The sequence below is a fragment of the Cupriavidus nantongensis genome (genome assembly GCF_001598055.1).
In the GTDB taxonomy this organism is placed as follows: domain Bacteria; phylum Pseudomonadota; class Gammaproteobacteria; order Burkholderiales; family Burkholderiaceae; genus Cupriavidus; species Cupriavidus nantongensis.
This window is the reverse complement of record NZ_CP014844.1, coordinates 3,219,652-4,122,772: the sequence shown is the minus strand read 5'-3', so window position 1 is coordinate 4,122,772 and position 903,121 is coordinate 3,219,652. Positions and strand designations below refer to the sequence as shown.

Here is a 903,121-nt window from a genome sequence, read left to right as displayed (position 1 = left end):
GCTTTACCGGAGTTTAGCGCCTTGCCTTGGTAGAATTGCGCGATGAAAAAAATTGTCATCTTGATTTCCGGGCGAGGCTCCAATATGGAAGCCATCGTCCGTGCCTGCGCGGACGGCGGCTGGCCCGCCCGTGTGGCGGCGGTGCTGTCGAACCGGCCGGACGCCGCGGGCCTGCAGTTTGCGCGCCAGCAAGGCATCGAAACCGGCGTGGTCGACCATCGCCGGTACCCCGACCGCGCCGCCTTCGACGCGGCGCTGGCCGAAGCCATCGACGCCCATGCCCCCGACCTGGTGGTGCTGGCCGGTTTCATGCGTATACTCACGCCCGGCTTTGTCGACCGCTACGCGGGCCGGCTGCTGAATATCCATCCGTCGCTGCTGCCGTGCTTCCCCGGCCTGAATACCCACCAGCAGGCGCTGGATGCCGGTGTCAAGCTGCATGGCGCGACCGTGCATTTCGTGACCCCGGAGCTGGACCATGGCCCGATCGTGATCCAGGCCGCGCTCGACGTGCTGCCGGCCGACACGCCCGCGACCCTGGCCGAGCGCCTGCTTGCGTGCGAGCACGTGATTTACCCCCGCGCCGTGCAGTGGTTCGTCGAGGACCGGCTGCAGCTGCAGAACGGCGTAGTCAATGTTATCAACCCGGCCGAACCGCAATTGCTGATGGCCATCTCCGCCGCGACCCCGGCGGCAGGAGTCCAGGCATGAGCCGTACCCAGGCAGGAAACCGTTCCCCGCGCGGCGAGGGCCGCGCCCCCGCGCGCAGCAAGGGCAAAAGCAGCCCGATCCGCAAGTCGCCCCATGCCGGCAGTGCTGGCGCCGCCAACGGCGCTGCCACGCGCACGCATGGCGGGCTGCATGCCACCCACATCCAGCATATCGATCGCCTGCTGGGCAAGGTGATGCTGTTCGCGCGCCCCGCCGATGCGGTGGTCAGCTACTACTTCCGCGAAAACCCCAAGCTCGGCCACCGCGAGCGCGGCATCATTGCCGAAGCGATCTACGCGGTGCTGCGCCGGCGCGTCGAGTTCGCCCAGTTTGCCGAGAGCGGCACCGGCGCGGCCTCGCGTCGGCTGGCATTGCTGGGCCTGGCGGCAACGCTGGGCCGCGATGCGCTGTCGCCGTTCCTGTATCCCGATGAAGCCGAGTGGCTGGATCGCCTGACCACGATCGAGCGCTCCAGCCTGGCGCCGCGCGTGCGCGCCAACCTGCCCGAGTGGCTGTACGACGAACTGGTGCGCCAGCATGGCGAGGCCTTTGCCGCGGCGCTGGGCGATGCCTGGCTGCGCCCGGCGCCGCTGGACCTGCGCGTCAACCTCGGCAAGACCAGCCGCGAGGCCGCGCTGGCCGAGCTGCAGGCCGCGGGCCTGGGCGCCGAGCCTACGCCGATGGCGCCGGCCGGCATCCGCATGACCGGCAAGCCGGCGCTGAACCAGCTGCCGGTCTTCGTCAACGGCCTGGTCGAGGTGCAGGACGAAGGCAGCCAGCTGCTGTGCAACCTGGTGGCGCCGCGGCGCGGCGAGATGGTGGTCGACTTCTGCGCCGGCGCGGGCGGCAAGACCCTGGCGCTGGGCGCGGCGATGCGCTCGACCGGCCGGCTCTACGCCTTCGACGTATCGGAAAAGCGCCTGGCCAACCTGAAGCCGCGGCTGGCGCGCAGCGGCCTGTCGAACGTTCATCCGGTGCTGATCGACTCCGAACGCGACGCCAAGATCAAGCGCCTGGCCGGCAAGGCCGACCGCGTGCTGGTCGATGCGCCGTGCAGCGGCCTGGGCACGCTGCGCCGCAATCCCGACCTGAAGTGGCGGCAATCGCCGGAGTCGGTGCTGGAGCTGACCGCCAAGCAGACCGCGATCCTGGACTCCGCGGCGCGGCTGGTGAAGGGCGGCGGCCGCGTGGTGTACGCGACCTGCAGCGTGCTGGAGGCCGAGAACGAGCAGATCGTGCGCGATTTCCTTGCCGCGCATCCTAACTTCCGCCTGGTGCCGGCCGCCGAAGTGCTGGCCGAGCAGAAGATCGAAGTGCCGGGCCTGCCGGACAACGGCATGTTCGCCTTATATCCGCACCTGCACCAGACCGATGGCTTCTTTGCCGCGGTGCTGGAGCGCACCAGCTGACCGCGGTTTGCAGCCGCGCCGTCCGCCGCGCGCGGGCGGCCCACACTGAATCTGCACCATGAACGGTGAAACCCTGTCCGACCTCGGCGGCCTGAAGGACCTGAAAGCCTCGCATTCGATGTTCGGCAAGATGCTGGACGACCTGGTCCGCGACGCGGGCGGCCCCGGCTTCTTCTGGCAACTGCTGGTGCTGGCCGGCTGCCTGCTGGTGGCGTGGCCGCTGGCGCGGTTCGTGGTGCGGCGGCTGGAGGCGCGCTACGAAGGCTCGAGCTTTTCGGTGCGCTTCGCCGCCGCCAGCCTGGAACGCGCCATGTTCCCGCTGGCCGGCTGGGCGCTGGTGCTGGTAGCCCGCTTCGCGCTGGCGCCACTGATCCCGGTCAGCGTGCTGCGGCTGGCGCTGGTGCCGCTGTTTGGCATCACCGCGCTGAATTTCACCTTCTACGTGCTGCGCCGCGTAATGTCCGGCAGCGGCCAGCTGCACGGCATGCTGCTGCTGGTGGAGAAGGTGCTGACCACGCTGGTGTGGATCGGCATGGCCCTGTACGTGCTGGGCGTGCTCGGCGACGTGGTGGGCTGGATGGAGAGCGTGCGCTTCTCCATCGGCGGCAAGCAGAAGATCAGCGTGGCCGAGACCCTGATGGCGGTGGTCTGGATCCTGCTGACGGTGCTGGTGGCGCTGTGGTTCGGCTCGTGGCTGGAAGAGCGGCTGATGCGCTCGGCCAACCTCGACGGCAACCTGAAGGTGGTGCTGACGCGGATTTCCAAGGCCGTGCTGCTGCTGGTGTCGCTGCTGCTGAGCTTGTCGCTGGTAGGCATCGACCTGACCGTGCTGTCGGTCTTCGGCGGCGCGCTGGGCGTGGGCCTGGGGCTGGGTTTGCAGAAGATCGCCAGCAATTACATCTCCGGCTTCATCATCCTGCTGGACCGCTCGGTCAAGCTCGGCGACCAGATCACGGTCGACAAGTACACCGGCATCGTTTCGCAGATCCGCACCCGCTACACCGTGGTGCGCAACGGCGACGGCGAGACGCTGGTGCCGAACGAGCAGCTGGTGGCGCAGTCGGTGCAGAACCATTCGTTCTCGAATACCAACGTGCGCGTGGCGACCCGCGTGCAGGCCGACTACAGCGCCGACCCCGAGACCGTGATCGCGCTGCTGACCGAATGCGTGCGCAACCTGCCGCGCGTGCTGCCCGACCCTGAGCCGGCGGCCTTCCTGGTGCTGTTCGCCGACAGCGGCATCGAGTACGAAGTCGCGGTGTTCGTGGCCGATCCGCAGAACGGCAAGCTCGGCGTGCAATCGGCGATGAACCGTGCCATCTGGCGCACGCTGCGCGAACACGGCATTTCCATCCCGTATCCGCAGCGCGAGTTGCGTGTGATGCACGAGACGCTGCCAGCGGGTCCGGCGGGTCCAGCCGGTCCGAAAGCGAGCACATTGCCAGAGGCCGCCAACGCCTCTTGAGCGTCTCGTCAGGCCTGCACGCGCGCGAGCGACGGATGCCGCACCCGTGGAACGAAAACCGTTGCTCCCCGTCCAAATCCGGGAAATAGCGTATGCTTGCGCCCGCGGCGATCCGGTAGAATGCCGGGTTGTCGCGGGTTGAGACATCCCGCTCCCACATCAGACAGCCGCCAGATTGCAGCGGCTCGTACCCGGCTCGCTTCATGAGCCGCTAGCCACGGCCGGCGCCCCGCGTGCCTGCCCTGGGGGAGCCCGGAGCGACTTCGGGTCCCGTGGCAAGCGCCAGACAGCTATCGCAATCAATAGATTCGCAGCTATTTTTTCTGCGCGTTGTGTGTACCGGCCCAGCCGGCTTGCACGGGAAAGTCCCTGTTTAACCGACGGAGAACAGTTTGTTCGACACTATTCTTGACTGGGCCGCCAACGGCCTTGCCAACTGGACCTGGTGGGAGATCGTCATCTACACGCTGGTGATGACGCATATCACGATCGCCGGCGTCACCATCTTCCTGCACCGCTGCATGGCGCACCGGTCGCTGGATCTGCACCCCATCGCTCAACACTTTTTCCGCTTCTGGCTGTGGCTGACCACGGGCATGGTCACGCGCGAGTGGACCGCGATCCACCGCAAGCACCACGCCAAGTGCGAAACCGAGGACGATCCGCACAGCCCGCAGACCCGCGGCATCCGCAAGGTGCTGCTGGAAGGCGCCGAGCTGTACCGTGCCGAGGCCAAGAACAAGGAAACCATCGCCAAGTTCAGCCATGGCTGCCCCAATGACTGGATCGAGCGCAACCTGTACTCGCGCTTCACCTGGCAGGGCGTCGGCCTGATGCTGATCATCGACCTGGCGCTGTTCGGGGTGATCGGCATGACCGTGTGGGCGGTGCAGATGCTGTGGATCCCGATCCATGCCGCCGGCATCATCAATGGCCTGGGCCACTGGTGGGGCTACCGCAACTACGATTGCGAGGACGCGTCGACCAACGTGTCGCCGTGGGGCCTGATCATCGGCGGCGAAGAGCTGCACAACAACCATCACACCTACCCGACCTCGGCCAAGTTCTCGATCAAGTGGTATGAGTTCGACGTGGGCTGGGGCTATATCCGCGCGATGCAGGCGGTCGGCCTGGCCAAGGTCAAGAAGATCCCACCCAAGGCGCGCCTGGTCGAGGCCCGTCCGGTCGACCACAACACGCTGGAAGCCATCATCGCCAACCGCTATGACGTGATGGCGCGCTACGCCAAGGCCGTCAAGGGCGCGTTCCGCCAGGAACTGGAAAAGCTCAAGGAAGGCCGCGTCGCCGAGTACCGCAGCTTCAAGCCCGCCAGCAAGTGGTTCCACCGCGAGGAAACCAAGCTGGCCGCGCAGCAGCGCGAGCAGCTGGCGAGCATCGTCGAGCAGAACAAGGCGCTGCAGACCTTCGTCGAAATGCGCCGTGAACTGGCCGCCATCTGGGGCCGTTCCAACCTGACGCGCGAGCAGCTGCTGCAGCAGCTGCAGGCCTGGTGCCACCGTGCCGAGGCCAGCGGTATCCAGGCGCTGCACGATTTCTCGCTGCGCCTGCGCCGCTACGCCTGATACAATTCGGCCGCGCCGTATGGTTTGACAAAGCCCCGCCCATGGCGGGGCTTTTGTTTTAGATAAACTCCCCATGTTCTGGCCGGCCGCACCCTGTTGGCGGAGGTCTAGAGGAGTACCCGGAGATGACCCCACAATCGATCAAGACCGTCGAGTTCGAAAAGCCGAACCTGGCGGGTGCCGAAAACGCCGCTGGCGCCAGCTGCGTGGCGCATGCCTGGGCCAAGGTGCCGCCGGTGCTGTCGCCCGATGAGCGGCAGGCGCTGAAGGCGCGTATCCGCCGCTTGCTGAAGGAGCGCAACGCGGTGCTGGTGGCGCACTACTACGTCGACGCCGACCTGCAGGACCTCGCCGAAGAAACCGGCGGCTGTGTCTCCGATTCCCTCGAAATGGCCCGCTTCGGCCGCGACCATGCGGCCAAGACGCTGGTGGTGGCCGGCGTGCGCTTCATGGGCGAGACCGCCAAGATTCTCAGCCCGGAAAAGACCGTGCTGATGCCGGACCTGGACGCGACCTGCTCGCTCGACCTGGGCTGCCCGGCCGACGAGTTCGCGGCCTTCTGCGATGCGCATCCGGATCGCACCGTGGTGGTCTACGCCAACACCAGCGCCGCGGTGAAGGCGCGCGCGGACTGGATGGTGACCTCGAGCATCGGCCTGAAGATCGTCGAGCACCTGCACGCGCAGGGCAAGAAGATCCTGTGGGCCCCGGACAAGCACCTGGGCAGCTATATCCAGAAGCAGACCGGCGCCGACATGCTGCTGTGGCAGGGCTCGTGCCTGGTGCACGACGAGTTCAAGGGCATCGAGCTGGACCTGCTGCGCCGCGAGTTCCCCAACGCCAAGATCCTGGTGCATCCGGAATCGCCGGAGAACGTAGTGGCGCAGGCCGACGTGGTCGGCTCGACCTCGCAGCTGATCGAGGCCGCGCAGAAGCTGGACGCGACCGAGTTCATCGTCGCCACCGACAACGGCATCCTGCACAAGATGCGTATGGCCGCGCCCGGCAAGCATTTCATCGAGGCGCCGACCGCCGGCAACAGCGCCACCTGCAAGAGCTGCGCGCACTGCCCGTGGATGGCGATGAATGCGCTGACCAACCTCGCGGAAGTGCTCGAGACCGGCCGCAACCAGATCCACGTCGATCCGGCCATCGGCGCCAAGGCGGTGACCTGCATCAACCGCATGCTCGACTTCGCCGCCGCGCAGAAGCGCAATGTACGGCCGTCGTCCGACCTGGCGCAGGAACAGGCGCTGTTCCAGGGGATCGGCCCGGCATGAGCGTGAATCCGATTTTCGATAGCTATGGTCCGGCGCTGCAGGCAGCGCTGCAGGCCAATGTGCAGGCCGCGATCGCCGAGGATGTCGGCAGCGGCGACCTGACCGGCCTGCTGGTGCCGGCGGACAAGGCCGCGCGCGCGCGCGTGATCGTGCGCGAGTCGGCGGTGCTGTGCGGCCAGCCATGGTTCGACGCGTGCATGCGTGCGGTCGACCCGGCGCTGCAGGTGCGCTGGCTGCAGCAAGAGGGCGCCCGCATGGCACCGGATTCCGTGGTGTGCGAGATCACCGGCCCGGCGCGCTCGCTGCTGACCGCCGAGCGCCCGTCGCTGAATTTCCTGCAACTGCTGTCCGGTGTGGCCACCGCCACGCGCCGCTACGCCGATCTGATCGCCGGCACCCGCGCGCGCGTGCTCGACACGCGCAAGACGCTGCCCGGGCTGCGCCTGGCGCAGAAGTACGCGGTACGCATCGGCGGCGGCGAGAACCAGCGCCTGGCGCTGTATGACGGCATCCTGATCAAGGAAAACCATATCGCCGCGGCCGGCAGCATCGGCGCGGCGATGCGGGCGGCGCTGGCGCTCGATACGCAGGCGTCGGTGCAGATCGAGGTCGAGAGCCTGGCCGAACTGGAGCAAGCGCTGGCGGCCGGTGCCACGTCGGTGCTGATCGACAACTTCACCGTGCCGATGATGCAGGACGCGGTGAAGATCAACCAGGGCAGGGCGCTGCTGGAAGTGTCGGGCGGCGTCAATGCCGAGACCATCCGCACCTTTGCCGAGACCGGCGTCGATCGGATCTCGGTGGGCGCGCTGACCAAGGACGTGCGCGCGACCGATTACTCCTTGCGCATCATTGGCTGATGGTGTGCTCCCCTCTCCCGCGTGCGGGAGAGGGGCAGGGGGTGAGGGCAGGCGCTGGCATACCGAGGCGTTTCACTTCGTTGAGGCTCCGGCCCTCACCCCAACCCTCTCCCGCAAGCGGGAGAGGGAGCGCGCAATCGGTTGGACTGGCGCCTCAGCGCTTACGAACTGCAGGCGGCTGCATCACTGTCGGCAGCGCCTTCGGTAACGCCTCCGGATAGTCCCGGCTGAAATGCAGGCCGCGACTTTCATGGCGCGAGTACGCGCTGTCGACGATCAGCGAGGCCACCTCCACCAGGTTGCGCAGTTCCAGCAGGTCGCGCGTGACGCGGAAATTGGCGTAATACTCGGCAATCTCCTCGCGCAGCAGCACGATGCGGTGCTGCGCGCGTTCCAGGCGCTTGCTGGTGCGCACGATGCCGACGTAGTTCCACATCATGCGGCGCAGCTCGTCCCAGTTGTGCGACACCACGACTTCTTCGTCGGCATCGGAGACGCGGCTCTCGTCCCACGCCGGCAGCGTGATATTGGGCACGCCAGCCTTGTCCTGCGAGGCGATGTCTTCGGCGGCGGCGCGGCCGATCACCATGCATTCGAGCAGCGAGTTCGACGCCAGCCGGTTGGCGCCATGCAGGCCGGTGCAGGCGGTCTCGCCCACGGCGTAGAGGCCGCCGATATCGGTGCGGCCCAGGGTGTCGGTCACCACGCCGCCGCAGGTGTAGTGCGCGGCCGGCACCACCGGGATCGGTTCGCGCGTGATGTCGATGCCCAGTTCCAGGCAGCGCGCATGGATGGTCGGGAAGTGTTCCTTCAGGAAGGCCTCGGGCTGGTGCGTGATATCGAGATAGACGCAGTCCAGCCCGCGCTTCTTCATTTCGAAGTCGATCGCGCGTGCCACCACGTCGCGCGGCGCCAGTTCGGCGCGCTCGTCGTGTTCGGGCATAAAGCGCGTGCCGTCGGGCAGCTTGAGCAGGCCGCCTTCGCCGCGCACCGCTTCGGAAATCAGGAAGGACTTGGCATAGGGGTGGTACAGGCAGGTCGGGTGGAACTGGATGAATTCCATGTTCGACACCCGGCAACCCGCGCGCCAGGCCATGGCGATGCCGTCGCCGGTGGCCGTGTCCGGGTTGGTGGTGTAGAGGTAGACCTTGCCCGCACCGCCGGCAGCCAGCACGGTGTGCGTGGCGGTGACCGTGTGCACCGCGCCGGTGCGGTCGTCCAGCACGTAGAGGCCGTAGCAGCGGTTGCCCGGCAGCCCCATCTTGCGCGACGTGATCAGGTCGATCGCGAAGTGGTCTTCCAGGATGGTGATATTGGGATGCTGCGTGGCTTGCTGCAGCAGCGTGCTGACCACGGCATGGCCGGTGGCGTCGGCGGCGTGGATGATGCGCCGGCGGCTATGGCCGCCTTCGCGCGTCAGGTGGAAGCCCAGCTCGGCCTGCGCGTCGCGGGTGAACGGCACGCCGCGGTCGATCAGCCACTGGATGGCTTCGCGCCCATGCTCGACGATAAAGCGCGTGGCCTCTTCATCGCACAGCCCGGCACCGGCAACGAGCGTGTCCTGGGTGTGTTCGTCGTGGCTGTCGCCGGAATCCAGCACCGCGGCGATGCCGCCCTGCGCCCAGTCGCTGGCGCCCTGCGTCATGGCGCGCTTGCTGAGGATGGCCACCCGGTGGGTGTCGGCCAGTTGCAATGCGACCGTAAGGCCGGCCAGGCCGCTGCCGACGATGGCGACGTCGAAATTCATGGTGCAAGGAGAGCGCCGCCAGGGCGCTTGGCAGATTGGGGGAAACGGCAAAGTCTACACCCGGCGCGCCATCCCGTGCATCAGTGCGCAGGGTCGATGTGCAATCGGTGCGCAATATCGACGGGCAACAAAAAGCCCCGCTGCAGGGCGGGGCTTTCTGGCGGGAGACCGGATCAATTACTTGATCTTGGTTTCCTTGTAAGCGACGTGCTTGCGGGCGACGGGATCGAACTTCATGATCTCCATCTTTTCCGGCATGGTGCGCTTGTTCTTGGTGGTGGTGTAGAAGTGACCGGTACCTGCGGTCGATTCCAGCTTGATCTTGTCGCGGCCGCCCTTGCTTGCCATGATGTACTCCTAATTAGACTTCGCCGCGTGCGCGCAGGTCGGCGAGCACGGAGTCGATGCCTTTCTTGTCGATCAGGCGCAGGCCGGCGTTCGAGACGCGCAGGCTCACCCAGCGGTTTTCGGATTCAACGAAGAAACGACGATTCTGCAGGTTGGGCAGAAAACGGCGCTTGGTCTTGTTGTTTGCGTGGGAAACGTTGTTGCCGACCATCGGCGCTTTCCCGGTCACTTGACAGACGCGTGCCATGAAGCACTCCTAAATCTTCTATTCGTGGACAATGTTCGCAACAGATCAACAAAAGGCGCGCGGGCCCGGACTGCAGCGGTTGAGACTTCAGCAAAACGGGCATTATAGACCGGATTCCCCCAGCGAATCAATGCTTTCTGCGCTCCCGCGCCGGCAGTGTTGCAGGTCCGCTCCTCTGGTGCCGTAGGCGTCACAGCCCCGGCAGGCGCTCGCAGGATTCCGCCATCGAGCGGATTTCATGCCCCGCGACAATGAAATGGTCCAGCAACCGCACGTCGATCAGGTCGAGCGTGCGCGCCAGTTCGCGCGTCAGGTGGATGTCGCTCTGGCTGGGATCCGTGGTGCCGCGCGGATGGTTGTGCGCGACGATGATGCCGGCCGCGTTATGCGTCAGCGCCTGGCGCGCCACTTCGCGCGGATAGACCGAGGTCCGCGTCAGCGTGCCGCGGAACAGCTCCTCGCTGGCGACCATGCGGTTGCCGGGATCCAGGAACAGGCACATGAAGACCTCGTGCTGCAGCGGTGCCAGCGTCAGGCGCAGGTAGCTGCGCACCGATTCCGGCGAATTGAAGCCGGCCGGCAAGCGCAGCGACTCGGCCAGCGCACGCCGCGCCAGCTCCGGGATGGCCTGCAGCTGGGCGAACTTGGTCGCGCCCATGCCGCGCACGCCGGCCAGCGCTTCGCCCTCGGCCGCGAACAGCGCGGTCAGCGAGCCGAAGCGGTGCAGCAGCTCGCGTGCCAGGTCCACGGCACTTTTCCCGGCGGCGCCCACGCGCAGCAGCACGGCCAGCAGTTCGGCATCAGACAGGGCGGCAGCGCCGCTTTCCAGCAGTTTCTCGCGGGGCCGCTCGCAGGCGGGCCATTTGGAAATGGTCATGGGCATCCAGGGTAGTCGCGTCGGGAACAGGGCTTGCGGCCCCGGGGCGGCGAGCCAGGGGCCAGTCGAATACAATACGGGTTGTTCCCTGGTTGATCACCCATGAATTTGCAAACTTTCGCGTCGGAAGCCGACGGCGGCACGGCTGGCCGCAAGACTGTCCAGGCCGACTCTTTCCTGACCCTGCACTACAGCATCGCGCTCGAGAATGGCACCGAGGTCGTCAGCACGTTCGAGGAAAAGCCCGCCACGCTGCTGCTGGGCCAGGGCCAGTTCGCGCCGACGCTCGAGCAGGCGCTGCTGGGCATGCCCGAAGGCGAGCGCATGACCTATCGCCTGGCGCCGGAGCAGGCCTTCGGCCCGCGCAACGCCGAACTGCTGCAGTGGGTGTCGCTGGCCACGCTGCGCGAGAACAGTTCGTTCGAAGAGGACTACAGCCCGGGTGACCTGGTCGAGTTCAACGCGCCCGGCGGCGGCAAGTACGCCGGCGTGCTCAAGGAGATCGGCGAGACCGCCGCGTTGTTCGACTTCAACCATCCGCTGGCCGGGCAGACCATCCTGTTCGACGTGCAGCTGATCGGCATTCTCTGAACGTCGCCACGTCGAACCTGTCCGGATACCGCAGCATGCCCGACCTGATCCCCGCCCCCGACGCAGAAATCCTGATGGCCCAGCCGCGCGGCTTCTGCGCCGGCGTGGACCGCGCCATCGAGATCGTCGAGCGCGCGCTCGAGCGCTTCGGCGCTCCCATCTACGTCCGCCACGAAATCGTCCACAACGCCTATGTGGTGGCCGACCTGCGCCGCAAGGGCGCGGTGTTCGTGGGCGAGCTCGACGAGGTGCCCGCCGGCGCCACCGTCATCTTCAGTGCCCATGGCGTGTCGCGCGAAGTCCGCGAAGACGCGGCCCGGCGCGGCCTGCACGTCTTCGATGCGACCTGTCCGCTGGTGACCAAGGTGCATGTCGAAGTCAGCAAGCTGCGCGCGCAGGGCTGCGAGATCGTGATGATCGGCCATCGCGGCCACCCGGAGGTGGAAGGCACCATGGGCCAGGCCAACGGCGGCATGGTGCTGGTCGAGTCGGTCGCCGATGTCGCGGCGCTGCAGATCGCCGATCCGTCGCGGCTGGCCTATGTCACCCAGACCACGCTGTCGGTGGACGAGACCCGCGAGATCGTGGCCGCGCTCAAGGCCCGCTTCCCGGAAATCCGCGAACCGAAGAAGCAGGACATCTGCTATGCCACGCAAAACCGCCAGGACGCGGTGAAGTTCATGGCGCCGCAGGTCGAAGTGGTGATCGTGGTCGGCAGTCCCAACAGTTCCAACTCCAACCGCCTGCGCGAGCTGGCCGAGCGCCTGGGCGTGCCGGCCTATATGGTGGACGCGCCGGAGCAGGTGCGGCCCGAATGGGTCGCCGGCAAGCGCCGCATCGGCCTGACCGCCGGCGCCTCGGCGCCGGAAGCGCTGGCCCAGTCCATCGTCGAGCGCCTGCGCGAACTGGGTGCGCGCCAGGTGCGCCCGCTTGAGGGCATCGAGGAAAACATGGCGTTCCCGTTGCCGCGCGGGCTGCTGCCCACCAGCGCAGCCGCCTGAGCCCGGCGCGGGGTCGCCCGCCGCCTGAATGCCTGGCCTGATAAAGGGGCGCCGCTGCTGCGGCGCCCCTTTTTGTTTCTGGCCCTGCCGGCCTCGGAATAATGCCCGCTGCTGGTGCCAGGGGCGCCCGCCATTCGTGCCGGACGCTAATCAGGGTAATCCCCGAAGCTGGGGTTTTCCCTATTATGGTGCGGCGCTACATTCTGCACATTAGAGAGCAGCATCACGCTAATGAAATGAAACGCCTAATTAATAATGGTGCATTATAGGTGGTGCCGGCGCTGCTTCTTTGCCGCCTGGGGCGCCGCAGGCACGGTTCTTGTAAGCAGGAGGGGCGGCCGCGTCATGTGAGCGGGAATTGCCGCAATCTGTGCATTGGGGAAATTCCCTAGCTCAAATGCGCGGTAAATGGTCAAGGATGTTGCGTCGCGTATTGCATCGACTAAGAAAGGGGATACAATGCGCGCGTTTCAAATTGAAACTAAACAACGGCGGTCCAGGGAAACGTCCGGGAGGCGTTGCAAATCCCTGTTTTTGTGAATCCTAGGAGATCACTCATGCAAATCACGTTTGCCAAGATTCTGCCGATCGCGGCCGCAGTGGCGCTGGTCGCAGCTTGCGGCAAGAAGGAAGAAAAGCCGGCGGATACGGCTTCTTCGGCGCCGGCGGCAGCGGCTCCCGCAGCGCCTGCGGCCGGTGGCGGCGAGACTGTCGTCAAGATCGGGCACGCGGCCCCGCTGACCGGCGGCATCGCGCACCTTGGCAAGGACAACGAAAACGGCGCCCGCCTGGCTGTGGAAGAAGTCAACAAGTCCGGCCTGGAAGTCGGCGGCAAGAAGGTCAAGCTGGAACTGGTCGGCGAAGACGATGCCGCTGACCCGAAGACCGGCACCGCCGTGGCGCAGAAGCTGGTCGACGCCAAGGTCGTGGCCGTGGTCGGCCACCTGAACTCGGGCGTGTCGATCCCGGCGTCGAAGATCTACAGCGATGCCGGCATCGTGCAGATCTCGCCGTCGTCGACCAACCCGGACTACACCAAGCAGGGCTTCAAGACCACCTACCGCGTGGTCGCCACCGATGCCCAGCAGGGCCCGGCGCTGGCCAACTACGCCGCCAAGACCCTGAACGCCAAGAGCGTGGCGATCGTCGACGATGCCACCGCCTACGGCAAGGGCCTGGCCGACGAGTTCGAGAAGACCGCCAAGGCCGCCGGCGTGAACGTGGTTGCGCGTGAAGCCACCAACGACAAGGCCACCGACTTCAAGGCCATCCTGACCAAGATCAAGGGCAAGAAGCCGGACGTGATCATGTACGGCGGCATGGACGCCACCGGCGGCCCGTTCGCCAAGCAGGCCAAGGAACTGGGCATCGGCGCCAAGATCGTCGGCGGCGACGGCGTCTGCACCGACAAGGTGGCCGAGCTGGCCGGCGACGCCGTGACCAACATCATCTGCTCCGAGGCAGGCCTGGCGCTGTCGCGCATGGAGCAGGGCGCCGACTTCGACAAGCGCTACCAGGCCCGCTTCAACGCGCCGGTGCAGATCTACGCGCCGTTCACGTATGACGCGGTGATGGTCATCGTCGATGCCATGAAGCGCGCCAACTCGACCGAACCGGCTGCCATCCTGGCCGAAATGCCCAAGACCAACTACAAGGGCGTGATCGGCAATATCGCCTTCGACGAGAAGGGCGACATGAAGGAAGGCACCATCACGCTGTACGAGTACAAGGACAAGAAGAAGTCGGTCCTCGACGTCGTGAAGATGTAGTCTGGGCTTACCGGCCCATCCGAACGGCACCGTGAGTATTTTGCGGTGCCGTTCTTTTTAGCCTCGCCTAATGTAGAAGCATCCTTACCATGGATGGAGCAGGGCAGGCCGCTCACCAGCAAACCAACCACCGCAACGTTACCCATCACACACCATGGTCCCCCCGGCATCCACACCATGCCGTAAGGTCAGGGACTGAAGCAGGAGTTTTCATGGATATCTTTATCCAGCAGATCGTGAACGGTCTGGTGCTCGGCAGCATTTATGCGCTGATCGCACTGGGCTACACCATGGTCTACGGCATTCTCGGCATCATCAACTTCGCCCACGGCGACGTGCTGATGATCGGCGCGCTGACCGCCCTGTCAGCCATCCTCGGATTGCAGAAGTTCGCCCCCGGCCTGCCGGAATGGCTGACGCTGGTGATCGCCACGCTGATCGCCATGCCGGTCTGCGCGATCCTGTCGTATTCGATCGAGCGGGTCGCCTACCGGCCCTTGCGCAATGCGCCACGGCTGGCCCCGCTGATCACCGCGATCGGGGTTTCCATCATCCTGCAGACGATGGGCATGTTGATCTGGTCGCGCAACCCGCTGACCTTCCCGCAGCTGCTGCCGTCCGAACCCATCGACATCGGCGCCACCGGGGCCACCATCACCGGCAAGGAGATGGTCATCATCGGCATGGCCGTGATGGTGATGTCGGGCCTGCTGGCGCTGGTCAACCGCACCAAGCTCGGCCGCGCCATGCGCGCCACCGCAGAGAACCAGAAGGTCGCCGGCCTGATGGGCGTGAACCCCAATTTCGTCATTTCCGCCACCTTCATGATCGGCGCCACGCTGGCCGCGCTGGCCGGCGTGATGATGGCCACCAACTATGGCAACGCCCACTTCTACATGGGCTTCATTCCCGGCCTGAAGGCGTTTACCGCCGCGGTGCTGGGCGGCATCGGCAACCTCGCGGGCGCGATGGTCGGCGGCATGCTGCTGGGCCTGATCGAGGCGCTCGGCGCCGGCTATATCGGCGACCTGACCAATGGCGTGTTCGGCTCGAACTACCAGGACGTCTTCGCCTTCATCGTACTGATCACCGTGCTCGTCTTCCGTCCGTCCGGCATCATGGGCGAACGCGTGGCGGATCGCGCCTGAGGAGAGCGAATCCATGAATACCCCGATTCCATCCACGGCCGCGGTCGCGGCGCCGACCAAGGTGCCGGCCAAGACCCTGGCCGCACTGATTGGCTTCCTGGTGGTGGCGCTGTGCGCCCCGTTCATCGTCCAGACGCTGGGCGGCAACTACTGGGTCCGCGTGCTCGACTTTGCGCTGCTGTACATCATGCTGGCGCTGGGCCTGAACATCGTGGTCGGCTTTGCCGGCCTGCTCGACCTGGGCTATATCGCGTTCTACGCGGTGGGCGCCTACATGATGGCGCTGCTCGGCTCGCCGCACCTGGCGAACCAGTTCGAGTGGATCCAGCAGCTGTTCCCGACCGGCATCCACCTGTCGATGTGGTTCGTGCTGCCGCTGGCGATCCTGGTGGCCGCCACCTTCGGCGTGCTGCTGGGGGCGCCGACGCTCAAGCTGCGCGGCGACTACCTGGCCATCGTCACGCTCGGCTTCGGCGAGATCATCCGCATCTTCATGAACAACCTGGACCGCCCGGTGAACATCACCAACGGTCCCAAGGGCATTACCGCGGTCGACCCGGTGCATATCTTCGGCTTCGATTTCTCGAAGTCGCACGAGATCTTCGGGCTCAAGTTCTCGCCGGTGTTCATGTACTACTACCTGCTGGTGTTCCTGGTGATCGTGATCGTGTTCGTGTGCCTGCGCCTGCAGACCTCGCGCATCGGCCGCGCCTGGGTTGCCATCCGCGAAGACGAAATCGCCGCCAAGGCGATGGGCATCAACACCCGCAATATCAAGCTGCTGGCGTTCGCGATGGGCGCGTCGTTCGGCGGCGCCTCGGGCGCGGTGTTCGGCGCGTTCCAGGGCTTTGTCTCGCCGGAATCGTTCACGCTGTGGGAATCGATCTACGTGCTGGCGATCGTGGTGCTGGGCGGCATGGGCCATATCCCGGGCGTGATCCTGGGCGGCGTGCTGCTGGTGGGCTTCCAGGAACTGCTGCGCGTGGTCGCCGAGCCGATCCAGACCGGCCTGTTCGGCCAGGTGATCGTCGATGCCGAGGTGCTGCGCCAGCTGCTGTTCGGCCTGGCCCTGGTTGGCGTGATGCTGTACCGCCCGGCCGGCATCTGGCCGTCGCCGCGCAAGGAAGACCGCCCGGTGGTGCGCCGCGCGGGCAGTATCGGCCGTCTCTGAACCGGAGGAAGACATGAGCAACAACGATTTCCTCCTGTCGGTACAGGGGGTCAACAAGCGTTTCGGCGGCCTGCAGGCGCTGTCCGATGTCGGCCTGCAGATCAAGCCGGGCGAGATCTACGGGCTGATCGGCCCCAACGGCGCCGGCAAGACCACCTTCTTCAACGTGATCACCGGCCTGTACACGCCCGATTCGGGGGAGTTCGTGCTGGGCGGCAAGCCCTACCAGCCGACCGCCGTGCACGAGGTGGCCAAGGCCGGCATTGCGCGCACGTTCCAGAACATCCGCCTGTTCGGCGACATGACCGCGCTCGAGAACGTGATGGTCGGGCGCCACGTGCGCTCCAAGGCCGGCGTGTTCGGCGCGATCTTCCGCCCGCCGTCGGTGCGGCGCGAGGAAGAGGGCATCGAAGACATGGCGCATGACCTGCTCGACTACGTCGGCATCGGAAAGTACGCCAACTTCACCGCGCGCAACCTGTCGTACGGCCACCAGCGCCGGCTCGAGATCGCGCGCGCGCTGGCGACCGAGCCCAAGCTGCTGGCGCTGGACGAGCCCGCCGCCGGCATGAACGCGACCGAGAAGGTCGAGCTGCGCGGCCTGCTCGACAAGATCAAGAACGATGGCAAGACCATCCTGCTGATCGAGCACGACGTGAAGCTGGTGATGGGCCTGTGCAACCGCCTGACGGTGCTGGACTACGGCAAGGTGATTGCCCAGGGCCTGCCGCACGAGGTGCAGAACAACCCCGCGGTGATCGAGGCCTACCTCGGCACCTCGGCGCACTGATGGCGGGAGCGGACGTAATGAATCAGCCTGCAATGAAACAGACAGTACTGAAGATCTCCGGCCTGAAGGTTGCCTACGGCGGCATCCAGGCCGTCAAGGGCATCGACCTCGAAATCCGCGACGGCGAGCTGGTCACGCTGATCGGCGCCAACGGCGCCGGCAAGACCACCACCATGAAGGCCATCACCGGCCTGCAGGGCTGGGCCGGCGGCGACGTGGAATACATGGGCAAGTCGATCAAGGGCGTGCCCAGCTACGCGCTGCTCAAGCAAGGGCTGGCGATGGTGCCGGAAGGCCGCGGCGTGTTCGCGCGCATGACCATCACCGAGAACCTGCAGATGGGCGCCTACACGCGCAACGACGAGGCCGGCATCAGGGCCGACGTCGAGCGCATGTTCGGCATCTTCCCGCGGCTGAAGGAGCGCGCCAACCAGCTGGCGGGCACCATGTCCGGCGGCGAGCAGCAGATGCTGGCGATGGCGCGCGCGCTGATGAGCCAGCCCAAGGTGCTGCTGCTGGACGAGCCGTCGATGGGCCTGTCGCCGATCATGGTGGAGAAGATCTTCGAGGTCGTGCGCGATATCTCGGCGCAGGGCGTGACCGTGCTGCTGGTCGAGCAGAACGCGCGCCTGGCGCTGCAGGCCGCGCACCGCGGCTACGTGATGGAATCCGGCCTGATCACCATGAGCGGCGAAGCCAGCCAGATGCTGGACGACCCCAAGGTGCGGGCCGCCTACCTGGGCGAGTAAAGGCGCCAGCAAAGGCGTTAGCAAAGGCGAGCGGTTTTGGGTGCACCAAAGCAGCCCGAGCTTGTCCGGGCCTTCTTCTCCCTCTCCCCTCACGGGGAGAGGGCCGGGGTGAGGGGTGGTTTAGCAAGGAGCCACATCAAGCGGGGCCAACGGTTTTAACCCGCAGGCCTCAGCTTTTTGACACTCCTGCCCTCACCCCCGACCCCTCTCCCGCTGTATGGACCGGGGACATAGGTGACAGGTGTGCGAGGACATGGTTGACACTCCCGGGCAGATATCTGCCCGGGAGAACGAACCATGCCGTGGAGCGCCCGAGACACCATGAGCCTTCGCCTGGAGTTCATTGCCCTGGCTTCCCAGCCGGGATGCAACCGTCGGGAGCTGTGCCGACGGTTCTCGATCAGTCCGCAAACCGCTTATAAGTGGCTGGCCCGGCATCGGCAGGAAGGCGCCGCGGGCTTGGCCGACCGGCCCCGGCGGCCGCACCACAGCCCCGAGCGCACCGCTGATTTCCTGGAGGAACTGGTGCTGATGCTGCGCCGCGAACACCCGACCTGGGGTGGGCGCAAGATCAGCCGCAGGCTGTCCGACCTGGGCCACGCCGAGGTGCCTGCGCCCAGCACGGTGACCTCGATCCTGCATCGACATGGTCTGATCGATCCGCAGGCCAGCGCCCAGGCCACCCCCTGGCGGCGGTTCGAGCACGACGAACCCAACGAGCTGCTGCAGATGGACTTCAAGGGTCAGGTGCCCAATGAGCAGGGCGTCTGCTTTCCGCTCACGCTGATCGACGACCATTCCCGCTTCAACCTGTGCCTGGCAGCCTGCGCGGACCAGCGCCGCCAGACGGTGCAGCAGCAGCTGATCGGGGCCTTCCGCCGCTACGGCCTGCCCCGGCGCATCACCATGGATAACGGCCCTCCATGGGGAGGCGGCGACGAAGAGGGGCTGGGCTACACCAGGCTGACGGTCTGGTTAATGCAACTAGGGATCCGGGTCAGCCATTCACGGCCCTATCACCCACAAACACAGGGCAAGGACGAGCGGTTCCACCGCACCCTGAAGGCCGAAGTCCTGCAGCACCGCCGCTTCGTGGACAACACCGAGGCGCAGCAGGTCTTCGATCGATATCGGTACGTGTACAACCACGAGCGACCCCATCAGGCCCTGGGAATGCAGGTGCCGGCCCAACGCTATCGCGTGAGCAACGTGGCCTACCCGGAGGCGCTGCCGGAGGTGCAGTACCAGAGCGGCGACCGTGTCTACAAGGTCGACAGCAGCGCACGGATCATGGTTGGCAACCGGCGCATCAAGATCGGCAAGGCGTTCATCGGCCAGTGGATCGCGCTACGCCCGACCCGGCGCGACGGCGTGTTGGCCATATGGTTCAGCCGCTTTGAAATCGGCGAAATTAGCCTGCACGCCGTAGCGGCGTGCAGGCCACAAGCATCACCTAGGGACGTAACCCCTTGACGTCTACAATGTGTCCACCATGTCCTCGCACATGCGTCCACCATGTCCCCGGTCTATACATCCCGCAAGCGGGAGAGGGGAGCAAACCTGCAGCAGGCAGAGTTTGCCAGTAGCCCTCAGGCCTCGCCGCGCGCGAGGCCTTTTTTGCTCAGGCCAGCTTCTTCAGCAGCGTGCGCAGCATGCCGATCATCTGGTCGATCTCTTCGCGCGTGACGTTCAGCGCCGGCATGAAGCGCAGCAGGTTGGGGCGCGGGGCGTTCAGCAGCAGGCCTTGCGGGCCCATGTCGCGCGCTTCTTCGACCAGCTGCGGGCCGATGTCCTTGCCCAGCAGCAGCGCGCGCAGCAGGCCTTCGCCGCGTTCGCCGCCGAGGCCGAATTCTGCCGACAGTGCCAGCAGCTGCTCCTTCAGGTAGTCGCCCTTGGCCTTGACCTCGTCCAGGAAGCCCGGCGCGGTCAGCTGCTCGATCACGGCGCTGCCGACCGCGGTCATCAGCGGGTTGCCGTTGTAGGTGCCGCCCTGGTCGCCGGCCTCGAAGCTGGCGACCTCGGCCTTGCACAGCAGCGCCGACAGCGGCACGCCGCCGCCGATGCCCTTGCCCAGCGTCATGATGTCCGGCTCGACCCCCGCCAGCTCGTAGGCGAACAGCGTGCCGCAGCGGCCGCAGCCGGCCTGCACTTCATCGACGATCAGCAGCAGCTTGTGCTTGTCGGCCAGCGCGCGCAGGCCCTGCATGAACTCGCGCGTGGCGGGGATCACGCCGCCTTCGCCCTGCACCGGCTCGAGCATGATGCCGACGGTCTTGTCGGTGATCAGCTGCTCGACCGAGGCCAGGTCGTTGAGCTCGGCGCGCGGGAAGCCCGGCACCTGCGGCGCGAAGATGGTGTCCCAGCCGGCCTTGCCCGACGCGCTCATGGTGGCGAGCGTGCGGCCATGGAAGCTGTGGTCCATGGTGATGATCTCGAAGGCGCCGTCCTTGTGCTTGCGGCCCCATTTGCGTGCCAGCTTGATCGCGCCTTCGTTGGCCTCGGCGCCGCTGTTGGCGAAGAAGACCTTGTCGAAGCAGCTGTGGTCGGTCAGCTGCTTGGCCAGCTTCAGCATCGGCTCGTTGTAGAAGGCCGGGCTCGGGTTGATCAGCTTGTGCGACTGCGCCACCAGCGCGTCGATCATGCCCTGGTTGGAATGGCCCAGGCAGTTCACCGCCCAGCCCTGCACGAAGTCCAGGTAGCGCTTGCCGTTGTGATCCGTCAGCCAGGAGCCCTTGCCTTCGGTGAACACGAGCTCGGGGCGGTTGGTGATGTACATCAGGGATTGGACGGGATACTCAGCAAATGCCATGGCGGACTCCAAGGGTCGGCGTGTAACGATGGACGGACGGGCGCGCAAGACGCAACCAAAACAAAAAGCCACGGGGGTTGCCCGTGGCTCGTTGACATGAACAGACGCAGTCGACGGTCAGCCGCGCGGCACCCCAGCGGGGAGCGACGTACGGAAGCTGCGGCGTCGGTTGAAGGTCGTGTGCATGCGGGCAAATATAAGGCGCACGGGCCCGGGTGTCAAAACGAATTTTGGCGGGCCCGGGCATTGTTGCGCTGGCGGAACGGCGCGCGGACGGCGCTCAGGCCGCCGGCGGGGCCGCGTGCAGGTCGGCCTCGGAGGTGAACGAGTCGGCGAAGAACGCGTCTTCGTGCAGCTTGCACTGGCGCGTGAAGTCGCCGCGCGCGGCGTTGATCATCACCGGCGCGCCGCAGGCGTAGACCTCGTGGCCCGACAGGTCGGGGAAGTCGGCGATCACCGCCTGGTGGACAAAGCCGGTGCGGCCCTGCCAGTTGTCTTCCGGCAGCGCGTCGGAAACCACCGGCACGTACTTGAAGTTAGGCAGGTCGCGCGCCCACTGCTCGCACAGCGCGTGCATGTACAGGTCCTTGGGCCGGCGGCCGCCCCAGTACAGCGTCATCGGACGCGTGATGCCGGTGTAGGCGGCATGCTCGACGATGGCCTTGATCGGCGCAAAGCCGGTGCCGGACGCCAGCAGGATGATCGGCGCTTCCGATTCCTCGCGCAGGAAGAAGCTGCCCAGCGGGCCTTCGAAGCGCAGGATGTCGCGCTCCTTCATCGCCGGCTGGCCTTCCTTGGCGCCGAACACGTAGTCGGTGAAGGCGCCGCCCGGCATATGGCGGATATGCAGTTCGATCGGGCCGTCCTCGTGCGGCGGCGTGGCGATCGAATAGCTGCGGCGCTTGCCGTCGCGCAGCAGGAATTCGACGTACTGGCCGGCCAGGTACTGCATGCGCTCGGTCGCCGGCAGCTGCAGCTTGATCGCGATCACGTCGTCGGCCAGGCGCTCCAGCGAAGTGACGCGGCACGGCACCTTCTTGATCGGGATATCGCCGGCGCCGTGGACCTCGCGGCATTCGATGGTGATGTCCGAGGCTGCATTGGCGCAGCAGAACAGCGCGCGGCCCTCGGTCTTTTCCTGCGCGGTCAGCGCCGACGGGGCATGGTCGCCCTGCACGATGCTGCCTTCGAGCACGCGGCCCTTGCACGAACCGCAGGCGCCGTTCTTGCAGCCGTAGGGCAGCCCGATGCTGTGGCGCAGGGCCGCGCCGAGGATGGTTTCGTCCGCGGCCACTTCAAACTTGTGGCCGCTGGGCATGACGGTTACTTGATAAGCCATAATCGGTCTATGAGCCAAATTCTGTCGAAGCTGCAAGCCCCGCGCCTTTCACAACCGCCGCAACTGCCGGCGCCATCGCGCCGGCTGGGCCGCCCGCGCCTGCTGATCGTCGGCTGCGGGGATGTGGGGACGCGCTGCCTGCGTATCCTGTCGTCGCGCATGCGTATCTTCGCCGTGACCTCGCAGCCGGCACGCCGCGCCGAACTGCGCGCCGCCGGCGCGGTGCCGCTGGTGGCGGACCTGGACCGGCCGGCCACGCTGGCACGGCTGCGCGGACTGGCGACGCGGGTGCTGGACCTGGCGCCGCCACCCGGTCAGGGCGAAGGCGATCCGCGCACGCGTGCACTGCTCGCCGCATTGCGCCGGACTTCATGGCGGCGGACTGCAGGGCGCCGTGCCCGCACCGCGGCCGGCATGCTGCCCGGCGAGCCCGCCATTCTACCCGACCGTACCCGGCCCCGCGCTGCGTTTGTCTACGCCAGCACCACCGGCGTCTACGGCGACCGCCAGGGCGCGCGCGTGGCCGAATTCCACGCCGTGCGGCCGCAGACCGCGCGCGCGCGCCGCCGCGTCGCCGCCGAGCAGGCGGTGCGCGCATTCGGCCGCGACGCCGGCTGGCGCGCCAGCGTGGTGCGCATCCCCGGCATCTACGCCGAGGATCGCCTGCCGCTGGCCCGGCTCAAGCGCGGCACGCCGGCACTGGTGTCGCAGGACGACGTCTACACCAGCCACATCCATGCCGACGACCTTGCCCGCATCATGGTGGCGGCGCTGTTCCGCGGCCGCCCGCAGCGCGTGGTCCACGCCAGCGACGATACCGAGCTGCGCATGGCCGATTACTTCGACCTCGTCGCTGAGCGCCGCGGGCTGCCGCGCCCGCCGCGCATCACGCGCGGCGAGGCGCTCCAGGTGATCGACAAGACCCTGCTGAGCTTTATGAGCGAGTCGCGCCGGCTCGACAACCGCCGGCTCAAGCGCGAACTGCGGCTGCGGCTGCGCTATCCCACCGTCGCCGACTTCTTCGGCTGATTGCTCCTCCAACGTGGTGATCTCGGTGCCGCTGGCACGGGGCTTGCTGCCTCACCGCGTCTTCTGGTTCCTGTCTATACAGCAACGCTTTTCACGCGCCTGACTGGTGCCGACGCTCACGCCTGGGTCCAGTACGGTGCATCGCTCGAAAGCCGACTCCGCGGCGGAATGCGCTTTTTAAGGCGATTATCCGCCTGGTTGCTTGGTGGAAGCCCTACGTTGACTTGTATATACAGGCATTGTTTAATGCCCGAAAACGAGCACGGCCACACGCATGGCCTGCCGTCGACGGACACACCAAAGGAGCGTACAAATGAGGAATCCAAGCAGGTTTCGCGGTCGGGTGGCAGGGCAGGTCGCAATGCTGGCCGCGGCCCTGGCGGCCGGCGCGGCGCAGGCGCAGAACACGCCGGTGACGCTGGGCATGAGCGGCTGGACCGGCTTCGCGCCGCTGACGCTGGCCGACAAGGCGGGCATCTTCAAGAAGAACGGCGTCGACGTCGAGATCAAGATGATCCCGCAGAAGGACCGCCACCTGGCGCTGGCCTCCGGTGCGATCCAGTGCGCGGCCACCACCGTGGAAACCCATGTGGCCTGGAACGCCAATGGCGTTCCCATCACCCAGATCGTGCAGCTCGACAAGTCCTACGGCGCCGACGGCCTGGCGGTGCGCGCCGACGTGAAGAGCTTTGCCGACCTGAAGGGCAAGACCATCGGCGTCGATGCGCCGGGCACCGCCCCTTACTTCGGGCTGGCGTGGATGCTGAAGAAGAACGGCATGTCGCTCAAGGACGTCAAGACCACCACGCTGTCGCCGCAGGCGGCGGCGCAGGCCTTCGTCGCCGGGCAGAACGACGGCGCCATGACCTATGAGCCGTACCTGTCGACGGTGCGCCAGAACCCGGACAAGGGCAAGATCCTGGCCACCACGCTCGACTATCCGATGGTGACCGACACGCTCGGCTGCGCGCCCAAGTGGCTCAAGGACAATCCCAAGGCTGCGCAGGCGCTGGTCGACAGCTACTTCGAGGCGCTCGAGATGATCCGCAAGGAGCCGGGCAAAGCCAACGACATCATGGGCGCGGCGGTCAAGCAGACCGGCGAGCAGTTCGCCAAGTCGTCGGCCTACCTGCGCTGGCAGGACCGCGAGGCCAACAAGAAATTCTTCGAGGGCGAGCTCGCCAGCTTCAGCAAGGAAGCCGCCGCGGTGCTGCTCGACATCGGCGTGATCCGCCAGGTGCCGGACGTGACCAGGCTGTACGACGCGCGTTTCCTCAAGTAACCCGGCAGCTCTCAGGAGGCGTGACGTCATGACGCAAGCCCGTATAGGTTCACCCGCCCCGGCCGCGGCCGTGGCGGCCCCCGCCGGGGAAGCGCCGCAGCGCCGGCGCCATCCGTGGCTGGCACCGCTGGTGCCGGTGGCGCCCAACACCCGCTGGATGCTGGGCCTGTCCTTCTTCGTGCTGTTCTTCGGCGTGTGGGCCGTGGTGACGCTGGGCGGCTTCGTGCCGCGCACGTTCCTGGCCGACCCGATGACGATGGCCAGGGAGGGCATGACCCTGTTCACCGAGTACAACTTCATCGGCGACATCGGCATGACCGTGTGGCGGGTGGTCGGCGGCTTCGTGCTGGCGGCGGTGATCGCGGTGCCGCTGGGCATCTTCATGGGCGCGTACAAGGCGGCCGAGGCCTTCTTCGAGCCCTTTGTCTCGTTCTGCCGCTACCTGCCGGCGTCGGCCTTCATCCCGCTGCTGATCCTGTGGGCCGGCATCGGCGAGACCCAGAAGCTGCTGGTGATCTTCATCGGCTCGTTCTTCCAGATCGTGCTGATGGTGGCGGTGGCGGTCGGCGGCGCGCGCAAGGACCTGGTCGAGGCCGCGTACACGCTGGGCGCCAACAGCGCCGGCATCGTGCGGCGCGTGCTGATCCCGGGCGCGGCGCCGGAAATCGCCGAGATCCTGCGGCTGGTGCTGGGCTGGGCCTGGACCTACGTGATCGTGGCCGAGCTGATCGGCTCGTCGTCGGGCATCGGCCACATGATCACCGACAGCCAGGCGCTGCTCAATACCGGGCAGATCATCTTCGGCATCATCGTGATCGGCTGCATCGGCCTGGTCTCGGACCTTGTCTTCAAGCGCGCCAACCAGCGCCTGTTCCCGTGGAGTTCGATCCAATGAGCGCACTGTCCATCCAGCAGGTCTCGCGGACCTTCTCCAACCCGCGCGGCGGCCAGACGCTGGCGCTGCAGCCGGTCGACTTCGAAGTCCGCGACAACGACTTCGTCACCATCCTGGGCCCGTCGGGCTGCGGCAAGTCCACGCTGCTGCGCATCGTCGCGGGGCTGGATACCCCGACCAGCGGGCGCGTGCTGCTCGACGGCCAGCCGGTGTTCGCGCCGGGCGCGGACCGCGGCATGGTGTTCCAGTCGTACACGCTGTTCCCATGGCTGACGATCGAGCAGAACGTGCGCTTCGGCCTGCGCGAGCGCGGCATGAGCGCGGCCGAGCAGAAGGAGCGCAGCGACTTCTTTATCCAGCGCGTGGGGCTGCGCGGCTTCGAGCACCACTTCCCCAAGCAGCTGTCGGGCGGCATGCAGCAGCGCACCGCGATTGCGCGCGCGCTGGCCAACGATCCCAAGATCCTGCTGCTCGACGAGCCCTTCGGCGCGCTCGACAACCAGACCCGCGTGCTGATGCAGGAGCTGCTGCTGGGCATCTGGGAGGCGTCGCGCAAGACGGTATTATTCGTGACCCACGATATCGACGAGGCCATCTTCATGGCCAACCGGGTGGCGGTGTTTTCCGCCAGGCCGGGTCGGATCAAGAGCGAGATCGCGGTCGATTTCCCGCATCCGCGCCATTACACGATCAAGACCACTCCCGAGTTCTCCGCGCTCAAGGCGCGGCTGACCGAGGAAATCCGCGCCGAGGCCATGGCCGCGGCCGAGCACTAAGACCTTATGAACCACGCCGCCGGCACCCCGACTTCCGCTTCTGCCTCTCCCACCGCGCTCTACCAGCAGGTGAAGGAGTACATCGCCCGCCAGATCCAGAGCGGCGCGTGGCAGCCGGGCGACCGGGTGCCGTCGGAACAGGAACTGGTGAACCGCTTCGGCGTCTCGCGCATGACCGTCAACCGGGCGCTGCGCGAGCTGCAGGAGCAGGGCCGGGTGGTGCGCGTGGCCGGCGTGGGCACCTTCGTCGCCGAGCACAAGCCGCAGTCGACGCTGCTGTCGGTGGTCAACCTGCAGGACGAGATCCGCATGCGCGGGCATGACTACGCCTGCGACGTGATCCTGGTCGAGCGGGTCTCGGCGTCCATCGAAGTGGCCGCGGCGCTGGAGCTGCGCACCGGCGAGTCGGTGTTCCATTCCGTCTGCGTGCACCGCGAGGACGGCGTGCCGGTGCAGCTGGAGGACCGCTACGTCAATCCGCGCGTGGCGCCAGACTTCATCACCCAGGATTTCAGCGCGACCCAGCCCGGCGAATACCTGCTGCGCCACGTGCCCTACGACCAGGTCGAGCATGTGGTCGATGCCATTGCCGCGACGCCGGAGCAGGCTGCGCAGCTCGAAATGCCGCCGACGCAGGCCTGCCTGATGCTGACGCGCCGCACCTGGACCAATGGCGTGCCGGTGACTTTCGTACGCTGCCTGCATCCGGGCAACCGCTATCGCCTCGGCAGCCGCTTCCGCGCCGACGGCAATCCCGCGTTCGGCTGATTCCACAAGAATCCGCCTGCTAACTCAAATTTTTACCTAAGCTGTTTACCTAAGCTGTATAGACAGGAACATACAAATGACTGACAGCCCACATGACCAAGCCTCCCGTCCGCTGCTGACCCTGCAGCCGGGCCAAGTCACCCTGTCCGACCTGCGCCGCATCTATCGCGGCGAAGTGCGCCTGGCCATGGCCGATTCCGCCTGGGCCGGCGTGCGCGCCGCGCAGGCCACGGTGCAGGACATCATCGACGCCGACGCCGTGGTCTACGGCATCAACACCGGCTTCGGCAAGCTGGCGCAGACGCGCATCCCCAACGACAAGCTGGCGCAGCTGCAGCGCAACCTGGTGCTGTCGCACAGCGTTGGCACCGGCCCGGACCTGGCCGAAGATACGGTGCGCCTGATCCTGGCCACCAAGGCGGTCAGCCTCGCGCGCGGCCATTCCGGCGTGCGTCCGGAGCTGATCGAGGCCTTGCTGGCGCTGGTCAACCACGGCGTGACGCCGTGCATCCCGGCCAAGGGTTCGGTCGGCGCGTCGGGCGACCTGGCGCCGCTGGCGCATATGTCGTGCACGCTGATCGGCGTGGGCGAGGTGCTGGTCGGCGGCAAGCGCGTGCCGGCCGCCGAAGGCCTGGCGCATGCCGGCCTGCAGGCTTTCGAACTGGGCCCGAAGGAGGGCCTGGCGCTGCTCAATGGCACCCAGGTGTCGACCGCGCTGGCGCTGGCCGGGCTGTTCGCCGCCGAAGACGCGTTTGCCGCGGGCCTGGTCGCCGGCGCGCTGTCGCTCGAGGCGATCAAGGGCTCGGTCAAGCCGTTCGATGCGCGCATCCATGCGGCGCGCGGCCAGGCCGGCCAGATCGCCGTGGCCGGCGCGGTGCGCGCGATGCTGGATGGCAGCGAGATCGTCGATTCGCACAAGGCCTGCGGGCGCGTGCAGGACCCGTACTCGATCCGCTGCCAGCCGCAGGTGATGGGCGCGTGCCTGGACAACCTGCAGCACGCCGCGCGCATCCTGCAGATCGAGGCCAATGCCGCGTCGGACAACCCGCTGGTGTTCTCCGAGCAGGGCGATGTGGTCTCCGGCGGCAACTTCCACGCCGAGCCGGTGGCCTTTGCCGCCGACATTATCGCGCTGGCGATCGCCGAGATCGGCGCGATCTCCGAGCGCCGGCTGGCGCTGCTGCTCGATACCGGCCTGTCCGGCCTGCCGCCGTTCCTTGTGCGCGATGGCGGCCTGAACTCGGGCTTCATGATCGCGCAGGTGACGGCCGCCGCGCTGGCCTCGGAGAACAAGTCGCTGGCGCATCCGTCCAGCGTCGACAGCCTGCCGACCTCGGCCAACCAGGAAGACCATGTGTCGATGGCCACCTACGGTGCGCGCCGGCTGGGCGAGATGGCGGCCAACACCGCGGTGGTGGTCGGCATCGAGGCCATGGCCGCGGCGCAGGGGATCGAATTCCACCGGCCGCTGAAGTCGTCGCCGCTGGTGGAGCAGGAACTGGCCCGCATCCGCGCGCGGGTGGATTTTGTCGAGGGCGACCGTTACCTGGCGCCGGATATCGAAGCGATGAAGCAGTGGGTGGTGCAGGGCGATGCGGGGGCGGGGTGGCCTGCGGCCGTACGCGAAATTTTGCCGACTAACGCAGGTTGATATCACGTACCAAGTGGCATCCGCCTGAATCGATCGCGCCACCAGCGCCATCCCAAAAGGAGAACAAACGATGAACGCTCCCGAATCCCAATCCCTGCAACGCGGCCAGCGCGAGATCCGCGCGCCGCGCGGCACCCGGCTGCACTGCAAGAACTGGCTGATCGAAGCCGCCTACCGCATGATCCAGAACAACCTCGACCCTGACGTGGCCGAGCGCCCGCAGGACCTGGTGGTGTATGGCGGCATCGGCAAGGCCGCGCGCAACTGGGAATGCTTCGATGCCATCCTGGACAGCCTGCGCCGGCTCGGTGAAGACGAGTCGCTGCTGGTGCAGTCGGGCAAGCCGGTCGGCGTGTTCCGCACGCACCCGGATGCGCCGCGCGTGCTGATCGCCAACTCCAACCTGGTGCCGCACTGGGCCACGTGGGACAAGTTCAATGAGCTCGATCGCGCCGGTCTGATGATGTACGGGCAGATGACCGCAGGCTCGTGGATCTACATCGGCACCCAGGGCATCGTGCAGGGCACCTACGAGACCTTTGTCGAGGCCGGCCGCCAGCACTACGGCGGCGACCTGTCGGGCAAGTGGATCCTGACCGCGGGCCTGGGCGGCATGGGCGGCGCGCAGCCGCTGGCGGGCGTGCTCGCGGGCGCTTGCGTGCTGGCGATCGAATGCCAGGAATCGCGCATCGACTTCCGCCTGCGCACGCGCTACCTCGACAAGAAGGCGACCACGCTCGACGAAGCGCTGGCGATGATCGCCGAGGCCACGGCAAGGAAGGAAGCGATCTCGGTCGGCCTGCTCGGCAACGCCGCCGACATCGTGCCGGAACTGGCAAAGCGCGCGCAGGCCGGCGGCATGCGGCCGCATATCGTCACCGACCAGACCTCGGCGCACGACCTGGTCAACGGCTACCTGCCGCAAGGCTGGACCGTCGCGCAGTGGGAGCAGGCGCGCCAGCACGATCCCAAGTCGGTGGAGGCCGCCGCGCGTCCGTCGATCGTCAAACACGTGCGGGCCATGCTCGACTTCCAGAAGATGGGCGTGCCGACGGTCGACTACGGCAACAACATCCGTCAGGTCGCGTTCGACGAAGGCGTGCAGAACGCCTTCGATTTCCCCGGTTTCGTTCCGGCCTATATCCGCCCGCTGTTCTGCCGCGGCAAGGGGCCGTTCCGCTGGGTCGCGCTGTCCGGCGATCCCGAGGATATCTACAAGACCGACGCCAAGATGAAGGAGCTGTTCCCCGAGGACAAGGCCCTGCATCGCTGGCTCGACATGGCGCACGACCGCATCGCCTTCCAGGGCCTGCCGGCACGGATCTGCTGGGTGGGACTGGACGAGCGCCATCGCGCCGGGCTGGCCTTCAACGAGATGGTGAAGTCGGGCGAGCTGAAAGCGCCGGTGGTGATCGGCCGCGACCATCTGGACTGCGGCTCGGTGGCGTCGCCCAACCGCGAGACCGAAGCGATGCGCGATGGCTCCGACGCGGTGTCGGACTGGCCGCTGCTGAACGCCCTGCTGAACACCGCCGGCGGCGCCACCTGGGTCAGCCTGCATCACGGTGGTGGCGTCGGCATGGGTTTCTCGCAGCATTCCGGCGTGGTGATCGTGTGCGACGGCACCGACGCGGCGGCAAGGCGCATCGAGCGCGTGCTGTGGAACGATCCGGCCACCGGCGTGATGCGCCATGCGGATGCGGGCTATGACCTCGCCATCGCCTGCGCGCACGAGAAGGGCCTGGACCTGCCGATGGTGAAGGACGCATGAGCCCGGCGCTGATTCAATCCTTCACGCTGGCCGATATCGCACCCACGCGCTGGAAGAACGGCGGCGGCAACACGCGCGAGATCGCGGTGTGGCCGCCGGGTGCCGGCATGGATGACTTCGTCTGGCGCCTGAGCGTGGCCGATATCGAACGCGATGGCCCGTTCTCGGCGTTCCCGGGCATCGATCGCCAGATCGTGCTGCTCGACGGCGCGGGCGTGACCTTGCGCGCTGACGACGGCAGCTTCAGCCATCGCCTGGCCGGCGTCGGCGAGCCGTTCGCGTTTTCCGGCGATACCAGCCTGCAGGCGACGCTGCTCGATGGCGCCACGCGCGACTTCAACGTGATGACGCGGCGCGGACACTGCCGCGCGCGCGTCGAAGCGTTCCGCGCAGGGTTTGCGGTCAGCACTGGCAGCCACACGCTGTGCCTGCTGGCCGTCAACGGTGCCTGGCAGGCGAAAGATGCCGCCACGCTGCTGCAAGCGGGCGACGGCCTGCTCGCTGGCCCGGCCGCGTCCGCATCTTGCGTTGCGTTTGAACCCGCTGGTGATGCGGCGCTGTGTCTGTGCGTCACCCTGGAAATGGAGCCCGCTCAATGACGCTGACCTATGCATCCGCCGCGCCCAGCGCGGACGGTGTCTGGCACAACTGCCACCTGCTGCCCGACGCCGATCCCGCACAGGCGGTCCGCGATGCCGCGCTGGTGGTCGAGCACGGACGCATCGCCTGGCTCGGTGCGGCAGCGGACCTGCCCGAAGCCTGGCGCGGTGCGCCGCGCCATGACGCTAACGGCGCCTGGATCACGCCGGGGCTGGTCGACTGCCACACGCACCTGGTCTACGGCGGCCAGCGCGCCGACGAATTCGCGATGCGCCTGGCCGGTGCCGGCTATGAAGAGATCGCGCGCGCCGGCGGCGGCATCGTCTCGACGGTGCGCGCCACGCGCGCTGCCGACGAAGACGCGCTGTTCGCGCAGGCCGCGGCGCGCTTGCAGCCGCTGCTGGCCGAGGGTGTCACCGCCATCGAGATCAAGTCCGGCTATGGCCTGAACCTGGAAGCGGAGCGCAAGCAGCTGCGCGTGGCGCGCCGGCTGGGCGAGCATTTCGGCATCTCGGTCTACACCACCTTCCTCGGCGCACATGCGCTGCCGCCGGAATACGCGGGCCGGGCCGACGACTATATCGAGCTGGTCTGCAACACCATGCTGCCGGCGCTGGCCGAAGAGGGCCTGGTCGATGCCGTCGATGCCTTCTGCGAGTCGATCGGTTTCTCGATCGCGCAGACCGAGCGTGTGTTCGACGCCGCCGCGCGCCATGGGCTGCGCGTCAAGCTGCATGCGGAGCAGCTCAGCAACCTGGGCGGAGCCGCGCTGGCGGCACGCCATCGCGCGCTCTCGGCCGACCATCTCGAGCATCTCGACGAGGCGGGCGTGGCCGCGATGGCCGAAGCCGGCACGGTCGCGGTGCTGTTGCCGGGCGCCTACTACTTCCTGCGCGACACCAAGCTGCCGCCGATCGCGCTGCTGCGCCAGTACGGCGTGCCGATGGCGATCTCCACCGACCATAACCCCGGCACCTCACCGGTGACCTCGCTGCTGCTGATGATGAATATGGCCTGCACGCTGTTCCGCCTGACGGTGCCCGAAGCGCTGGCCGGCGTCACCGCGCACGCGGCGCGCGCGCTGGGCGCCGCCGATCGCCATGGGCGCCTGGCGGTGGGACGGGTCGCCGATTTCGCGCTGTGGCGCATCGATTCTCCCGCCGAGCTGGCCTACTGGTTCGGCCGCAATCCGGTCGCGACGGTGGTGCGCCAGGGGCGCGTGCATGCCTGCGCGGGAGCCACGGCATGAGCGGCACGCAACTGTTCGCGCCGTTTGCGCTGCTGCCGGACGGCTGGGCCCGCGACGTGCTGCTGGCATGGGACGAGCACGGCCGCTTCACCGCCGTGCAGCCGGGCGCGGCGCCCGCCGCCGGCGTGCCGCAGGCGGCGGGCCCGGTGCTGCCGGGCATGCCCAACCTGCATTCGCATGCGTTCCAGCGTGGCTTTGCCGGCCTGACCGAATTCCGCAGCCGCCCGCAGGGCGACGATCCGGCCGGCGCCGATTCGTTCTGGAGCTGGCGCACGCTGATGTACCGCTTCGCGCAGCGGCTCTCGCCCGACACGCTGGAAGCGGTCGCGACCCAGCTCTATATCGAGATGCTGCGCGCCGGCTACACCAGCGTGTGCGAGTTCCACTACGTGCATCACGACGAAGGCGGCAGGCCCTATGCCGATGCCGCCGAGATGTCGCTGCGGCTGCTGCGCGCGGCGCAGCGCACCGGCATCGGCATGACGCTGCTGCCGGTGCTGTACCAGAGCGCTGGCTTTGGCGGCCAGCCGCCGCTGGAAGGTCAGCGGCGCTTCCTGCACGACACCGATGCGATGCTGAAGCTGCTGGAACGGCTGCAGCCCGCGTGCGCGCAGGCCGGCGCACGCCTCGGGCTGGCACCGCACTCGCTGCGCGCGGTGCCGGAGGCAAGCCTGCTGCATGCGCTGGCGGGACTGCGCGCGATCGACGCGCAGGCGCCGGTCCATATCCATATCGCCGAGCAGCAGAAGGAGGTCGACGACTGCATCGCCTGGTCGGGCACGCGGCCGGTGACGTGGCTGTTCGACCATGTCGAAGTCGATGCGCGCTGGTGCCTGGTGCACGCCACCCATATGGACTGGGACGAGCGCCGGCGCCTGGCGCATAGCGGCGCGGTGGCCGGCATCTGCCCGACCACCGAGGCCAACCTGGGCGACGGCGTGTTCGAGGCCGCGCCCTACCTGGCGCAGCAGGGCGCATGGGGTATCGGCTCGGACAGCCATGCCAGCGTCAGCGTGGCGGAGGAGCTGCGGCTGTTCGAATACGGGCAGCGGCTTGGCCTGCAGCGTCGCAACGTGCTGGCATCCGACACGCACGCGCAAGTGGCCGATCGCCTGTACCTGGAAGCGGTGGCCGGCGGCGCACGCGCAGCGGGTCGCGCGGTGGCCGGACTGGCAGCAGGCCAGCAGGCCGACTTCGTCGTGCTGGACGGCGCGCATCCGACGCTGGCGGGCCTTGACGGGCCCCAGGCACTGGCCACGCACGTGTTCGCCTGCCACGGCCATGAGACACTAGCGGAAGTCCGCACCGCCGGCCGCAGCCGCGTGCAGCATGGCGCGCATCCGCTGCAGGCGGAAGCCGGGCGCCTGTTTATCGCGGCGCGCGCCAGCCTGCTGGCTGACTGAAACCGGGCGCACGCCCACTGCATTGCAACCACCATGTCCTTTTCCACCGATACCCCCGCCTTTACCCTGCACCGGGGCACGCGCCCGCTGCTGGTATCGATGCCGCATGTCGGCACGCACCTGCCCGCATCGGTCTCGCAGCGCCTGACCGCCGAGGCCCGCACCGTGCCCGACACCGACTGGCACCTGGAACGCCTGTACGACTTCGCCCGCGAACTGGGCGCGTCGGTGCTGGCGGCCACGCACTCGCGCTACGTGGTCGATCTGAACCGCCCGCCCGACAATGCCAACCTGTATCCCGGCCAGGACACCACCGGCCTGTGCCCGGTCGATACCTTCGACAAGACGCCGCTCTATGCCGACGGCAACGGTCCCGACGACGCCGAGATCGCCGCGCGCCGCGACGCGATCTGGCGCCCGTACCACCAGGCGCTGGCCGGCGAACTGGCACGGCTGAAGGCCGCGCATGGCACGGTCGCGCTGTGGGATGCGCATTCGATCCGCTCGGTGCTGCCGCGCTTCTTCGACGGCAAGCTGCCCGACTTCAACCTCGGCACCGCCAACGGCGACAGCTGCGACGCCGCGCTCGCCGGCCAGTTGCTGGAGCAGGCCAGTGCGGTGCCGGGCCATACCGCGGTGCTCAACGGGCGCTTCAAGGGTGGCTACATCACGCGGCAATACGGCAAGCCGGCCGACGGCGTGCACGCGGTGCAGCTGGAGCTGTCGCAGTGCGCCTACATGAGCGAGGTGTATCCGTTCGCCTATGACGAGGCGCGCGCCACGGCGCTGCAGCCGGCGCTGCGCGGCATGCTGGCGACGGTGCTGGAATTCGTCGAGTCGCGCTGAAAGACCAGCGGTACGAAAAAATCAGCAGGACGAAAAAAGGCCCGGCGCAATGCCGGGCCCATGGCACGCCGGTGCAGGCTTACTTTTTCACCACGTGCTTGTTCGCCTTGCTGCCGGTGACCTCGTTGTACTTCTCCACATAGACCTCGAACAGCTTGCGGATCGAGCGCCCGATCTTGGCGTAGTCCGCTTCGTTCAGGTTGGCCAGCGACACGCGTCCGGACGGATGGCGGGTGCCGAAGCCGCGACCCGGCAGCAGCACCACGCCGGCCTCGTCGGCCAGCTGGAACAGCAGCTCGTTGGGCTCGACCGAATTCAGCACCCATTTGACGAAGTCCGGCCCGAGCGCCTTGCCGCCGAGCTGCTCCAGATCGAGCAACGTGTAGTAGTCGACGGCGTTGGCATCGTCGCTCTCCGGCGCAATGCCGATCTCGCGGTAGAGCGCGGCCTTGCGGCTGCGGATCAGCCGCTTCATCGCGTTCTTGTAGTGGTCCGGCGTATCCATCAGCGAGAACAGCGAGAACAGCACCATCTGCACCTGCTGCGGCGTCGACAGGCCGGCGGTGTGGTTCAGCGCCACGGTGCGGCTGTCGGCAACCAGGCGGTCGATGAACTTCAGCTTCTGCGGCTCGGTGGTGATCGAGCTGTAGCGCTTGTTCAGTTCCTGGCGTGTGGCTTCCGGCAGCTTGCCGATCTGCAGGTCGAAGATATTGTCGCGATGGGTGGCGATCACGCCCAGGCGCCAGCCGGTCGCGCCGAAGTACTTCGAGAACGAATACACCAGGATGGTATTGCGCGGGCACATCGCGAACAGCGAGACGAAGTTGTCGGCAAAGGTGCCGTAGACATCGTCGGTCAGGATGATCAGGTCCGGGCGTTCCTCGATGATCGAGGCCAGGTATTCCAGGCTCTCGTCGCTCATGCGCACCGACGGCGGGTTGCTCGGGTTGACCAGGAAGAAGGCCTTGACCTTGGGGTCGCGCAGCTTGTCGAGCTGCTCTTTCGAGTACTGCCAGCGCGAATCCGGATCGGCGTCGACCGACAGCTCCACCAGCTGGTAGTCGTTCAGTTCGGGGATCTCGATGTAAGGGGTGAAGATCGGCATGCCCAGCGCGATGGTGTCGCCGGCCTTGAGCAGGTGGTTCTCGCGGATGGTGTTGAACAGGTAGGTCATGGCCGCGGTGCCACCCTCGACCGCGAACAGGTCGAAGTCGCCGATAAAGGGATGGTCGCCGATCATCTCCTTGCGGATGTACTGGCTGACGATGGTTTCCGACAGCCTGAGCATGCGGTCGGGCACCGGGTAGTTGCAGGCCAGGATGCCTTCGCACATCTCGTAGAGGAAGTCGCCCGCGCTCAGGCCGAGCTGGTCGCGCACGTACGACACCGCGCCGGCCAGGAACTTCACCCCGGGGGTGTCGGCAAATTCGCGCGCGAACAGGTCGAAGCGCTCCTCGATGCCTTCGCGGCGCGGGAACCCGCCGACGCCCTCCGGCATGTACGAGAACGAGCGCTCCGATTCGCGCATCGCGAACAGCCCCAGTTGCCAGAAGCCGTGGCGCGGCACCGTCGCCAGGAAATTGGGATTGCCGCGGCCGGCGTTGAGCATCAGGCGCTCGGCGTCGCTGCTGGCCAGCTTGATCAGTTCATCCTTCAGTTCGAACGGCGAGAGGCTGGACAGCTTGGAGATATCGAACTTGCTCATGGCTTGCTCCTGTGTAGACGCTTGTCGGTTGGGTTGGCGGGCCGGTACCGTCGGCACGGCCCGCGCAGCAGCGGAGAGGGCAAAGGGAAATGCGCTAGACCAGCCCCACCACCAGCGGGCCCAGCAGCGTCAGCAGCACGTTGGCGAGCGCGTAGGTGATGGCGAACGGCACCGTCGGCACCGGGCTTTCGGCCTTGTCGAGAATGCCGCCGAAGGCGGGGTTGGCGCTGCGCGAGCCCGACAGCGCGCCGGCCAGCAGCGCGGCGTTGTCGTACTTCAGCACGTAGCGGCCGAACAGCATGGTCAGGAACAGCGGCAGCAGCGTCACTACCGCGCCCAGGATGAAGATGGTCAGGCCGCTCTGGCGCAGCGTGGTCACCGCCTGCAGGCCGGAGTTGATGCCGACGATGGCGACGAACGCGGCCAGGCCGAAGTCCTTCAGCAGCTGGCACGCGGCGGTCGGCATGGCGCCGAACATCTTGTGCTTGGAGCGGGCCCAGCCGAACACCAGCCCGGACAGCAGCGCGCCGCCGCCGGCGCCCAGCGTCAGCGGAATCGAGCCGATGCGCCAGACCAGCAGGCCCACCAGCAGGCCCACCAGCACGCCGGCGCCGAAGTAGACGAAGTCCGTCTTCTCGCTCGGCACCAGCTCGTAGCCGGCGCTTTGCGCCGCGCGCCTGGTATCGGCCGGGGTGCCGTACAGCGTGATCACGTCGCCGTGCTGCAGCTTCAGCTCGGGCAGCAGCGGCAGCGGGTGGTCATAGCGCTCGATGCGCTCGATATAGACGCCATGGCGCATGTCGCGCCCGACCATCTCGACGATCTCGGCGACGGTCTTGTTGTTCATGCCCTTGGCGGTGAACACCACGTTGCGCGACTGCATCACCGCGCCCATGCCGTCGGCATCGGCCACTTCCTCGCCGATCTGCGCGGCGGTCGGCACGATGGCATCGCGGCGTCCCACCAGCAGCACCAGGTCGTCGTGCTGCAGCACCAGGTCCTGCGTGACTTCGATCTGCTTGCCGCCGCGCTGGACTTTCTCGACGGTGACCAGGTCCTCGCCGCCCATTTCCAGCTGCGCGACAGTCTGTCCCGATGCATCGTTGACGCGATACAGCCGGCCCACCAGCCGCGGCAGCGCGCCGCGCTGGCCCGGCCCGTATTGCGGCAGGCCGCCGTTGAGCCTGGCCTCGACCTTCTTGGCGTCGGTCTTCAGGTCCGTCTTCATGAAGCGGGGCAGGATATTGACGCAGACGATGATGGCGCCGAGCGAGCCGAACACATAGGTCACCGCATAGCCGATCGCGACGTTCGCCTGCATCGCCTTGACCTGGTCGGGCGGCAACCCCAGCTTGGTGATGGCATCGCCCGCAGTGCCGATGATCGCCGACTGCGTCATGCCGCCGGCGGCAAGGCCCGCCGCGAGACCCTTGTCGAGATGGAACAGCTTGGCCAGCACCACCACCGTGACCAGCCCGCACACCGCCATGAACACCGCCATCGCGATCTCGCGCAGCGAGCTGCGGTTCAGCGAGTTGAAGAACTGCGGGCCGCTCTCATAGCCCACCGCGTAGATGAAGACCGCGAACATCACCGCCTTGACGCCGTTGTCGATCTCGACGCCGGCCTGGCTGATCACCACCGCGGCCAGCAGCGAGCCGGCCACGCCGCCCAGCTGGAAACGCCCGAAGGTGATCTTGCCGATCGCGTAGCCGACCGCCAGCGCAAGGAACAGCGCGGACTCCGGCGACTTCTGGAAAATCTCATGCAACCAATCCATCGAAGGCTCCTGGAACGAGTGAGGCAGGTTGGGCGAGTTGTGGCATCCGGGCGTGGGGGCGCTGGGGCTCGGCCTCTCAGGCGACGCGAGCGCAGGTGCCGCGGTGCGTGGCGCGGCATACCGGCCCCGGGCGCGAGGGCGATCGTGGCGACGCTGGCCGTTTGCGGTGCCGGCACGCAGGCAGCACGTGCGACGGCATGGCCGTGTCGAGGCAGCGAGAGGATTATCTCTGCCGCTCCCGGGCTGGCGTAGTGAAAGCTTTTGTCGGTGAATTAAACGCAGTCAACAATGCGCGTGCGGGATGGCGCGCCTGCGTGGAACGGGCTCGATGGCGGCGCGCGAGGGCGGCGCGCGAGGGCGCGGCGCGCACCCGCCGAAGGGAGGGAGCCGCCTCACCCGGACGGGTGCGGCGGCAGGGGCGAATGCGCCGGGCTCAGCGCCCGCCGGCCAGGCGCGCTTCGATATGCTTGGCGCGCTCGAGCGAACCCGGGTGCGAACTCAGCATGCTCGACTGTCCGCCATCGAGCTGCGACATCTTGCGGAACGCCGATGCCAGCGCCTGGCGGTTGGCGCCGTTCCTGGTCAGCAGGTCGAAGGAGTAATCGTCGGCCGCGGTTTCCTGGCGCTGCGAGAACTGCGCATTGACGAACTGCTCGGCCAGCGCGCCGATCTGCGACGACGACAGCGCCGTCAGCGAAGCAATGCCGGTCGACCCCAGCAAACCGCGCGCCGCGGCCGCGGTGTAGGCCACCTGCATCGCCGCCTTGGTGTGGCCCAGCGCCACATGGCCGATCTCGTGGCCGACCACGCCACGCACCTCGTCGTCGCTGAGCAGGTCCATCAGCCCGCTGTAGACGCGCACGCAGCCGTTGGCCATGGCCCACGCATTGATGTCCTTGGTCATGTAGACCTTGGCATCGAGCGGCAGCCCGGTGTTGCCGAGGCCACTCATCACGGTGGCCAGCCGGCGCGCGTAGGTGCTGCCTGCCGGTGCGATGGTGTTCTTCTTGTCCATCTCGGCGCAGGACTGGTCAGACAGCGTCTTGACGCTGCTGTCCGACAGCGTGGCGGCGGTGAACAGGCTGCCGCCGGCCTGGGTCAGGCTTTCCATGTTGGCGCCGGCACAGCCGGCCAGCAGCGCGGCGCAGGCGAGGACGGGTAGGGTCAGTCGGCTCATGGTCGCTCCGGGGGTAATGGGATGGCAATGCCATAGGATAGGAAGCCGCGCCCCGGGGCACCAGTGGGCGCTGTCCGACACACCCTGAAACGTCGGCCGGAAGGCATTGCAGGTATAAGCGATGTGACCGAACCGGCTGGTGATGCAGGGCTAATTTCGTACGTACAAACACCCTTGCCGGCTATTAATATTTGTAAGTACAATTAATCCCGTGATCATCGAATTCGATCCCGCCAAGCGAGACAGGACCCTTGGCGAACGCGGGCTCGACTTTGCGCGGGCCTCCGAGGTTTTCGCAGGCACGCATTTCACTGGCGAAGACACTCGCGAACGCTATCCCGAGCCACGCTATATCACTGTCGGCACGCTGGATGGCCGCATGGTGGTCATGGTTTGGACCACGCGAGGCAAGGCACGCCGCATCATCAGCATGAGGAAAGCCAATGAAAGGGAACAAGCGCGCTACCTCCACCACTTGGGTGGATCCCGATGACGCGCCGGAATTGACCGACGATTTTTTCGAGCAGGCCGACTTGCTGAAGGGGGACAAGATTGTCAAACGAGGGCGCGGCCGGCCGCGCGGTACCACCAAGACTGCCACGACGGTACGCCTCGATGACGATGTCCTCGAAGCGTTGAAGGCAAGCGGACCGCGCTGGCAGACGCGGCTCAATGTGCTGGTCCGCGACTGGCTGAAGACGCACAGGCTCGACGAAATCGAGGTCTGAGCATGGCTCGTTCCGCTGGCAGGCTTTACGAGGCCGTCACCTCAGTGGGACTGCTCAGAAGAATTCGTCCAGCAAGCAGTAAAACGCAAGGCGTCGCTCGTCAGGCACGACCCCATACTCGCGAAAGAACGGCGCGACCCAGTCCGGCCCGAGATTGCGCTCGATGCTGCGTGCTGCCAGTGCCAGGTCCTGAAAACGATCGCTGATGCCGAGTCGGCCGCAGTCGACAAAGCCCGTGAACTGACCCGCGTCAGCCATGAAGTTCGGCAGGCAGGCATCCCCGTGGGCTACCACGAGATCATGCGGGCCCTGGGGCCTTGAAGACAAAAGCTCTTTGAACAGATCCGTGGCGGTTCGTCCCAGCCTGTTTTCATCGAAGTCCGTTTCATCGACCAGGCCGGCACTCACGCGGTCTTTGGCGGCCGCTATGCGCGGCTCCAGACGGTGGTCGAAGGGACATTCTGCAATGGGCAGCCGATGCAGCGCGCGCAATGCCGTCGCGATGATACCGATGACTTGCGGCGGCGACAGGTCGGTGGCGCTGGCCAGGTCCCGCCCCGGCAGCGCAGTCATGAGCAGCCAGTGGCGGTTCGCTTCCGTCGTCGTGTCGAGAACCGACGGCGCGGGCAGGCCAAGCCGATTCAGCCAGCGAAGACGGGCAATCTCGTCGGGAAGCTCACTGAGCGAGCCCAGCGGCTCGGACTTCAGAAACAGTTCCTTTCCGTCATGGAGGCGGATGCGGAATACGTCAGCGCCTGATTCGCCTATGCTCTGGCGTTCGATCGACGCTTGTCTGAACGGCTCGCGCCATTTGCTCGGAATACGCATGTCGTCATCGGAGTGAGGCTCGCGCCACGTCACGGTACCGAAACTGTACCCGACCACCACCTGATGAAAATCCCCCGGTGCGGGGCATGGGCTACGAAATCTTCCAGCTATCTGGATTTTCGGAAGATCTTGTTTTGAGAAGATCTTGTGATGGTGCCCGGGGTCGGACTCGAACCGACACGCCTTGCGGCGGGGGATTTTGAGTCCCCTGCGTCTACCCAAGCACTGCGCGTAAACGATTGATTTTATTGGATTTCTGTCTACCTCGCGGGTGCAGCTAACGGGCTTTTCCGTGCCTAATCGTCACATCTTACGGAAAAGTCACGGAAAAATGAGCACCACCAACGCAAGCCACGCGACGCTGTCTAAGCGCCCAGTACTGGCCAAACTGATCAAACTTCCAGGGCGATACACAGACGCGGCATTTCCGGCCCTAGGGCTACAGGTATCGCCCAAGGGCAAGGCCGTCTGGTTTGTCCGGTTCAAGCCCGAGATAGGCGGCGAGTACAGGCGAACGTTAGGAAGCGCCGCGACCAAGGCGGACGACTCAGGAACACTCGATTACGCCCAGGCCAGGGCCGTGGCCTTGGAGCGGATGAACGAGGCCAACAGCACGTGTACGCGCGGCGCCCGGAGCGATACCCTGGCGGACGTGTGGGCGCTTTTCCTGTCCAGCCGCAGGACGAAGAGGGGAGCGCCCCTCAGTGCCGCGACCAAGGCTGACTATGACAAGTGGTATCGCATCGCGCTGCGGCCAGTTCACAAGTGGGTGCTTGCCGAGTCGTCCGTGGGCCAGTGGGTCGAATTTCTGAACGGGGTCAAGACCAAGCACGGCGCGGCAAAGGCCCTCTACATGTCCAACATCATCTCTGCCGTGTACAGCTTTCTGATGGGCTTGGATCGGCTCGACTACAACCCGATGACCAAGGTGCGTCTGTCTCGGCTGTTCGTTGCGCCGCGCCCTAAGTCTTCCCATCTGTTGACGGCGGTGTAAAAGCGACAGTAAATGGCGGCGTATGGTTGGGTCAGAAGGTCAACAGCAAGGGGCCGCATGCGGCCCCTTGCTGTTTGGGTTGGATGGTGCAGGCTAGAACGGATCGTCGAGGCTTTTCTCGGGGGGCGAGCGCTGCTCACGCAGCAGGTCATGCAGTGCGAGCTGGTAGTGCGCGCAGATTCGCTCGCGTAGATCGTCGATGAGTTCGACGACGGCGAGGGCCTGTTCTGGGGACCAGTTGTCTGGGATCAGGAAGTCCAGCCCGTTGGTGATTCCTGAAGGCAGGTGCAGATGCGTCATGATGGCTTTTTCTCCGCCCGGGCCACGCTGCGTTTCTTTGCTCGCTGATCGGCCCGCTCACGCGCTTCCTTGACGCGATACGACTCGCCCTCGATCGCGATGACTTCGGCACGATGCACCAGTCGGTCAACCAGCGAGACGACGCAGGCGGCGTTCGGGAACACCTCCGACCATTCGGCGAATGGTCTGTTTGTTGTAACCACCGTACTGGTGGCGCCATATCGGCGACTGATGAGCTCGAACAGCAGATCGGCATGTCGGTTCGAGTACGACAGGTAGCCGACCTCGTCGATGACCAGAACGTCCGGCGAGGCATAGCGGTGCAGGCGTCGACGCAAGGCCGAATCGCTGTCGAGGGCGGCCAGCTCGCCGAGCATCTGGCCGGCGGTGGTGAACAGCGCTGTGTGCCCTTGGACGAGCGCCTGATAGGCCAGATTCAGCGCCAGGGTCGATTTGCCGACGCCGTTCGGGCCGATCAGCACGACGTTGGCCGAGTCCTTGACGAACTCCAGCGACATCAATTCTTCGACGGCGGCCCGGTCGCAGCGCGTCGGCCAGGCCCAGTCGAAGTCGCACAAGGGCTTGAAGTTGCCCAGTCGGGCATCCCGGATGCGTCGCTCCAGCGAGCGGCGCGAGCGCTCCTCTTCTTCCCATTGCAGCAGCGGCGCCACCCAGCCGGCGTCGGCGACCTCCGGCCAGTGTGCCAGTAGCCCATGCAGGCGCAAGGCGTTCGCACGGCTTTGCAGGTTCTCAGGCGTGTTCATTGGCATCTCCCGTGAGCTGATCGTAGATGTCGAGGCGGTGGGGTATCACCAGCTTGTCCTTGTGCCGGACGTGTTCAGGTAGATGGATACCCACGGGCGGCGGTGCCTGGCGCGCCTCGCGCCGGCGCTCCAGCGCCAGGCGCACCGGATTCTGGTGAGGCGCCGCATCGCTGGCGAGGATTTCCTCGATCGCCGCTTGCAATTCAGCGGCGCCATAGCGGTCGAGCAGCCGCAGCAGGTGGGTGGTGATGTTGCCCAGATTGCCGCCCCGTTCCGCTGCGCGCTGCAGCAGCGCCTGGCTGGCCGGCGCCGCCCGAGCCAGATGGTCAAGTCCGCGATGGTGGCGGGCTTCGCGTTTGCGTTCGACCAAGGCATTGATGTGCGCGGCAATCTCTATCTGCGCGCCGCGATCGTAACTGCGCTCATGAGTGGCGAGCAGTTCCGTGCCATCGAGGATGCGTACCTGCCGGGGACTGGCCCGCACCGTGAGCGTGCGTCGCACATGCGTATGCGGGATCGTGTAGTCATTCAGATCGAAGCGCACATACGGTGTCTTGCCGACCTTGACAGCCAGTTGCAGTTCGCATGGATAGGGATTCTCCGGCAAGGCGAGCAGGCTGGGCTGCTCGCGGGAGAACGCCTCGCGTACGCTGATCGTCGGTTCTTCCCGGCAGGGACGATCGGCCGCAAGTCCCGCACACCAATGGGCGGCTTGGGCGTTGAGCTCATCGAGGTCGGTCACGGTGCGTCCGGCGAAGAAGCTCTCGCGTACATAGCGGATGGCGCGCTCGACGCGCCCCTTCTCGTTGCCACGGGCGACGGCAACCGGCCGGGGCTCGTAGCGGTGATGCGCCGCGAACGCGAGCAGTGTCGGATGGAAACGGATCGCATCGCCCTGGCGTTCCAGCACGGCACTCTTCAGGTTGTCGTAGAGCAGGACCCTGGGAAGGCCGGACCAGGCTTCGAAGGCACCGGCATGGCCGGCCAGGAAGCTGTCCATGCGTGCATCAAGGTAGAAGCGCAGATAGATCTGCCGCGACCATGACAGCACCATCACGAAGGCCATCAGCGGCCGGCGTGCGCGGCCGATCTGCAGATGGCCGAAGTGACCCCAATCGACTTGCCCTTGTTCGCCCGGCAAGGTACGCAGACGCAGATAGGCTTCCGGCTGTGGGCGCGGCCGGTGCAGCGCGATCATGTGCCGGAAGTGGTGCTGGCTCCCGCGGTAGCCGCGTTCGGTCACCATCGCATACAGGCGGCTGGCCGTGAGCGACGGGAACTTCTTCAACGTCTCATGGATGAATGGCAGGTAGGCGTCGATCTGCGACGGCCGCTGCACGCTGCCAATCCTGGGCAGGCCGGCCTGCGCCAGCACACGCTGGACGGTGTCGCGGTGCACATGCAACTGGCGCGCGATGGTGCCGGCGCGCCATTTCTCGACGTGGTAGTAACGCAGGATCTGGGCTTCAAGTTCTACTCCAATGGTCATGGGTCGTGTCCTGTGCGGTCAGTCGTACGAACATCACGGAAGACCCGACGACGCAGTGGTCCGAGGCGGACAAAGCCCGAATATGTGCAACGGCAGAAGTGGCAATGCTCAGGCACCGGTGTTGAGGCGCCAGCGGGCGCCGGTGCTCTGGCCGGCGTCGTCAAGGTCAGCGGCAGTAGAGCATCGGCGGCCTGCGCGGCGGAACCCTGATGCGTCACTTTCTTTTGGCGACAGCGGTAGCGGCGCATCCGCTCCGCGTGCGCCAAGCGGCCGCGGCGGCTGCGTTGATAGCGCTGAGCGGCCTCGCGCAGGCTGGCGCGACGCGCTGCTTGCGAGCAGCCGCCATTGCAGTAGATCTGACCGCGGTCGCAGCGGCGGCAAACAACGACCTGCGCCCGGCAATGGGCGCACACAAAGAGGCGGCCCGTGGCCGGCATCGGCGATCCCCCAGTCATGCCGAAACGGCCTCGACGGGATGGACGAGCCGTGCCATACTGGCTCGGCACGCGCGCCCTTGGCACGAGTGGGGCACGACATCGGGATGAACTTGGCGGTTTGGACCGGTGTCGTGCCTGTTTCTTTTCGGCGGTAAAGCCAACCTTTTTACCGCATCCCCACTGCGACGTCACCACCTTGCGGAATGCCCATCACCGGGCGCGTCTGCACTCGCCCTACGGGCTCGCTCCGACGCGCCCGGTGGCCACCTTCAATATCGAATCAGAAGACCTCGAGACAATCCTGCAATGCAGGAGTTGCTCCGCATCTTTAAGCCGCGCCGCCGTTTAGTGCCGGTTTTAGACAGCCATTCACACCATCTGCCACTCGCCGCGCTGAAGCCGTTCTATGGGGCCATAGAGGCTGCGTTGACCAGAAGTGATAGCAAGGATGCAGTGCGCCTGCTGTTTATGAGCGGGTGGCGTTTAAATGGCGCGCTGGGCCTCCGGTGGGATCAACTGAACTTGGACGAGGGTTATTGCTTCGTGCCGCCCGGCTCCCACGGGTGGAAGGGATTCGCTGGCGTGATGCCGTTGAGCGATCAAGCCGTGTCCTTGCTACGGAGTCGCATGGAGAGGCGCCGCGAGAATGATGGAGGCTGGGTATTCCCGAAGCGCCACGGAGCCAAAGGCCTGCCACACATGAGCCGGATTGCCGATGCGCTGAAGATTGTCTGTGAATGGGCCGGTGTGGATAGGGTCACCGCGCACGACCTTCGCCGCACGTTTGCATCGGTGGCGCGGCTGGCCTTTGGTGGAGAGTTGGACAAGGTGGCATTACTGCTCGGTCACCACTGGGCGCTGGACGGTCAGCCTGTGGTCGATACGCGCAGTGCGATCACGCGGCGATACATACAGACAGAACTGCCAGCGATGCGCGCAGCAGCCAACGAGGCCGCGACATTCATGATGGAGTTGGTTGGCGTAGTGCCGATGTCTACGGCCACCCGTAGCGCGTTGAAGAGGGCAGGGTACGCCGCGCCGCGTGCGGAGGATATTGCGCTGAAGCTGGGGTGACAGCGGCTTGATCAGCTGACCCTGTAGCAAGGGCCAGGGTCGCGGAGGGCGGGCATAGTGCCGCCCGCAATTCGGTGTTGAATCGCCGCGGCCACGAAATCCCGAACACATTTAGAGGCGAAAGATTACAGAGCGGAGGGCATCCGGTCGCGGCGTATCGGGCGGTAAGTGGTCGGGCGCTATCGACCGGCCGAGGCGGGTCCAATAGATTGGCTGACTAAGACTGTCGTAATGAGGCGTCTGTTCAGCAGTTGGCTAAGCCGAATCTTCAGTGCTGGGCCGATGGGTGGCGCACCAAGCGTTGACGGTAATCTTTCCCAGTCCGGCCAAAATGAGCGTTACAACTGGCGCCAGTACAGCGGCAGATGTGCCGAGATATGGCGCCACGGCCACCGATACGGCACCAACGAAATACGTTCTTACGATGCCTTTTTCCGCAAAAAGGCCTTCTCTTTCCTTTTTGTATTTCTTCTCCCCGCACAGAAAGGCGTATACCTCTGCCTTTATATTGTCGAGAAATTTGTCTTTCGCTCCGGCCGTGTTTACGGCTCCAAATGGATGCGTATTAGCCGCAGATGCTGTGAGCCATGCGCGAGCGACGTCATCATAGCTTCCATCTGCAGGCATGAGCTGCTCCACGATTTTCTGCTGGTATGTGGGCAAGCTCGCAACCCATTTGGTTGGGTCATCATCAAACAAGTGATCTACTGTCATTTCCATCTCAGTACATCTCCAAGAGATATTCTGCTGATACCGCGTGAGTGGTTTGATGTAGCACATTCGGGTCGATGCCGGCAACGATGACCTGCCCAGCCGATTCTGGAATGTAAGCGCCAACAATGACGGCAATCAGTTGTCCATCGTCTCGCGTGAACACTGGGCTGCCAGATTGCCCAGGTCTAGCAAGAGTGTTAAGTACTATGTGCTTCGACTTTATTTTCCCCGATGAAAGAAGTATTCGCGCACCGACGCTTGACTCTTGGCGGGTCAGTATCAACCTACCATGGTCGGCATGTGGATACCCGAAGCTGCACAGCGGGGTGCCAACTTCAGCAGCATCTGTGCCTGCGATTGTGTGCGTGGTGTGTAGGTTGACGTCAGCCACTAGAATGGCCAAATCGCGAAATGGATCTGAAGCCAAAATGCGAAGAGGTACCATTCTGACGGAGGTATCCGATGCATCTTGATATACATTTACATCGGGGAAATCGAACGTCCGCAACACCAGCACCAAACCTGTGTCACTACCTGATACGACATGGGATGCAGTAGCGAAATGTCCCTCTTTGTTCAGGTTGAATGCGGTGCCGAGCAGCTGAACTCCACCGGGGCCCACCCGCCCAATGCTATAGACCACCCGTGACAAATTTCGAAAATTGTGCATCCTCTTTTCCTAAAGATTCAATAGTTTGTACGCCAATTGTAGCTTGACGTGCGGGTTCACGGACGCCCCCGAGATGGAGGGGCGTTCTGAGTAAAATCACAGCCACTACTCATCGCGCTAATGGCCGCAGCCAGTGTCCGTTCGGAGGCGAAAAGAAGGAGGCTCGCGGCCTCCATCTAGTCCAATCCAGAGGTCTGGTGCGCCGCGCGGCTATACGTGGCACCCCTTGATCTTGTTGAGGTCGCGGCGCATGCCGTTGAGCAGGCGCACTGCATCAACTTTCGTCCGAGCGGTGGCGGAGGGCGACTCCGCGATGCTGTTCAGGATTTTCGACATATTGTCGATGCTCAACAGTTCCTCCAGAGACTTGCCCTCAATCTCCTTCCGCCTCGCTTCCTCGATACGGAAGAATGCGATGCGGTCCACGGCCCACTGTGCATAGGTGAGGTCGGCAATGCTGTTGATAGCGAAACGCGCTCCAAATGTCCCGCGAAATGCAGATTCCGCACGATGGCCGCTGGAGCGCAGGCGGACGTACTCGTCAAACAATGCCTTGTAGGTCTGCCTAAAGTTGGGAGATTCGATATGCGTAACGTCAAGGTTAAGGCTGGGTGCTTGCTTGTCGATCATCATGATGGATGTCCTTTCGTTGCCTGGGCGTCTGTTCTTGTTATTTGAGTCAGCGGTGCGGCGGCAGTGGTGTCCAAAGGAGGATCAACCACGCAATCGCTGTCGCGCACTGGATGAGGTCAGCAGTAGTCATTGTTTGGCCTCCAAGTTGCGACAGGCCACCAGTACAAGCGCACATGCGCTGTTCGATAGCTTTTGAAAGCGGCCAGCCTTTAAGTACGCTATCTTTCGCCGGCTCACTCCCGAAAGCCTTGCAAGGGCATTCGTGCCAAACTTCCTTGCAGCGTTTTGAGCCGCAAGGCACACTTCAAGTCTGACACTGGCAATTTCGATGACACTCATAGTCAGCCCTCCTTGCTCGTATGGCACTCAGCCCTCGATCAGCGCGGACAGATCGGTGCTGTCCAGCGCGCGGCCTGCGTTCATCTGGTAACGCGCAAACTCGATGTCCTTGAGGCGCTGAACGTTCTGGCGATGAATTGCCGCATCCGCCGCAGCGCGCTGCTTGGCTTCATCATCGGTGCTCAGGTACTCCTCCATGGCCGCGCTCGACTCGCTGGGTTGCGGCGTGGTGGAGGGCTTCACGCTGGGTTTGATGGGTTGGATGCCAGTGACCTTGTCTGCGACCTTTGCCGCGCGGCGCTGCTCAGTGAGCTTTGCAATGCGCTCCGTGACGGCTCGCACCTCAGCAGCGAGGCCATTGACAACGTCAGCACTGGGCAGGGCTTTCGCGGCGCGCTGCTTGCCCTCGACCGGGCCGGTATTGGCTCCGGTTTGGTGGTCGGTGCGCTCTTGAGTGGCGCCTTCCAGCGCGCCTTGCTCGGCGGTGTCACGGACGGCATGGATGGTGCGGCGAGTCTTGTTGCTCATGATCTGTTTGAATCGCCCCGGTTTTCGCGGAGGCTGTTTGGTTAAAGTAAAACGGCCTCGTCGGCGGTTTTGCCGAGTTGGTTGTAGTAGTTTGCCTCAGCCTCGGCGGGCGGGATATAGCCGATGGATGAGTGCAGGCGCTTATGGTTGAACCAAGCGACCCATTCCAGTGTTGCCAGTTCGACGGATTCCCTGGTTTTCCAAGGCGCGCGGCGATGGATCAGCTCGGCCTTGTACAAGCCATTGATCGTCTCGGCCAAGGCGTTGTCGTAACTGTCGCCACGGCTGCCGACCGACGGCTCGATGCCGGCTTCGGCCAGGCGTTCGCTATAGCGGATGCTGACGTACTGCGATCCCCTATCGGAGTGGTGGGTCAGAGAACCGTCGTTGCCAGGCTGGCGAGCGTATAGGGCCTGCTCCAGCGCATCGAGCACGAAGTCCGTCGTCATGGATTTGCTCACGCGCCAGCCGACGATGCGCCTGGCGTAGACGTCGACGACGAAGGCCACGTACAGCCAACCCTGCCATGTCGAGACGTAGGTGAAGTCCGAGACCCAGAGCTGATTGGGACGGTCGGCCCGGAACTGCCGGTTGACGCGATCCACCGGGCGACTGGCGGCGTCGTCAGCGATGGTCGTTCGCAGCCGCTTGCCGCGCCGCACACCTTGCAGTCCCTGGGCGCGCATCAATCGCTCGACCGTGCAGCGGGCAACCGTCACGCCCTCGCGGTTCAGTTGCCGCCAGACCTTGTCGGCGCCGTAGACGCGATGGTTCTCCTGCCACACTCGCTGGACTTGCGGCATGAGCCGTTCATCACGACGCGCACGGTCGCTGCGCCGTGACGGATCACGCAGCCGTGCGGCATGGCGCCGATAGGCCGACGAGGCAACCTGCAACACCTTGCAGATCGGCTCGACCCCGTAAACCTCCCGGTGCCGGTCGATGTAGGTGTTTACGACTTCAGCTTGCGGTCGAGCTCCGCCTGCGCGAAAAAAGCGCTGGCAGTGCGCAGGATGTCGTTGGCGCGGCGCAGCTCTCGGTTCTCCCGCTCCAACTCCTTGATGCGTTCTCGCTCGCTGGTGGTGACGCCTTCGCGCTGTCCGCTGTCGACTTCGTGGCGCTTGACCCAGGTCAGCAGCGTCTGCGCCGAGCAGCCGATCTTGGGCGCGATGGACTCGACCGCCACCCACAGCGACGGGTACTCGCCGCGCGACTCCTGCACCAGGCGCACGGCGCGCTCGCGCACTTCCGGGGAAAACTTGTTTGCGTTGTTCTTGCTCATGGCTCGCATTCTCTCAAGAGTGAGAGCCTCCGCAAAACCCGGGGCGATTCAGTTCTCCGTTGAGTTTGGTCGTTGATCAGAAGTACTGGATGGCTTCGGAGCTGGTCGTGTTATGGCCGCGCATGCCGGCCAAGAATTCTTGAGTGGGGCGCACTGAGATGCAATGGACAAGTTGATCCACTTTGTCGGCGTCCTGTTTGCGTAGGTGCTCGGGATACTCCAACGGCAAGATCGGGTTACCATCTTCGTGCGCTGCCTTCGTGCAAATGGCAATCTCGTCCTTCATCATTGATTCCAGCTCGAAGATGTCTCTGTTGCACTTATCGGCATAGGCCCAGAACCGCTCCAGGAAGCGATCGCGGAATTCACGGGCCGCGTTGGACAGTGCACGGTCGAACAGCACGCCTTCCTCGAAGGCTGCAGCGGCTCGCTCGATGGAGTCCGGATGGCCGATGAAGGGGCCACCGAATGCGGTGCGGAATGCCTTGCCGCGCGGCACGCCAACGATGCGCAGGCGGGCATAGCGTTGCGCAGCCTCGACACCAGCGAAGAAGCGCACGGCCACACCGCTCGTGAACTGGTCCGCATCCAGAGCAATGCCGTGGTACCTGGCGTCTTTGTGGAATGTGCGGATCGCAAAGAGTTGCTGTTTGTCCATGGTTTGAGGCTCCTGATAATGAATTAAAGAAATTGGCGCTGCCTATTGATAAAATCGCCGCGTCCATGGGATTAATTATCGGAGCCTGTGTGGATGGCCGATACGTTCACTGGTACAAAACGGGTAATTTGTACCGTTCGACAGGCAAAATAAAGCGCGGACTCAGCCGCGCTAATGTCCATTTCTCAAATCGGTTTGAATCAGGCGATTCCCTTTGCGAAAGTCCTTGAGCGCATCGAGTAGCAGCACCGCATGCTGGACAGCCGCTGGGTCAGGGTATGTGAGCAGGGCGGCCTTGATGCAGGCGATGATGTAGACGGCCAAGCGCGCCGCAGCCAGCTTCACCGCCTCGTCCAGCAGCTTGTCCATGGGGCTGCGCGGCTCTTCCTTGCTCGGTGAGGTTTGCTGGTCTGCGCGGTTCTGGTTTCTGTACTCAGCCGCGCGTTTTGCTCGCTGGCGCTTGGATGGAGTCATCGAGTAGTTTCCTTGGAAGGTTTGCGTTGCGCACAGACGGCCCATGCGATGCGCATAAGAGACCTTGAAGGAAACCGGATGAACTCCGCAGGGATTATCTGTTGGGCGCCCTATTGGATGGGCTTATTGCCGCCTGAATCGATTCTATGGGCGCTTGTGTTCGCGGCCTACGGACATTGCGCAGGCTGGTCCGCCTCAAGCGCAAAGTGGTATGCCTTGCCTTCGTGTTCGAAGACGGCAGTGCGTTCGCGCTTCAAGCGAACTCGGAAACGGATGTGCTTGCTGTCAGGCAGCCCGAAGTGTTGGAAGGCGCTGCGAACGGATTTGTGGACGGTGGTGGCGCCGTCCACCGTGATGGTGACCTGATCACGGATCAGCCGCGAGGCCGCAACGTTGGTGTTGTGCCAAGATGCCGCAACACCGAGCGAGTTGGAGGCCAGTCCGCCGCGCTCCTTGACACGCGCCAGCCCATCCTTTGACTTTATTGCGCATTGCTGCTCATCTTTGCAAGGCCGCATTCCATACGCACCTAAGGGGAGTGCAGAGAGGCCCTTGTCAACAGCCGCAATGTCAATGATGAGGGATGGCTCGGTGATTGCGTGAGCCATCCAGGCGAATACGTCCATGGTTCTTGATGGGTGCTAGTGTCAAAGCCATCTAATCTATGGACACGCCTGGGAGCGGACTACGTACATGGCGTCAAGCGGCCTCCTGTGCCTTCTCCGCGTCCATCTCTTGCTTGACAGAGAGGATGGTGGAGCGGGATGTGCTGAGCGTTTCGACAATTTCACTCCACGGAGTACTAGCGTTGAGTAAGCGGCGAATTTGCAACCGCTTCTTATCATCGGGCTTGCGGCCTTTGTACTTGCCGGACTCCTTTGCCTTCTCGATGCCCTGGGCTTGCCGCCTGCGCCGGTCGTCATAATCCTTGCGGGCAATCGCGGCGAGCATGTCCAGCATCATGTCGTTGATCGCATCAAGCATGCGGCCTTCGAAGTCATCGGACTCAGCCGCAAGGCGGTGCGACGTGGGAAGGTCAAGGGCCACGACTCGCACGCGCTTGGTCTTGATGATGCTCTTCAACTCGTCCCAGTCGGCCTTGTTCAGTCGCGACAGCCGATCCACTTGCTCAACCAGCAGAACATCGCCTGGGTGGCTATCGTTCAGCAGTCGTTTTAGCTCCGGGCGATTGATGGTTGCGCCTGACTCGTTCTCCACGTACCACGATGCGATACGCAGGCCGCGCTCCTTTGCAAAGGATTGCAAATCGCCCTTTGCGCGCTTGGCGTCTTGCGCGTCAGTCGATGCACGAAGGTATGCGCGAACAAACATGGTGGCTCTCCTGTCGGTACTGTTAGGGTGGTTCGATTATAACGGTACTGTTAGGGTCTGTTTTGCACATATCCGAACTGAGGCCGCGCCAGTACGGCACGGGCGTACCGAAATCGAACCGGGAAGACCGCGTCTGCACTGCGCAAACTCGTTCCTCCGTTTTCTTCCGTTTATTTGCTTGACATCTCCGGCAGGCGTTGTGTACAGTCAGTTCACGCAAACAAACGTAGAGTCAAGCATGAAAACGCAAATCTCAATCCCGGTAGACAGTGACTTGTTCCTCACCTTGGCGGACTTCTTGCGCAGCAACCGCGATCCACGCAACCCGGTGCTTGTGGTCAGCGAAGCGATTGAGTACTGGCTCGACAATGCAAGTTGGAAGCCGGAGCTTCTGACGGAGAGCAGTACACGTGGCTATCAGTGGAAAAGCCTGTTTCTGCCCGAGGGAACGGAAATCCGGATGCAGTACAAGGGTGTCTACTCGTACGCGAAGGTGGAGGGCGATGAGATCATCTACAACGGCAAATCCATCTCGCCCGGAAGCCTGGCGAACACCATTGCAGGCACGAGCAGGAATGCGTGGCGGGACTTGTGGATCAAGCGGCCCGATGAGAAGGAGTGGCGGCTGGCCGATGAGTGCCGCAACGAGGCTGGAGCCGCTGAGTGAGCCGCCTAAACAGGCCGCGCCGCCCGGACAAAACAAAGCCCGCTAGAACCAATGTCTAGCGGGCCTGGGAGCAGCGGACTACTAGCGGCCCATCCGGACGCCGCGAGGCCAGCGCTGTGTGTCCTCGTGGGCCGGTGATGGCGTTACTGTAGGGTTGGAGGCTTGGGGGCGTCCGGGTCAGGTGCGGCGGCGGGGGCCGCAGGCGGATACACCAGGCCCTCGGTGTTGTAGAAGTCCGACAGGGCGCGACCGGCTTTGCGGGTCTTGCCGTTCTCGTCAATCTCGGTGATGCCGGTCAGCACCATCGCATCGCGCAGGGCGCCCAGCCGTGCAGTCTCCTTCATCAAGGGATTCCGATACACCGACATGAGCTCCACCAGCGCAATCCGCTCGTTGAGTATTTGGTCGACCGGCGTGGACTTGACCGCCGCATCAAACTTGTCGTTGTAGAAGTCGGTGGACTCCAGATTGTCGATGCGGTGCTGGGTGTAGTTGTCGATATTGTCGGCGCCGAACACTCGGCGGAATGCGGCGTGCTGGCTGTGGCCGCGCACGCGCAGGCCAACGTATCGGTCAACAAAGTATTCGTTGTCTTTGAGGAAGTCCTCATCGGCAAAATGGATTGCCAGGATGGTCGGCTGGCTCATGATCTACTCGCTTGCGGTGTACTTGTTGGCCTGAGTATATGGACGGCCTACGAGAGCGTCACGCTGGTGGCAGTGTTCGCTGTCGTGCGTCTGTCGCATGGCGTGCCGTCCGTCTGCCGCGCCCTTCGGTTGGACGGCTGTGGTGCAGGTTGCCGCGATGCGGTTTTAGGCTTGCCGCGTGGTGTTCTGATGGTGAGCGGTCAAGCCGCACGGCTTGTGGGTCGGATGACCCATGATGAAACTTGGCTGTTTTGCCGCGCCTCTGTGGTCAAGTGGATGAGAAGTTGGATTGCCGCGCCCACTTTAAGGCCCACTAACCGCTATCCCTTATCCTGTAAGGCTTTCCTATGTCTTTAAGTGGTTAAGTGGGTTAAGTGGGAGTTATTAAGAAAAGTATTAAGTGAAGCGTACACGTTCGCATTAAGAACTCTATCTTTTTCCGGGCGGCGATAGTACCCCCCCCGTTAGGAAAGGGTTTAAAACTGCACCCACTTAATCACTTAAATCGCTCGCGACAAGTCTTAAGTACGTTATTACAAACGATATTTAATGTCGAAAAACAAGGGGCGCGGCCTATCTCTCACCCCCCTTGTTTCGAAATTCTGCCAATAAAAAGCGCGGCGGACCTATTCAGATCACACCGCGCCGAGCTAAAGAGATTTAAATTAATTCAAAATCCACCACGGTTATCAGCCGCAATGCCTTCATAGTCAGTGTTGTGGTCTTCGTCTTGTCCATCGTGATCGCTTTCAATCAGTTTAAGTGCCGTGCCCTTTGGCTGGTCTTTCCAGAAGTACGCGCCGCAGCCATCAATAAATCCGCCCGGCCCATTGGTGAACGGAGCACCGAGTGCGGCCATGCGCGGCTTCAGTCGCTCCTCCTTCGGCACCTCACGAGTCATGGCCGCAAGCACACGGATGAGGTCGGCCGACTTGATGAAGTCTCCGGAGCCGAACTTGCCGCCCTTGCGATACTTCAGCTTGCCTTGTCGGTTGCACTCGGCAATCGCAGGGATGAGGTAAGTATCCAGGACGGGGTCTGCAATCACGCCGCTGCCGCGCGCCATCTCTTCGCGGCTGAACTCCTGAACCTGAACAATCACGCTGTCCACAAATTTGCGATAGCCGATGTGCTGCAAGAAGTCACTATCCTTCATCATCCCAACGCCTTCATCGTGGGACTCGATCCACGCCTTGCACTCGGCCATGATCTGCCAGAATCGTTCGCGGAATCCTTCGTAATTCACCTTGAAATTTAGGTCCCACTTATGCTGCCCATTCTCGTCTTGAAGCTGGCCGCAGAAGATCGGGTAGAAGCGACGGTTGCCGGTATCGTCACGTTGCAAGCCTTCGTACTTGTTGCCGTCCAGAACAATGACCCACTGTCGCGGCTGCTGGATTGGCGCTGCATACTTGTGATCCAGCGTATCTGCCGTGCGCGTGACGAACGTCTTGATCTTGTTCAGATCGCCGCGCGCCATACCAACCATCTCACCGATATTGGCGATAACGCTGGTGCCGGTGATTTTCCGGATGAACTCCTTGCCATTCTCGGACATGTCAACGTCCGTGGGCTCCACTCTGGGGTTGCCTGTCACCTCCTCGCAGATCAACTTGGACATGTATGACTTGCCTGAGCCCTGAGCGCCGAACAGCGACAGAACCATAGGAGCGAATGCGCCAGGGTACATCATGCGGCTGTAGAGCGACAGCCAGAAGTAGCGTCCGAAGTCACGATTCAGCGGCGTGTCGAAGCACTTGAACAGGTTGATGAGTTCAACATTCATGCGCTCCACGCCATCCCACTCAGGCATCTTCTCCTTGATGCGTTCCTGGAGGCTGTTGCGCTCTGCCCCTTTGGTATATTCGAGAAGGGCGGCGCGAACCTCAGGAGCTTTGAGGCCGGTCAACCCTGTGGCCGACATTGCCATTGTGAGCTCAACGACAGAGTAGTTGCCGTTGATGACCTTGATTTCATTGTCATTGCTGCTGTCGGCAATGATGGATTGGCCTCGGAACGAGTCGAAGTGCGGTCGTGCTGGCAGTTCATCACCAAACAACGCGCTGAATACTGCCCAATAGTTCGGGTGTGAGTGCAGCGGTTGCGTAGCGTAGCCATTAGCCATCGCCTTCACTTCCGGGAAGTTGATGGCCTGCAGCGCAACGAGGGCCTTGGCTCGCTTCTTCAGGTCTGGCTCCTTCCGCGCCTGAGCAATCATTTCATCGGCACGGGCCTTGTTTTCTGCGAGGCGCAACACGGCCTGCTTGGTGCGGGCCTCGGCCTCTTTGGCTTCGTCGCTGATTCCGGCGTCCTTCATCGGAAGCCCGATGTCATCATCATCCATCGCTTTTTTGGCTTCGTCCTCCCGCATTTGCCGATGGACCTGCTTGTAGCGCTTGGACACATGCACCTCTTTTACTTCTTCACTGCTCGATTGCATAATTCCTCCCGTAGTACCTTCTGTTTGCTTGCTTGTCTGTTCCGAACCCGCTGCGTCCACAGCGGGTTTTTCTTTGCCTGCTGCGTTCATTGACGGGACTCCCTGTTCTTGCGCGGCCTGCCGATGTGAACCGCGCCCAGCTTCGGGTCGAAGTTCAGTGAGCCTCCATTCCCCAAGTGGCGGGCAAACGCGCGAATCAAGGCCGAAGCACTCACGCCCAGCCGTTCCGCCGCGACGGTCACTGCATCCGCATCGCGCTCAAACATCCTGTATCTGACTTCCATTTCACGCTCCAAAACGACGAAAGGCACCGGACTCAGCGCCCAACGAGTGGGCGTGAATCGGTGCCTTTCTGTGATTTCTCCAGCCGCGCTGTCTGTCGCGGCCAGTTGATTAATAGTAGCGCCGTGCCTTTTATCGCGCTACACCGCAGGAGTGTTCATCCCATCTCCGTAGCGCCACTGCAACGCTGCACCACCAGCCATTCCCTGCGCAAAAGTCATCGCAAATTTGACTGTCACTTTTTCGAGAAAAGTGAGGATGTCCGCGCGGCAAACCTCTCGCGCATGAAACAGCGCGTCCAGACCTATCGTAACGGCGCCTCCATGTAGCGCGCGAGTGTGCGGGGCCAAATTACCCTTTTTGTACCAGTGAACGTATCGGCGGAGCCATATAAAACGGAGAATTAATCCATAGGGTATTCGACAAAGGATTAATAAATGGCTGTCAGTAATTCGCATGTCGCTGGGCTGAAGGGGCAAAAGCCTTTGAAGCTGAATCTCAGCGAATCATTCTTCGATGACCTCAAGCGCGAGTCCATCGAGCGCGGCATCACAGTCACCGACACCATCCTTTCCCGCGCTGAGGCGGGCTCGCAGGCCAGGGCGCATCTGGAATCTGTCGTGCAGGCCGCGAGGATGGTTGTGCAGGCGTTTGACGCCACGACCGATGAAGAAGCGCGCCGCACCCTCAACGAGTTGGCCGATGGCCTTCTGTCCGCTATCGAAGGCATCCACAAGGTCGAGATGCGGAATCCCAAGCGCATCCGCCGCAGGGCACGCGCGGCAACCAAATAACCGACTTTCAGGAGCAGAGCAAATGAACAAGCACATCATCAGCGGTGCGAACACCGAAGCCTTCATGATTCATCCGGTGCTGTTCCCGAAAGGGTTTGGCATCTCTTCCTTCGCAGGAGGCGTGCCGGATTGCCCGGACGCCATCGCATCCGACATCACGCGCAACGTAGTCATCCGTGTCAACGGTGGCCCTGTCGAGCGCCGCGGCCTCGGCAGCGTCCGTGTCTCGCTGCTTCTGAACCGTGTATCGCGGCGCGAAGACCTCACCAATCTGCTGGCCGTCTTCAACACGCATATGCCGATGCCACCGCGCGCTGGCTCCGATGGCCGTGTGTCTCTGTACGTCCGCTACGAAGATGGCCGCGTGCTGGAACTGGCTGACGGTGCGTTCCTGATCGAGAACGGCGGCGAGCCGGTCAACGACACGCGGCATATTCGCCTGAATATGCAATTCACCGATGCGCGGCTGCATCCCACCGATGCCCTCTACACCGCTCTCACGGCAAAGCCGCACGACCCTGACGCGCAGTACTACGCCGATGTTGCGGCCTTGGCTCAGTGCATGTCGCTGGCGCGCGCAAAGGAGTTGGCCGAAGAAGTCCGGTTGTTTGACTCACGCGTCAACCGCCGCGCGAACACCGTTCGATTCCGATAAGTCCACCGTCCACCTACCGATCCATTTCAATCTTCAACTTCACAGGAGCAGGAAAGCATGAACCAAACGACCGATATGTTCACCACCATCAAGATTAAGGGCGAGGATGTGCGGGTCAACATCGAACGCATCCCGGCGCTGGATGGTTACGAAATCCGCGACCAAGCCATAAAGGTCATGATGAACGGCCTGAAGGGCACTGGCGCGGCAGAGGACAGCCAATTGCGCCGCGCTTTCGCTGTACGCGTGCTGTCTTATGTCTCCGTGCAGCATGACGAGGAGACCATCATTCCGCTGAGCTCGGAGAGGGCGATCAACGATCAATTGCCTGGAGCCAATGAACTGGAGCACGTACTCAACGAGGTTCTGCGCCAGAACGAAATCCCGGTTCATGTGCCGCTGGTAGTCGAACAGTACTGGGGTGAAGCGGGCCGGCAGGTCGCGGCTGAAGTGATGGCAGCTATCTCCGCGCTACTTATTAATGGCATGGCTGGCAAATCCGTTGCGGGTTTGCAGGCCGCGCTCGATGAAGCGCAAGACAAGGCCAACGCATAAGGGAGGGCGCCATGGCTGATGAACTCGACAAATTTGTATTGCAGTACACCGTGGAGTTGCGCGACTCCATCACACGGCTGGAGAAGCTCAACGAGCGCGTATCCAAGGCCAACGAGAGTGGCGATGAGCTCTCCAGCACTCTGGGCAAGATCGGCACGAGCCATCCCGCGCTGGGTCGTCTGACGGAGAAGGCCGAAGCTGTGCGCAAGGCGATGAAGGGCGCGGCGGCAGAGGGCTCAGGGATGGCTGGCGCGCTCCGGGCGATTGCTCCAAGTGCCGCTGTGGCCGCTGCTGCAATCGGAACAATCGTGGGCGCGTTGAAGCTGGCGCAGAAGTCCATCCGCGAATATCAGGAGCAAGCTGACCTGGGTCTCAAGACTGGCACGTCCATTCTGGGTGCTGAGAACCTGGCGCGTGGCCTAAGCAAGTCGTCTGGCGGTCTGATTACGCGCGAGGGCACGCAAGACCTTCTGCGCAATCTTGGTGGGCAGGTGGCCGCTGCATATGCCGACCCGTCGCGGCAGGGCGTGGAGAATCTCAAGCTGCGTTCGGCAGGCATCAACGTCACCAACAAGGCCGGCAAGATCACCAGCGCGGACGATGCCCTCATGCAACTGAGCGAAAAGCTCAAGACCATGACGGACGAGGAGGGCGCGGCAAAGCTGGAATTGCTCGGGATCGATGCGCAGTATCTGCAAGGTATCAAGGCCCTTACCGCTGAGACGATGAAGGTAACGGAGATGTCCGATGTTGAAGCGAAGCGCAAGGCCCAGACCATTGATGCCGCGCGACGCTACACCGCTGCCATGGGCACCATCAGCGCTGAACTGGATAGAGCCGGCACGATGCTGGGCGACGAGTTTGCACCGGCTCTTGCGGCTGTGGCCGAATTGACCGCGAAGGCTGCGGACTGGCTGGAAGACATGGTGCGTGGTGGTCTCGACATCATGGACAAGGGCATCAACCGTACGCTTGCCGCTGGCATGGCCTTGAACGACGTCATCCACAACCTGCCTGAACTGCTCAAAGGCGGGCTGGAAGGCGTCAAGAAGGGCTTTGGCGAGGCATTCGACAAGTACGTCAACATCCTCGATGGCTTGGGAAAAGAGGAGAAGGAGCGCCAAGGTGCGGTGGCCCGTCAGCAATACCAGAACTTGGCTCAAGAGAACCTGAACATCAACAACTTTTCCCAGGCCGTCCAGGACTTCTCCCAATCCATTGATGAGCAACAGGCAATTGCCGCATGGGCTGGTGAGGTAGGCCGTGCGGCGGGCCTGAGCACTTCAGGCAACGAATCGAAGCAGCACGGCGCGGCTTCTGAAGGGCGCATCGGGTTCGACCAAGCGAAGCAACAGCGTGACTTGAATGGCGCGGCCCAGTCGTCCGCCGCGCAAGTCCAGCCCGTGACCCAGCCGAAGGGAAAGCCCATCAACAACGACACGTACGATGCCATCATCAAGGACGCAGCGAAGGCCAACGACCTTGATCCGTTGTTGATCAAGAAGGTCATCGCTCAGGAATCAGGCTTTAACCCGAAGGCTGTGAGCAGCGAGGGCGCGCAAGGGCTCATGCAGGTCATGCCGGCCAACCACAAATCGCTGGGCATCACAGATGGCTTCGACCCGCGCCAGAACATCATGGGCGGCGCGAAGCTGCTGGCTCAGTACATTAAGGATGCGAAGGGCGATGTTGATACGGCCCTGAAGATGTACCACGGAGGGTACAAGCGCAGCGGCTGGGGCGTGAACACCAACGCCTATCCGGGCAAGGTGCTGAGCAAGAACGTCTCCATCAGCGGCGTGCAGGCCGCGCAGGCTCCGAATCCTGGCCAATTTGGCTCGCGTTACGACATTGCGACCGACCCGAGCTACAAGCATCCGGTGCAAGTCAGCGGAGAGGGCCGCACGATTGATCGCGGTGGTCGCGGTCAGGCGCCTGTGGGCGAATCGCGCGAGTCGATCCAGCGCATGGAGTTCATGAAGAAGCTGGCCGCACAACTGCACGTGCCGGTGAATCAACTTCTTCAGGGTGATGTGACGAAGGGCGATGTCCAATTCGCTCAAGGCAACCTGATTGCCGGCGCCTTGAACAGCGCGCAGACGCTCTTGAATCAAGCCAAGAACCCGTTGATCAACCCGCTCCAGAGAGCTGAGTTGCAAAAGCAGATGATGGGCACCTACCAGTTCCTGCAAAACGCGCAGAACTACGGGCCGGGTGCCATGGCCGCTGCAAAGGAAGGGAATCGAAGCATCACCATCGGGGAGGGCGCAGTTGTGGTTAACGTGACGGGCGGCTCGAACGGGAGTGTGGACCAGTACAGCCTCGAAAGGACGATCACTAGTGAGTTGCGCACTGCCGTGAAGGACATCGTGAACCAGGCCAACAATGGCCTGAAATACTAAGGAGCAAGGCGCGATGCGTAAGACAGAAGAGTTTGACCTGATCGGCAAGACGTATCGCGCCACCCAACTCGCGGCCTTTGAGGCGTTCAGCGAGAAGGGTGGTGGCGAGAACAAGACGCCTGTAGCTGCGCTGCGGCAGGCCCAGGCCGCTGTGCTAGTGGATGGGCGGTGGATCCAGTTGGACAGCCGCGCGGCGGTCAATGCTCACGTGGCCGATCCGTTGCGGTACTTCAATGCCCACGTCGTGCTGGATGCGCTGTTGCGGAAAATCTATGACATGAACTTCGGCTTCCTGGATGGCCGCAAGGAATTGAGAGTGCCCACGCGATTTCTTTCTGAGGTGCCTGTGCCACAGGCCGAGGGTTTGCCGCCTGTCATCGCAACGCTCATATCAAACGGTCTGGCCACCCTGAAGGAGCTACAGGCGGACTACTCGGCGGAGGATGCCATGATCCAGTTTGATGCCTACTCGGTGGATGCGCTGGCCAAGGCCCTGAACGGCGAGGCTGCGATGAAGAAGGCCCAGGCAGAGGCGCGGCGAAGGTAAAGGCACGGACGGCTTGCTCGCCGCACATGTCGGCCTATAAAAGGTAATCTATAAATCACATACATGCTTGCCGGCATCGCGTTCTAGTCCACAGGAGCCTTAGATGAGCAGTCGTCCTGTTTTAATAGCAGTGATTTTCAGCGCATTCTTCCACACGCCTGCATTTGCCCAGCCGCCAGCCTTTGACCCGTACGGCAGGCCGCTCCAGACACCTGCGCAGGCGTGCGCTGAAGCGAGGGCCATGGGCGGCCCAATCACGCAAAAATGCGCCATCTTGCAATGGGGCGGTGGTTCGCCTGAGTCGTCCACACCGCGTGCGAGCGGCAAAGCCCATGCTGGTGATGACGCGCCAGAGTACTTGCAGCGAAATCCCAGCCTAATGGAAGGAAAGATTGGTCGCTGGGAGTACCTCAGAAAACGCCTCATCGCGGAATACACCAAAGCTGATCGACTTGCCGACTCGATTTACCTTACGGATATTCCCTGTCCAGAAGGCCACCGCGCTGGACGGGGTTTGGAAGAGCCGCAGGTTGCGCGCATGACCTTTGGTCATCAGGCGAAAGACGGTTGCTACAGCGGGTCGCGCGGCACGATCACTGTCCAATGGCTGGACGGAAAGATCGATGCGCTGGATGTCGGCAACCTGAAGTGGTACGAGGCCGGCAAGCATCCGCTGTCGAAATAGAGTCCAGCTTGGTCGGCTTCTGGTGGTGCCGCGCATCAGTCGCGGCATTTGCATTTCTAAACCCAAGGTAAGATCAAGGCTCCGCTGTTGTTGAATCTGCGGAAAAATTGCGGAAAAGCCTGATTGGTCGCGCGGTTGACGGTCAACGACCGTTGGTGGAGTTCCCTTGTGAATCAAGGGTTTATAGCGTATTGGTGCCCGGGGTCGGACTCGAACCGACACGCCTTGCGGCGGGGGATTTTGAGTCCCCTGCGTCTACCTGTTTCACCACCCGGGCAGGTGTGACGGCATCGGAACCGATGCCGGGCTGAGCCGGGGATTATGCCGCAAATCCAGCCACCGGACAACCGGCGCCGGGGCGGTTCGGGGTCGCGCAAATCCGGTAGCATGGCGTCCAGCCTTGCGCCGCCAACCGTACCGATTGTGCCGACCCCGACCGCCATGACCGATCCAGACTTGCTTGCGCGCCTTGCCAGCCTGCCTTCGCAGGACCCCGCCTTCTATGACCGCGAGTACAACAACCGCGCCAATGTGCCGGACAACCCGGCGCATCTGGCGCGCTGGGCGCAGTGGTCCGCGCAGGTGCGCGCGCGCGGCCAGTACCTGGCGGACCTGAGCTATGCCGGGCCGGACTCGCGCCCGGACTTGCGCCACGCTTCCGGAGAGACCCTGGACTACTTTCCCGCGCAGCGCGCCAACGGCGCCTTGCCGCCGCTGCTGGTGTTCGTGCACGGCGGCTATTACCGCGCGCTGGACAAGCACGACCACAGCTTCGTCGCCGGCGCGCTGCCGGCGCTGGGGGTGTCGGTGGCGGTGGTCAACTACACGCTGGTGCCGGCGGCGACGGTGCCGGAGATCGTGCGGCAGGTGCTGCGCAGCGTGGCCTGGCTGTACCGGCAGGCGGACCGTCTCGGCCATGACCCGCAGCGGCTCTACGTGGCGGGGCATTCGGTGGGCGGCCACCTGGTGGCGATGCTGATGGCCGCGCGCTGGCCGCAGTTCGCTGCCGACCTGCCTGCAGCGCTGGTCCGCGGCGGGCTCTCGGTGAGCGGGCTGTACGACCTGGAGCCGCTGCGGCGCGCGGCCTTCCTGCAGTGCGACCTGCAGCTGTCGGAAGCCGATGTCGCGCGGCTGTCGCCCGCGTACATGGCGCCGGCCGACGAAGCGCCGCTGGCGATTGCGGTGGGCGAGCTGGAGGCGGCCGAATACCACCGCCAGCATGCGCTGATCCGCGCGGCGTGGCCGGCCAAGGTGGCGCATCCGGCGGCGAGCGACCTGGTGCTGCCCGACTGCCATCACTTCAATGTGCTGGACAGCCTGGCCAGCGCGGACGGGGCGCTGACGCAGGCGGTGCTGCGGCTCATGGCGCGCTGAGCCGCCGGCGCGCATCGGGCCTCAGCCCTCCAGCACGCGCAGCAGCGACGAGGTATCGTCCTTGCCCCAGCCTTTCTCCATCAGCGTGCGCAGTTGCGCCGAGGTGGCCTGCATCGCCGGCAGCTCCAGGCCGATTTCCTCGGCGATGTCGCGCGCCAGCCCGAAGTCCTTGTCGTGCAGCCGCGCCTCGATGCCGGCGGCAAAGTTGCGCGCCACCATCTTGGGGCCCATCAGGTCGAGCATGCGGCTGCCAGCCATGCCGGTCGCCATGGCCTCGAACACGCGGCCAGTGTCGACGTTCTGCGCCGCGGCAAAACGCATCGCCTCGGCAATGCCTTCGATATTGACCACCTGGGCGATCTGGTTGCACAGCTTGGCGACCTGGCCGGCGCCGTGGTCGCCGATATGGGTGATGGTCTGGCCGAGCCGCTGCAGCAGCGGGCGCACGCGTTCCAGCATCTCGGCCTTGCCGCCGACCATGATGGTCAGCGTGCCGGCCTCGGCGCCCATGGTGCCGCCCGAGACCGGGCAGTCGAGCGCCTCGATGCCGCGCGCGGCCAGCGCCGCGGCGATCTCGCGCGTGACGATGGGCGAGATGGTGCTGTGGTCGATGCAGATGGTGCCGGGCGCGGCCCCGTGGATCACGCCCTGCGCGCCCAGCAGGACCTCGCGCACGTCTTCGGACGAGGTCACGTTGGTGAAGACCACGCTGGCGCCGCGCGCCGCCTCGGCGGGCGTGAAGAACGGTTCGGCCCCCAGCGCGCGCGCGGCCTCGGCCGCTTCCGGGCGGCGCACGAAGGCGCGCACGGTGTGGCCGGCGGCCAGCAGGTGGCGCACCATGTGCGAGCCCATGGCGCCCAGGCCGATAAAGGCGACGGTGACGGGGGTGGGAGTGGTGCTCATGCCATGCTTCCTTTGGTGATGCGTGGTTGCCTTGATGCGTCGATGCGGCGGGCTACTTGTCGCCCGCATAGGCAAACTTGCCGTTGCGGATCACCCCCATCACGCGCGAACGCTGGTCGAAGCCCTGGTGGTCCTTCGGGTTCAGGTTCATCACGCCATTGGGGATGGTGAGATTGGTGGTGGTTTCCAGCGCGTCGCGCAGGGCCGCGCGGAACTCGCGCGTGCCGGGCTGGGCGCCGCTCCTGAGCGCGCGGCGGGCGGCGTCGTCGAGCAGCATCCACGCGCCCCAGGCATCGCCGGCGAACTGTGTCACGCTGTCGGCGCCGTACTTTGCTTCGTAACGATTGACGAAGTCCAGCGCGACCTTGCGCACCGGATGGCTGTCGGGCAGCTGGCGCGCGACCACCACCGGCCCGGTCGGGAACAGCGTGCCCTCGACATCCTTGCCGCCCATGCGCAGGAAGTCCCAGGTCGCAATGCCGTGGGTCTGGTAGACCTTGCCCTTGTAGCCGCGCTCGCCCAGCGTCTTCTGCGGCAGCACCGACGGCGTGCCGGCGCCGGCGATCAGGATCGCGTCCGGGTTGGCCGCCATCAGCTTGAGCACCTGCCCGGTGACCGAGGTGTCGTTGCGCGAGAAGCGCTCGCTGGCCACCACGCGGATCTTGCGCAGTTCGGCCAGCTTCGAGAACTCGCGCCACCAGCTTTCGCCGTAGGCGTCGGCAAAGCCGATAAAGCCGACTGTCCGCACGCCGTGGTTGCTCATGTACTCGGTCAGCACGGTGGCCATGTGCGAGTCGTTCTGCGGCATCTTGAAGGCCCAGCGGCGCTTGGCGTCGGTCTGCGGCTCGACGATGGCGGCCGAGGCGGCCAGCGCCACCATCGGGGTCTCGCCCTCGGCCACGGCGTCGAGCGCGGCGATCGCGGTGGGCGTGATGTTGGGGCCGACGATCACGTCGACCTTCTCCTCGGAGATCAGCTTGCGCACGTTGCGCACCGCGGCGGCCGGATCGGTGCCGTCGTCCAGGATGATGTAGTGCGCCTTCTGGCCGCCCAGCGTCTGCGGCCACATCAGCACGGTGTTCTTCGACGGGATGCCGATCGAGGCGGCCGGCCCGGTGGTGGACACGTCGATGCCGACGCGGATGTCGGCATGGGCGGCGCCGGCCAGGAACATTGCGCCAGCCAGCAGCAGGGGGCGCAGGGGCAGCTTCAGCATGGTCTCCTCCGTTCTTATATGTGACGGGAAAGGATAGCCGAACTCGGCCGGCGGGGCACTGTGCCCCGCGGCAGCGATGTCAGCGCACGCCCAGGCGCCAGAGCGAGGTCACTTCGGCCGAGCGCGCCGCGTGCAGCGGGTCGGCAGCATCGGTCGCGCGCGGGTGGCGCGGGCGGATGTCGGAGCGGCCCAGCACCTTCAGCCCGGCCGCCTCGATCCAGCCCGCCAGTTCGTCGCGCTGGCGCAGGCCAAGGTGCTCGGCCAGGTCGGACAGCAGCAGCCAGCCCTCGCCACCGGGTTCGAGGTGATCGGCCAGCCCTTGCAGGAAGCCGCGCAGCATGGCGCTGTCGGGGTCATAGACGGCGCGCTCGACCGGCGAGCTGGGCCGTGCCGGCACCCACGGCGGGTTGCAAACCACCAGCGGCGCCCGGCCGGCGGGGAACAGGTCGGCCTCGATCACCTCGACCTGTGCGGCGTAGCCGAGCCGGGCGATGTTGTCGCGCGCGCAAGCCAGCGCGCGCGGGTCCTGGTCGGTCGCCACCACGCGCTGCACGCCGCGCCGGGCCAGCACCGCGGCCAGCACGCCGGTGCCGGTGCCGATATCGAAGGCCAGCGTCTTGGCCGGCAGCGGCTCGGCCGCGACCAGGTCGATGTACTCGCCGCGCACCGGCGAGAACACGCCGTACCACGGGTGGATGCGGTCTTCCAGCGCCGGGATCTCGACGCCCTTCCTGCGCCACTCGAACGCGCCGATCATGCCCAGCAGCTCGCGCAGCGAGGCCACGTAGGGCTCGCTGGCCGGGCCGTAGACCTGTTCGCACGCTTCGTGCACATCGGGCGCGCGGCGCAGCGGGATCTGGTGGCCGGCCTCGAACGGCAGCAGCAGCATGCCGAGCGTGCGCGCGCGCTGCGACTGCGCCAGCCGGTGCAGGTGGAAGGCTTCGGTGGGCGACGCGGCCTGGCCCTTGTCCCGGGCCTTGTGCCCAGGGCGGCTCGCCTTCTTGGGCTTGCGCTCGGTGCGGCGGGCCAGCGCGTTCAGCAGCTGGCGCGCGTTCTGGAAATCGCCCCGCCACAGCAGCGCGGTCCCTTCGCAGGCAAGGCGGTAGGCGCTGTCGGCGCTGGTGGTGTCGTCGGCGACGACCACGCGCCGCGGCGGCGGCAGGCCGGCCTCGGAGCGCCAGGCGGCGCTGTGCTCGACGCCGTTTTCGGTCCAGTGGATGCGGGGCAGGTCGCTCACAGGACCTCCGGACAGCAGATTGGGATAGGCAGCATCGTGGATTGGCTTCTTATATAGAGCGGGGCGGCAGCGGTGCCGCCTCAGAGTTCGTAGGCTTCGTGTTCGCCGGACATGGCCTGCTCGACCAGCTTGCGGTTGAGCGTCGGCGAGAACAGTTCGATGAAGGTGTAGACAAAGCTGCGCAGGTAGGCCCCCTGCTTGACTGCCAGGTGGGTCACATTGCTGCCGAACAGGTGCCCGGCGGCAATCCCGCGCAGGTTGCGGTCGCGCTCGGCATCATAGGCGACGCCGGCGACGATGCCCACGCCCAGCCCGATTTCCACGTAGGTCTTGATCACGTCCGCGTCGATGGCCTCGAGCACGATGTCGGGCACCAGGTGGCGCAGCGCGAAGGCCTTGTCGATCTTGGTGCGCCCGGCGAAGTTGGCATCGTAGGTGATCAGCGGGTAGTCCATCAGGTCTTCCAGCGCCAGGTGCTTCTTGTCCAGCAGCGGGTGCTCGGGCGGCGTAATCACCATATGGGTCCACTGGTAGCCCGGCAGCGACACCAGGTTCTTGTCGCTGGAGATGCCTTCGGTGGCGATGCCGATATCGGCCTGGTCATGCAGCAGCATGTCGGCGATCTGGGCCGGGTTGCCCTGCTGGATCGACAGCCGCACCTTGGGATAGCGCTTGGTGAACTCGCTGATCACGCGCGGCAGCGCATAGCGCGCCTGCGTGTGCGTGGTGGCGATGGTGAAGTTGCCCTGGTCCTGTGCCGCATAGTCCATGCCGACGCGTTTCAGGCTTTCCACCTCCTGCAGGATCTTCTCGACCGAGGTGAGGATGCGGCGGCCAGGCTCGGTCAGGCTGCGGATCCGCTTGCCGTGGCGCGTGAAGATATCGACGCCCAGTTCTTCTTCCAGCTCGATGATGGCCTTGGATACGCCGGGCTGTGATGTATAGAGCGCTTTAGCGGCCTCGGTCAGGTTGTAGTTCTGCCGGACGGCTTCCCGCACGAAGCGAAACTGGTGCAAGTTCATATATCTGAGGTCGTATAAACAAACAACTTCTTATTAGTTTGAGGTATGAGGCCAGTTTATTACGATTCTCGAACTTTGTTAATGAACGGCCTGCCCTCGGTGCGCCTTCCCGCCGCGGCCACTTCCCCGGCGAGATCCGCGGGCCACGCCACACCGAGTCCCCCATGTCCCTGGCCTATACCGTTTCCGGTCTGTTCGTAGGCGTCCTCGTCGGCCTGACCGGCGTGGGAGGGGGCTCGCTGATGACGCCGCTGCTGACGCTGCTGTTCGGCTTCTCGCCGGCCACCGCGGTCGGCACCGACCTGGCCTTCGCCGCCATTACCAAGGGTTTCGGCACCATCGCGCATCGCGCCCACGGCCACGTGCAGTGGCAGGTGGTGCGGCGCCTTTGCATCGGCAGCCTGCCGGCGGCGGTGGCCGCCATCCTGGTACTGAAGAGCGCCGGCGAACTCGACGGCCGGTGGCTGCATGCGATCCGCGTAACCATCGGCGTGTCGGTGCTGCTGACGGTGCTGTCGCTGCTGTTCCGCCGCCAGATGCTGGCCTGGCTGGAACGCAACCCGCGCTTCCAGCTGCATGGCCGCAGGCAGGTGGTTGCCACCATCATCGTCGGCGCGGTGATCGGAGTGCTGGTCACGGTCTCGTCGATCGGCGCCGGCGCGGTCGGCGCCACGCTGATCCTGCTGCTGTATCCCCACATGAAGCCGGCCGAAGTGGCCGGCACCGACATTGCCTACGCCGTCCCGCTGACGGCGCTGGCCGGGCTGGGCCACGTATGGCTCGGCACCGTCGACTGGAATTTGCTGCTGGCGCTGCTGGTGGGTTCGATCCCCGGCATCTGGCTGGGCGCGCAACTGTCGCGGGCGCTGCCCGAGCGGCTGGTGCGCGCCGCCCTGGCGACGACGCTGACGCTCGTCGCCATCAAGCTCGTCTCCTGAATTTAACGAATACTGAACGGACCCCGCCATGTATCAGTACGACCAATATGACCAGCGCATCGTCGCCGAGCGCGTCGCCCAGTTCCGTGACCAGGTGCGCCGCCGCCTGTCGGACGAGCTGACCGAGGAAGAATTCCTGCCGCTGCGGCTGCAGAACGGCCTGTACATGCAGCGTCACGCCTACATGCTGCGCGTGGCGATCCCGTACGGCCTGCTGTCGTCGAAGCAGCTGCGCAAGCTGGCCCATATCGCGCGCGAATACGACCGCGGCTACGGTCATTTCTCGACCCGCCAGAACATCCAGTACAACTGGATGGAACTGGAGCGCGTGCCCGACGTGCTGGCCGAGCTGGCCAGCGTCGAGATGCATGCGATCCAGACCTCGGGCAACTGCGTGCGCAACATCACCACCGACCACTTCGCCGGCGTGGCGCCGGACGAGTCGGTGGACCCGCGCGTGCTGGCCGAGCTGCTGCGCCAGTGGAGCACGTTCCAGCCGGAATTCGCCTTCCTGCCGCGCAAGTTCAAGATCGCGATCTCGGCTTCGAAGGACGACCGCGCCGTGGTGCAGATGCACGACATCGGCGTCTACGCCTACAAGAATGCCGACGGCGAAACGCGCCTGCGCATCCTGGCCGGCGGCGGCCTCGGCCGTACCCCGATCCTGGGCACGATCATCAAGGACGACCTGCCGTGGCAGCACATGCTGACCTACATCGAGTCGGCGATCCGCGTGTACAACCGCTATGGCCGCCGCGACAACAAGTACAAGGCCCGCATCAAGATCCTGGTGAAGGCCATCGGCGCCGACAAGTTCGCGCAGGAAGTCGAGGAAGAATGGCAGCACAGCAAGGACGGCCCGGCCACGCTGACGCAGGCCGAGTTCGACCGCGTGGCGCAGTACTTTACGCCGCCGGCGTATGAAAAGCTGGCCGATACCGACGCCTCGTACGAAAAGCACCTGCTCGAGGACAAGGCCTTCGCGCGCTGGGTCAGCCGCAGCGTGCACGGCCACAAGGTGCCCGGCTACGCCGCAGTGACGCTGTCGACCAAGCCGGGCGTGGCTTCGCCCCCGGGAGACGCCACCGATGCGCAGATGGAAGCCGTGGCGGACCTGGCCGACCAGTTCGGCTTCGGCGAGCTGCGCGTCGCGCACGAGCAGAACCTGGTGCTGCCTGACGTGAAGAAGCAGGACCTGTACGCGCTGTGGCAGCTGGCGAAGAAGGCCGGCCTGGCGACGCCCAACATCGGCCTGCTGACCGACATCATCGCCTGCCCCGGCGGCGACTTCTGCTCGCTCGCCAACGCCAAGTCGATCCCGATCGCGCAGGCGATCCAGGACCGCTTCGACGACCTCGACTACGTCTACGACCTGGGCGAGATCTCGCTGAACATCTCAGGCTGCATCAACGCCTGCGGCCATCACCACGTCGGCAATATCGGCGTGCTGGGCGTCGACAAGGACGGGTCCGAGTGGTACCAGGTCACGCTGGGCGGTGCGCAGGGCAACCAGACCGCGCTCGGCAAGGTGATCGGCCCGTCGTTCAGCGCCGAGGAAATGCCCGACGTGGTGAGCCGCATCATCGACACCTTCGTCGCCAACCGCATCGAGGACGAACGCTTTATCGAAACCCTGTCCCGCATTGGCATCGCCCCGTTCAAGGAGCGTGTCTACGCAGACAAGCAGCCGCGCGAGCGCGCCGAAGCCTGAGGACCGGAGACTGAACATGGCAAAGATCATTCAACTGCAACGCCAGGATGCAACCGGCAGTGCCAACGTCACCCCGGTGATCGTCGAAGACAACTGGACCGTGCTGCGTGCCACGGAAGAGCAGCCGCTGACCGAAGAGCGCATCACCGCTGCCGTGCAAAGCCAGGATGCTGTCCTGTTCCCGCTGTCGGTGTGGAAGGCCAATGAAGCGCTGCTGGCCGGCCGCGATGCGGCCCGCACCGGCGTGTGGCTGGCGCCGGAAGACGAGCCGGGCGATGCCGCCGCATACTTCGAGCGGGTCTCGCTGGTGGCGGTCGACTTCCCGGTGTTCCGCGACGGTCGCGGCTTCTCCACCGCCTACCTGCTGCGCACCCGCTACCAGTGGCAAGGGCAGCTGCGCGCGATTGGCGACGTGCTGCGCGACCAGCTCAACTTCATGAAGCGCTGCGGCTTCGATGCCTTCGCGGTGCGTGCGGACAAGAGCATCGACGACGCGATCAAGGGCTTTACCGAGTTCACCGTGACCTACCAGGCGTCGGTCGACGAGCCGCTGCCGCTGTTCCGCCGCGCGCGCGCCGAGGTCGGTGCGCAGCCGAAGGAAACGGCATGAGCACCGTGCTGAGCGAAATCCCCGTGGTCGAGGCCGGCGCGGCATCCGCGCTGCGGCCGCCCGCGCTGTGGGTCGCGCCCGAGTACACCGGCAGCATCGAAGCGCTGGAGCAGAAGGAGCGCGAGCTGGCCGAGCGCCTCGCAGGCATCGCCGGCCGCTTCTTTCGCGCGCGCTTTGCCTCGAGCCTGGCTGCCGAGGACATGGTGCTGACCGACGCGATCCTGCGCGGCAGCGAAGCCGTGCGCGCGGGCATCCGCGTGTTCACGCTGCAGACCGGGCGCCTGCACGCCGAAACCCTGGCGGTGCTGGACAAGGTGCAGGCGCACTACGGCTACACCATCGAGCAGTTCACGCCGGATGCCGAGGCGGTCGAGAACTACCTGAAGAAGCACGGGCTAAACGGCTTCTATGACAGCATCGACGCGCGCAAGTCATGCTGCGGCATCCGCAAGGTCGAGCCGCTCAACCGCGCGCTGTCGCACGCCGACGCCTGGCTGACCGGCCAGCGCCGCGAGCAGGCCGTGACCCGCGCCGAGCTGCCGTTCGAAGAACTGGACGAAGCCCGCGGCATCCCCAAGTTCAACCCGCTGGCGGACTGGAGCGAGGCTGAAGTGTGGGCCTACCTGAAGCGCCACCAGGTGCCGCTCAACGACCTGCACGCCAAGGGCTATCCCAGCATCGGCTGCGAGCCGTGTACGCGCGCGGTACGCGCGGGCGAGGACGTGCGCGCGGGACGTTGGTGGTGGGAGTCCAAGGACTCGAAAGAGTGCGGGCTGCACGAACAGAACATCAAGCATTGAGGCCGGAACAAAATGGGCATCATGAACGACATCGCAGAAGCCACCTCGGGCGTGGCGCACCTGTTGCAGGTACAGAACGACCATCTCGACCGCCTCGAGGCGGAATCGATCTACATCATCCGCGAGGTGGTGGCCGAGTGCCGCAACCCGGCGCTGCTGTTCTCCGGCGGCAAGGATTCGATCGTGATGCTGCACCTGGCGCTGAAGGCGTTCCGCCTGGGCGAGCGCAAGATCGAGCTGCCGTTCCCGCTGGTGCATATCGACACCGGCCACAACTATCCGGAAGTGATCGCGTTCCGCGACCAGCGCGTGGCTGAGCTCGGTGCGCGGCTGGTGGTCGGCCATGTCGAGGACTCGATCAAGCGCGGCACCGTGCGCCTGCGCAAGGATACCGATTCGCGCAACGCGGCGCAGGCCGTGACGCTGCTCGAAACCATCGGCGAGCACCAGTTCGACGCGCTGATGGGCGGCGCCCGCCGCGACGAAGAGAAGGCGCGTGCCAAGGAACGCATCTTCTCGTTCCGCGACGAGTTCGGCCAGTGGGATCCCAAGGCCCAGCGCCCCGAGCTGTGGAGCCTGTACAACGCCCGCATGGCGCCAGGCGAGCAGATGCGCGTGTTCCCGATCTCGAACTGGACCGAGCTCGACGTGTGGCAGTACATCGCCCGCGAAAAGCTGGCGCTGCCGCCGATCTACTACGCGCACCAGCGCGAAGTGGTGCGCAAGAACGGCCTGCTGGTGCCGGTCACGCCGATCACGCCCAAGCAGGACGGCGATGTCAGCGAGGTGCTGTCGGTGCGCTTCCGCACCGTCGGCGACATCAGCTGCACCTGCCCGGTGGCCAGCGTTGCCGATTCGCCCGAAGCGATCATCGCCGAGACCGCGGTGACCGAGATCACCGAGCGCGGCGCCACCCGCATGGACGACCAGACCAGCGAAGCCTCGATGGAGCGCCGCAAGAAGGAAGGCTACTTCTAAGCCGCACGCAGCAAAGGATCCAGACATGACTCACCAAGCAACCCACCAAGGCCTGCTGCGCTTCATCACCGCGGGCTCGGTCGACGACGGCAAGAGCACGCTGATCGGCCGCCTGCTGTACGACAGCAAGGCCGTGCTGTCCGACCAGCTGACTGCGCTGGCCAATGCCAAGAACAAGCGCACCGCCGGCGAGCAGATCGACTTCTCGCTGCTGACCGATGGCCTGGAGGCCGAGCGCGAGCAGGGCATCACCATCGACGTGGCCTACCGCTACTTCTCGACCGCGCGCCGCAAGTTCATCATCGCGGATACGCCCGGCCACGAGCAGTACACCCGCAACATGGTCACCGGCGCCTCGACCGCCGATGCGGCGATCGTGCTGGTCGATGCCACGCGCGTGACCGTCACCGACGGCCGCGCCGAGCTGCTGGCGCAGACCAAGCGCCACTCGGCGATCCTCAAGCTGCTGGAAATCCGGCACGTGATCGTCGCCGTCAACAAGATGGACCTGGTCGACTACAGCGAGCAGACCTTCAACGAGATCCGCGCCGCCTACGCCGAACTGGCCGGGCAGCTGGGCCTGACGGACGTGCGCTACGTACCGGTGTCGGCGCTGCGCGGCGACAACATCGTGCACGAGAGCGAGGCGATGCCGTGGTACCAGGGCGAGCCGCTGCTGCCGCTGCTGGAAGACCTGCCGGTGGAAGAAGCCGCGCCCGAGGACGACGCCGCGCTGCGCTTCCCGGTGCAGCTGGTGATCCGCCAGGACGGTTCGCAGTCGGACGACTTCCGCGGCTACGCCGGCCGCGTCGAAGCGGGCACCGTGCGCGTCGGCCAGAAGCTGCGCGTGCTGCCGGCCAACCGCGAAGCCGTGGTCGCCGAAGTGCTGACGCCCAACGGCGCGGCCGAATCCGCCAACGTCGGCGACACCGTCACCGTGCGCCTGGCCGAGGACGTCGATGTATCACGCGGTGACATGTTCGTTGCCGCCGACGCGGGCACGGCTTCCGCGAAGAAGCTGCAGGCCGACCTGTGCTGGTTCGACGACGAGTCGCTGAACCCGGCGCGCAAGTACGTGCTCAAGCACACCACGGCGAGCGTATTCGCGCGCGTGTCGGCGGTGGACCGCGTGCTGGACGTGCATACGCTGTCGCACGAGACCGGCCGCCACGAGATCCGCCTGAACGATATCGGCTCGGTGCAGATCTCGCTGCAGAAGCCGATCGTGTGCGACGCCTACGGCGATAATCCGGCCACGGGCGCGTTCGTGCTGATCGACGAGGCGACCAACCACACGGTGGCCGCGGGCATGATCCGTGCGTTCTCCTGATCGGTAACGAACAGGATCGAGCGGACAAGGGGTTGCAGATGGGCAAGCAGGCACAGAAGACTTTCGGCAAGGTGTACCTGATCGGGGCAGGCCCCGGTGCGGCAGACCTCATTACGGTGCGTGGTGCACGGCTTTTGGGCGAAGCCCAAGTGGTGCTGCACGACGCGCTGGTGTCGCCGGAGATGCTGGCCTGGTGTCCGCAGGCCGAGCTGGTCGAAGTCGGCAAGCGCTGCGGCCAGCGCTCGACCGCGCAGCTGTTTATCAACCGCCAGATCGTCGACCTCGCCAGCAAGTACGAACGCGTGGTGCGGCTGAAGGGCGGCGACCCGATGCTGTTCGGCCGCGCCGACGAGGAGCTGCAGGCGCTGGAAGCGGCCGGCATCGAGTACGAGGTGGTGCCCGGCATCACCGCCGCGCTGGCCGCCGCTTCGGCCATCGGCAAGCCGCTGACCAAGCGCGGCGTGTCGCGCAGCGTGGCCTTTGCCACGCAGGCCAAGGCCGCGGACGGCGAGGGCTCGGCCGATATCGAAGCCGCGGTCAAGGCCGACACGCTGGTCTACTACATGGGCCGCGACCAGGCCGCATCGATCGCCGCGCAGCTGATCGCGCACGGCAAGCCCGCGTCGACGCCGGCCTGGGTGGTGGAAGCCGCCACCACGCCGCAACAGCGCAGCCGCGAGTTCACGCTCGGCCAGATGGCGGCGGGTGAAGCGGCGGCGTGGATCGATCCGGTGCAGCCCAGCCTGCTGATGATCGGCGCCGCGCTGGCCGCGCGGGCTTCTGAAGTGGCCAAAAGGGCGGCCGACACGATGACTGTCAGGGCGGCCTGACAACGCTGGCACGCTGGCGGTGTGCTCCCCTCTCCCGCGCGCGGGATGTATAGACCGGGGACATGGTGGACGCATGTGCGAGGACATGGTGGACACATTGTAGACGTCAGGGGGTTACGTCCCTAGGTGATGCTTGTGGCCTGCACGCCGCTGCGGCGTGCAGGCTAATTTCGCCGATTTCAAAGCGGCTGAACCATATGGCCAACACGCCGTCGCGCCGGGTCGGGCGTAGCGCGATCCACTGGCCGATGAACGCCTTGCCGATCTTGATGCGCCGGTTGCCAACCATGATCCGTGCGCTGCTGTCGACCTTGTAGACACGGTCGCCGCTCTGGTACTGCACCTCCGGCAGCGCCTCCGGGTAGGCCACGTTGCTCACGCGATAGCGTTGGGCCGGCACCTGCATGTCCAGGGCCTGATGGGGTCGCTCGTGGTTGTACACGTACCGATATCGATCGAAGACCTGCTGCGCCTCGGTGTTGTCCACGAAGCGGCGGTGCTGCAGGACTTCGGCCTTCAGGGTGCGGTGGAACCGCTCGTCCTTGCCCTGTGTTTGTGGGTGATAGGGCCGTGAATGGCTGACCCGGATCCCTAGTTGCATTAACCAGACCGTCAGCCTGGTGTAGCCCAGCCCCTCTTCGTCGCCGCCTCCCCATGGAGGGCCGTTATCCATGGTGATGCGCCGGGGCAGGCCGTAGCGGCGGAAGGCCCCGATCAGCTGCTGCTGCACCGTCTGGCGGCGCTGGTCCGCGCAGGCTGCCAGGCACAGGTTGAAGCGGGAATGGTCGTCGATCAGCGTGAGCGGAAAGCAGACGCCCTGCTCATTGGGCACCTGACCCTTGAAGTCCATCTGCAGCAGCTCGTTGGGTTCGTCGTGCTCGAACCGCCGCCAGGGGGTGGCCTGGGCGCTGGCCTGCGGATCGATCAGACCATGTCGATGCAGGATCGAGGTCACCGTGCTGGGCGCAGGCACCTCGGCGTGGCCCAGGTCGGACAGCCTGCGGCTGATCTTGCGCCCACCCCAGGTCGGGTGTTCGCGGCGCAGCATCAGCACCAGTTCCTCCAGGAAATCAGCGGTGCGCTCGGGGCTGTGGCGCGGGCGCCTGGGCCGGTCGGCCAAGCCCGCGGCGCCTTCCTGCCGATGCCGGGCCAGCCACTTATAAGCGGTTTGCGGACTGATCGAGAACCGTCGGCACAGCTCCCGACGGTTGCATCCCGGCTGGGAAGCCAGGGCAATGAACTCCAGGCGAAGGCTCATGGTGTCTCGGGCGCTCCACGGCATGGTTCGTTCTCCCGGGCAGATATCTGCCCGGGAGTGTCAACCATGTCCTCGCACACCTGTCACCTATGTCCCCGGTCCATACAGTGGGAGAGGGGCCGGGGGAGAGGGCAGGCACTGGCATACCACTGCCGTGTACTTCGTGGGCAATCCTGGCCCTCACCCCAACCCTCTCCCGCACGCGGGAGAGGGAGCACACAATGGGTGTGCCGGAAGGTCAGGTTTCGTCAGGCGAAGCCGCCCTCAACGACGCCACACAATACGCCGCAATCGCCTCCAGCACCGCATCCGACTCGCCTACCGCGGCGGCGCAATGGATGCGCAAGCCGGGATGGGCCTGCCGGCACTGGTCGATCAGCGCCGGCAAATCGCGCCGGATATGCCCGCCCTGCCCGAAGAACACGGGCACCACGGTGACCTCGGTCACGCCTGCTGCGGCCAGTTCGGCCAGCGCATCCGCCAGCAGCGGCGACATCAGCTCCAGGAACGCCAGCCGCACCGCGCAGCCGGGCAGGGCGGCCACCAGCTTCTGCTGCAGCCGCTCGAACGGCTCGCGCCAGCGCGCATCGCGCGCGCCGTGCGCGAACAGGACCAGGGCGCGGTCGCCGGCTGCCATGGCGGTGCTCAGTGCCGGTCGACCCAACGCAGCGCCAGCAGCGCCACCATCAGGTAGAGCGTACCAGGCACCAGCGCCGAGATGATCGGCGGCCAGGTATGCAGCAGGCCGACGTGCGAGAACAGCGTGTTCGACAGGTGGAACGACAGCCCCAGCATGATGCCGCCGAACACCTTGACGCCGACCGCGCCGGCGCGCGCGTGCAGGTAGGCGAACGGCAGCGCCAGCGCCACCATCACGAACAGCGTCAGCGGGTAGATCACCTTCTTCCAGAACGCGATCTCGTAGCGCTGGGTGTCCTGCTTGTTGTCGCGCAGGTGGCGGATATAGCGGAACAGGTCCAGCGTCGACATCCGCTCCGGCGTCACCAGCAGCACCGACAGGATCTGCGGGGTCAGCTCCGAATGCATGGCCACGCGCGGGAACTTGACCTGCTCGGCGCGGAAGTCCGGCGCGAGCGTGTCGCGCGCCGGCGTGCCGGGCGCGGGCTGCGCCCCGTCGGCCTGCGGCGCCAGTTCGACGAAGCGGGTCTCGCTGACGTTCTGCAGCTCCCACGACTGGCCGCCCTGGTAGCGCCCTTCCTTCGCCACGCGGATCACGCGCAGCCGGTACTGCGGATCGAACTCGTACATGGTGATGCCGGTGATGGTCTGGTCCGGCCGCAGTCCCGCCACGTTGACGAAGCGGGTGATCTCGCCCCCGCCGCTGGCATCCTTGTCGCGGTCCTTGACCCAGACCCCGGAGCGGAAGCCCGACGACACCGTCGCGCCAATCGCCTCCAGCTTGATCTTCTGCGCATACTGCTCGGCGCGCGGGCCGATGAACTCGCCGAACAGGAAGGTCACGATCGCCAGCGGCACCGCCAGCTTGAACAGCGAGAACAGCGCCTGGCGCGTGTTCAGGCCGGCGACGCGGAAGATGGTGTACTCGGACTGGCTGGCCAGCTGCGAGAACACATAGATCGCGCTGATCAGCACCGCGATCGGCAGCACCTCGTACACCCGCGTGGGTGCCTGCAGCAGGACGTGGAACAGCGCCACCAGCGAGGTGTACTGGGCGTTGACGTTCTCCAGCTCGTTGAGCATATCGAAGAACACGAACAGCGACAGCACCGCGAACAGGATGAAGGCGAACACGCTATAGACCAGCCGGCCGAAATAGCGTTCGTAGACGCGCAGGATCCTCATGCCCGGCCTCCGGCGGCGGGCGCGGCATCGCGCTTGCGCAGCCCGAACACGGCGCGCCAGCCACCCAGGCTGCGGTTCTGGCGGTAGCGGAACAGCACCAGCGCGCCCAGGAACACCGCCAGGTGGATCGGCCACCAGGCCAGCCAGAACGGGATCGAGCCGTTGCGCACCCAGGACTGCGACAGGTTGACCAGGTTGCTGTAGGTCAGGTAGATCAGCACCGCGAACACCAGCGGCGTGTAGCGGCCCAGGCGCGGGTTAACGTAGGCCAGCGGGATCGCGATCATGACGAAGTTGAAGGCCAGGATCGGCAGCGAGATGCGCCAGATCAGCTCGCCCAGGTTCTCGCGCGTGGGGTTGCGGATCAGCTCGATGGTGTCGCGGCTCTTGGGCGGCAGCTTGGCCTCGGACTCGGGCGGCTTGTTGTCCACCTTGACCGCGTAGCGCTCGAACTCGACGATGCGGTAGTCGATCTGGCCGGGCGTGCCGGAATAGCGGCGGCCATTCTCCATCACCACCAGGCGGTCGCCGTTGGGCATGGTCTCGAACTGGCCCTGGTGCGCCAGCGCCACGCCGATCTTGTCGGCTTCGGCATTGGCGACGAAGACATTGCGCGCATGCTTCATGTCGGCGTCGATGCCCTCGATAAACAGCACGTAGTTGGCCTTGGCCGGCTCGATGAAGCGGCCGGCGGCGATCATCGACATCACCCCGCGCTGCTCGAAGCGGTCGCGGAACAGCGCGCTCTGCTGGTTGGCCCACGGCCACGCGAACAGGCCCAGCAGCAGCGCCAGCACGATGAAGGGCGCGGCGAACTGCAGCACCGGCTTGACCAGGTCGCGCAGCGAGATGCCGGCCGAGAACCACACCACCATTTCCGAATCCTTGTACCAGCGCGTCAGCACGATCAGGGTGGAAATGAACAGCGTCGCCGACAGCAGGATCGACAGGTAGCCGATGGTGGCCAGGCCGATCAGCATCAGCACGTCGTTGGGGCTGGCCTTGCCGTTGGCGGCCATCCCCAGGATGCGGATCACGAGCGAGGTGAGCATGAAGGTCAGCATCACCAGGAACACCGCCCCGGCGGTGTAGGCAAGCTCGCGTCGCAGGGCTTGTTGAAGGATCATGCGGGTTCGGTTCCGGGCTGCCGGCCGGAGCGGGCGATGTGCCGTGCGAGGTGCCTGGCAGAACGGCTGGCTGACGGCACAGCGTGCTGTCAACGTGACCGGGGCGTATCAGCGGCGGCAGGTCGCGGGGTAAAAATCGCGGATAATGGAGGCTTTCGTGTCTAACGAGCCCCTGGAAGGAAGCGCGATGGAATTTAGCACAAAAGCCCTGGATTGGAGCAAAGCCGGCCAAAATGGTTTCCTGGCGACCAAGACCGACTGCCTGGTGGTCGGCCTGTTCGAAGGCCAGAACCTCGGCGGCGTCGCCAAGGCCCTCGATGTGGCCACCAAGGGCTTGGTGGGACGGCTGGTCAAGCAGGGCGACTTCGAAGGCAAGCGCGGCACCCAGCTGATGCTGCATGAAGTCGCCGGCGTGGGCGCCGCGCGCGTGCTGCTGGTGGGCCTGGGCAAGGAAGCCGATTTCACCGACAAGGCCTTCGCCGACGCGGTGCGCACCGCGGTGCGTGCCTTGTCGTCCACGCGCGCGGCCTCGGCGCTGTGGTGCCTGGCGCAACAGGCGCCGCAGCAGCGCGACGTATCGTGGACCGTGATCACCACCATCACGCTGGTGCGCGAAGCCGGCTACCGCCTGCTCGAGCGCCATCCCGGACTGAAACGCGCCAACGCCCAGAATGCCGCCAGCGGCAAGCCCAACGGCAACGACAAGTCTTCGCTGCGCAAGGTCGTGATCGCGGTCGACAGCGGCGATGCCCGCGCCGCGACCCAGGCCGCGGTGCGCGGCACCGCCATTGCCAACGGCATGGAGCTGACGCGCGACCTCGGCAACCTGCCGTCCAATATCTGCACCCCGACCTACCTGGCCAATACCGCGCGCAGCATCGCCAAGCGCCACAAGCTCAAGGCCGAGATCCTCGGGCGCAAGCAGATCGAGGCGCTCAACATGGGCGCGTTCCTGGCCGTGACCAAGGGCAGCGAGGAGCCGCCCCAGTTCATCGTGCTGCGCTACGACGGCGCCGGCGCCAAGCAGGCGCCGGTGGTGCTGGTGGGCAAGGGCATCACCTTCGATACCGGCGGCATCTCGCTCAAGCCGGGCGAGGGCATGGACGAGATGAAGTACGACATGTGCGGCGCCGCCTCGGTGCTGGGCACGATCCAGGCCGTGGCCGAGATGGGCCTGAAGCTCAACGTGGTGGCGGTGGTGCCCACCTGCGAGAACATGCCCAGCGGCATCGCCACCAAGCCCGGCGACGTGGTCACCAGCATGTCGGGCCAGACCATCGAAATCCTCAACACCGACGCCGAGGGCCGCCTGATCCTGTGCGACGCGCTGACCTATGTCGAGCGCTTCAAGCCGGCCGCGGTGATCGACGTGGCCACGCTGACCGGCGCCTGCATCATCGCGCTCGGCCATGTCAACAGCGGCCTGTACGCGCGCTCCGACGCGCTCGCCGACGCGCTGCTGCAGGCGGGCCGCCGCGCCATGGATACCGCCTGGCGCATGCCGCTGGACGACGAATACCAGGACCAGCTCAAGTCCAACTTTGCCGACATGGGCAATATCGGCGGCCGCCCGGCCGGCAGCGTCACCGCGGCCTGCTTCCTGGCGCGCTTTACCGAGAAGTACGACTGGGCCCACCTGGACATCGCCGGCACCGCGTGGAAGAGCGGCGCGGCCAAGGGCGCCACCGGCCGTCCGGTGCCGCTGCTGACGCAGTTCCTGATGGACCGCGCGGCCTGAGCGCGGCGCAACCGTCCATGACGCGCATCGACTTCCACAGCAACGTGCCGGACGTGCTCGGCTATGTCTGCCGGCTGGTCCGCAAGGCCTACGGCGCCGGGCAGAAGGTGGTGATCCACGGCGCGCCGGCGCAGCTGGCGGACCTGGACGCGCGCCTGTGGACCTTCTCCGCGCTCGACTTCCTGCCGCACTGCGGGCTGGAAAGCCCGAACGCGGCGGTGACCCCGATCCTGCTGGCCGCTACCACCGAGGGCGTGCCGCACCACCAGCTGCTGATCAACCTGGCTGACCAGGCGCCGGCGCAGTTTGCCAGCTTCGAGCGGCTGATCGAAGTGGTCGGCGCCGGCGACGCCGCGCGCGAGGCCGGCCGCCAGCGCTACCGCTTCTACCGCGAACGCGGCTATCCGCTGACGCACCACGACATCGGCCAGCCCAAGGGAGACGCCGCATGAGCGAACGCACCACCTCGCGGGTGATCCCGCGGCCGGAACCGCACGACAGCATCCCGCTGCTGACCGAAGTCGTGGAACTGCCCGATGCCGACACCGCGGCGCCGGCGCAGGCGGGCGCCGCGGCGGACGACGGCGTGATCGACACCTTTGGCATGGACGATGCCGGCATGGTGATGCAGGTGGGCGACACCGGCGACGCCGCGCTGGACGACGCGATCGTGCCGGCCCAGCCCGCGGTGCAGACGGACGCCGCCACCGATGCCGACACCAACGCCGGCGACGACGACCTGCGCGCGGTGCGCACCGAGCTGCTGAGCCGCGTGATGATGCGCTTTCGCACCGAATGGCCGCAGGTGGTCGCGGCCCACACCGAAGCCACGCTGCAGTCCCGGCTGGCACCGCTGACGGCGCAGCTGGCCAGCGAGCTGACGCAGTCGCTGGAAGCGCGGCTGGTGGAGTGGCTGGATGCGACGCTGGAGGAGATGGAGAAGGCGCCGGGTGGGAATTGAGGCCTGAGCCACGCTCAGGGTTTTCTCCCCTCTCCCTCTGGGAGAGGGGCGGGGGAGAGGGCAGGAGCTTCCACGAAGTGAATGCCGTCGTTCTTGCGTGCGCCGGCCCTCTCCCCCGACCCCTCTCCCGCAAGCGGGCTGTATGGACCGGGGACATAGGTGACAGGTGTGCGAGGACATGGTTGACACTCCCGGGCAGATATCTGCCCGGGAGAACGAACCATGCCGTGGAGCGCCCGAGACACCATGAGCCTTCGCCTGGAGTTCATTGCCCTGGCTTCCCAGCCGGGATGCAACCGTCGGGAGCTGTGCCGACGGTTCTCGATCAGTCCGCAAACCGCTTATAAGTGGCTGGCCCGGCATCGGCAGGAAGGCGCCGCGGGCTTGGCCGACCGGCCCAGGCGGCCGCACCACAGCCCCGAGCGCACCGCTGATTTCCTGGAGGAACTGGTGCTGATGCTGCGCCGCGAACACCCGACCTGGGGTGGGCGCAAGATCAGCCGCAGGCTGTCCGACCTGGGCCACGCCGAGGTGCCTGCGCCCAGCACGGTGACCTCGATCCTGCATCGACATGGTCTGATCGATCCGCAGGCCAGCGCCCAGGCCACCCCCTGGCGGCGGTTCGAGCACGACGAACCCAACGAGCTGCTGCAGATGGACTTCAAGGGTCAGGTGCCCAATGAGCAGGGCGTCTGCTTTCCGCTCACGCTGATCGACGACCATTCCCGCTTCAACCTGTGCCTGGCAGCCTGCGCGGACCAGCGCCGCCAGACGGTGCAGCAGCAGCTGATCGGGGCCTTCCGCCGCTACGGCCTGCCCCGGCGCATCACCATGGATAACGGCCCTCCATGGGGAGGCGGCGACGAAGAGGGGCTGGGCTACACCAGGCTGACGGTCTGGTTAATGCAACTAGGGATCCGGGTCAGCCATTCACGGCCCTATCACCCACAAACACAGGGCAAGGACGAGCGGTTCCACCGCACCCTGAAGGCCGAAGTCCTGCAGCACCGCCGCTTCGTGGACAACACCGAGGCGCAGCAGGTCTTCGATCGATATCGGTACGTGTACAACCACGAGCGACCCCATCAGGCCCTGGGAATGCAGGTGCCGGCCCAACGCTATCGCGTGAGCAACGTGGCCTACCCGGAGGCGCTGCCGGAGGTGCAGTACCAGAGCGGCGACCGTGTCTACAAGGTCGACAGCAGCGCACGGATCATGGTTGGCAACCGGCGCATCAAGATCGGCAAGGCGTTCATCGGCCAGTGGATCGCGCTACGCCCGACCCGGCGCGACGGCGTGTTGGCCATATGGTTCAGCCGCTTTGAAATCGGCGAAATTAGCCTGCACGCCGCAGCGGCGTGCAGGCCACAAGCATCACCTAGGGACGTAACCCCTTGACGTCTACAATGTGTCCACCATGTCCTCGCACATGCGTCCACCATGTCCCCGGTCTATACAGCGGGCGAGGGGAGCAGACCGCCGGCATGCGAGACGCCTCAGTCCGTCACCGCCCCCTTGCTCGCCGTCGATGCCAGCCGCGCAAACTTCGCCAGCACCCCGCGTGTATAGCGCGGCGCCGGTGCCTTCCAGCCGGCGCGGCGCCGGGCCAGTTCTTCGTCCGATACGTTCAGTTGCAGCAGCAGCTGGTGCGCGTCGATGGTGATCGAGTCGCCCTCCTGCACCAGCGCGATGTTGCCGCCGACGTACGCCTCCGGCGCGACGTGGCCGACCACCATGCCCCAGGTGCCGCCCGAGAAGCGGCCGTCGGTGATAAAGCCGACCGACTCGCCCAGGCCCTTGCCGATGATGGCCGAGGTCGGCGCCAGCATCTCCGGCATGCCGGGGCCGCCCTTGGGGCCCAGGTAACGCAGCACCAGGATGTCGCCGGGGTTGATGCGGTCGGCCAGGATCGCGTCCATCGCGCTCTGCTCGTCCTCGAACACGCGCGCCGGGCCGGTGATGACCGGGTTCTTCAGGCCGGTGATCTTGGCGACCGCGCCTTCCTCGGCGAGGTTGCCCTTCAGGATGGCCAGGTGGCCCTCGGCGTAGAGCGCCCGCTCGATCGGCAGGATCACGTCCTGGTCTGCGCGCGGGGCGTCGGGCACGTGCTCGAGTTCCTCGGCCAGGGTGCGGCCGGTGATGGTGATGCAGTCGCCGTGCAGCAGGCCGGCCCTGAGCAGGATCTTCATCACCTGCGGGATGCCGCCGGCGCGGTGCAGGTCGGTCGCCACGTACTGGCCCGACGGCTTGAGGTTGCAGATCACCGGCACCTTGCGGCGGATGCGCTCGAAGTCGTCGATGCTCCATTCCACCTCGGCGGCATGCGCGATCGCCAGGTAGTGCAGCACCGCGTTGGTGGAGCCGCCGGTGGCCATGATCAGCGCCACCGCGTTCTCGATCGACTCGCGCGTGATGATGTCGCGCGGCTTGAGGTCGCGCTTGACCGCCTCGACCAGCACCCGCGCCGATTCGGCGGCGCTGTCGACCTTTTCCTGGTCCGGGTTGGCCATGGTCGACGAATAGAGCAGCGACATGCCCAGCGCCTCGAACGACGAACTCATGGTGTTGGCGGTGTACATGCCGCCGCACGAGCCGGTGGACGGGCACGCGTTGCGTTCCACCCCTTCGAAGTCTTCCTCGCTCATGCGCCCCGCGGTGAACTCGCCGACGGCCTCGAACGACGACACGATGGTCAGGTCCTTGCCCTTCCAGTGGCCCGGCTTGATGGTGCCGCCGTAGACGTAGATGCCCGGCACGTTGGTGCGCGCCAGCGCGATCATGCCGCCCGGCATGTTCTTGTCGCAGCCGCCGATCACCACCACGCCGTCCATCCACTGGCCCTGCGCCGCGGTCTCGATGCAGTCGGCGATGACCTCGCGCGAGATCAGCGAGTACTTCATGCCTTCGGTGCCCATCGACATGCCGTCCGAGATGGTGGGCGTGCCGAACACCTGCGGGTTGGCGCCGGCGGCCCTGATCGCGTCGATGGCGGCGTCGGCCAGGCGCTGCAGGCCGGCATTGCACGGCGTGATGGTCGAATGGCCGTTGGCGATGCCCACCATCGGCTTGTCGAAGTCCTCCTTCTGGTAGCCGAGCGCGTAGTACATCGACCGGTTGGGGGAGCGCGCCACGCCTTGCGTGATGTGCCGGGAGCGCTTGTTGAATGCCATGGTGGGGGCCTCCGGGATTGTTGTTCTATGCCGCCGCGGGCGCGCGGCGGGCGCTGTGATGGGGCAAGAATGACGCGTGCGTCTGGGTGTGTCAAATGGATTGTCCGGGCGCCGGCGAGCGCCGCCGGTGCCGTCTGCCTCGCGGGGCGGCGCGGTTATTTGTGACATCATTACGGGCTACGATGCGTGCGCGGGCCAGGCGCTGGCATTGCCATGCAACCTTCGCCGCACCCGCGCGTCTTACTGGCGCCGCACGGCGCGCGCCGCCGCCTCACAACCACCATTCACGCCAACATGCTGATTCATCCCCAGTTCGACCCGGTTGCCATCCACCTGGGCCCGCTTGCGATCCGCTGGTACGGGCTGATGTACCTGGCCGGGTTCGTCATGTTCCTGTGGTTCGGGCGCCTGCGCATCCGCCAGCCGCATATCGCCGCCAAGGGCTGGACCACGCGCGACCTCGACGACATGCTGTTCTTCGGCGTGCTGGGCGTGATCCTGGGCGGGCGGCTGGGCTACGTGCTGTTCTACAAGCCGTCGTACTACCTGTCGCACCCGATGGAGATCTTCAAGGTGTGGGAGGGCGGCATGGCCTTCCATGGCGGCTTTCTGGGCGTGGTGGTGGCGATGTGGCTGTTCGGCAAGCTGCGCCGGCGCCACTGGATGGAAGTGACCGACTTTATCGCACCGATGATCCCGTGCGGGCTGGCCGCCGGGCGCATCGGCAACTTCATCAACGGCGAGCTGTGGGGCCGCGCCACCGACCTGCCGTGGGGCATGATCTTCCCGCAGGCCGGCGACAATATCCCGCGCCATCCGTCGCAGCTCTACCAGTTTGCCGGCGAGGGCGTGGCACTGTTCATCATCCTGTGGCTGTTCGCGCGCAAGCCGCGGCCGATGGGAGCGGTGTCGGGCGTCTTCCTGATCGGCTACGGCGCGTTCCGCTTCGCCGCGGAGTTCGCGCGCGAGCCCGACAACTTCCTTGGCCTGCTGGCGCTGAAGCTGTCGATGGGGCAGTGGCTGAGCCTGCCGATGATCCTGGCAGGCATCGCCATGGTGATCTGGGCCTATCGCCGCCAGCCCGGCGCCGGCGCGCCGCAGCCGGCGGCCTGACTCCCGCTTTTCCCCCGCGCGCTGCGCGGCTAGCGGCCGGCGCGGCGCAGTGCGTCGATGCGCGCCTGCGTGTGCGGGTGCGTCGACAGGAAGTCTTCGCCGCGCTCCGCCTGCGCTTCATCGGGCTTGCTCTCGCGCTGCTCCAGCGCCACCAGCACGTCGGCCAGCGCCGCGGGCGGCAGGCCGTTGCGCTGCATCACGTCGATGGCATAGGCGTCGGCCTCGCGCTCGTGGTCGCGCGAATAGCGCAAGGTCAGCATGGCGGCGGGCACGCCCGCCAGCACCGACGAGATATCGCCGAACAGGTAGGCCGACAGCGCGGCCAGAGCCGAGCCCTGGATCACCTGCTGCAGCCCGTGGCGGCGCGCCACGTGGCCCGCCTCATGGGCCAGCACCCCCATCAATCCGGCGCCGGTGCCCGCCACGCCGACCAGCTCGTCGGTAACGATGATGATGCCGCCCGGCAAGGCCAGCGCATTGGCGCCGATCTCGCCGCCCTGGCGGAACAGGATCTGGTAATGGTGTGCCGCGTCGCGCGGGCGCCGCAGCGCCGCGAAGCCGGCGCGGATCTTCGCCTGCTCGGCGGCCGGCAACTGCGTCGGCGCGAGCATGCCCTGGTCCAGGCTTTCCAGCGTCAGCTGGCCGAGCCGGGCCTCCAGTTCCGCCGGCACCGCGCGTGCCATCATGCCCGCGCCCCATGGCAGCAACACGTAGTAGCCCAGCACCAGCACCGCCACCAGCGCCGCCACGGCCACGCCGGCCAGGCGCCAGCTGTTCTGCGCGCGCGCCACCAGGCCGTCGCGGTGGCCGGTGGCGGCCAGCAACCGGTCGAAGGCGGCATGGTCGGTGACCTCGCAGAAGGCCCCGTCGGCAAAGGTGACCAGCCGCGGCGCGCGGCGCACGCGTTCCGACACGCGCAGCTGCGACAGCGGCGCGCGTCGCAATTCGGCGCCGTCGGCGTCGCGCAGCACGGCCTGCTGCGCCTCCACGGCCAGCGTGGCCGGATGCGCGCGCGACGAGCGCCCGTCGAAGAAGGTGACCGGGATCATGGCGCGTCAGAGCGTGTCAGAGCGCGATGTCGATGTCGTACCAGTCTACCGCCGCGTCGCCCAGCGCGCCCACCTGCTGGGCCTCGCCGGCGACGAAGCTGTCGAGCGGGCCCGCCGCAAGCATGGTCACGCACTGCAGCCGGTAGCGCGTGGCGCGCACGCGCGCGAACGGCAGGAACAGGCCCAGCGTCAGCGCGATCGCAATCAGGTTGGTGACAAAGATAAAGACCATGCGCGCGGCGCTGACCTCGCTGCGGAACGCGTGCGGCGCCAGCGTGGTGTGGCTCCACACCACGTTCTGCAGCCGCGCCATCAGGTAGGGGCTGACCGACAGCATGCCCAGGTAGAAGCCGGCGATGCCGAAGCCAAGCAGCGCCGCCGCGCCGAAGTTGCCGATGCCCGGCGCCATCAGGAAGCCGGCCGCGGCCATCACCAGCGTGCCCGCCAGCACCACGCCGAAGGCGCGCAGGTAGGTCCGGTAGAAATCGCCCGCGCAGGCGTGGAAGCCGAACGGTGCCGTGCCGAAGCGGGTGTGGTTATGCTGGTAGCGCTTGAAGCGCTGGTGCGCCAGCGGCCCCAGCAGGCCCAGCGTGGCGACCGCGGCCAGCGGCCACAGCACGAATACCCGGTAGGCCTCGGCATCGCCGCCGGTGAAGCCGAAGCGCAGGCCGCGGTAGCTGGAGTTGGCCATGCGGAAGCGCAGCGAGCGCACCAGCAGCAACGGAAACACCGCCAGCAGCACCACCAGCATCGCCAGCGCCAGGAACGGCGAGAAGGTCGACGCGAACTGGAACGCGAGCACCAGCCCGAACACGATGGCCCGGCCTTTCAGGATCGCCGACGGCTTGCCGTGGTAGTCGAAGCTGGCGCCGTCCAGCCGCGTATTGCGATAGAAGTACTGCAGCGTGCGCACCTTGGCCCAGGCGGAATAGATGCCCAGCGTGACGATGGTCAGCAGCGCATTGACGATCCAGATACGGAAGTATTCGGAGCCCGATCCGGTGAAGCTCAGCGCCAGCGGCCGCAGCGCGGCAGCGCGTGGGCCGTGGGGCGCTGCCGGTTCGGCCGGTTCGGCCGGTTCGGCCGGGGTGGCCAGGGTGAAATCGCTGCCAGCTTGCATGGCGTGAACTCCGGAGTGAGGTGCGATGGATACAGGAGAAACCCGCGGGAGCCGGCGCCTGTTTCAAAAACGCAACGATGCCAGGCAAGGCAATTGCGGCGACGGCCTCACATTCTGACACCGATAAATATCGCTGACGGCACAATTTGCATGGCCGCGCGCCGTCAGCCGGTGCCGCAACGCGGGCACCATGGAAAACCCTCGTAACAGTTTGGAAACATCCTGTTACACTGATCTCATCCTGTAACAAATTGCGGTTCGGTGCCATCCATAAAATCAAGGGCTTAGCCCGACTGGCACGTAAATCGCTATTGTCATTGTTACAAGATGAGCGGCGAGCCACAGCCGCCAACGGCAGTGCGAGGGGGGAGCAAGGCTCTTTCGGGTCGAGAGTTACGCCAGCCGCTCTGCACGGATCAAAGGGCACGGGAAAATCCACGCGCTTTGGCGCGTTTGCAACAGGGGTGGCGCAGGGCCAGCGCCAGGTCAATCCATGGACCCACGCGACGGATGCATTCGTGTCCGCCAGCGATGAATCACGCAGTACGGCAGTTCTTTCAGGCGCGGGCGTTTCCTTGCGGGGAGGCAAGGGACGCCCGCCGCACCTCACCGCATTCCATCCCGCTCCATCCGCGCGCCCGACCTTGCGGCGCACCATCGAAAGTCCTTGTATCGTTCGCGCCCTAATCCATAATTATGAATTATGAGATCCGGTGCGCACGCCATCGGATCCTCCGTGCGATACAGGAGGTGGCATGCGCATCGTCCAGCAGGCGCTGTATCTGGAAGTGGCAGACCGGCTGCGCGCCATGATCGACGCGCATACGCTGGTGCCGGGCGCATGGATCGACGAAAGCGCGATGGCCGAAACGCTGGGCATCTCGCGCACGCCGCTGCGCGAGGCGCTCAAGGTGCTTGCCGCCGAAGGCCTGGTGCGGCTGGAGCCGCGCCGGGGATGTTTCGTCAATGAACTGTCCGAACAGGACCTCGACGAGATCTTCCCGCTGATGGCGCTGCTCGAAGGGCGCTGCGCCTACGAGGCCGCGCGCAACGCCACCCGCGCCGACCTCGACGCGCTCGACGGCCTGCATGCCGACCTGGCGCGCTATGCGCAGGCCGGCGATATCGACGCCTACTACGAGACCAACGCCCAGATCCATGAAGCAATCCAGCGGCTGGCGGGCAACCGCTGGCTGAGCGGGCTGATCAGCGACCTGCGCAAGGTGCTGCGGCTGTCGCGCCACAAGAGCCTGAAGCTGCCGGGGCGGATCCACGAATCCTGCGCCGAGCACCTGAGCGTGTTTGCCGCGCTCAAGGCGCGCGACCCCGAAGGCGCCGAAGCCATGATGAAGACCCATTTGCTGCGCCAGCGCGGCGCGCTGCAGGCGCTCGATGCCGGCGGCGCCGCGCTGGCGGCGGATGCCAGGGCCATGCGCGCCCCGCCGGCCTTGCGCGTGGCGGGCGCGGAAGACTAAACCCCGCACACCGCCGCGCGAGCCACAGTTTCCCCCACGTTCACATCGATGCATCCAAGGCAGGTACCGCATGAACTCCTTCGATACAGGTGACCAGAAGATCAGCGCGCCGCTGGGCGAGAGCGAGCCGTCCAGCTCCAATATCCTGTCGCGGCTGGGCCGCTGGTGGGGGCGCAAGGGCGAGGCCGATGCCAGGGCCAACGGCGATGCCAAAGCCGCCCCGGCTGACGGCGAGGCGCCGCTGCCGCCGCGCGTGGTGCGCCGCCAGCGCGAGCAGCTGCGCCTGTGCTTCGATGCGCGCCTGACCGATGGTGCCGCCAATGCCGCCGCGCAGGCCTGGCAGGCCGAATACGAAGCCGCCGATGAAGCCACGCGCCGCGGCATGCTGGCGGTGCTGGCCGAGGTCGCCAGCAGCGGCAGCGAATACGCCGCGGCCGAGGGCGACAAGGGCGCGCGCGCGGGCCAGGCGCAGTCCAACGCCCGCATCCGCTTCTTCAAGCGGCTGGCCGCGCTGCACGGCCAGCGCGGCAACAGCGCCTGCGGCCTGCACTTCCTGATCCAGCTGCGCGCCGACATGCTGCGCTGGCAGCGCCGCATGCCCGGGCTGCGCCCGCTCGACGACGACCTCGAAGGCTTGTTCTCCAACTGGTTCGACGTCGGCCTGCTCGAGCTGCAGCCGATCACCTGGGACTCGCCCGCGTCGCTGCTGGAAAAGCTGATCCGCTACGAGGCCGTGCACGAGATCGCCTCGTGGACCGACCTGCGCAACCGGCTCGATTCCGACCGCCGCTGCTACGCCTTCTTCCACCCGCGCATCCCGCGCGAGCCGCTGATCTTCGTCGAGGTGGCCTTTGCCCCCGAGATGGCCGCCGACGTCCATACCCTGCTGGACGAAGCCGCGCCGCTGGAAGACCTGCGCCGCGTCAAGTGGGCGATCTTCTATTCGATCAGCAACACCCAGGCGGGGCTGCGCGGCGTCAGCTTCGGTAACTTCCTGCTGAAGCGCGTGATCGAGGAAGTGCAGCGCGAATTCCCCAAGGTCAAGCAGTTCGCCACGCTGTCGCCGATCCCCGGCTTTGCCGACTGGCTGCGCAAGCAGGACGGCGAGGCCGTGGCGCGCGTGCTGGGCGACAAGCGGCTGGCGCGCTGGAGCGAGCGCCACGGCGACGCGCCCGTCGACGGCGCGGCGTGGCTTGAGGCGCTGGCGCCGGATGCCGCCGATGCCGTGGTGCGCGACACCGCGCTGACGCTGGCCGCGCACTTCCTGGTGCGCGAGCGCAACCAGTCGATGCCGGCCGACCCGGTGGCGCGTTTCCACCTTGGCAACGGCGCCTGCGTGGAGCGGCTCAACTGGGGCGCCGACCTGTCGCGCAAGGGCCGCAGCCAGAGCTGCGGCATGATGGTCAATTACCTTTACGTGCCCGAGGCGCTGGATGACAATCTGGCACGCCTGGGCGCAGGCAACCCGCGCATCAGCCGCAGCGTCGGCAAGCTGCTGTGATCCTGGTCCGGTCACGGGGATTGCCCTTGCCCTTGTCCTTACCCCTTGCACCCGCGGCGCCGCGCGCGCCGCGTCGTTTTGACGGGAGCCATGTCGTAGAAGCAAAGCCGGCCGCGTAACGTCCATGCGGACGCGCGCGGCAATCAGATTGACTTTCCAGAAGAGAGAGAGGAGACAAAGATGAATCGTCGTCAGTTCAGCCTGGCCGCCTGCGCGCGCGCAGCGGGCCTGGTTCTCGGCGTGGCCGGCATTGGTGCCGGCGCCATGCTCGCCGCCCCCGCGCACGCCGATACCTGGCCGTCCAAGCCGGTCACCGTGATCGTGCCGTTCCCCGCCGGCGGCGGCACCGACGCCTTCGCGCGCCCGCTGACCGCGCAGCTGTCCAAGCAGCTGGGCAAGCAGTTCGTGATCGACAACCGCGGCGGCGCCGGCGGCACGGTCGGCGCCAGCCTCGCGTCCAAGGCCGCGCCGGACGGCTACACCGTGTTTATCGGCGGCGCCCACCACGCCATCGCGCCGTCGTTCTACAAGAAGCTGGACTACGACATCGAGAAGGACTTCATTCCGGTCACGGTGATCGCGCAGCCGCCGCAGGTGGTGGTGGTCAATCCCAACCGCGTCAAGGCCAACACGCTGCAGGAGCTGATCGCCTACGCCCGCGCCAACCCCGGCAAGCTCAACTACGGCTCGGCCGGCAACGGCTCGTCGCACCACCTGGCGGGCGAGCTGTTCAAGATCCAGACCAAGACCTTCATCACCCATATCCCGTACAAGGGCGCCGGCCCGGCACTGTCCGACCTGATCGCGGGCCAGGTCGACCTGATGTTCGACGGGCTGGGCTCGTCGGCACAGCATATTCGCGCGGGCCGCATCAAGGCGCTGGCGGTGGCGTCGAGCAAGCGCTCGCCCGCCTTCCCCAACGTGCCGACCGCGGCCGAGGCCGGCGTGCCCAACTACGAGGTGTCGACCTGGTACGCGATGTGGGTGCCCAAGGGCACGCCGAAAGACATTGTCGACCGCCTCTATGCCGAGACCGAGAAGGCGCTGAACACGCCGGAGCTGAAGCAGGTCTGGCTGAACAACGGCTCGGAAACGCCGGCGTTCACGCCGGAGCAGTTCGGCCAGTTCCAGCACGCCGAGATCCGCCGCTGGGCCCAGGTGGTGCAGCAGTCCGGCGCCAAGATGGACTGACGCAAGCTTATGCCCATGCCGATCCGAAGCCGGGGGATGCGCCCATGAGCGGCACCGTGCGTTTTGCCACGCAGGGCACCACCGCCACCGTGACGCTGGCGCACGCGGGCAAGCTCAACGCCATTTCCGCGCAGATGTGGCGCGAGCTGGCGGCGGGCTTTGCGCGCCTGTCGGCGGACAACTCGCTGCGCTGCGTGGTGGTGCGCGGTGCCGACGGCAACTTTGCCGCCGGCGCCGACATTGCCGAGTTTCCCGCCGAGCGCGGCGACGAGGCCGCGGTGCGCCACTACCATATGGCGACCATCGCGCCCGCGCTGGCGGCGGTAGCGCAATGCACGCATCCCACCGTGGCGATGATCGAAGGCGTGTGCGTGGGCGGCGGGCTGGAAATCGCCTGCCACTGCGACCTGCGCATCGCCGCGTCGGACAGCCGCTTCGGCGTGCCGATCAACCGGCTCGGCTTCCCGATGGCGCCCGGCGAGCTGCAAGGCCTGCTGGCGCTGGCGGGCCGCGCCGCGACGCTCGAGATCCTGCTCGAAGGCCGCGTCTTCGACGCCGCCGAGGCGCGCGAAAAAGGCCTGCTGACGCGCGTGGTCGAACCCGCCGCGCTGGCCGCCGAGGTCGACGCCACGGTGCGCCGCATCGCCGCCGGCGCGCCCGCCGCGGCGCGCATCAACAAGGCCACCATCCACCGGCTGGCGCCATCGCCGGCGCCGCTGTCGCCGGCCGAACTGGCCGCGCATTTCGCCTATGCCGAAGGCGCGGACCACGCCGAAGGCGTCGCCGCGTTCCTGGCGCGGCGGCCACCACAGTTTCGCGGGGAGTAGGGCGCGCCGACGGCACTGCTTCCCATGATTGCTTTCCATTGCTTCCTTAGCCTTTCGTTCGCTCCTCGCCATGAACGCCAACCTGTTCGCCCTGTTCGAATCCCGCTTCCCCGCTGACCGTACCGCCTGCTGCATCGAGACGCACGACGGCCTGTACTACAGCTGGGACGACCTTGACCGCGCCACCGCCAAGCTGGCCAACCTGCTGGCCTCGCTGCACCTGCCCGAAGGCGCGCGCGTGGCGGTGCAGGTGGAAAAATCGCCCGAAGCGCTGTTCCTGTACCTGGCCACGCTGCGCGCCGGCTATGTCTACCTGCCGCTGAACACGGCCTACCAGGAAGCCGAGATCGACTACTTCGTCGGCAATGCCGAGCCGTCGGTGGTGGTCTGCAGCAGCAAGAATTTCGGCTGGGTCTCCAAGGTCGCGTTCCGCCACGGCGTGAACCATGTGTTTACGCTCGACGACGACCGCAGCGGTTCGCTGCTGTCGCGCGCCGCGGGCAAGGCCGATACCTTCGAGACCGTGGCGCGCGCCGACGATGACCTCGCCGCCATCCTCTATACCTCCGGCACCACCGGCCGCAGCAAGGGCGCGATGCTGAGCCACCGCAACCTGGCTTCCAACGCGCAGACGCTGCACGAGTTCTGGGGCTGGCGCAGCGACGACGTGCTGCTGCACATGCTGCCGATCTTCCATGTGCACGGCCTGTTCGTCGCCTCGCATGGCGCGTTGCTGGCCGGCGCCAAGATGATCTGGGCGCCGAAGCTGGACATGGCGCAGGTGCTGAAATTCCTGCCGCGCTGCACCGTGATGATGGGCGTGCCCACCTACTACGTGCGCATGCTGCAGGAGCCGCGCTTCGACGACGACACCTGCCGCCGCATGCGCCTGTTCGTGTCGGGTTCGGCGCCGCTGCTGCTGGAAACCTTCGACGCCTTCCGCGAGCGCACCGGCCATACCATCCTGGAGCGCTACGGCATGAGCGAGACCGTGATGCTGGTGTCCAACCCGTATGACCCGGCGCTGGGCGAGCGCATCGGCGGCACCGTCGGCATGCCGCTGCCGGGCGTGTCGGTGCGCGTGGTCGATGGTGAAGGCAAGCCGTGCGCACCCGGCGAGATCGGCAATGTCGAGGTAAAGGGCCCGAACGTGTTCCAGGGCTACTGGCGCATGCCGGAAAAGACCAGGGAAGAGTTTACCGACGATGGCTGGTTCAAGACCGGCGACGTCGGCCGCTTTGGCGGCGTCATCGTCAGCCAGGCCGGCGAGCGCGCGGTGCCCGACCACTACCTGACCATCGTCGGGCGCAGCAAGGACCTGATCATCTCGGGCGGCTACAACGTCTACCCGAAGGAAATCGAGAGCTTTATCGACGAGATGCCGGGCGTGGCGGAGAGCGCCGTGATCGGCGTGCCGCATGCGGATTTCGGCGAGGCGGTGGTGGCGGTGGTGGTACGCAAGCCCGGCGCCGACATCGACGAGGGCGCGCTGATCGGCACGCTAAAGGGCCGCATCGCCAACTTCAAGGTGCCCAAGCGCGTGCACGTGGTCGACGAGCTGCCGCGCAATACCATGGGCAAGGTGCAGAAGAACGTGCTGCGGGAGAAGTTTGCGGGGCTGTGAGCGCTGCGTTGAGCGCTGCTGAGCGACTCATATCGCTGCGGGTTTGCTCCCCTCTCCCGCCTGCGGGAGAGGGGCCGGGGGAGAGGGCAGGCGCCGGCATGCCGACGCGCTTCACTTCGTTGATGCTCCGGCCCTCTCCCCCACCCCTCTCCCGCAAGCGGGAGAGGGGAGCCTTTGCCAGTGGCGGTGGCAAGCGCCAGCTTACTTCAGCATCTGCACCGACCCGTTCACCGACACCGTGACCTGGGTCTTGCCGCCTTCGACCGGCACCGGCACCGCGGCGTCGGCCATCATGGCCTTGGCGGCGCCGTACATGCGCGGCACCGGCGGCATCATGCCGGTCTCGTTCACGTTGACTTCACGGATGGTGTAGCTGTTGTAGCCGAACAGTTTGGTCGTGGCCTGCGCCTTGTTGCGGAACGAGGCGATGGCCTGCTCGGCGAGCTTGGCCTCGGCGGCCTCGCGCGCTTCGCGCGACAGCGAGAAGGCGATGTTCTGCACCTGCATCTGGCTGGCCAGCTCGCCCGCGAGCCTGGACACCGCCGCGAAATCGCGCGACTTCAGGATGACCTCCGAGCGCCCGCGCCAGGTGCTGATGCGGCCGTTGCGGTCGGTGCTGGGGTGGATGGTGAAGCCGCCGGATTCGGCGGTCACGCCCTGCACGCGGCGCGCCTGCGTGATGACGGTCTGGGTCCGCGTCGACAGGGCCGAGGAAATCGCCGCCGGTTCGGCGCCTTCCTGCTCAGCGGCCAGCGTCAGGTGCACGATATCGGTCGGCACTTCGGTGACGGCCTGCGCGGTCAGCGACAGCACGCCCGACGGCGTTTCCGTAGGACCGCCGTGCGCCGAGGCGACGATGGCGGTGGTGCCGAGCAGGGTGGCGGCGAGCCATTGTTTCATGTGGTTCTCCCAATCAAACGTGATGGGTATCAGACGCGGCCGCAGCGGCGATCGTTCCGCGACATTGCAAACGATTGTTGCGATGGTGCCGCGCGTGTGGTCGCGCTTCCCCCGTGCGGGTGACGGGGGTCGTCAGAACGCCTGCCAGGCCTTCCACAACATATACGTGGCCAGGCACAGCAGCAGCACGGCGAAGACCTTGCGCAGCTGGTCCACGTCCATGCGGTGCGCGGTGCGCGCGCCCAGCGGCGCGGTCAGCACGCTGGCCGCGGCGATCACCAGCAGCGCGGGCAGGTAGAGATAGCCGAGCGACGCGGCCGGCAGTCCGGGCGCGTGCCAGCCGCTCCAGATATAGCCCGCCACGCTGGCCGCGGCGATCGGGAAGCCGAGCGCGGCCGAGGTCGCCACCGCGTTGTGGATCGGCACGTTGCACCAGGTCATGAACGGCACCGAGACAAAGGCCCCGCCCGCGCCTACCAGGCTGGACAGGAAGCCGATCACGCCGCCAGCGCCGGCCATGCCGGCAAAGCCCGGCAGCTGGCGCCCCGGCTTGGGCCGCCGGTTGCGCAGCATCTGCAGCGCCGAGAAGCCGACGAAGCCCGCGAACGCCAGCGACAGCCAGCTGGTCTTCAGCGCCGCGAAGACTTTGCCGCCGCCGACCATGCCGCCGATCACGATGCCGGGCGCCAGCGCCAGCACGATCGGCCAGCGCACCGCGCCGCGCTTGTGGTGCGCGCGCACCGAAGACAGCGAGGTGAACAGGATGGTGCCCATCGAGGTGGCGATCGCCATATGGACGATGGCTTCGCCGGCAAAGCCCAGGCTGGTGAACAGCAGCGTCAGGAACGGCACCATCATCATGCCGCCGCCCACGCCGAGCAGCCCGGCGCAGAAGCCGGTGAAGGCGCCCAGCGCGAGCAGGGCGGGGATCAGTACCGGCAGGTTGTCGAACGGCATCGTGTCAGCAAGTCGTTGTTATTGTCGTCAGCCTTGCCGCGCAAGGCCTGCTTGGTTGCGGCAGCGCCCGGCCGGTCAGTCCATCAGCTTGCCGGTGATATAGCGCCATTGCGCCGGCGTGACCGGCGTGATCGAGAGCCGGTTGCCGCGCCGGAGCACCACCATGTCGGCCAGCGCTTCATGCTCGCGCAGCTCGGCCAGCGGGATCAGCCGGCTCTTGCGTTCGAAGCGCACGTCGACCAGCAGCCAGCGCGGCGCCTCGGCCTTCGAGGCGGCGTCGAAATACGGGCTCTTGCGGTCGAACTGCGTGGGGTCGGGGTAGGGCGCGGAGCAGACCTCGGCCAGTCCGGCGATGCCGGGCTCGGGGCACGACGAGTGGTAGAACAGCACGCCGTCGCCCACCTGCATGGCATCGCGCATGAAGTTGCGCGCCTGGTAGTTGCGCACGCCGGTCCACGGCAGCGTCCGTTCGCGGGCGAGGTCGTCGATGCTGGCCTCGTCGGGTTCCGATTTCATCAGCCAGTACTGGCGGGCGCGTTGGTTCTGGTTAGGGCTCACGGCGCTGCTCAGGAAAGGAAGGCCTGTGCGCACGGCACGGGCAAGCATGCGGGCAAAGGAAAAGGCAAAGACAGAAGGCAAAGAAAAAGGCGATGGTTCAGAAAACCACCGCCTTTTAGGGGGTCCCCGCCTCGGCCGCTGGGTCGGCATCCTGAACCCAAGTGAGGTTCAGAGTGGCTGCGGAAGTCGCATTTCGGGTACATCATCCACTCAGGGAGTCCAGGCCAGGCCCGGACTATGAATGCGACGACGCGCTCGCCCACGCGACATAATCCCGCACCATGCAATGCATATCGGTTCAAGGAGTTTATGACCCTCACGAACCAGGCAGGGAAACTGTCAAACGTCTGACTGTCCACGTGCTGGATGTCAGACGTTTGCCGTTTCTAACAAGGATGGGATGAAAACGGCGGCCAGGCGCGATAACCTGACCTGTCAGCTGCACTTCTGTGGTGCCTCGTGCAGTCTGGCTACACTATACACCGCGTTGCAGGGCATACCAAGTGTGCTCGCGCGTGTCGTTACATTTTGCGCGGCAGCGCGGCATCTGCAGCACATCCCATCCTTTGGCGCTCAGCCGCGCGTACCGGTGCCCACGTGGGCATATTGCCGCAGCGCTTCGTCGGCGCGGTCGTTCAGTTCGCGGATGCGCGCGCGGATGGCATCGACCGGGATCGCGCCCTCGGCCTGCTGCTTGCGCTGCAGCGACAGCAGGTCCGAGGCGATGCTGATCGCGGCCATCACCGCCACGCGCTCGACGCCCTTGGCCGCGCTGCCGCTGCGCAGCTTGTTCATCTGCGTGTCGACCAGCGCCACGGCCTCGAGCAGCGCGGCCTCGTTCTCGGGCGCGATGGCGAAACGGTAGGCCTGGCCGGCGATATTGACTTCGACTTGCTTGTTGCTCATGCGTGTTCTCCGGGGGCCTTGTGCGCTTCGGCCTCTTCGCCGAGCAGGTCGAGCTGGCGCGTGTCGCTGGCGGTCGGCAGCTTGTCAAGGATGGACTGGATGCGCAGCTGCGCTTCCTCGATCTTGATATTGAGCAGTTCGCGGTCGGCGGCCATGGCCTCGCGCTCGCCGCGCAACTGCGCGGCTTCGCCCTCCAGCCGCGCGATCTCGTCGCGCAGCCGCTGGTTCTCCGCCGCCAGGGTGTCCGCATGGTGCAGCACGCGCCCGATCTTGGCGGCCAGTTGTTCGAGTTCGGTGAGCATAGGGCCTGTCATGATGGGAGTAGTGTCAGGTATCGCGATTCTAGCCGATGCGCCGGCATGCACAATGCGGAGGAAAGGTTTGTGACCGGCCGCCCGCATGGAAGTTGCAGGCTTCTGCACCTAAAACCCCACCAGAGTTGTGACAAAACACTACTGGCAGCCGCGTTGACGCGGGGGGCGAAACGCCATAGACTCGCGCACGTTCCAGGTGCTCGCCCTTTTCGTCCCTGGCGAAAGGGCAGTTCAACGGGAAACAGGGAGCCGGGCCGGCTGCGCGCCGGACAGGCCAACCTGTGCTGCCCCCGCAACGGTAAGCGACCGCGGTGCGCATGCGCCAGCCACATCGCTGGCAAGGCCCGATCCGTCATCGGATGCCAGGCCACATGCCCGCAGGACCGGCCACACGCCACTGAACCGCAGGTTCGGGAAGGCGCCGGTTCCGTGTCGCCAGCCCGGATACCGGCCTGAACGCGGGCTGCCGCCCGTGCGCGGCACGCCTCATCGCCATATGGCCCGCGGGGGAACGGGCCCGGCTGTTCCTATCCAGTCCTGCATCATGCGTTCATCGCTTCACAGGTCGACCCGCCCGGCAAGCCCGGCGGTGCGTCCGTCCGTGCCCGCCATCCTGGCGGCCGTGGCCTCGTTCACCCTCGTTCCCGGTACCGCTTCCGCGCAGGCGGCGGACAGCCGCACCGCGCAGCTCGCGCCGGTGGTGGTCACTTCCACCCGCACCGCCCAGTCGATCACCGAAGCGCTGCCGCACACCACCGTGGTCACGCAGCAGGACATCGCCAATACGCAGGCGCCGGACCTGCGCACGCTGCTGCGCAGCCAGGCCGGCGTCGAATTCGCGACCAACGGCGGCATGGGCAGCAATACCTCGCTGTTCATGCGCGGCGCCAACTCCAACCAGACCCTGATCCTGGTCGATGGCGTGCGGGTGTCGTCGGCCAGCAGTGGCACCGCGCAGCTGGCCAATATCCTGCCCGACCAGATCGACCGCATCGAGGTGGTGCGCGGCAACGTCTCGGCGCTGTACGGCTCGGACGCGATCGGCGGCGTGGTGCAGATCTTTACCAAGAGCGGCGCGGGCCAGGCGCCGGCGGCCAACGCCGCGGTCGAGTACGGCAGCAACAATACGCGCCAGGGCACGGTCGGCTATGGCGGCCAGGTCGGCGACACCTCGTTCAACCTGACCGGCTCGGCGTTCAAGACCGACGGCTTCTCGTCGATCAATACCAGGCAGGCGCCGCGCGCCAACCCCAACGACAACCCGTACGAGAACCAGAGCGTGTCGGGGCAGGTGAAGCACCGCTTCACGCCCAACTGGGATGCGGGCATCACCGGCTACTACTCGAAGAGCAAGCTGTCGTTCGACAGCGCCTTCGGCCGCCCCACCGACGAGAACCGCACCAACAGCGAGCTGTACACGCTGTCGGCCTTCGTCAACGGCAAGCTGGGCGCGGACTGGACCACGCATTTCAAGCTGTCGCAGAGCGAGGACCGCAGCGATACCTTCCTCAACAGCAGGCCCAACGGCACCTTCAATACCCGCAACCGCCAGTTCAACTGGCAGAACGAATATGCGCTGGCCGCCGGCCACACGCTGCTGTTCGGCACCGACTACCTGCAGCAGGAGCTGGATTCCAGCGCCTACGGCGCGCCGACGCGCAATGTGTTCTCGGTGTTCGGCGGCTATGACGGGCGCTTCGGCAAGCACCAGCTGCAGCTCAACGCGCGCAACGACCACTATTCCGACTTCGGCAACCAGGGCAGCTTCCTGGCCGGCTACGGCTACAACCTGACCGATGCGTTCAAGCTGATCGCCAGCGTCAGCAATGCCTTCCGCGCGCCGACCTTCAACGAGCTGTACTACCCCAACTTCGGCCAGCCCAACCTGCAGCCCGAGCGTGCCAAGTCGGTCGAGGCCGGCGTGCAGTACACCACCGCCAGCGCCGGCCTGCTGCGCGTGACCGCGTTCGAGACGCGCTACCACGACCTGATCGTCTCGGCGCTGCAGCCCAGCGGCATGTTCCTGGCGCAGAACGTCAACCAGGCCAAGGTGCAGGGCATCGAGGCCTCGTGGCGCGCCAGCGTCTACGGCACCGACATCGGCGCCAGCGTGACCTTCCAGAACCCGGTCGACGAGCAGACCAACACCCAGCTGCTGCGCCGCGCGCGCCGCCATGCCGCGCTGGACGTGGGCCGCAATGTCGGCAACTGGCGCTTTGGCGGCGAATGGCTGCTGTCGTCGTCGCGCATGGACTCCGGCTCGCGCCGGCTGGGCGGATACGGTATCGTCAACCTCAACGCCCGCTACAACATCGACAAGCAATGGTTCATCGCCGCCCGCGTCGAAAACCTGTTCGACAAGGACTACCAGCTCGCCTACCCCTACAACACGCAGGGGCGCGCGGGCTTCATCACGCTGGGCTGGCGCCAGCGATGAGCGCGCGGGCGCGCCCTGAGTTCCATGCCTGAGTTCCGGCGCGCGCTGGCGATCTGGCTGGTGCTGGCGTTCGCGGCGCTGCTGGCGTTCGCCTTGTCATTGGCGCTGGGCAGCGTTGCGCTCGATGCCCGCGAGTTGTGGCTGGCGCTGAGCGGCGCCGACACCGGCACCGCCGGCGCCATCGTGCATGAGCTGCGCCTGCCGCGCGCGGCCGCGGCCTTTGCCTGCGGCGGGCTGCTGGCGCTGTCCGGCGCGCTGATGCAGGTGCTGCTGCGCAACCCGCTGGCCGAGCCCTATGTGCTGGGGGTATCCGGCGGGGCCTCCACCGCCGCGCTGCTGGCGATGCTGGCGCTGGCGCCGTGGTGGGGCGTGCAGGCGGCCGCGGCGCTCGGCGCGTTGCTGGCGATGGTGCTGGTGGCCTCGCTGGCGCGGCGCGACCTGCTGCATCCGCAGGTGCAGGGCGGCCATCGCGAAGCCGGCGCGCGCCTGCTGCTGACCGGCGTGATCCTGGCCGCCGGCTGGGGCGCGGTGATTACGCTGATCCTGTCAATCGCGCCGGAGTCGCGCCTGCGCGGCATGCTGTTCTGGCTCACCGGCGACCTGGGCGGCACCGCCAGCTACGGCGGCGCGCTGGCCATGCTGGTGGCGGCGCTGCTGCTGGCGATGCCGATGGCGCGCGCGCTCAACGTGATGCTGCTGGGCGAGACCGTGGCGCAGGCGCTGGGCGTGCGCGTCGGCCGCGTGCGGCTGGCGACCTTCATGCTGGCATCGCTGTGCATTGCCGCGGCCATCACCACCGCCGGCTCGATCGGCTTTGTCGGGCTGGTGGTGCCGCACCTGGTGCGGCTCGCCTGGGGCAATGACCAGCGCATGCTGCTGCCGGCCGCGACGCTGCTGGGCGGCGCGCTGCTGATGGCGGCCGACCTGATCGCGCGCACCGTGGTGGCGCCGGCGCAGCTGCCGGTGGGCGTGATCACCGGGCTGCTGGGCGTGCCAACTTTTCTGTACCTGTTGTTGCGGAGGCCGCGATGAACTCGGGCGCGCACTGGTCCGTTCCGCTCGCTGCCTGTCCGCGGCTGGCGCTGCGCGAACTGCGCCTGCGCACCAGCCAGCGCGTGCTGGTGGAGCGCCTGAGCCTGACCATCGGACCGGGCGAGCTGTGGTGCATCGCCGGTCCCAACGGCGCCGGCAAGTCCACGCTGATGACGGTGCTGGCCGGATTGCGCCACGCCGACGGCGGCAGCGTCGAGATCGACGGCACCGCGCCGGCGCTGGTCGACCCCGCGCTGCTGGCGCGCCAGCGCGCCTACCTGCCGCAGGCGGTGCACGACACCTTCCCGATGCCGGTGCTCGACGCGGTGCGCGTGGGCCGCCATCCGCACCTGTCCGGCTGGGGCTGGACCGGGCGCGAGGACGACCGTATCGTGCACGACGTGATCCGCGCCATGGACATCGAGGCGCTGGCCGCGCGCGATGTGCTGACGCTGTCCGGCGGCGAGCGCCAGCGCGTGTCGCTGGCCGCGGCGCTGGCGCAGCAGGCGCCGCTGCTGTTGCTGGACGAACCGGTCTCGCACCTGGACCTGCGCCACCAGATCCTGGTGCTGGAGCAGCTGGCCGAGCTGGCGCGCGCGGGACGCCACGCCATCGTGGTGATCCTGCACGACCTGACGCTGGCATTGCGCTACGCCACCCACGCGCTGCTGATGGCCGAAGACGGCACCGCGCTGCACGGCCCCGCCGCGCAGGTGCTGACCCCCGAACACTGCTCGCGCGCGCTGCGCACCGCGATCGTCAGCGTCAGCGACGGCGCACATACCGCGCTGATTCCCGACGGCGCGCGCCCGACCACACCGAACTCACACCATGACTGAAAACCACAACCCCGCCACGCAGGACCCCGACCGCGATGCCCGCCACAAGGCGCGCATGGTGCGCAAGAAGGAAGTCGTCGATGCGAAGATCGCCGCCGCGCAGGACGAGCGCGGCGTGATCGTCATCACCACCGGCAACGGCAAGGGCAAGTCCAGCTCCGGCTTCGGCATGGTGGTGCGCGCGCTCGGCCATGGCATGCGCGCCGGCGTGGTCCAGTTCATCAAGGGCGCGCAGCCCACCGGCGAAGAGATGTTCCTGCGCCGCTTTCCCGACCAATGCGCCTTCCACGTGATGGGCGAGGGCTATACCTGGGAAACCCAGGACCGGTCCCGCGACGTGGCCAAGGCCGAGGCCGCGTGGGAGGTGGCGCGCGCCATGCTGCGCGACCCCGGCATCGGCCTGGTGCTGCTCGACGAGCTCAACATCGCGCTCAAGCTGCACTATCTTGAGGTGGAGCAGGTCATTGCCGACCTGCGCGCGCGCCCGCCGATGCAGCACGTGGTCATCACCGGCCGCGGCGCGCCGCCGGCGCTGGTGGAGGCGGCCGACACCGTTACCGACATGACCCCGGTCAAGCACGCGTTCCAGCAGGGCATCAAGGCCCAGCGCGGCGTGGAAATGTAGCCCTATTTTTTCTGAGTACCCGATCCAGGCATCATGCAGTTTCCCGAAATCCCTCCGCTCGACGCTGCGCTGCGCCCCGTGCTGCAGGCCGCCATCGATGACAAGACCAAGCCGCTCGGCGCGCTCGGCCGGCTTGAAGCATTGGCCCTGCAGCTGGGCCTGATCCAGGGCAGCGCGCGGCCGGTGCTGCGGCGGCCCACGGTGATCGTGTTCGCCGCCGACCATGGCGTCGCCGACGCCGGTGTCAGCGCCTATCCGGCCGAGGTCACCGCGCAGATGGTGCAGAACTTCCTGGCCGGCGGCGCGGCGATCAATGTGTTCTCGCGCCAGCACGGCATTGCGCTGGAGATCGTCGACGCGGGCGTGCGCGTGCCGCTGCCGGCGGCGCCGGGGCTGGTCAACTGCCGCATCGCCGACGGCACCCGCAACTTCGCCAACGAGCCGGCGATGACGCCGGAGCAGGCCGCCGCGGCGATGACCGCCGGCATGGCGCGCGTGCTGCGCCATGCGCAGCAGGGCTGCAATGTGATCGGCTTCGGCGAGATGGGCATCGCCAACACCTCGGCCGCCGCGTGCCTGATGCAGCGGCTGACCGGCCTGCCGCTGGAGGACTGCATCGGGCGCGGCACCGGCCTGGACGACGCCGGCCTGGCGCGCAAGCGCGAGGTGCTGGCCGCCGCGCTGGCGCGGCATGCGCACGCGCAGGCGCCGCTGGACGTGCTGGCCACCTTCGGCGGCTTCGAGATCGCGATGATGGCCGGCGCCTTCCTGGCCGCCGCGGCCAGCCGCATGGTGATCCTGGTCGACGGCTTTATAGCCACGGCCGCGCTGCTGGTGGCGCAGCGGCTGGACCCGAACGTGCTGCAGTACTGCGTGTTCACGCACTGCTCGCACGAGCGCGGCCACCGCGCGCTGCTGGCGCAGTTCGACGCGGCGCCGCTGCTGGCGCTGGACCTGCGCCTGGGCGAAGGCACCGGCTGCGCGCTGGCGTGGCCGCTGCTGGCCTCGGCCGCGGCGTTCCTGAACGAGATGGCGACCTTCAGCGGCGCCGGCGTCAGCACCGCATCGCCATGAGCGCGCCGACCGACCCGGTGCCCGTGCCTGAACCCGGCCCCGATCCCCGCAGCCCCGCGGGCGTGGCTGGCGAACTGCGCTATTTCCTGACGGCGCTGGGCTATTTCACGCGCGTGCCGCTGCCGGGATGGCTGGCGCGCTGGGTCGGATTCGAACCGCATTACCTGCATGCCGCCGCACGCTACTTCCCGCTGGTCGGGCTGCTGGTGGGCGGTATCGGCGCGCTGTTCACCTGGGGTGCGATGCAATGGTGGCCGCCAGGCGTGGCCGTGCTGCTGGGCATGGCCGCGACGCTGCTGCTGACCGGCGCCTTCCATGAAGACGGGCTGGCCGATTGCGTCGACGCCTTCGGCGGCGCGTGGCAGCGCGACGACGTGCTGCGCATCATGCACGATTCGCGCATCGGCGCGTTCGGCGCGATTGCGCTGGTGCTGGCGCTGCTGCTGAAGTGGCAGCTCTTGGTGGCGATCGCCGGGCGCGGCGGCAGCGCGGTGCTGCTCGCCGTGCTGGTCGCCGCGCACGCCGCCAGCCGCGCGATGGCGGTCAGCTATCTCGCCACGCTGGCCTACGTGCGCCCCGAGGGCAAGGCCAAGCCGGTGGCGCAGAAGCTGGCCGGCGCGGGCCTGGTGTTCGCGCTGCTGTGCGGGCTGGTGCCGCTGTGGCTGGTATCGCCATGGTTTTGCGCGGCGGCCGTGGCGGCGTTGCTGGTGCTGCGCGTGCTGCTCGGCCGCTACTTCGTGCGCCGCATCGGCGGCTATACCGGCGACTGCCTGGGCATGGCCCAGCAATGCGCCGAAATCCTGCTCTACCTGGTGGCCGCGGCATGGACGTGGTCCTGATCCGCCATGCACAGCCGCAGGTGCCGGCGGGTACCTGCTATGGCTGCCTCGACCTGCCGCTGCTGGCGCCGCTGACGCCGCCTGCCGCGCGCATCGTTGCCGGCCTGCCGGCACCGGACCGCATCGTGGCCAGCCCGCTGGCACGCGCGCTGGGCACGGCGCAGGCACTGGCCCAGGCATGGCCGGGCGGCGTGCCGGGCATCGACACCGAACCTGCGCTGCGCGAAATCGACTTCGGCAGCTGGGAGGGCGTGGCCTGGAATGCGATCGACCGCGGCGCGCTCGACCAGTGGGCTGCCGACCTGCTGCATGCGCGCCCTCATGGCGGCGAATCGCCGGCACAGGCGATGGCGCGGGTCGTTGACTGGGCCGCGACGCTGGCCGGGCAGCGCGCGCAATGTCTGTGGGTGGTCGGCCATGCCGGGCCGATGCGCATGCTGGCGGCGCACTGGCTGGGCGTGCCGCTGGCGGCCACGGTCGGATGGGAGCTGGGCTTTGGCGCCAGCTGCGGCTTCAGGCTGGAGCCGGGCGGGGCGCGGCTGGGCTGGTGGAACCGCGCCGGCTGATCAGCGCGCCGGCCGCCGGCTGCGCGCGGTGTCGAGGTCCTTGCACAGCTGCGCCGCGCCCTGCACCACGCGCGGGCCGGCACGGTTGAGCAGGTCGCCGTCGATCACGAACAGGTTGTTGCGCGCCACCGCCGTGACCTGCTTCCAGCGCCGCCACATCTCGAAATCCGGCAACGGCTGGTCCGAGCGCGTGGCGCCCATGCCCGCCGTCACCATTGCTTCCGGATTGCCCGCGATCACCGCTTCGACCGATACGGTCGGCACCAGCGGCGCCTCGGCCGCGAACAGGTTGCGGCCGCCGCACAGCGCCAGCATGTCGCTGACCAGATGCTGGCCGTTGAGCGTCATCAGCGGCTGCTGCCAGACCTGGTAGAACACCGTCACCGGCGCGCGTGCCGCATACGTCTTGCGCAGCGTGTCCACCTGCTGGCGGAAGCCGTCGGCGGCGCGCCGCGCGGTGGCGTCGGTGCCCAGCAGCGTGCCGAGCTTCTCGATGTTGTCCGGGATCGCCGCCAGCCGGCGCGGCTCGCTGTAGAAGATCGGAATGCCGAGTGCCCGCAGCCGGTCGGTCTGCTTCTGCGCATTGCCGTGGCGCCACACCACGATCAGGTCGGGACTGAGCGCGGCGATGCGTTCCAGGTCCAGCGCCTTGTTGTCGCCCACGCGCGCGATCTCGCGCGCCTGCGGCGGGTAGTCGCTGTAGCTGACGGTGCCGACGATGCGGTCGCCCGCGCCCGCGGCGAACAGCATCTCGGTGATGTGCGGCGCCAGCGAGACCACGCGGCGCGCGGGCTGCGCCAGGGTCACGGTCTGGCCGGCGTCGTCGGTGACGGAGACCGTGGCGGTGGCGGTGGCGGGCAGCGCGGCGAACAGCAGCGCGGAAGCGGTGAACAGGGTGAGGCGGCTCGGCATGGCAAGTGTCAGAACATCAAACAGCGGCCGCCAGCGCCGCGTCCAGCCGCTGCCAGGCCAGCGGCTGGTCCGGCGGCAGGCCAAGGCGCAGGCTCGGCGCGCAGCCGCCGGCGGCATCGAAATAGCGGGTCCAGACGCCGTGCTGCGCCAGGCCGTGGTGCAGCTGTGCGGCGTCGCGATGCGGGACCCAGCAGAACAGCGGGTGCATCACCGGCGCCAGGCCGTGGTGGTCCAGCAGGTTGGCCAGTTGCGCCCCGCACGCCTGCAGCCGGGCACGGGTGGCCTGCTGCCAGGGCAGGTCGGCCAGCGCGCGGCGCGCCACCTCGCGCGCGGGGCCGGCGACGGTCCAGTGGCCCAGGCGCGCGCTCAGCGCGTCGAGCAGCGCCGGCTGTGCCAGCACGAAGCCGCAGCGGATGCCGGCCAGCCCGTAGAACTTGCCGATCGAGCGCAGCACCACCAGCCCGGGCTCGCCACTGTGCGCGGCGACGGAGCCGCCGGGCAGGCAATCGATAAAGGCTTCGTCGACCAGCAGCGTGCCGTCGCGCGCCGCCAGCGCGCCATGCCAGCGCAGCAGCGTGGCGGCGGGCAGCACGCGCGCGGTCGGGTTGTTGGGGTTGACGACGACCAGATGATCGAGCGCGTCGGCCAGATCAGGCCGGTTGAAGTCCGCTTCGTCCAGCAGCACCACGGCGTGCCCCGCGGCGGCGAACGCCGGCGCGTATTCGCTGTACCCCAGCGCGGCGATGCCGACCCGTCCCGGGCGCAGCAGCGCCGGCAGCGTGCGGATCGCGGCCTGCGAGCCGGCCACCGGCAGCGCATGGGGCGCGCCGCATGCCGCCGCGGCCAGTTCGGCCAGGCCGTCGTCGTCCTGCGGCAAGCGTTGCCATACCTGCGGCGGCAGCGCCGGCACCGCATAGCCGTCGGGGTTGATGCCGGTGGACAGGTCGAGCCAGTCGTCGGCCGGGCGCCGGTAGCGGCGCACCGCGGCAAGCAGGTCGCCGCCATGGCGGATCGGGGGCAGGGCGGTGTTCATGCCGGTGCGGAGACCATCAACGGGACCATCAAGGCGGCGAGCGCGCTGGCTGTCGCCAGTGCCAGCCACAGCCATAGCGTGCGTTCGACCAGCCGCAGGCAGGCGATCACATGCGCCGCCTGCGGCGCGGTGCCGGCGCCCAGCGGCGGGCGTGGCTCGATTTCACCGTGATAGCGCGCCGGGCCGCCCAGCTTTACACCGACCGCGCCGGCGCCCGCGGCCATCACCGGGCCGGCATTGGGGCTCGACCATGCCGGCGCCTGCGTGCGCCAGCAGCGCAGCGCCTGCGCGGTCGCGCCGAGCAGCGCATACGACAGCGCCGTCAGCCGTGCCGGCACCAGGTTGAGCGCATCGTCCATGCGCGCCGCGGCCCAGCCGAAATGCAGCAGCCGCGGCGTGCGGTAGCCCCACATCGCATCGAGCGTATTGGCCAGCCGGAACACGATCACGGCCGGCGCGCCGCCGGCCAGGAACCAGAACAGCGCGCCGAACACCGCGTCGTTGCCGTTTTCCAGCGCCGATTCGCAGGCGGCGCGCGCCAGCGCCTCGGCGTCGGCATCGGCGGTGTCGCGCGAGACGATGCGCGCGATCAGCGCACGCGCCGCGGGCAGGTTGGCCGCGCCCAGTGCGTCGGCGATCGGGGCGATATGCTGGTGCAGGCTGCGCGCGCCCAGCGCCGCGTACAACGCCAGCGCATGCAGCGCCAGCGCGGCGAACGGATGCCAGCGGGCCGCGGCGGCCACCAGCCACCATGCCAGCGCGGCCGGGACCAGCACCAGCACGCACCAGCCGGCAAGCCCGGCGAGGCGCTGGCGCCATGGCGCACTACGTGGCGAGGGAGGGTTGAGGCGGCGCTCCAATGCGGCCGCGATGCGGCCGAAGCCTACCAGCGGATGCCAGCGGCGCGGCTCGCCCAGCCAGCGGTCCAGCAGTGCCCCGATCCATGCCGCTGCCACGCATGCCGGCCAGGCCAGCATCAGCATGCGGGATCGGGCCCCTTTACCGCCACCGGGATGCCCGCCACCAGCAGCCGCACGCAGTCGGCCGCGGCGGCCAGCTTCTGGTTCAGGCGGCCCAGTTCATCGACATAGAAGCGGGTGATGGCGCCCATCGGGATTACGCCGAAGCCGATCTCGTTCGAGACCAGGATCACGTGGCCGGGCAGCGTCGGCAGCGCGTTGAGCAGTGCCTCGATTTCTTCGGTGAATGCCGGCGGCGGCGTGATCACGCCATGCTCGGGATAGCTGCGGCCATTGGGGAAAAGCAGGTTGTTGATCCACAGCGTCATGCAATCGACCAGGATGCAGCCGTCGTGGCGCGCGTTGGCATAGAGCGCATCGGCCAGGTGCACCGGCTCTTCGACCAGGCGCCAGTCGGCCGGACGGCGGGCGCGGTGCAGCGCGATGCGCACCTCCAGCTCCTGGTCGGCGTGGGCCGGGTCCTGGTGCGCGGTGGCGATGTAGGTGACCGGTCCGCCGGTGACGGTGGCGTGGTCGGTGGCGAGCTGTTCGGCAAAGTGGCTCTTGCCGGAACGTGCGCCGCCCAGCACCAGCGTCAGCTGGCGGCCGCCGGTCCCGCTGGCGGCAGCGCGCGGCTGTGCGGCAGGGGCGGTACCGGGCGCGGTGGCGGGTGCGATGGCCGGGGTTTCCATCCGCGTATTGTAGCCGCCGCATCCGGGCATGGCACGGCCCGCGTGCGGGCCGGTGCGATAATCCGCCGATGCAATCCGACTCTCCGCAATCCCCGCCGCCGGGTGCCCTGCGCGGCACGTTGATGGTCCAGGGCACCACCTCCGATGCCGGCAAGAGCACCATCGTCGCCGGGCTGTGCCGGGTGCTGGCGCGCGCCGGCACGCGCGTGGTGCCGTTCAAGCCGCAGAACATGGCGCTGAACAGCGCCGTCACCGCCGACGGCGGCGAAATCGGCCGGGCCCAGGCGCTGCAGGCGCAGGCGGCGCGGCTGGCGCCGCATACCGACATGAACCCGGTGCTGCTCAAGCCCAGCAGCGACACCGGCGCCCAGGTCATCATCCACGGACGCGCGCGGCTGGACCTGGACGCGCGCGCCTACCACGCCTACAAGCCGCGGGCGATGCAGGCGGTGCTGGAATCGCACGCGCGCCTGGCGCAGGCCCATGAGGTGGTGCTGGTGGAGGGCGCCGGCAGCCCGGCCGAGGTCAACCTGCGCGAGCGCGACATCGCCAACATGGGGTTTGCCGAGCAGGTCGACTGCCCGGTGGTGCTGGTCGCGGACATCGACCGCGGCGGCGTGTTCGCGCACCTGGTGGGCACGCTCGACTGCCTGTCCGACAGCGAGCGCGCGCGCGTGACCGGCTTCATCATCAACCGCTTCCGCGGCGATATCGGTCTGCTGGAGCCGGGCCTGGACTGGCTGGTGGCGCGCACCGGCAAGCCGGTGTTCGGCGTGCTGCCGTATCTGCATGGCCTGCACCTGGATGCCGAGGACGCCATCATCGGCGCGCAGGCCGATGCTGGGCACGCCGCGCAGCGCCTGCGCGTGATCGTGCCGGTGCTGCCGCGCATCGCCAACCATACCGACTTCGACGCGCTGCGCGCGCATCCGCAGGTGGACCTGCAGTTCGTCGGCCCGGGCCGGCCGGTCCCGCCCGCCGACCTGGTGGTGCTGCCCGGCAGCAAGAACGTGCGCGGCGACCTGGACTTCCTGCGCGCCCACGGTTGGGATGCGGCGCTGGCGCGGCACCTGCGCTACGGCGGCAAGCTGATCGGCATCTGCGGCGGCATGCAGATGCTGGGGCGGCAGGTGCACGATCCCGATGGCCGCGAAGGCCCCGCCGGCAGCAGCGCGGGGCTGGGCTGGCTCGATTACGACACCACGCTGGCCGCCGACAAGCAGCTGCGCCAGGTGCGCGGCAAGCTGGCGCCGGAGACGGCCGACGCGCCGGTGCGCGGCTACGAGATCCACCTCGGCGTCACCACCGGCAAGGGCCTGGAGCGGCCGGCGCTGTGGCTGGACCGCGGCGACGGCACCATGCGCCCGGACGGCGCGCGCTCGGCCGACGGGCAGGTGCTGGCCACCTATGTGCACGGACTGTTCGACGACCCCGCCGCCTGCCAGGCGCTGCTGCGCTGGGCCGGGCTGGACCAGGCGCAGGCAGTCGATCTCGACGCGCTGCGCGAAGCGTCGATCGAGCGCCTGGCCGACACCATGGCCGCGCACCTGGACCTGGCGGCACTGCTGGCGCCGTTGCAGCGCTGACGTTGCCACGGCAGTGCCAAAGGGCCCTGTTAGAATCGCGAATCCTTCGCATTCGCATCGTGGCGCGGAGATGGCTCTTGCGCCATATTCCGCGCCTGGCAGCGTCCGCTCAACGTACTTCACCCCGTCATGGTCACCGGCCGCCTGCGCGTCGTCCTCGTCAAGCTGCATCGTTATATCGGCCTCGGTCTCGGCCTGCTGTTCGTCCTGATGGGGCTGACCGGCATGACCATCGCCTGGCGCGATGAGCTCGACGCCTGGCTCAATCCCGACCTGCTGGTGGCCTCGGCTCCGATGACGGCGCCGGTGACCCCGGACACGGTCCAGGCCGTGACCGGGCGGCTGGCGGCGCCGCCCTACGGCAAGCCCAACCTGCTGATGCTGCCGACCCATGCCGACGGCGTCTTTATCGCCTGGTATCCGGTCAAGGGGCCCGACGGCGTGGTGCCGGGGCGCTCGCGCCAGGTGATGGTCGATCCGGTCACGCTGGCGGTGAAGGGCGAGCGCGTCTGGGGCGAGCCCGGGCTGTCGCGCCGGCTGCTGCTGCCCACGCTGTTCCACCTGCACCGCTACCTGCTGTCGGGCGATACCGGCAAGACCATCACCGGCGTCGCCGGCATGCTGCTGTTGCTGACCACGCTGGTCGGGGTGGCGGCGTGGTGGCCGAAGATGAAGCTGCGCTCGGTGGTGCAAGCATTCCGCATCACGCATGGCGGCTCCTGGTCGCGCTTCAACTATTCGCTGCACCGTGCCGGCGGCATCCTGGCCGCGCCGGTGCTGGCCGTCATCGCGTTTTCCGGCTGGTACCTGAACCTGCCCAAGTGGGTCACGCCGATCGTGGCGGGCGTGATGACGGTGACGCCGCCGGCCAGGCATGTCTCGGCACCGCCGCCGGCCGGCGCGCGGCCGCTGGAAGCGGGCGAGATCATGGCCGCGGCGCAGGCGCAGTTCCCGCAGGCGCAGGTCACGCGCATCGGCTTCCCGCGCAAGCCCGGCGATGCCTTCGAGATCCGGTTGTGCCAGCCCGGCGAAGTGCGCCAGCACACCGGCGCGACGCGGCTCTGGCTCGATGCCTGGACCGGCGCGCCGCTGGGCGTGCGCGATCCGCTGCTGGCGCCCGCCGGCGACACGCTGCTGAACTGGCAGTTTCCGCTGCATACCGGCGAGGCCTTCGGCCTGCCGGGGCGGATCTTCATCACGCTGTTCGGGCTGGCGCCGCTCGCGTTCGCCGTGACCGGCACGCTGATCTGGTGGAAGCGGCGGCGCGGCCACCAGCGCCATGTGGAGAAGACCGCGCAGCGCGCCGGCATGCGCCGGGCATGAAAAAAGGCAGGCCGCCGGGCCTGCCTTTTTCTTCGGCGGACGCGGATGCGCCGCTCAGATCTCCAGGTTGTCGATCAACCGGGTCGCGCCCAGTTTGGCCGCGGTCAGGATTACCAGCGGCTCGCCGGCGAGGAATTCCTCGCGCGTCGGTGCCTGCAGGTTGACGCGCTTGCGGATCGACACATAGTCCGGCTTCCATCCACGCTGTTCCAGCGAGGCGCGGGCCTTGGCCTCCACCGCCCGCAGGTCGGCCGAGGCGCGGTCGCCGCCGAGCACGGTGTCGCGCACGTCGTGCAGCGTGCGATACAGCACCGGCGCCTCGGCGCGCTCGTCCGGGCTCAGGTAGCGGTTGCGCGACGACAGCGCCAGGCCGTCTTCGGCGCGCACGGTCTCGGCCGGAATGATGTCGATCGGCAGCGCGAACTGCTGCACCATCTGGCGCACGATCATCAGCTGCTGGTAGTCCTTCTTGCCGAACACCGCCACGCGCGGCTGCGCGCATGAGAACAGCTTCATCACCACGGTGCACACGCCCTTGAAGAAGCCGGGGCGGAATTCGCCTTCGAGGATGTCGCCCAGGTCGTGCGGCGGCTCGACGCGGTATTCCTGCGGCACCGGGTACATGTCGCGCTCGGAAGGCGCGAACAGCACGTAGACGCCTTCGCTCTGCAGTTTTTCGATGTCGTCCTGCAGCGTGCGCGGGTACTTGTCGAAATCCTCGTTCGGGCCGAACTGCAGGCGGTTGACGAAGATGGATGCCACCACCGGGTCGCCATGCTGGCGCGCCAGGCGCATCAGCGACAGGTGGCCTTCGTGCAGGTTGCCCATGGTGGGGACGAAGGCCGCGCGGTTCTGGCCGCGCAACTGGTCCCGCAGCTCTTGGATGGAGGAAATGACTTTCATCTGCCTTGGTGTGCTGGTCGTGTAGGGGTGACCCGGACGCCGGTCCGCGGCGCGCGGCGGCTGCCGTGCCGGTCTGGGCCGGCTGTCGGCGGATTGTAGATCAACTGGGGCGGGGCTGGCCTCGGCGGTTCGGACGGGTCAGCTGGGGCTGTACGCCAATCGCACATAAATCGGTGCGAACGGCTCGGCCTGGGTGATCTCCACCAGCGATTCGCGCGACAGCTCGAGCATGGCGATGAAGTTCACCACCACCACCGGCACGCCCTTGCCGGAGCGCACCGCGTCCTCGAACAGCTCGGAAAACTCCATGAAGCGCGCATGCTGCAGCCGGCGCAGGATCTGGCTCATATGCTCGCGCACCGACAGCTCCTCGCGCGAGATCTTGTGGTGCTGGTTGAGCTTGGCGCGCTTGAGCACGTCGGCCCAGGCCGCCTGCAGGTCGACGGTTTCGACGTCAGGGAAGCGCGGCGCCAGGCTCTGCTCGATATAGACCTGCGAGCGCAGGAAGTCGCGGCCCAGCTGCGGCACCGTATCGAGGCGCTGCGCGGCCAGCTTCATCTGCTCATATTCCAGCAGGCGGCGCACCAGCTCGGCGCGCGGGTCTTCGGCTTCCTCGTCGCTGTCGGCCTTCTTGACCGGCAGCAGCATGCGCGACTTGATCTCGATCAGCATCGCCGCCATCAGCAGGTATTCCGCCGCCAGCTCCAGGTTGGTCTTGCGGATCTGCTCGATATACGACAGGTACTGCCGCGTCACCTGCGACATCGGGATGTCGAGGACGTTGAAGTTCTGCTTGCGGATCAGGTACAGCAGCAGGTCCAGCGGGCCCTCGAAGGCTTCGAGGAAGATCTCGAGCGCGTCCGGCGGGATATAGAGGTCCTGCGGCAGCTTGAACAGCGGCTCGCCGTACAGGCGCGCGAACGCCATCCCGTCGACCATGTCGGCGGGGCCGGCCGGGCCGGCGCCGGCTGCGGGCGCCACGGCGGGCAGCTCCACGGGCAGCGGCAGCTTGTCCTGGTCGGCTGCGCTCATGGTGCGCTCGGCTCGCGCTCTGGACCGGGGGCGGCGGGGATCAGTTGTCCTGCGAGTAGACGTAGGGCTTCTGCGCCACGCGCGAAGCCTGGGCGCGGGCGCGCTCTTCGAGGTCGATCGGGGCCTTGTCCCACAGCAGGGCGCGGCCGTCGCGCTGCTCGGCCTCCAGCGTCGGGCGCTCTTGCTTGAGCTGCTTCAGGAACTGGGTGATATCGGATTCGTAGAGGGCCATGTTCAACCGGGATGCACCCGTGCGGGCGCCAGATAGGTACAGTGGGCCATGATTTTACAGTATCGGCCCCGCGGGATGCACGCCAGAGCGTAGCCGGCGGCCGCGAGGGCACCGCAACGCGTGGGAAAGTTCCGGGCGCGCGGCCGGGTGTGGTCAAATACCGACTTTGTATGTGTGGACAATGGGCGATGCCGCAAGACACCGCTAACACCGCTGACCCGGCTGGCCGTGGCGCCAGGCGCCCGGCCGCGCGCGCCTTGGGCGTGCTCGGAGTGCTGGTGTTGACGCTTGCCGCAGGTGCGGCCCAGGCCGCCTACAAGGTCGAGGTCGAAGCGCCCAAGCCGATTCGCGAGATGCTCGAGGAGCACCTCGACCTCGCCCGCTACAAGGACCGCACCGACCTGTCGCAGGACCAGTTCGACTACATGGTCGAGACCGTCGGCGAGCAGGTGCGGGCCTTCACCTCCACCGAAGGCTATTTCGATCCGACCACCACCACCCGCGTCGAGGGCGAGGGCGACCAGCGCGTGGTCCATGTGATGGTCGACCCCGGCGCGCGCACGCTGATCCGCAACGTCGACCTGCAGGTGACCGGCCCGGCCTCGACCCAGTCGCCCGAGCAGGTGGCGGAGATGAAGGCCAAGTGGGGCCTGCCCGCGGGCGAGCCGTTCCGCCAGGACGACTGGGACAAGGCCAAGGAAGACGCGCTGGTGACGCTGCAGAGCCACACCTACTACGGCGCGCGGCTGGCCGCGTCGCAGGCGCGGGTCGAGCCGGACGAGCTGCGCGCGGACCTGTCGGCGCACTATGTCAGCGGCCCGGCCTACCGCCTGGGCCCGCTCAAGGTCACCGGCACGCGCCGCTACCCGGAACAGATCATCGTCAACGTCAACCCGCTCAACGAGGGCGAGCCGTACCGGGTGGAGCGGCTGCTGGAGCTGCAGCGCGCGATCCAGAACCAGCCGTATTTCTCCAACGTGCAGGTCGACCTGGAGCCGCCGCCGGATGCCGAACAGGCGCCCGACGGCGTGGTCACCGCGCCGGTGTCGGTGCGCGTGCGCGAATACCCGGTGCACCGGCTCAACAGCGGTGTCGGCTTTACCACCGATACCGGGGCGCAGGTCGAAGGGCGCTATTCCTACTACAACCTGTTCAACCGCGCCTGGACCTTCGATTCGCAGGCGCGCATCGAACAGAAGCGTTCCTACCTGTTCGCCGAGGCGGCGATGCCGCCGTCGCGCGGGGCCTACCGCAACAGCGTCTACAGCAGCTACGAGCGCACCATCGACATCGAGAACACCGACACCACCAGCCTGCGCGCGGGCCTGAAGCGCGCGCGCTCGCGCGAGAAGTACGACGTGGCGATGTCGCTCGACTTCTACTACGACAAGCTGCTGCCGATTGGCCAGGCCAGCCAGATCAGCAAGGCGCTGGTGCCGGCCTTTGCCTGGACCCGGCGCGATGTCGACAACCCGGTGTTCCCGCGCCGCGGCAACGTGATCAACACCCAGATCGGGGTGGCCGCCAAGAACCTGCTCAGCGATGCCACCTTCCTGCGGCTGTACGGCCGGATTCGCCAGTACGTGCCGGTCGGCAAGCGCGACCTGGTGGTGGCGCGGCTGGAGCTGGGCGCCGACCTGAGCGGCGACAGCGCCAGCCAGATTCCGGCGACGCTGCGCTTTCGCGCCGGCGGCACCGACTCGATCCGCGGCTACAGCTACCAGTCGATCGGCACGCCCAGCGGCGCCAGCGTGCTGCCGGCCAAGTACCTGGCCACCGGCAGCCTGGAGTACCAGTACTGGTTCAAGCCGGACTGGGGCATGGCCGTGTTCTGGGATGCCGGCACCGCCGCCAACGACCTGCGCGGCGTGACCATCTACAACGGCGTGGGCGTCGGCGTGCGCTGGCGCACGCCAGTGGGCCCGCTGCAGCTCGACGTGGGCTACGGCATCCAGGAGCGGCAGTTCCGCCCGCATATCTCGCTGGGGGTGGCGTTCTGATGAACGTGCACGACCTGCCTTCGGTGCCCGGCGGCAGCGACGCCGCACCGCCGCCGTCCGGTCCGGCGCCGCGCAAGCGCCGGCGGCTGTGGCGCGCGCTGGCCTGGCTGGCCGGCATCCTGCTGTTGCTGGTGGTGGTGCTGGCGGCCGCCGGCGTGGCGGCGCTGCGCACCGAGGCCGGCACGCGGCACCTGTGGACGCTGGCCACGCGGCTGTCGGCCGGCATGCTCAGCGGTCAGCTCGAAGGCGGCACCGTGGCGCACGGCCTGCGCCTGCGCGACGTGGTGTTCGCCAGCGGCCAGACGCGCGTCACGGTCGACCGCGTCGACGGCAGCTGGAAGCTGAGCTGGCAGCCGCGGCGGCTGCATGTGCAGTGGCTGCGCATCGGCAAGGCCGAAGTGCGGCTCGGCCCGTCCGAACCCAGCACCGAACCGATGCAGAAGCCCGCTTCGCTCGAATTGCCGCTGGCCATCGATGTCGATGCGCTGACGCTCGAGCGCCTGGCGCTGGTGCAGGGCCCGGCGCCCACGGCCGAGCCGATGGTGTTCGGCAACCTGGCCGGCGCGCTGCACAGCGACGGCCAGCGCCACCGTGTCAGCATCGACAAGCTGGAAACGCCCTACGGCAAGCTGGCCGCCAACGCGCAGCTGGGTGCCGCCGCGCCGTTCGCGCTCAGCGCCGAAGCGTTGCTGGAAAGCAGCTGGCAGGACGAGGCCTTTGCCGTCAACGCGACCGCCAACGGCAACCTCGATGCCTTGCGCGCCGAAGTGCAGGCCAGCGGCGACCGCATCCACCTGCGTGCCGGCGCCGACCTGACGCCGTTCGGCAAGGTGCCGTTCACGCACCTGCTGGTCGATGGCGACCGCATCAACCCGCGCCTGTTCAGCCCGTCGGCGCCGCACGCCAACCTGACCGTGCATGCCGAGCTGCGGCCGGTGGACGGCGTGGCGGCCGGCAGCAACGCGGCGGCAGCTTCGGCGCCCGCGGCTTCCGCGCCGGCGGCCTCCGCGCCATCGGCAGCCGCCTCTGCGCCCGCAGCCGCGCCGGCTCCGCCGCCGCTGGCGGTTGCCGGCGAGATCGAGATCCGCAACCTGGAGGCCGGCCCGCTCGACCGCGAGCGGCTGCCGGTGCATTCGGTGCGCGCCCGGGTCGAACTGAGCGAGGCGGCGCAGACGGTGTCGGACCTGCGCGTGGCGCTGGCGGGCAAGGCCGAGATCGCCGGCGGCGGCTCGCTGCGCGGCGGCCGCGGCGGCTTCGACCTGGACGTGCGCAGGCTGGACCCGGCGGCGCTGCATGGCTCGCTGACCAGCGCCAGCCTGTCGGGCCCGGTGGTGGTCCGCCTCGAGCCGGGCCGGCAGAGCGTGGCACTGGACCTGTCCGGCGGCCAGCTCAAGCTGTTTGCCGACGCCAGCATGGACGCCGAGACCGTGACCCTGGCCGCGCTGCGCGCCGTGGTCGGCACCGGCCTGCTGACCGCCGAGGGCAAGCTGGGGCTGAAGGACAAGCAGCCGTACAGCTTCAAGGGCAAGCTGTCGGCGTTCGATCCGTCGCGGCTGGCCAAGGTGGCCGCGGGCCGGATCAATGCGGATTTCAGCGCGACCGGCGAACTTGCGCCGCAACTGGGCGTGGCGCTGGACTTCGCCGTGCATGAAAGCGAATACGCGGGCCTGCCGATGACCGGCGGCGGCAAGCTGCGGCTGGCGGGCGAGCGGCTGCTGCCGAGCGAGGCCGCGCTCAGCATGGCCGGCAACCAGGCCAGCCTGCGCGGCAGCTTCGGCGCGCGCGGCGATGCATTGAAGCTGGCGGTCGACGCGCCGCAGCTGGAGCGGCTGAAGTTCGGCGTGGCCGGCCAGCTCAAGCTCGACGCCACCATCACCGGCACCCTGAAGAAGCCCGAGGTGGTGGCCGACTACAACGCGCAAACGCTTGAAATGGGGCCGCACAAGCTGGCCAGCGCCAGCGGCCGCGCCGAAATCCGCGGCGGGCTCGACGGCCCGCTGTCGGTGCAGCTGGCGGCGCGCGGCTACCGCGGCCCGCAGGCCAGCCTCGCCACGCTCGACGCCACCCTCAACGGCACCCAGGCCAGCCACGCCTTCGACGTCAAGGCGGCCGGCAGCCTGAACCAGCGCCCGCTGCAGCTGGCGCTGGCGGGGCAGGGCGCGTGGCGCGGCCAGCAGGGCTGGAACGGCACCATCCGCACGCTGGAAGAGCGCAGCACCGTCAACCTGCGCCTGGCCGCGCCGGCGCAGCTGCTGGTGGCCGACCAGCGCGTGCGCCTGGGCGCGACGCGGCTGCTGCTGGACCGCGCCACGCTGGCGATCGACAGCTTCGATTGGGACCACGGCCGCATCCGCAGCGCCGGCAGCCTCGACGGCCTGCAGGTGGGGCACGTGCTGGAACTGATGGAAACCATCACCGGCGAGCGCCCGCCGGTGCGCTCCGACCTGGTCATCGACGGCCGCTGGAACCTGGCGCTGGCCGAGACCGCCACCGGCTTTGCGGAACTGCGCCGGCGCAGCGGCGACCTGTCGGTCAACGCGGGCCGGGGCTTCACCACGCTCGGCCTGGGCGAGACCAGCCTGCGCGCCGACGCCGGCGGCAACCGTATCGCGTTGCGCGGCGGCATGGTGTCGGGCCGCATCGGCAAGGTGGTGGTCGATGCCTCGGCCGGGCTGGTGCAGGAGCAGGGGCTGCAGACCGTGGGCCCGGCCTCGACGCTGGGCGGCACCGTCAACGTCGACGTGCCGCGGCTGAAGTCGCTGGAAGCGCTGACCGGCCCGCAGTACGCCTTCGACGGCCGCCTGGCCGCGGCGATGCGGCTGGCGGGCACGGTGGCGGCGCCGCTGCTGACCGGCACCATCAACGGCGACAACCTCGCGGTCACGCTGTACGACCAGGGGCTGCGCCTGACCGACGGCACCGTGCGCGTGGTGCTGGACCAGAACACGGTCGAGCTCAGGCAGGTGGAATTCCATGGCGGCGAAGGCAAGCTCACCGCTACCGGCAATATCAAGCTGGGCGAGGCCGATCCGAACCTGACCGGCCGCATCGTCGCCGACAAGCTGCAGCTGTTCGCCAGCCCGGAACGCACCCTGGTGGTGTCGGGCGATGCCAGCATCGCCAACGAGAACAAGCAAGTGGTGATCCGCGGCAAGTTCCGCGTCGACCGCGCCCTGTTCGACCTGCCCAAGGCCGGCGCGCCGGTGCTGGGCGACGATGTCGTGGTGATCCGGCGCAAGGACCAGCGCGCGGTCAAGACCGCCGCCACGCCAGTGCCGGAAAGCAAGCCCGCCAGCCGCTTCAGCCCGGTGATCGACCTGACCGTCGACCTCGGCAACAACTTCCGCTTCCGCGGCGCCGGTGCCGACCTGCTGCTGGCCGGACAGATGGGCGTGAAGAGCGAACCGCTGGCGCCGATGAAGGCCACCGGCACGGTGCGCGTTACCGACGGCACCTACGAGGCCTTCGGCCGCAAGCTTGACATCGAACGCGGCATCATCAATTTCAACGGCCCGATCGACAACCCCAACATGAACATCCGCGCCATGCGCCGCAACCAGGAGGTCGAGGCCGGCGTGGAAGTCACCGGCACGGTGCGGCTGCCGCGCGTGCGGCTGGTGTCGGAGCCCAACGTGCCCGACGAGGACAAGCTGTCGTGGCTGATGTTCGGCTACGGCGCGGAAAGCGCCGGCGCCGGCCAGCAGCGCCAGCTGAGCGGCTCGGCGCTGGGCGGCGCCGCGCTGGGGCTGATCGGCGGCAGGGCCGGCAAAGGCATCGTCTCGCATTTCGGCATCGACGAATTCTCGATCGGCCCCAGCACCGCGGGCCTGAACGACCAGCAGGTGGTCAGCATGGGCAAGGCCATCACCGAACGCATGTCGGTGGGCTACGAGCAGAGCCTGACCTCGGCCTCGAACGTGGTGAAGCTGACCTGGCAGTTCTCGCGGCGCTGGTCGCTGATTGCCAAGGGCGGTTCCATCAACGGTTTGTCGGTCTTGTTCAACCGCCGCTTCGATACCTGGGCCAACCTGTTCAGCGGGGCCCCGAATCGCGGCACCAGGAGGAGCCAGCAGGATGAAAGCCAGCCACTCGACCCCGAAAGCGCCGCACAGGCAGCCTCGGCCGTCATCGCCGAGCCGGTGCGCCGGTGAATTTCCTTCGACCCTTTTCCCTTCGACCTTTGCCGCGTCGCCGCGACGCCTTGCCGCCATGGGACTGATTGCCTCGATGCTTGCGCTGTTCGGCTGCGACCAGCAGAAGGTCGACCAAGCCATGAAGAAGGCAGGCGAGACCGCGCGCAACACCTGGAACGCGATCAAGCCCGACAGCGAGCTGTTCAAGGGCATCGTGCCGGGCCAGTCGACCGAGGAAGAGCTGCGCCGCCAGGCCGGCAAGCCCGAGATCGTCTGGGAAGAGGCGGACGGCGGGCGCCGGCTGGAATACCCGCGCGGCCCCGAAGGCACCACCACGTGGATGGTCACCATCGGCGCTGACGGCAAGGTCGCGCGCATCGAGCAGGTGCTGACGCCGGAGAATTTCGCGCGCGTGCGCGCCGGCATGAGCAAGGACGATATCCGCCGCCTGCTGGGCAAACCCACCAAGGTGGAGGCGTTCGCGCTCAAAAAGGAAGAGGTGTGGGGCTACCGCTGGATGGAAACCTCGACCGACAAGGCCTTCTTCAACGTGCATTTCAACAGCGACGGCAGCGTCACCACCACCTCGCGCAGCGACGATCCGTCGCGGATGCAGGGCGGCTGAGACGGCTCAGGCGGCCTGCGCCGGCGCTTACTGCAGCAGGTGGCACGCGGCCTGGTGCGCCGGCATGGCCGCGCCGGCGGCCGGGTCCAGCCGCCGCATCGGCGGCACCTGCGTCGCGCACGCCGGCAGCGCGCGCGGGCAGCGCGGATGGAACTTGCACCCCGGCGGCGGGTGCAGCGCCGAGCCGATATCGCCCAGGATCAGGCCTTCGGCGGGCTGGTGGTCCGGGTCGGGCCGCGGCGCCGAGCCCAGCAGCGCCTGCGTATAGGGATGACGCGGCGCGCCGAAGACCGCGGCGCTGGGCCCGCTTTCCGCCATATTGCCCAGGTACATCACGCCCACCGCCGAGCTGAAGTGCTCCACCAGCGCCAGGTCATGGGCGATCACCACATAGGCCAGCCCGAAGCTGCGCTGGATCTGCGCCAGCAGGTTGACGATCTGCGCGCGGATCGACACATCCAGCGCCGAGGTCGGCTCGTCCAGCACCAGCAGCCGCGGCCGCAGCGCCAGCGCGCGCGCCACCGCGATGCGCTGGCGCTGGCCGCCGCTGAACTCGTGCGGGTACAGGTCGAGCGCGCCGGGCGGCAGGCCGACGATCTCCAGCAGCTCCAGCAGCCGGGCCCGCAGCGCGGCGCGGTTGCCACCCTGGCCGTGCGCCAGCAGCGGCTCGGCCAGCAGCATGCTGACCTTGAGGCGCGGATTGAGCGACGACGACGGGTCCTGGAACACCGCCTGCACCTGGCGCCGGTACGCCAGCACGCCCTTGCGGTCCAGCGCCAGCACGTCCTGGCCATCGAAGCGGATGGCGCCGGCGCTGGGGCGCTCGAGCAGCAGCAACTGGCGCGCGATGGTGGTCTTGCCGCAGCCGGACTCGCCCACCAGCGCAAAGGTCTGGCCGGCATCGACGGCAAAGCTGACGCCGTCGACGGCACGCACGGTGCCACCGCCGCGCGCGGGGAAATGCTTCTTCAGGTCTTGCACTTCAAGCAGCATGGCGCCTCCTGGCATGCGCGGGCTCAGCCGGCCGAGGCCAGCCAGCAGCTGACCTTGTGGCCGGACTCCAGTTCGATCTCGGGCGGATAGGCGTCGTCGCACAGCGGCTTGCGGTGCGGACAGCGCGCCGCGAAGCGGCAGCCGTGCGGCGGGTCGACCAGGCTGGGCGGGCTGCCCGGGATCGCGTACAGCCGCTCGCGCCGGTCGCCGAAGCGGGGAATCGCCTGCAGCAGCGCCTGGGTATAGGGATGGGCGGGGCGCTTATACAGCGTGCGCACGTCGCCGCTCTCGACGATGCGCCCGGCGTACATCACCGCGACCCGGTGGCAGATGCTGGCCGCCACGCCCAGGTCATGCGTGATCAGGATGATGCCGACGCCGGTCTGCGCCTGGATGCGGCGGAACAGCGCCATGATCTGCACCTGGATGGTCACGTCGAGCGCCGAGGTGGGCTCGTCGGCGACCAGCAGCCGCGGCGCGCTGGCGATGGCCATGCCGGTCACCACGCGCTGGCGCATGCCGCCGCTGAACTGGTGTGGATAGTCGTCCAGCCGGGTCTCGGGCGAGGGGATGCGCACGCTTTCAAGCACCTGCACCACCTGGCGCCGACGCGCTTCGCGACCTTCGGCGCGGCCGTGGTAGCGCAGCGGCGCGCCGACCTGGTCGCCGACCGTGAACACCGGGTTCAGCGAGGTCAGCGGGTCCTGCGAGATCATCGCGATCTTGCGGCCGCGGTACTGGGAGCTCAGGGTCTTTTCCGGCAGCTGCAGCAGGTCCACGCCATCGAGCAGCACCTTGCCGCCCAGGCGCACGCCGCCCTGGCGCGGCAGCAGGCGCAGGATCGACAGGATGGTCATGGACTTGCCCGAGCCGGACTCGCCCACCACGCCCAGGGTCTCGCCCTGGTTCACATGCAGGTCGACGCCGTCGACCGCGCGCACCATGCCGCGGCGCAGTTCGAGGTGCGTGGTCAGGCCCTGCACCGACAGCATCGGCGCGCCATGCGAAGACGTATCCTGTGCGACCGTTGGCAACGGGCGTTGGGTCACGTGCGGGTCCGGGCCGGTCATAGCTGCCTCCGTTTCGGGTCGAAGTGGTCGCGCAGCCAGTCGCCCAGCAGGTTGGACGCCAGGCACGTGGCCATGATCGCCAGCCCCGGCATGGTGATGGCCCACCACGCGTTGGTGATGTAGTTGCGCGCATCGGCCAGCATCAGTCCCCACGACACGTCGGGCTGCTGGATGCCCAGCCCGAGAAAGCTCAGCGAGGCCTCGAAGATGATCACCTGCCCGACCTGCAGCGTGGCCAGCACCAGCAGGGTGTTGAGCAGGTTGGGCAGCAGGTGGCGGCGGAAGATGGTGAGCGTGCCGCAGCCCGCCACGCGCGCCAGCGCCACGTAGTCGCGCTGCTTGAGCGACATCACCTCGCCGCGCACGATGCGCGCGTACCAGGTCCAGTAGGTGACCACGATCACCAGCACCACGGTCTCGAAACCCGGCCCCAGCACCGCCGCCAGCACCAGCGCCAGCGCCAGCGCCGGGATCGACATCTGGATGTCGACCAGCCGCATGATCAGCGCGTCCAGGCGCCCGCCGAAGTAGCCGGCCAGCATGCCCGCGGCGGTGCCGATGCCGCCGGAGATCAGGATGGCGTACAGCGCCACCACCAGCGAGATGCGGGTGCCGGCCATGATGCGCGTGAGCAGGTCGCGGCCCATGTTGTCGGTGCCGAGCGGATAGGCCCAGCTCCCGCCGGCCAGCCACGCCGGCGGCTGGAACGCCAGGCCCAGGTCGAGGCCGTTGGGGTCGTGCGGCAGCAGCGCCTCGCCGCCGATGGCGCAGGCCAGCAGCAGCGGCAGCACCGCCAGCGCAAACCACGGCAGGCCGCGCAGGCTGCGCCGCGGACGCTGGCGCACCGGCGCGGTGGCGCCGGCAGGAGGGATGGCGATCTCAGGCATGGCGGATCCTCGGGTCGATCAGGCCGTAGCTGAGGTCGACCAGCAGGTTGGACAGCACGAACAGCACCGAGGTGAGCATCACGCCCGCCTGCACCACGGGGAAATCGCGCGCGAACACGGCTTCGACCACGGTGCGGCCGACGCCGGGCCAGGCGAAGATGACCTCGACCACGAAGGCGCCGCCCAGCATCGCCGCGAAGTAGACGCCGAGGATCGTCACCAGCGGAATCGCTGCGTTGCGCAGCGCATACTTCCAGATCAGCACGCGCTCGGGCAGGCCCATGGCGCGGCCCATGCGGATGTAGTCGCTGTCGAGCACATCGAGCATGGCCGAGCGCACCACGCGGGTCTGCGCCGCCACCGGATACCAGCCCAGCGCAATCGCGGGCAGCACCAGGCTGTTCCACGATTCGCGCCCGAAGGCCGGCAGCCAGTTCAGCTGCACCGCGAACAACAGGATCAGCAGCAGGCCGACCCAGAAGTTGGGCATGGCCTGGCCCGCCATGGCGAAGACCTTGGCGAAGCGGTCGAACCACGAGCCGCGGTAGACCGCCGACAGCACGCCGAACGGCACCGCCATCGCGATCGAGAACGCCAGCGCGGCCAGCGCCAGCTCCACAGTGGCCGGCAGCCGCTCCAGGATCAGGCCTAGCGCCGGCTCCTGCCAGCGGTAGGAGTTGCCGAAGTCGCCGGTGACGGCGTTGCGCAGGAACACCAGGTATTGCGCCACCAGTGGCTGGTCCAGGCCGAGGTGCTGGCGGGTCTGTTCGATCACCTCGGGCGGCGCGTCGGCCGGCAGCAGCAAGGCGAGCGGGTCTCCGGACAGGCGCGAGATCAGGAAGATGATCACGCTCGCGCCAAGGATGCTGATCAGGCCGTGCAGCAGGCGTCTGGCAATGGGCATGGCGGGCTCCGAAGGGGAGTCATCGGCGGGGATGCCGCGCCGGCGCGCACAATTCGATGCAGGCGGGCGCGGCGGCGGCTCAGCGCGATTTCCAGCTGACTTCCTGGAACGAGCGCCAGTAGTCGCGGATGGGCCAGGGCACGTAGTCGATCTTGTTGTCGCGCCAGGCAAAGGTCACCAGCGGGCGGTAGGTGGGCAGGCCGCCCAGCACGCGCTCCTGCTTCAGCCGCGCGATCTGCTGCAGCAGCGCGGTGCGCGCGGCGGGGTCCATGGTCTGGCGCTGTTTTTCCAGCAGCGCGTCGACCTCGGGGTCGCTGGTGTACGAGTAGGTGCCCCAGCCGCCGCCGGCCTGGTAGCTGTGCAGGTGGCCCGACCACGCCAGGCCGGGATCGCCGGGCAGGCCTTGCGACCACATCCAGCTCAGCACGCCGTCCATCTCGGGCGGGCCGGAACGGCCGCGCTTGCCCAGGCTGATCCACGCGCCGTACTCCAGGTTGCGCACCTGGCAGCGGATGCCGACCTCGCTCAGGTAGGCGTACATGGCTTCGCCCACTTCCTTCACGCCCGGCTCGCGCGGCGTGGTGAGGTTGTAGCAGGGGGTGTCGAAGCCATTGGGATAACCAGCCTGCCTGAGCAGCTCGCGGGCGCGCTTCTGGTCGAAGGCATAGGGCTTGAGCGCGGGGTCGTAGCCGTTGGAGGCCTTGCCCACCTGCGCATAGCGCTCGCCCTGGCCGAACAGCACGCGCTTGATGATGGCGTCGACATCGATGGCATGCGCGGCGGCCTGGCGCACGCGCACGTCATTGAACGGCGACTTCGGCATCTGCGTGTTGAAGTTCAGGAACAGGTTGTTGCCGCTGACCAGCGTGACGGTCTTCACGCCCGGCATCTTTTTGAATTCCTCGACCATCGACGGCGGCACGTTGTCGATGAAATCGACCTTGCCGGTCTTGAACGCCGCCACCCGGGTCAGGTCCTCGGGGATCACCTTGATCGTCAGCTCCTTGATGCCGGGGCGCTTGTCCTTGTTCCAGTAGCCGTCGAAGGCTTCCAGCTTCAGTTCGTCCTTGACCGTGCGCGAGACGAACTTCCATGGCCCGGTGCCGACCGGCTTGCGGGCGAACTCTTCCTCGCCGACCTTCTGGATGTATTTCTTGGGCATGGCCCACAGCTGCATGTTGCCGACGATGAATTGCGCATCGGGCTGCTTGAAATGCAGCCTGAAGCGGTGCGCATCGACGATCTCGAAGCGCTCGACCGACGACACATAGTGCGAGAAGAAGCTGCTCTTGGGATCGCGCTGGCGCTGCCACGAGAACTCCAGGTCCTCGGACGTCAGCGGGTCGCCGTTATGGAAGCGCACGCCCTTGCGCAGCTGCACGTCGAGCACCGGCTTGCCGTCCTTGCCGGGGTCGAGCTTCCAGCTTTCCGCCAGCCAGTTCTCGTCCTTGAGCGCGGCGTTGCGGCGCACCAGCATCTCGAAGATCTGGCCGACGAAGTAGTGGTCGACGCCGGCCGAGATCTTGACCGGGTCGAGCGTGGTCGACTCCGCGCCGAAGGCGACGGTCAGGCTGCCGGTGGCGGGCGCGGGCGCGGCATGCGCGACCGGCACGATGGCCGCGGCAACGAGGCCGGCCAGCAGCCGGCGGCGGGCGGACAATCTCTTCACTTGCATGGTCTCCTCCTGTTGTGCCGTCTCGCGCCGTCTCGTGGCGGCGCTGTGGGTGTGAACGCGCTCAGCCGCCGGCCTCGGTGTCCAGCAGCGCCTGCAGTTCCACCTTGCGCACCTTGCCGGTGGCGGTCAGCGGAAACTCGGGCAGGATGCGGATCTCGGGCACCTTGTAGACCGCCATCTGTTCGCGGCACCAGGCATGCAATGCGTCCGCGCTGGTGCCGTCGGCATGCTCGGGGCGCAGGCGGATAAAGGCCACCGGCACCTGGCCCTTGTCCGGATCCGGGCGGCCCACCACGGCCGAGCCCAGCACCGCCGGGTGGCGCGACAGCAGCACCTCCAGCTCGGACGGGAACACGCTCATGCCGCGCACCTTCAGCATCTCCTTGCGCCGGCCCAGGAAATGCAGGTAGCCGGCCTCGTCATACGCGCCGATATCGCCGGTGCGGAACCAGCCGTCGCGGAACACCTCGGCGTCGACGTCGGGTCGGCCCCAGTAGCCCTTGAACAGCGACGGCGTGCTGACCACGATCTCGCCTTCCGCGCCGACCGGCAGCACCGCGCCGGTGTCGAAGTCGCAGATCTTGATGCGCGTGCCCGGTACCGGCAGGCCGACGAAGACCGGGCGGCCGCGCAGGTCCATGTCGTCGTGCTGCATGCCGGTGGTGAAGGTGTCGCTGGTATGGGTCTCGGTCATGCCCCATGCGCCTTCGGCAATGACGCTGCCGGTCAGCGCGTGCCAGCGCTGGCGGATGTCGGGCGTGATCTTGCGGATAAACGAGGCGGCGCGCGTATGCTGCAGCGAGCGCAGGTCGTAGCGGCCGCACTCGGGGTGGTTCATCAGCTCGACCGCGTTGTCGACCACGACGAAGGTGCGGTTGACGCGGTAGCGCTCGATCGCCGCCATCACCGCGACCGGGTCCCAGCGCGCCAGCAGCACCACGGTCGCGCCGCTGAAGATCGGGTAGATCAGGCCCAGGTTCTCGCCCGCGATCCAGAACATCGGCAGGAAGTTCAGCATCACGTCGTCCGAACCCTCGGCCAGGCGCGCAGCGTCGACGCCGCCGGTCAGCGCGTACGAGGCCGCCGCGGTGTACAGCATGTCGCGCTGCGTGTGCATGCAGCCCTTGGGCAGGCCGGTGGTGCCGCCGGTGTAGTTCAGCGCGGCCAGCGCGTCCAGGTCGACCGGCGGCAGCGCCACCGGGGCGGTCTCGCGCAGCGCCTGCAGCAGGTCGATGGCGCCATCGACGGCGAGCGCGGGCGCATCAAGTCCGGCCGGCAGCGGCAGCTCGGGCTGCGCCGGCAGCATGGCGCCGGCACTGGTGGTGTAGACCGCCCGCAGCGCGGTCTGCGCGCGCACCGACATCAGCAGCGGCGCGAGCTGGTCCTGCACGATGATGGTGGTGGCGCCGGCATCGTTGAGCTCGTACACCAGCTCCTGTTCCTTGAACAGCGGGTTGACCGGCACATAGACCGCGCCCAGCTTCAGGATGGCGTAGAACACCACGTGGAACTGCGGGCAGTTGCCCATCATCACCGCGACGCGGTCGCCCGCGCCGACGCCGCGGCCCCTGAGCAGCGCGGCGCAGCGCTCGGATAGGTCGTCGAGTTCGGCATAGGTGACGGTGGTGCCGTACCAGACCAGCGCGGCATGGTGCGGGCGCTTGCGCGCCCATGCGCGCAGGTAGTCGCCCAGCGGCACCTCGCCATGGGGGTAGACCGGTGCGTCGGGCAGGCCGGCGGGCCAGATCTTGCGATGCCGGGCTTCCAGGTCCGCGAAGAACGCCTGTTCGTCCATCTGCTGTTTCCTCTTGCTGTGGCTCTGGTGTGGTCCGCCGCCGCGCCTACCAGGCGTCGACGAAGGGGCGTATCGGTCGTTGCGACCGGTGCGGGTCGGCCTCGCCCGCGTCAAGGCCGCTGACCAGCCACTGCCGCGTCGCGGCCGGGTCGATCACGGCATCGAGCTCCAGCGCCGCCGCGGCGTTGATGGCATGGCCGCGCTCGTACATCTGCGCCACCAGCTGCTGGTACAGCGCATCGCGCTGCGGGCCTGCCGGCAGCGCCTCCAGTTCCTTGCGGAAGCCCAGCCGCACCGCGCCCTCCAGCCCCATGCCGCCGAATTCGCCGGTCGGCCACGACACCGTGAAGCTGGGCGCGCGGAAGCCGCCCGCGGCCATCGCCATCGCGCCCAGGCCATAGCCCTTGCGCAGCACCACCGCCAGGAACGGCACGCGCAGCTTGGCGCCGATCACGAACATGCGCGACACGTGCCGCACCTGCGCGCGGGCCTCGACCTCGGGGCCGACCATAAAGCCCGGCGTGTCGATCAGCGACACGATCGGCAGCCCATGCGCGTTGCACACCTGCATGAAGCGCGCGGCCTTGTCGGCGGCATCGGCGTCGATGGCGCCGCCGAGGTGGCGCGGATTGTTGGCGAGGATGCCGACCGGCCGGCCTTCGATGCGCGCCAGCGCGGTATGGATGCCGGTGCCGAAGCCGGCGCGCAGCTCCAGCACGCTGCCGACGTCGGCCAGCCCGTCGATGGCGGCACGGGTGTCGTACACGCGCAGGCGGTTTTCCGGCACCACGTGGCGCAGCGCCAGCGGGTCGGGCGCCTGCCATGCGTCGATGCGGCCCTGGAACATCGACAGGTAGTGCTTGGCCGCGGCCACGGCCGCGGCTTCGTCGTCGACCAGCAGGTCGGCCACGCCGTTGTGGTACTGCACCGCGGCCGGGCCGATATCCTCGGGCCGGAACACGCCCAGGCCGCCGCCTTCGATCATGGCCGGGCCGGCCATGCCGATATTGGCGTTGCGCGTGGCGACGATCAGGTCGCAGCAGCCCAGCAGCGCGGCATTGCCGGCGAAGCAGCGCCCCGACGCGATGCCGATCACCGGCACCTCGCCGCTCAGCTCGGCGAAGGCGCCGAACGACGGCTGGTACAGGCCGGCGACAGTGGGGAAGTCGACATCGCCCGGGCGCCCGCCGCCGCCTTCGGCAAAGATCACCGTGGGTAGCCGGTTGTGCAGCGCCACTTCCAGGATGCGGTCGGTCTTGGTGTGGTTGCGCTTGCCCTGGGTGCCGGCCAGCACCGTGGCGTCGTAGGCCAGCACCGCGCAGCGCGCGCGTTCCGGCGCGAACAGGCTGCCGTTGATGGTGCCGGTGCCGGTGATCAGGCCGTCGGCGGGGGTGTTGGCGATCAGGTCGGCCTCGCTGCGCCGGCTCGCCTGCGCCGCCAGCGCCAGGCCGCCGTATTCGCGGAAGCTGCCGGCATCGCACAGGTCGTCGACATTCTCGCGCGCGGTGCGCTGGCCGCGCGCATGACGGCGCGCCACTGCCTCGGGGCGGGCCGCGTCGTACAGGAAGGCATGGCGATCCAGCACGCGCTGCAGGTCGGGGCGGATCGCCGCGGGGTCGGCGCGTTCGGCGTCGGCGCCGGCATGCGCGCCGGCGTCGGCGGGCTCCAGCACCAGCATCACCTGGCCTTCGGCCACCTGCTCGCCGGATGCGGTGCGCAGGTCGATCACGCGTCCCGCCTGTTCGGCGACGATGGCATGTTCCATCTTCATCGCATCGAGCACCGCCACGGTCTGGCCGGCCTTGACCACGTCGTTCTCGCGCGCCAGCTCGATCACGCGGCCGTTCATCGGCGCGCGCACCGCGCACAGGCCTTCGCCCAGCTGCTCGTCGAAGCTGGCGCTGCTCGACGTGGCCGCCACCGGCGCCGCCGCGGCGCCCGCGAGCGCATGCCTGGCCGCGTGCTGCGCGCCGATCTGCGCGGCGCGTTCCAGCAGCGCGGGCAGCGCCGTCTCCATATAGCGGGTATGCACCTGCTGGCTGGCAAAGTCATCGCGCTCGGCCAGCGCGCGCAGCAGGTCCAGGTTGGTGGCGATGCCGGCGATATTGAACTCGGCCAGCGCGCGCTGCAGGCGCCGCACCGCGTCAGTGAAGTGGTCGCTGGCCGAGGTCACGATCAGCTTGGCCAGCAGCGTGTCGTAATGCGCGGAGGGCGCATAGCCGGTATAGCCATGCGTGTCGACGCGCACGTCCGGCCCGGTGGGCGGATCGAAGCGCTCCAGCCGGCCCTGCGCCGGCCGCGCCAGCCCCTGCGCGTCGGTGGCTTCGGCATTGACGCGCACCTGGATCGCAAAGCCGCGCATGCGCGGCGGGTGGCGCGGGTCCAGCCCCAGCTCGGAAAGGCGCCGCCCTTGCGCCAGTCCCAGCTGGACGGCGACCAGGTCGATCCCGGTGACCTGCTCGGTGACGGTGTGCTCGACCTGCAGGCGCGGGTTGGCCTCGATAAAGACGAAGGGCAGCGCCGCGCCATCGCGGCGGCCGCCTGCCTCGGGTTCCTCGACCAGGAACTCGAATGTGCCCAGGCTGCGGTAGCGCGCCTCACGCGCCAGCGTGCAGGCGGCGTCGACGATGCGCTGGCGCAGCGCGGCATCGAGCGCCGGGCTGGGCGCGATCTCCACCACCTTCTGGAAGCGGCGCTGCAGCGTGCAGTCGCGCTCGCCCAGCGCGATCACGCTGTCGCCGTCGCCTGCGATCTGCACTTCGATATGGCGCGCGCGCGCCACCAGCCGCTCGGCGTAGAGGGCGTCGATGCCGAACGCCGAGCGTGCCTCGGAGCGGCAGCGCGCATAGGCCTCGGGCAAAGCGTCGCGTTCGCGGACCACGCGCATGCCGCGCCCACCGCCACCGCCAACGGCCTTGAGCACCACGCCGGCGCCGTCCTGCTCGTCGAAGAAGGCGGTCACCGCATCGAGCGTGGCGCCGCCCGGCGTCGCCGGCATCACCGGCACGCCGCAGCGGGCGGCGAGCGCCAGTGCGCGGCCCTTGTCGCCGAACAGCGTGAGGTGTTCGGGCTCGGGGCCGACAAAGACGACCTGCGCCGCCGCGCAGGCGCTGGCGAAGTCGGCGCGCTCGCTGAGAAAACCGTAGCCGGGGTGGATGGCATCGCAGCCGGTGGCCCGCGCCGCGGCGAGGATGGCGTCGATGTCGAGATAGGCCGCCGCACCTTCGCCCTGCAGCGCGACGGCTTCGTCGGCGAGCAGGCGGTGCCGGCTGCCGGCGTCGTCGGTGGCGTAGACGGCCACGGTGGCGATGCCGAGATCGCGGGCGGCGCGCTGCACGCGCAACGCGATCTCGCCGCGATTGGCGATCAGGAGCTTCTTCACAAATGTCCCCTTCCATGCGAAGCGGCGGCACGCAAGCGCGTGAGAGCGCAACGGGTTTGCGCCGCCGGCTTCTTGTTTTTTGTGGTTTGTGATTCTGCGAGGTGGAATCTACGCGGCCAGCCAGGGGGTCACAAGCGCGATGCGCCGGATCCATGTATGACATGCCGCGTGTGCATAGAGCGGGGGAGAGCGAGGGGGATCTGCCGCTGGTTCTGCATTGCAGAATCCAGCCGGCTGAGGCGGGCGAGATCTCGATGATCCGCCGCCGAAGGAAACCGCGTCACGAGCGTGCCGCGGGATGCGACCCTCTCCCGCGTGCCGGGAGAGGGCGCAGCGATACCGAACGATCAGCCGATGCGCATGCCCGGCACCGCGCCGCTGTGCGGCTCCAGGATGTACAGGCCGGGCGCGGCCTTTTCATCCGCGGCCGAGGCCGCCAGCACCATGCCTTCGGAGACGCCGAACTTCATCTTGCGCGGCGCCAGGTTTGCCACCACCACGGTCAGCTTGCCCACCAGCTGCTCGGGCGTGTAAGCCGACTGGATGCCGGAGAACACATTGCGGGTGCGGCCTTCGCCCAGGTCCAGCGTCAGCTGCAGCAGCTTGTTCGAGCCTTCCACCTTCTGGCATTCGACGATTTTCGCCACGCGCAGGTCGATCCTGGCGAAGTCGTCGATGGTGATGGTGTCGGCGATCGGCTCGATCGCGGCTGCGTTGGCGCCAGCGTTGGCGGAGGGCGCCGCGGTCGCCTGCAGCGATTCGCGGTTGGCGGCCAGCAGCGCGTCGACCTGCCTGGCATCGACGCGCGTCATCAGGTGCTGGTAGGGCTGCACCGGGCTGGCGGCCGACAGCTGCCGGTCGATCGCGCGCCAGTCCAGCGGCGCGACGTTGAGGAAGCGCTCGACGCCCGCGGCCACGTTGGGCACCACCGGCTTCAGGTAGATCGTCAGCAGGCGGAACGCCTCCAGCGAGACCGAGCACGCCGCATGCAGCGCGGCGCGCTTGCCGTCGTCCTTGGCCAGTTCCCACGGCTTCTCGGTATCGACGAAGGCGTTGACGGCATCGGTCAGCTCCATCACCAGGCGCAGCGCCTTGCTGTACTCGCGGCTTTCATACAGGTGCGCCACCTGCGGCGCGGCCTGGCGCAGCTGCTCCAGCAGCGGATGGGCCAGCGCGGCCTCGTCGACCTTGCCGTCGAAGCGCTTGACCAGGAAGCCCGCGGCGCGGCTGGCGATGTTGACGTACTTGCCGATCAGGTCGCTGTTGACGCGCGCGATGAAGTCGTCGAGGTTCAGGTCGAGGTCTTCCATGCTGGCGTTGAGCTTGGCGGCGAAGTAGTAGCGCAGCCACTCCGGGTTCATGCCGGTGTCGACATAGCTCTGCGCGGTGATGAAGGTGCCGCGCGACTTGCTCATCTTGGCGCCGTCGACAGTCAGGAAGCCGTGGGCAAAGACATTGGTCGGGGTGCGGTAGCCCGAGAAGCGCAGCATCGCCGGCCAGAACAGCGTGTGGAAGTACAGGATGTCCTTGCCGATGAAGTGGTACTGCTCGGCGGTCGAGTGCGGGCCGACCCAGGCGTCGAAATCGATGCCGCGCTGCTGCGCCAGGTTCTTGAAGCTGGCGTAGTAGCCGATCGGCGCGTCCAGCCAAACGTAGAAGTACTTGCCCGGCGCGCCCGGGATCTCGAAGCCGAAGTAGGGCGCATCGCGCGAGATGTCCCAGTCGGACAGGGTCGAGGCCTCGCCCTCGGCGCCCAGCCATTCCTGCATCTTGTTGGCGGCTTCGGGCTGGGCCAGGTCGGCCACCCACTCGCGCAGGAAGCTCTCGCAGCGCGGATCGGACAGCCTGAAGAAGTAGTGCGCCGACGACTTGCGCACCGGCGTCGCGCCCGACACCACCGAGTACGGGTTCTTCAGGTCGGTCGGCACGTAGGTGGTGCCGCATACCTCGCACGAATCGCCGTACTGGTCCTTGGCGCCGCACTTCGGGCACTCGCCCTTGATGAAGCGGTCGGGCAGGAACATGTTCTTGACCGGGTCGTAGAACTGCTCGACCTCGCGCTCGGCGATCAGGTCCTCGGCCTTCAGGGCCAGGTAGATCTTTTCGCACAGCTCGCGGTTTTCCTCGGCATCGGTGCTGTAGTAGTTGTCGAACGACACCAGGAAGCTGTCGAAATCGCGCTTGTGCTCGGTCCAGACGCGGTCGATCAGCTGCTTCGGGGTGATGCCTTCCTTCTCGGCACGCAGCATGACCGGGGTGCCATGGGTGTCGTCGGCGCCGACGTAGTAGACCTCGTTGCCCATCATGCGCTGGAACCGCACCCAGATATCGGTCTGGATGTACTCCACCAGGTGGCCGATATGGATCTGGCCGTTGGCGTAGGGCAGGGCGGATGTGACGAGGATGCGACGTGCGGTCATAAACAGGAGCCGGTCAGGAGCGGGGATATCGTGGGGACGGCGCCAGCCAGGACGGGCGGGCGCGTGCCGGGGAGGGGCTATTTTAACAACTGGCCGGCCGCCGCGCGGCAGTTCCGCATGGCGGAATGGGCGAGGCACCGGATCCGCGCGGGCAAAAAAAAGCGCCGGTCAGAGCCGGCGCAGCTTTCCACAACGGAAAAGGAGGAGAAATCAGGTACCGCCCGGGAGGTCAGCCACCCATCGCGAGCCAGCAACGGTGGCAAGCGGCACCTGTTTCTATGACTAGGTCACCCTTGAATTGGTTTCAAAAAAATTTCGACGCGGCGATTTTGTGCCCGTCCGGCCTCGGTGCCGTTGTCTGCGACCGGCTGGCTCTGGCCGCGTCCTTCGGCCGTCAGGCGGTTGCGTGCGACGCCGCGATCACCCAGGTAGCCGGCCACGCTCTGGGCGCGGCGCTGCGACAGCTGCATGTTGTAGTTGGGGTTGCCGGTGCTGTCGGTATGGCCCACCACGTTGGCGCTGACGTCCTGGTGCTGGCTCAGCGTCTGCGCGACCTGGTCGAGCACCGAGCGGAACGACGGCTTGATGGTGGCGCTGTCGGTGTCGAAGGTGACCTGGCTGGGGATGTTGACCTTCAGCGAGCCGTCCGGCTGCTCGGTGATCTGGGTGCCCGTGCCGGCGGTGTCCTTGTTCAGCTTGCCGCGGATCGCGTTCCAGTTGTAGCCGGTCGCGCCGCCGATGGCGCCGCCGACGGCCGCGCCCACCAGCGTGCCGGTGGTGTTGCCGCCGATCAGGTTGCCAAGCCCCGCGCCGACCGCGGCGCCGACGCCGGTACCAACCGCCGTGTGGGTTTGCTGTTCGGTGGCGCAGCCAGCGGCGAGCAGCGTGGCGGCGGCGAGCGAAACGGTAACGAGCTTGATCTTCATGCTTTCTCCTTCTGATGTTCCCGTAAATGTTCTTGGTACCGCGTCGCGATGGTAACGCCAAGGCAAGCGGCAGGTAACCCATTGTGCGCGTCGGCCCGGCCGGGCGAGGCACCGCTGGCGGTGTCGGCATGCCGGGCCGGCCAACCGCACTACAATATGGATATGGCGGCGCGCGCACAAGTGCAAGCTTGTGAGATTTGTAATTGTCTGTAATCCCCCACCCGACAGAGGGGATTGCACGCGCGCTTCCGGCGTTCATGGCCGGTGCTGCATACTTTGATACATCAGGCGCAGGCCATCATGCGCCAGTTCCCCCACATACCAAGCGGAGTTTGTCTTGAGCCTCAGCACTGAGCAGGTTACCGAAGCCCTGCGCACCGTCATCGACCCCAATACGGGCAAGGACCTGGTGTCCACCCGCTCGGCCAGGAACATCCGCATCGATGGCGGCGAGGTAGCGCTGGAGGTGGAACTCGGCTACCCCGCGAAAAGCCAGTTCGATCCGATCCGCAAGCTGGTGGTGGCCGCGGTGCGGCAGCTGCCGGGCGTGACCAATGTCAGCGTGGCCGTGAGCATGAAGATCGTCGCCCACGCGGTGCAGCGCGGCGTCAAGCTGCTGCCGGGCGTGAAGAACGTGATCGCGGTGGCGTCGGGCAAGGGCGGCGTGGGCAAGTCGACCACGGCGGTGAACCTGGCGCTGGCGCTGGCCGCCGAAGGCGCGCGCGTGGGCATGCTCGACGCGGATATCTACGGCCCCAGCCTGCCGATGATGCTGGGCATCGACGGCCGCCCCGAATCCGCCGACGGCCAGACCATGGAGCCGCTGGAAGGCCACGGCCTGCAGGCCAATTCGATCGGCTTCCTGATCGAGCAGGACAACCCGATGGTGTGGCGCGGCCCGATGGTGACCTCGGCGCTGGAGCAGCTGCTGCGGCAGACCAACTGGCGCGACCTCGATTACCTGATCGTCGACATGCCGCCGGGCACCGGCGACGTGCAGCTGACGCTGTCGCAGAAGGTCCCGGTTACCGGCGCGGTGATCGTCACCACGCCGCAGGACATCGCGCTGCTGGATGCCAAGAAGGGCCTGAAGATGTTCGAGAAGGTGGGCATTCCCATCCTCGGCATCGTCGAGAACATGGCGGTCTATTGCTGCCCGAACTGTGGTCATGTCGAGCATATCTTCGGCCATGGCGGCGGCGAGAAGATGTGCGCCGACTACGGCGTCGACCTGCTCGGCAGCCTGCCGCTGAACCTGAGCATCCGCGAGCAGGCCGATTCCGGCCGCCCGACCGTGGTGGCCGAGCCCGACAGCCCGGTGGCCGAGATGTACCGTGCCATCGCGCGCAAGGTGGCGATCAAGGTCGCCGACAAGGCGCGCGACATGACTAGCAAGTTCCCCAGCATCGTCGTGCAGAACACCTGAGCCCGCCTGCCGCCATGGACAGCCAGCCCACTGCCAGCCTGCCGCCGCCCGGCGCCCGCCCCGCCGTCACCATGGCCGTGGTGATGCGCAAGGTGGCGCTGGCCAACCGCTGGCAGCCCTGGAAATGGCAGCTGGACGCGGTGCTGCCCGACCTGGGCGAGTTCGGCACGCAGCCGGTATGCCTGGAGCACGATGCCCACGGCGCGCGCTGGCTGTATCCCGGCTACGAGGTCGAGCTGTTCCGCGACCAGGGCGAGGGCTATTACCTGAACCTGACCTCGGCCACGCCGTGCTGGTTCGTGCTGTGGCGCATGCCCGAGGATGAAGGCAAGGGCGACGCAGAGGATGCGCATCCGGTGCCGGTCACCGTGGCGCTGTCGTACAACGAGGCCGGGCGCTGGCTGGATGCCGGCGAGACCGTCGAGAACGTGCCGCTGGCGCCGGAGCAGCGCGACTGGCTGCAAGCCTACGTCAACGAACATTACCGGCCCGAGCCCAAGCAGCGGCGCCGGCCCGAATCCTTCAAGGCGCCGGACGAACGCGCCCGTTACTGATTCCTGACACCATCGAGAAGCGGCCCTGCCCATGAGCGAATCGTCCTTCCTGTCGCGCTGGTCGCAACGCAAGGCCGCGGTGCGCGAGGGCGTGGCCGTTCCCGCCGAACCGCCGCAGCCGGCGGTGCCCGAGCCGGAGGCGGTCCCGGCCACCGTCGAGGCCACGCACGAGGCGCCGCAAGATCCGCCGCAAGATCCGCCGCCGACGCTGGCCGATGTCGCGGCGCTGCGGCCCGGTGACGAGATCGCCCGCTTCGTCGCGCGCGGCGTGGACGAGTCGGTCAAGCGCGCCGCGCTGAAGACACTGTTTGCCGATCCGCATTTCAATGTGATGGACGGGCTCGATATCTATATCGACGATTACAGCAAGCCGGACCCGATCCCGCCCGAGATCCTGCGCCAGTTGCGCCAGGCCGAGACGCTGGGCCTGTTCGAGCCGACCGACGAGGAACGCGCCGCGGCCGAAGCCGCGGCCCGGCTGTCGCAGCCGGAACAGGTACCGCCGGCGGCGCAAACGGACGCGAGGCAGCAAGCGCAGGAGGCGGGCGCGGCACCAGGTGCCGACGCCGAAACGCCGGCGCTGCACGCCAGTCAAAGCGAACAGCAGGGCCGGCGAGACTTGTCGCAAGAGGCGCCGCAAGACCCGCAGCCAGACCCGCAGCAAGACCAGCATAAACGCGCGTAGCCCCCGGAGGCAGCGCAGCCTACAATAGGCATCCCCACAATCCGCCGGCCCGCAGACCCCCGCCAAGAAGGGACGTCCGGACCGGTCAGCCGCATTCGCCATGCCGACGCTGATCTGCAATTGCAACGACACCATGCCGCTGGACGGGGCGGCATTGTCAGACGCAACCCGCGACGCCAGCCAGGGGCCGCTCAAGGTTCATCGGCTGCTGTGCCGGCGCGAAATCGGTGACTTCACCGCCGCGCTGGACGGCACCGACGACGTGATCGTCGCCTGCACGCAAGAGCGCCAGCTGTTCACCGAGGTGGCCGCGCAAGCCGCGCGGGGCCGCGATGGCCAGGCGGTGGTGACCGCGCCGGTGCGCTTCGTCAATATCCGCGAAACCGGCGGCTGGTCGCAGGGCGCCCGGCGCGACCCCAAGACCGCCAATGCCAAGATCGCCGCGCTGCTGGCCGTGGCGGCGCTGCCCGAACCCGAGCCGGTGCCGGTGGTCGACTACCGCAGCGACGGCGCGGTGCTGGTGCTGGGCCCGGCGGCGCGCGCGCTGCCGTGGGCCGAGCGGCTGGCGGCGATGCAGCTCGAGGTCACGGTGCTGCTGACCGGTGGCGACCCACGCGAGGGTACTGCCGCGCAGCCCGCGGCGCGCGCCTATCCGGTCCACAGCGGCCGGCTGGCCGCGCTGAGCGGCTGGCTCGGCGCCTTCGAGGCCAGTTGGGAGACCGGCGCGGGCCGCAGCAACCCGATCGACCTGGACCTGTGCACGCGCTGCAATGCCTGCATCGATGCCTGTCCCGAGGGCGCGATCGACTTCAGCTACCAGATCGACCTGTCGCGCTGCCGCGCGCATCGCGACTGCGTGCGCGCGTGCGGCGCCGCCGCGGCGATCGACTTCGACCGTCCGCAGGGCACCGGCACCGGCCGCTTCGACCTGGTCTTCGACCTGTGCGACACGCCCGCCTTCACCATGCACCAGCCGCCGCAGGGCTACCTGCATGCCGGCGCCGACCCCGCCCGTCAGCAGGCCCAGGCGCTGGCGCTGGCCGGGCTGGTGGGCGAGTTCGAGAAGCCCAAGTTCTTCCGCTACAAGGACAGCCTGTGCGCGCATGGCCGCAACCAGACCACCGGCTGCACCGCCTGCATCGATATCTGCTCGACCCAGGCCATCGCCTCGCGCTGGCATGACGGCAAGGGCCGCATCGAGGTCACGCCCAACCTGTGCATGGGCTGCGGCGCCTGCACCACGGTCTGCCCGAGCGGGGCCATCAGCTACGGTTACCCCGGCCCGGAGACCACCGGCGCGCGGCTGCGCACCATGCTGTCGGCCTACCGGCAGGCCGGCGCGCGCGATCCGGTGGTGCTGCTGCATGGCGAGGAATCCGGCACGCCCGCGCTGCTGGCGCTGGGCCGCGCCGCCCGCGGCGGCAAGGCGCGCGGTGTGCCCGCGCAGGTCATGCCGCTGTCGCTGTTCCATCCGGCCTCGGTCGGGCTGGAGCTGTGGCTGGCCGCGCTGTGCTGGGGCGCGAGCCGCGTCGCCGTGCTGCTGACCGGCGACGAGGCCCCGCAATACCGCACCGCGCTGCTGGAGCAGATCGCGGTCGGGCGCGCGCTGCTGTCGGGCCTGGGTTATGACGACGAGGCGCTGTCGCTGGTCGAGGCCGCCGACACGGACGCGCTCGATGCCGGGCTGGCGGCGCTGCGCCCGGCGCGCAACGCACTGCCGCCCGCGCCCTTCGGCCCGGTCGCGGCCAAGCGCGAGCTGCTCGACTTCGCGTTCGACCACCTGGTGCGCCATGCGCCGTCGCCGGCGCCAAGCGTGCCGCTGCCGGCGGGCGCGCCGATCGGCGCCATCGCCGTCGATACAGGCAAGTGCACCTTGTGCCTGGCGTGCGTGGGCGCGTGCCCGTCGCAGGCGCTGCGCGACAACCCCGAGCGTCCCGTGCTCAGCTTTATCGAGCGCAACTGCGTGCAGTGCGGGCTGTGCCAGAAGACCTGCCCGGAGGACGCCGTGACCCTGGTGCCGCGCCTGCTGGCCGGCGACGCGGCCCGGCGCCCGGTCACGCTCAACGAGGCCCAGCCGTTCCATTGCGTGCGCTGCGCCAAGCCGTTCGGCACGGCGCAGATGGTCGAGTCGATGCTGGTGCGCCTGGCCGGACATCCGGCCTTTGCCGGCGCCGCCGCGGAGCGCCTCAGGATGTGCCCCGACTGCCGCGTGGTGGACATGATGGAACGCGACCCCGGCGCCGTTACCGGCGCCACCCTGCGCTGAGACCCGGCCCGGGCCACCGGGCACAATTCATCACGACATGACAGATTTCCAGCCGATCCAGCTCACCGCCGCGCCGCCCGCCGACCCCGCGGACAGCGAAGACACCGCCCGCGCCGACCTGTACGGCCTGCTGGCGACGCTGTTCTACCGCGCCCCGGACGCCGCCTTGCTGCATCACATCGCGGCCAACCGGGCCGTGGGCGAAGACGCGCAGACCGTGCTGGGCAAGGCGTGGAATGCGTTGTGCGACGCAGCATCCGAGACCACTGCGGCCGAGGCCGAGGAAGAGTACCGGCAATTGTTCGTCGGTGTGGGGCGCCAGGACGTGTTCCTCTACGGCTCTTTCTACATGACGGGCTTTCTGAATGAGCGCCCGCTGGTGGCGCTGCGCGAGGACCTGGCCCGCTACGGGCTGGAGCGCCACGAAGGCGTCAGCGAGACCGAGGACCACATCGCCACGCTGTGCGAGGTGATGCGCTTCCTGGTGGCGGGCGACGACCTGTCGGTGTCCAACCTGGGCGAGCAGCAGCGCTTCTATGCGAAGCATCTGCAGCCCTGGATCGAGCCCTTGTGCGAGGCGGTGGCGGCGCACCCGCAGGCGCGCTTCTATCGCAGCGTGGCCGGACTGCTGGGCACCTTCGCCGGAGTCGAGGCGGTGGCGCTCGAGATGACCTGAGCGCGGGACCGATGCGGCGCAAGCCGCAGGTTTCTTAGCTCAAGTTGAAGCAGAAGGTAAGGAAAAACCCGCGCTTGTCATGGTCTTTCCTTCCAGTTGAACCTAGAATATGCATAACAACGCATAACGGCACAACCATCGGGCTTTGACAACCGAGGAGCCCCCACATGAGAGAAAAGCCAACCAGGGTCGCGCGCCGCACGTTTCTCGCGGGCGCCGGAGTTGTAGCCGCCGCCACCGGTGCGGCAGCGCTGAGCGCGCGCGCCCCCGCCATGCCGGGCCAGGCTGCAGCCCTGCCGGAACCCACCGATCCTCCATCGGACAGCAAGGGTTACCGGGTCTCCGACCACATCCGCAAGTATTACCGGACCACGCTGGTGTAACTGCCACGGCGGCGTGGTCTGGCGCGCCGCCTGCAACCGGACGCTACCCAAGCGTCCGTTTCTGAGGTGAGACATGATCTTGACCCGCAAACGCGCGGCGCAGGGCGCATCCGCCCGCCTCGCTGATGGCCTCGCCCATCGATCCGACTCCGGGCCCGAAGCCGCCGGCGCAAGCTCCGGCCGGCTCTCGCAACGACTCGCTGCCAGCCTGGCCGGCGCCATGCCGACCATGGACCGCCGCGGCTTCCTCAAGCGTTCCGGCATCGGCGTCGGCGCCGGCCTCGCGGCCGGGCAGCTGACGCTGCTGCGCAAGGCCGACGCCGCCGACGACAAGAAGGGCGCCGCCGGCGACGGCAAGACCGGCATCGTGGTCAGGCGCACCGTGTGCGGCCACTGCTCGGTCGGCTGCGCGGTCGACGCGGTGGTGCAGAACGGCGTGTGGATCCGCCAGGAGCCGGTGTTCGATTCGCCGCTGAACATGGGCGCGCACTGTGCCAAGGGCGCGGCGCTGCGCGAGCACGGCCACGGCGAATACCGGCTCAAGTACCCGATGAAGCTGGTCAACGGCAAGTACCAGCGCATCGGCTGGGACCAGGCGCTCGACGAGATCACCGCCAAGATGAAGGAGATCCGCCAGCAGAGCGGCCCGGACTCGATGTTCTTCGTCGGCTCTTCCAAGCACAGCAACGAGCAGTCCTACCTGCTGCGCAAGTGGGTGTCGTTCTTCGGCACCAACAACACCGACCACCAGGCGCGCATCTGCCACTCGACCACCGTGGCGGGCGTGGCCAACACCTGGGGCTACGGTGCAATGACGAACTCGTACAACGACATGCAGAACTCGAAGGCTGCGTTGTATATCGGTTCGAACGCGGCCGAGGCGCACCCGGTGTCGATGCTGCACCTGCTGCATGCCAAGGAGAACGGCTGCAAGGTGATCGTGGTCGATCCGCGCTTTACGCGCACCGCGGCCAAGGCGCACCACTATGTGCGGATCCGCTCGGGCACCGACATCCCGTTCCTGTTTGGCGTGCTGTACCACATCTTCAAGAACGGCTGGGAAGACCAGAAGTACCTGAACGACCGGGTCTACGGCATGGACAAGGTCAAGGAAGAGGTGCTGGCCAAGTGGACCCCCGACAAGGTCGAGGAGGTCACCGGCGTGCCCGAGGCACAGGTCTACCTGGTGGCCGAGACCATGGCCAAGAACCGGCCCAGCACGCTGGTGTGGTGCATGGGCCAGACCCAGCACACCATCGGCAATGCGATGGTGCGGGCCTCGTGCATCGTGCAGCTGGCGCTGGGCAATATCGGCGTGTCGGGCGGCGGCGCCAACATCTTCCGCGGCCACGACAACGTGCAGGGCGCCACCGACGTCGGCCCCAACCCGGACTCGCTGCCGGGCTACTACGGCCTGGCCACCGGCGCGTGGAAGCACTACGCGGCGGTCTGGGGCGTGGACTACGAATGGATCAAGAAGCAGTTCGTGTCGCAGGCGATGATGGAGAAGTCCGGCACCACGGTGTCGCGCTGGATCGATATCGTCACCGAGAAGAACGAGCTGATCGACCAGGACAACAACGTGCGCGGCGTGTTCTTCTGGGGCCATGCCCCGAACTCGCAGACGCGCGGCCTGGAAATGAAGAAGGCGCTCGACAAGCTCGACCTGCTGGTGGTGGTCGACCCGTACCCGTCGGCGACCGCGGCCATGGCCAACATGCCGCCGGCCGAAGGCGACAAGGTCAACCCCAACCGCGCCGTGTACCTGCTGCCCGCGGCGACGCAGTTCGAGACCTCGGGCTCGTGCACGGCGTCGAACCGCTCGCTGCAATGGCGCGAGAAGGTGATCGAGCCGCTGTTCGAGTCGATGCCCGACCACACGCTGATGCAGGCGTTTGCCGACAAGCTCGGCTTCGGCAAGGAGCTGTCGAAGAACTACAAGATGATCGAGGTCAAGCGCGCCGGCCGGACCTGGATGGAGCCGGAGCCGGAATCGATCCTGCGCGAGATCAACGCCAGCAACTGGACCATTGGCTACACCGGCCAGTCGCCCGAACGGCTCAAGTCGCACATGCGCAATATGCAGATGTTCGACGTCAAGACGCTGCGCTGCAAGTCGGGCAAGGACCCGGTCACCGGCTACGACCTGACCGGCGACTACTTCGGTCTGCCGTGGCCGTGCTATGGCACGCCTGAGCTGAAGCACCCGGGCTCGCCCAACCTGTACGACACCACCAAGCACGTGATGGATGGGGGCGGCAACTTCCGCGCCAATTTCGGCGTGGAGCGGGACGGCGTCAACCTGCTGGCCGAGGATGGCTCGCACTCGCTGGGCGCGGAAATCACCACCGGCTATCCCGAGTTCGACCACGTGTTGCTGAAGAAGCTGGGCTGGTGGGACGACCTGACCGATGCCGAGAAGGCCAAGGCCGAGGGCAAGAACTGGAAGACCGACCTGTCCGGCGGCATCCAGCGCGTGGTGCTGAAGAACCATGGCTGCCATCCGTTCGGCAACGCCAAGGCGCGCGCGGTGGTGTGGAACTTCCCTGACCCGATCCCGCAGCACCGCGAGCCGCTGTACTCCACGCGTCCCGACATGGTCGCGAAGTACCCGACCCACGACGACAAGATGGCGTTCTGGCGGCTGCCGACGCTGTACAAGTCGGTGCAGCAGCGCAACCTCGAAAACAAGGTGGCCGAGAAATTCCCGATCATCCTGACCTCCGGGCGGCTGGTCGAGTACGAAGGCGGGGGCGAGGAAACCCGTTCCAACCCGTGGCTGGCCGAACTGCAGCAGGAGAACTTCGTCGAGATCAACCCGCGCGCCGCTTCCGACCGCGGCATCCGCAACGGCGACTACTGCTGGGTCAAGACCCCGACCGGCGCCAGGCTGAAGGTGCGCGCGCTGGTAACGGAGCGGGTCGGTCCGGACACCGCCTTTGTCCCGTTCCACTTCTCGGGCTGGTGGCAGGGCAAGGACCTGAAGGACTACTACCCCGAGGGCGCGATGCCGGTGGTGCGCGGCGAAGCGGTCAATACCGCGACCACGTACGGCTATGACTCGGTGACGATGATGCAGGAAACCAAGACCACCATTTGCCAGATCGAGCGGTTTGCCTAAGCGCAGAGGAACACCATGGCACGCATGAAATTTATCTGTGACGCCGAGCGCTGCATCGAGTGCAACAGCTGCGTCACTGCCTGCAAGAACGAGCACGAGGTGCCCTGGGGGGTGAACCGGCGCCGCGTGGTCACGGTCAACGACGGCATGGTCGGCGCCGAGAAATCGATCTCGGTGGCCTGCATGCACTGCTCGGACGCGCCCTGCATGGCGGTCTGCCCGGTCGACTGCTTCTACCGCACCGAGGACGGCGTGGTGCTGCACGACAAGGACGTCTGCATCGGCTGCGGCTACTGCTCTTACGCCTGCCCGTTCGGCGCGCCGCAGTTTCCGTCGACCGGCACCTTCGGCGTGCGCGGCAAGATGGACAAGTGCACCTTCTGCGCCGGCGGTCCGGAGAAGAACGGCAGCGAGGCCGAGTTCGAGAAATACGGCCGCAACCGGCTCGCCGAAGGCAAGCTGCCGCTGTGCGCCGAGATGTGCTCGACCAAGGCGCTGCTGGGCGGCGATGGCGACGTGATTGCCGACATCCTGCGCAACCGCGTGATCAAGCGCGGCACCGGCGGCGACGTGTTCGGCTGGGGCACCGCCTATGGCAATGCCCAGGCCGGCGCCAAGCCCGCGGCCCCGGCGCAGCAGACCGCGCCGGCACCTGCCGCGCCCGCCGCGCCGACCGCGCCGGCAGCGACGGTACCTGCAGGAGGGAAAGCGTCATGAACCGCATCCGCGTCGTTGCACTGGTGTCGCTGTGCGGCGTGCTGCTGGCCGCGTGCGGCGAGAAGCCGCAGACCATCGGCCCGTCGCACCGCAAGGCCGACGCCCAGGCCTACCAGGGCGCCCCGGACGATCCGTTCGTGGCCAAGGGCTGGACCGCGGGCGACCGCACCAGCTGGAACAACCAGATCCGCCAGCGCAACCAGCTGCAGAACGAGTACAACCGGGTGCAATGACCGCGCCGCCGTGTGGACTTCCCGCCAGCCGGGAACTGAAGGAGGGGCTATGACGCCGTCGCACAATCGATGCCGCGCCGCAGGCTGGCGTGGCTGGCGGAGTTGGCTGACTGCCGGCGCGCTGGCGCTGGCCGCGGCCGGCAATGCCGTGGCACAGGCCCCGGCACCCGCGCCCGGGCCGTCGACCGGACCGGCGACCGAATCGGCCAGCGCCGAGGCCAACAACCCGGCCACGCATCCGGCCCAGCCGCTGGCCGGCATTGCGTCCCAGAACATCTTCGACATTCCGCCGCGCGACATCGCCGCCGAGGCCAGGTCGCAGCAGCAGCGCAGCGTCACGCAGCCCGGCAACAACGCGCCGATGTGGCGCGAGGTCAATTCCGATGAGCGCCACTACAGCAGCCTGCCCGACAAGGAGGCCGGGGTGCTGATCCAGCGCAGCGGCCAGTCGTGGCGGCTGTTCCGCAACGGCGTGATCACGGTCTGGGGCGGCTGGCTGCTGCTGATCGTGCCGGTGGCGATCCTCGGTTTCTTCCTGTGGCGCGGCACCATCCCGCTGCGCACGCCCAGGACCGGCCGCATGATCGAGCGCTTTACCCCGCTCGAGCGCATCGTCCACTGGACCATGGCGATTTCCTTCGTGGTGCTGGCGGTGTCGGGCATCGTGATGCTGCTGGGCAAGCATTTCCTGCTGCCGCTGATGGGCCATATGCTGTTCGGCTGGCTTAGCTACATCCTGAAGAACCTGCACAACGTGGTGGGGCCGATCTTCACGCTGTCGGTGATCGTCGCCTTCGTGGTGTTCCTGCGCGACAACCTGCCCAGTCGCGACGACGTCCGCTGGGTCACCAGCCTCGGCGGGCTGGCCTCGGGCAAGCACGTGCCGAGCGGGCGCTTCAACGCCGGCGAGAAGATGTGGTTCTGGGTGGGCGTGTTCGTGTTCGGCCTGGTGCTGTCGGTCTCGGGCTGGGTGCTCGACATGATCGTGCCCGGCATGGACTACTACCGCGCCACCATGCAGATCGCCAACGTGATCCACGGGATCTCGGCGGTGCTGATGATTGCGATGGCGTGCGGCCATATCTATATGGGCACCATCGGCATGGAAGGCGCGTACCGCGCCATGCGCGATGGCTGGGTCGACGAGGCCTGGGCCAAGGAGCACCACGAACTCTGGTACGACGATATCAAGTCCGGCAAGATCCCGGCCCAGCGTTCGGCCAGCCCGGATGCTGGCGCGGCCCGGCCGGCGCGGCAGAGTCCCGGCGAAGCCTGACGCAGGCCTGGCCAGCGGTCCCCACGACACAGCACGAATCCTGAACCATGACACGCATCCTGACGCTGACTGCCGTAGCCGCTGCCGCCTGCGCGGCCTTCGCCCCGGGCGCGCTGGCCAAGCTGCCCGCGCCGACCGAAGCCCAGCAGGCCAAGGCCGCCGAGACCAGGGCACGCGCCGCCTGGTCCGACAAGGTCGCGGCCTACCAGCTGTGCCGCGCCCAGGACAAGATCGCCGCGCATTACCTGGCCGCACGCAAGGCGCACGGGCAGCCGGCGCGCGATCCGGTGCAGACCGCCGCCTGCGCCGATCCGGGACCGTTCGCGGCGCCGGCCCCGGCCATCGCCAGCACTGCCGGTGCACCCGCGGCAGGCGCGGTACAATCGCCCGCAAAGGCGCCGTAACTTCCGCCCCCAGCGTGTGCCGCTCGGGGCTTCACCCGCAGCCCCGAGTCCCTCGTCATGACCTTGCGTCCCGAGCTTACCCAGGCAGCCGTTCCCCTGATCGAAGAAGTTGAAGTCGTCGACGAGCAAGGGCGCGTGCGCGCGGCCTGGCTGCCGGGCGAGCGGCCGCTGACGGTCTACCTCGACAAGCGCGAGCTGGTCACGCTGATGACGCTGGGCGGCGCGCCCGAGCACCTGGTGCTGGGCTACCTGCGCAACCAGCGCCTGGTGGAATCGATCGAGGACATTGCCGCGGTGCAGGTCGACTGGGAAACCGAATCGGCCGCGGTGACCACCCGCACCGGCGTCGACCGCATCGAGGAGCGCACCGCGCGCCGCGTGGTGACCACCGGCTGCGGCCAGGGCACCGTGTTCGGCTCGCTGCTGGACGAGGTCGACAGCATCCGCCTGCCGGTCGGCGCGACGCTCGACCAGGACACCCTGTACGGCATCATCGACACCATCCGGCTGCAGCAGTCGGTCTACAAGCAGGCCGGCTCGGTGCATGGCTGCGCGCTGTTCCAGGGCACCGAGCTGCTGATGTTCGTCGAGGACGTCGGCCGCCACAATGCCGTCGACGCGATTGCCGGGCGCATGTGGCTCGAAGGCATGACTGGCAGCGACAAGATTTTCTACACCACCGGGCGCCTGACTTCCGAAATGGTGATCAAGGGCGCGCAGATGGGCATCCCGTTCCTGCTGTCGCGCTCGGGCGTGACGCAGATGGGCTACCAGATGGCCAGGCGCGTCAACCTGACGCTGTTCGCGCGCTGCACCGGCAAGCACTTCCTGCTCTATACCGGGCGCGAGCGCTTCCGCCACCGCCAGCCCGAAGATGTAGTGGCGTAGCGGCCACTTGCAGGCCCGCCACGGGGGCTTGAGGGGCGCGCGCCGATTGGTTGTACAATGCGGCGCACTCCTGAGCCGTCTATCCTCCCAACCTTATGAGCATCAAATCCGACAAATGGATCCGCCGCATGGCGGAGCAGCACGGCATGATCGAGCCGTTCGAGCCGGGCCAGGTCCGGGAGGCCGACGGCCGCAAGATCGTGTCTTACGGCACCTCGAGCTACGGCTACGACATCCGCTGCGCCGACGAATTCAAGATCTTCACCAATATCAACAGCACCATCGTTGATCCCAAGAACTTCGACGAAAAGTCGTTCGTGGATTTCAAGGGCGAGGTCTGCATCATCCCGCCCAACTCGTTCGCGCTGGCGCGCACGATGGAATACTTCCGCATCCCGCGCAGCGTGCTGACCATCTGCCTGGGCAAGAGCACCTACGCCCGCTGCGGCATTATCGTCAACGTGACGCCGTTCGAGCCGGAATGGGAAGGCTATGTGACGCTGGAGTTTTCCAACACCACGCCGCTGCCGGCCAAGATCTACGCCGGCGAGGGCTGCGCCCAGGTATTGTTCTTCGAGAGCGACGAGATCTGCGAGACCTCGTATGCCGACCGGGGCGGCAAATACCAGGGCCAGCACGGTGTCACACTGCCGAAGACCTGAGCGCATTACAATCCGGCGTCTGCCGGCACGGCGAGCCCGCCAGGGCCGCCAAACCTGACGTGAGAGCCACATGCCGCCGTCGCAGGGAACCCCTGCCGGCCATGTGGCTCAAGTCCTTTATGTCCTGCTTTCCATCAAGGATGCCCGATGAAATTCCGCTTCCCCGTCATCATCATTGACGAAGACTTCCGCTCCGAGAACATCTCCGGCTCCGGCATCCGCGCGCTGGCCGAGGCGATCGAGAAAGAGGGCATGGAAGTCATGGGGCTGACCAGCTACGGCGACCTGACCTCGTTCGCCCAGCAGGCCAGCCGGGCATCGACCTTTATCGTGTCGATCGACGACGACGAGTTCGCCAGCGACAGCGAGGAGCTCGAGGCCGCCGCGATCGAGAAGCTGCGCGCCTTCGTCACCGAAGTGCGCCGCCGCAACTCCGACCTGCCGATCTTCCTGTACGGCGAGACCCGCACCTCGCGCCATATCCCCAACGATATCCTGCGCGAGCTGCACGGCTTCATCCACATGTTCGAGGACACGCCCGAGTTCGTGGCGCGCCACATCATCCGCGAAGCCAAGGTCTACCTCGACACGCTGGCGCCGCCGTTCTTCAAGGCGCTGATCGACTACGCGCAGGACAGCTCGTATTCGTGGCACTGCCCGGGGCACTCGGGCGGCGTGGCGTTCCTGAAGAGCCCGGTGGGCCAGGTGTTCCACCAGTTCTTCGGCGAGAACATGCTGCGCGCCGACGTCTGCAACGCCGTCGACGAGCTGGGCCAGCTGCTCGACCACACCGGCCCGGTGGCCGCGTCGGAGCGCAACGCCGCGCGCATCTTCAACTCCGACCACATGTATTTCGTCACCAACGGCACCTCCACCTCGAATAAGATGGTGTGGCATGCCAACGTGGCGCCGGGCGACATCGTGGTGGTGGACCGCAACTGCCACAAGTCGATCCTGCACGCGATCATGATGACCGGCGCGATCCCGGTGTTCCTGATGCCGACGCGCAACCACTACGGCATCATCGGCCCGATCCCGAAGAGCGAATTCGATCCGCAGACCATCAAGAAGAAGATCGCCAACCACCCGTTCGCCAGCAAGGCCAAGAACCAGAAACCGCGCATCCTGACCATCACCCAGGGCACCTACGACGGCGTGCTGTACAACGCCGAGCAGATCAAGGAGATGCTGGCGGCCGAGATCGACACGCTGCATTTCGATGAAGCCTGGCTGCCGCACGCGGCGTTCCACGACTTCTATCGCAACATGCACGCGATCGGCAAGGACCGCCCGCGCAGCAAGGATGCGCTGGTGTTTGCCACGCAGTCCACGCACAAGCTGCTGGCCGGCCTGTCGCAGGCCTCGCAGATCCTGGTGCAGGATTCGGAGACGCGCAAGCTGGACCGCTACCGCTTCAATGAAGCGTACCTGATGCACACCTCGACCAGCCCGCAGTACTCGATCATCGCCTCGTGCGACGTGGCCGCGGCGATGATGGAAGCGCCGGGCGGCACCGCGCTGGTGGAAGAGAGCATCCAGGAAGCGATGGACTTCCGCCGCGCCATGCGCAAGGTCGAGGGCGACTACGATGCCGGCAACAACGGCGACTGGTGGTTCAAGGTGTGGGGCCCGGACGCGCTGATCGAAGACGGCATCGGCGACCGCGAGGAATGGATGCTGAAGGCCAACGAGCGCTGGCACGGCTTCGGCGACCTCGCCGACGGCTTCAACCTGCTCGACCCGATCAAGGCCACCATCATCACCCCGGGCCTGGACGTCGACGGCGAGTTCAGCGAGCGCGGCATCCCGGCGGCGATCGTCACCAAGTACCTGGCCGAGCACGGCATCATCATCGAGAAGACCGGGCTGTACTCGTTCTTCATCATGTTCACCATCGGCATCACCAAGGGCCGCTGGAACTCGCTGGTGACCGAGCTGCAGCAGTTCAAGGACGACTACGACCAGAACCAGCCACTGTGGCGCGTGCTGCCGGAATTCGTCGCCAAGTATCCGCAATACGAGCGCATGGGCCTGCGTGACCTGTGCGATGCGATCCACAGCGTGTACAAGGCCAACGACGTCGCGCGCGTGACCACCGAGATGTACCTGTCGGACATGGAGCCGGCGATGAAGCCGTCGGACGCCTGGGCCATGATGGCCCACCGCGAGATCGAGCGCGTGCCGGTCGACGACCTGGAGGGCCGTGTCACCGCCATCCTGCTGACGCCGTACCCGCCGGGCATCCCGCTGCTGATCCCGGGCGAGCGCTTCAACCGCACCATCGTGCAGTACCTGAAGTTCGCGCGCGAGTTCAACAAGCTGTTCCCGGGCTTCGAGACCGACATCCACGGCCTGGTGGAAGACGAGGTCGACGGCAAGAAGGCGTACTTCGTCGACTGCGTGAAGCAGGGCGCCTGAAGCGCCAGCCGGCCTCCCGCCGATGCAGCAAGGGCCCCGCCAACGCGGGGCCCTTGCTTTTTTGCGCTAGCTGAACGGATTGACCACCATCGTGCCGGTGCCGCGGAAGTCCGCGATATTGCGGGTGACGATGGTGAGGCGGTGGATCAGCGCGGTGGCGGCGATGAACTTGTCCAGCGCGTGCTCGGGCCGCGCCGCGCGCAGCTGGCCCCAGACCTGAGCGACCTCGGTGTCGACCGGCAGCACCTGCCGGCCGAAATCCTCCAGCACATTGGCCAGCCAGCGCTCCAGCAGCGCCGCCTGCATCGCGTCGCCGCGATGGCGGATCAGGGCCACGCCGCGCTGGAGTTCGCCCACGGTCAACGCCGACAGGTAGAGCGCGGCCCCGTCGCGCGCGGCCTGCCGGAAGAAGGCACGGACGCCGGGGTTGGCGCGCTCCCGCTTGCGGGTCTCGCTGATGACGTTGGTATCAATCAAATACACGCGCCGCCTCGCCCGTATCCTGGATGCGCTCGAAGTCGGCGTCCTGCCCGACGTCCGGCATGCTGGACAGCACCTCGGCAAAGCTGAGGCGGTCGGTGCCGCCCAGCGCCTGCGCCAGGATGGCGCGGTGTTCTGCCTCGGCGCTGCGGCCATTGGCGACGGCCTGCTCGCGCAGGCGCCGGACCAGCGCTTCATCGACGCCACGAACCAGTAGGGTTGCCATCATGAACTCCTCACCGTTGGATGGAGGGATGATAGCATTGTTATCACTACGGCGGTCACGTATCGGTGGCAGGCAGTAGATCGGGATCGGGGCGAAGTGCCCCGCGCATTTGGTGGTCGGCATGGTGTTCTCCTGGGTCAATGGGCTGAACGCAGGAACCAGTCTGGGCCGTGCCGGCCCGCTGGTCGATGAGCCGATTCGCAATTGCGCGGCTTGCCTCGCCGCGACGCCGATGCCTGGCGCGTCAGCGCTGCGCCAGCACTTCCTCCAGCGTCACGTGCCCCTGGAAGCCGCCCGCGCCTTGCGCCGGCGCCTGGCGCTCGATGGCATGGGCAAAGCGCACCGCCGGATCGGCTTCCAGCTGGTTGCAGAGGCGCTGCAGGTTGGGGAAGTCCTCGAGGTTCAGCACCTTGTGGTACTTCGACCAGCGCGCGATGCCGCTGAAGTAGGCGTCGGCCACGGTGCGGTGCTCGCCCAGCAGCCAGGGCCGCGTGCCCAGCATGGCTTCGAGTTCCTGGTGCACGTGGCGGACCTGCTCCGTGCCGTAGCGGACCAGCGCCGGCCGGTCGGTCTCGTCCACGCCCTCCAGGGCGTGCCAGAGCGGGGCAAAGGCGCCGAAGTAGCTGGTGTTGAGGTAGGCCAGCTGCTGGTTGAGCCGGTCGAAATCGCGCGTGCCCTGGGCAAAGCCCAGCTTGCGCTCGATCCCGCGCGCGCCGATGTGGTTCAGGATCGCCATGCTTTCGCTGAGGAAATTGCCTTGCGCGTCCATCAGCGTCGGCGTTTCGCCGACCGGGTTGATCTGGCGGTAGGCATCGCTGGTCACGACTTCGGGCATTTCGATGCGGCTCAGGCGATAGGGCTGGCCAAGCCATTCCAGCGCCACGATCGAGCCGAACGAGCAGCCGGAGGGAACGCCGTAGAAGAGGGTGGGGGTAGTCATGGGTAGTTCTCCTGGATTCGGTTGGGGCCCGCCGATCGGGCACAGGTGAACTGTAGATACATGGACTTTGCGTGAGTAGTAGGCAAAAATTCTACCTATCGTCCACACTCATAGACTTTGCCTGCGATGATCAACCTCAATGACCTGCGCTTCTTCGTCGTCGCCGTGACCCATGGCGGTTTTGCCGCCGCGGCGCGGGCGCTGGGCGTGCCCAAGTCCACGGTCAGCAAGCGCGTGGCCGAGCTGGAGCAGGCGCTGCAGGCGCGGCTGCTGTACCGCAGTTCGCGCAGCTTCACGCTGACCGATGCCGGCCGGGACTTCTACGATCACGCGCATGCCGCGCTGATCGAAGCCGAGGCCGCGCAAGAGGCGGTGCAGCGGCGCGTGGCCGAGCCCAGCGGCACGGTGCGGATCACCGCGGCGGTGCCCACCGCGCAGCGCTACCTGGCGCCGCACCTGCCGGCGCTGGCGCGCGCCTATCCGCGCCTGCACGTGCAGCTGGAGGTGTCCGACCGCATGGTCGACCTGGTGCAGGAAGGCTTCGATATCGCCGTGCGCAGCCATTTCGCGCCGCTGCCGGACTCCGGCCTGGTGCAACGCCAGCTTGCCGTCGAGGACATCGTGCTGGTGGCGTCGCCCGGCTATCTGGCCGGGCGCGGCACGCCGGAAGCGCCCGCGCAGCTGTCCGGCCACGACGGGTTGCTGACCGGGGCCGCCGCGGGCACGTGGCGCCTGTGGGGGCCGCGGGGCGAACGCGCCGAAGCCAGCCCGGTGCCCCGCATGACCGTCAACGAATCCACCGTGCTGCTCGGCGCGGCCATCGCGGGACTGGGCATCGTGCCGCTGCCGCACGAGCTGTGCCGCGCGGCGCTGGCGGCCGGCCAACTCGCGCGCGTGCTGCCGCAGTGGACCGCCGGCAGCGTGACCACCACGCTGCTGCTGCCGGCACGGCGCGGGCAGCTGCCCGCGGTGCGGGCCACCGTCGAGTTCCTGGCGCAATGCCTCGCCCCGGGCGACTCGGGCACAGCCACGCCGCAATGAAAAAGCCCCGCATCGCTGCGGGGCCTGTCGGCTTTGCCTGAGACTGCCACTCGGGCAGGCTTATTTCTTCTTCTCGAACTCGAACTGCGGCGCGGCCGATTCGCTTTCCGCCGGCGGCTGCGTCGGCAATTCGAGCGAGCCGGACTCGGCCGGCGCGGAACCCGGGCCCGGAATCGACAAGCCCGGCGTGGCGGGTTTGGCGCTGCTGCCTTCCAGGTCGATGTTCAGGTCGCGCGTGATGCTGCGGTCCTGGGCCTTCTGCGTGCCGGTGCTGACCAGGCCGGGGAAGACGATGATCAGCGCCACCATCACCAGCTGAATCACCACGAACGGCACCGAGCCCCAGTAGATTTCCGAGGTCTTGACCTCGCGCGGTGCCACCGAGCGCAGGTAGAACAGCGAGAAGCCGAACGGCGGGTGCATGAACGAGGTCTGCATGTTCACCGCCAGCAGCACGCCGAACCAGATCAGGTCGATGCCGAGCTTGTCCGCCACCGGCCCCACCAGCGGCACCAGGATAAAGGCCAGCTCGAAGAAGTCCAGGAAGAACGCCAGCAGGAAGAACAGCACGTTCACCGCCACCAGGAAGCCGGTCTGGCCGCCGGGCAGCGCCGTCAGCAGGTGCTCGACCCAGATATGGCCGTCGACGCCGTAGAACGTCAGCGAGAACACGCGCGCGCCGATCAGGATGAAGATCACGAAGGCCGACAGCTTGAGCGTGGCTTCCATCGCTTGCTTGGTCAGGCCCAGGTCGAGGCGGCGCTTGACCATGGCCAGGATCAGCGCGCCGAGCGCGCCCATGCCGCCGCCTTCGGTCGGCGTCGCCACGCCGATGAAGATGGTGCCGAGCACCAGGAAGATCAGCGCCAGCGGCGGGATCAGCACGAAGGTGACCTTCTCCGCCATCTGCGACAGCAGGCCAAGCTTCAGCGTCTTGTTGATCACCGCCAGCACGAAGGCGAACAGGATCGCCGCGCCTACCGAAACCACCAGGCGCTCGTCGAGCGGCGCCTCGGGCTTGTAGAGCTTGTCCACTGCCACGCCGACCCCCACCGCCAGCCCGGTCAGCACCAGCACCGAGGCGGCACCGCTCTTGCCGCTGGGCTCGCGGAAGGTGCGCGCCTCGAGCGGCAGCGCCGGGGCGGCTGACGGCTTGATGATCGTGACCATCAGCACATACAGCATGTACAGCCCGGTCAGCACCAGGCCCGGCACGAACGCGCCCTTGTACATGTCGCCCACCGAGCGGCCGAGCTGGTCGGCCAGCACGATCAGCACCAGCGACGGCGGGATGATCTGCGCCAGCGTGCCCGACGCCGCGATCACGCCCGAGGCCAGGCGCCGGTCGTACTTGTACTTCAGCATCAGCGGCAGCGAGATCAGCCCCATCGAGATCACCGAGGCCGCCACCACGCCGGTGGTCGCCGCCAGCAGCGCGCCGACGAAGATCACCGCATAGGCCAGGCCGCCGCGGATCGGGCCGAACAGCTGGCCGATGGTGTCGAGCAGATCCTCGGCCATGCCGGAACGTTCCAGGATCAGGCCCATGAAGGTGAAGAACGGGATCGCCAGCAGCGTATCGTTCTCGATGATGCCGAACAGCCGGCTCGGCAGCGCCTGCAGCAGCTCGGGCGGCAGCATCCCCAGCTCGATGCCGATGAAGGCGAACAGCAGGCCGTTGGCGGCCAGCGCAAAGGCGATCGGGAAGCCCGACAGCAGGAATACCACCAGCGAGGCGAACATGATCGGTGCCATGTTCGCAATCAGGAATTGCGTCATCGTGCGCGCCTCTTATCGTTTTTCAGACGCGGCGGTCTGGTTGGCCTGCGCGATCGCGGCGATCTCCAGCGCCGGGTCGACCGCGTGCTTGCGGAAGGCCGAGAACGGCAGGTCCCCCTTCAGGTAGGCGAAGCGCTTGATCAGCTCCGACAGGCCCTGCAGGATCATCAGCGCAAAGCCCGCCACGATCAGGAACTTGGCCGGCCAGCGGATCAGGCCGCCGGCATTGCCGGACATTTCATGGCCGGCGTACGACAGCCAGAAGTAGGGGATCGACAGCCAGAGGATGATGAGCGAGATCGGCAGCAGGAAGAACAGGATGCCGAAGATATCGATCCAGACCTGGGTGCGCTCGGAGAAGCGGCCGGCGATCACGTCGATGCGCACATGCTCGTCGCGGCGCAGCGTGTACGGGGCGCCCAGCAGGAACACGCCGGCGAACATATACCACTGCAGTTCGAGCCAGGCGTTGGAGCTGATGCTGAAGGTGTAGCGAATGATGGCGTTGCCTGCGCAGACCAGCACGGCCAGCAGGACCAGCCATTTCGCCCACTGCCCGATGAAAGCATTCACGGCGTCGATAAGCCGCGAGATCCTCATAAGGGAAGACATGTGATCGTCCTAGGGATGGGGGATACAGGGGTGGCGCGTTAGTCTACGGCGTCGGCGGCCCCGCATCTTTAGGGTGAATCCCCAGTGCATCACATTTTCCGGCGGATTTGCACCAGTTATGTGCAGATTCGCCGGCCATGCCACGCTGATTCGATATTCGCGGAGGAGAAATCGACGCGCGGCCGCGTCCGCTTCATGCAATTCGCAACAGTCAGCAACAGTCGTCGGCGCGCCGGCGGACAGAAAAGAAAAACGGGAGCTTTGCGCTCCCGTTGCGGCTTGCCGGATTATCCGGGGAACGACAGTCAGCCGTTCAGCGCGGTGCGGGCCGCGGCGATGGCCGCGCGCACCTGGTCCGGCGCGGTGCCGCCGACGTGGTTGCGCGCCGCGACCGAGCCTTCCAGCGTCAGCACCGCGTGCACGTCGTCGCCGATCAGCGCGGCCTGGTCGCCCAGGCCGGAGACCTCGCGCAGCTCGGCCACGGTCAGGTCGGCCAGGTCGCACTGGCGGCCGTCGCAGGCGCGCACGGCGTGGGCCACGGCCTCGTGCGCGTCGCGGAAGGGCAGGCCCTTCTTCACCAGGTAATCGGCCAGGTCGGTGGCGGTGGCATAGCCCTGCAGCGCGGCGGCGCGCATCGCTTCGGGCTTGACGCTGATGCCCGGCACCATGTCGGCGAAGATGCGCAGCGTGTCGACCACGGTATCGACCGTATCGAACAGCGGCTCCTTGTCTTCCTGGTTGTCCTTGTTGTACGCCAGCGGCTGGCCCTTCATCAGCGTCAGCAGGCCGATCAGGTGGCCGTTGACGCGGCCGGTCTTGCCGCGCGCCAGTTCGGGCACGTCCGGGTTCTTCTTCTGCGGCATGATCGAGCTGCCGGTGCAGAAGCGGTCGGCGATATCGATAAAGCCCACGCGCGGGCTCATCCACAGCACCAGCTCTTCCGAGAAGCGCGACACGTGGGTCATCACCAGCGCGGCGGCGGCGCAGAATTCGATGGCGAAGTCGCGGTCCGAGACGGCATCGAGCGAATTGCGGCAGACGCCGTCGAAGCCCAGCTGCTGCGCGACGAACTCGCGGTCGATCGGGTAGCTGGTGCCGGCCAGCGCGGCGGCGCCCAGCGGCAGGCGGTTGACGCGCTTGCGGCAGTCGGCCACGCGCTCGGCATCGCGCGTGAACATCTCGTTGTACGCCAGCAGGTGGTGGCCGAAGGTGACCGGCTGCGCCACCTGCAGGTGGGTGAAGCCCGGCAGGATGGTGTCGGCGTGCTGCTCGGCCAGGTCGAGCAGCGAGGTGCGCAGCGCGCCCAGCAGCACGATGATGTTGTCGATCTCGCTGCGCAGCCACAGGCGGATGTCGGTCGCGACCTGGTCGTTGCGCGAGCGGCCGGTGTGCAGGCGCTTGCCGGCATCGCCCACCAGCGCGGTCAGGCGCGCCTCGATATTCAGGTGGACGTCTTCCAGGTCCAGCTTCCATTCGAAGCTGCCGGCCTCGATCTCGCCCTTGATCTGCGCCATGCCGCGCTCGATCTCGGCGCGGTCGGCCTCGGCGATGATGCCCTGCTTTGCCAGCATGGCCGCGTGGGCCAGCGAGCCCTGGATGTCGAACAGGGCCAGGCGCTTGTCGAAGAACACCGAGGCGGTGTAGCGCTTCACCAGGTCGGACATCGGTTCGGAGAAGCGGGCGGACCAGGCTTCGCCTTTCTTGGCAAGTTGGGAGTTGGACATGGACGTCGGCTGCAGTGGCTCGCGCGGCAGGCGGCCGGCGTGCGGACGGCGGCGGGCGCGAAAAATTGGGAAACGGCGATTATATCGCCCGGCGGCACGCTGGCGGTGCGGGCCGCGACGGCGGGGCGGTGCTCAGGGCCGGCTGTGGATCACGGGCCCCTTGAACACCACCGGACCGCTGGGCCCCTCGGCATTGGTCGAGCCGCCGGCCGGTTCGATGCTGACCGCCAGCGCCGGCACCGCCGTCGGCGGCTGCGCCAGCGCCAGCCGCGCTTGCGGCACGCGGCCGATCAGGCCCAGGGACTGCGGCTTGCCGCGTTCCGGCAGCGCCCACAGCTGCAACACCTGCTGGTCTTCCAGCTTCAGGTGATCCAGCCGGCGCACCACAAGATCGCCGCTGAGGGCGTCCCAGGACACCAGCATGGCCGGCTGCGCGCGGTCGTCGTTGAGCACGGCGATGACGTCGGCGGGCGCCGCGTCGCGCTGGCCCGCCAGCTGCATGCCGATGCCGATGGCCAGCACCGCCACCACCGCCATCGCCGCCGCGGCGCCGCGCCAGAATACCGGCGCCATCCACAGGCGTTGCCACCAGCTGCCGGCGCCAGGGGCAGGGGCGCGGGCTGCCCCGGAAGGACTGCGATCCTCCGCCGCCTTCCAGCCAAGCCGTTCCTCGATCCCGCACCAGACCTTGTCGACCGGCTCGGCGGCCGCCTGCAATTCGGCCACGCCGGCAAGGCGCGCCTGCCAGCGGTGGATCGCCGCGCGCACCGCCGGCTCTTCATGCGCCAGCCGCTCCAGGCGCCGGCGCGCGCCGCCGCGCAGCACGCCCAGCGCGTACTGGGCGGCGATCCGGTCGAGCAGGTCGGGATGGCTGGCCAGCTTCATGCCATGCCCTCCATGCAGCTGCGCAGCCGCTCCAGCCCGCGCCGGATCCAGGACTTGACCGTGCCCAGCGGCGCGCGCAGGCGCTCGGCCAGCTCGGCGTGGCTCAGGTCCTGCAGGTAGGCCAGCATGATCGCCTGGCGCTGGGGCTGCTCCAGCCGCTGCAGGCAGCGGTTGAGCGCGCGCGCCTGCTGGCTGGCCTCCGCCAGTTCGGCCGGTCCTGCGGCGTCGTCGGCCAGCCATGCGCCAAGGTCTTCGTCCAGTTCGGCGGTCTGCGGCACGCGCGCCGCCGCCGCGCGGCGCAGGCAGTCGAGCGCGCGGTTGCGCACGATCGCGGTCATCCACGTCATCGGCGCGGCCAGCTCCGGCCGGTAGTCGCCGGCGTGGTGCCAGATGCTGACAAAGCTCTCCTGCACGACATCCTCCGCCCAATCGCGCCTGCCGGTAATACGCAGCGCAAGGCCAAACAGTTTCGTCGCGGTGAGGTCGTATATTGCGCGCAGTGCCTGGCGCTCGCCGACGGCGACGGCCTGCAGCAGCTCCTCCAGCCGGTCGGGGCTGGCGGGCGCGGCATAGGACGGCTGCGGGGAGGGCGGCACCGGGACGGGTCCTTGCAAGGAGGCTTTGCCGGATTATAGGTAGCGCTGCATCCAAACGCGCGGCGTCTGCGTAGATGCTGACAGGCGCAAGCCAGGCACCCCGTCCCAGGGGCGCCACGTTGTCATCCCTCACAGGAGCACACCATGGACCGCATGTCACAGACGCCGGCGCGCGAGCCCGGCACCATCGTCACCCTGCCGGACGCGCGCCGGCGCGGGCTGCTCAAGGCGCCCGGCCTGTTCGCGCTGGGCTCGCTGGCCGTCATCACGCTCGGCGAATCGATGCCGGCGTGGGCGCAGACGCAATCGGGCAGTACCAAGGACGACATCAATATCCTCAACACCGCGCTGGGGCTGGAATACCAGGCGATCGCGGCCTACCAGGTCGGCGCCGAAAGCGGGCTGCTGCAGAAACCGGTGCTGGCCACCGCGGTCAAGTTCCAGGACCACCACAAGGCGCATGCGCAGGTGCTGGCGGGGACGGTGTCAAAACTGGGCGGCACGCCGGTGGTGGCAAAGAAGGCGTCAGCGTATGAGTTTCCGACCGACAAGCTGAAGACGCAGGCCGACGTGCTGCGCTTTGCGGCCGGGCTCGAGAAGGGCGCCACTTCAGCTTACCTGGGCGTGCTGCCGAACTTCTACAACCGCGAGCTGACGCGCGCGGCCGGCAGCATCCTTGGCGACGAGGCGATGCACTGGGCGGTGCTGCTGCACGCGCTGGGTGAAGATCCGGTTCCGGGGGCGTTTGTGGGGTGAGGCGGCTGTCGAATCTTGCCAGGGGTTTGCTCCCCTCTCCCGCGCGCGGGAGAGGGGCAGGGGGTGAGGGCAGGAGCGTCAAAGGCTGAGGCCGGTGGGTTAACACCGTTGGCCTTGCTTGATGGGGTTCCTAATCAAACCGCCCCTCACCCCGGCCCTCTCCCCGTGAGGGGAGAGGGAGAATACCTTGCTTGGGCCAGGTCGGGCGGCTTTGGAGCATCCAAAACCGCTCTTTTTGGCCGAGGCTGGGTTGGCCTGTCAACCCGTATTGCGCAACCCCGCCGCCACCCCATTGATGGTCAGATGGATCCCGCGCCGTACGCGGATGTCATCGCCGTCCTTGCCCGAGCGGAAGCGCTTGAGCAGTTCCACCTGCAAGTGGTTGAGCGGATCGAGATACGCAAAGCGGTTCTTGATCGAGCGCGCCAGCAGCGGGTTGTCCGCCAGCCGTTCCTGGTGGCCGGTGATCAGCGCCAGCATGTCGCAGGTCAGGTGCCATTCCTTGCTGATGCGGTTGAACACGTTGCGGCGCAGCGCGGCGTCGTCGCACAGCTGGGCGTAGCGCGAGGCCACGGCGAGGTCGGTCTTGGCCAGCACCATGTCCATGTTCGACAGCAGCGTCGAGAAGAACGGCCAGGTCTTGACCATGCGCCGCAGCGTGGTGACGGCCTGCTTGCGCGCCTTGTCGTCCGGCGCGCTGTCGAGCAGCGAGCGCACCGCGCTGCCGAAGCCGTACCAGCCCGGCAGCAGCAGCCGGCACTGGCCCCACGAAAAGCCCCACGGGATCGCGCGCAGGTCTTCGATGCGGCGGTTCTTCTTGTCCATCAGCTTGCGCGAGGCCGGGCGCGAACCGAGGTTCAGGTCGGCGATCTCGGTGATCGGCGTGGTGGCGAAGAAGTAGTCCTTGAAGCCGGGAGTCTCGTAGACCAGGTCGCGATAGGCGGTGAAGGCGCGGTCGGACAGCTGCTGCATCACCGCCTCGAAGGTATCCAGGTCCTTCGGTGCATTCTGCTGCGGCAGCAGCGAGGCCTCCAGCGTCGCGGCGACCACCGTTTCCAGGTTGCGCCGTCCGATCTCGGCGTTGGCGAACTTGCTGTTGATGATCTCGCCCTGCTCGGTCAGGCGGATCTGGCCGTTGACCGTGCCCGGCGGCTGCGACAGGATGGCCTGGTAGGTCGGGCCGCCGCCGCGGCCGACGGTGCCGCCGCGGCCGTGGAACAGGCGCAGCTTGACGTTGCGCTGCTGGAACAGCTGCACCAGCGCCAGCTCGGCCTTGTACAGCTCCCAGTTGGACGTCAGGAAGCCGCCGTCCTTGTTCGAATCCGAATAGCCGAGCATCACCTCCTGCTCGACCCCATGGTGTGCGAGCACCGCGTCGAAGCCCGGCAGGTCCAGCAGCGACTGCATGATGCCGGCGGCGTTGCGCAAGTCTTCGATGGTCTCGAACAACGGGATCACCATCAGCTCCATGCGCGCCGGGTCGGTCTTGCTGCCTAGCGTGCCCTGCAGCATGCCGGATTCCTTCTGCAGCAGCATCACTTCGACCAGGTCCGACAGCGTCTCGGTGTGCGAGATGATGTAGTTGCGCGCGACGCGCTTGCCATAGCGCGCTCGCAGCTCGCGCGCGGCGGCGAAGATCGCCAGTTCCTTGCGGGTCTGCTCCGAATACTGGTGCCACGGCAGCGTCAGCAGGCGCGGCTGGCGCAGTTCGGCCAGCAGCAGTTCCAGCTTGCGTTGCTCGGGCAGCGCGGCGTAGTCGGGGGCGATGCCGGCGGCGGCGAACAGTTCGGCGATGACCGCCTCGTGCACGTCCGAGACCTGGCGCATGTCGACCGAGGCCAGGTGGAAGCCGAACACGGCGATGGCGCGCGCCAGCGCGTCGATGCGGTGGCTGGCCAGCGCCTGGCCGTGGTGCGCGCGCAGCGAGTCGATCACCACCTGGATGTCGGCGCCGAAGGCCTCGGCGCTGTCATAGGGCTCGGCCGGCGCCACCGGGCGGCGGGTCGCGGCATGCCCGCTCAGCGCCTTGCAGGTGGCGGCCAGGCGTGCGTAGATGCCGATCAGCGCGCGCCGGTAGGGCTCGTCGGCGCGGTGCTCGGAATGGTCGGGCGAGCGCTCGGCCAGCGCCAGCAGTTCCGGGCTGGCGTCGACCATCAGCATCGACATCGACAGCTCGGCGCCGAGCGCGTGGACTTCGTCCAGGTACCAGTCGAGGATCAGCTGCGCCTGCTGGCCGGCGGCGTGCTCCAGGGTCTCGGCGGTGACGTTGGGGTTGCCGTCGCGGTCGCCGCCGATCCAGGAACCCATCTGCAGGAACGGCGCCAGCGGCGCCGCCTGCGTGCCCGGGGCGCCGGCGGTGCCCTTGCGCTTGCGCGTGCCCGGGAACACCGCGGCGATGTCTTCCTCCAGCTCGCTCATCAGCTGCGGGATGCCGCGCAGGAAGGTGGTGCGGTAGTACGACAGCGCGTTCTCGATCTCGTCGGCCACCGTCAGGCGCGCGTCGCGCAGCATGCGGGTCTGCCACAGCGTGGTGACCTTGGCGCGCAGCTGGGCGGTGTTGTGCTCGCGCTCGCGCGCCGTCATCGGCAGGTCGCGCTCGGCCAGCAGGCGGGCGATTTCGCGCTCGGCGTCGAGGATGCTCTTGCGCTGGACCTCGGTCGGGTGCGCGGTCAGCACCGGCACGATCAGCGCCTCGTCGAGGAACTTGCGCAGCTGCTTGCCGGTGACGCCGGCGGCATCGATCTTTTCCAGCGCGTGCTGCAGGCTGCCGTCCTGCGGTGGCGAGCCGGCCAGCGCATGCACGCGGCGGCGGCGGTTATGGTGCTGGTCCTCGGCGATATTGGCCAGGTGCGAGAAATAGCTGAAGGCGCGCACCACCTGGTTGGTCTGGTCGCGCGACAGCCGCTTGAGCAGCCGGTCCAGCTCGGCGCCGGCGGCGCGGTCGTTCTCGCGGCGGAAGCGCACCGCGGTCTGGCGGATGGTCTCGACCACCTCGAAGGCGGCGTCGCCTTCCTGCTCGCGCAGGCAGTCGCCCAGCAGGCGGCCCAGGAAGCGGATGTCCTCGCGCAGCGGCACGTCCTTGTCAGCGGTGCGGCGTGAGGTGGGGCCGGCAGGGGCGGCGGCGATGGTGGTTCCGTTGCTCGACACGATCGAAAGCCTGGGCTTGGGGGAGCGCTTGGCTGCGCGGGGGGCGGGGCGGGGCGCTTTGGCGCTGGTCGCGCTGGGTGCGCCGGTTGCGTCACCTTTTGCGGCGGCCGAATCCTTGGCGGCCGCAGCGGTCTTCCGACCATTGGGCCGCGCAGCATGCTGCGTCATGCAATCTCCTCTTGCTTCTCTAAGCTTATCTAATGGTGCGGAGGGGCGATTGGGGCGCGTGCTACCATTGACGCATGTCGTCCGCCACCCCGTCTTCCGCTACCGCTGTCGTGTCTCGCAACCTTCCGCAAAAGCTCGTCATTGCCTCCCGAGAGAGCCGTCTGGCGCTGTGGCAGGCAGAACATGTGCGTGCTGCATTGCAACAATACTATCCCGCGTGCGACGTGTCCATTCTTGGCATGACCACGCGCGGAGACCAGATTCTAGACCGTACGCTGTCGAAAGTCGGCGGCAAGGGTCTGTTTGTCAAAGAACTGGAGTTCGCGATGGACGAAGGCCGGGCCGACCTCGCGGTGCATTCCCTCAAGGATGTGCCGATGGAGCTGCCGCCGGGCTTCACCCTGGCCGCGGTGATGGAACGCGAGGATCCGCGCGACGCGCTGGTGTCGTCCGCTTTTGCGTCGCTCGACGAGATGCCGGCCGGCACCGTGGTCGGCACTTCCAGCCTGCGCCGCGAGGCCGCGCTGCGCAGCCGCTACCCGCACCTGGTGGTCAAGCCGCTGCGCGGCAACCTCGACACGCGGCTGGGCAAGCTCGACCGCGGCGAATATGGCGCCATCATCCTGGCCGCCGCGGGCCTGAAGCGGCTCGGGCTGGGCGAGCGCATCCGCGCGCTGATCCCGCTCGAGGCATCGCTGCCGGCCGCGGGGCAGGGCGCGCTGGGGATCGAGACCCTTTCCACCCGCCCGGAACTGGCCGAATGGCTGGCGCCGCTGAGCCACCAGCCGACCGCGCTGGCGGTGACCGCCGAGCGCGCCGTCTCGCGCCGGCTGGGTGGCTCCTGCCAGGTCCCGCTGGCGGCGCACGCGCGCTGGGACGTCGACCAGCTGCGGCTGGAAGCCTTCGTCGCCTTGCCCGACGGCAGCCGCGCCATCCGCGCCGCGGCCGCCGGGCCGGCCGCCGACCTGGCTGCCGCCGAAGCGCTGGGCCACGCTTGCGCCAGCGACCTGCTGGCGCAGGGCGCCGAGTCGATCCTAGCCGCGCTGGCCGATTCGGGCGACGCTGCTTCCCCATCTCCCGCCTGAGGCTGCCCGATGCCCCGCCCGACCGTCGTTGTCACACGACCCGCCGGGCAGTCCCGGCAACTGACCGAGGCCCTGCAGGGCGCCGGTCTGGATGTACTCAGCTTCCCGCTGCTGGCGATCGGCCCGGCCGCTGACGATGCGCCGCTGCGCGCGGCGCTGGCGCGGCTGGACACCTTCGCGCTGGTGGTGTTCGTCAGTCCCAATGCGATCGCCTTTGCGCTGGACGCGCTCGCCGGCGTGCAGGGCGCGGCCGTGGCGCGCTGGCCGGTACAGGTCCCGGTAGCGGTGGTGGGTCCGGCCAGCGTCACCGCGCTGGCCGAGCGCGGCATCGCCGCACCGGCGTATCGCGTGATCGCGCCCGCCGGCGCACACGCCAACGGGACTAGCCATGACGATACGGTGCCCGATGCCGAGGCGCTGCGCTTCGATTCCGAAGCGCTGTGGGCCCAGCTCGATGCCGCCGCGCTGGCCGGCAAGCCGGTGCTGATCATCCGCGGCAACGGCGGGCGCGACTGGCTCGGCGACCGCCTGCGCGAGGCCAGCGCCCAGGTCGAAGCCGTCGAGGCCTACCAGCGCACGCTGCCGGAACCGACTGCGATGCAATGGCAGGCCGTGCGCGACCACCTGCGTCCCGGCGCCGCCCCGCACGCCTGGCTGCTAACCAGTTCCGAGGCGGTACGCAACCTCGACGTGCTGGCACGGCAGCATCTGTCGCCCCAGGAAGACGCTTCCCTGCGGCAGGTGCAGTGCATCGCGCCCCATGCGAGAATCGCCGAACAGGCGCTGGCGCTGGGCTTCGCCCATATCCAGCGCGCCGCGCCCGGCGATGCCGGCCTGCTGGCGGCGTGCCTGCAGTGGGCCGATGCCTATGCTGGTCCTGCGCCATCGAGCCTGCCGGCGCCGTCCGCACCGGCGGCCGCGAAGCCGGTTGAAGCAACGCCGCCGGCCGCCAGCGCGCCTGCCGCAGTCCCTGCCATGTCAACGAAGGTCGAACGCGTGACGCAAGAAACCACGTCCTCCTCCGCTACGCCGCCGCCCGGCGCGGCCTCTGTCCACACGGCGCAGTCCGCGCAAGCGGTGCCGCCGCAAGGCGCCGGCCACGCCGGCGCTGCCCGTCCCGCCGGGCGCCGCTCCGCCGCGCTATGGGCGCTGGTCGCCGTGCTGGTGGTAGCGACCGCCGGCGGCTTCTGGTGGCTGCAGCAGCGGGTCGACCACCTGACCGGCGAGCTGGCGCGGCGCCAGCAAAGCAACGACGCGCTGGTGCAGGAGTCGCGCGTGCTGACGCGCAACGCGCAGGACACCGTCAAGGAACTGCAGGCCAAGGTCGGCGCGCTCGAGAACCAGGTCGGCGAGACCCGCGACAAGCAGGTGGCGCTGGAGCAGGTCTACCAGGACCTGATGCGCAACCGCGACGACTGGGAAATCGCCGAGATCCAGCAATTGCTGACCAGCGCCGGCCAGCAGTTGCAGCTGACCGGCAACGTGCAGGTCGCGCTGGCCGCGCTGCAGAGCGCAGACGCCCGCCTGGCGCGCACCGACAAGCCGCAATACAACCTGCTGCGGCGGGCCATCGCGCGCGACGTGGCGCGCATGAAGGCGGTGCCCGACACCGACCTGACCGGCGCCGCGATCAAGCTGGACGAAGCCATCAACCAGGTCGACGCGCTGCCGCTGCTGTCGAGCGAGCGCATGCTCGAGCGCAGCGAGGCCGATGCCCGCAAGGGCGCCGCCGCCAATAACGGCAATGGCGCCAGCGCGCCGGCCGCCGCCGGCGGCACCGGCCCGGGCTGGTTCACCCGCTTCTGGGACTACCTGCGCGAAGAACTGGCGCAGGTGATCCGCATCCGCAAGGTCGACGATGCCGAGGCGCTGCTGCTGTCGGGCGACCAGGGCTGGTTCCTGCGCGAGAACGTCAAGCTGCGCCTGCTCAATGCGCGCCTGGCGCTGCTGTCGCGCAACGAGCCCGTGTTCCGCAACGACCTGGCCGCGGCGCAGGCGATGATCGGCCGCTATTTCGATACCAAGTCGCGCCGCGTGCAGGGCGTGCTGACGCTGCTGCGCCAGGCCCAGGCCGGCGCGGTCTCGGTGCAGCTGCCGACCATGGCCGAAAGCCTGGGCGCGCTGCAGGCCCTGAAGAAGGAGTAAGCCCATGCGCCTTCTGTTCTGGGTTGCGGTCCTGTTTGGCGGCGCCGTCGGGCTGGCCCTGTTCACGCAGTTCAACCACAGCAATGTGGTGCTGTTCTATCCGCCGTACCGGGTCGAGCTGTCGCTGAACCTGGCGCTGGCGCTGCTGCTGCTGATTTTCTTCGTGGTGTGGACGGTGATGTCCACCATCCGCCATCTGGCCGAGATGCCGCGCCGCGCCGCCGCCTACCGCGAGCGCAGCCGCATGAGCAAGGCCCAGGCGGCACTGCGCGAGTCGATCGAGAACCTGTTCGCCGGCCGTTTCGCCCGCGCCGAGCGCGCCGCGCGCGAGGCCCAGTCGTGGGAAGACCAGGCCCAGACCGCCGCGCTGATCGGCGCGCGCGCCGCCCACCGCATGCAGGAAACCGAGCGGCGCGACGCCTGGATGGCGCAGGTGACCGACCCCGAGCGCGAGCAGGCGCGACTGGTGTCGATGGCCGAGCTGCTGGTCGATGCCCGCGATGCCGACGGCGCGCTCGAAACCATCGCCCAGCTGCAATCGCAGGGCGCGCGCCAGATCCACGTGCAGCGCATCGCGCTGCGCGCGCACCAGCACCTGAAGAACTGGTCCGAGGTGCTGCGCCTGGCGCGCTCGCTGGAAAAGCGCAACGCGCTGCATCCGGTGCTGGCGCTGCGGCTCAAGCAGATGGCGGTCGAAGCCATGCTGGAAGAGCGCCGCCACGATGCCGACGCGTTGTCGGAGTTCTGGCGCTCGCTGTCCGCCGACGAGCGCCGCGCCACCCGCATCGCCGAACCGGCGGCGCGCTATTTCGCTGCGCTGGGCCGGCAGAACGAGGCCCGCCGCATCATCGAAGACGCGCTCAAGGTCAACTGGGACAGCCGCCTGGTGCTGCGCTATGCCGATTGCGCCGTGCCGGGCCATGCGCTGCCGCAGATCCAGCAGGCCGAGAAATGGCTGGCCGCGCATCCCGCCGATGCCGACCTGTACTACACGCTGGGGGTGCTGTGCCTGGGCGAGAAGCTGTGGGGCAAGGCCCAGTCCAGCTTCGAGCGCGCGCTCAAGTATGCGGATCCCGACCAGCAGCGCCGCCTGCGCGTGCGCACGCACCTGGCGCTGGCGCGGCTGTTCGAGGAAACCGAACGCTTCGAAGATGCGCAGCGCCACTATCGCGAAAGCGCGATGCTGGCAGCCTGAGCGGCACGGCGGCCGGCGCGTTCAGTCCTCCGCGCCGGCGTCCTTCACTTCCTGCTTCACCACCTGCTTTACCGCTTCATAGCGCCGCAGCGTTTGCTGGCGCGCCACGTCGTGCTGCACCATCGGGCGCGGGTAGTTGTCGCCCAGGCGCACGCCCGCCTCGGCCAGCACGGCTTCCGGCGCGGTCCACGGCGCGTGCAGGTACTTGTCCGGCAACGCCGCCAGTTGCGGCAGGTATTTGCGGATAAAGCGGCCCTGCGGATCGAACTTCTGCGATTGCGTCACCGGATTGAAGATGCGGAACCACGGTTGCGCGTCGCAGCCGGTGGACGCGGCCCACTGCCAGCCGCCGTTGTTGGCGGCCAGGTCGAAGTCATTGAGCTGGTCGGCAAAATACTGCTCGCCGCGGCGCCAGTCGACGCCGAGGTCCTTGACCAGGAAGCTGGCCGTGACCATGCGCAGGCGGTTGTGCATATAGCCGCTTTGCCGGATCTGCAGCATCGCCGCGTCGATCAGCGGATAGCCGGTGGCGGCGTCGCACCAGGCGCGGAAATAGCGCTCGCCGGTGTCGCCATCCTGCCAGCGGATCGCGTCATAGGCCGGGTGGAACGACGCGCCGGCGGCGACGCGCGGATGGTGGTGCAGGATCATGAAATAGAAATCGCGCCAGATCAGCTCCGACAGCCACACCGCGGCGCCCGCGCTGTCGGCGCCGCCGCGCAGCACGGCTGCGTGCGCGGCGCGCGCCAGCGTGCGGATCGAGATGGTGCCGAAGCGCAGGTGCACCGACAGGTAGCTGGGGCCGCGCAGGGCAGGGTAGTCGCGCCGGCGGCCGTAGTCCCCCATGCGCTCGGTGAATTCCTCGAACAAGACCTGCGCACCGGATGCGCCGGTGGGCATTGCGATCTCGGCGAGGTTGCTGGCGTCGAATCCGAGCTGCGCGAGCGTCGGTACGGGCTGGCGGTATGCGGCTGGCACCGGGGCCAGCGCCTGCAAGTACGGGTCGACGGGATAGGGGCGCAAGTCGAACGGCTCCACGCTCCTGAGCCAGGCGTTCTTGTACGGCGTGAACACCGAGAACGGCTTGCCCTGGCCGTTCAGGATCTCGTCGCGCTCGAACACCGCCTGGTCCTTGAAGGTAAAGAGCGCGCAGGCCTGTTCCGACAGCGCCTGGCGCACCGCTTCGTCGCGGGCGTTCGCGGCGGGCTCGTAGTCGTGGTTGGCGAAGACTGCCTCGGCGTCCAGGGCGCGCGCCAGCCCGGGGATGGCGGTCCGCGCGCGGTCGTGCAGCACGATCAGGCCGCCGCCGGCCGCGGCCAGTGTCCCGGCGAGTTCCACCAGCGATTCACGGATGAATTCGACCCGCCGGTCGGCACGCAGCCCGCGCGCGAGCAGCGGGTCGAGGATGTCGCGGTCGAACACGAACACGCACCACACCTGCGCGCAGTGCCGCAGGGCATAATGCAGCGCCGCGTGGTCGGTGGCGCGCAGGTCGCGCCGGAACCAGACCAGCCCGCGCGCAAAGGTCTTGCCGATCCGGTATGGTGGCCGGGACGTAGCCGGGTTGGCCGCTGCCTGCATGTTCGCTTGCCTGTCTGACGGGTTTGCCGGCGCTGGGCTTGTGCAACGCCGGATCGATCGCGCCGATACCCTAACATAGCGGTACCGCGCCGGCATGCCGCCGGCCGCCAGTCCGCAATCCCATTCTCTGCAGAAGCTCATGACTCTCGACCGTATTCTTCAATCCCAGGGCTTTGGCACGCGCCGGTACTGCGGCGACCTGATCGCCGCCGGGCTGGTCGAGGTCAACGGCGAACTGTGCGAAGACCCGCGCGCGCAATTCGACGTGGATGGCCTGCGCCTGACCGTCGATGGGGAGGAGTGGCTGGCCTGCACCAAGGCCTACCTGATGCTGAACAAGCCCGCCGGCTATGAATGCTCGCAGCGCCCGCGCCATCACCCCAGCGTCTACAACCTGCTGCCGGTGCCGCTGCGCCAGCGCGAGGTGCAGGCGGTGGGGCGGCTCGACCACGACACCACCGGCCTGCTGCTGCTGACCGACGATGGCCAGTTCATCCACGCCCAGACCTCGCCCAAGCGCAAGGTGCCCAAGGTCTATGAAGTGACCACCGCCGAGCCGGTCACTGCGGAGCAGGCCGAGGCGCTGCGCAGCGGCGTGCAGCTGCTGGACGAGCCGGCGCCGATCGCGGCGGAAGCCTGCGAGATCACCGGCGAACGCAGCCTGCGGCTGACGCTGGTGCAAGGCAAGTACCACCAGGTCAAGCGCATGGTCGCGGCCGCGGGCAACCACGTCAGCGCGCTGCATCGCAGCGCCATCGGCAGCCTGCAGCTGGAACCGGCGCTGGCCGAAGGCGAATGGCGCTGGCTGACGGCCCAGGAACTGGCCGCGCTGACCGGCAAGGCGTAATCCAGCCCGCGGCCACGGCGCGCGGCGGAGCGCCCCTTGCTGCACTGGAACGCCCCCCAATCTTTTCCGGAAGACCCCCGGCGATTTGATAAAATGCAAGGCATGGCGAAGCCCGAAGCACCCATCAATCTGACCAATCAGTTCCTGATTGCCATGCCCGGCATGGCCGATCCGACCTTTTCGGGTTCCGTCGTCTACATCTGCGAACACAACGAGCGTGGCGCGCTCGGGCTGGTGATCAACCGGCCCATCGACATCGACATGGCCACGCTGTTCGACAAGATCGACCTCAAGCTCGAGATCCAGCCCGTGGCGCACCAGCCGGTCTACTTCGGCGGCCCGGTGCAGACCGAGCGCGGTTTCGTGCTGCACGACCCGGTCGGCGTCTATGTCTCGTCGCTGGCCGTGCCGGGCGGGCTGGAGATGACCACCTCCAAGGACGTGCTGGAAGCCGTGGCCAACGGCAGCGGCCCGCATCGTTTCCTGCTGACGCTGGGCTATTCCGGCTGGGGCGCCGGCCAGCTGGAGGAAGAACTCAGCCGCAACGGCTGGCTTACGGTCCAGGCCGATCCCGAGATCATCTTCAGCGTGCCGCCCGACGAGCGCTTTGCCGCCGCCATTCGGCTGCTGGGCATCGACTTCACCATGCTGTCCGGCGAGGCCGGGCATGCCTGATGCCGTGGGGCGTGAACTGCCCCGCGACGGCACGGTCCTGGCATTCGACTACGGCGAAAAGAAGATCGGCGTCGCGCTGGGCAACTTCATCACGCGCGAGGCGCGTGCCCTGACCATCCTCCCCAATATCACCGTCGAGGGCCGCTTCGAGGCCGTGGCCGCTCTGATTCAGGAGTGGAACCCGGTGCAGCTGATCGTCGGCATGCCGGTCAACCCCGAAGGCGGCGAGCAACCCTCGATGAAGCTGGCGCGGCGCTTCGGCAACCAGCTCAACGGCCGCTTCGGCCTGCCGGTGGAATGGGTGGACGAGCGCTATACCTCGCGAGCCGCGTCGATGGCCGGCGCCCGCCGGGGCGAGCTCGATGCCGAGGCCGCGCGCATCATCCTGCAACAGTATTTCGACCAATTCCCGCTATGACGCAGATCTCCGTTCCCGACGCCGAGTCGCTGTACCGCAAGCTGCTGGAGCAGGCGCAGGCACTGATCCCCGAGGCCGAGCGCGCGCGCTGGTCGGTGGCCGGCATCCATTCCGGCGGGGCCTGGATCGCCGCGCGGCTGGCGGCGGACCTGCAGTTGCCCGAGCACGGCGTGATCAACGTCGCCTTCCATCGCGACGACTATGCCAAGAAGGGCCTGCACAGTCAGGCCCAGCCGACCACGCTGCCGTTTGCCGTGGACGAGCGCAACATCCTGCTGATCGACGACGTGCTGGCCACCGGCCGCACCATCCGCGCCGCCGTCAACGAGCTGTTCGACTACGGCCGTCCCGCGCGCGTGGCGCTGGGCGTCCTGGTCGACCGCGGCGGGCGCCAGCTGCCGATCGCCGCCGACCTGTGCGCCGCCGAGATGGCGCTGCCGCCCGGCACGACGCTGGTGCTGTCGCGCCAGGGCGAAGGCGCCGGCGCGCAATTCGCCTTCGCCACCGAACCCACCGATTCCGCCACCGGCTGAACCGGCACCGCGGGGCGCGCGCAGCGCGCCCGACAGCCCGACAGCCCGAAAGCCTGCCCCGAGACCAGACCACCTCCCGTTTTTTTGCCCGCGCCCGACCAGCCATGACCAAGACGTTCCGCAACCCGCAGCTCACCAAGAACGGCGAACTGAAGCACCTGCTGTCGATCGAGGGGTTGTCGCGTGACATGATCACGCACATCCTCGACACCGCCAGCCAGTTTGTCTCGCTGTCCGACTCCGACCGCGATGTCAAGAAGGTGCCGCTGCTGCGCGGCAAGAGCGTGTTCAACCTGTTCTTCGAGAACTCCACCCGCACCCGCACCACCTTCGAGATCGCCGCCAAGCGGCTGTCGGCGGACGTGCTGAACCTGAACATCAACGCCTCGTCGACCAGCAAGGGCGAGTCTCTGCTGGACACCATCAACAACCTGTCGGCAATGTCCGCCGACATGTTCGTGGTGCGCCATGCCAGCTCGGGCGCGCCCTACCTGATCGCCGAGCACGTCGCCCCGCACGTGCACGTGATCAATGCCGGCGACGGCCGCCATGCCCATCCGACGCAGGGCCTGCTGGACATGTACACGATCCGGCATTTCAAGAAGGACTTCACCAACCTGACGGTGGCCATCGTCGGCGACATCCTGCACTCGCGCGTGGCGCGTTCCGACATCCACGCGCTGACCACGCTGGGCGTGCCCGAGGTGCGCGCCATCGGCCCGCGCACGCTGCTGCCGTCCGGGCTGGAGCAGATGGGCGTGCGCGTGTTCCACAGCATGGAAGAGGGGCTGAAGGGCGTCGACGTGGTCATCATGCTGCGGCTGCAGAACGAGCGCATGAGCGGCGCGCTGCTGCCGTCCGCGCAGGAATATTTCAAGGCCTACGGCCTGACGCCGGAGCGCCTGGCGCTGGCCAGGCCCGACGCCATCGTGATGCACCCGGGGCCGATGAACCGCGGCGTCGAGATCGACTCCGCCGTGGCCGATGGCTCCCAGTCGGTGATCCTGAACCAGGTGACCTTCGGCATCGCCGTGCGCATGGCGGTGATGGGCATCGTCGCCGGGAACAACGACTGATGCCGGCCAGCCCGACCTCGCACGCCAGCCCGCACGCCAGCCAGAACACACCGAACCAGTCCAGCGACACGACAAGCCAAGCTATGAAGATTCACATCCAGGGCGGCCGCCTGATCGATCCGGCCAGCAACACCGACGCCGCGCAGGACCTCTATATCGCCGCCGGCAAGATCGTCGGCGTCGGCAGCGCCCCGGCGGACTTCACCGCCAACAAGGTTATCGACGCCAAGGGGCTGATCGTGTGCCCGGGCCTGGTCGACCTGTCCGCGCGCCTGCGCGAGCCCGGCTACGAATACAAGGCCACGCTCGAGTCCGAGGTCGCGGCCGCCACCGCCGGCGGCGTGACCAGCCTGGTGTGCCCGCCCGACACCGACCCGGTGCTGGACGAGCCCGGCCTGGTCGAAATGCTGAAGTTCCGCGCGCGCACGCTGAACCAGACCCACGTCTATCCGCTGGGCGCGCTGACGCTGGGCCTGAAGGGCGAGACCCTGACCGAGATGGGCCAGCTGACCGAGGCCGGCTGCGTCGGCTTCAGCCAGGCCGAGGCGCCGGTGCGCAACACCCAGGTGCTGCTGCGCGCGCTGCAATACGCGCAGACCTTCGGCTTCACCGTGTGGCTGCGTCCGGAAGACCCATTCCTGGGCGGCGGCGTCGCCGCCAGCGGCGCGGTGGCGTCGCGCCTGGGCCTGTCGGGCGTGTCGGTGATCGCCGAAACCGTGCGCCTGCACACCATCTTCGAGTTGATGCGCAGCACCGGCGCACGCGTGCACCTGTGCCGGCTGTCGTCCGCCGCCGGGCTGGAACTAGTGCGCCAGGCCAAGCGCGAAGGCCTGAAAGTGACCTGCGACGTCAATATCCACCACGTCTCGCTGACCGACATGGATATCGGCTACTTCAACTCGCAGATGCGCTTCTCGCCGCCGCTGCGCAGCCCGCGCGACCGCGACGCCATCGTCGCCGCGCTGGCCGACGGCACCATTGACGCACTGTGCTCGGACCACACGCCGGTCGACGACGACGAGAAGCTGCTGCCCTTCGCCGAAGCCTCGCCGGGCGCAACCGGGCTGGAACTGCTGTTGCCGCTGACCTTGCGCTGGGCCAGCGAGCACAAGGTCCCGCTGGCGCAGGCGCTGGCCCGCATCACCGCCGAGCCCGCCCGCGTGATCGGCCTCAAGGCCGGCACCCTGGCCGTCGGCAGCGCCGCCGACGTGTGCGTGTTCGATCCGAAGCAGGTGTGGAAGGTCGAGCGCCGCTCGCTCAAGAGCCAGGGCAAGAACTCGCCGTGGCTCGGCTACGAGATGGAAGGCAAGGTCCGCATGACCCTGGTCGGCGGGCAAGTCGTCTACGGCAACCACGCCCAGGCATGATCTGGCTGCGCAAGACCGCACTGGTCCTGCACCTGCTGCGCGGGTTGCTGACCTGCGCCTTGCTGTTCCCATGGCTGGGCGTGCGCTCGCGCGCATGGCACATCCGTCGCTGGTCGCGGCGCCTGCTGCGGATCTGCGGGGTGGAAGTGGAAGTGATCGACGCCACCGGCGCCCCGCACACCGGCGCGGCGCGGCAGGGCGCGATGGTGGTGTCCAACCACATCTCGTGGCTGGACATCTACGTCATCCACAGCTGGCAGCCGGTGCGCTTCGTCGCCAAATCCGAGATCCGCAGCTGGCCGCTGATCGGCTGGCTGTGCGACAAGACCGGCACCATCTTCATCGAACGGGCGCGCAAGCGGGACGCGCATCGCGTGCTGCATGACATTACAGATGTGATGCTGCAGGGCGACCTGGTCGGGGTGTTTCCGGAAGGGACGACCACGGACGGGACCAGCGTGCTGCCATTCCATGCCAACCTGATGCAGGCGCCGATTTCAGGTGGGCTGCCGGTGCAGCCGCTGGGCCTGAACTACCTCGATGCCGCCACCGGCCAGCCGACGCTGGCCGCCGCCTATATCGGCGACACCACGCTGCTGCAATCTCTGGAAGCGGTCCTGCGCGCGCCGCCGATCAAGGCGCGGCTGGTGCTCGGGCCTGCACTGGTGCCAGCCTCGGGCGACCGCCGCGAACTCGCGGCTTCCGCCAGGGAAGTCGTCGCCCATCTCAGCCAGGGCGCCGCCGAGCACGCCGCCACGGCAGCGCAACGGCTGAACCAGCCATCAGAATCGGGCGGCGCGGCGCAGCCGGCATCCGCTGCCATCGGCTAATCGTTCTGTCGTCCCAGCCAACGCGGGATAGCGAGTCAAGCTAGCGGATCGCAATATTGCGGGCAATCCACCTGGATCACGGTCCGCTCGGCGGGATCCGCCGCCAGGCGCGCCGCCGTCAGCTTGCCACCCCAGACGCAACCGGTATCCAGTGCCATCAGGTTCGGCCGCATAACCAAGCCCAGCGTCGACCAGTGCCCGCAGACCACCGTCACATCCTCGGTGCGCCGTCCCGGCACGTCGAACCACGGCATAAAGCCTTCCGGCGCCTTACCGGGGCCATCCTTGGTCTTGAAGTCCATCACCCCGTCGATCGTGCAGTAGCGCAAGCGGGTGAGGGCATTCACCACCACGCGGTGACGGTCGATGCCGCGCAGGGCGTCGTGCCAGCGGTCCGGGGTGTTGCCGAAGATGTCGCCGAGGAAACCTTGCCAGTTGGGGCCTTGAAGTTGTTCTTCCACTTCGTGGGCGAGGTCGATGACCTGGGCGGCAGTCCACTGGGGGAGGACGCCGGCGTGGACCAGCAGGAAGTTGTTTTCCAGCAGGGCCAGCGGGCGGTGCCGCAGCCAGGTGAGCAGGTCGTCACGGTCGGGGGCGGCTAGGATGTCGTCGACGGTGTCGTGGCGGCCTTTCTTGCGGACGCCTGAGGCTACGGCGAGAAGGTGGATGTCGTGGTTGCCGAGGACGGTTTCGGCACGGGAGCCCATGGCGCGGATGGTGCGCAGGGTTTCGAGGGAGGCGGGGCCACGGTTGACGAGATCGCCGACCAGGCGCAGCGGCAGTTCGAAGGGAAGTTGTGCGAGGAGCGCTTTCAGCGAAGGGGCGCAGCCTTGCAGGTCGCCAATGGCATAGGGTGATGGATTGGATACTTGTGTTGTTGTCATCTGGTGAACCCGTGCCGCATCCGCGTTAGAGCCGGGAGCCGAAGCTACCTGACGCTACCCAAGGCGCGGAGTCGGAAGTAGGATGGGTCATGGCGACATATAGAATACCGTCACTTTCCGAGGCAATGCACGACTGATCGTCCGCCTTGCGAAGACGGATGTCCGGCAGGGGCCGGTTTGTTAAAGCATTTTGATTGGCAGGAGCAAGCTTGTCGCACATTCTGGTCACGGGCGGCGCGGGATTCATCGGCGCAAACTTCGTTCTCGAATGGCTGCGCCATGAAGGCGCCGACGCGGTAGTCAATGTCGACAAACTCACCTACGCCGGCAATCGGAACAGTCTGGCCGCGCTCGACGGCGATGTCCGCCATGTCTTTGTGCAGGCCGACATCTGCGATGGTGCGGCCGTCACTGCGTTGCTCCATGCGTACCGGCCGCGTGCCATCGTGCATTTTGCCGCGGAAAGCCATGTCGACCGCTCCATCGCAGCGCCAGGGGACTTTGTGCAGACCAATGTGGTCGGCACGTTCCGGTTGCTGGAAGCCGCTTTGGCACATTGGCGGGAGCTGGATACGCCCGCGCGCAACGCATTCCGTTTCCTACATGTTTCGACCGACGAGGTGTTCGGTTCGCTCGCACCTGCCGATCCGCCATTTACTGAAGCCTCCCGCTACCAGCCGAGCAGCCCTTACTCCGCGTCGAAGGCGGCGTCGGACCATATGGTTCGGGCCTACCACCACACCTACGGCCTTCCGGTCCTTATCTCGAACTGCTCGAACAACTACGGGCCTCTGCAGTTTCCCGAGAAGCTGATTCCGATGATAATCACCGGCGCGCTGGCGGGCCGACCGCTGCCGTTATATGGCGATGGACGTCATGTGCGAGACTGGCTCTATGTCGGCGACCATTGCGCGGCCATTCGAGGGATCCTAGATAGAGGTAAGCCAGGCGAAACCTATAACGTGGGCGGCTGGAACGAAAAGACTAACCTGGAAGTCGTGCAGGCGCTCTGCGATCTTCTGGACGAACTGAGCCCCCGGCCATCCGGCTCCTATCGGGAGCAGATCGTCTTTGTCAAAGATCGTCCCGGCCATGATCGGCGTTACGCGGTCGACGCGCGGAAGATCGCGTTCGATCTCGGTTGGAAGCCGACGGAAACGCTCGGCTCAGGCCTGCGGAAGACTGTTCGCTGGTATCTGGAGAATCCGGATTGGATACGGGATGTGTTGTCGGGTGAGTACCGCAACCCAGCAGGCGCTCCCTATGTCGCATAGCCGTGCAATCCCGATCATTCTCTTGACCGGCAGCAACGGACAAGTCGGGTTCGAGCTGCGTCGCAGCCTGGCGCCGCTGGGTCGCATTGCGGCACTGGACCGTGCGACCTGTGATCTAGCGTATTCAAGCCGAATTCGCGACCTTGTGCGTCGGATCCGGCCCGACGTGATCGTCAATGCAGCGGCTTACACCGCCGTAGAAAGGGCGGAAGGCGAGGCAGAGCTTGCCTTTGCCGTAAATGCCGTGGCCGCGGGCACGCTCGCCGAAGAGGCGCGCGCGCTGGGAGCCATGCTGGTTCACTATTCCACCGACTATGTTTATGACGGTACCAAGGATTCGCCGTATGTGGAAACCGATCGCACCAATCCGCTCTCGGTATATGGGAAAAGCAAAGCAGCTGGCGACGAGAATATCCTGGCGACGGGTGCCGCTGCACTGATCCTGCGGACCTCATGGGTAGCCGGGGCCCACGGCAGCAATTTTGCTGCGACGGTACTCTCCCGGGCTCGCGAGCAGGCCCGACTGCGCGTGGTAGCCGACCAGCATGGTGCGCCGACCAGCGCTGCCCTCGTCGCTGACGTGACCGCGCATATCCTGGCGCGCTACTGGCTGTTCGGCAGGCGCGAGACATTTCCCACGGGTATCTACCACCTCGCCGCCGACGGCGTGACCACTTGGCACGGCTATGCAACTGAGGTCTTACTCCGCGCTGCCTGCTATGGCGTCGCGTTGAAAGCTAGGCCCGAAGATGTCGAGGCCATACTCACTGCACAATATCCGGCCGATGCGCTACGACCGGCGAATTCCCGTCTGGACACCACCAAATTGCGCTGTACCTTCGGCATCCACCTTCCACCCTGGCAGGAAGGGGTACACCATGTGCTGGAGCAGATTCTGACCGAGCGAGCCCAACATGCGTAAAGGCATCATCCTTGCCGGAGGTTCCGGTACTCGCCTCTACCCGATCACAAGGTCAGTGTCGAAACAACTGCTGCCGATCTATGACAAGCCGATGATCTACTATCCGCTGTCCACGCTGATGCTCGCCGGCATCCGCGACATCCTGTTGATTTCCACCACGCAGGACACACCGCGCTTCGCTGAGATGCTCGGAGATGGTAGCGCGTGGGGCATCAGCCTACAGTATGCGGTGCAGCGATCGCCCGATGGATTGGCTCAGGCATTCATAATCGGCAAGGCCTTTATGGGCAATGATCCCCCGGCATTGATCTTAGGCGACAACATCTTCCATGGCCACGGGTTGGTCGCGCAACTCCGGCGCGCTTGCACCCAGACCGACGGCGCCACGGTGTTTGCCTATCACGTACAAGATCCGGAGCGCTATGGCGTCGTGGAGTTCGATGAGAATTTCCGCGCGAAGTCGCTGGAAGAGAAGCCGCTCAAGCCTCGTTCGAACTATGCAGTGACGGGGCTGTACTTCTACGATCACCAGATAGGCGATATCGTGGCCGATCTCTGCCCGTCCGCACGTGGTGAGCTGGAAATCACTGACGTCAATCGCGCCTACCTCGAACGCGGCCAGTTGGAGGTGGAAGTCATGGGGCGCGGCCTCGCCTGGCTAGACACCGGCACGCATGAGTCATTGCTCGAAGCCTCGAGCTATGTCGCCACGCTGCAGAAGCGCCAGGGCCTCATGGTTGCCTGCCCGGAGGAAATTGCGTATCGCAACGGATGGATCGAGGCAGAGCAGCTCGCAAGCATGGCGCGAAGCTTGCGCAGCAGTTCATACGGCGCCTATCTCGCGCGAATTGCCTCCGAGGCGATACGTTAGCACCGCGCGGGCCGACACTCGATTGTCTCGGACCGCCGGTTTTAACGCACGCCAGCAGCCATTGGCCAACGGCTGCACGGAATGCCACCGCTTTGCCAACCTGAAAAGGTCGGTTTCATGCGGAAGAGTTGTGACCGCGCCTGCTGTCGGCCCACATCCCGAACATAGTTGCTACGAGGGCAGCCAGCAGCGCGCCGCCTACCGCGAACGGAACCTTCTTAGGGAAGACAGGTCGCCTGCTAACTTCAACATCGCCAAGCGGCCGCGTATTAAAGGTCCTAGCAGGGTTGAGTTGTTCCTCGAGCGCGGATTGCCGCAGCCTCAAGTTGCGCATCTCGGATTCAGTCAACGACAGCAAATTGCCAAGTAGAACCTGCTCCGAGAACTTGGCATTGGCATTTTGCTTGGGGGGATTCTGTGCGCCCATTTGCTGCAACTGGCGATACTGTGCCATCGCCGCCGCTAGGCTGGTGCGGGTTTCATCCAAATCGGACTGGAAGCGGGTAATGGACGGTTCCGACAAGACCGAGTGGAGATGAATGAGCTCGTTCTGGGTCTCTAGCAGAAAGCGGCGCGCCTGCTCCGCGCTGTAGCCTCTAACGCCGATCTCGAGCAACTCCGAGGTCCGTAATACCTGGGTCGTCAATGAGCTTCTGAAGAGATCCGTATTTTTGTTGGCACCGGGATCACTCGGCAAGTTGAGTTTTTTCAAAACCGCATCCTGGAAGGGCCCCAACTTCATGCGCTCCATGGCACGCGCTGCGGTCTCGATCACTACGCTCTGCTGGCCATTAGTAGTGGGCGATGTCTGGATCTGCCCCATTTGCAGGACAGACCTTGCTTCCCATTGCTGTGGAATCAAAAAAGTCAGGACATAGCCCAGGACGCCGCCAATGACGAACGACGCACTGATAAGTACTAGATGGCGGCGAGCAAAATCGATGCTCACTGTGAGGGCACCGGACCCCGGAATCAGTCCGGTCGGTTGGATTCTGTTCATCGCGATTTTCTAAAGATCAGCCAGCGGGGGCTACGGAAACGGACGATGCTCCAATATAGCCACACATAAGTGACCACAAAGGCTAGGCAAAAAACCACCAGCAGTGGCGTGTTATCCCAGAATAGCGTAGCTGGGCCCACTGCAAGCAGGCTAAGCAGCCAAAGATACGGAGAAGTAAATGAATTGCGCCGCAAGCGATGACGGTCGTTCTTGCTGCCCACGGCCCATCGCATCAGGCGGCGATAGATCAGCATGTGCAGATGCACGCCATCCGGTATACCGGGGGAGATCCCACGCAGAAAGCGCTTGCGGTAAATGGAGAACAGGGTTTCGAAGATGGGGTAGATAACCATCAGCACCGGGTACCAAGGAGAGACCTGCGGGTGCCGCATCACGATCACAATGGCCAGTTCGGCGACGATGAATCCGATCAGATAGGCGCCCCCGTCACCGAGGAACACCATGCCGCCAGGGAAGTTCCATAAGAAGAAGCCCAGAATAGCGCCGATCATGACGAACGACACGGTTAGCACGAAACCGTCGTTCACCTGGAACGCAACATAGGCCACCGAAAGCAGCATCATGGTCGTCACCATTGCCGCCAGACCGTTGAAACCATCGATAATGTTGACGGCATTTGCCATGCCGGCTACAGCCACGCAAGTCACAGCGATGGAGATGGCGATATAGTTCGCCAGCACAGCATCGACTGGCCCGATCGCGATCCTAACCACGCGGATATCTAATAACCAAACCGCAAGCAGCGCTGCCAACATGGTGGCGATTAGCCGTTGCGACGGGCTGACCTTCTTGGTCAGGTCTTCGACCAGTCCCGCAACGAAGGCGGGGGCCGCCGCGATTATCAGCAACCAGTAATCACGTGTCGGGGAGTTAGGCCTGAACGATAACACTAAGCCACCTACCAGCAACGCCATCGCAATACCAGTGCCGCCGATCCGCGGTACCGCACGGGTGTGGAACTTCTGGGCTCCCTTGAAATCGTGGTCTGCGGAGAGATGCGCGTGAATATGAGCGTAACGTACGATCAGTAGGGTAACAATAAATGAGACGAAAAAACCAACGCTGAGGCTAAGCATTATTGGTCAATCCTGTTTTGTGGTATAGATCAGTTGGTTTTCTTTTGGTTCGGTCCTGATATTGACCAGCATAAAGCTGATCTCGCTCTGTTGTCCCGAAAATTCCGGGGCTATCTTGACCGCGAGCCAGGGTAGATCTTCTTGTATAGATCAAGCGTCAAGTCAACCATCCGTCGGTCGGTAAATAATGCCTCGAAACGTGCTCGCGCATTACGTCCCATTTCCGCGCGCAGTTTATCGTCTCCCAGTAGCCTCTTGATTGCGCCTGCCAGTTCTTGTGCGTCACCGGGCGCGACATTGTACCCGGTTCTGCCGTGCTCATTAATCCATTTCGAGCCAGATGGGCGGGTCTCCGTGGTTACAACTGGAAGGCAATGCGCCATGGCTTCAACGATAACCACGCCAAAGGACTCGGGATACACTGCCGGTAGGCAAAAGAGATCGGCCTGGCGGTAGAGTTCACCGATCTTCGTCCGGTCCACCCGGCCCTGAAAGACTACGCGGTCCTCGACGTTGAGTTTTTTTGCCAGCGCGGCTAGCGCTGGCAGATAGGGTCCGTCTCCGACGATCCAGGCCTCTACCTGCGCGGGCAGGTCGGCAATGGCCTCCAGCAGGACATGAAACCCCTTCTGCTCCACGGCCCTACCGACCGCCAAGATGATGAACTTTCGTTCATCGTCCGAAGCGGCAGTCACGACGCCATGTTCATCGTTGTCGCTTTCGGGGTCGGGGATGCCAATCGGGACCACATGGATCTTGTCCTTGAATTTTCCGAGCCAGCGCGACTCGGTCGAATAGGTTCCCGAAGTGGTAATGATTGCATCGGCACGGGCTAGAATCCATTGCTGCAAGGGCGCGAACAGATACAAGAGCCACCCCTTGTTCACGACATCAGAATGCCAGTGCACGACCAGCTTCGCCTTGGGGCGTACGAGCCAGATTGCCAAGCACGCCATCGGGTCTGGTACGTGCAAATGAATGATGTCGTATCCGCGCCACTGGCGCGCCAACTCTACCACCATGGCGGGTGAAATTGCAGTTGCCGCCAGCTTGGTTAGCATGCTGGCGCGGGTAATTGTGGCTCCATCCACTTGCTCTTGAACGGTACAAGCGTCGGCATTGCAGCACAGAGCGTCAGCTGCAATGTTAATTGATCTCAAGCCAGCTACCAAATCGCCAATGACGGATTCTATTCCGCCGATGGCGGGAGGGAAGAATTTTCCGACGTGCAGGATTTTCACGAAAATATGTCGAAATTTGAATTATACGGCCGAAGTATCGAAAACTTCGCTACAAAAAGTAATAAAGAGTGAAAAGTTGCTATGGAGAGCAGCAATAGGGCTTCGCCAGTGCGATTCCGTCTGTACATGGTTTCCAGACAAATCGGTGCGATCACATACAATGAGGTCGCGAAAACTACTGCCAGACGCTGAAGAATCCCAACCTGTCCGAATAGAAGTAAAATCAGCGTCGACACAATATAGAGATTCAGCCAGATCATGTTGCGTCCATGATTCTCGGCTACATGCGTATAGCAATAAATTGCAACGAGGCAATAAGCGGCTGAAGATAAGACTGCGAATATTTTGATCGGGTCGCTTTCCTCGGTGTTCGCATATTTCAGTAGCTTTTCGCCGATTTGTGGGATTTGAGTGAGCACCGTATTCCAGTTCGGCAGCGCATTCAGATAAAACAATGCTAGGCACAAGATCAACGCGACTGCGATATATGCTGGTTTGATGGCGCGCTGGAAGGCAACGCCACCTAGCGCCACCAGACCGGAAAGATGCACCAAGGGGCAAATGGCGGCAAGAACCAGAGCCACGATATTGCGGCCGCGCGCAACATAATAGAAGGACAGTAATGCGAGCGCGCATGTAAGCCCGAACCTGATTTGCGTGAATTCACGGACCCAGAAGCCCTGGCTTAGGTAGAGAAGCAACGAAACATACCAGTACGGCGAGGCGCGCGCGATCACGAAGGCATAGATCGAAATCGACAGCGCGCTGATGGCGAGCAGGCTGCCCTGGAACGACAATCCTAGGCTCTTACTTAGGCCTATAAGAAGAATGTACCCGGATTCCAGCCCGACGAGAGAGTCTGGAATGACGTTGACCCAGGCGTGGTGAAGGAGCTGCTGCAACGGCGGAACGTCGAGAAAGATGGCTTCGTAGGCGGCGTAGTCGTTATCCGCATGGAATCTGAAGCCGGCAAGGACCACCAGCCATAGCAGCACCGGAATATAGAGGACCTGGAGGTAACGCCGCGCCTCGCTGAATTGCTCCGCCCATGCCAGCACCGCGACCAGCAGGAATGTGGTCCAATATATAGTCACGCCGTCGTCGCAATCAGTTTGCGCCATGCGCCAAGGATCTTGGCTCGGCTAAAAGACTGCACGCGATCGTATCCCGCGTGTGCCAACCGGTGCCGCAGCCCGGCGTCGGCTGTCAAGCGAACCATCCCGTCAGCGAGCGCATTGCTGTCCTCCGCAGTCACAAGCATGCCAGCCTGCCCGTCCGCGAGGATCTCGCGTGGACCGGTTGGGCAGTCAAAGCTGATCACAGGTAAGCCGGATCCGAGGGCCTCAAGCAAGACCATCGGAAACGCTTCAAATCGCGACGACAGCACGAAAATGCCGGCTTCCCTAAAGAAGTCTTCGACATTGCGCTGCATACCAGTGAACCGAATTTTGTCGAGGACGCCCATATCTCGTGCTCTGGCTTCAATTTGCTGGCGTAGGGGGCCATCACCGACGATGGTTAATGACCAGGCCTCGGCTACTTTGACGGTGTAGCTGTAATAGGCCTCCAGCAGTAGGTCAAAGCCCTTCTGGTCACTGAAACGCCCCACCGCAAGCAGCGTGTTCGACCTTGGCAGTTCTACGACATCAGCAGGTTGAATCTCAACGAAATTGGGGATAACTTCAACGCATTGGAGGAAATTCCGATAGATGGCGGCATCGCGCTCGGTCAACACCACCAATCCGTCGAGCCTGGGGTAAATGAAACGACGCATCGTGCGTCGCACCGCATTGTGATAGTGGTAGTAAATGTGTTCGCAGGCAATTCTTTTTATTGGCAGCCTATGGCCTGCGAGCGCCAGTGCGATGCTTTGGTTGAAGAACATGCTGAAAACCACTTGCGGCCGGTTTTGCTTAAGCCAGCGTCGCAGCCGGGCTACTGATTGAAAAAACCACTTGACCCGCGCAAATGTGTTGCTGGGGATGCGCGCCATGCCGAGGTGTCTAATCTCGACGTTGGGGTCGATCGCCAAAAATGATTCGCACGGGTAAGGGGATACGAGCGTGACTCTGTATTGCTCATTGACCAGGGCTGCGGCAAGGTTGGCAGCCACACGTTCGGTGCCGCCAGCATTGTCAAGGCCGTTCAGCAGGAAGGCGATGTGCGTTTCTTTCATAGGATTCTTTGCGTGCGCAGATAAAGCGCTGAAAACATCACGCAGGTGGCGTAGGCCGCGGTAATGCAGAAAATGAATGAAATTGGCTGAATCGACGGCTGCAAGGCCAGCACAACAAAATAGACTGCTGCGGCGGTGAAGTATTTCGCCATGAACAAGGCGTAGTGCCGTTGCTTGAAGTAAAAGCTTGACAATGCGGCATCGGCAAATACCAGTACACCGGTCCAGGCCAGCGCCGTTAATATGAAACTGTATCCGGTATAGGAAGAACCGAACAACAGCGAGAGGATGATTTCTGCCGCAACCGTCGTAACAAGTGCCGCACAGACGGATAGCGCCACCATGAGCCCCAATAGCCTGAAGCGGGCCACTCTGGTTTTCGCGCCGTAGACCAGTGCTGGCGCGAGGATCTGGGACAGCAGCCAACCGAAGCCATACCACGACTCGATCAATGCCTTAGGCGCGGCGTAGCTGCCCAGCAGGTCGAAACCGATTGAACGCCTGAGAATCAGCATGTCAACGCGTTGAATCAAATACATAAAGCAGAAACCTGCCCACACAGTGGCACCGGCTTTCAATAGGTGCAAAAGTAACTCCGGCCGGAGTATTGGCGCGAGGATGCCGGCTTGGGCGAGGTACCGCGACATCAGAATGTTGAAGCAGACGAATTCCAAAATCCAGATGAGGGCGATAAGGCTGATGCTCCATTGCAAGCGCAATGCAATCCATAGCGCAAGCAGTTTAACCGCGAGAATTGCCAATCGGGTGATCGACACCACCGGATACCGCTGGATGGCCTGGAAATATGCGATGCTGACCGCAAACGGTTCCGCCAATATCAATAGGCTGCACAGGATCAGTGCAAATGTGTAGTATTCCGCCGGCAATGTGCCAAGCAGGTAGATGGCAACTGCTACCATGCAGAGCATGCTCACCGCGAGGCGTATAAAAAAGGCAGACCACAGCCATTCGCGGGCCTGGTCCTTGCGCTGTATGATTGCCGCTACGAGAATTTCTGAGCTGCATACCAACGCCAGTGATCCCACTAAGTTAATGGCGGACAGTGTGTATTGCCATACCCCATACGTCGTGGGACCGAGGCTCCGGGCCAGCATAGCCTGGACCAGCAGGAGCGAGGCTGCTTGTGAGACTTTCTCGGCGAAAGCAAGCGCGACTACGTTTCGCATTAAACAGGTAGATAATTCGTCCAGATGGCTACCGCGCCAGGGTTTGGCAATTGGCCCGGAGAACAAGAGCGTTTCTTGTCAGGCTGGCCTCGCTTCAGCCCTTAACTCGTCAAGTAATGCCGACAACTTCCCGGCGGTAAGGTCGCGGTCGCTCAATATGGGGGCATCAGAGAGCGGCCAGGCGATGCCCAGGCTGGGGTCATTCCAGCAAACCGAGCGCTCCATCGCGGTTTTGCGCTCGCATGTCATGAGATAAAGCACCGAGGCGGGTTGCTTGCCGAGCACTAGGAAACCATGACCAAAACCAGGCGGAACCCACAACTCTTCACCGCTGTCAGCATCTAGTTCCACGCCGGCCCACTTTCCAAAATTCGGTGATTCAGCGCGCAAATCTACAGCGACATCAAAGATGCGTCCTTCGAGTACGCGCACCAGTTTCCCCTGCTCGCGGCCAAGCTGGATGTGGATGCCGCGCAGCACGCCCGCGTGACTGAACGTATGGTTGACCTGCCTAACCGGTATCGAGGTACCGGTGACCTGGGTAAAGTCAATGGCGTTATAGATTTCCTGTAGGTAGCCGCGCTTGTCAGTATGCCGATCGCAATTCAGGACTTGGGCGGCGGGAATGCTGAGGGTTCTGCTAGCAATCATTCTGATCCTTGCGATAAAGCGAGCACGTACTGATCCAGCGTTCCGCCCGCTTGCGGCGGATGCCGAGACGCGCGAACCGTGGCGTGTGCCTATCGCCCGTGGGACAGCATGCCGGTGCATCCAAAGTGCTTGCCGGAGCGACGGCGAAACTTGCTGCTCATTCGTCGTCCAACAGCGCCCATCGTGTACTAATGAAGGGAGCCGCCCTTGACCCGGATCGTCCCGGCCCATCTGCAAAGGAACTGACTGGCGCTTAGCCGGCTCGAACGAAATCTGTTCGAGGCGCGAATTATATGCGGCCTCGCTATAGAATGGCGCAACCAATTGTAATGCGAAGTGGATCGAATTATGACTAAAGAGACGCAAGAAGGGGTGGATTCTTCCATTTTTAAGGCCTACGATATCCGCGGAATCGTTGGCAAGACGCTCACCCGCGACATCGCACGGCGGATCGGCCTGGCGTTCGGTTCCGCCGCCGCAGAACTCGGCGAAGCTACCGTTGTGGTGGGTCGCGACGGCCGTCTCTCTGGCCCCGACTTGACCGCCGGCCTGGTTGAAGGTCTGCAAGCCACTGGGCTCGACGTCATCGATGTCGGTCTTGTCGCCACGCCGATGGTTTACTTTGCTACGAATGTTGAAATCAACGGTGTGCGGCCCACCTCAGGCATCATGGTCACCGGCAGCCACAACCCGCCCGATTACAACGGCTTCAAGATGGTGCTGGCCGGCCAGGCGATCTACGGTGAGCAAATCAAGACACTGCGCAAGCGCATCGATAGCGGCAGCTTTAAGAGTGGAGCGGGTGGCTACACACGGGTGGATGTGCGTCAAAAGTATCCTGATCGCATCATCAGCCATGTTAAGTTGGCCCGCCCGATGAAGATTGCCCTCGACGCCGGCAACGGCGTCGCTGGTGCTTTCGTCGGTGACCTATTTCGTGGCCTCGGTTGCGAGGTGACGGAGCTCTTCTGCGATGTCGATGGCAATTTCCCAAACCACCACCCCGATCCGGCCCATGTGGAGAATCTGCAGGACTTGGTGAAAACTCTGCGCGAGAGCGACTGCGAACTCGGACTGGCCTTCGATGGCGATGGTGATCGTCTCGGCGTGGTGACCAAGGATGGCCAGGTGATTTTTCCCGACCGCCAGCTAATGCTGTTTGCGCAGGAAATTCTGTCGCGCAATCCGGGCGCACAGGTGATTTACGACGTCAAATGCACTGGTAAGCTCGCGCCGTGGATACGCCAACACGGTGGTGAGCCGCTGATGTGGAAGACCGGGCATTCGTTGGTCAAGGCGAAGCTGAAGGAAACGGGCGCGCCTATCGCGGGCGAGATGAGCGGTCACGTATTCTTCAAGGATCGCTGGTATGGCTTTGACGACGGCCTATACACGGGTGCACGTCTGCTGGAGATCCTGTCGCGCTACGCAGATCCTAGCGCCGTGCTGAATGCGTTGCCGAATGCGCTGAACACGCCGGAACTGCAGCTCAAATGTGCTGAGGGTGAGTCGTTCACACTGCTGGACAAGATCAAGGCGAGCGCGAAATTCGAGGGCGCGCGCGAGGTGATCACCATCGACGGCGTGCGCGTTGAATATGCCGATGGTTTCGGCTTGGCCCGCCCGTCCAACACCACTCCGGTGGTGGTGATGCGTTTTGAGGCGGATAGCGACGCTGCGCTGGTGCGGATCCAGGAGGAGTTCAAGCGCGTGATCTTAGCAGAGAAGCCGGATGCTCAGTTCCCGTTCTAAGCGCGCGGCGGTGTCAGCGGAATCAGCGGGCGCCACTGGTGTGCTACGGCCCACGCCGGCCGCGGTCCCATTCACACTGCCAGAACGGCCACGCATCCTGTTGGTCAAGGTGTCGTCGCTCGGTGATGTGGTGCACAACATGCCGTTGGTGCACGATCTGCGCTCGCGCTGGGCCGGTGCCGAAATCGATTGGATGGTGGAAGAGGGCTATGTCGGACTTGTCCGGCTATTGCCGGAGGTGCGCAGGGTGATCCCGTTTGCGCTGCGGCGTTGGCGCAAGCGCGTCTTGGACAAGGGAACTTGGCGTGAGGTGGGCGAGGTGCGTCACGCCTTGCAGCAGGATCGCTATGACGCGGTGATCGAGAGTCAGGGTTTGCTTAAGACCGCGTTGGTTGCGCGCTTCGCCATGCGCGCGTCTGGTGCGCCGATTATCGGGTTAGGCAATGCCACGCTGGGTTCAGGCTATGAGCCGGCAGCGCGGCTCTTGTATACCGATGCGATAAGCGTGCCGCGCCGGACGCATTCAGTGCAGCGCTCGCGCTTGCTCGGTGCAGCGCTGACCGGGGTTGCGCCACTGGCACCACCGCAGTTTTTCGGGCATGCCGCCCAGTCGCTCCATGTGGACGATCCGCTGTGGGGTGACCTGCCTCCGCGCTATGCCGTGTGCTTCCACGCCACTGCCGACGCGCGTAAAAAATGGGCAGTGCATAACTGGCATGCGCTGGGCACGCGGCTGGCGGATGAAGGTCTGACGGTCCTGCTGCCGTGGGGCAGTGACCAGGAACGCCGGGCAGCCGAAGAGATCCGTGCTGGTGTGCCGTACGCAAGGGTGTTGCCGCGCTTCTCCGTATTACAGGGCTTTGGGCTGATCAACCGGGCCGAGGTGGTGGTCGGGGTCGATACGGGCTTAATCCATATCGCAGCGGCGTTGTGTCGGCCCACGGTTGAGATTTATACGGCAACGTGGCGATGGAAGACTGAAGGCTACTGGTCCGAACGGATCGCCAATGTCGGGGACGACGGCGTGGTGCCGTCGGTCGATGAGGTCTACGAAGCGGCTTGCCGCGTGCGCGGAGTGGCTGGCTGATGCTGCGTTTGGTATATAGCTTGTTGTGGTTCGTGGTGCTGCCGGTTGCATTGCTGCGCTTAGCTTGGCGCGCGCGTAAGGAGCCGGACTACATGCATCATGTCGGCGAACGCCTAGGTCTATACGGAGGGCTGCCTCGGAAGGGGCCATGGCTATGGGTCCACGCTGTTTCAGTAGGCGAGACCCGCGCCGCGCAGCCGCTGATCGATGCGCTGCTGAGCGCTTATCCGCGTCATCGCTTGCTGCTGACACACATGACTCCGACTGGGCGCCAGACCGGTGCGCAATTGTTCGGCAAAGAGCCGCGCATCCTGCAGTGCTACCTGCCATATGACGTGCCCGTGCTCGTAAGGTCGTTCATGCGGTATTTCGCGCCGCAGGTGGGCTTGCTGATGGAGACGGAAGTCTGGCCCAACTTGGTGCGCGGGGCCCGCAAGGCGCGCGTCCCCCTGTTTCTGGTCAATGCGCGCCTGTCGCCACGCAGCTTCCGGCGTACTGCGCGCTTTGGGCGCGCGGCGGCGGTCATGTACGAGGATCTTGCCGGTGTGCTTGCACAGACGCCTGGCGATGCACAGCGTTTTCGGGCATTGGGTGCGTCGGCGGTGCAGATCACTGGTAACTTGAAATTTGATATGCAGCCCGCGCTTGCAGGCGTTGCGGTGGGCGAGCAATTGCGCAAGTTCATTGCCACGGGCAAAGTTCTGGCAGCTGCCAGCACCCGTGAGGGAGAGGAGCCAATGTTGCTCGATGCATTCTCCCGTTGGCAATCATTGGCGGGCAATGTCCCACGCCCCGCTTTGCTGCTTATCCCCCGTCATCCGCAGCGGTTTGATGAGGTCGCAGCGATGGCAGCTCGCGCAGGGTTTTCGGTGAAGCGCCGGAGTGCACTGGATCTCAATGTCATACAGTTGCCGCTGAGCGCCGATATTATTCTGGGCGATTCGATGGGCGAGATGGCCATGTATTTTGCGGCGTCGGATCTAGCCTTTATCGGTGGCAGCCTGTTGCCACTCGGGGGGCAGAACCTGATCGAAGCCTGTACGCTTGGTACGCCGGTGCTGGTTGGCCCGCATACCTTCAATTTTGCACAGGCGACCGAAGATGCAATTACTGCGGGGGCTTGCCTGCGCGTTGACAATGCCGATGAGCTGATGCGCACAGCAGCGAGCGTGCTGGCCGATCCAGCTCGGCTGGCAGAAATGCGTGTCCACGCACAGACCTTCGCAGGCCTGCATCGAGGCGCCACCTCGCGAACCCTCGCCGCGCTGGCTACGGCGCTTGAAAGCTCATCTGTTGCTAACCCTGTTGCTTGACCGCAGCATCCCGGTGTAGCGATGGCCCTCCCTATGCATCTGCCTCATGCAAGGCAACATCCGCCCATCCTCTGATGGAGCGACCACTTCCTTGGTACTGTCTCACACTAAGTCGACAACGTTGCGCTAGCGGAGCTTCGTTGTTCACCCGCGAATGCAGCCGAAATTGGCTAGCAGCGTCTCCAAGGCTCAGGATGATTTCACGGTCGTCAGCTTGATGCAGCGTCTTGGCGACGGTTGCTGTTACGTGCCGCCCCGGTGATCGTATTCAGCCTGTCGGTCAGAAAGCAACTGCTATGTGGCGATTCTGGGCGGGGAACTGGCTGCCTGAACTCGAAGCGCCTTCTTGGATGAAACCACATATGCGAAGCACACGGCCATGATCAGGCTGTAGCAGGCATTGACCAAGGTTGTGCCGAACATTGCCTCGGTGAGACCAAACACCATGAAGCCGCAACACAGCGCCAGGCCCATTGCGCTGGCAACTTGCGTATCCCTGTCGTTACTGCGCAGGTGATACAGAAAGAAGGCAACAGGGACAAGATATAGGGCAAAAATTGCAATCAATCCGGGTATGCCGAGCGTTGCTCCTGTGTGCAGGATGTCATTGTGTGCGTGCGGCATGGTAGCAGCGAGCGGGGTAACTACATGCTGTTCTGCCAGTCCTTTAAGAGCCTGCTCGTAATTTTCTGGGCCAACTCCGGCCCAAGGATGAGCCTGTAGCATTTTGAGCGAGGCGCGCCACAGTTGCAGACGTATGCCAGTGGAGGTGTCCAATGTTACATGGTGAGCAAATTGAGACAATTCAGATACAGTTTCCATCGTGCGTTGCTGCACCCGATCGCTGCTGAGCCAGGTGGCGGCCATGAAACCGGCTAGTACAAGCAGACCAGCTCCTTTGTGGATACGTTTCAACTTGCGAGATGCCATCAGGGAGACCAGCACGAGCACGGGTACTGCGATCCAGCCCCCGCGCGTGCCGCTCATATAAGAGGCATACAAGCCCGCAAAACCCGCCAGGAGCTTTACCCCGACCTGCACATACTCTCCAGGGCGGTTCCAGCCTGTGGAGATCACGGCCAGCATGCCGGTCAGCAGGGCGAGGTTGCCGAAGGGAATGACATTGGAGAAGCCGACATGGCTGGGGCGGCCGGCCGCGGCGACTTCATGCAGCCACAGGGCGGATATCAATGCACAGGCGACGAAGCCCCACTGGATGTTCTGCATGCCGCGCCGGCCCAGGCGCAGCAGGCCTGGGACCAGAACGATGAACAGCGCAAAACGCAGGTATAGATAGGGCACATGCGGGTCATCGGCGCCGGTCAGCAGTTGCTGGAGCAGCAGCGCCAGCGGCAGCGCCGCCATGGCCAGCATGAAGGGCCAGTACCGGCGCAGGATGCAGCCATATTCGGCCACGGCGGCGCGGCCGCCGGTAGCCAGGGCGATGACGCTCCACCCCAGCAACAGCCCGTAGCAGGTGTTGCTGAGCGACGGCTTGACGAACATCAGCGCGGGAAACGCGGCCAGGACAACACAGGCGCTCAGGTACAGAGCTTTGTCGATCCCCAACGGTAGGGACCCTTGCAATCTCGTCATCAAGAGCATGGAGAAAGGTTTCCGGAGGAAGGTGATTGCATGGGAGATGCCTGCCGTTCCGTCCGTCTTATTATTGTCGCCGTCTCCTGAGGAGCGGTGCCCTGCGCCGGCATTGCGGCTCGGGGCGAAGCGATTATATCGGATGGCCACGGTGGCATTTCCAGGAGTTCCGCATCCTAGCCGGGTGAGCGTGGCTACCCGTTACAGGATGTATGTGGAGGGCAGGGCGCTTCAAAAGCGCCTTGCCGGATCGGCTTGCTAAACTGAAGGTCTATGGCCGGGTGCACTTTCCGGCATGCTGCTTGTCACAGCCATCGATGACATCGCTATGGGCGCCCCAGGGCAGCCCCGCAACAGGAGTTCTTATGGATAGCCGTAATCGCCTGATTCCCTTCGCGGCCGCCGTGCTTGTCGCCACCATGCTCGGCGCCTGCACCACTGCGACCGCGCCCGATCTTCCTTCGGCCGGCACCAACCTGAACCAGACCCAGCCCTCCGGCCCGAGCCGCTGGGAACTGGTGCGCTGGCAGCAGCCTGACGGCTCGGTGCGCGAGATCCCGCACGGCGACAATGGCGAGCCGATCATTTTCGAGTTCAACGAAGGCATCGATGCCGCGCAGGGCACGGTCAGCGGCACCAGCGGCTGCAATCGCTTTACCGGCAGCTATGGCAAGACCGAGACCGGCATCCGCTTCGACCGCATCGCCGGCACGCGCATGGCTTGCCCGCCGCCGCGCATGGCGCTGGAGTCGGCGCTGCTGAAGGCGATGCAGACGCCGTTCTCCACCGTGGGCACGCAGCCGTCGGCGGGCAGTACCGGCCGGCAGATCATCTGGAAGACCGTGGACGGGGATCTGCTGCAGTTCGTCGAGCGCGAGGGTGTGGGCAAGCGCGGCGCGCGCGTGGAGGCGGCGGGCGTCGAGAAGACCGTCTATATCGATTCGCAGCGTGTGGAGTGCACGGGCGTGGGCAAGATGACGTGCTACCGCTGGCGCGAGTCGCCGGATGCGCCGTGGCAGCTGTGGTACGGGCCGATCGAGGGGCTGGATTTCGAACCCGGGGTGTCGTACCGGCTGCGCGTGCGCGAATACCAGGTGCCGAACCCGCCGGCGGATGCGTCGGCGATCCGCTGGCAGTTGCTGAAGGTCGAGTCACGGACACGTGCGCAGTAGCTGTTGGTTTGCTCCCCTCTCCCATTTATGGGAGAGGGGCGGGGGAGAGGGCCGGCGCCTCAACGAAGTGATACGTCACCATGCTTGGCAAACGCCGGCCCTCTCCCCCAACCCCTCTCCCGCAAGCGGGGGAGACAACCAGCGCATCTTCGCCGCACCACACAAAGAAAATGGGCCGCAGTTGCGGCCCGTTGGCTCAGGAGCGCGGCGTTCCGCCGTCGCGCCGCGCACCGCGGCGATCCGCTGCTGCAGCCGCCTTTGCCGGCGCCTTCACGCCCGCCTGTGCCGGAACCGGCAGCTTGTACATCGACCCCGGCACCGACGTCAGCAGCGTATTGATCTGCACCACGTCCGCTTCCTGCAGTACCCCGGTGGAAGCCTTCAGCCGCAGCCCGTTCATGATGGTGTCGTAGCGTGCCTTGGCCAGGTCGCGTCGCGTGGAGAACAGCTGGGCTTCGGCGTTGAGCACGTCGATATTGATGCGCACGCCAACTTCATAGCCGAGCTGGTTGGATTCCACCGCGCTGGTGGCCGAGCGTTCGGCCGCCTCCAGCGCCTTGACCTGGGCCAGGCCGTTGGAGACGCCGGAGTAGGTCTGGCGCGCGGTCTGGGCGGCGGTGCGGCGGGCGAATTCGAGGTCGCTGGCGGCCTTGTCGGCCAGCGCCAGGGTCTCGCGCACGCGCGACTGGATCTGGCCGCCGGCGAAGATCGGCAGGGTCAGCTGCACGCCGATCTGCGACGCGTTGTAGTGGGTCGAGATCGCCTGCGTGGCGCTGCCGGTCTGGTTGTTGAAGCCGTACGAGGCCACCAGGTCCACCGACGGCAGGTGCCCGGCCTTGGCCTTGTTGGTCTCGCGCTGCGCGGTCTCGAGGTTGTAGCTGGCCAGGTTGACCTGAAGGTTGCTGGTCTCGGCCTGCGCCGCCCAGGCGTTGACATCGGGCGGCTGGGGTCCGGGAATCGGCGCTTCGGCGCGCAGACCCATCAGTTCGTCGACCGGCTTGCCGGTGATCTGCTGCAGCGTCGCGCGCTTGATTTCCAGGTCGCTCTGCGCGGCGATCTCGGTCGAGGTGGCCAGGTCGAAGCGGGCCTGGGCGTCGTTGGCGTCGACGATGGTGGCGGTGCCGACCTCGAAATTGCGCCTGGCCTGTTCCAGCTGCTCCGCGATGGCCTTCTTCTGCGCGCGCGCCAGGTAGAGGTTGTCCTGCGCGGCCAGCACGTCGAAGTAGGCCTGCGCGCTGCGCGTGATCAGGTCGAGCTCGGCCTGGTGGAAGGTGACTTCGCCCGCCTGCGCGGCCAGCTCGCCCTGCTTGTAGGTTTCCCAGCGGTCCCAGCGGAACAGCGGCTGGCTCAGTTGCAGCTGCCAGTTGTTGTTGTTGAAGAAACGCGTGCCGGAGGCGCTGGGCGCGCCGCCGAACGGCACCGACGCGGTCTGGTCGAGCTTGGTGCGGTTGGCGCCGGCGGTACCCACCACCTGCGGCAGCAGGCCCGCGCGGCCCTGCGGCAGCTTCTCGCGCGTGGCCAGCAGCTGCGCGCGGGCGCTGGCGAACTGGGCGTCATTGGCTTGCGCATCGCGATAGACCTGCAGCAGGTCGGCCGCGCCGGCCGGCGCCGCGGGCAGCATGCCCAGCAGCGGCATCAGCAGGGAAACCGCGATCGCCAGGCGCGTCCGGATTGCTCCGGGCTGGGCGTTGGGCGCAAACGTCATGACACCTCCAGGTGGGCGCGGCGGTGCCGCGGCCGACAGTCGTTTCTTCTTCGTATTGCTGCGCTGGCCTGCCGCGTCAGTACTTCGGCATGGCGGGGTCGACCTGGCTGGCCCAGGCATCGACGCCGCCGGTCAGGTTGTAGACCTTGCCGTAGCCCTGGCGCTCGAGGTAGGCCGCCACCTGCATGCTGCGTGCGCCGTGGTGGCAGATGCAGACGATGTCGGCGTCTTCGTCGAGTTCGGCGGCGCGCGCCGGGATGTCGCGCATGGGGATGTGGGTGATGCCGGGCAGGGCGCAGGTCTGCACCTCCCAGCCTTCACGCACGTCGAGCAGGACCGGTTTGGCGCGGCTGGCGTCGGCCAGCCACTGGGCCAGTTCGGTCGCTTGGATCACCTGCATGGCGGTATGTCCTCAGAACTGGAATTGCGAGGGCCGGGCCGCGCCCTGCAGGGGCTTGACCGCGGTCTCGAACAGGTTGACGACCTGGTACTCGGTCTCGGACACGCGCGTAATCAGGCGCGCTTCCATCACCGGCAGTTCGCCGACGAAGGCGGCGATACGCCCGCCCACCTTTACCTGCGCCAGGATCGACGGCGGAATCGCCGGCAGCGAGCCCGAGATGCAGATCACGTCGTAGGGTGCGGCGGCGGCCCAACCGTCGGCGGCATTGCCTTCGGCGACGTCGACGTTGGTGACGCCGGCATTGGCCAGGTTGGTGCGGGCCAGCTCGACCAGCTCGGGGACGATGTCGACGGTCAGCACGTGGCGGGCGCGGTTGGCCAGCAGCGCGGCCATGTAGCCGGAGCCGGCGCCGATTTCCAGCACGGTCTCATGCTTGCGCACGGCCAGGTCCTGCAGGATGCGGGCTTCGACGCGCGGCGCCAGCATGTTCTGCCCGGCGGGCAGCGGAATCTCCATGTCGACGAACGCCAGCGAGGCGTACGCGGCCGGGACGAACTGCTCCCGCTTGACCACCGCCAGCAGGTCCAGGATTTCCTGGTCCAGCACGTCCCACGGGCGGATTTGCTGTTCGATCATGTTGAATCGGGCTTTTTCGAGATCCATCTTGCCATTCCTTACCAATGCCAACCGCTGTCGGTCTGTGCGCCGGCCGCGCGGTGCCACGGCCGGACAGTCTTATCAAACCTGCTATTTTAACCCTCCAGGCGCCTCCGGGCTCATTCCGAGCCCGCGCTGCGCCAGCATCTCGTCGCGGATCCCTTCCCAGATATAGGCGCCGTGCTGCGGCGGCAGCGGGCGGTTGCGGGCCTCGCCCGCGGTCAGCCCGAACAACAGCGTGTCGAGCAGGCCATCGAGGAAGGCCTCGGGGTCGATGTCTTTCTCGGCGGTGGCGCGCAGCGCGCGCTGCCACATCATCAGGAATACCAGCGGCGCGCAGATCAGCGTGGTGGTGGGGTTGGCCGGCAGCGCGCGGAACTCGCCGCGCGCCACGCCGCGCGCCAGCACCTTGGCGAACAGCTCGTCGCCCGGCACCATCACTTCCTGGTTATAGAAGCGGGCGATGTCCGGGAAGTTGGCCGACTCCGCCATGATCAGCTTGGTCAGTCCCGCCACCGGCGTGGCGCCGATCAGCCCCCACCAGCCGCGCAGCAGTTCGCGCAACAGCTCGGGCGTGCTGCCCTGGTAGGCATCGACCAGGTCGGCGCCGCGCGCCAGTGCCGGCACCAGGTTCTCGCGCACCACCGACTTGAACAGCTCTTCCTTGTTGGCGAAATACAGGTAGACCGTGCCCTTGGACACGCCGGCCGCCGCGGCCACGTCTTCCAGCCGCGTGGCGGCATAGCCGCGCTCGACGAACAGGTCCAGCGCCGCCGCCACCAGTTCCTGCGGCCGCGCCGCCTTGCGCCGGCTCCAGCGCGGGCTGTCGGCGTCCTTGTGCGGATCGGCGGGTGGCTTGGTCACGGCGGGCTTGCGAAGACTGCGGGGCACGAGGGGCTTCGAAAAAGTTAATAACTTGTGGGTCAGTAATGTAGATGAGGCCCCACAGGGGGTCAAGGGCGGGCATGTACCAAGCGGGTCCAACAAAAACCCATTCGCGTCATGTGATTAATGGAGCACGAATTTACCTGCACCCTAACGCCGCGCTTACGGCGTTTTCCTTTTCTTACAGGACGCCCGCGGCCCTTCGGGCACAATGTCGGCTTTGTGCTGGCGGCCTGGCGGCTGCCCGATCCCGAACCATCGTCATGAGTTGCCGGTCAGACCTTTCCTGCCGCGCGGGCTGCGGCGCCTGCTGTATCGCGCCGTCGATCGCCTCGCCGCTGCCCGGCATGCCGGACGGCAAGCCGGCGGGCGTGCCGTGCGCGCAGCTGCTGCCGGACATGCGTTGCGCGGTGTTCGGCAGCCCGGAGCGGCCCGCGTTCTGCGGCGGCCTGAAGCCATCGGCCGAGATGTGCGGCGAGTCGCGCGAAGCGGCGCTGCAATGGCTGGCCCGGCTCGAGATCCTGACCGCGCCGCAAGCGCAAGCCTGACACGCTCGGCGCGGCATGGCGCCTGGCATCCATTCCTGACATCCCGCAATCGGAGGCAATATGATCCGGACTTCCCGACGGCGCTGGCTCGCCGCTGCCGCCGCGGCCACCCTGGCCGTGGGGCTGGCCGCCTGCGGCGCCTTCCGCAGCGAGTACACGTTTTCGCAAAGCCAGCTGCAGGCGGCGCTGGAGCGCAAGTTCCCGTTCAACAAGCGCTATATGGAGCTGTTCGACATCCAGCTGACCAACCCGCAGCTGACGCTGGACTCCGTGCGCAACCGCGTCAACGTGCAGTTCGACGCCACCATCGACAACAAGCTGTTCTTCAGCCAGGCTCTCACCGGCCGCTTTGCGCTGGACAGCGGGCTGCGCTATGACGAGCCCACGCGTTCGGTGGTGCTGCAGGATCCGGAGGTGAAACGCTTCGACGTGCAGGGCATGCCCGCGCAGTTCTCGCGCCAGCTCAATGCGCTCGGTGGCATCCTGGCCGAGCAGCTGCTGCAGGGCTATCCGCTCTATACCTTCCGCGAAGACCAGCTGCGGATTGCCGGCACGCACGTCGAGCCCGGTACAATCACCGTTTTGCCCGACGGCATCAACGTCAAGATCAACCGCCCCTGAACCGGGCGCATCGAACAACAATGCGGGCGGTCCGGCATGCAAGCCGGACAACGCCCGTGACTACCGTCTCTTTCGTTCCGCATGGAAATCGCACTTGCCCTGAAGGCCGTGATCCTCGGCATCGTCGAAGGCCTGACCGAGTTTCTTCCCATTTCGAGCACCGGCCACCTGATCCTGGCCGGGCAGCTGCTCGACTTCAACGACGAGAAGGGCAAGATCTTCGAGATCGTGATCCAATTCGGCGCGATCCTGGCGGTGTGCTGGGAATTCCGCGCGCGCATCGGCAAGGTGGTGCGCGGCCTGCGCGACGACCCGCTGTCGCAGCGCTTTGCCGCCAACGTGGTGATCGCGTCGGTGCCGGCGATCGTGCTGGCGTTTATCTTCGGCAAATGGATCAAGGCCCACCTGTTCAACCCGATCTCGGTGGCGCTGGCCTTTATCGTCGGCGGCGTGGTGATCCTGCTGGCCGAATGGCGCGATGCGCGCCGCGGCACGGTCTCGCATCCGCAGGGCAACGCGCTGCTGGAAGCCGCCAAGGCCGGCGCGCCGCGCATCGAGTCAGTCGACGACCTGAACTGGCGCGACGCGCTCAAGGTGGGGCTGGCGCAGTGCTTCGCGCTGGTGCCGGGCACCTCGCGCTCGGGCGCCACCATTATCGGCGGCATGCTGTTCGGGCTGTCGCGGCAGGTGGCCACCGAGTTCTCGTTCTTCCTGGCGATCCCGGTGATCTTTGGCGCCACGGTCTATGAACTGTACAAGGCGCGCGCGCTGCTGAACGGCGACGACCTCGGCATCTTCGCGGTCGGCTTCGTCTTTGCCTTCCTGTCCGCCTTTTTGTGCGTGCGCTGGCTGCTGCGTTTCGTCGCCACGCACGACTTTAAGCCGTTCGCGTGGTACCGCATCGCCTTCGGCATCGTGGTGCTGCTGACCGCTTACACCGGGCTGGTGTCCTGGCACGCCTGAGCCAGGAGCCATACTCGCAGGGAACAAAAAAGCGTGGCAGGTGCCACGCTTTTTGTTTGGGCGCTTGCTGAGATCAGGCGCGCTTGCGGAACACCACGTCCCACACGCCATGCCCGAGCCGCACGCCGCGCCGCTCGAACTTGGTCACGGGCCGGTAGTCCGGCCGCTCGGCAAAACCGTCCGGCGCCGCCGAGGTGTTCTCCAGCAGCGGCTCGGCCGACAGCACCTCGACCATCTGGTGTGCGTACTCTTCCCAGTCGGTGGCGCAATGGATATAACCGCCCGGCTTCAGGCGCGCGGCCAGCAGCTTCACCAGCGGCGGCTGCACCAGCCGGCGCTTGTTGTGGCGCTTCTTGTGCCACGGGTCCGGAAAGTAAATGTGAACGCTGTCGAGGCTGTCGTCGGTCAGCATATGCGCGATCACTTCCACCGCGTCGTGCTGCAGGATCCGCACATTGGACAAGCCACGCTCGTCGATCAGCTTGAGCAGCGCGCCCACGCCCGGCTCATGCACCTCGCAGCCCAGGAAGTTGTCCTGTGGCCGCAGGCCGGCGATATGCGCGGTGGTCTCGCCCATGCCGAAGCCGATCTCCAGGATCGACGGCGCCTGGCGGCCAAAGGTTGCTTCCCAGTCCAGCGGCTGCGGCGCGTACGGCACCATCATGCGCGGCCCGACTTCGTCGATGGCGCGCTGCTGCCCGGTCGACGTCCGGCCCGCGCGGCGCACGAACGAACGGATGCGGCGCGGGTGCGCAACGCCTTCAGGATCGGCGGGAGAGGGGGCGGGCGAGGTCTCGGCCTCGTCGGCCGGCCCGGTGCTGGGGTCTTGGGGAAGCATGGCAACAAAAAAGCCGCCGGGCGGATCACCGTAACGGTGGCAAAGGCGGCTTGTCTCGACTGGAAGTGGAGCGGGCGATGGGAATCGAACCCACGTCTTTAGCTTGGGAAGCTAAGGTAATAGCCATTATACGACGCCCGCGAACCCGCGATTCTATGCGGGATCCCGGGGGGATGCAAGCGAGTGGCCGATGGGGCGCATTCAGCCGCTGGGGTCCTTGTCCGCGAAGTTCCTGCCAATCTCCTGGCTGATATAGCTGCACAGTCCGCGTCCCGCTTTGGCGAGGCGCTTCATCTGTTCCACATGGCTGCGGCCCGGGCGCCGGTAGTCGTAGGTGTAGACGCGACCATCTTCGAACCGGACCCGGATGTACTCGGGGCCTAGTTCGTAGGCGTCGATGCCCGATCTGCCGCTGAGGTTCCTGTAGGGCTTCATGACTGCCAATGATATGCCGGGCCTGGCCTTGCTGCTGGCGGCGGAACTGGACGCGTGGACGCGTCAGCGGCGCCGCACCGGTGCCGAAGGCACGCTGGCGTCCTGCGCGGCCACCGCTTGCAGGGCTACGCGCAGCAGTGCCACCGCGGGCGGCGATTCGATTTGCGCCGGCGTGATGAAGACCAGCTGCCCCGAGGCAAACGGCGTGCGCAGCCGTACCTGGCAAACCATCGACAGCGCCTGGTAGTTGGCCAGCGCCGTGGCGGGCGCCACCGTCAGGAATCCGCCCGCGGCGGTCATGGCCAGGTTGCTGTGAAATGACGCGGATTCGATATGCGGCACCGGCGGCAACTGGCCATCGTCGAGGAACGGCTGCTCGAACACGTCGCGCGTGTGGGTGCCGCGCGGGGGCAGGATCCAGGGGCCTTCGTGAAGGTCGGCCAGCGCGACTGCACGGCGCCTGGCCAGAGCGTGGCCCGGCGCGCAGACCACGGCCAGGTGTTCGTCGCGCAAGCGCGTGATGTGGGCGCTGGCCTCGAGTTGTCCGGCGTGTTCCTTTTGCAGCCGGCCCACGATGCAGTCGAGCTCGCCGGCAGACAGCATCGCGGTAAGCCCGGCGACCGTATGTTCGCGTACCGCAAGCCGTGGCAGGTTGCCCCGCGCACGCAGCCATGCCACCGCTCGCGGCAGCACGTCCATCCCCACCAGCGGCAGCATGCCGAGCCGGACCAGCGCGACTTCCGGCCGTGTCAGCAGCGCGTCGCCGGCCGCGTCGATCGCGCCCAGCACCACGCGCAACCGTTCCAGCGCACGCTCGCCCGCAAGGCTCAGGCGGCCGCCGCGTGTGGTCCGCTCGATCAGCTTGCAGCCGAAGGCGAGTTCCAGCTCCTGCAGCATCTTGGTAACCGCGGGCTGGCTCAGGTGCAGCCGCTCGCCGGCCGCCGTCAGCGAGCCGCTGCGTGCCACCAGGTCCAGCAGGCGCAGGTGGCGGATGCGCAGGCGGTCGATCCGGTTGGGCCATGGCATGGCGGCGTTGCTGCTTCCCGGGCGCGCGTGCTTCATAACGAAACGTGATGGCTTCATCCAAACTGGATAATTGTTTCGAATGGTGACCTGCCGGGACAATCGGGGCAAACCATGGAGGAGACCGCAATGGAGTCCAATCCCCGGCGCCGCCTGCTGCTGAAGTCACTGCTGGCATTGCCAGTTGCCGGTGCGCAGCCCAGAGCGCATGCTGCCCAGCCCTATCCGAGCCGTCCGATCCGCCTGGTGGTGCCCTACGCCGCCGGCGGCGGGCCCGACATCCACACCCGCAAGCTGGCCGAGCGGCTGGCGCACGTGCTGGGCCAACCGGTGGTGGTGGAAAACAAAGTCGGTGCCGGCGGCATCCTCGCCGCCGAATTCGTCGCGCAGCAACCGGCCGATGGCTACACGCTGATGCTGGGCGCTTCCACCCATGTCGCGCAGAAGCTGCTGCAGCCCGGCGCGAAGTTCGACCCGATGGCGTTCACCCACATCATCCGCGTTGGCGTCAGTCCGTCGGTGCTGGTGGTCAGCGCCAGCTCGCCGTACCGTAACGTGGCCGATCTCGCCGCCGCGGCAAGGCGGGCGCCGGGCACGCTCAACTACGCCTCGGGCGGGATCGGCTCGGCGGCACATGTGTCGGGCGCGGCGTTCGCGTCGGCGACCGGCATCGATGTGGTGCATGTGCCGTACAAGGGGTCGGTCGAGATCGTGCCGTCGCTGCTCAAGGGCGATACCCAGTTCGGCTTTCCGGTCGCGGCCACGGCGATGCCGCAGCTTGCCAGCGGCAAGGTGCGGGCGTTGGCAGTGACCTCGGCCAGCCGCGCCGCGGTGTTGCCGCAGGTGCCCACGTTGAACGAGGCCCTTGGCCGCAAGGACCTCGACCTCGATGCCTGGAGTGGCATCTGGGCGCCGCCGCGGCTGCCCGCGGCGATCACTGCGCGGCTGCATGCGGCGGTGATGCAGGCGCTGGAGGATCCCGGGCTGCGCCGGACCTATGCCGACATGGGCGCCGTGATAGCTCCGACTCCCGCACCGCAAGCGTTTTCCCGGCTCGTTGCCGACGAGACCGTGCGCCTGCGCCAGATCATCGACAAGAACCGCATCACCACGGAGTAGACATGGCCATGACCCTTACCCCACAACCGGATTTCGCGCCGCTGGCCGGCATCCGCGTGCTGGATTTCTCGCACGTGATCGCCGGACCGTTCGCCACCTTCCTGCTGTCTCAGCTGGGCGCGGAGGTGACCAAGGTGGAGAACGCAGGCGGCGGCGATGTGATGCGCCGCGCAGGCAAGGGGCATGCGGCCTTTGTCGCGCTCAATGCCGGCAAGTCGTCGCTTGCGCTGAACCTGGCCGACGAAGACGGGCGCGCGCATGCGCTGGAACTGGCCAGCCGTTGCGATGTGTTCGTCGACAACCTGCGGCCAGGCGTGCTGGAGCGCTTCGGCCTGGGCTACGAGGCGGTGCGATCGCGCAACCCGCGCGTGGTCTATTGCAGCATCTCGGGCTTTGGCCGCGGGGCGGCGCAGTGGCACGGGCGGCCGGCGTATGACCATGTAATACAGGCCGCCACCGGCATGGCATGGATGGGCGGGACCGAGGGCGACCCGCCGATGAAGACTGGCTTCCCGGTGATCGACGCCGCCACCGGCATGCTGGCTGCCTTCGCCATCGTGGCCGGCGTGCGCGAGCGCGATCGCACCGGGCACGGCATGCTGCTCGATGTGTCGATGGCCACGGCCGGGCTGCAGCTGATGTATCCGATGGCATGCGATGCCATGACCACCGGCGGCGTACCGGTACGGCAGGGCAACCAGGGCTATTCGGGCAGTCCGTCGGCAGATTTCTTCCGCACCCGCGACGGCTGGCTGGCAATTGGCGCGAACACGCCGAAGCAATTGCTGGCGCTGCTCGACGCGCTCGGCCTGGGCGAGCTGGCCAAGGATTCGGCCTTGTTCGACACCCCGCTGGACGCGGCCGCCTTGCCGGCCTTCGTGCGCTCGATCGATCCGGCCGCGCTCAAGCGGGCCATCGCGGGCGCCGTGGCGGCGGGAACCGCGGCCGACCTCGAGCCGCGCCTGGCCGCGCTGGGCGTCCCGGCGGCACGCCTGCGCAATATCGCCGAATTCGCCGCGGAGTCGATGGCCAATGGCAGCCTGCAAGCGGTGGCGCTGCGCGAAGGACCCACCGAGGTCCTGTCGCCGGGGCTGGGTTTCCGCGTGTACCGCCCGGGGTGAAGCCCGGCGTATAGTGGCTGGCACGATGGCGCACGACCAGTGCGCCGCCACCTCTGCCGCAACCTTCGGACACCCCCACCTTGACCACCGACTTCTTCGCCCGCTTCGAAGCCGAATGCCTGCCGCGCATCGCCGACGCGATCGGCCAGCAGCATCGGCGCGTGGAACTCCAGCCGCTGCCTGCCGATGGACCCGGGATGCCGCCGCGCCTGCGCCTGACCGGGGACGGCCCGCCGGAGTTGCGGCGCCATCCGTATGCGCTCGATATCACGCTGGCGTGGGATGGGCTGGAGGTGCAGCGCCTGTTCGCCGCGGGCGGCGAGGCGCGCTTTGCCGGCTACCTGGCGGCGCTGCCGGCCAAGCTGCGGGCGTGGCAGGAGCCGCGCGGCATCGATTTCCGCTCGCTGTCGCAGGCCGACCCGCGGATCCTGATCGGCGGGCTGGATTTCGAGCACTGAGCGGCGCTGCTGAATCAACCGAATACGCGCAGCCGGCACACCGCGCTTTCCGCCTGGCCGGGCTCGATCCAGCGCAAGCCGTGGCCGTGGTGGATGGCATCGGGCAGTCCAACCCACGGTTCCACGCAGTAGAAGTCGGAGGTTTCAGTTTCGGACCACGTGGTCACGGCATGCCAGGGCGCGCTGCCGGGCAGGTCGAGCTCGAAGCGGATATTGCGGCCCGGCATGGCCAGTTGCGCCGCGGGGCTGCCGCGGAAGACGTGGAACGTGTCCTGCAGCCGTGGATCGTCAAGCTGGTAGGTCGAATCGCCGGACTCGGCCGGTCCGGGGCTGCCATCCGGCAACTGGCGCCTGCGCTCGGTGTCGGGCAGCGCCAGCGACGCCGCGCTGCGCTGCGCGTGGGGCAGTGCGAAATAGAAGTGGTGGCCGGGATAACAGGGCAGGCGCTGCGTGCCGGGGTTGGCGGTGCGCAGCGTTACCTCCAGCCCGTCGGGCAGCAAGGTGTAGACCACGTCGAACACGAAGGCGAACGGATAGCCGGCGCGCGTGGCCTCGCTGTCGCGCAGCGTCATCGTGATCGCAGCCTGCGGGTCGATGGCGCTGACCTCGAACGGCAGGTCGCGCGCAAAGCCATGCTGCGACAGCGTGTGGATCGTCCCTTGTCCGTCACGCCACTGCCCGGCGTTGCCGTCGACAAAATGCCGGCCGATAAACGGGAACAGCAGCGGATTGCCGCCGCGGATCTTGGCCGGGCGGCTCCAGTCGGCGGCGTCGGGCCAGTACAGCAGGTCTTGCCCGCGGTGCACCCAGCGCACCAGCCGCGCGCCGTATTGGGGCGCCAGCAGCAGCCAGGAATCGGCCTGGCCGATCCGCACCAGCGGCTGGCCCTGGAAGTCTTCGGTTGGCAGGTTGTGCATGGCCCTGGACGATGTGGTGGGGCTCAGGTCGTGGCCGACTCTGCCTGGCGCGCCTTGAGGAAGCGCGCGGCGTAGTCGAAGTACCAGTCGAGCGTGTCGGGGTTGGCCATGGCGTCGCGATTGGCGATGCTCTCGGGCGCATGGCCCAGCAGCAGCTTCTTGATCGGCACCTCCATCTTCTTGCCCGACAGCGTGCGCGGCACGCCGGGCGCCTGCACGATCTCGTTGGGCACGTGGCGCGACGACAGCGCGCTGCGGATGCGCGCGCGCAGGGTGTCGCGCAGCGCGTCGTCGAGCACCATGCCTTCGCGCAGCACCACGAACAGCGGCATATACGATTCGCGGCCCAGGTATTCGAGGTCGACCACCATGCTGTCCATCACCTCGGGCAGGTCTTCGACCACGCGGTACAGCTCGCTGGTGCCCATGCGGATGCCGTGGCGGTTGATGGTGGCGTCGGAACGCCCGTAGATCACCGCGCCGCCGCGCCTGGTGATCTTGATCCAGTCGCCATGCCGCCAGGCGCCGGGATAGGTGTCGAAGTAGCTGTCGCGGTAGCGCTGGCCATCGGTGTCGCCCCACAGGTAGAGCGGCATCGACGGCATCGGCTCGGTGCAGACCAGTTCGCCGACCGCGTCGACCAGCGGCTGGCCGTGGTCGTCGAAGGCTTCCACCTTCGCGCCCAGGCAGCGGCATTGCATCTCGCCGGAATAGACCGGCAGCAGCGGGCAGCCGGCGACGAACGAGCCGGCGAAATCGGTGCCGCCCGACATCGGCACCAGCCAGATGTCTTCGCGTACATGGCGGTAGATCCAGTCGTAGGCCTCGACCGGCAGCGGCGAGCCGGTCGAGCCCAGTCCGCGCAGCCGCGACACGTCGGCGATGCGCGCCGGCTCGATGCCGGCCTTCATGCAGTTGGTGAAGAACGCCGCGCCGGCGCCGAACAGGGTCACGCCGGCATCGTCGACGAAGCGCCACAGCACGCCGGCGTCGGGCCAGGCCGGGTTGCCGTCGTAGAGCGCGATGGTGGTGCCGAGCAGCAGCCCGGCCACCTGGGCGTTCCACATGATCCAGCCGCTGCTGCTGTACCAGTGGAATACGTCGTCCGGGCCCAGGTTGTTGTGGAACGCCATCAGCTTGAGCTGCTCGATGACGATGCCGCCGTGGCCGTGCACGATCGGCTTGGGCATGCCGGTGGTGCCGGACGAATAGACGATCCACAGCGGATGGTCGAACGGCACCGGCTCGATCGCCAGCGGCACGTCGTGCGCCAGCACGTCTTGCCAGGCGTGGACGCGCACGCCGGCGGGCGTCGCGGCGCCGCTGCCGGTTTGCGGCACCAGCACCAGGTCGGTCAGCGAGGGCAGGGCGGCGACCAGCTCGGCCAGCACCGGCGCGCGGTCGTAGGCCTTGCCGCCGTAGCGGTAGCCGTCGACGGCGATCAGTACTTTGGGCGCGATCTGGCGGAAGCGGTCGACTACCGCCACCTGGCCCATGTCGGGCGCGCAGCCGGACCAGACCGCGCCGAGGCTGGCGGTGGCCAGGAAGGCGACCACGGTTGCAGGGATATTGGGCAGGTAGCCGGCGACGCGGTCGCCGCGCTGCACGCCCATCTGACGCAGCGCGTGCGCGAGCGAGGCCACCTGGGCCTCGAGCGCGTGCCAGCTGATATCGGCCAGCGGCTGCGCCTCGCCGGCATGGCGGATGGCGGTGCGCTGGCGCGCGCTGCCGCTGCCGGCATGGCGGAACATCTGCTGCACATAGTTGAGGGTGGCGCCGTCGAACCAGCGCGCGCCCGGCATGGTGCGCCGGTCCAGCACTTGCCTGGCCGGGGTGTCGAAACGCACGTCGAAGTAGGCGCGCACCGCGTCCCAGAACGCTTCGAGCTCGGTGACGGACCACTGCCACAGGCTGTCGTAGTCGTCGAAGGCCAGGCCGCGTTCGGTGCGCAGCCAGCGCATGAACTGCGCGATCTGGCTGCGGTCGCGGAACGCCTCGGACGGCGTCCACATCAGGTTGCCTTCGGCAAGCGGGGCGGCGGTGGTCATGTCTCCTCCTTGGGCCCGTCTGCCGCGGGCATCGGATGGTGCGATGGTTGGCCGCGGGCGCCGTCGCGGGCGCCCGGTATCAGCGTGACATGATAACGGCGGATCGCTGCCGGCGCGTGCCGGCTGCCATCAGCGGCCGGCGGGGCGGTCGAACAGCGTTTCCCACAGGGTGTCGACCTTGGCCTTGACCGCGGCATCCATGGTGATCGGCGTGCCCCATTCGCGCGTGGTTTCTCCCGGCCACTTGTCGGTGGCGTCGATGCCCATCTTGGAGCCGAGCCCCGATACCGGCGAGGCGAAGTCGAGGTAGTCGATCGGGGTGTTGTCGACCAGCACCGTGTCACGGCTGGGATCGACGCGGGTGGTGATGGCCCAGATCACTTCCTTCCAGTCGCGCACGTCGACATCGTCGTCGACCACCACGATGAACTTCGTATACATGAACTGCCGCAGGAAGCTCCACACGCCGAACATCACGCGCTTGGCATGGCCGGCGTACTGCTTCTTCATCCGCACCAGCGCCATGCGGTAGCTGCAGCCCTCGGGCGGCAGGTAGAAGTCGGTGATTTCCGGGAACTGCTTCTGCAGCAGCGGCACGAACACCTCGTTCAGCGCCACGCCCAGCACGGCCGGCTCGTCGGGCGGCTTGCCGGTGTAGGTGGAGTGGTAGATCGGGTCGCGCCGCATGGTGATGCGGTCGATGGTGAAGACCGGGAACCAGTCCTGCTCGTTGTAGTAGCCGGTGTGGTCGCCGAACGGACCCTCGAGCGCGTGCTGGTAGCCGGACGGGTGGTTGGGATCGGGCTGGATATGGCCTTCCAGCACGATCTCGGCCGACGCCGGCACGCTCAGCTCGGACAGCGTCGGCGTCAGGCAGCCCGCCAGCGCGGTGCGGCTGCCGCGCAGCAGGCCGGCGAACTGGTATTCGGACAGGGTATCGGGCACCGGCGTCACCGCGCCCAGGATGGTGGCCGGGTCGGCGCCCAGCGCCACCGCGATCGGGAAGGGCTTGCCGGGGTTGGCCAGCGCATGCTCGCGGAAGTCGAGCGCGCCGCCGCGGTGCGCCAGCCAGCGCATGATCACCTGGTTGCGGCCGATCACCTGCTGGCGGTAGATGCCAAGGTTCTGGCGCTTCTTGTGCGGGCCCTTGGTCACGACCAGGCCCCAGGTGATCAGCGGGGCGGCATCGCCGGGCCAGCAGGTCTGGATCGGCAGGCGCGCCAGGTCGACGTCGTTGCCTTCCCACACCACCTCCTGGCAGGCCGGGCTGCTGACGCGCTTCGGGGCCATGTCCCACACCGACTTGGCCAGCGTGAACAGCTTGCCGGCCTCGCGCAGCCCGCGCGGCGGCTCCGGTTCCTTCAGCGCCGACAGCACCCGGCCGATGTCGCGCAGGTCTTCCATCGATTCGGCGCCCATGCCAAATGCGACTCTGCGTGTCGTGCCGAACAGATTGGCCAGCACCGGCACGCTATAGATGTCGCCATGGGGAGCGCCCGCAGGTTGCTCGAAGACGACCGCGGGGCCGCCGGCGCGCAGCAGGCGGTCGCAGATTTCGGTCATTTCCAGGTTGGGCGACACCGGGCGGGCGATGCGCCGCAGCTCGCCGAGCCCTTCGAGCTGGCCGATGAAATCGCGCAAGTCTTTGTATTGCATGGTGAATTCTGTTGTGGTGCGGCATTGCGCACCGGATCAGGGAGGCGGCGGTCAGGTCGGTGACGATACACATTCCTCGGGGCGGCGGCAAAAAAATCGTCCGGCCGGTGCCGCGGAAATTGTAAGTTTTTTGCCCGCCCCGGGGCGGGCCGTAACGCGGCGAGCCAAGGCCACGCCTGCGTTTGCGGGCGTCCGAGTGATGCCGGACCGACCAAAACCGCCTTGTTACAAATAACTGGAAGTAGTGAATTATCGATTTATTATTCTTGACGGGATATAACACCGTTTCTACAATCCGGTCTGCTCCATGGAGTGTTGCGTCGCAACATGGATTTTCCCCCTGTGTCAAGGGGTGCACATCAAAACAACGTGCCAGAAAGTCCCTCCAGCAAGGACCGATGTCATAGACCCGCGCGCATGGCGGGTGACCGGTCGCCTCCGGCGACTTGCCGGAGTGTAGAGAGTTAAGTCGTGGCAGGTAGCGCTCCCCCAGGGCGCGGCCTGTTTCCAGTTGGGCGCATGGGGAGCGCCCTGCCAACAGGTGCTTGGTCGTCACTGCTAGACGGCGCGGCATCCTTACTTGAGTACGTTGAGATCGGGCGCATGCCGCAGTCGGGCACGCGAAGCGGGCAACGGATGGAGGTAAGCATGAGCGGTTGGAAAACCCTTCATCTTCCCGGCATCGGGCGGGCCCTGCAGGTCCGCCTTCGACAGCCGGTACCCGGAGTGAGTCGGGCATTGCAGGTCCGCCTCGCGCATCCGGTCGCGGGCCGCGCCTTGCGCGGTGGCCGCACGACGCTGAAGTACGCCCTGAACAGCCTGGGCGTGATGGCGGTGGTTTCGGCGGTGTCGCTGTCGGTGAGCCAGGAATGGCGAACCACGCTGGCCGCCTTGCTGGCCGGCGACGAAGCGCCGGCGGTGCTGGTGAGCGCCGCCGTGGCCGCGCCCGCGCATGCCGGCACTGCTCCCGCTGCGCACGGCCCGGCCCACAGCCCGGCCGTATCCAGCGCCGTCCCGCCCAGCACGGCGGACGTCGCGGCGGCCAAGCTGGGCTATGGCGCTGGCCGCGGCGGCAAGCTCGGCCTGCCGACCGTGTCGGGCGTCGACGAATGGAGCCTGGCGGCCAATACCAAGGTGCCGTCGGTCGCGCACCTGGCCGCGCAGATCCCGGTGACGCGCGTGGCCATGGACGCCCGCAGCACCGGCGCCACGCTGGGCAGCGCGCGCGAGCAGGCCGCGGTGGCGGACTATATCGCCCGCAAGTACCGCGTGGCGGCGCAGGCTACCGCGCAGCTGGTCAAGGCGGCCTACCTGACCGGGCGCGAGGTCGGCATCGATCCGCTGCTGATCCTGGGCGTGATCGCGATCGAGTCCAGCTTCAACCCGTACGCCGAAAGCGGCATGGGCGCGCAGGGCCTGATGCAGGTCATGACCAAGGTCCACCAGGACAAGTACGAAGCCGTCGGCGGCGTGTCCGCGGCGCTGAACCCGTACGCCAACATCAAGATCGGCGCGCTGGTGCTCAAGGACTGCATCGCCCGCGCCGGCTCGCTCGAGGGTGGCCTGAAGTACTACGTCGGCGCCACCACGGCCACCGACGGCGGCTACGGCGCCAAGGTGCTGGCCGAGCGCGCCCGCCTGCGCCAGCTGATCGGCGTGCGCAGCGCGCCCGCCAATGCCGACAAGCCTGCGGCCGAGGACAAGGCGCCGGTCGAGCACGCGCCGACCGAGAAGCTGGAAGCCAATAACGGGCCGCACAACGCCTGAGCCTGGCGCCCGGCATCGCCCAGAAGAAAAGCACCCCGCGGGGTGCTTTTCTTTTGCCCGCCGCCGCAGCGGCCGGGTGTGGTCAGCGGAACAGCTTGCCCAGCCGCGCCATCGCCTCTTCGATATTCTCGCGCGAGGTCGCGTACGAGATCCGGATGTAGTCCCGGGCCGTATGCGGGCCGAAGTCCTGCCCCGGCACCATCACCACGCCCGCGTCGTGCAGCATGGCCTGCGTCAGGCGGTCGGCGTCGCCGGCGGCGGGGTGGTTGACGCCGCGGCAGTCCGCATACACATAGAAGGCGCCGTCGGGGCGCACCGGCACGCGCAGGCCCAGCGACTCCAGCGCCGGCACGATCAGGTCGCGGCGACGGCGGAATTCGGCCTTGCGCTCGTCGTAGATGGCCAGCGCCTCGGGCGTGAAGCACGCCAGCGCGGCGTACTGCGCCACCGCCGACGCGCAGATGAACAGGTTCTGCGCCACCTTCTCGAAGGCCTCGACCAGTGCCTCCGGCACCACCAGCCAGCCCAGGCGCCAGCCGGTCATGTTGAAGTACTTCGAGAAGCTATTCACCGTGACCACGTTCGGGTCCAGGCTCAGCGCCGACACCGGCGCGGCATCGTAGGACAGGCCCTGGTAGATCTCGTCGAGGATGGCGAAGCCGTGGCGCGCCCGCACCGCCTGCAGGATCCGCGCGAGTTCGTCGGGCAGGATCGAGGTGCCGGTCGGGTTGGACGGCGACGCCAGCAGCACGCCGCGGGTCTGCTCGCCCCAGTTGGCCTCGACCTGCGCGGCGGTCAGCTGGAAGCGCTCGGCCGGGCCGCTCGGGATCATGCGCGCGACGCCGTCGAAGGCGGCGACGAAGTGGCGGTTGCATGGGTAGCTCGGGTCCGGCATCAGCACTTCGGCGCCGATCTCGACCAGCACCGCGCACGCCAGCAGCAGCGCGCCCGAGGCGCCGGCGGTGACGATCACGCGCCGCGCCGGGATCTCCAGGCCGTAAGCGGTCTGGTAATAGCCGGCGATGGCCTCGCGCAGCGGATGGATGCCGAGCGCCCCGGTGTACTGCGTGACGCCGCGGCGCATGGCGGCCTCGGCGGCGCGCACCACCGGCTCGGCGGCGGTGAAGTCCGGCTCACCGATGCCCATGTGCACGATATGGCGGCCGGCGCGCTCCAGCGCGGCGGCCTGCTTGGCCAGCTCCATCACATGGAAGGCGTCGATGTTGGCGAGGCGGGAGGCGGTAGCCAGGTGCTGCAAGTCCATGGTGTTCCGGGCGGGCAGGAGGCCCGTTCAGCAAAGGGATCAGTAGGAATGAAAACACCCGCCGCGGCGGGTGTCGTCTTCATCGGCGCTGGCGCCAGGCCAGCGCGACGGCACGGCGGGGCCGCGGCGGTGAGTTCGGCCGGGGCGGCTCAGCGGCGCGCGGCCACCTCGGCGGCGCGCACCTGGGCGGCCAGCTTGTCGAGCACGCCGTTGACGTACTTGTAGCCCTCGACGCCGCCGAAGGTCTTGGTCAGCTCGACCGCTTCGTTGATGACCGCCTTGTACGGGATGTCGAGGCAGTGCACCAGCTCATAGCTGCCGACCAGCAGCGCGGCGCGCTCGACCGGCGACAGCTCGTCGACGGAACGGTCCAGGAACGGCTCGAACGCGGCGGTCAGGCGGGCCTCTTCGCGCACGGCGCCATTGAGCAGCGCGTCGAAATGCTCGCGATCGGCCTTGTTGAAGCCCTGGGCGTCATGCAGGTGGGCCTGGATCGCGCCGATGTCGTTGCGGTTCAGCAGCCACTGGTACAGGCCCTGCAGGGCCAGCTCGCGCGAGCGCCGGCGCGCGCTCTTGGGCGGCGCCTTGGCTTCGGTGCGGGCCGCGGCGGGCTTGGCGCCGGCGCCCTTGCCGGCGTCGTCCGGGGTGTTCGACGTATCACTCATCGTCGTCCTCGTCTTCGTCTTCCTGGCCGCGCAGCGAATCCAGCGCCGCCACCAGGTTGGCCATCTCCACCGCGGCGCGGGCGCAGTCGCGGCCCTTTTCGCGGGTGCGGGCATGGGCCTGCTCGTCGGTGTCGACGGTCAGGATGCCGTTGGCGATCGGCACGTTGAAGTCCAGGCCGACGCGGGTGATGCCGGCGCCCGACTCGTTCGAGACCAGCTCGAAGTGATAGGTCTCGCCGCGCACCACGGCGCCCAGCGCGACCAGCGCGTCAAACTGGCCGCTCTCGCACATCTTCTGCAGCGCCAGCGGGACTTCCAGCGCGCCCGGGACGGTCACCACCAGGGTGTCTTCGCCCTCGACGCCGAGCTGTTCCAGCTCGGCCACGCAGGCCTCGAGCAGTTCGGCGCAGACCGGCTCGTTGAAGCGCGCCTGCACGATGCCGATACGCAGGCCTTCACCGTCGAGGTTGCTGGGGTAGAAGCCGTGATCCATTGTTCAGTTCTCCAGTTTTCGGGAGGGCCGCGGCGGCAGGCGCCGCGGCCCGGGTATTGGGGGATGGCTCGGTCCTGGGGCCGGCTCAGTCGGCCTGGCCGCTCATCGGCTGGTAGCCGGTCACTTCCAGGTCGAAGCCGGTCATGCTGGGCATGCGCTGCTTGGCGGCCAGCACACGCATCTTGCCGACGCCGACATCCTTCAGGATCTGCGCGCCCATGCCATAGGTGCGCAGGTCGGGCTTGCGGCGCGGCCGCGACTGCGGCGCGTCGAGCGCGCTGAACTGCGTGAACAGCTGCTCGACGGTGTCGCCGCAGTTCAGCAGCACGATCACGCCGCGCTCGGACTCGGCGATCGCCTGCATCGCCGCCGGGATGCTCCACGAGTGCGTCGTGCATTTCACTTCCAGCAGGTCCAGCACCGAGAACGGCTCGTGCACGCGCACCAGCGTTTCCTGTTCCGGCGTGGGCTTGCCCTTGACCAGCGCCAGGTGGGCCTGGCCGGTCGGCTTGTCGCGGTAGGCGATGCTGTGGAAGGTGCCGTACGGGGTTTGCATGGCGCGCTCGCCGACGCGCTCGATAATGCTCTCGGTGCGGCTGCGGTAGTGGATCAGGTCGGCGATGGTGCCGATCTTCAGGTCATGCTCCTGCGCGAACTCGACCAGGTCGGGCAGGCGCGCCATGGTGCCGTCGTCCTTCATGATCTCGCAGATCACCGCCGCCGGCGTCAGGCCGGCCAGCGCGCCCAGGTCGCAGCCGGCCTCGGTATGGCCGGCGCGGATCAGCACGCCGCCGGGCTGCGCCGTCAGCGGGAAGATATGGCCGGGCTGGACCAGGTCGGCTGGCTTCGCATCGCGGGCGACGGCGGCCTGCACGGTGCGGGCGCGGTCGGCGGCGGAAATGCCGGTGGTCACGCCCTCGGCCGCCTCGATCGAGACGGTGAAGTTGGTGCCGTGCTGGGTGCCGTTGCGGCTCACCATAGGATGCAGGTCGAGCTGGCGGCAGCGCTCGGCGGTCAGCGTCAGGCAGATCAGGCCGCGGCCATGCTTGGCCATGAAGTTGATCGCCTCCGGCGTGACGAAATCGGCCGCCAGGACCAGGTCGCCCTCATTTTCGCGGTCTTCCTCGTCGACTAGGATGACCATGCGGCCGGCGCGAATGTCGGCAATGATGTCTTCGGTACGGGCGATTGTCATGGCGTGCTGAACGGCAGGTTGGGGCGGAAATCAGGCGAATGGCTGTGGCAGGAACCGTGGCCGCGGTGGAAAGCGGCCGGACTGAGGCGGGGCTTCGGGCCGGGCCGGCGGGGCCATATACGCCCGGCAGGCTGCCCAGTCAAGCCGGCTATTGTACGCCAAGGCGGCCCACGCGGGAGGCGCAGGCCGCGAAAGTGCTGCGCGTCGGTGACGGGGCGGGCAGGGGTGCAGGCTGCGGCGCCTGGCCGGCAGGCTCCGCCTTACTCCCCCGCCTTACTCCCGCCTTACGCCGGGGCCTGGGCGGCAGACAGCATCCGCTCCACGTAGCGCGCGATCAGGTCGATCTCCAGGTTCACGCGCGCGCCGGGCTTGAGCTCTTGCAGCGTGGTCACTTCGACGGTGTGCGGAATCAGGTTGATCGAGAACTCGCAGCCGTCGGCCTCGTCGGCGACGCGGTTGACGGTCAGCGACACGCCGTTGACCACCACCGAGCCCTTGTAGGCGAGGTAGCGCGCCAGCTCGCGCGGGGCGCGGATGCGCAGCTCGTGCGACTCGCCCACCGGCGCGAAATGCACCACTTCTCCCAGGCCGTCAACGTGCCCCGATACCAGGTGGCCACCGAGCCGGTCGGCCAGGCGCAGCGCCTTCTCCAGGTTGACGCGGCCGGCGCGGTCGAGCCCCACGGTCTTGTCCAGCGATTCGCGCGAGACCTCGACCTCGAACGCGTCGGGCGCCATGGCGATCACGGTCATGCAGGCGCCCTGGATGGCGATGCTGTCGCCGATGATGACATCCGACAGGTCGAGCCCGCCCGCGGCGATGCGCAGGCGCACGCCGGCGTCGGCGGCGGCGCCGAGCGGGGTCACGGATTCAATGCGGCCGACCGCCGCGACAATGCCAGTAAACATGGTGGAGTCTTGTGCTTGAGGTGTTGGGAATTCCGGATTGGCTGCCGGCGTGCTGGCGCTAGGCATCGTTGCGCCGCGCGATCAGCCGCAGGTCGTCGCCGATCTGCCGGACTTCATGCCAGTGGAACTGCTCGGCATCCTGCAGCCGCGCCAGCGGCGGCAGGTTGAACATGCCCTGGGCATCGCCGAGCAGCTTGGGGGCGAGGTAGATCAGCAGCTCGTCGGCGCAATGCTCGCGCACCAGCGAACCGTTGAGCTTGAAGCCCGCCTCGACATGCAATTCGTTGATGCCGCGCCGGCCGAGTTCTTCCAGCATGCGGCGCAACTCGACCTTGCCGTGCGGGTTGGGCAGCACCACGACTTCGGCGCCGCGGCCTTCCAGCGCGCGCTGCCGCTGGCGGTCTTCGACCGCGCAGAACACCAGCACGGGCCTGGCGAACTCGCCGGTATCCGGCGTCAGGATCTGCGCGTCGAGCGGCACTTCGAGGCGGGAATCGACCAGCACCCGCTGCGGCTGGCGCGGCGTGGCGATGGCCCGCACCGTCAGCGCGGGATTGTCGTCGCGCACGGTGCCGATGCCGGTCAGGATGGCGCAGGCGCGCGCGCGCCAGGCGTGCCCGTCGTCGCGCGCGGCCTGGCCGGTGATCCACTGGCTGGTGCCGTCGTGCAGCGCCGTGCCGCCGTCCATCGACGCCGCCACCTTGACGCGCACCCACGGCAGTCCGCGCGTCATGCGCGAGACAAAGCCGATATTCAGGTCGCGCGCCTCTTTTTCCAGCAGGCCGCAGCGCACGTCGATGCCGGCATCGCGCAGCCGCTGCAGGCCGCGCCCGGAGACCGACGGGTTGGGGTCTTCCATCGCCGCGACCACGCGCGCCACGCCGGCGCGCACCAGCGCATCGGCGCACGGCGGGGTGCGGCCGAAATGGCTGCACGGCTCCAGCGTGACATAGGCGGTGGCACCGGCCGGATCGAGCCCGCGCGCCAGCGCGTCTTTCATCGCCTGGATCTCGGCATGGTCCTGCCCGGCCGGCTGGGTGAAGCCCTGTCCGATGACCTGGCCGTCCTTGATCAGCACGCAGCCGACGCGCGGATTGGGCGTGGTGTTGAACATGCCCCGCGCGGCGAGCGCGAGCGCCTGCTGCATGGCGGCGTGGTCGGTATCGGAAAACATTCGGCGATCGGTGGGCCTTGGGCCTTGGCGCTGCGTTCAGGTGGTAGGAAGGTGGCAGGGCTGCCAGGTCATGGCGGTTCGGAGGATTCCGCCTCGCAGTCGGCGTCGCGGCCGGGTGTGCAGAGTCGGATACGTCCCTGCGCGCCCAGCCTGACTTGCCGCTGTTCGCCACGGCAGCCAAGCGTGAAGGTGGCGGCCTGGAAACCGCCCTGCTCAGAACGAGAGTATCCCACAGGCAGGAATTTCAGCACATTGGCGCCGCGCACGGTCTGCCGAAGGGCCACGGACAGGCACGGCGTGCCGGGCTCGACCACCGACAGCACCACCATCTGGCCGGGGCCGGCGCCGGCCGTCACCAGTTGCCAGCCCGGGCTGAGCGTGGACTCGCCCGGCAGCGGCTGCAGCGTCACCTCGACGCGGCGCGACAGCGCGGTCGCGCGCGCCAGCGCCAGCGACATCGCCAGCCGGTCGGCCGCCAGCGTGACCTGCTGGCGTGCGAGCATGCCGCTGAAGAACGGATAGGCCGCGGCCGTGAACACGCCAAGAATTACCAGGCCGGCGACCAGTTCGACCAGCGTCAGTCCACCCGTGCGTCGAGGCCTGCCGGCATGCCATCGTGTGTTCATCGTGGCCTCAGCAATGGGGCGGCAACGGTTGCGGGACCGCAGCGCCATCGGGCAGCGCCAGCCACTGGCCGGTGCTGCGCAGGATCAGCGTGCCGCATTCGGGGTCCGCGGCTTGCGGAACGGCACGGAGTTCGACACAGCTATCGAGCTCCGCTTGCGGGCAAGCGGCGGCGCTTACCAGATGGCGCACCGGGTCATTGGCTGGCACGCGCAGCGGCCACTCGCCGGCAACCATGTCGGACCCGGGCGCGGCGGCAAAGGTCATGGTCTCGAGCGCTTGCCGCTCCAGCTGCAGCATCGCGCCGGTCAGCGCGGTGCGGGCCTGCGCACGCCAGCCGCGCGCCAGATGGCGGTGCCACGCGGGCACGGCGATGGCCGCGAGGATGGCCAGCACGGCCAGCGCCGCCACAAGCTCGATCAGGCTGAAGCCGGGCTTGCGCCGGCAGGCCGTTGCCAGGGTCATCATGGCGTATCCTCCCTGGCCGGGCCGACGATCTCGCGCCAGCGCAGGCGCCCGGTGCGGCGCGTGGCCAGCGTTTGCGCGATCTGCGTGACGGCGTTGTCCGTGGCCGACCACACCGAGACGGCAAACGCCTGGCGCCCGGCACCGCCCGGTTGCGCCGGCGTGCCGGGCAATTCGGTGCGGGTTGTGAACACGGTGGCCCCGGGCGGCAGCAACTGGCCGGTGGCGACCAGCAGGCGCTCGCCGGAGTTGCGCTGCACGACGGATTCCCCGGTCGCCGCCAGTACCAGGTAGCTGCGCTGCGCGCCATCGGGCGTGCGGGTCACGAACAGCAGGTAACCGGGGAAGACCGGCTCGATCTCGATCAGCTGTTCGCCGGCATGGGGCAGGGTCAGGCGCCAGCCCATATCCTGCGCGCCGCCGGGCGTGGCGCACAGGATGTGGCCGTTGTCAGCTGCCTGGGCCGTGACCTGCCGGGGCGTGCGTGCCGAGGCGCTGCGCGTGGCAAGGTCATCGGGCACTGCGGCCAGTTCGTTGCCGGCGCCGTAGACCACCACGGGCGCGCTCGGGGAACCGAGCAGCACGGGGGCTTCTTCCCTGGCCGGTTGCGCGGATACCTGCATCCGGTACAGGCAGGCCGCGGCAGGGCCTGCGCCGGCCTGCGGCGCGTCGGCGAGCGCGAAGCGCCAGAGCTGGCCGGCATCGTCGGTGGCATAGGCCGCGAGCGCGGCACCGGTCATGTCGGACAGCACGCTGACCGCCACCAGCCTGCTGGCCGGTGGGCCGCCCAGGCAATCGCGCTCCGGCAAGGGCAAGGTGCGGATCGCGTACTGCCCGCCCCATGCGGCGCTGGCGGGCTTGTCCAGTGGCAGCAAGGCAAGTCCGGCGCGGGCAGCGCCCGCCTCGCCACTGGTGCCTGCTTCGAGGATCACGACCGCGAACCAGCGCAAACCATCCGGACCACGGATGCCCGCCGCGCGTACCGGCCCGCGCGCGGCCAGTGGCAGCGCGTCGGTCGCGGCGATCTCCCAGATCGGCACGAACGGCAGCTGTCCTTCGGGATCGGTGACGTCGAGCGCGAAGACCGCGGCGGGGTTGCCGGCGGCGGCATTGGCCGGGATGCCGCACAGCAGCACCGTGCGCCATTCGCCGCGCAAGGTGACGTCGTGCGCTTCCGGGCGCGGACATGGCGGCGGCAGCGTTGGCGTGCCGGGGGCCGGCATGGCCACGGCATAAGGCAGCAGCGCGCCCGGCAGGTACGCGGCGCGCTCGTCGCCGGTCGCGGCATCGAAGGCGTGCAGCAGGCCGTCGGCGGTGCCATGCCAGGCCACGTGCGGGCGCAGGCTGTAGCGCAGGCGAAAGCCGGCGTGGCCGGGTTTGCCGGGCGACCAGGCCGGCGGCGCCACCACCCGCACGCGTGCGCCTGCGGCATTGCCGAGGCGCGTATCGCGCGGGCGCAGGCCGGCGTGGGTCTGGTCGCCGCGCAGCCAGTTGATCGAGGCGCTGTCCCCGATGCGCAAGGCTTCGGTGGTCGCATCCCATTGCAGCACAATGGCGCGCGCCGTCTCGCCGTACGGTGCCGCATACGTGAATAGCCGTCGCGACGGCACTGTCCGGCGGTCGAGGCGGTCGCCGGCTTCCCACAGGTGGGGTGAGGGCGCCTGCGTCAGGTCCTGCCAGCAAATGGCGAACAAGCGCCCGGTCCACGGGTAGGCGCCGTTCGCGGTCCGGTAGGCCAGCGGCAGCCGGCCCGCTTCGGATCCGGCGGCATGGCACGCGGGAACCAGCATCAGGGCAAGGCAGAAGAGCGCGCAGCGGGCGAGGCGGGTCATGGCTGGATCACGCTTTGCAACAGGGCGCGCACGGCGCGCGTGGGGCCGAAGCCGATCGCGGTCACACGGATCCGCGGCCACGGGGCGATGGCGACAGCGGGGTCCGGCGCGCCGTAGCCGGCCGGTGCTTCATCCAGAATCTCTGCGACATAGCGCGGCGGTTCCAGCGTGTCCGCGCCCGCCGGCAGCGCCGCGCCGGTAAAGCGCCCCAGCGGCACGCCGACGGCGTCGACATCGGCATCCGGCCGTAGCCACGGCTGCCACACCGGCGGTCCGGCCAGCGCGGGCCGGCACAGGCCCGCCTGCCGGCCGCTGCCGCAGCGACCCGGCGCCGGCCACAGGGCCAGTCGGTCGTGCGCGTCCGGCGATGTGGCGGCCGCCATCAAATCGGCCTCACCATCGCGCAAGGCCGCCTCGGCGGCGCGGAACGCGAGTTCGCGTTCGCGCTGCATGACGGCAAGCTGCCGCCCGGACAGCAGCATCTGCAGCGTGGCCGCAGCGATCAGCACCACCATCAGCAGCAGGGTTCCGCACAGCAGCAGCGTGACGGCGCCGGCATGGCGCAGGCGTGGCAGACAGCGCGCTAGCACAGGGTCTCCTGGCAGCGGGGCGCATTGCGCAGCCGCACCGTGGCGGTAAACACGCGGCGTGTGGTACCGGCCTGCGCCGGTGCAGCGGGCGGCAGGTCCGCCGCGGCAGTGCCGGGCGGCGGCAGCGTGTCGGCGCCGCTGCCCCGGACCAAGCCGGCCGACCCCGGACGGTCGCCCCGCACGGCGATGGCGATCTGGACCGCCACTACGCGTTGCCATGCGGCATCGCCCAGTGGCGGGATTGCCGATGCCGTCTCGAAACGCTCGGGGCGGCCGTCCTGGTCCAGGTCCAGCCCATAACGCAGTTGCAGCGACTCCACGCCGCGCACCAGCGCCCCCGAGGTCCAGCCGCTGCCGTCGATCAGGCCATTGCGACGGGCCGGGTACCGGCACAGCAGTTGCGGCACGCCATCGGCGCCAGCCGCCACATAGAGCAGGTTCTGGGCGACGTAGCCGGGGTTTGCCGCGGCGGCCGCCGCGCTTGCAGCGACCGGATAGCCGCTGCAGTCGGTCATGGTGTCGTCCGGCTGGGCCGGCGCGGCGGGCAGGCTGCTGCCGCTGAAGCGCACCAGCAGCGCGTCGCTTAGACCGATGGCGGCCCTGGCGCACGCAGGCACGGCGGCCAAGGCGGGCTGGCCGCAATTGTCGGCGCCGCTGACCGCGGGCTGGTCGGTGCTGGCGCTGCCGGACGCCGGCTCGCCCGGCCAGCCGGCCTGGCGCAGCAGCGTGGAAAGAATGGCCAGCGCGCGCTGGCCGCGTTCCTCGACCAGCACGCGGTCGGTGCTGGCGAGGTAGGCCGCGTGCGCGTTCAGGAAGGCGGCGCCGGCCGCGGCAGAGGCGATCAGGCCAAGCGTCATGCCGACCATCAACTCGACCAGCGAGAAGCCGCGCAGGCGGGTCGGCGAGGTCCGGGCGTCAATGGGGCTGCTCATGGTCGCCCCCATGTCGACCCGGCCGGCAGGCAGCCGCCGGCATCCGGCATCGGCACGATGGCCGCGACCGCGGCCAGCGGTGTCGCGCAACGGCCCAGCTCGGCATCGTCGGCCGCGTTGCGCGTGGCCTGCGCCAGGCGCTCCAGCTGGCGCAGCCAGCCCAGTCCGGTGCTGCCGGCCAGCGCCGTCGGCAGCAGTCCGGCCAGCACGATCGTCAGGGCGCCAAGCGCCTCGACCAGCGCGTAGGCGCGCTGGAGCCTGGGTTGCGGGGTGGCCGGCGGCGGCAGTCGACGCCGAATTGCGGATAAGGACATGGCAAGGGCTGTGAAGGCGATGGGCCCAGATTAGCCAGCCCTCCCCGCCGCGAACGTGCCCAAACGTAAAGCAGAAAGATCCGCACCATTGTGTTAAGCGCGGGCATGCCGCGCCCGATTCTGAGGCTTGCCTGCGGCCAGTTGCGGCGGCCCAACGCCTTGCCGGCTCGCCGCCGCCAAACGCTGCACGATGCAATTGACAGGAAATATCAAATTCCCCACTATCGCGGGTGTTGCAAAGTCGTAACGATTCCGCTATCCGGTTCGCGGTTCGGTTCGAACTGCAGCATCCCGTTGCCAGCCACCCGGCCGGCAGCGAGGCATAGAACAAGAATTCGGGTGCGGGCTGGCCTTTCCGCCGTCAGAGCGGAGTGCCTTGCCCAGATAACAAAGCCATTTATCGGGGGTCAACATGCATAGGGTCATCCTGGCAGTTCCTTGTCCATCGGCGGCGGCACCTCTGCCCGCGCGCTGACATGCCGGCGACGGTTCGCCTTCGCGATACCGCGCCTCCCCGCTCTCACCACGATGTGGCCATGCCCGGCCCGGTCGCGTTGCGCCGGCGCTGCCGCGGGCTGACGCTGGTCGAGCTGATGGCGGTGGTGGTGATGGTGGCGATCCTGGCCGCGATCGGCACGCCTTCGTTCGTCTCGCTGCTGCGCACCAGCCGCGTCGACAGCGAGATCCAGTCGATGGTCGGCACCCTGCAGCTCGCGCGCAGCGAGGCCATCAAGCGCGGCCTGCCGGTCAGCGTGTGCCCGTCCGCCAATGGCACCGCCTGCCTGGGCGCCGGCAACTGGGCGCGCGGCTGGATCGCCTTCGTCGACCGCAATGGCTCGGGCACGGTGGACGCGGCGCCGCCGGCCGACGAGCTGCTGCACTACCGCGCCGGCTGGTCCGCCACCGACACCTTCACCACGCCGGCCGGGGCGGCCTTCCTGACCTTTAACCGCGATGGCTTTGCCGTGCTGCCCGGCGGCGCGTTGACGATGACGCTGCGCACCAGCCCGGTGGCGGCCGAGGCCACGCGCTGCATCGCCATCAATATCGCCGGCCGGCAGACCATCCAGCGCGCCGGGGAGGGTGCATGCCAGTGACCGGACGCAACCGCAGCCTGCGCCGGCACCGCATGGCGCGCGGACTGTCGCTGATCGAGGTGCTGATCACGCTGGTGATCACCTCGGTGGGGCTGCTCGGACTGGCCAAGATGCAGGCGGCGGCGCTCGCCAATACGCAGGTTGCGCGCGGGCGTTCGCTGGTGGCGCTGCAACTGGAAAGCCTGGCCGCGGCGATGCACGGCAACCGCGGCTTCTGGGCGGCCGGCACGGCGCCGCAGACGTTCACGCTGTCCGGCACGACGGTCACCGACAGCACCGGCGCGCTCAGCACCGCCGCGCCGGACTGCGCCAGCGCGGCCTGCACGCCGATCCAGATAGCCGCCTACGACGTACAGCACTGGGCCGCGGAGATGGCGGCGCACTTTCCCACCTACGCGGCCACGGTCAACTGCAGCAACGACATCAGCCGCCCGATCCGCTGCAGCCTGACCGCCACCTGGAGCGAGCATTACCTGGCCTACAACCAGACCACCGCGGCGCAGAGCTCGGCCATGGCCGCCACGCAAAGCCTGACGCTGCACGTCCAGCCATGAGAGCGATCGTTCGGAACCCGTGCGGCATGCCACGCCGCCGCTATCGCGCAACGCAGGCCGGTGTCTCGCTGGTCGAGGTGCTGGTGGCGATGGTGATCGCGCTGTTCATGCTGGCGGCGCTGATGACGGTGTTCCTCAACCTGCGCGGCACCGTGCGCGACCAGGAGCGGCTGGCGGCGCTGCAGGACAGCGAGCGCTTGGTGATGACGATGCTGGCCAACACGGTGCAGTCGGCCGGGTACTTCCCCGATCCGCTGAACCAGGTCGCCGCGGATGCGCTGCCGGCGCTGGCGGGCAGCGCCTTCGGCGATTTCGCCGCGGGGCAGGCCATCGTCGGCCAGTCCGGCGCCGACGGGGCCAGCGATACGCTGACGGCGCGCTTTGTCACCGCCAGCGGCGACGGCATCATGAACTGCCAGGGCGCGGCCAATACCTCGGGCGCCAATGCCGCCTACCTCAACACCTTTGCGGTCAATGCCGCCAACGAGCTGACCTGCGCGGTCAACGGCGGCGCGCCGGTGCCGCTGGCCGGCGGCATTACCGCGCTGCGTGTGCGCTACGGCACCGACACCGGCAACGGCGGCAACGTCGACACCTACCTCAGCGCCAGCGCGGTCACCGCCGGCGCACTGTGGGGCCAGGTGCGCAGCGCGCGCGTGACGCTGACCTTTGCCAATCCCTTTGCCGGCCAGCCCGGCCAGCCGGCCACGCTCGGCTGGACCCAGACCATCAGCCTGATGAACCGCCCATGACACGCGCCCAGCCAGACCGTTTCCGCATCGGTGCCCGCGCCGGCGCCGCGCCGCGCGGCTATGTGCTGATCATCGGCCTGCTGTTCCTGCTGATCCTGTCGCTGCTGTCGGTGACGATGTTCCGCGGCTTCGGCCTGCAGGAGAAGATCGCCGGCAACACCCGCGAGAAGCAGCGCGCGTTCGAGGCCGCGCAGGGCGCGCTGCAGTACGGCGAATGGTGGCTGGGGCGGGGCAACGGCTCCGCCGGCGCCGCCTGCAACAGCGTGATCGACGCCAACGATCCGGCCAACCTGCAGGTCTGCGCCAACGCGCTGGCAGACCCGGCCACCCTGCCGTGGACGCCGGCGCGGGCGGATTACCTGCCGCCGTCGATGCGCCTTGCGAGCGCCGGCAGCCCCGGCGGCCTGAACGGCACCGACATCAACTACGCGCGCGCCCCCAGCCTCTACATCCACTATCTGGGCCTGTCGCCGGATGGCCTGTCGATGCTGTTCCGCGTCACCGGCGCCGGCTATGGCGGCAGCGACGGCACCGCCGCGGTGGTGCAGAGCACCTACCAGCTTGGCGCCGGCACCAAGGATCTCGGGAAAGAGTGATGAGCCAACCTCCACGCCTCGCTGGCATTGCCGCCGCCGTCAGCGCCGTTGTCAACGCGGTCCTGGCGGGCCCGGCGCATGCGCTGGTGATCCAGGACAACCTGAACGGGGCCTCGTCCTCTTACGACTGGGTGGCGCTGAATGGCGCGTGCCTGACCGCCGGCAACGGCACCGGCTCGATCCCGGGCTGCGCCACGTCGAGCTTCACCTACTACCGGGACCGCAACTCGAAGCTGGTCGGCGGCGCCAGCGGCAGCGTGCCGGACGCACCGGGCTACGGCGCGCTGCGGCTGACCAACGGCGACACGGCCGAGGGCGCCAACGGCGACAACCAGACCGGCGCGGTGGTGTCCCGCTTCACCTTCGGCATGCAGGAGGGGCTGCAGGTCACGTTCTCCACCGTCACCTACGGCGGCGACAACCTGCGCGGCACCGGCGCCGACGGCATCAGCTTCTATCTCGCCGACGGCAGCAGGAGCCCGACCGTGGGCGGGCTGGGCGGCAGCCTGGGCTACAGCTGCTCCAACGTCAACGCCGCGTACGACGGCGTGGCCGGGGGCTATATCGGCATCGGCATCGACGAGTTCGGCAACTTCTCGAACAAGGCCGACAACACCGACTCAGGCCCGGCGTTCCAGGCCAACCGCATCAGCGTGCGCGGCTCGGGCGACACCAACTGGGCCGGCCTGCGCGCCGCCTATCCGGGCTACTACCCCGACAACCTGAGCGCCAGCAAACGCGCGCAGGCGGTGCAGAACACCTGTGCGCGCGGCTATGTACAGGACTGGAGCAACGGCAGGGACGGCGGCGACGTCAAGGGGCGGCGCCTTGCCTACAACTACCGCATGCTCGGCATCAGCGACCTGCCCGACAAGATCGCCAACCAGCAGGCGGTGTCGCGGCCGACGCGCGCCAAGGGCATCCCCATCGTCTATTCGCTCAAGCTGACGCAGAACGGGCTGCTGAGCATGTCCTACAGCTACAACGGCGGCGCGGCCACGCCGGTGATCACCGACCAGGACATCACGCAGGCCAACGGGCCGGTACCGGCGTCGCTGCGCTTCGGTTTCGCCGCGGGCACCGGCGGCGGCAGCAACGTGCACGAGATCACCTGCTTCAAGGCCGAGCCGGTGGGCCAGTCCAGCAGTTCGGCCGGCACCAACGTGCAGCAGTCGGCGCGGGTCGAGGCGGGCTCGCAGGTGTACCTGGCCTACTACCATCCGACCAACTGGTGGGGCGAGCTGAGCGCGCAGAACCTGCTCTACGATCCCGCCACCGACTCGGTGTCGATTGCCACCGTGGCCAACTGGAACGCCCATTGCACGCTGACCGGCGGCAATTGCGCGGCGACCGGCACCTCGGTGGTGGCGCAGGCGCCCGACAGCCGCAGGATCCTGACCTGGAGCGGCAGCACCGGCATCCCGCTGCGCTGGGACACCAACCTGCCCGCCGCGCTCAAGGCGAAGCTGAGCGCGGGCGATGCCACGCAAAGCGGCGACCGCCTCGACTACCTGCGCGGCGACCGCAGCAAGGAACTGACCGCGGCCGGCGCCGGGCTGTTTCGCAAGCGCACCGGCGTGCTGGGCGACATCATCGATTCGAGCCCGACCTGGGTCGGCGCGCCGTCGTCGCCGTACAGCGGGCCGTGGACCGATGCCCTGTACAAGCGCGCCAGCCCGGCGGAGCCCGCCGGCAGCTACGACGCCTTCCGGCAAGCCAAGGCGCAGCGGCTCAACGTGGTCTATGTCGGCGCCAACGACGGGCTGCTGCACGGCTTCCGCTCCGGCTACTACAACGCGGCGGGCGCCTTCGTCGGCAACGACGCCGGCAAGCCCAACGACGGCCGCGAGGTGCTGGCCTACATGCCCGGCGCGGTGCTCGACACCATCCATTCGACCAGTGCGGCGCTCGCCTACAGTTCGCCGCAATACGTGCACAACCTGTTTGTCGATGCCACGCCCGGCACCGGCGACCTGTACTACGCCGGGGCCTGGCATACCTGGCTGGTCGGCGGCCTGGGGCCGGGCGCGAACCGCGGCGGGCCGCTCGCCAGCAAGACCGCGATCGCGACCGGCGGCGCGCTGTACGCGCTCGACGTGACCGATCCGGAGCGCTTCGGCGATACCCCCGCGGCGGCCAGCGCCACGGTGATCGGCGAGTGGAACAACACGCTGCAATGCACCGGCGACACCGCGTGCGGCGACCACCTCGGCAACACCTATGGCACGCCGGTGATCCGGCGCCTGCACAACGGCCAGTGGGCGGTGCTGTTCGGCAACGGGCTCAACAGCAAGAGCGGCTCGGCCGGCCTGTTCATCATGCTGGTCGACCCGGCCGACGGCTCGCGCAGCTTCCGCTATCTCGGCACCGGCTACGGCCCGCAGCAGGACCCGGCCGGCGCCGGCAGCCGCAACGGCATTGCCTATGTCACGCCGGCCGACCTCGACGGCGACCACATCACCGACTATGTCTACGCCGGCGACGTGTTCGGCAACCTGTGGCGCTTCGACCTGACCTCGGACAATCCGGACCAATGGCGCGCCGGCACCAGCCCGCTGATGCAGACCGGCGGCAAGCCGATCACCACCAAAGTGGCGGTGGGCTCGGTGCCCGGTACCGGCACCGGCGCCGCGGCGATGCCGCGCGTGGTGGTGGCGTTCGGCACCGGCCGCCGGCTGGAGCAGACCCAGGGCAGCGAAGCGGTGTTCGAGCCGGGCGGGCAGGGGCTGTATGGCGTGTGGGACTGGGACATGGCGGGATGGAACGCGGTGGCCGGCGCGCAGGCCCGCTATGCGTCGCTGGCCAGCGCCACCCGGCCGCTGTCCGCCGCCAACCTGACGCAGCAATCGATTACCGCCGAAGGGCGCGCGGCCGGCAGCACGGTGACGGTGCGCACGGTCAGCGCCAACAAGGTGTGCTGGCAAGGCTCGAGCGCCTGCGCCAGCGGCAACAACAAATACGGCTGGCAACTGCCGCTGCCGTCGGCCACGCGCGAGCAGGTGATCTACAACCCGGTGATCGCCTACGGCATGTTTATCGTCAACACCACCATCCCGCCCAGCTCGGCGTTGTCGCAGGCGCTGTCGTGCAATGCCGAGGTGCCGTCGGGCTTCACCATGGGCGTGTCGATGGGCTCGGGCGGCGCGGCCGCGCAGTCGTTCTTCAGCAGCACCAACAGCAGCACCTTCCCGCTGCTGAACAACGGCATCGTCAGCGGCATCGGCCTGAGCGGCACCGGCACGCCGTCGGTGGTGACGGCGAAGAAGCGGCCCTACCTGGTGCAGCAGACCGTCGGCGGCAGCGGCGCCATCACCCAGATCAACCCCGGCGCCAACGGTGCCGGCGCCCGCCTCAACTGGATCCGCCTGCGCTGACCACCATGAACCTGCCTGCCATTTCCAGAGCGCGGCGTGCCGCCGCCGGCTTCACGCTGATCGAGCTGATGATCACGGTGGCGATCGTCGCGATCCTGGCCGCGATTGCTTATCCGTCGTACACCGAGCACGTGCGCAAATCGCGCCGCACCGACGCCAAGACCGCCTTGCTGGATCTGGCTGCGCGCCAGGAGCGGTTGTTCAGCACGCGGAACGTCTATGGCGGCACGCCGGGCGCGCTCGGATATGCCGGCGACGTGTTCCCCGTGCCAGTCCAGTCAGGCGGACAGGTGTACTACCAGCTCACGGTGGTGGCGGGCAACCCGGCCACCAGCTATACCGCGACCGCGGCGCCGGTCGGCGCGCAGGCGGGGGACGACTGCGGCAGCTACACCCTCAACCACCTGGGGCTGCAGGGGAACACCGGGATGCGCGCCGGCGTGGCGTCGGCGCAGTGCTGGTAGCGGGAAATCCGGGCGTCAGCGCTTGCCGCTGCCGGCGGTGACTTCGGCCAGCACGTCCGAGAATTCGGACACGTCTTCAAAGCTGCGGTAGACCGAGGCAAAGCGGATATAGGCGATCTTGTCGAGCTTGCGCAGCTCGCGCATCACCAGTTCGCCGACCTGGCTGCTGGGGATTTCCTTCTCGCCCAGCGCCAGCAGCTTTTCTTCGATCCGGGTGATGGCTTCGTCGATGGCTTCGGCCGAGACCGGGCGCTTGCGCAACGCCAGGCGCATCGAATCCTTCAGCTTGGCGCGGGCGTAGTCCACGCGCGAGCCGTTTTTCTTGACGATGGCGGGGAAGAACAGCTCGATCCGCTCATAGGTGGTGAAGCGGCGGTCGCAGGCTTCGCAGCGGCGGCGCCGGCGCACGGCATCGCCGTCTTCCGACATGCGGGTGTCGAGAACCTGGGTATTGGAATGACCGCAAAAGGGGCATTTCATGCCGGACCACCTTCAGTTGAACCCCATCGCCTTGTCCGTGTTGTCGTTCTGCGGCGGCGGGGCGGGTTGGCGAGACCCGCGGCCCGCGCCGGAGGTGGCGCGGACCGCGGAGCTGCCGGCCGCCCATGCGCGTGCGCACGGGCGGCCTGTCAGCGTCAGCCGTAGACCGGGAAACGCTTGGTCAGCGCCGACACCTGCTCGCGCACCGCGGCGATGTTGGCGGCGTCGTGCGGGTTGTCGAGCACGTCGGCGATCAGGTTGCCGACGATGCGGGCTTCTTCTTCCTTGAAGCCGCGCGTGGTCATGGCCGGCGAGCCGACGCGGATGCCCGAGGTGACGAACGGCTTTTCCGGGTCATTCGGAATCGCATTCTTGTTCACGGTCAGGTGGGCCTCGCCCAGGATGCGCTCGGCTTCCTTGCCGGTGATGTTCTTGGCGCGCAGGTCGACCAGCATCACGTGGCTCTCGGTGCGGCCCGAGACGATGCGCAGGCCGCGCGCGATCAGGGTCTCGGCCAGCACCGCGGCGTTCTTCACCACCTGCTGCTGGTATTCCTTGAACTCGGGCGTCAGCGCTTCCTTGAACGCCACCGCCTTGCCGGCGATCACGTGCATCAGCGGGCCGCCCTGGATGCCGGGGAAGATCGACGAGTTGATCGCCTTCTCGTGCTCGGCCTTCATCAGGATCACGCCGCCGCGCGGGCCGCGCAGGCTCTTGTGGGTGGTGGTGGTGACGAAGTCAGCGTGCGGCACCGGGTTCGGGTAGACGCCCGCGGCGATCAGGCCGGCGTAGTGGGCCATGTCGACCATGAAATAGGCGCCGATCGACTTGGCCACCTTGCCGATGCGCTCGAAGTCGATGCGCAGCGCGAAGGCCGAGGCGCCGGCGATGATCAGCTTGGGCTTCTTCTCTTGCGCCAGCTTTTCGAGCGCGTCGTAGTCGATGTCTTCCTGGGCGTTGAGGCCGTAGCTGACCACGTTGAACCACTTGCCGCTCATGTTCAGCGCCATGCCGTGGGTCAGGTGGCCGCCCTCGGCCAGGCTCATGCCCATGATGGTGTCGCCCGGCTTGAGCACGGCGAAATACACGCCCTGGTTGGCCTGCGAGCCCGAATTGGGCTGCACGTTGGCGGCCTCGGCGCCGAACAGCTGCTTGACGCGGTCAATGGCCAGCTGCTCGACGATGTCGACGTACTCGCAACCGCCGTAGTAGCGCTTGCCGGGATAGCCCTCGGCGTACTTGTTGGTCAGCTGCGAACCCTGCGCGGCCATCACCGCGGGCGAGGTGTAGTTCTCGGAGGCGATCAGCTCGATGTGGTCTTCCTGGCGCTGGTTTTCCTGCTGGATGGCGGCAAAGACCTCGGGGTCGATCTGGTCGATCGTGAAACGGCTGCGTTCGAACATGGCGAAACTCGTCTGAAAAAAGGGAATCCGATGCAGGCATCGGGGGTAGGGCGCGCGGGGAAGGCTAGCGGCGACCGGCACCGGCGGCTGGGCCGTCGGCGCAGGGCGCACCCTGCTTCCCATTCGCTGCCCAGGCGAGCGGCAGGCATGACTCGCGTCAACGCCATGGCGTTGGAAACTTCACGCCAGAGAACTTGCGCTTCCTCGTGGTAGTGCCCACTGACTTCGCCAGTCGCGCAAGGTGGAATGGTTGCGCGCAGTGTAGCGCGAGGCGGCCGCCCGCCGCAAGCCGTGGACCCGCCAGCCAAGCGCTGGCAAGGGCTGGCGCTGGCCTGGCCAGCAACTTGCTGTTGCAAAGTCGTCCTGCGGGTTTACACGAAACGGGTATCGCTCTCCGTTACAATCGCGGCCATGCCAAACTTTGTCTGGACCCTGCGGGTGTACTGGGAAGACACCGATGCAGGCGGCGTAGTGTTCTACGCCAACTACCTCAAGTTCTTCGAGCGCGCCCGCACCGAGTGGCTGCGCTCGCTCGGCATCGAACAGCAGGCGCTCGCCGACCGGGCCGGCGTGGTCTTCATCGTCCGCAGCACGGCGGTGGACTACAATGCGCCCGCCCGGCTGGACGACCAGCTTGAGATCCGCACGCGCATCGACCGGGTCGGCCCGGCTTCGGTGCAGTTCACCCAGGAAGCCTGGCGTGGCGAGCTGATGCTGGCGACCGGCGCGATCCGCGTTGGCTGCGTCGACAAAAGCACTTTCCGTCCCGCTCCGATCCCCGACCCCGTTCTAGCCACCATCAAGTCAGCACGATGAATCCCGTGACCATCACGCAAGACATGTCGATCGTAACGCTGGTGCTCCACGCCAGCGTGCTGGCACAGGCCGTCATGGCGCTGTTGCTCGTCATGTCGCTGTTTTCGTGGACCTATATCTTCCGCAAGCACCTGGCGGTGCGTTCGGCGCGTACCCAGACCGAAGGCTTCGAGCGCGACTTCTGGGCCGGCGGCGACCTGCAGGCGCTCTATAACAGCGCCGTCAACAACCGCCACAACACCGGCGCGCTGGAGCGGATCTTCGAATCCGGCATGGGCGAGTTCCTGAAGGCGCGCGAGCGCGGCAACGAGGCCGGCGCGCTGCTCGACGCCGCCCGCCGCGCCATGCGCGCGGCCTACCAGCGCGAGATGGACGTGCTCGAATCGCATTTGCCGTTCCTGGCCTCGGTCGGTTCGGTGAGCCCGTATATCGGGCTGTTCGGCACGGTGTGGGGGATCATGAACGCGTTCCGCGGGTTGTCGAACGTGCAGCAGGCGACGCTTGCTTCGGTGGCGCCCGGCATTGCCGAAGCGCTGGTGGCGACCGCGATCGGCCTGTTCGCGGCAATCCCGGCGGTGATCGCCTACAACCGCTATGCCACCGAAATCGATCGCCTGGCGATCCGGTTCGAGAGCTTCATGGAAGAGTTCCTGAACATCCTGCAGCGGCAGACCCGCTAACCGAATTCCCTAACAACGGTCCGGGCGCGAGCCCGGGCCGGCGTCTCCAGGAGTCCTGCAATGGCAGCCATTCAGCGCCGCGGCGGCTCGCGCCGCCGGGCCAGCGCCGAGATCAATGTCGTGCCGTATATCGACGTCATGCTCGTGCTGCTGGTCATCTTCATGGTGGCCGCGCCGATCGTCAGCCCCGCCACCGTCGACCTGCCCACCGTGGCCAATGCCACGCCGCAGCAGAAGGCGCCGCCGATCGTCGTCACCGTGCATGAAGACGGCCAGCTCACCGCGCGCGGCAAGGACAGCGGCGGCAATGCCTTCGAACGCAAGCTCGACAAGCAGGGCCTGCTCGACTTCGTCCACCAGCGCCAGAACGAGAACCCGGACCAGCCGGTGGTGATCGCCGCCGACCGCGCGGTCAAGTACGAGGCGGTGCTGGACGTGATGTCGATCCTGAAGGCCGACGGCGTCAAGCGCGTGGGCCTGATGGTCAAGTCCAAGACCTCCTGACGTATTGAAGCTCCTATCCGATTGCCGTTGCGCTTGATGACGACCGCCGCCGCCTATCCCTACCAGCCGGTCAAGGAGCGGGGAACCCTGCGTTCCTTCCTGCTCGCGCTGCTGATGCATCTGCTGCTGGCCGTGGTGCTGTACTACGGCGTGAGCTGGCAGAGCAGCACCCCGGTCGGGGCCGAGGCCGAACTGTGGGAGGAAATCCCCGCCGCCACCGCACCCCCGCCGCCGCGGCCGCAGCCGCAGCCAGAGCCCGAGCCGGTGGTGCAGCCGCGTCCGGCGCCGCCGCCCCAGGTGAAGAGCAAGGTCGAGGACGACGCCGACATCGCGCTGGAGCAGAAGAAGCGCCGCGCCGAGGCGGCCGCGCGCGAAGAAGCCGAGCGCAAGGAAGCGGCCCGCAAGGAGGCCGAGCGCAAGGAAGCCGAACGCAAGGAAGCCGAACGCAAGGAAGAGGCTCGCAAGGAAGCGCTGCGCAAGGAGGCCGACCGCAAGGAAGCCGAGCGCCGCGAGACCGAGCGCAAGGAAGCACAGCGCAAGGAAGACGCGAAGAAGAAGGCCGCGCAGCAGGAGCAGGAACGCAAGGAGCAGGCCGAGCGCGAGCGCAAGGAAGCCGCCGATGCCAAGGCCAAGGCGCAGGCCGATGCCAAGGCCAAGGCCCAGGCCGACGCCAAGGCGAAAGCCCAGGCCGAGGCCAAGGCCAAGGCGGATGCCGACGCCAAGGCCAAACGCGAAGCCGCCGCCCACGCCCAGCGCAAGAGCGAGCTGGCGCGCCTGCAGGCGCTGGCCGGCGGCTCCGGCGCCGGCGGTGGCGGGGTCGGCAATGCGGCTGGCGCGGGTGCCGGCGGTGGCGGCAAGGCTTCGCCCGGCTATGCCGACCGCGTGCGGCGCCGCGTCAAGCCGAACATCGTCTTTACCGAGGACGTGCCGGGCAACCCGACCGCGGTGGTCTCGGTGCAGCTGGCGCCGGACGGTTCGCTGCTGTCGGCGCGGCTGTCCAAGTCCAGCGGCAACTCCGGCTGGGACAATGCCGTGCTGCGCGCGGTCGAGCGTTCCGATCCGCTGCCGCGCGACGAGAACGGCAAGGCGCCGGCCAGCTTCACCATTACCTTCCGGCCGAAGGACTGAGTGGGGCCGGGTGAACGGTACGGCATGATTTGCAACATAATGCAACCTTCATCGTCGGGTTCCGGTCCCAGCGCTAGCATGACAGGTTGCCCGACGCAGCCGACGGTGCGGTATGCACACGGACGGGGCATGCGCCACGCGCTGCAATGCCGCATTTGCCCGTGTTGACGATTGCCCGTCGTGCCCGACGGTGCCCGACGAAACTTGAAATCGACTGAGGAGCAGCATGCGAAAGCTTTGGGCCCCCAACTGGCTGTCCGCGAGGCGGCACAACGCAGATTCCCCCGCATCCCGAGGTGCGAGCCGGCCGATGCCGCTGGCCGGCCGGCGCGCGCTGATGGCGTGGCTGGCCGCGGCCATGACCATGGCCGCCGGCGCCGCGCACGCGCAGCTCAACGTTGAGATTTCCGGGGTAGGCGCCAGCCAGTTCCCGGTGGCCACCGCCAACTTCCAGGGCGAGGCCCAGGCTCCGCAGAACCTGACCGCGATCATCCGTTCGGACCTGGCCCGCAGCGGCCGTTTCCGCAACGTCGACCCGGGCGGCGCCACCGTGGCCGAGTCCGCCAATGTCGACCTGGGCAGCTGGAAGGCGCGCGGCGCCGATGCCTTCGTCGCCGGCAGCGTGACCCCGGCCGCGGGCGGCAAGTACGAGGTGCGCTTCCGCCTGTACGACACCGTCAAGGGCCAGAGCCTGGGCGGGCTGGCCTTCACCGTGAACCAGTCGCAGCTGCGCGTGACCGCGCACAAGATCGCCGACTACATCTATGAAAAGCTGCTGGGCGAGCGCGGCGTGTTTGCCACGCGCCTGTCCTACGTGTCGAAGGTGGGCGGCCGCTACCAGCTGCTGATCTCCGATTCGGACGGGCAGAACGCGCAGGTGGCGCTGACCAGCAACGAGCCCATCATCTCGCCGTCGTGGTCGCCGGACGGCGCGCGCGTGGCCTACGTGTCGTTCGAGGCCAAGAAGCCGGTGGTCTATGTGCACGACCTGGCCAGCGGCAAGCGCACGCTGGTGTCGAACCAGAAGGGCAACAACAGCGCGCCGTCGTGGTCGCCGGACGGCCGCCACCTGGCGCTGGCGCTGTCGCGCGACGGCAATACCCAGGTCTACCAGGTCAACGCCGACGGCTCGGGCATCCGCCGCCTGTCGCGCAGCAGCGCCATCGACACCGAACCGCAGTACTCGCCCGACGGCAAGAGCATCTATTTCACCAGCGACCGCGGCGGTGCGCCGCAGATCTACCGCATGCCCGCCTCCGGCGAGGAGGGCGGCGGCGCGCAGCGCGTCACCTTCAAGGGCAGCTACAACGTCAGCCCGCGCATTTCGCCTGACGGCAAGTACCTGGCGTACATTTCGCGCGGGGGCGGCTTCAAGCTGCAGTTGCAGGACCTGAGCAACGGCGACGTGACGTCGCTGACCGATACGGCCAACGACGAAGCGCCCAGCTTCGCCGCCAACGGCAAGTACATCCTTTATGCCACCCGCGTGGGCGGTCGCGCGGTGCTGGCGGCGGTGTCCACTGACGGGCGTACCCGGCAGGTTCTGTCCCTCCAGTCCGGCGATGTTCGCGAGCCGTCCTGGGGTCCTTTCATGCAATAACAGGAGTCATTCACCATGCCTCAACTGATGACCAAAACCCTTGCCGTTGCCGCACTGCTGGCCCTGGGCGCCTGCAGCTCCGGCGTCAAGCTCGACGATACCGCCAACGCCGGTGCCGGCACGGCCGGCGCGGGCGCCGCCGATCCGCGCGCAGTCACCCCGGTGACCGCGGCCGATCCGCTCAACGACCCGAACAGCCCGCTGGCCAAGCGCAGCGTCTACTTCGACTTCGACAGCTACACTGTCAAGGCCGACTACCAGGGCATGCTGGGCGCGCACGCCAAGTACCTGGGCGCCAACAAGGGCCGCAAGATCCTGATCCAGGGCAACACCGACGAACGCGGCACCAGCGAGTACAACCTGGCGCTGGGCCAGAAGCGCGCCGAAGCCGTGCGCCGCTCGCTGGCCTCGATGGGCGTGCCCGACGCGCAGATGGAAGCCGTCAGCCTGGGCAAGGAAAAGCCCAAGGCGACCGGCCACGATGAAGCCTCGTGGGCCGAGAACCGTCGCGCGGACATCAACTACTGATCTGGACCGCCTTCCATGAAAGCACGCGTTTCCACCCTGTTGTGGCTCGCCGCCGTGGCCGGCGGCGGCATGCTGCCGCTGTCGCAGGCGCATGCCGGAGTGTTCGACGATGACGAGGCCCGCAAGGCCGTCATCAGCCTGCGCGACCAGTTCAACGGTTTCCAGGCGACCGCGACGCAGCGCATCGAGCAGAACAGCCGCAACCTGCTCGACATGCAGAACCAGCTCGAAGGCCTGCGCCAGGAAGTGGCGCGGCTGCGCGGCCAGAACGAAGTCCTGCAGAACACGGTGGAAACGCTGCAGAAGCAGCAGAAGGACTACTACGCCGACCTCGATGCGCGCCTGAAGAAATTCGAGCCGCAGCAGGTCACGGTCGAAGGCCGCGAAGGCATCTCGCAGCCGGGCGAAAAGCCCGAATACGATGCCGCGCTCAAGCAGTTCCAGGCGGGCGATTTCAAGAGCGCGGGGAATTCGTTCTCGGCGTTCGTGAAGAAGTACCCGCAGAGCCCATACCTGCCGCTGGCACAGTACTGGCTCGGCAACTCGCTGTACGCGCAGCGCGACTACAAGGGCTCCACCTTCGTGCTGCAGAACATGGTCAACGCCAACCCGACCCACCCCAAGGTGCCGGACGCGATGATCGCCATTGCCAACAACCAGCTCGAGTCCGGCCAGAAGGCGGCCGCGCGCAAGACGCTGGAGCAGGTGGTGGCGAAGTATCCCGGCACCGAGGGCGCGCAGGCGGCGAGCAACCGGCTCAAGACGCTGAAGTAAGCGCCGGCGCCACTGTCTGCCACCGCAAGGCCCGCTTCGGCGGGCCTTTGTCGTTTGTCGCGCTAGAATATGCGATTCGCCTGAATGTTCTTGCGCGCCGCCCCCGGCGCGACCCGCACCATGACCCAACGCGCCATCGTCCTGCTGTCCGGCGGACTCGACTCTGCCACCGTACTTGCCATGGCCCGCGCCCAGGGCTTCGAGACCTATGCGCTGTCGATGCGCTACGGCCAGCGCCATTCCTCGGAACTGGAAGCCGCCAGGCGCGTGGCCGCGGCGCTGGGCGCCGTGCGCCACGAGATCGTCGACCTCGACCTGCGCCGCTTCGGCGGCTCGGCGCTGACCGACGACGCGCTTGAGGTCCCCACGGACGGCGCCAGCGGCGGCATCCCCGTCACCTACGTGCCAGCGCGCAACACCATCATGCTGTCGCTGGCGCTTGGCTGGGCCGAGGCGGTGGGCGGGCGCGACCTGTTCTTCGGCGCCAACGCGGTCGACTATTCCGGCTATCCGGACTGCCGCCCCGAATACGTCGCGGCCTACGAGACCCTGGCCAACCTGGCCACCAAGGCCGGCGTCGAGGGCGACCGCTTCCGCGTGCATGCACCGATCATCGACATGACCAAGGGCGAGATCATCCGCGCCGGCATCGCGCTGGGCGTCGACTACAGCCTGACGGTGTCGTGCTACCAGGCCGACGACGACGGCCGCGCCTGCGGCGTGTGCGATTCCTGCCGCATCCGCCGCGCCGGCTTCGAGGCCGCGGGTGTGCCCGACCCGACCCGCTATCAGGCCGCCGCCTGATCGCGCACCTGAGCCCGCCCCTGAGCCTGAGCCAGCCGTTCCCGCCCCATGCCTGAAATCGATCTTGCCGCGCTGTCGCGCTCGGTGCTGCTGAGCACCTTCGTCCTGACCTTCTTGTTCGGCGCGGTGCTGCAGCGCACGCACTTCTGCACCATGGGCGCGGTCTCGGACATCGTCAACATGGGCGACTGGAGCCGCATGCGCATGTGGGTGCTGGCGATCGGCGTGGCCATGATCGGCACCGGCGTGCTGGCCTGGAACGGCGCCATCGACCCGACCAAGACCATCTATGCCGCGAGCAAGCTGGCGTGGCTGTCGGCGCTGGCCGGCGGGCTGATGTTCGGCTTCGGCATGGTGCTGGCGTCCGGCTGCGGCAGCAAGACGCTGGTGCGGATCGGCGCGGGCAACCTGAAGTCGCTGGTGGTGTTCGTGTTCCTGGGGCTGTCGGCGTACATGACGCTGCGCGGCCTGTTCGGCGTGGTGCGCGTCAATACCGTCGACGCGGTGGCGCTGGCGCTGCCGACCACGCAGGACCTGCCGTCGGTGCTGGCGCAGGGCACCGGCGCGGCGCGCGGCGCGCTGCAGCTGGGCCTGGGCCTGGCATTGGGCGGCGTGCTGGCGGCATGGGCGCTGGCGGGGCGCGGTTTCCGCACCTTCGACAACCTGCTGGGCGGCATCGGCGTGGGCCTGATCATCGTGGCGATGTGGTACGTGTCCGGCCACCTCGGCTATGTGGCCGAAGACCCCAATACGCTGGAGGAGCTGTTCGTCTCGACCAACAGCGGCCGCATGGAAAGCCTGAGCTTCGTCGCGCCGTATGCCTACACGCTCGACTGGCTGATGATGTTCAGCGACAAGAGCAAGGTGCTGACCATCGGCATCGTCAGCGTGTTCGGCGTGATCGCCGGCGCGGCCGCGTATGCGCTGGCCACGCGCACCTTCCGCTGGGAAGGCTTCGGCAATGCCGAGGACGTCGCCAACCACATGGTCGGCGGCATCCTGATGGGCGCCGGCGGGGTCACCGCGCTGGGCTGCACGGTGGGGCAGGGGCTGTCCGGCGTGTCGACGCTGGCACTGGGCTCGTTCATCGCGCTGGCCGGCATCCTGGCCGGCGCGGTGCTGGCGTTCCGCTACCAGATGTGGCGCCTGGAACGCATGGTGTGAGCGCGCCGGCGCGCCATGCCTTGACACATCGCGAAACGCATCACTATAATCGCGGTTCTGTTTTTTCGGGTCGTTAGCTCAGTCGGTAGAGCAGCGGACTTTTAATCCGTTGGTCGCGTGTTCGAGTCACGCACGACCCACCAGATTCTTCAAGGGCTCCAGGGTAAGTATTGAAGTGAGTTACTTACCGTGGGGTCCTTCATCGTGGTTAAAAACGTGGGACCCCATACAGGCGGTCCCACCAATCACCATGACAAACAAAACCTATGACATCGGATCGGGTCGTCCGCCCTCCGGGAGCTTTGCCCGGTTCGCGCCGTCCGCATAGGGTCGTCACCCTGTACTGATTTACTCCGATCCCATTGGAATCCTGGGACGACCAGGGGGCTCATGGCCTCCACCCGCCTCACGTCGGCGGCATAGGGTCGTCACCCTGTACGGATTTACTCGGCGTGCATCAGCCGGTCCAGTACATCCGCCGCCTTCTCGCCCGCCCGGTCAGGGCACAGATGGGCGTACTTCTCAGTCATCTGCGTCGAGCTATGCCCCAGGATGTTGGCGATCTCCGCCAGGGAGATGCCCGCCTGGGCCAACCGGCTCGCGTAGGTGTCCCGGAACGTATGAGGCGTCACCCGGCCCACCTTGGCCGCGTTCTCGTTCAGCCCGCAGTCCTCGATAGCCTGCTGAATCTTCTTCGTGGCGTGGCCGCGCGGCTCGTCCTCCCTGGAGTAGGCCATGGTGCCCCGAGCTACCGCGACCTGGGCCGGGAAGACGTAGGTGCCCGGCGTGGCCGGCTTGCGCCGACGCAGGATCGCCGCCGCCCGCTTCGTGACCTTCAGCCACGACCTGTTCCGGGTCTTGCTCCGCTGGAGGTCGATCATCACGTCCCCCTCCAGGCTCACCTGGTCCCACCGCATCCCCGCGATCTCCGAGTACCGTGCACCCGTGTCCAGCAGCAAGGTGCTGAGTTCTAGAGCGTCGATCCAGGCGACGTCCTCGGGCCTCACGCGCTCCCGCATGTAGCCCAGTAGCTTCTCTTCCTCGGCCAGGGTGAGCCAGCGGGTCTTCGGGGGCGTCTTCGGCATCTTGGCGCTCGCCGCGCGGTTCCGCTTGGCGTCCCAGATGATCGCCCGCGCCGGCATGGAGACCCCCATGGCCTCCGCGAATCCCAGGAGCGATTGGACCAGCGCCATCTCCCGGTTGATCGTGGAAGGCGAGTTGCCCTCAGTCAAACGCTCCCGTTTAAGGCTCAGAAGGTCGGCCTGGGTGAGTTCATCGACCATCATGGTCTTGCTCAGGCCGTACCGGGCGTTCTCCCGTGGGGTCCACTCGCCGCCGTCGGGATGGCCCTTGATCTTCGTCCAGACCAGTTCAGTCCCGAAGAGCTTGCGGACGCGGCTGGCGTTGTTGCGCGTGTCGCTCAGAACCTTCTGGGTCTCAGTGAGCCACATCTGGGCGACAACGTACAGGGTCAAACGCTTCACCCCTAGCGCGTCGCGGCGCATGGCCTCTGCGGCCTCCAGGCGCTTCTGCGCTTCGATCTGGCGAGCCTCCGACGGGTTGTCAGTCCCGGTTGCCCCCCGGAACCTCTTGCCCTTCAGGACGAACTCGTACCAGTAGCCGGCCCCATCAGGCCGTTTGTAGATGCTCATGGCTCCCTCCCGACAATTGCTTGACCATCTCGTAGACCTCCATGTGGACGCCCGTGCGGTCAGCATTCCACCGCAGCGCGTTCGCGCCGAAGACGTCCGAGACCGTGATGTAGCCGTCCGGCATGGCCGACACCAGGAGCTCCGAGTCCGCGAGCTCTACGTTGAAGAATGCCGCGTCGTGCTCCACGTACAGCGGCCCCACTTTGCACCAGCTAACGTCAGTGAGCATCCCGTGCACGGCGCACGCTCGGGCGACCGGGCGCTGACATGACTGTTTTTGGGGCTTTGGGGAGGCGTTCGGCAACATAAGGGTCTTTTCCCGTCAAACATTGATAAATGAACGGTTGGCAGTAGTACAAGTACGTCATTGCAAACTCGTCTGGTTTCACCTCCAGGACTTCCGCCCAGAGGCGAAGGTCGTGCGGAGGCAGTGCGCTGGCGCCTCGCTCAATCTGCGACACCATGGCGGCGTACGCGTAATTGACCTTGGACGACATTTCTAATTGTGTGTACCCCAGGGCCTCGCGGCGCTCCTTGATCCACGCTCCGAATCGGCCGCGAAGCACGGCGTTACTCGAATCCAGCTTGACAGTCATGGTGATCTCCAAAGAACTCAAATTGTAACTCAGGAGGACAGCTACAAACTTCAGGAGCGGATTCTATCGGGCGGAATACAACAGAGTCACTCACTTCATAGCTGCCATCGCATTATCTGCAACAGCTACTCGCGCAAGGCTCTCTTATAGACCTCCTATGGTTCTATAGGACGTCTATAAGACAGTCTTAAGGATTCCTCTCGGCCCTTGCCATGTACTGATTTACTCGGCAAAGACTCGGGGAATCTCGTATCGGTTTTGACCCCTCTTCCGGCGTGCCCCAAACGGGTGCGGCGCATTCGGAATGGGGACTTTACGTCGCTCAAGAATGGGGCGATACCCCACCCCTGCGTGATACGCTGTACGGCTTTATCTGGGCTGTAATGGCGACCCCTAAGGCTCAGAAGGCGGCGCTCAAGTAGGTGACTCGAACGACGCCGGGCGGCCAGGGAAGCGCACTACTCGAAACGTGGGGACGACGGGCCGCGCCGGATCGCGCCTCGGGGCCTGTAGCGCGGCAGCGTAGCCAAGAGGACCGGCGGGACATTCTCCAGGCCCCCGTACGGTCCAGCCGCGCGGCTGCGAACTTCCCCCACCCAACGGGCGTAGGCTTGCCGCGCGGTGCGTCCCATGTTGATGGTCAGGCGGCCCATGCAGACCCAATGCCCGCCCACTTGGCAGAGGTGCGGAAGGTCCCTGTAAAACAGCGGGCTGACGGTTAGGCCCCAGAGGCGCTGCTGTGCGTTCATTGTCATGGTGTGTAGGGCAGTGAGCCCCGGACCGCGTTATGCGATCCTGGGGCGTCTGGTGAAGTCTCAGCGGGAGATAAAGACGTCCTGGAGCCCGATGCGGGCGCGAGGGAACAGGGAGCGGACGTGCGCGAGCATCTCGCCCGGCGTTTCACCGGGCCGCAGATTGAACGCCACGAACCACCATGTAGCCCGCTTGCGGCCCATGCCGACCTTGCGGTCCTGCGTCGCCAGGACGTCAAAGATTGCCTGTGCGTTGTCCTCGCCTTGCACGTTGAGGGCGACGCGTACCGGCTTCGGTTTGCTCGGCATGGCGTCACCCCCGGTTCAGGAAGTCCGCGAACGCGGGCAGGGTGAAGACCACGAAGGCGCAGCACGTCCAAACGATCTCAGGGACGCGCCGGGGCAGGGTGCGGCGCTGGCGGGTCATCGCGCATCCCCCTTGCGGCGTTCGTCGTCTGCCATGCGACGGTCGATCTCAGCGATGCACCGGGAGAGCCCGAAGCTAAAGCCGACCACCCCGACGCGCGTGGAGTGCGTGGCGCCCGCGCGGTAAATCTCAAAGAACTTCGCGCCGCGCTTGACCCAATAGGGGCCGCGCTCATAGAGGATTTGCGCTTCGGTCATTGCTTGCCCCCTTGGCGCGGCGCCGGTTCGGTCATCGCGTTGAGGAAGGACAGGGCGCTCCCCTTATCGTTGAAGCGGCCAATCTTTCGCCCCGTCTCTGCGTGGTGCGCGAGCCAATCTGCGCCGCTTTGCGTCAGGCGGTAAGGAACGTGGCGGCGACGCTCGCGCGTGCCGTCCGGTCGGAGTGCGGTGAATATCATGGTGAGTCCTTGTCTGTAGCCCGCTCAAATACGCCCGCAGGAACCCCCTCGCAAGGGGCTCGCACTGGCGCACTCAGGGTGCGGACTGTTCCGGGTCAATGCGCCCGCTAGAGGCCCCGCAGGGCCTGTAACTGGAGCACTGTGCAATGGGCGATTCGCGCTACCTCAGCGGTACCAGTATTCGCGGATGTCGCCGTCGATGGTCACAGAGACCGCCGAGTAATCCATGCGAAGCTCACGCGCGGCGCGTTCCCAATCAATGCACGTGTGAGGCCACTTCGCGCTGCTGTCGATCAGCCCGCAATCCTCGGCCTCTTGCTGCGCGAAGTCCTGGAAGTGGTCGTCAGCGATCAGCATCAGCGGATACCAATCGCCTTCCCACTGGTGATCCCCACCACAGCCCCGAAGCTCGTCAAGGATGTCCTCAAGCTCGGTAAGCTCCCGTTCCTCTTCGTACAGCTTGTGGCAGTGCGCCGCGCTGACGTCCTTGCGCACGGCGGCGCGGTACTCTTCGAGCGTCTCGAAGTCGTGCCCTTCCTCGTTTTCATCCATCGCGGTTTGCAGTTCGTCGCGCAGTTCGTCTACGCGGTCGGTGATCTCGCGGATGTCGATGATGTCGGCATGTTCAATGGTGCGGGTCATGGTGTGTCCTTGTTCGTCTGGTTGTCGTCGTCCGGGTCAGTGCGCCCGCCGTAGCCGCCTCTGTGAAGCGGCTAGAACTGGAGCACTGCTAAATGGGCAAAACGCTCTATCTGTGGCCGTAGACAACCAGGGTCCAGGCTCTTCTCCTGCGCGGCGTCCTCATTCGACACCTCGCACGGGCAGGGCGATCACGTCTGCGACGTCTGCCAGGGTCAGGGCCTCCAGGGGCGCGGTAGGAGTGCGGCTGCAAAAGCGGGCCAGGGACTCCGCGGTGCGGCGCTTCGGGGCCTTGCGGCGCTTGGGTTTCGTTTGGTGTGTCATGGTGTTTCGTTGCTGCGGTGAAGTGAGTTGCTTAGGAGTTCACATAGTGCCAAGCGCATCACAGTAAGTCAAACGCTTCACATAGAACCCGACTGAAACGTGGGGTTATCCTTCGCCCACTCTTCGCCCGTCTCCAGGTTCACCACGCGCACGGCCGCAGGGCAGTAACGCACGGCGCTGTCCAGGTCCAGGGCGCTATACGTGGTCCTGGTGCCGTCTTGGCGCGTCGCGGTGAAGAGAGGCCATTCGGCAGGGTTCACGATGCGCGGCGTAAAGCCTTCGGGCGCGTCAGCAGTCGTCCCCTCGGGCGCTTCCGTGTCGATGAGCCACTGGAGATTCTCCAGCGCCCTGTAGATCGTCGGGCCGAAGGCGTACAGGTTGCCGCGCTGCGCGTAATACTTCGTCTTGGCCGTCGGTTCCCAATCCGGGCCGGTCTCTCCGATCTCTGCGCCCTCATAGAGCGCCACGCCGCCCTGGTCGATCACGTGCCAGACCGCGCGGTCCAGGTGCGAGAAGTAGACCGCGACGCCGGACGGCGAGACGACCTCAAACGCCTTGAGCCAGCCTTCGGGCTCGCGGGCGGTCACGGTGAAGGTTTGTTCGGTCATGGTGTTTAGTACGTTGTTTGTTGATGAGCCTTCATAGTAGGGGCGTGCGTCAGCCATGTAAAGCAAATCGCTTAGAAGTTGATTGCTTTGTAGGGGTATTCTCAGGCCGCGCGAAGAGCCATGACTTGCCGGGCGATACCGTGCGGCATACCTCAGACGGTCACAGGCAAGTCATGGTGAGTCGTGCGGAACATAGAGCCGGTCTCTAGCGAAGGGAGTGGGATACTCCCCCATCAGTCCCCCATCTGCGGCTTAGGGACGGTCTCAAAGACGTCTTATAGAGGGCCTGGGCCTCATCTCTATCTCATAGAGCGGCCCAGCGGTACTACCTTGTACGTATTTACTCCGAGGGCGCCTCTCCCCGCTCTCTCCCCGACGTCACCAGACGTCACCAGGACGGCGCCCCGATCCATGCGCATCGCACCAGCGCGAGCGGAGGCCGCAGGCCGTAGCGAGCCCATAAGAGGGCGCAGGACGGCCCCGGACGCATAGGACCGCTTGCGATGCCCCAGGACGGCCCGAGACACTCCAGGACGGCCCGAGACGCTCCAGGACGGCCCAGGACCGCCCAAAACAGGAAACAGAGGCAAGCAAGTGCACGCGCTCGCGCTCTCGCCAAACCTCTGTCCTGGTGCCGCCTGTCGTCCCGCGCCGTCTTGGAGCCCATCGGATGCGGCGTGAGTCCCATGTATCCGCTGGCCGCAGTGCGCAAGCCATTGATTCATAAGGGAAATGCCAGCATCGGCAGGGCATCGTGGGGACGCCCGAGGTCCCACGGTACGGCTCGGCGTGGCCGCTGCGCCCCTCGATCCGGCCAAGAGGGCCTGGGGGCGGCAGGGGGGATTCGCGTTCGCGCGGCCCGGCACCCCTGGTCACGCATTTTCTGGGGAATTTTCTGGGGCGGTATCATGCGGGTCCCCAAGACTCCCGGAGCCCCCCATGACCGTCGCCCTGATAATCGCCGCCTTCCTCGCCGGGGCAGGGTACATGGCGTACCAGCGCGACCAGGAGGCCAAGCGACGTCATTGGGAAGAGTGGGACAGGAAGCGCCAGGCCGAGAAGGCGTCCCAGGACCACTGAGACGCTCCAGGACGGCCCGTGCCGGCGGCAGGGTGTCTCGGTGACTCCCCGCGCCTCTAAGCGCTCCTGGGCCTTCCTATCGCTTCGTGGACTCTCGATACCAGCGCCGGGCAGCGCCAGCGACAATCGTCGGGTACTTGATGGCGTAGCCGGTGCCGGCCCGGAGGTCCTCAAGACTCACCAGGACCTTGTGGGGATGGTCGATCTGCTCCCACTCCTGGACCAGCCGGTTGCACAGGTAGTCGAAGTCGCAGTCGCTCAGGACGTGGACGTCCTCGACGTAGTAGAGGTAGCTGGACATCAGGTAGGTGACCAGCCGCCCGTTCGGGGTGTCAGGGATCGTCACGACTTCTGGACGACCTGACGCTCCCACCCCCGATCCTCCATGCAGTCCTGGATGTAGCCGGAGAGCTTGGCGGCGTGCTGGAGGCGAATCTGGTCGATGGTGTACCCGTTGCGGGTGTCCATCGGACCGGCCTCGTGGGAGGCGACCTCACGGCACGCCTGGAGGTCCGAGCGCCAGTGGCCCGGCTTCTCCATCTTCGTGTTGACCCATTGAGTCTGAGTGCCGCATCCGGCGAGAACCAGGACAGCGGCAGTGACCAGCAGCGACTTCATAGTGACCCTTCTTGTTTGATTTGGTTTTGCCGATAGTTTACGAGGCTATCGGCGGCTTGGCTATCACCCTTGATAGCGGACGTTGGCGCCTACCCGCTCGTCGTCCCAATCGTCCCAGGACGTCCTGCCGTCCTCCAGGTCCCGCACGTAGCGGTCCAGGAGCGCCTGGAGCTCGGCGTCCTTCATGTCCTTGGCGGCGCTGGCGACGTCGATGCGCAAAACCTTCTGCATTTCGGACACTGCGCCGGCCAGGGCGTCCAGGCGGTCATCGTGGGCCAGGGCGCCGCGCTCGCGGGTGATGTGGGTCAGTTGGTACATCAGGACCGCATCCATCGCCACGGTCTCGTCCACGACGAGTCGGTGACTCCCCATGACGGGTTCCAGGGTGTCGATGATGCGGACTTCCTTCTGAGCCCTCGACCACTCAGCCTCGCGCACGGTGCAGCCCGAGGTGTCCCCCGGCTTCTCCGCCGGCCATACCTTCGCCAGGATCGGCTCGAACGCGCTAATCCAGACGCCAGGGGCGAAGTTCGGCTCGATGACGATCTCGTTGACGTTGTGATGCTTGGCGACCTCTGCGACCTTCTGCATGGCGGCGCCAGGATCGCCCTGGATGCCCCCGGTCTCCACGGCGTACATCATGCCGTTCAGGGCCTTCAGGACCGCATAGCCAGTCTCGTCCTTGCCTCGACCCGACGGGTCCACGAACACCAGGCTTTGCTCGTAGGGCGCCCAATCGTTGTCGATGAAGAGCGGGGCGAGCCACGTGTCTCCGGTGAACCCGTAGTTCTTGAGGTCGATCCGCTTGTTCCGCCCGTTGGAGTCATGCCCCCACGAGACGGTCATCGGCGCCTTCAGGAAGTTACAGGCCATCACGATGAGGTCGTTCTGCTTGAGCGGGTAGCGCTCGGCGTCCGACAGGCTCGTGTCCAGTTGGAACTGGAGGGCGAAGTAGGCGCGGCCCTTGGTCTCCCGGTTGGAGAGCTCGACTTCATCGAACCGCTCGGGGTCGGTCGGCATCCACTCCAGGGACGGCTCCAGGTCCACCACGCGGGCGCGGGGAGCGAGGCAGTCCATGGGAGTCTCTCGGCCCTCGATCTGGAACTTGTAGGAGTCGCGCTTATCCTTGCGCGGGTAGCGGGCCGGGAGAATCCAGCCCATCGCTCCGCCTTCCTTGATGAGCTTGGTGTAGATCGACTCTTCGGTCTGGGGTGTCCCCAGGAAGATCACGTCGGCCCCGCCAGTCACCTTGATAGCGGCGAACTCGTTCGTCTTGTGCAGCAGGCGCTCACGGGCGTCTTCGGTCCGCGAGTTGTCCACGACCTCGATGTCATCGGGAATGATGAGCGTCGCTCGGGAGCCGGTAATCTGACCCGTGATACCGACAGCCTTCACCGAGGGGCTTTGGGAGATCGAGGCGCCATTGACGTCGAAGGACCACGCGGTATCGCGCTGGTCGTCCCGAGGCCGCAGACGCTCGAAGAGGTCCATGGTCATCAGGATGTTCTTCGTCATGGAGACGAATTCCTTGGCCTTCGCGCCCGAGGCGGACAGGACGATGACCTTCTCCTTCACCGGGTCCCGGTAGAGGCGCCACAGGACGAACGCGGACGTCAGGAAGGACTTCCCGATGCCACGGAACGCCTCGATGATGTCTTCGCGGAACTTGGACTCGGGGTTCCCCATCCGCGTCCAGCCGGTGCGGTCGGGCTCGACGGGCTCGTGACCGAACCACTCGATGATCTCTCCAGTCTCGTTGTGCTGGCCGTAGCCGGCCCACCCGTGCTGGAGGAAGTAAGCGATGTCGAATTGCGCCGGGGTCGGCGCGGGGAGACCGATGTGCTCCCACACGAGGTACGCAAGATTGCGGAAGTCCTCGCGGATGGGATCATCGGTCTCCCACCACCAGGGCCGGGCCGTCAATTAGGCCGAGCTCCGAATGGCATCTGGCGCTCGAAGCGCTCCAGGAGGCCCGAGGACTTCCCCGTGGCGGGGAGATTCTCTTCGGGCTTGGCGGGCTTCAAGCCCATGAGGTCCTTCAGGTAGCCCTTGACTACGGCCAGGAAGCCGTTGTCCGGGGGACCCATCACGACCTGTCCGGTCGTCGGGTCGATCACGGGGCCGTCCTTACCCACCAGGGGGACGCCCGTCAGCCCATCAAGGAGAATGTTCTCGAACTTCTCCCGGATGCGCGGCTCGTTTTTCGACAATGAGTTCCTTTCGCCAGTAGAGGGTCTCGTTGTGGCCCCAGGGTTCTGCGGGGTCGTAGAGACGGAAGCCCGCTCGAATCAGGTTGTTCGAGGACGGGGTGTTCATGACGATGGTTGTGGAGATGCAGGCTTTGACACCCAGGCGCTTTGCCAGCGCGAGGCGTCTGGCCAGGAGCTTCTTCTGGAGGCCCAGGCCACGGTGCGACGCGAGGACGCCGCAGCGGCTGAAGTAGATGACGTCGGGCTCGGAGTGGGCGTGGCGCATTCCTGCGAATGCCACGGGGTTCCACCCGTCGAAGACGATCCACCACCAGCCGGTCAGGTAGTCCTCATGACTGTCGCCAGGGAACGTCAGGGTGTGCAGTGCCCGCAGGGCCTCGGCGTGATGCTCGGAGGCCCGCAGGATGCGGAGGGTCACTGCGACCCGCCGGCCTTCAGGTGGATCACCTTCTCCAGGAACTGCTCGCCCAGGACAGCGGACGCTGCGGCGAGGCCCAGGAGGGCCATCTGCGACAGGCCGGGGATGAACGCCAGGAGCGAACCTGCGGCCACGGCCAGTCCTGCGGAGATGATCGAGCGCCCGATGGCGAGGCGCCACGTGAACCGCTCGTTCGAGGCCAGGAGCTTACCCAGGCCGATGATGATTCCCATGCCGGTCAGCAGCAGCAGGAACTGCTTCAGGGAGAACTCGCCGTTCATTACGCGGCGTCAGCCTTCGGCTTCTTGGCGCCCGTGGCCTTCGGGGTCTTGGGCGCCTTGTCCGCCTTCACCGGGGGCCACACCTCGCCCACGCCGACGATCTCGGCCACGTCCACTTCGGCGGTCAGGACGCCGGGGACGCTCACTTGCTCGCCGGGGAAGGTCACTGCCGACACGACGCCGTTGGCGGTCCAGATGAATGCGGTCTTGTTTGCTTCGCTCATGTTGTTCCTTAGTTGGGTTGAGATTCGAGGGCCGCCACGCGGGCGGTGAGTTCTTGAAGTGCGGCGCCGAGCAGCGGGACGAGCTTTGAGTAGTCCACCTGCTGCGGCGCGATGTCTTGCACCACGTCGATAACGTCGCCGGGCTGGACATTCTGCGGGTCCGCGCCCTCGCGTAGTACCGGATGCCAGTCCCCCATCGCGTCCTTTTCGCCGGATACGGCGGTCGGCACCACCTCCTGCAATTCGTGCGCGATGACGTAGAGGAACTGCTTGCCGGGCTCGGCCTTATATTCCCCCTCGTAGAACCGGATGCGCATGAGCGATTCCAGCGGAGCGGGGATGTCATGCCAGTTCTGTTTCAGGCGGTAGTCGGATGTCGTGTTGAATTGCGTATTGCTGTCGGTGGTGCTAATGCTGCCGACTTGCCCGCCGCCATTGGCGAGGAACAACTGGCATACGTTCGTACCAGTCAGCGATGGCTGCGTGAGAAGCGCCACCCCGCGCCCGTTGCCCCACCCAATCAAATTGAGTTTTGATGCGTTTCGGGTATCGCCAATATCAACCCGCCCAGGGACGGTGACGAGTCCGGTATTGCGCCCTAGAGTGAACGGGGTATCGAGATAATTGCCGCTAAGGTCGTAACGAACAATATTGTAGGAATCCAGAGTGTTGTTGTACGTACAGGAGATGCGACGCACGCCGTTGTGTTTGTACTCGATCCATTTCTCGTTCAGTCCGTTGTCGAGCCCAACAGCAGCAGTGTTGTCCTCCACCTGTACGACAAGCGGGCCGGTAAGCGTACCGCCCGCTAGGGGCAGCTTTGTGTCGGCGTAATCCTTCGTCGCCTGCTCGCGCCAGGCCGACCACGCGGAGTCATGCTTCTCACGCACCCACGTTCGGTTCTGATTTGTCCCGGAGAACGCCTGCGTGGCCCATTGCGTCGCGCGGATGGCCGTGCCGTAAGTGAAGACGTTGTACCAGACTAGGGTTGATCCAGCGCTTCCCGTAATCGGCCAGTGATACGTCGCTGCGTCGCTCTCGGCGCCATTCACAGTTACCACAGCCCCGAGCGCCGCATTGTCTAGGTCCGTCAATCCGCCACTTGCTGCTTGTCCGTTTAGGCCGATGCTCGACAGGACTGACTTCACAAATGCCGTGGAGGCCGCTTGAGTGGTGTTCGTGGACGTTACCGCAGTAGGCACCTTCGGTGCACCCGTGAACGTCGGGGACGCCAAGGGCGCAGCGCCGCTCACATCAGCCACTGCGAGTACCACATCTCCGGTTCGTCCGGCCACCGACTTCACATTGGCCGCTGCGGCCGCGAAGTCCTCCGCCTCGTTCCGGGCGACCACAGCAGCGTCCCGCGCCGTCTCTGCGGCGGTCTTGGCGCTCGATGCGCTCGTAGCCGAGCTTGCTGCATTCGTCTCGGACGTGGCCGCCGCAGTGGCCGAGGCCGCAGCCGCATCCCGTGCCGTCTCAGCAGCGGTCTTCGCGCTTGCGGCGCTCGTGGCCGAGTTGGAGGCGTTCGTCGCGGATGTTGCCGCAGCCGTCGCGCTGTTGCTTGCGTTCGTGGCGGACGTCGCCGCGTTCGTCTTGCTCGTGTTCGCGGCAGTGGCCGAGCCCGCTGCATTGGTTGCCGACGTGGCCGCGTTCGTGGCCGACGTTGAGGCCGCCGACGCCTTCGAGGTCGCCGTGGCTGCGTCAGTGGAAGCCGACGACGCGGACGTCGCAGCGGCTGAAGCCGAGCTCGCGGCGTCCGTTGCCGAGGTAGCCGCAGCGGTCTTCGAGGCCGTGGCAGAGTCACGGGCGGACTCCGCGGCGGTCTTTGCTGCCAGGGACTCATCGCGGTAACCTTGCGCGGCCAGGGCCGAGGCGGCGGCGTCCGCAGCGTCTTGCGGAACCTCCGAGTACAGCGTGATGAGGTCGGTGACCTGGGCGGCGAGCTCCTTCAGGAAACTCTGCGTCGGCACGATTGCGTATCCGACGCCCTGGGCCGTGGTGCCCCGGTAGGGCCGCTTGAGGACGAACTGAGTCGAGGACGTGATGGACCCGATCTCGTAGAAGGCGTTCGAGCCGTCCTCGGGGACAAACATGTCGCCGGCCTTGGCCTTCACGATGAAGGAAGTGCCGGTCCCGGTTACCGTCGTGTCACCGTTCGTGAGCGCGACAGTACCCGCTGCATACCATGCCATTGATCTCCTTTACAGACCCATGACGTCTGCGATGATGATGAATTGGGGAGGGACGAAGGAGCCCGGAGAGGCGTCCCCTGGAATCGAGGCGACCGGCACGTAGGCCATCTGGCACCCATCCTGCCGATCACGTATCCCCGCATAGAGCGCCTGAGAGAATTGGGCCTCAGCGTTGTCGTACGCGAGTTGCTCCCCGGAGCCTGGGTTGGACGCGCAGACGGCGTATGAGCCAGCAGGGAGACCCGCGTAAATCCAGGGAGTCTCGTAGAAGTTGATAGGCTGGACCGACGCGGCGCCCGGCTGGACGACTCCGGCCACCCTCAGGGGCTTGTGTTGGTCCCCGAACGTCTTGTTGCCATTGGCGTCGTAGATTTCCAGCCCGAATGACTGTGCGAGCCAGACGGGCTTGTCGAACACGTAGGTAGTGATGGTCGCCGGGTCCAGCGTCCCGAAAGTCCAGGTCCACGTTCCGTTGCCGTTGTTCTGGCAAGCCTTGATGCACGCCGACGCCGTGGGCTTCATGAATAGCAGCGGGGTGTCGCAGGGCAGCGTGAGCGTCCCTTCGTATCCCCGTGATCCATTGACGCCCGTGACGGTCGTGTTGACCTGGACCTTGTACCGGAGCGAGAGATTCGCCCAGGTGTCATCGACTTGCACAGTGCCCCATGTGTTCCACACGGTAAGTCCTGCGGTCATCGAACTCCTGTGAAGACCATGTAGTTGATGTTGTTGTAGTAGAGCCCCGTGCTGTCTGGAACGCCGTCAGGCAGCGGGAACGACCAGAAGAGTCGGTTCCCAGAGAGCGAGAACGACGCCTCCCCGACGGGTTCCGCTGGACGGTTCGTTGCCACTGCGGCAAACCACGGGTCGCCTGTGTTCGTCCCAGGGATGTCGTAGTACCCCGTGTTCTTGCCGGTGTAGAACATCCCCGTGATCCGGGCCAGCCGGTGACCTATGTCGAGAACCAGTGCGCCGTTCTGGTCAAACACTTGAAGACCCGCCGGCATCACCAGATTCCCAGGCGGACGCGCATGACGTTGTTTCCGTCGTAGACGCGGTAGGAGTTGGAGTCGAGCTCGGAGCGTTGCCCGGACGTCGCCGTGCGCAGCAGCCCGATGTTCGCGCTCAGCGCCGAGAGGCTTGGGGTCGTGATGCCGCCGGGGGTGATCTTCGTGCCGAGCCCGCTTTCCTTGTACGGCGTCAGGCGGGTCTGCCCTGGGCTGGCCTCGGCCACCATGGGCTTCATGAAGAATCCCCAACTGTCGGCGTTGCCTGCGTAGGTGTCGTACTTCCCGACATGTAGCCGCGCGGAGCACGCTCCGGCGGGGGCGCGGTGAATCCCCCCGATCCTCTTGAACAGGGCCATGTTCTGCCCGCCACCGAACTGAGCCGGATTGAACAGGTCTGGATAGGCCACCTTGTCGAGCGGGGAGATTGCCAGGGACGCCCCCGCCGCCGTGAAGTACTCAAGCATCACCAGGGCCGTGCAGCGGTGAGCGCCCGAGTAGACTGAGTACTCGTAGTCGGTGCCCTCCTGTACAGAGAAGACCGTGCTTGAGAACAGGGCGTATTGCTGCGCACCAATGTTCCCCGTGGGTCCTAGTTGCCGGATGAAGAGGCCCTTGGTCCCGTTGGGAAACCAGACGGACACGCCACCGCCGTCACTGTCCCCAAACGAGACTGAGGCCCCTGGGATTCCGTTCCACGTGCCCCATCCGTTCGGGAGACCCCCGTTCACGTCCACCATCGACGCGTTCGGGACGATGTTGCCCCCGAAGTTCACATTGACCTCGCGGGCCGTCAGGGTGCCGGCCTTGATCTTGTCGCCGGTGATCTCGTTGGCCTTGATGCTGCGAGCCTCGACCGACCCGTCCACCAGGAGACGGCCAGGGTACGTACGGTCCCCCATGACGTTCGCCGGGATGATGAAGGTCGGTGAGCCGTCCACGTTGCCCGCCGTGAAGAGCGGCTTGAGCGGGCCATCGACAGACGCCGGGTCCGCGAAGACGAGGCGGTTCGCCATCATCACGATCTCGGAGCCGCTCATGTCGTCGTTGGACGTCGCGGCGAGTCCGATGGCCGCCATGACAGCCTTGCCGTCGGCACGCTGCACCTGGGCCTTGAGGGTGTACTGCGCATTCAACCCGGTCACCTTGCCGTCTACGGCGGTGATGGACGTCTGCATGTCCTCAATGACCTGGGCGAGGTCCTCACCGATCTGGGACTGGAGGGAGGTGATCTGCTGCGCCAGCGCCTCGTCGGCACTCACGCGAGCCGTCTGCTCCGTCTGAATCTGCGCGGTGATGTCCTCATTGATCGTCGCCTGGAGCGTCTCGACACGCTTCGCCAGCGCCGAGTCTTGCTTCACCGACGTCACGGCGGTATTGATGATCGAGGCGGCGATCTTGTCGTCTTCCTCGTCACCGGGCTCCAGGCGGTCCAGGGATGCCTGGATGGTGTCCGTCTTGGAGGCGAGGGCGGCGGTCTCCGACTTCAGCAGGTTGACCTCCGACGTCACCGACGCCCGCAGGTTCTGGCTGTCGATCTCGACCTTATCCAGGCGCTGTGCCAGGACGGTCGTGGCCGCGTCGCGGTCCTCGATCTCCTTGAGAATCTGTTGGTGCAGCGCGTCGGCCTCGTTGCCGATGACCTCGATCTGCGATGAGAGATCGTCCAGGGTCTGAAGCCCGGACGTGAGAATTGCTTGGGACTGCGCAATGGAATCCAGGGCGCCCGAGACCGTCTCGATCTCGTTCTGGATCAGTTGGATGACCGTCCCGATGGAGCCGGTGATGCCTCCGCTCCGCTCCTGGATCAGGAACAGGCATTGGAGGCGGGCGCGGTTCAGGTCATCGGCAGTCAGGTTTGCGGCGTCCACGAACTTCGCGTAGTCCACGAGGTCCGGGGTAACCCGCATGATCTTGAGAGTTTGACCAGCCGGCAGGGGCTCGCCAAAGATGGTGACGACGCGGACGGTGTGGTCATCCACGAACGTGAACGCACGAGGCGCTTCGTTCGCAGTGACCACGATGTTTGACCGTTCCAGGTAGGGCCAGTCAATCGTGTAGTCCGTCCGCGTCCCATCGGTTACATAAACCGACAGCATCAGTCGTCGTCGTTTGCTCCGAAGATGTACTTGATGAACCCGTACTGCTGTTGCAGCGGGACCAGGGAGCGCATCTTCTTCCCGAACTGGTCGAGGTCGCCATTGACGGCGTTCGCGCCAGCCTGGGAGAGAGTCTCCAGGTTTCCGAACCACGGCCCCACGAGGTTCGAGGCCCACGATCCCTGGGAGTACCGCGACCCCTTACCCGCGAGGGTGAAGCCGAGGTGCTCCTTGGTCACGGGGTCCGAGAGCTTCACGCCAGCGTCCACGAACGACCCGAGGTAGCCCAGGACGCCCGAGCGCTGGATGGTGTTGTAGGCCATCTCGTGCGGCGTTTGCTCAGTGGGGTCTTGGCCCTTCCGCATGGACGACAGGACGTTCATGACGACGCCAGCGGCCATCACGATCCCCAGGGCCTGAGCGAACTTCGCGTGCTCACCAGTGACCGCCCCGCGCTGGAAGCCAGCCCGGAGGAAGTTGTTGGTGAACTGGAAGGCGGTCGATTGGAACTGGAGGAAGAGCTTGCCGTACCACTTGTCCATCAGGAGCGGCTGATTGCCGTAGCCGGACGTGTAGCTGGCCCGCTTCTGCGCCTTCACGAGCGCCGCCTCCAGGACCTCCTTCATCTCGTCGCCGTCCGGCTCGGAGAGCCACTTTGACATCCCAGGGTTGAACAGACCACGACGTTCCTCGGAGCCGTGCTTGGCGAATAGCTCCGCGAGGCGCTTGGCCTCCACTTCACCGATGCCGACGGCTGCGAGGTCCGCCTTGATTCCGGGCGACAGCTTGTCGTACCCCTTCGTCCACTCAGCGATGTTCGCCAGTTGGGCGAGGCCGGCAGCGCGGCGCACCACGTTGGAGTAGGCTGCGAGACCGGACAGGCGGTTGCCCGCATCGGCCACGAGGTCCAGGTACTTCGTGATGTTCCCGGTGATCTCCTTGGTCTTCCCGGTGCCGAACCCGATGTGATCGCGGACGGCCCCCAGGCCGAGGGCCTTATCGGACTGGCTCATGTGCAGCCCGGTCTCGAAGGAGCCCAGGATGCGCTCCAGTTGCTTGAAGTCCTTGTCGCCCTTGGCGGCCTGCTCCACGATGTACTTCATATCGCGGACGGCGGAGCCGGTGAGGGCGCGAGTGACTGAGCCTGGGGCGGCCCACGCAGCCGTGGCGATGTCGCCAATGGCCGCGAAGATGAACCCGCCCATGAACCGCACGAGGCCGAGTTGTCGCAGGGAGTCTGCGATCCACACGACGCCGTTCTGGTCCTTGACGTCGTAGCGACCCAGGAGACGATCCGAGGCGGCCTTGAGGTCGTCCCGAATCAGGTCGCGCTGTTGCGCCAGGGTCTTGCGGTCCTCGGGCTTCGCGGAGCCGATCATGCGGTCCAGGTCCTCTTCGACCTCGCGGATGACGTCCTCGATCTTCTTGCCTCCCCACGCCTGGTGGAGCGCCATCTGGCCCCCCATGTCTTGCATGTACTTCTGGAAGGCGTCGGCGGCGTTCGATTCGAGGAAGCCGAGCTCGCGCAGGCGGTCGTACTCCTGCTCGTTGAACTGGAACTTGCGCTCCTTCAGCCGACCAGTGACCGGCGAGTTCTCCAGCAGCAGACCACGCGGCGCCTGGGCTTGTCCGCGCAGGTTCTCCGAGAGTTGCTGGACGTACTTCGTCAGTGGCGGCGCCTCGTGCGATCCCTTTCGGGCACGGGACTTCGCCACGCGGAGTTGGGAGGCCGAGCGGTTGGCGGCCTTGCGAGCGGCCTTAACGTCGTCCCCGAGCATCCGGCGCTTCTCGTAGACCGTCTTGCGGGTCGCGGTCGCTTCGTCAGCGATGCGCTTCAGTTCCTCCAGGGCGGCCATGTTGTCGATCTCCTGGGCGCGGAACCCAGGGGCCAGCAGCGAATCCGCTTCGTTGGACTTGATCGTGTCGATGTCCTTCGCGGCGGCGTCGAGCCAGCGGCGGGTGTCCGCCTGGGTCTTCGCCAGGGAGTCGAAGTCGGCCTGGGCCTCTGCGAGCTCGTCCTGGGCGGCCTTGAGCTCCGCCTGGGCGTCACGCAGTTCTGCCTTGAGACGATAGTGCTCGTCCCGCAGGGGCATCATGTGGTGCGTCTTCTGGGCCGTGTTCGGCGGGAAGTCGGCAGTCACCTGCTTCTTCTCAGCGATCACGTCCGCCTTCTGCCCCTTCAGGTCCGCCACCAGCGCGTCGGCTTCAGAGACACGGGCAGTGGCCGCAGCCTCACGAGGCCCCGCGGAGTCCAGTGCTTCCCCGGTTTCCCGGAGAGCCGCTTGGAGGTCGGAGACGTCCCCGCCGCCGATGGCATCCAGGCGACGCTGCGCCGAGACCACCTTGGCTTCAGCACGTTCCGCCTTTAGCGACCCTGCGGCCACCCGACGGAACACAATACCGCGCTCCATCTCTCGGGCCTGGGCCTTCACCTCGGACAGGCGGGCCGCACGGGCCTCCGTCTCGGACTTCCCAAGTTGCCTCAGGACGTCGGAGAGGTTCTCCATGTTCCGCTTGTGGCGGCGCTCGGCGTCAGCCAGTTCCTCGGCCACGCGGGCGTTGAAGTAGTCGTTCTCTTCGCCGCGCCAGTCCTTCAGGATGTCGTTCTTCAGGGTGCCGTCGCCGGAGTCCAGGATGTCCTGCCAGGACGCGTGCGGCGTCGTCTCGATGGGCTTGCCGTCCGCGTCGAGCTTGGGCTCGGCATTGGGGTTCTTGATGTAGCCCTGTTCCATGAGCCACTCGTCCATCGGACGGGAGCCCAGGTGCTCTTGCATGAAGGCGCGGAACGCCTCGGGGTTCGAGTCGATGGCGCCCTTCTGCCAGAGTTGGGGCATACCGTAGCGGCCCTCGCCCTTGAGCGCGGGGTCGGCCAGCCCCATCTTGACCGCCTTGTTCCACATGGCCTCATAGGACTCGTGGTAGCGAGCCTCGGCCTCGTAGACACGCTTGTGCACGAGGGCCGCCTGTTCTGGCGTGAGGCCGGCGTCGGTCAGATGCTTCATGACCTTCTTCGAGATGTCCGCCGACGTCATGCCGGCGTTCGAGCCGTGCTGGATGATCGTCACGCCGGTCTTGAAGACGTCCTCGCCAATCGTGTTGGCCGAGCGCTTCCCGAGGGTCCAGGTGTTCACCAGCCCCTTCGCGGAGGTCTCCAGGGCGGACTGCCCCAGGTCCATGTTCGCGGCCTTGTAGATCGAATCGACGTCCCGGAGGACGCTTGCCGTCTCCTGGTCGTAGATCGTCTTGAGGGTCTCCGCCTCCACGGGACGCGCGTGGCCTGCCACGTCACCCTTCGTCAGGAGGCCGCCAGTGTCGTAGGCGGCGAAGAGATACTGCCGGGCCTTCTCGGACACGTAGTTCGTGGCGCGGCCCAGGGGGGTCCAGCGCGGCGCCAGCGCCCAATCGACCGCCTGGGCGATCTTGGATTTGCCGACGGCGATCTCGGTGTCCTCGGTTCCAGTGGTCGCCCGCATGGCGCCGATGCTGTCGGCAGGCGTCTCACCGATCCGCATCTCGACCATCTCCGCCTTGTCCAGGTTCTCCGGGCGCAGGGGATTGTCGGGATGGGCAGGGCGCAGTACCGAGTCAGCCGGCATGTGCCGCAGGAACGGGCCGATGCCCGCGCCGAGCGCTGCGCCGATGCCGATGTTCATGAAGGCGTCACTGGCCGGGCGGGTCGAGTCCAGCGCTTGCAGTACGCCTTCCTGGATCGCGGCGTCCGTGCCGACGATGGCGGCGCCTCGGGCCATGCGACCGGCGAGGGTTGCGGCCTTCACGCCGTTGAGCGCGGCGCCACCGCTCACGAGAGTGGTAGCGTCCAGGAGGGACACGCCGAAGTTCAGCAGGGCATTGCTGTTGCCCGTTGCCATGATCTCGCGGTCCTTCAGGTTCCGCTGCATCGCCTGGGCGTACTGCGCGAACTCTTCCTTGGACTGGAGCTTGTCGAAGCCGAATACGCCTTGGGCGGCCAGGGGCTTCAGGAACTCGTACTCCTGCTCGTTCTCACGAAGGAAGGCGTACGGATTGAATTGGGGATCGGGGGCAGTAACGCCGCCCCCGGAGCGGTTCATCAGTTGACCGATGACGGTCTCGGTGCGCCACGTGGCGCCAGCGACATCCCAGGCGTCCGGGCGGTTCAGCTTCTCCGCTACCGGGTCCACAGGGACGTAGCCGCCCTGCGCCGGGTTGGAGTCGGCCAGCATATCGTTGGCCGGTTGATTCAGGACGACGGGAGTATCAGCCATGTCGAGTTGTTAAGGGTAGACCTTGCGGTCGAGTTCAAAGTGGGGACCGTCCTTCAGGGTCTTCCAGTCCCCACCCCAAACGATGGGGGCGCCGAGCCGTGCGGCGTGCGCCTTCACGATGTCAGCGAGGGTCTTGTAGACCTTGAAGTCCCAGGTGAGCTTGCCGTCGATCAGCACGCCCAGGTCCACAGCGTGTCCCGTCAGGTGGCGGGAGTTCTGCGTCTGGGATTTGCCGGCCTTCACGAGCTCGCGCTGGCGCTCGGCTGTCCGAAGACCCTCGATGACCATGAAGGTCATGGGGCCGAGTAGCATGTCCGATACGGCCTGGACGAGCTTCACTAGATCGGGGTGCACCCCCTTGAGTCGATCCACGTCACGTTGCGTGAGCTTCATCGGAGTCCATTGGATTCAGTGGACGCCAGTGACTTCGTTGCGCCGGCCACGCCGAGCCATAGGTTCGCTTCCGCCGCACGGCGCGGCTGGAGCTTCTTGGCTGACGGGGACGAATTGCGGATCATCTCGCCCACCTTCTCAGGCGAAGCGCCGGAGTTGATGGCCTCTGCGATGCCGCGAGCCTTGAAGCCGCCGGGTCCGAGGTTGTACATGAGGGAGACCAGGGCGGCCCGCTCGTGGTCCTTCAGGTCACGCTTGACCATGTGGTCCACGTATCCGTTGGCACGATAGATGCCGTACTCCAGGAGCTTGTCAGCCTGCCCCTGGGTGATGGTCCCCGTGCCGTTCTTGATGGCCTTGAAGCCGTCGGCGTCGATCCCGAGGACCTCCTTGAAGACCTTCTCGGAGTCGGGGTTGCCAGGGATGTTCCAGCCGTAGCCAATGGAGACCTCATCCTTCTGGCCGTCCACGTAGTCGCCGGGGCGAACGTAGATGTCGCCGGGTCGGCGCTTGGGCGAGAAGACGCCATGGTAGGCGCGGGACTCGAATCCTTCCGAGCCGGCCACGCCTTGCTTCACCATGTCGAGCCAGCCGCCCTGCGGGGCCTTGGCGCCTCGGAATGGTTGGGTGATTGCTTTCGCTCCACCGAGATAGTCGAAGAACTTCTGGGGGTCCCAGAGCGTCTTGGGCGGCGGGGGAGTCCGGAGTTCACCGGACTGGAACCGCTCCTGAGCTACCTGCTGCATTGCGTTGCTCATGACGTTCTCGGGGAGCACGTCTGCTGGAAGCATGTGCTCTCCTTAACGCAGTGGGCGTCGCATAACCCCCACGGCTTGATGTTCAGGCTTGTCCTCCCACGTGCGTTGCTTCTCGTTGGAAGCGCGGCGGGCGTCGGCGGCGGCCTGTGTCCTCTCGATCCGGTAGCCATACATGACGCCGTAGGTGTTGGACCTGGAGTCGTACATGGCGTACATGCCGGGAGGGAGGTATTGCTTGAAGAACTCGGCGGCCTTCGCGGGATCGTCAGGAACCTTCACGGCCTTCGTGGTCTTCTCCACGATCTTTCCGCCCAGGCCGACCACTGCCGAGTCGTAGGCGTGCTCGACGGTCGTCGGGACGGCCACGGACATTCCAGGGCGGAACATCAGCGGCGTCTGGTCGGAACCGTAGACGGCCCGAAGTCCGTTGCGCTGCGTGGCGTCCAGGTAGAGCTCACCGACGTCCGGGGCGATCCCAGGGAACGACTCCTTGAACTTCTTGGCGTCGGCCTTCCAGTGATCCACCGGGTCCTCGATTTCGCCCAGGGCGTTCTTGAACGCGGTGCCGGCGTAGAACGGCTTGTAGCCCTTCTGGACCGAGAACGGGTGATCCGGCGCCGCGTTCAGCGGGTCGGCCAGCGCCATGCCTCGGGAGCCGTTCGGGTTCTTCGCCAGTTGGAAGTTGCCATCCTTGCCGGGGACCGTCACGTAGCGTCCCGCGAGAATCTTGGCCGTGGCCTCGTAGACCCGATCAGGATCAACGATACCCTGGGCCTTGAGCTCCGCCGCTTGGATCGCAGCGATACCCATGATCTCGGCCTGGACGTCCGGGTGGAAGCCCACCTTCGGGTTGCGGATGAACCCGTCGCGCCCGGTCTTCTCCAGGACCTCCTTGCCGACGGCGGACATCAGGTCGTTCTCGACTTCAAACGCCTTCTTGTCTCGCCCCAGGAGGGAGGACCACTCGACCTTTCCGCCCTGCTGCGCCTTGGACAGGGTGTCCTCGGCCTTCGGGTTGTCGGTCACGTACTTGAACGCGGCGGTAGGGTCGCCATACATCGGCGCCGCAGCGTCCAGGGCACGCCACCGGGCCTCGGCTTGGGGAGTCAGGTAGTGCGACAGGCCAGCATCACCGACCTTGGCCTGGATCGCCTTGATCCCGGAGTAGGCGTTGACGGCCAGGGCCGAGTCCTTACCGAGTAGGGCGTTCGACATCTCCGCCTTGATGTAGGGCGGGGGCGCCGGGAGGACGCGCTGGATTCGGTCGGACGTCTGGTACGCCACGAACTCTTGCATGGCCTCCGCCGTCTTGGTCGGGTGGACGTTGCCGAGCGGGTCCGTGGTTTGACCCAAGGCTCCGCCGCCGCGCTGTGCATCCTCGGACAGCATCTTGGCCTGGTGCTCGTTCGCCACGTCGGCCGCAGAGACCCCGAAGTGATCCCCGACGAGCGTGTGATCGACCTGGTTGTCCACGGCGTACCGGGCGAGGTTGACTCCGGCAGTGACCTTGGCCGCCTGCTGGAGGCCGTGAAGCGCTTGGCCCACGCCAGCCATGCCGACGCCGTGGATCGAGTCGATCTTCTGGTAGTCGTAGATCGCGTCGGCCCAATCCTTCGTCGTGGCGTTCGGGTTGGCGGCGAGACCAGCCACGCGGAGGTTCCAGTTGTTCACGGCCTCCCGCGCTTCCATGGTCTTCACTTGCTGCGTCCGGGCTACCAGCCGCTCCCCGATGTCGTTCATGAGCTCGGGGTGCGTCTTGTCGTAGCCCAGGTCATGCAGCCGCTCCCACAGGGCCGTACCCTGCGAAGCGTTCGTGACTTGCGAGGCGAGGTTCAGGACGAACTTGTCGGCGGCGACGCGATCCCCGTTGAAGATCGTCGTGGCCTTCGAGATTCCCAGGGCGAGCGACCCCTGCGTGAGGGTGCCGTTCTGCATCTGGTCCATCAGATCGCCCGTGATGTCCTGGGTCGCAATGGTCTCGATGTTCTGCTGCGTCTTCTCGCCGTAGCGGGCGACGAGGCCGTCAGCCGCCTTATTGATCGAGTAGAGGTAGCGGGCGTCGTAGGTCGGATCGCCGGTCCCGCCTTCGCCCAGGTTGTTCTTGATCCAGTTGTCCACCCACTCGCGCGGCGTCCCGGTGGACCCGTCGAGCATGTAGCCCTTCGCCATGTCCTCGGAGAGCTTGGTGACGTCCTGGGTGGACGCACGGTCAGCGCTGGCCTCCTGATACATGCCGAAGTAGGCTTGGCGGTTCTCGTACTCCGGGCGCCGCGCCACTCCCTTCTGGACGTCGCTCATGGCGAGTTCCTTCAGGGCGGCGTTCTCCTTGTGGGCCTCGCTCAGTTGCTCCTGGTGGAGCGTCTGCCCGATGGCCTCGGACGTCCGCGCGAGGTTGCCGAAGAATGAGCCGAAGACGTTCCCGAGTTGGGCGAGTTGCTGGCCCGTCCCCTGGACCTGTGCGGCCACGGGGCGATAGAGGTCAGTGACCTCCCGCGCCGCGCCATCGACCTTCGGGGTTTCATAGGCCGGCGTAGCGGCAAATGCGTTTGCTTTTTGTCCGGCCATGGTTACTTTGGAGGGTTCTGGATGCGGTAGTTCTTCGCCACGTCGAGTTGCGTCTGACGCTGGAAGTATTGAGCGCCCGCGCCGACCAGGGCCTGCCCGATCTGGGCGCCGGCCTGGACTTGCGAGACGCGACCAGCAGCCGCAGCCTGTGCCGCAGCGTCAGCGCCGCCCGCCTGGAGCGCCGCCATCTGGTCACTGACGCCCGAGCGCTCGTTGTCTAGGCCGGCGTCGATACGACCCAGGTCCGCCGCAGCGGCAGCGGAGATGTTCATTGCGCTCGCAGCGAGAGACCCCGCGCCCTCGGCGGCCCCGACTCGGGCCATCGCCAGTTGCCGGTTCGCCTGTTGGGCGCGGTCAGTCCGTTGCTCGAACGCTTTGAGTTCGGCTTGCCGCTGACGCTCTTGAGCGACGCGGTAGCCCTCTTCAATGTTCCGGTTCTGCGCAGTCTGTTGGGCCTCGATGGCCCTGTTCTGCGCGTTGTTCTGCATCAGCGCCCCCGCCGCCGACACTGCCAGCGTCGTGAGCATCACGATGGTTGTAGGTTCGCACATGCGGGAGGAAGTGTTCGTGGCCCAGGTCTACGGCTTGGAAGCCGCACCATGCGAGCCACTTGAGGTGGAGCGCGTTCTGCCGCCACGGGGCGCAGACGAGCGTAGGGAAGTGGAAGTGAGCCTGCCCGATCCGGTGATGGCACACCTTGAGGAAGGGCGTAGCGACCTCCAGGAGGTACGGCGTAGCGAGCATCCAGATGGAGCCCACGCCGTCCTGAGGATGCGAGGTGACCCCCCAGATGCCGGCGACGCGGCCACGGGGAGTCAGGATGGTCTCAGCGATCACAGAGTCGTCCACCGACTCCCGGATGACGTCCAGCGGATGCTCGCCTGGACGGGCCAGGACGAGCTCATAGCAGTCCGCTCGGCGGAGCTTCTGAGCCAGGGCGTCGGTATGCGCGAGAGTCGGCGGTACGAGTTTCATTGCGATGCGAAGAGGTTGGCGTAGCGGGCGGCCAGGGTGTAGCCGGTGACGGCCATGGGGGCAGAGGACGTCGTGGAGACCGTCAGTTGCGCCTTGTGGCCCTGCGCGTTGAACGGGATACCGAAGGTCTGGTTCTCGCCGTTGTCGGCCACCAGCGCTTCCCCCACGACTCGCGGAGACAACTGGACGACCATCGGCGGGCGGTCCTTGCGAACCACCGTGGCCTTGAAGTCCCCGGCGCGTAGCGCATCCAGGAAGACCTTGTGGACCTGAAGCCGGCCCATCGGCGTCTGGCTTTCGCCTGCGGCAGGGTAGAACGGGGAGAACGTCCAGTACCGCTCGAAGCGCCGCCCGAGGAAGCCCTGGGGCGCCGTCACGTGCGTCTGGAAGTGGGCCACGTGCTGCGAGCCATCCCACACGACCGTGGCCGGGTACTCGGAGTACCAGCCGGAATCGTTGGGGACCAGGACGACCATGTTGTCCAGGCCCGCCAGTGGCGTCGGGACGATGACCTCGGAGCGATTCCGAGCCACGTTCCAGGTGATCTGGGCCGGGACCAGGAAGTCCAGCCGCTGCGCATCCAGGCTTTGAACGGCCTCGATGCTCACCTTCAGCAGTTGCACGTAGTTCCCCACGTCGGCCAGCAGGTACAACCAGCCCTTGTCTACCCAATGGAGCCGGATGTACGAGACCCCATCGAAGGCGAGCGTGGCCCATGCGTTCTGCTGGCGCTGCGCGTCCTTCCAGTAGTTCGTCTGCACCCACAGCTTGTTGGGGGCGAGGCCGGTCCACAGGAAGTTCCGGCCAGCCTGGGCCGAGCCCGAGATGCGCCGGACCGCGCCAGGACAGTAGTCCGGCACGTGCTTGCTCATGTCCTCCGCGTAGTTGTTCTGCGACGCCTCGCGGTAGGAGTATTCCCACAGGACCGAGCGGCCCTCGGACGAGCCGGTGTAGTACAGGACATCACCGACCACCTGGGGCGGGCATTCGCCGTCGAGCTCGTAGCGGGTCACCACGCCCATCGAGGCGTCCATCGGGGTGATGGCCTGACCGCCGTCCACTGCGGCCTGGGCCGACTCGGTGACGACGATGAGCGAGTTACGGATCGCGCGGAGGTAGCGAATCTTCCCGCTGTCCGCGTCCGCTTGGAGCGGCACGGGGTCGCTCGCCACGATCTCGCGGGCGCTGGCGTTCCAGAAGTTGAACAGGTCGTCGGGTTGGCTCCCGATGATCCAGTCGTCAGCGGCCAGCCACAGCCGACCCTTCCACAGGGCCATGTCCGTGATCTGCTTGCCGGCGAACGGGGGAGGGGCATTGCTGTCCGCGTCACCAGTCTTCCGCAGCGTCCAATCGCACGGCTGGAGCTCGAAGGAGTTCGCGCCCGTCTGGTGCAGTCGGATAGGCATGGTGCCCGGCTCGATCCGACCGGAGGTCCCGAAGGCGTCCAGGTAGGAGCATTCGCGGTAAGCGTTCGTCGGTTGGTCGTAGGCGACGTAGTAGGACGACTTGAGGTCGCCCTGGTTCTGGTCGATCAGGATCGGCTCGCCATGGAAGCCCACGTTCGGGAGGTCGGTGATGACCGACGCCCGTTGCTTGAGGACCGTCATCGCGGTCTCATCCCAATCGTTCGAGCCCGAGAGCGTGGAGACGATGTTGGTCGGGCCTTCGATACGGATCACGTTATTGATCCGGGACACGAAGAGGCCGGGCATGTTGGCACCAATCGCCGCCGCCAGTTGCGAGGCGACCCAATCGCGGGTCTTCGCGCCCCCTGAGCCGTCGTAGAACACGCTGGCGGAGCCGACGTTGGACGACAGGTAGAAGGACTGACTGGCAGAGTTGAGCTTCTTGACGACGACGTACGCGCGGGTCAGGGCCGGCTTGGCGGTCTCTGTGACCGTCGCCGTGACCGCCGTGTTCAGGATGAAGACGGTATCGGTGACGGGCAGGAAGCGCAGGGTAGAGCCGTCGCCAAGGTAGTTCTGGACCCACGGGCCGTATGTGACCGGAGCGATGTCGCCCGTGACCAGATTGCGGACCTCGATCTGCCCGGCCTCTGCTCGCTTGAGCATCACCCAGGGCTGACCGTCCTTCGTGCGGAACATCGTGTGACCCGTGAGGGCGTAGGACGTCCGGTTCAGGCCAGCGATCCACTTGGTCCCCATGCGGTCCACGAGCCCGCCCACCTCGACGGAAGGCAGGAAGTTCACGATCTCTTCCATGGAGGAAGGAGACCGCAGCAGCGGCGCTTGTCGGTTCACCCCGGAATGGAGTGCGCCGATGCGCGGCTGAAGCATGTTGTCGATTGGCACTTACAGGATTGATCCGTTCGGGTAGGTGCGCCGACGCAGGAACGCAAGGTCCGGGTTGTCGAGCATGTTGTAGTCATCGACATCCGACTCGGACGCCTGGGAGTCTGCGATGGCCTCCCCGCGATCACGCTGGAGGAAGTTGTCAGCGGCCACCGAGCCGACGTAGGACGTCTGGTACTTGGCCGTGGCGTCGGCCACGATGCGCTGTTGGACGTGGTACGGGCACTCTTCGAAGGGGAAGTAGAGCGTCACGTTGACGTCCACGGAGTCCGTGAAGACGTCTGTGCGGTCCGCCTTGTTGTAGAGCTTGGTGCCGCGCTGGACCACCTTGAGGTACGGGTCTACCGGGTCGATCTTCAGGACCTCGGGTCCGACCAGGAGGTTTCCGTTGGCGTCAGGCACCAGCGTGCGGACCTCGGTATTGAAGTCGTAGTCCTTCGCCAATACCGCCTTGGTTGCGGCGTCGAGAATCGCGGAACAGTTGGCGAAGTCACCGGCCCCTTCGACTTCGACAAGGATCACGGACTCGCCCACAGCCGACAGCATCATGTTGACGGCTTCGAGACGGGAAAGAGGCATTGGGGAAAGAAACGAAAAAGGGGAGCCCTGGAAAATCCAGAACTCCCCATGGGGTTGCTAAAGGCTTAGGCCGCCGGCAGGGCGAACTCCACCGCGCACTCGGCACGCAGGGTGCCGTGACCCGAAGCCTGCGAGGTCACGATGAAGTCTTCCTGACGACGAGCCGAGCGCTCGACCTCGGTGGACATGCCACGCAGGGTCAGCACGCCAACGGCGTCCGGGGTCCACATGACTGCCGAGGTCTTCGAGTAGTCGGCGCGGTACTTCGGGTAGACCGAGGTAGCAGCCGATTCGTTGGTGTTCGGCACCAGTTGGGTCGGGTAGATGTTCACGCCCTCGAAGCGGATCGCTTCGGTGACGTTCGCACCTTCGCCGGCTGCGGCCAGTTGGATGGTCGTGGTCAGGTTCACGAAGTGGCCCGACACGGAGTCACGCGCGTACTTCAGCGCATCGAACACGGCGTACGGGACGGCCATGTAGATGGTCGAGGTCAGCGGGACCTTCTTGGCGTACAGCGCCGCCTTGGCTTCGCGGATGCGAGCCATCCAGGCCATGCCGTCGATTACGCCCGAGGTCAGCAGGTCAGCCGCCACGATGCGCGAACCGCCGGGGAACGGACCCACAGCAGCCTGACGCGCGGCCAGGATGGCAGCACGGTAGTTGTTGCGGTCGTAGACCTCGGCCAGGGCCTGACCCATCGAGGTCGTCATCGGACCACGGATGTCGAACTGCGACATCAGGGTGTCCAGGTCGAACAGGGCGTGGTGAGCAACCAGCAGACCGTCGAGAGTGATTTCCACTTCGCCGGTCGCATACGGGTTACCCATCATCTCCTGACCGCGAGTCAGGTATTCGGCCATCGAGTCGCCGGTGCGGATGAACTGCGCCGACTTGCCGCCCTGGATGTTGCGCTCGTTGAACTTGCCCTTGGTGACGGTTGCCAGCGTGAACGCGGTCAGGACCTCACCAGTGAACTTCTTCAGGAAGAGCGAGCGATCATCAGCCGGGGACGATTGACCAGTGCCGAAAGCTACCGGCGAGCCGGCGTTGGGGGAGAATGCCATGTAGAGTGTTTCTCTCTGAGGGAAATGGTGTACCCCCAGGCGTCCTTTGGGAATCGGAGCGGACCTGGGGATGGAGGGAGGGGGTGAGGCTTAGTACGTCGAGATGCGCAGGCGGGACTCGACCTCGTTGCGGTACGCTTCGGAGGTGCGGTAGCGCGGATCAGCCATCGCACGCGTGACCTCGGACTGGTCGCGGAACGGTTGCAGGGCTTGGGTGCCACTGGCGCCGCTCGGGACGTGCAGGCTCGGATCACGCGAGGCGCCGGCCTTCTGCATCAGCAGCGCCACAGCGTCGCTTGCATTCGGTCCGTTGAACTGCGCGTCGTACCACTGTTGCTGTTCCGGCGTCAGGTTCTTCTGACCCCAGGCCACCGCGGCCTCGAACGCCTCTTGGCCGCCAGCGGCCTTGAAGAGGTTCGCGGTCGCTTCACGCGCCAGGGCAGCTTGGCCCGCCTTGAACTGCGCGACCATGCCGTCCACGTCCTCGCCCTTGACGTTCAGCGCTTTGGCGAGGCCATCGCGGAACTTCGGGTCGAGGGTTTCGGCATTGAACGCTTGGGCGAACGAGCCGTCCTCGAACATCTTGGCGAAGTCGGGTGCAGCCTCGACGGGTTCGTCGGTCGGCTTGTCGCCTTCCTTGTTCTCGTCGGCGGGCTTGTCGCCCTCGGGCTTGACTTCAGTGTTCTCGGGCGGCGTACCGTCGCCTTCCTTCTTCTCGGTCTCGGCAGGTGCGGCAGGCGGAGTTGCGCCATTGGGCGGCTCCGTGTTTCCTGCGTTCGGCACTTGGCCGTCGGCCTTCGCCACCATCGCGGCGTTGTACTCCGGGGAGTCAGGGACCAGGGCGGGGGGCGTTGCCACCACCACTACTTCAGGTGCGCCACTTACGGGCGCGGCAGGCGTTCCATTGGGAGTCGTCATGCGGGTTGCATTGCGGCGGAGGCCATCGGGCCAGCGGCTCGTTGAGCCATCTGGGAGACCATCTCCGCCTGTTGTCGTTGGGCTTGTTCCTTCGCCACCTCATCCGAGGACTTGATGGACTGCGGGAACCCGAGGGCAGCAGCGGCGGGCGTCAGGATCGTGTCGAACTTGACGTAGCCAGCGGCTTCTTCTTGGAAGGCTTGAGGCGTTTCGTTCAGCAGGCTGAAGAAGGACCGGACCCGCTTGATCTTGGCGTCCTTGCCGAGGGCCGCGAGACCCGTCGTGACGGTGATCTCGGTGTCCCCGTCGCCAATCGGCGGGAGCTCCTTGCGGGACTTCATGATCGCCATGAGCTTCTCCAGGCGCCATCCCATCATCTCGGGGCCTAGGTACGAGTAGACGCCGCCGAGACTCTGTTCGATCTCGGTGACCAGCATCTCCAGTTCGTAGGCCGTCACGCGCTCGGCGTCTCGCCGCAAGTCGTTCGTCAGGAGGAAGGCGACCGAGAGGTCCCGCTTCAGGTCCTGCTTCTCGACGTTCAGCGATTGCATCGCGTTCGCGTTGTTGAACTGGAACGGTTGGATGTCCCCGTTCTGGCCGCCGTTGCCGGACAGCACAGCGCCGTTGCGGGCCTCAGCGATCCGCTTGCGCAGGTTGCCGCCGGCCGCATTGGGCTTCACGAAGATTAGGTTCCGCGCCGCGATGGCGCCGGATTCCAGGAGATGCTGCGACGTCTTGTCGAGCGCCAGGAGGTCCGCGTAGTTCGCCTCGACGTGCGAGCGGCCATAGGTCTCGCCGGGGACGAGCTCCCAGGCAATCGCGTTGGCCGGCATGATGCCTTGGTGAACCTTGTGGGGCATGATGGTCACGTCGTCCAGGTCTTGCTGGACAGCGTAGAACCCCTCGCGGATGTACTCGAATCGGGTGTAGAGGATCACGTCCTCGTCTTCCTTCTTCGCGGTCCGCGTGCGGAGGTCTTGGCTCAGGCCCCGGGCCTTCAGCTTCTCCGCCGTGACGATCTCCAGGACCTTGCCCGTGAAGTCGCGGACGCAGACGAACTGGTCCAGGCGGTACAGCTTCAGCTTTCCATCCGGCTGGATGTACTCGACCACGTTACCCGCCACGATGCAGTGCAGGAGCGAGGTGAACGTGGACCGGCGCCAGGACAGCGCCTCGATCTTGGTGTTCATCAGTTGCTCGCACTGAGCGAGCCCCTTGATGATGTCCGGGGGAGGCGACAGGACGCCCTCGCGCATCAGGAGCCCCACGCTGACGTTGATGTCGAACGCTGAGTCTCCCGGCGGGAGGAACGCCATCATGAGCTTCGAGGCGAGATTGGTTGCCCCTCGGTAGCCGAAGGACGTATGGGTCTGCGGGAGAGCGTTCGCCGGGGTCTGGCCCGGCATCGGGCAAATCGCAGGGACCGTGAGCGCGGCACAGGCTTGTGCCCGTCGCAGGGGCATATCCCGTTCCGGGGATAGCTCCTGGTATCGGTCCTGTAGCTTCACAGGTTCACGCCTACTCCATTGGTGGAGGTCGAGGGGGCGGCGGACGGGCCAGCCGTCAGGTAGCGGCGCTGGAGCGCCTTCTTCTGTACGGCGGTCGCCGGGCTGTCCTCTTGACCGAAGACGGCGATGGGGGCCGGAGCGTCAGGCTGCGGGGCCTGGGGCGTCGGTTGTTTATTGGGCTTGGACATCGAGGTGGAAGTGGGAGGTGAGACGTTGGAACCCCAAGCGCCTCAGATACCCACGGTGTTCCGGCAGTGGGTCGGCCACGACTTCGTGGACTCCGAGGCCACGGGCGACAGCGTTAAGTCGTCGCAGGACCATCGGTGTGACCCATCGCCCTCGGACGTCCGGTCGAGCGTGGACATGGAGGGCGGCTCGATTACCCATAGGCTCGAACCAAACCGCAGCACTAATGCCGCCTCCATCGTGGAAAGCGCATATCGCACACTGGCCCAATAGATCGACAGTCCAGTCACCCACACATGGGTAACCAGTCCGACGAAGGAACTCAAAGAGTTCATAGGCGAGTGGGGGAGTTGCGCTCGTCCAGGGCGTCCGCGAGCTCATCGAGGGACTTAGCTCCCTCGTGGATACCAGCGAGTTCATGGGCGGCTTGGTACTGTTGGGCCTCCACCAGGGTCTTGAAGTCCTGGAGGGGGAAGAGGAATCGGATGTACTCAGCGGCGATCCTGAGGTCCTTGGACGAGGGGCAATCCATGGGGATTCCTTCCTCGTCTATCTTAAGGAGCATAGGGTCGGCACTAACATGTACGTATTTACTCGGAGCCTTTCCCGAGAGACCGATACCAGACTTGAAGCCCTTCCAGGCGAGCCGAATTGCGTTGGCAAATCGCATAGTTTTGCTCCATCGTCAGGATCAAATCCGCCACCGAGTAATCGGCTGCATCGGCTCCGGCGGCTCCGCCAGGGACGGCGGGATCGGAGGGAAGTCGCGCACTACCTGCGGCTTCGTCGTGCAGCCTTGCGATGTCAGCAGACAGGCGAGTGACGCGGAGATCACTAGCAGCCAGGCGAGACTTGAGGTCGGCTTGGATTCGGAGGTGCTCATATTCGGAAACCTTCAGTGAAGCGCGTAGGCGGGCCTCGGCGTCCGCGCTTGCGGCAGCGTCATCGGCGCGGGCCTGAGCCAGGGCGGTAGCGGCTGCGGATTCTGCGGCGGCCCGGCCAGCGTCGTAGCCTGAGTCATAGACATGGGATCGGTAGACGAGCCCGCCCGTCAGGACCAGGACCGCCGCGAGGCAGTACCAGACCCATCGGGGCAGGGTGAGGTTGGTCATCGGATGTCTTGGTAGACGCGGGTGACGGCGTGCTGGAACGAGTCCAGGGAGCCGTCGTTCAGGATGCGGAAGTCGAAGGGTTGAGCCGTGACGCCGGCCTCCGACACGTGTGCCGCCACCACGAGCGCATCCGGACGGACGACGTGAATGATCGTGCCGCCCATCGCCCGGATCAGGTCCGCCTCGTTGTCGAAGCGCACGTCCGTGATGACGGTCGGCACGCCCTCTTCGGCGTTGTCCAGGATGCGGGCGCGGCACTGTTCCAGCCAGATGTTCTTGGCGAGGGTGTGCCGGCCCCACTCGGTCCCGAGGGTCTGCATGGCGTATCGCGGCGACACGCCGCAGAGGCGCGGATGCGGCGACTCCTTGATCGGGTCCATCTCTTCGACGGTGATCCCGCACAGGCCGGCCACGAACTCGCGGATCGGTCGGGCGAAGGAGTCCTTGCGATACCCGTGCCAGTCGATGAGGACCTGGGCGGCGGTGTCCTTGCCCGAACGAGCTCGACCGGCGAGGCCGATCAGGGGCTTACGCAGCTTTTTCGTCTGCATTGAAACTCACGGATTTGACGCCGGGGATGTCGTACTTCACATCGCCGGTCGCCGGGTTGTAGTCGCCAGGGCGCAGGATGCGGGCCATGACAGCGTTGACGCGGAAGTCGTGGACGGTCTGGGTGATGTCCTTGTACTTGCCCTTCTTGGGCGCCAGGAACTTCTCGCGGGCGGCCACGGCCATCTCCTTGATGCCCGAGCATTCGTTGAGAATGTCCTCGGCGGCCTTTGGTCCGCAACCGATGCAACCCTTGAAGCCGTCGGTCGCGTCGCCCATGAGGGTCTGGTACATCCACTGCCAGTCCGCGCGGGCCGGCGAGATGATTCCCTTCTCCTTCTTGCCGGGATTCACGAGGCGGCCAGGGACCGTCTTCATGTCCTTATCGGACGAGACGATGACGAACCCATCGCCGCTCATGCAGCCCATGACGTCATCGGCCTCCAGGCCGGGGAACTCGGTGCAGTCCATGTTGGTCTTCACCCATTCCTCCAGTTGCCAGAAGACGTCCGGCTTTTCGCTGCGCCCGCCCTTGTACTGCGGGTAGATGCCTCGACGGAACAACGTGCGGTTCGTCGGGCTGAGGCAGAACGTGAACTCGTCTGCCAGGGCCAAGTCCATCCACGAATCCAACATGCGCTTCAGGGCGTCCACCGCTTCTTCGAGAGTCGGGGGACGATCCACGATCGTCTCCGATTCCCAATCGGTGTCTTCCACTTTGATGACGCACGCTTTGTAGATGGCCTCGTCCCCGTCGATCAGGGCGAGCATCAGGCGGCCAGCTTCCCGAACGCCCAGATGTACACAGTGACGCCGGCAGCGAGGCAGCTACCGAACATCAGGCCCAGGACCCAGGCCACTGCGATGTCGTCCTTCATGCCGGCTTGATCTCCAGGTCCACCCCGCAGCGCTCCGCGAGTCCCCGGATTTCATCGGCCAGCAGGCGCTCGCCCAGGGCGATGCCCGAGTCCAGCGTGTCGTTGAAGTTGCCGCCGTCGTCGGCGTTCTCGTGGGCGTTCTCCAGTTCGTCCGGCTCGCACTCTTCGTGGTGCAACAGGAGGACGGCGAGTCCCGCCAGGAACTTGGCCGCAGCCAGTTCAGTGTGTTTCATGCCAGTTGTTCCCAATGTCATACGCGCCGTCGAGACGGCAGCGGAAGTTGAAGTGCTCACCAGCTTGGGTGATGGCTTGTTGGAAGATTTGCCCGGCCTGCTCCGCGAGGTGCGGCAGGACCTCCTGCTGAACTTCGTCGTGGACGTTGGCGAGATAGCCGAACTCGACGCCATGCCTCCAGCCGAGTGCAGTCACGCGGTCGTGATAGATGCACAGGGCCTTCTTCATGATGATTGCGCCGGTCCCTTGCAGCAGGGAGTTCAGGGCAGCGTGCTGCGAGCGGACGCGGATGCGACGCCCGTCGATTCCCTTGACGTAGCCGCGCTCCTTGGCCGCCTTCTTGATGGCGTCGATGAGCTTCCCGAAGCCGACCATCCCGCCCACGAGCTTCTCGCGGACGATCTTGCCGATGACCTTCGCGGGTCGCGGCTTGCCTGTCGCTTTCGTCCAGGCCCAGGTCGGCCACTCGTAGATCGGCTTGCCGGTGGCACGCCACGCGTTCAGCCAAATCTCGCCCAGGTTCGGGTCGCCCGAGCCGTACATCGCCGCGTACAGCAGCGTCTTGGCCGAGTCGCGGTCCGGTAGCTCGGTCGAGTCCCGGTTCATCGAGTGCGCATCGGTGCCTTTGGACTTGTCGCCCTCCAGCAGCGCCACCACCAGCCGGCCCTTGTCGAACGGGCACAGGTAGTGCGCGAGCACGCGGAGCTCCAGGCCCTCGGCGTCGCAGCCCACCATCACGTAGCCCACGCCAGGAATCCACAGGGCACGCATACGCGCGTCCTTGTCGATGTTGGCGGAGTTCGGCATCCGGTGAGTCATGCGGCCCGTCACGGCGCCGTTAGAGTTCACGTAGCCATGCACGCGGTCGTTCTCGTCGGCGTGGTGAATCCATCCGCCGCCCACGAGCTTCTCGCCCTTCTTCTTCGGAGGCGATGCGACCTGGGTCCACATCTTGTCCACCCGCGCGTACTTGATGAGCGGCTGGACCTCCGGGAAGTCGAGCTTCTTGAGAATCTTCTCGGTTACGTTCGGGTTGCCGGCCTCGGTCAGAGGGAACCGGAAGCCGTACTTGCGGAACAGGCGACGGTCGATGTGATACTCGGAGCCGGGATTGAACTCCTGGAGCGTGACCTCGGTGTACTCCGCGCCCTTGGTGTACTCCCAGACGCGGCCTTGCTTGTCCTTGTACTTGCGCGTGACCTTGGGTTGCTTCAGGCCGGCGCTCACGTAGATCGGCGGGAAGACCCGCTGCATCTCCGCGAGATAGCCTTCGCGCTCTTCCCACAGTTGCGCCGCGAGCTCGATGGCCTCCTTCATGTTCAGCGGGAAGCCGTTCTCCATCTGGAGGTCGATCAGGTACGCGACGTAGTGTTCCAGCAGGGCGCTCTCGCCCCAGGACAGGACGGGCTTGAGCTTCAGGAACAGGGCATTCGTGACCGCGATGTCTTGTGCGTTATACGAACGCATCGCTTCCGAGTACCTGTCCCACTCGTTGTGGGAGCCCTTAAGAATTCCGAGTTCGACCCCATAGGATTCCAGGCTATGACCACCGGGCCGCTCAGGGTTACGGAGCCGACCCAGGACCATGGTGTCCCACAGTTGAGTCCACGGAATGTCCAGTCCAGAAACCTTGCGGATCGCCTTGAGGTCGAAGCCGATCCCGTTGTGCGCGACGAACTTGCCGCCACGGTCTCGGTGTTTGCGGAGGCGCTCAATGCCCTCGGCAACCGAAGGGTAGGCCGGGTCATGATCGGTGTAGGTGATGATGTCATCGGAGCCGACGACGCCAATCGCCATCACCCAGATACGCGTGAGCTCCTTCAGGAACCCATCGGTCTCCAGGTCAAACGAGAGGATGTCGTCTACGTGGTCTTCACGGTGCCACTGGTCAGGGTGCGACACGAATCACGACCTCGACCATCTTCGGGGTGCGGCCAGCGGCAACACATGCCTTCACAGCGGACTCTGCCGCCGCTCGGATTTTCGGGAGCACGTCGCCCCCGTCAGTGAATCGGAAGGAGGCGTAGGCCACCTTCGGGTCCACGTAGACTTCATCGGTCTTCATTTCCGGTCTGCGAGTTGTCGATAGAACGCGGCGACCCGCTCCATTTCCAGGAGGGTTGCGTTCTTCTTGAGTTCGTTGGCCCGCCACGAGACCACGATGACGTTGCCAGGGACGTAGCCCTTGCGCGAGTCGATGCGATCTAGTGACGGGGAGTTCGGGCCAGCGCGGCCCTTGGAGGGGATAAGCCGCAGCCCCAGGACGGGACAGCGGTCGGGGACATAGATGTCCGCCAGGGTCAGCGTGTGGCGTAGGCCGCCACGTTTGGCACGGTATCGAGAGGACTTCAGCAGCAGGCGAGCAATGCCGTCAGAACGGCACGTCGTCATCGTCCTCCGGGCACTCCATCGGGTCCGGCTCCACGAAGGGAGTCAGCCGTCCGGTGACGGTGTCGTACTTCACCTTGTCGGCGGGGCCAGTCTTGCCGCCACGTCGGACCTTCAGGACGCGCAGTTGCGCCACGTCCCGCTCGGCCTCGTTCTCGGCTTGTTGGTTCCGCTCCTTGGCGATGATGACGTCAGGGATTTGCTTGATGGAGCCCGACCCCTTCAGGTCGTCCAGGCTAATCTGTCCGCCTTCCTCCGCCGCCTTGGCGCCAGTGGGCGTCTTGCGGAGGTGCGAGATGCAGACGATGGAACAGCCGGTGCGCTCGATCAGGGACCGCAGGTTGACCATCAGCGCATCGACGCCCTCCAGGTCGAGGCCCGTCGCGGCGATGGTGATGTGGTCCAGGAACAGGAGCCGCGCCCCGTTGGCCGCCATGAACTCCAGCTTCGCAATGAGCGAGTCGGAATCCATCGCCCCGAAGTGGTCGTAAGCCTGGTACAGGCCCGGCGGTGCGAAGAGCTTGGCGTGGCTCGCGGCCCACTGAGCGTCGGTGAGAATCTCCGGGTTGTCCTCCAGGTCCTCAGCCAGCACGTTGTGGTCCAGGGCCACGAGGTACTTCGCCGTGTCCTCGACGCTTTCCTCCAGGAAGACAGCGCCGCACGGCATACCTTCGCAGAGGGCGGCGTACATCCACTCACGAGCGTCCGTGGACTTCCCGACGCCGGTCCCTGCGGTAATCATCCACAGTTGCCGGGGCCGGATACCTCGGGTCATCTCATTGAGCTTCGGGTAGGGCGTCTGCCAGCCCGGCGCAGCCTTCGCCTTCAGGCGCTCGACGGTCAACTGCTCGCCGCCGATGACACCATCCGGTCGGTAGGTCTGCGCGTCGAAGATGCACTTGACAACCGCAGCCGGCCCCCGCTCCCTCAGGAGATCGTTGGCGTCCTTGAGATCGTCTGGAGTCACGATCACCTTGCACTTGCCAGGAGGCAGCAGCAGGGCGCATTCCTCCACGGCCTTGCGGCCCGGCTCGTCGTTGTCGAACCAGAGGATGATCTCGTTGTAGCCCCGGAGGAACTCCAGGCTCTTGGTGATCGCCTTCGCCGCGCCCTGGGCGCCGTTCGGGATGGAGACAGTGGGCCACTTGAGTGCCTGCGCCTGGGCCACCGACAGGCAGTCGATCTCGCCCTCGGTGATGACGATCTTGTTCCCCTTCGCCGGCCACAGGTGCTGCCCGAACAGGCCGGCCTTCTTCAGGTCGCCTAGTACCGCGAAGTCCTTGTCCGGGGTCCGTAGCTTTTGGGCGACGGGGGCACCCGTGGCGTCACAATAGGTGGCGATTTGAACGGGTTCTCCGTCTCGATCACGACCCACCGAATATCCGAATCGTCGACAAGTTTCCGCAGTGAGGGCACGCTTGTTAAGGTCGCGGTACTCACCAACAGGTAGAAGGTCTTTGTGGGGCTTTCGTTCCGGCGCAGGGCGGCCAGTGCCTTCACCAGTTGGTCCTTCGTATCGGTCGTCATCGGAGCATCCCGCGAAACAGTAGGAGTGGCCGTCATCGTAGACAGCCCGGCCATCACTGGACCCGCACTTATCGCACGGACCCTTGTGCAGCAGGACTGACTCGGTGTCGTGCGTGGCGCCCATCAGCGGCGACCCTTCGGGCGGGCGTTCAGCAGGACCTGGAGCTCGTCCAGCGTCACGATGCTGCGCTGGCCTCGGCCACGGAGGTCGTAGCGACCGTCGTCACGCTTGCCGGCGAAGTAGCCACGGAACTTGAGGGTGACGGTGTAGTTTTGCTTTGCCATAGATGCTCGAATCCTTGAAAGAACTTGGCGAACTCGGCGTTCGCCTCGGTGTAAATGCGAGAGGCCAGGGAATCGTCCCCGGCCTCCAGTGCGCGATAGAGATCGCTATTGCGGGACACGATGGTGTCCCTGTAGCGGAGCGTCATTCCACGATGTACCGCTTGGAGTCCACGCAGTAGAACCAGACGTCTCGATACTTCCCGAGCGCCCTGAAGCCGCACATGTCACGGCTATCCGCTGCCTTGAAGTACCGGACAGGGCGCCCGGTCGTCTCCGAAGGGATGCTTATGTTGGCGCCGCGCTCGCGCATGAGCCGATTCAGTTCGTGCCACTCGAACGGCTCGACCACAATGTGGCTAGGGACATCGCCGCGACGATTTGCGTCTGCGATGGTGGCGTCGATCTGCGCCAGCAGTCCTGGGCTTGTGAATAGCTTCATGTCACCACCCGTAGGCTGCGTCGGTCAGGTAGACCTGGGCGTTGGATCGAATCTCGTTCTCGACCTTGTGCTTCGAGTAGCGAGTCATGCGGATGAACCAGCGGAAGCCGCGATGCTTCGCCGGCATCCCGCGATGCCAGGAGTGGACGTTGAACTCCGCGATCTGGCCGGACTTCACCTGGATGCGCTCGCCGGGGGCGTAGGTGTCCAGCAGCCGGTCGGCGGTCTTGTAGAAGTTGGCGCCGTCTTCGGCCCACTTGCGCTCGATGTAGCGCCGGGAGAGCTCGACGTCGCCCACCAGGAATTCGGTGAGAGACTCGGTGCCGCAATCGACCACGCACAGGAGGTGCTCGGTCTCGTAGTGCGGCGTGAAGATGTTCGGCTGGCCGCCGCAGTACGCCGGGGAGCGAGGCGCGTCGTCGGTGTGCCAGCCGGGAATGCAGGGGTACATCCCAGGCATCAGCATGTGGTGCCGGGAGTCGATGATGACGTTCGAGATGTCGCCCCAGATTTCCTCTGCTTCGCGGAGGAACTCATGGGTCAGTAGGCCACCTTCCCGTCGGGCGAAGTCCAAGTCCGCCCGGAAGAACATCGGCTCGGCCTTGATGACGTCGGGGAAGGGTTGATCTTCCAGTGGCGAGTGGTGCAGCTTCAGGCCGCTATAGTGCAGAAGGTTGTCAGCGTTTCGCATGGGATCAGTTCGTGATGGGGGATTCCACCGTCCGGCTACAGTTCTTGCCGCAGGATTCGGTGCGAGTGTTGGAGGTCGTGGTGGAGGCGTTGGGGCAGCGCGTGAAGTACTGGTAGCGGTCGCCGTTGTGAAACTGGTAGACCGTGCAGCCGTCCGGTGACTTCGAGTAGACGCGCGGGACTCGCCGCTCGGCCTCCGCCTTGGCCTCAGCAGCGATGCGCTCCTGGTTCCATTCGGAGTTGTGGCACTTGGCGATTCCCGTGACGATGCCGAAGATCAGGGCGATCCAGAAAATCCACTTCATCGCAGTCCACCACCAGGTGTCGTCGTAGATTTCGTACACGGCTCAGTCCCACTTCAGTTCGGGGTTGTTCCGCTTGGCCTGCCGACGTGCGCGGCGGTAGCGCATCTCGGCCAGCATCTCCTGGTACGTATCGCGCGGGCCAGGGACTCCGCGGCACTCGTCGCGCACCGTCTCACATGCCTGCTCGATCAGGAGGATCAGCAGCGCGGGCGGGAACAGCGCATAGCACGCGAGGGTGCACAGGGCGGCCAGGGGGCCGTCTTTGCGCTTCTGGTAGAGCTTCATGCTTTGGCTCCCTTGACCGTCTTCACGACGGTGGATTGCTCGTAGACGAAGACGTCAGCGTGGACGTGGTAGGTCTCGGTCGGATTGCGGCGGGCGAATGCCTTCGCCACGCACGTTGCCGGTGCCTGCGAGTGGTACGTCTTGCTGACGGCCTTGCCAGTGGCGCTGTGGATGGCGGTGTACTCGGTGACGATGCGGGTCATTGCTTCTTCACCCAGATGATGTGGTAGCCGTCTTCGTGACGGGGATGCGCTTCCGGGAAGTCCCACCCACAGCACGCCACGTCATTGCACGTGTACGTACCGAGTAGGTGACAGCCCTCGCAGGATTCGGATGAGCCCTTCACGGGCTCGAAGTCGGGGTGCTCGGTTCGGAGGTCCATCACTTCTCCAGGCTGTAGCGCACGTAGCGCTGGCCGGTCGTGTCCTTGCGGAAGTCCTTGCGGACCTTGTGGCCGGCGTCCTTCAGTTCGGTGATGCGGCGCGACAGCGAGCGCACGCGATGCACGGCGTTCGCTTCGACGTTGGTGATCGACCCCACGCTTTGCAGGTGCTTCAGCACGAGGCGAGCCTGGGGGGACAGCGGGTCGCGCGGGGCGACGGGGGCAGTGACGGGGAAACGGGGCAGCATGGGGTCTTTCCTTTCAGGGTTCAGGGCATCGGACGGTCGTCCATGGGACGGACGTCGATCACGACACGAGGTCTTTCAGTGCGCTGGCCGTGCGCGAGGCGTGGCCGAAGGTCTTGCGGTGCTCGTTGGCACGCGCCACGAGGTCTGCGGCTTGCTTCAGCTTCTCTTCGGCCTTGGCGGCTTCGCGTTGGGCGAGCTTGTCCAGGGCCTGCGCGAGGCGTTGCAGGAACTTGATGAGGATGGCGATCATTCGGATTCGAGAGGGAAGAGACGACAGGTCTGCGGCAGCATCCGGCACAGTTGGAACTTCATGTGCGGGACTTCGCCGGCTTCGGGGAACCGCTTGGACAGCACGAGGCGGATGATCTGGCGGTCGTCGCCGTACCAGCCTTCCTTGGTGAGCACGTCCATGACGCCCTTGGCGAGGTTGTCCAGGTCGCCCGCAGGCGTGGTGAACTTCGACTTCGCAATGGGCTTGCAGACGAACTCAATGAACATCTTCAGTTCGCCGTCGAGCGGGGGTTCATCGGTCTGCGGGAGGGCGGCTGCGACTTCCTTGCAGAACGCGGTGTACGACGCGGGCATGTAGGCCCGGTTCTGGAACACGCGAGGACGCGGCGCCGGCAGGGGCACCACGTCCAGGCGGACCTCAGAAGTCCGAGTCGTCACCAGCGCCTTGGTTGCCGCCGTTGTCGCCGTCGTCGTCTTCCGAGGTGTCGCTACCTTCGGCGGCGTCGTTCTCGTAGTCGTCCGACTCGTCCTCGAAGCCGAGATCGTGGCCGGCGCGGCGCTCCAGGAGCTTCAGGCCGTTCAGGTACAGCGTGACGCCCTTGTTGGCGCCAGCGTCGTACTCTGCGATGGCGACCGACAGGCGACCGAAGTCACCCGAGCGGGCGGTTTCCTTCAGGTCGGTCTTGCCGTCGGCGGCCTTCTGCGACGGCTTGTTCTGCGACTTGGCCGTGATGACCCAGAAGCCGCGCAGCTTTTCCTTCTTCTCGTTGTCCTCGGCCAGTTCGTCGCCGTCCTTGGCCGGGCGAGCGTCGCTCTTGCCCTTGGCGGCCTTGTGCAGGGAGTTCAGCTTCTTGGCGAACTCGTCGTTCGCCTTGACGCCCTTCTCCAGCAGGATGCCGCACTTGTACTTGCCCTTGCCGTACTCCGAGTTGTCCGGCTTGTCCACCCATGCGTAGATGAGCGTGCCCTTCGGGGTCACGGCCTTCTCGATGATCTTGGACTTCTTCTTTGCGTCAGCCATTTGCTTCCGTTGTGATGTAGAAATGAAAAAGCCCCTCCGAAGAGGGGCCAGGGGATGACGTGGATTACTCCACGATGGTCGTTTCACCGACCAGCGCGGCGTCGCGGACGCCACGGATCGGGGGCAGGACCTCGCCTTCGCGGACCACGAACAGTTGCCCGTTCAGGCGGTTCTTGAGGATGGCGGCGCGGGACGACTTGCCGACGCGCGGGGCCGGCGCGGCGACCGGCTCGGGCTTCACGACCAGCGAGCGGGCGCTGACGTGCTTGTGGCTACCGTTCAGGCGGTAGTTGGTCGAGTGGCGCGGGGTTGCGCCGGTGACGCCGACCTTCGTCAGCATGACCTGGAGACCCTTGGCGCTCACGTTGATGCCCGTGACGTCCTCGTTGGTCGCGGGGCAGTAGAACTTCGTGCCCTTCGCCAGTTCGTCCAGCCAGTTCGGGAAGTCCACGGCACGCTTCGGGGTCGGCGCCGGGGCGGGTGCCGAGGTGACCGAGCCGGACTCGGTGACACGCAGCGGGTTCGGGGCAGTCGGGCCAATCGCCATGACCTTGACGCCGGCGGCGTTGAACACCTGGAGGCCGGGGCCCGACCAGTCGGCGGTGAGCTCCACCTTCACGCGCAGCGTGTCGCCCATCCAGGCGTTGTTGCCACGGAGGTCGAACTGCGACCAGGGGCCGTCACCTTTCGCCTCGACGTAGAAGCCGGCGCGTCCGAGGCCGTTCTTCTCGATCTTCGTGACGGGCGATACCTTACCGTCCGCATTGACGACCTCGAACTTCACGCCGGCATTGAAGGCGGCCACCAGGGCGTCCGCCGACGAGAACGGGAAGGCGGTCTCCACCGGGGCCTTGGCCGGCGCTTCGACTTGATACAGGCGGTACTGCCCGCCGAGCTCGTGCGAGCCGTCCAGGCGGAACTGGTGCCAATGCGTGCTTCCGCCGGTCGTGACCAGGAAGCGTCCACGGCGGGTCGGGTTCAAGGAGATGCCGGTGACGTCCACGCCCTTGTGGTTCGGGGTGTCGGCTTTGAATTTCACGCCCGATTGGAAGGCAGCGATCAGGTCAGCGATGGTCTTGTAGTTCAGCATTTTGAAATGGGCGAAACGCTTCAGTTATGAGAAAAAGAATTCGGACTCAAGGACCTTGGTGACGTCCAGCGAGCCGAGGGGCGGTACTTCAGGGATGTCGGGGCAACCCGAGTGCTTGATGACGCTTTGCCGCCACTCTTCCAGGGTGTCCCGGTTGTAGATGGCGACGAACTGCTCCTTGGTGACCCGCAGCAGGAGGTCACTGTTACCCGCATGGCACCCGAAGGAGTCATGCACGAACGCGAGGTCACGGACGCCTTCACGCTTCATGGCGACGGCCACGAGCGCGAGGTGAGCCGCATCGAACGAGTGGACCACGTTGGGCGCGGCCCCCAGGACTTGCTTGCCCGGCGCGAAGCCGGCCTCGGGCATCTCGAAACGCATCAGGACGTCCCCGTGCAGGGTTCGCACCTGCTTCTGGTTTGTCTTGTAGTACGCCTGTTTGGCCGTGAAGCCGCTCGGGGTGTCCCAGACCAGGGGGAGGTCCTTCTTGTCCAGGAACTTCGCCACCTCGCGGAAGTACGCCATGGCGCGGCGCGGGGCGTCGATGGACTCGTCCAGGGCCGAGACGATCTTCTGGGTCAGGTACTCAGCCGCCGCGTAGCGGGCCTTGCCCTTCTCCACGTGGTCCGCGAACCCATCGTTGATGATCTGGTTCAGGATGCCGCGCTCGGAGACGCCATAGGGCGTCGTCATGACGGCCCGCTTGACGGTCCCACGGACCACGCGGTCCACCCAGAGCTCGGCGGCTTCCCGGAAGCGGGAGTCCACACGGTCCAAGTTCACCAGCTTGACCACGGCGTCCTTCACCTTCGTGTAGATGTCGGCGCGGATGCCCGGACCTTGGGAGACCACGTTGACCTGGAGGGCCGACACCTCGTCCTTCATCAGGGCGGCGAGGTGCTGGATGCCGGAGCACGTGGCGTCGTAGCGGCAGACCAGGGTCGATTGGAAGTCCTCGGGCAGGTTGCCGACGGCCAGCCAGTCCCGGAGACGCTTGAGCTCGTAGCAGGCGGCCAGGAACTCCCAGGGGCTATCCGCCTTGGACCAGAACTCAAAGCCTTCACCGAAGGGGTCCTCGGCAGCGGCCAGGATTCCCATCATGTGGTCGGCGGTCCAGCGGGCGCGGTCGTCCAGCGGGAGCTTGTCTTCGCCGTAGTAGTTCGCGGCGTTGACGTAGGTCCAGTACTGGCCGTTGCCGCCCAGGGCCTGCGGCTCCGAGAACTCCAGGAGCCCCTTCACCAGGCTGTCACCCTGCGTGTGGAGGTCCTGGGGACGCGGGTAGAACCGGCCACGGAAGTCCGCGTAGTGCGGGAACCAGATGGCGGGGAAGGTCGCAAGTTCCTCTGCCATGCCGAGCATGTCCCAGAGCTTCTTGCGCATCCCGGCGTTCCGGGCGTTCTGGTAGTGGACCTCTTCGCGCTCGCGGAGGAACGCCTTGCCCTCGTCGGTCGTGCGGTCCATCTCGCCGGGGCCTTGCCATACCGGCACCGGAATCTCTTCAGCCGAGGGCCACCCCTCGACCGCCCACCCTCGCTCCTTGAGGCCCAGGGCCACTGCGAGAACGTTGCGGTTGACGCGCCACCGAGTCTTCTGAATCCAGTTCAGTGCTTCCAGGTGTGCGCCGGTCATCGGGCGGTCGAGGGCGGACGTGTGGGCGTTCGAGTATTCCGTGGCCTTCACAGCGTCCGTCTTCAGGGTGAGGTATCCACCGTTCAGTTTCGTCATCTCAGCGTCTCAGTCGTTCGGGTTACAGGAGGCCGGAGCCTCCCCAGGTGTTGCGGTGATGCGGTCAGGCTCGGGCGGCGGCCTCACGTGCTCCGGTTCGCTTCGCCAGCTTCTTCAGCGACTTGCTGAGTTTCAGGAGCTCCGAGGCGCTGAAGTACTTGCTGTCGATGCGCAGGCGGACAGCCGCGAAGGTCGCGCCGTCGTCCATGATCTCGACTGCCGATCCGCCGAAGTCGAACAGGACAGGTTGGAGCTCTTCCCTGCGGTCGCGGCCAGCCGGAACCTTTTCTGCGATGTCGCGGGACGTGAGGCCGTCAGTGTCAATGGTCTTCATGCTTGCTCCTTGTTCTCGAAGTGTTCGGTGAGGCTCAGGGCGATGGCCTTGGCCGCCTCGTGGACCCAGGCCGGGTCGCCTACGCGGATGGCCGGGATGTCGGCGCGGATCACTCCGCTATTCGGGTCTCGGGCAGTGGGGAGAACCAGGACCACGGGTATGTTGCGTGTGTTCATATGGGCGAAACGCTTCACTTATCAGCAGGTTGATCGGCAATGAACTCGTAGTCAGCGGGTTCACAAATCATCGGGGCCATGAACGGCCTTTGGAGTTCGCACTGAGCGCCCAGGGCGGACGTCAGGGCGAGGGCGGTCTCGGTCATGCCAAACATCGTCTTCGGGTGCTTGGAGCCGCCCTCGGACTTCAGCCAGACCTGGAACCAGCCGTTCGACCCCACTAGGAGGTCCATGACGGCGGCGCCTACCTGAATCTTCTGGGCGTGGGTCCATTCGAGCTTGATGAGGGTCCCGGCCTTCTTGGACCACTTGTCGAAGACCTTTTTGTTCACCTCGCCCTTGTTGCGGTGGAGCATGAGCTTGAACATGTTGATGCCGTCCTCGCCCAATTCCTTCCGCTCGGCTTCCTTCTCGGCCTCGGCCCGGCGCCACTCCTGGTACTCAAGTTCGTGGCGAATTCGCAACGCGCAGTTCACGCGGACCGATGTGTACGATGCTTCATTTCCTACCGCCAGGGCAGTCAGGACGGCGCACGCCGCGATGGTCTCGGCAGGGAGCATGGACAGCACGGTCATCTCGACCGGCAGCTTGCAGAGCTTCGGGTCTTGGAGTGCCCCGGCGTAGCCCTTCTGTGCTTCCTGTACCGCCGCCACCATTGGACCGATGAGCTCGGTCGCAATCCTGTGCCCTGGCGTAGTTTCTTCCAGGCCCTTGGCGACGGTCGAGCCGTCGCGCTTCGTGCGGACCAGGGACCGGCGATAGCGCTCGATACCCTTGGCGACCTGGAAGTGTTCCCACTCGCGCTGCGCCGCCGTGTCATTGGGACCGACAGGAACGGGCATGGCGACCGTGGGGAGATTCGTGGGGACGTGCCCCGGTTTATCCGATTCGCTACCAGATGCGATCATCGAAAAATCCTTTGCAATCAACGGGTTGGGAATAGGCTTGAATTCTTTTAATCCGTTGGTCGCGTGTTCGAGTCACGCACGACCCACCAGTATTACGAAGGGCCTGTGGCGCACGTCACAGGCCCTTTTTGCATTTTTCGCCTCTGGCATGCCCCGATGGTGGGGGGCGCTTTAACTAGTTCGAGGTAGAGACGCGGGCCCGGCGCGCCCCGCACAATGGGTCAGCCGCGGCATGTGGACCGCGGGCGCTCGGAACGGCCGCGAGACACGGCCCCTCGAACAAGACCTATGCGGCGAGCAGGCGTTTCTTTGCCGGCCAGCGGGCATGTGCTGCGCATCATCTGGCCGTTCGTACCGGTGGTGGTCGCGCTGGCGTTGTTCAGCATCGCCAGCCTGGACCTGCTGTCGGCCGCACGCGCCTTCGTTGCGGGCGAGAGCCAGTGGTCCAAGGGCCAGAAGAATGCCGTGCTGCACCTGCTGCGCTACGGCGAGGACCGCAATCCGGCGGATTTCGACGCCTACCTGGCGTCCATCGCGATCCCGTTCGGCGACCACCGCGCGCGCCTGGAGCTGGACCGTGCCGAGCCTGACCTGGCGCGCGTGCACGAGGGCCTGCTCGCCGGCGGCAATCACCCCGAAGACATCCCGCGGATGGTGCGGCTGTACCGGAATTTCCGCCAGATCCATGAAGTCGACGCCGCCATCCGCGTGTGGGCGCAGGGCGATGCCGAGATCTTTGCCTTGCATGAGCAGGCGCTGGCGCTGCGGCGCCTGGTCAGCCAGCCCGGCTGCGACGATGCCTGCGTCGCGCCGGTGCTGCGCCGCATCGCCGAGATCGACGCCCGCCTGACGCCGCTGGAGCGCGCTTTTTCAGGCCATCTGGGACAGGCCTCGCGCCGGGTCACGCGGCTGCTGACCTACGGCAGCGCAGTGATGGCGGCCGCGCTGCTGATGTCGGCAATCCTGCTGTCGGTCGGGCCGCTGCGGCGCGAGCGCCGGCTGCGCGAGGCGCTGGCGCAGCGCGAGGAGCAACTGCAGCTGGCGGTCGAAGGCAGTAACGACGGCCTGTGGGACTGGCACCTCGGCCGCGGCGAGCTGTATTTCTCGCCGCGCTGCGCGCAGATGCTGGGCTACCGCGCCGACGAGCTGCCGCATGCGCGCGAGACCGTGCTGGGCCTGCTGCATCCGTCCGAGCTGGCGGCGTTCGAGGCCAAGCTGGCGCAGCACCTGCGCAGCGGCGAGCCCTACGACGCCGAATTCCGGCTGCGCAACCGCGCCGGCGACTACCTGTGGGTGCGCGCGCGCGGCCGGCTGGTGCGCGGCGCCGGGCGCCGGCGCGCGCGCATGGCGGGCTCGCTGACCGATATCTCCGACCACAAGCGCTACGAGACCCAGCTGTTCGCCGAAAAGGAGCGGGCACAGGTCACGCTGCAGGCGATCGGCGACGCGGTGGTGACCGCCGATGTATGGGGCCGCGTGCAGTCGCTCAACCCCGCCGCCGAAGCGCTGACCGGCTGGCGCGAGGCCGAGGCCCGCGGCCTGCCGCTGAGCGAGGTCTGCGTGCTGCGCGACGAGGACAGCCTGGCACCGCTGCCCGATATCGTGACGCTGGCGCTGCGCCAGCGCTGGCACAGCCGCTCGGCCCAGCTGGTGCAGCGCGACGGTGCCGGGCAGCCCGGACAGGCGCTGGCGGTCAAGCCGTCGGTGGCGCTGATCCGCGACCGCGCCGCGCAGGCCATCGGCGTGGTGGTGGTGCTGCACGACATCAGCCAGGAACGCGCGCATGCCGCGCGCCTGGCCTACGAGGCCAGCCATGACGCGCTCACCGGCCTGGTCAACCGCGCCGAGTTCGAGCGCCGCCTGGCTGCGGCGATCGGGCGTGCGTGCGCGCAAGGCATTGCCCACACCCTGATGTACCTGGACCTGGACCAGTTCAAGGTGGTCAACGACACCTGCGGCCACGCCGCCGGCGACGAGCTGATCCGGCAGATGGCCGAGGTCATGCGCGGCCAGCTGCGCCGCAGCGACGTGCTGGCGCGCCTCGGCGGCGACGAGTTCGGCGTGCTGCTCGAGCACTGCGGTGCCGCCGACGGCGAGCGCGTGGCCGAGGGCCTGCGCCACGCGATTGCGAGCTTCCGCTTCGCGCACCGGCAGCGCACCTTCGCGGTCGGGGTCAGCATCGGCCTGGTTACGCTCGACCGGCACACCGGCAGCGTCGCCGAGGCGCTGAGCGCGGCCGACGCGGCGTGCTACGTGGCCAAGGAAGGCGGGCGCAACCGCGTGCAGGTCTACCATCCGCTGGACAGCGTGGTGCAGGCGCGCCATGGCGAGATGGAGTGGGTCAGCCGCGTGCATGCGGCGCTGGCGGCCGGCCGTTTCTGCCTGTTCTCGCAGGAGATCTTGCCGGTGCAGCCGGATACGGTGCCCGCCGCGGGACGCCATGTGGAGCTGCTGCTGCGCATGGTCGACGAGCGCGGCCGGCTGGTGCCGCCGATGGCGTTCGTGCCGGCCTGCGAGCGCTACAACCTGATGCCGATGATCGACCGCTGGGTGGTCGAGACCGCGTTTGCCACGCTGGCGGGGCGCCAGGCCGAGATCGCGACCTGCGCGATCAACCTGTCAGGCTCGTCGCTGGCCGACATCCAGTTCCCGGATTTCGTGCGCGAGCAGGCGCAGCGCTTCGGCATTGCGCTCGGCGGAATCTGCTTCGAGATCACCGAGACCGCGGCCATTGCCAACCTGGCGCAGGCCGGCGCGTTCATCCAGCAGTTGCAGCAGCTGGGCTGCCGCTTTGCGCTGGATGACTTCGGCGCCGGCATGTCATCGTTCACCTACCTGAAGCACCTGCCCGCGGCCTACCTGAAGATCGACGGCAGCTTCGTGCGCGACATGCTGGCCGACCCGGTCAACCTGGTGATGGTCGAGGTGATCCAGCGCATCGGCCATGCCATGGGCAAGCAGACCATTGCGGAATTCGTCGAGAACGAGGCGATGCTCGCGCGCTTGCGCGAGCTGGGCGTGGACCTGGCGCAGGGCTATCACATTGCGCCGCCGGTGCCGTTCGCGCCGGCCGCCCCGGAGGCCGAGGCGCGGCTGGCGCTGGCCGGCTGAGTCGGCAGGAGCGTCAGGGAATCAGCGGATCGCGGAAGCCGGTGTCGGCAGCCGGCGGGGTGCCGGCCGGGGCCGGGGTCGGCACGTTGGCCGGCGGCACCGCCTGGCCCTTGGCCTCGCGCCAGGTGTTATAGGCCCAGTAGGCCGCGCCCGCGACCAGGCCGAGCTTGGACAGCTTCCAGGTCAGGCGCAGCACCGGCACGCGCCTGACCAGCGGCAGCGCCAGCGTTACCGCGGTGCTGAGCATCGGGTAGTCCTTGGTCAGCCCGACCACCTTCATCCACGAGCCCGGCCGCGCGATCCGCGGTAGCCAGGCACTGACGGTGCCCAGGCGGTGCACGCCGCCGCGCACAGCGTGCAGCGCCTGCCGGCAATCGTGGCGTTCGAGGGCGGCGCGGGTCAGCAGCAGTTCCTTGCGCACCGCCAGCGGCAGGCGCACCTCTTGCGTGAACCGGGGCGCGCGCGGGTATTCGCCGCGTTCGCGCGCGGGCGTGGCGTCGTCAGGGTCGAGGGTGCTCATCGGCGCAGGATCTCCCGGTCTTTGTCGATTTCGGCGAGGGTGGCTTCCAGCATCGGCGGCGCGTTGCGCAGCACGCTGCGGGCATACGCCAGGCAGGCAGCGCACAGCGCCAGGTAGAGCACCGTCAGCGCGCCCAGCGCCTGCCAGCGGTAGGTGTCCCAGAACAGGATCGCGATCAGCGCGGTCAGCGTGACCAGGCCCAGCCCGAAGAACGCCAGCCCGAACAAGGCCAGCAGGGCGACCTTCAGCAAGCGCGTGCGCTCCTCGGCCAGCTCCACGCTGGCAAGCTCCACGCGCGTCTGCACCATTGCCACGAGCGAGCCGGCGAGGTTGCGCACGGCGTCGAGGAACTTGGGGGAAGGGGTGGCTTCGCTCATGCGGCTCCGGCGTGAAAGAGCGGTGCGCCGGCATGGCCGTACGCACCTATCCTACTGGCGGGGCCGGATGACGGCGCCAGGTTGTATCGGCAACGACCGGTCGGCCATGACAGGCCAACCGCGACAGCATTACCGGCACACCGGGCGCCCCGGCCATTGGCAACCCGCCGCGCGGGTTGCCGCGATGGCGCAGCCCTGGCGGGCCGCGCCGGCTTTGCAGTGCTTACTTGCGGTTGAGCAGCAGACCGATCAGCAGGCCCACGCCGGCTGCCACGCCCACCGCGCGCCACGGGTGGTCGTGCACGTAGTCGTCGGTGGCGCGCGCTGCGGCCTTGCTCTTGGTGACGACGGCGTCTTGCAGGTCCTGGGCCTTTTCCTTGGCTTGCTTGAGCAGGCCCATGCCACGCTCGCGCAGTTCGGCGGCCTTTTCCCCGGTGGTCGAGGCGGCTTGCTTCAGCAGTTCCTCGGCGTCGGACAGCACGGTCTTGACATCGCTCATCAGTTTCTCCTGTTTGCGGGCGGTTGGTTCGGTTTGTGCGGATTCTGACATTTTCTACGCTCCGAGGCTAACGGCATTTGTCGGTCTGATACTTAGTCTGATACCTAGCATATGTGGCGACACGTCGCCCTTTCAAGGCAACGCGCCGGGAACACGGCTGGAAGCAGGGTTCGCTGCGCTATCGACGCTTCAAGTATTGCCAGCATGCACGAAAGCGGGCGTGACGGATGTCAGAGAATGTCTATATGACTGCGAGTGATTTTGTAGTGACTTTATATTCGTTTGGGTTGGATATCAATCCGGTTACTCTGGTTCCACCATGAAACATGGCGTTGCGTCGCGGCGATCCCGCCTCGCGGCAGCCCAATGCATACGGCCCCGCCAGAGGCGGGGCCGTATGCAAGGCAGGTGTTGTATCGACGAGGGCAGCCTCGTCGTCTCCTTGGTAGTGTGCTTGGCCCGGCTTCATCGCCGGGCTTTTTTATTCGGCGATCAGAAGAAGGCCTGCAGGCCGGTCTGGGCGCGGCCCAGGATCAGCGCGTGGATGTCGTGCGTGCCTTCGTAGGTGTTGACCACCTCGAGGTTGACCACGTGGCGGATCACGCCGAACTCGTCCGAGATGCCGTTGCCGCCCAGCATGTCGCGCGCCACGCGGGCGATGTCGAGCGACTTGCCGCACGAGTTGCGCTTCATGATCGAGGTGATCTCGACCGCGGCGGTGCCTTCATCCTTCATCCGGCCCAGGCGCAGGCAGCCCTGCAGGCCCAGCGTGATCTCGGTCTGCATGTCGGCCAGCTTCTTCTGCACCAGCTGGGTCTGGGCCAGCGGGCGGCCGAACTGCTTGCGGTCCAGCGTGTACTGGCGCGCCGTGTGCCAGCAGAATTCGGCGGCGCCCAGCGCGCCCCAGGCGATGCCGTAGCGGGCCGAGTTCAGGCAGGTGAACGGACCCTTCAGGCCCTTCACGCCCGGCATGATGTTCTCTTCCGGCACGAACACCTGGTCGAGCACGATTTCGCCGGTGATCGAGGTGCGCAGGCCGACCTTGCCGTGGATGGCGGGGGCGCTCAGGCCCTTCCAGCCCTTTTCCAGGATGAAGCCGCGGATGTCTTCCTTGCCGTCTTCGCCCTGCAGCTTGGCCCACACCACGAACACGTCGGCGATCGGCGAGTTGGTGATCCACATCTTGGCGCCGGTCAGCTCGTAGCCACCGTCGACCTTCTTGGCGCGGGTGACCATCGAGCCCGGGTCGGAGCCGTGGTTTGGCTCGGTCAGGCCGAAGCAGCCGATCCACTCGCCGGTGGCCAGCTTGGGCAGATATTTCTGCTTCTGCGCCTCGGTGCCGAATTCGTAGATGGGAACCATCACCAGCGACGACTGCACGCTCATCATCGAGCGGTAGCCCGAATCGACGCGCTCGACTTCACGCGCGATCAGGCCGTAGCTGACATAGTTCAGGCCCGGGCCGCCGTATTGCTCGGGGATGGTCGGGCCGAGCAGGCCGAGTTCGCCCATCTCGCGGAAGATCTCGACGTCGGTCTTCTCGTTGCGGAACGACTGCAGCACGCGCGGCATCAGCTTGTCCTGGCAGTACGCCGCGGAGGCGTCACGCACGGCGCGTTCGTCGGCGCTCAGTTGCTGGTCCAGCAGCAGGGGGTCGGCCCAGTGGAATTCGGCGTTGGCAGCCATGCAGGTCTCCTTCGGTAGCGCAGGGGAAGCGCCGGGCGGGCGGCTGGCGTGCCGCGGTCCGCGCCGGCGGATTCCGTGATTCGTAGAGGTTCGGTGATCGTGCGGAGGACTTTTTTACCGCATCCTGGAAGTTCCGCATTGCGGAACTGTGTTCCGTTGAATTAGTATATCGCAACGGTCTTGCCACGCAACCGGCAAAACCCTGAACCTGCGCGCCTTTGTGCGATGAACGGACACGCGCCGACTGGAGCCGCGAACCTTGGCCAACCTCAATCCCAACCCCCAGCCCGATCCGTCACTTTCCCGGGAACCTGCCGCCGCACCCGTACGCGACAGCGACCCGAACTTCGTCACCGCGCTGGCGCGCGGCCTGGAACTGCTGCGCTGCTTCCGCACCGGCGAGGCAATGCTGGGCAACCAGGAATTCGTGCGCCGCACCGGCTTTCCCAAGGCCACCGTCAGCCGCCTGGCCGGTACGCTGGTGCAGCTGGGCTACCTGCGCTATGACGAGAGCCTGGGCAAGTACGCGCTCGATGCCGGGGTGCTGGCGCTGGGCTACGCCTACCTGTCGGCGTCGGACGTGGTGTCGCTGGCGCGCCCGCACATGCTGGCGTTCGCGCAGTCGTACGGGGTTTCGGTGTCGCTCGGCAAGCGCGAGCGCATGGAGGTGATCTACCTGGAATCGATCCGCAATGATGCCGGCGTGATGCTCGGGCTGGGCGTCGGCTCGCGGCTGTCGCTGGTGTCGAGTTCGATGGGGCGGGCCTACCTGGCCGCGCTGCCGGCGCCGCGCCGCGAGCGCGTGATGGCCGAGTTCAGCCAGGCCTTCCCGGAGCAGTGGAAGCAGCAGGAGGCCGCCACCCGCGCCGCGCTGGCCGAGGCGCAGCAGCGCGGCTATGCCGCGTCGTTCCGCGACTGGCATCCGGCCATCCATGCCTGTGCGGTGGCGTTCCGGCCGGTGGGGGAGAAGGAGCTGCACATGCTGAGCTGCAGCGCTTCCTATGGCGCGGTGGACGAGGCGGTGTTCCACCAGACGCTGGCGCCGGCGCTGCAGACGCTGGCGGCAAGATTGTCCGAGCCGGCGGGCTGAGGCAGCCCGCCGCCCTTACCGCGGTCCCTGCGCGCAGGGACAGGGCGGATCAAAGGTCAGTGCGCAGCTTCCACAATTCCGGAAACAGCACCACGTCCAGCATCTTGCGCAGGTAGCTGACACCCTCGGTGCCGCCGGTGCCGCGCTTGAAGCCGATCACCCGCTCGACCGTGGTCACATGGCGGAAGCGCCATTGCCGGAACGCGTCTTCCAGGTCGACGAACTTCTCGCCCAGCTCATAGAGTTCCCAGTGCGCGCCGGGGTTGCGGTAGACCTCCAGCCACGCCGCCTCGACCGAGGCGTTGTACGCGGTCGGCTGGGTCCAGTCGCGCTCGACGCAGTCGGCGTCGATGGCAAAGCCGCGCCGCGCCATCAGCCGGATCGCCTCGTCGTACAGCGACGGCGTCTTCAGCGCGGCCTCGACCAGCGCCAGGTGTTCCGGCCGGTGCGCATGCGGACGCAGCATGGCGGCGTTCTTGTTGCCGAGAATGAACTCGATCTCGCGGTACTGGTACGACTGGAAGCCCGACGACATGCCCAGGTAGGGCCGCATCGCCGAGTATTCGGGCGGCGTCATCGTGGCCAGCACGTTCCACGCCTGCACCAGCTGGTCCATGATGCGCGACACGCGCGTCAGCATCTTGAACGCCGGCGGCAGGCTGTCGCCCTTGACCGACTCGCGCGCGGCGCGCAGTTCGTGCAGCATCAGCTTCATCCACAGCTCGGTGGTCTGGTGCTGCACGATAAACAGCATCTCGTTATGGTCCGGCGACAGCGGATGCTGCGCGCTCAGGATCTGGTCCAGGCCGAGGTAGTCGCCATAGCTCATGTCCCTGGCGAAATCCATCTGCGCGCCATGCCAGCCGTCGCCTTGCGGGGCGGCTGCCGGCGTGGCTGCCGGCGCCGCGCCGGAGAAGGGGCATCCCTTGAATTCGCTCATGATGCGCTCCCGGTCAGGTCACCTGGCCGCGCGTCTGGAAGCGCGCGTCGCGATAGGCGCCGCTGTCCAGCACGTCGCGCAGGATTTCCACAGCATCCCACACCTCGGCGAAGCTGGTGTAGAGCGGCGTGAAGCCGAAGCGGGCGATGCGCGGCTCGCGGTAGTCGCCGATCACGCCGCGCTCGATCAGGGCCTGCACCAGGGCATAGCCGTCCGGGTGCTCCAGGCTGACCTGGCTGCCGCGGCGCGCGTGCTCGCGCGGCGTGACCAGCGTCAGCGGGTGGTGCCCGCAGCGAGCCTCGACCAGTTCGATGAACAAGTCGGTCAGCAGCAATGACTTGGCGCGCAGCACCTGCATATTGGTCTGGGCGAAGATGTCCAGCCCGCACTCGACCATCGCCAGCGACGTGACCGGCTGCGTGCCACACAGGAAGCGGCGCACGCCCTCGACCGGGCGGTACTGCGGATCCATCGCGAACGGCGCGGCATGGCCCCACCAGCCCGACAGCGGCTGCCAGAAGGCATCGCGCAGCGCCGGCGCGACCCAGACGAAGGCGGGCGAGCCCGGGCCGCCGTTCAGGTACTTGTAGGTGCAGCCGATGGCGTAGTCGGCCCCGGCCGCCTTCAGGTCGACCGGCACGGCGCCGGCCGAATGGCACAGATCCCACACCGTCAGCGCGCCGCGCGCGTGGGCCAGCTCGGTCAGCCCGGCCATGTCGAGCATCTCGCCGGTCTTGTAGTTGACGTGGGTCAGCATCAGCACCGCGGTGTCGGCGCCGACCGCGGCGTCGATCTCGGCCGGCGAATTCACCAGCCGCAGCGAATAGCCCTGCTGCAGCAGGTCGGCCAGGCCCTGCGCGATATACAGGTCGGTGGGAAAGTTGCTGGCCTCGGAGACGATCACCTTGCGCGCCGGGTCGCGCGTCTGCTGCACCCGCAGCGCCGCGGCCAGCACCTTGAACAGGTTGATCGAGGTGGTGTCGGTGACCACCACTTCATCGTGGCCCGCGCCCACCAGCCCCGCCAGCTTGTTGCCCAGGCGCTGCGGCAGGTCGAACCAGCCGGCGGTGTTCCAGCTGCGGATCAGGCCGTCGCCCCATTCCTCGGCCACCACCTGGGCGGCACGCGCGGCGGCGGCGCGCGGGCGGGCGCCGAGCGAATTGCCGTCGAGGTAGATCACGCCCTGGGGCAGCGCGAACTGGTCACGCAGCGGGCGCAGCGGGTCTTGCTGGTCGAGCCGGATACAGTGCTCGCGGTCAATGGTCGTCATGTCGTGCAGAAAGGCCAGGCGGGTTCGGGAAAAGGTTCAGTCGAGGCTGCGCAGCACCGCGCGCACCGGGCTGGCATCCAGCGCGGCAAAGCGCAGCGGCAGCGCGATCAGTTCATAGTCGCCGGCATCGACCTGGTCCAGCACGATGCCTTCCAGGATCGCCAGGCCATGGCGGCGCACGGCGTTGTGCGCGTCCATGGTCTTGGAGTCCTGCGGATCGAGCGAGGGCGTGTCGATGCCGACCAGCTGCACGCCGTGCGCGGCCAGCAGCGCGATGGTGTCGGGCGACACCGCGCAAAAATCAGGGTCCCACTGCGCCAGCGGCGCCTGCCGGTAGGTGCGCAGCAGCACCCGCGGCGGCAGCGCCTCGAGCGCATGCTCGACATGATGCGGCTGCACCAGCGGCGCGGCGCCGATGCAGTGGATCACGCGGCACGGGCCCAGGTAGGGCGCCAGCGGCACGGCGCCGATCGGCGCGCCGTCGGCGGCGTAGTGCAGCGGCGCGTCCGCATGCGCGCCGGTGTGCGGCGACAGCGTGATGCGGCCGACATTGACCGGGCAATGGGCGTCGATCTGCCAGGCCGGCTGTTGCTGGAACGGCGTATCGCCCGGCCATACCGGCGTGGCGGTCGACAGCGGCGGGCTGATGTCCCACAGCCGGCGCGGGTCGGGATTGGGGGCGGTCATGGGTGTGCGCGGCGCCCTCCACGGGCGCTGTTTCTGTGTGCCTCGATGTCGGGAATCATAGTCAAAATCGGCGGCAAGAGGCTTGCTAAATGGCCCGTCATCCGGCCTGCCTTTCGCATAGAATGCGAAAAATCCACGATTTATCGAAGGAAATTCGAATGAACCTCGATCCGACCGATCTGCGCATCCTGACCTGCCTGCAGGAGAACGGCCGCATCAGCAACCAGGACCTGGCCGACCGCGTGGCGCTGTCGCCGTCGGCCTGCCTGCGCCGGGTCCGGCTGCTGGAAGAGTCGGGGGTGATCGGCGGCTATCGCGCCTGGTTCGATGCCGAGCAACTGGGGCTGGAGCTGGAGGCGATCGTGCAGGTGTCGATGCGCCATGACGTGGAGGGCTGGCACGACACCTTTATCGCCGCGGTGCAGTCGTGGCCGGAGGTGCTGTCGGCGTACATCATCACCGGCGACAGCAACTACATCCTGCGCGTGCAGGCGCGCAACCTGAAGCACTACTCGGACTTCATCGTCAACCGTCTGTACCGCACCCCGGGCGTGATGGATATCCGCTCGAATATCGTGCTGCAGCGGATCAAGGTAGACAGTTCGCCGCTGGCGATCCTGAAGTCGGACGCTGAAGCCGGCCGCTGAAGCCTAGCGCTGCGTGTGCAGCGCGATCAGCTGGCGCAGGGTTTCCTTCAGCTGCGCGCCCTGGCGGGCGCCGAAGTCATCCAGCACCGCGCGCTCGTGCTGCGCGGCGCGCTCGAGCAGCGGCTGCACCAGCGCCAGCCCGCGCGGCGTGATCGAGACCAGCGCCTGGCGGCGGTCGGTCTTGCCGGCGCGGCGCCGGACCAGGCCGTCGTGCGCCATGCGGTCGACCAGCTTGGTCAGCGTGGGCTGCTTGGTCAGCGTGATTTCCGCCAGCGCGCCGACGGTGCAGTCGGGGCGGTCGGCCAGCGTCGCCAGCACGCGCCATTCCTGCACCGACAGGCCGCTGGCCTCGACCTCGCGATGGAATTCGCCCGAGATCAGATGGCTGGCGCGCGCCAGCAGGTAGGCCAGGTAGCCGTCGACAAAGGGCTGGGGCGAGGGGGCTGCCGGCAGGTCCGCCATGATGATGGCCCAGTGGCTGTTCAGAGATCGAGCGGGGCGGTGGTGGTGAACTGGCCGCCCTGGAAGATCAGCGGGCCGTCCTTGCCATCGAGCACGCCGCAGCGCTCCACCTCGCCGACAAAGATCACGTGGTCGCCCTCGTCGTAGCGGCTGCGGTTGTGGCATTCGAACCAGGCCAGCGCGTTCGACAGGATCGGCAGGCCGGTGGCCGAGAGCCGGTAGTCGACGCCGGCGAAGCGGTCGCCCTTGAGCGTGGCGAAGCGCTGGCACAGGTCCAGCTGCGAGGCCGACAGCACGTTGATGATGTAGTGGGTGCCGTCGCGGAACATCGGCAGGCTGTTGGCGCGCGTGGCCATGCTCCACAGCACCAGCGGCGGCTCCAGCGAGACCGAGTTGAACGAGCTGGCGGTGATGCCGATAAACGGCGGCGCGCCGGCCGCAACGGACTCGTTGCTGGCGCGCGTGGTGATTACCGTGACACCGGTCGCGAACTGCGACAGGGTACGGCGGAAGTGCATCGCATCGAAGTCCGGAGCGGCGGCTACGCTGGCGATCCGTGGCTGGGCCTCAGGCATGCCCATGGGGGCTCCACTGGAGTTCATGAAATTTCATATATATTATTCGCGCCAGGGGCGGCGAGTTCAAGTCCGGCGCCGCCGGCGCTGGCCGCTGCACCAAGCGAGCGGCCGGGCCCCATAGAAAAAGAAGCCAACAATTAGCTGCCGACGCAAGCAGCGATAACAAGCAGCGATAACAAGCAGCAGGAGACAAGCGCCATGCTCATCGAGCAGATCGAACACCGCTGGCTGGCGGCGTTCCGCCGCACGCTGGAACTCTGTGCCCTGCGGCACGGGGATGTCGTGGGAATTGTAACGGAGTCCCAATCCCGCCCTGTCAACGTGGCCTTGGCCGAGCTCGCCGTGCAGTCGCTTGGCTCCACCCCGGTGCGGATCCAGGTGCCGACCCCGGCGCTTGCGGCCCCGGCGCCGGTGCGCTCGACCGGCGCCAGCGATGCCTTGCAAAATCTCGCGCCGGTGCTGGCTGCGTTGTCGCGCTGCCACCTGGTGCTCGACTGCACCGTCGAGGGCCTGCTGCACGCGCCCGAGCTGCCGCAGATCCTGCGCGGCGCCGACGGCGTGGTGCCGCGCATGCTGATGGTCAGCAACGAGCACCCGGAGATCCTGGAGCGCTGCCAGCCCGATCCGTCGCTGGAGGCCACCGTGCGCGCGGCGATGAAGCGCCTGCGTGGCGCGCGCGAGATGCGCGTGCATTCGGCCGCCGGCACCGAGCTGCGCATCGGCCTGGCCGACGCGCGCGTCGGCGGCGTCTGGGGCTTCTGCAACAAGCCCGGCCAGGTCTCGCACTGGCCCGGCGGGCTGTGCCTGGCGTTCCCGGCCGGGCGCCAGGTCAACGGCACGCTGGTGCTGGCGCCGGGCGACGTCAACCTGACCTTCAAGACCTACCTGCGCGACACCGTGGTCTGCCATATCGAGGACGACTATATCGTCGCGGTCGAGGGGCAGGGGGTCGACGCCGACATGATGCGCGGCTACTACCAGGCCTGGGCCGACCGCGAGGGCACGCGCGACGCCTATGCGGTCTCGCACGTGGGCTGGGGCCTGAACCGGATGGCGCGCTGGGACGCGATGACGTTCTACGACAAGCGCGATTGCAACGGCACCGAGCTGCGCGCGTTCGCCGGCAATTTCCTGTTCTCGACCGGCGCCAACGAGGTCGCCGGGCGGCATACGCTGGGCCACTTCGACCTGCCGCTGCGCAACTGCACGGTTTCGCTCGACGGCCGCAACGAGGTCGAGGCCGGCACGCTGGTAGAGGTGGCCGCATGAGCGCCGCGACTACGCAACGCCACGCCAACGGCATCGCCACGCTGGCCTGGGGCGACGGGCCGGTGGCGGTGGTGATGCTGCATGGCATCGGCGGCCGCAAGGCCGCCTGGCCCGCGCAGGGCGAGGCGCTGGCGCAGGCCGGCTACCGCGCCCTGGCGTGGGACATGCCGGGCTATGGCGACAGTGCCATGATCGACCCCTATGACTTCGACGGACTGGCGCAGGCGCTGACCCCCGTGCTGCTGTTCGAACGCGACGCCGGCCGGCGCGTGGTGCTGCTGGGCCACAGCATGGGTGGCATGGTGGCGCAGCAGGCCTGCGCGGCCACGCCCGCGCTGGTCGACGGCATGGTGCTGTCCGGCACCTCGCCCGCCTTCGGCAAGGGCGATGGCCCGTGGCAGCGCGAGTTCATCGCCGCGCGCACCGCGCCGCTGGATGCCGGCAAGACCATGGCGCAGATGGCGGCCGGGCTGGTGCGCACCATGGTCGCGCCCGACGCCGACGCGCAGGCCGTGGCCTTCGCCACCGCGGTAATGGCGGCGGTGCCGGCGCCCACCTACCGCGCCGCGCTGGGTGCCTTGGTGCGCTTCAACCAGCGCGACGCGCTGGCGCGCATCGCGGTGCCGGTGCTGGCGCTGGCCGGCCAGCACGATACCAACGCCGCGCCCGAGGTGATGCAGCGCATGGCGCAACGCATCGCCGGCGCCGAGTACCGCTGCCTGCCCGACGTGGGCCACCTGGCCTGCATGGAGCGCCCCGGGCTGTTCAACGACGCGGTGCTGGATTTCCTGCGCCGGCGTTTTCCCGTGCACTGAAGCGCGCCGCTTTCCGGCCACGCCAACACAACAACTGCCGCGCCGCCCCCGTTCCCCCATCCGGCGCGAGCAGGACAAAAAGGAGACGCGACATGCCATCCGGCCAGCTCGACTTCATTCCCGCCGTCGGTACGGCGGACTTCTCCCCGCAACAGGCGCAATGGCTGACGCTGGCCAACCGCCTGGGCCGCGAGCGCTTCGCGCCGCGCGCCGCCACCTGGGACCGCGAGGCCAGCTTCCCGTTCGCCAACTACGACGACCTGCGCGAGGCCGGCCTGCTGGCGTTGTGCGTGCCGCGCGCATTCGGCGGCGCGGGCGCGGACTTTGCCACCTACTGCATGGTCGGCGCCGAGATCGGCCGCTTCTGCGGCGCCACCGCGCTCACGTACAACATGCATATCTGCTCGACCATGTGGACCGGCGTGCTGTCCGATGGCATCGACATGACGCCGGCCCAGCGCGACGAACACCAGGCCCGGCGCGAGCTGCATTTCGCGCGGGTGGTGCGCGACGGCGCGGTCTACGCGCAGCCGTTCTCCGAAGGCTCGGCCGCCGCCGCCGGCAAGGCGCCGTTCGGCACCACCGCGCGCAAGGTCGACGGCGGCTGGGTGCTGAACGGGCGCAAGATCTTCGCCTCGCTGTCTGGCGCGGCCGACTACTACGGCATCCTGTGCACCGAGGACCGCGGCGACCAGCATCCGGACATGCGCGACACGCTCTACATCGCCGTGCCCGGACAGGCGGACGGACTCACCGTGACCGGCGACTGGGACCCGATGGGCATGCGCGGCACGGTGTCGCGCACGCTGCTGCTCAAGGACGTGTTCGTGCCGGATCACGAGCAGCTGATGCCGCGCGGGGTCTACTACCGCGCCGCGCAGACCTGGCCGGCGATGTTCTTCACGCTGTCGCCGACCTACCTCGGCGTGGCGCAGGCGGCCTACGACTTCACCGTGCAGTACCTGCGCGGCGAGGTGCCGGGCCAGCCGCCGGTCAAGCGCCGCATGTATCCGACCAAGCAGATCGCGGTGGCGCAGATGCGCATCCAGCTGGAAACGATGCGCTCGATCTTCTGGCGCGCGATCCACGAAGCCAAGCCCAATCCGTCGAAGGACGAGCGCCTGCGCCTGTACGCCGCGCACTACACGGTGATGGAAGGCGCCAACGATATCGCCCGGCTGGCGATCCGCACCTGCGGCGGCCAGTCGATGCTCAAGGACCTGCCGCTCGAGCGGCTCTACCGCGATTCGCGCTGCGGCGCGCTGATGCTGCCGTGGACCGCCGAGCTGATCCTCGACCGCATGGGGCGCGAGAGCCTGTACGAAGCCGGCGAGCGCGACGAATGAGCGCCCCCCGCCGGGCCATCCGCGCCGGTGCCGCCGGGCTTGGCGCGCTGCCGGCCATGCTCCATCGCCATGCCGACGCCGCGCCGGACCGGCCGGCGTTGCACTACCTGGGCCGCACCTTCACCTACGGCAAGCTGTGGCGGCGCGTCGAGCGCGCCAGCGCCCACCTGGCCGCCACCTGGGGCATCCGCGCCGGCGACCGGGTCGGCACGCTGTGCCTGAACCACGAGCTGCAGCTGGTGCTGCTGTTCGCCTGCGCCCGCGTCGGCGCCATGTTCGCGCCGCTGAACTACCGGCTGGCGCCGGCCGAGCTGCGGGCGATTGCGGCCCACGCGCAACTGGCCGTGCTGTTCCATGACGCGGCCCATGAAGCGCTGGCGCGCGAGGCCGGTGCCGGTTGCCGGCTGGCGCACCTCGAGCGGCTGGTCGACCATCCGGCGCCGTCCGACGTCGTCCATGCCGCTGTGCCGGACCACGCGCCGCTGCTGCTGGCCTATACCTCCGGCACCACCGGCAAGCCCAAGGGCGCGGTGCATACCCAGGCCGGCGTGCTGGCCAATGCGCGCGCGAGCTGGTGGGCGCACGGCATGAGCGCCGACGACCACGTGCTGTCGGTGCTGCCGCTGTTCCATGTCGGCGGGCTGTGCATCCAGACGCTGCCGGCGCTGCTGGCCGGCGCGCAGGTCACGCTGCATGACCGCTTTGCGCCGCAGGCGTGGCTGGATGCGGTGGCCGGCGCGCGCCCGAGCCTGTCGCTGATGGTGCCGGCGACGCTGCGCGCGGTGCTGGAGCACCCGTGCTGGCCCGATGCCGACCTGACGGCGCTGCGCGGGGTGATGGCCGGATCGTCGACCATCCCGCGCTCGTATATCGACGCCTTCCACGCGCGCGGTGTGCCGCTCGGGCAGGTCTATGGCGCCACCGAGACCGGGCCGGTGTCGGTGGTGCTGAAGCTGGAACAGGCCATGGCGCGCCCCGGCTACGCCGGCTGGCCGCAGCCCGAGGCCGAAGTGCGGCTGGCCGGCGCCGACGGCGCCGAGGTGGCGCCGGGCGCGGTCGGCGAGCTGTGGGTGCGCGGCGCCAATGTCATGGCGGGCTACTGGAACCAGCCCGAGAGTGGGCGTACCGGCAGCGGGCCAACCGACAGCAGGCTGCCGGGCGGCTGGTTCCATTCCGGCGACCTGGCGCACCGCGATGCCGAAGGCTGCATCGAGGTGGTCGGCCGCAGCAAGGACATGATCATCTCCGGCGGCGAGAACATCTATCCCGCCGAGATCGAGAACGTGCTGGTCGGCCTGCCCGGCGTGCAGGAATGCGCGGTGGTCGGCGTGGCCGATGCGCGCTGGGGCGAAGTGCCGGTGGCGGTGATCGTGCCGGCGCCGGGCGCGCCGCGCGGCGCGCTGGCGGCCGAACCGCTGCGCGAGCTGCTGGCCGCGCGCATCGCCCGCTTCAAGCTGCCGCGCGAGGTGGTGCTGATGGAAGACCTGCCGCGCAGCGCGCTGGGCAAGGTGCTCAAGCCGCAATTGCGCGCGCTGCTGGAGGCGCGTCGCGGGCCCGGCTGAATCCGCTGCAAGCGCGCCGGTCTGCGCTTATGCTTGAGGCCTGGCAGCACAGACCACTACGCAAGGGAGCGGCGCAAATGGAACATGGATTGGAAACCGCCACGCTGGGCGGCGGGTGCTTCTGGTGCCTGGAAGCGGTCTACCAGCAGGTCGAAGGCGTGGTCGCGGTCGAGTCCGGCTACACCGGCGGGCATGTCGACCACCCGACCTACCAGCAGGTCTGCGAAGGCGATACCGGCCACGTCGAAGTGGTGCGCGTCAGCTTCGATCCGTCGGTGATCAGCTACCGCGAGATCCTTGAGATCTTCTTCGCCATCCACGACCCGACCACGCCGGACCGGCAGGGCAACGACGTCGGGCCGCAATACCGCTCGGCGATCTTCACGCACTCGGAGGCGCAGCGCGCGACGGCCGAATACGTGATGCGCGAGCTGGTCGCCGCCAGGGCGTTCGACGCGCCGATCGTGACCCAGGTCGAGCCGGAGCAGCCGTACTGGCGCGCCGAGGCCGGCCACCAGAACTACTACCAGGACCATCCCAGCCAGGGCTACTGCGCGTTCGTGATCTCCCCCAAGCTGGCCAAGTTCCGCAAGCAGTTCGGCGCGAAGTTGCGCAAGTAAGGGCCGGCCCGGCGCGGCGGCGGGCTCAGTGCTCCAGCCGCGCCACGATGGCCTCGGCCAGCCGAGCGCAGCTCAGCGGGGCGCAGCCTTCGGCGTTGTTGCTGACGATGACGATGGCGGGCTGACCGGCGCGCAGCGTGCGCGCCACCACGTCGGCAATCGCGTGGCGGGTGTCGGGGTCGTCGTCGACGATGCGGTCGAACGGCGCATAGCGTTTCTCCGCGTAGGCGTAGGGGCGGCCCGCATGCAGCATCCAGCGCAGCACCAGCGGGCCGGCCGCGGCCTCGTCCATCAGCGCCTGCGCCGCCGCCTGGCGCGGCACCGGCGGCAGCCGGTCGCGCGCCGACAGGCAGAAGCGCACGCCGTGGCGGCGCAGCAGCCGGATATAGCGCGGCGTCAGCAGGGCCGGGTCGCGCAGTTCGACGGCATAGGCGGCATGCGGCGTCAGTGCCGGATCCAGCGCCGGCAGCGCGCCGAGGAAGGCGTCGAGCCGCTCCAGGAATACCGCGCTGTCGGCCAGCGGACCCATCGGCGACAGCTGGAACAGCAACGGCCCGCACTTGTGCCCCAGGCCGCTGGTGGCCGGCACGACGAAGTCGCGCGCCGCGATCTCCGCATCCAGGAAGGCGGCGTTGGCCAGCCGGCCGGCGCCGTCCGGGCCGCGCAGCCACGCGTCGCAGACGCTGGCCGGCGCCTTGACCAGGAAGCGGAAGCCTTCCGGCACCTGCGCCGCGTACGACAGGTAATCGGCCAGCGGGATCGGCCCGTAGAAGCCGCGGTCGATGCCGGCGGCGCGCAGCAGCGGGTGGCGCGAATAGGCGGCCAGGCCCTTGCGCGACAGCAGGCTGTCGCTGTACTCGCCGTCGTAGACGTGCCCGTTCCAGCCGGGGTAGGCCCAGGACGAGGTGCCGAAATACAGCTGCGGCGGCAGCCGCGCGGCCAGCGCCTGAAGTGCGGGGGCGGCCGGAAACGGCTGCACGCTCTTGCCGCGCGCCGGTTTGCCTGGGGAGTCTGGTTGGGCGGCCGCGCCGGCTGGGGCCGAGGGCCGCCCGGGAGGGGCTGCGGGGGCGGGCAGGGGCAGCCCGCCAAAGAGGTCTTCAGTCAATCGTTTCGGTTGCCTTCAGTCGTTGCGGCCGATGGGCTGTTCGTAGATATAGCGGCGCGACCACGGCAGCGAGTCGGCCTGCAGCCCGGACTTGTGGCACAACACCTGGTAGATCGACATCTTCTCGGTCTCGAAGGCGTGCGCGCAGCCGGCCAGGTAGACGCGCCAGATGCGGTACTTCTTCTCGCCGACCATGCTGCGGATGGTATCGCCGCGCGCCTCGAAGTGGTCGGCCCAGTGGTGCAGCGTGCGCGCGTAGTGACGGCGCAGCAGCTCGACGTCGAAGGCTTCCAGGCCGCCCTGCTGCAGCGTGCGCAGCACCAGCCCGATATGCGGCAGCTCGCCCTGCGGGAACACGTAGCGGTCCATGAACTCGGCGCCATCCATCGGCGTGGCGCCATTGTCGGGGTCGGGCGAGGTGATGCCGTGGTTCATGGCGAAGCCGTCGTCGGCCAGCAGCTCGCGGATGCGGCCGAAGTAGCCGGGCAGGTTGTCCTTGCCCACATGCTCGAACATGCCGACGCTGGTGATGCGGTCGAAGGTGCCGGTGGTGTCGCGGTAGTCCTGCAGCCGGATCTCGATGCGGTCGGACAGGCCGGCGGCCCTGACGCGCTCGGTGGCCAGGTCGAACTGGTTCTGCGACAGCGTGATGCCGACGCAGCGCGCGCCGAACTTCTGCGCCGCGCGCAGCACCAGCGCGCCCCAGCCGCAGCCGATGTCGAGCAGCGTCTGGCCCGGCTGCAGCCGGATCTTGGTCAGGATGTGGTCGATCTTCTTGATCTGCGCAGTGGCCAGGTCTTCGTCGCCGTTTTCGAAGTAGGCGCAGGAATAGACCATGTTGGGATCGAGCCAGAGCTGGTAGAAGTCGTTGGAGACGTCGTAGTGGTACTGGATCGACTCCTTGTCTTCCTGCTTGGTATGCGAGAAATGCTGCGCCACCTTGTACAGCGCGCCGCCGGCGCGCCGCGTGGCCGCGGCCGAGAAGCCGTAGCCCACCTTGATGATGTCGGCCAGCCGGCCGTCGAAATCGATCTTGCCCTGGACGTACGCCTCGCCCAGGTTGTCGAGGCTGGGGGTCAGCAACAGAGGAAGGGCCGCGGCTTCGCGCACGGTCAGGGTCACCACCGGCTTGTCGAATTGCCCGAGCGGGTATTCGGCGCCATTCCACAGCCGCAGGCTGACCGGCAGATTGGCGTTTTCGCGCAGGTCGGCGATCCAGTTGTCGAGTTGCTTTTCCAGGGTTTGCTTGAAAAACATGCGCTTTACCTCCCGATGGTTGCGGCACACGCTTCGGCGGACGCATCCGGCAAGGAGGAACTGCGCGCAAACCTTGCCCGATCCGTCGCGAGCGCTGCAAGAAAAGAGTAGCCAAGCGACGCCTGTCTCACTTTAGTCCAATTCCGCAGCCCGTGCAGCGCACCGCCGGAAGACCCTGCCGTCGTCCCGGTAGAGGCATGGACGCATCAGCGCGGACGCGCGCGGCGTCCGCAACCCGGCTCAGGGCGACAGCCGCACGATCTGCCAGCCCGTGCCTGGCTGGGCCCGGTAGGCGATGCGGTCATGCAGCCGCGACGGCCGCCCCTGCCAGAATTCCAGCGCGGTCGGCACCAGGCGGTAGCCGCCCCAGTAGGGCGGGCGCGGCGGGTTCTCGCCGAACTTGCTGCGGTATTCCTGCTCGCGCTGCTCCAGCACGTCGCGGCCGGTGACCTCCCGGCTTTGCGCCGAAGCCCAGGCGCCCACGCGCGAGCCCAGCGGGCGCGTGGCGAAATAGGCGTCGCTTTCGTCGTCGGAGACCTTTTCGACGCGGCCTTCAACGCGCACCTGGCGCTCCAGCTGGACCCAGTGGAACAGCAGCGCGGCGCGCGGGTTTGCCGCCAGGTCCAGGCCCTTGCGGCTTTCGTAATTGGTGAAGAAGGTAAAGCCGCGGTCGTCGATGCCCTTGAGCAGCACGATGCGCGCCGACGGCTGGCCGTCGGCATCGACCGTGGCCAGGGTCATGGCATTGGGTTCAGGCAGCTTGGCCGTGACCGCTTCGTCGAACCAGCGCCTGAACTGGCTCATCGGGTCGGGGGCCACGTCGGATTCGGACAGCGCGCCCAGCACATAGGTGCGGCGCAGGTCGGCAAGTTGGGTCATGTCGCAATCATCAGGGAATCGGTCCGGAAGCGCGGTGCGCCCGGGGGCAGAGCGCGGGTCCGGCTGATTCGAGTATAGCGAATGCATCGGGGGCCGCATTTGCGTGGCGACAAGCCCGACCGGCGCTCCCGGGCGCGTTACCCGCCGGCGGTAGGCTGCGCCGGCGGCGCCAGCGCCTTGCGCCCCTGGCGGCGTGAATAGTAGCCGGCCGCGCCCATCGCCCCCGCCATCGACAGGAAGATCGGCAGCATGCCCAGCGCCGTGCCGACCACGCCGAAGGTGAGCGGCCAGACCACCTGGCTGGTGTTCAGCACCGCCGAGCGCAGGCCCAGCGCCTCGCCCGCGCGGCCGTGCGGCGACGCGGTGTGCAGGATGTTCATGACATTGGGCTGCGCGCTGCCCAGCGCCAGGCCCAGCACGAAGGCCAGTGCGCACATCAGCCAGAAGTGGGCGACGAAGGGATAGGCCAGGTAGGCCAGCGCGCCCACCAGCAGGGCGGCACGGATGATTTTCCATTCCGACAGCCGGCGCGACACCGCCGGCATTGCCACCCGGATGGCAAAGGTGGCGATGGCGAATGCGCCCAGCACCCAGCCGATCGACGACGGCGACAGCCCGATGCGCGAGCCCTGGATCGGGATCAGGAACGCGTGCAGGTCCCACGCGGCCGACAGCACCGCGCTGGCGACGAAAACCGCGCGCAGTTCGGGATGCTGCAGCAGGTCCAGCGTGGAATGGCGGGTGCCGTCCGCGATGGCGATGCGCCCAGCGTTGCCGCCCTGCGCGGGCAGCCGCGGACGCACCCATTGCAGGCCGGCCTGGCCCGCCAATGCCACCACCACCAGCACGGCGAAGGCGGGGCGGAAGCCCGCATGCTCGATCACGTAGCCCATCGCCACCGGCCCGAGCGTGCCGGACACCGACAGCCCGAGCGCATGCCAGGTGTAGTTGCGCAGCCGGGTGGCATCGGTCGAGACCTGCCCGATCAGCAGCTGCATCGCCACCTGGACCAGCATGAAGCCGACCCCGATCAGCGCGCACGACAGGTACAGCGCGCCCAGCTCGTGCCACAGCGCCGGCAGCAGCGTGCCGGCCACCACCATCAGCGAGCCCGCCATCATCGGCTTGCGCGGACCGATCTGGTCGATGCGCTTGCCGGCGCGGATCGCCAGCAGCATCGGCAGCAGCGCGTACAGCGACATCAGCACGCCCAGCGTGACGGTGGAGGCCTTGAGGGAAATCGCGAACAGCGACACCACCACGCGGCTGGCATTGAAGGCCACGTGGTTGCACACCGTCAGTGCGATCAGCCAGGTGATCGGCGGGACGGCGGCATGCGTCAGCGTCATGGGGCGGGGCGGAGCGTTGGTGAACGCGTCCGGTAGCGGCAGGGTGCCGTACCAGGGCGGTGAATCGGAAAAATGGCCGCAACACAGGCAGCAAAAACAAAGGGCGGCCGCAGCCGCGCCTTCTCAAGGATGCCACACGGGCGGGCCCGCGTCGCAGCCGATGCTTGCCATGCTTGAGGTTCTTGTAAATGGCCGTTTAATTATGCGCCCGGGCGCGGCGCGGCACAACGACAACGTGCGTCAACTTGCCGCAGCGGTGCCAAGTGTTGCGATTTTGTTTAAACGGTGCGGGCAGGGAGTGGGGGACTATCCGCCCTGGTAGAACGACCGGTCGTTGCTTGGGCGCTGCGGCGTGCGCTCGTTGGCCGGGCGCTGCGGCGGGCGCTGGGCGGCGGGCCGGGGCGGCTGTTGCCGGCTGGCAGCGGGGGCCTTGCCGGCGGCACGGGCTTCGGCCGCGGGCTTACCGGGACGCCTGGCAGTGGCGTCCGCGCCGGCGGCGGCATCGGGTGCTGCCGCGGCTTTCGGGTCCTTGTAGGTCTTGCCCGGCGGCGGCGCGGTGGGGCGCTTGCGTAGTTCGGCCAGCAGCCTGGCGCACTGCGTGTCGTCGCCGCCGGGCGAGAGGTCGAGCAGCGGCAGCACCGCGGTGGCGACCGGCGCCAGCAGCGCCAGCGACAGCGCACCGCCGGCGCGCAGCGCCAGCACGCCGATATCGGGGCTGACGCGCGGATCCTTCATGGTGCCGCCGACATACAGCGGCGAGCGCAGCGAGAAGATGCGCAGGCCCTTGGAGTCCGGGTGGATGGTCAGCGCCAGCCGTTCGCTGCGCAGGTCGATGCCGCCGGTGGTCTCGATCACCGCGTCCTGGGTGTCGAGCACGAAGGTGCGCGCGCGCGCCACGCCGTCGGTCATGGCGAAGTCGCTGACGGCGCAGTTGATCTGCACCGGCTTGTCGCCGAACAGCTTCGACACCACCAGGCTGCCGACATTCAGGCCGATCGCCTCGAGCAGGAACTTGCTGACCGTGCCGTTCTCGACCAGCAGCCGCGCCTCGCCGTTGGACGAGCCCAGCAGCGCCGCCACCGAGTTGCCGGTGGCCGACAGCTTGGCGCTGCCATTGAGTTCGCCGATGCTGGCGCGCATCAGGTCGAAGGTCGGGAACAGCTGCTTGAGCTTCATGCGCCGCGCCTTCAGGTCGACCATCGCGCCCATGGGCTCGCGCTTGCCGTCGAGCCGCACGGTCGACACCAGGTTGCCGCCGGCGACGCCGAAGTTGAGCGGGTCGAGCAGCAGCACGCCGTCCTGCAGCTTTACGTGCGTGACCAGGTCGGAGATCGGCAGCTCGGCGTCGCGGATGATGCGCTTGCCGGTGAAGTGCACGTCGGCGTCGATCTCGTCCCAGCGCTCGGTGCGGAACGGCGCCACCGGCAGCGCCTTGTCCGCCGGCTGGGCCACCGCGCTGTCCTTGGCCGGGCGGCCGGGCTTGGCGTCGGCGCCGATCAGCGGGGCCAGGTCGACGAAGCGCAGCTGGTTCGACACCAGGTTGCCGGCCAGCAGCGGGCGCGGGTCGCGCTTGGTGAAGGTGAGCGTGCCCGACAGGTCGCTGCCGCCGACGCGGCCGGTGAACTTCTGGTACTCGTAGATCGAGCCCTCCTTGCGCAGCGTCGCCATCAGCCGGCCGCGGGTCTGGTAGGGCGGCGTCGATGGCAGCACCACGCCGGTCAGCGCGTAGAGCCTGGCCATGCTGTCGCCGGCCAGGGTCAGGTGTACGTCCAGCGCCGCCAGGTGCGCGGGGTTGGTGACGGTGCCTTCGATCTGCGCGCGCGTGGTGCCCACGCGCACATCGGCCTGGATCGGGAACGGCACGTCGGTATTGCGCAAGCTCAGCACCGTGCCGGCCTTGCCGCTGGCGTTGATGGTGGCCTCGTTGTAGCGCCCGGTCGCTTTCCAGCGCACGCCATAGCGGCCGTCGCCGCCGTTGGCGGGCGCCGCCGAGGCCGGGCCGCCTGCGCGCGGCGCCGAGGCCGCCTGCGCGGCGCTGCCCGGCGGCCCGGGTGGCACGGCCGAGGCCTGCGGCTCGACCAGCGCGCCGTCGCGCGCCTTGTCATAGAGCGGCGCATTGCCGATGGTGTCGAGTTCCGCCTGCAGCGAGATCTTCTTGAGCTGGTCGGTCAGCGCCAGGTTGCCGCGCGCCAGCACCACCTCGCCGACATCCAGCCGCCATTTCGAGGTGCCCTCTTTCGGGCCGGTGTCGAAGGTCCAGTTGTTGCGGCTGTCGGCCAGGCGCTCCAGCCATACCGCCGGGCTGTCGATGACGATGGTCGGCACCGCGATCTCGTTGGCCAGCAGCGGCAGCGGGCGCAGCACGAAGATCAGCTCGCGCACGGTCGCCAGATTGGGCTGCGCGGCCCAGTCGGGGTTGCCGACGGTGATGTCGCGCGCCGACAGCCGCGGCCACGGCACCAGCGTGCGCCAGCCTTTCTCGCCCTCGCCGCGGCGCCAGGTCACGGTCAGGTCGCCATTGATGGCAAAGGGGCGGCCGATGGCTTCGGAGACGCGGTCGTTGAGCCAGGGCTTGATCCGGTTCCAGTCGAAGGTCAGGATCACGACCACCAGCAGCGCGATCAGCGCGACCGGTGTCAGGACACTCCACAGAACGACCTTGCGGCGCACGGGCATGAGGCGGGCTCCTGGCTGGCGGGGGCGAGGGCCCGCGGACCCCACGCGGCGCGGCGCGGCGAACGGACCACTGCAGGTCTATTGTATAGTTGCGCGCTTCCCGTCCTTGTCGGGGACTGGCTGACATCGCCGCCGGAAAATGCCGGATTTTTTGCCCCGGCATGGCCGCGCCCGGCATCGCCCGCGTCCCCGGATCCGCTCCTTTTCGTATGAACGATGCCGCACACGAGCTGGCCGGCCTGCCCGAGCCGCTGACCCACGAAAGCCCCGCCGACGACGACTACCATCGCCGCTTCGGCGGCGTGGCGCGGCTCTACGGCGCCGCCGGGTTGGCCCGGCTGGAGGCGGCCAGCGTGTGCGTGGTCGGCATCGGCGGGGTCGGCAGCTGGGCGGCCGAGGCGCTGGCGCGCAACGCGGTGGGCCGCATCACGCTGATCGACCTGGACCATATCGCGCTGTCCAACACCAACCGCCAGATCCATGCGCTGGGCGACGCCTACGGGCGTGCCAAGGTCGAGGCCATGGCCGAGCGCATCGTCGCCATCAACCCGCGCTGCCGCGTGAGCCAGGTCGACGACTTCGTCACTGTCGACAACGTGCCGGACCTGCTCGGCGCCGGCTATGACTACGTGATCGACGCCATCGACGCGGTGCGGGTGAAGACCGCCATGCTGGGCTGGGCCAGGCGCCAGGGCGTGCCGGTGATCACCTGCGGCGGCGCCGGCGGCCAGCTCGACCCCACGCGCGTGCGCATCGACGATCTCGCGCGCACGATCCAGGATCCGCTGCTGTCCAAGGTGCGCGCCGGCCTGCGCAAGCAGTGGGGCTTTACCCGCGACCCGAAAAAGAAGTTCGGCATTGCAGCGGTCTATTCCGACGAGCCGCTGCAATACCCGGAACCCGAGCAGCAGGCCTGCGAGATCGACGAGGCGCCGCCGCCGGAGGGGCCGGCAGGCCAGCCCGCCGCGCGCGGGCCGCAAGGGCTGGCGTGCGCCGGCTTCGGCTCGTCGGTGGCGGTGACGGCGGTGTTCGGTTTTGTCGCGGCGTCGGCGGTGATCGGCGCGATCGCGCGCGGCTGAGGCCTTGCGCCGCCCGCGCCGTTCAGCCGTTCAGGCGTTCAGGCGCTCAGCGCGCGCAGCAGTGCGTCGATCTCGGCCTGCCCCGGTGCCTGGTTGTCGAAAAAGATCAGTTCCGGATAGTCGGCGGGCGCGGGCATGAAGCGCCGGGTCCGGTACGCGTCCCAGTGCGCCAGCTTGTAGGCGTCGTTGGGGTTGCCGCGGCGGACGATGCGCGCGTGGGCCTCGTCCTCGGGCAGGTGGACCCACACCGTGCGTACCGTGGTGCCGGCGGGCACGTGCAGCCAGTCGGGGTCGTTCAGCAGGTGGGCGCGGACCTCGCGCGACAGCGGCCCGATCACGATCGCGCTGATACCCAGCGCCAGGTTCTCGCGCGCGGTGTCGAGCAGGCCCTGGTATTCGGGGTCGCGCAGGTGCTCCAGGTAGGCCGGGCTGTCGCGGTCGTTGGGGTCGCCGGTGATCGCGGCCATGGCCGCGGCGCTGTAGCGGCCGTACAGCGTGTCCTTGTCGAGCAGGCAGAAGGGTTCGCCGGTGGCCTGCATCAGCGGGCCGGTCAGGCGGTGGGCGAGGGTAGTCTTGCCGGTGCCGGCATGGCCGCAGAAGAAAATCAGTCGTGGCATGAGCGAAAGCGTTGGGTGATGGACGGGGCGCATCGACCAACAGCATACCCGCTCGCTTGCGCCAGATCAGGCCCGGGCCGCGCCGATTCGGTATCCTTGCCGTTTTTCTCCACGCTTGCCGCCGCCTCCCATGCACGCCAAAGACCAGCTTTCCTCCGCCGGCCTGCCCGACCACCTGCACCTGGGCGAACCGGTCACCGACGCCACCCACGCCGAATTCGTGCAGCTGCTGGCGGCGGTTGCCAGCGCCGACGACGACGCCTTCCTGGCGGCGATGGACGCCTGGATCGACCATACCCGCCATCATTTCGCCCAGGAAGAGCAGTGGATGGAAGCCATGGGCTTCGGCCCGCGCCATTGCCACGCGGGCGAGCACCAGCAGGTGCTGGCGGTGGCGGTCGCGGTGCGCGACAAGGTGCACAGCGATGCCGAGTTCCAGCTTGGCCGCCGGCTGGTGGCCGAGCTGTCAGGCTGGTTCGACCATCACGTCAAGTCGATGGACGCGATGATGGTCGAACATATGCGCGACAACGGCTTCACGCTGATCGAAGGTCCCGCCACGGCGGCATGATTGCCGCCGATGTGGGTTCAGACCTGGCGCTCAGGCCTGGCGCGCCGCGTCGCGGTCGATCACCACGAAATATTTGCGCACCGGGTCCAGCACCTGGAACACGCCGCTAAAGCCGCCCGGGATCACGCAGGCATCGCCGGGGCCGAATTCGCTGGCCTGGCCGCTGTCGTCGCTGATGCGGATGCGGCCGCTGATGACGTGGAAGAACTCTTCCTTGCCGGCCGGGAAGGCGATGCGCCAGGCGCCCGGCTCGCACGCCCAGATACCGCAATCGAAATCGCCATGCTGCGCGCTGTAGTGCGTCCAGGTGGTGCGGTCCGGATTGCCCGCCACCAGCCGGTCGGGGCGCGGGCGGTCGTGGCTGGGGGCGGGTTCGGTCTTGAAGTCGATCAGGCGGGGCGCGGTCATGGCAGCGGGTGAGTCGGGGAGAAACTGAGAATCCGCCAGTTTACCGCTCGAGCCTGCGCCGCCGTCAGTTCAGCGACGTGCTCAGCTGGCGGCGCCAGCGCGACACCACCTCGGGCCGGTCGGCCAGCATCTCGAATACCGACAGCATGGTGCGGCGGCCGATATCGTCCTCGAAGCCGCGGTCGGTGCGCACGATCGCCAGCAGCTGCTCCAGCGCCGGCTCGTATTGCTGCTGCGCGATCATCAGCCGCGCCAGGTCCATGCGCGCGGCAAGGTCGCGCGGATCGGCGTCGATGCGGCCCAGCAGGGTGGCCGCATCGGGCAGGCCGGCGGCGTTCTCCATGGCCTCGATGCGGGTGCGCAGCGCGCCGTAGCCGTCTGCCTGTTCCGCCCGCGGCGACAGCGCCTCGAACTCGGCCCGGGCGCGGTCGACCGCGTTGCCGTCCAGCAGGAAGCCGATATAGGCCAGGCGCGCGGCATCGGATTCCGGATCCGCCGCGATCGCATCGGCGAACAGGGTCTCGGCGCCGTCGCGGTTGCCGGCGGCGGCCAGTGCCAGCGCGTCGTCCAGCGGCGAGCTGGCCTGGCCCGGCGCGAGCCGGTCCAGGAACTCGCGCAGGCCCGATTCCGGCAGCACGCCGGTGAACTGGTCGACGGCCTGGCCGTCGGCAATCGCCACCACATGCGGAATGCTGCGCACGCCGAAGTGCGCGGCCAGCTCCTGGTTCTCGTCGACATTGACCTTGGCCAGCTTCCACTGGCCGTTCGCCTCGGCCTCCAGGCGTTCCAGCATCGGGCCGAGCGTGCGGCAGGGCCCGCACCACGGGGCCCAGAAATCGACCAGCACCGGCGTCTGGCGCGAGGCGTCGATCACTTCGGTTTCGAAATTCTGCAGGGTGACGTCGCTCATGGGGAATCCTGGTCGGGAGAGAAAAATAGGGAATCGATCCCCCTATTGTGAGGGCGAAGGCGCCGAATGCAACGCCGGCTGCCGCTGGTTGCCGCTAGTTGCCGCCGGCGGCGTGCCGCAGTCCGGGAAGTCACCGGTTGAAAATAGAACGATCGTTCGGTTATAGTCCTTGACCATACGACAGACCCGGTCCGCGAGACCGCACAGGAGACCCTTCATGCCGACCCCTGCCCGCCCGCATTTCCAGTTCTGGCCAAAGCGCCTGCCCGCTGCCATCGTGCTGCCGGAAACGTCGCTGTGGGCCAACCTGGAGGTTTCGGCGCTGCGCTATGCCGACAAGGCCGCGATCCGTTATTTCGGCAACGCCATCAGCTTCCGTGAACTGCAGGAGCAGGCCACCGCGCTGGCCGGCTGGCTGCAGCAGCAGGCGGGCGTGAAGAAGGGCGACCGGGTGCTGCTGTACATGCAGAACTGCCCGCAGTTCATCGTCAGCTACTACGCCATCCTGCGCGCCGACGCGGTGGTGGTGCCGGTCAACCCGATGAACCGCGCCGAGGAATTCAAGCACTACGTCACCGACGCCCAGGCGCGCGTGGCCATCTTCACCGCCGACCTCGCCGCCGGCGTCGAGCAGGCGCAGGCCGAGCTGGAGCCGGCGCAGCGCCTGCAGCACCTGCTGGTGACGCAATACGCCGACGCGCTGCCGCCGGCCCACGAACATCCGGAAGACGCGCCGCCGGCCTGGCTGACCACGCCGCATCCGTTGCCCGCCGGCGCGACCAAGTGGGTCGACGCGCTCGGCGCCGGCCTGCAGCCGGGGCCGCATACCGCCGGCCCGGACGACATGGCGGTGATGCCGTACACCTCGGGCACCACCGGCTTCCCCAAGGGCTGCATCCACACCCACCGCTCGGTGATGCACAACATCGTCGGCGGCGCGACCTGGTCGGGCTCGGGCGCGGAGTCGGTGGTGCTGTCGGTGCTGCCGCTGTTCCACGTCACCGGCATGCAGTACGGCATGAACGGCCCGATCTACAGCGGCGCCACCGTGGTGATGCTGCCGCGCTGGGACCGCGAAGTGGCGGGGCGGCTGATCTCGCGCTACCAGGTCACGCACTGGACCAATATCCCGACCATGGTGATCGACTTCCTGGCCAGCCCCAACCTGGCCGAGTTCGACCTGTCGAGCCTGCGCTATATCGGCGGCGGCGGCGCGGCCATGCCGCAGGCGGTGGCCGAGCGGCTGCGCGAGCAGTTCGGGCTGAACTACCTGGAGGGCTACGGCCTGTCCGAGACCATGGCGCCGACCCACAGCAACCCGTCGGACCGGCCCAAGCTGCAGTGCCTGGGGGTGCCGACCTTCAACACCGACGCGCGCGTGATCGACCCGGTCACGCTCAAGGAGCTGCCGCCCAACGAGATCGGCGAGATCATCGTCAGCGGCCCGCAGGTGTTCAAGGGCTACTGGGGCAAGGACGAGGCCACGCGCGAGGCCTTCATCGAGTTCGAGGGCAAGACCTTCTTCCGCACCGGCGACCTGGGCCGCATGGACGAAGAGGGCTATTACTTCATCACCGACCGGCTCAAGCGCATGATCAATGCGTCGGGCTTCAAGGTGTGGCCGGCCGAGGTCGAAAACCTGCTGTACAAGCATCCGGACGTGCAGGAGGCCTGCATCATCGGCACGCGCGACCCGTACCGCGGCGAGACCGTCAAGGCGGTGGTGGTGCTGCGCGCCCATGCCAAAGGCAAGACCACGCCAGAGCAGATCATCGACTGGGCCAAGGACAACATGGCCGCCTACAAGTACCCGCGCGTGGTGGAGTTCGTCGAGGCGCTGCCGAAGTCGGGCACCGGCAAGGTGATGTGGCGGCAGCTGCAGGAAAGCGAGAACGCGCGCGCAGGCGCATAGGACGAAAGCGCGGCATCCGTTGCATCCCGGGTGCGCAGGCTCAGTGCCCGCGCGCCCGCATCAGCATCTTCACCATGGTCTTGTAGCCGCGCTCGCGCGCATGGCGCGTGGGCGTGACGCCTTCGCGGTCGGCCAGGTTGGCGTCCGCGCCCGCATCCAGCAGCAGCTGCACCGTATCCTCGTAGCGTGCGCTGCCATCCCCCAGGATCACCGCTTCTAGCAGCGCGGTCCAGCCCAGGTCGTTGACGTGGTCGACGGCGATGCCGGCCTTGAGCAGCAGCTTCACCACTTCCACATGGCCCTGCTGGCTGGCCGCGATCAGCGCGGTGCCACGGTAGCGGTCGGTGCTGGCGAGGTCGGCGCCGTGCGCCAGCGCCAGCCGCACCATGTCGGCCTGGCCGGTGGCCGCGGCGAGCAGGAACGGGCTGTTGGCCTCGGCATCCTTCAGGTTGACGTCGGCGCCCGCCAGCATCAGCATGCGCGCGACCTCGGTGCGGCGGTTCTGCACCGCCGCCAGCAGCGCGCTGCGGCCGCGTTCGTCGGCGGCGCGGGCCGAGGCCCCGGCGGCTAGCAGGCGCGACACCAGGGCCTGGTCGCCGGCGCTGGCGGCGGTGATCAGGTTGCGGTCGAGCGTGCCGATGGCGTCGCGGCGCGCCGGCGCCTGCGGGGCGGGGTTGCGCGGCGGGCGCGCCGGGCTGGCCGCGCCGCCGGCCGGGCGCGCCGCCAGGGTCTGGCCGCCCTGCGCCGCCAGCAGGCCGCCGCCCATCAGCAGGCCCGCCAGCCCCAGCAACTCATTGAGTGCCTGTCTGCGGGTGCGGGCGGCGGGGCGCGTCATGGCGGCAGCTCCTGGGTTCAGACGGTTTCGTGAGGGCTGGCCGGCAGCGGGAGGTGGTCCGGTGCCTGGCCCGCCCGGGTGTCGGGTTCGGCGGCATCGCCTGCCTGCAGCTGGCGCCAGAGCCGCCCGAGGTAGGGATCGTCGACACCGTTGGTGGCCAGCCCCAGCAGGGTTTGCTGCAGGTATTCGCGCGCCGGGCCGTACAGGCCGGCGGCGTGGCGCAGCCGTTCGACCACGCTGGCGTCGGGCAGCCGGCCGGCGTAGGCCTCGTGGGAGCGGTTCATGACGAAGGCCAGCGCGCGCTGCTCCGGCGCGCCGGTGCCGACGCGGATGCGCAGCCAGCGCGGATGGTAGGCGCCGGTCAGCATCTCGCGGCGCCACAGCACGCGGAACTCCTGCTCGACCACATGGCTGGGCACGCGGAACACCATGCCGTGGCAGCAGCCGCCGCGGTCGAGCCCGAGCACCAGTCCTGGATTGTCCCAGGTGCCGCGGTTGATGCGGGAATAGAGGTAGAAGCCGCGGTGGTAGCCGTGCACGGTGGCGCGCTGGCGCTCGGTGTGCACCACCATCGGGTTCCAGATCAGCGAGCCGTAGCCGAAGACCCAGACATCGCCGCCGAGCGCGGGATCATGGGGGCGGCGCGCCAGCGTCTCGGCCAGCGATTGCTCCAGCGCGGCCTCGGGCAACAGCGAGGACGCAACCGGGGTGCTGCACAGCGAGGTGCGCAGCCGGTCGGATTCGAGGTCCTGTCGCGTGATGGCCATGCTGCAAGCATAAATCAAAGCGGCGTCCCGGGCGGGCCGGGGAAATGCCACAAGTGGCACTTTTGTTCGGAATTGTCCGAGTCAGCGGTCGGGGTGTGGGTGCCAGACAACGGTCGGGGCCGCGTGCCGCTGCTGCCGCTCCTTGTCGACGATCAGGCCGGCGCGCAATGCGGTGCGAATTGCGCGCCGCTGGCGCCGCCGAGTCCTTACAATGGGGCCTCAATCCAACCCAGGGGGAACCTGCGATGGCACGTACGCTTACGGTGGTGTTCGGCAGCGGCAAGGAATATGACTTCACGATCGGCACGGACGAGCTGGCCGCGGTCACCGAGGATGCCGCCTGGCGCTGGTTCGACCGGGAATACACCGAGCTGGACTGCCAGGCATCGAGCCCGGTGGGCAAGGTGCTGGTGATCGACAAGATCCTGAATGTCGCCAAGTTCTCGGGAGAAGCGCGCTTCTCCGGCGATGCTGCCTGGGCGCAGGACTATGCGCGCCATGCGGCGCGGCTGCTGGACCGGGACAAGGTCCGCGTCGATGTCGGCAACGCCGCCATCGGCTTCTGAATGCGCCCGGGCAGGGCGCCCGGGCACTTGAATCGCCGGCTTCAGACCGCCAGCAGTTCCACTTCAAACAGCAGCGTCGCGTTCGGCGGAATCACGCCGCCGGCGCCGCGCGCGCCATAGCCCAGGTCGGCCGGAATCACCAGGCGGCGCACGCCGCCGACCTTCATGCCCTGCACTCCCTCGTCCCAGCCGCGGATCACATGGCCGGCACCCAGCGGGAACACGAACGGGTCGTTGCGGTCCTTGCTCGAATCGAACTTGCGGCCGGCCTGGCCGTTCTCGTACAGCCAGCCGGTGTAGTGCACGGTGACGTGCTTGCCGGCGGTGGCTTCGGCGCCGGAGCCGACGGTGGTGTCTTCGTATTGCAGGCCAGAGGGCGTGGTTTGCATGGCGTGGTTTCCTTGCGATGGAAAAGACGTGGACAGGGAAGATGGGCGCAGTGGCGCTGCGCTCAGGCTTGGGCGCGCTGGAGCACTTCCAGCGTCAGTTGTACGTTGCGGTCGTCGTCGGCCACCCAGATATCGCCGTCCTGGATCGTCACCGACAGGCGCATGGCGCGCTGCGCCAGCGCGGCCAGCGCGTCGACGGCCTCTGCCGGGACATTGTAGACGGTGACGTTGCGCAGCTTGCCGGCCTTGCCCGCCATGCCCTTCCACCACTCGCGCGCGCTCGCGGCGTTGTAGGTGTAGACGGTCACGCGCTCGGCGCGCGCCGCGGCGCGCTTCAGGCGCGCTTCGTCGGGCTGGCCCAGTTCGACCCAATGGGCGATGTCGCCGGTCAGGCGCTTGTCCCACAGGTCGGGCTCGTCGGGTTCGTCGAGGCCGCGGGTAAAGGCCAGGGTGTCGCTGGCTTCGCAGGCAAAGGCCAGCAGGCGCACCATCATGCGCGCGTCGTTCTCCGACGGGTGCTGGGCGATGGTCAGGCTGTGGCTGCCGTAGTAAGGCCGGTCCATGTCCGACACGGACAGTTCGGCCTTGAAGATGGTGGATTTGAGCGCCATGAGGTGAGGTGAGCGGCAGGCGCCCCGGGCTGGGGTGCGTACGACGCAAAAGGCCGCATCATACGCGATTCGATGCTGGCGATTCAAAGCCGGCGCGGCGAAGCCTGCGCTGCGAAGCCGGCATTGCAAGGCCCGCGCCTCAGCGCTTGCGGTATTCCTTCAGGTAGAAGCGCAGCAGCGCCGAGACCAGCAGGGTGCCGAGGAAGGCGGCCGCGACCAGCAGCGCCTGGCCCGGCGGGGTATCGATCTGTCCGGCCAGGCCGAGGCGGAACAGCCAGGTGCCGACCATCATCGCCAGGAACGGCATCAGTAGCGCGCCGCGGCCGTAGGTGCGCACCGCCCACAGCGGGAAGCGGCGCAGGAAGTCGCCCGGAATGCTGCAGGCCAGGCAGGCCCCGGCAGCCGCCAGCGCGGCGGCCACGATGTCGCCGGAATGAATCTCGAACATGGTCTCTGTCTCGCGTCGCCGCACACGCGCACGAAGCGTGGCAGGGATTTTGCAAAGCGCTGATTCTACAAGAGAAATTTGTGGCGCAGGTGACGGGTAGGGTAAGCGCGGGCAACTGGGGCGTCAGCGCGGAACGCTTGCGGCGGGCGATGCCTCGACCGCCACTTGCAGCGTCACGATGTCGCCGACTTCGGGCAGGAAGCGGGTCATGCCGAAGGCACTGCGCGGCACTTCGGCGCGGAAGTCGCCGCCACAGACCTGGCGCCGCACGCCGAACAGCGTGACCTCGCCGCAGCGGAAGCGCTCGGCGAGCAGGCGCACCGGCCGGGTCACGCCATGCAGCGTCAGTTCGCCTTCGACGGCAGTGAGGCGCCCGGCTTCCGTCAGGAACCGGTCGGCGCGCAGCCGCGCCACCGGGTGCTCGGCAATATCGAAGAACTGCGCCGAGCGCAGCACCCCGTCGAGCGTGCGGTTGCCGGTATCGACCGAGCCCAGGTCCACGGTCACGTCGAGCGCGCCGGCGCCGCTGTCGGCGTCATAGAGCAGGCGGCCGTCGATCTTGCCGAAGCGCCCGCGCACCGAGCTGCGCTCGAAATGGCTGGCCGAGAAATAGACGGTGGTATGCGCCGGATCCAGGGTGTACTCGACCGGCGCCGCGTGGGCGGCAGGAATGCCGATGGCGGCCACCAGCACCAGCGCGCGCAGGCCCATCGGCGTCAGTGGACAAAGACCGGCAGCAGGAAGATCCCCACCACGGTCAGGTAGCCGATGGTCCAGCACAGCGTGCGCAGCGTGGCGCGGTCGGTGATGTAGCACAGGGTATAGAGCAGGCGCGCCGCGATGAAGGCCATCGCCAGTTCGTCGACGCGGGCCTGCGGCGCCTGCAGGTAGGTGGCGCTCAGCACCGCCGCGGCAAAGAAGGGGAAGGCCTCGAAATGGTTGCGGTGCGCCAGGTCGGCGCGGCGCGCGCGGCCGGATTGCCGGTCCAGCCAGCCGCGCGGGTCATGGTTGTCATAGCCCGGCGCGCTGGCCTTGGCGATGGCCACCGTCGCCAGCGGCAGCACGCCGGCCAGCAGCACGCACCAGAAAGCGATCGGCATAGTCATCCTTTCGGTTGCTGTGCCGGCGCCAGCCGCAATGAACGGCGCGCCGGCCGGGTCCGCGCGCTCAGGCGGCGACCACGCGGATCTCGATGCCGGCCAGGCCCACCACCTGCCCGGCGCGGATCTTCGCAGTCTTGCGCGATTCGGGCGCGCCGTCCACCGAGACTTCGCCGGCCGCGACCAGCGCCTTGCCGGCGCCGCCGCTGTCGCACACGCCCGCCAGCTTGAGCAGGTCATTGAGGGCGATGAATTCGCCCTCGAGCGGGAAGGTGATGGTCTGCACCGTTGCCTTGCCAGGTCTGGCCATCACTTGCCCCAGCTGTCTTTGAGGCCGACGATGCGGTTGAACACCGGCTTGCCCGGTGTCGAATCGATGCGGTCGGCGACGAAGTAGCCATGGCGCTCGAACTGGAAGCGGTCTTCCGGCTGCGCCTCGCGCAGGCCCGGCTCCAGGTAGGCGGTGATCACCTGCTTGGAATCCGGGTTGAGCGCATCGAGGAAGTTCTTGCCGCCGGCATCCGGATTGGGATCGCTGAACAGGCGGTCGTACAGCCGAACCTCCGCTTCATACGCATGCGCCGCGCTGACCCAGTGGATCACGCCCTTGACCTTGACGCTGTCGGCGCCCGGCGTGCCGCTCTTGGTGTCGGGCAGGTAATTGGCGTGCACCGCCACGACGTTGCCGTCGGCGTCCTTGTCCACGCCGGTGCACTCGATCACATAGCCGTACTTCAGGCGCACCTTGTTGCCGGGGAACAGGCGGAAGTAGCCCTTGGGCGGGGTCTCGTTGAAGTCCTCGCGCTCGATCCACAGCTCGCGCGACAGCGGGAACACGCGCTTGCCCAGTTCCGGCTTCTTGGGGTGGACCGGCGCCGAGCATTCCTCGCTCTGGCCTTCGGGGTAGTTGTCGATGATCAGCCTGAGCGGGTCCAGCACGGCGACGCCACGGGCGGCGCGGCCGTCGAGATCGTCGCGCACCGAGCCTTCGAGCGTGCTCATGTCGATCCAGCTGTCGGCCTTGGCCACGCCGACGCGGTCGCAGAACAGCTGGATCGATTCCGGCGTGTAGCCGCGGCGGCGCACGCCCACCAGCGTCGGCATGCGCGGATCGTCCCAGCCGTCGACGCGCTTCTCGTCGACGAGCTGCTTGAGCTTGCGCTTGCTGGTGATGGCGTAGGTCAAGTTCAGCCGCGCGAACTCATACTGGTGCGGCAGCGGGTCGCGGAACACGCCGCTGTCGCGCAGGTGCTCCAGCACCCAGTCGTACAGCGGGCGGTTGTTCTCGAACTCCAGCGTGCACAGCGAGTGGGTGATGTTCTCCAGCGCGTCCGAGATGCAGTGCGTGAAGTCGTACATCGGGTAGATGCACCACTTGTCGCCGGTGCGGTGGTGATGCGCGTGGCGGATGCGGTAGAGCACCGGGTCGCGCATGACGATATTGGGCGCGGCCATGTCGATCCTGGCGCGCAGCACGTGCTCGCCGTCGGCGTACTTGCCGGCGCGCATGTCGCGGAACAGCTGCAGGTTTTCCTCGACGCTGCGGTCGCGGAAGGGAGAGGGCTTGCCCGGCTCGGAGAAATTGCCGCGGCTGGCGGCGATCTGCTCGGCCGACTGGCTGTCGACGTAGGCGGCGCCGCGCTCGATCAGCGTTTCGGCAAAGGCGTAGAGCTGGTCGAAGTAGTCGCTGGCGTAGTACAGGTGCGGCTGCGCGGCGCCGTCCTTGCCGGTGCTGTCCCAGGAGAAGCCCAGCCAGTGCACGGCGTCGATGATGGAGTCGACGTATTCGGTGTCTTCCTTGACCGGGTTGGTGTCGTCGAAGCGCAGGTGGCAGCGGCCGCCGTAGTCGCGCGCCAGGCCGAAGTTCAGGCAGATGCTCTTGGCGTGGCCGATATGCAGGTAGCCGTTGGGCTCCGGCGGGAAGCGGGTGATGACGGTCGGCAGCGGCTCGCCTTGCTTGTCCTGGCGGCCGGCATAGGTGCCGGCGGCGAGGTCCTGGTCGATGATGCTGCGCAGGAAGTTGGAGGCGGCTGGGGTGCTGTCGGTAGGCTTGTTGTCGTGGCTCATGATGGCGCCGGTTGGCCGGCCGCAAGCGCCTGCAGGGGCGGCTGCAGGGCGTGGGGGCCGGGCTTCGGATTGCGTGGCGGAATGCCAATAGCGGGATTTTACCGTGCCGGCGGCGCCGCACGCCGTGAGCATCGGCTCATTTGTGGTCTTGTCCATTGCCGGCACAAGTCGCCCGCACCGAAAGTGATGTGTCGGAGTAGCATGGAGACCCGTGCCGGCAACGGCCGACAGTCATCCCATCGCAGCAGCAACGCCCAGGAACGACCATGACCGCCCCCACCGCCGCGGCACAAGTGCCGCCCATGCCCCTCGATGTCGTCGGCGCGCTGTGGCGCGATGCCGGCCTGCCCGCCGAGGCACTGGCCCACCTGCGCCTGGACGGCGCCGAGCCGGTGCTGCCTTCGAGCTTTGCCGTGGGCACCGCGGCGCAGGCCAGCCTGGCCGCGTCGGCGCTGGCCGCGGCTACGCTGTGGCAAGGCCGCGGCGGCCGCTGGCAACAGGTCAGCGTCGACATGCGCCATGCCATCACCGAGTTCCGCAGCGAGCGCTACCTGCGCGTCGATGGCGGCCCGGCGCCGGAGCTGTGGGACAAGATTGCCGGCATCTATCGTTGCGGCGACGGCCGCTGGGTCCGCCTGCACACCAATTTCCCGCATCACCGCGACGGCGTGCTGCGGCTGCTGGGCTGCGCCCATGACAAGGCGGCGGTGCAGGCGGCGCTGGAAAAATGGGAGGCCGAGGCGTTCGAAACGGCCGCGTCCGACGCCGGCCTGGTGGTCGCCGCGCTGCGCAGCTTCGACCAGTGGGACCGCCACCCGCAGGCGGCGGCGCTGCGCGGCCTGCCGCCGCTGACGCTGGAGCGGATCGGCGACGCCCCGCCGCAGCCGCTGCCGGCGCCAGTTTCGGCGGCCGCGCAGCCGCTGTCGGGCGTGCGCGTGCTGGACTTCACCCGCATCATCGCCGGCCCGGTGGCGGGCCGCACCCTGGCCGCGCATGGCGCCGACGTGCTGCTGGTGACCGCGCCGCACCTGCCGTCGATCGCACCGCTGGTGATCGACACCGGCCGCGGCAAGCGCAGCTGCCAGCTGGACCTGCGCGATGCCGACGACAAGCGCACGCTGCACAAGCTGCTGCACGGCGCCGACGTGCTGGTGCAGGGCTACCGGCCCGGCGGCCTGGCCGGACTTGGCGTAGGCCCGGAGGCCGCGGCGCGCGCCCGTCCCGGCATCGTCTATGTGTCGCTGAGCGCGTATGGCCACGTCGGGCCGTGGGCGCACAAGCGCGGCTTCGATTCGCTGGTGCAGACCGCCACCGGCTTCAACCACGCCGAGGCGGAAGCCGCGGGCAGCGACACGCCGCGGCCGTTGCCGGCCCAGGTGCTGGACCACGCCGCCGGCTACCTGCTGGCGTTCGGCGCAATGGCCGCGCTGCACCGGCGCGCGCTGGAGGGTGGCAGCTGGCATGTGCGCGTGTCGCTGGCGCAGGTGGGGCAGTGGCTGCGCGGGCTGGGGCGCGTGCCGGACGGGCTCAAAGCGCCAGAGCAGAAGATCGACGACGTGGCCGACCTGCTCGAAGCGGTGCCGTCCGGCTTCGGCATGCTGACGGTGGTGCGCCACGCCGCGCAGCTGGCCGGGACGCCGGCGCGCTGGACGCTGCCGTCCGAGCCGCTCGGCACGCATGCGCCGGAGTGGCTGCCGCGCTAGTAGAGCGTGGTGCGCTGCCGCTCGGGCAGCTCGCGGTCATAGGCGGCGCCGTCGATGGCGTTGCCGCTCAGCGTGGCCAGGATTTCGCCGTTGCTCGGCAGCGACTCGCGCGCGACCTGCGACTGCGCGGCCCACAGGCGCGAGCGGATCAGCGCGCGGGCGCACTGGAAGAACACCGCCTGCACCGTGATCACCAGCACCGTGGTCGGTGCCTTGCCGTCGACCACGCAGCGCGCGAGCAGCGCCGGATCGACGCTGATCTGCGCGGTGCCATTGACGCGGATGGTCTCGTTGATGCCGGGGATCACGAACAGCAGGCCCACGCGCGGGTCGGCAACGATATTGCGCAGGCTGTCGATGCGGTTGTTGCCGCGCCGGTCCGGCAGCAGCAGCGTGCGCTGGTCCAGCACCTGGACGAAGCCGGGCGCGTCGCCGCGCGGCGAGCATTCGGCCCAGTCCTGGCCCACCGTCGACAGCAGGCAGAACGGCGCCGCCTCGATAAAGGCCTGGTAGTGCGGGTGCAGGTAATCGACTTGCTTGGACAGCGACGGCGCCGCCGGTTGCGCGTAGAGCGCTTCCAGTTCGGCCAGCGTGGTGATGGCGTGCGGGGTCATGGCGGGCGGGGCAGTGGGGCGGTGAGGCCGGAGGCGAAAGCGTCAATGTAACGCACGCGGCGGGGACTTTACACGGTCACGGTACCGCGACCGATCTCCAGTACGCGCCCGCCCACGCGGATCGCCCCCTCCGCATCGACGGCAAGGCGCAGCCGGCAGGGGCGGCCGACGGCCTCGCCCTGGCTGATCGCATATTCCGCCGGCAAGGCCCGGCCGGTGGCCAGCAGCCAGCCGCCGAGGTTGGCGCAGGCCGAGCCCGTGCCCGGGTCCTCGGCCACGCCGCCGCCCTGCTTGGTGAAGAAGTAGCGAGACAGCACGTGCCCGGGCTGTTCGGGATCGAAGGCGAAGACGTAGGCGGTCTTGCGACCCAGGCTGCTTTGCGGCCACAAGTCGAGCCGCGCGCTGTCCGGACCGGCGCGGCGCACCGCATCGACGCTGCGCACCGGCACCAGCAACTGGTCGGCGCCGGTATCGACCCACATCGGCGACATCAGCAGCTCTTGTTCCCGCAGGCCGAGCAGGCTGGCCATGTCGGCGTCGGGCAGCCCGGCCGGCGCGGTCTTCGGCTGGCCGCGGTGGGGCGCGGTGAAGGTCCACACATCTGCCTGCGCGGTCACGGGCACCACGCCCGCGGCGAACTCCAGCGTCAGCGCATCCCCAGTGCCGGCCAGTTCGCGCACCACGTGCGCGGTGCCCAGCGTCGGATGGCCGGCGAAGCGCATCTCATAGCCGGTGGTGAAGATGCGCACCCGCGCGCTGGCCTGGTCCGACGGCAGGATGAAGGTGGTTTCCGACAGGTTGAACTGCAGCGCCAACGCCTGCATGGTGGCGGCGTCCATGCCGCGCGCGTCTTCGAACACGCACAGGGGATTGCCGCCGAAGGTGGATTCGGCAAAGACGTTGAGCAGGCGGAAGGCGTAGGAGGTCATGGCGGGGCTCCGGATTGTGTTCCGTCACAGTGTACGGAGCGCGGGCCGGCGGGCCATGGACAATTGGCGGGGTGGCGAGCGGGCCAGTTGGATCGGCCGTGTTCTCGCGCTGCGGTTCGCAGCAAGCTCCCCTCGCCCGCTTGCGGGAGAGGGGCGGGGGAGAGGGCGGGAGCGTCAAAGGCTGACGCCCGTGGGGGAAAACCGAAGGCTTCGCTCCTTTTGGTACCTTGCTAGCCCACCCCTCACCCCGGTCCCTCTCCCCATGAGGGGAGAGGGGGAACACCTTGCTTAGGCTAGTTCGGGCGGTTTGGGAGCACCCAAAACCGCGCTCCTTTTTTTGCTTCAGAACCCTACCGCCTGCCCGTCGCGCCGGCTGTCGCTGGCGGCGACGTAGCCATGCTCGGCATCCTCCGACAGGCGCCAGATAAACTGCCCCGAGCCGAAGTCCATGTACGGATCGTCCACCGACTTGAGCTGGTGGCCGCGCGCCTTCAGGCCCTCGACCGTGGCCGGGTCCATGGTGCCTTCGACGTCCAGCGTGAAGTCGCGGTTGACCTTCCAGCGCGGCGCGCAGCAGGCCGCCTGCGGCTGCTGGTTGTAGTCGAGCATGCGCACCACGGTCTGCACGTGGCCCTGCGGCTGCATGTCGCCGCCCATCACGCCGAAGCTCATCACCGGCTGGCCGTCTTTGGTCAGGAAGGCCGGGATGATGGTGTGGAACGGACGCTTGCCGCCCGCGACCACGTTGGCGGATTTCGGATCCATCGAGAAGCCGACGCCGCGGTTCTGCAGGCTGATGCCGGTGCCCGGCACCACCACGCCCGAGCCGAAGCCCATGTAGTTCGACTGGATGAACGAGATCATCATGCCGTTCTCGTCCGCCGCGGTCAGGTAGATGGTGCCGCCGACCTTGGGCATGCCGAAGTTGAAATGCGTGGCGCGCTGCATGTCGATCAGTTTGGCGCGCGACTTCAGGTAGGCGTCGTCCAGCATCTGTTCGGGCGTGACTTCCATGCTGCGCGGATCGGCCACGTACTGGTACAGGTCGGCGAAGGCCAGCTTCATCGCTTCGATCTGCAGGTGCTGCGAATCGACCGAATCCACCGGGATCGAGGCCAGGTCGAACTGGTCGAGGATGCCCAGCGCGATCAGTGCGGCGATGCCCTGGCCATTGGGCGGGATCTCGTGCAGTTCGTAGCCGCGGTAGGACTTGCTGATCGGCTTGACCCAGTCGGGCTGGTAGTTGCGCAGGTCGTCGAGCGTCATCGCGCCGCCGCACTGCTTGCTGAAGGCGGCGATCTTCTCGGCGATCGCGCCTTCGTAGTAAGCGCGGCCGCGGGTCGCGCCGATCTGGCGCAGGGTCTCGGCGGCGTCCTTCATGGTGAACTTCTCGCCCACCGCGGGGGCGCGGCCGTTGGGCATGAAGGTGTCGGCGTAGCCGGGCTGGTCCTTCAGTTCCGGCACCGCGGCGGCCCACTTGTGCGCGACCACCGGCGGCACGGCGTAGCCGCGCTCGGCGATCTCGATCGCGGGTTCCATCAGGTCGGCGAACGGCAGCTTGCCGAAGCGCTCGTGCAGCGCGGCCCAGCCGGCGACCACGCCGGGCACGGTGACCGAGTCCCAGCCGCGGACCGGGCGCTTGGCGAGGCCGTTGGCGTCGGTACCGTACTTGCTCTTGAAGTATTCCGGGCTCCATGCCGCCGGCGCCACGCCCGACGAGTTCAGGCCGTGCAGCGATTTTCCATCCCACAGGATGGCGAAGGCGTCGCTGCCCAGGCCGCACGACACCGGCTCGACGATGGTGATCGCGGCGGCCGCGGCGATGGCGGCATCGACGGCATTGCCGCCCTTGAGCAGCATGCGCAGGCCGGCCTGCGCGGCCAGCGGGTGCGAGGTCGAGACCACGTTGCGCGCAAACAGCGGGATGCGCACGGAGGGGTAGGGGTTGGTCCAGTTGAAGTTCTGCATGGATGATTCCTTGGTTCTCGGTGCGCCGGGGCGCCCGGTGGCGTTCTTATTCTGCCGTGATCTTGCGATCCCTGATCAGCTTGCCCCAGCGCGCGCTGTCCTGCTTCACCATGGCGGCGAACTGGGCGGGCGTGCCGCCTACCGGTTCGGCGCCCAGCTTGGCCAGCCGTTCCTTCACCTCGGGCGACTGGATTGCCTTGTTGAACTCGGCATTGAGGCGGTTGACGATATCGGCCGGCATGCCCTTGGGGCCATAGATGCCGAACCAGGTGTCGGAGACGAAGCCCGGCAGGCCCGATTCGCTGACAGTGGGGATTTCCGGCGCCAGCGGCGAGCGCTTCGCGCTGGTCACCGCCAGCGCCTTGAGCTTGCCGTCCTTCACATGCGGCAGGCCCGACACGATGCTGTCGAACAGCACCTGCACCTTGCCCGAGATCAGGTCGGGCACGGCCAGCGCGGTGCCGCGGTAAGGGATGTGGGTGATGAACACGCCCGCCTGCGTCTTGAACGCCTCGGCGGTCAGGTGCACCACGGTGCCGTTGCTGCTCGAGGCGTAGTTCAGCTCGCCGGGATGCTTCTTGGCGTAGTCGACCAGCTCGCGCACGTTCTTCACCGGCAGGCTGTTGGGCACCACCAGCACGTTGGTGGCGATCGCGACCTGGCCCACCGGCGTGAAGTCGGTCTCGGTCTGGTACGGCAGGCGGGGATTGATATGCGGCCCGATCGAATGCGTGCTGGTGGTGGCGATCAGCAGCGTATAGCCGTCGGGCGCGGCCTTGGCGGCCATGTCGGAGCCGATCGCGCCGCCCGCGCCGGGACGGTTGTCGACCACGATCTGCTGGCCCATGTTGCTGCCCACCTTCTGCGCGATGGCGCGGGCCAGCAGGTCGGTCGCGCCGCTGGCGGGGAAGGGCACGAGCAGCCGGATCGGCTTGCTCGGGTAGCTGTCGGCCAGTGCGGGGGTGGCGGCCAGGCACAGGCCGATGCCAAGGCCGGTGCCGAGGCGGCGCAGCCAGGATGTCATGGGTGTCTCCGAGAATCAGGCGCAAGGCGGATTGATGATCGGCCTTCATTATTCCGTGCCGTGGATCACAAAGAAAGCTAATATTTCTTGCTGATGTCACAAGAAAATCTTAAGGATCACGCGCGTCGCACGCGTGGCATTCCGGCCAACCCGCGTATGTACCGATGAGCACCGTTCGCTTCCTTCGCACCTTCGTCGCCGTGGCCGAGCACGGCTCATTCGCCGCCGCCGCGGCGCAGGTGGCGCTGACCCAGGCCGCGGTCAGCCTGCAGATGCGCGCGCTCGAGACCGAGCTACGCCGCGAGCTGTTCGACCGCAACGGCCGCGTGGCGGTGCTCAATGCCGATGGCCGCGCGCTGCTGCCGCAGGCGCGCAAGCTGCTGGCGCTGTATGACGAGATGCGGCTGCCGCTGGCGTCGGCCGAAGCCATGGCGGGCGCGGTCGCGGTGGGCGCGGTGGTGTCGGTGATGGGCGGCCTGTCGCACGCGGTGGCGCGCATGAAGCGCACCTATCCGGCCCTCGATGTGCGCCTGGTCGGCGCCAAGTCGATCGAGCTGGCGGCGCAGGTCGAGGCCGGCGAACTCGACGCCGCCATCCTGGTGGAAGGCGCTGCGCGCGTGCCCGGCACGCTGCGCTGGACGCCGCTGTACCAGGAGCCGCTGGTGGCCATCGCCGCGCGCGGCAGCCCGGGCCGCGACGCGCGCGAGGCGCTGGCGGCCAATCCCTACCTGCGCTTCGACCGCAGCCAGCGCACCGGCGTGCTGGTGGAGCGCGCGCTGCGCCGCGCCCACCTGAAGGTCAATGAGTTCCTGGAGCTGAACGCGATCGAGGCGCTGGTCGAGCTGGTGCGGCAGGAGGTGGGGGTGACGGTGGTGCCGCTGCTGCGGCGCGCGCGCTGGCGCGACGACGACGCCTTGCGCGTGCTGCCGCTGCTGGTCAACGGCGAGCCGGTGATGCGCCAGATCGGCATGCTGGAGCGGCGCGACCACGGCCGCGGCCAGGTCACGGCGGCGGTGCGCGCGGCCTGCAGCGAGCTGTTCGGGGCCTAGCGGCGGCGGGCGCCAGACGAAAAAAAGGGCACCTCGCGGTGCCCTTCAGCGTTGTTGCCGCCGGCGCCAGGCCGGCGATATTCCCTGCTTATTCTTCCTGGAACGCTTCTTCGCGCTTGGCCTTGATCGACGGCAGCGCCACGATCACGACCAGCACCGCGGCGGCGATCAGCAGGCCCAGCGACAGCGGGCGCGTCACGAACACGCTGAAGTCACCACGCGACAGCAGCAGCGAGCGGCGGAAGTTTTCTTCCATCATCGGCCCCAGCACGAAGCCGAGCAGCAGCGGTGCCGGTTCGCAGCGCAGCTTGATGAACAGGTAGCCCACCACGCCGAAGGCGGCGGTCTGGAACACGTCGAAGGTGGTGTTCTGGACCGAGTACACGCCGATGCAGCAGAACGTCAGGATGGCCGGGTACAGGTAGCGGTAGGGCACCTTCAGCAGCTTCACCCAGATGCCGATCAGCGGCAGGTTCAGCACGATCAGCATCAGGTTGCCGATCCACATCGAGGCGATCAGGCCCCAGAACAGCGCCGGGTTGCTGGTCATCACCTGCGGGCCGGGCTGGATGTTGTGGATGGTCATCGCACCCACCATCAGCGCCATCACCGCGTTGGGCGGAATGCCCAGCGTCAGCAGCGGGATGAACGAGGTCTGCGAAGCGGCGTTGTTGGCCGACTCCGGACCCGCCACGCCTTCGATCGCGCCCTTGCCGAATTCCTGCGGGTGCTTGGAGGTCTTCTTCTCCAGCGAGTACGCCGCGAACGAAGCCAGCGAGGCGCCGCCGCCCGGCAGGATGCCCAGTGCCGAACCCAGCGCGGTGCCGCGCAGCACGGCCGGGATCATGCGCTTGAAGTCGTCCTTGGTCGGGAACAGGTTGGTGATGTGGTCGGTGAAGGTCTCGCGGTGTTCCTTCTGCTCCAGGTTGGCGATGATTTCAGCAAAGCCGAAGATACCCATTGCCACCGAGACGAAGTTCAGGCCGTCGGTCAGCTCCGGCACGTCGAACGAGAAGCGCGCGGCGCCCGAGTTCACGTCGGTGCCAACCAGCCCAAGCAACAGCCCCAGCACGATCATGGCGATGGCCTTGACCAGCGAGCCCGAGGCCAGCACCACGGCGCCGATCAGGCCCAGCACCATCAGCGAGAAGTACTCGGCCGGGCCGAACTTGAATGCCAGTTCCGACAGCGGCGCGGCAAACGCGGCCAGGATCATGGTGGCGACGCAGCCGGCGAAGAACGAGCCCAGGCCGGCTGTCGCCAGCGCCACCCCCGCTCGCCCTCGCCTGGCCATCTGGTAGCCATCGATGGTGGTCACCACCGACGACGACTCACCGGGCAGGTTCACCAGGATGGCGGTGGTCGAACCGCCGTACTGGGCGCCGTAGTAGATGCCGGCCAGCATGATCAGCGCGGCCACCGGCGGCAGCGTGTAGGTCACCGGCAGCAGCATGGCGATGGTGGCCAGCGGCCCCAGGCCCGGCAGCACGCCGATCAGCGTGCCCAGCACGCAGCCCAGGAAGGCGTACGCGAGGTTCTGGAAGGTCAGGGCGGTGGAGAAGCCCAGACTCAGGTTGGTGAGTAGTTCCATGTTGGCGGCCTCCTTAGCTTGCCAGGAAAGCCGGCCACACCGGCATCTGCAGGTTGATGCCGTACACGAACGCGCCCAGGCTGATCAGCACCAGGATGACCGCGTTCAGGATGGCGCCCTTCCAGCTGAACTCGTGGCTGGCCATCGACGACACCAGCACCAGCACCAGCACCGACAGCACCATGCCCAGCGGCTTCAGCAGCAGGCCGAACAACACCACCGAACCGAGGATCCACAACAGCGTCTTGATGTCCCAGCGGGCCAGGCTGTCTTCTTCCGACTTGGACGACAGCGAGCCGAACAGCACCAGCGCGCCCAGCAGGGCGAGCACGATGCCGAGCCAGAACGGGAAGTATCCCGGTCCCATTTTTGCGGCGGTTCCCATGGAATAACCGCGCGCGACCCAGGAAAAGCCGAATCCGACCAGGATGAACATCAGGCCGGAGGCAAAGTCCTTTTGGCTACGTATGCGCAAAGTGAATCTCCTCGATAAGACTGCTTGAAATCTGCGGCGGGCCTCTGTGCGTTGCCTTCGATGCCATTGTTGCGTTGCATCAATGCAGCGATTTCCGGAGGCCTTCCGGCGGGCAGGGTGGAAGGTAAGGGGGCGACCTTTCAGCTACCTTTCAGATGTCTGCAAATGGGGTCATGGTTCGGGTATCCCCTAGTGAGAGCGCGCTTAAAAGTGCCGCTGCGCCAGGCTGCAGGCGGCCTGGCGGGCGGCGGCCCGGGCCGCTGCGCTATCATCCGGAACGGTCTTGCGCGCCGTGGTGGACCACCGCGGCGGAAGGGTTCTGAAAGGTTCCGAAAGGTTCTGAAAGGTCCTGAAAGCTTCCGCAGGCGAATCCCCAGGCAACACAAGGAGCGTTTTGGAAAGCATCGACCATGTCATCCTGCTCGGCGCCGTCGTGATGTCGCTGGGCATCGTGCTGGGCGCGTTCTCGGCGCGCTTCGGCGTGCCGTTCCTGCTGGTGTTTCTGGCAGTGGGCATGCTGGCCGGCGTCGACGGCCCCGGCGGCATCCGCTTCTCCGATACCTGGCTCAGCTTCCTGGTGGGCAACCTGGCGCTGGCCATCATCCTGCTCGACGGCGGGCTGCGCACCCGGCTGGCCACCTTCCGCGTGGCGCTCAGGCCGTCGCTGTCGCTGGCGACGGTCGGGGTGCTGGTGACGGCCGCGCTGGTGGGGATCTTCGCCGCCTGGCTGCTCGGCATCGACTGGCGGCTGGGGCTGCTGCTGGGGGCCATCGTCGGCTCGACCGATGCCGCCGCGGTGTTCTCGACGCTCAACAGCAGCGGCATCCGGCTCAAGGACCGGGTCGCGAGCGTGCTGGAGATCGAGTCCGGCATCAACGACCCGATGGCGATCTTTCTGACGCTGACGCTGATCGAGTGGCTGACCGCGCCCGAGGGCCTGACGCCGCTGGGGCTGGTGCTGCGCTTGCTGGTGCAGTTCGGCGTGGGCGGCGTGCTCGGGCTTGGGCTTGGCTATTGCCTGGCCAATGTGCTGGAGCGCACGCGCGTGGCCGAAGGGCTGCAGTCGATCCTGCTGTGCTCGGGCGGCGCGATGGTGTTTGCGATCGTGCAGAGCGCCGGCGGCAGCGGCTTCCTGGCGGTGTACCTGACCGGCATGCTGATCGGCAACCGCGAGCGCGCCGTCACCGCCGACACCATGCGCGCGATGGACGGCATGGCGTGGCTGGCGCAGTCGGCCATGTTCCTGCTGCTGGGGCTGCTGGTGGCGCCGCACCGGATCTGGGAAGTCGCCGGCCCCGCGGTGGCGGTGGCGGCCTTTCTGATGCTGGTGGCGCGGCCGGTGGCGGTATGGCTGGCGCTGCTGCCGTTCCGCTTCAATGCGCGCGAGACCGCCTTTATCGCCTGGATGGGCCTGCGCGGCGCAGTGCCGATCGTGCTGGCGCTGTTCCCGCTGCTGCGCGAGGTGCCGCAGTCGGGGCTGTTGTTCCGCATTGCCTTTGCGGTGGTGCTGGCCAGCCTGCTGTTCCAGGGCACCACCGTGGCGGTGGCGGCGCGGCTGGCGCGCGTGCTGCGCCCCGGCTATCCCGAGCCGCTGGCGCGCTCGCGCCTGCGCGGCACACGCGCGCCGATCCTGGAAGTGATGCAGTTCGAGGTCGGCCCCAACGCGCCGGTCGAGAACGTGCGCGCCGACCAGCTGGAGCTGCCGCCGCGCTGCCGGCTGATGACCGTGGCGCGCGACGATGCGCTCGCGGACCCGGCGCAGACGGTATTGCGCGCCGGCGATGCGGTCAGCGTGCTGGGGCCGACGGTCTCGTTGCCGCTGCTGTCGGCGCTGTTCCAGACCCCGGGGCGGGCGCCCGCCTGGGAACAGGCCTCGCACGATTTCCTGCTGTCGGGCGACGCGCCACTGCGCGACGTGGCCGCGCTCTACGGCACGCGCGAACTGACGCCGGACGAAGAACCGTTGACGCTGGAAAGCGCGATGCAGCGCGCGTTCACGTCGCCGCCAGTCGAGGGCGACAGCGTCGAGATCGCCGGGCTGCCGCTGACGGTGACGCGCATGGAGGGCGCGCAGATCGTGCAGGTGGGACTGCTGCTGCCGCGGCTGGACGGGGATTCGGGCGGGAAGCTGTGGGTGCGGCGGCGCCGGGGGGAGCAGAGTCGCGAACGCGCGTAATCGCTGCCGGTTTGCTCCCCTCTCCCGCTCGCGGGAGAGGGAGAACACCTTGCTTGGGCTAGCTCGCGCGGCTTGGGAGCACCCAAAACCGTTGGTGCTGCGATGGTTTGGACTTTAGTCGACCTTCGCCCCCGACACCTTCACGATCTGCGCATACTTCTTCAGTTCCTTCTGGATCAGCGCCGCGAACTGCTCCGGCGTGGTCGGTGCCGGCTGGGCGCCGATGCGGGCCAGGCGCGCCTTCATGTCGTCGGTCTTCAGGATTGCCACGATGTCGTGGTTGAGCCGTTCGACGATCTCGCGCGGCGTGTTGGCCGGTGCGAACACGCCGAACCACGTCGAGATGTCGAAGCCTTCCAGCCCCAGCCCCTTGCCGGCCTCGGCAATGGTCGGCAGCTCCGGGAAGGTCGCGGCGCGGCCGGCGGTGGTGACCGCGAAGGCCTTGAGCTTGCCCGCCTTGATATTGGCCGAGGCCGAGGCCAGGTTGTCGAAGATCAGGTCGGTCTGGCCCGACAGCACCGACAGCTGTGCCGGCGACGCGCCGTTGTAGGGGATATGGACCATGCTGACCCTGGCCATGCTCTTGAACAGCTCGCCCGACAGGTGGCCGGCGCTGCCGTTGCCGCCCGAGGCGTAATCCAGCTTGCCCGGGTTCTTGCGCGCGTACGCGACCAGGTCGCGCACGTTGTTGATCTGCAGCTCGGCGGCCTTGCCCGGATGCATCACCAGCACGTTGGGCACGTCGGCAACCAGCGTGACCGGCGCGAAATCCTTGACCGGGTCGTACGGCATCTTGCTGAACAGCGTCGGGTTGATCGCGTGCGTGGCCACCGCGCCCATCACGATGGTGTAGCCGTCGGCGGGCTGCTTGGCGACGTAGTCCGCGCCCAGGTTGCCGCCGGCGCCGGGCTTGTTTTCGACGATCACGGGCTGGCCCAGGCTGTCGCGCAGCTTGTCGCCGATGGCGCGCGCCACGGTGTCGAGCGGGCCGCCGGCCGGGTAGGGCACGACGAACCGGACCGGCTTGGTGGGATAGGCGTTGGTCGCCGCCACGGCGGCGGCGGGCATCAGGGCCGCGGTCAGCGCGGCGGCAAGCAGTTTCTTCAGCATGTTGCGGAGGACAAGAGGGATAGGGATTCTCAGCGGGCCCCGATGCCGCGCGCCATCATCACGGCGCACAGCGGCAGCAGGATCACCAGGTGCGATTCGATCATGACCCAGCGCCGCGCCGCCTTGATCTCGGACGGTGGCGGCACGTAATCGGGCAGCCTGCGCGCCTGCTTTCGCCAGCGCGCGATGGCGAAGGTCGGCGGCAGCGAGCACAGCGCGATCAGCACGAACACGCCCATCTTGGCGTGGAACCACGGGTTGTGCAGGTAGAAGTCCGCGCCCTTGGCGCCGTAGAACAGGCGCAGCAGGCCGGTGGCCAGCGCCAGCGCAGCCGACAGGAAATAGAACAGGTCGTACAGCGACAGGCGCCGCACGGTGGCCGGGGTCAGGTCCGGGCGCAGCGCCACGGCCTCGGCGGCCATCAGCGTGATCAGGACGAAGATCGCCAGGAAATGCAGGAAGGCGAGGATGGCGTCGGTCAGCATGGGTTCTCCTTCGCTTTGCACGGGCGCGCGCAAGGGCGCGGGCCTGGGAAAGTACTTCAGTGGGGACTGAACTTCCGGAAAGCGCCCGCGGCCGGCTGGCCCGCCGCGGGCTGGAGGAGAATCTTACAGCACCCCTTTTGCACGAAGTGCGTCGATCTGCGCCGCGCTATAGCCCAGGGTCTCGGCCAGCACCGTGTCGGTATGCTCGCCCAGCAGCGGCGGGTGGCGCAGCGCCTGCGGCGGCGTCGCGCTCATCTTGATCGGGCTGCCGACCAGCTTGACCTCGCCCGCGCTGGGGTGCGGCAGGTCCACGCGCAGGCCGCGCGCCTTGACCTGGTCGTCCTCGAACACGTCGTCGAGCGTGTTGATCGGGCCGCACGGCACGCCCGCGGCTTCGAGGTCGCGGATCCATTGCGCGCGGGTGCGCGGGCGCACCATCTCCGCCAGGATCGGCACCAGCACGTCACGGTTGGCCACGCGCTGCGGGTTGGTGGCAAAGCGCGGGTCGTCGGCCAGCTCGGGCCTGCCGCCATCGGTGACGAACTTGCGGAACTGCCCGTCGTTGCCGACCGCGACGATGATCCAGCCGTCGGCGGCCTGGAAGGTCTGGTAGGGCACGATGTTCGGATGCGCGTTGCCCCAGCGGCGCGGCGCCTGGCCGCTGGCGAGGTAGTTGGTGTTCATGTTGGCGAGCATCGCCACCTGCACGTCGAGCAGCGCCATGTCGATGTACTGGCCTTCGCCGGTGCGGTCGCGGTGCGCCAGCGCCGCCAGCACGGCGATGGTGGCGTACTGGCCGGTCATCAGGTCGGAAATCGCCACGCCGGCCTTCTGCGGGCCGCCGCCGGGCAGGTCGTCGCGCTCGCCGGTCAGGCTCATGAAGCCGCCCATGCCCTGGATGATGAAGTCGTAGCCGGGGCGCGCGGCGTACGGGCCGGTCTGGCCGAAGCCGGTGACCGAGCAGTAGATCAGGTCGGGCTTGACCTGCTTCAGCGAGTCGTAGTCCAGGCCATATTTCTTCAATTGGCCGACCTTGTAGTTCTCCAGCACCACGTCGCTCTGCGCGGCCAGGTCGCGCACGATCTGCTGGCCTTCCGGGGTGCTGATGTCGCACGTGACCGAGCGCTTGTTGCGGTTGGCGGCGAGGTAGTAGGCGGCCTCGGCGGTGTCGCGGCCCGCTTCGTCCTTGAGCCAGGGCGGGCCCCAGGTGCGGGTGTCGTCGCCGGCGCCGGGGCGCTCGATCTTGATCACGTCGGCGCCGAAGTCGGCAAGGTTCTGGGCGCACCACGGCCCGGCGAGCACGCGGGTCAGGTCGAGGACGCGGAGATGGCTTAAGGCTCCCATGGCGGTATTCGAGGCAGAGGTCAGGCGGGGATCGGGTCCGGAATGCGGGGCGGTCGCGCGCCCCGGAAAGGGGGCGGCGCGGGTTGGCTGCACTGTACCACCGGCGAACCGACGGCGCCGTCATAAGTGACGCAGGCATCTCTCGCAGCAATGGGATTCAGGGCGATAGCCGGCCGCTTCCGCGGCGCCGTGGCCGACCTGCCCGACGGCCTGCCTTGCCCGTATAATCAACGGTTTGCAAATCCCATACTGATTCGTCGCGCCCGGCCACGCCGGGACAAGCGTCCGCCATCCCATGAAAGTCTCAGACATTCGCAGCAAGTTCCTGCAGTTCTTCGAATCGAAGGGCCATACCGTGGTCCGCTCGTCCAGCCTGGTGCCGGCGAACGACCCGACGCTGCTGTTCACCAATTCCGGCATGGTGCAGTTCAAGGACGTGTTCCTCGGCACCGACAAGCGCCCGTACAGCCGCGCCACCTCGGCGCAGCGCTCGGTGCGCGCCGGCGGCAAGCACAACGACCTCGAGAACGTGGGCTACACCGCGCGCCACCATACGTTCTTCGAGATGCTGGGCAACTTCTCGTTTGGCGACTATTTCAAGCGCGAAGCCATCCAGTACGCATGGGAACTGCTGACCAAGACCTACCAGCTGCCGGCGGAGAAGCTGTGGGTGACGGTCTATGCCGAAGACGACGAGGCCTACGACATCTGGGCCAGGGAAGTCGGCGTGCCGGCAGAGCGCATCGTGCGCATCGGCGACAACAAGGGCGCGCGCTATGCCTCGGACAACTTCTGGCAGATGGCCGATACCGGCCCCTGCGGCCCGTGCTCGGAAATCTTCTATGACCACGGCCCGGACGTGTGGGGCGGCCCGCCGGGATCGCCCGAGGAAGACGGCGACCGCTACATCGAGGTGTGGAACCTGGTGTTCATGCAGTTCAACCGCGACGAGCAGGGCAACATGACGCCGCTGCCCAAGCCGTGCGTCGACACCGGCATGGGCCTGGAGCGCATTGCCGCGGTGCTGCAGCACGTGCACAGCAACTATGAGATCGACCTGTTCCAGGCGCTGATCAAGGCCGCCGCGCGCGAGACCCATATCGACAACCTGAACCAGAACTCGCTGAAGGTCATCGCCGACCATATCCGCGCGTGCGCGTTCCTGATCGTCGATGGCGTGATCCCGGGCAACGAAGGCCGCGGCTATGTGCTGCGCCGGATCATCCGCCGCGCCATCCGCCACGGCTACAAGCTGGGCCAGAAGACCCCCTTCTTCCACAAGCTGGTGCCGGACCTGGTCGAGCAGATGGGCCAGGCCTATCCGGAGCTGGCCGAGGCGCAGTCGCGCGTGACCGAAGTGCTGAAGGCCGAGGAAGAGCGCTTCTTCGAGACCATCGAGAACGGCATGGCCATCCTCGACGCCGCGCTGGCCGAGCTGAAGCTCAAGGGCGGCAAGACCCTGGACGGCGAGCTGGCCTTCAAGCTGCACGACACCTTCGGCTTCCCGCTGGACCTGACCCAGGACGTGTGCCGCGAGCAGGAAATCGGCGTGGACGAGGCCGCCTTCGACGCCGCCATGAACCGCCAGCGCGAGCAGGCGCGCGCCGCCGGCAAGTTCAAGATGGCCGCCGGCCTGGAGTACACCGGCGACAAGACCGTGTTCCACGGCTACGAGAAGCTGGAACTGCCGCAGGCAAAGGTTACTGCGCTGTACGTGGATGGTGCCGCGGTCGACACCATGCAGCCCGGCCAGACCGGCGTGGTGGTGCTCGACCACACGCCGTTCTACGCCGAGTCCGGCGGCCAGGCCGGCGACCAGGGCGTGCTGAAGGCCGTGGATGGCAATGGTGCCACTTTCGCCGTGGCCGACACTACCAAGATCCAGGCCGACGTGTTCGGCCACCAGGGCACGCTGCAGGGCGGCGCGCTCAAGGTTGGCGATGCCGTGTCGGCGCAGGTCGACGCACTGCGTCGCGCGCGCACCGTGCGCAACCACTCGGCCACCCACCTGATGCACAAGGCGCTGCGCGAAGTGCTGGGCAGCCACGTGCAGCAGAAGGGCTCGCTGGTCGATGCGGACAAGACCCGCTTCGACTTCTCGCACAATGCCGCGCTGACCGACGCGCAGATCCGCCAGGTCGAAGAGATCGTCAACGCCGAGATCCTGCGCAACGAGGACACGCACGCCGAGGTCATGCCGTTCGACGACGCGGTCAAGAGCGGCGCGATGGCGCTGTTCGGCGAGAAGTACGCCGACGACGTGCGCGTGCTGTCGATCGGCACCTCGAAGGAACTGTGCGGCGGCACCCATGTGCACCGCACCGGCGATATCGGCCTGTTCAAGATCGTGATGGAAGGCGGCGTCGCCGCCGGCATCCGCCGCGTCGAAGCCATCACTGGTGACAACGCGCTGCACTACCTGCAGGGGCTGGACGCCAAGCTGAACGAAGCCGCCGCCGTGCTGAAGGCGCAGCCGTCCGAACTGGTGCCGCGCATCGGCCAGGTGCAGGAGCAGGTGCGCGCGCTGGAGAAGGAGCTGGAGCGCCTGAAGAGCAAGCTGGCGGCGTCGCAGGGCGACGAACTGGCGGCGCAGGCGGTCGATGTGAAGGGCCTGAAGGTGCTGGCCGCGCAGCTGGACGGCGCCGACGTCAAGACCCTGCGCGAGACCATGGACAAGCTCAAGGACAAGCTGCAGAGCGCCGCCATCGTGCTGGGCGCGGTTGCGGACGGCAAGGTCAGCCTGATCGCCGGCGTCACCGCCGACGCCACCGGCAAGGTCAAGGCCGGCGAGCTGGTCAACTTTGTCGCCCAGCAGGTGGGCGGCAAGGGCGGCGGCCGCCCGGACATGGCGCAGGCCGGCGGCACCGAGCCGGCCAAGCTGCCGCAGGCGCTGGCGGGTGTCAGCGAGTGGGTGGCGGCGAAAGTCTGATGCGCTGACGTTTGTGAAGCCGAGTAAGAAGGGGCGCCCGTGGCGCCCCTTCTGCTTTCCTACTTCTGGGTATTCCCCGTGGCGCTCCGCAGCGTCGTCAGCAAATCGATCGGCAGCGGAAACACGATCGTCGAACTCCTGTCCCCCGCGATCTGCGTCAGCGTCTGCATATAGCGCAGCTGCATCGCCTGCGGCTGCCGCGCCAGCATCTGCGCCGCTTCCAGCAGCTTTTCCGACGCCTGCAGTTCGCCTTCGGCATGGATCACCTTGGCGCGCCGTTCGCGTTCGGCCTCGGCCTGCCGCGCGATCGCGCGGACCATGGTCTCGTTCAGGTCGACGTGCTTGATCTCGACGTTCGAGACCTTGATGCCCCAGCCGTCGGTCTGCGCGTCCAGCACCTGCTGGATGTCGAGGTTGAGCTTTTCGCGCTCGGCCAGCATCTCGTCCAGCTCATGCTTGCCCAGCACTGAGCGCAGCGTGGTCTGCGCCAGCTGGCTGGTGGCCTCGAGGAAGTTCGCCACCTGGATGATGGCCAGTTCCGGATCGACCACGCGGAAGTACACCACCGCATTGACCTTGACCGAGACGTTGTCGCGCGAGATCACGTCCTGCGGCGGCACGTCCATCACCACCGTGCGCAGGTCGACCCGGACCATCTGCTGCACCGCCGGGATCAGCAGCACCAGTCCCGGGCCCTTGACCTTCCAGAACCGTCCAAGCATGAACACCACGCCGCGTTCGTATTCGCGCAGCACGCGGAACGAGGTGATCACCAGCAGTGCCAGCAGGAAAATCACACCGCCGAAGCTGAATCCGTAGGCCATGGTCAGGCTCCCTTGTCGGGGGTCGGTTGGGAAGAGGAGGCCGGCACGCTGCCGGCGGCGATCACATCGAGCACCAGGCCGCTGCGTCCCGTGACCAGCACCGGCGTGCCGCGCGCCAGCGGGGTGGCGCTGCGCACGCGCCAGGTCTCGCCGCGCACGCTGGCCCAGCCTTCCTCGCGCAGGTCGTCGAGCAGCTCGCCGCGGCTGCCGACCAGGGTGTCGGCACCGCTGACCACCGGGCGCTTGCGCGAGCGCATCAGCAGCGCCGACATGCCGAACACGAACACCGCCGACAGCGCCGACATCGCCGCCACCATCGGCAGCGGCACGCCGAAGCCCGGCACGTCGGTGTCGATCAGCATCACCGCGCCGAAGGCGAAGGCGATGATGCCGCCGACCCCGAGCGCGCCGAAGGTGGGCAGGAACAGCTCCGCCACCATGCAGCCGATGCCCAGCGCCACCAGCGCCAGCCCGGCGTAGTTGACCGGCAGCATGTGCAGCGCGAACAGCGCCAGCAGCAGGCAGATCGCGCCGACGATGCCGGGCACCACCATGCCCGGCGTGGAGAATTCGAAGATCAGCGCGTAGATGCCGATCATCATCAGCAGCAGCGCCACGCTGGGCTCGGTGATCACGGCCAGGAAGCGGTTGCGCCAGTCCGGCTCCAGCGTCACCGCAGGCGCATTGCGCGTCTGCAGCGTGCTGGCCTTGCCGCCGGCGGTGGTCAGCTTGCGCCCGTCGAGCTGGCGCAGCAGCGCGGGCAGGTCGGCCGCGACCACATCGATCACGCGCTGCGCCAGCGCCTCGTCGGCAGACAGGCTGACCGATTCGCGCACCGCGCGCTCGGCCCATTCGGCGTTGCGCCCGCGCAGCTGCGCCAGGCCGCGGATATAGGCCGAGGCGTCGTGCAGCTGCTTGCGCGCCATGGCGTCGCCGCTGGCAGGCGCGCTGGCCGGGGCTGAGGCGGGGCTGGCGCCGGGCAGTGCGTCGGGCTTCTGCGGGCCGCCGATGCCGACCTGCACCGGCGTCGCCGCGCCCAGGTTGGTGCCCGGTGCCATCGCCGCGAGATGGCTGGCATACAGGATGTAGGTGCCGGCGCTGGCCGCGCGCGCGCCGCCGGGAGAGACATAGCTGGCCACCGGCACCGGCGAGGCCAGGATCGCCTGGATGATGTCGCGCATCGACGCATCCAGTCCGCCGGGCGTGTCCATTTCCAGCACCACCAGCTGCGCGCCGGCTTCGCGGGCGCGCGCCATGCCGCGCAGGATAAAGCTGGCGCTGGCCGGGCTGACCGCGCCTTTCAGCGGGATCACGTACACCGGCGCGGTGGCCGTGGCCGTGGTGGCCGGGGTGGTCGTGGCCGGCGGCGGGGCCGCGGCGCCGCTGCCGCCGAAGGCAAGCGCGCAGCATGCCAGCGCCAGGCTGGACAGCAGCCGGAAGGCCCGCAGCAACGCGGAAGCAGGGTTCATGGCAGGAGCAGGGCAGGCAAGGTGCTGTGGTGGCGCCACTTCAAGTGTAGGCCACCGGGCACATCTTGCACGCGGCCCCGCGGGCCCGCGCGCTCAGGCCGCCGCCAGTTCGGGACCGGCCGAGCCGGGCGGTGCGGGCGTCAGTTCGGGCAGGGCCTCGACCAGCGCATGCAGCGCGGCGCTGGCCATCGACGGCTGCCACGCCAGCAGCGTGCGCACCCGGCCCGCCGCGCCCAGGCTGTGCTGCCGGATCGCGGGCAGGTCGCGGTACAGGCCCAGCACCGAGCGCGGCACGATCGCCGCGCCGATGCCGGCCGCGACGCAGGCGACGATGGCATGGTAGGAGCTGAGCTGCAGCACGCGCGGGGTCGGCGCGGGGCCGCTGCCGTACCAGGTCTCGAGCCGCGCGCGATAGTTGCAGCCCGGCTCGAACGCCAGCAGCGTCGGCACCTCGAGGTCGGCCGCGCCGCGCACGGGGCGATGGTGCGCGCGCGTGATCACCACCAGCTCTTCCTCGAACACCGGCACCGCGCGCAGCGCCGGGTCGGCCAGCGGCTCGGCGACGAAGGCGCAGTCGACCTCGAAGCGCGCCAGCGCGTCGAACGCCTGCCGCGTCGCCAGCGTCACCAGTTCCAGCTGCACCTCGGGCCAAGCTTGGTGATACGCGGCCAGCACCTGCGGCAGGCGGCTGGCGGCGGTGCTTTCCATCGAGGCAATGCGCAGCCGGCCATGCGGCCGCGCCGGCAACACCGCGTGGCGCGCCTCTTCGGTCAGCGTCAGGATGCGGCAGGCGTAGTCGAACAGGGTCTGGCCCGACGGCGTCAGCACCATGCGGCGGCCGTCGCGCACGAACAGCTCGACGCCCAGCGACTGCTCCAGCTGGCGGATGCGGGTGGTGACATTGGACTGCACCCGGTGCAGCCGCTCGGCCGCGCGGGTGACGCCGCCGGCCTCGACGACGGCGCGGAAGATCTCCAGCGCGGCAAGGTCCATGGCGATGCTCCCGTGGTATCCATCAGATTTCAGAATGGCAGGCATCTTGATAATTCATGTTTCAAGATGATGATGGCAGCGTAGCATACAGAAATCGCAATGCAACCGCTGCCCCCGCAGCCATTTCTCATGCCGCGTCCCCACAGCCTTGAGCCCGAACACCCTGCCGCGCGCGTGGCCGCCGCCGCGCCTGCGCGCCGCGAGGCCGGCCCGCTCGCGGTGGCGCTGGCCGGGCTGGTGTCGCTGGCGGTGGCGATGGGCATCGGCCGCTTCGCCTTCACGCCGCTGCTGCCGATGATGTTGCATGACGGCACGGTCACGCTGGACCAGGGCGGCTGGCTGGCGACGGGGAACTACATCGGTTACTTCATCGGCGCCGCGGTGTGCATGTTTATCCAGCCCGACGCGGCGCGCATGGTGCGCTGGGGCCTGGTGGCCACGGTGCTGCTGACGCTGGGCATGGCCCTGCCGGGCGGCATGCCGGCGTGGTCGCTGTGGCGCGCCGCCGCGGGCGTGGCCAGCGCCCTGGCGATGGTCTACACCGCCGCCTGGTGCCTGCAGCGGCTGGCCGAGCTGGGCCGGCCCGAGCTGGCCGGGCTGATCTTCTGCGGCCCGGGCCTGGGCATCGTGGTCACCGGGCTGGGCGTATCCGGCATGGTCGGCGCGGGCTGGCATGCCGACCATGGCTGGCTCGCCTTCACCGCGCTGGCGGTGGTGCTGGTGGCGGCGGTCTGGCGCATTTTCGTCGCGCCGGCGGTGGCGGCAGCGGTGCCGCACGCGCGGCCCGCCGAAACCGATGCTGATGCCGATATCCGCACGGCACGGCTCGATGCCGAGGCCTGGATGCTGACGCTGGCCTACGGCCTGGCCGGCTTCGGCTACATCATCACCGCGACCTTCCTGCCGGTGATCGCGCGCCAGGCGCTGCCGGGCACGGTGTGGGCCGACCTGTTCTGGCCGATCTTCGGCGCCGGCGTGGCGGTGGGCGCGTTCCTGGCGACGCGGGTCGGCATGCGGCACGACAACCGCAAGCTGCTGGCGCTGCTGTACGGCATGCAGGCGCTGGGCGTGGCGATCGCGGTGGTGTTGCCGAGCGTCGCCGGTTTTGCCCTCAGCAGCCTGCTGGCGGGCCTGCCGTTCACCGCGCTGGTGGCGTTCGCGATGCGCGAGGCGCGGCGGCTGTGGGGGCCGCGCGCACCGCGGCTGATGGGCCTGATGACCGCGTCCTACGGCCTCGGCCAGATCGCCGGCCCGCCGCTGGCGACCGCGCTGGTGGCGCACAGCGGCGGCTTTGCCGGGTCGCTGGCGTGCGCCGCGGCGGCACTGGCGCTGGGCGCGCTGGTGTTCGCGTGGATGCGCCGGGCATGGCCGCTGCCGGCCGCCGGGGAGTCGGTAAGCAGCGCCCCGAGCCGGGCCGCCAAGGTGCGCTAAAGTATCGCCTTTGCCGTCCGGCGCGCCGCGCGAGGGGCTGCGGCCGGGACTGCCGGCATCGCGGTCCAGCGGCGCGGCACAGAAGGCCGGGACTTACCCGGCACGCCAGACCGGGCGGCGCAGGAGCGACCCCATGTCTTTTGCCTTGCAGCCCGCGCGCGCCGCGGGCGCCTCCCATCCCGTCTCGGCCGAAGAGCAGCGCGTGCGCGTCGACCTGGCCGCGGCCTATCGCCTGGCTGCGCGCGAGGGCTGGGATGACCTGATCTATACGCATATCTCGGCCACGGTGCCGGGCGAGCCGGATCACTTCCTGATCAACCCGTTCGGCTTTGCCTTCGACGAGATCCGCGCCAGCGACCTGGTCAAGATCAACGGCCGCGGCGAGGTCGTCGGCGAGACGGTGCATCCGGTCAACGTGACCGGCTTCGCGCTGCACGCCGCGGTGCATGCCGCGCGCGCCGACGCGATGTGTGTGATGCACCTGCATAACACCGCCGGCATCGCGGTGTCGGCGCAGGCGGCGGGGCTGCTGCCGCTGTCGCAGCATGCCATGCGTTTCCATGGCCGCATCGCCTGCCACGACTACGAGGGCCTGGCCTTCACCCCGGCCGAGGGCGCGCGGCTGACCGCGTCGCTGGGCACGCATCCGGCTATGCTGTTGCGCAACCACGGCACGCTGACGGTGGGCCGCACGGTGGCCGAGGCCTATGTGCTGATGGCGACGCTGATCAAGGCCTGCGAAATCCAGATCGCGGCGCAGGCCGGCGGCGCGCTGGTGCAGCCCGACGCCGCCGTGGCGAACAAGACTTCCGCGCAGCTCTACGACGACGGCGCCATCGAAGGCGTGCTGGAATGGCCCGCGCTGCTTCGCAAACTGGATAGAATCGATCCTTCCTACCGGGACTGAAGGCGACAGCTGTCCCCACCCGGACCACAACAATCAATCCAGCACAGGAGCCATGTATGCCGACTTTCCACGTCGAAATGTTTGAAGGCCGCACCATCGAGCAGAAGCGCAAGTTTGTCGAGGAAGTGACCCGCGTCAGCTGCGAAACGCTGGGCTGCTCGCCGTCGGCGGTCGACATCATCATCACCGACGTCAAGCGCGAAAACTGGGCCACCGGCGGCGAGCTGTGGGCCGACAAGAAGTAAGGCGCCAGGCCGCTCCACACTGAACACCATGCAGCACTTCGCCTCCGACAACTACGCCGGCTTCTGCCCGGAATCGCTCAAGTATTTCCTGGAAGCCAACGGCAGCGGCCATGAGCAGGCCTATGGCGACGACAGCTGGACGCAGAAGGTCTGCGACCGCATCCGCGACCTGTTCCAGACCGACTGCGAAGTGTTCTTCGTGTTCAACGGCACCGCGGCCAACTCGCTGGCGCTGTCGGCGCTGTGCCAGTCGTACCACTCGGTGATCTGCCACGAGCTGGCGCATATCGAGACCGACGAATGCGGCGGGCCGGAATTCTTCTCCAACGGCTCCAAGCTGCTGACCGCGCCGGGCGAGCACGGCAAGCTCACGCCCGATGCGGTCGAGGCGCTGGTCACGCGCCGCGCCGACATCCATTACCCCAAGCCCAAGGTGGTGTCGCTGACGCAATCGACCGAAGTCGGCACCGTCTACAGCGTCGAAGAGGTGCGCGCCATCGCCGCCATCGCCAAGCGCCGGCAGCTGCGCGTGCATATGGACGGCGCGCGCTTCGCCAACGCGGTGGCGTCGCTGGGCGTGCATCCTTCCGAGATCACCTGGCGCGCGGGCGTCGACGTGCTGTGCTTCGGCGGCACCAAGAACGGTCTGCCGGTGGGCGAGGCGGTGGTGTTCTTCGACCGCCGCCTGGCCGAGGATTTTGCCTATCGCGTCAAGCAGGCCGGACAGCTGGCGTCGAAGATGCGCTTCATCTCGGCGCCGTGGCTGGGTTTGCTCGAGAACGACGTGTGGCTGGCCAACGCGCGCCATGCCAATGCGATGGCGCAACTGCTGCAGCAGCGCATCCACGAGATCCCCGGCGTGCGCATCATGTTCCCGACCCAGTCCAACGCGGTCTTCGCCGAGCTGCCGCTGCCGGCGATCGAAGCGCTGCGCGCCAAGGGCTGGCGCTTCTACACCTTTATCGGCGCGGGCGGCTGCCGTTTCATGTGTTCGTGGGACCTGCAGCCGCAGACCGTGGAGGCGCTTGCCGCCGACATGCGCGCTGCCTGCGGCGCATAGCGGGATCGAATACCGCGATACTCATACTGATAACGACGAGACCCAGGAGCCCCCATGACCTACCGATTCTGCCCGCAGTGCGGCGCGCCGCTCGAGGTGCTGCCGCTGTCCGGGCGCGAACGCCACGCCTGCGTGCAGCAGGACTGCGGCTTCGTGCACTGGAACAACCCGCTGCCGGTGCTGGCGGCGGTGGTGGAGTACCAGGACAAGCTGCTGCTGGCGCGCAACGCCGCCTGGCCGGAAAAGATGTTTGCGCTGGTGACCGGCTTCCTGGAGCGCGACGAGCCGCCCGAACTGGGCGTGGCGCGCGAACTGAAGGAAGAGACCAACCTCGATACCGAGTCGGTCGCGCTGATCGGCGTCTACGAGTTCATGCGCAAGAACGAGCTGATCATCGCCTATCACGTCAAGGCGACCGGCACCGTCGAACTGTCCGAGGAACTGGCCGAATACAAGCTGGTGGCGCCCGAGGAAGTGCGCGTGTGGTCGGCCGGAACCGGCTTCGCGGTGGCCGACTGGCTTGCCGCGCGCGGCTACCCGGTGCGCTTCTTCGACCGCCAGAGCGGCGCCGACATTCCGGACCCGCGCCGCCCCCACGACTTCAGCCAGCTCGGGGCTTCGCTACAATACCGCTGGTAAGGCCGGTTTTTCAGCCAGCCTCCAGCCCCCAAGCATCAGAGGAAGAGACGAATGGAGTTCCAGAAAGAAGTGGACGCGCGCGGCCTGAACTGCCCGCTGCCGATCCTGCGCACCAAGAAGGCCCTGGCCGACATGGCCAGCGGCGACGTGCTCAAGGTGCTGGCGACCGATCCCGGCGCCACGCGCGATTTCCAGGCCTTTGCCAAGCAGACCGGCAACGAGCTGCTGTCGCATTCGGAAGTGGATAAGGTGTTCGTGTTCTATATGCGCCGGCGGTGACCGCTTGCACCGGAGCGCACGCCGGGGCGCCCAACAAGGAAAAAGCCGCTCGAAAGCGGCTTTTTCTTCGTGCCCCGGAAGGCGAGCTCAGCGGCCCAGGCCGTTCAGGTGTTCGCGCGATTCCAGGTAGGCGCTGAAATCGGTGCCCACCTCGGCGTGCTTCAGCGCGAACTCGACGGTCGCCTTGAGGTAGCCCAGCTTGCTGCCGCAGTCGTAGCGGCGGCCCTGGTAGCGGTACGCCAGCACCTGCTCCTGGCCCAGCAGCGACTGGATCGCGTCGGTCAGCTGCAGCTCGCCGCCGGCACCGGGCTTGAGCTCGCGCAGGTGGTCGAAGATGCGCGGCGTCAGGATGTAGCGGCCGACCACGCCGAGGTTGGACGGCGCGTCTTCCGGCGCCGGCTTCTCGACGATGCCCGAGACCTTGATCACGTCGTCGTCCCATTCGCGGCCATCGATCACGCCGTAGGAGCGGCTCTGCTCGGGCGTGATTTCCTCGACGCCCAGCACCGAGCAGTTGTAGTGGTTGAAGGCATCCACCATCTGCTTCATCACCGGCGGGTTGCCGTCGATCAGGTCATCGGCCAGCATCACCGCGAACGGGGTGTCGCCCACCAGCTTGGCCGCGCACAGCACCGCGTGGCCCAGGCCGAGCGCCTCGGGCTGGCGCACGTAGTAGCACTCGACGTTGGCGGGCTTGATCGAGCGCACCACGTCCAGCAGCGCCTGCTTGTTCTTGGCCTCGAGCTCGACTTCCAGTTCGAAGGCCTTGTCGAAATGGTCCTCGATCGCGCGCTTGGAGCGGCCGGTCACAAAGATCATCTCGGTAATGCCGGCGGCCATGGCTTCTTCCACGGCGTACTGGATCAGCGGCTTGTCCACCACCGGAAGCATTTCCTTGGGGCTGGCCTTGGTGGCTGGCAGGAAGCGGGTGCCCAGGCCCGCAACCGGGAACACAGCCTTGGTGACGCGATTTTCCATATCAGGTGTACCTCTCAGATTCCAGTCCATAACCCTGCCAGCCAGCGTGGGCGCCGTCTGTCCGGTTCTGTCCGACGATGCCGCACAGAACCCCCGGCCGGCAGGGGCGTGATGCAGGCCGCCTGACTGACCCCTCGGGTCAGGCCGGCAGCCGCTGCAGCTGGCCCTGCAGCTTGGCCAGCGTCTGCTCGAAATCGGACAGGCGCTGCGTCTCTTGCGCCACCACCGCGGGCGGTGCCTTGGCGACAAAGCTTTCGTTCGACAGCTTGGCGCGGCACTTGCCGATTTCGCCACCGATGCGTTCGACTTCCTTCGACAGGCGCGCGCGCTCGGCGGCGACGTCGATCTCGATCTTCAGCAGCAGGTGGTTGCCCCCGGCAATGGCGACCGGCGCACCGGCGCCCTCCGCTTGCAGGGTGGCTTCATCTTCGAAGACGCGCACCTCCGAAAGTTTCGCCAGCGCCTGGATATGTGCGCTCGCCGCCTTCAGGAAGGCGCTGTCGCCCTGCGCGTACAGCGGGATGCGCTGGGCCGGCGAGATGTTCATCTCGCCGCGCAGGTTCCGGCACGCGTCGATCACTTCCTTCAGGCGCGCGACCCACTGCTCGGCATTCTCGTCGATCTTGGCGACGGCAGGCAGCGGATACGGCTGCAATGCGATGGTTTCCGCACCATCGCCGCTGGCGCGCCCGGCCAGGGGCGCGACTTTCTGCCACAATTCTTCGGTAATGAACGGGATCACCGGATGCGCCAGCCGCAGCACGGTCTCGAGCACGCGCAGCAGGGTGCGGCGGGTGGCGCGCTGCTGGGCCTCCGTGCCGTTCTGGATCTGCACCTTGGCCAGTTCCAGGTACCAGTCGCAGTACTCGTCCCAGACGAACTTGTAGATGGCGTTGGCGATATTGTCGAAGCGGTATTCGGCAAAGCCCTTCTCGACCTCGGCCTCGACACGTTGCAGCAGCGACACGATCCAGCGGTCCGCCTGCGAGAAATCGAGGTAGCCGTCCAGGCCGCAGTCCTGGTTACAGGGCCCCATGCCGCAGTCATGGCCCTCGGTGTTCATCAGCACGAAGCGGGTCGCGTTCCACAGCTTGTTGCAGAAGTTGCGGTAGCCCTCGCAGCGGCCGGTATCGAAGTTGATGTTGCGCCCGAGCGTGGCCAGCGAGGCAAAGGTGAAGCGCAGCGCGTCGGCGCCGAACGCCGGAATGCCCTCGGGGAATTCCTTCTTGGTCTTCTTCTCGATCTTGGGCGCGTCCTTGGGCCTGCGCAGGCCGGTGGTGCGCTTCTTCAGCAGCGTGTCGAGGTCGATGCCGTCGATCAGGTCGACCGGGTCGAGCGTGTTGCCCTCGGACTTGCTCATCTTCTTGCCTTCCGAATCGCGCACCAGTCCGTGCACGTAGACGGTGTGGAACGGCACCTTGCCGGTGAAGTGCTTGGTCATCATGACCATGCGCGCCACCCAGAAGAAGATGATGTCGTAGCCGGTGACCAGCACCGACGACGGCAGGAAGTGCTTCAGTTCGGGCGTTTCCTCGGGCCAGCCCAGCGAGGAGAACGGCACCAGCGCCGACGAGAACCAGGTGTCGAGCACGTCTTCCTCGCGGCGCAGCGCGCCAGTGCTGCCGGCGGCCTTGGCCTTGGCGGCGGCTTCTTCCTCGGTGCGTCCGACAAAGCAGTTGCCGGCCTCGTCGTACCACGCCGGGATCTGGTGGCCCCACCACAGCTGGCGCGAAATGCACCAGTCCTGGATATTGCCCAGCCACTGGTTGTAGGTGCTGATCCAGTTTTCCGGCACCAGCTTGATCTCGCCGCTCTGCACCGCCTCGAGCGCGACCTCGGCGATCGAGCGGCCCGGGTAGAAGGTGCCTTCCGGCGCCGGCTTGCTCATGGCGACGAACCACTGGTCGGTCAGCATCGGCTCGATCGCGCTGCCGGTGCGCTCGCTGCGCGGAGTCATCAGCTTGTGCTTCTTGACGTCTTCGAGCAGGCCCTGCTTGTCGAGGTCGTCGACGATGGCCTTGCGCGCGTCGAAGCGGTCCAGGCCCGCGTAGGCGGCGGGGGCGTCGGCAACGATCTTCGCGTCCAGCGTCAGGATCGACAGCTGCGGCAGGTTGTGGCGCAGGCCCACCGCATAGTCGTTGAAGTCATGGCCCGGCGTCACCTTGACCACGCCGGTGCCGAATTCGCGGTCGACGTATTCGTCGGCGATCACCAGGATCTGGCGGCCGGTCAGCGGCAGGTGCACCGACTTGCCGATCAGGTGCGCGTAGCGCTCGTCTTCCGGATGCACCATCACGGCGACGTCGCCGAGCATGGTTTCCGGACGCGTGGTGGCAACGGTCAGGTGGGTCAGGCCGCCCTTGGCGTCAGCCTCGGCCAGCGGATAGCGGATATGCCACAGCGAGCCTTCTTCCTCGACGCTGTCGACTTCCAGGTCCGACACCGCGGTGCCCAGCACCGGGTCCCAGTTGACCAGGCGCTTGCCGCGGTAGATCAGGCCCTGCTCGTACAGCCGCACGAACACCTCGGTGACCGCCTTCGACATCTGCGGCGACATCGTAAAGTACTCGCGGCTCCAGTCGATCGACGCGCCCATGCGCCGCACCTGGCGGGTGATGGTCGAGCCCGATTCTTCCTTCCAGGCCCACACCTTCTCGGTGAACTTCTCGCGGCCGAGGTCATGGCGCGACACGCCCTGGCCCTCGAGCTGGCGCTCCACCACGATCTGGGTGGCGATGCCGGCGTGGTCGGTGCCCGGCACCCACAGCGTATTGGCGCCCAGCATGCGCGCATGGCGTGCCAGGCCATCCATGATGGTCTGGTTGAAGGCATGGCCCATGTGCAGCGTGCCGGTCACATTGGGCGGCGGCAGCTGGATCGCGAAGTCCGGGCGGGCGGGATCGAAGGTGGGCTTGGCGATGCCGCGCTTCTCCCACTCGGGGCCCCATTTCGCCTCGATGGCGGCGGGTTCGAAGCTCTTGGCAAGCGATTGGTCTTGGGCGGTCATGCTGGGATGTCGAGGTTGGCGTCTGGGTGCGTGGCAGGTGCGTTGCCCTGCGCCTGGCGGTCGCTGGCGGCCTGCGGGGGCCGGCCTGGCGCCAGTGAAACCACAAATTATACGGGGGCGGGCGGCTGGTGCCTATTTCGTGGCCGGAGCCGGCCGGCTGCCGGCTTGAAGCGCGTGCCCGGAGCCAGGCCGGATGTGACTTATGGAACAGGGCCCCCCGGTATAATTGCCGGCGATTCCATTAGGCCCCTCCGATGTCCGACCTGCTCGCCAACCTGAACGCCGAACAACTAGCCGCCGTCACCCTGCCCGACGAACCGGCGCTGATCCTGGCGGGCGCGGGCAGCGGCAAGACCCGCGTGCTGACCACGCGCATCGCCTGGCTGCTGCAGAACGGCCGGGTCTCGCCGGCGGGCATTCTGGCGGTGACCTTCACCAACAAGGCCTCGAAGGAAATGCAGACGCGGCTGCAGTCGATGCTGCCGATCAACACCCGCGGCATGTGGATCGGCACCTTCCATGGCCTGTGCAACCGCATGCTGCGCGCGCATTTCCGCGATGCCGGGCTGCCCCAGACCTTTGCCATCCTCGACAGCCAGGACCAGCTGTCGGCGCTGAAGCGGCTGCTCAAGTCGCTCAACGTGGACGACGAGAAGTACCCGGCCAAGAACCTGCAGTACTTCATCAACAACGCCAAGGAGCAGGGCCTGCGCCCGGCCGACGTCGAGGCCAACGACGACTTCAACAAGCGCTTCGTCGACCTCTACGCCGCCTATGACCAGCAGTGCCAGCGCGAGGGCGTGGTCGACTTCGCCGAGCTGCTGCTGCGCTGCTACGAGCTGCTGCGCTACAACGACGCCATCCGACAGCACTACCAGCACCGCTTCCGCCATGTGCTGGTCGACGAGTTCCAGGACACCAACGTGCTGCAGTACCAGTGGCTCAAGCTGCTGGCCGGCCACGGCACGCAGAACCCGGCCGCGGTCTTTGCCGTGGGCGACGACGACCAGAGCATCTATGCCTTCCGCGGCGCCAACGTCGGCAACATGCGCGACTTCGAGCACGAGTTTCGCGTGCGCCGGCTGATCAAGCTGGAGCAGAACTACCGCTCGCACGGGCATATCCTGGATTCGGCCAACCACCTGATCTCGCACAACGCGCGCCGCCTCGGCAAGAACCTGCGCACCGACGCCGGCCACGGCGAGCCGGTGCGCGTGTTCCAGGGCGGCTCCGACGGCCAGGAAGCCGCCTGGATCATCGAGGAGATCCGCGACCAGATCGCGCAGGGCGCCAGCCGCGCCGAGATCGCCATCCTGTACCGCAGCAACGCGCAGTCGCGCGTGATCGAGCATGCGCTGTTCTCGGCCGGCATCCCGTACCGCGTCTACGGCGGCCTGCGCTTCTTCGAGCGCGCCGAAATCAAGCACGCGCTGGCCTACCTGCAGCTGCTGGAAAACCCGCGCAACGACGCCGCCTTCGGCCGCGTGGTCAACTTCCCGGCGCGCGGCATCGGCGCGCGCTCGCTCGAAGTGCTGCAGGACATGGCGCGCCAGTACGACTGCGCGCTGGCCGAGGCGGTGGCCTACGTGCCCGGCGCGGCCGGCAGCAAGCTGGCCGCGTTCACGCGGCTGATCGACCAGATGCGCGCCGACACGCGCCGCATGACACTGGCCGAGACCGTCGAGTACGTGATCAACCACAGCGGCCTGATCACGCATTACCAGGGCGAGAAAGAGGGCCAGGACCGCATCGAGAACTTGCAGGAACTGGTGACCGCGGCGCAGGCCTTCGTGGTCGAAGAGGGCTACGGCCTGGAAGCGCTGGCCGCGGTGATCCCGGCCGAGCGCGGCCCCGCCACGCCGGTGCTGGCCGACGGCGACCAGTCACAGCAGCTGCTCGACCCCGAGGCGCTGCCGGTGGTGATGACGCCGCTGGTCGCGTTCCTGACCCACGCCTCGCTCGAGGCCGGCGACAACCAGGCCCAGGCCGGCCAGGACGCGGTGCAGATGATGACCGTGCACGCGGCCAAGGGGCTGGAGTTCGACGTGGTCTTTATCAGCGGGCTGGAGGAAGGGCTGTTCCCGCACGAGAACAGCATGATGGACCCCGATGGCCTGGAGGAAGAGCGCCGCCTGATGTACGTGGCGATCACGCGCGCGCGCAAGCGGCTCTACATGTCGTTCGCGCAAAGCCGCATGCTGCACGGCCAGACCCGCTACCACGTGCGCTCGCGCTTCTTCGAGGAACTGCCCGAGACCTCGCTCAAATGGCTGACCCCGCCGGCGCAGGGCTACGGCGGCGTGCGCCGCCAGGAACGCGACAACGCCTGGGGCCGCGATTGGTTCCGCAAGCCCGAGGACGTACCCTATACCGGTACCAAGCCGACCGGCGGCATGGACAACGGCAACGGCTATGCCGATGCCAAGCGCGAAGCCGGCACCGGCTTCCGCGTCGGCCAGTCGGTGTTCCACAACAAGTTCGGCGAAGGCGTGATCACCGCGCTGGAAGGCGAGGGCGCCGATGCGCGCGCCAATATCAACTTCAAGCGCCATGGCGCCAAGTGGCTGGCGCTGGCGGTGGCGAAGCTGGATGCGATCGATTGAGATTGTTTGCTCCCCTCTCCCGCGCGCGGGAGAGGGGCCGGGGGTGAGGGCAGGCGCTGGCAATATCGACGCGCTTTGCTTCGTTGAAGCTCCCGCCCTCACCCCAACCCTCTCCCGCAAGCGGGAGAGGGAGTACACCATCGCGTAGCTAGCGTCTTGTTCAGGCCCCCGGCGCAGCCGGCGCCGCCGGCTCGACCCCCGGCGGGGTCACGTTGAAGCAGCCGCGGTAGGTCGCATAGAACGAGCAATACAAGACCGCCAGCATCAGCAGCGAATACGGCGTGACCAGGAACGACAGCACGGTCTCGGCGCCGAAGGCGCTGAACACTGCCTCGAGGAAGAACGGGATCGCGACCAGCAGCATCGCGAACAATACCGCGTAGGTGAAGAACGCGCCGCGGTTGCGCCAGCATGCGGTCCAGCTGAAGAACAGCGCCTTGACCGGCGGCACGCCGTGCCACGCCGCCAGCAGCGGCGCGAACCAGAACATCATCGCGATCGGCGTGTACAGCAGCGCGCCGATCAGCATGGCGTAGTAGAGCTGGCGCACCGCCTCGGCGGTCGGCGCTTCTTCCTTCAGCACGATCGGCACCAGCGCGCTCATGTCGACCACCGCGCCGGCGATCAGCCCGAGAATGAACACCAGCCCGGCGTAGATGCCGCCCAGCACCAGCAGGTTGCGCGTCGCTTCCTTGCCGTTGGCGCGGAAGCCTGCCAGCAGCACGGTGGGCAGCACCCGCTTGTTCTGGATCACGTCGCGGCAGGCGGTCATCACGCCGACCGACAGGCCGGGCGTGACCACCAGCAGCGCGATGATGCCGATCAGCGGCACCACGATGGCCAGCTGCGCGGCGATCAGGTAGACGAACAGCAGCATCAGGAAGGTCAGCGGGTTCTTGCGGAACAGCCAGATGCCCTGGCGGAACCAGGTGTAGCCTTCCTTGGCAGGGACTTCCAGTAGTTGCATACGGGTCAGATCCAGGGGAGCGGGGCGCTCTCGGGGTTCGCGGGTTGTGCGTCCAGGCGCCGGCGCAGGATGCGTTCGAAATGGGTCGGATCGTGGGGCTGCAGCATGTCGGCCTCGCGCGGCAGGTAGAAGTCCCACAGTCGCGACACCCAGAAGCGCAGCGCGCCCGCGCGCAGCATGTCCTGCCAGTGCGCGGCCTCGGTCTCGGTCAGCGGCCTGACCGCATGATAAGCCCGCAGCAGCGCCTGCGCGCGCGCGGCGTCGAGTTCGCCGGTGGCGAGGTCGATGCACCAGTCGTTGACGGTGACCGCGACGTCGAACAGCCACTTGTCGTTGCCGGCGAAGTAGAAATCGAAGAAGCCGCCCAGCCGGTGGCGGCCGCTGGCGTCTTCCTCGAACAGCGCATTGTCGCGGAACAGGTCGCAGTGGCACGGGCCTTCGCCCAGGCTGGCGTAAGCCGCGCTGCCGAAGAACGCCGCCTGGTGGGCGATTTCCCGCTGCAGCAGCGTGCGCTGGCCGGCGTCGAGGAAGGGCAGGATCTCGCGCTCGGTCTGCTGCCACCACGGCAGGCTGCGCAGGTTGGGCTGGCGGCGCGGGTAATCGGCGCCGGCCAGGTGCATGCGCGCCAGCATGTCGCCGACTTCGGCGCAGTGCTGCGCGTCGGGCGCCAGCTGCGACGCGCCGGGCAGGCGCGTGACGATGGTGGCGGGCTTGCCCTTGAGCGGGCGCAGGATCTCGCCGTCGCGCGCCGGGATCGGCGCGGGCACGCGGATGCCGCGCTCGGCCAGGTGCGCCATCAGGTGCAGGTAATAGGGCAGCTGCGCGAACGACAGCCGCTCGAAGATGGTCAGCACGTACTGGCGCGTCTGGCCCTCGTGCTCCATGGTGAGGAAGAAATTGCTGTTCTCGATGCCCGAGGCGATGCCGCGCAGCTCGCGCACTTCGCCAAGGTCGAAATCCAGCAGCCAGCTTGCGATCTCGTCCTGCGAGACCGTGGTGAATACGGCCATACTCGTTGTGTGATGCGAATCGGAAAGCGGCGGGCGCCAGTTGCGGACAAAGTCCGGGCCGCCGCCGCGGCATGACTGCCGGAGGGCCGGCGCGGCCTGGCGCTCAGGCCAGGCCGTGGGCAAGCGGGTTCAGAACTTCAGGTTGACCGACGGCACGCGGTTGACGTCATGCTCGCGGATCTTGGGCGAGCTGTCTTCCGGCTTGCTCATCTCGTACCTGGTGCCGAAGCCCGACCTGACCTGGATGTCGGTGGCGCGTCCCTTGTCGCGGTACTCGCGCACCTGGGTGCCATCGCGTTCGTTCAGCTGGAAGCTCGGCTCGCGCGGCTGGTTCAGCTGCGACCTGGCGGCCGGGGCGATCGGCTGGTTGTTGATCTGGTTCAGTTCCTGCTGGGTCAGCGCATTGCTTTCCTGCGCGACGGCCCAGCCGGACGCCAGCGCCAGTGCGGCAGCCACTGCCGCGGCCAGGCCGGACACGGGCCGCCTGGCAGGCGATTCAGGCTCGCCGGCCACGGCGGCGGCGCGCGTGGACCGGACCGGGCGGACGGGAGAAGGGGAGGTCATCGGGTGCTCCTGTGCGGGCTGCGGCGCAAGCGGCGCGCAGCGCCGCGGCATGCGGCGGTTGGACTGCAACCCGGCGGCGCCGGGCTTGGCAGACGGACAGGTTCCATTCTAGCAATTCCTGTCCCGCACAGGCCGCCGCCGTGCCCCGAGGGGCACCTGCGCCACAGCGCCGGGTGGCGCATGCGTGGCCGTGGCGCCCGGGCGATCCAGGGACCACGGAGACCTACCTTACAGGTAGAACATCTCTTCCTTCGGCGGAATCGGCTTGTCGCCGCCGCGCTGCTCGTAGTAGTCGTAGACCGCTTCCAGCACTTCGTGGGGCTCGTCGACGATCTTCATCAGATCCAGGTCGTGCTCGGCGATCAGGCCCATCGGCAGCAGCGTGAAGCGGAACCAGTCCAGCAGGCCCTTCCAGAAGCGGCTGCCGAACATGATCACCGGCACCGAGCGTGACTTGCCGGTCTGCACCAGCGTCAGCACCTCGGCCAGCTCGTCGAGCGTGCCGAAGCCGCCCGGCATCACGATAAAGGCGTCGGAATTCTTGACGAAGGTGACCTTGCGGGTGAAGAAGTGGCGAAAGCGCATGGCAATGTCCTGGTACGGATTGCCCTGCTGCTCGTGCGGCAGTTCGATGTTCAGGCCGACGCTGGCGGACTTGCCCGCGTGCGCGCCCTTGTTGGCCGCTTCCATGATGCCGGGGCCGCCGCCGGAGATCACGGCAAAGCCGGCGTCGGAGAACAGCCGCGCGATCTCGATGGTGCGCTGGTAGTAGGGAGAGTCCTCGCGCAGGCGCGCGCTGCCGTAGATCGACACCGCCGGGCGGATCTCGGACAGGTACTCGGTGGCCTCGATGAACTCTGCCATAATCGTGAACATTTGCCACGAGGCGCGCGCCTTCTTTGCGGTTGCGCGGTCTTCGTCGGCCAGCGCACGCAGGCTGGGGATCATCTTGCGCGGATTGGCGCGCGCCGCCGCCGCAGCAGCCTTTTCAGCAGCAACTTCCGGCGGATTGCCCGCGGCGGCGGCATCGGCCGCAGCGGCAACGGCCGCGGCGTGCTCGGAGGCAGCTTCCGGCGGCGGTTGTACGGTATCGCCGGAGATATCAGCAACGTCCGGGTCAGCAAGGGGGGCGGTCGAGGCACCGCCTGCAGCGGCACCAGTCAATTTTGAGTCCATGGGAATGTCGGATAGTCCAAAAACACTCTTGCTCGTCGATGGATCGAGCTATCTGTATCGCGCTTATCACGCTTTGCCGGACCTGAGGAATGGGGAGGGTCTGCCCACAGGGGCAATCTACGGCATGATCAACATGCTGCGCAAGTTGCGCAACGACTACCCGGCAGAGTATAGCGCCTGCGTGTTCGACGCGAAGGGCAGGACCTTCCGCGACGACCTGTACCCGGCCTACAAGGAACACCGCCCGTCGATGCCCGAGGACCTGGCGCGCCAGATCGAGCCGATCCACGAGGCCGTGCGCGCGCTGGGCTGGCCGATCGTGGTGGTCGACGGCGTCGAGGCCGACGACGTGATCGGCACATTGTCGCGCCAGGCCATGGAGCAGGGCGTGCGCACGGTGGTGTCGACCGGCGACAAGGACCTGGCGCAGCTGGTCAACGAGCAGGTCACGCTGGTCAACACCATGAGCGGCGAAGTGCTCGACCCTGCCGGCGTGGTGGCCAAGTTCGGCGTGCCGCCGGAGCGCATCATCGACTATCTGTCGCTGATCGGCGATGCCGTCGACAACGTGCCGGGCGTGCCCAAGGTCGGCCCCAAGACCGCGGTCAAATGGCTGGCCGAGCATGGCTCGCTCGACGGCGTGATCGCGGCCGCGCCCGGCATCAAGGGCGTGGTCGGCGAGAACCTGCGCAACACGCTGGAATGGCTGCCGATGGCGCGCCGCCTGGTGACGGTCAAGACCGACTGCGACCTGAGCAAGTCGGTTGCCGATTTCCACGCGCTGCGCGAGACCGGCGAGGACAAGGAACAGCTGGTGGCGTTCTTCCAGCGCTATGGCTTCAAGACCTGGCTGCGCGAGGCCACCGGCGAAAGCCTGCCCGATGCGCGCGCGCAGGCCCGCGCCCGCGCCGCGGCCAGCGCGCCGGCGCAGGGCGGCCTGTTCGACGCGCCGGCGCCGTCGGCCGACGCCGGCGCGGCGCCGGCCGAGGACGCGGCGCCCACCGAGATCCGCTACGAGACCGTCACCACCCCGGGCATGCTGGAAGACTGGCTGCGGCGCATCGAGTCCGCGCCGCTGGTGGCGATCGATACCGAGACCACCTCGCTCGATCCGATGCAGGCGCAGCTGGTCGGCATCTCGCTGTCGGCGGCGCCGGGCGAGGCCTGCTATATCCCGGTGGCGCACCGCGGCCCCGACGTGGCCGGCCTGCCCGAGCACGGCCAGCTTGCGCGCGAGTTCGTGCTGGAACGCATGCGTGCCTGGCTCGAAGATGCCAGCCGTCCCAAGCTCGGCCAGAACCTGAAGTACGACGTCCATGTGTTCGCCAACCACGGCATCAAGCTGCGCGGCATTGCGCACGACACCATGCTGCAGAGCTACGTGCTGGCCTCGCACCGCAACCACGGCATGGACAGCCTGGCCGAGCGCCTGCTGAGCCTGAAGACCATCACCTATGAAGAGGTGTGCGGCAAGGGCGCGAGCCAGATCGGCTTCGACCAGATCGACCTGGCGCGCGCCACCGAGTACGCCGCCGAGGATGCCGACGTGACGCTGCGCCTGCATCGCCGGATGTTCCCGCAGGTCGAGGCCGCGGCCGGGCTGCGCCGCGTCTATGAAGAGATCGAGATGCCGGTCTCGGTGGTGCTGCAGAAGGTCGAGCGCAACGGCGTGCTGATCGACGCCGAACGCCTGGCCGCGCAGAGCGCCGAGCTGGGCCAGCGCATGCTGGCGCTGGAGCAGTCGGCCTACGAGGCCGCGGGCCAGCCGTTCAACCTGGGTTCGCCCAAGCAGATCGGCGAGATCCTGTTCAACCAGATGAAGCTGCCGGTGGTGAAGAAGACCGCCAGCGGCGCGCCGTCGACCGACGAAGAGGTGCTGCAGAAGCTGGCCGAGGACTACCCGCTGCCCAAGCTGCTGCTGGACTACCGCGGCCTGTCCAAGCTCAAGTCCACCTACACCGACAAGCTGCCGAAGATGGTCAACCCGCAGACCGGGCGCGTGCATACCAGCTACGGCCAGGCCACCGCGGTGACCGGGCGGCTGGCGTCGACCGAGCCCAACCTGCAGAACATCCCGGTGCGCACCGAGGAAGGCCGCCGCATCCGCGAGGCCTTTATCGCCGAGCCGGGCAGCGTGATCGTGTCGGCCGACTATTCGCAGATCGAGCTGCGCATCATGGCCCATATCTCGGGCGACGAGAACTTGCTGCGCGCCTTTGCCAACGGCGAGGACATCCACCGCGCCACCGCCGCCGAGATCTTCGGCGTCGAGCGCGACGCCGTCAGCAGCGAGCAGCGCCGCTACGCCAAGGTGATCAACTTCGGCCTGATCTACGGCATGAGCGCGTTCGGGCTGGCCAGCAACCTGGGCATCGAGCGCGAGGCCGCCAAGCACTATATCGACCGCTACTTCATGCGCTACCCGGGCGTGGCCCACTACATGGAAGAGACGCGCCAGACCGCGCGCGAGCAGAGCTATGTCGAGACCGTGTTCGGCCGGCGCCTGTGGCTGCCCGATATCAACGGCGGCAGCGGCCCGCGCCGCCAGGCCGCCGAGCGCGCCGCCATCAATGCGCCGATGCAGGGCACCGCGGCCGACCTGATCAAGCTGTCGATGATCGCGGTGCAGGACTGGCTGGAGCGCGACGGCCTGCAGACGCGCCAGATCATGCAGGTGCACGATGAACTGGTGCTGGAAGTGCCCGAGCACGAACTGGAACTGGTCAAGGCGCGGCTGCCCGAGCTGATGTGCACGGTGGCCGAGCTGCGCGTGCCGCTGGTGGCCGAAGTCGGCAGCGGCGCCAACTGGGAAGAAGCGCACTGAGGCTGCCCGGGCCTTCCCCTGGCGAGCCGGCACCCCGGCCGGCTCGCTGCCCCTGCGTGGTGGTATCGAATGAAGCGACTGCTGAGTCGGCGTGCGGCGCTTGCCAGTCATGCTGCAATGCAGCAGACTGTGGCAAACGCCTCATTAAACGCCTCAGCAGTGCCTCAGGCAAGAATTTATAAAAACGCAGCAGGTAGACCATGACAGAAACAAGGACGCACCGCATCGTCGTCGTCGGCGGCGGAGCAGGGGGGCTGGAACTGGTAACGAAGCTGGGCGACAAGCTCGGCCGCAAGGGCGCGGCGCAGGTGGTGCTGGTGGACCGCCTGCCCACGCATATCTGGAAACCGCTGCTGCATGAAGTCGCCGCCGGCAGCATGGACCCCAACACGCACCAGCTGGAATACGCGGCGCAGGCGCGCTGGCATCATTTCGAGTTCCAGCAGGGCGAGCTGACCGGCATCGACCGCACCCGCAAGACCATCTCGGTGTCGGCCTGCGTCGACCAGGACGGCGCCGAGCTGCTGCCCGCGCGCGAACTGCCGTACGACACGCTGGTGCTGGCGATCGGCTGCGTCACGCATTTCTTCGGCGTGCCGGGCGCCGCCGAGCACGCCATTGCGCTCGACACCGTGGCCCAGGCCGAGCGCTTCCGCAAGCGGCTGATCGCGGCCTGCGTGCGCGCCCAGAACGGGCGCGGCCGCGTGGATGGCGACGGCCGGCCGCGCGTGGACGTGGCCATCATCGGCGCCGGCGCCACCGGCGTCGAGCTGTCGGCGGAGCTGCGCAACACCGCGCACGTGCTCAGCGCCTATGGCCTGCACCGGCTCGACCCGCGCCGCGACGTGCGCATCCACGTGATCGAGGCCGGTCCGCGCATCCTGCCGGCGCTGTCCGAGCGGGTTTCGGCCGAGACCGCCAAGCTGCTCCGCAAGCTGGATGTCGACGTCTTTACCAGCGAGCGCGTGACCGAGGTCACGCCGCAGGCCGTGCTGACCGCCAGTGGCAAGACCATCGACGCCGACCTGACGGTGTGGGCCGCCGGCATCACCGCACCCGCGGTGCTGGCCAGCCTGGGCCTGCCGGTCAGCCGCCAGGGCCAGATCGTGGTCGGCCCGACGCTGCAGAGCGAGGGCGACCCGGACATCTTCGCCTTTGGCGATTGCGCCAGCTGCCCGTGGCCGGAGAAGCAGACCTCGGTGCCGCCGCGCGCGCAGGCCGCGCACCAGCAGGCCACCTTCCTTTACGAAGCGCTGTGCGCGCGGCTGGCGGGACGGCCGCTGCCGAAGTTTGCCTTCAAGGACTTTGGCTCGCTGGTGTCGCTGGGCCATTTCAGCGCGGTGGGCAGCCTGATGGGCGGGCTGATCGGCGGCTCGATGTTTATCGAAGGGCTGATGGCGCGCTTCATGTACACCTCGCTGTACCGGATGCACGTGATGGCGCTGCACGGCGCGGTCGGGATGGCGCTGGACACCGTCTCGCACTGGCTGCGCAGCAAGACCAGTCCGCGCGTCAAGCTGCACTGACGCATGGCCCGGGCCCCCCGCTTGTGGGTGGGGGCGCCGGCGGGCCTGCGCCGCCATGTTTTCTCCATGTCTGCTTAAAATCGGGCGCGGGCGCCGCGTGGCGGCCCAGCCACCAACGATCCTGGAGACAAGCATGCTCAAACCAGAAGTGGACAGCCTGGTCCCCGGCCAGACCTTCGACCGCCGCGGCTTCGTCAAGACCGCGCTGGGTTCCGCCTTTGCGGCCGCCGCCCTGCCGGTGATGGCCCAGCAGGCGATCAAGACCGATTTTGCCGGCCTGAACGCGGGCGAGGTCTCGATTCCGTCGGGCGGCTTCAGCATGCCGGCCTACCGCGCCCAACCGGAAGGCAAGAAGAACCTGCCGGTGGTGCTGGTGGTCAGCGAGATCTTCGGCGTGCACGAATATATTGCCGACGTGTGCCGGCGCTTTGCCAAGCTGGGTTACCTGGCGATCGCGCCGGAACTGTTCGCGCGCCAGGGCGATCCGGAGAGCTTCGGCACCATCCAGGAATTGCAGCGCGAAATCATCGCCAAGGTGCCCGATGCGCAGGTGATGGGCGACCTGGACGCTGCCGTGGCCTGGGCCGGCGCCAACGGCGGCGATGTCTCGCGCCTGGCCATCACCGGGTTCTGCTGGGGCGGCCGCATAACCTGGCTCTACGCCGCGCACAGCCAGCGCCTGAAGGCCGGCGTGGCCTGGTACGGCCAGCTCTCGCCCGAGCCGACGCCGATCAAGCCCAAGAATCCCATCGACCTGGTCGGCCAGCTCCACGCGCCGGTGCTGGGCCTGTACGGCGGCAAGGACACCGGCATCCCGCTGGAGCAGGTGGAGCGGATGAAGACCGCGCTGGCGTCGTCGTCCGACCCGGACGCCAGGCGCTCGCGCTTTATCGTCTATCCCGAGTCCGGCCACGCCTTCCATGCGGACTACCGGCCCAGCTACCGCGAAGCCGATGCCAGGGACGGCTGGCAGAAGTGCCTGGACTGGTTCCGGCAGCACGGAGTCGCCTGACCTGGCAAGCGGTCCCCGCCCCGGGCGTTGCCTGCCGGCCGACGGCAGGATTGCAAAGTCCCGGCGGATACGTACAATGCGGCCTTTGAGTTATTGCAACATTGTTGCGTTTGCCGCCCGACGCGATGCGGGCGGAACGGCGGGGCCGCCCGGCACCGCCACCCCGGGAGCCCATCATCCATTCGACGCTTTTGTATATCCTGCTCGCCGCCACGATCTCGGGGGTGGGCAGCATCTTCGGGGCGGCGCTGCTGTCGCTGACGGTGGCGTCCCGCGTGGTCGAGCGCATGGTGAGCTTTTCGGTGGGCGTGCTGCTGGCCACCGCGCTGCTGCATTCGCTGCCCGAGGCGTTCGAGTCCGGCGCCGATCCGCGCGCGCTGTTCGGCACCTTGCTGGCCGGGCTGCTGGGTTTCTTCCTGCTGGAAAAGCTGTCGCTGCTGCGCCATTCGCACCATCACGAGGGCGACGGGCACCACCACCACCACGGCCATGACCGCGAGGAAGCGGGCCGCAGCGGCCTGACCATCCTGGTCGGCGACACCTTCCACAACTTTGCCGACGGCATCGTGATCGCGGCGGCCTTCCTGGCCGACCCGCATATCGGCGTGGTCACCGCGCTGGCAATCGCGGCGCACGAGATCCCGCAAGAGGTGGGCGACTTTATCGTGCTGCTCAACGCCGGCTTCTCCAAGGCGCGCGCCTTTGCCTTCAACCTGCTGTCGAGCCTGGCGGCGATTGCCGGCGGGGTGGTCGGGTATTTCCTGCTCGACCAGCTGAGCGGTTGGATTCCCTACGTGCTGGTGATCGCGGCCAGCAGCTTTATCTATATCGCCGTCAGCGACCTGATGCCGCAGATGCAGCGCAAGCCGCGCTGGCGCGAATCGGCGATCCAGGTGGTGCTGGTGGCGGCGGGGATCTCGGCCATCGTCTTCATTACCAACGGCGTGCACGAAAGCCACAGCCACGGCGCTCATGGTGCTCATGGTGCTCATGGTGCTCAGGGCCACGACGGCCACAGCCACGCCGCGCCCGTCGCGTCGTCACGCTAGCCGGCTCAGCCTGCTCCGGTAGCGACAGGGCGCGCCGGATCCGCGCACCATTCGCTCCACGACCCCGGATACAGCGCCGCGCCGCCCAGGCCGGCGGCTTCCAGCGCCAGCAGGTTGTGGCAGGCCGTGACGCCCGAGCCGCACTGCATCACCGCCTGCGCCGCGGCATGCGTGCCCAGCACCGCGCCGAATTCGGCGCGCAGCGTTTCGGCCGGCTTGAAGCGGCCTTCCGCGTCCAGGTTGTCCTTGAAGAATCGATTGACCGCGCCCGGGATATGGCCGCCGACCGCATCCAGGGTTTCGTTCTCGCCGCGGAAGCGGTCGGGCGCGCGCGCATCGACCACCAGCAGCCGGCCCTGGTCGAGGTTGTCCACGAGTGTGTCCGCATCGACGGTCGGCACCAGCGACTTGCCGCGGCGGATCGTGCCCGGCACGTCGGGCTCTGCCGCGGCATCGTGCTCCAGCGGCAGGCCGGCCTTGACCCAGGCATTCTTGCCGCCATCGAGCACGGCCACGGCATCGTGGCCGATCCAGCGCAGCAGCCACCACAGCCGCGCGGCAAACATGCCGCCCTGGGCGTCGTAGGCGACCACCGGGGTGTCGTCGTCGATGCCGAGCGCCTGCAGGCGCGCGACCAGGTCGTCGGCGTCCGGCAGCGGATGGCGGCCGTTGCGGCCGGTCTTGCGGCCGGACAGCTCGTTGTCAAGGTGCAGGTAGAAGGCGCCTGGCAGGTGGCCGGTGCGGTAGGCCTCGCGGCCGGCGGCGGGGTCGGCCAGGTCGAAGCTGCAGTCGATCACGACGCAGCGGCCGGGGCCGGCCAGCAGAGACTGCAGTGCGGTGACGGAAATCAGCGGTTTCTGCATGGGAATCCTGTAGCGAGCGGAGAAAGAAATCCGGGGCGGTCGGGCTTACCGAATGCTACACCTCGGGGTGCACTTCCGCCTCCGGCGACTTGACCGGCGTGGCAGGAGTGGGCTTGGCGTCGGTGCCCTGGCGCGCGCGCATCAGCGTGGTGGCGATGCCGCTGGCGATGATCAGCCCCATGCCCAGCCACGACAGCCAGTTCAGGCGGTCGGACCAGATCAGCATGCCCCATACGCTGGAGAAGACGATGCCGGCGTATTGCAGGTTGGCGGTGAGCAGGGTGTTGCCGCGCTTGTAGGCGCGCGTCATCGCGGTCTGGCCGAGCGTAGCCAGGATGCCGATCGCCAGCAGCAGGCCGGCGCCGTACCAGGTATGCGGGCTGGTGCCGCCGAGCAGCATCCACACCAGCCCGGCAATCATGCCGACCAGCGAGAAATAGAACACGATGCGGCCTTCGGGCTCGCCCAGCTGGCCGAGCTGGCGCACCTCGACATAGGCCAGCGCGGTGAAGATGCCCGAGATCAGCCCGACCAGGCCGCCGGTCAGCTGGTCCTTGCCCACCGACGGCTGCAGCAGGCAGATGACCCCGGCAAACGACAGCAGGATGGCCAGCACCAGCCGGCGGTCGGCGTTGCCGCCGGTGCCGGCCAGCGCCGCGCTGGCGCCCAGGATCAGCGCGATCCACACCGGCGACATGTAGTTCAGCGTCATCGCGGTGGCCAGCGGCAGCAGCGAGATCGAGGTGAACCACAGCATCAGCGAGGTCACGCCGAACACGCTGCGCTTGATATGCGACAGCATGTACGGGGTGCGCACCGAGACCCCGCGCGAGGACAGCAGCACCCACATGATCACCACGCTGATCAGGCCGCGATAGAACACGATCTCGCCGGTGGTGTAGAGGTCGGACGCCAGCTTGACGCCAACCCCCATCAGCGAAAAGGCGAAGGCGGCGAACAGCATCCAGAGCGATTGCATGGCGAGGGCGCGGTGAAGCGGGCAGGAGCGAAGGAGAGAGGGCCGCGCGCGAGCGGGGCTCTGCGGCCCCGCGTCGATCGCGCCGGACAATGATTCTAGCAGCGCACATGGCCTGCAAAGTAAAACGGACCGCCGTGGCGGTCCGTTTCAGGTTGCGTTGTGCGCTGATCGCACTAGCCCGCGTAGGCCATGGCGCGGCGGTACCACTCGTGGAAGTGCTGCATGCCGTCTTCCATCGGCGACTGGTACGGGCCGACCTCGCTGGTGCCGCGCTTGAGCAGCGCCAGCCGGCCGGCATCCATGCGTTCGGCGATCTCGTCGTCCTCGATGCAGGTTTCCATGTAGGCGGCGCGTTCGGCCTCGACGAACTCGCGCTCGAACAGCGCGATTTCCTCGGGGTAGTAGAACTCCACCACATTGCGGGTCTTGCGCGGGCCGACCGGGTGCAGCGTCGAGATCACCAGCACGTTCGGGTACCACTCCACCATGATGTTGGGGTAGTAGGTCAGCCAGATCGCGCCGTGCTTGGGCAGCACGCCGTTGTTGAAGCGCAGCACCGCGTCGTGCCATTTCTGGTACGTCGGGCTGCCGGGGCGCTTCAGGCCGGCGTGCAGGCCGACGGTCTGCACGCTGTGCCATTCGCCGAACTCCCACTTGAGGTCGTCGCACGAGACGAAGCTGCCCAGTCCCGGGTGGAACGGCACCACGTGGTAGTCCTCGAGGTAGACCTCGATGAAGGTCTTCCAGTTGTAGTCGCACTCGTGCACCTCGACGTGGTCGAGCATGTAGCCGTCGAAGTTCAGGTCCTGCGCCACGCCCAGCCGCGCCAGGTCGGCGCGCACGTCGCGCGGGCCCTCGAACAGCAGGCCGTTCCAGTTCTGCAGCGGCGAGCGTTTCAGGTGCAGGCAGGGCTGCTGCTCGAAATGTGGCGCGCCGAGCAGTTCGCCCTTGAGGTCGTAGGTCCAGCGGTGCAGGGGGCAGACGATGTTCTGCTTGTTGCCGCGGCCGTTCAGCATGATGGCCTGGCGATGGCGGCAGACGTTGGACATCAGCTCGACGCCGGCGGCGTTGCGCACCAGCATGCGGCCTTCGTCCTCGGCCTTGAGCGTGTGGTAGTCGCCGGTTTCCGGGACCATCAGTTCATGGCCGACATAGCCCGGGCCATTCCGGAACAGCAGCTCGAGTTCTTGTTGATGCAGCGCTTCGTCGAAGTAGACGCCGACGGGCAGTTGCGAATCAGCCGGCGCCAGGTTGAGCGCGGTGCTGAGATTGGACATTATCCCCACTCCCAGATGAACAGGTGAAAGCAGTGAACAACCCAACCATCGAAAATGGAATCGATTTGGGAAAGACTGCCGCCCGGCGGGACACTCTTGCAACCCCTGGCGGCGAACGGGAGATTGTACCCGACCCGAAAAGTTAAGGGACTGATTTTTTTGCCTTTTTAGCGAAAAAGTCGACCCGGGTCGTCTTCTGGGTGCCGTAGCGGGCGCATTCGGAAAGACGACCCGAGCGCACAAGTCACTTCTGCATCGGAAGCACCCGATCGGGGCACGGTATCCTCCGGCAAGATGGGGGCATGGCCGCGCTTTGGCGTAAAATCCGGGCTTCCCCATCCGGGTTTCCCCCGGTTCCAGCTTCCAGGGCCTGATATGCCAAAAACCACGACCGCTGCGGTCCAGACCGACAACACCGCCGACCCCGCCTCGGCGCCGCCCGCTTCCTACGAGGCGGCGATGGCCGAACTGGAGACGCTGGTGGCCAGCATGGAAAGCGGCGAGCTGCCGCTCGAGGCCTCGCTCGCGGCGTACCGCCGCGGCGCCGAGCTGGTGCGCTACTGCCAGCAGAAGCTGGAGCGGGTCGAGCAGCAGGTGCGGGTGCTGGAGGGCGACGCGCTCAGGCCGCTGGCAGGAGATGGCAACGGTGCCAATGGCGCACAGGAGACGGACCAGGCATGAGCGACTTCGCACAATGGATGCAGGCGCAGGGCGTGCGCACCGAGGCCGCCCTGCAGGCCGCGCTGCCCGATGCCGGCACGGTGCCGCATACGCTGCACGAAGCGATGCGCTATGCTGCGCTCGGTGGCGGCAAGCGCGTGCGCCCGCTGCTGGTCCATGCCGCCGGCGAAGTCAGCGGCGCGGCCCCGGCGGCCTGCGACGCGGCCGCGTGCGCGGTGGAGATGATCCACGCCTATTCGCTGGTCCACGACGACATGCCGTGCATGGACGACGACGACCTGCGCCGCGGCCGGCCGACCGTGCACAAGGCCTATGACGAGGCCACCGCGCTGCTGGTCGGCGATGCGCTGCAGACCCAGGCCTTCATCGTGCTGGCGGAGGCCGGACCGATCGCGCCCGCGGTGCGGCTGCAGCTGGTGGCGGAACTGGCGCGGGCCTCGGGCTCGGCCGGCATGGCCGGTGGCCAGGCGATCGACCTGCAGAACGTGGGCCGCGCCATGACGCGCGACGCGCTCGAGGCCATGCACCGCATGAAGACCGGCGCGCTGCTGCGCGCCAGCGTGCGCATGGGCGCGCTGTGTGGCGAGATCGACGCCGCGGGCCTGGCCGCGCTGGACCGCTACGCGGCGGCGGTGGGATTGGCGTTCCAGGTGGTAGACGATATTCTGGACGTCACCGCCGATACCGCGACGCTGGGCAAGACCGCCGGCAAGGACGCCGCCCACGACAAGCCCACCTACGTGTCGCTGCTGGGGCTGGACGCGGCCCGCGAACTGGCCGGGTCGCTGCGCGCCGAGGCCTACCAGGCGCTGGCCGGCTTCGGCGAGCGCGCCGCCCGGCTGCGCGACCTGGCGGACCTGATCGTGCTGCGCACGCATTAAACTAGAGCCGGCCGAACGGACATCATGACCTACGCACTCCTCAACAAGATTGACGCCCCCGCGGACCTGCGCAAGCTCGACCGGCGCGAGCTCCAGACCCTGGCCGACGAACTGCGCGCCTACGTGCTGGAGTCGGTCTCGCAGACTGGCGGCCACCTGTCGTCCAACCTGGGCACGGTCGAACTGACCATCGCGCTGCACTATGTCTTCAACACCCCGGACGACCGGCTGGTGTGGGACGTGGGCCACCAGAGCTACCCGCACAAGATCCTGACCGGCCGCCGCGAGCGCATGCGCACGCTGCGCCAGTGGGGCGGCATCTCCGGCTTCCCGCGCCGCAGCGAGAGCGAATACGACACCTTCGGCACCGCGCACTCGTCGACCTCGATCTCGGCCGCGCTGGGCATGGCGCTGGGCGCGCGCACGCTGGGCGAGAAGCGGGTCTCGGTGGCGGTGATCGGCGACGGCGCGATGACCGCCGGCATGGCCTTCGAGGCGCTCAACAACGCCGGCGTCTACAAGGACCTGCCGCTGGTGGTGGTGCTCAACGACAACGACATGTCGATCTCGCCGCCGGTGGGCGCGCTTAACCGCCACCTGGCGCGGCTGCTGAGCGGCCAGTTCTACGCCGCCACCAAGAAGGGCATCGAGAAGGTGCTGTCGGTGGCGCCGCCGGTGCTGGAGTTCGCCAAGCGCTTCGAGGAACACGCCAAGGGCATGATGGTGCCGGCCACGCTGTTCGAGGAATTCGGCTTCAACTACATCGGCCCGATCGACGGCCACGACCTGAATTCGCTGGTGCCGACGCTGCAGAACATCCGCGAGCGCGCGCTCGAGGGCGGCGGCCCGCAGTTCCTGCACGTGGTCACCAAGAAGGGCCAGGGCTACAAGCTGGCCGAGGCCGACCCCATCCTCTACCACGGCCCGGGCAAGTTCAACCCGGCCGAAGGCATCCGCCCGGCCGCCAAGCCCGCGCGCAAGACCTACACCCAGGTGTTCGGCGACTGGCTGTGCGACATGGCCGCGGCCGACAAGCGCCTGGTCGGCATCACCCCGGCCATGCGCGAGGGCTCGGGCATGGTCGAGTTCGAGAAGCGCTTCCCCGAGCGCTACTACGACGTCGGCATCGCCGAGCAGCATGCGGTGACCTTCGCCGGCGGCCTGGCCTGCGAGGGCCTGAAGCCGGTGGTGGCGATCTACTCGACCTTCCTGCAGCGCGGCTACGACCAGCTGATCCACGACGTGGCGCTGCAGAACCTGCCGGTGGTATTCGCGCTGGACCGCGCCGGCCTGGTCGGCGCCGACGGCGCGACCCACGCCGGCGCCTACGATATTGCCTACCTGCGCTGCATCCCTAACATGATGGTGATGACGCCGTCCGACGAGAACGAGTGCCGCCAGCTGCTGACCACTGCGTTCCAGCAGGACTGCCCGAGCGCGGTGCGCTATCCGCGCGGCTCCGGCCCGGGCGCGGCGATCGCCGCCGACCTGGCCCCGGTGCCGGTGGGCAAGGGCGTGGTGCGCCGCGAGGGCGGCGCGCGCGCCGGGCACCGCGTCGGCTTGCTGGCATTTGGCTCGATGGTGCAGCCGGCGCTGGGCGCGGCCGAGGCGCTCGACGCCACCGTGGCCGACATGCGCTTCGTCAAGCCGCTCGACGTGGCGCTGGTCAAGCGCCTGGCTGCCGACCACGACTACCTGGTGACGGTGGAAGAGGGCAGCGTGATGGGCGGCGCCGGCAGCGCCGTGCTGGAAGCGCTGGCCGAGGCCGGCATCGACAAGCCGGTGCTGACGCTGGGCCTGCCCGACCGCTTCGTCGACCATGGCGACCCGGGTTTCCTGCTGCAGCAATGCGGCCTCGACGCGGCCGGCATCGAGCGCTCGGTGCGCGAGCGTTTCGGGCTCGACCAGCCGCAGGTCACGGTCGCCTCGCGCGTGGCCTGATCACCTGCCATCCCCAAGGGGATTCGGGCCGCCGCGCCACGGGTGCGTCCGAATTCCCTTACACTCCGATTTTTGTGTTCGCAGCTGCGGGTCGGCACGCCAGTGCCGGGTCCCGTGGTTTCACACTCGTTGCGCGGCATGGAGGGACTGCGAAAATGCCGCGACCGTAAGGGCTTGTGCCTGCCTGCGCAACCCTGGAGGAAACCGTAGATGAATGACATCAACCCCGCCTTCGTGATGCCCGACGTCCAGTCGAGCCCCGACACCCGCCAGATCCCGATCCAGCGTGTCGGCGTGAAGGGCGTGCGCTATCCCGTGACCCTGAAGACCCCGGCCGGCGTCGTGCCGACCGTCGGCACCTTCAACCTCGACGTGCACCTGCCCGCCGACCAGAAGGGCACGCATATGTCGCGCTTCGTCGCGCTGCTGGAGGAAGAGCGCGCGCCGCTGGAGCTGGCCAGCTTCCGGCTGATGCTGGACAAGATGCTGGAGAAGCTCGAAGCCGAGGCCGGTCGCATCGAGGTCACGTTCCCGTACTTCATCAGCAAGATCGCGCCGGTGTCGGGCGTGGAGTCGCTGCTGGACTACGAGGTCACGCTGACCGGCGAAGTGCGCAACGGCGCCACGCGGGTTTTCCTGAAGGCGCTGGTGCCGGTGACCAGCCTGTGCCCGTGCTCGAAGAAGATCTCGCAGTACGGCGCGCACAACCAGCGCTCGCATATCACCATGAACGTCGAGCTGGCCGGCGAGCTGCCGGTCGAAGCGCTGGTCCGCATGGCCGAGGAAGAGGCATCGTGCGAACTGTGGGGGCTGCTCAAGCGGCCCGACGAAAAGTTCGTCACCGAGCGTGCCTACGAGAACCCCAAGTTCGTCGAGGACCTGGTGCGCGACATCGCCATGCGGCTCAATGCCGATGAGCGCATCGTGGCCTATGTGCTGGAGGCGGAGAACTTCGAGTCGATCCACAACCACAGCGCGTATGCGGTGATCGAGCGGGACAAGCGCGTCGGTTGATTGGGGTTATCGCTGTAAGAAAAAAAGCCACCAGAGTTCGGTGGCTTTTTTTCTTGGATGCGCTGCGGTATGTCGACGGTCAGGCCGCCGATGGCAACCGGATATCCGCCAGGTCCCAGCGCGGTGTCACGCCATAACCGTATTCACGCCGTGCAAGTTCGGGCGCGGCCTGCAGCCGCATCGCGCCCGCAAACGCGATCATCGCGCCGTTGTCGGTGCAGAACGCCAGGTCAGGGTAATAGACCTCCAGCTTGCGCTGCCTGCCGAGCTGGTCCAGCCGTTCGCGCAGCTGCCGGTTTGCGCCGACGCCGCCAGCCACTACCAGCCGCTTGTGCCCGGTCTGCCTGAGCGCCGCCATCGACTTGGCCGCCAGCACGTCGACGATGGCATCGACGAAGGCGCGCGCGAGGTTGGCGCGGTCCTGCTCGCAGGTATTGGCCAGCTTGCGGGTTTGCGTCAGCACCGCGGTTTTCAGGCCGGCGAAGGAAAAATCCAGGTTGCCCGAATGCAGCATCGGCCGCGGCAGCTCGAACGCGCCGGGCACGCCGAACTCGGCCAGGCGCGACACTTCCGGCCCGCCCGGATAGCCCAGGCCGAGCAGCTTGGCGGTCTTGTCGAAGGCTTCGCCGGCGGCATCGTCGAGGGTTTCGCCGAGCAGCGCGTAGTCGCCGATGCCGCGCACTTCCATCAGCTGTGTATGCCCGCCCGACACCAGCAGCGCCACGAACGGGAACGGCGGCGGCTCGCGCGTCAGCAGCGGCGACAGCAGGTGGCCTTCCAGGTGGTGCACGCCCACCATCGGCACGTTCAGCGCAAAGCCCAGCGCATTGGCCACCGAGGCACCGACCAGCAGCGCGCCCGCCAGCCCGGGGCCCTGGGTGAAGGCGATGGCGTCGATGTCCTGGCGAGTGCGGCCGGCGTCGGCCAGCACCTGTTCCAGCAGCGGCAGCACGCGGCGGATATGGTCGCGCGAGGCCAGCTCGGGGACCACGCCGCCGTAGTCGCGGTGCATGGCGATCTGCGAGTGCAGCGCGTGCGCGAGCAGGCCGGCGCCGGTGTCATAGAGGGCGAGGCCGGTTTCGTCGCAGGAAGATTCGATGCCGAGGACAAGCATGGGAAGCATGACGACGTCTCCGGTCACGGAAACAGCCGTCGGAACAAGGGTTTGCGGGAAGCGCGCAGGGTAGCACAGCGGCGCGCGGCGCGCTTTTCGCTACAATCTGCCCTTTCTCAGGCGGTGGCAAGACACATGGATTCGCGAGGCGTGCAATGAGCGGGGCAGCCCAGGCCCGGACCGGCCGGTATGACGTGGCGGTACTGGGCGCCGGCGCCGCGGGCATGATGTGCGCCGCGGTGGCGGGGCAGAACGGCGCGCGCGTGGTGCTGATCGACCATGCCACCCGGCTCGCCGAGAAGATCCGCATCTCGGGCGGCGGCCGCTGCAACTTCACCAACCTGCAGGCCGGGCCCGCCAATTACCTGTCGTCCAATCCGCACTTCTGCCGCTCGGCGCTGGCCCGCTACACGCCGCAGGATTTCCTGGCGCTGATGCGTCGCCATGGCATCGCCTGGCACGAGAAGCACCGCGGCCAGCTGTTCTGCAACGACAGCGCCGAAGACGTGATCGCGATGCTGCGCGCCGAATGCGACACCGGGCAGGTGCGCTGGCAGACCGGCTGCACGGTCGCCGAAATCCGCCGCGAGGGCGACGATTTCCTGCTGCTCACCGCCGCGGGCACGGTGCGGGCCGGCGCGCTGGTGGTGGCCACCGGCGGCCTGTCGATCCCCAAGATCGGCGCCAGCGACTTCGGCTACCGCATTGCCCGGCAGTTCGGGATGGGCATCGTCGAGACCCGGCCGGCGCTGGTGCCGCTGACCTTCGACGGCAACGACTGGGCGCCGTTCGTGCCGCTGGCGGGCGTCTCGCTCGAAGTCGATATCGCCACCGGCAGCGGCAAGGCCGCGGGCGCGTTCCGCGAGGACCTGCTGTGGACGCACCGCGGCCTGTCGGGTCCGGCGGTGCTGCAGATCTCCAGCTACTGGCGTCCCGGCACGCCGGTCGCGATCGACCTGTTCGATGGCGAGGACGCCGCCGCCTGGCTGCTGGAGCAGAAAGCCGGCAGCCGCAAGCACCTGGGCAACCTGCTGGCGCAACGGCTGCCGTCGCGGCTGGCCGAGGCGTGGTGCGCGGCCGCGGGCGTCGCGGCGACGATGCCGCTGCATGACGTGACCGACAAGGCGCTGCGCAAGCTCGGGGCGGCGCTCAACGGCTGGCGCATCGTGCCGTCCGGTACCGAGGGCTATCGCAAGGCCGAGGTCACGCTGGGCGGGGTCGACACCCGGGCATTGTCGTCGTCCACCATGATGGCGCGCGACGTGCCGGGCCTGTATTTCATTGGCGAAGTGGTCGACGTGACCGGCTGGCTCGGAGGCTACAACTTCCAGTGGGCCTGGGCCTCCGCGGTGGCGGCGGGGCAGGCCGCGGCCGAGGCTGCGCGGCAGGGCCGGCCGGGGCAATCCGCAGCCTGAACCAGACTGCATTTGTACCGCTTGACGCACATCCGTCGCGTCCGTTGCACGCCACTTCCGCGCCAGATTGTTGGTGCTACAATCCAGAACTTCGTAACGCCGCCATCCCGAAAATACTTTCATTTTCCGGCCAAATGACTACGATCCGCCTCAAGGAAAACGAGCCTTTTGAAGTTGCCCTGCGCCGTTTCAAGCGCACCATCGAAAAGAACGGCCTGCTCCCGGAACTGCGGGCTCGCGAGTTTTACGAAAAGCCCACCGCCGCGCGCAAGCGCAAGAAGGCTGCGGCAGAGAAGCGCCATTACAAGCGCATCCGCAGCCAGATGCTGCAGAAGAAGCTGTACTGACGCCGGCTTCGCGCTTGCCCCCGACCCGCTGTGGCGTATGCTCGGCGGGTTTTTGCGTTATGGGCCTTGCAGCGGCGGCATCCGCCGCCATGTGTAAGTGCCTGCCCACTTTCTGGAAGATCACGATGTCCCTCAAAGCCCGTATCAGCGAAGACATGAAGACCGCCATGCGTGCGCGCGAGACCGAGCGCCTTGGCACCATCCGCCTGCTGCTGGCGGCGATCAAGCAGCGCGAAGTCGACGAACGCGTCGAACTGGACGACAGCGCCGTGCTGGCCGTGGTCGAAAAGCTGATCAAGCAGCGCAAGGACTCGATCGCGCAGTTCCAGCAGGCCGGCCGCAATGACCTTGCCGACAAGGAACTGGCCGAGGTCGAGGTGCTGAAGGTCTATATGCCCGCCGCGCTGTCGGATGAGGAAGTGGCCGCCGAGGTGCAGCAGGCCGTGGCCGCCACCGGCGCCGCCGGCCCGCAGGATATGGGCAAGGTCATGGGCGTGCTCAAGGGCAAGCTGGCCGGCCGTGCCGACATGACCGCCGTATCCGCGCTGGTCAAGGCCGCGCTTGCACCAAAGTAAATACTGATTTAATGGGTTGTAAGCGTGATGCGCGCAAGAAGCTGTTAAATCACAGGTGTTGCGCGCAGATGTGAAGCAATCCGGGCAGCCGTTCTGTGCTGCACTACAATATTCCGATAGCAGCCGGGCGCCGCACCGGTCACGCATTCCAAAAAGGGCCGCCCGCCGTGGGACGGCCAAGCCTCAGGACGGTCAGTCGGGTGATTCCGCAATCCTTTATTCAGGACCTGCTCAACCGTGTCGACATTGTCGATGTGGTGGGCAAGTATGTGCAGCTGAAGAAGGGCGGCGCCAATTTCATGGGGCTGTGCCCGTTCCATAACGAGAAATCGCCGTCGTTCACGGTGTCGCCGACCAAGCAGTTCTACCACTGCTTCGGCTGCGGCGCGCATGGCTCGGCCATCGGCTTCCTGATGGAGTTTTCCGGCCAGTCGTACCCGGAGGCGGTGCGCGAGCTTGCCCAGTCGGTCGGCATGACCGTGCCCGAGGAGCGCGACCGCCTGCCACCCGGCCAGCGTGCCGAACAGCAGGCGCGCTCGGTGGCGCTGTCCGACGCCATGACCCGCGCCACCGACTTCTACCGCCGCCAGCTGCGCGGCGCCCCGCAGGCCATCCAGTACCTGAAGGGGCGCGGGCTGACCGGCGAGATTGCCGGCCAGTTCGGCCTTGGCTATGCGCCCGATGACTGGCAGGGCCTGGAGGCGGTGTTCGGCAGCTATCGCGACGACAACGTGGCGGCGCCGCTGGTCGAGGCCGGCCTGCTGATCGAAAGCGACAAGCGCGACGCGGACGGCAAGCCGCGGCGCTACGACCGCTTCCGCGACCGCATCATGTTCCCGATCCGCAACACCAAGGGCGCGGTGATCGGCTTCGGCGGCCGCGTGATGGGGCAGGGTGAGCCCAAGTACCTGAACTCGCCCGAGACCCCGCTGTTCAGCAAGGGCACCGAGCTGTATGGCTTGTTCGAGGCCCGCCATGCGATCCGGGAAACCGGCTATGTGCTGGTGGTCGAAGGGTATATGGACGTCGTGGCACTGGCCCAGCTCGGTTTTGCCAACGCCGTCGCCACCCTGGGCACGGCGTGCACGCCCGTGCACGTGCAGAAGCTGCTGCGCCAGACCGACGCGGTGGTGTTCTCGTTCGACGGCGATTCGGCGGGCCGGCGCGCCGCCAGGCGGGCGCTCGAGGCGTGCCTGCCACACGTGGCCGACAACAAGACCATCCGCTTCCTGTTCCTGCCGGCCGAGCACGACCCCGACAGCTATGTGCGCGAAGAGGGCACCGAGGCCTTCGCCGCGCAGGTGCGCAATGCGATGCCGCTGTCGCGCTTTTTGCTGCAGTCGGTCACCGAGGAACTGGACCTGCGCCAGCCCGAGGGTCGCGCCCGTGCCCAATACGAGGCCAAGCCGCTGCTGCAGGCGATGCCGGCGGGTGGGCTGCGGCTACAGATCGTGCGCGAACTTGCCGATGCCACCGGTACGACGCCCGCGGAGATCGAGGCAATCTGCGGCCTGCGCAGCGACCCGGCACGGGTCGGGCGCTTCGCCCAGCCGCGCCCGCGCGCGCGCCGCCAGGCTCCGACCGGGCTGGAGCAGCGGGTGATCCAGTTGCTGATGTGCTACCCGGCGCTGTCGGCACGGCTGGACGAGGATGCGCGGGCGTTGCTGCTGGAAGGCGAGGGCGGCGACAGCGAAGTGCTGGCGCACCTGGTCAGCGCGTGCGACGGGGTCCAGGGCGAAGTGAATTTCGCGGCCTTCAGCGAGCACCTGGCCCAGAGCCCGTATGCCGAGGTCTATGCCGCGGCGCGCACGGCGGTATTGCGCGAGGAGATTGAAGAAGCACCTGCAACACAGGAATTCGATGCGGCCATCACCAAGCTGCTGGCCGAGCCGCTGCGGCGCGAGCTCGACAGCCTGCAGGCGGAAGTGGTCGCCGGCACGGCGGACGAGGCGGCCAAGCAGCGCATGCGCTGGCTGGTGGGCGAAATCCACCGGCGGCGCCAACTGGGCTGAGGCGCCGGCGGGCGCCCTGGCCTTCAACCGGGAGGCGGCAACAAGCGTTGGACAAGCAGTGGATCAGGGACCGGGCCCGGCCGCGCCGAGCTTAAGCCTTGATTTTTCAGGTGAAAACCTCACCTGACAGGGAGCCGGCTATGCGTGGCGTGCTACAATAGCCGGTTTGGATTGCGAAATCTTTCTCTCCAGTTCTGGTGAAAGTGAGCGTGCCAATGGCAAAGGCCAAAGCAACCGAAAGGGTTACCTCTAAAGCTCCCCAATCAGGGAGCGGCAAGGCGTCTGTGAAAACCACGGCGGCGAAGACATCGACCGCGACCGTCAAGACGCCAGCCCGGTCTGCGCCATCAAAGTCCGTGCGCCGCGCGCAAGCGCCCGCCGTGACGACTCCCACCAGAACCCGCACATCCGAAAAGACAAAGGCCTCGACTTCGGCACGCGAGAGCGGCAAGAGCGCCAGTACGAGCGGCAAGGTCGCCGCATCTGCAGCAGCATCTGCACCAGTGAAAGGCAAGAGTATCACCGTGGCGAAACAGCAGAATACCGAAGTCGAGAGCAAGCGAGCGGCAGCCGCCGGCGCCAAGAGCGGAGGCGCCAAGCAAGGCGCGGCCGCGACGGCCGCCAAGGCGCGTGCCGCGACACCTGCATCCGTTGCATCCGAGCGTCCCGCTGCGCCGGCAATCAAGCCGGAGCCGAAAAAGCGTGGCCGCAAGCCCAAGGCCGAGATGCAGCACGACGACAGCACAACAGACGACGTGACCGAAGAGTTTTACGAGAACGATACGCGCGCGGCGGCCACACCGGCCGCGGCGCCGAAGACCGAAAAGCAGAAAGCCAAGGACCGCAAGGCCAAGGAAAAGGCCCTGCTCAAGGAGTTCGCCTCGACCCAGCAAGGCACCGAGGAAGAGCTCGAGCTGCGTCGCCAGAAGCTCAAGGCGCTGATCAAGCTGGGCAAGTCGCGCGGCTACCTGACCTACGCGGAAATCAACGATCACCTGCCGGACGACATGGTCGATTCGGAAACGATCGACACGCTGGTCGCGACGCTGAACGACATCGGCATCGCCGTCTACGAACAGGCGCCGGATGCCGAGACGCTGCTGCTCAACGACAACGCCCCGTCCGCCACCAGCGAGGAAGAAGCCGAGGAAGAGGCCGAGGCGGCCCTGTCCACGGTCGACTCCGAGTTCGGCCGCACCACCGACCCGGTGCGCATGTACATGCGCGAGATGGGCACGGTCGAGCTGCTGACGCGTGAAGGCGAAATCGAGATCGCCAAGCGCATCGAGGCCGGCCTGAAGGACATGGTGATGGCGATCTCGGCGTGCCCGGTCACCATCTCCGAGATCCTGGCCCACGCCGAACGCGTCGCCAACGACGAGATCAAGATCGACGAGTTCGTCGACGGCCTGATCGACCCGAACGCCGAGGAAACCCCTGAAGCCCCGTCGGCCGCGGCCGCGGCGGCCGATGACGAGGACCTCGAGTCCGACGACGAAGAGGAAGGCGACGAGGACGAAGACGACGAAGGCGGTGCCGGCGCCGGCGCGTCCGCGCGCCAGCTGGAAGAGCTGAAGCAGAACGCGCTGGAGAAATTCCGCGTGATCGCCGAGCAGTTCGACAAGATGCGCCGCGCGTTCGAGAAGGAAGGCTACAAGTCCAAGCCCTACGTCAAGGCGCAGGAAGCGATCCAGGCCGAGCTGATGGGCATCCGCTTCACCGCCCGCAACGTCGAGCGCCTGTGCGACACGCTGCGCGGCCAGGTCGACGAAGTGCGCAAGCTCGAGCGTGCCATCCTGAACATCGTGGTCGACAAGTGCGGCATGCCGCGCTCGGACTTCGTCGCCCGCTTCCCGGGCAACGAGACCAACCTCGACTGGATCCACACCGTGGTCGCCGACGGCAAGGGCTACAGCACCATCGTCGAGCGCAACGTGCCGGCCGTGCATGAACTGCAGCAGAAGCTGATCGACCTGCAGGCGCGCGTGGTGCTGCCGCTGAAGGAACTGAAGGACGTCAACCGCAAGATGTCGGAAGGCGAGCGCCGCGCGCGCGAAGCCAAGCGCGAGATGACCGAGGCCAACCTGCGCCTGGTGATCTCGATCGCCAAGAAGTACACCAACCGCGGCCTGCAGTTCCTCGACCTGATCCAGGAAGGCAACATCGGCCTGATGAAGGCGGTGGACAAGTTCGAATACCGTCGCGGCTACAAGTTCTCGACCTACGCCACGTGGTGGATCCGCCAGGCCATCACGCGCTCGATCGCCGACCAGGCGCGCACCATCCGCATCCCGGTGCATATGATCGAGACCATCAACAAGATGAACCGCATCTCGCGCCAGATCCTGCAGGAAACCGGCAACGAGCCGGATCCGGCAACGCTGGCCGAGAAGATGGAGATGCCGGAAGACAAGATCCGCAAGATCATGAAGATCGCCAAGGAGCCGATCTCCATGGAAACGCCGATCGGTGACGACGACGACTCCCATCTGGGCGACTTCATCGAGGACACCAACACGCTGGCCCCGGCCGAAGCGGCGCTGCACGGCTCCATGCGCGACGTCGTCAAGGACGTGCTGGACTCGCTCACGCCGCGCGAAGCCAAGGTGCTGCGCATGCGCTTCGGCATCGAAATGAGCACCGACCACACGCTGGAAGAGGTCGGCAAGCAGTTCGACGTCACGCGTGAACGGATCCGCCAGATCGAGGCCAAGGCACTGCGCAAGCTGCGCCACCCGAGCCGCTCGGACAAGCTGAAGAGTTTCCTGGAAGGCAACTAAACGCTTCCAAGGGCCTCTAGCTCATGCCTGGTTAGAGCAGCGGACTCATAATCCGTTGGTGCCGTGTTCGACTCACGGGAGGCCCACCAATGCAGTGAAAAAGGGGTTACGGTAAATGCCGTAACCCCTTTTTTCTTGCCGCGAATACCCGCTGGCGACCTGCTCAACCCTGCGCCGCGGTCCCCATGGCCGGATCGCTGACCGTATGCCGGCCGGTCTCGACCCGGCCGGCGAAGCGGCGGTAGAAAGCCGGATCGGCGTCGCACGTCACCGCGAAGTCATACCATTGGCCGCTCTGCTCCAGCTGCCAGTGCTGCGACTTGCTGCCGTTGGCACCGACGGTGGCTTTCCATGGGCCATCGCCGCGGTAGGCCAGCGGCTCGATGTGGAAATGGCAGGCGCGGCCGCCGACGTTGATCAGGTCGACATAGACATCGCCGTTGGCAATGTCGTAGCAGACACGGATCTCGGGGGCGATGCCGGTTTCGCCGATGCGGCGGGTGTCGCCGCGGAAATGGCGATGGAAGCCGTTGGGTCCGAGCACCCACAAATCGTATTGCCCGCCATTGTCCTGGAACGCGTTCCAGGTATCGCTGAGCGACTTGCCGGCCTCGACCATATAGCGGCGCGGGATGCGTTCCAGGTGGAGGCGGTCGTAGACGTGGAACACCGCGGCCTGCGTGCCGGTGTTGGCGAACACCAGTTCGACCTGGCCCACGGCGCTGCAGCGCGCGCTGGTGTGCAGCTCATATGGCAGCGCGCGCGACGGGCGCGTGCCGGCGGCCTGCTGCGGCAGTTGCATGTCGGCGGGCAGCGGCACCGCGGGCAGGGCCTGCTGCGCGCGGCGCAGCTGGTCGGCGTCGCTGCGCGTGGTGCGGCCACCTAGCGTGGGCAGCGCCTCGTTGTTGGGCGTCCTGAAGTTGAAGGCGCTGGTCAGGTCGCCGCATACGGCGCGGCGGAACGGGCTGATATGGGGCTCGGCCACGCCGAAGCGCGCTTCCAGGAAGCGCAGCACCGAAGTGTGGTCGAATACCTGCGAGTTGACCCAGCCGCCGCGGCTCCACGGCGAGATCACGTACAGCGGCACGCGCGGCCCCGGGCCGTAGACGCGGCCGTCCGCCGCGGGCTGGGTGCGGCTGCCCGGCGGCGCCGGCTGGTTGAAGTACTCGGCCAGCATCTCGGCATCGCTCAGCGTCGACTTGCCGGCGAAGGTCTTGTCCGGATTCAGCGACGGCGCCGAGGGCGAGGGCACGTGGTCGAAATAGCCGTCGTTCTCGTCGAAGTTGACCAGCAGCACGGTCTTGCTCCAGACCTCGGGCACCGCGGTCAGCGCGTCCAGCACCTCCTGCAGGAACCAGGCGCCCTGCACCGGGCTGGAGGGCCCGGGATGCTCGCAGTAGATCGACGGCGCGTTGATCCACGACACCTGCGGCAGCCGGCCTTCGCGGATGTCGCGGCGGAAGGCATCGAGATACTCGTCGGGGCGGGTGCCGGGCAGGGTGTTGGCCACGCCCTTGTACAGCGGGTTGCCGGGGTTGTCGGTGGCGGCATCGTAGGCGTGGTACGGCAGCGGCTGGCCGGTGTTCGCATAGGGCGCGCCCGGCGCGCCGCCGCTGGAGACCGGATAGCCAGACGCCAGGTTGGCCTTGCGAAACTGCTGGAACGCGCCCAGCATGTTGTCGCCCCATTCGTCCGGCATGTTCTGGTAGCAGATCCAGCTGATGCCGGCGTCTTCCAGGCGCTCGGCATAGGTCTTCCAGGTGTAGCCGGTGTTGGCCGAGGCCGGCAGGCCGTCGATCGCGTCCCACTCGTTGTTGACGAAGGCGACGTTGGCGGCGGTGGGGCCATTGGTGCCGGTCAGGTGGAAGGCGCGGTTGGCATCGGTGCCGGTATGCATCGAGCAGTGGTACGCATCGCACAGCGTGAAGGCGTTGGCCAGCGCGAACTGGAACGGGATCTCCTGTTCCCTGAAGTAGCCCATCGAGGTGCTGGTCTTGTACGTCGGCCAGTTGGCCATGCGGCCGTGGTCCCAGGCCTGCTGGCTGTCCAGCCATGCGTGCGGAGTACCGGCGGCGCGCTGCGCGTTGTTGCTGGTGCCGTCGAGGTGGTACGGCGTCAGCACGGCGCCGTTGGCGCGCTGTTGCTGCCATACCTGGCGCGCGCCGGGCAGCGGGATGGTAAAGCGGTCGCCGAAGCCGCGCACGCCGCGCAGCGTGCCGAAGTAGTGGTCGAAGGAACGGTTCTCCTGCATCAGGATCACCACGTGCTCGACATCCTTGATGGTGCCGGTGGCATTGTTGGCCGGGATGGCCAGGGCCTTGCGGATGCTGGGCGGAAACGCGGCCAGCGCGGCGGCGGCGAAGCCGGTGCCAGCTGCGGCCTGCAGGAAATTGCGGCGAGAGACCATGGTCTTGTCGGAATGTGCGTGGGGACTGACGAAAGGGATCAGGGCGCGCAGCGGATCACCGGATCGGGCCGCTGGTCCGGCTTGCCGGGCTGTCCCGGCTTGACTGGCTGGGCGCTCGGCGCCAGCGTTGCGGTGGGCGACAGGGTGGGGCCGCCGTCGCCGCCGCAGGCGGCGAGCAATGCCGCGATCAGCATCGCGGCCAGGGTGGTGGGCAGTCTGCGGGGAAGCATGGAGTCACCTGGCTGGTTGGGGTGGCGGCTGCTGCGAGCCGGAGCCAGGCGAGTGTAGGAAGGGGCGGTGACGTGGCTATGACAGGGTTGGATGCCTTCCCGATGCCGTCCGCCAGGGGGCGGACGGCGGATACCGCGCTACTGCCAGAAGCCTGCGTGCGGTGCCGCGGCTTCGTCTTCCAGCACCGGCCCGACCACCTCGACCCTGCGCTGGCCGCGCGCAAACACTTCGCGGCACGGCAGCGAGAAGGTCGGGTTCTCCGGATGGTCGCCGGTCAGGCCCAGCAGCTTGTGTTCCGACAGCGCGTAGACCACGCGGCCGATGCCGGTCCAGTAGACCGCGCCCGCGCACATGCAGCACGGTTCCGCGCTGGTGTAGAGCGTGCAACCGGCGAGCTGTTCGGGCGGCAGCACGCGCGCGGCCTGCGCGGCGGCGACCAGCTCGGCATGCTGGGTCGGGTCGCCCTCGGGCGGCATCGAATTGTTGCCGGCGCTGGCGATGATATTGCCGGCCGCGTCGGCTACCAGCGCCGCGAACGGATGGCGGCCGCGGGCCCTGGATTCGTCGGACAGCGCAATCGACCGGCGCAGCAGCGCGAGGTCGAGTGGCGACAATTCGGCGCCGGACGGATCGGTGATTCGGGTCATGCTCGGGGTCTCCGGTTGTTGGGGAAATCAGGACAGGGTTGACTCTTCGGCCCGGTCTTGCCGCCGCGGCGCTGGCGTGGTGGCGTGCGTTGATCAGCATCACCACCTGCGCCGCCGACAGCCCGAGCGCGCTGCCCAGGATCAGCGGCACCGCCACCGCGCCATCACCAGCACATGCTGCAGGCCGAAGCTCGCCAGTTGGCGCAACGGCAGGATTTCATCGACCGGATGCACCGGCGTCGGGGTCTTCATGCACTTGTCTCCTGTTTCGATGGACGCCGCTGGCGCCTCTGCCGGGCGCGTCGGGCGGACCGCGGCTCGCGGGTTTGTGCGGGCTGGGCGCTTGCGGCATCATCTCCGCAATTTCATCGGGATAACAAATCAATACCTATCGATCTGGTCGATGGGTGGCGGGGAGGGGAAATGCGCTTTTCGCTGGACCAATTGCAGGTGTTCGCGCTGGTGGTGGAGACTGGCTCGTTCTCGGCCGCGGCGCGGCGGTTGGGCAAGACCCAGTCCACCATCAGCGCGGCTGTGGCCAACCTCGAGATCGACCTGGGCGTGCCCCTGTTCGACCGCAGCAGCCGCAATCCGGCGCTGACCGCGGCCGGCCGCAAGCTGTTGACCGAGGCCGAGGCGGTGCTGGAGCGCTGCCTGTCGCTGCAGTCCCATGCCGCCAGCCTGGCCGATGCCAACCCGCCCGGGCTGACGCTGGCGATCGAGATTCCGTACCACGCGGTGACGCCGGTGCTGGCGGAGTTCGAGCGCGAGTTCCCGTATGTCGACCTGACCCTGCGCAACCCGGTCTACGGCGATGTCAGCGAACTGGTGCTGCAGGGCGAGGCCGAGCTTGGCATCGCCTTCGCGCAGCCGCACTACGCGCCCGAGCTGGCATTCGTGCAGCTGGGCAAGCTTGTCATGGTGCACGTGGTGCATCCCGGCCACCCGCTGGCCGGGCGCGGGCAGGTGTCGTTCGCCGACCTGCACGCCTATCGGCGCCTCGCCTTCAGCGCGCATGCCGACAAGCTGCCCACCAGCGAATACCTGCGCGCGGCGCGGGTGTGGCGTGCCGAAAGCTACCTGGCGCTGGTGGAGATGGTGAGGAGCGGGCTGGGCTGGGCCACGCTGCCGCGGCAGCTGGTGCGCGAGGCGCTGGCGCGGGGCGAGCTGGTGGAGCTGGACCTGGCGGCCTATCCGTACACCGACTGGCTGGTCGGCGTGGACCTGATCTGGGCGAAGTCGGCGCGGCCGCAGGGCCGGGCCGTGCAATGGCTGCGGCAGCGCTTCCGCGACAACATGGTGTTCGAGGTGGACCGGCGCGGGCAGCAGACCGCGCGCTGAAGGGCCGCAAGGCGGTCGCCGGCGTGGCAGCGCCGGCGACCGGGTGGGGATGATCAGATCAGGTGGAAGACCATGCCCAAGGCGATCGCGCCGCCCAGGGTTTCCACTGCGGCAAGCGCGAGAAGGTTCTTCAGTACGAAAGCCTCTTCTTTCTTCGTCACCATGGTCTGTCTCCCGGTCATTGGACTAGTTTTACAGCACCATCGGCGGTGGCAATCCGGCGTGGGGCGGTGCCAGGGGCGTCGATGTGAGACCAGTAGACCGCATCCGGCCGCCGGCCGGAAGCTGGCGAAAACCCGCTCGGCGAAAACCCGGATTCCTACAGGCGTGTGACAGGGCCATGATTGACTGGCTTTGCAGGGCGCGCCCGCGGCCCACCCGCCACGGCGCATGCAATGGCCCGCATTTGGGGGATGCCCGAGTCGGCGCGATGCGCCAAGATCGACGGCGTGGGTGGTCGAACCGATTGCCCCGCTACCGCTTGAGCCCCGCTGCCTCCCCGGCACGCGGGGCTTTTCTACATGGGCCGGGCGCGGCTCAGCGCGCCTGCAGAATGGCCTCGATGCGCGCGGCGGCCTCGCGCAGCGGCGCCAGGAAGCGCGCTTCCAGGTGGGCCCGGTCGCGGCTGCCCAGCACCATGCTGAAGCCCAGCCCGGCCACCACCTTGCCGGCCTGGTCGCGCAGCGGCACCGAGATCCCGGCGTAGCCGTCGACCAGTTCGCTGACCAGCACGCAGTAGCCGTCGGCGCGCACCTGGCGCAGCGTGCGCGCCAGCGTGGCGCGCGAGCTGACCGTGAACGGCGTCAGCTTGCGCAGCGTCGCGCCCGCCAGGTAGGCCTCCAGCGCGCTGTCGTCCAGGCCGGCCAGCAGTACGCGCCCGAGCGAATGCGCATAGGCCGGCATCCGCCGTCCCAGCGCCATGTCGACGCGCAGCAGCTGGCGCGGCTCCTCGCGCGCCACCAGCACCACCGACTCGGCGTCGAGCACGCCCAGCGAGCAGCTTTCGCCCAGCGTCTCGCACAGCTGCTGCAGATAGGGCCGCGCCATCTGCGGCAGGCTCATCGAGGCGAAGTAGGCGTAGCCCAGCTCCATCACCCGCGGCGTCAGCGCAAAGTGGCGGCCGTCCTGCGCCACGTAGCCGTTGTGCTCCAGCGTCAGCAGCAGCCGGCGCGCGGCGGCGCGGGTCACGTCGAGCTGGTCGGCTACCTCCTGCATGGTCAGCCGCTCCGCGCCCGCACCCAGCAGGCGCAGCAGCGCCAGGCCCTTGCTCAGCGATTCCAGCAGTTCGTCTTTCTTGGCGGTTTCGGCTTGCGGCATAGGCGTCTGGCAGGGAGCGGTCGTGAGATGAACGATCAGGCACGTGCGGGTCGGTGCCGTCGCGGAGGGCTTGCGCCGACCGGCAGCATCTCCGTATGATAGCGTTTTCCGAACAAATGTTCGCAAAACGAAGTTCGCAAAAACGAATTCACGGAAAGCGTGCCGCCAGCGATGCGGGACGGCGCGACGAAAACCGGAGACAGCAATGAAGGTAATCACCGCGCGTGAAGCGGCGGCGCTCGTGCATGATGGCTGGACCGTGGCCAGCGCGGGCTTTGTCGGCGCCGGCCATGCCGAGGCCGTGACCGAGGCGCTGGAGCAGCGCTTCCTGCAGCACGGCCTGCCGCGCGACCTGACGCTGGTGTATTCGGCCGGGCAGGGCGACCGCGGCGCGCGCGGCGTCAATCATTTCGGCAATGCCGGCATGACTGCCACCGTGGTTGGCGGCCACTGGCGCTCGGCCACGCGGCTGGCCACGCTGGCGATGGCCGAGCAGTGCGAGGGCTACAACCTGCCGCAGGGCGTGCTGACCCACCTGTACCGCGCCATTGCCGGCGGCAAGCCCGGCGTGATGACGAAAATCGGCCTGCACACCTTTGTCGACCCGCGCACCGCGCAGGATGCGCGCTACCACGGCGGCGCGGTCAACCAGCGCGCGCGCCGCGCCATCGCCGAAGGCAAGGCGTGCTGGGTCGATGCGGTCGAGTTCCGCGGCGACGAATACCTGTTCTACCCCAGCTTTCCGATCGACTGCGCGCTGATCCGCTGCACCGCCGCCGACGCGCGCGGCAACCTCAGCACCCATCGCGAAGCCTTCCACCACGAACTGCTCGCGTTGGCGCAGGCCGCGCACAACTCGGGCGGCATCGTGATCGCACAGGTCGAAAGCCTGGTCGATCACCACGAGATCCTGCAGGCCATCCACGTGCCCGGCATCCTGGTCGACTACGTGGTGGTCTGCGACAACCCCGCCAACCACCAGATGACGTTCGCGGAGGCCTTCAACCCGGCCTACGTCACGCCGTGGCAGGGCGAGGGTGCTACCGACGATGCCGCCGCTGCGTCGCCCGAGGCCGGGCCGCTCGACGCGCGCACCATCGTGCAGCGCCGCGCGGTGATGGAACTGGCGCGGCGCGCGCCGCGCGTGGTCAACCTCGGGGTCGGCATGCCGGCTGCGGTGGGCATGCTCGCGCACCAGGCCGGGCTGGGCGGCTTCACGCTGACCGTCGAAGCCGGCCCCATCGGCGGCACGCCCGCGGATGGCCTCAGCTTCGGTGCCTCGGCCTACCCGGAAGCGGTGGTGGACCAGCCCGCGCAGTTCGATTTCTACGAAGGCGGCGGCATCGACCTGGCGATCCTCGGACTGGCCGAACTCGATGGCCAGGGCAACGTCAACGTCAGCAAGTTCGGCGAAGGCGAGGGCGCGCTGATTGCCGGCGTCGGCGGCTTTATCAACATCACCCAGAGCGCGCGCGCGGTGGTGTTCATGGGCACGCTGACGGCGGGCGGGCTGGAAGTAAGCGCCGGCGACGGCAGCCTGCAGATCGTGCGCGAGGGCCGCGTGAAGAAGATCGTGCCGGAGGTGTCGCACCTGAGCTTCAACGGCCCCTACGTGGCATCGCTGGGCATCCCGGTGGTGTACATCACCGAACGCGCGGTGTTCGAGATGCGCCCCAGTGAGGACAGCAAGGGCGAGGAGGGCGGCGAAGCGCGCCTCACGCTGGTCGAGATCGCTCCCGGGGTCGACCTGCAGCGGGATGTGCTCGACCAGTGCGCCACGCCGGTGGCGGTAGCGCCCGACCTGCGCCAGATGGATGCCCGGCTGTTCCAGGCCGGCACCATGCGGCTGTAACGGCCGCCGCACCAGAAACCGATTCTGATTCACCGCGATTCATCCGAGGACAAAGTCACACCATGCAGAACACCAGCCGCCGTACCTTCCAGCGCCGCCTGGGCGCCGTGCTCCTGAGCGCCACGCTGCCGCTCGCCGCCGCACCGGCTTTGGCCGAGACCTACCCGAGCAAGCCGATCCGGCTGGTGGTGCCGTTCCCGCCGGGCGGCCCGACCGATACCGCCGCGCGCATCATCGGCCAGAAGATGAGCGAAACGCTGAAGCAGCCGGTGGTGGTGGACAACCGCCCCGGCGCCTCCGGCACCATCGGCGCCGAAAACGTCGCCAAGAGCCCCGCCGACGGCTACACGCTGCTGGTGCTGGCCACGCCCACGCTGCTGGCGCCGCACCTGATCAACCGCAAGGGCTACGACATCTTCAAGGACTTCACGCCGATCGGCGCGGCCTATGACCTGCCGATCGTGATGGTGGTCAATCCCCAGGCGATGCCGGACGTGACCAGCCTGCAGCAGTACATCGCCAAGGCCAAGGCCAAGCCGGGCGCGCTCAACTACACCAGCGCCGGCAACGGCAGCTTCGGCCACCTGTCGACCGAGCTGCTGAAGAACCTGGGCAACTTCGACGTGCAGCACGTGCCCTACAAGGGCAGCGCACCGGCGATCTCCGACCTGCTGGCCGGCCAGGTGCCGATGATGTTCTCGGACATGATCGCGGCGCTGCCGCATATCAAGGCGGGCAAGCTGCGCCCGATCGCGGTGGGCTCGAACAAGCGCGTCAGCTTTACGCCGGACGTGAAAACGGTGGCCGAACAGGGGTTCCCGGGCTTCGATGCCACCGCATGGGGCGGGCTGCTGGCGCCGGCCGGCACGCCGAAGGAAGTGGTGGCGACGTTGTCGGCGGAGCTGAAGAAGGCGCTGGCCGATCCGACCGTGCAGCAGAAGATGCTGGGTGCCGGCACCGTGGCCGCCTATATGCCGCCGGAGCAGCTGGCCGCGCGCATGAAGGCCGACTACAGCAAGTGGGGCAAGGTGATCCAGGACAACGGCATCCGCGGCGACTGAGCGTGCGGATGACGAGCCGGCGGTCGCGCCGCGGTTCAGGCGGGCTGCCGGCCCTGGGGCTGGCTGTGGGGCAGGGCCGGCAGTGTCGGCATCGGCAGCGCGGCCTGGCGGCCGGCCGTGGCCAGTCCCAGGAACTGGCTGGAGGTGCGCAGGAACTGCTGGCAGGTCTGGCGAAACAGCTCGAAGTCCATGTCGGTCTCGATGTGAAGAAGCCGCGCGGTGGGGGGGGCGCCGCGCCGCCGGCATCTTGCTTGGCCGATATGACAATGTCTTGACAATGCGCGCGGGCGTTGGCTGCCGGCGCCGGCCTGTCGCGCCCGCCGCACGGCGGTGCCTGAGCGCCCACTGCGCGGGCAGAGATGCTAAAATCTAAGTCTTTGATTCTCTTGGCCAATTGCTGCAGCCAGCAGGGCCGCGCCGGAAGCTCGCCGGCGCCGCACGAGATTCAGGGCGAGATGAGTTCCAGACGCGTATCCGTTTGTGCCGGGTTCGCCTCCCGCCAATACCGATACCCATGACCACTACGAACGCACCAGAACCTACCACCGCGGCTCCCGCCGCCGTGCAGACCTTCGACAGCTTCGGCCTCGACGCGCGCATCCTGCGTGCCCTGTCCGAGCAGGGCTACAGCTCTCCCACGCCGATCCAGGCGCAGGCCATTCCGGTGGTGCTGCTGGGCAAGGACGTGATGGGCGCCGCGCAGACCGGCACCGGCAAGACCGCCGGCTTCGCGCTGCCGATCATCCAGCGCCTGCTGCCGCTGGCCAATGCCAGCGCCTCGCCGGCGCGCCACCCGGTGCGCGCGCTGATGCTGACCCCCACGCGCGAGCTGGCCGACCAGGTCTACGACAACGTCGCCCGCTATGCCAAGCACACCGACCTGCGCAGCACGGTGGTGTTCGGCGGCGTCGACATGAACCCGCAGACCGACGCGCTGCGACGCGGCGTCGAGATCCTGGTGGCCACGCCCGGCCGCCTGCTCGACCACGTGCAGCAGAAGTCGGTGAACCTGTCGCAGGTGCAGATGCTGGTGCTGGACGAAGCCGACCGCATGCTCGACATGGGCTTCCTGCCGGACCTGCAGCGCATCATCAACCTGCTGCCGGCGCAGCGCCAGACGCTGCTGTTCTCGGCGACGTTCTCGCCCGAAATCAAGCGGCTCGCCTCCAGCTACCTGAAGCAGCCGGTCACCATCGAAGTGGCGCGCAGCAACTCGACCAACGAGAACGTGCGCCAGGCGGTGTACCAGGTCGAGGACGGCCACAAGCAGGCCGCGGTGGTGCACCTGCTCCGGCAGCGCGCCGAGCAGTCGCAGTCGCGCCAGTGCATCGTCTTCGTCAACAGCAAGATCGGCTGCTCGCGGCTGGCACGGCACCTGGAGCGCGAAGGCATCAACGCCGCCGCGATCCACGGCGACAAGACCCAGACCGAGCGCATGCAGACGCTCGACGGCTTCAAGAGCGGCACCATCGATGCGCTGGTCGCCACCGACGTCGCCGCGCGCGGGCTCGACATCCCCGACATGCCGTGCGTGATCAACTTCGACCTGCCGTTCAGCGCCGAAGACTACGTGCACCGCATCGGCCGTACCGGCCGCGCCGGTGCCAGCGGCGACGCGCTGTCGATCTACGTGCCGGGCAATGACGAGCGCCTGCTGTCCGATATCGAGAAGCTGATCAAGCGCAGCATCCCGCGCGGGAAGCTCGAGGGCTTCGACCCCACCGGCGCGCGCGCCCGCCAGGCCGACACCGAACGCCGCCGCGAGCGCGGCGAAGTGCGCCGCGCGCGCGGCAGCGCCGACAGCGAAGAGCGTCCGCGCCGCCACGACCACGGTGCCAGCCGCCAGGCCTTCCGCGCCTCGGACGACCCGTTCTTCTCGCGCCCGTATGAGCCCAGCCCCGCCAGCGCGACGCAGGCCAAGGCCGCCGACGAAGTCGCCGCCGCACTGACGCGCGGCCGCCAGGCGCCCAAGCGGCCGGTGGCGGCCTTGCTCGGCGGGGTGCCGCGCAAGTCCTGAACGGATCGACGTTTGGCAGAGAATGGCCCGCTTGTGCGGGCCATTTGTTTTTGCGGCGGCTAGACCGATGCCGGCAGCGGCAGCGTGGCCAGCCGCTCACGCCAGCCGTCGGTTGCCCGCGCCAGCCAGTCCTGCACCGTGCCGGCAGGATTCGACAGGCCCAGGTGCGCGCCGGCCGCGCGCAGCGCGTCCAGCGGGGCGCTGGTGTCGATCGGCTGCGCGCCGCTCTGCTTGCTGAGCTTCTCGCCAAGCTGGTTCACCACCACCGGCACGTGCAGGTAGGCCGGCGTGGGCAGCCCCAGCAGGTGCCGCAGGTGGATCTGCCGCGGCGTGGAGTCGAGCAGGTCGGCGCCGCGCACGATATGCGTGATGCCCTGCAGGCCGTCGTCGACCACCACCGCAAGCTGGTAGGCCCACAGCCCGTCGGCGCGGCGCAGCACGAAGTCGCCCAGTTCGGTTTCGAGGTTCTGGCACTGGCGCCCTTGCCAGCGGTCGTCGAAGCACACGATGGCGGCCGGCCCGTCCGGCACGCGCACGCGCCACGCGCGCGGCAGCTTGCCGTTCAGCCCGTGGCGGCAGGTGCCGGGATAGCCCAGGGTCTGGTGGCGCTCGCGCACGTGCACGAGCGAATCGGCGATCTCCTTGCGCGAGCAGCCGCACGGGTAGAGCTGCCCCGCGGCATCGAGCCGGCGCAGCGCGTCGGCGTAGTGCGGTTCGCGCCGGCTCTGCCACACCGGCGGCTCGTCGGGCGTCATGCCGACGCGCTCCAGCGTGTGCAGGATGTCGTGGTCCGCGTCGCGCACGCAGCGCGGCGTGTCGATGTCCTCGATGCGCACCAGCCATTGCCCGCCATGCGCGCGCGCGTCGAGCCAGCTGGCCAGCGCGGTGACCAGCGAGCCCATATGCAGCGGCCCGGTGGGCGAGGGCGCGAAGCGGCCGCGATAGCCGCCCGCGGCAAGCGTTGGCTCGGTCCCTGCCATCAGCCCACCCTCAGCCGGCGAAGTCCGGTTGCTGCAGCAGCGCCTGCGCCAGGCGCGGGTCTTCCAGCTTGCCGGCCCACCACTGCAGCGCCTTGCCGCGGTTGCTGGTGCGCCAGGCCACCTTGAAGTTGCCCGGCGCGCGCACTTCGACGGTCTCGCGCGCCTGCAGCACGCCGCTTTCGATATGCGGCTGCGCCATCGGCGCCGGCAGCCAGCCGCAGCCGAGGCCGCGGATCTGCGCTTCGAGCTTGTCGCGCATGGTCGGCACCACCAGCACGTCCTGGCCGGCCAGCACGCCATGGGTGCGGGCCGGCAGGTTGCGCGAGGTATCGCCCACCGCGACGATGCGGTGCTTGGCGATCTGGATGGTGGTGAGCGGGCCGGCCTCGGTCGCGAGCGGATGATGCGCGGCGACCGCGAACACGAACGGCATCGACCCCAGCGGCCGGATCTGAAAGCCCTGCGTGCTGGGCGCGTCGTAGGCGCCGCCGATCACCAGGTCGGCGCGGTTGCTGACCAGCGCGTCCCACGCGCCGCCGAGCACTTCCTTGGAAAAGCGCAGCCGGGTCGCGGTGTTCTCGGCATAGAAATCGTGGATCACCGGCAGCAGCGCGCGGAAGTTGATCAGGTCGTCGACCACGATGGTGAGGGTCGCCTCCCAGCCGGTGGCCAGGCGCTTGACGCGCCGCGCCAGGTCGTCGGCGGCGTGCAGCAGGTGGCGGCCTTCGTCGAGCAGGGCACGGCCGGCGGGCGTGAGCTCGGCGCGATGGCGGCGCCGGTCGAACAGCAACACGTCGAGGTCTTCTTCCAGCTTGCGCACCACGTAGGTCAGCGCGGAGGGGACCTTGCCCATCTCGTGGGCGGCGGCGGCAAAGCTGCCCTTGCGTTCGATGGCGTCGAGGACTTCTAGGGATTCTAGCGAGAGTGCCATGTTCAGAAATTCTGAATGACTGCTTCTAAGTCGATCCCCGTCAATATACGCCTGAAGGCCTAAACTGCCTAGCATCCAAAGCGAAAACACATGCCGCAACACGGTTCTCCAGACGGTGCTGTCGGCGAAAAGGCTCAAGGAGGGCCATCAAAATGATTGAAATCAGAAAGTCCGCAGAGCGTGGGTACGCCGATCACGGCTGGCTGAAGTCCTATCATTCGTTCTCGTTCGCCGACTACTACGACCCGCAGCATGTGCAGTTCGGGCCGCTGCGCGTGATCAATGAAGACCGCGTCGCGCCGGGCATGGGCTTTGGCACCCATGGCCACCGCGACATGGAAATCATCAGCTACGTGCTGGAAGGCGAGCTGGCGCACAAGGACAGCATGGGCAACGGCAGCGTGATCCGCCCGGGCGACGTGCAGCGCATGAGCGCCGGCACCGGCGTGCGCCATTCGGAATACAACCACGCCGCGCACGACACCACCCACTTCCTGCAGATCTGGATCGTGCCGGCCGAGAATGGCATCGACCCGGGCTACGAGGAAAAGCACTTCGACGCGGCCGACAAGCGCGGCAAGCTGCGCCTGGTGGCGAGTGCCGACGGCACCGACGGCTCGGTGCTGGTGCACCAGGACATCCGGCTCTACGCCGGCCTGTTCGACGGCGACGAGGCCGCCACGCTGGCGCTGGCGCCGGGCCGCCGCGCCTATGTGCATGTGGCGCGCGGCCGGGTCACGGTCAACGGCAAGGCGCTCGAGGCCGGCGACGCGGCCAGGCTGGAAGACGTGGCCGAGGTCGCGCTGTCCGCCGGCGATGGCGCCGAGGTGCTGGTGTTCGACCTGCCCTGACACCGTTCGCAACCCGACGCGAGAGCCCGCCCCATGGCGGGCTTTTGCTTTTGCGCGGCGCGCCGGGGTGCCCGCGCGTAGCGCTGTGCTATCTTCTCGCTATGCATTGCGCCTGCGCCGGCACATCGCTGGCCAGTCGCGCCGGCCGGCCCGAACGGGCCGGCGTGCCCTTGGAGCACCCCGTACCAAGATGACCTTTGTTTCCATTCTCCTGGCGCTGATTGCCGAGCAGTTCCGCGCCCTGGGCCGCAACAACCCGATCTACGAGATCGTGCGCGCGCTCGGCGACCGCGCCGAGCACGCCTTCGACACCGGCCGCCCGCGCGACGCCGCGCTGGCCTGGCTGACCGTGGTGCTGCCGCTGACGCTGGCGGTGATCGTGGTGCACTACCTGCTGGCGTCGATCAGCGTGGCGCTGACGCTCGCGTGGAACGTGCTGGTGCTGTACATGACGCTGGGCTTCCGCCAGTTCAGCCACTATTTCACCGATATCCACGAAGCGCTCAACCGCGACGATCTCCATACCGCGCGCACGCTGCTGCACGAGTGGACCGGGCTCGACACGGTCGAGATGCCGGTGTCCGAAATCGTGCGCCATACGCTCGAAGCGGCGATCATCGCCGTGCACCGGCATGTGTTCGGCGTGTTTTTCTGGTTCCTGGTGCCGGTCGGCCCCGGCGGCGTGGTGCTGTACCGCACCGCCGAATACCTGGGCCGCCACTGGAACCTGCCGTCGACCGAGCGCAGCCCCGCGCTGGGCCGCTTCGCCGCGCGCGCCTTCTACCTGCTCGACTGGATCCCGTCGCGGCTGACCTCGATCGGCTTTGCCATCGTCGGCAACTTCGAGGACGCGGTCTACGCCTGGCGCAACCATGCGCGCAAGTGGAACGATGCCGTCAACGGCATCCTGCTGGCGAGCGGCGGCGGCGCGCTGGGCGTGCGGCTGGGCACGCCGCTGGCAGAGGACGATTCCACGGTGGTGCTGCGCACCAGCGTGGCCGGCCCGGCGGTGGACTATGCGCCCGGCATGGAAGACGCCGACGGCGCCAACGGCGGCCCGGAGCCGGCGCCGCCCGAGTTCGGCACCGAGCCGGGCGTGCGCACGCTGCAGTCGGCGGTGGGCCTGGTATGGCGCGCGGTGGTGTTGTGGATGCTGCTGCTGGCGATGCTGTCGCTGGCGCTGTGGGTGGGTTGAGCAGCGCCTGGCCGGCATGTAGCCGGTCGATCGAGGCAGGTTAGCCGCGCGCCGCGCCGCAGCGCCAGCATGCGCCGAACTGCGCCTCGTGCCATTCGCCGCAACGGTCGCATTGCCAGCTGGGCCCCGGCACCGGGTTGGCCGCGGCATTGAGCACCGCCCACGCCTGCGCCTCCATCTCGTCATCGACCAGCCACACCTGCGGCGCGCTCTCGCGGAACGGAATCTCGCCGGTAGCGCCGGCCAGCCAGGTATTGCGCAGCTCCGCCCGGATGCCGGCCGCGCGCAAGACGTTCTGGCAATGGGCCGCGTGGACGAGGGACGTGGCGGACAACAGCAGTTTCATGACAGCGCACCGTGAACCCAGGTGCGCTTACCTTACCACGGCTTCTGCTGGCTGGATTCGTGCAGCAGCTGCGTGTAGAGCTGGTGCCGGCGTTCCGAGATATCGCCGGCCGCCACCGCGGCCAGCACGCCGCAGCCGGGCTCGTTGACGTGATGGCAATTGTAGAAGCGGCACGACGTCAGCAGCGGGCGGAACTCGGGGAAGGCGCGTTCCAGCATGCCCTCGCTGAGATGATAGAGCCCGAATTCCTGGAAGCCCGGCGAATCGATCAGCGCCCCCTGGCGGCCATCGACCGTACCCCAGTCCTGCGGCAGGTGGTAGAGCCGGGTGAAGGTGGTGGTGTGCTTGCCCGAATCCAGCTTGGCCGAGATTTCGCGCGTCTGCGCGTCGACGCCCGGGATCAGCAGGTTCAGCAGCGACGACTTGCCCATGCCCGATTGCCCGATCAGGATGCTGGCCAGACCCGCCACGCGCGGCCGCAGCGCGGCCAAGGCCTGTGCCGGATCGGCGCGCACCGACAGCTCCAGCGTGTCGTAGCCCAGCCCGCGGTACAGCGCCAGGCGGCCGCGCGCCTCTTCCAGCCGTTCGGGCAGGTCGGTCTTGTTGAGCACCACCAGCGGCCGGATTTCGAGCGCCTCGGCCGAGACCAGCGCGCGCCCGAGCAGGTCTTCGGAGAAGCCCGGCTCGGTGGCCAGCACGATGATGACCTGGTCGATATTGGCCGCCAGCAGCTTGGACTTGAACTGGTCCGAGCGGTGCAGCAGGTTCTTGCGCGGCGCAACCCCGGTGATCACGCACTGGTCGGCGGCGGCGCGCTCGACGCTGACGTGGTCGCCCACCGCGCAGTGGCTTTTCTTGCCGCGCGGGAAGGCATGCATGCGCGATCCGTCGCCCAGTTCGACCACGTAGTGACGGCCATGGGCGGCGATGACCAGGGCGGATTCCGTCGTCGTGCCGGCATTGGTGCCGCCGCCGGCGTTGCGGTGACGCGTGGCGCGGCTCATGCGTGCGCCAGCAGGCGGTCGATCCGCTGTGCCGCGGGCGGATGCGAGTAGTAGAAGGCGCTGTAGAGCGGGTCGGGCGTCAGCGTGGAAGCGTTGTCCTTGTACAGCTTCACCAGTGCCGATACCAGGTGGCTGGCATTGGTCTGGTCGGCGGCAAAGGCATCGGCCTCGAATTCATGGCGGCGCGAGGTCTGGCTCGACAGCGGCCCCAGCAGGAAGGTGAAGACCGGCAGCGTCAGGAAGAACAGCACCAGTGCCAGCGCGCTGTTGGATACGCCCAGGTTGGGCGCCACCCCCAGCCCGGTGTAGAACCAGCTGCGCGTCGCCAGCCAGCCCAGCAGCGCCAGGAACACCAGGCTCAGCGCGAAGGTGACGGCGATGCGCTTGGCCACGTGGCGGCGCTTGAAGTGGCCCAGCTCGTGCGCCAGCACCGCCTCGATCTCGTCGCCCGACAGGCGCGACAGCAGCGTGTCGAAGAAAACGATGCGCTTGGCCGCGCCGAAGCCGGTGAAGTACGCATTGCCGTGCGCGCTGCGCTTGCTGCCGTCCATCACGAACAGCCCCTTGCTGGCAAAGCCGCAGCGCTGCATCAGGCTCTCGATGCGCTGGCGCAGCGAGGCGTCGTCGAGCGGCTCGAACTTGTTGAACAGCGGCGCGATAAAGGTCGGGAACACCACCAGCAGGAACAGGTTGAACGCCATCCACACCAGCCAGGTCCACACCCACCACAGCGAGCCGGCGCGATCCATCAGCAACAGCACCGCCAGCAGCAGCGGCAGGCCGAGCGCGCTGGCCACCAGCAGCATCTTGACCAGGTCGGCCAGCCACAGCCCGAAGGTCATCTTGTTGAAGCCGAAGCGCTGCTCGATGCCGAACTGGCCATAGAGCGAGAACGGCAGGTCGACCAGCCCGCCGATCAGCGCCACGCTGGCGACCAGCGCCACGCCATAGGCATAGCCAGGGCCGAAAATCTCCAGCCAGAACTGGTTGAGCCACTGCAGCCCGCCCAGCATGGTGAAGGCGATCAGCACCGCGGCGCCGGCCAGCACCTCCAGCATCGACAGCCGCGTGCGGGCGATGGTGTAGTCGGCGGCCTTCTGGTGCGAGGCCAGGCTGATGGTGTCGGCAAAGCGCGCCGGCACGGCGGCGCGGTGCTGCGCGACATGGCGCACCTGGCGCGCGGCCAGCCACAGCTTGGTCAGCACCATCAGCACCAGGGCGGCGAGAAAGACAATCGTGAACATCGGCAAGCGCCTTGTGGGTGCGGGCGCCCGGCGTTGCCCGACGGGTGCCCGTGGGGACCGCGCCGCGGGGTGGGCAGGCGGCGGTCCGGGAATTCCGGAAACGGCGCCGCGCTGGTGCGCGGTCAGCCATCCCGGACGGATATGCGAGAATTATAAATTGTTCGCGCCCGGCGCCGCCGCGGCCGCCTTCCCCCAAATCCCTATCTTCCGCAGTCCCGATGACAAGCCAAGCCGCCGCCAAATCCGTAAAAAGCGAAAACAACCTGATCTGGCTGGACATGGAAATGACCGGCCTGCAGCCGGATACCGACCGCATCATCGAGGTGGCGGTGGTGATTACCGACTCCGAGCTCAATATCCTGGCCGAAGGCCCGGTGCTGGTGATCCACCAGAGCGATGCCGTGCTCGACGGCATGGACAACTGGAACAAGGGCACCCACGGCCGCTCGGGCCTGATCGACAAGGTCAAGGCCTCGACCCTGACCGAAGCGCAGGCCGAGGCCGAGCTGCTGGCCTTCCTCAAGCGCTGGGTGCCGGCGGGCAAGTCGCCGATGTGCGGCAACTCGATCTGCCAGGACCGCCGCTTCATGGCGCGCTACATGCCCAAGCTGGAAGCGTTCTTCCACTACCGCAACCTCGACGTGTCGACGCTGAAGGAGCTGTGCAAGCGCTGGGAACCGGCCATCCACAAGGGCTTCGTCAAGCGCCAGCTGCATACGGCGCTGGCCGACATCCTGGAGTCGGTCGAGGAGCTGCGGTACTACCGCACCCACTTTATCCGCCACGCCGCGCCCGGCGCCGCAGCGCCCGACGCGTCCGCCACGTCCCCCGAGGCACCGGCCGCCGGCACGCCGGCGCAGTAAGCGGAACGCGGCTCCCGCAAGCATCCCACCATTCCCGGCGCGCCGTGCTCTTGCAGGCGGCGCGTTGCCCATCCGCCTGCCCATGTTCGAGCGCATCGTCTCCATCATCACGCCGGTCATCCTGATCATCCTGGTCGGGTGGCTGTACGGGCGCAAGGCCCATCCGGACATGGCGGGCATCAACCGCGCCACGCTGGACGTGATCGCGCCGCTGCTGGTGGTGTCGGCCTTTGTCAGCAAGGACTTCGTGCTGGCCGACCAGCTGGTGCTGCTGGGCTGCGCGGTGGCGGTGGTGCTGGGTTCGGGGGTGCTGGCGTGGGGGCTGGCGCGCTGGATGAAGGTCGATCCGCGCACCTTCGTGCCGCCGATGATGTTCAACAACTGCGGCAACATGGGTTTGCCGCTGTCGGTGTTCGCGTTCGGCCCGGCCGGGCTGGCGCCGGCGGTGGCGCTGTTCGCGGCGTCGAACCTGATGCACTTCACCATCGGCATGAAGATTGTCAACCGGCATGCGTCGCTGGCGCAGATCGCGCGCAACCCGATGGTGCTGGCGACCGTGGCGGGCGTGGCGCTGGCGCTGGCGCGGCCGTGGTTCATGCTGCCGGATCCGGTCTACCAGTCGGTCAAGCTGCTGGGCGATGCCACCGTGCCGCTGATGCTGTTTGCGCTGGGCGTGCGCATGAAGGATGTGAGCCTGCGCAACTGGGGCATGGGGCTGGTCGGCGCGGCGGTGTGTCCGCTCACCGGCATCGCGGTGGCGCTGGCGCTGGCGCAGTGGGTGCCGCTGACCGAGCTGCAGCGCGGCCTGCTGTTCGTGTTTGCGGCGTTGCCGCCGGCGGTGCTGAATTTCCTGGTGGCGGACCACTTCCGGCAGGAGCCGGACCAGGTGGCGTCGATCGTGCTGCTCGGCAATATCGCCGCCGTGGTGTTCGTGCCGGTGGGGCTGTACCTGGGCTTGCGCTGAGGCGGCAGGCCCGCGCGGCGCGTGCCGGCGGGCAGGCAAGGTCAAGGCGCCCGATCAGGCCGCGGGCTTGGCCCGCACGGCGTTCTTGGGACGCCAGGCCTTGACGATGGTCTCGTCGGTTTCCATGTAGGGGCCGCCGATCAGGTCGATGCAATACGGCACCGCGGCAAAGATGCCTTGCACCACCGGCTTGCCGTCGGCTTCGCGCAGGCCTTCCAGCGTTTCGCGGATGGCGCGCGGCTGGCCGGGCAGGTTGATGATCAGCGCGGCGCGGCTGGCGGTCTCGCGGATCACCGCGACCTGGCGCGACAGGATCGCGGTCGGCACGAAATGCAGGCTGACCTGGCGCATCTGCTCGCCGAATCCCGGCATTTCCTTGGTGCCCACTGCCAGCGTGGCCTCGGGGGTCACGTCGCGGCGCGCCGGGCCGGTGCCGCCGGTGGTCAGCACCAGGTCGCAGCCGGCCACGTCGACCAGCTCGATCAGCGTGCGCGAGATCTGCGCCTGCTCGTCGGGAATCAGCCGCTCCACCGCCTGCCACGGCGAGGTCAGCGTGCGCCCGAACCAGTCGCGCAGCGCCGGGATGCCCTCGTCCTGGTAGGTGCCGGCCGAGGCGCGGTCCGAGATCGAAACGAAGCCGACGACGAGTTCGTCGGGATGGTGGCGGACAACCGGCTGGGTGGTCTGGGTCATGCCTCGGGCTCCGGATGGTCGGGGGTGGTTTCCTCGGCGCCGCGGCCCTTGCCGTCCTTCAGGTCCAGCGCCGTCTTGATCGCCTGGAACAGCTCGCGGAAATAGCGCGGCGGCTTGCCCAGTTCCTTTTCCTTGCGTGCGTTGCGGATGGTGTTGCGCAGCGCCTGCACGTCGATGCCGGGATGCTCGCCGAGGAAGCGCGTCAGCGCCGCGTCGTCGGCCAGCAGCAGCTCACGCCAGCGCTCGATCAGATGCATGCGGGCGGTTTCGGCCTTGCTGGTGCCCTTGAAGCCTTCCAGCGCTTGCCGGATCACCTCGACCTCTTCGTCCTCGAGCCCGCGCATGATCTTGCCGACGTACTGCATCTGGCGGCGCTTGCCTTCGTGGCTGTTGATGCGGCGCGCCTCGTGGATGGCGTCGGCGAGCGCCTCGGGCATCGGCACGCGCGCCAGGCGGTCCCTGGGCAGCGCCTCGAGCTCGGCGCCGAGGTCCTGCAGGGCGGTCATGTCGCGCTTGCGCTGCGACTTGCTTTTCGGCTCGTCGTCTTCCGGCTCGGGGGCAAAGCCTCCGGGAAAGCGCGCGCCTTGGGAGTTACGGGAATTTCGCGTCATGCCCGGCATTTTATCTTGCTATGATTGCCGCTTGGACTTTTGATGACACCCGCCCAGCATGGACCAGATCGCCGAACAGACCGCGCATTTCACCTACACCCAGGCCCAGCTCAGCGAGATGGCCGCCGATGTGCTGCGGGTGGCACGCGAACTGGGGGCGACCGACGCCGCCACCGAGATCTCCGAAGGCAGCGGCCTGTCGGTGTCGGTGCGCAAGGGGCAGGTCGAGACCATCGAGCAGAACCGCGACAAGGTGGTCGGGGTCACGGTGATGATCGGCAAGCGCCGCGGCAACGCCAGCACCTCGGACTTCTCGCCGGCCGCGCTGCGTGCCACCGCCGAGGCGGCCTACAACATCGCCCGCTTCACCGCGGAGGACGACTGCGCCGGCCTGGCCGAAGAGGAACTGCTGGAGCGCGCGCCGCAGGACCTGGACCTGTTCCACCCGTGGGCGCTCGACGCCGAAGCCGCGATCGAGATCGCGACCCGCGCCGAGGCCGCGGCGTTCGCGGTATCGCCGCGCATCCGCAACAGCGACGGCGCCAGCGTCTCGGCCCAGCATTCGCAGTTCGTGCTGGCGACCACGCGCGGCTTCAGCGGCGGCTATCCGTATTCGCGCCATTTCATCTCGTGCGCGCCGATCGCCGGCAGCGGCAGCGGCATGCAGCGCGACGACTGGTACTCGTCCAAGCGCTCCCCGCTGGCGCTGGCAGCGCCCGAGGACATCGGCCGCTACGCCGCCGAACGCGCGCTGGCGCGGCTGCAGGCGCGCAAGCTGTCGACGCGCCGCTGCCCGGTGCTGTTCGAGGCGCCGCTGGCCGCCGGGCTGCTCGGCGCCTTCGTGCAGGCGGTGTCGGGCGGCGCGCTGTACCGCAAGTCCACCTTCCTGTGCGATTCGCTGGGCCAGACCGTGTTCGCCCCGCATATCCAGATCCATGAGCAGCCGCATACCCCCGGCGCGATGGGCAGCGCCCCGTTCGACGAGGAAGGCGTGCGCACGCGCGAGCGCGACGTGGTCAAGGACGGCGTGGTGCAGGGCTATTTCCTGTCGACCTATTCGGCGCGCAAGCTGGGCATGCAGACCACCGGCAATGCCGGCGGCTCGCACAACCTGACGCTGTCGAGCAGCCTGACCGAGCCCGGCGACGACTTCCCCGCCATGCTGCGCAAGCTTGGCACCGGCCTGCTGGTGACCGAGCTGATGGGGCAGGGCGTCAACTACGTGACCGGCGACTATTCGCGCGGCGCGTCGGGCTACTGGGTCGAGAATGGCGTGATCCAGTACCCGGTCGAGGAAATCACCATCGCCGGCAACATGGCCGAGATGTTCCGGCAGATCGTTGCGATCGGCGCGGATGCGCTGGTGCGCGGCACCAAGGAAACCGGCTCGATCCTGATCGAGCAGATGACGATCGCTGGTAACTGAGCGGCATCGTCGCCAAATAAGAAAGCGGGCCAGGGCCCGCTTTTTTTACTTCATGCGCCGGTCACGATTCTTGCGACGGCGGCCGCTCGTAGGTGACGAACGCGTAGTCGAAGCCGTTCGCCTCCGAATGATGCGTCTCGCGCGAGACCTCCACCCATTGGGTGCGGTCGATCTCCGGGAAGAAGGCATCGCCTTCCACATCGGCGTCGATCTCGGTCACCACCAGCCGGTCCGCGCTCGGCATGGCCTCGGCATACAGCTGCGCGCCGCCGATCAAAAAGATCTGCTCGGCGCCGACGCACAGGCGCTGCGCCTCTTCCAGCGAGGGCGCGACCTCGGCTCCCTCGAGGCGCAGGTCGGGGTTGCGGCTGACCACGATATTGCGGCGCCCCGGCAACGGGCGGCCGATCGAATCCCAGGTCTTGCGCCCCATGATCACGGGCGCGCCCATGGTGGTGCGCTTGAAGTGCGCCAGGTCTTCCGGCAGGCGCCACGGCAGCGTGTTGTCGCGGCCGATGGTGCCGTTGCGGGCGCGCGCTACAACCAGTGTCAGCAGCGTCATACGGCCACCGGTGCTTTGATCGCCGGGTGCGACTGGTAGCCCGCCAGTTCGAAGTCTTCGTAGCGGTAGTCGAAGATGCTGTCGGGCTGGCGCAGGATCTTCAGTTGCGGCAGCGCCAGCGGCGCGCGCGCCAGCTGCGTCTGCACCTGTTCGAAATGATTGTTGTACAGGTGGCAGTCGCCGCCGGTCCAGATGAAGTCGCCCACTTCCAGCCCGGTCTGCTGCGCCATCATGTGGGTCAGCAGCGCATAGCTGGCGATATTGAACGGTACCCCCAGGAAGATGTCGGCGCTGCGCTGGTACAGCTGGCACGAGAGCCGGCCGTCGGCCACGTAGAACTGGAAGAACGCATGGCAGGGCGGCAGCTTCATGCGCGGGATGTCGGCCACGTTCCAGGCCGACACGATCAGCCGGCGCGAATCCGGGTTTGCGCGGATCTGTGCCACCAGCTCGGAGATCTGGTCGATATGGCGGCCGTCCGGCGCCGGCCACGAACGCCATTGCGAGCCGTAGACCGGACCCAGTTCGCCGTGCTCGTCGGCCCACTCGTCCCAGATGGTGACGCCGTGCTCTTGCAGCCAGCGCACATTGGTCGAGCCCTGCAGGAACCACAGCAGTTCATAGATGATCGACTTCAGGTGCAGCTTCTTGGTGGTCACCACCGGGAAGCCTTCGCGCAGGTCGAAGCGCATCTGGTAGCCGAACACCGAGCGCGTGCCGGTGCCGGTGCGGTCGGCCTTGTCGGTGCCATGCTCGTAAACATGGCGCATGAAGTCGAGGTACTGTTTCATCGGCGCGGGGCGGGATGGAAGGTGGCGCGGGCGCCTGGGCCCGCGAAGCTGGCATTTTAAAGCAAGACGGGCCGCCCCTCCGGGCGGCCCGTCTTTTGCGGCAGCGCCAGGGCACAGGGCCCTGGCACCGGCGGCAGGCTTAGTGGCTGCCGGCCGGCTCCTGCTGCTGCTCGCGGCGCTTCTGCACCAGGTAGCCGGCGCCCAGCACGCCGCCGACGATCAGCACGTACAGGCCCCAGTTGACCACCGGGTTGGCTTCGAAGAACGCCTTGATCAGCGGCTCGTGCACGATCATCTTGACCGCGGTGAACGCCAGCACGCCGGCGCCCACGTAGATGATGACCGGGAAGCGGGCCATCAGCTTGAGCACCAGGCTTGAGCCCCACACCACGATGGGGATGCTGATCAGCAGGCCCAGCACCACCAGCAGGAAGCTGCCGTGCGCGGCGCCGGCCACGGCCAGCACGTTGTCCACGCCCATCACCGCGTCGGCGATGATGATGGTCTTCATGGCGCCCCACAGGGTCGCCGCGCCCGCGCCGTGCCCTTCTTCGCCGCTGTCATCGGACAGCAGCTTGTAGGCAATCCACACCAGCGCCAGGCCGCCCACCAGCATCAGCCCCGGAATCTTCAGCAGCCAGACCACGCCGATCGTCATGGCCGAGCGCACCACCACGGCACCCACGGTACCCCAGATAATGGCCTTCTTCTGCAGGTGGGGCGGCAGGTTGCGTGCCGCCAGCGCGATCACGATGGCATTGTCCCCGGCCAGCACCAGGTCAATGACGACGATGGACAGCAGCGCTGTCAGGAACTGCATCGTGAACAGATCGGTAAACCACTCCATGAACTCTCCTCAGGTACGAATCAGCGCAAGCGCGCGCATTGGGTTCGCCTGGATTCACGTGCACGGGAGCGTGGGGGCGCCTTTGCAAACCATGAAGTCCAGGTTGCAAAGGTCTTGCTCGACCACTGGCGCGGTATGCGCGCCGGTTGTCAGCACAACCGGGGACTGCGGTCCCGGAATGACGATTGTGCTAAGGGCAAAGCCCCGGAGCTACTCCCCTTTGAGGGACACGGCCCGTTCAGGGGCCGCGCTGGGCGGGATTATAAACGAACCGCAAGGGACGTGCCGAATTAGGAAAGATACTGACTCAAGTTCGGCCGGGTGCCGTAATCGTCTCGCCCGGGCACGCCATGCAGCCGCTCCGGCGTGCCGGAGCGTTGACGGCGATTTTGTATCGGCGCCCGCCATGGGGCTGCGCGATCCGGCGGATCGGCCTATCCTTGAGGTTCGGCTCCGACCGATGCGTCCCGGACAGCACAGGCGCGCATTGCGGAGACCGGCGCGCACGACATGCACCGCGCGGCCTTGGGGAATACGCAGTGAAGCAGTGCCCATTTGCGACCACACAAGGAAACGACATGCCGGTTGTCCCGAACCCGCCCAACCCGCCCTCGCACCACAAAGCCCCGCAGACACCCCTCCCGCCCCTGAACCACCATAACGGCCATGCCGTGGCGCCGCCCGCACTGGTGGCGCTGGCCAACGGCCGCGCGCAGCGCCCGCCGCAGCCGCAGCTGGTGCAGCAGTACCGCGAAGACAGCGGCGCGCTGCGCGAGCAGGTGCTGTCAGGCCTGCGCGCGGCGCAGGCGGCGATCAGCCCCAAGTTCTTCTACGATGTGCTGGGTTCGCGCCTGTTCGAAGCCATCACCGACCTGCCCGAGTACTATCCGACCCGCACCGAGGCCGCGATCTTTGCCAGCGCGGCGCCCGCGATCGCGGCGCGCGCGGGCAGCGGCTGCGTGCTGGTGGACCTGGGCGCGGGCAACTGCGAGAAGGCGGCGCGGTTGTTCGGCAGCCTGCGCCCGGCGCAGTACGTGGCGGTCGATATCTCGGTCGAGTTCCTGCGCGCGACGCTGTCGTCGCTGCAGCAGCAGCATCCCGAGATCCCGATGCTGGGACTGGGCGCCGACCTGTGCGCGCCGTTCGACCTGCCGGCCCAGGTCAGGCGCGGCAGGCGCCTGTTCTTCTATCCGGGCTCGAGCATCGGCAATTTCGCTCCCGTCGAAGCGCTGGCGCTGCTGCAGCGCCTGCGCGGCGCGGCCGGGCGCGGCGACGGCGTGCTGATCGGCGTGGACCTGCACAAGGACGAAGCCACGCTGGTATCGGCCTATGACGATGCGCTCGGCGTCACCGCGGCCTTCAACCGCAACGTGCTGCGCAACGTGAACCGCATCGTCGGCACCGATTTCGCGCTGGACGACTGGCGCCACCAGGCCAGCTTCGACCGCGCCGCCTCGCGCATCCAGATGCACCTGCAGGCCTGCCGCGACGTGCGCGTGCAGTGGGATGGCGGCGCGCGCGAGTTTGCTGCGGGCGAGCGCATCCATACCGAGGATTCGTACAAGTACCGCGCCGAGGACTTCGCGCTGCTGCTCGAAGCCGCCGGCTTTGACGACCCGGTGTACTGGTCCGATCCGCGCGGCTGGTTCGCGGTGTTCCACGCGCGCGGCTGACCGGCCCGCGGGGTGGGTAGTGTCATAATGGCCGCAGTCCGGCGCGGCCTGCCCGCGGCTGTCCGGATCGCTGCCTCTCCACCCACCACACCCTGCGCGGACTTCCCCGATGAGCGGCTTTCCCATGCTTCCCGATCTCTACTTCACCGGCGGCAAGGCGACGTGGTCGGACCCGCGCCGGCTGCCGCGCGAAGGGCTGGCGCAGGCGCTGGTCGACACGCGCAGCCGCACGCTGGCGTGGCTGGCGCCGTTCGGGCAGACCCGCCGCGCCTGGGACGTGCCGCGCCAGTACGATGCCGATCCGCCGCTGTGGACGCTCGGCCACGTGGCCTGGCATGCGGAGTGGTGGTGCCTGCGCGGCGTGCGCCAGGTCGAGCGCGGCGGCGTGCCGGTGCCGGTGGCGTCGGAGCCGTCGCGGCTCGACGGCGCCGACGAATGGTTCGATCCCGATCGCATCGGCCCCGACGAGCGCTGGGAGATCGCGCTGCCCGATGTCGCCGTGGTCAAGCGCTATGCCGCCGAGGTGCTCGACGGCGTGCTGCGCCGGATCGCGCTGCTGCCCGACGACACCGACCTGACCCTGTACCCGTTCCGCCGCGCGCTGCTGCATGAAGACGCGCAGGGCGAGGGCGTGGCCGCGCTGCTGCAGGCGCTTGGCATGGCCCCCGCGGAGGCCGCCGGCGCGGCGCCGGTGGCGGCCGCCGGACATGGCGGCACGCTGCATTTCCCGGGCGGGCGCTTCACGTTGGGTTGGAGCGATGCCGACGGCTTTGCCTGGCCCGATGAACTGCCGCCGCAGCCGACCTACGTGCCCGCGTTCGAAATCGACATGGCGCTGGTCAGCAACGCGCAGTTCCTCGAGTTCGTCGAGGACGGCGGCTACGAGCATCCGGCCTGGTGGTCGTCGGCGGGGCGGCAATGGCTGATGACGCAGGAACGCTCCGCGCCGCGCTACTGGTCGCGCCATCCGGAATCGCGCGCATGGATGCTGGAGCGCTTCGGCACGCTGCGCACGCTCAATCCGGACGAGGCGGTGCGCCACGTCACGCTGTACGAGGCGCAGGCGTGGTGCGTCTGGGCCGGGCGGCGCCTGCCGGCGGAATCGGAATGGGAACTCGCCGCGACCCAGAACCGCGGCCTGCAGTGGGGCGCGCTGCGCGAGTGGACCGCCACCCCGTACGAACCGTATGCCGGCTTTGTCGCCGCGCCGTCCGACGGCGATATGGTGGGGCGCTTCGGCACGCACCAGGCGGTGCGCGGGGTGTCGTTCGCCAGCCCGGCGCGGCTGCGCCATGTGCGCGCACGCTGGGCGCGGCTGCCCGAGGACGACCTGTCCTTTATCGGCTTTCGCACCTGCGCGATGTAAGCACCGCGCCGGCACAAAAAAACAGGGCACCCGAGGGTGCCCTGTCTGCTATCCGGCCGGTGCGCTCAGCGCACCGCGTGATCAACGCTCGTAGCGCGAGCGGCTGTTGCGGTTGCCGCCGCCATTGCCACCATTGCCACCGAAGCCACCGCCAAAGCCGCGGTTGCCGTCGCGGTTGCCGAAGCTGCGGCCTTCGCCGTTGCCGCCATTGCCACGGTAGCCGCCGCCGTTGCCACGGCTGTCGCCGAAGCCGCGGTTGCCGTCACGATTGCCGAAGCCGCCGCGGTTGTCGTCGCCAAACGTGCGGCCGCCTTCACGGTTGCCGAAACCGCGCGCGCCGTCGCTGGCGCCGCGGTAGCCGGTACCCTGGCCACGGTAGCCGCCTTCGCGGTTGCCGAAGCCGCCACGGTTGTCGTCGCCGAACGGGCGCGCGCCTTCCGTGCGGTTGCCGAAGCCGCGGCCCTCGCCGCCGAACTTGCGCTCGCCGAAGCCGCTGCGGTTGTCGCCGCCGAACTTGCGGTCGCCGAAGCTGCGTTCGCCGCCACGGTAGCCGCCATTGCCGCCGCCGTTGCCACGGAAGTCACCGCGGCCACCCGGCTTGCCGCCGAAGCCGGAGCGCGGCTTGGGCGAGCGGCGCGGCTCCAGGCCCTCGATCACCGACGCGTCGACGCGCTGGTTGGTGAAGCGCTCGATCCGGCGCCACTGGAACATGTCGTTGTGGTTGACCAGGTTGATGGCGATGCCCGAGCGGCCGGCGCGGCCGGTACGGCCGATGCGGTGCACGTAGTCCTCGGCCTGCTTGGGCAGGTCGAAGTTGACCACGTGGGTGATATCGGGCACGTCGATGCCGCGCGCGGCCACATCGGTCGCCACCAGCACGCGCAGGTTGCCGCGGCGCAGCGCGGTCAGGGTGCGGTTGCGCGCGCCCTGGGTCATGTCGCCGTGCAGCGCGCCGGCGGCGAAGCCGGTGTCGGACAGGCGCTCGGCCAGCGAATCGGCATCGCGCTTGGTCGCGGTGAAGACGATCGCCTGCTTGAGCGACGCGTCGCGCAGCAGGTGGTCCAGCAGGCGCTCCTTGTGCGACATGTCGTCGGTAAAGTGCAGGCGCTGCTCGATATGGCTCTGGTCGGCGCGGGCCGCGGCGATCTCGATGCGCTGCGGGTCCTTCAGCTGTCGCGACGCCAGCTGGGCGATACGCGCATCCAGCGTGGCCGAGAACATCAGCGTCTGGCGCGAAGCCGGGGTGGCGTTGACGATGGCGTCGATGTCGTCGGCAAAGCCCATGTCCAGCATGCGGTCGGCTTCGTCGAACACCAGCATCTGCAGCGCCGACAGGTCGATGCGGCCGGCGTCGATATGGTCGAGCAGGCGGCCCGGCGTCGCCACCAGGATGTCAGGCATCTTGGCCAGCATGGCCAGCTGCTTGGGGTAGGGCATGCCGCCCAGGATGCTGGCGCAGACGATGCGGCGTAGGTTGCGGCCGTACTTGGCGGCGGCCTCGGTCACCTGCAGCGCCAGTTCGCGCGTCGGCGTCAGCACCAGCAGCGCCGGCTGGGCCGGGGCCGGACGGGGACGCTTGCCTTTCATGCGCTTGGCGGGCTCGGTCGGGCGCTGCGGCGCCGGCATTTCGCTGATGCGCTGGATCGCGGGCAGCATGAACGCGGCGGTCTTGCCCGAGCCGGTCTGGCTCGAGACCAGCAGGTCGCGGCCGGCCAGGAAGGCCGGGATGGCCTGGGCCTGCACCGGCGTGGGCGTGTTGTAGTTCAGTTCGGAGAGCGCGCGCAGGATGGCCGCGTCGAGGCCGAGCGCGGCGAAACCGCTTTCCACGGCCGGGGCTTCCACTGCCGGGCTGGGGTTGAGCAGGGCGTCGAGCTTGTCGAGCGGGCTCTGGGCAGCGTCGGAAGTGATCGAAGCGTCGGTCGCGGAGGCAATAGCTTGCTCCGCACGAATGTCGTGCTGGGTCATGTCGAAAGGTCAAATAAATGCATGGCACCCCGAACGCAGAATGGGGTGGGCGCAGTGCAAAGTCTTAAAAAGGCTTCGGCGCCAATCGGTGAGGCCGTTACGACAGACGCAGCTGGCAGTACGGCGGCAGGCAGGGTGGTGGCTGGTTACCGCGGGGCGGTCCGGCCATGTCCCTGGCAGGCAAACAGCTCAGTTCAGGCTGTTCAACAGGATCGGAGACGAGGCGACGTCAGGTGAGCGGTGCGTTCTGCTGGGCGGCTGGGGCCATATTGTGATGACTAGGCGTCCGGCAGCGAGGAAACAGAGCTTGGGAGGGCAGCGGATTCGCCGGGCAGGAAGCCGGGCGCTTGGCGGATCTCACAGTTGCGAAACTCACGGCGCGGATTATAGCAGAGTGCCAGAATTTTGTTGCACTGCGAAAACGTAACCGGATATGTCAGCGCTGCGTCACCTGCGCAGCAGCGGCCGGCGCGCTGGTTGAAAGCGGAAATGCCCCGCCTATACTTGAGGCGCGAGCACACAGGATGCCCGCACGGGGCGGACGAAAACGTTCCCGCTTGACCTCCTTCAGCGGCATTGCGCCGCTGTTCGCGGCAAGCACTGCGGTCATTGACTCCACGCGCCAGGTCTTCCTGCGACTCTCCGGGTGGTCCGGATGGGCGTCCGCGTCATGGGCGGAATCATGGGAAGCCTGCATGGATACAGAATGACCGAACTGCTGACCGCGTGACCCAGGCGGTCCGGGCCCGTCCGCATCCAGAGCCCGCCAGAGATGGCGGGCTTTTCATTTTGGCCGGGGGCTCGCTTCAGTCCCCGGCATCCTTGCCCGCGGGCTTGCGCGGCAGCCGGCCGAGCGGCGCCTCGCGCGGCATCACATGGCGGTTGCCGGGCAAGCCGCCGGGGTAGTCGACGATGCGCGCGGCGCCCTGGCGCCGCAAGCCATGCCATGCCTGGCCGCCGGCGGTGCGCCCGCCACCGAGGATGGTGGTCATGGCCTGCCGGTCGAGATCCATGCTGTCGGGCAAATCCTTGATGACGATCACTGCCATGGCTGTCTCCGGTCAAGCGGGACCACGGCCATGCGGCCGCGGGACCGCTTCAGTATAGGCGAGGCGGTCCCGCGCTCCTGCCTGCGGGCCGCCGCGCGCTGCGCTCAGACGGCGGCGAAGTTGCCGGCCCATTGCGACGGGTTGACGTTGACGCGCACCGGACCGACGCCGGGGCCGACGAAGCTGTTGTTGAGCGTGTTGACGTTGATGCTTTGCAGCTGCGCGATGTTCTGGTTGACGTTGACGGTGACATTGGCGAGCGGGCCGACATCGCCGACACCGCGGCTGAGCCACGAGCTGCCGCCGCGTACGGCGCCCAGCGAGGCACGGTCGAGTTCCTTGCTCAGGGCAAGGTCGCGCACGAGGATGGTTGACATGATGGTGCTCCTTGGAATCGATGTGGGGGGCGGTTGGCGCGGAGCTTGCTGCAGGCAGTCGCTCCGCGCGCTGTGCATCGGCGTTCAGCCGAAGATGTTGTTGGTGGCGTTCTGGTTGGTGTGCACGTCGGACTTGACGTGGTCCAGGAAGGCCGAGCCATTGCCGTTCAGGTTGGTGACCGACTGCATCTGCGCGATGCTCTGCACGGCGCTGATGCTCTTGTCGACCGACGTCTTGATCGGCATGTAGACGGCGGCGAAGGGCAGGTAAGAGGTGCCGCCGCGCACGGCGTGCATGCGCTTGCTATCGAGGGTTGCGGCGGCGGACAGGTCCTGGATGGTCAGCGTGGTCATGATGGTCTCCGGTATCGGTAGTCAGTGTCTGGGTTCGGTGGGCTGGGCGCGATGCTCAGCCGAAGATGTTGTTGGTGGCGTTCTGGTTGGTGCGCACGTCGGACTTGACGTGGTCCAGGAAGGCCGAGCCGTTGCCGTTCAGGTTGGTGACGGACTGCATCTGCGCGATCTCCTGCACGGCGGTGATGCTCTTGTCGACCGACAGCTTGACGGGGCTGTAGACGGCGGCGAAGGGCAGGTACGACATGCCGCCGCGCACGGCGTGCATGCGCTTGCTGTCGAGGGTGGCGGCGGAGGACAGGTCCTTGATGGTCAGCGTGGTCATGATGGTCTCCAGTAGAGGAAGGTATTGCCTTAAGTTTCGAGGTTCGAGCATCGGGTTGGTGTCGCGCTCGGGAGGGACAATCGCAGGGACTGTGCCAGCGCCATCGGTATTCGCGCCGCGCACGCGCAAGTCCCTGAAAACAAGGGGTATTTGCAGCCGATGTCGGTTCGCGCGCACGGCTTGCACGGCGCTGGCAACGGTGCGGTATGACGGGCCGCGGCCAACACTGGCGGCGGCGGTGTTGGTGCCGCCGCGACAGTGCCGGATGCATCCGGCACTGGCGCATGCAAAGCGCGCCAGGGCGCGCTCGCATGCCGTCCTCGCATGGTTTGCGCATGCCTTGGGTGCGCACTAGTATCCAGCGAGGAGAGGGCATCTCCGCAGGGCGGGACAGGCCCTGCCAGCAACCATGTCAGGGCATCCCGTGGCCAGTCTCAAAGAGCTGATCCGCAAGTTCCAGAACGGAGGTCTCTCCGACGACGAGTTCGTCGCGTCATTCGAAACGGCCCTGGCGCAAGACCCCACCACCCCTAGCCAGGCGGCCCGGGTGGTGATCGAGGAAAACACGCGCTTTCCGTTTCCGCCCGCGGTCTATGCCGAAGTGATGCGGCGCATCGAGCGCCGCGGCGCTACGCAATACGATGGCGATGGCGCCAGCGACGCCACGCGCCTGGCCGGCACCGAAACCGGCTCGATCTATGCGGCCTCGCCCGAGCCGGGCACGCTGCCGCAGACGCCGGCCACCAAGGGCGTGGGCGATACGCTCAATGGCCGCTTCGTGCTGGAAGAATGCCTGGGCGTCGGCGGCATGGGCACGGTCTACAAGGCGCTCGACCTGCGCAAGCTGGAAGCGTCGGACCGCCGGCCCTACATCGCCATCAAGGTGCTGAACCTGCAATTCAGCGGCCACCCCAAGTCGCTGATGGCGCTGCAGCGCGAGGCGCGCAAGGCGCAGACGCTGGCGCACCGGAACATCGTCACGGTCTACGACTTCGACCGCGACGGGCCGGTGGTCTTCCTGACCATGGAGTACCTGTCGGGCTCGTCGCTCAACCATGTGCTGAAGGCCCCGGGCTTCGCCGGCATGCCGATGGCACGCGCCATGCCCATCATCCAGGGCATGGGCAATGCGCTGGCGTATGCGCACGAGCGCGGCTTCGTGCACTGCGACTTCAAGCCCGCCAACGTCTTCCTGACCGCCAACGGCGAGGTCAAGGTGATCGACTTCGGCATCGCGCGCGGCTTCCTGCCGCCGGCCGATGAATCCGACCGCACCGTATTCGATCCCGGTTCGCTGGGCGGCATGACGCCCGCGTATGCCAGCCCCGAGATGTTCGAGCATCGCGAGCCCGACCCTCGCGACGATATCTACGCGCTGGCCTGCGTGACCTACGAACTGCTGAGCGGCAAGCATCCCTACCAGCGGCTGTCGGCCAACCAGGCGCGCGAAGCCGGGCTCAAGCCGGCGCCGCTGCCGCAGCTGGGCCGCACGCAATGGAAGACCCTGCGTGAAGCCCTTTCGCTCGACCGCGAGACGCGCACGCCGACGGTTGCGCGCTTCCTGCAGGGCATGAGCGTGGTGCCGGCCGCGCCGGCGCGGCACTCCCGGCCGCTGGTGGCGGGCGGCGTGCTGACCGCGCTGGCCGGCGTGGCGGCACTCGGCTTCTACGCGTGGCAGTCGCAGCGGCCAGCCGAGGCTCCCGTTGCGGATGCCGGCGCGCCTGCGCCGGTCACCGCTGCCGCGCCGGCTGCGGAGCCGCCCGCAGCGCCTGCGCCTGCGCCGCCAGCACCCGCGCCAGCCGCAGCGGCGGAATTGTCGATGGCCGAGGTCGGCAAGCTGCTGGCCGCGGTGCCGTGCTCGCTGCTTGCCGGCGCGCGCCAGGACCAGACCCTGCACGTGCGCGGCTACCTCGCCGAAAGCGTGGGTGCCGCGCGCCTGCGCGAACAGCTCAGCGGCTTGCCGGGGGCCAGGGCGCTGCGCGAGGTGGTGGTCGAGGCCCAGCCGCTCGCCGCCGACAAATGCGAAGTGGCCGCGATGATCGCGCCGTACTGGTCGGGCAACCGGCAGGGCGAGACGGCGTCGTCGCTGCAATTGCGCGGCAAGGGCACGCAACTGACCGAGGGCACGCCGATGGTGCTCGAGCTGCGCACGCCGGGGAAGGATTCCTACGTCTACGTCGACTACTTCGCCGCCGACGGCAAGGTCGCGCATATGGTGCCGAGCCAGCGCATTCCGGCCCACCAGGCGCCGCCCGCGCATCACGCCACCATCGGCGACAGCGGCGACTGGATCGTTTCACCGCCCTTCGGCAACGAACTGGTGGTGCTGCTGACCACGCCCGCACCGCTGTTCGCGACTCGCCGTGCCGAGGTCGAATCGCGCCAGGACTATTTGCGCGCGCTGGAGAAACCGCTGGCGCAGATGGCGCGCACCTATGGCCGCGACCGCATCAGCGCGGACCTGGTGCAGATTTCCACGCGCGCACGCTGACGGCGCCGGCCACAGCCACGGGGACTTGCGCTTTGCGCCGCAGCGGCTTGCTACTTCATGTCGCGCGCCACGCGAAAGCCGTTCTGCGATTGCCGCACGCTCGGGCTGTACTTGAAGCGGGTCGACGACACCATGTAGCTTGCGCCTTCGCGCCACGAGCCGCCGCGGATGACACGCGCGCCGCAGGCGTTCTCGTTCCATGCGCGCCCGTCGGCGGGCGCGCCCTTGTACGAGCTGTGCCAGCAATCGGCCACCCATTCCCACACGCTGCCGTTGACGTCATGCAGGCCGTAGGGGTTGGCCGCGAACGAGCCCACCGGCGCCGGCGCATCCTGGCTCCACGGATCGCCGCAGTCCTTGCAGTTGGCATTGCCCTTGCGCATCTGGTCGCCCCACCAGTAAGTGGTGGCACTGCCGCCGCGCGCCGCGTATTCCCATTCCGCCTCGGTGGGCAGCCGGTAGCTCTTGCCGGTGGTCTTGCTGAGCCACGCCACGTACTGCTGCGCGTCGTCCCAGCTGACGTCGCGTACCGGGGCGTTCTTCGCGCTGTCGGCGACGGTGGGAATGCGCTGGCAGCCGCCGGCGTCGGCACACGCGTTCCATTGCTCGACCGTGACTTCATAGCGGCCGATGGCAAACGGCTGCGCGATGGCGACCTGATGCGGCGGCTTTTCGGCCGGGTCGCTGGCGTTGCTGCCCATGGTGAAGCTGCCTGCCGGAACCGTGACCAGCGCCGGGCAGGCCGGGCAATCGCGGATTTCGGCGGTGCGCAGCGTGGTGCTGACCACGCCGTCGCCCGCGGCACGCGGTGCGGGTGCTGGTGCTGGCGCTGGTGCTGGAGTTGAGGGACGCGCGGCCGCGGGCGGCGCAGCCTTGGCCGGCGGAGCCGAAGCCGTTGCAGGTGCGGGGGATCGCGAGGCCTGTCCGCTGCCCGTGGCGCCGGCGCGCGGCTGCGGCGCAGGTGCCTGCGCCTTGGGTGCGGGCGCGCTGCCCCCCAGGCGCTCGATCCGTGCCCTCGCCAGTCCCGCGAACCGGCCGTTGGGGTACTGCTTCAGGTAGGCCTCGTAATCGGCAGCGTGGTTGCTGTTCTTGATCGATTCCCAGAAGCTCAGCTCATACTGCTCGTCGGTGTTCTTCGGCATGATGCCGGCGAGCAGGGTCCGGGCTTGCATCGATTCGCCTGCCGCGGGCATTGCCATGGCGAGCAGTGCTGCCACGGCGGCAACCGGGATCATCGCAGCCACGCGTACCACTGGTAGGTTGCGCCACATCTTCACACCTCGCTGGAGCCGCCGCGATTCCATTGCCTGCCGTCGCCGCCGGCATGCGCTGGGCACATCGGTGCGTGGCCAGGACGCCGACCGGCTTGCTTCAAGATAGCACAGCGCGTGTGGATGCGGCGGGGCATCGCCGGGCCGCCGCGGCACGCCGGGGTCGCCTTTTCCGCGCTTGCGTTCTAACCTGAATGACGAATCGCCGAGCGCTGACCAACAAGCAACAACAAGGGGCTTTCGGGACAACGTGATCGGGTTTCGGGATAGCTCTCGGGGAGGCGACGCGTATGTCCAGACGATTCCTGATCCGCCTGCTGGCGGCCGCCACGCTGGCCGCCGCGCCGTCGCTGTCGTTGTCGACGGCAGCCCCGCCCAATGCCGAGGTCTACATCATCTGGCCGCACGACGGCGCCGTCATCGGCGGCGGCAAGTTCTGGGTGCGCATGGGCCTGCGCAATATGGGCGTCTGCCCCAAGGGCGTCGACTTGCCGCGCTGCGGACACCATCACCTGCTGATCGATACCGAGCTGCCGCCGCTCGACAAGGAAATCCCCTCGGACAAGAACCACCTGCACTTCGGCGCGGGCGAGACCGATGCGCGCATCGAACTGCCGCCCGGCAAGCACACGCTGCAACTGCTGATGGGCGACGCCAGGCACGTACCGTTCGAGCCGCCGATCTACTCGAAGAAGATCACGATCACGGTGAAATAGCGACGCGGCGTGCGCCGCGCCCGCCGCGCACGCATCGCAGATGCCGATCTACAGACAGGGGAGAGCGCCATGTCCCGACTACTTGCCGCGGCCGTCTTCGCCGTCAGCCTGTTGCTGTCCGCGTGGGTGCAGGGCGGCCCCACGGCTGCGCCGCCCAATGCCTACCTGTATATCGGCTGGCCCAACGACGGGCAGACCCTGCCCGCCGGCAAACCGTTCAAGGTGTGGTTCGGGCTGCGCAATATGGGGGTGGCGCCCAAGGACGTGAAGTATCCCAATACCGGCCACCATCACCTGCTGATCGACGTCGAGCTGCCGCCGATGGACAAGGAGATTCCCAACGACCGCAATCACCTGCATTTCGGCGCGGGCGAGACCGAGACCATGATCGAGCTGGCGCCGGGCAAGCACACGCTTCAACTGCTGATGGGCGACGACAAGCACATACCGACCAACCCGCCGGTGTATTCGAAGCGGATCACGATCTACGTGAAGTAGGCCTGGGGCAGGCGGGCTGGTGACCTGGCGCGGAAGCGGTCCAGGTTGTTGGCCCGATCCCAACACGAATCCTCCAACCTGTTGGCGTCCTCCCGCCACAGCACCGCGCGGCAATCGTGCCGCGGTCCTTCCCGGCGACGCGCCGGAAACGAAAAACCCCCGTGTTTACAGGCACTTCAGCGATTTTCCCCGGCATCGCGGGCGCGCTGGCACAGTCCCTGCGTTTGTCCCTCCCGAGCGCGACACCAACCCGATGCTCGAACCCAGAAACCCCAGGCAACACCCTTCCTCTACCGGAGACCATCATGACCAAGCTGACCCTCGCCGACCTGACCACTGTCGAAACCCTGGACCGCAAGAGCATGCACGCCGTGCACGGCGGCCGCGCGCTGCCGTTCGTGGCCGTGTTCCAGCCGCTGAACCTGTCGTTCGACAAGAGCATCACCGCCGTGCAGGAGATCGCGCAGATGCAGTCCGTGACCAACCTGAACGGCAATGGCTCGGCCTTCCTCGACCATGTCCGCTCGCATGTGGATACCAACCAGAACGCCAGCAACAATATCTATCGCTGAGAAGATAGTTGAGATGGCGCCGCGCCGCGGGGGCGTCCCCGCGGCGCTTTTGCCGACCCCGTGCCGATCGGGGTTGGAGCGCGCGCCCGCGCGCACCACAATACAGACAGACGCGGCGGCCCCGATGTACCGGCGAACCGGTGCAGCCCTGCCGACCGCCGCCGTCGCACGCAGGAACCCATCGTGCCCGCATTCCCCATTGCCCCGTCCGTGCTTGCGGTGATCCGCGCGCCGCGCCGTGCTGCCTGGCTTGCCGCGCTGGCCGGCCTGGCGCTGCTCGCGGGTTGCGCCGATTTCCGCCCGCCGGTGTACCAGCGCCCCGAAACACCCGTCAAGGCGGAATGGTCGCGCCAGGAATCGATCACGGTATCGCCGGCCGAAGCGGTGCAGCCGAACTGGTGGCTGGGCTTCAAGGACCCGTACCTGAACCAGCTGATCGAACGCGCGCTGGCAGGGAACTACGACATCAAGGTGCTGGCGGCGCGCATCCGCGTGGCCAACGCGCAGATCGGCGAGGCCCGCGCCGGCGGGCTGCCGGTGATCGACGTCGGCGCCGGCGCAAGCTTCGACAAGAGCACCGGGCAGAAGTCCACCTGGACCTTTAACGCCGGCGCGCAGCTGAACTGGGATATCGATATCTGGGGCAAGGTCGAGAAGGGCGTGCAGGCGCAGACCGCCGAGTTCCGCGCCACCGAGGCCGACTGGCGCGCCGGCTACCTGACGCTGGTGGCCGGGGTATCGACCACATACTTCCAGATCCTGCAGTTCGACGAGCAGATCGAGCAGCAGTCGCGTACCGTGGCCAGGAACGGGCAGATCCTGTCGACCTACCAGGCCATGTACCAGAACGGGCTGGTGCCGAAGATCCGCGTGATGCAGCAGCAGGCCGAAATCAACCGGCTCAACAAGGACCTGCTCGAGCTGCGCCGTTCGCGCGATGTGGCGGAGAACGCGCTGGCGACGCTGGTGGGAGTGCCCGCCGGCAATCTCAAGGTGCCGCCAGGGCGGCTGCAGGACCGCGTGCAGCCGCCCCCGGTGCCGGCGGGGCTGCCGTCGCAGCTGCTGGCGCGGCGCCCGGATGTGGTGGCGGCGGAGTATCGCGTGCTGGCCGCCTACAACATCGTCGGCCAGGCGCGTCTGGCGCAGCTGCCCAGCATCAGCCTGACCGCGCGCGGCGGCACCGCCAGCTTCGCCCTGAGCGACCTGCTCAAGTCCTTCACCTTCGGCTTCATGCCCAGCATCAACCTGTCGATGCTGGACCCGGGCGTGCGCGCGCGGGTGAAGACCACCGAGGCGCAGGTGGGCGTGGCGGAAAACGAATATGGCCGCACCGTGATGACCGCGTTCGAGGAAGTCGAGACCGCGCTGGTCAACGTCGACGCCCACAAGAAGCAGCGCATCGAGCTGCAGCAGCAGGTGGAGCAGCTGCGCGTGGTATCCGCGCAGATCGAGGCGCAGCTGAAGGAAGGCGTGGTCTCGCAGCTCGAAGTGTTCGAAACCGAGCGCTCGCTGCTGGCCGCGCAGCTGCAGCTGTTGGCGGTCCACCAACAAATCCTGGGCGACACCATCACGCTCTACAAGGCGCTCGGCGGCGGCTGGCCCGAGGCCGATGTGCGCAATACCGCGCTGAATCCGCCGCAGTGAATGGTGCCGACGATGCCGCTGCCACGCCAGCCACGCCGGCCACGGCCGATTGACTCGCCTAGGCCGTCGCCTACTATGTTCTTAGTCGCTTCATCCCCCTGGCCTGCCGCCGCGGCAGCGCGCTGTTGGCTCGCTGGAAACATGGCTCCTGACGAAGCACTGATCATGGAAATGCCGGTGAACATGGCCCAGGGATCCGCACGGGACCTCGCGCAGGATGCGTTGCATAACGTGGTGCCGGACATGGCGCAGAACGCGGCGCAGGAATTCGATGTGTTCCTGACGCCGGTGGCGCATCCCGGGCTCGGCGAGATCCGCATCGACGAAGCGCTGTTTGCGGTCGGCCGCAGCGAGATGCCGTTCGCCGCCTACCCCGAAGCCCTGTCCGCGCCGCTGTCGCGACGCCATGCGCGCATCTTTGCCGAGCACGGCGCGGTCTACGTGGCGGACCTCGGCAGCAAGAACGGCACGCGCGTCAACGGCGTGGCCGTGGCGCGCCAGCCGGCGCGGCTCGGCGATGGCGATGAAGTCGCGTTCGGTCCGGCGCTGTCGTTCCGGGTGCGGCTGGTGCCGCGCGCGCCGCAGCCGGTGCCGCCGCGCGTGGCGCTGACGCTGGTGCCGGAACGCCATGACGTCGGGCTGCAGCCGCTGCACGTGGAGCAGTTCCCGTACCTGATCAGCAAGGGCGACGATGCCTTCGCGCGCTTTCGCGACAGCTACCCGCACCAGGTCAACTACCTGTCGCGGCGCCATGCGCATATCTACCTGAAGGGCGGCATCCCCTTCGTCGAGGACCTCGGCAGCACCAATGGCACCTTCGTCAACGGCAAGCGCCTGGCCGACCACGGCGTGCCGCTCGACGACGGCGACCTGATCGCGTTTGGCGGCAACCACTTTGTCTACCAGGCGCAGGTGCGATCCGAAGGCGCCGGCGACGCCACGGCGACGCGTTCGCTGCTGCATACGCCCGATACCCCTGATGCGGCTGATGCGGCTGATACACCGGGCACGCCCGCATCGCCTGCCGCGGAGGCGGCCACCTCCGCCACGCCGCCCACGCGCGATGACGGCGACCGCACCACCTTTGTCGGCGCGCCCGATTCCTTCCTCGATATCTTCTGCGTCGACTACGCCGCCCACCAGGAGGACGAGGTCAACGCCGAAGCCGAGGCGCAGGCCGCCGCAGCCACCGCCGCCGCCGACGGCGCGCGCGAGCACCGCACGCGCGGCCGTGCCGCGCTGCTGCTGGCGGAAGGGGCGCGGCTGTTCGGACTGGACCAGCCGGCGCGCACGCGGCGTGCGGCGCGCTGGGGCGGGGCGCTGGTGCTGCTCGCGCTGGTGGCGGGCGCCGCGGTCTACTGGCGTGGCGCGCCGGAGCGCGCGGTGCAGTCGCGCTTTGCCGCCGGCGACTACGCCGGCGCGGCGCAGGCGGCCGACAGCTACCTGGCGCGACACCCCGATGATGTCGAAGTCCAGGCTATCGGTACCGAAGCGCTGTTGCGCGCCTACGTGCCAGACTTTGCCACCAGGCTCAAGGCCAACGACATGGCCGGCGCCGATGCCGTGCTGGCGCGCCTGCGCCAGCTCAGCACGCACAACGCGGAAGCGCGGCCGCTGCTGGCCGAGCTCGACTGGATCGGCAGGCTCGAGCGCTTCACCGCGGCGCGCGGTGCCGATGCGCCGATCCGGCTGTACACCGACGAAACGCCGATGCGCCAGCTGCTGGCGTACTGGAACCAGGACACCGCCGCGCACCAGCGCGCGCTCGGCCGCATCGCGGCCGACGTGCCGGCGTTCCGCGACCTGTATGCCGATGCGCTCAGCGATGTGCGCCGGCTGCAGAACGACGCCTCGGTCTATCTGGCGGCGATCGACCGGCTCAATGCCACCATCACTACAGAACTGGGCCGCGACCGCCCGGAAGCCTTGCAGCCGGTGCTGGCCGAATACCGCGAGAAATATCCGCGCCTGGCCGGCCTGGACCGGCTGCAGTCGGACCTGGATCGCTACACCGGCCTGCTGCAGGCATTGCGCGCGCGCCGGCCGGGGCAGCTGGTGGCGCGGCTGACCGACAGCCGTTTCGCCACGCCGCCGTTCCAGGCGCAGCTGGCCAGCCTGGGCGCGCGCCTGCCGCCGCCGGAGATGGCGCGCGCGTATGCGAACGCCGCCGGCGCGTGGCAGCGCGGCGACAGCACCGCGGCGCTGGCCGCGCTCGGGCAGATCCGCGGCGGGCCGTGGGCCGACGACCTGGCGCGCGACGTAGCGCACAAGCAGCAGGTCGCGGCGCAGTACGCCGCGTTGCAGTCGGCGCGCGGCAGCCGCGGCTACGAGGACCGCCTGCTCGATTTCTACGCCATGCTCGAGGCGGAGGAGGACGGTTATTTCGCCAGGGCGGTCGAGGCCGATGTCAACGGCGTGCGCGACAGTGCGCTGCGGCGCGCGCGCGAGCTGATGGCGAGCGCGCTCGCGGCGTGGAAGCAGTATCGCGCCAACGGCGTGATCGGCGGCGAGCAGCGGCTCGAGCCCGGCATCTCGCCGAAGTTCCGCGCGCAGGCGCGCTTGCTGTCGCAGGCGCAGGACGACGCGCGCCAGGGCATGCGCATCTTTACGCAACTGCGTGCCGGCGAGAGCGCCGACCTGGCGCAGCTGGCCAAGGTCGAACAGGAAATCCGCGCCGAGGCCGAGCAGCAGCGGCACGCGCTGCGCGAGCTGAGCACGGTGCTCGATCCCGCCGTGCTCAAGGCCAAGCTTGCGCTGATCGGCGGTGAAGACACCGGCAAGGCGCCGGAGTCCGTCGCGCCTGCGTCTGCAGCTACGGCCGCGGCCCCGCCACCGGCGGCAGTGGGGAAGCCATGAAGGACGACTCCCGCCACGCCGGCCTCAAGCCACTGTCCGAGGCGCTCGAAGACCACGGCGCCGAGGGCATCGGCCTGCTCAGCGCCGAGCCGTCGCGGCTGGGCATGCTGACCATCGTCACCACCTTCGCGCTGGTGCTGTGCGGGCTGGTCTGGTCGTTCGTCGGCCACGCCGATGTCATCGTCACCGCGCAGGGCACGCTGGCGCCGGAGTCCGAGGTGCGGCGCTTCTATGCGCCGGTGGATGGGGAACTTGCCGACCTGTATGTGGCGGAAGGGCAGCCCGTGTCCAAGGACGATGTGCTGGCGCGCCTGAATGCGCGCGGCGCGATCGAGGCTGCGGCCAACGCGCTCGAGGCGCAGCTCAAGCTGGAAGACTCAGAGCGCGAGTGGAAGCAGTTCCCCGACAAGAAGGCGCTGATGGAACGCCGCGCGGCGGCGCTCAAGCAGCAGATCGACGTGGCCACGCGCCAGCACGAGACCCGCATCGCCGAAGGCACCACGCGGCTGGCCGAGCAGCAGCGCGCGCAGGTGCAGGAAGCGCGCAGCAACCTGGAGAACGCGCGGCGCGCGCGTGAGTTCGCGCGCCAGGAGCAGGACCGCTACGCGCGCCTGCTGGCGCTGCCCGGTGGCGGCGGGGTCTCGCAATCGCAGGTCGACGCCAAGCGTGCCGCGGCACAGGACGCGGACAACAACCTGCGCGTGGCGCAGTCGCGGCTGACCGAGCTGGAGGCGCGCGTGGCCCGCGAGCTGACCCAGGCCAGCTCCGAGCTGGAAAGCAGCGGCCAGGACCTCGCCGGGTTGCGCGTGCAGTATGACGCGGCGCTGCGCGAGATCGCCAATACCGAGGACAAGCTGCGCCTGCAGGTGCAGACCGCCCGCCTGGTCGCCGACGCCGCCGCGCGCATCCGCTTCGAGAATATCGACAAGGACAACTTCCTGCTGATCCTGGCGCCGGTGTCGGGCGTGATCACCGACGTCACCTCGACCCAGCGCGGCGACAAGGTGCAGGCCAATACGCCGCTGGGCGGCATCGCGCCCAAGGATGCGCGCCCGGTGGTGAAGATCGTGATTGCCGAGCGCGACCGCGCCTTCCTGCGCGAGGGGCTGCCGGTCAAGCTCAAGTTCAGCGCGTTCCCGTACCAGCGCTACGGGATCATCGACGGCACGCTGGAATTCATCTCGCCCGCGACCAAGCCCGGCGGGCCTGACAAGCAGCCGGTCTACGAAGGCCGCGTGCGCCTGGCGCGCGACTATTACACCGTGGCCGACAACAAGTATCCGCTGCGCTACGGCATGACCGCCACCGCGGAGATCGTGGTGCGCGAACGGCGCCTGATCGACCTCGGGCTCGATCCCTTCCGCGAGGTGGCGGGCTAGCGCCGCGGTCGCACCCTGGAACAGCATCTGGACAGCCCTGGCGCGCCGCCGCGCCAGGCCGCCAAAGGAGTCGGAAAAATGACTGGCATCGTGCGTATCGACGACGAGGTGCTTGGGGTCGAGGAATTCGTGCGCCTGCTCAAGCTGACCGGGCAGTTCGAAGGGCTGGTCGAGCAGATCGTGCGCGACAAGCTGACCGTGCACGCCGCGAAGCGGCAGGGCATGGTGGTCACGGCCGAGGAGATCCAGGAGCGCGCCGACCAGTTCCGCCGCGTGCAGGGCCTGCACCGCGCCGCCGACATGAACCATTACCTGGATGCGCTCAACGTCAGCCTGGACGAGTTCGAGGCCTTCATCACCGACAGCCTCTATCAGGAGCGGATGATGGCGCAGGTGTGCAGCGAGGCGGCGGTGCAGGAATACTTTGCGCTGAACTCGCCGCGCTTCGACAGCATCGAGGTCAGCCATATCGTGGTCGACAGCGAAGGCAAGGCCAGGGAGTTGATCTCTTACCTGCAGGACGACCCCGACGCCTTTGCCGAGATGGCGCGCGAGCATTCGATTGCCGACACGCGCGAGCGCGGCGGCGAGATCGGCAAGGTGCTGCGCGGCTCGCTCAAGACCGAGATCGAGGCCAAGGTCTTCAACGCCGAGCCGGGCGACCTGCTGGGGCCGTTCCCGGCCGCCGACCGCTCGTTCTTCGAAGTCTTCCTGGTGCGCGCCAAGCACCCGGCCACGCTCGACAGCGAGGTGGCGGTCGAAGTGCGCCGCCTGCTGCGTGAGGACTGGCTGATGGCCAGGGCGCAGGAACATGTCATCGAAGCCCGCTAGCGAGGCCGGTCCGGCCGACGCCGCCACCGCCGCGCCGCAGCCGCCGCAGCCGCCGCAGCCGCCGGAAGCGGGCTCGGCGCTGGCCGCGTTCCTGGCGTCGGTCGAGATCCTGTCGGTGCTGACGCCGCAAGAGCTGGCGCGCCTGGCCGGCGCCGCGCAGGTGCTGAGCTTCGGCTTTGGGGATACCGTCTGCAATTCCGGTGAAGTTGCGCCGGGCCTGTTTATCGTCAAGTCCGGCTCGGTGCGCGTGTTCAACGACGAGCACGGCAAGGAAATCAGCATGGGGGTGCGCAAGACCGGCGAGGTCTTTGCCGATCTCGCGCTGCTGCGCGAATACCGGCACGAGTCGTCGGTGCGCGCCTCGGGCAAGACCGAGCTGCTGATGATCCCGCGCAGCGTGAGCGAGCCCGTGGTGGCCGGCAACCCCGCGGCGCTGGCCTTTATCACCAGCTATGTCGCAATCAGCTCGGCCGGCGGCTTTGTCGCGCGGCTGTTCGACCTGCGCGGCAAGCTCGACAAGCAGGAGCTGGAAGACGCGGTGCGCAGCGTCGGCGTCAAGCGCGTCGCGGCCGGCCGGGAAATCCTGAAGCAGGACGGACGCGATGACCGGCGCCTGTACGTGGTGCGCCAGGGCACGGTGCGCATCGTGCGCAGCGAAGAGGCCAGCGAGTTCCCGCTGGCGACGCTGGGCCAGGGCGATATCTTCGGCGAGCGCGCCTGCGTGATGCGGCAGGAGCAGCTGGCGTCGGCGATTGCCGAGACCGACGTGCGCCTGCTGGTGATTCCCGAGAAGACCGTGCAGCTGATCCTCGAGCGCAATCCGCGCCTGCGCGAGGTGCTGGAGGAGCGCATCCGCGTGCTCGACCGCGAGCTGCACCGGCAAAAGAAGCTGGCCGAGCGGCGTAAGCGTCCGGTACTGCTAGACCTGGCCTCCAGGCCCGAGCTGGGCGAGAAGCTGATCCGCCGCTTTGCGCTGGTCGAGCAGGCCGAGGAAATGGATTGCGGCGCGGCCTGCCTGGCGATGATCTGCCGGCACTATGGCATTCCGATGACGCTGGGCAAGCTGCGCGAGCTGGCCAACGTCACCACGCAAGGCGCCACGCTCGACAGCCTGGCGCGGGCGGGCGAATCGCTGGGCTTCACCACGCGCGGGGTGCAATGCACGCGCGATTCGCTGATGGGCTTCGAGCTGCCGTTCATCGTCCATTGGGAGGGCTACCACTACGTGGTGGTGTACGGGATCTCGTCGCGCTGGGTCTGGGTGGCCGACCCGGCCATCGGCTTCCGCAAGATGAGCGCCGAGGAATTCGAGCGCGGCTGGAGCGGCACCTGCCTGCTGTTCACGCCGGGTGAGAGCATGACGCAGCTGTCGGTGCAGCGCTCGCCGTGGCTGCGCTTTATCGGCTATCTGGCGCCGTACAAGAAGATCCTGGCGCACCTGTTCCTGGCGACCTTCGTGATCCAGATGCTGGGGGTGGTGCCGCCGCTGATCATCCAGAACATCCTCGACGGCGTGGTGGTGCACCAGAACGTCGGGCTGCTGCACCTGCTGATCGCGGGGCTGATCATCTCGAGCGTGTTCTCGCAGCTGATGGCGACGATCCGCGCCTACCTGGCCAACTTTATGGTGCGCAATATGGATTTCGCCATGATGTCGCACTTCTTCCGGCATACGCTGTCGCTGCCGCTGTCGTTCTTCGCCAGGCGCAAGACCGGCGATATCTTCGCGCGCTTCCAGGAGAACCAGACCATCCGCGCCTTCCTGACCGAATCGACGGTGACCACGGCGCTGAACCTGCTGATGGTGTTTATCTACTTCACCATCATGTTTCTCTACAACGTCAAGCTGACGCTGCTGCTGATCGCCTTCGTGATCCCGATCGCCGCGCTGACGGTGGTGGTGACGCCGCGCGTCAAGGCCTATGCGCGCGACGTGTTCGCGACCTCGACCGATGCCAAGGCCTACCTGATGGAGACGCTGGGCGGCGCCGAGACCGTCAAGGGCATGGGCATCGAGCGCCCGGTGCGGCTGCGCTGGGAGCGCAAGTACACCAAGGCGCTGGAATCGCAGTACAAGGCGCAGCAGTTCCATATCCTGGTGGGGCTGGCCAGCCAGCTGCTCAATGCCGCCACCACCATCGCGGTGCTGTGGGTGGGCGCGACGCTGGTGCTGGAGCGCGAGCTGACCATCGGCCAGCTGATGGCGTTCAACGCCTTCATGGGCAGCGTGCTGGCGCCGCTGATGGGGCTGGTGGCCCTGTGGGGCCAGCTCAACGACGCCGGCGTGGCGATGGAGCGGCTTGGCGACGTGCTCGACCTGGAGCCGGAACAGAAGCCGCAGGACGTGCTGTCGCGCGTGATGCTGCCCGACCTGCAGGGCGAGATCGTGATGAAGGACCTGTACTTCCGCTACGGCGGCGAAGACACCCCTTACGTGCTGGAGAACATCAGCTTCGCCATCCGGCCCGGCGAGATGGTGGCGATCGTCGGTCGCAGCGGCTCGGGCAAGACCACGCTGGCCAAGCTGCTGGTCGGCTTCTACAAGCCCACCGAAGGTTCGATGACGGTCGACGGCTACGACCTGAACGTGATCGACGCGGCGTTCTACCGCGCCCAGGTCGGCTACGTGATGCAGTCCAACCTGCTGTTCTCCGGCACCATCGCCGAGAACATCGCCTGCGGCGACGACAGCCCGGACCGGCGCCGCATCGAGGAAGTGGCGCGCATGGCCGACGCGCATGCCTTTATCAGCAAGCTGCCGCTGGGCTACGAGCAGGTGGTAGGCGAGCGCGGCATCGGCCTGTCGGGCGGGCAGATCCAGCGGCTGTGCATTGCGCGCGCGCTGTACCACGACCCGCGCCTGCTGGTGTTCGACGAAGCCACCTCGGCGCTGGACACGCAGTCCGAGAGCAACATCCTGGCCAATATGCAGGAGATCCTGCGCGGGCGCACCGCGGTGATCATCGCGCACCGGCTCAGCACCATCATGCAGGCCGACAAGATCCTGGTGCTGTACGAAGGCGCCATCGTCGAGCAGGGCCGGCACGAGGAGCTGCTGGAGCGCAAGGGCATGTATTTCCAACTGGTGCAGAAGCAACTGAGTGCCGCATGAAGCTATACAACCAGGGTGCCACCCCCGTCTCGGTGACTTCGCCGGTGTCGTTCGCCGGGCTGATCGAAAAGATCGAGATCCTGCGCTCGACGCTGCGCTGGGCGTCGAAGCTGGACCGGCCCGAGATCGAGAAGCTGCTCAAGCAGGCCACCACGCTGCGCGACGAGGTGATGGGGCTGTCGCACAAGGAGCGCTTCGTGCAGGCGGCTTCGTCTGCCGACGCTGCGCCCGAATCCGCGCTGCCGCAGCCGGAAGTCGAACGCCTGCCGCGCGAGCGCCGCCAGGCGCTGATGGAGCGCAGCTTTATCTTCGAAGGGACCTTCGGCGACAATCCCCGGCTGCTAGAGGCGCTGGAAATCGCCGAGAAGGCAGCGCCGACCGATCTGCCGGTGCTGATCGACGGCGAAAGCGGCACCGGCAAGGAGCTGATGGCCAAGGTGATCCACGCCAATGGCGCGCGCACCGACAAGCCCTTCATCTCGGTCAACTGCGGTGCCATTCCCGACAGCCTGCTCGAATCCGAGCTGTTCGGCCACAAGAAGGGCGCCTTCACCGGCGCCAGCAACGACCGGCGCGGCAAGTTCGAAAGCGCGCATACCGGCACCATCTTCCTCGACGAGATCGGCGAACTGCCGCTGACCGGGCAGGTCAAGCTGCTGCGCGTGCTCGAGGCGTACGAGATCCAGCGGGTCGGCTCGGACGAGATCATCTCGGTCGATGCGCGCATCGTCGCGGCGACCAACAAGGACCTGCGCCGCATGAGCCAGGCCGGCACCTTCCGCGAAGACCTGTTCTATCGGCTGAGCGTGATCCACGTCAGCCTGCCGTCGCTGCGCGAACGGCGCGACGAGATCCCGCTGCTGGTGTCGTACTTCAGCGACGAGGCCGCCGGCATGCTGCGGCGCGCGCCGGTGCGGCTGACACCGCGGCTGCGCGACTTCCTGCTGCACTACGACTACCCCGGCAATATCCGCGAGCTGCGCAACCTGCTGTACCGGCTGAGCTGCCTGGCGGGCGATACCGCCGACCTGCCGCACCTGCCGCAGGACATCCGCCCCAAGCCCGCCGCGCTGGCGGTGGTCGGCAGCGGCGCATCCGGCACCGACATCGCCATGGCGACCTCGCTCAGCGAAGCCAAGCGCGCCGCCAGCGACGAGGCCGAGCGCGCCTTCCTCGAGCGCGGATTGCAGGAGGTGGGCGGCACCGTCGCCGAACTGGCGCGGCGCTTCGACATGAACCGCTCGCACCTGCAGATGCTGCTGAAGAAGCACGGCATCCACTCGAAGGACTTCCGTGCCAGCCGGCAGGCCGAAGCCGGCAAGGGCTAGGACGCGGCGGGTTTCGGGCGTCAGGCGTCAGGCGTCAGGCGTCGAGCTCGGGGTTGACCAGGGTGCGGTCCGGGCCGCAAGGGTCGGCCGCGCGCAGCACCACCACCGAGATGTTGTCGCGTCCGCCCGCATCGAGCGCCTTCTGCACCAGCGTCAGCGCGGCCTGCGCCACGTCCTGCTGCGCCAGCACCGCGGCGATGGCGTCATCGTCGACTTCGTTGCTCAGGCCGTCGCTGCACAACAGGTAGACGTCGCCGTCGGCCACGTCGGTCAGCAGTTGCTCGGGTGCCAGCGTCGGCGCCGCGCCGACCGCGCGCGTGATGGTGTTCTGCGCGGGATGGTGGCGCGCCTGTTCCGGCGTGATCAGGCCGCGCGCGAGCAGGCGCTCGACCTGGTTGTGGTCGCGCGTGAGCCGCGCCAGCTGGCCGCCGCGCAGCCGGTACAGGCGGCTGTCGCCGGCCCACAGGCAGGCACAGCGGCTGTCGCCGGCCAGCAGCACCACCACCGTGCTGCCGATGCAGCGCACGCCCAGGCGCGCGGCTTCGTCGACCAGCGCCAGGTTCACGCCCTGCAAGGCCGCGCGCGTGGCGTCGATGCGGTCTTCCAGCCGCGCCTGTGGCGGCAGCGCCGCCAGCGCCCGCACCACCGCCTGGCTGGCGAAATCCCCCACGGCATGGCCGCCCATGCCGTCGGCCACGGCCCACAATTCCTGCCCGGGCAGGTCCAGGCAAGCGTCCTCATTGCGCTCGCGCACGCGCCCGACGTCGGTGCATGCCGCCGAGGTCCACCGGAAATGCGAGTCGAAACCCAAGCTGGCCTCCGCTGCGATCCGCAACGCGCCACGCCAGCGCCCGCGGGCGCCCGGCGTTGGCCCGATCAGACCAGCCTGCCGTCGTTCCTGGCACCCTGGTCGGCCCGCACATTGATATTGGCGTTCGGCGCGTTGTTGCGGATATCGATGTTCTGGAACTGGTTGTTTATCTGATCAGCATAGAAGCTGTAGTTGATCTCGTAAAAGTTGATCACCGTGCCGAGCGGCGCCGGCGACGACGGCACGAACGGGCGGATCCAGCCGAATACCCATTGCCCACCCGCGCCGCGTACGCGCGCCATGGCGGCGGGAGCCAATTCGCGGCAGCCGGCAAGGTCATTGATCGAGAGGGTGGCCATATGCGGTCTCCGGTGGAAGGCGCCGATGCGCCCGGGGTGGTGCGGGTGGTTGAGCAAGCGGCGTGCCACCGAAGGGGAACGGACCGGCTCAGGTTGGAATCCGCGGGCTGACGCGGGTTCTGGGCAAGGCGGGGGCCAGCCGCCACTTGCAGCCTGTACCGACGCGTTGGCTGCGCGCCGACACCCTGGCATGCCGCTGTCGGCCAACACCCACCACCGCGCCGGCGCCGGGCCGCGGGCGTGCGGATTTTGATATACTCCCGCCCGTCTCCAGGATCACCGCGCCCGCGGTTTTTCGTCCTGGCAGTCCTGTCCCTCGCCGTAGTTCACGGTGCGGAATGATGCTCTAAGTCCCTGATATTAAAGGCATTGCTCCATTGCTATAGCAAATTTGTAGCAACGGTCCAAATGCTGACTCCACCGTCCCCCCCCAAGACAGAATAGCGGAACCCCATAGACTGTGCCCTCAAGTGGCATGGTGGCATCGCTAAACTCTGGCGACAGTGTGCCGATAAGGGGCTATGAGCAAATTGGAGAAACCAATGGACGACGCCCTCCGAGAGAGAGCTCGCGCGTTTGAGGACCGCATACGTGTCCTCCGAAGAAAGGCCGGTCAAGCCCTTCCCGAGGACTTTGAATTCGGTACACCAGAGTTTGCAGCCGCGGAGGCTGGGATGCTCCGGGACATTATCATCGGCCTTGGCGGGGATCCGGATGCAGCTGAACTGGATCTGCGTTCACTTTGAGACGCCCCGCACTCGTGGCGGGGCGTGGCGTTTCAAGCGGCTCTAAATTGGTGTCCACGAACCGAGGCATCCATCGCGTCCAGGTGCTCGGCGACCGCTTGGTACGAGGCGAAGCGGCGGCCGCCGTCGACGTACGTCTTGATCGGAAATGCGCCTGCGCTAATCTGATTTCTGATGGTGCCTTCAGCGATATCCAGCAGCTTGGAGAGTTGCTGGACATTTAAGCGCGGACCATAGTTGTCCAGCAGATAGGCTTGGGTCAAGAGACTCATGTTCTACTCCAGCCGAATCGTCGCGCCCTTTAGCCAGCCAGCACAGACAACGCCCTGGACGGGCTTGCCTGTCGGCCCGACCGCTCGGAAGGCGGTTTGGAATGTGTCGTCGTCGGCGCAGCCCCACAATGCGGGGCCATCAACACGGATTTCGTCGTAGCCGGCGGCCTCCAGCACGCGATGGGCGCCAGCCGGGTCAGAGCATCCGGCCTGCAGCGTCACCGCGGCGAGCACGGCAGCTGCCAGGGCAAGTGCGTGCTGAGCCTTCATCTGGTCACTCCTCGCCATACAAAGTCGCCTTTGTCTTCACGCATAGCCGGCTCGTCATCAGCACAGGGGCACTCATAGCCAGACAAATGATCGGCGACAGGTCTCCAGAAGTTACGAACTACGCCGCTGGGCACGTGGTTGTCTTCTCTGGCGTCGACCAGGTCGAACTGCGCTATGCACCAAAGAGCCTCGGCGCTCGTCGTCCGTAGCGGGCCGTGGCGGCCGCCGTTCTTGCTCAAGCTGAGGTGGTACTCCGGGCCAAGATCTGTCTGACCAGGCTCCCGTGCGATTTCCACTGAGCTGAACACCTGGATACCGCTCTCACGGTGGAACCAGGCCTCGGTCGTTGTGGCCATGGCTGCGGCACGCATAATGGCCTCCAGCGCCGCGCTACTTTCCCGCACCCAACCGGCGCCAGTCGGCCGCTTGGGCTTGATGATGGATTCGATCATCGGCAGGCCTCCGGGAATCCATCGTGCCGCACGCCATCCAGCATCCGGCCAGCGGCCTTCTTGCCAACGCGCTGAAGCACGCTGCATCCGAACGCGATGAACTGTCGTGGGTAGCAGTCAACCTCATGCGGCGTATTCGGTTCGCTTCCAAACCAGCCACTTTGCGGTGCCAGCGCATAAGGACCCGGCGTGCCAGCCGGCGCGGGCACGGCCGGAGTCCACTCGCCCCATTGCTTGAACAGGAAGGGCACGCCGGCCGCCGCGCACTGGTCGCGCAGCCTGCGCGCCCAATCCGGATGCATCGGCCGCGCGCCCTGACCGCTCTCGCCGCCGACGATCACCCATGAGATACCGCAATGGCGCTCGCAGAGGATGTGCGCGCCTGCGGCGTCCCTGCTGATGCCGTGCTTGTCCGTGCGCTCGCAGTAACTGATCCATCTGGAGAGATCCACCGGCCCCAGCAGCGGCTCCATTGACAGGAAGCGCACGCGTGCGGGTATGTCCAGCAGCTTGGGGATGTCGCGTGCGGCCTCGGCCTGGCTGGTGATGCTAGCGCCCAACCAGACGTTCGCCAGCGGCTCGGCCGGCCACATCGTGCGGGCATTGCCAATGCGCTTCGTAAGGATCAGCCAGTCAAGATTCGGCGTCTCCGCGATTAGCGCGACCAGATCCACGCGCCACGCCGCAGGCACAGCGTTATCGAACACGTCGGCCAGGCTGGCGCAGAACACGCGCTGCCGGCGGCCGTGCTCGGCGAAAAACTCATCGTGCTGGGCATTCCAGCGCCGCGGCAGGTTCCAGTTGCTGGCCGTGGTGCGGCGGCGTTCGGCTTTCGCTCCCCAGACTACGCCCAGCGTGCGGGCCGGCGTGGAGACCTCCGCATAGCAATGGTCGCACGCGGGCGATACCTTGGTGCAGCCGATCCACGGGTTGAAGGTGTGGTCCGTCCATTCGATCTTGCTGTTGGCGCTCATTTGTTCGGGCCCTCCGTTCCCATGGCGGCGCGGTCGATGTAGATGGCGAACACCTTGCCTGGGTGGTTGACGTTTATCTCGTCCAACTGCTTCCCGTAGATCAGTTCGTAGTCGCCGACCTCGTACCCATCGATGTGGGCTTCGATGTCGCCGCACACCATTTCGCCAATCTTCTCCGCATCCCTCGCGTCCTGCGCGGCGTTCTGCGGGGCGGAAGGCGGGACCGGCGCAGCGGCCAGATACTCGCGCAGAAAGTACGCGCTGTCTGTGTTCCTGGCCGGGTCTTTATCGTGGCAGCGCTCGCAAACGTGCACCTCGCGCTCGAATGCCTGATGCAGGTAATTCAACATGTCGCGGTCGTTCCGGATTTTGAGCGGCAGCAGGATGTCAGGCATCACAGGGGCGGCGGGCGCATCGTCTCCCGTAGGGGCGGCAGGCGATGCGCTGGCCTCGGTGGGAGCCTGCTTCCCGTAGAGTGTGCGGTACATATCCAGTTCCAGCACCATCGTCTGCGCAACTTGTGGCAGATCGTGATAGCTGTGTCGGTGCTGCGCGAGGTCTGGCCCCTTCAGGGCGATAGCGACCTCTGCCAGTAGCTTGCCCAGGCGGTCGATCACGTAGGCGTCTTCATCGGCGTCGGCAGGCGATGCGCTATCCTCGAACGAAATCGGCGTCTCGGCGCCGCCGTAATGCACCATCGTCTCAGGCGATGCGCTAGGCTTTCGAAGGCGTGCAATAGCTGCCAGGATCAGGTCATGCCCATTTGCGCAGGCAGCCTCGTCGTCTGGAATACCTAGCGCGTCGCTAATCTCGCCGATCATGGACACCATCGTTTCGAATCGAGCCTTGTAGTCAGGCGATTCGATCGGCGAAGGGGCGGCTGGATGCGCTTTCAGCATATCTGCCAGCGCAAATTGCAGCATTTCCTCGGTGATAGTTTCGCCTTCGTGGTGGTCGATCAGCCAGCCAGGGAACAAATCCCACTGGACCGCCTGCCGCGCGCCATCGCTCGGCGCAGCGGTATCCATGGCAGCGGAGCGCAGGCAGTTCAGCACCTTTTCCGATGCCTTCTGATGGCTGATGGCGTGGCACGCGGCCGCGATCACGTCTCGCCGCACCAGAACCATGTCATCGGACTTTGCCGGTTGTTCGTGGCCCGTTTTGTGGGCCAGACGGCAACGGGCAGCGCCAACTGCGTCGTTGCACCCTAGGAGACTCGTTTCGCTCGGCGCAGTTGCCGCCGGGGCGGATTGGGCGAGGGCTTCTCGCACCGCAACTCGGATGGCTGTCTTCATGTCGCCAAGTTCAGTGCCGTATTGATGGAAATACGCTTTGGCGATTTCCTCAACGCGCTGGCTCGTCAGCCCCTGCGCCCCGGTAGCGGCGGTATAGCGCACCCACGCACCGTGTTCGGATTGACGCATCAAGCCCGCATCGAAGTCAGGGTAGTAGCGAGCAGGCAGCGCCACCGGATCGGCGCTCTGGCTGGCCACCATTTCGGCGGCAGCACCGGAATGGTCGGCAATGGCACGCCGAAGCTTGGGCTTGCCCCGGCCCAGCTCGGCGTTGGAATAGCGCGAAAATCCGGCCACCTCCCACTCGTCCTGCTCGTCGTGCGCGGCGTATTGCAGTAGATCGTCTGTGCCGACCGACTGCACGATCTCGCGCCACAGTGTGCCGGCGTCATGCGCCAGCACGCAGGACAGTGCCGCACACACGCCAGCATAGAAGTCGTGATTCCCCTTCGGCGCTGCGCGCGAATCCTCCGGGTGAATGGCTCCAGTGGCATGCGCAATCAGGTCATCCAGGCGATCCCGCTCGCGTGTCCAGTCGGTCACCTGCCTTGTAAGCACGTTGTGCGCCTTGTTCTGTTCGCTCATTGATTACTCCCGAATGGGGAACGGCGCTTTTGTAGCGTCCTTGCGTACTGGAGAGCTTCTTCGAGAGTTTTCTCCTTCATTGCAGATCTCCCGTTTGGTTAAGCAAGGCGCTGAAGGCCTGCATTAGGCGAGCCTGTTTCGGCGTGAGGTCAACGGCCTGGCCATCGACCGCTATTAGGATGGAGCCGTCAACTCTAGCTACAACAGCAACATCCGTTGGGAAGATCTGGATGCTTGCCGGCGCCGGGTCGGACATCGTTGGCATCTGGTCGAGCCGCTCTTGCTCGGTAGCCTCGGGCGGGTCCTGATTCGATTGAGAGGCGGGCGGCAGTACGGCTGATCGCCTGCCGGGCCCTAGATGCCATCGGCCCTCGCGGGTTTCGAGTCGGCCGTCTTTTACAGCGACGGCAAGGTAGCTTCCGGGGTGCGATCCAGCATTCAGGCCCATCGCTTTGGCGATCTCCTCATTGGTCGCGGACCCGTGCTCGCGGACGTAATCGAGGCCGCGTTGGACACGGGTCTTCTTCTCAGCAGGAGCTTCCCGAGCGGCCGCCAGGCCAGCTCCCGCTAGATTGAAGACGCTCGCCGGGAATGCCACAGGGCTGGGCGCGACCGCGGCAGGCACAGTGCGCTGCGAGGGTTGTTCGATGCCGCGGTCAGTCATCGCTATCCTCCTCTGGCGCTTCTTCGACCTCGATGCCTTCGGCGCCATACTCCAGCGCGTGCTCGAAGGCCTCGTCAAACATGTTGGTGATGCGCGTCTGTCCGATTTCGCTTTCTTCGAGCAGTGTGTTGACGACCTCGTTGGCCCACACCAGAGGGTCAGTGACCTTTACGGGACGTTCGCGAAGCGGGTCGATGCCCAGGAGCTCGGGCAAGATGATCTCGGCAGCGGCCGCCAGCGCGTCAATACGCACGCGAATGACCAATTCCTCGCCTTCGATCTGGCACATGGTGTCGCCGGTCATGATGGCTCTCCTGCATGGCGGCCATCCATCTGTGCAGCCATCGGTCGCACGAAGACAGCATGCGGCCCGTCCTCGGTGTCGTAGATCGCCAGGCAAAACCAGCCCTTGCCAGCGGGGCACTTCGGCTCCCAGCCCGAAAAGTCACCGGCGGTGGCTTCGCTTTCGTACCGGGCAAGCGCCGCTGGACTCAGGTCGGCCTCGTTCATGGCCACGCACTTCGCGTCCATGCCGTTGGCGAAGGCGAACCAGTCGAGACGGAAGCTGTCGTGCATAGCCGCTGGCAGGGCGGGGTGCCAGAACGTGCCGTCGGGCTGCCTCACCACCGGGGCGGGCTGCAGGTCCGCACGCACCGCGCCGGCAGCACGGATGATCCGCGTAGCCAGGTGGTGCAGGTCCGGAGCGCGCATACGCACGCTATGCCGGCCCTCGGGGATGCCGCCGGCGTTAGTAGCCATCTGGAGGAGATCGAGGCTTTCCATTTCAGGCCTCCGCTTCGGCAGTCGTGGGCAGCTTCCCGTCTGTGGCCGGTGCACCCGGTTGGCGGAGGATGTGGGGCAGCCAACGGCGGCCGGCGAGGTATTCCTCGGCCGCACCGATCATGGCGTCCTTCTTCATGGTGCCGATGCGCTCGGCCGCTTCATCTCCGGCAACTTCGCGCACCGCATCCATGCGTCGAGATTTAGGTACGCTGGCAAGGTATGACGCGCCGGTGGGCTCCCACCAGTCCGCCATATCCAGACCGACAGCGGCGGCCAATTGATGCGCGCGTGCGTGGCCAGCTGCTACTTCACTGAGCTCGACTGTGTTAATACTGTGAGCCACGCACACGGCCAGCAGCTCAAGCTGCTTGGTTGGGCTGAGGTTCTGGAGCCACGCAAAGAGATCTTCATCCTCGCCGGGCAGCACAGCCTGCCAGTGGCCTATGCTCTGGTCCAGGCTTAGCCAGGCGCGTGAACTTTCCAGGTCGCCAGAGGCGTCGCGCCCAAGGCCGCGGTTGTTGGTTAGCGACACCTTGGCTGCCGCGCTGTAGCGATACCGGTCCTCAGGCGGCATGAAGACCTGGGGAACCAGCGCGTGCAGCAGGGAGACCAGGGCAATGCGCGGGGATTGCGCTATCAGCGCCTGCAGGGCCGCGGTACGGTGGGCAGTGAGCTGGGTCACCAGTCGCTCCGACAGCGGCCGTTCGGACTCTTCCGCAGGTGCGGCGCTTTTGTCGAGGCGTTCACTGCTCGTGTCGCCAGCTATATCCTTCTTCGCCTTGCGTTCAGTGGGCGCAATCAGACCGCGCACGATCTTGAGCTGACCACCGTGGTCGATGGTAAGCACCGCGCCACCCTTGGACTTCTGGCGGTCGCTGAATTCCGACTGGAGTGCTTCCATCGCTTCGATCTGGCCCCTGACATCGTCCAGTTCGGCATCCAGCTCTTCGTCTTCGAAATCAAGCGCGTCGGTCTTCTTGTCGAGTGCCGCTTCCCTTTCGCGCAGGCTGGCCAGCAGGCCGCATTCCTCATCAGTCAGATCGCGCTTTTTGGGTTGGCTCTTGCTGTAGGCCATCTCGTCGGAGTAGGTCCATTTGTCCACTGTCTTGACCCAGCTCCATCCTTCTGCACGAACGTCCTCAGCGGCGGCCGCGAGCTTTTCTTCGGCCAGGCGTTGCAGCAGTCCGGAGTCGCTGACAAAGCCGCCGCCGTCGCTGAACAAGTCGCGCATCACTTTGCCGCCGGCAGCTTCGTAGACGTCCAAGCCGACGAAGCGTGCGAGCCGATCCGTCTTCGCGTTGATCGCGCCAGGTGTGGCGAGCGCGGCTCGAATTTTGTCGGCGGTCTTCTCCCATGGGGAGGCGCCAGTGAGCCGTTTCCACAAGCTCTCTTGTGCCTTGTGACTGTCACTGATCGCGAATGCCATGAGCTGATCCAAGGTGAGCTCCCCGTCGCGGTAGCCTTGGACCAGGTGGGGCGAGACATTGGCGAGCTTGAGGCGTCGCTGTACAGTCAGTGGCGTGACGCCGAACCTCGCGGCGACGTCCTCGATCGATTTCCCGGCATCGATCATGCCCTTGAATGCGTCGAACTCGTCGGCGGGATGCATCGGTTCGTGCATGTTTGCGGCCACGCTGATTTCCTCGGCATGGTCTGGATCAGCCACCATACAAAGGAATTCAAATGACTCCGGTAATTCGCCGGCCGAGATCTTGAGCATGGCCGCCTCGAGGCGCGTGCCGCCGTCGATCACCTCGAACGCAGGGGCATTTTTCTTGCGGCTGACATGCGGAATGACGGAAAGGTTCTCGATCTGTCCATGCGAAACCAGAGAGGCGCCGATTTCCAGAACGCGCTTGCGCAAGCGCGTGCGTTGGTTGCGGGGCGAGAGGATCAGGTCTCGTGCGCGGATGTGAAGAAGATCACCTGGTTTATGGCTCATGGTTTATCTCCAAGGTTCAGAGGAATAGGAGTGCGTCGCGCTCATGGTTTTGTGCGCGTTCGGCGACTGCGTGGGCGAAGAAAAACGTGTTAAGGCGGATTCGCCCGAAGGCTTCAGCGATGTGCGGCGCAGCGGCCCGAAGTGTGAGTGCTTCGAGCGCGGAGACGGCCAGGACACCGATGCGGTCCCGACGGTCGATCACTGAAACAAGGGCGAGTTGGGCAGATCGCGTATGGACCAACTCATCGGATAGTCCTTGGAGGTCCAGGGCAATGTCGATGGTCGCCAGAGTTCGCTGCAGGTGAGCGCACGCGGCGATTGTCGGTGCATGCGTAAAGCTGACAATTGCCACGTAGATCGCCGCGTCCGAGGCTAGGACGTTCGTTTGGCTCGGCAGCGTCATTGCACTGTCCCAGAGAATGCAACGTTGCCGACGATGGCGTCGAGCTGGGCGTAGAGATTGCACGCACTGTTGGCAGGGAGCAGCTCCACGTCGCCAGGTGCGAGGTTGAGCGTGCGCGCGACCTTTGCCAGGGAGGAGAGATAGAGCAAGTGGCCCGCATGGCGGTGGACAACCGCACCACCGTTCTCCGTGTGTACGTTCAAGATGACAACGTCAATGCCGCGTGCCGCGAAGCAATCGAGCGTGCGATCCCAGGCGGGGCCGGGCTCGGTATAGAGCTCCGTTGCCACAAAGTGGTGGACTTCAACCAAGTACATGGCGGCGAGCAGCCGCAGGTGGCGATTGGCGTCGCCCGCGATTCCTAACAACATGGTTTGCTCCTCAGTCTTTATCGTTCGCCTGCAGCTTCTTGAGGTCGAACGTGTTGGGGTGTTGCTTGCGGCTGGTGCGCCGTCGCCGGGCGCGGTTGGCGTTGAGGCGCGCCTGGATGTCTGCGACGAGCTTCTTGCGGTGATGAGGTTCGGCAATGTAGTCGTCGAAGAGAGCCGGATCGCCACGTTGGCGGAGAAACTCGGCCCTCATCGCAGCAAGAGAGAACGCGCCTTTGGCCACTCAGTTGCTCCAGGAGATCTCAGCAGGAAGGTGCAGCCAGGCAGAGCCCGGCAACTGCGCGTGCACCAGCTCGATCGAGACTAGATCCGTCAGCAGGCCGGAAAGGCAGTCCTGCCCAACAAATGGCGGGGTACGGCCGATCTCCATGAAGCCCGCCCATGCCAGCCACGCCAACGCCATGGCGGGGTCGCGCGCGCCCGTCAGGTTGATGACCGGCGCCTCGTGTACTGCGTTGGGATGGGGGAGGGAGAACTGCGCTGCTGCGGAGAAGCCTGCGGGGAACGCGCTTGCCAGCAGGTTGGAAAGCTCCTGCAGTTGAAGGATTTCGGCAAATGCCATTACATACCTCCAGCAAGTAGCCAGTCCGCGCCCGGCGCAATGCCGCCAGCCAGACCGAAGCCGAGCAGGATCAGCAGAAGCGCTTGGAGGGGATGACGAGAGAAGTAGCCATTGGCGAGGCGGTCGATAGGCGATTCATGCATGGCGCGCCTCCCTGCGGGCCCGTACCTCCTCTGCATCACGGGCCTTCTCCAGGTCGAGGTAGGCCCAGCAGAAGGCTTCGAGTGCTACTCGTGTGAGAACGGTCGAGGCCGGTTGCCATCTCCACTCGTTGGTGCCGGCATGCAGGATCTTGATCGCCGCGCCCTCGGCTTGCGTCCAGAGCGGTTCCCAAGTTCGTTCATCCCAGAAGGGGTGAAGCTCGAACTCGATGCGGATCTCGAGCTCGATGCTCATGCCAATCGGGCTGGCGAAAGCAACAGTTTCGAACGCGCGGTGGTACGTAGGCTTGCCCCATAACGCGCGGCTGTAATCTGGGTCGCGAAGCGCGGTGTCCATGAAATCCCGGCGCGCCTGGGCCACAGGGTCGGTGTAGCCGCCGAAAACTCCTGCATGCACAGAGTCATGCTCCGTGCCGAAGTCGTCGATGACGGCCCAGTGATTTACCGAGACCTTGCCGTTGCGATCGAATTCGAGATGCATGGCCGCCTCACGCGCGATAGGTGGTGCGGACGGCCGGCACGGTTGCCGGAGCGGCTTGGTCGTCGCCGACCCAGGAGAGTGCGACGACGATGAAGGCTGTCACGGCCAGGGTGACCAGCCAGGACTTGACGCGCGAGGGGAGAGGCATGGTGGCTCCATCAGGACGGGTGTTGGAGCGCAGAGTAGGAATTCCTAATCAATATGTCAATAGGAATTCCTTATTTTGTGGCGTAATGCACGCGACCTCGAAGTAATCGAGGTCGTGCCAGTGATTTTGCTAGCAGATGTTTGGGCTGTGGAAGGTGATGGCAGTCACAATGGAAAATCGCGCCACCGCTTCCACCTATCCATGCTTATGAATTTTTCCAAGCGGCTTCTTCGGGGCCTTCGAAGCGCGCTTCCCTGTTGTCGTGCTTGCTGCCAAGACGGTCGTCAGAGTCTCGATTACGTATGTCATCCGCTCGTCAGGCACCGCGCGGAGCAGTTCCATCGCGTGTAGCTTCTCCTTTGGAAGCGTGGACGTCGGTGCCGGAGCGATTTCGATGCTGGCTTGCAGGTCTTCCCGTGGCACAAGGTGGTACGGGGCATGGATCTTGCCTTTACCCGTAGCGAGCCACCAAGGGTTGACACGTAGGAATTCCGCTGCCGCAAGGAGATTGGCCCCCTCCAAGCGCTTGGTCCGTCCATTCAGCCAATCGGCAACCGATGGTGCGCGGACGCCGCATGCACGAGCGAGATCGACCGGCTTGACTTCCGGTGGTCCGGCCATTGCGACCTTGAGGCGTTCAGAGAGATCCATAGTTAGGCAATCCTAATCGAATCCGCGATAGGAATGCCTTGACACAAAAAGTAAGGAATTCCTAAAATCACGGGCATGACAAAGGTTGCTGAGCTCATCGAGTACCTGGGCGGTCCCACCGCGGTCGCACGGCTGCTCAGTATCTCCGCTGCATCTGTGTGCGGTTGGAAGGAGGAGGGTCGGATCTCGCGTGGCCGCGTTTGTGAGCTGGCCATTGCGAGCGGTCGGCCCATCAACTCCCTTGACGATGCGCGGCCGGAAAACTGGCATCGCATCTGGCCGGAACTGGGGCACATCCGGGCCCCAACTGGCGTGCTACCAAGGGAAATCTAACCATGGTCAAGTCCCTGTGCTTCCTGCCTGATCCTTTAGCTCATATCGCCAGCGATGGATGAGCTGGGCGCATCCGTAAGCACAGTCTACGTGCGACGCATCTGCGGAAACACCACCAATAACCTCCAAGAACTATGGGAATTCGTAACGCCTACCTATCGATGATCCGCGCCATGCCGGGCGGCTGGGACGCCATGGCGGCGGCGCTGGGCATGTCCAAAGCTGGCCTGGAGAATCGAGTCTATGAGCGTAAGGAGCAGCGCATGCACGTTGAGACAGCGCTTGCCATGCAGGCGCTCTCAGGCACGCGTCGCCTTGCTGAAGCCATTGCGCAAGAGTCCGGCGGCGTTTTCGTGCCGCTGCCTGAGATCCAGATCTCCGGTCGCGAGGAGCTCTTCGACAAGCAGCAGGAACTGCTCTCCGAACTAGGTGACCTCTTCGGGCGCTTCCGAGAGTTCACCGCCGACGGGGAGCTTGACGCGAGAGAGAGCACCAAGCTGCGCGGTCTGACAGACGAAGTCCACCGCAGCTTGCAGGAGTTCATGGCCGTCGCGGTCCGGATCTACGAGCGGCACGAGGCGCCGCCCGAGGGGCGTCGCTGATGGCGGCGGTGGACTTGCGCAGCCCACCAGGCGCGCGCATTGCTCGTCGGATTCTGGCGCGGCAAGGAACTGTCGGTCCGGGCCGCTTGACCGAGCGGGAAATGGGCGTTGTCTATGCGGAGGTAGTGTCAAAGTTGCGCCGGCGGCGGTGGGAGGCAAGCGAGTTCGTTTTCAGCGTGTTCCTCTTTCGTAAGCCAGGCCGCGTTGTTACGGTCGCCTATGAAAGCGGCTCAACAAAGGCACAAGTTGAATTAGGGCGAGAGCCGACCCTACGGCACTGGCTGGGAAACTACAGCCACCGTTCCAGTGATAGCCACGTCCTGGACGACGTGGTCGGATTCAACGATGGCCGATGAGCGCTGCGGTGAAACTCCCAAGTCCGATGCCCTTCGGTTTGCCCAGAACATTTCGTGCTGCAAGCCTTGGCGAGCGTTTGGCGGTTACTGCTGCAATCGCTCAACGCAGCAATGCTGCGCTTGGCACCACTTGGCCACAGCTCTCAAGCCCCGCGGCGAGAAGCCGATGCGGGCATTCGCAATCCAACTCCTGGGCGCATGCGGCTGGCCCGTTAGCCAAGTGCACTGGGTCTTCCGTGCGGCCGGCGAGACATCTGTGCTCGCGCAAATCTGCGCCGAGCGTTGTGCAGCAGGTCAAACACAGCTCGAGCGTGACCGCTATCGCGCCGAACTCGTCGCGTCGACGTCTCCCGAGTTCGTTGCCACCTTTGATGTTCTCTTCCAGGCGGTGCTCGGCCGCATCTGTGGTTCTCCGATGGATCTTGAAATTCTGCCCATCAGTTCGGTGATGGGACAGGGACGTATTGCCGCCCAGGGCGGCCTATGCGCTACGAAAGGCAATCCTTACCTGCACGGCACAGAGCATCACCAGCTGTGGGGGCTCGGCTACATCTGGGGAGGCGGCCGCGCTGGCGATGCCGCGGCGCTATGCCGCGTCGAATGCGACACCTGCAGGCGCGAAGAGGGACCGGCATGAGCGGCGGGCATCTAGTAAACAACGCCGAGTGGCTGGCGCTGCGCGGAGTCGACTGGCTGGCCAGGGATCTCTACGGCGCAATCAGGCGCAGCATGGACTTCAAGACCGGCATCGTTGGCGACAAGGCCAAACGGATCTCGTGGCAAGCGCTGCGAGAGGACACGGAGGTTCTTGGCAGGCCGGGGGTGAAGACCGTCAAGCCATCTGAACATCAGCTGCGCCGCCGCGTAGGCCAACTGGTCCGGGAGGGCCTGGTGGAGGTGATTAGCACCAGCACGCACCTGCGGTTCCGGTTGCTGCTCGCCACAAGGCTTTCGCGCGCGCCCAAAAAACCCGCACCCCCTCCACAAGGGGTAGCGCCGCCCGCGAAGCCGCCACGGAAGCCGGCTCGCAGGATTGTCCACAATGAAAGTTCGCCGAAAGCCGCACCTCATCTGGAGTGTCCGGTTAACCCTATAAAAACCACCCCCCCTAACCCCCCCGTGCCGGAGCACGAGGGGGAACGAGTCGTCCCCCCCACGCCTTCGGCGCGGGCGGGCGAGTTGGACCCCCAACAGCAGATCGAGCCCCCCGCGCCTGGCGCGCGGGAGGACGGCAAAGATTGCCAACCCCCATCGCGCAGCACACGGCAGCGGCCCTCAGAGGAACGCCGCAGGTCTGCAAGCCGCCGTGGGGATGGGCCTGCGGCCCGGCAATCAGAGAAGGGGCGAGGCAAAAGCCTCGGGTGGAAACCAGGCTGTGCCTGGCCGATAGGGCTGACAGCCGCAGAGAGGCGCGACGTTGCGAAGATGCACGACGAGGTAGGGCCCGAGCTCGGCCAGCGTGTTTTCGACGAACTGAGGGGCGCTATGGAGGCCGGCACGGTCCATTATCCATGGGGGCTAATGCAACATCTGTTTCAACGCGCCCGGGATGACCCTGGCTGGCGGCCCGAGCATGCGGACCGTATCGCCGAACAGCGGGCGCGCTGGCGCCAGACTCAGGAGGTACTCGCGGCACAGGAGGCGGCGCACGCCGAGCGCTGGGGCCTCGCCCCCCGGCCGGTGGCTGCGTTGACCGGCGATACGTGGCCCGCAGGTGAGTGGCCCGAGGTTGAGCCATGACTGCAGACGGGCTGGTTCAGGCGTCGTATATGGAGGCTGTTGAGCAGATGGCGCTTCGTCGGCAGCGGCGGGACCGGTGGTCATCGCGCACGGTGTTTTGGGCGGCCGTGCGCTTCAGTGCGTGCGGCGAATTACGTGCGGAGAGTTGGCCAGCGGTTGCGCAGCGATGGGCCGCGCTGTTGGCAGAAGCCGACCAGGAGCACCTGCCGCCAATCCCAGGTCAAGCGGAGGCCGATACCCTGGGCCGGCACGCTACGCGTGCGGATAGGGCTTTGGCACACATGAGGGACATCGTGGGCGGGAGGCATTGATGGCGAATGGGAAAAGCCTTGGAGCGCGGCGCTACGAAGGCCTTACGGATGGATGGGTGATCGAGCGTCTGGAGCAGTGGGGGGCCGCGCGACGGCACGGCTGGACCGGCGGTGGCGGGTATGGTCAGAGCTGCCTCACACTGCCGGAGATCCGGTCCGGAAGGCCGCATGGTTTCGTCCCGGAACTGGCGGGCCACGGCGAAGCGACGGACGCAGCTGTACGGAAGCAGCCGCGGGAGCTGCAGCGCATAGCACAGCTGCTCTACATCCGGAGGTTGACGGGACGAGAGGTCGCGCGCGAACTGTCCATTAGCGAGCCGAGGGTGACGCGGCTAAAACAGATGCTTGTGCAGGGTGTGAAATATTGCCTTGAGAATCAAAGTGTTAGAACCCCACCCGTAGTGATTCTCTTGAAATCGTGAAATTCGGTGGTACATTTCCGCTACGCTGTGCGATGCGTGCGTCGACAGTAACAGTGAAGCCCGATCCGGTGATTGCCAGGTCGGGCTTTTTGTTTTGTTCGGTCTGGCGCGAGGTCAACTCAAGAATCGCGGACTTGGCCGAGTGGTCAGCCACCGGCCTTCCAAGCCGCCTACGCCGGTTCGAATCAGGTAGTCCGCTCCAGTGTCTCCTCGGGCATCCGCCCGTTTTAGCCCGCCCGGCCGTGCCGGAGCGCGGCGCTTCTTTTTTGACGGTTCGTATGTGCAAATGCCAAATCTCATCGAGTCAGATTAGCGCCGGGACGATCAATGCCGAGGCGGCATATGCTGCCGCTTGTGGCGGTTCCTCTGTGCCCGCCAGGCATATCGTGCGCGCCAGTCACCTTCGGATCATTCGTGCACCACTGGTGAATGCGGCGGATCACCTGTATGCCGTACCGGGCAAACTGTTTGGGGTGTACGACGAGTCTGACAGCGGCGAACTCGTGTCCGTGAGTTATGAGTTGGTGGGCACATGCGGTGACCAGACGCTGTTCCGCCTAATTTGCAACCCTTCCGGTCGAGTCTTCGCAGAGGTCGAGGTGCCGCCATTCGCGCTGCCGGACAGCGTGACCGCGGACGCCGCCGCCTCGCAGTTCACCCCGGGCCCTGGATACTCGCACTGCTGATCCCATCATGTCGTTCTCCCTGTCGACGTCGATTGCCGACGTGGTCCGCAACCAGTACAGCGTGTATGCCAGGCAGGTTCCCTTCGCCGCAGCACTCGCGCTGACGCGGACGGCGCAGCGTGCCGCTGAGGCGGAGGAACAGGCGTTGCAGCGGTCGTTCGAGAGTCCGACGCCCTTCACCCTCCGCGCCATCGGCGTTCAACGTGCGACCAAGCAGAACTTGGCGGCAGCTGTCTTCGTCAAGGACCGGCAGGCTGCCTACTTGCGGCCGGAGATTGAGGGCGGCAGGCGTGAGCTGAAGACCTTCGAACAGATGTTCCAGGGCGGCTATGTGGTGCCGGCTGCTGGCGTAAAGCGAAACCAGTATGGCAACGTATCGAAGGCAACGATCAAGCGGATCGCGGGCGAGCTGAATACATCGGGCAATGCCAAGCGCTACTTCCGAGGCGTGCCGCGCGGCCACAATCTGCCCGCCGGTATCTATGCCCGGGTCAACAACAACACCTCGATCGTGCCGCTGATGGTGTTTGCGCGCGACCCGATTTACGAAAAGCGCTTTCAGTTTAGCGAGGTTGCTGAGTTAGCAGCTCGGGATGGTTTTGAGGCGGAGATGGCCGCGGCTTGGGCACAGGCATTAGCTTCGGCGCGTTAGTCTCCCCGTCGCTCTGCACTCGACGCACCTTCGCGCAAGCCGGAAATGAAGTTGCGCATGTCGTTTAGCAGCATGTCGGCCTCATCCTCTGATAAGGGGTGCACTGGTTCTGTGTAGAACTGCCTTGCCCGGTTGGTTAGCCTGCGAATCAAACTGCGAGCCCAGGTCGGCTGCGTTCGAACGTGGATGCTGTCCAGGGTTCGAAGGACGGCGTAGTTGCGCGCCGGCCTTGTGTTGCTGTCGATCAGAGCTTCCAGTTCTTTCGCGATTGCTCTCACGTGTTCGGAGGTTCTCATGATGTGCTGTGATGGGAGGCTACAAAGCGTTAGCCTTGAGCGAGTCATTAGCTTCTCGCGCGATGTATGGCCTGTCGGAAAGGATGTTGGTGACGGTGCGTTGATCCGTTTTCTTTGCAGCCAATCTGGCGTGCTCCTCGCCTTTGCGAATCCGCTTAACGAAAGCCAATATGGACCGGTGTTGCCATTGGCGCTCGGAGCGACGGGCACCGATCAACGTCAACCGGAGGAATCGTACTGGCCTGCAGGTGTCGACCCGTGTGACGGCGATCACCTTCAGGGAGGCTGGGGCGTGCGCTCCCTAATGGCTCAGCCAAGTTGCGTGAAGCTGCTGGAGGTGATCCGTTTTGTCATATATGTGCCGGATTCCTCCGGAACTGAAGTGCGGGTCGATTACCTCTTTAGTCCGGATGGGCGTTTGATCGCCTATCACAGCTTTCAGGATGGCACACCAAGCGAGGTCGCGGAGCGTGATCTCGGTATTCACAGGGCGGTGTCCCGCGGCGAGTCAATGAGCCCGTGCGAGACCTAAGTTCTGGCACGGTTCCTGTCCAGCTCCACTCCACACTTTAACGATATAAGAATAAGAACTCGTTTCATGACGAGGGCTCTGATGCACCCCGTCGGTGCAGGGGTAGGCGGGGTGCTGGGCCGTGTTGCGTCAGCGCGACGCCATGAGCCGGCGGCGGGGCCCCTGGGGGTATCGGGCTGGCAAGGGTAATTCGCGCCCCGCCTTTTCTCTAGTCATGGGGCAGATGTAAGGGGGTTGTATGGTAAGCCTGGATGAGCGGATGACCCAGGCAGCCTTCGGGGCGATCGTCGGCATCAGCCAGCAGGCAGTGAGTGATCTGATTTCTCGCGGGGTGCTCTATGCCGGCGACAGTGCCGGGAGCTGGCTGCATGCGTATTGCGGCCATCTGCGCGAGCAGGCCGCCGGTCGCTACTCGGAAGGTGACCTCGACCTGGTGGAGGAGCGTGCCAGGCTGGCCAAAGAGCAGGCGGACCGACTGGCCATGCAAAACGCGGAGACTCGCGGCGAATTGGCGCCGGTGCACGTGATTGAGCAGATCCTCTCGATGGCGGGCACGCGGGTGGCTGGCATCCTGGACGCGATTCCCGGCGCTGTGCGCCGGCGTATCCCTAGCCTGTCGGCCGAAGGCGTGAAGCTGATCGAGCTCGAGGTTGCCCGGGCGCGGAATATCGCGGCGGCGGTGTCGCTGCAGGACCTGCAGCCCGCGGACATGTTTGAGGAGCCGGGGGATCCGCAGGATGGCGGAAGCACGACGGCCGAAGTCATGCCGGACGAGGGCGGCTAAATGTTCCAGTACTCGCGAGAGGCGATCGCGCGGCGCCTCTCGCGAGGCTTGGCCGCCTTCGGTGTGCCCGAGCCGATGTCGCTCGACGAATGGGCGAGCAAGCACTTCTACCTGTCGGCGGAATCGTCCTACGTCGAGCAGGCCTGGCGGCCGTGGCCTTTCCAGCGCGCCATTCTCGCCTGCATCAGCAATGACGACATCCGGGCGGTGGACTTCAGGAAGTCCGCGCGAGTCGGGTACACGAAGATGATCCTGGCCGCGATTGGTTACTTCGCTCACCACAAGCGCCGGAACCAGGCGCTATGGCAGCCGACCGACGATGACCGCGACGAGTTCGTGAAGACAGAGCTCGACCCGATGCTGCGTGACGTGAAGGCGATGCGGGAGGTGTTCCCGGCCTACCTCGCGCGGCATAAGGACAACACGCTGCAGGCGAAGAAATTCCTCGGCAGCATGTCTCACTTCCGCGGCGGCAAGGCGGCGAAGAGCTACCGGCGGATCTCGGTAGATGTGGTGTACCTGGACGAGCTGGACGCGTTCGACGCGGACGTCGAGAAGGAGGGCGCGCCCGATGTCCTGGCCGGCAAGCGCATTGAAGGGGCGACGTTCCCCAAGATGGTCACCGGGTCGACCCCGAAACTGAAGGGGTTCAGCCTGATCGAGGCGCGCGAGATGCAGGCCGACGCGCGCTATGACTATCACGTCCACTGCCCGCACTGCGATGGGCATCACGCCATTACGTGGGGCGGCAAGGACGAGCCGCACGGCTTCAAGTGGACCGGTCGCGATGCCGAATCAGCGCGGCATCTCTGCCCGCACTGCGGGGCGCTGATCACGCAGGCCGAATACCTGGCCGTGTGGGAACGGGGCTTCTGGTACGGCGACGACGGCAGCACGATCGAGCACGACGGCGTCTTTCGCAACGCCGCCGGTGAGCGGGTCCTGCCGCCGCGACATATTGCCTTCCGCGTTTGGACTGCGTACAGCCCGGCAGCGTCGTGGGCGGATATCGTCAAGGAGTTCCTGGCCGCATACGACAAGGCGCAGGAGGGCGACGACTCGAAGCTCAAGGCCTTCCGGAACACGACCCTGGGCGAGACGTGGGAAGGCGAGATCGAGCGCACCGATGCGGAAGAGCTCAAGCATCGGGCCGAGCCGTTCCGGCTTGCCGTGGTGCCATGGGGATGCCTGCTGCTACTGGCCAGTTGCGATACGCAGGACAACCGCGTCGAGGTAAGCGTCTGGGGGTTCGGACGCGGCTCGGAGATGTGGACGATCGATCATCAATTTTTCTTCGGGAATACACAGGAAGATGAAGTCTGGGACAGGGTCTTGACGTACCTGGTAGAAACGCGGTTCCCGCATGTCAGCGGCACCGAACTGAAGATCGCGGCGTCGGCCGTCGACTCCGGCGGCCATAGTACGCATCGGGTCTACGAGTTCGCCCGGGTGAACGCGCGACACAAGGTCTTTGCGGTCAAAGGCCGCCCGACCGGCGAGCGCAACATCCGCGACGGCGCCAGCCAGGTCGATATCGACTGGCGCGGCAAGCGGCGTAAGAAGGGCGTGACGCTCTGGTGGGTCGGCACCAACCTGGTCAAAGACCTCCTGCATGGGCGGCTCGAGGTCGAGAAGCCCGGGCCGGGTTACGTGCATCTGTCGCGGGACCTCAGTGACGAGTGGTTCCGGCAGTTTGCCGGCGAGGCGCGGGCAACCCGTAAGACCCAGTTCGGTTCGCAGACGCGATGGGTGGCGCAGCGCAAGCGTCTGGAGGCGAAAGACTGCGCGGTCTACGCGATCTGGCTGGAGCACCACATGGAGCTCCGTCGCCGCCCGGAGGCTTGGTGGGACGCGCTGGAAGAACAGGTCCAGCCGCGGAATCTGAGCCTGTTCGCCATGGCAGACGGTCCACCCGATATGGCGCAGGAGACGGATTCCACCCCCGCTTCGGCGGGGCTTTTACTTGGTGCCCAGCCGACGCAGGAAGCGTCAGGGCTGCTGGCACGGGAAGCGCCGCCGGCGGCCGAACCGGTTGCGGCGCGGCCACGGCAACCTGCTCAGCGGCGAGTCATTCGCTCGAGCTACTTGAAGAGGCGATGAAGTGGCATATACCCAGGCGGATCTCGAGCGCGTCAACCGCGCGATCGCCAGCTCCGAGCTGGAGGTGCAGTACGACGGCAAGCGAGTGCGGTACCGCTCGCAGGGGGAACTGCTCCAGGCGCGCGCGACGATCCTGAAGGACCTGGAGCAGCAGGCGCCGCGCAAGCAGTCGCGCGTGTCGCGCCTACGCCATGGCGGCAAGGGGGTCTGATGGCCTATTCCACGTTGCGCGGGAGGGGCTTCCTCCTCCCTCGGCGGCTGAACAACCTGGGCAGCGCCTACGAGGCCGGTGCGACGGGCGGGAGCCGGTCGGCGAACTGGCGGCCAAGCAATGCGGGGCCGAACGCCGCGACGCAGGCGCTGCCCATGATCCGGCGTCGCTCCCGCGATGCCATCCGCAACGATCCGTGGGCGAGGGCAGCCATTGCCCGGCTCGTGAGCAACACCATCGGCACTGGGATCCAGCCCTTCCCGCTGCACCCGGACAAGGAGGTTCGGGCACTGCTGAAAGACCTGTGGGCGGACTGGGTGCCGGATGCGGACGCGGACGGGCAGCTCGACGCCTATGGGCAGCAGGCATTGGCCGCGCGAGCCATGTTCGCCGACGGCGAGGCGCTGGCTCGTCTGCGCCCGCGGCGGCCGGAGGATGGTCTGGCCGTGCCGCTGCAGATCCAGGCGATCGAGGCGGACCACCTGCCTGTCGAGAAATGCGAGGGGCTGCCAAACGGCAACCAGATCGTCCACGGCGTGGAGTTCGACGGCCGCATCGGCAAGCGAGTGAACTACCACCTGTGGCGGCACCACCCTGGTGACTACCAGTTCGGTACGAGGCTGCCGCAGTCGCTGGTACCGGTACAGGCGGATCAGGTGGTGCACGTCTACCAGGTCACACGGCCCGGGCAGGTGCGGGGGATGCCCGAGCTGACGACGGTGCTGCTGCGGCTGAAGTCCCTCGACAACTTCGACGACGCGGTCCTCTTCCGCCAGGAGGTGGCGAACCTGTTCGCCGGCTTCGTCACCAAGCCGGAACCGGAAGCGCAGGGCCAGGATCCGGCAACGGGTCTGCTGGCGGAGTACGACAACGACGGCTACACGCCCCTCACGTCGCTGGAACCCGGAACGATGCAGGAGCTTGGCCCAGGCGAGGAGGTGAAGTTCTCCCAGCCGCCCGATGCCGGAGACAACTACGAAGGCTTCATGCGTCAGCAGTTGATGGCTGCATGTGCGTCAGTCGGCGTGCCCTACGAGGTGCTGACCGGTGACCTGCGCAACGTCAGCGATCGCGTCTTGCGCGTGATTCTCAACGAATTTCACCGGCAGATCGAGCAACTGATCTGGACAACCTTCATCCACCAGTACTGCCGGCCAATCTGGGCGGCCTGGCTCGATGCGGCAGTCCTGTCGGGCGTGGTGTCGCTGAACGATTACTACCGAAACCGCCGGCTGTATCTGCGGGTGCGCTGGGTGCCACAAGGCTGGGCATATGTCCATCCGGTCCAGGACGTCGAGGCACAGGCTCGCGAGGTGCGTGCCGGCTTCCGCAGCCGGTCTTCCGTCATCCTCGCGCGCGGCGAGGATCCGGACCAGACCGACCAGGAAATCCACGCGGACAATGCCCGCGCGGACAGTCACGGCCTGGTACTCGATTCCGATCCGCGGCGGACGACATCCGCTGGCGGCCCGGTCAAGGATCAACCAACCAATGGGGAGTAACGATGCCGAAACCACGCAACTGGTACGCGATGCAGGCAAAGACAGACAGCGAGCGGACGATTGCCGAGCTGCGCATCTATGACGAGATCGGCTTCTGGGGCGTGACCGCCGGAGCGTTCGTGTCAGCGCTCAACGCCATCGCCGACACGGCCGACGAGGTCCTCGTTAGCGTGAATTCGATCGGCGGCGATGTCTTCGATGCGTTTGCCATCTACAACGCGCTGCGTCGATTCTCGGGGCGGGTAACCACGCGCGTCGACGGCGTTGCCGCTTCCGCTGCGTCGCTGGTCGTCATGGCCGGCGACAGGATCGTCATGCCGGAGAACGCGCAGCTGATGATCCACAATCCGTGGACGATCACGGCCGGCGAGGCCTCTGATCTCCGGCGAATCGCGGACATGATGGACAACGCCCGCGACGGCATCATGGCTGCGTACCGGAACAAGTCCGGACAGGACGAGGCGGAGCTGATCCGCATGATGGACGAGGAGACCTGGCTCACTGCACTGGAAGCGCAGGCGCTCGGCATGTGCGATGTCATCGAAGCGCCCGTACGGCTGGCTGCCTCAGCCCGCAGCGTGGAGGTGATCGCAAAGTACCGACGCACACCGGAAGACCTTCGGGCGCAGCTACAGGACGCGCCGGCAGCAGAGCCGCCCGTGCTGACCGATCCGGCAGCCGAGCCGCCGTCGGCCTCACAGACAACGGTTGATCCACCGTCGCCAACGAACACGCCGGCGCCCGCTGATCCCGAGCCCGCGGCCAGTCTCGTCGCCCACGTGCTGGCATCGTGCCGGGCGGCTCAGATCGGACACCTCGGTGAATCAGTTTTGCTGAGTTGCGGGCTTCTCGACCGCGCCGGTGCTGACGCGCGCATCGCCCAGGCAAGAGAGATTGCGGGCCTTTGTGTTGCAGCAAAGGCCGCAGATCGGGCAGCCGAACTGGTCAGCTCTGGGCTGTCCGTAGAACAGGCTCGCGCGAGACTCTTCGACACCGTGATCGACAGGTCCGGCCAGCAGATCAACAACAAGCAACCGACTGGCCCAGCAGCCCCGGAAGTGCCGCTGGCGGCCAGCGTATATGCGGCGCGAGGTCAGGCGCGTGCCCGCCAAGGTCGATATTCCGCCTGACCCAACTCAACCACATTTCTCAGGAGCACACATGCAAATCCTGCAAGAAGGCAACCACACCGCGGAGTTCCTGCTGTCGGAGGGACCGGGACAGATCTCGCGCGAGCAAGGCGTCCTGGCGCCGACGGCGGCAGCGCTGCCGTCCGGGCAGGTCCTGGCCAAGAACGCTGACGGCAAGTTCGAACCGTTCGAGGAAGCCGACGTGGCCACCCAGCCGGCGGAAGCCGTTCTGTATGGCGCGGTGCCGGCCAGCGCGGTGGACCAACCCATCTCGTATATCGCACGACTGGCCGAGGTGGCTCAGGCGCGGCTGACCGGCTATACGATCGCCGCCAAGGCTGGCCTGGCCAGCAAAAACATCATCGTGCGCTGACCCGGCGCCGTTCAATTACAACCCGACGGGGCCGCTTTGTGCGGCCCCGTTTCATTGGAGAACACCATGGCAAGTCTCGACGTCTTCAACGATGATGCCTTCAGCGTGATGTCGCTGACCAGGGCGCTCAACCAGGTCCCGGAAGGCCAGCATGTGCCGATGCTGCTCGATGGCCTCTTCACCGAAGAGGGCGTGACGACCACGCAAATCGCCATCGAGCGCGAGAATGATCAGTTGGCCCTTGTGCCCGACACGCCCCGCGGCGCGCCCGGCCAGGTCGTGGTCGGCAACAAGCGCGACGTGATCCCGTTCCAGGCGTTGCATCTTCCGGTGCGCGGCGTCGTGCGGGCCGACGAGGTACAGGGTATCCGCGCTTTCGGTAGCGAGACCGAGGTCCAGGCGGTGCAGACCGTCGTGAATCAACGAATCGCCAAGATGCGTCGCAAGATCGATGCGACGCTCACCTACCACCGTGTCGGCGCCGTGACGGGCAAGATCTATGACGCCGACGGCCAGCGCGTGCTGGTCGATCTCTATGAGCGATTTGGCATTGCGCAACAGACGGTGAACTTTGCGTTGGACAACGCGGGCACGAAGGTCCTGAGCAAGATCACCGACGCACGGCGCAAAGCCGAGGACGCTTTGACCGGTGCCGGCGTAATCACGGGCTGGCTCGGCATCGTCGGGCGCAACTTCTACGATGCCTTCACGACGCACGCATCCGTCGAGAAGGCCTTCGATCGCTGGAACGATGGCCAATTCCTGCGCGACGACATGCGTGCCGGCTTCAACTTTGGCAATGTGGTGTGGAAGGAATTCTACGGCCGGGTCGGCAACATCGATTTCATCAATCCCGACGAGGGGTATCTGATCCCGCTGGGCGTGCCGGACATGTTCGTCACGAACTTCGCGCCGGGTGACTACCTCGATGTGGTGAACACACTCGGCCTGCCGTACTACGCCAGCCAGGAACTGCTGGATCACAGGAAGGGCGTCGACCTCGAGGCCCAGTCCAATCCCCTTACGCTGAATACCCGGCCCCGCGGCGTGATCAAGCTCAAAAAGAGCTGACATGGGCTTCGATCCGGCCGTCTTCTGGTCGGCTTTCCGCTCGGCCGGGATGCTCACGACGGCATCCTGGTCAGGCGGGCCCGACTTCGACGTTGGCTTCGAGGAGCCCGAGACCTTGATGGTCGAGGGTGCACTGCATGTCGCGGAGCGCACAATCGAGTACCAGACGCAAGACGCTCCGACCCTGCGGCGCGACGACGTCGTGACCATCGACGGGAAGCGGTACCGGCTCAGCCAGACGCCGCAGAAACAAGGAGACGGCTTCTTCTCCCGCGCTGTACTGGAGACCGCGCCATGACCACCAGATTCGAGAGCTACATCGCTGCACTCGAGGCTGACATCCGCGCAATCCCGGGCTTCCCGGCGGCAGTGGAGCGCAGCATTGTCCGCGCCTTCTCCGAAGCCGACCGGCAGGGGCTGGTGTTGCGCGGCGGCAAGGAAGTTGTCGTACCCGGCGCACCCATTCCGATGGCGGACCGGCTTCGAGAGCTGCAGTGCATCGTGGTTTCCTGGGGCGACGCACCGGATGCCGATGCCAGCGCGCTCGCGGAGTTGTTCCATCCAGTCGTGATGCGCTACCGGGCCGAAGGGGTTACCGGCATTACGGAGCTGGGCACCGACGAGCCGAAGTATGGGCCGGACGGCATCAAGGCGGCGGTGGTGGTGGTTCGGTACCGGATTGCCTACCGCACGCTGGAAGACAGTCTGTCCCACTAAGGGGGAAGCCATGAAGCAAACGAAGCACGAAGGCGTGCTGGCGCCGTCTGCACCTGCGCTACCGCAGGACTCGGCCAGCGTATTGGCCAAGGATGCCTACGCCGGCCGCGGTGGCCAGTATCTGTTTGACCCCGTCACCGGAGAGCGCCGACCCATCGCAGCCGCGGCGGCCATGGTGCCGGCCGATGACCAACCCATTGATCTCCCGAAGGAGCAAGCGACATGACGAAACGCCTGCGCAACTCTCTCATCCTCGCCAAGAACGAGGTCACGCCCGGCGTGGACCCGACCCCGACTGGCGCGGCCAATGCCATTCTGATCCGCAACATGACCTTGAGCCCGCTGCAGGGCGACACTGTCTCGCGGGACCTGATCCGGCCGTACCTTGGCAATAGCGAGCAACTGCTCGCCGGTGTACACAACCGCCTGGAGTTCGAGGTCGAGCTGGCGGGAAGCGGTACCGCCGGTGACGCGCCGGGCTGGGGCCCTGTGCTGCGCAGCTGCGGCTTCGCCGAGACCGTCACCGCGGGGACCGACGTCAAGTATGCGCCCGTCACCGACGACGTGGAAACGATCACGTTCTACGTGCTCATCGATGGCCTGTTCCACAAAATGACCGGCGCACTCGGCACGGTGCAGTTCGACATCTCGGCGAAGGCCATCCCGTTCATGAAGTTCGCGTTCGTGGGCGCCTACCATGATGTGGTCGACCAGGCGCTGCCGCCAAACATCGACTACACCAAGTTCCTGACGCCGCTTGTGGCCAGCAAGCAGAACACGCCGGCCTGGTCGCTGCATGGTAAGTCGAATTGCCTCCAGTCGCTCCAGATCGACATGGCGAACGGCACGCCCTGGCGATCGCTGATCGGCTGCGAGGGGACCGACCTGACCGACCGCAAGCCGACCGGCTCCGTCAGCATGGAGCTGGGCGCCGTTGCAGAGAAAGACTGGTGGAAAGCCATTCTCGATGGCACATCTGCGCCCTTGAGCATTACCCACGGCAAGACCGCGGGCAACATCGTCAAGCTCGATGCCCCCAAGGCGCAGCTCACCAATATCCAGTACGCCGACCAGGAGGGCGTGCTGATGATGAACTCGCAACTCACGATCAACCCGAACATCGGCAACGATGAGCTGGTGATCACGGTCAAGTAGACGCGGGCGCCCTGGCGCACGCACCATCCGGAAAGGGGCCGCTCGCGCGGCCCTTCGTCATTTTGTACAGGAGAAAAACTATGGCAATTCGTATCGGCGCGGCTACCAACTTCAAAGACAAGATCGAAGTCGACATGCGCAACGAGCGCGGCGTGGTGGAGCGCTCGACATTCTCCGCGACGTTTCGCCGGTGCAACCAGGAAGAGCTCGAGCAGCTCCGCGCCGAGTATGAAGAGGAAGTGCGGGATTTGCCGCCGGAAAAGCTGTGGCGCGCGCAGGCAAGCCAGCTGCGCAAGGTCCTCGTGACGATGGATGACCTGGTCGGCCCGGACAATCAAAGGGTTCCCTACGACGACGACGCCCGTGACTACCTGCTCAGCATTCCTCAGGTCTCGGCGGCGCTGTATGCCTCCTTCTGGATGAACTCGTGGGGCGACGGCAAGAAGCCGAAAGAAAAAAACTGATTGAGGCGGCGCGCTACTGGGCCGGCGATCGCCAGTCCTTTGTGGAGGGCAGCGACGCCGTCCAGCTGCTGCGGCAGGCCGGTGCGCCGGCGGGAATCATTGCCGAGGCAGAGCGTCTTGCGGCTGGCGACGACTTCGTGGTGTGGGAGGAGAACGCCGAGGCGTTCGTGCTGTTCACCGATGACCTGAGCACCCAGTGGCGACACGTCGGTGGCCTTGCCGGCGTGGTCAGAACCGGACTGGACTACGCCTCGGTACTAAGCCACCTGGAGTTCGCAGTCGACGGTCGGGCCCGTCGTCGCGATCTGTATCGCCTTGTTCGCCTGATGGAGCGTGCCGCGCTCGATGTGTGGGCCGATCAACACAACTAGACCCGCCACCGATTGTCTCGGGGGCAAACAATTACTGGATCGACAATGGCTGGGCTGGGGGATCTCGTCTTTCGCTTCCGGGCTGATGTTCGGGAGTTCCTGAGCGCGATCGATGAGGGCGGGAGCCGCCTGCAGGCGTTCGGTGTTGGCGGCAAGCGCGCCATGGACGTCGTGTCAAGCAGTGCGGAAGCGGCTACAGCGGCAGTCAAAGGGGCTGCGGCCGCCGCGACGACTGCCGCAGCGGCGGTCGAGGGCGCGGGGCGGCGGGAAGCCGCTGCAGCAGCTGCGGCCGGCGATGCCCTCGCGCGCCAGGCGGAGGCCGCGCGCGTGGGTGCCACCGCGCATCAGCAGGCCGCGGGCGCGGCGATGGCCTATATCGCGCGCCTGCAGGAGCAGGTGCAGACCCTGGGCATGAGCACCCGCCAGATGATGGAATTCAGGGCCGCTCAGCTCGGTGTGAGCCACGAGGCCAATCCCCTGATTGCCAAGCTGTTCGAAAGCAAGAAGGGCTTTGGTGACCTCGGCGTTTCCGCCGCGCAGACGGCCGCCGCCATGCGAATGGTGCCGGCGCAGATGACGGACATCATTGTCAGCCTGCAGGCGGGCCAGGCGCCGCTGACGGTGCTCATGCAGCAAGGCGGTCAGCTCAAGGACGCATTTGGCGGTGTGGTACCTGCGGCCAAGGCTCTCGGCGCTTACGTCGCTGGCCTGGTCAACCCTGCGACACTCGCGGCTGGCGCCGGAGCACTTCTGGCGACCGCCATGTACCAGGGAAGCCAGGAGGCCGGCACGTTCAGCAAAGCACTGATCCTGTCGGGCAACGCCGCCGGCACGACAGCGGACCAGATGGCCACCATGGCAGCAAAGGTGTCGAGCACCATCGGCACGCATAGCCAGGCCGCAGACACACTGACCCAAATGGCACAGACCGGCAGGATTGCCGGGGAAGTCATGGCGGACCTTGGCGAGGCGGCGATCGCCATGAGCAAGGCCACAGGGAAGGGCATCGACGACACGATCAAGGAGTACGTCAAGCTGGCAGACGAGCCGGTGAAGGCCTCGGCTGCGCTGAACGAGCAATATCACTACCTGACCCTGTCGGTCTACAACCAGATCAAGGCCCTTGCCGAGCAGGGAAGGCAGGACGAAGCGGCGGCACTTGCACAACGCACGTATGCCAACGCCATGAAGGAGCGGGCTAACCAGGTACTGGAGAACCTCGGCTACATGCAGCGCGGCTGGAACGCGCTCAAGGGCGCTGCCCTGGGCGCGTGGGACGCCATGCTGGGCCTGGGCCGCGCCGCGACGTTGGAGGACGTCAAGAGCAAGATCGCGGCCACCATGCGTGAGATCGACGAGTTCGGCAACGGATTCGAATCCACTGACGGTGGCGCTGCCGTCGGCCGCGGCGGGCAGGGGCGGATCGCCGCGCTGAAGAAGCTGCAGGATGACCTGGCGGCGCTGCGTCAGCAGGAAGCCGAGCTGGCGGGAAAGGCGGCCAAAGCGCAGCAGGATGCGGCGAAGCAGGCGGACGAAGATGCCAAGATCCAGGCTCAGAACGCGATCGATGGCATGCGCAAGCAGATGCGGTCTCGCCAGGAGGTTCGCGCAGACGAGATCGCGGATATGGAGCGCCATGCCAAACGGCTGGGCCTGTCGGCAGCGGAGATTGCCAAACTGCGCGCGTCGATTGAGGCGAGGTACGCGGATCCCAAGGGATCAGCAACCGGGGCCGGCGCGCTGCGCAGGGCGCTGACTGAAGAGATCGCCCTGTATGAGGGCTATCAGAAGCAGCTCGATGTCATCCTCAAGGGCGGCGAGCGTGCGCTGAAGAGCCGACGCGAACAAGGGTTGCTTGACGAGCTCGGCTATCTGGGCGAGTTGCGCCAGCTGCGGGACAACGATCTGGTCGACCGTATGGCCGTGGTCGAGCTCGAGGCGGAGGCTGCACTGGGTAAGAAGCAGACGGCTGCGTACAACAAGTACATGGCCGAGCTGTCCGGCCTGCAGGCGAAACGCGTCGAGAACGAGCGCGCATATGTCGACCAGGTTGCGGAGCTGCAGATGAAGCTGGAGCAGGCCTACCGCGACGGGATCGACAAGCAAGTCAAGTCGCTCCAGGAACAGACCGATGCGCTGAACCTCGAGAACGAAAACTACGGCAAGACCAAGGGCGAGTTGGCGGCCATTACCGCGGCGCGCTACGAAGAGTCGCTCGCGCTGCTGGAGCAGGGTCGCGCCCGTGCGCAGATGCTGGGCGGTACCGCCGAGGAGATCGCGTATTACGACCAGGCGATCGCCGGCGTGACCAAGCTCGCGCAGGCGCAACGCGACTACGCCATCGCGCTCACCAACAAGGAGGATAAAGACGCAGCTCGCAAGTCGGCCGAGGAAGCCGCCAAGAGCTGGCAGAAGGCAGGGGACGACATCGAGCGAGCTTTGACGGACTCGCTCATGCGCGGCTTTGAGAACGGCAAGGGCTTTGGTGAGAATCTGATCGACAGCCTCAAAAATTTGTTCAAGACCACGGTGCTGCAGACGACAATCAAGGCGTTTGTTCAGCCAATTGTTGGCAACATGATGGGCGGCATCATGAACATGGCTGGCACGCTCCTGGGGAGCGGCTCCGGGGGACTTGGCGCGGTGGGGAACGCTTTGGGCTTCGCCAGCAATGCAACCAATCTCTGGAGCGCATTCACCAGCGGGCAGGCCGGCGTCGGCATTGGCGCAGGACTGTCCAGCATCGGCAGTTTCCTGGGCTCCCAGACCCTTACCGGCTTTGGCCAGGGGCTCGCACTGAACCCCTACACGGCATCCGCACTGGCGGATACCGCCAATGCAGTCGGTATGGGGAACTTCGCGTCTGGCCTGCAGGCAGGATCCTATGTCGCACCAGCAGTGAACTTCATCGGTGGTGTGGGTGCCGGTTATGGTCTGGGCTCCCTGATCTCCGGCAACTACGCGGCGATCGGCAATACCCAGGCCTGGGCGTCGGGCGGCGGCGCTGCAGCCGGCGCAGCCATCGGCTCCATTGTCCCAGGTTTGGGCACGCTGCTCGGAGGCGTGATCGGCGGCGCGATTGGCGGGGTGGTCAATCGCATGTTCGGCCGCGGGCCTAAGGAGCTCCAGAGTGCCGGCATCGAGGGGCGCTTCACTGGCGCTGGCTTCAGCGGCGGCCAGTATGCCGACTACAAGCAGAAGGGCGGATGGTTCCGCAGCGACCGGTACAGCAGCGAGTCGAAACCATTCAGCGATAAGGAGTTCAGCGCTATCCAGACCGAGTTTTTCGGGATGGTGGACATCTTCAAGGGTCTCAACGCTGTCTCGAATCGTTGGGAGATGGATAGTCGCCTTGGCATGTTCGACTACTCGATTCGCAATGACTGGCGCAGTGAAGAGAATCGCAAGAAGTCGTGGGGCGATCTGGGTGACGCGCTTGCCGAGAACATGATTCCAGGCATCGCTGCGTTCCGGGAGGAGGGAGAGAACCTGGTGCAGACCGCACTGCGTCTGACCGATATCTTCAAGTCGACCAACGTGGTCGCGGAAGCCCTCGGCAAGAACCTGGACGCCGCCTTCGGCATCGGCGGCATCGGCGGCGCCGCGAAGCGCGAGGCAATGGTCGACGCCGCCGGCGGTACCCAACAACTCGGCGCCATCACCTCGGCTTACATGGAGGCAGCGTTCTCCGAACAGGAGAAAGTTACCTTTGCCGCAAAGCAACTGGGCGATCAGTTCGCTGCGCTTGGGTTCTCGATGCCTCAGAGCACGGCGCAGCTGCGGGAGTGGATTGAGCAACAGGATTTGTCCCGTGAGAACGAGGCTCAACATGCCGTGGCGCTCATGGCTCTGACGCCGGCGTACAAGCAGCTCGAAGACGCCATGCGGAGCCTTAATGGCACCGTGGTGGAAGCCCGCACCGGAATTGCCGATGTCGAGAACATCCTGCTGACGGACCAGCAGAAGCAGGAAAACCGCATCAGCTCGATGCGGGAAGAGCTGGACAAGCTCGGCCTGTCCAGCATTACCACGCGCGACGGCCTGCTGGAGTACGCGCGCGGCCTGGACCGGAACAGCGAAGCCGGCGAGCGGGCGTATCAGGCGCTGGTGCGGGTCGCACCCGCGTTTCTTGAGGTAGAGGCCGCCGCCGCCCAGGCCGCCGCGGCGGCTGAAGCGGCAGCTGCCCGCACGCGCGAACTGACTGACGGCTACTTCAGCCTGTTCAAGTCGCCTGCTGAGCAACTGGGGCGGCTGCAGGAGCAGCTCGCCGCCGAGTTTGCCAAGCTCGGGCATGCGCTGCCGATGAGCGCGGGCGCCTACACCCAGCTCGTCGACAGTATCGACACCAGCAGGGAAAGTGGGCGCAAGCTGAAGGATGGACTGATGGCGCTTGCGCAACAGATGTCGACGTTCCTGCAGCAGGTGCAGGCGCAAGGAAAGCAACTCGGCACTGGCTTGGCAGACGTAATGGCGCAGCAGATGGCAGCGGTCGAGGCGCTGCGCGGTAAGGTGTCCGCGCTGGCAGCGGAGGCGCAGGCCGCGCTGCAGCTGCGTGGCAATGCCCGGTCGTTGCTTTCCCAGATCAGTGGTGCACTAGGTCAGGCAGGCGGCACCACGGGCCGCAAGGACCAGCTGTGGGGGATGCTCAACTCGGGAATTTCCCCGCAGCAGCAACTCGACATTGCGAGCGAGCTGTTCGGTCTGATCACCCAGGTGGCTGCCGTCGACACGTCGGCGGCTCAGGAACTGATGTCGGGAGCCCAGGCAGCGGCGAGTGCGGCCAGCTCTCAGCTGAGCGCGGCGAAGGCCCTCGAGGATGCCGGTCGCAGGCTGCACGACTGGGTGCAGAGCCTGAAGACAGGGAACCTGTCGCCCCTCACCATGGGCGAGAAGGTGGCTGAAGCGGCACGACAGTACCAGCAGACCCTTGCGGCGGCGCAGGCTGGCGACCAGACAGCTCTGGGCAACCTGCAGGCGGTGGCCAGCAGCTATCTGGAGCTCGCGCGCACGTACTACGCCAGCAGCGACCAGTACACCGCAATCTTCAACCAGGTCACCGGCGCGGTGGACGCTCTCGGGACGGGCTTGATGAGCCAAGGGAGCAGCCAGGCGGCCGCAGCGCAAGCTCAGCTCGATGCCGCTAACAAGCAGATCGAAGTCGCCCAGGGACAGCTCAATGCGGCCCAGCAGCAGACAGGCCTGTCCCAGGCGCAGCTGGACGAACTGGCACGGCTGCAGACGTTCGTGCAGGGCGTGGAGTCGGCTGCAGATGCGAACTACCTGGACCTGACCGGCAAGCTGGCCAGCGAACTTGGCGTGCTGCAGGCTATGGAGAAGGCGTTGGGGCTACAGGCGACCGTGCCCGGCTTGCTGGCAGGTTTGCCGGCGGAGCTGGCGGCCGCGCTGCAGCCGCTGATCAACGCGGCGAGCGGCAGCACGAAGTACGCCAATGAGCTCTACCAGCAGTACCTCGGTCGGCCGGGAGACAAGGCCGGCGTTGACTACTGGGCCCAGCAGCTTGCCGAGGGTACGCGCACGGTCGACGACTTCATGTGGGGCGCCTACGAGGAGCAGGTCAAGAAGGCCTACAAGGACGTGCTGGGCCGGGAAGCGGATGCGTCAGGCCTGCGGTTCTACGTACAGCAGATGCAGGGCGGCAAGCCGATCGGCGAGATCGTGAAAGAGCTCGAATGGGCGAAGGCCAACGGTAGCCATGCCGACGGTCTGGCCAGCGTGCCGTTCGATGGCTACCGGGCGATTCTGCACGCCGGCGAGCGCGTGCTGACGGCTGAGGATAACCGGATCTTCTCCGGAATCGACTGGCGGCAGTTTGGGCGGGGGGATGGCGCGCTGCAGGCGCTGGTGGGAGAGCTGCGCTCCGTCAAGGAGGAAGTCGCCAAGCTGCGCGCTCAGCAGAAGCAGGAGCATGACGACAGCGTCCGATCGAATCGCGAGAGCGCCGCGGCAATTGCGGAAGCGTCCAGGGAGGCAACGAAGGAAGCGGCGCAGGTCGCCGCGACACGCCAGTTCAAGCCAGTATGACGACTAAAGCAGAAATTGAGCAGTGGCTGCGGCGGGACGACCGGAATCCGGTCTTCCTCGTCGAGGTCAACGTGCGCGCCGGCGGAGCGGAAGTGACTCGATACCTCTCCAATCGACCTTATGTGACCGGCCCCGCCGAGGTTCCGGCCAATACAGCGTACTTGCCGTACATCTCCGGTGGCGTCAAGGCTGCAGAACGGCTCGCCTTGGATGGCTTTGACGGGCCAGCGACGAGTGGGTCCGTGAGCGTCGCAACGGCATCCTTTGCCCTGGCGAACGCCGACGGGCGTTTGGACGGTTGGTTGGCTGATGTATGGGCGAACCGACAGATCCGCGTGTTCGTGGGCGATTCGCGATGGCTGCGCAGCCAGTTCTACCTGCTTTTCGACGGCATCGTTGCCGATCTGGATCCCACGGATAGGGGTGAGCTGACTCTTCGCATGCTCGACAAACTGCAGCGGCTGAACGCGCCGCTGTCCGAGGCAAAGCTGACGAGCGGCCAGAACAAGGATGCGCTTATCCCTCAGGTACTGGGGGAATGCCACAACGTGGAACCGCTTCTGGTGAGCGAAGCGACGCACAACTATGCGGTGAACCCTTACCAATGCGAGCGCCTGATCGAAGTGCGCGACAACGGCGCGCCGGTGAGCTTCACCCCCCAACTGGCGAATAGCCAGTTCACACTGAATCAGTCCCCTGCTGGACAGATCACGGCGAGCGTCCAAGGCGACCGGCAGGGCGGTACGTACGCCAAGGACGCCGCCGGCATCGTGCAGCGCCTGGTGACCATGTTTGGCAAGGCCTCGGAGCGCTTCACTGCAGCGGATCTCGATGCGGCCAATCTCATGGCCTTCGCTGCGGCCAATCCGCAGATGATCGGGCTGTACGTCAAGGACCGGATGAACGTTCTGGAGGCCTGCCGGCAGGTTGCCGCCAGTGTTGGGGCTCAGATCCTGATGTCCCGGGCCGGACTCCTGCGGCTGGTGCGCCTGGCACTGCCGCCTGCGGGGCAGGCGCGTGTGATCAAGCCAGCCGACTACAAGGAAGGCAGTCTCCGACCGAAGGCTCGCAGCACCGTGCGCGCCGGCGTGAAAGTGGGCTACTGCCGCAACTGGACGCAGCAAACCAATCTGCAGACGGGCATCCCGGAAGCGCACAAGACGCTGTATGCCCAGGAATGGCTGGTCGCAACGGCTAGCGATGCGGGCGTGGCCACCCAGTACCGATTGCACAGCGATCCGGAGCAAGAGGACACGCTGCTCCAGACCCGAGCGGAGGCGCAGGCCGAGGCCGACCGCCGGCTGGCGCTATGGAAGGTTCCGCGACACGTGTACCAGATGCAATGCAACGCGAGCTTCCTGACTCTGGAGCTCGGCGAGCCGGTGACTGTCTACAACAGCCGGTTCGGTTTGGCTGGAGGAAAGACGGGCTTGGTGGTTGGCATCGAGTCTGATTGGCTGAACGGGGAAGCGATGGTTGAGGTTTTGATCTGATGGCTACTGTTGTCAATGATCGCGATGTGTTGCTGCAGGCCGCGTCACCGCGGGTCATGCCAACCACGCTCCCGGGCAACGTGACGGTTCCGCCTGGCCAACTAGGCAACGGGCAACTGCCGGGCGGCGTCACTGTGCCGCCAGGAAACCTCGGCTCTGGGACGTTGCCCGGCGGGGTCTCGGTACCATCACTGAATATCTCCGGCACTCTCCAGACCTACCAGCTGAGCGCAGCCGTCATTACCACTTCGAACCTGGCCACTCAGAACCTAAGCGCAAACCAGATCGTCTCCGGCACCATAAGTACGTCGCGCTTAGGCGCAGACGTCATCACAACGACGAACTTCTCCGCGCAGTCGATCAGCGCCAACCAGATCACGACAGGCACACTCTCCGCCAATCGCATCTACGGCGGCCAGCTCAACGGCGTCACTATCAAGATCTCCGATGGATCGCCGGGATTCACGTTCGAAGTGGAAGCTAGCGGCCGCGCGCTGATCGGAAACATGTTGGTTGGCACCGCCGTCATTGGCAGCTTCCCTGATGTGGTTTCGTCGGCGGGGCAGAACACCCTTCAGATGGGACAAGGGCATAACCTTACGATGCAGGGCTACTTCCGGGCCAATGGTCGAGTTGCGAATGACGGTGCGACCGTGCAAGTAGAGGGCATTGGTTCAAGCAGCAACAATCACGGGTTTCGTGCGATCCGACGTAATACGGCGGGCGGCAGCATCGTTTCCTCAGGGATTGTGGCAACGGTTGGCGGTAACTCGTTCTATTCGGAGGTCGGGACCGTTGGCCCCTTCACGGCTAGCCACGATGCGCTTGTCCTGAAGGAGATCCCAACCGAGGACGGCATGGTGCTCGAGGACGTTACATGCGTTCGCAAACGCGGCGTGTCGGATGCGATCTTCGAAGCCCGACCCGTGCAGGGCATGGCGAGCAAGCGCCGGGCCGGCGTGGTCAGTCACCGTGCCCCGCTAGCCGATTCGTTACCCGCGGCGCTGATCGCAAGCCTTGACGAGGACAGTAAGCCAATTCCCGCCGATTGCTACGCCGCGCTGTGCGAGCGGTATGACCTTGTGCATATGAACGCGCTCGGCGAGGGACAGGTACTGGTGAGCGGTGCCAACGGGGACATCGAGCAGGGGGACTTCATTACATCGTCCGGCCTGCCGGGTATCGGCATGCGCCAGGATGGCGATGGCCTCATGACCTACACGATCGCGCAGGCGCGCGAGTCCATTCATTTCGATTCGCCAACAGACGTCCGTCTGGTGGCGTGCTACTACCACTGCGGCTAGGAGGCCCACATGCAACGCACTCAACAGATGGCAAACCTGCAAGTCCACCTGGATAACCAGTTCATGCCGGCGCCTTTCGGCCAGGGCGTGACCATGAGCGTCGTCCAAGTGGTGACGGACCCCCAGGGCCGCGTTGTCGGCCAGCCGGCGCATCAGGTGCAGGCGGTGGTGCCTGACGACATCACGCAGGAACTGCTGGCCGCGCTGAATGACAAGCTGGGCGCAGTCGGCCTGAGGCTGGAGCGCCTGGATGCCTAATCTGCGAATCGTTCACGACAACGCCGCCGACAGGGCAGCCATCGTCGCGTCGAGTACAGCGGGCGGGCTGGTGGCAGCAAACCTGCAGAATGACACGCTTGGCCTGGTACATCGATCGGCCGGTACCAGCGTAACTTACACGCTGACTTGGCCCCAACTGGAAGCTGTGGGCTGTGTGGCGTTGCCGGGCTGCAATTTGTCGCCCAACGCCGAAATCCGGGTGCAGGTCTTCGACGCCGCGGCAGGGGGCGAGCTGCTGATCGACACCGGTTGGCGGTATGCGTGCCCCGGCGCGATGCTCGGCGCGTGGGACTGGTCTCAGCCGCTTTGCGTCAACGCCGCCAGCTCGCACGGGCTGTCGAAGGCGTCGATCTGGTTCGAGGCAGTTGCCGGCCGCCGAATGATCGTAGATCTGCGAGATCCGGAGAACGCGGCAGGCTTCCTCGAGGTCGTGCGGCTGATCGCCGGCGGCTACTTCGAGCCGCGCTGGAACGCATCGTTCGGGGCCGCGGTGACGCACTCAGACAGTACGCGCAACACGACGGCCGAGTCGGGGGACATCTGGTCGGATCCCGGCACTCGTCTGACCACCCTCCGCTTCGATCTGGCGTGGCTTGGCACTTCTGACAGGGCCCATGTGGCTGAGATCCTCAGGCGCGCGGGCACGCGACGTTGGTTGTTCGTCAGCCTCTATCCGGAGTGGGGTGACGTGCTGCTCGAGCAGGACAACATGGTCTACGGGAAGCTCAAGCAGGTGCCAGGCGTCGGGCATGGTTCCCCGACGCTCTATTCAACGCAGTTCGACATTGAGGGATGGTGATGGCGGGACCGTTCTACGTCAAAATGCTGGGGCCTCACGCGGTCCGCTGGCTGAACAATCTTTGGGATCGTGTGACGGAGCAGATCTCGGGCACCAGTGAGTCGGACCTCACGATCGGCACCGGCACGCAGAACCTTCTTACGCAGGCGAGCAAGCAGTTTGCCGTCGGCATGCCGGTGCGTATCACACGCACGAGCGACGTCACGCAGTGGATGGATGGTCAGGTGTCGGCCTACGACGCCGAGACTGGCGATATGTCGGTCCTGGTTGCTGCCACCTCCGGCGCAGGGACGTTCTCCAACTGGACGATCAGCCTGTCCGGCCAGAGTGGGCCGGCCGGAGCCGTCGGCGATAAGGGTTGGAGCCCGGTGATCGCGGTGATCGTCGACGGCGCACGCCGCGTCATGCGCGTGATTGACTGGGCCGGTGGGCAGGGCGTCAAGCCGTCATCCGGGACCTACGTCGGCGCCGCGGGCCTGGTGGCCGATATCGCGCAGGCTGTGGATATTCGGGGCCCGCAGGGCGACGTCACGGCTGCCCTAGAGGCGTTGCGCGAACAGGTGGAGCTCGATGCGCAGGCCGCAGCGGATGCCGCACTGGCTGCTGGCCAATCCGCCCAACTGGCTGGTCAGCGTGCACAGGCCGCCGATGAGGCAGCCGGTGCAGCGGCCGCCAGTGCCTCGTCTGCTGGCGACAAAGCGGATGAGGCGGCCGCCAGCGCGGAAACGGCCGCGGCGAGGCGCGACGAAGCGGTCCAGGCAGCCACGGATGCCGGGCAGGCGAGGGCAGATGCTGATACCGCGCGCGACCAGGCAGTTGCGGCAAAGGGTGATGCGGTTGCGGCAAAGGGCCAAGCCGAGGCGGCGCGGGACGCCGCGCAGAACTACGCGGCGGCACTGGCGGGATCCTCGGTGACGCCGCTGGTTCCAGGTGCCGGCCCTGCGGTGTTCGCCACCCAGGCGGGCAAGGCTTGGACTCTTGGCCAGCGCCTGCGCGCGGCGAGCGACGACGGGTCCGTGTTCGTCGAAGGGCCGGTCTCCGCCTACGCCGGCACGAGCCTGACTCTGGCGGTGGAGTACTTCGTGGGCGCAGTCGAGCATGCCGACTGGAACATCGCTCTGGTCGGGGGGCGCGGTGCACAGGGTGTCCCAGGCCTGGTCTCGCGTGGCCCATGGGCGGCGGCGGCGGCCTACGCCGTCGGGGATCTCGCCACAGACGACGGTGCCACCTGGGAGCGCATCGTGGCAGGTACCACGCCAACGAACCCGGCCGCGGATCCCGTCAACTGGCGGGTATTCGCTCGGCGCGGGATCGACGGCTCCGGGTCAGTGGTGTCGGTTCAAGGCATTGCGCCGGACGGCGGTGGCGACGTCACGCTGCCCGAGGCGACTGCCGCTGCAGCTGGCCTGATGCCCGCGGCGGACAAAGGCAAGCTCGATGGCGTGGCCGCGGGGGCGACGGCCAACGCGGCGGATTCGCACCTACTGGATCGAGCAAATCACACCGGAGAGGAGCCGATCAGCGCGGTGAGTGGATTGCAGGCCGCGCTGGACGGCAAGATCCCGCTCGCGGAGAAGGGTGCAGTCGGTGGCGTTGCAACGCTTGATGGCGGCGGCAAGGTGCCTGCGGCGCAGCTGCCAAGCTTCGTGGATGATGTCCTCGAGTACGCCAGTCAAGCCGCATTTCCGGCCGTCGGTGAGAGCGGAAGAATCTATGTTGCGCTGGATACGAACAAGACCTATCGCTGGTCTGGATCCGCCTACGTCGAGATCAGTGCGAGTCCGGGCAGCACAGATGCGGTCCCCGAAGGGGCGATGAACCAGTACTTCACAGCCGCACGCGTGCGCGCCGCTGTGTTGACCGGACTGTCGACGGCGGTCAACGCTGCAATAGCGGCGACCGACACAATGCTGGCGGCGCTGGGAAAACTGCAGCGGCAGATCACCGACAACGCGGCGGCTGCCGCGAACGCGAGCAACCTGACCAGCGGCTCGCTGGATGATGCGCGACTGCCGTCGGTGATGACCGGGAAGCAGCTGACGAGCATGAGTGAGACGTCGACCTCGCCGGCTATCAGCGGCGGGACGCTGGTGCTTGACTGCAGCGCTGGCAACCAGTTCACGGTCTCGCTGAACGCCAACATCACCACGCTGACAATCGCGAATCCGCCGGCGGCTGGTAAGAGTTACGCCATGGACCTGGAATTCGTTGCAGATGGCACTGCGCGCACGATTGCGTGGCCAGGTACCGTGAAGTGGCCGGGGGGCACGTCCCCTTCACTCACTGCAGCCAACGGCAAGGCAGATGTGTTCGTGCTGCGCACACGTGATGGTGGCGCAACCTGGCGCGCCTTCAAGGCAGGGCAGAACTCATGAGTACGAAGATGCTGATGATGTGTGGCGCGCAAGAAGCTGCGCCAAGCCAGGTGGTCTTCGAATCCACCACAACGGGCGGCTTTGATGGTTATAGCTGGACCGTCCCGGATGGTGTCACGCATGTTTGCGTTGCAGCTGTGTCGCCTGGGGGTAATGGGGGTGATTGGGGCGGCTCGACTGCGACAGGAGGCAAAGGTGGCGATTTTGGCTGGGCAAACGAAATCCCTGTTACTCCAGGCACAAAGATCATTGTCCAATTTTCATCCAGTGGGGCGCAGATCTACAGTCGCGTCTCGCTGCCGAACGGTGCTGGCGATCTCTACGTGTATGCGGGGCGGGCGAGCGTTAAATCGGGAGCGTTCAGTTCGGCCACGGTCTACAGCGGCGGCAGCAGTGCCTCGTACTCGTTCGGTGGTGGAGGCGGAGGCGCAGGTGGCTACACAGGTGCAGGCGGCGACGGACAGGGTAGCGGCAGCGGTACGGCGGGCGGGGGCGGCGCCGGAGGCGGAGGCGGGGGCGGGTATGGGGGAGGTGGCGTCGCCTTGAGAGGCCAAGGGCCGAACGGCACCTATTCAAGTGGTTTGCCCGGTGGAGGCGGGTCCGGCGGATCCGCTGGCATCGGCAAGAACGGCGGCAACTACGGTGGGGGCGGCGCTGGAGGTCGCAGCGGCAGCACGGATGGCGGTGTCGGTGGCAAGGGCGCTGTGCGCATCCTGTGGGGAGGTGGGCGCTCCTATCCAAATAACGCTGCGGACCTTTGAGGACACGACATGCACTATGTGAAGATTGAAAACGGCCAACCGGCCGGCCCAATCATTAATCAGCACCAACTTCGACAACAGCTGCCGGCGGGAATCTCGTTTCCAGTGGTGATTCCGGGCGAGCTGGCGGCCGAGTATGGTTTTGCTCCGGCGATGGATATGGCAAAGCCCACCGTCGGACTGCTCGAGTCCGTCCAGGATGCCGGCTTCAAGCTGGTTGACAGTACCTATTACCAGACTTGGTCGATCGCCATGGTTGGCTCACTGGAGGCGGCGCAGGCCATCGCCATCGAGGCGATCGAAGCGCTGGCCAAGAGCAAGCGCGATGCAGTGGTTTCCAACTACAGCCCGGCAGAGATGGCATCTTGGGGCATCAAGCGTTGGGAGGCGGTCACGTATCAGGATACACAAGACCCAAGCCGATCGCCGAATCTGGCGATGGAGGCGCAGGTGCGAGACATACCCTTGGTCGAGCTGGTGGCGAAGGTGTTGTCCAAAGCGGCGGCCTTGTCCAAACTTGAAGCCCGCATTGCGGGCACGTGTGGGCGAAAGCAGGACGCGGTGCGCGGTTGCACAAGCGTCGCGGAAGTCAAGGCACTTTGCGACGAGATTGAGGTGGGCTGGCCGGTGTGAGCTGGCGCTCGCAGCCGTTCTCCTCACAACTGTGGTCCCACAACATCCGGTGCACTGCGGAAAGCGCGGCCTGTTGTGTCGGGTATGGGGTATTAAATACCAGGGTGTAACCTCGGATGGGCCATTCGACGATCCAACCATTCGGCGTCCTTATCGCCTTCGCGTTTCGGAAGCTCTTTCTCACGTCCGTGTTGCTCCAATTCCTGCTGCCGTGTCTGCATGGGAGCAGTTTCGGCGCGAGGTATTACGGCACGCCATAGGTAACTGCTGGAATTGTCACCAAGGAATTGGAGAGGTAATCTCGCGAGCTGGTGTTGACGCCGACCACGACTAGCCTACAAAGAGCCAGGCAGCCGGGGGGAAGGAAGCCTGGCATTCGGGCAAAGCTCGAGGAGAGGACCCCGAACGCACTGACTGTAGTCCGACAGCCATAAGTTTCTGTGATGCAGATCACAAGCCGCTTCGTGCGGCTTTTTTTGTGCCCGCCGCGTGCGGGCTTTTTCATTTGACGGGGAATACATGCCGGATAACGCAAACCATGTCAGCCGGGAAGAGTTCGAGCAGCTGGTCGGTGAGGTGAAGGCCCTTAAGGAAAGCGTGGCGGAGAACACCGAGTGCACGCGCCGGACGGAAGCCAACACACAGGGACTGGTCGAGCTGTTCGATGCCCTCTCCGGTGGATTCAAGGTCATCGCCTGGCTTGGGCGGGCTGCAAAGCCAATCGGCTACATCGCGGGCGCGCTGGCGGCGGTCATTGGCTTGTGGACGGCCATCAAGGGAGGCGGAATCAAATGAGCAAGGCCAAATTGATCGCGCTGGTCGGCGCGCCAACGGCGGCTTGGCTGCTCGCCATCACGCCGCAGCTTGAGGGCAAGGTGCTGCGCGGATACAGGGACCCGATCGGCATTGTCACCGCTTGCTCGGGACACACGAAGACCGCCGTGCTTGGCAGGCCATACACGGAGGCCGAATGCGAAAAGCTGCTGGTCGATGATCTGATCGAGCATGCAGAGCCGGTGCTCGCTTGCACGCCGGGACTGAAGGGAAGGCCGTGGCAACTGGGGGCGGCCGTAAGCTTCGCGATCAACGTGGGCGCCGGTGCCTACTGCGGCAGCGCGACGGCGGCGCGGTTCAACGCCGGGAACTTCCGCGGGGCCTGCAGGGCGATGAACGAGAGTGACAGCGGACGGCCTCAATGGGTGACTGCAGGCGGTAAGGTTCTGCCCGGCTTGGTCAAACGTCGTGCGATTGAGCGCAGTGTTTGTGAAAGGGGGCTGCCATGAGGTCCGCGATCTACGCGGCACTGGGTGCGCTGGTGTTGGGGCTGGTGCTGGGCGTCTTCGGCACGGCGTCCTGGTACACCCCGCGCCTGGAGCTGGCCAGAAAGAGCCAGAAAGATGCCGAGGGGAAGCGGGATCTAGCCGTGGGGGCCAACAAACAGTGCTCGATCGACCTTGGCAAAGCCGACAAGGCTGTTAAGGATTTGAAGCAGGAAGCCGCTGAACGGGCCAGGCTGGCCGCATCCGCCGTGGCCGCAGCGGAAGAGCGGGCTGCGGTGTACGAGCGGCGGGCCGGCGCGCTGAGTCGCCGGCCGCCGACCAGGCCGAAAGACCTATGCGGCTCGCTCGACGAGCTGCTGACCGAGGCAATCAAGGAGCGGAGGATCGGACGATGAAGCGCATCTGCGAAATTTCGACAGGACAATGGGTTGGAGGACTGACGGCACTCGCGATGCTCGCTGGCTGCGCCAGCACGCCCGGGGTCATCACACAGACGCGCACCGTGGAGATACCCGTGGGCGTGCCCTGTCGGGTGCCGGTGATTGAGCGGCCAGCCTGGGCGCTTGACCAAGTGGATCCGGCCGCCGATGTCTACACGAAGGGGCAAGCCGCGCTCGTAGAGCTTGAGCAGCGCCGAGCTTACGAGCAAAAGCAGCAGGCGGCGATCGCCGCCTGCCAGTAGTCGCAAGACGGGGCGACCGACGCCGGTGTTGCAGCACCCGCGCCGGCCACCGAGTCACTGAATGTGCCAGTGAGCCCAGCCAAGGCCCCGCCACCTTTCCGGAAGGCGGGCTGATCATACCAAAAGGTGAAAGGCTGACCACAAATGGCAAATCCCATCATTCCATGGATCGGCGGCAAGCGCCGCCTCGCGGATACGCTACTTAAGCGCTTCCCGGCGCATGAGTGCTATGTCGAGGTGTTCGCTGGCGGTGCGGCGCTGTTCTTTCTCCGGCCGCCGGCGAGAGTGGAGGTGATCAACGATGTCAACGGCGAGTTGGTCAACCTCTATCGGGTGGTCCAGCATCACCTGGAAGAGTTCGTCCGGCAATTCAAATGGGCCCTGACGAGTCGCCAAGTCTTCGAATGGCTCAAAGTGACTGTCCCCGCTACGTTGACGGACATCCAACGCGCTGCTCGCTTCTACTATCTGCAGCAGGCATGCTTTGGCGGAAAAGTGGAGGGGCAAACCTTCGGGACTGCCACCACGACGCCGCCGGGCCTGAACTTGTTGCGCCTCGAGGAAAACCTTTCTGCGGCGCACCTGCGGCTGGCAGGGGCCTATGTCGAGAACCTCGACTGGGCCACTTGTGTGGCGCGATACGATCGACCCCACACGTTGTTCTACATGGACCCGCCGTATTGGCAGACCGAAGGCTATGGCGTGGCATTCCCACTGGCCGAGTATGAGCGGATCGCCCAACTGCTGCATGGCCTGAAAGGTAAGGCCATCGTAAGCCTGAATGACCATCCGGACATTCGTCGTATCTTTGGCGAGTTTGGAATGGAGACGCTGGAGATCGACTACACCGTCAGCGGCGGGAAGGGGGTGACGAGCCGAGAAGTGATCATCTATAGCTGGGACCACTCGGCGGAGCCGGCCGGCTTGTTCTAGCGCGACATGTCAAAAACGTGATGTGTGTTGCGATTTAACTTGCAGACTCTCGTCGTATGGGTTGTTGACCATCGATACGCAAGCCGGGAAATGCCTGTGCTGCCGCTTCTATTGCTTCGTGCTTGGAAGTGAAACCCTCGGTTAGAGCGACAATGAAATTGTCCGTCACCATGCGGACATACCATTCCCCATCATTCTCACGACTGATAACGACGAATGGCAAACCGGAATGGTTCTGGCTGTGAGCGGCGGCGCTGGCATTCATACGGCGGGGCGGCGTTTGGATGCCTTCAATGAAGGCAGAAGGAGAAAGGGGGCCGGCCCGTGAGCCAACCCCCTCCAACTACATGCTACAACTGACGATCCTTAGACCCAGACCAGGTCGCTGGTCGACAGGCTGCCCAGCTGGTTCGCCGCGCCCAGCAGCGCGACTTCGTGATCGGCCTGCACGAAGGCCTGCGCGCCGTTGTTCAGCGTGAAGTCGAGCGGGTTGAACGATTCGCCTTCGGTGTTGAACAGCAGTTGCAGGTCGGTGCCGTTGGCGTTGTAGTTGAACGAGCCGTCTTCGTTGTACGTGCCCACGCGGATCACCACGTTGACCGGATCCAGGCCGTCGCCGATGTAGTAAGCGAATGCCGGGAAGCCGTTGGCGCCAGGCGCGTTGGTCACGTAGAAGGCATAGTCCCCTGCGCTCAGCGGATTCGTCACGTCGACCAGGATGGTGTCCTCGGCAACCTTGAAGTCGGTGATGACGTCCTGCTTGGCAGCAGCGCCCGGGTCGGTCGACTTGCCTGCCTCGGCCAGGTGGTTCTGGTCGAAGTTGAAGTAGAACGAGTCCGCGCCCGCGCCGCCGGTCAGCACGTCCGAGTGCAGCCCGCCGGCGATGAAGTCATCGCCTGCGCCGCCGTCGATCTTGTCGTTGCCTTCGCCGCCGAACAGCTCGTCGTTGCCGGCTCCGCCGTTGATCACGTCGGCACCGCCGTTACCGAACAGCGTGTCGTTGCCGGCGCCACCGTTGAGCGTATCGGCGCTGTTTGAGGCGTAGACGCGATCATCATTGCCCGACCCGATGAAGGTGAAGGCTGCCGCGTCGGACGGATCTTCCATCACGATCGTCACGCCGCTGCCCTTCAGGGCCGATGCGTCGATGGTGGCGAAGTTGTTGTCCTCGAACGCGAAGCCGGTGACCTTGCCGGAACCCGACAGGATCAGCTTGCTGTCCGCGCCGGCCTGCTCGTCCAGATCCAGGCGGACCAGATTCGAGTAGTTCAGCTGGATGTTGGTGCCGTGCTCGCCCTGGCCATTTGCCGACACCGTATCGCTGGCGTCGCCGTCCACCGATGCGTCGGCAGCCACGTCGACCTTCATCAGGTTGACCGAGGCAGCCCGCAGCCAGTCGCCGCCTTCGAAGCCGCCGCGCAGGTGCATGTGGCCCGAAGCCGCGGCAGCAACGTCGATGCTGGTGATGGTGGCGCGCTTGTCGGCGTCGGCGGCATCGATGCCCCACGAGGTGAACTCGGTGCTGATGCCGGTGCTGAGCTTCACGGTTTCGAGGTCGCCGGCGGCACGGGAATCGCCCACGCGGCCGATCTCGATGTCGCTGTCGGTGGCGCCTTCCACGACCAGGTGCTGCAGGTTGGTCGCTTCATCCATCAGGCTTTCGAACTGGTTGCCCAGCGACAGGTCGCCCAGGCCGGTCGACTTGATGTTCAGGCGCTGCACGGTGTTGCCGTCGAGGATGACGCTGTCCGTGTAGTTGTTGCCATCGATGGTCAGGTTACCGGCGGAGTTGTTGGTGATCGACAGGTCGGTGGTGTAGCGGCCCGAGAACGAGTCGTCCACCTGCAGGCCGCGCGAAATCACCACGCTCTCGCTGCCGTTGTGGCTCAGCGCCACCTTGTCGGCGTTGATGACGCGGATGCCCGACGGATTGCCGGCGTTGCCGATCGCGCTGGTGGTGCCTTCGATGTTGATATCGAGCGTGGTCAGCGCCTGGCCGTCGTAGTCCACTTCGACGCCCTGCGCCAGGTTGCCCTGGATGTTCAGGGTCTTCAGCGTGCTGTCGAAGTTGTTGAAGTCGGCACGGCCGGTCGAGGCCTTCAGGTTGATGGTGGCCAGGTCGTTGATGTTGGTGCCGTCCAGGTGGACCGCGTTCAGGAACGTGGCATCCAGCGTCTCGACGCGGCTCATGGTCGGCGCGCGGTTGGCTTCGGCCACCGTGGCGTTGGCGTCGAACACGGCGACGACCTTGTCGGCACCGGCGCCGCCGTCGATCACGTCACCCGTGCGCAGCGAGTCACCGACGTTCAGCACGTCGTTGCCCGAGCCCAGCTTGACGTTCACCTTCTGGTCGGATTCCGAGATGTTCAGGTTCAGGTTGGCCAGCGCGCCCGAGGCGTCGATGGTGGTCAGGGACGAGTCCAGCGCGCCCTTGATGCCGAAGTTCAGGCCGGCCTGGCCGCCCTTGATGTTCAGCGTCTTGGTGCCGTCGCCGATCAGGTCGGTCAGGTTCGACTCGAAGCCAGCCTTGTCATCGTTGATGGTCAGGTTGATGGTCTCGACGTCGAAGCCGGCATCGGTGTTGATCTCCACCGTCGCGTTGACTTCCTTGACCGAGACGTTGGCTTCCTTGCCCTGGATCTGCTGGCCGTCGAAGTTCAGCGTGATCTTGTCTTCGGCCTGGATCGCGTCGACGAGGTCATACTGCGTGGCGGCGCCTTGCAGGTCTTCCAGGCTCACGTCACCCTTGACCTTCTCGACCACGACTTGCTGGATGTCGGTCCAGTTCTTGGTGGTGACGGCCACGTCGCCGGTCGGCTGGATGGTGACCTTGCTGGCACCGGCGATGGTGGTGCCGGAGTACAGATCCTGCTTGGCAGCCAGGCTCAGCACGACCTTGCCCGGGCCGGTGATCGAGTCGCCCTGGGTCAGGGTCTCGGTGCCGCCGGTCACGGTGTCGGCCGCGCCGAGCGTGATGGTGTCGATGGCGGTGGTCAGCACCTTGCTGCCCGGCTGCGGTGCCGGACCGGCGACGATCTTGTCGATCACGGCCTGCGGGTTGGAGCCTTCGCCAGGCTGGTCGACCGGCTTGAGCCAGTCGCGCGCCTGCTGGGCGGCCCAGTCGCCGCTGTACTTCAGGATTTCCGGGGTCGTGTTCAGCGCGGCGGTAAAGCCTTCGGCGGCTGCCAGCTTGGCGTCGACGGCGACCTTGTCGCTATCCTTCGCGCCGTTGACGATGTCCAGCGCGATGCTGGCCAGCGTGGCCTTGGGCGGGTTCGCTGCGAGCAGGCCGGTATAGAAGGCGAGGCCAGTCGGTTCGGCGTCACGGCCGAACATCTGCTGGTAGATCGCGTTGATCTTCTCGCCGTGGGTCTGGCCGCCATAGAGGGCGGTCGACTCGGCCGAGTTGCCGAAGGCATCGATGATCGCGTTCAGGTTGCCACCGACGCCGTCGAGCTTGGTGGCCCAGAATTCCAGGCCAGTGGGGTCGGCCGGGCGGCCGTAGTAGGCGATATAGACCTTCTGGACCTGATCGTAGTAGGCAGATGCTGCCATGGGGTTCTCCTAGGAGGTAAAGACTAGAGATCTGGATTTCCACCGGCCGTCTGCAGAAGGACGGCAGAACGAACTCCAGATCCCGCTTTGTTGCGGCCTTCACTAGCACGTGCTATTCGCGGTGCGGTCCGCGACACTCAAATTGACGTGTCGGGGCGAGTATCGGGAAATGACGGCTCCGCTTCCGTGATGGCGGCCACAAAACGGTGAATCCCCGTGCGTTGGCTAGTCGCAGTCGCGTGCAGACAACCTGGGATTGGCAGCAGGAAGGAAACTACGGCAAGAGGTCTTGAATCGAAATGCCGAATGCGTGGGCGGCGCGATGAAGGGTGGAAACGCGATGGTTTGAGCGACGCTCGAGTTCGCCAAATGCGTTCGGGGTGATGCCCATCCTGGCTGCAGCTGACGATTGCGTGAGACCGAGCTCAAGCCGCCAGGCTTTGACCATGGAAATCCCCTCGCGATTAGCGCGCTGTTTCACAGCGCGCCGAGAGCTTTTGTGAGGGCTTACCTGGGTGGGGGAAGCCGGGGCAGTTGCCAATGGCTTGCGCGATGCCTGCGGGTATGCCATCAGCAGATCCTTCTCTACCTCCAGGGCCGCGGATATCCGATTCCAGGCCTGGACACTGCCAGCGCGTTCGCCAAGTTCCATCATGCGCAAATAGCTGGCGCTGATGCCCGCGATCTGGGCCAAGCGGCGCTCAGTGACTTGCCGATAGACTCTCCATGCCCGCAGCATGGTATCGCCGGTTGCTAGGGCGAGGCGCACACGTAGCGGGAAGTGCGCTGCTTTGGTTGCGAGTGTGGCGTCAAGCGGATCAAACGCTCCCGCCAGAAGGGATTGCGTTGCATCCCATGTATCTGCCGGTATCAGCGCGAACCGCACCCCATTATGCTGGCAGTAGTCGGTTGTCGGCATTCCAGGCGATGCGGGACGAGCCAGGTCAACGAGAGCCGATGGTGGCAACCCAAGGGCATCTGCAAGACGTTGAACGACAGCAGCGGTCGCGGGACGATCGCCGTTCTCAATCAACTGGAGGTAGCTCTTGCTGATGTTGGCCTTCTCGGCAAGCTCCCTGATAAGTAGGCCGCGAGATTTCCGCCATGTGCGAATTCGAGAGTGGCCAGCCGCCGCAGCCACTTTTAGCAGCGTTGATTCCGAAGCTTTGCAGGCAGCCGCATCGGGCGCGCACTTTGCCAGCAGGCGTTCGCTGTACTCTGCAATGCAATCCCAAGTTTCAGCTGGGATGACCGCTAAGCGCTGACCGTCGCGCTCGATGTAGTGGACTTCGATCATGTTGCCCCAGAATGACTGCTCGCCGCACTAGCATAACGGGGTGAGCGAGAAGGCAGGGTGACGACAATCACAAGTGCGAGCGGAAGCGCAGCGGCTGTTGCGGGCATTGCCGCTTGTATAGTCCGGGACGATCGGTGGGTGGGGCGTGCCCCAATAGCGGTTAGAGTGGGCTTCTATTTCCTATCTGAAGGATCGGTGCCAAGGTCAATGTCGGCACCGATGTCTCGCATACGGCTGAGCACACGCTCCATCTCTTCGTCAGATAGCGCCAGGCGTGCGGCACCGAAGAACAGCATCTGCGGCGCCATCTCTCGCGGCTGAGCGCCGCCTGTGTATTTACGCCACTGCTGCCCACCGGCTACGCCAAACAGTTCGGCCATCTCTTCGCCAGTGCGACCGAGTTCGGCTTTCAGCCGCTGCAGATTTTCAGGGGAGGGGGGCGTGTATCGCATAGAAAAAACCCGCCTTTCCGGCGGGCCTTGGATCAGTTCAGAAAGAGCTTTGCGAAGCCGACCGCCGCTACGATCAGACCAGTGGCATACACCACCGGCATCCAGCGGTGCTCGCGGTTCAGCTTGGAGGCTTCGGCGTTGAGCTTCATGGTCTCGGCCATCAGCTTGCCGATCTCGGCTTCAGTCTTCAGGATGTCCAAGGTCTTTTCCATTTCGTCGTCCTTTCGGGATGTCGGGCGGCGCGGCGCGCTACCTCTGAGATTAATATTAGCACCAAAGGGGCTAATGTCAAAGACTTTTCTTCGGCCTCTTGAACCGCTCAGGCGAGACCGCCCCGGGCCGCTTTATTTTCAACCAGTCGGGAGAGCGCTCACCAGCCTGATAAGTCGAGCCGGCGCGTTTTCCAACCACCCCTTCCAATCCGAGCGTCAGCGCATGGCCGTACAACCAAGCGCCATCCTCGACGCTGTCCACATATAGCAGCCCCGGCGGCGGCTCGGTCAGCAGCCTCTGGAGCGCGGCCTTTCGCCGCTCCAGCGGCAGCGCTCTCAGATCCTTCCCCTTGCCGACCAGCAGGTCGAAGACGCAGTACGCCACCGAGTCGGCGCCCCGGTACCAGCCCTTGCGCCGTGCGCGTGAGTGGAGCCGCTCGAAGTCGCTCCGGCCGATGTCGTCCAGCACGCACACCTTCTGAACGGTACTCACTGTGAGTTGTTCGCCCTCACCACGCTGCGCCTCCGGGATTGACTGGGAGTTCCTAAGGTTGCTGTCGACGTGAACTCACAGTTTCAAGGATCCGCAGCACGATCAGGGAAACGCAAATTCGTTTGACCGCTCTACGCCGGTTGCTAATGTCTCTTGCCGACCCTTATTTGCCGGTCTAAGCCGCCCTGATCGCATGGCGGCTTAGAAACTGATGCGACCTGAAGTGCAGCAGAAATTTGGTATCGCCGTGGCGTGTGCATTTTTAGGCGTATTCTCGCGTTCCGCCAACAACCTCTAGGTCTTTAGTCCTCACAGTCGACAATATTGTGCTACAGTGATTCACGATTCACGATTCTTCAAGGCGGCGGCCTTGAAGCACGCGTAGCACTATGAAACACATGACGAATGTGGCGCGGGCAGCGTCTTGGAAAACCGCGAGTTCCCGTTCGGAGCGGTCAGAGCGCATTCGAAGCGCTCTATTGTCTGCCGCAGCCGAGGTGGTGGGCGAGGTGGGCTATGCGGAAGCTTCCGTAACAATGATCACGCAGCGTGCCGGGGTGGGCCAGGGCACGTTCTACAACTATTTCAAGTCGCGACAAGATTTGCTGGACTCCCTTCTTCCAGATCTTGGCGAGCAGATGCTCGACTACGTCCGCGATGAAGCTGTGGGCGGAAGCGGATTCCGTGATCTCGAGGAGAAGAGCTTCCGCGCCTTTTTCGGATTTCTTAAAAGTACTCCCCAGTTTCCCCGCATTCTGAATGAAGCGGAAAGCTTCGCCCCGGCAGGGTTTCAGAAGCACCTCGACAACGTATCGAAGCGGTACATCCGTTTCCTGCAGCGTTCCATGAAAAACGGTGAGTTGCAGGATTACTCGGAGGGTGAACTCGAAGTCGTTGCCTACATGTTGATGGCGGCCCGTAGCTATCTGTCTCAACGCTATATGTCCCCCGATGGCCGCAGCGTCGAACTTCCTCGTTTGGCAGCGGATGCCTATATGAAGTTTGTTCTCTACGGGCTTGTGGGGCGACCACCCGAAGAGAAATGACATTTCCCTTAAAGCGACTATATCTCTAAACGTTTCCGGAGTGCACATGGACAAAACGCTTCTATGGTCCCCAATCAAATTCCGTACTGTGGAGCTCAAGAACCGTGTTGTGATTTCGCCGATGTGCATGTACAGCGCGCAGGAGGGAATGGCAGATGACTTGCACCTTGTACATCTGGGCCGGTTTGCGCTAGGCGGCGCCGGTTTAGTGTTCGTGGAGGCTACGGCGGTCAGTGCGCAGGGGCGTATTACCCCCGGTTGTCTCGGTCTATGGTCTGACGAACAAGTCGCGCCGCTTAAACGCATTACAGATTTTGTGCATCGTTTCGATGCTGCAGTTGGCATCCAGCTCTCTCATAGCGGCGACAAGGGAGCGTCGCAGCGGCCCTGGGAGGGTGGGGGGCCATTGAGTGCTAGTGAGTCGGCTCACGCTGTCGAGCAAGGCTGGGCGACCGTTGGGGTGTCGGTCAGCGAGGAGGGCAATACAGCGTCTGACGCTCAACCTCTTACCGAGGCGGATCTGCATCAGATTATCAGTGAATTTGTGGCCAGCACGGAACGCGCCAACGCTGCAGGCTTTGACGTGCTGGAGCTCCATTGCGCGCACGGATACCTTTTGCACTCATTTCTATCGCCACTAAGTAACCATAGGTTGGATCGGTTTGGCGGTTCGCTGGAAAACCGCATGCGCTTTCCCCTGGAAGTCGTTGAGGCGGTGCGCAAGGTATGGCCTGCAAGCAAGCCTCTGTTCGTTCGTATATCGAGTGTAGACGGCCTGGATGCAGGGTGGGGTGTGGAAGACAGCGTGAGTTTTGCCACGGAACTGCGCAAGCTTGGAGTCGACGCCGTCGACTGTTCATCCGGGGGAATGGTCCTTCCCAAGGACAAGCAGCTAGTGGGTCGAACGCCCGGATATCATGTGCCGTACGCGCGTCGAATTCGTGAGGAAGTCGGGGTGCGGACCGTTGCGGTTGGACTGATTCGTGATCCGTCGCACGCGCAACAAGTCCTGGACGACGAGAGCGCTGACTTGATTGCGATTGCTCGCGAAGCTTTGTTCAACCCAAATTGGGCAAGCCATGCCGCCCTATTTGAGCAGGGTAATTCGGGATGGGAGGCTTGGGTTGAACAGCATGGCTGGTGGCTGAAGCGACGCGCCAGGCAGCAGGATGAGTCGTTCGAACATCTTGGGGCTATCGCGCGCAGTACAAGTAAGGATTAACGCCCCAGCCGGAAGCACCTGGCCACAGATGTCGAAATTGTCGCCAGGTGCGAAGCTGCTTCACATGACTATGCCGATGCGCGCGAATCCAGAATCTCGCGCGAAACAATTATCGGTAAGTGGCCGTCAGGAAGAAAGTTGGGCTCGTCTGCTCTCGTCACCTGGTAGGCATCGGTCTGTGTACCGGCGCGCATGTCGGCAGTTGACGCGAACCATGTGATCGCCAGCCCGTCATATGGCTGGCGAACAGGAGAGTACTCGGGGCGTGCGTGATTCTGCTCGTAGCGCCGGATGTACTCGATCTGTCTTGCGATCGGGCCGTGGACATCTTGCCAGTAGTCGAAGAAGTGCTTCGTTTCCATGCCCGGGCGCCGTGAAACAAACTCAACGTTCTTGACTGACGAGGGGGGTATTTCACCGTCCTTTGCCACATGGGCCGTCACAATCAGGACAGTCATTCGTTCCCGATCAATCAGATCGTCCGGGCGACGTGGGTCGCTCGCCTCTGTCTGCATCGCCAAGCTTGCGGCTTGTGCTTTCATGAGCGTCTGATACGTCCGCTCTTCCATCGCGTCGAATAGCAGTTCGCCCTTTGTGGGGTCGCTTCAGAAAACGGGTAGAGTCGAGATGTGACGCGGTGGCGTTAGGTTCTGCATATCAGTAGCCGCCCCTTTCGTTTGGCGGTGCCTCATTAGCCGAACCGTGGCTCCGTTTTCACATCCCGCTCATCGAACCGGACGTGCGCTACTAACGCATCCGGCTCTCGGACAGAACATCATGCCTTCGCCCACGGAAGGTTCTGCGGAAGCTTTGGCAGGCGGATGAGTCCAAGCTGCTGGTAGAGATACTCATCGGGGTAGCGCGCTACTCCCCCACTGCGCTGCTTGTGCTTCTTGCACAACCATCGGCGGAGCCGGTTTGTGGTGTACTTGTCGAGGAACCGATAGGCAGGAGTGACCGGGCCGAGGCTAAAGTAGTTGGCCCATCCGCCAAGTTTCTGATTCAGACGCTTCACCATTTCCCCGGCATCCATCCATGCCATGTTTCGGCCTGTCTGGATACGCACCGTTTCAGTCATGCGCTTTATGCTCTTTCGCGACGGTCGAGCGGCGATGTACGGCCGCCGAGTCTTGACCGAGTAGCGCCGACCAAAGGTGTACCCCAGGAAGTCGAACTCGCCATCCGGAAGGCGGCAAATCCGGGTCTTTTCTTCGTTCACCGTAAGCTTAAGCAGGCCCATCATCTGCCGCATGGCGGCGAGCGCCTTCTGGGCATTGCTGCCCTTACAGCAGATGACCAGATCGTCGGCATAATTGACGATCCGAGCACCAAGCCGCTGTTCCAAGCCAGCCTTCTTCCACCCCAAGATAAATCGTCGCATGTACAGATTGGACAGTAGGGGTGAGATCGGCGAGCCCTGCGGAATGCCCCGCTTGGTATCCCGATTGGACGTCGTGCGCTTCTTGCGACCTCGCTCATCCTCCTCTTCCACCGGGGCATCCAGCCAGAGCTTCACCAGATGCAGAACACGCCTATCAACAACCCGGCGTGCTACCGATTTCATGAGTTCGACGTGCGGGATCGTGTCGAAGTACCCGGACAGGTCGGCGTCCACAACATCCTTGTGGCCACTGGCCAGTAGCCCGTGTACCTCGCGCACAGCGCTTTGTGCACTCCGGTTTTGTCGGTAGGCATGCTGTTCTGGCGGCAGATCGGCCTCGAAGATTGGCTCCAAGACCAGCATCGCCGCCGTCTGACACACCCTTTCCGCCAGTCGCGGAATGCCAAGCGGCCTGAGTTTGCCGTTCGGCTTTGGAATATAGACCCTTCTTACCGCTTCCGGACGATACGTTCCATCCCGAAGCTGCTGCGCCAATTCCCCAAGCCATCGCTCCTGCCCATACTGCTCAACATCATCGAACGTCAGGCCGTCTACACCCGGTGCCCCCTTGTTGGCGCGGCAACACGCATAGGCGTGCCTTAGCACGTCCATTCGATAGATCTTGTCGTACAAGGCATAGAAGCGAAACTCGGGTTCTTCCTTCGCTTTCGCATGTAACGCCGTCCGTAGTCCCTGAACGCTAATCGGAGTTGCTAGGTTTCCCAATCTCCTGTCCTTTCCCACTTTCAACGTTGGTTCTGAACTGAGGCCCCTTTCCTCCACTGGCATTACCCAGCTTCCTCGGTAATACGGGCCTCTCCGCCACCCCTATGCGCCCGGCCTGTCCGTCACCGGCTTCCGGTTGGTCGTTGCGCTCGACCACGCACGGGGCTTCCCGTGTTGCATCGGTTTCCCTCTTGTATGCATGCTGTCGCCACTACCCCGGCGGAACCGCGGGGTGCATGTTTCGCTCTCTTCCCCCACGGTGGCAGCCTTCCCCGATATTCCGACGGGTCGGCTTCCGCATTGCGTCTTTCGAGGCCTGCTCAGCGTTCACTCACGTTACGGCCTGCATACTCGCCAAGTCACTTACATGACCCTCTACATCGAAGGCTTCAGCCGCTTCGTTACCTCCACGACTGCTCCGATTGCTACCGGCTGGAGCGAGAGTTGCCGGGCGGGATTCGCACCCGCTGAGAAACCGTGCCTTTGCACGGCGCACAAAATATTGCACGCTAAGCCATGGAAGCTCCCGGCCGAGCGCCGATTACCGAGCGGCGAAGGCTAGATTCATCTGGCGTGCCCGCTTGACCTCGTCGCTTTGCAGATAGATCGAGGTCGTGGCCACCGACGCGTGACGAAGGTTGTCGCGCACGCTGGTCAATTCCGCGCCGCGGGCCAGCGCGTGTGTGGCGTGGGTATGCCGCGTCCAGTGCGGGCTAGCCCGGCGCAGCTTTTCGGCCACTGATGGGTTGTCGGCGCCAATTACATCGGCGGCCTGGACAAAGAAGCGCCGCATCACGTGCCAGAGTCGGGTTCCGGTAATGCTGGCCTCGCTATCCTGTTCCAGGCTGGAGAGGAGCGGCGTCTTGGGATCCCAGTGGGCCGGCGTCACAGGAAGCCCCCGTTGCACGAGGTACTGGTCGAGCGCCGATCGCGCAAGAGGCGGAAGCGCCACTTTCCCGGGGCGACTGCCTTTGCCGATCAAGTGCAGCCAGTGGTCGTGGTGTGCATCGACGTGAATGTCGCCCAGGGTTGCAGCGACCAGCTCGCTGGCACGCAAGCCGGTCGCATAGGCGAAATCCAGGATGAATCGCAGGCGCTGGGCGGCCGAGGTATCCCAGTCATAGGACCATTCCAGGCCGTCCGCGATGGTACGCACCAGCAGCCATTCGCCCTCGGTAAATCCTCTGGACGTATCGAGGGCGGCAACGCGGGTGCGCCCACGTACCTTGATCCCGGCAAACGGATTGGCCAACACGTAGCGTTGCTCGATCAGCCAGCGGAACAGCGCACCTAGCACGGATAGCGCGTACGCCGTGGAGCGGGCTGACAGGCCGCCCGCGAAGGGGCGCCAGTCGGGCGCGTTACGGGCTCGCGGCGGCCCGACCCACCGCTCGCGCGGCGTCGGTCGCTTCAAGAAGGCGCGATAGGCGATCGCGTCTTCAGTCGTCAGGGATGACAGCGCACGACCGCGTTCGACAATTGCCCAAAGGATGAGCCGCTCGGCCTCCTTCCGGTAGGCGCGCAGCGTTGTGGGGGCCTCGTGCAAGGCGAGCCACGCCTGTACTGCCTCGTAGTCGTTGGAGGCGTCGAGCGTGCAGGCCTGCCGCGGAGCCCGGAAGCTCCCTCGCGAGCCGTCCACCTCGTGCGGCAGCCGCAGCCGCTCCCACGGAACCACTTCGCCCGGGCCAACCGAAGCTGCGACGACCAGCGCGCGCGCCCGCTCAGTCAGTTGCGGATGCGCGCCAAAGAAGCCCTCGATCTGCCGGGCGCTGGCCAGCCCTAATCCTGCGATCGCGCTCCACCAGCGACGCCGGCGCGGCACCCGTACGGTCAGGTCAGCCAGGGTCTGGATGCCGTGGGCGCGCAGCGCACGCGCGGCCCGGGGTGACAGCCAAAGCCCGATATCGTCCGTGACTTGGGGTTGCGGGACCGGAAGGGAGCGCAGGATTTCGATCGCGTGTCCCACGGCGCTCGCCTGCTGTTGCCGTTCGCTCATGGGATGCCGAAGCAGGTCAGCGAGGTCGGCGCGTTGGCGGTGCTGCGCGAACGCGATCAGTTGCCGACGGATTTGGCCCAGGATCCCGCGTGCCGACTGGCCGGGCGCCTTCGCATGGGCCAGATAGCGCTCCACCGCGGCGCGGGACGACAGGCCTGCGTACCACGCGCGCAGCGCGGCAAGCGCAGCCTCATCTGGAAAGCCGGGAGATATGCCGTCGACGGGATGCGGGGTCTGGCGCGTTTTCATGCCGGCCAGTTTACGCCGAAAATCCATCCATTACGATAAGAAGGATTATCGTAATAGAACGTATTAGACTGCTGATTTTTTTCCCGAAACTACCCTCGGAAGCCGGTGTCGTGCCCCCCAGAACCGCGGATTCCGAGCTATCGTGAACCACTGGCATGCCACGCCGCACCGTACTTTCCACCACCGAGCGGGAAAGCCTGCTCGCATTTCCCGACAGCAAAGACGAACTCATCCGTCACTACACGTTCAACGAGTCGGATCTTGCGCTGATCCGGCAGCGCCGGGGCGCCGCCAACCGGCTGGGGTTCGCGGTCCAGCTCTGCTGCATGCGCTATCCCGGCATCATGCTGGCAGCGGGCGAGGAGCCGCCGCAGGCATTGCTGCAGGTGGTGGCGCAGCAGTTGCGTATTGCGCCCTCGCATTGGCCAGACTATGGGCGGCGTGACCAGACCCGCAGAGAGCACCAGGCAGAACTGCAGGTGGTTCTGCAGGTGCGGCCGTTCACGATGGCGGACTACCGCACTGCCGTCGAGTCCCTGTCGGAGTTGGCCCAGCAAACCGACAAGGGCATTGTCCTCGCCACGGCATTGATTGAATACCTGCGCCAGCAATCGCTGCTACTGCCGAATTCGAATGTGATCGAGCGCATGTGCGCGGAAGCCATCACCCTCGCCACCCGTCGCATTTACCAGGTGTTGACCGAACCGCTCTCGGAGCACCACCGACAACAGCTCGACATGCTGCTGCAGCGTCGGCCAGACGGGCGTCTGACCTGGCTGGCCTGGCTGCGGCTCCCGCCGGGCAAGGCCAGTTCGCGCCAGATGCTGCAGCACATCGATCGCCTGAAGATGCTGCGCGCCATCGGACTGCCTGAGGGCATTGATCGTCTGGTCCACCAGAACCGGCTGCTCAAGATCGCCCGAGAGGGGGCCCAGATGACGCCGAACGACCTCGCCAAATTCGAACCGCGGCGCCGGCACGCGACGCTGACCGCCGTCGTGATCGAGGCCTGCGCGACGGTCACCGATGAAATCGTCGACTTGCATGACCGGATTCTGGGGCGACTGTTCAACTTTGCCAAGAAGAAGCACCGGGAGCAATTTCACCTGGCCGGCAAGTCGATCAATGACAAGATCCGGCAGTACTCGAAAATCGGTCGGGCCCTGCTGCAGGCGAAGGAATGCGGCGGCGACCCGTTCGAGGCCATCGAAGCGGTGATGCCGTGGCAGGTATTCACCAGGAGTGTCACCGAAGCCGAGCAACTGGCCCAGCCCGAGGCGTTCGACTTCCTTCACCTGGTCGGCGACCATTTCTCGACACTGCGCCGCTACGTGCCGGAATTCCTCGATATCCTGAAGCTGCGTGCCGCGCCGGCGGCCAAGGACGTGCTGGCAGCCATCGACACGATCCGGGTAATGAACCTTAACGATGCGCGCAAGGTGCCGGCCGACGCGCCAACCTCATTCATCAAGAAGCGCTGGGAACCCCTGGTGCTGGCCAAGAATGGCATCGATCGCCGGTACTATGAGTTGTGTGCGCTGTCCGAACTCCGGAACCGCCTGCGCTCCGGCGACATCTGGGTTCAGGGCTCGCGGCAGTTCAAGGATTTCGATGAGTATCTGTTGCCCGCCGAAAAGTTCGTCGCGCTCAGAGAAAGCCGTCTTTTGCCACTGCCCATCGCCACGGATTGCGAGCGCTACCTGAATGAGCGGCGCCGGTTGCTGGAACTGAAGCTGGCCACCGTCAACCGCTTGGCCGCCGCCAACAAGCTGCCAGATGCGATCATCACCGAATCCGGCCTGAAGATCTCGCCACTTGACGCCGCCGTCCCGATGGAAGCACAGACCCTGATCGACCAGACCGCGCTCATGCTGCCGCGCGTCAAGATCACGGAGCTGCTGATGGAGGTCGACGAGTGGACCGGCTTCACCCGCCATTTCACACACCTGAAGACAGGAGAGTCCGCCGGGGACAAGACCTTGTTGCTGACGACCATTCTCGCTGACGCCATCAACCTTGGGCTGACCAAGATGGCGGAATCCTGCCCGGGCACGACCTATGCCAAATTGTCCTGGCTGCAGGCTTGGCATATCCGCGACGAGACCTATTCGCAGGGGCTGGCGGACCTGGTCAACGCCCAGTCCGCCCATGCCTTTGCTTCCCATTGGGGCGATGGCACGACATCATCGTCGGACGGCCAGCGCTTCAAGGCAGGCGGCCGCGCGGAAAGCACCGGCCACATCAACCCCAAGTACGGCTCCGAGCCCGGCCGGATGATCTACACGCACATCTCGGACCAGTACGCGCCCTATCATTCCAAGCTGGTGAACGTCGGCGTCCGTGATTCGACCTACGTGCTCGACGGCCTGCTGTACCACGAGTCGGATCTGCGCATCCAGGAACACTATACGGATACCAACGGCTTCACCGACCACGTCTTTGCCTTGATGCATCTGCTCGGGTTCCGCTTCTCCCCACGCATTCGCGATCTCGCGGACTCGAAGCTGTACGTCCCCGACAATCCTGACGACTATCCGGCATTGGCGCCGATGATCGGTGGCGCGTACAAAGAGAAACTGATTCGCACGCACTGGGACGAGGTGCTGCGCCTCGCGACATCCATCCGCCAAGGTACGGTCACTGCGTCGCTGATGCTGCGTAAGCTCGGCAGCTACCCGCGACAGAATGGTCTGGCGGTCGCGCTTCGCGAACTCGGCCGCATCGAGCGGACGCTGTTCACGCTGGATTGGCTGCAGGACCTGGAACTGCGGCGCCGATCCCACGCTGGACTCAACAAGGGCGAGGCGCGCAATGCGCTCGCGCGATCGGTCTTCTTCTACCGGCTCGGCGAGATCCGCGATCGCAGCTTCGAGCAGCAGCGTTACCGCGCCAGCGGTCTGAACCTGGTCACCGCGGCCATCGTCCTGTGGAATACCGTCTATCTCGAGCGCGCAGTGCAGGCGCTGAAGGACCGCGACATGTCGGTCGATCCTGTCCTCTATTCGTACCTGTCACCGCTGGGCTGGGAGCACATCAACCTGACCGGCGATTATGTGTGGCGCAAGAGTCATAAATTGCAGCATGGGAAATTTCGGCCCCTACGACCGTTGGCAGAGCGCTAGCCAATTCTGTCGGCAGGCGATTGCACGCGCGATGGCGGCTCGTCAATACCCTGGAGGCCCAGCGTTGCGCCTCCGTCATGGCTTAGCGTGCAATATTTTGTGCGCCGTGCAAAGGCACGGTTTCTCAGCGGGTGCGAATCCCGCCCGGCAACTCTCGCTCCAGCCGGTAGCAATCGGAGCAGTCGTGGAGGTAACGAAGCGGCTGAAGCCTTCGATGTAGAGGGTCATGTAAGTGACTTGGCGAGTATGCAGGCCGTAACGTGAGTGAACGCTGAGCAGGCCTCGAAAGACGCAATGCGGAAGCCGACCCGTCGGAATATCGGGGAAGGCTGCCACCGTGGGGGAAGAGAGCGAAACATGCACCCCGCGGTTCCGCCGGGGTAGTGGCGACAGCATGCATACAAGAGGGAAACCGATGCAACACGGGAAGCCCCGTGCGTGGTCGAGCGCAACGACCAACCGGAAGCCGGTGACGGACAGGCCGGGCGCATAGGGGTGGCGGAGAGGCCCGTATTACCGAGGAAGCTGGGTAATGCCAGTGGAGGAAAGGGGCCTCAGTTCAGAACCAACGTTGAAAGTGGGAAAGGACAGGAGATTGGGAAACCTAGCAACTCCGATTAGCGTTCAGGGACTACGGACGGCGTTACATGCGAAAGCGAAGGAAGAACCCGAGTTTCGCTTCTATGCCTTGTACGACAAGATCTATCGAATGGACGTGCTAAGGCACGCCTATGCGTGTTGCCGCGCCAACAAGGGGGCACCGGGTGTAGACGGCCTGACGTTCGATGATGTTGAGCAGTATGGGCAGGAGCGATGGCTTGGGGAATTGGCGCAGCAGCTTCGGGATGGAACGTATCGTCCGGAAGCGGTAAGAAGGGTCTATATTCCAAAGCCGAACGGCAAACTCAGGCCGCTTGGCATTCCGCGACTGGCGGAAAGGGTGTGTCAGACGGCGGCGATGCTGGTCTTGGAGCCAATCTTCGAGGCCGATCTGCCGCCAGAACAGCATGCCTACCGACAAAACCGGAGTGCACAAAGCGCTGTGCGCGAGGTACACGGGCTACTGGCCAGTGGCCACAAGGATGTTGTGGACGCCGACCTGTCCGGGTACTTCGACACGATCCCGCACGTCGAACTCATGAAATCGGTAGCACGCCGGGTTGTTGATAGGCGTGTTCTGCATCTGGTGAAGCTCTGGCTGGATGCCCCGGTGGAAGAGGAGGATGAGCGAGGTCGCAAGAAGCGCACGACGTCCAATCGGGATACCAAGCGGGGCATTCCGCAGGGCTCGCCGATCTCACCCCTACTGTCCAATCTGTACATGCGACGATTTATCTTGGGGTGGAAGAAGGCTGGCTTGGAACAGCGGCTTGGTGCTCGGATCGTCAATTATGCCGACGATCTGGTCATCTGCTGTAAGGGCAGCAATGCCCAGAAGGCGCTCGCCGCCATGCGGCAGATGATGGGCCTGCTTAAGCTTACGGTGAACGAAGAAAAGACCCGGATTTGCCGCCTTCCGGATGGCGAGTTCGACTTCCTGGGGTACACCTTTGGTCGGCGCTACTCGGTCAAGACTCGGCGGCCGTACATCGCCGCTCGACCGTCGCGAAAGAGCATAAAGCGCATGACTGAAACGGTGCGTATCCAGACAGGCCGAAACATGGCATGGATGGATGCCGGGGAAATGGTGAAGCGTCTGAATCAGAAACTTGGCGGATGGGCCAACTACTTTAGCCTCGGCCCGGTCACTCCTGCCTATCGGTTCCTCGACAAGTACACCACAAACCGGCTCCGCCGATGGTTGTGCAAGAAGCACAAGCAGCGCAGTGGGGGAGTAGCGCGCTACCCCGATGAGTATCTCTACCAGCAGCTTGGACTCATCCGCCTGCCAAAGCTTCCGCAGAACCTTCCGTGGGCGAAGGCATGATGTTCTGTCCGAGAGCCGGATGCGTTAGTAGCGCACGTCCGGTTCGATGAGCGGGATGTGAAAACGGAGCCACGGTTCGGCTAATGAGGCACCGCCAAACGAAAGGGGCGGCTACTGATATGCAGAACCTAACGCCACCGCGTCACATCTCGACTCTACCGGTCTTCTGAAACGACCCCCAACGTCTCCCCACTGGCCCGATCATGAGCGCCAGCGTACGTGGCAAGCAGTTTGTACAAACACGAGGCCCGCCCAAAAAAAGGTGCCACTTTGGCACCATGGTGCTAAACTGCCGCGCCTGCATGCCGTGGCGTGCGCGCGACGTGGTGGAAAGTACGTGCCCTCTGATGAGCGCATTGTCAATCCGTCACGGAAAATGGGGGACTCGCGTATTGCTCTAAAGGAAGAACACATGGCAAAGCCTGCTCGCACCGATGACGCATCCGGGCGTGGTCGCATCACGGCCCGCTTAAGTGCGGAAAAACAAGAGATCTTGAGGTTGGCTGCTGATCTTTCAGACAGCACCCTTAACCAGTTCGTCGTGCAATCGGCGCTCAGTGCAGCCCAACAGGTGATTGAGAAGGCAGAGTTCATCCACGCTATCAAGCTGTCGATCGACGAGTCAAAGAAACTTTTTGCGCTGTTGGGCGAGCCAGCAACGCCCAGTGAATCCCAGAAACCGACAATCAAACGTGTGAGAACTTCAGAAAATTGATAAAGGTTCGGCCCTTAACCTCCCAGGACGATCGCAGCGCGTTTGACTGCAGTGTTGGCCCGATGAACGATTGGCTGCGTCAAACTGCGACGCAGCACGCGCAACAGAACCTCACCCGCACGTACGTTGCCGTCGATGACGGTGAGCCGGCGCGCCTCTTAGGGTACTACGCGCTTGCGGCGACGAGACTGCTGTTCGCGGGGATTTCCGAAAGACGTGCGGGCCAGGATGTGTCAGCCGTGCTCCTGACACGGCTTGCGGTCGATCGGCACGTCGTCCGTCAAGGCCTCGGCGGATACCTCCTAAGGCACGCCCTCCACGTAGTTCGCGATGCTTCACTGCGGACCGACGTGCAGTGTGTGCTGGCCAATGCTACCAGCTCGTCTGCGGCTGATTTCTATCAACACTTTGGATTCGAAGCGCTGGCAACGGATCGGCGACGTTTGATTCTGCCGATGAGGAGCATGGATGCGGTCTGCCAGCATGTTCGCGGATTCGAACCGATCTGATGTAACCACATCGGCTACCACTTCCGCCCGGGCTTTCAGTCGCCCACTTTCAAGTTCCAGTTGGACGAACGAAAGACTAGGCACAACGTACGGTACACAACAACAAGATTTCACATGGAAAAGAAAAAGGTTGCAGTTGTGATTGGCACCCGGCCTGAGGCCATCAAGATGGCTCCGGTCGTCAAAGCTCTGGCCAAATCGAGTCATCTGGCACCAGTGGTGATCGCCACCGCCCAGCACCGCGAAATGCTGGATCAAGTGCTGGAAATATTCGCGATCAAGCCAGACTTCGATCTGAACGTGATGCAGCCAAATCAAAGCTTGTCGGACCTTACCGCTCGCCTCATCAATGGCCTCGAACGAGTTGTCCGCGAATGCAAACCGGCTGCGCTGCTTGTACAAGGCGATACGACCAGCGTTCTCGCCGCATCGCTTGTTTCCTTTTATAACCGCATCCCGGTGGGGCACGTCGAAGCCGGCTTGCGCACCCGTGACATGCATAACCCGTTCCCGGAGGAAATGAATCGCGTTGTGACTGGACGGCTGACGCGGTGGCACTTTGCTCCCACCGAATCATCGCGCTCAAACCTGCTGGACGAAGGGTGTCTCCCCGATACCGTGTTCATGACGGGCAATACGGTCATCGACGCTCTCCTCGACGCCCGCAAGCATCCAAGTAAGGTGCCTCTTCGTCGCCCGCCTGGGCGCAAGATGATGCTGGTCACCACACATCGGCGCGAAAATTTCGGGGAGCCGCTTCAGCGTATCTGCGCGGCACTTCTGCGTTTGCTCGAACAGCACCCCACGCTGGATATCCTGTTCCCCGTACACCGCAACCCGAATGTCTCAGCGCCTGTGCGGGCACTACTTGGGCAGCACCCGCGAGTTACGCTCTGCGATCCGTTGGACTACCTCGCCTTCATTCCGGCGATGGAAGCGGCCGACCTCATTCTCAGCGACTCCGGCGGCGTCCAGGAAGAAGCGCCGGCGCTGGGCAAGCCGGTACTGGTTCTTCGCGAGGAAACCGAGCGGCCGGAAGCCGTCGCGTTTGGTGTGGCTGCGTTGGTCGGCTCCGGTACGGATCTCATCGTCGATCGGGTCACGGAGTTGCTGACTGACCAGGCCGCCTATCGCAGCATGGCCCGGGGCGCGTCGCCCTATGGCGACGGGCACGCTTCAGCCCGCATTGTCAACATTCTGGAAAAAGCGTTTCAGGCAGCAAACGCCACGACTGCTTCCGAGATTGCGGGTTGATGGCCTCATGAACCAGGTCCTCAACACTGTAAGCGCCGGCACAATGAGCGGCGCAGGGAAAAGGCTTGTCTACTTCTCGTCGGTTCCGTACCACAGTTACGCGCAGCGACCCCACTTCATGGTGACGGCTTTCGCCAATGCCGGCTACAGCGCTGTACTCTGGATAGACCCCTATCCGACACGTCTGCCGAAGCTGTCCGACCTGAAGCGGCTGCGCAACGCGAAGTCCGTTGTCGCGCATTCGGATGAACGGATCGAACTGCATCGCCCCGCGGCCCTGCCCGTTGAGCCGCTGCCACTCGGCAGCCTCCTCAACCAAATGCTGTGCTGGCGGCCGGTGCGACAACGTCTGCGCGAATTTGCCGCTGGCGGGCATTGCGTCATCGGGATTGGCCGACCCAGTGCGCTCGCGCTATGGGCTCTGAAAAACCTGCCGCACGAGCGCTCATTTGCCGACGTGCTCGACAACTTTCCAGCGTTCTATCGTGGCGTTTCCCGCCTGTCCATGAAGCGACGGCTCAAGGATGTTTGCAGGACCGTTACGGATGTCTTCTGTTCCTCCAATCAACTCGCGCTGGACATCCAGGCTGTCCGGCATGACGCGATCACTGTCCTGAACGGCTATCCAACCGATCACTTGCCACAGCCGTCGATCATGGCAACCCGAAAGTACGTCGGGTATCTCGGGACAATCGGCGAATGGTTCGACTGGCCCCTGGTCTGTGAAATTGCCCGGGCGCTGCCGGAAATCCCCGTGCGCCTGGTCGGTCCGGAGTTCGTGCCGCGTCCTGCAGATCTCCCCCCGAATATCGAGTTTCTCGGGGAACGTCCGTTCAACGAAATGGCCGATTTTGTTCGTGACTTTGCGGTTGGCCTGATTCCTTTCAAGCGCAACGAGCTAACCGACAGCGTTGATCCCATCAAGTTCTATGAATATCGCAGCCTAGGCGTGCCAGTCTGGTCGACAGACTTTGGCGAGATGCGGCTGCGCGACGCCAACGATGGGGTCAACAAAATACAGCGTGGCCAAGATTGGCGTGCGCTGTGGGACGAAGCCCGCGTGACTGTGGTTGAACCACACGCCATCGCCAGCTTCAAGGAAGCGGTCTCCTGGGCGAAACGTTTCGAACCCGTCCTGGAACGGGCTGCTTGGCCAAGCCCGGCGCACAAAGGCATGCCCGTCAGCTCTGACGGAGCTGCCCATGTTGTCCGAAAGCGCACCTCTGCCTGACAACGCTTCCTGCCGCGATTCTCACCGGCATATAACCTCTAGCAGAATCTCATGAAAGATAACGTCAACCCACATGAATCTCCCCCACTGCGCCCGCGCGCGATCCTGCGATCGTTGCGGGAGCAACGACGCCTGATCCTTGACCTGGCTAAACGGGAGGTCGCGGGCCGGTATCGCGGCTCGGCTCTGGGGCTGCTCTGGTCTTTCTTCAATCCACTCCTGATGCTGGCGGTCTATACCTTCGTGTTTTCGGTGGTTTTCAAGGCGCGCTGGACCAGCGGATCGGATTCAAAGACCGAATTCGCGCTGGTACTCTTTGCCGGCCTGATGGTCTTCAATCTGTTCGCCGAATGTGTTAACCGCGCGCCCGGTCTGGTATTGGGAAATGCGAACTACGTCAAGAAGGTAGTCTTCCCTCTCGAAATCCTGCCCTTCGTGGCTCTCGCTTCCGCCGCATTTCACATGCTGATCAGTCTCGGCGTGTGGCTCCTGTTTTATCTGATCTTCTTTGGCGTGCCACCGCTGACGGTAGTGCTGCTTCCTCTGGTGCTGCTGCCCCTTGCGCTGCTGACGCTCGGGGTGAGCTGGCTACTCGCCTCGCTCGGGGTTTATTTGCGCGATGTTACGCAAATCATAACCGTGATTACTGCTGTTTTGATGTTTCTTTCTCCAATTTTCTATTCCGTCTCATCGCTTCCCGCAGCCTATCGTCCTTTTCTTCAAGTGAACCCGTTGACGCTGACGATCGAACAGGCGCGCGACGTGATGATCTGGGGTAAAGCTCCGGACTGGGTGGTCTGGATCGGCTACCTCTTCATAACTTCGATGATTGCTTGGTTGGGCTTTGCGTGGTTCCAGAAAACGCGCAAGGGGTTCGCTGATGTCCTCTGAGATCGCGATCAAAATTGACCGACTTGCCAAGTGCTATCACATCTACGACAAGCCTCGAGACAGGCTGGTGCAGATGCTTTCGCGAGGCAAAAAGCAGTTCTACAAGGAATTCTGGGCGCTCCAGGATGTTTCCTTCGAGATCAAAAAAGGGGAGACGGTTGGCATCGTCGGGCGAAATGGCAGCGGGAAATCCACGTTGCTGCAGATGATCTGCGGCACCGTCACGCCTACCTCCGGGGAGGTCCGGACGAGTGGACGCGTGGCGGCCTTGCTTGAACTCGGCGCCGGATTCAATAGCGAATTCACGGGCCGCGAGAATGTGATGCTCAATGCCTCAATCCTCGGGTTTCCACGAGAGGAAATGGCGGCCCGGATGGAGCAGGTGCTAGCGTTCTCGGAACTGGGAGAGTTTCTCGACCAGCCGGTGAAGACCTATTCCAGCGGTATGTATTCCCGGTTGGCCTTCTCGATTGCGATTCACGTGGACCCGGATATCCTCATTGTCGATGAGGCGCTGGCAGTGGGTGATGCGCGCTTTGTTGCCAAATGCATGCGGCGCATCAAGGACATTCAGGAAAAGGGAGCCACCATCCTCTTCGTCAGCCACGACGTCGGATCCGTTCGCACGCTATGCGAAAGAGCGATATGGCTCGACAAGGGGCGCTTACTCGAACATGGCGACGTGTTCCCCGTCACCGGCCGGTATATGGAGTTCATGTTCAAGGACGAAGAGACCGCAGACGAAGCATTGCGGGCGGACATCACATCGCAGCGGGACTCGGGTGCCCTGGGAAATACGAGCGCCGATATTCGGAACGCCGGGTGCGCGGCAACCGAAGCTGGCACGCAATCTGAGATGGTCGCATCACCGCCAGTCGTGCCGGAATGCGTGCTCGATGCCCGCCCCGTCACCCACTGGGGGTCGCACAAGGGCACCATTCAAAGTGCCTCGGTGCGCGATGGCTATGGCAACCGCAAGGATGTCCTGCCCTGGGGCGACCGGTTGGAGATCGTGATCGACCTGCATGTACCAAAGACGATCTCGCGCGAGCACCTGAGCGTCGCCTTCTCTATCAAGGATCTGAAAGGCACTGACCTCATTGTGTCAACGACACATGATTTCGGCGGCAATGCCTTGCCTGATGACGAGCATTTCAGTGTCTCGTTCCAACTGACGAACCCGCTCGTGACGGGCAAGTATCTCTTGGTTGCGGCGGTGGAAAACCGCCAGCATCGCGACATCCACTACTACGAATATGTGGAGGGTGCGCACTACTTTTCGTCCCTCTCTGATCAACGGCTTTTTGGCATCTTTCAGCCAGCCATCGAGCAGAAAATACTGGTGAAATAAGTGAACACGCCCAAAATCATCAATTCCAACTCCTATTGGGACACCCGTTTCTCAGGGAACTGGGAGGACTTTGAAGGACCAAGGCAATCACGCTTTTTCGCGCGGATTGCCATTGAAGGCCTTCCGCAATGGCTGATGGATCAAATCAAGCGGCAGGGGCTCACGCTCGCCGACTGGGGCTGCGCCCAAGGCGATGGCACCGATGTCTGGGCCAGCTTTGTCCCTGCGGAGCAGGTTGCTGGCGTCGATTTCTCGTCCGTGGCCATCAGGCAAGCCGCCCAGCGCTACCCGACCGTTCGTTTTATCAACGCGGACTGGCTCGCAGGTTCCGATGCGCAGCACGAAACGTTTGATGTGATTTTCTCTTCCAATACGCTCGAACATTTTCACAGGCCGTATGATGTGTTAAAAACCATCTCCGGTCGCGCACGAAAGGCGATCGTGCTCGCGTTGCCGTACCGGGAATTCGATCGTATCGAAGAGCATTTCTTTTCGTTTTTCCCCGAAAACATTCCCTCGCAACTGGCCAACGGGTTCCGGCTAACCTGGTCAAAAGTTGTGGATTGCAGGTCCATGCAGGACACGCTTTGGGCGGGACATCAGATCATTCTGGTCTATGCAAACTCGGAATGGACAAGTGAACTCGCGCTTACGCTGAACGACTGTCACGTCGAGAAAGACGATGTCGCGACGCAGGTAAATATCCTCAAAAGTGAGGCAGCCGCGCGTAACGGGGAGATCGCTGACCTTGCGCGCACCCTTGAGCGGCGCGTCGACCAAATCGCTGATCTTACGCAGACCGTTGGGGAGCGACATGGGCAAATCGCTGATCTTACGCAGACCCTTGGGGAGCGACGCGGACAGATTGCTGATCTCACGCAGGCTCTTGAGAAGCAGCACGAGGAAATCGCGAGCCTCATGCAGGCCGTGGACGAGCGTAACAGCCAGATCACTCGCCTGACACAGGAGGTAAGCGAGCGCGATGCCCACCTTCACTCGGCGGACGCCTACAGGTACGACAAAGAAATCTACATTGCTCAGCTATTACAGGACATCAAGATGAGGAATAGCGGTCTGCTGGGTGTGGCCTGGAATACCAAACAAAGGCTAAAGCGCATCCCGCATTACGTGAATCGATCGCATCAACTGGTGGCTACCGGAGGCGCCCCGGCACTCATTCGGGCGGTCAAGGCAAAACTCCAGCGCAAGTGGTCCTCGCGGCTGGCTGCCCCCGGCTCTGTCTACTCCCCTTTGAATAATGGGATGCCGGTTGCGTCAGCTGATCACCGTCATTTCGCTCCCCTGCTGCAGGATGAGCTTGTTGTGATTACCGGCGTACCGTTTGACGATGTTGGCGGCGGACAGCGGGCGGCACAACTGTCTCGCTGCGCCTTGAAGACCGGTCGAAAGGTCATCTACATCTATATTTACCCGAAGTACGATTTCGCGACGGGCCAGCACAGCGAGTCCGACTTGGATGTTCCTGGCCTGACACACCTCTCCATAGACAGGATTGATCCCGCCAGCCTGCTTGATCGCATTTCGGAGCACGCCACCATCCTGCTGGAACTGCCGCATCCCAAAATCCTGCCGTTTCTCGAGGCCTGCAATGTCCGAGGGTTGCGCAGCGTGTTTGAGCTCATCGATGATTGGGAGACGAGTCTCGGTGGCGACTGGTTCAGCATGGAGACCTATCGCCAGTTCGTCGAAAAGGCGCCTGTGGTGGTCGGAACCGCCAAGCTGCTGGTGAAGCGATTGGTGGACCTGGGTCGCAAGGATGCCCTGTACCTCCCCAATGCGTCGAACGAGTACATTTTCGACAAATACAAGTCCTACGAACGTCCAGCGGACCTCCCGAAGCGAGGCAAGAAGACCGCGCTCTATTTTGGCTCGCTGTATGGCGAGTGGTTTGCGTGGGACTGGGTGATCGCTGCTGCCAATGCAAATCCGCATCTGGACGTCGTGCTGATCGGGGATAGCCCAGGGAAGGAGGGGCTACCGAAGAACATCCATTTCCTGGGATCAAAGAAAATCGATGAACTGCCAGGCTACCTGCAGCACTCGGACATGGCTCTGTTGCCTTTTGTCCCTGGCAAGATCTCAGACGCCGTGTCACCGATCAAGGTTTTCGAATATTTATTCATTGGCAAACCGGTGGTTTCCACTCGCCTTCCCGAAATCGTCGACTATCCGGGCGTCCATATTGCCGACACCCCCGAAGATTTTGCACGTCTCTGCAACAGATCGTATGACTCCGAGGCACTTGCACACGAAAATGACCGGTTTGTTTCCAAGAACAGCTGGTTTGGTCGCCTTGATCAGCTGGCCGGGGAGGAGACGAGCAAACGGTTTGCCTCGTCAGTCAGCGCGGTCATCCTGATCCATAACAATCGCAACATTATCGGGCGCTGCCTCGAGTCGCTACAGACTCATGGAAAATGCCTCCTGCGGGAAATTATCGTTGTTGACAACGCGAGTACGGATGGCGGTGCAGACTTTATCACTGAGAACTTCCCGGACGTCCGGGTAGTAGTTAACCCCGTCAACGGCTGTGCCTCCGGGAGAAATCTCGGTGCAAGTCTGGCGACAGGTAGGTATCTGGCGTTCTTCGATTCAGATCAGTGGTTTACCAGCTCGTCGTTCTTGGTCGAGGCACTGCAGATCCTCTCTCGAGACGCAAGCGTTGGCGTCGTAGGATGGGCGGCTGGGTGGTTCGATCGCACGCGTACCGATCTGGGCGGCATGATTGCCGACTATTGCCAAAATCGCGCGATGAACCAAGAGGCGTTGCTCAATGGCTATCGCGCCGACATCGGCTATCTGGGCACTGGCGGGTTTTTTTTTTTCCGAGATCTGTTTTCAATGCAACTGGTGGATTCGACGATTTTTACGATCCGACCTGTTTCGAAGACACCGACATGAGCTTCCAGATCAAAAGGCTCGGATTGAAGGTCTGCTATAGAGACCTGACAGGTATCCGGCATCAGCCGCATCAGACTACCAACGCCAACTCACAGGGTCGGAGCTACACCAAACTCTTTCTCAGAAACGGCGAGTATTTCAAGAAGAAGTGGGAGGCTCATCCCGAGTTCTTCCTTGACTATCCTGGGCACTAATGTGACGTCCTGTGAGCCCAGCGCACGTTTCTTGCGAAAGACGATGCACCAACGGGACGCCGCCTCAAGGTTGGGCGCCGCCTTCGTGAGCAGCATGACGGTTGTGGGTCTGAGCGAGTTGGGTCAATCCGGCTCAACTCGCGTAGAACGTACCTCTCACCGCTCGGCTGGGAGTACATCGACCTGACTGGCGACTAAATGTGTCGCAAAAAGCCACTGTCTGCAGGAAGGGAGATTCCGGCCGTTGCGGCCGCTTCCGGAAATGCGTTAGCGATGAGCCATGGGCCTGAGCCGGATTTTCAGACCATTCGGCTCCATGGCATTTCTGAAGCCCAAGCAACGGCGGGCGCCTCCGTCGAGGGGCTTAGCGTGCAATATTCTGTGCGCCGTGCAAAGGCACGGTTTCTCAGCGGGTGCGAATCCCGCCCGGCAACTCTCGCTCCAGCCGGTAGCAATCGGAGCAGTCGTGGAGGTAACGAAGCGGCTGAAGCCTTCGATGTAGAGGGTCATGTAAGTGACTTGGCGAGTATGCAGGCCGTAACGTGAGTGAACGCTGAGCAGGCCTCGAAAGACGCAATGCGGAAGCCGACCCGTCGGAATATCGGGGAAGGCTGCCACCGTGGGGGAAGAGAGCGAAACATGCACCCCGCGGTTCCGCCGGGGTAGTGGCGACAGCATGCATACAAGAGGGAAACCGATGCAACACGGGAAGCCCCGTGCGTGGTCGAGCGCAACGACCAACCGGAAGCCGGTGACGGACAGGCCGGGCGCATAGGGGTGGCGGAGAGGCCCGTATTACCGAGGAAGCTGGGTAATGCCAGTGGAGGAAAGGGGCCTCAGTTCAGAACCAACGTTGAAAGTGGGAAAGGACAGGAGATTGGGAAACCTAGCAACTCCGATTAGCGTTCAGGGACTACGGACGGCGTTACATGCGAAAGCGAAGGAAGAACCCGAGTTTCGCTTCTATGCCTTGTACGACAAGATCTATCGAATGGACGTGCTAAGGCACGCCTATGCGTGTTGCCGCGCCAACAAGGGGGCACCGGGTGTAGACGGCCTGACGTTCGATGATGTTGAGCAGTATGGGCAGGAGCGATGGCTTGGGGAATTGGCGCAGCAGCTTCGGGATGGAACGTATCGTCCGGAAGCGGTAAGAAGGGTCTATATTCCAAAGCCGAACGGCAAACTCAGGCCGCTTGGCATTCCGCGACTGGCGGAAAGGGTGTGTCAGACGGCGGCGATGCTGGTCTTGGAGCCAATCTTCGAGGCCGATCTGCCGCCAGAACAGCATGCCTACCGACAAAACCGGAGTGCACAAAGCGCTGTGCGCGAGGTACACGGGCTACTGGCCAGTGGCCACAAGGATGTTGTGGACGCCGACCTGTCCGGGTACTTCGACACGATCCCGCACGTCGAACTCATGAAATCGGTAGCACGCCGGGTTGTTGATAGGCGTGTTCTGCATCTGGTGAAGCTCTGGCTGGATGCCCCGGTGGAAGAGGAGGATGAGCGAGGTCGCAAGAAGCGCACGACGTCCAATCGGGATACCAAGCGGGGCATTCCGCAGGGCTCGCCGATCTCACCCCTACTGTCCAATCTGTACATGCGACGATTTATCTTGGGGTGGAAGAAGGCTGGCTTGGAACAGCGGCTTGGTGCTCGGATCGTCAATTATGCCGACGATCTGGTCATCTGCTGTAAGGGCAGCAATGCCCAGAAGGCGCTCGCCGCCATGCGGCAGATGATGGGCCTGCTTAAGCTTACGGTGAACGAAGAAAAGACCCGGATTTGCCGCCTTCCGGATGGCGAGTTCGACTTCCTGGGGTACACCTTTGGTCGGCGCTACTCGGTCAAGACTCGGCGGCCGTACATCGCCGCTCGACCGTCGCGAAAGAGCATAAAGCGCATGACTGAAACGGTGCGTATCCAGACAGGCCGAAACATGGCATGGATGGATGCCGGGGAAATGGTGAAGCGTCTGAATCAGAAACTTGGCGGATGGGCCAACTACTTTAGCCTCGGCCCGGTCACTCCTGCCTATCGGTTCCTCGACAAGTACACCACAAACCGGCTCCGCCGATGGTTGTGCAAGAAGCACAAGCAGCGCAGTGGGGGAGTAGCGCGCTACCCCGATGAGTATCTCTACCAGCAGCTTGGACTCATCCGCCTGCCAAAGCTTCCGCAGAACCTTCCGTGGGCGAAGGCATGATGTTCTGTCCGAGAGCCGGATGCGTTAGTAGCGCACGTCCGGTTCGATGAGCGGGATGTGAAAACGGAGCCACGGTTCGGCTAATGAGGCACCGCCAAACGAAAGGGGCGGCTACTGATATGCAGAACCTAACGCCACCGCGTCACATCTCGACTCTACCCGTTTTCTGAAGCGACCCCTTTGTGTACCCCTGCGCCAATGGCAGCGACAGGACATACCGCTCGCACCCGGGGGAGGTAGTGAACGTCTGCGCGAATGCTTGTATCCGCGTAAAGAAATCCGTGATCTGGATGTCCGCGCGGCGCTTATAAAGCGATACCACTTTGTACACTATTCGTCTCCTCTAAGTTCATTTCCGGGAAGCCTCCCCCGGACACCCAACAGCACAGTACATGAACAATGACTCGTTGTTCATGTACTGTAGTTGGCAATTGCCTATGGGTCAACATCGACGGCGGTAGCGCGTTGGGGTTTTCCCGCGGGTGTCATATCCGTCCTTGACGGGCGCCTGTTCTCATCACTAAGATTCAAACGTGAATAGTGGTTCATGAATCGTCGATCTCTGAAAATTAGAGATCGGCACAGAGCAAGTGGCCTGTTGGACAGCGGCGCCACATACAAACGGAGACAACTCATGATTCGACTGATCGGCAAGTCTCTTGCCATTTCCCTTCTTATGGTCGTCGCGCAGACGGCACCCGCTGCCGATTCCTCGCCGATTCGGATCGGGATGACATCGGCCATCACGGGGCCTTACAACGAGTATGGGGAAGGCAACAAACGCGGCGTTGAGCTCGCGGTCGCAGACTGGAATTCGCGTGGTGGCATCAACGGACGCAAAGTTGAACTGGCGACTGTGCTCGATGATCAACTTGTTCCCGACCGCGCCGTTCAGAACATGCGCAAGCTGCTGGATGACAAGTCGCTTGTCGCCATCATCGGGCCTGCTGGGAGTGGCCCCGCCCTGGCTGTCGTGGCGATGGCTGCCGCAGACGGACGACCCTTCATCAACCCGGTCGCGCAATCACCAGCGGTGACTTACCCGACAGGCGGCGCGCCGACACCGAACGTCTTTTCGCTCACGCTGCAGAACGATGTCGAAGCGCGTGTCATGGCGGGCTACGTCTCCAAGCGGTTCAAGAAGATCGGATTGATTCACGAAAGCACGGCTTATGGCGTCAGCGGCGCCGAACTCATCACCAAGGAGCTGAAGGCCGCCTCCGGAGGTCAAGTCATCGCAACCGAGTCGTATAACCAGCGCACCCAAGATATGACCGCGCAGATCGCGAAGCTGCAGCGCGCGGGCGCCGATGTCATCGTGTGCGTCGGCCTGGGCGCCGATCTCGCTGTGTTGCGGCGAACCATGGCGCGCATGAATATGGCCATTCCGCTCCTGGCATCGAACGGCGCGCTTTCCCTCCCATACCAAGAAGCTGCTGGCGATCTCGTTGTGGGTACGCGCGGCACGATGATTCGGGCGTTTGGCGAACCGCAACTGAATCCGAGTGCGGTCGCATTTGCCAACGCGTACAAGGCGAAATACGGCACCGACCGTTGGTGGGGTCTCGACAGCAGCCGTCCCCAGCTTTTCATGTCTCTTTCCGTGGCCAATGCCTACGACGCGGCAAACGTGCTGTTCGAAGGAATTCGACGCGCGAATTCGACTGACCCAGCGGCCATCAGCAAGTCGATTGAAGGTATCCAGAATCTCCGCGGTGTGAACGCGGTCTATTCCTTCTCGCCGAAACGGCACCATGCGATCGTGGAGAACGACATTGCCGTTTTCGAGTACGTAAAGACCGCGGCGAAGCCGCGCCTAGAGATGGCCAAAGACTAAGCCTGGCCTCCATAGGAGATTCTGATGGACTTCCTCCTTCAGCTTGTACTGGCCGGCGTGAGTGTCGGGGCGGCATACGCTCTGATCGCCATGGGTCTCTGCCTCACGTTCTGGACCACCAAAACGCTCAACTTTGGTCAGGGTTCCCTCCTGATGTTCGGTGCGGTGGCATTTACCGCGCTGGTGGGATATGGAACGCCTGCAACGCCGGCCTTCATCGCCGCTCTCGCCGTAGGAGGAGTCCTGATGGTTGTAGCCGAGAGGATCGCAATCCGGCCATTGCTGAAGCACGGCGATGGCATGGGATGGGCCGTTTCCACCCTTGGCTTTGGCTTCTTACTGCAGGGATTCGTCGCCAAGTACTTCGGCTCACAAGCGATTGCGGTGCCGACGCTCTGGCTCGATAGCTCCCAATACCTTCCTGTCGCCGGCGTGCAAGTTTCGGCCCAGTCAGTCCTGGTGCTTGGCGTAGCAGTTGCGTTGACGCTTGCGATGGAGTGGTTCCTTGGAGGTAGCGTTTGGGGGCGCGCCGTCCGAGCCGTGGCCCATGATCCCTCCGCTGCATCTGTTACCGGGATTCCGGTACGTCGCGTCATTGTCTTGTCCTTCATTGGCAGCGGTGTCCTGGCATGTCTCGCTGGTGTTCTGCTTGCTCAGATCAATGGCACTGTGGATCCGGGATTCGGATTCAACTTGATGGTTTCCGGTTTTGTGGCCGCGGTGCTAGGTGGAATGGGGAGCGTTCGAGGTGCCATGATCGGCGGTATCGCACTGGGGATCGTCGAAAAGCTCGTAGGGGGATATGTCTCGACGGCATTCGAGCACGCCATGGCTTTCGGCATTCTCATCATCATTCTCGTCGTGCGGCCAGAGGGATTATTCGGTCAGCGCGAGATCAACAAGGTTTGACTGCGAGCGACGCCATGAAGAAGCACCTTTCCTTTATTGGGCACCCGCTGACCAGCCTTGTGTTGATCGCCGCGCTCGCTATCACTGCCCAGTTCGTCGCCGAGTCGACGGTTCAGCTCTGGTCTTTCGTTCTCATCAACGTTCTTGTCGCCCAAAGCATCAATATTCTGACCGGTATCGCGGGGTTGATCTCGCTGGGACACGCAGCCTTTCTAGGTATTGGCGCTTATGCCAGCGCGCTTCTTGCCCGCAACGTCGGGGTGCCGCTGCCATTTGACGTGGTGATCGGCACCGTGGTGACAGCAGCCACAGGCTGGCTGCTTTCCTTCGCAGCCGGCAGGGTTCGAGAGACCTACCTGGCGATGATGACTCTCGGCTTCGGCATGATCGTCTATGAAGCAATTCGCGAGTGGACGGATGTGACGGGCGGGGTTGCAGGGTTCAGCGGCATACCCTCACCAGCCCTGAAGACCTTGAAGATTGCTGGTGTCGCGGTCGGGCCGGTCGGTTACTTCTATGTCTTACTTGCGACCACCGCCATAGTGGTATGGGTCCTTCACAACTACCTCACCAGCAGATTCGGGCGTGCGATGTTCGCAATTCACGCTTCGGAGGTGGCCGCGGGAAGCATTGGCGTGAACCGTGTCGGCACGAAGCGGGAGGCCTATATGGTTAGCGCCGCACTTATCGGCCTGGCCGGTGGTATGTACGCGCACCTCGTTGGCTATCTGGGCCCGGAGTCCTTCGGTCTGCATCGTTCCATCGAGGCGCTCGTTATGGCGGTGGTCGGTGGTCTCGGAACGCTCGCCGGCCCGATCCTGGGAGCAGTCGTCCTGACCTATCTGCCAGAGAAGCTTCAGTCGTTCTCCGAATGGCAGTTCATGGCATATGGACTGTTGCTGATGGTCTCGTTCGTCCTGATGCCGAAGGGCATCGCTGGCCTCCTCCTGCCGCGAAGCCGTTACATCAAAGATTCCGTGCAGAAGGTCGCGCACAGCTACCCCCGTGCACCGGAATCTTTGAGTGCGGTCGTGCAACGAAGCACCAACGCCGGTCCACTGCTGGAGGTCCAAGAAGTCGCGCTGAGCTTCCTTGGGGTCAAGGCACTGAACAAGGTGAGTCTGTCGATCGAACACGGTGAAATCATTGGACTCGTCGGGCCGAACGGCTCCGGCAAGAGTACGCTCGTTAATGTGATAAGTGGGCTCTACAAGCCGAATTCAGGAAAGGTCCAGTTCGAAGGCGAACAGATCTCGGGCCTGCCCGATCATCTCGTCGCACAGCGAGGCGTGCTGCGGACCTTCCAGGATCCGCGTCTGGTCAAGTCTTTCACCGTGCGCGAGAACGTAATTCTCGGTGCGCAACGCCTTTACCGGCATGGCAGGGCCGGAGCGACGTTCAACCTGAAATCCTCCCGATACGAAGAAGTTCAGATGTTGTTACAGGTTGATAAGGCCCTGGAGTTGGCTGGACTCACCTCGGTTGCGGATGCTGTCGTGAAGGACCTGCCATATGGCGATCAGCGTATGGTCGAACTCTGCCGCGTTCTGGTTGCGGATCCGCGAATCGTTCTGCTAGACGAGCCAGCCGCGGGCCTGTCGGAGCCGGAGCTTCAGAAGCTTGCCGAAGTTCTTCGCGCGCTAAAGCGACGTCATGTCGCCGTGGTGATCATCGAGCACCACATGGACTTCCTCGACGATCTCGTGGACCGCGTAGTGGTGCTCGAAAGTGGATCACTGATTTACCAAGGCGATATGAAGGGCATGTACACCAACGCCGCAGTAGTTGAAGCCTATCTCGGTACTCCGATGGAAGAGGAGGTCAACCATGCTTGAAGTCAAAGGGCTGACCGTCCGCTACGGTGCCATCACCGCGGTAAAGGAATGCGACGTGGTCGCATCCCCCGGAGCCATCACTGCGGTGCTTGGGGCAAACGGCGCGGGAAAGTCTTCGTTGATGAAGGCGATCTCTGGCCTGGTTCCCTGTGCCGAAGGGCAAGTGCTGCTAGATGGAAAAGATGTTACTGCGCTCCCGGCGCACGCACGGGCAAAACTCGGCATCGTGCATGCGATGGAAGGGCGTAGGTTGTTTCACCGTATGACGGTTGAGGAGAACTTGCGTCTGGCATGGGATTTCCGACGCAGCGAAAGGTCATTCTCCTCTGCTCTTGAACAGACCTATGCGCGCTTTCCCATCTTGAAGGAGAAGCGGTCGACACAGGCAGGCCTGATGTCGGGTGGGCAACAGCAAATGCTGATCTTGTCATCCGCGCTTGTACATCAGCCTCGCTGCCTGCTACTCGACGAGCCGTCGCTTGGCCTCGCTCCAGTAATCGTGCAGCAGATCTTCAATGTTATCCACGAAGTCAGCCAGGCCGGGACGACGATCGTCCTGTGCGAGCAAGTTGCAGCGCTGGCACTTCGCTTCGCGGAACGAGGTTATGTCCTGCGACGTGGGCGTGTGGTCCAACACGGGCGCGCCGCAGAGTTGGCAGCGGACAGCGGACTGTCGGCTGCCTATCTAGGTGGCTAGCACTTGAATGGCTCCGCTGACCACGGACGTGGACAGCAGAGACGACGCGTGAATTCAACTCGGACGGAAATCGTATGAGCAAAGTTAAGAATCCGGATGCGGAACTCGCCCTTCACCGGACTATGGTCCTGATCAGACGGGTAGAAGAATCGCTGATCAAGCTATTCTCTGATGGAGAAGTACCTGGGTTCATCCACCTCTCCCTCGGCCAGGAGGGAGTTGCCGCCGGTGTCATGTCCGCACTGCGCTCGGGCGACACCATGGCAACGACGCACCGTGGGCACGGTCACGTCCTCGCACGTGGCCTGGACCTGGACCTGTTTTTTAAGGAAATCATGGGGCGTGCAGGCGGCATCTGCGGCGGCCGTGGTGGCTCCATGCATGTGGCGGACATGCGCCTTGGCATCATTGGGGCGAACGGCATCGTTGGCGCCGGAATTCCCATTGCGCTCGGGAGCGCGCTGGGCCACTCGGTTCAGAAGCGAGGCAATGCTGCCGTAGTGTTCTTTGGTGACGGCGCCATGGCGGAAGGCGTTCTGCATGAAACGCTGAACATGGCTTCACTTTGGAAGCTGCCGCTTTTGCTGGTGTGTGAGAACAACGGGTGGTCGGAGTTCTCGCCGACGTCGCAGCAGTTCGCAGCAAAACTGAAGGACTTGGCCGCAGCCTTTGGACTTGCCTACGACCACGTTGATGGTGCCGATGTGAGCGCTGTGGCGCGAGCTAGCCAGAAGGCGATTCAGTACATCCGGGAAGGCCAGGGGGCCTATGTTCTCGAGTGCTCGACCCATCGTGTGCGCGGACACTACGAAGGCGATCCTCAAAAGTACCGAGATCCAGCAGAGTTGGAAGCCGGCGCGAAGCTGGACCCACTCGTACGATCGCGCACCGCCCTCCAAGTCGCCGGCGTAGCGCTGGAGGCAATCGAATCCATCGAGCACGAGGTGCAGCTAGCAGTGGAGGCGGCGATCGAAAGAGCCCGGGCCGATCGTTTGCCCACGTTCGAAGAAGCCTTTGGGGACGTATACACAGCCTCGGTCGAGGTCGCACCGGAGAGAGCAGCAGCATGAAATCCGCAAACGAAAAGAAGTACTTCCAGGCAGTCAACGAAGCCCTGCGCGACGCGATGCAGGCGGACGATTCGGTTGTGGTGCTCGGAGAAGATATCGCTGCGGCTGGTGGCTCCTTCAAGGTAACACGGGGCCTGCTCGAGGCGTTCGGTCCGGAGCGAGTACGGGACACGCCCATCTCGGAGGCAACAATCGCATCGATGTGTGTCGGGGCGGCAATGACCGGGCTCAAGCCGGTCGCCGAGATCATGTTCATGGATTTCGTGACCCTGACGATGGATGCACTGGTCAACCAGGCTGCCAAGGCGCGATTCATGTTTGGCGGCCGCAGTAGCGTGCCGATGGTACTGCGCACCCCGCACGGCGGCGGGCTGAGCGCAGGTCCTCAGCATTCCCAATGTCTCGAAGCGTGGTTTGCACACGTTCCCGGACTGAAGGTGGTGTGTCCCTCGACCCCAGGCGATGCGTACGGGTTGCTCAGGTCGTCGATCGAAGACCCGGATCCCGTCGTCTTCATTGAGCACAAGGCACTGTATGGGACCAAGGGCGAAGTTGATACGCAAACATCGATTCCCTTGGGGCGGGCCAGGGTGGCGCGGACGGGCTCTGACGTGACGATCGTCACGTATGGGGCAACCGTAGCGGTGTCGCTCGCGGCCGCCGAAGCACTGGCGCCGGAGGGCATTGATGTTGAGGTGATCGACCTGCGCACGCTTCAGCCCTGGGATCGCGAGGCTGTCTTCTCGTCCGTGGCCAAGACGCACCGGGCCGTCGTCGTGCATGAGGCAGTTCAAGCGTTCGGCGTCGGCGCCGAAATCGCCGCGAGCATTGCAGATGATGCATTCGATGACCTCGACGCGCCGGTGCTCCGCGTGGGCGCGCCGTTCATGCCGGTTCCCTTTGCAAAATCCCTGGAGAGCGGCTATGTCGTTGACGTCGACAAAGTCTCCCAGGCTGTGCGCCGGGTCGTCGCGTAATCCACCCCAACTTTACGAGAACGTACATCATGAGTGAATCCTCAATCTTGCTGGAAAAGCGTGGTGCAGTGGCTCTGTTGACGATCAACCGGCCGAAGACCCTTAACGCGCTGAACGTCCCCACGTTGCTTGAGATGGAGGCCGCGCTGACCTCACTCGAGAGCGACGATGAGGTGCGCGCGATCGTGATTACCGGGGCAGGCGAGAAAGCATTCGTGGCAGGCGGTGACATCGCCGACCTGGATAGCCGCAGGGGGCTCGCACACTACCAGGAGTTCGCGGAGGTAATTCATCGCGTGTTCCGTCGGTTCGAGGACTGCGACAAGCCGACAATTGCCGCGGTCAATGGATGGGCGCTGGGGGGCGGGACGGAACTGCTGCTGACGTTGGATATTCGGCTTGTCGCAGAGGAAGCCCGCTTAGGTCTCCCGGAAATTCTTCTCGGCTTGTTTCCCGGCGCCGGCGGCTCGCAGCGGATCCTGCGTCAGATTGCCCCTTGCCGTGCCAAGGAACTGATGTTCACCGGCGACCAGATCAGCGCAGCAGAGGCAGTGGCGTATGGCCTGTGCAACCGAGCGGTTCCCCGTGAGCAATTGCTGTCAGAAGCCCTGGCGTTGGCTGAGCGAATTGCTCAAAAGTCGCCGCTCACGTTGAAGCTGCTGAAGCGGAGCCTTCGCCAAGGCATCGAAATGCCGCTGGGTGCTGCGCTGGCCTATGAGCAAGCCATGATCGGGCTCGTACTCGATTCGGAGGATGCGCATCGGGGCTGCCGCGCCTTCCTGGAGAAGCAATCCCCGACGTTCAAGGGAGACTGATTGTGAGACAAGAGGTGTTGATGCCCAAGCTCGGTCTGACGATGACCGAGGGTGCGCTCGTGGAGTGGATGCTCTCGCCTGGATCCGAATTTCGAGTTGGTGACGGACTTTTCGTCGTCGAGACGGATAAGGTGGCGAACGAAATCTCCGCAGATGCCGATGGCAAACTGCTTGAGGTGATCGTGGGGCCGGGGGATATTGTGCCCGTAGGAACCGTTCTCGGCTACTTCGACGATGGCAAGGCTGGCGAGCAGGACGGAGCAACGGCCACGGCGGCTGTCCAGGCGGGTGAGCACGCCAAGCTAAATGGGGCAAGCACCCTGTCCGAACCCAAGGTCAATCCAAAAGACGAGAAGCGTGCTTCGCCCGCAGCGCAGCCAAGTCAGGCGGCGCGGGTTGTTGCCACACCGCTGGCTCGCCGTCTCGCTGCCGAGATGGGCGTCTCGTTGGCGTCCGTGAACGGTACCGGCCCGAGAGGCCGAATCAAGGCGGCAGACGTGAGAACGGCGGCATCCACGCTTGCCGAGGTAAGACGAACCGGCGAGACAGAACCAATGGAAGCGAAAGCCGATATTGGGGCTGCGAAATCGAGTGTGGTTCAACGTACGCGTCCGACGCCGACCCAACTCACGATCGCGCGGCGCTTGACTCAAGCGAAGCAGCAAGTGCCCCACTTCTATCTTTCTACGGAAGCGGAAGTGAGTGCCTTGATTGACTTGAGGCGCTCGCTGAATGACATCGCTGGGTATCCCAAGGTTACGCTGACCCATTTGCTCGTGTCTGCGGTTGCGCGCGCACTGAGCCAGATGCCTACCTTCAATCGTGTCTGGGAAGACGAGTCGATCATCGACTTTCCAACCGTCGACGTAGGTGTAGCGGTGAACACCGAACGGGGCTTGCTGGTGCCAGTCGTGCGCGACATTGGTTCTCGCTCCTTTCGGGAGATGGTGTTTGCGACTTCGGCGGCAATCGACAAGGCTCGAGGCGGCAAGCTGACCGGTGAGGATATGGCGGGAGGGGCAATCAGTATCTCCAACGCGGGGATGCACGATGTCACCTACATGACCTCCATTATCAACCCGGGGCAGTCCACGATTCTCGGCGTTGGCAGCGTCCGAGAGGTATTCCGGCCTGATGAGCAAGGGCAGCCGGCGCTGCGCAGGGAGATGGGTCTGGTGCTAGCGGCAGATCATCGATTGTTCGACGGCGTCAGTAGCCTGGCATTTCTCCAGGCCATTGTATCGGGCATCGAGAATCCCTTGGGCTTAGTTGCGTGAGGTGTACTGTGGAAAGCAACAACGACGTTTCCTTGAGTTTGCGTCTCGCGGAATTCGTCTGCTCGCTGAGCGTGCAGACGGTGCCAGTCGACGTTCTTGACAAGGCCCGCGCCTGCCTTCTTAACGGATTAGGAATGGCGCGTGGCTCGATGACGACGCCCTATACGTCCGTCGCTTGTGCCGCATTGAGCGAGTCGGCATCTCTTGGCGAGGAGTGCTGCGGTGCCACGCTTCTGGCGAATGGTCGGCGCTCTTCCGTCATTCATGCAGCATTGGCTAACGCAGCACTGTTTCATGGGCGAGCTCAGGAAGATACCTGTGGTGCCGCCCACATCGGTGCAATTGTCATTCCTCTGCTTGCGGCAATGCTCGAAGCGGAAAAGTGGCCGATCGCACGGCTTTTGCCAGCGCTGATCGCCGCCTACGAAGTCGGCGGGTTGATCGAGCAAGCATACTCTCCCATTACGACCGCAGCGGGCTTGAGAGCCTCACCGTTGTACGGAACCCTAGCGGCGGCGGCTGCGGCGGCCTATCTGATGGGACTGAATGTGCGGCAGACGTCTGCAGCGATTGCCAATGCCGCTTCCTTCACGGGTGGCCTGCTTCAGTCCTTTGAAGACGGGACCGATGAATGGCGGTACCAGGTCGGCACTGCAGCCATCCAGGGCTACATTGCCGCATCGTTGGCACGTGCGGGATCGGTCTCGTCGTCCCACGCGTTCGAGGGCCGCTTTGGCTTCGCCGTGGCTTTTGCGCGAACTACGTGTGATGTCGGGACCCTCGCAGCCAAACTGGGGCGTGAGTGGGCGACACATCGGGTCACGTTCAAGCCGTATCCCGTATGTGCATTCAACCAAACGCCCGTCATTGCCGCGCTGAAACTTCGAGAATCGCTCTCAGGACGCACCATCAAGGCAATCGAAGTCCGTATGAACCCCTTCGAGGCCGGGTACGCTGGTATGGATGCAACGGGGCCATTCCACAGCATCTCGGGGACGCTCATGAGTACTCCCTTCTGCGTTAGTACGACCTTGCTACATGGCGTACCGACGTACGCGCGGATGACGGACTATGAAGATAAGGAAGTCGCGCGGCTAATTTCCCGGACGACGCTTGTAGGGGATCCTGATGTAGACCGACTGTGCTGCGTGATCGAACTTCAGTTGGACGATGGCGACGTGATTCGGCATCGCCAGACGATGGCGGCATCGGACTACGCCTACGACTTCGATGATGTGTCGCGACTGGTATGTCGCGTTGGCGCAGAGACGTCGGTTCCTGAAGAGGCGTACAGCACTATCGGGGCTTTCGCGAAAGATCCCGAGTCCGTAGGTATTGCACGAGTTGTTGCCTGCTTCCTGCCGGCACAAGCAAAAGTGGAGGCGCAATGATGGCGGTCGACTATGACGTGATCGTAATTGGCGGTGGACCCGGCGGATACGTGGCGGCTATCCGTGCCGCCCAACGCGGCTTGCGAACGGCGCTAGTGGAGCGGGAGCACCTCGGCGGGATCTGCCTGAACTGGGGCTGCATACCTACGAAGTCTCTGCTTCATGCCGCGGAGGCCTGGCAGGCGCTGGGCGACTTGGATGCACTTGGAATTCATGCCGGCGATCGGTCGTTCGACCTAGGGAAGATGATCGGCCGCTCGAGGGAAGTCGCCGGGAAGCTCTCGCAAGGCGTGAAGCATTTGCTTCGTAAGCACCGGGTGGCTGTCGTCGATGGGCAGGCCAGGCTTGCTGAACTAGGGCGAGTTGTCGTGGAGTCTAGCAACGAGTCACGATCGATGACTGCGAAGCACGTGATTATTGCCACGGGCGCGCGCCCTCGCGATTTGCCCGGGTCCCCTGCAAACGGCACGACGATCTGGAACTATCGCAATGCACTATCCCCTTCGTCGCTCCCTGCATCGCTGGCGGTCGTAGGCGCAGGCGCAATCGGGATGGAGTTCGCAAGCTTCTACGCAGCCCTCGGTACTAAGGTGACTGTTATTGAGGCACAGGGCCGAGTGCTCCCGACGGAAGATGAGGAGATCTCGAAGCTTGTGGAGAAGGCCTACAGCAAGCGAGGCATTGAGTTTCTCGTCGGTGCGCGCATTGAATCAGTGGAGCAACGCGATGCTGAGCTCAACCTGGCGATTCGCGATGCACAAGCGCAGCGTACCTTGACACCCCAATGCATGTTGGTGTCCATCGGCGTTACGCCCAATACGGACGCGCTTGGTTTGGAGGCGATGGGCGTACTTAGTGACAACGGATTCATCAAGGTCGATGGTGTTGGTAGGACCTCGCGAGAGGGACTCTATGGCATTGGCGATGTGACGGGGGCGCCCTGCCTTGCACACAAGGCAATGCACGAGGCGCTGGCGTGTATTGACGCCATCGTTGATGGAGCTTCGGCGTCCTCGGGGCACGCGCCGACCATCCCTGCTTGTACCTATGGCCATCCGCAGACGGCGAGTGTCGGGTTGAGCGAGGATGCAGCCATAGCGCAGGGCCGTGAGGTGCGCGTGGGTCGCTTTCCCTTCCAGGGAAATGGCAAGGCCTTGGCAATTGGTGAGGCGGACGGTTTTATCAAGACCGTCTTCGACAAAGAATCAGGGGAACTGTTGGGCGCGCACATGGTAGGCCCTCATGTGACGGAGCTCGTGCACTCGCTGACCTTGGCAAAGGAGCTGGAGGCAACGGAAGCGGAGCTTATCCAAACGGTCTTCCCTCATCCAACGCTATCCGAGGCCATTCACGAGTCTGTACTGCAGGCGTTCGATCGCGCCATTCATATCTAACCGAGGCGTCCCTCCCGGAGAGGATGACGGCCAGGGTACCTTTAGTGATTCGAGGAGACGTATCATGGATTTTCAGCTCAATGACGAACAGTCGATGATGGTGGACAGCGCCCGCAAGGTAGCGGAGCGCTTCGGACTGGAGTACTGGCGCGAGATTGACGACAAGAAGGCGTTCCCGACCGAGTACTGGAAAGCAGTCTGCGAGGCGGGGCTCGGCGGCGCGGCGCTGCCGTCTGAATATGGCGGAAGCGACCTGGGTGTTCTGGATTTGGCGCTGATTATCGAAACCCTTTCCGCAGGCGGCGGTGGGTCGACCGTTGGCCAGCTCTTCATGATCAACCCGATCTTCGGTGGTGTTTCTATTTCGCGGTTCGGTACCGACGAAATGAAGAAGGAGTTGCTGCCCAAGCTGGTTGCTGGGGAAATCAACTTCTGTATGGCTCTGACTGAGCCGGACGCCGGCAGCAATTCGTTGGAGATCCGGACGTTCGCTCAAGAGGACGGCGATGGATGGATCCTTAACGGGCGCAAGATCTGGATTACCGCTGTGCCGGACGCGCAGAAGATGCTCGTGGTGGCACGTACCAAGAAGCTGGCGGACTCGAAATCCCGAACCGACGGCATCTCGATGTTCATGGTAGACGTAGAGCGTGATGGCCTGACGCACAGTGCCATCGACAAGGTTGGCACGCGGACACTCGCGTCCAGCAGCGTCTTCTTTGACAACGTGCGGGTACATCCGAATGAGCTGGTCGGTACCCTTCACGGCGGCTGGCGCGAACTGCTCGACGTTCTCAATACGGAGCGGATTGTGACGACCGCTGGCCTGGTCGGCACCGGCGACCTTGCGATCAAGTTGGCTGTTCAGTATGCGAACGATCGCAAGGTGTTCGGTGACAAGCCCATCAGTGCATATCAGGGGTTGCAGTTCCCGCTTGCGCAGTGTCATGCTGAAGTAGCAGCGGCACGTCTCCTGAATTACAAAGCGGCTGCCAATTTCGATGCCGGGTTGCCGTACAGCAGCGAAGCCAATGCCGCCAAGCTCCTGGCAGCGCAAGCTGTAGCGCGTACCACGGAACGCGCAATGCAAACGATGGGCGGGATGGGGTATGCGAAGGAATACCATGTAGAGCGGCTCTGGCGCGATTGCCGGCTTTTCCGCTTTGCCCCTATTTCCGAAGAGATGATCTTGAACTTCATCGCAGTGCATGAGCTGGGCATGCCGAAATCATACTAAGAAGGGGCGATCCGTTACACGGAGGAGACGAAATGATTTCGTTGAGTGCTGCAGTCGAATACCATGCAGGCGTTGCGCCCCAACGCCTCGCAGTTGTATATGGTGATCAACGTGTCACCTACGGTGAGCTGGCCGATCGCGTGAGGGCATGCGCGGGCTTGCTGCTTGAGCAAGGAATCAAACCTGGTGACATCGTCGCGCTGCTCATGAAGAACAGCGCCTCGTTCCTCGAGATCAGCTTGGCCGTTGGGCATATCGGTGCGGTATTTTTGCCTGTCAACTACCGCCTTGCTACGGATGAGGTGGAGTACATCCTGAGCCACGCAGGGACTAAGTTGCTTTTTGTCGATGCCGAGCTGACGGACCTCGCGGGCAGCTTCTGTCCCCGACTGGTAGTAGGGACTGCGGCACAGGCAGATTCGCGCGTCCTGGGTGGGGGAGCTTTACAGGCGTTACCGGAGCGTGCAGAGACTCCTGAAACGCTTTTTAGGCTCATGTACACATCCGGAACAACTGCGCGGCCCAAAGGGGTCATGCAGACCTACAGCAACTTTTACTGGAAGTCCCTGGATCACATCATTGCCCTCGGTCTGAGTCGGGACGACAAGTTGCTGGTCTGTGGACCTCTCTATCACGTTGGGGCCTACGATCTGCCCGGAGTCGCTGTGCTGGTAGTGGGGGGCATGCTTTGTATTCAGCGGGACTTTGATGCAGGGCAAGCACTCCAGGCAATCGCGAATGAGCAGCTTACGGGGGCTTGGTTGGCCCCGGTGATGCTTGGTCGGATGCTCGCGTGCGCCAAGACTGGTAAGTTCGACGTGTCGAGTCTACGCTGGGCCATTGGCGGCGGAGAGCGAACGCCTGAAGCACGAATCCACGATTTTGCGGAAGCCTTTCCGACGGCCCGCTACATCGATGCCTATGGGCTGACGGAGACCTGTTCGGGGGACACGATGATGGAACCTGGCAAGGAGTTGGAAAAAATCGGCTCCACTGGTCGCCCGCTACCGCATGTCGCGATCGAGATTCGCGCCGAAGATGGAGAGGTCCTCGGACCAGGTGAGCCCGGGGAGATTTGCATTCGGGGGCCGAAGGTGACACCGGGTTACTGGCGGGAGCCCGAGAGAACCGCTGCGGCCTTCTTCCCCGATGGGTGGTTTCGGACGGGGGACGTTGGTTATCTCGACAAGGATGGATTCCTTTACCTCACTGATCGCTTGAAGGACATGATCATCAGTGGCGGCGAGAACATTGCGTCCTCCGAAGTGGAGCGAGTTCTATATCTACTTCCGCAGGTTAGCGAAGCGGTCGCAATCGGACTGCCAGATGAGCGTTGGGGCGAGCAGGTGGTCGCCGTTGTGGTGCTGCGCCCGGGTATGACCCTGTCCGAGAAGGAGATGATGTCTCACTGCCGCTCCCTTCTGGCAGGCTTCAAGATTCCCAAGCGCTTGATCATCAGTGAAGCCTTGCCACGTACGCCTTCGGGGAAAGTTCTCAAACGTGTTCTGCGAGAACAGTGCGCACCGCCGGCGGGCGAGGCGAGCTGACTGCACCTCAGGATGATCGAGCGATGCTTGCATTTGGCGTTCGCCGGGGTTGCTCGCCGGCGGACGCACTGAGCCTTCACTTTAGCGGCTTTGCCGCACCCGTACGCACGCTGTTTCGGAGTTATGCCTTGTGCCCGAGCTAGGGCCGATCAGTATGCTCCGTCGCATCCATGCTTCTGGATTTTTCATCGCCGTGAGCTGCAATTTTTAGAATAAGAAGATATCTGAGGAGACCCACCATGAAGTCAGGCGTGTACGACTACATTGCTCAAGATCGAGTCATTTTCGGGGTCCCTGCCGCGCAGGCGGTCGCTGAGCAGGCTGCCGCCTTGAAAAAGTCGCGACTGCTTGTCGTTGCAAGCAAGACGCTTCACCGCGGAACCCCCGCTATACGGGAGATTGTGGACGCGCTGGGCGATCGATGCATCGGCGTCTACGACGAATGCGTCGAACATGTTCCGCGAGGTGCCGTTCTTTCATTGGCAAAGAGGATTCGGGACGAGCAGCCAGACCTCATTGTCACAGTGGGAGGCGGAACGCCCATGGACACTGTGAAAGTCGCTTTGGTCGCGCTGGCCGAGAATTGCCACGCCGAGCAGGACTTTGATCGCGTGCGGATCCAGGTTGATGCCGCAGGGAAGCGGATCGTGCCAAGCGTGGCGCCGCCACCCGTGCGACAAATTATCGTCCCGACTACGCTCTCAGGGGGCGAGTTCTCCATGCTTGCTGGTGCGACCGATCCGACCCGCCAGGTTAAGGATCTGTACACGGGCCGGTATATCGGGGGGCAGATCGTTATCCTTGATCCCAGCCTTACGGTACATACGCCCGATCGCTTGTGGCTGTCCACGGGAGTCCGTGCTATTGATCACGCGGTGGAAACGATCTGCTCAAGGACGGCGCAACCGCTAACCGATGCGACGAGCATCCATGCTTTGCGAATGCTGAGCCAGTCTCTTCGTACCAACCGACAAGTACCAACCGACCTCGACGCTCGATTGGCAAGCCAGCAAGGCGTCTGGCTTGCGACTATGGGTATCGGCCGGGTCGAATGGGGCGCCAGTCATGGCATTGGGCATCAACTTGGGGCAGTTGCGAACGTCCCTCATGGACATTGTTCGTGCGTGCTGCTTCCCAGCGTCCTTCGATGGAATGCGGAGACCAATGCAGATCGTCAGCATTTGATTGCGGAGGCGCTTGGGTCAAGCGACGACGCGCCCGATGCGGTCGCAACGCTAATTGCTGATCTCGGGCAACCGACGTGCTTGCAAGATGTCGGGGTTCGCAGGGACCAATTCGAGGCCATTGCTCGCGGCGCGATGCAAAACATGATGGTGCGAAGCAATCCTCGGGAAATTGCTTCCGTGGATGACATTCTCGCTATTTTGGAGATGGCCTGGTAAAGGTTTGAAACACCGCAGCCCGTCCCACTCGCGTGCGGCATCTGCATGAAATAGTCAGAGCTGATCAGAGGGTCTTTTGACATGGAGCACGGTAAGTGGAGCGTGCCAGCAGCAGGTGCCCGACTTGAGAAGCCCCAGGCGACCTTCTCCCTTCCTGACTTCGTCGCGAGCCGAAGTCGTTTAGGCGGTCACCTACTGCTGCTTTCGGTTGCCCTGCTCTGTGCTAACGGAGCCGCCTCTCTGCAATGAACCCTGAGGAGATATTGTGTTCCGACTTGATGGACAAACCATTCTGATTACAGGTGCCGCAGGTGGCATAGGCAAGCAAACTGCAGTTGTCTGCGCAACCCTCGGGGCAAATGTGGTGCTGGCGGACCGGCAGGCGCCCACGGACGTTGCAGATTTCCTGACTTCCCAAGGCTATGCTGCCGCAGCGGTCGTGTTCGATGTTACGGATCGTGTTGCCGTCGAGCGAGTGATCAATGGTCTTCCAAAAATCGATGCCGTTGTCGCGAATGCGGGCTACTGTCCTTGGGATGATTGGAATGAAGCTGGATGGGATGAGATCTTCAAGCAGGTCATCGATATCAACCTGCTCGGGTTGATGCATCTGACCCGGGCAGCGCTGGCAAGAATGGCGGAACTTGGCAAAGGCCGGATCGTAATCGTTTCTTCAGTGGCAGCCCGCGTTGGGGGGCTGGCGGCAAGCGCGCACTACGTTGCAGCGAAGGGCGGCACAAGCGCATTCGTCAAATGGCTCGCCAGGCGAGCTGCGCCTTTGGGCATTGCGGTCAACAGCGTTGCGCCCGGGGCCATCAGCACGCCGATGACGGACGGACAGACCTTCGATGTAGCCGGAATTCCGATGCGTCGCATGGGCGAGCCCCGTGAGATTGCCATGCCAATCGCCTTTCTTTGCTCGGAGGGGGCGAGTTACATGTGTGGGGCTACTCTTGACGTGAATGGTGGCGTCTATATGAACTAAGTCAGTAACGAGTGTCAGGTCGCTTCAATCTATCGGGGCAGTGGACCCTGGGCATTAGGTCAGGCGGGCGTTTACATCTCATCCAAGCTGTTTCGATAGGCTGAAGCGACCTACTCGTGCAATGAAATTCAAATCTTCGATACCAAGTTCGAAGCGATCGAAGAATGCTGAATCTCGTCGCTCGACAGAGGGAAAACCGTATCGTGCGCGATGGGGCTTGCCTTGTGCCACATCGACGAGTGTTCGCATCAGACGTTGTTCGCAGATGATGTGTGTCAAGGCGGAGCCTTCGTATAGCATCCTGGCGCTGAGCATGCTTTTTGAAATGCCGAACATCGCTGCTGCATAGGCGCGTGACCAGGCCGCGTCAGGCTCAGAAAACACCGCCATGGCGATTTTGAGTGTCAGGGGCCGGAGTGTCGGACCCAAGACCGACGCTCCGTTGGGGTCTACGGGTACGAGGGAAGGCGTGAGCAGCCTGACCGCACTTCCTCCCGTAGAGCCTACATACTTGCCAAATCCTATTCCAAAACTACGATAGGCTGAAATCCGCTTTCGCTCGCCTTCGGACAGGACGATGCTACGGCCCATCCGTTGCAAATGGCAATGGCCCGCGCAAGATTCGACATCCACGTCGAAAGGGAGGCAGAGGTTGACGAGTCGCATTACTTCGACGATTGCACGCGTCGCAATCCGCCGTAACTGGACCATGAGCGAGCAACCAGGTATCCCGCGTCGACGGGCAGGTTGACACCGGTAATGGAGGATGCCCAATCGGATGCAAGGAACAGCACTGCTCTGGCGATTTCATCGGCGGCCACAAGGCGACCGAGCGCTGAGGCGTGGGCCAGTTCGCCGCCATCAAGCGTGTGGGTCGAAAGGCCTTTCTCCAGAGCCGGTGTCATGGTGAAGCCAGGGGAAACGGTATTGACCCGCACCCCCTTCGGCCCCCACTCGCCCGCGAGGCACTCTGTAAGGTTGATCACGCCCGCCTTGGCCGGTGCATAAGAATGCAGAGGGCCGGAACACATGCCTGCCACAGATGCAATGTTGATGATGGAACCTTGGCCACGTCGTGCCATCTCCGCACCAAACGCCCTGCAACATAGATAAGTTCCGCGCAAATCAATGCGCGCAACCCGATCCCATTCCGATAGTGTCAATTCTTCCGGAGGTAAAGTCCGCTGCAGCACCCCTGCGCAATTCACGAGAATGTCGACATTGGGTACCAAACCGCCAATGCAATGGGCTGCGGCATCCACCGAAGCATCGTCGCCGACGTCAATGGACACGGGAAGCGCCCCAATTTCGTTGGCCGCGCGTTGGGCCGCTTCTTCGTCTCGATCGGCAATCACGACTTGGGCTCCCGCAGATGCAAGCAGCCTTGCGCATGCCAGACCGATCCCGCTCGCGCCGCCAGTCACAACGGCGGCTTTACCCTCGAGACTAAATTCCATTTCGCCACACTCCTCTGAATTGACTTCTTGTCTACCCGTGCCTCTGGCCTGCCCAACTCAGGCGCCGCAATTTCTAAAACGATGTCACGGCAGCCCACACTACGGGGTGAGGCAATAATATGATTGGTGAATCGGCGTTCATGTATGACAAAGGATAGTCACTGGCTCCTCTACACGTCAATCATAGTGAGATCGGTAGAAACCCTTGTCAGGGTCCTTCAGCTTGGCTTCACTGTCGTGATTGAGCGTCCTGTAAGGCCTATTCGCTAGCAAACATCGCATACGGAACGCCGGAAAAGCGCAAGGAAGGCAGCATCGCGCACTCGCGGAACGCATCGCGACAACGATGGTCAACAAAAAGCCCTGTCATAATCTGGCTACTGGATCACCACATTACTGATTATGAAGAAGGAAGAAACTGCTGACCTGGGAGACTGGCGGGATGCGGGCAGTCGCTCTGAGCGATCCGAACGCATTCGTGCAGCCCTATTGCGTGCTGCGGCGGAGGTGGTCGGCGAAGTTGGTTACAGCGACGCATCCATCACGATGATTACGCAACGCGCTGGCGTCGCTCAGGGTACCTTTTACAACTACTTCAAGACCCGGCAAGACATATTTGATGCGTTGCTGCCGGACATGGGTGAGAACATGCTGGGCTATGTTCGAGCCAAGGCGGCCGGGCCCAGTAATTTTGCCGAACTCGAAGAGCGCAGTTTTCGCGCATTCTTCTCGTTTCTGAAAGAGGCGCCCCAGTTTTCTAGGATTCTTAACGAAGCGGAGACGTTTGCACCGACCGCGTTTCAGACGCACCTCCAGAACGTGTCGCGTCGGTACATTAGGTTTTTGAAGCGCTCCCTGCAAGCGGGTGAGTTTCCAGAGTATTCTGAGGCCGATCTGGAAGCCGTGGCCTATATGCTGATGGCAGCCCGCAGTTACCTTTCGCAGCGCTATCGCTCCGACGACGGCGCCCGGGTGGAACTTCCAAGATCTGTTGTTAAGACGTACATGAAATTCGTCCTTTATGGTCTGCTCGGTCGTCCTCAGGCGGGAAGCAAGTAGGGAGTGCACCACCCATCAGAACTATGGTGGATCAGGGCTGCACTCCCTGCTTCACCAAAACAATCAGGTCTCTCCAGAGTGGTTAAATTGCGCGTTCACTCGACACGTGCTTTCCGTTTGGGAATGTCCGTAAGGTAAGTTGGAGGCGACGCTGACTTGTCTAGATCAATCGATGGGCCGATGGCCGGAACTGGCCGGCCTCGGCCGACCGGTTGGCCGTGGTCATGGTCATGGTCATGGTCATGGTCATGGTCATGGTCAGCAGTCTCTGGTCGACCCCACCTCAGCCGCACATACTCTGATTTCCCGATGGTCGATGTTGGCGCGATGCAGACCCTCATGCATCAAGCTAGTGGAGATATTCGCGGCAGGTCAGACAAACAACAGCCACGCACCGTAGGCAACGGCGAGCCACACGCACACGACCAGCGCCGCTCCCCAATAGCTCGTCGGCTTCTTTCCCTGTTCCTCCAGCCATCTATCGGCGTGGCTGCGACATTCCTTCAGTACCTCATCAGGTATCAAGCGAACTGCGAGCCAAATCAATCCGGGCAAGAGAAGAATGTCGTCGATGTAGCCGAGGACAGGAATGAAGTCGGGCACAAGATCAATTGGGCTCAAAGCATAGGCAACCACGAACATGCACAGCAACTTCGTCAAATTCGGCGTGCTTGGATTCTGGCAGGCGAACCAAAGAGTCACACCGTCGCGCTTGATGCATCGTGCCCAGGCTCGCAGCTTTTCGGACAGCCTCATACAAACTCAACCATTTGGAACCTATAGGCGCGTCATTCTATAGGTGAGCGGTTAGCCCGAGATTAAGTCATCGCCTCCGCCACTGTGGCGAGTAACGGCCGTTGTTGGGGCGAAGGCGACGTTGAGATGTCCAAACAAATTCAAGGGCGAGCGACGGTTCTTGGCCGAGAAGCGTTCAACAGCCGTGAGCTCCGTTTCCATCGAAGCTTTCTCTGGGCTCTCAATGCAGTACATTCTAGCTGAGCAACCGACGGCAATTCTAAGATAGTCGGATGTCCGCTGAGCTGCCGGATCGGGAGTGACACATTTTCCATCGCAACGGTGTTGCGGTCTACGGACCAGTTTGGCCAGCCCGAAGGTCTTTTAGCTGCTCAAGGAGCGTAAGGTTTAGGGAAGCGGCGTCAGCCAGTTCGGTGAGCAGCGTCGCCACCTCCTGTCTGAGCTCGCGTATCTGGGTGCGGGCTTTGACCAAATCAGCGTGCTTGCTGTCCCGTTGGGTACGCGTGCTTCGGCCGGCGATGCTCCGGATCTCCTCGGCGATATCGGGATAGACGTGATGGACCAGAGACGGATCCACACCGGCTTCCTCGGCAACGGCTTTGATGCTGACCCTGTGACCACTATTCTTGACCAGCAGCAACGCATTGCGCAAAGCAACCGCAGTGGTACCCTTGTCGCGTCGTCTGGATGCCTTCTTTTCGCTAGGTCCACTTCTGATTTCATTCATCTGTGCCCGCCTCCGTTACACCAAGCTCCTGAAGGACTTTGGACGATCTGGCAATCTCGCGGTTGGCACGCTGGGCAACAGCAGGACCGCAGTCTATCTTTGCAAGCTCTAGGTTTTGAAGGTGTATCGAACGCCAAGTCTCGCGATGGCTCTGGTCGATGACTGCCGAGCCGCAGTCGGCACACCTTGACGCCTCATAGAGACCCTCACCAACACATCCTCGCTGTTCCGCAAGACACCACCCGTGCCCTGTCGCCCGGATGTTCACATGCTCGGCTGTGTGCCTGAGGAGATTCTCCCGATCAGCGATTGGTATTGCCCTCGATTGCATGATCCTGCGACCCGCGCCTCCCGCGAGAGGGGCCTCATCATCGAACCAACTGGACATGATTTCAGTTTTGGCGGTGACTACTTCATCGAAGAACTCATCGTACAGCGACTCATCCTGAAGCGGGTTCGCCGCATAAAGCTGGGTCATGCTAATGGTGGAATGCTTGAACTGCCACTTCAAGAAGATCAGAGATCTGCGACCAAGACGGCTGTTGGCCACGTTCCAGGCAAAGGTTCGACGGCATTGGTGGTTTGCCATCTTCCAATCTACGCCGGCCGCTTTGGCAAGGACGTTCAACTGACCGACGCAGCTTCTCTGGCTCAGAACGCCTACACGAGAATGCGAACCTGGTGCATCACCGAACTTGCCGTCAAGCCGCAGGAACAGTTTGTCTCGCGAGGCACGTGCTTCGGCAAGGCGCTGGAGCACCCCGTTCTTGCTCGTGCCGTTGGGGACCTCTCTGTCTCCCAGTGACGTCTCCGCTAGCATGGTCTCGAGCCACTCAATCTCACGACGGAGGCGCTCTTGCAATGGCTCCGCGGCTCGCTGCAACACGGCAAGAGCTGCAATCAGTTCTGGTGGTGCCAGAAACTCAACGATTCCCTTGCCGGTCTTGTGTTCGACCGTTTCAACCCAGTGATAGGTGATGCCTTTTCGGACCTCGCTACGCCATCCGTCTCTACGTACCCCTGTCGCTTCGCTGTTTCGCATTCCAGTGCTGATCTGGAGCAGATAGAGCACTGCATCCCTTAGTTGGGTGAACCGCCGTTTCCATGTTGCAGCGACGTCGCCGTTGGAGGTGCGCATTTCCGCATCGGCAGCACGGACGATAGTCTCCGCGTAGTTGAACAGCAGAGCTTGCACTGATGGTGGGATGACGGGCGTCTTTCCACTCACTATCGCATTTCGTGATTTGTTTGCACCACAGAGTTGAAGAAGACTGGTGTTACCCCAGGGACTCAATCGCATCGGGCGTTCAACATCATCTCGAAACGCCCATACGAGATCGACGATTTGAAGTCGAAGGAAGATGGAATGAGATTCGAGCTTGCCTACCGTCCAGAGATGATCAATGTGGTCAGCCAGATGAATTGGCTTCAACTCTTCAAAGCTGCTTAGGCCTTGGGAGGATAAGTAACGCAACGTTCGGATTCCAGCCCGTGCGCAGCCAGTGAACGTGGCCCCCGAGGGGCGAGCCCAACCCTGTCGGCCGCGACGCAGCCACGTGTACAGGGCGGCCTTGGCGTCCAGAAGTAGGCATGATGGGATGTCCTGCGGCCACACGATGATCTTTTCACTGGCCACAGTGTTGAGCGTCTTGTACATGCTGCGCATGTCCCAGACCGCGTCTCCGAACCTGCTCACCACATGCTCATGACCAGCATCGTCGCTTACTGCCGTCACGACCGCTTGGTCTCGTTTTTCCGGCGGTAGTCCCGACACCGATAGAGGTTGCGCGGCGAGTAGTTCGAAGGCGCGGCGTGTGACCTGTGGAGGCAGTTTCACCACTGTCGAAGAAGATTCCTCAGAGAGCGCTTCCCATTTCGCACTCCTAGTCATTTGCACCTCCGGCGGTATGTAGATGGATCGCCGCTCGTCTGAGTTTTAGCCGCTCCGTTTGATACGCCCAGAATGGGTGAGGCTCACGGAGGGCCTTCTCCTTCGCTGCCGCGACGATGTTCTGACCGAAGGAGCGCTGACTCAGTTCGTCGATAAAGTTTGCTGCGCGGCGATGGAGATCTCTGACGTGATCAAGCTGAGCGTCTCCCGAGGATCCTTGTCCATAGGCCGCATCGAAGTAATCGAGTTCGGATATGATAAATGCTTGGTAGCTGAAGAGACGCCATAGGTCTGCAAGCTCGCCCGTAATTGCGAATGACGGGCAGAAGAGGCACATGACGAACAGATCGCAGTGGTTCGTTCCATCCTTCGGCGCCCGCGCGCCGTGCAGACTATCGGCGCAGCGACCAGTCGGTGTAACGGAATGCGCCCCGGACGCTGTGTCTTGTGAGATCGGGACGACCTGTTTTGGTGTTCCACCGCGAAGCAGCTCGCCCAGTTCCCTTTCGATAAACGTGGCCGCGTCTGCCTGCAGTTGCTCATCGATTCCGAGGTAGTTCGTGTCGGCCACCCTCGTTGTGTTACCCAACACTCCAGCGACAGCAATCGGATCGCCATCGCTTAAACGCCAGGCTCTCTTTGCCAGTGACGCGCGAAGTCGACTGATCGTGACTTTCAACGGACTGCCGTCATCTGCAACGATCATGCGCCTCGTCACCAGCTTCCTAATGTTCGCCACAAGAGTGGCATAAGCGAGGCATTTGATTTCGAATTGGTCTGCCGGCAGTGCGGATCGATATAGCCACACACGATCTTTCAGGTGATCTGGCGCTTGTGCCGCCAAATCCTTGCTGTCTGCGATCGCCTGCCGGAGTAAGCCGACGGCATCCATTGGAAGCGAAATCGACTCCGGCGTGGCGCGAGTGGCGCGCACATGAACCTGATGTCCTCGGTATTTGTATGTGCGCAACCCCATCACGCCCGGAACCAGGCCCGGCATCAGGGCGTCTCGTCTCATCTCGAGCAGAGGTGTGGGATTGCCCCCCGATCGCATCGCGATGACTAGGTATCTGACGGTCGCTATTTCAGATGGGTTCAAGGCGAAGCCGCCATGGCGCAAATCGATCAAATCTGCTTTGAGAGCGTCCGCAAGGCGCTGTTGCTCTCCATTGCTGAGGGGCTTGGTGCGAGTTTCGCCGTTCGCGGTTGGTATTGGGGCTTTGGGGAAGAAGCGGTCGATTTCCGGCGCATGAATCACCCCTTGATGGATCAGATGCCACAACATCTGCTTGGACGCCGCAAAGTAGCCACGAGCGGTATGTTTACTCCAACCCTCTGTTTTCCCTTGCAACTGCAGCCATTGTGCGTACTGTGCTACGTGAATCGGGGTCAGTTCCGAGGCACGACTAACCAAGGGCTTCGAGCGGCCATCGCAGAGGTACGAGAAGAAGTACCGCATCGATTGACCTACAAAACGAACCGTCGACGCTTGCCGGGAACCAGATGCAAGCATTGACAGCACGCCATCGACGCATGTCCACACCCAATCGTCGATGCCTCGGCCTAACCAGGACCGGTAGTCGATTGTCTTCGTTCCGATCAATCGCGCTTCGGCACCGAGGATTTCAGAGAGATCCAGAAGCGCCGACTTCCGTGTGAAGCGGCTTTTCTCGATAGCTGGGTCTGGCCGCGAAGTCCCCGCTGCAATGGCGTAGTTCTTCGCTCTAGGCACGTCGCAATCCTTCTTCGTCTTGATCGCTCGCGATGCCGAAGAGCTCGTCGAACTCGTGCTCGAGCGCGAGCACAAGACTACTTGCCAACTGGTTGACTTGGCGTAGGTAGATCATTGTTGTGTCGACGCTGCTGTGGCCGAGCCGGTCGCGCACGTACAACAAGGGTTCTCCGTGGAAATTCTGTTCCTTTCGAAGGCGCGCAAGGGTATGGACTGCATAGCTGTGGCGAAGCATGTGTGCGCGCACTCGAAACCCGACCTGTGCAGAGAGTCCTTTGAATGCCTCAGTTATGGCCGACCTGGTGTACGGCTTGCCATAGACGTTTAGCACCAGACACTCGACACGAGCGTCACCATTCGCAGAAAGCCTGTTTCGCTCGAACAGCGTGTACGAATACATGTTCTCCATGAGCGAGTAGGGGATATCCACGTCCCGGGGCTTGTTGAACTTGAGCCACATATCTCGCGGATCGAGCCTCACACGGATCATCTGGCTCGGCAGGCAGTCCGCGCGTGCTGCCGGATTGAAAACGTATTTGAGCGGGAAGGTTCGTGCCTCGCATGAGCGGAGGCCGACTCGGGCGGCCAAGTCGAAAAGCAGCATGGTGCTTGCATTCGCACGCGCGCAGCGGCACACCCTCAGTTGCTCCTTCGAGAGGAACTCTGGTAGCAGAGAGGGCTCCCTGATTAGAAGATCAGGACGACTGACGGTACTTGCATCGCTTCGCGCATGCGTCAGAAGGTCATTATGCGTGACCCGCCGAGTCGCCAAGTAGCCAAATGGCACCCCGTCGATGAGTCCATTTCTACCTGCCCATTCGTAGAACTCACAAACGATCCGGAGACGACCGTTCACCGTCTTCGGGCTAAGTTTCAGTTCAACGAGAGACCAGTTGCGGTATCTGGCCAGCGGGCTCTTGCCTGGCTCTCTGCACGGTTCGTCCCAGTCTAAACCGTTGGCGCCTAGAAACGAGAAGAAGTCCCATAGCCGGCGACCGTAGTCTTCCCATGTTAGTAAGCTTAGATGCTTTCCTTGCCCCAGAAGCTTCCACACAATAAAGTCTTGAACCGGCTGCAGCGGACGCATGTCATCGCCGACGATGATCGGAAGCCCTGGCCGCGGATAGCCTGCATATGTGAAGCTGGGAGTGCTGAACAGAAGTCGCATGGGTGCCGTCAGGGGGGCCGCCAAAGCTTCACGGCCCTTTTATTTAAGGCTAGGACTGTCAGTTCGGTAGTCGTGGGAGGTCGTCGCGCGCATCGATCCACCGCCGTCGAGAGAATTCCGGGTTGTCTGCAGCAGCTATCCCCAAGCTCTCTCCGATATTTTCCGCCTGAGGCCTGACGATATCAGAGAGAAGTAAACTCACAAACTACACCCAACAGAACAGACCTCGCCATCCAGGATGGAGCCGGCGGGGAGGGTGGCCAGCGATTCGACGAGCTCAGGAAACCAGGTGGTGGCGTTGGCCCCGTTGCGGGATTTCAGCCGGGGTGCGTCGCCGGTGGTGGCCAGCAGCCGGTAGCCGTCGTACTTGATCTCGAAGTGCCAGCCGGGCCCGCGCGGGATGGTCTTGCGCTCGCACAGGAGCATGGGCCGCAGCTCGGCAAGCGTTGGCGCCTGCGGCAGTCCGGCCATGATGGCTACCCGACGAAGTCGGCCGGATTGGCTTCCTCTGCGCGTAGGCGCACGCCGCCGGCCAGCGGCTGGATGTGCAGCTCGATGTTGTCGCGCCGAGCGCGAGCCCAGCCTGTGCTTATCGCGTCTTCAAGCGTAGGGAACAACTGACGCGGCTCAGAAGCGCCGTCTACTGCCCGTCGCGGCCATGGATCAGCAGCTCGACCTTGTCTTGCTTTGCCTTCTCGGTTCCTGCAGCGATCGCTTCTTCCTGGCTGGGGTAGTGCGTGGTCGCGCCATCGGTGCCTTCAACTGCGACCGCCCAGCCCTGGTCGCCGGCGGGCAGGACGTGGATATTTTTGCCTGGCATGGCTGTCTCCTGGCTGTTGATGAGGCCAGTCTGTGCCCGCCATGCAGCCGCCGCTATCAGGCGTCGTCCGACAAAAGAAAAGCCCTCGGCCGGGTGGCGAGGGCATCAAGTTGGGATGGGCGATCGCGGTGACGCCCGAAAAAATGTTTACAAACCGCCTGGCGTTATCGAACCCCACCAATTGGTGGTGTCGCTACGGTGCCACGCGAAGTCGCCAAAGCGCCTAAAGCGGCAGTTGAGCATCGGCTGTCAGCGGTGGCTGTTTCGCGCGCCTCATGATCGGCGCGGGCTCGGTCGCCATCGCCTCCGCCGGGAGGAGCGTCATGAAGGTTCGCGCGACTTCGGGGTCGCGGCACCCCAGCCATTCGTCCCACTGCTGCCGCGGCACGATCACCACCGACCGCTTTTCCTTGCCCGGGGCGTGCATCCGGTTCATCACGGGGTGCTTGTCCGCGTTGACGGTCAGCATGGTGAACGAGTAGGCGCCGTCGGGCCAGTCTCGCCACAGGCCCGCGATGCCGAAGGCTGGCTCGGCAGGCAGCCAGATCTTGTACCGGGTCGACTTGGGCCCGGCCTCATAGTTGGGCTCGTAGACCGCAGCGGCGGGAATCAGGCAGAGCTGGCTCTTCTTCCACGGTCCGCTGAACGTCCGCTTCTCACCGACCGTCTCGGATCTGGCGTTCATGGTGTCGTACGGACGAACACCCTGAGGGACGCGCGAGCGCGGCACCAGGCCGAAGCTCGCCAGCACGCTCTCGCGACGGCCGTCGCCATCCATGCGCACAATCGGCGCGGCATAGTCGGGCCAGGCCTCGGGCTTCCAATCCGCCGGTGGCGGCTCCACGCCGAAGATGTCACGCAGGATCTGGCGCTGGACGGGGGCGTAGTTGGTGCACATCCTGGTCTCCTATCCCTTGGCCGGGCCGGGTGCCTTCGGCCTTCTGGCGCTGGCTTCGCGCTTCTGCTCGGCTTCATGCTCCCTCATCCATTGCTGGGCGCCTTGCAGGTATGGCTCATTCGCTATTTCCTCGCGCAGGTAATGCAGCACCATATCTCGGTTGGTGCCACCGAGGTAGCCTGTGGGAGGGAAAAATGTCTGGAACTGCCAGGCGCGCCGGACAATATTCTGCAGGCGCTTAATTTCCCACAGCAAAGCGCGGACTTCGGGGGACCGATTTCGGGCCCACATGTCTCGCAGCTGATCGTCATCCAGAGGCGGCCGGAGGCGGGCGGAGTGTGGCTCGTTAATCATAGTCGCTATACTGTATGAATATACAGTATAGCGGTTGTGGCCGGACTTACTGGGAAACCTTGCCTCAGCCAGTCCTTCGTTTGAAATCCAGCAGCTTGCCCTTCTCCGCGACGTCGGCCGGGTCAAGGTTCGTATAGCGCTTCAGATTGCGCCAGTCCTTGTGGCCGGTGACGGCCGCCACCTCCGGAATGTCCCAGCCTGCCTCGAACAGCGAGCTGGTCGCCTCGTGGCGCAGATCGTGCAGATGGAGGTCGGCGATGTCCTTGGCATCGCAGGCCCATTTGAAGTACTTGCTGACCGTCCCTGGCAGGTAGGGGAAGATCCTGTTATCGGGCGACCCTCTGGGCTGCCTGTTGATGATGTCCAGGGCATCGCCGATGAGCGGCACGAGCTCGTCGTTGCCTTGCTTCTTGCGCGGATCCTTGCGATCGCGCACCAGGACGAGCGCGCGCTGCGCATCGAGGTCGTCCCAGGTGATCCGAAAGATCTCACCGCGGCGGAAGGCCGATTGCATGAGCACGCGAATGATGTCCTCGAGCGGCACCTTGTATTGGGGATTCTCACGCGACCAGGCAAAGATCGCTTGTAGCTCGGCCTGGGTAGGGCGGCGCTCCCGCCTGCCGCCGGGGCCGACCAGCTTGAGATGGTTCAGGGCCGGCCAGGCGTTCTTGACGATGTCGGGTATGGTGATGCCTTTGATGCTTGCCATGTGGCGCAGGACCGTCCCAAGCTTGGATATATCCATGCTGATGGTATAGGGACCGGCGCCGGCCAACTTGCGATGCTGAGCGAACTCGATCAGGTCCTGGGTCGTCAGGCGCGGCACCAGGTGTTGGCCCAGAGCGCTGGCCAGCTTGCGCAGCATGTACTCTTCGTTCGACTGTGGGGCCACTGGACGGCCAGACTCCTGGCGCACGTTGCGGTAGTCCGTAATCCAGTCGGCGACCGATCCTTGCGCCGCGGTGGCGGGCGTTTTCAGTCCGATTTCCGCTTCACGGGCCCAGGCTTGGGCCTCCGCCTTGGTGCGAAAGGTTTTTGATATACTCCGGCCCTGCTTCCGGATCTGGGCGCGCCAGCGTTCCCCGATCTTGAGGATCGACGCCATACGGTCTGTCTCCCTGTAGCAAATCTGTAGCACGCGGTGCGTGAGACAGGATGATATGAGGTGACATGGAGTGACAGTTGTGACGTCGGTCTCATTCCCGGAAACCCGCGCCAAATAAGGCGAAGCCGCTTCCGGCAAGGGTTCCCGGTCAATGGGAAGAATCTATCCCCTCGCCGTAGTTCAATGGATAGAACGAGCGCCTCCTAAGCGCTAGATACAGGTTCGATTCCTGTCGGCGGGACCACCGATTCTCATTTGGCAACTTCTGCCAAAATCCTTCCTCCCCGGTCATTCCAGGATTTTGCAGCGGCATTATCGTCTGCCGCATCTCGTCCTGCGCTGTTGCAAATCCGCCCTGTCGGACAAAATCCGATACCGGCCAGGGTGCCATCTGCAGATACTCGGTCCGTCAGTTTTGGAGCAGCCATGTCGGACGTTCACGTTTTGCGGATCGAGGGACTTCAGTGGGTGGTGGAGCGCGCGTGCGGCAGCGAGGGCCGCCTGCTGTTCCCCAGCCGGGAAGCGGCTATTGCGGCCGGCACGGCCAAGGCGGAGCAGGAGCGGGTCGACCTGATCGTCCACACGCGCGATGGCCGCATCGGCCGGCGTATTTCCTTTGGCCAGCAGGGGAAGAATCAGCGCGCGATGCTGGTCAATGCGCGCTCGTCTTCGAAAACAGCTGGATCACCGCCACCCCGGCAATAATCAGCCCGATCCCGACACAGGCCGCCAGGTCCGGCACCTGCCGGTACAACACCACCGCGATCAGCGATACCAGCACGATGCCCGCGCCGCTCCAGATCGCATAGGCGATGCCGACCGGGACGGTGCGCATCACCAGCATCAGCAGATAGAAGGCGGCGACGTAGCCGGTGACCACCAGCACGCTGGGCAGCAAGCGGGTAAAGCCCTGCGAGGCTTTCAGGCTGCTGGTGGCGATGACCTCGGCGACGATGGCGAGGGCGAGAAGCAAATATCCGTTCATGGCATGCAGAAGAGGCTGGCCGGCAATGGGCCTGAGCCGGCATCTTAGCGTCCCGCGCATGTTGCGCCAAAGCCGCGTCCCTCCGTCGCGGTGGTTGTGCGCGGCGGCAAGGGCGGGTTGAATGTGGCGCGCAGAACGATAAATAGGCGGGTCCACGCTGGCGCGCGGCAACAGGGTCGTCCAGGCAGTCGCGGTAGTTTTGCCTGACCAAGCCGGCACGAGATCACGATGCCGGCGGCGGGCACGGGGAAAGGGGAGCGGTATGCAACACACGGGCATCGACGGCGCGGCCGGGCCGGCAACAGCGGGGACATCGGGGACAGGGGACACGGCCATCGCGCCGGACGCGAATCCCTGGCAGGACACCATTGCGGCGGCGGACCACGCGCTGGAAGAGGCCACGCGCATCCAGCGCGGCGTGCAGCATAACCTGAAGCTGATGCAGGACGTGCGCGCGCTGCGTGAAGAGCTGCGCAAGGCCCATGCGGAGATCGACCGCTACCGCGGCATGCATGCCCGGGTGGTGGTGAGCCTGCGCCAGCTGGAGGAGGAGCACGCCGGCACGATGAGCCGGCTGCATGCCGACAACGAGATGCTGCGGGTGCGGCACCGGGTCTACCGGCTGCTGGCCGAGCACTACGCGCGCGTGGCGCTGCGGCTGGATCCGGACAGCTTCGCCGGGGATCGCGACCGCGTGCTGCAGCACATCCTGTTCCAGCGCCGCAAGGGCGTGCCGCCCGAAGAGATCGGCCTGTCCGACCTGGCTTTCCTGCTGCTGTAACCCCGCGCCGTGCCCGGGCTCAGGCTGCCCGGCGGCGCAGCACGTGGTAGGCGAGCATGCCGCCCACCACGCCCCAGAACGCCGAGCCGATGCCGGCCAGGGTCATGCCCGAGGCCGTGATCATGAAGGTCAGCAGGGCGGCTTCGCGCTCGGCCGGGATCTGCATGGCGACGGTCAGGCCGTTGGCGATCGAGCCCAGCAGCGCGAACGCGGTCACGCCCACCACCAGCGCTGGCGGGAAGGCGGCGAACAGTGCGGCGATGCTGGCGGCCAGCGTGCCCGCGACCAGGTAGCCGACGCCGCAGACCACGGCCGCGGTATAGCGGCGGTGGCGGTCCGGGTCGGCCTGCGGACCGGTACAGATCGCCGCGGTGATGGCCGCCAGGTTGATGCCGTGCGAGCCGAACGGCGCCAGCGCTGCCGAGGCCAGCCCGGTGACGGTGATCAGGCGCGAGGCCGGCACGTGGTAGCCATCGGCCTGCAGCACGGCCAGCCCGGGAATGTTCTGCGACGCCAGCGCGACGATGAACAGGGGGATCGCCAGGCTGATGAAGGCCGGCATCGAGAACGCGGGCGTGGTCCACACCGGCACCGCCAGTTCCAGCCGCACGCCCGAGAAATCGAGCTGCCTGAGCACGCCTGCCACCACCACGCCGGCCAGCAGCACCCCCGGCACCGCATAGGCCGGCCACAGCCGCCGCCCCAGCAGGAAGGCGGCGAACATCGCCAGCAGCAGCACGGTCTGGTGCTGCGCCTGCACGAACACGTCCACGCTGATGCGGAACAGGATGCCGGCCAGCAGCGCCGAGGCAATGCTGGCGGGCAGGGCGCGCATCAGTTTGTCGAACCAGCCGGTCATGCCGGCCGCGGTCATCAGCAAGGCGGCCAGCAGGAAGGCGCCGATCGCCTCGGCATAGGGCACGCCGGGCAGGCTGGCGATCAGCAGCGCCGCGCCGGGGGTGGACCACGCCACCACGATGGGCACGCGCAACGCCAGCGACAGGCCGATGGTGGTGATCCCCATGCCGATCGACAGCGCCCAGATCCACGACGAGATCTGCGCGTCGGTCAGGTGGGCCGCGTGTCCCGCCTGGATCATCAGCACCAGCGAACTGGTGTAGCCGGTCAGCGTCGCGACCAGCCCGGCGACGAGCGCCGACACGGACAGGTCGGAAAATTTGAGGGAGGCGGTGGTCATGGGGACGGGCAGCAGGCACTTTGGGTACGGCCGCCATCTTCGCATGAGTGGCGTGGCCGTACCAATCTGGCCCGGCTCCGCCCGGCCGCTACGCGGGGACCGCCGTTGACGGGGGCTTTCCCTTACGGACTTGTCCGACTGGAGCGGGGCGTGGGCGGTTGTTATGCTGGATTCGTGCCTTGCGAGCAGGGCACCGAGGAGAGACTCTTGGGCCCGCAGTGCGCGGGCCCTTCTTTTTGCCCGGCCGGCTTGCGCTGCCGGTCGTCTACAATGCGGGCTGCGCGCCGGGCGCGCCCGTGTCGCCGGCCCGTCCCTTCTTTCCTCGCGTCTCGTCTTCCTTCCCATGGCCCTGTTTTCCATTACCGACGCCCAGCTTGCCTTCGGGCACGTGGCCCTGCTCGATCACACCGACTTTTCGCTGGAGGCCGGCGAGCGCGTGGGGTTGATCGGGCGCAACGGCTCGGGCAAGTCCTCGCTGCTGAAGATCGTGGCCGGGCTGTCGGCGCCCGATGACGGGCTGATCGCCCGCCAGAGCGGCGTGACCAGCGCCTACGTGCCGCAGGAGCCGCAGTTCGAGCCCGGCATCACCGTGTTCGACGCAGTCTCGCAGGGCATGGGCGACGCGCACGACCTGCTGGTGCGCTACGAGGCCGCCGCCGACCGCGTTGCCGAGCACCACGACGACGAAGCGGCGCTGGCGGAGCTGCACCGGCTGCAGTCCGAGCTCGACGCCGCCGGCGCCTGGCAGCTGCGCACCCGCGTGGAAACCACGCTGGCGCGGCTGGGGCTGGATTCGCACACGCGCGTCGACGCGCTCTCGGGCGGCCTGCAGAAGCGTGTGGCGCTGGCGCAGGCGCTGGTGGCCGAGCCCGACATCCTGCTGCTGGACGAGCCCACCAACCACCTCGACGTCGAGGCGATCCGCTGGCTGGAAGACCTGCTGCTGCAGTTCCGCGGCAGCGTGCTGCTGATTACCCACGACCGCGCCTTCCTCGATCGCGTCGCCACCCGCATCGTCGAGCTGGACCGCGGGCGGCTGGTGTCCTTCCCCGGCAACTTCGCCGCCTACCAGGCGCGCAAGGCCGAGATGCTGGCTGCCGAGCAGGTCGAGCAGGCCAAGTTCGACAAGCTGCTGGCGCAGGAAGAGGTGTGGATCCGCAAGGGCGTGGAAGCGCGCCGCACCCGCAGCGTGTCGCGCATCCAGCGGCTGGTGGCGATGCGCAACGAACGCGCCGCGCGCCGCGAGGTGCAGGGTAATGTCAGGCTGGAGGTGTCGCAGGCTGACCGCTCCGGCAAGATCGTGGCCGAGCTGACCGACGTGAGCAAGGCGTATGGCGACAAGGTGGTGGTGCGCGACTTCACCGCCACCATCATGCGCGGCGACAAGGTCGGCCTGATCGGCCCCAACGGCGCCGGCAAGACCACGCTGCTTCGGCTGATCCTGGGCGAACTGGCGCCGGACAGCGGCACCGTGCGCAACGGCAGCAACCTGCAGGTGGCGTATTTCGACCAGATGCGCACCGCGCTGGACCTGGAGAAGTCGCTGGCCGACACCATCAGCCCGGGCAGCGACTGGGTCGAGGTCAACGGCCAGCGCAAGCACGTGATGAGCTACCTGGGCGACTTCCTGTTCGCGCCCGAGCGCGCGCGCTCGCCGGTCAAGTCGCTGTCGGGCGGGGAACGCAACCGGCTGCTGCTGGCGCGGCTGTTCGCGCGGCCGGCCAATGTGCTGGTGCTGGACGAGCCCACCAACGATCTCGACATCGACACGCTGGAGTTGTTGGAAGAGCTGCTGCAGGACTACGGCGGCACCGTGTTCCTGGTGTCGCACGACCGTGCCTTCCTCGACAACGTGGTGACCTCGACGCTGGCCGCCGAAGGCGATGGGGTCTGGCGCGAATCGGTGGGCGGTTATTCCGACTGGGTCGAGCAATCAGCGCGCAGCGCCGCGCTGCAGTCCGCGCGCAAGCCGGCGGAGCAGAAGGTGGCGGAGCCGGCCAAAGGCAAGGAGTCGCGCGAGGCGCGCGGGGCCAACCGGACGGTCAAGCTGTCGTACAAGGAGCAGCGCGAGCTGGATGGACTGCCCGAGCGCATCGCCGCGCTCGAGTCCGAGCAGAAGTCGATCTCGGCGCAGCTGGAGGACGGGTCGCTCTATGTCAGCGATGCCGGCAAGGCGGCGCAGCTGGGCACGCGGCACGACGAGATCGAGATGGAACTGCTGGAAGCGCTGGAGCGCTGGGAAGTGCTGGAGGCGAAGTCGAAGGGCGAGGGGGCCTGAGGCCTGAGGGTCCGGCACGCGCCGGACCTCACCCGCACCAGGCCAACACCATATTGGTAAGGTCGACCATAAACCCCGGTCGCAGGTAACCGACGAACCCAAGCGCCAGCACCCCGGCCAGCATCGCCAGCCCGGCTGCCTTCGCCATGCGCGCCTGGGCCGTGCCCATCACGCCGCCGCCGGCTGCGCCCGCACCACCGCCTGCTCGCGGATCGGCAGGTTGACCAGCGCCGCCAGCACTCCGAGCGCGATCGCGATCAGCCACACTGTGTTGTAGCCGCCGGTGCGGTCATACAGATAGCCCCCCAGCCACGCGCCGAGGAAACTGCCGATCTGGTGCGAGAAGAACACCACCCCCGACAGCATCGACAGGTATTTCACCCCGAACACCTGCGCGATGATGCCGTTGGTCAGCGGCACCGTCGATAGCCACAGGAAACCCATCACCGCCGCGAACACCCAGGTGCTGGCGACGGTCAGCGGCAGCAGCAGGTAGGCGGCGATCACCACCGAGCGCGCCAGGTAGATCGCCGCCAGCAGGTAGCGCTTGGGCAGGCGCTGGCCCATCGCGCCGGCGCTATAGGTGCCGAAGACATTGAACAGGCCGATCAGCGCCAGCGCCACCACCGCCACCTTGGGATCGGTCAGCCCCTGGTCTTTCAGGTACGGTGCCAGGTGCACGCCGATAAAGACCACCTGGAAGCCGCACACGAAGTAGCCCAGCGTCAGCAGCTGGAAGTTGCGGTTGCCGAAGGCTTCGCGGATGGCCTGGCCGATGGTCTGGTGGTGGCCGCCGGTTTGTGCGGCCTCGCGCGGCTCGCGCAGGGTCAGCGCCAGCGGCAGCATCACGCACGCCATCAGCGCCATCACGTACAGCGCGTTCTGCCAGCCCAGCCCGGAGATCAGCCCCTGTTCCACCGGGATCATCAGGAACTGGCCGAACGAGCCCGCCGCGGCGGCGATGCCCATGGCCCAGACCCGTTTTTCCGGGCTGGCGACGCGGCCGATCACGCCGTAGACGATGCTGTAGGTGGTGCCGGACTGGGCGATGCCGATCATCACCCCGGCGCCGGTGGCGAAGGCGGTGCCGCTGGTCGCCAGCGCCATCACCACCAGCCCGGCGACATACAGCGCCACGCCCAGCAGCATGATGCGCAGCGCGCCGAACTTGTCGGCCAGCGCCCCGGCGAAGGGCTGGCTGGCGCCCCACATCAGGTTCTGCAGCGCCAGCGCAAAGGCGAAGGTCTCGCGGTTCCAGCCGTGGGCTTGCGTGATCGGCAGGTTGAACAGGCCGAAGCCGTGCCGGATGCCCATCGAAAGCGTGACCAGCAGGCCACCGCACACAAGCACGGTGGTCAGGGAGAGTTGTCGGTTCTGCATGTCTTGGCTCGGTGTGCGGCGGCCGCGCCCAGGTGAGGCGGCGCCGACAGGATTGTCTGTGCTTGTTGTTTTACCGCGCCGGAACGGCCATCAGGCTGGCCGGGGCCGGGTGGTGGGGAGTTTACTCCGGCTCGGGAAAACGCGTACGGCGCCGCCCGCACTCGCGGCGCCCCGGCAAAAAGTGCCGGCGGCCCGGCAAGCCGGACCGGCGCGGGCCGCGGGGCAGGTGCGCTTTTTCTGCGGGAATGGCGTCGCGCGCTTCCATTACAATGCAGTGCCCGGTGCCCCGGCGCGTGCACAGTTGTGCGCCTCGCGGCAGCCGGGACCATCACTTTCGTAGCGACTCCATGGCGAGCAAAACCAGTCAGTACAGCGAATCTTCCATCCGGGTCCTGAAGGGCCTGGAGCCGGTCAAGCAGCGCCCCGGCATGTACACCCGGACCGACAACCCCCTGCATATCGTGCAGGAGGTGATCGACAATGCCTCGGACGAGGCCCTCGGCGGCCACGGCTCCGAGATCCTGGTGACCCTGCATCGCGACGGCAGCCTCAGCGTGGAAGACGACGGCCGCGGCATCCCGGTGGGCATCCACCCGGAAGAGGGCGTGCCCGTGGTCGAGATCGTCTTTACCCGGCTGCACGCCGGCGGCAAGTTCGACAAGGGCAAGGGCGGCGCCTATGCCTTCTCCGGCGGCCTGCACGGCGTCGGCGTGTCGGTGACCAATGCGCTGTCGACGCAGCTGGACGTGACCGTGTGGCGCGACGGCATGTGCTCGACGCTGACCTTCTCGGGCGGCGACGTGACCGTGCCGCTGGCCTCGCGCAAGCTCGAGCGCGGCGAGAAGAAGAACGGCACGCGCGTGCAGGTGTGGCCGGACGCCAAGTATTTCGATTCGGCCGCGATCCCGCTGGCCGAACTGCAGCGCCTGCTGCGCAGCAAGGCCGTGCTGCTGCCCGGGGTGAAGGTCACGCTGGTGACCGAAAAGACCGGCGAGCGCCAGACCTGGCAGTACGACCAGGGCCTGAAGGGCTACCTGGTCGAGGCGCTGGCGCAGGGCAGCGGCGCTGAACTGGTGATCCCGATGTTCGAGGGCGAGCACTTTGCCGACCCCGACGCCAATCCCGGCGAGGAAGGCTTTGCCGACGGCGAGGGCGCGTCGTGGGTGGTGGCCTGGACCGAGGACGGCGCGCCGGTGCGCGAGTCCTACGTCAACCTGATTCCCACGCCGGCCGGCGGCACGCATGAGTCCGGCCTGCGCGAAGGGCTGTTCCAGGCGGTCAAGAGCTTTATCGAGATGCATGCGCTGCAGCCCAAGGGCGTCAAGCTGATGAGCGAGGACGTGTTCGCGCGCGCCTCGTTCGTGCTGTCGGCCAAGGTGCTGGACCCGCAGTTCCAGGGCCAGATCAAGGAGCGCCTGAACAGCCGCGACGCGGTGCGGCTGGTGTCCACCTTCAGCCGCCCGGCGCTGGAGCTGTGGCTGAACCACCATGTCGAGTACGGCAAGAAGCTGGCCGAGCTGGTGATCCGCCAGGCCCAGGCGCGCACGCGCGCGGCGCAGAAGGTCGAGAAGAAGAAGGGCTCCGGCGTGGCCGTGCTGCCCGGCAAGCTGACCGACTGCGAGTCCACCGACGTGACCCGCAACGAGCTGTTCCTGGTCGAGGGCGACTCCGCCGGCGGCTCGGCCAAGATGGGCCGCGACAAGGAATTCCAGGCCATCCTGCCGCTGCGCGGCAAGGTGCTGAACACCTGGGAGACCGAGCGCGACCGCCTTTTCGCCAACAACGAGGTGCACGACATCGCCGTGGCGATCGGCGTGGACCCGCACGGCCCCAACGACGAGCCCGACCTGTCCAACCTGCGCTACGGCAAGATCTGCATCCTGTCCGACGCCGACGTCGACGGCGCGCATATCCAGGTGCTGCTGCTGACGCTGTTCTTCCGGCATTTCCCCAAGCTGATCGAGACCGGCAACGTCTATGTGGCGCGTCCGCCGCTGTTCCGCGTCGATGCCCCGGCGCGCGGCAAGAAGCCGGCGCAGAAGCTGTACGCGCTGGACGAAGGCGAGCTCGAGGCGATCCAGGACAAGCTGCTCAAGGACGGCGTCAAGGAAAACTCGTGGCAGATCTCGCGCTTCAAGGGCCTGGGCGAAATGAGCGCCGAGCAGCTGTGGGAAACCACCATGAACCCCGACACGCGGCGCCTGCTGCCCGTGATGCTGGGCGAATACGACCTGCCGCAGACCGTCGAGATGATGAACATGCTGATGGGCAAGGGCGAGGCCGCCCAGCGCCGCAGCTGGCTGGAAGAGAAGGGCAACGAGGTCGAGGCCGATATCTGATTGGGGAGCGCCGGCCGGCGATTGGGTAGATAATCGCCCAGTTCGCTTGCACGTCGTCCCCGCGGAAGCGGGGACCCGGCGACCTTGAAGACGCTGGATTCCCGCCTGCCCGGGAATGACAGTAGATTTTGGCAAGGTGCTCACCAGAAGGAACACACGATGACGATGAGACCCTCCGGCAAACTCAGGCGCAACCTGGCAGCCACGCTGCTGGCGCTGGCCGGGCTCGCCTGCGTGCCGGCGGCGCATGCCGAGCTGTGGGGCTTTATCGATGCCGACGGCGTGGCGCACTTCGCCGACCAGAAGCTCGACGCGCGCTACAAGCTGTTCATGAAGGACGGCGGCAGGCTCGACACCGGGCGCCTGGCCGCGCGGCAGGCGCAGGCGGCGCGAGGTGACATCGACCTCGACATCGACCTCGAGCAGCACAAGCTGTACCGCTACGTCCTCAACCATCCCAATATCAAGACCGTCGAGCCGCTGATCCACCAGATCGCCGGCAAGCAGGATGTCGATCCCGCGCTGGTCAAGGCGGTGATGGCGGTGGAGTCCGGCTTCAACCCGGCGGCGGTGTCGCCCAAGGGCGCGATCGGCCTGATGCAGGTGATTCCCGACACCGGCGCGCGCTTTGGCGTCAGCGCCGATGCGCGCCGCACCATCGAGCAGAAGCTGGCCGACCCGCGCACCAACATCACCGCCGGGGTGCGCTACCTGAGCTGGCTGATGCAGCAGTTTCCCGGCAACCTCGAGCTGGTGCTGGCCGCGTACAACGCCGGCGAGGGCGCGGTGCAGCGCTACAACAACCGCATCCCCCCTTATCCGGAGACGCGGCAGTATGTCAGCACCGTGCTGCAGTTCTACCGGCTGTACCAGCCGCAGCAGGGCGTGGTGCTAAAGCGCGCCAGCGCCGATGGCGACGGCGGCCCGCGCGTGAAGATGGTGCTCGGCGCGCGCCGGCCCATGCCCTGAGCGGCACCCAAGAATCACAAGCAACCGGTGCGCCGGCCGTCGAGGTCTAACGCGTGGCGCGCCGAATCCTTGCCTATCCATGGAACAACAAGACATCACGTTTCAACCTGAAGAGCCGGCCGATTCGCTGACGCTGGCCCGCTACGCCGAGCGCGCCTACCTCGACTACGCCGTCAGCGTGGTCAAGGGCCGCGCGCTGCCCGAGGTGGCCGACGGCCAGAAGCCGGTGCAGCGGCGCATCCTGTTTGCGATGCACGAGATGGGGCTGCGCGCCGACGCCAAGCCGGTCAAGTCCGCGCGCGTGGTCGGCGACGTGCTGGGCAAGTTCCACCCGCACGGCGACCAGTCCGCCTATGACGCGCTGGTGCGGCTGGCGCAGGACTTTTCGCTGCGCTACCCGCTGATCGACGGCCAGGGCAACTTCGGCTCGCGCGACGGCGACGGCGCCGCGGCGATGCGCTACACCGAAGCCCGCCTGACGCCGATCTCGCGGCTGCTGCTCGACGAGATCGACGAAGGCACGGTCGACTTCATACCCAACTACGACGGCTCGATGCAGGAGCCCAAGCTGCTGCCGGCGCGGCTGCCGTTCGTGCTGCTCAACGGCGCCTCGGGCATCGCGGTGGGCATGGCCACCGAGATCCCGCCGCACAACCTGCGCGAGGTCGCCGCCGCCACCGTGGCGATGATCCGCAACCCCAATATCGCGCTGGCCGAGCTGCTGGCGCTGATGCCGGGGCCCGACTATCCCGGCGGCGGCCAGATCATCTCGCCGGCGGCGGACATTGCCCAGATCTACGAGAACGGCCGCGGCAGCCTGAAGGTGCGCGCGCGCTGGACCATCGAGGAAATGGCGCGCGGCCAGTGGCAGCTGGTGGTGACCGAGCTGCCGCCGAACACCTCGGCGCAGAAGGTGCTGGAAGAGATCGAGGAAATCACCAATCCCAAGATCAAGACCGGCAAGAAGGCGCTGACGCCGGACCAGCAGCAGCTCAAGGCGACCGTGCTGGCGGTGCTCGACGCGGTGCGGGACGAGTCCGGCAAGGACGCGCCGGTGCGGCTGGTGTTCGAGCCCAAGAGCAAGAACATCGACCAGCAGGAGTTCATCCAGACGCTGCTGGCGCATACCAGCCTGGAATCCGGCGCGCCGATCAACCTGGTGATGATCGGCACCGACGGCCGTCCGCGCCAGAAGGGCCTGCGCGAGATCCTGGGCGAGTGGATCGCGTTCCGCTTCGATACCGTCACGCGCCGCACGCGCCATCGCCTGGGCAAGGTCGAGGACCGCATCCACATCCTCGAAGGCCGGATGCTGGTGCTGCTCAATATCGACGAGGTGATCCGCATCATCCGCGAGAGCGACGAGCCCAAGCCCGCGCTGATCGAGGCCTTCGGCCTGAGCGACCGCCAGGCCGAGGACATCCTGGAAATCCGCCTGCGCCAGCTGGCGCGCCTGGAAGCGATCCGGATCGAGAAGGAACTGAAGGAGCTGCGCGAGGAGCAGGCCGACCTGGACGTGCTGCTCAAGTCCGAGACCATGATGCGCCGTCGCATCATCAAGGAGATCGAGACCGACGCCAGGCAGTACAGCCCGGAAGACAAGGACCCGCGCCGCACGCTGATCCAGGAAGAGCGCCGCGCCGCGGCCGAGGTGCGCGTGATCGACGAGCCGGTGACGGTGGTGATGTCGCAGAAGGGCTGGGTGCGCACGCGCCAGGGCCATGGCCACGACCCGCAGCAGTTCACCTTCAAGGCGGGCGATGCGCTGTACAACACCTTCGACTGCCGCACCGTCGACGTGCTGCTGGTGTTCGGCACCAACGGCCGGGTCTATTCCGTGCCGGTCTCGAGCCTGCCGGGCGGGCGCGGCGACGGGGTGCCCATCACCACGCTGATCGAGCTGCAATCCGGCAGCCAGGTGGCGCATACCTTTGCCGGCAGCGCCAGCCAGCGCGTGCTGATCGCCACCGCGAGCGGCAACGGCTTCCAGACCACGGTCGGCGACATGACCGGCCGGCAGAAGGGCGGCAAGTCGTTCCTGACGCTGGACGGTGGCGACACCCCGCTGCCGCCCGCGCCGATCGGCGACGAGGCCACGCACGCGGCCTGCCTGTCCGGCAACGGCCGCCTGCTGCTGGTGGCGCTGGATGAAGTCAAGGTGCTGTCCGCCGGCGGGCGCGGCGTGATCCTGATGGAGCTGGAACCCAAGGAGAAGCTGCTGCAGGCGGTCGCCGTGGGCGCGCCCGGGCTGGTGCTGTCCGGCGCAGGCCGCGGCGGCAAGCCGTCGTCGCAGAAGCTGGCCGGGCAGTCGCTGCTGCCGTACGTGGGCAAGCGCGCGCGCAAGGGCAAGCCGCTCGAGGCGAAGCTGAAGGAACCGAGGATTGAGCCGGTGCGGGTGGAGGTGCCGGGCGGCAATTGAGTTACCGCTGGTTTGCTCCCCTCTCCCGCGTGCGGGAGAGGGGCAGGGGGTGAGGGCAGGCGCTGGCATACCGCAGCTCTGACTTCGAAGGCGCTCCCGCCCTCACCCCAACCCTCTCCCGCACGCGGGAGAGGGAGCCCCCAATCTGGCGGGCAACGTCTCAGTCGACCCCCACGAACCCTCCCGTCTGATGCGCCCACAGCCGCGCATACAGCCCCCCATGCGCGAGCAATTCCGCATGCGTGCCGCTTTCCACGATATGCCCGCGGTCCAGCACCACCAGCCGGTCCATCCGTGCGATGGTCGAGAGCCGGTGCGCGATCGCGATCACGGTCTTGTCCTGCATCAGCGTTTCCAGGCTTTCCTGGATCGCGGCTTCCACTTCGGAGTCCAGCGCGGAGGTGGCTTCGTCCAGGATCAGGATCGGCGCGTTCTTGAGCAGCACCCGCGCGATCGCGATGCGCTGGCGCTGGCCGCCTGACAGCTTGACGCCGCGCTCGCCGACCTGCGCCTCCAGCCCGGTGTTGCCGTGGGCATCAACCAGGTGCGGAATGAATCCGTCGGCGCGGGCGCGGTGCAGCGCGGCGGCGAGTTCGGCATCGGTGCTCGAGGGCTTGCCGTAGAGCAGGTTCTCGCGGATCGAGCGGTGCAGCAGCGAGGTGTCCTGCGTGACCATGCCGATCTGCGCGCGCAGGCTTTCCTGCGTCACCGTGGCGATGTCCTGGCCGTCGATCAGGATGCGGCCGCGCTCGACGTCGTAGAGCCGCAGCAGCAGGTTGACCAGCGTCGACTTGCCCGCGCCCGAAGGGCCGACCAGGCCGATCTTCTCGCCCGGCCGCACCGTCAGGTTGACGCCCTCGATCACGCCCGAGCCCTTGCCGTAGTGGAACCCGACCTGCTCGAAGCGGACCTCGCCATGCGTCACGCGCAGCGGCTGCGCGTTGGCGCGGTCGGTGACCTGGCGCGGCACCGCGATGGTCTTCATGCCGTCCTGCACCTGCCCGACGTTCTCGAAGATGCCGTTGACCACCCACATGATCCAGCCCGACATATTGTTGATGCGGATCACCAGCCCGGTGGTCAGCGCGATCGCGCCGGTGGTGACATGGCCGGTGCTCCACAGCCACACCGCCAGCCCGGTGGTGCCGGCGATCAGCGCGCCGTTCATCGCGGTGATGGTGACGTCCATGCCGCTGACCATGCGCCCGGCCTGCCGCGTCTTCTCGGTCTGCTCGGCCATGGCGTCGCGCGCGTAGTCTTCTTCCTGGCGGGTATGGGCGAACAGCTTGAGCGTGGTGATATTGGTGTAGCCGTCGACGATGCGCCCCATCAGCCGCGAGCGCGATTCGGTGGCGACCACCGAGCGCTGCTTGACGCGCGGCACGAAGTACAGCAGCGCGGCCACGTAGCAGACGATCCACAGCAGCAGCGGGATCATCAGGCGCCAGTCGGCCTGCGCGAACAGCACCAGCGAACTGACTGCGTAGATCGCCACGTGCCACAGTGCATCGACCGCCTGCACCGCGGAGTCGCGCAGCGAAAAGCCGGTCTGCATGATGCGCTGGGCGATGCGCCCGGCAAAGTCGTTCTGGAAGAACGACAGGCTCTGCTTGAGCACGTAGCGGTGGTTCTGCCAGCGGATCAGGTTGGACAGGCTGGGGCTGATCACCTGGTGCACCAGCACGTCGTGCAGGCCGAAGAAGATGGGCCGCAGCAGCACCGCCACCACTGCCATCCACACCAGCTCGTTGCGGTGGCGGCTGAAGAACTCGGCGCCGGGCGTGGTCTGCGCCATGTCGACCAGCCGGCCGAGGAAGCTGAACAGCGCCACCTCGATCAGCGCGCCGACCAGGCCCACCAGCAACAGCAGCACGAACACGCCCCAGACCTCGCGCAGGTACCAGGTGTAGAAGCGCAGAACCTGGCCCGGCGGCTCGCGGTCGGGCATATGGCGGAAGGGGTCGATCAGTCTTTCCAGGCGACGCAACATGGCAGGGTTCCCGTTGTGTGCCACGGCACGCCCGCTCGTCCTGGTGGGATGCCGGGCGCTTGCGGCGGATCAGACGCAACATGATACGCGCCTTGCCCAATGGAAAAGCCCCGCCAGGGGCGGGGCCTTGTCTGATACGCGCTGCGAAAAACGCCGCAGCCGCCGCAGCGTCAGGGGTGGTGGATCACCATATGCGTGAACGGCGGCACGTAGGCCTGCAGCGTCACGAACAGGCCCACCAGGACCGCCAGCACGATCGAGTGAAAGAACACGTAGCGCAGGATGTCGCCCTCGTGGCCGTACCACTTGGTCGCGGTCGAGGCGACCACGATCGACTGCGCGTCGATCATCTTGCCCATCACGCCGCCAGAGCTGTTGGCCGATGCCATCAGCACCGGCGACAGGCCCAACTGCTCGGCGGTGGTTTTCTGCAGGCCGCCGAACAGCACGTTCGAGGCGGTGTCCGAGCCGGTCAGCGCCACCCCCAGCCAGCCCAGCATGGTGCCGAACAGCGGGTAGAACACGCCGGTGTGCGCAAAGGCCAGGCCCAGCGTGGCATCGAGGCCCGAGTAGCGGGTCAGGTAGCCGACGCCGAACATGGCGCAGATGGTCAGCAGCGAGTAGCGCACCAGCTTGATGGTTTCCCAGTATTCCTTGAACAGCCGCGGCACCGAGTAGCCCATCAGCAGGCCGCCGGCGAGGGCCGAGACGAAGATGCCGGTGCCGGCCATCGACAGCACGTTGAAGTTGAACACCGCGCCTTCGATGACTTCCTTCGGCACCACCGGCGGCACCTTGACGATGGCCTTGTCGAGGCCCGGCACCGGGAATTTCCAGGCCCACAGGCTGTCCATCAGCTTCTTGAACTCGGGGATGCCCCAGACGAACACGAACACCGTCAGGATCACCCACGGCATCCACGCCTTGGCCACCGAGATCCCGGCCGACGCGGCACTGGCGCGTGCGTCGGCCTCGAGCGCCTCGGGGTGGTCGACCTTGGAGTCGTCGTGGCGGCCCAGGATCTTGGTCGAGGTCCAGATTTCCTTCGGATGCCAGACCTTCAGGAACAGCGTCAGCGCGCCCATCGACACCAGCGCGGCGATCACGTCCACCAGCCACGGGCCGTGGAAGTTCGACACCAGGTATTGCGGGATGGCGAAGCTCACGCCCGCCACCAGGATCGCCGGCCAGATCGCCAGCATGCCGCGGAAGCCGGCGAAGGCCCAGATCAGCCAGAACGGCACGATCACCGAGAAGAACGGCAGCTGCCGGCCGATCATTGCCGACAGGTCGAGCAGGTCCAGCCCGGTCACCGACGCCAGCCCGATGATCGGCGCGCCCAGCGCGCCGTACGCCACCGGCGCGGTGTTGGCGATCAGCGCCAGGCCCGAGGCCGCCAGCGGCGAGAAGCCCAGCCCGATCAGGATCGCGCCGGTCACGGCCACCGGCGTGCCGAAGCCCGCCGCGCCCTCGAAGAAGGCGCCGAAGCTGAACGCCACCAGCAGCAGCTGCAGGCGGCGGTCTTCGGTGATGCCGGAGATCGAGTTCTGCAAGACCTTGAACGATCCGTTCAGCGTGGTGAGCCGGTGCAGGAAGATGATGTTCAGCACGATCCAGCCGATGGGGAACAGCCCGGAGACGATGCCCAGCCCTGCGGCCTTGCCCGCCATCGCCGCCGGCATGCCGAACACGGTCGACGCCACCACGATGCCGATCAGCAGCGCCAGGCCCGCCGCCAGGTGCGCCTGCATATGAAAGAACGCCAGCGCTGCCAGCAGCACGGCGACGGGAATGCCCGCGGCAATGGTCGACAGCGCCATATTGCCTAGCGGGTCATAGACTTGACTCCACACGATCGAAATCCTCCTCTGGTTTGGCTCGGGCGCCCGGGCGATCTGCGTGCCCTGGAACTCCCGCATGCGCTTTGCACCGGCGTGCGGTGTCCGCCGCGCCGGCAAAGAACAAGGATTTTAAAAAAGTGCTCGCCGGCGCCCGCCGTACATCGCGTCATGATCGCGATGAGCCACATTCAGGGATCAGGGTTTGCCCGGAGGGCATGCGGGCGCACATGGGGCCCTTGCGGCACACCCGGCCAGAGTACTCTAAACGGCGCCCGTTGCAAAAGTCTGCAAGCCAGCCGTGCGCCCGCATGACTGGCGCTGGCGACGATTGCCGCTGGCTGGCGCGGCCGCGGCCATGGCGCCATACTGGCGGGCAGCGCGCCGGCATACCGCCGGCGCCATCACTCTTCCAGGCGAGGTTTCCCCATGACTGAATTCCTTCCGCCGTGGCCGTTGCTGACCGCCTTCGTGCTGGCCAGCCTGGCGCTGGCGATCACGCCGGGCCCGGCCGTGGTCTATATCGTCACGCGCACGCTGGCGCAGGGCCGGCAGGCCGGGCTGGCCTCGATCGGCGCGGTGGCGCTGGGCAACCTGGGCAATGCCATTGGCGCCTCGCTGGGGCTGGCGGTGCTGTTCTCGGTCTCGGCGCTGGCGTTCACGGTGGTCAAGTACGCCGGGGCGGCCTACCTGATCTGGCTTGGCATCCGCGCGCTGCGCGGTGGCGGCGCGGGCTCGGATGGCGGCACGCCGGAAGTGTCGCCGCGCAGCCTGCGCCAGGTGGTGCGCGATGGCTTCGTGGTGGCGCTGCTCAACCCCAAGACCGCGATCTTCTTCGCCGCCTTCCTGCCGCAGTTCATGAACCCGGCGGGCTCGGCGCTGGCGCAGAGCCTGGCGCTGGGCGTGGCCTTCGTGCTGATCGCCGCGACCACCGACGCCTGCTACGTGATGGCCGCCGCCGCGGTGATGCCGGCACTGCGCCGCGCCGGCCGGGCACGCGCGCTGGGCCGCTACCTGACCGGCGCGGCCTTTATCGGGCTGGGGGTGTTCACGGCGGCGTCGGGCTCGCGCGCGCCGAAGTAGCAGGGCGGGTGAAAAAACTGCCGCGGATCAGCGCAGCGGCAGTTCCAGGATGCCGCCCGCGGCGGGGCGGGCGCGCATGGCGTTGAGCCAGCGCTCCAGATCGGGGCGCGGCTGGTGCTGGCGCGGCAGTCCCATCCAGCGCGCGGCGCAGGCCAGCGAGATGTCGGCCATGGTGAAGCGATCGCCGCCGATGAACTCGCGCCCGGCCAGGGCCTGGTCGAGCAGCGCGGCCAGTGGCTCGGTGCGCTCGCACGAGGCCTCGATGGCGGCCGGGTCGCGCTCGGCTGCGGGCTTGCGCACCAGGTTCAGGAACGCGGTCACCATCGCCGGGCTGAAGGCGGTGGTCTGCCAGTCCATCCAGCGGTCGGCCGAGGCGCGCGCCTTGACGTCCTCGGGCCACAGCGTGCCCTCGCCGTAGCGCGCGCACAGGTAGCGCACGATCGCATTGGACTCCCACAGCACGAAGGGCTCGCCGCCGACATCCGTGCCGCGGAAATCCTCGATCACCGGGATCTGGCGGTTCGGGTTCAGGCGCACGTAGGCCTCGGTGTCGAGGTCGCCCTTGGTCACGCCGATATCGATGCGCTCATGGTCCAGGTGCAGCTCGCGCGCGCACCAGACCACCTTCTGCACGTTGATGGAGGAAAGCCGGCCCCAGATACGCAACATGTCGTCTCCCAAGTCAGGTGCGCCCGCGATTATCCGTTTATCCGTTGATCCGTTGATCCGTGGCGTCAGGCCGCGCGCGGCTGCCGTGCCGCGGCGATGGCTTCGCGGAACAGCTCGCCGAGGATGGCCACGCCCTGCTCGATGCGCTCCGCCGGCACCGTGACGAAGGCCAGGCGCAGCGTGTTGCGCCTGGGGTTGTTGGCGTAGAACGGCGCACCCGGCACGTAGGCGACGTTGCGCCTGACCGCTTCTTCCAGGATCACCATGCTGTCCAGCCCCTCGGGCAGCTCCATCCAGATGAACATGCCGCCTTCGGGCGCATTCCAGCTGACGCCCTCGGGCATGTGGCGCGCGAGAGCGTCCAGCATGGTCTGGCACTGCTTGCCGTAGAGCTCGCGGATGGTCGGGATATGGGTGTCGAGCAGGCCGTCGCGCACGGTCTCGTAGGCCACGCGCTGGGTAAAGGTGGGCGTGTGCAGGTCCGATGCCTGCTTGGCCTGGCACAGCTTGAAGTGCAGCTCGGGCGGGGCGATCACGTAGCCCAGGCGCATGCCGGGGGCCAGCACCTTCGAGAACGAGCCCATGTAGATCACGCCGTCGGGGTTCATCGACAGCAGGCTCGGCAGCTGGTCGCCGGTGTAGCTGAGCGCGCCGTACGGATCGTCCTCGACCAGCAGCACGCCCAGTTCCTGCGCGCGCGCCACCAGCGCCTGGCGGCGCTCCAGCGGCAGGCGGCGCCCGGTCGGGTTCTGGAAATTGGGCAGCGCGTACAGGAAGCGTGCGCCGGCGGTCAGCTCGGGCGTCAGCGCCTCGGGCAGCAGGCCCTTGTCGTCGCTCGGGATCGAGACGAATTCCGGCTCGAACAGCGAGAACGCCTGCAGCGCGCCGAGGTAGCTGGGGGTTTCCACCATCACCTTGCTGCCCGGGTCGATCATCACCTTGGCGATCAGGTCCAGCGCCTGCTGCGAGCCGGTGGTGATCAGCACGCGCTCGACCGACACGTCATGGCGCCGGGCGACGAACTCGCGCAGCGGCAGGTAGCCTTCGGTCGCGGCGTATTGCAGCGCCGCCTGCGGGTTGTCGGCGAACACGCGGGCCGTCGCGGCTTCCATCGCCGCTACCGGGAACGACGCCGGCGACGGCAGGCCGCCGGCGAACGAAATGACTTCCGGACGCTCGGTGACCTTCAGGATTTCGCGGATGGCCGAGCTGGTGAGTTGCTGCGCCCGGCGGGAAATGGCCCATTTCATGATGTGTCTCTTGTGGTCTGCGGTAATACGAGAGCGGCGCGGCAATGGCCGGCCGCCCGGTCAACGATACAGCTTCAGCCCTGCACTTCGGCGATCAGTTCGATCTCGACGCAGGCGCCCAGCGGCACCTGCGCCACCCCGAAGGCGCTGCGCGCGTGCTTGCCCTTGTCGCCGAAGACCTCGGCCAGCAGCTCGGAGGCGCCGTTGGTGACCAGGTGCTGCTCGGTGAAGTCGGTGGTCGAATTGACCAGGCTCATCACCTTGACGATGCGGGTGACGCGGTTCAGGTCGCCGACATGCGCATGCAGCGTCGCCAGCAGGTCGATGGCGACGGCGCGGGCGGCGGCCTTGCCGGTGTCGGTGTCGATGTCCTGGCCCAGCTTGCCGGTCCATACCTTGCCGTCCTTGCGCGCGATATGGCCGGACAGGAACACGGTGTTGCCGGTCTGCGCGGCCATCACGTAGGCGGCGGCGGGGGCGCTGACGGCCGGCAGTTCGATGCCGAGGCGGGCAAGGGTGTCGTAGACCGAGGTTTGGGACATGTAGGCTCCAGTCAGTGAATGCGTCCGGGAAGGATAGTCGAGGGTTCCGCGGCAGGTGCGGCTTGCTGCACGGCGGCGCGGCGGCCCAGCGCCACGACGGCAATCACCGCCACCGCGAAGGCGATGGTGGCAGCGTCGAGCGGCTCGGACAGGATCAGCGCGCCGCCCGCCAGCGTCAGGAACGGCTGCAGCAATTGTATCTGGCCGACGCGGGCCACGCCGCCTTTTGCCAGGCCGGCGTACCAGAAAAGAAAGCCGACGAACATCGAGAACACCGAAACATAGGCCATGCCGCCCCAGGCCCGCGGCGACGCCGCGGCGATCGCCGGCAGGTCGCGCAGCGTCAGCCAGGCCACCACCGGCACCAGCACCGGCAGCGATACCACCAGCGCCCAGCTGATGGTTTCCAGCCCGCCCAGCTCGCGCGACAGCTTGCCACCTTCGGCATAGCCAAGCGCGCCCAGCAGCACCGCGCCGAACAGGAACCAGTCGGCATGCTGCAGCCCGCCGGCGCCCTGCCATACGGCAAAGCCGACCACCAGCGCGCTGCCGGCCAGCGCCGACAGCCAGAACGCCGGCGACGGCCGCTCGCGCCCGAACCACGCGGCGAACACCGCGGTCGCGAGCGGCAGCAACCCGATCACGATGGCGCCGTGGCTGGCCGGCACCTCGCGCATCGCCAGCGAAGAAAACAGCGGAAAGCCCGCCACCACGCCCAGCGCGGTTACGGCCAGCCGCGCCCATTGGCCGCCGCGCGGGCGCCGGCCCGGGCGCAGCGCGCCGCGCCAGGCCAGCAGCGCCAGCGCCAGCAGCGCGGCCAGCACCGCCCGCGCCAGCGCGACGAAGATCGGGTCCAGTTCCGCCACCGCCATGCGCGTGAACGGCAGGGTCTGGCTGAAGATCGCCACGCCGATGAAGCCAAGCAGCATGCCGCCGGACGGCGGTGCGCAAGGCAAGGAAGCGGATGAGGGAGCGGGCATGATTGGCCTCTTGTGTTCTTGTGGTTCGATTCAATGCACGCCGGGGCGGGCGCCGACCGCAATCCACAGCGCCGTCAGCGCCAGCGCCGCGCCCATGGCGCGGTTGAACCAGCGCACGCGCTGGCCGTGCTGCAGCAATTGGCGCAGCGACGCGCCCACCGCGCCATAGACGCCGTTGCTGACAAAGCCCAGCACGCCGAATACGCCGCATACCAGCAGCACGCGCTGCACCGGCGACGCCGCGCCCGCCATGTACGACGCCGCCACCGCCAGCGCCAGCATCCACGCCTTGATATTCGCGTACTGCAGCGCCGCCGACTGCCACACGCTGAGCGGGCGCAGCACCTGCTTTTCGGCCAGCGCGGTACTGCGCGCGATCTTCCACGCCAGCCACAGCAGGTAGGCGACGCCGGCCGCGTGCACCGCGGCGGCCAGCGCCGGCTGGCCCAGCACCAGCGCGCCCACGCCCAGCGCGCACAGCGCCAGGATGCTGGCAAAGCCGAAGGCGACGCCGACGCAGTGCGGCAGCGTCGCGCGCAGGCCGAAGTTGGCGCCGGTCACCGCGGCGATGGTGGTGTTGGGCCCCGGCGTGAACAGGCCCACCGTCAGCAGCGTCAGCAGCGCCGCGAACTGCGCCGCACTCAGCCCGGTGAGCAGGTCCGTAATCAATGCGGAAGCGGTCATGCGAACGCCACCGCCACGCGCCGGTTGGTGCGGCTCTTCTTTTCGATCTTGGTCACCACCACCGCGCCGATCTCGCCGGTGTTGGCCACGTGCGTGCCGCCGCACGGCTGGCGGTCGACGCCGGGGATCTCGATGATGCGGATGCTGGCGGTACCCGCCGGCGGCGCGGCGCCGATGGTGCGCACCAGGTCGGGCTGCGCGGCCAGTTCCTGCGGCGTGATCAGCGTGGTGCGCACCGCGGTGTTGGCGCGGATCAGCGCGTTCAGGCGCTCGCTCAGGTCGGCCTTGTCGAGCGTGGATTCGGGCAGGTCGAAGTCGATGCGCGCACTGTCCGGCGAGATGCCGCAGCCGGTCACCGGCACCGGGATCAGCGAGCCCAGCAGGTGCAGGCAGGTGTGCAGCCGCATCAGCCGGTGGCGGCGGTCCCAGTCGATCGCCACGGTGACGCGCTCGCCGACGCGCGGCAGCGGCGCCCCGGCGGCCGGCATGTGCAGGATGCGGGTGCGGTCGTCGGCGTAGACCGTGTCGACGATCGCCACGGTGCGCCCGTCGGCCAGCGTCAGCGTGGCGGTGTCGCCGGCCTGGCCGCCGCTGCGCGCATAGCACACGGTCTCCTCGAGCTCGATACCGTCGGCGCTGGCGGCCACCACGGTGGCGGCGCAGTGGTCCAGGTACGGGTCTTCGTCGAAACGCTTGCGGGTGGCGGACATCGGGGGCTCCTCGGGTCTTGTGGTGGGAACGGCTAGCGCAGGGTGCGGATGCCCTGCGCGGTTTCGATCTCGGCAATCAGCCCGGGCGGGCCGTCGTCCTGCTCCACCGCGAGCAGGTGGTCGGCGCCCAGCCAGGCCAGCCCCTGGCGCAGCAGCTCGGCGCGCGGATGGCGCGCGCACAGCCGGCGCAGCGCCAGGTCCTGCCGCGGCAGGCTGGCGCCGGGGGCAGGGGCCACGTCCCACTGGATCAGGCTGGGCAGCGCGCCGTCGCCGGCGCTGCCGGCTTCGCCGGGCCAGGCCGGCAGGCTGCCGTCGGCGGGCACGGTGATGCGCCAGTGCAGGCTGCCGCGGCTCATCGGGATGACCGGGGCGATGCGTTCGGGATACTGCGCCTGCCAGCGGCTCAGGTCGGCGGGCCGTTCCACGCGCGCGGCCCAGTGCAGCAGGAACGGGCCGTCGCGCAGGCGCTGCCGGACCGCTTCGCTGTCCAGGCCGAACCAGCGCGGCCGTGCCGGCGCGGCGGCGGCCGGATCGACCGCGATCACTTCCAGGTAGATGCCGCCGAACAGGCCCAGCAGGCGGTTGTGCGTGCCCATGGCAGCATGCGCGCCGCCGCCCTCGGGCGCAATGCCCAGCACGCCGGCAACGTAATCCGTGCCGGCGTCGAGGTCAGGGGCGGCAACGACGAGGTGATCGAGGGCTAGCTTCATCTTGGCTTGATGGTAGACAAGGTACTCGGTACAGTACCGGTACAGTTGCACGGATCGTCTTCAGTACAGTTGCAGGAGCAGCACATGGATGCCCAACCCAGCAAGGGCGACGCCGGCGGCGACAGCGCCGCCGTGGCCCGCCAGAAGGATAGCCGAGGCGGCGCGCAAGCCCCGGGCGGCAACGCGCCGGCGCGCGCGCTGCAGCTGGTGCCGCCGTCCACGGAACGGCTGCCGGACCCGGTGCCGTCGGCGCAGATGACGCTGGTCGAGCAGCTGACCGAATGGGCGCGCATGCGCATCGACGAGCGCGTGTTCCGCGCCGGCATGCGCATGCCGTCGATCCGCCAGCTGGCGCAGGAGAAGGGCATATCGCGCTTTACCGTGGTCGAGGCCTACGAGCGGCTGGTGGCGCTGGGCTACCTGGAATCGCGGCGGGGCTCGGGCTTCTACGTGCGCGAGCGAGCTCCGGCCGCGCCGGCGGCGCCGGTCCCGCGCGATGCGCCGGCGGCGCGCAAGATCGACGTGACCTGGCTGCTGCGCAGCATGTTCCATACCGCCGAGGCGCACAAGGCGCCGGGGCTGGGCTTCCTGCCCAACGACTGGCTCGACGGCGAGCTGATCGCCAGCGCGCTGCGCGGCCTGGGCCGCCAGCCCGGCAACCACTTCCTCGCCAGCGGCACGCCGCAGGGCTTCCTGCCGCTGCGCCAGCAGCTGCGCACGCGCCTGGAAGAACTGGAGATCCGCGCCGGCGCCGAGCAGATCGTGCTGACCTCGGGCATCACCCAGGCGCTCGACCTGATCGCCCGGCTCTACCTGCAGCCCGGCGACGCGGTGCTGGTGGGCGACCCGGCGTGGTTCGTGATGTTCGGCCGCTTTGCCGCGCAGGGCGCGCAGGTGATCGGCGTGCCCTACACCGGCGAAGGGCCGGACCTGGAGGCGCTGGAGCGCATCGTGCAGGCGCGCCGGCCCAAGCTGTTCGTGATCAACTCGGTGCTGCACAACCCGACCGGCACCTCGCTGTCGGCGGCCAAGGCGTTCCAGCTGCTGCGCATGGCCGAGCAGTACGACTTCCTGATCGTCGAGGACGACATCTACTGCGACCTGTGCCCGCCCGGCCACGCCGCCACCCGCCTGGCCAGCCTGGACCAGCTGCGCCGGGTGATCTACCTGGGCAGCTTTTCCAAGACGCTGGCGGCCAACCTGCGCGTCGGCTTCGTCGCCGCGCATCCGGAGATGGCCGCGGCGCTGACCGACAGCAAGCTGCTGGCCGGGCTGGCCACGCCCGAGATCAACGAGCGCGTGCTGTACAAGGTGCTGACCGAAGGGCATTACCGCAAGCATGTCGAGCGCGTGCGCACCCGGCTCGACCGCGCCCGCGACGACACCCGGCGCGAGCTGGAGCGGCTGGGCCTGCGCCTGTTCCCGGGGCAGCATGCCGGCATGTACCTGTGGGCCGACACCGGCCGCGATTCGAATGCGATCACCACCGCCGGCCATGAAGAGGGCTACCTGTTCGCCCCCGGCAGCCTGTTTTCGCCGTCGCAGATGCCGTCGGGCTGGATGCGCTTCAACGTCGCCAGCAGCGGCGATCCCGACATGCTGCGCTTCCTGGCGCGGCAGCTCGAGCGGCTGTAGCCGGGCGCACGGCGCGCCCCCCGGGTCTTGAAAATGGCCCGGGCGTCCCTATTTTTGCCGGCACGGCCCCGGCGGCCACCCAACCCATCCAGATTCGCCTGTTTTCAAGAGGAGAACCATGACCGCACCGCACGAGACGATGAGCTTCCAGGCGGAAGTGAAGCAGCTGCTGCACCTGATGATCCACTCGCTGTACAGCAACAAGGAAATTTTCCTGCGCGAGCTGGTCTCGAATGCTTCGGACGCCACTGACAAGCTGCGCTTCGAGGCGATCGCGAATCCGTCCCTGCTCGAGAACGACGCCGACCTGGCCATCCGCATCGAGGCCGATGCCAAGGCGCGCACGCTGAAGATCACCGACAACGGCATCGGCATGAGCCGCGACGAGGCCATCCGCAACCTCGGCACCATCGCCCGCTCGGGCACCAAGGAATTCTTCCAGCAGCTGTCCGGCGACCAGCAGAAGGACGCGGCGCTGATCGGCCAGTTCGGCGTGGGCTTCTATTCGGCATTCATCGTCGCCGACAAGGTCACCGTGGAAACGCGCCGCGCCGGCCTGGGCGCGGAAGAGGCGGTGCGCTGGGAAAGCACCGGCGACGGCGAGTTCACCGTCGACGCGATCGCGCGCGCCGAGCGCGGCACCACCATCACGCTGCACCTGCGCGAGGGCGAGGACGACTTCCTGTCGGCGTGGCGCCTGAAGAGCATCATCCAGAAGTACTCGGACCATATCTCGCTGCCGATCCGCATGCCCAAGGAAGTGTGGGATGCGGAAGCCAGCAGCTACAAACGCACCGACGAGTGGGAGAGCGTCAACCAGGCCAGCGCGCTGTGGACCCGCGCCAAGTCCGACATCACCGACGAGCAGTACACCGCCTTCTACCAGCACATCGCACACGACAACGAGGCGCCGCTGGCGTGGACCCACAACCGCGTCGAGGGCCGCAGCGAATACACCCAGCTGCTGTACATCCCGGCGCGCGCGCCGTTCGACCTGTGGGACCGCAACCACAAGGCCGGTCTCAAGCTGTACGTCAAGCGCGTCTTCATCATGGACGACGCCGAGCAGCTGCTGCCGGGCTACCTGCGCTGGGTCAAGGGCGTGGTCGATTCCGCCGACCTGCCGCTTAATGTGTCGCGCGAGCTGCTGCAGGAAAGCCGCGACGTCAAGGCGATCCGCGAGGGCTGTACCAAGCGCGTGCTGTCGATGCTGGAAGCGCTGGCGGACAGCGAGGACGAAGCCGAGCGCGCCAAGTACGCCACCTTCTGGCAGCAGTTCGGCCAGGCGCTGAAGGAAGGCGCCGGTGAGGACCAGGCCAACCAGGAGCGCGTGGCCAAGCTGCTGCGCTTCGCCTCGACGCACAACGACACCGCCGAGCAGAACGTGGCGCTGGCCGCCTATGCCGGCCGCATGAAGGAAGGGCAGGACAAGATCTACTACGTCACGGCCGACACCTGGTCCGCCGCGAAGAACAGCCCGCACCTGGAAGTGTTCCGCAAGAAGGGCATCGAAGTGCTGCTGCTGACCGACCGTGTCGATGAATGGATGCTGTCGTTCCTGCGCGAGTTCGACGGCAAGGAGCTGGTGTCGGTGGCGCGCGGCGACCTCGACCTGGGCAAGCTCGCCGACGAAGCCGAGAAGGCCGAGCAGGAAAAGGCCGAGGCCGACTGGAAGGACGTGGTCGAGCGCGCCAGGACCGTACTGGCCGGCAAGGCCAAGGACGTGCGCGTGACGCTGCGCCTGACCGAGTCGGCATCGTGCCTGGTCTCGGACGAGGGCGACATGAGCGGCTACCTGCAGCGCCTGCTCAAGCAGGCCGGCCAGAAGGCGCCCGACGCCCAGCCGATCCTCGAGCTGAACCCCGAGCATGCGCTGGTGAAGAAGCTGCGTGACCTGCAAGGCGAGGAATCGGGAGAGGCCTTCAGCGACCGCCTGCAGGTGCTGTTCGACCAGGCGCTGCTGGCCGAGGGCGGCATGCTGGAAGATCCGGCCGCCTACGTGCAGCGCGTGAACAAGCTGCTGGCCTGACGAAGGCGATTCGGCCTTGCACATCGCTGGTTGGCTCCCCTCTCCCGCTTGCGGGAGAGGGGCCGGGGGAGAGGGCAGGCGCATGGCAAGCATCGTGACGCTGCACTCCGTGGAGGCTCCGGCCCTCTCCCCCGCCCGTCTCCCATAAATGGGAGAGGGGAGACAACAATCGCAGTTTTTGCTCGGCCTGCGTTGCTGCCATGCCCGACACCTCTACGCCTCAAACCGACCTCCACCAGGGCCTGCCCCCCGTCATCGACACCCACACCCGCGTGCTGGTGCTGGGCAGCTTTCCCGGTGCCGCGTCGCTGGCCGCGCGCCAGTATTACGCCCATCCGCGCAACCAGTTCTGGCCGCTGCTGGGCGCGCTGACCGGCGAGCCGCTGCCGGAACTGCCCTATGCCGAACGGCTGGTGCGGCTGCTGGCGCATCGCATCGGCGTGTGGGACGTGCTGGGCGCGTGCCAGCGCGAAGGCAGCCTGGACAGCAATATCCGCTATCCGCAGGCCAACGATTTCACGCGCCTGCGCGCACTGGCGCCGGCCCTTGTGCGCATCGGCTTCAATGGCGGCACCTCCGGCCGCTTTGCGCCACAGTTTGCCGCGCAGGGCTATGAGACCGTGGTGCTGCCATCGTCCAGCCCGGCGCATGCCGCGCGCAGCTTCGAGCAGAAGCTGGCGCTGTGGCGCAGCCTGCTGGACTGAGAGGCTTGTCGCCGCATTGCGTGTATGGAATCGGCCTGCCCGGAAGTGACGCGTTCCGGATTGTCGTGGGCCATCGCGCACCTATACTGGAATCGGGCTGGCCCATGATTCCAAACCGGGAGTATCGGCCGCTCCTTGTGCGCCTTGCGGGCTCGCACTTTCTGACGCATGGCGCGAATGCATCGGAAGTGAGTTGCCTGAGCCGGCAAAGTTGCAGGCAAGGAGGCAATCATGTTCAAGCATCTCCTGCTGGCGGTCGATGGCTCCGACCTGTCTGAATCGGCGTTCCGCAAGGCGCTCGCGCTGGCGCGCGACATGCGGGCGCGTACCACCGCGGTGCGCGTCTGTCCGAACTACCACGTGCTGACGTACCAGGTCGAGATGCTGGAGGACACGCGCGAAACCTACGTCAAGGAAGCCGCGGCGGGCGCCACGCAGTACCTGCGCGAGCGCGCCGAGGAAGCCAGCGCGGCGGGCGTGCCGTGCGACACCGCCTACGCCGTCAACGACCATCCCTACGAAGCCATCATCAAGACCGCCGAGGACAAGGGCTGCGACCTGATCGTGATGGCATCGCACGGGCGGCGCGGCATCCAGGGCATGCTGATCGGCAGCGAGACGCTGAAGGTGCTGACGCACAGCAAGATCCCGGTGCTGGTCTACCGCTAGCCCGGCGCCGCGCGCCAACCAGCGGGCCCCGGCAGGCACCGGTTGCGACACCGGCGCCGCCGGGGCCGCTTTTTTTCGCCGCGGTCTGGCGCTTCTGGCATCCTGAGGGCCTGTCCGCAACCCTGTTCCGCAGCCCTGTGCGGCGCCCGCGCCCGGCCCGCCGCCGCGCCTTTCTGTCACAATGCCGGCGGCTGGCGCGCCCGCCATGGTTTCAAAGGTGATCTCCCTATGCGTATCTTCGGCATCAGCATCCATATCATCGTCGCACTGTTCTTTGCCGTGCACGCGGTGCGCACGCACCAGAACATGTACTGGCTGCTGATCCTGTTCCTGTTCCCGGGGCTGGGCAGCCTGGTCTATTTCTTTGCGATCTTCCTGCCAGAGCTGCGCCAGTCGCGCGGGGCGCGCGCCGCCACGCGCGCCATCTCGCAGCTGGTCGACCCCAACCGCGCGGTGCGCGAGGCCCGCACCGACTTTGACCGCGCCCCGACCGTGGCGCACCGCATGCGCCTGGGCGCCGCGCTGCTCGAAGCCGGCGAGCCGGCCGAGGCGCTGCAGCACTACCAGGCCGCGGCCAACGGGCCGTTTGCCTCCGATCCGGCGCTGCTGCAAGGGCTGGCCCAGGCGCAGTTCGCCACCGGCGACGCGGCGGCGGCACTGGCGACGCTGGACAAGCTGTTCGCTGCCAGCCCGCATGCGCGCCAGCAGCCCGTGCCCGCCTTGCTGTATGCTCGCGCGCTGGCCGCCACCGGCGCGCCCGGCACGCGCGCCGCGTTCGAGCAGGCGCTGACCAGCGCCAGCGATGTCGCGCCGCGCTGCCTGTTCGCCGACTGGCTGGCAACGCAGTCCGACGCCGCCGACCGCGAACGCGCGCGCGAGCTCTATGCCGAAATCGTCCACGACGCCCGCCACTGGCCGCGCCATGCCCGCGAACACAACCGCGAGTGGCTGCAGCGCGCGCAGGCGGCGCTGGGCAAGTAAGGCGCGGGCCGGCACCCCGGTCCATGTATTCCCGACAATATGACCCTACTGAAACGCAAATCGATTGAAGCCGTGGCCTCGCGCCGTCCCGCCCGCGGCACCCGCACCCCCGGCCAGGCCCCTGCCCGCGAAGAAAAACGCATGACGCCGCGCTTTGCGCCGGTGACGTTCTCGGAAATGGAAGGGGTGCGCTACCTGCACTTCGGCACGGAATGGGTGCAGGGCGCGATGCGGCTGCGCAAGCCGGACGCGATCGAGCTCGAATACGCGCAGCAGATGATGGCCTGGCTGCTGTTCCTGTCGCCGTCGGTCGATGAATTCCACGTGGTGCAGCTGGGCCTGGGCGCCGCGGCGCTGACCAAGTTCTGCCATCGCCAGTTCCGCCGTGCGCGCGTGACCGCGGTCGAGCTGAATCCCGCCGTGATCGTCGCCGGGCGCAGCATGTTCGGGCTGCGCGAAGACGACGCGCGCCTGACCGTGCGCGAGCAGGACGCCTGGGACTACGTCATGGACGGCGCCCACGCCGGCGCCATCGATGTGCTGCAGGTCGACCTGTACGACGCCACCGCGCGCGGCCCGGTGCTCGACACCACCGCGTTCTACCGCGCCTGCCGCCGCACGCTGAAGGCCCCCGGCGTGATGACGATCAACCTGTTCGGCGACCACGACAGCTTTCCGAAGAACATCGAACGCATCTGCGATGCCTTCGACAACCGCGTGCTGGTGTTCCCGGAAGTGCATGACGGCAACATCATCGCACTGGCCTTCAACGGGCCGGAAATCGATGTGTCGTGGGCGGTGCTGGAAGCGCGCGCCGACGTGGTCGAGGACACCACCGGGCTGCCGGCGCGGGACTGGGTGCAGAAGCTGCGCGTGGCCAATGCGCGGCAGGAAGAGCGGCTGAGGATTTAAGCGCCTCTCTCCCGTATGCGGGAGAGAGGAGAAAGCCCTCGGCGCGCGGTCGTCCTCACTCCTTGTGAAAGAACTGCGCGAGCGACCACTCGTCGGTGCGCGCCTCGTACTTCAGCCCTTTCTTCATCGCCCACATCGCCAGCTGGCTGTGCGACGGAATGATGGCGTGGTCGGCCAGCGCGAACTTTGCCGCGGCGCGGGCATTTTCCTCGCGCGCCTTGTCGCTGCTGACCGTGGTCAGCGACTTCTCGATCAGCTGGTCCAACTGCGGGTTGCTGTACTTGCCCCAGTTCCAGGTGCCGTAGCCGGTCTTCGGGTTGGGCGTGCCGGTGATCGAGCGCAGCGCCACATCGGCGGCGGCCGAGCCCCAGCCCAGCATCTGGAAGGCGAACTCGCCCTGGCGCGCGCGCGTGAAGTAGGCCGCCACCGGCATGGTTTCGACTTTGGTCTGGATGCCGATGCGGGTCAGCATGCTGGCGGTGGCCTGCGCCACCGCGGCGTCGTTCAGGTAGCGGTTGTTGGTCGCGTGCAGCGTCAGGCCGAACCCGTCGGGGTAGCCGGCCGCGGCCAGCAGTTTCTTCGCGCCTTCCGGGTCATAGGCCTCGGGTTTGGTGCCGGGATGGCCGAAAATCTGCGGCGACACGATCGACGATGCCGGCACCGCCAGCCCCTCCATGATGCGGCTGACGATGGCGTCGCGGTTCAGCGCCTTGCTGACCGCGGCGCGCACGCGCGCGTCCTTGAACGGGTTCTTGCCCAGCGGCTTGCCGGCCTTGTCGGTGACGAAGGGCGGGTTGTCGCGCGACTGGTCCATTTGCCAGAACACGGTGCGCCACGACACCTGCTGCTCGATCCTGAACTTCGGATTTTGCTTGAGCCGGGCGACGTCGGCCGACGGCACGCTCTCGATCACGTCGACATCGCCCGCCAGCAGCGCCGCGCTGCGCGCGCCGTTGTCGGTGATGATGCGGAACAGCGCGCGGTCCCACTCGGGTTTCGGGCCCCAGTAGTTCGGATTGCGCTCCATCACGATCTCCTGGCCGCGCGCAAAGCGCACGAACCTGAACGGGCCGGTGCCGATCATGGCCTTGCCGGAGTCGAAATCGTTCTGCGTCAGCGTGGCCGCGACCTTCTTCGGCATGATCGGCACGCTGTTCAGGTCGTTGGCCAGGTTGGCGTAGTTGGGCACGCTCATGGTCAGGCGCACGGTGAGCGGGTCCGGCGTGTCGATGCGGGCGATCGGCTTGGTGTAGCTGGTGAACGAGCCCGGGCTGTTGACCAGCTTCTCCGGACGCTCCAGCGACGCCTTCACGTCTTCGCTGGTAAAGGGCGAGCCGTCGTGCCACTTCACGTTGGGACGCAGCTTGATCTCCCAGGTGATGGCGTTGACCGGCTTCCACGACAGCGCCAGGCCCGGGATGTAGCGGGCGTTCTTGTCCATGAAGACGAGCGACTCGAACACATGCAGGGCGATGGCGTTGTTGGGGCCGGCGTTGTTCCAGTGCGGGTCCATCGACGTGACGTCGGCCGCCAGGCTGATGCGCAGGTCTTCGGCATGCGCGGCGCCGGCCGGCAGCAGGGTGAAGGCGGCGCTGCCGAAGACGAGCGCCGTGGCGGCACGCAGCACCGCGCGGCGCGCAGGGTTGGCACGGCGGCGCGGCGGATGTTGCGGCGGCAGGGCGTTGAGGGTGGGCATCGGGCAGGCTCCTCGTACGGGTCCGCGCGGTCGCGGACGGGTTCTCAGGCGGGTTTGTCCCGCATTGTGCCGCTAAAGTGGCATGGTTGCAGCTTTGCCGGCAAGGCTGCCCGGTAAAATGCGTCCATGTTCGCCAATTCCCGCACCATCGTCTCGGCGCAGTCCGATGTCCATGAACACCTGGCCGCGCGCGTCGCGCGCCACCTCGCCGAGCCGTTCCGCAAGCCCATCGGCGAACCCAGCCGGCGCGAGCTGGCCGCGGCGCTGCAGCGCTGGCAGCAGGCCGGCGGCGCGCCGCTGATCCTCGATGCCGGCTGCGGCGTCGGCGAAAGCACGCTGCGCCTGGCCACGCAGTTCCCCGGCCATTTCGTCATCGGCGTCGACCAGTCCGAAAAGCGCCTGGCCGCCGGCAAGGACTGGTGGGGCGATGCGCCGATGCCGGCCAATTTCTGCTGGGCCCGCGCCGACCTGGTCGATGTCTGGCGCCTGCTGCAGGCGGAGGCGGTGCCGGTGGCGCGCCACTATGTGCTGTACCCGAACCCGTGGCCGAAAATCGGCCACCTCGGGCGGCGCTGGCAAGGGCACGCGGTGTTCCCGGCGCTGGCGGCGTGCGGCGATTACCTGGAGTGCCGCAGCAACTGGCGCATCTATATCGACGAGTTCGCGCAGGCGCTGGAACTGGCGGGGCGGCCGGCGCGGGTCGAGGCCTGGGCGCCGGCGCAGCCGATGACGCCGTTCGAGCGCAAGTACGCGGCCTCCGGCCATGGCTTGTGGCGCTGCGTCAGCGAGCGGCAGCCGGGCTGAACGGCCAATAAAAACGGCCCGCAGCGCGGGCCGTTTCGCTGTCTGGCTTGCTGCCAGCGCGTCTTAGTGGAACAGCGGCTGCTGCGTCGGCGCGTCCTCGGGCAGCTCGGCGTGGACGATCTCGCCATTGCGGTCGGCGTACAGCGGCGTGCCGCAGTCTTCGCAATATTCCGGATCGAACAGCGCGGCGTGGCGGAAGATGTCCTCGACGCCGGCATTGCGCAGTTCCTCGCAGATCTGCTCGAGCGGATTGCCTTTCTCGTCGGCATCGACCTCGCCGGCCTCGCGGCCGTAGACCGGCCAGACAATGCCGTAGATCACATCCTTCTCGCCGCGCATGGTGAAGCCGACGCGGTATTCCTCGACCACTTCCTCGCCGAACGCGGCCACCACCGCGGCCAGCTGGCCCGCGGAGATGTCCAGCGTGCCGCACAGGTAGTTGACGGCGGCGCGCACGGTCAGCGGGCGGATGCTCTTGTCGGATTCGCGGCAGGACAGGAAGAACGCGTCCGGCAGCAGCAGCTCGAACTCGCAGCCCGGCAGCAGCAGCGCCACCGAAGGCTGCACCTGGCTGCGCCATTGTTCCAGGCAGGTCGAGCGCTCGGCATGATGGTCCTTGGCGTCTTCCTGCCAGCGGAACAGCGCCTGCTCGCGCGGCGCCACCACCACGGCCAGCAGGTAGCGCGGGTCGGCCAGGATCGGCGCGGTCTCGGGCAGGTCGCGCAGGTCGACCTTGGGCACTGCGCCGGCCAGGGCGGCCGCGGCCAGCTTGTGCGTCAGCGCAAAGGTGTCGCTGTGCGTGCGCGGCAGCTGGTCGATGCTGTACAGGTAGGGCGACAGCGCGACCTTGGTGCCGTTGGCAAGCACATGTGCCTGCAGGTGCACCGCCAGCGTCTGCGCCAGTTCCGGCTTGAGCGCGCCGGACGGGATCGCGTAGCGGGTGTGCGCCAGGATCGGCGCGGCGATCAGCAGCGCGTCATAGTGCTGGCCGTCGACCTCGATCGAGGCGGATTCGGCCAGCGTCTCGGCCTGCTCGGCGAGCACGTCGGAGGCGTCGGCATTGTGCTTGAACAGGTGCTCCAGCGCCGCGTCGAGCGCGGTCTGGCTACCGTTCTTCAGCAGGCGGCCAAGGCGCTGCGAAAGCCGCCGCTCCCAGTATCCGTCCTCCATGCGGCTGCCCGAAGCGTCGAGGGCGAGCGCATCGGCCACCAGACGCTCGGCGTCGGGAGAGAGTCGCGGGGAAGCCTTGGGGCGAAAACCTGCCATAGAAAGAAACCGTCCGTTTTTTGCGTAAAACGGTATTCTACTCGCTGCGTTGACAGGGAGACCGCTATATGCGTGCGGTCGATGTGGACGCCGCTGCCTGCGCGGCGATTATTTCTCGGCCGGGGCGGACGCCGCGGACGCTGCCGGGGCTGCGGACGCGTGGCTTTCGACGCTGTGCGACTCGCCGGAAATGGAAACGTCGCTGCCGCCCTTGGTCAGCAGGTAGAGGGCCGCGCCGGCGACCACGATGAATGCGATGAGGATCTTGACCATGGTGTCTCCTGGTTCTGGGTGATGCCGGGGTCCGGCTTGCGGTGGTTCGGCCGCGTTCTTGTGCGACACAGTTTGACAGCCATGGCTTGCGTCAAACTTACACGCGCCGGGGCGACGCTGCAGGTGATGCCCGGGGCGCAAGCGCCAATGAAAAACGCCGCCTGGCCGCGCCCCGGTAAAGGGGCAGGGCAGGCGGCGTCGATGACGCGGTCGGCGCTCAGGCGGCGAGCAGCTGGCGCAGCACGAACGGCAGGATGCCGCCGTGGTTGTAGTAGTCGACCTCGATCGGCGTATCGATGCGCAGCAGCACCGGCACGCGCTGCACGTCGCCGTTGGCGCGCCTGATCACCAGCACCACGTCCTGCTGCGGCTTCAGGTCGCCCTCGATGCCTTCGATGTCGAAGGTCTCGTTACCGGTGATGCCGAGCGTCTGGGCGCTGTCGGCGCCCTTGAACTGCAGCGGCAGCACGCCCATGCCGACCAGGTTGGAGCGGTGGATGCGCTCGAAACTGCGCGCAATCACGGCCTTCACGCCCAGCAGCTGCGTGCCCTTGGCGGCCCAGTCGCGCGACGAGCCGGTGCCGTACTCCTCGCCGCCGAACACCACCGTGGGCGTGCCCTCGGCGACATACTTCATCGCCGCGTCGTAGATCGACATCTGCTCGCCGCTGGGCTGGTGGATGGTGATGCCGCCTTCCACGCGCGCGCCGTCCGCCGTCGGCGGGATCATCAGGTTCTTGATGCGCACGTTGGCGAAGGTGCCGCGCATCATCACCTCATGGTTGCCGCGGCGCGAGCCGTAGCTGTTGAAGTCGGCCTTGAGCACGCCGTGCGACAGCAGGTACTTGCCCGCCGGCGAGGTGTCCTTGATCGAGCCTGCCGGCGAGATATGGTCGGTGGTCACCGAATCGCCGAAGATCCCCAGCGCGCGCGCGCCGCGCACGCTCGCCGAGGCCGCTGACGGCTCCATGCTGAAGTCCTGGAAGAAAGGCGGTTCGGCGATATAGGTGGAGCGGGGCCAGTCGTAGACCTGGCCCTTGGTGCCCTGGATCGCGCCCCACAGCTTGCTCGGTTTCTTGACCTGCTCGTAGTTGCCCTTGAAGGTCTTGGCGTCCATCGCGTACTTCATCAGCGCGTGGATCTCGTCGGAGCTCGGCCAGATGTCGCCCAGCCAGATGTCGCGGCCGTCCTTGCCCTTGCCGACCGGCTCGGTCATCAGGTCGCGCGTGACGTTGCCGGCGATGGCATAGGCCACCACCAGCGGCGGCGAGGCCAGGAAGTTGGCGCGGATATTGGGGTGGATGCGTGCCTCGAAATTGCGGTTGCCCGACAGCACCGCGGCCGCGACCAGGTCGTTGCTGGTGATGGCTTCGTTAAGTTCCGGCGTCAGGTCGCCGGCATTGCCGATGCAGGTGGTGCAGCCGTAGGCAGTCACGCCGAAGCCCAGCTTTTCCAGGTACGGCAGCAGGCCCGCGGCCTTCAGGTATTCGGTGACCACGCGGCTGCCCGGCGCCAGCGAGGTCTTGATATGCGGCGCCACGCTCAGGCCGGCTTCCACTGCCTTCTTGGCCAGCAGGCCGGCGCCCAGCAGCACGCTGGGATTGGAGGTGTTGGTGCACGAGGTGATGGCGGCGATCAGCACGTCGCCGTTGCGGACTTCGATGCCGTCGGCGGTGCTGTAGCTGCGGTTCAGCTCGGCGGCATCCTTGTTGAAGCCGTTCTCGGCCACCGGCTTGCTGAACAGCGAGGCAAAGGTGCTCTTGACGTTGCCGATCTCGATGCGGTCCTGCGGGCGCTTCGGGCCCGCCAGCGACGGCGCCACCGTGGCCAGGTCCAGCGTCACCACCTTGCTGTAGTCGATCTCGCCGGCGCGGGGGATGCCGAACATGTTCTGCGCGCGGAAATAGCCCTCGAACGCGGCGATTTCCTCGTCGGTGCGGCCGGTGCCGCGGAAGTACTCGATGGTCTTCTCGTCCACCGGGAAGAAGCCCATGGTGGCGCCGTACTCGGGCGCCATATTGCCGATGGTGGCACGGTCGGGCAGGGCCAGGCTGGCGGTGCCTTCGCCGAAGAACTCGACGAACTTGCCCACCACCTTTTCCTTGCGCAGCATCTCGGTGATGGTCAGCACCAGGTCCGTGGCGGTCACGCCTTCGCGCAGCCGGCCCTTCAGTTCCACGCCGACCACGTCCGGCGTCAGGAAGTACACCGGCTGGCCCAGCATGCCGGCCTCGGCCTCGATGCCGCCGACGCCCCAGCCGACCACGCCGATGCCGTTGATCATGGTGGTGTGCGAATCGGTGCCGACCAGCGTGTCAGGGTAATAGACGCCGTCCTTGCGGTGCACGCCGCGCGCCAGGTATTCGAGGTTGACCTGGTGCACGATGCCGAAACCCGGCTGCACCACGCCGAAGGTATCGAAGGCCTGCATGCCCCACTTCATGAACTGGTAGCGCTCGTTGTTGCGCTGGAATTCCAGCTGCATGTTCAGGTCCAGCGCCTTCTTTTCGCGGAAGTGGTCGATCTGTACCGAGTGGTCGACCACCAGGTCGACCGGCACCAGCGGCTCGATCTGCTTGGGGTTCTTGCCCATCTTCTCGGCGACGTTGCGCATCGCCGCCAGGTCGGCCAGCAGCGGCACCCCGGTGAAGTCCTGCAAGACCACGCGTGCCACCACGAACGGGATCTCGTCGACGCGCTCGGCATTGGGCTTCCAGCCGGCCAGCTGGCGCACGTGTTCCTCGGTGACCTTCTTGCCGTCGCAGTTGCGCAGCACCGATTCCAGCACCACGCGGATCGACACCGGCAGGCGGCCGATGTCCAGGTCCAGGGCCTCGCCCAGCTGGGGCAGGGAGTAATACTGGCCCTTGCCGGAAGAGCCGATGCTGAATTCTTTTAGCGTGTTCTTGAGGTTGTGGGGCATTGCCGTACTCCGATCGAAGGATGATGCGATGGCATTGGCTCGGACCTGAATCGAGACCCCGGTGCGCTGCCACGGCGTTTGACCGCGGTCCGAGGCAGGCAGCGCACTGCAACTGCATACTCTAACCGGGGTGCGGCTTGACCGCCACCCGGCACGGCAAGGAAAAAGGGCGCTGGCGGCCGCAAGTCAGCGGCCGCCAGCGCCCCGGTACGGCTTACTGCCTCGGCGCGGCGGTTTGCTGGGTGCTTCCCGGCTGGATCGTCTGGCCGTCCGGCGGGGTGACCAGCAGCGGGGTCGTGGCCGGCGCGCGCAGGCCGCCGGCCTGGGTCGGGGCCGCGGCGCCGGCCTGCATGGCGGCGCTCTGGCAGTCGTCGGCAAGGCGCTGGCCCAGGTTCTTGTTGAACAGCATGGCCTTGCTCGGGATCACCACCAGGTCCAGGCCGGTGCGGGCGTCGTAGTAACGGTCGGCGCCGGTCACGGTGGCCTGGCGCGGCAGCTTGTAGTCGCGGCCTTGCCAGTGCACGGTCAGGATTTCATCGCGCAGCATGTCGCCGGCGATATACAGGCTGTTGCCCAGCTCGCACTGCCACTTCTCGCCGCTCGGGGCCACCGCCGCGGCGGTGCCGGCCGCGGCGGCCGCGCCGGCGGCGGCCTTCTTCTTGGTCGACGACTTCTTCTTGGTGGTGGTCTTCTTGGCCGGTTCCTGCGCCATCACGGCGGTGGCGGTGGTCAGGCTGAAGGCGCCGATGCAGGCGGCCAGGACAAGATGTTTCATTTTGTGAGTGCCTTTCGGATACTGGAATCGAGTTATGGTCATGTGCCCGGCAGGCGGGCGGCGCTGGGATCATTGCCGCCGCTATTCTCTACGATTTGGCCGGGGCGGCGTAGTGCTCTGGGCTTTGGTTACATAATCCGGCGCCGCTGTTGGGCCGGCTGCACTTGCGCCGGCTTCACTTGGCTCGGCTTCACTTGCGCTTGCCGATCGGCACAAACTTCAGGTTTTCCGGCCCGGTGTAGTTGGCGCTGGGGCGGATGATCTTGTTGTCCATGCGCTGCTCGATGATATGCGCGGCCCAGCCCGAGGTGCGCGCAATCACGAACAGCGGCGTGAACATCGCGGTGGGCACGCCCATCATGTGGTAGCTGACCGCGCTGAACCAGTCCAGGTTGGGGAACATCTTCTTGATGTCCCACATCACCGTTTCCAGGCGCTCGGCGATGTCGAACATCTTCATCGAGCCGGCGTCCTTCGACAGCCGCTTCGCCACTTCCTTGATCACCTGGTTGCGCGGGTCGCCGGTGGTGTACACCGGGTGGCCGAAGCCGATCACGACTTCCTTGTTCTCGACGCGGCGGGTGATGTCGGCCTGGGCCTCGTCCGGGTTGTCGTAGCGCTTCTGGATCTCGAACGCGACCTCGTTGGCGCCGCCGTGCTTGGGGCCGCGCAGCGCGCCGATCGCGCCGGCGATCGACGAGTACATGTCGGAACCGGTGCCGGCGATCACGCGCGCGGCGAAGGTCGACGCGTTGAACTCGTGCTCGGCGTACAGGTTGAGCGAGGTGTTCATGGCGCGCTCCCACAGCGCCGACGGCTTCTCGCCGTGCAGCAGGTGCAGGAAGTGGCCGCCGATCGAGTCGTCGTCGGTTTCCACCTCGATGCGGCGGCCGTTGTGGCTGGAGTGGTACCAGTACAGCAGCATCGAGCCGAGGCTGGCCATCAGGCGGTCGGCGATGTCGCGTGCGCCCGGGGTGTTGTGGTCTTCCTTCTCCGGCAGCACCGTGCCCAGCACCGACACGCCGGTGCGCATCACGTCCATCGGGTGCGCGCTGGCGGGCACCCATTCCAGCGCCGCCTTGACGTTGGCGGGCAGGCCGCGCAGGCTCTTGAGCTTGGCCTTGTAGGCGGCCAGCTCGGACCTGGTCGGCAGCTTGCCGTGCACCAGCAGGTGGGCGGTTTCCTCGAACTCGCAGGTCTCGGCGATATCGAGGATGTCGTAGCCGCGGTAGTGCAGGTCGTTGCCGGTACGGCCGACGGTGCACAGCGCGGTGTTGCCGGCGGTCACGCCCGACAGCGCGACGGATTTCTTGGCCCGCGGCGCGGCCGGCGCGCTAGTCCCGGTGCCGGGTGCGGGGTCGAGCGTGGGGTCGGTCGCGGCAAGCTTCGAGGCAGGCATCCGTGTCTCCTTGGGCACTGCGGATGATGATGATGGGATCGATTGGGTGGGTCTGGAACCGGCCTCAGCCGAAGAACAGCGCTTCCACGTTGGCCGGCAGCGGCGTGCCGGTGGCCTGCGCGCGCTGCAGCAGCGACCAGTAATAGCGGTAGCTGGCGCGGTCGTGCAGCTGCCCTTCATGGCGGATCGGCGCCCAGTTGTTTTCATGCGCGGCCAGCAGGATCTGGCTGGCGGCGCCGATCTCGTCGGCGCCGGGGCGGAACGCCGCCACGATCGGCGCGATCTGGCCCGGATGGATGCTCCACTTGCGCAGGTAGCCGAATTCGCAGCGCGCGCGCAGCGCATCGTCGCCGGCGCGCTGCGGCGCCTGCACGTCGGTGCTGACGTTGTGCGACGGCACCTTGCCGTGGCGGTGGCAGGCGGCGGAAATCTCCAGCATGGCGCGGCGCACCAGCGGGTGCTCGAACTGCTGCGGCGAGCGCATGGCCTCGCCGGGAATCGCGCCGTGGTGGGCCGAGACAAAGTCCATCAGCCCGAAGCTCAGGCATTCCACCTGCACCAGCGCGGCGATATCGAAGGCCTGCTCCAGCGCGGCATGGGTTTCGATCAGCACATGGATCGGGATATGGCGGGCAATGCCGGCGCTGCGCGCGACCTGGTTGACATGGTCGGTCACGCGCGCGACCTCGACCACGTCGGTAACCTTGGGCACCACCACATAGGCCAGCCGCGCCCCGGCGGCGCGCACCAGCACGTCGACGTCCTGGCGCCAGCTGGGATGGGCCGGGTCATGGATGCGCACGCCCACGCGGTTGTGGGCATTGAGCGGGCTGTTGACCAGCCGCGCGCACAGTTCGGCGTGCTCGCGCTCATGGCCCACGGCGGCGCCGTCCTCGCAGTCGAAGGTGATGTCGAAGACCGGGCCAAGCTCTTGTTGCAGGGCCAGCGACTTGCGCATCAGCTTTTCGCTGCCCGCGTAATGGTCACACACCGGCAGCTGGACCGGGATGGCTTCGCCCTGGAACAAGACCTCGGAAGGATGCACGTGGATTCGGAAAGTTGAAGTTGGCGGACAGGGCAGGGCGCCTGGGCGCTGCCTATGAAAAAACCGGGGTCCGCGCCGATTCTTGAATCGTTGCGGAACCCCGGTCTTTCGTCGAGCGTTCGGAAGATCAGCCCAGCAGATGCTGCACGCCGGCCTTTTCTTCTTCCAGTTCCTTCAGGGTGATGTTGATCTTCTCCTGGCTGTAGGCGTCGATCTCCAGACCCTTGACGATTTCGTACTTGCCGTTGGCGGTGGTCACCGGGTAGCCGAACATGGTGTCGGCCGGGATGCCGTACTCACCGTTGGACGGGATGCCCATGGTGACGACCTTGCCGTTGCTGCCCAGCACCCAGTCGCGCACGTGGTCGATGGCGGCATTGGCGGCCGAGGCGGCCGACGACAGGCCACGCGCCTCGATGATGGCGGCGCCGCGCTTGCCGACGGTCGGCAGGAACACGTCGTTGTTCCATACCGGGTCGTTGATCAGGTCCTTGACGCTCTGGCCGTCGACGGTGGCGTAGCGGTAGTCGGCGTACATGGTCGGGCTGTGGTTGCCCCATACGAACAGCTTCTCGATCGACGACACCGGCTTGCCGGTCTTGGCGGCGATCTGCGACAGCGCGCGGTTGTGGTCCAGGCGCAGCATCGCGGTGAAGTTCTCGCGCGGCAGGTTCGGGGCCGACTTCATGGCGATGTAGGCGTTGGTGTTGGCCGGGTTGCCGACCACCAGCACCTTGACATTGCGGCTGGCGACTTCGTCCAGCGCCTTGCCCTGCACCGTGAAGATCTGGGCATTGGCTTCGAGCAGGTCCTTGCGCTCCATGCCCTTGCTGCGCGGACGGGCGCCCACCAGCAGGGCCACGTCGGCGTCCTTGAAAGCAACCTTGGGGTCATCGGTGATGACCACGCCGGCCAGCAGCGGGAACGCGCAGTCTTCCAGTTCCATCACCACGCCCTTGACGGCTTGCTGGGCTTGCGGGAGGTCGAGCAGTTGGAGGATGACCGGCTGGTCTTTGCCCAGCATGTCGCCGTTGGCGATGCGGAACAGCAGGGAGTAGCCGATCTGGCCAGCGGCGCCGGTCACTGCGACGCGCATTGGGGCTTTAGCCATGAGTAAATCTCCAAACGATAGAAGGGGGAATGCCGGTCGGTGGCGCGCCGGCGCCATGCAGGGGCGCGCGGTGTGTCACCGGGTGCTGGTTGTCGCCACAGCGGGGAGCGGCCGTCCGCCGGAGCCAGTTGGCGGGGCCGGTGGGGGAGAGCCACAACGGGTCATGGTGATGCAACAAGGCGTTAGTCTACTGCGAAGCGAGGCGCCATTTCCAGACCGTGCCGCCGCGGGCGCGGTACATTTCCGTCCTGGGGCGGCAGCTGGCGTGCCTGGGGGCGGGCGCTCGCGGGCGTGGACCAGCGCGAGTGTAGGCCCGGCCTCTCCATCCTGTCAATTCATATGTCTTATATAAGACATAAGACAATTAACGTAAGGCTGGACGTTACTCGCCCTTTTGTGGTGAAATCGCGCTATGTCCTCCCTGCCTACGTCCCTGACCGGCGCGGCCACACCCGGCGCGCAGGAATCTGGCGCCGCCACGCCTGGCGCCGGGACGCAGCCGCTTTCGCCGCCAGCGCCGGCCGCCGCGCCGCAGGCCGCCCCGCAAACTGGTGCCGCTTCAGGTGCCTCTCCTGGTCCCGCTCCCGGTCTGCAGTCAGTGCCATCGCCCACGTTCAGCCCGCTTTACCAGCAGATCAAGGCGCTGATCACGCGCAGCCTGCAATCCGGCGAATGGAAGCCGGGCGAGATGATTCCCAGCGAGATGGAGCTGGCGTCGCGCTACAAGGTCAGCCAGGGCACGGTGCGCAAGGCCATCGACGAACTCGCCGCCGAGAACCTGGTGGCGCGCCGCCAGGGCAAGGGCACCTTCGTGACCACGCACCATGAAGACGTGGTCAAGTTCCGTTTCCTGCGCCTCGTCCCGGACGAGGGCGAACCCCATTACGGCGCCAGCCGCGTGCTCGAATGCAAGCGCCTGCGCGCCCCAGCCGAAATCGCGCGGCTGCTCGATATCCGCACCGGCGACAGCGTGGTGCAGATCCGCCGCGTGCTGACTTTCTCCGGCGAGTCGACCGTGCTGGACGAAATCTGGCTGCTCGGCGCCAACTTCAAGGGCCTGACCGCGGAAAAGCTGACCGAGTGGAAAGGCCCCATGTATGCATTGTTCGAGGCCGAATTCGGTACGCGCATGATTCGCGCCTCGGAAAAAATCCGCGCCGTGCCCGCCGACGAGACCGCCGCCGAGCTGCTGTCCGTGCCGGTGGGCGCGCCGCTGCTGTCGGTCGAGCGCGTGTCCTACACCTATGGCGACCGCCCCGTGGAAGTGCGCCGTGGGCTCTACGTCACCACCCGGCACTATTACCAGAACGACCTGAGCTGAAATGACGGCGCCGCGCCAGGTGCGCGCGCGCCGATTATTGTGGGCCTGGCCATGGTATTTGCCGGCGGTTGCGCGACGCGCTGGTTGTCGCGTGAAGTGGCGCGCTGGATGTGCGAAGTGTGCGATTGTCGGGCGGCGCTTGTCGGGCCGTGATAGCAGAAAATTATTGGTGCAGCGCGCAACAAAGGCGCTAAAATCTCATGGATTTGCCCTAATGCATCCCGTTGCATGCAGGCAATGGCAGTTTCGTTTCTTTGTTTACCGCTAATGGGGTCTCGCATGGCTGAAGCCGTCAAACAAGCCAGGCCGGAGTTCCGGAATATCGGTATTTCGCAGATCGCGAAATACCGGTTGCCCTGGGCCGGCAAGGTATCCATCCTGCATCGCGTGAGCGGTGCACTGATGTTCCTCCTCCTTCCCTTCGTCCTGTATCTGTTTGAGCAGAGCATCACCTCCGAACTGAGCTTCGCAAAGTTCTCGGCCCTTCTGTCCGGCGGCTTTGTCAAGCTGGTTGTGCTGGCCCTGATCTGGGGTTATCTGCATCACTTCTGCGCCGGCATCCGCTTCCTGCTGCTGGACGTGCACGTTGGTGTCTCCAAGCCCGCCTCGGCCAAGTCTGCCGTCAGCGTGCTGGTTGTCAGCCTGCTGCTCACCCTGATTTTCGGCCTGAAGCTGTTCGGCCTGTTCTGAGGAGAATCAAGGTGGCAAATAACAATATCGGTCCCAAGCGTCTTGTCGTCGGTGCACACTACGGCCTGAAAGACTGGCTCGCGCAACGCGTCACCGCCGTGGTCATGGTGGTCTTCACCGTGATCCTGGCGATTGCCTTCCTGCTGTCGAACGGCGCTTCGTATGAAGCGTGGGCAGGGCTCTTCGCCAACCAGTGGATGAAGATCATCACGTTCCTGACCATCCTGTCGTTGCTGTATCACGCCTGGATCGGCGTGCGCGATATCTGGATGGACTATGTGAAGCCGATGGCGGTGCGCCTCGTGCTGCAAGTTCTTACGATTCTGTGGCTCGTCGGTTGCGCGGGCTACGCTGCTCAGATTCTCTGGAGGGTGTAATAAATGGTCGCAGTCAAGACTGGATTGCCGCGTCGCCGCTTTGACGTGGTCATCGTCGGTGCTGGCGGCGCCGGGATGCGCGCATCCCTCCAGCTCGCGGAAGCCGGCCTGAATGTGGCCGTGCTGTCCAAGGTGTTCCCGACCCGCTCGCACACCGTGGCGGCGCAGGGCGGCATCGGTGCCTCGCTCGGCAACATGAGCGAGGACAACTGGCACTATCACTTCTACGACACCATCAAGGGCTCGGACTGGCTGGGTGACCAGGACGCGATCGAGTTCATGTGCCGGGAAGCGCCGAAGGTCGTTTACGAGCTCGAGCACTTCGGCATGCCGTTCGACCGCAACCCCGACGGCACCATCTACCAGCGTCCGTTCGGCGGCCACACCGCCAACTACGGTGAAAAGCCGGTGCAGCGCGCCTGCGCCGCGGCCGACCGTACCGGCCACGCGCTGCTGCATACGCTGTACCAGCGCAACGTGCGCGCCAAGACCCACTTCTTCGTCGAATGGATGGCGCTGGACCTGATCCGCGACCAGGACGGCGACGTGCTGGGCGTGACCGCGCTGGAAATGGAAACCGGCGAGGTCTACATCCTCGAGGCCAAGACCACGCTGTTCGCGACCGGCGGCGCCGGCCGCATCTACGCCGCTTCCACCAACGCCTTCATCAACACCGGTGACGGCCTGGGCATGGCCGCACGCGCGGGCGTGCCGCTGGAAGACATGGAGTTCTGGCAGTTCCACCCGACCGGCGTGGCCGGCGCGGGCGTGCTGATCACCGAAGGCGTGCGCGGCGAGGGCGGTATCCTGCGCAACAAGGACGGCGAGCGCTTCATGGAGCGCTACGCCCCCACGCTGAAGGACCTGGCGCCGCGCGACTTCGTGTCGCGCTCGATGGACCAGGAAATCAAGGAAGGCCGCGGCTGCGGCCCGAACGGCGACTACGTGCTGCTCGACCTGACCCACGTCGGCGCCGAGACCATCATGAAGCGCCTGCCGTCGATCCGCGAGATCGGCCTGAAGTTCGCCAACGTCGACGCGATCAAGGAACCGATCCCGGTGGTCCCGACCATCCACTACCAGATGGGCGGCATTCCGACCAACTACCACGGCCAGGTGGTGGTGCCGAAGAACGGCAACCCGAACGAGGTCGTCAACGGCTTCTACGCGATCGGCGAATGCTCGTGCGTGTCGGTGCACGGCGCCAACCGCCTGGGCACCAACTCGCTGCTCGACCTGGTGGTGTTCGGCCGCGCCGCCGGCAACCACATCATCGCGCAGAGCCTGAAGCAGAAGGAGCACAAGCCGCTGCCGGCCGATGCCGCCGACCGCGCGCTGTCGCGCCTGGCCAAGCTGCAGGCCTCGTCGTCGGGCGAGTACACGCAGGACGTCGCCAACGACATCCGCAAGAACATGCAGTCGCATGCCGGCGTGTTCCGTACCCAGAAGCTGATGGACGAAGGCGTCGAGCGCATCCTGGAAGTGGCGCAGCGTGCTGACAATATCCACCTGAAGGACAAGTCCAAGGTCTTCAACACCGCGCTGGTGGAAGCCCTGGAAGTGGCCAACCTGGTGGAAGTGGCCAAGGCCACCATGATCTCGGCCGCGGCGCGCAAGGAATCGCGCGGTGCCCACGCGCACAGCGACTTCCCCAACCGCGACGACCAGAACTGGCTCAAGCACACGCTGTTCTACAGCGAAGGCAACCGCCTCGACTACAAGCCGGTGAAGATGGAGCCGCTGACGGTGGAAAGCGTGCCGCCGAAGGCCCGTACGTTCTGAGCACCGCATCGTAGAGACAACAGGACCCACAGAAATGAAGCGTATTTTCGAAGTCTACCGCTACGATCCGGACAAGGATGCAGCGCCGCGCATGCAGACCTACGAGGTCGAGCTGGACGGCCACGAGCGCATGCTGCTGGACGCGCTGGTGAAGCTGAAGAAGCTGGACGAGACCATCTCGTTCCGCCGTTCGTGCCGCGAAGGCGTGTGCGGCTCGGACGCGATGAACATCAACGGCAAGAACGGCCTGGCGTGCCTGACCAACATGCGCGAGCTGCCGGACCGCATCGTGCTGCGTCCGCTGCCCGGCCTGCCGGTGGTGCGCGACCTGATCGTCGACATGACGAACTTCTTCAAGCAGTACAACTCGATCAAGCCGTTCCTGATCAACGACGAGCCGCCGCCCGAGAAAGAGCGCCTGCAGTCGCCGGAAGAGCGTGACGAGCTGGATGGCCTGTACGAGTGCATTCTGTGCGCCAGCTGCTCGACCTCGTGCCCGTCGTTCTGGTGGAATCCGGACAAGTTCGTCGGCCCGGCCGGCCTGCTGCAGGCTTACCGCTTTATCGCGGACAGCCGCGACCAGGCCACCAGCGAGCGTCTGGACAACCTGAACGACCCGTACCGCCTGTTCCGCTGCCACAGCATCATGAACTGCGTCGACGTGTGCCCGAAGGGTCTGAACCCGACCAAGGCCATCGGCAAGATCAAGGAGCTGATGGTCCGCCGCGCGGTGTGATCCAGCGGCTGTCCAAGTAGTAAGCGGCGCGTCAGCCAGAGCGGCTATATCTGGCGGGCGCGCCGAAAGTAGGAAGCCATGACTGAGAGTCCTGCCACCACCTTCTCCCATCAGGCCGATCCGCACAAGCGCGCCCGGTTGCGCTGGCGTGCCCGCCGCGGTCTGCTGGAGAACGACATCATCGTCGAACGTTTCTTCAACCGTTACGAGGAGAGCCTGTCCGACGAGGATGTGGCTGCGCTGAGCCAGCTGTTCGAGCTCAGCGACAACGAGTTGATGGACCTGCTCCTTGCGCGCAAGGAACTGGACGGTGAGCTCGACACGCCCCCGATGCAGCGAGTCATCGCCCTGCTGCGTACGGTCTGAGTTTTGGTCAACATTATTATTCACAGCATTTGAAGGATCCGACATGACGCCGTCCGATGTGAAAGCCACGCTATCGTTCTCCGATGGTTCCCCCAGCGTTGAGCTGCCGATCTACAAGGGTACGGTTGGCCCGGACGTGATCGACATTCGCAAGCTGTACGGACAAACCGGTAAGTTCACCTACGACCCCGGTTTCATGTCGACGGCTTCGTGCAATTCCAAGATCACCTATATCGACGGCGACAAGGGCGAGCTGCTGTACCGCGGCTACCCGATCGAGCAGCTGGCGCAGAAGTGCGACCACCTCGAGACCTGCTACCTGCTGCTGAAGGGCGAGCTGCCCAACGCCAAGCAGAAGGAAGAATTCGTCGGCCATGTGATGAACCACACCATGGTCCACGAGCAGATGCAGTTCTTCATGCGCGGCTTCCGCCGCGATGCACACCCGATGGCCGTGCTGACCGGCATGGTCGGCGCCATGAGCGCGTTCTACCACGACGCCATGGACATCGACGATCCGCACCAGCGCGAGATCTCGGCCATCCGCCTGATCGCCAAGATGCCGACACTGGTGGCGATGGCGTACAAGTACAACATCGGCCAGCCGTACATCTACCCGCAGAACGACCTGTCCTACTCGGGCAACTTCATGCGCATGATGTTCGCCACGCCGTGCGCCCCGTACACCGTGAACCCGGTGCTGGAGCGTGCGCTGGACCGCATCTTCATCCTGCACGCCGACCACGAGCAGAACGCGTCGACCTCGACCGTGCGCCTGGCCGGTTCGTCGGGCACCAACCCGTTCGCGGCGATCGCCGCGGGCGTGGCCTGCCTGTGGGGCCCGGCCCACGGCGGCGCCAACGAAGCCGCGCTGAAGATGCTGGAAGAAATCGGCAGCGTCGACAACATCAACGAGTTCATCAAGCAGGTCAAGGACAAGAACTCAGGCGTGCGCCTGATGGGCTTCGGCCACCGCGTGTACAAGAACTACGATCCGCGCGCCAAGCTGATGCGCGAAACCTGCCATGAAGTGCTGAACGAGCTGGGCCTGCACAACGACCCGCTGTTCAAGCTGGCCATGGAGCTGGAAAAGATCGCGCTGGAAGACGAGTACTTCGTCAGCCGCAAGCTGTACCCGAACGTCGACTTCTACTCGGGCATCGTGCAGCGCGCGCTGGGCATCCCGACCTCGCTGTTCACCTGCATCTTCGCGCTGGCCCGCACCCCGGGCTGGATCTCGCAGTGGGAAGAGATGATCACCGATCCGGAATACAAGATCGGCCGTCCGCGCCAGCTGTTCGTCGGCGCCGCCACCCGCGACGTGCCGGAAGTGGCCAAGCGCTAAGCTGTCCCGCGCGCTGCGCAGTGCAGCAATTCCAGACGCCCCGGCCCCGCCGGGGCGTTTGTCTTTGTGGGCCGGGCGCGGTTGTGCAGCGCGGCGCCGGCAAGGGCAGAAAATTGCACCCCGAATGGTCCCGGGCGCAATTCGTGGAGGATTGTGTCGCGTTTTCCCAAATCGGTTCCGCATAAATTGTGCGATAGTCGCGTGCGGCAGGAAATTTGACCCTATAATGCGGGCTGCTTTGCCGACGGCAGCCGGGCCACCCTTCCGGCATGCGGTGCGGCAAGCGGGGCAGGCGAATCGCTTGCGCAATAGAGAACGCATCAACGTTGTCTTTCCGAACCTTGGTCCCCATACCTCAGCGGGACTGACACTTGCCGGGCCCCGCATACGCTGTCTCTTCCTTGCAGGCCCGACTTCCGCGTCTCGGGTGCCGCTTCTGCAAATCCCGATCCCAGTCGTCCGCGGGTGTTGTTCGATTGCGCAGGTCATGCCGTTTCTGCCCGGATGACCCAAACATAAATCGAGGAGCTCCTGATGACGCTGTCCCGTCTTTCCACCATTTCGCTGGCTGCCATGCTGGCTACCTTTGGCGCCGCCGCCAACGCCGAAACCGTGAAGATCGCCATTGCCGGCCCGATGAGCGGTTCGGTGGCGCAGTATGGCGACATGGTCAAGGCCGGTGCGCTGACCGCCGTCGAACAGATCAATGCAGCCGGCGGCGCCGGCGGCAACAAGTTCGAGGTGGTGCTGATGGACGACGCCTGCGAGCCCAAGCAGGCCGTGGCGGTGGCCAACAAGATCGTCAGCCAGAACATCAAGTACGTGATCGGCCACGTGTGCTCGGGCTCGACCATCCCGGCCTCGGACATCTACGAAAACGAAGGCATCGTGATGGTTACGCCGTCGGCCACCGCGCCGCAGCTGACCGAGACCAAGAAGCGCAACTTCATCTTCCGCACCATCGGCCGCGACGACCAGCAGGGCCCGGCCGCCGCGCAATACATCATCGGCAAGGTCAAGCCGAAGAAGGTCGCGGTGCTGCACGACAAGCAGTCGTACGGCCAGGGCATCGCCAGCTCGGTGAAGAAGGACCTGGAAGCCGCCAAGATTCCGGTGGCCGTGTTCGAAGGCATCAACGCCGGCGACTCGGACTACTCGGCCGTGATCACCAAGCTCAAGTCGCAGGGCGTGGACTTCGTCTACTTCGGCGGCTACCACCCGGAAATGGGCCTGCTGCTGCGCCAGGCGCGCGAGCAGGGCGTGAAGGCCACCTTCATGGGTCCCGAGGGCGTGGGCAACAAGGACGTGACCGCGATCGCCGGCCCGTCGTCGGAAGGCATGCTGGTGACGCTGCCGGCCGACTTCTCGGCCGATCCGGCCAACGCCGGCCTGGTCAAGGCCTTTGCCGACAAGAAGCGCGACGCCAACGGTCCGTTCCAGATGCCGGCCTATGCCGCGGTCAAGATCATCGGCGACGCCATCGCCGGCGCCAAGAGCACCGATCCCACCAAGGTCGCGGCGTACATGCACAAGAACGCCTTCACCACCCCCATCGGCAAGGTCGAGTACGACGCCAAGGGCGACCTGAAGTCCTTCAAGTTCGTGGTCTACACCTGGCACAAGGACGCCAGCAAGACCGCCGCGAACTGAGGCGCTTGCTCTCCCGACGGGTGGCTCCCCTCTCCCGCTTGCGGGAGAGGGGCAGGGGGTGAGGGCAGGCGGGTCAAAGGCTGAGGCCGGCGGGTTAAAACCGTTGGCCCCGCTTGATGTGGCTCCCCGCTAGCCCACCCCTCACCCCGGCCCTCTCCCCATGAGGGGAGAGGGAGAACACCTTGCTTTGGCAAGTTCGAATGGTTTGGGCGCACCCCGCCTGGGCCAGTTCCGGCGCCTACGAGGCTTCCCCAATGAATGAATTCCTTCCACAGTTCACCCAGCAGCTGGTCAACGGCCTGACGCTGGGTGCGATCTATGCGCTGATCGCCATCGGCTACACAATGGTCTACGGCATCATCGGCATGATCAATTTCGCGCACGGCGAGATTTACATGATCGGCGCCTATGTCGGCCTGGTCACGCTCACCGCCATCGGCGCCCAGGCAGGCTACCCGCTGCCGCTGGTGCTCGGCGCCGCCTTGCTGGTGTCGGTGCTGGTCACCGGCGTCTACGGCTATGCGGTCGAGCGGGTGGCATACCGCCCCTTGCGCGGCGGGCCGCGGCTGGTGCCGCTGATCTCGGCCATCGGCATGTCGATCTTCCTGCAGAACTATGTCCAGATCGGGCAGGGCGCGCGCGATGTGTCGGTGCCGGTGCTGATCTCGGGCGCCATCGAGTTCCAGATGGGCGGCGACTTCACCGTGACGGTGCCGTACTCGCGCCTGCTGATCGTCGGCGTGACGCTGGCGCTGATGGTGGCGCTGACGCTGTTTATCGGCCGCTCGCGCATGGGCCGCGCCTGCCGCGCCTGCGCCGAGGACATGCGCATGGCCAACCTGCTGGGCATCGACACCAACAAGGTGATCTCGTTCACCTTCGTGCTGGGCGCGATGCTGGCGGCGGTGGGCGGCGTGCTGATCGGGCTGACCATCGGCAAGCTCAATCCCTTCATCGGCTTCATTGCCGGCATCAAGGCCTTTACCGCGGCGGTGCTGGGCGGCATCGGCAGCATCCCGGGCGCGATGCTCGGCGGCGTGCTGCTGGGCCTGGCGGAAACCTTCGCCTCGGGCTACATGCCGGCCGAATACAAGGACGTGGTCGCTTTCAGCCTGCTGGTGCTGGTGCTGCTGTTCCGTCCGACTGGGCTGCTGGGCAAGCCCGATGTCGAAAAGGTCTGAGGGGAGGGTGAGACCATGACCAACAACGTTTCCGCAATGCCGGCGGCAAAGGCCGCCGCGCGCGGCGCCACGCCGGGCCAGTCGCTCAAGAACGCGATCACGGCGGCGGTGGTGACCGCCATCCTGACCATTCCCATCCTTGGCCTGCAGCTCAAGCTGGAAGGCTACAAGGTGGTGCTGGAACCGCACTGGCGGCCGGTGTGGCTGGCCGTGGCGGCGGTGTTCCTGTTCCAGCTGTTCAAGCCGGTGCTGTCGCGCGCCGGCAGCGCGGTGCGCCTGCCGGCGCTGCCGCAGCTGGGTGCGCAACAGCAGCGCGTGGCGGTGTGGGTGCTGCTGGCGGTGGGGCTGGTGTGGCCGTTCTTCGGCTCGCGCGGCGCCGTCGACGTGGCCACGCTGGCGCTGATCTACGTGATCCTGGGCCTCGGCCTCAACATCGTGGTGGGCTATGCCGGCCTGCTCGACCTGGGCTATGTCGGTTTCTATGCGGTGGGCGGCTACACCTACGCGCTGCTGAACCAGTACTTCGGCCTGAGCTTCTGGGAATGCCTGCCGATCGCGGCGGCGCTGTCGGCGGGCTTCGGTTTCCTGCTCGGCTTCCCGGTGCTGCGGCTGCGCGGCGACTACCTGGCGATCGTCACGCTCGGTTTTGGCGAGATCATCCGCTTGCTGCTGAACAACCTGACCAGCCTGACCGGCGGCCCGGACGGCGTCTCGGGCATTCCCAAGCCCAGCGTGTTCGGCTTCGAGATGGCGCGCAGCGCCAGCGTCGAGGGCACGCGCACCTTCCACGAGCTGATCGGCCTGGACTACGCCAGCCAGCACATGGTGATCTTCCTCTACCTGATCGCGCTGCTGCTGGTCGGCTTCACGCTGTTCGTCACCAGCCGCCTGATCCGCATGCCGATGGGCCGCGCCTGGGAAGCGCTGCGCGAGGATGAGATCGCGTGCCGCTCGCTGGGCCTGAACCCGACCCGCATCAAGCTGTCGGCGTTCACGCTGGGGGCATCGTTCGCCGGCCTGGGCGGCGCGTTCTTCGCCGCGCGCCAGGGCCTGGTCAATCCGGAATCGTTCACCTTTATCGAATCGGCGCTGGTGCTGGCCGTGGTGGTGCTGGGCGGCATGGGCTCGCAGCTGGGCGTGATCCTGGCGGCGATCCTGCTGACGGTGCTGCCCGAAGTGGCGCGCGGCTTTGCCGAATACCGCATGCTGATCTTCGGCCTGGTGATGGTGCTGATGATGATGTGGCGTCCGCAGGGCCTGCTGCCCGCGAGCCGCCCGCACGTGGAGCTGCCCCGATGAATGCGCCAATGAATGCTTCGATCAATACATCGGCCGAACTGCTGCGGGTGTCGGGCCTGCAGATGCGCTTCGGCGGCCTGCTGGCCGTCGACGGCATCGACTTCGATGTGCGCAAGGACGAGGTCTTCGCCATCATCGGCCCGAACGGCGCCGGCAAGACCACGGTGTTCAACTGCGTCGGCGGCTTCTACAAGCCGACCGCGGGCGACGTCACGCTCGATGGCCATGCCATCGCCGGCCTGCCCAGCCACATGGTGGCGCGCAAGGGGCTGGTGCGCACGTTCCAGAACATCCGCCTGTTCAAGAACCTGACCGTGGTCGAGAACCTGATGGTGGCGCAACACCTGCAGGTGCAGTCCGGCATCCTGCGCGGGCTGTTCGCGACCCCGGCCTACCGCCGCGCCGAGCGCGAGGCGCTGCAGCGCGCCGCGCAGTGGCTGGAGCGCATGGGCCTGACCAGCGTCGCCAACCGCGAGGCGGGCACGCTCTCGTACGGCCACCAGCGCCGGCTCGAGATCGCGCGCTGCATGATCACCCGGCCGCGCCTGCTGATGCTGGACGAGCCCGCCGCCGGCCTGAACCCCCAGGAAAAGCTCGAGCTGTCGCAGTTGATCGACCAGTTGCGCAAGGAGTTCGGCATTGCCGTGCTGCTGATCGAGCACGACATGAGCCTGGTGATGGGCGTGTCCGACCGCATCCTGGTGATGGAGCACGGCAAGCCGATCGTGATCGGCAAGCCCGATGAAGTGCGCAACGACCCGCGCGTGATCAAGGCCTACCTGGGAGAGGACTGATGCTGAAGCTGGAACAGGTCCATACCCACTATGGCGCCGTCGAGGCGCTGTCGGGCGTATCGATCGAAGTCAACAAGGGGGAGATCGTCACCCTGATCGGCAGCAACGGCGCCGGCAAGACGACGCTGATGATGACCGTGTGCGGCACGCCGCGCGCCTCGAGCGGGCGCGTGCTGTTCGAAGGGCAGGACATCACCCATCGCTCGACCCACGAGATCATGCGCCTTGGCATGGCGATCTCGCCCGAGGGCCGGCGCGTGTTCCCGAGCCTGACGGTGCTGGAAAACCTGAAGATGGGCGCGTTCTTCGCCAGGCGCGATGAAATTGAGGCGGGCATCGAGCACGTGTTCAAGCTGTTCCCCCGCCTGAACCAGCGCGCCGGCCAGCGCGCCGGCACCATGTCGGGCGGCGAGCAGCAGATGCTGGCGATCGGCCGCGCGCTGATGAGCCGGCCGCGCCTGCTGCTGCTGGACGAGCCCACGCTCGGCCTGGCGCCGCTGATCATCGCGCAGATCTTCGACATCATCCGCACCATTCGTGACGAGGGCGTCACCGTGTTCCTGGTCGAGCAGAACGCCAACAAGGCGCTGCAGGTGGCGGACCGGGGCTATGTGCTGGAGACCGGCAAGGTGGTGCTGGCGGATAGCGGCGCAAACTTGCTGGCCAACGACCGGATCAAGGCCGCCTACCTCGGCGGCTGACGAAGCCGCCCAAAACGCAAAAGAGGAGAGCGGTTTTGGGTGCTCCCAAGCCGCCCGGGCTAGCCCAAGCAAGGTGTTCTCCCTCTCCCCTCATGGGGAGAGGGCCGGGGTGAGGGGTGGGCTAGCTAGGTACCAAACTGAGCGAAGCCTTCGGTTTTAACCCACGGGCGTCAGCCTTTGAAGCGCCGGCCCTCACCCCCGGCCCCTCTCCCGCCACGCGGGAGAGGGGAGCTTGCTGCCGGCTTCTGAAGCCATCAAGTCGGCCTTTTCGCCATCCGCGAAATCCCCCTTTCGCCAATCACATTACATTTCCACCCCGACCCGGCCCGGCCCGGGGCCTGAGCGGTGGCATAATCGATTGCCAAGTCAAGCATCGCAGCAACGCTTGAAATAACGCTCGCTTCAGGCGGCTTCCGGCGCGATCTTCATCATCGCGGTCCGGCTCGTCACCGCGACCGAAGCGGACAACCACCCCTGCAAACTACTGCGCGGTCCCCGCGGTCCGGCCTGCCAAGGCGCGGTCAGCGGTCCCGCCATCGCATCATGGCCAAGACGCTCTACGACAAACTCTGGGATGACCACACCGTCCACGTCGAGGAAGACGGCACCACGCTGCTCTATATCGACCGCCACCTGCTGCATGAAGTGACCAGCCCGCAGGCGTTCGAGGGCCTGAAGCTGGCAGAGCGTCCGGTGTGGCGCATCAGCGCCAACCTGGCGGTGTCGGACCACAACGTGCCGACCACCGACCGCAGCCAGGGCATTGCCGATCCGGTGTCGAAGCTGCAGGTCGATACGCTCGATGCCAACTGCGACAGCTACGGCATTACCCAGTTCAAGATGAACGACCACCGCCAGGGCATCGTGCACGTGATCGGGCCGGAGCAGGGCGCGACGCTGCCGGGCATGACCGTGGTGTGCGGCGACTCGCATACCAGCACCCACGGCGCCTTCGGCGCGCTGGCGCACGGCATCGGCACCTCGGAAGTCGAGCACGTGCTGGCCACGCAGACGCTGCTGGGCAAGAAGGCGAAGAACATGCTGGTCCGGGTGGAAGGCAAGCTGCCGCGCGGCTGCACCGCCAAGGACATCGTGCTGGCCGTGATCGGCAAGATCGGCACCGCCGGCGGCACCGGCTACACCATCGAGTTTGCCGGCTCGGCCATCCGCGACCTGACCATGGAAGGCCGCATGACGGTCTGCAATATGGCGATCGAGGCCGGTGCGCGCGCCGGCCTGGTGGCGGTCGACGATGTCACGCTCGAATACGTCAAGGGCCGTCCGTACGCGCCGCAGGGCGTGGAGTGGGAGCAGGCGGTTAGCTACTGGCGCACGCTGCATTCGGATCCCGGTGCGCATTTCGACCAGGTGGTCGAGCTGCGCGCCGAAGACGTGCGCCCGCAGGTGACCTGGGGTACCTCGCCGGAAATGGTGATCAGCATCGAAGACCGCGTGCCGGACCCGGACAAGGAAAAGGACCCGAACAAGCGCAACGCGATGGAGCGCGCGCTGGAATACATGGGCCTGCAGCCCAACGTGCCGGTCGAAAGCATCAGCATCGACAAGGTCTTCATCGGTTCCTGCACCAACAGCCGCATCGAAGACATGCGCGCCGCCGCGTGGGTGGTGCAGAAGCTGGGCCGCAAGGTTGCATCGAACGTCAAGCTGGCGATGGTGGTGCCGGGCTCGGGCCTGGTCAAGGAACAGGCCGAGCGCGAAGGCCTGGACCAGATCTTCAAGGCCGCCGGCTTTGAATGGCGCGAGCCGGGCTGCTCGATGTGCCTGGCGATGAATGCCGACCGCCTCGATGCCGGCGAGCGCTGCGCCTCGACGTCGAACCGCAACTTCGAAGGCCGCCAGGGCGCGGGCGGGCGCACCCACCTGGTCAGCCCGGCGATGGCCGCGGCCGCTGCCATCGAGGGCCACTTCGTCGATATCCGCAAGCTGGGCTGAACCAGCAAGGAAAGAGCACCATGGAAAAGTTCACCGTACACAACGGCCTGGTCGCGCCGCTCGACCGCGAGAACGTCGATACCGACGCCATCATCCCGAAGCAGTTCCTGAAGTCGATCAAGCGCACCGGCTTCGGTCCCAACCTGTTCGACGAGTGGCGCTACAAGGATGTGGGCGAGCCCGGCATGGACAACAGCAAGCGTCCGCTGAACCCGGACTTCGTGCTGAACCAGCCGCGCTACCAGGGCGCGTCGATCCTGCTGGCACGCCGCAACTTCGGCTGCGGCAGCTCGCGCGAGCACGCGCCGTGGGCGCTGACGCAGTACGGCTTCCGCGCCGTGATCGCGCCCAGCTTCGCCGACATCTTCTTCAACAACTGCTACAAGAACGGGCTGCTGCCGGTGGTGCTGAGCGAGCAGCAGGTCGAGCACCTGTTCAACGAGACCAACGCGTTCAACGGCTACCAGCTCACCATCGACCTCGACAAGCAGGTGGTGCTGACGCCGTCGGGACAGGGCTACGAGTTCGACATCGCCCCGTTCCGCAAGTACTGCATGCTGAACGGCTTCGACGATATCGGCCTGACCCTGCGCCATGCCGACAAGATCAAGGCCTTCGAGGCCGAGCGCGTGGCAAAGATGCCGTGGCTGAACAACCGCCTGGTCGGATAAGGCTCTACGAGGAAAGACAACAATGAAGATCGCAGTCCTGCCGGGTGACGGCATCGGTCCCGAAATCGTTGCAGAGGCCGTCAAGGTCCTGAACGCGCTCGACGAGAAGTTCGAACTGGAAACCGCGCCGGTGGGCGGCGCCGGCTACGAGGCCGAAGGCCATCCGCTGCCGGAGAACACGCTCAAGCTGGCCAAGGAGGCCGACGCCATCCTGTTCGGCGCCGTCGGCGACTGGAAGTACGACAGCCTGGAGCGCGCGCTGCGCCCCGAGCAGGCCATCCTGGGCCTGCGCAAGCACCTGCAGCTGTTCGCCAACTTCCGCCCGGCGATCTGCTATCCGGAACTGACCGGCGCCTCGAGCCTGAAGCCCGAACTGGTGGCCGGCCTCGACATCCTGATCGTGCGCGAACTGAACGGCGACATCTACTTCGGCCAGCCGCGCGGCCTGCGCGAAGCGCCGGACGGCCTGTTCCAGGGCGCGCGCGAAGCCTTCGACACCATGCGCTACAGCGAGCCGGAAATCCGCCGCATCGCGCATGTGGCGTTCCAGGCCGCGGCCAAGCGCGGCAAGAAGCTGTGCAGCGTCGACAAGGCCAACGTGCTCGAGACCTTCCAGTTCTGGAAGGACATCGTGATCGACGTCAGCAAGGAATATCCGGAGGTCGAGCTGTCGCACATGTACGTCGACAACGCCGCCATGCAACTGGTCAAGGCGCCCAAGAGCTTCGACGTGATCGTCACCGGCAATATGTTCGGCGACATCCTGTCGGACGAGGCCGCGATGCTGACCGGCTCGATCGGCATGCTGCCGTCGGCGTCGCTCGATGCCAACAACAAGGGCCTGTACGAGCCCTCGCACGGCTCGGCGCCGGACATCGCCGGCAAGGGCATCGCCAATCCGCTGGCCACTATCCTGTCGGCGGCGATGATGCTGCGCTACTCGCTGAACAAGGCCGAGCAGGCCGACCGCATCGAGAACGCCGTCAAGAAGGTGCTGGCCCAGGGCTACCGCACCGGCGATATCCTGACGCCGGGCTGCAAGCAGGTGGGCACCAGCGAGATGGGTGAGGCTGTGCTGGCGGCACTGTAAGTCACACGCAAGCCACGCGCAAAAAGGGCACCGCAATCGCGGTGCCCCGCGTTTTATTTGTCCCCAATTTGCACGCTGCGGCAGCGCCGCAAAATCGTGTAGACTCTGCCGATGGCCCGATTTTCCCAGTCCACCCTGACTGCTGTTGTCGCCCTGACCGCTACCCGCGGCCCGGTTGGCACGATTTCGCTCGGCCAGACCGCAACGACGATTAAAACCATTATTAAAACCGCGATCGCCTAGATCCGTTCGTCGTGCCTGCCCGTCTTCCCCGCGCAGCCACGCCGGGCGAGGAAAATGGCGGGGAAGTAAAAATCACATCCGAGGTAAATCATGATTGTAGGTCTCGTCGGTTGGCGGGGAATGGTCGGCAGCGTCCTGATGCAGCGCATGCAGGAAGAGCGTGATTTCGACCATATCGAGCCCGTCTTCTTCAGCACGTCCAACGCCGGCGGCAAGGCGCCCGCCATGGCCAAGAACGAAACCACGCTCAAGGATGCCAACGACATCGAGGCACTGAAGAAGTGCGACGTGGTGCTGACCGCCCAGGGCGGCGACTACACCAACGAGGTCTTCCCCAAGCTGCGCGCGGCGGGCTGGAAGGGCTACTGGATCGACGCGGCGTCGTCGCTGCGGATGAAGGACGATGCCATCATCGTGCTCGATCCGGTCAACCAGGGTGTGATCAAGGATGCGCTGTCCAAGGGCGTCAAGAATTTCATCGGCGGCAACTGCACCGTCAGCTGCATGCTGATGGGCCTGGGCGGCCTGTTCCAGGCCGACCTGATCGAGTGGATGACCTCGATGACGTACCAGGCGGCTTCGGGCGGCGGCGCGCAGCACATGCGCGAACTGCTGACCCAGTTCGGCACGCTCAACGCCTCGGTCAAGCCGCTGCTGGACAACCCGGCGTCGGCCATCCTGGAAATCGACCGCCAGATCCTGTCGACCCAGCACGGCCTGTCGGCTGAGGAAACCAAGCAGTTCGGCGTGCCGCTGGCCGGCAACCTGATCCCCTGGATCGACAAGGACCTGGGCAACGGGCAGTCCAAGGAAGAGTGGAAGGGCGGCGCCGAGACCAACAAGATCCTGGGCCGCGGCGAGGGCTTCCTGGGTGCGACCGGCGCCACGCCGATCGCCGTCGACGGCCTGTGCGTGCGCATCGGCGCGATGCGCTGCCACTCGCAGGCGCTGACCATCAAGCTGCGCAAGGATGTGCCGCTGGACGAGATCGAAGGCATGCTCGCCGCGCACAACCCGTGGGCCAAGGTGGTGCCGAATACGCGCGAAGCCAGCATGACCGGCCTGACCCCCGCGGCCGTGACCGGCACGCTGACCATCCCGGTCGGCCGCCTGCGCAAGATGCAGATGGGCGGCGAGTACCTGTCGGCCTTCACCGTCGGCGACCAGCTGCTGTGGGGCGCGGCCGAGCCGCTGCGCCGCATGCTGCGTATCCTGATCGAGTCCTGATCGCAGGCCGCCGCCTGTGGCCTGGTTGCGCCCGTTGCAGCCAGGCAACAGATTGCAGCGCTTTGCTTACGACGCCGCGCCCACGCGCGGCGTTGTTGTATCCGGGCGCCTATTTTGCTGGGCGATGCGTCACAATACGCCGGCATGCGCCCCGGGCCCGCAGGGACGGGCGCCTGCGCGCAGGCTGGCAAAGGGGCCGTTCAGAATGCCCCGCCGGCCGGGCGGACCTGGTGTATGGGGTTGGTTTGTCGGGGTCGGTTTGTCGATTCAAATCGCTACTAAAACATAACGGAGCACAAGGTGAGTGTGAGCCAACATCGCCGGAAAGATGCGCCTACTGCCCGTCAGCGCTGGTCAACGCTGGCCGTCACGGCACTCGGCCTGCTGCTTGCGCAGCCGGCCGCGTATGCCGCGGGGTTCGGGCAATTGCGGGTTCAGTCGAATCTGGGGCAGCCGCTGCAGGCTGAGATCGACATCAGCGGGGTCACCTCCGAAGAAGCGGCGGGGCTCAGCGTCAGGCTGGCGCCGCCGGGCGCCTATGCCGCGGCCGGGCTGACCTATCTGCCAAGCGTCGGCAACCTGCGCCTGGAACTGGAGCGCCGCGCCAACGGCAGCTACGTGGCACGGGTCCGTTCCAGCCAGCCGATCAGCGAGCCCTTCGTCGATATCCTGGTCGACATGAGCTGGGCCAGCGGCAAGGTCTCGCGCGCCTACACCTTCCTGCTCGACCCCGCCGGGGCCAGGGCATCCAGCCAGACTTTCTCGCCGGCACCGGTGGTGCAGGCCGCCACGCCCGACGCACCGGCCGCGCCGGCACCTGCCGCCGCGCCACCCGCGCCGGCGCAGCAGGCCGCGCCCAGCGCCGATGTGGAGCCGGCCCGGCCGGCCGCACCGGCCCGTCCCTCGCGCCAGAGCGCCCGGCGCGCCGCGGCGACGCCGGCCGCAGGCACCGACATGGCCCCCGGCGGCGGCTATACCGTGCAGCGCGGCGACACGCTCTATGGCATCGCCGGCGAAGCCGTGCAGGGCCAGGAATCGGTCTCGCTGGACCAGATGCTGGTGGCGCTCTACCGCAACAATCCCAACGCCTTTATCGGCGGCAACATGAACCGGCTGCGTAGCGGCGCGGTGCTGCAGGTGCCGACCCAGCAGCAGGCGCAGGCGGTCACGCCCAGGGCGGCGCGCCGCGAAGTGGTGGCGCGCACGCAGGGCTTCGACGCCTACCGCAGCCGGCTGGCCAGCGCCGCCGCGGCCAAATCGGTCGAGCCCGACAGCGGCCGCCAGCAGTCCGGCAACGTGACCGCGCGCGTGCAGGAGCAGGCGGCGCCGAGCGACGGCCCGCGCGATGAACTGAAGCTGAGCAAGGCCGCGCGTGGCGCGCAGGCCGACGCCGCGGCCAAGGCCGAAGCCGAGGTCGCGCGCGAGCGCCAGCTGAAGGAAGCCGAGGCGCGCCTGGCGCAGCTGCAAAAGAATGTCGGCGACATGCAGAAGCTGCTCGAGCTGAAGAACGCCGAGATCGCCAAGCTCAACCAGGCCAACCAATCCGCGCTGGCCGACAAGGAAAAGGCCGCCGCCGCCGCCAGGGCGGCTGCCGCCGCGCCTGCCGTGGTGCCGGCCGAGCCGCCCAAGGCCGACGCCGTGGGGGCGACCGCCGCGGCCGCTGCCACCGCTGCCGCGATCGCGAATGCGGCAAGCACGCCTGCCGCGCCGGCGGCCGGCGCCAGTGCCGCGGCCGCCGTGGCGCCGGCGGCAGCCTCCGCCGTGGCCGCGGTCCCCGCGTCGCAGCCTGGCGCCGACGTGGCCGCCAACGCGACGCAGGGTGCCGCATCGACGCCTGCGGCCAAGCCTGTGCCGCCGGTGGTGGCGCAGCCCGAGCCGGTGCCCGAGCCGTCGTTCCTCGATGGCCTGCTGGCCAACCCCATGCTGCTGCCGGGCGGCGGCCTGGTGGTGGCGCTGCTGGGCGTGTACGCCATCTATCGCCGCCGCCAGAAGCAGAAGGAGGGCGAGGCCACCGGCTTCGGCGACAGCATCCTGTCGCAGGAAAGCACCGTCATGGCCGGCGCCAACTCGCTGTTCGGCACCGCCGGTGGCCAGAGCGTCGACACCTCGCAGCACAGCGTGTTCGGCGCCGACTTCCGCATCGGCAACAACACCCCGGAAGCCAACGAAGTCGACCCGATCGCCGAGGCCGAGGTCTATATCGCCTACGGGCGCGATGTGCAGGCAGAGGAAATCCTGCGCGAAGCCCTGGAGAAACACCCGGAGCAGCAGCCGGTACGGCTCAAGCTCCTGGAGATTTACAGCAACAGACAGGATGTGGAAGGGTTCCGCGTGATTGCAGAGGAAATGTTCGCCCAGACCGGCGGACACGGAGCGGAATGGCTGAAGGCCGCGGAAATGGGGCGCGCGCTGGAGCCCGGCAACGCGCTGTTCATGGTGGTGACGCCGGAGGCTGCGGGCCCCGACACGGCATCGCCGGCGACCGACCAGTGGCGCACGCAGGATCCGTCGCAGAATCCCGCCTCGATCGCGCGGCTGGAGCCGTCGCTGGGTGACCTGTCGCTGCCGCTGGATGCCTTCCCGGCACCGGCTGCCGGTGACCCCATCGTCGCGCCGGCCTCGGCGGCGATGGTGTTCGACGCCGAGACGCCGCAGCCAGGCGAGGCGGTGCGCCTCGACATGGGCCTGCCGGGCGCCGATCCGCTCGCCGACGACGACGTGCCGACCCTCGACACGCCGACCCGCGGCCGCCCGCTGGAGTTCGACATGTCCGGGCTGTCGCTGGACCTGGGCAGCGCGCCGCAAGGCAATGTCGCCGTCCCCGCCGCGCTCGACGAGGCCTCGGTGCCGCTTCCCGCCACCACCATGCTGCGCGACGGCAAGCTGGCCGAGCCGATCGACCTGTCGCGGGTAGCGCCCGACACCGCCGGCGGCCTGGGCCAGAGCGTGTCGCCGAGCACGCTGTCGACCGACGGCATGGACGGCGGGCGCGACATGCAGATCAAGCTGGACCTGGCGCGCGCCTATATCGAGATCGGCGACAAGGAAGGGGCGCGCGAACTGCTTCAGGAAGTGGTCGAGCAGTCGCAGGACCCGTTGCAGGCCGAGGCCCGCTCGCTGCTGCTGGAAGTGGCCTGAGCTATCATTGGCGGTCCGGCCGCGGCACGCGCTGCCGCGGCCCGAAGCGATGCGCCGGAAGCGTCCCTTCCGGCGCATTTGCGTTTTCGGCGCGCATAACTGGCGCACATAGCCGGCACACATAGCCGGCGCGCCGCCATGCTTTTTCCCCTGACATGAACCGCATCGCCCTTGGCCTGCACTACGACGGCGCCGCCTTTTCCGGGTGGCAGTCGCAGCCGCACCGCAATACCGTCCAGGACCACCTCGAAGACGCCATCGAGCGCTTTGCCGGCGTGCGCCTGCCGACCACGGTGGCGGGGCGCACCGATACCGGCGTGCACGCGCTGGGCCAGGTGATCCACCTGGATACCGAACTGGCGCGCGAGCCTTTTTCCTGGGTGCGCGGCGTCAACGCCTTCCTGCCGCCGTCGATCGCACTGCAGTGGGCGCTGCCGGTCGACGATGGCTTCCATGCCCGCTTCCTGGCGTACGAGCGCATGTATTACTACGCGCTCTACACCGGTCCGCACCGGGTGCCGCTGGTGCATGGCCGCGCCGGCTACCAGATGCTGCCGCCGGGGCAACGGCTCGACGTGGACGCCATGCGCGAGGCCGCGGCGCACCTGATCGGCGAGCACGACTTTTCCGCGTTCCGCGCCGCCGAATGCCAGGCCAGGTCGCCGGTCAAGACCATGTACGACGTCACCATCCGCGACGACGGCAACTGGGTGTTCCTGCGCTTCCGCGCCAGCGCCTTCCTGCACCACATGGTGCGCAACCTGATGGGCTGCCTGGTGGCGGTGGGGCGCGGGCGCTACCCGCCGCAGTGGCTGGCGCAGGTGCTGGCCGGACGCGACCGCAAGCTGGCGGCGCCGACCTTCATGCCGGATGGCCTCTACCTGGTCGGGGTCAAGTATCCTGATGCTTACCCGATCCCCGCGGCCGACCCGTCCGCGAGCCTGTTCCATGGAGTGTTCGATGACGCAGCCTGAGGGCAGTGCGGCGCACCTGCCGCAGCGAACCCGCATCAAGATCTGCGGCCTGACCCGCGAGGACGACGTGCGCGCCGCCGTCGACGCCGGCGCGGACGCGATCGGGCTGGTGTTCTACCCGAAGAGCCCGCGCTTCGTCGACGTGGCAAAAGCCGCGGCGCTGGCCGAGGCCGCCGGGCCGTTCGTCACGGTGACGGGCCTGTTCGTCAACGCCGATCTCGAAGACATCGCCCACGTCGCCGAGCGGGTGCCGCTGACGCTGCTGCAGCTGCACGGCGACGAAACCCCGCAGTTCTGCACCCAGGCCGCCCAGCGCTGCGCGTTGCCGTTCCTGCGCGCTGCCCGTGTCCGCGCGGGCCTCGATTTGGTAGAATTCGCCGATCAATACCGTGATGCCGCTGCCTTGCTGCTCGATGCCTTCGTCGAAGGCTATGGCGGTGGCGGCCACGTCTTCGACTGGACCCTGATTCCTCCGGCATGGCTTCCGCCCAATCCCCCGGTTATGGCAACCGGCAACCCGAACGCAAGCGGCGCTCCTCGCATCGTTTTGAGTGGTGGGTTGAACGCGCAAAACGTCGCTGGCGCGATTGAACGCGTGCGCCCCTACGCCGTCGATGTCAGCAGCGGGGTAGAGGCCGCCAGGGGCGTGAAGGACCACGCCCGCATTGCCGAGTTCGTGCGCGCTGTCCGCAGCGCCAGCGCAGGATGAGCCGGGTCGAAGCCCGATCCCTTCCGCACACCGCGCCCGCCGCTCCCGAGCGGGCATCGCGCACCCAGTCAACCAGGCGAGCCCTGCCGAGCGAGGCAAGGCCGCTGTTCCGAAGAGCCTAGACATGTACGACCTGCCCGATTCCCGCGGCCATTTCGGCCCCTATGGCGGCACCTTCGTGTCCGAAACGCTGGTGCACGCGCTCGATGAGCTGCGCGACGCCTATGCGCACTACCAGAAGGATCCCGAGTTCGACGCCGAATTCCGCCGCGAGCTGAAGCACTTCGTCGGCCGCCCGTCGCCGATCTACCACGCGCAGCGCTGGAGCGAGACGCTCGGCGGCGCGCAGATCTACTTCAAGCGCGAGGACCTGAACCACACCGGCGCGCACAAGATCAACAACGTCATCGGCCAGGCGCTGCTGGCCAGGCGCATGGGCAAGCCGCGCGTGATCGCCGAGACCGGGGCAGGGCAGCACGGCGTGGCCACCGCCACCATCGCCGCACGCTTCGGCATGGAGTGCGTGGTGTATATGGGCGCCGAGGACGTCAAGCGCCAGGCCGCCAACGTCTACCGCATGAAGCTGCTGGGCGCGACCGTGGTGCCGGTGGAAAGCGGCTCGCGCACGCTCAAGGACGCGCTCAACGAAGCCATGCGCGACTGGGTCACCAACGTCGAGAACACCTTCTACATCATCGGCACCGTGGCCGGCCCGCACCCGTACCCGATGATGGTGCGCGACTTCCAGTGCGTGATCGGCGAGGAAGCCAAGGTGCAGATGCCCGAAATGACCGGGCGCCAGCCGGACGCGGTGATCGCCTGTGTCGGCGGCGGCTCCAATGCCATGGGCATCTTCTACCCGTATATCGAGCACAACGATGTGCAGCTGATCGGCGTCGAAGCCGCCGGCGACGGGCTCGACACCGGCCGCCACGCAGCCTCGCTGACCGGCGGCACGCCGGGCGTGCTGCACGGCAACCGCACCTACCTGCTGCAGGACGACAACGGCCAGATCATCGAGACCCATTCGGTGTCGGCCGGCCTGGACTACCCGGGCGTCGGTCCCGAGCATGCCTGGCTCAAGGACAGTGGCCGCGCGCAGTATGTGCCGGTCACCGACGAGGAAGCGCTCAAGGCCTTCCACGACTGCTGCCGCATCGAGGGCATCATCCCGGCGCTGGAATCGAGCCATGCCATCGCCTATGCCTGCAAGCTGGCGCCGACGCTGCCCAAGGACAAGCTGCTGCTGGTGAACCTGTCCGGCCGCGGCGACAAGGACATGCATACCGTCGCCGAGCGCGCGGGGCTCAAGCTCTGATGCGCGCGCTGCCTCCGACCGGACTTGCCGTGGGCGGCGCCGGCGCGCCGGATGCTGCCGGCGCGCCCGACTCCGCCCCCCTGCGCCTGTTCCAGGAAGACATGTTCGACGGCATTGCGCGCCTGCCGGACGGCTCGGTCGACCTGATCGTCGCCGATCCGCCGTACGGGCTGGGCAAGGACTACGGCAACGATTCCGACCTGCTGTCGGGCCAGGCCTACCTGGACTGGTCCGAGCGCTGGATGGACGCGGTGGTGCCCAAGCTCGCGCCCAGGGGCACGCTCTACCTGTTCTGCACGTGGCAGTACTCGCCGGAGCTGTTCGTGATGCTGAAGCGGCGCCTGACCATGATCAACGAGATCATCTGGGATCGCCGCGTGCCCAGCATGGGCGGCACCACGCGCAAGTTCTCGTCGGTGCACGACAACATCGGCTTCTTTGCCAGGGCGCGCGATTACTACTTCGATCTCGACCCGGTGCGCATCCCGTACGACCCCGAAACCAAGAAGGCGCGCAGCCGGCCGCGTTTCGAGGGCAAGAAGTGGCTGGAGGTGGGCTACAACCCGAAGGACCTGTGGAGCGTTTCGCGCATCCACCGCCAGGACCCGGAGCGCGCCAACCACCCGACGCAGAAGCCGCTGGAGATCGTCGAGCGCATGGTGCTGTCGAGCTGCCCGCCCGGGGGGCTGGTGCTGGATCCGTTCGCCGGCAGCGGCACCACCGCGGTGGCCTGCCTGCGCCACGGCCGGCGCTTTGTCGGCTACGAGATCAACCCCGAGTACGTGCAGGTGGCGTGCGGGCGCGTGGCTGCGGCCGCCGAGGCCATGCCCGCGCTCGAGCCCGATGGTGCCGCAAGCCTCGCCACCCCAACCCTGGCCGCCGCCAACGACGATGTCTCGCCGGCGCCGCGGCCTCACCTGATTCCCTGAATATGTCCCGTATCCAGAAGACGTTCGCGGCGCTGGCCGCGCAGCAGAAGAAGGGCCTGATTCCGTTTATCACCGCCGGCGATCCCGAGCCCGGCCTGACCGTGGCGCTGATGCACGCGCTGGTGGCGGGCGGCGCCGACGTGATCGAGCTGGGCGTGCCGTTCTCCGACCCGATGGCCGACGGCCCGGTGATCCAGCGCGCCTCCGAACGCGCGCTGGCGCAGGGCGTGTCGCTCACGCAGGTGCTGCAGTGGGTGCGCGAATTCCGCCAGACCAATGCGGACACGCCGGTGGTGCTGATGGGCTACGCCAACCCGATCGAGCGCATGGGCGAGGCGGCCTTCGCCCAGGCCGCCAGCGCGGCCGGCGTCGACGGCGTGCTGGTGGTCGACTATCCGCCCGAGGAGTGCGAGTCGTTCGCCGGGCTGATGCGCGACCACGACATGGACCCGATCTTCCTGCTGGCGCCGACCTCGACCGATGCGCGCATCGAGGCGGTGGCGCGCGTCGCCAGCGGCTACCTGTACTACGTCTCGCTCAAGGGCGTGACCGGCTCGGCCGCGATCGACCTCGACAGCGTGGCGGCGCGCCTGCCGCTGATCAAGCAGCACGCCAACCTGCCGGTGGGGGTGGGCTTCGGCATCCGCGACGCGCAGACCGCGCGCGCGATCGGCAGCGTGGCCGATGCCGTGGTGATCGGCAGCCGGCTGGTGCAGTTGCTGGAAGACACCCCGCGCGAGCAGGCGGTGGCGGCGCTGCAATCGTTCATCGCCGAAATTCGCCAGGCGCTCGACGCCTGAAGTGATTCATTGCTGGCCTGGGGCGACGTGAGGCGTGCTTTATCGTGCGCAATCCGCGCGTTGCGCTTCGAGCTCACCGGGCCGGCATGGTAAATTCGCGGGTTGATTCCCTGCCTTCCGCCAACCGGCGCCCCGACCACGGGCCTGCCGGCGGAGCGCAGTCATCCGAAAGGAGCTTTCATGAGCTGGTTGGATAAACTCCTGCCCCCCAAGATTCAACAGACCGACCCCAGCACCCGCAAGGGCATCCCCGAGGGGTTGTGGGTCAAGTGCCCGTCGTGCGAGTCCACCCTGTACCGGACCGACGTCGAGGCCAACCTGCACGTCTGCCCCAAGTGCGACCACCATATGCGCATCAGCGCGCGCGCGCGCCTGGATGCGCTGCTCGACGCCGAAGGCCGCTACGAGATCGGCCAGGAGATCGTGCCGGTCGACGCGCTCAAGTTCAAGGATTCCAAGAAGTACCCGGACCGCATCAAGGCCGCCATGGACGAGACCGGCGAGACCGATGCCATGGTGGTGATGGGCGGTGCCATCCACACCATCCCGGTGGTGGCGAGCTGCTTCGAGTTCGAGTTCATGGGCGGCTCGATGGGCTCGGTGGTGGGCGAGCGCTTCGTGCGCGGCGCGCAGGCCGCGCTCGAGCAGAAGGTGCCGTTCATCTGCTTTACCGCGACCGGCGGCGCGCGCATGCAGGAAAGCCTGCTGTCGCTGCTGCAGATGGCCAAGACCACCGCGATGCTGAACCAGCTGAGCGCGGCCAAGCTGCCGTTCATCAGCGTGCTGACCGACCCGACCATGGGCGGCGTGTCGGCCTCGTTCGCCTTCCTGGGCGACGTGGTGATCGCCGAGCCCAAGGCGCTGATCGGCTTCGCCGGCCCGCGCGTGATCGAGCAGACCGTGCGCGAGAAGCTGCCGGAAGGCTTCCAGCGCTCGGAATTCCTGCTGACCAAGGGCGCCGTCGACATGATCGTCGACCGCCGCAAGATGCGCGCCGAACTGGCGCAACTGCTGGCGCTGCTGCAAAAGCAGCCGGCCGACGCGGTGGCATAACGCCGCCCATAATGCCGCCCATAACGCGGTACCGAAGGCGCGGGTGGTTGACGCGCCTTTCGCCTTTTCTGGACGGGCGCGGCGCTGCCCCTTGACTTTGCGCCCGCCTGCCCGAATCTGGTAGCAAACGCTTCCAACGCTTCCCTCGCACACCCGAAATGCCTGTCTTCCACACGCTCCCCGAATGGCTCGCCCATCTCGAAACCGCCCACCCCGTGGGCATCGACATGGGCCTGACGCGCATCACGCGCGTGAAGGAAGCCCTCGGGCTGCGCATCGACGCCGCGGTCTTCACCGTGGGCGGCACAAACGGCAAGGGCTCGACCTGCGCCATGCTCGAGCGCATCCTGCTGGAAGCCGGCTACAAGGTGGGCTGCCATACCTCGCCGCACCTGATCTCGTTCAACGAGCGCGCGCGCCTGAACGGCGAGATCGCCACCGACGCGCAGCTGCTGCCGCACTTCGAGGCGGTCGAGCATGCGCGCAACAGCTTTGCCGACCCGGTCAGCCTGACCTACTTCGAGTTCACCACGCTGGCGATCCTCCATTTCTTCGCCGCGTCCGGGCTAGACGCGATCGTCCTTGAAGTCGGACTGGGCGGCCGCCTCGATGCCACCAATGTGATCGATACCGACTGCGCCATCATCACCAGCGTCGACATCGACCATACACAGTACCTGGGCAACACCCGCGAGGAAATCGGCTTCGAGAAGGCCGGCATCTTCCGCCCGGGCGTGCCGGCGATCTGCGGCGACCCGGTGCCGCCCAAGTCGCTGCTGGCGCACGCCGAAGCGGTCGGCGCCGAACTGTGGCTGGTGGGGCGCGACTACCATTTCCAGGCCGCCAAGGGCCAGGAGCGCCAGCAATGGGACTGGAGCGGCGGCGGGCGCAAGCTCAACGGCCTGGGCTACCCGGCACTGCGCGGCGCCAACCAGCTGCTGAACGCGTCGGCGGCGCTGGCGGCGCTGCAGGCGCTGCGCGAACGCCTGCCGGTGAGCGCGCAGGAAGTGCGCAACGGCCTGGCCTTCGTCGAGCTGCCGGGCCGGTTCCAGGTGCTGCCGGGCCGTCCGGCCGTGATCCTCGACGTGGCGCACAATCCGCATGCGGCGGCGACGCTGGGGCAGAACCTCGAGAACATGGGCTTCTTCCGCTACACCTACGCGGTGTTCGGCGCGATGCAGGACAAGGACATCGCCGGCGTGCTGCAGCATGTGGCCGACAAGGTCGACCACTGGTGCCTGTGCGACCTGCCCACCGAACGCGCGGCCAGCGCCGCGGACCTGCTCGGCAAGCTCGAGGCAGGGGGCTTCCAGCCCGGCCCGGATGCGACCGCGGCCTGCTTTTCCAGCCCCGAGGCGGCTTTCCGCGACGCCATCGAGCGTGCCACCGAGAATGATAGAATTCTGGTCTTCGGATCGTTCTATACCGTCGCCGGCGTGATGGCCTACCGTGCCACGCAGGCTAACTGAAGCGGGCGTGCCGGCGCGCACCGTGCTGGCAACCCCGGCGGCCTTGGCCGATCACTGAGCGGCAAACGCAACGAGCGGCCTACCGGGCCTTATCACCGCGTATCACCGAACCAATCTATGGGCCTGCTTTCGCTGTTTTCCTCCCGCAAGGGCAACGACCCGGCACCCGAGCGTGCCCGGCGCCAGCGCGCCGATACGGGTGCGGGCATCGCCTCGTCGCGCCGCCTCGCCGACGAGTATGCCGACGACACGCTGGACCCTGAATTCCCGCAGAAGCAGCGCGCGCGCCGCCGGCTGATCGGCGCCGTGGTGCTGATGGTGGCCGCGGTGATCGTGCTGCCGATCGTATTCGAGACCAAGCCGCGGCCGGTGTCCGACGACGTCTCGGTCAAGGTCGCCAATGGCGTCACCAGTTCGCAGAAGCCGCGCGTCGAGCCGCGCAAGGCCGATCCGCTGCCGCCCGCGCCTGCCGCAGCGGCGTCCCGCAACGATGCCGCCGCGCTCGATGCCGGCGAGGAAATCGTCAATGCGCCGAAGGCTGCTGCTGCCGCTGCCGACAAGCCTGCACAGCGGACCGAAGCCAAGCCCGAGACGAAGCCTGAAACCAAAGCCGAGGCCAAGACCGGCAGCGGCAAGTACCTGATCCTGATCGGCGCGTTTTCTTCCGAAGAGCGCGCCAAGGGGTGGCTGGCCAAGCTCAAGGCGAGCAAGGTGCCGGCCTATGTCGAAAGGAAGGTGCTGGCCGATGGCGAGCGCATCCTGCTGCGTGCCGGTCCGTTCAACGACCGCGACGCCGCCGATGCCGCCGACAAGCGCGTGCGCGCCGTGGGGCTGACCTCGAAGGTCGTGGAACAGTAAGGGCGCCGCGGCCGGCGCATGTGCGCGGCCGCCAGCAACGATGCAGCCGACTTTCTTCGACTATGCCGTGGTCTTCATCCTGCTGGCCTCGGGCCTGCTGGGCGTGCTGCGCGGGCTGGTGCGCGAGGTGCTGTCGCTGATCGGCTGGGTGGTGGCGTTCTGGGTGGCATTCCGCTACGGCGCGGTGGCCGCGGGCTGGATGCCGGAATCGCTGCCGGGCGGCGAGCTGGCACGCCATGCGCTGGGCTTCGTGGTGCTGCTGATCGGCACCGTGCTGGGGGCCTCGCTGGCCGGCATGGTGGTCGGCCAATTGCTGGAGAGCACCGGCCTCAAGCCTGCCGACCGCGGCCTGGGACTGGTGTTCGGCCTGCTGCGCGGCGTGCTGCTGGTGATGGTGATGGTGACGCTGGCCAGCCTGACGAAACTGCCGGAAGAACCGTTCTGGCGCGATGCGGTGAGCCGCCCGTATGTGATGCAGGCCATGGAATCGATCAAGCCATGGCTGCCGCCGGAGCTGGCGAAGTACGTGAAGACATAAGGCCGGGCATGTCGCGCGGCTGGTAGTAACGCAGGCCTTCGGGCCCGGAGGATCCCGGGCCGGGCTGCGCCCCCTGAATCAAAGCCTTTCCTGGGAGCTTGGCATGTGCGGTATCGTCGGTGTGGTGTCATCCACGCCCGTCAACCAACTGATTTACGACAGCCTGCTGTTGTTGCAACACCGCGGACAGGATGCTGCCGGCATCGCCACCGCCAACGGCAGTACCTTCCACATGCACAAGGCCAACGGCCTGGTGCGCGATGTCTTCCGCACCCGCAACATGCGCGGCCTGCCGGGCACGGCGGGCATCGGCCAGGTGCGCTACCCGACCGCCGGCTCGGCGTCGAGCGAGGAAGAGGCGCAGCCGTTCTACGTCAACGCCCCCTACGGCATCATCCTGGCGCATAACGGCAACCTGACCAACTGGCAGCAGCTGCGCGAGGAAATGTTCCGCCGCGACCGCCGCCACATCAACACGCATTCGGATACCGAAGTGCTGCTGAACGTGCTGGCCGACGAGCTGCAGCGCGCCAGCAACGGCATGGCGCTCGATCCGGACATGATCTTCAAGGCCGTCGCGGGCATGCACCGGCGCGTGCGCGGCTCGTACGCGGTCGCGGCGCAGATCGCCGGCTACGGCATGCTCGCGGTGCGCGACCCGTTCGGCATCCGCCCGCTGTGCCTGGGCAGCGTCGAGACCCCCACCGGCAAGGAATGGATGGTGGCGTCGGAATCTGTGGCGCTGGAAGGCATCGGCTACAAGTTCGAGCGCGACGTGGCGGCGGGCGAGGCCATCTTCATCGACCTCGACGGCAAGCTCTACAGCAAGCAGTGCGCCGACAACCCGCTGCTGACGCCGTGCATCTTCGAGTACGTCTACCTGGCTCGCCCGGATTCGTGCATCGACGGCGTGCCGGTCTACGACGCGCGCCTGCGCATGGGCGACTACCTGGCCGAGAAGATCCGCCAGGAAGTGTCGGCCGGCGATATCGACGTGGTCATGCCGATCCCGGATTCCAGCCGCCCGGCCGCGATGCAGGTGGCCAACCGCCTGGGCGTCAATTACCGCGAAGGCTTCTTCAAGAACCGCTATGTCGGCCGCACTTTCATCATGCCGGGCCAGGCGGTGCGCAAGAAGTCGGTGCGCCAGAAGCTCAACGCCATGGGCGTCGAGTTCAAGGGCAAGAACGTGCTGATCGTCGACGACTCGATCGTGCGCGGCACCACCTCGTTCGAGATCGTGCAGATGGCGCGCGACGCCGGCGCCAACAAGGTGATCTTCGCCTCGGCCGCGCCGCCGGTGAAGTTCCCCAACGTGTACGGCATCGACATGCCGACCCGCAGCGAACTGGTCGCGCATGGCCGCACGCACGAAGAGATCGCCAAGATCATCGGCGCCGACAAGCTGGTGTACCAGGACGTCGAAGCGATGAAGCAGGCGGTGCGCGACATCAACCCGGCGCTGAAGGACTTCGACGCGTCGTGCTTCGACGGCCGCTACATCACCGGCGATATCGACGAGGCCTACCTGGACCGCCTGGAAACCGCGCGCAGCCAGGCCGACCGCGACGGCACCGGTGGTGACACCGAGCGCTCGCAGCTGCACCTGCAGCGCTCCGGCGGCAACGAGTAAGCCCCGCCACCGCGTTGGCGCGCGTTGACGAATGCGATGCCCGGCCGTAACATGGCCGGGCGTCGATTTGACAGTCAGCTTGCGGACGCGGGTACAGCCCGAAACAGCTAAAGAGATGGTGGCCAGCAACGATTCCCGCTGCGCAGCGCCTTGCCGGCGCGGCCAGGCCCGGAAGCCGGCCGCCACAGCCTGAAGCCCACGGCCATACGCACACGCAGGACAGCAAGCCCGTCGATCCGACCAACCGATCGCACGGGCTTTTTTCATGGCCGCGCGCCGTCCGCCGGGCGGCGCGCAGCTTGTCGCAACCATCGCCTTCGCGCGGGTACGACCGCGCCACCAGCATGAACCAACCGCTCAATCCCGAATCTCTCGGCATCGATACCCTCGGCGTGCGCGCCGGCACGCTGCGCAGCGAGTTCATGGAGCACTCCGAGGCCATGTACCTGACCTCGAGCTTCTGCTTCAACAGCGCCGCCGAGGCCGCCGAGCGCTTTCTCAATTCGGAAGAAGGCTTCACGTACTCGCGCTTTACCAATCCCACCGTGTCGATGTTCCAGTCGCGCCTGGCCGCGCTGGAAGGGGCGCAGGCCTGCATGGCGACCGCCTCGGGCATGAGCGCGATCCTGTCGGTGGTGCTGTCGTCGATGCAGGCCGGCGACCACCTGGTCAGCTCGCGCGCGATCTTCGGCTCGACCATGACGCTGTTCAGCAATATCTTCGGCAAGTTCGGCGTCGAGACCACCTTCGTCGATCCCACCGACCTGCAAGCGTGGCGCGCGGCGGTGCGTCCGAACACGAAGCTGTTCTTCCTGGAAACGCCGTCCAACCCGCTGACCGAAGTCGCCGACATCGCGGCCGTGGCCGACATCGCCCACGATGCCAAGGCGCTGCTGGTGGTCGACAACTGCTTCTGCTCGCCGGCGCTGCAGCAGCCGATGAAGTTCGGCGCCGACATCGTGGTGCACTCCGCCACCAAGCATATCGACGGCCAGGGCCGCGTGCTGGGCGGCGCGGTGCTGGGCTCGCACGACTTCATCATGGGCAAGGTATTCCCGTTCGTGCGCACCGCCGGGCCGACGCTGTCCGCATTCAATGCATGGGTGCTGCTCAAGGGCATGGAGACGCTGGCGATCCGCATGGAGCGCCATTCGGCCAGCGCGCTGGCGCTGGCGCAGTTCCTGGAATCGCATCCGGCGGTGGCGCGTGTGTTCCACCCGGCGCTGCCATCGCATCCGCAGCACCAGGTCGCCATGCGCCAGCAAAGCGGCGGCGGCGCGATCGTGTCGTTCGAGCTCAAGGGCGCAACGCCCGAGCAGCAGCGCGCCAATGCCTGGCGCGTGATCGACAACACCCGGCTGTGCTCGATCACCGGCAACCTGGGCGACACCCGCACCACCATCACGCACCCGTACACCACCACGCATGCGCGCGTCAGCCCCGAGGCCAAGGCAGCCGCGGGCGTGGGCGAAGGGCTGATCCGGCTGGCGGTGGGGCTGGAGTCGGTCGAGGACCTGAAGGCCGACCTGCTGCGCGGCCTGGGCGACTGAGGCGCTACTCTGCCGCCGCGACCACCGGCGCCGGTTCTTGCGGGGCCGGGTCTTGAGATGGCTGCGCTTGCGGTGCCGGCGCTTGCGGTGCGGGCTCATCGCCGCCGGCCATCGCCTTTACGCCGGCGGCGGTGACGTCGTAGGTGGCGCCGACCGCGGTCGAGGCCACGCTGACCGCGGCCGAGCCCACCGTCGCCACCGTCGATACCGCGGCGCTGCCGACCGCCACGGTGGCGCCGATCACCATGCAGCCGGACAGCGACGCGACGGTGCAGGCGGCCGCCAGCCTCAGCGCGATGCGCGGCAGGGTGGCAGTGGTCTGGCTATCGTTGCGCCGGTGGCGACGCAAGCGGGGAAATAAAGACTGCATGGAACTCGTAGTAGTAGTTGAGGCTGGCATCGGGCCGGGTCAGCGCAGCAGCCGGCGGCGCAGCAGCACCAGGCACACCACCAGCGCGATGACCGCATAGGCGGCCAGCACCGCCAGGTGCAGGCCGGCGCCGTCGACCGGGCGGCCCAGCATCAGCGGCCGGATCAGCGCCACGGCGTGCGCCAGCGGCAGCGCCTTGGCGGCGGCCTGCACGCCTTCGGGCAGCTGTTCCAGCGGGAAGAACACGCCCGACAGCAGCAGCATCGGCGTCATCACCAGGGTCTGGTAGAACATGAAAAAGTCGTAGCTGGGCGCCAGCGCGGTGACGATCATCGCCAGCGCGGCGAAGGCGATCCCGGCCAGCACGATCACCGGCAGCGCCAGCAGCGCCCCCGGCATCTGCGCATAGCCGAGCGCGCCCGCCACCAGCATGATGGCCAGCCCCGACAGCACCGCCTTGCTGGCGGCCCAGGCAATCTCGCCCAGCACCACGTCGCCCAGCGTCAGCGGCGCATGCATGATCGCTTCCCAGGTGCGCTGCACATGCATGCGCGAGAATGCCGAATACATCGACTCGAAGCTGGCCGACATCATCACGCTGGACGCGGTGGTGCCGGCCGCCAGGAAGGCGATATACGACACCCCGTCGACCTGGCCAACCATCAGCCCGAGCCCGAGGCCGAGGCCGAACAGGTAGATCATCGGGTCGGCCAGGTTGCCGATCATCGACGGAATCGCCAGCTTCTTCCACACCATGTAGTTGCGGTACCAGACCATCATCCAGTTGCGCAGGTTGCGCGGCAGCAGCGGCTGCGGATAGGTCTGGCGCGCCGCCATGGCGGCGGCGGGGGAGGCATCGGTGGCGTCCGCGCGCGGGTCCTGTTCGCTCATGTCGTCCCTTGGTTCAGTCCCGCATCTCGCGTCCGGTCAGCTTGAGGAACACGTCCTCGAGGTTGGCCGGGCGGCGCAGGTAGCGCACGCCGCTCCTGCCGTGCAGCGCCGCCAGCAGCGGGGCGGGCTCGCGCACGTAGCAGAACAGCGTCTCGCCGCTCATTTCGGTGCGCTGCGCCAGCGGCGTCAGCGTGCCGCGCAGCGTCTCCAGTTCATCGCCATAGACCTCGACCACGTCGCAGCCGATCTGGCTGTCGATCAGCTCGTGCGGCTTGCCTTCGGCGATCTTGCGGCCGCCGTCGATCACGCACAGGTAGTTGCACAGCCGTTCGGCTTCTTCCATGAAGTGCGTGGTCAGCAGGATGGTCTTGCCGCTGGCCATCAGCGACTTCAGCCGCTCCCAGATCAGGTGGCGCGCCTGCGGGTCGAGGCCGGTGGTGGGCTCGTCCATCACCAGCAGGTCCGGGTCGTTGATCAGCGCGCGCGCCACCGTCAGGCGCCGGCGCATGCCGCCGGAGAGGTCGCGCACCTGCGCGTCGGCGCGGTTTTCCAGCCGCGCGAATTCCAGCAGCTTCGGCACGCGGCGCTCGATCTCGGCCGACGACAGCCCGAAGTAGCGGCCGAAGATGCGCAGGTTCTCGATCACCGAGAAGTCCGGATCGAGATTGTCGAACTGCGGCACCACGCCCACGCGCATGCGCGCCTGCGGCGCCCGCTCGGGGATGGGCTCGCCGCACAGCGTCAGCGTGCCCGCCAGCGGCGTGGTCAGGCCCAGCAGCAGCCGCAGCGTGGTGGTCTTGCCGGCGCCGTTGGGGCCTAGCAGGCCGAAGCACTGGCCGCGGAAAACCTGCAGGTCGAGGTCGTCGACCACGACCGTGTCGCCGTATTGCTTGCGCACCTTGCGCAACTCTAGGATGGCAGTCAAGACAGGGTCCGGTGTGGCGCCGCAACGGCGCAATATCCGCCATTATGCCGGTCATCCGCGCCGGCCTCGGTTGGCGCGTTGCAGCAGGCGCGGGCCCCGGCGCACAGGCATAAAAAAAACCGCCAGCGAACTGGCGGTTTTTCTTGCCTGGCGGGGCCAGGCGGCGAAGCGTACCGGAATCAGTACATCTTCTTCGGCAGCATCTGCATGCGCAGGCGCTTGCGCAGGCGTGCTTCGGCGGCCTTCTTCTTGCGCTTGCGCTCGGTCGTCGGCTTCTCGTAAGCGGTACGGCTCTTGAGTTCAACGATCAGGCCAGTCTGCAGAATGGCACGACGGAAACGCCGCATTGCAACTTCAACGGGCTCACCGGGTTTCAAGACGATCTTAGTCAATTCAGTCCTTTAGGGGATTGCCGCCGGGGCGGCTGGTTCACACGGGGGGAAACTGCGGTCGCCGGAGCGACTGGTATTGCACGCCGGGCCGATGCCCTGGTGCGCCCCCGCGAACCTGAAAGATGTGGACGTTTCAGTCCGTGCAACCAGTGTCAGGGGTGATAGCGCCAGGTCCAAAGATAACTGGAGCCTGACAGTACCGGTTTCCATGAATGCTATACGCCCGTAACTATGGCATGTATACGACGGCGCTGTCAAGAATGCAGTGCAACGTACGCGCGTCGGCCGGGGCTGGAAGTTATCGCGAGGCCACTCCAAATGCGCTGCGGCGTCCGTGCCGGGCCGCGAGCCGTCTTTATACCGTTTTTACAGCCGTAGCGGGCCTTTCTACCCCGTTTTTATCCCCGCATCCCTAATCTGGGTGACGTCTGCCACTCACGATTCTGCTCGTCATGGATGCGATATTCCTGCTCGTTCTGATTGCCTTCGGCGCCGCCAGCGTCGCCCTGGTCGCGCTGTGCGCATGGCTGTGCGGCCCGGTGCGGCCGGTTTCCACCCTGGACCGGCCGCAGCCGGATGCCGCCACCGGCGGAGACCGCTGATGGACTGGACCGAACTGCTGGCCGGCGCGCTTGCCGTGGCCATCTTCCTCTACCTGCTGATTGCACTGTGCCGTCCGGAGAAGTTCTGATGCCGACCGATTTCCCGGGCCTGCTGGCCCTTTACCTGGCCATCCTGCTGGCCCTTGCGCCATTGCTGGGCCGCTACCTGCGCCGCGCGGTCGAAGACGACGGCTACCGCCTGACCGGCTGGGGCCGGCCGCTCGAGCGCGCGCTGTACCGGCTTGCCGGCGTGCAGCCTGGCGCGCAGATGGGCTGGCGGCGCTATGCGCTCGCCGTGCTCGCCTTCAACCTGCTCGGCGCGGTGGCGGTCTATGCGCTGCAGCGCCTGCAGGGCTGGCTGCCGCTAAATCCGCAGGGCTTCGGCGCGGTGTCGCCGGACTCGGCCTTCAACACCGCCGTCAGCTTCGTCGCCAATACCAACTGGCAGGGCTATGCCGGCGAATCGACCATGAGCTACCTGACGCAGATGCTGGCGCTGACGGTGCAGAACTTTGTCTCGGCGGCTACCGGCATCGCGGTAGTGTTCGCGCTGATCCGCGGCTTCGCGCGCCAGCGCGCGGACGGCATCGGCAACTTCTGGGTCGACCTGACGCGTATCACGCTGTACGTGCTGGTGCCGCTGGCCTCGGCCATTGCGCTGATGCTGGCGAGCCAGGGCGTGATCCAGAATTTCAGCGGCTATCGCGACGCCGCGCTGCTGCGTCCGGTCGCCTACAGCCAGCCGGTGGCGGACGCCGCCGGCAATCCGGTCACCGATGCGCACGGCCAGGCGCTGACCCGTGCGGCCACGGCGCACACGCAGACGCTGCCAATGGGGCCGGTGGCCTCGCAGGAAGCGATCAAGATGCTGGGCACCAACGGCGGCGGCTTCTTCAATGCCAACTCCGCGCATCCGTACGAGAACCCGACCGCGCTGTCCAACCTGATCGAGATGCTGGCGATCTTCCTGATCCCCGCCGCGCTGTGCTTCACCTTCGGGGAGATGGTGCGGGACCGCCGGCAAGGCGTGGCGGTGCTGGCGGCGATGACGCTGCTGTTCGTGGCCATGGCGTGCCTGGCCGCGCTCGCCGAGCAGCGTGCCGGGACGGTGCTGTCCGCGCTGCCGCTGGACCACGCGGGCTCCGCGCTGCAGGCGGGCGGCAATATGGAAGGCAAGGAAACGCGCTTCGGCGTGGCCGCCTCCGCGCTGTTCGCGGCGATCACCACGGCGGCGTCGTGCGGCGCGGTCAATGCCATGCACGATTCCTTCACCGCGCTGGGCGGCATGGTGCCGAGGCTGCTGATGCAGCTGGGCGAGGTGGTGTTCGGCGGGGTCGGCTCCGGCCTGTACGGCATGCTGGTCTATGCGGTGCTGGCGGTGTTTATCGCCGGCCTGATGATCGGCCGCACGCCGGAATACCTCGGCAAGAAGATCGAGGCCTTCGAGATGAAGATGACCGTGATCGTGATCCTGGTCACGCCGCTGCTGGTGCTGCTGGGCACGGCGGTGGCGGTGATGGCGGGCGCGGGCCGCGCGGGCGTGCTCAACCCCGGCACGCACGGTTTTTCCGAGATCCTGTACGCGCTGTCTTCGGCCGCCAACAACAACGGCAGCGCGTTCGCGGGCCTGTCGGCCAACACCCCGTTCTACAACACGCTGCTGGCCGCGGCGATGTGGTTCGGCCGCTTCTGGGTCGTGATCCCGGTGCTGGCGCTGGCGGGATCGCTGGCGGCCAAGCCGGCGCTGCCTGCCACCGGCGGCACCATGCCCACGCACGGCGCGCTGTTCGTGGTGCTGCTGGCCGGCTCCGTGCTGATGGTGGGCGCGCTGACCTATGTCCCGGCGCTGGCGCTGGGGCCGGTCGCCGAACACCTGCAAGGCGTGCTGGCCGGCGCTGCGCGCTGATCCCCGTCCCCGACGAATCGCCACTCGCGAACCTGTTTCCATGATGCAACCCGATACCCTTAGCACGCGGCCCCAGGCCGCCCCGGAGCGCGCCGAGGACGGCGCCGCCCATGATCATCCCCACGACCCCGCGCGCACGCCGCGCCGGCTGCTGTCGCCCGAACTGGTGCGCCCCGCGCTGCTCGCGGCGCTGCGCAAGCTGTCGCCGCGCGAGCAGCTGCGCAACCCGGTGATGTTCGTGGTCTATGCCGGCGCCATCCTGACCACGCTGCTGGCGCTGCGCGCGCTGGTCGCGCCGCCGCCGCATGCCACCGAGAGCGCCGGCTTTATCGTCGCGGTCACGGTCTGGCTGTGGGTCACCGTGCTGTTTGCCAACTTTGCCGAGGCCCTGGCCGAAGGCCGCAGCCGGCAGCAGGCCGCATCGCTGCGCGGGCTCAAGCGCAGCGCGAGCGCGCGCGTGCTGACCGAGGGCCGCCGCGACGGCGCCGTGCAGGTGCGTCCGGCCACCACGCTGCGCCGCGGCGACGTGGTGCTGGTCGAGGCCGGCGACATGATCCCCGGCGACGGCGAGGTGATCGAAGGCGTGGCCTCGGTCGACGAAAGCGCCATCACCGGCGAATCGGCTCCGGTGATCCGCGAATCCGGCGGCGATTTCTCGTCGGTCACCGGCGGCACGCGCGTGCTGTCCGACTGGATCGTGGTGCGCATCACCACCAATCCCGGCGAGAGCTTTATCGACCGGATGATCTCGATGGTCGAAGGCGCGCGGCGCCAGAAGACGCCCAACGAGCTGGCGCTGACGATCCTGCTGGTCGGGCTGTCGATGGTGCTGCTGCTGGCCACGGCCACGCTGCTGCCGTTTTCCGCCTACAGCGTGCGGGCGACGGGCGCGGGGCTGCCGGTCACCGTGACCGTGCTGGTGGCGCTGCTGGTGTGCCTGATCCCGACCACCATCGGCGGGCTGCTGTCGGCGATCGGCGTGGCCGGCATGAGCCGCATGATGGCGGCCAACGTGATCGCCACCTCGGGGCGCGCGGTGGAAGCGGCCGGCGACGTCGACGTGCTGCTGCTCGACAAGACCGGCACGATCACGCTGGGCAACCGCCAGGCCGCGCGGATGCTGCCGGCGCCGGGTGTGAGCGAACGCCAGCTGGCGGCCGCAGCGTGGCTGTCGTCGCTGGCCGATGAAACCCCCGAGGGCCGCAGCATCGTGGCGCTGGCGCGCCAGCAGGCCGGCGCCGACGCCCCGGGCATGGGCGCGGCGCGGCCGGTGTTCGTGCCGTTCAGCGCGCAGACGCGCATGAGCGGCGTCGACCTCGACGACGGCGCGTCGCGGCGCAGCGTGCGCAAGGGTGCGGCCGACGCGGTGCGCCGCTACGTGGCCGGGCATGCGGGCAAGTTCCCGGATGCGGTCACGCACGCGGTCGAGGACGTGGCGCGGGCCGGCAGCACGCCGCTGGTGGTGGCCGAGCTGGCCGGGACCGAGGTGCGCGTGCTGGGCGTGGTGGAGCTGAAGGACACGGTCAAGCGCGGCATCCGCGAGCGCTTCGGCGAACTGCGCCGCATGGGCATCCGCACCGTGATGATCACCGGCGACAACCGGCTGACCGCCGCCGCGATCGCCGCCGAGGCGGGCGTCGACGACTTCCTCGCCGAGGCCACGCCCGAAGCCAAGCTTGCGCTGATCCGCCAGTACCAGGCCGAAGGGCGGCTGGTGGCGATGACCGGCGACGGCACCAACGATGCCCCGGCGCTGGCGCAGGCCGACGTCGCGGTCGCCATGAACAGCGGCACGCAGGCCGCGCGCGAGGCCGGCAACATGGTCGACCTCGACAGCAACCCGACCAAGCTGATCGAGATCGTCGGCATCGGCAAGCAGATGCTGATGACCCGCGGCGCGCTCACCACCTTCAGCGTGGCCAACGACCTGGCCAAGTATTTCGCGATCATTCCCGCGGCCTTCGCCACCACCTATCCGCAGCTGGGCCTGCTCAACGTGATGGGGCTGGCCACGCCGGCATCGGCAATCCTGTCGGCGGTGATCTTCAACGCGCTGATCATCGTGGTGCTGATCCCGCTGGCGCTGCGCGGCGTGCGCTATCGCGCGCTCGGCGCCGCCGCGCTGCTGCGCCGCAACCTGCTGGTGTACGGGCTGGGCGGCATCGCGGTGCCGTTTGCCGGCATCAAGCTGATCGACCTGGGCCTGGCCGCCATGGGCTGGGCCTGATCCGACCCGATCCAAACAATCTTCGGAGCAACCATGTCCAATCCAATCACTGCCGACACCGCGCACGCTGCGCCCACTGCGCAAACCGAAGGGCAGGGCGGCCTGCTGCGCCCGGCGCTGGTGATCCTGCTGGCGCTGTCGCTGCTGACCGGCCTGCTGTACCCCGCGGCGATCACCATGATTGCCGGCGCGGCCTTTCCGCACCAGGCGGCCGGCTCGCTGATCGTGCGCGACGGCAAGGTGCTGGGATCCGAGCTGATCGGCCAGCCGTTCTCCGCGCCCGGCGACTTCTGGGGCCGGCCCTCGGCGACCGCGCCGATGCCTTATAACGGCGGGGCCTCCGGCGGCTCCAACCTGGGGCCGTCGAACCCGGCGCTGGCCGACGCGGCCCGCGTGCGCATCGAGGCGCTGCGCGCGGCCGATCCCGGCAACACCGCGCCGGTGCCGGTAGACCTGGTGACCGCCTCCGGCAGCGGCCTGGACCCGCATATCAGCGTGGCCGCGGCCGAGTACCAGGCGGCACGCGTGGCGCGGGCGCGGGGTTTGCCGCTCGCGCAGGTGCGCGCGCTGATCGCCGCGCATACCGACAAGCCGCTGCTGCCGGTGCTGGGCGAGGCCGGCGTCAACGTGCTGCGGCTGAACCTGGCACTGGATGCGCTGCCGGCGCGCTGAAGGGACGGACCACGCGGCGGGCCACGCGCCAGCCTGCATGGCACAATCTGGCTGCGTTCACCCTGCCGCAACGTGAGCGCGTCCACCATGCCCGCGCGCCCAGCCGACGACCTCCGCCCCGATCCCGACCACCTGCTGCAACGCCTGCAGGCCGACGGCGAACGCGCCGCGCGCGGACGCCTGCGCATCTACTTCGGCGCCTCGGCCGGCGTCGGCAAGACCTTTGCCATGCTGGCGGCGGCGCGCGCGCTGCGCGAGCAGGGCGGCGATGTCGTCGTGGGTGTGGTCGAAAGCCATGGCCGCGCCGAGACCGAGGCGCTTGCCGAAGGCCTCGAGCAGCTGCCGCGGCGCGTGCTCGAGCACCGCGGCCGTGCGCTGCAGGAATTCGATCTCGATGCCGCGCTGGCGCGCCGGCCGGCGCTGGTGCTGGTCGACGAACTGGCCCACAGCAACGCGCCCGGCAGCCGCCATCCCAAGCGCTGGCAGGACATCGCCGAGCTGCGCTCGGCCGGCATCGACGTCTGGACCACCGTCAACGTCCAGCACCTCGACAGCCTGAACCAGGCGGTGGCCGGCATCACCGGCATCCGCGTGCGCGAGACCGTGCCTGACGCGGTCTTCGACGAGGCCGACGAAGTGGTGTTGGTCGACCTGCCCGCCGACGAGCTGCTGCGCCGGCTGCGCGAAGGCCGGGTGTACGTGCCCGAACAGGCCCGCCACGCGGTGCAGCACTTCTTCCGCAAGGGCAACCTGATCGCGCTGCGCGAGCTGGCGCTGCGCCGCACCGCCGACCGCGTCGACGACGATGTGCGTGCCTACCGCCAGCAGGCGTCGATCGAGCCGGTGTGGCGCACGCGCGAAGCGGTGCTGGCCTGCATCGGCCACGGCAGCGATGCCGCGCAGGTGGTGCGCAGCGCGCGCCGGCTGGCGGCGCAGCTCGATTGCGACTGCCATGTGGTGACGGTGTCGGTGCCGCGGCTGGCGCCGGTGCCGGACCCGCTGCGCGCGCAGCTGGACGAGGCCATGCGGCTGGCCGAGTCGCTGGGCGCGCGCACCGAGACCCTGGCCGGCAGCGACATGGTGGCGGCGGTGGCCGGCTATGTGCGGCGGCACAACCTGACCAAGGTCCTGATCGGTCGCACCCCGGCGCGCTGGCGTGACCGCGGCGGTGCGCTGCCCGGCCGCCTGCATGCCTGGCTGGCGCAGCTGCTGTCGCCGTGGCTGGGCGCGCGCGCCTGGCTGTTCGGGCGCAGCAGCTTTGCCGATGCGCTGGCGGCCGCGTGCCCGGAGGTCGACGTGATCCGCGTCGCCGCCGATGCGGTCCGGCATGACGCGCCCGATGCCGCCCGCGGTGCGCATGGCATCGACCTGCAAGCTGAAGAGGCGCGTCCGGCACAGTGGCCCGGCCTGTTGTGGGCGGTGGCCTGGTGCGCCGGCGCCACCGCGCTGTCGGCGCTGGCGCGGCCATGGTTCGACCTGGTCAATATCGCCATGCTGTTCCTGCTGGCGGTGGCGGGGGTGGCGCTGCGCCACGGACGCACCGCCGGCGCCTTCGCAGCGCTGCTGGCAGTGGGCGCGTTCGACTTCTTCTTCGTGCCGCCGCAGCTGTCGTTCGCGGTCAGCGACGTGCAATACCTGGTGACCTTCCTGGTGATGCTGGCGGTGGGGCTGGTGATCGGGCAGCTCACCGCCGGGCTGCGCGAGCAGGCGCGCGTGTCGGTCCAGCGCGAGACCGATGCGCGCACGCTGTACGAGCTGGCGCGCGAACTGTCGGCGGCGCTGACCGATGCGCAGATCGTCGCCATCGGCAGCCGCTTCCTGCGTGCGGCCTTCGACGCGCGTGCGGCATTCTTCCTGGCCGGCCCGCAAGGGCGGCTGCTGCCAGCCGCTACCGATGCCGAGAGCAATGCGCAAGCCGGCGTCGCGGCGCAGAGCGACGCCATCGACCATGTGCTGGCGCAATGGGTATTCGACCACGGCCAGCCGGCCGGCACCGGCACCGACACGCTGCCGGCCGGCACGGTGCTGTACTTGCCGCTGAAAGCGCCGATGCAGGTGCGCGGCGTGCTCGCGGTCGAGCCGCGCGCCTGGCGTGCCTTTGCGCAGCCGGCGCTGCGGCGCCAGGCCGATGTCTTTGCCACGCTGATCGCGATCGCGCTGGAGCGGCTGCATTACGTCGAGGTCGCGCAGCAGGCCCTGCTGACGATGGAATCGGAGCGCCTGCGCAGTTCGCTGCTGGCGGCGGTGTCGCACGACCTGCGCACGCCGCTGACCAGCCTGATCGGCATGGCCGAGACCCTGCAGCGCGGCACGCCGCCGCTGGCGCCGGGCGTGGCCGAAACGGTCGGTGCCATGCGCGACCAGGCGCGGCGCATGCATGCGATGGTGGCCAACCTGCTCGACATGGCCCGGCTGCAGGGCCCCAACGTGGCGCTGCGCAAGACCTGGCAGTCGTTCGAAGAGCTGGCCGGCGCGGCGCTGGCGTCGCTGCGCGATGCGCTGGCGCGGCACCGCGTGGTGGTGGCCGGCCTGTCGGCGCTGCCGCTGGTGGAATGCGACGGCGTGCTGATCGAGCGCGTGCTGTGCAACCTGCTCGAGAACGCCGCCAAGTACACCGCGCCGGGCACCGAGATCCGGCTGCGTGGCGAGGTCAGCGAAGCGTCGGTGCACCTGATGGTCGAGGACAACGGCCCTGGCGTGCCGGCCGCGATGGCGCGCCAGGTGTTCGAGAAATTCACGCGTGGCGAGCGCGAATCTGCCACCAGCGGCGTCGGCCTGGGGCTGGCCGTGTGCGAGGCGATCGTGCAGGCGCACGGCGGCAGCATCCGGGTCGAGCCGGTGCATCCGCAGGCGCAGGGCGAGGGGACAGGCGCGCGCTTCGTGGTCTCGCTGCCGCGCGGCACCCCGCCGGTGCTGGAACCCGAAGCGGCCGGCGTGCCGGCCTGAACCCGCCAATCTTGCAAGGAAGCAACGCGTCATGCCATTCGAGTTTTCGCCCACGGTGCTGCTGGTGGAAGACGAGCCCCATATCCGCCGCTTCGTGCGCGCGGCGCTGCAAGACGAGGGCTGCACCGTGCACGAGGCCGATACGCTGCAGCGCGGCCTGATCGAGGCCGGCACGCGCCAGCCCGACCTGGTGATCCTGGACCTGGGCCTGCCCGACGGCGACGGCGTGTCGATGATCGGCGAGCTGCGCACCTGGACCGAGGTGCCGGTGCTGGTGCTGTCGGCGCGCACCGACGAGACCGAGAAGATCCGCGCGCTCGACGCCGGCGCCGACGACTACCTGACCAAGCCCTTCGGCGTGGGCGAGCTGGTGGCGCGGCTGCGTGTGCTGTTGCGCCGGCATGCGCGCGCCGGCGCGCAGGGGCGGGCGCAGGTGGCGTTCGGTGAGGTCGCGGTTGACCTCGCCAGCCGGCAGGTCACGCGCGGGGGAGAGGCGGTGCACCTGACCCCGATCGAATACCGTCTGCTGGCGGTGCTGCTGGCGCACCGCGGCAAGGTCATGACGCACCGCGAGCTGCTGCGCGAAGTATGGGGGCCGTCCCATGCCGACAGCAGCCACTACCTGCGCGTCTACATGGGCCACCTGCGCCACAAGCTGGAGGCCGACCCGGCCCAGCCGGCGTGGTTGCTGACCGAGGTCGGCGTCGGTTATCGCTTCGCCGGCTGAACGCCGCAAGCCACTTCACATCATCCGTTTCAGGTCGACCACGCGCCGCGTGAGGGCAGCGCTCGTCCATGCCGTCCGCTCCCGGTAAACCCGCACACGCGTCGAAATCGTTTGACGGCAAAATTCATGTGTATAAACTATTATTCATAAACATGAATTCAGGCAGGAGACCCGCATGCCGGACCAACCCGTGTATTTCATCTCGACCGACGAGGTCGAGGGCTACCACCCCGCCAACCATGTCGGCACGCTCAACCGCCGGCTGATCGCGCCCGAGACGGTCGGCTCGCGCCACCTGGAAGTGATCCACGGCACCATCGAGAAGGGCAAGGGCGCGCTGCCGCACGCGCATCCCGGCATCGAACAGGTCTGTTACGTGCTGGAAGGACGCGCCATTGCCGAGGTCGGAGGCCAGCGCAGGGAGCTCGGTCCGGGCGACTGCTGCTTCTTCCCACCGGACCAGATGCACGTCTTCACGGTGGTCAGCGACGAGCCCGCGAAGATTCTGGTGATCTATTCACCGCCTTACGAGGAATCCCCTGAACGCGTGATACGGCCCGCCTGACCGGCGGCGGTCACGGGCAGGGCACAAAACTACAGGAGACAACCACCGTGAAGTCCTTCAAGAACGCTTTTGCCGGCCTGGTGCTGGGTTGCAGCGCGGCGCTGGCTGCCACCCCGGTGCTGGCCGCCGATGAATTCCCCGCCAAGCCGCTGCGCCTGGTGGTGCCGTTTGCCGCCGGCAGCGGCACCGATGCGGTGGCGCGCCTTACCGCGAAGTACCTGGGCGAGTCGCTGCAACAGCCGGTGGTGGTCGACAATAAGCCCGGTGCCAACGGCACCATCGCCGCGGAGTTCGTCGCCAAGGCGCCCGCCGACGGCTATACGCTGTTCATGACCACCAACACCACGCATTCGGCCAACCCGTCGCTGATGAAGCAGTTGCGCTATGACCCGGTCAAGGATTTCACGCCGATCTCGCGCATGGGCAACCTGCCGTTCATGCTGGTGGTCAACCCGGCGCTGCCGGTCAAGACGCTGCGCGAGTTCGTCGACTACGCCAAGGCGCATCCGGGCCTGACCTATGCCAGCGGCAACAGCACCGGCATCGTCTCGGGCGCGACGCTGTCGAAGATGGCGGGGCTGAAGATGCTGCACGTGCCGTACAAGAGCACGCCGCCGGCGATGACCGACGTGATGGGCGGCCAGGTGCAGGCGATGTTCGTCGACTTCGCCGCCGGCATCGCCAACGTGCGCGCCGGCAAGCTGCGCGCGCTGGCGGTCACCACCGCGCAGCGCAGCGCGCTGCTGCCCGACCTGCCGCCGCTGGCAAGCGTGCCGGAACTGAAGGGCTTCGACGTGACCTCGTGGAACGGCGTGTTCGCGCCGGCCGGGGTGCCGGCCCCGGTGGTCGAGCGCCTGAACCGCGAGCTGGTGGCGATCGCCACCAGCAAGCAGCATGCGGCGCAGTTCCACGCGCTCGGCTTCGAGCCGTTCGGCAGCACGCCGGCCGAGCTCAACCAGTTTGTCGTAGCCGAATTGCAGAAGTGGGCGCGGCTGGTGAAGGACGCGGGCATCCAGCCGGAATAAGACACCATCGAACCGACAACGACAGCAAGCAGGTAACGCGATGAATTTCGATCTCTCCGAAGAACAGGCCTCCATCGTCGAGGCGGTGCAGCAGGTCTGCGCGCAGTTCGACATGGAATACTGGGACCGCCTCGACAAGTCCGGCACTTATCCGCACGAGTTCTACCAGACGCTGTGCGAAGGCGGCTGGCTCGGCGTGGCCATGCCCGAGGCCTTCGGCGGTGCGGGGCTGGGCATCCTGGAAGCGGCGCTGGTGATGCAGACCATCTCGCAGTCGGGCGCGGGCATGACCGGCGCGTCGGCGGTGCACATGAACGTGTTCGGCCTGAACCCGGTGGTGGTGTTCGGCACCGACGCGCAGAAGGGCCGCTTCCTGCCGCCGCTGATCGCCGGCCAGGAGAAGGCCTGCTTCGGCGTGACCGAGCCCGACGCCGGGCTCGACACCACCAAGCTCAAGACCTTTGCGCGGAAGGTGCCGGGCGGCTATTCGGTGAGCGGGCGCAAGATCTGGATTTCCACCGCGCAGGTGGCCGACCGCATGCTGCTGCTGGCCCGCACCACGCCGCTGGAGTCGGTGAAGAAATCGACCGAGGGGCTGTCGCTGTTCTATACCAAAGTCGACCGCAGCAAGATCGAGATCCGCGAGATCGACAAGATGGGCCGCGCCGCCGTCGACACCAACATGCTGTTCATCGACGACCTGTTCATCCCCGACGAGGACCGCATCGGCGAAGAGGGCAAGGGCTTCGAGTACATCCTGCACGGGCTCAACCCGGAGCGCATCCTGATCGCGGCCGAGGCCATCGGGCTGGGCCGCGCGGCGCTGGCCATCGCCACGCAGTACGCCAAGGAACGCGTGGTGTTCGGCCGCCCCATCGGCATGAACCAGGGCGTGCAGCATCCGCTGGCGCAGGCCTGGATGCAGCTGGAGTCGGCCAACCTGATGATGCTCAAGGCCGCGGCGCGCTACGACGCGGGCCAGTCGTGCGGGGCCGAGGCCAATGCCGCCAAGTACCTCGCCGCCGAGGCCGGCCACAATGCCTGCCAGACCGCGATCCTGACGCTGGGCGGCATGGGCTATTCGCGCGAATACCGCGTCGAGCGGCTGCTGCGCGAGTCGTATATCCCGCGCATCGCGCCGGTCAGCCCGCAGCTGATCCTGTGCTTTATCGCCGAGCGCGTGCTGGGCTTGCCCAAGTCGTACTGAGCGGGAGCGACGATGCAAGACAAGGCAGCGCAGGGCAGTGTGCCGACCGGGCCGCTGGCCGGGATCCGCGTGATCGACATGACCTCGGTGGCGATGGGGCCGTATGCCACGCAGATCCTTGGCGACATGGGCGCCGAGGTGATCAAGGTCGAGCCGCCGGCCGGCGATGTGTTCCGCCATGCCGAGCCGGCGCGGCACGCCGCCATGGGCGCGAGCTTCCTCAACCTGAACCGCAACAAGCGGTTCGTGGTGCTGGACGTGAAGCAGCCCGACGACCTGGCGGCGCTGAAGACGCTGATCGCCGGCGCCGATGTCTTTGTCTCGAACGTGCGGCCGCAGTCGTTGCGCAAGCTCGGGCTCGACTATGCCTCGCTGTGCGCCGACCATCCGCGGCTGATCTACTGCGGCGCCTATGGCTATTCGGAGTCGGGGCCGTACGCCGGCGCGCCCGCGTTCGACGACATCATCCAGGCCCGCAGCGGCATGGCGCAGTTCCAGGGCGCCAACTCGAACGAAGGGCCGCAGTACGTCAACACCATCCTCGCCGACAAGGTCGCCGGGCTGACCGTGGCCTACGCGATTCCGATGGCGCTATATGAGCGCGAGCGTTCCGGCCGCGGCCAGGCCATCGAGGTGCCGATGTTCGAGACGCTGGTGTCGTTCCTGGCGACCGAGCAACTGGCCGGGCAGACCTTCGTGCCGCCGCTCGGGCCGGCCGGCTATCCGCGCGTGATGTCGCTGCACCGCAAGCCGTACCGCACCCGCGACGGGCATATCGCGCTGCTGCCGTACACCAGCGCGCAATGGCAGCGCTTCTTCGATGTCTCCGGCCATGCACCGCTGGCCAGCGATCCGCGCTACGCGACGCCGGCCGCGCGCAGCGCCAATATCGACGCGCTCTATGCCACGCTGGCCGAGATCGTCGCGCAGCGCTCCACCGCCGAATGGCTGGCGCTGCTGCGCGATGCCGACATCCCGCACAGCGAGGTGCCGCACTTCGACAGCCTTGCCGACGACCCGCACCTGCGCGCCACCGGCATGATGTTCGAGTACGACCATCCGAGCGAAGGGCGCCTGCGCGGCGTGGGCATTCCCACGCGCTTCTCGCGCACGCCCGGCAATATCCGCAGCTGGCCGCAGGCCTTGCCGCGGGCGGGAAACCCGGAGGACTGACCCGCGCTACTGCCGCGTACAATCCCGCCCAACGGATACTGAAGTCGAGGAAGCCAAACGATGGCAGCAAACGAAGCGGCGGAGAAGTCCGGTTACGGCAGCGTCAAGACGGCGCTGCGCGTGATCGAGATCATGGAAATCTATGCGCGCGAAGGCCGCTCGCTGACGCTGACCGAGCTGGCCAAGCTGCTGGGCGCGCCGATGTCGAGCTGCCTGGGGCTGATCCGCACGCTGGCGTCGCTGGGCTATCTCTACGAAACCGGCCGCCGCCAGGGCTACTACCCGACGCGTCGGCTGCTCGACATCGCGCAGCGCATCGCGCGCAATGACCCGTTGCTGGAGCGCGTGCAGCCGGTGCTGGAATCGCTGCGCGACACCACCGGCGAGACCGTGGTGTTCGGCAAGCTGCAGGAGGACGGGCGCGTGCTGTACCTTGAGGTGCGCGAGTCAGCCAACCCGGTGCGCTATATCGCCGCGCCGGGAGAGCTGCGCGACGCGCATGTCAATTCGATCGGCCGCGCCATCCTCGGCACCATGACCATGGAAAGCCGCGCGGAACTGCTGGCCGGCGTTTCCTTTGCGTCGCGCACCGGCCGCACGGTGGACTCGCTGCGGGTATTCGAGGCGGCGATGCAGCAATGGCAGGCGCAGGGGTGGTACCCGAATTTCGGCGAGTCGTTCCCCGACCTGGGGGCCATCGCGATGCCGGTATCGCTCGGCGGCGTTGTCTACGGGATGTCGGTGGCTGGGCCGCTGCATCGGGTCGAAGCCAATGCCGAGGCGATCGTCGTGGCGCTGAAGGCCGCAAGCGCTGCGCTGCAGGGGTAAGATGAAGGGCGGGGCGCTGCGGCAGCCCCGGACCAAAGCCGTTCGCGACCCGCAAATGCGGCCCACGAATGCGGCCCACGAATGCGACCCACAAACGAAAAAGCCCGGTGCGTTTGCACCGGGCTTCCGTATCGGTTGGCTCCCCGACCTGGGCTCGAACCAGGGACCTGCGGATTAACAGTCCGTCGCTCTACCGACTGAGCTATCGGGGAACAGCTGAGAAAGAAATTATAGCCAGTTTCTCTTTTCTTCGTCAACACCCTTTCGACATTTAGTTCCTGGGGTGCGGGGAAGGCTGGCTTGCTGCCTGGCGTGCGATCCAGAAGGCTGGATGCCGGCTTTGCGGCCGTGGGCGCCGAACAGCGAGGCCGCATTATAGCGACGCTTGCGGCTTTGTGCCAGAAAAAAACCGCCTCGCGGCGGCTTTTTTCTGCGGGGACCAACAGCTGGTCAGTCGAACACCGGCGATTCCACGCCCAGCACCTTGTGCAGCTTCGGCGAGGTGGTGGTGTACTGCATGTGGATCTTCTTCTCGGGGAAGATATACGGGGCAGCACCGAACGCGGCCAGCGCGGCCTCGTGGAAGCCCGACAGGATCAGCTTCTTCTTGCCGGGATAGGTGTTGATATCGCCGACCGCGAAGATGCCGGGGATATTGGTCTGGAATTTCTCCGTATCCACCTTGATCTGCTTGCGTTCCAGGTCCAGGCCCCATTCGGCGATCGGGCCCAGCTTGGGCGACAGCCCGAAGAACACCAGCAGGTCGTCGAGCGGCAGGCGGCGGGTCACGCCGTCGGCACCGCTCACCTTGATCTCGGTGAGCACGCCGTCCTTCTCTTCATAGCCGCTGATCTGGCCGACCAGGAACTGCATTTCCATCTGCTCGCACAGTTCCTTCATCTTGGCGACCGACGCGGGGGCGGCGCGGAAGCCGTCGCGGCGGTGGATCATCACCACCGACTCGGCCTTGCCGACCAGGTCCAGGGTCCAGTCCAGCGCCGAGTCGCCGCCGCCGACGATCACCAGGTTGCGACCGTGGAAGCGGCTCGGGTCCTTGACGCGGTAGAACAGCTGCTTGCCGTCGAACTTGTCGATGCCATCGACCTTCAGCGTGCGCGGCTGGAACGAGCCCACGCCGGCGGCGATGAAGATGGTCTTGGTGATGAAGCGCGTGCCGAGCGAGGTCTCGACGAAGAAGCGGCCGTCTTCACGGCGCTCGACCACGGAGACTTCCTGGCCCAGGTGGAAGGTGGGCTCGAACGGCTCGATCTGCTTGAGCAGGTTATCGGTCAGCTCCTGGCCGGTGCAGCTGGGCACGGCCGGGATGTCGTAGATGGGTTTGTCCGGATACAGCTCGACGCACTGGCCGCCAACGACCTTCAGGGAATCGATCACGTGGGCCTTGATTTCGAGCAGGCCCAGTTCGAACACCTGGAACAGACCGACCGGGCCGGCACCGACGATCAGCGCGTCGATTTCCAGCGGCTGGCCGCCTGCGGGGCTACCGCCCTCGACCTGCCTGGTCGCGTCGGCAACGGGATTTGGAATGCTCAAGTCCATATTCGTCCTGATACGTTGGTTGGGCACGCGGGTGCCCGGCATTGCGGAAAGCGCGTGGGGACGGCTTTCTTTGCTGCCCGGTGCGCTCAGCGCTCCAGGTACTGCAGCTTGTCGGTGGCGTCCTTCCACTCCTCGGCCTCGGCCAGCGGGGCCTTGGTCTTGGTGATGGAGGGCCAGGCGCGGGCCAGCTCGGCGTTCAGCTCGATGAACTGCTGCTGGTCGCCCGGCACGTCTTCCTCGGCGTAGATGGCGTTCACCGGGCATTCGGCCACGCACACGGCGCAGTCGATGCACTCATCCGGGTCGATGGCCAGGAAGTTCGGGCCTTCGCGGAAACAATCGACCGGACACACGTCAACGCAGTCTGTGTAGCGGCAACGGATGCAGGATTCGGTGACAACGTGAGTCATTTCGGTTCCAGGAAAACGGGTCGGCTTTTAATGGGAAACTGTGGGGCCGCTTCTTGCCGGCGAGACGCGCCGCCTCCATCACATGGGAGTGCCCGCTTGCCGCAGGGCAGCATGGGCTGGGCGAGCGCCGGCCGAGGCCTTTCGGAAACCGATATTGTAGCCGAGCCTTCTGGCAAGGATAGTCGGTCTATATAGCCGGATCAGATAGTTTTCTTATTTCTTTATGTACTTTTGACTTAACGCATGGTGGCCGGCTCTTGCCTTTGTCTGGTCGACGGCATGCCGCGCGGCAGCACCCGGCCAGCCGGCAGCGCACAGACTTCAGGTAGCATGGCGTTCTGACCCGGCATCGCCGTCTGGCCCGTTATGATCATCCAGTCTCTGCTCGACACCGACCTGTACAAATTCACGATGATGCAGGTGGTGCTGCATCAGTTTCCGCAGGCACAAGTGGAATACCGCTTCAAGTGCCGCAACGCGGGCATCGATCTGACCCCGTATATCGACGAGATCCGCGCCGAGGTGGCGCACCTGTGCCAGCTGCGCTTCACCGAGGAAGAGCTGGCCTACCTGCGCGGCCTGCGCTTTATCAAGAGCGATTTCGTCGATTTTCTCGGGCTGTTCCACCTGAACGAGAAATATGTCTCGGTGCGCCCGTCGCCGCAGGGCAACGGCGAGATCGAGATTTCCATCACCGGTCCGTGGCTGCACACCATCCTGTTCGAGGTACCGGTGCTGGCGATCGTCAACGAAGTCTATTTCCGCCGCACCCAGCCCCAGCCCGACCTGGCCGAGGGCCGCCGCCGGCTTGAAACCAAGCTGGCGCTGCTGAAGACGCCCGAGCTGGCCGATTGCGTCATCGCCGACTACGGCACGCGCCGGCGCTTCTCGCGCGACTGGCAGGAAGAGGTGCTGCTGACCATGCGGCGCCTGCTGGGCCCGCAGCTGGCCGGCACCAGCAATGTCCACTTCGCGCGCCTGCACAATATGGTGCCGCTGGGCACGATGGCGCATGAGTACCTGCAGGCCTGCCAGGCGCTGGGGCCGCGGCTGCGCGATTCGCAGGTGTTTGCGCTGGAGCGCTGGGCGCGCGAGTACCGCGGCGACCTGGGCATCGCGCTGTCGGATACCTATGGCTTCGACGCCTTCCTGCGCGACTTCGACCTGTATTTCTGCAAGCTCTTCGACGGCGTGCGCCACGACTCCGGCGACCCGGTGCTGTGGGGCGAGCGCATGGTGGCCCACTATGCCGCCAACCGTGTCGACCCGCGCACCAAGACGCTGATCTTCAGCGACAGCCTCGACATCCCGCGCGTGATCGAGCTGTACCAGCGCTTCCACGGCCGCTGCCGGCTGGCGTTCGGGGTCGGCACCAACCTGACCAACGACCTGGGCTACACGCCGCTGCAGATCGTGCTGAAGATGGTGCGCTGTAACGGGCAGCCGGTGGCCAAGCTGTCGGACACGCCGGAAAAGACCATGTGCGACGATCCCGGCTACCTGGCCTACCTGCGCCAGGTGTATTCGGTGCAGCCCGCCGCGTAGCAGGTTTTGGCACGGCGCGCCGCTGTATCGCCCCTATAATCGCCGCATCGCGCCCTTGCGCATTGTCATCCCAGCCAGGCCCCATGGAAACCAACGACGCCCGCGACCGCATCTTTGCCCGTATCCGAGCCGCCCAGGGCAGGCCGGCCCGGCCAAGCGCGGGCGAGCGCAGCGCCGTCGCCGACTACCTGGCGCGCCACCCGCAGGGCCCGCGTCCGGTCGCCGCGCCCGACCTGGCCGAAGCCTTCCTGGCGCAGGCGCAGCGCATGGCCTCGACCGTCGACCGCGTCGCGACCCTGGCCGATGTGCCCGCCGCTACGGTGCGCTATCTGGACAGCCTGGCCCTGGTGCGGCGCGCGGTCGCGTGGGATGAATTCGGCCCGTTGCCGTGGCAGGACGCAGGGCTGGCGGTTGAGTGCCGCCCGCCGCTGCGCGATGCCGTCGCCGACCGCGAGCATGGCGACCTGGTCGGCATCACCGGCTGCTTCTGCGCGATTGCCGAGACCGGCTCGCTGATGCTGCTGTCCGGCCCCGCCACCTTCGCCTCGGCCGCGCTGCTGCCCGAGACCCATGTCGCGGTGGTGCCGCGCTCGCGCATCGTCGCCGGACTGGAAGATGCGTTTGCGCTGGTGCGCAGCGAGCGCGGCCAGCTGCCGCGCGCCACCAACATCATCAGCGGTCCGTCGCGCACCGGCGATATCGAGCAGACCATCGTGCTGGGCGCGCACGGTCCGTACCGCGTGCATGTGATCCTGGTCGACGCGGCCTGATCCGCGTGGCGCGAAACCGGCGCGCCGCAATCCGAAAATGCACGCCGCACGGGTAAGCGCGGCAAGGGCTTGCATTACACTTGCAGGCTTGCCCGCGCGCTCTGGCATCGCGCCGCGCGCGCCCATGACCGCTGCATTGTTCGAGGAGATCCTGCCTGATGCGACGTGCCCCCGTGCTGTTGCCACTGCTGGCCATGCTGGCCGCCTTTCCCGCCGCAGGCCATGCCGCCGATCTCGACGGCGCGTCGCTGTCGCCGCTGTGGGGGCTGCCCTTTGCCGGCATCCTGCTGTCGATCGCGCTGTGGCCGCTGCTGGGGCCGAAGTTCTGGCACCACCATTACGGCAAGATCGCCGCCGGCTGGGGGCTGCTGTTCCTGCTGCCGTTCGCGTTCGTGTTCGGCGCGCATGCCGCCGCCGTCAGCGCCGTGCACGCGCTGCTGGCCGAGTACATTCCCTTCATCGCGCTGATCACCACGCTCTATATCGTGGCCGGCGGCATCTGCGTGCGCGGCAACCTGCACGGCACGCCGGGGCTCAATACCGGCATCCTGGCGCTGGGCACGTTCCTGGCCAGCTTCATGGGCACCACCGGCGCGGCCATGCTGCTGATCCGGCCGCTGCTGCGCGCCAATGACAACCGCCGCCACGTGGCGCACGTGGTGGTGTTCTTTATCTTCCTGGTGGCCAACGCCGGCGGCTCGCTGACGCCGCTGGGCGACCCGCCGCTGTTCCTTGGCTTCCTGAAGGGCGTGGACTTTTTCTGGACCCTGCGCAACATCTTCCCGGAAACGCTCTTTATCTGCGCGGCGCTGCTGCTGATGTTCTACCTGGTCGACCGGCACTACTACCGCAACAAGGAAGAGCAGCTGCCGGTCGATCCCACCCCGGATTCGGGCGGCATCGCGATCGAAGGCAAGTTCAACTTCGTGCTGCTGCTGGCCGTGGTCAGCCTGGTGCTGATGAGCGGGCTGTGGAAACCGGGGATCTCGTTTGACATTCTCGGTACCGAGGTGCCGCTGCAGGCCGCGGTGCGCGACGGGCTGCTGGTAGTGGTGGCGGTGGTGTCGCTGCTGGTCACGCCTCAAGCGGCGCGGATTGGCAATGAATTCAACTGGGAGCCCATTCTCGAGGTCGGCAAGCTGTTCGCCGGCATCTTCCTGACCATCATTCCGGTCATCGCCATGCTGAAGGCGGGGACCGACGGTGCTTTCTCCGGAGTGATCCGCGCGGTCAGCGACGCCAACGGCCAGCCGGTCGACAGCATGTATTTCTGGGCGACCGGCGTGCTGTCCTCGTTCCTCGACAACGCGCCGACCTACCTGGTGTTCTTCAATACCGCCGGTGGCGACCCCGCCACGCTGATGACGCGCGATGCCTCGACGCTGGCCGCGATCTCGGCCGGGGCGGTGTTCATGGGCGCCAACACCTATATTGGCAATGCGCCCAACCTGATGGTCAAGGCCATCGCCGAAAACCGCGGCGTGCGCATGCCGAGCTTCTTCGGCTACATGCTGTATTCGGGCATTTTCCTGGTGCCGCTGTTCGTCATCATGACCTTCCTCTTCTTCCATATCTGATGCCATGAAGCCGTCCGTCCTGGTCACCCGCGCCATCTATCCCGAGGTCATCGCGCACCTGGCGCAGTATTTCGATGTCGACGACAACCAGCAGGACGCGGTGCTCGACGCCGCCGCGCTGAAGGCGCGGCTGGCGGGCAAGGCCGGCGTGCTGGCCAACGCCGCCGACCGCATCGACGCCGGCGTCATTGCCGGGCTGCCGGCGTTGCGCGCGGTGTGCAACATGGCGGTCGGCTACAACAACCTGGACCTGCCGGCGCTGACCGCCGCGGGCATCGTCGCCACCAATACGCCCGACGTGCTGACGGAGACCACCGCCGATTTCGGCTGGGCCCTGCTGATGGCGACCGCGCGCCGCGTCACCGAGGCCGAGCACTACCTGCGCGCCGGCAAGTGGCAGCGCTGGAGCTACGACATGCTGGTCGGCATGGACCTGTACGGCAGCACGCTGGGCATCCTCGGCATGGGCCGCATCGGCCAGGCGCTGGCGCGGCGCGCGGGCGGGTTTGGCATGAACGTGCTGTACCACAACCGCAGCCAGCTGCCGGCCGAGACCGAGCGCGCGCTCAACGCCCGCTATGTCGGCAAGGAAGACCTGCTGCGCCAGTCCGACCACCTGCTGCTGGTGCTGCCGTACGGGCCGCAGAGCCACCACGCCATCGGCGCCGCCGAGCTGGCGCTGATGAAGCCCACCGCGACGCTGGTGAACCTTGCGCGTGGCGGCATCGTCGACGATGCCGCGCTGGCGCAGGCGCTGCGCGACCAGCGCATCTTCGGCGCCGGGCTGGATGTGTTCGAGGGCGAGCCATCGGTCCATCCGGACCTGCTGACGGTGCCCAACGTCGTGCTGACGCCGCATATCGCCAGCGCGTCCGAGAAAACCCGCCGCGCCATGGCCATGCTCGCGGCCGACAACCTGATCGCGGCGCTCGACCAGGGCCCGCAGGCCGGCCATCCGCCCACCGTGATCAACCCTGAAGTGATGGCGCATCGCCGCTGAGGTTTTCGCATGACCCTGATCCAGTTCCTGACGCTGGCCGCGGCGCTGCTCGCGGTCGTGCTGCTGGTGATCGTGTTGCTGCGCCAGCAGGCCGGGTCATCCGGCGCCGGCATTGCGCGGCAGCTCGACGAGATGCGGCTGGAGCAGGCACGCGGCATGGAGCGGCTGGAGCGCGAGCTGCGCACCGAGGTGGCCGAGGCCGCGCGCGGCAGCCGCGGCGAGTCGGCGCAGCAGATGCTGCGCTTCCAGCAGGCGCTGTCGTCGCAGCTGACCGGCATCGCCACGCTGCAGAACAACCAGATCGACACCTTCGCGCAGCAGCTGGCCAAGCTGACCGAGACCAACACCCAGCAACTGGAACAGGTGCGCCAGCACCTGATGCTGCAATCGCAGCAGGCGCGCGACGAGCAGGCCGGCACGCTGCGCCGCTTCGGCGACGGCCTGCAGCAGCAGCTGGCGCAGCTGTCCGAGGCCAACGAGCGGCGCCTGGCCGAGGTCCGCGCGACGCTGGAGCAGAAGCTGCAGGACATCGAGGCCAACAACGCGGCCAAGTTGGAGGAAATGCGCCGCACCGTCGACGAGAAGCTGCACGCGACGCTGGAGCAGCGGCTGGGCGAATCGTTCCGGCTGGTGTCGGACCGCCTCGAGCAGGTGCATCGCGGCCTGGGCGAAATGCAGGTGCTGGCGCAGGGCGTGGGCGACCTGAAGAAGGTGCTGACCAACGTGAAGTCGCGCGGCACCTGGGGCGAGGTGCAGCTGGAGATGCTGCTGGAGCAGATGCTGACGCCGGAGCAGTACGGCAAGAATGTCGAGACCGTGCGCAACTCGGGTGCGCGCGTGGAATTTGCCATCCGCCTGCCCGGCAAGGCGGCGGGCGCGGACTCTGCGCCGGTCTGGCTGCCGGTCGATGCGAAGTTTCCCAAGGAACAGTACGAGCGGCTGGTCGACGCACAGGAGCGCGGCGATCCCGACGGCGTGCTCGCGTTCGGCCGCGAACTGGAAGTGGCGCTGCGGCGCGAGGCCCAGACCATCGCCGAAAAATACCTGGCACCGCCGCAGACCACGGACTTTGCCATCCTGTTCCTGCCGACAGAAGGGCTGTATGCCGAAGTGCTACGCCGCCCCGGCCTGACCGACCAGCTGCAGCGCGACTATCGCGTGACCGTGGCTGGCCCGACCACGCTGACCGCGCTGCTGAACAGCCTGCAGATGGGCTTCCGCACGCTGGCGCTGGAAAAGCGCTCGAGCGAGGTGTGGGAAGTGCTGGGCGCGGTCAAGACCGAGTTCGGCAAGTTCGGCGACGTGCTGGCCAAGACCCGCGATACGCTGGAGCGTGCCGCGCGCAATATCGAACAGGCGGAAGTGCGCACGCGCCAGATGGCGCGCAAGCTGCGCACGGTGGAAGCGCTGCCGGGCGAGGCAGCGCAGCAGCTGCTCGGCCTCGGCCTGGAAGCGGCGGCGGATGGCACGCCGGAAAATGCCAGTAACGCGGAAAACAGCCAGGCCTGAGCGCGCGGCAGGGCAGGTGGGGAGAAGCTGGAAAGGCGGCCGGCGTGGCGACCGGCCGTGACTGGCGGTGTGCCGTTCAGCGGTCTTCTTCGGGGGACAGCTCGCGCACGTGGACTTCGATGCCGCCGAAGCGGGCGGCGACCCAGTTGTAGGCCTTGCAGGCCAGCCACAGCAGGCCGAAGCCGATCAGCGCATTGAGGATGATCGCGCTGAAGACCGTGATCGCCGGCAGGTCACCATAGCGGACGAAGGTGACGAACAGGCCCAGCGACACAATCGGCAACGAGAAGCACAGGTAGACCAGCACCAGCGCGCGGGCGGTCTTGACGGGGTGGAGGTACGCAATCTCCTGATTCATGACGGGGGATACTCGAATGTTTCTGAATCGTGCGCCAAGTGTAGCGATTGGCCGATGCCAAGCATAGCCCGGCGGCCGCGGGGCAGCCGAAAGCCCGGCGGCAACGGTGCCGCGGCGACAAATGTGCGGCACAAAAACGACACATTGCTACGCTCGTGTAGCGAATGGTTGCGCGCAGCCCCCGCCGTGCCGCTCAAACCAGCCCGTCGAACAGCATTACCTCGACCGCGTCGCCGGCCTTGACCGAGTCCTGCTCGTGGCCGAGCACGATAAAGCAGTTGGCCTCGCTCATCGAGCGCAGCACGCCGGAGCCCTGCTGGCCGGTGATGCGCACTTCCCACTCGCCGTCGGCGGCGCGCGCCAGGATGCCGCGCTGGTACTCGGTGCGCCCCGGCTTCTTGCGGATCGCCTGCGCGCTGCGCACGCGCAGCAGCGGCAGCGGCGGCACCGTCGCGCCCATCAGCCGGTGCAGCGCCGCACGCACGAAATGGTAGAAGGTGACCATCACCGCCACCGGATTGCCGGGCAGGCCAAACAGCAGGGCCGAGTGCGCGCCCGTGCCGTCGGCCTGGATGCGCCCGAAGGCCATCGGCCGGCCCGGGCGCATGGCGATCTTCCAGAACGTGACATCGCCCAGGCGCGCCATGATCTGCTTGGTGTAGTCGGCCTCGCCGACCGAGACCCCGCCCGAGGTGATGACCGCGTCGGCGCTCTCGCAGGCGGTGCGGAAAGCGGCTTCGAGCGACTCGGGATCGTCGCGCACCACGCCCATGTCGAGCAGGTCCACGTTCATCCGGCGCAGCATGCCGTGCAGCGTGTAGCGGTTGGAGTCGTAGACGCAGCCGGGATCGAGCGGCTCGCCGATCGAGCGCAGTTCATCTCCAGTGGAGAAGAACGCCACGCGCAGGCGCCTGCGCACGTGCACCTCGGCCACGCCCAGCGACGCCAGCAGGCCGAGATCGGCCGGCTGCAGGATGCGACCGGCCTGCAGCGCGGCCTGGCCGCGCGCCAGGTCCTCGCCGCGCAGGCGCCGGTTGTCGCCGATACGGACGCAGTCCGCAGCAAAGCGGATGCGCGCGCCGCCGGCGACGGTTTCGACGAATTCCTGCGGCACCACCGTATCGCAGCCGGCCGGCATCACCGCGCCGGTCATGATGCGCACCGCCTGCACCGCGGTGGGGGCCAGCGCGCCGGCGCCGCCGGCCAGCGCGCTGCCGATCACCTCGAGCTCGACCGTGGCGGTCTGCGCCGCGGCCAGGGCCGCACCATGGAAGGCGTAACCGTCCATCGCCGAGTTGTCGTGCGCGGGCACGTCGATGGTCGAGACGATGTCCTCGGCCAGCACCCGGTCCAGCGCACTGCGGATCGGCAGCTGCTCGATGCCGCGCACCGGCTCGACCACCTCGCCGATGATGCGGTTGGCCTGGTCCACCGGCAGCGCGGTGGGATCGTAGTCGGACAGGCAGGAAATGACGGATTGCAGGGATGGCATGGCGGCTCGGCAGGGATTCAGCGCGTTTCGTGCGCGCGCAGTTCGTCCAGGGTGTTGATATTGGCAAAGGCCGCGGCGTCATCGAACAACACTTCAGCCAGCCGGTGCGAGGCGGCCCAGGTCTCTATCTTGCGGCCGCCACCGGAAAGATAAGCGACCAGGCTATCGAGCGCACTGACCGGCATCAGGCAGAACACCGGCTGGGTCTGGCGCCGGCCGTCCTGGTCCAGCGTCACCGGAATCGCCAGCTCGGCACCCTCGGCCTCGATCGCCTGCGCCAGGCGCGCCACCAGGTCGGTGGGCAGGAACGGCGAATCGCACGGCGCCGTCACCATCCACGGGGTCGTGCACTGTTCCAGTCCGGCCAGCATCCCGGCGAGCGGCCCGGCAAAGTCGGGCACGCTGTCGGTGTAGACCGGCACGCCGAAGGACTCATAGGCGGCCAGGTTGCGGTTGGCGTTGATCATCAGCCCGCCCACCTGCGGTGTCAGCCGCATCATCGTGTGCATGGCCATCGGCGTGCCCTGCAGCGGCTGCAGGCCCTTGTCGGTGCCGCCCATGCGGCTGCCCCTGCCGCCTGCGAGGATCAGGCCGGTGATGTCGTCGCGTGCAATCATGGAGTCGTGGTGCGGCGGGTTCAGCCGCCGATATAGGACATCTCGATCTTGCGCTCGGCGCGCCTGGCGCGCACGGCCGGGTCGCTGCGCTGCTCGGAATAGTTGTCGGTGCGGCCCTGCCATACCTGCGCGATCGCGTTGGAGATTTCCAGGTCGCTGTAGCCGCCGCGCAGCAGCGCGCGCAGGTCGAAGCCCTCGGTGGCGAACAGGCACAGGTAGAGCCGGCCTTCGGTGGACAAGCGGATGCGGCTGCAGTCGCCGCAGAAGGCGTGGGTGACGCTGGAGATCACGCCAACCTCTCCGGCGCCGTCGCGGTAGCGCCAGCGTTCGGCGGTTTCGCCGGCATAGTTGGCCTGCACCGGCTCGAGCGGGAATTCGGCGTCGATGCGCTTCACCACCTCGGCCGATGGCAGCACTTCGTCCATCTGCCAGTGGTTGCTGGCGCCGACGTCCATGAACTCGATGAAGCGCAGGATGATGCCGCTGTGGCGGAAGTGGCGTGCCATCGGCACGATTTCCTGGTCGTTGGTGCCGCGCTTGACCACCATGTTGACCTTGATCGGCGCCAGGCCCACGGCGTGCGCGGTCTCGATGCCGCGCAGCACATCGGCGACGGCGAAGTCGACGTCATTCATGCGGCGGAAGGTGGCGTCGTCGATCGCGTCCAGGCTGACGCTGACCCGCGTCAGGCCCGCGTCGCGCAGCGCGCGCGCCTTGCGCGCCAGCAGCGAGGCGTTGGTGGTCAGGGTCAGGTCCAGCGGCTTGCCCGACACGGTCTCGATCTTCGCCAGCATCTCGACCAGGTGCTCGATGTTCTTGCGCAGCAGCGGCTCGCCGCCGGTCAGGCGGATCTTCTCGACGCCGTGGGCAACGAACAGGCGCGCGGTGCGCTCGATCTCTTCGAAGCTCAGCAGCTCGGAATGCGGCAGGAAGGTGTAGTCCTTGTCGAACACCTCCTTGGGCATGCAGTAGACGCAGCGGAAGTTGCAGCGGTCCGTCACCGAGATGCGCAGGTCATGCAGGGGCCGGCCGCGGCGGTCGGCCACCAGGCCGGTAGGCGCAACCAGGTTGCCGGGAATGCTGGGCGTCATCGAGCGGTAGCGATGGTCGCGCAGGTCGAAAATCGGGATGACGGATTCGGTCATGGCCTGTGGGTGGCACGGCGTCCGGGGAGCGGCACGGCAACGCAAGCGGCGATGTGGCGCGGGCGCTCGGGGGACCGGAAGCATTCTGCTGCCATTCTAGCCGAGGCCGGGGCGGGGCATCCGCATCCCGCGGTGATGACGGGGATTCACCGCGACCGCCGCCCATGAAAAAAAGGGACGGCCAGGCCGTCCCCTTGTTGCTTTGGCTGCAGCGCAGCGGCGTCGCTTACTGCTGCGATGCCATCTGCACTTCGCGGCTGCCGGTTTCCACCAGGATCATCGGACCCTGGGGCAGCGGCGGCAGCGGCTTGCGCTCGCGCGGCACGCGCGGGGCGGGCACGATGCGGGCGGCGGCTTCCTGGGCCGAGCGCAGCTTGTCGCTGTCGGTATGGACCCATTGCAGGCCGGCGGTGGCCAGCATCGGCTCCAGGTTTTCCAGCGATGCCGGCGCTGCTGCGGCGGCCGGGGCAGGGGCCGGGACCGAAGCGACCGGCTCGGCCGCCGCAGCGGTTGCCACGACCGGTGCCGGCACGGGCTCCGGTGCGGGTACCGCGGCGGGCGCAGCGGCCGGCACCACCGGCGCAGCGGTTTCGACTGCGGCGTTGATGGCAGGCTCGGCGACGGCTTCGGCGGCGACGGCCTCGGTGACCGCCATGGCCACCGGCGCGACAGCTTCTGCAGGTTCAGCGGCTTGCGCGGCCACCGGCTGAGCAGCCGGGGCGGCCTCCGCCGCCGGGGCCAGCGTCACCTCTGCCGGCACCGCGATGCGGACGGCTTCGACGGCTTCGGGTGCGGCTTGCGCGGCCACGGCTGCCTGCGGCGCAGGCTCGGCCGGCGCGCCGGCTTCGGTGCTGGCCGGGGCGAAGCCGTCGGCGGCGGCGCCTTCGCCTTCACCCGCCACGCCTTGCACCGACTCGTCGCGTTCGCGGCGATAGCGGTTGCGGCCACGGCGGTTGCGGCGGCGGCGTTCTTCGCCGTCGGCGGTCTCAGCGCTTTCGGCGACACCTTCGGCGCCTTCTGGCAGTTCGGCGCGGGCCTGGGTGTCTTCGGTCAGGGCCTGCGGCAGCACGCCCAGGGCCTGGGCGGCAGCGATGGCTTCCGGCTGCGGCGCTTCGCCGGCTTCGGCTTCGCGCAGCTCGCTGCGCTCGCGCTGGCGTTCGCGCTGGCGCTCGCGGCGTTCCTGGTTGCGGTCGCGGCGGCCTTCCTGGCGCGCCTCGGCGCGTTCGCCCTGGGCACGCTCGGCGGACACGGCCTCGGCCTGGCGCGCCACGGCCGGCGCTGCCTGGCCTTCACCTTGCTGGCGCGGCTGGCGGCCCTGGCGTTCGCCACGGCCCTCGCGCTGCTCGCCGCGCTCTGCGGCCTGGCGTTCGCCACGCTCGCCGCGTTCTGTCCGTTCGGTACGTTCACCGCGCTCGGCACGTTCACCGCGCTGGCCACGGCCCTGGCGCTCGCCACGCTCCGTACGTTCGCCACGCTCGCCACGTTCGGCGCGCTCGCCACGCTGGCCGCGGCCTTCGCCACGCGGACCGCGTTCACGGCGGCCCTCGGCGCTGCGGGCTTCCGCGGCGGCTGCGGGCTTGGCCGGCTCCACCACCGGCGGCGTGGCCGGACGCGCACCGAACAGGCCCTTCAGCCAGGCGATAAAGCCGCCCGCTTCCACCGGCTTGGTGGCCGGCACGGGCGGCGCCACCGGAGCGGCTTCCGGGCGCGGCGCGCGCTCGGGGCGCGGCACCGAGACCGGGGCGGGCTGCTCGGGCGTGATGCCCTTGACCGCGGCTTCCTGGCGCGGCTTGGCTTCTTCCTTGCGGCGGCTGCTGTAGCTGGTGTCGGCTTCCAGTTCCTTGGCGGCGGCCTCGGCCATCTTGTAGCTGGCGGTGCTGTCTTCCAGGCGCGGGTCGTCGTGGCGCAGGCGCTCCAGCTTGTAGTGCGGCGTTTCCAGGTGCTTGTTGGGAATCAGCAGCACGTTGACCTTGAAGCGCAGCTCGATCAGGTTGATCTCCTGGCGCTTCTCGTTCAGCAGGAAGGCGGCGACCTCCACCGGCACCTGGCAGTGGATGGCGGCGGTGTTTTCCTTCATCGCCTCTTCCTGGATGATGCGCAGCACCTGCAGGGCGGACGATTCGGTATCGCGGATATGGCCGGTGCCGTTGCAGCGCGGGCAGGTGATGTGCGAGCCCTCGGACAGCGACGGGCGCAGGCGCTGGCGCGACAGCTCCATCAGGCCGAAGCGGCTGATCTTGCCCATCTGCACGCGCGCGCGGTCGTGGCGCAGCGCGTCCTTCAGGCGCGTTTCCACGTCCTTCTGGGCCTTGCCCGACTCCATGTCGATGAAGTCGATCACGATCAGGCCGCCCAGGTCGCGCAGGCGCAGCTGGCGGGCGATCTCGTCGGCGGCCTCGAGGTTGGTGCGCAGCGCGGTTTCCTCGATGTCGGCGCCCTTGGTGGCGCGCGCCGAGTTCACGTCGACCGAGACCAGCGCCTCGGTGTGGTCGATCACGATGGCGCCGCCCGACGGCAGCATCACCATGCGCGAGTAGGCCGATTCGATCTGGTGCTCGATCTGGAAGCGCGAGAACAGGGGCACATCATCCCGGTACTTCTTCACGCGGTTCATGTTGTCAGGCATCACCACGCTCATGAAGGCGCGGGCCTGTTCGTAGATTTCGTCGGTGTCGATCAGGATCTCGCCGATATCCGGCTGGAAGTAGTCGCGGATGGCGCGGATCACCAGGCTGGATTCCAGGTAGATCAGCAGCGGCGCCTTGTTGTCGCCGGCGGCGCCGTCGATGGCCTTCCACAGTTGCAGCAGGTAGTTCAGGTCCCACTGCAGTTCCTCGGCCGAGCGGCCGATGCCGGCGGTGCGGGCGATGATGCTCATGCCTTCCGGCACGGTCAGCTGCGCCATGGTCTCGCGCAGCTCCTGGCGGTCTTCGCCCTCGATGCGGCGCGACACGCCGCCGCCGCGCGGGTTGTTCGGCATCAGCACCAGGTAGCGGCCGGCCAGAGAAATAAAGGTGGTCAGGGCCGCGCCCTTGTTGCCGCGCTCTTCCTTCTCGACCTGGACGATCAGTTCCTGGCCTTCATGCAGGGCGTCCTGGATGCGCGCATTGCGCACGTCGATGCCTTCCTTGAAGAAGGCGCGCGCGACTTCCTTGAACGGCAGGAAGCCGTGGCGCTCTTCGCCGTAATTGACGAAGCAGGCTTCCAGCGAAGGTTCGATGCGGGTGATGACACCCTTGTAGATGTTGCCCTTGCGCTGTTCGCGCCCGGCAGTCTCGATGTCGATATCGATCAGCTTCTGACCGTCGACGATGGCGACGCGCAATTCCTCCTGTTGCGTCGCGTTGAACAGCATGCGTTTCATCGCAATACCTCACTCCAGTGTCGCGGGTGGCACCGTCTGGGCGGTGTCCGCGGCGATCCATGGAGCACGCGAGGGAGCGAGCGAGGCGCGAGAATTGCCGGAAAGCGCCGCTGCGCAACACATGCGAGCGGCTGGGCGCGGGTGAAAGAGAGCGATGACGTCGGGGTAACGACCGCAGGGCAGGAGAGCACACCGGAGGCTGCTCTTGCGCAGACACCGGGCGCATTCCCGTGCCGGAGGCGATGCTTGGCGCCGGCGCAACCAGCACCGGCGGCATCGCGGCCGGCCGCGGAAGGCCTAGACGCGTCAAAGAGCAAATTTTTCGGACACGGCATGGTTGCCGTTGCTGCCTGACTTCTCCTGGCGGGCGCACCTACTACTTCTTGGAGTTCTGCGACCGGGCGCCGGTAATTTCCAGTCAGGCGGCAGGTCAACCTGCCGGCCGGCACCGTTTCCCGGTGCGGGCGGGACTTCTCTCACCGAAGCGGATGCCGGCTGCGGCATCCGCCTTTAAATTCTGTTTTACCTGAACACTCATTTCCCACGTCACCGCCTGCCCGTGCCGAAGCCACCTTTGGGCGACTTCCTGCATGCCGGCGGCACCGTGCGTGCTGCTTTTTTGCTGCCATTTGCCCGTCTGGCGCTTGGCGTAACGCGATTTGCGGGAGACGGGCGGGGTCGACGGCAACCCCAAGTGTAGAATGCGAAAAATCGAATAAAACTCGAAGATCCATCGCTTACACAGGTCTTGCGCTGCCGGCCACGAGCCGGAACAGCGAGGAAATTATATTGAAAATGAATGAGTTACGCCATCAAATTGAAAAGGCTGCCGAAGCTGCGCCGGCCAGCCCACAGGTGGCGTATGTCACGATTGACGAAGGTTCCGAAGGCCAGCGCATCGACAACTTCCTGCTGAAAGTGGCCAAGGGGGTACCCAAGAGCCATATTTACCGGGTGCTGCGTTCGGGCGAGGTTCGCGTCAACAAGGGGCGTATCGACGCGACTTACCGCCTGCAGTCCGGTGATGTGGTGCGCATTCCGCCGATGCGGGTGGCGAGTGCGGCGCAATCCGGCGCGGCGCCGGTGCCGGCCGGGGAATTCCCGGTGCTGTTCGAAGACGCGCACCTGCTGGTCATCAACAAGCCCGCCGGCGTCGCCGTGCATGGCGGCTCGGGCGTTGCCTTCGGCGTGATCGAACAGCTGCGCCGGTCGCGGCCGCAGGCCAAGTTCCTGGAGCTGGTGCACCGGCTCGACCGCGAGACCTCGGGCATCCTGGTGCTGGCGAAGAAGCGCTCGGCGCTGGTCCACCTGCATGAGCAGATTCGCGGCAACACCATGGACAAGCGCTATTTCGCCTGCGTCGCCGGCGAATTCGTCAACGCACGCCAGCACGTGAAGCTGCCGCTATATAAATACAGCACGCCCGACGGCGAGCGCCGGGTGCGGGTCCAGGCCGACGGGCTGGCCTCGCATACCGTATTCAACCGAATCGAGGCCTTCCAGGGTTTCACGCTGCTGGAGGCGGAACTGAAGACCGGCCGCACGCACCAGATCCGCGTCCACCTGGCGCATTCGGGCTTTCCCATCGTCGGCGACGAAAAATACGGCGATTTCTCGCTGAACAAGTCGCTGGCGCGTTCCGGCGCCCGGCCGGGCATCAAGCGCATGTTCCTGCACGCGCACCGGCTGGTGTTTATCCATCCGGCGACCGGCGAGCCGCTCTCCGTGGAGGCGCCCCTGCCCGACGAGTGCGTCGGATTCCTGCAACAATTGCGTGAACTGCACGCCCCGGAGTAGGGTAGTGCCTCAAACGCCACAAGGACTTCCATGGCCAGGCAACAATTTGACCTGATCGTTTTCGACTGGGACGGGACGCTGATGGACTCGACCCCGACCATCGCCAAGTGCATCCAGCTTGCCAGCCGGGACCTGGGCCTGCCGGTGCCGGACGACAGCGCCGCCAGCCATGTGATCGGGCTGGGGCTGAAGGATGCGCTGTCGTACGCGGTGCCGACGCTGGACCCAGCCGACTATCCGAGGCTGGCCGAGCGCTACCGCTACCATTTCCTGACCCGCGACGCCGATCTGGTGCTGTTCGACGGCGTGCGCGAAATGCTCGAGACGCTGCGCGGCGAGCACTATTTCCTTGGCGTGGCCACCGGCAAGACCCGCGTCGGCCTGCAGCGCGCGCTGGCAGCCAGCGGCCTGACCGCGCTGTTCGATGCCACGCGCTGCGCCGACGAGACCTTCTCCAAGCCGCACCCGGCCATGCTGCACGAACTGACGCGCGAGCTGGGCCAGGACGTGGAGCGCACCGTAATGATCGGCGACACCACCCACGACCTGCAGATGGCGGCCAATGCCGGCGCCAAGGGCCTGGGAGTCTGTTACGGGGCGCATCCGGCCGAGTCGCTGCGCGCGATGGCGCCGGTGCACTGCGCCAGTTCGATCGCGGACCTGACCGAGTGGCTGCTGGCCCATGCCTGACGCGGTCTCCGGCCAGGCGCCGGTGCGGCTGTGCGCCGCCGATGCCTTGCAGGAGCGCGGGCTCGGCGTGCGCTTCTCGGTGGCGCTAGACCGGCGCGAGATCGGCGCCTTTGTGGTGCGTTTCGATGGCGTTGCCCACGCCTACCTGAATCAGTGCGCGCACGTGCCGATGGAGCTGGACTGGCAGGAGGGCCGGTTCTTCGATGCCTCGGGCCTATACTTGATGTGCGCCACTCATGGCGCGGTATACGCGCCGGATAGCGGCGAGTGCGTCGGCGGCCCTTGCCGCGGGGCCGCGCTGGCCAAGCTGCAGGTCGAGGAACGCGATGGCCAGGTCTACTGGCTGCCGCGGGCCCCGTACCGCGCGCCCGAGCCCTCCGGCGGCGCCTGAATGGATTTCCACGAGCGATTTGCATGACAGAACAACAGAAGCCGCCCTCGGATGAACCCAACGAACCGGGGCAGCCGGACCCGCGCAAGCCCGCCGGCGAGGCCGGATCTGCCCCTGTGCCCGAATCCGAGCGCCTGGTAACCGCGCCGCGCGCCGATTACCCGCTGGAAGACGAACTACGCGCCGGCGATGACGCCGCGCGGCGCGAAGCGCGCGAGCGCAAGGCGCGGCTGGCCGGCGCCACCGGCGGTGCGCAGGTGGGCGGGCAGGCGAGCGGAGGCTGGGAGCGCGATGTGCTGGAAAAGGTGCTGACCGCCTCGCTGCGCGAGCAGCGCGCGGCGCGCCGCTGGCGCATCTTCTTCCGGCTGGTGACCCTGGGGCTGCTGGCGCTGATCCTGTTCGCGGTATTCGACTTCAAGGGCGACGGCACCATCAGCGCTTCGGGCCGCCACACCGCGATGGTCACGCTGGACGGCGAAATCGCCGCCGGCACGCCGGCGAGCGCCGAAGCGATCAACGCCTCGCTGCAGGCCGCCTTTGCCGACGGCAACGCCGCCGGCGTGATCCTGAAGATCAATTCGCCCGGTGGCTCGCCCGTGCAGGCCGGCATCATCAACGACGAGATCCACCGGCTGCGCGACCTCTACCCGTCCAAGCCGCTGTATGTGGTGGTCGAGGAAATCTGTGCGTCCGGCGGCTATTACGTGGCGGCGGCGGCCGACAAGATCTATGTCGACAAGGCCAGCATCGTCGGCTCGATCGGCGTGCTGATGGACGGCTTTGGCTTTACCGGACTGATGGACAAGCTGGGCGTGGAGCGCCGGCTCTATACCTCGGGCGCCAACAAGGGCATGCTCGATCCGTTCTCGCCGCAGGTGCCGCAGCAAAAGGCCTTTGCCGAAGCCATGCTCAAGCAGATCCACCAGCAGTTCATCGACGTGGTCAAGGAAGGCCGCGGCGACCGGCTCAAGGACGACCCGGAACTGTTCTCCGGCCTGTTCTGGTCGGGCGAGCGCAGCGTGGCGCTGGGGCTGGCCGACGGCCTGGGCAGTGCCGAGTACGTGGCGCGCGACCTGTTCAAGGCCGAGGACATCGTCGACTACACGGTCAAGGAGAACATTGCCGAACGTGTGGCCAAGCGCTTTGGCGCGGCCGTGGGCACCGCGGCGATGAAGACCATGCTGTGGAGCACCGGCATGCAGGGCATGCGCTGAAGCCTGCCGCGGCAGCGCATAAACAAAGGGGGCGCAAGCGCCCCCTTTGTCATTTCCGTGCCGTTGTTTGCCCTAGAGCGCGAGCAGCGAGAAGATCGCCGGGCGCTTGTGCAGCGCGATCCGCTCCGGGCGCCAGTCCGACAGCGGCAGCGTGACAATGGTCTCGCCGGGCAGGGTCAGGTCCACCGCCACCGACAGCAGCGTGGTGCCGGCGCAGTGCTGGCGCATGGCCTCCAGCAGCGCGCCGTTGCGGTACGGCGTTTCGATGAAGACCTGGGTCTGGCTGGCCTTGCGCGAGCGCTGTTCCAGTTCGCGCAGCCGCTGCGCGCGCTCGTTGGCATCGACCGGCAGGTAGCCGTTGAAGGCAAAGCTCTGGCCGTTCAGGCCCGAGCCCATCACCGCCAGCAGGATCGAACTGGGCCCCACCAGCGGCCGCACGCGGATGCCGCGCGCATGCGCCAGCCGCACCAGGTCGGCGCCCGGATCGGCCACCGCCGGTACGCCGGCTTCCGACAGCAGGCCGCCGTCGCGGCCGGCCTGCAGCGGCGCCAGCAGCGCTGCCAGGGCGTCGGCGCGCGTATTGACGTTCAGTTCCCGGATCTCGATCTGCTGGATCGGGCGCGCCAGCGGCGCGGTTTCGCTCAATTTCTTCAGGAAGGCGCGCGCGGTCTTGGCGTTCTCGGCGACGAGGTAGTCCAGCCCGGCGGCGATCTGCTGTACGCCGGCCGGGATCACGTCGGCCAGCGGGTCGGCTTCGTCGCGCTTGCCGAGGGTATTGGGAATCAGGTAGAGGGTGCCGCTCATCGTGGGTAGGTGCGGTGGATGCGGATCATGCGCAAAGGAGGGGGTAGCCGGCGTGGCGCAGCATGCCGGTCAGCGCGATCAGCGGCAGGCCGACCAGCGCGGTGGGATCGTCGGACTCGACCCGCGCCAGCAGCGTGATGCCGAGTCCTTCGGACTTGGCGCTGCCGGCCACGTCGTAGGGGCGCTCCAGCTGCAGGTAGGTTTCGATTTCGGCGTCGCTGAGGTCGCGCATCGTCACGCGGGTTTGCACGTCGGCCAGCTGCGCGGTCCCTGTGCGGGAATCCAGCAGGCACAGTGCCGAGTGAAAGGTCGCGGTGCGGCCACGCATGCGGCGCAGCTGCGCCACGGCGTTGTCGTGCGTGCCCGGCTTGCCCATCTGGGCGCCGTCCAGCGTCAGTACCTGGTCCGAGCCGATCACCAGGGCGCCGGGGTGGCGCGCCGCGATGGCCTCGGCCTTGCGTTGCGACAGCCGCAGCGCCGTGGCTTCGGGCGCTTCGCCGGCAAGGGGCGTTTCGTCGATGTCCGGCACCGCGACTTCGAAGGGAATGCGAAGCCGCGCCAGCAGTTCGCGGCGGTAAGGGGAGCCGGAGCCGAGGATCAGCCGGGGGCGTGGGTCTGGAGACATAAGTAATAGAATCAGGCAGGAAGCCCGTGTGGCTTCCGGAGCAAGGCCTTTGACCTCGGGAAGGTTTACACCGTATAATCGCGCGTTTAGCCGCATCCGCACCCGGGCGCAGTGCCGCCAATGTGCGCGGCCCGCAATCCGTCAGGTAGGGAATGTGGCGAACCCGTCATTGATTTGCGACAGGAGCCACGCACATGACCCAGCCGACCGACCTGCGCGCGCTTGACCTCTTCGCCATGTGCCGAAAGGGTGAAAGCCTGGCCGGCGACGTGGCGGTGCGGGATTTGCCGCGCATCTTAGCCGAGACCGCCGCGCAAGCGCCAGCCTCGGCACCCGATGAGACCTTCGCCTATACGGCCACCGGCTTCGCGCGCGAAGAGGCGGCCGAGCCCGGCGCCCCGGTGGCGCAGCGGCTGTTTCTTGACGTGACGGTGCAGGGCCGGATGTGGCTGGATTGCCAGCGCTGCCTGGCACCCTATGCCCAGCCGATCGACACGGCGACGCGTTTCGAGGTGGTGGAAAGCGAAGCAGCGGCCGACGCCGCGCCGATGGACGACGACGAAGTCGACGTGATCGCCGGCTCGAAGCGGTTCTCGCTGCTGGAACTGATAGAAGATGAAGTGCTGCTGGCGTTGCCGGTGGCACCCAAGCATGACGTCTGCCCGAGCGTGCACGAAAGCCTCGTGACCGGATCGGACGGCGAGGCCCAGCCTGAAGCTGAGCCTGAGGAAGAAAAGCGGCCTTCGCCCTTCGCGGCGCTGGCCGGCCTGAAGACCCGGCACTGAAGCCGCAGCGCGCGGCCTGCAGGGTCTTGCAGGTGAATCTGAAGCATCCGGCCGGGCCCCGGCTACGCCTTGGGCGGGATGCCTGTGTTAATATTGAAAAATTCTCGAAGGAGTCATCATGGCTGTTCAACAGAACAAGAAGTCGCCGTCCAAGCGCGGCATGCACCGTTCGCACGACCACCTGTCGGCCGCGCCGCTGGCAGTCGAGCCGACCACCGGCGAAACCCACCTGCGCCACCACGTGAGCCCGAACGGCTACTACCGTGGCCGCAAGGTCATCAAGACCAAGAACGACTGATAGCTTCGCTTGGCGTGACGTTGCGTCTCGCTCGCGCATGCCTGTGGGTCGGACAATAATCGGTCAGACACAAAAAAGCGGCAAGATCGTTGCCGCTTTTTTGTTGGGCGCTCGGGATTCCCGCCGGGCGTGGCGTGCGCCGCCGCGCTATCCGTACCAGGAACAATGACGATCAAAATCGCTATCGACTGCATGGGCGGCGATCACGGGGTTTCCGTGACGGTGCCCGCGGCGATCAGTTTTCTTTCCCGCCACGACGATGCCGAGATGGTGCTGGTCGGCTTGCCCGACGCCATCCGGGCGCAGCTGAAGAAGCTGCACGCGCTGGACCATCCGCGCGTCAGCATCGTCGAGGCCACCGAGGTCATCACCATGGATGACCCGGTCGAGGTGGCACTGCGCAAGAAGCGCGACTCCTCGATGCGCGTTGCCGTTACCCAGGTCAAGGAAGGCCTCGCCGGCGCCTGCATCTCCGCCGGCAACACCGGCGCGCTGATGGCGGTATCGCGCTACGTGCTGAAGACGCTCGAGGGCATCGAGCGGCCGGCCATCGCCACCACCATTCCCAACGAGCAGGGCTGGGGCACCACGGTGCTGGACCTCGGCGCCAACGCCGACTGCGAGCCCGAGCACCTGCTGCAGTTCGCGCGCATGGCCGAGGCCATGGTGGCCGTCGTCGATCACAAGGAACACCCCACGGTGGGCCTGCTGAACATCGGCGAGGAGGTCATCAAGGGCAACGAGGTGGTCAAGCGCGCCGGCGAACTGCTGCGCGCCTCGGAGCTGAATTTCTACGGCAACGTGGAAGGCAACGACATCTTCAAGGGCACCACCGACATCGTGGTCTGCGACGGCTTCGTCGGCAATGTGGCGCTCAAGAGCACCGAGGGCCTGGCCAAGATGATCGGCAGCATGATCAAGGAAGAATTCACCCGCTCGTGGTTCACCAAGCTGCTGGCCGCGGTCGCCATGCCGGTGCTGTCGCGGCTGGCCAAGCGGCTCGACCCGGCGCGCTACAACGGCGCCTCGCTGCTGGGCCTGCGCGGGCTGGTGATCAAGAGCCACGGTTCGGCCGATGCCCATTCTTTTGAGTGGGCCATCAAACGCGGGTATGATGCCGCCAAGAATGGCGTGATCGCCCGTATCACCCGGGCCTTTGCCGATAAATCCAGCGCCGCAGGCGGTGCCCAGCCCGCCCCGGAGACAGAGGCGCCTGGCGCGCATCCCAGCCCCCACGTCGCCTGAGCGCCACCGCGCGCCGGTCGAGCGTGCCGGCGGGCCATACGATCCGACAATACATGACCAAGTACGCAAAAATCATCGGTACCGGGAGCTACCTGCCTCCGCGGCGCGTGACCAACCATGAGCTGGCGGCGCAGCTTGCCGAAAAAGGCATCGAGACCAGCGACGAGTGGATCGTCTCGCGCAGCGGCATCTCGGCGCGCCACTGGGCCGAACCCGATGTGACCAGCAGCACGCTGGCGGTCAAGGCCGCCGAGCAGGCCATCGAGGCGGCCGGCATCGACCGGCAGGACATCGACCTGATCATCGTCGCCACCTCGACGCCGGACTTCGTGTTTCCCAGCACCGCTTGCATGGTGCAGGAAAAGCTGGGCATCACCAACCATTGCCCGGCCTTCGACCTGCAGGCGGTGTGCTCCGGCTTTGTGTACGCACTGGCCACTGCCGACAAGTTCATCCGCAGCGGCTCGCACCGCAATGTGCTGGTGATCGGCACCGAAGTGTTCTCGCGCATCCTCGACTTCAACGACCGCACCACCTGCGTGCTGTTCGGCGACGGTGCCGGCGCGGTGGTGCTGTCGGCGTCCGACGAGCCCGGCATCCTGTCCAGCGCCATGCATTCGGACGGCAGCCATGTCGACATCCTGTGCGTGCCGGGCAATGTCGCCGGCGGCAACATCACCGGCAACCCGTTCCTGCACATGGACGGCCAGGCGGTGTTCAAGCTCGCCGTGAACGTGCTCGACAAGGTGGCGCGCGAAGCCATGGAAGCCGCCAGCGTGTCGCCCGACCAGGTCGACTGGCTGATTCCGCACCAGGCCAATATCCGCATCATGCAGGGCACGGCCAGGAAACTGGGCCTGCCGGCCGAGCGCATGGTCGCCACCGTGCACGAGCACGGCAACACCTCGGCCGCGTCGATCCCGCTGGCGCTGGACGTCGCCGTGCGCGACGGCCGCATCCGCCCGGGCCACACCGTGCTGATGGAAGGCGTGGGCGGCGGCTTCACCTGGGGCGCAGTGCTGCTGCGCATGTAATACGCGGCCGGTGCCGGGCGTGCCGCGCAGGCACGACTTGCCGCGCGCCGGCCCCCGATTTCTTGTTAGGGTTTCCATCCGATGAAATTCGCTTTCGTATTTCCCGGCCAGGGTTCGCAGTCGGTCGGCATGCTCAATGCCTTCGCCGACAACGCCGTGGTGCGCGCCACCGTGGAAGAAGCCTCGGCCGCGCTCGGCCAGGATCTCGGCCGCCTGATCGCCGAAGGCCCTGCCGAAGAACTGAACCTGACCACCAATACGCAGCCGGTGATGCTGACCGCCGCCGTGGCGATCTACCGCGCCTGGCTCGATGCCGGTGGCCCGGCGCCGGCGCTGGTGGCTGGCCACAGCCTGGGCGAGTACTCCGCGCTGGTGGCCGCCGGCGTGATCCCGTTTGCCGATGCCGTACCGCTGGTGCGTTTCCGCGCGCAGGCGATGCAGGAGGCCGTGCCGGTGGGCGAGGGCGGCATGGCCGCAATCCTCGGCCTGTCGGATGACGACGTGCGCGCCGCGTGCGCCGAAGCGTCGGCCGCCGGCGTGGTCGAGGCCGTCAACTTCAACGCCCCGTCGCAGGTGGTGATCGCCGGCCACAAGGGCGCGGTCGAGAAGGCCTGCGAAATCGCCAAGGCCAAGGGCGCCAAGCGCGCGCTGCCGCTGCCGGTGTCGGCACCGTTCCACTCGTCGCTGCTCAAGCCGGCTTCCGACCGCCTGCGCGAGCGCATGGCAGGCCTGGCTTTTGCGGCGCCGTCGATCCCGCTGGTGAACAACGTCGACGTCGCCATCGTCAACGATCCGGAAGCGATCAAGGATGCGCTGGTGCGCCAGGCCGCCGCGCCGGTGCGCTGGGTCGAGTGCGTGCAGAAGATGGCCGCCGAAGGCATCACCCACGTGATCGAATGCGGTCCGGGCAAGGTGCTGGCCGGCATGACCAAGCGCATCGACGGCAACCTGAGCGGCGGCGCGATCTTCGATCCGGCCTCGCTGCAGGACACGCTGGCGCTGCTGAAGTAAGCAACAGGACAACCGCATGACCAAACTACTCGACAACCAGGTCGCGCTGGTCACCGGCGCCTCGCGCGGCATCGGCCGCGCCATCGCGCTGGAACTGGCCCGGCAGGGCGCCACCGTGATCGGCACCGCGACCAGCGAAGCCGGCGCGGCCGGCATTACCGACTACCTCGGCGCCGAAGGGCTGAAGGGCAAGGGCGCCGTGCTCAACGTCAACGACGCTGCTGCCTGCGACGCGCTCATCGACGAGATCGTCAAGAGCCACGGCGGCATCGGCGTGCTGGTCAACAATGCCGGCATCACGCAGGACCAGCTGGCGATGCGGATGAAGGACGAGGACTGGCTGGCCGTGATCCAGACCAACCTGACCTCGGTGTTCCGCCTGTCGCGTGCGGTGCTGCGCCCGATGATGAAGGCGCGCCAGGGCCGCATCATCAACATCACCTCGGTGGTGGGCTCGGTCGGCAATCCCGGCCAGATGAACTACTCCGCGGCCAAGGCCGGCGTGGCCGGCATGACCCGCTCGCTGGCCGCCGAGATCGGCAGCCGCAACGTGACCGTCAACTGCGTCGCGCCGGGCTTTATCGATACCGACATGACCAAGGCGCTTTCCGAAGAGCAGCATGCTGCGCTCAAGACGCAGATCCCGCTCGGCCGCCTCGGGCAGCCCGAGGATATCGCCAATGCGGTCGCCTTCCTGGCGGGTCCGCAAGCTGCCTACATCACCGGCACCACGCTGCATGTGAACGGCGGGATGTACATGAATTAATGGTTTTCCGGCGCGCTTTTTCGGCCCAGAAGCCGGAAGAAGCTGCCGGAAGTCGTAGTTTTCCGAACCAATCGGGCGCGATTCTTGCAAAGCTTGGCAGGCAGCATTTCTGTTGTCCCAAACCTGCTAAAATGCGCCCACTTTTTGTCGAACTTCCCTGGAGGGTTACATGGACAATATCGAACAACGCGTCAAGAAAATCGTGGCAGAACAGCTTGGCGTGGCCGAGGCAGACATCAAGAACGAATCCTCGTTCGTGAACGATCTCGGTGCGGACTCGCTGGACACGGTTGAACTCGTGATGGCGTTGGAAGATGAATTCGGCATGGAAATTCCTGATGAGGAAGCCGAAAAGATCACGACCGTGCAACAGGCTATCGACTACGCCACCGCGCACGTCAAGGCCTAAGCCCGTCGTCTCTGCATTCCGAGCCACAGAAGGCAGGTGGGCGGGCCGTTGCGGCCGCGCCCCGCTGTTTTCTGTGGCTTTCGTCTGTTCGAAGAAGCAGAATGGAATGAGCTTCGCCGCGCGGCCCGCTGGGCCGGCGGCGGGCAACTCCGCGTTCCGTTCCCGTTTCACGCACCCGTAGGAAAACATAGTGAGCCGTCGTCGCGTCGTCGTCACTGGGCTTGGCCTTGTGTCTCCGGTCGGAAACACGGTTGCCGAAGGCTGGGCCAACCTGGTAGCCGGCAAGTCCGGCATCGCCACCATCACCAAATTCGATCACTCCGCGCTGTCCGTGCACTTCGCCGGCGAGGTGAAGGGTTTCAATGCCGAGGACTACATCCCGGCCAAGGAAGCCCGCAACATGGATACGTTTATCCATTACGGCATCGCGGCCGGGACGCAGGCGCTGAAGGACAGCGGCCTGGAAGTGACCGATGCCAATGCCGAGCGCATCGGCGTGCTGGTCGGCTCGGGCATCGGCGGCCTGCCGATGATCGAGGACACCCATGCCGTGCTGAGCGAGCGGGGTCCGCGCCGGATTTCGCCGTTCTTCGTGCCCGGTTCGATCATCAACATGATCGCCGGCCACCTGTCGATTATCCACGGCATCAAGGGCCCGAACCTGGCCGCCGTGACGGCATGCACCACCGGCCTGCACAGCATCGGCCTGGCCGCCCGCCTGATCCAGGCCGGCGATGCCGACGCCATGCTCGCGGGCGGCGCCGAATCGACCGTGTCACCGCTGGGCATCGGCGGCTTCGCCGCCGCGCGCGCGCTGTCGACCCGCAACGATGATCCGGCAGCGGCCTCGCGTCCGTGGGACAAGGACCGCGACGGCTTCGTGCTGGGCGAGGGCGCGGGCGTGATGATGCTGGAAGAGTACGAGTCGGCCAAGGCGCGCGGCGCCCGCATCTATGCCGAGCTGATCGGCTTCGGCATGAGCGGCGACGCCTATCATATGACCGCACCGAACATGGACGGCCCGCGCCGCTGCATGGTCAATGCGCTCAAGGATGCCGGCATCAACACCGACCAGGTGCACTACCTGAACGCGCACGGCACCTCCACGCCGCTGGGCGACAAGAACGAGTCCGATGCGATCAAGGCCGCATTCGGCGACCAGGCCTACAAGATGGTGGTGAACTCGACCAAGTCGATGACCGGCCACCTGCTGGGCGGCGCCGGCGGCCTGGAATCGGTCTTCACCGTGCTGGCGCTGCACCACCAGGTCTCGCCGCCGACGATCAACCTCGACAACCAGGATCCCGAGTGCGACCTGGACTACGTGGCCAACACGGCGCGCGAGATGAAGATCGACGTGGCGGTGAAGAACAACTTCGGTTTCGGCGGCACCAACGGCACGCTTGTTTTCCGCCGCGCCTGATCCGTGGTTGAGGCGGGCCCTCAAGGGGTCCCTTAATGGGTTCCTGAAGGGGCTGCGCCATGGCAGGGTCCACCCGCTGGGGTGGGCCCTGTTCATGTTTTGTGCCGGCGAATTGCTGGCGCTCGCGCTGCTGGCGCGGGCGCTAGCCGACGCCATCGCCGGCAGCCAGGCCGGATTGCTGTGGTGGCACCTCGCCGCGGGCATGGGCCTGGCGCTGGCCGCCGTGGCGACACTGCGCGCGTGGCCGGCATGGTGGCGCGGCCTGCGCTGGACCTGTACGGCCGTGCAGGACGCCGACGCCGAAGGACCCCTGCGACTCTGGCTGGAAGCACCGGCCGGTGCGCGGCGCGAGGCCGTCGTGCGGCAGTGCTGGCAGATCGGTAGCGCCACGGTGGTGTGCCTTGCCCCCGGCGATCCTGCCGTGCCCGGCGTCATTCTTCTCCCCTGGCAGGCGGCCGGCCCCGAACTGGCGCGCTGGCTGCGACGGTCCGCGCGAGTTGCACTGCGGGTGCAACCGGATGCCGGGTCAGGGAACGATTTTGTTAGCTTGCGGTCACAGGATGCGCGTTGCTTCACCGGGCGGGCTGAGAATCGTAGGTAAAATACAACGTTTGTCGTGACGACCAAACCAAGAGATACACTGCAGGTGAGCCATACGTGAGCGAACGCGAAGCCGATCAGCTCCTAGTTGAACGCGTCCAGCAGGGCGACAAGCGGGCCTTTGAACTTCTGGTGACCAAATACCATCGGAAGATCATTCGCCTGATTTCGCGCCTGGTCAGGGATCCCGCTGAAGTCGAGGATGTGGCGCAGGATGCCTTCATCAAGGCATACCGCGCCTTGCCCCAGTTCCGCGGGGAGTCGGCCTTCTACACGTGGCTGTACCGGATCGCCGTCAACACCGCCAAGAACTACCTGGCCACCCAGGGCCGCCGCCCGGAAGCGTCCAGCGATATCGATGCGGAAGAGGCTGAAACTTTTGCGGACGGTGAACAACTAAGGGATATCAATACGCCGGAGTCGATGCTCCACACGCGCCAGGTCGCCGAGACGGTGAACCGCGCGATGGAAGCACTTCCGGAAGAATTGCGGACCGCCATCACGCTGCGCGAGATCGAGGGCCTCAGCTACGAGGAAATCGCCGAAGCGATGGGATGCCCGATCGGCACGGTGCGCTCGCGGATCTTCCGTGCGCGCGAGGCGATTGCCGAACGCTTGCGGCCGCTGCTGGGAACGGCAGAGGGCAAGCGATGGTAAGTGGCGGTTGCGGTTGTAGAGAAGAATGTCGTGCGGCCAGCGTTGCAGCCTATTCCTGCATCGATAAGCGACAGCAGTAACGGGATTATCGGTGTTCAATGGAATGTCTTGGGGTGGGAAATGGGTCAGGCTCATAAGCAGTCGGTTCATGTAGTGGAAGCAGCGGAGCAGATCTCCGTATTGATGGATGGCGAACTGGCGCCGCACGAAGTCGATGCCGTGCTCGATCTCGCGAAGAGCGAGGCCGGCATTTCGGACTGGACCACATACCAGTTGATCGGCGACGCGCTGCGCTCCGAAGACCTGACGCAGGCGGGCTCCACCGCCGATTTCCTCTCGCGTTTCTCCGCGCGCCTGGAAGCCGAGCCGCACGTGCTGGTGCCGGCGGTGGCGCAGGCCAGCGCCCGCCATCGCCTGCTGGTCAGGCCGTCGTGGGTGCGCCGCGTGATGCCGGGCACCGCGATCGCCGCCGCCGTGGCCGCGGTCAGCTGGGTGGTGGTGCCGCAGTTGCGCGGACCGGTCACGGTCGGAACGCCTGACGCCGTGGTGGCCCGTGCCGAGCAGCCGGCCGCCGGCCAGGCCGCCGGCGTCGTCACCGTCGCTGCGGACGCGCCGCAGATGATCCGCGACCCGCGCCTGGACGAATACCTGCGTGCGCATCGCACTTCAGTGGCAACGGATGCTTTCGTGCCGACCATGCGCACGGTTGCCAACGGTGCAAACTTCACTCAGGAAAATACGCAGGAATAATGCCGGACATGCATAAAGGAGGTTCGTCCGCCTATGTAGCGGGCGCGCAGAGAATTAGGGCCCTGCGTAGGTCCTTTTTTCTGGCCTTGTGTCTGAGCGCTGCAGCGGCCACCGCGCAGCCCGCGGACAATACGCTGAACCGACGCGACGCCACTGCCTGGCTCAACAAGATCCATAAAGCCGCACAGCGCGAGAACTATGTCGGCACGCTGATCTATCAGCGCGGCAGCGTCATGCACGCCTCGCGGATCCAGCATTACAGCGACCTCGTCCACAACGAATACGAGCGGCTGGAAACCCTCGACGGCAAGCCGCGCGAAGTGCTGCGGCAGAACGACGTGGTGCACAGCCTGATCCCCGAAGCCAAGCTGGTGGTGGTGGAAAAGCAGGAAGCCAAGGACCGCTTCCCGGCGCTGCTCGCCACCAACAAGAACGATGTGCTGGACCTGTACGACATGCGCAAGATGCCCGCCGAGCGCGTGGCCGGCATGGAGTGCGAGGTCTTTGCGCTGGAACCGCACGATGCCGCGCGCTACGCGGTGCGCCTGTGGGCGGAGAAAAACTCCGGCCTGCTGATGCGCGCGCAGACCATCGGCGACGGCGGCAAGGTGCTGGAGCAGGTGGCGTTCTCGCAGGTGCAGATCGGCGTGCCGTCCGAGAAGCAGCGCATCCTTGGCGCGATCAAGAATGCCAGCAACTGGAATCACTATGAGGTGACCTACCAGCCCACCAACATCGCCGACGAGGGTTGGACGATCGCGGTGCCGCTCAAGGGCTTCCAGAAGATCCGCGAGGTGCGCCGCCCGCTCGGCGAGCTGCGCGCGCCCAACCCGGGCAATGCCCGCGGGCAGGTGTTCGAAGTGCTGCAGGTCGTCTACAGCGACGGGCTGACCGGCCTGTCGGTCTTCATTGAGCCGGTTTCCGAGCAACGTGCGCGCCGCGAAGGCGTGGCCGCGCTCGGCGCGACCCAGGTCGTGGTGCGCCGGGTTGCCGATTTCTGGATCACCGTGGTGGGCGAGGTGCCGGCGAGCACCGCGCGCCAGTTTGCGACGGCCGTAGAGTACCGTCCGCCCAAGACGGTACACTGAGCGTGAGCAGGTGCGGCCGGCGCCCGGATTTCATCCGGGGCCGGCTCCATGAAACCTGCGCAGGGGTCCCCGCCACGGGATCACATCCAGTCGGTTTTTCTTCTTTTCGCTGCATCCCGGGAGTTGTCGATGATGTTCAGATCTCCAGCCCTGGCGCGGGCCGTGGTCATGGCTGCCATGATGCTGCTCGGCCCGACCGTTGCCGAAGTCAGCCACGCCCAGGCCGCTGCCTCCAATTACAACCTGCCTGACTTCACCGACCTGGTGGAGAAGGCCAGCCCGGCCGTGGTCAATATCCGCACCACCGAACTGGTGCGCCAGCGCGGCGTGCCGGGCGGCGACGACGAGATGGCCGAGTTCTTCCGCCGCTTCTTCGGCGTGCCGATGCCCGGCGCCCCGGCACCCGGCACTCCGCCGCGCCGCGGCCAGCCGCCGCAGCAGGAAGAGCAGAGCCGCGGCGTGGGCTCGGGCTTCATCATCAGCCAGGACGGCTATGTGATGACCAACGCGCACGTGGTCGCCGACGCCGAGACCATCTACGTGACGCTGCCGGACAAGCGCGAATTCAAGGCCAAGCTGATCGGCTCCGACAAGCGCACCGACGTGGCGCTGCTCAAGGTCGAGGCCAGCGGGCTGCCGCGTCTGCCGCTGGGCGATTCCAACAAGGTCCGCGCCGGCGAGTGGGTGCTGGCGATCGGCTCGCCGTTCGGGCTGGACAACAGCGTGACCGCCGGCATCGTCTCGGCCAAGGGCCGCGACACCGGCGACTACCTGCCGTTTATCCAGACCGACGTGGCGGTCAATCCCGGCAACTCCGGCGGGCCGCTGATCAACCTGCGCGGCGAAGTGATCGGCATCAACTCGCAGATCTACAGCCGCAGCGGCGGCTACATGGGGATCTCGTTCGCGATCCCGATCGACGAGGCCATGCGCGTGTCGGAGCAGCTCAAGTCCTCCGGGCGCGTGACGCGCGGCCGCATTGCCGTGGCGATCGGCGACGTCACCAAGGAAGTCGCCGATTCGCTGGGCCTGGGCCGTGCGCGCGGCGCGCTGGTCGGCAGCGTCGAGCCGGGCGGTCCTGCCGAAAAGGCCGGCATCGAGGCGGGCGACATCATCCTGAAGTTCAACGGCCGCGATATCGAGCGCGCCTCGGACCTGCCGCGCATGGTCGGCGAGACCAAGCCAGGCACGCGCGTGCCGCTGCAGCTGTGGCGCAAGGGCGCGACCCGCGAGGTCAGCATCACCGTCACCGAGCTGGAGCCGGATGGCAAGGCCCGCGCCCGCAGCGGGGCGACGCCGAAGGACGACAGCGCGCCGCAGGCCGGCAAGCCCAACGCGCTGGGGCTGGTGGTCAGCGACCTGCCCGAGGCGCGCCTGAAGGAGCTCAAGCTCAAGTCCGGCGTCGAGGTCGAAGTGGCCGACGGCCCGGCGTTGCGTGCCGGCATCCGTCCGGGCGACATCATCCTGCGCCTGGGCGACACCGACGTGACCAACGCGCGCCAGTTCAACGAGCTGGTGCGCGGCCTGGACAAGAGCCGGATCGCCGCGGTGTTCGTGCGGCGCGGCGACGCCACCCAGGTGCTGACGCTGCGACCCGGCGCCGCCTCGGCGCGCTGACCTCGCCATGGCCGCCACGCCCGCGCTGACGCTGTACGGCCGGGCGTACTGCCATCTTTGCGAAGACATGAAAGTCGCGCTGGAGCCGCTCCGGCGCGATTTTTCTTTCGTCCTGCATGAGGTCGATGTCGACGCCGATGCCGCGCTCGAGGCGCGCTTCGGCGAGCTGGTGCCGGTGCTGATGCCCGGCGCGCCCGCGGACTTGCCGCCGGATGCCGCGCCCCTTTGCCACTATTTCCTTGATGAAGCCGCGACAAGGGTCTGGCTTGCCGCACATGGCGCCGCGCGCACCGGGCGCTGAACGCCGCCGGCATCTGCGCCACGCCGCCATATGACGACCCGGAAGTCATTGAAAATCCGGTAAAATTGCGGATTGGCACAAAAAATTGCGCCCCCGAACCCGCGGTACGTCCGCGCCCGCCTTGCGGCGCGCGGCGCCGGGCCGCTCCACTGCTTGTTGCCGCCCGGGCTGTCAGCCGGCGCTTCCCTGAACACTAGATGGACCATATCCGTAATTTCTCGATCATTGCCCACATCGACCATGGGAAGTCCACCCTGGCCGACCGGATCATTCAGCTTTGCGGAGGGCTGTCGGATCGGGAGATGGAAGCGCAGGTTCTCGATTCGATGGATATCGAAAAAGAGCGCGGCATCACCATCAAGGCGCAGACCGCCGCGCTGAGCTACAAGGCGCGCGACGGCCAGGTCTACAACCTGAACCTGATCGACACCCCGGGACACGTCGATTTCAGCTATGAAGTCAGCCGCTCGCTGTCCGCCTGCGAAGGCGCGCTGCTGGTGGTCGATGCCTCGCAGGGCGTCGAGGCCCAGACCGTGGCCAACTGCTACACCGCGATCGAGCTGGGTGTGGAGGTGGTGCCGGTGCTGAACAAGATCGACCTGCCGCAGGCCGACCCGGACAGCGCGATCCAGGAGATCGAGGACGTCATCGGCATCGACGCGCAGGACGCCACGCCGTGCTCGGCCAAGACCGGCCAGGGCGTGCAGGACGTGATCGAGGCGCTGATCGCCAAGGTGCCGCCGCCCAAGGGCGACGCCGACGCGCCGCTGCAGGCGCTGATCATCGACTCGTGGTTCGACAACTACGTCGGCGTGGTGATGCTGGTGCGCGTGGTCAACGGCACGCTGCGAACCAAGGACAAGGTGCTGCTGATGGCCACCGGCGCGCAGCACCTGGTCGAGCAGGTGGGCGTGTTCACGCCCAAGTCGATCCAGCGCGACGCGCTGACCGCGGGCCAGGTGGGCTTCGTCATCGCCGGCATCAAGGAACTGAAGGCCGCCAAGGTCGGCGACACCATCACCACCGTGCAGCGCAAGGCCGAAGCGCCGCTGCCCGGCTTCAAGGAAGTCAAGCCGCAGGTGTTCGCCGGCCTGTATCCGGTCGAGGCCAACCAGTACGAGGCGCTGCGCGAATCGCTGGAAAAGCTGCGCCTGAACGACGCCTCGCTGATGTTCGAGCCCGAAGTGTCGCAGGCGCTGGGCTTCGGCTTCCGCTGCGGCTTCCTTGGCCTGCTGCACATGGAAATCGTGCAGGAGCGCCTGGAGCGCGAGTTCGACATGGACCTGATCACCACCGCGCCGACGGTGGTGTACCAGGTGCAGATGCGCGACGGCTCCACCGTGACCGTGGAAAACCCGGCCAAGATGCCGGACCCGAGCAAGATCGACGCGATCCTGGAGCCGATCGTCACCGTCAACCTGTACATGCCGCAGGAGTATGTCGGCTCGGTGATCACGCTGTGCACGCAGAAGCGCGGCACGCAGATCAATATGAGCTACCACGGCAAGCAGGTGCAGCTGACCTACGAAATCCCGATGGCGGAAATCGTGCTCGATTTCTTCGACCGCCTGAAGTCGGTGTCGCGCGGCTATGCGTCGATGGATTACGAGTTCAAGGAATATCGCCCGTCCGACGTGGTCAAGGTCGATATCCTGATCAACAGCGACAAGGTCGATGCGCTGTCGGTGATCGTGCACCGCTCCAATTCGCAATACCGCGGCCGCGAAGTCGCGGCCAAGATGCGCGAGATCATTCCGCGCCAGATGTACGACGTGGCGATCCAGGCCGCGATCGGCTCGAATATCATCGCGCGTGAAAACGTCAAGGCGCTGCGCAAGAACGTGCTGGCCAAGTGCTACGGCGGCGATATCTCGCGCAAGAAGAAGCTGCTGGAAAAGCAGAAGGCGGGCAAGAAGCGGATGAAGCAGGTCGGTACCGTCGAGATTCCGCAAGAGGCCTTCCTGGCCATCCTGCAGGTCGACGACAAATAATTGCCGCGCGCAGGGCAGGGGCAGGGCCATGCCCGGCAGCCTTGCCGGCGTGGTGACAGAACAGGCTGTACCAGGATTTCCAAGAACCAGAAGCCGTCATGAATTTTGCACTGATCCTTTTTGTGCTGGTGGTGATCACGGGCGTGGCGTGGGTGGCCGACAAGCTCGTGTTCGAGCGGCAGCGCCGCTCTTCGGCGCGGCTCGCGCTGGCCGAATTCGATTCGCAGCAGGGCCGCCTGCAGGGCAGCTTCGGCACCGCCGATGCCGAAGCCACGCGCAAGCGCCTGGCCGAGGAAAAGCTGCGCCAGCCGTGGTGGCTGGAATATTCGGCCAGCTTCTTCCCGGTGATCCTGGCGGTGTTCGTGCTGCGTTCGTTCGTGGTCGAGCCGTTCAGGATCCCGTCCGGCTCGATGATCCCGACGCTGCTGATCGGCGATTTCATCCTCGTCAACAAGTACGAGTACGGCATCCGCCTGCCGGTGGTGAACAAGAAGATTATGGACATGGGCGAGCCCCAGCGCGGCGACGTGATGGTGTTCCGCTACCCGAAGGACCCGTCGCTCGATTACATCAAGCGCGTGATCGGCGTGCCCGGCGATGTGGTGCAGTACGCCAACAAGCGCCTGACGGTCAACGGCAAGCCGGCCGAATACACCGCGCTGCCGGACTTCCTCGACGAAGAGCGCCTGGCCTATTCGCGCCATTTCCGCGAAAAGCTGCCCGGCGGCGTCGAGCATGGCATCCTGAACGACGCCGACCGCCCGGCCTTTATCGCCGGCGCGGACCCGGATTTTCCGTACCGGGACAACTGCACCTACAATCAACAGGGTGTGACTTGCAAGGTACCTGCAGGTCACTATTTCGTCATGGGCGACAACCGCGACAACAGCCTCGATTCCCGTTACTGGGGTTTCGTGCCGGACCAGAATATCGTCGGCAAGGCGTTCGTGATCTGGATGAACCTGGGCAATTTCGGACGCGTGGGATCGTTTAAATAAGCATCTGGCGCGGCGCAAGAACACTCAACAAAACGAGGGCAGGCGCGATGGGTCGATTTGGGAAGGTGGGGGCAGCAAACCATCCGGCAAGGCGCCGGGGCGGCGCCGGCGGGTTTTCCGTATGGACGCTGCTGGTGATCGTGGTATTCGTGGTCGGCGTGGCCTTGCCGGCCGTGCGCGCGATCCCGAGCCTGGTGGAATATTTTTCGGTCAAGCGCGCCGCCGGCTACGCCAAGCAGCGCGCCGCCAATAAACGTGAAGTGGTCGAATTCTTCGAGAAGCAGGCCGCCATCGATCGCATTACCGCGGTCAAGGGCGAGGACCTGCTGATCCGGGAAGACGATAACGGCACCATCCAGTCGGTCGATTTTTCGTACCGCACCGAGGTGCCTGTCTACGGACCCCTGAGCCTGTTGATTACCTATTCAGGAACGCAGCACTGATATGAACCTCGACGCCTTGCAGCAACGACTCGGCTACCGATTCAGCAAGCCCGAATTGCTGCAACAGGCGCTGACGCACCGCAGCCACAGCGCCCAGCACAACGAACGCCTGGAATTCCTCGGCGACTCGGTGCTCAACTGCGCCGTGGCCGATATGCTCTATGGCATGTTCGGCAAGCTCGACGAGGGCGACCTGTCGCGGGTGCGGGCCAACCTGGTCAAGCAGCAGGCGCTGTATGAAATCGCCCAGATGCTGCAGCTGTCCGACACCCTGCGCCTGGGAGAGGGCGAGCTGAAGAGCGGCGGCTTCCGCCGGCCGTCGATCCTGGCCGATGCGCTCGAGGCCATCGTCGGCGCGGTGTTCCTCGACGCCGGCTTCGACGCCGCGCGCGCGCTGATCCGCAAGCTCTATATCCCGATCCTGGAGCAGGTCGATCCGCGCACGCTGGGCAAGGATGCCAAGACCCTGCTGCAGGAATACCTGCAGGGCCACAAGATTGCCCTGCCGCAATATAACGTAATCGCCACACACGGTGCCGCGCACAGCCAGCAGTTTGAAGTCGAGTGCACTGTGCCTAAACTGGAAGTCCGGGTGTTCGGCACCGGCGCGTCGCGGCGCGCCGCCGAGCAGGCCGCCGCCAAGCTGGCGCTGGATGAAGTCCAGAAGCTGGTGCCGCAGCTGCTCAAGCGCAGCCGCGCCGAGCGTACCGGCAAGACCCGCAAGCAACCCCAGCCGCAGGACCCGCAGCTGTCTCTCAGGTTGAAGGAATGACCGAATCTACCCATCCGCAGCAAGACGCGGCGGATACCACGGCCGCGGCGTTCCGCTGCGGCACCGTGGCCATCGTCGGCCGCCCCAACGTGGGCAAGTCCACGCTGATGAACGCGCTGGTCGGCCAGAAGATCAGCATCACCTCGCGCAAGGCGCAGACCACGCGGCATCGCATCGTCGGCATCCAGACCACCGATGACGCGCAGTATGTGTTCGTCGACACGCCGGGCTTCCAGACCCGCCACGCCAGCGCGCTGAACCGTTCGCTGAACCGCGCGGTCACGTCCACGCTGTCGTCGGTGGACCTGGTGCTGTTCGTGGTCGAGGCCGGCTACTACGGCGCCGACGACGAGAAGGTGCTGTCGCTGCTGCCGAAGAACACGCCGGTGCTGCTGGTGGCCAACAAGCTCGACCGCATCGGCGAGAACCGCTCGGAAGTGATGATGCCCTTCCTGGAAAAGATGGGGCAGCTGTTCCCGTTCCGCGAAGTGGTGCCGATGTCGGCCAAGACCCGCGACCATATCGCGCGGCTGTTCGAGATCATCCGGCCTTACCTGCCGGAGGGCGAGCCGATGTACGACGCCGACGCCATGACCGACCGCAGCGAGCGCTTCCTGGCTTCGGAAATCATCCGCGAGAAGGTGTTCCGCTGGACCGGCGACGAGCTGCCGTACACCAGCACCGTGATCATCGACAAGTTCGAGACCGAAGGGCGCCTGCGCCGCGTCTTTGCCACCATCCTGGTCGAGCGCGATGCGCACAAGGCCATGATCATCGGCAACAAGGGCAGCAAGCTCAAGCAGATCTCGACCGAGGCGCGCCTGGACATGGAAAAGCTGTTCGACGGCAAGGTCTACCTGGAAATGTGGATCAAGGTGAAGAGCGGCTGGGCCGACAACGAAGCCGGCCTGCGCGCATACGGCTACGAGTGAGCCCGGCAACGGTCCCGACGCCCAACCCGACAGCGAGCCCCCAGCGAGCGCCCCGTGAGCAAGACCGCTGACATTGCGCGCGCGCCTGCGCCCAAGGCGCGGCGCGCCGACCCCGTGGTCGACGAGGCCGCCGAACTGCTCGACAGCGGCGCGCTGCCCGGCATGGCCGACGCCGCGGCGCGCGCGATGATGGATCGCGCCATGCGCATCGTGCCGGCGCGGCCTGAATCGCGCGTGGCCGAGCAGCCGGGCTTCGTGCTGCACGCCTGGCCCTACCGCGAGACCAGCCTGATCCTGGACCTGTTCACGCGCGACTACGGCCGCATCTCGATGGTGGCAAAGGGCGCCAAGCGCCCGCACTCGGCGCTGCGCGCGGTGCTGCAGCACTTCCATCCGGTCTCGGTGTCATGGAGCGGCCGCGGCGAGGTCAAGACCCTGACCAAGGCCGAGTGGGTCGGCGGCATGCCGCCGCTGGCCGGCGATGCGCTGCTGTCGGCGTTCTACCTGAACGAACTGCTGATGCGCTTCTGCCCGCGCGAGGACGCGCATCCGGTGCTGTTCCGCCATTACCTGTCGACGCTGACGCGGCTGGCGCATGGCGAGCCGGCCGGGCTGGTGCTGCGCGGCTTCGAGCGCGTGCTGCTGCAGGAAACCGGTTTCGCGGTCGCGTTCGACCAGTGCCTGAGCACCGGTGAGCGGGTGCTGCCTGGCCTCGATTACGTCTACCAGCCCGAGCGCGGGGTGCGCCGGGCCCAGCCGAGCGATCCGTCGACGTGGCCGGTGGTGTCGGGCCAGACCCTGCTGGACATGGCGCAGGACGACTACAGCCGCGCGCAGACCGCCGCGCAAAGCCGCGCGCTGATGCGGTTCCTGCTGCATTATTATCTGCAAGGCGCGCCGCTGAAGACGCGCCAGATACTGATCGACCTGCAGTATCTGTGACCGTATCTGTGACCGACAAGAACCTCCGACTTACTCCTGCACCTGCTCGCATGATCTTCCACGCAAATCCGGGCGTCATCGACCTTGGCGTCAATATCGACCACGTGGCCACGCTGCGCAACGCGCGCGGCACGGTGTACCCCGATCCCATTCGCGCCGCGCTGCTGGCAGAGCAGGCCGGCGCCGACCTGATCACGCTGCACCTGCGCGAAGACCGCCGCCATATCCGCGATGCCGACGTGCGCGCGCTGCGCCCGCAACTGGCCACGCGCATGAACCTGGAATGCGCGATCACGCAGGAGATGCTCGACATCGCCTGCGAGATCCGCCCGCAGGACGTGTGCCTGGTGCCTGAGCGCCGCGAAGAGGTGACCACCGAAGGCGGGCTGGACGTGGCCGGGCGCTTCGAGCAGGTCAGGGCCGCGTGCGCGCAGCTGGCCGGCGCCGGCATCCGCGTGTCGCTGTTCATCGATCCGGACGTGGACCAGATCGCCGCGGCCGCGGCCTGCGGCGCGCCCGTGATCGAGCTGCACACCGGCCGCTATGCCGACGCGCATACCCCTGACGAGCAGGCAAGCGAGTTCCGCCGCATCGCCGATGGCGCCGATGCCGGGCAGAAGCACGGCCTGGTGGTCAATGCCGGCCACGGGCTGCACTACACCAACGTGCAGCCGATCGCGGCGCTGCCGGGCATCAAGGAACTGAACATCGGCCACGCCATCGTCGCGCATGCGGTATTCGCAGGCTGGGAGAATGCGGTGCGCGAGATGAAGGCGATCATGGTGGCCGCGCGCCTGGGCACGCAATATCCTGCCGCGAGCACCCCGGCGTGATTTACGGCCTCGGCACCGACATCATCCAGATCGCCCGCGTGCAGGGCGTGATGACGCGCACCAGCGGCCGTTTCGCCGAAAAGGTGCTGGGCCCCGACGAGCTGGCCAAGTACCATGCGCGCAAGGCGCGTTCGGAAAAGCGCGGCCTGGCGTTCCTGGCGACGCGCTTCGCGGCCAAGGAGGCGTTCTCCAAGGCGATCGGCCTGGGCATGCGCTGGCCGATGACGTGGCGCGCGATGGAGCTGATGAACCTGCCGTCCGGCGAGCCCACCGCGGTGTGCCATGGCGAACTGGCTGCGTGGCTGGCGGAACGCGGGCTGGTCGTGCGGGTCAGTGTCAGTGACGAACATGATTACGCAGTCGCCTTCGCCATTGCCGAGCGCAGCGGCGCGGCGGCGTCTCAACCTGCAGCCTTGTGAACCCAACCCCCTCCATGTCCAAGAAGAATTCCGGCAAGCGGCCGGGCCCGGTGGTCCTCGATGTCGTCGGCAAGCAGCTCGACGCGGAAGACGCGCGCCGCATCGCGCATCCGCTTACCGGCGGCGTGATCCTGTTCGCGCGCAATTTCGAGTCGCGCGCGCAGCTGCAGGCGCTGACCCGCGCGATCCGCGCGGTGCGCGACGACGTGCTGATCTGCATCGACCATGAAGGCGGCCGCGTGCAGCGCTGCAAGACCGACGGCTTTACCCACCTGCCGGCGATGCACCGCCTGGGCGAGCTGTGGGAACGCGACGTGCTGGCCGCGACCAAGGCGGCGGTCGCGTGCGGCTACGTGCTGGCCGCCGAGCTGCGCGCCTGCGATATCGACCTGAGCTTTACCCCGGTGCTGGACCTCGACTACGGCCGCAGCGCCGTGATCGGCGACCGCGCCTTCCACGCCGACCCGCGCGTGGTGTCGATGCTGGCCGGCCACCTGAACCACGGCCTGCTGCTGGCGGGCATGAGCAACTGCGGCAAGCACTTTCCCGGCCACGGCTACGTCGAGGCGGATTCGCACGTGGCGATCCCGGTCGACGAACGCACGCTGGACCAGATCCTGGGCCAGGACGCGCGCCCGTATGAGTGGCTGGGGCTGTCGCTGTCGTCGGTGATGCCGGCGCACGTGATCTATCCCAAGGTCGATCCCAGCCCGGCCGGCTTCTCGCGCTACTGGCTGCAGGACGTGCTGCGCGCGCAGCTGGGCTTCGAGGGCGTGATCTTCAGCGATGACCTCAGCATGGAAGGCGCCAGCGTCGCCGGCACCGTCACCGAGGCCGCGCGCGCCGCGCTCGGCGCGGGCTGCGACATGGTGCTGATCTGCAACCATCCCGACCGCGCCGACCAGTTGCTGAGCGAGCTCGACGTCGAGATCGACAAGCCCTCGCAGCGCCGCATCCGCAAGCTGTTCGCGCGCCGCAAGCCGCTGGACTGGAACAAGCTGCAGCAGCAGGGCGAGTACCGCGCCGCGCTGCGCACGCTGAAGGAACACGAGCTGATCGCCTGAACGCGTGCGGCGGCGCGTCGTGCGCAAACAAAAATGGCAGCCGAGGCTGCCATTTTTTATTGCGCGCCCCGCGCTGGAGCGGGGCCAGACCAGCGCCTTAGTTGGCGCGGCTGCGGTATTCGCCGGTGCGGGTGTCGATTTCGATCTTGTCGCCGATGTTGCAGAACAGCGGCACTTGCAGCTCGAAGCCGGTGTTGATCTTGGCGCCCTTGAGCACCTTGCCCGACGAGGTGTCGCCCTTGACGGCCGGCTCGGTGTAGACGATTTCGCGGACCAGCGTGGTCGGCATTTCGACCGAGATGGCCTTGTCGTTGTAGAACACGACTTCAACGTTCATGCCGTCCTCGAGGTAGTTCAGCGAGTCACCCATGCTGTCCTTCTCGACTTCGTACTGGTTGTAGTCGGCGTCCATGAACACGTACATCGGGTCAGCGAAGTACGAGTAGGTGCATTCGCGGCGCTCGAGCACCACCACTTCGAACTTGTCGTCGGCCTTGAACACCGATTCGCCCGGTGCGTCCGTCAGCAGGTTCTTGTACTTCATCTTGACCACAGCGGCGTTGCGGCCCGACTTGTTGTACTCGGCCTTCTGCACGACCATCGGATCGCCGCCGATCATGAACACGTTACCGACGCGGAGTTCCTGTGCGATTTTCATCTGAACTGATTTCCTGAAAAATAAAGTCTAGGAATTTGGAATGGCGAAGGCGCGCTGCCGGCGTGCCCGCGGTAAGCCCGCGAGAGCCCGGATCCACGCGCTCGCGACCCCGTGCCCAGCTTGCTTTAGGCCATTGCCCCGCGTGGTGGTTCACGCCCGGCAAGACCCTGGTTCTCCGGCCCGGTCGCCATTTGGATCAACCGGTTATTTTACCTGATTTTCGCAAAACGCCACCAGGTTGGCGGCAAGGTCGCCTGGATGCTGCAAGCGCCGCTCCCAGCGCGGCGCGATCGCCGCAAGTGCCGGCATCTGCGCGCGCAGGCGCGGCCAGTCCGGCGCATTGCCGTAGCCGTTCCAGGCGTGCCAGAAATCGGCGAGCGCCGCCGCCGCGTCCGCTGCCACGCCGCTCTGCGCGAACAGTTCCAGCCAGGCATCGAGCTTGACCCGGTGGGCCTCGTCGTCCTGGGGATAGATGTGCCAGACCAGCGGACGCGCCGCCCACTGCGCGCGCACGAAAGAGTCCTCGCCGCGCACGAAGTTGAGGTCGCAGGCCCATAGCAGTTCGTCATAGTGTTCCTGCCGCACGAAGGGAATGGCCTGCACGCACAGGCTGCCGCGCGCGACCGGTCGGTGTGGCTCCAGCGGGGCGCCGAGCCACTCCGCCACCTGGCTGGCCGCCAAGCCGGCGGGCACCAGGCAATGGACGGCCTCGCTGCCGTCGCGCCATTGCTCCAGCAGTGCCGGCAGCGCCGGGTTGCGGTAGGCGAACAGGCTCACGCGCAGCGCATCGGTCAGCGGCGTCACGCCCAGCCGGTGCCACAGTGATGCCTGCGCCGCCGCGCCGTCGAGGAATGCGGCACGCTGCGCGCCCAGCATCGATTCACGCAGCAGCCCGCCGGTGCCGGGCTCGAAGCCGGGAAAGAAGAAGTGCTTGACCAACGGCAGGCGCGGATGGGGCGAGGGCATCGCATGATGTTCGCGCACCCACGCTTCGGCGCTCAGGTACTCCAGGTTGATCCACGCGGGGTTGGGGGCGCGCGCCGCCATGCGCTCGAGGAACGCCGGCGGCAGGTGGCAGGCGAAGGCTTCGATGACGGCATCGTGCGGCATTGCGCCGGCGGTGCCGTCCGCTTCACCGTCCGCGGCGGACGGATGCCACGGGCGGATTTCCACGCCGGCGAGGTGCTGGACCGCCGCGGCGGTGTCGAGCTCCGGCGCCAGCCGCGCGAAGCTGGCGAGGTCGTCGACCCACAGCCGCACCGCGTGCCCGTGCTCCTGCGCCAGCTGGCGGGCCAGCCGCCAGCAGACGCCGATGTCGCCGAAGTTGTCGATCACGGTGCAGAAGATGTCCCAGGAGCGGATAGGCATGAGTGGTGGCGGTCGGCGGGGCGCGCGGTTGAATTGCTCTAAACTTGCGATTTTAGAGGCCGCGCGGCATTGACGTGCGCCGGCCCGCAGCGGTCACCGTCCCCACATGTCAGACCAGCAACCCGATTCCCCGACACCCGCCGACGAGGCGCCGGCCGAGCCCTTCGATGCCCGCCCGGTGATCTCGCAACTGCCCGGCTTGCCTGGCGTCTACCGTTATTTCGACGCGAACGGCAACGTGCTCTACGTGGGCAAGGCGCGCGACCTGAAGAAGCGGGTGGCGAGCTACTTCAACAAGACCCAGCTGTCGCCGCGCATCGCGATGATGGTATCGCGCATCGCGCGCATCGAGACCACGGTGGTGCGCACCGAGGCCGAGGCGCTGCTGCTCGAGAACAACCTGATCAAGGCGCTGGCGCCGCGCTACAACATCCTTTTCCGCGACGACAAGTCGTACCCGTTCCTGAAGCTGACCGGGCACCGCTTCCCGCGCATGGCGTACTACCGCGGCGCGACCGACCGCAAGCACCAGTACTTCGGCCCGTTCCCGAGCGCCTATGCGGTGCGCGAGAGCATGCAGATCCTGCAGAAGGTGTTCCAGCTGCGCACCTGCGAGGACACCGTCTTCAACAACCGCACGCGGCCGTGCCTGCTGCACCAGATCCACCGCTGCACCGGGCCGTGCGTCAATGCCATCAGCGAGGACGACTACGCGCGCGATGTCGCCAACGCGGCGCGCTTCCTGCAAGGCCGGCAGAGCGAGGTGCTGGAGGGCCTGCAGGGCAAGATGGAGCAGCACGCCGAGCGGCTGGAATTCGAGCAGGCGGCAGCGGTGCGCGACCAGATCGCGGCGCTGTCGACCGTGCTAAAGCGCCAGGCGGTGGAAGAGGTGGGCGGGCAGGCGCGCGACATCGACGTGCTGGCCGTCGCGGTCGAGGGCGGCCGCGCCTGCGTCAACCTGGCGATGGTGCGCGGCGGGCGCCACCTGGGCGACAAGGCCTACTTCCCGGCGCATGCGGATGAGGCGGCGATGATCGTCGAGGACGCGGACGAGCGCGCCGAGGAGGGCGCCGACGAGGCCACCGAGGAGGCCACCGAGGAGGCCACCGACGAGTCTGGCGCCGCGGCCGCCTCGTTGCCGCTGACGGTGGATCGCATCGCCACGCGCGTGCTGTCGGCCTTCATGGTGCAGCACTACCTGGAGCAGCCGGCGCCGCCCATCGTCGTGGTCAGCCATGTGCCGGACGACGGCGCGGTGCTCGAGGCGCTGGCGCTGCACGCCGGGCGCAAGGTCACGCTGGTGCGCCAGCCGCAGGGCCAGCGCAGGATCTGGCTGGAGATGGCGCAGCAGGGCGCGGCGCTGGCACTGTCGCGCCGGCTGGCCGAGCAGGGCAGCCAGGAAGCGCGCACGCGCGCGCTGGCCGAAACCATCGGGCTGGACCTGGAAGACCTGGCGCTGCTGCGGGTCGAGTGCTTCGACATCAGCCATACCGCCGGTGAAGCGACGCAGGCGTCGTGCGTGGTGTACCACCACCACGACATGCAGAACAGCGAATACCGGCGCTATAACATCCAGGACATCATCCCGGGCGACGACTACGCGGCGATGCGCCAGGTGCTGACGCGGCGCTACCAGAAGCTGGTCGAGCAGATCCAGGAAGACGGCGGCACGGAAGGTGGCATGGAAGGCGGCAGCGAGGCCGCGGCGCTGGTGCCGCAGATCGTGCTGATCGACGGCGGCAAGGGCCAGGTCGAGGTGGCGCGGCAGGTGTTCGAGGAGCTGGGCCTGGATGTCGGCCTGCTGGTCGGCGTGGCCAAGGGCGAGGGCCGCAAGGTGGGGCTGGAGACGCTGGTGTTCGCCGATGGCCGCCCGGCGCTGGAACTGGGCCAGGGCAGTGCGGCGCTGATGCTGGTGGCACAGATCCGCGACGAGGCGCACCGCTTTGCCATCACCGGCATGCGCGCGCGCCGCGCCAAGACGCGCACTACCTCGCGGCTGGAAGAGATCGAGGGCATCGGCGCGCGCCGGCGCCAGAAGCTGCTGACCCGCTTCGGCGGCTTGCGAGGCGTGATGGCTGCCAGCATCGACGAACTGGCCAGCGTCGAGGGCATTTCGCGCGGGCTTGCCGAGGAAATCTACCGGCAGCTGCACTGAGTGCGCCGGCCCTGGCCGACGGCGGGCCGGCGTGCCAATCGCCGTGCCAATCGCCGGAAATGCTCGATTGGCCCCGAAATCGGCGACAATCGCAGGATTGGTTACCGTCCCCCCCGCCGTCCGAGTTCCATGCCCTTCAATATCCCGATCCTGCTGACCTGGCTTCGCGTCGCCATGATTCCACTGGTGGTAGGGGTCTTCTATCTGCCCGACGCCTGGCTGCCGATGCATACCAAGAACCTGACCGCGGCGGCGTTCTTCATCATCGCCGCGGTGACGGATTGGCTGGACGGCTTCCTCGCGCGGCGCTGGAACCAGACCTCGTCGTTCGGCGCGTTCCTGGACCCGGTCGCCGACAAGCTGATGGTGACCGCGGCGCTGCTGTCGCTGCTGGCGCTGGACCGGGTCACCGACCTGATCGCGCTGGTCATCATCGGGCGCGAGATCACCATTTCGGCGCTGCGCGAGTGGATGGCGCAGATCGGCGCGTCCAAGAGCGTCGCGGTGAATTTCCTCGGCAAGCTCAAGACCACCGTACAGATGGTCGCGATTCCGCTGCTGCTGTTCAGCGACCGCCTGTTCGGCTTCGATGCCCATTTGCTCGGCACCTGGATGATCTATGTCGCCGCGGTGCTGACGCTGTGGTCGATGATCTACTACATGAAGCTGGCGTGGCCGCAGATCCGCGAACGCAGCAACGTGGTGGCGCGCGCAGGCGCGCCCAAATGAAAAGAAAATCGAAAAAGTGGTTGACGGGGAGGGCAGTTCTTTGCATAATCTCATTCTCGTTGCTGACGACGCAAACGAAAGCAGCGAGATAAGGTGGGTTTAGCGCAAGATGTTGTGAGATATCGGCGTGTTGCAGCATAAAACGCCTTTGATTCGATTTCAGTAGTGCCCTGCGGGAGTAGCTCAGTTGGTAGAGCGCAACCTTGCCAAGGTTGAGGTCGCGAGTTCGAGACTCGTCTCCCGCTCCAGGTCAAATCAGGTCCGGCAGCGTGGTCATCGCGGTGCGGGGCTGGCAGTCAAAGTTGTATGCGGGAGTAGCTCAGTTGGTAGAGCGCAACCTTGCCAAGGTTGAGGTCGCGAGTTCGAGACTCGTCTCCCGCTCCAATCCCCAAAGGGAAGCCACGCTTCCCTTTTTGTTTGGGTTGAAGCGCCGCACAGCGGCATGCCGCATCGAAGCGCTGCGGCAGCCGCGGCTGAATGCGGATACAATCCAGCAGCACGTCACCTGGCGGGGTGGCAGAGTGGTTATGCAGCGGCCTGCAAAGCCGTGTACGCCGGTTCGATTCCGACCTCCGCCTCCAGTTGCAAGCAGAACGGCGCCTTTTGGCGCCGTTTTTTGTTTTCGCGGCCGCTTTCATGGCCCGGCTGCGCCGCCCGGACGTGGCGGGCATGTTACATTACTCCTGTCGTACGCTTTTCGGGGGGCTCCGCGGCTTGGCTCGCGGGGCAGCATGTCAATCGCCATCCCCGATCCGTGACGCGCCGCCGGCGTGTCCGGGGCCGCTGCGGCATTTCCCGTTCTTCCCCGTTCCGATGCTGCTGCCGAGGGTTGTGGCGACTGTCCCGCGCTGACCGCTGGTGCGCGCCGGATGCGCTGTGCCACTCGCCAGGGCAAGGGAGCGGGTTAGCCGTTCAGCCCCTGACACGAGGAACCCCGCACGCATGCATCACGCCACCCCGCTTATCAGTACCATCGTCGGCGGTATCGTCCTGGCCTTTATCCTTGGCGCGGTCGCCAGCCGGCTGCGCCTGCCGCCGTTGATCGGCTACCTGTGCGCGGGCATCGTGGTGGGGCCGCATACCCCCGGCTACACCGCCGACCAGGCGCTGGCGCCGGAACTGGCCGAGCTGGGCGTGATCCTGCTGATGTTCGGCGTGGGCCTGCATTTCTCGATCAAGGACCTGATGGCGGTCAAGCGCATCGCCATTCCGGGCGCGGTGGTGCAGATCGGCATCGCCACGCTGATGGGCATGCTGGTGTCGTGGGGCTTCGGCTGGTCGTGGGGGCAGGGGCTGGTGTACGGGCTGGCGCTGTCGGTGGCCAGCACCGTGGTGCTGCTCAAGGCACTGCAGGAGCGCGACCTGGTGGAATCGCCGCAGGGGCGCATCGCCGTCGGCTGGCTGATCGTCGAAGACCTGGCGATGGTGCTGGCGCTGGTGCTGCTGCCGGCGATGGCGGGCCTGCTGGCCGGCGCGGGCGCGGCTGCCGGCGAGGCCGGCCCGGGCACGGGCGAGGTGGTGCTGGCGATCTTCGCCACGCTGGGCAAGGTGGCGGCGTTCGTCGCGGTGATGCTGGTGATCGGCCGCCGCTTTATCCCGTGGATGCTCGAGCGCATCGTCTGGACCGGCAACCGCGAGATGTTCCGCCTGGGCGTGCTGGCGACGGCGCTGGGCGTGGCCTATGGCGCCTATGCGCTGTTCGGCGTGTCGTTTGCGCTGGGCGCGTTCTTCGCGGGCATGGTGCTGGCGGAATCCGAATTCAGCCATCGCGCCGCCGAGGAATCGCTGCCGCTGCGCGATGCCTTCGCCGTGCTGTTCTTCGTTTCGGTGGGCATGCTGTTCGACCCGATGGTGCTGGTGAACGACCCCTGGGGCGTGCTGGCGACCGTGTTTATCATCGTGGTTGGCAAGTCGCTGGCGGCGCTCGGCATCGTGCGCGCCTTCGGGCATTCGGGGCAGACCGGCATGACCATTGCCGTCAGCCTGGCGCAGATCGGCGAGTTCTCGTTCATCCTCGCCAGCCTGGGCGTCTATCTGAAGATCCTGCCGGAGCGCGGCCAGGCGCTGATCCTGGCCGGCGCGCTGCTGTCGATCATGCTCAATCCCGTGCTGTTCCACATGCTCGACCTGTACACTGCGCGCCGCGGCCGCGGCGCCGATCCCCAGCCGGCCTGAGGGGTATTCCGGCGGGGCACCGTTCAGGCGCCGATGCGCGGCGCCATGGTGCGCAGGTATTCGGTGAATGCCAGCAGCCCCTGGGTCGGGAACTTGTCCTGGTGCACCACCAGTTGCAGCGGGCGCACAATGCGCGGCAGGCCGTCGCGGATCGCCACCAGCGTGCCGCGCTCCAGTTCGTCGCGCACCACATGCAGCGACAGGCAGCTGACGCCAAAGCCGCTCATCACCGCGCGCTTGATGGCCTCGGCATTGCCCAGTTCCAGCGCGAAGCGCAGCTCCCCGAGCAGCGGCACCAGCCGCTCCTCGATCACCTCGCGCGTGCCCGAGCCGGGCTCGCGCACGATCCACTCGGCATCGCGCAGGGCGACCAGGTCATGCGGCGCCGCGGCCAGCGGATGGGACGGGCCGACGATCACCACCATCTCGTCGTCGCACCAGCGCACGCTGCGCAGGTCGCGTTCATGGCTGGCGCCTTCGACCAGGCCGATATCGGCTTCGAACTGCAGCAGCGACTGCAGCACCTCGCGGGTATTGCCAATGCGCAGGTCCAGCGTGCACGGGCCGCTGCGCGAGTGGCGGAAGCCCGCCAGCAGCGGCGGCAGCATATAGCTGCCGATGGTGTTGCTGGCGGCGATGCGCAGCTGGACCCCGGTCTGGGTGGCAAAACGCTCCAGCTCCTGCGCCTGGTCCAGCAGCGACAGCGCGCGCGGAAAAAATTGCCGACCGGTCTCATTGATGCTGAGACGGCGCGCGATGCGGTCGAACAGCGGGCTGTCCAGCGCGCGCTCCAGCTCCGCCAGCGACGCGCTGACCGCTGACTGCGACATCGCCAGCGCCTGGGCTGCCGCCATGGTGCTGCCATGCTGAGCCACCGCGACAAAGACGGACAACTGGCGCAGCGTCAGGCGCAGCGGGCGCTGCTCCGGCCGCGGCGCGGCTGGCGGGTGGGGGTGGAGGTCCATATCGAAAATATCAATAACGCATAACGATATTACCCGTTTTACGGGTTAGGTGGGCGCCATTACGCTTGAGTCACTAAAGCACACCAACCCGAGCCTGCCATGTCTTCCGTCTCCAGCCCCCGCACCACTCCGGTCACCGCGCCAACTGCCGCGGCGGCCTTGCCGCCGCCCTGGTCGCAGCGCTTGCTGACGCTGCTGCCGCTGGGCGGCATCGCCTGGCTGGCGATTGCGCTGGCCGAGCATCCGGCGGTATCGCGCTACGGGCTCAGCGCGCTGACGCTGGCCATGTGCGCCGGCATGGTCGCGGCCAATACGCTGCCGCGCCATTGGCTGGCGCCGCTGGCCCCCGGCATGCAGGTAGCGCGGCACTATCTGCTGCGGCTGGGCGTGGCGTTGTACGGGCTGCGCCTGACCTTCGCCTCGATCGTCGCGCTGGGCCTGCCGGGCATCGCCGTGCCGCTGACCATGCTGGTCGCCACGCTGCTGTTCGGTACCTGGGTCGGCACAAGTTTCTTCGGGCTGAGCCGCCGCGAGGCGATCCTGGTCAGTTCCGGCAGCGCCATCTGCGGCGCCGCCGCGGCCATCGCGGTGTCGTCGGTGGTGCGCACCGACGACAAGCAGACTGCGGTGGCAGTGGCGACGGTGGTGCTGTTCGGCACCGTCGGCATGCTGCTCTATCCCTACCTGTACGAACTGGCCACGGGCCACTGGCACTGGGCCGTCAGCGAGCGCATGTTCGGCATCTTCACCGGGGCGACGCTGCACGAGGTGGCGCAGGTGATCGCCGCCGGCAAGATGATCAGCGAGCCGACCGCCGACGCCGCCGTGGTGGCCAAGATGGTGCGCGTGCTGGCCCTGGGCCCGCTGCTGCTGGTGATGGCGCTGTGGCCGCAGGGCGGCTCGCAAGCGGCCGAGTCGGGCTCCGGCGCCGGCGCCGGCCGCCTGCGCGGCATCATGAAGTCGGTGCCGTGGTTCGCGGTGGGCTTTGTCGCGGTGATGGCGGTGAACTCGGCCGGGGCCGTGCCCGCTGCCTGGAAGGCGCCGCTGATCGCGCTGGACAACTGGCTGCTGGCCTGCGCGATGCTGGCGATCGGCCTGCACACCCGCATCGGCGACCTGGTGCGCGCCGGCCGCAAGCCGCTGGCGCTGGCAGGGGTGCTGTTCGTGTTCCTGATCGGGGTAGGGGCGCTGATGTGCTACGCCATGGCGTGACGGCGTCAGCCGGGCGCCGAGGGGAAAGGGGGCGATGGCCCCCTTTTTGTTTTACTGCACGGATGCGGCAGCCGTCAGAGCGACCAGCGGCTCGCAGCGGTCGCCGCCATGCAAAGGCTGTCGACCGGAATTGGTGCCCGAGGCCGGAATCGAACCGGCACGCCTTGCGGCGAGGGATTTTCTTCCCACTTCGGCTTTCGCCGCCAGCGCGGACGCTGTTCGTGGTCTGGAGCACGCCTTCACCATAGCCTCGCGGCCGTAGGTGCCCGCCGTCTGCTCTCTACACCTTCCCGGCCATGCGGTCGGGCTTGGCTCGGCGTTGGCTCGGATACGATGGATCCAGGGCGTTCGCCGACTTTGACGGGCGTCACTTCGGGCGTTTCCCCCCGAAGGCTCAAATTTTCAAGTCCCTTGTGTCTACCGATTTCACCACTCGGGCGCGAGCGCTGCGTCTGGATTCCTGTTGCTGCAGCGCGCGGCAAGCCCGATATTGTGGTGGCTGCGCATCGCGGATGCAAGCTGCGGCTTAGATCGAAGGGCGGGACGCCAACACGCCGAGCCCCTCAGACCAGCCTCGCGCGAAAAGTGACGACACTGTTACGGCTGGTAACAATGTCGTGTGCGCCGTTGCACCTGGAAATTTCCGAACCCCTACAATACCAGTTACGAGAAATCCCACTTTGAGAGGCGGATATGAAACGTTGGTGGCTTGCAGCATTCGGTATTGCCGCCGGGTTGGCGTCTGGCGCAGCCATGGCCCATGTCAGCGTTGGCGTGTCCGTCGGCGTTCCGGGCGTGGTGATCGGTGCGCCGGCGTATTATCCGCCCGCTCCGGCCTACTATGGTCCGCCGCCCGTCGTGGTGGCACCGGCTCCGGTCTATTACGGTCCGCCGCCGGTGGTGGTTCGCCCGCGCCCGGTCTACTACGGTCCTGGCTATTACGGTCCGCCGCGCTATTACGGCGGTCACCGCGGCTACTATGGCCCGCCGGGCTATCACCGCGGCCACGGGCATGGTCACGGTCACGGCAGGTGGCGCGACTGATCTTCGATCCGCTTTGTCCTGAAGGAAAGGGCCCGCTTGCGGGCCCTTTCCTTTTGGCGCTGCATTGCGACATAACGATGCCGGGCTGGTTCCGGGCTTTCTGGCGCAATTTGATCGAGGTCAAAATATTTGAACAGACTGCTCAAAGCATCACCTGCATCTGCGTAAGGGTTTTCCCTAAACTACTTGTGTGACATCGCGATGACGCTGATTTATCTGGCGTGCGATGCCGTGACCAACCAAGAAGCAAGGGGAATCTCATGAAGATCAAACAAGCCGTGATTGCCGCCGCCGCACTGGCGTTCCTGGGCACTGCGTCCACCGCCTCGTTCGCCGCGGTCGGCAAGGTCGACCCGTATCTCGACGGCGCCAAGGTCGGCGCAGTCGACCCGTACACCGATGGCGCCAAGGTCGGCAAGCCCGACCCGTTCACCGATGGCGCGCGCGTCGGCAAGACCGACCCGTATACCGATGGCGCCAGGATCGGCAAGCCGGATCCGTTCACCGATGGTGCCTGAGCGCACTGCTGCAATCCTCGCATGATCGATGGCCCGCTCGCGGGCCATTTTGCCGTGGTGGGTACCGTGCGGGGGGGGGGGCACGGCGGGTCGCCTGCCATGACGGTGGCACAGGTGCGGCGCTATACTTCGGCCTCAATCCAAATCAATGACCAGGAGAGTGGCATGCAGCAAAAGACGGTTCTGACGGCAGACGACGTGAAGAAGATCATGGCCGCAGCGGAAACCGAGGCAAAGAACCATCACTGGGCCGTGTCGATCGTCGTGGTCGACGACGGCGGCCATATGCTGGCCATGCAGCGCCTGGACGGCGCCGCGCCGATCTCGGCCTATATCGCCGGCGAGAAGGCCCGTACCTCGGCGCTGGGCCGCCGTGAGTCGAAGGTCTACGAAGACATGATCAACAACGGCCGCTACTCGTTCATGACCGCGCCGGTGCTGCAGGGCATGCTGGAGGGCGGCGTGCCCATCGTCTGCAACGAGCAGGTGGTCGGCGCCGTCGGCGTGTCCGGCGTGAAGTCGACCGAGGACGCGCAGGTCGCGCGTGCCGGCATCGCCGCGCTGGGCCTGTAAGGCAAGCGCCGGCGCTGGCGCCGGCGCATGAAAAAGCCCCGCAGGCACGGCCTGCGGGGCGGCATAAAAGAGGGCATGGCTGGGTACGGCCGGCCTGGCGTGGGGTCTGACTCCCGCCCGCGGCACGCATACCTGGCTACTGCCCAACACCTCGTTCCGAGGTGGTCCCCACAAAAGTCTTTACTGCCACGTTCGTGGCGTCCGCGCCTGGCGCGGGTTTCGAATCGCTAACCCTGGCTGTCTTCTTGCGGAATCGCCGCGGGGCCGAGTCATTTGGTCAGGATCAGCTTCCCATAGCGCGTCACGCGCAGCGTATAGACCTCGCCGTTGTGCAGGATCGGCAGCGTGCTGGCACCGCGCATGATCGCGTCCAGCGCCACCGGCTCGCCGGCGGGCGCCGAGCTCAGGCTGTCGCGCACCAGCGCTTCCAGGCGCGCCGGTAGGGCGGCCACGGCGGACTTGACCGAGGCGATCGCCGACGGCGCGGTCTTGGCGCCGGCGTCCCGGCGCGGCTGCGCGGCCACGTCGACGCGGCGCAGCGACAGGCGGCGGCGGGTGACTTCACGGGGTTGCGACAGTGGCAGGGAAAGAGTGCTCATCATCTGGCTCCGTTCTGCGATAGGAGAGTAAGGGGAGTGCGATCCGGGGCGGCGATGCCGCGCCTGGCGCAGTCGATGGAAGAATATTAAATGAGAATTGTTATCATTACAATAGTCTCTCGCTAAGATTCAGGCAACGACTACGTCGCGGTGGCGCGGCGCGGGCAGACGTTTGTATGCAAGCGGCCGGCACCATGACAAAAGGGCACCCGAAGGTGCCCTTTGTCGTTCCCAGCAGCGCCCGCAGGCGCCGGCTTGCTGCCTACTGCTTGGGCTCGGTGATGAAGCCGATCTTGCCCAGCCCGCCATGTTGCGCGGCGGCCATGACTTCTGCCACGCGCTCGTAGCGCACTTCGCGGTCGGCGCGCAGATGCAGCTCAGGCTGCGGCTGCTGCTGCGCGGCCAGCGCGATATTGCTTTCCAGCGTGGCCTGGTCGACTTCCTGCTGGTTCCAGAAGACCTTGCCGCTTGCATCGATCGAGACGTTGATGTTCTGCGGCTTGGGGTCGTTCGGCGTGTTGGTGGCGCGCGGCAGGTCGATCTTCACCGCGTGGTTGATCACGGGGATGGTGATGATGAAGATGATCAGCAGCACCAGCATGACGTCGACCAGCGGCGTCATGTTGATTTCGCTCATCACCTCGTCGTCGTCCCCTTCGAGAGTGCCGAATGCCATGATGACTTCCTTGCTTGCGGTTTAGCGCTGTGCCGCGGCCAGGCGCACGGTGCCGTCCTCGGCGCGGGCGCCGGTGGGGCGCACGCGCGCGCCGGTGACGAAGTAGGCGTGCAGGTCGTGGGCAAAGCGGTTGAGCTTCGAGATCACCGACTTGTTGCCGCGGGTGAGGGCGTTATAGCCCAGCACGGCGGGGATTGCCACGGCCAGGCCGAAGGCGGTCATGATCAGCGCCTCGCCCACCGGGCCGGCAACCTTGTCGATGGTCGGCACGCCCGAGGCGCCGATGCCGATCAGCGCGTGGTAGATGCCCCACACGGTGCCGAACAGGCCGACGAACGGCGCGGTCGAGCCCACCGAGGCCAGCACCGCCAGGCCCGATTGCATGCGCGCCACCGATTCATCGATGGAGCTTTTCAGCGAGCGGGTCAGCCAGTCGGAGATATCCATCACGTCGTGCAGCTGCGGCTGGCTGGCGCGGTGGTGCTGGGCGGCTTCCTTGCCGGCGATGGCGAGCGTGCGGAACGGGTTGGCATCGCCGGCGCCCAGGGTTTCCAGCGCGTGGTCGAAATCGTCCGAGTGCCAGAAGCGCTTTTCCGCGCCTTGCGCCATCTTCTTCAGGCGCACCAGATCCCACGCCTTGGTCAGGATCACGATCCATGAGGCGAGCGACATGATCAGCAGAATGATGGCGGTCGCACGCATGACGAAGTCGCCTTGCGACCAGAGGTGGGTGAGTCCGAGGTCCTGCATGTGTTGGTTTCCTGGTGAGTTCGCTTGGTTTAGGTCAGATCAGAGATCGGAAATCCGGGGCGGTCAGTTCAGCTCGAAGCCGATCGGCTGCTGCGCCGTGACGGCGACGGCGCGGCCGTTGTCCATATAGGGCTTGCAGCGCATCGCCTGCACGGCGTCGACCGCGGCCTGGTCAAGGCGCGACGAGCCGCTCGACGACACCACGGCGGTCTTGACGACCTTGCCGCTTTCATCGGTGGTCAGCCGCACCACGGTCTTGCCGGTCTCGCCCATGCGGCGCGACTGGGAAGGATACTTCGGTTGCGGCGGCGTGCACTGGATTTCGCCGATGCCGACCGCGCGCGGCGCGGCCGACACCGGTGCCGGGGCGGGCTCGGGCGGTGCCGGGGGCGCCGGCGGGGCAGGCGGCGCTTCAGGTGCCGAAGGCGTCGGCGGCAGGTCGGCGACCGGCTGCGGTGCCGGCCTGGGCTGCGGCGGCGTTGGCTTGGGCGTGGTCACCTTGACCTGCTTGGGCGGGGTTTCCTGCTTGGGCTTCGGCTTGGGTGGCTCGGGCGGGGCCTCCTGCTTGGGCGGTTCGAGCGGAATGATGCGCGCGATGATTTCCGGCGCGATCACGGCCTCGGTGAGCTTGCGGCCCAGGCCGCTCTGGATCAGGTAAAGCAGGCCGACGTGGAACAGCAGGACGGCGAGCGTAATCTTTAAGAAGCGTTGGTCGAACATGTGTCAACAACAAAAGTCTGCCGGCGGCGACACCTTGGCGGCCGTGCGCCGTCACTTGCGGTAGAACAGGATCAGCGAGATGCCGCAACCGACCAGCAGGCTAAGCAGCAATTCCATGATAAACGCTCCTTCAACTGGGTTGACGTGGGAGCGCCACTCTGGGGCAGCGTGTCAGCGGGTGAGTATAAACGATAATGATTCTTATTTGTTGTGATTTGTGCGCCGCAACTGGAATTTTCCGCCCTCGCGCGTTATACCGGCAAGTCCCGGTAGCAAATTGGAAGGGGGCCAAACACGGTTGAGTCATGCGCGTGGACACGCCATCGCTGCGCGCGCGTTTGGTGCCCCAGGCCACCCTGGCCCGCGCCGGCCGCGCACGGGCGCGCCCGCAGGGCGGGAAAGCGCGCTAGCATAGAAAGACACTGCAGACGTGGCGGTGCGCCTGTCGCGGCCCGCCATTGCGCATCGCGCGCTCGGGGACCCGTTCATGGACTTCACACGTTTTGCTGAAGATGACCGATCGACGCTGCTGCGCTCCATGCCGGGAGCATCGTCCAGCTCGGCGCTGGACTGGATGTGCGCGCAGTTCGCCTTGCGCGTGGTCTGCGCGCTGGGCCCGCGCTTCAACCTGCGCAGCAATATCAACGATGTCCTGACCGTCAGCGCGCAGGAGATGGTGTGGCCGTATGGCGTGGTGCTGCGGGTGCAGCGCTTCCTGGCCGCGCGCTGCGCCGACATGCCCGCCTGGAAGGGCGCGGCGCGCCTGACCCCCGAAGAATTCCTCGACCGCCACGGTCAGTGGAACAGCGCCTTCGACGAAAGCGCGCTGTTCTATTACCTCGACGAGTACGTCAAGCACCACGCCAAGGACATGTTCGCGGTGTTCGACGCGTCGGCCGCGGCCATCGCCCAGCGGCTCGAGGGCGAGCGCGTGCTGCTGGTGCGCAATATCGACATGCTCAGCCACGTGCTGGACCTGCCCGACCATGAGCGCAAGCTGCTGCTGTATGCCGCGCTGGCCAAGTACAAGCGCGACCTGCGCGCGGTGATGGTCGACTGCAAGGTCGCGCACAGCCAGGAGGCGTTCCAGATCCTGGCCGGCCTGACCGGCGCCGGTGCGGCCGACGTGGCGGCGTCGCTGCGGCCGGGCTCGCGGCTGGAGACGCTCAACCTGATCGAGCAGCCGCTGCCCGAAAACAGCGTGACCGACCTGGGCGACCTGATGCGGCTGTCGGACCGGCTGCTGCACGTGCTGCTCGGCAACTACGCCAACGAGGCCGAGATGATGGCGGTCTTCACCCGCCCGGCCGCGCCGCCCACGCTGACCACCGCCGACTATCCGCATGTGGAGACCGATGCGCGCTACCTGCGCGCGCTGCTGGCCAATGCCACGCAGCAGCACGCCAGCGGCGTCAACGTGCTGATCTACGGTCCGCCCGGCACCGGCAAGACCGAATTCGCGCGGCTGCTGGCGCGCGAGGCCGGCTGCGAGCTGTATGAGGTCGATTGCCTTGATCGCGACGGCAACAGCCTGTCGGGCAAGGACCGCTACCGCTCGCTGCAGGTGTCGCAGGCGTTCCTGCGCGGGCGCGCCCATACCGCGCTGCTGTTCGATGAAGTCGAAGACGTGTTCCCGGGCAGTGCGCGCGAGCTGATGAGCCTGTTCGGCCAGGAGGACACGCGCGCGTCGGTCAACGGCAAGGCCTGGGTCAACCAGACGCTGGAGCAGAACCCGGTGCCGGTGATCTGGATTTCCAATTCGATCCGGCAGATCGACCCGGCCTACCTGCGCCGCTTCCAGTTCCACCTGGAGCTGAAGATTCCGCCGCCGCTGGTGCGCGAAAACATCATCCGCAAGCACCTGGGCGGGCTCGACGTCAGCGATGCCTTTATCACCGGGCTGGCCGCGCGCAAGACGCTGACGCCGGCGCAGGTGCAATCGGCGGCGCGCTTTGTCGAACTGGCGCGGCCGCATCTGGAAGACCCGGTGGAAGAACCGGTGGAGGCGCTGATCCTGCGCCAGCTCGAACATGCCGACCGCGCCATGGGCCTGCGCCCCGAGGCCGAGGCGCGCCCGGTGGTCACGCACTACCGGCTCGAGAACCTGCACCTCGAGACCCGCTACGATGTGGTCAAGATAGTGGACGCGCTGAGCGTGCGCCAGCGCGGCACGTTGTGCTTCTATGGCCCGCCGGGCACCGGCAAGACCGCGCTGGCCGAGCATATCGCGGCCGAGCTGGACCTGCCGCTGATGATCCGGCGCGCCTCGGACCTGATGAGCAAGTATGTGGGCGAGACCGAGCAGCAGATCGCCGCGATGTTCGCGCGCGCGGAAGAGGACGGCGCGGTGCTGCTGCTGGACGAGGCCGACAGCTTCATGCAGAGCCGCCAGCAGGCGGTGCGCAATTACGAGATATCAGAGGTCAACGAGATGCTGCAGGGCATGGAGCGCTTCAACGGCATCTTCATCTGCACCACCAACCTGTTCGACCGCATCGACGAGGCCGCGCTGCGCCGCTTCTCGTTCAAGATCCGCTTCCTGGCGCTCAAGCCGGCGCAACGCGTGGCGATGTTTGTCGACGAGGCGCTCGACGGCGACGCCGCTGGCCTGACCGATGCCATGCGCGCGGACCTGGCCGCGATGGACTGCCTGACGCCTGGCGACTTTGCCACGGTCAAGCGCCAGTGCGTACTGCTGGGCGAGGCGCTGACGCCTGATGAATTCCTGGCGCAGCTGCGCCAGGAGCATGCGATCAAGCCCGAGGTGCGCGAGCACCGGCCGCTGGGCTTCCTGCGCTGAGCGAAGGGTAACCGAGGGGCTAACGGAGGGGCTAACCGCGGGCGCCGGTCAGAACGCCGGCGCCGGCTCGATCACCACGGTCTCCGCAGCGGCTTGCCGCTGCAGCAGCGCGGCCACCATCGCGCGCAGGTGCGCGGCATCCTTGGTCGAGACAAAGCGGTCATTCCCCGCGGCATCGGGCGGCGCGGCGAGCGCATGCTCGTCGAGCTTGCGCGCCAGCTGGCGCGCGACCGCGATGCCGGTATCGACCAGCGCCAGCCGATCGCCAGCGACGGCGCGGATGGCGCCTGCCAGGAAAGGGTAGTGGGTGCAGCCCAGCACCAGGGTATCGGCGCCGGCCTCCAGCATTGGCGTGAGATAGGCTTCCAGGCGCTCGCGCACGGCGGGCCCGTCGGTCTGGCCTTGCTCGACCAGCGTCACCAGCCCTAGCCCCGCCTGGCACAGGAAGCGGCTTTCACCGTCCAGCGATGCCAGCAGCCGCGCAAACTTCGCGCTCTTGAGCGTATTGGCGGTCGCGAGCACGCCGACCACCTTGCTGCGGCTGGCCGCGGCGGCGGGCTTCAGGCCGGGTTCGACGCCGATGATCGGCACCGGCAGGCGCTCGCGCAGCAAGGCCACGGCATGGCCCGTGGCGGTGTTGCAGGCGATCACCAGCGCCTTGCAGCCCTGGCCGATCATCCACTCGCAGGCCTGCAGCGTGCGCGCTTCGACAAAGCGTTCGGGCTTTTCGCCGTAGGGCGCGTACTTCGAGTCGGCAAGGTACAGCAGCGGCTCGTGCGGCAGCAGCGCGCGGATCTCGCGCAGCACCGACAGGCCGCCGAGGCCGGAATCGAAGACGCCGATGGGTGCGGGGTTCACGGGATGCGAGGATGACAGGAAACAGTGCAGAAAAAAGCCGGGTCGGAACCCGGCTTTTCGAGTGCGACGGCAGATTCTACCGTCTCGGCGCGTGGCTGCTTACAGCGCGGCGACCGGAATCTTGCCGATCTTCGCCTGCCATTCCGCCGGGCCGGTCTTGTGCACCGAGGTGCCTTCGCTGTCCACGGCCACCGTCACCGGCATGTCCTTGACCTCGAACTCGTAGATCGCTTCCATGCCCAGGTCTTCGAAGCCGACCACCTTTGCCTGCTTGATCGCCTTGGCCACCAGGTAGGCGGCGCCGCCCACGGCCATCAGGTAGGCCGACTTGTGTTTCTTGATGGCCTCGATCGCCACCGGGCCGCGCTCGGCCTTGCCGATCATCGAGATCAGGCCGGTCTCGGCCAGCATCATCTCGGTGAACTTGTCCATGCGCGTGGCGGTGGTGGGGCCGGCCGGGCCGACCGCCTCGTCGCGCACCGGATCGACCGGGCCGACGTAGTAGATCACGCGGTTCTTGAAGTCCACCGGCAGCTTCTCGCCCTTGGCCAGCATGTCGGCGATGCGCTTGTGCGCGGCGTCGCGGCCGGTCAGCATCTTGCCGTTGAGCAGCAGGGTCTGGCCCGGCTTCCACGAGGCCACTTCCTCCGGCGTCAGCGTGTCCAGGTCGACGCGCTTGGAGGTCTCGGTGTTCGGCGCCCACTCGACCTTCGGCCATTGCGACAGGTCCGGCGCTTCCAGCCTGGCCGGGCCGCTGCCGTCGAGCGTGAAGTGCACGTGGCGGGTGGCGGCGCAGTTCGGGATCATCGCCACCGGCTTGGACGCGGCGTGCGTCGGGCAGGCCATGATCTTGACGTCGAGCACGGTGGCCAGGCCGCCCAGGCCCTGCGCGCCGATGCCCAGCGCATTGACCTTCTCGTAGAGCTCGACGCGCAGTTCCTCGACCCAGTCCTTCGGGCCGCGCGCGATGATATCCTGGATGTCGATGGATTCCATCAGCGATTCCTTGGCCATCACCATCGCCTTCTCGGCGGTGCCGCCGATGCCGATGCCCAGCATGCCCGGCGGGCACCAGCCGGCGCCCATGGTCGGCACGGTCTTCAGCACCCAGTCGACGATCGAGTCCGACGGGTTCAGCATCACGAACTTGGACTTGTTCTCCGAGCCGCCGCCCTTGGCCGCGACCTGGATGTCGACGGTGTTGCCCGGCACCACTTCATAGTGGATCACGGCCGGGGTGTTGTCCTTGGTGTTCTTGCGGCCGCCTTCGGGCGGGCTGACGATCGACGCGCGCAGCACGTTGTCGGGGTGCGTGTAGCCGCGGCGCACACCCTCGTTGATCATGTCGGTCAGGCCCATGGTGGCGCCGTCCCAACGGACGTCCATGCCCACCTTGACGAAGACCGTGACGATGCCGGTGTCCTGGCAGATCGGGCGCTTGCCCTCCGCGCACATGCGGCTGTTGGTCAGGATCTGCGCGATCGCGTCCTTGGCCGCCGGGCTCTGCTCCAGCTCATAGGCGCGGCCCAGGCTGGTGATGTAGTCCATCGGGTGGTAGTAGCTGATGTACTGCAGGGAGTCGGCGACGCTCTGGATGAGGTCTTCTTGCTTGATGACGGTCATTTTGTGGGGTGGGCAGCGGTGAAACACAGCCCGAAATCATACACTGAGCGGCGGCGCTCTGCCCGGCTGCATACATCCGTCCACAGCCGGTAATGTGCGGCAAACGCCGCTGCCGGCGATCGCGCCAGCCCAAAAGCAAAAACCGCGGCACATGGCCGCGGTCGTTGGCGAAGCAAGCAGGTTGACCGTGTGGGTCGCGCTCAATGCTTGGCGTGCGCGCCGGCGGGGTGGGTGACCATGCGGTCCACCCATGCCATCGCCACAGCCGACAGCAGGAACGCAAGGTGGATCGCCACCTGCCACATGATGGTATGGGTCGAGCGCTGCTCGGCGTCGATGAAGGTCTTGAGCAGGTGGATCGACGAGATCCCGATCAGTGCCATCGACAGCTTGACCTTCAGCACGCCGGCGTTGACGTGGTCGAGCCATTCGGGCTCGTCGGGATGGTTGTCGATGCCAAGCCGCGAGACGAAGGTCTCGTAGCCGCCGACGATCACCATGATCAGCAGGTTGGAGATCATCACCACGTCGATCAGCCCCAGCACCACCAGCATGATCTTGTTCTCGTCGAACTCGGTCACATGGGCGAGCAGATGCCAGACTTCGATCAGGAAATGGTAGACGTAGACGCCCTGGGCCACGATCAGGCCCAGGTACAGCGGCAGCTGCAGCCAGCGCGACGCGAAGATGATGCTGGGGATCGGCCGCAGGGTCTGGGGCTGCTGCTCGGGAATCGGGTTGGAAGCCATGGCGGGGCGGGGTCGGCGGAGTTGAAAATCGGCGTGGATTGTACCAAGCGACCATGGCAACGCTGTGTTACCAGCGGTAACCGCGGCCACGGTGCAGCGCTCAGGCCCGCGCCTCCGGCTCGGCGCCGGCTGCCTTGCCGCGCCAGGCGCCGCGCGCGATCCGGCCCGGCCAGCTGGCCAGCACGATCCCCGCCAGCACGCATGCCAGCGCCACGCCGTGCGGCCAGCCCGGCTGCTCGCCCAGGAAGACGATGCCGTAGGTGGCCGCGGCCACCGGCAGCACCGAGGTGAAGACCCCGGCCAGCTGCGCCGGCACATGGCGGATGCCCTTCATCCACAGCCAGAACGAGAACACGCTGGCCGACAGCGCATACCACAGCACCATCAGCCAGGTCTGCGCCGGCACCGCGGCGGCGTCGAAGTTCAGCAGCGGCACCAGGCCCAGCGGCAGCATCAGCAGCCCGCCGATCAGGTGCGTGTAGGCGCAGATCTCGATCGCGGCCAGCGTCTGCGTGAGCCGGCGCGACAGGATTACGTAGATCGACTCGCACACCACCGCACCCATGATCATCAGGTTGCCCAGCCAGGCCTGGCCACCTGCGCCGGTGCCGTGGGAATCGCCGCGCGCGATGTGGAGCACGGCGATGCCGGCCACCGCCAGCAGCACCGACACCACCGTGCGCCGCGACAGCCGTTCGCGCAGCAGCAGCCAGGACAGCAGCGCCACGGTGGCGGGGATGGTGCTGGTGATCACGCCCGCGGCCATGGCGCTGGTCAGGCGCACGCCGTTGAGCATCAGCAGCGTAAACAGGAAGGTGCCGAAGAACGCCTGCAGGAACAGGTTCAGCCATTCCCCGCGCGAGACCCGGCGCATGCGCGCGGGCCGGTACCACGGCGCCAGGCAGACGATGGCGATGACAAAGCGCAGCAGCGCGAACAGCAGCACCGGCACATGCGCGATGATCGACTTGCCGAGCCCGACGTTGCTGCCGACCAGCGCCATCGAGGCAATCAGGAACAGCACGTAAACGGGAGCGAAAACAGGAGCGTTGGCGGGCACGGGAACTTGCCTTGGGGAGGTTCCGGTCGACAGGCCGGCGGGGTGCGCGGGCACGTGTCCGCGCTGGTCGGTGCGGCGCCGCGCGGCAAGGGCCGGCGTCGCATTCAGGTATCAGGCTGGCGGCATTATAGCTGTGCTAGCCTAATGGAGAAGGCTGCACTTTCGCGGCGCGCCCCCGATTCTTCCCGCTGCAATGCAACACGTTGCAGCGCCTGATCCTGCCGGCCGCAGGGATTTATCGTCAGGTTTAAGTAAGCCGTCGGGCGTAACGTGGCAGCCAAAGCCAGTCCAAAATCAGGAGACGAGTCCATGTCCGCCATCGAATCGGTGATGCACGAGCATCGCGTGTTCAACCCGCCCGAGGCCTTTGCCAGCCAGGCCGCCATCCCCAGCATGGACGCCTACCGCGCGCTGTGCGACGAGGCCGAGCGCGACTACGAGGGCTTCTGGGCCCGCTACGCGCGCGAGCTGCTGCACTGGAACAAGCCCTTCACCAAGGTGCTGGACGAGAGCAACGCGCCGTTCTACAAGTGGTTCGAGGACGGCGAGCTCAACGCCTCGTACAACTGCCTGGACCGCAACCTGCAGAACGGCAATGCCGACAAGGTCGCGATCGTGTTCGAGGCGGATGATGGCACCGTCAGCCGCGTCACCTACCGCGAGCTGCATGCCAAGGTGTGCCGCTTCGCCAACGGGCTGAAGTCGCTCGGCATCAGGAAGGGCGACCGCGTGGTGATCTACATGCCGATGTCGGTCGAGGGCGTGGTGGCGATGCAGGCCTGCGCGCGCCTGGGCGCGACGCACTCGGTGGTGTTCGGCGGCTTCTCGGCCAAGTCGCTGCAGGAGCGGCTGGTCGACGTGGGCGCGGTGGCGCTGATCACCGCCGACGAGCAGATGCGCGGCGGCAAGGCGCTGCCGCTCAAGGCCATCTCCGACGACGCGCTGGCGCTGGGCGGCTGCGAGGCGGTCAAGAACGTGATCGTCTATCGCCGCACAGGTGGCAATGTCGCTTGGACCGAAGGCCGCGACCGCTGGCTCGACGAAGTCTGCGCCAACCAGCCCGATACCTGCGAGGCCGAGCCCGTCGGCGCCGAGCATCCGCTGTTCGTGCTGTACACCTCGGGCTCCACCGGCAAGCCCAAGGGCGTGCAGCACAGCACCGGGGGCTACCTGCTGTGGGCGCTGATGACGATGAAGTGGTCGTTCGACATCAAGCCCGACGACCTGTTCTGGTGTACCGCCGACATCGGCTGGGTCACCGGCCATACCTATATCGCCTATGGCCCGCTGGCCGCCGGCGCCACCCAGGTGGTGTTCGAGGGCGTGCCGACCTACCCGAACGCGGGCCGCTTCTGGGACATGATCGCGCGCCACAAGGTCAGCATCTTCTACACCGCGCCGACCGCGATCCGCTCGCTGATCAAGGCCGCCGAGGCCGATGAAAAAATCCATCCGAAGCAGTACGACCTGTCCAGCCTGCGCCTGCTCGGCACGGTCGGCGAGCCGATCAACCCCGAGGCGTGGATGTGGTACTACAAGAACGTCGGCAACGAGAACTGCCCGATCGTCGACACCTTCTGGCAGACCGAGACCGGCGGCCACATGATCACGCCGCTGCCGGGCGCGACGCCGCTGGTGCCGGGCTCGTGCACGCTGCCGCTGCCGGGCATCATGGCCGCCATCGTCGACGAGACCGGACACGATGTGCCCAACGGCAGCGGCGGCATCCTGGTGGTCAAGCGCCCGTGGCCGGCGATGATCCGCACCATCTGGGGCGATCCCGAACGCTTCAAGAAGAGCTACTTCCCGGAAGAGCTGGGCGGCAAGCTCTACCTGGCCGGCGACGGCTCGATCCGCGACAAGGACACCGGCTACTTCACCATCATGGGCCGCATCGACGACGTGCTGAACGTGTCGGGCCACCGCATGGGGACCATGGAGATCGAGTCGGCGCTGGTGGCCAACCCGCTGGTGGCCGAAGCCGCGGTGGTGGGCCGCCCGGACGACATGACCGGCGAAGCGATCTGCGCCTTCGTCGTGCTCAAGCGCGCGCGCCCGAGTGGCGACGAGGCCGTGCAGATCGCGACCGAGCTGCGCAACTGGGTCGGCAAGGAAATCGGCCCGATCGCCAAGCCCAAGGACATCCGCTTCGGCGACAACCTGCCCAAGACGCGCTCGGGCAAGATCATGCGCCGCCTGCTGCGGTCGCTGGCCAAGGGCGAGGAGATTACGCAGGACACCTCGACGCTGGAGAATCCGGCCATCCTCGAGCAGCTGAAGCAGGCGCAGTAATCCGCCGGTGATCCGGCACGCCGGAGCCGAGCCCTGAACCCGCCGCCGCGCACCCGCGCGCCGGCGGGTTTGTTACGATAGCTTCCCACCGACACGGACTGTCCCCTCATGCCCGAAGCCCAGTCGCGCTTTCGCCGACGGTTGCTGCTCTACTACGGCCTGTTCACGCTGGGGCTGTTCGGCTTCGTGGGGATGATGGGATTGCTGGAGCGCTCCAACGCCGATGCGCTGTGGCTGGGCTACGTCTTCCTGTTCATCACCATCGCGATCTATGCCTGCATCGGGCTGATCTGCCGCACCTCGGACCTCAACGAGTACTACGTCGCATCGCGGCGCGTGCCGGCGATGTTCAACGGCATGGCGATTGCGGCCGACTGGATGAGCGCGGCATCGTTCATCGGCCTGGCCGGCATCCTGTTTGCCTCGGGCTACGAAGGGCTGGCCTATGTGATGGGGTGGACCGGCGGCTATTGCCTGGTGGCCTTCCTGCTGGCGCCCTACCTGCGCAAGTACGGCGGCTATACCATCCCCGATTTCCTCGCCGCGCGCTACGGCAACGGCAAGCCCGGCGGCAACCTGCCGGTGCGCGCGATCGCGGTGCTGGCCGCCTCGCTTTGCTCCTTCGTCTACCTGGTGGCGCAGATCCAGGGCGTGGGGCTGGTGGTGACGCGTTTTATCGGCGTCGAGTTTGCCGTCGGCATCTTCTTCGGGCTGGCGGGCATCCTGGTCTGCTCGTTCCTGGGCGGCATGCGCGCGGTCACGTGGACGCAGGTGGCGCAGTACATCATGATGATCGTGGCGTTCCTGGTCACGGTGTCGATGATTGCGTGGAAACACCACCAGGAACCGCTGCCGCAACTGAGCTACGGCACGCTGCTGACGCAGCTGGATGCGCGCGAACGGCAGCTGGAGCGCGAACCGGCCGAGCAGGCGGTGCGCGACTACTACCGGCAGCAGGCGATCCTGCTGCAGGAGCGCATCGCCCGGCTGCCCAAGTCTTTCGCGCAGGAACGCGACGCGCTCGACGCGCGCCTGCAGGACCTGCGCGCCCGCAATGCGCCGCTGCGCGAGATCAAGGCGCTCGAGCGCGAACGGCTGGAATTCCCGCGCGATGCCGCCGCCGCGCAGCAGCAGTGGCACCAGCAACGCGAAGAGGCGCTGGCCCGCAGCCGCCATTCGATATCGTCCACCGAACCTTATCCGGCGGCATCGGAGCAGGAGCGCAAGACCAAGCGCCTCAATTTCGTGCTGCTGGTGTTCTGCCTGATGGTGGGCACCGCCAGCCTGCCGCACATCCTGACGCGGCTCTACACCACGCCCTCGGTCAGGGAAACGCGCAACTCCGTGGCCTGGGCGGTGTTCTGCATCGCCTTGCTTTATGTCTCGGCACCCACGCTCGCCGCGCTGGTGAAATACGAGTTCTTCGAGCACCTGGTCGGCACCCCGTACGCCGACCTGCCGCAGTGGGTGGTGCAATGGCGCAAGGTCGATCCACCGGTGTTCGGCATTCGCGACGTCAACGGCGACGGCATCGTGCAATGGGCCGAGATCCTGCTGCAGCCCGACATGATCGTGCTCGCCGCCCCGGAAATCGCCGGCCTGCCGTACGTCATCTCCGGGCTGATCGCCGCCGGCGCACTGGCGGCCGCACTGTCGACCGCCGACGGCCTGCTGCTGACCATCGCCAACGCGCTCTCGCACGACGTTTTCTATCACATGGTCGACCGCCAGGCGAGCCACCAGCGGCGCGTCACCACCGCCAAGATTGTGCTGCTGGCCGTGGCGCTGTTCGCCTCGTACGTCACATCGCTGCGGCCCGGCAATATCCTGTTCCTGGTCGGCGCCGCCTTCTCGCTGGCGGCGTCCAGCTTCTTCCCGGTGCTGATCCTCGGCATCTTCTGGCGCCGCACCACCGCCGCCGGCGCCGTCGCCGGCATGGTCGCCGGACTCGGTGTGGCGGTGTACTACATCTTCGTCAACTACCCCTTCTTCACGCGCATGACCGGCATCTTCGGCAACCGCTGGTTCGGCGTCGACCCCATCGCCTCAGGCGCCTTCGGAGTCCCGGCCGGCTTCGCGGTCGCGATCGTGGTCAGCCTGCTGACGCCGCGCAACGCGCCGGTGATCGACCGGCTGGTGACCTACCTGCGCAAGGGGTAGGGCAGGTTAGGGTGGGGTGGTCACGAGGTACTGGATTCGACGGGCAACTCTGCTATAATCGCGGACTTCCCGGAGAGATGGATGAGTGGTTTAAGTCGCACGCCTGGAAAGCGTGTATGGGTTAATAGCCCATCGGGGGTTCGAATCCCCCTCTCTCCGCCAGAACACTGCGCAAGACCATGCAAAGCCGCCCATTTTCCGGGCGGCTTTTTGTTTGCTGGCGATCAGCGGCTTGGGGCGACTCTGCGCAGGGGCTTGCGATTCACCCCGTCCCGGTTATGCTCTCGCCCCATGACCAAACTCACCGTCCGTTTCGAAATCCGCCCCGCCTTGCCCTCCGACGCGCAAGCCGTGGAAGCGATCCTGATCGACACCTACCTCGGCACCTGGAAGCCGCAACTGACGCCGGCCGCAGCCGCCGCCTTCGAGCAGCAAGGCAAGACCCGCAGTTACGTCGAAGCACGTTTGCAGGAATTCCATGTTGCCTGCGTGAACGGGGTGCCGGCCGCGATGGTGGATTGGGAAAACAATTTCATCTGGGCCCTGCATGTCGGCCGGGCCTGGCAACGGATGGGGCTGGGCGGGGCGCTGCTGGCGCATGCGGAAGCCGCGATGGCCCGCGCCGGGCATCGCGAGGCGAGGCTGGAGACGGATACGTTCAACCAGCAGAGCCGCGCCTTCTATCGGCGCCATGGCTATGCCGAGATCGATTTCTATCCGGATGAAAGCTGGGACAGCGGCTTTACCACGGTGCTGCTGTCCAAGGCGCTGGGGCCAGCCTGAGCACAGGCGACGGGCGCCTTGCCGGACTCATGCGTAGATTGCATGACCTTGCCGGGCGGCCCGTGAAAGAATCGGGCATCTCTTTCGAACTGCCCCCAGGCATCCCATGTCCGACCCCATCGTCCATCTCAACGGCACCCTGACCCCGCTCTCCGAAGCCCGCATCCCCGTGCTGGACCGCGGCTTTATCTTCGGCGACGGCATTTACGAGGTGATCCCGTACTACCACGGCAAGCCTTTCCGCGGCGCGCAGCATCTGGCGCGGCTGCACCGGAGCCTGGAGGGCATCGGCATTCCCGACCCGTACAGCGCCGCGCAGTGGCTGGAGCGGGTCGGCGAGGTGGTCAAGGCCAACGGCCTGTCGGATCAACTGGTCTATATCCAGGTGACCCGCGGCGTGGCCAGGCGCACGCATGCGTTCCCGAAGGAGGTGGTGCCGACGGTGCTGATCATGACCAATCCGATGGCGCTGCCGTCGGCGCAGATGGTCGAGCAAGGGGTTGCGTGCGTGACCATGGAGGACCGGCGCTGGCTGAATTGCCAGATCAAGTCGACCTCGCTGCTTGGCAACGTGCTGGCGGCGCAGCACGCGGTGGAGCAGGGCGTGACCGAGGCGATCCAGTTCCGCGACGGCTGGCTGACCGAGGCGTCGGCGTCCAATGTGTGGGTGGTGCGCGATGGCCGCGTGTCGGCGCCGCCCAAGGACAACCTGATCCTGGAGGGCATCCGCTACGGCTTCATGGAGGAAATCTGCGAGGCGATGGGGATTGCGCTGGAGTCGCGCCGGATCGCCAGGGACGAAGTCTTTGCCGCCGATGAGGTGCTGCTGTCTTCGGCCAGCAAGGAATTGCTGCCGGTGGTCAGCATCGATGGCCGTCCGATCGGCAAGGGCGTGCCGGGGCCGGTGTTCGCGCGCCTGTACGCCGCTTACCAGGCGGCCAAGGCGGCGCTGTAAGCGGCTGCAAGGGTCTCCCGGCGCGTGCTAGCATGCGTTGGGATTCAGCCAGGAGTCAGTCATGGCCAAGCGCGAGCGCGGCCGGCGTGCCTTGCAGGACGAGGTCGGCCGGCGTATCCAGCAGATCGATGAAATCGAAGACGGTGCCAGGATCCGCGTGCCGTCACCGCAGCCCCATCCGCGCGACGCGCGCGGGCGCAACTGGGACATGGCCTTCGACAACCTGCACGGCTATGCCGCCAGCGTGCGCGCGGTGGTCGACAAGGTGCGCGACGAGTTCGACCTGAACGAGGCGCTGGAGAACCGCGCGCCCAACCCCTTCGGCGACTGAGCCGGCGCGCCGATCTACCGCTAGTCCACCGAAACGATGATGGCGACGCGCCGGTTCTCGGCGCGTCCCGCGGCGGTGCGGTTGTCCGCCACCGGGCGGGTCTTGCCCAGCCCGCGTACTTCGATATTGTCCCGCGCAAAGCCGGCATCGGCCAGCAGCCTGGCCACGGCCTCGGCGCGCCGCACCGACAGCGACTGGTTGTACTCCGCCGCGCCGGCGTCATCGGTATGGCCGTCCACGCGCAGGCGCTCGATGCCCACGCCGCTCAGCGCGCGGCCGAGGCGCTGCACATTGGCGGCGCGCTCGCCTTCGATCAGGTCCTCGTTGAAGCCGAACAGCACCTTGTCGGTGAGGCCAAGTTCCCAACCCTCGCCGGTCTGCACAAAGCCCTCGTGCTGCAGTACCGCTACCTGTGCCGGCGACAGCCGGCCGGCGGGCGGCGTGGTCTGGCAGCCGGCCAGCGCCAGGGTGGCCAGTGCCGCGGCCGCCAGCCAGGACTTCCATCTGGTTGGGTGTTTTGTCGAAGGACTGCTTGCAAACATGTGGATTCTCACTGCTTGAGGTCGAGGCGCGGCTCGGTGCGCGGCTCGGTGCGCGGACCCGCGCGCGGTTCCAGGCGTGGCTCGGCGCTTTGCCAGATGCCGCCGGAGCGCCGCTTGGCGCCGTACATGGCGGCGTCGGCGGCGTGCAGCAAGGCCTGGCTGCCTTGGGCGTGGACCGGGAAGACCGCGAGCCCGATGCTGAGCGAAGCCTGCACCGAGCTGCCGTCGGGCAAGTCGATGGGGCAGGCCATCGCCTGCAGGATATGCTCGGCGATCTGGATCGCATCGGCGGGCGCGCGCAGCGCGGTGGCCAGCACCGCGAACTCGTCGCCGCCGATGCGCGCCACCGTGTCGCGGCCGCGCAGGGTGGCGCGGATGCGCTGGGCCACCGCGACCAGCACCGCGTCGCCGGCGGCATGGCCGTGGCGATCGTTGACGTGCTTGAAATCGTCGCTGTCCAGGTACAGCACCGCGGCATATTCGTCGTTGGCGGCGGCGTGGCGCACCGCGTGCTCCAGCGCTTCGACGAAGGCGGCGCGGTTCAGCAGCCCGGTCAGGGCATCGTGGTTAGCGCGGTGGGCGAGCGAGCGGTTTTCATGCTGCATCTGGTTCTGCCAGGTCTGCAGCTCGTCGAGCAGGCCGTTGAAGTCTTCGCTGAGGGCATTGAGCTCGGCGATGCTGGCGGGCGGCGTGCGCTGCGCGAAATCGCGCTGCGAACGCACCGCGTGCGCCACCCGCATCAGGTTGCGCAACGGCTCGATGATCTGCACCAGCAGCCGGCTGGCCAGGTAGTGGGCGCCGACCGCGGTCAGCAGCAGGCAGGCCAGCAGCCCCAGCGCGCCCTGCAGCAGGAAGTGCAGCAGGTTGCGCGGGTCGCCGCTGACGCGCAGCATGCCCACCTGCTGGGCCTGGTGCAGGATGGACTGCTCGACCGCATCGGTGCCCAGCCATTCGACCAGCGCGTGGCGCAGGCCGGTCAGCGGCGCCTGACCGGGGCGCTGCCATACCGCCAGCACATGGTGGTCGCGGTCATAGACGGTGGCGCGGGCGATGTCTTCCGAGGCTGCGATCGCGGCCAGCGTCTCCGCGGTGGCGGCCTGGTCGCGGAACACCACCGGCGCTTCCAGCGTATAGGCGATCGAGCGCGCCACCAGCCGCACGTTGTGGTCGGCGTAGACGCGCAGCGCGGTGACGCCGATCGCGGTCAGCGCCAGGCCGGCGGTGCATACCGCGATCAGCGCCACGCCCAGGTGGATGCGGCGCAGCACGCTGTAGAGGGTGGGGCGCGCGCCTTGCCTGCGCACCGGCTGGCGCGGGCTCATGACGGCGCTCCCTTGCGGCGGCCGAGCTGCAGCACGCCGGGGTGCATATGCACGCCGCTGCGGGCGAGGGTATCGAGGTTGACGCGGAACGAGACCTGGTTGTCGCGGATGTTGAGGCAGAACATGCTGCCCACCTCGCATTCGAAGTCTTCCTCGGCGATGACCAGCACCGGGCGGCCGGTCAGCTCGGCCGACAGGCGCTTGCGGCGCGGTTCGTTCATGGTGCCCACGTACAGCGCATCGCACGCCGGGTGCAGCATGTCGGCCAGCACGTCGACCTGGCGGGTCTGCACGGTGCGGCCATTGGCGAGCGTGCCGCCTTCCCTGAGCCGGGCCGCATAGCGGCTGGCGTGATCGACGCACAGCCGTACCGGATCGCGCTCCACCGGCCAGCGCGCATAGCCGAGCAGGCTGATGACCACGCGCGCGACCAGGTCGGCCCGTTGCGGCGCGGGCTGCGCGGTGACCGCCGGGGGCAGCATGGCCGGCAGCACTGCCAGCGTCACCGCCAGCAACAGCGCGGTCACGCCGCGGCGCAGCAGCGGTCGTGCACGGGCAGCGGGCGGGGTCGGCGGGGGGCTGGCTGGGGCAGGCGCCATGGTCTGGAACGAAGGGGGCGGGGCGGCCGGTTGCGGTGTGGTGGTCTGGCCGCGCGTATTGTCTGGGGCCGGGTTCGGGGCAGTCAAGCGTCCGGCCTTGCGGTGGATCGGGCGAAAACGGGCGACACGAGCGGGGATCTTGCGAAGACCGGCTCGTGGCGCGGCGTGATACGAAATGTTTATCGGCGTCGCTGTCGTTTTCCTGAACCCCGCCGTGACGCTGTGGGGCGCATGCCAGGCTTCGCCGTGGCGCACACAACACTTAGAATGTGGCCATCGCCCCAACTTGTCCAACTCGCCCCCTGCCGCCATGATCGCCGATCCGCTTCTCCGCCTGCTGCACCTGACCGGCGTCGCCGTCTGGGTCGGCGGCATGTTCTTCGCCTACCTATGCCTGCGGCCGGTGGCCGGCAGCGTGCTCGAGCCGCCGCCGCGCCTGCGCCTGTGGCGCGGCGTGTTTGCCCGGTTCTTCCCATGGGTGTGGGCGTCGGTGGCGGCGATCCTGCTGAGCGGTGGCGCGATGATGGCGGCAACGGGCATGGCGGGCGCACCACGCAACTGGCACCTGATGCTGGGCATCGGCCTCGTCATGGCCGGCATCTTCTGCTACGTGTGGTTCGGTCCCTACCGGGTGCTGGGCCGGGCCGTCGATGCGCAGGACTGGCCAGCCGCGGGTGCCGCCCTGAACCGCATCCGGCAGGCGGTAGGGACCAACCTCGTGCTGGGTCTGGCCAATATCGCCGTGGCGACGCTGGGCCGCTGGCTCGCCTGAGCGGATCCGCGCGACGCCGGGATCCGGCGCGACTTGTCACAACCACGCAAACGGAGAGCTGCTATGCGCGTCCTCGCATGTGTTGCCGTCGTTGGTCTGGCCGTGGCGGCCATCCCCGTCGCCGCCGCGGAAAATGGCACGCAGAATGGCGGCCTGAGCGCCGACTATGAGCGCTGCATGGACAAGGCCGTTTCGACCGTCGACATGCTTAACTGCGCCGCGCTGGAGTCGCGGGTGCAGGATACGGCGTTGAACCGCGCTTACCAGTCGCTGCTGCGGCGGCTGGAGGCGCCGCGCACCGGGCAGTTGCGGGTGGCGCAGCGGGCCTGGCTGGAGTACCGCCAGGCCAATTGCGCCTATGTGTCCAATCCTGCCGGCGGCAGCGCGGCGCGCGTGGCCGGCGCGTCGTGCCTGCTGGAGATGACCGCCGCGCGCGTGCGCGAATTGCGCGCCTTCGCCACCGAGGCCGCCGGCCGGTGAGCTGGCGGGCCTTGTGCTAGAGTTGCCTGACCCCTGTGCTGCGGCACGTCTCAACCGGAGATGGATCATGGCAAACGAATCGCGCCACAACCTCAAGGCTTTCGTGCAGACCGCACCCCAGTCGGGGCGCTATGTGTGGGTCATCGCGCTGGTGGATTTCAGCGCGCAGCAGGTCAGGCGCGCGATCGTGTCGGACGATACCTTCACCACCGCGGACGCCGCGCGCGTTGCCGGCGAGGCCCAGCTCAAGGCGATGGCCGAGGATCACTAGCCCCGCGTGCGACCGGCGCGCCACCATTTACCACGGTGACGCCGGCCGCCCCTGCCATGCTACGATCCCCGCCATGACAACCGCGCCCGCGCGGCGCATTGGCAGCGGATTCCGGAGGTAGCGATGGCAAGGCACGTCTTCACGCGCGCGCAGTATCTCGACATCCTCAACGACAGCCTGCGCAAGCATCCCGGCTGGCAGCCCGGCATGGCCTTCGTGTTCCTGCCGCCCGGCGCCGATGCCAGCCAGGCCACGGCGGTGGGCTGCACCGGCCCGATGGACGCGATACCGGTCTATGCGGAAATCCAGCGGGTGGCGGCCGAACTGATCGAAGTCAGCGACGCATGATGCCGCCGGAGCGGCCGCCGCGGGTGCGTACAATACCGCCCTCTACAGACTTTCGGATATTGCCGTGAAGAAAACGGACCTGGAAAAAAACAAGGGCCTGAAGATCGCCAACAGCCTGAAGCAGGCGGCGGCAGCGCGGGGCGGCATTCCCGGCGCCGCACAGCGCCCGGACCGGCGCGAGCAGCGCCGGCTGGACCAGGAGCAGGGCCTGGTGCCGTTCGCATGCAAGCTCGACGGCGCCCTGGTGAAGCGCCTGCAGGCGCTGGCCGCGGATCACCCGGGCGGCATGACCGGCCTGCTCAATGAAGTGCTGCCGCGCGCGTTGCCGCAGGATCCGGGCCAGGCCTGAGCGCTGCACGGCGGCCGTGCCGCCGCTGCACGGTGGTCGTATCAGTCGTCTTCCTCTTCGTCGAGGAACTCGCGGCGCAGCATCCAGTTGGCGATGGCTTCGTCGCAGATGCGCTTGAGTTTCTGCTTGTCCGGCATCTTGTCGAACAGCTGGAAATTGACCAGCGCCATGCCGGCATCGGTGATGTAGAACATGCGGCTCGGGTCGTCATCGTGGACGATGCGGCCGTCGATGGCGTCTTCTTCGCTTTCGGCCGGCATGTCCTCCAGCTCGACCACGCGGCAGGTGAAGCGCGGGCTGCGGGTGTGGGTCAGGTACTCGAATTCGTCGTGCATGACCTCGCCGCCCTTGCCCGCGATCACGGCGAAGCCCCAGATAAAGCGGGGCATCGGCAGATCGGACAGATCTTCAATCTCGTCCATGGTGTTCTCCCTGATTCAATCCCCGCATTATCGCCCGGAACGGCGCGGCTTCCAAAGACGGCGCGGTGCGGCCGTGCCGCCGTGCCGCCGTGCCTGTTACGACCCGGCCTTGCAATCGGCCAGCACCGGCGCGGCGTTCTCCGCCTGCATCAGGTCGCGCAGCGTGCCTGACTCGCCCTTGGTCCACCATTCGTAGCGGCCGCCGACATAGCGCGCCCCGGACGCCGCCACCGTGCTGACCGCCAGCACCGGCTTGCCGTCGATGCGGAACACCGCGGCCTGGTTGTCCTGGCTGTTGAAATAGCGCACCGTCAGCGTCTTGCCGCCGTCGCACTGGTAGCGCATGGTGCGCACTTCGGGAAAGCGCACGCCGTCGATGCCGGGCGCGCGGGCGGCCTGGGCCGTGGCGCTGGCGCAGACGAAGGCGAGCAAGGCAACGATGCGGGTGCGGGACAGGATCAAATGCCTGGGCATGGTGTGTCGGTTCGAAATTTGAGGTTCAGGTGGATGGCGTATCGGGGCAGCGCCGCTGCGCCACGCGATCAGCCGAGCATGTAGCCGGCGGCGAGCGTGCGGAAGCTTTCCACCTCGCGCGCCTGCCAGGCTGCATCCTCGTCGAGCTCTTCGGCCAGGATCGCGGCCACCGCCGGTGCGGCGTCGACGGCGGCGCGGGCGTCCAGGAACAGCGCGCGGTTGCGGCGCGCCAGCACGTCCTCGACCCGGCGCGCCAGTTCATGCCGGGCGGCAAAGCGCACATGGGCTTCGGTCAGCCCCGAGGCGCCGGCGAGCATGCGGTCGTGTCCCGGCAGCGCGCGCAGCAGGGCCAGCTCGTTGCCGTAGTAGCGGTCGGGCGAGCCCGAATCCGGCGGCGGCAGGTCGGCCGGCAAGCCGGTGGCACCGTGCAGCGGCAGCTCGGCGGTCACGCAGGGCGCGGCGCGCACCATCTGGCGCTGGATCGCGGTCTCGATCACGTCTTCGGCCATCTTGCGGTAGGTGGTCCATTTGCCGCCGGTGACGGTGATCAGCCCGGCCCGGGACACCAGGATCGTATGTTCGCGCGACAGCGACGCGGTCGAGGCCTCGCCGGTGGCCCGCACCAGCGGCCGCAGGCCGGCCCAGACGCTGGTGACGTCGGCGCGGGTGGGGTCCCTGGCCAGGTAGCGCGACGCCGTTTCCAGGATGAAATCGACATCGTCGGCGCCGGCATCGGGCTCCAGCGGCAGGTCGCGGCGCGGCGTGTCGGTGGTGCCGACGATGGTGTGCCCGTTCCAGGGCACCACGAACAGCACCCGTCCGTCATCGGTCTTGGGGATCAGGATGGCGCGCTCGCCCGGCAGGAAGCTGCGCGGCAGCGTCAGGTGCACGCCCTGGCTGGGCGCGACCATGGTGCGCGCATGACCGTCTTCCATCTGGCGGATGGCGTCGACCCACACGCCGGTGGCATTGATCACGCAGTCGGCGCGCAGCCGGAAGGTGGCGCCGCCGAGCACGTCCTGCACCGTCACGCCGCTGATCACGCCGCCTTGCTGGCTCAGCCCGGTCGCTCGCATGTAGTTGAGCGCGGTGCCGCCGACATCGAACAGCGTCCGCATCAGCGCCACCGCCAGCCGCGCATCGTCGAACTGGCCGTCGAAGTAAAGGTTGCCGCCGCGCAGCGGGCGCCCGCCGACGTGTTCGGCGAGGTTGGGCGCGGCCGCCAGCACCTCGCGGTGGTTCAGCCAGCGGCTGCCGGACAGGTTGAGGCTGCCGGCCAGCATGTCGTAGAGCTTGAGGCCGATGCCGTAGAAGGGCTGGTCGAACATCTGGTAGGCCGGCACCACGAAGCCCAGCGGCCACACCAGGTGCGGCGCGTTGCGCGCCAGCAGGCCGCGCTCGTGCAGTGCCTCGCGCACCAGGCCGATATTTCCCTGCGCCAGGTAGCGCACGCCGCCGTGCACCAGCTTGGTGGCCTTGCTCGAGGTGCCCTTGGCAAAGTCGGCGGCTTCGACCAGCAGCGTGCGGTAGCCGCGCGAGGCGGCATCGACCGCCGTGCCCAGGCCGGTGGCGCCGCCGCCGATGACGATCACGTCCCAGCGCGGCTCGCGCTCCAGGGTGGCGAGCAGGGCGGCGCGGCCGGGCGGCTGGATCGGAGTGGGAAGGCTGTGCATGACGCTGGTGTGTGGTGTTGGCTGGCTGGATTGTTCGGGTTGTACGGACGTGGCGCTGGACGGGTTTGATCGATGCTCAGCCGTGTTCTGCGCCGGCATCGTCCTCGCGCGCCCAGTCGCGCGCGCGCTCGACCGCGCGGTGCCAGCGCGCGAGCCGGTGGCCGCGCTGGTCGGCCGACAGGTTGGGCTCGAAGCGCCGCTCCACCTGCCATTGCTGCGCGATCTGCACCGGGTCGCTCCAGTAGCCGGTGGCCAGGCCCGCCAGGTAGGCGGCGCCCAGCGCGGTGGTCTCGGTCACGCGCGGCCGTACCACCGGGGTGCCGAGCAGGTCGGCCTGCATCTGCATCAGCAGGTCGCTGCGCGATGCGCCGCCGTCCACGCGCAGCTCGGCCAGCGCGATGCCGGCGTCCTTCTGCATGGCCTCGAGCACGTCCACGCTTTGCAGCGCGATCGATTCCAGCGCCGCGCGCGCGATCTGCGGCCGGCCGGTGCCGCGCGTCATGCCGACCAGCGTGCCGCGCGCAAACGCGTCCCAGTGCGGCGCGCCGAGCCCGGCAAAGGCCGGCACCAGCACCACGCCGCCGCTGTCGTCGCACTGGCGCGCCAGCGCCTCGGCCTCGGGCGCGCTCTGGATGATCTTGAGGCCGTCGCGCAGCCACTGGATGGTGGCGCCGCCCATGAACACGCCGCCCTCCAGGCAATACTGGGTCTGGCCGCGGTACTGCCAGCCGATGGTAGTCAGCAGCCGGTTGCGCGACGTGACCGGCTGCGCGCCGGTATTCATCAGCAGGAAGCAGCCGGTGCCGTAGGTGTTCTTGGCCATGCCCGGCACCAGGCAGGCCTGGCCGAAGGTGGCGGCCTGCTGGTCGCCGGCGATGCCGGCAATCGGGATCGGCATGCCGAACAGCCGCGCCGCGGTGCGCGCGACCTCGCCGCTGGAGGGCACCACCTCGGGCAGCAGCGCGTGCGGGATGTCGAGCAGCGCCAGCAGCGCGTCGTCCCACTCGAAGCGGTGGATGTTGAACAGCATCGTGCGCGACGCGTTGGAGACGTCGGTGACATGGCGCGCGCCGTCGGTCAGCTGCCAGATCAGCCAGCTGTCGACGGTGCCGAAGGCCAGTTCGCCGCGCTGCGCGCGCTCGCGCGCGCCTTCGATGTTGTCGAGCATCCAGCGCAGCTTGGTGCCGGAAAAATAGGCATCGATGACCAGGCCGGTCTTCTCGCGGAACAGCTCGCCGTGGCCGGCGGCCTGCAGCGCCTCGCACATCGGCGCGGTGCGGCGGTCCTGCCAGACCAGCGCGCGGCCGACCGGCTCGCCAGTCTTGCGGTCCCACAGCACGGTGGTCTCGCGCTGGTTGGTGATGCCGATGGCGCGCACCTGCGCGGCGCCGATGCCGGCGTCGGCCAGCACCGTGTGCGCCACCGCCAGCTGCGACTGCCAGATCTCGTAGGGATCGTGCTCGACGTGGCCGGGATGTGGGTAATATTGGCGGAACTCGCGCTGCGCCAGGCGCACCACATTGCCGGCATGATCGAACAGGATGGCGCGCGAGCTGCTGGTGCCCTGGTCGAGCGCCAGCACGTATTGCGGCTCGGCGGGAAGATGGGACGGGGCAGGGCGCTGCGCCTGCGCGGCGGGCTGGTTCATGCGTTCGATCCTGACATTGACAAGGCGCGCCGGCGCGGCCGGTGCATGGAATCCTGATGGCTGAAACCTCTTCTTTGCCGGCGGCCGGGGCCACGGCACGGATCGCCGCCTCGCTGGCGGCGCGCAGCGGCTTCGATGCCGCCACGAAGCTGCGCCTGATGGCCGACGGCCGCCAGGTCGGCTGGCTGCCGCGCACGCATGCCAGCATCCTGCGCGGTACCGACATCGGCCTTGGCGCCGTGCTGGGCCCGGAACAGGCGCTCGGCGATGGCTCCGTGGCGGTGGCCTTGCTGCCCGGCTGCGACGATTTTGAAGCGCGCAGCACCGCGCTGCAGGCGCTGGCGCGCCAGCTGGCCGACGCCGGCCATGTGCGCGGCTGGCGCGACGAGCTGTTCGCCGTCACCGCCGCGCTCGACGCGCCCGCGGTCGCGGTGGTGGAGCGCGCCGCGGCGCGCTTTCTGGGGCTGCTGACCTTTGCTTCGCACATGAACGGCATCGTCGACGGTGCCGCGGGCGACCCGCCGGCGCTGTGGATCTCGCGCCGCAGCCCGGCCAAGGCCGTCGACCCCGGCATGTGGGACAACCTGGTGGCAGGCGGCATGCCCCACGGCAGCGATCCGCTGGCGACGCTGGTGCGCGAGTGCGCGGAAGAGTCCGGCATCCCGCCCGAACTGGCGCGGCGCGTGCAGGCGCACGGCATGATCGAGGTGCTGCGCGACCTGCCCGAAGGCGTGCAGTGGGAGCAGGTCCATGTCTACGACCTGCTGCTGCCGCCGGACTTCATTCCGCACAACCAGGATGGCGAGGTCAGCGAGCACCGGCGCGTCGAGTTGGCGCCATTGCTTGCTATCATGTCGGCCGGCGCCATGACGGTCGATGCGACACTGGTGACGCTGGATGCCCTTGCACGGCGTGGCTGGCTCGATGCCGGCGATCACGACTGAGCCGCCGCAGGGTCCATCGACGCTTGTCCCGGTATTGCTTGCCATATTCACCGTTGCACTGACCGAGCCCCCCTGGCTTTCCCGGCCCTGCGCCGCGCCACCCAGACAGAACCACACACCATGAGCAACACCGGATTCATCCTGACCCTCTCGTGCCCCGACCAGCCGGGCATCGTCCACGCTGTCTCGGGCCTGCTGTTCCAGCACGGCTGCAATATCGTCGATTCCGACCAGTACGGGGACGAGTACGCCGGCCGCTTCTTCATGCGCGTGCATTTCACCCCGGCCGCCGGGGGTCCCGACCTGACCACGCTGAAGGCAGCGTTCGCGCCGGTGGGCGACCAGTTCGGCATGCAGTGGGAGCTGAACGACGCCGCGGTGAAGCCGCGCGTGATGATCATGGTGTCGAAGATCGGCCACTGCCTGAACGACCTGCTGTTCCGTGCCAAGGCGGGCGGCCTGCCGGTGGAGATCGCGGCCATCGTCTCGAACCACCGCGACTTCTACCAGCTGGCGGCGTCGTACGACGTGCCGTTCTTCCACCTGCCGCTGATGAACGCGTCGGCGGAGCAGAAGGCCGCGCAGGAAGCGCGTGTGTTCGACGTGGTGCAGGAGCAGAAGATCGACCTGGTGGTGCTGGCGCGCTACATGCAGGTGCTGTCGGACGACCTGTGCCGCAAGCTGGCCGGCCGCGCGATCAATATCCACCATTCGTTCCTGCCCAGCTTCAAGGGCGCCAAGCCGTACTACCAGGCGCACGACCGCGGCGTGAAGCTGATCGGCGCCACCGCGCACTACGTCACCGCCGACCTGGACGAAGGCCCGATCATCGAGCAGGAGATCGAGCGCGTTGACCACAGCATGGACCCCGACCAGCTCACCGCCGTCGGCCGCGACGTCGAATGCGTGGCGCTGGCGCGCGCGGTCAAGTGGCATGCCGAACACCGCATCCTGCTGAACGGCCACAAGACCGTGGTGTTCAAGTAATCCTTCTCTCCGGCCCGGGTTTGCTCCCCTCTCCTGCTCGCGGGAGAGGGGCCGGGGGAGAGGGCAGGCCTGCGCCAGAACCAACGCGCCAGGCACTGCCGGCACGCGCAGCCGCCCCACTGCCGACACGGCAGCAGCAGGGCTTGTCCCGCACTCACTCCCGCTCTGCCACCACACACTTCACCCCACTGTCGGCCAGGATCTGGTCGAACGGCGCCGCCAGCGGCGCGTCGGTGAACAGCCGGTCCACCTGCGACACATGCGCCAGCTCGACCATGGCCTGGCGGTTGAACTTGCTGGCGTCCGCCGCCAGCCAGACCTCGCGTGAATGCTCGATGATGGTCCGCGCCACCTTGACCTCGCGGAAGTCATAGTCGCGCAGCGTGCCGTCGGCCTCGATGCCCGAGATGCCGATCAACCCGATATCGACCTTGAACTGCTGGATGAACTCCACCGTGGCCTCGCCGACGATGCCGCGGTCGCGCGAGCGCAGCACGCCGCCGGCGACGATGACTTCGCAATCGGGATTGTCGGCCAGGATATTGGCCACGTGCAGGTTGTTGGTGATTACGCGCAGGCCGCGGTGGTGCACCAGCGCGCGCGCAATCTCTTCCACCGTGGTGCCGATGTTCAGGATCAGCGAGCAGCCTTCGGGCACCGCCGCCGCCACCGCGCGCGCGATGCGCGCCTTGCCCTCGGCGTTGAGCACCTGCCGCTGCCGGTAGGCGATGTTCTCGGTGGTGGAGTCTTCCACCCGCACCCCGCCATGGAAGCGCGCCAGCATGCCGTTTTCGGCCAGCATGTTGACATCGCGGCGCACCGTCTGGAGCGTGACGCCGAACTTGCGCGCAAGTTCGTCGATGGAGGCAAAGCCCTGGGTGCGGACTTCTTCGAGCAGGGCCGTCTGGCGGGGATTGAGGGTCATGCGGGGATTCTAGTTCAAACACAAACGAAAACAAAATGATGCGGTGCACTATTGTTTTATGTTCGTTTTGTTGCTAAAACGAGCGTGAAGCCAAGATTGGTGCGCCTGCATCGAACGCAAGCCGTATGTCGGCAGCGTCATCGGCGGGCAGCATATCGAACATGGAGACCGGATGCAGCTACGTTTGGAAAGCGTCGCACAGCAGGCAGGTTCGCAGGCGTATCTCTATCCGATGACGCTGGCCCCGGTCCCGGGCGCGGTCACCATCCTGCTGGGCGCGACGCAGGCGGGCAAGACTTCGCTGATGCGGGTCATGGCGGGGCTCGACCGGCCCAGCGCCGGGCGCGTGCTGGTCGACGGCGACGACGTCACCGGCATGCCGGTGCGCGAGCGCAATGTGTCGATGGTCTACCAGCAGTTCATCAACTACCCGTCGCTCAGGGTGTTCGACAACATCGCCTCGCCGCTGCGGCTGCGGCGCAAGGCTGCGGCCGGCGAGATCGCCGCGCGCGTGCGCGAGCTGGCGGCCCGGCTGCATATCGACCACCTGCTGGAGCGCTATCCGGCCGAGCTGTCCGGCGGCCAGCAGCAGCGCGTGGCGCTGGCCCGCGCGCTGGCCAAGGAAGCGCCGCTGATGCTGCTGGACGAGCCGCTGGTCAACCTGGACTACAAGCTGCGCGAGGAGCTGCGCGAAGAGCTGACCCAGCTGTTCGCGCACGGCGACGCCACCGTAATCTACGCCACCACCGAGCCCGGCGAGGCGCTGCTGCTGGGCGGGCACACCGCGGTGCTCGACGCGGGCGAACTGCTGCAGTACGGCCCGACGCCGCAGGTCTTCCACTATCCCGATTCGCTGCGCGTGGCGCGCGCCTTCAACGATCCGCCGATGAACCTGGTCGAGGGCCGGCTTGATGGCGGCCGCGTCGCGCTGGCCGGCGGGATCGAGGTGCCGGTGCCCGGCGTGGCGGCGCCCGATGGTCCGGTTACGCTGGGCGTGCGCGCCTCGGCCTTGCGCCTGGCAGGGGAGGCTGGCGCAGTCGGGGTGCCGGGCCGGGTGGCGCTGGCCGAGTTGTCGGGGTCGGACACCTTTGTCCACGCCGATACCGCGGTCGGCAACCTGGTGGCGCAGTTCGCGGGCGTGCTCGACCTGCAGCTGGGCGCGCCGGTGACGCTGCACCTGCTGCCCGAACAGCTCTACCTGTTCGACGCCGACGGCCGCCGCATCCATGCGCCGCGCCGGCCCGGCGGGCTCGCGGCGGAAGTGCCGGGCGGCGCGGCAGCGGCAACGGCGGGGGGCTGAGATGGCACGCATCGACCTGGACCTGGCGCACTCGTACGTGCCCCATCCGCGCACCGACGAAGAGTATGCGCTGCTGCCGCTGCGCTTCACCTTTGAAGACGGCGGCGCCTATGCGTTGCTCGGCCCGTCCGGCTGCGGCAAGACCACGCTGCTGAACTGCATTTCCGGGCTGCTGCGCCCGTCGCACGGCACCATCGCCTTCGACGGCCGCGACGTCACCGGCGCCACGCCGCAGGCGCGCAATATCGCCCAGGTGTTCCAGTTCCCGGTGATCTACGACACCATGACCGTCGGCGAAAACCTGGCGTTCCCGCTGCGCAACCGCGGCGTGCCCGAGGCGCAGGTGCGCGAGCGGGTCGGGCGCGTCGCCGAGATGCTCGACCTGTCGTCGACGCTCGGGCGTCGCGCCAGCGGCCTGGCCGCCGATGCCAAGCAGAAGATCTCGCTCGGGCGCGGACTGGTGCGCCAGGACGTGTCGGCGATCCTGTTCGACGAGCCGCTGACGGTGATCGACCCGCAGCTCAAATGGCAGCTGCGGCGCAAGCTCAAGGAGATCCACCACGAGTTTCGCCTGACGCTGATCTACGTCACTCACGACCAGACCGAGGCGCTGACCTTTGCCGACCAGGTGGTGGTGATGTCGCGCGGCAAGGCGGTGCAGGTCGGGCCGGCCGACGCGCTGTTCGAGCGGCCCGCGCATACCTTCGTCGGGCACTTTATCGGCTCGCCGGGCATGAACTTCCTGTCCGGGCAATGGCGCGACGGCGCCATCGACGTGGCCGGGCGGCGCTATATGCCGCCGCTGTCGCCGCCGGTGGAAGCGGCGCTGCGCGCGGCCGGCAGCTTCCGCATCGGGGTGCGACCCGAATACCTGCAGCTGGCGCCGGAGCGCGACGCGCAGGCGGTGCCGGTGCAGGTGCAGCGCGCGCAGGATATTGGCACCTACTGGCTGCTGACGGGCATGGTGCACGAGGCGGGCGCGCAGGCCGGCACGCTGCGCGCGCGCCTGGGCACCGAGGCCGCCGGCCTGCGCGCGGGTGACACCGCGTGGCTGTCGGTGTTCAACCGGCATACCTGCTACTACGTCAACGAGGAGCTGGTGGCATGAAGCCCGTCAACCAGAAGGCCTGGCTGCTGGTATTGCCGGTGGTGGTGTGCGTGGCGTTCTCCGCCATCCTGCCGCTGATGACCATCGTCAATTACTCGGTGCAGGACATCATCTCGCCGGAGCGGCGCGTGTTCGTCGGCACCGAGTGGTTCCGTACCGTGCTGCGCGACGGCGAGCTGCACGACGCGCTGCTGCGCCAGCTCGGCTTCTCGCTGGCGGTGCTGCTGGTGGAGATCCCGCTCGGCATCCTGCTCGCGTTGTCGATGCCGGCGCGGGGCTGGAAGGCGTCGGCGGTGCTGGTGATCATCGCGCTGTCGCTGCTGATCCCGTGGAACGTGGTCGGCACCATCTGGCAGATCTTCGGGCGTACCGACATCGGCCTGCTCGGCGCCGCGCTGGCGGGGCTGGGCTTTGACTACAACTACACCGGCAGCGCCTTCGACGCCTGGATCACGGTGCTGGTGATGGACGTCTGGCACTGGACCCCGCTGGTGGCGCTGCTGTGCTACGCCGGCCTGCGCGCGATCCCCGACGCCTACTACCAGGCCGCGCAGATCGACGGCGCCTCGCGCCTGGCGGTGTTCCGCTATATCCAGCTGCCCAAGCTGCGCGGCGTGTTGATGATCGCGGTGCTGCTGCGCTTCATGGACAGCTTCATGATCTACACCGAGCCGTTCGTGCTGACCGGCGGCGGCCCCGGCAACGCGACGACGTTCCTGTCGCAATACCTGACGCAGAAGGCGGTGGGCCAGTTCGACCTGGGCCCGGCGGCGGCGTTCTCCATCGTCTATTTCCTGATCATCCTGCTCATGTGTTTCATCCTCTACAACTGGATGCAGCGCGCGGGCACCGCCGCCAGCGAGGACATGCCCCATGGCTGAGATCTCTTCGGCAGTCCCTGCGGTGGTCCCCGCCGCGATCCCCGCGCGGGCCAGCCGCGCCGCGTGGTGGCGAGCCGGCTTCCTGCTGGCCTACCTGGTGTTCGCGATCGTGCCGATCTACTGGATGGTCAACATGTCGTTCAAGACCAACGAAGAAATCGTCTCGACGCTGTCGCTGTGGCCGGGCCAGTTCACGCTGGAGCACTACAAGACCATCTTCACCGATCCGTCGTGGTATTCGGGCTACATCAACTCGATGATCTACGTGGCGATGAACACCGTGATCTCGATCGGCGTGGCGCTGCCGGCCGCCTACGCCTTCTCGCGCTACCAGTTCATCGGCGACAAGCACGTGTTCTTCTGGCTGCTGACCAACCGCATGACGCCGCCGGCGGTGTTCCTGCTGCCGTTCTTCCAGCTCTACAGCACCATCGGGCTGATGGATACGCACCTGGGCGTGGCGCTGGCGCACCTGGTCTTCAACGTGCCGCTGGCGGTGTGGATCCTCGAGGGCTTCATGTCGGGCGTGCCGCGCGAGATCGATGAGACCGCCTATGTCGACGGCTACTCGTTCCCGCGCTTCTTCCTGACCATCTTCCTGCCGCTGATCAAGGCCGGGGTGGGCGTGGCCGCGTTCTTCTGCTTTATGTTCAGCTGGGTCGAGCTGCTGCTGGCACGCACGCTGACCTCGGTCAACGCCAAGCCCATTGTCGCCACCATGACGCGCACGGTGTCGGCATCGGGCATGGACTGGGGCGTGCTGGCCGCGGCCGGCGTGCTGACCATCGTTCCCGGCGGCATCGTGATCTGGTTCGTTCGGCACTACATCGCGAAGGGCTTCGCGATGGGCCGCGTTTAATGCAAGCCTTCTGACCCAAGCCTTCGCAAGGAGACGGCGCCAATGCTGAGCTGGATGGTATGGACCACACCGGTGGCGGTGTTCTTTGGCTGCATCGTGGTGATGCTGATCGGCATGACGATCCTCGAGATCCGCTCGCCGTCGGTGTTGCGCAAGGGTTTCCTGCCGATCGCCACCACCCGCGGCGACCGGCTCTTCATCGGGCTGATGTGCGCGGCGTGGATCAACCTGGCGTGGGTCGGGCTGGGCGATAAGGTCGCCGCCTGGCTGGCGCTGCCGGAAGAGCCGTCGGTGTGGATCAGCTTCGTGGCGTCGATGCTGGTGCTGGCGCTGATCCTGCGCAAGGGCTAGCGCCGCGCCGGGCGGCAAGGACCCACAAGCAATAGCGGGAAACGCGGCTTCTCCCCACCCCGGGGCCGCCACCCAGACCAGAACCGGGGCAGGGGATTCTTGAGGAGACACCGATGAAAATGCACGTGACGTTGGGGATGTCAGCTCTTGCCTGCGCGGCCGCGCTGGCTTGCGGTTCCGCCTGGGCCGGCGAAGCGGAAGCGAAGAAGTGGATCGACAACGAGTTCCAGCCTTCGTCGCTGTCCAAGGACAAGCAGGCCGCCGAAATGAAGTGGTTCATCGACGCCGCCGCCAAACTGAAGGCCAAGGGCGTCACGCAGATCAACGTGGTGTCGGAGACCATCACCACGCACGAGTACGAATCCAAGACCCTGGCCAAGGCGTTCGAGGAAATCACCGGCATCAAGGTCAACCACGACCTGATCCAGGAAGGCGATGTGGTCGAGAAGCTGCAGACCTCGATGCAGTCCGGCAAGTCGATCTACGACGGCTGGATCTCCGACTCCGACCTGATCGGCACGCACTACCGCTACGGCTCGATCCTGCCGCTGACCGACTACATGAACGGCGCCGGCAAGGAATGGACCAATCCCGGGCTGGATGTGAAGGACTTCATCGGCACCAAGTTCACCACCGCGCCGGACGGCAAGCTGTACCAGCTGCCCGACCAGCAGTTCGCCAACCTGTACTGGTTCCGCGCCGACTGGTTCGCGCGCAAGGACCTGCAGGACAAGTTCAAGGCCAAGTACGGCTACGACCTGGGCGTGCCGACCAACTGGTCCGCCTATGAGGACATCGCCAACTTCTTCACCAACGACGTCAAGGAAATCGACGGCAAGAAGGTCTACGGCCATATGGACTACGGCAAGAAGGACCCCTCGCTGGGCTGGCGCTTCACCGACGCCTGGCTGTCGATGGCCGGCACCGCCGACAAGGGCCTGCCCAACGGCATGCCGGTGGACGAGTGGGGCATCCGCGTGGCCGAGGACAAGTGCACGCCGGTCGGCGCCTCGGTGGCGCGCGGCGGCGCCACCAACAGCCCGGCGGCGGTCTATGCGCTGACCAAGTACATCGACTGGATGAAGAAGTACGCCCCGCCGCAGGCGATGGGCATGACTTTCTCCGAGGCCGGCCCGGTGCCGGCGCAGGGCCAGGTGGCGCAGCAGATCTTCTGGTACACGGCCTTTACCGCCGACATGACCAAGAAGGGGCTGCCGGTCGTCAACGCCGACGGCTCGCCCAAGTGGCGCATGGCGCCGTCGCCGTATGGCCCGTACTGGAAGCAGGGCATGCAGAACGGCTACCAGGACGTGGGCTCGTGGACCTTCTTCAAGAACACCGACCCCAACAAGCTGGCCGGCGCCTGGCTGTACGCACAGTTCGTGACCTCGAAGACGGTATCGCTGAAAAAGTCGCTGACCGGGCTCACCTTTATCCGGGACAGCGACATCCATCACGACTACCTGACCAAGAACGCGGCCAAGTATGGCGGCCTGGTCGAGTTCTACCGCAGCCCCGCGCGCGTGGCGTGGACCCCGACCGGCACCAACGTGCCGGATTATCCGAAGCTGGCCCAGCTGTGGTGGAAGAACGTGGCCACCGCGGTGACCGGCGAGAAGACGCCGCAAGCCGCGATGGACACCCTCGCCGAAGAGATGGACCAGGTCATGGCGCGGCTGCAGCGCGCCGGCATGAGCCACTGCGCGCCCAAGCTGAACGCGAAGGGCGATCCGGGCAAGTGGCTGTCCAGCGACCACGCGCCATGGAAGAAGCTCGCCAACGAGAAACCGAAGGGCGAGACCATTCCGTACGACAAGCTGCTGCAGGCGTGGAAGGAAGGGCAGGTGCGGTGAGCGGGCTGAATGACCCATTGGGTGCTCCTTCTCCCGCTTGCGGGAGAGGGAGCAACCCCCCGCATTCATTCCGTCGGCGCTAGCCTTCCTGCGACGCCAGCCCCGCCGGCTCTGCCGTATCGGCCGACTGCGCGGCATAGCGCGCCTTGCCATGCCGCTTGGCTTCATACAGCGCCATGTCGGCGTGCAGGAACAGCTCGCTCACGGTCATGGCGTGCCTTGCATCGCGCAGCGCTGCGCCGACGCTGGCCGATGCCGCCAGCGTGTGGCCATCGATCACGAACGGCATGCGCGCGGCCTGCACGATGGTGTTGGCCACCGACGCCATGGCATGGCGGTCGGCAATGCCGTCAAGGATCACCGCGAACTCGTCGCCACCGATGCGTGCGACCGCATCGCCCTTTCGTACGCAGGCGCGCAGGCGCTGCGCGAACGCCACCAGCAGCTGGTCGCCGATCGGGTGGCCGTGGGTGTCGTTGACCGCCTTGAAGTCGTCCAGGTCGACCAGCAGCAGCGCCAGCGGGCACGCGCTGGTGCCGGTGCGTGCCATGGCTTCGGCCAGGCGCCGGTCGAAGCCCTTGCGGTTGAGCAGGCCGGTCAGGTAGTCGGACACGGTTTGTGCTTCCAGGCTGCGCAGTTTCTCGCGCTCGTGCGTGACGTTGCGCCCGAACATGTGCAGACCGACCACGGTGTCCTGGGCATCGTTCCACGCCGGCTGGCAGGTGATCTCGATGCATTCGGTGCCGTCCGCGCTTTCGCGGGTAAAGGTCACGGCCTGGCCGGAGCCGGCTTGCTGCAGGTATGGCTGGCAGGCCAGGTATTCCTGCGTGCCCCACAGTTCGCGCAGCGATAGCCCCACGATCTGCTGCGCCGGCACGCCGTAGCGCCGTGCATACGCCTCGTTGACGAAGACGTAGCGCTGCTGCATGTCGATGAACGAGATAAAGTCCGGCACATGGTTGGCAATCGCCTCGATGCGCTTCTCGCTGGCGGCGGCACGGTCCTTGGCGGCCTGCAGCGCGGCCTCGCGCTCCGACAGCCGGGCCACCACCTCGGCAAAGCTCGACGCCAGTTCGCCGATCTCGTCGGCACGGCCGACCGGCAGGTCCGCCACCGCTGCCGGGTCGGTGCCGAGCCGGCGCACCGCGCGGTGCAGCCGCTGCAGCGGCGCCAGCAGCCGCCACATCACCAGCCACATCAGCCCGGCCGCGATCACCATGGTGATCGCCCCCATCACCAGAGTCCGCTTGCGCACCTTGAGCAGCGGCGCATAGGCCTCGGCCGCGGGCAGCACCGCCACCACCTCCCAGCCGTTGGCGGCCAGCAGGTAGCGTGCGACGATCGGCTGGGTCGGCGTCAGGCTTTCCAGCAGCGCGGGCGGCTGCTCGGCGCCGCAGGCTTCGCCGATGGCGCGCGCCGGCGCCAGCACGCGCGAGATGTCGGGATGCATCGCATAGCGGGGGTTGGGGCCGGCGGACACCAGGCAGAAGCTGCCGGTGGTGCCCACCCGGCTGTGCGACAGCTCGCGCAGGAAGTTGCTGTCCGCCAGGTTCAGCACACCGCCGACCACGCCGCGCAGTTCGCCGGCGGGCCCCAGCATCGGCACCGCCAGCACCACGCCCGGTGCATCGGTCTGCCTGCCCTGGATCAGGTCCGACACCGCGAACGACTGGCCGCGCAGGACATCGCGGAAATAGTCGCGGTCGTTGACGCGCAGGCGCACGCCATCCGGCACGGCGGTGCTGAACGTCAGTTCGCCATCGGGCGACGCCAGGAACACGGCATTGAAGGTTTCGGGAATTTCCACCAGCCCTTGCGCCGCCCTGCGCAAATCGGCCGGTTTGGCGCCCTGGAGCGCGGAGAACTGGCGTGCCACCCGGTGCAGCACGGCGGCGCGGCCCTGCAGCTTTTCATCGAGCTGCTCGGCGACCATCTCGACCAGCGTGTCCTGCTGCGCCTGCAGCAGGTTCTTCAGGCTGTCATAGGCGTAGTACTGGGCGTAGAGCGCGCGCAGCACGATGATCAGCGTCACCACCCCCGCCGTGGCCAACGCCATCCGATACTTCAAAGAGTGCTGCATGATTGACTTCTTTCTTGTGCGCACTGACCCGGTGTTCCCGTCCATCGACCCGCTCGCGAGTGGAATCGCCAGCTTGGTGATGTGAAAAGTAGATTAGCAGAAGTCAAGCGGCATTTCGAAACTGTTTGCAACAGCAACAGGGTGCAATTGCGGCAAAGTGGGGCGCTTTCGGAAAGGGCGGGGAATTAATGCGGAAATGAAAAAAGCCAGCGCGAGGCTGGCTTTTTGAAACTGGTGGGTGGTACAGGGATTGAACCTGTGACCCCTGCCGTGTGAAGGCAGTGCTCTACCGCTGAGCTAACCACCCCTGTCTGCGCCGTCGTTGGCGTTGTATCGTTGCCGTCGTGCAGCAGAGAAATGAGATTATGCAGAGGTTCCTGTATCTTGTAAAGCCCTTTTTTGAATTTTCTTACGCGGCCAGCGTCCCCGGGGCTTCGGCAGGATCGTCCTGCCAGACCGTCTTGCCGCCGCTGGCCTTGTCCAGTCCCTTCAGCAGGGCCAGGTGGGCTTGCTGTTCCTCGGCCGTGGCGCGCAGCACCGGCAAGGCCAGCGTGGACAGGTCGGCGGCGGTGACCACGCCGCCCTGGCCGGTGCCGCTGTCGAGCGTGTCGATCACCAGCGAATCCTGGCCGCGCGTCATCGCCAGGTAGACCTCGGCCAGCAGTTCGGCGTCCAGCAGTGCGCCGTGCAGCGTGCGGTGGGCATTGCTGATGCCGAGGCGCTCGCACAGCGCATCCAGCGAGTTGCGCTTGCCCGGGAACATCTGGCGGGCTTCGCGCAAGGTATCGATCACGTTGCCGACATGCTGGCGGAACGGCGGCAGGCCCAGCAGCTGGAATTCCATGTCGAGGAAGCCCAGGTCGAACTGCGCGTTGTGGATGATCAGCTCGGCGTCCTGCACGAACTCGCGGATGTCGTGGACGACCTCGGCGAAGCGCGGCTTGTCGGCCAGGAACTCGACGGTGATGCCGTGCACCGCGATCGCGCCCTCGTCGATATCGCGCTCGGGGTTGACGTAGAAGTGCAGGTGGCGTCCCGTCAGGCGGCGGTTCATCAGCTCGACGCAGCCGATTTCGATCAGGCGGTCGCCAGTGGCGGCATTCAGGCCGGTGGTTTCGGTATCGAGAACGATTTGTCGCATGGCGGGCATTCTAGCGGAGCGGGGCGGGCGTTCCGCGCTTGTTGTTGGTGGTGCTGCAGGTTGCGGTCAGCGGCCGATCGATTCGACGCCGCGGTTGGCGAGCGCGTCGGCGCGCTCGTTGCCGGGGTGGCCGTTGTGGCCGCGCACCCAGTGCCAGGAGATCTGGTGCGGCTGCGCCAGGGTGTCCAGCGCCTGCCACAGGTCGGCATTCTTGACCGGCTTCTTGTCGGCGGTCTTCCAGCCGCGCGCCTTCCAGCCGGGCAGCCATTCGCTGATGCCTTTCTGCACGTACTGGGAATCGGTATAGACGCGCACCACGCAGGGCCGCTTGAGCGCGCGCAGCGCTTCGATCACCGCGGTCATTTCCATGCGGTTGTTGGTGGTGTTCGGCTCGCCGCCGAACAGCTCTTTCTCGCTGGTGCCGGCGACCAGCACTGCGCCCCAGCCGCCGCGGCCGGGATTGCCCTTGCAGGCGCCGTCGGAGTAGATCGTGACTTCTTGCATGTGATTCCGTGGTGGCCGCCCGCGGGTCGGGCGGCGCATTGAAAGCCGATAGGGCAGGGCGCGCGCGGCCGCACCGCGTCAGCGTTGCTTGCCCGGGGTCTTGCCGTGGGTGCCGGTGGGCGTGGCCACCGGGGCCGACACCGGCGCCAGCGCCGGCTTGGTCTTCCACGCGGGTCCGACCAGGCGGATATTGCGCACGCGCTTGATCGCCGAAATCATATAGACCGCGCCGAAGATCGGCCACCAGCGGTCGCCGGCCTTTTCCATGAAGGCGGCGCGCTGCAGCCAGCGGTCGGTGCGGTACGGCGGGCAATAGCAGCCGAAGCGGCCGCGGATGATATCGAAGCCGAGCAGCTTGAGCCAGTCCTTGATGCGCACGAAGCCGATCTGCTGCGCGTCGGTCGGCAGGAACGGCGTGGCCCCGAGCCGGTTCATGCTCTGGCGCGCGCCCCACAGGCTCATCGGGTTGAAGCAGGTCACCACCACGCGGCCCTCGGGCATCAGCACCCGCGAGACTTCGCGCAGCACTTCGTGCGGGTCTTCGGCGAACTCCAGGATGTGGGGCAGGGTGACCAGGTCGAGGCTCTGGGTGTCGAACGGCAGTTCGTCGAAGCGGCACAGCAGCTGGCGCGCGTCCGGATGTGCGGCGCGGGGCCCGTGCGGGCCGCTGGACGGGTCCAGCGCCAGCGCCGAGAACGGCATCCGGTTCTCGCGCAGGGTGTCGATATAGGGCAGTCCCAGCTGGACCGCGTGATAGCCGAAGATGTCGGCCACGGTCCGGTCGTACTGCTGCGCCTCCCAGCGCAGCATGTACTCGCCGGGCGGCGAGGCCAGCCAGTCTTCCCAGCTTACAATCGGGTGATTGGGACGATTGGACATAGGAGCATGCGCATGTTGAAGGTTGAGCCGATCCCGGCGTTCCAGGATAACTATATCTGGGCCATCCACGACGGGCACTGCGCCGCCGTGGTCGATCCTGGCGAGGCCGCGCCGGTGGAGCGCTTCCTGGCGCAAAGCGGTCTGGCTCTGGGCGCTATTGTAATCACCCATCACCACGGCGATCACCAGGGCGGCGTGGCCGAGCTGCTGGCGGCGCATCCGCGCGCGCCGTCGGGCGAAGCGCTGCCGGTGCTGGGGCCGGCGGGCGAGCGTATCGGCGGGCGCACCCGGGCGCTGCGCGAGGGCGACGTGGCGACGCTCGAGGCGCCGGCGCTGACGCTGCGCGTACTGGACGTGCCCGGCCACACCGCCGGCCATATCGCCTACGTTGCGGACCTGGGCGAAGCCGGCCCGGCAGTGTTCTGCGGCGATACCCTGTTCGCCAGCGGCTGCGGGCGCCTGTTCGAAGGCACGCCGGCGCAGATGCTGGCGTCGCTCGACAAGCTGGCCGCGCTGCCCGGCGACACCCGCGTCTATTGCGCGCACGAATACACGCGCAGCAATGTGCGCTTCGCGCGCGCGGTGGAGCCCGGCAATGCCGCGCTCGAGGCGTGGGAGCAACGCGTCGAGGCGCTGCGCGCCGCGGACCGGCCGACGCTGCCGACCACCATCGCGCATGAGCGCCAGGTCAACCCGTTCCTGCGCTCGCGCGAACCGGCGGTGCGTGCCGCGCTGTCGGCGCACGGCGGAACCACCACGGGCGATGCGCAAGCGTTCGGTGCGCTGCGCGGCTGGAAAGACAATTTCCGCTGACCTGCCACCAGCCCGCCATGCCTTGCGGCACAAGGCACGGCGGCGGTCGGGCGGATACTGTCTATGTGGAAAATCTGATTGACGCGATACGCGGTTTTTTTTAGCATCACGCAACCTTTTAGCGTCACGATTTGAGAACTTAATGAAAATTGGTCGATTACTGGCGGTGGTCGCGTGCGCCGCGCTGCTTGCAGCGTGCGCCAGCACCCCCACGCCGCCTGAAGGCGCCGACGGTGCCGCGACCGCCCAGACTGCCAAGCGGGACCCGCTCAACACCCTCAGCGACAAGTCCGCGCTCTCTTCCACTTCCACCATCAATGTCGACCAGGGCGGCCTGGACTGGCTGCGCGGCCCGTCCAACGATATCTGGGACCGCATCCGGCGCGGCTTTGCCATGACGGACCTGGAGGGCACGCTGGTCGACGACCGCACCCAGTGGTATGCGCAGCGGCCGGAATACATGGAACGGATGGTCGGGCGCTCGAGCCGCTACCTCTATCACATCGTCGAGGAGCTGGAGCAGCGCAAGATGCCGACCGAGCTGGCGCTGCTGCCGTTCGTCGAGAGCGCGTTCAATCCGCAGGCGCAGTCCACCGCCAAGGCGGCCGGGATGTGGCAGTTCATTCCGAGCACGGGCAAGTCGTACAACCTGAAGCAGAACATGTTCCGCGACGAGCGCCGCGACGTGCTGGCCTCGACCGACGCCGCGCTCGACTACCTGGCGCGGCTCTACGACATGTTCGGCGACTGGCACCTGGCGCTGGCGGCGTATAACTGGGGCGAGGGCGCGGTGTCGCGCGCGATCGCGCGCAACCAGGCGCGCGGGCTGCCGACCGACTACGCCAGCCTGCCGATGCCCAACGAGACCCGCTACTACGTGCCCAAGCTGCAGGCGGTCAAGAACATCATCGCCAACCCGGCCGCGTACGGCGTCAAGCTGCCCGAGATCCCGGACCACCCGTACTTCGTCACGGTCACCACCTCGCGCGATATCGACGTCAACCTGGCCGCCAAGCTGGCCGACATGTCGGTGGAGGAGTTCAAGGCGCTGAACCCGTCGTTCAACCGCCCGGTGATCCTGGGCGCGTCGAACCCGCAGATCCTGCTGCCGTTCGATAACGCCGAGCGCTTCCAGTACAACCTGAACACCTATCGCGGCGGGCTGTCGAGCTGGGCCGCGGTGACGGTGGACAGCCGCGAGCGCGTGGAATCGCTGGCGGCGCGGCTGAATGTCGATGCCGACACGCTGCGCGAGATCAACAGCATCCCCAAGGGCATGCGCCTGAAGGCGGGCTCGACCGTGATGATCCCGCGCTCGGGCCGGCATGACCAGGACATCAGCGCTACGCTTGCCGACAGCGCCATGCTGGCGATGGAGCCCGACCTGCCTGATGCGCGCCGCGTGGTGGTGCGCGCCGGCCGGCGCGATACCGTGACCTCGGTGGCGCGGCGCTATGGCGTCTCGGCCGGGCAGGTGCAGTCGTGGAACAAGCTCTCCGGCACCAAGCTGGTGGCCGGGCAGAGCCTGGTGCTGATGGTGCCGGTGCGTGGCGCCGGGGCGGTGCGCGCGGCCCGTGCCGAACGCGCGGACCGGGCCGAGCGCGCCGAGCGGGCCGAGCGCAGCACACAGGCCAGTCGCAAGGAACCGTCCGGCAAGGCCGGCAAGGCCGGCAAGGTGGTGCGGGTCTCCGCCAAGGGCAAGGGCGAGGCGCGCCAGCGCGTGGTGGTCGAGGCCTCGCCGCGACGCGCCGGCAAGGCGCCGGCCGTGGCCAAGGTGTCGGCCAAGACCACCACCAAGGCCAGCGCCAAGGGCGTCAAGGCACGCTGACTTGGGGTGCGCCGACTTCGGGCGCGATGCATGCCGGCGCGACGCCGGGACAGCAAAAGGGGCGATGCCGGCGGCACGCCCCTTTTTTCATGTGCCGGCGCCGCCCCGTGCGACAGCGCGCGGAAACCGGGGCCACGAGCGCCCGGGCCGGTGGCAAACTACGGGCATATCACAACGACCGCAGACGCGGAGGAGACAGACATGACGGCAAGCCATGCCGTGCATGCCCGTTCGCTGGCCGACCCCGAGGGGTTCTGGGCCGAACAGGCGGCACGCATCGACTGGGAAACCCCGTTCAGCCAGGTGCTCGACAACAGCCGCGCACCCTTCACGCGCTGGTTCGTCGGCGGGCGTACCAACCTGTGCCACAACGCGGTCGACCGCCACCTGGCGGCCCGCGCCAGCCAGCCGGCGCTGCACTGGGTCTCGACCGAGACCGACCAGGCCCGCAGCTACACCTATGCCGAGCTGCACGACGAGGTCAGCCGCATGGCCGCGATCCTGCAGCAACTGGGCGTGCAGCGGGGCGACCGCGTGCTGATCTATATGCCGATGATCCCCGAAGCCGCCTTCGCCATGCTGGCGTGCGCGCGCATCGGCGCGATCCATTCGGTGGTGTTCGGCGGCTTTGCCTCGGTCAGCCTGGCCGCGCGCATCGAGGATGCCCGGCCGCGCGTGGTGGTCAGCGCCGACGCCGGTTCGCGCGCGGGCAAGGTGGTGCCGTACAAGCCGCTGCTGGACGAGGCCATCCGGCTTTCATCGCACCAGCCCGGGAAGGTGTTGCTGGTCGACCGGCAACTGGCGGACATGCCCCGCACCGAAGGGCGCGACGAAGACTACGCGGCGTGGCGCGAGCGCGTCGCCGGCGTGCAGGTGCCGTGCGTGTGGCTGGAGTCAAGCGAGCCGTCCTATGTGCTCTATACCTCGGGCACCACCGGCAAGCCCAAGGGCGTGCAGCGCGATACCGGCGGCTATGCGGTGGCGCTGGCCACGTCGATGGAATACATCTTCTGCGGCAAGGCCGGCGACACCATGTTCACCGCGTCGGATATCGGCTGGGTGGTGGGGCACAGCTATATCGTCTGCGGCCCGCTGCTGGCCGGCATGGCCACGCTGATGTACGAGGGCACGCCGATCCGGCCCGACGGCGGCATCTTGTGGCGCCTGGTCGAGCAATACCGCGTCAACCTGATGTTCAGCGCCCCGACCGCGATCCGCGTGCTGAAGAAGCAGGACCCGGCCTGGCTGACGCGCTACGACCTGTCGAGCCTGCGCCTGCTGTTCCTGGCCGGCGAGCCGCTCGACGAGCCGACCGCGCGCTGGATCCAGGACGGCCTGGGCAAGCCGGTGGTCGACAACTACTGGCAGACCGAATCCGGCTGGCCCATCATCGCGATCCAGCGCGGCCTCGAGGCGCTGCCGCCCAAGCTGGGCTCGCCCGGCGTGCCGGCCTACGGCTACGACCTGAAGATCGTCGACGAGAACACCGGCGCGGAATGCCCGCCCGGGCAGAAGGGCGTGGTCGCGATCGACGGCCCGCTGCCGCCGGGATGCATGAGCACGATCTGGGGCGACGATGACCGCTTCGTGCGCACCTACTGGCAGGCGGTGCCGAACCGGCTGTGCTATTCGACCTTCGACTGGGGCGTGCGCGACGCCGACGGCTACGTCTTTATCCTGGGCCGCACCGACGACGTGATCAACGTCGCCGGCCACCGGCTGGGCACGCGCGAGATCGAGGAAAGCCTGTCGTCCAGCGCCGCGGTGGCCGAGGTGGCCGTGGTGGGCGTGCAGGACGCGCTCAAGGGGCAGGTGGCGATGGCGTTCTGCATCGCCCGCGACCCGGCGCGCACCGCCACGCCGCAGGCGCGGCTGGCGCTGGAGGGCGAGCTGATGAAGACGGTCGAGCAGCAACTGGGCGCGGTGGCGCGTCCGGCGCGAGTGTTGTTCGTCAATGCGCTGCCGAAGACGCGTTCCGGCAAGCTGCTGCGGCGTGCGATGCAGGCCGTGGCCGAGGGCCGCGACCCGGGCGACCTGACGACGATCGAAGATCCGGGCGCGCTGGAACAGTTGCAGGCCGCGTTGAAGGGCTAGTGGGACAGGGCGATGGGGGTGCCGCGCGCGGCATACCGCATCGCCGCCTTGCCATCGGTCGTGATGCAGTCTAATATTTGAAGCATAAAATATTTAATCATGATCTAGATGGCGGTGTAGTCCGGGATCGTGCGCGATATGCGGCGCGCCCGGCACAGCCGGCAGGAGGCAACAGATGCGTGTGCTTTGTATTGGCGGAGGCCCCGCCGGCCTGTACTTCGGCCTGCTGATGAAGCTGCAGGAACCGGCCAACGAGGTCATCGTGGTCGAGCGCAACCGGCCCTACGATACCTTCGGCTGGGGCGTGGTGTTCTCGGACGCCACCATGGACAACCTGAAGCAGGCCGACCCGGCCAGCGCCGCCGAGATCAACGCCGCCTTCAACCACTGGGACGATATCGACATCCATATCGGCGGGCGCACCATCCGCTCGGGCGGGCATGGCTTTATCGGCATCGGCCGCAAGCGCCTGCTGAACATCCTGCAGGCGCGCTGCGAAGCGCTCGGGGTGAAGCTGGTGTTCGAGACCGATGTGTCCGACGACCAGGCGCTGGCGATGCAATACCAGGCTGACCTGGTGATCGCGTCGGACGGCTTGAACAGCCGCATCCGCACCCGCTATGCCGACACCTTCCGGCCGGATATCGATACGCGCCAGTGCCGCTTTGTCTGGCTGGGCACGCACAAGCTGTTCGACGCCTTCACCTTCGCCTTCGAAAAAACCGAGCACGGCTGGTTCCAGGCGCATGCCTACCGCTTCGACGACAACACCTCGACCTTTATCGTCGAGACGCCGGAAGCGGTCTGGCGTGCCGCCGGCATTGAGCAGATGAGCCAGGAAGAGGGCGTGGCGTATTGCGAGAAGCTGTTCGCGCGCTACCTCGACGGCAACAAGCTGATCAGCAACGCGGCGCACCTGCGCGGCTCGGCGATCTGGATCCGCTTCCCGCGCGTGATCTGCCGGCAATGGGTGCACTGGAACACCTTGCCCGACGGCCGCCGCGTGCCGGTGGTGCTGATGGGCGATGCCGCGCACACCGCGCATTTCTCGATCGGCTCGGGTACCAAGCTGGCGCTCGAGGATGCCATCGACCTGGCCGAGGAGATCCGTGGCAGCGGCCACGACGGCCTGCCCGATGCGCTGGCGCGCTACGAAGCCACGCGCGGCGTGGAAGTGCTGAAGATCCAGAACGCCGCGCGCAACTCGACCGAGTGGTTCGAGAACGTCGAGCGCTATGCCGGCAGCCTGCCGCCCGAGCAGTTCGCCTATTCGCTGCTGACACGTTCGCAGCGGATCTCGCATGAAAACCTGCGCGTGCGCGATGCCGGCTATGTCGCGCAGTTCGAGCACTGGCTGGCGCAGCAGGCCGGGGTGCCGGCCGACAGCCTGAAGCTGCAGGCGCAGCAGCCGCTGCCGCCGATGTTCACGCCGTTCCGTCTGCGCGGCGTCACGCTGAAGAACCGTGTGGTGGTGTCGCCAATGGCGATGTATTCCTGCACCGACGGCGTGCCCGGCGACTTCCACCTGGTGCACCTGGGCGCGCGCGCGCTCGGCGGCGCCGGCATGGTGGTGGCGGAGATGACCTGCGTGTCGCCCGATGCCCGCATCACGCCGGGCTGCCCGGGCCTGTGGAACGACACGCAGCGCGACGCCTGGAAGCGCATCGTCGATTTCGTGCACGCCAACAGCGATGCGCGCATCGCCATGCAGATCGGCCACGCGGGCCGCAAGGGCTCGACCCAGCTCGGCTGGGAGGCGATGGACCATCCGCTGCCGCAGGGCAACTGGCCGGTGATCTCGGCGTCGCCGCTGCCTTACCTGCCGGGCGAATCGCAGACCCCGCGTGAGATGACGCGCGCCGACATGGACCGCGTGCGCGACGATTTCGTCGCCAGCGCGCGGCGGGCGGCCGAGGCCGGCTTCGACTGGCTCGAGCTGCACTGCGCGCACGGCTATCTGCTGTCGAGCTTTATCTCGCCGCTGACCAATACGCGCGACGACGAATACGGCGGTTCGCTGGCCGCGCGGCTGCGCTATCCGCTGGAAGTGTTCGAAGCCGTGCGCGCGGTGTGGCCGCAGGACAAGCCGATGTCGGTGCGCATTTCCGCGCATGACTGGGTCGACGGCGGCATCACACCCGATGACGCGGTGGAGATTGCGCGTGCGTTCAAGGCCGCGGGCGCCGACATGATCGACTGCTCGTCGGGCCAGGTCAGCCCTGACCAGGCGCCGGTCTACGGCCGCATGTACCAGACCCCGTTCGCGGACCGCATTCGCAACGAGGCCGGCATCGCCACCATCGCGGTGGGCGCCATCTTCGAAGCGGACCACGTCGACTCGATCATCGCCGCCGGTCGCGCCGACCTGTGCGCGATCGCACGGCCGCACCTGGCCAACCCGGCGTGGACGCTGCAGGAAGCCGCGCGCATCGGCTATCGCGACATCGCCTGGCCCAGGCAGTACCTGGCAGGCAAGCGGCAACTGGAAACCAATCTCGAACGCGCCGCGGCGCAGGAGAAGCAGGCATGAGCGCCAGCACGGCAACACTGGCCGGCCGGCACGCGCTGGTCACCGGCGGCGGGCGCGGCATCGGCGCGGCGATCGCACGGCGGCTGCTGGCCGATGGCGCCAGCGTCACGCTGCTGGGGCGCGATGCCGCCACGCTGCAGGCGACGGTGCAGGCGCTGCGCGGGCAGGCGCCGGCGGGTGCGATGGTCGCGCACGTCACGGCCGACATTGCCGATGCCGACAGCGTGGCGCGCGCCTTTACCGCGGCCACGGAACAGGCCGGCCCGGTCGCGATGCTGGTCAACAACGCCGGGCAGGCGCACAGCGCACCGTTCCTGAAGACCGATGCCGAGCTATGGCAGCGCATGCTCGACGTCAACCTGACCGGCACCTTCCTGTGCACGCAGGCGGCGCTGCCGGCGATGCTCGACGCGGGCTGGGGGCGCATCGTCAACGTCGCCAGCACCGCGGGGCTGATCGGCTATGGCTATGTCAGCGCCTACTGCGCGGCCAAGCACGGCGTGATCGGCCTGACCCGCGCGCTGGCGCTGGAAACCGCGGCCAGGGGCGTGACCGTCAACGCGGTCTGCCCGGGCTATACCGAAACCGACATCGTGCGCGACGCGGTCGCCAATATCGTCGGCAAGACCGGCCGCAGCGAAGAACAGGCGCGCGCCGAACTGGCCGCGCGCAATCCGCAGCGCCGGCTGGTGCAGCCCGAGGAAGTGGCCGACGCAGTGGCCTGGCTGTGCCAGCCGTCCGCGGCGGCGATTACCGGGCAGGCGATCCCCGTCGCCGGCGGCGAAGTGATGGCGGGCTGAACTGACTGCAGCAGACAACGAGAGAACCCATGACAGAGATCGCACTCGACATGCGCCACCACAAGCGCAGCTTCGCCGGCTACCAGCCCCAGCATTTCCTGTGGTCGGTGTCCGCCGACGGCAAGGTCGGCACCGTGACGCTGAACCGGCCCGAACGCAAGAACCCGCTGACCTTCGACTCCTACGCCGAGCTGCGCGACCTGTTCCGCGGCCTGTGCTACGCCAGCGACATCAAGGCCGTGGTGGTGACCGGCGCCGGTGGCAACTATTGCTCGGGCGGCGACGTGCACGAGATCATCGGCCCGCTGACGCGCATGTCGATGCCGGAACTGCTCGACTTCACGCGCATGACCGGCGACCTGGTCAAGGCAATGCGCGCGTGCCCGCAGCCGGTGGTGAGCGCGGTCGACGGCATCTGCGCCGGCGCCGGCGCGATGATGGCGCTGGCTTCCGACATGCGGCTGGGCACGGCGCAGGCCAAGACCGCTTTTCTGTTCACGCGCGTCGGCCTGGCCGGTGCCGACATGGGCGCATGCACGCTGCTGCCGCGCGTGATCGGGCAGGGCCGTGCCAGCGAGCTGCTGTACACGGGCCGCTCGATGAGCGCGGAGGAAGGGCTGCAGTGGGGCTTCTTCAACGCGCTGCATCCGTCCGAAGCAGTGCTGGCGCAGGCGCAGGCGCTGGCCGCGCAACTGGCCGCCGGCCCCACCTTCGCCCACGGCGTGACCAAGAAGCTGCTGCACCAGGAATGGAACATGGGCCTGGACGAAGCCATCGAGGCCGAGGCCGAGGCGCAGGCGATCTGCATGCAGACGCGCGATTTCCGCCGCGCCTACGAGGCCTTCGTCGCCAAGACCAGGCCGGTGTTCGAAGGGGACTGAGCCGCCATGTCCGACAAGACCTACCTCGATCTGCCGCTGTTCGACGACACCCACCGCGCGCTGGAGCGCGAACTCGACGCATGGTGCGGGCAACACCTGCGGGTCGACCACAGCGACACCGACGCCGCCTGCCGCGCGCTGGTGCGGCAGCTGGGCGAGGCCGGCTGGCTGCGCTACTGCGTGCCGGCCGCGCATGGCGGCGCGCTGCCGGCGCTGGATTCGCGCTCGCTGTGCCTGCTGCGCGAGACGCTGGCGCGCCATGACGGCCTGGCCGATTTCGCCTTTGCCATGCAGGGGCTGGGCTCCGGCGCGATTTCGCTGGCGGGCAGCGATGCGCTGCGTGCGCGCTACCTGCCGCGCGTGGCGCGCGGCGAGGCGATCGCGGCGTTCGCGCTGTCGGAACCCGATGCCGGCTCGGATGTTGCCGCGATGCAATGCAGCGCCAGGTTGTCCGAAGACGGTAGCCACTATGTGGTCGATGGCGCCAAGACCTGGATCTCGAACGGCGGCATCGCCGACTTCTACTGCGTGTTCGTGCGCACCGGCGAGGCCCCGGGCGCGCGCGGCATCACCGCGCTGGTGGTCGACGCCGACACCCCGGGCCTGACCATTGCCGAACGCATCGACGTGATGGCACCGCATCCGCTGGCGACGCTGCGCTTCGACCAGTGCCGCGTGCCGGTGGGCAACCGGCTGGGCGAGGCGGGGCAGGGCTTCAAGGTGGCGATGATGACGCTCGATATCTTCCGCGCTTCGGTGGCGGCGGCGGCGCTGGGCTTCGGCCGCGCCGCGCTGGACGATGCGCTGGCGCGTGCCCGCACGCGGCCGATGTTCGGCGGCGTGCTGGCCGACCTGCAGCTGACCCAGGCCGCGATCGGCGACATGGCCACCGCCATCGACGCCGCGGCGCTGCTGACCTACCGCGCGGCCTGGCTGCGCGATGTCAAGGGGCAGCGCACCACGCGCGAGGCGGCCATGGCCAAGATGGTCGCCACCGAGAACGCGCAGCAGGTGATCGACCGCGCGGTGCAGATGTTCGGCGGCCTTGGCGTCAAGGTCGGCACGCGCGTGGAAAGCCTGTACCGCGAGATCCGCTCGCTGCGGATCTATGAAGGCGCCACCGAAGTGCAGAAGCTGATCATCGCGCGCGAGACGCTGGCCGGGCAGCAGGCCTGAGGCCGGACCGCGCGCCCCCGCGCCACCCGCGAACTGCCGTACCGATACAGAGCAGACAGGAGACAAGCCATGGCGACCACAGCCCACCTCGACACCTTCGCGCGGGACCGCCTGCCGCCGCAGGACCAGTGGCCGGTGTTCCGTTTCAATGCCGATACCGACTACCCCGAGCGCATCAATGCCGCGGTGGAGCTGGTCGACCGCCACGTGTGCGAAGGACGCGGCGAGCGCATCGCCATCCGCCATCGTCGCGACGGTCGCGACGGCGGCATCGAGACCGTGACCTATGCACAGCTCGCCGCGCTGGTGAACCGCATCGCCCATGTGCTGGTCGAGGACATGCGGCTGGTCCCCGGCAACCGTGTGCTGCTGCGCGGCCCCAACAACCTGATGATGGCGGCCAGCTGGCTGGCCACGCTGAAGGCCGGGCTGGTGGCGGTGCCGACCATGCCGCTGCTGCGCGCCAGGGAACTCAAGCAGATCATCGACAAGGCTCAGGTGACCGCGGCGCTGTGCGATGTGCGCCTGCGCGACGAGCTCGACGCCAACCAGCAGGCCGGCGGCGAATGCCATTGCCCGAGCCTGGCGCAGACGCTGCATTTCAACGGCGCAGGCGAGGGCTCGCTGGAAGCGGCGCTGGCCGGCAAGCCGGACACCTTCGACGCCTGCGACACCGCCAGCGACGATGTCTGCCTGATCGCCTTTACCAGCGGCACCACCGGCCAGCCCAAGGGCACCATGCATTTCCACCGCGACGTGCTGGCCATGTGCGATTTGTTCCCGCGCCATGTGCTGCGCTCCGCGCCTGACGATATCTTCTGCGGTACGCCGCCGATCGCCTTTACCTTCGGGCTGGGCGGCATGCTGTGCTTCCCGTTGCGCATCGGCGCCAGCACGGTGCTGGCGGAGAAACTCACGCCCGAAACGCTGCTCGAGCTGATCCACGACTTCCGCGCCACCATCGTCTTCACCGCGCCCACCTTCTACCGGCAGATGGCGACGCTGGCGCCGCGCTTCGATATCTCCAGCCTGCGCCACAGCGTGTCGGCCGGCGAGGCGCTGCCCGACGCCACGCGGCAGAGCTGGAAGGCCGCCACCGGCATCGAGATGACCGATGGCATCGGCGGCACCGAGATGATGCACATCTTTATCTCGAGCGCCGGCGCCGAGGTCAGGCCAGGCGCGATCGGCAAGGTGGTGCCTGGCTACGTGGCGCAGATCGTCGACGAGGAGATGCGGCCGCTGCCGCCGGGCCAGGTCGGCAAGCTCGCGGTGCAGGGCCCCACCGGCTGCCGCTACCTGGACGACCCGCGCCAGGCCAACTATGTGAAGGCCGGCTGGAACCTGCCGGGCGATACCTTCGTCGCCGACGCGGACGGCTATTACTTCTACCAGGCGCGCTCCGACGACATGATCATCTCGGCCGGCTACAACATCGCCGGGCCGGAGGTGGAGAGCGCGCTGATGCAGCACGAGGCGGTGGCCGAATGCGGCGTGGTCGGCGCGCCCGACGACGGCCGCGGCCAGGTGGTGATGGCGTACGTGGTGCTGCGCGAGGGCGTGGCCGCCGACGACGCCACCCGCACCGCGCTGCAGGACCACGTCAAGCGCCAGATCGCGCCGTACAAGTATCCGCGCCGCATCGAGTTCGTGCCGGCGCTGCCGCGCACCGAGACCGGCAAGCTGCAGCGCTTCCGGCTGCGCCAGATGGCGGAGCAGGGACCGGGCGCGGGCAATGGCGGCAAGCCGCAGCAGGGGCAGCCATGAGCGACGTGTTCCGCAATACCGTGCTGGTGCGCTTCAAGCACTGCGATGCCGCCGGAATCGTGTTCTACCCGCGCTACTTCGAGATGCTCAACGACCTGATCGAGGACTGGTTCGGCGAGGCGCTGGGCTGGCCCTTCGATGCCATGCACGGCGAGGGCCGCGCCGGCGTGCCGACCGCCGAGCTGGAATGCCGCTTCCTGGCGCCGAGCCGGCTGGGCGAGGTGCTGACTCGCGAATTGCGCGTGCTGAAGCTGGGCCAGTCCAGCTTCACGCTGGCGATCCGCTTTGCCGGCCCGCATGACGACACCCGCATGGAAGTGACGCAACGGCTGGTCTGCGTCGATACCGGCGCAATCGCGCCGCAGCCGCTGCCCGAAGCCGTGCGCGAGGCCATGGCGCGCTACCTGGTCGCCGCGGCCTGAACCCGGATTTCGATCCATCCGTATTCCATCCAACATACCAAGCAACCACAGGGAAACGACATGAAGATCCTGCAGCCGCCCGACTGGGCGCCGCCGCGCGGCTACGCCAACGGCATGATGACCGAGATGCAGGCCGGCAGCCGGCTGCTGTTCATCAGCGGCCAGATCGGCTGGAACAGCCAGTGCGAATTCGAGACCGACGACTTCGGCCTGCAGGTGGCGCAGACGCTGCGCAACGTGGTCGCGGTGCTGGCGGCCGGCGATGCGCGGCCCGAACATATCGCGCGCATGACCTGGTATGTGAAGGACAAGGCCGAATATGTCGGCGCCTATGGGGCGATCGGCGAACATTACCGCGCCATCATCGGCCGCCACTTCCCGGCGATGACGGCGGTCGAAGTCGCCGACCTGGTCGAGCCGCGCGCCAAGGTCGAAATCGAAGTCACCGCGGTGGTGCCGCCGCCGCGGTAATCCACCGGCGGCAGGTGCAACCGCACATGCGGGAACGGGCAGCGCGGCCGCCGCCGGCGCGGCGGGATTGCCGCCTGCCGCGCGCAAGTCCTTGAAAACTTGAGAAATTGGGCGGCTCGGGATATAATTCGAAAGTTTCGCTTTCAGAACCCTTCACCCTAGCGCCTACCGCTTTCCACCTTCCGCCGCCCCCATCCGCGCCGCCATTGCCGTCTGCATCAGATGTGACGCAATTAGCATGCCGCGACCGGATCCGACCGCATCGGCGCAATGCCGCTGCCGCCGTCACGGATCCAGCCTGGGAGGCACGAGGCGTCGATTGGTCGGTCACGGGGTGAGTCCAGCAGGAGCCTACCCGTGTTACCGTCTTTTCCGTCCGCCATTCTCGCGCTAGCAGACGGCACGGTCTTTCGTGGCTATTCCATTGGCGCTTCCGGCCATACCATCGGCGAAGTGGTGTTCAACACCGCCATCACCGGTTACCAGGAAATCCTCACCGACCCGAGCTATTCGCGGCAGATCGTCACGCTGACGTATCCGCATATCGGCAACTACGGTGTCAATCCTGAGGATGTCGAAGCCACGAAAGTCCATGCCGCCGGCCTGATCATCAAGGATCTGCCGATCCTGGCCTCCAACTTCCGCAAGGAACACACCCTGGCCCACTACCTGAAGCAGGAAAAGGTGGTGGCCATCGCCGGCATCGATACACGCAAGCTGACGCGTATCCTGCGCGAGAAGGGTGCCCAGAACGGCTGCATCCTGGCCGGCGAGGACAACGTGCAGAAGGCCATCGACCTGGCGCGCTCGTTCCCCGGCCTGGCCGGCATGGACCTGGCCAAGGTGGTGTCGGTCAAGGAACCGTACGAGTGGACCCAGTCCGAATGGAAGCTGGGCGAGGGCTACGGCAAGCAGCAGCAGCCGCAGTTCCACGTGGTCGCCTATGACTACGGCGTCAAGTACAACATCCTGCGCATGCTGGCCGAGCGCGGCTGCAAGGTCACGGTGCTGCCGGCGCAGGCGAGCGCGGCCGACGCGCTGGCGCTGAATCCGGACGGCGTGTTCCTGTCCAACGGCCCCGGCGACCCCGAGCCGTGCGACTACGCCATCGCCGCCACGCGCGAATTCATCGAGCGCGGCATCCCGACCTTCGGCATCTGCCTGGGCCACCAGATCATGGCCCTGGCGGTCGGCGCCAAGACCCTGAAGATGAAGTTCGGCCACCACGGCGCCAACCATCCGGTCAAGGACCTGGACGACGGCCGCGTGGTGATCACGTCGCAGAACCACGGTTTCGCGGTCGACGCCGACACGCTGCCGGCGAACGTGCGCGTCACGCACAAGTCGCTGTTCGACGGTTCGCTGCAGGGTTTCGCGCTGACCGACAAGCCGGCGTTCTGCTTCCAGGGACACCCGGAAGCGTCGCCCGGCCCGAACGACGTGGCTTACCTGTTCGACCGCTTCATCCAGCTGATGACCGACGCGCGCAAATAAGCGCGCGGGCACAGCGAGAGAGATACCGGGACATCCCATGAACGCCTTCATGCATACCGCTTTCGGCATCACCGACTTCTGGACCTATGTGCTGGGCACGATCTTCATCGTGCTGCTGCCGGGGCCGAACTCGATGTACGTGCTGTCGGTGGCGGCGCAGCGCGGCGTGCGCGCTGGCTACAAGGGCGCGTGCGGGGTGTTCCTGGGCGACGCGGTGCTGATGGTGCTGTCGGCGGCGGGCGTGGCCTCGCTGCTCAAGGCCAGCCCGGCGCTGTTCTACGTGGTGAAGTACGTCGGCGCGGCCTACCTGGCGTGGATCGGCTTCAACATGCTGCGCGGCGCGCTGCGCAGCTGGGCTGCGCGCGGCGAAGCCGCCGGCGCGGCGGTGGTGCCGGCGGCATCGACGGACCAGTCCGACCCGTTCCGCAAGGCGCTGCTGATCAGCCTGCTGAACCCGAAGGCGATCCTGTTCTTCATCTCGTTCTTCATCCAGTTCGTCGACCCGGCCTTCGCTTACCCGGTGCTGTCGTTCGGCGTGCTGGGGCTGGTGTGCCAGATCTGCAGCTTTGCCTACCTGACCACGATCATCTTCGTGGGCGCGAAGCTGGCCGAGGCGTTCCGGCGCCGCCGCCGGCTGTCGGCCGGCATGGCCAGCGGGGTAGGGGCGATGTTCATCGGCTTCGGCGCCAAGCTGGCCACGGCCACGATGAACTGAGCCAGACCACATTTTCGAATCCGGACGGATTCCCTGATTACCGGCGCGGTCCGCAGGCAAGGCGGACCGGCCCATAAAGAGAGCGTGCAATGCCAAAACGCACAGACATCAAGAGCATCCTGATCATCGGCGCGGGCCCCATCATCATCGGCCAGGCGTGCGAGTTCGACTATTCCGGCGCCCAGGCCTGCAAGGCCCTGCGCGAGGAAGGCTTCAAGGTCATCCTGGTCAACTCCAACCCGGCGACCATCATGACCGATCCCGCCACGGCCGATGTGACCTACATCGAGCCGATCACCTGGGAAGTGGTCGAACGCATCATCGAGAAGGAGCGCCCGGATGCGATCCTGCCGACCATGGGCGGCCAGACCGCGCTGAACTGCGCGCTCGACCTGCACCGCCATGGCGTGCTGGACAAGTACAAGGTGGAACTGATCGGCGCGTCGCCCGAAGCCATCGACAAGGCCGAGGATCGCCAGAAGTTCAAGGACGCGATGACCAAGATCGGCCTGGGCTCGGCCAAGTCCGGCATCGCCCACTCGATGGACGAGGCCGTGGCCGTGCAGGCCCACATCGCCCAGGAGACCGGCACCAGCGGCTACCCGATCGTGATCCGCCCGTCGTTCACGCTGGGCGGCACCGGCGGCGGCATCGCCTACAACCGCGAAGAGTTCGAAGAGATCTGCAAGCGCGGCCTGGACCTGTCGCCGACGCGCGAGCTGCTGATCGAGGAATCGCTGCTGGGCTGGAAAGAGTACGAGATGGAAGTGGTCCGCGACAAGCAGGACAACTGCATCATCATCTGCTCGATCGAGAACCTGGACCCGATGGGCATCCACACCGGCGACTCGATCACCGTCGCCCCGGCGCAGACCCTGACCGACAAGGAATACCAGATCCTGCGCAACGCCTCGCTGGCGGTGCTGCGCGAGATCGGCGTCGATACCGGCGGCTCCAACGTGCAGTTCTCGATCAACCCGAAGGACGGTCGCATGATCGTCATCGAGATGAACCCGCGCGTGTCGCGCTCGTCGGCGCTGGCGTCCAAGGCCACCGGCTTCCCGATCGCCAAGGTCGCGGCCAAGCTGGCGGTGGGCTATACGCTGGACGAGCTGAAGAACGAGATCACCGGCGGTGCCACCCCGGCGTCGTTCGAGCCCTCGATCGACTACGTGGTCACCAAGGTGCCGCGCTTCGCCTTCGAGAAATTCCCGCAGGCCGACAGCCACCTGACCACCCAGATGAAGTCGGTGGGCGAGGTCATGGCGATGGGCCGCACCTTCCAGGAGTCGTTCCAAAAGGCCCTGCGCGGGCTGGAAGTGGGCGTCGACGGCCTGGACGAGAAGTCCACCGACCGCGACGAGATCGTCGAGGAGATCGGCGAGCCGGGCCCGGACCGCATCTGGTACGTGGGCGACGCGTTCCGCCTTGGCATGTCGCTGGAAGAGGTCTATCACGAGACCGCCATCGATCCGTGGTTCCTGGCCCAGATCGAGGACATCGTCCGCACCGAAGGGCTGGTCAAGTCGCGCACGCTCGATAGCCTGTCGACCGCCGAACTGCGCTTCCTGAAGCAGAAGGGCTTCTCCGACCGCCGCCTGGCGCGGCTGCTGAAGACCGACGCCAAGGCCGTGCGCGCGGCGCGCATCGCCCAGAACGTGCGCCCGGTCTACAAGCGCGTCGACACCTGCGCGGCCGAATTCGCCACCAACACCGCCTACATGTACTCGACCTACGAGGCCGAGCATGGCGAGTGCGAGGCCGCGCCGACCGACAAGAAGAAGATCATGGTGCTGGGCGGCGGCCCGAACCGGATCGGTCAGGGCATCGAGTTCGACTACTGCTGTGTGCACGCTGCGCTGGCGCTGCGCGAAGACGGGTACGAGACCATCATGGTCAACTGCAACCCGGAAACCGTGTCGACCGACTATGACACCTCGGACCGCCTGTACTTCGAGCCGCTGACGCTGGAAGACGTGCTCGAGATCGTCGACAAGGAAAAGCCGGTCGGCGTGATCGTGCAGTACGGCGGCCAGACCCCGCTGAAGCTGGCGCTGGACCTGGAGCGCAACGGCGTGCCCATCATCGGCACCAGCCCCGACATGATCGACGCGGCCGAAGACCGCGAGCGCTTCCAGAAGCTGCTGCAGGACCTGGGCCTGCGCCAGCCGCCCAACCGCACCGCGCGTGCCGAGGACGAAGCGCTGCGCCTGGCCGAGGAAATCGGCTATCCGCTGGTGGTGCGCCCGTCGTACGTGCTGGGCGGCCGCGCCATGGAAATCGTGCATGAGCCGCGCGACCTCGAGCGCTACATGCGCGAGGCGGTCAAGGTCTCGAACGATTCCCCGGTGCTGCTCGACCGCTTCCTGAACGACGCCATCGAATGCGATGTCGACGCCCTGTGCGACGGCAAGCGCGTCTTTATCGGCGGCGTGATGGAGCACATCGAGCAGGCCGGCGTGCACTCGGGCGACTCCGCCTGCTCGCTGCCGCCGTACTCGCTGTCTGCAGAAACCGTGGCCGAGCTGAAGCGCCAGACCGCGGCCATGGCCCGCGCACTGAACGTGGTCGGCCTGATGAACGTGCAGTTCGCGATCCAGCAGAACAACGGTGTCGACACCGTCTACGTGCTCGAAGTGAACCCGCGCGCCTCGCGCACCGTGCCGTACGTGTCCAAGGCCACCGGCATGCAGCTGGCCAAGATCGCGGCGCGCTGCATGGCGGGCCAGTCGCTGGACGAGCAGGGCATTGCCGACGAGGTCATCCCGCCGTACTACAGCGTCAAGGAGGCGGTGTTCCCGTTCAACAAGTTCCCGGGCGTCGATCCGGTCCTCGGACCTGAAATGCGCTCGACCGGCGAAGTGATGGGCGTGGGCAAGAGCTTCGGCGAGGCCCTGTTCAAGAGCCAGCTGGCCGCGGGCTCGCGCCTGCCGGAAAAGGGCGCCGTGCTGATCACCGTCAAGGACAGCGACAAGCCGCGTGCCGTGGCCGTGGCCCGCATGCTGCACGACATGGGTTACCCGATCGTTGCCACGCGCGGCACCGCCTCGGCGATCGAGGCCGCCGGCATCCCGGTCAAGGTGGTCAACAAGGTCAAGGACGGCCGTCCGCATATCGTCGACATGATCAAGAACGGCGAGCTGGCGCTGGTGTTCACCACCGTGGACGAAACCCGCGGCGCGATCGCCGATTCGCGCTCGATCCGGATCTCGGCGCTGGCCCACCGCATTCCTTACTACACCACCATTGCCGGCGCGCGCGCCGCGGTGGAAGGCCTGAAGCACATGCAGAGCCTGGAGGTCTACGACCTGCAGGGCCTGCATGCCTCGCTGGCCTGATGCCGTCAAGGTAACCAGGCAACACATGGCAACCGGGCCGGCCGCATTGCGGCGGTCGCGCCCGGGAAGCCCGCCGCAGTTGCTGCCGGCGGGCTTCCTGGCCTAAACTACGTCAAATTCGTCGATCGAACCGGCGTGTCCGCGTTCGGTCCTGTCTGAAAGCCGCGGTTGAGCGGAAGTGCCCTGGCGGGGTTTGCCGGGGATGGCTCCAGCTCCGCTGCGGCTCATTTTTTTGTTGAACCAAGACATGAGCACCATTCCGATTACCAAGCGTGGCGCAGAGCTCCTGAAGGAAGAGCTGCAGCGCCTCAAGGCTGTCGAGCGTCCGGCGGTGATCAATGCCATCTCCGAAGCGCGCGCCCAGGGCGACCTGTCTGAAAACGCCGAGTACGACGCCGCCAAGGAAAAGCAGGCCTTTATCGAAGGCCGCATCCTGGAAGTGGAGGCCAAGCTGTCGGCCGCGCAGATCATCGACCCGACCCAGCTCGATACCGACGGCCGCATCGTCTTCGGCGCGACCGTCGACCTGGAAGACCTGGAGTCCGGCAATCCGGTCAGCTACCAGATCGTCGGCGACGACGAGGCCGACCTCGAGGCCGGCAAGATCTCGGTCAGCTCGCCGATTGCGCGCGCGCTGATCGGCAAGTTCGAAGGCGACGTCGCCACCGTGCTGGCCCCGGGCGGCGAGCGCGAGTACGAAGTCATTACGGTTCGCTACATCTGATGCCGGCCCGGCCGGCGGGCTTTATGCCCGCGCCGGCCACCGGAAAGGCCGGCTTGTGTTCTCCACTTCCTATAACAACCTGCCCCCGCTGCCGCACCGCATCTTCCTGCTGCTGACGGTGGTGTGGGCGGGCAGCCTGTGGACCGTGGGCTACATGGTGGCGCCGACGCTGTTCTCGGTGCTGCCCAGCCGCGAGATGGCGGGCATGATCGCCGGGCACCTGTTCCATACCGAAGCCATCGTCGGCGTGACCATCGGCGTGCTGCAGCTGGTGCTGTGCAATGTGATGATCCGGCGCGGCGCGCAGCGCTACCGCGGTTTGCGCTGGCTGGTGCTGGGCATGCTGTGCTGCGTGCTGGTCGGCTACTTCGGCACCCAGCCGTTTATGGGCAGCCTGAAGGAAAAGGCGCTGGCGCTGGGCGTGGGGGTGTCGGAATCGCCGTACAAGGCGCAATTCGGCATGCTGCACGGCGTGTCCAGCGCCTTCTACCTGCTGCAAAGCCTGCTGGCGCTGGCGCTGGTGTGGCGCGCTTCGGCGCCGCGTTCGGCGGGCGAGTGAGCCCGGCAGCGGGCCGCCTGGCGGCGCCCGCTCGGGTCCTCCCCGGCGGGGTTTAGCCCAGGGATTTCTTCTTCTGGCTGGTGGGGCGCGCGCGCGCGCGCTTCACGTTGCCGCCGGCGGTGACACGCTCATTGCCGAGCACCGTAACTTCCTTGCGGGTCGGACGGCGGTTGGGCGCGGCGCTGGGCTTCTTCACCGTTACCGTGCGCGGGGCGGCGCCGCCGCGGCGCGCGGGCGTGTGCCGGCCGAGGTCTTCGGCCTGGTTCTCCTTCAGGCGGGCTTCGCCCGGACGCCAGACCACCAGCAGCTTGCCGATATGCTGGATCGGCGCGGCGTGGAGCTGGTCGCAGATTTCTTCGTAGATGGCGATGCGGGCTTCGCGGTCGTCGCCGAACACGCGGATCTTGATCAGGTCGTGCGCGGCCAGGCTGCGGTCGATTTCGGCCAGCACGGCGCGGGTCAGGCCTTCGGCGCCGACCATCACGACCGGGTTCAGGGCATGGGCACGGGAGCGCAGGTCGGAGCGCTGGGCGGGGACGAGTTGTAGAGCGGGCATAGATTGGCGCCGGATAAGGCGCTTGAAATATTGATAGAGCGCTTGGCGCTGGTAATCGGGCGCTGCCGCCCGCGCCGGTCGCGACGCGACGGACGGGAACAGGCTGCCGGCGGCCGCCGGTCGGCGGCAAGCCGGGATGCGGATTGGCGCGTATTATCCGTCAATCCGGCACTGTCGGGCAGCAAAATCATCAAAACAGTAGGAAAACCTGCGCCGCCGGCCCGACCGGCGCGCGCGGGCAGGGAACAGGCTGGTATCTGGCATGGCAAAGAACAAGTTCAACCACTCGTGGCTGCACGACCACATCAACGATCCGTACGTGAAAATGGCGCAGCGCGAGGGCTACCGCGCCCGCGCGGCCTACAAGCTCAAGGAGATCGACGAGCAGGACAAGCTGATCCGCCCGGGCCAGGTCATCGTCGACCTGGGCGCGGCGCCCGGCAGCTGGAGCCAGTACGCGCGCAACAAGCTGGCCGACTCGCCGCGGGCCAAGGACGGCAGGATCGACGGCGCGGTCGTGGCGATCGACCTGCTGCCGATGGAGCCTGTCGCCGACGTCACTTTCATCCAGGGCGACTTCCGCGAGGAATCGGTCTTCCGCGAGCTCGAAAGTGTGGTGCTGGACGCTTCGGGCGGCAACAAGATCGACCTTGTTTTGTCCGACATGGCCCCCAACTTGTCCGGTGTAGCCTCCGCCGACGCCGCCCGGATCGAGTACCTGTGCGACCTGGCGCTTGAATTTGCGCAGGCTCACCTGAAGCCGGAGGGAGCATTGCTGGTAAAGTGTTTCCACGGGAGCGGCTACAGCCAGATCGTGGAAAAGTTCAAACGGCAGTTCAAAGTGGTCGCGAAGCGCAAGCCCAAGGCGTCGCGCGACAAGTCTTCCGAAACCTTTATCCTTGGGCGCTACCTGAAGACAGTGGATTGACCGATCTCGATACGAGCCAGGGCGGAAGAAGAAATGTAGAGGGAAAACCCCTCACCCGGTGCTATCGGCATCATAGTTTCTCTGTTTCCCCTCGAGGGCGGGGGCTGCATTACAATGCAGCTATCCGTTGGCAAGGCAATTGCAAAGGAGTTCGGCCTTGAATAACAACCTGTTTCAAAAGGCGGCAATCTGGCTCGTGATCGCGCTGGTGTTGTTTACCGTCTTCAAGCAGTTCGACAAGCCCCGTGCGCAGGACAGCGTCACCTATTCGCAGTTCATGGATGACGCCAAGAACGGCAAGGTGTCGCGTGTCGACGTGCAGGGCCGCAACCTGGTGGTCTCGCCCAAGGAAGGGGCCAAGTACACCATCATCTCGCCGGGCGACATCTGGATGGTCGGCGACCTGATGAAGTACGGCGTGCAGGTCACCGGCAAGGCGGACGACGAACCCAACGTGCTGGTCCAGGCCCTGTATTACCTCGGGCCGACCCTGCTGATCATCGTGTTCTGGTTCTACATGATGCGTCAGATGCAGGGTGGCGGAAAAGGCGGCGCATTCTCATTCGGCAAGTCGCGTGCGCGGCTGATCGACGAGAACCAGAACGCCGTCACGTTCCAGGACGTGGCCGGCTGCGACGAGTCCAAGGAAGAAGTGGTCGAACTGGTCGACTTCCTCAAGGATCCGCAGAAGTTCCAGAAGCTGGGCGGCCGCATCCCGCGCGGCGTGCTGCTGGTCGGCCCTCCGGGCACCGGCAAGACGCTGCTGGCGCGCGCCATCGCCGGCGAGGCCAAGGTGCCGTTCTTCAGCATCTCGGGTTCCGACTTCGTGGAAATGTTCGTCGGCGTGGGCGCGGCGCGTGTGCGCGACATGTTCGAGAATGCCAAGAAGCAGGCCCCCTGCATCGTGTTCATCGATGAAATCGACGCGGTCGGCCGCCATCGTGGCGCCGGCATGGGCGGCGGCAACGATGAGCGCGAGCAGACCCTGAACCAGATGCTGGTCGAGATGGACGGCTTCGAGGCCAACTCGGGCGTGATCGTGATCGCCGCGACCAACCGTGCCGACGTGCTCGACAAGGCGCTGCTGCGTCCGGGCCGTTTCGACCGCCAGGTCTACGTGGGCCTGCCGGACATCCGCGGCCGCGAGCAGATCCTGAAGGTCCATATGCGCAAGGTGCCGATCGGCAACGACGTCGATGCCTCGGTGATCGCGCGCGGCACCCCGGGCTTCTCGGGCGCCGACCTGGCCAACCTGGTCAACGAGGCCGCGCTGTTTGCCGCCCGCCGCAACAAGCGCGTGGTCGACATGCAGGACTTCGAGGACGCCAAGGACAAGATCTACATGGGTCCGGAGCGCAAGTCGACGGTGATGCGCGAGGAAGAGCGCCGCGCCACGGCTTACCACGAGTCCGGCCATGCGGTGGTGGCCAAGCTGCTGCCCAAGGCCGACCCGGTGCACAAGGTCACCATCATGCCGCGCGGCTGGGCGCTGGGCGTGACCTGGCAGCTGCCGGAGCATGACAAGTATTCGAAGTACAAGGACAGCATGCTGGAAGAGGTCGCCATCCTGTTCGGCGGCCGCGCGGCGGAAGAGGTCTTCCTCAACGCCATGAGCACCGGCGCTTCCAACGACTTCGAGCGCGCCACCAAGATCGCGCGCGACATGGTGACCCGCTTCGGCATGAGCGATTCGCTGGGCGCGATGGTCTATGTCGATACCGAGCAGGACGGCATGTTCGGCAAGCTGTCGTCGAAGACCGTGTCGGAAGCCACGCAGCAGAAGGTCGACGCCGAGATCCGCCGCATCATCGACGAGCAATACGCGCTGGCCAAGCGCCTGCTCGAAGAGAACCGCGACAAGGTCGAGGCCATGACCAACGCGCTGATGGAATGGGAAACCATCGATGCCGACCAGGTCAACGACATCATGGCCGGCAAGCCGCCGCGTCCGCCGCGCAGCGCGTCGGGCCCGAACGGTGGCGGCAGCACGCCTTCGGGCGGCTCGCCGGTGGCGCCGACCAACGCGCCCGCCACGGCCTGACCCGGCGCTCGTCCCGCTGACGACGCTGTAGCGATGGCTGTGTAGTGCCTCCCCCTGAAGCCGGTGCCTGGTGCACCGGCTTTTCCTTTTTGCGCGGCCGAGCCGCGCGCATCGCCTAAGCCTTCCTACCTTGCAGCAGACCACTCAGACCCGGCACTTCCAGTGCGGCCGTTTCCGCTTTGCCCTGGACCAGCGTCCGCTGGTGATGGGCATTCTCAACGTCACGCCGGATTCCTTTTCCGACGGCGGCCAGCACGCCAGCCGCAATGCAGCGCTGCGCCATGCCGAGCAGATGATTGCCGAGGGCGTCGACATCATCGATATCGGCGGGGAATCGAGCCGGCCCGGTTCGGCGGCGCTGCCGCTGGCGGACGAGCTGGCGCGCGTGATACCCGTGGTGGAAGCGCTGCGCGACTGCGGCAAGCCGCTGTCGATCGACACCTACAAGCCCGAGGTCATGCGCGCCGCGCTTGCGGCCGGAGCCGATCTCATCAACGATATCTGGGGCCTGCGCATGCCGGGCGCGGTCGAGGCGGTGGCGGGCGGTCAGGCGGGGCTGTGCGTGATGCATATGCAGCGCGATCCGCAGACCATGCAGGAAGACCCGCACTACGACGATGTGGTCGCCGAAGTCGCGCAGTTCCTGGCCGGGCGCGTCGCCGAGCTGCGCGCCGCCGGGATCGACGATGCCCGGATCTGCCTCGATCCGGGATTTGGCTTCGGCAAGACACCGGATCATAATTTGCGCCTGCTCGGGCAGTTGCCGAAGCTGGCGCTCGACGGCCTGCCGGTGCTGGCGGGCATCTCGCGCAAGTCCACGCTGGGCGCCATCCTGGGCGGCCGGCCGCCGCAGCAGCGCATCGCCGCCAGCATTGCGGCGGCGGTCTGTGCGGTGGAGCGCGGTGCGTGGATCGTGCGCGTGCATGATGTGCAGCAGACCGTCGATGCCGTGAAGACCTGGTGGGCCGTGCGCAACGAATCCGTCGGCGCGGGCTGAGCCGGGCGCCGACACCGGTCGGCGCCACCAGGACAAAACACAAAAGAGAAAGGGAAACAAGGAATGACACGCAAGTATTTCGGGACCGATGGCGTGCGGGGCAAGGTCGGCGATGCGCCGATCACGCCGGACTTCGTGATGCGGCTGGGCCATGCCGCGGGCAAGGTGCTGGCGCACGGCGCCAGGACCGGGCAGGGCAAGCCGACCGTGCTGATCGGCAAGGACACGCGCATTTCGGGCTATATGCTGGAAGCCGCGCTGGAAGCCGGCTTTACCTCGGCGGGCGTGCATGTGCTGCTGACCGGCCCGCTGCCGACCCCCGGCATCGCCTACCTGACGCGGGCGCTGCGGCTGTCGGCCGGCGTGGTGATCTCGGCCAGCCACAATCCTTACTACGACAACGGCATCAAGTTCTTCTCGGCCAGCGGCGACAAGCTGCCCGACGCGGTCGAGGCGGCGATCGAAGCGGCGCTCGACGAGCCCATGGTGTGTGCCCCGTCCGACGACCTGGGGCGCGCCCGCCGCATCGACGATGCCGCCGGCCGCTATATCGAATTCTGCAAGAGCACCTTCCCGTACGAGCAGGACCTGCATGGCCTGAAGCTGGTGGTCGACTGCGCCCATGGCGCGGCCTATCACATCGCGCCGCCGGTGTTCCATGAGCTCGGCGCCGACGTGGTCGCCATCGGCAACCAGCCGAACGGCCGCAATATCAACGCCGGCTACGGCGCGACCGCGCCGGAAAAGCTGATCGAGGCGGTCAAGGCCAACGGCGCGGACCTGGGCCTGGCTTTCGATGGCGATGCGGACCGGCTGCAGGTGGTCGATGCCGATGGCCGGCTCTACAACGGCGACGAACTGCTGTATCTGATCGTGCGCGACCGCCAGGCCGCGGGCCAGGCGGTACCCGGCGCGGTCGGCACGCTGATGACCAATATGGCGGTGGAACTGGCGCTCAAGCGCGAGGGGGTCGAGTTCGTGCGCGCCAAGGTGGGCGACCGCTATGTGCTGGAGGAGCTGAACAAGCGCAATTGGACCCTGGGCGGCGAGGGCTCCGGCCACTTGCTGTGCCTGGATCGCCACAGCACCGGCGACGGCATCGTCTCCGCATTGCAGGTGCTGGGCGCACTGCGCCGCAGCGGCAAGACGCTGGCGCAACTGCTCGATGGCGTGAAGCTGTTCCCGCAGACGCTGATCAATGTGCGCGTGCAGAAGGGCTTCGACTGGCAGACCCATGCCGGCCTGCAGGCGGCGCGTGCCGCGGTGGAACCGGAACTGGAAGGCCGCGGCCGGGTACTGATCCGCGCCTCGGGCACCGAGCCCGTGGTGCGCGTGATGGTCGAGGCGGAGCAGGCCGAGATGGCCGAGCGCGCGGCCAGGAAGCTGGCGGACGCGCTGGGTGCCTGATAGCGCCCATCCACGAAACGAACGCCGGGGTCGCCCCGGCGTTTTTTTGGCCCTTTGTGCAATTAACCGCCGTCATATTCCGCTCACGGGAAGGCGGGACCATCCCGTCATTACCTTGCTGCAGGCCAGTTTCAAGAAGATTTGAAGATGTCACGGAATTGTCATACAGGCAGCATAAAGTTCGTCTTGTCAAAAATTTGTCATTCCCAACCAATGTTCTCTGGAGGACATATGAAGCTGGTCAAGACTGCCGTGGCAGGCATCGTTTCGATGGTGGTGGCGGGTACTGCGTTCGCGGCGGAAATTACCGGTGCAGGCGCTTCCTTCCCGGCGCCCGTGTATTCCAAGTGGGCCGACGCATATAACAAGGCAACGGGCAACAAGGTCAACTATCAATCCATCGGCTCGTCGGGCGGCATCAAGCAGATCGGTGCCAAGACGGTCGATTTCGGCGCCTCGGACGCGCCGCTGAAGGACGAGGACCTGAACAAGCAGGGCCTGGTCCAGTTCCCGACCGTGATCGGCGGCGTGGTGCCGGTGATCAACCTGCAGGGCGTGAAGCCGGGCGAGCTGACCATCACCGGCGAGGTGCTGGCCAACATCTACCTGGGCAAGATCAAGAAGTGGGATGATCCCGCCATCAAGGCGCTGAACCCGCAAGCCAAGCTGCCGAGCCAGGACATCCTGCCGGTGCGCCGTGCCGACGGTTCGGGCACCACCTTCATCTTCACCAACTACCTGTCCAAGGTCAGCGCTGACTGGAAGGGCACGGTGGGCGAGGGCACCACGGTCAACTGGCCGGGCGGCGGCACCGGCGGCAAGGGCAACGAGGGCGTGGCCGCCTTCGTGCAGCGCCTGAACGGCGCCATCGGCTATGTCGAGTACGCCTACGCCAAGCAGAACAAGATGACCCACGTGAACATGAAGAACGCGTCGGGTGCCGTGGTCAAGCCGGGTGACGACGCCTTCAAGGCCGCCGCCGCCGGCGCGGACTGGAGCAAGAGCTACTACCAGATCCTGACCAACCAGCCGGGCAAGGACGCCTGGCCGATCGCCGGCGCCACCTTCATCCTGGTGCACAAGAACCAGGAAAAGCCGGGGCAGGGCACCGAAGTGCTGAAGTTCTTCGACTGGGCCTACAAGAGCGGCGCCAACATGGCCGCCGAACTCGACTACGTGCCGCTGCCGGAGAACGTGGTCAACCAGATCCGTTCGACCTGGAAGACCAGCGTCAAGGACGCTTCGGGCAAGGCGCTGTACTGATCTGACGGCATCGCCGGCCGCGCGCGAGCGCGGCGGCGGTGGCCGGGCAGCCCGAAACCGGCCCGGCCACCGCGCTCGCGCCCAGGCGCGAGCGGCGATCCACCCCTGAATTCCCGACATGGCGACTATCCCCTCCGACACCCGCAACGTCCAGCCCCCGAGCCGCATGGGCGACATCCTGTTCGGCGGCCTGACGCGGGGCGCCGCGATCGTGACGCTGCTGCTGCTGGGCGGCATCATCGTCTCGCTCGCGATCAGCGCCTGGCCCTCGATCGAGGCCTTCGGCGCGCGCTTCCTGTGGTCCTCGGAGTGGGATCCTCCCGCCGATGTCTATGGTGCGCTGGTGCCCATCTACGGCACCATCGTGACCTCGCTGATCGCATTGATCATCGCGGTGCCGGTCAGCTTCGGCATCGCCCTGTTCCTGACCGAGCTGTCGCCGGCCTGGCTGCGCCGCCCGCTCGGCACCGCCATCGAACTGCTGGCCGCGGTGCCGTCGATCGTCTACGGCATGTGGGGCCTGCTCGTGTTCGCGCCGATCTTCGGCGAGTATTTCCAGAAGCCCCTGGCCGCCACGGTGGGCCAGCTGCCGGTGATCGGCAAGCTGTTCCAGGGCGCGCCGCTGGGCATCGGCCTGCTGTGCGCGGGCGTGATCCTGGCGATCATGATCATTCCGTACATCGCCTCGGTGATGCGCGACGTGTTCGAAGTCACCCCGGTGCTGCTCAAGGAATCGGCCTACGGCGTCGGCTGCACCACCTGGGAAGTGATGTGGAACGTGGTGCTGCCCTACACCCGCGCCGGCGTGATCGGCGGCGTGATGCTGGGCCTGGGCCGCGCGCTGGGCGAGACCATGGCCGTCACCTTCGTGATCGGCAATACCAACCTGCTGGACAGCGCCTCGCTGTTCTCGCCGGGCAACAGCATCACCTCGGCGCTCGCCAACGAGTTCGCCGAAGCCGGCGCCGGCCTGCATACCGCCGCGCTGATGGAGTTGGGCCTGATCCTGTTCTTCATCACCTTCGTGGTGCTGGCGCTGTCCAAGCTGTTGCTGCTGCGACTGGCCAAGAATGAGGGCGCAAAATGAGCCAAATGACCCAAGCGAGCCAGGCCATGTCTTCCGTATCGATCCCCGCCGTCCATGCCGATGCCGATGCCGTGCGCGCGCGTCTGCAGGGCCGCCGCCGCCGCGTCAACCTGTACGCGCTGACCGCCTCGCTGGTGGCAATGGGCTTCGGCCTGTTCTGGCTGGCGTGGATCCTGTGGACCACCGTCACGCTGGGCGTCGGCGGGCTGTCGCTGGACCTGTTCACGCAGATGACGCCGGCCCCCAATACCGCCGGCGGCGGCCTCGCCAATGCCATCTTCGGCAGCTTCGTGATGGTCGGCATGGCCACGCTGTTCGGCACGCCGCTGGGCATCCTGGCGGGCATCTACCTGGCCGAGTACGGCAAGAGCTCGCCGCTGGCCAGCTTTATCCGCTTTATCAACGACATCCTGCTGTCGGCACCGTCGATCGTGATCGGCCTGTTCGTCTACGCGCTGGTGGTGACCCGCATGGGCCACTTCTCGGGCTGGGCCGGCATCTGCGCGCTGGCGCTGCTGCAGGTGCCGATCGTGGTGCGCACCACCGAGAACATGCTGAACCTGGTGCCCAACGCGCTGCGCGAGGCCGCCTTCGCCCTGGGCACGCCCAAGTGGAAGATGGTGCTATCGATCACGGTGAAGTCATCGTACGCGGGAATTGTGACCGGCGTATTGCTGGCGGTGGCCCGTATCGCCGGCGAAACCGCGCCGCTGCTGTTCACCGCATTGTCTAACCAGTTCTGGACCACCGACCTGAACAAGCCGATGGCCAACCTGCCGGTGACCATCTTCCGCTTCGCCATGAGCCCGTTCACCGAATGGCAGCAACTGGCCTGGGCGGGTGTGTTCCTGATTACGATCGGCGTGCTGGCCCTGAATATCCTGGCGCGCATCCTGTTCAAGAAATAAGCGGCGCGCCCGTCATCCGGACCGCCCCAAGACTGCAAGCGAGAAAACGCAATGACCTCCACCGTCATCGACATTCCCGATTCGGTTCGCGCCAAGATCGACGTGCGCAACCTGAACTTCTACTACGGCCAGTTCCATGCCCTGAAGAACATCAACATGTCGATCCCGGACCGCAAGGTCACGGCCTTCATCGGCCCGTCGGGATGCGGCAAGTCGACGCTGCTGCGTACCTTCAACAAGATGTACGCGCTCTATCCCGAGCAGCGCGCCGAGGGCGAGATCAACATGGACGGCGACAACCTGCTGACCGCCAAGCAGGATATCGCGCTCTTGCGCGCCAAGGTCGGCATGGTGTTCCAGAAGCCGACGCCGTTCCCGATGTCGATCTATGACAACATCGCCTTCGGCGTGCGCCTGTTCGAGAAGCTGTCGCGCTCGGAAATGGACGACCGCGTGGAGTGGGCGCTGACCAAGGCGGCGCTGTGGAACGAGGCCAAGGACAAGCTGCACCAGTCGGGCTACGGCCTGTCCGGCGGCCAGCAGCAGCGCCTGTGCATCGCGCGCGGCATCGCCATCCGTCCCGAGGTGCTGCTGCTGGACGAGCCGTGCTCGGCGCTGGACCCGATTTCCACCGGCCGCATCGAAGAGCTGATCGCCGAGCTGAAGGACGAGTACACCGTGGTGATCGTCACGCACAACATGCAGCAGGCGGCGCGCTGCTCGGACTACACCGCCTACATGTACCTGGGCGAACTGATCGAGTTCGGCGAGACCGAGAAGATCTTCATCAAGCCGCACCGCAAGGAAACGGAAGACTACATCACCGGCCGCTTCGGCTGACAGGCAGGGCAGGGACTAGCATATCCATAAGCGCCCAGGAGAATCCCATGACTGACAAGCACCTGTCGACCCAGTTCGACGCAGACCTCAACGCCATCAACACCAAGCTGCTGCAGATGGGCGGGCTGGTGGAGTCGCAGATCGAGCTGGCCATGCGCGCGCTGACCGACTTCGACGCCGAGATCGCCGACCAGGTGATCGCGCGCGAGATCCAGCTCAACGCGCTGGAAGTCGAGATCGATGCCGATTGCGGCAACATCATCGCCCGGCGCCAGCCGACCGCGCGCGACCTGCGCCTGGTGATGGCCATTTCCAAGACCATCACCAACCTCGAGCGCGCCGGCGACGAGGCCGAGAAAATCGCCAAGCGCACCAAGCACATCATGGAAGACGCGTCGGCGCACAGCATCAACTACGCCGAGGTCAAGCTCTCGGGCGAGATGGCGATCGCGCTGCTGCGCCAGGCGCTCGACGCCTTTGCCCGGCTGGATACGGTCGCGGCGGCGCGCATCGTCAAGGACGACAAGGCCATCGACGAGGAATTCCGCGGCTTCGTGCGCAAGCTGATCACGTACATGATGGAAGACCCGCGCACGATCTCGGTCGCGCTCGATTTCCTGTTCATCGCCAAGGCGGTCGAGCGCATCGGCGATCACGCCAAGAACATCGCGGAATTTATCATTTACATTGTCAAGGGGACGGACGTCCGCCATGTCTCGCGCGAGGACATGGAGCGCGAAGCGCTGAGCTGAGATCAGCCGCCCACGGAGAACCATACACATGCCAAGCAGTATTCTCGTTGTCGAAGACGAACCGGCGATCGCCGAACTGATCGCCGTGAACCTGCAGCACGCGGGGCATTATCCGATCCGGGCCTATAACGCCGAGCAGGCGCTGTCGCTGATGAGCGATGTGCTGCCCGACCTGGTGCTGCTCGACTGGATGCTCCCGGGCAAGTCAGGCGCGAACTTCGCCAAGGAGTTGCGCGCCAACGACCGCACCCGCCAGATCCCCATCATCATGCTGACCGCCCGCGGCGAGGAGCAGGACAAGGTGATGGGGCTCGAAGCCGGCGCCGACGACTACGTCACCAAGCCGTTCTCGCCCAAGGAACTGCTGGCGCGGATCAAGGCCGTGCTGCGCCGCCGCGCGCCGCAGCTGACCGACGACGTGGTGGCAATCAACGGCCTGCGTCTCGACCCCGCCACGCACCGCGTCACCGGCCAGGACGAGAGCGGCCCGATCAAGCTGGACCTGGGTCCCACCGAGTTCCGCCTGCTGCACTTCCTGATGACGCATCCCGAGCGCGTGCACAGCCGCTCGCAACTGCTCGACCAGGTCTGGGGCGACCACGTCTTCGTCGAGGAGCGCACCGTCGACGTCCATATCAAGCGCCTGCGCGCCGCGCTGACGCCGGGCGGCTACAGCAACATGATCGAAACCGTGCGCGGCAGCGGCTACCGGCTGGCGCGCACACCTGGCGCCTGAACCGCCGCACGGGTCTCGAGCCGCTGGCAGGGCGCGGCGAAATCGTGGCACACTCCGTCGCAACCCTGCAGGCAGCCGTTTCCGTGGCTGGCTGCGAGCCTGAACCCTGCGCATGAATGTCATCTGGGCCCGTTCCGCGGCCATTCTGATCAGCCTGCTGGTGCTGTCCGCCGGCGTCTACCTGGTCGCCGGACCGGTGCCGGCGCTGGCGCTGGCCTGCGTTTCATTGCTCGGGCTGCTGTTCTACTACCTGTACCAGATCAACCGGCTGTGGAAGGTGCTGGACGCGCCCGTCTACGGCGAGATCCCCAGCGCGCTCGGCCTGTGGGGCGAGGTCTATTACCGCCTGCACCGGCTGGTCAAGCGCTGGCGCACCCAGGTGCTGCAGGTGGAGCAGCAGCACACGCGCTTTATCCAGGCGATCCAGGCCTCGCCCAACGGCGTGCTGATGCTCGATGACGCCGACCAGATCGAGTGGTGCAACGACGTCGCCGAGGAGCATTTCGGCCTGAACGCGCGGCGCGATGTGCGCCAGCGCATTACCCACCTGATCCGCCGGCCCGAGTTCGTCCACTACCTGACGCGCCAGCAGTTCGACGACCCGCTGGTGATGCGCGACATGGGCGAGCACAAGCACAGCGCGATCGCGGTGCAGATCCTGCCGTATGGCGACAACCGCAAGCTGGTGATCACGCAGGACATCACCAAGCTGGAAAACACCGAGGCGATGCGGCGCGACTTCGTCGCCAATGTCTCGCACGAACTGAAGACTCCGCTGACGGTGCTGACCGGCTTCCTCGAGACCGTGCGCGACCTGCCGGTGTCGGAAGAGGACCGGCGCCGCTACATCGACATGATGCTGGCCCAGTCGGTGCGCATGCAGAGCATCGTCGAAGACCTGCTGGCGCTGGCCAAGCTGGAAAGCGATGCGCAGCCGCCGGGCCACGACGTGGTGCCGATCCGCGCCATGGTCGCGCACCTGATGCACGACGCCGAGGCGCTGTCGCAGGGCCGGCACCACGTTGCGGCCGAGATCGACCCGACCGTGGGCATGCGCGGCGCCGAGACGGAACTGATGTCGGCGCTGGGCAACCTGGTGTCGAACGCGGTGCGCTACACGCCGGAAGGCGGGCGCATCACCATGCGGCTGGCGTGGGAAGACGGCCACGCGGTGTTCTCGGTGGCCGATACCGGCCTGGGCATCGCGGCCGAGCATATCCCCCGGCTGACCGAGCGCTTCTACCGCGTCGACCGCAGCCGCTCGCGCGATACCGGCGGCACCGGCCTTGGGTTGGCGATCGTCAAGCACGTGCTGTCGCGCCACCATGCCGAGTTGCGCGTCACCAGCGAAGAGGGCCGGGGCAGCGTGTTCCGCGTGGTGTTCCCCCTCGAGCGCAGCCTGCGCTCCGCTGCCGCCAGCGCCGACAGCCCGGTGGCGGGCGCGGGTCCTGCCGTAACGCCGCAGGCACCGGATAGCCCCCGGCGCGCGGCCTGAATCCCAAAGCAAAAAGACCCGCCGCGGCGGGTTTCTGTTTGCCTGCGCACTGCATTCAGGGTGTGCCGCCGAACATCACCAGCAGATCGTTCTGGCTGACGTGCGGATGCTTGGAGCGCGTCTGGCTGCGCACGTAGTTGCCATCCGACTGCATGATCCACGCGGAGGCATTGTCGCGCAGATGGACCTGCAGGCTCTCCTTGATGACCCGCGCCTTCAGCGCCTTGTCCAGCACCGGGAACGCGACTTCGACGCGGCGGAACAGGTTGCGGTCCATCCAGTCGGCGCTGGACAGGTAGAGCACCTCCTCGCCGGCGGAGTGGAAGTAATAGACGCGGTGGTGTTCGAGGAAGCGCCCGATGATCGAGCGCACCGAGATGTTCTCGGACATGCCCGGCACGCCCGGCATCAGCGCGCACACGCCGCGCACGATCAGGTCGATCTTCACGCCGGCGCGCGAGGCCTTGTACAGCTCGTCGATGATCGACGGTTCCAGCAGCGCATTCATCTTGGCGATGATTCGTGCCGGCTTGCCGGCGCGCGCGTTGCGGGCCTCGGCGCGGATATGGTCGACCAGGTTGCTCTGCATGGTGAACGGCGACTGCCACAGGTGGTTCAGCCGGATCGTGCCGGCGGTACCGGTCAGCAGCTGGAACACATGGTGCACGTCTTCGCAGATGGCCTCGTCGGCGGTCAGCAGCCCGAAGTCGGTATAGAGCCGGGCCGTGCGCGGGTGGTAGTTGCCGGTGCCCAGGTGGGCATAGCGGCGCAGCTTGACCTGCTTGGCCTTGGGCCCCGTGGGCTCGCGCCGCACGATCAGCAGCATCTTGGCGTGGCACTTGTGCCCGACCACGCCGTAGATCACGTGCGCGCCGGCGGACTCGAGCCGCTCGGCCCAGTTGATATTGGTTTCCTCGTCGAAGCGCGCCAGCAGTTCCACCACCACCGTCACTTCCTTGCCGTTGCGCGCCGCGGTCATCAGCGCTTCCATCACCAGCGATTCGTTGCCGGTGCGGTAGACGGTCTGCTTGATCGCGACCACGTTGGGATCGGCCGCGGCCAGCTGCAGCAGGTCGAGCACCGAGCTGAAGCTCTCGTACGGATGGTGCAGCAGCACGTCCTGCTGGCGCATCACGTCGAACATCGACGCGCCGCCGGCAAAGGCCTTGACCGGCGCGGGAACATACGGCGGAAACTTGAGCCCGGGCCGGTCGACCATGTCGGGGATCTGCATCAGCCGCACCAGGTTGACCGGACCGGAGACGCGGTACAGGTCCTGTTCGGCCAGCCCCGATTCCAGCAGCAGCCGTCGCGCCAGCGGCGCCGGCGTATCCGACGAGATTTCCAGCCGCACCGTGTCGCCGAAATGGCGCGCGGGCAGTTCGCCCTGCAGCGCTTCGCGCAGGTCGGTGATGTCGTCTTCCGAGACGAACAGGTCCGAGTTGCGCGTGACGCGGAACTGGTAGCAGCCATGCACGGCGATGGCCGGGAACAGCTCGTGCACGAAGCCCTGCATGAACGACGACAGCATGACGAAGCCGTACGGATAGCCCGACAGCTTCTCCGGCATCTTGACCACGCGCGGCAGCGCGCGCGGCGCCTGCACGATGGCGAGATCCGCATCGCGCCCGAAGGCGTCCTTGCCCGACAGCTCCACCACGAAGTTCAGGCTCTTGTTGAGCACGCGCGGGAAGGGGTGGGCCGGGTCCAGTGCGATCGGAGTCAGCACCGGCGCCAGTTCGCGCTGGAAGAACTCGCGCGCCCATTCACGCTGGGCGTCGGTCCAGGTGGTGGTCAGGTGGAAAAAGACCCCTTCTTTTTCAAGTAGTGGAAAAATGGTGTTCTGCAGCATGTCATACTGCGAGGCCACAAGCCGTTGCGTGCGCTCGGTGACAAGCTGGTAGGTCTGCTGGAAGGAAAGGCCATCCGGCGTCAGGCCAGAGGCATTGTCGCGCATCTGTTCCTTCAGGCCCGCCATGCGGATTTCAAAGAACTCGTCCAGGTTGCTGGACACGATGCAGATGAACTTGAGCCGTTCCAGCAGCGGGACTTTCGGGTCCGCGGCTTGCGCCAGCACGCGGGCATTGAATTCCAGGATGCCCAGTTCGCGATTGAGCAGCGTACTGGACGGAGTCGTCGACATGGTCATGACCTTCTTTTGGTAATGTGGCGACTTTTTCATAGAATCGTGTCACTTTCATGACAGTTTGATTTTGTCATGATGCGGACATGACCACGACATATTTTCTCCGGGCGCGAATCGCGGCGGATCCAGGCACCAGCGTGTCCCCGCCGCGCTTCGCAACGCCAACGCGAACCTGCCCTCCAAGCACACGATGAACAACACTCCACGCCTGCTGGCCGCCGTCGACATGGGCTCGAACAGCTTCCGCCTGATGATCGGGCGGGTGGACGAAACTCCAACGGCCAACGGCCCGGCCAGCCAGATCTTCCAGGTCGACGCGCTGCGCGAGCCGGTGCGGCTGGCGGCCGGGCTGACCCCCGACAAATACCTGGACCAGCCCGCACGGCGGCGCGGCATCGATGCGCTGCGGCGCTTCGGCGACCGCCTGCGCGAGTTCGCGCCGGGGCAGGTGCGCGCCGTCGCCACCAATACGCTGCGGGTCGCAAAGAACGCGTCCGATTTCCTGATCGAGGCCGAAGGCGCGCTGGGCTTTCCGATCGAAGTGATCGCCGGGCGCGAGGAGGCGCGGCTGATCTACCTGGGCGCCTCGCACGATGCGCCGGCCTGCCAGGGCAACCGCCTGGTGGTCGATATCGGCGGCGGCTCGACCGAATTCATCATCGGCAACGGCTACCAGTCCAAGCTGATGGAAAGCCTGTATATCGGCTGCGTGTCGCACAGCCGCCAGTTCTTCCCCAGCGGCAATGTCGACGACTACGCGATGAAGCAGGCCGAGCTGGCGGCGCGCCGCGAGATCCAGGTGCTGGTGCGCCAGTACCGCGCCGCGGGCTGGGAGCAGGCGGTGGGCTCGTCGGGCACCGCGCGCGCGCTGGCCGAGCTGATCGAGCTCAACGGCATGAACGACAGCAACGCCGAGCACGGCATCACGCGCGAAGGGCTGGAGCGCCTGAAGCGTGCGCTGATCAAGGCCGAGAACACCAATCGCGTCAAGCTGACCGGCCTCAAGCCGGATCGCATCCCGGTGCTGCCGGGCGGCTTGTCGATCATGCTTGGCGTATTTGCCGAACTCGATATCGATCGCATGGACGTGACCGACGGCGCGCTGCGGCTGGGCGTGCTGTACGACCTGCTCGGACGCAGCCACCATGAGGACATGCGCACGGTCACGGTGGACCAGTTCATGCGCCGCTACGGTGTCGACCGCGCGCAGGCCGGCCGCGTGCGACGCACCGCGCAGACGCTGCTGTCACAGTTCCCGGATCCGGCCAACGAACGGCGCGAGGACAACCTGGCGCTGCTGGGCTGGGCCGCCAGCCTGCACGAGATCGGCATGTCGATCTCGCACAGCGGCTACCACAAGCATTCCGCCTATATCGCCACGCATGCCGACATGCCGGGCTTTTCCAAGACCGACCAGGCGCGGCTGGCGACGCTGCTGCTGGGCCATGCGGGCAAGCTGGGCAAGCTGTCGGGCAGCGGCAAGTTCGTCGACTGGCGCATGCTGTTCAGCCTGCGCCTGGCCTTTGTGCTGTGCCGGCGCCGCTCGGACGTGGCGCTGCCGGACATCCGCGTTACGCAGCTGGCCGAAGCGCTGGACGAAGGCTTCACCGTGCGCCTGCCGAAGGCGTGGATCGACGCCAATCCGCTGATCGAATACAGCCTGGCGCAGGAAGCCGACGAATGGCAGCGCATCGGCAAGCGCTACAAGGTGATCTACGACTGAGAGGGAGCGGTCGGCCGGCCGCCGATGTGGCGGCCGTGACCGGAGGGGCTTTCGGGCGGCGGGGCGCCGCTCAGGCAGCGTTGTTCAGGCCCAGGAAGTGGCGGGCGTAGCGCGGGTTCATGTCGTTCACGCGCAGCAGCGTGAGGAAGTCCGCCACGTTGAAGTCCGGGTCCCAGGCAGGCTGGCCGCAGATCTTCGCGCCCAGGCGCAGGTAGCCCTTGATCAGCGCGGGCGGCTCGACCGCCAGCTGCTGATTCAGGTCTTCCACCGGCAGCGGCAGGCGCGGGAAGGCGTGGTACTCGATCGGTGCCAGCGAGCGCTCGCTGAACAGCCGGTGCAGGCTGGCCGCGTAGTGGCCGCCGTCGCTCATCGGCACGCTGGCGCAGCCCAGCATCGACTCGATGCCCCAGCGCTGCAGGTACTCGCCCAGCCCGCCCCACAGCGCCATGATGACGCTGCCGGAGCGGTAGTCGCGGTGCACGCACGAGCGGCCCAGTTCCAGCATCTTGGGGCGCAGGTGCGACAGGCGCACCAGGTCGAATTCCGATTCCGCGTAGAGGCAGCCCAAGCGCTTGGCCTGGTGCGGCGGCAGCACGCGGTAGGTGCCGACCACGCGCAGCGTGGTCATGTCGCGCACGATCAGGTGGTCGCAGTAGGCATCGAACATGTCGATGTCCAGTTCGGGCACGGAAGACTTCAGGCGCGCGCCCATTTCTTCGGCAAAGACCTTGTAGCGCAGGCGCTGGGCCTCGACTACTTCATCCTGGTGGCGCGCCCACGCCACGCTGAGAACAGGCGACTCATGTGCCGGTGTATCCGATGGGCGATGAAGACGCCTCCGCGCCGTCTGGCCGCCGAGGCCATTGGGCAGAGAGTCGAAGAGCGGCTGGGTAGGCGTCGGCAGATCTCGCATCAGTATGTCCTTTTGGTGACGAAACTGTTGCGATGCAATGTAGTGAGGGCCGGTGACAATGCCGTGACCCGGCGATGACGGTTGCGTGACTTCGACGGCCGGGCCGGTCCGGGATGACTTCAGGGGCACGCCGGTCGGTGCCGCACTCCGGCCGGTCTCAGAGGAATTCGGGGTTGATGACCGCGCGCAGCACCGTCTGGGCCTCGCTTTCGCGGGTACGGCCGGTCAGCCACCAGACGCCGCCCTTGCGCACGCTCCAGTCCATTTCGGTGCCGGCCAGCAGCAGGCTGGCGACGCGGCCGATCCACGGCTGATGGCCGACCACCACCACGTGCTCGGCGCGCTCCGGCCATTCGACCGCGGCCAGCACCGCGCTGACATCGGCGCCGGGCGCCAGCGCATCGAGGATTTGCGCGTCGCCGGTCAGCGCCGCTGCGGTTTCGCGAGCGCGCACGGCGGGGCTGCACAGGATACGGGTATCGGCTGGCAGGTGGGCCCGCAACCATTTGGCCGAGGCCTCGGCCTGCTTGCGGCCGCGGCGCGTCAGCGGGCGCTGCAGGTCGGCATGGCGGCTAAGGCTGAGGGCGTCGGGCAGGTCTTCGGCTTCGGCATGGCGCCACAGGATCAGGTTCATGTCGGACGGGGCAATGAGCGTGCTTCGAGTATGGTGAAGCGGCCCGACCGGCGCAAGCGCGGCACAAACATAAGCGGGCTGCCGGTCAGGGCAGCCCGCAAGTGTCTCCGGGCGCGGTGTCAGCGGCGTGACAGCGCGTCGGCGCAATACAGCGGCGGCGCCGATGGCAATGCGTTGCCATCGGCGCCGTCGGGAAACTCAGGACTTGTGGCGGAAGTTGATGCGCCCCTTGGTCAGGTCGTAGGGCGACATTTCCAGGGTCACGCGGTCGCCGGCCAGGATGCGGATGCGGTGCTTCTGCATCTTGCCCGAAGCGTATGCCCAGATCTCGACGCCGTTTTCCAGCGTGACACGATAGCGGTTGTCAGGCAGGGCTTCCGACACCACGCCGCCAAATTCAATGAGTTCTTCCTTAGCCAATCTGTCTTCCTTTTCGGCAGCCCGCGAAGGCTGCATGGTTACGTTTTCAAAAAATCTGTTCGGTTCGCCCGCAGCGTTGCCCAATCGCGCCTGAGGCGGTCGGGGGCAGGGCGCGCATGCTGCGGCGGGTCGCGCCTGCATGACCGGATCAATCGGCGGCGTCAGCGGTGTCGCCCTGCGGGCGCGGATTGCTTGGGGCGAAAACCTGGTCGCTGACAGCCGGAGAGGCCGTGTGCTTCGCGGAGCAGGCGGGCAGGTGTACCCGGTGGTTCGCCAGTTCGGTGTCGTCGCGGATGGCCCGCGCCGGCGGCTGCTGTGCGCTCGCTGGTGTGCATTCGCGAGAGCGCGCTGGTGAGAACGCCCGGTTACAGGGATGCTCGGACACCCCGGGGGCTACTGCGACATTGTATCACGTACGCGGATGCAGCATTGCCGGCGCGTCGGTTGCACCCGCCTCTGGTCAGGCGCAACAAAATGGCGATAAAGGCGCAAACCGGGTCGCGGTCCGCTTGGTATTTGAGCCATATGAGCTAGAACTAACGCGTACGGCCATGCCAGGCCGGATCTCGCAAGGAGACTGCCATGGAACTCCATCTGGAATCGCACCGCTATGTCCGCTGCCGCCCCGACTGGCGCGCCGCGGTGCTGGCGGGGCTGATTGCGGGCGCGGTCTACATGGTGCTGGAATTGCTGACCGCGCGCTTTCTGCTGTACCAGGGCGCCTGGGGCACCGTAAAGATGGTCGCCGCGATCATCCTGGGCCGCGAGGCGCTGTCGGCCGATGCCTTCAACTGGACCATCGTGCTGGCCGCGGGCACGGTGCATTTTGCCTTGTCGATCATCCTGGCGGCGGCGCTGGCGCTGATCCTGTCGTCGTTCCGGCTCGACACCAGTCTGGGGCTGGCCTCGGTGGTCGGCATCGTGTTCGGCGTGGTGGTGTATCTGGTCAACTTCTATGTGTTCGCGCGCTACATGAACTGGTTCGACGAAGCGCGCGGCTGGGAGAGCCTGTTCGCGCATGCGCTGTTCGGGCTGGTCGCGGCCGATGTGTACTGCAACCTGGAGCGGCGGCGCGCCGCGCCGGAGGCCCAGCCCTCCGCCTGAACCGTTTAGCCCATCTGGCTGATATGACGATTAACGCGCTCGCACTACGCTAGAGGCAAACGATCATAGCGGCTGGCGCACAGCGGTTTCGCGCACAGCCACACCGGAGTGCCCATGCGGGTCGCAATCGTCAGTACCGAAACCACCGGGCTCACGCCAGCCGATGAGCCCGTCAGCATCGGCTTGCTGCTGGTCGAGGTGTCGCCGCGCGCCGGCGGCCTGCTGCGCGAAGTGGCGGAGTACTACGGTTCGCAGGAGCCGACCGTGCCGATCAGCGCGGCGGCCACCGATATCCACGGCCTGACCGCCGACATGCTGCGCGGGCGCCGCTTCGACCTCGGCGCCATCCGCGCCATCGTCGACGAGGCCGAGGTGCTGGTGGCCCACGGCGCCGCCTTCAACGCCAGGATGCTGGAGAAAGTGCTGCCCGGCATCCAGCACAAGCGCTGGCGCTGCTCGGTGCGGCAGGTGCGCTGGTCCCAGTATTTCCACGCCGCCAACCACAAGCTCGATACGCTGTGCGAGCACCTGAATATCTTCCGCCCCCGGCCCCAGGTGGCTTTGGATGATTGCCTGGCGTTGTCCAAGCTGCTGTTCCGGCCGATCGGCACCACCCAGCAGGCGACGCCGATGGGCTTCCTGCTTGCCGAAGCCGATTTCGCCATGAGCCCCGTCCCGCCTGCCGGCAGCGCGCCGGCTGCGCCGCCCGCTGCGACGCCGGCTTCTGAGGCAGCGTCTTCATGGCTGCCGCAAGTCGAAGCCAGCCAGCATGGCCCCGGGCGGGGGCTGGTGATGGCGGCGGTGATACTGATGCTGTTCGCCGGCGCGGTAATCTGGCCGGACTTGTTCCCGTGGTGACAGGCGTTGCATGCGCCGCATGCCGTAGCCGCCTGGCGCAGGCGCGCCGGAAAAACAACGAGAAAACAAAGAAAAAACGGCCCGGATCTTCTGATCCAGGCCGTTGTTTCCGCTGGGTATTTCTGGTCGGAGCGATAGGATTCGAACCTACGACCCTCTGATCCCAAATCAGATGCGCTACCAGGCTGCGCTACGCTCCGAAGCCGGCCATTGTAGCCGCGTGAGCGAGCCACGGTCAACGTGCGTCGATGCCGGCGGGTTCAGGCTGTCCGGGCGGGCCGGCCGCGCGCGCCGGATGCTCCCCCTTCTGGCGGGGGCGCTTTGTCTTGACTTGGGTTTGCGCGCTGCGATAATCCGCACACCGCTCCAGTCCGACCGGCGTGCTGTTGGGAACGCCCGGTTTTGCGTAGTTCCTTCCGGACTGACCTGATCACCACAACAAGAACGGCGCTCCCTGCCTGGGCGAGCGGCTCGGTCTGCCTGCGTTCGCCGGATGGCGGCACGGGCGGCCTGCAACAGGAGATGCGGCATTCGATAACAACGATCCGGCACAGGATCGGCAAAGAAGCAGGGAAGCGCGGCGGCACGCGGAGCGCCGCTGCTTGCCTTGGACGGGAATAAAGATGTTTCAGTCGCACGTGGTTGTGCTCATCGCGGGGCTGTTTGCCTTGCAGATGGCGGTGGTTTGCGTGGTGTTGCGCCGGTCGTCGGGCATGGAGCGCAGCGGCCTGACATCCTGGGCGCTGGGCAGCGTGCTGGCGGCCTTTGCCGCGGCGCTGGCGGCGGTGCAGGCGTTGCGGCCGATGTGGCTGGTGCCGGAATCGACCGACCTGGCGCTGCTCGCCGCGCTTTCGGTGATGGCCGTGGGCGCGCGGCACTTTGCGCAACGGCCGGGCCGTGGCGCGGGCCTGCTCGGGCTGAACCTGGCGGCCGCGGCAGCGGTGGCCTGGGGCGACCTGGCCCCGCGCTACCTGGCCACGGCGGTGGCGCTGCCCGATCTGGCCCCGGTGCTGAGCGCCTGCCATATCGTGCTGCTGCTGGATCTCGCGCGCAGCGTGGTGCCGGCGGTGCCGGCCAAGCGCGGCACCGGCCGGCTGGCGGCGTGGTCGCTGGCGGCGATCACCATCGCCGCGGCGGCCATCAATGCCTGGACCGTGCTGCGGCCGCTGGCGGCGATGGCGCAGGGCGGCGCCTGGCCGCGGCCGATGCCGTGGGATGGCGAGCTGGCCATCTTCAATGTCTTCGCCCTGGTCGGGGTGTCGGTCAGCTTTGCGCTGATGGCGCACGACCGGCTGCGCCGCATGCTGGAACGGCGCGCGCGGCACGACGACCTGACCGATGTGCTGCTGCGCGGCGCGTTCTGGGAGGAACTGGAGGCCGCCTGCGTGCAGGCCGAGCGGCAGCGCAAGCCGATGACGGTCGCGTTTGTCGATCTCGATCACTTCAAGGCGATCAACGATGTCTATGGCCACCTGGCCGGCGACAGCGTGCTGCGGCACTTTGCCGGGCTGCTGCGCAGGACGCTCGGACACGGCGACCTGGCGGGGCGGCTGGGCGGCGAGGAATTCGCCATCGTGATGCCGGATACTGCGCTGGAAACCGGCCGGCTCGCGTGCCTGCGGCTGGCCACGGCGGTGCGCGCCACGCCGTGCCCGTCGGAACCCGATCCGATTGCATATACCGTCAGCATCGGCGTGGCCGCGCGCCAGCCCGGCGAGGGCGCCGATGCGCTGATGCGCCGCGCCGATCGCGCGCTGTATGACGCCAAGCTGAAGGGACGCAACTGCGTGTCGCTGCACCCGGCGGGCGATGCCACGGAATCGGCCGTGGAATTGGCCGCGGAATCTGCGGTGGAGTCTGCCACGGGTTCCGCCGGCGCCGGCCGCTACGTCACGCGCGGCCAGCCGCGCGCGGCGTCCTGAGGCGCATCGCTTGTCACCGCGGCCGGGCGCTGCGGTAGAATGCACGCCTTCGCGTCCTTAGCTCAGTTGGATAGAGCACTCGCCTTCTAAGCGAGCGGTCAGAGGTTCGAATCCTCTAGGACGCGCCAAGGCCCCCCACCAGGCGCTGCCAAGGCGCCATCACCCGGCCCGCTGTCGCCGCGGCCATCCCGGCCAATCACATTGCATGGTTGCTTCGGCCCGTGCCGTTGTCGGCGGATCCGTGCCGGCGTCGGCAAGGTTGGCGGTTTTGCCGCACAATACGGCCTGCGCGCCGCACAGGAGCACGCTGGATCGATCAGAGGCGAGGACTACCTCGCCCGTCAGCGGGCGGCATTTCGTTGAACCCTGCAAATCCTGTACATGGCCGCCCCACATGCACAATCCGCCGCGGATCCTGGCCGCGGCGCCGACGCTTCCCTGTCTTCCCGCGATCACAAGCCCTCCGGCCGGCTGCCCCTGCTGGCGCTAGGCGTCGGCAGCTTTGCCATCGGCACCGGCGAGTTCGTCATCATGGGCCTGCTGCCCGACGCCGCGACCGACCTCGGCATCTCGATCCCGCAAGCCGGCCACCTGATCAGCGCCTATGCGCTCGGCGTGGTGGTCGGCGCGCCGCTGCTGGCGGTGCTGGGCGCGCGCTGGCCGCGGCGCAACCTGCTGATCGCGCTGATGGCGGTGTTTGCCGCCGGCAATCTCGCCAGCGCGCTGGCGCCGTCGTACCTGTCGATGATGGTGGCGCGCCTGCTCACGGGCTTTCCGCACGGCACGTACTTCGGCGTCGCGGCGCTGGTCGCGGCCAGCCTGGTGCCGCGCGAGCGGCGCGCGCAGGCGGTGGGGCTGGTAATGCTGGGCCTGACCACCGCCACGCTGGTCGGCGTGCCGATCGCGGCCGCGGTCGGTACCTGGTTGGGCTGGCGCTCGGCCTTCGTGATCGTGGGCGCGCTCGGCGCGCTGACAGCGCTGCTGGTCTGGCGCTGGGTGCCGTTCGTGCCGGCCGACCGGCGTGCCAGCCCGCTGCGCGAGCTGTCCGCGCTCGGGCGCAAGCAGGTGTGGCTGACGCTGGGTATCGGCGCGATCGGGTTTGGCGGCATGTTCGCGGTGTTCAGCTATATCAAGCCGACCATGCTGGAGCTGGCGCATATGCCGGCGGCCGGCATCCCGGTGGTGCTGGCGCTGTTCGGCATCGGCATGGTGGCGGGCAACCTGGCCGGCGCCAGGCTGGCCGACAAGGCGCTGATGCCTACGGTGGGCGGCGTGCTGGTGTGGACCGCGCTGGTGCTGGGCGCCTTTACCTTTACCGCGTCGCACGCCTGGCTCGCAGCGTTCAACGTGCTGCTGGTCGGCACCGCGGTGGCGCTGGGTCCGGCGCTGCAGATTCGGCTGATGGACGTTGCCGGCGACGCGCAGACGCTGGCGGCGGCGCTCAACCATTCGGCCTTCAACCTGGCCAATGCGCTGGGCGCCTGGCTGGGCGGGCTGACCATCGCCGCCGGCTTCGGCTGGGAGTCGACCGGCTGGGTCGGCCTGCTGCTGGCGCTGGGCGGGCTGGTGGTCTATGCCTGGTCGATGCTGAGCATGGCACGGCGCGTTCCCGCCGCGGCGTAGCACGCCGGCGCGCGCGCCTCATCCGAATCACGAAGCAAAAAGGGGGTGCCAGATCGGCACCCCCTTTTTTATTCGCGTGTTGCCGGCGCCGGATTTACTCGGCGTCAGCCACGCTTGCGCCGACCACGTTGAAGCCGCCGTCGACATAGGTGATCTCACCCGTCACGCCGCTGGCCAGGTCGGACAGCAGGAAGGCGGCGACGTTGCCGACTTCTTCGATGGTGACATTGCGGCGCAGCGGTGCCGCTTGCTCGAAATGGCCGAGCAGCTTGCCGAAGCCCTTGATGCCGGAAGCGGCCAGGGTCTTGATCGGGCCGGCCGAGATGCCGTTGGCACGGATGCCGCGCGGGCCGACCGACGAGGCCAGGTAGCGCACGCTGGCTTCGAGCGAGGCCTTGGCCAGGCCCATGGTGTTGTAGTTGGGAACCACGCGCTCGGCGCCCAGGTAAGTCAGCGTCAGCAGCGAGGCCTTGTCCGACAGCAGCGGCAGGGCGGCCTTGGCCAGTGCCGGGAAGCTGTACGCGGAGATGTCGTGCGCGATGCGGAAGCCTTCGCGCGACAGGCCGTCGAGGAAATCGCCGGCGATCGCTTCACGCGGTGCGAAGCCGATCGAATGCACCAGGCCGTCGAACTTTTCCCAGCGCTGGCCGAGCGCGGCGAAGGTGGCGGCAATCTGCTCGTCGCTGCCGACGTCGCATTCGAAAACCAGGTCGCTGCCGAATTCCTTGGCAAAGTCGCTGATCCGGTCCTTGAACCGTTCGCCGACGTAGGTGAAGGCCAGTTCGGCGCCTTCGCGCTTGCACGCCGAGGCAATGCCATAGGCGATCGAGCGGTTCGAAAGCAAGCCGGTGATCAGGATCCGCTTACCTGCCAGAAATCCCATAAATTCTCCAAGGTGGTGTATCAGGCACGCTTCGTGCGTCCGCCGTGCGGCCGTGCGGGTGCCGGGCTGTCGTGCGGCCCTTTTATTGCGCCGCGCAGAGGGAATGTCCGGATGGCTGGGGCCACCCCGGACGCATGTAAAATTGTCTCATACTTGGCCCGGCCGCAGAACGCCGGGCCCTACAGGTGACAGTGGAGGAATCCAACAGGATGCCTATTCAAGCACGTTGGCCGCTTCAGGCGGCATGGCAGTGCTTCCGGCGGGATGCAGTACTGCGTGGTTGGGCGGCAATGAAGCTGGCACTGGCGCTGGCGGCGGGGGTCTCGCTCTTTTCTGATCCGGCATGGGCGGCGCATGGCTTTGCGCTGCATGGGGACCTCAAGTACCAGCCGAATTTCTCGCACTTCGAATACGCCAATCCCAACGCGCCGGTCGGCGGCACGCTGACGCTCGCCAATCCTGACCGGCGCACCAGTTTCGACAAGTTCAACCCGTTCACGCTGAAGGGCACCTCGGCCCCGGGCCTGAACGCGCTGATGTTCGAGTCGCTGCTGATCAGCAGCGCCGACGAAAGCGCCAGCGCCTACGGCCTGCTGGCCGAGGACGTCACGGTGGCGCCGGACGAGTTGTCGGTCACCTTCACCATCCGTCCGCAGGCGCGCTTTTCCAATGGCGATCCGGTGCTGGCCTCGGACGTCAAGTACTCCTACGACATGCTGATGAGCAAGGCCTCGAGCCCGGGCTACCGCAGCATGTGTACCGACGTGAAGGCGGTGGTCGTGACCGGCGAGCGCACCGTGCGCTTCGATTTCAAGCAGCGCAACCGCGAGCTGCCGCTGATCGTCGGCTCGCTGCCGGTGTTCTCGCGCAAGTGGACCGCCAAGGTTCCGTTCGAGAAGCTGACCTTCGAGCCGCCGGTGGCCAGCGGCCCTTACCTGATCGAGCGCTTCGACGCCGGCCGCGGCATCATCTTCCAGCGCGACCCGAAGTACTGGGGCAAGGACCTCGCGGTGCGGCGCGGCACCTTCAACTTCGCGCGCGTGGTCTACCGTCTGTACAAGGACGAGACCGCGCGGCTCGAGGCCTTCAAGGCCGGCGAGTTCGACGCCATCGTCGAATACAAGGCCAAGAACTGGGCCAAGAGCTACCAGGGCACGCGCTTTCGCAACGGCGAACTGCTCAAGACCGAATTCCCGCATCGCAACGGTGCCGGCATGCAGGGCTATGTCATGAACCTGCGCAAGCCGGTGTTCCAGGACGTGCGCGTGCGCCAGGCGCTGATCCTCGCGCTGGATTTCGAATGGCTCAACCGGCAGCTGTTCTACGGCGCCTACAAGCGGCTGGACAGCTGGTTCTCCAACAGCGAGCTGTCGGCCAGCTCCACCTTCGACGGCCGTCCCGGTCCCGGCGAACTGCAACTTCTCGAGCCGCTGCGCGCGCAGCTGCCGCCAGAGGTGTTCGGCCCCGACGTGGTCCAGCCCAGCACCGCGCCGCCGCGCTCGCTGCGCGACAACCTGCGCCTGGCGCGGCGCCTGCTGGCCCAGGCCGGCTGGACCTATACCGACGGCGCGCTGCGCAACGCCAAGGGCGAGCCGCTGGTGTTCGAGTTCCTCGACGATGGCGGCGCCATGAGCCGGGTGATCACCACCTACGTGCGCAACCTCGAGAAGCTTGGCATCCAGGTGCACCAGCGCACCACGGATTTCGCGCTGTACCAGAAGCGGCTCGAAGACTTCGACTTCGACATGGTGTCGATCCGCTTCCCCGATTCGCAAAGCCCGGGCAATGAACTGCGCGACCGCTTCTCCAGCGAGGCCGCCGGCACGCCGGGCTCGGACAACCTGTTTGGGCTGAAGTCGCCGGTGGTCGACAAGCTGGTCGACAACGTGCTGCGCGCCGATACCCGGCAGGAGCTGGTCACCGCCGGCCGTGCGCTCGACCGGGTGCTGATGCACGGCTATTACATCGTGCCGAACTGGTACAGCGCGTCGCACCGGGTCTCATACCGCAAGACCCTGGCGTACCCGGAGCGGCTGCCGTATTTCTACACGGCGGAAGGCTGGATCCTCAGCCACTGGTGGCGCACCGACCTGCAGGCGCAAGCCCGCTGAGGCGCTCAGGCGCTGGCGGCTTCAGCGCGGACAAGGAAAAAGACGGCCCCCATGCTTGCCTATCTGCTCAAACGCATCCTGCTGATGATCCCGACGCTGGTCGGGGTCATCACGCTGACCTTTGTCGTGATCCAGTTCGTGCCGGGCGGCCCGGTCGAACAGATGATGATGGAGCTGAAAGGGCGCGGCGGCGCCGGCGAAGCCAGCGGCGGCGGCGCCGAATACCGCGGGCGGCGCGGCGTCGACCCGGACAAGATCAAGGAGATCCAGGCCCTCTACGGCTTCGACAAGCCGCCGCTCGAGCGCTACTTCCTGATGCTCAAGCGCTTTGCCCAGTTCGACCTGGGCCAGAGTTATTTCCAGCACCGCAGCGTGTGGGAGCTGGTCAAGTCCAAGCTACCGGTATCGGTCAGCCTGGGCTTGTGGACCTTCTTCCTGACCTACCTGGTATCGGTGCCGCTCGGCATCTCCAAGGCGATCCGGGCGGGCAGCCGCTTCGACGTGGTGACCAGCGTCATCGTGCTGGTCGGCTATGCCATTCCCGGTTTCGTGCTGGGCGTGCTGCTGCTGGTGGTGTTCGGCGGCGGCACCTTCGTGCAGTGGTTCCCGCTGCGCGGGCTGACTTCCGACAACTGGGAGCAGCTGTCGCTGATGGGCAAGGTGATGGACTACCTGTGGCACCTGGTGCTGCCGATCACGGCGTCGGTGGTGGGCAGCTTCGCGGTGGTGACCATGCTGACCAAGAACGCCTTCCTCGAGGAAATCCGCAAGCAGTACGTGCTGACCGCGCGCGCCAAGGGCCTGGGCGAGCGCCGGGTGCTGTGGAAGCATGTGTTCCGCAACGCGCTGATCCCGCTGGTGACCGGCTTCCCGGCGGCATTCATCGGCGCCTTCTTCACCGGCTCGCTGCTGATCGAGACGCTGTTCTCGCTCGACGGGCTGGGCCTGCTGTCGTATGAGGCGGTGCTGCGGCGCGACTATCCGGTGGTGCTGGGCACGCTCTACCTGTTCACGCTGATCGGGCTGGTCACGCGCCTGATCTCCGACGTCTGCTACGTGCTGGTGGACCCGCGCATCCATTTCGAGGGCTTGCACCGATGAAACCGTTCTCGCACGCGGCGCCCAACGGCCTGCCGCATTCGCCTTCGCCGCGCCAGCGCGCCTGGCAGCGCTTTCGCCGCAACCGGCGTGGCTACTGGAGCCTGGTGATCTTCGTCGTCATCTTCGTGCTCAGCCTGGGCGCCGAGTTGCTGTCGAGCAACCGGCCGCTGGTGGTGCACTACAAGGGCGAATGGTATTTCCCCATCGTCAAGGTCTATCCCGAGACCACCTTCGACGGCGATTTCGCCACGCCGGCCGATTACCTGGACCCGTATATCCGCGACCGCATCACCACCAACGGCAATTTCGCGGTGTTTCCGCTGAACCGGTATTCGTATGACTCGCTCAACTACTTCGCCAAGGAACCGAACCCGGCGCCGCCTTCGGCAGAGAACTGGCTGGGAACCGACGACCGCGGTCGCGACGTGCTGGCGCGGCTGCTGTATGGCTTTCGCGTGTCGGTGCTGTTCGCGCTGGCGCTGACGGTGATCGGGGTGCTGGTCGGCACGTTGACCGGGGCGCTGATGGGCTTCTTCGGCGGGCGCTTCGATCTGTTCTCGCAACGCGCCATCGAGATCTGGAGCTCGATGCCCGAGCTTTACCTGCTGATCATCTTCGCCTCGATCTTCGAGCCCAGCCTGGCGCTGCTGATCATCCTGCTGTCGCTGTTCGGCTGGATGGGGCTGTCCGACTACGTGCGCGCCGAGTTCTACCGCAACCGCTCGCTCGACTACGTCAAGGCCGCGCGCGCGCTGGGCTTGTCCAACGTGCAGATCATGTGGCGCCATATCCTGCCCAACAGCCTGACCCCGGTGATCACCTTCCTGCCATTCCGCATGAGCGCGGCCATCCTGGCGCTGACCAGCCTCGACTTCCTCGGCCTGGGCGTGCCGCCCACCACGCCCAGCCTGGGCGAGCTGCTGGCGCAGGGCAAGGCCAATCTCGACGCGTGGTGGATCTCGCTGTCGACCTTCGCGGTGCTGGTGGTGACGCTGCTGCTGCTGACCTTTATGGGCGACGCGCTGCGCGATGCCTTCGATACCCGGCTGGGCCTGGCCGCGCTGCGCGGCCGCGTCGAACCCAAGGTTCCCGCAGGCGCGCCCACCGGTGCGGCACCGGAGGCCACGCCATGACCGCGGTGTCGCCGATGACCTTGCCGGACCTGGAGCCGGCACCGATGCCCGCGCCAGGGACCACGCTGATGTGCGTCGACAAGCTGTCGGTCACCTTCGGCCATGGCGAGCATGCCACCCGCGCGGTGCGCGACGTCAGCTTCGACCTGCGTGCCGGCGAGCGCTATGCGCTGGTGGGCGAGTCGGGTTCGGGCAAGACCGTGACGGCGCTGGCCATGCTGCGGCTGGTGGAAGACGCCTACTACGATGGCGCGATCCGTTTCGAGGGCAAGAACCTGCTCGAGGTCTCCGACCGCGAGATGCGTGCGATCCGCGGCGCCGAGATCGCGATGATCTTCCAGGAACCGATGACCGCGCTGAACCCGCTGTACACCATCGGCAATCAGATCGTCGAAACCCTGGCGCTGCACGAAGGCCTCGACCGCCGCGCCGCGCGCGAGCGCGCCATCGCGCTGCTCGAGCGCACCGGCATCAGCGATGCCGCGCATCGCTTCGACAGCTTCCCGCACCAGCTGTCAGGCGGCCAGCGCCAGCGCGCCATGATCGCGATGGCGCTGGCGTGCCGGCCCAAGCTGCTGCTGGCCGATGAGCCGACCACGGCGCTGGATGTCACCATCCGCGCGCAGATCCTCGACCTGCTGCGCGACCTGCAGGCCGAGTTCGGCATGGCGGTGATGCTGATCACCCATGACCTCAACCTGGTGCGCGCCTTCGCGCAACGGGTCGGCGTGATGGAGAAGGGCGTGCTGGTGGAAACCGGCGACACCGCCAGCGTGTTCGCGTCGCCACAGCACCCCTATACCCGCAAGCTGATCGACAGCCGCCCGCGGCGCGAGGTGCTGCCGCTGGTGCCGCTGGCGCCGGTGCTGCTCGAGGCGAACAAGCTGGGCGTCAGCTATGCGCGCAAGCGCCGCGGCCTGGCCGGGTGGTTCGGCAAGGACCAGTTTGCGGCGGTCAAGGATGTCGACTTCCAGCTGCGCGAGGGCGAGACCCTGGGCATCGTCGGCGAGTCCGGCTCGGGCAAGACCACGCTGGCGCATACCGTGCTGGCGCTGCAGCGCAAGAGCGCCGGCACCATCCATTTCCTGGGCCGCAGCTTCGACACCGCTACGCGCGACGATCGCCGCAAGCTGCGCGCGCGCATGCAGGTAGTGTTCCAGGACCCGTTCGGCTCGCTGGCGCCGCGCATGACCATCGAGCAGATCGTCGGCGAAGGGCTGGCGCTGCACCAGCCCGGGCTGTCGCGCGAGGCCACGCGCCAGCGCGTGATCGAGGCGCTGCGCGAGGTCGGCCTCGACCGCACCGCGCTGGGCCGCTATCCGCACGAGTTCTCGGGCGGACAGCGCCAGCGCATCGCCATCGCCCGCGTGCTGATCCTCAAGCCCCAGATACTGGTGCTGGACGAGCCCACCTCGGCGCTGGACGTGTCGATCCAGCAGCAGGTGCTGGCGCTGCTGTCCCAGCTGCAGCACAAGTACAACCTCAGCTATCTCTTCATCAGCCACGACCTGGCGGTGATCCGAGCCATGGCGCACCGGGTCATCGTGATGAAGGCCGGCGAGGTGGTCGAGTCGGGCGACACCGAAGTGGTGCTGGGGGCACCGCAACATCCCTATACGCGCAAGCTGATGGCGGCGGCGCAGGTCGGTGCGGCGTGATCCGGTAAGGCTTTCTGTTGCACTGCGGTGACAGTTCCCGAGCATGCCGGCTAGCATCGAACCATGGGATTAATCCGATAAAGAAGATGCGAAAACCGGTCTATATCGTTGATTCGGAAGCCAAATCCGCCGAATTTGTAACGAACTTTGACATGTGAATGACAACCCTTTACCATCCCGCCAGAACTAGTTTTGGGGGTGGTGCGTCCGGCGCATTTGCCTGTGCCGCGCACGCTTGCGGTGCGGCAGCCGATACGACGGCCTGGCGCGAAGGTTGCGTAAGGCTTGCCCCTGTAGTTCACACGATGATCGCCCGACGTCACTGAAACGTTCGCGCGACATCCACCCAATACCCAGCTGCCCCGGACCTTGTGCCGGGGCTTGCTTTGGAACGATCAACAGGAGAACCAATGCAGCGATCGGTGCTTCATTCCCTGGCGCGCGCCGCCGTCGGATTTGCCCTTGCCTGCGGTGCGACTGTGTCGAATGGAGTGCTGGCGGATACGGTATTCAAGGATGCCGACACCCGTATCGAATCCGCGGCCCAGGCCGTGGATGCGCATCCGGAAGGCAAGCGCGGCTTGCTGTCGTCGGTGGTGAATTCCACCAGCAACGTTGCCAGCAAGGCTGGCGACCTGGTCATGAACGCGCTGGGCCTGATCGGCGTGCGTTACCGCTTCGGCGGCAATACGCCCGAGTCCGGTCTGGACTGCAGCGGCTTCGTCCGCTACGTGTTCCATGACACCTTCGGCTTCATGCTGCCGCGCCGCTCCGTCGAAATCAGCCGCGTCGGCACCACCGTGGCGACCAGCGACCTGCGTCCGGGCGACCTGGTGTTCTTCAACACCATGCGCCAGACCTTCTCGCATGTCGGCATCTATATCGGCGACAACAAGTTCGTGCACGCGCCGTCCACCGGCAGCAAGATCCGCGTCGACGACATGCGCGCGGCCTATTGGGTGACCCGCTACAACGGCGCGCGCCGCATCGACGACGGCAAGGAGCGCAGTGCCGAGGGCCTGGACGGCATGGTCGAGACGCTCAAGCGCTACGATCCCAAGGCGGCCCGCGCGTCGCTGTACGGCGGCTGACGGCTGAGGACGCGCCAAACAGGAAAGGACTGCTGCGGCAGTCCTTTTTGTTTTCCGAAGAGCAGCGGCTACTACTGCGCCGCCACCTTGGCGGCCGGCGCCAAGCGGGCCTGTTCCAGCCGCTGCCGCAGCGTTGCCATGACCGCCGCGGTGGCCTGTTCGCCCGCCAGCACGGCGCGGTTGCGCGCGTTGAAGTCGCTGCCGCCCATATCGGGCAGCTGCGGCCGGATCACCACGTCGGCGCGCGCCAGCGCCATCTTGTTGATCGACTGTCCCATGATCGCGGTGGTCTGCAGCAGTACGCCGCTCTGGCCGGCGTGCTGCTGCGCCGACGGGTCGGCCGAGATATTGACCGCAATGACAAAGTCCGCGCCCATGCTGCGCGCGGAATCCACCGGCACCGGTTCGACCAGGCCGCCGTCGACATAGTCGTGCCCCTGGATCGAGACCGGCTGGAACACGCCCGGCACGCTGCTGGAAGCGCGCACGGCCTGGCCCGTGTTGCCGCGGCGGAACAGGATCTTGTCGCCGCTCTTGAGGTCGGTGGCGACGATGCCGAGCGGCAGCTTCATGGCTTCGATGGGGCGGTTCTGCACCAGGCGGTTGACGTAGTTCTGCAGCGCCTCGCCCTTGAGCCAGCCGCCGAAGCGGGTGCCGAACGGCAGCGCCCAGTCGGCGATCGCGGCCTCGTCCATGGTCAAGGCCAGCTTGTTCAGCTCGAAGCCATTGAGCCCGCTCGCGTACAGCGCCGCCACCACCGCGCCGGCGCTGGTGCCGGTGACCAGGTCGGCGCGGATGCCCTGGGCCTCGAGCGCCTTGATCACGCCGATATGGGCAAAGCCGCGCGCGGCGCCGCCGCCCAGCGCCAGGCCGATCTTGACGGGCCGCGGCGTGGGCGGGGAGGGCGGTGTGGTCGCGACCGGAGGCGCGGGGCGCGGGCCGAAGGCGCAGCCCGCCAGCAGGGCGGCGGCGGAGATGCCGAGAAAATGACGTCGTTGCATGCAGCGGGGATCGGTAGCAAGGTGGGACCGGCGGCGGCGATGCGATGCGGGTGCTTCTCGATCCACGTTCGCATCGCTCGGCCTGGCTGCCGGCCACAGCTCAGACCGGCGCAAGCATAAATGATTCCGCGCGGCGCCGGTGCGCGCAATGGGCCGGGCGAGGGCGAGGCCAGGCAATACGCGTTGGTATAATGCAGGGCCCGCACATACACCAGCCTGCGCGCCACCGCGCGCGGGCTTTCTTGTTTTTCCCCTGACCATGACTCAACGCGTCCGCACCCGCTTTGCGCCGAGCCCGACCGGCTTTATTCATCTCGGCAACATCCGCTCCGCGCTCTATCCCTGGGCCTTTGCCCGCCGCATGCAGGGCGACTTCATCCTGCGTATCGAGGACACCGACGTCGAGCGCTCGTCGCAGGAAGCGGTCGACGTGATCCTCGAAAGCATGGCCTGGCTGGAACTGGATATCGACGAGGGGCCGTTCTACCAGATGCAGCGCATGGACCGCTATCGCGAGGTGGTGGCGCAGATGGTCGAGGCCGGTCTGGCCTATCGCTGCTACATGAGCACGGCGGAACTGGACGCGCTGCGCGAAGCCCAGCGCGAGCGCGGCGAAAAGCCGCGCTACAACGGCTTCTGGCGGCCCGAGCCGGGCAAGGTGCTGCCCGAACCGCCGGCCGGCGTGGACCCGGTGATCCGCTTCCGGAACCCCATCGGCGGCAGCGTGGTGTGGGACGACGCGGTCAAGGGCCGCATCGAGATTTCCAACGACGAGCTCGACGACCTGGTGATCGCGCGTCCCGACGGCACGCCCACCTACAACTTCTGCGTGGTGGTGGACGATCTCGACATGCAGATCACCCACGTGATCCGCGGCGACGACCACGTCAACAACACGCCGCGCCAGATCAACATCATCCGCGCGCTGGGCGGCACGCCGCCGGTCTATGCGCACCTGCCGACCGTGCTCAACGAGCAGGGCGAGAAGATGAGCAAGCGCCATGGCGCGATGAGCGTGACCGGGTACCGCGACGAGGGCTACCTGCCGGAGGCGGTTCTGAACTACCTGGCGCGGCTGGGCTGGGCCCACGGCGATGCCGAGATCTTCTCGCGCGAGCAGTTCGTCGAATGGTTCGACCTGGAGCACCTGGGCAAGTCGCCGGCCCAGTACAACCCCGAGAAGCTCGCCTGGCTCAACAACCACTACATCAAGGTCGGCGACAACCAGCGCCTGGCCACGCTGACGCAGCCCTTTATCGAGGCGCTGGGCGGCAGGGTGGAAGGGGCCGACCTGGTTGGCGTGGTTGCGCTGGTGAAGGACCGCGCCAACACGCTGAAGGAAGTCGCGCAGGCCGCGCTGCTGTTCTATCGCGGCGAGCCGCAGGCCGATGCCGCGCTCAAGGCGGAACATCTGACCCCGGAGATCCAGCCGGCGCTGGCGGCACTGTCGGCCCGGCTGGCGGCGCTGCCGGCGTGGACCCGCGCAGAGATCAGCGCCGCCTTCAAGGCCGTGCTGGCCGAGTTCGGGCTGAAGATGCCCAAGCTGGCCATGCCGGTACGGCTGCTGGTGGCGGGGCAGTTGCAGACGCCGAGCATCGATGCGGTGCTGGAGCTGTTCGGGCGCGACACGGTGCTGCGCCGCCTGGCCGCCGCGGCCTGAGCGCTGCCTGAAAAGACGCAAAAAAAGTCCGCGCCGGGGCTTGCGCTTCGGCCAGGACTTGCGCATAATCTCGTTCTCCCTGCAGCGCGGCAGCTACAAAGCGACCAAGCGGGCCGGCGGATCCGCAAGGATCTTCGTTATCTCTGAACGGATTATTGAAGTGCGGAGCAGGCGAAAAAAGCTGAAACGGGAACTTGCAAAGATTAATGATTGATATATAATCTTGGCTTCGCTTGAAACGGTAGTTAATTCAGGCGAAAATGCAGCAAGTTGCAGTAAATGGAAGTACCATGGGGCTATAGCTCAGCTGGGAGAGCGCTTGCATGGCATGCAAGAGGTCAGCGGTTCGATCCCGCTTAGCTCCACCAAGATTCAGGTTCCAGCCAGGCAGTACCGGTTGGTGCCAGACGGAACGTGTTGAAAGACAAGTTTCTGTCCCCTTCGTCTAGAGGCCTAGGACATCACCCTTTCACGGTGAGTACAGGGGTTCGAATCCCCTAGGGGACGCCAACACAGCCGGGCGTAATCAGACGTCCAGCATGTCGTCTCAAGCAGGAGCTTGAGCCGGCAGCCGACTAAGGAGGGGTAGTTCAGTCGGTTAGAATACCGGCCTGTCACGCCGGGGGTCGCGGGTTCCAGTCCCGTCCACTCCGCCAAAACTAGACCCGCATGGTGTAACCGCCATGCGGGTTTTCCTTTTGGGTGAGGGATTATGTTCTGAATCGCGGTAAATGCAATAAGATATGTTGCATTCGTTGCCGAAATCGCTATATAAACCTGTCTTCGCTGCAAACGCTGCGTAAGCGTGGCGGTGGAAGAATCCAGCAGTAACCGTCCAGAGTACCGGATACGGGGCTATAGCTCAGCTGGGAGAGCGCTTGCATGGCATGCAAGAGGTCAGCGGTTCGATCCCGCTTAGCTCCACCAAGATTCAGGTTCCAGCCAGGCAGTACCGGTTGGTGCCAGACGGAACGTGTTGAAAGACAAGTTTCTGACCCCTTCGTCTAGAGGTCTAGGACATCACCCTTTCACGGTGAGTACAGGGGTTCGAATCCCCTAGGGGACGCCAACACAGCCGGGCGTAATCAGACGTCCAGCATGTCGTCTCAAGCAGGAGCTTGAGCCGGCAGCCGACTAAGGAGGGGTAGTTCAGTCGGTTAGAATACCGGCCTGTCACGCCGGGGGTCGCGGGTTCGAGTCCCGTCCACCCCGCCAATTTTGAAAAGCCCGCGCAAGCGGGCTTTTTCTTTTGTACGGAGTGGAGCGAGCCGCGTGCGCGGCTCGCGGCGGGACGAGAAGGGCTGCGCCTGCAGGCGCAGCAGCGGCCTGCGGCACGTAGGCGAGTCCCGTCCACTCCGCCAATTTGAAAAGCCCGCGCAAGCGGGCTTTTTCTTTTCCACTCCTCGACTCAGTTTTCCGAATCCCTGCTGACCCGGCTGAAATACCGCACCAGCAGCGCGCCTGCAATACCCAGGCTGATGCTGTTGGCCAGCCAGAAGCCGCTCGCGCCGCGCGTGAAGGCCGGCATGCCGTCGATCAGGCCAAAGCCCAGCACGTAACCGCCGCCCAGCCCGATGCCCCACAGCGAGCCGGCGTAGATCACGGTCGGGATCAGTGCGATCTTGTACGCGCGCAGGATAAAGGCCGTCATCACCTGCACCGCGTCGAAGGCCTGGTAGAACGCCACGAACAGCACCAGCGGCAGCGCCGCGGCGACCACCGCGGGATCGCTGGCATAGGCGTCGAGCACGGGCTTGCGCAGCAGCCACAGCAGCGCGCCGGTCAGCACTGCCAGCACCACCGCCATGCGGATGCCGCGCCAGGCAAGGCGGCTGGCGCCAGCCCGGTCGCGCGCGCCGAGATGCTGCGCCACCAGCGTCGAGGTCGCAATCCCAAGCGACAGCGGCAGCATGTACGCCACGGCGCCAAGGTTGGCGATGATCTGGTGGCCGGCGAGCGTCACCGTGCCCAGGCGCGTGATGAAGATCGACATCAGCGTGAACGACGTGATCTCGATCAGGTAGGTCAATCCCATCGGCACGCCCAGCCGCAACAGCGCGCGCAGCGGCGCGGCCGCGGGCCAGCTCCAGGTGTCGAAGATGCGCAGCGCATGGTAGGCGCTGCCATAACGCAGGATCAGCACTCCGGCGATGCACCAGGTCCAGCTGATCAGCGTCGACGCCAGGCCGCAGCCGGGGCCGCCCATCGCCGGCACGCCCAGGCCGCCGTGGATGAACCAGGCGTTGAGCGGCACCTTCAGCGCCAGCCCCGCGACCTGCAGCACCGTCACCATGATCGGCCGCGACAGCGCATTGTTCAGCGCCGAGTAAATGCGGAAGGCCAATGCCGCCGGCAGGCCGAAGGCGCCGAAATGCAGGTAGGCGGTGGCCTTCTCGACCAGTTCCGGCGGCGCCTTGGCGAAGGCCAGCAGCGGACCGGGAAACGCCAGCAGCAGCACGCCAGGCAGCGCCAGCGCCGCGCCCAGCCAGGCGGCCTGTCGCACTTCCGCACCGATTGCCTCGAGGCGGCCGGCACCATAGAGCTGGCCGGCGATGGGCGACAGTGCCTGCAGCACGCCCATCAGGCTGATATAGATGGTCACGTAGATCGACCCGCCCAGGCCCACGGCGGCGAGGTCGGTGGCGGATGCGCGCCCGGCCATCACGGTATCGATCACGCCGAAGGCGATCACGGCGAGTTGCCCGGCCAGCACCGGGGCGGCCAGGCTGGCAATGCGACGAAGGTCTTGGAACAGTGTCATTGAGGGCTCGGCAGGGGGGGCGGACTGGAAGTCCAGCCCCGCAGCCGCCTGCGGCCGGAATGGTTCGTGGGCGCGTCAGGCGCTGCGGTATGTGTCAGGTGCTTCGGCCAGAGATGGCTATCAGCGAATAGCCGGTCAGGGCTGGCGCGGCAGCCGGCGTCGCGGCAGGTCGGGGCGCGGGTGGACCGCGCGTGCGGTATCGACCAGGCGGTACATGCGGAAGCGCTCGTCGCGGTCGGCCGGGCGCCGGCCTTCCCAGATCAGCCGCCACTCGAAGTGCGAGATATTGCCCGGCTCGCCGTAGTCGACCGAATCGTGGCGCAGCAGCACGTCGCAGCCGTCGTTGGGGCCGCCGAAGCGGATATGGCCGAAGTAGGCGAACGATGCCAGCTGCGCATCGCCCATGCGGATCGGCTGCACGCACTGGTAGGCCGGCGGCAGCGCCATCGATGCCGCCTGGGCCACGTCGCGATAAGTCTTGCCGTAGTTGATCGACGGCAGCCACAGCGTCATCGCCATCACCCACATCAGCGTGGTGCCGGCCGCGGAAATCACCACCGGGCGCCAGATCTGCTTGGGCGCGCGCGACAGGCGCCAGCGCACGATCAGCACCCAGGCCAGCGTCGCCGCCAGCGCAAACACCACCGCGGCGATGGTGAATTCATGCTGGTAGCCAGGCAGCTGGCGGAACACGTTGCGCGCGATGCGCGGCGGCCAGCCGGTGGTCTTGGCGATCCACATAAACCAGACCGTGCCGCCGAAGATGGTGAAGAACAGCAGCGCGAACCAGTCGATGGCGTTGATCACGCCGCGCGCCAGCGTCGGCAGCGCAAAGGCGGCCAGCACCGCCATCGGCGGCAACAGCAGGATGAACTGCACGTCGCCGGCACTGCGCTGCAAAAACAGCAGCACCAGCACCGGCAGCAGCAGCGCCAGCGGCGCCGCGACATGGGGCGCCCGGCGCATGCCGGTCCAGGCGATCCAGGCCCAGCCCGCGATCGGCCACACCGGCCACGTGTACAGGAACAGGTTGCGCATGTTGAAGCCGAACGTCGCCATATTGGGCGAGCCGTAGCTGCGGCGGTCATAGCGCGACCATTCGCGGATAAAGGTCACGGCCTCGTTGCGGTCGGCCGCGCCGAAATAGGCGGCCGCCAGCCATGCCGCCACGATCAGCAGCGCCAGCGGAATCGCAACCGCGGCAAGGCGCCGCCATGGCAGCGGCTTGCACACCAGCGCGCACACCGCCGTGCCGAACAGCAGCGCCAGCGCCAGCAGCGGTCCGCTCGCCAGCGTCAGGCCGCCCAGCGCGGCGCCATAGATCAGGCTGCCCTGGGTGGGCTTGTCGAGGCTGCGCACCATGCCGTACAGCGCCAGCGCGATGAACGCGACCTGGCCGACCTGCGGCGTGGTCTCGTGCCCGCGCATGGCCAGGCCCACGCAGGCGAGGAAGATCAGCAGCGCGCCGTCGGCCAGCGTGCGGCCGTAGTCGCGCGCATTGGGCTGGCCGCCGAAGGCATAGGCAAAGGGCTGGACCTCATCGCGCCGGCCCAGCAGGTAGGTGGTGTACCAGATGCAGGCGCAGGTGGCGAAGAAGAACAACGCCGTCGCCAGCCGCGCCGCGTCGGTCGCGCCCAGCCAGCCGCCGAAGCCGCGGATCATCAGCGCGCCGATCCAGAACACCAGCGGGCCGTCCTCGCTGTACGGGCGGCCGACGATGTTGGGCATCAGCCAGTCGTGGGTGCTGCCGGTGGCGAGCTGCCACATCACGCCAAAGCCGGCGGCGTCCTCGTTCTTCCAGGGGTCGCGCCCGAACAGGCCGACCAGGCCGTAGATGATGCAGATGGCCAGCAGCAGCGCGCGCGGCAGGGCGCCGGTGGCGGCTGCGGTCAACTGGACGGGTGAGGTGTTGGCTTGACGCATCGATGCTCAGGTCGGGCCGTGGCGCCATGGCGCGAAGGCCACAGTATCGCGCATGCAGTGGCCGCGTGGCCGTGGCATGGCGTGGAAGCCTCACGGAATGTGGGGGTAAGTCCGAATAGCAGGTAGTGCCGGCCGGGCTGCGAGGGCCGACAGGGCTTGCCTGTGCGGCGCTACGGCACAAATGCAAAGAGGCAGCCGATGCTGCCTCTTTGCTGGTTCGCGCTCGCCCGGAACTTGTCCGCGGCTGGCGCGAAGCGGGGTCGCTGAAAGCGATTACTTCGCAGCCTTGCCCAGCTTGTTGCCGAACTTCTGGCGGAACTTTTCCACGCGGCCGGCGGTGTCCATGATCTTCTGGGTGCCGGTGTAGAACGGGTGCGATTCCGACGAGACTTCGATCTTGGCCAGCGGGTATTCCTTGCCGTCCTTCACGATCGTGTCCTTGGTCTGGATGGTCGAGCGGGTGATGAAGCTGAAGTCGCTGGACATGTCCTGGAACACGACTTCGCGGTAATTCGGGTGAATGCCTTCTTTCATGATGAGTCCTTTCTGGTTGGGTAGCCAGTCCGTTGCAATCCGCGGTTCTCCGTCAGCGGAGAAGGCATGGCGCGGCCACGAACGAACCACTTGCCGATTACGGGCAAACCGGGATTATGGCAGAAAAACAAATACTTGGGGAAGGGCGTAAGGGCACCGGTCCAACAAAGTGTTGCGGCCAAAAAGCGACGCGTATTTCACATTGCGGCGGGGTCCTGCCGATAGAACATCGCCAAGGACTGGTAAACGGCCGGCCAATGCCGTGCCAGCCCGACCGGCTCGACAAAAAATGCCTCCGAAGTCACCGCAAAGAACTCGCTGGGGGCCTCGCTACCGTACGGATCGATGATGCGCAGCGCCGCCGGCAAGCGCTCCGGGTGCTCCCAGTCGGCTTCGTCGCGCGCATCCCAGGCTTCGGCGAAGCGGTCGTACTCGGTCAGGAAGGTCTCGGCCCAGGCCTCGGCGTCGACCTCGGGATGCAGCACGCGCGAGAACGCCGGCACGCCGTCGGGCTCGCCGTCAAGCATGTCGAGCTTGTGGGCGAATTCGTGGATGACCACGTTGTAGGTGTCCGCCGGCAGTTCGTGGTCGCTGTCGATCCCCGCCCCGGGGCTGTGCACGTCGGGCCAGGACAGGATCACCGGTCCGTGCTCCCACGCTTCGCCGCTGGCTTCCTCGACCACGCCGTGGACCAGGCCGATCTCATCCTGCACGGTTCGCCGGATGATGAACTCGCCCGGGTAGAGCACGATGCCATGCCAGCCGCGATACCACGGCAACCCCAGCTTCAGGATCGGCACGCAGGCCTGCACCGCGACGCTGACCACCATGTCGTCGTCCAGCGGCAGGTCGTGCGCGGTGGAATATTCCTTCTCGGCGATGAACAGCGTGGCCAGCTCGCGCAGCGCCGCCAGGTCGGCGCTGCCGTAGCGCTGCACGAACGGCAGCGTGGCCACGGTGCGCGACCAGAGCGCGTCGGGGATGGCGTAGTGCTCGAGCTTGCGGGCGCGCGAGCGCGAGCGCAGGAATGTGGTCAGTTTGCCCAGCATGACATCGTCGAAAAACAAAAAAGGCGTGCCGCGGCACGCCTTCCTGTCTGCGTTGCGGCACCGCCGCAGCGAGGCTCAGCCGCCTCGGCGCATCATATCGAAAAACTCTGCGTTGTTCTTCGTGGCCTTCATCTTGTCCATGATGAATTCCATCGCCTGCACTTCGTCCATGTCCGAGATGAACTTGCGCAGCACCCAGATCTTCTGCAGGATGTCCGGCTTGATCAGCAGCTCTTCGCGGCGCGTGCCGGACTTGTTCAGGTTGATCGACGGATAGACGCGCTTTTCGGCCAGGCGGCGTTCCAGGTGCACTTCCATGTTGCCGGTGCCCTTGAACTCTTCGTAGATCACGTCGTCCATGCGGCTGCCGGTCTCGATCAGCGCGGTGGCGATGATGGTCAGCGAACCGCCTTCCTCCAGGTTGCGCGCGGCGCCGAAGAAGCGCTTGGGGCGCTGCAGCGCGTTGGCGTCGACACCGCCGGTCAGCACCTTGCCCGACGCCGGCACCACCGTGTTGTAGGCACGCGCCAGGCGGGTGATCGAGTCCAGCAGGATCACCACGTCGCGCTTCAGCTCGACCAGGCGCTTGGCTTTCTCGATCACCATTTCGGCGACCTGCACGTGGCGGATGGCGGGTTCGTCGAAGGTGGAGGCCACCACTTCGCCGCGCACCGAGCGCTGCATCTCGGTCACTTCTTCCGGACGCTCGTCGATCAGCAGCACGAACAGGTCGGCTTCGGGATGATTGTTGGCGATCGCGTGTGCAATGTGTTGCAGCATCACGGTCTTGCCCGACTTGGGCGACGCCACCAGCAGCGCGCGCTGGCCGCGGCCGATCGGCGCGATCATGTCGATGATGCGGCCGGTGATGTTTTCTTCCGCCTTGATGTCGCGTTCGAGCGTGAGCGGCCGGTTCGGATGCAGCGGCGTCAGGTTCTCGAACATGATGCGGTTCTTGACCGCTTCGGGCGCCTGCCCGTTGACCTTGTCCACCTTCACCAGCGCGAAATAGCGTTCGCCGTCCTTGGGCGTGCGCACCTCGCCCTCGATCGAATCGCCGGTGTGCAGGTTGAAGCGGCGGATCTGCGACGGGCTGATGTAGATGTCGTCGGTGCTGGCCAGGTACGAGGTCTCGGGCGAGCGCAGGAAACCGAAGCCGTCGGGCAGAACTTCCAGGGTGCCGTCTCCGTAGATGGTTTCGCCCATCTTGGCGCGCTTCTTCAGGATCGCAAACATCAGTTCTTGTTTGCGCATCCGCTGTGCGTTGTCGATCTCGAGCGTAGCCGCCATTTCGAGAAGCGCAGACACGTGAAGCGATTTGAGTTCTGTCAGGTGCATAGACGAGGGGTACAGATGGGCCCGGACGGGCGAGACGTAAAGGAAGGGGGAGAAAATGAGCGAACGCTCGGGGAGTTGTTGATGGCATCTTAGCACAATCCGACCGGCGCGCCAGGGTGTGGCGCACGCACGTCGGATCGTGACGAAACCGGGACCGCGGGTCGGGTCCCGGCGCGCAGCTTACAGGTTGCCGTCGAGGAAGGCAGTCAGTTGCGACTTGGACAGCGCGCCGACCTTCTGGGCCGCGACCGCGCCGTTCTTGAACAGGATCAGCGTCGGGATGCCGCGGATGCCGAACTTGGCCGGCACCTGCTGGTTTTCATCGACATTGATCTTGGCGACCTGCAGCTTGTCGCCGTAGTCCTTGGCGACTTCGTCCAGGATCGGCGCGATCATCTTGCAGGGGCCGCACCATTCCGCCCAGAAATCGAGCAGGACGGGCTTGTCGGACTGGAGGACGTCAGCGTCGAACGAGGCGTCGCTCACATACTTGATTTGTTCGCTCATGGCGGAAAACCTCTGGTTTCGCTCTGTTTATGTTGAAGGCGGGACGGCCGAACCGTTACCTTACACGAGATTGCGCGGACCCGTCGGGCCGCCTCTTTACGCCTGAAGCAGGCGGTGGAGGCCGCTACCGCGCCCGGTGCTGCCGATATGTTACCAGTTTGCCGATTTTCAAGACCGGCCGACGGCACCTCCGGCAACGCTGCGGCAGCAAGGCATAAATGGCATTGCGGGGACCGCAAACAATGCCGTCATTCTGGTGCAAAGGTTTAATTCATTGAAATGCTTATTTTCAATGGCGGCGAGAGATTTGACCAATCGCCGCGCCCGGGCAATGATGGGTGCCATGCAACGCACTTGCGCGCGCCGGGGTGCCGGATGCGTGCGGCGTGCGCGTAGAATAGAAGCGGTCCGCACGCCGCCCGCCGGGCGACCCGCGGCGCACCATCCATGTATCCGCGCCCCCTGACCAGGTCACCGACATGAACACCGATCCCCGCAAGCCTTCGCAGCCCGAGTCCGGCCAGGCGCCGGACGTCGACCACCTGAGCGATGCGCTGGACCATCTCAGCAGCGCCGTGGAGACCAACAGCATCGCCAGCGGCGCCGCGCGCGGGCTGGTCTACAGCATCATCGAAACGCTCGGCACGCTGGTGGGCGACCCCGACCTGCCCGAGCATGCGCGCTCGGGCTACGAAGGGCTGCTCGAAACCGCGCGCGAGATCCGCGCCCGCCTGGAAGGCGGACCTGACTGAAGCGGCGCGGCCTGTCCCGGTACCGCGGTGCCTGCGCCGCCGGACGTGCCGGCCGGCGGTGCGTTATTTTTGCCATTCCTTGCTGCCTGATTCGTTCCAACCCGACGCCGTTTCCGCATCCTTGCGGCCAACGCCCCAATGACGGCCCATGACGTCGCTGAGCTTTCGCCCCGGTCCTGATTTTCTCGAGCAGGCAGCCACCGCTGCCTGGTATTTCCTCGACCGCTGCGGCGCGCCCGAGGCGGACGCGCACGTGGTGGTGCCGACCGCCGCGCAGATTCCGGGCGTGCGCCAGGCGCTCGACGCCGCGGCACGTGCGTCCGGCCGGCCGCGGCTGTTGCCGCGCGTGCTGACGCTGGGCCACTGGCTGCTCGACCTGCCGCCCGAGGGCGCGCCGGTGCGCAGCCCGGCCGCGCGCCTGCTCGCGGTGCAGCAGGCGGTGCGCGGGCAGGACTGGCTGCGCCGGGCCTTCGGCGCGCAGAACGAAACCGCGGCATGGGGCCTGTCGCAGACACTGCTGGCGATCTGCGACGAGCTCAGCGCGCGCTGGCTCGAAGACGCCGCCATCCGCGATGACGACGAGGTCGACGGCGACGATCGCTCGGGCCTGCTGCAGGGCGCGCTGGCGCGGACCTATGCGCATCTGTCGGAGCGGTTCCTGGGCGAGGAAGCCCGCATCGTGCTGGCGTTCTGGCAGGCGCTGTCCGGGCCCGACGATCCGCTGCCGGCGAAGCGCCGCGCGCTGCGCGAACTGTCGCAGCAGCTGCGCGGCCCGGTGGTCTGGATTGCGCCGACCCCGCCCACGCCGCTCGAGGCCGCGTTCCTGCGCGATGCCGCCGAGCTGGTGCCGGTGCTGCAGGTGGGCTATGACTGGAGCGGGCAGGATCAGGGCGAGGCCGGCTGGTACCACGCGCTGCTGGCATTGTGGCCGGAAGCCAGGATCGCCGGCGACGATGAGGCCGCGCTCCATGCGACCTCGCCGGCGATGCCCGCGCTGCCGCCGCAGCGCCCGTCGGTGCGTGTCATCGGCTGTGCCCGCTTCGAGGATGAAGCTGCCGCCGCGGCCGCACAACTGGTGGAATGGCTCAATGCGGGCCGCCGCCAGGTGGCACTGGTCGCGCACGACCGCGTGGTGGCACGCCGCGCACGCGCGCTGCTGGCGCGCGCCGGCGCGCCGGTGCGCGACGAGACCGGCTGGAAGCTGTCGACCACGCGCGCCGCCGCCGCGCTGATGCGCTGGTTCGACCTGCTGGTGCGCGATGGCGATACCGCGGCGCTGCTGGACTTGCTCAAGAGCCCGTTCTGCCTGCCCGATATGGCCGCGCGCGGCGCGGCCATCGCGCTGCTCGAGCGCCAGGTGCGGCGCGAGGGCATTACCGGCGGCTGGGCACGGCTGCGCCAGCTGTTCGCGCACGCGCCGGCCAACACGCAGCAGGCCACCGAGGACGACGAGGATGCCGACCAGGCGCCGCGCCGCGCGGCCCATGCGCTGATCGCCGTGCTTGCCGACGAGGCCGCGCGCTGGCCGCGCGGTTTCGCCCAGCATCCGCTGGCGACCTGGCTGGAGCGGCTCGACGGCATGCTCGATGGCCTCGGCATGCGCGCCGCGCTGGCCGCGGACGACGCCGGCAGCCAGCTGCTCGATGCGCTGGCGCGGCTGCAGGAACTGCCGCGCGACGAGACCGGCGGCCATGCCACGCTGTCGCAGGGCGAGTTCCGCGCGATGCTGTCGGCGCTGCTGGAATCGGTTGCCTACAAGGAGCCGTCGGCCAGCGGGGCCGCGCGCATCACCATCCTGCCGCTGAACGGCGCGCGCATGCGCCGCTTCGAGGGCGTGGTGATCGTCGGCTGCGACGACGCGCAGCTTCCTTCAAGCGCCGCCGAGCTGATGTTCTTCTCCAACCAGATGCGGCGCGAGCTGGACCTGGAAGACCGCGAGGCACGCTTTGCGCAACAGGCGCGCGACCTCGCCGAGGTACTGCTGAACAACGACGACGTGGTGCTGACCTGGCAGCGCTACGGCAGCCGCGGCGAGCCGCACCACGTGTCGGGCTGGATCGAGCGGCTGGCGGCGTGCTGCGCGCGCGCCGGGGTCAGCATCGAAGGCGCCGCCGCGCCGCAGGCGCACGAGACCTTCGCCGATGTGCGCGGCATGCCGGCCCCCGCGGCCGAGCCGGCGCTGGTGCCGGTGCGCTGGAGCGCGCAGGCGTACAACGCGCTGCGGCGCTGCCCGTACCAGTTCTTCGCCGGCCGCATGTTGGGCCTGGCGGGACTGGAAGTGGTCAGCGACGAGCTCGAGAAGCGCGACATCGGCGAGACCCTGCACCGTGTGCTGCTGATCTACCACAATGAGGTGCAGGCGCGGCGCGAGCGCGGCGAGACGCTGTCCGAAGACCAGCGCCTGGCGCGCCTGGGCGAGATCTCCGACGAGGTCTTCGGCGCGCTGATGGCCGAGGACGGCAACGCCATTGCCTACTACCGGCGCTGGCGCGAGGTATTGCCGTCGTATGTCGCGTGGCAGTCCGCGCGCGAGGCCGAGGGCTGGTTCTGGCGCGGCGGCGAGCTCGACGCCGGCATCGACCTGCCGATGCCGGACGGCCAGCCGCTGCGCCTGACCGGGCGCATCGACCGGCTCGACCAGGGGCCCGGCGGCGCGCACGCCGTGCTCGACTACAAGACCCAGAGCGCCACGCGCCTGAAGCGCAAGCTGGCCGAGGTCGAGGAAGACTGCCAGCTGCCGTTCTACGGCCTGCTGCGCGCCGATGCCGCGGCCGGCAGCTGGGTTTCACTAGAAGGGGCGCGCGACGGCGCGCCGGCGGCGCAGCGCGAGGTCGGCCTGCCGGATTTCGAGGCCGCCGTCACCTGGCTGGAACGCCAGATGCGCGACGACGTGATGCGCCTGCGCCAGGGCGCCAGGCTGCCGGCCTTCGGCGATGCCTCGGCGTGCGTCTATTGCACCGCCCGCGGCCTGTGCCGCAAGGGCTTCTGGGACTCCACCGCCGTGCCGGCGCTGACATCATGACGCCTCACGATCTGCACGAGGTCCAGCCTTACCAGCGCGACGGCGCGCCGGTTTCCGAAGCCGAATTCACGCGCGCGGCCTGCGATCCGGCGCGTTCGGTGGTGGTCGAAGCCTGCGCCGGCAGCGGCAAGACCTGGCTGCTGGTGGCGCGGCTGGTGCGCCTGCTGCTGGCCGGCGCGGCGCCGCACGAGATCCTGGCGATCACCTTCACGCGCAAGGCCGCCGAAGAAATGCGTGACCGCCTGCTCGAGGTGCTGGCGCAGCTGTCGCGCGACAGCGATGACGACGTGATCGCCGCGCTGGTGCAGCGCGGCCTGTCGGCCGAAGCTGCGCGCGAGGCGCTGCCGCGCGCGCGCCGGCTGCATGCGCAGGTGCTGGCGGCACCGGGGCGCATGGCGATCGACACCTTCCACGGCTGGTTCGGCACGCTGCTGCGCGGCGCGCCGCTGGCGTCGGGCATCGTGCCGGGCGCGGCGCTGCGCGAGGATGCGCTGCGCATGAAGCGCGAGGCCTGGGCCCCCGTATGGCGCGCGCTGGCCACGCCGCCTTACGCCGAGCTGCGCGCCGCGTGGGAAACGCTGGTCGATACCGTCGGCGACTTCCAGGCGCGCGCGCTGCTCGACGCGATGTTCCATGCCCGCAGCGAATGGTGGGCGATGCAGGAGGGCGGCGATCCGCTGCAGGCGCTGTCCGATTGCCTGGGCGAGGACGCGCAGGGCGACGTGTTGCTGCAGGCCCTGGCCGACGAAGGCTGGCGCGATGCCTGCGAAGCGCTGGCGGCGCGCCTGGGCGCGGCCGGCAAGAGCGAGCAGGCCCACGCCGGCCGCATCACCGAGGCGCTGATGGCGATCGCCGCCTGGCGCGAGGCCGGCGCCACGCCGGGCAAGCCCGCCGAACGCGTGTTCGCGCAGCTGCGCGCCGCGTTCTTCACCGCCACGGGCGGGCCGCGCTCGCTGCGGCGCACCGCGGCGCTGGCCCGGGCCGCGGGCGGCGAAGGCATGGTCGATGCGCTGCTGGACGAGCATGCCGCGATCTGCGCGATGCTCGACGACATCAGCGCGCGCTGCTGCGAAGCCGCGGTGCTGGCGGTCAACCAGGCCCTGTTCCGTATCGGCGATGCGCTGCTGACGCGCTACCAGCAGCACAAGGACGAGCAGCGCGCGATGGACTTCGCCGACCTCGAATGGCAGGCAGCGCGGCTGATGGCGGACGAGGAGACCGCGACCTACCTGCAGGTGCGGCTCGATGCGCGCTACCGCCACCTGCTGCTCGACGAATTCCAGGACACCAACCCGCTGCAATGGCGCATCCTGCAGGGCTGGCTGGCCGGCTACGCGGGGCTGGGCGAGCGCCCGACGGTGTTCCTGGTGGGCGATCCCAAGCAATCGATCTACCGTTTCCGCCGCGCCGATGCCAGGCTCTTCGGCGCCGCCGGCGAGATGCTGCGCGACGCGTTCGGCGCCACCGTGCTGCGCACCAACCGGACCCGGCGCAACCGCGCCGAAGTGCTGGACTGGGTCAATGCCGTGTTCGACAGCGCGCGCGCCGAGGGCCGCTATCCGCTGTACTCGACCCAGACCACGGCGCTGGGTGGCTGCGGCGGGCCGGTGTGGCTGCTGCCGCTGGTGGAGCCCGATGACGCCGGTGAAAGCGCGGCAGACGATGCGGACGACGCACCGGCGCAAGGCGCATCCGCGCATCGCGACACGCTCCTGCAGCCGCGGCGGCAGGCCGGCGATTCGCTGCGGCTGGAAGAGGGGCGACGCGTGGCGGCGTGGCTGCGGCTGGTGCGCGAGACCGTGCCGGTGCACGAAGGCAATACCCAGCGGCCCGCGCGCTGGAGCGACATGCACCTGCTGGTGCGCCGAAGGACCCATCTGGCCGACTATGAGCGTGCGCTGCGCGAGGCCGGCATCCCATGCCTGAGCCCGCGCCGCGGCGGCCTGCTGGCCACGCTCGAGGCGCTCGACCTGTCGGCGCTGCTGGCGTTCCTGATGACGCCCGAGTCGGACCTGGACCTGGCGCACGTATTGAAGAGCCCGCTGGTGGGCGCGACCGACGACGACTTGCTGGCCCTTGCGCAAATGGAAGGCGAGGGCGGCTGGTGGGCGCGCCTCGAGGCTCAAGGATTGCCGGCGCAGGTCTCCGACGCGCTGCGCGAGGGCGTGCCGCGGCTGCGGCAGTGGCTGCGCATCGCGCCGCACCAGCCGGTGCATGACCTGATCGACCAGATCTTCCACGGCGGCGAGGTGCGGCGGCGCTACGCCGAGGCCGCGCCGCCGGATATCCGCGAGCAGGTGCTGGCCAACCTCGACGCCTTCCTGAAGCTGTCGCTCGACCTAGACGGCGGGCGCTATCCGAGCCTGCCGAAGTTTATCGACGAGCTGCAGGAAATCCGCCGCGGCGACGAAGGCGAAAGCCCCGACGAAGGCGGCATGGGCGAGGGCGCCGAAGACCTCGAGCCGGCTGAAGACGATCCGGCCTATGCCGGCCTCGACGCGGTCCATATCCTGACCGTGCACGCCGCCAAGGGACTGGAAGCGCCGTTCGTGGTGCTGCTCGATGCCAACCACAGCGAGCCGGCCGCGGACCGCGGCGGCATCCTGGTCGACTGGCCGCCGTCGTCGCCGGTGCCGCGCCATTTCTCCGCATACGGCAAGCGCAGCGAGCGCGGGCTGGCGCGCGCGCCGCTGTTCGAAGCCGAGGCGGCGCTGGGCGAGCGCGAGAACTGGAACCTGCTGTACGTGGCCATGACGCGCGCGCAACAGGGGCTGCTGGTCAGCGGCGTCAAGGGCCGCGCCAGCCGCGCCAGTGCGGGCGACGGCAATGCCGAGATCGCCGGCAGCTGGTATGTGCGGCTGCAGGCCGCGGGCGTCGGCGAAATGGTGCCGGCTTACCCGGATGCCCAGGGCGATGCGTCCGAGGCGCAAGCACTGCTGCCCGCGCGACTGAGCGAGCCGGTGCGCTACACCGACTTCCGGCTGCGCTACCGCGATGCCGTCGATGATCCGCGCCAGGCAGGCTTTGCCGACGACGATGCCGAGGGGGAAGACGAGTCCGACGGCATCGTCTTCAACGCCGCAGCGGCGCGCCATGGCGAACTGGTGCACGCGCTGCTGGAACGCCTGACGCGCTATCCCGACGCCTTTGCCGGCGTGCCCGCGATCGATACGGTATTGCGGTGGTTCCCGCTGACCGGCGCGCACACCGCGGCGGCACGGTCGGCCTGGCGGCAACAGGTGGAAGAGGCGCTGGCTGCAGTGGCGGCGATGCTGCAGGCGCCGGCGCTGGCGCCGCTGCTGGCCGCGGGCGAGGCGCGCAGCGCGCGCAACGAGGTCGAACTGTACGACGCGCGCGGCCGGCTGCTGCGTATCGACCGGCTGGTCGAATTCGACGACCGCGTCGTCGTCATCGACTACAAGCTGCGCCTGCTGCCGCAGGAGCACGCCGCCTATCGCGCGCAGCTGGGCCGCTACACGGCGGCGATCGCGCCGATGTTCCCGGGCAAGCGCATCGAGGCGGGCGTGGCCACCGCCGAGGGCGAATGGATTCCCGCCGAGCATCTGGCGCCGCAGGTTCCGCAGCAAGGCTCGCTGTTCTGAAGGCCGGCGCGCGCGCCGGCAAGGGCAGCGCATGGGTGCAAATCGGCGCAAAATGGGGCGCATGGCGCGCGCGATGATGGCACGGCTGTACTAAAGTGACAGGGACTGCGCTGCAAGCCGCTGGCGCGCGATAGACCGGCTAAAGGGACAAAGGGAAAAAGGGAAGGGGTACTGCGGAAGGGAAGTGTGAGGTGGACGAGCCTGACCCTCGGCACTGGCGGAAAACGGCTGTGGCTGCTTCGTTCCCGACCTGACCAGGTTGACCGCGCCACCATGCGAGGAGGCCCGTCCGAGCGGCATTGTACCCCAGAGCGCGGGCGCGCGCAGGATTTGCATCGAATGCCCTTGGCAGGCGCGGGTCATTGCCCGCGCCATGGCGCCGGGTTGATCTGGCGCAGGCAATGCGTGCCGCGCTGGCCCGACCATTCACCAACCCGCACACGTGGTGAGCCAATACATGAACGCAAACGACCAGATCATTCGCGGCGCGCTGGCGCCGCAGGAAATCTCCACCGAAGTCCTGCTCGAGAAATACGCCAAGGGCGAAGAGCGCAGCATCGCCGATGTCAGGCAGCGCGTGGCGCGCGCGCTGGCGCAGGCCGAGCCCGAGGACCAGCGCGAAGCCTGGAGCGCGCGCTTCCTGTGGGCGCAGGAAAACGGCTTCGTGCCGGCCGGGCGCATCAATTCGGCGGCGGGCACCGGCATCCAGGCCACGCTGATCAACTGCTTCGTGCAGCCGGTGGGCGATTCGGTGTCGGAGCCGCGCGACGGCCGCCCCAGCATCTACACCGCGGTGGCGCAGGCCGCCGAAACCATGCGCCGCGGCGGCGGCGTCGGCTATGACTTCTCCGCGATCCGTCCGGCCGGCGCGCTGGTGCGCGCCACGCATTCGCGCGCCTCGGGACCGGTGTCGTTCATGAAGGTGTTCGACGCCTCGTGCGCCACGGTGGAATCGGCCGGCGCGCGCCGCGGCGCGCAGATGGGCGTGCTGCGCTGCGACCATCCCGATATCGAGAGCTTTATCCACGCCAAGGACAAGGGCGAGCTCAGCAACTTCAATATCTCCATCGGCGTCACCGACGACTTCATGCAGGCGGTGCAGGCCGACGCCGAGGTCGAGCTGGTGCACGAGGCCGAGCCGGGCGCCGACATGATCGCCGCCGGCGCGTACCGCCGCGACGACGGGCAGTGGGTGTACCGGCGCGTGCCGGCGCGCAACCTGTGGGACCAGGTCATGCAGGCCACCTACGACCATGCCGAGCCAGGCATCCTGTTCCTGTCGCAGATCAACGCCGACAACAACCTCTATTACTGCGAGCGCATCGAGGCCACCAATCCCTGCGCCGAGCAGCCGCTGCCGTCCTATGGCTGCTGCTGCCTGGGCTCGATCAACCTGACCCGCTTCGTGCGCCAGCCGTTCACGCCGCAGGCCGCATTCGACTTCGACGCCTTTGCCGAGGTAGTACGCGTGGCCACGCGCATGCTCGACAACGTGCTCGACGTGACCTTCTGGCCGTTGCCCGAACAGCAGGCCGAGGCCCACGCCAAGCGCCGCGTCGGGCTGGGCTTCCTCGGGCTGGGCAGCGCGCTGGTGATGCTGGGCCTGCGCTACGACACCGAGCCGGCGCGGCGGCTGGCGGCGCGGATCTCGGAACGCATGCGCGACGAGGCCTACCTGGCATCGACCGAACTGGCGGCGCAGAAGGGCGCCTTTCCGCTGTTCGATGCCGGCGCCTACCTGCAGAGCGGCTTTGCCAGCCGGCTGCCCGAGCCGGTGCGCGAGGCCATTGGCCGCCATGGGCTGCGCAACTCGCACCTGCTGTCGATCGCGCCCACCGGCACCATCACGCTGGCCTTTGCCGACAATGCTTCCAATGGCATCGAACCGGCCTTCTCGTGGACCTACAACCGCAAGAAGCGCATGCCGGACAACAGCTACCGCAGCTTCGAGGTGGCGGACCATGCGTGGCGGCTCTACCGTCACATGGGGGCCGACATGGCGCAGCTGCCGGACGCGTTCGTGACCGCGCTGCAGATGTCGGCGCTGGACCATATGCGGATGCTGGAAGCGGTGCAGCCGTATATCGACACCAGCATCAGCAAGACCGTCAACGTGCCGGAGGACTATCCGTACGAAGCCTTCCGCAACCTGTACCTGGAGGCCTGGAAGGCCGGCCTGAAGGGGTTGGCCACCTATCGGCCGAATTCGGTGCTGGGCGCGGTGCTTTCGGTCGAGGCGCCCGCCTCGCCCGCCGCCCCGGCCGTGCCCGCGGCCGACGACAACCCGCTGGTGCGCCCGTTCGGCAGCCGGCCGGTGGGCGACCTGGAAGGGGTGACCTCCAAGGTCGAATACCTGACCTACGAGGGCCACAAGACCGTCTACCTGACCGTCAACTTCATGCGCGTCGCCGGCGTCGTCGACGGCAAGCCGGTCGAGATCGAGCGCCCGGTGGAGTTCTTCATGCCGGCGGGCCAGCGCAGCGAGGGCCAGCAATGGATCACCTCGACCATGCGGCTGCTGTCGATGGTGGCGCGCTCGGGCGGCTCGGTGGCCAAGGCGCTGGCCGACATGCGCAACGTGGTGTGGGACAAGGGCACGGTGCGCTACGGCACGCTGGTGCGCCAGGACGGCACCGAGGTGCCGCGCTTCCATGACTCCGAGGTCGCGGCGCTGGGCTATGCGCTGCAGCGCATCCTGATCAAGCGCGGCTTCCTCGATGCCGACGGCGGCCAGGTGCCGGTGGCGGCGCTGGCGGCAAGGCTGGCGCAGCGCGACGGCGGCGCGCTGGCGCTGGCGGACGGGGCGGACCTTGCCGGGCCCGCCAGCGCGGCGCCGGGCACGCCCGGCATGGGCACCGGCAAGCCGTGTCCCGAGTGTGGCGCGCACGCCCTGCACAAGGTCGACGGCTGCGCCAAATGCGCCAATTGCGGCTACGTGGGCGAGTGCGGCTGAGGCGCTCCCCGGGGCGGCCGGAGCGGGGCCGCCTTTTGCTACAATCGCCGCCATGAGTTATCAAGTTCTAGCGCGCAAATGGCGCCCCAGGGATTTCACCACGCTGGTCGGCCAGGAGCACGTGGTGCGCGCGCTCACGCACGCGCTGGAACAACAGCGGCTGCACCACGCCTACCTGTTCACCGGCACGCGCGGGGTCGGCAAGACCACGCTGTCGCGGATCCTGGCCAAGGCCCTGAACTGCACCGGCCCTGACGGCAGCGGCGGCATCACCGCCGAGCCGTGCGGGCAGTGCAAGGCCTGCCAGGAAATCGACAGCGGCCGCTTCGTCGACTACATCGAGATGGACGCCGCCTCCAACCGCGGCGTCGACGAGATGGCGCAGCTGCTCGACAAGGCCGTCTACGCTCCCACCGCCGGGCGCTTCAAGGTCTACATGATCGACGAAGTGCACATGCTGACCAACCACGCCTTCAACGCCATGCTGAAGACGCTGGAAGAGCCGCCCGGGCACGTCAAGTTCATCCTCGCCACCACCGACCCGCAGAAGATCCCGGTCACGGTGCTGTCGCGCTGCCTGCAGTTCAACCTGAAGCAGATGCCGCCGGGGCATATCGTCTCGCACCTGGACCATATCCTGGCGCAGGAAGGCATCGCCCACGACGGCAACGCGCTGCGGCTGCTGGCCCAGGCCGCGCATGGCTCGATGCGCGATGCGCTGTCGCTGACCGACCAGGCCATCGCCTACAGCGCCGGGCAGGTGTCCGAGGAAGCCGTGCGCGGCATGCTGGGCGCGATCGACCAGGGCTACCTGGTGCAGCTGCTCGATGCGCTCGCCGCCGAGGACGGTGCCGCCATGCTGGTGATCGCCGATGCCATGGCCGACCGCAGCCTGTCGTTCGCCGGCGCGCTGCAGGACCTGGGTTCGCTGCTGCACAAGGTGGCGCTGGCGCAGGCCGTGCCGGCGTCGGTGCAGGACGAATGGCCCGAAGCCGACGAGGTGCGGCGCCTGGCCGGCGTGTTCGATGCGCAGGAAGTGCAGCTGTTCTACCAGATCGCCAACCTGGGCCGCAGCGAACTGGCGCTGGCGCCGGACGAATACGCCGGCTTCACCATGACGCTGCTGCGCATGCTGGCATTCCGGCCGTCGTCCGAACCGGCCGCCACGGCCGGGCAGGGCGGCGGCGCAGCGCCCGCGCGCGCGCGCAATGCCGGCATGCCGGCGGCGGCGCGACCGGCCGAGGCACGCCAGGCGGCGCCTGCCGCCGCTGCGCCGGTTGCCCCGGCCGTGCCCGCTGCAGCCATGACCGATTCCCCGCCGGTGTCAGCCCCGGTGTCATCCATGGCTGCGCCAGCCGCGCCCGTGGCCGAGCCCGCCGCTGCGCCAGCGGCCGCGCCTGCCGCCGCGGACCCCGCGCCGGCGCGCGCGGCAGGCGGCGCCATGTCGCCTGCAGCCGCGGCGCTGGCCGCCGCACGCCAGGCCTCCGCGGCTCGCGGCGGCGCCCGCAAGGCGCCGGTGCCGGCCGTGCCCGCCGCACCGGCGGCTCCGGCCGCTGCGCAGCGGCCGCCGGCACAACCGTTACGCGCCCCCGCGGCCGCAGCCGCGAGCCGTCCCGCTGCGGTACCGGCCCCGGTTGCGGCCCTGGCAGCGGCCCCGGCAGCGGCTCCTATTTCGCGGCCGGCGGCGCCGCAGCCGCCCGCACCGGCGGCAGCGCCCCCGGCACGCCCCGTGGCCGCCAAACCGCAGCAAGAATCCGTGCCGCCGTGGGAAGTCGCCGGTGGCAGCGATGTGCCGCCGTGGGAAGAACTGCCGCCCGACCTGCCGGTGATCGGCCCCTATGACAGCGATCCGGGCTACAACGACTACGGTTTCAGCGAACCCGCAGCGCGCGCCGCGGCGCCGCGCAACGCCTCGCGCGCGGCGCCTTCGCAGCCGCGCGATATCGCGCCCGCACGCGAGCCCGCTGCCATTGCGCCGGCCCCCGCCGCGCCCGAGTCCGCCAAATTCGTCGCGCCGCGCCCGCCCGCCGCGGGCGAGGACGGCACCCCGCCGGTCTTCACCGGCGACTGGCCGGTGCTGGCCGCCGGCCTGCCGCTGAAGGGCCTGGCGCAGCAGCTGGCGTACCAGAGCGAACTGACGCAGGTGGTGGGGCGCACCTTCCACCTGCGCATCCCGGTCGCGGCGCTGGGCGAGAACGGCGTCGCCGAGCGCCTGCAGCAGGCGCTCGGTGACCACTTTGGCGAGCCGGTGCGCGTGGTCTGCGAAGTCGGCGGGGTCACGGTCACCGCCGCCGCCGCCGACGCCGAGGCCCGTGCCGAACGCCAGCGCCAGGCCGAGGCCGCGATCGAGGCCGACCCGTTCGTGCAGGGCCTGCTGCGCGACTTCGGCGGCCAGATCGTGCCAGGCTCGATCCAGCCGCGCGCCGCCTGAGCGGCGGCCAGGCTGGCGTTACCGAATTTCCGTCACCGAACTCTTACCGAATCCAGGAGCATTCCATCATGATGAAAGGTCAACTCGCCGGGCTGATGAAGCAGGCCCAGCAGATGCAGGAAAACATGAAGAAGATGCAGGAGCAGCTGGCCCTGATCGAGGTCGAGGGCCAGTCCGGCGCCGGTCTCGTCAAGGTGGTCATGACCTGCAAGAACGACGTCAAGCGCGTCACCATCGACCCCAGCCTGCTGGCCGAGGGCGAGGACAAGGACCTGCTCGAAGACCTGGTCGCCGCGGCCTTCAACGACGCCGTGCGCAAGGCCGAGGCCACCACCCAGGAAAAGATGGGCTCGATGACCTCGGGCCTGCCGCTGCCCCCGGGCTTCAAGCTGCCGTTCTAAGGCCATTGTGAAAGCGTCGTCGCCGACTTCGCTGCAGGCGCTGGTCGAGGCGCTGCGGGTGCTGCCCGGCGTCGGGCCCAAGTCCGCCCAGCGCATGGCCTACCACCTGCTGCAGCACGACCGCGAGGGCGCGCGCAAGCTGGGCGATGCGCTGCGCGGCGCGGCGGACCATATCCGCCACTGCCAGCGCTGCAACACCTTCACCGAGCAGGAGATCTGCGAGACCTGCCTGGACGACCGCCGCGACGCCTCGGTGCTGTGCGTGGTCGAAACGCCGGCCGACCAGGTCATGATCGAGCAGACCCTGACCTACCGCGGCAAGTATTTCGTGCTGATGGGCCGGCTCTCGCCGCTCGACGGCATCGGCCCGCGCGAGATCCACCTGGACCGGCTGCTGGCGCGCGCCACCGAGCCCGAGCTGGGCGGCCCGGTCGGCGAAGTCATCGTCGCCACCAATTTCACCAGCGAAGGCGAGGCCACCGCGCACTACATCGGCGAGATGCTCAAGGCGCGCGGGCTCAAGGTGTCGCGCCTGGCGCGCGGCGTGCCGGTGGGCGGCGAGCTCGAGTATGTCGATGCCGGCACCATCGCCCGCGCGGTGATGGACCGCCGCAACCTCTGAGCACGATCGCGCGGGGCTGAACCTCCCGCGTGCCCGCGTGCCGATTACCGGAATTCTCCGCCTCCTGCCTCATGAACCTGGCCCGCTTCGATCTCGTCACGCTTGGCTTGTTCGTTGCCGTAGCCCGGCAGGGCAGCATCTCGGCCGGCGCGCGCCAGTCGCACCTGGCGGTGGCGGCGGCGAGCAAGCGCATTTCGGACCTCGAGACCGCGGTCGGCGCGCCGCTGTTCTTCCGTCATGCCGCCGGCGTGCAGCTGACCGAGGCCGGCCAGGCCTGCTTCCACCATGCGCTGACCATCCTGCAGGATGTCGAGCGCATGGCCGGCGTGATGTCGGACTATGCCTCCGGCGTGCGGGGGCAGGTGCGCGTATGCGCCAACACCTCGGCGATCACGCAGTTCCTGCCCGATGACCTGGCCTCGTTCATGCAGCGCCATCCGACCATCCGCATCGAGCTGGAAGAGCAGAACTCGCGCGACATCGTTGCGGCGCTGGTAGAGAACCGCGCCGACGTCGGCATCTTTGCCGACCGCACGCCCGCCGCCGGGCTGATGACGGTCGAATACCGCCAGGACGAGCTGGTCATCATCACCCCGCCCAACCATCCGCTGGCCGCGCGCGGCCCGGTGCATTACGCCGACACGCTCGAATTCGACTTCGTCAGCCTGCCGCAGGAAACCTCGCTGGCCGCGCGCCTGCTGGAGGAGAGCAGCCGGCTCGACCGGCCGTTCCGGCTGCGGATCCAGGTGCGCAGCTTCGACGCCATGTGCCGCATGGTGATGGCCGGGCTGGGCGTGGGCGTGCTGCCGCGCATCGCGGCCGAGCCGCATGTCAAGTCGATGGGGCTGTCGCTGGTGACGCTGCAGGACGCCTGGGCGCGTCGCTCGCTGCTGATCGGGTTGCGCGACCCGGCCGGGCTGACGGTCTCGGCGCGGCTGCTGATCACCCACCTGTGCGGGGACCGGGCGCCGTTCTAGCTCGCCCGTGCGCAGGCTCCATAGAACCTTTCGCGTTCCAAGAAAGCCCGCTTCTCCGATTGCCGATTCCTGGCCGGGCCCGCGCTGGGGCAAACTCCGTCCGAACGCAATGTATGGCATGCCAGTCAATGGCGCTGCCGCACTGCAACAAGACTGCCGCATCGCACGGAGACACCCATGGCGCAACAGATCCTTGAGGGCATTCGCGTCCTCGAACTCGGACAACTCATCGCCGGCCCCTTTGCTGCCAAGACCCTGGCCGACTTTGGCGCCCACATCATCAAGGTCGAGCCGCCCGGGCAGGGCGACCCGCTGCGCAAATGGCGCATGCTTCATGAGGGCACCTCGGTGTGGTGGGAGGCGCAGTCGCGCAACAAGGAATCGGTCTGCATCGACCTGCGCCAGCCGGAGGGCCAGGCGCTGGTGCGCAAGCTCGCCGCCGAGGCCGATGTGCTGATCGAGAATTTCCGCCCCGGCACCATGGAGAAGTGGGGCCTGGGCTGGGACGTGCTGCATGCCGACAACCCGCGCCTGATCATGCTGCGCGTGTCGGGCTACGGCCAGACCGGCCCGAAGAAGGACGAGCCCGGCTTTGCCGCGGTGGCCGAGGCCATGGCCGGCTTGCGCCACCTGACCGGCGAGCCCGGCCGCGCGCCGGTGCGCGCCGGCCTGTCGCTGGGCGACACCATCGCCGGCCTGCACGGCGCCATGGGCGTGCTGCTGGCGCTGTACCAGCGCGATGCGCGCGGCGGCGAGGGGCAGGTGATCGACGTGGCGCTGTACGAGTCGCTGTTCAACCTGAGCGAAAGCCTGCTGCCGGAATACTCGGCCTTCGGCGCGGTGCGCCAGCCCGCCGGCGGCGCGCTGCCGGGGATCGCGCCGTCCAATGCCTATCCCTGCGCCAGCGGCGAATACGTGCTGGTGGCGGCCAACGGCGATGCCATCTTCAAGCGCATGATGCTCGCCATCGGCCGCGCCGACCTGGCCGACGATCCCGCGCTGGAGCGCAACGACGGCCGCGTCGCGCGCGTCGACGAGATCGATGCCGCGATTGCCGCATGGACCCGCACGCAGACGGTGGAGTCGGCGCTGGCGGTGCTGCGCGACGCGCAGGTGCCGTCGGGCCGCATCTATACCGTCAAGGACATCGCCGAAGACCCGCACTACCGCGCCCGCGGCGTGATCGAGTCAGTAACCTCGGCCGGCGGCCTGACCGTGGAAGTGCCGGGCGTGGTGCCCAAGCTGTCGGCCAGCCCCGGCGCCATCCATGACCGCGCGCCGGCGCTGGGCGAGCATACCGATGCAGTGCTGAAGCAGGCCGGCTTCGACGACGCCGCCATCGCCGACCTGCGCGCGCGCAAGGTGATCGCATGAGCGCCGCCGCCAACCCGTTGCGCGGCCCGGCCCGCGTCGAGATCAATGAAGTCGCGCCGCGCGACGGCCTGCAGATCGAGCCGGTGGTGGTGCCGACCGATGCCAAGGTGGCCTTCGTCGATGCGCTGTCGGCCTGCGGCTTCGCGCGCATCGAGGCCACCTCGTTCACCTCGGCCCGCGCCATTCCCGCGCTGGCCGATGCCGAGGCGCTGATGCACCGCATGCGGCGCCAGCCGGGGGTGCGCTACACCGCGCTGGTGCCCAACCTGCGCGGGCTGGAACGCGCGCTGTCGTGCCGGCCCGACGAAGTGAACCTGGTGATGTCGGCCAGCGAGACCCACAACCGCGCCAACCTCCGCATGACGCGCGCGCAGTCGCGGCAGCAGCTGCTGGCGATGATTGCCGAGGCAGGCGCGGCCGGCGTGCCGGTCAACGTGTCGCTGTCGACGGTATTCGGCTGCCCGTTCGAAGGCGAGGTCGATGTCGCCGAGGTGATGGCGCTGGCCAGCGCCTTTGCCGACGCCGGCGCGGCCGGCATCACGCTGTGCGATACCACCGGCATGGCCTATCCCAACCAGGTCGCGGCGCTGTGCCAGGCCTTCCAGGCCGCGCTGCCCGCCACTGGTTTGACCATCCACCTGCACAACACCCGCGGCATGGGCCTGGCCAATGCCGTGGCGGCCTGGCAGACCGGCGTGACGCGCTTCGACGCGGCCGCCGGCGGCCTGGGCGGGTGCCCTTATGCGCCCGGTGCCAGCGGCAACGTCAGCACCGAAGACCTGGTCCACATGTTCGACTGCATGGGCGTGCAGACCGGCGTCGACCTGGGCGCGCTGCTCGACGTGGTCGCCGGCATGCCGGAACTGGTCGGGCGCGACCTCAAGAGCCAGCTGCTGAGCGCGGGGCCGCGCCTGCGCACGCACCAGGCGCCGGCCTGGCTGGCAGAGCATTTTGCCGGGCAGGCGTAGCCCTGCACGCGCACCACGACAACGTATCCACAAGACCAAACGGAGACCCTCATGAAGCAAGCCCTTCAACACCAGCCAGCCATGCCCGCACGGCGCAAGGCCGTGGCCGCGACGCTGGCCGCAATCGGCACGGCATGGTTCGCCCCGGCGGTATTGGCACAGGACGGCAGCTATCCCGCCCGGCCGGTAACGCTGGTGGTATCGGCCGCGGCCGGCGGCACCACTGACCTGGCCGCGCGCATGATTGCCGAGCCGCTGTCCAAGGCGCTCGGCCAGCCGGTGGTGGTCGACAACCGTCCCGGCGGCAACGGCGGCATCGCCGCCAGCCTGGTCGCGCGCGCCAAGCCCGACGGCTACACGCTGATGCTGCAGTACTCCGGCTTCCACGTGATCACGCCGCTGCTGGTGAAGAACCTGTCGTGGGATCCGGTCAAGGACTTTGCCCCGGTGGCCAATATCCTGTCGGCGCCGCAGGTGCTGGTGGTTCGCCCGAGCCTGCCGGTCAAGTCGCTGAAGGAACTGGTGGCCTACGCCAAGGCCAACCCGGACAAGCTCAACTACGCCTCGTCGGGCAACGGTTCGCTGCAGCACGTGTCGACCGAGCTGCTGAACCAGATGGCCGGCACCAAGATCACGCACGTGCCGTACAAGGGCACCGGCCCGGCCATGACCGACCTGCTGGGCGGCTCGGTCGACCTGACCATCACCACGCCGCCGCCGCTGATGGGCCATATCGCCGCCGGCAAGCTGCGTCCGCTGGTGGTGACCAGCAAGACCCGCCTGCCCAGCCTGAAGGACGTGCCGTCGGCGCCCGAGGCCGGCTACCCCGACCTCGACGTGTCGTCGTGGTTTGCGATGTACGCGCCGGCGGGAACGCCCAAGCCGGTGGTCGACAAGCTGACCGGCGAGATCGACAAGATCATGCGCACCGAGGCCTTCCGCAAGAAGGCCGAGGAACTGGGCGCCGAGGCCAAGTACATGAATCCGCAGCAGCTGGCGCAATACCAGAAGGCCGAGCTGGCGCGCTGGGCCAAGGTGATCAAGTCCGCCGACATCCACGCGGAATGACGCCAGCGCTGCGGCAAGGTGATCGAAAGGTAAGGGCGCTAAGCTGGCGGGTTTGCTAGGTATAGATACCGATGCGGCGCACCGCGCCGGCCGGTAGCATGGCAATTTGCCGCAACGCGGCGCCCCCCTTTCAAGCGCTCGTTGCCGCGGCGCCAGTCCACACGGGTAGGAGATCTCGCATGTATAACAAGAAATTCTGGAAGCAATTCCTGATCGCGCTGGCGCTGTTCCTGGCCGGCTGGTTCACCTTCGGCCATGCCCTGGCACAGGGCAAGCCCGAGAAGTCCAAGGTCACCATCGCGGTGGGCGGCAAGAACCTGTTCTATTACCTGCCGCTGACCATCGCCGAGCGCCTCGGCTACTTCAAGGAAGAAGGGCTGGAGGTCGAGATCGTCGACTTCGCCGGCGGCGCCAAGGCACTGCAGGCGGTGGTGGGCGGCAGCGCCGACGTGGTCTCGGGCGCCTACGAGCACACCATCAACCTGCAGGCCAAGGGCCAGCGCTACCAGGAATTCGTGCTGCAGGGCCGCGCCCCGCAGATCGTGCTGGTGGTGTCGAACAAGACCATGCCCAACTTCAAGTCGGTCGCCGACCTGAAGGGCAAGAAGATCGGCGTGACCGCGCCGGGCTCGTCGACCAACATGATGGCCAACTTCGTGCTGGCCAAGCATGGCCTGAAGCCGTCGGACGTGTCGTTCATCGGCGTCGGTGCCAGCGCCGGGGCGGTGGCGGCGATGCGTTCGGGCCAGATCGATGCCATGGCCAACCTCGACCCGGTGGTGTCGATGCTGACGCAGAAGAACGAAGTGCGCATCGCCTCGGACACCCGCACGCTCAAGGACACCCAGGCGGTGTTCGGCGGCAACATGCCGTCGGGCTGCCTGTACGCGTCGCAGGCCTTCATCCAGCAGAACCCCAACACCACGCAGGCGCTGACCAACGCCATGGTGCGCGCACTCAAGTGGCTGCAGAAGGCGGGCCCGTCCGACATCGTCAAGACCGTGCCGGAAAGCTACCTGCTGGGCGACCGCGCGCTGTACCTGGCCGCATGGGACAAGGTCAAGGAAGCGATCTCGCCGGACGGCACCATGCCGGCCGACGGCCCGCGCACAGCGCTCAACGCGCTGGGCCAGTTCGACGCCGAACTGAAGGGCAAGTCGATCAAGCTGGAAGAGACCTACACCAACGCGTTCGTGCAGAAGGCCAACGCCAAGTACAAGTAATTTTCCTGCCGTCGACGCCATCGGCCCGCTGCCCGCAGCGGGCCTTTGCTTTGCGGCAGCGACGGCTTGTCCATCATCACCCGCCCGCGCCGCTGCCTGCGCCGCCATGGCGGGTACGAGACGGTTCATCATGAGCATTCCCGCACTTTCACTCGACCAGGTCACCTGCACCTTTGTCTCGCGCGATGACCGCAGCCAGCGCTATACCGCGGTCAAGGACGTCACGCTGTCGATCCAGCCCGGCGAATTCGTATCGGTGGTCGGTCCCACCGGCTGCGGCAAGTCGACGCTGCTGAATGTCGGCGCCGGCCTGCTGGAGCCTTCCAGCGGCGAGGTGCGCGTGTTCGGCGAGCCGCTGCGCGGCATCAACCGGCGCGCCGGCTACATGTTCCAGACCGAGGCGCTGATGCCGTGGCGCAGCGCGCTCGACAACGTCGTCGCCGGCCTGGAGTTCCGCGGCACCGCGCGCGCCGAGGCGGTGCAGCAGGGCGAGGAATGGCTGCGCCGGGTGGGCCTGGGCGGGTTTGGCGACCGCTACCCGCACCAGCTTTCGGGCGGCATGCGCAAGCGCGTGGCGCTGGCGCAGACGCTGGTGCTGGACCCGGACATCATCCTGATGGACGAACCGTTCTCCGCGCTCGACATCCAGACCCGCCAGCTGATGGAGAACGAGGTGCTGGAGCTGTGGGCCGCCAAGCGCAAGGCGGTGCTCTTCATCACCCACGACCTGGACGAGGCCATCGCCATGAGCGACCGCGTGGTGGTGCTGTCGGCCGGCCCCGGCACGCATCCGATCGGCGAGTTCGCGATCGACCTGCCGCGCCCGCGCGACGTCGCCGAGATCCGCAACCATCCGCGCTTCGTCGAGCTGCACGCCGCGATCTGGGACGTGCTGCGCGAGGAAGTGCTCAAGGGCTACGCCCAGCAGCGCAAGGTCGCCTGAACCGTTTCGACCTGCATCCCCATTCAAAACAAGAACTGAATCCCGATGGCATTCCGTACTGATTCCAAGGGCATGCTGCGCGTGTGGCAGCTGCTCGTGCTGGTGGTGATCCTCGGCGTGTGGCACGTGGCCACGCGCTCGCAGCAGGTCGCCTTTTTCTTTGGCGAGCCGCTGATGGTGGCGCAACGCATCTGGAACTGGTTTATCGTCGAGCGCGATATCTACCTGCACCTGGGCGTGACCCTGATCGAGACCGTGCTGGCGTTCGGCATCGGCACGGTCGCGGGGCTGGGCGTCGGCCTGTGGCTGGCGCTGAGCCCGCTGACCTCGGCCATTCTCGATCCCTACGTCAAGGCCATGAACTCGATGCCGCGCGTGATCCTGGCGCCGATCTTCGCGGTCTGGTTCGGGCTGGGCATCTGGTCGAAGGTGGCGCTGGCGGTGACGCTGGTGTTTTTCATCGTCTTCTTCAACGTCTACCAGGGCGTCAAGGAAGTGAGCCCGGTGGTGCTGGCCAATGCGCGCATGCTGGGCGCCAATCAGAAGCAGCTGCTGCGCCATGTCTACCTGCCGAGCGCGACCAGCTGGGTGTTCTCGTCGCTGCATACCTCGGTAGGCCTGGCCTTCGTCGGCGCGGTGGTGGGCGAATACCTGGGCTCGGCGCGCGGCGTGGGCTACCTGATCCTGCAGGCCGAGGGCACCTTCGACATCAATACCGTGTTCGCCGGCATCGTGGTACTGACCGCGTTTGCGCTGGTGCTGGACTGGATGGTCGGCATCGGCGAGAAGCGGCTGATGAAGTGGCAGCCGAAGAGCGGGGAGACGGAGAAGCTTTGACTTTCCGCTTCGGCGGTGGTTGCTCCCCTCTCCAGCAAGCTGCGGGAGAGGGAGTACACAGTCGGTCAAGGACAAGCCCTGGCGCCGAACCTGACCGACACCATCAGTCCGCCACCCGGCGTTTCGCCAAGGTCCACCGTCGCGCCATGCAGCCGCGCGATCTCGCGCACGATCGACAGGCCCAGGCCGGTGCCTTCCACCGCCTGCCCGCTGGCGCCGCGATAGAAGCGCCGGAACACCGCCTCGCGTTCGGCCGGCGCAATGCCGGGGCCGTTGTCGATGACCTGCAGCTGCGCCATCCCATCCTCACCCGCCACGCGCACCGTCACCATTGCGCCGCGCCCGGCATAGCGGATCGCGTTGTCGATCAGGTTGCCGGTCAGCTCCTGCAGCAGCTCGGGCTGTCCGGCGATCTGCGCCGCACCCTCCCGCTCGAAACCCAGGTCGACTCCGGCGCCGTGCGCCACCGGCGCCCACTCCAGCGCCACCGCCTGCGCCAGCGTATCCAGCCGCAGCGGCTTCAGCGCCGGCTCGTAGCCGGCATCGGGCTCCAGCCGCGATAGCGACAGCAACTGCTGCACGCCCCTGGACGCGTGCCGCACGGTGCCGTGCAGCACGCGCATATGCTCGCGCACGCGTTCGCGGTCGCGTTCGCGCAGCGCCAGTTCGGACTGCGCCTGGATGATTGCCAGCGGGGTCTTGAGCTGGTGCGCGGCATCGGCAAAGAAGCGCTTGCGCGCCAGCACCATGCCGTGCAGCCGCGCCATGTACTGGTTCAGCGCCCGCACCAGCGGCTTCATCTCGGCCGGCAGGCCTTTCTGCTCGATCGGGTCGAGCTGCGTGCCGCGCCCCGCCACCGTGTCGGAAAGCCGGTGCAGCGGGCGCAGGCCGCGCCGCACGCCGAGCCAGACGATGCCCAGCGCCAGCGTCACCAGCATCAGTTCCTGCAGCAGCGAGCCGATCAGGATGTCGCGTGCCAGCAGCTGGCGCGGCTCGATGGTCTCGCCCACCAGCACCCACACCAGCCGCGTGCGCGCCGCGCCGACGTCGCGCACTGGCAGCGGCTGCGCGGCCATGCGCAGGGGCTGGTCGCGGAACAAGGTGTCGTAGAACACGGTGCGGTACAGCTGCAGCGGTGCGTCGGCCGGCATCGGCAGGTCGTCGTAGCCGGTGACGGTGGTGCCGTCGTCGGCGCGGATGCGGTAGAAAATGCGCGGGCCGGCCTGGCCGTCGAACAGCTCGAGCGCGAGGTTGGGCAGGTCGACCGCGAGCCGTCCCTCGTGCAGCCGGATGCCTTCGCGCATCGCGCGCAGCGATGCCTCCAGCGTGCGGTCGAAGGCGGTATGCGCGGCCGACATCGCGCGCTGGTAGGTCAGCCAGGCATCGAAGGCCAGCAATCCCATCAGCGGCAGCAGCAGCCACAGCGACAACTGCAGCCGCAGGCTGGGTGCCGGGCGCGGCCGCTTCATGCCGCCGGCCGCGCTTCGAGCAGGTAGCCCAGGCCGCGCAGCGTGACGATGGCGACGCCGCTGCCGTCGAGCTTCTTGCGCAGCCGGTGCACGTAGATCTCGATCGCGTCCGGATTGACCGATTCGTCGATGCCGAAGATCTTCTCCGACAGCGCGCCCTTGTTGACCGCGCGGCCATCGCGCAGCAGCAGCACCTCGAGCACGGCGCGCTCGCGCCCGGTCAGCGCCAGCAGCTGGCCGTGCAGCAGGAAGGCGCGGCTGATGCTGTCGTAGTGCAGCGGGCCGAAGGCGATCTGCGTGCTGTCATGGCCATGGGCGCGACGGATCAGCGCGCGGGCGCGCGCTTCCAGCTCGGACAGGTCGAACGGCTTGGCCAGGTAGTCGTCGGCGCCCAGGTCCAGGCCGCGCACACGGTCCTCGACCGAGCCGTGCGCGGTCAGGATCAGCACCGGCAGCGGATTGCGCCGCTGGCGCAGGCGGCGCAGCACTTCCAGACCATCCAGGCCGGGCAGGCCCAGGTCCAGGATCAGCAGCGCGTAGTCCTGCGTGCTCAGCAGCGTGTCCGCGCTGTGGCCGTCGTGCATGCAGTCGACCGTGAAGCCGGCCTGGCCCAGGGCCTGGCTGAGCGAACTGGCCAGCATCACATTGTCTTCGGCAAGCAGGATACGCATGGGGCAGGGCGGGCAGGGCGGCAGCACGGCAGAGCGGCTGCGACAGCAAAAAACGGCAAAGGCCAGACTGATACAGCGAACCGCGCCGGCTTAGAAGCTAGGGAAACCACTGATCCCGCGGCGGCGCCATGGCCGCGAAAAGCCTGCCCTTCGAAAGCGAACTGAAAGTGCGCGTCACCTACCATCCCGCCGCTGACGATTACCACAACAAGCACAAGGAAGGAGATGGCAATGAAGCGTACGGCAATGGCGTTGGCCGCGATGGGCCTGGCGGCCGCGGGGTCGGCATCCGCGCAATCGAACGTGACCCTGTACGGGCTGGTCGACGCGGGCATCGAATATGTCAGCCATGCCGGGCCGGACGGCTCGGCGGTCAAGCTGACCTCGGGCGGCAAGAACACCTCGCGCTGGGGCATCCGCGGCAGCGAAGACCTGGGCGGCGGCCTGAAGGCGATCTTCAACCTCGAAAGCGGCATCGCCATCGACACCGGCCGGCTCGACACCGACAACACGCTGTTCGACCGCCGCGCCACCGTGGGCCTGTCGAGCCGCTACGGCCAGGTGGTGCTGGGCCGCACCTTCACCACCACCTACGACTTCATGCTGCCGTTCGACCCGATGGGCTATGCGCCGGCGTATTCGTGGGCGACGTCGTCGACCGCCACCGGCGGGCGCAAGGACGGATTGTTCTCGCGCGCATCCAATGCCATCCGCTACGACGGCAGCTTCGGCGGCCTGAAGCTCGGCGCGACGGTGGCGCTGGGCGAAGTGGCGGGGGACTTCAAGAGCTCGTCCAAGTACGCGCTGGGCGCCGGCTACAACGCCGGCAAGTTCGCCGCCGCCGCGACCTGGGACCGCCAGAACGGCGCCGGCACCAGCACCACGCCCGCCGACGCCACCGACTACATCCAGGGCATCCATGCCGGCGCCAGCTATGACTTCGGCGACCTGAAGCTGTTTGCCGGCTACCGCAACTACAAGCGCAGCTTCACCACCGGCGCGGCCAGCCAGCGCAGCGACATGTACTGGGGCGGCGCCAGCTACGCCTTCACGCCGGCGTTCACGCTGTACGGCGCGGTCTACAAGCAGAACATCAAGGGCGGCAACGATGCCGACCCGATCCTGTTCTCGCTGCGCGGGCAGTACGCGCTGTCCAAGCGCACGCTGGCCTACCTGTCAGTGGGCTACGCGAAGGCGCGCAATGGCCAGGACGTCAGCGTGTCGCGCGACCTGGTCGGCTTTGCCAGCAACCAGACCGGCGTCATGGCCGGCCTGCAGCATCGCTTCTGATAGGGAACTTGCGGAAAACGGCCGGGCCGGGGGCTGGCTGTTTTGGGAACTGCCCGTTGGCCCGCGCCGGGGTGTGCGCAATCGGGACAACAGGCAGCTTGGGGCGGATTGCCTCGCATGGCGCAGGGTGTAGCCGCACCGCCTGCGCCTTATTTTTTTGGCGCCGTCACGGCACGATCACGATCTTGCCGGTGACCTTGCGCGCTTCCATGTCCTTGAGCGCCTGCGCGGCCTGCTCCAGCGGATAGCGCGCCGAGATATGCGGGCGGATCTTGCCTTCCTTCATCCAGCCCAGCATCTGCGCCATGTTGGCCTGGTTGGCCTTGGGCTCGCGCCGCACGAAATCGCCCCAGAACACGCCCACCAGCGACGCGCCCTTGAGCAGCGCCAGGTTGAGCGGCAGCCTGGGGATCTCGCCATTGGCGAAGCCCACCACCAGGTAGCGGCCGCGCCAGCCGATCGAGCGGAACGCCGGTTCGGCATAGATGCCGCCGACCGGGTCGTAGATCACGTCCGGGCCCTTGCCGTCGGTCAGCGCCTTGATGCGCTCGCGCAGGTCTTCGGTGCTGTAGTTGATCAAGGCGTCGGCACCGTGCTGCCTGCACACTTCGAGCTTTTCGTCGGTCGACGCCGCCGCGATCACGCGCGCGCCGATGGCCTTGCCGATCTCGATCGCTGCGAGGCCGACGCCGCCGGCCGCGCCCAGCACCAGCATGGTCTGGCCCGCCTTCAGCTCGCCGCGGTCGATCACCGCGTGGTGCGAGGTGCCGTAGGTCAGCGTGAAGGCCGCCGCGGTCTCGAAGTCGATGCCGGGCGGCATCGGCACCACCGACGCCGCCGGCGCCCTGGCCTGGCTGGCGAAAGCGCCATTGCCCAGGTAGGCGATGACTTTGTCGCCGGGCTTGACGTGGGTGACGCCTTCGCCCACCGCCTTGACCACGCCGGCCAGCTCCGAACCGGGCGTGAACGGCAGTTCGGGCTTGGCCTGGTACTTGTTCTGGATGATCAGCACATCCGGGAAGTTGACCGCGGCCGCCTTGACGTCGATGACCACTTCGCCCTTGCCGGGCACCAGGTCGGGCAGGGTTTCGAGGGTCAGCGAATCGGGCGGACCCCAGGCTTTGCACAATACGGCTTTCATCTTGTCTCCGGTGGTGTGGTTGGCATGCCGCGCCAGTCAAGCTTACGCGGGCCGGCGGGGCAAGTGTAGCGCAGGAATAGCACGGTCGTTCTGTTTCATGCGGAAGGCGTGGAGGCGGTCATTTGCCGCCTGCATACAGTGCCGGCGCCGCCGCCGCGGATGGCCGGATCGGGCGGCGCGCGGGCCGCTTGCGCGCCTGCGCTCAGGTACAATCGCGGCATGCATATCCTTCTCGCCAACGACGACGGTTATCTCGCGCCGGGACTGGCCGTTTTGCATGCTGCGCTCGCGCCGCTGGGCCGGATCACGGTCATCGCGCCGGAGCAGAACCATAGCGGCGCTTCCAATTCCCTGACCCTGCAGCGCCCGCTGTCGATCTACGAAGCGCGCGAAGGCGTGCAAAAAGGTTTTCGCTTCGTCAACGGCACGCCCACCGATTGCGTGCATATCGCGCTGACCGGGCTGCTCGACGAAAAGCCTGACCTGGTGGTGTCCGGCATCAACCAGGGCCAGAACATGGGCGAGGACGTGCTGTACTCCGGCACCGTCGCCGCCGCGATCGAGGGCTACCTGCTGGGGATTCCCTCGGTGGCCTTCTCGCAGGTGGACAAGGGCTGGGAACACCTCGATGCCGCCGCGCGCGTCGCGCGCACCGTGGTCGAGCGCATCATCGGCACGCCGCCGGCCGAGCCGTTCCTGCTCAACGTCAATATCCCGAACCTGCCGTTCGAACATATCCAGGGCTATCGCGCCACGCGCCTGGGCAAGCGTCATCCGTCGCAGCCGGTGATCACGCAGGTCAACCCGCGCGGCGACACCAATTACTGGATCGGTCCCGCCGGCGACGCGCGCGATGCCAGCGAAGGCACCGACTTCCACGCGACCGCGCAGGGCTATGTCTCGCTCACGCCGTTGCAGCTGGACCTGACCCACCGCGGGCAGCTCGACGCGCTCGACCAGTGGCTGAAGTAGGGCCGCCGGTCCCGAGCCGCCCGAGCCGCACGAGCCGTCGAATCGCCGCGTCGCGCCCCCGATGAGTTCCACGCCTCCTCGCAACAAGTTCCCGCTGCCGCTGGATGCGGTGGTCGAGCGCAAGCCCGCGCCCGCGCGCACCGCCGGCATCCCCGCGGTTGGCGCGCCGCGCCCGGCCGCGCCCGTGCCCCCGCCCGTTACGCCAGCCAAGCCGCGGCTGCCGCGCACTGCGGCGCCGGCGCCCGCGCCGGTGCCGGCCAGCGCGGTCGCGCAGCGCGCCTCGGCGGCCACCGCGGGCGGCGGCGGCATGGCCTCGGCGCGTGCGCGCGTGGCACTGGCGGCGCGGCTGCGCGCCGCGGGCATCCGCGACGAGCGCGTGCTGTCGGCCATCGCCACGGTGCCGCGCCACCTGTTCGTCGAGCCGGGGCTGGCATCGCAGGCGTATGAAGACGCCGCGCTGCCGATCGGCCACCAGCAAACCATCTCCAAGCCCTCGGTGGTGGCGCGCATGATCGAGCTGCTGCGCGAGGGCCTGGGCGCCGAGGCGCCGCTGGAGCGCGTGCTCGAGATCGGCACCGGCTGCGGCTACCAGGCCGCGGTTCTGGCCCAGGTGGCGCGCGAAGTCTTCTCGATCGAGCGCATCCGGCCGCTGCACGAACAGGCCAAGGCGAACCTGCGGCCCTTGCGCGTGCCCAACCTGCGCCTGCATTACGGCGACGGCATGCTGGGCCTGCCGCAGGCCGCGCCGTTCTCGGCCATCATCCTCGCCGCGGCCGGCATGGAGGTGCCCGAGGCGCTGCTGGAGCAGCTGGCCATCGGCGGGCGCCTGATCGCCCCGGTGGCGGTGATGCCGCCGGCAGGCGTGCCTGGCCAGACCGTGACGCAGCAGCTGCTGCTGATCGAGCGGCGCAACCGCCATCGCTTTCACCGCACCGCGCTTGAAGCCGTTTTCTTTGTGCCCTTAAAATCGGGCACCATCTGAGTCGAACTATGCACAACATCGTGAAATCGCAAAATTTCGCACGCGCCGGACAACTTCTTGCGGCGACGTCGCTCGCGGCCCTGCTGGCCGCCTGCGCCAATTCGCCGATGCCGGCGCCGGTCGTCGACCGTACCTCCACCTCCGGTACCACCGCGGCGACGCTGGAACCGGCGCCACCCGGGTACTATCGGGTCAAGCGAGGCGATACCCTTTACCGTATCGCGCTGGAGAACGGCCAGTCGTATCGCGATGTGGCAACGTGGAACAACCTGACCAATGTGAACCAGATCGAGGTCGGCCAGCTGCTGCGCATCGTGCCGCCGGGTGCCGACGTCAACACTGCGCCGGGCGTGGCCACCATGCCGGTGGCGCCAGGCACGGTGCAGGCCCAGCCGATCGACCAGGCGCGTCCGAACGGCACGCCGGTGCCGCCGCCGGCCGCGCCCACCGCCGCGCCCACCGGCGCCGCTTCGGCGCCGGCGGCAGCGCCTGCAACACCCGCAGCGACCGCGCCGGGCTCGGCGCCGATGGCCGACGGCTCGATCAAGCTGAGCTGGCCGGCGACCGGCCAGATGGTCGGTAAATTCGACGACAAGGGTAATAAAGGCATCGATATTGCGGGCAAGAAGGGCGATTCGGTGCTGGCCGCGGATGACGGTCGGGTGATTCACGTAGGCCCCTTGCGCGGCTACGGGAATCTTGTCATCATCAAACACAACGAGACATTTCTTACCGCTTACGGGCACAACGACAAGGTGCTCGTCGCCGAGCAATCCACGGTCCGAAAAGGCCAGAAGATTGCAGAGATGGGCAACAGTGATACCGACCGGGTGAAGCTTCACTTCGAAGTTCGCAAGAACGGAAAACCGGTTGATCCGATGCGGTACCTGCCGCCACAGTGAGGGTTCATGCCACGCCAGAAAACTGTCTCCTCCGGAACCGTCAGCAGGGCTCGCCGTCCCAAGCAGCCGGAAGTGAAGGCTGGTGTGGCGCATCCCGACGAACGCGCCGATGCAGAGGGCTTCGAGCCCGATCTCGCCGCCGAGATGCTTCCCGTGACCGACGAGCCCATCGCCACGTCCGCTGCGGTGGGACTGCGCGAGGCCGACCTGCTCGGCGACGACAATGATCGCAACGAGCGCCATCTGCGCGACGACGACGAGGACGAGTCGGACGACGAGGACGAAGACAGCGCGGAAAACGGCACCGAAAGCGCGACCGCCGAGCATGACGATTTCCGCACGGTGCTGCATACCGAGCTGGCCGCCGACACCGTCCAGCACTACCTGAACCGCATCAGCATCAAGCCGCTGCTGTCGGCGCCGGAAGAACTGCATTTCTCCACGCTGGCCAAGGACGGCGACTTTGCCGCGCGCCAGGTCATGATCGAGCGCAACCTGCGGCTGGTGGTCAGCATCGCCAAGGGCTATCTCAATCGCGGCGTGCCGCTGCTCGACCTGATCGAGGAAGGCAACCTGGGCCTGATGCACGCGATCGAGAAGTTCGATCCGTCGCGCGGCTTCCGCTTCTCGACCTACGCAACGTGGTGGATCCGCCAGAGCATCGAGCGCGCCATCATGAACCAGGCCCGCACGGTCCGCCTGCCGGTGCACGTGATCCGCGAACTCAACCAGGTGCTGCGCGCCAAGCGCCATCTGGAGAAGGGCGGCACCGACGGGCGCGACGCCAGCCTGGAAGACATCGCCCACCTGCTGGGCAAGACGCCGGACGAAGTGCAGGACGTGCTGGCACTCAACGAACACACCACCTCGCTCGATACGCCGTTCGATCTCGATCCCGGCTCGAGCCTCCTGGATTTCCTCTCCGACGAGCACAACGCCGCCCCCGACCAGGAGGTGGCGCACCGCGAGCTGGAAGGGCTGATGAAGCTCTGGCTGGCGCGCCTGTCGGAAAAGCATCGCTATGTGGTCGAGCGCCGCTTCGGCCTGAACCACATCGAGCCCGCCACGCTGGAAGAGCTTGCCGAGGAGATGGGCCTGACGCGCGAGCGCGTGCGCCGGATCCAGCAGGAGGCGCTGGTCAAGCTCAAGCGGCATTTCGCTTCGCAAGGTGTCAGGAAGGACGCCGTTCTATGACCCCTGTGCTGGTATTCGACATCGAGACCATTCCCGATGTCGCCGGCCTGCGCCGTTTGCATGACCATCCCGATGCGATGAGCGACGCCGAAGTCGCCGAGCATGCGTTTTCCGCCCGCCGCGAAAAGACCGGCAGCGATTTCCTCCCGCACTACCTGCAGCGTGTCGCCGCGATTTCCTGCGTGCTGCGGCGCACGCACCGCGACGGCTCGGCGGTGTTCCATGTCGGCTCGCTCGGCACGCCGCAGGACGGCGAGGCCACGCTGATCCAGAAGTTCTATGAACTGATCGCGCGCTACAGCCCGCAACTGGTGTCGTGGAATGGCGGCGGCTTCGACCTGCCGGTGCTGCACTACCGCGGCCTGGTCAACGGCATCACCGCGCCGCGTTATTGGGAGATGGGCGAGGGCCGCGACGAGGACAGCCGCGACTTCAAGTGGAACAACTACATCAGCCGCTACCACATGCGGCACCTGGACCTGATGGACCTGCTGGCGATGTACCAGCCGCGCGCCAGCGCCCCGCTCGATGACCTGGCCAAGCTGTGCGGCTTTCCGGGCAAGATGGGGATGGACGGCAGCAAGGTATGGCAGGCCTTCCAGGCCGGGCAGCTTGACGAGATCCGCGCGTACTGCGAGACCGACGTCGTCAACACCTACCTGATGTACTGCCGCTTCCAGCTGATGCGCGGCGGGCTGTCGCCGCGCGAGTTCGATATCGAGATGGAATTCGTCCAGGAATCGCTGGCCGAGCTGCCGGGCGAACAGTGGATGGAATACCTGCAGGCCTTCCGGCTGCAGCGCCTGACGCCCGAAGCCGAAGACCTCGAAGACTGACGACGGCAGCCGCGGGCCCGGCCTGGCCCGGCGCAGACCGGCCTAGAGGTCCAGCGACAGCAGGATCGGCTGGTGGTCCGAGGCATCGGTGTCGGCGTTGACCTCGCAGCGCCGGATGCGGGCCACGAGCGGCTCGGTCACCAGCATGAAGTCACAGGCAAAGGGCGGCTCGGGCCATTGTTCCTTGTCGTGCAGCGCGCAGGTCGGGGCATGCGGCTGGCCGGGATGCGCATGCAGCCAGGCGTCGCGCCAGGCTGGCGTGCCGTCGTCGAAGGGGTCGAGCATGCGCCGATAGGCGACATCGTCGGGTTTGCTGTTGAAGTCGCCGCACAGGATGGCTTCGACGGGCCGCGGCTCGGGCGTGAACGGGCCCGGCCACTGCTCGTTGCGGCCGGGGCGGCGCGCGTGGGCGCAAGCCTCGGCATGCCAGTCGCGCAGGGCTTCGGCCTGGGCGTTGCGCTGGGGCGCCGAATAATATTCCAGATGGGTGCAGATCACGCGCAGCGGCGCGCTGCCGGCTTCCACGGTGGCTTCCAGCGCCACCCGCGGCATCGATGCCACCTCGGGGTCCGCGGGCCAGGGCAGTGCATGCCGAAACACCTCGCGCACCGGCAGCCGGGTGGCAACCAGGTTGCCGAACTGCTTGAGCTCGCCGGTGCGGCCACGCCGCTCGACCGCCGGCGCATAGAGGAGCTGATAGCCCGGCAGCAGCGCGGTCAGCTCCGATACCTGGTCGGCGCCGGGTTCGCCACGTAGTTCGCCAAAGCCGCGCGTCACCTCCTGCAGGCACAGCACGTCGGCATCGGCCATGGCGCGCAGGACCTCGACCTGCCGCGCCAGGTCGACGCGCCCGTCGGCGCCGCGGCCCCACTGGATGTTCCACGAAATCAGTTCCATGCCTGCTCTCCGTCGTCGGCCCGGACGTACGCCAACGGAGCCGGCCCGGTCTGGCATACAATCGCGCTTTCGTAAAACAATACGTCAGGTTTTATCTGGTGTCCCAAGCCGTGTCCTCCCCACAAGAAACGCCGGCCGTGCCGGCCGCTGCGGCGGTCGAAGGTGCTGCCCCCGTCGCAAAGAACTCCCGTGGCCGTGGTGCCGCCCAGGGCGGTGCGCCCGCGGACGACCCCGTGGTGACGATCGACAGCCTCGACATGGAAGCCCGCGGCGTCGGCCGGCTGGTCAACGAGGACGGCACGCCGGGCAAGGTGATCTTCGTCGAGGGCGCGCTGCCGGGCGAGACCGTCAGCTACCGCAGCTATCGCCGCAAGCCCAGCTACGAGCAGGCGCACCTGGGCGAAGTGCGGCAGGCCTCCGTGATGCGCGTCGAGCCGGGCTGCCAGCACTTTGGCGTCTGCGGCGGGTGCTCGATGCAGCATCTGGATTCGCGCGCGCAGCTCGCCATCAAGCAACGTGTGCTGGAAGACAACTTGTGGCACTTGTCCAAGGTGAAGCCCGACGTGGTGTTCCGCCCGATCGCCGGGCCCGACTGGGGCTATCGCTACCGCGCGCGCCTGACGGTGCGCCATGTGGCCAAGAAGGGCGGGGTGCTGGTCGGCTTTCATGAGCGCAAGAGCAGCTATGTCGCCGACATGACGCGCTGCGAGATCCTGCCGCCGCATGTGTCGGCGATGCTGGTGCCGCTGCGCGAGCTGGTGATGGGGCTGTCGATCCGCGACCGCATGCCGCAGATCGAGCTGGCCGTGGGCCAGGAGGTGACGGCGCTGGTGCTGCGCATCCTGGAGCCGCTGACCGATGCCGACAAGGACCTGCTGCGTGCCTTTGCCGATGCGCACAAAGTGCAGTTCTGGCTGCAGCCGAAGGGCCCGGATACCGTCTATCCGTTCTACCCGGCCGACGCCGAACTGGCCTACACGCTGCCGGAGTTCGGCATCCGCATGCCGTTCAAGCCGACCGACTTCACCCAGGTCAACCACCAGATCAACCGCGTGCTGATCGGCCGCGCGCTGCGCCTGCTCGACGCGCAGCCGCAGGACCGCCTGCTCGACCTGTTCTGCGGCATCGGCAACTTCACGCTGCCGCTGGCGACGCAGGGCAAGACGGTGATGGGCATCGAAGGCAGCGAGGCGCTGACCGCGCGCGCGCTTGCCAATGCGGAATACAACGGGCTGGCCGCCAGGACCGAGTTCGCGTGCCGCAACCTGTTCGAGGTCACCGCCGACGACATCGCCGCGCTGGGCCGCTTCGACCGCTGGCTGGTCGATCCGCCGCGCGAAGGCGCGCTCGCGGTGAGCAAGGCGCTGGGCGAGCTGGCGCAGCAGGGCAGCGACGTGCTGCCGCGGCGCATCGTCTATGTGTCGTGCAGCCCCGCTACGCTGGCGCGCGACGCCGGCCTGCTGGTGCACGAGGCGGGATACCGCCTGAGCGGCGCCGGCGTGGTCAACATGTTCCCGCACACCTCGCACGTCGAGTCGATCGCGGTGTTTGATCGTAGCTGATCGCGACTGATCGCTGCGGGCACCCAAAAGAAAAGCCGGCCAACAGGCCGGCTTTTTTCATGCCGCGGCAGTCGCCGTCATTCGCGGTTGCCGCCGAAGATGCCCAGCAGCGCCAGCAGGTTGGCGAACACGTTGTACACGTCGAGGTAGATCGCCAGCGTGGCGGTGATGTAGTTGGTCTCGCCGCCGTTCACCACGCGCTGCACGTCGAACAGGATGTACGCCGAGAAGATACCGATCGCGATCACCGACACCGTGATCATCAGCGCCGGCAGCTGCAGCCAGATATTGGCGACGCTGGCCAGGATCAGCAGGATCACGCCGACGAACAGGAACTTGCCCAGGCCGGAGAAATCACGCTTGCTGACGGTGGCGATCGACGCCATCGCGCCGAACACGGCCGCGGTGCCGCCGAAGGCGTACATGATCAGTGCCGGGCCGTTCGAGAACGACAAGGTGACGCTGATCAGCCGCGACAGCATCAGGCCCATGAAGAAGGTGAAGGCCAGCAGCAGGACCACGCCCATGCTGCTGTTCTTGGTCTTCTCGATGGCAAAGAAGAAGCCGAACGCGATCGCGAGGAACAGGATCAGCGACAGGCCGGGGCTGCCCGCCATGAAGCTGAAGCCGGTGGCCACGCCGATCCACGCACCGAGCACGGTGGGGATCATCGATAGGGCCAGCAGCCAGTAAGTGTTGCGCAAGACCCGGTTGCGAACGACGACGTCAGTGACGGTCGACGCACTGTTGCCGAAACCGTAGGTGTTCAGCTTGTTATCCATGGTGACTCCTGTCTCAAAACGGTGAGGCGCCGGCGTGGCGGGACTTCAAATGCGAAGACTCGTATGGAAGCCGGACGGAACCATCGTCAATGTGGCATCGGGCAGGCCGGATTGCAAGGGCGCGGTAATTCAGCAGTCACTTAGCGCCGGCTCGCGTCCGTTCGACGCCGCTCACATTGGATGTTAGCGGCGGCGCTGCGTTCCAGGGATGACAAGGTTGTAATGTGCATTTTTTGCAACTTGCGGCTGCCATGTGCGCGAGGGGCGGGCGGGCCCGTCGGGAGGTCTGCAAGACCCTCGAAACCGTCATAGTCTTCGTGCTAGAATTGCACGTTTAATCCATTTGTAACCCCTTCATTTTTCGGAGTTTTTCATGGCGATCGAACGCACCCTGTCGATTATCAAGCCGGATGCCGTGGCCAAGAACGTGATTGGCCAGATCTACGCCCGTTTCGAGGCCGCCGGCCTGAAGATCGTTGCTGCCAAGATGGTGCACCTGTCGCGCGGCGAAGCCGAGCAGTTCTACGCCGTCCACAAGGAGCGTCCGTTCTTCAAGGACCTGGTCGACTTCATGGTTTCGGGCCCGGTCATGATCCAGGCGCTGGAAGGCGAGAACGCCATTGCCAAGAACCGCGACCTGATGGGCGCCACCGACCCGAAGAAGGCCGAGAAGGGCACCATCCGCGCCGACTTCGCCGACAGCATCGACGCCAACGCCGTGCACGGCTCCGACGCTGCCGAAACGGCTGCCGTGGAAGTCGCGTTCTTCTTCCCGGGCATGAACGTCTACAGCCGCTGATCGGCTGCTGACTGACACCAAGCCGAGTCTGCCGTCATGAACACTCTCGTCAACCTGCTCGACCTCGACGCGGACGCGCTCACCGCATATTGCGGCGAGCTCGGCGAGAAGCCGTTCCGTGCGCGGCAGCTGCAACGCTGGATCCACCACTACGGTGCCAGCCGGTTCGACGCCATGTCGGATCTCGCCAAGTCGCTGCGCGAAAAGCTCGCGACCCGTGCCGAGATCCGCGCGCCTGCCGTCATCACCGACAACCTGTCGGCCGACGGCACGCGCAAGTGGCTGCTCGACGTGGGCGAGGGCAACGCGGTGGAGACGGTGTACATCCCCGAGGAAACGCGTGGCACGCTGTGCGTTTCCTCGCAGGCGGGATGCGCCGTCAACTGTCGGTTCTGTTCCACCGGCAAGCAGGGCTTTTCGCGCAACCTCAGCACCGGTGAAATCATCGGCCAGCTGTGGATGGCGGAATTCGCCATGCGCGAGCAACTGGGCCGCGGCCCCAAGGATGACCGCGTCATCTCCAACGTGGTGATGATGGGCATGGGCGAGCCGCTGCTGAACTACGACGCCGTGGTGCCGGCCATGCGGCTGATGCTCGACGACAACGCCTACGGCCTGTCGCGCCGCCGCGTGACGCTGTCCACCTCCGGCGTGGTGCCGATGATGGACCGCTTGTCCAAGGATTTGCCAGTCGCCCTGGCTGTGTCGCTGCATGCGTCCAACGACGCGCTGCGCGATGTGCTGGTGCCGCTGAACAAGAAATACCCGCTGGCCGAACTGATGGCGGCCTGCCGCCGCTATCTGGAATTCGCGCCGCGCGATTTCATTACTTTCGAATACTGCATGCTGGACGGCGTCAACGACGGCGTCGAGCATGCACGGGAACTGCTGAAGCTTGTCGCCGACGTGCCGTGCAAGTTCAACCTGATCCCGTTCAACCCCTTCCCCGAATCGGGCCTGAAGCGCTCCAACAACGAGCAGATCCGTCGCTTCGCGCAGGTGCTGATGGACGCGGGCATCGTCACCACCATCCGCAAGACCCGCGGCGACGACATCGACGCCGCCTGCGGCCAGCTGGCCGGGGAAGTAAAGGACCGCACCCGCCTGGCCGAACGTGGCAAGTTCGGCAAGATCACGCCGCTGGTGCCGGTCACTGCCAGCGGCCAGCCGCGGGAGGCACGCCCTGCATGATCCGTCTGATCGCTGCGGCCCTGCTGGGGCTGCTGATGTTGTCCGGGTGCCAGCTGCCGCATGCGCCGGCGCAGGATCTCCAGACCGCTTCCGACCAGACCGAGGCCAGGCGCCGGGCCGGCATCCGGCTGCAGCTGGCCACCAATTACCTCGAGGCCGGCCAGAACGCGGTCGCGCTTGACGAGATCAAGCAGGCCATCGCCATCGATCCGTCGCTGGCCGACGCCTACCATGTGCGGGCGCTGATCTACATGAGCATGAATGAACCGACGCTGGCCGAGGACAGCTTCCGCACCGCGGCGTCGATGCGCGCCAATGACGGCGACCTGCTCAACAACTACGGGTGGTTCCTGTGCCAGCAAGGGCGCTACGGCGAAGCCGTGCCCATGCTGCAGCGCGCCGTGTCGGCACCGTCGGCCGGCGGCCCGGTCAAGCCGCTGATCAGCCTGGGCGCGTGCGAACTGCGCCAGGGCCACAGCGCCGAGGCCGAGAAGAACCTGAAGGCCGCGCTCGGCTACGACCGTAACAACCCGGTGGCGAACACCAACCTGGCGCTGGTGTTCTACCGGCGCGGCGATTACGTCCAGGCGCGCCAGTTTGTCCAGCGCGTCAACAACAGCCAATTTGTCACTGCGCAATCCCTCTGGCTGGGAGCGCGCATTGCCCACCGACAGGGCGACGGCCGCACGCAGGATGCGCTGGGGGCGCAACTGCGCAGCCGCTTCCCCGACTCGCGCGAGGTGGCCGCCTACGAACAAGGAGCATGGGATGAGTGAGCACGACCGCGCCGCAGGCCAGGCCGTACCGACGCAGGCAGTCGGCGGAGGCGCGCATGAAGGAGAACGTGAAGCCGCGGCGCGCGAGATCGGCGCGGCGCTGGCGCGCGAGCGCGAGGCGCAGCGCATGTCCGTCGAGGACGTCAGCGCACGGCTCAAGGTGGCGGCCAGCAAGCTGCGCGCGATCGAGGCGGCCGACCTGAAGGCGCTGCCCGACGTGACCTTCGCCAAGGGCGTGATGCGCGCCTATGCCCGCATGCTCCATGTCGATATCGACCCGCTGCTGGCGCGCTTCCAGCCGCGCGCGGTGGCGCAGGTGGCGGAAATCGCCCGCCAGCGCGAGGGCGGCATCAACGCCGCCTTCGACGACCGCAACCGCTTCCGCTCGGGCGGCAATGGCGGCCGCTGGGTCTGGCTGGCGCTGGTGGCGGTGGTGGTGGCCGCGGGCATCTGGTTCGGGCTCGACCATATCCGCGCGTGGATCGACGCGCGCAGCAGCGCCGCCGAAACCGTGGCGGCCGAGGCGCCGGCCGCGGAAAGCGGGAGCACCGAAGCCGGTATCGTGACCGCGGCGCTGCCGCCGGTGATGGCAGCCAGCGACTCGCCGGCACCGTCGGCCGAAACGGTTCCGGCCAGCGCCCCGGCAGCTTCGGCAGCGGCGGCAGCCACGGCGGCGCCGGCTGCGTCGGCGCCGGCAGCCCCGACCGCATCCGCCGCGGCGGCCGGCGAGGGCGAGCTGCAAATCCGCTTTGCCGCCGATACCTGGTTTGAAATCCGCGACAATAGCGGCAAGGTCGTCCTGGGCGGCACCGCCAGGGCCGGCCAGACCATGGCTGGCGGCGGCACGGCCCCGTACAAGGTGGTGATCGGCAACGTCAAGGGCGTCGAATCGTTCACGCGCGGCGGTACGCCGGTCGACCTGAAGGCAGCCAACCGCAACAACGTGGCGCGCCTGACGCTGCCCTGACGCGGGGGCCAGGTGCGGCAAGGTGCGTCTTTGCAAGGTGGTAACGCTATGAACCAACAGCTCTGTCTCCCGGTCCTGCCGGGCCCGCTGCCGCGCCGCCAGACCCGCCAGGCGCGGGTCGCGTGGGGCGACAATGTGGTGACCATCGGCGGCGATGCGCCGGTGCGGGTGCAGTCGATGACCAATACCGACACGGTCGACGCGATCGGCACCGCGATCCAGGTCAAGGAGCTGGCGCGCGCGGGCTCCGAGATCGTGCGCATCACGGTGAACACGCCCGAGGCCGCGGCCGCGGTGCCGTCGATCCGCGAGCAGCTCGACCGGATGGGGGTCGACGTGCCGCTGGTGGGAGACTTCCACTACAACGGCCACAAGCTGCTGCAGGACTATCCGGCCTGCGCCGAGGCGCTGTCCAAGTACCGCATCAACCCGGGCAATGTCGGCCAGGGCGCCAAGCGCGATACCCAGTTCGCGCAGATGATCGAGATGGCGTGCCGCTACAACAAGCCGGTGCGCATCGGCGTGAACTGGGGCAGCCTGGACCAGGACCTGCTGGCGCGCATCATGGACGAGAACGCCGGGCGCGCCGAGCCGTGGCCGGCGCAGAGCGTGATGATCGAGGCGCTGATCACCTCGGCCATCGACTCGGCGCGCAAGGCCGAGGAGATCGGCCTGCCGGGCAGCCAGATCATCCTGTCGTGCAAGGTGTCGCAGGTGCAGGAGCTGGTCGCGGTGTACCGCGAGCTGGCGCGCCGCTGCGACTACGCGCTGCACCTTGGCCTGACCGAGGCCGGCATGGGCAGCAAGGGCATCGTGGCTTCGACCGCGGCGCTGTCGGTGCTGCTGCAGGAAGGCATCGGCGACACCATCCGCATCTCGCTGACGCCCGAACCCGGCGCGCCGCGCGAGAAAGAGGTGTACGTCGGACAGGAAATCCTGCAGACCATGGGCCTGCGCAATTTCACCCCGATGGTGATCGCCTGCCCGGGCTGCGGGCGCACCACCAGCACGGTGTTCCAGGAACTGGCGGCGAGCATCCAGGCCTACCTGCGCGAGCAGATGCCGCAATGGAAGACCGCCTACCCGGGCGTCGAGGAAATGGACGTGGCCGTGATGGGCTGCATCGTCAACGGCCCGGGCGAAAGCAAGCACGCCAATATCGGCATTTCGCTGCCGGGCTCGGGCGAATCGCCGGCCGCGCCGGTGTTCGTCGACGGCGTCAAGGTGAAGACGCTGCGCGGCGAGCGCATTGCAGAAGAATTCCAGGCGATCGTAGACGAATACGTTCGCACGCATTACGGCCCGGGCGCTGCGCGGGCCGGCAAAGAAGTGGCAGCCTGAGCCGGACCGGCCGGGGCCAGCAGCCTGACTAGAACAGAATGACGCAAACCGAGACCATGGCCGCCGACGGCGCCGCCAAGACCGAACCGAAGGCACGCCCCGCCAAGGCCCTGCAGGGCGTGAAGGGCATGAACGACATGCTGCCGGCCGACGCGCCGCTGTGGGAGCATTTCGAGAATGCCGCGCGCGCGATGCTGCGCGCGTACGGCTACCAGCAGATCCGCACGCCCATCGTCGAGCACACCCAGCTGTTCGTGCGCGGCATCGGCGAGGTCACCGACATCGTCGAGAAGGAGATGTACTCCTTCACCGATTCGCTCAACGGCGAGCAGCTGACGCTGCGCCCGGAAGGCACCGCCGCGGCGGTGCGCGCCACCATCGAGCACAACCTGCTGTACGACGGCCCCAAGCGCCTGTGGTACACCGGCCCGATGTTCCGCCACGAGCGTCCGCAGCGCGGCCGCTACCGCCAGTTCCACCAGCTCGGCGCCGAGGCGCTGGGCTTTGCCGGCCCGGACGTGGATGCCGAGATCATCCTGATGTGCCAGCGCCTGTGGGACGACCTGGGCCTGACCGGCGTGCGCCTCGAACTCAATTCGCTGGGGCAGGCCGACGAGCGCGCGGCGCACCGCGAGCAGCTGATCAAGTACCTGGAAGGCTTCCAGGACATCCTCGACGACGACAGCAAGCGCCGCCTGTACACCAACCCGCTGCGCGTGCTCGACACCAAGAACCCGGCGCTGCAGGAGATGGCGGCGAACGCGCCCAAGCTGATCGACTTCCTGGGCGAAGCGTCGCTGGCGCACTTCGAGGGCGTGCAGCGCCTGCTGAAGGCCAACAACATCCCGTTCAAGATCAACCCGCGCCTGGTGCGCGGCCTCGATTACTACAACCTGACGGTGTTCGAGTGGATCACCGACAAGCTGGGCGCGCAGGGCACCATCGCCGGCGGCGGCCGCTATGACCCGCTGATCGCGCAGATGGGCGGCAAGCCGGCGCCGGCTTGCGGCTGGGCCATGGGCATCGAGCGCATCATCGAGCTGATCCGCGAAGAGGGCGTGGTGCCCGAGGCGGTCGGTTGCGACGTCTACCTGGTGCACCAGGGCGAGGCCGCCGCACAGCAGGCGATGGTGGCCGCCGAGCGCCTGCGCGACGCCGGCCTCGACGTGGTGCTGCATGCCAGCCCGGACGGCAAGGGCGGCAGCTTCAAGTCGCAGATGAAGCGCGCCGACGCAAGCGGCGCGGCCTATGCCGTTATCATTGGCGACGACGAAGTGGCCGCCGGCGTGGTCCAGGTCAAGGAACTTCGCCAGCGCGAGCAGGCCGAAGGCGGTGGGCAACAGGCCACCGTGCCGGCCGAAGGGCTGGTCGATTACCTGATCGACGCCATGGTCGGCGCCAGCGAATAAGCGCGCGCCGCAGCCCCGACACCACGAGTATCCAACCAACGCAGGTGATTGCCTCGACATGGCTTACGATCTAGAAGAACAGGAACAGCTTGAGAATCTGAAGGCCTGGTGGCGCCAGTACGGCAATGCGCTGACCTGGGCGCTGATCATCGCGCTGCTCGCCTTTGCCGGCTGGAACGGCTGGAAGTACTGGGAGCGCAAGCAGGCCGGCGAAGCCGCGGTGCTGTACGAACAGGTGCTCAAGGCCGCCGAGGCGCGCGATGCCGAGCGCATCAAGCGCGCCGCGACCGACCTGGAAGGCAAATACGGCCGTACCGCCTACGGCCAGATGAGCGCACTGGTCGCCGGCCGCGTGCTGTACGATGCGGGCGACCTGACTGCCGCCAAGAGCCAGCTGCAATGGGCCATCGACCACGGCGACGAAGCATATTCGCACCTGGCGCGCGTGCGCCTGGCCGGCGTGCTGCTCGACGAAAAGGCCTACGACCAGGGCCTGGCGCTGCTCAAGGACGAGCCGCCGGCCGCGTTCGTCGCGCTGTACGCCGACCGCCGCGGCGACCTGCTCGCCGCGCAGGACAAGCGCGACGATGCCCGCAGCGCCTATCGCAAGGCGCTCGACAAGCTGGGCCAGGCCGAGCCGGCGATGCGCCAGATCATCCAGTTCAAGCTCGATGCGCTGGGCACGGCCTGATCCGGCGGCCGCCTGAACCATTGCCATCTCGTTGCCATACCGTTGATCCCGCGGATCGAACAACAGGACCGTAAAGTTATGACGTCAGTGCTTTCCCGTGCCGTACATCGCCAGCCTGCCCGCACGATTTCCCGTGCGCTGGTGGCGGCTGCCTGCCTGGCCACGCTGGGCGGCTGCGCGCTGTTCAGCAAGGAAAACAAGCACCCGCCCGCCGAACTCAAGCCGGTATCGGGCACGCTCGCGGTGCGCCAGGCCTGGAAGGCCGACGTCGGCAAGAGCGGCCCCTATTCGATGCAGCCGGCCGCGGCGGGCAACAATGTCTATGTGTCTTCCAACAACGGCAACGTGATGGCGCTCGAAGGCGCCAGCGGCCGCGTGCTGTGGAAGGCCAAGACCGACGCGGACCTGACCTCCGGGCCGGGTAGCGACGGCTCGGTCACCGCGGTCGCGGGCGAGAAGGGTGCGGTCTATGCCTTCGACGCCAGCGGCAAGCAGATCTGGAAGAAGCAGGTCAACGGCGAGGTCCTGTCGGCGCCGCTGGTCGGCAACGGCCTGGTGGTGGTGCGCACCACCGATACCCGGGTGTTCGGGCTGGATGCCGAGACCGGCGAGCGCCGCTGGATCTACCAGCGTTCGCAGACCCCGTTGAACCTGCGCGCGGCGATGGGCATGGTGTTCGCCGGCGACGGCATCGTGATGGGCTTCCCCGGCGGCAAGCTCGGCGTGCTGACGCCGGGCAACGGTGTGCTGCGCTGGGAAAGCGCGATTTCGTATCCGAAGGGCGTGTCGGAGATCGAGCGCCTGAACGACGTCACCGGCCTGCCCATGGTCAGCGGCCGCCAGGTTTGCGCCACCACCTTCCAGGGCCGGGTCGCGTGCCTGGAACTGGCCAGCGGCCAGCCGCAGTGGGGCAAGGATTTCTCGTCGCCGGCAGGCCTGGCGCAGGATGACAATGCGCTTTACGCCAGCGACGAGCAATCGGTGGTCCATGCCTTCGACCGCCAGAACGGCAGCGAGCGCTGGAAGAACGCCGACCTGCGCAACCGCCGCCTGGGCGCGCCGCTGGCGCTGGGCCGCTCGGTGGTGATGGGCGACTTCGAAGGCTATGTCCACTTCCTGTCGCGCGAAGACGGCCAGGTGGTGGCACGCATGAAGACCGATGGCAGCGCCATCACCGCCGCGCCCGTGGTGGCGGGGCAGACCCTGGTGATCCAGACGCGCGACGGCGACGTCTACGGTTTCCAGCCTGGCTGACAGGACCCTATGCGCGCTGCCGTACACCTGTCGGTACGGCCGGCGCCGAATCCGGTAGCATGATCCTTGGCGCGGCAATTGCAGCGGGTCGGTGACCCGCGCCGCGCCCGACAGGACAAGCGGCAGCCCGCGCCCAGGTGGCGCGGGCTGCCGCTGGAACCCTTGACTCCGGAGTTACCGGGGGGCGGCAGTTGCCGGCCCCCGTTTCCGTTTATGGCATGAAACCAGTTATCGCACTTGTCGGCCGCCCCAATGTGGGCAAGTCGACGCTATTCAACCGCATGACCCGCTCGCGCGACGCGCTCGTCGCCGACCTGCCGGGCCTGACGCGCGACCGCCATTATGGCGAAGGGCGCATCGGCGAACGTCCGTTCATCGCCATCGATACCGGCGGCTTCGAGCCCGTGGTCAAGGAAGGCATCGTCGCCGAGATGGCCAAGCAGACCAAGCAGGCGGTGGTCGAGGCCGACGTGGTGATCTTTATCGTCGACGGCCGCCTGGGCCTGGCGCCGCAGGACCGCGCCATCGCCGATTACCTGCGCAAGACCGGCCGCCGCATCATGCTGGCGGTCAACAAGGCCGAGGGCATGAAGTACACCTCGGTCGCGGCGGATTTCTACGAGCTCGGCATGGGCGACCCGTACGCGATCTCCGCCGCCCACGGCGACGGCGTGCGCGAGCTGGTCGACGAGGCCATCGAACTGGCGGTGCAGGAGCGCCCCGAGCTGGCCGAGGAAGCCTCGGACGACGGCAAGGGCGTCAAGATCGCCATCGTCGGGCGGCCCAACGTGGGCAAGTCCACGCTGGTCAATACGCTGATCGGTGAAGAGCGCGTGATCGCCTTCGACATGCCCGGCACCACCCGCGACGCGATCTATGTGGAGTTCGAGCGCGGCGGCAAGCCCTATACGCTGATCGATACCGCCGGCCTGCGCCGGCGCGGCAAGGTGTTCGAGGCGATCGAGAAATTCTCGGTGGTCAAGACGCTGCAGTCGATCGCGGACGCCAACGTGGTGATCCTGCTGCTCGACGCGCAGCAGGATATTTCCGACCAGGACGCGCATATCGCCGGCTTTATCGTCGAGTCCGGCCGCGCGCTGGTGGTCGGCGTCAACAAATGGGACGGCCTGGACGGCCACACGCGCGACCGCATCAAGCATGACCTCGAGCGCAAGCTGCAATTCCTCAGCTTTGCCAACTTTCACTTTGTGTCGGCGCGCGAGCGCACCGGCATCGGCGCGCTGATGCGCTCGGTCGACGACGCGTATGCCGCGGCGATGGTCAAGCTGCCGACGCCGCAACTGACGCGCGTGCTGCAGGAAGCCGTGGAATTCCAGCAGCCCAAGCGCGTCGGCGCGTCGCGGCCCAAGCTGCGCTATGCGCACCAGGGCGGCTCCAATCCGCCCATCATCGTGATCCACGGCAATGCGCTGTCGGGCGTCGCAGAGACCTACCGGCGCTACCTGGAGAACCGTTTCCGTGCGGCATTCAAGCTCAAGGGCACGCCCCTGCGCATCGAATTTCGCACGAACAAAAATCCGTACGCGGACTCGAAGGAATGAGTCCGGAATCGGATCCGTGGCGGCGCCAGTTTTCGTTTGCGTTCGTTTGGAACTGCGGCTAAATTCACGGTAGCAGGGGGTTCCCTGCGCATTGACGCCAACTTGGTACCGTTTTGATCTTTTTTATGGCGCCTTTTTGCGCCGCCTGACTTGAACCGGGGATTTCCATCCCCATCATTCACCACTAAACCTATAAATTTGGAGTGTGCCATGAGCAACAAAGGGCAACTGCTACAAGACCCGTTCCTGAACGCGCTGCGCAAAGAGCACGTGCCGGTTTCCATCTATCTCGTCAATGGCATCAAGCTGCAAGGCAATATCGAATCGTTCGACCAGTATGTCGTCCTGCTGCGCAACACCGTGACCCAGATGGTCTACAAGCATGCGATTTCCACCGTCGTGCCGGCACGCGCGGTCAATTTCCGTGTGGATGATTCCGCCGAGGCCTGATCTGACCGATCTGCCCCAGGGCATCGTACGGGCGCCAGGCGGCGCCGCCGCGATGCCCGGCGCCGGCGTGCCGACGCACCCGGTGCCGCGTGGCCCGGCGCTCGCCAATGCGCCCGCCGCCACGTTCCGCATCATGCGGCGGCCTGTCCCGGCAGGGGCCGGGACAGTGTCCGAGATCCGCCATCCCTTCCCCTGAACCCGAATTTCCCTGCGCATTCGCGCCCGCCCTTGGACCCCAGAGCCACCTCCAATACCGCCCCTTCGCGCGCCATCCTCGTCGGCGTCGACTTCGGCAAGCATGACTTCCAGGAAAGCCTCAGCGAACTGGCGCTGCTGACCACCACCGCCGGCTCGTTGCCGGTGCATACGCTGACGGGCCGCCGCTCGCGGCCGGATCCGGCCCTGTTCATCGGCTCGGGCAAGGCCGAGGAGCTGAAGGAGGCCGCCGATGCGCTGGACGCCGACGTGGTGGTGTTCAACCATGCGCTGAGCCCCGCGCAGCAGCGCAACCTGGAGCGCTTCCTGCAGCGCCACGTGATCGACCGCACCGGCCTGATCCTCGATATCTTCGGGCAGCGCGCGCAGAGCCATGTCGGCAAGGTGCAGGTGGAGCTGGCGCAGGTGCAGTACCGCGCGTCGCGGCTGGTCCGCGCGTGGAGCCACCTGGAGCGGCAGAAGGGCGGTATCGGCATGCGCGGTGGTCCCGGCGAGCGCCAGCTCGAACTGGACCGCCGCATGCTGGACGAGCGCGCCAAGCGGCTCAAGTCCGATCTGTCGCGGCTGCAGCGCCAGCACAGCACCCAGCGGCGTGCGCGCGCGCGCAACGACACCCTCAGCATCTCGCTGGTGGGCTATACCAACGCGGGCAAGTCGACGCTGTTCAACGCGCTGACCAAGGCCGGCGCGTATGCGGCCAACCAGCTCTTCGCCACCCTCGATACCACCTCGCGCCGGCTGTTCCTCGATGGCCTGGGCAACGTGGTGCTGTCGGACACGGTCGGCTTTATCCGCGACCTTCCCACGCAGCTGGTGGCGGCGTTCCGTGCCACGCTGGACGAGACCGTGCATGCCGACCTGCTGCTGCATGTGGTCGATGCCTCGAGCCCGGTGCGCCACGAGCAGATCGAGCAGGTCAACCGGGTGCTGGCCGAAATCAATGCGCTCGACATCCCGCAGATCGTGGTGATGAACAAGATCGACGCCGCGCCCGAACTGCTGGGCGACGGCCCGCGCATCGAGCGCGATGCCGACGGCATCCCCACCCGCGTGTTCCTGAGCGCGCGCGAGGGGCTGGGCCTGGACGCGCTGCGCGAGGCCGTGGTCGAGGTGGCGCAATGGCTGGCCAGCCGACCGCCCGAACCGCAACCCTATGATCCGCGCCTGGATGGAGTGGCGCAGTCCGATGACGCCGCCGATGGCCTCGACGATGGCCTCGACGACGGCGTGGCGGGCGACGACGCCGATGCGGCGGACCCGCGCCGGCTGTAGGCGCGGTAGCCAGCCAAGAGGCTGGCCGCCGCACAGGCCGCTTTGGTGCCGCCTCGGTGCCGGTTCTGCCCAATTCCGGTGCGGTTGCCGCGGGGATTGCGCGAATTGGCCAAAAGTGGCGCCGATGACTGCTAGAATCCCCCTGTTACAAACTTCCCCGGACCCGTGCACTTCATGCCCCAGTTTCCCCGGAATGCTGATTCGAGCCTGACACCAGGCGGCCGCCTCGCGCTGCGCGCGGGCTGGCAGCGCCTGCGCGCCATCTTCTCGCTGAACGATCCGCGCTGGGGTCGGGATGGGCAGGACGATGACAAGAAGGACGGCCGCGACGACAACCGCCAGCAGAACCAGCGTCCGCAGCAGGATGGCGGCCCGCCGGACCTGGACGAACTGTGGCGCGACTTCAACCGCCGCCTGAACGGCCTGCTCGGCCGCAAGGACAACGGCGGCAACGGCAACCAGGGCTTCGGCGGCCCGCGCACTTCGGGCAAGGGCTCGGGCCTCGGCGCCGGCGTGATCGTGGCCGCGGTGGTGGGCATCTGGCTGGCCAGCGGCTTCTTCATGGTGCAGGAAGGCCAGACCGCGGTGATCCTGCAGTTTGGCAAGTTCAAGTACTCCGCCGGCCCCGGCATCAACTGGCGCATGCCCTGGCCGATCCAGTCGGCCGAGGTGGTCAACCTGTCGGCGGTGCGCTCGGTCGAGGTCGGCCGCTCCACCTCGATCAAGGACAGCAACCTGAAAGACTCGTCGATGCTGACGCAGGACGAGAACATCATCGACGTGCGCTTCACCGTGCAGTACGTGATCCAGGACGCCAGCGAATTCCTGTTCTTCAACAAGACCGACCGGGGTGGCGATGAAGAGCTGGTGACGCAGGCAGCCGAGACCTCGGTGCGCGAGATCGTCGGCCGCAACAAGATGGACGCGGTGCTGTATGAAAACCGCGAACAGATCGCGCAGCAGCTGGCCAAGTCGATCCAGGCCATCCTGTCGGCGTACAAGACCGGCATCCGCGTGCTGTCCGTGAACGTGCAGAGCGTGCAGCCGCCCGAGCAGGTGCAGGCGGCCTTCGACGACGTCAACAAGGCCAGCCAGGACCGCGAGCGCGCCATCAGCGAAGGCCAGGCCTACGCCAACGACATCATCCCGCGCGCCAAGGGTACCGCGGCGCGCCTGAAGGAAGAATCCGAAGCCTACCGCGCCCGCGTGGTGGCGCAGGCCGAGGGCGATGCGTCGCGCTTCCGTTCGGTGCAGGCGGAATACGCCAAGGCGCCGCAGGTGACGCGCGACCGTATCTATCTGGAGACCATGCAGCAGATCTACACCAATTCGACCAAGGTGCTGGTCGACGCGCGCCAGGGCAACAACCTGCTCTACCTGCCGCTGGACAAGCTGATGGCGCAGGCCGAGGGCCGCGCCACGCCGCAGCCGGGCCAGCCCGGAGCCGCGGGCACGCCGGCGCCGGTGCCGGATGCCTCGACGGACAACCGGTCGCGCGAATCGCTGCGCAACCGCGACCGCGACTCGCGCTGAGGAGACCGTCATGAACCGACTGATTTCCTTCGCGATCGGCTTTTTCATCCTGCTGGCCGTGGTCTCGTCCATGCTGTTCGTGGTCGACCAGCGCCAGTACGCCGTGGTGTTCGCCTTCGGCCAGATCAAGGAAGTGGTGCGTGAGCCGGGCCTGCACTTCAAGCTGCCGCCGCCGTTCCAGAACGTGGTGTTCATGGACCGCCGCCTGCAGACCATCGACGTCGCCGCCAACGAGCGCTTCCTGACTGCCGAGAAGAAGAGCATGGTGGTGGACTGGTTCGTCAAATGGCGCATCACCGATCCGCGCAAGTTCTTCGTCGCGTTCGGCGGCAACCTGCGCGGCGCGCAGGACCGCATGACGCAGCGCATCGACTCGGTGGCACGTGAAGAATTCGGCAAGCGCACCGTCGCCGACGTGGTCGCCGGCGAGCGCGAGCAGGTGATGCAGGCCATCCGCAACGGCATGAGCGAGTACGCCAAGTCGGTCGGCGTCGAGATCCTCGACGTGCGCCTGAAGCGCGTCGACCTGCTGCCCGCCATCAGCGAATCGGTGTATCGCCGCATGGAGGCCGAGCGCAAGCGCGTGGCCAACGAACTGCGCTCCACCGGCGCCGCCGAGGGCGAGAAGATCCGCGCCGACGCCGACCGCCAGCGCGAAGTGGTGCTGGCCCAGGCCTATCGCGATGCGCAGATGATCAAGGGCGAGGGCGATGCCAAGGCGTCGCAGATCTACGGCGAGGCGTTTGGCCGCGATCCGCAGTTCGCGCAGTTCTGGCGCAGCATGGAGGCCTACCGCAATACCTTCCGCGACAAGCGCGACGTGCTGGTGCTCGAGCCCAATTCCGAGTTCTTCCGCTACATGCGGTCCAGCGGCGGCGCCGCGGGCGCGGCCGCGGGCAACGGCGGAGGCAAGCGCTAGCACCGTCGCTTGTCCGTGTGGCGAATTGACGAAACCCCGGCTTGCCGGGGTTTTGTCCGGCTGGAGCCGTCGCTGCGGAGTGATGGCGCGGGCGCGCGATGCCCGCATCTGGTTTTGCCGGGCGAGGCCCGGTCCTTGCGGGCGCTGCGCCCGCAGGCAACTGAATGACTGAGAAGAGATTCACCATGTCCAACCATTGGCTGCTGCCAGAAAATATTGCCGACGTGCTGCCGTCGGAAGCGCGCAAGATCGAAGAGCTGCGCCGCCGCATGCTGGACCTGTTCCGCACCTACGGCTACGAGCTGGTGATGCCGCCGATGCTGGAGTACCTCGAGTCGCTGCTGACCGGCACCGGCCATGACCTCGACCTGCGCACGCTCAAGCTGGTCGACCAGCTGTCGGGCCGCACCATGGGGCTGCGCGCCGATATCACGCCGCAGGTGGCGCGCATCGATGCCCACCTGCTGAACCGTCCCGGCGTGACCCGTCTTTGCTACGCCGGCAACGTGCTGCACGCGCGCCCGGCCGGTTTCCACGCCACCCGCGAGCCGATCCAGATTGGCGCCGAGATCTATGGCCACGCCGGCCTCGAAGCCGACGTCGAGATCCAGGAACTGATGCTGGCCGCGCTGACGGCGGCGGGCCTGTCGGATATCCGTATCGACCTGTGCCATGCCGGCATCCTCGAAGCGTTGTTGGCCGGCCTGCCGTCGATCCGCAAGATCGAGGACGCGCTGTTCGCCGCGCTGGAAACCAAGGACGTGCCCGCCTTGCGCGAACTGACTGCGGGCATGCCGCAGACCGAGCGCGACGCGCTGCTGGCGCTGCCGACGTTGTACGGCGGCGTCGAGGTGATCGAGCGCGCCCGCGCGACGCTGCCGGCCAGCCCGGCGATCGGCCGCGCGCTCGATGAACTGGCGGCGCTGGCGGTGCAGGTGCGCGGCGCCAGCGTCAATATCGACTTGTCCGACCTGCGCGGCTACCACTACCACAGCGGCGTGATGTTCGCGGCCTATGTGGCGGGCCTGCCAAACTACGTGGCCCGGGGCGGCCGCTACGACAAGGTCGGCGAGGCCTTTGGCCGCGCGCGTCCGGCGACCGGTTTTTCGCTGGACCTGCGTGAAGTGGCGGCGCTGTCACCCGTCGAGGTGCGTGCCCTGGCGATTTTCGCGCCTTGGGATGCGGACCCGGCACTTCGTGCCGCGATCGCCGCGCTGCGCGCCGCGGGCGAAATCGTGATCCAGTCGCTGCCCGGTCACACTCATGAGCTGGATGAATTCAATTGCGACCGGCAACTGGTGCGCAACGATGCCGGCTGGGCCGTGGTGCCGCGCTGACGCATCGACGCCGCGGCGGTCCAAAAACCCGGAATCGCCCGGCAACAAGAGTAGAATACGTTTTTAACCTATTGACCAAAGCAATATGTCCGCATCCGCAGTAGGCCAGGGACGCAATGTCGTCGTGATCGGCACCCAGTGGGGTGACGAAGGCAAAGGAAAAATCGTCGATTGGCTTACCGACCATGCAAAGGGCGTGGTGCGGTTCCAGGGTGGCCACAACGCTGGCCACACGCTGATCATCGGCGGCAAGAAGACCATTCTCCGGCTGATCCCCTCGGGCATCATGCGCGAAGGCACGGTCTGCTACATCGGCAACGGTGTGGTGCTGTCGCCCGAAGCTTTGTTCCGTGAAATCGAAGAACTCGAAGGCGCCGGCCTGCAGGTGCAGAGCCGCCTGCGCATTTCCGAAGCGGCCACGCTGATCCTGCCGTACCACGTCGCCATCGACAAGGCGCGCGAAGCGCGCCGCGGCGCCGCCAAGATCGGAACCACCGGCCGCGGCATCGGCCCGGCCTATGAAGACAAGGTGGCACGCCGCGCGCTGCGCGTGCAGGACCTGTTCGACCCGCAGCAGTTCGCCGAACGCCTGCGCGAGAACCTGGACTTCCACAACTTCATGCTGACCCAGTACCTGGGCGCCGAAGCGGTGGACTTCCAGCAGACCCTGGACGAGGCGCTGGCCTACGCGCCGCGCCTGGCACCGATGGTCGCCGATGTCTCGGCCGAGCTGTACGCGGTCAACGCCGCCGGCGGCAACCTGATGTTCGAAGGCGCGCAGGGCACGCTGCTCGACGTCGACCACGGCACATATCCGTTCGTGACCTCGAGCAACTGCGTGGCCGGTGCCGCCGCGGCCGGCGCGGGCGTGGGCCCGGGCCGCCTGAACTACATCCTCGGCATCACCAAGGCCTACTGCACCCGCGTCGGTGCCGGCCCGTTCCCGAGCGAGCTGTACGACAACGACAACCCCTCGCGCCAGGATGCGGTGGGCGTGCGCCTGGCCAATGTCGGCAAGGAATTCGGCTCGGTCACCGGCCGTCCGCGCCGCACCGGCTGGCTCGATGCGGCCGCGCTCAAGCGCTCGGTGCAGATCAACGGCGTGTCGGGCCTGTGCATGACCAAGCTGGATGTGCTCGACGGCCTCGAAAGCATCAAGCTGTGCGTCGGCTACACGCTCGACGGCAACACCGTCGACATCCTGCCGCGCGGCTCGGATGCCGTGGCGCGCTGCGAGCCGGTCTACGAGGAATTCCCGGGCTGGAACGAGTCCACCTTCGGCGTGAAGACGTGGGACGCACTGCCCGAGCAGGCCCGGGTCTACCTGAAGCGCGTGGAAGAAGTGGTCGGCATCCCGATCGACATGATCTCGACCGGCCCCGACCGCGACGAGACCATCCTGCTGCGCCATCCGTACAAGGCCTGAGCGCCTGCGCACTACCCGCAGGGCCGCCGCGCCACGAGCGCCGCGGCCCGCCAGAAAATAAATCGGCCCGCGCAAGCGGGCCGAGCCATATCGGTCAACCGACCGGACGATATCACGAGTAAAACGATGAACCTGCCTACCAACGATGACGAGAACCTGTGGGTCTCCTGGGACGAATACCATCGCCTGATCGCACGCCTGTCGCTGAACGTGCATGAGTCGGGCTGGAAGTTCGACAAGATCCTGTGCCTCGCGCGCGGCGGGCTGCGCGTGGGCGACCAGATGTCGCGCATCTTCGACGTGCCGCTGGCGATCCTGGCGACCAGCAGCTACCGCGAGGCCGCCGGCACGCAGCAGGGCGAGCTCGACATCGCGCAGTACATCACCATGACCCGCGGCGAGCTGAGCGGCAAGATCCTGCTGGTCGACGACCTGGTGGACTCGGGCATCACGCTCGAGCGCGTCGGCCGCCACCTCAAGGAACGCTATCCGGCGGTGACGGAGGTTCGCTCGGCGGTGCTGTGGTACAAGGCCTGCTCCAAGGTGGAGCCGGACTATCACGTCACCTTCCTCGAGTCGAACCCCTGGATCCACCAGCCGTTCGAAGAGTACGACACGCTGCGCCCGCACAACCTCGCTGCGTGGCTCAAGCGCGGCAAGCGTGCCAGCCTGCTCGACGACGGCGCCCGCGACTGAGCCCGCGCCTGAGCGCGCCCGGCTCAGTAGCCCACCGTGAAGCGCTGGCGCGAGTGCGCCGGCTGCTCGATTTCATCGAGCATCGCGATGGCATAGTCTTCCATCGAGATCCAGCTCTTGCCTGCTGCATCGCTCAGCAGGTCTTCCTTGCCGATGCGGAATTTGCCGGTGCGCTCGCCCGGCTCGAACAGCGCCGACGGCGACAGGAAGGTCCAGTCGATCTGCGGCTCGCCGCGCAGCGCGTTCAGGAAGTCGCGGCCGGCCAGCGCCTCGGCCTTGTAGGCATCGGGAAAGTCGGGAGTATCGACCAGCTGCACGCCCGGCCCGATGTGGAGGCTGCCGGCACCGCCCACCACCAGCAGCCGCGGCACGCCTGCCTGGCGCACCGCCGTGGTCACCTGCTGCGCGTTCAGCTGCGCGAAGCGCGCGGTGCTGATGACGACATCATGGCCGGCGAGGGCGGCGCTCAGCGCCGCGCTGTCGGTCGCATCCACATCCTTGCTGGTCACGCCCGCGCGCGCCGGCAATCGGCTGGCCTGGCGCGCGATGGCGGTCACCTGGTGGCCGCGGCGCACGGCTTCGTCGGTCAGGCGCGTGCCAACGCGGCCGCTGGCTCCAATGATGGCGATCTTCATGGTCACTCCTTGGTTGAGTCAGTGGATATGAAACTGATGTGGTTACACATCGGGATAAAAAAATCAGCGCTTCCGGCGCTGGCTGCCGCGCTCGACATCGGCAAGCATGCTGGCGATGGTGATGCCGGCCAGGATTTCGTCCATCGCCGCCTGCGCGCGGTCGGCGACCTTGCGCAGCGCACCGGTGATCTCGCGCCCGACCATGCAGGCCGGATTGGGCGCACTCTGGTGCAGCGCGATCAGCGCGGTGGTTTCGACCACGCGGAATACCTCCAGCAGCGTGATCGACGCGGCCGGACGAGCCAGCGTGGCGCCACCAGCGCTGCCCATGGTGGTCGTCACCAGGCCTGCTTCAGCCAACTGGCCAACCAGGCGCCGGATCAACGCCGGGTTGGTGCCGACGCTGCCGGCAATCAGCGACGACGGCACCGGTTCGGCGGAACTGGCCAGCAGGGTGAGGATATGGACGGCTACGGCAAACCGGCTGCTTGTGCTCATGGTGTCGGGTGCAATGTGAAACCATGATAGTTACACATTGAAGGTGTCGTCAAGCGTGGGGAGAGAGCGCTCGCGGGGAAATGGTTTGCAGTGGCCGCCTGAATGCCGGAATCGCCACTGAAGCTGTTACACTCCCCGACATTGCCGTAACCTTGTAGTGCGGCTGCCGCGCGGGGTACGGTGCGCGGTTTCACGGACGGGCAAAAACCCGTACGCTCGCAGTTATGACATCGCGGCAGTGCCGCCAAGCAAGGAGTGCAAGTTGCCGGATCAGATGCGCGAAACAGGCGTCAAAAACAAAAAACCCGCAGGGCTCGAAAGCGCTGCGGGTTTTCCGGTAACTTGGTGCCCAGGAGAGGACTCGAACCTCCACAGTGTTGCCACCGCTAGGACCTGAACCTAGTGCGTCTACCAATTCCGCCACCTGGGCAGGTGTCGAAACAACCGAAGCGCTCATTATAGAGAGCGCGAGAATTTTGTCAAATAGTTTCCAGAAAAAATTGAATCAGAATAACTATCCGATCCCCAGCCGGGAAGAAATCCTGGGCGTGCTGAGAACGTCGGGATCCCCCCAGTCGGCAGGCGATATCGCCAAGGCGCTGGCGGTCACGCGCAAGGAGCATGACGGCTTCCAGAAGCGCCTGGCCGCGATGGAGCGCGACGGCCAGATCGAACTCAACCGCAAGGGCCGCTATGAGCTGGCGCACCAGCCCAACTTCGTCACCGGCCGGGTGCAGGGCCACCGCGACGGCTTCGGCTTCCTGATCCGCGACGACGGCGAGGACGATATCTTCCTGCCCGAGCGCGAGCTGCAGAAGGCCATGCACAACGACCGCGCGCAGGTGCGCGTGGTGGGCTACGACCGGCGCGGGCGCCCCGAGGGCCAGATCGTCGAGATCATCGAGCGCGCCAACCGCTATGTCATCGGCCGCCTGCTCAGCGAGGGCGGCGTGCTGGTGGTCGCGCCCGAGGACAAGCGCATCAGCCAGGACATCCTGATCCCGCCCAAGGCGCAGGGCAAGGCGCGCGTGGGGCAGGTGGTCAGCGTCGAGCTGACCGAATTCCCCGACCGCTATGTGCAGCCGGTGGGCCGCGTGGTGGAAGTGCTCGGCGAGATCGACGATCCCGGCATGGAGATCGAGATCGCGGTGCGCAAGTACGGCGTGCCGCACCAGTTCTCTCCGGCCGCCGCCCAGGAAGCCGCGGGGCTGCCCGACGAGGTGCGCCAGGCCGACCTGGACCACCGCATCGACCTGCGCGACATCCCGCTGGTCACGATCGACGGCGAAGACGCGCGCGACTTCGACGACGCGGTCTATTGCGAGCCGGTCAAGATCGGCCGCGCCAAGGGCTGGCGCCTGATCGTGGCGATCGCCGACGTGTCGCACTACGTGCGTCCGGGCACGCCGCTCGATGCCGACGCGCTCGACCGCGCCACCTCGGTGTATTTCCCGCGGCGCGTGATCCCGATGCTGCCGGAGAAGCTGTCGAACGGGCTGTGCTCGCTCAATCCGCACGTCGACCGGCTGTGCATGGTGTGCGATGCCGTGATCACCGCCAAGGGCGAGCTCAAGGGCTACCAGTTCTATCCGGCGGTGATGCACTCGACGGCGCGGCTGACCTACAACGAGGTCTGGGCGGTGCTGTCCAACACCAAGGGCCCCGAGGCGCACAAGCGCGCCGAGCTGGTGCCGCACCTGCAGAACCTGTACGAACTGTTCCAGGTCCTGCTCAAGGCGCGGCGCGCGCGCGGCGCGATCGACTTCGACACCACCGAGACCTATATCGTCTGCAATGCGCAGGGCAAGATCGAGCAGATCCTGCCGCGCACGCGCAACGATGCGCACCGCCTGATCGAGGAATGCATGCTGACCGCCAACGTGTGCGCGGCCGATTTCCTCGAGCGCTTCAAGCATCCGGCGCTGTACCGCATCCATGCCGGCCCCAGCGACGAGAAGCTGAAGAACCTGCGCGATTTCCTGCGTACCGCCGGCCTGTCGCTGGGCGGCGGCGACAAGCCGCAGGCATCTGACTACGCCGAGGTGATGGACAAGATCAAGTCCCGCCCGGATGCGCCGATGCTGCAGACCATGCTGCTGCGCTCGATGCAGCAGGCGGTGTACAGCCCCGACAATATCGGCCACTTCGGCCTGGCGTACGAGGCCTACGCGCACTTCACCAGCCCGATCCGCCGCTATCCCGACCTGCTGGTGCACCGCGCGATCAAGGCGGTGCTGGCGCACACCAAGTACCAGCCGGCCTTTGCCCACGGCACCGAGCTGAATACCGCGATCTCGCCGAAGGCGCGCAGGCTGCAGGCCAAGGACGCCGAACAGAAGGCCGAACTGGCCGCGGCGCGCGCGCGCCGCAACGAGGCCATCTGGGACGAGCTGGGCCTGCACTGCTCGGCCAACGAGCGCCGCGCCGACGAGGCCTCGCGCGATGTCGAGGCCTGGCTCAAGTGCTACTTCATGCGCGACAAGCTGGGCAGCGACTATGCCGGCACCGTCAGCGCCGTGACCTCGTTCGGCATCTTCGTGCAGCTCGACGAGCTGTACGTGGAGGGCCTGGTCCACGTGACCGAGCTGGGCAGCGACTACTTCCAGTACGACGAGGCCCGCAACGAGCTGCGCGGCGAGCGCACCGGCATCCGCTACCGGCTTACCGACCGCGTGCGCGTGCAGGTGTCGCGCGTTGACCTGGATGCGCGCAAGATCGATTTCCGCCTGGTGCAGGAGCCGTCGGCGAAAACGCTGCGCGCGCGTGTTACCGGGGCGGAGACCCAGCCGCGCGTGCCGGCCGCTCACGCGGTGCCGGCGCGCAAGAAGGGCCGCCAGCTGGCGGCGCTGCTGGGCGGCTCGTCCAAGCCCGAAGAGTCGTTCGACGAAACCCTGGACCGGGTGATCGAAGAGCAACCGGTGTTCGAGGCGGTGATCACGCCGCTCAAGCCGCATCTGAAGACCGGCAAGCCGGGCAAGCGCGCCGCCAAGCCCAAGCCCGCGCACCTGGAAAAGCCGCGCAAGCCGGCCTCCAAGGCGCGCCCGGCCAAGACCGCGGGCAAGACCGCCGCCAAGCGCACGCCGCGCAAGCACTAGCGCAGCGGCGCCGGATTGCCGTCAGGTTGCCGTCCCCGCCCGCGCGGGGACGGCGGCCGGGCGGGTACAATCGCGCCCATGGCTAAACAAAAACTCCTGATCGGCTTTCACGCCGTGACCGCGCGCCTGCGGCAAGATCCCAAGGGCGTGTCCGATATCTACATCGAATCCGCCCGCCGCGACCGGCGCATGCAGGACTTCGTGCGCCTGGCCGAAAGCCTGGGCGTGCGCCTGCATCCGGTCGATGCCGAGCGCCTGCGCGGCATGGCCGGCACCGACCGCCACCAGGGCGTGGTGGCGCGTGCCGAGGACGTGGCGCTGGCGCTGAACCTGGACGAGCTGCTCGACGGCATCGAAGGCACGCCGCTGCTGCTGGTGCTGGACGGCGTCACCGACCCGCACAACCTGGGCGCCTGCCTGCGCGTCGCCGACGGTGCCGGCGCGCACGCCGTGATCGCGCCCAAGGACCGCAGCGTCGGCCTGAACGCCACCGTGGCCAAGGTCGCCAGCGGCGCGGCCGAGACCGTGCCCTATATCACCGTGACCAACCTGGCCCGCACCCTGCGCGAACTGCAGGAGCGCGGCATCTGGGTGATCGGCACCGCCGACGGCACCGAGAAGTCGCTGTACGACATCGATTTCAAGGGGCCGACCGCGATCGTGATGGGCGCCGAAGGCGAGGGCATGCGCCGCCTGACGCGCGAGACCTGCGACGAGCTGGTCGGCATCCCGATGGCGGGCGGCGTGGAAAGCCTGAACGTGTCGGTGGCCAGCGGCGTGTGCCTGTACGAGGCCGTGCGCCAGCGGCGCCTGCCGCGCTGAGGCCATGGCCGACGATTCCAGTCTGCCGGCACTGCCGGGGCTCGCGGAAGCGCGTCGGCTGATCGACGGCGCCAGCAATATCTTCGTGCTGACCGGCGCCGGCATTTCCGCCGAGTCCGGCGTGCCGACCTTCCGCGACGCCATGACCGGGCTGTGGGAACAGTTCGATCCGGAAGACCTGGCCAGCGAAGCGGCCTACCGCCGCCAGCCGGCGCTGGTGTGGCAGTGGTACCAGCACCGGCGCGAACTGGTGGCGGCGGTACATCCCAACCCGGCGCACCATGCGCTGGTGGCGCTGGCCGCGCAGAAACCCGTTACGCTGGTGACGCAGAACGTCGACGGCCTGCATCAGCGCGCCGGCAGCACAGGCGTGATCGAGCTGCACGGCAACCTGTTCGCCAACAAGTGGCTGGATGGCTGCGGCCGCTGCAGCGAGGCCACCGCGCTGCCCGGCATGCCGCCGCGCTGCAACCTGTGCGGCGCGCTGATGCGGCCGGGCGTGGTGTGGTTCGGCGAAGACCTGCCGCGCGTGGCGCGCTACCGCGCCGAGCATGCGGCGCAGAACTGCGACCTGTGCCTGGTGGTCGGCACCTCAGGGCTGGTGTACCCGGCGGCGGGGCTGCCGGGCGTGGCGCGCGATCATGGCGCGCCGGTGATCGTGGTCAATCCGCAGCCGTCGGCGCTGGACCAGACCGCGGACATCGTGCTGTCGGCAGCGGCCGGCGCCTGCCTGCCGCGGCTGTGGCCGCAGCCGGCGCCATCGGCCGGCTGAAGCGAGGAGAAGCGCGCTGGCGCGCCGCAGTGCTTATTGCTGCGCCAGCCCGGCGATCAGCCTCTCGAGCTTGACCGCATCCGCCGCGAACAGGCGGATGCCTTCGGCCAGCTTTTCCGTCGCCATCGCGTCTTCGTTGAGCTGCCAGCGGAACGACGGCTCGTCCGCGGTGATGCGGGCGATATTGGCCGCCTGGGCCTGGTCCACCGACAGCTTGTGCGCCACCTGGCCCTCGCCGCCGGCGAGCTGCTCGAGCAGCTCGGGGCTGATGGTCAGCAGGTCGCAGCCGGCCAGCGACAGGATCTGCGCGGTGCTGCGGAAGCTGGCGCCCATCACCTCGGTGGCATAGCCGAATTTCTTGTAGTAGTCGTAGATCTGGCGCACCGAGCGCACGCCCGGATCGTTATCGCCGCCGTTGGCGGCCGCGTCCCATTGCTCGCCGGCCTGCTTCTTGTACCAGTCGAAGATGCGGCCGACGAACGGCGAGATCAGCTGCGCGCCAGCTTCGGCGCAGGCGACCGCCTGCACCAGCGAGAACAGCAGCGTCATGTTGCAGCGGATGCCGTCGCGCTGCAGGATCTCGGCGGCGCGGATGCCTTCCCAGGTCGAGGCGATCTTGATCAGCACGCGCTCGCGCGCGATGCCGCGCTGCTCGTACAGCTGGATCAGGTGGCGCGCCTTGTTGACCGTGGCGGTGGTGTCGAACGACAGGCGCGCATCGACCTCGGTCGAAACGCGGCCCGGCACGATCGCCAGGATCTCGCAGCCGAACGCGATCAGCACTTCGTCCATGACCGCATCGACGCCGCCGTTGCCGTGGTGGTCCTGCACCGCGCGCTCCAGCAGGTGGCGGTATTCGGGTTTCTGCACCGCCTTCAGGATCAGCGACGGGTTGGTGGTCGCGTCCTGCGGCGTGTACTGCTTCATCAGCTGGAAGTCGCCGGTATCGGCCACCACCGTGGTGAACTGCCTGAGTTGTTCGAGCTGGTTCATGGTCGCTAGGTCGTCTGCTTGAGCGTCTGAAAAAAAGCGTGCGCGGGCTGTAAGGGGCGCGTGCGGCACCGGTGCGGTCCATTGTACCTGCGCGATCGCCGCCACTCGCGCGTCGCGCCGCGGCAATCCGCTACACTACGCCTTTTCCCCCAACGCAATCTGGCTGTTGTCATGACTCAGGATGAACTCAAGGCGCTGGTCGCGCAAGCCGCCGCCGACTACGTGAAGCAGGAAGTGCCCGAAGGAGCCGTGCTCGGCGTGGGCACCGGCTCCACCGCCAACCTCTTCATCGACGCCGTGGCGGCGTTCAAGGAGCGCTTCGCGGGTGCGGTGTCGAGCTCCGAGGCTTCGACGCGGCGCCTGCAGCAGCACGGCTTCAAGGTGCTGGACCTGAACGAGGTCGACGAGATCCCGGTGTATGTCGACGGCGCCGACGAGATCGATGCCAGCGGCGCCATGGTCAAGGGCGGCGGCGGGGCGCTGACGCGCGAGAAGATCGTCGCCTCGGTGGCCAGGCGCTTTGTCTGCATCGCCGACGGCAGCAAGCTGGTCCAGACCATGGGCACCTTCCCGCTGCCGGTCGAGGTGGTGCCGATGGCACGTGCCGCGGTGGCGCGCAAGCTGCAGGCGCTGGGCGGCCAGCCGCGCCTGCGCATGACCAAGGAGGGCGGCATCTACAAGACCGACAACGGCAATGTGATCCTCGACGTGTCCGGCCTGAAGATCGACGATCCGCGCGGCCTGGAGCAGACCGTCAACCAGGTGCCCGGCGTGGTCACGGTGGGCCTGTTCGCGCTGCGCGGCGCCGACGTGCTGCTGCTCGGCACCGGCGAAGGCGTGCAGCGCACGGACTACTGAACGCACGGCCCGGCGCCCGCGCGCGCCACCAAGCAAAATGGGGTGCCTCGGGCACCCCATTTTTCATGATCCCAAGATCCGGATCAGGACTGCGGCGGCACGTAGCCCTGGGCCTGGTCGGCGCCTTCGCCGAAGAAGTACTTTTCGGTCTGCTTGAGCAGGTACTGGCGCGCACGCGCATCGGCCATGTTCAGGCGGTTTTCGTTGATCAGCATGGTCTGGTGCTTGAGCCAGCCGGCCCAGGCTTCCTTGGACACGTTCTGCCAGATCTTCTTGCCCAGTTCGCCGGGCAGCGGCGGGAAGTCGAGACCTTCGGCTTCCTTGTTCAGCTTGATGCAATGGACCGTGCGGGCCATGGGGACTCCTTGGTATGTTCGTGAGAGCTTCGGCGCTGGCGCTATTGTAGCCAAGCGGGGCGGCGGGCCGCGGCGCGGCGGCGATTGCCCCTACGCCGTCACAGCTTTTTCATCAGCACCATCGACTTGCGCTGCCAGTTGTAGAGCTTGCGCTTGTCTTCGGGCAGGTCGTCGACCGTGGCGTGGACGAAGCCGCGCTTGAGGAACCAGTGCTCGGTGCGGGTGGTGAGCACGAACAGCCGCTCCAGCCCGAGCGCGCGCGCGCGACGCTCGATGCGCTTGAGCAGGCGCTCGCCGTCGCCGGTGCCCTGGGCCTCGGGCGATACCGTCAGGCACGCCATCTCGCCCATGTTCTCGCGCGGATAGTCGTACAGCGCGGCACAGCCGAACAGCACGCCGTCGTGCTCGATCACCGAGAAATTGGCGATATCGCGCTCGATCAGGTGGCGCCCGCGCGGCACCAGCGTGCCGTCCTGCTCCAGCGGTGCGATCAGCTGCACGATGCCGCCGACGTCGTCGAGCGTGGCCTCGCGCAGGCTTTCCAGGTCGGTGTCGGACAGCATGGTGCCGACGCCGTCGTGCAGGAACAGTTCCAGCAGCACTGCGCCGTCGAGCGAGTAGGGGATCAGGTGCGCGCGCGGCACGCCGCCCTTGAGCGCCTTGACCAGGTGCTGCAGGTAATTGGCGACGTCGGGCGGCAGGTGGTTGTTCTGCAGCCGTTCCACCGCGGTGCGCAGCGACATTTCCTGCATCATCTTGCCGACCGGGTCGGGCACGCCCGGCACCTCGGTAATGAAGATCAGCTTGTCGGCCTTGAGCGCGGTGGCGGTGGCGCTGGCCACGTCTTCCATCGACAGGTTGAAGGCCTGGCCGGTGGGCGAGAAGCCCAGCGGCGACAGCAGCACCACCTTGCCGTGCGACAGCGACATGCGCACCGATTCGGCGTCGATCTTGCGCACCAGCCCGGTGTGCTGGTAGTCGGTACCGTGGACGATGCCGACCGGGCGCGCGGTGACGAAGTTGCCGGAGATCACCGACAGCTGGGCGCCGGCCATCGGCGTGTTGGGCAGGCCCTGGCTGAACGCGGCCTCGATGTCCAGGCGCAGTTCGCCGGCGGCTTCCTTGGCGCATTCGAGCGCGGCGTTGTCGGTGACGCGCACGCCGTCGACGAACTGCGACTCGACATGGCGCAGCGCCAGCTGCTCTTCCACCTGCGGACGCGAGCCGTGCACCAGCACGATCTGCATGCCCATCGCGTGCAGCAGCGCGACATCGTTGACCAGCGCGTTCAGCACGCCCGCCTTGACCAGCTCGCCGGCGAAGGCGATCACGAAGGTCTTGCCGCGGAAGGCATGGATATACGGCGCCACCATGCGCAGCCAGTCGACGAACTGCTGGTGGTCGGGACCGCTGCGATCGGGATCGGCCGTGACCGGCACGGGGGAGGTCGGGGCGGGGGCGGGGAGCTCGGCCGCGGCGGGGGGCTCCGCCTGCGCCGGCGCGGCCGGGGCCGTCGGTGCAGCGGGAGCGGAGGCAGGCGCCGTCTGCGGCGCGTCGGTTCTGGCGTTCATGCCGCGGATTATAATCCCGGCCAATGTCAGAACAACGCCCCGTCAAGCCCAAACCACCGGTGTCGCCGCGCCAGCGCGCCGGTGCCGGCCAGCCTGCCTCCTCCACCCAGTCCCGCCCGGCGCCCGGCACGGCCCGGCCGCAGCGGCCCGGCCCGGCCAGGCCGGCCGGTGCGCGGCCTGCCGCCGAGGACGGCCAGCGTCAGCCACGCGCCGCGCGCCCGCCGCGGCCACCGCGCCCGGTCAACCCGCTGCCGCCGATCACCTTCCCCGAAGCCCTGCCGGTATCGGCGCGCCGCGACGAGATCGCCGCGGCGCTGCTGGCCAACCAGGTGGTGATCGTTTCCGGCGAGACCGGTTCGGGCAAGACCACGCAGCTGCCCAAGATCTGCCTGTCGATCGGGCGCGGTCCCGGCCGCGAGGGCGGGGGGCTGATCGGCCACACCCAGCCGCGCCGCATCGCCGCGACCTCGACCGCCAAGCGCATCGCGCAGGAACTGGGCACGCCATTGGGCGAGCACGTGGGCTACCAGGTGCGCTTCAACGACACCATGTCGTCGGGCGCGTCGGTCAAGCTGATGACCGACGGCATCCTGCTCGCCGAAACCCAGAACGACCCGCTGCTGCGCGCCTACGACACGCTGATCATCGACGAGGCGCACGAGCGCAGCCTCAACATCGACTTCCTGATCGGCTACCTGCGCCAGATCCTGCCCAAGCGGCCAGACCTGAAGGTGATCATCACCTCGGCCACCATCGACGCGCAGCGCTTTGCCCGGCATTTCGCCACGGGCGACAAGCCGGCGCCGGTGATCGAGGTCAGCGGCCGGCTGTACCCGGTGGAGGTGCGCTACCGCCCGATCGCCGACGACGCGCCCGCAGCCGGCGCGCCGCGCAGCCCGCAGGCGCGCGAGCGCGACCTGTACGACGGCATCGTCGATGCCGTCGACGAACTGTGCCGCGCCGGCCCCGGCGACGTGCTGGTGTTCCTGCCCGGCGAGCGCGAGATCCGCGAGGCCGCCGAGGCGCTGCGCAAGCACCACCCGCCGCATACCGAGATCCTGCCGCTGTTCGCGCGGCTGTCGGTGCAGGAGCAGGAGCGGGTGTTCAAGCCATCGAATGCCCGGCGCATCGTGCTGGCGACCAACGTCGCCGAAACCTCGCTGACGGTGCCGGGCATTCGCTACGTGGTCGACACCGGGCTGGCGCGCGTCAAGCGCTATTCGTACCGCAACAAGGTCGAGCAGCTGCAGGTCGAGGCGATTTCGCAGGCCGCCGCCAACCAGCGCGCCGGCCGCTGCGGCCGGGTCGCCAACGGGGTTTGCATCCGGCTGTACGAAGAATCCGACTTCACCGGCCGGCCGCGCTTTACCGACCCTGAAATCCTGCGCTCGTCGCTGGCCGCGGTGATCCTGCGCATGAAGGCGCTGCGGCTGACCGATATCGAGTCGTTCCCGTTCATCGAGCCGCCGCTGGGCCGCGCGGTCGCCGACGGCTACCAGCTGCTGCAGGAGCTGGGCGCGGTCGACGACGCCAACCAGCTGACCGGCACCGGCCGCCAGCTGGCCAAGCTGCCGCTCGACCCGCGTGTGGCGCGCATGATCCTGGCCGCGCGCGAGCACCAGTGCCTGCGCGAGGTGCTGATCATCGCCAGCGCGCTGTCGGTGCAGGACCCGCGCGAGCGCCCGCAGGAAGCGCAGGAAGCCGCCGACCAGGCCCATCGCAAGTTCATGGACGAGAAGTCCGAGTTCCTGGGCTGGGTCCGGCTGTGGAAGTGGTTCGAGGACGCGGTCGCGCACAAGAAGTCCAACCGCCAGCTGCAGGACCAGTGCCGCGCGCACTTCCTGTCGCACCTGCGGCTGCGCGAATGGCGCGACGTGCATTCCCAGCTGCTGACCACGGTGACCGAGCAGGGCTGGCGCCTGAACGACAGCGAGCCGACCTACGAGCAGGTGCACAAGGCGCTGCTGACCGGCCTGCTCGGCAACGTCGGCTGCCGCATCGAGGACGGCGACGGCAAGGGCCGCGAATACCTGGGCGCGCGCGGCATCAAGTTCCACCTGTGGCCGGGCTCGCTGATCGCGCGCAAGGTCGGGCGCTGGGTGGTCGCCGCCGAGCTGGTCGAGACCAGCCGGCTGTTCGCGCGCACGCTGGCACGCGTCGAGCCCGAATGGCTCGAGCAGGTGGGCCGCCACCTGCTCAAGGTCAGCTGGAGCGATCCGCACTGGGAGAAGAAGGCCGGCCAGGTACTGGCGCTGGAGCGCGCCACGCTGTACGGGCTGGTGGTCTACCAGCACCGCCGCGTGCACTACGGCCCGATGAACCCGCGCGAGGCGCGCGAGCTGTTTATCCGCCGCGCGCTGGTCGAGGGCGAGTTCGACACGCGCCTGCCGTTCTTTGCGCACAACCAGCGCCTGGTGCGCGAGATCGAGAACCTGGAGCACAAGTCGCGGCGCCAGGACGTGCTGGTCGACGACGAGCTGATCTACGCCTTCTACGACCGCGCGATTCCCGCCGACATCTGCCAGCAGGCCGCGTTCGAGCAGTGGTACCAGGCCGAGAGCGCGCACGACCGCAAGCTGCTGTACCTGAACCGCGACGAGCTGATGCGGCACGAGGCCGCCGGCATCACCACCGACCTGTTTCCCAAGACCATGGCCGTGGCCGGCGTGGACATGGGCCTGACCTACCACTTCGAGCCCGGCAGCCACCGCGACGGCGTGACCCTGACCGTGCCGCTGTACGCGCTCAACCAGGTGCGCCCCGAACGCGCCGACTGGCTGGTGCCGGGCATGATCAAGGAAAAGGTGCACCTGCTGCTCAAGTCGCTGCCGCAGAAGCTGCGCCGCCACTGCGTGCCGCTGCCGGACTATGCCGCCGGCTTCGTCGCGCGCCAGCCGTTTGGCGAAGGCGAGCTGCTGGACGTGCTGATCGCAGATATCCGCGAGCAGACCGGCACCATGGTGCGGCGTGCCGACTTCAAGCTGGAAACGCTGCCCGCGCACCACGCGATGAACTTCAAGGTGATCGACGAGCACGGGCGCCAGCTCGACATGGGCCGCAACCTGGCCCAGCTGCGCGCCGAGCTGGGCGGACAGGCGCAGCAGTCGTTCCAGCGAGTGGCGGCGCAGGCCGCGGCCCAGGCCGCCGCCGCCCAGGCCCCGGGGCAGGCAACGGAACAGGCGCCTGCGCTGGCCGCGGCGGAGCCTGGCAAGTATGAGGGACTGACCGGCTGGAGCTTCGGCGAGCTGCCGGAGCTGCTCGAGATCCGCAAGGGCAGCCAGACCCTGTTCGGCTATCCGGCGCTGGTCGATCGCGGCACGCACTGCGACGTCGAAGTCTTCGACGATCCGCAGGAAGCGGCCCGCATCCACCACCTGGGTTTGCGCCGGCTGTTCGCGCTGCAGCTGCGCGAGCAGGTCAAGTTCATCGAGAAGAACATCCCCGGGCTGCAGCAGATGGCGATGCAGTACATGACGCTGGGCACGCAGGAGATGCTGCGCGAGCAGATCGTGATGCTGGCGCTGGAGCGCGCCTGCATGCAGGCGCCGCTGCCGCGCAACGACGCCGAATTCAATGCCCGCAAGGACGAAGGGCGGACCCGGCTGTCGCTGCTGGCGCAGGAAATCGCGCGGCTGGCGGGCGCGATCCTGGCCGAATACGCCGGGCTGCCGCGCAAGCTGCTGCAGGCCAAGCCGTTCCCCGGCGCCTATGCGGACATGGAGGCCCAGCTCGGCCGGCTGATGGGCAAGCGCTTTATCGACGAAACCCCGTACACGCAGCTGGTGCATTTCCCGCGCTACCTGAAGGGCATCGCCATGCGCGTCGACAAGCTCAAGGGCGATCCGGCCCGCGACAGCCAGCGCATGCAGGAGATGGCGCCGCTGGTGCAGCAGTGGCAGCGGGCCGAGAAGCAGTTGCGCACCCAGGGCCGCGGCGGCGAGGATGCGCGGCTGGAGGAATTCCGCTGGATGCTGGAAGAGCTGCGCATCGCGCTGTTCGCCCAGGAGCTGCGCACGCCGGTGCCGATGTCGGTCAAGCGGCTGCAGAAGGTGTGGGAATCGATGCAGCGCTGAGGCCGCGCGCCGGCATGTCGGTAAATGGTCGTGCCGGCGCAACAATCTGCCAAATTCTTGTCCGCCGCCAGCCGCGACGTCAGCGGAATTAGCCGGCCAAACGTTAGAATCGCCGATTCAGTTCTTCTGGTAGCGGGTCTTATGTTCGCATTGCGGCGGTGGGTGGCTGGTGGGATCACGGCGGGCGCGTTCGCGCTGGGCCTGATGGCGGTTCCGGCTCGGGCGGAGGTGGTGGTGATCCTCAATTCGGGTGATGCCACCGTCACGCTGATCGACAAGGACACGCAGAAGGTGCTCGAGACCTTCCCGATCGGCAAGGAACCCCACCACCTGATCGCCACGCCCGACGACAAGTCGCTGATCGTCGCCAATGCGGTCGGCAACGACCTGGTGTTCCTGGACCCGGTCACGGGCAAGGTCCAGCAGCACGTGCCCAATATCGACGACCCGTACCAGATCGGCTTCTCGCCGGACCAGAAGTGGTTTGTCGCCACCGGCAACCGGCTCGACCGCGTCGACGTGTACCGCTGGGACGGCAAGGCGCTGAAGCTGGCCAAGCAGTATCCCCTGGCCAAGACCCCCAGCCATATCGCCTTTACCGCCGACAGCCGCATCGCCTTCATCACGCTGCAGGATTCCAACGAAGTGGCCGCCATCGACCTGGTCACGCAGAACGTGATGTGGCGCATGGAAACCGGTTCGGCGCCGGCGGGGATCTGGGTCACGCCCGACCAGAAATACCTGCTGGTCGGCATGACCGGCGCCGACTACGTGGCCGTGATCGACTGGCGCACCCGCACCGTGGTCAAGCAGATCCAGACCGGCAAGGGCGCGCACAACTTCCGCGCCGTCGGCGACCGGCGCCACCTGTTCCTCAGCAACCGCGTCACCGGCAGCATCAGCATCATCGACCAGCAGACGCTGAGCAAGGTCGGCGACATCACCGGCCTGCCGCCGGGCCCGGACGACATGGAACTGACCGCCGACGGCAAGACCCTGTGGGTGACCTTCCGCTGGGCGCGCTCGGTCGGGCTGGTCGACGTCGCCAGCCGCAAGCTGGTCAAGACCGTGCGGGTCGGGCGCTCGCCGCACGGCATCTATTTCCGCACGCGCGCGCCGCTGTTCTGACGCAAAGCGGGCAGGGCAGGGACCATGGCACGGATCAGGGCATTGCGCTCCGCGACGATCAACAAGTGGCTGGCCGCGCTGGCGCTGGCGTGCGGCCTGCCGCTGGCGCCGCAAGCCGCCGCCGCGCCGGCCGCCAGGGCCTGCCCCGCCGGCACGCTCTACCTGACCTTCGACACCGGCAGCATGAGCCAGGCGCAGCTGATCGCCGACACCCTGCGGCGCCACCAGATCCGCGCCACCTTCTTCCTGGCCAACGAGCCGACGGTGCGCAAGGACGGTTCGCTCGACCCGTCGTGGGCCCCGTACTGGAAGTCGCTGGTGGCCGACGGCCACGCCTTCGGCACGCACACCTTCGACCATGTCTACCTGCGCAGCGTGCGCGCCGGCCACGTGACCATGCGGCCGCAGTTCGGCGCGCGCGCGGGCCAGGACGTGGCCATGGACCAGGCCGGCTTCTGCAAGGAATTGCGGCGCAGCGCCGAGGCCCTGCGCGCCATGACCGGTGCCGAGATGGTGCCGCTGTGGCGCGCCCCGGGCGGCCGCACCGCGCCGCAGACGCTGCAGTGGGCCGAGCAATGCGGCTACCGCCATGTCGGCTGGGCCCCGGCGGGCTTCCTGGGCGATGAGCTGTCGTCGCAGCGCTATCCCAACGCCGTGCTGCTGCAGCGCGCGCTGGCCGGCCTGCGCGACGGCGACATCGCCATGGCGCACCTGGGCATCTGGTCGCGGCAGGATCCGTGGGCGCCGGCGGTGCTCGAGCCGCTGCTCACCGGCCTCGAACGCAAGGGCTTCTGCTTCGCCACGCTGCGCGAACACCCGGCCTATCGCGACTGGATCGCGCGGCCCATCGGACAACAGGAGGGCGCACGCTGATGTGGGACACGCTTAACGGCTGGATCGGCCAGATCGAAGGCACGCTGTTCCAGGACGTGGTGCTGCCGGTGGTCTATGACCTGGGCTTCGGCCGCTACGCCGAGGAAGCTTTCACCGGCACCGAATGGCTGCTGGTGGGGCTGGCGCAGATCGCGGTGATGGCGCTGATCCTCGGGCCGCTGGAGAAATGGCGCCCGGTCGAAGCCGTGGCCGACCGGGCCGCGATCCGCACCGACATCCTCTACACCGTGATCCACCGCCTGGGCCTGTTCCGGCTGGCGATGTTCTTCCTGCTGGCGCCGCTGACCGACGCGCTCGAAGGCCACCTGCGGCTGATGGGCTGGCACCGCATCAATGTGGAAGACTGGTGGCCGGGCGTGACCTCGGTGCCGCTGGTCAGCTTCTTTGTCTACCTGCTGCTGTTCGACCTGCTCGACTACTGGTACCACCGGCTGTCGCACTCGTTCCGCTGGTGGTGGCACCTGCATGCGGTGCACCACAGCCAGCGCCAGATGACGCTGTGGAGCGACAACCGCAACCACCTGCTCGACGACATGCTGCGCGACCTGGTGTTTGCGCTGGTGGCGCTGGGCGTGGGCGTGGAGCCGTCGCAGTATGTGCTGCTGGTGGCGCTGTCGCAGCTGCTGCAGAGCCTGCAGCATGCCAACCTGCGGCTGCACTTCGGCTCCATCGGCGAGCGGCTGCTGATTTCGCCGCGCTTCCACCGCACCCACCACGCGGTCGGCATCGGCCATGAAGCCGACGGTGCGCCGGCAAAGCTGGGCGGCTGCAACTACGGCGTGATCTTTCCCTGGTGGGACATGCTGTTCGGCACCGCGGTCTTCACCGAGACCTACCATCCCACCGGCATCCGCGACCAGCTGCCGCCGCCGGTGGGCAAGGGCCACGACTACGGCTCGGGCTTCCTGGCCCACCAGTGGTACGGCATCAAGCGGCTGCTGCGGCTGCGCTGACCGCGCATTCGAGGCCATCCTCCAGCCGCGGCGGTCGCCGCCGCGCCATGGCGGCAAGCGGCGTATGCTAGTGTTCCGGGTTGCCGCCGGCACGTCACCCCGCTGACCTGACCGGTTCCCCGCGACTTTCCTGTTTTGCCTTCGACTGCATGAACGATATCTTCCGCTCGTTTGGCCGCGCGCTGGTCAGCCAGCTGCATCCGCGCACGCTGATGCTGACCGTGCTGCCTTTCGTCCTGGCCACGCTGCTGTGGGGTGGGCTGCTCTGGTGGGGCTGGGACCCCATCATGGGCGCCACGCGCAGCTTCCTGGAAAGCTCGGTGCTGACCAGCTGGATCTACAGCGCGCTCGACTGGTTCGGGCTGCAATCGTTGCGCTCGGTAGTGGCGCCGCTGTTCGTGGCGGCGCTGGCGATCCCGCTGGTGATCGCGTCGATGCTGATGTTTATCGGCGTGTTCTCGGTGCCGGCGGTGGTGCGCCACCTGGAGCGCAGCTACCCCGACCTGGCCAAGGCCCACGGCGGCAGCGTGCTGGGCAGCGTGTTCCATTCGCTCGGCAGCACCGTGGTGTTCCTGTCGCTGGTGCTGGTGACGCTGCCGCTGTGGCTGATCCCGCCGTTCTTTGCGCTGATTCCGCCGGTGCTGTGGGGCTGGCTGACCTATCGCGTGATGACGTATGACGCGCTCGCCGACCACGCCACCACCGAGGAGCGCAAGACCCTGGTGCGGCGCCACCGCACGCCGCTGCTGGTGATCGGCGTGGCGGTAGGGCTGCTGGGCTCGGCGCCGACGATACTGTGGGTGTCGTCGGCGGCGGTGATCTTTTTGTTCCCGTTCGTGCTGGCCGGCACGCTGTGGCTCTATGTGCTGATCTTTATTTTCTCGGCGCTGTGGTTCGGCCATTTCTGCCTGCGCGCGCTGGCGCAGCTGCGGGCCGAGCGCGCCGCGGTGCCGGCCCAGCCGCCCGCGCCGCCTGCGGCGCCGTCGTCGGGCGGCGACGTCATCGACCTGGCGCCGCAAGACGTGCGCCGCATCGAAAACTCCTGAAGCGAGGGCAATATGGGTTTCGGCCTGATCGTCATTGGCGACGAGATTCTGTCCGGGCGGCGCGAAGACAAGCACCTGCGCCGCACCATCGAACTGCTGGGCGCACGCGGCCTGGCGCTGGACTGGGCCGAGTACGTCGGCGACGACCGCGCCCGCATCACCGCCACGCTGCGGCGCACGCTGGCCGGACCCGACGTGGTGTTCTGCACCGGCGGCATCGGCGCCACGCCGGACGACCACACGCGCCAGTGCGCGGCCGCGGCGCTGGGCGTGCCGCTGGTGCTGCATCCCGAAGCGCGCGAACTGATCGCGCTGCGCATCGCCGAGACCGCCGGCGGCGACCCCGCCAAGGGCGACCCGACGCTGCCGGAGAACCAGCACCGCTTCAAGATGGGCGAGTTCCCCGAGGGCGCGCGCATCATCCCCAACAGCTACAACCGCATCCCCGGCTTCTCGGTCGGCCACCATCACTTCATGCCCGGCTTCCCGGTGATGGCGTGGCCGATGATGGAGTGGGTGCTGGACCACGACTATGCGCACCTGTTCCACCAGGTGTCGCAGCAGGAGCGGGCCTTCTACGTGTTCGAGGCGCCGGAGTCGACGCTGACCCCGCTGATGGAGAAGGTCGAGGCGGCGCATCCGGGCATCCGCGTGTTCAGCCTGCCGTCGGTTGGCGACGTGCAGCGCGGCGACCGCTTCGCGCGCCGCCATATCGACCTGGGCGTCAAGGGCCCGGCCGAGCTGGTGGCGCCCGCCTATGCGATGCTGCTCGAAGGCGTGCAGGCGATGGGCTACGAGACCGTGGAGCAGCCGCCGCGGCAGGCGGCACCGGCCTAGACGTTGCGGCCGGCGGCCAAAAGAGAAGGGGCAGCCTTGGCTGCCCCTCTGCATTCAGGTCCGGGCGGAATCAGGCGCCATGCCAGGGCAGGCCGCGCACGCACCAGCCCTCGACGGTCTTGCGGTGGTGGTGATCGTCGCGGTTGCCCTCGAAACCTTCGAGCACGTCCATGGCGAAGTGGTAGCCGGCTTCGGTGGCCACCCGCGCCGCGTGCTTGGAACGCGCCGCGCTGCGGCACAGGAACAGCACCGGCACGTCGGACGGCACGCGCGCGCGCAGTTCCTCGATAAAGCGCGCGTTCTGCGCGCCGCCCGGGTAGGACATCCATTCGACATGGGCGAACTGCGCGTCGGGCACATCGACGCCGCCGACCCAGTCCAGCTCGGCCTGCGTGCGCACGTCCACCAGCACGGCGGAAGGGTCGTTCTGCAGCAGGGCATAGGCTTCCTGCGGCGACAGCGCGCCGAAGTACGGCAACTGGCTTTGTTCCTGGCGCTGGCGGGCGGCCTGGAGGAGATCGTCTCGGGTGGTCATCGGCGTGACAAATTGAATGGGTGGAATCGTGGCGCAAGGGCCGCAACCCGTTATTCTATAGCGCCGCGCTGGCGGGGCGGTGGCTGCGCTGGCCGGGAGGGACTGGAAAGCGCCGTCGCAGGGCGCAAGCGATCGATTTTGGTGCGAGTGCACTAAGACGGTGCCATTGCTTGAAGTTTGCACCATGATGGTGTTCCATGACGCTGGCAGCGAGGGTTGCGCGTGTCTAGGGAGCGCCACATGGTCCCCCGGCCCGCTGGAAGGCGTTTCCGTTGCCGGCCAGCATGGTGCGCGATTCGCCGGAGTTGCACAATTTTCGGGCCCTGCGCCGCGTGGGACGTTTGATTGGCACGCTTTCTGCTAACATCCGACGTCCTTTCGCGGCGAGGCCAGTCAGGCGCGGCAACGATGCAGCGGCGCCGCTGGCGACAGTCCCAAGAATTGGCTTTCACAGACATTTGCCGAATACCCAGGAGATTGGCATGGCCCACAGCGTTGCAGACGTGATGAAGCTGGTGAAGGAAAACGACGTCAAGTTCGTCGATTTCCGCTTCACCGATACCAAAGGCAAGGAGCAACACGTGTCCGTGCCCGTGTCGCACTTCGATGAAGACAAGTTCGAGAGCGGCCACGCTTTCGACGGCTCGTCGATCGCCGGCTGGAAGGGTATCGAAGCTTCGGACATGCTGCTGATGCCGGATTCGAACACGGCCCACATCGACCCGTTCTACGAAGAGCCGACGCTGGTGCTGTCGTGCGACGTGATCGAGCCGTCGGACGGCAAGGGCTATGACCGCGATCCGCGTTCCATCGCCAAGCGCGCCGAAGCCTACCTGAAGAGCACCGGCCTGGGCGACACCGCCTTCTTCGGTCCGGAACCCGAGTTCTTCATCTTCGACGGCGTGACCTGGAACGTCGACATGCAAGGCTGCTTCGTCAAGGTCCATTCCGAAGAAGCCCCGTGGTCGTCGTCGAAGGAATTCGAGCACGGCAACAGCGGCCACCGTCCCGGCAAGAAGGGCGGCTACTTCCCGGTCGCCCCGATCGACACCTTCCAGGACATGCGTTCGGAAATGTGCCTGATCCTCGAATCGCTGGGCATTCCGGTTGAAGTCCACCACCACGAAGTGGCGGGCCAGGGCCAGAACGAAATCGGCACCAAGTTCAGCACGCTGGTGCAGCGCGCCGACTGGACCCAGCTGCAGAAGTACGTGATCCAGAATGTCGCCCACACCTACGGCAAGACCGCCACCTTCATGCCGAAGCCCATCGTTGGCGACAACGGCTCGGGCATGCACGTGCACCAGTCGGTGTGGAAGGACGGCCAGAACCTGTTCGCGGGCAACGGCTACGCCGGCCTGTCGGAATTCGCGCTGTACTACATCGGCGGCATCATCAAGCACGCCCGCGCCCTGAACGCCATCACCAACCCGGGCACGAACTCGTACAAGCGCCTGGTGCCGGGCTTCGAGGCTCCGGTCAAGCTGGCCTACTCGGCCCGCAACCGTTCGGCTTCGATCCGTATCCCGTACGTGGCCAACCCGAAGGGCCGCCGCATCGAGACCCGCTTCCCGGATCCGCTGATGAACCCGTACCTGGGCTTCTCGGCGCTGCTGATGGCCGGCCTGGACGGCGTGATGAACAAGATCCACCCGGGCGAAGCCGCCGACAAGAACCTGTACGACCTGCCGCCGGAAGAGGATGCCAAGATCCCGACCGTGTGCTCGAGCCTGGACCAGGCGCTCGAGTACCTGGACAACGACCGCGAGTTCCTGACCCGTGGCGGCGTGTTCTCGAATTCGATGATCGATGCCTACATCGAACTGAAGATGGAAGAAGTCACGCGTTTCCGCATGACCACGCATCCGGTCGAGTTCGAGATGTACTACTCGCTGTAAGCAGCCCGCGCCCGGCCATGACCCAGGTTGTGACCGGGCAACAGTTGCACCACAAGGGGGCGGCTTCGGCTGTCCCTTTTTGCTTTGCTCGCTAGAATGGGGAATCCGATTCTGTCCCGATCCACCCCCGTTCTAACTGACGCCACGCCCATGGATGCCTTTTCCCGCACGGCCCGCCGGACTCATGCCATGCCCCGTTCCGTGCACCAAAGCCGACGCCGATTCCCCGTTCTGGTGAGCGCCGCGGTGCTGGCGCCGGTGCTGTTGTTGGGCGCGTGGGCCGGACCGTCGCTGGCGCAGTCCTCGGATGTCTATGTCTGCACCGGGCCCAACGGCGTGCCGGAGTACCGCAACGGCAATGCCGGCAAGGGCTGCAAGAAGCTGAACCTGCCCGAGGTCGTGACTGTGCCGGGCGGGCGCATTGCCGCGCCGGCCAAGAGTGCCGGCAGCAGCGGCGCCAACACCGCCACCGCCGCCAGCACCGGTTTCCCGCGCGTGGACAGCGCCACCCAGCGCAGCCGCGACAGCGAGCGCCGCACCGTGCTGACGCAGGAGCTGCAGGCCGAGGAGGCCAAGCTGCAGGGCCTGCGCGCCGAGTACAACAACGGCCAGCCCGAGCGCCAGGGCAATGAGCGCAACTACCAGAAATATCTCGACCGCACCGCGGCGCTGCGCGACGACATTGCCCGCAGCGAGGCCAACGCGGCGTCGCTGCGGCGCGAGCTCGGCAACCTGAAGGACTAGTCTTATGCGTCGCCTGATTCGCGGAGTGTCACGCAAGGCCGGCAGTGCCGATGGCGCGCGGGCCGAGCCGCCCGCGGCGGAGCCGGCATCGCCCGAAACCGGCGCGCGCGTGCTCAGCATCGGCGCGGCGGCGTTCCATGCCGGCCTCGACGTGGTCGCCAACCCGGTGCTGCTGGTGCGGCAGCCGGGGCTGCGCGTGGTCTACGCGAATCCGGCCGCCGAGGCCACCTTCGGCGTGTCGCGCAAGGGCATGGTCGAGCTGACGCTGCCCGACCTGTTCGGCAAATCGGACGAGCTGCACAACATGCTCGACACCGTGGTGACGCGGCAGTTCGACGTGCGCCGCCAGGACCTGATCCTGCATCCGCCGCTGCAGGAACCGATCCATGTGCACGTGGTGATCGCCGCGCTCGAGGCGGTCGGCGACTCCGTGGTGGTCGAGATCCTGCCCAACGAGCAGAAGGTGCGCAGCGACCGCGAAGAGCGCATCCTCGACCTGACCTCGGCCAACAAGGAGCTGATCCGCAACCTCGCCCACGAGATCAAGAACCCGCTCGGGGGCATCCGCGGCGCGGCGCAGCTGCTGGAGTTCGAGCTGCCCGAGCGCTCGCTGCGCGAATACACGCAGGTCATCATCAAGGAGTCGGACCGGCTGCAGACGCTGGTCGACCGGCTGCTGGAGCCGCACCGGCACCCGCATATCGTATCGAGCCTGAATATCCACGAGGTGCTCGAGCGCGTGCGCTCGGTGGTGCTGGCCGAGTTCCCCAACGGGCTCGAGATCGTGCGCGACTACGATGCCAGCCTGCCCGAATTGCAGGGCGACATGGAGCAACTGATCCAGGCCGTGCTCAACATCGTCCACAACGCCGCGCAGGCGCTGGCCGAGCGCATCGCGTGCGGCGACGCGCAGATCGTGCTGCGCACGCGCATCGCGCGCCAGGTCACCATTGCCAAGCGCCTGTTCAAGCTGGCATTGGACTTGCATGTGATCGACAACGGCCCGGGCATCCCCGAAGACATCCGCGAACGCATCTTCTATCCGCTGGTATCGGGCAGGGATGGCGGCAGCGGACTGGGTCTCACACTCGCTCAAACCTTCGTGCAGCAGCACGAGGGCTTGATCGAATGCGAGAGCAGGCCGGGCTGTACCGACTTCCGTATCCTGCTGCCGCTGCACTAGCCTTTGCCGGCGTCCGCAAGCGCGTGCACCGACGTGGCCAGGGCATGCGGAAGACCAACTGACACCGAGCAGACAAGCGACGCACATGAAGCCGATCTGGATAGTCGACGACGATCAATCAATCCGCTGGGTCCTGGAAAAGGCCCTCGCCCGTGAAAGCCTGCTGTCGCGCAGCTTCACCAATGTGCGGGACGCGCTGGCCGCGCTGGAGGAAGACCAGCCGCAGGTGCTGATATCGGATATCCGCATGCCCGGCGGTTCCGGGCTGGACCTGCTGCAGGCGATCAAGGCGCGGCATCCGGGCCTGCCGGTCATCGTGATGACGGCGTACTCCGACCTGGACAGCGCGGTGGCGGCGTTCCAGGGCGGCGCCTTCGAATACCTGGCCAAGCCCTTCGATGTCGACAAGGCGGTCGAGCTGATCCGCCGCGCGCTGGAAGAAAGCCTGCGCGAGGAAGAAATGGACGACCGCCTGGTTGACGCGCCCGAGATCCTCGGCCAGGCGCCGGCGATGCAGGACGTGTTCCGCGCCATCGGCCGGCTGTCGCAGTCGAACGTCACGGTGATGATCACCGGCGAGTCCGGCACCGGCAAGGAACTGGTCGCGCGCGCGCTGCACAAGCACAGCCCGCGCGCCAACGGCCCGTTTATCGCGCTCAATACCGCGGCGATACCCAAGGACCTGCTCGAGTCCGAACTGTTCGGCCACGAGCGCGGCGCCTTTACCGGTGCCCAGACCATGCGGCGCGGGCGCTTCGAGCAGGCCGAGGGCGGCACGCTGTTTCTCGATGAAATCGGCGACATGCCGTTCGACCTGCAGACCCGGCTGCTGCGCGTGCTGTCCGACGGCAACTTCTATCGCGTCGGCGGCCACAACCCCTTGCGCGCCAATGTGCGCGTGATTGCCGCCACGCACCAGAACCTGGAACTGCGCGTCAAGGAAGGGCTGTTCCGCGAGGACTTGTTCCACCGCCTGAACGTGATCCGGCTGCGCCTGCCGCCGCTGCGCGAGCGGCCCGAGGACATCACGCTGCTGGCGCGCCATTTCCTGCAGAAGAGCGCCAAGGAGCTCGGCGTCGAGCCCAAGCGCATGTCGGACGAGGCGCTGGCCTATGTCAGCACGCTGCCGTTCCCCGGCAACGTGCGCCAGCTCGAAAACCTGTGCAACTGGCTGACCGTGATGGCGCCGGCGCAGACCATCGAGGTCAAGGACCTGCCGCGCGAGATGCTGGAAGCGGGCACCAGCGAGCCGGTCAATGCGCCGCGGCCGGAGCGCGCGCCGGACGTGCGCGTGCCGGAGTATGAAGGCGCCCACGAACTGGCCGACTATGGCGGGTTTGCGGTGCCGGTGGCCGAGGCCGATACGGCCACGGTGGTCCGCGCCGCGCCGGCCGCAGCGGTGGCCCACGCGCCGCAGCAGGCTCCGGCGGCCGCCGGATGGGAAACCCTGCTCGCCGCCGAGGCGCGTGCCATGCTCGAAGCCGGCCAGCCCGAAGTGATGGACCTGCTGACGCGCCGCTTCGAAAAGGCGGTGCTGGAAGCCGCGCTGGGCGTTACCCGCGGCCGCCGCGTCGAGGCCGCGACCCGGCTCGGGATCGGGCGCAACACCATCACGCGCAAGCTGCAGGAGTTGGGCTTCGACTGAGCCGCGCGTGCGCAAGGCAAAGAAAAACCGGCCGGGATATCCCGGCCGGTTTTTCTTTGTGGAAGGGGGTTCAGCCGCGCGCCTCGATCAGCCGCTGCGCCATCTCCGCAAAACCCTCGCCCCCCGCGGCCGCGGTGATGTATGCCGGCGGCACCGGCAGCTGCGGCAGGATATCGCGCACATTGGCCACGCCCACCGACAGCGGGAAATGCGCAAACATCGACGCATCGTTGGCAGAATCGCCGATAAACAGCCACTGGTCGCGCCGCGCATCGACGTCCTCGCCCAGCAGCTCGGCCACGCACAGCTTGCTCATCGACAGCTTGTCATGCTGGCCGAACCAGCCGTTGACATGGATGGAGCTGACGGTGGCGGTCATGCCGGCCTCGCGCATCAGCGCAGCAATGCGCGCGACGGCGTCCTGCGGCAGCGGCACCACGTCCTCGGCATGGTCGATGGCCAGGTCGGCGGCATGCCAGGCCTGGTCGGAAGCCAGCGCACAGCCGGGCACCTCGCGCACGATGTGCTGGCCCAATGCATGGATGCGCTCCAGGTTGCGCGCGCGCGTGGCCGCATCGTCGAGGAAGCGCGTCTGCAGCCGGCCGTTGTGCAGGTGCGAATAGAACGCGCCGTTCTCGCCGATGATGGCGTCGACCGGCCACAGCCGCGTCAGGATCTCGGCCCACGCGATGCAGCGCCCGGTCACCGGGATCACATGCAGGCCGGCCCGGCGCAGGCCGTCGAGGGCCAGGTAGGTAGAAGCCGGCAGCCGGCCGTCGGTGGTCAGGGTGCCGTCGATGTCGGTCAGCACGCCGCGCACGTTGCGCAGCGCCGCAGTAGAGAGCTTGTTCAGGGATTGCATGGCGGGCCATTGTACCCGTGGATCTGCGGCGAACTTCGTTTATTGCGCTGCAAAAATCCGCGCCCCGGCCATACTGGTGAATCTGCTGATTTGCTTGCGCAGGTGCGACCGGCGTAACATGCCGCTGTCACAAAACAATCACAAGCTGTCGGATTTTCGACTGACCGCAACCAGACAGACCAAGGAGAGCCTCGATGTCCGTATCCCGTACCGTGCTCAAACTCGCCGCGCTGGCGGCCCTGACCGGGGCCGGCAGTGCGCACGCCGCCGTTGAAATCCAGTGGTGGCACGCCATGCAGGGCGCGCTGAACGACAAGGTGAACGAGATCGCCAACAAGTTCAACGCCAGCCAGTCCGAATACAAGGTGGTGCCCGTCAACAAGGGCAATTACGACGAAACCATGGCGGCGGGCATCGCCGCCTTCCGCGCCGGCGGTGCGCCGGCGATCCTGCAGGTGTTCGAGGTCGGCACCGCCACCATGATGAGCGCCAAGGGCGCGATCAAGCCGGTGTCGACGGTGATGAAGGACGCCGGCGAGAAGTTCGACCAGAAGGCCTACATCCCGGCCGTGGCGGGCTACTACACCTCGTCCAAGGGCGAGATGCTGTCGTTCCCGTTCAACAGCTCGACCACGGTGTTCTACTACAACAAGGACGCCTTCAAGAAAGCCGGCCTGGATCCGGAAAAGCCGCCCAAGACCTGGCCCGAGGTAATGCAGTACTCGGCCAAGCTCAAGGCCGCGGGCACCAACTGCGCCTACACCACCGACTGGCAGGGCTGGGTCCACCTGGAGAGCTTCTCGGCCTGGCACAACACGCTGTACGCGACCAAGAACAACGGCTTCGGCGGCACCGACACGCGCCTGATCTTCAACAGCCCGCTGCACGTCAAGCACATCAGCAACCTGCAGGACATGGTGAAGAAGGGCTACTTCAGCTATGGCGGGCGCAAGGCCGAATCGCAGGCCAAGTTCTACAACGGCGAATGCGCCATGTTCACCGGCTCGTCAGCGTCGCTGGCCAATATCCGCAAGAACGCCAAGTTCGCGTTTGCGGTGGCGCAGCTGCCGTACTACCCGGAGGTGCAGGGCGCCCCGCAGAACACCATCATCGGCGGCGCCTCGCTGTGGGTGATGGGCGGCAAGAAGCCTGAAGAGTACAAGGGCGTCGCCAAGTTCTTCAATTACCTGTCGCGTCCCGAGATCCAGTCCGACTGGCACCAGGCCACCGGCTACCTGCCGGTGACCATGGCTGCCTACGAGGCCACCAAGAAATCGGGCTACTACGACAAGAACCCCGGCGCCGACGTCTCGGTGCAGCAGATGGTGGTCAAGACCACCGACAAGTCGCGCGGCGTGCGCCTGGGCAACATGGTGCAGATCCGCACCGTGGTCGACGAAGAGCTCGAAGCCGTCTGGGCCGGCAAGAAGGAGCCCAAGGCCGCGCTAGACTCGGCCGTGGCACGCGGCAACGACTTGCTGGAGCGTTTCCAGAAGACCGCGCGCGAGTAAGGCGCCAGGTCCAGCCAGCAGGCTGATGTGACAGGCGGGCGGCGGCGATACCTCCGCCCGCTTGCTTTGTGGCCGGCACCGATCGGGGCCGCCCGCCACTTCATACCTAGTCCGATGCCGCCATCCGCGGCATCCGCCGGAATCCGTTCATGGAAAAACGCGTCGTGTTCCGTTCGCCGTGGCTGCCGTATCTGCTGGTATTGCCGCAGATCGCGATCACGCTGATCTTCTTTTTCCTGCCCGCCGGGCAGGCCCTGTACCAGTCGATGCTGCAGCAGGATGCCTTCGGCATCAACCTGGAGTTCGTCGGCCTGGACAACTTCCGCATGCTGTGGAACGACCCGCTCTATGTCGAATCGTTCCAGGTCACCGCCATCTTTGCCGTGGGCGTGACCGTGGTGGGTTTGACCACCGCGCTGGCGCTGGCCTATTTTGCCGACCGCGTGATCCGCGGCGCGGTGGGCTACAAGACCCTGCTGATCTGGCCGTACGCGGTGGCGCCGGCGGTCGCGGGCGTGCTGTGGATGTTCATGTTCAACCCGACCCTGGGCGTGGTGTCGTTTGCGTTGCGCAAGCTCGGCGTCGAATGGAACTTCCTGCTCAATGGCAACCAGGCCTTGCTGCTGGTGGTGCTGGCCGCGGCCTGGAAGCAGATTAGCTACAACTTCCTGTTCTTCCTGGCGGGGCTGCAGAGCATCCCGCGCTCGCTGATCGAAGCCGCCGCCATCGACGGCGCAGGCCCGTGGCGCCGCTTCTGGTCGATCGTGTTCCCGCTGCTGTCGCCGACCACCTTCTTCCTGATGGTGATCAACGTGGTCTACGCGTTCTTCGACACCTTCGCCATCATCGACGCGGTCACGCACGGCGGGCCGTTCAATTCGACCAACACGCTGGTCTACAAGGTTTTCCATGACGGCTTCCGCGGCATGGACATTGGCGGCTCGGCGGCGCAGTCGGTGGTGCTGATGGTGATCGTGATCGCACTGACCGTGGTGCAGTTCCGCTACGTCGAACGCAAGGTCCAGTACTGACGGAGACAGCCCATGGTAGAACGTCGTCCCTTTCTCGATTTCCTGACCCACGCGGTGCTGATCCTCGGCATCGTCATCGTGGTGTTCCCGGTGTACCTGACCTTCGTCGCGTCGACGCTGACCGCCGAAGAAGTGCTGGACGCGCCGATGACGCTGATCCCCGGCGGCCACCTGATCGACAACTATCGCACCGTGCTGTTCCAGGGCGTGGGCGAGGCCGCGTCGCCGGTCTCGACCATGATGAAGAACAGCCTGATCATGGCGCTCGGCATCGCGCTGGGCAAGATCGCGATCTCGATCATCTCGGCCTTTGCCATCGTCTATTTCAGGTTCCCGCTGCGCAAGACCTTCTTCTGGCTGATCTTCATCACGCTGATGCTGCCGGTCGAGGTGCGCATCCTGCCGACCTACAAGGTGGTGTCGGACCTGGGCCTGCTCGACAGCTATTTCGGGTTGACGATTCCGATCATCGCGTCGGCCACCGCGACCTTCCTGTTCCGCCAGTTCTTCCTGACGATTCCTGATGAACTCGCGGAAGCGGCGCGCATCGACGGCGCCGGGCCGTTGCGCTTTTTCTGGGATGTGGTGCTGCCGCTGTCGCGCACCAGCATCGCCGCGCTGTTCGTGATCCAGTTCATCTACGGCTGGAACCAGTACCTGTGGCCGCTGCTGATCACCACGCAGAAGTCGATGACGCCGGTGGTGGTGGGCGTGACGCAGATGATCTCGCGCTCGGGCGATGCCGCCACCGACTGGAACCTGGTGATGGCCACGGTGATGCTGGCGATGATCCCGCCCGCGGTGGTGGTGGTGCTGATGCAGAAGTGGTTCGTCAAGGGCCTGGTCGAAACCGAGAAATAAGCGGAACACAATGGCAAAACTGTCACTACGCAACGTTCAGAAAACCTACGCCGGCGGCGCCCAGGTCGTGCATGGCATCGACATGGAGATCGCCGACGGCGAGTTCATCGTCATCGTCGGGCCCTCGGGCTGCGGCAAGTCCACGCTGCTGCGCATGGTGGCCGGGCTGGAAACCATCACCGGCGGCGAGATCCATATCGGCGACAAGGTGGTCAACCAGCTCGAGCCGGCCGAGCGCGATATCGCCATGGTGTTCCAGAACTACGCGCTCTACCCGCATATGAGCGTGTACGACAACATGGCCTACGGGCTGAAGATCCGCGGCATGGCCAAGGCCGAGATCGCGCAGCGCGTCAACCACGCCGCCGGCATTCTCGAGCTCGCGCCGCTGCTCGAGCGCAAGCCGCGCCAGCTCTCGGGCGGGCAGCGCCAGCGCGTTGCCATGGGCCGCGCCATCGTGCGCGAGCCGGCGGTGTTCCTGTTCGACGAGCCGCTGTCCAACCTCGACGCCAAGCTGCGCGTGCAGATGCGGCTGGAACTGAAGGAGCTGCACCGGCGCCTGGGCACCACCAGCCTCTATGTGACCCACGACCAGGTCGAGGCCATGACGCTGGCCGACCGCATGATGGTGCTCAACGCCGGACGGGTCGAACAGATCGGTACGCCGCTGGAGGTCTATGCACGGCCGGCCAGCACCTTCGTGGCCGGCTTTATCGGCTCGCCGCCGATGAACCTGATCCCGGTGGCGCGCAACGCCGGCGGCGACAGCAACGCGCAGATGCGCGTGGTGGCGAAGGACGGCGAAGCCGCCAATGCCACGCTCGGCCACCTGCCGATGGGGCTGCACCTGCCGGAGCAGGCGCTGCTGGGCTTGCGCCCGGAGCATATCGAGCCGTGCGCCGCGCACGAGGCGATCGCCGAGGTCGATGTGCGCGTGGTCGAGGCGCTGGGCGCGGACTCCTTCGCCTACGGCTCGCTCGGCGGGCAGGCGGTGGTGGTGCGGCTCGACAGCCATGCGCGCGTGCGCGCCGGCGACCGCCTGCCGGTGACCTCGTCGGCCGAGCACCTGCATTTCTTCGCGCCGGACTCCGGCAAGCGCATCGAGGCCTGACATGACCACCGCAACCGACAACGCCTGGCGCTATCCCCGCCATATCGCGCACCGCGGCGCCGGCAAGCTGGCGCCGGAGAACACGCTGGCGGCGTTTCGCCACGGCGCCGGCTTTGGCTACCGCATGTTCGAGTTCGACGTGAAGCTGTCGGCCGACGGCAAGCCGGTGCTGATGCACGACGCCACCCTGGACCGCACCACCAGCGGCCAGGGCAGGGTGGATGCGCTCACGCTGGGCGAACTGGCGCTGCTCGATGCCGGCAGCTGGCACGGACCGGCCTTTGCCGGCGAGCCGGTGCCGACGCTGGCGGCGGTCGCCCGCTACACCCGCGCCAACGGCTTCCTGGTCAATATCGAGATCAAGCCGGTGCCCGGCACCGAGGCGCGCACCGGCACCGCGGTGGCGCTCGACGCGCAGTCGCTGTGGGACGGTGCCGAGGTGCCGCCGCTGCTGTCGTCGTTTTCGGAAGAGGCGCTTGCCGCCGCGGCGCGTGTCGCGCCCGGGCTGCCGCGCGCACTGCTGCTGGACCAGCTGCCCGCGGACTGGCTTGAGCGTGTGCGCCGGCTCGGCTGCGTCGCGCTCGATGCCAACCATCGCGAACTCGATGCCGGCGTGATCGCCACCGCGCATTCGGCCGGCCTGCGCGTGCTGGCCTACACCGTCAACGATCCGGCGCGGGCGGCGCAGCTGCTGGAATGGGGGCTCGATGGGGTGATTACCGACGCCGTCGACCAGATCGTCCCCTGATCAAAATTGTTGTGCGGCTGTTGCGAATTCGCTGAACACGGTTGGAATTGTCGCGCAACTGTGTTTCGTATCGCGAAAAGTCCACATTGATCAAGCGCAATCCGTGCTATCCTTACCGCCGTGAAGACTTAAGGTCCTTCCCCGCACAACTTGCCCTTTCGCGCCTTGTGAGGCGGCCATCACATGCGGCACCCTGGTGGTGCCGTTTGCGTAAGTGCCTCCTTTGGCTCCCAAGAGTTGTTTGCGATCCGCTAACCGGTCAAGCCGTGTCGCGGAAGGTTGAATAACCCGCTGAACTCCGGCAGACCCGGAGAAAAGTGAGCGTCCCATGATGCAGCAGTACCAGAGCAATTCGTACCTCTTCGGCGGTAACGCCCCCTATGTCGAAGAACTGTACGAAGCCTACCTCCAGAACCCCGCCTCGGTTCCCGACAATTGGCGCGCGTACTTCGACGCCATGCAGAACGTTCCCGCCGTCGACGGCTCGAACGGCCGGGATATCCCCCACGCTCCCATCGTTGCCTCGTTCGCCGAGCGCGCCAAGCAAGGTCCCATCCGCACCATCGTTGCCTCGGCCGATTCCGACATGGGCCGCAAGCGCGTCGCTGCCACGCAGCTGATCGCCGCCTACCGCAACATCGGTTCGCACTGGGCCGACCTGGACCCGCTCAAGCGCCAGGAGCGTCCGCCCCTGCCGGATCTGGACCCCGCCTTCTACGGTTTTTCCGAAGCCGATCTCGATATCGTCTTCAACGCCAGCAATACCTACTTCGGCAAGGAGTCGATGAGCCTGCGCGAGCTGCTCAACAACCTGCGCGAAACGTACTGCGGCACCATCGGCTTCGAATTCATGTACGTGAGCGACCAGGCGCAGAAGCGCTGGTGGCAGGAGCGCCTGGAAACCACGCGTTCCAAGCCGGTGTTCACGCTGGAAAAGAAGAAGCACATCCTTGACCGCCTGACCGCGGCCGAAGGCCTGGAGCGCTTCCTGCACACCAAGTATGTCGGCCAGAAGCGCTTCTCGCTGGAAGGCGGCGAGAGCTTCATCGCCGCCATGGACGAGCTGATCCAGCACGCCGGCAGCAAGGGCGTGCAGGAAATCGTCATCGGCATGGCCCACCGCGGCCGCCTCAACGTGCTGGTCAACACCCTGGGCAAGATGCCCGCCGACCTGTTTGCCGAGTTCGAAGGCAAGCACGTCGATGACCTGCCGGCCGGCGACGTCAAGTACCACAAGGGCTTCTCGAGCGACGTCTCGACCGAGGGCGGCCCGATCCACCTGTCGCTGGCATTCAACCCGTCGCACCTGGAAATCGTCAACCCGGTGGTCGAAGGCTCGGCCAAGGCCCGCCAGGAACGCCGCGGCGCGGTCGGCAACATGGAAGTGCTGCCGGTGCAGGTGCACGGCGACGCCGCCTTTGCCGGCCAGGGCGTGGTGATGGAAACGCTGAACCTGGCGCAGACCCGCGGCTACGGCACGGGTGGCACCATGCACATCGTCATCAACAACCAGATCGGCTTCACCACCTCCGACCCGCGCGACGCCCGCTCGACGCTGTACTGCACGGACGTGGTCAAGATGATCGAGGCACCGGTGCTGCACGTGAACGGCGACGATCCCGAAGCCGTGGTGTACGCCATGCAGCTGGCGGTGGACTTCCGCATGGAGTTCAAGAAGGATGTCGTGGTCGACATCATCTGCTTCCGCAAGCTGGGCCACAACGAGCAGGACACGCCCGCGGTCACGCAGCCGCTGATGTACAAGAAGATCGCCCAGCACCCCGGCACGCGCAAGCTGTACGCCGACAAGCTGGCCGCGCAGAACCTGGTCCCGGCCGACTTCGGCGACGAGAAGGTCAAGGAATACCGCGCCGCGATGGACGCCGGCAAGCACACCGCCGATCCGGTGCTGTCGAACTTCAAGAACAAGTTCGCGGTCGACTGGATGCCGTTCCTGAACCGCAAGTGGACCGACGCCGCCGACACCGCGGTGCCGGTGACCGAGCTCAAGCGCCTGGCCGAACGCATCACCGCCATCCCCGAACACCTGAAGCTGCACCCGCTGGTCGAGAAGGTGGTCAAGGACCGCGCCAACATGGGCCGCGGCGACCAGCCGCTGGACTGGGGCATGGGCGAGCACCTGGCCTTCGCCTCGCTGGTGGCCTCGGGCTACCCGGTGCGCATCACCGGCCAGGACGCCGGCCGCGGCACCTTCACCCACCGCCACGCCGTGCTGCACGACCAGAACCGCGAGCGCTGGGATGCCGGCAGCTACGTGCCGCTGCAGAACGTGTCGGAAAACCAGGCACCGTTCACGGTGATCGACTCGGTGCTGTCCGAAGAGGCCGTGCTCGGCTTCGAATACGGCTACTCGACCGCCGAACCGAACGCGCTGGTGATCTGGGAAGCCCAGTTCGGCGACTTCGTCAACGGCGCCCAGGTGGTGATCGACCAGTTCATCTCGTCTGGTGAAGTGAAGTGGGGCCGTGCCTCGGGCCTGACGCTGATGCTGCCGCACGGCTACGAAGGCCAGGGTCCGGAACACAGCTCGGCGCGCATCGAGCGCTTCCTGCAGCTGTGCGCGGACCACAATATGCAGGTCTGCCAGCCGACCACGCCGGCGCAGATCTTCCACCTGCTGCGCCGCCAGATGATCCGTCTGTTCCGCAAGCCGCTGGTGATCATGACGCCGAAGTCGCTGCTGCGTAACAAGGATGCGGTGTCGCCGCTGTCCGATCTGGCCAAGGGCCACTTCGAGACCGTCATCGGCGACCACGAAGAACTCAACGCCGGCAAGGTCAAGCGCGTCATCATGTGCTCGGGCAAGGTCTATTACGACCTGGTCAACACGCGCAAGGAACGCGAGGCCAACGACACCGCGATCATCCGCCTGGAACAGCTGTACCCGTTCCCGCACAAGGCGCTGGCCGCGGAACTGAAGAAGTACCCGAACGCCAACGAGATCCTGTGGTGCCAGGACGAACCGCAGAACCAGGGCGCCTGGTTCTTCGTGCAGCACTACATCATGGAAAACATGACGGACGGCCAGAAGCTCGGTTATGCCGGTCGCCCCGCTTCGGCTTCGCCGGCGGTGGGCTACTACGCAAAGCACAACGAGCAACAGAAGGCGCTGCTGGACGCGGCCTTCGCCAAGCTCAAGGGCTTTGTCCTGACCAAGTAATCAGTCGGCAGCCACGGCGGCGCGCGCAGGCGCCCCGTGGCCTCGCCAGCATCACGACAACACGCATAACACGAGGAATTCACCACCATGGCTATCGTTGACGTCAAGGTTCCGCAACTCTCCGAATCGGTCGCCGAAGCGACCATGCTCAACTGGAAGAAGAAGCCCGGCGAAGCCGTCGCCCAGGACGAGATCCTGATCGAAATCGAAACCGACAAGGTCGTGCTGGAAGTGCCGGCCCCGTCGGCCGGTGTGCTGTCGCAGATCGTCAAGAACGACGGCGACACCGTCGTGGCCGATGAAATCATCGCCAAGATCGACACCGAAGCTACCGCTGGCGCCGCCGCCCCGGCCGCCGCTGCCCCGGCTCCGGCTGCTGCCGCTCCGGCCCCGGCCGCTGCTGCCGCGCCCGCCGCCGCCGGCGCCGTGGCAATGCCGTCGGCCGCCAAGCTGATGGCCGAAGCCGGCCTGTCGGCCGGCCAGGTTGCCGGCACCGGCAAGGACGGCCGCATCACCAAGGGCGACGTGCTGGGCGCGGCCGCCGCGCCGGCCCCGGCCGCCAAGGCTGCTCCTGCCCCGGCCGCCAAGCCGGCCCTGCAGCAGGTTTCGGCCCCGGTCGACTTTGCCGCCCTGGGCGACCGCCCGGAAGAGCGCGTGCCGATGAGCCGCCTGCGCGCCCGCATCGCCGAGCGCCTGCTGCAGTCGCAAGCCACCAACGCCATCCTCACCACCTTCAATGAAGTCAACATGAAGCCGGTGATGGACCTGCGCAACAAGTACAAGGACCGCTTCGAGAAGGAACACGGCGTGAAGCTGGGCTTCATGTCGTTCTTCGTCAAGGCTGCGGTGCACGCGCTGAAGAAGTTCCCGCTGATCAACGCCTCGATCGACGGCAACGACATCGTCTACCACGGCTACTTCGACATCGGTATCGCGGTCGGTTCGCCGCGCGGCCTGGTGGTGCCGATCCTGCGCAACGCCGACCAGATGAGCCTGGCCGACATCGAGAAGAAGATCGCCGAGTTCGGCGTCAAGGCCCGTGACGGCAAGCTGTCGCTGGAAGAGCTGAGCGGCGGCACCTTCTCGATCTCCAACGGCGGCGTGTTCGGCTCGATGCTGTCGACCCCGATCATCAACCCGCCGCAGTCGGCCATCCTGGGCGTGCACGCCACCAAGGACCGCCCGGTGGTGGAAGACGGCCAGATCGTGATCCGCCCGATGAACTACCTGGCGATGTCCTACGACCACCGCATCATCGACGGCCGCGAAGCCGTGCTGGGCCTGGTCGCCATGAAGGACGCCCTGGAAGATCCGGCGCGCCTGCTGCTGGACCTGTGATAGCCGGTCCCTCCGCGCGCGCGCAGGCGTGCGCGGGGAGCGCGCTCCCGTGATCACGGCGCGCCGGCACAAGTTGCCGCCGGCGCCCAACAAGGAATTTCCATGAGCAAACAATTTGACGTGCTGGTGATCGGCGCCGGCCCCGGCGGCTACATCGCCGCGATCCGTGCCGGCCAGCTGGGCCTGAACGTGGCCTGCTGCGAAGGCAACCCGTATGACGATCCCAAGGGCGAAGCCCGCCTGGGCGGCACCTGCCTGAACGTGGGCTGCATCCCCTCCAAGGCGCTGCTGGCTTCGTCGGAAGAATTCGAGAACGTCCAGCACCACCTGGGCGACCATGGCATCACCGTGGGCGACGTCAAGGTCGACGTGGCCAAGATGCTCAAGCGCAAGGACGACATCGTCGGCAAGATGACCAAGGGCATCGAGTTCCTGTTCCGCAAGAACAAGGTGACGCTGCTCAAGGGCTACGGCAAGTTCGTCGGCAAGAGCGCCGAAGGCTTCCAGGTCGAGATCGCCGGCGAAGTCGTGACCGCCAAGCAGGTCATCATCGCCACCGGCTCGAAGGCCCGCCACCTGCCGGGCATCACCGTCGACAACGAGCTGGTCAGCGATAACGAAGGCGCGCTCAAGTTCCCGTCGGTGCCGAAGAAGCTGGGCGTGATCGGCGCCGGCGTGATCGGCCTCGAGCTGGGTTCGGTGTGGCGCCGCCTGGGCGCCGACGTGACCGTGCTGGAAGCGCTGCCCGCCTTCCTGGGCGCGGCCGACGAGGGCGTGGCCAAGGAAGCGCAGAAGCAGCTGACCAAGCAGGGCCTGAAGTTCAGCCTGGGCGTGAAGGTGGACGAAGTGACCACCGGCAAGAACGGCGTGACCGTCAAGTACACCGACAAGGACGGCGCGGCCCAGACCCTGGAAGTCGATCGCCTGATCGTGTCGGTCGGACGCGTGCCGAATACCGACAACCTGGGCCTGGACGCAGTCGGCCTGGCGGTCGACCAGCGCGGTTTTATCGAGGTGGACGACCACTGCGCCACCAAGGTGCCGGGCCTGTGGGCCATCGGCGACGTGGTGCGCGGCCCGATGCTGGCGCACAAGGCCGAGGACGAGGGCGTGGCCGTGGCCGAGCGCATCGCCGGCCAGAAGCCGCATATCGACTACAACTGCATTCCGTGGGTGATCTACACCTTCCCGGAAATCGCCTGGGTCGGCAAGACCGAAGCCCAGCTCAAGGCCGAAGGCCGCGAGTACAAGGCCGGCCAGTTCCCGTTCATGGCCAACGGCCGTGCGCTGGGCATGGGCCACGCCGACGGCTTCGTCAAGATGCTGGCGGATGCCAAGACCGACGAGATCCTGGGCGTGCACATCGTTGCCGCCAACGCTTCGGACCTGATCGCCGAAGCCGTGGTGGCGATGGAGTTCAAGGCCGCCAGCGAAGATATCGGCCGCGTCTGCCATCCGCACCCGTCGATGTCGGAAGTCATGCGCGAAGCCGCGCTGGCCGTCGACAAGCGCCAACTCAATATGTAAGGCGCGTGTCCGCCGTTGCCTGAGTACCGGCGCGCCGTCCTGCGGCGCGCCGTTTTCACTTGCGGCGCGTGCCGCGCGAGCCCCGAGCATGAACGTCACCGAGTACTACGAGAAGGAACTGAAGGAGCGCGGCTACCAGTCCGACGAGGCCCAGCTGCGCGCCGTGGCCCGGCTGCAGCAGTGCTACGACGAATGGGTCGCCTACAAGGGGCGCCGCAACAACGCGCTGAAAAAGCTGCTGGTGCGCCCCGATGTGCCGCAGGGCGTCTACATGTGGGGCGGGGTGGGGCGCGGCAAGTCGTTCCTGATGGACAGCTTCTATACCTGCGTGCCGGTGGTGCGCAAGACGCGGCTGCATTTCCATGAATTCATGCGCGAGGTGCACCGCCAGCTGGAAGAGCTGCGCGGCCGTCCCGACCCGCTCGACGAACTGGCCAAGCGCATCGCGCGTCGTTTCCGCCTGATCTGCTTCGACGAATTCCATGTCAGCGACGTCGCCGACGCGATGATCCTGCATCGCCTGCTGCAGCAGCTGTTCGACAACGGCGTGCAGTTCGTGATGACCTCCAACTACCGGCCCGACCTGCTGTACACCGATGGCTTGCACCGTGACCGCGTGCTGCCCGCCATCGCGCTGATCCAGCAGAAGATGGACGTGCTCAATGTCGATGCCGGCATCGACTACCGCAAGCGCGCGCTGGAACAGGTGCAGGCCTACCACACCCCGCTGGACGCCAAGGCCAACTCCGCGCTACGGGATGCGTTTACTTCCATTGCCGGGGTCGCCGACGAGTCGCCGCTGCTGCATATCGAGCACCGCGAGCTGCGCGCGCTGCGCAAGGCCAACGGCGTGGTGTGGTTCGACTTTGCCACGCTGTGCGGCGGCCCGCGCTCGCAGAACGACTACCTGGAACTGGCTTCGCAGTTCCATACGGTGATCCTGTCCGACGTGCCGCGCATGACGCCGCGGATGTCGTCCGAGGCGCGCCGCTTCACCTGGCTGATCGACGTCTTCTACGACCACAAGGTCAAGCTGCTGATGTCGGCCGAAGTGCCCGCCGACGAACTCTATACCGAAGGCCAGATGGCCAACGAATTCCATCGCACCGTGTCGCGCATCATCGAGATGCAGTCGCGCGAGTACCTGGAATCCGAACGCCGCACCATGGATACGACGCTTACCTGAGCGGTGTTTGAGGCCCGGCGCAACCATAGCCGGGCCGCCTTGATCTATATCAAGTTCAATTCGGGGGGCGGCCTATATCCTCGACTGGGTAAAAAAAGCTTCCCATGTCGCCGCCCCCAGCCACCAGTCCTTCCGCCAGCATGCTGGCGCCATTCCAGCCGCCCGGCGGGCGCGATGGCGCCGACACGGTCGCGGGCGGCGCCGGCGCGGCGCTGGCCTGCTTCCATTGCGGTTTGCCGGTCACCGATGCCGAACCGCTCGCCGCCGACCTGGACGGCAGCCGCCGCGTATTCTGCTGCGGCGGCTGCCAGGCCCTGGCACAGACCCTCCATGCCGCCGGCTTTGCCCACCTGTACGGCGACGAAGCCCGCTTCGCCCGGCCCATCGACGACGATGCCCGGCGCCAGGCCGAGCCGATCTGGGCCGCCTACGATGCCCCGGAACTGCGCGCCCAGTTTGTCCGCCCGCTCGACGGCGGCCGCGCAGAGATCACGCTGGCTCCCGAGAACATCCGCTGCGCCGCCTGTGCCTGGCTGATCGAACAGCACCTGTCGCGCCAGCCGGGCGTGGAATCGGCGGTCGCCAACGTCGCCACGCGGCGCGTGGTGGTGCGCTGGCGCGACGGCGCCCAGACGGTGTCGGGGCTGCTGGCGGCGCTGGCCGGCATCGGCTACATGGCCTGGCCCTTCGAAGTCTCGCGCACCGACCAGCAGGACCGCCGCGCGCGCCGCGGCCTGCTGATGCGCATGGCGGTGGCCATGCTCGGCATGATGCAGGTGATGATGTACGCGTGGCCGATCTATACCCACGAAGCCACCATCGATCCCGGCCAGCTGCAGCTGATGCGCTGGGCCAGCTTCGCGCTGACCCTGCCGGTGGTGTGCTATGCCGCCTCGCCAATCTTCGCCGGCGCCTGGCGCAGCCTGCGCCAGCGCCATATGGGCATGGACGTGCCGGTGGCGATCGGCGTCGCCGCGGGCTTTGCCGCCAGTGCGCTGGCGACGGTGCGCGGCGTGGGCGAGGTGTATTTCGATTCGGTGACGATGTTCGTCGCGTTCCTGTTGCTGGCGCGCTACCTGGAACTGCGCGTACGCCAGGCTTCGCGCAGCGGTGCCGAAATGCTGGCGCGCCAGTTGCCCGCCACGTGCGAGCGGCTGGCCACGGCCGGCGCGGCGGGCGAGCGTATCCCGGTCGCGCGGCTGCGCGCGGGCGACCTGATCCGCGTCAAGGCGGGTGAGATCGTCCCGGCCGACGGCGCGGTCACCGCGGGCACCAGCGAGCTCGATGAATCCATGCTGACCGGCGAAAGCCGTCCGGTGCGCCGCTGCGCCGGCGACACCGTGCTGGCCGGCAGCTTCAATACCGCCAGCCCGCTGGAACTGCGCGTGACCCGCGTTGGCGCCGGCACCCGCCTGGCCGAGATCGTCGCGGTGCTGGACCGCGCGCTGGCCGAGAAGCCGCGCCTGGCGACGCTGGCCGACCGCGTTGCGGGCTGGTTCGTGGCGACGCTGCTGGTGCTGGCGGCACTGACCGGCTTGGTCTGGGGCCTCTGGATCGATCCGTCGCGAGCCTTGCTGGTGACCATCGCGGTGCTGGTGGTCAGCTGCCCGTGCGCGTTGTCGCTGGCCACGCCCGCGGCACTGGCCGCTGCCGGCGCGGCGCTGTCGCGGCGTGGCGTGCTGCTGACGCGGGGTCACGCGCTGGAAACACTTGCCCGCGTCACCGACGTGGTGCTCGACAAGACCGGCACGCTGACCGAGGGCCGCTTTGCCGTGGCGGCGGTCGAGCCGCTGGGCGAAGCCGATTCCGACCGCTGCCTGGCGCTGGCCGCGGCGATGGAGCGCGGCGGCGAGCATCCGATCGCGCGCGCGCTGGTGGCGGCAGCGCCCGATCTTGCCGGCCAGCCGCTGCAGGTGAGCGACATGCGCAACGTGCCCGGCCACGGCCTCGAGGCGATGGTCGCCGGCCGCCGCCTGCGCCTGGGCCGCGCCGACTTTGTCTTGGCGCTCGGCGGTGCTCACCAGTCTGCGCCGGCCGCTGCCGACAACCTGGTGCATCCCGGCGCCACGGTGGTCTGGCTCGGCGCAGAGACCGGCCCGCTGGCGCGCTTCGTGCTGGCCGACGTCGAACGCCACGAAACCCCGATGCTGCTGGCGCGCCTGCGCGAACTGGGCGTGCGTTGCCATCTGGTCTCCGGCGACAACCAGGCCGCGGTGCAATGGTGGGCCACGCACTTCGGCATCGAGCGCACGGCCGGCGAGGTCACGCCCGAAGGCAAGCGCGACTACGTCGCGCGGCTGCAGCAGGGCGGGGCCGTGGTGCTGGCAGTCGGCGACGGCATCAACGACGCGCCGGTGCTGGCGCAGGCGCAGGTGTCGATTGCCATCGGCAGCGGCGCGCCGCTGGCCCAGGCCGGAGCCGACGCGGTGCTGACGCACGGCGGCGTGGCCGAGATCGCGACGGCGCTGGCCGTGTCGCGCCAGACGCGCCGGGTAGTGCGCCAGAACCTGGGCTGGGCCTTTTTCTACAACGTGGTCGCGATTCCGCTCGCGGCGACGGGGCTGGTGACGGCCTGGATGGCCGGCATCGGCATGTCGCTGTCGTCGCTGCTGGTGGTCGCCAATGCCTGGCGCCTGCTGCGCGCCGGCAAGCCGCGTCGCACGTCGCGGCCTGCGTCGCTGGCATAACGGAGCCTGACGATGGAAACGCTTTACCTGCTGGTGCCGATGAGCCTGGTGCTCGTGGTGGTCATCGCGGGCGCGCTGTGGTGGGCGCTTCATGCCGGGCAGTACGACGACCTGGACCGGCCTGCCGAATCGATCCTGCTGGACAACGACAAGCCGTGAGCCGGCGGCGCATGCCTCGGACCGGGGCCGTGCGCGCAGGTTCAAGACGTGCCCGGAGCCGCTTGATAAAGATCAACGCACCCGTGGCATGGTTTTTCTAAAGTCACACTGTCAGTAGGTTTTTTATTTTCTCTAAGCTTTGGGGGTCTGAATGGATGTCACTGCCGCGTCATCACGCGTCGACACCTTCAATTACGGCGTCGTAAGACAGTTCGCTGTCATGACGGTAGTCTGGGGGATCGTCGGCATGGCCGTCGGCGTGCTGCTGGCAGCACAGTTGATCTGGCCCGAACTCAACTTCAATACACCGTGGCTGTCGTTCGGCCGGCTGCGTCCGCTGCATACCAATGCGGTGATCTTCGCCTTCGGCGGCAGCGCGCTGTTCGCCACGTCGTACTACGTGGTCCAGCGCACCTGCCAGGCGCGCCTGTTCTGCGGCCCGCTGGCCGCGTTCACGTTCTGGGGCTGGCAGCTGGTCATCGTCGCGGCCGCCATCACGCTGCCGCTGGGCATCACCACCTCCAAGGAGTACGCCGAACTCGAATGGCCCATCGACCTGCTGATCACCGCGGTCTGGGTGGCCTACGCCATCGTGTTTTTCGGCACCATCGTCAAGCGCAAGACCCGGCATATCTACGTCGCGAACTGGTTCTTCGGCGCCTACATCCTGACCATCGCGCTGCTGCATATCGTCAACAACATCGAGATGCCGGTGTCGTTGTGGAAGTCCTACTCGGCCTACGCCGGCGTGCAGGACGCGATGATCCAGTGGTGGTACGGCCATAACGCGGTCGGCTTCTTCCTGACCACCAGCTTCCTGGGCATGATGTACTACTTCATTCCCAAGCAGGCCGAGCGCCCGATCTTTTCCTACCGCCTGTCCATCGTCCACTTCTGGGCGCTGAACTTCACCTACATGTGGGCCGGCCCGCACCACCTGCAGTACACCGCGCTGCCCGACTGGGCGCAGTCGCTCGGCATGGTGTTCTCGCTGATCCTGCTGGCGCCCTCCTGGGGCGGCATGATCAACGGCATCATGACCCTGTCGGGTGCCTGGCACAAGCTGCGCACCGACCCGATCCTGAAGTTCCTGGTGGTGGCGCTGTCGTTCTACGGCATGTCCACGTTCGAAGGCTCGATGATGTCGATCAAGACCGTCAACGCGCTGTCGCACTACACCGACTGGACCATCGGCCACGTGCACTCCGGCGCGCTGGGCTGGGTCGCGATGATCTCGATCGGTTCGCTGTACTACCTGATCCCGCGGCTGTTCGGCGAGAAGCAGATGTACAGCGTGCGCCTGATTGAATGGCACTTCTGGATCGCGACCATCGGCGTGGTGCTGTATATCGCCTCGATGTGGATCGCGGGTGTGATGGAAGGCCTGATGTGGCGCGCCACGCAGCCGGACGGCACGCTGACCTACGCCTTCGTCGAAGCGGTCAAGGCCAAGTATCCGTTCTATCTGATTCGCCTGCTGGGTGGCATGTGCTTCCTGTCCGGCATGCTGTTGATGGCCTACAACATCGCCAAGACCATCGTCGGCAAGCCCGCCATCGATGCGCCGATTCCGGCCAGCATCGCCGCCTCCGCCCACTGATCAATCCAGGATAGAAAGATGTCCGACAAACAACGCTTCTTTTCCCACGAAACGCTGGAGAAGAACATCGGCTGGCTGATCATCTGCACGATCCTCGTGGTCAGTATCGCGGGTCTGGTCCAGATCGTGCCGCTGTTCTTCCAGCACTCCACCACCGAGCCGGATCCGGGCATCACGCCGTATTCGCCGCTGCGGCTGATGGGGCGCGATATCTATATCCGCGAAGGCTGCGTCGGCTGCCACTCGCAGCAGGTGCGCACGCTGCAGGCCGAAACCGAACGCTACGGCCATTACTCCACCGCCGGTGAATCGGTCTACGATCATCCGTTCCTGTGGGGCTCCAAGCGTACCGGCCCCGACCTGGCGCGCGTGGGCGGACGCTACTCCGACGACTGGCAGCGCATCCACCTGCGCAACCCGCGCGACGTGGTGCCGGAATCCGTGATGCCGTCGTACCCGTGGCTGGAGAAGGCCGTGCTGCCAACCAACGATATCCAGGCGCGCATGCGTGCGCTGGTCAAGCTGGGCGTGCCGTACACCGACGCCGACATCGCCAAGGCGCCGGAAGAGCTGAAAGGCAAGACCGAGGAAGACGCGCTGGTCGCCTACCTGCAGGGCCTGGGCACCAACCGCCGCAACGTGCGCGTCGATGCCGCAGCCGCGGTACCGAAGGAGTAAGCCATGGCCATGATCACCGCCATCGCGACCGTCGTGTCGATGGTCGTATTCCTCGGCATCTGCTGGTGGGCCTGGTCCGCCGGCCGCCAGGCCGCCAACCGCGAATCCGCCATGCTGCCGTTCGCGCTGCCTGACGAAACTACGACAACATCGAGCCGGAACACCTAGCCATGAGCGATTTCATTTCCGATTTCTGGAGTTACTACATTGCCGCCATCGCGCTCATCGGCATCGTCTGGTGCGTATGGCTGCTGTTCTCCCAACGCAAGATCACCAAGACCCCCGGCGGCACGGAAGATACCGGCCATGTCTGGGATGGCGACCTGCGTGAGCTGAACAACCCGCTGCCGCGCTGGTGGATGTGGATGTTCCTGCTGGCCTGCATTTTCGGCCTGGCCTATCTGGTGCTGTATCCCGGCCTGGGCTCGTACGCCGGCGTGCTGAAGTTCTCCACGCAGGGCGAACTGGCCGCGCATCGCGCGGCGCAGGAACGCATGCAGAACGAGATCTACGGCAAGTACCTGAAGATGGACATCAAGCAGGTGGCCGCCGACCCGCAGGCGCGCGAGATCGGCCAGCGCCTGTTCCTGAACTACTGCGCGCAGTGCCATGGCTCGGACGCGCGCGGCAGCCGCGGCTTTCCCAACCTGACCGACAGCGACTGGCTGTACGGCGGCGATCCCGAGACCATCAGCCAGACCATCACCAAGGGCCGCAACGGCGTGATGCCGCCGTTCGGCGCGGTCATCGATGCCAAGCAGGCGGGCGACGTGGCGCAGTATGTGCGTTCGCTGTCCGGGCTGTCGTCGGATCCGATCCGCGTGTCGCGCGGCGAAGGCGCGTTCAAGACCACCTGCGTGGCCTGCCACGGCGCCGGCGGCAAGGGCAACCAGGCGCTCGGTGCGCCGAACCTGTCGGATAACGTCTGGCTCTATGGCAGCTCGGAAGCCAGCATCGTCGAGGCCATCCTGAAGGGCCACAACAACCACATGCCGGCACACGAGGAAATCCTGACGCCCGAACGCATCCGCATGCTGACTGCCTATGTGTGGGGACTGTCCAATACGGGAGGCGGAGCCGGGCAATGATCGACGACTCATGTGAGCGAGCGCTCGAGGCTCGCGGGAGAACTCGCCCATGAATGCGCCCGGGACCGAAGAAGTGGCCCGGGCGGCCGACCTGCAACGGTCGGCCGCTGCGCCGGGCGAGACCTCGGAAGAAACCCTTTACGAGGTCCGCCGCAAAATCTATCCGCGCTCGGTGAAGGGCGCGTTCTCCAGCTGGCGGGTCTGGCTGGTGATCCTGACCCAGCTGATCTACTACGGCACGCCCTGGCTCCAGTGGAACGGACGCCAGGCCGTGCTGTTTGACCTTGGCGAGCGCAAGTTCTATATCTTCGGGCTGGTGCTGTGGCCGCAGGATGTCATCTACCTGACCGTGCTGCTGGTCATCTCCGCGCTGGCGCTGTTCCTGTTCACGGCGATCGCGGGACGGCTGTTCTGCGGCTACGCGTGTCCGCAGACGGTCTATACCGAGATCTTCATGTGGATCGAGCGGCGGGTCGAAGGCGACCGCATCGCCCGCATCCGCCTCGACGGCGATCCGTGGAGCCTGCGCAAGTTCCGCATCAAGGCGACCAAGCATTTCCTGTGGGTGCTGATCGCACTGTGGACCGGTTTCACCTTCATCGGCTACTTTGCGCCGATCCGCGAGCTGGGCGGCGAGGTGCTGGCGCTGACGCTGGGCCCCTGGCAGGCGTTCTGGATGCTGTTCTACGCGTTCGCCACGTGGGGCAACGCAGGCTTCATGCGCGAGCAGGTGTGCAAGTACATGTGTCCCTACGCGCGTTTCCAGAGCGTGATGGTGGACCGCGACACCTATGTCGTGACCTATGACGTTGGCCGCGGCGAGCCGCGCGGCAGCCGCTCGCGCAAGACCGACCATCACCAGGTCGGGCTTGGCGATTGCGTCAACTGCAGCATCTGCGTGCAGGTGTGCCCGACCGGCATCGACATCCGCGATGGCCTGCAGTACGAGTGCATCGGCTGCGGTGCCTGCATCGACGCCTGCAACCAGGTCATGGACAAGATGGACTACCCGCGCGGGCTGATCCGGTACACCTCGGAGAACGCGATGCGCAAGGGCCTGTCCGCCGCGGCATCGCGCAAGCGCCTGCTGCGTCCGCGCGTCATCATCTACTCGGTGATCTGGGTGGCGCTGCTGGCGGGTTTCATGGCGTCGATCATGCTGCGCACGCCGCTGAAGGTCGACATCATCCGCGACCGCGGTGCGCTGGGCCGGGAGGTGGAGGGGCGCTGGATCGAGAACGTCTATCGGCTGCAGCTGATCAACACCACCGAAGCGCCGATGCAGATCCGCGTGCGCGCCGACAGCGATGAACTGAAGGGCCTGACGGTCGAATACGACAAGCAGGCCGAATCGCTGGCGCCGACTTCCAACCGGCTGCTGCCGATCCGCATCCGCGTGCCGATCGAGGCAGCCACGCAGGGCACGCACAAGATCAACGTAACCGTAACGAGCGAAGGCACGGAGCAGGGGCATGCCGAAATCCGGCAATCCACCAGTTTTATCGTGCCGCGCGATTTGTAAAGCTGGACGACTCTGGCGTAGTCGCCAGGACGAAGGGGGCAAGATGAGTCAGCAAGGCAATCCGTGGTGGAAGGAACCGTGGCCGTGGCTGCTGATGGCCGGTCCGCTGGTGGCCATGGTGGCGTGCGGCGTGACGATCTGGCTGGCGTCGGCGCACCCTGACCTGCCGGTGCAGGGCGCGACGCGGCATGGCCTGGTGGTCGAGAAGGCGGAAGCAGTGGCGCCCAGGTCCGCGGCAGCGAGGCAGCCATGAGGTTGCGCTGGCTAATGTGGGTGCTGTGGCCGGGCTTCCTGATGGCGGGCCTGGCGACGGCGACGGTTTTTTCCGTCGTCGATCCGGGCGACCTGAAATTCTTCGGCCACCCGATCGAATCGTCGCGCGAGTCGGTCTATACCGTTAGCTTCCTGCTGGCGTGGGTGTTCTGCGCGTTGTCCAGCGGGCTGACGCTGTACACCATGCCGACGCGGCTGGCGGATACGGACGAACTGGAATAGGGAAGGACCACCGGGAAGGACCACCGCATTGCCGGCGCCGCAGGCGGTGCGGCAATGCCGCGGTGGCTCAGCAGCTACGGCTGTAGAGTTGCTTGATGCCGTCGATGTCGATCAGCTTGACATGCCGCTGGCGGATCTGGATCAGCCCGGCCTCGGCAAAGCGCGAGAACAGCCGGCTGACGGTCTCGAGCTTCAGCCCGAGGTAGCTGCCGATCTCTTCGCGGCTCATGCGCATCACGAACTCGGACGCCGAATAACCGCGCGCCGACAGCCGCTCCGACAGGTTGATCAGGAAGGCGGCGAGGCGTTCCTCGGCGCGCATCGAGCCGAGCGTGACCAGCATCAACTGGTCGTGCGTGATTTCCTTGCCCATCAGGCGCAGGAACTGCTGCTGCAGCGAAGGCAGGTCGGACGACAGCGTCTGCAGATCGTTCATGCGGACCACGCATACCTCGGTGTCTTCGAGCGCGGTCGCATCGGATGCATGCTGCATCTCGCCCAGGCCGTCGAGGCCGACGATTTCGCCGGGCAGGTGGAAGCCGGTAATCTGCGAGCGTCCGTCTTCGGTGGTGACATGCGTCTTGAGCGTACCGAAGCGGATGGCGTAGACCGCGGTGAGCGGGTCGCCCATGCGGTAAAGGGTTTCCCCCTTGTGCACGCGGATGCGTTCCTGCACCAGCGTGTCGATCTTGGCAAGGTCTTGCTGCGACATGCCAACCGGAAGGCACAGCTGTCCCATCGCACAGGTGGAGCAGCGGGGCGACATCTCGGTAATGGGGATGGAAGTGAGCAATTGGAACCTGCTAGAAATGGCAGCGGGGCACGATATGGACATTTTACCGTGCGATGTGATCCGGCAGGGAGACAGAATTGACATTTGGAGTATTGATCAGCGTTTTCCTGCTCGCCCTGCTGGGCGGGGTGCATTGCGCCGCCATGTGCGGCGGGGTGGCGCTGGCCGTGGAGCAGCGGCGCGGCAAGGCAGCGCCGATTGCGGTGGTGCGCAGCCGGACTGCCTGGCTTGGCGAGTTATTGGTGATGCACTTTGGCCGGATCAGCACCTATATGCTGCTCGGTGCCGCGCTGGGCGCCGCCGGCGCCACGGCCTGGAAGCAGGATTACCTGCCGGTGCAGCGCTGGCTGTTCGGTGCCGGCAGCCTGATGCTGCTGTGGTCCGGATGGCGCCTGCTGCGTGGCAGTCCCTTTACCGTGGCCTGGCTGGAGCGGCTGGCGGCGCGTGCCGGCACGGCGCTGGCCGGCCGGCTCGGCGGCCTCGCCGGCGCGTTGCCGGCCTTCGTGCGGGCGCGCGGCGGGCTGGCCCGGCGTTATGGCGTGGGCCTGGCCTGGGGGCTGGTACCGTGCGGCATGGTCTACGGAGCCCTGACGCTGGCGCTGCTGGCAGGCAATGCCGGCTCGGGGGCGCTGGTGATGGGCGTGTTCGGGCTGGGCACGCTGCCGAACCTGCTGGTGCTGTCAGGGCTGTCCGGTTACCTGAGGCTGTGGTCGCGGCGACCGGGCGTGCGCTGGGGAGCGGGCCTTGCCGTGATGGCGTTTGGCGGTCTGGGCATCGCGCGAGCGGTGCTGCTGCCACATTCGCTGGCGGAACAGGGCTTTTGCCTGGTGTTTTGATGCCGCACGCCGCATCAAGCGGCGCCAGGACCCCGCGCAAGCCGGATGATGGTTGCAGGCGGAGGCGGGAATGCCATACAATCGCCAGCATTGCGGTATCGCGCGGAGTCAGACAGGCTGCGGTAAGCAGCGGCGAACAGCGCCTGGCGGCCTTCCTATCAGAAGGCGCGCTCGGGATGCGGGAAGCGGAAGGCTTTCGATGAGCGCCAGTCCCCGCGGTCCATCCGGTTCAAAAGATCTGGTTCAAAAGTCCGGTTGGCGCTGCGGCGTGGTAGATGCCGGCCTTGCTCCCGATACCCGTATTTTCTTGCGTCCGAGGCGTTCAGTTCGCCGACCGCGATGTCCGTTTGTGCGGACGAGCGACGCAAGAGGTTCGCTGGCCGATCCATGACGGCATGCGGACGATCTCCTGCCGGAAGCCCCGGCAACTCGATGCAAAGAAAGGGAAGTGCACGGCCTGGGTACGGCAGGTATCCGGCTCGCTGCGCAATGAGATGGCGGTGGCTCTGGCACCGCTGTATCCAAAATCTCCGGTGCCCCGGATCCGTCCGGGAGCAGGTGCAAAGACAGGCTGCACACCATCAACATGAATACCCAAGAGGCGAAGATCGTCCTCGAGACGGCGCTGATCTGCGCGCAGGAACCGTTGCGCGTCAACGATCTGCGCCGCCTGTTCGACGATGACGTCGGCGCAGACACCATCCGCGTGCTGCTGGACGAACTGCGCCAGGACTGGCGCCCGCGCGGCGTGGAGCTGGTGGCGCTGGCAAGCGGCTGGCGCTTCCAGAGCCGGCCCGAAATGCGGGAATACCTCGACCGCCTGAATCCGGAAAAACCGCCAAAATACTCGCGTGCGGTGATGGAGACCCTGGCGATCATCGCCTACCGCCAGCCGGTGACGCGCGGCGATATCGAGGAAATCCGCGGCGTGACGGTCAGCACGGAAGTGATCAAGAAGCTCGAGGACCGCAGCTGGATCGAGGTCATCGGCCATCGCGACGTGCCGGGTCGCCCGGCGCTGTATGCCACCACCAAGGCCTTCCTGGACGACCTCGGGCTGCGCACGCTGGACGAGCTGCCGCCGCTGGAAGACGCCCAGGCACAGGCACAGGCCGCCTTGCTGGAGCAGCAGGCGATCAATTTCGAGGACCTGGCGGCGAACAAGCCGGCCAGCGCCGACGAGGAAGCCTTTGCCGAGCCGGCGCCCGTGGGCGAAGGCGAAACTGCCGCGCCTGAAGACAGCGCCAATGGCTTTGACGCGCAGCCGCTGCCGGCTGATGCCGAGGCCGGTGCGGGCGATGCCACCGAACCGGCCGCAACCCCTGCGGACGGGGCGCGGGACCAGCTGCCTGACGACGGCACCCCGCCGCACCCGAGCGAGCGCGTGCCGAACTGAACAACATGCAACATCCGATAGTGAATATCTTGTCTGATTCCGTTGAGCAAGACGCCCGCCATGCGGGCGCATCCGCCGACACCGGCGCCGCAGAACCCGGAACGGGCAGCGACGCCGCGCCCCGCCGCAAGGGGCTGCGCCGCGGTCTGAGAAACCTGGTGGCATCCCGCCGCCAGGCCGCGCAGGACCGCGCCGAGGGTGCCGAAGGCGCCGGCGCGGCCGGCCAGGGCGATGCCGGCGAGGCGGTTGCCGCCGCCAGCGCGGGCGCCGCCGGTGCCGGGCGCGGCGGCCAGCGCGGCCGCGGCAAGCGCAAGACGGGCCAGGGTGAGGCTGCGCAGGGCGGCAGCAAGGCAGACAAGATCGACCGCGCGGCCCGCGCCGAAGGCGTCGACAAGCCGGAGCAGCCGGCGCGCAAGCGCAAGCAGGGCCAGCGCGGCGGCAAGCCTGCGCAGACCGGCGAAACCCAGGGCGCCGGTGCGCGCCAGCAGGGCCGGCGCAAGGATGGCGGCAAGCCGCAGGCCGCGCGCAAGGGCCAGGGCGGTGCCGACAAGGCCGCGGCGAGCAGCGAAGACCTGTTCCGCTTCGTCATTTCCGAGCAGTACGACAGCGAAGACACCGTCATCCCGCGCACCAAGGCCAAGCCGGTGCGCGAGCTGTCCGCCGATGACGATGCGCCCAAGCTGCACAAGGTGCTGGCCGAGGGCGGCCTGGGCTCGCGCCGCGAGATGGAAGAGCTGATCCTGCAGGGCCGGGTCTCGGTCAACGGGCTGCCTGCCCATATCGGCCAGCGCATCCTGCCGGCCGACCAGGTCCGCGTGAACGGCAAGCTGATCCACCGCAAGGTATCGACCAAGCCGCCGCGCGTTCTGCTGTATCACAAGCCTGCCGGCGAGATCGTCAGCCAGTCCGATCCGGAAGGCCGTCCGACCGTGTTCGACAACCTGCCGCGCATCAAGACCGGCAAATGGGTCGCGGTGGGCCGGCTGGACTTCAACACCGAAGGCCTGCTGATCTTTACTACCTCGGGCGACATTGCCAACCGCTTCATGCATCCGCGCTACGGCGTCGAGCGCGAATACGCGGTGCGCACGCTGGGCGAGCTGGCCGAGGCCGACCGCCAGCGCCTGCTGCACGGCATCAAGCTGGATGACGGCGAGGCCAACTTCCTGCGCATCGCCGATGGTGGTGGCGAAGGCGCCAACCATTGGTACCACGTGGCCCTGACCGAAGGCCGCAACCGCGAAGTGCGCCGCATGTTCGAGGCGGTCGGCCTGACCGTGTCGCGCCTGATCCGCACCCGCTACGGCCAGTTCCTGCTGCCGCGCGGCCTCAAGCGCGGCCGCTGGCAGGAAGTGGAGCCGAATGACGTCAAGACGCTGATGACCAGCGTCGGCCTGAAGGTGCCCGGCAAGGGCGAGCAGGCGCCCAAGGGCGCGACCAAGGTGGGCGGGCGCAAGCAGCGCACCGAGGCGGCGATTGCCGGCATGCCGATGCATACCGGCATGGACGGCCTGCCGCGTTTCGAGCAGGGCGGTCCTCGTGGCGGTAGCGGTGGCGGCGGCCGCAGCAGCCAGCCGGATCCGATGAAGACGTCGATGGGCTATATCAGCCACGGGCCGACGCTGCTGACCTCGCACGCCGCCAACCTTGGCGGTGGCCGCGGCGCGGGTGCGCGCCAGGGGCGTGGCGCCGGCATGGGCATGGGCGGTGCCAGGGGCCAGGCTGGCCAGGGGCAGGGCAAGGCCCGCCGCGGCGGCGAGCCCAATGGCAACGTGATGCCGAAGGCAGCCAAGTCGGGCGGCAACCGTTCGCAGCGTGGCGGTGGCGGCAATCGCGGTGGCAACCGCGGCGGCAACCGTTAAGCGCTGTATGCGGCGCACGGCGGGCGGAACGCCTGCCGTCGCCGCGTGCGGTCCGCGGTAATGTCTGGCTTTTGCCTTTTCGACATAATCCGCGTATAATTCAAGTCTATTCAAAAAGCCATCCTCGTCCGAGGATGGGCGAATGATGGGCATTGCGCCCATTTTTTTTGGTTCGCCCGTTTTTCGGTGCTTCCGCGTGGGCGGAAGGGGTGGCGGACAGGCAGCGCTGCAGCAGGGTCGTCCCGGACGGCACCGGCGGGTTTGCCTGCCACGGTGTTGATGGCCATTACTCGGGATAACAGTGCATCTGGCAGATTTGATCGAAACCACCCTAAGCGGCATGGGATATGAGCTGGTCGAGCTCGAGCGTGCCCCGGCCGGATTGCTGCGTGTCTATATCGATCAGCCTGAAACCGGCATTGCCATCGAGGATTGTGAAAAGGTGAGCCGCCAGCTCACCCACGTGTTTACGGTCGAGAACGTCGACTATGAACGCCTCGAGGTCTCGTCGCCCGGACTGGACCGGCCGCTGAAGAAGCTGGCCGACTTCATCCGCTTTGCCGGCGCGGAGGCGCGCGTGACGCTGCGCCTGCCCGTCAACGGCCAGAAGAACTTCACCGGCATCCTGCGCGAGCCCACCGGCGCCGCGGGCGAAGAGAAGATCGGCCTGGAGTTCGAGGGCAAGGATGGCCCAGCGCTGCTGGAATTTGCCGTATCCGATGTCGACAAGGCACGCCTGGTGCCGGTGATCGACTTCAAAGGAAATCAAAGAAAAGGGAACAAGCAATGAGCCGCGAAGTTCTGTTGCTCGTCGATGCGCTTGCGCGTGAGAAGAACGTCGACAAGGATGTGGTATTCGGTGCCCTGGAGGCGGCGCTCGCCTCGGCCACCAAGAAGCGTTTCGAGGAAGACGTGGATATCCGTGTCGCGATCGATCGCGAGTCGGGCGAGCATGAAACCTTCCGCCGCTGGCTGGTCGTTCCCGACGAACTGGGCCTGCAGGAGCCGGACAAGCAGATCCTGCTGTTCGAGGCCCGCGAGGAAAACCCTAGCATCGAGCTGGGCGACTATATCGAGCAGCAGATCGAGTCGGTCGAGTTCGGCCGCATCGGCGCGCAGGCGGCCAAGCAGGTGATCCTGCAGCGCATCCGCGACGCCGAGCGCGAGCAGATCCTGAACGACTACCTCGATCGCGGCGAGAAGATCATGACCGGCACGGTCAAGCGCGCCGACAAGAAGGGCCTGATCGTCGAGTCCGGCCGCGTCGAAGCGCTGCTGGCGCGCGACCAGATCATCCCCAAGGAAAACCTGCGCACCGGCGACCGCGTGCGCGCCTATATCCTGAATGTGGACCGCGCCGCGCGCGGCCCGCAGATCGAGCTGTCGCGCACCGCGCCTGACTTCCTGATCAAGCTCTTCGAGAACGAAGTGCCGGAGATGGAACAGGGCCTGCTGGAGATCAAGGCGGCTGCCCGCGACCCGGGCGTGCGCGCCAAGATCGCGGTGGTCGCGCACGACAAGCGCATCGACCCGATCGGCACCTGCGTGGGCGTGCGCGGCACGCGCGTCACCGCGGTGCGCAACGAGATCGGCGGCGAGGCGGTGGACATCGTGCTGTGGTCGGAAGACCCGGCGCAGTTCGTGATCGGCGCGCTGGCGCCGGCGCAAGTGCAGTCGATCGTGGTCGATGAAGAGAAGCACAGCATGGACGTGGTGGTCGACGAGGAAAACCTCGCCGTCGCCATCGGCCGCAGCGGTCAGAACGTGCGCCTGGCGTCCGAGCTGACCGGCTGGCAGATCAACATCATGACGCAGGAAGAATCGGCGCAGAAGCAGGCCGAAGAGAGCGATGTGGTGCGCAAGCTGTTCATGTCCAAGCTGGACGTGGACGAGGAAGTCGCCGACATCCTGATCGAGGAAGGCTTCTCCACGCTGGAAGAAGTGGCTTATGTCCCCATCAGTGAAATGATGGAGATCGAGGCCTTTGACGAAGACACCGTCAACGAGCTGCGCAATCGCGCGCGTGATGCGCTCCTGACGATGGAACTGGCCCGGGAAGAAAAGGTGGAAGAGGTGTCGCAGGACCTGCGCTCGCTCGACGGCCTCAACCCGGAACTGATCGGCAAGCTGGCCGAAGGCGATATCCATACGCGTGACGACCTGGCCGAACTGGCCGTGGACGAGCTGGTCGAGATGACCGGTGTCAGCGAGGAAGAAGCCAAGTCGCTGATCATGAAAGCACGGGAACATTGGTTCAACTGAGGGACACGCCCTGGCCGCTGAAACCGGGCAGGGCGCGCTTTCCGCAACAATTTGTCCCGACGTAGAAACCAAGCATTGAAAGGGTTTGAATGGCAAGCACAACAGTTGCCCAACTGGCCGCAGAACTGAGTCGCAGCGCAGCTGCCCTGCTGGAACAATTGCAGGCGGCTGGGGTGGGCAAAGCGACGCCAGAAGACATCATCACGGAATCGGATAAGACCAGGCTGCTGGACTATCTGAAGCGCTCGCACGGCCAGGCCGACGACAGCGCCCGCAAGAAGATCACACTGACCAAGCGCGAAACCTCCGAGATCCGCCAGTCGGACGCCACCGGCAAGACCCGCACGGTCCAGGTGGAAGTGCGCAAGAAGCGCGTGCTGATCAAGCGCGACGACGCTGCGCCGGAAGCCCAGGCCGATGGCGCCGAGGCCCAGGCCCAGGTCGTCGACGCCGCCGAGGAGGCGCGCCGCGAAGCGGAAGAGCGCCGCCAGGCCGAACAGCTGGCGCGCCAGGAAGCCGAGGCCAAGGCTGCCCGCGAGGCCGCCGAGCGCGAGGAAGCCGAGCGCCGCGCGCGCCAGGAGGCACTCGAGGCCGAACAGCGCCGCCAGGCCGAACTCGCTGCCCGCAAGGCCGAGGAAGAGGCTGCCGCATCGCGCGCCGTGACCGAAGCCAACGAGGACACCTCGCGCAAGAAGGCCGAGGACGAGAAGGCCCGCGTCGCCGCCGAACGCGCCGAGGCGCAGAAGGCCGCCGACGAGGCCAAGGCTGCCGCCGACAAGGCCCGCGCCGAGCAGGAAGTTGCCGCGCGCAAGCGCCGCGAGGCGGCCGAAGCCGAAGCCCGTGCGATCCAGCAGATGCTGAACGCGCCGGCCCGCGTGCTGAAGGCGCCGTCCGAGCGCAAGGCCGAGGAAAAGAAGGCCGAGCAGACCGGTACGCTGCACAAGCCGGTCAAGCCGGCCGGCACCGAAGCCAAGCCGGGCGAGAAGAAGCCGGTGACCGCCACCGCCACCACCACCGACAAGAAGGGCAAGGTCGTCAAGGCCGGCACCTCGTCGACGTGGCAGGACGAAGGCAGCCGCAAGAAGGGCAGCGGCCTGAAGACGCGCGGCGATTCGTCGGGCGGCGTGGGCGGCTGGCGCGGTGGTCCGCGCGGTCGTGGCGGCCGTCAGCAGCAGCATGACGACAGCCGCAGCAACTTCCAGGCGCCGACCGAACCGGTGGTGCGCGAAGTGCACGTGCCGGAAACCATCTCGGTGGCCGACCTGGCCCACAAGATGGCGGTGAAGGCATCCGAGGTCATCAAGCAGATGATGAAGCTCGGCCAGATGGTGACGATCAACCAGGTGCTGGACCAGGAAACCGCCATGATCGTGGTGGAAGAAATGGGCCACAAGGCGTACGCCGCCAAGCTGGACGATCCGGAAGCGCTGCTGGTGGTCGACGGCGAAGAGCACGAAGACGCCGAACTGCTGCCGCGTCCGCCGGTGGTGACCGTGATGGGTCACGTCGACCACGGCAAGACCTCGCTGCTGGACTACATCCGCCGCACCAAGGTGGCCGCGGGCGAAGCCGGCGGCATTACGCAGCATATCGGTGCCTACCATGTGGAAACCGACCGCGGCGTGATCACCTTCCTGGACACCCCGGGCCACGAGGCCTTCACGGCCATGCGTGCGCGCGGTGCCAAGGCCACCGACATCGTGATCCTGGTGGTCGCGGCCGACGACGGCGTGATGCCGCAGACCAAGGAGGCGATCGCGCACGCCAAGGCTGCCGGCGTGCCGATCGTGGTGGCGATCAACAAGGTCGACAAGCCCGAAGCCAACCCGGACCGCGTCAAGCAGGAACTGGTGGCCGAGCAGGTGGTGCCGGAAGAATACGGCGGCGATTCGCCGTTCGTGCCGGTGTCCGCCAAGACCGGCGCCGGTATCGAGGACCTGCTCGAGCAGGTGTCGCTGCAGGCCGAAGTGCTGGAACTGAAGGCTCCGGTGGACGCCCCGGCCAAGGGCCTGGTGGTGGAAGCCCAGCTCGACAAGGGCAAGGGCCCGATCGCTACCATCCTGGTCAGCAGCGGCACGCTCAAGCGTGGCGATGTGGTGCTGGCTGGCAGCGCCTACGGCCGCGTGCGCGCCATGCTGGACGAGAACGGCAAGGCGACCAAGGAAGCCGGCCCGTCGATCCCGGTGGAAATCCAGGGCCTGTCGGAAGTGCCCGCCGCTGGCGAGGAAGTGCTGGTGCTGCCGGACGAGCGCAAGGCGCGCGAAATCGCGCTGTTCCGCCAGGGCAAGTTCCGCGACGTGAAGCTGGCCAAGCAACAGGCCGCCAAGCTCGAGAACATGCTCGAGCAGATGGCCGAAGGCGAAGTCCAGACGTTGCCGCTGATCGTCAAGGCCGACGTGCAGGGTTCGCAGGAAGCGCTGGTGCAGTCGCTGCAGAAGCTGTCGACCGCCGAGGTGCGGGTGCAGATCGTGCACGGCGGCGTGGGTGGCATCTCCGAGTCCGACGTCAACCTGGCGACGGCCTCGAAGGCGGTCATCATCGGCTTCAACGTGCGTGCCGATGCGGGCGCGCGCAAGCTGGCCGAGCACAACGGCATCGATATCCGCTACTACAACATCATTTACGATGCGGTAGACGAGATCAAGGCGGCGATGTCGGGCATGCTGGCGCCGGAGAAGCGCGAAACCACCACCGGCACGGTCGAGGTGCGCCAGGTGTTCCGCGTGCCAAAGGTCGGCACGGTGGCCGGCTGTATGGTCACCGACGGCGTGGTCAAGCGCAATTCGCTGGTGCGCGTGCTGCGCAACAACGTGGTCATCCACGACGGCGAGTTGGATTCGCTCAAGCGCTTCAAGGACGACGTCAAGGAAGTCAAGCAAGGCTTCGAGTGCGGTCTGTCGATCAAGAACTTCAACGATGTTCAGGAAGGCGACCAGCTCGAGGTGTACGAAATCACAGAGGTGGCGCGCACGCTGTAAGGCGTCGCAAGCAACGGCAGGCTTCGGCCTGCCGTTGTCATCTCGAGCAGACTGTATTGAATGGCCAAGAAAGGCAATATCTCCTCCCGCAATCTCCGCATCTCCGACCAGATCCAGAAGGACCTGGCCGAGATGATCCAGCGCGAACTGCGCGACCCGCGCCTCGGCCTGGTCACGCTGCAGTCGGTCACGCTGACGCCCGACTACGCGCACGCCAAGGTCTACTTCACCGTGCTGGGCGCCGACGCGGCCGAAGCCGCCGCGATCCTGAACGAGAAGGCCGGCTACCTGCACTCGCTGCTGTTCAAGCGCCTGCATATCCATACCGTGCCGACGCTGCATTTCCATCACGACACCTCGGTCGAACACGCGATCGAGATGTCCAGGCTGATCAACGAAGCGAACGCCACGCGTTCGAAAGACGAAGACTGATGCCGGGCGCCCGTGCCGGCCGGCATGGGCTTTCCTGGCGCGGTCGCCGCGCGTTGCGCCTCGCCGCCTCCTGCTTTTTCCCCGATGACCGATTCCAACGCCAACCGTCCGCCGCGCCTGCCGCGCCGCGAGGTCCATGGTGTGCTGCTGCTCGACAAGCCGCTGGGGCTTTCGTCCAACGACGCGCTGGTGCGCGCCAAGCGCCTGTTGCGCGCGGCCAAGGCCGGCCATACCGGCACGCTGGATCCGCTCGCCACCGGGCTGCTGCCGCTGTGCTTCGGCGAAGCCACCAAGTTCTCGCAGGACCTGCTCGAAGCGGACAAGACCTATGACGCCGAAGTGCGGCTGGGCGCGCGCTCCAGCACCGGCGATGCCGAAGGCGAGCTGCTCGACGTGCGCGCGGTCACGTGCGACCGCGCCGCGGTGGAGCGTGTGCTGGCAAGCTTTGTCGGCGAGATCGAGCAAGTGCCGCCGATGCATTCGGCGCTGAAGAAGGACGGCCGTCCGCTGTACGAATACGCGCGCGCCGGCCAGACCGTGGAGCGCGCGGCGCGCCGCGTCACGATCCGTTCGATTGCATTGCTGGACTGCGCCTTGCCCGAGGCCCCGTCGTTCACGATGCGGGTGACCTGCAGCAAGGGCACCTATATCCGCACGCTGGCCGAGGATATCGGCGAAGCGCTGGGTTGCGGCGCGCACCTGACCGGGCTGCGCCGCATTGCCGTGGGCGACCTGACCCTCGACGGCGCGGTGACGCTGGCCCAGATCGAAGCGCAGGACGATGCGCAGCGTCCGGCCATGCTGGCGCCGGTCGATGCCCTGCTGCAGAAATGCGTGCCGGTGCAGCTGGATGCGGCGGCGGCGGGGCGCTTCCTGCAGGGCCAGCGCATTGCCCAGCGCGACCTGCCGGCCGGCACCGTGCTGGCCGAGGACAGCCTGGCGCGGGTCTATGCCGGCGAGCCCGCGCGGCTGCTGGGCGTGGCACGCATGCGCGAAGGCGCGTTGCGGCCGGAGCGGCTGGTCAAGCTGTGAGGCGGCGGGCGGCGACGTAGCCGCTGCCCGCCGACCGACAAGCCCTTATTCCAGGGTGACCTTGGCCGTCTTGATCACCTCGGCCCACATCTTGCGGTCCTGCACCAGGAAGCCGGCGAAGTGCTCGGGCGTGTCGCCGACCGGTTCCGAGCCGAACTCCGCCATCTTTTTCTTCACTTCCGGATTCGCCAGCGCCTTGACCAGGGCCTGGTTGTAGCGGGCCACGATCGCTTTGGGCAGGTCCTTCGGCCCGAAGATGCCTTGCCAGGTCGGCATGTTGAAGTCCTTCAGGCCGCTCTCGGCCAGCGTCGGCACCTCGGGCAGCAACGGCGAGCGCTTGCTGCCGGTGACCGCCAGCGCCTTGACCTTGCCGCTCTTGGCCAGCGCCGCGGCGGTGGTGATGTTATCGACCGTCATGGCGATATGGCCGCCCATCAGGTCGGTGATCACCGGCGTCGCGCCCTTGTACGGCGCGTGGACCATGTCGATGCCGAGGCGGTGCAGCATGGTCTCGGCGATCAGGTGGTTCGAGGTGCCGACGCCGGCAGTGCCATAGGTGACTTGCGGCGTCTTTTTGACGTACGCGGCGAAGTCGGCCATGGTCTTGACCGGCAGGGCCGGGTTGACGATCACGACATTGGGCTGCGTCGCCAGCATGGCGATGGGGGTGAAGTCATCGGCCTTGTACGGCGTGCCCTTGGGATTGAGCACGTGGGTCACCGCCATCGCGCCGGCGGCGCCCATGCCGATGGTGTAGCCGTCGGCCGGCGCCTTGGCCAGCTTGTCGGCGGCGATATTGCCGCCCGCGCCGGGCACGTTTTCCACCACCACCGGCACGCCCAGGCTTTCCGACAGCGGCGCCTGCACCAGCCGCGCCAGCAGGTCGGCCGAACCGCCCGGGGCAAAGCCCACCAGCAGGCGCACCGGCTTTGCCGGCTTCCATTCCTGCGCCTGCGCGGCCGGGGCCATCGCGGCGGCCAGGCCGATCCACATCATGCCGCTTGCCAGCGGCTTCCTCCACTTTGCTACCTTTTCCATGCCTTCCAGCTCCAGCAGTGTCATGGGCAATTTGTCAGCGGGCTTGCCCTTACCCGGAATGCATTCCCTCGGTGCGCGCCATCAGGCCGCCGCACCAGCCAGTACCTGTCCCAGCAGCCGTGCCACCATGCGGTTCGACAGCAGTACCGGCGCCTGCGCATGGCGCGCCACCGTGGCGCGCATGGCTTCGGTGTAGCCCATGCAGTGCATCACCACCAGGTCGCAGCCGCGCAGCGCCGCACCCGCCTGCGCGAAGCCGCCGGTGTCGGTATCCGCGCTGTCGGTGTAAGGCGATGCATGCGTGACGCGCAGTTCGCAGGGCACCGGCTGGATCAGGTGAAAGTCGTTCACCTGCGCCTGCAGCGGCAGCACGATGCCGAGCCGCCTGCAGCCCTGCGCCAGCGCCACCGTCAGGTGGTCGACCACCTGCTGCGGCTCCAGCACCAGCGTCTGCATCGGCGGCAGCGCGGTGCCGGTGCACAGCGGCACCAGCGCGTCGAAGCGGCCGTCGTCGAGCGAGGCCATCAGCCGCGCCAGCATGGCCTCGGCCACCGGCTTGCCCATCACCGCCTGGGTGCCGTCGCGCAGGCGGCTGGCGAAGCGGTATTCGCCGGCGGCGGGCGCCAGCGCGGCGATCTCGTCGGGGCCCAGCGCGTCGAGGATGCCGAATTCTTCGACCTCGGCCGGCAGGCCCAGGTCGGCCATCATCTGCGGCACCACGTCGGTCCGCGGCGACTGCCCGATGGTGACGAAGGCCACGCGCGGCAGGCGTGGGGCGGCCGCGGTCATGCTTCGGTCCCGACGGTCTGCAGGTGCGCGAGCGAGCCGTAGCGCCGCTGCAGCTCGGCCCATTCCCCGGCATCGTAGAAGGCGCACTGGCCCTGGCCGAACTGCTTGGCGACCTCGATGCAGAAGCGCGTTGCCACATCGATGTCGAAGGCGTTGGTGACGCCGGTGGCGCATCCCGGCACGGTGGTCTGCGCGGTCAGCGCCACGCCCACCACCGGCGCGGCGGTGACGATGGCCGGCTGCATGATCGAGTTGACATGCCACAAGCCATTCTCATACGGGGTGATGTCCTGCGTGGTCAGCGGCAGCACCATCGGCAGCTCGCCGCTGACCCAGCCCATCAGGTCCAGCATCCGCTCCGGCAGGCGCAGCAGCCAGCCTTGCTTGGCCACCGGCGTCAACGCCACGCCGCGGCGGTTGACGAAGCGGTTGCCGCGCGTGGTGTCGACCGACAGGATCGCCGCCATGTCGGGATGCACTTCGTGCGACATCATCGTGCGCATCGCGAACGGCGATTTCATCATCGGCACCGGCTGGTGCGGCCGCGTGGCGGCGTGCGGGCAGATGTGGGTATGGATCCGCACCGGGCCGGCCAGCACATCGCCGCCGGCGGCCATGTCGGCCAGCTTGAGCGCGGTGGCGACGGCGACGATGGCGCCGTCGGCATCCGACACCAGGCCGGTCACGGCCGGGCGCGCACCGACGCCGCCGAGGCGGCCGACCACGCCCAGCGCGGGCGCATCGTGGTTGCGGCCGGGCAGGGTGCAGGCGAGGAAGTCGGTGTAGAGGCCGTTCTCTTCCACGCGCGTCACCGTGACGTCGCGGATGCCGCGGGCACGCAGCAAAGTGGCGACGGCTGCGCCGTCGACGTTGGCTGCGGACAGCAGCTCGATCGATTCAATGACCTGCTTGATGGACATCTTGCTTGGGATTCCTTGGCGTTGCTGGATAACGATTTGTCAGACGGCGGCGGCGCAGGCCGGCACGGACAATGCGCCGGGAGCAATGTCGACGATCTGCTGGCCAAGGAACCAGCGTGCGCGATGCGCGCCGCCCATCTCCATGCGCTCGCCCGAGACCCGCACCCAGTTGCCTTCGGGCAAACCCAGCACCGGCGTCTGCGGCTGCAGCACCGTGAACTCGGCCAGGCGCTGGTCGCGCGTTTCGCCGCGGAAGCCCGGCACCACCAGGTTGAAGTAGTGCGGGTTGATCTGGAACGGCACCAGCCCGAGCGCATCAAGGCCGCCGGGTTCCGCAACCGGCATGTCGTTGGTGGTGCGGATGGTCGGGCAGGCGACATTGGTGCCGGCGCTCCAGCCGATATAGCGGGCGGCGCCCGCGGCCACCTGGCGCGCGATCACGGGCAGCAGGCCGCGCTCGCGCAGGCATTGCAGCAGGCGGAAGGTGTTGCCGCCGCCGATGACGATCAGTTCGGCCGCTGCCACCGCCCGCACGCAGTCGGCATCGGCGAGCCGGTGCGTCGATTGCGCGGCGATGCCGGCCGGGGCCAGTGCGTCGCGCACCAGCGCTTCGTAGCTGTCCCAGTCGCGCGTGACGCCGGCGAACGGCAGGAAGCAGGCACGGGTGCGCCCGCCGGCCAGTTCGCGGATTGCGTCGTGGGCATGGACGAGGTAGCCCGCGTCGCTGGAGGAGTTGCTGAGTAACAGGAGTTCCATTGGGTTTGAACTGCCGGGATGACTAGTTGGCGGGGATGTCGGCGGGATGGAGCCAGAGCGGATCGCCGAGGCGCTGCCCGAGCGGCGCCACCGCCTGCACCAGCGTTTCGCGCAGCGCGCGTGCCTGGGCCTGGCTGACCTGCATCGCGGTGAAGGACAGGCACAACCCGCGCACATCGCCCGAGAGCGGATCGGTCAGCGTGGTGGCCACCGCGCCGATGCCTGGCATGCCTTCGTTGACGGCGATGGCGCTGCGCTCGGCGCGAGCCATTGCCACACGCTCGCGCAGCTCGGCGACGGTGGCCGGACATCCGGCCGGTGCGTCGGGCAGCTTGCGGGTGCCGGTGGCGCCGTAGCGCGCGCGGAATTCGGTCTCGGGCAGGCGCGACAGCAGCACGCGGCCCATGGCGGTGGTAAAGGCCGGCCGGCGCGCGCCCGGCGGCGACAGCACCTGCACCGGGTTGCTGCCGTTCAGGCGCTGCAGCACCACGGTGTCGGTGCCGTCGAGCATCGACAGGTAGGCCGTGAAGCCGGTCGAATCCGACAACGCGGCAAGGATCTCGCGGCACTGGTCGTCGAAGGGGTGCGCCTGCGTGGCGGCCTGCGCCGCGCGGATCACCAGTGCGCCCGGTCGATAGCGTCGCGTCGACGGCTGCAGCTCCAGCAGCCGGTAGCGCACCATCTGGGCGAGCAGGCGCGATGCCGAGCTCTTGGCCAGCCCCAGCTCGTCCAGCACATCGTTGAACGTGATCTCGTGGCGGCCGTGCCCGAACAGGTCCAGCACGCCCTCCACGCCTTCAAGAATGCTCACTCCGCCTCTCCGCCTGGGTTGGTTCTTGGGTTCCGTTTTTCGGAACCGAGGTTCCGTAATTCGGTTGGCAAATCATAGGGCGATGGGTGGCGGAACACAAGGGGAAATTTCCCTGGCCCGATATGGGCAAAAAAATGGGCAATAAATGGGCAAAAAAAATGGCCCCGAACCGGGGCCATTCCATGCATTGCAGAACCGCGTGCTCAATGCGCCGCCATCGCGTCCGCCGAGCCGCCACCGCCCCTGGCCGGCCGCGTCAGCCAGACAAAGCCGATCAGCACGAAGAACAGCACGCCCGAGATCCAGAAGATGTCGTTGGCGCCGAGCATGGCTGCCTGCTGGGTGATATTGCGCTCGATCACGCCGACCGCCTGCGCCTGGCTCATGCCCATCTGCATCAGGTGGTTGAGCTGGTCGTGGTAGACCGGGTTGTACGGGTTGACCTGCTCGACCAGTTGCGCATGGTGCAGCGCCGAGCGGTTCTCCCAGACCGTGGTAGAGACCGATGCGCCGATGCCGCCGAAGGTGATCCGCACGAAGTTCGACAGGCCCGAGGCGGCCGGGATCTTCTCCGGCGGCTGGCCCGACAGGATGATCGAGGTCAGCGGGATGAAGAACATCGCCATGGCCGCGCCCTGGATCAGCGTGGGCACCATCAGGGTCCAGGTATCGACCTGCGTGGTGAAGCCCGCGCGCATCAGGCTGACGATGCCGAAGGTGATGAAGGCCGCGGTGGCGACCCAGCGCGCATCCATCTTCGGCAGGTTGCGCCCGATCACCGGCGACAGCAGGATCGCGAAGATGCCGACCGGCGCCATCACGATGCCCGCGTCGGTCGCGGTATAGCCGACGATGGTCTGCAGCCACAGCGGCAGGATCACCAGGTTGCCGAAGAACAGCCCGTACGCGACCGAGATCGCGACCACGCCCGAACTGAAGTTGCGGCCCTTGAACAGGCTGATGTCGACAATGGGATGCTTCTCATAGGTTTCCCACGCCAGGAAGAACAGGAAGCCGACGATCGCCACCAGCGTCAGCACCACGATCTCGGTCGAATGGAACCAGTCCAGCTCCTTGCCCTTGTCCAGCATCAGCTGCATCGAGCCGACCCAGATCACCAGCAGCGCCAGGCCGATGCGGTCGATCGGCAGCACCTTGGTGGGGGTCTCGCGGTCCTTGTAGATGGCCCAGGTGGCGTAGGCGGTGATGATGCCCACCGGCACGTTGATGTAGAAGATCCACGGCCAGGTCATGTTGTCGGAGATCCAGCCGCCCAGCAGCGGCCCCATGATCGGCGCCACCAGCGTGGTCATGCCCCATAGCGCCAGCGCCATGGTGCTCTTGGCTGGCGGATAGCTCGCCAGCAGCAGCGACTGCGACAGCGGGATCATCGGGCCCGCCACGGCCCCCTGCAGCACGCGCGCGGCCAGCAGCGTCTCCAGGTTGGGCGCGACGCCGCACAGCCACGACGCCAGCACGAACAGCAGGATCGAGGTGATAAACAGCCGCACCGCGCCGAAGCGCGTGGTCAGCCAGCCGGTCAGCGGCACCGAGATCGCGTTGGCGACCGCGAACGAGGTGATGACCCAGGTGCCCTGGTTGGGGGCCACGCCCAGGTCGCCCGAGATCGCCGGAATCGACACGTTGGCGATCGACGAGTCCAGCACGTTCATGAACGTCGCCAGCGACAGCGCGATGGTGCCGAGCACCAGCTTGCCGCCGGTCAGCGGCTGCGGCTGCTGCGGCAGGGCCCGCGCCGGCGCCGGGCCGGCGCCCGGCTGCGACCCGGCAGCAGCCGGTGCGGCCGGTGCGGCGGAAGGGGAGGTGGCCATGATCAGGTATTGGCAGGCTTGGCCGACTTGGCCGACTTGGCCGACTTCGCTTGGGCGGCGCTGGCCGGGGACAGGCCGGTGCCGCGCCCGCCGTTGTTGGCGGCGATGATGCGCGCGATCAGCTGGTCGGCATCCTTGGCCACCTTGTCATAGACGTCGGTCTGCATGGGCTTGGCCGGCGCGGCGGCGGCCATGGCGGCGCCTTCCTCGCGGCGTACGTCGACCTTGACCGTCATCGACAGGCCCACGCGCAGCGGATGGTCCTTGAGTTGCTGCGGATCCAGCGCGATGCGCACCGGCAGGCGCTGCACCACCTTGATCCAGTTGCCGGTGGCGTTCTGCGCCGGCAGCAGCGAGAACGCCGAGCCGGTGCCGGCCGAGAAGCCGGCGACCTTGCCGCGGTATTCGACCCTGGAGCCATAGACGTCGGCTTCCAGCGTCACCGGCTGGCCGATGCGCATATGCGTGATCTGCACTTCCTTGAAGTTGGCGTCGACCCAGACCTGGTCCAGCGGCACCACCGCCATCAGCGGCGCGCCGGCGGCCACGCGCTGGCCGACCTGCACCGAGCGCTTGGCGACGTAGCCGGTCACCGGCGCCGGCAGCGCCGAGCGCGCGAACGACAGGTAGGCCGAGCGCAGGTTGGCGGCGGCGCGCTGCACGTTGGGGTGGTTCTCGACCGTGGTCTGGTCGGTCAGCACCTGGTTCGATGCCAGCTGCTCGCGCGCGGCCACCAGCGCCGACTCGGCGCCCTTGAGCGCGGCTTGCGCGTGCGAGATCTCTTCATTCGAGACCGCGCCCGAGCCGGCGATGGCCTGGCGCCGGCGCAGGTCGTCGCGCGCCTTGGCCACGTCGGCTTCGCGCAGCGCCACGTTGGCGGCGAGCGAGCCGTTGTTGACGTACAGCGTGCGCACTTCGCGCACGGCCTGGGCCAGCTGGGCCTCGGCCTGTTCCAGCGCCACCTGCGTGTCGGCGCGGTCGAGCTGGATCAGCGGCTGGCCGGCGGTGACCAGCTGGGTGTCGTCGGCCGAGATCGACACGACGGTGCCAGCCACCAGCGGCGTGACCTGGACCACGTTGCCGGCGACATAGGCGTCGTCGGTGCTTTCGAAATGGCGGGCATACAGTCCCCAGTACACGCCGTAGCCGATGCCGGCGACCACGATCGCCGCGGTCAGCGACAGCAGCATGCGCTTGCGCTTGCCGTTGGGAGGGGTGGTCGTGGCTTGCTGGGGGGTATTGGTGCCGGCCGCTTGCTGGTTGTTGCTCATGATGTCTTCTGGATAATCTTGTCTGCGATCACCGGGTGCGCGGATCAGCCGCGGGCGCCCGCCTGGGTGTGGTCCTGGGTGTGGCCCTGCGTGTGGCCCGGCTGCTGCGCCGGCCCATGGGCGACGCTCTCGTGGCCTTCGGCCGGCTCCTGGTAGCCGCCGCCGAGCGCCTTCATCAGGCCCATCTGCAGGTCCAGCCGCCGCGCCTGCAGGTCGGTCGCCAGGCGGCGCTGCTGCAGCACGTTGCTTTCCGCGTTGAGTACGGTCAGCTGCGTGCCCAGCCCCGCCTTGTAGCGCGTGGTCGCCAGCGCGTAGGCGTGCTCGGCAAGGTCCAGCGCTTCGCGCTGGGTCTGGATCTGCTGGTCGACGCTGCGGATGCTGGTCATGGTGTCGGCGGTCTCGCGCAGCGCATCGACCAGCGCCTGGTTGTAGTTGGCCACGGCAATGTCGTAGCCGGCGTACTTGCCCTTCAGGTTGGCGCGCAGCCTGCCGCCTTCGAAGATCGGCAGGCGCACGGTCGGACCGATGCCGAAGGTGCGGCTGATGCCCATCAGCAGGTTGGAAGGATCCAGCGCGGCCAGGCCGGCAAAAGCGCTCAGGCTGACGTCGGGCAGGAATTCCTTCCTGGCGACGTTGATGTCTTTCGACGCAGCCTCGACGCGCCAGCGCGCCGCCACCAGGTCCGGGCGGCGGCCCAGCAGGCCGATGGTCAGGTTGTCGGGCAGCGTCGGCGTGGCCTGCGCCAGCAGCACTGGGCGCTGGATCTGCAGGCCGCGGTCCGGGCCCTTGCCGAGCAGCGCCGCGAGCTGGTTGCGCGCCAGCGCGATTTCTTCATCGACGCGCTGCAGGTGGTCTGCGATGCGGCCACGGTGCCGCGTGCCTGCGTGGTCTCGACCTGCGTGTCGAGGCCGGCGGCCAGGCGCTGGCGCGACAGCTCGGTCAGGTCGCGGCGCTGGGCGATGGCGCGCTCGGCCACGTCGCGCTGCGCATACAGCGCGGCCAGGCGGGCGTAATTGCGCGAGATCGACGTTGCCAGGATCAGGCGCGCGGCCTGGCTTTCGGCCTCGGCGGCGCGGTCGTCGGACAGCGCGGCTTCGAGCGCATCGCGGTTCTTGCCCCAGAAATCGAAGTCATAGGACAGGCCCACCTGCAGCCGCGACTGGTTCTGCCACGAGCCCGCCAGCGGCGTGCCTTCGAACAGGTCGTTGTTGGAAAAGCGCTGGCGCACCAGGCTGCCTTCGAACTCCAGGTGCGGATACAGCGCGCTGCGGGTGGCCTCGGCCATCGCGCGCGAGGCCTCGACGCGGGCAAACGCGGCCTGCAGGTTGGGGCTGTCGTGGATCGCCTCGTCGACCAGGGCGTTCAGTTGCGGGTCCTGGAACTGGCTGACCCAGTCCTGCGACGGCCACTGGCCGTGTTCGCCGGGCAGGGTCTGCGAAGTCGCCATCGCGGCCGGATCGGCCATGGTCCGGGTGCTGTGCGAATCGCCAAGTGCCGCACACCCGGCCAGCGCCGCGGCCGCGATCGCGGTCAGCGCGAGCGTGCCGGCACGGCGCGCCGGCCGGGTAAATCGGGAGGAAAGAACTGGTTTCATGGTCTTGCTCCGTGGCGGAGCCATACGGTGTTTACGGGCTGCTGACGGTGTCCGGGCGGGCTGGCCGGCGCAGACGATCTGGCGGGCCGGAAGTCCGGCGCGCAGCCGGCTACCCACTGTTGTCGATGACCCGGCGCAGCATGCTGCGCAGCAGCTGGATCTCGTCCTCGGAAAAACCGCGAAAGTGGTGCGCCAGGACCTTGCAGAAGATCGCCGGCAGCTGCTGCACCAGCTCCTGGCCCTGCGGCGTCACCGACAGGTCGACCACGCGGCGGTCGGCGTCGCGACGGCGGCGCTCGATCAGGCCGCGCTTTTCCATGCGGCTGAGCAGCCGCGTGACCGATCCCATGTCGGTGTTCAGCTCGCGGCCGAGGTCGGTGACGGTCGAGGCGCGGCCGGTGGCCAGCATCATCAGGCAGCTGGCCTGGGCCTGGGTGATGTCCAGGCTGCCGACCTCCTGCTCGACGCCGTGCGCCAGCATGTTCTTGGCCCGTTGCATCAGGTAGCCGACGCTTTCGCACATCTGGTACTGGGCGGGATCGAACGAGCCGGCCGGGGAGGCTGGCGGAGCGGAAGCGGGTGCGTGTGACATCTTTGCCTTTGCAATCTTTGCTGAGGCAAATATATGTTCACGTTTAACGATCCGCAAGAACGGAAATTGGTTATTGCGAAATTCGCAAATATTTTCCCTGCGTCAGAGCTGGTTCCCGTCAACGCTTCTTGCGCCGCAACATGCTAGAATGTTGGGTTACCTCAGATTCTCCGGCCCTCCTTGCGAGGGCCCCGTTCTTAGCGAGACGCAGCAATGACCCGCGCCATCCGAAATATCGCCATCATCGCCCACGTCGATCATGGCAAGACCACCCTGGTCGACCAGCTCCTGCGCCAGGCAGGCACCTTCCGCGACAACCAGCAAGTCGCCGAGCGGGTGATGGACTCGAACGACCTGGAAAAGGAGCGCGGGATCACGATTCTCGCGAAGAACTGTGCCGTCGAGTACAACGGCACCCATATCAATATCGTCGACACCCCGGGCCACGCCGACTTCGGCGGTGAAGTGGAGCGCGTGCTGTCGATGGTCGACGGCGTGCTGCTGCTGGTCGACGCGGTCGAGGGCCCGATGCCGCAGACCCGCTTCGTCACGCGCAAGGCGCTGGCGCTGGGCCTGAAGCCGATCGTGGTGATCAACAAGATCGACCGGCCGGGCGCGCGTCCGGACTGGGTCATCAACCAGACCTTCGACCTGTTCGACAAGCTCGGCGCGACCGACGAGCAGCTCGACTTCCCGGTGATCTACGCCTCGGGCCTGAACGGCTACGCCGGCCTGACCGAAGACGTGCGCGACGGCGACATGAAGCCGCTGTTCGAGACCGTGCTGGACAAAGTGCCCGTGCGTGACGACGACCGCGACGGCCCGCTGCAGCTGCAGATCATCTCGCTGGACTACTCCAGCTACGTCGGCAAGATCGGCGTGGGCCGCATCTCGCGCGGCCGTGCCCGTCCGCTGCAGGACGTGGTGGTCAAGTTCGGTCCGGAAGGCAACCCGATCAAGGGCCGCATCAACCAGGTGCTGAAGTTCCAGGGCCTGGAGCGCGAAATCGTTCAGGAAGCCGAAGCCGGCGACATCGTGCTGATCAACGGCATCGAAGAACTGGGCATCGGCTGCACCGTGTGCGCGCCCGAGGCCCAGGACGCGCTGCCGATGCTGAAGGTGGACGAGCCGACGCTGACCATGAACTTCTGCGTCAACACCTCGCCGCTGGCCGGCCGCGAAGGCAAGTTCGTCACCAGCCGCCAGCTGCGCGAGCGCCTGGACCGCGAACTGAAGTCCAACGTGGCGCTGCGCGTGGCCGATACCGGCGACGACACCATCTTCGAAGTGTCGGGCCGCGGCGAGCTGCACCTGACCATCCTGCTGGAAAACATGCGCCGCGAGGGCTACGAGCTGGCCGTGTCGCGTCCGCGCGTGGTGTTCAAGGAAATCGACGGCGTCAAGTGCGAGCCGTACGAGCTGCTGACCGTCGACGTCGAAGACAGCCACCAGGGCGGCATCATGGAAGAGCTGGGCCGCCGCAAGGGCGAACTGCTCGACATGGCGTCGGACGGCAAGGGCCGCACCCGCCTCGAGTACCGCATTCCGGCGCGCGGCCTGATCGGCTTCCAGGGCGAGTTCCTGACGCTGACGCGCGGCACCGGCCTGATCAGCCATATCTTCGACGACTACGCGCCGGTGCGCGAAGGCGGGCTGGGCGAGCGCCACAACGGCGTGCTGATCTCGCAGGACGACGGCGACGCCGTGGCCTACGCGCTGTGGAAGCTGCAGGACCGCGGCCGCATGTTCGTCAAGCCGGGCGATGCGCTGTATGAAGGCATGATCATCGGCATCCACAGCCGCGACAACGACCTGGTCGTGAACCCGATCAAGGGCAAGCAGCTGACCAACGTGCGCGCCTCGGGTACCGACGAAGCGGTGCGCCTGGTGCCGCCGATCCAGATGTCGCTGGAATACGCGGTGGAATTCATCGCCGACGACGAACTGGTCGAGCTCACGCCCAAGAGCATCCGCCTGCGCAAGCGCCATCTGAAGGAGCACGAGCGCAAGCGTGCCGCCCGCGAAGGCGCATAAGCGCCCACGCGCTGACGCTGCTCACAAAAACCGCGCCTGCAGGCGCGGTTTTTTATTGCGTGCCCGGCAGCGTCGCCGGCACCGCGGCACGCGGGCTGCGCCATTCCGGCGGCTTCCACAGGTAGCGCAGGTCGCGGTCGCGCCAGGCATCTCCGAACATGTCGCGCCATTCGTGGAAGGTCAGCGTCAGCGGATTGTGGCTGCGCAACTGGCGCGTAATGCCGTAGACCGGTGCCTCGTGCTCGGCGACGAAGGTGCCGAACAGGCGGTCCCAGAGCGTCAGCACGCCGGCATAGTTGCGGTCGATGTACTGCGGGTTCCTGGCGTGGTGCACGCGATGGACCGAAGGCGTGTTCAGCAGCCGCTCGACCAGCGGCCAGCGTTGCCCCAGCCGCGTATGGACGAAGAACTGGAAGCCCAGGTTCAGGCCCACGGCCAGGATCACCCAGTCCGGCGTGAAGCCGATATACGCCAGCGGAATCCAGAACAGCCACATGCCGGACAGCGGATAGGTCAGGCTCTGCCGGAAAGCGGTCGAGAAGTTTATGCCCTCCGACGAATGATGCGTCACGTGCGAAGCCCATAGCCAGCGCACGCGATGGCTGGCGCGATGGAACCAGTAGTAGAGGAAGTCCTGCAGCAACAGCAGCAGCAAGAACGACCACAGCGTCTGCGGCATCGCCTGCAGGCCGTGCTGGTAGCACCACGTGTAGACGGTGCGGACCATCAGCCAGAGGAAGAACGCGTCCGACGCCTGGTGCATCAGCGCCAGCGCGGCGTTGGAGAGCGTATCGCGCAGGCTGTAGACGGCAGGGTCGCGGCGCGCCCAGTACCACGCTTCGGCGCCGATGGTCAGCACGAAGACCGGCGCGAAGGCCAGCAGTACGAGTCCGGGATCGAGCGAGGCGGTGTTCATCCCGCCAGTGTGCCTGTTCGCCGCGAAATTGCCACGAGGGCTTCCTCCAAACGGTGGGATGGGGTGAGGTGGGCCGCTTCCGCCACTTGATGGCGATGATGTACTGCCACGCAATTCTGTCACGCGTGCGAAGGCCATCAATACGGGTAAAGGATGCGGCGCCGGCGCCGTAGTTGGACAGGGCAGCGGCGCGGCGCGCCGCCTTCATCCAGTTTTCTTCATTCCTCCCGGAGCCTCATCCATGTTCAGGAACACGACCATCGGCGCCAGATTGTGGTTTCTCACTGTCGTCATTAATTTGTTGTTGCTGATTGTCGGTGCCGTCGGCTGGCTCGGCATGTCGCGCAGCAACGAAGCGACGCACCAGATCTACGAGCAGCAGCTGTCGGCCGCGGTCAACCTGGCCGAGGCGCGTTCGAACCAGTTGCTGGTGCGCGTGCTGCTGGACCAGGCCACCTTTGCCGCCGACCCGGCCGACGCCAAGGCGCGCGCCGCGACCGCGGAGGGCTTTGCGCGCGAATCGGAGAAGGCGTGGAAGGCCTACCTTGCGCTGCCGCGTTCGGCCGACGAAGCGAAGGTGGTCGAAGACGTTACCGCCAAGCGCGATGCGTTGTTCAGGCAGGGGGTCGCGCCCATGATCGCCGCGCTGCATGCCGGCGATCGCGACGGCGTGATGAAGGCGGTGCTGGAAACCATTCCGCAGCTCGATATCGCCTTCACCGCCGTCAACACCGAGCTGAACAAGCTGCAGGTGGCCAGCGCAAAGCAGGTCTACGAGGCCTCGCAGCAGCGCTACCGCAACCTGCTCACGCTGTCCGTGTGCGTGCTGGCCGCGGGACTGGTGTTCAGCACCGTGGTGGCGTGGCGCCTGCGCCGTTCCATCGTGCAGCCGCTGGATACGGCGATTGCGCGCTTCGAAAAAATTGCCGGTGGCGACCTGAGCGCAGCTGCAAGCAGCGGCGCAGTGGGGGCCGGCGAAGCGCTGGCCGACGAAGCGGCGCGCAACGAGACCGCGCGCATGCTGGGCATGCTGGGCCGGATGCAGGCCAGCCTGGTGGCGATGGTGGGCGATGTGCGCGGCGGTGCCGACTCGATCGCCGCGGCCAGCAAGCAGATTGCCAGCGGCAATGCCGACCTGTCGCAGCGCACCGAGCAGCAGGCGGCGTCGCTGGAGGAAACCGCTTCGAGCATGGAGGAACTGACCAGTACCGTGCGCCAGAATGCCGACAGCGCGCGCGAGGCGCGCGCGCTCGCCAGCGACGCCGCAACCCTGGCCGGGCGCGGCAGCGATGCGGTGCTGCGCGTGGTCAATACCATGCAGTCGATCGACGCCAGCTCCGGCAAGATCGTCGACATCATCGACGTGATCGAGAAGATCGCGTTCCAGACCAATATCCTGGCGCTGAACGCAGCGGTGGAAGCGGCGCGTGCCGGCGAGCATGGCCGTGGCTTTGCCGTGGTGGCCGGCGACGTGCGCGACCTGGCGCAGCGCTGCGCCGGCGCGTCCAAGGAGATCCGCGCGCTGATCGGCGCCTCGGTGGCCAATGTGCGCGAGGGCTCGGGGCTGGTCGACGAGGCCGGGCGCGCGATGCAGGACATCGTCGACGCGGTGCAGCGCGTCAGCGCCATCATCGGCGATATCAGCGCGGCGTCGGACGAGCAGTCCAACGGCATCGAGCAGGTCAACGTGGCGGTGTCGCAGATGGACAGCATGACGCAGCAGAACGCGGCGCTGGTCGAGCAGGCCGCCGCCGCCGCGGCATCGCTGGAAGAGCAGGCGCAGCGGCTCACCTCGCTGGTGGCGACGTTCCGGCTGGCCTGAACGGGCACGGGCGCATGCGTGTATCGGCATGCGCCGCAAGCTGCCCACGCACGTGCGCTTGCCAAGGTGACTGGCGTAAAATCGCCAGTTGCATTGGAGGAGTACGACATGACTGAATTCGTCACGACCGAGGTCCGCGGTGGCATCGGATACCTGACGCTGAACCGCCCGCAGGCGCTCAACGCGCTGTCGCTGGACATGATCCGCGCCATCACGCAGGCGCTGCAGGACTGGGCCGCCGCGCCCGAGGTCGCCGCCGTGGTGGTGGCCGGCGCCGGCGGCAAGGCGTTCTGCGCCGGCGGCGATATCCGCTATTTCCACCAGGCCGCGCATGCGGGCGATCCGCTGCTCGACCAGTTCTTCGTCGAGGAATACGCGCTCAATTTCCTGATCCACCGCTACGCCAAGCCTTATATCGCGCTGATGGATGGCGTGGTGATGGGCGGCGGCATGGGCATCTCGCAGGGCGCGCGCCTGCGTCTGGTCACCGACCGCACCAAAATGGCCATGCCCGAAACCAATATCGGCCTGTTCCCGGACGTGGGCGGCGGCTGGTTCCTGGCGCGCACGCCCGGCCGCATCGGCGAATACCTGGGGCTGACCGGCACCGTGATCCACGCGGCCGACGCCTTGTATGCCGGCCTGGCCGACGCCTATCTGCCGGGCAACCGCCTCGCAGAACTGGTCGATTCGCTGCGCGCGCAGCAGTTCGCCAGCGGCGCTGCGGTGCTGACCCATATCGAAACCTTCACCGCGCCGCACCGCGCGGATTGCGCGCCGGCGCAAAGCACGCTGGCCGGGCTGTCGGTACAGATCGACCAGCTGTTCGCCGGCAATACCGCGCAGGACATACTCGCCGCCGTCAGCGATGCCCCCGGCGACTGGGCCGCTCAGACTGCCGCGATGCTGCGCAGCCGTTCGCCGCTGATGCTGTGCGTGACGCTCGAGCAGATCCGCCTCGCGCGCAGCATGGCGCTGGAAGACGAACTGCGCATGGAGCTGGACATGATGTACTACGTGTTCCGCAAGGGCGACGGCGTCGAAGGCATCCGCGCGCTGGCGATCGACAAGGACCACAAGCCGCGCTGGCAATACGCGCGGCTCGACGAGGTCAGCCGCGAGCAGGCGCTGTCGTTCTTCGACAGCCCGTGGCGCCAGCAGGAGCACCCGCTGGCGGCACTGGGCAAGCCTGCCTGACATCGTTGCAGGGCACGCGCCAGCGCCGACTCGGGTAGAGTGACGGACAGGGTCTGGCGCCCGCGCACGGAGATGCCGCGCGCGGACGCCGCCTGTGCCAATCCGTCCACACCGTCAAAGGAGCCGCAATGAGTGATCCTCGTGATGTCGTTGTACTGGTGGGAAGCCTGCGCAAGGAGTCATACAACCGCAAGCTGGCCAAGGCGCTGATCGCGCTGGCGCCGGCGCAGCTCAGGCTGGAAATCGTCGAGATCGGCAGCCTGGAGCTGTATAACCAGGACCTCGACGACAAGCCGACCCAGGCCTGGACCGCATTCCGCGACCGCATCCGCCGCGCCGACGCCGTGCTGTTCGTCACGCCGGAATACAACCGCTCGGTGCCCGCGCCGCTGAAGAACGCCATCGACGTGGGTTCGCGCCCGTATGGCAGCAGCGTCTGGGACGGCAAGCCCGGCGCCATCATCAGCGCTTCGCCGGGCGCTATCGGCGGCTTCGGCGCCAACCACCACCTGCGCCAGTCGCTGGTGTTCCTGAACATCCCCATCCTGCAGCAGCCCGAAGCGTATATCAGCGGGGTCGACAAGCTGTTCGACGAGCAGGGCGGGATTGGCAATGAATCGACCAAGGGGTTCCTTGGCAAGTTTTTGACTACGTTTGCAGGCTGGATCGAGCGCACTGCGCCGCGCTGAGGAGGCGTGCAGCGTCAGCTTCCGAAAAATCGTCAGCACAAAAGCAAAACGGCGCCTGAATCAGGCGCCGTTTTGCAGGGAATTTTTGGGGTGGCTGATGGGACTCGAACCCACGACGACAGGAATCACAATCCTGGACTCTACCAACTGAGCTACAGCCACCGTAGAGGTCATCAGCGAAGCGCTGATCGACGAAAAACAAGATTATACAAACAGAATTTCGAGATGGCTAGTATCCCGCACAAAAAATTTTGCGGAGCATCGCTCAGGACCGGGGCGGGCTCCACTTGGCCTCGAGCAGCACCGCCTGCTTGATCGCGGCGATGGTCTCGGCTTCGGTATCGAACTGGCCCAGCAGCCGGCGTGACTTGCCATTCAGCACCGCTTCCTGCAACGCCTTGCCCGCGGCTTCCGAGGTGCCGGGGTGCCAGCAGTAGCGCGCAGTCCATTTGCCATCCTGGAGTTGCTCGGCCACCCAGATCACCCTGAAGTCTTCATAGACGACGCCGAACGGCGCTTCTTTTTCCACGTTGTCCTTGTCCATCTTGCTCCCCTGCCGGCACGGTCCGCATACCGTGCCTGATCTTGCCTGGGAAGCGTGCGGAAATCGTATCACGGGTATTGGATGACTTCCGACTACGCCCGCCAGCAATATGCTGCGCACAGCCCCTACCTCTGCAGGGTTCATGCGGCACGTGCCCGAAGCGATACTCGAGTCCGAGGGACATTGACCCCCCTCGACCTTCCCGTCAGGCGGCCCGCCCCATTGGCCGCCTGCCTCTTTTTCTTCCCCTGGCCACTGACGTTTCCTTGCCGCACCATGGGTGCGATGGAACCTCTCGGCCACGCGCGAGCCCAACCGACGTGATCGGACGCAGGGAACAGGCCATGCAGAGCAAGTGTAGATGGACGGCGAGGATTCTTGCGGTGGCGGCACTGGCGGCCTTGCTGGGCGGATGCGCTGCGGGCGGCGGTGCCGACGGCAGGGAATCAAGCATCACGACTTACGGCACGCTGGACATCGGTATCAGCCATACGCGATAGCCCACGGCCCCAGCGAAATTTTGCGTGACCGATGGAACGCTTGGCCGGGTGCCTGGTCAAACCGGTTTGTCCAGGTGGTGCCGGGCGAGCGCGCAAAAAAAGAGTCCGCAGCGCGGACTCTTAACTTTAGCGATCTCAAATGCCCTGAAGGCCGTTGCACTGTAACTGCGGTGCGGGCAATGCACCATTCGGGTAAACGAAGAGCGATGCCGCATGCGCGAGACCGCCGACGAAAAAAAAGCCCGCCGGAGCGGGCTAATAATCAGTTGAAGAAAGCCCTGTATTCGAGGGCAGGCACAGTGTAAGAAAGTGCCCTGCCTCAGCGAATTAGGGGAATCCCTTTCCGGACGCCGGTTTCCGGGCGATCCGGCATCTCATGTGCGGCGCGCGGAACCCGCGCGCCGCCATGCATATTTCCACGATTCGAAGTTAGAGCGCAGCCTCGGCACGGCACAGGGCCATGCGCGCTTACGCGGCCAGCGGCTCTTGCGCGTGCGGGCGCAGATGCGTGCGGGCTTCTTCGAACAGCGTATCCACGTCGGCCCGGGTGCGCGCCGCATGCATGCGCTTCGCATCGGACAGCACGCGGCGCCAGCCACGTCCGCCGGCGATGCCGCGATGCAGGCCGAGCATGTGCCGTGTCACGGCACCCATGTATCCGCCTTGCTCGACGAAGTCGCCGATATAACGCTGCATCGCCAGTTCGACCTCGAGCCGCGACGGCACCGGCGCAGTGGTATCGCCATAAAAGCGCGCGTCCATTTGCGCCAGGATGTACGGCTGGTGATACGCCTCGCGTCCGATCATGACCCCATCGACGTGCTGCAGATGGGCAGCGATTTCGTCATGGCTGACGATGCCGCCGTTGATCAGGATCTCGAGATCCGGGAATTCGCGCTTGAGCTGGTATGCCACCTCATAGCGCAGCGGCGGAATCTCGCGGTTTTCCTTCGGGCTCAGGCCCTTCAGGATCGCATTGCGCGCATGGACGATAAACGTGCGGCAACCCGCCTGCGCCACCTTGCCGACAAAATCGCGGACGAAATCGTAGTGCTCGATCTTGTCGATGCCGATGCGATGCTTCACGGTCACCGGAATCTCCACCGCATCGCGCATCGCCTTCACGCAGTCCGCCACCAGTTCCGGCTCCGCCATCAGGCAGGCACCGAAGGCGCCGCGCTGCACGCGCTCGGACGGGCAGCCGCAATTCAGGTTGATTTCCGCATAGCCCCACTGCTGGCCCAGCTTCGCCGCCATGGCGAGGTCGGCCGGCTCGCTGCCGCCAAGCTGCAGCGCAACCGGATGCTCGGCCGCATCGAAGTCAAGGTGGCGCGGCACGTCGCCATGCAGCAGCGCGCCGGTGGTCACCATCTCGGTATACAGCCAGGTATGGCGGCTGAGCTGGCGATGGAACATGCGGCAATGACGGTCAGTCCAGTCCATCATCGGCGCGACCGAAATGCGGCGGGGATTTACGTTCATGGAATACGGCAATTGGGTGCGGCCGGACGCGGCGGCGTCGGCAGGCTCCTGAGGCTGGCGCGGTAGCATATGCAGGTCACTGCACCCTGGCAGGGCCAGGCGCGGGGCGGGCCAGCGCGAAGACGTGAGTATAGGGTACCGCGCCAAGGTTTGCTGCGCCACGATATAAGCATGGCGCGGCTCCTGGCCGCGGAATTGCGCCGATCGCCGCGGCGTAACGCTTTGATACAGCGGCCAGTGACGCGGGTTGCTATGCTGGCCGCAATTTCGCTCCTGCTGTTTCTCCATGCTTCGCACGCCCGCCGCTGTCTCGTTGTTACTGTGCTTGATGGCGCCATCGCTGGCGCAGGCCGATGATCGCGATTATCCCGGCGGCTATCGCCATGGCGGCGGCGAATACAAGGAGAAGTTCCGTAGCGGCGGCTGCGAGGTGGAGCGTGAGCAGAAGCGCGATGGCGAATACAAGGAAGAGCGCAAGTGCAAGCGTGGGCCGCGCGGTTACGAGCAAAAGCAGAAATACCGAGACGGCCCTTGCCTGATCGAGCGCGAATGGAAGCGCGACGGGGAATTCGAAGAGAAGATCGAGTGCAAGCGCTGGTAACTGGTACGCGCCTTGCCATGCCAGACGCCGTTGCCGGCCAATGGCAAAGACCGAGATGACGCCTGGCTCGCGCGCAGGTTAAAATCCGCACCCGGCGCCGACAATACCTGCAAGTCCAAGGGCGCCGTTTTTCATTCCCCGGGGGCGGTATGTTGGTTCGAACGGCACTGATTGGCGCAGCGATGGCAACCATGGTGGCAGGGTGTGCCACGGGTACTTCCGAGAAGGACGTCCGCGCTCGCCCGCCGATGCGGCTATTTACGCCGGTGAAAATGGCCGAGGTCGCAAAATGCCTGCGCAACAATCTCGGCGATGAGGCGACGCTGGTCCAGCTGCCGGCGAAGAACCAGACCGAAATCCGTATCGGCCAGAGTACCGCAGGCGGTGAATATCAATACGCCTACCTGATCTCCCTGACGGCACAGGCCGACGGCACGGCGCTGGAATTGCGCAAGACCGATACCTGGTTTCCCCAGCTGACGCCGACGGAACTCGAGGCCGAAGCCAAGGCGTGCGCGCGTAGCTGAGCGGGACCGAGGCCTGGCGACGCGGCGAGCGCCCGCGAATCTCAGTCAGGCAGCGAGCTTTTCGGTGGTTTCAAGTTCCAGCATGCGGCAGATGGCCGCCATGCTGCCGACCATGGTGCGGCGTTGCGTACCCTGGTAGACGCGTACGCCCTTGCTCTGACGAAACGGCACGGGCTTGACCGGACGGCGGGCGGCGACGTGGTGGATTTGCGGCATGGTGGCACCTCTTTTTAGGCAAAGCGGGGTCAACACCCGGCAAGGCGGGCGGCGTCTGCAAAGCAAGGGAAGCGGGTGGGCCCGCGCAGGCGAAGGGCCTGCGATGGTGCCCGGCTAGAAGCCGGAAGAGCGGATCAGCCCGACGGCGATGCCTTCCAGCGAGAACTCTTCACCGGGCTCGACGATGATGTTGGTGAAGTCCGGGTTCTCGGCAATCAGTTCGATATGGCCACCGCGCCGCTGCAGGCGCTTGACGGTAACGTCGTCGCCCAGTCGCGCCACCACGATCTTGCCGTTGGCGGCCTCGCTGGCGCGGCGCACGGCGAGCAGGTCGCCGTCGAGGATGCCGGCGTCGCGCATGCTCAGGC

General features: G+C 66.7%; 832 protein-coding genes, 22 tRNA genes, 2 other RNA genes, 4 pseudogenes, 2 riboswitches and 1 other annotated feature (1 of these 863 cut by a window edge). Of the genes and pseudogenes, 488 read left to right on the top strand and 372 right to left on the bottom strand.

The window, feature by feature from the left end; genetic code table 11:
• Positions 1 to 42 precede the first annotated feature (42 nt).
• The 6 genes from purN (at position 43) to nadC (ending at position 7,308) form a co-directional block, all read left to right on the top strand.
• Positions 43 to 711 (top strand): phosphoribosylglycinamide formyltransferase, encoded by a 669-nt coding sequence (purN, locus tag A2G96_RS19065; protein ID WP_062801627.1) that lies wholly within the window; start codon positions 43 to 45, stop codon positions 709 to 711.
• Positions 708 to 2,120, top strand: a complete 1,413-nt coding sequence (locus A2G96_RS19060; RefSeq protein ID WP_062801626.1) for an RsmB/NOP family class I SAM-dependent RNA methyltransferase — start codon at positions 708 to 710, stop codon at positions 2,118 to 2,120. Before purN ends, A2G96_RS19060 begins: the two co-directional genes overlap by 4 nt.
• 58 nt (positions 2,121 to 2,178) lie before the next feature.
• Complete coding sequence (locus tag A2G96_RS19055; RefSeq protein WP_062801625.1) at positions 2,179 to 3,585, top strand: mechanosensitive ion channel family protein; 1,407 nt, start codon at positions 2,179 to 2,181, stop codon at positions 3,583 to 3,585.
• A gap of 392 nt (positions 3,586 to 3,977) precedes the next feature.
• Positions 3,978 to 5,168, top strand: coding sequence for a DesA family fatty acid desaturase (locus A2G96_RS19050; protein ID WP_062801624.1), 1,191 nt, complete (start codon positions 3,978 to 3,980; stop codon positions 5,166 to 5,168).
• 125 nt (positions 5,169 to 5,293) lie between these two features.
• Positions 5,294 to 6,448 (top strand): quinolinate synthase NadA, encoded by a 1,155-nt coding sequence (gene nadA, locus A2G96_RS19045; RefSeq protein WP_062801623.1) that lies wholly within the window; start codon positions 5,294 to 5,296, stop codon positions 6,446 to 6,448.
• Positions 6,445 to 7,308, top strand: a complete 864-nt coding sequence (gene nadC / locus A2G96_RS19040) for a carboxylating nicotinate-nucleotide diphosphorylase (protein WP_062801622.1) — start codon at positions 6,445 to 6,447, stop codon at positions 7,306 to 7,308. The genes nadA and nadC overlap by 4 nt, the downstream gene beginning before the upstream one ends.
• A gap of 154 nt (positions 7,309 to 7,462) precedes the next feature.
• On the opposite strand, the gene nadB is transcribed toward nadC, so the two are convergent.
• The 4 genes from nadB to radC form a co-directional block, all read right to left on the bottom strand.
• Positions 7,463 to 9,055 carry an L-aspartate oxidase gene (gene nadB / locus A2G96_RS19035; RefSeq protein WP_062801621.1) on the bottom strand — a complete coding sequence of 531 codons (1,593 nt, stop codon included), beginning with the start codon at positions 9,053 to 9,055 and terminating at the stop codon, positions 7,463 to 7,465.
• A 177-nt stretch (positions 9,056 to 9,232) separates the two neighbouring features.
• A complete protein-coding gene (gene rpmG / locus A2G96_RS19030; RefSeq protein WP_010814980.1) occupies positions 9,233 to 9,403 on the bottom strand; it encodes a 50S ribosomal protein L33 in 171 nt (56 codons plus the stop codon).
• Between the two features lie 13 nt (positions 9,404 to 9,416).
• On the bottom strand, positions 9,417 to 9,650 hold the full coding sequence (gene rpmB / locus A2G96_RS19025) for a 50S ribosomal protein L28 (RefSeq protein WP_006575661.1): 234 nt from the start codon (positions 9,648 to 9,650) through the stop codon (positions 9,417 to 9,419).
• Positions 9,651 to 9,840: 190 nt separating this feature from the next.
• Entirely contained in the window at positions 9,841 to 10,527 is a 687-nt protein-coding gene (gene radC / locus A2G96_RS19020; RefSeq protein WP_062801620.1) for a RadC family protein, read from the bottom strand.
• 102 nt (positions 10,528 to 10,629) lie between these two features.
• Between radC and A2G96_RS19015 the strand changes: the two genes are divergently transcribed.
• The 8 genes from A2G96_RS19015 (at position 10,630) to A2G96_RS18980 (ending at position 19,219) form a co-directional block, all read left to right on the top strand.
• Positions 10,630 to 11,118, top strand: coding sequence for an FKBP-type peptidyl-prolyl cis-trans isomerase (locus A2G96_RS19015; RefSeq protein WP_012353738.1), 489 nt, complete (start codon positions 10,630 to 10,632; stop codon positions 11,116 to 11,118).
• 35 nt (positions 11,119 to 11,153) lie between these two features.
• Complete coding sequence (gene ispH / locus A2G96_RS19010; protein ID WP_062801619.1) at positions 11,154 to 12,119, top strand: 4-hydroxy-3-methylbut-2-enyl diphosphate reductase; 966 nt, start codon at positions 11,154 to 11,156, stop codon at positions 12,117 to 12,119.
• A 557-nt stretch (positions 12,120 to 12,676) separates the two neighbouring features.
• Positions 12,677 to 13,888, top strand: a complete 1,212-nt coding sequence (locus tag A2G96_RS19005; protein WP_062801618.1) for a branched-chain amino acid ABC transporter substrate-binding protein — start codon at positions 12,677 to 12,679, stop codon at positions 13,886 to 13,888.
• Between the two features lie 212 nt (positions 13,889 to 14,100).
• Complete coding sequence (locus A2G96_RS19000; RefSeq protein WP_062801617.1) at positions 14,101 to 15,036, top strand: branched-chain amino acid ABC transporter permease; 936 nt, start codon at positions 14,101 to 14,103, stop codon at positions 15,034 to 15,036.
• A 13-nt stretch (positions 15,037 to 15,049) separates the two neighbouring features.
• Positions 15,050 to 16,207: an ABC transporter permease subunit gene (locus A2G96_RS18995; RefSeq protein ID WP_062801616.1), complete on the top strand. Its 1,158-nt coding sequence runs from the start codon at positions 15,050 to 15,052 to the stop codon at positions 16,205 to 16,207.
• A gap of 13 nt (positions 16,208 to 16,220) precedes the next feature.
• Positions 16,221 to 16,997, top strand: coding sequence for an ABC transporter ATP-binding protein (locus A2G96_RS18990; RefSeq protein ID WP_062801615.1), 777 nt, complete (start codon positions 16,221 to 16,223; stop codon positions 16,995 to 16,997).
• Positions 16,998 to 17,029: 32 nt separating this feature from the next.
• The gene (locus tag A2G96_RS18985; RefSeq protein WP_062801614.1) at positions 17,030 to 17,746 is read left to right on the top strand and encodes an ABC transporter ATP-binding protein; all 717 of its coding nucleotides are present in this window, start codon (positions 17,030 to 17,032) and stop codon (positions 17,744 to 17,746) included.
• 297 nt (positions 17,747 to 18,043) lie between these two features.
• The gene (locus tag A2G96_RS18980) at positions 18,044 to 19,219 is read left to right on the top strand and encodes an IS481 family transposase (protein ID WP_062801613.1); all 1,176 of its coding nucleotides are present in this window, start codon (positions 18,044 to 18,046) and stop codon (positions 19,217 to 19,219) included.
• Between the two features lie 148 nt (positions 19,220 to 19,367).
• On the opposite strand, the gene A2G96_RS18975 is transcribed toward A2G96_RS18980, so the two are convergent.
• Both A2G96_RS18975 and A2G96_RS18970 read right to left on the bottom strand, forming a co-directional pair.
• On the bottom strand, positions 19,368 to 20,555 hold the full coding sequence (locus A2G96_RS18975; RefSeq protein WP_062801612.1) for an acetylornithine transaminase: 1,188 nt from the start codon (positions 20,553 to 20,555) through the stop codon (positions 19,368 to 19,370).
• A gap of 280 nt (positions 20,556 to 20,835) precedes the next feature.
• Positions 20,836 to 21,894, bottom strand: coding sequence for a CDP-6-deoxy-delta-3,4-glucoseen reductase (locus tag A2G96_RS18970; RefSeq protein ID WP_062801611.1), 1,059 nt, complete (start codon positions 21,892 to 21,894; stop codon positions 20,836 to 20,838).
• A 9-nt stretch (positions 21,895 to 21,903) separates the two neighbouring features.
• On the opposite strand from A2G96_RS18970, the gene A2G96_RS18965 reads away from it, so the two are divergent.
• The 11 genes from A2G96_RS18965 to hutG all read left to right on the top strand — a co-directional run bounded on the left by A2G96_RS18965 (position 21,904) and on the right by hutG (position 34,164).
• Complete coding sequence (locus A2G96_RS18965; RefSeq protein ID WP_062801610.1) at positions 21,904 to 22,923, top strand: NAD-dependent epimerase/dehydratase family protein; 1,020 nt, start codon at positions 21,904 to 21,906, stop codon at positions 22,921 to 22,923.
• A 313-nt stretch (positions 22,924 to 23,236) separates the two neighbouring features.
• Positions 23,237 to 24,205: an ABC transporter substrate-binding protein gene (locus A2G96_RS18960; RefSeq protein WP_062801609.1), complete on the top strand. Its 969-nt coding sequence runs from the start codon at positions 23,237 to 23,239 to the stop codon at positions 24,203 to 24,205.
• 28 nt (positions 24,206 to 24,233) lie between these two features.
• Positions 24,234 to 25,100, top strand: coding sequence for an ABC transporter permease (locus A2G96_RS18955; protein ID WP_012353727.1), 867 nt, complete (start codon positions 24,234 to 24,236; stop codon positions 25,098 to 25,100).
• Positions 25,097 to 25,876 carry an ABC transporter ATP-binding protein gene (locus A2G96_RS18950; RefSeq protein ID WP_012353726.1) on the top strand — a complete coding sequence of 260 codons (780 nt, stop codon included), beginning with the start codon at positions 25,097 to 25,099 and terminating at the stop codon, positions 25,874 to 25,876. Before A2G96_RS18955 ends, A2G96_RS18950 begins: the two co-directional genes overlap by 4 nt.
• 6 nt (positions 25,877 to 25,882) lie before the next feature.
• Positions 25,883 to 26,644, top strand: coding sequence for a histidine utilization repressor (gene hutC, locus A2G96_RS18945; RefSeq protein ID WP_018008004.1), 762 nt, complete (start codon positions 25,883 to 25,885; stop codon positions 26,642 to 26,644).
• A 76-nt stretch (positions 26,645 to 26,720) separates the two neighbouring features.
• Complete coding sequence (hutH, locus tag A2G96_RS18940) at positions 26,721 to 28,295, top strand: histidine ammonia-lyase (protein ID WP_062801608.1); 1,575 nt, start codon at positions 26,721 to 26,723, stop codon at positions 28,293 to 28,295.
• Positions 28,296 to 28,365: 70 nt separating this feature from the next.
• Positions 28,366 to 30,066, top strand: a complete 1,701-nt coding sequence (hutU, locus tag A2G96_RS18935) for a urocanate hydratase (protein ID WP_062801607.1) — start codon at positions 28,366 to 28,368, stop codon at positions 30,064 to 30,066.
• Complete coding sequence (locus A2G96_RS18930; RefSeq protein WP_062801606.1) at positions 30,063 to 30,665, top strand: HutD/Ves family protein; 603 nt, start codon at positions 30,063 to 30,065, stop codon at positions 30,663 to 30,665. Before hutU ends, A2G96_RS18930 begins: the two co-directional genes overlap by 4 nt.
• A complete protein-coding gene (gene hutI, locus A2G96_RS18925; protein WP_062801605.1) occupies positions 30,662 to 31,915 on the top strand; it encodes an imidazolonepropionase in 1,254 nt (417 codons plus the stop codon). The genes A2G96_RS18930 and hutI overlap by 4 nt, the downstream gene beginning before the upstream one ends.
• On the top strand, positions 31,912 to 33,318 hold the full coding sequence (locus tag A2G96_RS18920; RefSeq protein ID WP_062801604.1) for a formimidoylglutamate deiminase: 1,407 nt from the start codon (positions 31,912 to 31,914) through the stop codon (positions 33,316 to 33,318). Before hutI ends, A2G96_RS18920 begins: the two co-directional genes overlap by 4 nt.
• Positions 33,319 to 33,351: 33 nt before the next feature.
• A complete protein-coding gene (gene hutG, locus A2G96_RS18915; RefSeq protein ID WP_062801603.1) occupies positions 33,352 to 34,164 on the top strand; it encodes an N-formylglutamate deformylase in 813 nt (270 codons plus the stop codon).
• Between the two features lie 79 nt (positions 34,165 to 34,243).
• Here hutG and A2G96_RS18910 read toward each other — a convergent pair whose 3' ends face one another.
• From A2G96_RS18910 to loiP, 3 genes are all read right to left on the bottom strand, one after another.
• Complete coding sequence (locus A2G96_RS18910) at positions 34,244 to 35,869, bottom strand: bifunctional aspartate transaminase/aspartate 4-decarboxylase (protein ID WP_062801602.1); 1,626 nt, start codon at positions 35,867 to 35,869, stop codon at positions 34,244 to 34,246.
• A gap of 94 nt (positions 35,870 to 35,963) precedes the next feature.
• On the bottom strand, positions 35,964 to 37,649 hold the full coding sequence (gene aspT, locus A2G96_RS18905; protein ID WP_062801601.1) for an aspartate-alanine antiporter: 1,686 nt from the start codon (positions 37,647 to 37,649) through the stop codon (positions 35,964 to 35,966).
• Between the two features lie 433 nt (positions 37,650 to 38,082).
• A complete protein-coding gene (loiP, locus tag A2G96_RS18900; protein ID WP_062801600.1) occupies positions 38,083 to 38,826 on the bottom strand; it encodes a metalloprotease LoiP in 744 nt (247 codons plus the stop codon).
• Positions 38,827 to 39,037: 211 nt separating this feature from the next.
• On the opposite strand from loiP, the gene A2G96_RS32660 reads away from it, so the two are divergent.
• Both A2G96_RS32660 and A2G96_RS18895 read left to right on the top strand, forming a co-directional pair.
• A complete protein-coding gene (locus tag A2G96_RS32660) occupies positions 39,038 to 39,319 on the top strand; it encodes a BrnT family toxin (RefSeq protein WP_082819010.1) in 282 nt (93 codons plus the stop codon).
• Positions 39,270 to 39,554, top strand: a complete 285-nt coding sequence (locus tag A2G96_RS18895; protein WP_062801599.1) for a BrnA antitoxin family protein — start codon at positions 39,270 to 39,272, stop codon at positions 39,552 to 39,554. Before A2G96_RS32660 ends, A2G96_RS18895 begins: the two co-directional genes overlap by 50 nt.
• Before the next feature lie 54 nt (positions 39,555 to 39,608).
• On the opposite strand, the gene A2G96_RS18890 is transcribed toward A2G96_RS18895, so the two are convergent.
• Positions 39,609 to 40,382, bottom strand: a complete 774-nt coding sequence (locus A2G96_RS18890; RefSeq protein WP_062802245.1) for an APH(3')-II family aminoglycoside O-phosphotransferase — start codon at positions 40,380 to 40,382, stop codon at positions 39,609 to 39,611.
• A gap of 331 nt (positions 40,383 to 40,713) precedes the next feature.
• Here A2G96_RS18890 and A2G96_RS18880 point away from each other — a divergent pair, with 331 nt between their 5' ends.
• On the top strand, positions 40,714 to 41,376 hold the full coding sequence (locus A2G96_RS18880) for an Arm DNA-binding domain-containing protein (RefSeq protein WP_062801598.1): 663 nt from the start codon (positions 40,714 to 40,716) through the stop codon (positions 41,374 to 41,376).
• A 93-nt stretch (positions 41,377 to 41,469) separates the two neighbouring features.
• On the opposite strand, the gene A2G96_RS18875 is transcribed toward A2G96_RS18880, so the two are convergent.
• From A2G96_RS18875 to istA, 3 genes are read right to left on the bottom strand one after another with little or no spacing between them, the layout of a single operon-like run.
• Positions 41,470 to 41,676 (bottom strand): hypothetical protein, encoded by a 207-nt coding sequence (locus A2G96_RS18875; RefSeq protein WP_062797544.1) that lies wholly within the window; start codon positions 41,674 to 41,676, stop codon positions 41,470 to 41,472.
• Positions 41,673 to 42,440: an IS21-like element helper ATPase IstB gene (istB, locus tag A2G96_RS18870; RefSeq protein WP_062797542.1), complete on the bottom strand. Its 768-nt coding sequence runs from the start codon at positions 42,438 to 42,440 to the stop codon at positions 41,673 to 41,675. The genes A2G96_RS18875 and istB overlap by 4 nt, the downstream gene beginning before the upstream one ends.
• A complete protein-coding gene (istA, locus tag A2G96_RS18865) occupies positions 42,427 to 43,929 on the bottom strand; it encodes an IS21 family transposase (protein WP_062797539.1) in 1,503 nt (500 codons plus the stop codon). Before istA ends, istB begins: the two co-directional genes overlap by 14 nt.
• A gap of 743 nt (positions 43,930 to 44,672) precedes the next feature.
• Between istA and A2G96_RS18860 the strand changes: the two genes are divergently transcribed.
• Complete coding sequence (locus A2G96_RS18860) at positions 44,673 to 45,440, top strand: tyrosine-type recombinase/integrase (protein ID WP_062801597.1); 768 nt, start codon at positions 44,673 to 44,675, stop codon at positions 45,438 to 45,440.
• Between the two features lie 255 nt (positions 45,441 to 45,695).
• Here the strand turns inward: A2G96_RS18860 and A2G96_RS32655 are convergent, their stop codons facing one another.
• The 10 genes from A2G96_RS32655 to A2G96_RS18820 form a co-directional block, all read right to left on the bottom strand.
• Entirely contained in the window at positions 45,696 to 46,160 is a 465-nt protein-coding gene (locus A2G96_RS32655) for a hypothetical protein (RefSeq protein ID WP_082819009.1), read from the bottom strand.
• Between the two features lies 1 nt (position 46,161).
• Positions 46,162 to 46,824: a S1 family peptidase gene (locus tag A2G96_RS32650; protein WP_082819008.1), complete on the bottom strand. Its 663-nt coding sequence runs from the start codon at positions 46,822 to 46,824 to the stop codon at positions 46,162 to 46,164.
• Between the two features lie 210 nt (positions 46,825 to 47,034).
• Positions 47,035 to 47,457 (bottom strand): hypothetical protein, encoded by a 423-nt coding sequence (locus A2G96_RS18855; protein ID WP_062801596.1) that lies wholly within the window; start codon positions 47,455 to 47,457, stop codon positions 47,035 to 47,037.
• A 126-nt stretch (positions 47,458 to 47,583) separates the two neighbouring features.
• Positions 47,584 to 47,796, bottom strand: a complete 213-nt coding sequence (locus A2G96_RS33415; RefSeq protein ID WP_150124179.1) for a hypothetical protein — start codon at positions 47,794 to 47,796, stop codon at positions 47,584 to 47,586.
• A 27-nt stretch (positions 47,797 to 47,823) separates the two neighbouring features.
• Complete coding sequence (locus A2G96_RS18850) at positions 47,824 to 48,324, bottom strand: hypothetical protein (protein WP_062801595.1); 501 nt, start codon at positions 48,322 to 48,324, stop codon at positions 47,824 to 47,826.
• A 41-nt stretch (positions 48,325 to 48,365) separates the two neighbouring features.
• A protein-coding gene (locus A2G96_RS18845) for an IS3-like element ISRme15 family transposase (protein ID WP_085960508.1) occupies positions 48,366 to 49,615 on the bottom strand; the annotation gives its coding sequence in 2 pieces (ribosomal slippage) (positions 48,366 to 49,321 and positions 49,321 to 49,615; 1,251 coding nt in all).
• Positions 49,206 to 49,322: a sequence feature (AL1L pseudoknot), on the bottom strand. (Overlaps the previous gene by 117 nt.)
• A 67-nt stretch (positions 49,616 to 49,682) precedes the next feature.
• Positions 49,683 to 50,264, bottom strand: a complete 582-nt coding sequence (locus A2G96_RS18835) for a hypothetical protein (protein WP_062801594.1) — start codon at positions 50,262 to 50,264, stop codon at positions 49,683 to 49,685.
• Between the two features lie 171 nt (positions 50,265 to 50,435).
• Positions 50,436 to 50,738 (bottom strand): hypothetical protein, encoded by a 303-nt coding sequence (locus A2G96_RS18830; protein ID WP_150124178.1) that lies wholly within the window; start codon positions 50,736 to 50,738, stop codon positions 50,436 to 50,438.
• A 167-nt stretch (positions 50,739 to 50,905) separates the two neighbouring features.
• Entirely contained in the window at positions 50,906 to 51,364 is a 459-nt protein-coding gene (locus A2G96_RS18825; protein WP_062801592.1) for a hypothetical protein, read from the bottom strand.
• Between the two features lie 73 nt (positions 51,365 to 51,437).
• The gene (locus tag A2G96_RS18820) at positions 51,438 to 52,070 is read right to left on the bottom strand and encodes a recombinase family protein (RefSeq protein WP_062801591.1); all 633 of its coding nucleotides are present in this window, start codon (positions 52,068 to 52,070) and stop codon (positions 51,438 to 51,440) included.
• Between the two features lie 238 nt (positions 52,071 to 52,308).
• Here A2G96_RS18820 and A2G96_RS18815 point away from each other — a divergent pair, with 238 nt between their 5' ends.
• Entirely contained in the window at positions 52,309 to 52,737 is a 429-nt protein-coding gene (locus tag A2G96_RS18815) for a hypothetical protein (RefSeq protein WP_062801590.1), read from the top strand.
• Between the two features lie 143 nt (positions 52,738 to 52,880).
• Here A2G96_RS18815 and A2G96_RS18810 read toward each other — a convergent pair whose 3' ends face one another.
• The 3 genes from A2G96_RS18810 to A2G96_RS18800 form a co-directional block, all read right to left on the bottom strand.
• Positions 52,881 to 53,384 carry a hypothetical protein gene (locus tag A2G96_RS18810; protein WP_062801589.1) on the bottom strand — a complete coding sequence of 168 codons (504 nt, stop codon included), beginning with the start codon at positions 53,382 to 53,384 and terminating at the stop codon, positions 52,881 to 52,883.
• 670 nt (positions 53,385 to 54,054) lie between these two features.
• On the bottom strand, positions 54,055 to 55,914 hold the full coding sequence (locus A2G96_RS18805; protein ID WP_082819007.1) for a VapE domain-containing protein: 1,860 nt from the start codon (positions 55,912 to 55,914) through the stop codon (positions 54,055 to 54,057).
• Positions 55,911 to 56,108, bottom strand: coding sequence for a hypothetical protein (locus tag A2G96_RS18800; RefSeq protein WP_062801587.1), 198 nt, complete (start codon positions 56,106 to 56,108; stop codon positions 55,911 to 55,913). Before A2G96_RS18800 ends, A2G96_RS18805 begins: the two co-directional genes overlap by 4 nt.
• Positions 56,109 to 56,543: 435 nt before the next feature.
• On the opposite strand from A2G96_RS18800, the gene A2G96_RS18795 reads away from it, so the two are divergent.
• The 6 genes from A2G96_RS18795 to A2G96_RS33410 all read left to right on the top strand — a co-directional run bounded on the left by A2G96_RS18795 (position 56,544) and on the right by A2G96_RS33410 (position 61,744).
• The gene (locus A2G96_RS18795) at positions 56,544 to 56,900 is read left to right on the top strand and encodes a hypothetical protein (RefSeq protein ID WP_062801586.1); all 357 of its coding nucleotides are present in this window, start codon (positions 56,544 to 56,546) and stop codon (positions 56,898 to 56,900) included.
• A 22-nt stretch (positions 56,901 to 56,922) separates the two neighbouring features.
• Entirely contained in the window at positions 56,923 to 57,555 is a 633-nt protein-coding gene (locus A2G96_RS18790; RefSeq protein WP_062801585.1) for a hypothetical protein, read from the top strand.
• Between the two features lie 57 nt (positions 57,556 to 57,612).
• Entirely contained in the window at positions 57,613 to 58,110 is a 498-nt protein-coding gene (locus A2G96_RS18785) for a hypothetical protein (protein WP_062801584.1), read from the top strand.
• Positions 58,111 to 58,121: 11 nt separating this feature from the next.
• Complete coding sequence (locus A2G96_RS18780; RefSeq protein ID WP_062801583.1) at positions 58,122 to 60,512, top strand: lytic transglycosylase domain-containing protein; 2,391 nt, start codon at positions 58,122 to 58,124, stop codon at positions 60,510 to 60,512.
• A 13-nt stretch (positions 60,513 to 60,525) separates the two neighbouring features.
• On the top strand, positions 60,526 to 61,059 hold the full coding sequence (locus A2G96_RS18775; RefSeq protein ID WP_062801582.1) for a hypothetical protein: 534 nt from the start codon (positions 60,526 to 60,528) through the stop codon (positions 61,057 to 61,059).
• Between the two features lie 103 nt (positions 61,060 to 61,162).
• Positions 61,163 to 61,744, top strand: coding sequence for a hypothetical protein (locus tag A2G96_RS33410; protein ID WP_150124177.1), 582 nt, complete (start codon positions 61,163 to 61,165; stop codon positions 61,742 to 61,744).
• Between the two features lie 192 nt (positions 61,745 to 61,936).
• Here the strand turns inward: A2G96_RS33410 and A2G96_RS18770 are convergent.
• Positions 61,937 to 62,021 (bottom strand) — tRNA-Leu (locus tag A2G96_RS18770).
• Between the two features lie 164 nt (positions 62,022 to 62,185).
• Between A2G96_RS18770 and A2G96_RS18765 the strand changes: the two genes are divergently transcribed.
• Positions 62,186 to 63,118 carry an alpha/beta hydrolase gene (locus A2G96_RS18765; RefSeq protein ID WP_062801581.1) on the top strand — a complete coding sequence of 311 codons (933 nt, stop codon included), beginning with the start codon at positions 62,186 to 62,188 and terminating at the stop codon, positions 63,116 to 63,118.
• 21 nt (positions 63,119 to 63,139) lie between these two features.
• Here A2G96_RS18765 and A2G96_RS18760 read toward each other — a convergent pair whose 3' ends face one another.
• From A2G96_RS18760 to A2G96_RS18745, 4 genes are all read right to left on the bottom strand, one after another.
• Complete coding sequence (locus A2G96_RS18760; protein WP_261340461.1) at positions 63,140 to 64,090, bottom strand: NAD(P)-dependent oxidoreductase; 951 nt, start codon at positions 64,088 to 64,090, stop codon at positions 63,140 to 63,142.
• Entirely contained in the window at positions 64,074 to 65,237 is a 1,164-nt protein-coding gene (locus A2G96_RS18755) for an ABC transporter substrate-binding protein (protein ID WP_062801579.1), read from the bottom strand. Before A2G96_RS18755 ends, A2G96_RS18760 begins: the two co-directional genes overlap by 17 nt.
• A gap of 79 nt (positions 65,238 to 65,316) precedes the next feature.
• Positions 65,317 to 66,474 (bottom strand): methyltransferase, encoded by a 1,158-nt coding sequence (locus A2G96_RS18750; RefSeq protein ID WP_062801578.1) that lies wholly within the window; start codon positions 66,472 to 66,474, stop codon positions 65,317 to 65,319.
• Positions 66,475 to 66,554: 80 nt separating this feature from the next.
• Positions 66,555 to 67,496 (bottom strand): CysB family HTH-type transcriptional regulator, encoded by a 942-nt coding sequence (locus tag A2G96_RS18745; RefSeq protein WP_062801577.1) that lies wholly within the window; start codon positions 67,494 to 67,496, stop codon positions 66,555 to 66,557.
• A gap of 164 nt (positions 67,497 to 67,660) precedes the next feature.
• Between A2G96_RS18745 and A2G96_RS18740 the strand changes: the two genes are divergently transcribed.
• The 7 genes from A2G96_RS18740 to cobA are packed head-to-tail and all read left to right on the top strand — an operon-like array spanning position 67,661 to position 74,693.
• A complete protein-coding gene (locus A2G96_RS18740; protein WP_062801576.1) occupies positions 67,661 to 68,434 on the top strand; it encodes a sulfite exporter TauE/SafE family protein in 774 nt (257 codons plus the stop codon).
• 28 nt (positions 68,435 to 68,462) lie between these two features.
• Positions 68,463 to 70,145, top strand: coding sequence for a nitrite/sulfite reductase (locus A2G96_RS18735; RefSeq protein WP_062801575.1), 1,683 nt, complete (start codon positions 68,463 to 68,465; stop codon positions 70,143 to 70,145).
• Positions 70,146 to 70,161: 16 nt separating this feature from the next.
• A complete protein-coding gene (locus A2G96_RS18730) occupies positions 70,162 to 70,755 on the top strand; it encodes a DUF934 domain-containing protein (protein WP_062801574.1) in 594 nt (197 codons plus the stop codon).
• Positions 70,752 to 71,555, top strand: a complete 804-nt coding sequence (locus A2G96_RS18725; protein ID WP_062801573.1) for a phosphoadenylyl-sulfate reductase — start codon at positions 70,752 to 70,754, stop codon at positions 71,553 to 71,555. Before A2G96_RS18730 ends, A2G96_RS18725 begins: the two co-directional genes overlap by 4 nt.
• A gap of 12 nt (positions 71,556 to 71,567) precedes the next feature.
• Entirely contained in the window at positions 71,568 to 72,533 is a 966-nt protein-coding gene (cysD, locus tag A2G96_RS18720) for a sulfate adenylyltransferase subunit CysD (RefSeq protein ID WP_062801572.1), read from the top strand.
• Positions 72,534 to 72,558: 25 nt separating this feature from the next.
• Positions 72,559 to 73,863: a sulfate adenylyltransferase subunit 1 gene (locus A2G96_RS18715; protein ID WP_062801571.1), complete on the top strand. Its 1,305-nt coding sequence runs from the start codon at positions 72,559 to 72,561 to the stop codon at positions 73,861 to 73,863.
• 38 nt (positions 73,864 to 73,901) lie between these two features.
• Positions 73,902 to 74,693 (top strand): uroporphyrinogen-III C-methyltransferase, encoded by a 792-nt coding sequence (gene cobA, locus A2G96_RS18710; protein ID WP_062802244.1) that lies wholly within the window; start codon positions 73,902 to 73,904, stop codon positions 74,691 to 74,693.
• Between the two features lie 106 nt (positions 74,694 to 74,799).
• On the opposite strand, the gene A2G96_RS18705 is transcribed toward cobA, so the two are convergent.
• The 4 genes from A2G96_RS18705 to lptF form a co-directional block, all read right to left on the bottom strand.
• Positions 74,800 to 75,975: an IS481 family transposase gene (locus A2G96_RS18705; RefSeq protein WP_062801570.1), complete on the bottom strand. Its 1,176-nt coding sequence runs from the start codon at positions 75,973 to 75,975 to the stop codon at positions 74,800 to 74,802.
• A 214-nt stretch (positions 75,976 to 76,189) separates the two neighbouring features.
• On the bottom strand, positions 76,190 to 76,588 hold the full coding sequence (locus A2G96_RS18700; RefSeq protein WP_062801569.1) for a sirohydrochlorin chelatase: 399 nt from the start codon (positions 76,586 to 76,588) through the stop codon (positions 76,190 to 76,192).
• 8 nt (positions 76,589 to 76,596) lie between these two features.
• Positions 76,597 to 77,775 carry an LPS export ABC transporter permease LptG gene (gene lptG, locus A2G96_RS18695; protein WP_062801568.1) on the bottom strand — a complete coding sequence of 393 codons (1,179 nt, stop codon included), beginning with the start codon at positions 77,773 to 77,775 and terminating at the stop codon, positions 76,597 to 76,599.
• The gene (lptF, locus tag A2G96_RS18690) at positions 77,772 to 78,902 is read right to left on the bottom strand and encodes an LPS export ABC transporter permease LptF (protein ID WP_062801567.1); all 1,131 of its coding nucleotides are present in this window, start codon (positions 78,900 to 78,902) and stop codon (positions 77,772 to 77,774) included. The genes lptG and lptF overlap by 4 nt, the downstream gene beginning before the upstream one ends.
• 187 nt (positions 78,903 to 79,089) lie before the next feature.
• On the opposite strand from lptF, the gene A2G96_RS18685 reads away from it, so the two are divergent.
• The 4 genes from A2G96_RS18685 to A2G96_RS18670 all read left to right on the top strand — a co-directional run bounded on the left by A2G96_RS18685 (position 79,090) and on the right by A2G96_RS18670 (position 82,999).
• Entirely contained in the window at positions 79,090 to 80,640 is a 1,551-nt protein-coding gene (locus A2G96_RS18685; RefSeq protein ID WP_062801566.1) for a leucyl aminopeptidase, read from the top strand.
• 17 nt (positions 80,641 to 80,657) lie between these two features.
• The gene (locus A2G96_RS18680) at positions 80,658 to 81,092 is read left to right on the top strand and encodes a DNA polymerase III subunit chi (protein ID WP_010814936.1); all 435 of its coding nucleotides are present in this window, start codon (positions 80,658 to 80,660) and stop codon (positions 81,090 to 81,092) included.
• Positions 81,089 to 81,601, top strand: a complete 513-nt coding sequence (locus A2G96_RS18675) for a hypothetical protein (protein WP_062801565.1) — start codon at positions 81,089 to 81,091, stop codon at positions 81,599 to 81,601. Before A2G96_RS18680 ends, A2G96_RS18675 begins: the two co-directional genes overlap by 4 nt.
• Before the next feature lie 222 nt (positions 81,602 to 81,823).
• Positions 81,824 to 82,999 (top strand): IS481 family transposase, encoded by a 1,176-nt coding sequence (locus A2G96_RS18670; RefSeq protein ID WP_062801564.1) that lies wholly within the window; start codon positions 81,824 to 81,826, stop codon positions 82,997 to 82,999.
• 98 nt (positions 83,000 to 83,097) lie between these two features.
• Here the strand turns inward: A2G96_RS18670 and ilvD are convergent, their stop codons facing one another.
• Entirely contained in the window at positions 83,098 to 84,771 is a 1,674-nt protein-coding gene (gene ilvD, locus A2G96_RS18665) for a dihydroxy-acid dehydratase (RefSeq protein WP_062801563.1), read from the bottom strand.
• 294 nt (positions 84,772 to 85,065) lie between these two features.
• Here ilvD and lgt point away from each other — a divergent pair, with 294 nt between their 5' ends.
• Complete coding sequence (gene lgt, locus A2G96_RS18660) at positions 85,066 to 85,884, top strand: prolipoprotein diacylglyceryl transferase (RefSeq protein WP_062802243.1); 819 nt, start codon at positions 85,066 to 85,068, stop codon at positions 85,882 to 85,884.
• Between the two features lie 29 nt (positions 85,885 to 85,913).
• Here the strand turns inward: lgt and A2G96_RS18655 are convergent, their stop codons facing one another.
• The gene (locus A2G96_RS18655; RefSeq protein ID WP_062801562.1) at positions 85,914 to 86,933 is read right to left on the bottom strand and encodes a M48 family metallopeptidase; all 1,020 of its coding nucleotides are present in this window, start codon (positions 86,931 to 86,933) and stop codon (positions 85,914 to 85,916) included.
• 16 nt (positions 86,934 to 86,949) lie between these two features.
• Positions 86,950 to 88,053 carry a YjgN family protein gene (locus A2G96_RS18650; protein WP_062801561.1) on the bottom strand — a complete coding sequence of 368 codons (1,104 nt, stop codon included), beginning with the start codon at positions 88,051 to 88,053 and terminating at the stop codon, positions 86,950 to 86,952.
• 755 nt (positions 88,054 to 88,808) lie between these two features.
• Between A2G96_RS18650 and A2G96_RS18645 the strand changes: the two genes are divergently transcribed.
• The 5 genes from A2G96_RS18645 to A2G96_RS18625 all read left to right on the top strand — a co-directional run bounded on the left by A2G96_RS18645 (position 88,809) and on the right by A2G96_RS18625 (position 94,671).
• A complete protein-coding gene (locus A2G96_RS18645; protein ID WP_062801560.1) occupies positions 88,809 to 89,528 on the top strand; it encodes a GntR family transcriptional regulator in 720 nt (239 codons plus the stop codon).
• A 70-nt stretch (positions 89,529 to 89,598) separates the two neighbouring features.
• Positions 89,599 to 91,029, top strand: a complete 1,431-nt coding sequence (locus tag A2G96_RS18640) for a malonyl-CoA decarboxylase domain-containing protein (protein WP_062801559.1) — start codon at positions 89,599 to 89,601, stop codon at positions 91,027 to 91,029.
• A 180-nt stretch (positions 91,030 to 91,209) separates the two neighbouring features.
• On the top strand, positions 91,210 to 92,220 hold the full coding sequence (locus A2G96_RS18635) for a Bug family tripartite tricarboxylate transporter substrate binding protein (RefSeq protein WP_062801558.1): 1,011 nt from the start codon (positions 91,210 to 91,212) through the stop codon (positions 92,218 to 92,220).
• A 44-nt stretch (positions 92,221 to 92,264) separates the two neighbouring features.
• Positions 92,265 to 93,047, top strand: a complete 783-nt coding sequence (locus A2G96_RS18630) for an enoyl-CoA hydratase/isomerase family protein (protein WP_062801557.1) — start codon at positions 92,265 to 92,267, stop codon at positions 93,045 to 93,047.
• Positions 93,048 to 93,117: 70 nt separating this feature from the next.
• Positions 93,118 to 94,671: a malonate--CoA ligase gene (locus A2G96_RS18625; protein WP_062801556.1), complete on the top strand. Its 1,554-nt coding sequence runs from the start codon at positions 93,118 to 93,120 to the stop codon at positions 94,669 to 94,671.
• A 201-nt stretch (positions 94,672 to 94,872) separates the two neighbouring features.
• Here the strand turns inward: A2G96_RS18625 and A2G96_RS18620 are convergent, their stop codons facing one another.
• From A2G96_RS18620 to A2G96_RS18595, 6 genes are all read right to left on the bottom strand, one after another.
• Positions 94,873 to 95,571, bottom strand: a complete 699-nt coding sequence (locus tag A2G96_RS18620) for an SIMPL domain-containing protein (RefSeq protein WP_062801555.1) — start codon at positions 95,569 to 95,571, stop codon at positions 94,873 to 94,875.
• Between the two features lie 132 nt (positions 95,572 to 95,703).
• Complete coding sequence (locus tag A2G96_RS18615) at positions 95,704 to 96,528, bottom strand: sulfite exporter TauE/SafE family protein (protein ID WP_062801554.1); 825 nt, start codon at positions 96,526 to 96,528, stop codon at positions 95,704 to 95,706.
• A 75-nt stretch (positions 96,529 to 96,603) separates the two neighbouring features.
• A complete protein-coding gene (locus A2G96_RS18610) occupies positions 96,604 to 97,044 on the bottom strand; it encodes an EVE domain-containing protein (protein WP_062801553.1) in 441 nt (146 codons plus the stop codon).
• Between the two features lie 161 nt (positions 97,045 to 97,205).
• Positions 97,206 to 97,423, bottom strand: a non-coding RNA gene (ssrS, locus tag A2G96_RS18605) — 6S RNA.
• A gap of 236 nt (positions 97,424 to 97,659) precedes the next feature.
• Positions 97,660 to 97,992, bottom strand: a complete 333-nt coding sequence (locus A2G96_RS18600; RefSeq protein ID WP_062801552.1) for a cell division protein ZapA — start codon at positions 97,990 to 97,992, stop codon at positions 97,660 to 97,662.
• Entirely contained in the window at positions 97,989 to 98,294 is a 306-nt protein-coding gene (locus tag A2G96_RS18595) for an MreC domain-containing protein (protein ID WP_018008044.1), read from the bottom strand. Before A2G96_RS18595 ends, A2G96_RS18600 begins: the two co-directional genes overlap by 4 nt.
• 188 nt (positions 98,295 to 98,482) lie before the next feature.
• Positions 98,483 to 98,776, top strand: a riboswitch (cobalamin riboswitch).
• Positions 98,777 to 98,850: 74 nt separating this feature from the next.
• On the opposite strand from A2G96_RS18595, the gene A2G96_RS18590 reads away from it, so the two are divergent.
• From A2G96_RS18590 to A2G96_RS18560, 7 genes are read left to right on the top strand one after another with little or no spacing between them, the layout of a single operon-like run.
• Positions 98,851 to 100,743 (top strand): TonB-dependent receptor domain-containing protein, encoded by a 1,893-nt coding sequence (locus A2G96_RS18590; RefSeq protein ID WP_062801551.1) that lies wholly within the window; start codon positions 98,851 to 98,853, stop codon positions 100,741 to 100,743.
• A 24-nt stretch (positions 100,744 to 100,767) separates the two neighbouring features.
• Positions 100,768 to 101,775 (top strand): FecCD family ABC transporter permease, encoded by a 1,008-nt coding sequence (locus A2G96_RS18585; protein WP_062801550.1) that lies wholly within the window; start codon positions 100,768 to 100,770, stop codon positions 101,773 to 101,775.
• Positions 101,772 to 102,614 carry an ABC transporter ATP-binding protein gene (locus A2G96_RS18580; RefSeq protein WP_062801549.1) on the top strand — a complete coding sequence of 281 codons (843 nt, stop codon included), beginning with the start codon at positions 101,772 to 101,774 and terminating at the stop codon, positions 102,612 to 102,614. Before A2G96_RS18585 ends, A2G96_RS18580 begins: the two co-directional genes overlap by 4 nt.
• Entirely contained in the window at positions 102,607 to 103,239 is a 633-nt protein-coding gene (cobO, locus tag A2G96_RS18575) for a cob(I)yrinic acid a,c-diamide adenosyltransferase (protein WP_062801548.1), read from the top strand. Before A2G96_RS18580 ends, cobO begins: the two co-directional genes overlap by 8 nt.
• A gap of 33 nt (positions 103,240 to 103,272) precedes the next feature.
• Positions 103,273 to 104,313 (top strand): nicotinate-nucleotide--dimethylbenzimidazole phosphoribosyltransferase, encoded by a 1,041-nt coding sequence (cobT, locus tag A2G96_RS18570; RefSeq protein ID WP_062801547.1) that lies wholly within the window; start codon positions 103,273 to 103,275, stop codon positions 104,311 to 104,313.
• Positions 104,310 to 105,152 carry an adenosylcobinamide-GDP ribazoletransferase gene (locus A2G96_RS18565; protein ID WP_231909600.1) on the top strand — a complete coding sequence of 281 codons (843 nt, stop codon included), beginning with the start codon at positions 104,310 to 104,312 and terminating at the stop codon, positions 105,150 to 105,152. Before cobT ends, A2G96_RS18565 begins: the two co-directional genes overlap by 4 nt.
• Positions 105,137 to 105,718 (top strand): histidine phosphatase family protein, encoded by a 582-nt coding sequence (locus tag A2G96_RS18560; RefSeq protein WP_062801546.1) that lies wholly within the window; start codon positions 105,137 to 105,139, stop codon positions 105,716 to 105,718. Before A2G96_RS18565 ends, A2G96_RS18560 begins: the two co-directional genes overlap by 16 nt.
• Here A2G96_RS18560 and A2G96_RS18555 read toward each other — a convergent pair whose 3' ends face one another.
• Genes A2G96_RS18555 through cobU form a run of 4 tightly spaced genes read right to left on the bottom strand, consistent with a single transcriptional unit; the run spans position 105,719 to position 109,344 of the window.
• Positions 105,719 to 106,630 (bottom strand): cobalamin-binding protein, encoded by a 912-nt coding sequence (locus A2G96_RS18555; RefSeq protein ID WP_062801545.1) that lies wholly within the window; start codon positions 106,628 to 106,630, stop codon positions 105,719 to 105,721.
• 16 nt (positions 106,631 to 106,646) lie between these two features.
• On the bottom strand, positions 106,647 to 107,663 hold the full coding sequence (cobD, locus tag A2G96_RS18550; protein ID WP_062801544.1) for a threonine-phosphate decarboxylase CobD: 1,017 nt from the start codon (positions 107,661 to 107,663) through the stop codon (positions 106,647 to 106,649).
• A complete protein-coding gene (locus A2G96_RS18545; protein ID WP_062801543.1) occupies positions 107,660 to 108,646 on the bottom strand; it encodes a CobD/CbiB family cobalamin biosynthesis protein in 987 nt (328 codons plus the stop codon). Before A2G96_RS18545 ends, cobD begins: the two co-directional genes overlap by 4 nt.
• A complete protein-coding gene (gene cobU / locus A2G96_RS18540) occupies positions 108,640 to 109,344 on the bottom strand; it encodes a bifunctional adenosylcobinamide kinase/adenosylcobinamide-phosphate guanylyltransferase (protein ID WP_062801542.1) in 705 nt (234 codons plus the stop codon). Before cobU ends, A2G96_RS18545 begins: the two co-directional genes overlap by 7 nt.
• 38 nt (positions 109,345 to 109,382) lie before the next feature.
• Between cobU and A2G96_RS18535 the strand changes: the two genes are divergently transcribed.
• Entirely contained in the window at positions 109,383 to 110,900 is a 1,518-nt protein-coding gene (locus A2G96_RS18535) for a cobyric acid synthase (protein ID WP_062801541.1), read from the top strand.
• 129 nt (positions 110,901 to 111,029) lie between these two features.
• Positions 111,030 to 112,223, top strand: a complete 1,194-nt coding sequence (locus A2G96_RS18530; protein WP_062801540.1) for a PepSY-associated TM helix domain-containing protein — start codon at positions 111,030 to 111,032, stop codon at positions 112,221 to 112,223.
• A gap of 54 nt (positions 112,224 to 112,277) precedes the next feature.
• Here the strand turns inward: A2G96_RS18530 and panC are convergent, their stop codons facing one another.
• From panC to A2G96_RS18515, 3 genes are all read right to left on the bottom strand, one after another.
• Positions 112,278 to 113,126, bottom strand: a complete 849-nt coding sequence (gene panC / locus A2G96_RS18525; RefSeq protein WP_062801539.1) for a pantoate--beta-alanine ligase — start codon at positions 113,124 to 113,126, stop codon at positions 112,278 to 112,280.
• Positions 113,127 to 113,264: 138 nt separating this feature from the next.
• On the bottom strand, positions 113,265 to 114,158 hold the full coding sequence (locus tag A2G96_RS18520; protein WP_062801538.1) for a segregation and condensation protein A: 894 nt from the start codon (positions 114,156 to 114,158) through the stop codon (positions 113,265 to 113,267).
• 40 nt (positions 114,159 to 114,198) lie between these two features.
• Positions 114,199 to 114,390, bottom strand: coding sequence for a DUF3460 family protein (locus A2G96_RS18515; protein ID WP_018008060.1), 192 nt, complete (start codon positions 114,388 to 114,390; stop codon positions 114,199 to 114,201).
• A gap of 188 nt (positions 114,391 to 114,578) precedes the next feature.
• Between A2G96_RS18515 and A2G96_RS18510 the strand changes: the two genes are divergently transcribed.
• The 3 genes from A2G96_RS18510 to bamE are packed head-to-tail and all read left to right on the top strand — an operon-like array spanning position 114,579 to position 121,148.
• Complete coding sequence (locus A2G96_RS18510; protein ID WP_062801537.1) at positions 114,579 to 116,390, top strand: autotransporter assembly complex protein TamA; 1,812 nt, start codon at positions 114,579 to 114,581, stop codon at positions 116,388 to 116,390.
• The gene (locus A2G96_RS18505; RefSeq protein ID WP_062801536.1) at positions 116,390 to 120,541 is read left to right on the top strand and encodes a translocation/assembly module TamB domain-containing protein; all 4,152 of its coding nucleotides are present in this window, start codon (positions 116,390 to 116,392) and stop codon (positions 120,539 to 120,541) included. The genes A2G96_RS18510 and A2G96_RS18505 overlap by 1 nt, the downstream gene beginning before the upstream one ends.
• 58 nt (positions 120,542 to 120,599) lie before the next feature.
• Positions 120,600 to 121,148: an outer membrane protein assembly factor BamE domain-containing protein gene (bamE, locus tag A2G96_RS18500; protein WP_062801535.1), complete on the top strand. Its 549-nt coding sequence runs from the start codon at positions 120,600 to 120,602 to the stop codon at positions 121,146 to 121,148.
• A 27-nt stretch (positions 121,149 to 121,175) separates the two neighbouring features.
• Here the strand turns inward: bamE and A2G96_RS18495 are convergent, their stop codons facing one another.
• The 9 genes from A2G96_RS18495 to A2G96_RS18455 all read right to left on the bottom strand — a co-directional run bounded on the left by A2G96_RS18495 (position 121,176) and on the right by A2G96_RS18455 (position 135,200).
• Positions 121,176 to 122,141 carry an ABC transporter ATP-binding protein gene (locus A2G96_RS18495; RefSeq protein ID WP_062801534.1) on the bottom strand — a complete coding sequence of 322 codons (966 nt, stop codon included), beginning with the start codon at positions 122,139 to 122,141 and terminating at the stop codon, positions 121,176 to 121,178.
• Positions 122,142 to 122,164: 23 nt separating this feature from the next.
• On the bottom strand, positions 122,165 to 123,211 hold the full coding sequence (locus tag A2G96_RS18490; protein WP_082819005.1) for an ABC transporter ATP-binding protein: 1,047 nt from the start codon (positions 123,209 to 123,211) through the stop codon (positions 122,165 to 122,167).
• Positions 123,208 to 124,098: an ABC transporter permease gene (locus A2G96_RS18485; protein ID WP_062801532.1), complete on the bottom strand. Its 891-nt coding sequence runs from the start codon at positions 124,096 to 124,098 to the stop codon at positions 123,208 to 123,210. The genes A2G96_RS18490 and A2G96_RS18485 overlap by 4 nt, the downstream gene beginning before the upstream one ends.
• Positions 124,091 to 125,002, bottom strand: a complete 912-nt coding sequence (locus A2G96_RS18480; RefSeq protein WP_062801531.1) for an ABC transporter permease — start codon at positions 125,000 to 125,002, stop codon at positions 124,091 to 124,093. Before A2G96_RS18480 ends, A2G96_RS18485 begins: the two co-directional genes overlap by 8 nt.
• A 79-nt stretch (positions 125,003 to 125,081) precedes the next feature.
• Positions 125,082 to 126,677, bottom strand: coding sequence for an ABC transporter substrate-binding protein (locus tag A2G96_RS18475; RefSeq protein ID WP_062801530.1), 1,596 nt, complete (start codon positions 126,675 to 126,677; stop codon positions 125,082 to 125,084).
• A gap of 61 nt (positions 126,678 to 126,738) precedes the next feature.
• Positions 126,739 to 128,472 (bottom strand): AMP-binding protein, encoded by a 1,734-nt coding sequence (locus A2G96_RS18470; protein WP_062801529.1) that lies wholly within the window; start codon positions 128,470 to 128,472, stop codon positions 126,739 to 126,741.
• A 46-nt stretch (positions 128,473 to 128,518) separates the two neighbouring features.
• The gene (locus A2G96_RS18465) at positions 128,519 to 131,854 is read right to left on the bottom strand and encodes an acetyl-CoA carboxylase family protein (RefSeq protein WP_062801528.1); all 3,336 of its coding nucleotides are present in this window, start codon (positions 131,852 to 131,854) and stop codon (positions 128,519 to 128,521) included.
• A gap of 347 nt (positions 131,855 to 132,201) precedes the next feature.
• Positions 132,202 to 134,274 (bottom strand): methionine--tRNA ligase, encoded by a 2,073-nt coding sequence (metG, locus tag A2G96_RS18460; RefSeq protein WP_062801527.1) that lies wholly within the window; start codon positions 134,272 to 134,274, stop codon positions 132,202 to 132,204.
• A 287-nt stretch (positions 134,275 to 134,561) separates the two neighbouring features.
• Positions 134,562 to 135,200 carry a YiaD family glycine zipper/OmpA-like lipoprotein gene (locus A2G96_RS18455; RefSeq protein ID WP_062801526.1) on the bottom strand — a complete coding sequence of 213 codons (639 nt, stop codon included), beginning with the start codon at positions 135,198 to 135,200 and terminating at the stop codon, positions 134,562 to 134,564.
• Positions 135,201 to 135,537: 337 nt separating this feature from the next.
• Here A2G96_RS18455 and apbC point away from each other — a divergent pair, with 337 nt between their 5' ends.
• The 14 genes from apbC (at position 135,538) to A2G96_RS18385 (ending at position 150,909) form a co-directional block, all read left to right on the top strand.
• Positions 135,538 to 136,626 (top strand): iron-sulfur cluster carrier protein ApbC, encoded by a 1,089-nt coding sequence (apbC, locus tag A2G96_RS18450; RefSeq protein ID WP_062801525.1) that lies wholly within the window; start codon positions 135,538 to 135,540, stop codon positions 136,624 to 136,626.
• 14 nt (positions 136,627 to 136,640) lie between these two features.
• Positions 136,641 to 137,180, top strand: a complete 540-nt coding sequence (locus A2G96_RS18445; RefSeq protein WP_062801524.1) for a DUF3305 domain-containing protein — start codon at positions 136,641 to 136,643, stop codon at positions 137,178 to 137,180.
• A gap of 31 nt (positions 137,181 to 137,211) precedes the next feature.
• The gene (locus A2G96_RS18440) at positions 137,212 to 137,865 is read left to right on the top strand and encodes a DUF3306 domain-containing protein (RefSeq protein WP_062801523.1); all 654 of its coding nucleotides are present in this window, start codon (positions 137,212 to 137,214) and stop codon (positions 137,863 to 137,865) included.
• Positions 137,866 to 137,965: 100 nt separating this feature from the next.
• On the top strand, positions 137,966 to 140,131 hold the full coding sequence (locus tag A2G96_RS18435) for a 4Fe-4S binding protein (protein WP_062801522.1): 2,166 nt from the start codon (positions 137,966 to 137,968) through the stop codon (positions 140,129 to 140,131).
• A 37-nt stretch (positions 140,132 to 140,168) separates the two neighbouring features.
• On the top strand, positions 140,169 to 140,807 hold the full coding sequence (locus tag A2G96_RS18430; protein WP_062801521.1) for a TorD/DmsD family molecular chaperone: 639 nt from the start codon (positions 140,169 to 140,171) through the stop codon (positions 140,805 to 140,807).
• A 167-nt stretch (positions 140,808 to 140,974) separates the two neighbouring features.
• On the top strand, positions 140,975 to 141,190 hold the full coding sequence (locus tag A2G96_RS18425) for a formate dehydrogenase (protein WP_062801520.1): 216 nt from the start codon (positions 140,975 to 140,977) through the stop codon (positions 141,188 to 141,190).
• 73 nt (positions 141,191 to 141,263) lie between these two features.
• Positions 141,264 to 144,311 (top strand): molybdopterin-dependent oxidoreductase, encoded by a 3,048-nt coding sequence (locus A2G96_RS18420; RefSeq protein WP_062801519.1) that lies wholly within the window; start codon positions 141,264 to 141,266, stop codon positions 144,309 to 144,311.
• Positions 144,312 to 144,326: 15 nt separating this feature from the next.
• Positions 144,327 to 145,028 (top strand): formate dehydrogenase FDH3 subunit beta, encoded by a 702-nt coding sequence (fdh3B, locus tag A2G96_RS18415; protein ID WP_062801518.1) that lies wholly within the window; start codon positions 144,327 to 144,329, stop codon positions 145,026 to 145,028.
• Positions 145,025 to 145,261: a hypothetical protein gene (locus A2G96_RS18410; protein WP_062801517.1), complete on the top strand. Its 237-nt coding sequence runs from the start codon at positions 145,025 to 145,027 to the stop codon at positions 145,259 to 145,261. Before fdh3B ends, A2G96_RS18410 begins: the two co-directional genes overlap by 4 nt.
• Before the next feature lie 49 nt (positions 145,262 to 145,310).
• Positions 145,311 to 146,537, top strand: a complete 1,227-nt coding sequence (locus A2G96_RS18405) for a formate dehydrogenase subunit gamma (protein ID WP_062801516.1) — start codon at positions 145,311 to 145,313, stop codon at positions 146,535 to 146,537.
• Between the two features lie 47 nt (positions 146,538 to 146,584).
• The gene (locus A2G96_RS18400) at positions 146,585 to 146,941 is read left to right on the top strand and encodes a hypothetical protein (protein ID WP_062801515.1); all 357 of its coding nucleotides are present in this window, start codon (positions 146,585 to 146,587) and stop codon (positions 146,939 to 146,941) included.
• Positions 146,942 to 146,998: 57 nt separating this feature from the next.
• Positions 146,999 to 147,829, top strand: coding sequence for a formate dehydrogenase accessory sulfurtransferase FdhD (locus tag A2G96_RS18395; RefSeq protein WP_062801514.1), 831 nt, complete (start codon positions 146,999 to 147,001; stop codon positions 147,827 to 147,829).
• 95 nt (positions 147,830 to 147,924) lie between these two features.
• On the top strand, positions 147,925 to 148,491 hold the full coding sequence (gene dcd, locus A2G96_RS18390) for a dCTP deaminase (RefSeq protein ID WP_018008077.1): 567 nt from the start codon (positions 147,925 to 147,927) through the stop codon (positions 148,489 to 148,491).
• Positions 148,492 to 148,638: 147 nt separating this feature from the next.
• Positions 148,639 to 150,909: an arginine/lysine/ornithine decarboxylase gene (locus A2G96_RS18385; RefSeq protein WP_062801513.1), complete on the top strand. Its 2,271-nt coding sequence runs from the start codon at positions 148,639 to 148,641 to the stop codon at positions 150,907 to 150,909.
• Between the two features lie 66 nt (positions 150,910 to 150,975).
• Here the strand turns inward: A2G96_RS18385 and A2G96_RS18380 are convergent, their stop codons facing one another.
• From A2G96_RS18380 to A2G96_RS18370, 3 genes are all read right to left on the bottom strand, one after another.
• The gene (locus A2G96_RS18380; RefSeq protein ID WP_062801512.1) at positions 150,976 to 151,392 is read right to left on the bottom strand and encodes a type II toxin-antitoxin system VapC family toxin; all 417 of its coding nucleotides are present in this window, start codon (positions 151,390 to 151,392) and stop codon (positions 150,976 to 150,978) included.
• The gene (locus A2G96_RS18375; RefSeq protein ID WP_062801511.1) at positions 151,379 to 151,615 is read right to left on the bottom strand and encodes a FitA-like ribbon-helix-helix domain-containing protein; all 237 of its coding nucleotides are present in this window, start codon (positions 151,613 to 151,615) and stop codon (positions 151,379 to 151,381) included. The genes A2G96_RS18380 and A2G96_RS18375 overlap by 14 nt, the downstream gene beginning before the upstream one ends.
• Positions 151,616 to 151,859: 244 nt before the next feature.
• Positions 151,860 to 152,555, bottom strand: a complete 696-nt coding sequence (locus A2G96_RS18370) for a glutathione S-transferase family protein (RefSeq protein ID WP_062801510.1) — start codon at positions 152,553 to 152,555, stop codon at positions 151,860 to 151,862.
• Positions 152,556 to 152,681: 126 nt separating this feature from the next.
• Here A2G96_RS18370 and A2G96_RS18365 point away from each other — a divergent pair, with 126 nt between their 5' ends.
• Entirely contained in the window at positions 152,682 to 153,596 is a 915-nt protein-coding gene (locus A2G96_RS18365; RefSeq protein ID WP_062802241.1) for a LysR substrate-binding domain-containing protein, read from the top strand.
• Positions 153,597 to 153,656: 60 nt separating this feature from the next.
• On the opposite strand, the gene A2G96_RS18360 is transcribed toward A2G96_RS18365, so the two are convergent.
• The 5 genes from A2G96_RS18360 to A2G96_RS18340 all read right to left on the bottom strand — a co-directional run bounded on the left by A2G96_RS18360 (position 153,657) and on the right by A2G96_RS18340 (position 159,192).
• Complete coding sequence (locus tag A2G96_RS18360) at positions 153,657 to 155,375, bottom strand: TRAP transporter large permease (RefSeq protein ID WP_062801509.1); 1,719 nt, start codon at positions 155,373 to 155,375, stop codon at positions 153,657 to 153,659.
• A 12-nt stretch (positions 155,376 to 155,387) separates the two neighbouring features.
• Positions 155,388 to 155,987, bottom strand: a complete 600-nt coding sequence (locus A2G96_RS18355) for a TRAP transporter small permease subunit (RefSeq protein WP_062801508.1) — start codon at positions 155,985 to 155,987, stop codon at positions 155,388 to 155,390.
• Between the two features lie 305 nt (positions 155,988 to 156,292).
• Positions 156,293 to 157,711 (bottom strand): argininosuccinate lyase, encoded by a 1,419-nt coding sequence (gene argH, locus A2G96_RS18350; protein ID WP_062801507.1) that lies wholly within the window; start codon positions 157,709 to 157,711, stop codon positions 156,293 to 156,295.
• 132 nt (positions 157,712 to 157,843) lie between these two features.
• Complete coding sequence (locus A2G96_RS18345) at positions 157,844 to 158,596, bottom strand: anti-sigma factor (RefSeq protein WP_062801506.1); 753 nt, start codon at positions 158,594 to 158,596, stop codon at positions 157,844 to 157,846.
• Entirely contained in the window at positions 158,593 to 159,192 is a 600-nt protein-coding gene (locus A2G96_RS18340; protein WP_062801505.1) for a sigma-70 family RNA polymerase sigma factor, read from the bottom strand. The genes A2G96_RS18345 and A2G96_RS18340 overlap by 4 nt, the downstream gene beginning before the upstream one ends.
• 144 nt (positions 159,193 to 159,336) lie before the next feature.
• Here A2G96_RS18340 and A2G96_RS18335 point away from each other — a divergent pair, with 144 nt between their 5' ends.
• Positions 159,337 to 159,948: a ferritin-like domain-containing protein gene (locus tag A2G96_RS18335; RefSeq protein WP_062801504.1), complete on the top strand. Its 612-nt coding sequence runs from the start codon at positions 159,337 to 159,339 to the stop codon at positions 159,946 to 159,948.
• 258 nt (positions 159,949 to 160,206) lie between these two features.
• On the opposite strand, the gene ppc is transcribed toward A2G96_RS18335, so the two are convergent.
• Entirely contained in the window at positions 160,207 to 163,263 is a 3,057-nt protein-coding gene (gene ppc, locus A2G96_RS18330; RefSeq protein ID WP_062801503.1) for a phosphoenolpyruvate carboxylase, read from the bottom strand.
• Between the two features lie 74 nt (positions 163,264 to 163,337).
• Here ppc and hemC point away from each other — a divergent pair, with 74 nt between their 5' ends.
• Genes hemC through A2G96_RS18315 form a run of 3 tightly spaced genes read left to right on the top strand, consistent with a single transcriptional unit; the run spans position 163,338 to position 167,688 of the window.
• Positions 163,338 to 164,348, top strand: coding sequence for a hydroxymethylbilane synthase (gene hemC, locus A2G96_RS18325; protein WP_062801502.1), 1,011 nt, complete (start codon positions 163,338 to 163,340; stop codon positions 164,346 to 164,348).
• A 9-nt stretch (positions 164,349 to 164,357) separates the two neighbouring features.
• Positions 164,358 to 166,493: a fused uroporphyrinogen-III synthase HemD/membrane protein HemX gene (hemDX, locus tag A2G96_RS18320; RefSeq protein ID WP_062801501.1), complete on the top strand. Its 2,136-nt coding sequence runs from the start codon at positions 164,358 to 164,360 to the stop codon at positions 166,491 to 166,493.
• A gap of 4 nt (positions 166,494 to 166,497) precedes the next feature.
• Positions 166,498 to 167,688 carry a heme biosynthesis protein HemY gene (locus A2G96_RS18315; protein ID WP_062801500.1) on the top strand — a complete coding sequence of 397 codons (1,191 nt, stop codon included), beginning with the start codon at positions 166,498 to 166,500 and terminating at the stop codon, positions 167,686 to 167,688.
• Positions 167,689 to 167,709: 21 nt separating this feature from the next.
• On the opposite strand, the gene A2G96_RS18310 is transcribed toward A2G96_RS18315, so the two are convergent.
• Positions 167,710 to 169,269 (bottom strand): cryptochrome/photolyase family protein, encoded by a 1,560-nt coding sequence (locus A2G96_RS18310; protein ID WP_062801499.1) that lies wholly within the window; start codon positions 169,267 to 169,269, stop codon positions 167,710 to 167,712.
• 139 nt (positions 169,270 to 169,408) lie between these two features.
• Here A2G96_RS18310 and A2G96_RS18305 point away from each other — a divergent pair, with 139 nt between their 5' ends.
• From A2G96_RS18305 to A2G96_RS18275, 7 genes are all read left to right on the top strand, one after another.
• Positions 169,409 to 170,116, top strand: a complete 708-nt coding sequence (locus A2G96_RS18305) for a pseudouridine synthase (protein WP_062801498.1) — start codon at positions 169,409 to 169,411, stop codon at positions 170,114 to 170,116.
• A 102-nt stretch (positions 170,117 to 170,218) separates the two neighbouring features.
• The gene (locus A2G96_RS18300; protein ID WP_025583981.1) at positions 170,219 to 170,791 is read left to right on the top strand and encodes a YqgE/AlgH family protein; all 573 of its coding nucleotides are present in this window, start codon (positions 170,219 to 170,221) and stop codon (positions 170,789 to 170,791) included.
• Complete coding sequence (gene ruvX, locus A2G96_RS18295; protein ID WP_010813827.1) at positions 170,784 to 171,209, top strand: Holliday junction resolvase RuvX; 426 nt, start codon at positions 170,784 to 170,786, stop codon at positions 171,207 to 171,209. Before A2G96_RS18300 ends, ruvX begins: the two co-directional genes overlap by 8 nt.
• Complete coding sequence (pyrR, locus tag A2G96_RS18290) at positions 171,206 to 171,742, top strand: bifunctional pyr operon transcriptional regulator/uracil phosphoribosyltransferase PyrR (protein ID WP_062801497.1); 537 nt, start codon at positions 171,206 to 171,208, stop codon at positions 171,740 to 171,742. Before ruvX ends, pyrR begins: the two co-directional genes overlap by 4 nt.
• A 104-nt stretch (positions 171,743 to 171,846) precedes the next feature.
• Positions 171,847 to 172,818: an aspartate carbamoyltransferase catalytic subunit gene (locus A2G96_RS18285; protein WP_018008094.1), complete on the top strand. Its 972-nt coding sequence runs from the start codon at positions 171,847 to 171,849 to the stop codon at positions 172,816 to 172,818.
• An 83-nt stretch (positions 172,819 to 172,901) separates the two neighbouring features.
• Positions 172,902 to 174,185 carry a dihydroorotase gene (locus tag A2G96_RS18280; RefSeq protein ID WP_062801496.1) on the top strand — a complete coding sequence of 428 codons (1,284 nt, stop codon included), beginning with the start codon at positions 172,902 to 172,904 and terminating at the stop codon, positions 174,183 to 174,185.
• On the top strand, positions 174,182 to 175,015 hold the full coding sequence (locus A2G96_RS18275; RefSeq protein WP_062801495.1) for a lysophospholipid acyltransferase family protein: 834 nt from the start codon (positions 174,182 to 174,184) through the stop codon (positions 175,013 to 175,015). Before A2G96_RS18280 ends, A2G96_RS18275 begins: the two co-directional genes overlap by 4 nt.
• Positions 175,016 to 175,050: 35 nt before the next feature.
• Here the strand turns inward: A2G96_RS18275 and A2G96_RS18270 are convergent, their stop codons facing one another.
• Positions 175,051 to 175,899, bottom strand: coding sequence for a symmetrical bis(5'-nucleosyl)-tetraphosphatase (locus tag A2G96_RS18270; RefSeq protein ID WP_062801494.1), 849 nt, complete (start codon positions 175,897 to 175,899; stop codon positions 175,051 to 175,053).
• Between the two features lie 209 nt (positions 175,900 to 176,108).
• On the opposite strand from A2G96_RS18270, the gene rfbB reads away from it, so the two are divergent.
• From rfbB to rfbA, 3 genes are read left to right on the top strand one after another with little or no spacing between them, the layout of a single operon-like run.
• Entirely contained in the window at positions 176,109 to 177,173 is a 1,065-nt protein-coding gene (rfbB, locus tag A2G96_RS18265; protein ID WP_062801493.1) for a dTDP-glucose 4,6-dehydratase, read from the top strand.
• Entirely contained in the window at positions 177,163 to 178,095 is a 933-nt protein-coding gene (gene rfbD, locus A2G96_RS18260) for a dTDP-4-dehydrorhamnose reductase (protein WP_062801492.1), read from the top strand. Before rfbB ends, rfbD begins: the two co-directional genes overlap by 11 nt.
• Positions 178,088 to 178,966: a glucose-1-phosphate thymidylyltransferase RfbA gene (rfbA, locus tag A2G96_RS18255; RefSeq protein WP_062801491.1), complete on the top strand. Its 879-nt coding sequence runs from the start codon at positions 178,088 to 178,090 to the stop codon at positions 178,964 to 178,966. The genes rfbD and rfbA overlap by 8 nt, the downstream gene beginning before the upstream one ends.
• Positions 178,967 to 179,081: 115 nt before the next feature.
• On the opposite strand, the gene A2G96_RS18250 is transcribed toward rfbA, so the two are convergent.
• From A2G96_RS18250 to rfbC, 7 genes are all read right to left on the bottom strand, one after another.
• On the bottom strand, positions 179,082 to 179,966 hold the full coding sequence (locus tag A2G96_RS18250) for a GumC domain-containing protein (RefSeq protein ID WP_062801490.1): 885 nt from the start codon (positions 179,964 to 179,966) through the stop codon (positions 179,082 to 179,084).
• Positions 179,963 to 181,063 (bottom strand): MraY family glycosyltransferase, encoded by a 1,101-nt coding sequence (locus A2G96_RS18245; RefSeq protein ID WP_062801489.1) that lies wholly within the window; start codon positions 181,061 to 181,063, stop codon positions 179,963 to 179,965. Before A2G96_RS18245 ends, A2G96_RS18250 begins: the two co-directional genes overlap by 4 nt.
• 110 nt (positions 181,064 to 181,173) lie before the next feature.
• Positions 181,174 to 182,304, bottom strand: coding sequence for a glycosyltransferase (locus A2G96_RS18240; RefSeq protein WP_082819004.1), 1,131 nt, complete (start codon positions 182,302 to 182,304; stop codon positions 181,174 to 181,176).
• Entirely contained in the window at positions 182,301 to 183,425 is a 1,125-nt protein-coding gene (locus A2G96_RS18235; protein ID WP_062801487.1) for an EpsG family protein, read from the bottom strand. The genes A2G96_RS18240 and A2G96_RS18235 overlap by 4 nt, the downstream gene beginning before the upstream one ends.
• Positions 183,395 to 184,480 carry a glycosyltransferase family 4 protein gene (locus tag A2G96_RS18230; RefSeq protein ID WP_062801486.1) on the bottom strand — a complete coding sequence of 362 codons (1,086 nt, stop codon included), beginning with the start codon at positions 184,478 to 184,480 and terminating at the stop codon, positions 183,395 to 183,397. Before A2G96_RS18230 ends, A2G96_RS18235 begins: the two co-directional genes overlap by 31 nt.
• Positions 184,477 to 185,733, bottom strand: coding sequence for an MATE family efflux transporter (locus A2G96_RS18225; RefSeq protein WP_167354377.1), 1,257 nt, complete (start codon positions 185,731 to 185,733; stop codon positions 184,477 to 184,479). Before A2G96_RS18225 ends, A2G96_RS18230 begins: the two co-directional genes overlap by 4 nt.
• Before the next feature lie 12 nt (positions 185,734 to 185,745).
• Positions 185,746 to 186,318 (bottom strand): dTDP-4-dehydrorhamnose 3,5-epimerase, encoded by a 573-nt coding sequence (gene rfbC, locus A2G96_RS18220; RefSeq protein ID WP_082819003.1) that lies wholly within the window; start codon positions 186,316 to 186,318, stop codon positions 185,746 to 185,748.
• Between the two features lie 348 nt (positions 186,319 to 186,666).
• Here rfbC and A2G96_RS18215 point away from each other — a divergent pair, with 348 nt between their 5' ends.
• Genes A2G96_RS18215 through waaA form a run of 3 tightly spaced genes read left to right on the top strand, consistent with a single transcriptional unit; the run spans position 186,667 to position 190,470 of the window.
• Positions 186,667 to 188,070, top strand: a complete 1,404-nt coding sequence (locus tag A2G96_RS18215) for a phosphomannomutase/phosphoglucomutase (RefSeq protein ID WP_062801484.1) — start codon at positions 186,667 to 186,669, stop codon at positions 188,068 to 188,070.
• Positions 188,051 to 189,157 (top strand): lipopolysaccharide heptosyltransferase I, encoded by a 1,107-nt coding sequence (waaC, locus tag A2G96_RS18210; protein ID WP_062801483.1) that lies wholly within the window; start codon positions 188,051 to 188,053, stop codon positions 189,155 to 189,157. Before A2G96_RS18215 ends, waaC begins: the two co-directional genes overlap by 20 nt.
• On the top strand, positions 189,157 to 190,470 hold the full coding sequence (waaA, locus tag A2G96_RS18205; protein ID WP_062801482.1) for a lipid IV(A) 3-deoxy-D-manno-octulosonic acid transferase: 1,314 nt from the start codon (positions 189,157 to 189,159) through the stop codon (positions 190,468 to 190,470). Before waaC ends, waaA begins: the two co-directional genes overlap by 1 nt.
• A 294-nt stretch (positions 190,471 to 190,764) precedes the next feature.
• Here the strand turns inward: waaA and A2G96_RS18200 are convergent, their stop codons facing one another.
• Positions 190,765 to 192,216, bottom strand: coding sequence for an O-antigen ligase family protein (locus tag A2G96_RS18200; RefSeq protein ID WP_231909599.1), 1,452 nt, complete (start codon positions 192,214 to 192,216; stop codon positions 190,765 to 190,767).
• Between the two features lie 215 nt (positions 192,217 to 192,431).
• On the opposite strand from A2G96_RS18200, the gene A2G96_RS18195 reads away from it, so the two are divergent.
• Positions 192,432 to 193,238 carry an META and DUF4377 domain-containing protein gene (locus A2G96_RS18195; protein ID WP_062801480.1) on the top strand — a complete coding sequence of 269 codons (807 nt, stop codon included), beginning with the start codon at positions 192,432 to 192,434 and terminating at the stop codon, positions 193,236 to 193,238.
• Between the two features lie 196 nt (positions 193,239 to 193,434).
• Here A2G96_RS18195 and A2G96_RS18190 read toward each other — a convergent pair whose 3' ends face one another.
• The 4 genes from A2G96_RS18190 to A2G96_RS18175 form a co-directional block, all read right to left on the bottom strand.
• A complete protein-coding gene (locus A2G96_RS18190) occupies positions 193,435 to 194,943 on the bottom strand; it encodes a TolC family outer membrane protein (protein WP_062801479.1) in 1,509 nt (502 codons plus the stop codon).
• A gap of 76 nt (positions 194,944 to 195,019) precedes the next feature.
• Positions 195,020 to 195,343 carry a rhodanese-like domain-containing protein gene (locus A2G96_RS18185; RefSeq protein ID WP_062801478.1) on the bottom strand — a complete coding sequence of 108 codons (324 nt, stop codon included), beginning with the start codon at positions 195,341 to 195,343 and terminating at the stop codon, positions 195,020 to 195,022.
• Between the two features lie 12 nt (positions 195,344 to 195,355).
• Entirely contained in the window at positions 195,356 to 196,009 is a 654-nt protein-coding gene (locus tag A2G96_RS18180; RefSeq protein WP_062801477.1) for a protein-L-isoaspartate O-methyltransferase family protein, read from the bottom strand.
• Between the two features lie 84 nt (positions 196,010 to 196,093).
• A complete protein-coding gene (locus A2G96_RS18175) occupies positions 196,094 to 196,894 on the bottom strand; it encodes a TetR/AcrR family transcriptional regulator (protein WP_062801476.1) in 801 nt (266 codons plus the stop codon).
• 257 nt (positions 196,895 to 197,151) lie between these two features.
• On the opposite strand from A2G96_RS18175, the gene A2G96_RS18170 reads away from it, so the two are divergent.
• From A2G96_RS18170 to A2G96_RS18160, 3 genes are all read left to right on the top strand, one after another.
• Positions 197,152 to 197,436 carry a YkgJ family cysteine cluster protein gene (locus tag A2G96_RS18170; RefSeq protein WP_062801475.1) on the top strand — a complete coding sequence of 95 codons (285 nt, stop codon included), beginning with the start codon at positions 197,152 to 197,154 and terminating at the stop codon, positions 197,434 to 197,436.
• A 60-nt stretch (positions 197,437 to 197,496) separates the two neighbouring features.
• On the top strand, positions 197,497 to 198,057 hold the full coding sequence (locus tag A2G96_RS18165) for a DUF1439 domain-containing protein (RefSeq protein WP_062801474.1): 561 nt from the start codon (positions 197,497 to 197,499) through the stop codon (positions 198,055 to 198,057).
• Between the two features lie 81 nt (positions 198,058 to 198,138).
• A complete protein-coding gene (locus A2G96_RS18160) occupies positions 198,139 to 199,020 on the top strand; it encodes an undecaprenyl-diphosphate phosphatase (protein WP_062801473.1) in 882 nt (293 codons plus the stop codon).
• Between the two features lie 73 nt (positions 199,021 to 199,093).
• Here A2G96_RS18160 and trmB (A2G96_RS18155) read toward each other — a convergent pair whose 3' ends face one another.
• From trmB (A2G96_RS18155) to A2G96_RS18140, 4 genes are all read right to left on the bottom strand, one after another.
• Positions 199,094 to 199,858, bottom strand: a complete 765-nt coding sequence (gene trmB / locus A2G96_RS18155) for a tRNA (guanosine(46)-N7)-methyltransferase TrmB (protein ID WP_062801472.1) — start codon at positions 199,856 to 199,858, stop codon at positions 199,094 to 199,096.
• Positions 199,859 to 199,924: 66 nt separating this feature from the next.
• Positions 199,925 to 199,999 (bottom strand) — tRNA-Gly (locus A2G96_RS18150).
• A 60-nt stretch (positions 200,000 to 200,059) separates the two neighbouring features.
• Entirely contained in the window at positions 200,060 to 200,293 is a 234-nt protein-coding gene (locus tag A2G96_RS18145) for a hypothetical protein (protein ID WP_062801471.1), read from the bottom strand.
• A gap of 63 nt (positions 200,294 to 200,356) precedes the next feature.
• Positions 200,357 to 201,319, bottom strand: a complete 963-nt coding sequence (locus A2G96_RS18140; RefSeq protein ID WP_231909598.1) for a LysR family transcriptional regulator — start codon at positions 201,317 to 201,319, stop codon at positions 200,357 to 200,359.
• A gap of 126 nt (positions 201,320 to 201,445) precedes the next feature.
• On the opposite strand from A2G96_RS18140, the gene A2G96_RS18135 reads away from it, so the two are divergent.
• The 3 genes from A2G96_RS18135 (at position 201,446) to A2G96_RS18125 (ending at position 204,014) form a co-directional block, all read left to right on the top strand.
• Positions 201,446 to 202,435 carry a tripartite tricarboxylate transporter substrate-binding protein gene (locus A2G96_RS18135; RefSeq protein ID WP_062801469.1) on the top strand — a complete coding sequence of 330 codons (990 nt, stop codon included), beginning with the start codon at positions 201,446 to 201,448 and terminating at the stop codon, positions 202,433 to 202,435.
• Positions 202,436 to 202,443: 8 nt separating this feature from the next.
• Positions 202,444 to 203,556, top strand: a complete 1,113-nt coding sequence (locus A2G96_RS18130; RefSeq protein WP_062802239.1) for a CoA transferase — start codon at positions 202,444 to 202,446, stop codon at positions 203,554 to 203,556.
• 80 nt (positions 203,557 to 203,636) lie between these two features.
• Positions 203,637 to 204,014: a DUF5594 family protein gene (locus tag A2G96_RS18125; protein WP_062801468.1), complete on the top strand. Its 378-nt coding sequence runs from the start codon at positions 203,637 to 203,639 to the stop codon at positions 204,012 to 204,014.
• A 14-nt stretch (positions 204,015 to 204,028) separates the two neighbouring features.
• Here A2G96_RS18125 and A2G96_RS18120 read toward each other — a convergent pair whose 3' ends face one another.
• The 3 genes from A2G96_RS18120 to ubiD form a co-directional block, all read right to left on the bottom strand.
• Entirely contained in the window at positions 204,029 to 204,931 is a 903-nt protein-coding gene (locus tag A2G96_RS18120; protein WP_062801467.1) for an aldose epimerase family protein, read from the bottom strand.
• 23 nt (positions 204,932 to 204,954) lie between these two features.
• Positions 204,955 to 206,979: an acetoacetate--CoA ligase gene (locus A2G96_RS18115; RefSeq protein WP_062801466.1), complete on the bottom strand. Its 2,025-nt coding sequence runs from the start codon at positions 206,977 to 206,979 to the stop codon at positions 204,955 to 204,957.
• 129 nt (positions 206,980 to 207,108) lie between these two features.
• Positions 207,109 to 208,635 carry a 4-hydroxy-3-polyprenylbenzoate decarboxylase gene (gene ubiD, locus A2G96_RS18110; protein ID WP_062801465.1) on the bottom strand — a complete coding sequence of 509 codons (1,527 nt, stop codon included), beginning with the start codon at positions 208,633 to 208,635 and terminating at the stop codon, positions 207,109 to 207,111.
• 648 nt (positions 208,636 to 209,283) lie between these two features.
• On the opposite strand from ubiD, the gene A2G96_RS18105 reads away from it, so the two are divergent.
• The gene (locus A2G96_RS18105; protein WP_062801464.1) at positions 209,284 to 210,402 is read left to right on the top strand and encodes a lytic transglycosylase domain-containing protein; all 1,119 of its coding nucleotides are present in this window, start codon (positions 209,284 to 209,286) and stop codon (positions 210,400 to 210,402) included.
• A gap of 82 nt (positions 210,403 to 210,484) precedes the next feature.
• On the opposite strand, the gene A2G96_RS18100 is transcribed toward A2G96_RS18105, so the two are convergent.
• From A2G96_RS18100 to A2G96_RS18045, 12 genes are all read right to left on the bottom strand, one after another.
• The gene (locus tag A2G96_RS18100; RefSeq protein WP_062801463.1) at positions 210,485 to 211,666 is read right to left on the bottom strand and encodes a pyridoxal phosphate-dependent aminotransferase; all 1,182 of its coding nucleotides are present in this window, start codon (positions 211,664 to 211,666) and stop codon (positions 210,485 to 210,487) included.
• Positions 211,667 to 211,815: 149 nt separating this feature from the next.
• Positions 211,816 to 212,331 (bottom strand): transcription antitermination factor NusB, encoded by a 516-nt coding sequence (gene nusB / locus A2G96_RS18095; protein ID WP_062801462.1) that lies wholly within the window; start codon positions 212,329 to 212,331, stop codon positions 211,816 to 211,818.
• Positions 212,324 to 212,824 carry a 6,7-dimethyl-8-ribityllumazine synthase gene (ribH, locus tag A2G96_RS18090; protein ID WP_012353576.1) on the bottom strand — a complete coding sequence of 167 codons (501 nt, stop codon included), beginning with the start codon at positions 212,822 to 212,824 and terminating at the stop codon, positions 212,324 to 212,326. Before ribH ends, nusB begins: the two co-directional genes overlap by 8 nt.
• 85 nt (positions 212,825 to 212,909) lie before the next feature.
• Positions 212,910 to 214,019, bottom strand: coding sequence for a bifunctional 3,4-dihydroxy-2-butanone-4-phosphate synthase/GTP cyclohydrolase II (gene ribBA / locus A2G96_RS18085; protein ID WP_062801461.1), 1,110 nt, complete (start codon positions 214,017 to 214,019; stop codon positions 212,910 to 212,912).
• 284 nt (positions 214,020 to 214,303) lie between these two features.
• Positions 214,304 to 214,927, bottom strand: a complete 624-nt coding sequence (locus A2G96_RS18080) for a riboflavin synthase (RefSeq protein ID WP_062801460.1) — start codon at positions 214,925 to 214,927, stop codon at positions 214,304 to 214,306.
• 58 nt (positions 214,928 to 214,985) lie between these two features.
• Positions 214,986 to 216,101 carry a bifunctional diaminohydroxyphosphoribosylaminopyrimidine deaminase/5-amino-6-(5-phosphoribosylamino)uracil reductase RibD gene (gene ribD / locus A2G96_RS18075; RefSeq protein WP_062801459.1) on the bottom strand — a complete coding sequence of 372 codons (1,116 nt, stop codon included), beginning with the start codon at positions 216,099 to 216,101 and terminating at the stop codon, positions 214,986 to 214,988.
• Between the two features lie 68 nt (positions 216,102 to 216,169).
• Positions 216,170 to 216,727 carry a GspH/FimT family pseudopilin gene (locus A2G96_RS18070; RefSeq protein WP_062801458.1) on the bottom strand — a complete coding sequence of 186 codons (558 nt, stop codon included), beginning with the start codon at positions 216,725 to 216,727 and terminating at the stop codon, positions 216,170 to 216,172.
• Between the two features lie 7 nt (positions 216,728 to 216,734).
• Positions 216,735 to 217,190 (bottom strand): type IV pilin protein, encoded by a 456-nt coding sequence (locus A2G96_RS18065; RefSeq protein WP_062802238.1) that lies wholly within the window; start codon positions 217,188 to 217,190, stop codon positions 216,735 to 216,737.
• On the bottom strand, positions 217,190 to 219,022 hold the full coding sequence (locus A2G96_RS18060) for a pilus assembly protein (RefSeq protein ID WP_062801457.1): 1,833 nt from the start codon (positions 219,020 to 219,022) through the stop codon (positions 217,190 to 217,192). The genes A2G96_RS18065 and A2G96_RS18060 overlap by 1 nt, the downstream gene beginning before the upstream one ends.
• Positions 219,019 to 219,612 carry a pilus assembly PilX family protein gene (locus A2G96_RS18055; protein WP_062801456.1) on the bottom strand — a complete coding sequence of 198 codons (594 nt, stop codon included), beginning with the start codon at positions 219,610 to 219,612 and terminating at the stop codon, positions 219,019 to 219,021. The genes A2G96_RS18060 and A2G96_RS18055 overlap by 4 nt, the downstream gene beginning before the upstream one ends.
• Positions 219,606 to 220,544 (bottom strand): PilW family protein, encoded by a 939-nt coding sequence (locus A2G96_RS18050; RefSeq protein ID WP_231909597.1) that lies wholly within the window; start codon positions 220,542 to 220,544, stop codon positions 219,606 to 219,608. The genes A2G96_RS18055 and A2G96_RS18050 overlap by 7 nt, the downstream gene beginning before the upstream one ends.
• On the bottom strand, positions 220,541 to 220,858 hold the full coding sequence (locus A2G96_RS18045) for a hypothetical protein (protein WP_062801454.1): 318 nt from the start codon (positions 220,856 to 220,858) through the stop codon (positions 220,541 to 220,543). Before A2G96_RS18045 ends, A2G96_RS18050 begins: the two co-directional genes overlap by 4 nt.
• A 536-nt stretch (positions 220,859 to 221,394) precedes the next feature.
• Between A2G96_RS18045 and A2G96_RS18040 the strand changes: the two genes are divergently transcribed.
• Genes A2G96_RS18040 through A2G96_RS18015 form a run of 6 tightly spaced genes read left to right on the top strand, consistent with a single transcriptional unit; the run spans position 221,395 to position 227,695 of the window.
• Entirely contained in the window at positions 221,395 to 221,955 is a 561-nt protein-coding gene (locus tag A2G96_RS18040; protein WP_062801453.1) for a GspH/FimT family pseudopilin, read from the top strand.
• Positions 221,946 to 222,509, top strand: coding sequence for a type IV pilus modification protein PilV (gene pilV, locus A2G96_RS18035; RefSeq protein WP_231909596.1), 564 nt, complete (start codon positions 221,946 to 221,948; stop codon positions 222,507 to 222,509). Before A2G96_RS18040 ends, pilV begins: the two co-directional genes overlap by 10 nt.
• A 26-nt stretch (positions 222,510 to 222,535) precedes the next feature.
• The gene (locus A2G96_RS18030) at positions 222,536 to 223,261 is read left to right on the top strand and encodes a PilW family protein (RefSeq protein WP_231909595.1); all 726 of its coding nucleotides are present in this window, start codon (positions 222,536 to 222,538) and stop codon (positions 223,259 to 223,261) included.
• On the top strand, positions 223,258 to 223,857 hold the full coding sequence (locus A2G96_RS18025; protein WP_062801451.1) for a pilus assembly PilX family protein: 600 nt from the start codon (positions 223,258 to 223,260) through the stop codon (positions 223,855 to 223,857). The genes A2G96_RS18030 and A2G96_RS18025 overlap by 4 nt, the downstream gene beginning before the upstream one ends.
• Positions 223,857 to 227,231 (top strand): pilus assembly protein, encoded by a 3,375-nt coding sequence (locus tag A2G96_RS18020; protein WP_062801450.1) that lies wholly within the window; start codon positions 223,857 to 223,859, stop codon positions 227,229 to 227,231. The genes A2G96_RS18025 and A2G96_RS18020 overlap by 1 nt, the downstream gene beginning before the upstream one ends.
• A 5-nt stretch (positions 227,232 to 227,236) precedes the next feature.
• The gene (locus A2G96_RS18015) at positions 227,237 to 227,695 is read left to right on the top strand and encodes a type IV pilin protein (RefSeq protein WP_062801449.1); all 459 of its coding nucleotides are present in this window, start codon (positions 227,237 to 227,239) and stop codon (positions 227,693 to 227,695) included.
• Positions 227,696 to 227,710: 15 nt separating this feature from the next.
• Here A2G96_RS18015 and nrdR read toward each other — a convergent pair whose 3' ends face one another.
• On the bottom strand, positions 227,711 to 228,175 hold the full coding sequence (nrdR, locus tag A2G96_RS18010) for a transcriptional regulator NrdR (protein WP_012353559.1): 465 nt from the start codon (positions 228,173 to 228,175) through the stop codon (positions 227,711 to 227,713).
• A gap of 155 nt (positions 228,176 to 228,330) precedes the next feature.
• Positions 228,331 to 229,578 carry a serine hydroxymethyltransferase gene (gene glyA / locus A2G96_RS18005; RefSeq protein WP_062801448.1) on the bottom strand — a complete coding sequence of 416 codons (1,248 nt, stop codon included), beginning with the start codon at positions 229,576 to 229,578 and terminating at the stop codon, positions 228,331 to 228,333.
• 121 nt (positions 229,579 to 229,699) lie between these two features.
• Positions 229,700 to 229,824, bottom strand: a riboswitch (ZMP/ZTP riboswitch).
• A 165-nt stretch (positions 229,825 to 229,989) separates the two neighbouring features.
• Here glyA and ybgC point away from each other — a divergent pair.
• The 10 genes from ybgC (at position 229,990) to A2G96_RS17955 (ending at position 237,719) form a co-directional block, all read left to right on the top strand.
• Positions 229,990 to 230,394: a tol-pal system-associated acyl-CoA thioesterase gene (gene ybgC, locus A2G96_RS18000; RefSeq protein WP_062801447.1), complete on the top strand. Its 405-nt coding sequence runs from the start codon at positions 229,990 to 229,992 to the stop codon at positions 230,392 to 230,394.
• Positions 230,391 to 231,074: a protein TolQ gene (gene tolQ / locus A2G96_RS17995; RefSeq protein ID WP_062801446.1), complete on the top strand. Its 684-nt coding sequence runs from the start codon at positions 230,391 to 230,393 to the stop codon at positions 231,072 to 231,074. The genes ybgC and tolQ overlap by 4 nt, the downstream gene beginning before the upstream one ends.
• A gap of 60 nt (positions 231,075 to 231,134) precedes the next feature.
• Entirely contained in the window at positions 231,135 to 231,578 is a 444-nt protein-coding gene (gene tolR, locus A2G96_RS17990) for a protein TolR (protein ID WP_062801445.1), read from the top strand.
• A gap of 36 nt (positions 231,579 to 231,614) precedes the next feature.
• Positions 231,615 to 232,706: a cell envelope integrity protein TolA gene (gene tolA, locus A2G96_RS17985; protein ID WP_062801444.1), complete on the top strand. Its 1,092-nt coding sequence runs from the start codon at positions 231,615 to 231,617 to the stop codon at positions 232,704 to 232,706.
• Positions 232,707 to 232,932: 226 nt separating this feature from the next.
• Entirely contained in the window at positions 232,933 to 234,306 is a 1,374-nt protein-coding gene (tolB, locus tag A2G96_RS17980) for a Tol-Pal system beta propeller repeat protein TolB (RefSeq protein WP_062801443.1), read from the top strand.
• Between the two features lie 15 nt (positions 234,307 to 234,321).
• The gene (gene pal, locus A2G96_RS17975; RefSeq protein ID WP_062801442.1) at positions 234,322 to 234,834 is read left to right on the top strand and encodes a peptidoglycan-associated lipoprotein Pal; all 513 of its coding nucleotides are present in this window, start codon (positions 234,322 to 234,324) and stop codon (positions 234,832 to 234,834) included.
• A 15-nt stretch (positions 234,835 to 234,849) separates the two neighbouring features.
• Positions 234,850 to 235,608 (top strand): tol-pal system protein YbgF, encoded by a 759-nt coding sequence (gene ybgF / locus A2G96_RS17970; RefSeq protein WP_062801441.1) that lies wholly within the window; start codon positions 234,850 to 234,852, stop codon positions 235,606 to 235,608.
• A 120-nt stretch (positions 235,609 to 235,728) separates the two neighbouring features.
• Complete coding sequence (gene queC / locus A2G96_RS17965) at positions 235,729 to 236,412, top strand: 7-cyano-7-deazaguanine synthase QueC (RefSeq protein ID WP_062802236.1); 684 nt, start codon at positions 235,729 to 235,731, stop codon at positions 236,410 to 236,412.
• A gap of 48 nt (positions 236,413 to 236,460) precedes the next feature.
• The gene (locus A2G96_RS17960) at positions 236,461 to 237,576 is read left to right on the top strand and encodes a YeeE/YedE family protein (RefSeq protein ID WP_062801440.1); all 1,116 of its coding nucleotides are present in this window, start codon (positions 236,461 to 236,463) and stop codon (positions 237,574 to 237,576) included.
• Between the two features lie 67 nt (positions 237,577 to 237,643).
• A tRNA-Lys gene (locus A2G96_RS17955) sits at positions 237,644 to 237,719 on the top strand.
• A gap of 300 nt (positions 237,720 to 238,019) precedes the next feature.
• On the opposite strand, the gene A2G96_RS17950 is transcribed toward A2G96_RS17955, so the two are convergent.
• The 8 genes from A2G96_RS17950 to A2G96_RS17920 all read right to left on the bottom strand — a co-directional run bounded on the left by A2G96_RS17950 (position 238,020) and on the right by A2G96_RS17920 (position 242,971).
• Positions 238,020 to 239,228: a tyrosine-type recombinase/integrase gene (locus A2G96_RS17950; RefSeq protein WP_062801439.1), complete on the bottom strand. Its 1,209-nt coding sequence runs from the start codon at positions 239,226 to 239,228 to the stop codon at positions 238,020 to 238,022.
• On the bottom strand, positions 239,206 to 239,457 hold the full coding sequence (locus tag A2G96_RS33915) for a hypothetical protein (protein WP_062801438.1): 252 nt from the start codon (positions 239,455 to 239,457) through the stop codon (positions 239,206 to 239,208). Before A2G96_RS33915 ends, A2G96_RS17950 begins: the two co-directional genes overlap by 23 nt.
• A complete protein-coding gene (locus A2G96_RS17940) occupies positions 239,447 to 239,824 on the bottom strand; it encodes a helix-turn-helix domain-containing protein (protein ID WP_062801437.1) in 378 nt (125 codons plus the stop codon). Before A2G96_RS17940 ends, A2G96_RS33915 begins: the two co-directional genes overlap by 11 nt.
• An 815-nt stretch (positions 239,825 to 240,639) precedes the next feature.
• A complete protein-coding gene (locus A2G96_RS17935; RefSeq protein WP_062801436.1) occupies positions 240,640 to 240,885 on the bottom strand; it encodes a hypothetical protein in 246 nt (81 codons plus the stop codon).
• A gap of 114 nt (positions 240,886 to 240,999) precedes the next feature.
• On the bottom strand, positions 241,000 to 241,200 hold the full coding sequence (locus A2G96_RS17930) for a hypothetical protein (protein ID WP_062801435.1): 201 nt from the start codon (positions 241,198 to 241,200) through the stop codon (positions 241,000 to 241,002).
• The gene (locus tag A2G96_RS33405; protein ID WP_150124172.1) at positions 241,197 to 241,400 is read right to left on the bottom strand and encodes a hypothetical protein; all 204 of its coding nucleotides are present in this window, start codon (positions 241,398 to 241,400) and stop codon (positions 241,197 to 241,199) included. The genes A2G96_RS17930 and A2G96_RS33405 overlap by 4 nt, the downstream gene beginning before the upstream one ends.
• 165 nt (positions 241,401 to 241,565) lie before the next feature.
• Positions 241,566 to 242,042: an antirestriction protein ArdA gene (locus A2G96_RS17925; RefSeq protein WP_062801434.1), complete on the bottom strand. Its 477-nt coding sequence runs from the start codon at positions 242,040 to 242,042 to the stop codon at positions 241,566 to 241,568.
• A 398-nt stretch (positions 242,043 to 242,440) separates the two neighbouring features.
• Complete coding sequence (locus A2G96_RS17920; protein ID WP_062801433.1) at positions 242,441 to 242,971, bottom strand: hypothetical protein; 531 nt, start codon at positions 242,969 to 242,971, stop codon at positions 242,441 to 242,443.
• Positions 242,972 to 243,910: 939 nt separating this feature from the next.
• On the opposite strand from A2G96_RS17920, the gene A2G96_RS33755 reads away from it, so the two are divergent.
• On the top strand, positions 243,911 to 244,051 hold the full coding sequence (locus tag A2G96_RS33755; RefSeq protein ID WP_154676090.1) for a hypothetical protein: 141 nt from the start codon (positions 243,911 to 243,913) through the stop codon (positions 244,049 to 244,051).
• Positions 244,052 to 244,127: 76 nt separating this feature from the next.
• On the opposite strand, the gene A2G96_RS17915 is transcribed toward A2G96_RS33755, so the two are convergent.
• The 8 genes from A2G96_RS17915 to A2G96_RS17880 all read right to left on the bottom strand — a co-directional run bounded on the left by A2G96_RS17915 (position 244,128) and on the right by A2G96_RS17880 (position 248,896).
• On the bottom strand, positions 244,128 to 244,397 hold the full coding sequence (locus A2G96_RS17915) for a DNA ligase LigA-related protein (protein ID WP_062801432.1): 270 nt from the start codon (positions 244,395 to 244,397) through the stop codon (positions 244,128 to 244,130).
• Positions 244,394 to 244,669, bottom strand: a complete 276-nt coding sequence (locus A2G96_RS17910; protein WP_062801431.1) for a hypothetical protein — start codon at positions 244,667 to 244,669, stop codon at positions 244,394 to 244,396. The genes A2G96_RS17915 and A2G96_RS17910 overlap by 4 nt, the downstream gene beginning before the upstream one ends.
• Positions 244,670 to 244,732: 63 nt before the next feature.
• Positions 244,733 to 246,592, bottom strand: coding sequence for a phage terminase large subunit (gene terL, locus A2G96_RS17905; protein WP_062801430.1), 1,860 nt, complete (start codon positions 246,590 to 246,592; stop codon positions 244,733 to 244,735).
• A complete protein-coding gene (locus A2G96_RS17900; RefSeq protein WP_062801429.1) occupies positions 246,589 to 246,786 on the bottom strand; it encodes a hypothetical protein in 198 nt (65 codons plus the stop codon). Before A2G96_RS17900 ends, terL begins: the two co-directional genes overlap by 4 nt.
• Before the next feature lie 40 nt (positions 246,787 to 246,826).
• On the bottom strand, positions 246,827 to 247,297 hold the full coding sequence (locus tag A2G96_RS17895) for a GNAT family N-acetyltransferase (RefSeq protein ID WP_062801428.1): 471 nt from the start codon (positions 247,295 to 247,297) through the stop codon (positions 246,827 to 246,829).
• Complete coding sequence (locus tag A2G96_RS17890; protein ID WP_062801427.1) at positions 247,294 to 247,578, bottom strand: phage holin family protein; 285 nt, start codon at positions 247,576 to 247,578, stop codon at positions 247,294 to 247,296. Before A2G96_RS17890 ends, A2G96_RS17895 begins: the two co-directional genes overlap by 4 nt.
• The gene (locus tag A2G96_RS17885; protein WP_062801426.1) at positions 247,578 to 247,802 is read right to left on the bottom strand and encodes a hypothetical protein; all 225 of its coding nucleotides are present in this window, start codon (positions 247,800 to 247,802) and stop codon (positions 247,578 to 247,580) included. The genes A2G96_RS17890 and A2G96_RS17885 overlap by 1 nt, the downstream gene beginning before the upstream one ends.
• An 8-nt stretch (positions 247,803 to 247,810) precedes the next feature.
• On the bottom strand, positions 247,811 to 248,896 hold the full coding sequence (locus A2G96_RS17880) for a pyocin knob domain-containing S74 family peptidase (RefSeq protein WP_062801425.1): 1,086 nt from the start codon (positions 248,894 to 248,896) through the stop codon (positions 247,811 to 247,813).
• A 76-nt stretch (positions 248,897 to 248,972) separates the two neighbouring features.
• Here A2G96_RS17880 and A2G96_RS17875 point away from each other — a divergent pair, with 76 nt between their 5' ends.
• The gene (locus tag A2G96_RS17875; RefSeq protein WP_062801424.1) at positions 248,973 to 249,653 is read left to right on the top strand and encodes a hypothetical protein; all 681 of its coding nucleotides are present in this window, start codon (positions 248,973 to 248,975) and stop codon (positions 249,651 to 249,653) included.
• Between the two features lie 350 nt (positions 249,654 to 250,003).
• Here A2G96_RS17875 and A2G96_RS17870 read toward each other — a convergent pair whose 3' ends face one another.
• The 8 genes from A2G96_RS17870 to A2G96_RS17835 are packed head-to-tail and all read right to left on the bottom strand — an operon-like array spanning position 250,004 to position 261,611.
• Entirely contained in the window at positions 250,004 to 250,690 is a 687-nt protein-coding gene (locus tag A2G96_RS17870) for a hypothetical protein (protein ID WP_062801423.1), read from the bottom strand.
• On the bottom strand, positions 250,687 to 250,983 hold the full coding sequence (locus A2G96_RS17865; protein WP_150124171.1) for a hypothetical protein: 297 nt from the start codon (positions 250,981 to 250,983) through the stop codon (positions 250,687 to 250,689). Before A2G96_RS17865 ends, A2G96_RS17870 begins: the two co-directional genes overlap by 4 nt.
• A 17-nt stretch (positions 250,984 to 251,000) precedes the next feature.
• Positions 251,001 to 253,100: a phage tail fiber domain-containing protein gene (locus tag A2G96_RS17860; protein WP_062801421.1), complete on the bottom strand. Its 2,100-nt coding sequence runs from the start codon at positions 253,098 to 253,100 to the stop codon at positions 251,001 to 251,003.
• Positions 253,100 to 257,344, bottom strand: coding sequence for a hypothetical protein (locus A2G96_RS17855; RefSeq protein ID WP_062801420.1), 4,245 nt, complete (start codon positions 257,342 to 257,344; stop codon positions 253,100 to 253,102). The genes A2G96_RS17860 and A2G96_RS17855 overlap by 1 nt, the downstream gene beginning before the upstream one ends.
• A 9-nt stretch (positions 257,345 to 257,353) precedes the next feature.
• Entirely contained in the window at positions 257,354 to 257,737 is a 384-nt protein-coding gene (locus A2G96_RS17850; RefSeq protein ID WP_062801419.1) for a M15 family metallopeptidase, read from the bottom strand.
• Positions 257,734 to 258,528: a glycoside hydrolase family protein gene (locus tag A2G96_RS17845; RefSeq protein ID WP_062801418.1), complete on the bottom strand. Its 795-nt coding sequence runs from the start codon at positions 258,526 to 258,528 to the stop codon at positions 257,734 to 257,736. The genes A2G96_RS17850 and A2G96_RS17845 overlap by 4 nt, the downstream gene beginning before the upstream one ends.
• Before the next feature lie 9 nt (positions 258,529 to 258,537).
• Positions 258,538 to 261,060, bottom strand: coding sequence for a hypothetical protein (locus A2G96_RS17840; protein WP_062801417.1), 2,523 nt, complete (start codon positions 261,058 to 261,060; stop codon positions 258,538 to 258,540).
• 2 nt (positions 261,061 to 261,062) lie between these two features.
• Entirely contained in the window at positions 261,063 to 261,611 is a 549-nt protein-coding gene (locus A2G96_RS17835) for a virion core protein, T7 gp14 family (RefSeq protein ID WP_062801416.1), read from the bottom strand.
• Between the two features lie 16 nt (positions 261,612 to 261,627).
• Between A2G96_RS17835 and A2G96_RS17830 the strand changes: the two genes are divergently transcribed.
• Positions 261,628 to 262,059, top strand: coding sequence for a hypothetical protein (locus A2G96_RS17830; protein WP_150124170.1), 432 nt, complete (start codon positions 261,628 to 261,630; stop codon positions 262,057 to 262,059).
• Here the strand turns inward: A2G96_RS17830 and A2G96_RS17825 are convergent.
• The 28 genes from A2G96_RS17825 to A2G96_RS17690 form a co-directional block, all read right to left on the bottom strand.
• Positions 262,032 to 264,347, bottom strand: coding sequence for a phage nozzle protein (locus tag A2G96_RS17825; protein WP_062801414.1), 2,316 nt, complete (start codon positions 264,345 to 264,347; stop codon positions 262,032 to 262,034). The two genes, A2G96_RS17830 and A2G96_RS17825, sit on opposite strands and share 28 nt — an antisense overlap.
• The gene (locus A2G96_RS17820; RefSeq protein ID WP_062801413.1) at positions 264,348 to 264,926 is read right to left on the bottom strand and encodes a hypothetical protein; all 579 of its coding nucleotides are present in this window, start codon (positions 264,924 to 264,926) and stop codon (positions 264,348 to 264,350) included. It abuts the gene before it with no gap.
• A 65-nt stretch (positions 264,927 to 264,991) separates the two neighbouring features.
• A complete protein-coding gene (locus tag A2G96_RS17815; protein WP_062801412.1) occupies positions 264,992 to 265,990 on the bottom strand; it encodes a major capsid protein in 999 nt (332 codons plus the stop codon).
• 90 nt (positions 265,991 to 266,080) lie between these two features.
• Positions 266,081 to 266,908, bottom strand: coding sequence for a capsid assembly protein (locus A2G96_RS17810; RefSeq protein ID WP_150124169.1), 828 nt, complete (start codon positions 266,906 to 266,908; stop codon positions 266,081 to 266,083).
• Complete coding sequence (locus tag A2G96_RS17805; protein ID WP_257731960.1) at positions 266,905 to 268,416, bottom strand: portal protein; 1,512 nt, start codon at positions 268,414 to 268,416, stop codon at positions 266,905 to 266,907. Before A2G96_RS17805 ends, A2G96_RS17810 begins: the two co-directional genes overlap by 4 nt.
• A gap of 517 nt (positions 268,417 to 268,933) precedes the next feature.
• Positions 268,934 to 269,167: a hypothetical protein gene (locus A2G96_RS17795; protein WP_062801408.1), complete on the bottom strand. Its 234-nt coding sequence runs from the start codon at positions 269,165 to 269,167 to the stop codon at positions 268,934 to 268,936.
• Positions 269,168 to 269,192: 25 nt separating this feature from the next.
• The gene (locus tag A2G96_RS17790) at positions 269,193 to 269,714 is read right to left on the bottom strand and encodes a hypothetical protein (protein WP_062801407.1); all 522 of its coding nucleotides are present in this window, start codon (positions 269,712 to 269,714) and stop codon (positions 269,193 to 269,195) included.
• Entirely contained in the window at positions 269,711 to 270,265 is a 555-nt protein-coding gene (locus tag A2G96_RS17785; RefSeq protein WP_062801406.1) for a deoxynucleotide monophosphate kinase family protein, read from the bottom strand. The genes A2G96_RS17790 and A2G96_RS17785 overlap by 4 nt, the downstream gene beginning before the upstream one ends.
• A complete protein-coding gene (locus A2G96_RS17780; RefSeq protein WP_062801405.1) occupies positions 270,243 to 271,034 on the bottom strand; it encodes a hypothetical protein in 792 nt (263 codons plus the stop codon). Before A2G96_RS17780 ends, A2G96_RS17785 begins: the two co-directional genes overlap by 23 nt.
• Positions 271,035 to 271,137: 103 nt before the next feature.
• Complete coding sequence (locus tag A2G96_RS17775; RefSeq protein ID WP_062801404.1) at positions 271,138 to 271,374, bottom strand: hypothetical protein; 237 nt, start codon at positions 271,372 to 271,374, stop codon at positions 271,138 to 271,140.
• Positions 271,361 to 273,277 (bottom strand): DNA polymerase, encoded by a 1,917-nt coding sequence (locus A2G96_RS17770; RefSeq protein ID WP_062801403.1) that lies wholly within the window; start codon positions 273,275 to 273,277, stop codon positions 271,361 to 271,363. Before A2G96_RS17770 ends, A2G96_RS17775 begins: the two co-directional genes overlap by 14 nt.
• Positions 273,264 to 273,440: a hypothetical protein gene (locus tag A2G96_RS33750; protein WP_154676089.1), complete on the bottom strand. Its 177-nt coding sequence runs from the start codon at positions 273,438 to 273,440 to the stop codon at positions 273,264 to 273,266. Before A2G96_RS33750 ends, A2G96_RS17770 begins: the two co-directional genes overlap by 14 nt.
• Positions 273,437 to 273,766, bottom strand: coding sequence for a hypothetical protein (locus A2G96_RS17765; RefSeq protein ID WP_062801402.1), 330 nt, complete (start codon positions 273,764 to 273,766; stop codon positions 273,437 to 273,439). Before A2G96_RS17765 ends, A2G96_RS33750 begins: the two co-directional genes overlap by 4 nt.
• Positions 273,747 to 275,414 carry a DnaB-like helicase C-terminal domain-containing protein gene (locus A2G96_RS17760; RefSeq protein WP_082818999.1) on the bottom strand — a complete coding sequence of 556 codons (1,668 nt, stop codon included), beginning with the start codon at positions 275,412 to 275,414 and terminating at the stop codon, positions 273,747 to 273,749. The genes A2G96_RS17765 and A2G96_RS17760 overlap by 20 nt, the downstream gene beginning before the upstream one ends.
• Positions 275,414 to 275,575: a hypothetical protein gene (locus A2G96_RS33745; RefSeq protein WP_154676088.1), complete on the bottom strand. Its 162-nt coding sequence runs from the start codon at positions 275,573 to 275,575 to the stop codon at positions 275,414 to 275,416. Before A2G96_RS33745 ends, A2G96_RS17760 begins: the two co-directional genes overlap by 1 nt.
• A gap of 142 nt (positions 275,576 to 275,717) precedes the next feature.
• A complete protein-coding gene (locus A2G96_RS17755) occupies positions 275,718 to 276,014 on the bottom strand; it encodes a hypothetical protein (RefSeq protein ID WP_062801400.1) in 297 nt (98 codons plus the stop codon).
• A 1-nt stretch (position 276,015) separates the two neighbouring features.
• On the bottom strand, positions 276,016 to 276,705 hold the full coding sequence (locus tag A2G96_RS17750; RefSeq protein ID WP_062801399.1) for a hypothetical protein: 690 nt from the start codon (positions 276,703 to 276,705) through the stop codon (positions 276,016 to 276,018).
• 4 nt (positions 276,706 to 276,709) lie between these two features.
• Positions 276,710 to 277,048, bottom strand: coding sequence for a DUF4884 domain-containing protein (locus tag A2G96_RS17745; protein WP_062801398.1), 339 nt, complete (start codon positions 277,046 to 277,048; stop codon positions 276,710 to 276,712).
• Positions 277,049 to 277,051: 3 nt separating this feature from the next.
• Complete coding sequence (locus A2G96_RS17740) at positions 277,052 to 277,294, bottom strand: hypothetical protein (RefSeq protein WP_062801397.1); 243 nt, start codon at positions 277,292 to 277,294, stop codon at positions 277,052 to 277,054.
• Complete coding sequence (locus A2G96_RS17735; RefSeq protein WP_062801396.1) at positions 277,291 to 277,497, bottom strand: hypothetical protein; 207 nt, start codon at positions 277,495 to 277,497, stop codon at positions 277,291 to 277,293. The genes A2G96_RS17740 and A2G96_RS17735 overlap by 4 nt, the downstream gene beginning before the upstream one ends.
• A gap of 178 nt (positions 277,498 to 277,675) precedes the next feature.
• Positions 277,676 to 277,924, bottom strand: coding sequence for a helix-turn-helix domain-containing protein (locus tag A2G96_RS17725; protein ID WP_062801394.1), 249 nt, complete (start codon positions 277,922 to 277,924; stop codon positions 277,676 to 277,678).
• A gap of 58 nt (positions 277,925 to 277,982) precedes the next feature.
• Complete coding sequence (locus A2G96_RS17720) at positions 277,983 to 278,174, bottom strand: hypothetical protein (RefSeq protein ID WP_062801393.1); 192 nt, start codon at positions 278,172 to 278,174, stop codon at positions 277,983 to 277,985.
• A complete protein-coding gene (locus A2G96_RS17715) occupies positions 278,171 to 278,560 on the bottom strand; it encodes a RusA family crossover junction endodeoxyribonuclease (RefSeq protein ID WP_167354375.1) in 390 nt (129 codons plus the stop codon). Before A2G96_RS17715 ends, A2G96_RS17720 begins: the two co-directional genes overlap by 4 nt.
• A 13-nt stretch (positions 278,561 to 278,573) precedes the next feature.
• The gene (locus A2G96_RS17710) at positions 278,574 to 279,176 is read right to left on the bottom strand and encodes an ssDNA-binding protein (protein WP_062801391.1); all 603 of its coding nucleotides are present in this window, start codon (positions 279,174 to 279,176) and stop codon (positions 278,574 to 278,576) included.
• 64 nt (positions 279,177 to 279,240) lie between these two features.
• The gene (locus A2G96_RS17705) at positions 279,241 to 280,266 is read right to left on the bottom strand and encodes a hypothetical protein (RefSeq protein ID WP_062801390.1); all 1,026 of its coding nucleotides are present in this window, start codon (positions 280,264 to 280,266) and stop codon (positions 279,241 to 279,243) included.
• A gap of 24 nt (positions 280,267 to 280,290) precedes the next feature.
• Complete coding sequence (locus A2G96_RS17700) at positions 280,291 to 281,994, bottom strand: DNA-directed RNA polymerase (RefSeq protein WP_062801389.1); 1,704 nt, start codon at positions 281,992 to 281,994, stop codon at positions 280,291 to 280,293.
• 64 nt (positions 281,995 to 282,058) lie between these two features.
• The gene (locus A2G96_RS17695) at positions 282,059 to 282,328 is read right to left on the bottom strand and encodes a hypothetical protein (protein WP_062801388.1); all 270 of its coding nucleotides are present in this window, start codon (positions 282,326 to 282,328) and stop codon (positions 282,059 to 282,061) included.
• Positions 282,329 to 282,518: 190 nt separating this feature from the next.
• Positions 282,519 to 283,346: a hypothetical protein gene (locus A2G96_RS17690; RefSeq protein ID WP_150124168.1), complete on the bottom strand. Its 828-nt coding sequence runs from the start codon at positions 283,344 to 283,346 to the stop codon at positions 282,519 to 282,521.
• Between the two features lie 10 nt (positions 283,347 to 283,356).
• Between A2G96_RS17690 and A2G96_RS33400 the strand changes: the two genes are divergently transcribed.
• Both A2G96_RS33400 and A2G96_RS17685 read left to right on the top strand, forming a co-directional pair.
• Positions 283,357 to 283,501, top strand: a tRNA-OTHER gene (locus A2G96_RS33400).
• 127 nt (positions 283,502 to 283,628) lie between these two features.
• The gene (locus A2G96_RS17685) at positions 283,629 to 286,523 is read left to right on the top strand and encodes an EAL domain-containing protein (protein WP_062801386.1); all 2,895 of its coding nucleotides are present in this window, start codon (positions 283,629 to 283,631) and stop codon (positions 286,521 to 286,523) included.
• A gap of 13 nt (positions 286,524 to 286,536) precedes the next feature.
• Here the strand turns inward: A2G96_RS17685 and A2G96_RS17680 are convergent, their stop codons facing one another.
• From A2G96_RS17680 to A2G96_RS17665, 4 genes are all read right to left on the bottom strand, one after another.
• Positions 286,537 to 287,043 carry a DUF3318 domain-containing protein gene (locus A2G96_RS17680; RefSeq protein WP_062801385.1) on the bottom strand — a complete coding sequence of 169 codons (507 nt, stop codon included), beginning with the start codon at positions 287,041 to 287,043 and terminating at the stop codon, positions 286,537 to 286,539.
• Positions 287,040 to 287,420, bottom strand: coding sequence for a phage holin family protein (locus A2G96_RS17675; RefSeq protein ID WP_062801384.1), 381 nt, complete (start codon positions 287,418 to 287,420; stop codon positions 287,040 to 287,042). The genes A2G96_RS17680 and A2G96_RS17675 overlap by 4 nt, the downstream gene beginning before the upstream one ends.
• A 223-nt stretch (positions 287,421 to 287,643) precedes the next feature.
• On the bottom strand, positions 287,644 to 287,970 hold the full coding sequence (locus A2G96_RS17670; protein WP_010813729.1) for an ElaB/YgaM/YqjD family protein: 327 nt from the start codon (positions 287,968 to 287,970) through the stop codon (positions 287,644 to 287,646).
• Between the two features lie 441 nt (positions 287,971 to 288,411).
• Complete coding sequence (locus A2G96_RS17665) at positions 288,412 to 289,605, bottom strand: acyl-CoA dehydrogenase (protein ID WP_062801383.1); 1,194 nt, start codon at positions 289,603 to 289,605, stop codon at positions 288,412 to 288,414.
• 259 nt (positions 289,606 to 289,864) lie between these two features.
• Here A2G96_RS17665 and A2G96_RS17660 point away from each other — a divergent pair, with 259 nt between their 5' ends.
• Positions 289,865 to 290,695: an IclR family transcriptional regulator gene (locus tag A2G96_RS17660; protein ID WP_062801382.1), complete on the top strand. Its 831-nt coding sequence runs from the start codon at positions 289,865 to 289,867 to the stop codon at positions 290,693 to 290,695.
• Positions 290,696 to 290,744: 49 nt separating this feature from the next.
• Here A2G96_RS17660 and kynA read toward each other — a convergent pair whose 3' ends face one another.
• The 3 genes from kynA to kynB are packed head-to-tail and all read right to left on the bottom strand — an operon-like array spanning position 290,745 to position 293,592.
• Entirely contained in the window at positions 290,745 to 291,635 is an 891-nt protein-coding gene (gene kynA / locus A2G96_RS17655) for a tryptophan 2,3-dioxygenase (RefSeq protein WP_062801381.1), read from the bottom strand.
• Between the two features lie 13 nt (positions 291,636 to 291,648).
• On the bottom strand, positions 291,649 to 292,905 hold the full coding sequence (gene kynU, locus A2G96_RS17650) for a kynureninase (protein ID WP_062801380.1): 1,257 nt from the start codon (positions 292,903 to 292,905) through the stop codon (positions 291,649 to 291,651).
• Between the two features lie 36 nt (positions 292,906 to 292,941).
• On the bottom strand, positions 292,942 to 293,592 hold the full coding sequence (kynB, locus tag A2G96_RS17645; RefSeq protein ID WP_062801379.1) for an arylformamidase: 651 nt from the start codon (positions 293,590 to 293,592) through the stop codon (positions 292,942 to 292,944).
• A gap of 158 nt (positions 293,593 to 293,750) precedes the next feature.
• Between kynB and A2G96_RS17640 the strand changes: the two genes are divergently transcribed.
• Positions 293,751 to 294,239, top strand: coding sequence for an Lrp/AsnC family transcriptional regulator (locus tag A2G96_RS17640; protein WP_062801378.1), 489 nt, complete (start codon positions 293,751 to 293,753; stop codon positions 294,237 to 294,239).
• A gap of 3 nt (positions 294,240 to 294,242) precedes the next feature.
• Here A2G96_RS17640 and A2G96_RS17635 read toward each other — a convergent pair whose 3' ends face one another.
• Positions 294,243 to 294,701 carry a MarR family winged helix-turn-helix transcriptional regulator gene (locus tag A2G96_RS17635; protein ID WP_062801377.1) on the bottom strand — a complete coding sequence of 153 codons (459 nt, stop codon included), beginning with the start codon at positions 294,699 to 294,701 and terminating at the stop codon, positions 294,243 to 294,245.
• Between the two features lie 20 nt (positions 294,702 to 294,721).
• Complete coding sequence (locus tag A2G96_RS17630) at positions 294,722 to 295,282, bottom strand: flavin reductase family protein (protein ID WP_018008175.1); 561 nt, start codon at positions 295,280 to 295,282, stop codon at positions 294,722 to 294,724.
• A gap of 195 nt (positions 295,283 to 295,477) precedes the next feature.
• Here A2G96_RS17630 and A2G96_RS17625 point away from each other — a divergent pair, with 195 nt between their 5' ends.
• The 5 genes from A2G96_RS17625 (at position 295,478) to msrA (ending at position 300,891) form a co-directional block, all read left to right on the top strand.
• Entirely contained in the window at positions 295,478 to 296,548 is a 1,071-nt protein-coding gene (locus A2G96_RS17625) for a 2,5-dihydroxypyridine 5,6-dioxygenase NicX family protein (RefSeq protein WP_062801376.1), read from the top strand.
• The gene (locus A2G96_RS17620; protein WP_062801375.1) at positions 296,545 to 297,363 is read left to right on the top strand and encodes an alpha/beta fold hydrolase; all 819 of its coding nucleotides are present in this window, start codon (positions 296,545 to 296,547) and stop codon (positions 297,361 to 297,363) included. Before A2G96_RS17625 ends, A2G96_RS17620 begins: the two co-directional genes overlap by 4 nt.
• Positions 297,364 to 297,455: 92 nt before the next feature.
• Positions 297,456 to 298,709, top strand: a complete 1,254-nt coding sequence (locus tag A2G96_RS17615) for an acyl-CoA dehydrogenase family protein (protein ID WP_062801374.1) — start codon at positions 297,456 to 297,458, stop codon at positions 298,707 to 298,709.
• Entirely contained in the window at positions 298,706 to 300,271 is a 1,566-nt protein-coding gene (locus A2G96_RS17610; RefSeq protein ID WP_062801373.1) for a class I adenylate-forming enzyme family protein, read from the top strand. The genes A2G96_RS17615 and A2G96_RS17610 overlap by 4 nt, the downstream gene beginning before the upstream one ends.
• Before the next feature lie 77 nt (positions 300,272 to 300,348).
• Positions 300,349 to 300,891: a peptide-methionine (S)-S-oxide reductase MsrA gene (msrA, locus tag A2G96_RS17605; protein ID WP_062801372.1), complete on the top strand. Its 543-nt coding sequence runs from the start codon at positions 300,349 to 300,351 to the stop codon at positions 300,889 to 300,891.
• Positions 300,892 to 300,916: 25 nt separating this feature from the next.
• On the opposite strand, the gene A2G96_RS17600 is transcribed toward msrA, so the two are convergent.
• The 5 genes from A2G96_RS17600 to A2G96_RS17580 form a co-directional block, all read right to left on the bottom strand.
• Positions 300,917 to 301,996, bottom strand: a complete 1,080-nt coding sequence (locus A2G96_RS17600) for a DUF72 domain-containing protein (protein ID WP_062801371.1) — start codon at positions 301,994 to 301,996, stop codon at positions 300,917 to 300,919.
• A 15-nt stretch (positions 301,997 to 302,011) separates the two neighbouring features.
• Positions 302,012 to 303,253, bottom strand: coding sequence for an SAM-dependent methyltransferase (locus tag A2G96_RS17595; protein WP_062801370.1), 1,242 nt, complete (start codon positions 303,251 to 303,253; stop codon positions 302,012 to 302,014).
• Positions 303,254 to 303,493: 240 nt separating this feature from the next.
• Complete coding sequence (pdxH, locus tag A2G96_RS17590) at positions 303,494 to 304,132, bottom strand: pyridoxamine 5'-phosphate oxidase (protein WP_062801369.1); 639 nt, start codon at positions 304,130 to 304,132, stop codon at positions 303,494 to 303,496.
• A gap of 137 nt (positions 304,133 to 304,269) precedes the next feature.
• Positions 304,270 to 305,481, bottom strand: a complete 1,212-nt coding sequence (locus A2G96_RS17585; RefSeq protein ID WP_062801368.1) for an MFS transporter — start codon at positions 305,479 to 305,481, stop codon at positions 304,270 to 304,272.
• A gap of 306 nt (positions 305,482 to 305,787) precedes the next feature.
• Positions 305,788 to 308,157 carry an AsmA family protein gene (locus A2G96_RS17580; RefSeq protein ID WP_062801367.1) on the bottom strand — a complete coding sequence of 790 codons (2,370 nt, stop codon included), beginning with the start codon at positions 308,155 to 308,157 and terminating at the stop codon, positions 305,788 to 305,790.
• Between the two features lie 209 nt (positions 308,158 to 308,366).
• On the opposite strand from A2G96_RS17580, the gene tcdA reads away from it, so the two are divergent.
• Positions 308,367 to 309,236, top strand: a complete 870-nt coding sequence (gene tcdA, locus A2G96_RS17575; protein ID WP_082818997.1) for a tRNA cyclic N6-threonylcarbamoyladenosine(37) synthase TcdA — start codon at positions 308,367 to 308,369, stop codon at positions 309,234 to 309,236.
• 38 nt (positions 309,237 to 309,274) lie between these two features.
• On the opposite strand, the gene A2G96_RS17570 is transcribed toward tcdA, so the two are convergent.
• Entirely contained in the window at positions 309,275 to 309,853 is a 579-nt protein-coding gene (locus A2G96_RS17570) for a P-loop nucleotide/nucleoside kinase family protein (RefSeq protein ID WP_062801366.1), read from the bottom strand.
• A 130-nt stretch (positions 309,854 to 309,983) separates the two neighbouring features.
• Here A2G96_RS17570 and A2G96_RS17565 point away from each other — a divergent pair, with 130 nt between their 5' ends.
• A complete protein-coding gene (locus A2G96_RS17565; protein ID WP_062801365.1) occupies positions 309,984 to 310,424 on the top strand; it encodes a bacteriohemerythrin in 441 nt (146 codons plus the stop codon).
• Positions 310,425 to 310,454: 30 nt separating this feature from the next.
• On the opposite strand, the gene A2G96_RS17560 is transcribed toward A2G96_RS17565, so the two are convergent.
• Both A2G96_RS17560 and trxA (A2G96_RS17555) read right to left on the bottom strand, forming a co-directional pair.
• The gene (locus tag A2G96_RS17560) at positions 310,455 to 310,832 is read right to left on the bottom strand and encodes a cupin domain-containing protein (RefSeq protein WP_062801364.1); all 378 of its coding nucleotides are present in this window, start codon (positions 310,830 to 310,832) and stop codon (positions 310,455 to 310,457) included.
• 64 nt (positions 310,833 to 310,896) lie between these two features.
• A complete protein-coding gene (trxA, locus tag A2G96_RS17555) occupies positions 310,897 to 311,742 on the bottom strand; it encodes a thioredoxin (protein WP_062801363.1) in 846 nt (281 codons plus the stop codon).
• 217 nt (positions 311,743 to 311,959) lie between these two features.
• Between trxA (A2G96_RS17555) and A2G96_RS17550 the strand changes: the two genes are divergently transcribed.
• A complete protein-coding gene (locus A2G96_RS17550) occupies positions 311,960 to 313,654 on the top strand; it encodes a long-chain fatty acid--CoA ligase (RefSeq protein WP_062801362.1) in 1,695 nt (564 codons plus the stop codon).
• 40 nt (positions 313,655 to 313,694) lie between these two features.
• On the opposite strand, the gene A2G96_RS17545 is transcribed toward A2G96_RS17550, so the two are convergent.
• Both A2G96_RS17545 and A2G96_RS17540 read right to left on the bottom strand, forming a co-directional pair.
• The gene (locus A2G96_RS17545) at positions 313,695 to 314,489 is read right to left on the bottom strand and encodes an ankyrin repeat domain-containing protein (protein ID WP_082818996.1); all 795 of its coding nucleotides are present in this window, start codon (positions 314,487 to 314,489) and stop codon (positions 313,695 to 313,697) included.
• A gap of 17 nt (positions 314,490 to 314,506) precedes the next feature.
• On the bottom strand, positions 314,507 to 315,256 hold the full coding sequence (locus A2G96_RS17540; RefSeq protein WP_062801361.1) for a gamma-glutamylcyclotransferase: 750 nt from the start codon (positions 315,254 to 315,256) through the stop codon (positions 314,507 to 314,509).
• A gap of 245 nt (positions 315,257 to 315,501) precedes the next feature.
• Between A2G96_RS17540 and A2G96_RS17535 the strand changes: the two genes are divergently transcribed.
• Positions 315,502 to 315,822, top strand: coding sequence for a hypothetical protein (locus A2G96_RS17535; RefSeq protein WP_062801360.1), 321 nt, complete (start codon positions 315,502 to 315,504; stop codon positions 315,820 to 315,822).
• Positions 315,823 to 315,863: 41 nt separating this feature from the next.
• Here the strand turns inward: A2G96_RS17535 and A2G96_RS17530 are convergent, their stop codons facing one another.
• The 7 genes from A2G96_RS17530 to A2G96_RS17500 form a co-directional block, all read right to left on the bottom strand.
• Positions 315,864 to 316,211, bottom strand: a complete 348-nt coding sequence (locus tag A2G96_RS17530; protein WP_018008195.1) for an FKBP-type peptidyl-prolyl cis-trans isomerase — start codon at positions 316,209 to 316,211, stop codon at positions 315,864 to 315,866.
• Between the two features lie 62 nt (positions 316,212 to 316,273).
• On the bottom strand, positions 316,274 to 316,822 hold the full coding sequence (locus A2G96_RS17525; protein WP_062801359.1) for a YaeQ family protein: 549 nt from the start codon (positions 316,820 to 316,822) through the stop codon (positions 316,274 to 316,276).
• 139 nt (positions 316,823 to 316,961) lie between these two features.
• Positions 316,962 to 317,270: a hypothetical protein gene (locus A2G96_RS17520; protein ID WP_062801358.1), complete on the bottom strand. Its 309-nt coding sequence runs from the start codon at positions 317,268 to 317,270 to the stop codon at positions 316,962 to 316,964.
• Positions 317,271 to 317,393: 123 nt separating this feature from the next.
• Positions 317,394 to 317,981, bottom strand: coding sequence for a YceI family protein (locus tag A2G96_RS17515; RefSeq protein ID WP_082818995.1), 588 nt, complete (start codon positions 317,979 to 317,981; stop codon positions 317,394 to 317,396).
• A gap of 5 nt (positions 317,982 to 317,986) precedes the next feature.
• Positions 317,987 to 318,370, bottom strand: a complete 384-nt coding sequence (locus tag A2G96_RS17510) for an MAPEG family protein (RefSeq protein ID WP_018008199.1) — start codon at positions 318,368 to 318,370, stop codon at positions 317,987 to 317,989.
• A 67-nt stretch (positions 318,371 to 318,437) separates the two neighbouring features.
• The gene (locus A2G96_RS17505) at positions 318,438 to 318,680 is read right to left on the bottom strand and encodes an RNA-binding S4 domain-containing protein (protein ID WP_018008200.1); all 243 of its coding nucleotides are present in this window, start codon (positions 318,678 to 318,680) and stop codon (positions 318,438 to 318,440) included.
• Positions 318,680 to 320,437, bottom strand: a complete 1,758-nt coding sequence (locus A2G96_RS17500; RefSeq protein ID WP_062801357.1) for a glutamine--tRNA ligase/YqeY domain fusion protein — start codon at positions 320,435 to 320,437, stop codon at positions 318,680 to 318,682. Before A2G96_RS17500 ends, A2G96_RS17505 begins: the two co-directional genes overlap by 1 nt.
• A 266-nt stretch (positions 320,438 to 320,703) precedes the next feature.
• Here A2G96_RS17500 and A2G96_RS17495 point away from each other — a divergent pair, with 266 nt between their 5' ends.
• Positions 320,704 to 322,140, top strand: a complete 1,437-nt coding sequence (locus tag A2G96_RS17495; RefSeq protein WP_062801356.1) for a CoA transferase — start codon at positions 320,704 to 320,706, stop codon at positions 322,138 to 322,140.
• Here the strand turns inward: A2G96_RS17495 and A2G96_RS17490 are convergent.
• From A2G96_RS17490 to A2G96_RS17475, 4 genes are all read right to left on the bottom strand, one after another.
• Complete coding sequence (locus A2G96_RS17490) at positions 322,137 to 322,754, bottom strand: pyridoxamine 5'-phosphate oxidase family protein (RefSeq protein WP_062801355.1); 618 nt, start codon at positions 322,752 to 322,754, stop codon at positions 322,137 to 322,139. The two genes, A2G96_RS17495 and A2G96_RS17490, sit on opposite strands and share 4 nt — an antisense overlap.
• Positions 322,755 to 322,822: 68 nt before the next feature.
• Positions 322,823 to 323,683, bottom strand: a complete 861-nt coding sequence (locus tag A2G96_RS17485) for a PhzF family phenazine biosynthesis protein (protein WP_062801354.1) — start codon at positions 323,681 to 323,683, stop codon at positions 322,823 to 322,825.
• Between the two features lie 342 nt (positions 323,684 to 324,025).
• Positions 324,026 to 325,651, bottom strand: a complete 1,626-nt coding sequence (gene ggt, locus A2G96_RS17480; RefSeq protein ID WP_062801353.1) for a gamma-glutamyltransferase — start codon at positions 325,649 to 325,651, stop codon at positions 324,026 to 324,028.
• 46 nt (positions 325,652 to 325,697) lie between these two features.
• Positions 325,698 to 326,675, bottom strand: coding sequence for a Bug family tripartite tricarboxylate transporter substrate binding protein (locus A2G96_RS17475; RefSeq protein WP_062801352.1), 978 nt, complete (start codon positions 326,673 to 326,675; stop codon positions 325,698 to 325,700).
• 164 nt (positions 326,676 to 326,839) lie between these two features.
• On the opposite strand from A2G96_RS17475, the gene A2G96_RS17470 reads away from it, so the two are divergent.
• Positions 326,840 to 327,724, top strand: coding sequence for a LysR substrate-binding domain-containing protein (locus A2G96_RS17470; protein WP_062801351.1), 885 nt, complete (start codon positions 326,840 to 326,842; stop codon positions 327,722 to 327,724).
• A gap of 88 nt (positions 327,725 to 327,812) precedes the next feature.
• Here A2G96_RS17470 and A2G96_RS17465 read toward each other — a convergent pair whose 3' ends face one another.
• Both A2G96_RS17465 and A2G96_RS17460 read right to left on the bottom strand, forming a co-directional pair.
• Positions 327,813 to 329,315: a tripartite tricarboxylate transporter permease gene (locus A2G96_RS17465; protein ID WP_062801350.1), complete on the bottom strand. Its 1,503-nt coding sequence runs from the start codon at positions 329,313 to 329,315 to the stop codon at positions 327,813 to 327,815.
• 13 nt (positions 329,316 to 329,328) lie between these two features.
• The gene (locus A2G96_RS17460; protein ID WP_062801349.1) at positions 329,329 to 329,790 is read right to left on the bottom strand and encodes a tripartite tricarboxylate transporter TctB family protein; all 462 of its coding nucleotides are present in this window, start codon (positions 329,788 to 329,790) and stop codon (positions 329,329 to 329,331) included.
• A gap of 394 nt (positions 329,791 to 330,184) precedes the next feature.
• Here A2G96_RS17460 and A2G96_RS17455 point away from each other — a divergent pair, with 394 nt between their 5' ends.
• The gene (locus A2G96_RS17455) at positions 330,185 to 331,966 is read left to right on the top strand and encodes a potassium/proton antiporter (RefSeq protein WP_062801348.1); all 1,782 of its coding nucleotides are present in this window, start codon (positions 330,185 to 330,187) and stop codon (positions 331,964 to 331,966) included.
• Between the two features lie 114 nt (positions 331,967 to 332,080).
• Here the strand turns inward: A2G96_RS17455 and A2G96_RS17450 are convergent, their stop codons facing one another.
• From A2G96_RS17450 to A2G96_RS17440, 3 genes are all read right to left on the bottom strand, one after another.
• Complete coding sequence (locus tag A2G96_RS17450; protein ID WP_062801347.1) at positions 332,081 to 333,076, bottom strand: Bug family tripartite tricarboxylate transporter substrate binding protein; 996 nt, start codon at positions 333,074 to 333,076, stop codon at positions 332,081 to 332,083.
• A 29-nt stretch (positions 333,077 to 333,105) separates the two neighbouring features.
• Entirely contained in the window at positions 333,106 to 333,561 is a 456-nt protein-coding gene (locus A2G96_RS17445) for a DUF2214 family protein (RefSeq protein WP_062801346.1), read from the bottom strand.
• A gap of 123 nt (positions 333,562 to 333,684) precedes the next feature.
• The gene (locus tag A2G96_RS17440) at positions 333,685 to 334,905 is read right to left on the bottom strand and encodes a CaiB/BaiF CoA transferase family protein (RefSeq protein ID WP_062801345.1); all 1,221 of its coding nucleotides are present in this window, start codon (positions 334,903 to 334,905) and stop codon (positions 333,685 to 333,687) included.
• 295 nt (positions 334,906 to 335,200) lie between these two features.
• Between A2G96_RS17440 and alaS the strand changes: the two genes are divergently transcribed.
• On the top strand, positions 335,201 to 337,834 hold the full coding sequence (alaS, locus tag A2G96_RS17435) for an alanine--tRNA ligase (protein WP_062801344.1): 2,634 nt from the start codon (positions 335,201 to 335,203) through the stop codon (positions 337,832 to 337,834).
• Between the two features lie 59 nt (positions 337,835 to 337,893).
• Here the strand turns inward: alaS and A2G96_RS17430 are convergent, their stop codons facing one another.
• The 3 genes from A2G96_RS17430 to A2G96_RS17420 form a co-directional block, all read right to left on the bottom strand.
• A complete protein-coding gene (locus A2G96_RS17430) occupies positions 337,894 to 338,658 on the bottom strand; it encodes a slipin family protein (RefSeq protein WP_062801343.1) in 765 nt (254 codons plus the stop codon).
• 2 nt (positions 338,659 to 338,660) lie between these two features.
• Complete coding sequence (locus tag A2G96_RS17425) at positions 338,661 to 340,127, bottom strand: NfeD family protein (RefSeq protein ID WP_062801342.1); 1,467 nt, start codon at positions 340,125 to 340,127, stop codon at positions 338,661 to 338,663.
• A 93-nt stretch (positions 340,128 to 340,220) separates the two neighbouring features.
• Complete coding sequence (locus A2G96_RS17420) at positions 340,221 to 341,120, bottom strand: LysR family transcriptional regulator (protein ID WP_062801341.1); 900 nt, start codon at positions 341,118 to 341,120, stop codon at positions 340,221 to 340,223.
• 129 nt (positions 341,121 to 341,249) lie between these two features.
• Between A2G96_RS17420 and A2G96_RS17415 the strand changes: the two genes are divergently transcribed.
• From A2G96_RS17415 to A2G96_RS17390, 6 genes are all read left to right on the top strand, one after another.
• Positions 341,250 to 342,551: a YbfB/YjiJ family MFS transporter gene (locus tag A2G96_RS17415; protein WP_062801340.1), complete on the top strand. Its 1,302-nt coding sequence runs from the start codon at positions 341,250 to 341,252 to the stop codon at positions 342,549 to 342,551.
• Positions 342,552 to 342,684: 133 nt separating this feature from the next.
• Positions 342,685 to 343,458, top strand: coding sequence for a class II aldolase/adducin family protein (locus A2G96_RS17410; RefSeq protein WP_062801338.1), 774 nt, complete (start codon positions 342,685 to 342,687; stop codon positions 343,456 to 343,458).
• A 56-nt stretch (positions 343,459 to 343,514) separates the two neighbouring features.
• Positions 343,515 to 343,703 (top strand): 4-oxalocrotonate tautomerase, encoded by a 189-nt coding sequence (locus tag A2G96_RS17405; RefSeq protein ID WP_062801336.1) that lies wholly within the window; start codon positions 343,515 to 343,517, stop codon positions 343,701 to 343,703.
• Positions 343,704 to 343,731: 28 nt separating this feature from the next.
• Positions 343,732 to 344,763, top strand: a complete 1,032-nt coding sequence (locus A2G96_RS17400; protein ID WP_062801334.1) for a threonine aldolase family protein — start codon at positions 343,732 to 343,734, stop codon at positions 344,761 to 344,763.
• 54 nt (positions 344,764 to 344,817) lie between these two features.
• Positions 344,818 to 345,402 carry an NUDIX domain-containing protein gene (locus A2G96_RS17395; protein ID WP_062801331.1) on the top strand — a complete coding sequence of 195 codons (585 nt, stop codon included), beginning with the start codon at positions 344,818 to 344,820 and terminating at the stop codon, positions 345,400 to 345,402.
• 51 nt (positions 345,403 to 345,453) lie between these two features.
• On the top strand, positions 345,454 to 345,681 hold the full coding sequence (locus tag A2G96_RS17390; protein ID WP_010813669.1) for a sulfurtransferase TusA family protein: 228 nt from the start codon (positions 345,454 to 345,456) through the stop codon (positions 345,679 to 345,681).
• Positions 345,682 to 345,768: 87 nt separating this feature from the next.
• Here A2G96_RS17390 and galU read toward each other — a convergent pair whose 3' ends face one another.
• A complete protein-coding gene (galU, locus tag A2G96_RS17385; protein ID WP_062801328.1) occupies positions 345,769 to 346,659 on the bottom strand; it encodes a UTP--glucose-1-phosphate uridylyltransferase GalU in 891 nt (296 codons plus the stop codon).
• A 139-nt stretch (positions 346,660 to 346,798) separates the two neighbouring features.
• A complete protein-coding gene (locus A2G96_RS17380) occupies positions 346,799 to 349,666 on the bottom strand; it encodes a valine--tRNA ligase (protein ID WP_062801326.1) in 2,868 nt (955 codons plus the stop codon).
• Positions 349,667 to 349,920: 254 nt separating this feature from the next.
• Here A2G96_RS17380 and A2G96_RS17375 point away from each other — a divergent pair, with 254 nt between their 5' ends.
• Complete coding sequence (locus tag A2G96_RS17375; protein WP_062801324.1) at positions 349,921 to 352,269, top strand: UvrD-helicase domain-containing protein; 2,349 nt, start codon at positions 349,921 to 349,923, stop codon at positions 352,267 to 352,269.
• Positions 352,270 to 352,429: 160 nt separating this feature from the next.
• Here the strand turns inward: A2G96_RS17375 and A2G96_RS17370 are convergent, their stop codons facing one another.
• From A2G96_RS17370 to A2G96_RS17355, 4 genes are all read right to left on the bottom strand, one after another.
• Positions 352,430 to 353,236 (bottom strand): BPSS1780 family membrane protein, encoded by an 807-nt coding sequence (locus A2G96_RS17370; protein ID WP_062801322.1) that lies wholly within the window; start codon positions 353,234 to 353,236, stop codon positions 352,430 to 352,432.
• A 5-nt stretch (positions 353,237 to 353,241) separates the two neighbouring features.
• A complete protein-coding gene (locus tag A2G96_RS17365) occupies positions 353,242 to 354,246 on the bottom strand; it encodes a homoserine kinase (RefSeq protein ID WP_062801319.1) in 1,005 nt (334 codons plus the stop codon).
• 129 nt (positions 354,247 to 354,375) lie between these two features.
• Positions 354,376 to 354,810, bottom strand: coding sequence for a hypothetical protein (locus A2G96_RS17360; protein ID WP_062802232.1), 435 nt, complete (start codon positions 354,808 to 354,810; stop codon positions 354,376 to 354,378).
• Between the two features lie 228 nt (positions 354,811 to 355,038).
• Positions 355,039 to 355,986, bottom strand: a complete 948-nt coding sequence (locus tag A2G96_RS17355) for an LOG family protein (RefSeq protein ID WP_231909594.1) — start codon at positions 355,984 to 355,986, stop codon at positions 355,039 to 355,041.
• A gap of 4 nt (positions 355,987 to 355,990) precedes the next feature.
• Here A2G96_RS17355 and polA point away from each other — a divergent pair, with 4 nt between their 5' ends.
• From polA to A2G96_RS17335, 4 genes are all read left to right on the top strand, one after another.
• Positions 355,991 to 358,810, top strand: coding sequence for a DNA polymerase I (gene polA / locus A2G96_RS17350; RefSeq protein ID WP_062801317.1), 2,820 nt, complete (start codon positions 355,991 to 355,993; stop codon positions 358,808 to 358,810).
• A gap of 200 nt (positions 358,811 to 359,010) precedes the next feature.
• Positions 359,011 to 360,336: an NAD(P)/FAD-dependent oxidoreductase gene (locus A2G96_RS17345; RefSeq protein WP_062801314.1), complete on the top strand. Its 1,326-nt coding sequence runs from the start codon at positions 359,011 to 359,013 to the stop codon at positions 360,334 to 360,336.
• 133 nt (positions 360,337 to 360,469) lie between these two features.
• Positions 360,470 to 361,348 carry a dienelactone hydrolase family protein gene (locus tag A2G96_RS17340; RefSeq protein WP_062801312.1) on the top strand — a complete coding sequence of 293 codons (879 nt, stop codon included), beginning with the start codon at positions 360,470 to 360,472 and terminating at the stop codon, positions 361,346 to 361,348.
• Positions 361,349 to 361,473: 125 nt separating this feature from the next.
• Positions 361,474 to 362,397, top strand: a complete 924-nt coding sequence (locus A2G96_RS17335; RefSeq protein ID WP_062801310.1) for a ZIP family metal transporter — start codon at positions 361,474 to 361,476, stop codon at positions 362,395 to 362,397.
• A gap of 5 nt (positions 362,398 to 362,402) precedes the next feature.
• On the opposite strand, the gene A2G96_RS17330 is transcribed toward A2G96_RS17335, so the two are convergent.
• The 3 genes from A2G96_RS17330 to A2G96_RS17320 all read right to left on the bottom strand — a co-directional run bounded on the left by A2G96_RS17330 (position 362,403) and on the right by A2G96_RS17320 (position 365,516).
• Positions 362,403 to 363,260: a sulfurtransferase gene (locus tag A2G96_RS17330; protein ID WP_062801307.1), complete on the bottom strand. Its 858-nt coding sequence runs from the start codon at positions 363,258 to 363,260 to the stop codon at positions 362,403 to 362,405.
• A gap of 55 nt (positions 363,261 to 363,315) precedes the next feature.
• Entirely contained in the window at positions 363,316 to 364,239 is a 924-nt protein-coding gene (locus tag A2G96_RS17325; protein WP_062801305.1) for a DMT family transporter, read from the bottom strand.
• Between the two features lie 173 nt (positions 364,240 to 364,412).
• Positions 364,413 to 365,516, bottom strand: a complete 1,104-nt coding sequence (locus A2G96_RS17320; RefSeq protein ID WP_062801303.1) for an aromatic ring-hydroxylating oxygenase subunit alpha — start codon at positions 365,514 to 365,516, stop codon at positions 364,413 to 364,415.
• Positions 365,517 to 365,891: 375 nt separating this feature from the next.
• On the opposite strand from A2G96_RS17320, the gene A2G96_RS17315 reads away from it, so the two are divergent.
• The 4 genes from A2G96_RS17315 to folE2 all read left to right on the top strand — a co-directional run bounded on the left by A2G96_RS17315 (position 365,892) and on the right by folE2 (position 370,033).
• Complete coding sequence (locus tag A2G96_RS17315) at positions 365,892 to 366,197, top strand: exodeoxyribonuclease VII small subunit (protein ID WP_062801301.1); 306 nt, start codon at positions 365,892 to 365,894, stop codon at positions 366,195 to 366,197.
• A complete protein-coding gene (locus A2G96_RS17310; protein WP_062801299.1) occupies positions 366,194 to 367,078 on the top strand; it encodes a polyprenyl synthetase family protein in 885 nt (294 codons plus the stop codon). Before A2G96_RS17315 ends, A2G96_RS17310 begins: the two co-directional genes overlap by 4 nt.
• A gap of 24 nt (positions 367,079 to 367,102) precedes the next feature.
• Positions 367,103 to 369,019: a 1-deoxy-D-xylulose-5-phosphate synthase gene (gene dxs / locus A2G96_RS17305; RefSeq protein ID WP_062801297.1), complete on the top strand. Its 1,917-nt coding sequence runs from the start codon at positions 367,103 to 367,105 to the stop codon at positions 369,017 to 369,019.
• Between the two features lie 210 nt (positions 369,020 to 369,229).
• Positions 369,230 to 370,033 carry a GTP cyclohydrolase FolE2 gene (gene folE2, locus A2G96_RS17300; protein ID WP_062801295.1) on the top strand — a complete coding sequence of 268 codons (804 nt, stop codon included), beginning with the start codon at positions 369,230 to 369,232 and terminating at the stop codon, positions 370,031 to 370,033.
• A gap of 79 nt (positions 370,034 to 370,112) precedes the next feature.
• Here the strand turns inward: folE2 and tsaD are convergent, their stop codons facing one another.
• Positions 370,113 to 371,147 carry a tRNA (adenosine(37)-N6)-threonylcarbamoyltransferase complex transferase subunit TsaD gene (gene tsaD / locus A2G96_RS17295; protein ID WP_062802231.1) on the bottom strand — a complete coding sequence of 345 codons (1,035 nt, stop codon included), beginning with the start codon at positions 371,145 to 371,147 and terminating at the stop codon, positions 370,113 to 370,115.
• 155 nt (positions 371,148 to 371,302) lie between these two features.
• Between tsaD and A2G96_RS17290 the strand changes: the two genes are divergently transcribed.
• The 4 genes from A2G96_RS17290 (at position 371,303) to dnaG (ending at position 375,496) form a co-directional block, all read left to right on the top strand.
• Positions 371,303 to 372,562, top strand: a complete 1,260-nt coding sequence (locus A2G96_RS17290; RefSeq protein ID WP_062801292.1) for a BaiN/RdsA family NAD(P)/FAD-dependent oxidoreductase — start codon at positions 371,303 to 371,305, stop codon at positions 372,560 to 372,562.
• A gap of 134 nt (positions 372,563 to 372,696) precedes the next feature.
• Positions 372,697 to 372,909: a 30S ribosomal protein S21 gene (gene rpsU / locus A2G96_RS17285; RefSeq protein WP_062801290.1), complete on the top strand. Its 213-nt coding sequence runs from the start codon at positions 372,697 to 372,699 to the stop codon at positions 372,907 to 372,909.
• A 125-nt stretch (positions 372,910 to 373,034) separates the two neighbouring features.
• Complete coding sequence (locus tag A2G96_RS17280; RefSeq protein WP_062801288.1) at positions 373,035 to 373,484, top strand: GatB/YqeY domain-containing protein; 450 nt, start codon at positions 373,035 to 373,037, stop codon at positions 373,482 to 373,484.
• Between the two features lie 200 nt (positions 373,485 to 373,684).
• Positions 373,685 to 375,496, top strand: coding sequence for a DNA primase (gene dnaG / locus A2G96_RS17275; protein WP_062801286.1), 1,812 nt, complete (start codon positions 373,685 to 373,687; stop codon positions 375,494 to 375,496).
• A gap of 106 nt (positions 375,497 to 375,602) precedes the next feature.
• On the opposite strand, the gene A2G96_RS33395 is transcribed toward dnaG, so the two are convergent.
• A complete protein-coding gene (locus A2G96_RS33395; RefSeq protein WP_231909593.1) occupies positions 375,603 to 376,010 on the bottom strand; it encodes a hypothetical protein in 408 nt (135 codons plus the stop codon).
• Between A2G96_RS33395 and rpoD the strand changes: the two genes are divergently transcribed.
• Together rpoD and A2G96_RS17260 are read left to right on the top strand one after the other, a co-directional pair.
• Positions 376,000 to 378,276 (top strand): RNA polymerase sigma factor RpoD, encoded by a 2,277-nt coding sequence (gene rpoD / locus A2G96_RS17265; protein WP_062801282.1) that lies wholly within the window; start codon positions 376,000 to 376,002, stop codon positions 378,274 to 378,276. The genes A2G96_RS33395 and rpoD overlap by 11 nt on opposite strands.
• Before the next feature lie 10 nt (positions 378,277 to 378,286).
• Positions 378,287 to 378,365 (top strand) — tRNA-Ile (locus A2G96_RS17260).
• A gap of 74 nt (positions 378,366 to 378,439) precedes the next feature.
• On the opposite strand, the gene A2G96_RS17255 is transcribed toward A2G96_RS17260, so the two are convergent.
• The 3 genes from A2G96_RS17255 to A2G96_RS17245 all read right to left on the bottom strand — a co-directional run bounded on the left by A2G96_RS17255 (position 378,440) and on the right by A2G96_RS17245 (position 381,561).
• A complete protein-coding gene (locus A2G96_RS17255; protein WP_062801280.1) occupies positions 378,440 to 380,683 on the bottom strand; it encodes a phosphocholine-specific phospholipase C in 2,244 nt (747 codons plus the stop codon).
• A 38-nt stretch (positions 380,684 to 380,721) separates the two neighbouring features.
• Entirely contained in the window at positions 380,722 to 380,913 is a 192-nt protein-coding gene (locus A2G96_RS17250; RefSeq protein WP_062801278.1) for a hypothetical protein, read from the bottom strand.
• Positions 380,914 to 381,051: 138 nt separating this feature from the next.
• A complete protein-coding gene (locus A2G96_RS17245) occupies positions 381,052 to 381,561 on the bottom strand; it encodes a nucleoside deaminase (protein ID WP_062801276.1) in 510 nt (169 codons plus the stop codon).
• 423 nt (positions 381,562 to 381,984) lie between these two features.
• Between A2G96_RS17245 and A2G96_RS17240 the strand changes: the two genes are divergently transcribed.
• Positions 381,985 to 382,902: a LysR family transcriptional regulator gene (locus A2G96_RS17240; protein ID WP_062801274.1), complete on the top strand. Its 918-nt coding sequence runs from the start codon at positions 381,985 to 381,987 to the stop codon at positions 382,900 to 382,902.
• 537 nt (positions 382,903 to 383,439) lie between these two features.
• On the opposite strand, the gene A2G96_RS17235 is transcribed toward A2G96_RS17240, so the two are convergent.
• The gene (locus tag A2G96_RS17235) at positions 383,440 to 384,219 is read right to left on the bottom strand and encodes an IclR family transcriptional regulator domain-containing protein (protein ID WP_062801271.1); all 780 of its coding nucleotides are present in this window, start codon (positions 384,217 to 384,219) and stop codon (positions 383,440 to 383,442) included.
• A 205-nt stretch (positions 384,220 to 384,424) separates the two neighbouring features.
• Here A2G96_RS17235 and A2G96_RS17230 point away from each other — a divergent pair, with 205 nt between their 5' ends.
• Both A2G96_RS17230 and A2G96_RS17225 read left to right on the top strand, forming a co-directional pair.
• The gene (locus A2G96_RS17230; protein WP_062801269.1) at positions 384,425 to 386,071 is read left to right on the top strand and encodes an acyl CoA:acetate/3-ketoacid CoA transferase; all 1,647 of its coding nucleotides are present in this window, start codon (positions 384,425 to 384,427) and stop codon (positions 386,069 to 386,071) included.
• A gap of 62 nt (positions 386,072 to 386,133) precedes the next feature.
• Positions 386,134 to 387,132, top strand: coding sequence for a Bug family tripartite tricarboxylate transporter substrate binding protein (locus tag A2G96_RS17225; protein ID WP_062801266.1), 999 nt, complete (start codon positions 386,134 to 386,136; stop codon positions 387,130 to 387,132).
• A 35-nt stretch (positions 387,133 to 387,167) separates the two neighbouring features.
• Here the strand turns inward: A2G96_RS17225 and A2G96_RS33910 are convergent, their stop codons facing one another.
• The gene (locus A2G96_RS33910; protein WP_167354374.1) at positions 387,168 to 387,323 is read right to left on the bottom strand and encodes a hypothetical protein; all 156 of its coding nucleotides are present in this window, start codon (positions 387,321 to 387,323) and stop codon (positions 387,168 to 387,170) included.
• A gap of 323 nt (positions 387,324 to 387,646) precedes the next feature.
• Between A2G96_RS33910 and A2G96_RS17220 the strand changes: the two genes are divergently transcribed.
• The gene (locus tag A2G96_RS17220) at positions 387,647 to 389,149 is read left to right on the top strand and encodes a DEAD/DEAH box helicase (RefSeq protein ID WP_062801264.1); all 1,503 of its coding nucleotides are present in this window, start codon (positions 387,647 to 387,649) and stop codon (positions 389,147 to 389,149) included.
• 59 nt (positions 389,150 to 389,208) lie between these two features.
• Here the strand turns inward: A2G96_RS17220 and gluQRS are convergent, their stop codons facing one another.
• Together gluQRS and A2G96_RS17210 are read right to left on the bottom strand one after the other, a co-directional pair.
• Positions 389,209 to 390,129, bottom strand: coding sequence for a tRNA glutamyl-Q(34) synthetase GluQRS (gene gluQRS / locus A2G96_RS17215; RefSeq protein ID WP_062801261.1), 921 nt, complete (start codon positions 390,127 to 390,129; stop codon positions 389,209 to 389,211).
• A 10-nt stretch (positions 390,130 to 390,139) separates the two neighbouring features.
• Positions 390,140 to 391,060 (bottom strand): LysR family transcriptional regulator, encoded by a 921-nt coding sequence (locus A2G96_RS17210; protein WP_062801258.1) that lies wholly within the window; start codon positions 391,058 to 391,060, stop codon positions 390,140 to 390,142.
• A gap of 152 nt (positions 391,061 to 391,212) precedes the next feature.
• Here A2G96_RS17210 and A2G96_RS17205 point away from each other — a divergent pair, with 152 nt between their 5' ends.
• Both A2G96_RS17205 and A2G96_RS17200 read left to right on the top strand, forming a co-directional pair.
• A complete protein-coding gene (locus tag A2G96_RS17205) occupies positions 391,213 to 391,911 on the top strand; it encodes a pirin family protein (RefSeq protein ID WP_062801256.1) in 699 nt (232 codons plus the stop codon).
• Between the two features lie 190 nt (positions 391,912 to 392,101).
• Positions 392,102 to 393,106 (top strand): CobD/CbiB family protein, encoded by a 1,005-nt coding sequence (locus A2G96_RS17200; RefSeq protein WP_062801254.1) that lies wholly within the window; start codon positions 392,102 to 392,104, stop codon positions 393,104 to 393,106.
• 40 nt (positions 393,107 to 393,146) lie between these two features.
• Here the strand turns inward: A2G96_RS17200 and A2G96_RS17195 are convergent, their stop codons facing one another.
• Genes A2G96_RS17195 through A2G96_RS17185 form a run of 3 tightly spaced genes read right to left on the bottom strand, consistent with a single transcriptional unit; the run spans position 393,147 to position 395,700 of the window.
• Entirely contained in the window at positions 393,147 to 393,452 is a 306-nt protein-coding gene (locus tag A2G96_RS17195; RefSeq protein WP_062801252.1) for a putative signal transducing protein, read from the bottom strand.
• 32 nt (positions 393,453 to 393,484) lie between these two features.
• A complete protein-coding gene (rsgA, locus tag A2G96_RS17190) occupies positions 393,485 to 394,456 on the bottom strand; it encodes a ribosome small subunit-dependent GTPase A (protein ID WP_062801249.1) in 972 nt (323 codons plus the stop codon).
• Positions 394,453 to 395,700: a M48 family metallopeptidase gene (locus A2G96_RS17185; protein WP_062801247.1), complete on the bottom strand. Its 1,248-nt coding sequence runs from the start codon at positions 395,698 to 395,700 to the stop codon at positions 394,453 to 394,455. Before A2G96_RS17185 ends, rsgA begins: the two co-directional genes overlap by 4 nt.
• A gap of 218 nt (positions 395,701 to 395,918) precedes the next feature.
• Here A2G96_RS17185 and orn point away from each other — a divergent pair, with 218 nt between their 5' ends.
• Together orn and A2G96_RS17175 are read left to right on the top strand one after the other, a co-directional pair.
• Complete coding sequence (gene orn, locus A2G96_RS17180; RefSeq protein ID WP_062801245.1) at positions 395,919 to 396,563, top strand: oligoribonuclease; 645 nt, start codon at positions 395,919 to 395,921, stop codon at positions 396,561 to 396,563.
• Positions 396,564 to 396,645: 82 nt separating this feature from the next.
• Positions 396,646 to 397,527 carry an AEC family transporter gene (locus tag A2G96_RS17175; protein WP_062802230.1) on the top strand — a complete coding sequence of 294 codons (882 nt, stop codon included), beginning with the start codon at positions 396,646 to 396,648 and terminating at the stop codon, positions 397,525 to 397,527.
• A gap of 54 nt (positions 397,528 to 397,581) precedes the next feature.
• Here the strand turns inward: A2G96_RS17175 and mog are convergent, their stop codons facing one another.
• Positions 397,582 to 398,220, bottom strand: coding sequence for a molybdopterin adenylyltransferase (gene mog, locus A2G96_RS17170; RefSeq protein ID WP_062801242.1), 639 nt, complete (start codon positions 398,218 to 398,220; stop codon positions 397,582 to 397,584).
• On the bottom strand, positions 398,217 to 398,831 hold the full coding sequence (gene yjgA, locus A2G96_RS17165) for a ribosome biogenesis factor YjgA (RefSeq protein ID WP_417926414.1): 615 nt from the start codon (positions 398,829 to 398,831) through the stop codon (positions 398,217 to 398,219). Before yjgA ends, mog begins: the two co-directional genes overlap by 4 nt.
• Positions 398,832 to 398,889: 58 nt before the next feature.
• On the opposite strand from yjgA, the gene pmbA reads away from it, so the two are divergent.
• Positions 398,890 to 400,257 (top strand): metalloprotease PmbA, encoded by a 1,368-nt coding sequence (gene pmbA / locus A2G96_RS17160; RefSeq protein ID WP_062801238.1) that lies wholly within the window; start codon positions 398,890 to 398,892, stop codon positions 400,255 to 400,257.
• A 61-nt stretch (positions 400,258 to 400,318) separates the two neighbouring features.
• Here pmbA and A2G96_RS17155 read toward each other — a convergent pair whose 3' ends face one another.
• The 3 genes from A2G96_RS17155 to A2G96_RS17145 all read right to left on the bottom strand — a co-directional run bounded on the left by A2G96_RS17155 (position 400,319) and on the right by A2G96_RS17145 (position 402,457).
• Positions 400,319 to 400,819, bottom strand: a complete 501-nt coding sequence (locus tag A2G96_RS17155) for a dihydrofolate reductase (RefSeq protein ID WP_062801236.1) — start codon at positions 400,817 to 400,819, stop codon at positions 400,319 to 400,321.
• Complete coding sequence (locus A2G96_RS17150) at positions 400,816 to 401,610, bottom strand: thymidylate synthase (protein WP_062801234.1); 795 nt, start codon at positions 401,608 to 401,610, stop codon at positions 400,816 to 400,818. Before A2G96_RS17150 ends, A2G96_RS17155 begins: the two co-directional genes overlap by 4 nt.
• Before the next feature lie 139 nt (positions 401,611 to 401,749).
• A complete protein-coding gene (locus A2G96_RS17145) occupies positions 401,750 to 402,457 on the bottom strand; it encodes a TerC family protein (RefSeq protein ID WP_062801232.1) in 708 nt (235 codons plus the stop codon).
• A 578-nt stretch (positions 402,458 to 403,035) separates the two neighbouring features.
• Between A2G96_RS17145 and egtD the strand changes: the two genes are divergently transcribed.
• Both egtD and A2G96_RS17135 read left to right on the top strand, forming a co-directional pair.
• Complete coding sequence (gene egtD, locus A2G96_RS17140) at positions 403,036 to 404,130, top strand: L-histidine N(alpha)-methyltransferase (protein ID WP_062801229.1); 1,095 nt, start codon at positions 403,036 to 403,038, stop codon at positions 404,128 to 404,130.
• 109 nt (positions 404,131 to 404,239) lie between these two features.
• Positions 404,240 to 405,496, top strand: a complete 1,257-nt coding sequence (locus A2G96_RS17135) for an SUMF1/EgtB/PvdO family nonheme iron enzyme (RefSeq protein ID WP_062801227.1) — start codon at positions 404,240 to 404,242, stop codon at positions 405,494 to 405,496.
• A gap of 81 nt (positions 405,497 to 405,577) precedes the next feature.
• Here the strand turns inward: A2G96_RS17135 and A2G96_RS17130 are convergent, their stop codons facing one another.
• The 5 genes from A2G96_RS17130 to A2G96_RS17110 form a co-directional block, all read right to left on the bottom strand.
• A complete protein-coding gene (locus A2G96_RS17130; protein WP_062801225.1) occupies positions 405,578 to 407,461 on the bottom strand; it encodes a DEAD/DEAH box helicase in 1,884 nt (627 codons plus the stop codon).
• Between the two features lie 806 nt (positions 407,462 to 408,267).
• Positions 408,268 to 408,510 (bottom strand): hypothetical protein, encoded by a 243-nt coding sequence (locus A2G96_RS17125; RefSeq protein WP_062801223.1) that lies wholly within the window; start codon positions 408,508 to 408,510, stop codon positions 408,268 to 408,270.
• 104 nt (positions 408,511 to 408,614) lie between these two features.
• Complete coding sequence (locus A2G96_RS17120; protein WP_062801221.1) at positions 408,615 to 408,887, bottom strand: hypothetical protein; 273 nt, start codon at positions 408,885 to 408,887, stop codon at positions 408,615 to 408,617.
• A gap of 84 nt (positions 408,888 to 408,971) precedes the next feature.
• Entirely contained in the window at positions 408,972 to 409,241 is a 270-nt protein-coding gene (locus tag A2G96_RS17115; protein WP_062801218.1) for a hypothetical protein, read from the bottom strand.
• Between the two features lie 55 nt (positions 409,242 to 409,296).
• Positions 409,297 to 409,566, bottom strand: coding sequence for a hypothetical protein (locus tag A2G96_RS17110; protein ID WP_062801216.1), 270 nt, complete (start codon positions 409,564 to 409,566; stop codon positions 409,297 to 409,299).
• A gap of 409 nt (positions 409,567 to 409,975) precedes the next feature.
• Here A2G96_RS17110 and A2G96_RS17105 point away from each other — a divergent pair, with 409 nt between their 5' ends.
• Entirely contained in the window at positions 409,976 to 412,057 is a 2,082-nt protein-coding gene (locus A2G96_RS17105; protein WP_062801214.1) for a serine/threonine protein kinase, read from the top strand.
• A 50-nt stretch (positions 412,058 to 412,107) separates the two neighbouring features.
• Here A2G96_RS17105 and A2G96_RS17100 read toward each other — a convergent pair whose 3' ends face one another.
• Positions 412,108 to 413,199, bottom strand: coding sequence for a formylglycine-generating enzyme family protein (locus tag A2G96_RS17100; protein WP_417926433.1), 1,092 nt, complete (start codon positions 413,197 to 413,199; stop codon positions 412,108 to 412,110).
• Positions 413,200 to 413,618: 419 nt separating this feature from the next.
• Between A2G96_RS17100 and A2G96_RS17095 the strand changes: the two genes are divergently transcribed.
• From A2G96_RS17095 to A2G96_RS17055, 9 genes are all read left to right on the top strand, one after another.
• Entirely contained in the window at positions 413,619 to 414,044 is a 426-nt protein-coding gene (locus A2G96_RS17095) for a DUF4399 domain-containing protein (RefSeq protein WP_062801212.1), read from the top strand.
• Positions 414,045 to 414,113: 69 nt separating this feature from the next.
• A complete protein-coding gene (locus A2G96_RS17090) occupies positions 414,114 to 414,542 on the top strand; it encodes a DUF4399 domain-containing protein (RefSeq protein ID WP_062801209.1) in 429 nt (142 codons plus the stop codon).
• Between the two features lie 305 nt (positions 414,543 to 414,847).
• Positions 414,848 to 415,114, top strand: coding sequence for a hypothetical protein (locus A2G96_RS17085; protein ID WP_062801207.1), 267 nt, complete (start codon positions 414,848 to 414,850; stop codon positions 415,112 to 415,114).
• A 183-nt stretch (positions 415,115 to 415,297) separates the two neighbouring features.
• Complete coding sequence (locus tag A2G96_RS17080; protein ID WP_062801205.1) at positions 415,298 to 416,758, top strand: efflux transporter outer membrane subunit; 1,461 nt, start codon at positions 415,298 to 415,300, stop codon at positions 416,756 to 416,758.
• 141 nt (positions 416,759 to 416,899) lie between these two features.
• On the top strand, positions 416,900 to 419,614 hold the full coding sequence (locus A2G96_RS17075; protein ID WP_062801203.1) for an FHA domain-containing protein: 2,715 nt from the start codon (positions 416,900 to 416,902) through the stop codon (positions 419,612 to 419,614).
• Positions 419,611 to 420,993 carry a beta-barrel domain-containing protein gene (locus A2G96_RS17070; protein WP_062801201.1) on the top strand — a complete coding sequence of 461 codons (1,383 nt, stop codon included), beginning with the start codon at positions 419,611 to 419,613 and terminating at the stop codon, positions 420,991 to 420,993. Before A2G96_RS17075 ends, A2G96_RS17070 begins: the two co-directional genes overlap by 4 nt.
• Before the next feature lie 78 nt (positions 420,994 to 421,071).
• Positions 421,072 to 421,824, top strand: coding sequence for a peptidylprolyl isomerase (locus tag A2G96_RS17065; protein WP_062801199.1), 753 nt, complete (start codon positions 421,072 to 421,074; stop codon positions 421,822 to 421,824).
• On the top strand, positions 421,805 to 424,936 hold the full coding sequence (locus A2G96_RS17060) for a peptidase domain-containing ABC transporter (protein ID WP_082818993.1): 3,132 nt from the start codon (positions 421,805 to 421,807) through the stop codon (positions 424,934 to 424,936). The genes A2G96_RS17065 and A2G96_RS17060 overlap by 20 nt, the downstream gene beginning before the upstream one ends.
• Positions 424,933 to 426,264 (top strand): sigma-54 interaction domain-containing protein, encoded by a 1,332-nt coding sequence (locus A2G96_RS17055; protein WP_062801197.1) that lies wholly within the window; start codon positions 424,933 to 424,935, stop codon positions 426,262 to 426,264. Before A2G96_RS17060 ends, A2G96_RS17055 begins: the two co-directional genes overlap by 4 nt.
• A 34-nt stretch (positions 426,265 to 426,298) precedes the next feature.
• Here A2G96_RS17055 and A2G96_RS17050 read toward each other — a convergent pair whose 3' ends face one another.
• A complete protein-coding gene (locus A2G96_RS17050) occupies positions 426,299 to 427,075 on the bottom strand; it encodes a PP2C family protein-serine/threonine phosphatase (RefSeq protein ID WP_062802227.1) in 777 nt (258 codons plus the stop codon).
• Positions 427,076 to 427,140: 65 nt separating this feature from the next.
• Positions 427,141 to 427,434: a hypothetical protein gene (locus A2G96_RS17045; RefSeq protein WP_062801195.1), complete on the bottom strand. Its 294-nt coding sequence runs from the start codon at positions 427,432 to 427,434 to the stop codon at positions 427,141 to 427,143.
• A 542-nt stretch (positions 427,435 to 427,976) separates the two neighbouring features.
• On the opposite strand from A2G96_RS17045, the gene A2G96_RS17040 reads away from it, so the two are divergent.
• Positions 427,977 to 428,180, top strand: coding sequence for a hypothetical protein (locus A2G96_RS17040; protein ID WP_062801193.1), 204 nt, complete (start codon positions 427,977 to 427,979; stop codon positions 428,178 to 428,180).
• A gap of 32 nt (positions 428,181 to 428,212) precedes the next feature.
• Here the strand turns inward: A2G96_RS17040 and A2G96_RS17035 are convergent, their stop codons facing one another.
• From A2G96_RS17035 to A2G96_RS34145, 17 genes are all read right to left on the bottom strand, one after another.
• On the bottom strand, positions 428,213 to 428,452 hold the full coding sequence (locus A2G96_RS17035) for a hypothetical protein (RefSeq protein ID WP_062801190.1): 240 nt from the start codon (positions 428,450 to 428,452) through the stop codon (positions 428,213 to 428,215).
• Between the two features lie 3 nt (positions 428,453 to 428,455).
• Positions 428,456 to 428,722 carry a hypothetical protein gene (locus tag A2G96_RS17030; protein WP_062801188.1) on the bottom strand — a complete coding sequence of 89 codons (267 nt, stop codon included), beginning with the start codon at positions 428,720 to 428,722 and terminating at the stop codon, positions 428,456 to 428,458.
• The gene (locus tag A2G96_RS17025; protein ID WP_062801186.1) at positions 428,719 to 429,174 is read right to left on the bottom strand and encodes a hypothetical protein; all 456 of its coding nucleotides are present in this window, start codon (positions 429,172 to 429,174) and stop codon (positions 428,719 to 428,721) included. The genes A2G96_RS17030 and A2G96_RS17025 overlap by 4 nt, the downstream gene beginning before the upstream one ends.
• Positions 429,171 to 430,148, bottom strand: a complete 978-nt coding sequence (locus A2G96_RS17020; RefSeq protein ID WP_062801184.1) for a phage Gp37/Gp68 family protein — start codon at positions 430,146 to 430,148, stop codon at positions 429,171 to 429,173. The genes A2G96_RS17025 and A2G96_RS17020 overlap by 4 nt, the downstream gene beginning before the upstream one ends.
• On the bottom strand, positions 430,145 to 432,028 hold the full coding sequence (locus tag A2G96_RS17015; RefSeq protein ID WP_062801183.1) for a hypothetical protein: 1,884 nt from the start codon (positions 432,026 to 432,028) through the stop codon (positions 430,145 to 430,147). Before A2G96_RS17015 ends, A2G96_RS17020 begins: the two co-directional genes overlap by 4 nt.
• A gap of 76 nt (positions 432,029 to 432,104) precedes the next feature.
• Complete coding sequence (locus A2G96_RS17010) at positions 432,105 to 432,692, bottom strand: hypothetical protein (protein WP_062801181.1); 588 nt, start codon at positions 432,690 to 432,692, stop codon at positions 432,105 to 432,107.
• Positions 432,685 to 432,996 (bottom strand): hypothetical protein, encoded by a 312-nt coding sequence (locus tag A2G96_RS17005; protein WP_062801179.1) that lies wholly within the window; start codon positions 432,994 to 432,996, stop codon positions 432,685 to 432,687. Before A2G96_RS17005 ends, A2G96_RS17010 begins: the two co-directional genes overlap by 8 nt.
• Positions 432,993 to 433,475: a hypothetical protein gene (locus A2G96_RS17000; protein ID WP_062801177.1), complete on the bottom strand. Its 483-nt coding sequence runs from the start codon at positions 433,473 to 433,475 to the stop codon at positions 432,993 to 432,995. The genes A2G96_RS17005 and A2G96_RS17000 overlap by 4 nt, the downstream gene beginning before the upstream one ends.
• A 1-nt stretch (position 433,476) precedes the next feature.
• Positions 433,477 to 435,417 (bottom strand): ParB/RepB/Spo0J family partition protein, encoded by a 1,941-nt coding sequence (locus A2G96_RS16995; protein WP_062801175.1) that lies wholly within the window; start codon positions 435,415 to 435,417, stop codon positions 433,477 to 433,479.
• Positions 435,418 to 435,433: 16 nt separating this feature from the next.
• Positions 435,434 to 435,820: a hypothetical protein gene (locus tag A2G96_RS16990; RefSeq protein WP_062801173.1), complete on the bottom strand. Its 387-nt coding sequence runs from the start codon at positions 435,818 to 435,820 to the stop codon at positions 435,434 to 435,436.
• On the bottom strand, positions 435,817 to 436,191 hold the full coding sequence (locus A2G96_RS16985) for a hypothetical protein (RefSeq protein WP_062801171.1): 375 nt from the start codon (positions 436,189 to 436,191) through the stop codon (positions 435,817 to 435,819). The genes A2G96_RS16990 and A2G96_RS16985 overlap by 4 nt, the downstream gene beginning before the upstream one ends.
• Positions 436,192 to 436,201: 10 nt before the next feature.
• Complete coding sequence (locus tag A2G96_RS16980; RefSeq protein ID WP_062801169.1) at positions 436,202 to 436,432, bottom strand: hypothetical protein; 231 nt, start codon at positions 436,430 to 436,432, stop codon at positions 436,202 to 436,204.
• Positions 436,433 to 436,771 carry a hypothetical protein gene (locus A2G96_RS16975; protein WP_062801167.1) on the bottom strand — a complete coding sequence of 113 codons (339 nt, stop codon included), beginning with the start codon at positions 436,769 to 436,771 and terminating at the stop codon, positions 436,433 to 436,435.
• Positions 436,771 to 436,914: a hypothetical protein gene (locus A2G96_RS33905; protein WP_167354373.1), complete on the bottom strand. Its 144-nt coding sequence runs from the start codon at positions 436,912 to 436,914 to the stop codon at positions 436,771 to 436,773. Before A2G96_RS33905 ends, A2G96_RS16975 begins: the two co-directional genes overlap by 1 nt.
• A complete protein-coding gene (locus A2G96_RS16970) occupies positions 436,907 to 437,413 on the bottom strand; it encodes a hypothetical protein (protein ID WP_062801164.1) in 507 nt (168 codons plus the stop codon). The genes A2G96_RS33905 and A2G96_RS16970 overlap by 8 nt, the downstream gene beginning before the upstream one ends.
• A gap of 7 nt (positions 437,414 to 437,420) precedes the next feature.
• The gene (locus tag A2G96_RS33740; RefSeq protein ID WP_154676087.1) at positions 437,421 to 437,561 is read right to left on the bottom strand and encodes a hypothetical protein; all 141 of its coding nucleotides are present in this window, start codon (positions 437,559 to 437,561) and stop codon (positions 437,421 to 437,423) included.
• A 195-nt stretch (positions 437,562 to 437,756) separates the two neighbouring features.
• Positions 437,757 to 438,212, bottom strand: coding sequence for a hypothetical protein (locus tag A2G96_RS34145; RefSeq protein WP_231909592.1), 456 nt, complete (start codon positions 438,210 to 438,212; stop codon positions 437,757 to 437,759).
• Positions 438,213 to 438,679: 467 nt separating this feature from the next.
• Between A2G96_RS34145 and A2G96_RS16965 the strand changes: the two genes are divergently transcribed.
• The 30 genes from A2G96_RS16965 (at position 438,680) to A2G96_RS16805 (ending at position 470,601) form a co-directional block, all read left to right on the top strand.
• Positions 438,680 to 439,147 (top strand): YmfL family putative regulatory protein, encoded by a 468-nt coding sequence (locus A2G96_RS16965; RefSeq protein ID WP_062801162.1) that lies wholly within the window; start codon positions 438,680 to 438,682, stop codon positions 439,145 to 439,147.
• Positions 439,148 to 439,759: 612 nt separating this feature from the next.
• The gene (locus A2G96_RS33385) at positions 439,760 to 440,140 is read left to right on the top strand and encodes a hypothetical protein (protein WP_150124166.1); all 381 of its coding nucleotides are present in this window, start codon (positions 439,760 to 439,762) and stop codon (positions 440,138 to 440,140) included.
• A 1,889-nt stretch (positions 440,141 to 442,029) separates the two neighbouring features.
• On the top strand, positions 442,030 to 442,662 hold the full coding sequence (locus A2G96_RS33380) for a hypothetical protein (protein ID WP_150124165.1): 633 nt from the start codon (positions 442,030 to 442,032) through the stop codon (positions 442,660 to 442,662).
• A 7-nt stretch (positions 442,663 to 442,669) separates the two neighbouring features.
• Positions 442,670 to 443,314, top strand: a complete 645-nt coding sequence (locus A2G96_RS16935; RefSeq protein WP_062801155.1) for a hypothetical protein — start codon at positions 442,670 to 442,672, stop codon at positions 443,312 to 443,314.
• A gap of 396 nt (positions 443,315 to 443,710) precedes the next feature.
• On the top strand, positions 443,711 to 444,142 hold the full coding sequence (locus A2G96_RS33375; RefSeq protein WP_150124164.1) for a hypothetical protein: 432 nt from the start codon (positions 443,711 to 443,713) through the stop codon (positions 444,140 to 444,142).
• Between the two features lie 259 nt (positions 444,143 to 444,401).
• Positions 444,402 to 444,926, top strand: coding sequence for a terminase small subunit (locus A2G96_RS16925; protein ID WP_231909590.1), 525 nt, complete (start codon positions 444,402 to 444,404; stop codon positions 444,924 to 444,926).
• Complete coding sequence (locus tag A2G96_RS16920; protein WP_231909589.1) at positions 444,927 to 447,026, top strand: phage terminase large subunit family protein; 2,100 nt, start codon at positions 444,927 to 444,929, stop codon at positions 447,024 to 447,026.
• Between the two features lies 1 nt (position 447,027).
• Positions 447,028 to 447,237 (top strand): phage head-tail joining protein, encoded by a 210-nt coding sequence (locus A2G96_RS16915; RefSeq protein ID WP_062801151.1) that lies wholly within the window; start codon positions 447,028 to 447,030, stop codon positions 447,235 to 447,237.
• Complete coding sequence (locus tag A2G96_RS16910) at positions 447,237 to 448,739, top strand: phage portal protein (RefSeq protein WP_062801150.1); 1,503 nt, start codon at positions 447,237 to 447,239, stop codon at positions 448,737 to 448,739. Before A2G96_RS16915 ends, A2G96_RS16910 begins: the two co-directional genes overlap by 1 nt.
• Positions 448,740 to 448,741: 2 nt before the next feature.
• A complete protein-coding gene (locus A2G96_RS16905) occupies positions 448,742 to 449,869 on the top strand; it encodes a head maturation protease, ClpP-related (protein WP_062801147.1) in 1,128 nt (375 codons plus the stop codon).
• A 31-nt stretch (positions 449,870 to 449,900) separates the two neighbouring features.
• Complete coding sequence (locus tag A2G96_RS16900; RefSeq protein WP_062801145.1) at positions 449,901 to 450,242, top strand: head decoration protein; 342 nt, start codon at positions 449,901 to 449,903, stop codon at positions 450,240 to 450,242.
• A 66-nt stretch (positions 450,243 to 450,308) separates the two neighbouring features.
• Positions 450,309 to 451,313: a major capsid protein gene (locus A2G96_RS16895; RefSeq protein WP_062801143.1), complete on the top strand. Its 1,005-nt coding sequence runs from the start codon at positions 450,309 to 450,311 to the stop codon at positions 451,311 to 451,313.
• A 1-nt stretch (position 451,314) separates the two neighbouring features.
• Positions 451,315 to 451,611, top strand: a complete 297-nt coding sequence (locus A2G96_RS16890) for a head-tail joining protein (RefSeq protein ID WP_062801141.1) — start codon at positions 451,315 to 451,317, stop codon at positions 451,609 to 451,611.
• Entirely contained in the window at positions 451,608 to 452,030 is a 423-nt protein-coding gene (locus A2G96_RS16885) for a hypothetical protein (protein WP_062801138.1), read from the top strand. The genes A2G96_RS16890 and A2G96_RS16885 overlap by 4 nt, the downstream gene beginning before the upstream one ends.
• 10 nt (positions 452,031 to 452,040) lie before the next feature.
• A complete protein-coding gene (locus A2G96_RS16880; RefSeq protein ID WP_062801136.1) occupies positions 452,041 to 452,256 on the top strand; it encodes a hypothetical protein in 216 nt (71 codons plus the stop codon).
• Positions 452,253 to 453,185: a phage tail tube protein gene (locus A2G96_RS16875; protein WP_062801134.1), complete on the top strand. Its 933-nt coding sequence runs from the start codon at positions 452,253 to 452,255 to the stop codon at positions 453,183 to 453,185. The genes A2G96_RS16880 and A2G96_RS16875 overlap by 4 nt, the downstream gene beginning before the upstream one ends.
• Positions 453,186 to 453,265: 80 nt before the next feature.
• Positions 453,266 to 453,649, top strand: coding sequence for a hypothetical protein (locus tag A2G96_RS16870; protein ID WP_062801129.1), 384 nt, complete (start codon positions 453,266 to 453,268; stop codon positions 453,647 to 453,649).
• Positions 453,613 to 454,020 (top strand): DUF1799 domain-containing protein, encoded by a 408-nt coding sequence (locus tag A2G96_RS16865; protein ID WP_167354372.1) that lies wholly within the window; start codon positions 453,613 to 453,615, stop codon positions 454,018 to 454,020. The genes A2G96_RS16870 and A2G96_RS16865 overlap by 37 nt, the downstream gene beginning before the upstream one ends.
• 45 nt (positions 454,021 to 454,065) lie before the next feature.
• Positions 454,066 to 460,062 (top strand): phage tail length tape measure family protein, encoded by a 5,997-nt coding sequence (locus tag A2G96_RS16860; protein ID WP_062801124.1) that lies wholly within the window; start codon positions 454,066 to 454,068, stop codon positions 460,060 to 460,062.
• Positions 460,059 to 461,555 (top strand): hypothetical protein, encoded by a 1,497-nt coding sequence (locus A2G96_RS16855; protein ID WP_062801121.1) that lies wholly within the window; start codon positions 460,059 to 460,061, stop codon positions 461,553 to 461,555. Before A2G96_RS16860 ends, A2G96_RS16855 begins: the two co-directional genes overlap by 4 nt.
• Positions 461,555 to 462,859 (top strand): hypothetical protein, encoded by a 1,305-nt coding sequence (locus A2G96_RS16850; RefSeq protein ID WP_150124163.1) that lies wholly within the window; start codon positions 461,555 to 461,557, stop codon positions 462,857 to 462,859. Before A2G96_RS16855 ends, A2G96_RS16850 begins: the two co-directional genes overlap by 1 nt.
• A 9-nt stretch (positions 462,860 to 462,868) precedes the next feature.
• Positions 462,869 to 463,117 carry a hypothetical protein gene (locus A2G96_RS16845; protein ID WP_150124162.1) on the top strand — a complete coding sequence of 83 codons (249 nt, stop codon included), beginning with the start codon at positions 462,869 to 462,871 and terminating at the stop codon, positions 463,115 to 463,117.
• Positions 463,110 to 463,937: a hypothetical protein gene (locus A2G96_RS16840; protein ID WP_062801116.1), complete on the top strand. Its 828-nt coding sequence runs from the start codon at positions 463,110 to 463,112 to the stop codon at positions 463,935 to 463,937. The genes A2G96_RS16845 and A2G96_RS16840 overlap by 8 nt, the downstream gene beginning before the upstream one ends.
• A complete protein-coding gene (locus A2G96_RS16835; RefSeq protein WP_062801114.1) occupies positions 463,937 to 466,312 on the top strand; it encodes a hypothetical protein in 2,376 nt (791 codons plus the stop codon). The genes A2G96_RS16840 and A2G96_RS16835 overlap by 1 nt, the downstream gene beginning before the upstream one ends.
• Before the next feature lie 770 nt (positions 466,313 to 467,082).
• Positions 467,083 to 467,706: a hypothetical protein gene (locus A2G96_RS16830; RefSeq protein ID WP_062798385.1), complete on the top strand. Its 624-nt coding sequence runs from the start codon at positions 467,083 to 467,085 to the stop codon at positions 467,704 to 467,706.
• Positions 467,707 to 468,225: 519 nt separating this feature from the next.
• Entirely contained in the window at positions 468,226 to 468,501 is a 276-nt protein-coding gene (locus tag A2G96_RS16825) for a hypothetical protein (RefSeq protein ID WP_062798388.1), read from the top strand.
• Positions 468,498 to 468,989 carry a lysozyme gene (locus A2G96_RS16820; RefSeq protein WP_062798390.1) on the top strand — a complete coding sequence of 164 codons (492 nt, stop codon included), beginning with the start codon at positions 468,498 to 468,500 and terminating at the stop codon, positions 468,987 to 468,989. Before A2G96_RS16825 ends, A2G96_RS16820 begins: the two co-directional genes overlap by 4 nt.
• Entirely contained in the window at positions 468,986 to 469,381 is a 396-nt protein-coding gene (locus A2G96_RS16815; protein WP_062801112.1) for a hypothetical protein, read from the top strand. The genes A2G96_RS16820 and A2G96_RS16815 overlap by 4 nt, the downstream gene beginning before the upstream one ends.
• Positions 469,378 to 469,668: a hypothetical protein gene (locus A2G96_RS16810; protein WP_150124161.1), complete on the top strand. Its 291-nt coding sequence runs from the start codon at positions 469,378 to 469,380 to the stop codon at positions 469,666 to 469,668. Before A2G96_RS16815 ends, A2G96_RS16810 begins: the two co-directional genes overlap by 4 nt.
• Before the next feature lie 144 nt (positions 469,669 to 469,812).
• Positions 469,813 to 470,601: a DNA adenine methylase gene (locus tag A2G96_RS16805; RefSeq protein WP_062801108.1), complete on the top strand. Its 789-nt coding sequence runs from the start codon at positions 469,813 to 469,815 to the stop codon at positions 470,599 to 470,601.
• A gap of 34 nt (positions 470,602 to 470,635) precedes the next feature.
• On the opposite strand, the gene A2G96_RS33370 is transcribed toward A2G96_RS16805, so the two are convergent.
• From A2G96_RS33370 to A2G96_RS16780, 6 genes are all read right to left on the bottom strand, one after another.
• On the bottom strand, positions 470,636 to 470,866 hold the full coding sequence (locus tag A2G96_RS33370) for a YegP family protein (protein WP_150124160.1): 231 nt from the start codon (positions 470,864 to 470,866) through the stop codon (positions 470,636 to 470,638).
• Between the two features lie 101 nt (positions 470,867 to 470,967).
• A complete protein-coding gene (locus A2G96_RS34040; protein ID WP_062801106.1) occupies positions 470,968 to 474,156 on the bottom strand; it encodes a hypothetical protein in 3,189 nt (1,062 codons plus the stop codon).
• Positions 474,157 to 474,430: 274 nt separating this feature from the next.
• Positions 474,431 to 475,453: a helix-turn-helix domain-containing protein gene (locus tag A2G96_RS32630; protein ID WP_082818989.1), complete on the bottom strand. Its 1,023-nt coding sequence runs from the start codon at positions 475,451 to 475,453 to the stop codon at positions 474,431 to 474,433.
• A gap of 173 nt (positions 475,454 to 475,626) precedes the next feature.
• Positions 475,627 to 475,905 (bottom strand): hypothetical protein, encoded by a 279-nt coding sequence (locus A2G96_RS16790; RefSeq protein ID WP_062801101.1) that lies wholly within the window; start codon positions 475,903 to 475,905, stop codon positions 475,627 to 475,629.
• Between the two features lie 32 nt (positions 475,906 to 475,937).
• Positions 475,938 to 476,117 (bottom strand): hypothetical protein, encoded by a 180-nt coding sequence (locus tag A2G96_RS16785; RefSeq protein ID WP_062801099.1) that lies wholly within the window; start codon positions 476,115 to 476,117, stop codon positions 475,938 to 475,940.
• A 76-nt stretch (positions 476,118 to 476,193) separates the two neighbouring features.
• A complete protein-coding gene (locus A2G96_RS16780) occupies positions 476,194 to 476,586 on the bottom strand; it encodes an ATP-dependent DNA ligase (protein ID WP_231909588.1) in 393 nt (130 codons plus the stop codon).
• A gap of 413 nt (positions 476,587 to 476,999) precedes the next feature.
• On the opposite strand from A2G96_RS16780, the gene A2G96_RS16775 reads away from it, so the two are divergent.
• The gene (locus tag A2G96_RS16775) at positions 477,000 to 477,656 is read left to right on the top strand and encodes a TetR/AcrR family transcriptional regulator (RefSeq protein WP_062798395.1); all 657 of its coding nucleotides are present in this window, start codon (positions 477,000 to 477,002) and stop codon (positions 477,654 to 477,656) included.
• Between the two features lie 46 nt (positions 477,657 to 477,702).
• Entirely contained in the window at positions 477,703 to 478,878 is a 1,176-nt protein-coding gene (locus tag A2G96_RS16770) for an NADH:flavin oxidoreductase/NADH oxidase (RefSeq protein WP_062798398.1), read from the top strand.
• Positions 478,879 to 478,946: 68 nt separating this feature from the next.
• Here A2G96_RS16770 and A2G96_RS16765 read toward each other — a convergent pair whose 3' ends face one another.
• From A2G96_RS16765 to A2G96_RS16755, 3 genes are all read right to left on the bottom strand, one after another.
• Complete coding sequence (locus A2G96_RS16765; RefSeq protein ID WP_167354351.1) at positions 478,947 to 479,420, bottom strand: EthD domain-containing protein; 474 nt, start codon at positions 479,418 to 479,420, stop codon at positions 478,947 to 478,949.
• A gap of 233 nt (positions 479,421 to 479,653) precedes the next feature.
• Positions 479,654 to 480,892, bottom strand: a complete 1,239-nt coding sequence (gene ltrA, locus A2G96_RS16760; protein WP_231909587.1) for a group II intron reverse transcriptase/maturase — start codon at positions 480,890 to 480,892, stop codon at positions 479,654 to 479,656.
• A 634-nt stretch (positions 480,893 to 481,526) separates the two neighbouring features.
• Positions 481,527 to 483,230: a phage integrase family protein gene (locus tag A2G96_RS16755; RefSeq protein WP_062801097.1), complete on the bottom strand. Its 1,704-nt coding sequence runs from the start codon at positions 483,228 to 483,230 to the stop codon at positions 481,527 to 481,529.
• A gap of 155 nt (positions 483,231 to 483,385) precedes the next feature.
• On the opposite strand from A2G96_RS16755, the gene A2G96_RS16750 reads away from it, so the two are divergent.
• From A2G96_RS16750 to A2G96_RS16710, 9 genes are all read left to right on the top strand, one after another.
• Entirely contained in the window at positions 483,386 to 486,352 is a 2,967-nt protein-coding gene (locus A2G96_RS16750; protein WP_035483985.1) for a Tn3 family transposase, read from the top strand.
• Positions 486,353 to 487,040: 688 nt separating this feature from the next.
• A complete protein-coding gene (ltrA, locus tag A2G96_RS16745; RefSeq protein ID WP_231909587.1) occupies positions 487,041 to 488,279 on the top strand; it encodes a group II intron reverse transcriptase/maturase in 1,239 nt (412 codons plus the stop codon).
• A 412-nt stretch (positions 488,280 to 488,691) separates the two neighbouring features.
• Positions 488,692 to 488,994, top strand: coding sequence for a type II toxin-antitoxin system TacA family antitoxin (locus A2G96_RS16740; protein WP_035483982.1), 303 nt, complete (start codon positions 488,692 to 488,694; stop codon positions 488,992 to 488,994).
• 62 nt (positions 488,995 to 489,056) lie between these two features.
• The gene (locus A2G96_RS16735) at positions 489,057 to 489,503 is read left to right on the top strand and encodes a GNAT family N-acetyltransferase (protein WP_062801094.1); all 447 of its coding nucleotides are present in this window, start codon (positions 489,057 to 489,059) and stop codon (positions 489,501 to 489,503) included.
• 114 nt (positions 489,504 to 489,617) lie between these two features.
• Entirely contained in the window at positions 489,618 to 490,757 is a 1,140-nt protein-coding gene (gene wecB / locus A2G96_RS16730) for a non-hydrolyzing UDP-N-acetylglucosamine 2-epimerase (RefSeq protein WP_062801092.1), read from the top strand.
• A gap of 7 nt (positions 490,758 to 490,764) precedes the next feature.
• The gene (locus tag A2G96_RS16725; protein ID WP_150124159.1) at positions 490,765 to 491,988 is read left to right on the top strand and encodes a glycosyltransferase family protein; all 1,224 of its coding nucleotides are present in this window, start codon (positions 490,765 to 490,767) and stop codon (positions 491,986 to 491,988) included.
• Positions 491,989 to 492,039: 51 nt separating this feature from the next.
• A complete protein-coding gene (locus A2G96_RS16720; RefSeq protein WP_062801088.1) occupies positions 492,040 to 492,879 on the top strand; it encodes an ABC transporter permease in 840 nt (279 codons plus the stop codon).
• Positions 492,869 to 494,230, top strand: coding sequence for an ABC transporter ATP-binding protein (locus A2G96_RS16715; RefSeq protein ID WP_035476787.1), 1,362 nt, complete (start codon positions 492,869 to 492,871; stop codon positions 494,228 to 494,230). Before A2G96_RS16720 ends, A2G96_RS16715 begins: the two co-directional genes overlap by 11 nt.
• Positions 494,231 to 497,152: a glycosyltransferase gene (locus tag A2G96_RS16710; protein WP_150124158.1), complete on the top strand. Its 2,922-nt coding sequence runs from the start codon at positions 494,231 to 494,233 to the stop codon at positions 497,150 to 497,152.
• Positions 497,153 to 497,241: 89 nt separating this feature from the next.
• Here A2G96_RS16710 and A2G96_RS33355 read toward each other — a convergent pair whose 3' ends face one another.
• Positions 497,242 to 497,442, bottom strand: coding sequence for a hypothetical protein (locus A2G96_RS33355; protein ID WP_150124157.1), 201 nt, complete (start codon positions 497,440 to 497,442; stop codon positions 497,242 to 497,244).
• A gap of 874 nt (positions 497,443 to 498,316) precedes the next feature.
• Between A2G96_RS33355 and ltrA (A2G96_RS16700) the strand changes: the two genes are divergently transcribed.
• The 15 genes from ltrA (A2G96_RS16700) (at position 498,317) to A2G96_RS16625 (ending at position 516,929) form a co-directional block, all read left to right on the top strand.
• Positions 498,317 to 499,555, top strand: coding sequence for a group II intron reverse transcriptase/maturase (ltrA, locus tag A2G96_RS16700; protein WP_231909587.1), 1,239 nt, complete (start codon positions 498,317 to 498,319; stop codon positions 499,553 to 499,555).
• Positions 499,556 to 500,189: 634 nt separating this feature from the next.
• Positions 500,190 to 501,392: an ABC transporter substrate-binding protein gene (locus A2G96_RS16690; RefSeq protein ID WP_231909586.1), complete on the top strand. Its 1,203-nt coding sequence runs from the start codon at positions 500,190 to 500,192 to the stop codon at positions 501,390 to 501,392.
• 24 nt (positions 501,393 to 501,416) lie between these two features.
• Entirely contained in the window at positions 501,417 to 502,301 is an 885-nt protein-coding gene (locus A2G96_RS16685) for a branched-chain amino acid ABC transporter permease (RefSeq protein ID WP_062801079.1), read from the top strand.
• 14 nt (positions 502,302 to 502,315) lie between these two features.
• On the top strand, positions 502,316 to 504,136 hold the full coding sequence (locus A2G96_RS16680) for a branched-chain amino acid ABC transporter ATP-binding protein/permease (RefSeq protein WP_062802223.1): 1,821 nt from the start codon (positions 502,316 to 502,318) through the stop codon (positions 504,134 to 504,136).
• Complete coding sequence (locus A2G96_RS16675) at positions 504,129 to 504,833, top strand: ABC transporter ATP-binding protein (protein WP_062801076.1); 705 nt, start codon at positions 504,129 to 504,131, stop codon at positions 504,831 to 504,833. The genes A2G96_RS16680 and A2G96_RS16675 overlap by 8 nt, the downstream gene beginning before the upstream one ends.
• 74 nt (positions 504,834 to 504,907) lie before the next feature.
• Positions 504,908 to 505,903, top strand: a complete 996-nt coding sequence (locus tag A2G96_RS16670; protein WP_062801074.1) for a thiamine pyrophosphate-dependent dehydrogenase E1 component subunit alpha — start codon at positions 504,908 to 504,910, stop codon at positions 505,901 to 505,903.
• Positions 505,900 to 506,880 (top strand): alpha-ketoacid dehydrogenase subunit beta, encoded by a 981-nt coding sequence (locus A2G96_RS16665; protein WP_062801072.1) that lies wholly within the window; start codon positions 505,900 to 505,902, stop codon positions 506,878 to 506,880. The genes A2G96_RS16670 and A2G96_RS16665 overlap by 4 nt, the downstream gene beginning before the upstream one ends.
• A 29-nt stretch (positions 506,881 to 506,909) precedes the next feature.
• Positions 506,910 to 507,695, top strand: coding sequence for an enoyl-CoA hydratase/isomerase family protein (locus A2G96_RS16660; protein WP_062801070.1), 786 nt, complete (start codon positions 506,910 to 506,912; stop codon positions 507,693 to 507,695).
• Between the two features lie 20 nt (positions 507,696 to 507,715).
• Positions 507,716 to 508,972, top strand: coding sequence for a dihydrolipoamide acetyltransferase family protein (locus tag A2G96_RS16655; protein WP_062802222.1), 1,257 nt, complete (start codon positions 507,716 to 507,718; stop codon positions 508,970 to 508,972).
• 8 nt (positions 508,973 to 508,980) lie between these two features.
• Positions 508,981 to 510,363 carry an MmgE/PrpD family protein gene (locus tag A2G96_RS16650; protein WP_197672295.1) on the top strand — a complete coding sequence of 461 codons (1,383 nt, stop codon included), beginning with the start codon at positions 508,981 to 508,983 and terminating at the stop codon, positions 510,361 to 510,363.
• A complete protein-coding gene (gene lpdA, locus A2G96_RS16645; protein ID WP_231909585.1) occupies positions 510,360 to 511,757 on the top strand; it encodes a dihydrolipoyl dehydrogenase in 1,398 nt (465 codons plus the stop codon). The genes A2G96_RS16650 and lpdA (A2G96_RS16645) overlap by 4 nt, the downstream gene beginning before the upstream one ends.
• Before the next feature lie 64 nt (positions 511,758 to 511,821).
• Entirely contained in the window at positions 511,822 to 512,994 is a 1,173-nt protein-coding gene (locus tag A2G96_RS16640; RefSeq protein ID WP_062801068.1) for an acyl-CoA dehydrogenase family protein, read from the top strand.
• Between the two features lie 32 nt (positions 512,995 to 513,026).
• A complete protein-coding gene (locus A2G96_RS16635; protein WP_062801065.1) occupies positions 513,027 to 514,541 on the top strand; it encodes an AMP-binding protein in 1,515 nt (504 codons plus the stop codon).
• Positions 514,542 to 514,780: 239 nt separating this feature from the next.
• Positions 514,781 to 515,944: an iron-containing alcohol dehydrogenase gene (locus A2G96_RS16630; protein WP_062801063.1), complete on the top strand. Its 1,164-nt coding sequence runs from the start codon at positions 514,781 to 514,783 to the stop codon at positions 515,942 to 515,944.
• 265 nt (positions 515,945 to 516,209) lie between these two features.
• Positions 516,210 to 516,929 (top strand): SDR family NAD(P)-dependent oxidoreductase, encoded by a 720-nt coding sequence (locus A2G96_RS16625; RefSeq protein WP_231909584.1) that lies wholly within the window; start codon positions 516,210 to 516,212, stop codon positions 516,927 to 516,929.
• Positions 516,930 to 517,007: 78 nt separating this feature from the next.
• On the opposite strand, the gene A2G96_RS32610 is transcribed toward A2G96_RS16625, so the two are convergent.
• Both A2G96_RS32610 and A2G96_RS32605 read right to left on the bottom strand, forming a co-directional pair.
• On the bottom strand, positions 517,008 to 517,358 hold the full coding sequence (locus A2G96_RS32610) for a hypothetical protein (protein WP_150124156.1): 351 nt from the start codon (positions 517,356 to 517,358) through the stop codon (positions 517,008 to 517,010).
• Between the two features lie 236 nt (positions 517,359 to 517,594).
• Positions 517,595 to 518,386, bottom strand: a complete 792-nt coding sequence (locus A2G96_RS32605; RefSeq protein WP_082818986.1) for an SDR family NAD(P)-dependent oxidoreductase — start codon at positions 518,384 to 518,386, stop codon at positions 517,595 to 517,597.
• 402 nt (positions 518,387 to 518,788) lie between these two features.
• Between A2G96_RS32605 and A2G96_RS16620 the strand changes: the two genes are divergently transcribed.
• Entirely contained in the window at positions 518,789 to 519,445 is a 657-nt protein-coding gene (locus A2G96_RS16620; RefSeq protein ID WP_062801059.1) for a TetR/AcrR family transcriptional regulator, read from the top strand.
• Positions 519,446 to 519,817: 372 nt separating this feature from the next.
• Here A2G96_RS16620 and A2G96_RS16615 read toward each other — a convergent pair whose 3' ends face one another.
• The 11 genes and pseudogenes from A2G96_RS16615 to A2G96_RS16570 all read right to left on the bottom strand — a co-directional run bounded on the left by A2G96_RS16615 (position 519,818) and on the right by A2G96_RS16570 (position 528,896).
• Complete coding sequence (locus A2G96_RS16615) at positions 519,818 to 520,201, bottom strand: YkvA family protein (protein WP_062801056.1); 384 nt, start codon at positions 520,199 to 520,201, stop codon at positions 519,818 to 519,820.
• A gap of 331 nt (positions 520,202 to 520,532) precedes the next feature.
• Entirely contained in the window at positions 520,533 to 520,928 is a 396-nt protein-coding gene (locus A2G96_RS16610) for a TetR family transcriptional regulator (RefSeq protein WP_150124155.1), read from the bottom strand.
• Positions 520,921 to 522,765 (bottom strand): site-specific integrase, encoded by a 1,845-nt coding sequence (locus tag A2G96_RS16605; RefSeq protein ID WP_231909582.1) that lies wholly within the window; start codon positions 522,763 to 522,765, stop codon positions 520,921 to 520,923. The genes A2G96_RS16610 and A2G96_RS16605 overlap by 8 nt, the downstream gene beginning before the upstream one ends.
• 46 nt (positions 522,766 to 522,811) lie before the next feature.
• Positions 522,812 to 524,551: a hypothetical protein gene (locus A2G96_RS16600; protein ID WP_150124154.1), complete on the bottom strand. Its 1,740-nt coding sequence runs from the start codon at positions 524,549 to 524,551 to the stop codon at positions 522,812 to 522,814.
• Entirely contained in the window at positions 524,544 to 525,719 is a 1,176-nt protein-coding gene (locus tag A2G96_RS16595) for a tyrosine-type recombinase/integrase (protein ID WP_062798903.1), read from the bottom strand. The genes A2G96_RS16600 and A2G96_RS16595 overlap by 8 nt, the downstream gene beginning before the upstream one ends.
• 198 nt (positions 525,720 to 525,917) lie before the next feature.
• Positions 525,918 to 526,190 carry an ATP-dependent DNA ligase gene (locus A2G96_RS16590; protein WP_062801048.1) on the bottom strand — a complete coding sequence of 91 codons (273 nt, stop codon included), beginning with the start codon at positions 526,188 to 526,190 and terminating at the stop codon, positions 525,918 to 525,920.
• Between the two features lie 5 nt (positions 526,191 to 526,195).
• Positions 526,196 to 526,348, bottom strand: a pseudogene (locus A2G96_RS33345) (DUF2188 domain-containing protein); the annotation flags it as partial.
• A gap of 11 nt (positions 526,349 to 526,359) precedes the next feature.
• Complete coding sequence (locus A2G96_RS16585) at positions 526,360 to 526,539, bottom strand: DUF2188 domain-containing protein (protein ID WP_062801046.1); 180 nt, start codon at positions 526,537 to 526,539, stop codon at positions 526,360 to 526,362.
• Between the two features lie 223 nt (positions 526,540 to 526,762).
• Complete coding sequence (locus A2G96_RS16580) at positions 526,763 to 527,437, bottom strand: SOS response-associated peptidase (RefSeq protein WP_062801044.1); 675 nt, start codon at positions 527,435 to 527,437, stop codon at positions 526,763 to 526,765.
• 9 nt (positions 527,438 to 527,446) lie between these two features.
• Positions 527,447 to 527,692: a hypothetical protein gene (locus A2G96_RS16575; RefSeq protein WP_150124152.1), complete on the bottom strand. Its 246-nt coding sequence runs from the start codon at positions 527,690 to 527,692 to the stop codon at positions 527,447 to 527,449.
• A gap of 163 nt (positions 527,693 to 527,855) precedes the next feature.
• Positions 527,856 to 528,896 carry a site-specific integrase gene (locus A2G96_RS16570; protein ID WP_062801040.1) on the bottom strand — a complete coding sequence of 347 codons (1,041 nt, stop codon included), beginning with the start codon at positions 528,894 to 528,896 and terminating at the stop codon, positions 527,856 to 527,858.
• A gap of 169 nt (positions 528,897 to 529,065) precedes the next feature.
• On the opposite strand from A2G96_RS16570, the gene A2G96_RS16565 reads away from it, so the two are divergent.
• Together A2G96_RS16565 and A2G96_RS32600 are read left to right on the top strand one after the other, a co-directional pair.
• Positions 529,066 to 529,140 (top strand) — tRNA-Arg (locus A2G96_RS16565).
• 182 nt (positions 529,141 to 529,322) lie between these two features.
• Complete coding sequence (locus tag A2G96_RS32600; protein WP_082818984.1) at positions 529,323 to 529,601, top strand: DUF2188 domain-containing protein; 279 nt, start codon at positions 529,323 to 529,325, stop codon at positions 529,599 to 529,601.
• On the opposite strand, the gene A2G96_RS16560 is transcribed toward A2G96_RS32600, so the two are convergent.
• Positions 529,549 to 529,881, bottom strand: coding sequence for a DMT family transporter (locus tag A2G96_RS16560; protein ID WP_012353408.1), 333 nt, complete (start codon positions 529,879 to 529,881; stop codon positions 529,549 to 529,551). The two genes, A2G96_RS32600 and A2G96_RS16560, sit on opposite strands and share 53 nt — an antisense overlap.
• A gap of 262 nt (positions 529,882 to 530,143) precedes the next feature.
• Here A2G96_RS16560 and A2G96_RS16555 point away from each other — a divergent pair, with 262 nt between their 5' ends.
• Positions 530,144 to 530,662: a hypothetical protein gene (locus A2G96_RS16555; protein WP_062801038.1), complete on the top strand. Its 519-nt coding sequence runs from the start codon at positions 530,144 to 530,146 to the stop codon at positions 530,660 to 530,662.
• A 19-nt stretch (positions 530,663 to 530,681) separates the two neighbouring features.
• Here the strand turns inward: A2G96_RS16555 and A2G96_RS16550 are convergent, their stop codons facing one another.
• Positions 530,682 to 531,860 carry a benzoate/H(+) symporter BenE family transporter gene (locus A2G96_RS16550; RefSeq protein WP_062801036.1) on the bottom strand — a complete coding sequence of 393 codons (1,179 nt, stop codon included), beginning with the start codon at positions 531,858 to 531,860 and terminating at the stop codon, positions 530,682 to 530,684.
• Positions 531,861 to 532,203: 343 nt separating this feature from the next.
• Here A2G96_RS16550 and A2G96_RS16545 point away from each other — a divergent pair, with 343 nt between their 5' ends.
• Entirely contained in the window at positions 532,204 to 534,138 is a 1,935-nt protein-coding gene (locus A2G96_RS16545) for an ATP-binding cassette domain-containing protein (protein WP_062801034.1), read from the top strand.
• A 28-nt stretch (positions 534,139 to 534,166) separates the two neighbouring features.
• On the opposite strand, the gene A2G96_RS33880 is transcribed toward A2G96_RS16545, so the two are convergent.
• Positions 534,167 to 534,307 carry a hypothetical protein gene (locus A2G96_RS33880; RefSeq protein ID WP_167354371.1) on the bottom strand — a complete coding sequence of 47 codons (141 nt, stop codon included), beginning with the start codon at positions 534,305 to 534,307 and terminating at the stop codon, positions 534,167 to 534,169.
• Entirely contained in the window at positions 534,307 to 535,518 is a 1,212-nt protein-coding gene (locus A2G96_RS16540) for an MFS transporter (RefSeq protein WP_062801033.1), read from the bottom strand. Before A2G96_RS16540 ends, A2G96_RS33880 begins: the two co-directional genes overlap by 1 nt.
• Before the next feature lie 347 nt (positions 535,519 to 535,865).
• On the opposite strand from A2G96_RS16540, the gene A2G96_RS16535 reads away from it, so the two are divergent.
• The 3 genes from A2G96_RS16535 (at position 535,866) to parC (ending at position 541,245) form a co-directional block, all read left to right on the top strand.
• Positions 535,866 to 537,857 carry a DNA topoisomerase IV subunit B gene (locus tag A2G96_RS16535; RefSeq protein WP_018005326.1) on the top strand — a complete coding sequence of 664 codons (1,992 nt, stop codon included), beginning with the start codon at positions 535,866 to 535,868 and terminating at the stop codon, positions 537,855 to 537,857.
• 159 nt (positions 537,858 to 538,016) lie between these two features.
• Positions 538,017 to 538,826 (top strand): lytic transglycosylase domain-containing protein, encoded by an 810-nt coding sequence (locus A2G96_RS16530; protein ID WP_062801031.1) that lies wholly within the window; start codon positions 538,017 to 538,019, stop codon positions 538,824 to 538,826.
• A gap of 79 nt (positions 538,827 to 538,905) precedes the next feature.
• Complete coding sequence (gene parC / locus A2G96_RS16525; protein WP_062801030.1) at positions 538,906 to 541,245, top strand: DNA topoisomerase IV subunit A; 2,340 nt, start codon at positions 538,906 to 538,908, stop codon at positions 541,243 to 541,245.
• Between the two features lie 160 nt (positions 541,246 to 541,405).
• On the opposite strand, the gene A2G96_RS16520 is transcribed toward parC, so the two are convergent.
• Both A2G96_RS16520 and A2G96_RS16515 read right to left on the bottom strand, forming a co-directional pair.
• Entirely contained in the window at positions 541,406 to 543,235 is a 1,830-nt protein-coding gene (locus A2G96_RS16520) for an ABC transporter ATP-binding protein (RefSeq protein ID WP_062801027.1), read from the bottom strand.
• Positions 543,236 to 543,405: 170 nt separating this feature from the next.
• A complete protein-coding gene (locus A2G96_RS16515; RefSeq protein WP_062802220.1) occupies positions 543,406 to 545,088 on the bottom strand; it encodes an L-lactate permease in 1,683 nt (560 codons plus the stop codon).
• 414 nt (positions 545,089 to 545,502) lie between these two features.
• Here A2G96_RS16515 and A2G96_RS16510 point away from each other — a divergent pair, with 414 nt between their 5' ends.
• Positions 545,503 to 546,156 carry a LysE family translocator gene (locus A2G96_RS16510; RefSeq protein ID WP_062801025.1) on the top strand — a complete coding sequence of 218 codons (654 nt, stop codon included), beginning with the start codon at positions 545,503 to 545,505 and terminating at the stop codon, positions 546,154 to 546,156.
• Positions 546,157 to 546,183: 27 nt separating this feature from the next.
• Here A2G96_RS16510 and A2G96_RS16505 read toward each other — a convergent pair whose 3' ends face one another.
• The 7 genes from A2G96_RS16505 to A2G96_RS16475 all read right to left on the bottom strand — a co-directional run bounded on the left by A2G96_RS16505 (position 546,184) and on the right by A2G96_RS16475 (position 551,701).
• Entirely contained in the window at positions 546,184 to 546,825 is a 642-nt protein-coding gene (locus A2G96_RS16505; RefSeq protein WP_062801023.1) for a glutathione S-transferase family protein, read from the bottom strand.
• Between the two features lie 65 nt (positions 546,826 to 546,890).
• On the bottom strand, positions 546,891 to 548,075 hold the full coding sequence (locus A2G96_RS16500) for an aminotransferase-like domain-containing protein (RefSeq protein WP_062801022.1): 1,185 nt from the start codon (positions 548,073 to 548,075) through the stop codon (positions 546,891 to 546,893).
• Positions 548,076 to 548,149: 74 nt separating this feature from the next.
• The gene (locus A2G96_RS16495; RefSeq protein WP_012353394.1) at positions 548,150 to 548,617 is read right to left on the bottom strand and encodes a RidA family protein; all 468 of its coding nucleotides are present in this window, start codon (positions 548,615 to 548,617) and stop codon (positions 548,150 to 548,152) included.
• A gap of 11 nt (positions 548,618 to 548,628) precedes the next feature.
• A complete protein-coding gene (locus A2G96_RS16490; RefSeq protein ID WP_062801019.1) occupies positions 548,629 to 549,597 on the bottom strand; it encodes a DMT family transporter in 969 nt (322 codons plus the stop codon).
• A gap of 30 nt (positions 549,598 to 549,627) precedes the next feature.
• The gene (locus A2G96_RS16485) at positions 549,628 to 550,281 is read right to left on the bottom strand and encodes a LysE family translocator (protein WP_062801017.1); all 654 of its coding nucleotides are present in this window, start codon (positions 550,279 to 550,281) and stop codon (positions 549,628 to 549,630) included.
• Positions 550,278 to 550,991 (bottom strand): alanyl-tRNA editing protein, encoded by a 714-nt coding sequence (locus A2G96_RS16480; protein ID WP_062801015.1) that lies wholly within the window; start codon positions 550,989 to 550,991, stop codon positions 550,278 to 550,280. Before A2G96_RS16480 ends, A2G96_RS16485 begins: the two co-directional genes overlap by 4 nt.
• A 32-nt stretch (positions 550,992 to 551,023) precedes the next feature.
• Complete coding sequence (locus A2G96_RS16475; protein WP_062801013.1) at positions 551,024 to 551,701, bottom strand: VOC family protein; 678 nt, start codon at positions 551,699 to 551,701, stop codon at positions 551,024 to 551,026.
• 84 nt (positions 551,702 to 551,785) lie between these two features.
• Here A2G96_RS16475 and A2G96_RS16470 point away from each other — a divergent pair, with 84 nt between their 5' ends.
• The 6 genes from A2G96_RS16470 (at position 551,786) to A2G96_RS16445 (ending at position 558,631) form a co-directional block, all read left to right on the top strand.
• Positions 551,786 to 553,336 carry an aminotransferase-like domain-containing protein gene (locus A2G96_RS16470; RefSeq protein WP_062801011.1) on the top strand — a complete coding sequence of 517 codons (1,551 nt, stop codon included), beginning with the start codon at positions 551,786 to 551,788 and terminating at the stop codon, positions 553,334 to 553,336.
• A 118-nt stretch (positions 553,337 to 553,454) separates the two neighbouring features.
• A complete protein-coding gene (gene htpG / locus A2G96_RS16465; protein WP_062801009.1) occupies positions 553,455 to 555,365 on the top strand; it encodes a molecular chaperone HtpG in 1,911 nt (636 codons plus the stop codon).
• 200 nt (positions 555,366 to 555,565) lie between these two features.
• A complete protein-coding gene (locus tag A2G96_RS16460) occupies positions 555,566 to 556,069 on the top strand; it encodes a DNA-deoxyinosine glycosylase (protein ID WP_062801007.1) in 504 nt (167 codons plus the stop codon).
• 231 nt (positions 556,070 to 556,300) lie between these two features.
• On the top strand, positions 556,301 to 556,738 hold the full coding sequence (locus tag A2G96_RS16455; protein ID WP_062801005.1) for a universal stress protein: 438 nt from the start codon (positions 556,301 to 556,303) through the stop codon (positions 556,736 to 556,738).
• A 228-nt stretch (positions 556,739 to 556,966) separates the two neighbouring features.
• Positions 556,967 to 557,719 (top strand): tetratricopeptide repeat protein, encoded by a 753-nt coding sequence (locus A2G96_RS16450; RefSeq protein WP_062801003.1) that lies wholly within the window; start codon positions 556,967 to 556,969, stop codon positions 557,717 to 557,719.
• Positions 557,720 to 557,758: 39 nt separating this feature from the next.
• Positions 557,759 to 558,631 carry a class I SAM-dependent methyltransferase gene (locus A2G96_RS16445; RefSeq protein ID WP_062801001.1) on the top strand — a complete coding sequence of 291 codons (873 nt, stop codon included), beginning with the start codon at positions 557,759 to 557,761 and terminating at the stop codon, positions 558,629 to 558,631.
• Between the two features lie 55 nt (positions 558,632 to 558,686).
• Here the strand turns inward: A2G96_RS16445 and A2G96_RS16440 are convergent, their stop codons facing one another.
• The gene (locus tag A2G96_RS16440; RefSeq protein ID WP_062800999.1) at positions 558,687 to 560,327 is read right to left on the bottom strand and encodes an ABC transporter substrate-binding protein; all 1,641 of its coding nucleotides are present in this window, start codon (positions 560,325 to 560,327) and stop codon (positions 558,687 to 558,689) included.
• A 126-nt stretch (positions 560,328 to 560,453) separates the two neighbouring features.
• Between A2G96_RS16440 and trmB (A2G96_RS16435) the strand changes: the two genes are divergently transcribed.
• Entirely contained in the window at positions 560,454 to 561,131 is a 678-nt protein-coding gene (gene trmB, locus A2G96_RS16435) for a tRNA (guanine(46)-N(7))-methyltransferase TrmB (protein ID WP_062800997.1), read from the top strand.
• A 63-nt stretch (positions 561,132 to 561,194) separates the two neighbouring features.
• On the opposite strand, the gene A2G96_RS16430 is transcribed toward trmB (A2G96_RS16435), so the two are convergent.
• From A2G96_RS16430 to A2G96_RS16405, 7 genes are all read right to left on the bottom strand, one after another.
• Entirely contained in the window at positions 561,195 to 562,397 is a 1,203-nt protein-coding gene (locus A2G96_RS16430; protein WP_062800995.1) for a DUF2863 family protein, read from the bottom strand.
• Positions 562,398 to 562,505: 108 nt separating this feature from the next.
• Positions 562,506 to 562,670 (bottom strand): hypothetical protein, encoded by a 165-nt coding sequence (locus A2G96_RS33875; RefSeq protein ID WP_167354370.1) that lies wholly within the window; start codon positions 562,668 to 562,670, stop codon positions 562,506 to 562,508.
• Between the two features lie 217 nt (positions 562,671 to 562,887).
• Positions 562,888 to 565,593 carry an aconitate hydratase AcnA gene (gene acnA / locus A2G96_RS16425; protein WP_062800993.1) on the bottom strand — a complete coding sequence of 902 codons (2,706 nt, stop codon included), beginning with the start codon at positions 565,591 to 565,593 and terminating at the stop codon, positions 562,888 to 562,890.
• A gap of 214 nt (positions 565,594 to 565,807) precedes the next feature.
• Positions 565,808 to 566,368, bottom strand: coding sequence for a hypothetical protein (locus A2G96_RS16420; protein WP_062800992.1), 561 nt, complete (start codon positions 566,366 to 566,368; stop codon positions 565,808 to 565,810).
• A 190-nt stretch (positions 566,369 to 566,558) separates the two neighbouring features.
• Positions 566,559 to 567,767 (bottom strand): bifunctional 2-methylcitrate synthase/citrate synthase, encoded by a 1,209-nt coding sequence (gene prpC / locus A2G96_RS16415; RefSeq protein ID WP_082818983.1) that lies wholly within the window; start codon positions 567,765 to 567,767, stop codon positions 566,559 to 566,561.
• Positions 567,768 to 567,831: 64 nt separating this feature from the next.
• Positions 567,832 to 568,812: an HpcH/HpaI aldolase/citrate lyase family protein gene (locus A2G96_RS16410; protein WP_062800990.1), complete on the bottom strand. Its 981-nt coding sequence runs from the start codon at positions 568,810 to 568,812 to the stop codon at positions 567,832 to 567,834.
• A 127-nt stretch (positions 568,813 to 568,939) separates the two neighbouring features.
• Entirely contained in the window at positions 568,940 to 569,923 is a 984-nt protein-coding gene (locus A2G96_RS16405; protein WP_012353375.1) for a malate dehydrogenase, read from the bottom strand.
• A gap of 412 nt (positions 569,924 to 570,335) precedes the next feature.
• Here A2G96_RS16405 and A2G96_RS16400 point away from each other — a divergent pair, with 412 nt between their 5' ends.
• The 29 genes from A2G96_RS16400 (at position 570,336) to A2G96_RS16265 (ending at position 602,318) form a co-directional block, all read left to right on the top strand.
• Positions 570,336 to 571,244, top strand: a complete 909-nt coding sequence (locus A2G96_RS16400) for a GntR family transcriptional regulator (RefSeq protein WP_062800988.1) — start codon at positions 570,336 to 570,338, stop codon at positions 571,242 to 571,244.
• Between the two features lie 279 nt (positions 571,245 to 571,523).
• Positions 571,524 to 571,934 carry a succinate dehydrogenase, cytochrome b556 subunit gene (gene sdhC / locus A2G96_RS16395; RefSeq protein ID WP_062802218.1) on the top strand — a complete coding sequence of 137 codons (411 nt, stop codon included), beginning with the start codon at positions 571,524 to 571,526 and terminating at the stop codon, positions 571,932 to 571,934.
• Between the two features lie 11 nt (positions 571,935 to 571,945).
• A complete protein-coding gene (gene sdhD / locus A2G96_RS16390; protein WP_012353372.1) occupies positions 571,946 to 572,311 on the top strand; it encodes a succinate dehydrogenase, hydrophobic membrane anchor protein in 366 nt (121 codons plus the stop codon).
• Between the two features lie 3 nt (positions 572,312 to 572,314).
• On the top strand, positions 572,315 to 574,093 hold the full coding sequence (sdhA, locus tag A2G96_RS16385) for a succinate dehydrogenase flavoprotein subunit (RefSeq protein ID WP_062800985.1): 1,779 nt from the start codon (positions 572,315 to 572,317) through the stop codon (positions 574,091 to 574,093).
• 34 nt (positions 574,094 to 574,127) lie between these two features.
• Positions 574,128 to 574,829 carry a succinate dehydrogenase iron-sulfur subunit gene (locus A2G96_RS16380; RefSeq protein WP_011298473.1) on the top strand — a complete coding sequence of 234 codons (702 nt, stop codon included), beginning with the start codon at positions 574,128 to 574,130 and terminating at the stop codon, positions 574,827 to 574,829.
• Between the two features lie 78 nt (positions 574,830 to 574,907).
• Positions 574,908 to 575,195, top strand: coding sequence for an FAD assembly factor SdhE (locus A2G96_RS16375; RefSeq protein WP_012353370.1), 288 nt, complete (start codon positions 574,908 to 574,910; stop codon positions 575,193 to 575,195).
• Positions 575,196 to 575,238: 43 nt separating this feature from the next.
• Positions 575,239 to 576,540, top strand: coding sequence for a citrate synthase (gene gltA / locus A2G96_RS16370; RefSeq protein WP_062800983.1), 1,302 nt, complete (start codon positions 575,239 to 575,241; stop codon positions 576,538 to 576,540).
• A gap of 534 nt (positions 576,541 to 577,074) precedes the next feature.
• Positions 577,075 to 578,190 carry a branched-chain amino acid ABC transporter substrate-binding protein gene (locus A2G96_RS16365; protein ID WP_062800981.1) on the top strand — a complete coding sequence of 372 codons (1,116 nt, stop codon included), beginning with the start codon at positions 577,075 to 577,077 and terminating at the stop codon, positions 578,188 to 578,190.
• Between the two features lie 254 nt (positions 578,191 to 578,444).
• The gene (livH, locus tag A2G96_RS16360) at positions 578,445 to 579,371 is read left to right on the top strand and encodes a high-affinity branched-chain amino acid ABC transporter permease LivH (protein ID WP_018005204.1); all 927 of its coding nucleotides are present in this window, start codon (positions 578,445 to 578,447) and stop codon (positions 579,369 to 579,371) included.
• Positions 579,372 to 579,407: 36 nt separating this feature from the next.
• Complete coding sequence (locus A2G96_RS16355; RefSeq protein ID WP_062802216.1) at positions 579,408 to 580,670, top strand: high-affinity branched-chain amino acid ABC transporter permease LivM; 1,263 nt, start codon at positions 579,408 to 579,410, stop codon at positions 580,668 to 580,670.
• A 20-nt stretch (positions 580,671 to 580,690) separates the two neighbouring features.
• Positions 580,691 to 581,464, top strand: a complete 774-nt coding sequence (gene livG, locus A2G96_RS16350) for a high-affinity branched-chain amino acid ABC transporter ATP-binding protein LivG (protein ID WP_062802217.1) — start codon at positions 580,691 to 580,693, stop codon at positions 581,462 to 581,464.
• Positions 581,464 to 582,165, top strand: coding sequence for an ABC transporter ATP-binding protein (locus tag A2G96_RS16345; RefSeq protein ID WP_062800979.1), 702 nt, complete (start codon positions 581,464 to 581,466; stop codon positions 582,163 to 582,165). The genes livG and A2G96_RS16345 overlap by 1 nt, the downstream gene beginning before the upstream one ends.
• 543 nt (positions 582,166 to 582,708) lie before the next feature.
• Positions 582,709 to 584,118, top strand: coding sequence for a 3-isopropylmalate dehydratase large subunit (leuC, locus tag A2G96_RS16340; protein WP_062800976.1), 1,410 nt, complete (start codon positions 582,709 to 582,711; stop codon positions 584,116 to 584,118).
• Positions 584,119 to 584,138: 20 nt separating this feature from the next.
• Entirely contained in the window at positions 584,139 to 584,789 is a 651-nt protein-coding gene (leuD, locus tag A2G96_RS16335; protein ID WP_062800974.1) for a 3-isopropylmalate dehydratase small subunit, read from the top strand.
• Positions 584,790 to 584,811: 22 nt separating this feature from the next.
• Positions 584,812 to 585,879, top strand: a complete 1,068-nt coding sequence (gene leuB, locus A2G96_RS16330; protein WP_062800971.1) for a 3-isopropylmalate dehydrogenase — start codon at positions 584,812 to 584,814, stop codon at positions 585,877 to 585,879.
• A 111-nt stretch (positions 585,880 to 585,990) separates the two neighbouring features.
• On the top strand, positions 585,991 to 586,122 hold the full coding sequence (locus A2G96_RS34275) for a hypothetical protein (RefSeq protein ID WP_012353360.1): 132 nt from the start codon (positions 585,991 to 585,993) through the stop codon (positions 586,120 to 586,122).
• Between the two features lie 90 nt (positions 586,123 to 586,212).
• Positions 586,213 to 587,349 carry an aspartate-semialdehyde dehydrogenase gene (asd, locus tag A2G96_RS16325; RefSeq protein ID WP_062800968.1) on the top strand — a complete coding sequence of 379 codons (1,137 nt, stop codon included), beginning with the start codon at positions 586,213 to 586,215 and terminating at the stop codon, positions 587,347 to 587,349.
• A gap of 300 nt (positions 587,350 to 587,649) precedes the next feature.
• The gene (locus tag A2G96_RS16320; protein WP_062800966.1) at positions 587,650 to 590,487 is read left to right on the top strand and encodes a motility hub landmark protein FimV; all 2,838 of its coding nucleotides are present in this window, start codon (positions 587,650 to 587,652) and stop codon (positions 590,485 to 590,487) included.
• Positions 590,488 to 590,642: 155 nt separating this feature from the next.
• Positions 590,643 to 591,461 (top strand): tRNA pseudouridine(38-40) synthase TruA, encoded by an 819-nt coding sequence (gene truA / locus A2G96_RS16315; RefSeq protein WP_062800964.1) that lies wholly within the window; start codon positions 590,643 to 590,645, stop codon positions 591,459 to 591,461.
• Positions 591,448 to 592,170: a phosphoribosylanthranilate isomerase gene (locus A2G96_RS16310; RefSeq protein ID WP_062800962.1), complete on the top strand. Its 723-nt coding sequence runs from the start codon at positions 591,448 to 591,450 to the stop codon at positions 592,168 to 592,170. Before truA ends, A2G96_RS16310 begins: the two co-directional genes overlap by 14 nt.
• Positions 592,171 to 592,294: 124 nt before the next feature.
• A complete protein-coding gene (gene trpB, locus A2G96_RS16305) occupies positions 592,295 to 593,488 on the top strand; it encodes a tryptophan synthase subunit beta (protein ID WP_062800960.1) in 1,194 nt (397 codons plus the stop codon).
• On the top strand, positions 593,488 to 594,417 hold the full coding sequence (locus tag A2G96_RS16300; protein WP_062800958.1) for a DNA-methyltransferase: 930 nt from the start codon (positions 593,488 to 593,490) through the stop codon (positions 594,415 to 594,417). The genes trpB and A2G96_RS16300 overlap by 1 nt, the downstream gene beginning before the upstream one ends.
• 2 nt (positions 594,418 to 594,419) lie before the next feature.
• On the top strand, positions 594,420 to 595,217 hold the full coding sequence (gene trpA / locus A2G96_RS16295; protein WP_062800956.1) for a tryptophan synthase subunit alpha: 798 nt from the start codon (positions 594,420 to 594,422) through the stop codon (positions 595,215 to 595,217).
• A gap of 180 nt (positions 595,218 to 595,397) precedes the next feature.
• Positions 595,398 to 596,270 (top strand): acetyl-CoA carboxylase, carboxyltransferase subunit beta, encoded by an 873-nt coding sequence (gene accD / locus A2G96_RS16290; RefSeq protein WP_062800953.1) that lies wholly within the window; start codon positions 595,398 to 595,400, stop codon positions 596,268 to 596,270.
• Between the two features lie 158 nt (positions 596,271 to 596,428).
• On the top strand, positions 596,429 to 597,739 hold the full coding sequence (gene folC, locus A2G96_RS16285) for a bifunctional tetrahydrofolate synthase/dihydrofolate synthase (protein WP_062800951.1): 1,311 nt from the start codon (positions 596,429 to 596,431) through the stop codon (positions 597,737 to 597,739).
• Positions 597,740 to 597,856: 117 nt separating this feature from the next.
• On the top strand, positions 597,857 to 598,597 hold the full coding sequence (locus A2G96_RS16280; RefSeq protein ID WP_062800949.1) for an SPOR domain-containing protein: 741 nt from the start codon (positions 597,857 to 597,859) through the stop codon (positions 598,595 to 598,597).
• Positions 598,598 to 598,637: 40 nt separating this feature from the next.
• Positions 598,638 to 599,135: a CvpA family protein gene (locus tag A2G96_RS16275; RefSeq protein ID WP_025585719.1), complete on the top strand. Its 498-nt coding sequence runs from the start codon at positions 598,638 to 598,640 to the stop codon at positions 599,133 to 599,135.
• A 103-nt stretch (positions 599,136 to 599,238) separates the two neighbouring features.
• On the top strand, positions 599,239 to 600,768 hold the full coding sequence (gene purF / locus A2G96_RS16270) for an amidophosphoribosyltransferase (protein ID WP_062800947.1): 1,530 nt from the start codon (positions 599,239 to 599,241) through the stop codon (positions 600,766 to 600,768).
• 344 nt (positions 600,769 to 601,112) lie between these two features.
• Complete coding sequence (locus A2G96_RS16265) at positions 601,113 to 602,318, top strand: O-succinylhomoserine sulfhydrylase (RefSeq protein WP_062800945.1); 1,206 nt, start codon at positions 601,113 to 601,115, stop codon at positions 602,316 to 602,318.
• A gap of 4 nt (positions 602,319 to 602,322) precedes the next feature.
• On the opposite strand, the gene A2G96_RS16260 is transcribed toward A2G96_RS16265, so the two are convergent.
• From A2G96_RS16260 to rpsU (A2G96_RS16245), 4 genes are all read right to left on the bottom strand, one after another.
• The gene (locus A2G96_RS16260) at positions 602,323 to 602,688 is read right to left on the bottom strand and encodes a hypothetical protein (RefSeq protein WP_062800942.1); all 366 of its coding nucleotides are present in this window, start codon (positions 602,686 to 602,688) and stop codon (positions 602,323 to 602,325) included.
• 39 nt (positions 602,689 to 602,727) lie between these two features.
• On the bottom strand, positions 602,728 to 603,579 hold the full coding sequence (locus A2G96_RS16255) for an ABC transporter permease (protein WP_062800940.1): 852 nt from the start codon (positions 603,577 to 603,579) through the stop codon (positions 602,728 to 602,730).
• A 13-nt stretch (positions 603,580 to 603,592) separates the two neighbouring features.
• Positions 603,593 to 604,504 carry a nodulation factor ABC transporter ATP-binding protein NodI gene (gene nodI, locus A2G96_RS16250; protein WP_062800938.1) on the bottom strand — a complete coding sequence of 304 codons (912 nt, stop codon included), beginning with the start codon at positions 604,502 to 604,504 and terminating at the stop codon, positions 603,593 to 603,595.
• A 179-nt stretch (positions 604,505 to 604,683) separates the two neighbouring features.
• Complete coding sequence (gene rpsU / locus A2G96_RS16245; RefSeq protein WP_010814647.1) at positions 604,684 to 604,896, bottom strand: 30S ribosomal protein S21; 213 nt, start codon at positions 604,894 to 604,896, stop codon at positions 604,684 to 604,686.
• A 452-nt stretch (positions 604,897 to 605,348) separates the two neighbouring features.
• On the opposite strand from rpsU (A2G96_RS16245), the gene A2G96_RS33735 reads away from it, so the two are divergent.
• The 12 genes from A2G96_RS33735 (at position 605,349) to A2G96_RS16190 (ending at position 618,774) form a co-directional block, all read left to right on the top strand.
• Entirely contained in the window at positions 605,349 to 605,498 is a 150-nt protein-coding gene (locus A2G96_RS33735) for a hypothetical protein (RefSeq protein ID WP_154676086.1), read from the top strand.
• Positions 605,498 to 605,587 carry a potassium-transporting ATPase subunit F gene (locus A2G96_RS16240; RefSeq protein ID WP_062800936.1) on the top strand — a complete coding sequence of 30 codons (90 nt, stop codon included), beginning with the start codon at positions 605,498 to 605,500 and terminating at the stop codon, positions 605,585 to 605,587. Before A2G96_RS33735 ends, A2G96_RS16240 begins: the two co-directional genes overlap by 1 nt.
• Positions 605,587 to 607,404, top strand: a complete 1,818-nt coding sequence (kdpA, locus tag A2G96_RS16235) for a potassium-transporting ATPase subunit KdpA (RefSeq protein ID WP_062800934.1) — start codon at positions 605,587 to 605,589, stop codon at positions 607,402 to 607,404. Before A2G96_RS16240 ends, kdpA begins: the two co-directional genes overlap by 1 nt.
• A gap of 43 nt (positions 607,405 to 607,447) precedes the next feature.
• Positions 607,448 to 609,631: a potassium-transporting ATPase subunit KdpB gene (kdpB, locus tag A2G96_RS16230; RefSeq protein WP_062802215.1), complete on the top strand. Its 2,184-nt coding sequence runs from the start codon at positions 607,448 to 607,450 to the stop codon at positions 609,629 to 609,631.
• Between the two features lie 33 nt (positions 609,632 to 609,664).
• A complete protein-coding gene (kdpC, locus tag A2G96_RS16225) occupies positions 609,665 to 610,303 on the top strand; it encodes a potassium-transporting ATPase subunit KdpC (RefSeq protein ID WP_082818982.1) in 639 nt (212 codons plus the stop codon).
• Positions 610,304 to 610,390: 87 nt separating this feature from the next.
• Positions 610,391 to 613,249 carry a sensor histidine kinase gene (locus A2G96_RS16220; protein WP_062800932.1) on the top strand — a complete coding sequence of 953 codons (2,859 nt, stop codon included), beginning with the start codon at positions 610,391 to 610,393 and terminating at the stop codon, positions 613,247 to 613,249.
• A gap of 31 nt (positions 613,250 to 613,280) precedes the next feature.
• Positions 613,281 to 613,976, top strand: coding sequence for a two-component system response regulator KdpE (kdpE, locus tag A2G96_RS16215; protein ID WP_062800930.1), 696 nt, complete (start codon positions 613,281 to 613,283; stop codon positions 613,974 to 613,976).
• A gap of 175 nt (positions 613,977 to 614,151) precedes the next feature.
• On the top strand, positions 614,152 to 614,541 hold the full coding sequence (locus tag A2G96_RS16210) for a cupin domain-containing protein (RefSeq protein WP_062800927.1): 390 nt from the start codon (positions 614,152 to 614,154) through the stop codon (positions 614,539 to 614,541).
• A gap of 47 nt (positions 614,542 to 614,588) precedes the next feature.
• Positions 614,589 to 615,566, top strand: a complete 978-nt coding sequence (locus A2G96_RS16205; protein ID WP_062800925.1) for a Bug family tripartite tricarboxylate transporter substrate binding protein — start codon at positions 614,589 to 614,591, stop codon at positions 615,564 to 615,566.
• Between the two features lie 40 nt (positions 615,567 to 615,606).
• Positions 615,607 to 616,773: an acyl-CoA dehydrogenase family protein gene (locus A2G96_RS16200; protein WP_062800923.1), complete on the top strand. Its 1,167-nt coding sequence runs from the start codon at positions 615,607 to 615,609 to the stop codon at positions 616,771 to 616,773.
• 12 nt (positions 616,774 to 616,785) lie between these two features.
• Positions 616,786 to 617,946, top strand: a complete 1,161-nt coding sequence (locus A2G96_RS16195; RefSeq protein ID WP_062800921.1) for a CaiB/BaiF CoA transferase family protein — start codon at positions 616,786 to 616,788, stop codon at positions 617,944 to 617,946.
• A gap of 60 nt (positions 617,947 to 618,006) precedes the next feature.
• On the top strand, positions 618,007 to 618,774 hold the full coding sequence (locus tag A2G96_RS16190) for an IclR family transcriptional regulator (RefSeq protein WP_062800919.1): 768 nt from the start codon (positions 618,007 to 618,009) through the stop codon (positions 618,772 to 618,774).
• Between the two features lie 136 nt (positions 618,775 to 618,910).
• Here the strand turns inward: A2G96_RS16190 and A2G96_RS16185 are convergent.
• The 3 genes from A2G96_RS16185 to fdxA all read right to left on the bottom strand — a co-directional run bounded on the left by A2G96_RS16185 (position 618,911) and on the right by fdxA (position 620,744).
• A tRNA-Asn gene (locus A2G96_RS16185) sits at positions 618,911 to 618,986 on the bottom strand.
• 238 nt (positions 618,987 to 619,224) lie between these two features.
• Entirely contained in the window at positions 619,225 to 620,334 is a 1,110-nt protein-coding gene (locus tag A2G96_RS16180; protein ID WP_082819055.1) for an NAD(P)/FAD-dependent oxidoreductase, read from the bottom strand.
• An 86-nt stretch (positions 620,335 to 620,420) separates the two neighbouring features.
• Positions 620,421 to 620,744 carry a ferredoxin FdxA gene (gene fdxA, locus A2G96_RS16175; RefSeq protein WP_012353337.1) on the bottom strand — a complete coding sequence of 108 codons (324 nt, stop codon included), beginning with the start codon at positions 620,742 to 620,744 and terminating at the stop codon, positions 620,421 to 620,423.
• 366 nt (positions 620,745 to 621,110) lie between these two features.
• On the opposite strand from fdxA, the gene pncB reads away from it, so the two are divergent.
• The 5 genes from pncB to A2G96_RS16150 all read left to right on the top strand — a co-directional run bounded on the left by pncB (position 621,111) and on the right by A2G96_RS16150 (position 627,145).
• Complete coding sequence (gene pncB / locus A2G96_RS16170) at positions 621,111 to 622,289, top strand: nicotinate phosphoribosyltransferase (RefSeq protein ID WP_062800917.1); 1,179 nt, start codon at positions 621,111 to 621,113, stop codon at positions 622,287 to 622,289.
• Between the two features lie 83 nt (positions 622,290 to 622,372).
• Positions 622,373 to 623,059: a LutC/YkgG family protein gene (locus A2G96_RS16165; protein WP_062800914.1), complete on the top strand. Its 687-nt coding sequence runs from the start codon at positions 622,373 to 622,375 to the stop codon at positions 623,057 to 623,059.
• 158 nt (positions 623,060 to 623,217) lie between these two features.
• Entirely contained in the window at positions 623,218 to 624,636 is a 1,419-nt protein-coding gene (locus A2G96_RS16160) for a sodium:proton antiporter (RefSeq protein ID WP_062800912.1), read from the top strand.
• Between the two features lie 4 nt (positions 624,637 to 624,640).
• Positions 624,641 to 625,636 (top strand): 2-hydroxyacid dehydrogenase, encoded by a 996-nt coding sequence (locus A2G96_RS16155; RefSeq protein WP_062800909.1) that lies wholly within the window; start codon positions 624,641 to 624,643, stop codon positions 625,634 to 625,636.
• Positions 625,637 to 625,645: 9 nt separating this feature from the next.
• Positions 625,646 to 627,145, top strand: a complete 1,500-nt coding sequence (locus tag A2G96_RS16150; RefSeq protein ID WP_062800907.1) for a DNA recombination protein RmuC — start codon at positions 625,646 to 625,648, stop codon at positions 627,143 to 627,145.
• A gap of 76 nt (positions 627,146 to 627,221) precedes the next feature.
• On the opposite strand, the gene A2G96_RS16145 is transcribed toward A2G96_RS16150, so the two are convergent.
• From A2G96_RS16145 to A2G96_RS16125, 5 genes are all read right to left on the bottom strand, one after another.
• Positions 627,222 to 627,503 (bottom strand): hypothetical protein, encoded by a 282-nt coding sequence (locus A2G96_RS16145; RefSeq protein ID WP_018005172.1) that lies wholly within the window; start codon positions 627,501 to 627,503, stop codon positions 627,222 to 627,224.
• Positions 627,504 to 627,696: 193 nt separating this feature from the next.
• On the bottom strand, positions 627,697 to 628,995 hold the full coding sequence (gene moeA, locus A2G96_RS16140; protein WP_062800905.1) for a molybdopterin molybdotransferase MoeA: 1,299 nt from the start codon (positions 628,993 to 628,995) through the stop codon (positions 627,697 to 627,699).
• Positions 628,996 to 629,012: 17 nt separating this feature from the next.
• Entirely contained in the window at positions 629,013 to 629,612 is a 600-nt protein-coding gene (mobA, locus tag A2G96_RS16135) for a molybdenum cofactor guanylyltransferase MobA (RefSeq protein ID WP_062800903.1), read from the bottom strand.
• Between the two features lie 20 nt (positions 629,613 to 629,632).
• The gene (gene moaA / locus A2G96_RS16130; protein WP_062800901.1) at positions 629,633 to 630,757 is read right to left on the bottom strand and encodes a GTP 3',8-cyclase MoaA; all 1,125 of its coding nucleotides are present in this window, start codon (positions 630,755 to 630,757) and stop codon (positions 629,633 to 629,635) included.
• 226 nt (positions 630,758 to 630,983) lie between these two features.
• Positions 630,984 to 634,121: an Rne/Rng family ribonuclease gene (locus A2G96_RS16125; protein WP_062800900.1), complete on the bottom strand. Its 3,138-nt coding sequence runs from the start codon at positions 634,119 to 634,121 to the stop codon at positions 630,984 to 630,986.
• 795 nt (positions 634,122 to 634,916) lie between these two features.
• Here A2G96_RS16125 and A2G96_RS16120 point away from each other — a divergent pair.
• Genes A2G96_RS16120 through A2G96_RS16105 form a run of 4 tightly spaced genes read left to right on the top strand, consistent with a single transcriptional unit; the run spans position 634,917 to position 638,213 of the window.
• Positions 634,917 to 635,918: an RluA family pseudouridine synthase gene (locus tag A2G96_RS16120; protein WP_062800899.1), complete on the top strand. Its 1,002-nt coding sequence runs from the start codon at positions 634,917 to 634,919 to the stop codon at positions 635,916 to 635,918.
• Between the two features lie 30 nt (positions 635,919 to 635,948).
• Entirely contained in the window at positions 635,949 to 636,608 is a 660-nt protein-coding gene (locus A2G96_RS16115) for an HAD-IA family hydrolase (protein WP_062800898.1), read from the top strand.
• Positions 636,601 to 636,999 carry a Rieske (2Fe-2S) protein gene (locus A2G96_RS16110; RefSeq protein ID WP_062800896.1) on the top strand — a complete coding sequence of 133 codons (399 nt, stop codon included), beginning with the start codon at positions 636,601 to 636,603 and terminating at the stop codon, positions 636,997 to 636,999. The genes A2G96_RS16115 and A2G96_RS16110 overlap by 8 nt, the downstream gene beginning before the upstream one ends.
• A gap of 23 nt (positions 637,000 to 637,022) precedes the next feature.
• Positions 637,023 to 638,213, top strand: a complete 1,191-nt coding sequence (locus A2G96_RS16105) for a S49 family peptidase (protein WP_062800893.1) — start codon at positions 637,023 to 637,025, stop codon at positions 638,211 to 638,213.
• Positions 638,214 to 638,285: 72 nt separating this feature from the next.
• Here the strand turns inward: A2G96_RS16105 and A2G96_RS16100 are convergent, their stop codons facing one another.
• The gene (locus A2G96_RS16100; RefSeq protein WP_062800890.1) at positions 638,286 to 639,017 is read right to left on the bottom strand and encodes an SAM-dependent methyltransferase; all 732 of its coding nucleotides are present in this window, start codon (positions 639,015 to 639,017) and stop codon (positions 638,286 to 638,288) included.
• Between the two features lie 25 nt (positions 639,018 to 639,042).
• Positions 639,043 to 639,642: a Maf-like protein gene (locus A2G96_RS16095; protein WP_062800888.1), complete on the bottom strand. Its 600-nt coding sequence runs from the start codon at positions 639,640 to 639,642 to the stop codon at positions 639,043 to 639,045.
• Positions 639,643 to 639,836: 194 nt separating this feature from the next.
• Here A2G96_RS16095 and A2G96_RS16090 point away from each other — a divergent pair, with 194 nt between their 5' ends.
• The 23 genes from A2G96_RS16090 to nagZ all read left to right on the top strand — a co-directional run bounded on the left by A2G96_RS16090 (position 639,837) and on the right by nagZ (position 660,020).
• Positions 639,837 to 640,427 carry a DUF177 domain-containing protein gene (locus A2G96_RS16090; protein WP_062800885.1) on the top strand — a complete coding sequence of 197 codons (591 nt, stop codon included), beginning with the start codon at positions 639,837 to 639,839 and terminating at the stop codon, positions 640,425 to 640,427.
• 118 nt (positions 640,428 to 640,545) lie between these two features.
• On the top strand, positions 640,546 to 640,725 hold the full coding sequence (gene rpmF / locus A2G96_RS16085; protein WP_010814675.1) for a 50S ribosomal protein L32: 180 nt from the start codon (positions 640,546 to 640,548) through the stop codon (positions 640,723 to 640,725).
• Between the two features lie 165 nt (positions 640,726 to 640,890).
• Positions 640,891 to 641,970, top strand: coding sequence for a phosphate acyltransferase PlsX (gene plsX, locus A2G96_RS16080; protein ID WP_062800881.1), 1,080 nt, complete (start codon positions 640,891 to 640,893; stop codon positions 641,968 to 641,970).
• Positions 641,971 to 642,023: 53 nt separating this feature from the next.
• The gene (locus tag A2G96_RS16075; RefSeq protein WP_062800878.1) at positions 642,024 to 643,004 is read left to right on the top strand and encodes a beta-ketoacyl-ACP synthase III; all 981 of its coding nucleotides are present in this window, start codon (positions 642,024 to 642,026) and stop codon (positions 643,002 to 643,004) included.
• 81 nt (positions 643,005 to 643,085) lie between these two features.
• The gene (gene fabD, locus A2G96_RS16070; RefSeq protein WP_062800876.1) at positions 643,086 to 644,015 is read left to right on the top strand and encodes an ACP S-malonyltransferase; all 930 of its coding nucleotides are present in this window, start codon (positions 643,086 to 643,088) and stop codon (positions 644,013 to 644,015) included.
• 16 nt (positions 644,016 to 644,031) lie between these two features.
• A complete protein-coding gene (fabG, locus tag A2G96_RS16065) occupies positions 644,032 to 644,781 on the top strand; it encodes a 3-oxoacyl-ACP reductase FabG (protein ID WP_062800874.1) in 750 nt (249 codons plus the stop codon).
• 169 nt (positions 644,782 to 644,950) lie between these two features.
• Positions 644,951 to 645,190, top strand: a complete 240-nt coding sequence (gene acpP / locus A2G96_RS16060; protein WP_008644813.1) for an acyl carrier protein — start codon at positions 644,951 to 644,953, stop codon at positions 645,188 to 645,190.
• Positions 645,191 to 645,380: 190 nt separating this feature from the next.
• Entirely contained in the window at positions 645,381 to 646,613 is a 1,233-nt protein-coding gene (gene fabF / locus A2G96_RS16055) for a beta-ketoacyl-ACP synthase II (RefSeq protein WP_062800872.1), read from the top strand.
• Positions 646,594 to 647,214 carry a hypothetical protein gene (locus A2G96_RS16050; RefSeq protein WP_082818981.1) on the top strand — a complete coding sequence of 207 codons (621 nt, stop codon included), beginning with the start codon at positions 646,594 to 646,596 and terminating at the stop codon, positions 647,212 to 647,214. The genes fabF and A2G96_RS16050 overlap by 20 nt, the downstream gene beginning before the upstream one ends.
• A 56-nt stretch (positions 647,215 to 647,270) precedes the next feature.
• Entirely contained in the window at positions 647,271 to 647,870 is a 600-nt protein-coding gene (gene rpoE / locus A2G96_RS16045; protein ID WP_012353313.1) for an RNA polymerase sigma factor RpoE, read from the top strand.
• A 120-nt stretch (positions 647,871 to 647,990) separates the two neighbouring features.
• The gene (locus tag A2G96_RS16040; RefSeq protein WP_062800867.1) at positions 647,991 to 648,620 is read left to right on the top strand and encodes a sigma-E factor negative regulatory protein; all 630 of its coding nucleotides are present in this window, start codon (positions 647,991 to 647,993) and stop codon (positions 648,618 to 648,620) included.
• Positions 648,621 to 648,628: 8 nt separating this feature from the next.
• A complete protein-coding gene (locus tag A2G96_RS16035) occupies positions 648,629 to 649,708 on the top strand; it encodes a MucB/RseB C-terminal domain-containing protein (RefSeq protein WP_062802213.1) in 1,080 nt (359 codons plus the stop codon).
• Between the two features lie 129 nt (positions 649,709 to 649,837).
• The gene (locus A2G96_RS16030; RefSeq protein WP_062800864.1) at positions 649,838 to 651,325 is read left to right on the top strand and encodes a DegQ family serine endoprotease; all 1,488 of its coding nucleotides are present in this window, start codon (positions 649,838 to 649,840) and stop codon (positions 651,323 to 651,325) included.
• Between the two features lie 7 nt (positions 651,326 to 651,332).
• Positions 651,333 to 651,626 (top strand): glutaredoxin family protein, encoded by a 294-nt coding sequence (locus tag A2G96_RS16025; protein ID WP_062800862.1) that lies wholly within the window; start codon positions 651,333 to 651,335, stop codon positions 651,624 to 651,626.
• Positions 651,627 to 651,823: 197 nt separating this feature from the next.
• The gene (gene lepA, locus A2G96_RS16020) at positions 651,824 to 653,617 is read left to right on the top strand and encodes a translation elongation factor 4 (protein WP_062800860.1); all 1,794 of its coding nucleotides are present in this window, start codon (positions 651,824 to 651,826) and stop codon (positions 653,615 to 653,617) included.
• Between the two features lie 98 nt (positions 653,618 to 653,715).
• A complete protein-coding gene (gene lepB, locus A2G96_RS16015) occupies positions 653,716 to 654,615 on the top strand; it encodes a signal peptidase I (protein ID WP_062800858.1) in 900 nt (299 codons plus the stop codon).
• 47 nt (positions 654,616 to 654,662) lie between these two features.
• A complete protein-coding gene (locus A2G96_RS16010) occupies positions 654,663 to 655,058 on the top strand; it encodes a DUF4845 domain-containing protein (RefSeq protein ID WP_062800855.1) in 396 nt (131 codons plus the stop codon).
• 1 nt (position 655,059) lies between these two features.
• Positions 655,060 to 655,830, top strand: a complete 771-nt coding sequence (gene rnc, locus A2G96_RS16005; RefSeq protein WP_012353305.1) for a ribonuclease III — start codon at positions 655,060 to 655,062, stop codon at positions 655,828 to 655,830.
• Positions 655,827 to 656,762, top strand: a complete 936-nt coding sequence (era, locus tag A2G96_RS16000) for a GTPase Era (protein WP_062800853.1) — start codon at positions 655,827 to 655,829, stop codon at positions 656,760 to 656,762. The genes rnc and era overlap by 4 nt, the downstream gene beginning before the upstream one ends.
• A gap of 54 nt (positions 656,763 to 656,816) precedes the next feature.
• Positions 656,817 to 657,704, top strand: coding sequence for a DNA repair protein RecO (gene recO, locus A2G96_RS15995; RefSeq protein WP_062800850.1), 888 nt, complete (start codon positions 656,817 to 656,819; stop codon positions 657,702 to 657,704).
• Positions 657,705 to 657,754: 50 nt separating this feature from the next.
• A complete protein-coding gene (gene pdxJ / locus A2G96_RS15990; protein WP_062800848.1) occupies positions 657,755 to 658,537 on the top strand; it encodes a pyridoxine 5'-phosphate synthase in 783 nt (260 codons plus the stop codon).
• Positions 658,534 to 658,956 carry a holo-ACP synthase gene (acpS, locus tag A2G96_RS15985; RefSeq protein WP_062800846.1) on the top strand — a complete coding sequence of 141 codons (423 nt, stop codon included), beginning with the start codon at positions 658,534 to 658,536 and terminating at the stop codon, positions 658,954 to 658,956. Before pdxJ ends, acpS begins: the two co-directional genes overlap by 4 nt.
• Positions 658,957 to 658,970: 14 nt before the next feature.
• Positions 658,971 to 660,020, top strand: coding sequence for a beta-N-acetylhexosaminidase (gene nagZ, locus A2G96_RS15980; RefSeq protein WP_062800844.1), 1,050 nt, complete (start codon positions 658,971 to 658,973; stop codon positions 660,018 to 660,020).
• Positions 660,021 to 660,117: 97 nt separating this feature from the next.
• Here the strand turns inward: nagZ and efp are convergent, their stop codons facing one another.
• Positions 660,118 to 660,678 (bottom strand): elongation factor P, encoded by a 561-nt coding sequence (efp, locus tag A2G96_RS15975; protein ID WP_010814696.1) that lies wholly within the window; start codon positions 660,676 to 660,678, stop codon positions 660,118 to 660,120.
• Positions 660,679 to 660,882: 204 nt separating this feature from the next.
• On the bottom strand, positions 660,883 to 662,046 hold the full coding sequence (gene earP, locus A2G96_RS15970; protein ID WP_062800842.1) for an elongation factor P maturation arginine rhamnosyltransferase EarP: 1,164 nt from the start codon (positions 662,044 to 662,046) through the stop codon (positions 660,883 to 660,885).
• A 106-nt stretch (positions 662,047 to 662,152) separates the two neighbouring features.
• Here earP and uvrC point away from each other — a divergent pair, with 106 nt between their 5' ends.
• The 6 genes from uvrC to A2G96_RS15940 all read left to right on the top strand — a co-directional run bounded on the left by uvrC (position 662,153) and on the right by A2G96_RS15940 (position 667,105).
• On the top strand, positions 662,153 to 664,201 hold the full coding sequence (gene uvrC, locus A2G96_RS15965; RefSeq protein ID WP_062800839.1) for an excinuclease ABC subunit UvrC: 2,049 nt from the start codon (positions 662,153 to 662,155) through the stop codon (positions 664,199 to 664,201).
• 129 nt (positions 664,202 to 664,330) lie between these two features.
• Positions 664,331 to 664,930 carry a CDP-diacylglycerol--glycerol-3-phosphate 3-phosphatidyltransferase gene (gene pgsA / locus A2G96_RS15960; protein WP_062800835.1) on the top strand — a complete coding sequence of 200 codons (600 nt, stop codon included), beginning with the start codon at positions 664,331 to 664,333 and terminating at the stop codon, positions 664,928 to 664,930.
• A gap of 172 nt (positions 664,931 to 665,102) precedes the next feature.
• Positions 665,103 to 665,178, top strand: a tRNA-Gly gene (locus A2G96_RS15955).
• 60 nt (positions 665,179 to 665,238) lie between these two features.
• Positions 665,239 to 665,314: transfer RNA gene (locus tag A2G96_RS15950), tRNA-Gly, on the top strand.
• 123 nt (positions 665,315 to 665,437) lie between these two features.
• A tRNA-Cys gene (locus tag A2G96_RS15945) sits at positions 665,438 to 665,511 on the top strand.
• 361 nt (positions 665,512 to 665,872) lie between these two features.
• Complete coding sequence (locus A2G96_RS15940; RefSeq protein ID WP_082818980.1) at positions 665,873 to 667,105, top strand: cation:proton antiporter domain-containing protein; 1,233 nt, start codon at positions 665,873 to 665,875, stop codon at positions 667,103 to 667,105.
• Positions 667,106 to 667,128: 23 nt separating this feature from the next.
• Here A2G96_RS15940 and A2G96_RS15935 read toward each other — a convergent pair whose 3' ends face one another.
• Entirely contained in the window at positions 667,129 to 668,070 is a 942-nt protein-coding gene (locus tag A2G96_RS15935) for a LysR family transcriptional regulator (protein WP_062800833.1), read from the bottom strand.
• Between the two features lie 99 nt (positions 668,071 to 668,169).
• Here A2G96_RS15935 and A2G96_RS15930 point away from each other — a divergent pair, with 99 nt between their 5' ends.
• Positions 668,170 to 669,282: a YeiH family protein gene (locus tag A2G96_RS15930; protein WP_062800830.1), complete on the top strand. Its 1,113-nt coding sequence runs from the start codon at positions 668,170 to 668,172 to the stop codon at positions 669,280 to 669,282.
• A gap of 693 nt (positions 669,283 to 669,975) precedes the next feature.
• Positions 669,976 to 670,326: a hypothetical protein gene (locus tag A2G96_RS15925; RefSeq protein WP_012353293.1), complete on the top strand. Its 351-nt coding sequence runs from the start codon at positions 669,976 to 669,978 to the stop codon at positions 670,324 to 670,326.
• Here A2G96_RS15925 and A2G96_RS33730 read toward each other — a convergent pair.
• Positions 670,305 to 670,472: a hypothetical protein gene (locus A2G96_RS33730; protein WP_154676085.1), complete on the bottom strand. Its 168-nt coding sequence runs from the start codon at positions 670,470 to 670,472 to the stop codon at positions 670,305 to 670,307. The genes A2G96_RS15925 and A2G96_RS33730 overlap by 22 nt on opposite strands.
• Positions 670,473 to 670,586: 114 nt before the next feature.
• Here A2G96_RS33730 and A2G96_RS15920 point away from each other — a divergent pair, with 114 nt between their 5' ends.
• Together A2G96_RS15920 and A2G96_RS15915 are read left to right on the top strand one after the other, a co-directional pair.
• Positions 670,587 to 670,844, top strand: a complete 258-nt coding sequence (locus A2G96_RS15920; RefSeq protein WP_062800828.1) for a hypothetical protein — start codon at positions 670,587 to 670,589, stop codon at positions 670,842 to 670,844.
• 165 nt (positions 670,845 to 671,009) lie between these two features.
• Positions 671,010 to 671,417, top strand: coding sequence for a heme-binding protein (locus A2G96_RS15915; protein ID WP_062800826.1), 408 nt, complete (start codon positions 671,010 to 671,012; stop codon positions 671,415 to 671,417).
• Between the two features lie 269 nt (positions 671,418 to 671,686).
• On the opposite strand, the gene A2G96_RS15910 is transcribed toward A2G96_RS15915, so the two are convergent.
• From A2G96_RS15910 to A2G96_RS15895, 4 genes are all read right to left on the bottom strand, one after another.
• Entirely contained in the window at positions 671,687 to 672,016 is a 330-nt protein-coding gene (locus A2G96_RS15910) for a hemin uptake protein HemP (RefSeq protein WP_026164069.1), read from the bottom strand.
• A gap of 262 nt (positions 672,017 to 672,278) precedes the next feature.
• Positions 672,279 to 672,692 (bottom strand): ExbD/TolR family protein, encoded by a 414-nt coding sequence (locus tag A2G96_RS15905; protein WP_062800824.1) that lies wholly within the window; start codon positions 672,690 to 672,692, stop codon positions 672,279 to 672,281.
• Positions 672,693 to 672,713: 21 nt separating this feature from the next.
• On the bottom strand, positions 672,714 to 673,442 hold the full coding sequence (locus tag A2G96_RS15900; protein ID WP_062800821.1) for a MotA/TolQ/ExbB proton channel family protein: 729 nt from the start codon (positions 673,440 to 673,442) through the stop codon (positions 672,714 to 672,716).
• 63 nt (positions 673,443 to 673,505) lie between these two features.
• Positions 673,506 to 674,162 carry an energy transducer TonB gene (locus A2G96_RS15895; RefSeq protein ID WP_062800819.1) on the bottom strand — a complete coding sequence of 219 codons (657 nt, stop codon included), beginning with the start codon at positions 674,160 to 674,162 and terminating at the stop codon, positions 673,506 to 673,508.
• Between the two features lie 487 nt (positions 674,163 to 674,649).
• Here A2G96_RS15895 and A2G96_RS15890 point away from each other — a divergent pair, with 487 nt between their 5' ends.
• Entirely contained in the window at positions 674,650 to 676,962 is a 2,313-nt protein-coding gene (locus A2G96_RS15890) for an AAA family ATPase (RefSeq protein WP_062802212.1), read from the top strand.
• A 48-nt stretch (positions 676,963 to 677,010) separates the two neighbouring features.
• Here A2G96_RS15890 and murI read toward each other — a convergent pair whose 3' ends face one another.
• The 4 genes from murI to A2G96_RS15870 all read right to left on the bottom strand — a co-directional run bounded on the left by murI (position 677,011) and on the right by A2G96_RS15870 (position 681,252).
• A complete protein-coding gene (gene murI / locus A2G96_RS15885) occupies positions 677,011 to 677,820 on the bottom strand; it encodes a glutamate racemase (protein ID WP_062800816.1) in 810 nt (269 codons plus the stop codon).
• Between the two features lie 99 nt (positions 677,821 to 677,919).
• Positions 677,920 to 679,443 carry a fumarate hydratase gene (locus A2G96_RS15880; RefSeq protein WP_062800814.1) on the bottom strand — a complete coding sequence of 508 codons (1,524 nt, stop codon included), beginning with the start codon at positions 679,441 to 679,443 and terminating at the stop codon, positions 677,920 to 677,922.
• Positions 679,444 to 679,643: 200 nt separating this feature from the next.
• Positions 679,644 to 680,192 (bottom strand): TIGR00645 family protein, encoded by a 549-nt coding sequence (locus tag A2G96_RS15875; protein WP_062800812.1) that lies wholly within the window; start codon positions 680,190 to 680,192, stop codon positions 679,644 to 679,646.
• A 100-nt stretch (positions 680,193 to 680,292) separates the two neighbouring features.
• Entirely contained in the window at positions 680,293 to 681,252 is a 960-nt protein-coding gene (locus tag A2G96_RS15870; RefSeq protein WP_062800810.1) for a DMT family transporter, read from the bottom strand.
• Positions 681,253 to 681,561: 309 nt separating this feature from the next.
• On the opposite strand from A2G96_RS15870, the gene acs reads away from it, so the two are divergent.
• The 6 genes from acs to A2G96_RS15840 all read left to right on the top strand — a co-directional run bounded on the left by acs (position 681,562) and on the right by A2G96_RS15840 (position 687,773).
• Positions 681,562 to 683,544, top strand: coding sequence for an acetate--CoA ligase (acs, locus tag A2G96_RS15865; RefSeq protein ID WP_062800807.1), 1,983 nt, complete (start codon positions 681,562 to 681,564; stop codon positions 683,542 to 683,544).
• A gap of 108 nt (positions 683,545 to 683,652) precedes the next feature.
• Positions 683,653 to 685,704 carry a VC_2705 family sodium/solute symporter gene (locus A2G96_RS15860; RefSeq protein WP_062800804.1) on the top strand — a complete coding sequence of 684 codons (2,052 nt, stop codon included), beginning with the start codon at positions 683,653 to 683,655 and terminating at the stop codon, positions 685,702 to 685,704.
• A 71-nt stretch (positions 685,705 to 685,775) separates the two neighbouring features.
• Positions 685,776 to 685,866 (top strand) — tRNA-Ser (locus A2G96_RS15855).
• Between the two features lie 129 nt (positions 685,867 to 685,995).
• Positions 685,996 to 686,487 carry a GNAT family N-acetyltransferase gene (locus tag A2G96_RS15850; protein WP_062800802.1) on the top strand — a complete coding sequence of 164 codons (492 nt, stop codon included), beginning with the start codon at positions 685,996 to 685,998 and terminating at the stop codon, positions 686,485 to 686,487.
• Between the two features lie 106 nt (positions 686,488 to 686,593).
• Positions 686,594 to 687,442, top strand: a complete 849-nt coding sequence (locus A2G96_RS15845) for a D-amino acid aminotransferase (protein WP_062800800.1) — start codon at positions 686,594 to 686,596, stop codon at positions 687,440 to 687,442.
• Between the two features lie 61 nt (positions 687,443 to 687,503).
• Entirely contained in the window at positions 687,504 to 687,773 is a 270-nt protein-coding gene (locus tag A2G96_RS15840) for a hypothetical protein (protein ID WP_062800798.1), read from the top strand.
• A 20-nt stretch (positions 687,774 to 687,793) separates the two neighbouring features.
• On the opposite strand, the gene yfiB is transcribed toward A2G96_RS15840, so the two are convergent.
• The 3 genes from yfiB to yfiR are packed head-to-tail and all read right to left on the bottom strand — an operon-like array spanning position 687,794 to position 690,236.
• Positions 687,794 to 688,315 carry an outer membrane lipoprotein YfiB gene (gene yfiB / locus A2G96_RS15835; protein WP_062800795.1) on the bottom strand — a complete coding sequence of 174 codons (522 nt, stop codon included), beginning with the start codon at positions 688,313 to 688,315 and terminating at the stop codon, positions 687,794 to 687,796.
• Between the two features lie 8 nt (positions 688,316 to 688,323).
• On the bottom strand, positions 688,324 to 689,637 hold the full coding sequence (dgcN, locus tag A2G96_RS15830; protein WP_062800793.1) for a diguanylate cyclase DgcN/YfiN: 1,314 nt from the start codon (positions 689,635 to 689,637) through the stop codon (positions 688,324 to 688,326).
• On the bottom strand, positions 689,634 to 690,236 hold the full coding sequence (gene yfiR, locus A2G96_RS15825; protein ID WP_062800791.1) for a regulatory sequestration protein YfiR: 603 nt from the start codon (positions 690,234 to 690,236) through the stop codon (positions 689,634 to 689,636). The genes dgcN and yfiR overlap by 4 nt, the downstream gene beginning before the upstream one ends.
• A gap of 175 nt (positions 690,237 to 690,411) precedes the next feature.
• Here yfiR and A2G96_RS15820 point away from each other — a divergent pair, with 175 nt between their 5' ends.
• The 5 genes from A2G96_RS15820 to A2G96_RS15800 all read left to right on the top strand — a co-directional run bounded on the left by A2G96_RS15820 (position 690,412) and on the right by A2G96_RS15800 (position 692,456).
• A complete protein-coding gene (locus A2G96_RS15820) occupies positions 690,412 to 691,008 on the top strand; it encodes a CopD family protein (protein ID WP_335340545.1) in 597 nt (198 codons plus the stop codon).
• Positions 691,009 to 691,071: 63 nt separating this feature from the next.
• Positions 691,072 to 691,488, top strand: a complete 417-nt coding sequence (locus A2G96_RS15815) for a lysozyme inhibitor LprI family protein (protein ID WP_062800787.1) — start codon at positions 691,072 to 691,074, stop codon at positions 691,486 to 691,488.
• Between the two features lie 67 nt (positions 691,489 to 691,555).
• A complete protein-coding gene (locus tag A2G96_RS15810) occupies positions 691,556 to 691,759 on the top strand; it encodes a hypothetical protein (protein ID WP_062800785.1) in 204 nt (67 codons plus the stop codon).
• Positions 691,760 to 691,882: 123 nt separating this feature from the next.
• Positions 691,883 to 692,107, top strand: a complete 225-nt coding sequence (locus A2G96_RS15805) for a hypothetical protein (protein WP_062800783.1) — start codon at positions 691,883 to 691,885, stop codon at positions 692,105 to 692,107.
• A gap of 64 nt (positions 692,108 to 692,171) precedes the next feature.
• Complete coding sequence (locus A2G96_RS15800) at positions 692,172 to 692,456, top strand: hypothetical protein (RefSeq protein WP_062800781.1); 285 nt, start codon at positions 692,172 to 692,174, stop codon at positions 692,454 to 692,456.
• A 41-nt stretch (positions 692,457 to 692,497) separates the two neighbouring features.
• Here the strand turns inward: A2G96_RS15800 and A2G96_RS15795 are convergent, their stop codons facing one another.
• From A2G96_RS15795 to glpK, 4 genes are all read right to left on the bottom strand, one after another.
• Positions 692,498 to 692,878 carry a hypothetical protein gene (locus A2G96_RS15795; protein WP_062800778.1) on the bottom strand — a complete coding sequence of 127 codons (381 nt, stop codon included), beginning with the start codon at positions 692,876 to 692,878 and terminating at the stop codon, positions 692,498 to 692,500.
• A gap of 96 nt (positions 692,879 to 692,974) precedes the next feature.
• A complete protein-coding gene (locus A2G96_RS15790) occupies positions 692,975 to 693,352 on the bottom strand; it encodes an MliC family protein (protein WP_062800776.1) in 378 nt (125 codons plus the stop codon).
• Positions 693,353 to 693,420: 68 nt separating this feature from the next.
• Positions 693,421 to 695,025, bottom strand: coding sequence for a glycerol-3-phosphate dehydrogenase/oxidase (locus A2G96_RS15785; protein ID WP_062800774.1), 1,605 nt, complete (start codon positions 695,023 to 695,025; stop codon positions 693,421 to 693,423).
• 76 nt (positions 695,026 to 695,101) lie between these two features.
• Complete coding sequence (glpK, locus tag A2G96_RS15780) at positions 695,102 to 696,673, bottom strand: glycerol kinase GlpK (protein WP_062800772.1); 1,572 nt, start codon at positions 696,671 to 696,673, stop codon at positions 695,102 to 695,104.
• A gap of 56 nt (positions 696,674 to 696,729) precedes the next feature.
• Here glpK and A2G96_RS15775 point away from each other — a divergent pair, with 56 nt between their 5' ends.
• Positions 696,730 to 697,617 (top strand): NUDIX hydrolase, encoded by an 888-nt coding sequence (locus tag A2G96_RS15775; RefSeq protein WP_062800769.1) that lies wholly within the window; start codon positions 696,730 to 696,732, stop codon positions 697,615 to 697,617.
• A gap of 120 nt (positions 697,618 to 697,737) precedes the next feature.
• Positions 697,738 to 698,604 (top strand): formyltetrahydrofolate deformylase, encoded by an 867-nt coding sequence (gene purU, locus A2G96_RS15770; RefSeq protein WP_062800766.1) that lies wholly within the window; start codon positions 697,738 to 697,740, stop codon positions 698,602 to 698,604.
• A 154-nt stretch (positions 698,605 to 698,758) separates the two neighbouring features.
• On the opposite strand, the gene A2G96_RS15765 is transcribed toward purU, so the two are convergent.
• Complete coding sequence (locus tag A2G96_RS15765) at positions 698,759 to 699,529, bottom strand: DeoR/GlpR family DNA-binding transcription regulator (RefSeq protein WP_062800763.1); 771 nt, start codon at positions 699,527 to 699,529, stop codon at positions 698,759 to 698,761.
• A gap of 172 nt (positions 699,530 to 699,701) precedes the next feature.
• On the opposite strand from A2G96_RS15765, the gene A2G96_RS15760 reads away from it, so the two are divergent.
• The 6 genes from A2G96_RS15760 to A2G96_RS15735 all read left to right on the top strand — a co-directional run bounded on the left by A2G96_RS15760 (position 699,702) and on the right by A2G96_RS15735 (position 705,881).
• Positions 699,702 to 700,829, top strand: a complete 1,128-nt coding sequence (locus A2G96_RS15760; RefSeq protein ID WP_062800761.1) for an ABC transporter ATP-binding protein — start codon at positions 699,702 to 699,704, stop codon at positions 700,827 to 700,829.
• Between the two features lies 1 nt (position 700,830).
• Entirely contained in the window at positions 700,831 to 701,937 is a 1,107-nt protein-coding gene (locus tag A2G96_RS15755) for an ABC transporter ATP-binding protein (RefSeq protein WP_062800759.1), read from the top strand.
• Positions 701,934 to 702,818: a carbohydrate ABC transporter permease gene (locus A2G96_RS15750; protein ID WP_062800757.1), complete on the top strand. Its 885-nt coding sequence runs from the start codon at positions 701,934 to 701,936 to the stop codon at positions 702,816 to 702,818. The genes A2G96_RS15755 and A2G96_RS15750 overlap by 4 nt, the downstream gene beginning before the upstream one ends.
• Positions 702,811 to 703,677, top strand: coding sequence for a carbohydrate ABC transporter permease (locus A2G96_RS15745; protein WP_062800755.1), 867 nt, complete (start codon positions 702,811 to 702,813; stop codon positions 703,675 to 703,677). Before A2G96_RS15750 ends, A2G96_RS15745 begins: the two co-directional genes overlap by 8 nt.
• Positions 703,678 to 703,719: 42 nt before the next feature.
• Positions 703,720 to 704,028 carry a DUF2160 domain-containing protein gene (locus A2G96_RS15740; RefSeq protein ID WP_062800752.1) on the top strand — a complete coding sequence of 103 codons (309 nt, stop codon included), beginning with the start codon at positions 703,720 to 703,722 and terminating at the stop codon, positions 704,026 to 704,028.
• A gap of 113 nt (positions 704,029 to 704,141) precedes the next feature.
• Positions 704,142 to 705,881: an ABC transporter substrate-binding protein gene (locus A2G96_RS15735; protein WP_062800750.1), complete on the top strand. Its 1,740-nt coding sequence runs from the start codon at positions 704,142 to 704,144 to the stop codon at positions 705,879 to 705,881.
• Between the two features lie 79 nt (positions 705,882 to 705,960).
• Here the strand turns inward: A2G96_RS15735 and A2G96_RS15730 are convergent, their stop codons facing one another.
• From A2G96_RS15730 to A2G96_RS15710, 5 genes are all read right to left on the bottom strand, one after another.
• On the bottom strand, positions 705,961 to 707,961 hold the full coding sequence (locus tag A2G96_RS15730; RefSeq protein ID WP_231909579.1) for a sensor domain-containing diguanylate cyclase: 2,001 nt from the start codon (positions 707,959 to 707,961) through the stop codon (positions 705,961 to 705,963).
• 232 nt (positions 707,962 to 708,193) lie between these two features.
• Positions 708,194 to 708,268 (bottom strand) — tRNA-Val (locus tag A2G96_RS15725).
• 102 nt (positions 708,269 to 708,370) lie between these two features.
• Complete coding sequence (dnaQ, locus tag A2G96_RS15720) at positions 708,371 to 709,111, bottom strand: DNA polymerase III subunit epsilon (RefSeq protein WP_082818979.1); 741 nt, start codon at positions 709,109 to 709,111, stop codon at positions 708,371 to 708,373.
• Between the two features lie 57 nt (positions 709,112 to 709,168).
• Positions 709,169 to 709,606, bottom strand: coding sequence for a ribonuclease HI (gene rnhA / locus A2G96_RS15715; RefSeq protein ID WP_018007845.1), 438 nt, complete (start codon positions 709,604 to 709,606; stop codon positions 709,169 to 709,171).
• A gap of 78 nt (positions 709,607 to 709,684) precedes the next feature.
• On the bottom strand, positions 709,685 to 710,485 hold the full coding sequence (locus tag A2G96_RS15710) for a class I SAM-dependent methyltransferase (protein WP_062800744.1): 801 nt from the start codon (positions 710,483 to 710,485) through the stop codon (positions 709,685 to 709,687).
• A gap of 12 nt (positions 710,486 to 710,497) precedes the next feature.
• Between A2G96_RS15710 and gloB the strand changes: the two genes are divergently transcribed.
• The 15 genes from gloB to A2G96_RS15635 all read left to right on the top strand — a co-directional run bounded on the left by gloB (position 710,498) and on the right by A2G96_RS15635 (position 730,097).
• Positions 710,498 to 711,298: a hydroxyacylglutathione hydrolase gene (gloB, locus tag A2G96_RS15705; protein ID WP_062800742.1), complete on the top strand. Its 801-nt coding sequence runs from the start codon at positions 710,498 to 710,500 to the stop codon at positions 711,296 to 711,298.
• A 142-nt stretch (positions 711,299 to 711,440) separates the two neighbouring features.
• Positions 711,441 to 713,126 carry a transglycosylase SLT domain-containing protein gene (locus A2G96_RS15700; RefSeq protein ID WP_062800739.1) on the top strand — a complete coding sequence of 562 codons (1,686 nt, stop codon included), beginning with the start codon at positions 711,441 to 711,443 and terminating at the stop codon, positions 713,124 to 713,126.
• Positions 713,127 to 713,294: 168 nt separating this feature from the next.
• A complete protein-coding gene (locus tag A2G96_RS15695; protein WP_417926432.1) occupies positions 713,295 to 715,220 on the top strand; it encodes a propionate--CoA ligase in 1,926 nt (641 codons plus the stop codon).
• 175 nt (positions 715,221 to 715,395) lie between these two features.
• The gene (locus A2G96_RS15690; protein WP_062800735.1) at positions 715,396 to 717,750 is read left to right on the top strand and encodes a bifunctional salicylyl-CoA 5-hydroxylase/oxidoreductase; all 2,355 of its coding nucleotides are present in this window, start codon (positions 715,396 to 715,398) and stop codon (positions 717,748 to 717,750) included.
• Positions 717,747 to 718,550, top strand: a complete 804-nt coding sequence (locus A2G96_RS15685) for an SDR family NAD(P)-dependent oxidoreductase (protein WP_062800732.1) — start codon at positions 717,747 to 717,749, stop codon at positions 718,548 to 718,550. Before A2G96_RS15690 ends, A2G96_RS15685 begins: the two co-directional genes overlap by 4 nt.
• A 29-nt stretch (positions 718,551 to 718,579) precedes the next feature.
• Positions 718,580 to 719,431: an enoyl-CoA hydratase family protein gene (locus A2G96_RS15680; RefSeq protein ID WP_062800730.1), complete on the top strand. Its 852-nt coding sequence runs from the start codon at positions 718,580 to 718,582 to the stop codon at positions 719,429 to 719,431.
• Between the two features lie 6 nt (positions 719,432 to 719,437).
• Positions 719,438 to 720,607, top strand: a complete 1,170-nt coding sequence (locus tag A2G96_RS15675) for an acyl-CoA dehydrogenase family protein (RefSeq protein ID WP_062800728.1) — start codon at positions 719,438 to 719,440, stop codon at positions 720,605 to 720,607.
• Positions 720,608 to 720,676: 69 nt separating this feature from the next.
• Complete coding sequence (locus tag A2G96_RS15670) at positions 720,677 to 722,374, top strand: AMP-binding protein (protein ID WP_062800726.1); 1,698 nt, start codon at positions 720,677 to 720,679, stop codon at positions 722,372 to 722,374.
• The gene (locus tag A2G96_RS15665; RefSeq protein ID WP_062800724.1) at positions 722,371 to 722,796 is read left to right on the top strand and encodes an acyl-CoA thioesterase; all 426 of its coding nucleotides are present in this window, start codon (positions 722,371 to 722,373) and stop codon (positions 722,794 to 722,796) included. Before A2G96_RS15670 ends, A2G96_RS15665 begins: the two co-directional genes overlap by 4 nt.
• A gap of 60 nt (positions 722,797 to 722,856) precedes the next feature.
• Entirely contained in the window at positions 722,857 to 723,267 is a 411-nt protein-coding gene (locus tag A2G96_RS15660; protein WP_062800722.1) for a RidA family protein, read from the top strand.
• A 357-nt stretch (positions 723,268 to 723,624) separates the two neighbouring features.
• Positions 723,625 to 724,761 carry a glutamine-hydrolyzing carbamoyl-phosphate synthase small subunit gene (gene carA, locus A2G96_RS15655; protein ID WP_062800720.1) on the top strand — a complete coding sequence of 379 codons (1,137 nt, stop codon included), beginning with the start codon at positions 723,625 to 723,627 and terminating at the stop codon, positions 724,759 to 724,761.
• A gap of 37 nt (positions 724,762 to 724,798) precedes the next feature.
• Positions 724,799 to 725,476 carry a leucine efflux protein LeuE gene (gene leuE, locus A2G96_RS15650; RefSeq protein ID WP_062800718.1) on the top strand — a complete coding sequence of 226 codons (678 nt, stop codon included), beginning with the start codon at positions 724,799 to 724,801 and terminating at the stop codon, positions 725,474 to 725,476.
• 89 nt (positions 725,477 to 725,565) lie between these two features.
• Positions 725,566 to 728,814: a carbamoyl-phosphate synthase large subunit gene (carB, locus tag A2G96_RS15645; protein ID WP_062800716.1), complete on the top strand. Its 3,249-nt coding sequence runs from the start codon at positions 725,566 to 725,568 to the stop codon at positions 728,812 to 728,814.
• A gap of 247 nt (positions 728,815 to 729,061) precedes the next feature.
• Entirely contained in the window at positions 729,062 to 729,538 is a 477-nt protein-coding gene (gene greA / locus A2G96_RS15640; RefSeq protein WP_062800714.1) for a transcription elongation factor GreA, read from the top strand.
• Between the two features lie 55 nt (positions 729,539 to 729,593).
• Positions 729,594 to 730,097 carry a DUF4149 domain-containing protein gene (locus tag A2G96_RS15635; protein WP_062800712.1) on the top strand — a complete coding sequence of 168 codons (504 nt, stop codon included), beginning with the start codon at positions 729,594 to 729,596 and terminating at the stop codon, positions 730,095 to 730,097.
• Between the two features lie 52 nt (positions 730,098 to 730,149).
• Here the strand turns inward: A2G96_RS15635 and A2G96_RS15630 are convergent, their stop codons facing one another.
• Positions 730,150 to 730,653, bottom strand: coding sequence for a YhbY family RNA-binding protein (locus tag A2G96_RS15630; RefSeq protein ID WP_062800710.1), 504 nt, complete (start codon positions 730,651 to 730,653; stop codon positions 730,150 to 730,152).
• A gap of 262 nt (positions 730,654 to 730,915) precedes the next feature.
• Here A2G96_RS15630 and A2G96_RS15625 point away from each other — a divergent pair, with 262 nt between their 5' ends.
• The 11 genes from A2G96_RS15625 (at position 730,916) to phoR (ending at position 743,107) form a co-directional block, all read left to right on the top strand.
• The gene (locus A2G96_RS15625) at positions 730,916 to 731,581 is read left to right on the top strand and encodes an RlmE family RNA methyltransferase (RefSeq protein WP_062800708.1); all 666 of its coding nucleotides are present in this window, start codon (positions 730,916 to 730,918) and stop codon (positions 731,579 to 731,581) included.
• Positions 731,582 to 731,738: 157 nt separating this feature from the next.
• Complete coding sequence (gene ftsH / locus A2G96_RS15620) at positions 731,739 to 733,622, top strand: ATP-dependent zinc metalloprotease FtsH (protein ID WP_012353229.1); 1,884 nt, start codon at positions 731,739 to 731,741, stop codon at positions 733,620 to 733,622.
• 205 nt (positions 733,623 to 733,827) lie between these two features.
• The gene (folP, locus tag A2G96_RS15615) at positions 733,828 to 734,619 is read left to right on the top strand and encodes a dihydropteroate synthase (protein WP_231909660.1); all 792 of its coding nucleotides are present in this window, start codon (positions 733,828 to 733,830) and stop codon (positions 734,617 to 734,619) included.
• Positions 734,620 to 734,682: 63 nt separating this feature from the next.
• Positions 734,683 to 736,026, top strand: coding sequence for a phosphoglucosamine mutase (gene glmM, locus A2G96_RS15610; protein WP_062800704.1), 1,344 nt, complete (start codon positions 734,683 to 734,685; stop codon positions 736,024 to 736,026).
• A 231-nt stretch (positions 736,027 to 736,257) separates the two neighbouring features.
• Complete coding sequence (gene pstS / locus A2G96_RS15605; RefSeq protein WP_062800702.1) at positions 736,258 to 737,289, top strand: phosphate ABC transporter substrate-binding protein PstS; 1,032 nt, start codon at positions 736,258 to 736,260, stop codon at positions 737,287 to 737,289.
• A 118-nt stretch (positions 737,290 to 737,407) separates the two neighbouring features.
• Positions 737,408 to 738,376 carry a phosphate ABC transporter permease PstC gene (gene pstC, locus A2G96_RS15600; RefSeq protein WP_062800700.1) on the top strand — a complete coding sequence of 323 codons (969 nt, stop codon included), beginning with the start codon at positions 737,408 to 737,410 and terminating at the stop codon, positions 738,374 to 738,376.
• Between the two features lie 5 nt (positions 738,377 to 738,381).
• Complete coding sequence (pstA, locus tag A2G96_RS15595) at positions 738,382 to 739,284, top strand: phosphate ABC transporter permease PstA (RefSeq protein ID WP_062800698.1); 903 nt, start codon at positions 738,382 to 738,384, stop codon at positions 739,282 to 739,284.
• 51 nt (positions 739,285 to 739,335) lie between these two features.
• Positions 739,336 to 740,124, top strand: a complete 789-nt coding sequence (gene pstB / locus A2G96_RS15590) for a phosphate ABC transporter ATP-binding protein PstB (RefSeq protein ID WP_012353223.1) — start codon at positions 739,336 to 739,338, stop codon at positions 740,122 to 740,124.
• Positions 740,125 to 740,171: 47 nt separating this feature from the next.
• Positions 740,172 to 740,876 carry a phosphate signaling complex protein PhoU gene (phoU, locus tag A2G96_RS15585; protein ID WP_062800696.1) on the top strand — a complete coding sequence of 235 codons (705 nt, stop codon included), beginning with the start codon at positions 740,172 to 740,174 and terminating at the stop codon, positions 740,874 to 740,876.
• Between the two features lie 28 nt (positions 740,877 to 740,904).
• Positions 740,905 to 741,612: a phosphate regulon transcriptional regulator PhoB gene (phoB, locus tag A2G96_RS15580; RefSeq protein WP_012353221.1), complete on the top strand. Its 708-nt coding sequence runs from the start codon at positions 740,905 to 740,907 to the stop codon at positions 741,610 to 741,612.
• 112 nt (positions 741,613 to 741,724) lie between these two features.
• Entirely contained in the window at positions 741,725 to 743,107 is a 1,383-nt protein-coding gene (gene phoR, locus A2G96_RS15575) for a phosphate regulon sensor histidine kinase PhoR (RefSeq protein ID WP_062800694.1), read from the top strand.
• Between the two features lie 55 nt (positions 743,108 to 743,162).
• Here the strand turns inward: phoR and ppk1 are convergent, their stop codons facing one another.
• The gene (ppk1, locus tag A2G96_RS15570; protein WP_082818977.1) at positions 743,163 to 745,289 is read right to left on the bottom strand and encodes a polyphosphate kinase 1; all 2,127 of its coding nucleotides are present in this window, start codon (positions 745,287 to 745,289) and stop codon (positions 743,163 to 743,165) included.
• Positions 745,290 to 745,443: 154 nt separating this feature from the next.
• Between ppk1 and ppx the strand changes: the two genes are divergently transcribed.
• The gene (gene ppx, locus A2G96_RS15565; protein WP_062800692.1) at positions 745,444 to 746,976 is read left to right on the top strand and encodes an exopolyphosphatase; all 1,533 of its coding nucleotides are present in this window, start codon (positions 745,444 to 745,446) and stop codon (positions 746,974 to 746,976) included.
• A gap of 70 nt (positions 746,977 to 747,046) precedes the next feature.
• Here the strand turns inward: ppx and A2G96_RS15560 are convergent, their stop codons facing one another.
• The 3 genes from A2G96_RS15560 to infA form a co-directional block, all read right to left on the bottom strand.
• On the bottom strand, positions 747,047 to 747,889 hold the full coding sequence (locus A2G96_RS15560; protein ID WP_062800690.1) for a GNAT family N-acetyltransferase: 843 nt from the start codon (positions 747,887 to 747,889) through the stop codon (positions 747,047 to 747,049).
• A gap of 157 nt (positions 747,890 to 748,046) precedes the next feature.
• Positions 748,047 to 748,523: a SixA phosphatase family protein gene (locus A2G96_RS15555; protein ID WP_062800687.1), complete on the bottom strand. Its 477-nt coding sequence runs from the start codon at positions 748,521 to 748,523 to the stop codon at positions 748,047 to 748,049.
• Positions 748,524 to 748,721: 198 nt separating this feature from the next.
• Positions 748,722 to 748,943 (bottom strand): translation initiation factor IF-1, encoded by a 222-nt coding sequence (infA, locus tag A2G96_RS15550; RefSeq protein ID WP_008641674.1) that lies wholly within the window; start codon positions 748,941 to 748,943, stop codon positions 748,722 to 748,724.
• Positions 748,944 to 749,525: 582 nt separating this feature from the next.
• Between infA and A2G96_RS15545 the strand changes: the two genes are divergently transcribed.
• Both A2G96_RS15545 and A2G96_RS15540 read left to right on the top strand, forming a co-directional pair.
• Positions 749,526 to 750,047 (top strand): hypothetical protein, encoded by a 522-nt coding sequence (locus tag A2G96_RS15545; RefSeq protein WP_062800685.1) that lies wholly within the window; start codon positions 749,526 to 749,528, stop codon positions 750,045 to 750,047.
• A gap of 114 nt (positions 750,048 to 750,161) precedes the next feature.
• A complete protein-coding gene (locus tag A2G96_RS15540) occupies positions 750,162 to 750,905 on the top strand; it encodes an exonuclease domain-containing protein (protein WP_062800683.1) in 744 nt (247 codons plus the stop codon).
• Between the two features lie 123 nt (positions 750,906 to 751,028).
• Here A2G96_RS15540 and A2G96_RS15535 read toward each other — a convergent pair.
• Positions 751,029 to 751,105 (bottom strand) — tRNA-Pro (locus A2G96_RS15535).
• Positions 751,106 to 751,528: 423 nt separating this feature from the next.
• On the opposite strand from A2G96_RS15535, the gene A2G96_RS15530 reads away from it, so the two are divergent.
• The 3 genes from A2G96_RS15530 (at position 751,529) to A2G96_RS15520 (ending at position 754,450) form a co-directional block, all read left to right on the top strand.
• The gene (locus A2G96_RS15530; protein WP_062800681.1) at positions 751,529 to 752,827 is read left to right on the top strand and encodes a GGDEF domain-containing protein; all 1,299 of its coding nucleotides are present in this window, start codon (positions 751,529 to 751,531) and stop codon (positions 752,825 to 752,827) included.
• A 51-nt stretch (positions 752,828 to 752,878) separates the two neighbouring features.
• Positions 752,879 to 752,955 (top strand) — tRNA-Arg (locus tag A2G96_RS15525).
• A gap of 253 nt (positions 752,956 to 753,208) precedes the next feature.
• Positions 753,209 to 754,450, top strand: a complete 1,242-nt coding sequence (locus A2G96_RS15520) for an MFS transporter (protein WP_062800679.1) — start codon at positions 753,209 to 753,211, stop codon at positions 754,448 to 754,450.
• Between the two features lie 94 nt (positions 754,451 to 754,544).
• Here A2G96_RS15520 and fabI read toward each other — a convergent pair whose 3' ends face one another.
• Positions 754,545 to 755,333 carry an enoyl-ACP reductase FabI gene (fabI, locus tag A2G96_RS15515; protein ID WP_062800677.1) on the bottom strand — a complete coding sequence of 263 codons (789 nt, stop codon included), beginning with the start codon at positions 755,331 to 755,333 and terminating at the stop codon, positions 754,545 to 754,547.
• Between the two features lie 209 nt (positions 755,334 to 755,542).
• On the opposite strand from fabI, the gene A2G96_RS15510 reads away from it, so the two are divergent.
• The 5 genes from A2G96_RS15510 to A2G96_RS15490 all read left to right on the top strand — a co-directional run bounded on the left by A2G96_RS15510 (position 755,543) and on the right by A2G96_RS15490 (position 762,427).
• Positions 755,543 to 757,444 carry an extracellular solute-binding protein gene (locus A2G96_RS15510; protein ID WP_062800675.1) on the top strand — a complete coding sequence of 634 codons (1,902 nt, stop codon included), beginning with the start codon at positions 755,543 to 755,545 and terminating at the stop codon, positions 757,442 to 757,444.
• A gap of 51 nt (positions 757,445 to 757,495) precedes the next feature.
• Positions 757,496 to 758,545: a microcin C ABC transporter permease YejB gene (locus tag A2G96_RS15505; protein ID WP_062800673.1), complete on the top strand. Its 1,050-nt coding sequence runs from the start codon at positions 757,496 to 757,498 to the stop codon at positions 758,543 to 758,545.
• Positions 758,542 to 759,678, top strand: a complete 1,137-nt coding sequence (locus tag A2G96_RS15500; protein WP_062800670.1) for an ABC transporter permease — start codon at positions 758,542 to 758,544, stop codon at positions 759,676 to 759,678. The genes A2G96_RS15505 and A2G96_RS15500 overlap by 4 nt, the downstream gene beginning before the upstream one ends.
• 14 nt (positions 759,679 to 759,692) lie before the next feature.
• Positions 759,693 to 761,336 (top strand): ABC transporter ATP-binding protein, encoded by a 1,644-nt coding sequence (locus A2G96_RS15495; protein ID WP_062802210.1) that lies wholly within the window; start codon positions 759,693 to 759,695, stop codon positions 761,334 to 761,336.
• Positions 761,337 to 761,746: 410 nt separating this feature from the next.
• Positions 761,747 to 762,427, top strand: a complete 681-nt coding sequence (locus A2G96_RS15490; RefSeq protein WP_062800668.1) for a C40 family peptidase — start codon at positions 761,747 to 761,749, stop codon at positions 762,425 to 762,427.
• A gap of 71 nt (positions 762,428 to 762,498) precedes the next feature.
• On the opposite strand, the gene A2G96_RS15485 is transcribed toward A2G96_RS15490, so the two are convergent.
• Positions 762,499 to 763,428, bottom strand: coding sequence for a patatin-like phospholipase family protein (locus A2G96_RS15485; protein WP_062800666.1), 930 nt, complete (start codon positions 763,426 to 763,428; stop codon positions 762,499 to 762,501).
• A 259-nt stretch (positions 763,429 to 763,687) separates the two neighbouring features.
• Here A2G96_RS15485 and gltX point away from each other — a divergent pair, with 259 nt between their 5' ends.
• The 7 genes from gltX to A2G96_RS15450 all read left to right on the top strand — a co-directional run bounded on the left by gltX (position 763,688) and on the right by A2G96_RS15450 (position 766,303).
• Positions 763,688 to 765,088, top strand: coding sequence for a glutamate--tRNA ligase (gene gltX, locus A2G96_RS15480; protein ID WP_062800664.1), 1,401 nt, complete (start codon positions 763,688 to 763,690; stop codon positions 765,086 to 765,088).
• Positions 765,089 to 765,380: 292 nt separating this feature from the next.
• A tRNA-Ala gene (locus A2G96_RS15475) sits at positions 765,381 to 765,456 on the top strand.
• 66 nt (positions 765,457 to 765,522) lie between these two features.
• A tRNA-Glu gene (locus tag A2G96_RS15470) sits at positions 765,523 to 765,598 on the top strand.
• 69 nt (positions 765,599 to 765,667) lie between these two features.
• Positions 765,668 to 765,744, top strand: a tRNA-Asp gene (locus tag A2G96_RS15465).
• 195 nt (positions 765,745 to 765,939) lie between these two features.
• Positions 765,940 to 766,015: transfer RNA gene (locus tag A2G96_RS15460), tRNA-Ala, on the top strand.
• 66 nt (positions 766,016 to 766,081) lie between these two features.
• Positions 766,082 to 766,157 (top strand) — tRNA-Glu (locus tag A2G96_RS15455).
• Between the two features lie 72 nt (positions 766,158 to 766,229).
• Positions 766,230 to 766,303 (top strand) — tRNA-Asp (locus A2G96_RS15450).
• A gap of 193 nt (positions 766,304 to 766,496) precedes the next feature.
• Here A2G96_RS15450 and A2G96_RS15445 read toward each other — a convergent pair.
• The 6 genes from A2G96_RS15445 to trxA (A2G96_RS15420) form a co-directional block, all read right to left on the bottom strand.
• The gene (locus tag A2G96_RS15445) at positions 766,497 to 767,849 is read right to left on the bottom strand and encodes an MATE family efflux transporter (RefSeq protein ID WP_062800662.1); all 1,353 of its coding nucleotides are present in this window, start codon (positions 767,847 to 767,849) and stop codon (positions 766,497 to 766,499) included.
• A gap of 135 nt (positions 767,850 to 767,984) precedes the next feature.
• The gene (locus A2G96_RS15440; RefSeq protein ID WP_062800660.1) at positions 767,985 to 769,772 is read right to left on the bottom strand and encodes an ArnT family glycosyltransferase; all 1,788 of its coding nucleotides are present in this window, start codon (positions 769,770 to 769,772) and stop codon (positions 767,985 to 767,987) included.
• 273 nt (positions 769,773 to 770,045) lie between these two features.
• The gene (locus A2G96_RS15435) at positions 770,046 to 770,306 is read right to left on the bottom strand and encodes a type B 50S ribosomal protein L31 (protein WP_012353195.1); all 261 of its coding nucleotides are present in this window, start codon (positions 770,304 to 770,306) and stop codon (positions 770,046 to 770,048) included.
• Between the two features lie 197 nt (positions 770,307 to 770,503).
• A complete protein-coding gene (locus tag A2G96_RS15430; protein ID WP_062802209.1) occupies positions 770,504 to 771,355 on the bottom strand; it encodes a M90 family metallopeptidase in 852 nt (283 codons plus the stop codon).
• A 75-nt stretch (positions 771,356 to 771,430) separates the two neighbouring features.
• Positions 771,431 to 772,693, bottom strand: a complete 1,263-nt coding sequence (gene rho, locus A2G96_RS15425) for a transcription termination factor Rho (protein WP_012353193.1) — start codon at positions 772,691 to 772,693, stop codon at positions 771,431 to 771,433.
• A gap of 180 nt (positions 772,694 to 772,873) precedes the next feature.
• Complete coding sequence (trxA, locus tag A2G96_RS15420; RefSeq protein ID WP_029046118.1) at positions 772,874 to 773,200, bottom strand: thioredoxin TrxA; 327 nt, start codon at positions 773,198 to 773,200, stop codon at positions 772,874 to 772,876.
• 479 nt (positions 773,201 to 773,679) lie between these two features.
• On the opposite strand from trxA (A2G96_RS15420), the gene A2G96_RS15415 reads away from it, so the two are divergent.
• From A2G96_RS15415 to A2G96_RS15405, 3 genes are all read left to right on the top strand, one after another.
• Complete coding sequence (locus A2G96_RS15415; RefSeq protein ID WP_062800658.1) at positions 773,680 to 773,952, top strand: hypothetical protein; 273 nt, start codon at positions 773,680 to 773,682, stop codon at positions 773,950 to 773,952.
• Positions 773,953 to 774,100: 148 nt separating this feature from the next.
• Positions 774,101 to 776,974, top strand: a complete 2,874-nt coding sequence (locus tag A2G96_RS15410) for a PD-(D/E)XK nuclease family protein (RefSeq protein WP_062800656.1) — start codon at positions 774,101 to 774,103, stop codon at positions 776,972 to 776,974.
• Complete coding sequence (locus tag A2G96_RS15405; RefSeq protein ID WP_150124151.1) at positions 776,971 to 780,576, top strand: UvrD-helicase domain-containing protein; 3,606 nt, start codon at positions 776,971 to 776,973, stop codon at positions 780,574 to 780,576. Before A2G96_RS15410 ends, A2G96_RS15405 begins: the two co-directional genes overlap by 4 nt.
• A 191-nt stretch (positions 780,577 to 780,767) precedes the next feature.
• Here A2G96_RS15405 and ffs read toward each other — a convergent pair.
• Positions 780,768 to 780,866, bottom strand: an RNA gene (ffs, locus tag A2G96_RS15400) — signal recognition particle sRNA small type.
• A 167-nt stretch (positions 780,867 to 781,033) separates the two neighbouring features.
• Here ffs and A2G96_RS15395 point away from each other — a divergent pair.
• The 11 genes from A2G96_RS15395 to A2G96_RS15345 all read left to right on the top strand — a co-directional run bounded on the left by A2G96_RS15395 (position 781,034) and on the right by A2G96_RS15345 (position 794,373).
• Positions 781,034 to 783,529, top strand: a complete 2,496-nt coding sequence (locus A2G96_RS15395) for an adenosylcobalamin-dependent ribonucleoside-diphosphate reductase (protein ID WP_062800654.1) — start codon at positions 781,034 to 781,036, stop codon at positions 783,527 to 783,529.
• A gap of 52 nt (positions 783,530 to 783,581) precedes the next feature.
• Entirely contained in the window at positions 783,582 to 785,960 is a 2,379-nt protein-coding gene (locus A2G96_RS15390; RefSeq protein ID WP_062800652.1) for a DNA polymerase III subunit gamma/tau, read from the top strand.
• Positions 785,961 to 786,028: 68 nt separating this feature from the next.
• Positions 786,029 to 786,361, top strand: coding sequence for a YbaB/EbfC family nucleoid-associated protein (locus tag A2G96_RS15385; RefSeq protein WP_062800650.1), 333 nt, complete (start codon positions 786,029 to 786,031; stop codon positions 786,359 to 786,361).
• 7 nt (positions 786,362 to 786,368) lie between these two features.
• Entirely contained in the window at positions 786,369 to 786,983 is a 615-nt protein-coding gene (gene recR / locus A2G96_RS15380) for a recombination mediator RecR (protein WP_010814257.1), read from the top strand.
• Between the two features lie 71 nt (positions 786,984 to 787,054).
• Positions 787,055 to 787,960, top strand: coding sequence for a LysR family transcriptional regulator (locus A2G96_RS15375; RefSeq protein WP_012353186.1), 906 nt, complete (start codon positions 787,055 to 787,057; stop codon positions 787,958 to 787,960).
• A gap of 177 nt (positions 787,961 to 788,137) precedes the next feature.
• The gene (locus A2G96_RS15370) at positions 788,138 to 789,334 is read left to right on the top strand and encodes a CaiB/BaiF CoA transferase family protein (RefSeq protein WP_062800648.1); all 1,197 of its coding nucleotides are present in this window, start codon (positions 788,138 to 788,140) and stop codon (positions 789,332 to 789,334) included.
• The gene (locus A2G96_RS15365) at positions 789,331 to 790,302 is read left to right on the top strand and encodes a hydroxymethylglutaryl-CoA lyase (protein ID WP_062800646.1); all 972 of its coding nucleotides are present in this window, start codon (positions 789,331 to 789,333) and stop codon (positions 790,300 to 790,302) included. The genes A2G96_RS15370 and A2G96_RS15365 overlap by 4 nt, the downstream gene beginning before the upstream one ends.
• 51 nt (positions 790,303 to 790,353) lie before the next feature.
• Complete coding sequence (locus A2G96_RS15360) at positions 790,354 to 791,370, top strand: Bug family tripartite tricarboxylate transporter substrate binding protein (protein ID WP_062800644.1); 1,017 nt, start codon at positions 790,354 to 790,356, stop codon at positions 791,368 to 791,370.
• 179 nt (positions 791,371 to 791,549) lie between these two features.
• Positions 791,550 to 792,593 carry an ABC transporter substrate-binding protein gene (locus A2G96_RS15355; RefSeq protein WP_062800642.1) on the top strand — a complete coding sequence of 348 codons (1,044 nt, stop codon included), beginning with the start codon at positions 791,550 to 791,552 and terminating at the stop codon, positions 792,591 to 792,593.
• Between the two features lie 130 nt (positions 792,594 to 792,723).
• A complete protein-coding gene (locus A2G96_RS15350; protein ID WP_018007788.1) occupies positions 792,724 to 793,536 on the top strand; it encodes an ABC transporter ATP-binding protein in 813 nt (270 codons plus the stop codon).
• Positions 793,537 to 793,581: 45 nt separating this feature from the next.
• Entirely contained in the window at positions 793,582 to 794,373 is a 792-nt protein-coding gene (locus A2G96_RS15345) for an ABC transporter permease (protein ID WP_062800639.1), read from the top strand.
• A gap of 65 nt (positions 794,374 to 794,438) precedes the next feature.
• Here A2G96_RS15345 and A2G96_RS15340 read toward each other — a convergent pair whose 3' ends face one another.
• Both A2G96_RS15340 and A2G96_RS15335 read right to left on the bottom strand, forming a co-directional pair.
• Positions 794,439 to 795,842, bottom strand: coding sequence for a sensor histidine kinase (locus A2G96_RS15340; protein WP_062800637.1), 1,404 nt, complete (start codon positions 795,840 to 795,842; stop codon positions 794,439 to 794,441).
• Positions 795,839 to 796,513 carry a response regulator gene (locus A2G96_RS15335; RefSeq protein WP_062800635.1) on the bottom strand — a complete coding sequence of 225 codons (675 nt, stop codon included), beginning with the start codon at positions 796,511 to 796,513 and terminating at the stop codon, positions 795,839 to 795,841. Before A2G96_RS15335 ends, A2G96_RS15340 begins: the two co-directional genes overlap by 4 nt.
• Positions 796,514 to 796,744: 231 nt before the next feature.
• Between A2G96_RS15335 and A2G96_RS15330 the strand changes: the two genes are divergently transcribed.
• Entirely contained in the window at positions 796,745 to 797,803 is a 1,059-nt protein-coding gene (locus A2G96_RS15330) for a porin (RefSeq protein ID WP_062800633.1), read from the top strand.
• 166 nt (positions 797,804 to 797,969) lie between these two features.
• On the opposite strand, the gene A2G96_RS15325 is transcribed toward A2G96_RS15330, so the two are convergent.
• On the bottom strand, positions 797,970 to 798,944 hold the full coding sequence (locus A2G96_RS15325; RefSeq protein WP_062800631.1) for an NADPH:quinone oxidoreductase family protein: 975 nt from the start codon (positions 798,942 to 798,944) through the stop codon (positions 797,970 to 797,972).
• Between the two features lie 219 nt (positions 798,945 to 799,163).
• Between A2G96_RS15325 and surE the strand changes: the two genes are divergently transcribed.
• From surE to A2G96_RS15300, 5 genes are all read left to right on the top strand, one after another.
• Positions 799,164 to 799,916 (top strand): 5'/3'-nucleotidase SurE, encoded by a 753-nt coding sequence (surE, locus tag A2G96_RS15320; RefSeq protein WP_018007785.1) that lies wholly within the window; start codon positions 799,164 to 799,166, stop codon positions 799,914 to 799,916.
• Between the two features lie 61 nt (positions 799,917 to 799,977).
• Positions 799,978 to 800,898 carry a protein-L-isoaspartate(D-aspartate) O-methyltransferase gene (locus tag A2G96_RS15315; RefSeq protein ID WP_062800629.1) on the top strand — a complete coding sequence of 307 codons (921 nt, stop codon included), beginning with the start codon at positions 799,978 to 799,980 and terminating at the stop codon, positions 800,896 to 800,898.
• Positions 800,899 to 800,906: 8 nt separating this feature from the next.
• A complete protein-coding gene (locus A2G96_RS15310; RefSeq protein ID WP_062800627.1) occupies positions 800,907 to 801,800 on the top strand; it encodes a peptidoglycan DD-metalloendopeptidase family protein in 894 nt (297 codons plus the stop codon).
• A gap of 6 nt (positions 801,801 to 801,806) precedes the next feature.
• Entirely contained in the window at positions 801,807 to 802,994 is a 1,188-nt protein-coding gene (gene rpoS, locus A2G96_RS15305) for an RNA polymerase sigma factor RpoS (RefSeq protein ID WP_062800625.1), read from the top strand.
• Positions 802,991 to 803,830, top strand: coding sequence for a 3'-5' exonuclease (locus A2G96_RS15300; RefSeq protein ID WP_062800623.1), 840 nt, complete (start codon positions 802,991 to 802,993; stop codon positions 803,828 to 803,830). The genes rpoS and A2G96_RS15300 overlap by 4 nt, the downstream gene beginning before the upstream one ends.
• A 42-nt stretch (positions 803,831 to 803,872) precedes the next feature.
• On the opposite strand, the gene A2G96_RS15295 is transcribed toward A2G96_RS15300, so the two are convergent.
• Positions 803,873 to 804,727, bottom strand: coding sequence for an endonuclease/exonuclease/phosphatase family protein (locus A2G96_RS15295; protein ID WP_062800621.1), 855 nt, complete (start codon positions 804,725 to 804,727; stop codon positions 803,873 to 803,875).
• A gap of 257 nt (positions 804,728 to 804,984) precedes the next feature.
• Here A2G96_RS15295 and rlmD point away from each other — a divergent pair, with 257 nt between their 5' ends.
• Positions 804,985 to 806,289: a 23S rRNA (uracil(1939)-C(5))-methyltransferase RlmD gene (gene rlmD / locus A2G96_RS15290; RefSeq protein ID WP_231909659.1), complete on the top strand. Its 1,305-nt coding sequence runs from the start codon at positions 804,985 to 804,987 to the stop codon at positions 806,287 to 806,289.
• A 77-nt stretch (positions 806,290 to 806,366) separates the two neighbouring features.
• On the opposite strand, the gene A2G96_RS15285 is transcribed toward rlmD, so the two are convergent.
• Positions 806,367 to 807,071: a Bax inhibitor-1/YccA family protein gene (locus A2G96_RS15285; RefSeq protein WP_012353168.1), complete on the bottom strand. Its 705-nt coding sequence runs from the start codon at positions 807,069 to 807,071 to the stop codon at positions 806,367 to 806,369.
• A gap of 373 nt (positions 807,072 to 807,444) precedes the next feature.
• On the opposite strand from A2G96_RS15285, the gene ndk reads away from it, so the two are divergent.
• From ndk to A2G96_RS15205, 16 genes are all read left to right on the top strand, one after another.
• Positions 807,445 to 807,870: a nucleoside-diphosphate kinase gene (gene ndk, locus A2G96_RS15280; protein WP_012353167.1), complete on the top strand. Its 426-nt coding sequence runs from the start codon at positions 807,445 to 807,447 to the stop codon at positions 807,868 to 807,870.
• 36 nt (positions 807,871 to 807,906) lie between these two features.
• A complete protein-coding gene (gene rlmN, locus A2G96_RS15275) occupies positions 807,907 to 809,061 on the top strand; it encodes a dual-specificity RNA methyltransferase RlmN (protein ID WP_018007777.1) in 1,155 nt (384 codons plus the stop codon).
• Positions 809,058 to 809,837 carry a type IV pilus biogenesis/stability protein PilW gene (gene pilW / locus A2G96_RS15270; protein ID WP_062800617.1) on the top strand — a complete coding sequence of 260 codons (780 nt, stop codon included), beginning with the start codon at positions 809,058 to 809,060 and terminating at the stop codon, positions 809,835 to 809,837. Before rlmN ends, pilW begins: the two co-directional genes overlap by 4 nt.
• Positions 809,830 to 810,804, top strand: coding sequence for a RodZ domain-containing protein (locus A2G96_RS15265; protein ID WP_062800614.1), 975 nt, complete (start codon positions 809,830 to 809,832; stop codon positions 810,802 to 810,804). The genes pilW and A2G96_RS15265 overlap by 8 nt, the downstream gene beginning before the upstream one ends.
• Before the next feature lie 48 nt (positions 810,805 to 810,852).
• Positions 810,853 to 812,145 carry a flavodoxin-dependent (E)-4-hydroxy-3-methylbut-2-enyl-diphosphate synthase gene (ispG, locus tag A2G96_RS15260; RefSeq protein ID WP_018007774.1) on the top strand — a complete coding sequence of 431 codons (1,293 nt, stop codon included), beginning with the start codon at positions 810,853 to 810,855 and terminating at the stop codon, positions 812,143 to 812,145.
• A gap of 38 nt (positions 812,146 to 812,183) precedes the next feature.
• A complete protein-coding gene (hisS, locus tag A2G96_RS15255) occupies positions 812,184 to 813,554 on the top strand; it encodes a histidine--tRNA ligase (protein ID WP_062800611.1) in 1,371 nt (456 codons plus the stop codon).
• A gap of 58 nt (positions 813,555 to 813,612) precedes the next feature.
• Positions 813,613 to 814,245, top strand: coding sequence for a YfgM family protein (locus A2G96_RS15250; protein ID WP_062800609.1), 633 nt, complete (start codon positions 813,613 to 813,615; stop codon positions 814,243 to 814,245).
• A 78-nt stretch (positions 814,246 to 814,323) separates the two neighbouring features.
• Entirely contained in the window at positions 814,324 to 815,499 is a 1,176-nt protein-coding gene (gene bamB / locus A2G96_RS15245) for an outer membrane protein assembly factor BamB (RefSeq protein ID WP_062800607.1), read from the top strand.
• Between the two features lie 218 nt (positions 815,500 to 815,717).
• The gene (gene der, locus A2G96_RS15240) at positions 815,718 to 817,061 is read left to right on the top strand and encodes a ribosome biogenesis GTPase Der (protein WP_062800604.1); all 1,344 of its coding nucleotides are present in this window, start codon (positions 815,718 to 815,720) and stop codon (positions 817,059 to 817,061) included.
• Positions 817,062 to 817,271: 210 nt separating this feature from the next.
• Complete coding sequence (gene hfq, locus A2G96_RS15235) at positions 817,272 to 817,511, top strand: RNA chaperone Hfq (RefSeq protein WP_012353158.1); 240 nt, start codon at positions 817,272 to 817,274, stop codon at positions 817,509 to 817,511.
• A 228-nt stretch (positions 817,512 to 817,739) separates the two neighbouring features.
• Positions 817,740 to 818,999: a GTPase HflX gene (gene hflX, locus A2G96_RS15230; protein WP_062800602.1), complete on the top strand. Its 1,260-nt coding sequence runs from the start codon at positions 817,740 to 817,742 to the stop codon at positions 818,997 to 818,999.
• A gap of 174 nt (positions 819,000 to 819,173) precedes the next feature.
• Positions 819,174 to 820,532, top strand: a complete 1,359-nt coding sequence (gene hflK / locus A2G96_RS15225) for an FtsH protease activity modulator HflK (RefSeq protein ID WP_062800600.1) — start codon at positions 819,174 to 819,176, stop codon at positions 820,530 to 820,532.
• Between the two features lie 10 nt (positions 820,533 to 820,542).
• Positions 820,543 to 821,451 carry a protease modulator HflC gene (gene hflC, locus A2G96_RS15220; protein ID WP_062800598.1) on the top strand — a complete coding sequence of 303 codons (909 nt, stop codon included), beginning with the start codon at positions 820,543 to 820,545 and terminating at the stop codon, positions 821,449 to 821,451.
• A gap of 185 nt (positions 821,452 to 821,636) precedes the next feature.
• Positions 821,637 to 822,788: an ATP phosphoribosyltransferase regulatory subunit gene (locus A2G96_RS15215; RefSeq protein ID WP_062800596.1), complete on the top strand. Its 1,152-nt coding sequence runs from the start codon at positions 821,637 to 821,639 to the stop codon at positions 822,786 to 822,788.
• An 85-nt stretch (positions 822,789 to 822,873) separates the two neighbouring features.
• On the top strand, positions 822,874 to 824,214 hold the full coding sequence (locus A2G96_RS15210; protein WP_062800594.1) for an adenylosuccinate synthase: 1,341 nt from the start codon (positions 822,874 to 822,876) through the stop codon (positions 824,212 to 824,214).
• Positions 824,215 to 824,340: 126 nt separating this feature from the next.
• Entirely contained in the window at positions 824,341 to 824,910 is a 570-nt protein-coding gene (locus tag A2G96_RS15205) for a phosphoribosyltransferase (RefSeq protein ID WP_062800591.1), read from the top strand.
• A 23-nt stretch (positions 824,911 to 824,933) separates the two neighbouring features.
• On the opposite strand, the gene A2G96_RS15200 is transcribed toward A2G96_RS15205, so the two are convergent.
• The 3 genes from A2G96_RS15200 to A2G96_RS15190 form a co-directional block, all read right to left on the bottom strand.
• A complete protein-coding gene (locus tag A2G96_RS15200; RefSeq protein ID WP_062800589.1) occupies positions 824,934 to 825,545 on the bottom strand; it encodes an NAD(P)-dependent oxidoreductase in 612 nt (203 codons plus the stop codon).
• 63 nt (positions 825,546 to 825,608) lie between these two features.
• Positions 825,609 to 826,043: an Rrf2 family transcriptional regulator gene (locus tag A2G96_RS15195; RefSeq protein WP_062800587.1), complete on the bottom strand. Its 435-nt coding sequence runs from the start codon at positions 826,041 to 826,043 to the stop codon at positions 825,609 to 825,611.
• A 343-nt stretch (positions 826,044 to 826,386) separates the two neighbouring features.
• Positions 826,387 to 826,473, bottom strand: a tRNA-Leu gene (locus A2G96_RS15190).
• A gap of 70 nt (positions 826,474 to 826,543) precedes the next feature.
• On the opposite strand from A2G96_RS15190, the gene rnr reads away from it, so the two are divergent.
• The 3 genes from rnr to A2G96_RS15175 all read left to right on the top strand — a co-directional run bounded on the left by rnr (position 826,544) and on the right by A2G96_RS15175 (position 830,732).
• Positions 826,544 to 829,138, top strand: a complete 2,595-nt coding sequence (gene rnr / locus A2G96_RS15185; RefSeq protein ID WP_062800585.1) for a ribonuclease R — start codon at positions 826,544 to 826,546, stop codon at positions 829,136 to 829,138.
• A gap of 78 nt (positions 829,139 to 829,216) precedes the next feature.
• The gene (rlmB, locus tag A2G96_RS15180; RefSeq protein WP_012353149.1) at positions 829,217 to 829,960 is read left to right on the top strand and encodes a 23S rRNA (guanosine(2251)-2'-O)-methyltransferase RlmB; all 744 of its coding nucleotides are present in this window, start codon (positions 829,217 to 829,219) and stop codon (positions 829,958 to 829,960) included.
• Positions 829,961 to 829,964: 4 nt separating this feature from the next.
• Positions 829,965 to 830,732 (top strand): SIR2 family NAD-dependent protein deacylase, encoded by a 768-nt coding sequence (locus A2G96_RS15175; RefSeq protein WP_062800583.1) that lies wholly within the window; start codon positions 829,965 to 829,967, stop codon positions 830,730 to 830,732.
• A 33-nt stretch (positions 830,733 to 830,765) separates the two neighbouring features.
• Here the strand turns inward: A2G96_RS15175 and tal are convergent, their stop codons facing one another.
• Entirely contained in the window at positions 830,766 to 831,725 is a 960-nt protein-coding gene (gene tal / locus A2G96_RS15170; protein WP_062800581.1) for a transaldolase, read from the bottom strand.
• A 171-nt stretch (positions 831,726 to 831,896) separates the two neighbouring features.
• On the opposite strand from tal, the gene rpiA reads away from it, so the two are divergent.
• Positions 831,897 to 832,583 carry a ribose-5-phosphate isomerase RpiA gene (rpiA, locus tag A2G96_RS15165; RefSeq protein WP_062800579.1) on the top strand — a complete coding sequence of 229 codons (687 nt, stop codon included), beginning with the start codon at positions 831,897 to 831,899 and terminating at the stop codon, positions 832,581 to 832,583.
• 83 nt (positions 832,584 to 832,666) lie between these two features.
• Here the strand turns inward: rpiA and A2G96_RS15160 are convergent, their stop codons facing one another.
• Together A2G96_RS15160 and argA are read right to left on the bottom strand one after the other, a co-directional pair.
• Entirely contained in the window at positions 832,667 to 832,939 is a 273-nt protein-coding gene (locus tag A2G96_RS15160) for an oxidative damage protection protein (RefSeq protein ID WP_018007757.1), read from the bottom strand.
• Between the two features lie 98 nt (positions 832,940 to 833,037).
• A complete protein-coding gene (gene argA / locus A2G96_RS15155) occupies positions 833,038 to 834,510 on the bottom strand; it encodes an amino-acid N-acetyltransferase (RefSeq protein ID WP_062800577.1) in 1,473 nt (490 codons plus the stop codon).
• 23 nt (positions 834,511 to 834,533) lie between these two features.
• Between argA and hrpA the strand changes: the two genes are divergently transcribed.
• The 6 genes from hrpA (at position 834,534) to A2G96_RS15125 (ending at position 843,441) form a co-directional block, all read left to right on the top strand.
• A complete protein-coding gene (hrpA, locus tag A2G96_RS15150; RefSeq protein WP_062800575.1) occupies positions 834,534 to 838,583 on the top strand; it encodes an ATP-dependent RNA helicase HrpA in 4,050 nt (1,349 codons plus the stop codon).
• Positions 838,584 to 838,724: 141 nt separating this feature from the next.
• Positions 838,725 to 839,711, top strand: a complete 987-nt coding sequence (locus tag A2G96_RS15145; RefSeq protein WP_062800573.1) for a YVTN family beta-propeller repeat protein — start codon at positions 838,725 to 838,727, stop codon at positions 839,709 to 839,711.
• Between the two features lie 24 nt (positions 839,712 to 839,735).
• On the top strand, positions 839,736 to 840,584 hold the full coding sequence (locus A2G96_RS15140; RefSeq protein ID WP_062800571.1) for a polysaccharide deacetylase family protein: 849 nt from the start codon (positions 839,736 to 839,738) through the stop codon (positions 840,582 to 840,584).
• The gene (locus A2G96_RS15135) at positions 840,584 to 841,558 is read left to right on the top strand and encodes a sterol desaturase family protein (RefSeq protein ID WP_062800568.1); all 975 of its coding nucleotides are present in this window, start codon (positions 840,584 to 840,586) and stop codon (positions 841,556 to 841,558) included. The genes A2G96_RS15140 and A2G96_RS15135 overlap by 1 nt, the downstream gene beginning before the upstream one ends.
• Before the next feature lie 149 nt (positions 841,559 to 841,707).
• Positions 841,708 to 842,604, top strand: a complete 897-nt coding sequence (locus A2G96_RS15130; protein ID WP_062800566.1) for an EI24 domain-containing protein — start codon at positions 841,708 to 841,710, stop codon at positions 842,602 to 842,604.
• A 12-nt stretch (positions 842,605 to 842,616) separates the two neighbouring features.
• Entirely contained in the window at positions 842,617 to 843,441 is an 825-nt protein-coding gene (locus A2G96_RS15125; protein WP_062800564.1) for a competence/damage-inducible protein A, read from the top strand.
• Positions 843,442 to 843,511: 70 nt separating this feature from the next.
• Here A2G96_RS15125 and A2G96_RS15120 read toward each other — a convergent pair whose 3' ends face one another.
• Positions 843,512 to 843,976, bottom strand: coding sequence for a rhodanese-like domain-containing protein (locus A2G96_RS15120; RefSeq protein ID WP_062800562.1), 465 nt, complete (start codon positions 843,974 to 843,976; stop codon positions 843,512 to 843,514).
• 482 nt (positions 843,977 to 844,458) lie between these two features.
• On the opposite strand from A2G96_RS15120, the gene A2G96_RS15115 reads away from it, so the two are divergent.
• From A2G96_RS15115 to A2G96_RS34520, 5 genes and pseudogenes are all read left to right on the top strand, one after another.
• A complete protein-coding gene (locus A2G96_RS15115) occupies positions 844,459 to 845,874 on the top strand; it encodes a 3-hydroxylaminophenol mutase (protein WP_062800560.1) in 1,416 nt (471 codons plus the stop codon).
• A 150-nt stretch (positions 845,875 to 846,024) separates the two neighbouring features.
• Entirely contained in the window at positions 846,025 to 846,618 is a 594-nt protein-coding gene (locus tag A2G96_RS15110) for a hypothetical protein (RefSeq protein WP_062800558.1), read from the top strand.
• 4 nt (positions 846,619 to 846,622) lie between these two features.
• On the top strand, positions 846,623 to 847,801 hold the full coding sequence (glnL, locus tag A2G96_RS15105) for a nitrogen regulation protein NR(II) (RefSeq protein ID WP_062800556.1): 1,179 nt from the start codon (positions 846,623 to 846,625) through the stop codon (positions 847,799 to 847,801).
• 85 nt (positions 847,802 to 847,886) lie between these two features.
• Positions 847,887 to 849,024, top strand: a pseudogene (gene ntrC / locus A2G96_RS15100) (nitrogen regulation protein NR(I)); the annotation flags it as partial.
• A 161-nt stretch (positions 849,025 to 849,185) separates the two neighbouring features.
• Positions 849,186 to 849,446, top strand: a pseudogene (locus A2G96_RS34520) (helix-turn-helix domain-containing protein); the annotation flags it as partial.
• 70 nt (positions 849,447 to 849,516) lie between these two features.
• Here A2G96_RS34520 and A2G96_RS15095 read toward each other — a convergent pair.
• Positions 849,517 to 850,308 (bottom strand): HAD-IIB family hydrolase, encoded by a 792-nt coding sequence (locus A2G96_RS15095; RefSeq protein WP_062800552.1) that lies wholly within the window; start codon positions 850,306 to 850,308, stop codon positions 849,517 to 849,519.
• Between the two features lie 194 nt (positions 850,309 to 850,502).
• On the opposite strand from A2G96_RS15095, the gene ugpB reads away from it, so the two are divergent.
• From ugpB to A2G96_RS15005, 18 genes are all read left to right on the top strand, one after another.
• Positions 850,503 to 851,819: a sn-glycerol-3-phosphate ABC transporter substrate-binding protein UgpB gene (gene ugpB / locus A2G96_RS15090; RefSeq protein ID WP_062800550.1), complete on the top strand. Its 1,317-nt coding sequence runs from the start codon at positions 850,503 to 850,505 to the stop codon at positions 851,817 to 851,819.
• Between the two features lie 149 nt (positions 851,820 to 851,968).
• Positions 851,969 to 852,850: a sn-glycerol-3-phosphate ABC transporter permease UgpA gene (ugpA, locus tag A2G96_RS15085; RefSeq protein ID WP_062800547.1), complete on the top strand. Its 882-nt coding sequence runs from the start codon at positions 851,969 to 851,971 to the stop codon at positions 852,848 to 852,850.
• 12 nt (positions 852,851 to 852,862) lie between these two features.
• Entirely contained in the window at positions 852,863 to 853,711 is an 849-nt protein-coding gene (gene ugpE, locus A2G96_RS15080; protein WP_062800545.1) for a sn-glycerol-3-phosphate ABC transporter permease UgpE, read from the top strand.
• 10 nt (positions 853,712 to 853,721) lie between these two features.
• Positions 853,722 to 854,822 carry a sn-glycerol-3-phosphate import ATP-binding protein UgpC gene (locus A2G96_RS15075; protein WP_062800543.1) on the top strand — a complete coding sequence of 367 codons (1,101 nt, stop codon included), beginning with the start codon at positions 853,722 to 853,724 and terminating at the stop codon, positions 854,820 to 854,822.
• Position 854,823: 1 nt separating this feature from the next.
• Positions 854,824 to 855,570, top strand: a complete 747-nt coding sequence (ugpQ, locus tag A2G96_RS15070; protein WP_062800541.1) for a glycerophosphodiester phosphodiesterase — start codon at positions 854,824 to 854,826, stop codon at positions 855,568 to 855,570.
• Positions 855,571 to 855,898: 328 nt separating this feature from the next.
• On the top strand, positions 855,899 to 858,751 hold the full coding sequence (locus tag A2G96_RS15065) for a 2-oxoglutarate dehydrogenase E1 component (protein ID WP_012353126.1): 2,853 nt from the start codon (positions 855,899 to 855,901) through the stop codon (positions 858,749 to 858,751).
• A gap of 87 nt (positions 858,752 to 858,838) precedes the next feature.
• Complete coding sequence (gene odhB / locus A2G96_RS15060; RefSeq protein ID WP_062800539.1) at positions 858,839 to 860,089, top strand: 2-oxoglutarate dehydrogenase complex dihydrolipoyllysine-residue succinyltransferase; 1,251 nt, start codon at positions 858,839 to 858,841, stop codon at positions 860,087 to 860,089.
• 102 nt (positions 860,090 to 860,191) lie between these two features.
• Positions 860,192 to 861,616: a dihydrolipoyl dehydrogenase gene (gene lpdA / locus A2G96_RS15055; protein ID WP_062800537.1), complete on the top strand. Its 1,425-nt coding sequence runs from the start codon at positions 860,192 to 860,194 to the stop codon at positions 861,614 to 861,616.
• Between the two features lie 88 nt (positions 861,617 to 861,704).
• A complete protein-coding gene (gene zapE, locus A2G96_RS15050; RefSeq protein ID WP_025584403.1) occupies positions 861,705 to 862,802 on the top strand; it encodes a cell division protein ZapE in 1,098 nt (365 codons plus the stop codon).
• Between the two features lie 104 nt (positions 862,803 to 862,906).
• Positions 862,907 to 865,489 carry a heavy metal translocating P-type ATPase gene (locus A2G96_RS15045; RefSeq protein ID WP_062800535.1) on the top strand — a complete coding sequence of 861 codons (2,583 nt, stop codon included), beginning with the start codon at positions 862,907 to 862,909 and terminating at the stop codon, positions 865,487 to 865,489.
• Between the two features lie 12 nt (positions 865,490 to 865,501).
• Positions 865,502 to 865,648 (top strand): cbb3-type cytochrome oxidase assembly protein CcoS, encoded by a 147-nt coding sequence (gene ccoS, locus A2G96_RS15040; protein WP_010809469.1) that lies wholly within the window; start codon positions 865,502 to 865,504, stop codon positions 865,646 to 865,648.
• Positions 865,649 to 865,799: 151 nt separating this feature from the next.
• On the top strand, positions 865,800 to 867,248 hold the full coding sequence (ccoN, locus tag A2G96_RS15035) for a cytochrome-c oxidase, cbb3-type subunit I (protein ID WP_062800533.1): 1,449 nt from the start codon (positions 865,800 to 865,802) through the stop codon (positions 867,246 to 867,248).
• 18 nt (positions 867,249 to 867,266) lie between these two features.
• A complete protein-coding gene (ccoO, locus tag A2G96_RS15030; protein ID WP_062800531.1) occupies positions 867,267 to 867,926 on the top strand; it encodes a cytochrome-c oxidase, cbb3-type subunit II in 660 nt (219 codons plus the stop codon).
• A gap of 3 nt (positions 867,927 to 867,929) precedes the next feature.
• A complete protein-coding gene (locus A2G96_RS15025) occupies positions 867,930 to 868,094 on the top strand; it encodes a cbb3-type cytochrome oxidase subunit 3 (protein WP_010809472.1) in 165 nt (54 codons plus the stop codon).
• A gap of 2 nt (positions 868,095 to 868,096) precedes the next feature.
• Entirely contained in the window at positions 868,097 to 869,014 is a 918-nt protein-coding gene (gene ccoP / locus A2G96_RS15020; protein WP_062800529.1) for a cytochrome-c oxidase, cbb3-type subunit III, read from the top strand.
• A 49-nt stretch (positions 869,015 to 869,063) separates the two neighbouring features.
• Positions 869,064 to 870,536 carry a cytochrome c oxidase accessory protein CcoG gene (gene ccoG, locus A2G96_RS15015; protein ID WP_062800527.1) on the top strand — a complete coding sequence of 491 codons (1,473 nt, stop codon included), beginning with the start codon at positions 869,064 to 869,066 and terminating at the stop codon, positions 870,534 to 870,536.
• Between the two features lie 43 nt (positions 870,537 to 870,579).
• Positions 870,580 to 870,789 (top strand): FixH family protein, encoded by a 210-nt coding sequence (locus A2G96_RS15010; protein ID WP_062800525.1) that lies wholly within the window; start codon positions 870,580 to 870,582, stop codon positions 870,787 to 870,789.
• Positions 870,786 to 871,031, top strand: coding sequence for a hypothetical protein (locus A2G96_RS15005; RefSeq protein ID WP_062800524.1), 246 nt, complete (start codon positions 870,786 to 870,788; stop codon positions 871,029 to 871,031). Before A2G96_RS15010 ends, A2G96_RS15005 begins: the two co-directional genes overlap by 4 nt.
• A gap of 67 nt (positions 871,032 to 871,098) precedes the next feature.
• Here A2G96_RS15005 and fnr read toward each other — a convergent pair whose 3' ends face one another.
• Positions 871,099 to 871,824, bottom strand: a complete 726-nt coding sequence (fnr, locus tag A2G96_RS15000) for a fumarate/nitrate reduction transcriptional regulator Fnr (RefSeq protein WP_062800522.1) — start codon at positions 871,822 to 871,824, stop codon at positions 871,099 to 871,101.
• Between the two features lie 77 nt (positions 871,825 to 871,901).
• Between fnr and A2G96_RS14995 the strand changes: the two genes are divergently transcribed.
• The 8 genes from A2G96_RS14995 to truB all read left to right on the top strand — a co-directional run bounded on the left by A2G96_RS14995 (position 871,902) and on the right by truB (position 882,622).
• Positions 871,902 to 872,660 carry a sulfite exporter TauE/SafE family protein gene (locus A2G96_RS14995; protein ID WP_062800520.1) on the top strand — a complete coding sequence of 253 codons (759 nt, stop codon included), beginning with the start codon at positions 871,902 to 871,904 and terminating at the stop codon, positions 872,658 to 872,660.
• A 586-nt stretch (positions 872,661 to 873,246) separates the two neighbouring features.
• On the top strand, positions 873,247 to 874,056 hold the full coding sequence (scpB, locus tag A2G96_RS14990; RefSeq protein ID WP_062800518.1) for an SMC-Scp complex subunit ScpB: 810 nt from the start codon (positions 873,247 to 873,249) through the stop codon (positions 874,054 to 874,056).
• Between the two features lie 5 nt (positions 874,057 to 874,061).
• Positions 874,062 to 875,918 (top strand): 23S rRNA pseudouridine(2605) synthase RluB, encoded by a 1,857-nt coding sequence (gene rluB / locus A2G96_RS14985; protein WP_062800516.1) that lies wholly within the window; start codon positions 874,062 to 874,064, stop codon positions 875,916 to 875,918.
• 301 nt (positions 875,919 to 876,219) lie between these two features.
• Positions 876,220 to 876,708, top strand: coding sequence for a ribosome maturation factor RimP (gene rimP / locus A2G96_RS14980; protein WP_018007726.1), 489 nt, complete (start codon positions 876,220 to 876,222; stop codon positions 876,706 to 876,708).
• Complete coding sequence (nusA, locus tag A2G96_RS14975) at positions 876,705 to 878,180, top strand: transcription termination factor NusA (RefSeq protein WP_012353109.1); 1,476 nt, start codon at positions 876,705 to 876,707, stop codon at positions 878,178 to 878,180. The genes rimP and nusA overlap by 4 nt, the downstream gene beginning before the upstream one ends.
• 89 nt (positions 878,181 to 878,269) lie before the next feature.
• A complete protein-coding gene (gene infB, locus A2G96_RS14970; protein ID WP_062800514.1) occupies positions 878,270 to 881,158 on the top strand; it encodes a translation initiation factor IF-2 in 2,889 nt (962 codons plus the stop codon).
• 60 nt (positions 881,159 to 881,218) lie between these two features.
• Entirely contained in the window at positions 881,219 to 881,590 is a 372-nt protein-coding gene (gene rbfA / locus A2G96_RS14965) for a 30S ribosome-binding factor RbfA (RefSeq protein WP_062800512.1), read from the top strand.
• An 84-nt stretch (positions 881,591 to 881,674) separates the two neighbouring features.
• Positions 881,675 to 882,622, top strand: coding sequence for a tRNA pseudouridine(55) synthase TruB (gene truB, locus A2G96_RS14960; RefSeq protein WP_062800509.1), 948 nt, complete (start codon positions 881,675 to 881,677; stop codon positions 882,620 to 882,622).
• 45 nt (positions 882,623 to 882,667) lie between these two features.
• On the opposite strand, the gene A2G96_RS14955 is transcribed toward truB, so the two are convergent.
• From A2G96_RS14955 to A2G96_RS14915, 9 genes and pseudogenes are all read right to left on the bottom strand, one after another.
• Positions 882,668 to 883,660, bottom strand: a complete 993-nt coding sequence (locus tag A2G96_RS14955) for a Bug family tripartite tricarboxylate transporter substrate binding protein (protein WP_082819053.1) — start codon at positions 883,658 to 883,660, stop codon at positions 882,668 to 882,670.
• An 81-nt stretch (positions 883,661 to 883,741) separates the two neighbouring features.
• Positions 883,742 to 884,449: an AroM family protein gene (locus tag A2G96_RS14950; protein WP_062800507.1), complete on the bottom strand. Its 708-nt coding sequence runs from the start codon at positions 884,447 to 884,449 to the stop codon at positions 883,742 to 883,744.
• On the bottom strand, positions 884,446 to 885,369 hold the full coding sequence (locus A2G96_RS14945) for a DUF1177 domain-containing protein (RefSeq protein WP_062800504.1): 924 nt from the start codon (positions 885,367 to 885,369) through the stop codon (positions 884,446 to 884,448). The genes A2G96_RS14950 and A2G96_RS14945 overlap by 4 nt, the downstream gene beginning before the upstream one ends.
• 39 nt (positions 885,370 to 885,408) lie before the next feature.
• Entirely contained in the window at positions 885,409 to 886,125 is a 717-nt protein-coding gene (gene pepE, locus A2G96_RS14940) for a dipeptidase PepE (RefSeq protein WP_062800502.1), read from the bottom strand.
• A gap of 22 nt (positions 886,126 to 886,147) precedes the next feature.
• Entirely contained in the window at positions 886,148 to 886,936 is a 789-nt protein-coding gene (locus tag A2G96_RS14935) for an IclR family transcriptional regulator (RefSeq protein ID WP_062800500.1), read from the bottom strand.
• Positions 886,937 to 887,139: 203 nt separating this feature from the next.
• Positions 887,140 to 888,768: a DHA2 family efflux MFS transporter permease subunit gene (locus tag A2G96_RS14930; protein WP_062800498.1), complete on the bottom strand. Its 1,629-nt coding sequence runs from the start codon at positions 888,766 to 888,768 to the stop codon at positions 887,140 to 887,142.
• 2 nt (positions 888,769 to 888,770) lie between these two features.
• Entirely contained in the window at positions 888,771 to 890,039 is a 1,269-nt protein-coding gene (locus A2G96_RS14925) for an HlyD/EmrA/EmrK family protein (RefSeq protein ID WP_062800495.1), read from the bottom strand.
• 44 nt (positions 890,040 to 890,083) lie between these two features.
• Positions 890,084 to 891,633: pseudogene (locus A2G96_RS14920) on the bottom strand (AdeC/AdeK/OprM family multidrug efflux complex outer membrane factor).
• 109 nt (positions 891,634 to 891,742) lie between these two features.
• Entirely contained in the window at positions 891,743 to 892,225 is a 483-nt protein-coding gene (locus A2G96_RS14915; protein WP_062800493.1) for a MarR family winged helix-turn-helix transcriptional regulator, read from the bottom strand.
• Positions 892,226 to 892,438: 213 nt separating this feature from the next.
• Between A2G96_RS14915 and typA the strand changes: the two genes are divergently transcribed.
• A complete protein-coding gene (gene typA / locus A2G96_RS14910; protein ID WP_012353096.1) occupies positions 892,439 to 894,259 on the top strand; it encodes a translational GTPase TypA in 1,821 nt (606 codons plus the stop codon).
• Positions 894,260 to 894,311: 52 nt separating this feature from the next.
• Here the strand turns inward: typA and A2G96_RS14905 are convergent, their stop codons facing one another.
• Positions 894,312 to 895,175: a sterol desaturase family protein gene (locus A2G96_RS14905; protein ID WP_062800491.1), complete on the bottom strand. Its 864-nt coding sequence runs from the start codon at positions 895,173 to 895,175 to the stop codon at positions 894,312 to 894,314.
• 241 nt (positions 895,176 to 895,416) lie between these two features.
• Here A2G96_RS14905 and A2G96_RS14900 point away from each other — a divergent pair, with 241 nt between their 5' ends.
• The 3 genes from A2G96_RS14900 (at position 895,417) to A2G96_RS14890 (ending at position 898,883) form a co-directional block, all read left to right on the top strand.
• Complete coding sequence (locus tag A2G96_RS14900; RefSeq protein WP_062800489.1) at positions 895,417 to 896,997, top strand: methyl-accepting chemotaxis protein; 1,581 nt, start codon at positions 895,417 to 895,419, stop codon at positions 896,995 to 896,997.
• Between the two features lie 108 nt (positions 896,998 to 897,105).
• A complete protein-coding gene (locus A2G96_RS14895; protein WP_062800487.1) occupies positions 897,106 to 898,194 on the top strand; it encodes an enoyl-CoA hydratase/isomerase family protein in 1,089 nt (362 codons plus the stop codon).
• 128 nt (positions 898,195 to 898,322) lie between these two features.
• Positions 898,323 to 898,883, top strand: coding sequence for an NADPH-dependent FMN reductase (locus A2G96_RS14890; protein WP_062800484.1), 561 nt, complete (start codon positions 898,323 to 898,325; stop codon positions 898,881 to 898,883).
• A gap of 86 nt (positions 898,884 to 898,969) precedes the next feature.
• On the opposite strand, the gene A2G96_RS14885 is transcribed toward A2G96_RS14890, so the two are convergent.
• The 3 genes from A2G96_RS14885 to dusA form a co-directional block, all read right to left on the bottom strand.
• Positions 898,970 to 899,045 (bottom strand) — tRNA-His (locus A2G96_RS14885).
• Between the two features lie 103 nt (positions 899,046 to 899,148).
• Positions 899,149 to 899,427, bottom strand: a complete 279-nt coding sequence (locus tag A2G96_RS14880) for a hypothetical protein (protein WP_062800482.1) — start codon at positions 899,425 to 899,427, stop codon at positions 899,149 to 899,151.
• Between the two features lie 968 nt (positions 899,428 to 900,395).
• On the bottom strand, positions 900,396 to 901,409 hold the full coding sequence (gene dusA, locus A2G96_RS14875; protein ID WP_062800480.1) for a tRNA dihydrouridine(20/20a) synthase DusA: 1,014 nt from the start codon (positions 901,407 to 901,409) through the stop codon (positions 900,396 to 900,398).
• Positions 901,410 to 901,695: 286 nt separating this feature from the next.
• On the opposite strand from dusA, the gene A2G96_RS14870 reads away from it, so the two are divergent.
• Entirely contained in the window at positions 901,696 to 902,010 is a 315-nt protein-coding gene (locus A2G96_RS14870; protein ID WP_062800477.1) for a hypothetical protein, read from the top strand.
• Between the two features lie 182 nt (positions 902,011 to 902,192).
• Positions 902,193 to 902,537: a hypothetical protein gene (locus A2G96_RS14865; protein ID WP_231909576.1), complete on the top strand. Its 345-nt coding sequence runs from the start codon at positions 902,193 to 902,195 to the stop codon at positions 902,535 to 902,537.
• Positions 902,538 to 902,582: 45 nt separating this feature from the next.
• On the opposite strand, the gene A2G96_RS33870 is transcribed toward A2G96_RS14865, so the two are convergent.
• Together A2G96_RS33870 and lexA are read right to left on the bottom strand one after the other, a co-directional pair.
• Positions 902,583 to 902,753, bottom strand: a complete 171-nt coding sequence (locus tag A2G96_RS33870) for a hypothetical protein (protein ID WP_012353085.1) — start codon at positions 902,751 to 902,753, stop codon at positions 902,583 to 902,585.
• Between the two features lie 114 nt (positions 902,754 to 902,867).
• On the bottom strand, positions 902,868 to 903,121 hold the 3' end of the coding sequence (lexA, locus tag A2G96_RS14860; RefSeq protein WP_012353084.1) for a transcriptional repressor LexA. 400 nt of this gene lie beyond the right edge of the window; 254 of the gene's 654 nt are visible here — the last part of the coding sequence; its start codon lies off the right edge, out of view — the gene reads right to left on this strand; its stop codon occupies positions 902,868 to 902,870.

Coding starts and splice junctions, on each gene's coding strand:
- purN (WP_062801627.1), top strand. CDS start 43: ATGAAAAAAATTGTCATCTTGATTTCCGGGCGAGGCTCCAATATGGAA.
- A2G96_RS19060 (WP_062801626.1), top strand. CDS start 708: ATGAGCCGTACCCAGGCAGGAAACCGTTCCCCGCGCGGCGAGGGCCGC.
- A2G96_RS19055 (WP_062801625.1), top strand. CDS start 2,179: ATGAACGGTGAAACCCTGTCCGACCTCGGCGGCCTGAAGGACCTGAAA.
- nadA (WP_062801623.1), top strand. CDS start 5,294: ATGACCCCACAATCGATCAAGACCGTCGAGTTCGAAAAGCCGAACCTG.
- nadC (WP_062801622.1), top strand. CDS start 6,445: ATGAGCGTGAATCCGATTTTCGATAGCTATGGTCCGGCGCTGCAGGCA.
- nadB (WP_062801621.1), bottom strand. CDS start 9,055: ATGAATTTCGACGTCGCCATCGTCGGCAGCGGCCTGGCCGGCCTTACG.
- rpmG (WP_010814980.1), bottom strand. CDS start 9,403: ATGGCAAGCAAGGGCGGCCGCGACAAGATCAAGCTGGAATCGACCGCA.
- rpmB (WP_006575661.1), bottom strand. CDS start 9,650: ATGGCACGCGTCTGTCAAGTGACCGGGAAAGCGCCGATGGTCGGCAAC.
- radC (WP_062801620.1), bottom strand. CDS start 10,527: ATGACCATTTCCAAATGGCCCGCCTGCGAGCGGCCCCGCGAGAAACTG.
- A2G96_RS19015 (WP_012353738.1), top strand. CDS start 10,630: ATGAATTTGCAAACTTTCGCGTCGGAAGCCGACGGCGGCACGGCTGGC.
- ispH (WP_062801619.1), top strand. CDS start 11,154: ATGCCCGACCTGATCCCCGCCCCCGACGCAGAAATCCTGATGGCCCAG.
- A2G96_RS19005 (WP_062801618.1), top strand. CDS start 12,677: ATGCAAATCACGTTTGCCAAGATTCTGCCGATCGCGGCCGCAGTGGCG.
- A2G96_RS19000 (WP_062801617.1), top strand. CDS start 14,101: ATGGATATCTTTATCCAGCAGATCGTGAACGGTCTGGTGCTCGGCAGC.
- A2G96_RS18995 (WP_062801616.1), top strand. CDS start 15,050: ATGAATACCCCGATTCCATCCACGGCCGCGGTCGCGGCGCCGACCAAG.
- A2G96_RS18990 (WP_062801615.1), top strand. CDS start 16,221: ATGAGCAACAACGATTTCCTCCTGTCGGTACAGGGGGTCAACAAGCGT.
- A2G96_RS18985 (WP_062801614.1), top strand. CDS start 17,030: ATGAAACAGACAGTACTGAAGATCTCCGGCCTGAAGGTTGCCTACGGC.
- A2G96_RS18980 (WP_062801613.1), top strand. CDS start 18,044: ATGCCGTGGAGCGCCCGAGACACCATGAGCCTTCGCCTGGAGTTCATT.
- A2G96_RS18975 (WP_062801612.1), bottom strand. CDS start 20,555: ATGGCATTTGCTGAGTATCCCGTCCAATCCCTGATGTACATCACCAAC.
- A2G96_RS18970 (WP_062801611.1), bottom strand. CDS start 21,894: ATGGCTTATCAAGTAACCGTCATGCCCAGCGGCCACAAGTTTGAAGTG.
- A2G96_RS18965 (WP_062801610.1), top strand. CDS start 21,904: ATGAGCCAAATTCTGTCGAAGCTGCAAGCCCCGCGCCTTTCACAACCG.
- A2G96_RS18960 (WP_062801609.1), top strand. CDS start 23,237: ATGAGGAATCCAAGCAGGTTTCGCGGTCGGGTGGCAGGGCAGGTCGCA.
- A2G96_RS18955 (WP_012353727.1), top strand. CDS start 24,234: ATGACGCAAGCCCGTATAGGTTCACCCGCCCCGGCCGCGGCCGTGGCG.
- A2G96_RS18950 (WP_012353726.1), top strand. CDS start 25,097: ATGAGCGCACTGTCCATCCAGCAGGTCTCGCGGACCTTCTCCAACCCG.
- hutC (WP_018008004.1), top strand. CDS start 25,883: ATGAACCACGCCGCCGGCACCCCGACTTCCGCTTCTGCCTCTCCCACC.
- hutH (WP_062801608.1), top strand. CDS start 26,721: ATGACTGACAGCCCACATGACCAAGCCTCCCGTCCGCTGCTGACCCTG.
- hutU (WP_062801607.1), top strand. CDS start 28,366: ATGAACGCTCCCGAATCCCAATCCCTGCAACGCGGCCAGCGCGAGATC.
- A2G96_RS18930 (WP_062801606.1), top strand. CDS start 30,063: ATGAGCCCGGCGCTGATTCAATCCTTCACGCTGGCCGATATCGCACCC.
- hutI (WP_062801605.1), top strand. CDS start 30,662: ATGACGCTGACCTATGCATCCGCCGCGCCCAGCGCGGACGGTGTCTGG.
- A2G96_RS18920 (WP_062801604.1), top strand. CDS start 31,912: ATGAGCGGCACGCAACTGTTCGCGCCGTTTGCGCTGCTGCCGGACGGC.
- hutG (WP_062801603.1), top strand. CDS start 33,352: ATGTCCTTTTCCACCGATACCCCCGCCTTTACCCTGCACCGGGGCACG.
- A2G96_RS18910 (WP_062801602.1), bottom strand. CDS start 35,869: ATGAGCAAGTTCGATATCTCCAAGCTGTCCAGCCTCTCGCCGTTCGAA.
- aspT (WP_062801601.1), bottom strand. CDS start 37,649: ATGGATTGGTTGCATGAGATTTTCCAGAAGTCGCCGGAGTCCGCGCTG.
- loiP (WP_062801600.1), bottom strand. CDS start 38,826: ATGAGCCGACTGACCCTACCCGTCCTCGCCTGCGCCGCGCTGCTGGCC.
- A2G96_RS18895 (WP_062801599.1), top strand. CDS start 39,270: ATGAAAGGGAACAAGCGCGCTACCTCCACCACTTGGGTGGATCCCGAT.
- A2G96_RS18890 (WP_062802245.1), bottom strand. CDS start 40,382: ATGCGTATTCCGAGCAAATGGCGCGAGCCGTTCAGACAAGCGTCGATC.
- A2G96_RS18880 (WP_062801598.1), top strand. CDS start 40,714: ATGAGCACCACCAACGCAAGCCACGCGACGCTGTCTAAGCGCCCAGTA.
- A2G96_RS18875 (WP_062797544.1), bottom strand. CDS start 41,676: ATGACGCATCTGCACCTGCCTTCAGGAATCACCAACGGGCTGGACTTC.
- istB (WP_062797542.1), bottom strand. CDS start 42,440: ATGAACACGCCTGAGAACCTGCAAAGCCGTGCGAACGCCTTGCGCCTG.
- istA (WP_062797539.1), bottom strand. CDS start 43,929: ATGACCATTGGAGTAGAACTTGAAGCCCAGATCCTGCGTTACTACCAC.
- A2G96_RS18860 (WP_062801597.1), top strand. CDS start 44,673: ATGCAGGAGTTGCTCCGCATCTTTAAGCCGCGCCGCCGTTTAGTGCCG.
- A2G96_RS32655 (WP_082819009.1), bottom strand. CDS start 46,160: ATGGAAATGACAGTAGATCACTTGTTTGATGATGACCCAACCAAATGG.
- A2G96_RS32650 (WP_082819008.1), bottom strand. CDS start 46,824: ATGCACAATTTTCGAAATTTGTCACGGGTGGTCTATAGCATTGGGCGG.
- A2G96_RS18855 (WP_062801596.1), bottom strand. CDS start 47,457: ATGATGATCGACAAGCAAGCACCCAGCCTTAACCTTGACGTTACGCAT.
- A2G96_RS33415 (WP_150124179.1), bottom strand. CDS start 47,796: ATGAGTGTCATCGAAATTGCCAGTGTCAGACTTGAAGTGTGCCTTGCG.
- A2G96_RS18850 (WP_062801595.1), bottom strand. CDS start 48,324: ATGAGCAACAAGACTCGCCGCACCATCCATGCCGTCCGTGACACCGCC.
- A2G96_RS18835 (WP_062801594.1), bottom strand. CDS start 50,264: ATGGACAAACAGCAACTCTTTGCGATCCGCACATTCCACAAAGACGCC.
- A2G96_RS18830 (WP_150124178.1), bottom strand. CDS start 50,738: ATGACTCCATCCAAGCGCCAGCGAGCAAAACGCGCGGCTGAGTACAGA.
- A2G96_RS18825 (WP_062801592.1), bottom strand. CDS start 51,364: ATGGACGTATTCGCCTGGATGGCTCACGCAATCACCGAGCCATCCCTC.
- A2G96_RS18820 (WP_062801591.1), bottom strand. CDS start 52,070: ATGTTTGTTCGCGCATACCTTCGTGCATCGACTGACGCGCAAGACGCC.
- A2G96_RS18815 (WP_062801590.1), top strand. CDS start 52,309: ATGAAAACGCAAATCTCAATCCCGGTAGACAGTGACTTGTTCCTCACC.
- A2G96_RS18810 (WP_062801589.1), bottom strand. CDS start 53,384: ATGAGCCAGCCGACCATCCTGGCAATCCATTTTGCCGATGAGGACTTC.
- A2G96_RS18805 (WP_082819007.1), bottom strand. CDS start 55,914: ATGAACGCAGCAGGCAAAGAAAAACCCGCTGTGGACGCAGCGGGTTCG.
- A2G96_RS18800 (WP_062801587.1), bottom strand. CDS start 56,108: ATGGAAGTCAGATACAGGATGTTTGAGCGCGATGCGGATGCAGTGACC.
- A2G96_RS18795 (WP_062801586.1), top strand. CDS start 56,544: ATGGCTGTCAGTAATTCGCATGTCGCTGGGCTGAAGGGGCAAAAGCCT.
- A2G96_RS18790 (WP_062801585.1), top strand. CDS start 56,923: ATGAACAAGCACATCATCAGCGGTGCGAACACCGAAGCCTTCATGATT.
- A2G96_RS18785 (WP_062801584.1), top strand. CDS start 57,613: ATGAACCAAACGACCGATATGTTCACCACCATCAAGATTAAGGGCGAG.
- A2G96_RS18780 (WP_062801583.1), top strand. CDS start 58,122: ATGGCTGATGAACTCGACAAATTTGTATTGCAGTACACCGTGGAGTTG.
- A2G96_RS18775 (WP_062801582.1), top strand. CDS start 60,526: ATGCGTAAGACAGAAGAGTTTGACCTGATCGGCAAGACGTATCGCGCC.
- A2G96_RS33410 (WP_150124177.1), top strand. CDS start 61,163: ATGAGCAGTCGTCCTGTTTTAATAGCAGTGATTTTCAGCGCATTCTTC.
- A2G96_RS18765 (WP_062801581.1), top strand. CDS start 62,186: ATGACCGATCCAGACTTGCTTGCGCGCCTTGCCAGCCTGCCTTCGCAG.
- A2G96_RS18760 (WP_261340461.1), bottom strand. CDS start 64,090: ATGCGGGCGACAAGTAGCCCGCCGCATCGACGCATCAAGGCAACCACG.
- A2G96_RS18755 (WP_062801579.1), bottom strand. CDS start 65,237: ATGCTGAAGCTGCCCCTGCGCCCCCTGCTGCTGGCTGGCGCAATGTTC.
- A2G96_RS18745 (WP_062801577.1), bottom strand. CDS start 67,496: ATGAACTTGCACCAGTTTCGCTTCGTGCGGGAAGCCGTCCGGCAGAAC.
- A2G96_RS18740 (WP_062801576.1), top strand. CDS start 67,661: ATGTCCCTGGCCTATACCGTTTCCGGTCTGTTCGTAGGCGTCCTCGTC.
- A2G96_RS18735 (WP_062801575.1), top strand. CDS start 68,463: ATGTATCAGTACGACCAATATGACCAGCGCATCGTCGCCGAGCGCGTC.
- A2G96_RS18730 (WP_062801574.1), top strand. CDS start 70,162: ATGGCAAAGATCATTCAACTGCAACGCCAGGATGCAACCGGCAGTGCC.
- A2G96_RS18725 (WP_062801573.1), top strand. CDS start 70,752: ATGAGCACCGTGCTGAGCGAAATCCCCGTGGTCGAGGCCGGCGCGGCA.
- cysD (WP_062801572.1), top strand. CDS start 71,568: ATGGGCATCATGAACGACATCGCAGAAGCCACCTCGGGCGTGGCGCAC.
- A2G96_RS18715 (WP_062801571.1), top strand. CDS start 72,559: ATGACTCACCAAGCAACCCACCAAGGCCTGCTGCGCTTCATCACCGCG.
- cobA (WP_062802244.1), top strand. CDS start 73,902: ATGGGCAAGCAGGCACAGAAGACTTTCGGCAAGGTGTACCTGATCGGG.
- A2G96_RS18705 (WP_062801570.1), bottom strand. CDS start 75,975: ATGCCGTGGAGCGCCCGAGACACCATGAGCCTTCGCCTGGAGTTCATT.
- A2G96_RS18700 (WP_062801569.1), bottom strand. CDS start 76,588: ATGGCAGCCGGCGACCGCGCCCTGGTCCTGTTCGCGCACGGCGCGCGC.
- lptG (WP_062801568.1), bottom strand. CDS start 77,775: ATGAGGATCCTGCGCGTCTACGAACGCTATTTCGGCCGGCTGGTCTAT.
- lptF (WP_062801567.1), bottom strand. CDS start 78,902: ATGATCCTTCAACAAGCCCTGCGACGCGAGCTTGCCTACACCGCCGGG.
- A2G96_RS18685 (WP_062801566.1), top strand. CDS start 79,090: ATGGAATTTAGCACAAAAGCCCTGGATTGGAGCAAAGCCGGCCAAAAT.
- A2G96_RS18680 (WP_010814936.1), top strand. CDS start 80,658: ATGACGCGCATCGACTTCCACAGCAACGTGCCGGACGTGCTCGGCTAT.
- A2G96_RS18675 (WP_062801565.1), top strand. CDS start 81,089: ATGAGCGAACGCACCACCTCGCGGGTGATCCCGCGGCCGGAACCGCAC.
- A2G96_RS18670 (WP_062801564.1), top strand. CDS start 81,824: ATGCCGTGGAGCGCCCGAGACACCATGAGCCTTCGCCTGGAGTTCATT.
- ilvD (WP_062801563.1), bottom strand. CDS start 84,771: ATGGCATTCAACAAGCGCTCCCGGCACATCACGCAAGGCGTGGCGCGC.
- lgt (WP_062802243.1), top strand. CDS start 85,066: ATGCTGATTCATCCCCAGTTCGACCCGGTTGCCATCCACCTGGGCCCG.
- A2G96_RS18655 (WP_062801562.1), bottom strand. CDS start 86,933: ATGATCCCGGTCACCTTCTTCGACGGGCGCTCGTCGCGCGCGCATCCG.
- A2G96_RS18650 (WP_062801561.1), bottom strand. CDS start 88,053: ATGCAAGCTGGCAGCGATTTCACCCTGGCCACCCCGGCCGAACCGGCC.
- A2G96_RS18645 (WP_062801560.1), top strand. CDS start 88,809: ATGCGCATCGTCCAGCAGGCGCTGTATCTGGAAGTGGCAGACCGGCTG.
- A2G96_RS18640 (WP_062801559.1), top strand. CDS start 89,599: ATGAACTCCTTCGATACAGGTGACCAGAAGATCAGCGCGCCGCTGGGC.
- A2G96_RS18635 (WP_062801558.1), top strand. CDS start 91,210: ATGAATCGTCGTCAGTTCAGCCTGGCCGCCTGCGCGCGCGCAGCGGGC.
- A2G96_RS18630 (WP_062801557.1), top strand. CDS start 92,265: ATGAGCGGCACCGTGCGTTTTGCCACGCAGGGCACCACCGCCACCGTG.
- A2G96_RS18625 (WP_062801556.1), top strand. CDS start 93,118: ATGAACGCCAACCTGTTCGCCCTGTTCGAATCCCGCTTCCCCGCTGAC.
- A2G96_RS18620 (WP_062801555.1), bottom strand. CDS start 95,571: ATGAAACAATGGCTCGCCGCCACCCTGCTCGGCACCACCGCCATCGTC.
- A2G96_RS18615 (WP_062801554.1), bottom strand. CDS start 96,528: ATGCCGTTCGACAACCTGCCGGTACTGATCCCCGCCCTGCTCGCGCTG.
- A2G96_RS18610 (WP_062801553.1), bottom strand. CDS start 97,044: ATGAAATCGGAACCCGACGAGGCCAGCATCGACGACCTCGCCCGCGAA.
- A2G96_RS18600 (WP_062801552.1), bottom strand. CDS start 97,992: ATGAGCAACAAGCAAGTCGAAGTCAATATCGCCGGCCAGGCCTACCGT.
- A2G96_RS18595 (WP_018008044.1), bottom strand. CDS start 98,294: ATGCTCACCGAACTCGAACAACTGGCCGCCAAGATCGGGCGCGTGCTG.
- A2G96_RS18590 (WP_062801551.1), top strand. CDS start 98,851: ATGCGTTCATCGCTTCACAGGTCGACCCGCCCGGCAAGCCCGGCGGTG.
- A2G96_RS18585 (WP_062801550.1), top strand. CDS start 100,768: ATGCCTGAGTTCCGGCGCGCGCTGGCGATCTGGCTGGTGCTGGCGTTC.
- A2G96_RS18580 (WP_062801549.1), top strand. CDS start 101,772: ATGAACTCGGGCGCGCACTGGTCCGTTCCGCTCGCTGCCTGTCCGCGG.
- cobO (WP_062801548.1), top strand. CDS start 102,607: ATGACTGAAAACCACAACCCCGCCACGCAGGACCCCGACCGCGATGCC.
- cobT (WP_062801547.1), top strand. CDS start 103,273: ATGCAGTTTCCCGAAATCCCTCCGCTCGACGCTGCGCTGCGCCCCGTG.
- A2G96_RS18565 (WP_231909600.1), top strand. CDS start 104,310: ATGAGCGCGCCGACCGACCCGGTGCCCGTGCCTGAACCCGGCCCCGAT.
- A2G96_RS18560 (WP_062801546.1), top strand. CDS start 105,137: ATGGACGTGGTCCTGATCCGCCATGCACAGCCGCAGGTGCCGGCGGGT.
- A2G96_RS18555 (WP_062801545.1), bottom strand. CDS start 106,630: ATGCCGAGCCGCCTCACCCTGTTCACCGCTTCCGCGCTGCTGTTCGCC.
- cobD (WP_062801544.1), bottom strand. CDS start 107,663: ATGAACACCGCCCTGCCCCCGATCCGCCATGGCGGCGACCTGCTTGCC.
- A2G96_RS18545 (WP_062801543.1), bottom strand. CDS start 108,646: ATGCTGATGCTGGCCTGGCCGGCATGCGTGGCAGCGGCATGGATCGGG.
- cobU (WP_062801542.1), bottom strand. CDS start 109,344: ATGCCCGGATGCGGCGGCTACAATACGCGGATGGAAACCCCGGCCATC.
- A2G96_RS18535 (WP_062801541.1), top strand. CDS start 109,383: ATGCAATCCGACTCTCCGCAATCCCCGCCGCCGGGTGCCCTGCGCGGC.
- A2G96_RS18530 (WP_062801540.1), top strand. CDS start 111,030: ATGGTCACCGGCCGCCTGCGCGTCGTCCTCGTCAAGCTGCATCGTTAT.
- panC (WP_062801539.1), bottom strand. CDS start 113,126: ATGAAAGTCATTTCCTCCATCCAAGAGCTGCGGGACCAGTTGCGCGGC.
- A2G96_RS18520 (WP_062801538.1), bottom strand. CDS start 114,158: ATGAGCGCAGCCGACCAGGACAAGCTGCCGCTGCCCGTGGAGCTGCCC.
- A2G96_RS18515 (WP_018008060.1), bottom strand. CDS start 114,390: ATGGCCCTCTACGAATCCGATATCACCCAGTTCCTGAAGCAGCTCAAG.
- A2G96_RS18510 (WP_062801537.1), top strand. CDS start 114,579: ATGCCGCAAGACACCGCTAACACCGCTGACCCGGCTGGCCGTGGCGCC.
- A2G96_RS18505 (WP_062801536.1), top strand. CDS start 116,390: ATGAACGTGCACGACCTGCCTTCGGTGCCCGGCGGCAGCGACGCCGCA.
- bamE (WP_062801535.1), top strand. CDS start 120,600: ATGGGACTGATTGCCTCGATGCTTGCGCTGTTCGGCTGCGACCAGCAG.
- A2G96_RS18495 (WP_062801534.1), bottom strand. CDS start 122,141: ATGCTGCTTGAAGTGCAAGACCTGAAGAAGCATTTCCCCGCGCGCGGC.
- A2G96_RS18490 (WP_082819005.1), bottom strand. CDS start 123,211: ATGACCGGCCCGGACCCGCACGTGACCCAACGCCCGTTGCCAACGGTC.
- A2G96_RS18485 (WP_062801532.1), bottom strand. CDS start 124,098: ATGCCTGAGATCGCCATCCCTCCTGCCGGCGCCACCGCGCCGGTGCGC.
- A2G96_RS18480 (WP_062801531.1), bottom strand. CDS start 125,002: ATGCCCATTGCCAGACGCCTGCTGCACGGCCTGATCAGCATCCTTGGC.
- A2G96_RS18475 (WP_062801530.1), bottom strand. CDS start 126,677: ATGCAAGTGAAGAGATTGTCCGCCCGCCGCCGGCTGCTGGCCGGCCTC.
- A2G96_RS18470 (WP_062801529.1), bottom strand. CDS start 128,472: ATGGACGAACAGGCGTTCTTCGCGGACCTGGAAGCCCGGCATCGCAAG.
- metG (WP_062801527.1), bottom strand. CDS start 134,274: ATGACCGCACGTCGCATCCTCGTCACATCCGCCCTGCCCTACGCCAAC.
- A2G96_RS18455 (WP_062801526.1), bottom strand. CDS start 135,200: ATGAAGATCAAGCTCGTTACCGTTTCGCTCGCCGCCGCCACGCTGCTC.
- A2G96_RS18445 (WP_062801524.1), top strand. CDS start 136,641: ATGGACAGCCAGCCCACTGCCAGCCTGCCGCCGCCCGGCGCCCGCCCC.
- A2G96_RS18440 (WP_062801523.1), top strand. CDS start 137,212: ATGAGCGAATCGTCCTTCCTGTCGCGCTGGTCGCAACGCAAGGCCGCG.
- A2G96_RS18435 (WP_062801522.1), top strand. CDS start 137,966: ATGCCGACGCTGATCTGCAATTGCAACGACACCATGCCGCTGGACGGG.
- A2G96_RS18430 (WP_062801521.1), top strand. CDS start 140,169: ATGACAGATTTCCAGCCGATCCAGCTCACCGCCGCGCCGCCCGCCGAC.
- A2G96_RS18425 (WP_062801520.1), top strand. CDS start 140,975: ATGAGAGAAAAGCCAACCAGGGTCGCGCGCCGCACGTTTCTCGCGGGC.
- A2G96_RS18420 (WP_062801519.1), top strand. CDS start 141,264: ATGATCTTGACCCGCAAACGCGCGGCGCAGGGCGCATCCGCCCGCCTC.
- fdh3B (WP_062801518.1), top strand. CDS start 144,327: ATGGCACGCATGAAATTTATCTGTGACGCCGAGCGCTGCATCGAGTGC.
- A2G96_RS18410 (WP_062801517.1), top strand. CDS start 145,025: ATGAACCGCATCCGCGTCGTTGCACTGGTGTCGCTGTGCGGCGTGCTG.
- A2G96_RS18405 (WP_062801516.1), top strand. CDS start 145,311: ATGACGCCGTCGCACAATCGATGCCGCGCCGCAGGCTGGCGTGGCTGG.
- A2G96_RS18400 (WP_062801515.1), top strand. CDS start 146,585: ATGACACGCATCCTGACGCTGACTGCCGTAGCCGCTGCCGCCTGCGCG.
- A2G96_RS18395 (WP_062801514.1), top strand. CDS start 146,999: ATGACCTTGCGTCCCGAGCTTACCCAGGCAGCCGTTCCCCTGATCGAA.
- dcd (WP_018008077.1), top strand. CDS start 147,925: ATGAGCATCAAATCCGACAAATGGATCCGCCGCATGGCGGAGCAGCAC.
- A2G96_RS18385 (WP_062801513.1), top strand. CDS start 148,639: ATGAAATTCCGCTTCCCCGTCATCATCATTGACGAAGACTTCCGCTCC.
- A2G96_RS18375 (WP_062801511.1), bottom strand. CDS start 151,615: ATGGCAACCCTACTGGTTCGTGGCGTCGATGAAGCGCTGGTCCGGCGC.
- A2G96_RS18370 (WP_062801510.1), bottom strand. CDS start 152,555: ATGACTACCCCCACCCTCTTCTACGGCGTTCCCTCCGGCTGCTCGTTC.
- A2G96_RS18365 (WP_062802241.1), top strand. CDS start 152,682: ATGATCAACCTCAATGACCTGCGCTTCTTCGTCGTCGCCGTGACCCAT.
- A2G96_RS18360 (WP_062801509.1), bottom strand. CDS start 155,375: ATGACGCAATTCCTGATTGCGAACATGGCACCGATCATGTTCGCCTCG.
- A2G96_RS18355 (WP_062801508.1), bottom strand. CDS start 155,987: ATGTCTTCCCTTATGAGGATCTCGCGGCTTATCGACGCCGTGAATGCT.
- argH (WP_062801507.1), bottom strand. CDS start 157,711: ATGTCCAACTCCCAACTTGCCAAGAAAGGCGAAGCCTGGTCCGCCCGC.
- A2G96_RS18345 (WP_062801506.1), bottom strand. CDS start 158,596: ATGAAGCTGGCCAGCCATCCCGACCTGCTCGACCGGATCGCCGCCCAG.
- A2G96_RS18335 (WP_062801504.1), top strand. CDS start 159,337: ATGGACCGCATGTCACAGACGCCGGCGCGCGAGCCCGGCACCATCGTC.
- ppc (WP_062801503.1), bottom strand. CDS start 163,263: ATGACGCAGCATGCTGCGCGGCCCAATGGTCGGAAGACCGCTGCGGCC.
- hemC (WP_062801502.1), top strand. CDS start 163,338: ATGTCGTCCGCCACCCCGTCTTCCGCTACCGCTGTCGTGTCTCGCAAC.
- hemDX (WP_062801501.1), top strand. CDS start 164,358: ATGCCCCGCCCGACCGTCGTTGTCACACGACCCGCCGGGCAGTCCCGG.
- A2G96_RS18315 (WP_062801500.1), top strand. CDS start 166,498: ATGCGCCTTCTGTTCTGGGTTGCGGTCCTGTTTGGCGGCGCCGTCGGG.
- A2G96_RS18310 (WP_062801499.1), bottom strand. CDS start 169,269: ATGCAGGCAGCGGCCAACCCGGCTACGTCCCGGCCACCATACCGGATC.
- A2G96_RS18305 (WP_062801498.1), top strand. CDS start 169,409: ATGACTCTCGACCGTATTCTTCAATCCCAGGGCTTTGGCACGCGCCGG.
- A2G96_RS18300 (WP_025583981.1), top strand. CDS start 170,219: ATGGCGAAGCCCGAAGCACCCATCAATCTGACCAATCAGTTCCTGATT.
- ruvX (WP_010813827.1), top strand. CDS start 170,784: ATGCCTGATGCCGTGGGGCGTGAACTGCCCCGCGACGGCACGGTCCTG.
- pyrR (WP_062801497.1), top strand. CDS start 171,206: ATGACGCAGATCTCCGTTCCCGACGCCGAGTCGCTGTACCGCAAGCTG.
- A2G96_RS18285 (WP_018008094.1), top strand. CDS start 171,847: ATGACCAAGACGTTCCGCAACCCGCAGCTCACCAAGAACGGCGAACTG.
- A2G96_RS18280 (WP_062801496.1), top strand. CDS start 172,902: ATGAAGATTCACATCCAGGGCGGCCGCCTGATCGATCCGGCCAGCAAC.
- A2G96_RS18275 (WP_062801495.1), top strand. CDS start 174,182: ATGATCTGGCTGCGCAAGACCGCACTGGTCCTGCACCTGCTGCGCGGG.
- A2G96_RS18270 (WP_062801494.1), bottom strand. CDS start 175,899: ATGACAACAACACAAGTATCCAATCCATCACCCTATGCCATTGGCGAC.
- rfbD (WP_062801492.1), top strand. CDS start 177,163: ATGTCGCATAGCCGTGCAATCCCGATCATTCTCTTGACCGGCAGCAAC.
- rfbA (WP_062801491.1), top strand. CDS start 178,088: ATGCGTAAAGGCATCATCCTTGCCGGAGGTTCCGGTACTCGCCTCTAC.
- A2G96_RS18250 (WP_062801490.1), bottom strand. CDS start 179,966: ATGAACAGAATCCAACCGACCGGACTGATTCCGGGGTCCGGTGCCCTC.
- A2G96_RS18245 (WP_062801489.1), bottom strand. CDS start 181,063: ATGCTTAGCCTCAGCGTTGGTTTTTTCGTCTCATTTATTGTTACCCTA.
- A2G96_RS18235 (WP_062801487.1), bottom strand. CDS start 183,425: ATGGCGCAAACTGATTGCGACGACGGCGTGACTATATATTGGACCACA.
- A2G96_RS18230 (WP_062801486.1), bottom strand. CDS start 184,480: ATGAAAGAAACGCACATCGCCTTCCTGCTGAACGGCCTTGACAATGCT.
- rfbC (WP_082819003.1), bottom strand. CDS start 186,318: ATGATTGCTAGCAGAACCCTCAGCATTCCCGCCGCCCAAGTCCTGAAT.
- A2G96_RS18215 (WP_062801484.1), top strand. CDS start 186,667: ATGACTAAAGAGACGCAAGAAGGGGTGGATTCTTCCATTTTTAAGGCC.
- waaC (WP_062801483.1), top strand. CDS start 188,051: ATGCTCAGTTCCCGTTCTAAGCGCGCGGCGGTGTCAGCGGAATCAGCG.
- waaA (WP_062801482.1), top strand. CDS start 189,157: ATGCTGCGTTTGGTATATAGCTTGTTGTGGTTCGTGGTGCTGCCGGTT.
- A2G96_RS18195 (WP_062801480.1), top strand. CDS start 192,432: ATGGATAGCCGTAATCGCCTGATTCCCTTCGCGGCCGCCGTGCTTGTC.
- A2G96_RS18190 (WP_062801479.1), bottom strand. CDS start 194,943: ATGACGTTTGCGCCCAACGCCCAGCCCGGAGCAATCCGGACGCGCCTG.
- A2G96_RS18185 (WP_062801478.1), bottom strand. CDS start 195,343: ATGCAGGTGATCCAAGCGACCGAACTGGCCCAGTGGCTGGCCGACGCC.
- A2G96_RS18180 (WP_062801477.1), bottom strand. CDS start 196,009: ATGGATCTCGAAAAAGCCCGATTCAACATGATCGAACAGCAAATCCGC.
- A2G96_RS18170 (WP_062801475.1), top strand. CDS start 197,152: ATGAGTTGCCGGTCAGACCTTTCCTGCCGCGCGGGCTGCGGCGCCTGC.
- A2G96_RS18165 (WP_062801474.1), top strand. CDS start 197,497: ATGATCCGGACTTCCCGACGGCGCTGGCTCGCCGCTGCCGCCGCGGCC.
- A2G96_RS18160 (WP_062801473.1), top strand. CDS start 198,139: ATGGAAATCGCACTTGCCCTGAAGGCCGTGATCCTCGGCATCGTCGAA.
- trmB (WP_062801472.1), bottom strand. CDS start 199,858: ATGCTTCCCCAAGACCCCAGCACCGGGCCGGCCGACGAGGCCGAGACC.
- A2G96_RS18145 (WP_062801471.1), bottom strand. CDS start 200,293: ATGAAGCCCTACAGGAACCTCAGCGGCAGATCGGGCATCGACGCCTAC.
- A2G96_RS18140 (WP_231909598.1), bottom strand. CDS start 201,319: ATGCCATGGCCCAACCGGATCGACCGCCTGCGCATCCGCCACCTGCGC.
- A2G96_RS18135 (WP_062801469.1), top strand. CDS start 201,446: ATGGAGTCCAATCCCCGGCGCCGCCTGCTGCTGAAGTCACTGCTGGCA.
- A2G96_RS18130 (WP_062802239.1), top strand. CDS start 202,444: ATGACCCTTACCCCACAACCGGATTTCGCGCCGCTGGCCGGCATCCGC.
- A2G96_RS18120 (WP_062801467.1), bottom strand. CDS start 204,931: ATGCACAACCTGCCAACCGAAGACTTCCAGGGCCAGCCGCTGGTGCGG.
- A2G96_RS18115 (WP_062801466.1), bottom strand. CDS start 206,979: ATGACCACCGCCGCCCCGCTTGCCGAAGGCAACCTGATGTGGACGCCG.
- ubiD (WP_062801465.1), bottom strand. CDS start 208,635: ATGCAATACAAAGACTTGCGCGATTTCATCGGCCAGCTCGAAGGGCTC.
- A2G96_RS18105 (WP_062801464.1), top strand. CDS start 209,284: ATGAGCGGTTGGAAAACCCTTCATCTTCCCGGCATCGGGCGGGCCCTG.
- A2G96_RS18100 (WP_062801463.1), bottom strand. CDS start 211,666: ATGGACTTGCAGCACCTGGCTACCGCCTCCCGCCTCGCCAACATCGAC.
- nusB (WP_062801462.1), bottom strand. CDS start 212,331: ATGAGTGATACGTCGAACACCCCGGACGACGCCGGCAAGGGCGCCGGC.
- ribH (WP_012353576.1), bottom strand. CDS start 212,824: ATGGATCACGGCTTCTACCCCAGCAACCTCGACGGTGAAGGCCTGCGT.
- ribBA (WP_062801461.1), bottom strand. CDS start 214,019: ATGACAATCGCCCGTACCGAAGACATCATTGCCGACATTCGCGCCGGC.
- A2G96_RS18080 (WP_062801460.1), bottom strand. CDS start 214,927: ATGTTTACTGGCATTGTCGCGGCGGTCGGCCGCATTGAATCCGTGACC.
- ribD (WP_062801459.1), bottom strand. CDS start 216,101: ATGTTTTCCGATACCGACCACGCCGCCATGCAGCAGGCGCTCGCGCTC.
- A2G96_RS18070 (WP_062801458.1), bottom strand. CDS start 216,727: ATGAACACACGATGGCATGCCGGCAGGCCTCGACGCACGGGTGGACTG.
- A2G96_RS18065 (WP_062802238.1), bottom strand. CDS start 217,190: ATGACCCTGGCAACGGCCTGCCGGCGCAAGCCCGGCTTCAGCCTGATC.
- A2G96_RS18060 (WP_062801457.1), bottom strand. CDS start 219,022: ATGACCCGCCTCGCCCGCTGCGCGCTCTTCTGCCTTGCCCTGATGCTG.
- A2G96_RS18050 (WP_231909597.1), bottom strand. CDS start 220,544: ATGAGCAGCCCCATTGACGCCCGGACCTCGCCGACCCGCCTGCGCGGC.
- A2G96_RS18045 (WP_062801454.1), bottom strand. CDS start 220,858: ATGTCCTTATCCGCAATTCGGCGTCGACTGCCGCCGCCGGCCACCCCG.
- A2G96_RS18040 (WP_062801453.1), top strand. CDS start 221,395: ATGCCCGGCCCGGTCGCGTTGCGCCGGCGCTGCCGCGGGCTGACGCTG.
- pilV (WP_231909596.1), top strand. CDS start 221,946: ATGCCAGTGACCGGACGCAACCGCAGCCTGCGCCGGCACCGCATGGCG.
- A2G96_RS18030 (WP_231909595.1), top strand. CDS start 222,536: ATGCCACGCCGCCGCTATCGCGCAACGCAGGCCGGTGTCTCGCTGGTC.
- A2G96_RS18025 (WP_062801451.1), top strand. CDS start 223,258: ATGACACGCGCCCAGCCAGACCGTTTCCGCATCGGTGCCCGCGCCGGC.
- A2G96_RS18020 (WP_062801450.1), top strand. CDS start 223,857: ATGAGCCAACCTCCACGCCTCGCTGGCATTGCCGCCGCCGTCAGCGCC.
- A2G96_RS18015 (WP_062801449.1), top strand. CDS start 227,237: ATGAACCTGCCTGCCATTTCCAGAGCGCGGCGTGCCGCCGCCGGCTTC.
- nrdR (WP_012353559.1), bottom strand. CDS start 228,175: ATGAAATGCCCCTTTTGCGGTCATTCCAATACCCAGGTTCTCGACACC.
- glyA (WP_062801448.1), bottom strand. CDS start 229,578: ATGTTCGAACGCAGCCGTTTCACGATCGACCAGATCGACCCCGAGGTC.
- ybgC (WP_062801447.1), top strand. CDS start 229,990: ATGCCAAACTTTGTCTGGACCCTGCGGGTGTACTGGGAAGACACCGAT.
- tolQ (WP_062801446.1), top strand. CDS start 230,391: ATGAATCCCGTGACCATCACGCAAGACATGTCGATCGTAACGCTGGTG.
- tolR (WP_062801445.1), top strand. CDS start 231,135: ATGGCAGCCATTCAGCGCCGCGGCGGCTCGCGCCGCCGGGCCAGCGCC.
- tolA (WP_062801444.1), top strand. CDS start 231,615: ATGACGACCGCCGCCGCCTATCCCTACCAGCCGGTCAAGGAGCGGGGA.
- tolB (WP_062801443.1), top strand. CDS start 232,933: ATGCGAAAGCTTTGGGCCCCCAACTGGCTGTCCGCGAGGCGGCACAAC.
- pal (WP_062801442.1), top strand. CDS start 234,322: ATGCCTCAACTGATGACCAAAACCCTTGCCGTTGCCGCACTGCTGGCC.
- ybgF (WP_062801441.1), top strand. CDS start 234,850: ATGAAAGCACGCGTTTCCACCCTGTTGTGGCTCGCCGCCGTGGCCGGC.
- queC (WP_062802236.1), top strand. CDS start 235,729: ATGACCCAACGCGCCATCGTCCTGCTGTCCGGCGGACTCGACTCTGCC.
- A2G96_RS17960 (WP_062801440.1), top strand. CDS start 236,461: ATGCCTGAAATCGATCTTGCCGCGCTGTCGCGCTCGGTGCTGCTGAGC.
- A2G96_RS17950 (WP_062801439.1), bottom strand. CDS start 239,228: ATGAGCATCTACAAACGGCCTGATGGGGCCGGCTACTGGTACGAGTTC.
- A2G96_RS33915 (WP_062801438.1), bottom strand. CDS start 239,457: ATGCTCACTGACGTTAGCTGGTGCAAAGTGGGGCCGCTGTACGTGGAG.
- A2G96_RS17940 (WP_062801437.1), bottom strand. CDS start 239,824: ATGACTGTCAAGCTGGATTCGAGTAACGCCGTGCTTCGCGGCCGATTC.
- A2G96_RS17935 (WP_062801436.1), bottom strand. CDS start 240,885: ATGCCGAGCAAACCGAAGCCGGTACGCGTCGCCCTCAACGTGCAAGGC.
- A2G96_RS17930 (WP_062801435.1), bottom strand. CDS start 241,200: ATGACCGAAGCGCAAATCCTCTATGAGCGCGGCCCCTATTGGGTCAAG.
- A2G96_RS33405 (WP_150124172.1), bottom strand. CDS start 241,400: ATGATATTCACCGCACTCCGACCGGACGGCACGCGCGAGCGTCGCCGC.
- A2G96_RS17925 (WP_062801434.1), bottom strand. CDS start 242,042: ATGACCCGCACCATTGAACATGCCGACATCATCGACATCCGCGAGATC.
- A2G96_RS17920 (WP_062801433.1), bottom strand. CDS start 242,971: ATGACCGAACAAACCTTCACCGTGACCGCCCGCGAGCCCGAAGGCTGG.
- A2G96_RS33755 (WP_154676090.1), top strand. CDS start 243,911: ATGACCGTCGCCCTGATAATCGCCGCCTTCCTCGCCGGGGCAGGGTAC.
- A2G96_RS17910 (WP_062801431.1), bottom strand. CDS start 244,669: ATGAAGTCGCTGCTGGTCACTGCCGCTGTCCTGGTTCTCGCCGGATGC.
- A2G96_RS17890 (WP_062801427.1), bottom strand. CDS start 247,578: ATGAACGGCGAGTTCTCCCTGAAGCAGTTCCTGCTGCTGCTGACCGGC.
- A2G96_RS17885 (WP_062801426.1), bottom strand. CDS start 247,802: ATGAGCGAAGCAAACAAGACCGCATTCATCTGGACCGCCAACGGCGTC.
- A2G96_RS17870 (WP_062801423.1), bottom strand. CDS start 250,690: ATGACCGCAGGACTTACCGTGTGGAACACATGGGGCACTGTGCAAGTC.
- A2G96_RS17860 (WP_062801421.1), bottom strand. CDS start 253,100: ATGCTGTCGGTTTATGTAACCGATGGGACGCGGACGGACTACACGATT.
- A2G96_RS17855 (WP_062801420.1), bottom strand. CDS start 257,344: ATGGCTGATACTCCCGTCGTCCTGAATCAACCGGCCAACGATATGCTG.
- A2G96_RS17850 (WP_062801419.1), bottom strand. CDS start 257,737: ATGAAGCTCACGCAACGTGACGTGGATCGACTCAAGGGGGTGCACCCC.
- A2G96_RS17845 (WP_062801418.1), bottom strand. CDS start 258,528: ATGCTTCCAGCAGACGTGCTCCCCGAGAACGTCATGAGCAACGCAATG.
- A2G96_RS17840 (WP_062801417.1), bottom strand. CDS start 261,060: ATGGCCGGACAAAAAGCAAACGCATTTGCCGCTACGCCGGCCTATGAA.
- A2G96_RS17835 (WP_062801416.1), bottom strand. CDS start 261,611: ATGTGCGAACCTACAACCATCGTGATGCTCACGACGCTGGCAGTGTCG.
- A2G96_RS17820 (WP_062801413.1), bottom strand. CDS start 264,926: ATGCCTCTTTCCCGTCTCGAAGCCGTCAACATGATGCTGTCGGCTGTG.
- A2G96_RS17815 (WP_062801412.1), bottom strand. CDS start 265,990: ATGGCATTCTCCCCCAACGCCGGCTCGCCGGTAGCTTTCGGCACTGGT.
- A2G96_RS17810 (WP_150124169.1), bottom strand. CDS start 266,908: ATGACGACTCCCAATGGAACGCCTGCCGCGCCCGTAAGTGGCGCACCT.
- A2G96_RS17795 (WP_062801408.1), bottom strand. CDS start 269,167: ATGCTCCTTAAGATAGACGAGGAAGGAATCCCCATGGATTGCCCCTCG.
- A2G96_RS17790 (WP_062801407.1), bottom strand. CDS start 269,714: ATGACCAACCTCACCCTGCCCCGATGGGTCTGGTACTGCCTCGCGGCG.
- A2G96_RS17785 (WP_062801406.1), bottom strand. CDS start 270,265: ATGCAGACGAAAAAGCTGCGTAAGCCCCTGATCGGCCTCGCCGGTCGA.
- A2G96_RS17780 (WP_062801405.1), bottom strand. CDS start 271,034: ATGCTCGCCCTGATCGACGGGGACGAGGCCATCTACAAAGCGTGCGTC.
- A2G96_RS17775 (WP_062801404.1), bottom strand. CDS start 271,374: ATGAAACACACTGAACTGGCTGCGGCCAAGTTCCTGGCGGGACTCGCC.
- A2G96_RS33750 (WP_154676089.1), bottom strand. CDS start 273,440: ATGAAGACCGATGAAGTCTACGTGGACCCGAAGGTGGCCTACGCCTCC.
- A2G96_RS17765 (WP_062801402.1), bottom strand. CDS start 273,766: ATGACGACGTGCCGTTCTGACGGCATTGCTCGCCTGCTGCTGAAGTCC.
- A2G96_RS17760 (WP_082818999.1), bottom strand. CDS start 275,414: ATGGGCGCCACGCACGACACCGAGTCAGTCCTGCTGCACAAGGGTCCG.
- A2G96_RS33745 (WP_154676088.1), bottom strand. CDS start 275,575: ATGGCAAAGCAAAACTACACCGTCACCCTCAAGTTCCGTGGCTACTTC.
- A2G96_RS17755 (WP_062801400.1), bottom strand. CDS start 276,014: ATGAAGCTATTCACAAGCCCAGGACTGCTGGCGCAGATCGACGCCACC.
- A2G96_RS17750 (WP_062801399.1), bottom strand. CDS start 276,705: ATGCGAAACGCTGACAACCTTCTGCACTATAGCGGCCTGAAGCTGCAC.
- A2G96_RS17740 (WP_062801397.1), bottom strand. CDS start 277,294: ATGAAGCTCTACCAGAAGCGCAAAGACGGCCCCCTGGCCGCCCTGTGC.
- A2G96_RS17735 (WP_062801396.1), bottom strand. CDS start 277,497: ATGACCCGCATCGTCACCGAGTACACCGCCATCCACAGCGCCACTGGC.
- A2G96_RS17725 (WP_062801394.1), bottom strand. CDS start 277,924: ATGCTGCCCCGTTTCCCCGTCACTGCCCCCGTCGCCCCGCGCGACCCG.
- A2G96_RS17720 (WP_062801393.1), bottom strand. CDS start 278,174: ATGATCGCCATCCTCATCAAGTTCCTGCAACGCCTCGCGCAGGCCCTG.
- A2G96_RS17710 (WP_062801391.1), bottom strand. CDS start 279,176: ATGGCTGACGCAAAGAAGAAGTCCAAGATCATCGAGAAGGCCGTGACC.
- A2G96_RS17705 (WP_062801390.1), bottom strand. CDS start 280,266: ATGCTGAACTACAAGACCATCGCTGACCTGATCGCTGCCTTCCAATCG.
- A2G96_RS17700 (WP_062801389.1), bottom strand. CDS start 281,994: ATGACGAAACTGAACGGTGGATACCTCACCCTGAAGACGGACGCTGTG.
- A2G96_RS17695 (WP_062801388.1), bottom strand. CDS start 282,328: ATGAAGACCATTGACACTGACGGCCTCACGTCCCGCGACATCGCAGAA.
- A2G96_RS17690 (WP_150124168.1), bottom strand. CDS start 283,346: ATGCCCGTTCCTGTCGGTCCCAATGACACGGCGGCGCAGCGCGAGTGG.
- A2G96_RS17685 (WP_062801386.1), top strand. CDS start 283,629: ATGGGTCAGCCGCGGCATGTGGACCGCGGGCGCTCGGAACGGCCGCGA.
- A2G96_RS17680 (WP_062801385.1), bottom strand. CDS start 287,043: ATGAGCACCCTCGACCCTGACGACGCCACGCCCGCGCGCGAACGCGGC.
- A2G96_RS17675 (WP_062801384.1), bottom strand. CDS start 287,420: ATGAGCGAAGCCACCCCTTCCCCCAAGTTCCTCGACGCCGTGCGCAAC.
- A2G96_RS17670 (WP_010813729.1), bottom strand. CDS start 287,970: ATGTCAGAATCCGCACAAACCGAACCAACCGCCCGCAAACAGGAGAAA.
- A2G96_RS17665 (WP_062801383.1), bottom strand. CDS start 289,605: ATGGCTGCCAACGCCGAATTCCACTGGGCCGACCCCCTGCTGCTGGAC.
- kynA (WP_062801381.1), bottom strand. CDS start 291,635: ATGAGCGAATTCAAGGGATGCCCCTTCTCCGGCGCGGCGCCGGCAGCC.
- kynU (WP_062801380.1), bottom strand. CDS start 292,905: ATGACGACCATTGACCGCGAGCACTGTATCCGGCTCGACCAGCAAGAC.
- kynB (WP_062801379.1), bottom strand. CDS start 293,592: ATGACCGCCCCCAATCCCGACCCGCGCCGGCTGTGGGACATCAGCCCG.
- A2G96_RS17640 (WP_062801378.1), top strand. CDS start 293,751: ATGAACCTCGATCCGACCGATCTGCGCATCCTGACCTGCCTGCAGGAG.
- A2G96_RS17635 (WP_062801377.1), bottom strand. CDS start 294,701: ATGGCGGACCTGCCGGCAGCCCCCTCGCCCCAGCCCTTTGTCGACGGC.
- A2G96_RS17630 (WP_018008175.1), bottom strand. CDS start 295,282: ATGGGCATGCCTGAGGCCCAGCCACGGATCGCCAGCGTAGCCGCCGCT.
- A2G96_RS17625 (WP_062801376.1), top strand. CDS start 295,478: ATGCTCATCGAGCAGATCGAACACCGCTGGCTGGCGGCGTTCCGCCGC.
- A2G96_RS17620 (WP_062801375.1), top strand. CDS start 296,545: ATGAGCGCCGCGACTACGCAACGCCACGCCAACGGCATCGCCACGCTG.
- A2G96_RS17615 (WP_062801374.1), top strand. CDS start 297,456: ATGCCATCCGGCCAGCTCGACTTCATTCCCGCCGTCGGTACGGCGGAC.
- A2G96_RS17610 (WP_062801373.1), top strand. CDS start 298,706: ATGAGCGCCCCCCGCCGGGCCATCCGCGCCGGTGCCGCCGGGCTTGGC.
- msrA (WP_062801372.1), top strand. CDS start 300,349: ATGGAACATGGATTGGAAACCGCCACGCTGGGCGGCGGGTGCTTCTGG.
- A2G96_RS17595 (WP_062801370.1), bottom strand. CDS start 303,253: ATGTTTTTCAAGCAAACCCTGGAAAAGCAACTCGACAACTGGATCGCC.
- pdxH (WP_062801369.1), bottom strand. CDS start 304,132: ATGACCCAACTTGCCGACCTGCGCCGCACCTATGTGCTGGGCGCGCTG.
- A2G96_RS17585 (WP_062801368.1), bottom strand. CDS start 305,481: ATGACGCTGACGCATGCCGCCGTCCCGCCGATCACCTGGCTGATCGCA.
- A2G96_RS17580 (WP_062801367.1), bottom strand. CDS start 308,157: ATGCCCGTGCGCCGCAAGGTCGTTCTGTGGAGTGTCCTGACACCGGTC.
- tcdA (WP_082818997.1), top strand. CDS start 308,367: ATGAACGATGCCGCACACGAGCTGGCCGGCCTGCCCGAGCCGCTGACC.
- A2G96_RS17570 (WP_062801366.1), bottom strand. CDS start 309,853: ATGCCACGACTGATTTTCTTCTGCGGCCATGCCGGCACCGGCAAGACT.
- A2G96_RS17565 (WP_062801365.1), top strand. CDS start 309,984: ATGCACGCCAAAGACCAGCTTTCCTCCGCCGGCCTGCCCGACCACCTG.
- A2G96_RS17560 (WP_062801364.1), bottom strand. CDS start 310,832: ATGACCGCGCCCCGCCTGATCGACTTCAAGACCGAACCCGCCCCCAGC.
- trxA (WP_062801363.1), bottom strand. CDS start 311,742: ATGAGCGACGTCACCCTGCAGAATTTCGAAACCGAAGTGATCGACGCC.
- A2G96_RS17550 (WP_062801362.1), top strand. CDS start 311,960: ATGCCGACCCCTGCCCGCCCGCATTTCCAGTTCTGGCCAAAGCGCCTG.
- A2G96_RS17545 (WP_082818996.1), bottom strand. CDS start 314,489: ATGACGCGCCCCGCCGCCCGCACCCGCAGACAGGCACTCAATGAGTTG.
- A2G96_RS17540 (WP_062801361.1), bottom strand. CDS start 315,256: ATGGCCATCACGCGACAGGACCTCGAATCCGACCGGCTGCGCACCTCG.
- A2G96_RS17535 (WP_062801360.1), top strand. CDS start 315,502: ATGGCACGTACGCTTACGGTGGTGTTCGGCAGCGGCAAGGAATATGAC.
- A2G96_RS17530 (WP_018008195.1), bottom strand. CDS start 316,211: ATGCAAACCACGCCCTCTGGCCTGCAATACGAAGACACCACCGTCGGC.
- A2G96_RS17525 (WP_062801359.1), bottom strand. CDS start 316,822: ATGGCGCTCAAATCCACCATCTTCAAGGCCGAACTGTCCGTGTCGGAC.
- A2G96_RS17520 (WP_062801358.1), bottom strand. CDS start 317,270: ATGTTCGAGATTCATTCCGGCGACATCGTGGCCGCCGCGCTGGCGGCT.
- A2G96_RS17515 (WP_082818995.1), bottom strand. CDS start 317,981: ATGGGCCTGCGCGCGCTGGTGCTGGTGGCCGCCATCGGCATTCCTGCC.
- A2G96_RS17510 (WP_018008199.1), bottom strand. CDS start 318,370: ATGCCGATCGCTTTCTGGTGCGTGCTGCTGGCCGGCGTGCTGCCGCTG.
- A2G96_RS17505 (WP_018008200.1), bottom strand. CDS start 318,680: ATGGCCAGACCTGGCAAGGCAACGGTGCAGACCATCACCTTCCCGCTC.
- A2G96_RS17500 (WP_062801357.1), bottom strand. CDS start 320,437: ATGAGCCACGACAACAAGCCTACCGACAGCACCCCAGCCGCCTCCAAC.
- A2G96_RS17495 (WP_062801356.1), top strand. CDS start 320,704: ATGACCGCCCCCACCGCCGCGGCACAAGTGCCGCCCATGCCCCTCGAT.
- A2G96_RS17490 (WP_062801355.1), bottom strand. CDS start 322,754: ATGACCCCGCACGCCATCACCACGCTGGCCGAACTGGAAGCGCTCTAC.
- A2G96_RS17485 (WP_062801354.1), bottom strand. CDS start 323,683: ATGACCTCCTACGCCTTCCGCCTGCTCAACGTCTTTGCCGAATCCACC.
- ggt (WP_062801353.1), bottom strand. CDS start 325,651: ATGCAGAACTTCAACTGGACCAACCCCTACCCCTCCGTGCGCATCCCG.
- A2G96_RS17475 (WP_062801352.1), bottom strand. CDS start 326,675: ATGACATCCTGGCTGCGCCGCCTCGGCACCGGCCTTGGCATCGGCCTG.
- A2G96_RS17470 (WP_062801351.1), top strand. CDS start 326,840: ATGAGCACCGTTCGCTTCCTTCGCACCTTCGTCGCCGTGGCCGAGCAC.
- A2G96_RS17465 (WP_062801350.1), bottom strand. CDS start 329,315: ATGGAACTACTCACCAACCTGAGTCTGGGCTTCTCCACCGCCCTGACC.
- A2G96_RS17450 (WP_062801347.1), bottom strand. CDS start 333,076: ATGCTGAAGAAACTGCTTGCCGCCGCGCTGACCGCGGCCCTGATGCCC.
- A2G96_RS17445 (WP_062801346.1), bottom strand. CDS start 333,561: ATGCTGACCGACGCCATCCTCGCCTTCCTGCATTTCCTGGCGATCTTC.
- A2G96_RS17440 (WP_062801345.1), bottom strand. CDS start 334,905: ATGGGAGCCTTAAGCCATCTCCGCGTCCTCGACCTGACCCGCGTGCTC.
- alaS (WP_062801344.1), top strand. CDS start 335,201: ATGAAAGTCTCAGACATTCGCAGCAAGTTCCTGCAGTTCTTCGAATCG.
- A2G96_RS17430 (WP_062801343.1), bottom strand. CDS start 338,658: ATGGCCTACGGATTCAGCTTCGGCGGTGTGATTTTCCTGCTGGCACTG.
- A2G96_RS17425 (WP_062801342.1), bottom strand. CDS start 340,127: ATGAACCCTGCTTCCGCGTTGCTGCGGGCCTTCCGGCTGCTGTCCAGC.
- A2G96_RS17420 (WP_062801341.1), bottom strand. CDS start 341,120: ATGGACCTTGCCGCGCTGGAGATCTTCCGCGCCGTCGTCGAGGCCGGC.
- A2G96_RS17415 (WP_062801340.1), top strand. CDS start 341,250: ATGCCGCGTCCCCACAGCCTTGAGCCCGAACACCCTGCCGCGCGCGTG.
- A2G96_RS17410 (WP_062801338.1), top strand. CDS start 342,685: ATGTCTTTTGCCTTGCAGCCCGCGCGCGCCGCGGGCGCCTCCCATCCC.
- A2G96_RS17405 (WP_062801336.1), top strand. CDS start 343,515: ATGCCGACTTTCCACGTCGAAATGTTTGAAGGCCGCACCATCGAGCAG.
- A2G96_RS17400 (WP_062801334.1), top strand. CDS start 343,732: ATGCAGCACTTCGCCTCCGACAACTACGCCGGCTTCTGCCCGGAATCG.
- A2G96_RS17395 (WP_062801331.1), top strand. CDS start 344,818: ATGACCTACCGATTCTGCCCGCAGTGCGGCGCGCCGCTCGAGGTGCTG.
- A2G96_RS17390 (WP_010813669.1), top strand. CDS start 345,454: ATGGAGTTCCAGAAAGAAGTGGACGCGCGCGGCCTGAACTGCCCGCTG.
- galU (WP_062801328.1), bottom strand. CDS start 346,659: ATGGAAAATCGCGTCACCAAGGCTGTGTTCCCGGTTGCGGGCCTGGGC.
- A2G96_RS17380 (WP_062801326.1), bottom strand. CDS start 349,666: ATGACCGCCCAAGACCAATCGCTTGCCAAGAGCTTCGAACCCGCCGCC.
- A2G96_RS17375 (WP_062801324.1), top strand. CDS start 349,921: ATGTCCGACCTGCTCGCCAACCTGAACGCCGAACAACTAGCCGCCGTC.
- A2G96_RS17370 (WP_062801322.1), bottom strand. CDS start 353,236: ATGCAACTACTGGAAGTCCCTGCCAAGGAAGGCTACACCTGGTTCCGC.
- A2G96_RS17365 (WP_062801319.1), bottom strand. CDS start 354,246: ATGGCCGTATTCACCACGGTCTCGCAGGACGAGATCGCAAGCTGGCTG.
- A2G96_RS17360 (WP_062802232.1), bottom strand. CDS start 354,810: ATGACCTCCCCTTCTCCCGTCCGCCCGGTCCGGTCCACGCGCGCCGCC.
- A2G96_RS17355 (WP_231909594.1), bottom strand. CDS start 355,986: ATGGACTCAAAATTGACTGGTGCCGCTGCAGGCGGTGCCTCGACCGCC.
- polA (WP_062801317.1), top strand. CDS start 355,991: ATGTCGGATAGTCCAAAAACACTCTTGCTCGTCGATGGATCGAGCTAT.
- A2G96_RS17345 (WP_062801314.1), top strand. CDS start 359,011: ATGACAGAAACAAGGACGCACCGCATCGTCGTCGTCGGCGGCGGAGCA.
- A2G96_RS17340 (WP_062801312.1), top strand. CDS start 360,470: ATGCTCAAACCAGAAGTGGACAGCCTGGTCCCCGGCCAGACCTTCGAC.
- A2G96_RS17335 (WP_062801310.1), top strand. CDS start 361,474: ATGCGGGCGGAACGGCGGGGCCGCCCGGCACCGCCACCCCGGGAGCCC.
- A2G96_RS17330 (WP_062801307.1), bottom strand. CDS start 363,260: ATGCAGAAACCGCTGATTTCCGTCACCGCACTGCAGTCTCTGCTGGCC.
- A2G96_RS17325 (WP_062801305.1), bottom strand. CDS start 364,239: ATGCAATCGCTCTGGATGCTGTTCGCCGCCTTCGCCTTTTCGCTGATG.
- A2G96_RS17320 (WP_062801303.1), bottom strand. CDS start 365,516: ATGTCCAATCTCAGCACCGCGCTCAACCTGGCGCCGGCTGATTCGCAA.
- A2G96_RS17315 (WP_062801301.1), top strand. CDS start 365,892: ATGCCAAAAACCACGACCGCTGCGGTCCAGACCGACAACACCGCCGAC.
- A2G96_RS17310 (WP_062801299.1), top strand. CDS start 366,194: ATGAGCGACTTCGCACAATGGATGCAGGCGCAGGGCGTGCGCACCGAG.
- dxs (WP_062801297.1), top strand. CDS start 367,103: ATGACCTACGCACTCCTCAACAAGATTGACGCCCCCGCGGACCTGCGC.
- folE2 (WP_062801295.1), top strand. CDS start 369,230: ATGAATGACATCAACCCCGCCTTCGTGATGCCCGACGTCCAGTCGAGC.
- tsaD (WP_062802231.1), bottom strand. CDS start 371,147: ATGCTTGTCCTCGGCATCGAATCTTCCTGCGACGAAACCGGCCTCGCC.
- A2G96_RS17290 (WP_062801292.1), top strand. CDS start 371,303: ATGAGCGGGGCAGCCCAGGCCCGGACCGGCCGGTATGACGTGGCGGTA.
- rpsU (WP_062801290.1), top strand. CDS start 372,697: ATGACTACGATCCGCCTCAAGGAAAACGAGCCTTTTGAAGTTGCCCTG.
- A2G96_RS17280 (WP_062801288.1), top strand. CDS start 373,035: ATGTCCCTCAAAGCCCGTATCAGCGAAGACATGAAGACCGCCATGCGT.
- A2G96_RS17255 (WP_062801280.1), bottom strand. CDS start 380,683: ATGGTCTCTCGCCGCAATTTCCTGCAGGCCGCAGCTGGCACCGGCTTC.
- A2G96_RS17250 (WP_062801278.1), bottom strand. CDS start 380,913: ATGCTTCCCCGCAGACTGCCCACCACCCTGGCCGCGATGCTGATCGCG.
- A2G96_RS17245 (WP_062801276.1), bottom strand. CDS start 381,561: ATGACCCGAATCACCGATCCGTCCGGCGCCGAATTGTCGCCACTCGAC.
- A2G96_RS17240 (WP_062801274.1), top strand. CDS start 381,985: ATGCGCTTTTCGCTGGACCAATTGCAGGTGTTCGCGCTGGTGGTGGAG.
- A2G96_RS17235 (WP_062801271.1), bottom strand. CDS start 384,219: ATGCCGCAAGCCGAAACCGCCAAGAAAGACGAACTGCTGGAATCGCTG.
- A2G96_RS17230 (WP_062801269.1), top strand. CDS start 384,425: ATGAAGGTAATCACCGCGCGTGAAGCGGCGGCGCTCGTGCATGATGGC.
- A2G96_RS17225 (WP_062801266.1), top strand. CDS start 386,134: ATGCAGAACACCAGCCGCCGTACCTTCCAGCGCCGCCTGGGCGCCGTG.
- A2G96_RS33910 (WP_167354374.1), bottom strand. CDS start 387,323: ATGGACTTCGAGCTGTTTCGCCAGACCTGCCAGCAGTTCCTGCGCACC.
- A2G96_RS17220 (WP_062801264.1), top strand. CDS start 387,647: ATGACCACTACGAACGCACCAGAACCTACCACCGCGGCTCCCGCCGCC.
- gluQRS (WP_062801261.1), bottom strand. CDS start 390,129: ATGGCAGGGACCGAGCCAACGCTTGCCGCGGGCGGCTATCGCGGCCGC.
- A2G96_RS17210 (WP_062801258.1), bottom strand. CDS start 391,060: ATGGCACTCTCGCTAGAATCCCTAGAAGTCCTCGACGCCATCGAACGC.
- A2G96_RS17205 (WP_062801256.1), top strand. CDS start 391,213: ATGATTGAAATCAGAAAGTCCGCAGAGCGTGGGTACGCCGATCACGGC.
- A2G96_RS17200 (WP_062801254.1), top strand. CDS start 392,102: ATGACCTTTGTTTCCATTCTCCTGGCGCTGATTGCCGAGCAGTTCCGC.
- A2G96_RS17195 (WP_062801252.1), bottom strand. CDS start 393,452: ATGAAACTGCTGTTGTCCGCCACGTCCCTCGTCCACGCGGCCCATTGC.
- rsgA (WP_062801249.1), bottom strand. CDS start 394,456: ATGAGCCGCGCCACGCGTCACCGCAACGCCGGCGGCGGCACCAATGCC.
- A2G96_RS17185 (WP_062801247.1), bottom strand. CDS start 395,700: ATGTTCACGATTGTCTTTCTCGCCGCCCTGGTGCTGATGGTGCTGACC.
- orn (WP_062801245.1), top strand. CDS start 395,919: ATGACAAGCCAAGCCGCCGCCAAATCCGTAAAAAGCGAAAACAACCTG.
- A2G96_RS17175 (WP_062802230.1), top strand. CDS start 396,646: ATGTTCGAGCGCATCGTCTCCATCATCACGCCGGTCATCCTGATCATC.
- mog (WP_062801242.1), bottom strand. CDS start 398,220: ATGACCCAGACCACCCAGCCGGTTGTCCGCCACCATCCCGACGAACTC.
- yjgA (WP_417926414.1), bottom strand. CDS start 398,831: ATGACGCGAAATTCCCGTAACTCCCAAGGCGCGCGCTTTCCCGGAGGC.
- pmbA (WP_062801238.1), top strand. CDS start 398,890: ATGGACCAGATCGCCGAACAGACCGCGCATTTCACCTACACCCAGGCC.
- A2G96_RS17155 (WP_062801236.1), bottom strand. CDS start 400,819: ATGACGCTGCTGACACTGGTTGTAGCGCGCGCCCGCAACGGCACCATC.
- A2G96_RS17150 (WP_062801234.1), bottom strand. CDS start 401,610: ATGAAACAGTACCTCGACTTCATGCGCCATGTTTACGAGCATGGCACC.
- A2G96_RS17145 (WP_062801232.1), bottom strand. CDS start 402,457: ATGGAGTGGTTTACCGATCTGTTCACGATGCAGTTCCTGACAGCGCTG.
- egtD (WP_062801229.1), top strand. CDS start 403,036: ATGCCGGTTGTCCCGAACCCGCCCAACCCGCCCTCGCACCACAAAGCC.
- A2G96_RS17135 (WP_062801227.1), top strand. CDS start 404,240: ATGAGCGGCTTTCCCATGCTTCCCGATCTCTACTTCACCGGCGGCAAG.
- A2G96_RS17130 (WP_062801225.1), bottom strand. CDS start 407,461: ATGACCCAGCACGACATTCGTGCGGAGCAAGCTATTGCCTCCGCGACC.
- A2G96_RS17125 (WP_062801223.1), bottom strand. CDS start 408,510: ATGGCAGTGATCGTCATCAAGGATTTGCCCGACAGCATGGATCTCGAC.
- A2G96_RS17120 (WP_062801221.1), bottom strand. CDS start 408,887: ATGTCAACCATCCTCGTGCGCGACCTTGCCCTGAGCAAGGAACTCGAC.
- A2G96_RS17115 (WP_062801218.1), bottom strand. CDS start 409,241: ATGACCACGCTGACCATCCAGGACCTGTCCGCCGCCGCAACCCTCGAT.
- A2G96_RS17110 (WP_062801216.1), bottom strand. CDS start 409,566: ATGACCACGCTGACCATCAAGGACCTGTCCTCCGCCGCCACCCTCGAC.
- A2G96_RS17105 (WP_062801214.1), top strand. CDS start 409,976: ATGTCAGGGCATCCCGTGGCCAGTCTCAAAGAGCTGATCCGCAAGTTC.
- A2G96_RS17100 (WP_417926433.1), bottom strand. CDS start 413,199: ATGCCGAAGAACACCGACGAGCAGTATGAGCTGAGCTTCTGGGAATCG.
- A2G96_RS17095 (WP_062801212.1), top strand. CDS start 413,619: ATGTCCAGACGATTCCTGATCCGCCTGCTGGCGGCCGCCACGCTGGCC.
- A2G96_RS17090 (WP_062801209.1), top strand. CDS start 414,114: ATGTCCCGACTACTTGCCGCGGCCGTCTTCGCCGTCAGCCTGTTGCTG.
- A2G96_RS17085 (WP_062801207.1), top strand. CDS start 414,848: ATGACCAAGCTGACCCTCGCCGACCTGACCACTGTCGAAACCCTGGAC.
- A2G96_RS17075 (WP_062801203.1), top strand. CDS start 416,900: ATGGCTCCTGACGAAGCACTGATCATGGAAATGCCGGTGAACATGGCC.
- A2G96_RS17070 (WP_062801201.1), top strand. CDS start 419,611: ATGAAGGACGACTCCCGCCACGCCGGCCTCAAGCCACTGTCCGAGGCG.
- A2G96_RS17065 (WP_062801199.1), top strand. CDS start 421,072: ATGACTGGCATCGTGCGTATCGACGACGAGGTGCTTGGGGTCGAGGAA.
- A2G96_RS17060 (WP_082818993.1), top strand. CDS start 421,805: ATGTCATCGAAGCCCGCTAGCGAGGCCGGTCCGGCCGACGCCGCCACC.
- A2G96_RS17055 (WP_062801197.1), top strand. CDS start 424,933: ATGAAGCTATACAACCAGGGTGCCACCCCCGTCTCGGTGACTTCGCCG.
- A2G96_RS17045 (WP_062801195.1), bottom strand. CDS start 427,434: ATGGCCACCCTCTCGATCAATGACCTTGCCGGCTGCCGCGAATTGGCT.
- A2G96_RS17040 (WP_062801193.1), top strand. CDS start 427,977: ATGGACGACGCCCTCCGAGAGAGAGCTCGCGCGTTTGAGGACCGCATA.
- A2G96_RS17035 (WP_062801190.1), bottom strand. CDS start 428,452: ATGAGTCTCTTGACCCAAGCCTATCTGCTGGACAACTATGGTCCGCGC.
- A2G96_RS17030 (WP_062801188.1), bottom strand. CDS start 428,722: ATGAAGGCTCAGCACGCACTTGCCCTGGCAGCTGCCGTGCTCGCCGCG.
- A2G96_RS17025 (WP_062801186.1), bottom strand. CDS start 429,174: ATGATCGAATCCATCATCAAGCCCAAGCGGCCGACTGGCGCCGGTTGG.
- A2G96_RS17020 (WP_062801184.1), bottom strand. CDS start 430,148: ATGAGCGCCAACAGCAAGATCGAATGGACGGACCACACCTTCAACCCG.
- A2G96_RS17015 (WP_062801183.1), bottom strand. CDS start 432,028: ATGAGCGAACAGAACAAGGCGCACAACGTGCTTACAAGGCAGGTGACC.
- A2G96_RS17010 (WP_062801181.1), bottom strand. CDS start 432,692: ATGACTGACCGCGGCATCGAACAACCCTCGCAGCGCACTGTGCCTGCC.
- A2G96_RS17005 (WP_062801179.1), bottom strand. CDS start 432,996: ATGACCGGCGACACCATGTGCCAGATCGAAGGCGAGGAATTGGTCATT.
- A2G96_RS17000 (WP_062801177.1), bottom strand. CDS start 433,475: ATGGAAAGCCTCGATCTCCTCCAGATGGCTACTAACGCCGGCGGCATC.
- A2G96_RS16995 (WP_062801175.1), bottom strand. CDS start 435,417: ATGAGCCATAAACCAGGTGATCTTCTTCACATCCGCGCACGAGACCTG.
- A2G96_RS16990 (WP_062801173.1), bottom strand. CDS start 435,820: ATGACGCTGCCGAGCCAAACGAACGTCCTAGCCTCGGACGCGGCGATC.
- A2G96_RS16985 (WP_062801171.1), bottom strand. CDS start 436,191: ATGTTGTTAGGAATCGCGGGCGACGCCAATCGCCACCTGCGGCTGCTC.
- A2G96_RS16975 (WP_062801167.1), bottom strand. CDS start 436,771: ATGGCATTTGCCGAAATCCTTCAACTGCAGGAGCTTTCCAACCTGCTG.
- A2G96_RS33905 (WP_167354373.1), bottom strand. CDS start 436,914: ATGCATGAATCGCCTATCGACCGCCTCGCCAATGGCTACTTCTCTCGT.
- A2G96_RS16970 (WP_062801164.1), bottom strand. CDS start 437,413: ATGCATCTCGAATTCGATCGCAACGGCAAGGTCTCGGTAAATCACTGG.
- A2G96_RS33740 (WP_154676087.1), bottom strand. CDS start 437,561: ATGCCTCTCCCCTCGCGCGTCAAGTCCTGGCTGGTCACCCTGGCCGTG.
- A2G96_RS34145 (WP_231909592.1), bottom strand. CDS start 438,212: ATGGATCTCTCTGAACGCCTCAAGGTCGCAATGGCCGGACCACCGGAA.
- A2G96_RS16965 (WP_062801162.1), top strand. CDS start 438,680: ATGGGAATTCGTAACGCCTACCTATCGATGATCCGCGCCATGCCGGGC.
- A2G96_RS16935 (WP_062801155.1), top strand. CDS start 442,670: ATGTCGTTCTCCCTGTCGACGTCGATTGCCGACGTGGTCCGCAACCAG.
- A2G96_RS16925 (WP_231909590.1), top strand. CDS start 444,402: ATGACCCAGGCAGCCTTCGGGGCGATCGTCGGCATCAGCCAGCAGGCA.
- A2G96_RS16920 (WP_231909589.1), top strand. CDS start 444,927: ATGTTCCAGTACTCGCGAGAGGCGATCGCGCGGCGCCTCTCGCGAGGC.
- A2G96_RS16910 (WP_062801150.1), top strand. CDS start 447,237: ATGGCCTATTCCACGTTGCGCGGGAGGGGCTTCCTCCTCCCTCGGCGG.
- A2G96_RS16905 (WP_062801147.1), top strand. CDS start 448,742: ATGCCGAAACCACGCAACTGGTACGCGATGCAGGCAAAGACAGACAGC.
- A2G96_RS16900 (WP_062801145.1), top strand. CDS start 449,901: ATGCAAATCCTGCAAGAAGGCAACCACACCGCGGAGTTCCTGCTGTCG.
- A2G96_RS16895 (WP_062801143.1), top strand. CDS start 450,309: ATGGCAAGTCTCGACGTCTTCAACGATGATGCCTTCAGCGTGATGTCG.
- A2G96_RS16890 (WP_062801141.1), top strand. CDS start 451,315: ATGGGCTTCGATCCGGCCGTCTTCTGGTCGGCTTTCCGCTCGGCCGGG.
- A2G96_RS16885 (WP_062801138.1), top strand. CDS start 451,608: ATGACCACCAGATTCGAGAGCTACATCGCTGCACTCGAGGCTGACATC.
- A2G96_RS16880 (WP_062801136.1), top strand. CDS start 452,041: ATGAAGCAAACGAAGCACGAAGGCGTGCTGGCGCCGTCTGCACCTGCG.
- A2G96_RS16875 (WP_062801134.1), top strand. CDS start 452,253: ATGACGAAACGCCTGCGCAACTCTCTCATCCTCGCCAAGAACGAGGTC.
- A2G96_RS16870 (WP_062801129.1), top strand. CDS start 453,266: ATGGCAATTCGTATCGGCGCGGCTACCAACTTCAAAGACAAGATCGAA.
- A2G96_RS16860 (WP_062801124.1), top strand. CDS start 454,066: ATGGCTGGGCTGGGGGATCTCGTCTTTCGCTTCCGGGCTGATGTTCGG.
- A2G96_RS16855 (WP_062801121.1), top strand. CDS start 460,059: ATGACGACTAAAGCAGAAATTGAGCAGTGGCTGCGGCGGGACGACCGG.
- A2G96_RS16850 (WP_150124163.1), top strand. CDS start 461,555: ATGGCTACTGTTGTCAATGATCGCGATGTGTTGCTGCAGGCCGCGTCA.
- A2G96_RS16845 (WP_150124162.1), top strand. CDS start 462,869: ATGCAACGCACTCAACAGATGGCAAACCTGCAAGTCCACCTGGATAAC.
- A2G96_RS16840 (WP_062801116.1), top strand. CDS start 463,110: ATGCCTAATCTGCGAATCGTTCACGACAACGCCGCCGACAGGGCAGCC.
- A2G96_RS16835 (WP_062801114.1), top strand. CDS start 463,937: ATGGCGGGACCGTTCTACGTCAAAATGCTGGGGCCTCACGCGGTCCGC.
- A2G96_RS16830 (WP_062798385.1), top strand. CDS start 467,083: ATGCACTATGTGAAGATTGAAAACGGCCAACCGGCCGGCCCAATCATT.
- A2G96_RS16825 (WP_062798388.1), top strand. CDS start 468,226: ATGCCGGATAACGCAAACCATGTCAGCCGGGAAGAGTTCGAGCAGCTG.
- A2G96_RS16820 (WP_062798390.1), top strand. CDS start 468,498: ATGAGCAAGGCCAAATTGATCGCGCTGGTCGGCGCGCCAACGGCGGCT.
- A2G96_RS16815 (WP_062801112.1), top strand. CDS start 468,986: ATGAGGTCCGCGATCTACGCGGCACTGGGTGCGCTGGTGTTGGGGCTG.
- A2G96_RS16810 (WP_150124161.1), top strand. CDS start 469,378: ATGAAGCGCATCTGCGAAATTTCGACAGGACAATGGGTTGGAGGACTG.
- A2G96_RS16805 (WP_062801108.1), top strand. CDS start 469,813: ATGGCAAATCCCATCATTCCATGGATCGGCGGCAAGCGCCGCCTCGCG.
- A2G96_RS33370 (WP_150124160.1), bottom strand. CDS start 470,866: ATGAATGCCAGCGCCGCCGCTCACAGCCAGAACCATTCCGGTTTGCCA.
- A2G96_RS34040 (WP_062801106.1), bottom strand. CDS start 474,156: ATGGCAGCATCTGCCTACTACGATCAGGTCCAGAAGGTCTATATCGCC.
- A2G96_RS32630 (WP_082818989.1), bottom strand. CDS start 475,453: ATGATCGAAGTCCACTACATCGAGCGCGACGGTCAGCGCTTAGCGGTC.
- A2G96_RS16790 (WP_062801101.1), bottom strand. CDS start 475,905: ATGCGATACACGCCCCCCTCCCCTGAAAATCTGCAGCGGCTGAAAGCC.
- A2G96_RS16785 (WP_062801099.1), bottom strand. CDS start 476,117: ATGGAAAAGACCTTGGACATCCTGAAGACTGAAGCCGAGATCGGCAAG.
- A2G96_RS16775 (WP_062798395.1), top strand. CDS start 477,000: ATGAAACACATGACGAATGTGGCGCGGGCAGCGTCTTGGAAAACCGCG.
- A2G96_RS16770 (WP_062798398.1), top strand. CDS start 477,703: ATGGACAAAACGCTTCTATGGTCCCCAATCAAATTCCGTACTGTGGAG.
- A2G96_RS16765 (WP_167354351.1), bottom strand. CDS start 479,420: ATGAAAGCACAAGCCGCAAGCTTGGCGATGCAGACAGAGGCGAGCGAC.
- A2G96_RS16755 (WP_062801097.1), bottom strand. CDS start 483,230: ATGAAAACGCGCCAGACCCCGCATCCCGTCGACGGCATATCTCCCGGC.
- A2G96_RS16750 (WP_035483985.1), top strand. CDS start 483,386: ATGCCACGCCGCACCGTACTTTCCACCACCGAGCGGGAAAGCCTGCTC.
- A2G96_RS16740 (WP_035483982.1), top strand. CDS start 488,692: ATGGCAAAGCCTGCTCGCACCGATGACGCATCCGGGCGTGGTCGCATC.
- A2G96_RS16735 (WP_062801094.1), top strand. CDS start 489,057: ATGAACGATTGGCTGCGTCAAACTGCGACGCAGCACGCGCAACAGAAC.
- wecB (WP_062801092.1), top strand. CDS start 489,618: ATGGAAAAGAAAAAGGTTGCAGTTGTGATTGGCACCCGGCCTGAGGCC.
- A2G96_RS16725 (WP_150124159.1), top strand. CDS start 490,765: ATGAACCAGGTCCTCAACACTGTAAGCGCCGGCACAATGAGCGGCGCA.
- A2G96_RS16720 (WP_062801088.1), top strand. CDS start 492,040: ATGAAAGATAACGTCAACCCACATGAATCTCCCCCACTGCGCCCGCGC.
- A2G96_RS16715 (WP_035476787.1), top strand. CDS start 492,869: ATGTCCTCTGAGATCGCGATCAAAATTGACCGACTTGCCAAGTGCTAT.
- A2G96_RS33355 (WP_150124157.1), bottom strand. CDS start 497,442: ATGCTGCTCACGAAGGCGGCGCCCAACCTTGAGGCGGCGTCCCGTTGG.
- A2G96_RS16690 (WP_231909586.1), top strand. CDS start 500,190: ATGATTCGACTGATCGGCAAGTCTCTTGCCATTTCCCTTCTTATGGTC.
- A2G96_RS16685 (WP_062801079.1), top strand. CDS start 501,417: ATGGACTTCCTCCTTCAGCTTGTACTGGCCGGCGTGAGTGTCGGGGCG.
- A2G96_RS16680 (WP_062802223.1), top strand. CDS start 502,316: ATGAAGAAGCACCTTTCCTTTATTGGGCACCCGCTGACCAGCCTTGTG.
- A2G96_RS16675 (WP_062801076.1), top strand. CDS start 504,129: ATGCTTGAAGTCAAAGGGCTGACCGTCCGCTACGGTGCCATCACCGCG.
- A2G96_RS16670 (WP_062801074.1), top strand. CDS start 504,908: ATGAGCAAAGTTAAGAATCCGGATGCGGAACTCGCCCTTCACCGGACT.
- A2G96_RS16665 (WP_062801072.1), top strand. CDS start 505,900: ATGAAATCCGCAAACGAAAAGAAGTACTTCCAGGCAGTCAACGAAGCC.
- A2G96_RS16660 (WP_062801070.1), top strand. CDS start 506,910: ATGAGTGAATCCTCAATCTTGCTGGAAAAGCGTGGTGCAGTGGCTCTG.
- A2G96_RS16655 (WP_062802222.1), top strand. CDS start 507,716: ATGCCCAAGCTCGGTCTGACGATGACCGAGGGTGCGCTCGTGGAGTGG.
- lpdA (WP_231909585.1), top strand. CDS start 510,360: ATGATGGCGGTCGACTATGACGTGATCGTAATTGGCGGTGGACCCGGC.
- A2G96_RS16640 (WP_062801068.1), top strand. CDS start 511,822: ATGGATTTTCAGCTCAATGACGAACAGTCGATGATGGTGGACAGCGCC.
- A2G96_RS16635 (WP_062801065.1), top strand. CDS start 513,027: ATGATTTCGTTGAGTGCTGCAGTCGAATACCATGCAGGCGTTGCGCCC.
- A2G96_RS16630 (WP_062801063.1), top strand. CDS start 514,781: ATGAAGTCAGGCGTGTACGACTACATTGCTCAAGATCGAGTCATTTTC.
- A2G96_RS32605 (WP_082818986.1), bottom strand. CDS start 518,386: ATGGAATTTAGTCTCGAGGGTAAAGCCGCCGTTGTGACTGGCGGCGCG.
- A2G96_RS16620 (WP_062801059.1), top strand. CDS start 518,789: ATGAAGAAGGAAGAAACTGCTGACCTGGGAGACTGGCGGGATGCGGGC.
- A2G96_RS16615 (WP_062801056.1), bottom strand. CDS start 520,201: ATGAGGCTGTCCGAAAAGCTGCGAGCCTGGGCACGATGCATCAAGCGC.
- A2G96_RS16610 (WP_150124155.1), bottom strand. CDS start 520,928: ATGAATGAAATCAGAAGTGGACCTAGCGAAAAGAAGGCATCCAGACGA.
- A2G96_RS16595 (WP_062798903.1), bottom strand. CDS start 525,719: ATGCGACTTCTGTTCAGCACTCCCAGCTTCACATATGCAGGCTATCCG.
- A2G96_RS16590 (WP_062801048.1), bottom strand. CDS start 526,190: ATGGCCGGACTGCCGCAGGCGCCAACGCTTGCCGAGCTGCGGCCCATG.
- A2G96_RS16585 (WP_062801046.1), bottom strand. CDS start 526,539: ATGCCAGGCAAAAATATCCACGTCCTGCCCGCCGGCGACCAGGGCTGG.
- A2G96_RS16580 (WP_062801044.1), bottom strand. CDS start 527,437: ATGTGCACCAACTACGCCCCCGTCCAGCGCCAGATCCTGCGTGACATC.
- A2G96_RS16570 (WP_062801040.1), bottom strand. CDS start 528,896: ATGGCGTCGATCCTCAAGATCGGGGAACGCTGGCGCGCCCAGATCCGG.
- A2G96_RS32600 (WP_082818984.1), top strand. CDS start 529,323: ATGTCGGACGTTCACGTTTTGCGGATCGAGGGACTTCAGTGGGTGGTG.
- A2G96_RS16560 (WP_012353408.1), bottom strand. CDS start 529,881: ATGAACGGATATTTGCTTCTCGCCCTCGCCATCGTCGCCGAGGTCATC.
- A2G96_RS16555 (WP_062801038.1), top strand. CDS start 530,144: ATGCAACACACGGGCATCGACGGCGCGGCCGGGCCGGCAACAGCGGGG.
- A2G96_RS16550 (WP_062801036.1), bottom strand. CDS start 531,860: ATGACCACCGCCTCCCTCAAATTTTCCGACCTGTCCGTGTCGGCGCTC.
- A2G96_RS16545 (WP_062801034.1), top strand. CDS start 532,204: ATGGCCCTGTTTTCCATTACCGACGCCCAGCTTGCCTTCGGGCACGTG.
- A2G96_RS33880 (WP_167354371.1), bottom strand. CDS start 534,307: ATGGGCACGGCCCAGGCGCGCATGGCGAAGGCAGCCGGGCTGGCGATG.
- A2G96_RS16540 (WP_062801033.1), bottom strand. CDS start 535,518: ATGCAGAACCGACAACTCTCCCTGACCACCGTGCTTGTGTGCGGTGGC.
- A2G96_RS16535 (WP_018005326.1), top strand. CDS start 535,866: ATGGCGAGCAAAACCAGTCAGTACAGCGAATCTTCCATCCGGGTCCTG.
- A2G96_RS16530 (WP_062801031.1), top strand. CDS start 538,017: ATGACGATGAGACCCTCCGGCAAACTCAGGCGCAACCTGGCAGCCACG.
- parC (WP_062801030.1), top strand. CDS start 538,906: ATGGAACAACAAGACATCACGTTTCAACCTGAAGAGCCGGCCGATTCG.
- A2G96_RS16520 (WP_062801027.1), bottom strand. CDS start 543,235: ATGTTGCGTCGCCTGGAAAGACTGATCGACCCCTTCCGCCATATGCCC.
- A2G96_RS16510 (WP_062801025.1), top strand. CDS start 545,503: ATGACTGAATTCCTTCCGCCGTGGCCGTTGCTGACCGCCTTCGTGCTG.
- A2G96_RS16505 (WP_062801023.1), bottom strand. CDS start 546,825: ATGTTGCGTATCTGGGGCCGGCTTTCCTCCATCAACGTGCAGAAGGTG.
- A2G96_RS16500 (WP_062801022.1), bottom strand. CDS start 548,075: ATGAAATGGGCCATTTCCCGCCGGGCGCAGCAACTCACCAGCTCGGCC.
- A2G96_RS16495 (WP_012353394.1), bottom strand. CDS start 548,617: ATGTCCCAAACCTCGGTCTACGACACCCTTGCCCGCCTCGGCATCGAA.
- A2G96_RS16490 (WP_062801019.1), bottom strand. CDS start 549,597: ATGCCCGCTCCCTCATCCGCTTCCTTGCCTTGCGCACCGCCGTCCGGC.
- A2G96_RS16485 (WP_062801017.1), bottom strand. CDS start 550,281: ATGACCGCTTCCGCATTGATTACGGACCTGCTCACCGGGCTGAGTGCG.
- A2G96_RS16480 (WP_062801015.1), bottom strand. CDS start 550,991: ATGTCCGCCACCCGCAAGCGTTTCGACGAAGACCCGTACCTGGACCAC.
- A2G96_RS16475 (WP_062801013.1), bottom strand. CDS start 551,701: ATGAAGCTAGCCCTCGATCACCTCGTCGTTGCCGCCCCTGACCTCGAC.
- A2G96_RS16470 (WP_062801011.1), top strand. CDS start 551,786: ATGGATGCCCAACCCAGCAAGGGCGACGCCGGCGGCGACAGCGCCGCC.
- htpG (WP_062801009.1), top strand. CDS start 553,455: ATGACCGCACCGCACGAGACGATGAGCTTCCAGGCGGAAGTGAAGCAG.
- A2G96_RS16460 (WP_062801007.1), top strand. CDS start 555,566: ATGCCCGACACCTCTACGCCTCAAACCGACCTCCACCAGGGCCTGCCC.
- A2G96_RS16455 (WP_062801005.1), top strand. CDS start 556,301: ATGTTCAAGCATCTCCTGCTGGCGGTCGATGGCTCCGACCTGTCTGAA.
- A2G96_RS16450 (WP_062801003.1), top strand. CDS start 556,967: ATGCGTATCTTCGGCATCAGCATCCATATCATCGTCGCACTGTTCTTT.
- A2G96_RS16445 (WP_062801001.1), top strand. CDS start 557,759: ATGACCCTACTGAAACGCAAATCGATTGAAGCCGTGGCCTCGCGCCGT.
- A2G96_RS16440 (WP_062800999.1), bottom strand. CDS start 560,327: ATGCCCACCCTCAACGCCCTGCCGCCGCAACATCCGCCGCGCCGCCGT.
- trmB (WP_062800997.1), top strand. CDS start 560,454: ATGTTCGCCAATTCCCGCACCATCGTCTCGGCGCAGTCCGATGTCCAT.
- A2G96_RS16430 (WP_062800995.1), bottom strand. CDS start 562,397: ATGGCAGGTTTTCGCCCCAAGGCTTCCCCGCGACTCTCTCCCGACGCC.
- A2G96_RS33875 (WP_167354370.1), bottom strand. CDS start 562,670: ATGGTCAAGATCCTCATCGCATTCATCGTGGTCGCCGGCGCGGCCCTC.
- acnA (WP_062800993.1), bottom strand. CDS start 565,593: ATGCCCCACAACCTCAAGAACACGCTAAAAGAATTCAGCATCGGCTCT.
- A2G96_RS16420 (WP_062800992.1), bottom strand. CDS start 566,368: ATGAAACATCTTGTCCTGGCCGCCTGCATCGGCGCCTTCAGCCTGACC.
- prpC (WP_082818983.1), bottom strand. CDS start 567,767: ATGCCTGCCTCGAAGCTTGCCGCGACCGACCCCACGCTCGACCCCGCA.
- A2G96_RS16405 (WP_012353375.1), bottom strand. CDS start 569,923: ATGGCTAAAGCCCCAATGCGCGTCGCAGTGACCGGCGCCGCTGGCCAG.
- A2G96_RS16400 (WP_062800988.1), top strand. CDS start 570,336: ATGTCCTCCCTGCCTACGTCCCTGACCGGCGCGGCCACACCCGGCGCG.
- sdhC (WP_062802218.1), top strand. CDS start 571,524: ATGGCTGAAGCCGTCAAACAAGCCAGGCCGGAGTTCCGGAATATCGGT.
- sdhA (WP_062800985.1), top strand. CDS start 572,315: ATGGTCGCAGTCAAGACTGGATTGCCGCGTCGCCGCTTTGACGTGGTC.
- A2G96_RS16380 (WP_011298473.1), top strand. CDS start 574,128: ATGAAGCGTATTTTCGAAGTCTACCGCTACGATCCGGACAAGGATGCA.
- A2G96_RS16375 (WP_012353370.1), top strand. CDS start 574,908: ATGACTGAGAGTCCTGCCACCACCTTCTCCCATCAGGCCGATCCGCAC.
- gltA (WP_062800983.1), top strand. CDS start 575,239: ATGACGCCGTCCGATGTGAAAGCCACGCTATCGTTCTCCGATGGTTCC.
- A2G96_RS16365 (WP_062800981.1), top strand. CDS start 577,075: ATGACGCTGTCCCGTCTTTCCACCATTTCGCTGGCTGCCATGCTGGCT.
- livH (WP_018005204.1), top strand. CDS start 578,445: ATGAATGAATTCCTTCCACAGTTCACCCAGCAGCTGGTCAACGGCCTG.
- A2G96_RS16355 (WP_062802216.1), top strand. CDS start 579,408: ATGCCGGCGGCAAAGGCCGCCGCGCGCGGCGCCACGCCGGGCCAGTCG.
- A2G96_RS16345 (WP_062800979.1), top strand. CDS start 581,464: ATGCTGAAGCTGGAACAGGTCCATACCCACTATGGCGCCGTCGAGGCG.
- leuC (WP_062800976.1), top strand. CDS start 582,709: ATGGCCAAGACGCTCTACGACAAACTCTGGGATGACCACACCGTCCAC.
- leuD (WP_062800974.1), top strand. CDS start 584,139: ATGGAAAAGTTCACCGTACACAACGGCCTGGTCGCGCCGCTCGACCGC.
- leuB (WP_062800971.1), top strand. CDS start 584,812: ATGAAGATCGCAGTCCTGCCGGGTGACGGCATCGGTCCCGAAATCGTT.
- A2G96_RS34275 (WP_012353360.1), top strand. CDS start 585,991: ATGGCCCGATTTTCCCAGTCCACCCTGACTGCTGTTGTCGCCCTGACC.
- asd (WP_062800968.1), top strand. CDS start 586,213: ATGATTGTAGGTCTCGTCGGTTGGCGGGGAATGGTCGGCAGCGTCCTG.
- truA (WP_062800964.1), top strand. CDS start 590,643: ATGAACCGCATCGCCCTTGGCCTGCACTACGACGGCGCCGCCTTTTCC.
- A2G96_RS16310 (WP_062800962.1), top strand. CDS start 591,448: ATGACGCAGCCTGAGGGCAGTGCGGCGCACCTGCCGCAGCGAACCCGC.
- trpB (WP_062800960.1), top strand. CDS start 592,295: ATGTACGACCTGCCCGATTCCCGCGGCCATTTCGGCCCCTATGGCGGC.
- A2G96_RS16300 (WP_062800958.1), top strand. CDS start 593,488: ATGCGCGCGCTGCCTCCGACCGGACTTGCCGTGGGCGGCGCCGGCGCG.
- trpA (WP_062800956.1), top strand. CDS start 594,420: ATGTCCCGTATCCAGAAGACGTTCGCGGCGCTGGCCGCGCAGCAGAAG.
- accD (WP_062800953.1), top strand. CDS start 595,398: ATGAGCTGGTTGGATAAACTCCTGCCCCCCAAGATTCAACAGACCGAC.
- folC (WP_062800951.1), top strand. CDS start 596,429: ATGCCTGTCTTCCACACGCTCCCCGAATGGCTCGCCCATCTCGAAACC.
- A2G96_RS16280 (WP_062800949.1), top strand. CDS start 597,857: ATGGGCCTGCTTTCGCTGTTTTCCTCCCGCAAGGGCAACGACCCGGCA.
- A2G96_RS16275 (WP_025585719.1), top strand. CDS start 598,638: ATGCAGCCGACTTTCTTCGACTATGCCGTGGTCTTCATCCTGCTGGCC.
- purF (WP_062800947.1), top strand. CDS start 599,239: ATGTGCGGTATCGTCGGTGTGGTGTCATCCACGCCCGTCAACCAACTG.
- A2G96_RS16265 (WP_062800945.1), top strand. CDS start 601,113: ATGAACCAACCGCTCAATCCCGAATCTCTCGGCATCGATACCCTCGGC.
- A2G96_RS16260 (WP_062800942.1), bottom strand. CDS start 602,688: ATGCAGTCTTTATTTCCCCGCTTGCGTCGCCACCGGCGCAACGATAGC.
- A2G96_RS16255 (WP_062800940.1), bottom strand. CDS start 603,579: ATGAGCGAACAGGACCCGCGCGCGGACGCCACCGATGCCTCCCCCGCC.
- A2G96_RS33735 (WP_154676086.1), top strand. CDS start 605,349: ATGGATGCGATATTCCTGCTCGTTCTGATTGCCTTCGGCGCCGCCAGC.
- A2G96_RS16240 (WP_062800936.1), top strand. CDS start 605,498: ATGGACTGGACCGAACTGCTGGCCGGCGCGCTTGCCGTGGCCATCTTC.
- kdpA (WP_062800934.1), top strand. CDS start 605,587: ATGCCGACCGATTTCCCGGGCCTGCTGGCCCTTTACCTGGCCATCCTG.
- kdpB (WP_062802215.1), top strand. CDS start 607,448: ATGCAACCCGATACCCTTAGCACGCGGCCCCAGGCCGCCCCGGAGCGC.
- kdpC (WP_082818982.1), top strand. CDS start 609,665: ATGTCCAATCCAATCACTGCCGACACCGCGCACGCTGCGCCCACTGCG.
- A2G96_RS16220 (WP_062800932.1), top strand. CDS start 610,391: ATGCCCGCGCGCCCAGCCGACGACCTCCGCCCCGATCCCGACCACCTG.
- kdpE (WP_062800930.1), top strand. CDS start 613,281: ATGCCATTCGAGTTTTCGCCCACGGTGCTGCTGGTGGAAGACGAGCCC.
- A2G96_RS16210 (WP_062800927.1), top strand. CDS start 614,152: ATGCCGGACCAACCCGTGTATTTCATCTCGACCGACGAGGTCGAGGGC.
- A2G96_RS16200 (WP_062800923.1), top strand. CDS start 615,607: ATGAATTTCGATCTCTCCGAAGAACAGGCCTCCATCGTCGAGGCGGTG.
- A2G96_RS16195 (WP_062800921.1), top strand. CDS start 616,786: ATGCAAGACAAGGCAGCGCAGGGCAGTGTGCCGACCGGGCCGCTGGCC.
- A2G96_RS16190 (WP_062800919.1), top strand. CDS start 618,007: ATGGCAGCAAACGAAGCGGCGGAGAAGTCCGGTTACGGCAGCGTCAAG.
- A2G96_RS16180 (WP_082819055.1), bottom strand. CDS start 620,334: ATGGACTTGAGCATTCCAAATCCCGTTGCCGACGCGACCAGGCAGGTC.
- fdxA (WP_012353337.1), bottom strand. CDS start 620,744: ATGACTCACGTTGTCACCGAATCCTGCATCCGTTGCCGCTACACAGAC.
- pncB (WP_062800917.1), top strand. CDS start 621,111: ATGATCATCCAGTCTCTGCTCGACACCGACCTGTACAAATTCACGATG.
- A2G96_RS16165 (WP_062800914.1), top strand. CDS start 622,373: ATGGAAACCAACGACGCCCGCGACCGCATCTTTGCCCGTATCCGAGCC.
- A2G96_RS16160 (WP_062800912.1), top strand. CDS start 623,218: ATGCGACGTGCCCCCGTGCTGTTGCCACTGCTGGCCATGCTGGCCGCC.
- A2G96_RS16155 (WP_062800909.1), top strand. CDS start 624,641: ATGAAGCCGTCCGTCCTGGTCACCCGCGCCATCTATCCCGAGGTCATC.
- A2G96_RS16150 (WP_062800907.1), top strand. CDS start 625,646: ATGACCCTGATCCAGTTCCTGACGCTGGCCGCGGCGCTGCTCGCGGTC.
- A2G96_RS16145 (WP_018005172.1), bottom strand. CDS start 627,503: ATGAATCAGGAGATTGCGTACCTCCACCCCGTCAAGACCGCCCGCGCG.
- moeA (WP_062800905.1), bottom strand. CDS start 628,995: ATGCCATCCCTGCAATCCGTCATTTCCTGCCTGTCCGACTACGATCCC.
- mobA (WP_062800903.1), bottom strand. CDS start 629,612: ATGATTGCACGCGACGACATCACCGGCCTGATCCTCGCAGGCGGCAGG.
- moaA (WP_062800901.1), bottom strand. CDS start 630,757: ATGACCGAATCCGTCATCCCGATTTTCGACCTGCGCGACCATCGCTAC.
- A2G96_RS16125 (WP_062800900.1), bottom strand. CDS start 634,121: ATGAAACGCATGCTGTTCAACGCGACGCAACAGGAGGAATTGCGCGTC.
- A2G96_RS16120 (WP_062800899.1), top strand. CDS start 634,917: ATGAATGAGTTACGCCATCAAATTGAAAAGGCTGCCGAAGCTGCGCCG.
- A2G96_RS16115 (WP_062800898.1), top strand. CDS start 635,949: ATGGCCAGGCAACAATTTGACCTGATCGTTTTCGACTGGGACGGGACG.
- A2G96_RS16110 (WP_062800896.1), top strand. CDS start 636,601: ATGCCTGACGCGGTCTCCGGCCAGGCGCCGGTGCGGCTGTGCGCCGCC.
- A2G96_RS16105 (WP_062800893.1), top strand. CDS start 637,023: ATGACAGAACAACAGAAGCCGCCCTCGGATGAACCCAACGAACCGGGG.
- A2G96_RS16100 (WP_062800890.1), bottom strand. CDS start 639,017: ATGAGCGGCACCCTCTACCTGATTCCCAATACCCTCGGCAAGCGCGAC.
- A2G96_RS16095 (WP_062800888.1), bottom strand. CDS start 639,642: ATGTCTCCAGACCCACGCCCCCGGCTGATCCTCGGCTCCGGCTCCCCT.
- A2G96_RS16090 (WP_062800885.1), top strand. CDS start 639,837: ATGACCCAGCCGACCGACCTGCGCGCGCTTGACCTCTTCGCCATGTGC.
- rpmF (WP_010814675.1), top strand. CDS start 640,546: ATGGCTGTTCAACAGAACAAGAAGTCGCCGTCCAAGCGCGGCATGCAC.
- plsX (WP_062800881.1), top strand. CDS start 640,891: ATGACGATCAAAATCGCTATCGACTGCATGGGCGGCGATCACGGGGTT.
- A2G96_RS16075 (WP_062800878.1), top strand. CDS start 642,024: ATGACCAAGTACGCAAAAATCATCGGTACCGGGAGCTACCTGCCTCCG.
- fabD (WP_062800876.1), top strand. CDS start 643,086: ATGAAATTCGCTTTCGTATTTCCCGGCCAGGGTTCGCAGTCGGTCGGC.
- fabG (WP_062800874.1), top strand. CDS start 644,032: ATGACCAAACTACTCGACAACCAGGTCGCGCTGGTCACCGGCGCCTCG.
- acpP (WP_008644813.1), top strand. CDS start 644,951: ATGGACAATATCGAACAACGCGTCAAGAAAATCGTGGCAGAACAGCTT.
- A2G96_RS16040 (WP_062800867.1), top strand. CDS start 647,991: ATGGGTCAGGCTCATAAGCAGTCGGTTCATGTAGTGGAAGCAGCGGAG.
- A2G96_RS16035 (WP_062802213.1), top strand. CDS start 648,629: ATGCATAAAGGAGGTTCGTCCGCCTATGTAGCGGGCGCGCAGAGAATT.
- A2G96_RS16030 (WP_062800864.1), top strand. CDS start 649,838: ATGATGTTCAGATCTCCAGCCCTGGCGCGGGCCGTGGTCATGGCTGCC.
- A2G96_RS16025 (WP_062800862.1), top strand. CDS start 651,333: ATGGCCGCCACGCCCGCGCTGACGCTGTACGGCCGGGCGTACTGCCAT.
- lepA (WP_062800860.1), top strand. CDS start 651,824: ATGGACCATATCCGTAATTTCTCGATCATTGCCCACATCGACCATGGG.
- lepB (WP_062800858.1), top strand. CDS start 653,716: ATGAATTTTGCACTGATCCTTTTTGTGCTGGTGGTGATCACGGGCGTG.
- A2G96_RS16010 (WP_062800855.1), top strand. CDS start 654,663: ATGGGTCGATTTGGGAAGGTGGGGGCAGCAAACCATCCGGCAAGGCGC.
- rnc (WP_012353305.1), top strand. CDS start 655,060: ATGAACCTCGACGCCTTGCAGCAACGACTCGGCTACCGATTCAGCAAG.
- era (WP_062800853.1), top strand. CDS start 655,827: ATGACCGAATCTACCCATCCGCAGCAAGACGCGGCGGATACCACGGCC.
- pdxJ (WP_062800848.1), top strand. CDS start 657,755: ATGATCTTCCACGCAAATCCGGGCGTCATCGACCTTGGCGTCAATATC.
- nagZ (WP_062800844.1), top strand. CDS start 658,971: ATGTCCAAGAAGAATTCCGGCAAGCGGCCGGGCCCGGTGGTCCTCGAT.
- efp (WP_010814696.1), bottom strand. CDS start 660,678: ATGAAAATCGCACAGGAACTCCGCGTCGGTAACGTGTTCATGATCGGC.
- earP (WP_062800842.1), bottom strand. CDS start 662,046: ATGCCTATCCGCTCCTGGGACATCTTCTGCACCGTGATCGACAACTTC.
- uvrC (WP_062800839.1), top strand. CDS start 662,153: ATGTCAGACCAGCAACCCGATTCCCCGACACCCGCCGACGAGGCGCCG.
- pgsA (WP_062800835.1), top strand. CDS start 664,331: ATGCCCTTCAATATCCCGATCCTGCTGACCTGGCTTCGCGTCGCCATG.
- A2G96_RS15940 (WP_082818980.1), top strand. CDS start 665,873: ATGCATCACGCCACCCCGCTTATCAGTACCATCGTCGGCGGTATCGTC.
- A2G96_RS15935 (WP_062800833.1), bottom strand. CDS start 668,070: ATGGACCTCCACCCCCACCCGCCAGCCGCGCCGCGGCCGGAGCAGCGC.
- A2G96_RS15930 (WP_062800830.1), top strand. CDS start 668,170: ATGTCTTCCGTCTCCAGCCCCCGCACCACTCCGGTCACCGCGCCAACT.
- A2G96_RS15925 (WP_012353293.1), top strand. CDS start 669,976: ATGAAACGTTGGTGGCTTGCAGCATTCGGTATTGCCGCCGGGTTGGCG.
- A2G96_RS15920 (WP_062800828.1), top strand. CDS start 670,587: ATGAAGATCAAACAAGCCGTGATTGCCGCCGCCGCACTGGCGTTCCTG.
- A2G96_RS15915 (WP_062800826.1), top strand. CDS start 671,010: ATGCAGCAAAAGACGGTTCTGACGGCAGACGACGTGAAGAAGATCATG.
- A2G96_RS15910 (WP_026164069.1), bottom strand. CDS start 672,016: ATGAGCACTCTTTCCCTGCCACTGTCGCAACCCCGTGAAGTCACCCGC.
- A2G96_RS15905 (WP_062800824.1), bottom strand. CDS start 672,692: ATGGCATTCGGCACTCTCGAAGGGGACGACGACGAGGTGATGAGCGAA.
- A2G96_RS15900 (WP_062800821.1), bottom strand. CDS start 673,442: ATGCAGGACCTCGGACTCACCCACCTCTGGTCGCAAGGCGACTTCGTC.
- A2G96_RS15895 (WP_062800819.1), bottom strand. CDS start 674,162: ATGTTCGACCAACGCTTCTTAAAGATTACGCTCGCCGTCCTGCTGTTC.
- A2G96_RS15890 (WP_062802212.1), top strand. CDS start 674,650: ATGGACTTCACACGTTTTGCTGAAGATGACCGATCGACGCTGCTGCGC.
- A2G96_RS15880 (WP_062800814.1), bottom strand. CDS start 679,443: ATGACCGTCATCAAGCAAGAAGACCTCATCCAGAGCGTCGCCGACTCC.
- A2G96_RS15875 (WP_062800812.1), bottom strand. CDS start 680,192: ATGGCTTCCAACCCGATTCCCGAGCAGCAGCCCCAGACCCTGCGGCCG.
- acs (WP_062800807.1), top strand. CDS start 681,562: ATGTCCGCCATCGAATCGGTGATGCACGAGCATCGCGTGTTCAACCCG.
- A2G96_RS15860 (WP_062800804.1), top strand. CDS start 683,653: ATGCCCGAAGCCCAGTCGCGCTTTCGCCGACGGTTGCTGCTCTACTAC.
- A2G96_RS15850 (WP_062800802.1), top strand. CDS start 685,996: ATGACCAAACTCACCGTCCGTTTCGAAATCCGCCCCGCCTTGCCCTCC.
- A2G96_RS15845 (WP_062800800.1), top strand. CDS start 686,594: ATGTCCGACCCCATCGTCCATCTCAACGGCACCCTGACCCCGCTCTCC.
- A2G96_RS15840 (WP_062800798.1), top strand. CDS start 687,504: ATGGCCAAGCGCGAGCGCGGCCGGCGTGCCTTGCAGGACGAGGTCGGC.
- yfiB (WP_062800795.1), bottom strand. CDS start 688,315: ATGTTTGCAAGCAGTCCTTCGACAAAACACCCAACCAGATGGAAGTCC.
- dgcN (WP_062800793.1), bottom strand. CDS start 689,637: ATGAGCCCGCGCCAGCCGGTGCGCAGGCAAGGCGCGCGCCCCACCCTC.
- yfiR (WP_062800791.1), bottom strand. CDS start 690,236: ATGGCGCCTGCCCCAGCCAGCCCCCCGCCGACCCCGCCCGCTGCCCGT.
- A2G96_RS15820 (WP_335340545.1), top strand. CDS start 690,412: ATGTTTATCGGCGTCGCTGTCGTTTTCCTGAACCCCGCCGTGACGCTG.
- A2G96_RS15815 (WP_062800787.1), top strand. CDS start 691,072: ATGCGCGTCCTCGCATGTGTTGCCGTCGTTGGTCTGGCCGTGGCGGCC.
- A2G96_RS15810 (WP_062800785.1), top strand. CDS start 691,556: ATGGCAAACGAATCGCGCCACAACCTCAAGGCTTTCGTGCAGACCGCA.
- A2G96_RS15805 (WP_062800783.1), top strand. CDS start 691,883: ATGGCAAGGCACGTCTTCACGCGCGCGCAGTATCTCGACATCCTCAAC.
- A2G96_RS15795 (WP_062800778.1), bottom strand. CDS start 692,878: ATGGACGAGATTGAAGATCTGTCCGATCTGCCGATGCCCCGCTTTATC.
- A2G96_RS15790 (WP_062800776.1), bottom strand. CDS start 693,352: ATGCCCAGGCATTTGATCCTGTCCCGCACCCGCATCGTTGCCTTGCTC.
- A2G96_RS15785 (WP_062800774.1), bottom strand. CDS start 695,025: ATGCACAGCCTTCCCACTCCGATCCAGCCGCCCGGCCGCGCCGCCCTG.
- glpK (WP_062800772.1), bottom strand. CDS start 696,673: ATGAACCAGCCCGCCGCGCAGGCGCAGCGCCCTGCCCCGTCCCATCTT.
- A2G96_RS15775 (WP_062800769.1), top strand. CDS start 696,730: ATGGCTGAAACCTCTTCTTTGCCGGCGGCCGGGGCCACGGCACGGATC.
- purU (WP_062800766.1), top strand. CDS start 697,738: ATGAGCAACACCGGATTCATCCTGACCCTCTCGTGCCCCGACCAGCCG.
- A2G96_RS15765 (WP_062800763.1), bottom strand. CDS start 699,529: ATGACCCTCAATCCCCGCCAGACGGCCCTGCTCGAAGAAGTCCGCACC.
- A2G96_RS15760 (WP_062800761.1), top strand. CDS start 699,702: ATGCAGCTACGTTTGGAAAGCGTCGCACAGCAGGCAGGTTCGCAGGCG.
- A2G96_RS15755 (WP_062800759.1), top strand. CDS start 700,831: ATGGCACGCATCGACCTGGACCTGGCGCACTCGTACGTGCCCCATCCG.
- A2G96_RS15750 (WP_062800757.1), top strand. CDS start 701,934: ATGAAGCCCGTCAACCAGAAGGCCTGGCTGCTGGTATTGCCGGTGGTG.
- A2G96_RS15745 (WP_062800755.1), top strand. CDS start 702,811: ATGGCTGAGATCTCTTCGGCAGTCCCTGCGGTGGTCCCCGCCGCGATC.
- A2G96_RS15740 (WP_062800752.1), top strand. CDS start 703,720: ATGCTGAGCTGGATGGTATGGACCACACCGGTGGCGGTGTTCTTTGGC.
- A2G96_RS15735 (WP_062800750.1), top strand. CDS start 704,142: ATGAAAATGCACGTGACGTTGGGGATGTCAGCTCTTGCCTGCGCGGCC.
- A2G96_RS15730 (WP_231909579.1), bottom strand. CDS start 707,961: ATGCAGCACTCTTTGAAGTATCGGATGGCGTTGGCCACGGCGGGGGTG.
- dnaQ (WP_082818979.1), bottom strand. CDS start 709,111: ATGCCCGCCATGCGACAAATCGTTCTCGATACCGAAACCACCGGCCTG.
- rnhA (WP_018007845.1), bottom strand. CDS start 709,606: ATGCAAGAAGTCACGATCTACTCCGACGGCGCCTGCAAGGGCAATCCC.
- A2G96_RS15710 (WP_062800744.1), bottom strand. CDS start 710,485: ATGTCCAATCGTCCCAATCACCCGATTGTAAGCTGGGAAGACTGGCTG.
- gloB (WP_062800742.1), top strand. CDS start 710,498: ATGTTGAAGGTTGAGCCGATCCCGGCGTTCCAGGATAACTATATCTGG.
- A2G96_RS15700 (WP_062800739.1), top strand. CDS start 711,441: ATGAAAATTGGTCGATTACTGGCGGTGGTCGCGTGCGCCGCGCTGCTT.
- A2G96_RS15690 (WP_062800735.1), top strand. CDS start 715,396: ATGCGTGTGCTTTGTATTGGCGGAGGCCCCGCCGGCCTGTACTTCGGC.
- A2G96_RS15685 (WP_062800732.1), top strand. CDS start 717,747: ATGAGCGCCAGCACGGCAACACTGGCCGGCCGGCACGCGCTGGTCACC.
- A2G96_RS15680 (WP_062800730.1), top strand. CDS start 718,580: ATGACAGAGATCGCACTCGACATGCGCCACCACAAGCGCAGCTTCGCC.
- A2G96_RS15675 (WP_062800728.1), top strand. CDS start 719,438: ATGTCCGACAAGACCTACCTCGATCTGCCGCTGTTCGACGACACCCAC.
- A2G96_RS15670 (WP_062800726.1), top strand. CDS start 720,677: ATGGCGACCACAGCCCACCTCGACACCTTCGCGCGGGACCGCCTGCCG.
- A2G96_RS15665 (WP_062800724.1), top strand. CDS start 722,371: ATGAGCGACGTGTTCCGCAATACCGTGCTGGTGCGCTTCAAGCACTGC.
- A2G96_RS15660 (WP_062800722.1), top strand. CDS start 722,857: ATGAAGATCCTGCAGCCGCCCGACTGGGCGCCGCCGCGCGGCTACGCC.
- leuE (WP_062800718.1), top strand. CDS start 724,799: ATGAACGCCTTCATGCATACCGCTTTCGGCATCACCGACTTCTGGACC.
- carB (WP_062800716.1), top strand. CDS start 725,566: ATGCCAAAACGCACAGACATCAAGAGCATCCTGATCATCGGCGCGGGC.
- greA (WP_062800714.1), top strand. CDS start 729,062: ATGAGCACCATTCCGATTACCAAGCGTGGCGCAGAGCTCCTGAAGGAA.
- A2G96_RS15630 (WP_062800710.1), bottom strand. CDS start 730,653: ATGCCCGCTCTACAACTCGTCCCCGCCCAGCGCTCCGACCTGCGCTCC.
- A2G96_RS15625 (WP_062800708.1), top strand. CDS start 730,916: ATGGCAAAGAACAAGTTCAACCACTCGTGGCTGCACGACCACATCAAC.
- folP (WP_231909660.1), top strand. CDS start 733,828: ATGGGCATTCTCAACGTCACGCCGGATTCCTTTTCCGACGGCGGCCAG.
- glmM (WP_062800704.1), top strand. CDS start 734,683: ATGACACGCAAGTATTTCGGGACCGATGGCGTGCGGGGCAAGGTCGGC.
- pstS (WP_062800702.1), top strand. CDS start 736,258: ATGAAGCTGGTCAAGACTGCCGTGGCAGGCATCGTTTCGATGGTGGTG.
- pstC (WP_062800700.1), top strand. CDS start 737,408: ATGGCGACTATCCCCTCCGACACCCGCAACGTCCAGCCCCCGAGCCGC.
- pstA (WP_062800698.1), top strand. CDS start 738,382: ATGACCCAAGCGAGCCAGGCCATGTCTTCCGTATCGATCCCCGCCGTC.
- pstB (WP_012353223.1), top strand. CDS start 739,336: ATGACCTCCACCGTCATCGACATTCCCGATTCGGTTCGCGCCAAGATC.
- phoU (WP_062800696.1), top strand. CDS start 740,172: ATGACTGACAAGCACCTGTCGACCCAGTTCGACGCAGACCTCAACGCC.
- phoB (WP_012353221.1), top strand. CDS start 740,905: ATGCCAAGCAGTATTCTCGTTGTCGAAGACGAACCGGCGATCGCCGAA.
- phoR (WP_062800694.1), top strand. CDS start 741,725: ATGAATGTCATCTGGGCCCGTTCCGCGGCCATTCTGATCAGCCTGCTG.
- ppk1 (WP_082818977.1), bottom strand. CDS start 745,289: ATGAAAAAGTCGCCACATTACCAAAAGAAGGTCATGACCATGTCGACG.
- ppx (WP_062800692.1), top strand. CDS start 745,444: ATGAACAACACTCCACGCCTGCTGGCCGCCGTCGACATGGGCTCGAAC.
- A2G96_RS15560 (WP_062800690.1), bottom strand. CDS start 747,889: ATGCGAGATCTGCCGACGCCTACCCAGCCGCTCTTCGACTCTCTGCCC.
- A2G96_RS15555 (WP_062800687.1), bottom strand. CDS start 748,523: ATGAACCTGATCCTGTGGCGCCATGCCGAAGCCGAAGACCTGCCCGAC.
- A2G96_RS15545 (WP_062800685.1), top strand. CDS start 749,526: ATGGAACTCCATCTGGAATCGCACCGCTATGTCCGCTGCCGCCCCGAC.
- A2G96_RS15540 (WP_062800683.1), top strand. CDS start 750,162: ATGCGGGTCGCAATCGTCAGTACCGAAACCACCGGGCTCACGCCAGCC.
- A2G96_RS15530 (WP_062800681.1), top strand. CDS start 751,529: ATGTTTCAGTCGCACGTGGTTGTGCTCATCGCGGGGCTGTTTGCCTTG.
- A2G96_RS15520 (WP_062800679.1), top strand. CDS start 753,209: ATGGCCGCCCCACATGCACAATCCGCCGCGGATCCTGGCCGCGGCGCC.
- fabI (WP_062800677.1), bottom strand. CDS start 755,333: ATGGGATTTCTGGCAGGTAAGCGGATCCTGATCACCGGCTTGCTTTCG.
- A2G96_RS15510 (WP_062800675.1), top strand. CDS start 755,543: ATGCCTATTCAAGCACGTTGGCCGCTTCAGGCGGCATGGCAGTGCTTC.
- A2G96_RS15505 (WP_062800673.1), top strand. CDS start 757,496: ATGCTTGCCTATCTGCTCAAACGCATCCTGCTGATGATCCCGACGCTG.
- A2G96_RS15500 (WP_062800670.1), top strand. CDS start 758,542: ATGAAACCGTTCTCGCACGCGGCGCCCAACGGCCTGCCGCATTCGCCT.
- A2G96_RS15495 (WP_062802210.1), top strand. CDS start 759,693: ATGACCTTGCCGGACCTGGAGCCGGCACCGATGCCCGCGCCAGGGACC.
- A2G96_RS15490 (WP_062800668.1), top strand. CDS start 761,747: ATGCAGCGATCGGTGCTTCATTCCCTGGCGCGCGCCGCCGTCGGATTT.
- A2G96_RS15485 (WP_062800666.1), bottom strand. CDS start 763,428: ATGCAACGACGTCATTTTCTCGGCATCTCCGCCGCCGCCCTGCTGGCG.
- gltX (WP_062800664.1), top strand. CDS start 763,688: ATGACTCAACGCGTCCGCACCCGCTTTGCGCCGAGCCCGACCGGCTTT.
- A2G96_RS15445 (WP_062800662.1), bottom strand. CDS start 767,849: ATGACACTGTTCCAAGACCTTCGTCGCATTGCCAGCCTGGCCGCCCCG.
- A2G96_RS15440 (WP_062800660.1), bottom strand. CDS start 769,772: ATGCGTCAAGCCAACACCTCACCCGTCCAGTTGACCGCAGCCGCCACC.
- A2G96_RS15435 (WP_012353195.1), bottom strand. CDS start 770,306: ATGAAAGAAGGCATTCACCCGAATTACCGCGAAGTCGTGTTCCAGGAC.
- A2G96_RS15430 (WP_062802209.1), bottom strand. CDS start 771,355: ATGCTGGGCAAACTGACCACATTCCTGCGCTCGCGCTCGCGCGCCCGC.
- rho (WP_012353193.1), bottom strand. CDS start 772,693: ATGCACCTGACAGAACTCAAATCGCTTCACGTGTCTGCGCTTCTCGAA.
- trxA (WP_029046118.1), bottom strand. CDS start 773,200: ATGAGCGAACAAATCAAGTATGTGAGCGACGCCTCGTTCGACGCTGAC.
- A2G96_RS15415 (WP_062800658.1), top strand. CDS start 773,680: ATGAACACCGATCCCCGCAAGCCTTCGCAGCCCGAGTCCGGCCAGGCG.
- A2G96_RS15410 (WP_062800656.1), top strand. CDS start 774,101: ATGACGTCGCTGAGCTTTCGCCCCGGTCCTGATTTTCTCGAGCAGGCA.
- A2G96_RS15405 (WP_150124151.1), top strand. CDS start 776,971: ATGACGCCTCACGATCTGCACGAGGTCCAGCCTTACCAGCGCGACGGC.
- A2G96_RS15395 (WP_062800654.1), top strand. CDS start 781,034: ATGAACGCAAACGACCAGATCATTCGCGGCGCGCTGGCGCCGCAGGAA.
- A2G96_RS15390 (WP_062800652.1), top strand. CDS start 783,582: ATGAGTTATCAAGTTCTAGCGCGCAAATGGCGCCCCAGGGATTTCACC.
- A2G96_RS15385 (WP_062800650.1), top strand. CDS start 786,029: ATGATGAAAGGTCAACTCGCCGGGCTGATGAAGCAGGCCCAGCAGATG.
- A2G96_RS15375 (WP_012353186.1), top strand. CDS start 787,055: ATGAACCTGGCCCGCTTCGATCTCGTCACGCTTGGCTTGTTCGTTGCC.
- A2G96_RS15370 (WP_062800648.1), top strand. CDS start 788,138: ATGGCGCAACAGATCCTTGAGGGCATTCGCGTCCTCGAACTCGGACAA.
- A2G96_RS15365 (WP_062800646.1), top strand. CDS start 789,331: ATGAGCGCCGCCGCCAACCCGTTGCGCGGCCCGGCCCGCGTCGAGATC.
- A2G96_RS15360 (WP_062800644.1), top strand. CDS start 790,354: ATGAAGCAAGCCCTTCAACACCAGCCAGCCATGCCCGCACGGCGCAAG.
- A2G96_RS15355 (WP_062800642.1), top strand. CDS start 791,550: ATGTATAACAAGAAATTCTGGAAGCAATTCCTGATCGCGCTGGCGCTG.
- A2G96_RS15350 (WP_018007788.1), top strand. CDS start 792,724: ATGAGCATTCCCGCACTTTCACTCGACCAGGTCACCTGCACCTTTGTC.
- A2G96_RS15345 (WP_062800639.1), top strand. CDS start 793,582: ATGGCATTCCGTACTGATTCCAAGGGCATGCTGCGCGTGTGGCAGCTG.
- A2G96_RS15340 (WP_062800637.1), bottom strand. CDS start 795,842: ATGAAGCGGCCGCGCCCGGCACCCAGCCTGCGGCTGCAGTTGTCGCTG.
- A2G96_RS15335 (WP_062800635.1), bottom strand. CDS start 796,513: ATGCGTATCCTGCTTGCCGAAGACAATGTGATGCTGGCCAGTTCGCTC.
- A2G96_RS15330 (WP_062800633.1), top strand. CDS start 796,745: ATGAAGCGTACGGCAATGGCGTTGGCCGCGATGGGCCTGGCGGCCGCG.
- A2G96_RS15325 (WP_062800631.1), bottom strand. CDS start 798,944: ATGAAAGCCGTATTGTGCAAAGCCTGGGGTCCGCCCGATTCGCTGACC.
- surE (WP_018007785.1), top strand. CDS start 799,164: ATGCATATCCTTCTCGCCAACGACGACGGTTATCTCGCGCCGGGACTG.
- A2G96_RS15315 (WP_062800629.1), top strand. CDS start 799,978: ATGAGTTCCACGCCTCCTCGCAACAAGTTCCCGCTGCCGCTGGATGCG.
- A2G96_RS15310 (WP_062800627.1), top strand. CDS start 800,907: ATGCACAACATCGTGAAATCGCAAAATTTCGCACGCGCCGGACAACTT.
- rpoS (WP_062800625.1), top strand. CDS start 801,807: ATGCCACGCCAGAAAACTGTCTCCTCCGGAACCGTCAGCAGGGCTCGC.
- A2G96_RS15300 (WP_062800623.1), top strand. CDS start 802,991: ATGACCCCTGTGCTGGTATTCGACATCGAGACCATTCCCGATGTCGCC.
- A2G96_RS15295 (WP_062800621.1), bottom strand. CDS start 804,727: ATGGAACTGATTTCGTGGAACATCCAGTGGGGCCGCGGCGCCGACGGG.
- rlmD (WP_231909659.1), top strand. CDS start 804,985: ATGGAAGCCCGCGGCGTCGGCCGGCTGGTCAACGAGGACGGCACGCCG.
- A2G96_RS15285 (WP_012353168.1), bottom strand. CDS start 807,071: ATGGATAACAAGCTGAACACCTACGGTTTCGGCAACAGTGCGTCGACC.
- ndk (WP_012353167.1), top strand. CDS start 807,445: ATGGCGATCGAACGCACCCTGTCGATTATCAAGCCGGATGCCGTGGCC.
- rlmN (WP_018007777.1), top strand. CDS start 807,907: ATGAACACTCTCGTCAACCTGCTCGACCTCGACGCGGACGCGCTCACC.
- pilW (WP_062800617.1), top strand. CDS start 809,058: ATGATCCGTCTGATCGCTGCGGCCCTGCTGGGGCTGCTGATGTTGTCC.
- A2G96_RS15265 (WP_062800614.1), top strand. CDS start 809,830: ATGAGTGAGCACGACCGCGCCGCAGGCCAGGCCGTACCGACGCAGGCA.
- ispG (WP_018007774.1), top strand. CDS start 810,853: ATGAACCAACAGCTCTGTCTCCCGGTCCTGCCGGGCCCGCTGCCGCGC.
- hisS (WP_062800611.1), top strand. CDS start 812,184: ATGACGCAAACCGAGACCATGGCCGCCGACGGCGCCGCCAAGACCGAA.
- A2G96_RS15250 (WP_062800609.1), top strand. CDS start 813,613: ATGGCTTACGATCTAGAAGAACAGGAACAGCTTGAGAATCTGAAGGCC.
- bamB (WP_062800607.1), top strand. CDS start 814,324: ATGACGTCAGTGCTTTCCCGTGCCGTACATCGCCAGCCTGCCCGCACG.
- der (WP_062800604.1), top strand. CDS start 815,718: ATGAAACCAGTTATCGCACTTGTCGGCCGCCCCAATGTGGGCAAGTCG.
- hfq (WP_012353158.1), top strand. CDS start 817,272: ATGAGCAACAAAGGGCAACTGCTACAAGACCCGTTCCTGAACGCGCTG.
- hflK (WP_062800600.1), top strand. CDS start 819,174: ATGCCCCAGTTTCCCCGGAATGCTGATTCGAGCCTGACACCAGGCGGC.
- hflC (WP_062800598.1), top strand. CDS start 820,543: ATGAACCGACTGATTTCCTTCGCGATCGGCTTTTTCATCCTGCTGGCC.
- A2G96_RS15215 (WP_062800596.1), top strand. CDS start 821,637: ATGTCCAACCATTGGCTGCTGCCAGAAAATATTGCCGACGTGCTGCCG.
- A2G96_RS15210 (WP_062800594.1), top strand. CDS start 822,874: ATGTCCGCATCCGCAGTAGGCCAGGGACGCAATGTCGTCGTGATCGGC.
- A2G96_RS15205 (WP_062800591.1), top strand. CDS start 824,341: ATGAACCTGCCTACCAACGATGACGAGAACCTGTGGGTCTCCTGGGAC.
- A2G96_RS15200 (WP_062800589.1), bottom strand. CDS start 825,545: ATGAAGATCGCCATCATTGGAGCCAGCGGCCGCGTTGGCACGCGCCTG.
- A2G96_RS15195 (WP_062800587.1), bottom strand. CDS start 826,043: ATGAGCACAAGCAGCCGGTTTGCCGTAGCCGTCCATATCCTCACCCTG.
- rlmB (WP_012353149.1), top strand. CDS start 829,217: ATGGCTAAACAAAAACTCCTGATCGGCTTTCACGCCGTGACCGCGCGC.
- A2G96_RS15175 (WP_062800583.1), top strand. CDS start 829,965: ATGGCCGACGATTCCAGTCTGCCGGCACTGCCGGGGCTCGCGGAAGCG.
- tal (WP_062800581.1), bottom strand. CDS start 831,725: ATGAACCAGCTCGAACAACTCAGGCAGTTCACCACGGTGGTGGCCGAT.
- rpiA (WP_062800579.1), top strand. CDS start 831,897: ATGACTCAGGATGAACTCAAGGCGCTGGTCGCGCAAGCCGCCGCCGAC.
- A2G96_RS15160 (WP_018007757.1), bottom strand. CDS start 832,939: ATGGCCCGCACGGTCCATTGCATCAAGCTGAACAAGGAAGCCGAAGGT.
- argA (WP_062800577.1), bottom strand. CDS start 834,510: ATGAACGCCAGAACCGACGCGCCGCAGACGGCGCCTGCCTCCGCTCCC.
- hrpA (WP_062800575.1), top strand. CDS start 834,534: ATGTCAGAACAACGCCCCGTCAAGCCCAAACCACCGGTGTCGCCGCGC.
- A2G96_RS15145 (WP_062800573.1), top strand. CDS start 838,725: ATGTTCGCATTGCGGCGGTGGGTGGCTGGTGGGATCACGGCGGGCGCG.
- A2G96_RS15140 (WP_062800571.1), top strand. CDS start 839,736: ATGGCACGGATCAGGGCATTGCGCTCCGCGACGATCAACAAGTGGCTG.
- A2G96_RS15135 (WP_062800568.1), top strand. CDS start 840,584: ATGTGGGACACGCTTAACGGCTGGATCGGCCAGATCGAAGGCACGCTG.
- A2G96_RS15130 (WP_062800566.1), top strand. CDS start 841,708: ATGAACGATATCTTCCGCTCGTTTGGCCGCGCGCTGGTCAGCCAGCTG.
- A2G96_RS15125 (WP_062800564.1), top strand. CDS start 842,617: ATGGGTTTCGGCCTGATCGTCATTGGCGACGAGATTCTGTCCGGGCGG.
- A2G96_RS15120 (WP_062800562.1), bottom strand. CDS start 843,976: ATGACCACCCGAGACGATCTCCTCCAGGCCGCCCGCCAGCGCCAGGAA.
- A2G96_RS15115 (WP_062800560.1), top strand. CDS start 844,459: ATGGCCCACAGCGTTGCAGACGTGATGAAGCTGGTGAAGGAAAACGAC.
- A2G96_RS15110 (WP_062800558.1), top strand. CDS start 846,025: ATGGATGCCTTTTCCCGCACGGCCCGCCGGACTCATGCCATGCCCCGT.
- glnL (WP_062800556.1), top strand. CDS start 846,623: ATGCGTCGCCTGATTCGCGGAGTGTCACGCAAGGCCGGCAGTGCCGAT.
- A2G96_RS15095 (WP_062800552.1), bottom strand. CDS start 850,308: ATGCAATCCCTGAACAAGCTCTCTACTGCGGCGCTGCGCAACGTGCGC.
- ugpB (WP_062800550.1), top strand. CDS start 850,503: ATGTCCGTATCCCGTACCGTGCTCAAACTCGCCGCGCTGGCGGCCCTG.
- ugpA (WP_062800547.1), top strand. CDS start 851,969: ATGGAAAAACGCGTCGTGTTCCGTTCGCCGTGGCTGCCGTATCTGCTG.
- ugpE (WP_062800545.1), top strand. CDS start 852,863: ATGGTAGAACGTCGTCCCTTTCTCGATTTCCTGACCCACGCGGTGCTG.
- A2G96_RS15075 (WP_062800543.1), top strand. CDS start 853,722: ATGGCAAAACTGTCACTACGCAACGTTCAGAAAACCTACGCCGGCGGC.
- ugpQ (WP_062800541.1), top strand. CDS start 854,824: ATGACCACCGCAACCGACAACGCCTGGCGCTATCCCCGCCATATCGCG.
- A2G96_RS15065 (WP_012353126.1), top strand. CDS start 855,899: ATGATGCAGCAGTACCAGAGCAATTCGTACCTCTTCGGCGGTAACGCC.
- odhB (WP_062800539.1), top strand. CDS start 858,839: ATGGCTATCGTTGACGTCAAGGTTCCGCAACTCTCCGAATCGGTCGCC.
- lpdA (WP_062800537.1), top strand. CDS start 860,192: ATGAGCAAACAATTTGACGTGCTGGTGATCGGCGCCGGCCCCGGCGGC.
- zapE (WP_025584403.1), top strand. CDS start 861,705: ATGAACGTCACCGAGTACTACGAGAAGGAACTGAAGGAGCGCGGCTAC.
- A2G96_RS15045 (WP_062800535.1), top strand. CDS start 862,907: ATGTCGCCGCCCCCAGCCACCAGTCCTTCCGCCAGCATGCTGGCGCCA.
- ccoS (WP_010809469.1), top strand. CDS start 865,502: ATGGAAACGCTTTACCTGCTGGTGCCGATGAGCCTGGTGCTCGTGGTG.
- ccoN (WP_062800533.1), top strand. CDS start 865,800: ATGGATGTCACTGCCGCGTCATCACGCGTCGACACCTTCAATTACGGC.
- ccoO (WP_062800531.1), top strand. CDS start 867,267: ATGTCCGACAAACAACGCTTCTTTTCCCACGAAACGCTGGAGAAGAAC.
- A2G96_RS15025 (WP_010809472.1), top strand. CDS start 867,930: ATGGCCATGATCACCGCCATCGCGACCGTCGTGTCGATGGTCGTATTC.
- ccoP (WP_062800529.1), top strand. CDS start 868,097: ATGAGCGATTTCATTTCCGATTTCTGGAGTTACTACATTGCCGCCATC.
- ccoG (WP_062800527.1), top strand. CDS start 869,064: ATGAATGCGCCCGGGACCGAAGAAGTGGCCCGGGCGGCCGACCTGCAA.
- A2G96_RS15010 (WP_062800525.1), top strand. CDS start 870,580: ATGAGTCAGCAAGGCAATCCGTGGTGGAAGGAACCGTGGCCGTGGCTG.
- A2G96_RS15005 (WP_062800524.1), top strand. CDS start 870,786: ATGAGGTTGCGCTGGCTAATGTGGGTGCTGTGGCCGGGCTTCCTGATG.
- scpB (WP_062800518.1), top strand. CDS start 873,247: ATGAATACCCAAGAGGCGAAGATCGTCCTCGAGACGGCGCTGATCTGC.
- rluB (WP_062800516.1), top strand. CDS start 874,062: ATGCAACATCCGATAGTGAATATCTTGTCTGATTCCGTTGAGCAAGAC.
- nusA (WP_012353109.1), top strand. CDS start 876,705: ATGAGCCGCGAAGTTCTGTTGCTCGTCGATGCGCTTGCGCGTGAGAAG.
- infB (WP_062800514.1), top strand. CDS start 878,270: ATGGCAAGCACAACAGTTGCCCAACTGGCCGCAGAACTGAGTCGCAGC.
- rbfA (WP_062800512.1), top strand. CDS start 881,219: ATGGCCAAGAAAGGCAATATCTCCTCCCGCAATCTCCGCATCTCCGAC.
- truB (WP_062800509.1), top strand. CDS start 881,675: ATGACCGATTCCAACGCCAACCGTCCGCCGCGCCTGCCGCGCCGCGAG.
- A2G96_RS14955 (WP_082819053.1), bottom strand. CDS start 883,660: ATGGAAAAGGTAGCAAAGTGGAGGAAGCCGCTGGCAAGCGGCATGATG.
- A2G96_RS14950 (WP_062800507.1), bottom strand. CDS start 884,449: ATGACCGCGGCCGCCCCACGCCTGCCGCGCGTGGCCTTCGTCACCATC.
- A2G96_RS14945 (WP_062800504.1), bottom strand. CDS start 885,369: ATGTCCATCAAGCAGGTCATTGAATCGATCGAGCTGCTGTCCGCAGCC.
- pepE (WP_062800502.1), bottom strand. CDS start 886,125: ATGGAACTCCTGTTACTCAGCAACTCCTCCAGCGACGCGGGCTACCTC.
- A2G96_RS14930 (WP_062800498.1), bottom strand. CDS start 888,768: ATGGCCACCTCCCCTTCCGCCGCACCGGCCGCACCGGCTGCTGCCGGG.
- A2G96_RS14925 (WP_062800495.1), bottom strand. CDS start 890,039: ATGAGCAACAACCAGCAAGCGGCCGGCACCAATACCCCCCAGCAAGCC.
- A2G96_RS14915 (WP_062800493.1), bottom strand. CDS start 892,225: ATGTCACACGCACCCGCTTCCGCTCCGCCAGCCTCCCCGGCCGGCTCG.
- typA (WP_012353096.1), top strand. CDS start 892,439: ATGACCCGCGCCATCCGAAATATCGCCATCATCGCCCACGTCGATCAT.
- A2G96_RS14905 (WP_062800491.1), bottom strand. CDS start 895,175: ATGAACACCGCCTCGCTCGATCCCGGACTCGTACTGCTGGCCTTCGCG.
- A2G96_RS14900 (WP_062800489.1), top strand. CDS start 895,417: ATGTTCAGGAACACGACCATCGGCGCCAGATTGTGGTTTCTCACTGTC.
- A2G96_RS14895 (WP_062800487.1), top strand. CDS start 897,106: ATGACTGAATTCGTCACGACCGAGGTCCGCGGTGGCATCGGATACCTG.
- A2G96_RS14890 (WP_062800484.1), top strand. CDS start 898,323: ATGAGTGATCCTCGTGATGTCGTTGTACTGGTGGGAAGCCTGCGCAAG.
- A2G96_RS14880 (WP_062800482.1), bottom strand. CDS start 899,427: ATGGACAAGGACAACGTGGAAAAAGAAGCGCCGTTCGGCGTCGTCTAT.
- dusA (WP_062800480.1), bottom strand. CDS start 901,409: ATGAACGTAAATCCCCGCCGCATTTCGGTCGCGCCGATGATGGACTGG.
- A2G96_RS14870 (WP_062800477.1), top strand. CDS start 901,696: ATGCTTCGCACGCCCGCCGCTGTCTCGTTGTTACTGTGCTTGATGGCG.
- A2G96_RS14865 (WP_231909576.1), top strand. CDS start 902,193: ATGGCAACCATGGTGGCAGGGTGTGCCACGGGTACTTCCGAGAAGGAC.
- A2G96_RS33870 (WP_012353085.1), bottom strand. CDS start 902,753: ATGCCGCAAATCCACCACGTCGCCGCCCGCCGTCCGGTCAAGCCCGTG.